Source organism: Blastococcus sp. TML/M2B, from assembly GCF_016612865.1.
Lineage (GTDB): Bacteria > Actinomycetota > Actinomycetes > Mycobacteriales > Geodermatophilaceae > Blastococcus.
This window is the reverse complement of the sequence record NZ_JAENZZ010000001.1, coordinates 789354-1700367: the sequence shown is the minus strand read 5'-3', so window position 1 is coordinate 1700367 and position 911014 is coordinate 789354. Positions and strand designations below refer to the sequence as shown.

The 911014-nt window shown below is 73.5% G+C and carries 871 protein-coding genes, 16 tRNA genes, 2 other RNA genes, 50 pseudogenes and 4 riboswitches (2 of these 943 only partly in view); of the genes and pseudogenes, 347 read left to right on the top strand and 592 right to left on the bottom strand.

The annotated features are described in order from the left end of the window. On the top strand, positions 1-119 hold the 3' portion of the coding sequence (locus JKP75_RS22600; protein WP_309229689.1) for a hypothetical protein. Its footprint begins 112 nt before the window's first position; only the last 119 of its 231 coding nucleotides appear in the window; the start codon falls outside the window, past its left edge; it ends in the stop codon at positions 117-119. Between the two features lie 91 nt (positions 120-210). On the opposite strand, the gene JKP75_RS20920 is transcribed toward JKP75_RS22600, so the two are convergent. From JKP75_RS20920 to JKP75_RS08280, 3 genes are read right to left on the bottom strand one after another with little or no spacing between them, the layout of a single operon-like run. Continuing rightward, a complete protein-coding gene (locus JKP75_RS20920; RefSeq protein ID WP_242471972.1) occupies positions 211-396 on the bottom strand; it encodes a hypothetical protein in 186 nt (61 codons plus the stop codon). Beyond that, the gene (locus tag JKP75_RS08285) at positions 381-914 is read right to left on the bottom strand and encodes an SDR family NAD(P)-dependent oxidoreductase (protein WP_242471973.1); all 534 of its coding nucleotides are present in this window, start codon (positions 912-914) and stop codon (positions 381-383) included. Before JKP75_RS08285 ends, JKP75_RS20920 begins: the two co-directional genes overlap by 16 nt. A 17-nt stretch (positions 915-931) precedes the next feature. Then, positions 932-2827 (bottom strand): PucR family transcriptional regulator ligand-binding domain-containing protein, encoded by a 1896-nt coding sequence (locus tag JKP75_RS08280; RefSeq protein ID WP_309229650.1) that lies wholly within the window; start codon positions 2825-2827, stop codon positions 932-934. Positions 2828-3149: 322 nt separating this feature from the next. Here JKP75_RS08280 and JKP75_RS08275 point away from each other — a divergent pair, with 322 nt between their 5' ends. After that, on the top strand, positions 3150-4133 hold the full coding sequence (locus JKP75_RS08275) for a DUF2877 domain-containing protein (protein ID WP_200491832.1): 984 nt from the start codon (positions 3150-3152) through the stop codon (positions 4131-4133). A 13-nt stretch (positions 4134-4146) separates the two neighbouring features. Here the strand turns inward: JKP75_RS08275 and JKP75_RS23765 are convergent, their stop codons facing one another. The 8 genes from JKP75_RS23765 to rpe all read right to left on the bottom strand — a co-directional run bounded on the left by JKP75_RS23765 (position 4147) and on the right by rpe (position 10095). Further along, positions 4147-4632 carry an SSI family serine proteinase inhibitor gene (locus tag JKP75_RS23765; RefSeq protein ID WP_200491833.1) on the bottom strand — a complete coding sequence of 162 codons (486 nt, stop codon included), beginning with the start codon at positions 4630-4632 and terminating at the stop codon, positions 4147-4149. Positions 4633-4672: 40 nt separating this feature from the next. Beyond that, positions 4673-5539 carry an ATP phosphoribosyltransferase gene (gene hisG / locus JKP75_RS08265; RefSeq protein ID WP_200492922.1) on the bottom strand — a complete coding sequence of 289 codons (867 nt, stop codon included), beginning with the start codon at positions 5537-5539 and terminating at the stop codon, positions 4673-4675. A gap of 36 nt (positions 5540-5575) precedes the next feature. Then, positions 5576-5839, bottom strand: a complete 264-nt coding sequence (locus tag JKP75_RS08260; RefSeq protein ID WP_200491834.1) for a phosphoribosyl-ATP diphosphatase — start codon at positions 5837-5839, stop codon at positions 5576-5578. Further along, positions 5836-6357: a 6,7-dimethyl-8-ribityllumazine synthase gene (gene ribH / locus JKP75_RS08255; RefSeq protein ID WP_200491835.1), complete on the bottom strand. Its 522-nt coding sequence runs from the start codon at positions 6355-6357 to the stop codon at positions 5836-5838. Before ribH ends, JKP75_RS08260 begins: the two co-directional genes overlap by 4 nt. A gap of 76 nt (positions 6358-6433) precedes the next feature. Next, positions 6434-7747 carry a bifunctional 3,4-dihydroxy-2-butanone-4-phosphate synthase/GTP cyclohydrolase II gene (locus JKP75_RS08250; protein WP_200491836.1) on the bottom strand — a complete coding sequence of 438 codons (1314 nt, stop codon included), beginning with the start codon at positions 7745-7747 and terminating at the stop codon, positions 6434-6436. Beyond that, positions 7744-8364 carry a riboflavin synthase gene (locus tag JKP75_RS08245; protein ID WP_200491837.1) on the bottom strand — a complete coding sequence of 207 codons (621 nt, stop codon included), beginning with the start codon at positions 8362-8364 and terminating at the stop codon, positions 7744-7746. Before JKP75_RS08245 ends, JKP75_RS08250 begins: the two co-directional genes overlap by 4 nt. A gap of 1 nt (position 8365) precedes the next feature. Next, on the bottom strand, positions 8366-9427 hold the full coding sequence (gene ribD, locus JKP75_RS08240) for a bifunctional diaminohydroxyphosphoribosylaminopyrimidine deaminase/5-amino-6-(5-phosphoribosylamino)uracil reductase RibD (RefSeq protein WP_309229649.1): 1062 nt from the start codon (positions 9425-9427) through the stop codon (positions 8366-8368). Then, positions 9424-10095, bottom strand: coding sequence for a ribulose-phosphate 3-epimerase (gene rpe, locus JKP75_RS08235; RefSeq protein ID WP_309229648.1), 672 nt, complete (start codon positions 10093-10095; stop codon positions 9424-9426). The genes ribD and rpe overlap by 4 nt, the downstream gene beginning before the upstream one ends. A 51-nt stretch (positions 10096-10146) precedes the next feature. Here rpe and JKP75_RS08230 point away from each other — a divergent pair, with 51 nt between their 5' ends. From JKP75_RS08230 to JKP75_RS24450, 3 genes and pseudogenes are all read left to right on the top strand, one after another. Then, on the top strand, positions 10147-10725 hold the full coding sequence (locus tag JKP75_RS08230; RefSeq protein ID WP_200491838.1) for a hypothetical protein: 579 nt from the start codon (positions 10147-10149) through the stop codon (positions 10723-10725). A gap of 58 nt (positions 10726-10783) precedes the next feature. Then, a pseudogene (locus tag JKP75_RS24455) lies at positions 10784-11821 on the top strand (aldehyde dehydrogenase family protein); the annotation flags it as partial. Positions 11822-11885: 64 nt separating this feature from the next. Beyond that, positions 11886-12257, top strand: a complete 372-nt coding sequence (locus JKP75_RS24450) for an aldehyde dehydrogenase family protein (protein WP_375539238.1) — start codon at positions 11886-11888, stop codon at positions 12255-12257. Positions 12258-12587: 330 nt separating this feature from the next. On the opposite strand, the gene JKP75_RS08220 is transcribed toward JKP75_RS24450, so the two are convergent. The 16 genes from JKP75_RS08220 to JKP75_RS23380 all read right to left on the bottom strand — a co-directional run bounded on the left by JKP75_RS08220 (position 12588) and on the right by JKP75_RS23380 (position 30836). Continuing rightward, positions 12588-13985: a transcription antitermination factor NusB gene (locus JKP75_RS08220; RefSeq protein ID WP_200492920.1), complete on the bottom strand. Its 1398-nt coding sequence runs from the start codon at positions 13983-13985 to the stop codon at positions 12588-12590. Continuing rightward, entirely contained in the window at positions 13982-14965 is a 984-nt protein-coding gene (fmt, locus tag JKP75_RS08215; protein WP_309229647.1) for a methionyl-tRNA formyltransferase, read from the bottom strand. Before fmt ends, JKP75_RS08220 begins: the two co-directional genes overlap by 4 nt. Continuing rightward, positions 14914-15447, bottom strand: a complete 534-nt coding sequence (gene def / locus JKP75_RS08210; protein ID WP_200491840.1) for a peptide deformylase — start codon at positions 15445-15447, stop codon at positions 14914-14916. Before def ends, fmt begins: the two co-directional genes overlap by 52 nt. A gap of 20 nt (positions 15448-15467) precedes the next feature. After that, entirely contained in the window at positions 15468-17423 is a 1956-nt protein-coding gene (locus tag JKP75_RS08205) for a primosomal protein N' (RefSeq protein WP_200491841.1), read from the bottom strand. A gap of 55 nt (positions 17424-17478) precedes the next feature. Next, positions 17479-18675, bottom strand: coding sequence for a methionine adenosyltransferase (gene metK, locus JKP75_RS08200; protein WP_200491842.1), 1197 nt, complete (start codon positions 18673-18675; stop codon positions 17479-17481). 124 nt (positions 18676-18799) lie between these two features. After that, positions 18800-20032 (bottom strand): bifunctional phosphopantothenoylcysteine decarboxylase/phosphopantothenate--cysteine ligase CoaBC, encoded by a 1233-nt coding sequence (gene coaBC / locus JKP75_RS08195; protein WP_200491843.1) that lies wholly within the window; start codon positions 20030-20032, stop codon positions 18800-18802. Positions 20033-20130: 98 nt separating this feature from the next. Then, positions 20131-20394 carry a DNA-directed RNA polymerase subunit omega gene (gene rpoZ / locus JKP75_RS08190; RefSeq protein WP_012949163.1) on the bottom strand — a complete coding sequence of 88 codons (264 nt, stop codon included), beginning with the start codon at positions 20392-20394 and terminating at the stop codon, positions 20131-20133. Between the two features lie 64 nt (positions 20395-20458). Further along, complete coding sequence (gene gmk, locus JKP75_RS08185; protein WP_200491844.1) at positions 20459-21046, bottom strand: guanylate kinase; 588 nt, start codon at positions 21044-21046, stop codon at positions 20459-20461. Between the two features lie 44 nt (positions 21047-21090). Continuing rightward, positions 21091-21417: an integration host factor, actinobacterial type gene (gene mihF / locus JKP75_RS08180; RefSeq protein ID WP_200491845.1), complete on the bottom strand. Its 327-nt coding sequence runs from the start codon at positions 21415-21417 to the stop codon at positions 21091-21093. Between the two features lie 342 nt (positions 21418-21759). Then, positions 21760-22566 carry an orotidine-5'-phosphate decarboxylase gene (gene pyrF, locus JKP75_RS08175; RefSeq protein ID WP_200491846.1) on the bottom strand — a complete coding sequence of 269 codons (807 nt, stop codon included), beginning with the start codon at positions 22564-22566 and terminating at the stop codon, positions 21760-21762. Further along, a complete protein-coding gene (locus tag JKP75_RS20910) occupies positions 22563-23297 on the bottom strand; it encodes a hypothetical protein (RefSeq protein WP_309229645.1) in 735 nt (244 codons plus the stop codon). Before JKP75_RS20910 ends, pyrF begins: the two co-directional genes overlap by 4 nt. Positions 23298-23933: 636 nt before the next feature. Further along, on the bottom strand, positions 23934-26792 hold the full coding sequence (gene carB / locus JKP75_RS08165; RefSeq protein ID WP_309229644.1) for a carbamoyl-phosphate synthase large subunit: 2859 nt from the start codon (positions 26790-26792) through the stop codon (positions 23934-23936). Positions 26793-27233: 441 nt separating this feature from the next. Continuing rightward, a complete protein-coding gene (gene carA, locus JKP75_RS08160) occupies positions 27234-28352 on the bottom strand; it encodes a glutamine-hydrolyzing carbamoyl-phosphate synthase small subunit (protein WP_200491849.1) in 1119 nt (372 codons plus the stop codon). Continuing rightward, complete coding sequence (locus tag JKP75_RS08155; protein WP_200491850.1) at positions 28349-29638, bottom strand: dihydroorotase; 1290 nt, start codon at positions 29636-29638, stop codon at positions 28349-28351. The genes carA and JKP75_RS08155 overlap by 4 nt, the downstream gene beginning before the upstream one ends. Next, the gene (locus tag JKP75_RS08150) at positions 29635-30555 is read right to left on the bottom strand and encodes an aspartate carbamoyltransferase catalytic subunit (RefSeq protein WP_200491851.1); all 921 of its coding nucleotides are present in this window, start codon (positions 30553-30555) and stop codon (positions 29635-29637) included. The genes JKP75_RS08155 and JKP75_RS08150 overlap by 4 nt, the downstream gene beginning before the upstream one ends. Beyond that, positions 30552-30836 carry a phosphoribosyltransferase family protein gene (locus JKP75_RS23380; RefSeq protein WP_309229643.1) on the bottom strand — a complete coding sequence of 95 codons (285 nt, stop codon included), beginning with the start codon at positions 30834-30836 and terminating at the stop codon, positions 30552-30554. The genes JKP75_RS08150 and JKP75_RS23380 overlap by 4 nt, the downstream gene beginning before the upstream one ends. A 565-nt stretch (positions 30837-31401) precedes the next feature. Between JKP75_RS23380 and JKP75_RS08140 the strand changes: the two genes are divergently transcribed. The 3 genes from JKP75_RS08140 (at position 31402) to JKP75_RS08130 (ending at position 34113) form a co-directional block, all read left to right on the top strand. Continuing rightward, entirely contained in the window at positions 31402-31956 is a 555-nt protein-coding gene (locus JKP75_RS08140) for a transcriptional regulator (protein ID WP_200491853.1), read from the top strand. Positions 31957-32115: 159 nt separating this feature from the next. Continuing rightward, positions 32116-33069 carry an ABC transporter ATP-binding protein gene (locus tag JKP75_RS08135; protein ID WP_200491854.1) on the top strand — a complete coding sequence of 318 codons (954 nt, stop codon included), beginning with the start codon at positions 32116-32118 and terminating at the stop codon, positions 33067-33069. A gap of 429 nt (positions 33070-33498) precedes the next feature. Next, positions 33499-34113 carry a hypothetical protein gene (locus JKP75_RS08130; protein WP_200492919.1) on the top strand — a complete coding sequence of 205 codons (615 nt, stop codon included), beginning with the start codon at positions 33499-33501 and terminating at the stop codon, positions 34111-34113. Between the two features lie 138 nt (positions 34114-34251). Here JKP75_RS08130 and nusB read toward each other — a convergent pair whose 3' ends face one another. The 14 genes from nusB to JKP75_RS08060 form a co-directional block, all read right to left on the bottom strand. Beyond that, a complete protein-coding gene (gene nusB, locus JKP75_RS08125; protein ID WP_200491856.1) occupies positions 34252-34659 on the bottom strand; it encodes a transcription antitermination factor NusB in 408 nt (135 codons plus the stop codon). A 52-nt stretch (positions 34660-34711) separates the two neighbouring features. Beyond that, positions 34712-35272 (bottom strand): elongation factor P, encoded by a 561-nt coding sequence (gene efp / locus JKP75_RS08120; protein WP_200491857.1) that lies wholly within the window; start codon positions 35270-35272, stop codon positions 34712-34714. After that, positions 35273-36394 carry a Xaa-Pro peptidase family protein gene (locus JKP75_RS08115; RefSeq protein ID WP_200491858.1) on the bottom strand — a complete coding sequence of 374 codons (1122 nt, stop codon included), beginning with the start codon at positions 36392-36394 and terminating at the stop codon, positions 35273-35275. Next, the gene (gene aroQ, locus JKP75_RS08110; protein ID WP_200491859.1) at positions 36391-36825 is read right to left on the bottom strand and encodes a type II 3-dehydroquinate dehydratase; all 435 of its coding nucleotides are present in this window, start codon (positions 36823-36825) and stop codon (positions 36391-36393) included. Before aroQ ends, JKP75_RS08115 begins: the two co-directional genes overlap by 4 nt. Next, positions 36822-37907, bottom strand: a complete 1086-nt coding sequence (gene aroB / locus JKP75_RS08105; protein ID WP_200491860.1) for a 3-dehydroquinate synthase — start codon at positions 37905-37907, stop codon at positions 36822-36824. The genes aroQ and aroB overlap by 4 nt, the downstream gene beginning before the upstream one ends. Beyond that, positions 37904-38437, bottom strand: coding sequence for a shikimate kinase (locus JKP75_RS08100; protein WP_200491861.1), 534 nt, complete (start codon positions 38435-38437; stop codon positions 37904-37906). The genes aroB and JKP75_RS08100 overlap by 4 nt, the downstream gene beginning before the upstream one ends. Then, entirely contained in the window at positions 38434-39615 is a 1182-nt protein-coding gene (gene aroC, locus JKP75_RS08095; protein WP_242471974.1) for a chorismate synthase, read from the bottom strand. Before aroC ends, JKP75_RS08100 begins: the two co-directional genes overlap by 4 nt. Before the next feature lie 62 nt (positions 39616-39677). Then, a complete protein-coding gene (locus tag JKP75_RS08090) occupies positions 39678-40340 on the bottom strand; it encodes a prepilin peptidase (protein ID WP_200491863.1) in 663 nt (220 codons plus the stop codon). Positions 40341-40347: 7 nt separating this feature from the next. Beyond that, a complete protein-coding gene (locus JKP75_RS08085) occupies positions 40348-41166 on the bottom strand; it encodes a shikimate dehydrogenase (RefSeq protein ID WP_200491864.1) in 819 nt (272 codons plus the stop codon). Next, entirely contained in the window at positions 41159-43507 is a 2349-nt protein-coding gene (mltG, locus tag JKP75_RS08080) for an endolytic transglycosylase MltG (RefSeq protein ID WP_200492918.1), read from the bottom strand. The genes JKP75_RS08085 and mltG overlap by 8 nt, the downstream gene beginning before the upstream one ends. Positions 43508-43512: 5 nt before the next feature. Then, positions 43513-46194, bottom strand: coding sequence for an alanine--tRNA ligase (gene alaS / locus JKP75_RS08075; RefSeq protein ID WP_200492917.1), 2682 nt, complete (start codon positions 46192-46194; stop codon positions 43513-43515). A gap of 76 nt (positions 46195-46270) precedes the next feature. Continuing rightward, positions 46271-46552 (bottom strand): hypothetical protein, encoded by a 282-nt coding sequence (locus JKP75_RS08070; RefSeq protein ID WP_200491866.1) that lies wholly within the window; start codon positions 46550-46552, stop codon positions 46271-46273. Further along, on the bottom strand, positions 46552-46977 hold the full coding sequence (locus JKP75_RS08065; RefSeq protein ID WP_200491867.1) for a DUF948 domain-containing protein: 426 nt from the start codon (positions 46975-46977) through the stop codon (positions 46552-46554). The genes JKP75_RS08070 and JKP75_RS08065 overlap by 1 nt, the downstream gene beginning before the upstream one ends. A gap of 106 nt (positions 46978-47083) precedes the next feature. Beyond that, positions 47084-48421 carry a replication-associated recombination protein A gene (locus JKP75_RS08060; protein ID WP_200491868.1) on the bottom strand — a complete coding sequence of 446 codons (1338 nt, stop codon included), beginning with the start codon at positions 48419-48421 and terminating at the stop codon, positions 47084-47086. Between the two features lie 35 nt (positions 48422-48456). Between JKP75_RS08060 and JKP75_RS08055 the strand changes: the two genes are divergently transcribed. The 3 genes and pseudogenes from JKP75_RS08055 to JKP75_RS24445 all read left to right on the top strand — a co-directional run. After that, complete coding sequence (locus tag JKP75_RS08055; RefSeq protein ID WP_200492916.1) at positions 48457-49311, top strand: aldo/keto reductase; 855 nt, start codon at positions 48457-48459, stop codon at positions 49309-49311. Between the two features lie 588 nt (positions 49312-49899). After that, entirely contained in the window at positions 49900-50880 is a 981-nt protein-coding gene (locus JKP75_RS23760; RefSeq protein ID WP_309229640.1) for an adenylate/guanylate cyclase domain-containing protein, read from the top strand. 35 nt (positions 50881-50915) lie between these two features. Then, positions 50916-51284, top strand: a pseudogene (locus JKP75_RS24445) (CBS domain-containing protein); the annotation flags it as partial. Between the two features lie 60 nt (positions 51285-51344). On the opposite strand, the gene JKP75_RS20905 reads toward JKP75_RS24445, so the two are convergent. Beyond that, positions 51345-54332 (bottom strand): FAD-dependent oxidoreductase, encoded by a 2988-nt coding sequence (locus JKP75_RS20905; protein ID WP_242472828.1) that lies wholly within the window; start codon positions 54330-54332, stop codon positions 51345-51347. Between the two features lie 249 nt (positions 54333-54581). Here JKP75_RS20905 and JKP75_RS08030 point away from each other — a divergent pair, with 249 nt between their 5' ends. Beyond that, the gene (locus tag JKP75_RS08030) at positions 54582-55451 is read left to right on the top strand and encodes an endonuclease domain-containing protein (protein WP_200491873.1); all 870 of its coding nucleotides are present in this window, start codon (positions 54582-54584) and stop codon (positions 55449-55451) included. 103 nt (positions 55452-55554) lie between these two features. Here JKP75_RS08030 and JKP75_RS08025 read toward each other — a convergent pair whose 3' ends face one another. The 5 genes from JKP75_RS08025 to JKP75_RS08005 all read right to left on the bottom strand — a co-directional run bounded on the left by JKP75_RS08025 (position 55555) and on the right by JKP75_RS08005 (position 61346). After that, entirely contained in the window at positions 55555-56643 is a 1089-nt protein-coding gene (locus JKP75_RS08025; RefSeq protein WP_200491874.1) for an alanine--glyoxylate aminotransferase family protein, read from the bottom strand. Beyond that, entirely contained in the window at positions 56640-58385 is a 1746-nt protein-coding gene (gene aspS / locus JKP75_RS08020) for an aspartate--tRNA ligase (RefSeq protein ID WP_200491875.1), read from the bottom strand. Before aspS ends, JKP75_RS08025 begins: the two co-directional genes overlap by 4 nt. 25 nt (positions 58386-58410) lie before the next feature. Next, entirely contained in the window at positions 58411-59280 is an 870-nt protein-coding gene (locus JKP75_RS08015; RefSeq protein WP_309229639.1) for an aldo/keto reductase, read from the bottom strand. A 117-nt stretch (positions 59281-59397) separates the two neighbouring features. Then, on the bottom strand, positions 59398-60663 hold the full coding sequence (gene hisS / locus JKP75_RS08010) for a histidine--tRNA ligase (protein WP_200492914.1): 1266 nt from the start codon (positions 60661-60663) through the stop codon (positions 59398-59400). After that, positions 60663-61346: an MBL fold metallo-hydrolase gene (locus JKP75_RS08005; protein WP_200491876.1), complete on the bottom strand. Its 684-nt coding sequence runs from the start codon at positions 61344-61346 to the stop codon at positions 60663-60665. Before JKP75_RS08005 ends, hisS begins: the two co-directional genes overlap by 1 nt. Before the next feature lie 165 nt (positions 61347-61511). On the opposite strand from JKP75_RS08005, the gene JKP75_RS08000 reads away from it, so the two are divergent. Beyond that, positions 61512-62288 carry a peptidylprolyl isomerase gene (locus JKP75_RS08000; RefSeq protein ID WP_200491877.1) on the top strand — a complete coding sequence of 259 codons (777 nt, stop codon included), beginning with the start codon at positions 61512-61514 and terminating at the stop codon, positions 62286-62288. Positions 62289-62394: 106 nt separating this feature from the next. On the opposite strand, the gene JKP75_RS07995 is transcribed toward JKP75_RS08000, so the two are convergent. The 24 genes and pseudogenes from JKP75_RS07995 to JKP75_RS07895 all read right to left on the bottom strand — a co-directional run bounded on the left by JKP75_RS07995 (position 62395) and on the right by JKP75_RS07895 (position 82984). Beyond that, positions 62395-64287 (bottom strand): bifunctional (p)ppGpp synthetase/guanosine-3',5'-bis(diphosphate) 3'-pyrophosphohydrolase, encoded by a 1893-nt coding sequence (locus JKP75_RS07995; protein WP_309229638.1) that lies wholly within the window; start codon positions 64285-64287, stop codon positions 62395-62397. A 106-nt stretch (positions 64288-64393) separates the two neighbouring features. Continuing rightward, positions 64394-64543, bottom strand: a pseudogene (locus JKP75_RS23375) (HD domain-containing protein); the annotation flags it as partial. A gap of 406 nt (positions 64544-64949) precedes the next feature. Continuing rightward, positions 64950-65564 carry an adenine phosphoribosyltransferase gene (locus tag JKP75_RS07990; RefSeq protein ID WP_375335657.1) on the bottom strand — a complete coding sequence of 205 codons (615 nt, stop codon included), beginning with the start codon at positions 65562-65564 and terminating at the stop codon, positions 64950-64952. Beyond that, positions 65561-66955: a protein translocase subunit SecF gene (gene secF / locus JKP75_RS07985; protein ID WP_207146596.1), complete on the bottom strand. Its 1395-nt coding sequence runs from the start codon at positions 66953-66955 to the stop codon at positions 65561-65563. The genes JKP75_RS07990 and secF overlap by 4 nt, the downstream gene beginning before the upstream one ends. Further along, positions 66952-68664, bottom strand: a complete 1713-nt coding sequence (gene secD / locus JKP75_RS07980) for a protein translocase subunit SecD (protein WP_200492913.1) — start codon at positions 68662-68664, stop codon at positions 66952-66954. Before secD ends, secF begins: the two co-directional genes overlap by 4 nt. A 14-nt stretch (positions 68665-68678) precedes the next feature. After that, positions 68679-69002, bottom strand: a complete 324-nt coding sequence (yajC, locus tag JKP75_RS07975; RefSeq protein WP_200491878.1) for a preprotein translocase subunit YajC — start codon at positions 69000-69002, stop codon at positions 68679-68681. Positions 69003-69165: 163 nt separating this feature from the next. Further along, on the bottom strand, positions 69166-70224 hold the full coding sequence (gene ruvB / locus JKP75_RS07970; protein WP_375335670.1) for a Holliday junction branch migration DNA helicase RuvB: 1059 nt from the start codon (positions 70222-70224) through the stop codon (positions 69166-69168). Positions 70225-70286: 62 nt separating this feature from the next. Then, positions 70287-70922, bottom strand: a complete 636-nt coding sequence (gene ruvA / locus JKP75_RS07965; protein ID WP_200491879.1) for a Holliday junction branch migration protein RuvA — start codon at positions 70920-70922, stop codon at positions 70287-70289. Further along, on the bottom strand, positions 70919-71488 hold the full coding sequence (gene ruvC, locus JKP75_RS07960) for a crossover junction endodeoxyribonuclease RuvC (protein ID WP_200491880.1): 570 nt from the start codon (positions 71486-71488) through the stop codon (positions 70919-70921). Before ruvC ends, ruvA begins: the two co-directional genes overlap by 4 nt. 126 nt (positions 71489-71614) lie before the next feature. Beyond that, positions 71615-72370 carry a YebC/PmpR family DNA-binding transcriptional regulator gene (locus tag JKP75_RS07955; RefSeq protein WP_200491881.1) on the bottom strand — a complete coding sequence of 252 codons (756 nt, stop codon included), beginning with the start codon at positions 72368-72370 and terminating at the stop codon, positions 71615-71617. Continuing rightward, complete coding sequence (gene pdxT / locus JKP75_RS07950; RefSeq protein WP_304504645.1) at positions 72370-72792, bottom strand: pyridoxal 5'-phosphate synthase glutaminase subunit PdxT; 423 nt, start codon at positions 72790-72792, stop codon at positions 72370-72372. The genes JKP75_RS07955 and pdxT overlap by 1 nt, the downstream gene beginning before the upstream one ends. Positions 72793-72892: 100 nt before the next feature. After that, positions 72893-72994: pseudogene (locus JKP75_RS23755) on the bottom strand (pyridoxal 5'-phosphate synthase glutaminase subunit PdxT); the annotation flags it as partial. Between the two features lie 17 nt (positions 72995-73011). Beyond that, positions 73012-73278 carry a DUF6886 family protein gene (locus JKP75_RS23750; RefSeq protein ID WP_375539237.1) on the bottom strand — a complete coding sequence of 89 codons (267 nt, stop codon included), beginning with the start codon at positions 73276-73278 and terminating at the stop codon, positions 73012-73014. Between the two features lie 17 nt (positions 73279-73295). After that, positions 73296-74193 (bottom strand): annotated as a pseudogene (gene pdxS / locus JKP75_RS07940) (pyridoxal 5'-phosphate synthase lyase subunit PdxS). 45 nt (positions 74194-74238) lie between these two features. After that, entirely contained in the window at positions 74239-74793 is a 555-nt protein-coding gene (locus JKP75_RS07935) for a hypothetical protein (RefSeq protein ID WP_200491884.1), read from the bottom strand. A gap of 11 nt (positions 74794-74804) precedes the next feature. After that, on the bottom strand, positions 74805-75794 hold the full coding sequence (locus JKP75_RS07930) for an IS481 family transposase (protein WP_200492912.1): 990 nt from the start codon (positions 75792-75794) through the stop codon (positions 74805-74807). Between the two features lie 132 nt (positions 75795-75926). Then, positions 75927-76790, bottom strand: a complete 864-nt coding sequence (locus JKP75_RS23365; protein ID WP_309229635.1) for a glycosyltransferase family 4 protein — start codon at positions 76788-76790, stop codon at positions 75927-75929. An 82-nt stretch (positions 76791-76872) separates the two neighbouring features. Continuing rightward, positions 76873-77043 (bottom strand): annotated as a pseudogene (locus JKP75_RS23360) (alpha-(1-2)-phosphatidylinositol mannosyltransferase); the annotation flags it as partial. Positions 77044-77132: 89 nt separating this feature from the next. Then, positions 77133-78092, bottom strand: coding sequence for a phosphatidylinositol mannoside acyltransferase (locus tag JKP75_RS07920; protein WP_200491886.1), 960 nt, complete (start codon positions 78090-78092; stop codon positions 77133-77135). Then, positions 78089-78721, bottom strand: coding sequence for a phosphatidylinositol phosphate synthase (gene pgsA, locus JKP75_RS07915; protein ID WP_200492911.1), 633 nt, complete (start codon positions 78719-78721; stop codon positions 78089-78091). The genes JKP75_RS07920 and pgsA overlap by 4 nt, the downstream gene beginning before the upstream one ends. Further along, positions 78721-79227, bottom strand: coding sequence for an HIT domain-containing protein (locus tag JKP75_RS07910; RefSeq protein ID WP_200491887.1), 507 nt, complete (start codon positions 79225-79227; stop codon positions 78721-78723). Before JKP75_RS07910 ends, pgsA begins: the two co-directional genes overlap by 1 nt. Continuing rightward, positions 79224-81257, bottom strand: coding sequence for a threonine--tRNA ligase (thrS, locus tag JKP75_RS07905; RefSeq protein ID WP_309229634.1), 2034 nt, complete (start codon positions 81255-81257; stop codon positions 79224-79226). The genes JKP75_RS07910 and thrS overlap by 4 nt, the downstream gene beginning before the upstream one ends. Positions 81258-81313: 56 nt before the next feature. Beyond that, complete coding sequence (locus JKP75_RS07900; protein WP_200492910.1) at positions 81314-82423, bottom strand: CapA family protein; 1110 nt, start codon at positions 82421-82423, stop codon at positions 81314-81316. Between the two features lie 9 nt (positions 82424-82432). After that, complete coding sequence (locus JKP75_RS07895; RefSeq protein WP_200491888.1) at positions 82433-82984, bottom strand: MOSC N-terminal beta barrel domain-containing protein; 552 nt, start codon at positions 82982-82984, stop codon at positions 82433-82435. Between the two features lie 267 nt (positions 82985-83251). Here JKP75_RS07895 and JKP75_RS07890 point away from each other — a divergent pair, with 267 nt between their 5' ends. From JKP75_RS07890 to JKP75_RS07880, 3 genes are all read left to right on the top strand, one after another. Beyond that, positions 83252-84040 carry a hypothetical protein gene (locus JKP75_RS07890; RefSeq protein ID WP_200491889.1) on the top strand — a complete coding sequence of 263 codons (789 nt, stop codon included), beginning with the start codon at positions 83252-83254 and terminating at the stop codon, positions 84038-84040. A gap of 13 nt (positions 84041-84053) precedes the next feature. Next, on the top strand, positions 84054-85457 hold the full coding sequence (locus JKP75_RS07885; protein WP_309229633.1) for a multicopper oxidase family protein: 1404 nt from the start codon (positions 84054-84056) through the stop codon (positions 85455-85457). 89 nt (positions 85458-85546) lie between these two features. Then, positions 85547-86104 carry a dihydrofolate reductase family protein gene (locus JKP75_RS07880; RefSeq protein WP_200491890.1) on the top strand — a complete coding sequence of 186 codons (558 nt, stop codon included), beginning with the start codon at positions 85547-85549 and terminating at the stop codon, positions 86102-86104. 69 nt (positions 86105-86173) lie between these two features. Here JKP75_RS07880 and JKP75_RS07875 read toward each other — a convergent pair. Then, positions 86174-86245, bottom strand: a tRNA-Val gene (locus tag JKP75_RS07875). A 41-nt stretch (positions 86246-86286) separates the two neighbouring features. After that, entirely contained in the window at positions 86287-86757 is a 471-nt protein-coding gene (locus JKP75_RS20900; protein ID WP_309229632.1) for a TIGR02611 family protein, read from the bottom strand. Positions 86758-87026: 269 nt separating this feature from the next. Between JKP75_RS20900 and JKP75_RS20895 the strand changes: the two are divergent. The 5 genes and pseudogenes from JKP75_RS20895 to JKP75_RS07850 form a co-directional block, all read left to right on the top strand. Beyond that, a pseudogene (locus JKP75_RS20895) lies at positions 87027-87290 on the top strand (SsgA family sporulation/cell division regulator); the annotation flags it as partial. Continuing rightward, positions 87265-87492, top strand: a complete 228-nt coding sequence (locus JKP75_RS20890) for an SsgA family sporulation/cell division regulator (protein ID WP_242472827.1) — start codon at positions 87265-87267, stop codon at positions 87490-87492. The pseudogene JKP75_RS20895 and the gene JKP75_RS20890, both read left to right, overlap by 26 nt. A gap of 105 nt (positions 87493-87597) precedes the next feature. Then, positions 87598-87669, top strand: a tRNA-Gly gene (locus tag JKP75_RS07860). 41 nt (positions 87670-87710) lie between these two features. Continuing rightward, positions 87711-87781 (top strand) — tRNA-Cys (locus JKP75_RS07855). A 55-nt stretch (positions 87782-87836) separates the two neighbouring features. Further along, positions 87837-87911: transfer RNA gene (locus tag JKP75_RS07850), tRNA-Val, on the top strand. A gap of 62 nt (positions 87912-87973) precedes the next feature. Here JKP75_RS07850 and JKP75_RS07845 read toward each other — a convergent pair. Further along, positions 87974-88540 (bottom strand): GNAT family N-acetyltransferase, encoded by a 567-nt coding sequence (locus JKP75_RS07845; protein WP_309229631.1) that lies wholly within the window; start codon positions 88538-88540, stop codon positions 87974-87976. After that, complete coding sequence (gene coaE / locus JKP75_RS07840; RefSeq protein WP_200491893.1) at positions 88533-89129, bottom strand: dephospho-CoA kinase; 597 nt, start codon at positions 89127-89129, stop codon at positions 88533-88535. Before coaE ends, JKP75_RS07845 begins: the two co-directional genes overlap by 8 nt. 146 nt (positions 89130-89275) lie before the next feature. Between coaE and JKP75_RS07835 the strand changes: the two genes are divergently transcribed. Next, on the top strand, positions 89276-89551 hold the full coding sequence (locus JKP75_RS07835; protein WP_200491894.1) for a hypothetical protein: 276 nt from the start codon (positions 89276-89278) through the stop codon (positions 89549-89551). Between the two features lie 249 nt (positions 89552-89800). On the opposite strand, the gene rpsA is transcribed toward JKP75_RS07835, so the two are convergent. After that, positions 89801-91270, bottom strand: a complete 1470-nt coding sequence (gene rpsA, locus JKP75_RS07830) for a 30S ribosomal protein S1 (RefSeq protein ID WP_200491895.1) — start codon at positions 91268-91270, stop codon at positions 89801-89803. 221 nt (positions 91271-91491) lie between these two features. Between rpsA and JKP75_RS07825 the strand changes: the two genes are divergently transcribed. Continuing rightward, a complete protein-coding gene (locus JKP75_RS07825) occupies positions 91492-92346 on the top strand; it encodes a class I SAM-dependent methyltransferase (protein ID WP_200491896.1) in 855 nt (284 codons plus the stop codon). Positions 92347-92451: 105 nt separating this feature from the next. After that, positions 92452-93027 (top strand): histidine phosphatase family protein, encoded by a 576-nt coding sequence (locus JKP75_RS07820; RefSeq protein ID WP_200491897.1) that lies wholly within the window; start codon positions 92452-92454, stop codon positions 93025-93027. Positions 93028-93072: 45 nt separating this feature from the next. On the opposite strand, the gene JKP75_RS23745 is transcribed toward JKP75_RS07820, so the two are convergent. Together JKP75_RS23745 and polA are read right to left on the bottom strand one after the other, a co-directional pair. Next, positions 93073-93285, bottom strand: coding sequence for a DNA polymerase (locus tag JKP75_RS23745; protein ID WP_309229688.1), 213 nt, complete (start codon positions 93283-93285; stop codon positions 93073-93075). A gap of 103 nt (positions 93286-93388) precedes the next feature. After that, positions 93389-95809 (bottom strand): annotated as a pseudogene (polA, locus tag JKP75_RS07815) (DNA polymerase I); the annotation flags it as partial. A 74-nt stretch (positions 95810-95883) separates the two neighbouring features. On the opposite strand from polA, the gene JKP75_RS07810 reads away from it, so the two are divergent. Continuing rightward, positions 95884-96294, top strand: coding sequence for a PaaI family thioesterase (locus JKP75_RS07810; protein WP_200491898.1), 411 nt, complete (start codon positions 95884-95886; stop codon positions 96292-96294). 21 nt (positions 96295-96315) lie between these two features. Here the strand turns inward: JKP75_RS07810 and JKP75_RS20885 are convergent, their stop codons facing one another. From JKP75_RS20885 to JKP75_RS20875, 9 genes are all read right to left on the bottom strand, one after another. Further along, on the bottom strand, positions 96316-96921 hold the full coding sequence (locus JKP75_RS20885) for a GNAT family N-acetyltransferase (protein ID WP_200491899.1): 606 nt from the start codon (positions 96919-96921) through the stop codon (positions 96316-96318). 257 nt (positions 96922-97178) lie between these two features. Beyond that, entirely contained in the window at positions 97179-97895 is a 717-nt protein-coding gene (locus tag JKP75_RS07800) for an ABC transporter ATP-binding protein (protein ID WP_200491900.1), read from the bottom strand. Continuing rightward, positions 97895-98731 (bottom strand): ABC transporter ATP-binding protein, encoded by an 837-nt coding sequence (locus tag JKP75_RS07795; protein ID WP_309229629.1) that lies wholly within the window; start codon positions 98729-98731, stop codon positions 97895-97897. The genes JKP75_RS07800 and JKP75_RS07795 overlap by 1 nt, the downstream gene beginning before the upstream one ends. Continuing rightward, on the bottom strand, positions 98724-99908 hold the full coding sequence (locus JKP75_RS07790; RefSeq protein ID WP_200491901.1) for a branched-chain amino acid ABC transporter permease: 1185 nt from the start codon (positions 99906-99908) through the stop codon (positions 98724-98726). The genes JKP75_RS07795 and JKP75_RS07790 overlap by 8 nt, the downstream gene beginning before the upstream one ends. Further along, positions 99905-100894, bottom strand: coding sequence for a branched-chain amino acid ABC transporter permease (locus tag JKP75_RS07785; RefSeq protein ID WP_309229628.1), 990 nt, complete (start codon positions 100892-100894; stop codon positions 99905-99907). The genes JKP75_RS07790 and JKP75_RS07785 overlap by 4 nt, the downstream gene beginning before the upstream one ends. A gap of 83 nt (positions 100895-100977) precedes the next feature. Beyond that, entirely contained in the window at positions 100978-101172 is a 195-nt protein-coding gene (locus tag JKP75_RS07780) for a hypothetical protein (RefSeq protein ID WP_200492909.1), read from the bottom strand. Beyond that, positions 101169-102134, bottom strand: a complete 966-nt coding sequence (locus JKP75_RS07775) for a branched-chain amino acid ABC transporter substrate-binding protein (RefSeq protein WP_200492908.1) — start codon at positions 102132-102134, stop codon at positions 101169-101171. Before JKP75_RS07775 ends, JKP75_RS07780 begins: the two co-directional genes overlap by 4 nt. A gap of 296 nt (positions 102135-102430) precedes the next feature. Then, positions 102431-102787 carry an ANTAR domain-containing protein gene (locus tag JKP75_RS23355; RefSeq protein ID WP_309229627.1) on the bottom strand — a complete coding sequence of 119 codons (357 nt, stop codon included), beginning with the start codon at positions 102785-102787 and terminating at the stop codon, positions 102431-102433. After that, on the bottom strand, positions 102781-103032 hold the full coding sequence (locus tag JKP75_RS20875; RefSeq protein WP_309229626.1) for a response regulator: 252 nt from the start codon (positions 103030-103032) through the stop codon (positions 102781-102783). The genes JKP75_RS23355 and JKP75_RS20875 overlap by 7 nt, the downstream gene beginning before the upstream one ends. A 73-nt stretch (positions 103033-103105) precedes the next feature. Between JKP75_RS20875 and JKP75_RS07765 the strand changes: the two genes are divergently transcribed. Together JKP75_RS07765 and JKP75_RS07760 are read left to right on the top strand one after the other, a co-directional pair. Continuing rightward, a tRNA-Leu gene (locus JKP75_RS07765) sits at positions 103106-103179 on the top strand. A 237-nt stretch (positions 103180-103416) separates the two neighbouring features. Further along, positions 103417-105087, top strand: a complete 1671-nt coding sequence (locus tag JKP75_RS07760) for a pyridoxal-dependent decarboxylase (protein ID WP_309229625.1) — start codon at positions 103417-103419, stop codon at positions 105085-105087. Between the two features lie 20 nt (positions 105088-105107). Here JKP75_RS07760 and JKP75_RS07755 read toward each other — a convergent pair whose 3' ends face one another. From JKP75_RS07755 to JKP75_RS07695, 14 genes are all read right to left on the bottom strand, one after another. Continuing rightward, the gene (locus JKP75_RS07755; protein ID WP_200491904.1) at positions 105108-105980 is read right to left on the bottom strand and encodes an acyl-CoA thioesterase II; all 873 of its coding nucleotides are present in this window, start codon (positions 105978-105980) and stop codon (positions 105108-105110) included. Beyond that, a complete protein-coding gene (gene pyk / locus JKP75_RS07750) occupies positions 105977-107392 on the bottom strand; it encodes a pyruvate kinase (RefSeq protein ID WP_200491905.1) in 1416 nt (471 codons plus the stop codon). The genes JKP75_RS07755 and pyk overlap by 4 nt, the downstream gene beginning before the upstream one ends. Positions 107393-107524: 132 nt before the next feature. Then, positions 107525-109027, bottom strand: coding sequence for a glutamate synthase subunit beta (locus tag JKP75_RS07745; protein WP_200491906.1), 1503 nt, complete (start codon positions 109025-109027; stop codon positions 107525-107527). A 53-nt stretch (positions 109028-109080) separates the two neighbouring features. Then, positions 109081-113736, bottom strand: coding sequence for a glutamate synthase large subunit (gene gltB, locus JKP75_RS07740; protein ID WP_200491907.1), 4656 nt, complete (start codon positions 113734-113736; stop codon positions 109081-109083). Positions 113737-114065: 329 nt separating this feature from the next. Continuing rightward, positions 114066-115004, bottom strand: a complete 939-nt coding sequence (gene lgt, locus JKP75_RS07735) for a prolipoprotein diacylglyceryl transferase (RefSeq protein WP_200491908.1) — start codon at positions 115002-115004, stop codon at positions 114066-114068. Beyond that, a complete protein-coding gene (gene trpA / locus JKP75_RS07730) occupies positions 115001-115804 on the bottom strand; it encodes a tryptophan synthase subunit alpha (RefSeq protein WP_200492907.1) in 804 nt (267 codons plus the stop codon). The genes lgt and trpA overlap by 4 nt, the downstream gene beginning before the upstream one ends. Beyond that, positions 115801-117219 (bottom strand): tryptophan synthase subunit beta, encoded by a 1419-nt coding sequence (gene trpB, locus JKP75_RS07725; RefSeq protein WP_200491909.1) that lies wholly within the window; start codon positions 117217-117219, stop codon positions 115801-115803. The genes trpA and trpB overlap by 4 nt, the downstream gene beginning before the upstream one ends. Before the next feature lie 43 nt (positions 117220-117262). Beyond that, positions 117263-118072 carry an indole-3-glycerol phosphate synthase TrpC gene (gene trpC / locus JKP75_RS07720; RefSeq protein WP_200491910.1) on the bottom strand — a complete coding sequence of 270 codons (810 nt, stop codon included), beginning with the start codon at positions 118070-118072 and terminating at the stop codon, positions 117263-117265. Positions 118073-118228: 156 nt separating this feature from the next. Then, positions 118229-118846 (bottom strand): Trp biosynthesis-associated membrane protein, encoded by a 618-nt coding sequence (locus JKP75_RS07715; RefSeq protein WP_200491911.1) that lies wholly within the window; start codon positions 118844-118846, stop codon positions 118229-118231. Then, positions 118843-119829, bottom strand: a complete 987-nt coding sequence (locus tag JKP75_RS07710) for a chorismate-binding protein (protein ID WP_309229624.1) — start codon at positions 119827-119829, stop codon at positions 118843-118845. The genes JKP75_RS07715 and JKP75_RS07710 overlap by 4 nt, the downstream gene beginning before the upstream one ends. Next, entirely contained in the window at positions 119820-120338 is a 519-nt protein-coding gene (locus tag JKP75_RS20870) for a hypothetical protein (protein ID WP_242472825.1), read from the bottom strand. The genes JKP75_RS07710 and JKP75_RS20870 overlap by 10 nt, the downstream gene beginning before the upstream one ends. Then, a complete protein-coding gene (hisI, locus tag JKP75_RS07705; protein ID WP_200491913.1) occupies positions 120335-120721 on the bottom strand; it encodes a phosphoribosyl-AMP cyclohydrolase in 387 nt (128 codons plus the stop codon). Before hisI ends, JKP75_RS20870 begins: the two co-directional genes overlap by 4 nt. Before the next feature lie 25 nt (positions 120722-120746). Beyond that, positions 120747-121475: a hypothetical protein gene (locus JKP75_RS07700; protein ID WP_200491914.1), complete on the bottom strand. Its 729-nt coding sequence runs from the start codon at positions 121473-121475 to the stop codon at positions 120747-120749. Beyond that, entirely contained in the window at positions 121472-123133 is a 1662-nt protein-coding gene (locus tag JKP75_RS07695; RefSeq protein WP_200491915.1) for an FAD-binding dehydrogenase, read from the bottom strand. Before JKP75_RS07695 ends, JKP75_RS07700 begins: the two co-directional genes overlap by 4 nt. Positions 123134-123217: 84 nt before the next feature. Here JKP75_RS07695 and JKP75_RS07690 point away from each other — a divergent pair, with 84 nt between their 5' ends. Beyond that, a complete protein-coding gene (locus JKP75_RS07690) occupies positions 123218-124696 on the top strand; it encodes a glutamine synthetase beta-grasp domain-containing protein (RefSeq protein ID WP_200491916.1) in 1479 nt (492 codons plus the stop codon). A gap of 13 nt (positions 124697-124709) precedes the next feature. On the opposite strand, the gene JKP75_RS07685 is transcribed toward JKP75_RS07690, so the two are convergent. The 4 genes from JKP75_RS07685 to JKP75_RS20860 are packed head-to-tail and all read right to left on the bottom strand — an operon-like array spanning position 124710 to position 128737. Next, positions 124710-125129: a hypothetical protein gene (locus tag JKP75_RS07685; protein ID WP_200491917.1), complete on the bottom strand. Its 420-nt coding sequence runs from the start codon at positions 125127-125129 to the stop codon at positions 124710-124712. 10 nt (positions 125130-125139) lie between these two features. After that, positions 125140-126984 carry an ABC transporter ATP-binding protein gene (locus JKP75_RS07680; protein ID WP_200491918.1) on the bottom strand — a complete coding sequence of 615 codons (1845 nt, stop codon included), beginning with the start codon at positions 126982-126984 and terminating at the stop codon, positions 125140-125142. Beyond that, entirely contained in the window at positions 126981-127739 is a 759-nt protein-coding gene (locus JKP75_RS20865) for an ATP-binding cassette domain-containing protein (RefSeq protein WP_309229623.1), read from the bottom strand. The genes JKP75_RS07680 and JKP75_RS20865 overlap by 4 nt, the downstream gene beginning before the upstream one ends. Then, positions 127736-128737: an ABC transporter transmembrane domain-containing protein gene (locus tag JKP75_RS20860; protein ID WP_309229622.1), complete on the bottom strand. Its 1002-nt coding sequence runs from the start codon at positions 128735-128737 to the stop codon at positions 127736-127738. The genes JKP75_RS20865 and JKP75_RS20860 overlap by 4 nt, the downstream gene beginning before the upstream one ends. Positions 128738-128874: 137 nt before the next feature. Here JKP75_RS20860 and JKP75_RS07670 point away from each other — a divergent pair, with 137 nt between their 5' ends. Beyond that, positions 128875-129492 (top strand): TIGR03085 family metal-binding protein, encoded by a 618-nt coding sequence (locus JKP75_RS07670; RefSeq protein ID WP_200491920.1) that lies wholly within the window; start codon positions 128875-128877, stop codon positions 129490-129492. Positions 129493-129499: 7 nt separating this feature from the next. On the opposite strand, the gene JKP75_RS07665 is transcribed toward JKP75_RS07670, so the two are convergent. After that, positions 129500-129949, bottom strand: a complete 450-nt coding sequence (locus tag JKP75_RS07665) for an SRPBCC family protein (protein WP_200491921.1) — start codon at positions 129947-129949, stop codon at positions 129500-129502. Between the two features lie 13 nt (positions 129950-129962). After that, positions 129963-130316 (bottom strand): VOC family protein, encoded by a 354-nt coding sequence (locus tag JKP75_RS07660; RefSeq protein WP_200491922.1) that lies wholly within the window; start codon positions 130314-130316, stop codon positions 129963-129965. A gap of 293 nt (positions 130317-130609) precedes the next feature. Between JKP75_RS07660 and JKP75_RS07655 the strand changes: the two genes are divergently transcribed. Further along, positions 130610-130933 (top strand): hypothetical protein, encoded by a 324-nt coding sequence (locus tag JKP75_RS07655; protein WP_200492906.1) that lies wholly within the window; start codon positions 130610-130612, stop codon positions 130931-130933. Positions 130934-130943: 10 nt separating this feature from the next. Here the strand turns inward: JKP75_RS07655 and hisF are convergent, their stop codons facing one another. Genes hisF through priA form a run of 3 tightly spaced genes read right to left on the bottom strand, consistent with a single transcriptional unit; the run spans position 130944 to position 132831 of the window. Next, complete coding sequence (gene hisF, locus JKP75_RS07650) at positions 130944-131714, bottom strand: imidazole glycerol phosphate synthase subunit HisF (RefSeq protein WP_200491924.1); 771 nt, start codon at positions 131712-131714, stop codon at positions 130944-130946. Further along, positions 131711-132103, bottom strand: coding sequence for a RidA family protein (locus tag JKP75_RS07645; protein ID WP_200491925.1), 393 nt, complete (start codon positions 132101-132103; stop codon positions 131711-131713). The genes hisF and JKP75_RS07645 overlap by 4 nt, the downstream gene beginning before the upstream one ends. After that, positions 132100-132831 carry a bifunctional 1-(5-phosphoribosyl)-5-((5-phosphoribosylamino)methylideneamino)imidazole-4-carboxamide isomerase/phosphoribosylanthranilate isomerase PriA gene (gene priA, locus JKP75_RS07640; RefSeq protein WP_200491926.1) on the bottom strand — a complete coding sequence of 244 codons (732 nt, stop codon included), beginning with the start codon at positions 132829-132831 and terminating at the stop codon, positions 132100-132102. The genes JKP75_RS07645 and priA overlap by 4 nt, the downstream gene beginning before the upstream one ends. Before the next feature lie 51 nt (positions 132832-132882). Between priA and JKP75_RS07635 the strand changes: the two genes are divergently transcribed. Further along, positions 132883-133482, top strand: a complete 600-nt coding sequence (locus JKP75_RS07635; RefSeq protein ID WP_200491927.1) for a nitroreductase family protein — start codon at positions 132883-132885, stop codon at positions 133480-133482. A 22-nt stretch (positions 133483-133504) separates the two neighbouring features. Then, positions 133505-134209 carry a class I SAM-dependent methyltransferase gene (locus tag JKP75_RS07630; RefSeq protein ID WP_200491928.1) on the top strand — a complete coding sequence of 235 codons (705 nt, stop codon included), beginning with the start codon at positions 133505-133507 and terminating at the stop codon, positions 134207-134209. On the opposite strand, the gene hisH is transcribed toward JKP75_RS07630, so the two are convergent. The 8 genes from hisH to hisD form a co-directional block, all read right to left on the bottom strand. Beyond that, positions 134210-134848, bottom strand: a complete 639-nt coding sequence (hisH, locus tag JKP75_RS07625) for an imidazole glycerol phosphate synthase subunit HisH (protein ID WP_200491929.1) — start codon at positions 134846-134848, stop codon at positions 134210-134212. 174 nt (positions 134849-135022) lie between these two features. After that, positions 135023-135463: a hypothetical protein gene (locus JKP75_RS07620; RefSeq protein WP_200492905.1), complete on the bottom strand. Its 441-nt coding sequence runs from the start codon at positions 135461-135463 to the stop codon at positions 135023-135025. A gap of 116 nt (positions 135464-135579) precedes the next feature. Further along, on the bottom strand, positions 135580-137514 hold the full coding sequence (locus JKP75_RS07615) for a glycosyltransferase (RefSeq protein ID WP_200491931.1): 1935 nt from the start codon (positions 137512-137514) through the stop codon (positions 135580-135582). 109 nt (positions 137515-137623) lie between these two features. Beyond that, positions 137624-138223 (bottom strand): nucleotidyltransferase family protein, encoded by a 600-nt coding sequence (locus JKP75_RS07610; RefSeq protein ID WP_200491932.1) that lies wholly within the window; start codon positions 138221-138223, stop codon positions 137624-137626. Positions 138224-138230: 7 nt separating this feature from the next. Beyond that, entirely contained in the window at positions 138231-138407 is a 177-nt protein-coding gene (locus tag JKP75_RS07605; protein WP_200491933.1) for a hypothetical protein, read from the bottom strand. Between the two features lie 3 nt (positions 138408-138410). Then, positions 138411-139019: an imidazoleglycerol-phosphate dehydratase HisB gene (gene hisB / locus JKP75_RS07600; RefSeq protein WP_091767363.1), complete on the bottom strand. Its 609-nt coding sequence runs from the start codon at positions 139017-139019 to the stop codon at positions 138411-138413. A 4-nt stretch (positions 139020-139023) separates the two neighbouring features. Continuing rightward, positions 139024-140127, bottom strand: coding sequence for a histidinol-phosphate transaminase (locus tag JKP75_RS07595; protein WP_207146593.1), 1104 nt, complete (start codon positions 140125-140127; stop codon positions 139024-139026). 5 nt (positions 140128-140132) lie between these two features. Further along, complete coding sequence (gene hisD, locus JKP75_RS07590) at positions 140133-141437, bottom strand: histidinol dehydrogenase (RefSeq protein ID WP_200491934.1); 1305 nt, start codon at positions 141435-141437, stop codon at positions 140133-140135. 68 nt (positions 141438-141505) lie between these two features. On the opposite strand from hisD, the gene JKP75_RS07585 reads away from it, so the two are divergent. Beyond that, positions 141506-142327 carry an LON peptidase substrate-binding domain-containing protein gene (locus tag JKP75_RS07585; protein WP_200491935.1) on the top strand — a complete coding sequence of 274 codons (822 nt, stop codon included), beginning with the start codon at positions 141506-141508 and terminating at the stop codon, positions 142325-142327. Here JKP75_RS07585 and JKP75_RS07580 read toward each other — a convergent pair. The 14 genes and pseudogenes from JKP75_RS07580 to JKP75_RS07525 all read right to left on the bottom strand — a co-directional run bounded on the left by JKP75_RS07580 (position 142320) and on the right by JKP75_RS07525 (position 156987). After that, a complete protein-coding gene (locus tag JKP75_RS07580) occupies positions 142320-142910 on the bottom strand; it encodes a DUF2567 domain-containing protein (RefSeq protein ID WP_200491936.1) in 591 nt (196 codons plus the stop codon). The two genes, JKP75_RS07585 and JKP75_RS07580, sit on opposite strands and share 8 nt — an antisense overlap. Further along, a complete protein-coding gene (dnaE, locus tag JKP75_RS07575) occupies positions 142907-146464 on the bottom strand; it encodes a DNA polymerase III subunit alpha (protein ID WP_200491937.1) in 3558 nt (1185 codons plus the stop codon). The genes JKP75_RS07580 and dnaE (JKP75_RS07575) overlap by 4 nt, the downstream gene beginning before the upstream one ends. Positions 146465-146694: 230 nt before the next feature. Beyond that, entirely contained in the window at positions 146695-147129 is a 435-nt protein-coding gene (locus JKP75_RS07570; protein ID WP_200492903.1) for a GNAT family N-acetyltransferase, read from the bottom strand. Beyond that, entirely contained in the window at positions 147126-147917 is a 792-nt protein-coding gene (locus tag JKP75_RS07565) for a CPBP family intramembrane glutamic endopeptidase (RefSeq protein WP_200491938.1), read from the bottom strand. The genes JKP75_RS07570 and JKP75_RS07565 overlap by 4 nt, the downstream gene beginning before the upstream one ends. Before the next feature lie 21 nt (positions 147918-147938). Beyond that, positions 147939-148892 carry an RluA family pseudouridine synthase gene (locus JKP75_RS07560; RefSeq protein WP_309229620.1) on the bottom strand — a complete coding sequence of 318 codons (954 nt, stop codon included), beginning with the start codon at positions 148890-148892 and terminating at the stop codon, positions 147939-147941. Then, positions 148889-149476, bottom strand: a complete 588-nt coding sequence (gene lspA, locus JKP75_RS07555) for a signal peptidase II (protein WP_200491939.1) — start codon at positions 149474-149476, stop codon at positions 148889-148891. Before lspA ends, JKP75_RS07560 begins: the two co-directional genes overlap by 4 nt. A gap of 63 nt (positions 149477-149539) precedes the next feature. Beyond that, entirely contained in the window at positions 149540-150790 is a 1251-nt protein-coding gene (locus tag JKP75_RS07550) for an ABC transporter ATP-binding protein (RefSeq protein ID WP_200491940.1), read from the bottom strand. Between the two features lie 58 nt (positions 150791-150848). Further along, positions 150849-151334 (bottom strand): carbohydrate ABC transporter permease, encoded by a 486-nt coding sequence (locus JKP75_RS23350; RefSeq protein ID WP_309229619.1) that lies wholly within the window; start codon positions 151332-151334, stop codon positions 150849-150851. After that, entirely contained in the window at positions 151331-151684 is a 354-nt protein-coding gene (locus JKP75_RS23345) for a hypothetical protein (RefSeq protein ID WP_304504626.1), read from the bottom strand. Before JKP75_RS23345 ends, JKP75_RS23350 begins: the two co-directional genes overlap by 4 nt. Continuing rightward, positions 151684-152646 (bottom strand): carbohydrate ABC transporter permease, encoded by a 963-nt coding sequence (locus tag JKP75_RS07540; protein ID WP_200492902.1) that lies wholly within the window; start codon positions 152644-152646, stop codon positions 151684-151686. The genes JKP75_RS23345 and JKP75_RS07540 overlap by 1 nt, the downstream gene beginning before the upstream one ends. Continuing rightward, positions 152643-153917 carry an extracellular solute-binding protein gene (locus tag JKP75_RS07535; protein WP_242471981.1) on the bottom strand — a complete coding sequence of 425 codons (1275 nt, stop codon included), beginning with the start codon at positions 153915-153917 and terminating at the stop codon, positions 152643-152645. The genes JKP75_RS07540 and JKP75_RS07535 overlap by 4 nt, the downstream gene beginning before the upstream one ends. Before the next feature lie 228 nt (positions 153918-154145). Next, on the bottom strand, positions 154146-155051 hold the full coding sequence (locus JKP75_RS23740) for a DUF4032 domain-containing protein (RefSeq protein WP_309229618.1): 906 nt from the start codon (positions 155049-155051) through the stop codon (positions 154146-154148). After that, positions 154937-155386 (bottom strand): annotated as a pseudogene (locus JKP75_RS20850) (lipopolysaccharide kinase InaA family protein); the annotation flags it as partial. The gene JKP75_RS23740 and the pseudogene JKP75_RS20850, both read right to left, overlap by 115 nt. Positions 155387-155475: 89 nt before the next feature. Then, complete coding sequence (locus JKP75_RS07525) at positions 155476-156987, bottom strand: potassium/proton antiporter (RefSeq protein ID WP_200491944.1); 1512 nt, start codon at positions 156985-156987, stop codon at positions 155476-155478. A 131-nt stretch (positions 156988-157118) separates the two neighbouring features. On the opposite strand from JKP75_RS07525, the gene ileS reads away from it, so the two are divergent. Next, positions 157119-160289: an isoleucine--tRNA ligase gene (gene ileS / locus JKP75_RS07520; protein ID WP_309229617.1), complete on the top strand. Its 3171-nt coding sequence runs from the start codon at positions 157119-157121 to the stop codon at positions 160287-160289. On the opposite strand, the gene JKP75_RS07515 is transcribed toward ileS, so the two are convergent. From JKP75_RS07515 to mraZ, 20 genes and pseudogenes are all read right to left on the bottom strand, one after another. Continuing rightward, on the bottom strand, positions 160290-160895 hold the full coding sequence (locus tag JKP75_RS07515) for a hypothetical protein (protein WP_200491946.1): 606 nt from the start codon (positions 160893-160895) through the stop codon (positions 160290-160292). A 126-nt stretch (positions 160896-161021) separates the two neighbouring features. After that, positions 161022-161747, bottom strand: coding sequence for a DivIVA domain-containing protein (locus tag JKP75_RS07510; RefSeq protein WP_200491947.1), 726 nt, complete (start codon positions 161745-161747; stop codon positions 161022-161024). A gap of 99 nt (positions 161748-161846) precedes the next feature. Further along, positions 161847-162137 carry a YggT family protein gene (locus JKP75_RS07505; protein WP_200491948.1) on the bottom strand — a complete coding sequence of 97 codons (291 nt, stop codon included), beginning with the start codon at positions 162135-162137 and terminating at the stop codon, positions 161847-161849. A gap of 68 nt (positions 162138-162205) precedes the next feature. Then, a pseudogene (locus JKP75_RS24440) lies at positions 162206-162488 on the bottom strand (cell division protein SepF); the annotation flags it as partial. A 512-nt stretch (positions 162489-163000) separates the two neighbouring features. Then, complete coding sequence (locus JKP75_RS07495; RefSeq protein ID WP_309229687.1) at positions 163001-163678, bottom strand: YggS family pyridoxal phosphate-dependent enzyme; 678 nt, start codon at positions 163676-163678, stop codon at positions 163001-163003. A gap of 26 nt (positions 163679-163704) precedes the next feature. Next, complete coding sequence (gene pgeF, locus JKP75_RS07490; protein WP_200491950.1) at positions 163705-164442, bottom strand: peptidoglycan editing factor PgeF; 738 nt, start codon at positions 164440-164442, stop codon at positions 163705-163707. 48 nt (positions 164443-164490) lie between these two features. After that, positions 164491-165777 (bottom strand): cell division protein FtsZ, encoded by a 1287-nt coding sequence (ftsZ, locus tag JKP75_RS07485; RefSeq protein WP_200491951.1) that lies wholly within the window; start codon positions 165775-165777, stop codon positions 164491-164493. Positions 165778-166132: 355 nt separating this feature from the next. Continuing rightward, complete coding sequence (locus tag JKP75_RS07480; protein WP_200491952.1) at positions 166133-166951, bottom strand: FtsQ-type POTRA domain-containing protein; 819 nt, start codon at positions 166949-166951, stop codon at positions 166133-166135. Then, entirely contained in the window at positions 166948-168420 is a 1473-nt protein-coding gene (gene murC, locus JKP75_RS07475) for a UDP-N-acetylmuramate--L-alanine ligase (protein ID WP_200491953.1), read from the bottom strand. The genes JKP75_RS07480 and murC overlap by 4 nt, the downstream gene beginning before the upstream one ends. Continuing rightward, positions 168417-169472 carry an undecaprenyldiphospho-muramoylpentapeptide beta-N-acetylglucosaminyltransferase gene (gene murG / locus JKP75_RS07470; RefSeq protein WP_242472208.1) on the bottom strand — a complete coding sequence of 352 codons (1056 nt, stop codon included), beginning with the start codon at positions 169470-169472 and terminating at the stop codon, positions 168417-168419. The genes murC and murG overlap by 4 nt, the downstream gene beginning before the upstream one ends. A gap of 65 nt (positions 169473-169537) precedes the next feature. Next, positions 169538-171028 (bottom strand): putative lipid II flippase FtsW, encoded by a 1491-nt coding sequence (gene ftsW, locus JKP75_RS07465; RefSeq protein ID WP_309229615.1) that lies wholly within the window; start codon positions 171026-171028, stop codon positions 169538-169540. Positions 171029-171032: 4 nt separating this feature from the next. After that, positions 171033-172451, bottom strand: coding sequence for a UDP-N-acetylmuramoyl-L-alanine--D-glutamate ligase (gene murD / locus JKP75_RS07460; protein ID WP_200491954.1), 1419 nt, complete (start codon positions 172449-172451; stop codon positions 171033-171035). Further along, positions 172451-173527 (bottom strand): phospho-N-acetylmuramoyl-pentapeptide-transferase, encoded by a 1077-nt coding sequence (gene mraY / locus JKP75_RS07455; RefSeq protein WP_200491955.1) that lies wholly within the window; start codon positions 173525-173527, stop codon positions 172451-172453. The genes murD and mraY overlap by 1 nt, the downstream gene beginning before the upstream one ends. Beyond that, entirely contained in the window at positions 173524-174921 is a 1398-nt protein-coding gene (gene murF / locus JKP75_RS07450; RefSeq protein WP_200491956.1) for a UDP-N-acetylmuramoyl-tripeptide--D-alanyl-D-alanine ligase, read from the bottom strand. The genes mraY and murF overlap by 4 nt, the downstream gene beginning before the upstream one ends. Further along, a complete protein-coding gene (locus JKP75_RS07445; protein ID WP_200491957.1) occupies positions 174918-176480 on the bottom strand; it encodes a UDP-N-acetylmuramoyl-L-alanyl-D-glutamate--2,6-diaminopimelate ligase in 1563 nt (520 codons plus the stop codon). Before JKP75_RS07445 ends, murF begins: the two co-directional genes overlap by 4 nt. A 110-nt stretch (positions 176481-176590) precedes the next feature. After that, positions 176591-177547: a penicillin-binding protein 2 gene (locus JKP75_RS20840; protein ID WP_242473173.1), complete on the bottom strand. Its 957-nt coding sequence runs from the start codon at positions 177545-177547 to the stop codon at positions 176591-176593. Further along, a complete protein-coding gene (locus JKP75_RS20835) occupies positions 177507-178442 on the bottom strand; it encodes a hypothetical protein (RefSeq protein ID WP_309229614.1) in 936 nt (311 codons plus the stop codon). Before JKP75_RS20835 ends, JKP75_RS20840 begins: the two co-directional genes overlap by 41 nt. 2 nt (positions 178443-178444) lie before the next feature. Beyond that, the gene (locus tag JKP75_RS07435) at positions 178445-178960 is read right to left on the bottom strand and encodes a hypothetical protein (RefSeq protein ID WP_200491959.1); all 516 of its coding nucleotides are present in this window, start codon (positions 178958-178960) and stop codon (positions 178445-178447) included. Then, positions 178957-179952, bottom strand: coding sequence for a 16S rRNA (cytosine(1402)-N(4))-methyltransferase RsmH (rsmH, locus tag JKP75_RS07430; RefSeq protein WP_200492900.1), 996 nt, complete (start codon positions 179950-179952; stop codon positions 178957-178959). Before rsmH ends, JKP75_RS07435 begins: the two co-directional genes overlap by 4 nt. 342 nt (positions 179953-180294) lie before the next feature. After that, entirely contained in the window at positions 180295-180729 is a 435-nt protein-coding gene (gene mraZ / locus JKP75_RS07425) for a division/cell wall cluster transcriptional repressor MraZ (protein ID WP_200491960.1), read from the bottom strand. 223 nt (positions 180730-180952) lie between these two features. Between mraZ and JKP75_RS07420 the strand changes: the two genes are divergently transcribed. Both JKP75_RS07420 and JKP75_RS07415 read left to right on the top strand, forming a co-directional pair. Continuing rightward, the gene (locus JKP75_RS07420) at positions 180953-181936 is read left to right on the top strand and encodes a MoxR family ATPase (RefSeq protein WP_200492899.1); all 984 of its coding nucleotides are present in this window, start codon (positions 180953-180955) and stop codon (positions 181934-181936) included. Positions 181937-181989: 53 nt separating this feature from the next. Then, on the top strand, positions 181990-185598 hold the full coding sequence (locus JKP75_RS07415; RefSeq protein ID WP_200492898.1) for a transglutaminaseTgpA domain-containing protein: 3609 nt from the start codon (positions 181990-181992) through the stop codon (positions 185596-185598). 3 nt (positions 185599-185601) lie between these two features. Here the strand turns inward: JKP75_RS07415 and JKP75_RS07410 are convergent, their stop codons facing one another. Next, positions 185602-186012: a DUF3040 domain-containing protein gene (locus tag JKP75_RS07410; protein WP_200491963.1), complete on the bottom strand. Its 411-nt coding sequence runs from the start codon at positions 186010-186012 to the stop codon at positions 185602-185604. A gap of 126 nt (positions 186013-186138) precedes the next feature. Then, positions 186139-187389, bottom strand: a complete 1251-nt coding sequence (gene dinB / locus JKP75_RS07405; protein ID WP_309229613.1) for a DNA polymerase IV — start codon at positions 187387-187389, stop codon at positions 186139-186141. A 254-nt stretch (positions 187390-187643) separates the two neighbouring features. Between dinB and JKP75_RS07400 the strand changes: the two genes are divergently transcribed. The 3 genes from JKP75_RS07400 to JKP75_RS07390 are packed head-to-tail and all read left to right on the top strand — an operon-like array spanning position 187644 to position 190101. Next, positions 187644-187910, top strand: coding sequence for a hypothetical protein (locus JKP75_RS07400; protein ID WP_200491964.1), 267 nt, complete (start codon positions 187644-187646; stop codon positions 187908-187910). A gap of 2 nt (positions 187911-187912) precedes the next feature. Then, positions 187913-189187, top strand: a complete 1275-nt coding sequence (locus tag JKP75_RS07395; protein ID WP_200491965.1) for a JmjC domain-containing protein — start codon at positions 187913-187915, stop codon at positions 189185-189187. After that, positions 189184-190101 carry a sucrase ferredoxin gene (locus JKP75_RS07390; protein ID WP_200491966.1) on the top strand — a complete coding sequence of 306 codons (918 nt, stop codon included), beginning with the start codon at positions 189184-189186 and terminating at the stop codon, positions 190099-190101. The genes JKP75_RS07395 and JKP75_RS07390 overlap by 4 nt, the downstream gene beginning before the upstream one ends. Here JKP75_RS07390 and JKP75_RS07385 read toward each other — a convergent pair. Together JKP75_RS07385 and JKP75_RS07380 are read right to left on the bottom strand one after the other, a co-directional pair. Beyond that, a complete protein-coding gene (locus JKP75_RS07385; protein ID WP_200491967.1) occupies positions 190091-190876 on the bottom strand; it encodes an MBL fold metallo-hydrolase in 786 nt (261 codons plus the stop codon). The two genes, JKP75_RS07390 and JKP75_RS07385, sit on opposite strands and share 11 nt — an antisense overlap. 5 nt (positions 190877-190881) lie before the next feature. Next, positions 190882-191751, bottom strand: a complete 870-nt coding sequence (locus JKP75_RS07380; RefSeq protein WP_309229612.1) for an alpha/beta hydrolase — start codon at positions 191749-191751, stop codon at positions 190882-190884. Positions 191752-191949: 198 nt separating this feature from the next. Here JKP75_RS07380 and JKP75_RS07375 point away from each other — a divergent pair, with 198 nt between their 5' ends. Continuing rightward, positions 191950-192930, top strand: coding sequence for a helix-turn-helix domain-containing protein (locus tag JKP75_RS07375; RefSeq protein ID WP_200491968.1), 981 nt, complete (start codon positions 191950-191952; stop codon positions 192928-192930). Here JKP75_RS07375 and JKP75_RS07370 read toward each other — a convergent pair. The 3 genes from JKP75_RS07370 to JKP75_RS07360 are packed head-to-tail and all read right to left on the bottom strand — an operon-like array spanning position 192919 to position 195394. Beyond that, positions 192919-194091, bottom strand: coding sequence for an alkaline phosphatase family protein (locus tag JKP75_RS07370; protein WP_200492897.1), 1173 nt, complete (start codon positions 194089-194091; stop codon positions 192919-192921). The genes JKP75_RS07375 and JKP75_RS07370 overlap by 12 nt on opposite strands. Before the next feature lie 25 nt (positions 194092-194116). Beyond that, positions 194117-194869, bottom strand: coding sequence for a methyltransferase domain-containing protein (locus JKP75_RS07365; protein ID WP_200491969.1), 753 nt, complete (start codon positions 194867-194869; stop codon positions 194117-194119). 36 nt (positions 194870-194905) lie between these two features. Further along, the gene (locus JKP75_RS07360) at positions 194906-195394 is read right to left on the bottom strand and encodes a VOC family protein (protein ID WP_200491970.1); all 489 of its coding nucleotides are present in this window, start codon (positions 195392-195394) and stop codon (positions 194906-194908) included. Positions 195395-195516: 122 nt separating this feature from the next. Here JKP75_RS07360 and JKP75_RS07355 point away from each other — a divergent pair, with 122 nt between their 5' ends. Together JKP75_RS07355 and JKP75_RS07350 are read left to right on the top strand one after the other, a co-directional pair. Continuing rightward, on the top strand, positions 195517-195930 hold the full coding sequence (locus JKP75_RS07355; protein WP_200491971.1) for a GNAT family N-acetyltransferase: 414 nt from the start codon (positions 195517-195519) through the stop codon (positions 195928-195930). A gap of 82 nt (positions 195931-196012) precedes the next feature. Continuing rightward, a complete protein-coding gene (locus JKP75_RS07350) occupies positions 196013-196213 on the top strand; it encodes a hypothetical protein (RefSeq protein WP_200491972.1) in 201 nt (66 codons plus the stop codon). 37 nt (positions 196214-196250) lie between these two features. On the opposite strand, the gene JKP75_RS07345 is transcribed toward JKP75_RS07350, so the two are convergent. From JKP75_RS07345 to JKP75_RS07330, 4 genes are read right to left on the bottom strand one after another with little or no spacing between them, the layout of a single operon-like run. Continuing rightward, positions 196251-196853, bottom strand: coding sequence for a GDSL-type esterase/lipase family protein (locus tag JKP75_RS07345; RefSeq protein ID WP_200491973.1), 603 nt, complete (start codon positions 196851-196853; stop codon positions 196251-196253). A 13-nt stretch (positions 196854-196866) separates the two neighbouring features. Beyond that, positions 196867-197829: an OB-fold nucleic acid binding domain-containing protein gene (locus tag JKP75_RS20830; RefSeq protein WP_242472824.1), complete on the bottom strand. Its 963-nt coding sequence runs from the start codon at positions 197827-197829 to the stop codon at positions 196867-196869. Next, positions 197750-201196, bottom strand: a complete 3447-nt coding sequence (gene dnaE / locus JKP75_RS07340; RefSeq protein ID WP_242472823.1) for a DNA polymerase III subunit alpha — start codon at positions 201194-201196, stop codon at positions 197750-197752. The genes JKP75_RS20830 and dnaE (JKP75_RS07340) overlap by 80 nt, the downstream gene beginning before the upstream one ends. Next, on the bottom strand, positions 201196-201516 hold the full coding sequence (locus tag JKP75_RS07330) for a DUF6504 family protein (RefSeq protein WP_200491976.1): 321 nt from the start codon (positions 201514-201516) through the stop codon (positions 201196-201198). Before JKP75_RS07330 ends, dnaE (JKP75_RS07340) begins: the two co-directional genes overlap by 1 nt. Positions 201517-201919: 403 nt before the next feature. Between JKP75_RS07330 and JKP75_RS20825 the strand changes: the two genes are divergently transcribed. The 6 genes from JKP75_RS20825 to JKP75_RS07295 all read left to right on the top strand — a co-directional run bounded on the left by JKP75_RS20825 (position 201920) and on the right by JKP75_RS07295 (position 208013). After that, on the top strand, positions 201920-203053 hold the full coding sequence (locus JKP75_RS20825) for a GNAT family N-acetyltransferase (protein ID WP_242472822.1): 1134 nt from the start codon (positions 201920-201922) through the stop codon (positions 203051-203053). A 1-nt stretch (position 203054) separates the two neighbouring features. Continuing rightward, complete coding sequence (locus JKP75_RS07315; protein WP_200491979.1) at positions 203055-204722, top strand: NAD(P)/FAD-dependent oxidoreductase; 1668 nt, start codon at positions 203055-203057, stop codon at positions 204720-204722. Next, positions 204719-205561: a carotenoid biosynthesis protein gene (locus tag JKP75_RS07310; RefSeq protein ID WP_309229611.1), complete on the top strand. Its 843-nt coding sequence runs from the start codon at positions 204719-204721 to the stop codon at positions 205559-205561. The genes JKP75_RS07315 and JKP75_RS07310 overlap by 4 nt, the downstream gene beginning before the upstream one ends. Beyond that, the gene (locus JKP75_RS07305) at positions 205558-206727 is read left to right on the top strand and encodes a glycosyltransferase family 2 protein (protein ID WP_200491980.1); all 1170 of its coding nucleotides are present in this window, start codon (positions 205558-205560) and stop codon (positions 206725-206727) included. The genes JKP75_RS07310 and JKP75_RS07305 overlap by 4 nt, the downstream gene beginning before the upstream one ends. After that, positions 206724-207383: a flavin reductase family protein gene (locus tag JKP75_RS07300; protein ID WP_309229610.1), complete on the top strand. Its 660-nt coding sequence runs from the start codon at positions 206724-206726 to the stop codon at positions 207381-207383. Before JKP75_RS07305 ends, JKP75_RS07300 begins: the two co-directional genes overlap by 4 nt. 69 nt (positions 207384-207452) lie before the next feature. Continuing rightward, entirely contained in the window at positions 207453-208013 is a 561-nt protein-coding gene (locus JKP75_RS07295; protein ID WP_200491981.1) for a dihydrofolate reductase family protein, read from the top strand. Positions 208014-208019: 6 nt separating this feature from the next. Here the strand turns inward: JKP75_RS07295 and JKP75_RS07290 are convergent, their stop codons facing one another. Both JKP75_RS07290 and JKP75_RS07285 read right to left on the bottom strand, forming a co-directional pair. Next, positions 208020-208997 (bottom strand): carbohydrate kinase family protein, encoded by a 978-nt coding sequence (locus JKP75_RS07290; RefSeq protein WP_200491982.1) that lies wholly within the window; start codon positions 208995-208997, stop codon positions 208020-208022. Between the two features lie 148 nt (positions 208998-209145). After that, positions 209146-209850: a CDP-alcohol phosphatidyltransferase family protein gene (locus JKP75_RS07285; protein ID WP_200491983.1), complete on the bottom strand. Its 705-nt coding sequence runs from the start codon at positions 209848-209850 to the stop codon at positions 209146-209148. Between the two features lie 95 nt (positions 209851-209945). Here JKP75_RS07285 and JKP75_RS07280 point away from each other — a divergent pair, with 95 nt between their 5' ends. Further along, on the top strand, positions 209946-210587 hold the full coding sequence (locus JKP75_RS07280) for a hypothetical protein (protein WP_200491984.1): 642 nt from the start codon (positions 209946-209948) through the stop codon (positions 210585-210587). Here the strand turns inward: JKP75_RS07280 and metF are convergent. Next, on the bottom strand, positions 210571-211482 hold the full coding sequence (gene metF, locus JKP75_RS07275; protein WP_309229609.1) for a methylenetetrahydrofolate reductase [NAD(P)H]: 912 nt from the start codon (positions 211480-211482) through the stop codon (positions 210571-210573). The two genes, JKP75_RS07280 and metF, sit on opposite strands and share 17 nt — an antisense overlap. 178 nt (positions 211483-211660) lie before the next feature. Here metF and JKP75_RS07270 point away from each other — a divergent pair, with 178 nt between their 5' ends. The 3 genes and pseudogenes from JKP75_RS07270 to JKP75_RS07260 form a co-directional block, all read left to right on the top strand. Next, positions 211661-212791 carry a polyprenyl synthetase family protein gene (locus JKP75_RS07270; protein WP_200491986.1) on the top strand — a complete coding sequence of 377 codons (1131 nt, stop codon included), beginning with the start codon at positions 211661-211663 and terminating at the stop codon, positions 212789-212791. A 1-nt stretch (position 212792) separates the two neighbouring features. After that, positions 212793-214283 carry a phytoene desaturase family protein gene (crtI, locus tag JKP75_RS07265; protein WP_200491987.1) on the top strand — a complete coding sequence of 497 codons (1491 nt, stop codon included), beginning with the start codon at positions 212793-212795 and terminating at the stop codon, positions 214281-214283. A 75-nt stretch (positions 214284-214358) separates the two neighbouring features. After that, positions 214359-215072 (top strand): annotated as a pseudogene (locus tag JKP75_RS07260) (phytoene/squalene synthase family protein); the annotation flags it as partial. Between the two features lie 20 nt (positions 215073-215092). Here the strand turns inward: JKP75_RS07260 and JKP75_RS20820 are convergent. From JKP75_RS20820 to JKP75_RS07250, 3 genes are read right to left on the bottom strand one after another with little or no spacing between them, the layout of a single operon-like run. Beyond that, the gene (locus JKP75_RS20820; RefSeq protein ID WP_242472821.1) at positions 215093-215440 is read right to left on the bottom strand and encodes a lycopene cyclase domain-containing protein; all 348 of its coding nucleotides are present in this window, start codon (positions 215438-215440) and stop codon (positions 215093-215095) included. Beyond that, positions 215437-215787 carry a lycopene cyclase domain-containing protein gene (locus tag JKP75_RS07255; protein ID WP_200491988.1) on the bottom strand — a complete coding sequence of 117 codons (351 nt, stop codon included), beginning with the start codon at positions 215785-215787 and terminating at the stop codon, positions 215437-215439. Before JKP75_RS07255 ends, JKP75_RS20820 begins: the two co-directional genes overlap by 4 nt. A 43-nt stretch (positions 215788-215830) precedes the next feature. After that, positions 215831-216154: an Rv2175c family DNA-binding protein gene (locus tag JKP75_RS07250; protein ID WP_200491989.1), complete on the bottom strand. Its 324-nt coding sequence runs from the start codon at positions 216152-216154 to the stop codon at positions 215831-215833. A gap of 67 nt (positions 216155-216221) precedes the next feature. Here JKP75_RS07250 and JKP75_RS07245 point away from each other — a divergent pair, with 67 nt between their 5' ends. From JKP75_RS07245 to JKP75_RS07225, 5 genes are all read left to right on the top strand, one after another. Continuing rightward, positions 216222-217298 (top strand): alpha-hydroxy acid oxidase, encoded by a 1077-nt coding sequence (locus JKP75_RS07245; RefSeq protein WP_309229608.1) that lies wholly within the window; start codon positions 216222-216224, stop codon positions 217296-217298. Between the two features lie 4 nt (positions 217299-217302). Further along, positions 217303-217386, top strand: a riboswitch (ZMP/ZTP riboswitch). 27 nt (positions 217387-217413) lie between these two features. Continuing rightward, entirely contained in the window at positions 217414-218886 is a 1473-nt protein-coding gene (locus JKP75_RS07240; protein ID WP_200491991.1) for a glycine hydroxymethyltransferase, read from the top strand. A 97-nt stretch (positions 218887-218983) separates the two neighbouring features. Then, positions 218984-220957, top strand: coding sequence for a Stk1 family PASTA domain-containing Ser/Thr kinase (pknB, locus tag JKP75_RS07235; RefSeq protein ID WP_200492895.1), 1974 nt, complete (start codon positions 218984-218986; stop codon positions 220955-220957). Between the two features lie 11 nt (positions 220958-220968). After that, complete coding sequence (locus JKP75_RS07230; RefSeq protein ID WP_309229607.1) at positions 220969-221928, top strand: deoxyribonuclease IV; 960 nt, start codon at positions 220969-220971, stop codon at positions 221926-221928. Positions 221929-222028: 100 nt separating this feature from the next. After that, on the top strand, positions 222029-222889 hold the full coding sequence (locus tag JKP75_RS07225) for a DUF559 domain-containing protein (protein WP_309229606.1): 861 nt from the start codon (positions 222029-222031) through the stop codon (positions 222887-222889). A gap of 65 nt (positions 222890-222954) precedes the next feature. Here the strand turns inward: JKP75_RS07225 and JKP75_RS07220 are convergent, their stop codons facing one another. From JKP75_RS07220 to JKP75_RS07185, 9 genes and pseudogenes are all read right to left on the bottom strand, one after another. Further along, entirely contained in the window at positions 222955-223965 is a 1011-nt protein-coding gene (locus JKP75_RS07220; protein ID WP_309229605.1) for a GntG family PLP-dependent aldolase, read from the bottom strand. Beyond that, positions 223962-225299 carry a class II 3-deoxy-7-phosphoheptulonate synthase gene (locus tag JKP75_RS07215; RefSeq protein WP_200491992.1) on the bottom strand — a complete coding sequence of 446 codons (1338 nt, stop codon included), beginning with the start codon at positions 225297-225299 and terminating at the stop codon, positions 223962-223964. Before JKP75_RS07215 ends, JKP75_RS07220 begins: the two co-directional genes overlap by 4 nt. A 46-nt stretch (positions 225300-225345) precedes the next feature. After that, positions 225346-226371, bottom strand: a complete 1026-nt coding sequence (locus JKP75_RS07210; protein ID WP_200491993.1) for a 6-phosphofructokinase — start codon at positions 226369-226371, stop codon at positions 225346-225348. Positions 226372-226451: 80 nt separating this feature from the next. After that, positions 226452-227042: a GNAT family N-acetyltransferase gene (locus JKP75_RS23735; RefSeq protein ID WP_200491994.1), complete on the bottom strand. Its 591-nt coding sequence runs from the start codon at positions 227040-227042 to the stop codon at positions 226452-226454. A gap of 20 nt (positions 227043-227062) precedes the next feature. Then, the gene (locus JKP75_RS07200) at positions 227063-227545 is read right to left on the bottom strand and encodes a polyadenylate-specific 3'-exoribonuclease AS (protein ID WP_200491995.1); all 483 of its coding nucleotides are present in this window, start codon (positions 227543-227545) and stop codon (positions 227063-227065) included. Between the two features lie 21 nt (positions 227546-227566). Next, positions 227567-227809, bottom strand: coding sequence for a sortase domain-bontaining protein (locus JKP75_RS22575; protein WP_309229604.1), 243 nt, complete (start codon positions 227807-227809; stop codon positions 227567-227569). A 92-nt stretch (positions 227810-227901) separates the two neighbouring features. After that, a pseudogene (locus JKP75_RS23730) lies at positions 227902-227985 on the bottom strand (class E sortase); the annotation flags it as partial. A gap of 280 nt (positions 227986-228265) precedes the next feature. After that, positions 228266-229390, bottom strand: coding sequence for an LPXTG cell wall anchor domain-containing protein (locus JKP75_RS07190; protein ID WP_200492894.1), 1125 nt, complete (start codon positions 229388-229390; stop codon positions 228266-228268). A 295-nt stretch (positions 229391-229685) separates the two neighbouring features. Continuing rightward, complete coding sequence (locus tag JKP75_RS07185) at positions 229686-230120, bottom strand: RidA family protein (RefSeq protein WP_200492893.1); 435 nt, start codon at positions 230118-230120, stop codon at positions 229686-229688. A 59-nt stretch (positions 230121-230179) separates the two neighbouring features. Here JKP75_RS07185 and glpK point away from each other — a divergent pair, with 59 nt between their 5' ends. Then, complete coding sequence (glpK, locus tag JKP75_RS07180; RefSeq protein ID WP_200491999.1) at positions 230180-231655, top strand: glycerol kinase GlpK; 1476 nt, start codon at positions 230180-230182, stop codon at positions 231653-231655. A 7-nt stretch (positions 231656-231662) separates the two neighbouring features. On the opposite strand, the gene JKP75_RS07175 is transcribed toward glpK, so the two are convergent. After that, on the bottom strand, positions 231663-232565 hold the full coding sequence (locus JKP75_RS07175; RefSeq protein WP_200492000.1) for an SDR family oxidoreductase: 903 nt from the start codon (positions 232563-232565) through the stop codon (positions 231663-231665). 325 nt (positions 232566-232890) lie between these two features. On the opposite strand from JKP75_RS07175, the gene JKP75_RS07170 reads away from it, so the two are divergent. Genes JKP75_RS07170 through JKP75_RS07160 form a run of 3 tightly spaced genes read left to right on the top strand, consistent with a single transcriptional unit; the run spans position 232891 to position 235642 of the window. Continuing rightward, positions 232891-234144 carry an NAD(P)/FAD-dependent oxidoreductase gene (locus JKP75_RS07170; RefSeq protein WP_309229603.1) on the top strand — a complete coding sequence of 418 codons (1254 nt, stop codon included), beginning with the start codon at positions 232891-232893 and terminating at the stop codon, positions 234142-234144. Then, positions 234141-235076 carry an alpha/beta fold hydrolase gene (locus JKP75_RS07165; RefSeq protein ID WP_200492892.1) on the top strand — a complete coding sequence of 312 codons (936 nt, stop codon included), beginning with the start codon at positions 234141-234143 and terminating at the stop codon, positions 235074-235076. Before JKP75_RS07170 ends, JKP75_RS07165 begins: the two co-directional genes overlap by 4 nt. After that, the gene (locus tag JKP75_RS07160; protein ID WP_200492002.1) at positions 235073-235642 is read left to right on the top strand and encodes a TetR/AcrR family transcriptional regulator; all 570 of its coding nucleotides are present in this window, start codon (positions 235073-235075) and stop codon (positions 235640-235642) included. The genes JKP75_RS07165 and JKP75_RS07160 overlap by 4 nt, the downstream gene beginning before the upstream one ends. 51 nt (positions 235643-235693) lie before the next feature. Here JKP75_RS07160 and JKP75_RS07155 read toward each other — a convergent pair whose 3' ends face one another. Next, positions 235694-236452: a lysophospholipid acyltransferase family protein gene (locus tag JKP75_RS07155; protein ID WP_309229602.1), complete on the bottom strand. Its 759-nt coding sequence runs from the start codon at positions 236450-236452 to the stop codon at positions 235694-235696. Between the two features lie 105 nt (positions 236453-236557). Here JKP75_RS07155 and JKP75_RS07150 point away from each other — a divergent pair, with 105 nt between their 5' ends. Together JKP75_RS07150 and JKP75_RS07145 are read left to right on the top strand one after the other, a co-directional pair. Further along, a complete protein-coding gene (locus JKP75_RS07150; RefSeq protein WP_309229601.1) occupies positions 236558-237367 on the top strand; it encodes an alpha/beta fold hydrolase in 810 nt (269 codons plus the stop codon). Continuing rightward, on the top strand, positions 237364-238047 hold the full coding sequence (locus JKP75_RS07145) for a hypothetical protein (RefSeq protein ID WP_200492891.1): 684 nt from the start codon (positions 237364-237366) through the stop codon (positions 238045-238047). Before JKP75_RS07150 ends, JKP75_RS07145 begins: the two co-directional genes overlap by 4 nt. A 3-nt stretch (positions 238048-238050) precedes the next feature. Here JKP75_RS07145 and JKP75_RS07140 read toward each other — a convergent pair whose 3' ends face one another. Genes JKP75_RS07140 through JKP75_RS07125 form a run of 4 tightly spaced genes read right to left on the bottom strand, consistent with a single transcriptional unit; the run spans position 238051 to position 240957 of the window. Next, on the bottom strand, positions 238051-239043 hold the full coding sequence (locus tag JKP75_RS07140; RefSeq protein WP_309229600.1) for an ROK family glucokinase: 993 nt from the start codon (positions 239041-239043) through the stop codon (positions 238051-238053). Further along, on the bottom strand, positions 239040-239363 hold the full coding sequence (locus tag JKP75_RS07135) for a hypothetical protein (RefSeq protein ID WP_200492003.1): 324 nt from the start codon (positions 239361-239363) through the stop codon (positions 239040-239042). Before JKP75_RS07135 ends, JKP75_RS07140 begins: the two co-directional genes overlap by 4 nt. Continuing rightward, positions 239360-240520 (bottom strand): ArsA-related P-loop ATPase, encoded by a 1161-nt coding sequence (locus JKP75_RS07130; protein ID WP_200492004.1) that lies wholly within the window; start codon positions 240518-240520, stop codon positions 239360-239362. Before JKP75_RS07130 ends, JKP75_RS07135 begins: the two co-directional genes overlap by 4 nt. Before the next feature lie 5 nt (positions 240521-240525). Further along, positions 240526-240957 carry an SRPBCC family protein gene (locus JKP75_RS07125; protein ID WP_200492005.1) on the bottom strand — a complete coding sequence of 144 codons (432 nt, stop codon included), beginning with the start codon at positions 240955-240957 and terminating at the stop codon, positions 240526-240528. A 157-nt stretch (positions 240958-241114) separates the two neighbouring features. On the opposite strand from JKP75_RS07125, the gene JKP75_RS07120 reads away from it, so the two are divergent. Then, entirely contained in the window at positions 241115-242908 is a 1794-nt protein-coding gene (locus tag JKP75_RS07120) for a long-chain fatty acid--CoA ligase (RefSeq protein WP_200492006.1), read from the top strand. A 42-nt stretch (positions 242909-242950) separates the two neighbouring features. Here JKP75_RS07120 and JKP75_RS20810 read toward each other — a convergent pair whose 3' ends face one another. The 6 genes and pseudogenes from JKP75_RS20810 to JKP75_RS24430 all read right to left on the bottom strand — a co-directional run. Beyond that, entirely contained in the window at positions 242951-243751 is an 801-nt protein-coding gene (locus tag JKP75_RS20810; protein WP_309229598.1) for a glycosyltransferase family 4 protein, read from the bottom strand. Between the two features lie 322 nt (positions 243752-244073). After that, positions 244074-245342 carry a M48 family metalloprotease gene (locus JKP75_RS07110; protein ID WP_200492007.1) on the bottom strand — a complete coding sequence of 423 codons (1269 nt, stop codon included), beginning with the start codon at positions 245340-245342 and terminating at the stop codon, positions 244074-244076. 113 nt (positions 245343-245455) lie between these two features. Next, on the bottom strand, positions 245456-246565 hold the full coding sequence (locus JKP75_RS07105) for a C40 family peptidase (protein ID WP_200492008.1): 1110 nt from the start codon (positions 246563-246565) through the stop codon (positions 245456-245458). A gap of 15 nt (positions 246566-246580) precedes the next feature. Beyond that, positions 246581-246761: riboswitch (cyclic di-AMP (ydaO/yuaA leader) on the bottom strand. A gap of 195 nt (positions 246762-246956) precedes the next feature. Continuing rightward, positions 246957-247280, bottom strand: coding sequence for a hypothetical protein (locus JKP75_RS07100; protein WP_200492009.1), 324 nt, complete (start codon positions 247278-247280; stop codon positions 246957-246959). Between the two features lie 60 nt (positions 247281-247340). Further along, the gene (locus tag JKP75_RS24435) at positions 247341-247640 is read right to left on the bottom strand and encodes a M15 family metallopeptidase (protein ID WP_375539236.1); all 300 of its coding nucleotides are present in this window, start codon (positions 247638-247640) and stop codon (positions 247341-247343) included. A 259-nt stretch (positions 247641-247899) separates the two neighbouring features. Then, positions 247900-248172: pseudogene (locus tag JKP75_RS24430) on the bottom strand (C40 family peptidase); the annotation flags it as partial. A 456-nt stretch (positions 248173-248628) separates the two neighbouring features. Here JKP75_RS24430 and JKP75_RS24425 point away from each other — a divergent pair. From JKP75_RS24425 to JKP75_RS07085, 3 genes and pseudogenes are all read left to right on the top strand, one after another. Then, a pseudogene (locus tag JKP75_RS24425) lies at positions 248629-250287 on the top strand (DEDD exonuclease domain-containing protein); the annotation flags it as partial. Between the two features lie 61 nt (positions 250288-250348). After that, entirely contained in the window at positions 250349-251107 is a 759-nt protein-coding gene (locus JKP75_RS20800) for a hypothetical protein (protein ID WP_242472820.1), read from the top strand. Next, positions 251104-251391 carry an Lrp/AsnC family transcriptional regulator gene (locus JKP75_RS07085; protein WP_091985632.1) on the top strand — a complete coding sequence of 96 codons (288 nt, stop codon included), beginning with the start codon at positions 251104-251106 and terminating at the stop codon, positions 251389-251391. The genes JKP75_RS20800 and JKP75_RS07085 overlap by 4 nt, the downstream gene beginning before the upstream one ends. A 15-nt stretch (positions 251392-251406) precedes the next feature. Here the strand turns inward: JKP75_RS07085 and trpD are convergent, their stop codons facing one another. Together trpD and JKP75_RS07075 are read right to left on the bottom strand one after the other, a co-directional pair. Next, positions 251407-252468, bottom strand: a complete 1062-nt coding sequence (gene trpD, locus JKP75_RS07080) for an anthranilate phosphoribosyltransferase (RefSeq protein ID WP_200492889.1) — start codon at positions 252466-252468, stop codon at positions 251407-251409. A gap of 7 nt (positions 252469-252475) precedes the next feature. Beyond that, complete coding sequence (locus JKP75_RS07075) at positions 252476-252901, bottom strand: hypothetical protein (protein WP_200492011.1); 426 nt, start codon at positions 252899-252901, stop codon at positions 252476-252478. A 134-nt stretch (positions 252902-253035) separates the two neighbouring features. Between JKP75_RS07075 and JKP75_RS07070 the strand changes: the two genes are divergently transcribed. Genes JKP75_RS07070 through JKP75_RS07055 form a run of 4 tightly spaced genes read left to right on the top strand, consistent with a single transcriptional unit; the run spans position 253036 to position 257285 of the window. Beyond that, the gene (locus JKP75_RS07070; protein ID WP_200492012.1) at positions 253036-253653 is read left to right on the top strand and encodes a heme-copper oxidase subunit III; all 618 of its coding nucleotides are present in this window, start codon (positions 253036-253038) and stop codon (positions 253651-253653) included. Between the two features lie 7 nt (positions 253654-253660). Next, complete coding sequence (locus JKP75_RS23340) at positions 253661-254512, top strand: cytochrome c (protein ID WP_309229596.1); 852 nt, start codon at positions 253661-253663, stop codon at positions 254510-254512. Beyond that, a complete protein-coding gene (locus tag JKP75_RS07060) occupies positions 254509-255621 on the top strand; it encodes a ubiquinol-cytochrome c reductase iron-sulfur subunit (RefSeq protein WP_200492013.1) in 1113 nt (370 codons plus the stop codon). Before JKP75_RS23340 ends, JKP75_RS07060 begins: the two co-directional genes overlap by 4 nt. Next, on the top strand, positions 255621-257285 hold the full coding sequence (locus JKP75_RS07055; protein ID WP_200492014.1) for a cytochrome bc complex cytochrome b subunit: 1665 nt from the start codon (positions 255621-255623) through the stop codon (positions 257283-257285). Before JKP75_RS07060 ends, JKP75_RS07055 begins: the two co-directional genes overlap by 1 nt. 1053 nt (positions 257286-258338) lie before the next feature. On the opposite strand, the gene JKP75_RS07050 is transcribed toward JKP75_RS07055, so the two are convergent. Together JKP75_RS07050 and coxB are read right to left on the bottom strand one after the other, a co-directional pair. Next, the gene (locus tag JKP75_RS07050; protein WP_200492015.1) at positions 258339-258743 is read right to left on the bottom strand and encodes a cytochrome c oxidase subunit 4; all 405 of its coding nucleotides are present in this window, start codon (positions 258741-258743) and stop codon (positions 258339-258341) included. A 45-nt stretch (positions 258744-258788) separates the two neighbouring features. After that, the gene (gene coxB, locus JKP75_RS07045) at positions 258789-259676 is read right to left on the bottom strand and encodes a cytochrome c oxidase subunit II (RefSeq protein ID WP_200492016.1); all 888 of its coding nucleotides are present in this window, start codon (positions 259674-259676) and stop codon (positions 258789-258791) included. Positions 259677-259907: 231 nt separating this feature from the next. Here coxB and JKP75_RS07040 point away from each other — a divergent pair, with 231 nt between their 5' ends. The 3 genes from JKP75_RS07040 to asnB are packed head-to-tail and all read left to right on the top strand — an operon-like array spanning position 259908 to position 262594. Next, positions 259908-260273, top strand: coding sequence for a metalloprotease (locus JKP75_RS07040; RefSeq protein WP_200492017.1), 366 nt, complete (start codon positions 259908-259910; stop codon positions 260271-260273). After that, complete coding sequence (locus JKP75_RS07035; RefSeq protein WP_200492018.1) at positions 260263-260613, top strand: DUF3817 domain-containing protein; 351 nt, start codon at positions 260263-260265, stop codon at positions 260611-260613. The genes JKP75_RS07040 and JKP75_RS07035 overlap by 11 nt, the downstream gene beginning before the upstream one ends. Positions 260614-260662: 49 nt before the next feature. Further along, complete coding sequence (asnB, locus tag JKP75_RS07030) at positions 260663-262594, top strand: asparagine synthase (glutamine-hydrolyzing) (RefSeq protein ID WP_200492888.1); 1932 nt, start codon at positions 260663-260665, stop codon at positions 262592-262594. A gap of 65 nt (positions 262595-262659) precedes the next feature. On the opposite strand, the gene JKP75_RS07025 is transcribed toward asnB, so the two are convergent. Next, positions 262660-263031 (bottom strand): iron-sulfur cluster assembly accessory protein, encoded by a 372-nt coding sequence (locus tag JKP75_RS07025; RefSeq protein ID WP_200492019.1) that lies wholly within the window; start codon positions 263029-263031, stop codon positions 262660-262662. Between the two features lie 141 nt (positions 263032-263172). On the opposite strand from JKP75_RS07025, the gene JKP75_RS07020 reads away from it, so the two are divergent. The 3 genes from JKP75_RS07020 to JKP75_RS07010 are packed head-to-tail and all read left to right on the top strand — an operon-like array spanning position 263173 to position 265583. Then, positions 263173-263790: a DUF3043 domain-containing protein gene (locus JKP75_RS07020; RefSeq protein WP_200492020.1), complete on the top strand. Its 618-nt coding sequence runs from the start codon at positions 263173-263175 to the stop codon at positions 263788-263790. Positions 263791-263802: 12 nt separating this feature from the next. Further along, a complete protein-coding gene (locus tag JKP75_RS07015) occupies positions 263803-264630 on the top strand; it encodes an MBL fold metallo-hydrolase (RefSeq protein WP_200492021.1) in 828 nt (275 codons plus the stop codon). Then, the gene (locus JKP75_RS07010) at positions 264597-265583 is read left to right on the top strand and encodes an aldo/keto reductase family protein (protein ID WP_200492022.1); all 987 of its coding nucleotides are present in this window, start codon (positions 264597-264599) and stop codon (positions 265581-265583) included. Before JKP75_RS07015 ends, JKP75_RS07010 begins: the two co-directional genes overlap by 34 nt. A 28-nt stretch (positions 265584-265611) precedes the next feature. On the opposite strand, the gene JKP75_RS07005 is transcribed toward JKP75_RS07010, so the two are convergent. Then, positions 265612-265824, bottom strand: a complete 213-nt coding sequence (locus JKP75_RS07005) for a hypothetical protein (protein ID WP_200492023.1) — start codon at positions 265822-265824, stop codon at positions 265612-265614. Between the two features lie 104 nt (positions 265825-265928). Here JKP75_RS07005 and JKP75_RS07000 point away from each other — a divergent pair, with 104 nt between their 5' ends. From JKP75_RS07000 to JKP75_RS06985, 4 genes are read left to right on the top strand one after another with little or no spacing between them, the layout of a single operon-like run. Then, positions 265929-266342 (top strand): phage holin family protein, encoded by a 414-nt coding sequence (locus tag JKP75_RS07000; protein ID WP_200492024.1) that lies wholly within the window; start codon positions 265929-265931, stop codon positions 266340-266342. Next, on the top strand, positions 266339-266614 hold the full coding sequence (locus JKP75_RS06995; RefSeq protein WP_200492025.1) for a DUF3618 domain-containing protein: 276 nt from the start codon (positions 266339-266341) through the stop codon (positions 266612-266614). The genes JKP75_RS07000 and JKP75_RS06995 overlap by 4 nt, the downstream gene beginning before the upstream one ends. After that, positions 266611-266883 (top strand): DUF4235 domain-containing protein, encoded by a 273-nt coding sequence (locus JKP75_RS06990; RefSeq protein ID WP_200492026.1) that lies wholly within the window; start codon positions 266611-266613, stop codon positions 266881-266883. The genes JKP75_RS06995 and JKP75_RS06990 overlap by 4 nt, the downstream gene beginning before the upstream one ends. Before the next feature lie 10 nt (positions 266884-266893). Next, positions 266894-268039, top strand: coding sequence for a YihY/virulence factor BrkB family protein (locus JKP75_RS06985; RefSeq protein WP_200492027.1), 1146 nt, complete (start codon positions 266894-266896; stop codon positions 268037-268039). Positions 268040-268055: 16 nt separating this feature from the next. Here the strand turns inward: JKP75_RS06985 and gcvT are convergent, their stop codons facing one another. Then, positions 268056-269174: a glycine cleavage system aminomethyltransferase GcvT gene (gene gcvT, locus JKP75_RS06980; RefSeq protein ID WP_200492028.1), complete on the bottom strand. Its 1119-nt coding sequence runs from the start codon at positions 269172-269174 to the stop codon at positions 268056-268058. A 36-nt stretch (positions 269175-269210) separates the two neighbouring features. Between gcvT and JKP75_RS06975 the strand changes: the two genes are divergently transcribed. Then, a complete protein-coding gene (locus JKP75_RS06975; RefSeq protein WP_200492029.1) occupies positions 269211-270722 on the top strand; it encodes a leucyl aminopeptidase in 1512 nt (503 codons plus the stop codon). A 93-nt stretch (positions 270723-270815) separates the two neighbouring features. Here JKP75_RS06975 and JKP75_RS06970 read toward each other — a convergent pair whose 3' ends face one another. Then, positions 270816-271223 (bottom strand): oxidoreductase, encoded by a 408-nt coding sequence (locus JKP75_RS06970; protein ID WP_309229595.1) that lies wholly within the window; start codon positions 271221-271223, stop codon positions 270816-270818. Positions 271224-271334: 111 nt separating this feature from the next. Between JKP75_RS06970 and lpdA the strand changes: the two genes are divergently transcribed. The 4 genes and pseudogenes from lpdA (at position 271335) to JKP75_RS20780 (ending at position 275616) form a co-directional block, all read left to right on the top strand. Then, positions 271335-272714, top strand: a complete 1380-nt coding sequence (lpdA, locus tag JKP75_RS06965) for a dihydrolipoyl dehydrogenase (protein WP_200492030.1) — start codon at positions 271335-271337, stop codon at positions 272712-272714. 45 nt (positions 272715-272759) lie between these two features. After that, positions 272760-274634, top strand: coding sequence for a 2-oxoglutarate dehydrogenase, E2 component, dihydrolipoamide succinyltransferase (gene sucB, locus JKP75_RS06960; RefSeq protein ID WP_200492887.1), 1875 nt, complete (start codon positions 272760-272762; stop codon positions 274632-274634). Positions 274635-274706: 72 nt separating this feature from the next. Beyond that, positions 274707-275276 (top strand): annotated as a pseudogene (locus JKP75_RS20785) (NAD-dependent epimerase/dehydratase family protein); the annotation flags it as partial. Between the two features lie 145 nt (positions 275277-275421). Beyond that, positions 275422-275616, top strand: a complete 195-nt coding sequence (locus tag JKP75_RS20780; RefSeq protein ID WP_242473146.1) for a DUF1731 domain-containing protein — start codon at positions 275422-275424, stop codon at positions 275614-275616. A 10-nt stretch (positions 275617-275626) separates the two neighbouring features. Here JKP75_RS20780 and JKP75_RS06950 read toward each other — a convergent pair whose 3' ends face one another. Next, complete coding sequence (locus JKP75_RS06950) at positions 275627-277231, bottom strand: serine/threonine-protein kinase (protein ID WP_200492033.1); 1605 nt, start codon at positions 277229-277231, stop codon at positions 275627-275629. An 84-nt stretch (positions 277232-277315) separates the two neighbouring features. On the opposite strand from JKP75_RS06950, the gene JKP75_RS06945 reads away from it, so the two are divergent. Continuing rightward, positions 277316-278542 carry an FAD-dependent oxidoreductase gene (locus JKP75_RS06945; protein ID WP_200492886.1) on the top strand — a complete coding sequence of 409 codons (1227 nt, stop codon included), beginning with the start codon at positions 277316-277318 and terminating at the stop codon, positions 278540-278542. Between the two features lie 9 nt (positions 278543-278551). Then, positions 278552-279211, top strand: a complete 660-nt coding sequence (gene lipB / locus JKP75_RS06940; protein ID WP_200492034.1) for a lipoyl(octanoyl) transferase LipB — start codon at positions 278552-278554, stop codon at positions 279209-279211. Positions 279212-279220: 9 nt separating this feature from the next. Here the strand turns inward: lipB and JKP75_RS06935 are convergent, their stop codons facing one another. The 4 genes and pseudogenes from JKP75_RS06935 to JKP75_RS22565 form a co-directional block, all read right to left on the bottom strand. After that, complete coding sequence (locus JKP75_RS06935; protein WP_200492035.1) at positions 279221-280249, bottom strand: GNAT family N-acetyltransferase; 1029 nt, start codon at positions 280247-280249, stop codon at positions 279221-279223. Between the two features lie 32 nt (positions 280250-280281). Next, positions 280282-283198 (bottom strand): annotated as a pseudogene (gene leuS / locus JKP75_RS06930) (leucine--tRNA ligase). A gap of 170 nt (positions 283199-283368) precedes the next feature. Then, positions 283369-283827, bottom strand: a complete 459-nt coding sequence (locus tag JKP75_RS22570; protein ID WP_309229594.1) for an LLM class flavin-dependent oxidoreductase — start codon at positions 283825-283827, stop codon at positions 283369-283371. Continuing rightward, positions 283824-284300: an LLM class flavin-dependent oxidoreductase gene (locus tag JKP75_RS22565; protein ID WP_309229593.1), complete on the bottom strand. Its 477-nt coding sequence runs from the start codon at positions 284298-284300 to the stop codon at positions 283824-283826. The genes JKP75_RS22570 and JKP75_RS22565 overlap by 4 nt, the downstream gene beginning before the upstream one ends. Positions 284301-284407: 107 nt before the next feature. Between JKP75_RS22565 and JKP75_RS06920 the strand changes: the two genes are divergently transcribed. The 3 genes from JKP75_RS06920 to JKP75_RS06910 all read left to right on the top strand — a co-directional run bounded on the left by JKP75_RS06920 (position 284408) and on the right by JKP75_RS06910 (position 287409). Continuing rightward, positions 284408-285565 (top strand): hypothetical protein, encoded by a 1158-nt coding sequence (locus JKP75_RS06920; RefSeq protein ID WP_200492885.1) that lies wholly within the window; start codon positions 284408-284410, stop codon positions 285563-285565. A gap of 82 nt (positions 285566-285647) precedes the next feature. Beyond that, the gene (gene lipA, locus JKP75_RS06915; RefSeq protein WP_200492038.1) at positions 285648-286622 is read left to right on the top strand and encodes a lipoyl synthase; all 975 of its coding nucleotides are present in this window, start codon (positions 285648-285650) and stop codon (positions 286620-286622) included. Positions 286623-286647: 25 nt separating this feature from the next. Continuing rightward, positions 286648-287409 (top strand): DUF4191 domain-containing protein, encoded by a 762-nt coding sequence (locus JKP75_RS06910; protein WP_200492039.1) that lies wholly within the window; start codon positions 286648-286650, stop codon positions 287407-287409. An 83-nt stretch (positions 287410-287492) separates the two neighbouring features. Here the strand turns inward: JKP75_RS06910 and JKP75_RS06905 are convergent, their stop codons facing one another. Genes JKP75_RS06905 through glnT form a run of 3 tightly spaced genes read right to left on the bottom strand, consistent with a single transcriptional unit; the run spans position 287493 to position 290451 of the window. Next, positions 287493-288029: a GNAT family N-acetyltransferase gene (locus JKP75_RS06905; protein WP_200492040.1), complete on the bottom strand. Its 537-nt coding sequence runs from the start codon at positions 288027-288029 to the stop codon at positions 287493-287495. A gap of 50 nt (positions 288030-288079) precedes the next feature. After that, complete coding sequence (locus JKP75_RS06900; RefSeq protein WP_200492041.1) at positions 288080-289072, bottom strand: alpha/beta fold hydrolase; 993 nt, start codon at positions 289070-289072, stop codon at positions 288080-288082. Continuing rightward, entirely contained in the window at positions 289072-290451 is a 1380-nt protein-coding gene (gene glnT, locus JKP75_RS06895; RefSeq protein ID WP_200492042.1) for a type III glutamate--ammonia ligase, read from the bottom strand. Before glnT ends, JKP75_RS06900 begins: the two co-directional genes overlap by 1 nt. A 98-nt stretch (positions 290452-290549) precedes the next feature. On the opposite strand from glnT, the pseudogene JKP75_RS24420 reads away from it, so the two are divergent. The 3 genes and pseudogenes from JKP75_RS24420 to JKP75_RS06885 all read left to right on the top strand — a co-directional run. Next, positions 290550-290789, top strand: a pseudogene (locus tag JKP75_RS24420) (helix-turn-helix domain-containing protein); the annotation flags it as partial. A gap of 79 nt (positions 290790-290868) precedes the next feature. Next, entirely contained in the window at positions 290869-291285 is a 417-nt protein-coding gene (locus JKP75_RS20775; RefSeq protein ID WP_242472819.1) for a hypothetical protein, read from the top strand. A 105-nt stretch (positions 291286-291390) separates the two neighbouring features. Further along, a complete protein-coding gene (locus JKP75_RS06885) occupies positions 291391-292734 on the top strand; it encodes an ammonium transporter (RefSeq protein WP_200492044.1) in 1344 nt (447 codons plus the stop codon). 30 nt (positions 292735-292764) lie between these two features. On the opposite strand, the gene JKP75_RS06880 is transcribed toward JKP75_RS06885, so the two are convergent. After that, entirely contained in the window at positions 292765-293190 is a 426-nt protein-coding gene (locus JKP75_RS06880; RefSeq protein WP_200492045.1) for an RDD family protein, read from the bottom strand. Between the two features lie 162 nt (positions 293191-293352). Between JKP75_RS06880 and glnA the strand changes: the two genes are divergently transcribed. Both glnA and JKP75_RS06870 read left to right on the top strand, forming a co-directional pair. After that, entirely contained in the window at positions 293353-294786 is a 1434-nt protein-coding gene (gene glnA / locus JKP75_RS06875) for a type I glutamate--ammonia ligase (protein WP_200492883.1), read from the top strand. Between the two features lie 416 nt (positions 294787-295202). After that, a complete protein-coding gene (locus JKP75_RS06870; protein WP_200492882.1) occupies positions 295203-296387 on the top strand; it encodes a hypothetical protein in 1185 nt (394 codons plus the stop codon). A 91-nt stretch (positions 296388-296478) separates the two neighbouring features. On the opposite strand, the gene JKP75_RS06865 is transcribed toward JKP75_RS06870, so the two are convergent. The 3 genes from JKP75_RS06865 to JKP75_RS22555 all read right to left on the bottom strand — a co-directional run bounded on the left by JKP75_RS06865 (position 296479) and on the right by JKP75_RS22555 (position 298534). Continuing rightward, positions 296479-296808, bottom strand: a complete 330-nt coding sequence (locus JKP75_RS06865; RefSeq protein ID WP_200492048.1) for a hypothetical protein — start codon at positions 296806-296808, stop codon at positions 296479-296481. 126 nt (positions 296809-296934) lie between these two features. Beyond that, entirely contained in the window at positions 296935-298317 is a 1383-nt protein-coding gene (locus tag JKP75_RS22560) for a glutamine amidotransferase (RefSeq protein WP_309229592.1), read from the bottom strand. A gap of 31 nt (positions 298318-298348) precedes the next feature. Further along, positions 298349-298534, bottom strand: a complete 186-nt coding sequence (locus tag JKP75_RS22555) for an SDR family NAD(P)-dependent oxidoreductase (RefSeq protein ID WP_255523240.1) — start codon at positions 298532-298534, stop codon at positions 298349-298351. Between the two features lie 63 nt (positions 298535-298597). On the opposite strand from JKP75_RS22555, the pseudogene JKP75_RS23725 reads away from it, so the two are divergent. Then, positions 298598-299326 (top strand): annotated as a pseudogene (locus JKP75_RS23725) (iron-containing redox enzyme family protein); the annotation flags it as partial. Positions 299327-299435: 109 nt separating this feature from the next. Next, positions 299436-299624, top strand: coding sequence for a hypothetical protein (locus JKP75_RS20760; protein ID WP_375539235.1), 189 nt, complete (start codon positions 299436-299438; stop codon positions 299622-299624). Between the two features lie 36 nt (positions 299625-299660). Here JKP75_RS20760 and JKP75_RS06845 read toward each other — a convergent pair whose 3' ends face one another. From JKP75_RS06845 to JKP75_RS06825, 5 genes are all read right to left on the bottom strand, one after another. Continuing rightward, positions 299661-299975: a CDGSH iron-sulfur domain-containing protein gene (locus JKP75_RS06845; protein WP_200492051.1), complete on the bottom strand. Its 315-nt coding sequence runs from the start codon at positions 299973-299975 to the stop codon at positions 299661-299663. A gap of 71 nt (positions 299976-300046) precedes the next feature. Then, positions 300047-300805, bottom strand: coding sequence for an aquaporin (locus JKP75_RS06840; protein ID WP_309229591.1), 759 nt, complete (start codon positions 300803-300805; stop codon positions 300047-300049). 95 nt (positions 300806-300900) lie between these two features. Next, entirely contained in the window at positions 300901-301299 is a 399-nt protein-coding gene (locus JKP75_RS06835) for a hypothetical protein (RefSeq protein ID WP_200492881.1), read from the bottom strand. A 491-nt stretch (positions 301300-301790) separates the two neighbouring features. Then, positions 301791-305225, bottom strand: coding sequence for an alpha-(1->3)-arabinofuranosyltransferase family protein (locus JKP75_RS06830; protein WP_200492880.1), 3435 nt, complete (start codon positions 305223-305225; stop codon positions 301791-301793). A gap of 17 nt (positions 305226-305242) precedes the next feature. Beyond that, positions 305243-306211, bottom strand: a complete 969-nt coding sequence (locus JKP75_RS06825) for a porin PorA family protein (RefSeq protein ID WP_200492053.1) — start codon at positions 306209-306211, stop codon at positions 305243-305245. 623 nt (positions 306212-306834) lie between these two features. On the opposite strand from JKP75_RS06825, the pseudogene JKP75_RS06820 reads away from it, so the two are divergent. Continuing rightward, positions 306835-307809 (top strand): annotated as a pseudogene (locus JKP75_RS06820) (glycosyltransferase family 4 protein); the annotation flags it as partial. Here JKP75_RS06820 and JKP75_RS06815 read toward each other — a convergent pair. Then, the gene (locus JKP75_RS06815; RefSeq protein ID WP_200492878.1) at positions 307806-308339 is read right to left on the bottom strand and encodes a hypothetical protein; all 534 of its coding nucleotides are present in this window, start codon (positions 308337-308339) and stop codon (positions 307806-307808) included. The pseudogene JKP75_RS06820 and the gene JKP75_RS06815 overlap by 4 nt on opposite strands. A gap of 17 nt (positions 308340-308356) precedes the next feature. On the opposite strand from JKP75_RS06815, the gene JKP75_RS06810 reads away from it, so the two are divergent. Together JKP75_RS06810 and JKP75_RS06805 are read left to right on the top strand one after the other, a co-directional pair. Continuing rightward, complete coding sequence (locus tag JKP75_RS06810) at positions 308357-308626, top strand: hypothetical protein (RefSeq protein ID WP_200492877.1); 270 nt, start codon at positions 308357-308359, stop codon at positions 308624-308626. Between the two features lie 21 nt (positions 308627-308647). Then, positions 308648-308887 carry a hypothetical protein gene (locus tag JKP75_RS06805; protein WP_200492876.1) on the top strand — a complete coding sequence of 80 codons (240 nt, stop codon included), beginning with the start codon at positions 308648-308650 and terminating at the stop codon, positions 308885-308887. Positions 308888-309697: 810 nt separating this feature from the next. Here the strand turns inward: JKP75_RS06805 and JKP75_RS06800 are convergent. Both JKP75_RS06800 and JKP75_RS06795 read right to left on the bottom strand, forming a co-directional pair. Then, positions 309698-312793: a bifunctional [glutamine synthetase] adenylyltransferase/[glutamine synthetase]-adenylyl-L-tyrosine phosphorylase gene (locus JKP75_RS06800; protein WP_200492875.1), complete on the bottom strand. Its 3096-nt coding sequence runs from the start codon at positions 312791-312793 to the stop codon at positions 309698-309700. 4 nt (positions 312794-312797) lie between these two features. Continuing rightward, positions 312798-313529, bottom strand: coding sequence for a type 1 glutamine amidotransferase (locus JKP75_RS06795; protein WP_309229590.1), 732 nt, complete (start codon positions 313527-313529; stop codon positions 312798-312800). 365 nt (positions 313530-313894) lie between these two features. Here JKP75_RS06795 and JKP75_RS06790 point away from each other — a divergent pair, with 365 nt between their 5' ends. After that, positions 313895-314866: a hypothetical protein gene (locus JKP75_RS06790; RefSeq protein ID WP_200492874.1), complete on the top strand. Its 972-nt coding sequence runs from the start codon at positions 313895-313897 to the stop codon at positions 314864-314866. After that, positions 314863-315510, top strand: a complete 648-nt coding sequence (locus JKP75_RS06785; RefSeq protein ID WP_200492873.1) for a hypothetical protein — start codon at positions 314863-314865, stop codon at positions 315508-315510. The genes JKP75_RS06790 and JKP75_RS06785 overlap by 4 nt, the downstream gene beginning before the upstream one ends. A gap of 24 nt (positions 315511-315534) precedes the next feature. On the opposite strand, the gene JKP75_RS06780 is transcribed toward JKP75_RS06785, so the two are convergent. After that, the gene (locus tag JKP75_RS06780) at positions 315535-316875 is read right to left on the bottom strand and encodes a glutamine synthetase family protein (protein ID WP_200492872.1); all 1341 of its coding nucleotides are present in this window, start codon (positions 316873-316875) and stop codon (positions 315535-315537) included. 163 nt (positions 316876-317038) lie between these two features. On the opposite strand from JKP75_RS06780, the gene JKP75_RS06775 reads away from it, so the two are divergent. Both JKP75_RS06775 and panB read left to right on the top strand, forming a co-directional pair. Next, entirely contained in the window at positions 317039-319039 is a 2001-nt protein-coding gene (locus JKP75_RS06775; RefSeq protein WP_309229589.1) for an NAD+ synthase, read from the top strand. Further along, positions 318966-319703: a 3-methyl-2-oxobutanoate hydroxymethyltransferase gene (panB, locus tag JKP75_RS06770; RefSeq protein WP_242473135.1), complete on the top strand. Its 738-nt coding sequence runs from the start codon at positions 318966-318968 to the stop codon at positions 319701-319703. The genes JKP75_RS06775 and panB overlap by 74 nt, the downstream gene beginning before the upstream one ends. Before the next feature lie 77 nt (positions 319704-319780). Here the strand turns inward: panB and JKP75_RS06765 are convergent, their stop codons facing one another. The 3 genes from JKP75_RS06765 to JKP75_RS06755 all read right to left on the bottom strand — a co-directional run bounded on the left by JKP75_RS06765 (position 319781) and on the right by JKP75_RS06755 (position 321836). Further along, positions 319781-320710: a hypothetical protein gene (locus JKP75_RS06765; RefSeq protein WP_200492871.1), complete on the bottom strand. Its 930-nt coding sequence runs from the start codon at positions 320708-320710 to the stop codon at positions 319781-319783. 177 nt (positions 320711-320887) lie between these two features. After that, on the bottom strand, positions 320888-321583 hold the full coding sequence (gene npdG, locus JKP75_RS06760) for an NADPH-dependent F420 reductase (RefSeq protein WP_309229588.1): 696 nt from the start codon (positions 321581-321583) through the stop codon (positions 320888-320890). A 70-nt stretch (positions 321584-321653) separates the two neighbouring features. Then, positions 321654-321836, bottom strand: coding sequence for a hypothetical protein (locus JKP75_RS06755; RefSeq protein WP_200492061.1), 183 nt, complete (start codon positions 321834-321836; stop codon positions 321654-321656). A 151-nt stretch (positions 321837-321987) separates the two neighbouring features. Between JKP75_RS06755 and JKP75_RS06750 the strand changes: the two genes are divergently transcribed. Together JKP75_RS06750 and JKP75_RS06745 are read left to right on the top strand one after the other, a co-directional pair. Continuing rightward, a complete protein-coding gene (locus JKP75_RS06750; RefSeq protein ID WP_309229587.1) occupies positions 321988-323127 on the top strand; it encodes a GGDEF domain-containing protein in 1140 nt (379 codons plus the stop codon). A 29-nt stretch (positions 323128-323156) separates the two neighbouring features. Beyond that, positions 323157-324449 carry a M24 family metallopeptidase gene (locus JKP75_RS06745; protein WP_200492062.1) on the top strand — a complete coding sequence of 431 codons (1293 nt, stop codon included), beginning with the start codon at positions 323157-323159 and terminating at the stop codon, positions 324447-324449. A 20-nt stretch (positions 324450-324469) separates the two neighbouring features. Here the strand turns inward: JKP75_RS06745 and JKP75_RS06740 are convergent, their stop codons facing one another. The 4 genes and pseudogenes from JKP75_RS06740 to JKP75_RS23715 all read right to left on the bottom strand — a co-directional run bounded on the left by JKP75_RS06740 (position 324470) and on the right by JKP75_RS23715 (position 325891). Then, the gene (locus JKP75_RS06740; protein WP_200492063.1) at positions 324470-324913 is read right to left on the bottom strand and encodes a ChaB family protein; all 444 of its coding nucleotides are present in this window, start codon (positions 324911-324913) and stop codon (positions 324470-324472) included. Positions 324914-324966: 53 nt separating this feature from the next. Beyond that, positions 324967-325305 (bottom strand): alpha/beta fold hydrolase, encoded by a 339-nt coding sequence (locus JKP75_RS20755; protein ID WP_242472383.1) that lies wholly within the window; start codon positions 325303-325305, stop codon positions 324967-324969. 170 nt (positions 325306-325475) lie between these two features. Then, a pseudogene (locus JKP75_RS23720) lies at positions 325476-325637 on the bottom strand (alpha/beta fold hydrolase); the annotation flags it as partial. Positions 325638-325726: 89 nt separating this feature from the next. Next, on the bottom strand, positions 325727-325891 hold the full coding sequence (locus JKP75_RS23715) for a hypothetical protein (protein WP_309229586.1): 165 nt from the start codon (positions 325889-325891) through the stop codon (positions 325727-325729). A 258-nt stretch (positions 325892-326149) separates the two neighbouring features. Between JKP75_RS23715 and JKP75_RS06725 the strand changes: the two genes are divergently transcribed. Then, entirely contained in the window at positions 326150-326518 is a 369-nt protein-coding gene (locus JKP75_RS06725) for a hypothetical protein (RefSeq protein WP_242472817.1), read from the top strand. Here JKP75_RS06725 and JKP75_RS06720 read toward each other — a convergent pair. The 9 genes from JKP75_RS06720 to JKP75_RS06680 all read right to left on the bottom strand — a co-directional run bounded on the left by JKP75_RS06720 (position 326493) and on the right by JKP75_RS06680 (position 334380). After that, positions 326493-327353: a type II secretion system F family protein gene (locus tag JKP75_RS06720; protein WP_309229585.1), complete on the bottom strand. Its 861-nt coding sequence runs from the start codon at positions 327351-327353 to the stop codon at positions 326493-326495. The two genes, JKP75_RS06725 and JKP75_RS06720, sit on opposite strands and share 26 nt — an antisense overlap. A 24-nt stretch (positions 327354-327377) precedes the next feature. Next, positions 327378-328316: a type II secretion system F family protein gene (locus tag JKP75_RS06715; RefSeq protein ID WP_200492869.1), complete on the bottom strand. Its 939-nt coding sequence runs from the start codon at positions 328314-328316 to the stop codon at positions 327378-327380. Then, on the bottom strand, positions 328316-329797 hold the full coding sequence (locus JKP75_RS06710) for a CpaF family protein (RefSeq protein ID WP_200492067.1): 1482 nt from the start codon (positions 329795-329797) through the stop codon (positions 328316-328318). Before JKP75_RS06710 ends, JKP75_RS06715 begins: the two co-directional genes overlap by 1 nt. After that, positions 329794-330987: an AAA family ATPase gene (locus tag JKP75_RS06705; protein ID WP_309229584.1), complete on the bottom strand. Its 1194-nt coding sequence runs from the start codon at positions 330985-330987 to the stop codon at positions 329794-329796. Before JKP75_RS06705 ends, JKP75_RS06710 begins: the two co-directional genes overlap by 4 nt. Continuing rightward, positions 330984-331646, bottom strand: a complete 663-nt coding sequence (locus JKP75_RS06700) for a Flp pilus assembly protein CpaB (protein ID WP_200492068.1) — start codon at positions 331644-331646, stop codon at positions 330984-330986. The genes JKP75_RS06705 and JKP75_RS06700 overlap by 4 nt, the downstream gene beginning before the upstream one ends. Before the next feature lie 5 nt (positions 331647-331651). Next, positions 331652-332668, bottom strand: coding sequence for a TadE/TadG family type IV pilus assembly protein (locus JKP75_RS06695; protein ID WP_200492069.1), 1017 nt, complete (start codon positions 332666-332668; stop codon positions 331652-331654). Next, entirely contained in the window at positions 332656-333093 is a 438-nt protein-coding gene (locus tag JKP75_RS06690; RefSeq protein WP_309229583.1) for a TadE/TadG family type IV pilus assembly protein, read from the bottom strand. Before JKP75_RS06690 ends, JKP75_RS06695 begins: the two co-directional genes overlap by 13 nt. Before the next feature lie 146 nt (positions 333094-333239). Next, positions 333240-333464: a Flp family type IVb pilin gene (locus JKP75_RS06685; RefSeq protein WP_309229582.1), complete on the bottom strand. Its 225-nt coding sequence runs from the start codon at positions 333462-333464 to the stop codon at positions 333240-333242. A 238-nt stretch (positions 333465-333702) separates the two neighbouring features. Beyond that, the gene (locus JKP75_RS06680; RefSeq protein ID WP_309229581.1) at positions 333703-334380 is read right to left on the bottom strand and encodes an A24 family peptidase; all 678 of its coding nucleotides are present in this window, start codon (positions 334378-334380) and stop codon (positions 333703-333705) included. Between the two features lie 76 nt (positions 334381-334456). On the opposite strand from JKP75_RS06680, the gene JKP75_RS06675 reads away from it, so the two are divergent. Next, complete coding sequence (locus JKP75_RS06675; RefSeq protein ID WP_200492071.1) at positions 334457-334807, top strand: DUF1801 domain-containing protein; 351 nt, start codon at positions 334457-334459, stop codon at positions 334805-334807. A gap of 89 nt (positions 334808-334896) precedes the next feature. Here the strand turns inward: JKP75_RS06675 and JKP75_RS06670 are convergent, their stop codons facing one another. Next, positions 334897-335574 (bottom strand): hypothetical protein, encoded by a 678-nt coding sequence (locus JKP75_RS06670; RefSeq protein WP_200492072.1) that lies wholly within the window; start codon positions 335572-335574, stop codon positions 334897-334899. A 644-nt stretch (positions 335575-336218) separates the two neighbouring features. Between JKP75_RS06670 and JKP75_RS06665 the strand changes: the two genes are divergently transcribed. Next, on the top strand, positions 336219-336941 hold the full coding sequence (locus JKP75_RS06665) for an AbiV family abortive infection protein (protein WP_200492073.1): 723 nt from the start codon (positions 336219-336221) through the stop codon (positions 336939-336941). Between the two features lie 305 nt (positions 336942-337246). On the opposite strand, the gene JKP75_RS06660 is transcribed toward JKP75_RS06665, so the two are convergent. From JKP75_RS06660 to JKP75_RS06650, 3 genes are all read right to left on the bottom strand, one after another. Next, entirely contained in the window at positions 337247-338113 is an 867-nt protein-coding gene (locus JKP75_RS06660; RefSeq protein ID WP_200492074.1) for a hypothetical protein, read from the bottom strand. A gap of 268 nt (positions 338114-338381) precedes the next feature. After that, positions 338382-338921, bottom strand: coding sequence for an ATP-binding protein (locus tag JKP75_RS06655; RefSeq protein WP_200492075.1), 540 nt, complete (start codon positions 338919-338921; stop codon positions 338382-338384). A gap of 81 nt (positions 338922-339002) precedes the next feature. Further along, entirely contained in the window at positions 339003-339830 is an 828-nt protein-coding gene (locus JKP75_RS06650) for an SDR family NAD(P)-dependent oxidoreductase (protein ID WP_200492076.1), read from the bottom strand. A 53-nt stretch (positions 339831-339883) separates the two neighbouring features. Here JKP75_RS06650 and JKP75_RS06645 point away from each other — a divergent pair, with 53 nt between their 5' ends. The 3 genes from JKP75_RS06645 (at position 339884) to JKP75_RS06635 (ending at position 343892) form a co-directional block, all read left to right on the top strand. Beyond that, complete coding sequence (locus JKP75_RS06645; protein WP_200492077.1) at positions 339884-340429, top strand: TetR/AcrR family transcriptional regulator; 546 nt, start codon at positions 339884-339886, stop codon at positions 340427-340429. Positions 340430-340857: 428 nt separating this feature from the next. Then, positions 340858-342528, top strand: coding sequence for an ABC-F family ATP-binding cassette domain-containing protein (locus JKP75_RS06640; protein ID WP_309229580.1), 1671 nt, complete (start codon positions 340858-340860; stop codon positions 342526-342528). Beyond that, positions 342525-343892 (top strand): MFS transporter, encoded by a 1368-nt coding sequence (locus JKP75_RS06635; protein WP_375539227.1) that lies wholly within the window; start codon positions 342525-342527, stop codon positions 343890-343892. The genes JKP75_RS06640 and JKP75_RS06635 overlap by 4 nt, the downstream gene beginning before the upstream one ends. A 381-nt stretch (positions 343893-344273) precedes the next feature. On the opposite strand, the gene JKP75_RS06630 is transcribed toward JKP75_RS06635, so the two are convergent. Continuing rightward, positions 344274-344858 (bottom strand): transglutaminase family protein, encoded by a 585-nt coding sequence (locus JKP75_RS06630; protein WP_200492080.1) that lies wholly within the window; start codon positions 344856-344858, stop codon positions 344274-344276. 547 nt (positions 344859-345405) lie between these two features. Between JKP75_RS06630 and mobF (JKP75_RS06625) the strand changes: the two are divergent. From mobF (JKP75_RS06625) to JKP75_RS06605, 5 genes and pseudogenes are all read left to right on the top strand, one after another. After that, positions 345406-349030, top strand: a pseudogene (mobF, locus tag JKP75_RS06625) (MobF family relaxase). Between the two features lie 160 nt (positions 349031-349190). Continuing rightward, on the top strand, positions 349191-349424 hold the full coding sequence (locus JKP75_RS06620) for an AlpA family transcriptional regulator (RefSeq protein WP_200492081.1): 234 nt from the start codon (positions 349191-349193) through the stop codon (positions 349422-349424). 95 nt (positions 349425-349519) lie between these two features. Beyond that, complete coding sequence (locus tag JKP75_RS06615; protein ID WP_200492082.1) at positions 349520-349702, top strand: hypothetical protein; 183 nt, start codon at positions 349520-349522, stop codon at positions 349700-349702. A gap of 5 nt (positions 349703-349707) precedes the next feature. Beyond that, positions 349708-350031 (top strand): hypothetical protein, encoded by a 324-nt coding sequence (locus JKP75_RS06610; protein WP_200492083.1) that lies wholly within the window; start codon positions 349708-349710, stop codon positions 350029-350031. Positions 350032-350049: 18 nt separating this feature from the next. Next, the gene (locus tag JKP75_RS06605; protein ID WP_200492084.1) at positions 350050-351144 is read left to right on the top strand and encodes a site-specific integrase; all 1095 of its coding nucleotides are present in this window, start codon (positions 350050-350052) and stop codon (positions 351142-351144) included. A 29-nt stretch (positions 351145-351173) separates the two neighbouring features. Here the strand turns inward: JKP75_RS06605 and rnpB are convergent. The 9 genes and pseudogenes from rnpB to JKP75_RS06565 all read right to left on the bottom strand — a co-directional run bounded on the left by rnpB (position 351174) and on the right by JKP75_RS06565 (position 355379). Beyond that, positions 351174-351589: RNase P RNA component class A (gene rnpB / locus JKP75_RS06600), an RNA gene on the bottom strand. 31 nt (positions 351590-351620) lie between these two features. Continuing rightward, on the bottom strand, positions 351621-352340 hold the full coding sequence (locus JKP75_RS06595; RefSeq protein ID WP_200492868.1) for a PIG-L deacetylase family protein: 720 nt from the start codon (positions 352338-352340) through the stop codon (positions 351621-351623). A 57-nt stretch (positions 352341-352397) separates the two neighbouring features. After that, a complete protein-coding gene (locus JKP75_RS06590; RefSeq protein WP_200492085.1) occupies positions 352398-352700 on the bottom strand; it encodes a phosphatase RsbU N-terminal domain-containing protein in 303 nt (100 codons plus the stop codon). Next, the gene (locus JKP75_RS06585) at positions 352697-353083 is read right to left on the bottom strand and encodes an STAS domain-containing protein (RefSeq protein ID WP_200492086.1); all 387 of its coding nucleotides are present in this window, start codon (positions 353081-353083) and stop codon (positions 352697-352699) included. The genes JKP75_RS06590 and JKP75_RS06585 overlap by 4 nt, the downstream gene beginning before the upstream one ends. Next, on the bottom strand, positions 353080-353994 hold the full coding sequence (locus JKP75_RS06580; protein WP_200492087.1) for an STAS domain-containing protein: 915 nt from the start codon (positions 353992-353994) through the stop codon (positions 353080-353082). Before JKP75_RS06580 ends, JKP75_RS06585 begins: the two co-directional genes overlap by 4 nt. After that, a complete protein-coding gene (locus tag JKP75_RS06575) occupies positions 353991-354323 on the bottom strand; it encodes an ATP-binding protein (RefSeq protein ID WP_200492867.1) in 333 nt (110 codons plus the stop codon). Before JKP75_RS06575 ends, JKP75_RS06580 begins: the two co-directional genes overlap by 4 nt. A 316-nt stretch (positions 354324-354639) precedes the next feature. Continuing rightward, a pseudogene (locus JKP75_RS24415) lies at positions 354640-354795 on the bottom strand (serine/threonine protein kinase); the annotation flags it as partial. Between the two features lie 124 nt (positions 354796-354919). Then, a pseudogene (locus tag JKP75_RS24410) lies at positions 354920-355072 on the bottom strand (serine/threonine protein kinase); the annotation flags it as partial. Between the two features lie 64 nt (positions 355073-355136). After that, positions 355137-355379, bottom strand: coding sequence for a hypothetical protein (locus JKP75_RS06565; protein WP_200492089.1), 243 nt, complete (start codon positions 355377-355379; stop codon positions 355137-355139). Positions 355380-355720: 341 nt separating this feature from the next. Between JKP75_RS06565 and JKP75_RS06560 the strand changes: the two genes are divergently transcribed. Beyond that, the gene (locus JKP75_RS06560; RefSeq protein WP_200492090.1) at positions 355721-356164 is read left to right on the top strand and encodes a hypothetical protein; all 444 of its coding nucleotides are present in this window, start codon (positions 355721-355723) and stop codon (positions 356162-356164) included. A gap of 57 nt (positions 356165-356221) precedes the next feature. On the opposite strand, the gene JKP75_RS06555 is transcribed toward JKP75_RS06560, so the two are convergent. After that, positions 356222-357742: an MFS transporter gene (locus JKP75_RS06555; RefSeq protein ID WP_200492091.1), complete on the bottom strand. Its 1521-nt coding sequence runs from the start codon at positions 357740-357742 to the stop codon at positions 356222-356224. Between the two features lie 149 nt (positions 357743-357891). On the opposite strand from JKP75_RS06555, the gene JKP75_RS06550 reads away from it, so the two are divergent. The 3 genes from JKP75_RS06550 to JKP75_RS06540 all read left to right on the top strand — a co-directional run bounded on the left by JKP75_RS06550 (position 357892) and on the right by JKP75_RS06540 (position 361013). Next, positions 357892-358650 (top strand): sulfite exporter TauE/SafE family protein, encoded by a 759-nt coding sequence (locus JKP75_RS06550; protein WP_200492092.1) that lies wholly within the window; start codon positions 357892-357894, stop codon positions 358648-358650. Positions 358651-358743: 93 nt separating this feature from the next. Further along, on the top strand, positions 358744-360369 hold the full coding sequence (locus JKP75_RS23710; protein ID WP_200492865.1) for a GGDEF domain-containing protein: 1626 nt from the start codon (positions 358744-358746) through the stop codon (positions 360367-360369). After that, entirely contained in the window at positions 360330-361013 is a 684-nt protein-coding gene (locus JKP75_RS06540; protein ID WP_200492864.1) for an EAL domain-containing protein, read from the top strand. The genes JKP75_RS23710 and JKP75_RS06540 overlap by 40 nt, the downstream gene beginning before the upstream one ends. A gap of 225 nt (positions 361014-361238) precedes the next feature. Here JKP75_RS06540 and JKP75_RS06535 read toward each other — a convergent pair whose 3' ends face one another. Both JKP75_RS06535 and JKP75_RS06530 read right to left on the bottom strand, forming a co-directional pair. Further along, a complete protein-coding gene (locus tag JKP75_RS06535) occupies positions 361239-363065 on the bottom strand; it encodes a bifunctional RNase H/acid phosphatase (RefSeq protein ID WP_309229579.1) in 1827 nt (608 codons plus the stop codon). Between the two features lie 10 nt (positions 363066-363075). After that, a complete protein-coding gene (locus JKP75_RS06530; protein WP_200492096.1) occupies positions 363076-363927 on the bottom strand; it encodes a Nif3-like dinuclear metal center hexameric protein in 852 nt (283 codons plus the stop codon). Positions 363928-364004: 77 nt separating this feature from the next. On the opposite strand from JKP75_RS06530, the gene JKP75_RS06525 reads away from it, so the two are divergent. From JKP75_RS06525 to JKP75_RS06515, 3 genes are all read left to right on the top strand, one after another. After that, on the top strand, positions 364005-365963 hold the full coding sequence (locus JKP75_RS06525) for an FUSC family protein (protein ID WP_200492863.1): 1959 nt from the start codon (positions 364005-364007) through the stop codon (positions 365961-365963). 195 nt (positions 365964-366158) lie between these two features. After that, the gene (locus tag JKP75_RS06520) at positions 366159-367595 is read left to right on the top strand and encodes a wax ester/triacylglycerol synthase family O-acyltransferase (protein ID WP_207146588.1); all 1437 of its coding nucleotides are present in this window, start codon (positions 366159-366161) and stop codon (positions 367593-367595) included. Beyond that, positions 367592-368593, top strand: a complete 1002-nt coding sequence (locus JKP75_RS06515; RefSeq protein ID WP_200492098.1) for an NAD-dependent epimerase/dehydratase family protein — start codon at positions 367592-367594, stop codon at positions 368591-368593. Before JKP75_RS06520 ends, JKP75_RS06515 begins: the two co-directional genes overlap by 4 nt. Before the next feature lie 10 nt (positions 368594-368603). Here the strand turns inward: JKP75_RS06515 and JKP75_RS06510 are convergent, their stop codons facing one another. Continuing rightward, on the bottom strand, positions 368604-369518 hold the full coding sequence (locus JKP75_RS06510; protein WP_309229578.1) for an alpha/beta hydrolase: 915 nt from the start codon (positions 369516-369518) through the stop codon (positions 368604-368606). A 217-nt stretch (positions 369519-369735) separates the two neighbouring features. Between JKP75_RS06510 and JKP75_RS06505 the strand changes: the two genes are divergently transcribed. After that, positions 369736-370548 carry a triacylglycerol lipase gene (locus JKP75_RS06505; protein ID WP_200492100.1) on the top strand — a complete coding sequence of 271 codons (813 nt, stop codon included), beginning with the start codon at positions 369736-369738 and terminating at the stop codon, positions 370546-370548. A 16-nt stretch (positions 370549-370564) separates the two neighbouring features. Here JKP75_RS06505 and JKP75_RS06500 read toward each other — a convergent pair whose 3' ends face one another. After that, the gene (locus JKP75_RS06500; protein WP_200492862.1) at positions 370565-371350 is read right to left on the bottom strand and encodes a hypothetical protein; all 786 of its coding nucleotides are present in this window, start codon (positions 371348-371350) and stop codon (positions 370565-370567) included. A gap of 450 nt (positions 371351-371800) precedes the next feature. Between JKP75_RS06500 and JKP75_RS06495 the strand changes: the two genes are divergently transcribed. Further along, positions 371801-372373 carry a hypothetical protein gene (locus tag JKP75_RS06495; RefSeq protein ID WP_200492102.1) on the top strand — a complete coding sequence of 191 codons (573 nt, stop codon included), beginning with the start codon at positions 371801-371803 and terminating at the stop codon, positions 372371-372373. A gap of 263 nt (positions 372374-372636) precedes the next feature. Here the strand turns inward: JKP75_RS06495 and JKP75_RS06490 are convergent. The 3 genes from JKP75_RS06490 to JKP75_RS06480 form a co-directional block, all read right to left on the bottom strand. Continuing rightward, positions 372637-372711, bottom strand: a tRNA-Val gene (locus tag JKP75_RS06490). Between the two features lie 38 nt (positions 372712-372749). Further along, positions 372750-373211: a peroxiredoxin gene (locus JKP75_RS06485; protein ID WP_200492103.1), complete on the bottom strand. Its 462-nt coding sequence runs from the start codon at positions 373209-373211 to the stop codon at positions 372750-372752. Between the two features lie 22 nt (positions 373212-373233). Further along, on the bottom strand, positions 373234-373653 hold the full coding sequence (locus JKP75_RS06480) for a DUF3052 domain-containing protein (protein WP_200492104.1): 420 nt from the start codon (positions 373651-373653) through the stop codon (positions 373234-373236). 234 nt (positions 373654-373887) lie between these two features. Here JKP75_RS06480 and aceE point away from each other — a divergent pair, with 234 nt between their 5' ends. After that, the gene (gene aceE / locus JKP75_RS06475; protein WP_200492105.1) at positions 373888-376689 is read left to right on the top strand and encodes a pyruvate dehydrogenase (acetyl-transferring), homodimeric type; all 2802 of its coding nucleotides are present in this window, start codon (positions 373888-373890) and stop codon (positions 376687-376689) included. On the opposite strand, the gene JKP75_RS06470 is transcribed toward aceE, so the two are convergent. From JKP75_RS06470 to JKP75_RS06460, 3 genes are read right to left on the bottom strand one after another with little or no spacing between them, the layout of a single operon-like run. Further along, the gene (locus JKP75_RS06470) at positions 376682-377884 is read right to left on the bottom strand and encodes a M20 family metallopeptidase (protein ID WP_200492106.1); all 1203 of its coding nucleotides are present in this window, start codon (positions 377882-377884) and stop codon (positions 376682-376684) included. The genes aceE and JKP75_RS06470 overlap by 8 nt on opposite strands. Positions 377885-377919: 35 nt before the next feature. Beyond that, positions 377920-378477: a pirin family protein gene (locus JKP75_RS06465; RefSeq protein WP_200492107.1), complete on the bottom strand. Its 558-nt coding sequence runs from the start codon at positions 378475-378477 to the stop codon at positions 377920-377922. Further along, positions 378474-378845 (bottom strand): phosphatase PAP2 family protein, encoded by a 372-nt coding sequence (locus JKP75_RS06460; RefSeq protein WP_200492861.1) that lies wholly within the window; start codon positions 378843-378845, stop codon positions 378474-378476. Before JKP75_RS06460 ends, JKP75_RS06465 begins: the two co-directional genes overlap by 4 nt. 370 nt (positions 378846-379215) lie before the next feature. Between JKP75_RS06460 and JKP75_RS06455 the strand changes: the two genes are divergently transcribed. The 7 genes and pseudogenes from JKP75_RS06455 (at position 379216) to JKP75_RS06430 (ending at position 385743) form a co-directional block, all read left to right on the top strand. Then, entirely contained in the window at positions 379216-380382 is a 1167-nt protein-coding gene (locus JKP75_RS06455; protein WP_309229577.1) for a helix-turn-helix domain-containing protein, read from the top strand. 101 nt (positions 380383-380483) lie between these two features. Continuing rightward, complete coding sequence (locus JKP75_RS06450; protein WP_309229576.1) at positions 380484-381734, top strand: acyltransferase domain-containing protein; 1251 nt, start codon at positions 380484-380486, stop codon at positions 381732-381734. Positions 381735-381921: 187 nt separating this feature from the next. After that, positions 381922-382251: pseudogene (locus JKP75_RS20740) on the top strand (3-oxoacyl-ACP synthase); the annotation flags it as partial. Between the two features lie 121 nt (positions 382252-382372). Further along, positions 382373-382699 (top strand): 3-oxoacyl-[acyl-carrier-protein] synthase III C-terminal domain-containing protein, encoded by a 327-nt coding sequence (locus tag JKP75_RS20735; RefSeq protein WP_309229575.1) that lies wholly within the window; start codon positions 382373-382375, stop codon positions 382697-382699. Positions 382700-382757: 58 nt separating this feature from the next. Then, positions 382758-383003 (top strand): acyl carrier protein, encoded by a 246-nt coding sequence (locus JKP75_RS06440; protein WP_040336827.1) that lies wholly within the window; start codon positions 382758-382760, stop codon positions 383001-383003. A gap of 47 nt (positions 383004-383050) precedes the next feature. Beyond that, positions 383051-384286: a beta-ketoacyl synthase gene (locus tag JKP75_RS06435; RefSeq protein ID WP_200492859.1), complete on the top strand. Its 1236-nt coding sequence runs from the start codon at positions 383051-383053 to the stop codon at positions 384284-384286. 44 nt (positions 384287-384330) lie between these two features. Further along, on the top strand, positions 384331-385743 hold the full coding sequence (locus tag JKP75_RS06430; RefSeq protein ID WP_309229572.1) for a carboxyl transferase domain-containing protein: 1413 nt from the start codon (positions 384331-384333) through the stop codon (positions 385741-385743). 176 nt (positions 385744-385919) lie between these two features. Here JKP75_RS06430 and JKP75_RS06425 read toward each other — a convergent pair whose 3' ends face one another. Next, positions 385920-386420 carry a DUF3145 domain-containing protein gene (locus JKP75_RS06425; protein WP_200492109.1) on the bottom strand — a complete coding sequence of 167 codons (501 nt, stop codon included), beginning with the start codon at positions 386418-386420 and terminating at the stop codon, positions 385920-385922. Positions 386421-386743: 323 nt separating this feature from the next. Beyond that, positions 386744-387898 carry a diguanylate cyclase gene (locus JKP75_RS23705; protein ID WP_200492858.1) on the bottom strand — a complete coding sequence of 385 codons (1155 nt, stop codon included), beginning with the start codon at positions 387896-387898 and terminating at the stop codon, positions 386744-386746. A gap of 190 nt (positions 387899-388088) precedes the next feature. On the opposite strand from JKP75_RS23705, the gene JKP75_RS06415 reads away from it, so the two are divergent. After that, positions 388089-388982 carry a maleylpyruvate isomerase N-terminal domain-containing protein gene (locus JKP75_RS06415; RefSeq protein ID WP_200492111.1) on the top strand — a complete coding sequence of 298 codons (894 nt, stop codon included), beginning with the start codon at positions 388089-388091 and terminating at the stop codon, positions 388980-388982. On the opposite strand, the gene JKP75_RS20725 is transcribed toward JKP75_RS06415, so the two are convergent. Further along, on the bottom strand, positions 388969-389655 hold the full coding sequence (locus JKP75_RS20725; protein ID WP_200492857.1) for a VTT domain-containing protein: 687 nt from the start codon (positions 389653-389655) through the stop codon (positions 388969-388971). The genes JKP75_RS06415 and JKP75_RS20725 overlap by 14 nt on opposite strands. A gap of 11 nt (positions 389656-389666) precedes the next feature. Then, entirely contained in the window at positions 389667-390962 is a 1296-nt protein-coding gene (locus JKP75_RS06405; RefSeq protein ID WP_242471995.1) for a peptidoglycan DD-metalloendopeptidase family protein, read from the bottom strand. A 263-nt stretch (positions 390963-391225) separates the two neighbouring features. Here JKP75_RS06405 and JKP75_RS06400 point away from each other — a divergent pair. From JKP75_RS06400 to JKP75_RS06390, 3 genes are all read left to right on the top strand, one after another. Beyond that, positions 391226-391299 (top strand) — tRNA-Ile (locus tag JKP75_RS06400). Beyond that, a complete protein-coding gene (locus tag JKP75_RS06395) occupies positions 391275-391793 on the top strand; it encodes a 6,7-dimethyl-8-ribityllumazine synthase (RefSeq protein WP_200492856.1) in 519 nt (172 codons plus the stop codon). Before JKP75_RS06400 ends, JKP75_RS06395 begins: the two co-directional genes overlap by 25 nt. Further along, positions 391790-392212 carry a PaaI family thioesterase gene (locus JKP75_RS06390; protein WP_309229570.1) on the top strand — a complete coding sequence of 141 codons (423 nt, stop codon included), beginning with the start codon at positions 391790-391792 and terminating at the stop codon, positions 392210-392212. The genes JKP75_RS06395 and JKP75_RS06390 overlap by 4 nt, the downstream gene beginning before the upstream one ends. Here JKP75_RS06390 and JKP75_RS06385 read toward each other — a convergent pair whose 3' ends face one another. Beyond that, positions 392213-393502, bottom strand: a complete 1290-nt coding sequence (locus tag JKP75_RS06385) for a hydroxyacid-oxoacid transhydrogenase (RefSeq protein WP_200492114.1) — start codon at positions 393500-393502, stop codon at positions 392213-392215. A gap of 121 nt (positions 393503-393623) precedes the next feature. Between JKP75_RS06385 and JKP75_RS06380 the strand changes: the two genes are divergently transcribed. From JKP75_RS06380 to JKP75_RS06370, 3 genes are all read left to right on the top strand, one after another. After that, a complete protein-coding gene (locus JKP75_RS06380) occupies positions 393624-394592 on the top strand; it encodes a cyclase family protein (RefSeq protein WP_200492115.1) in 969 nt (322 codons plus the stop codon). 7 nt (positions 394593-394599) lie between these two features. Continuing rightward, a complete protein-coding gene (locus JKP75_RS06375; protein ID WP_200492116.1) occupies positions 394600-396249 on the top strand; it encodes an AMP-binding protein in 1650 nt (549 codons plus the stop codon). A 301-nt stretch (positions 396250-396550) separates the two neighbouring features. Then, the gene (locus JKP75_RS06370) at positions 396551-397699 is read left to right on the top strand and encodes a serine/threonine-protein kinase (RefSeq protein WP_200492855.1); all 1149 of its coding nucleotides are present in this window, start codon (positions 396551-396553) and stop codon (positions 397697-397699) included. 15 nt (positions 397700-397714) lie between these two features. Here JKP75_RS06370 and JKP75_RS06365 read toward each other — a convergent pair whose 3' ends face one another. Both JKP75_RS06365 and JKP75_RS06360 read right to left on the bottom strand, forming a co-directional pair. After that, positions 397715-398302, bottom strand: coding sequence for an isoprenylcysteine carboxylmethyltransferase family protein (locus tag JKP75_RS06365; RefSeq protein WP_200492118.1), 588 nt, complete (start codon positions 398300-398302; stop codon positions 397715-397717). Beyond that, entirely contained in the window at positions 398299-398673 is a 375-nt protein-coding gene (locus JKP75_RS06360) for a helix-turn-helix transcriptional regulator (protein WP_200492119.1), read from the bottom strand. Before JKP75_RS06360 ends, JKP75_RS06365 begins: the two co-directional genes overlap by 4 nt. A gap of 122 nt (positions 398674-398795) precedes the next feature. Between JKP75_RS06360 and JKP75_RS06355 the strand changes: the two genes are divergently transcribed. Genes JKP75_RS06355 through JKP75_RS06345 form a run of 4 tightly spaced genes read left to right on the top strand, consistent with a single transcriptional unit; the run spans position 398796 to position 400133 of the window. Then, on the top strand, positions 398796-398987 hold the full coding sequence (locus tag JKP75_RS06355) for a helix-turn-helix transcriptional regulator (RefSeq protein ID WP_200492120.1): 192 nt from the start codon (positions 398796-398798) through the stop codon (positions 398985-398987). Continuing rightward, the gene (locus JKP75_RS06350; RefSeq protein WP_200492121.1) at positions 398977-399405 is read left to right on the top strand and encodes a hypothetical protein; all 429 of its coding nucleotides are present in this window, start codon (positions 398977-398979) and stop codon (positions 399403-399405) included. The genes JKP75_RS06355 and JKP75_RS06350 overlap by 11 nt, the downstream gene beginning before the upstream one ends. Before the next feature lie 44 nt (positions 399406-399449). Next, complete coding sequence (locus tag JKP75_RS22540) at positions 399450-399584, top strand: hypothetical protein (RefSeq protein ID WP_255522706.1); 135 nt, start codon at positions 399450-399452, stop codon at positions 399582-399584. Positions 399585-399626: 42 nt separating this feature from the next. Next, entirely contained in the window at positions 399627-400133 is a 507-nt protein-coding gene (locus JKP75_RS06345) for a DinB family protein (protein WP_200492122.1), read from the top strand. On the opposite strand, the gene JKP75_RS06340 is transcribed toward JKP75_RS06345, so the two are convergent. Then, positions 400106-401239, bottom strand: coding sequence for a glycerate kinase (locus JKP75_RS06340; RefSeq protein WP_207146586.1), 1134 nt, complete (start codon positions 401237-401239; stop codon positions 400106-400108). The two genes, JKP75_RS06345 and JKP75_RS06340, sit on opposite strands and share 28 nt — an antisense overlap. Before the next feature lie 27 nt (positions 401240-401266). Between JKP75_RS06340 and JKP75_RS06335 the strand changes: the two genes are divergently transcribed. Then, the gene (locus JKP75_RS06335; protein WP_200492854.1) at positions 401267-402466 is read left to right on the top strand and encodes an acyl-CoA dehydrogenase family protein; all 1200 of its coding nucleotides are present in this window, start codon (positions 401267-401269) and stop codon (positions 402464-402466) included. Between the two features lie 21 nt (positions 402467-402487). Here JKP75_RS06335 and JKP75_RS06330 read toward each other — a convergent pair whose 3' ends face one another. After that, complete coding sequence (locus JKP75_RS06330) at positions 402488-402748, bottom strand: hypothetical protein (RefSeq protein WP_200492123.1); 261 nt, start codon at positions 402746-402748, stop codon at positions 402488-402490. A 114-nt stretch (positions 402749-402862) separates the two neighbouring features. On the opposite strand from JKP75_RS06330, the gene JKP75_RS06325 reads away from it, so the two are divergent. Together JKP75_RS06325 and JKP75_RS06320 are read left to right on the top strand one after the other, a co-directional pair. Then, positions 402863-403168, top strand: coding sequence for a hypothetical protein (locus JKP75_RS06325; protein ID WP_200492124.1), 306 nt, complete (start codon positions 402863-402865; stop codon positions 403166-403168). Positions 403169-403172: 4 nt separating this feature from the next. Beyond that, on the top strand, positions 403173-403889 hold the full coding sequence (locus tag JKP75_RS06320) for a triacylglycerol lipase (RefSeq protein ID WP_200492125.1): 717 nt from the start codon (positions 403173-403175) through the stop codon (positions 403887-403889). 4 nt (positions 403890-403893) lie between these two features. Here JKP75_RS06320 and JKP75_RS06315 read toward each other — a convergent pair whose 3' ends face one another. The 3 genes from JKP75_RS06315 to JKP75_RS06305 all read right to left on the bottom strand — a co-directional run bounded on the left by JKP75_RS06315 (position 403894) and on the right by JKP75_RS06305 (position 406276). After that, entirely contained in the window at positions 403894-404481 is a 588-nt protein-coding gene (locus JKP75_RS06315) for a hypothetical protein (protein WP_200492126.1), read from the bottom strand. Between the two features lie 19 nt (positions 404482-404500). Then, positions 404501-405640: a zinc-dependent alcohol dehydrogenase gene (locus tag JKP75_RS06310; RefSeq protein WP_207146849.1), complete on the bottom strand. Its 1140-nt coding sequence runs from the start codon at positions 405638-405640 to the stop codon at positions 404501-404503. 90 nt (positions 405641-405730) lie between these two features. Beyond that, positions 405731-406276, bottom strand: coding sequence for a bifunctional adenosylcobinamide kinase/adenosylcobinamide-phosphate guanylyltransferase (locus JKP75_RS06305; RefSeq protein WP_309229568.1), 546 nt, complete (start codon positions 406274-406276; stop codon positions 405731-405733). 55 nt (positions 406277-406331) lie between these two features. On the opposite strand from JKP75_RS06305, the gene JKP75_RS20720 reads away from it, so the two are divergent. Together JKP75_RS20720 and JKP75_RS20715 are read left to right on the top strand one after the other, a co-directional pair. Then, a complete protein-coding gene (locus JKP75_RS20720) occupies positions 406332-406871 on the top strand; it encodes a pirin family protein (RefSeq protein ID WP_309229567.1) in 540 nt (179 codons plus the stop codon). After that, positions 406865-407278, top strand: coding sequence for a pirin-like C-terminal cupin domain-containing protein (locus JKP75_RS20715; protein WP_309229565.1), 414 nt, complete (start codon positions 406865-406867; stop codon positions 407276-407278). The genes JKP75_RS20720 and JKP75_RS20715 overlap by 7 nt, the downstream gene beginning before the upstream one ends. A 6-nt stretch (positions 407279-407284) precedes the next feature. Here JKP75_RS20715 and JKP75_RS06295 read toward each other — a convergent pair whose 3' ends face one another. Next, entirely contained in the window at positions 407285-409255 is a 1971-nt protein-coding gene (locus JKP75_RS06295) for a TIGR03617 family F420-dependent LLM class oxidoreductase (RefSeq protein WP_200492853.1), read from the bottom strand. A gap of 221 nt (positions 409256-409476) precedes the next feature. On the opposite strand from JKP75_RS06295, the gene JKP75_RS06290 reads away from it, so the two are divergent. From JKP75_RS06290 to JKP75_RS06260, 7 genes are all read left to right on the top strand, one after another. Beyond that, a complete protein-coding gene (locus tag JKP75_RS06290) occupies positions 409477-409881 on the top strand; it encodes a Zn-ribbon domain-containing OB-fold protein (protein ID WP_200492133.1) in 405 nt (134 codons plus the stop codon). After that, a complete protein-coding gene (locus JKP75_RS06285; RefSeq protein ID WP_200492134.1) occupies positions 409878-411041 on the top strand; it encodes a thiolase in 1164 nt (387 codons plus the stop codon). Before JKP75_RS06290 ends, JKP75_RS06285 begins: the two co-directional genes overlap by 4 nt. Next, positions 411038-411730: a TetR family transcriptional regulator gene (locus JKP75_RS06280; RefSeq protein ID WP_200492135.1), complete on the top strand. Its 693-nt coding sequence runs from the start codon at positions 411038-411040 to the stop codon at positions 411728-411730. The genes JKP75_RS06285 and JKP75_RS06280 overlap by 4 nt, the downstream gene beginning before the upstream one ends. Positions 411731-411899: 169 nt before the next feature. Further along, positions 411900-413084, top strand: a complete 1185-nt coding sequence (locus JKP75_RS06275; protein WP_200492136.1) for an acyl-CoA dehydrogenase family protein — start codon at positions 411900-411902, stop codon at positions 413082-413084. A 28-nt stretch (positions 413085-413112) separates the two neighbouring features. Next, on the top strand, positions 413113-414201 hold the full coding sequence (locus JKP75_RS23700) for an acyl-CoA dehydrogenase family protein (RefSeq protein ID WP_200492137.1): 1089 nt from the start codon (positions 413113-413115) through the stop codon (positions 414199-414201). A gap of 151 nt (positions 414202-414352) precedes the next feature. Continuing rightward, the gene (locus JKP75_RS06265; protein ID WP_200492138.1) at positions 414353-415897 is read left to right on the top strand and encodes an acyl-CoA synthetase; all 1545 of its coding nucleotides are present in this window, start codon (positions 414353-414355) and stop codon (positions 415895-415897) included. 109 nt (positions 415898-416006) lie between these two features. Next, entirely contained in the window at positions 416007-417260 is a 1254-nt protein-coding gene (locus JKP75_RS06260; RefSeq protein WP_200492139.1) for an acetyl-CoA C-acetyltransferase, read from the top strand. A gap of 73 nt (positions 417261-417333) precedes the next feature. On the opposite strand, the gene JKP75_RS06255 is transcribed toward JKP75_RS06260, so the two are convergent. Genes JKP75_RS06255 through JKP75_RS06245 form a run of 3 tightly spaced genes read right to left on the bottom strand, consistent with a single transcriptional unit; the run spans position 417334 to position 419738 of the window. Then, a complete protein-coding gene (locus JKP75_RS06255; RefSeq protein ID WP_200492620.1) occupies positions 417334-418122 on the bottom strand; it encodes an enoyl-CoA hydratase in 789 nt (262 codons plus the stop codon). Next, positions 418119-418904, bottom strand: a complete 786-nt coding sequence (locus JKP75_RS06250; RefSeq protein WP_200492140.1) for an SDR family oxidoreductase — start codon at positions 418902-418904, stop codon at positions 418119-418121. The genes JKP75_RS06255 and JKP75_RS06250 overlap by 4 nt, the downstream gene beginning before the upstream one ends. 21 nt (positions 418905-418925) lie before the next feature. Then, a complete protein-coding gene (locus JKP75_RS06245; RefSeq protein ID WP_200492141.1) occupies positions 418926-419738 on the bottom strand; it encodes an enoyl-CoA hydratase/isomerase family protein in 813 nt (270 codons plus the stop codon). 180 nt (positions 419739-419918) lie between these two features. Here JKP75_RS06245 and JKP75_RS24405 point away from each other — a divergent pair. The 3 genes and pseudogenes from JKP75_RS24405 to JKP75_RS24395 all read left to right on the top strand — a co-directional run. Further along, positions 419919-420719: pseudogene (locus JKP75_RS24405) on the top strand (acyl-CoA dehydrogenase family protein); the annotation flags it as partial. A 10-nt stretch (positions 420720-420729) separates the two neighbouring features. Next, positions 420730-421077: an acyl-CoA dehydrogenase family protein gene (locus JKP75_RS24400; protein WP_375539234.1), complete on the top strand. Its 348-nt coding sequence runs from the start codon at positions 420730-420732 to the stop codon at positions 421075-421077. Then, the gene (locus JKP75_RS24395; protein ID WP_200492142.1) at positions 421074-422441 is read left to right on the top strand and encodes a phosphotransferase family protein; all 1368 of its coding nucleotides are present in this window, start codon (positions 421074-421076) and stop codon (positions 422439-422441) included. The genes JKP75_RS24400 and JKP75_RS24395 overlap by 4 nt, the downstream gene beginning before the upstream one ends. Positions 422442-422459: 18 nt before the next feature. On the opposite strand, the gene JKP75_RS06230 is transcribed toward JKP75_RS24395, so the two are convergent. The 3 genes and pseudogenes from JKP75_RS06230 to JKP75_RS20700 all read right to left on the bottom strand — a co-directional run. Further along, a complete protein-coding gene (locus tag JKP75_RS06230) occupies positions 422460-424031 on the bottom strand; it encodes an HNH endonuclease signature motif containing protein (RefSeq protein ID WP_200492143.1) in 1572 nt (523 codons plus the stop codon). A 392-nt stretch (positions 424032-424423) separates the two neighbouring features. Next, positions 424424-424834 (bottom strand): hypothetical protein, encoded by a 411-nt coding sequence (locus JKP75_RS20705; RefSeq protein WP_242472384.1) that lies wholly within the window; start codon positions 424832-424834, stop codon positions 424424-424426. Between the two features lie 147 nt (positions 424835-424981). Next, positions 424982-425122, bottom strand: a pseudogene (locus JKP75_RS20700) (translation initiation factor IF-2 N-terminal domain-containing protein); the annotation flags it as partial. A gap of 296 nt (positions 425123-425418) precedes the next feature. On the opposite strand from JKP75_RS20700, the gene JKP75_RS06220 reads away from it, so the two are divergent. Both JKP75_RS06220 and JKP75_RS06215 read left to right on the top strand, forming a co-directional pair. Further along, positions 425419-425730, top strand: a complete 312-nt coding sequence (locus JKP75_RS06220; RefSeq protein WP_200492145.1) for a hypothetical protein — start codon at positions 425419-425421, stop codon at positions 425728-425730. Between the two features lie 187 nt (positions 425731-425917). Then, positions 425918-426793, top strand: coding sequence for a helix-turn-helix domain-containing protein (locus JKP75_RS06215; RefSeq protein WP_242472814.1), 876 nt, complete (start codon positions 425918-425920; stop codon positions 426791-426793). Between the two features lie 93 nt (positions 426794-426886). On the opposite strand, the gene JKP75_RS06210 is transcribed toward JKP75_RS06215, so the two are convergent. The 9 genes from JKP75_RS06210 to JKP75_RS06170 form a co-directional block, all read right to left on the bottom strand. Beyond that, positions 426887-428347: an NADH-quinone oxidoreductase subunit N gene (locus JKP75_RS06210; RefSeq protein WP_207146584.1), complete on the bottom strand. Its 1461-nt coding sequence runs from the start codon at positions 428345-428347 to the stop codon at positions 426887-426889. 5 nt (positions 428348-428352) lie between these two features. Then, a complete protein-coding gene (locus JKP75_RS06205) occupies positions 428353-429954 on the bottom strand; it encodes a NuoM family protein (protein WP_200492851.1) in 1602 nt (533 codons plus the stop codon). Positions 429955-429956: 2 nt separating this feature from the next. Then, positions 429957-431894: a proton-conducting transporter membrane subunit gene (locus tag JKP75_RS06200; protein WP_200492850.1), complete on the bottom strand. Its 1938-nt coding sequence runs from the start codon at positions 431892-431894 to the stop codon at positions 429957-429959. After that, on the bottom strand, positions 431891-432208 hold the full coding sequence (locus JKP75_RS06195) for an NADH-quinone oxidoreductase subunit K (RefSeq protein WP_200492147.1): 318 nt from the start codon (positions 432206-432208) through the stop codon (positions 431891-431893). The genes JKP75_RS06200 and JKP75_RS06195 overlap by 4 nt, the downstream gene beginning before the upstream one ends. Further along, positions 432205-432786, bottom strand: coding sequence for an NADH-quinone oxidoreductase subunit J (locus tag JKP75_RS06190; protein ID WP_200492148.1), 582 nt, complete (start codon positions 432784-432786; stop codon positions 432205-432207). Before JKP75_RS06190 ends, JKP75_RS06195 begins: the two co-directional genes overlap by 4 nt. Positions 432787-432796: 10 nt before the next feature. Continuing rightward, entirely contained in the window at positions 432797-433678 is an 882-nt protein-coding gene (locus JKP75_RS06185) for an NADH-quinone oxidoreductase subunit H (RefSeq protein ID WP_309229561.1), read from the bottom strand. Between the two features lie 49 nt (positions 433679-433727). Continuing rightward, positions 433728-434855: a hypothetical protein gene (locus JKP75_RS06180; protein ID WP_200492848.1), complete on the bottom strand. Its 1128-nt coding sequence runs from the start codon at positions 434853-434855 to the stop codon at positions 433728-433730. Continuing rightward, positions 434846-435187, bottom strand: coding sequence for an NADH-quinone oxidoreductase subunit A (locus JKP75_RS06175; protein ID WP_163208130.1), 342 nt, complete (start codon positions 435185-435187; stop codon positions 434846-434848). The genes JKP75_RS06180 and JKP75_RS06175 overlap by 10 nt, the downstream gene beginning before the upstream one ends. Before the next feature lie 178 nt (positions 435188-435365). Beyond that, positions 435366-435743 (bottom strand): helix-turn-helix transcriptional regulator, encoded by a 378-nt coding sequence (locus tag JKP75_RS06170; RefSeq protein ID WP_200492150.1) that lies wholly within the window; start codon positions 435741-435743, stop codon positions 435366-435368. Positions 435744-435861: 118 nt separating this feature from the next. Between JKP75_RS06170 and JKP75_RS06165 the strand changes: the two genes are divergently transcribed. Both JKP75_RS06165 and JKP75_RS06160 read left to right on the top strand, forming a co-directional pair. Then, complete coding sequence (locus tag JKP75_RS06165) at positions 435862-436269, top strand: four-helix bundle copper-binding protein (protein ID WP_163208134.1); 408 nt, start codon at positions 435862-435864, stop codon at positions 436267-436269. 506 nt (positions 436270-436775) lie between these two features. Then, the gene (locus JKP75_RS06160) at positions 436776-437372 is read left to right on the top strand and encodes a DUF305 domain-containing protein (protein WP_163208136.1); all 597 of its coding nucleotides are present in this window, start codon (positions 436776-436778) and stop codon (positions 437370-437372) included. Positions 437373-437686: 314 nt separating this feature from the next. Here JKP75_RS06160 and JKP75_RS06155 read toward each other — a convergent pair whose 3' ends face one another. From JKP75_RS06155 to JKP75_RS06145, 3 genes are all read right to left on the bottom strand, one after another. Continuing rightward, positions 437687-437953 (bottom strand): heavy-metal-associated domain-containing protein, encoded by a 267-nt coding sequence (locus tag JKP75_RS06155; RefSeq protein ID WP_163208138.1) that lies wholly within the window; start codon positions 437951-437953, stop codon positions 437687-437689. A gap of 418 nt (positions 437954-438371) precedes the next feature. Further along, positions 438372-439121 (bottom strand): F510_1955 family glycosylhydrolase, encoded by a 750-nt coding sequence (locus JKP75_RS06150; RefSeq protein ID WP_200492151.1) that lies wholly within the window; start codon positions 439119-439121, stop codon positions 438372-438374. 305 nt (positions 439122-439426) lie between these two features. Beyond that, the gene (locus tag JKP75_RS06145) at positions 439427-440059 is read right to left on the bottom strand and encodes a DUF305 domain-containing protein (RefSeq protein WP_163208140.1); all 633 of its coding nucleotides are present in this window, start codon (positions 440057-440059) and stop codon (positions 439427-439429) included. A 1230-nt stretch (positions 440060-441289) separates the two neighbouring features. Here JKP75_RS06145 and mobF (JKP75_RS06140) point away from each other — a divergent pair. Further along, positions 441290-446893, top strand: a complete 5604-nt coding sequence (gene mobF / locus JKP75_RS06140) for a MobF family relaxase (RefSeq protein ID WP_207146847.1) — start codon at positions 441290-441292, stop codon at positions 446891-446893. Positions 446894-447132: 239 nt separating this feature from the next. Further along, positions 447133-448026: a hypothetical protein gene (locus JKP75_RS06135; protein ID WP_200492153.1), complete on the top strand. Its 894-nt coding sequence runs from the start codon at positions 447133-447135 to the stop codon at positions 448024-448026. A gap of 63 nt (positions 448027-448089) precedes the next feature. On the opposite strand, the gene JKP75_RS06130 is transcribed toward JKP75_RS06135, so the two are convergent. From JKP75_RS06130 to JKP75_RS06055, 17 genes are all read right to left on the bottom strand, one after another. Continuing rightward, positions 448090-448737 carry an Abi family protein gene (locus JKP75_RS06130; RefSeq protein WP_163208149.1) on the bottom strand — a complete coding sequence of 216 codons (648 nt, stop codon included), beginning with the start codon at positions 448735-448737 and terminating at the stop codon, positions 448090-448092. Between the two features lie 182 nt (positions 448738-448919). Continuing rightward, positions 448920-449210: a hypothetical protein gene (locus JKP75_RS20695; RefSeq protein ID WP_242472813.1), complete on the bottom strand. Its 291-nt coding sequence runs from the start codon at positions 449208-449210 to the stop codon at positions 448920-448922. Between the two features lie 188 nt (positions 449211-449398). Beyond that, a complete protein-coding gene (locus JKP75_RS06120) occupies positions 449399-450919 on the bottom strand; it encodes a type IV secretory system conjugative DNA transfer family protein (protein ID WP_163208153.1) in 1521 nt (506 codons plus the stop codon). Positions 450920-450930: 11 nt separating this feature from the next. Then, positions 450931-452229, bottom strand: coding sequence for a hypothetical protein (locus JKP75_RS06115; protein ID WP_200492154.1), 1299 nt, complete (start codon positions 452227-452229; stop codon positions 450931-450933). After that, on the bottom strand, positions 452229-452387 hold the full coding sequence (locus tag JKP75_RS20690; RefSeq protein WP_242472811.1) for a hypothetical protein: 159 nt from the start codon (positions 452385-452387) through the stop codon (positions 452229-452231). Before JKP75_RS20690 ends, JKP75_RS06115 begins: the two co-directional genes overlap by 1 nt. Positions 452388-452534: 147 nt before the next feature. Continuing rightward, positions 452535-453101, bottom strand: a complete 567-nt coding sequence (locus JKP75_RS06105; protein ID WP_200492156.1) for a conjugal transfer protein — start codon at positions 453099-453101, stop codon at positions 452535-452537. 108 nt (positions 453102-453209) lie between these two features. After that, positions 453210-454376: a M23 family metallopeptidase gene (locus JKP75_RS06100; protein ID WP_200492846.1), complete on the bottom strand. Its 1167-nt coding sequence runs from the start codon at positions 454374-454376 to the stop codon at positions 453210-453212. Then, positions 454373-455881: an ATP-binding protein gene (locus JKP75_RS06095; RefSeq protein WP_200492157.1), complete on the bottom strand. Its 1509-nt coding sequence runs from the start codon at positions 455879-455881 to the stop codon at positions 454373-454375. Before JKP75_RS06095 ends, JKP75_RS06100 begins: the two co-directional genes overlap by 4 nt. After that, positions 455878-457392, bottom strand: a complete 1515-nt coding sequence (locus JKP75_RS06090; RefSeq protein WP_200492966.1) for an SCO6880 family protein — start codon at positions 457390-457392, stop codon at positions 455878-455880. Before JKP75_RS06090 ends, JKP75_RS06095 begins: the two co-directional genes overlap by 4 nt. Positions 457393-457818: 426 nt before the next feature. Continuing rightward, positions 457819-458850 (bottom strand): hypothetical protein, encoded by a 1032-nt coding sequence (locus tag JKP75_RS20685; RefSeq protein ID WP_242472809.1) that lies wholly within the window; start codon positions 458848-458850, stop codon positions 457819-457821. Between the two features lie 139 nt (positions 458851-458989). After that, positions 458990-459730 carry a hypothetical protein gene (locus JKP75_RS06080; protein ID WP_309229560.1) on the bottom strand — a complete coding sequence of 247 codons (741 nt, stop codon included), beginning with the start codon at positions 459728-459730 and terminating at the stop codon, positions 458990-458992. A gap of 65 nt (positions 459731-459795) precedes the next feature. Further along, positions 459796-461283 carry a hypothetical protein gene (locus JKP75_RS20680; protein ID WP_242472807.1) on the bottom strand — a complete coding sequence of 496 codons (1488 nt, stop codon included), beginning with the start codon at positions 461281-461283 and terminating at the stop codon, positions 459796-459798. After that, positions 461280-461843, bottom strand: coding sequence for a hypothetical protein (locus JKP75_RS06070; protein ID WP_242472806.1), 564 nt, complete (start codon positions 461841-461843; stop codon positions 461280-461282). The genes JKP75_RS20680 and JKP75_RS06070 overlap by 4 nt, the downstream gene beginning before the upstream one ends. Positions 461844-461868: 25 nt before the next feature. Next, positions 461869-462039, bottom strand: a complete 171-nt coding sequence (locus JKP75_RS20675) for a hypothetical protein (RefSeq protein ID WP_242472804.1) — start codon at positions 462037-462039, stop codon at positions 461869-461871. 334 nt (positions 462040-462373) lie between these two features. Beyond that, positions 462374-462850: a DUF1775 domain-containing protein gene (locus JKP75_RS06065; protein ID WP_200492160.1), complete on the bottom strand. Its 477-nt coding sequence runs from the start codon at positions 462848-462850 to the stop codon at positions 462374-462376. Next, entirely contained in the window at positions 462834-463049 is a 216-nt protein-coding gene (locus JKP75_RS24390) for a DUF1775 domain-containing protein (protein ID WP_200492845.1), read from the bottom strand. The genes JKP75_RS06065 and JKP75_RS24390 overlap by 17 nt, the downstream gene beginning before the upstream one ends. Positions 463050-463282: 233 nt before the next feature. Continuing rightward, positions 463283-463768 (bottom strand): STAS domain-containing protein, encoded by a 486-nt coding sequence (locus JKP75_RS06055; protein WP_200492844.1) that lies wholly within the window; start codon positions 463766-463768, stop codon positions 463283-463285. A gap of 486 nt (positions 463769-464254) precedes the next feature. Here JKP75_RS06055 and JKP75_RS06050 point away from each other — a divergent pair, with 486 nt between their 5' ends. Then, positions 464255-465214, top strand: a complete 960-nt coding sequence (locus tag JKP75_RS06050) for a cytochrome c oxidase assembly protein (RefSeq protein ID WP_309229559.1) — start codon at positions 464255-464257, stop codon at positions 465212-465214. Between the two features lie 79 nt (positions 465215-465293). Here JKP75_RS06050 and JKP75_RS20670 read toward each other — a convergent pair whose 3' ends face one another. The 7 genes from JKP75_RS20670 to JKP75_RS06025 form a co-directional block, all read right to left on the bottom strand. After that, entirely contained in the window at positions 465294-465587 is a 294-nt protein-coding gene (locus JKP75_RS20670; RefSeq protein WP_309229684.1) for a M23 family metallopeptidase, read from the bottom strand. Positions 465588-465711: 124 nt separating this feature from the next. Further along, positions 465712-466656: a hypothetical protein gene (locus tag JKP75_RS06045; protein ID WP_242472803.1), complete on the bottom strand. Its 945-nt coding sequence runs from the start codon at positions 466654-466656 to the stop codon at positions 465712-465714. A gap of 234 nt (positions 466657-466890) precedes the next feature. Beyond that, positions 466891-467571 carry a M23 family metallopeptidase gene (locus JKP75_RS23695; RefSeq protein WP_309229558.1) on the bottom strand — a complete coding sequence of 227 codons (681 nt, stop codon included), beginning with the start codon at positions 467569-467571 and terminating at the stop codon, positions 466891-466893. Next, entirely contained in the window at positions 467568-468014 is a 447-nt protein-coding gene (locus tag JKP75_RS20660) for a hypothetical protein (RefSeq protein WP_242472007.1), read from the bottom strand. Before JKP75_RS20660 ends, JKP75_RS23695 begins: the two co-directional genes overlap by 4 nt. Positions 468015-468163: 149 nt before the next feature. Then, positions 468164-468309, bottom strand: a riboswitch (cyclic di-AMP (ydaO/yuaA leader). 160 nt (positions 468310-468469) lie between these two features. Further along, a complete protein-coding gene (gene ccsB, locus JKP75_RS06035; protein ID WP_200492164.1) occupies positions 468470-469447 on the bottom strand; it encodes a c-type cytochrome biogenesis protein CcsB in 978 nt (325 codons plus the stop codon). Next, positions 469444-471039 (bottom strand): apolipoprotein N-acyltransferase, encoded by a 1596-nt coding sequence (gene lnt / locus JKP75_RS06030; RefSeq protein WP_309229557.1) that lies wholly within the window; start codon positions 471037-471039, stop codon positions 469444-469446. Before lnt ends, ccsB begins: the two co-directional genes overlap by 4 nt. Positions 471040-471408: 369 nt before the next feature. Continuing rightward, complete coding sequence (locus tag JKP75_RS06025) at positions 471409-472329, bottom strand: cytochrome c oxidase assembly protein (RefSeq protein WP_242472008.1); 921 nt, start codon at positions 472327-472329, stop codon at positions 471409-471411. 272 nt (positions 472330-472601) lie between these two features. Here JKP75_RS06025 and JKP75_RS06020 point away from each other — a divergent pair, with 272 nt between their 5' ends. From JKP75_RS06020 to JKP75_RS05980, 9 genes are all read left to right on the top strand, one after another. Beyond that, entirely contained in the window at positions 472602-473252 is a 651-nt protein-coding gene (locus JKP75_RS06020) for a thioredoxin domain-containing protein (RefSeq protein ID WP_200492166.1), read from the top strand. Between the two features lie 7 nt (positions 473253-473259). After that, positions 473260-473907: a vitamin K epoxide reductase family protein gene (locus tag JKP75_RS06015; protein ID WP_233492248.1), complete on the top strand. Its 648-nt coding sequence runs from the start codon at positions 473260-473262 to the stop codon at positions 473905-473907. After that, the gene (locus JKP75_RS06010) at positions 473900-474511 is read left to right on the top strand and encodes a TlpA disulfide reductase family protein (protein ID WP_233492247.1); all 612 of its coding nucleotides are present in this window, start codon (positions 473900-473902) and stop codon (positions 474509-474511) included. Before JKP75_RS06015 ends, JKP75_RS06010 begins: the two co-directional genes overlap by 8 nt. Beyond that, on the top strand, positions 474508-475350 hold the full coding sequence (locus JKP75_RS06005; protein WP_113829279.1) for a cytochrome c biogenesis CcdA family protein: 843 nt from the start codon (positions 474508-474510) through the stop codon (positions 475348-475350). Before JKP75_RS06010 ends, JKP75_RS06005 begins: the two co-directional genes overlap by 4 nt. A 108-nt stretch (positions 475351-475458) precedes the next feature. Further along, positions 475459-476181 (top strand): M23 family metallopeptidase, encoded by a 723-nt coding sequence (locus JKP75_RS06000; RefSeq protein ID WP_233492246.1) that lies wholly within the window; start codon positions 475459-475461, stop codon positions 476179-476181. A gap of 79 nt (positions 476182-476260) precedes the next feature. After that, complete coding sequence (locus JKP75_RS05995; protein ID WP_113829460.1) at positions 476261-476587, top strand: helix-turn-helix transcriptional regulator; 327 nt, start codon at positions 476261-476263, stop codon at positions 476585-476587. A 543-nt stretch (positions 476588-477130) separates the two neighbouring features. Beyond that, on the top strand, positions 477131-478990 hold the full coding sequence (locus JKP75_RS05990) for a cation-translocating P-type ATPase (protein ID WP_304554477.1): 1860 nt from the start codon (positions 477131-477133) through the stop codon (positions 478988-478990). Positions 478991-479051: 61 nt separating this feature from the next. Then, positions 479052-480020, top strand: coding sequence for a cation diffusion facilitator family transporter (locus tag JKP75_RS05985; RefSeq protein ID WP_113829278.1), 969 nt, complete (start codon positions 479052-479054; stop codon positions 480018-480020). A 195-nt stretch (positions 480021-480215) separates the two neighbouring features. Further along, positions 480216-480953 (top strand): ZIP family metal transporter, encoded by a 738-nt coding sequence (locus tag JKP75_RS05980; protein ID WP_233492244.1) that lies wholly within the window; start codon positions 480216-480218, stop codon positions 480951-480953. A 316-nt stretch (positions 480954-481269) separates the two neighbouring features. Here JKP75_RS05980 and JKP75_RS05975 read toward each other — a convergent pair whose 3' ends face one another. The 12 genes from JKP75_RS05975 to JKP75_RS05920 form a co-directional block, all read right to left on the bottom strand. Continuing rightward, complete coding sequence (locus JKP75_RS05975) at positions 481270-481569, bottom strand: thioredoxin family protein (RefSeq protein WP_113829277.1); 300 nt, start codon at positions 481567-481569, stop codon at positions 481270-481272. Positions 481570-481865: 296 nt separating this feature from the next. Continuing rightward, on the bottom strand, positions 481866-482468 hold the full coding sequence (locus tag JKP75_RS05970) for a cadmium resistance transporter (protein ID WP_113829276.1): 603 nt from the start codon (positions 482466-482468) through the stop codon (positions 481866-481868). 96 nt (positions 482469-482564) lie between these two features. Then, positions 482565-483143, bottom strand: coding sequence for a class I SAM-dependent methyltransferase (locus tag JKP75_RS05965; RefSeq protein WP_199584123.1), 579 nt, complete (start codon positions 483141-483143; stop codon positions 482565-482567). Between the two features lie 153 nt (positions 483144-483296). Then, entirely contained in the window at positions 483297-483728 is a 432-nt protein-coding gene (locus JKP75_RS05960; protein WP_233492243.1) for a signal peptidase II, read from the bottom strand. Between the two features lie 133 nt (positions 483729-483861). Further along, positions 483862-484362 (bottom strand): cation transporter, encoded by a 501-nt coding sequence (locus tag JKP75_RS20655; RefSeq protein WP_309229556.1) that lies wholly within the window; start codon positions 484360-484362, stop codon positions 483862-483864. 159 nt (positions 484363-484521) lie between these two features. Next, positions 484522-484851: an isoprenylcysteine carboxylmethyltransferase family protein gene (locus JKP75_RS05950; RefSeq protein WP_200492843.1), complete on the bottom strand. Its 330-nt coding sequence runs from the start codon at positions 484849-484851 to the stop codon at positions 484522-484524. Between the two features lie 294 nt (positions 484852-485145). After that, on the bottom strand, positions 485146-485526 hold the full coding sequence (locus tag JKP75_RS22530; protein WP_233492242.1) for a helix-turn-helix transcriptional regulator: 381 nt from the start codon (positions 485524-485526) through the stop codon (positions 485146-485148). Between the two features lie 110 nt (positions 485527-485636). Further along, the gene (locus JKP75_RS05940) at positions 485637-486503 is read right to left on the bottom strand and encodes a copper resistance D family protein (RefSeq protein ID WP_200492842.1); all 867 of its coding nucleotides are present in this window, start codon (positions 486501-486503) and stop codon (positions 485637-485639) included. A gap of 220 nt (positions 486504-486723) precedes the next feature. Further along, the gene (locus JKP75_RS05935; protein WP_113829269.1) at positions 486724-487314 is read right to left on the bottom strand and encodes a copper resistance CopC family protein; all 591 of its coding nucleotides are present in this window, start codon (positions 487312-487314) and stop codon (positions 486724-486726) included. Between the two features lie 91 nt (positions 487315-487405). Further along, a complete protein-coding gene (locus JKP75_RS05930) occupies positions 487406-487858 on the bottom strand; it encodes a cupredoxin domain-containing protein (RefSeq protein ID WP_113829268.1) in 453 nt (150 codons plus the stop codon). 24 nt (positions 487859-487882) lie between these two features. After that, complete coding sequence (locus JKP75_RS05925) at positions 487883-488827, bottom strand: M56 family metallopeptidase (RefSeq protein WP_200492168.1); 945 nt, start codon at positions 488825-488827, stop codon at positions 487883-487885. Next, positions 488824-489210: a BlaI/MecI/CopY family transcriptional regulator gene (locus JKP75_RS05920; RefSeq protein WP_040336907.1), complete on the bottom strand. Its 387-nt coding sequence runs from the start codon at positions 489208-489210 to the stop codon at positions 488824-488826. The genes JKP75_RS05925 and JKP75_RS05920 overlap by 4 nt, the downstream gene beginning before the upstream one ends. Before the next feature lie 192 nt (positions 489211-489402). Between JKP75_RS05920 and ctaD (JKP75_RS05915) the strand changes: the two genes are divergently transcribed. Continuing rightward, positions 489403-491154, top strand: coding sequence for a cytochrome c oxidase subunit I (gene ctaD / locus JKP75_RS05915; protein WP_113829266.1), 1752 nt, complete (start codon positions 489403-489405; stop codon positions 491152-491154). Between the two features lie 138 nt (positions 491155-491292). Here the strand turns inward: ctaD (JKP75_RS05915) and efeB are convergent, their stop codons facing one another. Continuing rightward, positions 491293-492585, bottom strand: a complete 1293-nt coding sequence (efeB, locus tag JKP75_RS05910) for an iron uptake transporter deferrochelatase/peroxidase subunit (RefSeq protein WP_233492241.1) — start codon at positions 492583-492585, stop codon at positions 491293-491295. Positions 492586-492972: 387 nt separating this feature from the next. Here efeB and JKP75_RS05905 point away from each other — a divergent pair, with 387 nt between their 5' ends. Beyond that, positions 492973-493548: a C40 family peptidase gene (locus tag JKP75_RS05905; RefSeq protein ID WP_233492240.1), complete on the top strand. Its 576-nt coding sequence runs from the start codon at positions 492973-492975 to the stop codon at positions 493546-493548. Between the two features lie 273 nt (positions 493549-493821). Then, complete coding sequence (locus JKP75_RS05900) at positions 493822-495498, top strand: cytochrome c biogenesis protein ResB (protein ID WP_233492239.1); 1677 nt, start codon at positions 493822-493824, stop codon at positions 495496-495498. A 127-nt stretch (positions 495499-495625) separates the two neighbouring features. Here JKP75_RS05900 and JKP75_RS05895 read toward each other — a convergent pair whose 3' ends face one another. The 15 genes and pseudogenes from JKP75_RS05895 to JKP75_RS05830 form a co-directional block, all read right to left on the bottom strand. Continuing rightward, positions 495626-495784 carry a hypothetical protein gene (locus JKP75_RS05895; RefSeq protein WP_199584122.1) on the bottom strand — a complete coding sequence of 53 codons (159 nt, stop codon included), beginning with the start codon at positions 495782-495784 and terminating at the stop codon, positions 495626-495628. A 10-nt stretch (positions 495785-495794) separates the two neighbouring features. Beyond that, entirely contained in the window at positions 495795-496547 is a 753-nt protein-coding gene (locus JKP75_RS05890) for a class E sortase (RefSeq protein ID WP_113829265.1), read from the bottom strand. A 396-nt stretch (positions 496548-496943) separates the two neighbouring features. Then, a complete protein-coding gene (locus tag JKP75_RS05885) occupies positions 496944-499133 on the bottom strand; it encodes a hypothetical protein (RefSeq protein ID WP_242473249.1) in 2190 nt (729 codons plus the stop codon). Between the two features lie 525 nt (positions 499134-499658). Then, positions 499659-499832 (bottom strand): annotated as a pseudogene (locus JKP75_RS24385) (LysM peptidoglycan-binding domain-containing protein); the annotation flags it as partial. Between the two features lie 482 nt (positions 499833-500314). Continuing rightward, positions 500315-500689: a hypothetical protein gene (locus tag JKP75_RS05880; RefSeq protein WP_092195831.1), complete on the bottom strand. Its 375-nt coding sequence runs from the start codon at positions 500687-500689 to the stop codon at positions 500315-500317. A 47-nt stretch (positions 500690-500736) separates the two neighbouring features. Continuing rightward, a complete protein-coding gene (locus tag JKP75_RS05875) occupies positions 500737-501204 on the bottom strand; it encodes a pilus assembly protein TadE (protein WP_113829263.1) in 468 nt (155 codons plus the stop codon). Further along, on the bottom strand, positions 501201-501671 hold the full coding sequence (locus JKP75_RS05870) for a TadE family protein (protein WP_113829262.1): 471 nt from the start codon (positions 501669-501671) through the stop codon (positions 501201-501203). Before JKP75_RS05870 ends, JKP75_RS05875 begins: the two co-directional genes overlap by 4 nt. A 15-nt stretch (positions 501672-501686) precedes the next feature. Further along, positions 501687-501923 (bottom strand): hypothetical protein, encoded by a 237-nt coding sequence (locus tag JKP75_RS05865; RefSeq protein WP_113829261.1) that lies wholly within the window; start codon positions 501921-501923, stop codon positions 501687-501689. Positions 501924-501950: 27 nt separating this feature from the next. Next, positions 501951-502817 (bottom strand): type II secretion system F family protein, encoded by an 867-nt coding sequence (locus tag JKP75_RS05860; protein ID WP_207146582.1) that lies wholly within the window; start codon positions 502815-502817, stop codon positions 501951-501953. 29 nt (positions 502818-502846) lie between these two features. Beyond that, the gene (locus JKP75_RS05855; protein ID WP_200492170.1) at positions 502847-503713 is read right to left on the bottom strand and encodes a type II secretion system F family protein; all 867 of its coding nucleotides are present in this window, start codon (positions 503711-503713) and stop codon (positions 502847-502849) included. Next, positions 503710-505107 carry a CpaF family protein gene (locus tag JKP75_RS05850; protein ID WP_242472801.1) on the bottom strand — a complete coding sequence of 466 codons (1398 nt, stop codon included), beginning with the start codon at positions 505105-505107 and terminating at the stop codon, positions 503710-503712. Before JKP75_RS05850 ends, JKP75_RS05855 begins: the two co-directional genes overlap by 4 nt. Positions 505108-505235: 128 nt before the next feature. Beyond that, positions 505236-505811 carry a hypothetical protein gene (locus JKP75_RS05845; RefSeq protein ID WP_242472799.1) on the bottom strand — a complete coding sequence of 192 codons (576 nt, stop codon included), beginning with the start codon at positions 505809-505811 and terminating at the stop codon, positions 505236-505238. Positions 505812-506023: 212 nt separating this feature from the next. Further along, on the bottom strand, positions 506024-506758 hold the full coding sequence (locus JKP75_RS05840; protein WP_200492173.1) for an SAF domain-containing protein: 735 nt from the start codon (positions 506756-506758) through the stop codon (positions 506024-506026). Beyond that, positions 506755-507678, bottom strand: a complete 924-nt coding sequence (locus JKP75_RS05835; RefSeq protein ID WP_309229555.1) for a hypothetical protein — start codon at positions 507676-507678, stop codon at positions 506755-506757. The genes JKP75_RS05840 and JKP75_RS05835 overlap by 4 nt, the downstream gene beginning before the upstream one ends. A gap of 29 nt (positions 507679-507707) precedes the next feature. Continuing rightward, positions 507708-508325: a hypothetical protein gene (locus JKP75_RS05830; protein WP_242472011.1), complete on the bottom strand. Its 618-nt coding sequence runs from the start codon at positions 508323-508325 to the stop codon at positions 507708-507710. 235 nt (positions 508326-508560) lie between these two features. Between JKP75_RS05830 and JKP75_RS05825 the strand changes: the two genes are divergently transcribed. Beyond that, the gene (locus JKP75_RS05825) at positions 508561-509226 is read left to right on the top strand and encodes a prepilin peptidase (protein ID WP_200492840.1); all 666 of its coding nucleotides are present in this window, start codon (positions 508561-508563) and stop codon (positions 509224-509226) included. Between the two features lie 173 nt (positions 509227-509399). On the opposite strand, the gene JKP75_RS05820 is transcribed toward JKP75_RS05825, so the two are convergent. The 4 genes from JKP75_RS05820 to JKP75_RS05805 form a co-directional block, all read right to left on the bottom strand. Next, positions 509400-510647 (bottom strand): hypothetical protein, encoded by a 1248-nt coding sequence (locus JKP75_RS05820; RefSeq protein WP_200492839.1) that lies wholly within the window; start codon positions 510645-510647, stop codon positions 509400-509402. A 202-nt stretch (positions 510648-510849) separates the two neighbouring features. Then, on the bottom strand, positions 510850-512874 hold the full coding sequence (locus JKP75_RS05815; protein WP_200492177.1) for a DUF3732 domain-containing protein: 2025 nt from the start codon (positions 512872-512874) through the stop codon (positions 510850-510852). A 5-nt stretch (positions 512875-512879) separates the two neighbouring features. Next, positions 512880-513359, bottom strand: coding sequence for a three component ABC system middle component (locus JKP75_RS05810; protein ID WP_309229554.1), 480 nt, complete (start codon positions 513357-513359; stop codon positions 512880-512882). A gap of 82 nt (positions 513360-513441) precedes the next feature. Further along, the gene (locus JKP75_RS05805) at positions 513442-514662 is read right to left on the bottom strand and encodes an ABC-three component system protein (protein ID WP_200492179.1); all 1221 of its coding nucleotides are present in this window, start codon (positions 514660-514662) and stop codon (positions 513442-513444) included. A gap of 133 nt (positions 514663-514795) precedes the next feature. Between JKP75_RS05805 and JKP75_RS23690 the strand changes: the two genes are divergently transcribed. Then, complete coding sequence (locus tag JKP75_RS23690) at positions 514796-515113, top strand: helix-turn-helix domain-containing protein (RefSeq protein WP_309229553.1); 318 nt, start codon at positions 514796-514798, stop codon at positions 515111-515113. 55 nt (positions 515114-515168) lie between these two features. Here the strand turns inward: JKP75_RS23690 and JKP75_RS05795 are convergent, their stop codons facing one another. The 3 genes and pseudogenes from JKP75_RS05795 to JKP75_RS05790 form a co-directional block, all read right to left on the bottom strand. Then, positions 515169-515810 (bottom strand): site-specific integrase, encoded by a 642-nt coding sequence (locus JKP75_RS05795; RefSeq protein WP_242472798.1) that lies wholly within the window; start codon positions 515808-515810, stop codon positions 515169-515171. 121 nt (positions 515811-515931) lie between these two features. Beyond that, positions 515932-516195 (bottom strand): annotated as a pseudogene (locus tag JKP75_RS24380) (hypothetical protein); the annotation flags it as partial. Positions 516196-516530: 335 nt separating this feature from the next. Next, positions 516531-516603, bottom strand: a tRNA-Asn gene (locus JKP75_RS05790). Positions 516604-516745: 142 nt separating this feature from the next. Between JKP75_RS05790 and JKP75_RS05785 the strand changes: the two genes are divergently transcribed. Beyond that, entirely contained in the window at positions 516746-516955 is a 210-nt protein-coding gene (locus tag JKP75_RS05785) for a hypothetical protein (RefSeq protein WP_200492180.1), read from the top strand. 1 nt (position 516956) lies between these two features. Here JKP75_RS05785 and JKP75_RS05780 read toward each other — a convergent pair whose 3' ends face one another. Genes JKP75_RS05780 through JKP75_RS05765 form a run of 4 tightly spaced genes read right to left on the bottom strand, consistent with a single transcriptional unit; the run spans position 516957 to position 520543 of the window. Continuing rightward, positions 516957-517511: a hypothetical protein gene (locus JKP75_RS05780; RefSeq protein WP_200492181.1), complete on the bottom strand. Its 555-nt coding sequence runs from the start codon at positions 517509-517511 to the stop codon at positions 516957-516959. Further along, positions 517508-519391, bottom strand: coding sequence for a DNA primase (gene dnaG / locus JKP75_RS05775; RefSeq protein WP_200492182.1), 1884 nt, complete (start codon positions 519389-519391; stop codon positions 517508-517510). The genes JKP75_RS05780 and dnaG overlap by 4 nt, the downstream gene beginning before the upstream one ends. Next, positions 519391-519903, bottom strand: a complete 513-nt coding sequence (locus JKP75_RS05770) for a hypothetical protein (RefSeq protein WP_200492838.1) — start codon at positions 519901-519903, stop codon at positions 519391-519393. Before JKP75_RS05770 ends, dnaG begins: the two co-directional genes overlap by 1 nt. A gap of 10 nt (positions 519904-519913) precedes the next feature. Beyond that, the gene (locus tag JKP75_RS05765; RefSeq protein ID WP_309229552.1) at positions 519914-520543 is read right to left on the bottom strand and encodes a YdcF family protein; all 630 of its coding nucleotides are present in this window, start codon (positions 520541-520543) and stop codon (positions 519914-519916) included. Between the two features lie 83 nt (positions 520544-520626). On the opposite strand from JKP75_RS05765, the gene JKP75_RS05760 reads away from it, so the two are divergent. From JKP75_RS05760 to JKP75_RS20635, 3 genes are all read left to right on the top strand, one after another. After that, positions 520627-521061: a Fur family transcriptional regulator gene (locus JKP75_RS05760; protein WP_200492183.1), complete on the top strand. Its 435-nt coding sequence runs from the start codon at positions 520627-520629 to the stop codon at positions 521059-521061. Positions 521062-521421: 360 nt separating this feature from the next. Beyond that, positions 521422-522378, top strand: coding sequence for a peroxidase family protein (locus JKP75_RS20640; RefSeq protein WP_242472797.1), 957 nt, complete (start codon positions 521422-521424; stop codon positions 522376-522378). 91 nt (positions 522379-522469) lie between these two features. Beyond that, positions 522470-523333: a peroxidase family protein gene (locus JKP75_RS20635; protein WP_375539226.1), complete on the top strand. Its 864-nt coding sequence runs from the start codon at positions 522470-522472 to the stop codon at positions 523331-523333. A gap of 63 nt (positions 523334-523396) precedes the next feature. Here the strand turns inward: JKP75_RS20635 and JKP75_RS05750 are convergent, their stop codons facing one another. The 4 genes from JKP75_RS05750 to dusB all read right to left on the bottom strand — a co-directional run bounded on the left by JKP75_RS05750 (position 523397) and on the right by dusB (position 528685). After that, the gene (locus tag JKP75_RS05750; RefSeq protein WP_200492185.1) at positions 523397-524278 is read right to left on the bottom strand and encodes an ABC transporter substrate-binding protein; all 882 of its coding nucleotides are present in this window, start codon (positions 524276-524278) and stop codon (positions 523397-523399) included. A gap of 26 nt (positions 524279-524304) precedes the next feature. Further along, positions 524305-527007, bottom strand: a complete 2703-nt coding sequence (gene ppdK, locus JKP75_RS05745) for a pyruvate, phosphate dikinase (protein ID WP_200492186.1) — start codon at positions 527005-527007, stop codon at positions 524305-524307. Between the two features lie 75 nt (positions 527008-527082). Further along, positions 527083-527511 carry a hypothetical protein gene (locus tag JKP75_RS05740; RefSeq protein WP_200492187.1) on the bottom strand — a complete coding sequence of 143 codons (429 nt, stop codon included), beginning with the start codon at positions 527509-527511 and terminating at the stop codon, positions 527083-527085. A 16-nt stretch (positions 527512-527527) separates the two neighbouring features. After that, positions 527528-528685: a tRNA dihydrouridine synthase DusB gene (gene dusB / locus JKP75_RS05735; RefSeq protein ID WP_200492837.1), complete on the bottom strand. Its 1158-nt coding sequence runs from the start codon at positions 528683-528685 to the stop codon at positions 527528-527530. A gap of 60 nt (positions 528686-528745) precedes the next feature. Between dusB and JKP75_RS05730 the strand changes: the two genes are divergently transcribed. Together JKP75_RS05730 and JKP75_RS05725 are read left to right on the top strand one after the other, a co-directional pair. Continuing rightward, a complete protein-coding gene (locus JKP75_RS05730) occupies positions 528746-529375 on the top strand; it encodes a bifunctional 2-polyprenyl-6-hydroxyphenol methylase/3-demethylubiquinol 3-O-methyltransferase UbiG (protein WP_200492836.1) in 630 nt (209 codons plus the stop codon). Positions 529376-529400: 25 nt separating this feature from the next. Next, positions 529401-529973, top strand: coding sequence for a DinB family protein (locus JKP75_RS05725; protein WP_200492189.1), 573 nt, complete (start codon positions 529401-529403; stop codon positions 529971-529973). Positions 529974-529977: 4 nt separating this feature from the next. Here the strand turns inward: JKP75_RS05725 and JKP75_RS05720 are convergent, their stop codons facing one another. The 6 genes and pseudogenes from JKP75_RS05720 to JKP75_RS05695 all read right to left on the bottom strand — a co-directional run bounded on the left by JKP75_RS05720 (position 529978) and on the right by JKP75_RS05695 (position 534500). After that, the gene (locus JKP75_RS05720) at positions 529978-531396 is read right to left on the bottom strand and encodes a glycine--tRNA ligase (protein ID WP_200492190.1); all 1419 of its coding nucleotides are present in this window, start codon (positions 531394-531396) and stop codon (positions 529978-529980) included. Between the two features lie 56 nt (positions 531397-531452). Continuing rightward, positions 531453-531827: an HNH endonuclease signature motif containing protein gene (locus tag JKP75_RS05715; RefSeq protein ID WP_309229549.1), complete on the bottom strand. Its 375-nt coding sequence runs from the start codon at positions 531825-531827 to the stop codon at positions 531453-531455. A gap of 46 nt (positions 531828-531873) precedes the next feature. Next, positions 531874-532272, bottom strand: a complete 399-nt coding sequence (locus JKP75_RS05710; RefSeq protein WP_200492191.1) for a rhodanese-like domain-containing protein — start codon at positions 532270-532272, stop codon at positions 531874-531876. Positions 532273-532567: 295 nt separating this feature from the next. Beyond that, positions 532568-532825 (bottom strand): SDR family oxidoreductase, encoded by a 258-nt coding sequence (locus JKP75_RS22525; protein WP_255523287.1) that lies wholly within the window; start codon positions 532823-532825, stop codon positions 532568-532570. A 109-nt stretch (positions 532826-532934) separates the two neighbouring features. After that, positions 532935-533333 (bottom strand): annotated as a pseudogene (locus JKP75_RS22520) (SDR family NAD(P)-dependent oxidoreductase); the annotation flags it as partial. 3 nt (positions 533334-533336) lie between these two features. Next, a complete protein-coding gene (locus JKP75_RS05695; protein ID WP_200492194.1) occupies positions 533337-534500 on the bottom strand; it encodes an acyl-CoA dehydrogenase family protein in 1164 nt (387 codons plus the stop codon). 25 nt (positions 534501-534525) lie between these two features. Between JKP75_RS05695 and JKP75_RS05690 the strand changes: the two genes are divergently transcribed. Then, entirely contained in the window at positions 534526-535743 is a 1218-nt protein-coding gene (locus JKP75_RS05690; RefSeq protein ID WP_200492195.1) for a CaiB/BaiF CoA-transferase family protein, read from the top strand. Here the strand turns inward: JKP75_RS05690 and JKP75_RS05685 are convergent. The 10 genes from JKP75_RS05685 to JKP75_RS05645 all read right to left on the bottom strand — a co-directional run bounded on the left by JKP75_RS05685 (position 535740) and on the right by JKP75_RS05645 (position 542894). After that, positions 535740-536504 (bottom strand): isoprenyl transferase, encoded by a 765-nt coding sequence (locus JKP75_RS05685; protein ID WP_200492196.1) that lies wholly within the window; start codon positions 536502-536504, stop codon positions 535740-535742. The genes JKP75_RS05690 and JKP75_RS05685 overlap by 4 nt on opposite strands. Continuing rightward, positions 536501-536854: a DNA repair protein RecO C-terminal domain-containing protein gene (locus JKP75_RS23685; protein ID WP_309229548.1), complete on the bottom strand. Its 354-nt coding sequence runs from the start codon at positions 536852-536854 to the stop codon at positions 536501-536503. Before JKP75_RS23685 ends, JKP75_RS05685 begins: the two co-directional genes overlap by 4 nt. Then, entirely contained in the window at positions 536808-537308 is a 501-nt protein-coding gene (recO, locus tag JKP75_RS22510) for a DNA repair protein RecO (RefSeq protein ID WP_255523239.1), read from the bottom strand. The genes JKP75_RS23685 and recO overlap by 47 nt, the downstream gene beginning before the upstream one ends. Beyond that, positions 537308-538225: a GTPase Era gene (era, locus tag JKP75_RS05675; protein WP_200492197.1), complete on the bottom strand. Its 918-nt coding sequence runs from the start codon at positions 538223-538225 to the stop codon at positions 537308-537310. Before era ends, recO begins: the two co-directional genes overlap by 1 nt. Positions 538226-538269: 44 nt before the next feature. Next, positions 538270-538602 (bottom strand): cytidine deaminase, encoded by a 333-nt coding sequence (locus JKP75_RS05670; RefSeq protein WP_200492198.1) that lies wholly within the window; start codon positions 538600-538602, stop codon positions 538270-538272. 4 nt (positions 538603-538606) lie between these two features. Next, positions 538607-539956 (bottom strand): hemolysin family protein, encoded by a 1350-nt coding sequence (locus JKP75_RS05665; protein ID WP_200492199.1) that lies wholly within the window; start codon positions 539954-539956, stop codon positions 538607-538609. Continuing rightward, positions 539953-540456: an rRNA maturation RNase YbeY gene (gene ybeY, locus JKP75_RS05660; protein WP_200492200.1), complete on the bottom strand. Its 504-nt coding sequence runs from the start codon at positions 540454-540456 to the stop codon at positions 539953-539955. Before ybeY ends, JKP75_RS05665 begins: the two co-directional genes overlap by 4 nt. A gap of 5 nt (positions 540457-540461) precedes the next feature. Further along, the gene (locus JKP75_RS05655; RefSeq protein ID WP_375335658.1) at positions 540462-541517 is read right to left on the bottom strand and encodes a PhoH family protein; all 1056 of its coding nucleotides are present in this window, start codon (positions 541515-541517) and stop codon (positions 540462-540464) included. Between the two features lie 167 nt (positions 541518-541684). After that, positions 541685-542509, bottom strand: a complete 825-nt coding sequence (locus JKP75_RS05650) for an enoyl-CoA hydratase/isomerase family protein (protein WP_200492201.1) — start codon at positions 542507-542509, stop codon at positions 541685-541687. Positions 542510-542534: 25 nt separating this feature from the next. Beyond that, the gene (locus tag JKP75_RS05645; RefSeq protein ID WP_309229546.1) at positions 542535-542894 is read right to left on the bottom strand and encodes an HIT domain-containing protein; all 360 of its coding nucleotides are present in this window, start codon (positions 542892-542894) and stop codon (positions 542535-542537) included. Between the two features lie 143 nt (positions 542895-543037). Between JKP75_RS05645 and JKP75_RS05640 the strand changes: the two genes are divergently transcribed. The 3 genes and pseudogenes from JKP75_RS05640 to JKP75_RS24370 all read left to right on the top strand — a co-directional run bounded on the left by JKP75_RS05640 (position 543038) and on the right by JKP75_RS24370 (position 545449). Further along, the gene (locus JKP75_RS05640; RefSeq protein WP_242472794.1) at positions 543038-545263 is read left to right on the top strand and encodes a carbon starvation CstA family protein; all 2226 of its coding nucleotides are present in this window, start codon (positions 543038-543040) and stop codon (positions 545261-545263) included. Then, positions 545260-545322: pseudogene (locus JKP75_RS24375) on the top strand (hypothetical protein); the annotation flags it as partial. The gene JKP75_RS05640 and the pseudogene JKP75_RS24375, both read left to right, overlap by 4 nt. Before the next feature lie 55 nt (positions 545323-545377). Next, complete coding sequence (locus JKP75_RS24370) at positions 545378-545449, top strand: hypothetical protein (RefSeq protein ID WP_375539233.1); 72 nt, start codon at positions 545378-545380, stop codon at positions 545447-545449. Between the two features lie 302 nt (positions 545450-545751). Here the strand turns inward: JKP75_RS24370 and JKP75_RS05630 are convergent, their stop codons facing one another. Genes JKP75_RS05630 through JKP75_RS05620 form a run of 3 tightly spaced genes read right to left on the bottom strand, consistent with a single transcriptional unit; the run spans position 545752 to position 548365 of the window. Further along, positions 545752-546504 carry a 16S rRNA (uracil(1498)-N(3))-methyltransferase gene (locus JKP75_RS05630; protein WP_200492203.1) on the bottom strand — a complete coding sequence of 251 codons (753 nt, stop codon included), beginning with the start codon at positions 546502-546504 and terminating at the stop codon, positions 545752-545754. A 5-nt stretch (positions 546505-546509) separates the two neighbouring features. Beyond that, positions 546510-547643 carry a molecular chaperone DnaJ gene (gene dnaJ, locus JKP75_RS05625; protein ID WP_200492204.1) on the bottom strand — a complete coding sequence of 378 codons (1134 nt, stop codon included), beginning with the start codon at positions 547641-547643 and terminating at the stop codon, positions 546510-546512. A 14-nt stretch (positions 547644-547657) separates the two neighbouring features. Continuing rightward, positions 547658-548365, bottom strand: coding sequence for an HrcA family transcriptional regulator (locus tag JKP75_RS05620; protein ID WP_309229545.1), 708 nt, complete (start codon positions 548363-548365; stop codon positions 547658-547660). 553 nt (positions 548366-548918) lie between these two features. Here JKP75_RS05620 and JKP75_RS05615 point away from each other — a divergent pair. Continuing rightward, positions 548919-549209 (top strand): annotated as a pseudogene (locus tag JKP75_RS05615) (type II toxin-antitoxin system VapB family antitoxin); the annotation flags it as partial. Between the two features lie 89 nt (positions 549210-549298). Here the strand turns inward: JKP75_RS05615 and JKP75_RS05610 are convergent. The 5 genes from JKP75_RS05610 to hemW all read right to left on the bottom strand — a co-directional run bounded on the left by JKP75_RS05610 (position 549299) and on the right by hemW (position 553911). Further along, complete coding sequence (locus JKP75_RS05610; protein ID WP_200492206.1) at positions 549299-550654, bottom strand: DUF2254 domain-containing protein; 1356 nt, start codon at positions 550652-550654, stop codon at positions 549299-549301. A gap of 2 nt (positions 550655-550656) precedes the next feature. After that, a complete protein-coding gene (locus JKP75_RS05605; RefSeq protein WP_200492834.1) occupies positions 550657-551862 on the bottom strand; it encodes an FAD-binding oxidoreductase in 1206 nt (401 codons plus the stop codon). 70 nt (positions 551863-551932) lie between these two features. Then, positions 551933-552259 carry a TraR/DksA C4-type zinc finger protein gene (locus JKP75_RS05600; RefSeq protein ID WP_200492207.1) on the bottom strand — a complete coding sequence of 109 codons (327 nt, stop codon included), beginning with the start codon at positions 552257-552259 and terminating at the stop codon, positions 551933-551935. Positions 552260-552347: 88 nt separating this feature from the next. Next, positions 552348-552530 (bottom strand): hypothetical protein, encoded by a 183-nt coding sequence (locus tag JKP75_RS05595; protein WP_200492208.1) that lies wholly within the window; start codon positions 552528-552530, stop codon positions 552348-552350. 103 nt (positions 552531-552633) lie between these two features. Next, complete coding sequence (hemW, locus tag JKP75_RS05590) at positions 552634-553911, bottom strand: radical SAM family heme chaperone HemW (RefSeq protein ID WP_309229543.1); 1278 nt, start codon at positions 553909-553911, stop codon at positions 552634-552636. Here hemW and JKP75_RS05585 point away from each other — a divergent pair. Further along, complete coding sequence (locus tag JKP75_RS05585) at positions 553903-554682, top strand: enoyl-CoA hydratase-related protein (protein WP_200492209.1); 780 nt, start codon at positions 553903-553905, stop codon at positions 554680-554682. The genes hemW and JKP75_RS05585 overlap by 9 nt on opposite strands. Here the strand turns inward: JKP75_RS05585 and JKP75_RS05580 are convergent. Then, a complete protein-coding gene (locus JKP75_RS05580; protein WP_200492210.1) occupies positions 554679-555326 on the bottom strand; it encodes a maleylpyruvate isomerase family mycothiol-dependent enzyme in 648 nt (215 codons plus the stop codon). The two genes, JKP75_RS05585 and JKP75_RS05580, sit on opposite strands and share 4 nt — an antisense overlap. An 80-nt stretch (positions 555327-555406) precedes the next feature. Between JKP75_RS05580 and JKP75_RS05575 the strand changes: the two genes are divergently transcribed. Continuing rightward, complete coding sequence (locus tag JKP75_RS05575) at positions 555407-555859, top strand: MarR family transcriptional regulator (RefSeq protein ID WP_200492211.1); 453 nt, start codon at positions 555407-555409, stop codon at positions 555857-555859. Between the two features lie 2 nt (positions 555860-555861). Here JKP75_RS05575 and selA read toward each other — a convergent pair whose 3' ends face one another. Further along, positions 555862-558930 (bottom strand): L-seryl-tRNA(Sec) selenium transferase, encoded by a 3069-nt coding sequence (gene selA / locus JKP75_RS20625; RefSeq protein ID WP_242472792.1) that lies wholly within the window; start codon positions 558928-558930, stop codon positions 555862-555864. Between the two features lie 30 nt (positions 558931-558960). Further along, positions 558961-559056: transfer RNA gene (locus tag JKP75_RS05560), tRNA-OTHER, on the bottom strand. Positions 559057-559118: 62 nt separating this feature from the next. Between JKP75_RS05560 and JKP75_RS23680 the strand changes: the two genes are divergently transcribed. Together JKP75_RS23680 and selD are read left to right on the top strand one after the other, a co-directional pair. Then, positions 559119-559412, top strand: coding sequence for a hypothetical protein (locus JKP75_RS23680; protein WP_200492213.1), 294 nt, complete (start codon positions 559119-559121; stop codon positions 559410-559412). Positions 559413-559452: 40 nt separating this feature from the next. Then, the gene (gene selD, locus JKP75_RS05550) at positions 559453-560460 is read left to right on the top strand and encodes a selenide, water dikinase SelD (RefSeq protein WP_200492214.1); all 1008 of its coding nucleotides are present in this window, start codon (positions 559453-559455) and stop codon (positions 560458-560460) included. Here the strand turns inward: selD and JKP75_RS05545 are convergent. Further along, positions 560457-561299: a patatin-like phospholipase family protein gene (locus tag JKP75_RS05545; protein WP_200492215.1), complete on the bottom strand. Its 843-nt coding sequence runs from the start codon at positions 561297-561299 to the stop codon at positions 560457-560459. The genes selD and JKP75_RS05545 overlap by 4 nt on opposite strands. 104 nt (positions 561300-561403) lie before the next feature. On the opposite strand from JKP75_RS05545, the gene JKP75_RS05540 reads away from it, so the two are divergent. Next, entirely contained in the window at positions 561404-562369 is a 966-nt protein-coding gene (locus tag JKP75_RS05540; protein WP_200492216.1) for a zinc-binding dehydrogenase, read from the top strand. A 27-nt stretch (positions 562370-562396) separates the two neighbouring features. Here the strand turns inward: JKP75_RS05540 and JKP75_RS05535 are convergent, their stop codons facing one another. The 3 genes from JKP75_RS05535 to lepA form a co-directional block, all read right to left on the bottom strand. Then, entirely contained in the window at positions 562397-562711 is a 315-nt protein-coding gene (locus JKP75_RS05535; RefSeq protein WP_200492217.1) for a multidrug efflux SMR transporter, read from the bottom strand. 12 nt (positions 562712-562723) lie between these two features. Then, a riboswitch (guanidine-III (ykkC-III) riboswitch) is annotated at positions 562724-562789 on the bottom strand. 53 nt (positions 562790-562842) lie between these two features. Continuing rightward, positions 562843-563502 (bottom strand): MOSC domain-containing protein, encoded by a 660-nt coding sequence (locus JKP75_RS05530; RefSeq protein ID WP_309229542.1) that lies wholly within the window; start codon positions 563500-563502, stop codon positions 562843-562845. Beyond that, on the bottom strand, positions 563499-565328 hold the full coding sequence (gene lepA / locus JKP75_RS05525) for a translation elongation factor 4 (RefSeq protein ID WP_200492832.1): 1830 nt from the start codon (positions 565326-565328) through the stop codon (positions 563499-563501). Before lepA ends, JKP75_RS05530 begins: the two co-directional genes overlap by 4 nt. Positions 565329-565546: 218 nt before the next feature. On the opposite strand from lepA, the gene rpsT reads away from it, so the two are divergent. Beyond that, the gene (gene rpsT, locus JKP75_RS05520; protein WP_200492218.1) at positions 565547-565807 is read left to right on the top strand and encodes a 30S ribosomal protein S20; all 261 of its coding nucleotides are present in this window, start codon (positions 565547-565549) and stop codon (positions 565805-565807) included. A 90-nt stretch (positions 565808-565897) separates the two neighbouring features. Here the strand turns inward: rpsT and holA are convergent, their stop codons facing one another. The 11 genes and pseudogenes from holA to JKP75_RS05475 form a co-directional block, all read right to left on the bottom strand. Next, positions 565898-566899, bottom strand: coding sequence for a DNA polymerase III subunit delta (gene holA, locus JKP75_RS20620; RefSeq protein WP_309229683.1), 1002 nt, complete (start codon positions 566897-566899; stop codon positions 565898-565900). Positions 566900-566964: 65 nt separating this feature from the next. Beyond that, positions 566965-567873, bottom strand: a complete 909-nt coding sequence (locus JKP75_RS20615) for an MBL fold metallo-hydrolase (protein ID WP_309229682.1) — start codon at positions 567871-567873, stop codon at positions 566965-566967. A 91-nt stretch (positions 567874-567964) separates the two neighbouring features. Then, positions 567965-568600 (bottom strand): annotated as a pseudogene (locus JKP75_RS20610) (ComEC/Rec2 family competence protein); the annotation flags it as partial. Positions 568601-569310: 710 nt separating this feature from the next. Next, a complete protein-coding gene (locus tag JKP75_RS05510) occupies positions 569311-570144 on the bottom strand; it encodes a ComEA family DNA-binding protein (protein WP_200492219.1) in 834 nt (277 codons plus the stop codon). A 161-nt stretch (positions 570145-570305) separates the two neighbouring features. Beyond that, positions 570306-571217 (bottom strand): DegV family protein, encoded by a 912-nt coding sequence (locus JKP75_RS05505; RefSeq protein ID WP_200492220.1) that lies wholly within the window; start codon positions 571215-571217, stop codon positions 570306-570308. Between the two features lie 35 nt (positions 571218-571252). Then, on the bottom strand, positions 571253-571984 hold the full coding sequence (locus JKP75_RS05500) for a histidine phosphatase family protein (protein ID WP_200492221.1): 732 nt from the start codon (positions 571982-571984) through the stop codon (positions 571253-571255). Next, positions 571981-572457 carry a ribosome silencing factor gene (gene rsfS, locus JKP75_RS05495; protein WP_200492222.1) on the bottom strand — a complete coding sequence of 159 codons (477 nt, stop codon included), beginning with the start codon at positions 572455-572457 and terminating at the stop codon, positions 571981-571983. The genes JKP75_RS05500 and rsfS overlap by 4 nt, the downstream gene beginning before the upstream one ends. Next, a complete protein-coding gene (gene nadD / locus JKP75_RS05490) occupies positions 572454-573200 on the bottom strand; it encodes a nicotinate-nucleotide adenylyltransferase (protein WP_309229539.1) in 747 nt (248 codons plus the stop codon). Before nadD ends, rsfS begins: the two co-directional genes overlap by 4 nt. A gap of 518 nt (positions 573201-573718) precedes the next feature. After that, positions 573719-575143: a VWA domain-containing protein gene (locus tag JKP75_RS05485; RefSeq protein WP_309229538.1), complete on the bottom strand. Its 1425-nt coding sequence runs from the start codon at positions 575141-575143 to the stop codon at positions 573719-573721. 11 nt (positions 575144-575154) lie between these two features. After that, positions 575155-576042, bottom strand: coding sequence for a MoxR family ATPase (locus JKP75_RS05480; RefSeq protein WP_200492224.1), 888 nt, complete (start codon positions 576040-576042; stop codon positions 575155-575157). A 59-nt stretch (positions 576043-576101) separates the two neighbouring features. Beyond that, positions 576102-577367 (bottom strand): glutamate-5-semialdehyde dehydrogenase, encoded by a 1266-nt coding sequence (locus JKP75_RS05475; protein WP_309229537.1) that lies wholly within the window; start codon positions 577365-577367, stop codon positions 576102-576104. Positions 577368-577433: 66 nt separating this feature from the next. Between JKP75_RS05475 and JKP75_RS20605 the strand changes: the two genes are divergently transcribed. The 3 genes from JKP75_RS20605 to JKP75_RS05455 are packed head-to-tail and all read left to right on the top strand — an operon-like array spanning position 577434 to position 580655. Next, positions 577434-579233 (top strand): metal ABC transporter solute-binding protein, Zn/Mn family, encoded by a 1800-nt coding sequence (locus tag JKP75_RS20605; RefSeq protein ID WP_242472790.1) that lies wholly within the window; start codon positions 577434-577436, stop codon positions 579231-579233. 1 nt (position 579234) lies between these two features. Continuing rightward, on the top strand, positions 579235-580263 hold the full coding sequence (locus JKP75_RS05460) for a metal ABC transporter permease (protein WP_200492225.1): 1029 nt from the start codon (positions 579235-579237) through the stop codon (positions 580261-580263). After that, positions 580260-580655 (top strand): Fur family transcriptional regulator, encoded by a 396-nt coding sequence (locus tag JKP75_RS05455; protein ID WP_200492226.1) that lies wholly within the window; start codon positions 580260-580262, stop codon positions 580653-580655. Before JKP75_RS05460 ends, JKP75_RS05455 begins: the two co-directional genes overlap by 4 nt. Before the next feature lie 12 nt (positions 580656-580667). Here the strand turns inward: JKP75_RS05455 and JKP75_RS05450 are convergent, their stop codons facing one another. From JKP75_RS05450 to JKP75_RS20600, 6 genes and pseudogenes are all read right to left on the bottom strand, one after another. After that, a complete protein-coding gene (locus JKP75_RS05450; RefSeq protein ID WP_200492227.1) occupies positions 580668-581150 on the bottom strand; it encodes a peptide deformylase in 483 nt (160 codons plus the stop codon). 42 nt (positions 581151-581192) lie between these two features. After that, positions 581193-582308: a glutamate 5-kinase gene (gene proB / locus JKP75_RS05445; protein ID WP_200492228.1), complete on the bottom strand. Its 1116-nt coding sequence runs from the start codon at positions 582306-582308 to the stop codon at positions 581193-581195. Beyond that, on the bottom strand, positions 582305-583795 hold the full coding sequence (obgE, locus tag JKP75_RS05440) for a GTPase ObgE (protein WP_200492830.1): 1491 nt from the start codon (positions 583793-583795) through the stop codon (positions 582305-582307). Before obgE ends, proB begins: the two co-directional genes overlap by 4 nt. Before the next feature lie 118 nt (positions 583796-583913). Continuing rightward, on the bottom strand, positions 583914-584171 hold the full coding sequence (gene rpmA / locus JKP75_RS05435) for a 50S ribosomal protein L27 (protein ID WP_091984959.1): 258 nt from the start codon (positions 584169-584171) through the stop codon (positions 583914-583916). 7 nt (positions 584172-584178) lie between these two features. Further along, positions 584179-584492: pseudogene (rplU, locus tag JKP75_RS23335) on the bottom strand (50S ribosomal protein L21). 234 nt (positions 584493-584726) lie between these two features. Beyond that, on the bottom strand, positions 584727-587342 hold the full coding sequence (locus tag JKP75_RS20600) for an Rne/Rng family ribonuclease (protein ID WP_309229536.1): 2616 nt from the start codon (positions 587340-587342) through the stop codon (positions 584727-584729). 95 nt (positions 587343-587437) lie between these two features. Between JKP75_RS20600 and JKP75_RS20595 the strand changes: the two genes are divergently transcribed. Beyond that, on the top strand, positions 587438-587614 hold the full coding sequence (locus JKP75_RS20595; protein WP_242472789.1) for a hypothetical protein: 177 nt from the start codon (positions 587438-587440) through the stop codon (positions 587612-587614). A 581-nt stretch (positions 587615-588195) separates the two neighbouring features. Here the strand turns inward: JKP75_RS20595 and JKP75_RS05420 are convergent. The 7 genes from JKP75_RS05420 to JKP75_RS05390 form a co-directional block, all read right to left on the bottom strand. Next, a complete protein-coding gene (locus tag JKP75_RS05420) occupies positions 588196-588963 on the bottom strand; it encodes a TIGR03936 family radical SAM-associated protein (RefSeq protein WP_200492231.1) in 768 nt (255 codons plus the stop codon). Continuing rightward, positions 588963-590906 carry a TIGR03960 family B12-binding radical SAM protein gene (locus tag JKP75_RS05415; protein WP_200492232.1) on the bottom strand — a complete coding sequence of 648 codons (1944 nt, stop codon included), beginning with the start codon at positions 590904-590906 and terminating at the stop codon, positions 588963-588965. Before JKP75_RS05415 ends, JKP75_RS05420 begins: the two co-directional genes overlap by 1 nt. Before the next feature lie 132 nt (positions 590907-591038). Continuing rightward, a complete protein-coding gene (gene ndk, locus JKP75_RS05410; RefSeq protein ID WP_200492233.1) occupies positions 591039-591449 on the bottom strand; it encodes a nucleoside-diphosphate kinase in 411 nt (136 codons plus the stop codon). Between the two features lie 36 nt (positions 591450-591485). Continuing rightward, a complete protein-coding gene (locus tag JKP75_RS05405) occupies positions 591486-592628 on the bottom strand; it encodes an NADH:flavin oxidoreductase/NADH oxidase (protein WP_200492234.1) in 1143 nt (380 codons plus the stop codon). A 12-nt stretch (positions 592629-592640) separates the two neighbouring features. Next, entirely contained in the window at positions 592641-593045 is a 405-nt protein-coding gene (locus JKP75_RS05400) for a DUF4233 domain-containing protein (protein WP_200492235.1), read from the bottom strand. After that, complete coding sequence (locus tag JKP75_RS05395; protein WP_200492236.1) at positions 593042-594397, bottom strand: folylpolyglutamate synthase/dihydrofolate synthase family protein; 1356 nt, start codon at positions 594395-594397, stop codon at positions 593042-593044. Before JKP75_RS05395 ends, JKP75_RS05400 begins: the two co-directional genes overlap by 4 nt. Before the next feature lie 39 nt (positions 594398-594436). Further along, positions 594437-594874 (bottom strand): YccF domain-containing protein, encoded by a 438-nt coding sequence (locus tag JKP75_RS05390; RefSeq protein WP_200492237.1) that lies wholly within the window; start codon positions 594872-594874, stop codon positions 594437-594439. Positions 594875-594958: 84 nt separating this feature from the next. Between JKP75_RS05390 and valS the strand changes: the two genes are divergently transcribed. Continuing rightward, entirely contained in the window at positions 594959-597544 is a 2586-nt protein-coding gene (gene valS / locus JKP75_RS05385) for a valine--tRNA ligase (RefSeq protein ID WP_200492238.1), read from the top strand. Between the two features lie 52 nt (positions 597545-597596). On the opposite strand, the gene JKP75_RS05380 is transcribed toward valS, so the two are convergent. From JKP75_RS05380 to JKP75_RS05350, 7 genes and pseudogenes are all read right to left on the bottom strand, one after another. Further along, positions 597597-598514: a DUF559 domain-containing protein gene (locus JKP75_RS05380; RefSeq protein WP_200492239.1), complete on the bottom strand. Its 918-nt coding sequence runs from the start codon at positions 598512-598514 to the stop codon at positions 597597-597599. 197 nt (positions 598515-598711) lie between these two features. Beyond that, a pseudogene (gene clpX, locus JKP75_RS05375) lies at positions 598712-599981 on the bottom strand (ATP-dependent Clp protease ATP-binding subunit ClpX). A 323-nt stretch (positions 599982-600304) separates the two neighbouring features. Continuing rightward, positions 600305-600934: an ATP-dependent Clp protease proteolytic subunit gene (locus tag JKP75_RS05370; RefSeq protein ID WP_200492241.1), complete on the bottom strand. Its 630-nt coding sequence runs from the start codon at positions 600932-600934 to the stop codon at positions 600305-600307. 16 nt (positions 600935-600950) lie between these two features. Continuing rightward, positions 600951-601589, bottom strand: a complete 639-nt coding sequence (locus tag JKP75_RS05365; protein ID WP_375335662.1) for an ATP-dependent Clp protease proteolytic subunit — start codon at positions 601587-601589, stop codon at positions 600951-600953. Between the two features lie 287 nt (positions 601590-601876). Continuing rightward, positions 601877-603325 (bottom strand): trigger factor, encoded by a 1449-nt coding sequence (gene tig / locus JKP75_RS05360; protein ID WP_200492242.1) that lies wholly within the window; start codon positions 603323-603325, stop codon positions 601877-601879. A gap of 232 nt (positions 603326-603557) precedes the next feature. Then, positions 603558-603634, bottom strand: a tRNA-Pro gene (locus tag JKP75_RS05355). Positions 603635-603686: 52 nt separating this feature from the next. Then, the gene (locus JKP75_RS05350) at positions 603687-605129 is read right to left on the bottom strand and encodes an amidase (protein WP_200492243.1); all 1443 of its coding nucleotides are present in this window, start codon (positions 605127-605129) and stop codon (positions 603687-603689) included. Between the two features lie 77 nt (positions 605130-605206). Between JKP75_RS05350 and JKP75_RS05345 the strand changes: the two genes are divergently transcribed. The 3 genes from JKP75_RS05345 to JKP75_RS05335 all read left to right on the top strand — a co-directional run bounded on the left by JKP75_RS05345 (position 605207) and on the right by JKP75_RS05335 (position 607618). Further along, a tRNA-Gly gene (locus tag JKP75_RS05345) sits at positions 605207-605280 on the top strand. 76 nt (positions 605281-605356) lie between these two features. Next, complete coding sequence (locus tag JKP75_RS05340; RefSeq protein ID WP_200492244.1) at positions 605357-606568, top strand: cytochrome P450; 1212 nt, start codon at positions 605357-605359, stop codon at positions 606566-606568. Between the two features lie 138 nt (positions 606569-606706). Further along, the gene (locus JKP75_RS05335; protein ID WP_200492245.1) at positions 606707-607618 is read left to right on the top strand and encodes an Fpg/Nei family DNA glycosylase; all 912 of its coding nucleotides are present in this window, start codon (positions 606707-606709) and stop codon (positions 607616-607618) included. 8 nt (positions 607619-607626) lie between these two features. Here JKP75_RS05335 and JKP75_RS05330 read toward each other — a convergent pair whose 3' ends face one another. After that, positions 607627-608145, bottom strand: a complete 519-nt coding sequence (locus tag JKP75_RS05330; protein WP_200492246.1) for a hemerythrin domain-containing protein — start codon at positions 608143-608145, stop codon at positions 607627-607629. 70 nt (positions 608146-608215) lie between these two features. On the opposite strand from JKP75_RS05330, the gene JKP75_RS05325 reads away from it, so the two are divergent. Continuing rightward, positions 608216-608635: an MmcQ/YjbR family DNA-binding protein gene (locus tag JKP75_RS05325; protein WP_309229534.1), complete on the top strand. Its 420-nt coding sequence runs from the start codon at positions 608216-608218 to the stop codon at positions 608633-608635. A 16-nt stretch (positions 608636-608651) separates the two neighbouring features. Here the strand turns inward: JKP75_RS05325 and JKP75_RS05320 are convergent, their stop codons facing one another. From JKP75_RS05320 to JKP75_RS05315, 3 genes and pseudogenes are all read right to left on the bottom strand, one after another. Further along, positions 608652-609317 carry an RNA polymerase subunit sigma-70 gene (locus tag JKP75_RS05320; protein ID WP_242472787.1) on the bottom strand — a complete coding sequence of 222 codons (666 nt, stop codon included), beginning with the start codon at positions 609315-609317 and terminating at the stop codon, positions 608652-608654. Positions 609318-609447: 130 nt separating this feature from the next. Continuing rightward, a pseudogene (locus JKP75_RS20590) lies at positions 609448-609549 on the bottom strand (sigma factor); the annotation flags it as partial. A gap of 161 nt (positions 609550-609710) precedes the next feature. After that, positions 609711-611234 (bottom strand): hypothetical protein, encoded by a 1524-nt coding sequence (locus tag JKP75_RS05315; RefSeq protein ID WP_309229533.1) that lies wholly within the window; start codon positions 611232-611234, stop codon positions 609711-609713. Between the two features lie 343 nt (positions 611235-611577). On the opposite strand from JKP75_RS05315, the gene JKP75_RS05310 reads away from it, so the two are divergent. Next, complete coding sequence (locus JKP75_RS05310) at positions 611578-612903, top strand: sensor histidine kinase (RefSeq protein WP_200492249.1); 1326 nt, start codon at positions 611578-611580, stop codon at positions 612901-612903. Continuing rightward, positions 612900-613563 (top strand): annotated as a pseudogene (locus tag JKP75_RS24365) (response regulator transcription factor). Before JKP75_RS05310 ends, JKP75_RS24365 begins: the two are co-directional and overlap by 4 nt. Here JKP75_RS24365 and JKP75_RS05300 read toward each other — a convergent pair. Beyond that, positions 613548-613982, bottom strand: a complete 435-nt coding sequence (locus JKP75_RS05300) for a MarR family winged helix-turn-helix transcriptional regulator (protein ID WP_200492829.1) — start codon at positions 613980-613982, stop codon at positions 613548-613550. The pseudogene JKP75_RS24365 and the gene JKP75_RS05300 sit on opposite strands and share 16 nt — an antisense overlap. 145 nt (positions 613983-614127) lie before the next feature. On the opposite strand from JKP75_RS05300, the pseudogene JKP75_RS20575 reads away from it, so the two are divergent. Continuing rightward, positions 614128-614805, top strand: a pseudogene (locus JKP75_RS20575) (GNAT family N-acetyltransferase); the annotation flags it as partial. 85 nt (positions 614806-614890) lie between these two features. Then, a complete protein-coding gene (locus JKP75_RS20570) occupies positions 614891-615304 on the top strand; it encodes a sterol carrier protein domain-containing protein (protein WP_242472785.1) in 414 nt (137 codons plus the stop codon). 1 nt (position 615305) lies between these two features. On the opposite strand, the gene JKP75_RS05290 is transcribed toward JKP75_RS20570, so the two are convergent. Next, positions 615306-615788 (bottom strand): ribose-5-phosphate isomerase, encoded by a 483-nt coding sequence (locus JKP75_RS05290; protein WP_200492251.1) that lies wholly within the window; start codon positions 615786-615788, stop codon positions 615306-615308. Positions 615789-615918: 130 nt separating this feature from the next. After that, positions 615919-617409 (bottom strand): SDR family oxidoreductase, encoded by a 1491-nt coding sequence (locus JKP75_RS23330; RefSeq protein WP_304504624.1) that lies wholly within the window; start codon positions 617407-617409, stop codon positions 615919-615921. A 135-nt stretch (positions 617410-617544) separates the two neighbouring features. Between JKP75_RS23330 and pepN the strand changes: the two genes are divergently transcribed. Then, the gene (gene pepN, locus JKP75_RS05275) at positions 617545-620100 is read left to right on the top strand and encodes an aminopeptidase N (RefSeq protein ID WP_200492254.1); all 2556 of its coding nucleotides are present in this window, start codon (positions 617545-617547) and stop codon (positions 620098-620100) included. Positions 620101-620185: 85 nt separating this feature from the next. On the opposite strand, the gene JKP75_RS05270 is transcribed toward pepN, so the two are convergent. The 3 genes from JKP75_RS05270 to JKP75_RS05260 all read right to left on the bottom strand — a co-directional run bounded on the left by JKP75_RS05270 (position 620186) and on the right by JKP75_RS05260 (position 622401). Beyond that, complete coding sequence (locus JKP75_RS05270) at positions 620186-620635, bottom strand: DUF5130 family protein (RefSeq protein ID WP_200492255.1); 450 nt, start codon at positions 620633-620635, stop codon at positions 620186-620188. Positions 620636-620687: 52 nt separating this feature from the next. Further along, the gene (locus tag JKP75_RS05265; RefSeq protein WP_200492828.1) at positions 620688-620852 is read right to left on the bottom strand and encodes a hypothetical protein; all 165 of its coding nucleotides are present in this window, start codon (positions 620850-620852) and stop codon (positions 620688-620690) included. Between the two features lie 118 nt (positions 620853-620970). Continuing rightward, complete coding sequence (locus JKP75_RS05260; protein WP_200492257.1) at positions 620971-622401, bottom strand: amidase; 1431 nt, start codon at positions 622399-622401, stop codon at positions 620971-620973. Between the two features lie 74 nt (positions 622402-622475). Between JKP75_RS05260 and kynU the strand changes: the two genes are divergently transcribed. After that, complete coding sequence (kynU, locus tag JKP75_RS05255) at positions 622476-623741, top strand: kynureninase (RefSeq protein WP_200492258.1); 1266 nt, start codon at positions 622476-622478, stop codon at positions 623739-623741. Here kynU and JKP75_RS05250 read toward each other — a convergent pair. Together JKP75_RS05250 and JKP75_RS05245 are read right to left on the bottom strand one after the other, a co-directional pair. Continuing rightward, the gene (locus JKP75_RS05250) at positions 623734-624681 is read right to left on the bottom strand and encodes a hypothetical protein (RefSeq protein ID WP_242472783.1); all 948 of its coding nucleotides are present in this window, start codon (positions 624679-624681) and stop codon (positions 623734-623736) included. The genes kynU and JKP75_RS05250 overlap by 8 nt on opposite strands. Beyond that, positions 624678-625205 (bottom strand): HNH endonuclease, encoded by a 528-nt coding sequence (locus JKP75_RS05245; RefSeq protein WP_309229531.1) that lies wholly within the window; start codon positions 625203-625205, stop codon positions 624678-624680. The genes JKP75_RS05250 and JKP75_RS05245 overlap by 4 nt, the downstream gene beginning before the upstream one ends. 210 nt (positions 625206-625415) lie before the next feature. Between JKP75_RS05245 and JKP75_RS05240 the strand changes: the two genes are divergently transcribed. The 6 genes and pseudogenes from JKP75_RS05240 (at position 625416) to JKP75_RS05220 (ending at position 631547) form a co-directional block, all read left to right on the top strand. Next, positions 625416-627509: a prolyl oligopeptidase family protein gene (locus JKP75_RS05240; protein ID WP_200492260.1), complete on the top strand. Its 2094-nt coding sequence runs from the start codon at positions 625416-625418 to the stop codon at positions 627507-627509. Between the two features lie 64 nt (positions 627510-627573). Continuing rightward, positions 627574-628248: pseudogene (locus tag JKP75_RS20565) on the top strand (MFS transporter); the annotation flags it as partial. Between the two features lie 127 nt (positions 628249-628375). Then, the gene (locus JKP75_RS20560) at positions 628376-628867 is read left to right on the top strand and encodes a hypothetical protein (RefSeq protein WP_242472781.1); all 492 of its coding nucleotides are present in this window, start codon (positions 628376-628378) and stop codon (positions 628865-628867) included. After that, positions 628864-629277 carry a globin gene (locus JKP75_RS05230; RefSeq protein ID WP_200492261.1) on the top strand — a complete coding sequence of 138 codons (414 nt, stop codon included), beginning with the start codon at positions 628864-628866 and terminating at the stop codon, positions 629275-629277. The genes JKP75_RS20560 and JKP75_RS05230 overlap by 4 nt, the downstream gene beginning before the upstream one ends. After that, a complete protein-coding gene (locus tag JKP75_RS05225) occupies positions 629277-630842 on the top strand; it encodes a glycoside hydrolase family 13 protein (protein WP_200492262.1) in 1566 nt (521 codons plus the stop codon). Before JKP75_RS05230 ends, JKP75_RS05225 begins: the two co-directional genes overlap by 1 nt. A 108-nt stretch (positions 630843-630950) precedes the next feature. Further along, positions 630951-631547, top strand: coding sequence for a biotin transporter BioY (locus JKP75_RS05220; protein WP_200492263.1), 597 nt, complete (start codon positions 630951-630953; stop codon positions 631545-631547). Between the two features lie 374 nt (positions 631548-631921). Here JKP75_RS05220 and JKP75_RS23675 read toward each other — a convergent pair. Continuing rightward, positions 631922-631996, bottom strand: a pseudogene (locus JKP75_RS23675) (acyl-CoA thioesterase); the annotation flags it as partial. Between the two features lie 164 nt (positions 631997-632160). Here JKP75_RS23675 and JKP75_RS05210 point away from each other — a divergent pair. Then, entirely contained in the window at positions 632161-632619 is a 459-nt protein-coding gene (locus JKP75_RS05210; RefSeq protein WP_200492265.1) for a protein-tyrosine phosphatase family protein, read from the top strand. 88 nt (positions 632620-632707) lie between these two features. On the opposite strand, the gene ettA is transcribed toward JKP75_RS05210, so the two are convergent. The 3 genes from ettA to JKP75_RS05195 all read right to left on the bottom strand — a co-directional run bounded on the left by ettA (position 632708) and on the right by JKP75_RS05195 (position 635979). Then, entirely contained in the window at positions 632708-634378 is a 1671-nt protein-coding gene (gene ettA / locus JKP75_RS05205; RefSeq protein ID WP_200492266.1) for an energy-dependent translational throttle protein EttA, read from the bottom strand. A 101-nt stretch (positions 634379-634479) separates the two neighbouring features. Further along, on the bottom strand, positions 634480-635001 hold the full coding sequence (locus JKP75_RS05200) for a single-stranded DNA-binding protein (protein WP_200492267.1): 522 nt from the start codon (positions 634999-635001) through the stop codon (positions 634480-634482). A gap of 159 nt (positions 635002-635160) precedes the next feature. Next, a complete protein-coding gene (locus JKP75_RS05195; RefSeq protein ID WP_200492268.1) occupies positions 635161-635979 on the bottom strand; it encodes a class I SAM-dependent methyltransferase in 819 nt (272 codons plus the stop codon). 114 nt (positions 635980-636093) lie between these two features. Between JKP75_RS05195 and JKP75_RS05190 the strand changes: the two genes are divergently transcribed. Together JKP75_RS05190 and JKP75_RS05185 are read left to right on the top strand one after the other, a co-directional pair. Beyond that, a tRNA-Arg gene (locus JKP75_RS05190) sits at positions 636094-636166 on the top strand. A 113-nt stretch (positions 636167-636279) separates the two neighbouring features. Further along, positions 636280-637641: a lytic murein transglycosylase gene (locus JKP75_RS05185; protein ID WP_200492269.1), complete on the top strand. Its 1362-nt coding sequence runs from the start codon at positions 636280-636282 to the stop codon at positions 637639-637641. A gap of 120 nt (positions 637642-637761) precedes the next feature. On the opposite strand, the gene JKP75_RS05180 is transcribed toward JKP75_RS05185, so the two are convergent. Beyond that, positions 637762-637917: a DUF6131 family protein gene (locus JKP75_RS05180; protein ID WP_097193998.1), complete on the bottom strand. Its 156-nt coding sequence runs from the start codon at positions 637915-637917 to the stop codon at positions 637762-637764. A 96-nt stretch (positions 637918-638013) separates the two neighbouring features. After that, entirely contained in the window at positions 638014-638739 is a 726-nt protein-coding gene (locus tag JKP75_RS05175; protein ID WP_200492827.1) for an NUDIX domain-containing protein, read from the bottom strand. Between the two features lie 121 nt (positions 638740-638860). Here JKP75_RS05175 and nadA point away from each other — a divergent pair, with 121 nt between their 5' ends. The 3 genes from nadA to nadC are packed head-to-tail and all read left to right on the top strand — an operon-like array spanning position 638861 to position 642385. Beyond that, positions 638861-639826: a quinolinate synthase NadA gene (gene nadA, locus JKP75_RS05170; RefSeq protein WP_309229530.1), complete on the top strand. Its 966-nt coding sequence runs from the start codon at positions 638861-638863 to the stop codon at positions 639824-639826. Further along, positions 639819-641504 (top strand): L-aspartate oxidase, encoded by a 1686-nt coding sequence (locus JKP75_RS05165; protein ID WP_200492826.1) that lies wholly within the window; start codon positions 639819-639821, stop codon positions 641502-641504. Before nadA ends, JKP75_RS05165 begins: the two co-directional genes overlap by 8 nt. Continuing rightward, the gene (nadC, locus tag JKP75_RS05160) at positions 641501-642385 is read left to right on the top strand and encodes a carboxylating nicotinate-nucleotide diphosphorylase (protein ID WP_200492271.1); all 885 of its coding nucleotides are present in this window, start codon (positions 641501-641503) and stop codon (positions 642383-642385) included. The genes JKP75_RS05165 and nadC overlap by 4 nt, the downstream gene beginning before the upstream one ends. Positions 642386-642461: 76 nt before the next feature. Here the strand turns inward: nadC and JKP75_RS20555 are convergent, their stop codons facing one another. Beyond that, the gene (locus JKP75_RS20555) at positions 642462-642755 is read right to left on the bottom strand and encodes a hypothetical protein (RefSeq protein ID WP_242472779.1); all 294 of its coding nucleotides are present in this window, start codon (positions 642753-642755) and stop codon (positions 642462-642464) included. Continuing rightward, a complete protein-coding gene (locus JKP75_RS05155; RefSeq protein ID WP_309229527.1) occupies positions 642640-643500 on the bottom strand; it encodes an LLM class flavin-dependent oxidoreductase in 861 nt (286 codons plus the stop codon). The genes JKP75_RS20555 and JKP75_RS05155 overlap by 116 nt, the downstream gene beginning before the upstream one ends. 124 nt (positions 643501-643624) lie before the next feature. Here JKP75_RS05155 and JKP75_RS05150 point away from each other — a divergent pair, with 124 nt between their 5' ends. The 3 genes from JKP75_RS05150 to JKP75_RS05145 all read left to right on the top strand — a co-directional run bounded on the left by JKP75_RS05150 (position 643625) and on the right by JKP75_RS05145 (position 646064). Next, positions 643625-643927, top strand: coding sequence for a DUF427 domain-containing protein (locus JKP75_RS05150; RefSeq protein ID WP_200492273.1), 303 nt, complete (start codon positions 643625-643627; stop codon positions 643925-643927). A gap of 198 nt (positions 643928-644125) precedes the next feature. Further along, on the top strand, positions 644126-644434 hold the full coding sequence (locus JKP75_RS23670) for a PAS domain S-box protein (protein WP_309229526.1): 309 nt from the start codon (positions 644126-644128) through the stop codon (positions 644432-644434). 76 nt (positions 644435-644510) lie between these two features. Next, positions 644511-646064, top strand: coding sequence for an EAL domain-containing protein (locus JKP75_RS05145; RefSeq protein WP_309229524.1), 1554 nt, complete (start codon positions 644511-644513; stop codon positions 646062-646064). A 3-nt stretch (positions 646065-646067) separates the two neighbouring features. Here JKP75_RS05145 and JKP75_RS05140 read toward each other — a convergent pair whose 3' ends face one another. Beyond that, positions 646068-646865 carry an SGNH/GDSL hydrolase family protein gene (locus JKP75_RS05140; protein ID WP_200492275.1) on the bottom strand — a complete coding sequence of 266 codons (798 nt, stop codon included), beginning with the start codon at positions 646863-646865 and terminating at the stop codon, positions 646068-646070. Positions 646866-647011: 146 nt separating this feature from the next. Between JKP75_RS05140 and JKP75_RS05135 the strand changes: the two genes are divergently transcribed. Beyond that, positions 647012-647797, top strand: a complete 786-nt coding sequence (locus tag JKP75_RS05135) for a transglutaminase family protein (protein WP_200492276.1) — start codon at positions 647012-647014, stop codon at positions 647795-647797. A 95-nt stretch (positions 647798-647892) separates the two neighbouring features. Here JKP75_RS05135 and JKP75_RS05130 read toward each other — a convergent pair whose 3' ends face one another. Continuing rightward, positions 647893-649320 (bottom strand): NAD(P)/FAD-dependent oxidoreductase, encoded by a 1428-nt coding sequence (locus JKP75_RS05130; protein WP_200492825.1) that lies wholly within the window; start codon positions 649318-649320, stop codon positions 647893-647895. A 35-nt stretch (positions 649321-649355) separates the two neighbouring features. Here JKP75_RS05130 and JKP75_RS05125 point away from each other — a divergent pair, with 35 nt between their 5' ends. From JKP75_RS05125 to JKP75_RS05080, 10 genes are all read left to right on the top strand, one after another. Then, a complete protein-coding gene (locus JKP75_RS05125) occupies positions 649356-649868 on the top strand; it encodes a flavin reductase family protein (protein WP_200492824.1) in 513 nt (170 codons plus the stop codon). A gap of 77 nt (positions 649869-649945) precedes the next feature. Then, a complete protein-coding gene (locus JKP75_RS05120; RefSeq protein WP_309229523.1) occupies positions 649946-650554 on the top strand; it encodes a sigma-70 family RNA polymerase sigma factor in 609 nt (202 codons plus the stop codon). After that, the gene (locus JKP75_RS05115) at positions 650538-651629 is read left to right on the top strand and encodes a hypothetical protein (protein ID WP_200492278.1); all 1092 of its coding nucleotides are present in this window, start codon (positions 650538-650540) and stop codon (positions 651627-651629) included. The genes JKP75_RS05120 and JKP75_RS05115 overlap by 17 nt, the downstream gene beginning before the upstream one ends. Positions 651630-651745: 116 nt before the next feature. Beyond that, positions 651746-652606 (top strand): ABC transporter ATP-binding protein, encoded by an 861-nt coding sequence (locus tag JKP75_RS05110; RefSeq protein WP_309229522.1) that lies wholly within the window; start codon positions 651746-651748, stop codon positions 652604-652606. Beyond that, positions 652603-653454, top strand: coding sequence for an ABC transporter permease (locus JKP75_RS05105; protein ID WP_200492637.1), 852 nt, complete (start codon positions 652603-652605; stop codon positions 653452-653454). Before JKP75_RS05110 ends, JKP75_RS05105 begins: the two co-directional genes overlap by 4 nt. A gap of 143 nt (positions 653455-653597) precedes the next feature. Then, entirely contained in the window at positions 653598-656201 is a 2604-nt protein-coding gene (locus JKP75_RS05100) for a bifunctional FO biosynthesis protein CofGH (RefSeq protein ID WP_200492279.1), read from the top strand. 123 nt (positions 656202-656324) lie between these two features. Then, positions 656325-656741, top strand: coding sequence for a hypothetical protein (locus JKP75_RS05095; protein WP_200492280.1), 417 nt, complete (start codon positions 656325-656327; stop codon positions 656739-656741). A 108-nt stretch (positions 656742-656849) separates the two neighbouring features. Further along, positions 656850-657167 (top strand): hypothetical protein, encoded by a 318-nt coding sequence (locus JKP75_RS05090; protein ID WP_200492281.1) that lies wholly within the window; start codon positions 656850-656852, stop codon positions 657165-657167. 9 nt (positions 657168-657176) lie between these two features. Beyond that, positions 657177-658190: an NADPH:quinone reductase gene (locus JKP75_RS05085; protein WP_200492282.1), complete on the top strand. Its 1014-nt coding sequence runs from the start codon at positions 657177-657179 to the stop codon at positions 658188-658190. Positions 658191-658216: 26 nt separating this feature from the next. Further along, entirely contained in the window at positions 658217-658573 is a 357-nt protein-coding gene (locus tag JKP75_RS05080) for a hypothetical protein (protein WP_200492283.1), read from the top strand. A 29-nt stretch (positions 658574-658602) separates the two neighbouring features. On the opposite strand, the gene JKP75_RS05075 is transcribed toward JKP75_RS05080, so the two are convergent. The 7 genes and pseudogenes from JKP75_RS05075 to JKP75_RS05055 form a co-directional block, all read right to left on the bottom strand. Next, positions 658603-659643: a hypothetical protein gene (locus tag JKP75_RS05075; RefSeq protein WP_200492823.1), complete on the bottom strand. Its 1041-nt coding sequence runs from the start codon at positions 659641-659643 to the stop codon at positions 658603-658605. A 393-nt stretch (positions 659644-660036) separates the two neighbouring features. Further along, the gene (locus JKP75_RS05070) at positions 660037-661428 is read right to left on the bottom strand and encodes a hypothetical protein (RefSeq protein WP_200492822.1); all 1392 of its coding nucleotides are present in this window, start codon (positions 661426-661428) and stop codon (positions 660037-660039) included. A 230-nt stretch (positions 661429-661658) separates the two neighbouring features. Continuing rightward, positions 661659-661820 carry an acyl-CoA dehydrogenase family protein gene (locus tag JKP75_RS22495; RefSeq protein WP_255523238.1) on the bottom strand — a complete coding sequence of 54 codons (162 nt, stop codon included), beginning with the start codon at positions 661818-661820 and terminating at the stop codon, positions 661659-661661. Positions 661821-661872: 52 nt separating this feature from the next. Then, positions 661873-662814, bottom strand: a complete 942-nt coding sequence (locus tag JKP75_RS05065; RefSeq protein WP_255523237.1) for an acyl-CoA dehydrogenase family protein — start codon at positions 662812-662814, stop codon at positions 661873-661875. A gap of 118 nt (positions 662815-662932) precedes the next feature. Continuing rightward, positions 662933-663031, bottom strand: a pseudogene (locus tag JKP75_RS22490) (biotin/lipoyl-containing protein); the annotation flags it as partial. Between the two features lie 166 nt (positions 663032-663197). Next, positions 663198-664826: a biotin carboxylase N-terminal domain-containing protein gene (locus JKP75_RS05060; protein ID WP_309229521.1), complete on the bottom strand. Its 1629-nt coding sequence runs from the start codon at positions 664824-664826 to the stop codon at positions 663198-663200. A 2-nt stretch (positions 664827-664828) separates the two neighbouring features. Next, entirely contained in the window at positions 664829-666484 is a 1656-nt protein-coding gene (locus JKP75_RS05055) for a carboxyl transferase domain-containing protein (protein WP_309229520.1), read from the bottom strand. Between the two features lie 86 nt (positions 666485-666570). Here JKP75_RS05055 and JKP75_RS05050 point away from each other — a divergent pair, with 86 nt between their 5' ends. Beyond that, the gene (locus JKP75_RS05050) at positions 666571-667176 is read left to right on the top strand and encodes a TetR family transcriptional regulator (protein ID WP_200492291.1); all 606 of its coding nucleotides are present in this window, start codon (positions 666571-666573) and stop codon (positions 667174-667176) included. Between the two features lie 70 nt (positions 667177-667246). Here JKP75_RS05050 and JKP75_RS20540 read toward each other — a convergent pair whose 3' ends face one another. Then, positions 667247-667453: a hypothetical protein gene (locus JKP75_RS20540; RefSeq protein WP_242472776.1), complete on the bottom strand. Its 207-nt coding sequence runs from the start codon at positions 667451-667453 to the stop codon at positions 667247-667249. Further along, positions 667450-669042, bottom strand: coding sequence for a hypothetical protein (locus tag JKP75_RS05045; RefSeq protein WP_242472774.1), 1593 nt, complete (start codon positions 669040-669042; stop codon positions 667450-667452). Before JKP75_RS05045 ends, JKP75_RS20540 begins: the two co-directional genes overlap by 4 nt. A 206-nt stretch (positions 669043-669248) precedes the next feature. Between JKP75_RS05045 and orn the strand changes: the two genes are divergently transcribed. The 3 genes from orn (at position 669249) to JKP75_RS05030 (ending at position 672725) form a co-directional block, all read left to right on the top strand. Next, positions 669249-669905: an oligoribonuclease gene (gene orn, locus JKP75_RS05040; RefSeq protein ID WP_200492292.1), complete on the top strand. Its 657-nt coding sequence runs from the start codon at positions 669249-669251 to the stop codon at positions 669903-669905. 94 nt (positions 669906-669999) lie between these two features. Further along, positions 670000-670075, top strand: a tRNA-His gene (locus tag JKP75_RS05035). Positions 670076-670484: 409 nt separating this feature from the next. Next, complete coding sequence (locus tag JKP75_RS05030; RefSeq protein WP_242472018.1) at positions 670485-672725, top strand: heavy metal translocating P-type ATPase; 2241 nt, start codon at positions 670485-670487, stop codon at positions 672723-672725. Here JKP75_RS05030 and JKP75_RS05025 read toward each other — a convergent pair. From JKP75_RS05025 to JKP75_RS05000, 6 genes and pseudogenes are all read right to left on the bottom strand, one after another. Then, the gene (locus tag JKP75_RS05025; protein ID WP_242472773.1) at positions 672682-673341 is read right to left on the bottom strand and encodes a peroxidase-related enzyme; all 660 of its coding nucleotides are present in this window, start codon (positions 673339-673341) and stop codon (positions 672682-672684) included. The genes JKP75_RS05030 and JKP75_RS05025 overlap by 44 nt on opposite strands. 88 nt (positions 673342-673429) lie before the next feature. Next, positions 673430-674704: a cytochrome P450 gene (locus JKP75_RS05020; RefSeq protein ID WP_200492297.1), complete on the bottom strand. Its 1275-nt coding sequence runs from the start codon at positions 674702-674704 to the stop codon at positions 673430-673432. Continuing rightward, a complete protein-coding gene (locus JKP75_RS05015) occupies positions 674701-674916 on the bottom strand; it encodes a ferredoxin (protein WP_200492299.1) in 216 nt (71 codons plus the stop codon). Before JKP75_RS05015 ends, JKP75_RS05020 begins: the two co-directional genes overlap by 4 nt. Next, positions 674913-675308, bottom strand: a complete 396-nt coding sequence (locus JKP75_RS05010; RefSeq protein WP_200492821.1) for a TetR/AcrR family transcriptional regulator C-terminal ligand-binding domain-containing protein — start codon at positions 675306-675308, stop codon at positions 674913-674915. Before JKP75_RS05010 ends, JKP75_RS05015 begins: the two co-directional genes overlap by 4 nt. Positions 675309-675432: 124 nt before the next feature. Beyond that, a pseudogene (locus tag JKP75_RS24360) lies at positions 675433-675531 on the bottom strand (hypothetical protein); the annotation flags it as partial. A 61-nt stretch (positions 675532-675592) separates the two neighbouring features. Beyond that, positions 675593-676864 (bottom strand): cytochrome P450, encoded by a 1272-nt coding sequence (locus JKP75_RS05000; RefSeq protein WP_200492301.1) that lies wholly within the window; start codon positions 676862-676864, stop codon positions 675593-675595. 150 nt (positions 676865-677014) lie between these two features. On the opposite strand from JKP75_RS05000, the gene JKP75_RS04995 reads away from it, so the two are divergent. After that, a complete protein-coding gene (locus JKP75_RS04995) occupies positions 677015-678181 on the top strand; it encodes a lactate 2-monooxygenase (RefSeq protein WP_309229519.1) in 1167 nt (388 codons plus the stop codon). Between the two features lie 58 nt (positions 678182-678239). Further along, positions 678240-678971 carry a CPBP family intramembrane glutamic endopeptidase gene (locus JKP75_RS04990; RefSeq protein WP_200492820.1) on the top strand — a complete coding sequence of 244 codons (732 nt, stop codon included), beginning with the start codon at positions 678240-678242 and terminating at the stop codon, positions 678969-678971. 276 nt (positions 678972-679247) lie between these two features. Here the strand turns inward: JKP75_RS04990 and JKP75_RS04985 are convergent, their stop codons facing one another. The 9 genes from JKP75_RS04985 to JKP75_RS04945 form a co-directional block, all read right to left on the bottom strand. Further along, complete coding sequence (locus JKP75_RS04985; protein WP_200492305.1) at positions 679248-679862, bottom strand: hypothetical protein; 615 nt, start codon at positions 679860-679862, stop codon at positions 679248-679250. Next, a complete protein-coding gene (locus JKP75_RS04980) occupies positions 679862-680419 on the bottom strand; it encodes an FKBP-type peptidyl-prolyl cis-trans isomerase (RefSeq protein ID WP_200492306.1) in 558 nt (185 codons plus the stop codon). The genes JKP75_RS04985 and JKP75_RS04980 overlap by 1 nt, the downstream gene beginning before the upstream one ends. Positions 680420-680648: 229 nt before the next feature. Further along, a complete protein-coding gene (locus tag JKP75_RS04975; protein WP_200492819.1) occupies positions 680649-681347 on the bottom strand; it encodes a hypothetical protein in 699 nt (232 codons plus the stop codon). A gap of 262 nt (positions 681348-681609) precedes the next feature. Further along, positions 681610-681765, bottom strand: coding sequence for a hypothetical protein (locus tag JKP75_RS04970; RefSeq protein ID WP_200492308.1), 156 nt, complete (start codon positions 681763-681765; stop codon positions 681610-681612). A 58-nt stretch (positions 681766-681823) separates the two neighbouring features. Then, positions 681824-683170 carry a methyl-accepting chemotaxis protein gene (locus JKP75_RS04965; RefSeq protein ID WP_309229518.1) on the bottom strand — a complete coding sequence of 449 codons (1347 nt, stop codon included), beginning with the start codon at positions 683168-683170 and terminating at the stop codon, positions 681824-681826. Between the two features lie 327 nt (positions 683171-683497). Then, positions 683498-685084, bottom strand: a complete 1587-nt coding sequence (locus tag JKP75_RS23325; RefSeq protein ID WP_200492318.1) for a GTPase — start codon at positions 685082-685084, stop codon at positions 683498-683500. Beyond that, positions 685081-686784, bottom strand: coding sequence for an ABC transporter (locus tag JKP75_RS04955; protein ID WP_200492320.1), 1704 nt, complete (start codon positions 686782-686784; stop codon positions 685081-685083). Before JKP75_RS04955 ends, JKP75_RS23325 begins: the two co-directional genes overlap by 4 nt. 61 nt (positions 686785-686845) lie before the next feature. After that, the gene (locus JKP75_RS04950; RefSeq protein WP_200492322.1) at positions 686846-687649 is read right to left on the bottom strand and encodes a crotonase/enoyl-CoA hydratase family protein; all 804 of its coding nucleotides are present in this window, start codon (positions 687647-687649) and stop codon (positions 686846-686848) included. 54 nt (positions 687650-687703) lie between these two features. Beyond that, positions 687704-688870, bottom strand: coding sequence for an acyl-CoA dehydrogenase family protein (locus JKP75_RS04945; protein ID WP_309229517.1), 1167 nt, complete (start codon positions 688868-688870; stop codon positions 687704-687706). Positions 688871-688984: 114 nt separating this feature from the next. Here JKP75_RS04945 and dapA point away from each other — a divergent pair, with 114 nt between their 5' ends. Beyond that, entirely contained in the window at positions 688985-689884 is a 900-nt protein-coding gene (dapA, locus tag JKP75_RS04940) for a 4-hydroxy-tetrahydrodipicolinate synthase (protein ID WP_200492818.1), read from the top strand. Between the two features lie 92 nt (positions 689885-689976). Continuing rightward, complete coding sequence (locus JKP75_RS04935) at positions 689977-690219, top strand: hypothetical protein (RefSeq protein WP_200492324.1); 243 nt, start codon at positions 689977-689979, stop codon at positions 690217-690219. Between the two features lie 15 nt (positions 690220-690234). On the opposite strand, the gene JKP75_RS04930 is transcribed toward JKP75_RS04935, so the two are convergent. The 4 genes from JKP75_RS04930 to JKP75_RS04915 all read right to left on the bottom strand — a co-directional run bounded on the left by JKP75_RS04930 (position 690235) and on the right by JKP75_RS04915 (position 693396). Next, positions 690235-690516: a MoaD/ThiS family protein gene (locus JKP75_RS04930; RefSeq protein ID WP_200492326.1), complete on the bottom strand. Its 282-nt coding sequence runs from the start codon at positions 690514-690516 to the stop codon at positions 690235-690237. Continuing rightward, positions 690513-691595 carry a sialidase family protein gene (locus JKP75_RS04925; RefSeq protein ID WP_200492328.1) on the bottom strand — a complete coding sequence of 361 codons (1083 nt, stop codon included), beginning with the start codon at positions 691593-691595 and terminating at the stop codon, positions 690513-690515. The genes JKP75_RS04930 and JKP75_RS04925 overlap by 4 nt, the downstream gene beginning before the upstream one ends. A gap of 57 nt (positions 691596-691652) precedes the next feature. Next, positions 691653-692126, bottom strand: a complete 474-nt coding sequence (locus JKP75_RS04920; protein WP_200492330.1) for a hypothetical protein — start codon at positions 692124-692126, stop codon at positions 691653-691655. 85 nt (positions 692127-692211) lie between these two features. Next, positions 692212-693396 carry an Ig-like domain-containing protein gene (locus JKP75_RS04915; protein ID WP_200492817.1) on the bottom strand — a complete coding sequence of 395 codons (1185 nt, stop codon included), beginning with the start codon at positions 693394-693396 and terminating at the stop codon, positions 692212-692214. 201 nt (positions 693397-693597) lie between these two features. On the opposite strand from JKP75_RS04915, the gene JKP75_RS04910 reads away from it, so the two are divergent. Continuing rightward, a tRNA-Lys gene (locus tag JKP75_RS04910) sits at positions 693598-693673 on the top strand. Between the two features lie 366 nt (positions 693674-694039). Here the strand turns inward: JKP75_RS04910 and JKP75_RS04905 are convergent. The 4 genes from JKP75_RS04905 to mobF (JKP75_RS04890) form a co-directional block, all read right to left on the bottom strand. After that, a complete protein-coding gene (locus JKP75_RS04905; protein WP_200492816.1) occupies positions 694040-696598 on the bottom strand; it encodes a polynucleotide kinase-phosphatase in 2559 nt (852 codons plus the stop codon). Beyond that, entirely contained in the window at positions 696595-698055 is a 1461-nt protein-coding gene (locus tag JKP75_RS04900; protein ID WP_200492815.1) for a 3' terminal RNA ribose 2'-O-methyltransferase Hen1, read from the bottom strand. Before JKP75_RS04900 ends, JKP75_RS04905 begins: the two co-directional genes overlap by 4 nt. A 192-nt stretch (positions 698056-698247) precedes the next feature. Beyond that, complete coding sequence (locus JKP75_RS04895; protein ID WP_200492338.1) at positions 698248-698463, bottom strand: AlpA family transcriptional regulator; 216 nt, start codon at positions 698461-698463, stop codon at positions 698248-698250. 241 nt (positions 698464-698704) lie between these two features. Beyond that, a complete protein-coding gene (gene mobF / locus JKP75_RS04890; protein ID WP_200492814.1) occupies positions 698705-702340 on the bottom strand; it encodes a MobF family relaxase in 3636 nt (1211 codons plus the stop codon). 629 nt (positions 702341-702969) lie between these two features. Between mobF (JKP75_RS04890) and JKP75_RS04885 the strand changes: the two genes are divergently transcribed. After that, on the top strand, positions 702970-703863 hold the full coding sequence (locus tag JKP75_RS04885; RefSeq protein ID WP_200492339.1) for a hypothetical protein: 894 nt from the start codon (positions 702970-702972) through the stop codon (positions 703861-703863). A gap of 94 nt (positions 703864-703957) precedes the next feature. On the opposite strand, the gene JKP75_RS04880 is transcribed toward JKP75_RS04885, so the two are convergent. After that, the gene (locus JKP75_RS04880; protein WP_200492813.1) at positions 703958-705616 is read right to left on the bottom strand and encodes an amidohydrolase family protein; all 1659 of its coding nucleotides are present in this window, start codon (positions 705614-705616) and stop codon (positions 703958-703960) included. Between the two features lie 56 nt (positions 705617-705672). Between JKP75_RS04880 and JKP75_RS04875 the strand changes: the two genes are divergently transcribed. Next, entirely contained in the window at positions 705673-706443 is a 771-nt protein-coding gene (locus JKP75_RS04875; RefSeq protein WP_200492342.1) for a MerR family transcriptional regulator, read from the top strand. A gap of 567 nt (positions 706444-707010) precedes the next feature. Continuing rightward, complete coding sequence (locus tag JKP75_RS04870) at positions 707011-707376, top strand: PAS domain S-box protein (RefSeq protein ID WP_200492343.1); 366 nt, start codon at positions 707011-707013, stop codon at positions 707374-707376. 172 nt (positions 707377-707548) lie between these two features. On the opposite strand, the gene JKP75_RS04865 is transcribed toward JKP75_RS04870, so the two are convergent. Beyond that, positions 707549-708352, bottom strand: coding sequence for a hypothetical protein (locus JKP75_RS04865; protein ID WP_200492344.1), 804 nt, complete (start codon positions 708350-708352; stop codon positions 707549-707551). Next, the gene (locus JKP75_RS04860; protein WP_200492812.1) at positions 708349-709413 is read right to left on the bottom strand and encodes a helix-turn-helix domain-containing protein; all 1065 of its coding nucleotides are present in this window, start codon (positions 709411-709413) and stop codon (positions 708349-708351) included. The genes JKP75_RS04865 and JKP75_RS04860 overlap by 4 nt, the downstream gene beginning before the upstream one ends. 320 nt (positions 709414-709733) lie before the next feature. Here JKP75_RS04860 and JKP75_RS04855 point away from each other — a divergent pair, with 320 nt between their 5' ends. After that, positions 709734-710936, top strand: a complete 1203-nt coding sequence (locus JKP75_RS04855; protein WP_200492348.1) for a hypothetical protein — start codon at positions 709734-709736, stop codon at positions 710934-710936. Positions 710937-711009: 73 nt separating this feature from the next. Here JKP75_RS04855 and JKP75_RS04850 read toward each other — a convergent pair whose 3' ends face one another. From JKP75_RS04850 to JKP75_RS04810, 9 genes are all read right to left on the bottom strand, one after another. Further along, the gene (locus tag JKP75_RS04850) at positions 711010-711414 is read right to left on the bottom strand and encodes a JAB domain-containing protein (RefSeq protein WP_200492349.1); all 405 of its coding nucleotides are present in this window, start codon (positions 711412-711414) and stop codon (positions 711010-711012) included. A 24-nt stretch (positions 711415-711438) separates the two neighbouring features. Continuing rightward, positions 711439-711876, bottom strand: a complete 438-nt coding sequence (locus tag JKP75_RS04845) for a type II toxin-antitoxin system VapC family toxin (RefSeq protein WP_200492350.1) — start codon at positions 711874-711876, stop codon at positions 711439-711441. Continuing rightward, complete coding sequence (locus JKP75_RS04840; RefSeq protein ID WP_200492811.1) at positions 711869-714565, bottom strand: DEAD/DEAH box helicase family protein; 2697 nt, start codon at positions 714563-714565, stop codon at positions 711869-711871. Before JKP75_RS04840 ends, JKP75_RS04845 begins: the two co-directional genes overlap by 8 nt. Before the next feature lie 138 nt (positions 714566-714703). After that, entirely contained in the window at positions 714704-716563 is a 1860-nt protein-coding gene (locus JKP75_RS04835; protein WP_200492810.1) for a site-specific DNA-methyltransferase, read from the bottom strand. Positions 716564-716789: 226 nt separating this feature from the next. Then, complete coding sequence (locus tag JKP75_RS04830; RefSeq protein WP_200492809.1) at positions 716790-718826, bottom strand: DUF262 domain-containing protein; 2037 nt, start codon at positions 718824-718826, stop codon at positions 716790-716792. A 219-nt stretch (positions 718827-719045) separates the two neighbouring features. Further along, a complete protein-coding gene (locus JKP75_RS04825) occupies positions 719046-719561 on the bottom strand; it encodes a hypothetical protein (RefSeq protein ID WP_200492354.1) in 516 nt (171 codons plus the stop codon). A 350-nt stretch (positions 719562-719911) separates the two neighbouring features. Then, on the bottom strand, positions 719912-720334 hold the full coding sequence (locus JKP75_RS20530) for a tyrosine-type recombinase/integrase (RefSeq protein ID WP_309229515.1): 423 nt from the start codon (positions 720332-720334) through the stop codon (positions 719912-719914). Positions 720335-721478: 1144 nt separating this feature from the next. Further along, positions 721479-723287: a TrkA family potassium uptake protein gene (locus JKP75_RS23320; RefSeq protein WP_200492356.1), complete on the bottom strand. Its 1809-nt coding sequence runs from the start codon at positions 723285-723287 to the stop codon at positions 721479-721481. 12 nt (positions 723288-723299) lie between these two features. Beyond that, a complete protein-coding gene (locus JKP75_RS04810; protein WP_200492358.1) occupies positions 723300-723686 on the bottom strand; it encodes a DUF6394 family protein in 387 nt (128 codons plus the stop codon). 197 nt (positions 723687-723883) lie between these two features. Here JKP75_RS04810 and JKP75_RS04805 point away from each other — a divergent pair, with 197 nt between their 5' ends. Continuing rightward, positions 723884-724972: an MFS transporter gene (locus JKP75_RS04805; protein ID WP_242472357.1), complete on the top strand. Its 1089-nt coding sequence runs from the start codon at positions 723884-723886 to the stop codon at positions 724970-724972. A gap of 40 nt (positions 724973-725012) precedes the next feature. Here the strand turns inward: JKP75_RS04805 and JKP75_RS20520 are convergent, their stop codons facing one another. Genes JKP75_RS20520 through JKP75_RS04780 form a run of 5 tightly spaced genes read right to left on the bottom strand, consistent with a single transcriptional unit; the run spans position 725013 to position 730019 of the window. Further along, on the bottom strand, positions 725013-727466 hold the full coding sequence (locus JKP75_RS20520) for an ABC transporter substrate-binding protein (protein WP_309229513.1): 2454 nt from the start codon (positions 727464-727466) through the stop codon (positions 725013-725015). Continuing rightward, positions 727459-728349 (bottom strand): branched-chain amino acid ABC transporter permease, encoded by an 891-nt coding sequence (locus JKP75_RS04790; RefSeq protein WP_200492363.1) that lies wholly within the window; start codon positions 728347-728349, stop codon positions 727459-727461. Before JKP75_RS04790 ends, JKP75_RS20520 begins: the two co-directional genes overlap by 8 nt. After that, positions 728346-728753 (bottom strand): ATP-binding cassette domain-containing protein, encoded by a 408-nt coding sequence (locus tag JKP75_RS22480; RefSeq protein WP_255523282.1) that lies wholly within the window; start codon positions 728751-728753, stop codon positions 728346-728348. The genes JKP75_RS04790 and JKP75_RS22480 overlap by 4 nt, the downstream gene beginning before the upstream one ends. A gap of 43 nt (positions 728754-728796) precedes the next feature. Then, positions 728797-729225 (bottom strand): ATP-binding cassette domain-containing protein, encoded by a 429-nt coding sequence (locus JKP75_RS20510; RefSeq protein WP_309229512.1) that lies wholly within the window; start codon positions 729223-729225, stop codon positions 728797-728799. Next, positions 729222-730019, bottom strand: a complete 798-nt coding sequence (locus JKP75_RS04780) for an ABC transporter ATP-binding protein (RefSeq protein ID WP_200492642.1) — start codon at positions 730017-730019, stop codon at positions 729222-729224. Before JKP75_RS04780 ends, JKP75_RS20510 begins: the two co-directional genes overlap by 4 nt. Positions 730020-730176: 157 nt before the next feature. Here JKP75_RS04780 and JKP75_RS04775 point away from each other — a divergent pair, with 157 nt between their 5' ends. The 7 genes from JKP75_RS04775 (at position 730177) to JKP75_RS04745 (ending at position 737150) form a co-directional block, all read left to right on the top strand. Further along, a complete protein-coding gene (locus JKP75_RS04775; protein WP_200492365.1) occupies positions 730177-731259 on the top strand; it encodes an NAD(P)-binding domain-containing protein in 1083 nt (360 codons plus the stop codon). A gap of 186 nt (positions 731260-731445) precedes the next feature. Then, positions 731446-732375: an ABC transporter ATP-binding protein gene (locus tag JKP75_RS04770; protein ID WP_200492366.1), complete on the top strand. Its 930-nt coding sequence runs from the start codon at positions 731446-731448 to the stop codon at positions 732373-732375. Next, entirely contained in the window at positions 732372-733202 is an 831-nt protein-coding gene (locus JKP75_RS04765) for an ABC transporter permease (protein ID WP_200492368.1), read from the top strand. Before JKP75_RS04770 ends, JKP75_RS04765 begins: the two co-directional genes overlap by 4 nt. A gap of 48 nt (positions 733203-733250) precedes the next feature. Beyond that, positions 733251-733595, top strand: coding sequence for a hypothetical protein (locus JKP75_RS04760; RefSeq protein WP_200492370.1), 345 nt, complete (start codon positions 733251-733253; stop codon positions 733593-733595). 26 nt (positions 733596-733621) lie between these two features. Further along, complete coding sequence (locus JKP75_RS04755; protein ID WP_200492372.1) at positions 733622-734179, top strand: DUF488 family protein; 558 nt, start codon at positions 733622-733624, stop codon at positions 734177-734179. An 11-nt stretch (positions 734180-734190) separates the two neighbouring features. Continuing rightward, positions 734191-734826: a biliverdin-producing heme oxygenase gene (locus JKP75_RS04750; RefSeq protein WP_200492373.1), complete on the top strand. Its 636-nt coding sequence runs from the start codon at positions 734191-734193 to the stop codon at positions 734824-734826. Beyond that, positions 734823-737150: a SpoIIE family protein phosphatase gene (locus JKP75_RS04745; RefSeq protein WP_200492374.1), complete on the top strand. Its 2328-nt coding sequence runs from the start codon at positions 734823-734825 to the stop codon at positions 737148-737150. Before JKP75_RS04750 ends, JKP75_RS04745 begins: the two co-directional genes overlap by 4 nt. Before the next feature lie 4 nt (positions 737151-737154). Here the strand turns inward: JKP75_RS04745 and JKP75_RS04740 are convergent, their stop codons facing one another. From JKP75_RS04740 to idi, 4 genes are all read right to left on the bottom strand, one after another. Then, entirely contained in the window at positions 737155-737373 is a 219-nt protein-coding gene (locus JKP75_RS04740; protein ID WP_309229511.1) for a hypothetical protein, read from the bottom strand. A gap of 74 nt (positions 737374-737447) precedes the next feature. Beyond that, complete coding sequence (locus JKP75_RS04735) at positions 737448-738221, bottom strand: SDR family NAD(P)-dependent oxidoreductase (protein WP_200492806.1); 774 nt, start codon at positions 738219-738221, stop codon at positions 737448-737450. A gap of 73 nt (positions 738222-738294) precedes the next feature. Further along, positions 738295-739128 carry a polysaccharide deacetylase family protein gene (locus JKP75_RS04730; protein WP_200492805.1) on the bottom strand — a complete coding sequence of 278 codons (834 nt, stop codon included), beginning with the start codon at positions 739126-739128 and terminating at the stop codon, positions 738295-738297. Between the two features lie 137 nt (positions 739129-739265). Continuing rightward, positions 739266-739808: an isopentenyl-diphosphate Delta-isomerase gene (gene idi / locus JKP75_RS04725; RefSeq protein ID WP_309229509.1), complete on the bottom strand. Its 543-nt coding sequence runs from the start codon at positions 739806-739808 to the stop codon at positions 739266-739268. 85 nt (positions 739809-739893) lie between these two features. Here idi and JKP75_RS04720 point away from each other — a divergent pair, with 85 nt between their 5' ends. The 6 genes from JKP75_RS04720 (at position 739894) to JKP75_RS04695 (ending at position 745605) form a co-directional block, all read left to right on the top strand. Continuing rightward, the gene (locus JKP75_RS04720) at positions 739894-740727 is read left to right on the top strand and encodes an alpha/beta fold hydrolase (RefSeq protein ID WP_200492375.1); all 834 of its coding nucleotides are present in this window, start codon (positions 739894-739896) and stop codon (positions 740725-740727) included. 42 nt (positions 740728-740769) lie between these two features. Continuing rightward, a complete protein-coding gene (locus JKP75_RS04715; protein ID WP_200492376.1) occupies positions 740770-742122 on the top strand; it encodes an MFS transporter in 1353 nt (450 codons plus the stop codon). A gap of 138 nt (positions 742123-742260) precedes the next feature. Continuing rightward, positions 742261-742845, top strand: coding sequence for a helix-turn-helix domain-containing protein (locus JKP75_RS04710; protein ID WP_200492378.1), 585 nt, complete (start codon positions 742261-742263; stop codon positions 742843-742845). Continuing rightward, positions 742842-744218, top strand: a complete 1377-nt coding sequence (locus JKP75_RS04705; protein ID WP_200492380.1) for an MFS transporter — start codon at positions 742842-742844, stop codon at positions 744216-744218. The genes JKP75_RS04710 and JKP75_RS04705 overlap by 4 nt, the downstream gene beginning before the upstream one ends. After that, on the top strand, positions 744121-744459 hold the full coding sequence (locus JKP75_RS04700; protein WP_200492381.1) for a cupin domain-containing protein: 339 nt from the start codon (positions 744121-744123) through the stop codon (positions 744457-744459). Before JKP75_RS04705 ends, JKP75_RS04700 begins: the two co-directional genes overlap by 98 nt. Positions 744460-744504: 45 nt before the next feature. After that, entirely contained in the window at positions 744505-745605 is a 1101-nt protein-coding gene (locus JKP75_RS04695; protein ID WP_200492384.1) for an NAD-dependent epimerase/dehydratase family protein, read from the top strand. A gap of 4 nt (positions 745606-745609) precedes the next feature. On the opposite strand, the gene JKP75_RS04690 is transcribed toward JKP75_RS04695, so the two are convergent. Continuing rightward, the gene (locus JKP75_RS04690; protein WP_200492386.1) at positions 745610-746281 is read right to left on the bottom strand and encodes a PaaI family thioesterase; all 672 of its coding nucleotides are present in this window, start codon (positions 746279-746281) and stop codon (positions 745610-745612) included. Continuing rightward, entirely contained in the window at positions 746274-747428 is a 1155-nt protein-coding gene (locus JKP75_RS04685; RefSeq protein ID WP_200492804.1) for an acyl-CoA dehydrogenase family protein, read from the bottom strand. The genes JKP75_RS04690 and JKP75_RS04685 overlap by 8 nt, the downstream gene beginning before the upstream one ends. Before the next feature lie 162 nt (positions 747429-747590). On the opposite strand from JKP75_RS04685, the gene JKP75_RS04680 reads away from it, so the two are divergent. Continuing rightward, on the top strand, positions 747591-748472 hold the full coding sequence (locus JKP75_RS04680; RefSeq protein WP_200492388.1) for a DUF559 domain-containing protein: 882 nt from the start codon (positions 747591-747593) through the stop codon (positions 748470-748472). A gap of 78 nt (positions 748473-748550) precedes the next feature. Here the strand turns inward: JKP75_RS04680 and JKP75_RS04675 are convergent, their stop codons facing one another. Then, entirely contained in the window at positions 748551-749405 is an 855-nt protein-coding gene (locus JKP75_RS04675; protein ID WP_200492390.1) for an aldo/keto reductase, read from the bottom strand. Positions 749406-749463: 58 nt separating this feature from the next. Here JKP75_RS04675 and JKP75_RS04670 point away from each other — a divergent pair, with 58 nt between their 5' ends. Further along, positions 749464-750093 (top strand): histidine phosphatase family protein, encoded by a 630-nt coding sequence (locus JKP75_RS04670; RefSeq protein WP_309229508.1) that lies wholly within the window; start codon positions 749464-749466, stop codon positions 750091-750093. Positions 750094-750117: 24 nt separating this feature from the next. Here the strand turns inward: JKP75_RS04670 and JKP75_RS04665 are convergent, their stop codons facing one another. Then, positions 750118-751233, bottom strand: a complete 1116-nt coding sequence (locus JKP75_RS04665; protein ID WP_200492803.1) for an EAL domain-containing protein — start codon at positions 751231-751233, stop codon at positions 750118-750120. A gap of 138 nt (positions 751234-751371) precedes the next feature. Between JKP75_RS04665 and JKP75_RS04660 the strand changes: the two genes are divergently transcribed. Then, positions 751372-752004 carry a TetR/AcrR family transcriptional regulator gene (locus JKP75_RS04660; protein ID WP_200492392.1) on the top strand — a complete coding sequence of 211 codons (633 nt, stop codon included), beginning with the start codon at positions 751372-751374 and terminating at the stop codon, positions 752002-752004. Positions 752005-752022: 18 nt separating this feature from the next. Here the strand turns inward: JKP75_RS04660 and JKP75_RS04655 are convergent, their stop codons facing one another. Further along, on the bottom strand, positions 752023-752514 hold the full coding sequence (locus JKP75_RS04655; protein ID WP_200492394.1) for a DUF427 domain-containing protein: 492 nt from the start codon (positions 752512-752514) through the stop codon (positions 752023-752025). Between the two features lie 4 nt (positions 752515-752518). Then, a complete protein-coding gene (locus tag JKP75_RS04650) occupies positions 752519-752749 on the bottom strand; it encodes a DUF3618 domain-containing protein (RefSeq protein ID WP_200492396.1) in 231 nt (76 codons plus the stop codon). Positions 752750-752837: 88 nt separating this feature from the next. Between JKP75_RS04650 and JKP75_RS04645 the strand changes: the two genes are divergently transcribed. Beyond that, positions 752838-752918 (top strand) — tRNA-Leu (locus JKP75_RS04645). A gap of 10 nt (positions 752919-752928) precedes the next feature. Here JKP75_RS04645 and JKP75_RS04640 read toward each other — a convergent pair. Then, complete coding sequence (locus JKP75_RS04640; RefSeq protein WP_200492398.1) at positions 752929-753561, bottom strand: dihydrofolate reductase family protein; 633 nt, start codon at positions 753559-753561, stop codon at positions 752929-752931. 353 nt (positions 753562-753914) lie between these two features. On the opposite strand from JKP75_RS04640, the gene JKP75_RS04635 reads away from it, so the two are divergent. Both JKP75_RS04635 and JKP75_RS04630 read left to right on the top strand, forming a co-directional pair. Beyond that, complete coding sequence (locus JKP75_RS04635) at positions 753915-754202, top strand: VanZ family protein (RefSeq protein WP_200492802.1); 288 nt, start codon at positions 753915-753917, stop codon at positions 754200-754202. A gap of 52 nt (positions 754203-754254) precedes the next feature. After that, entirely contained in the window at positions 754255-754440 is a 186-nt protein-coding gene (locus tag JKP75_RS04630) for a hypothetical protein (RefSeq protein ID WP_200492401.1), read from the top strand. Here the strand turns inward: JKP75_RS04630 and rdgB are convergent. Both rdgB and rph read right to left on the bottom strand, forming a co-directional pair. Then, the gene (rdgB, locus tag JKP75_RS04625; protein WP_200492403.1) at positions 754427-755041 is read right to left on the bottom strand and encodes an RdgB/HAM1 family non-canonical purine NTP pyrophosphatase; all 615 of its coding nucleotides are present in this window, start codon (positions 755039-755041) and stop codon (positions 754427-754429) included. The two genes, JKP75_RS04630 and rdgB, sit on opposite strands and share 14 nt — an antisense overlap. Then, on the bottom strand, positions 755038-755778 hold the full coding sequence (rph, locus tag JKP75_RS04620; protein ID WP_200492404.1) for a ribonuclease PH: 741 nt from the start codon (positions 755776-755778) through the stop codon (positions 755038-755040). Before rph ends, rdgB begins: the two co-directional genes overlap by 4 nt. A gap of 122 nt (positions 755779-755900) precedes the next feature. On the opposite strand from rph, the gene JKP75_RS04615 reads away from it, so the two are divergent. The 3 genes from JKP75_RS04615 to bcp all read left to right on the top strand — a co-directional run bounded on the left by JKP75_RS04615 (position 755901) and on the right by bcp (position 757642). Next, entirely contained in the window at positions 755901-756560 is a 660-nt protein-coding gene (locus tag JKP75_RS04615) for a DUF4337 family protein (RefSeq protein WP_200492406.1), read from the top strand. Between the two features lie 96 nt (positions 756561-756656). After that, positions 756657-757061 carry a YjbQ family protein gene (locus JKP75_RS04610; protein ID WP_200492407.1) on the top strand — a complete coding sequence of 135 codons (405 nt, stop codon included), beginning with the start codon at positions 756657-756659 and terminating at the stop codon, positions 757059-757061. Between the two features lie 86 nt (positions 757062-757147). Next, positions 757148-757642, top strand: coding sequence for a thioredoxin-dependent thiol peroxidase (gene bcp / locus JKP75_RS04605; protein ID WP_200492408.1), 495 nt, complete (start codon positions 757148-757150; stop codon positions 757640-757642). A gap of 3 nt (positions 757643-757645) precedes the next feature. Here bcp and JKP75_RS04600 read toward each other — a convergent pair whose 3' ends face one another. The 8 genes from JKP75_RS04600 to JKP75_RS04570 form a co-directional block, all read right to left on the bottom strand. Next, complete coding sequence (locus JKP75_RS04600; RefSeq protein ID WP_200492409.1) at positions 757646-758128, bottom strand: DUF4262 domain-containing protein; 483 nt, start codon at positions 758126-758128, stop codon at positions 757646-757648. Between the two features lie 93 nt (positions 758129-758221). Continuing rightward, positions 758222-759181 (bottom strand): DNA polymerase domain-containing protein, encoded by a 960-nt coding sequence (locus JKP75_RS04595; protein WP_200492410.1) that lies wholly within the window; start codon positions 759179-759181, stop codon positions 758222-758224. Between the two features lie 97 nt (positions 759182-759278). Continuing rightward, positions 759279-760022 (bottom strand): MBL fold metallo-hydrolase, encoded by a 744-nt coding sequence (locus JKP75_RS04590; protein ID WP_200492411.1) that lies wholly within the window; start codon positions 760020-760022, stop codon positions 759279-759281. Beyond that, positions 760019-760243, bottom strand: coding sequence for a hypothetical protein (locus JKP75_RS20505; protein WP_242472772.1), 225 nt, complete (start codon positions 760241-760243; stop codon positions 760019-760021). Before JKP75_RS20505 ends, JKP75_RS04590 begins: the two co-directional genes overlap by 4 nt. Then, positions 760233-760847, bottom strand: coding sequence for an aspartate/glutamate racemase family protein (locus JKP75_RS04585; protein ID WP_242472771.1), 615 nt, complete (start codon positions 760845-760847; stop codon positions 760233-760235). The genes JKP75_RS20505 and JKP75_RS04585 overlap by 11 nt, the downstream gene beginning before the upstream one ends. Before the next feature lie 67 nt (positions 760848-760914). Then, positions 760915-761865 (bottom strand): PLP-dependent cysteine synthase family protein, encoded by a 951-nt coding sequence (locus JKP75_RS04580; protein ID WP_200492801.1) that lies wholly within the window; start codon positions 761863-761865, stop codon positions 760915-760917. Positions 761866-761912: 47 nt separating this feature from the next. After that, complete coding sequence (locus JKP75_RS04575) at positions 761913-762191, bottom strand: MoaD/ThiS family protein (protein ID WP_200492413.1); 279 nt, start codon at positions 762189-762191, stop codon at positions 761913-761915. A 128-nt stretch (positions 762192-762319) separates the two neighbouring features. Continuing rightward, on the bottom strand, positions 762320-762805 hold the full coding sequence (locus tag JKP75_RS04570) for a Mov34/MPN/PAD-1 family protein (RefSeq protein WP_200492415.1): 486 nt from the start codon (positions 762803-762805) through the stop codon (positions 762320-762322). A gap of 98 nt (positions 762806-762903) precedes the next feature. Here JKP75_RS04570 and JKP75_RS04565 point away from each other — a divergent pair, with 98 nt between their 5' ends. Continuing rightward, the gene (locus JKP75_RS04565; RefSeq protein WP_200492417.1) at positions 762904-763257 is read left to right on the top strand and encodes a hypothetical protein; all 354 of its coding nucleotides are present in this window, start codon (positions 762904-762906) and stop codon (positions 763255-763257) included. On the opposite strand, the gene JKP75_RS04560 is transcribed toward JKP75_RS04565, so the two are convergent. Then, the gene (locus JKP75_RS04560) at positions 763196-763696 is read right to left on the bottom strand and encodes a DUF2017 family protein (protein WP_200492418.1); all 501 of its coding nucleotides are present in this window, start codon (positions 763694-763696) and stop codon (positions 763196-763198) included. The genes JKP75_RS04565 and JKP75_RS04560 overlap by 62 nt on opposite strands. Next, a complete protein-coding gene (gene clpS / locus JKP75_RS19800; protein WP_200492419.1) occupies positions 763693-763989 on the bottom strand; it encodes an ATP-dependent Clp protease adapter ClpS in 297 nt (98 codons plus the stop codon). The genes JKP75_RS04560 and clpS overlap by 4 nt, the downstream gene beginning before the upstream one ends. Positions 763990-764048: 59 nt before the next feature. Between clpS and JKP75_RS04550 the strand changes: the two genes are divergently transcribed. Both JKP75_RS04550 and JKP75_RS04545 read left to right on the top strand, forming a co-directional pair. Beyond that, the gene (locus JKP75_RS04550) at positions 764049-765356 is read left to right on the top strand and encodes a nicotinate phosphoribosyltransferase (RefSeq protein WP_200492800.1); all 1308 of its coding nucleotides are present in this window, start codon (positions 764049-764051) and stop codon (positions 765354-765356) included. A gap of 10 nt (positions 765357-765366) precedes the next feature. After that, positions 765367-765936 (top strand): isochorismatase family protein, encoded by a 570-nt coding sequence (locus JKP75_RS04545; protein WP_200492420.1) that lies wholly within the window; start codon positions 765367-765369, stop codon positions 765934-765936. Between the two features lie 66 nt (positions 765937-766002). On the opposite strand, the gene serB is transcribed toward JKP75_RS04545, so the two are convergent. The 4 genes from serB to JKP75_RS04525 form a co-directional block, all read right to left on the bottom strand. Beyond that, entirely contained in the window at positions 766003-767259 is a 1257-nt protein-coding gene (gene serB, locus JKP75_RS04540; protein WP_200492799.1) for a phosphoserine phosphatase SerB, read from the bottom strand. Positions 767260-767381: 122 nt separating this feature from the next. Beyond that, positions 767382-769136, bottom strand: a complete 1755-nt coding sequence (gene ctaD, locus JKP75_RS04535; RefSeq protein WP_200492798.1) for a cytochrome c oxidase subunit I — start codon at positions 769134-769136, stop codon at positions 767382-767384. A gap of 90 nt (positions 769137-769226) precedes the next feature. Beyond that, positions 769227-770093 (bottom strand): putative RNA methyltransferase, encoded by an 867-nt coding sequence (locus JKP75_RS04530; protein ID WP_200492423.1) that lies wholly within the window; start codon positions 770091-770093, stop codon positions 769227-769229. Next, on the bottom strand, positions 770090-770584 hold the full coding sequence (locus JKP75_RS04525; RefSeq protein ID WP_309229680.1) for a YfcE family phosphodiesterase: 495 nt from the start codon (positions 770582-770584) through the stop codon (positions 770090-770092). The genes JKP75_RS04530 and JKP75_RS04525 overlap by 4 nt, the downstream gene beginning before the upstream one ends. Positions 770585-770677: 93 nt before the next feature. Here JKP75_RS04525 and JKP75_RS04520 point away from each other — a divergent pair, with 93 nt between their 5' ends. Beyond that, positions 770678-772264, top strand: a complete 1587-nt coding sequence (locus JKP75_RS04520; RefSeq protein ID WP_309229506.1) for an MFS transporter — start codon at positions 770678-770680, stop codon at positions 772262-772264. Between the two features lie 72 nt (positions 772265-772336). On the opposite strand, the gene JKP75_RS04515 is transcribed toward JKP75_RS04520, so the two are convergent. From JKP75_RS04515 to JKP75_RS20500, 3 genes are all read right to left on the bottom strand, one after another. Beyond that, entirely contained in the window at positions 772337-773305 is a 969-nt protein-coding gene (locus tag JKP75_RS04515; protein WP_309229505.1) for a cytochrome c oxidase assembly protein, read from the bottom strand. Positions 773306-773381: 76 nt separating this feature from the next. Then, a complete protein-coding gene (locus JKP75_RS04510; RefSeq protein ID WP_200492428.1) occupies positions 773382-774296 on the bottom strand; it encodes a cation diffusion facilitator family transporter in 915 nt (304 codons plus the stop codon). A gap of 96 nt (positions 774297-774392) precedes the next feature. Further along, positions 774393-775193: a M23 family metallopeptidase gene (locus JKP75_RS20500; RefSeq protein WP_309229504.1), complete on the bottom strand. Its 801-nt coding sequence runs from the start codon at positions 775191-775193 to the stop codon at positions 774393-774395. 502 nt (positions 775194-775695) lie between these two features. On the opposite strand from JKP75_RS20500, the gene JKP75_RS04500 reads away from it, so the two are divergent. The 3 genes from JKP75_RS04500 to JKP75_RS04490 are packed head-to-tail and all read left to right on the top strand — an operon-like array spanning position 775696 to position 779110. After that, entirely contained in the window at positions 775696-776877 is a 1182-nt protein-coding gene (locus tag JKP75_RS04500) for a zinc-dependent alcohol dehydrogenase (RefSeq protein ID WP_200492430.1), read from the top strand. Positions 776878-776913: 36 nt separating this feature from the next. Then, on the top strand, positions 776914-778176 hold the full coding sequence (locus JKP75_RS04495; RefSeq protein ID WP_309229503.1) for an MFS transporter: 1263 nt from the start codon (positions 776914-776916) through the stop codon (positions 778174-778176). A 40-nt stretch (positions 778177-778216) separates the two neighbouring features. Further along, the gene (locus JKP75_RS04490) at positions 778217-779110 is read left to right on the top strand and encodes an oxidoreductase (RefSeq protein ID WP_200492797.1); all 894 of its coding nucleotides are present in this window, start codon (positions 778217-778219) and stop codon (positions 779108-779110) included. A 31-nt stretch (positions 779111-779141) separates the two neighbouring features. Here JKP75_RS04490 and JKP75_RS04485 read toward each other — a convergent pair whose 3' ends face one another. Next, entirely contained in the window at positions 779142-780458 is a 1317-nt protein-coding gene (locus JKP75_RS04485; RefSeq protein ID WP_200492434.1) for a D-arabinono-1,4-lactone oxidase, read from the bottom strand. A 298-nt stretch (positions 780459-780756) separates the two neighbouring features. Between JKP75_RS04485 and JKP75_RS04480 the strand changes: the two genes are divergently transcribed. Next, the gene (locus JKP75_RS04480; RefSeq protein WP_200492435.1) at positions 780757-781584 is read left to right on the top strand and encodes a DUF4190 domain-containing protein; all 828 of its coding nucleotides are present in this window, start codon (positions 780757-780759) and stop codon (positions 781582-781584) included. A 102-nt stretch (positions 781585-781686) separates the two neighbouring features. Here the strand turns inward: JKP75_RS04480 and JKP75_RS20495 are convergent, their stop codons facing one another. The 4 genes and pseudogenes from JKP75_RS20495 to JKP75_RS04465 all read right to left on the bottom strand — a co-directional run bounded on the left by JKP75_RS20495 (position 781687) and on the right by JKP75_RS04465 (position 784136). Then, entirely contained in the window at positions 781687-782349 is a 663-nt protein-coding gene (locus JKP75_RS20495) for an ATP-binding cassette domain-containing protein (protein ID WP_242472770.1), read from the bottom strand. Positions 782350-782797: 448 nt separating this feature from the next. Beyond that, positions 782798-783256: pseudogene (locus JKP75_RS24355) on the bottom strand (ATP-binding cassette domain-containing protein); the annotation flags it as partial. Between the two features lie 104 nt (positions 783257-783360). After that, a complete protein-coding gene (locus JKP75_RS04470; RefSeq protein WP_200492437.1) occupies positions 783361-783609 on the bottom strand; it encodes a three-helix bundle dimerization domain-containing protein in 249 nt (82 codons plus the stop codon). Positions 783610-783695: 86 nt separating this feature from the next. Continuing rightward, positions 783696-784136 (bottom strand): DUF1801 domain-containing protein, encoded by a 441-nt coding sequence (locus JKP75_RS04465; RefSeq protein ID WP_200492439.1) that lies wholly within the window; start codon positions 784134-784136, stop codon positions 783696-783698. A gap of 190 nt (positions 784137-784326) precedes the next feature. Here JKP75_RS04465 and JKP75_RS04460 point away from each other — a divergent pair, with 190 nt between their 5' ends. Further along, complete coding sequence (locus tag JKP75_RS04460; protein ID WP_200492440.1) at positions 784327-785391, top strand: winged helix DNA-binding domain-containing protein; 1065 nt, start codon at positions 784327-784329, stop codon at positions 785389-785391. Positions 785392-785418: 27 nt separating this feature from the next. On the opposite strand, the gene JKP75_RS04455 is transcribed toward JKP75_RS04460, so the two are convergent. The 3 genes from JKP75_RS04455 to JKP75_RS04445 are packed head-to-tail and all read right to left on the bottom strand — an operon-like array spanning position 785419 to position 787546. Then, positions 785419-785868, bottom strand: coding sequence for a nitroreductase family deazaflavin-dependent oxidoreductase (locus JKP75_RS04455; protein WP_200492441.1), 450 nt, complete (start codon positions 785866-785868; stop codon positions 785419-785421). 9 nt (positions 785869-785877) lie between these two features. Continuing rightward, positions 785878-787131 carry a glutathionylspermidine synthase family protein gene (locus JKP75_RS04450; RefSeq protein WP_309229501.1) on the bottom strand — a complete coding sequence of 418 codons (1254 nt, stop codon included), beginning with the start codon at positions 787129-787131 and terminating at the stop codon, positions 785878-785880. Between the two features lie 10 nt (positions 787132-787141). Continuing rightward, on the bottom strand, positions 787142-787546 hold the full coding sequence (locus JKP75_RS04445; protein WP_200492443.1) for a hypothetical protein: 405 nt from the start codon (positions 787544-787546) through the stop codon (positions 787142-787144). A gap of 207 nt (positions 787547-787753) precedes the next feature. Between JKP75_RS04445 and JKP75_RS04440 the strand changes: the two genes are divergently transcribed. The 10 genes from JKP75_RS04440 to JKP75_RS04395 all read left to right on the top strand — a co-directional run bounded on the left by JKP75_RS04440 (position 787754) and on the right by JKP75_RS04395 (position 795840). After that, on the top strand, positions 787754-788665 hold the full coding sequence (locus JKP75_RS04440) for a neutral zinc metallopeptidase (protein ID WP_200492445.1): 912 nt from the start codon (positions 787754-787756) through the stop codon (positions 788663-788665). A gap of 3 nt (positions 788666-788668) precedes the next feature. Then, positions 788669-789448 carry an enoyl-CoA hydratase/isomerase family protein gene (locus JKP75_RS04435; protein ID WP_200492446.1) on the top strand — a complete coding sequence of 260 codons (780 nt, stop codon included), beginning with the start codon at positions 788669-788671 and terminating at the stop codon, positions 789446-789448. A gap of 250 nt (positions 789449-789698) precedes the next feature. After that, positions 789699-790493 (top strand): hypothetical protein, encoded by a 795-nt coding sequence (locus tag JKP75_RS04430; RefSeq protein ID WP_200492448.1) that lies wholly within the window; start codon positions 789699-789701, stop codon positions 790491-790493. 3 nt (positions 790494-790496) lie between these two features. Next, on the top strand, positions 790497-791024 hold the full coding sequence (locus JKP75_RS04425) for a phage holin family protein (RefSeq protein ID WP_200492449.1): 528 nt from the start codon (positions 790497-790499) through the stop codon (positions 791022-791024). Between the two features lie 38 nt (positions 791025-791062). Beyond that, complete coding sequence (locus JKP75_RS04420; protein ID WP_200492450.1) at positions 791063-791731, top strand: DUF3618 domain-containing protein; 669 nt, start codon at positions 791063-791065, stop codon at positions 791729-791731. A 146-nt stretch (positions 791732-791877) separates the two neighbouring features. Continuing rightward, entirely contained in the window at positions 791878-793332 is a 1455-nt protein-coding gene (locus JKP75_RS04415; RefSeq protein ID WP_200492452.1) for a cell wall metabolism sensor histidine kinase WalK, read from the top strand. Between the two features lie 149 nt (positions 793333-793481). Then, the gene (locus JKP75_RS04410; RefSeq protein ID WP_200492453.1) at positions 793482-794084 is read left to right on the top strand and encodes a TasA family protein; all 603 of its coding nucleotides are present in this window, start codon (positions 793482-793484) and stop codon (positions 794082-794084) included. 27 nt (positions 794085-794111) lie between these two features. After that, the gene (locus JKP75_RS04405) at positions 794112-794741 is read left to right on the top strand and encodes a signal peptidase I (RefSeq protein WP_200492454.1); all 630 of its coding nucleotides are present in this window, start codon (positions 794112-794114) and stop codon (positions 794739-794741) included. Then, positions 794738-795172 (top strand): hypothetical protein, encoded by a 435-nt coding sequence (locus JKP75_RS04400; RefSeq protein WP_200492796.1) that lies wholly within the window; start codon positions 794738-794740, stop codon positions 795170-795172. Before JKP75_RS04405 ends, JKP75_RS04400 begins: the two co-directional genes overlap by 4 nt. Next, positions 795166-795840, top strand: a complete 675-nt coding sequence (locus JKP75_RS04395; protein ID WP_200492795.1) for a response regulator — start codon at positions 795166-795168, stop codon at positions 795838-795840. The genes JKP75_RS04400 and JKP75_RS04395 overlap by 7 nt, the downstream gene beginning before the upstream one ends. A 120-nt stretch (positions 795841-795960) precedes the next feature. Here JKP75_RS04395 and JKP75_RS22475 read toward each other — a convergent pair whose 3' ends face one another. After that, positions 795961-796668, bottom strand: a complete 708-nt coding sequence (locus JKP75_RS22475; RefSeq protein WP_200492458.1) for a response regulator transcription factor — start codon at positions 796666-796668, stop codon at positions 795961-795963. A 229-nt stretch (positions 796669-796897) separates the two neighbouring features. Between JKP75_RS22475 and JKP75_RS04385 the strand changes: the two genes are divergently transcribed. Beyond that, positions 796898-797632, top strand: coding sequence for a histidinol-phosphatase (locus JKP75_RS04385; protein ID WP_200492459.1), 735 nt, complete (start codon positions 796898-796900; stop codon positions 797630-797632). Between the two features lie 16 nt (positions 797633-797648). On the opposite strand, the gene JKP75_RS04380 is transcribed toward JKP75_RS04385, so the two are convergent. Next, complete coding sequence (locus JKP75_RS04380) at positions 797649-798431, bottom strand: isocitrate lyase/phosphoenolpyruvate mutase family protein (RefSeq protein WP_200492460.1); 783 nt, start codon at positions 798429-798431, stop codon at positions 797649-797651. Positions 798432-798571: 140 nt separating this feature from the next. Between JKP75_RS04380 and JKP75_RS04375 the strand changes: the two genes are divergently transcribed. Continuing rightward, positions 798572-798778, top strand: a complete 207-nt coding sequence (locus JKP75_RS04375; protein ID WP_242472376.1) for a bacterioferritin-associated ferredoxin — start codon at positions 798572-798574, stop codon at positions 798776-798778. After that, entirely contained in the window at positions 798765-799247 is a 483-nt protein-coding gene (bfr, locus tag JKP75_RS04370) for a bacterioferritin (RefSeq protein WP_200492465.1), read from the top strand. The genes JKP75_RS04375 and bfr overlap by 14 nt, the downstream gene beginning before the upstream one ends. Before the next feature lie 66 nt (positions 799248-799313). On the opposite strand, the gene JKP75_RS04365 is transcribed toward bfr, so the two are convergent. Further along, positions 799314-800270: an ABC transporter substrate-binding protein gene (locus JKP75_RS04365; protein ID WP_200492467.1), complete on the bottom strand. Its 957-nt coding sequence runs from the start codon at positions 800268-800270 to the stop codon at positions 799314-799316. Positions 800271-800414: 144 nt separating this feature from the next. On the opposite strand from JKP75_RS04365, the gene JKP75_RS04360 reads away from it, so the two are divergent. Both JKP75_RS04360 and JKP75_RS04355 read left to right on the top strand, forming a co-directional pair. Beyond that, complete coding sequence (locus tag JKP75_RS04360) at positions 800415-801350, top strand: siderophore-interacting protein (RefSeq protein WP_200492469.1); 936 nt, start codon at positions 800415-800417, stop codon at positions 801348-801350. A 46-nt stretch (positions 801351-801396) separates the two neighbouring features. Beyond that, a complete protein-coding gene (locus tag JKP75_RS04355; RefSeq protein ID WP_200492470.1) occupies positions 801397-801642 on the top strand; it encodes a hypothetical protein in 246 nt (81 codons plus the stop codon). Here JKP75_RS04355 and JKP75_RS04350 read toward each other — a convergent pair. Beyond that, positions 801620-802384 (bottom strand): MerR family transcriptional regulator, encoded by a 765-nt coding sequence (locus JKP75_RS04350; RefSeq protein WP_200492472.1) that lies wholly within the window; start codon positions 802382-802384, stop codon positions 801620-801622. The genes JKP75_RS04355 and JKP75_RS04350 overlap by 23 nt on opposite strands. Before the next feature lie 111 nt (positions 802385-802495). On the opposite strand from JKP75_RS04350, the gene JKP75_RS04345 reads away from it, so the two are divergent. The 4 genes from JKP75_RS04345 (at position 802496) to JKP75_RS04330 (ending at position 806561) form a co-directional block, all read left to right on the top strand. After that, a complete protein-coding gene (locus JKP75_RS04345) occupies positions 802496-804331 on the top strand; it encodes a hypothetical protein (protein WP_200492794.1) in 1836 nt (611 codons plus the stop codon). A 38-nt stretch (positions 804332-804369) separates the two neighbouring features. Next, positions 804370-804816, top strand: a complete 447-nt coding sequence (locus JKP75_RS04340) for a hypothetical protein (protein ID WP_309229500.1) — start codon at positions 804370-804372, stop codon at positions 804814-804816. Between the two features lie 4 nt (positions 804817-804820). After that, positions 804821-806125, top strand: a complete 1305-nt coding sequence (locus tag JKP75_RS04335; protein ID WP_200492476.1) for a hypothetical protein — start codon at positions 804821-804823, stop codon at positions 806123-806125. Positions 806126-806243: 118 nt separating this feature from the next. Continuing rightward, the gene (locus tag JKP75_RS04330; RefSeq protein WP_200492480.1) at positions 806244-806561 is read left to right on the top strand and encodes a flagellar FlbD family protein; all 318 of its coding nucleotides are present in this window, start codon (positions 806244-806246) and stop codon (positions 806559-806561) included. Between the two features lie 6 nt (positions 806562-806567). Here JKP75_RS04330 and JKP75_RS04325 read toward each other — a convergent pair whose 3' ends face one another. Genes JKP75_RS04325 through JKP75_RS04310 form a run of 4 tightly spaced genes read right to left on the bottom strand, consistent with a single transcriptional unit; the run spans position 806568 to position 810066 of the window. Further along, positions 806568-808052, bottom strand: a complete 1485-nt coding sequence (locus JKP75_RS04325) for a GntP family permease (RefSeq protein WP_200492793.1) — start codon at positions 808050-808052, stop codon at positions 806568-806570. After that, a complete protein-coding gene (locus JKP75_RS04320) occupies positions 808049-808612 on the bottom strand; it encodes a gluconokinase (protein ID WP_200492481.1) in 564 nt (187 codons plus the stop codon). The genes JKP75_RS04325 and JKP75_RS04320 overlap by 4 nt, the downstream gene beginning before the upstream one ends. 40 nt (positions 808613-808652) lie before the next feature. After that, positions 808653-809396: an alpha/beta hydrolase gene (locus JKP75_RS04315; RefSeq protein WP_200492482.1), complete on the bottom strand. Its 744-nt coding sequence runs from the start codon at positions 809394-809396 to the stop codon at positions 808653-808655. A gap of 1 nt (position 809397) precedes the next feature. Then, positions 809398-810066, bottom strand: a complete 669-nt coding sequence (locus JKP75_RS04310; RefSeq protein WP_200492483.1) for an enoyl-CoA hydratase-related protein — start codon at positions 810064-810066, stop codon at positions 809398-809400. A gap of 138 nt (positions 810067-810204) precedes the next feature. On the opposite strand from JKP75_RS04310, the gene JKP75_RS04305 reads away from it, so the two are divergent. Continuing rightward, positions 810205-810828, top strand: coding sequence for a histidine phosphatase family protein (locus JKP75_RS04305; RefSeq protein ID WP_200492484.1), 624 nt, complete (start codon positions 810205-810207; stop codon positions 810826-810828). On the opposite strand, the gene JKP75_RS04300 is transcribed toward JKP75_RS04305, so the two are convergent. Continuing rightward, entirely contained in the window at positions 810755-811345 is a 591-nt protein-coding gene (locus tag JKP75_RS04300) for a hypothetical protein (protein ID WP_200492792.1), read from the bottom strand. The two genes, JKP75_RS04305 and JKP75_RS04300, sit on opposite strands and share 74 nt — an antisense overlap. Before the next feature lie 418 nt (positions 811346-811763). Here JKP75_RS04300 and JKP75_RS04295 point away from each other — a divergent pair, with 418 nt between their 5' ends. Both JKP75_RS04295 and JKP75_RS04290 read left to right on the top strand, forming a co-directional pair. Then, on the top strand, positions 811764-813440 hold the full coding sequence (locus JKP75_RS04295) for an ABC transporter substrate-binding protein (protein ID WP_200492791.1): 1677 nt from the start codon (positions 811764-811766) through the stop codon (positions 813438-813440). Positions 813441-813963: 523 nt separating this feature from the next. Further along, the gene (locus JKP75_RS04290) at positions 813964-814653 is read left to right on the top strand and encodes a nuclease-related domain-containing protein (RefSeq protein ID WP_200492790.1); all 690 of its coding nucleotides are present in this window, start codon (positions 813964-813966) and stop codon (positions 814651-814653) included. 24 nt (positions 814654-814677) lie between these two features. Here JKP75_RS04290 and JKP75_RS04285 read toward each other — a convergent pair whose 3' ends face one another. The 4 genes from JKP75_RS04285 to JKP75_RS04270 all read right to left on the bottom strand — a co-directional run bounded on the left by JKP75_RS04285 (position 814678) and on the right by JKP75_RS04270 (position 819144). After that, entirely contained in the window at positions 814678-816888 is a 2211-nt protein-coding gene (locus JKP75_RS04285; protein WP_200492789.1) for a PKD domain-containing protein, read from the bottom strand. Between the two features lie 723 nt (positions 816889-817611). Next, on the bottom strand, positions 817612-818004 hold the full coding sequence (locus JKP75_RS04280) for a hypothetical protein (protein ID WP_135446954.1): 393 nt from the start codon (positions 818002-818004) through the stop codon (positions 817612-817614). Between the two features lie 195 nt (positions 818005-818199). Then, positions 818200-818772: an ImmA/IrrE family metallo-endopeptidase gene (locus tag JKP75_RS04275; RefSeq protein ID WP_135446952.1), complete on the bottom strand. Its 573-nt coding sequence runs from the start codon at positions 818770-818772 to the stop codon at positions 818200-818202. A 3-nt stretch (positions 818773-818775) separates the two neighbouring features. After that, positions 818776-819144, bottom strand: coding sequence for a transcriptional regulator (locus JKP75_RS04270; RefSeq protein ID WP_135446951.1), 369 nt, complete (start codon positions 819142-819144; stop codon positions 818776-818778). Positions 819145-819457: 313 nt separating this feature from the next. On the opposite strand from JKP75_RS04270, the gene JKP75_RS04265 reads away from it, so the two are divergent. The 6 genes from JKP75_RS04265 (at position 819458) to JKP75_RS04240 (ending at position 825780) form a co-directional block, all read left to right on the top strand. After that, positions 819458-820417: a nucleotidyltransferase domain-containing protein gene (locus tag JKP75_RS04265; protein ID WP_200489059.1), complete on the top strand. Its 960-nt coding sequence runs from the start codon at positions 819458-819460 to the stop codon at positions 820415-820417. 26 nt (positions 820418-820443) lie between these two features. Beyond that, positions 820444-821028 carry a hypothetical protein gene (locus tag JKP75_RS04260; protein WP_200492499.1) on the top strand — a complete coding sequence of 195 codons (585 nt, stop codon included), beginning with the start codon at positions 820444-820446 and terminating at the stop codon, positions 821026-821028. 13 nt (positions 821029-821041) lie between these two features. Next, complete coding sequence (locus tag JKP75_RS04255; protein WP_220477472.1) at positions 821042-822313, top strand: ThiF family adenylyltransferase; 1272 nt, start codon at positions 821042-821044, stop codon at positions 822311-822313. A gap of 23 nt (positions 822314-822336) precedes the next feature. Next, entirely contained in the window at positions 822337-822867 is a 531-nt protein-coding gene (locus tag JKP75_RS04250; protein WP_135446946.1) for a Mov34/MPN/PAD-1 family protein, read from the top strand. Next, complete coding sequence (locus JKP75_RS04245) at positions 822864-824168, top strand: SAVED domain-containing protein (RefSeq protein WP_135446944.1); 1305 nt, start codon at positions 822864-822866, stop codon at positions 824166-824168. Before JKP75_RS04250 ends, JKP75_RS04245 begins: the two co-directional genes overlap by 4 nt. A gap of 109 nt (positions 824169-824277) precedes the next feature. Further along, the gene (locus JKP75_RS04240; RefSeq protein ID WP_135446942.1) at positions 824278-825780 is read left to right on the top strand and encodes a nuclease-related domain-containing protein; all 1503 of its coding nucleotides are present in this window, start codon (positions 824278-824280) and stop codon (positions 825778-825780) included. 58 nt (positions 825781-825838) lie between these two features. Here the strand turns inward: JKP75_RS04240 and JKP75_RS04235 are convergent, their stop codons facing one another. Both JKP75_RS04235 and mobF (JKP75_RS22470) read right to left on the bottom strand, forming a co-directional pair. Further along, positions 825839-828253, bottom strand: coding sequence for an ATP-dependent RecD-like DNA helicase (locus JKP75_RS04235; RefSeq protein ID WP_375539232.1), 2415 nt, complete (start codon positions 828251-828253; stop codon positions 825839-825841). 51 nt (positions 828254-828304) lie between these two features. Next, positions 828305-828739 (bottom strand): annotated as a pseudogene (gene mobF / locus JKP75_RS22470) (MobF family relaxase); the annotation flags it as partial. A gap of 74 nt (positions 828740-828813) precedes the next feature. On the opposite strand from mobF (JKP75_RS22470), the gene JKP75_RS04230 reads away from it, so the two are divergent. Beyond that, the gene (locus JKP75_RS04230) at positions 828814-830181 is read left to right on the top strand and encodes an IS256 family transposase (RefSeq protein WP_375335624.1); all 1368 of its coding nucleotides are present in this window, start codon (positions 828814-828816) and stop codon (positions 830179-830181) included. 24 nt (positions 830182-830205) lie between these two features. Here JKP75_RS04230 and mobF (JKP75_RS04225) read toward each other — a convergent pair whose 3' ends face one another. After that, complete coding sequence (gene mobF / locus JKP75_RS04225; RefSeq protein WP_200489063.1) at positions 830206-830883, bottom strand: MobF family relaxase; 678 nt, start codon at positions 830881-830883, stop codon at positions 830206-830208. 175 nt (positions 830884-831058) lie between these two features. On the opposite strand from mobF (JKP75_RS04225), the gene JKP75_RS23665 reads away from it, so the two are divergent. Then, positions 831059-832231, top strand: coding sequence for a restriction endonuclease (locus JKP75_RS23665; RefSeq protein WP_200489064.1), 1173 nt, complete (start codon positions 831059-831061; stop codon positions 832229-832231). A gap of 482 nt (positions 832232-832713) precedes the next feature. Here JKP75_RS23665 and JKP75_RS04215 read toward each other — a convergent pair whose 3' ends face one another. The 4 genes from JKP75_RS04215 to msrB all read right to left on the bottom strand — a co-directional run bounded on the left by JKP75_RS04215 (position 832714) and on the right by msrB (position 835276). Further along, positions 832714-833067, bottom strand: coding sequence for a thioredoxin domain-containing protein (locus JKP75_RS04215; protein WP_309229499.1), 354 nt, complete (start codon positions 833065-833067; stop codon positions 832714-832716). A 264-nt stretch (positions 833068-833331) separates the two neighbouring features. Further along, complete coding sequence (locus tag JKP75_RS04210) at positions 833332-833973, bottom strand: TetR/AcrR family transcriptional regulator (RefSeq protein WP_182495685.1); 642 nt, start codon at positions 833971-833973, stop codon at positions 833332-833334. 233 nt (positions 833974-834206) lie between these two features. Next, positions 834207-834767, bottom strand: coding sequence for a peptide-methionine (S)-S-oxide reductase MsrA (gene msrA, locus JKP75_RS04205; RefSeq protein ID WP_135446938.1), 561 nt, complete (start codon positions 834765-834767; stop codon positions 834207-834209). After that, positions 834764-835276, bottom strand: coding sequence for a peptide-methionine (R)-S-oxide reductase MsrB (gene msrB / locus JKP75_RS04200; protein WP_135446936.1), 513 nt, complete (start codon positions 835274-835276; stop codon positions 834764-834766). The genes msrA and msrB overlap by 4 nt, the downstream gene beginning before the upstream one ends. Positions 835277-835474: 198 nt before the next feature. Between msrB and JKP75_RS04195 the strand changes: the two genes are divergently transcribed. The 8 genes from JKP75_RS04195 to cysS all read left to right on the top strand — a co-directional run bounded on the left by JKP75_RS04195 (position 835475) and on the right by cysS (position 840880). Then, the gene (locus JKP75_RS04195) at positions 835475-835927 is read left to right on the top strand and encodes a GNAT family N-acetyltransferase (protein WP_135446935.1); all 453 of its coding nucleotides are present in this window, start codon (positions 835475-835477) and stop codon (positions 835925-835927) included. Next, positions 835920-836432 (top strand): carboxymuconolactone decarboxylase family protein, encoded by a 513-nt coding sequence (locus JKP75_RS04190; RefSeq protein WP_135446933.1) that lies wholly within the window; start codon positions 835920-835922, stop codon positions 836430-836432. The genes JKP75_RS04195 and JKP75_RS04190 overlap by 8 nt, the downstream gene beginning before the upstream one ends. Next, positions 836429-837280, top strand: a complete 852-nt coding sequence (locus JKP75_RS04185) for an RNA polymerase sigma factor (RefSeq protein WP_135446931.1) — start codon at positions 836429-836431, stop codon at positions 837278-837280. The genes JKP75_RS04190 and JKP75_RS04185 overlap by 4 nt, the downstream gene beginning before the upstream one ends. 179 nt (positions 837281-837459) lie before the next feature. Next, positions 837460-837861 carry an antibiotic biosynthesis monooxygenase gene (locus JKP75_RS04180; RefSeq protein WP_167854061.1) on the top strand — a complete coding sequence of 134 codons (402 nt, stop codon included), beginning with the start codon at positions 837460-837462 and terminating at the stop codon, positions 837859-837861. Beyond that, a complete protein-coding gene (locus JKP75_RS04175; protein WP_135446929.1) occupies positions 837852-838445 on the top strand; it encodes a molybdopterin-dependent oxidoreductase in 594 nt (197 codons plus the stop codon). The genes JKP75_RS04180 and JKP75_RS04175 overlap by 10 nt, the downstream gene beginning before the upstream one ends. Continuing rightward, entirely contained in the window at positions 838421-839176 is a 756-nt protein-coding gene (locus JKP75_RS04170) for an FAD-binding oxidoreductase (protein WP_220477202.1), read from the top strand. Before JKP75_RS04175 ends, JKP75_RS04170 begins: the two co-directional genes overlap by 25 nt. Beyond that, a complete protein-coding gene (locus JKP75_RS24350; protein WP_220477203.1) occupies positions 839173-839430 on the top strand; it encodes a DUF6510 family protein in 258 nt (85 codons plus the stop codon). The genes JKP75_RS04170 and JKP75_RS24350 overlap by 4 nt, the downstream gene beginning before the upstream one ends. 52 nt (positions 839431-839482) lie before the next feature. After that, complete coding sequence (gene cysS, locus JKP75_RS04165) at positions 839483-840880, top strand: cysteine--tRNA ligase (RefSeq protein WP_241548412.1); 1398 nt, start codon at positions 839483-839485, stop codon at positions 840878-840880. Between the two features lie 47 nt (positions 840881-840927). On the opposite strand, the gene mshC is transcribed toward cysS, so the two are convergent. The 4 genes from mshC to JKP75_RS04145 form a co-directional block, all read right to left on the bottom strand. After that, complete coding sequence (mshC, locus tag JKP75_RS04160; protein ID WP_135446923.1) at positions 840928-842166, bottom strand: cysteine--1-D-myo-inosityl 2-amino-2-deoxy-alpha-D-glucopyranoside ligase; 1239 nt, start codon at positions 842164-842166, stop codon at positions 840928-840930. A 492-nt stretch (positions 842167-842658) separates the two neighbouring features. Further along, positions 842659-843282 carry a TetR/AcrR family transcriptional regulator gene (locus JKP75_RS04155; protein WP_200489067.1) on the bottom strand — a complete coding sequence of 208 codons (624 nt, stop codon included), beginning with the start codon at positions 843280-843282 and terminating at the stop codon, positions 842659-842661. Positions 843283-843321: 39 nt separating this feature from the next. Beyond that, positions 843322-843945 carry a DUF1003 domain-containing protein gene (locus JKP75_RS04150; RefSeq protein ID WP_200489068.1) on the bottom strand — a complete coding sequence of 208 codons (624 nt, stop codon included), beginning with the start codon at positions 843943-843945 and terminating at the stop codon, positions 843322-843324. Further along, entirely contained in the window at positions 843942-844640 is a 699-nt protein-coding gene (locus JKP75_RS04145; protein WP_135446919.1) for an RraA family protein, read from the bottom strand. The genes JKP75_RS04150 and JKP75_RS04145 overlap by 4 nt, the downstream gene beginning before the upstream one ends. A gap of 525 nt (positions 844641-845165) precedes the next feature. On the opposite strand from JKP75_RS04145, the pseudogene JKP75_RS04140 reads away from it, so the two are divergent. Together JKP75_RS04140 and JKP75_RS04135 are read left to right on the top strand one after the other, a co-directional pair. Then, positions 845166-846039 (top strand): annotated as a pseudogene (locus tag JKP75_RS04140) (IS5 family transposase). Positions 846040-846082: 43 nt separating this feature from the next. Beyond that, positions 846083-846796, top strand: coding sequence for a hypothetical protein (locus tag JKP75_RS04135; protein WP_200489069.1), 714 nt, complete (start codon positions 846083-846085; stop codon positions 846794-846796). 479 nt (positions 846797-847275) lie between these two features. Here JKP75_RS04135 and JKP75_RS04130 read toward each other — a convergent pair whose 3' ends face one another. The 8 genes from JKP75_RS04130 to JKP75_RS04095 all read right to left on the bottom strand — a co-directional run bounded on the left by JKP75_RS04130 (position 847276) and on the right by JKP75_RS04095 (position 862100). Beyond that, positions 847276-849555 (bottom strand): hypothetical protein, encoded by a 2280-nt coding sequence (locus tag JKP75_RS04130; RefSeq protein ID WP_200492787.1) that lies wholly within the window; start codon positions 849553-849555, stop codon positions 847276-847278. Next, positions 849555-851660, bottom strand: coding sequence for a DUF262 and DUF1524 domain-containing protein (locus JKP75_RS04125; RefSeq protein ID WP_200492786.1), 2106 nt, complete (start codon positions 851658-851660; stop codon positions 849555-849557). The genes JKP75_RS04130 and JKP75_RS04125 overlap by 1 nt, the downstream gene beginning before the upstream one ends. 133 nt (positions 851661-851793) lie before the next feature. Further along, positions 851794-854418 carry a TrlF family AAA-like ATPase gene (locus JKP75_RS04120; protein ID WP_200489072.1) on the bottom strand — a complete coding sequence of 875 codons (2625 nt, stop codon included), beginning with the start codon at positions 854416-854418 and terminating at the stop codon, positions 851794-851796. Further along, positions 854415-855122, bottom strand: coding sequence for a M48 family metallopeptidase (locus JKP75_RS04115; protein ID WP_200489073.1), 708 nt, complete (start codon positions 855120-855122; stop codon positions 854415-854417). Before JKP75_RS04115 ends, JKP75_RS04120 begins: the two co-directional genes overlap by 4 nt. Next, on the bottom strand, positions 855119-858424 hold the full coding sequence (locus JKP75_RS04110; RefSeq protein WP_200489074.1) for a type I restriction endonuclease subunit R: 3306 nt from the start codon (positions 858422-858424) through the stop codon (positions 855119-855121). Before JKP75_RS04110 ends, JKP75_RS04115 begins: the two co-directional genes overlap by 4 nt. Then, the gene (locus tag JKP75_RS04105) at positions 858421-858828 is read right to left on the bottom strand and encodes a restriction endonuclease subunit S (RefSeq protein ID WP_200492785.1); all 408 of its coding nucleotides are present in this window, start codon (positions 858826-858828) and stop codon (positions 858421-858423) included. The genes JKP75_RS04110 and JKP75_RS04105 overlap by 4 nt, the downstream gene beginning before the upstream one ends. Beyond that, positions 858743-859702 (bottom strand): restriction endonuclease subunit S, encoded by a 960-nt coding sequence (locus tag JKP75_RS04100; protein ID WP_200492784.1) that lies wholly within the window; start codon positions 859700-859702, stop codon positions 858743-858745. The genes JKP75_RS04105 and JKP75_RS04100 overlap by 86 nt, the downstream gene beginning before the upstream one ends. Further along, complete coding sequence (locus tag JKP75_RS04095; RefSeq protein WP_200492783.1) at positions 859695-862100, bottom strand: class I SAM-dependent DNA methyltransferase; 2406 nt, start codon at positions 862098-862100, stop codon at positions 859695-859697. Before JKP75_RS04095 ends, JKP75_RS04100 begins: the two co-directional genes overlap by 8 nt. 1187 nt (positions 862101-863287) lie before the next feature. On the opposite strand from JKP75_RS04095, the gene JKP75_RS04090 reads away from it, so the two are divergent. Together JKP75_RS04090 and xerC are read left to right on the top strand one after the other, a co-directional pair. Beyond that, positions 863288-863587 carry a helix-turn-helix domain-containing protein gene (locus tag JKP75_RS04090; protein ID WP_200489077.1) on the top strand — a complete coding sequence of 100 codons (300 nt, stop codon included), beginning with the start codon at positions 863288-863290 and terminating at the stop codon, positions 863585-863587. A 73-nt stretch (positions 863588-863660) separates the two neighbouring features. Beyond that, positions 863661-864686, top strand: a pseudogene (gene xerC, locus JKP75_RS24345) (tyrosine recombinase XerC); the annotation flags it as partial. 200 nt (positions 864687-864886) lie between these two features. On the opposite strand, the gene JKP75_RS04075 reads toward xerC, so the two are convergent. The 4 genes from JKP75_RS04075 to JKP75_RS04060 form a co-directional block, all read right to left on the bottom strand. Next, positions 864887-864959, bottom strand: a tRNA-Ala gene (locus tag JKP75_RS04075). Between the two features lie 114 nt (positions 864960-865073). Then, positions 865074-865460 (bottom strand): VOC family protein, encoded by a 387-nt coding sequence (locus tag JKP75_RS04070; RefSeq protein WP_309229679.1) that lies wholly within the window; start codon positions 865458-865460, stop codon positions 865074-865076. A 46-nt stretch (positions 865461-865506) separates the two neighbouring features. Further along, on the bottom strand, positions 865507-865887 hold the full coding sequence (locus JKP75_RS04065) for a helix-turn-helix domain-containing protein (protein ID WP_242471127.1): 381 nt from the start codon (positions 865885-865887) through the stop codon (positions 865507-865509). Positions 865888-865945: 58 nt separating this feature from the next. Continuing rightward, on the bottom strand, positions 865946-866758 hold the full coding sequence (locus JKP75_RS04060; RefSeq protein ID WP_200489079.1) for a M23 family metallopeptidase: 813 nt from the start codon (positions 866756-866758) through the stop codon (positions 865946-865948). Positions 866759-867170: 412 nt separating this feature from the next. On the opposite strand from JKP75_RS04060, the gene JKP75_RS04055 reads away from it, so the two are divergent. From JKP75_RS04055 to JKP75_RS04040, 4 genes are all read left to right on the top strand, one after another. Beyond that, a complete protein-coding gene (locus JKP75_RS04055) occupies positions 867171-868706 on the top strand; it encodes a mannitol dehydrogenase family protein (protein ID WP_200489080.1) in 1536 nt (511 codons plus the stop codon). Between the two features lie 235 nt (positions 868707-868941). Further along, positions 868942-869511, top strand: coding sequence for an HAD family phosphatase (locus JKP75_RS04050; protein WP_242472769.1), 570 nt, complete (start codon positions 868942-868944; stop codon positions 869509-869511). Beyond that, positions 869508-870635 carry a CDP-glycerol glycerophosphotransferase family protein gene (locus tag JKP75_RS04045; protein ID WP_200489082.1) on the top strand — a complete coding sequence of 376 codons (1128 nt, stop codon included), beginning with the start codon at positions 869508-869510 and terminating at the stop codon, positions 870633-870635. The genes JKP75_RS04050 and JKP75_RS04045 overlap by 4 nt, the downstream gene beginning before the upstream one ends. Continuing rightward, entirely contained in the window at positions 870613-871434 is an 822-nt protein-coding gene (locus tag JKP75_RS04040) for an NTP transferase domain-containing protein (RefSeq protein ID WP_242472768.1), read from the top strand. Before JKP75_RS04045 ends, JKP75_RS04040 begins: the two co-directional genes overlap by 23 nt. 39 nt (positions 871435-871473) lie before the next feature. On the opposite strand, the gene JKP75_RS04035 is transcribed toward JKP75_RS04040, so the two are convergent. The 3 genes from JKP75_RS04035 to JKP75_RS20475 are packed head-to-tail and all read right to left on the bottom strand — an operon-like array spanning position 871474 to position 873820. Further along, complete coding sequence (locus tag JKP75_RS04035) at positions 871474-872190, bottom strand: SCO family protein (RefSeq protein WP_309229498.1); 717 nt, start codon at positions 872188-872190, stop codon at positions 871474-871476. Continuing rightward, the gene (locus JKP75_RS04030; RefSeq protein WP_200489083.1) at positions 872187-872900 is read right to left on the bottom strand and encodes a YcnI family protein; all 714 of its coding nucleotides are present in this window, start codon (positions 872898-872900) and stop codon (positions 872187-872189) included. Before JKP75_RS04030 ends, JKP75_RS04035 begins: the two co-directional genes overlap by 4 nt. Before the next feature lie 38 nt (positions 872901-872938). Next, the gene (locus JKP75_RS20475; RefSeq protein WP_309229497.1) at positions 872939-873820 is read right to left on the bottom strand and encodes a FixH family protein; all 882 of its coding nucleotides are present in this window, start codon (positions 873818-873820) and stop codon (positions 872939-872941) included. Positions 873821-873873: 53 nt separating this feature from the next. Here JKP75_RS20475 and JKP75_RS20470 point away from each other — a divergent pair, with 53 nt between their 5' ends. Both JKP75_RS20470 and JKP75_RS20465 read left to right on the top strand, forming a co-directional pair. Next, positions 873874-874086 (top strand): hypothetical protein, encoded by a 213-nt coding sequence (locus JKP75_RS20470; protein WP_242472767.1) that lies wholly within the window; start codon positions 873874-873876, stop codon positions 874084-874086. A gap of 42 nt (positions 874087-874128) precedes the next feature. Further along, complete coding sequence (locus JKP75_RS20465; protein ID WP_242472766.1) at positions 874129-874392, top strand: hypothetical protein; 264 nt, start codon at positions 874129-874131, stop codon at positions 874390-874392. 2 nt (positions 874393-874394) lie between these two features. Here the strand turns inward: JKP75_RS20465 and JKP75_RS23660 are convergent. Together JKP75_RS23660 and JKP75_RS04020 are read right to left on the bottom strand one after the other, a co-directional pair. Continuing rightward, positions 874395-874673, bottom strand: a pseudogene (locus JKP75_RS23660) (copper resistance protein CopC); the annotation flags it as partial. 44 nt (positions 874674-874717) lie between these two features. After that, a complete protein-coding gene (locus JKP75_RS04020) occupies positions 874718-875362 on the bottom strand; it encodes a zf-HC2 domain-containing protein (RefSeq protein WP_200489084.1) in 645 nt (214 codons plus the stop codon). Between the two features lie 114 nt (positions 875363-875476). On the opposite strand from JKP75_RS04020, the gene JKP75_RS04015 reads away from it, so the two are divergent. The 5 genes from JKP75_RS04015 (at position 875477) to JKP75_RS03995 (ending at position 880457) form a co-directional block, all read left to right on the top strand. After that, entirely contained in the window at positions 875477-876040 is a 564-nt protein-coding gene (locus tag JKP75_RS04015) for a sigma-70 family RNA polymerase sigma factor (protein WP_200492782.1), read from the top strand. 107 nt (positions 876041-876147) lie between these two features. Further along, positions 876148-876765, top strand: coding sequence for a DUF47 family protein (locus JKP75_RS04010; protein WP_200489085.1), 618 nt, complete (start codon positions 876148-876150; stop codon positions 876763-876765). Positions 876766-876770: 5 nt separating this feature from the next. After that, positions 876771-877772: an inorganic phosphate transporter gene (locus tag JKP75_RS04005; RefSeq protein WP_200489086.1), complete on the top strand. Its 1002-nt coding sequence runs from the start codon at positions 876771-876773 to the stop codon at positions 877770-877772. A 10-nt stretch (positions 877773-877782) separates the two neighbouring features. Continuing rightward, positions 877783-879207, top strand: a complete 1425-nt coding sequence (locus tag JKP75_RS04000) for an MFS transporter (RefSeq protein ID WP_309229496.1) — start codon at positions 877783-877785, stop codon at positions 879205-879207. Between the two features lie 227 nt (positions 879208-879434). Then, complete coding sequence (locus JKP75_RS03995; RefSeq protein ID WP_200489087.1) at positions 879435-880457, top strand: sulfite exporter TauE/SafE family protein; 1023 nt, start codon at positions 879435-879437, stop codon at positions 880455-880457. 75 nt (positions 880458-880532) lie between these two features. On the opposite strand, the gene JKP75_RS22465 is transcribed toward JKP75_RS03995, so the two are convergent. The 5 genes and pseudogenes from JKP75_RS22465 to JKP75_RS03975 all read right to left on the bottom strand — a co-directional run bounded on the left by JKP75_RS22465 (position 880533) and on the right by JKP75_RS03975 (position 884350). Then, positions 880533-880850: a DUF5994 family protein gene (locus JKP75_RS22465; protein WP_309229495.1), complete on the bottom strand. Its 318-nt coding sequence runs from the start codon at positions 880848-880850 to the stop codon at positions 880533-880535. A gap of 67 nt (positions 880851-880917) precedes the next feature. Further along, positions 880918-881034 (bottom strand): annotated as a pseudogene (locus tag JKP75_RS22460) (hypothetical protein); the annotation flags it as partial. Positions 881035-881265: 231 nt separating this feature from the next. Then, positions 881266-883158: a translational GTPase TypA gene (gene typA / locus JKP75_RS03985; protein ID WP_200492781.1), complete on the bottom strand. Its 1893-nt coding sequence runs from the start codon at positions 883156-883158 to the stop codon at positions 881266-881268. Positions 883159-883259: 101 nt separating this feature from the next. Then, a complete protein-coding gene (locus JKP75_RS03980; RefSeq protein ID WP_200489089.1) occupies positions 883260-883607 on the bottom strand; it encodes a hypothetical protein in 348 nt (115 codons plus the stop codon). A gap of 182 nt (positions 883608-883789) precedes the next feature. Then, a complete protein-coding gene (locus JKP75_RS03975) occupies positions 883790-884350 on the bottom strand; it encodes a YceI family protein (RefSeq protein ID WP_200489090.1) in 561 nt (186 codons plus the stop codon). Between the two features lie 88 nt (positions 884351-884438). Here JKP75_RS03975 and JKP75_RS03970 point away from each other — a divergent pair, with 88 nt between their 5' ends. After that, entirely contained in the window at positions 884439-884954 is a 516-nt protein-coding gene (locus JKP75_RS03970) for a MarR family winged helix-turn-helix transcriptional regulator (RefSeq protein ID WP_200489091.1), read from the top strand. A gap of 39 nt (positions 884955-884993) precedes the next feature. On the opposite strand, the gene JKP75_RS03965 is transcribed toward JKP75_RS03970, so the two are convergent. Then, on the bottom strand, positions 884994-885896 hold the full coding sequence (locus JKP75_RS03965; RefSeq protein WP_200489092.1) for an enoyl-CoA hydratase-related protein: 903 nt from the start codon (positions 885894-885896) through the stop codon (positions 884994-884996). A 207-nt stretch (positions 885897-886103) separates the two neighbouring features. On the opposite strand from JKP75_RS03965, the gene JKP75_RS03960 reads away from it, so the two are divergent. Together JKP75_RS03960 and JKP75_RS03955 are read left to right on the top strand one after the other, a co-directional pair. Next, entirely contained in the window at positions 886104-886745 is a 642-nt protein-coding gene (locus JKP75_RS03960; RefSeq protein WP_200489093.1) for a TetR/AcrR family transcriptional regulator, read from the top strand. A gap of 63 nt (positions 886746-886808) precedes the next feature. Continuing rightward, the gene (locus tag JKP75_RS03955; RefSeq protein WP_200489094.1) at positions 886809-888380 is read left to right on the top strand and encodes a long-chain-fatty-acid--CoA ligase; all 1572 of its coding nucleotides are present in this window, start codon (positions 886809-886811) and stop codon (positions 888378-888380) included. Positions 888381-888383: 3 nt separating this feature from the next. On the opposite strand, the gene JKP75_RS03950 is transcribed toward JKP75_RS03955, so the two are convergent. Beyond that, entirely contained in the window at positions 888384-889238 is an 855-nt protein-coding gene (locus tag JKP75_RS03950) for a patatin-like phospholipase family protein (protein WP_200489095.1), read from the bottom strand. Positions 889239-889332: 94 nt separating this feature from the next. Here JKP75_RS03950 and JKP75_RS03945 point away from each other — a divergent pair, with 94 nt between their 5' ends. Together JKP75_RS03945 and JKP75_RS03940 are read left to right on the top strand one after the other, a co-directional pair. Beyond that, positions 889333-891072, top strand: coding sequence for an AMP-binding protein (locus tag JKP75_RS03945; protein ID WP_200489096.1), 1740 nt, complete (start codon positions 889333-889335; stop codon positions 891070-891072). 99 nt (positions 891073-891171) lie between these two features. Further along, on the top strand, positions 891172-892233 hold the full coding sequence (locus JKP75_RS03940) for a TrkA family potassium uptake protein (RefSeq protein WP_200489097.1): 1062 nt from the start codon (positions 891172-891174) through the stop codon (positions 892231-892233). A gap of 6 nt (positions 892234-892239) precedes the next feature. Here the strand turns inward: JKP75_RS03940 and JKP75_RS03935 are convergent, their stop codons facing one another. Next, positions 892240-893766: an adenylate/guanylate cyclase domain-containing protein gene (locus tag JKP75_RS03935; protein WP_200489098.1), complete on the bottom strand. Its 1527-nt coding sequence runs from the start codon at positions 893764-893766 to the stop codon at positions 892240-892242. A gap of 235 nt (positions 893767-894001) precedes the next feature. Here JKP75_RS03935 and JKP75_RS03930 point away from each other — a divergent pair, with 235 nt between their 5' ends. Continuing rightward, positions 894002-894256 carry an isochorismatase family protein gene (locus tag JKP75_RS03930; RefSeq protein ID WP_200489099.1) on the top strand — a complete coding sequence of 85 codons (255 nt, stop codon included), beginning with the start codon at positions 894002-894004 and terminating at the stop codon, positions 894254-894256. A gap of 4 nt (positions 894257-894260) precedes the next feature. Here the strand turns inward: JKP75_RS03930 and JKP75_RS03925 are convergent, their stop codons facing one another. Then, positions 894261-895145, bottom strand: a complete 885-nt coding sequence (locus JKP75_RS03925; RefSeq protein WP_200492780.1) for an alpha/beta hydrolase fold domain-containing protein — start codon at positions 895143-895145, stop codon at positions 894261-894263. A 117-nt stretch (positions 895146-895262) separates the two neighbouring features. On the opposite strand from JKP75_RS03925, the gene JKP75_RS03920 reads away from it, so the two are divergent. Continuing rightward, positions 895263-897020, top strand: coding sequence for a DUF2207 family protein (locus tag JKP75_RS03920; RefSeq protein WP_200492779.1), 1758 nt, complete (start codon positions 895263-895265; stop codon positions 897018-897020). 17 nt (positions 897021-897037) lie between these two features. Here the strand turns inward: JKP75_RS03920 and JKP75_RS20455 are convergent, their stop codons facing one another. From JKP75_RS20455 to JKP75_RS03890, 8 genes and pseudogenes are all read right to left on the bottom strand, one after another. After that, a complete protein-coding gene (locus JKP75_RS20455; RefSeq protein ID WP_242472764.1) occupies positions 897038-897334 on the bottom strand; it encodes a hypothetical protein in 297 nt (98 codons plus the stop codon). Positions 897335-897458: 124 nt separating this feature from the next. Continuing rightward, positions 897459-897704, bottom strand: a pseudogene (locus JKP75_RS20450) (NAD(P)-binding domain-containing protein); the annotation flags it as partial. Positions 897705-897765: 61 nt separating this feature from the next. After that, positions 897766-897897 (bottom strand): methionine/alanine import family NSS transporter small subunit, encoded by a 132-nt coding sequence (locus tag JKP75_RS03910; protein WP_200489102.1) that lies wholly within the window; start codon positions 897895-897897, stop codon positions 897766-897768. Beyond that, positions 897894-899336 (bottom strand): sodium-dependent transporter, encoded by a 1443-nt coding sequence (locus JKP75_RS03905; RefSeq protein WP_309229494.1) that lies wholly within the window; start codon positions 899334-899336, stop codon positions 897894-897896. The genes JKP75_RS03910 and JKP75_RS03905 overlap by 4 nt, the downstream gene beginning before the upstream one ends. 76 nt (positions 899337-899412) lie before the next feature. Next, positions 899413-899508 (bottom strand): annotated as a pseudogene (locus JKP75_RS22455) (hypothetical protein); the annotation flags it as partial. 119 nt (positions 899509-899627) lie between these two features. After that, entirely contained in the window at positions 899628-900869 is a 1242-nt protein-coding gene (locus tag JKP75_RS20440) for an FAD-dependent oxidoreductase (protein ID WP_200489104.1), read from the bottom strand. A gap of 10 nt (positions 900870-900879) precedes the next feature. Next, positions 900880-902229: a cytochrome P450 gene (locus JKP75_RS03895; protein ID WP_200489105.1), complete on the bottom strand. Its 1350-nt coding sequence runs from the start codon at positions 902227-902229 to the stop codon at positions 900880-900882. A gap of 116 nt (positions 902230-902345) precedes the next feature. Next, positions 902346-902657, bottom strand: coding sequence for a 2Fe-2S iron-sulfur cluster-binding protein (locus JKP75_RS03890; protein ID WP_200489106.1), 312 nt, complete (start codon positions 902655-902657; stop codon positions 902346-902348). Positions 902658-902708: 51 nt separating this feature from the next. Here JKP75_RS03890 and JKP75_RS03885 point away from each other — a divergent pair, with 51 nt between their 5' ends. After that, entirely contained in the window at positions 902709-902918 is a 210-nt protein-coding gene (locus JKP75_RS03885) for a hypothetical protein (protein ID WP_200489107.1), read from the top strand. A 65-nt stretch (positions 902919-902983) separates the two neighbouring features. Beyond that, positions 902984-903625: a TetR/AcrR family transcriptional regulator gene (locus JKP75_RS03880; RefSeq protein WP_200489108.1), complete on the top strand. Its 642-nt coding sequence runs from the start codon at positions 902984-902986 to the stop codon at positions 903623-903625. A gap of 156 nt (positions 903626-903781) precedes the next feature. Here the strand turns inward: JKP75_RS03880 and ssrA are convergent. From ssrA to recC, 5 genes and pseudogenes are all read right to left on the bottom strand, one after another. After that, positions 903782-904157: a transfer-messenger RNA gene (ssrA, locus tag JKP75_RS03875) on the bottom strand. A gap of 59 nt (positions 904158-904216) precedes the next feature. Then, positions 904217-905326, bottom strand: coding sequence for an exodeoxyribonuclease V subunit alpha (gene recD, locus JKP75_RS03870; RefSeq protein WP_309229493.1), 1110 nt, complete (start codon positions 905324-905326; stop codon positions 904217-904219). Positions 905327-905696: 370 nt separating this feature from the next. Next, positions 905697-905900, bottom strand: a pseudogene (locus tag JKP75_RS24340) (exodeoxyribonuclease V subunit alpha); the annotation flags it as partial. Between the two features lie 71 nt (positions 905901-905971). Further along, positions 905972-909241, bottom strand: a complete 3270-nt coding sequence (locus JKP75_RS03865; RefSeq protein WP_200489109.1) for a UvrD-helicase domain-containing protein — start codon at positions 909239-909241, stop codon at positions 905972-905974. Next, positions 909238-911014 carry the 3' portion of an exodeoxyribonuclease V subunit gamma gene (recC, locus tag JKP75_RS03860; RefSeq protein WP_200489110.1) on the bottom strand. 1445 nt of this gene lie beyond the right edge of the window, so 1777 of the gene's 3222 nt are visible here — the last part of the coding sequence; its start codon lies beyond the right edge, outside the window; it ends in the stop codon at positions 909238-909240. The genes JKP75_RS03865 and recC overlap by 4 nt, the downstream gene beginning before the upstream one ends.

Genomic DNA, 911014 nt, shown 5'->3' with positions numbered 1-911014 from the left:
TGCTCGCGGCGAAGGGCACCTCGGTGCTGCGCAACGTCGACATCATCGCCCGCGGATACGAGCACCTCTACGAGCGGCTGGTCGAGATCGGCGCCGCGATCGAGGTCTTCCACGACTGACCCCCGCCACGATCAGGTGACCTGATCCCAGCGCGTCCTCCCTCGGCGCGCACCGCGAGGGAGGACGCGCTCCGGTGAGGGAGGACGCGGTTCAGCGCTCCTGGTCGGTGGGGCGCACCAGCATCTCGTTGACGGCGACGTGCCGCGGCTGGCCGACCATGTAGACCACGGCGCGGGCGATGTCCTCGGCTTGCAGCGGCGTCATCGTCTCGGCCATCTTCTTCGACGCCGCCCTGGCCTCGGGCTGGGTGATGTGGTCGGTCAGCTCGGTGGCCACCGCCCCCGGCTCCACCAGCCCGATCCGCACACCGCGGCCGGTGACCCCCCGGCCCCCTTGCGCGCGACCCGGCCCGCGACGCTGGAGACGTTGACGACGTCCCCGGACCCCTGCTCGACCATCCCGTCGATCGCGGCGTGGGTCATGTACATGAGGCCCAGCACGTTGGTGGACAGCATCCGGCGCCAGTCCTCGGGGTCGGCGCCGACGATGGTGCCCAGCAGCATCACGCCGGCGTTGTTGACCAGGACGTCCAGCCCGCCCAGCTCGGACCGGGTGCGGGCGACGGCGTCGGCGCAGGCCTGCTCGTCGGTGACGTCGAGGTCCAGGGTGAGCACGCTCGCGCCGCTGCCGCGCAGCCGCCCGGCGAGCTCGTCGAGCCGGTCGCGGCGGCGGGCACCGATGGCGACCGCGGCGCCGGCGGCGGCCAGCGCCTCCGCCGTCGCGGCCCCGATGCCCGACGAGGCCCCGGTGACCAGGGCGACCTTCCCCTGCAGCGGACGCGCAGCATCGGTCATGGCGGTTCCTCCAGTGCTCAGAGCAGCGAGTCGAGGCCGTCGTCCGGCGGCGGGGCCATGCCCGCCTCCAGCGGCGGGCGGTGCGGCTGGTCCAGCCCGCTCATCCGGGCGGCGTGCAGCGCCAGCAGCAGGTTCAGCCGCAGGTTGGGGTCGCTGGTGAAAGGCCCGAGCATCCGCTCGAGCTTGCCGATCCGGTAGCGCATCGTGTTGTAGTGGAAGTGCAGCCGGCGCGCGGACTCCGCGACGTTGAGGTTGGTCTCCAGCAGCACCAGCAGCGTCTCGCGCAGGTCGGCCGAGTCGGCGTCGGTCGCGTCGGCCAGCGGGCCGAGCACCTCGTCGACGTAGGAGCGCAGCTCGGTGCTGTCCGGGATGAGCGACAGCAGCCGGAAGACGCCGAGCTGGTCGAAGTGGGTGACCGAGGCGCCGCCCTGGATCTCCTGGCCGACGCCGAGCGCCCGCTGCGCCTGGCGGTGCGCCTCGGCGAGCTCGGGCAGCGAGCCGGCGGGCCGGCCGATACCGGTGCCGAGCACGCGGCCCAGCCGGCGCAGCCGGCCGTTGACCCGCGAGCTGACGGCGGCGACCAGCGAGGAGACCTCCTCGGGCGTGCGGCCGTCCAGCGGCAGCAGGGTGACGATCTCGGTGGCCAGCCCCGCGACGGCGGCGCCGGCGACCTCGGACTCCAGCGCCGAGCGCCAGCCGTCGGCCAGCCGGTCCAGGACGTCGAGGGCACGCGTGGGGTCGCCCGCCGCGTCGGCCACCGTCTCGGTGGCGGTCACGAGCACCGCGACCGGCCCGTCCAGCCGCCAGCCGAACGACCGGGTGTAGGCCAGCGTCCGCTCGGTGTGGCCCACCGAGCCGCCGACGAGGCGCCGGACCAGGTCCCCCTGGAAGCGCAGCTCCACGGAGTGCACGGCCTGCAGCCGGATCACCGACAGCGCGGCGATGACCGCCGCGCGCTCCAGCACGCCGCCGGCACCGACCATCATCGCGCCGGTGCGGTGCACCGCGACCAGCCAGCCGTGCCGCTGGTCGCCGGCCATGATCGGGGCCACCGCGTACTCCCCCACCCCGCCGGGGAGCTCGTGGTGGCCGGGGACGAGCAGGATGCCGTCGGCCGGCGAGAGGTCGGCGTCGGCCAGCACGTCGGCCGGGGTCACCACCGTCCGGTCGGCGCGGACACCGGCCAGCCGGCGGGAGGGCGTGAGCTCGGCGAGGGCGTCGTCCGCGGCGGCGTCCAGGAGCCACAGCCAGTCGCTGATCTCGGCGACGTCGTCCCGGGGGCCGGCGCTGGTGACCACCTCGCGGTCGGGCCCCAGGCCCAGCACCGCGGCGCCGTCCATCATCACGGCCAGCCGCTGGGTGACCTCGGCCAGCCCGCCGCCGGTGAGCGCCACCTCCATGAACTGGTCGTCCATGCGGGAGGAGAGCGCGAGCGCCTGACCCTGCTTGGTGACGACGGCGCCGAGCACCTCGGAGACGATCTCGTCCAGGCGGACGCCGGCCGGCAGCGCCAGCACCGGCAGCCCGCGGCGCTCGGCCTCGGCGAGCACCTCCGCCGGCACCGGCGGCGGGCCCTCGGCGCGCCGGTAGGCCAGCGCGGCGGTGCCCATCGAGTCCAGCCGCTCGACCAGCGCCCGGCAGTTGGCCGGGTCGGCCTGCGGCAGCCGGGCCCCCAGGACGACGAGGACGTCGACGCCCGCGGCCGCCAGCGGGTCGGCCGGGTTGTCCACGACCATGTGGCGGACGGAGCGGCCCAGACCGCCGCTGCCGGCCACCACCGACGACCCGGAGAGCCCGGGCAGGTCGAGCACGTCCTCGACGGTCAGCCCCATGCGCTCCTGCCAGCTGCCGCGCTCGGCGCGGGGGTCGGCGCGGGCCGGCTCCTCGACCACCCAGTTCCGGCGAAACGGCACCGTTCCGTCACGCTGCGTGGGCGACACGGGCGAGCTCTCACTCTGAGTCACGACACACCCCCCCTTCCCGTCGCCAACGTGGCGTCCGTGTCGCAGAAATCTGTCAGGACTCCCTGGACCGGTGCACCCATTCTTGGCGAGTTCCGCCATCAGAGGGCGTGCGACGCGCCGCATAGGTTCGAAGTCCACTCAACCCGCTCGCAAGGATGCTAGGCCGTCACTCCCGACCCGGCGGCACCTGCCCCCTCCGCGAGCGGACGGCGAGCAGAACTCGGACGGGGCCGACCCGACCCCTCCGACGTCCCTGCGGCGAAGGGTCACCATGCGCACGATCGACGAGACCACGGGCCGCGACGGCCGCTCGCATACGACGGCGGCGCGCGGCCGCGCCGCGCGAGCAGCCGTTCCGACCATCCCCCTCCACCGCCACGCCGGCTCCCCCGGGCGCCCGCGCCAGTTCACCCCCGTGCCGGCGGCCGCCAGCACCGGTGTCACCGCGCTGCTGCGCGGCCCCGTCCGCCGGGCCCGCATCGTCGCGAGCACCCCGACCGGCGTCTACCTGCACGTGCCCGGCGAGCGCGACGGCGACGTCGTCGCCGTCCTCACCAGCGACGCGGCCCGCCTGCCGCTGGGCTGCGTGCTGTTCCGCCCGAGCACCGGGCGCCCGCTCGTCTCCCCGACAGCAGCGGCCGAGGTCGGGGGCGGCCGCATCGTCGTCGGCGACCTCGCGGTCAGCGCCGCCGCCTGGTGGGACCCCCGCCCCCGGCTGCCCAGCGCGCGGCCCGCGCTCCTCCCCGAGGGCGTCCGCCAGCTGCGCACCACGCTGTACGGCGAGGGCGTCCCGCACAGCGCCTTCGCGCTCCCTGGTCTCCCCACCGGCCCCGGGGGCCCGCTGGCCGCGCTGCGCGGCGCCGTCCGCCGCGCCGACCTCGACGCCGCGCTGCGCACCGCCACCCGCCTCATCGGCGTGGGCCCGGGCCTGACCCCGGCCGGCGACGACGTCATGGCCGGCACCATCGCCGGCCTGGTCCTGCTCGGGCACCCCGCCGCGCCGCGCTTCGCCGCCGGCGTGACCGCACTGGCCGCCTGCCGCACCACCGAGCTGTCCCGGGCGCTGCTGCGGCACGCGGCCGCCGGCCGGGTCAGTGGCGAGTACGCCGCGGTGCTGCACGCGCTGGTCGGCGAGGGCTCGCTGGCCGCGGCGGTCGACGCCTTGCTGTCGTCCGGGCCGACGGGCAACCGCGCCACGGCCCTGGGGCTGTGCACCGCCATCGACCTGGTCGAGCGCACCACCCGGGGCCGCTGACGACGGGGAGCGATCAGCCCGCGGGCGCGGGCACCACGGGGACCAGCGCGTCCCACTGCGCGATGCGGCAGCCGTCGACCCGGGAGAGCTCGAGGTCGACCGGCTCGCCGCCCCAGCGCCCGAGCACCCGCGCGGTCTCCGGCCCGCCGTACTGCTGCGAGCACATGACGTCCTCCGGCAGCGGGGCGAACGGGCGCTCGAGGCCGGCCAGGTGGTCGCACGCGGCCTGCGCCACCGGGTGGCTGCCCTCGACGAACCCGACGCAGGTCAGCGTCCAGGTCTCCGCCGCGCGGCCGTCGCCCAGGTCGATCTCGAGCTGGAGGTCGTTGTCCGCCTGCGCGATCCCGCCCGCCGCCGGATCGGCGCCGCCCCCGTCGGGGTCAGGGGCGGTCGGGCTCGACGTCGTCGGACCCGGTACAGCGGCGCCGTCGTCGTCGGACGAGCCGCAGGCGGTGAGCAGCAGGACGGCGGGCAGCAGGCCCAGGGCGAGTCGGCGCACGTGCTACTGACGAGCGGGGGCGCGGAGAAGTTTCCGCCGGTCAGAGCCGCGAGGCGTGGATGCTCGTGACCAGGATCGCCCGGGCCCCCAGCTCGTAGAGGTCGTCCATGATCTGGTTGGTCTGGCTGCGCCGGACCATGGCCCGCACCGCCGACCAGCCGGCCCGCTGCAGCGGGCTGACCGTCGGGCCCTCGATGCCGGGCGTGATCGCCGTGGCGCGGGCCAGGATGTCGTCCGGGCAGTCGTAGTCGAGCATCACGTACTGCCGGGCGACCAGCACGCCCTGCAGTCGGCGGCGCAGCTGCGCGACCGCGGGGATCTCCTCGGCGCCCTCGCGGCCCACGAGGATCGCCTCGCTGGCCAGCACCGGCTCGCCGATGATGTGCAGACCCGCCGCGCGCAGCGTCGTCCCGGTCTCGACGACGTCGCAGACGGCGTCGGCGACGCCGAGCGCGCAGGCGGTCTCGACGGCGCCGTCGAGCTTGACGACGTCGGCCTTGATGCCCGACTCCCCGAGGTGCCGCTGCAGCAGCACCGGGTAGGCGGTGGCGATCCGCTTGCCGGCCAGCTCCTCGACCGACTCGATGCCCGAGCCGACCGGCGAGGCGAAGCGGAAGGACGACCGCCCGAAACCCAGAGGCATGACCTCGACCGCGGTCGGGCCCTCCCCCTCGGCCGGCGCGGTCTCCAGCAGCATGTCGCGCCCGGTGATGCCGACGTCCAGCGTGCCGGCGGCCACGTAGACGGCGATGTCCCGCGGCCGGAGGTAGAAGAACTCGGTGTCGTTGTCGGGGTCGTAGACCACGAGGTCCTTGGTGCTGCGCCGCATGCGGTAGCCGCTCTCGGCGAGCATCTCCGCCGCCGGCTCGCTCAGGACGCCCTTGTTGGGGACGGCGATGCGCAGCACGGAACTACTCCTCAGAACGGGGACGACGCGGGGAGATCAGAGGTGAGCGTAGACGTCGTCCAGGGTCAGACCCCGGGCGAGCATCAGCACCTGCACCCGGTAGAGGAGCTGGCTGATCTCCTCGGCCGTGCGCTCCTCCCCCTCGTGCTCGGCGGCCATCCACGACTCGGCCGCCTCCTCGACGACCTTCTTGCCGGCGGCGTGCACGCCGTCGCGGACCGCGGCGACGGTGCCCGAGGCGGCGTCGCCCTCGGCGACCTTGACCGAGAGCTCGGCGAACAGTGCGTCGAAGGTCTTCACGACCGGCCTCCTGCGGGGGTGGCGCTGAACCCGGTGGTGCGCTGCCGGCGCCGCAGGTCGCGCAGGGTCAGGGCGGTGGCGAGGGCGGCGATGGTCGCCTCCCAGCCCTTGTCCTCGGCCGAGCCGGGGAGGCCCGCGCGGTCGCGCGCCTGCTCCTCGGTGTCGCAGGTCAGCACGCCGTTGCCGACGGGGGTGCCCGCGTCCAGCGCCACGCGCGTCAGGCCGGCGGTCACCGCGTCGCAGACGTACTCGAAGTGCGGCGTGCCGCCGCGGATGACCACTCCGAGGGCGACGACGGCGTCGTGCCCCTCGGCCAGCGCCTGGGCGACCACCGGCAGCTCGACGGCGCCCGGGGCGCGGACGACGGTCGGCTCCGCGACGCCGCTGGCCCGGGCGGCCTCGAGGGCGCGGGCGAGCAGCGAGTCGGTGATCTCCGCGTGCCAGGTGGTGGCCACGATGCCGAGCGTCAGCCGCGCGGCGTCGACGGGCTCGACGACCGGCGCTCCCGAACCACTCACGTGACCTCCTCGCTGGCGCTCGTCGGCCGCGTTCGCGGCTCCACTGCTCTGTCCATCGCTGAACTCGCGAGCTCGTTCACGAAGGCTGCTCGTCGACGCGGAGGGGCACGTTCTCCGGGATCGGGTCGGCGTGCACGGGCTCGCCGGCCTCCTCGACCCCGGGCTCGATGATGTCGAGCAGGTGGCCCATGCGGTCGCGCTTGGTGCGCAGGTAGCCGAGGTTCTGGGCGGTCACGTGGCTGGGCAGGCCGACCCGGCCCAGCACCTTGAGGCCGTAGCCCTCCAGCCCCGCGCGCTTGGCCGGGTTGTTGGTCAGCAGCCGCATGGTGTGCACGCCCAGGTCGACGAGGATCTGCGCGCCGGTGCCGTAGTCGCGGGCGTCGGCCGGCAGCCCCAGGTCGAGGTTGGCGTCGACCGTGTCGGCGCCGAGGTCCTGCAGCTGGTAGGCCTGCAGCTTGTGCAGCAGGCCGATGCCCCGGCCCTCGTGCCCGCGGATGTAGAGCACGATGCCGCGGCCCTCGTCGGCGACGGCCTGCAGCGCGGCCTGCAGCTGGGGGCCGCAGTCGCAGCGCAGCGAGCCGAAGACGTCGCCGGTGAGGCACTCGGAGTGCACGCGCACGAGCACGTCCTCGCCGTCGCCGATGTCGCCGTAGACGAAGGCGACGTGCTCGCGCTCGTCGTAGGAGCTGCGGTAGCCGACGGCGGTGAAGGTGCCCGGCGCCAGCGGCACGATCGCCTCGGCCACCCGCTCGACCAGCTTGTCGAAGCGCTTGCGGTAGGCGATGAGGTCGGCGATGGAGACCATGACGAGGTCGTGCTCGTCGGCGAAGACGCGCAGCTCCTCGCCGCGGGCCATCCCGGTCGGGTCCTTCTCGCTGACGATCTCGCACAGCGTCCCCGACGGGCGCAGGCCGGCGAGCACGGCGAGGTCGACGGCGGCCTCGGTGTGGCCGGGCCGGCGCAGCACGCCGCCGTCCTTGGCGCGCAGCGGGACGATGTGCCCGGGCCGCGACAGGTCGCGCGAGGTCGCGTCGGCGTTGGCCAGCGTGCGGATCGTCGTCGCCCGGTCCGAGGCGGAGATGCCCGTGGTGACGCCCTCGCGGGCGTCCACGGTGACGGTGTAGGCGGTGCCGAGGCGGTCCTGGTTCACCCGGTGCATGGGCGGCAGGTCCAGCCGGTCGGCGTCGGACTCGGTGACCGCGACGCAGATGTAGCCCGAGGTGTAGCGGACCATGAAGGCCACCAGCTCGGGGGTCGCCAGCTCCGAGGCGAAGATGAGGTCGCCCTCGTTCTCGCGGTCCTCGTCGTCGATCACGACGACCGGGCGGCCGTCCTTGATCGCGGCGATCGCGGTCTCGATGCTGTCCAGACGGGTCAGGGGTGCGGTCACCGACGTGCCTCCAGCAGTCGCTCGACGTACTTGGCGATCACGTCGACCTCCAGGTTGACGGGGTCCCCCGTGGCGCGCGTGCCCAGCGTGGTCTCGCGGAGGGTGGTGGGGATCAGGCTGACCTCGAGCCACGGCTCGGGGTCGGTGGCAGCGCACACGGCGCTGACGGTGAGGGAGACGCCGTCGACGGTGATCGAGCCCTTCTCGACGACGTAGCGGGCGAGCCCGGCCGGCAGCCCGATGCGGACGACCTCCCAGTGCTCGCCGGGGGTGCGGGCGAGCACCGTGCCGACACCGTCGACGTGGCCCTGCACGATGTGCCCGCCCAGGCGGGTGTGCGCGGAGACGGCCCGCTCCAGGTTGACCGGGTCGCCGTCGGCCAGCGCGCCCAGACTGCTGCGGTCCAGCGTCTCGGCCATGACGTCGGTGGTCCACACCGAGGCCTCGCCGTCGGGGGTGACACCGGTGACGGTCAGGCAGACGCCGTTGACCGAGATGGAGTCGCCCAGGGCGACGTCCTCGAGCACCCGCTGCGCCCGGATCCGCAGGACGGCGGAGTCGCCCTGGGCCTCGCGGACGACGAGCGTGCCCACCTCTTCGACGATGCCGGTGAACACCTCAGCTCCCTTCCCGGACGGACTGTCGGCCCCCAGTGTGCCGGGTGGGCCGCAGCCGGAGTTGCACGTCCCCACCCGACGGGAGCACCTCGACCGTCTCGAAGGAGAGCGCATCCGCGATCGAAGTGATTCCCAGGTCGCCCACGAGGGCCGGTCCGGCGCCCAGGAGCTTCGGTGCGAGGTGGACCACGGCCTCGTCCACGAGCCCGGCGCGCAGGAACGCGGCGGCCAGCGTCGGGCCACCCTCCAGCAGCACGCGGCGCACGTCGCGGCCGAACAGCTCGGCCAGCAGCTCCGCCGGCCCGGCGGCCCGGCTGACCAGCGTGGGTGCGGCGTCGTCCAGGACGCGGGCGGTGGCGGGCAGCCGCCCGCGCCGGTCGACGACGACGCGCAGCGGCTGCCGGTCGGCGTCGCGGCCGTCGGTGTCGCGCACGGTGAGCTGGGGGTTGTCGGTGACCGCCGTCCCGGAGCCGACGACGACGGCGTCGCAGGTGGCCCGGAGGCGGTGGACGGCGGCGCGGGTCCGCGGGCCGGTGATCCAGCGGCTGCTGCTGTCGGCGGCGGCCACCCGGCCGTCGAGCGTGGCGGCGACCTTCCACACGACCTGCGGCCGGTGCTCGCGCACGCCGGTGAGCCACGGCGCCAGCGCGCCGTCCTCGGCCAGGTCCTGCTCGACGCCGAGCTCGACGACGACGCCGGCGGCGCGCAGCCGCTCGGCTCCCCCGCCCGCGAGCTGCGTCGGCTCCGGGACGGCGACGACGACCCGGGCGACGCCGGCGGCGATCAGCGCGTCGGCGCAGGGGCCGGTGCGGCCGGTGTGCGCGCACGGCTCGAGGGTGACGACGGCGGTCCCGCCCCGGGCGCGCTCCCCCGCCTGCGCGAGGGCCTGCACCTCGGCGTGCGGGCCGCCCGGTGGCTGCGTGGCGCCCTCTCCGGCGACGGTGCCGTCGGCGGCCAGGACGACCGCGCCCACGGCGGGGTTCGGGCTGGTGGTGCCGAGGACGGCTGCGCCCAGTTCGCGGGCGCGGGCCATGGCCGCGCGCTCGACGTCGCGGATCGTCACCCGTGCATCGCCGCGGCGGCCTGCGCGCGCAGGGCGGCGATCGCCCTCGCCGGGTCGTCGGCGCCGTAGACGGCCGAGCCCGCGACGAACATGTCCACGCCGGCCTCGGCGGCCTGCTCGATCGTGTCGGCGTTGATCCCGCCGTCGATCTCGACGACGAGCGTCAGGTGACCGGCGTCCACGAGTTCGCGGGCCTTGCGGGCCTTGGGCAGCACGTCGGCGATGAAGGACTGGCCGCCGAAGCCGGGCTCGACGCTCATCACGAGCAGGGTGTCGAAGTCGGGCAGCACGTCGAGGTAGTCCTCGAGCGGGGTGCCGGGCTTGATCGCCAGGCCGGCCAGCGCGCCGGCGGCCCTGAGGTCGCGGGCGACGGCACGGGGGTCGGTGCACGCCTCGGCGTGCACCGTGACGTTGCGGGCGCCCATCTCGGCGTAGCCGGGCGCCCAGCGCTCCGGGTTCTCGATCATGAGGTGGCAGTCCAGCGGCACCGGGCTGACCGCCTGGATCGCCTGGGCCACGGGCAGGCCCAGGGTCAGGTTCGGCACGAAGTGCGCGTCCATCACGTCGACGTGCAGCCAGTCGGCGTCGGCGACCCGCGCCACCTCGGCGGCGAGGTTGGCGAAGTCGGCGGAGAGCAGGCTGGGGGCGATCATGGGCTGCCGGGACACGCGGGGAGTCTAGGTGCCGCCTTATTGCGGCCTCGTCCACGGAGGGTGCACATGGATCTGGCCGACGGGGTGGCGGTCGGGCTGGCTGCCCGCTGCCTGCGCGAGCGCGGCCGGTTGCGCTCCTTCGACATCTGGGACACCGCCGCCCGCGGCGCGCTGCTGGTCGATCTGGTCCGCGCCGGCCGGGTCGTGGAGCAGGCCGATGCCATCGAGGTGCAGGTCGCGCCGACCGGGTTCCCGCCGGCGGACCGGCTGCTGGCCGCGATGGAGGTCGAGCCGCAGCAGCCGCTGACCTGGTGGGTGGACCACGGCGGCGTGGGCATGTCCGACGTCGCCGACGCGGCGGTGACGGCGCACCGGTGGACGGTCCGCCGGACGCTGCTCGGTCGCCGGTACGCGGTCGGGACGCCGGCTTCCCACGGCGAGCCGGAATCGGCGGTCCTCGACGCACTCGCCACGGCCTGCGGCGCCGCCGGGCGTCGTCCGGCAGAGGTCGACCGGCGCGACCTCGAGCGGGCCGGTCCCCTGCTCTGGATCTGCGAGGCGGTCGTCGCCCACCTCCAGGAGGCGCAGTGGCGCAGCATCCGGCAGGCCGGGGCGGCCGACGGATCCGGCTCGCCCTACTACTGAGCCACCGCCCGACCTGCGCGGACGTGTCCGTGGGGCACCACCGGGTAGGGCCCCACCCATGGCCTCCGACACCCCCACGCCCTACGACGGATTCGACCGGATGCCCATCGCCGGCACCTGGCGCGCCGGCCGCGCCGGGAAGACCGCCACCGACACCGACCCCTACACCGGCGAGACGCTCACCGAGATCCCGCTGGCGGACGCCGAGGACCTCGACGAGGCCTACGCCACCGCCAAGGAGGCCCAGCGCGACTGGGCGGCCCGGCTGCCCGGCGAGCGCGCCGAGGTGATGCGCCGCGCCGCCCGGATCATGGAGGCGCGCAAGGACGAGATCGTCGACTGGCACATCCGCGAGTCCGGCGCCGCCGCCCCCGCCGCCGAGTTCGAGTACGCGATCACGCTGCGCGACTTCCACGAGGCGGCGTCCTACCCGTACCGCGTGGAGGGCCGGATCCTGCCGGCCGACATCGAGGGCAAGGAGAGCCGCGTCTACCGCCGTCCCGTCGGGGTGGTCGCGGTGATCAGCCCGTGGAACGTGCCGATGCACCTGTCCAACCGCTCGGTCGCCCCGGCGCTCGCCCTCGGCAACGCCGTCGTCCTCAAGCCGGCCGGGGACACCCCGGTCACCGGCGGCCTGCTGCTGGCCAAGCTCTACGAGGAGGCCGGCCTCCCGCCGGGCCTGCTCTCGGTGGTCATCGGGTCCGGGCGCGACATCGGCGACGCGATCGTGAGCCACCCGACCCCGCGGGTCGTGTCCTTCACCGGCTCGACACCGGTCGGCAAGGGCATCGCCGAGAAGGCCGGGCTGAAGAAGCTCTCCCTGGAGCTCGGCGGCAACGGACCGCTGGTCGTGCTCGACGACGCCGACCTGGGCTACGCCGTGGACGCCGCGATCTTCGGCAAGTTTTTCCACCAGGGCCAGGTCTGCATGATCACCAACCGGATCGTCGTCGACGGCTCGGTGCACGACGAGTTCGTCGAGCGCTACGTCGAGCGCGCCCGGGCGCTGAAGGCCGGCGACCCCCGCGAGTCCGACACCGTCATCGGCCCGATCATCAACCGCGGCCAGCTCGAGGGCATCCAGGAGAAGATCGCCGACGCGCTGTCCGTACGGCGCGCAGCAGCTGCTCGGCGGCGACCCGACCGGCCCGATCGGCTCGGTGCTGCCCCCGCACGTGCTGCTCGGCGACAACTCCGTGGCCAGCGCCCGGCAGGAGATGTTCGGCCCGGTGGTCACGATCATCCGGGCGCGGGACGAGGACGACGCCCTGGCGATCGCCAACGACACCGAGTACGGCCTCTCGAGCGCGGTCTTCACCGAGGACGTCGCCCGCGGCGTGGACTTCGCGCTGCGCGTCGAGGCCGGGATGACCCACGTCAACGACTCGCCGCTCAACGACGAGAACAACACCGCGTTCGGGGGCGAGAAGGAGTCCGGGCTGGGCCGCTTCGGCGGCGAGTGGGCGATCGAGGAGTTCACCACCGACCACTGGGTGAGCGTCCAGCGCACCAAGCGGGCGTTCCCCTTCTGACACCGGTCCGCGAGATCTGCACACTCGGGGTCCAGCGGGCCGTGAAAGCCCCGACTGTGCATATCTCGTGGCGGGTCATTCGCGTCGGGCAGGGCGATCCACTCGGCCCAGGTCCGCGCGGTCGGCCTCGGCGGTCATCCCCACCGGTGGCCACCCCCACGCCTCGCCGTAGATCGACCAGAGCCGCTCCCGCGAGCCCATCACCGCCGGCAGGTCGAGGTCGACGTCGTCGGCGCGGATGGGGCGCAGGTGGTGCCCGGTCGGCAGGTCCACGCGCAGCGGGTGGGCGAAGCCGTCGGGCAGCCAGGCCATGGCCGGCGACCCTAGCGGTCAGCGGGTCCGGCGGAGCAGCGCCATGAACATGGCGTCGGTGCCGTGCCGGTGCGGCCACAGCTGCCCGGCGTCCCCGCGCGCGAGGCCGGGGACGTCGGGGAACAGCGGCGCGACCGGCAGCACCTCGACGTCGTCCCGCGCCGCGGCGACCTCGACCACCCCGACGGTCTCCTCGGCGTGCGGCGAGCAGGTCACGTAGGCGACGACGCCCCCGACCCGCACCGACGCCAGCGCGCTCGCCAGGAGCTCCAGCTGCAGCTCCACCAGCGGGGCGACGTCCTCGGCCGTGCGCCGCCAGCGCACCTCGGGACGACGGCGCAGCGCGCCCAGCCCGGTGCAGGGCGCGTCCAGCAGCACCCGGTCGAACGATCCGGCCCGCCACGGCGGCTCGCGGCCGTCGGCGGCCAGCACCTCGACGTCGTCCTCACCGGCCAGTGCCTGCCGGACCAGCTCGGCCCGGTGCGGCGCGCGGTCGGCGGCGGTGAGCCGCACGCCCTCGGGGCGGACGGCGGCCAGCAGCCCCGACTTCCCGCCGGGACCGGCGCACATGTCCAGCCAGGCGGCGTTCGGCCCCTCCAGCGGCGCGCGGGTCAGCAGCAGCGCGGCCAGCTGGCTGCCCTCGTCCTGGACGGCGGCCCGGCCGGAGCGCACCGACGCCAGCCGCCCCGGGTCACCGCCGGGCAGCCGGACGGCGAACGGTGACCACGGGCCGGGCTCGCCGCCGGCCTCGGCGGCCAGCTCGTCGCGGGGGATCCGCCGCGCCACGAGGTGCACCTCGGGAGCGGCGTCGTCGGCCAGCAGCGCGGCCTCGAGCTCGTCCTCACCACCCAGGGCGTCGCGCCAGGCGTTGACGATCCACCGCGGGTGGTCGGTGGCCAGGGCGAGCCGCTGCCCGGCGTCGCCGCCCAGCGTCTCGAGCCACGCCGCCCGGTCACCGCCCGCGGCGACCTTGCGCAGCACCGCGTTGACCAGCCCCGACGCGCCGCTGCCGACGATCGCCCGGGTGAGGTCCACGGTGGTGTCGACGGCTGCGTGCGAGGGCACCCGAAGGTCGATCAGCTGGTAGGTGCCGAGCCGGAGCAGGTCCAGCACCCGGGGGTCCAGCTCGGCCAGCGGGCGTCTCACCAGCCCGGTGAGGATGTCGTCGAGGGTGCCGGTGGCGCGCAGCGCGCCGTAGGCCAGCTGGGTGGCGAAGGCGGCGTCGCGGGTGTCGAGCCGGCGCTCGCGCAGCAGCTGGGGCAGCAGCAGGTTGGCGTAGGCCTCGCGCGAGGAGACGCCGTCCAGCACGTCGTAGGCGGTCAGCCGCGCCCCGTCCAGCGGACGGCGCTTGCTGGCCGGGTGCGGCCGCCGGCCGCGCTGCGGACCGCCGGAGGGGCGCTTCGGGGGCCGGGTCACGCGGTCTCCCCCAGCCGGTCGCCGGCGGTGAGCCGGGCGCCGCGCGCCCAGTCCCCCGCGGGGATCATCCGCTTCCCGGCGGGCTGCACCTCGCCCAGCCGCACCGCACCGGTGCCCGTGCCGGCGAGGACGTCGCGGCCGGCCACCGCCAGCTCGCCCGGGGCCAGCGACGGCGCGTCCGCCACCGGCGTCACCGGGCCCAGACGCAGCCGGTCGCCGCGCCAGGTGGTCCACGCGCCGGGTGCCGGCGTCACGCCGCGGACCCGCCGGTCGACGACGTGCGCGGGCAGCGCCCAGTCGACGCGGGCGTCGGCGGTCTCGACCTTCGGCGCCAGGCTGACGCCGTCGGCCGGCTGCGGCTGCGCCTCGAGCGCGCCGGCGGCGATGCCGTCGAGGGTGGCGACCAGCAGCTGCGCGCCGCTGACGGCGAGCCGGCCGAGGAGGTCACCGGCGGTGTCCCGCGGCCCGATGGCCTCGGTGACGGTGCCGAACACCGGGCCGGTGTCCAGGCCCGCCTCGAGCCGGAAGGTGGCCGCGCCGGTGATCTCGTCGCCGGCCATGATCGCGTGCTGCACCGGGGCGGCGCCGCGCCAGGCGGGCAGCAGCGAGAAGTGCAGGTTGACCCAGCCGTGGGTGGGCAGGTCGAGCGCGGCCTGCGGGATCAGCGCCCCGTAGGCGACCACCGGCGCGCAGTCGACGGCGAGGTCGGCCAGCTGGTCGAGGAACTCCGGCTCGCGCGGCGAGCGCGGCTGCAGCACGGGGATGCCGGCGGCGTCGGCGCGCTCGGCGACCGGGGACCGGCTGGCGGTCCGGCCGCGCCCCGACCGGGCGTCGGGGCGGGTGAGGACCGCCGCCACCTCGTGGTCCGAGGCCAGCAGCGCCTCCAGCGACGGGACGGCGGGCGCCGGCGTACCGGCGAACAGGACCTTCAGTGCGGGCTCACTTTCACGACGGGGAGGTAGGCGGGGATGCCGGCCCACTCGGCGGCCTCGAGCTCGGCCAGGGCCTCGACGCGGGCGACCTCGTCGAGGCGGTCGACGAACAGCACGCCGTCGAGGTGGTCGGTCTCGTGCTGGATGGCGCGGGCCAGCAGCTCCGAGCCCTCGATCCGCACCGGGTCGCCGTGCATGTTCCAGCCCGACGCCACCACGTGCAGGTGCCGCCGGCAGTCGTAGCGCAGGCCCGGGATCGACAGGCAGCCCTCGGGGCCGTCCTGGACCTCCTCGCCCACGGCGACGACGTCGGGGTTGACCAGGTGGCCGACCTCGCCGTCGACGAACCAGGTGAACACCCGCAGGCCGACCCCGATCTGCGGAGCGGCCAGCCCGGCCCCGCCGGCGGCGTGCATCGTCTCGGTCAGGTCGCCCACCAGCTGCCGCAGCTCGGCGTCGAAGTCGACGACCGGGGCGGCGGGGGTGCGCAGGACGGGGTCGCCGTACAGCCGGATGGGGGTGACGCTCACCCGTCGATCGTAGGCGTGGCTCAGACGAGGTCGAGCGGGTCCAGCTGGACGCGGATGTGCTCGGGCACCTTCTTCGCGCTGCGCACGCCCTGCACCTCGGCGAGCGCGTGCGCCAGCGCCGCGCCGGCCGCGCGCGGCACGCGGACCAGGTAGCGCTCCCGCTCCCCCTCCTGGCCGGGCCGCGGCCGCTCGGGCACCGGGCCGAGCAGGTCGGCGCCCTCGGGCAGCCGGAGCGCCTCGAGGAACTCGGCCAGCGCGGCCGGGGAGCCCGCGACCGACGCCATCCGGGTGACCGGCGGGAAGCCCAGCTCACGCCGGTCGGCCAGCTCGCGGGCGGCCAGCCAGGCGGGGTCCCAGCGCACCAGCGCCTGGACGACGGGGTGCCCGGCGTCCGCCGCGACGACGACGTGACCGCCGGCCGCGGCCGGGCGCACGAGCGTCGCGGCGTTCATCCAGCGGCGCAGCGTCTCCTCCCCCGCCCGCAGGTCGGCGCGGCCCAGCAGCGCCCACGAGTCCAGCAGCAGCGCCGCGCCGTACCCGCCCTCGGCCACCGGCTCGGCGCCCGGCGTGGCGACGACGAGGGACGCCCCGCCCGGCACGGTGGCCAGCACGCCCGAGGTGCTGCCCGACGTCCGCATCGCCGCGCCGGGGAAGGCGCGGGCGAGCTCCTCCGCCGTCCGCGAGTCACCGATGACCGAGGCGCGCAGCTTCGTGCCGTGGCAGTGCGGGCAGTCGAAGGTGGCCGCCGGCCGGGCGCACCACCGGCAGGCCGGGATGCGGGTGCCCCCGGGTCCGGGGCGCGGGGAGATGCCCAGCGGCCCCGAGCAGTGCGCGCAGCGGGCCGGCGCGCGGCAGCGCGCGCAGGCCAGCGAGGGCACGTAACCGCGGCGCGGCACCTGCACCAGGACCGGGGTGTCGGCGGCCAGCGCCTTCCGTGCCGCCTCGTGCGCCAGGGAGGGCAGCCGGGCCGAGCGGGCGGCGGCGTCGCGGGCCAGCTCGAAGTCCTCGCCGAGCGCCTGCACGCGCGGCGCCGCGGACCGCAGCACCGCCCGGTCCGCCACCAGCTCGTGCGCCCACCCCGACTCGACCAGCAGCGCGCCCTCCGCGGTGCGCGTGGTCCCGGCGACCACGGCGGCGCAGTCGTCCAGCCACGCGCGCTGGACCAGCACGTCGCGGGCGTGGGGGTACGGCGCGCGCTCGTCGGCGTGCAGGTCGTCCCCGTCGTCCCAGATCACCACCAGGCCCAGGTCCCGGACCGGCGCGAACATCGCCGCGCGCGTACCGAGCACCACCTGCGCCGCTCCGCGCGAGGCGGCCAGGAACGAGCGGTAGCGCTTCTCCGGTGAGTCGTCGGCGCGCAGCACGGTGAACGCGTGCGCCGGGAGGAGCGCGGCTGCCGCCGCGGCGAGCCGGTCCAGGTCCCGGCCGTCGGGGACGACGACCAGCGCGCCGCGCCGCCCGGAGAGCGTGGCGCGGCACAGCTCGACCAGCCGGGCCGGCCAGTCCTCCCCGGGCAGCGCCGTCCACACCGCCCGCGCCGGCCGGCCCTCGGCGAGCGCGTCGAGCAGCGCCGGGCCGGCCGTGTAGCGCGCGAACCCCGCGGGGTCCGGCGGCCCGGGCAGCGCCTCGGGCGTCGGCGACTCGCGCTTCTCCGCGGCCGCCCGCCGCGGTGGCAGCGCCAGCCGCAGCACGTCGCTCAGCGTCCCGGCGTACCGGTCGGCCACCGTGCGGGCCAGCCGCGCCACCTGCGGGGTGAGCACCGGCTCGCCGGAGGGGACGTGCGACAGCGGCTGGAGGGTGCCGGCGAAGTCGGTGCTGTCCCCGACCTCCCAGACGACGCCGTCGACCAGCCGGCCGTGGAACCGCACCCGCACCCGGCAGCCGGCCTGCACGGTGTCCTCGAGCTTCTCGGGGACGGCGTAGTCGAAGGGCCGGTCCAGGTGCGCCAGCGGCACGTCGACGACGACCCGGGCCACGCGCGGCAGGCGCGCGGGACCCGGGTCGTCGGGTGGGACGGGGGTGCTCAGGAGGTCAGAGGCCCACGGCCGAGCGGAGGGCCTCGACGCGGTCGAGGCGCTCCCACGGCAGGTCGACGTCGGACCGGCCGAAGTGGCCGTAGGCGGCCGTCGGCGCGTAGATCGGGCGCAGCAGGTCCAGGTCGCGGACGATCGCGCCGGGGCGCAGGTCGAACACCGTGCTGATGGCCTTCTCGAGGACGTCGTCGGCGACGGTGCCGGTGCCGAAGGTCTCGACGAACAGGCCGACCGGGTGCGCGGCGCCGATCGCGTAGGCGACCTGCACCTCGCAGCGCTTGGCCAGCCCGGCGGCGACGACGTTCTTCGCCACCCAGCGCATCGCGTAGGCCGCCGAGCGGTCCACCTTCGACGGGTCCTTGCCCGAGAAGGCGCCGCCGCCGTGGCGGGCCATGCCGCCGTAGGTGTCGACGATGATCTTGCGGCCGGTCAGCCCGGCGTCGCCCATGGGGCCGCCGATGACGAACTTGCCGGTCGGGTTGACCAGGAGGCGGTAGCCGTCGGTGGGCAGGCCGAGGGCGGCCAGCTCCGGCTCGACGACGAGCTCCTTGATGTCGGGGGCGAGCAGCTGCTCGATCGAGATGTCCTCGGCGTGCTGCGAGGAGACGACGACGGTGTCGACGGCGACCGGGCGGTCGTCCTCGTAGACCACGGTGACCTGGGTCTTGCCGTCGGGGCGCAGGTAGGGCACCGAACCGTCCTTGCGCACGGCCGAGAGGCGGCGGGCCAGGCGGTGCGCCAGCGCGATCGGCAGCGGCATGAGCTCGGGGGTCTCGTCGGTGGCGTAGCCGAACATCAGGCCCTGGTCGCCGGCGCCCTGGCGCTCGATCGCGTCGTCGGCCGAGCCCGAGGTGCGGGCCTCGTAGCCGGTGTCGACGCCCTGGGCGATGTCGGGCGACTGCGCGCCGATGGAGACGCTGACGCCGCAGGAGGCGCCGTCGAAGCCCTTGCGGGAGGAGTCGTAGCCGATGCGCAGCACCGTCTCGCGGACGATGGAGGCGATGTCGACGTAGCCGGCGGTGGTCACCTCGCCCGCGATGTGCACCTGGCCGGTCGTGATCATGGTCTCGACGGCGACGCGGCTGCGCGGGTCCTGGGCGAGCATGGCATCCAGGATCGAGTCGCTGATCTGGTCGGCGATCTTGTCCGGGTGCCCCTCGGTGACCGACTCGGACGTGAAGAGACGGCGTGACATGTCGGTACTCCTGGGTCGCTGGGCACGAGTCGTCGAGCCGTTCGCTTCCACGACTCGTGGGGGCACGGTACCCGGCCGGGGCGGACCCCCGGCCGGGGACGGGTGGGGCTGGGGATCCCCGGGGTCAGGCGGGGGTGAGGCGGGCGGCGATCGTCGTCCAGATCCCGGCGGCGATCAAGTCCTTCGGGCCGGGCCCGATCTCGTCGGCCGCGCCGTCGGCGGCCAGCACGACGACGGAGTTGTCCTCCTTGCCGAAGACCTGGCCGGCGGAGACGTCGTTGACGACCAGCAGGTCGCAGCCCTTGCGGGTGAGCTTCGCGCGGGCGTGGGTGAGCACGTCGGCCTCCGCGTCCCCGGTCTCGGCGGCGAACCCCACGACCAGCTGCCCCGGGCGGCGCCCGGCCACCAGCTCGGCGAGGACGTCGGCGTTGCGGACCAGCGGCACGGAGTCCGGCTCACCCGCGGAGTCCTTCTTCATCTTGGCGCCGGCCACGCTCGCCGGGCGGAAGTCGGCGACGGCGGCGCTCATCACCAGGACGTCGGCCATGGCTCCCCCGCCCGACCCCGCCTCCGCGTGCATCGCCGTCCGCAGCTCCTCGGCGGTGCCGACCGGCACCACCCGGACGCCGAAGGGCGCGGGCAGCTCGACGTTGGCCGCGACCAGGACGACGTCGGCGCCGCGGGCGGCGGCGACGCGGGCCAGCGCCCAGCCCTGCTTGCCCGAGGAGCGGTTGCCCAGGTAGCGGACCGGGTCCAGCGGCTCGCGGGTGCCGCCGGCGCTGATGACGACGCGGCGCCCGGCCAGGTCCTGCGCGAGCGCGGCCGCCCCCGACTCCAGGACGACGGCGGCCAGGGCGGCGACGTCGGCGGGCTCGGGCAGCCGGCCGGGGCCGGAGTCGGGGCCGGTCAGGCGGCCGACCGCGGGCGGCAGGACGACCGCGCCGCGGCGGCGCAGGGTGGCGACGTTGTCCTGCGTCGCGGGGTGCAGCCACATCTCGGTGTGCATCGCCGGGACGAAGACCACCGGGCAGTGCGCGGTGAGCAGCGTGGCGGTGAGCAGGTCGTCGGCGCGGCCGGTGGCGGCCCGGGCCAGCAGGTCGGCGGTCGCCGGGGCGACGACGACGAGGTCGGCGGTCTGCCCGATGCGGACGTGGGCGACCTCGTCGACGTCGGACCACACGTCGGTGGTCACCGGGTTGCCCGACAGCGCCTCGAAGGTGGCCGCGCCGACGAAGTGCAGCGCCGCCGGGGTGGGGACGACGCGGACGTCGTGCCCGGCCTCGGTGAAGGCGCGCAGCAGCAGGGCCGCCTTGTACGCGGCCACGCCCCCGCTGACGCCCAGCACGATCCGACTCATGCGCTCATCCTGCCGCAGGCACGACGACGCCCCCGGCCGGGACCGGGGGCGTCGTCATCACTTCTGGGGTGCCCGGGGCGGGTGCCCGGGCGGCCGGCTCAGTTCTCGCCGGCGGTGTGGGTCAGCAGACCCTCGTTGATCTCGCGGAGCGCGATCGACAGCGGCTTCTCCTGCGGCGCGGTGTCGACCAGCGGACCGACGTACTCCAGCAGGCCCTCGGAGAGCTGGCTGTAGTAGGCGTTGATCTGCCGGGCGCGCTTCGCGGCGAAGATGACCAGGCCGTACTTGCTGCTGGTGCGCTCGAGCAGCTCGTCGATCGGCGGGTTGGTGATGCCCTCGGGGGCGGGTGCGACTCCGGACACGGGCGGGCGTGCTCCTCATTCGACAGCGGGAGGGAGGGACCGGTGGGGCTCTCCCTCGTGGGCGCTACTCCCCCGGCACGAGTCCGGGCGAGGGCGCAGTCAGCAAGCCTACCAACTCGTCGGCGGCGCGGGCCACGTCGTCGTTGACGACCACCACGTCGAACTCCCCGGCGGCGTCCAGCTCGGCCTGCGCGATGGCCAGCCGGGCCTCCTGGACCTCGGCCGGTTCGGAGCCGCGACCGGCCAGCCGGCTGACCAGCTCGGCCCAGGACGGCGGCGCGAGGAAGACCAGCTGCGCCTCGGGAGCGCGGGCGCGCACCTGGCGGGCGCCCTGCAGCTCGATCTCCAGCAGGGCCGGAGCACCGGCGGCCAGCTGCGCGCGCACCGGAGCGGCCGGGGTGCCGTAGCGGTTGCCCGCGTACTCGGCCCACTCCAGCAGCCCGTCGGTGGCGACCAGCCGGTCGAACTCGGCGGCGTCCACGAAGTGGTAGTGGACGCCGTCGACCTCGCCGGGCCGGGGGCGGCGGGTGGTGGCGGACACCGACACCCAGACGTCGGGATGCCTCCGCCGGACCTCGGCGACCACGGTGCCCTTGCCGACCCCGGAGGGTCCGGAGAGCACGGTGAGCCGTGCCGGTGCCTTCGCTGCCACTCGTCGTCCTCGTCCGGTCGTGCGCGTGCGGGCCGGAACGGGGCTCAGGCGTCCTGGTCGGCCGCGAACTCCGTCTCCAGCGCCCGGCGCTGGTTGGCGCCCAGGCCCCGGACGCGGCGCGTCGGGGAGATCTCCAGGCGTTCCATGATCTTCGCAGCCCGCGCCTTGCCGACGCCCGGGAGGGACTCCAGGACGGCCGACACGCGCATCTTGCCGATCACCTCGTCGGTCTCGCCCTGCTTGAGGACGTCGCCGACGGTCGCGCCCTTGCTCTTGAGCCGCTCGCGCAGCTCGGCGCGCGCCTTGCGCGCGGCGGCGGCCTTCTCGAGTGCGGCTGCGCGCTGTTCCGGGGACAGTTCGGGAAGGGGCATGGTGCGACCCAATCGTGTCGTCGCCGGCGGCGTCGCCGGCGGTGCTGTTCGCGGATCCAGGGTGGTGGGTGCGACGTGCGCCCTGAGCCTCACGATCCGGCGAGTATGAGGCAAATCCGCAGGTCACGACACCATCCGCTGCGCGGCTCGCAGGAGGCACCGGCACCGCGCACGGCCGGGTGACCGCGCCGCTCACCCTTCGTGATCACCGCAGGTCAGGGGTGGATGCGGACGGACCCGTTCCGAACCGGTTCCCGACCGATCGGCAAGGCGCCGGAGCGCGACACGCCGCACGCGCGACACGCCGGTGGGGACGCGGTCCCGGCCGGTCCGGCCGACGGCTCAGCCGGCGAGCGCCGCCGACCAGCGGTCGGCCGCCGCCCGCAGCGCCGCGGTGCCCGGGCCGGCGGAGAGCACGTCCCGCGAGACGCTGGGCAGCACGACCAAGCCGGCGCCGAACAGCCGGCGCACGTCCTCGGGCGACCCGCCCTGGGCGCCCAGGCCCGGGGCGAGCACCGGCCCCCCGAGCCCGCCCAGGTCGACGTCGAGGTCGCTCAGCGTGGCGCCGACGACGACGCCGAACGAGCCGCCCGGGGTCTCCGCGTTCCAGCCCGCCACGGTGTCGACGACGCGCTGCGCGACCGACGGCGATCCGACCAGCTGGAGGGAGCCGGCGTCCGGGTTGGAGGTCCGCGCCAGGACGAACAGCCCTCCCCCGTGCGCGCGGGCGGTGTCGACGGCGGGCTGCAGCGAGCCGGCGCCCAGGAAGGGGCTCACCGTCATCGCGTCGACCGCCAGCGGGTGGTCGGGGCGCAGGTAGTCGGCGTAGGCGGCCATCGTGGAGTCGATGTCCCCGCGCTTGGCGTCCAGCAGCACCAGGGCCCCGGCGGCGCGGGCGCGGGCGACGCCGTCCTCCAGCACCGCCAGGCCCCGCGAGCCGTGCCGCTCGTAGAAGGCCGCCTGCGGCTTGAGGACGGCGACCGACCCGGCCAGCGCGTCGACGACGGCGTCGGTGAACCGGGCCAGGCCCTCCGGGCTGTCCGGCAACCCCCAGCGCTCCAGCAGCGGCGGGTGCGGGTCGATGCCCACGCACAGCGGACCGCGGGCGGCGACGGCATCGGCGAGGCGGGAGCCGAAGGGTGCGGTCACGGGTTTCCTCCGGATCGTGGCAGGGTGCTCGCCAGCGCGGCGGTGCAGGACGCGGCCAGCCCGGGGTCGGCGAAGGCGCCGGCCGCGGTCTGCACCGCGTCGGCGCCGGTGGCGAACAGCGCCTCGAACGACGCCGGGTCGGTGACCCCGCCCATGGCGAGGACGTCGAAGGGGACGCCGCCGGCCTCGCGCAGCGCGACCAGCCGCCGGGTGAAGTCCAGCGCCGGCTCGCGGACGGCGATGCCCGACAGCCCGGCCAGCTCGCGCCCGGGGAAGGTCGGGGTGCCGTCGCTGCGGCGCACCCGGCTCTGCACGGTGTTGATGCCCGCGATCCCGTCGACCAGGGGCGCGAGGCGCGGCACGAGCGCGGCCAGCTGCGGCTCGTCGAGCCAGGAGAGCTTGGCGACCAGCCCGGCGCCGTCGTCGAGCGCGCGGCGGACGTGCTCGACGACGGCCACGGTGGCGTCGGGGTCCAGGCACAGCGGCGGCTTCACGCCGCTCGCCGAGCGGTCGAGGGTGTTCGGGCAGGAGAGGTTGAGCTCGACGACCTGCGCGCCGGCCTCGCGGGCCATGAGCGCCGTGCGGGCGAAGTCGCCGGCCAGGGCGGCGACGTCGCCGCGACCCTCGGGGTCCTCCCCCATGACGCTGACCAGGAGCAGCTGCTCCTCGCCCACCGCGGCGACCGCCCGGGCGAGGTCGGCCATCCACTCCGCGGGCTCGGGCGAGGGCACGCCGAAGGAGTTGACGCTGCTGACCTCGCGGGTGCCCGGTCGGCACCCAGTCCCACGGGTCGGCCACGACGTCGGCGTCCGCCCCGGGGGCGAGGCTCGCGGTCTCCCGGGCGGCGAGCACCCAGTTCGGCGCCTCGTTGGCCGGGTGGGCGCGGCCGCGCACGGTCTTGTAGGTGAGCACGTTCCAGCCGTTGGCGACGTTGTGCCGCACCCACGCCTCGCTGCCGTTGAGCACGCACGCCGGGATGCCGATCGGGAAGCCGACCGAGCGGCCGAGCAGCCGCCAGCGGCGTCCCCCGGCCGACGGCCGCTCGGGGAGCCGGGCGCCCAGCGGGCGGTCGAGGTTCTCCCGGAACCCGCCGAGCACGTCGTAGGCCGGCGTCGGCAGCCCGTGCCCGGCGAGCAGGTCGGCACGGCGGGCGACGTAGAGGACCCGGACCAGCAGCGGCAGGTCGGCGTCCCCGACCCCGCCGGAGGCCAGGCGCCCGGCGAGGTCCTCGGCGGCCCCGGTCAGCGCGGCGAGCTCGCCGGCCGGCGGCGTGCCGAACCGGGTCAGCCCGGCCCGGAACGCTGCCGGCAGCTGCTCGACCAGCCCGCGCGCGACCAGGTCGTCGCGCAGTTGCCGGACCGGGGAGCTCACGCCTGCGCTCCCGCGGCCAGCGCGGCGTGCACCTCCTGGAGGCTGCGCACGCCGATGCCGCCCTGCCGCAGCGCCTCGATGCCCTGCACCGCGGCACCCAGGCCCTGCACCGTGGTGATGCACGGGATGCCGGCGGAGACCGCGGCGGTGCGGATCTCGTAGCCGTCCAGCCGCGGGCCGCTGTTGCCCGGCGCGCCGAACGGCGTGTTGACCACCATGTCGACGTCCCCGGCCAGGATCGCCTCGACGACGTTGCCCGGACCCTCGCTGAACTTGCCGACCACCTCGGCGGTCACGCCGTTGCGGCGCAGCACCTGCGCGGTGCCGGCCGTGGCGAGGATGCGGAAGCCGAGGTCGGCGAGCCGCTTGACCGGGAAGATCGCGCCGCGCTTGTCGCGGTTGGCCAGCGAGACGAAGACCGTGCCCTTCACCGGCAGCGACCCGTAGGCGGCCGCCTGGGACTTGGCGAAGGCGGTGCCGAACTCGGTGTCCAGGCCCATGACCTCGCCGGTCGACTTCATCTCCGGGGAGAGCACGGTGTCCACCCCGTGGCCCTCGAGGTCGCGGAACCGGTGGAAGGGCAGGACCGCCTCCTTGACCGCGATCGGCGCGCCCTCGGGCAGGTCGGTGCCGTCGCCGGTCGCGGGGAGCACCCCGGCCGCGCGCAGCTCGGCGATCGTCTCCCCCACCGCGATGCGCGCCGCCGCCTTGGCCAGCTGCACCGCCGTCGTCTTCGACACGAACGGCACCGTGCGGCTGGCCCGCGGGTTGGCCTCGATGACGTAGAGGATGTCGTCCTTGATCGCGTACTGGACGTTCATCAGCCCGCGGACGCCGATCCGCTCGGCCAGCTTCTCCGTGGCGGCCCGGATCTTCAGCAGGTCCGCGGTGCCGAGGGTGATCGGCGGCAGGGCGCACGCGGAGTCACCGGAGTGGATGCCGGCCTCCTCGATGTGCTCCATGACCCCGCCCAGGTAGAGGTCGGTGCCGTCGTAGAGCGCGTCCACGTCGATCTCGACGGCGTCCTCGAGGAAGCGGTCCACGAGCACCGGGTGGTCGACGCTGACGTCGGTCGCCTTGGCGATGTAGGCCTCGAGCGTGGCGTCGTCGTAGACGATCTCCATACCGCGGCCGCCCAGCACGTAGGAGGGGCGCACCAGCACCGGGTAGCCGATGTCCGCCGCGATCGCGCGGGCCTCGGCGAACGTGGTCGCCATCCCGTGCTTGGGCGCGAGCAGCCCGGTGTCGGAGAGCACCCGGCTGAACGCCCCGCGGTCCTCGGCGTCGTCGATCGCCTCGGGCGAGGTGCCCAGCACCGGCACGCCGGCGTCCTTGAGCCGCTGCGCCAGCGCCAGCGGCGTCTGCCCGCCCAGGGTGCAGATGACGCCGGCGACCGGGCCGGCGGCGCGCTCGGCCTCGACCACCTCGAGGACGTCCTCGAAGGTCAGCGGCTCGAAGTAGAGCCGGTCGGCGGTGTCGTAGTCGGTGGAGACGGTCTCGGGGTTGCAGTTGACCATCACCGCCTCGTAGCCGGCGTCCTGCAGCGCCAGCACGGCGTGCACGCAGGAGTAGTCGAACTCGATGCCCTGCCCGATCCGGTTCGGCCCGGAGCCCAGGATGAGCACCGCCGGCTTCTCGCGCGGCTCGACCTCGGTCTCCTCGTCGTAGGACGAGTAGTGGTACGGCGTGCGGGCGGCGAACTCGCCGGCGCAGGTGTCGACGGTCTTGTAGACCGGCCGGATGCCCTGCCGCCAGCGCAGCGACCGGACGCCGTCCTCACCGGCGAGCTCGGGGCGCAGCGCGGCGATCTGCCGGTCCGACAGCCCGTACCGCTTGGCCCGGCGCAGCACCTCCGGGGTGAGCGACGGCGCGGTGCGCACCTCGTCGGCCACCCCGCGGACCAGCGCGATCTGGTCGACGAACCATGGATCGAATCCACTAGCAGCCGCTACGTCTTCGACGCTCGCACCGGCGGCGAGCGCCGCCTCGGCGAGGTAGAGCCGGCCGTCGACCGGCACGCGCAGCGCGTCGAGCAGCTCCTGGGCGCTCCGCGTCTCCTCCCCACCGGTCCAGAAGCCGGCGACCTTGGTCTCGGTGGAGCGCATCGCCTTGCCGAGGGCCTCGGCGAAGTTGCGGCCCATCGACATGACCTCGCCGACGCTCTTCATCGTCGTCGTCAGCCGGGGGTCGGCACCGGGGAACTTCTCGAAGGCGAACCGCGGGATCTTGACCACGACGTAGTCCAGCGTCGGCTCGAACGCCGCCGGGGTGACGCCGGTGATGTCGTTGGTGATCTCGTCGAGGGTGTAGCCGATGGCCAGCTTCGCGGCGATCTTGGCGATCGGGAAGCCGGTGGCCTTGGACGCCAGCGCGCTGGACCGGGAGACCCGCGGGTTCATCTCGATGACGACCAGCCGGCCGTCGGCGGGGTTGACGGCGAACTGGATGTTGCAGCCACCGGTGTCGACGCCGACCTCGCGCAGCACGGCGATGCCGACGTCGCGCATCTTCTGGTACTCGCGGTCGGTGAGCGTCATCGCCGGAGCGACGGTCACCGAGTCGCCGGTGTGCACGCCCATCGCGTCGATGTTCTCGATCGAGCAGATGACCACCACGTTGTCGCTGCGGTCGCGCATCAGCTCCAGCTCGTACTCCTTCCAGCCCAGCACCGACTCCTCGATGAGGACGGTGTGCACCGGGGAGTCGGCCAGGCCGTGGGAGGCCATGCGGCGCAGCATCGCCTCGTCGGTGGCGAAGCCCGAGCCGAGCCCGCCCATGGTGAAGCTGGGCCGGATGACGACCGGGTAGCCGACCTCCTCGGCGGTCGCGAGCGCCTCCTCGACGGTGGAGCACACCGTCGAGCGGGGGGCGTCGGCGCCGATCGAGCGGACGATGTCCTTTGAACAGCTGCCGGTCCTCGCCGCGGTTGATCGCGTCGACGTCGGCGCCGATCAGCTGGACGCCGTACTTCTCCAGCACGCCGTTCTCGTACAGGCCGATCGCGATGTTCAGCGCGGTCTGCCCGCCGAGGGTGGCCAGCAGCGCGTCGGGGCGCTCCTTGGCGATGACCTTCTCGACGAACTCCGGGGTCAGCGGCTCGACGTAGGTGGCGTCGGCGACCTCGGGATCGGTCATGATCGTCGCCGGGTTGCTGTTCACCAGGCTGACCCGCAGGCCCTCGGCGCGCAGCACGCGGCAGGCCTGGGTGCCGGAGTAGTCGAACTCGGCGGCCTGGCCGATGAGGATCGGCCCGGAGCCGATGACCAGGACGTGCTCGATGTCGGTGCGCTTCGGCATCAGTTCTTCTCCCCGGCGCGGGCGGACTCCATGAGGTCGACGAAGCGCTGGAACAGCGGCGCGGCGTCGTGCGGCCCGGCGGCCGACTCGGGGTGGAACTGGACGCTGAAGGCCGGCGTCTCGAGCAGCCGCAGCCCCTCGACGACGTCGTCGTTCAGCCCGACGTGGCTGACCTCCACCGGCCCGTACGGGGTGTCGGTGGGCCGGTCGAGCGGGGCGTCGACGGCGAAGCCGTGGTTGTGGCTGGTCACCCGGACCGTGCCGCTGACCCGGTCGAGCACCGGCTGGTTGAGCCCGCGGTGGCCGAAGCGCAGCTTGTAGGTGCCCAGGCCCAGCGCGCGGCCCAGGATCTGGTTGCCGAAGCAGATGCCGAACAGCGGGCGGCGGGCGTCCAGCACGCCCCGCACCGCGGCGACGGCGTAGTCGGCGGCGGCCGGGTCGCCCGGGCCGTTGGAGAGGAACACCCCGTCCGGGCCCGCGGCGAGCAGCTCCTCGGCGGTGGCCGTCGAGGGCAGCACGTGCGTCTCGACGCCGAGCTCGGCCAGGTGCCGCGGGGTGGCGGTCTTGATGCCCAGGTCGAGCGCGGCGATGGTGAACCGCTTCTCCCCCACCGCCGGGACGACGTAGGCCTCGCCGGTGCTCACCGTGGGTGCGAGGTCCGCACCGGCCATGCCGGCGGCCGCGGTGACCCGGGTCAGCAGTTCGTCGACAGAGAGCTCGCTGCTGATGCCGGCGCGCATGGCGCCGCGGTCGCGCAGGTGGCGGGTGAGCGCACGGGTGTCGATGCCGCTGATGCCGACGATGCCCTGGGCGACCAGCTCGTCGTCCAGCGTCCCGGTGGCCCGCCAGTTAGAGGTGCGTCGCGCGGGGTCGCGCACGACGAACCCGGCCGGCCACATGCGGCGGCTCTCGTCGTCCTCGCCGTTCACGCCGGTGTTGCCGATGTGCGGGGCCGTCATCGCCACGATCTGACCGGCGTAGCTGGGGTCGGTCAGCGTCTCCTGGTAGCCGGTCATGCCGGTGGCGAACACCGCCTCGCCGACCGTCGTCCCGACCGCGCCGTAGGCCTCGCCCCGGAACGTCCTGCCGTCCTCGAGCACGAGGATCGCGTCCTTCACTTCTGCGCCTTTCCGTCGAGCACCGTCGGGACTCCCCGCAGGAAGGTCGCGACGACCCGGCCGGGGAGCTCCCGGCCGGCATAGGGGCTGTTGCGGCTGCGGCTGGCCAGCGCGGCCGGGTCGACGGTGGCCCGGCTCGTGGGGTCCAGCAGCAGCAGGTTGGCGGGCTCGCCCGGCGCGATCGGCCGGCCGTGCCCGTCGAGGCGGCCGATGGCCGCGGGGCGCACCGACATGCGGTCGGCGACGCCGGCCCAGTCGAGGCGGCCGGGCTCGACCATCGTCTCGATCACCACGGAGAGCGCCTGCTCCAGCCCCAGCATGCCGGGCCGGGCCGACGCCCACTCGCTCTCCTTGTCCTCCACCGCGTGCGGTGCGTGGTCGGTGCCGACGGCGTCGATCGTGCCGTCGGCCAGCCCGGCGCGCAGCGCCTCGACGTCGGCGTCCGTGCGCAGCGGCGGGTTGACCTTGAACACCGGGTCGTAGCTCTCGGCGCAGGCGTCGGTGAGCAGCAGGTGGTGCGGGGTGACCTCGGCGGTGACCTGCACGCCGCGGGACTTCGCCCAGCGCAGGATCTCCACCGAGCCCGCCGTCGAGACGTGGCAGACGTGCAGCCGCGCGCCGACGTGCTGGGCGAGCAGCACGTCGCGGGCGATGATCGCCTCCTCCGCGGCGGCCGGCCAGCCGGTCAGGCCGAGCGACGCCGAGCGGTCGCCCTCGTGCATCTGGGCGCCCACGGTCAGCCGGGGCTCCTCGGCGTGCTGGGCGACGACGCCGTCGAAGGCCTTCACGTACTCCAGCGCGCGGCGCATGAGCGCGGGGTCGGCGACGCAGTGCCCGTCGTCGGAGAAGACGCGGACCCGCGCGGCGGAGTCGGCCATGGCACCGAGCTCGGCCAGCCGCTCGCCCCGGAGGCCCACGGTCACCGCGCCCACCGGGACGACGTCGACCAGCCCGGCCTCCTGGCCCAGCCGCCACACCTGCTCGACGACGCCGGCGGTGTCGGCGACCGGGTCGGTGTTGGCCATGGCGTGCACCGCGGTGAAGCCCCCGAGCGCGGCGGCCCGGCTGCCGGTCTCGACGGTCTCGGCGTCCTCCCGGCCCGGCTCGCGCAGGTGGGTGTGCAGGTCGACCAGGCCGGGCAGCGCGATCAGCCCGGCGGCCTCGACGACCTCGGCGCCGGTCGCGGAGAGGTTGTCGCCGATGGCGGCGATCCGGCCGTCCTTCACCAGGATGTCGGCCGCGTCGCCGCCGAGCGGGCGCGCGCCCTTGATGAGGTACGTGGTCATGCGGGCGAGCCTCCGAGCAGCAGGTAGAGCACGGCCATGCGGGTGGAGACCCCGTTGGCGACCTGCTCGACGATCGTGGAGCGGGCGGAGTCGGCCACCTCGGCGGCGATCTCCATCCCGCGGTTCATCGGGCCGGGGTGCATGACGATCGCGTCGTCGGGCAGCGCGGCCATGCGGCGGGCGTCCAGGCCGTAGCGGCGGCTGTACTCCCGCGCGCTCGGGAAGAACGAGGCGTTCATCCGCTCGGCCTGCACCCGCAGCATCATCACCACGTCGACCTTGGGCAGCACGGCGTCGAGGTCGTAGGACACCTCCGCCGGCCAGCTGCCCACCCCCACCGGCAGCAGCGTCGGGGGCGCGACGAGGGTGACCTCGGCGCCGAGGGTGTGCAGCAGCCCCACGTTGGAGCGGGCGACCCGGCTGTGCAGGACGTCGCCGACGATCGCCACCCGCGCGCCCTCGAGCCGGCCCAGCCGCTGCCGGATCGTGTACGCGTCCAGCAGCGCCTGCGTCGGGTGCTCGTGCGTGCCGTCGCCGGCGTTGACCACGCTGCCGCGCACCCAGTTCGCCAGCCGGTGGGGTGCGCCCGAGGCCGCGTGCCGGACGACGACGCCGTCGGCACCCATCGCCTCCAGGGTCAGCGCGGTGTCCTTGAGGCTCTCGCCCTTGGAGACGCTGCTGCCCTTCGCGGAGAAGTTGATGACGTCGGCGCTCAACCGCTTGGCGGCCAGCTCGAAGGAGATCCGGGTGCGGGTGGAGTCCTCGTAGAACAGGTTGACCACCGTGCGCCCGCGCAGCGTCGGGAGCTTCTTCACCTCGCGGCCGGCCAGCGCCTGGTCGATCTGCGCCGCCGTGTCGAGCACCAGCGTCGCGTCGTCCCGGTCGAGGTCGGCGGCCTCCAGCAGGTGCCGCTTCACTGCTCCACCACCTCCGTGACGCTGACCTCGTCGACGCCGTCGATCTCCGCGAGCCGCACCGACACCTTCTGGCTGCGCGCGGTGGGCAGGTTCTTGCCGACCAGGTCGGCGCGGATCGGCAGCTCGCGGTGCCCGCGGTCGACCAGGACCGCCAGCTGCACCGCCCGCGGCCGGCCCAGGTCGCGCAGCGCGTCCAGCGCCGCACGCACCGACCGGCCGGAATACAGGACGTCGTCCACGAGCACCACGAGCCGGTCGTCGATGCCGCCGTCGGGCAGCACCGTTGGGCTCCAGGGCGCGGACGCCGCGGCGGCGCAGGTCGTCGCGGTAGAGCGTGATGTCGACGGTGCCGACGTCGACGGCGACGCCGGCGAAGGCCTCGATCCGCGCGGCCAGCCGGCGGGCGAGCGGGGCGCCGCGGGTGGGGATGCCGACCAGGACCAGGCCGTCGAGCCCGGCCGTCGGGTCACCGGGTGCGGCAGCAGCGGCTGCGCGCTCGATGAGCTGGTGGGCCATCCGGTCGACCATCCGGGCGACGTCGGCGGCGGAGAGGAGGGAGCCGGCCGACGGGTCGCCGCTGGGGGGCGCCGCGTTCCGGGCAGGCGGGGTCGAGCTGGCCATCAGGCCTCCTTCCCCGCCTCACGGGACGGGTCGTTAAAGGAGTGGGTGGACCTGCCCCGACGGTACTGCACGGGCCCCGCCGGCCCGGCGGCGGTGCGGAGCCGCTGGTCGGGCGCCCGGACTTTCTGCGCCGGGGCGTGACCGGGTGTTGCGCACACCCGTTGACCAGTACGCTGCGTGACGATCACGACCACCCCCAGACGACGGACAGTGAGCAGGAACGCGATGAGCACCGACTACTCACGGGCCCTGGGCGCCCGGCTCCGCGCCATCCGCAACCAGCAGGGCCTGTCCCTGCAGGGCGTGGAGGACAAGTCGCACGGCCGCTGGAAGGCAGTCGTCGTCGGCTCCTACGAGCGCGGCGACCGCGCCGTCACCGTGCAGCGGCTCTCCGAACTCGCCGTCTTCTACGGCGTGCCGGTCTCCGAGCTGCTGCCCGACCCGCGGCCGAGCTCCGCGGTCACCTCCAGCAGCAAGATCGTGCTGAACCTCGAGTCACTGGGCTCGCTGCCCGCCGACGAGGCCGGCCCGCTGGCCCGCTACGCCTCGACCATCCAGGCGCAGCGGCACGACTACAACGGCAAGGTCCTCTCGATCCGCGCCGAGGACCTCAAGTCGCTGGCGATCATCTACGACATGAGCCCCGACGAGCTCACCTCGCGGCTGATCGAGTGGGGCGTCATCTCCGCCGGCATGGAGAGCGTCGTGGGCTTCGGTGGCCCGGACGACGAGGACGAGGAGCTCAACCCCGACTGGGAGCGCCGCCGCTCCCCGCGGTGACCTGAGACGAACGGAGGGCCCCTGCCACGACGGCAGGGGCCCTCCGTCGTTCCGGCCCCGCGTCGAGTGCTGAGTTGTCGTCGGCGGGCGCGGCGTGGCGGCGCGTGTCGGCGACGACAAGTACGCAGTCGGCGGGCGGGCCTGTGCCAGGGTGCAGCCATGCCGGCCGTGCAGATGACCGCCGTGTCCAAGACCTACCGGCGGCGCGGCCGGCCGCCGCACCGCGCGCTGGACCGGCTCGACCTGCTCGTCGAGGACGGCGGGGTGCACGGCTTCCTCGGCCCCAACGGCTCGGGCAAGACGACGTCGATCCGCGTGCTGCTGGGCCTGGTCGCGGCCGACCCGGGCGGCGGGGCGATCCGGGTGCTCGACCAGCCCGTGCCCGACCGGTTGCCCGACGTCATCGGCTCGGTCGGCGCGCTGGTCGAGACGCCGCTGTTCTTCCCCGGCTTCACCGGCCGGCTCAACCTGCAGCTGCTCGCCGAGGCGGCCGGCCTGCCGCGCGCCCGGGTCGAGGAGTGCCTGGAGCTCGTCGACCTCGCCGACCGGGCCGAGGACCGGTTCAAGGGCTACTCGCTCGGCATGAAGCAGCGGCTGGGCATCGCCGCGGCGCTGCTCAAGCAGCCGCGGCTGCTCATCCTGGACGAGCCGAGCAACGGGCTGGACCCGGCCGGCATCCGTGACGTCCGCGAGCTCATCCGCCGCCTCGGCCGGCACGGGCGCACGACCGTGCTGCTCTCCTCGCACCTGCTCAGCGAGATCCAGCAGGTGTGCGACTCGGTGTCGATCCTGACCCGCGGCCGCTGCGTCGCCTCCGGGCCGGTCGCCGAGGTGCTGGCCGGGCGCGGCTCCGGCGACGTGCTCGTGCAGGTCCCCGACCCCGTCGCGGCCGCCGGCGTGCTGCAGCGGGCCGGGTTCGCCGTCTCCCCCGCCGACGGCGGGCTGGTGGTGCACGCCGTCGCCTCCCCCGGCGAGATCACCCGCGCGCTCGCCGGCGCCGGCATCTACCTCGAGGAGCTGAGACGGCTGACCCCCGACCTGGAGAGCGCCTTCCTCGCCCTCACCGGCGGCGAGCACGGCCCCGCCGGCGCCGACCCGGGGACGCCGGCATGAGCGCCGTCGTGCAGCCGTCCGCACCGCCCGCCGACCGGACCGCGCCCCGGTCGACCTTCGGCAGCCTGCTGCGCTCGGAGCTGCACCGGTTCCGGTCCCGCCGGTTCATCCAGGTGGTGCTCGCCCTCGCCGTCGTCGGCTGGCTCGCCGCCACGGGCATCGCCCTGACCCAGTACGGCACCCCGACCGCCGACGAGATCGCGCGGGCCGAGCAGCAGATCGACGCCGACGTGGCGATGAACGAGGAGTTCCGCCAGGAGTGCCTGGCCCGACGCCGAACTCCCGGCCGGCACCTCGCCCGAGGACTTCTGCGGCCCCGAGCAGTCCCGCGACGACTACGACCTCTCCTGGTACCTGGACACCGCCCCGTTCGACCTCGCCGCCTCCGGCACCACCGGCGCGCTGGGGTTCGCCGCGCTCGCCTCGGTCGTGGTCGCGCTCGTCGGGGCGACCTGGATCGGCGCCGAGTGGTCGACGCGCTCGCTGGTGGCGCTGCTGTTCTGGGTGCCCCGCCGGATGCAGGTGATGGCCGCGAAGGTCGTCGTCCTCACCGGGGCGGCGGCCGTCATCGGCGTGCTCGCCCAGGCCGGCTGGCTGGCGATGGCCGGCACCCTGCACGCGCTCGTCGGCCGGGACGCCGCGCTGCCGGCCGGGTTCTGGGGCGACCTGCTGCAGACCCAGGCCCGCGGCGTGCTGCTCACCGTGCTCGCCGCGCTGCTCGCGTTCGGCCTGACCAACCTGGTGCGCAACACCGGCGCGGCGCTCGGCGTCGCCTTCGTCTACCTGGTCGTGGTGGAGAGCGCGGTGCGCGGGCTGCGGCCCCTGTGGCAGCCCTGGCTGCTCAGCAACAACGCCGTCGCGCTCGTGGAGCAGGGCGGGTCGACCCTCTACGTCTACGACGAGAGCCGGCCCGACGTCGACGGGGTGCTGCAACCGGTCGAGTACTACCTGGGCCACCTGCAGTCCGGCCTGCTGCTCGGCGCCGTCACCGCTGTCGTGCTGGTGCTCGGCGCGGTCCTGTTCGCCAGGCGCGACCTGCAGTGACGAGCGGACGTCGCAGCGGGAGCCCCGTGGACCGAGTCGGCGCGGAGTGGGCCCGGAGGGTCCGTGACGGGTCGGCTGAGGGGCCTCAGTGCCCGTCGGGACGGCTCCTGGCCGCGGTGTCGGCCGGAGGCCGACAGATCACGTCGTGGGGATCTCCGCCTGGAGGACGGCGCCGAGGACGCCGTTGACGTAGGCCGGCGAGTCGTCGGTGGAGAGCGTCTTCGCCAGCTCCACCGCCTCGTCGATGACGACCGCGTCGGGCACGTCGTCGACCCACAGCAGCTCGAAGACGGCCATCCGCAGGATCGCGCGGTCGACGTCGGGCAGCCGGTCCAGCGACCAGCCCGAGGCGTGCGTGTCGATCAGCTCGTCGATGCGCGTCGAGTGCTCGATCACGCCCTCGACCAGCCGGATCGAGTGCTCCGGGACCGGCGGGTTGCCGTCGGCGACCCGCTCCTCGAGCAGCGCCCGGCGGTCGCGGCCGCGCACGTCGGCCTCGTACAGGACGTCGACGGCGCGCTTGCGGGCCTTGGTCCGTGCGGCCATCAGCGGGCGGTCCGGCGCGGGGGCACAGCGGTGGAGGGCATCGCGGACGGGGTCAGTTGACCCGGCCGAGGTACCGGCCGTCGCGGGTGTCGACCTTGAGCTTCTCGCCGGTGGAGATGAACAGCGGGACGTTGATCTGCGCGCCCGTCTCCAGGGTGGCCGGCTTGGTGCCGCCGGTGGAGCGGTCGCCCTGCAGGCCCGGGTCGGTGTGCTCGACCACGAGCTCCATGGTCACCGGGAGCTCGACGTACAGCGGGACCTCGTCGTGCACGGCCACCATGACCTCGGTGTTCTCGAGGAGGTAGTCCGCGCCGCCGCCGACGGTGGCCGCCGGCACGGTGATCTGGTCGAACGTGTCGCCGTCCATGAAGACGAAGTCAGCGCCGTCCTTGTAGAGGAAGGTCATCGTGCGCTTGTCGACGGTGGCCGTCTCGACCTTGAGGCCGGCGTTGAAGGTCTTGTCGACGACCTTGCCCGAGAGCACGTTCTTCAGCGTGGTGCGCACGAACGCGCCGCCCTTGCCGGGCTTCACGTGCTGGAAGTCGGTGACGGTCCAGAGCTGGCCGTCCAGCTTGAGGACGATGCCGTTCTTCAGGTCGTTGGTGGTAGCCATCTAGAGAACCAGCAGTTCCTTGCTCGTGAGGGTCAACAGTTCGGGCGCGTCCGCGGTGACGACGAGGGTGTCCTCGATCCGGACACCGCCGCGGCCGGGAAGGTAGACGCCCGGCTCCACGGTGACGGCCATGCCGGCGGCAAGAGTACCCGCGCCGAGAGGCCCGATGCCCGGCGCCTCGTGGATCTCCAGCCCCACGCCGTGCCCGAGGCCGTGGGTGAAGTGGTCGCCGTGGCCGGCCGCGGCGATGACGTCACGGGAGGCGGCGTCCACCGCGACGACGTCCGCGCCGACCGCCAGGGCGGCTCGTCCGGCGGCCTGTGACTCCGCGACCAGCGCGTAGATCTCGCGCTGCCAGTCGGCCGCCGGGCCCAGCACGAGGGTGCGGGTCATGTCCGAGTGGTAGCCGTCGACGGTGGCGCCGAAGTCCAGCTTCAGGAAGTCGCCGGCCTGCAGCACGGTGCCGTCGGGGCGGTGGTGCGGGATCGCCGAGTTCGCGCCGGTGGCCACGATCGTCTCGAACGAGGGCGCCTCCGCACCGAGGGCGAGCATCCGCGCGTCCAGCTCGCGCCCGACCTCGTGCTCGGTGCGGCCCGGCCGCAGCGCGCCCTCGGTGGCCAGCTCGCCGAGGGCCTCGTCGGCGATCGCGCAGGCCCGCCGCAGCGCCTCGATCTCGCCGGCGTCCTTGATCGCCCGCTGCGCCTCGACCGCCCGCCGGACCGACGCGAGCTCCGGCACGGTGCCGCCGGCGGCGGCGTCGGCCAGCACCGAGCGCAGCTGCTCCAGCCCGTCGACGGTCAGGTCGTGCGACTCGAAGCCCAGCCGGCCGGCACCCGTGCGCACGGCGGCGCGGGCCAGCGCGGGCACGGTGCCGCGGTCGACCAGCACCTCGACGTCGGGCACCTGGGCGGCGGCCTGCGTGGTGTAGCGCCCGTCGGTGCCGAACAGGTCCGCACCGTCGGTGCGCAGCAGCAGCGCGCCGTTGGAGCCGGTGAACCCGGTCAGGTAGCGGACGTTGAGCAGGTTGGTCACCAGGACCGCGTCCAGACCCCGCTCCGCGGCGACGGCCCGCAGCGCGTCCCGGCGTGCCGCGGGGCTCCCCACCCGTCCCGCAGCGCTCACCGGTGGCCCCGCAGCGCCATCCACTGCAGCGCCAGCACGTAGCCCTCGATGCCGAGGCCCGCGATCACGCCGTCGGCCACCGCCGAGACGTAGGAGTGGTGCCGGAACTCCTCGCGCGTGTGCACGTTGCTGATGTGCACCTCGACCAGCGGCCCGGGGAGCGCGGCCAGCGCGTCGCGCAGCACCACCGAGGTGTGCGACCAGCCGGCCGGGTTGAGGACGACGGGATCGCCGGCGTCGGTCGCCTCGTGCACCCAGCGCAGCAGCTCGCCCTCGTCGTCGGTCTGCCGGACGACGACGTCGAGCTCCAGCTCGCGCGCCGTGGTCCCGATGACGTCGACGAGCTGGGCGTAGGTGGTCGTCCCGTAGATCTCGGGCTCCCTCGTGCCGAGCCGGCCGAGGTTGGCGCCGTTGAGGACCTGGATCGTCACGCGGTGTCTCCGTTCGCGGGGGCGGAGGGGTGGGTGGACGACACGGCTGCCCAGGCGGCGTCGAGCCAGGACTGGTCGGGGTCGGTCAGGATGCGGGGGGTGCCGATCCCGTCGAGGACGACGAAGCGCAGCGTGGCGCCGCGGGCCTTCTTGTCCACGCGCATGACCGCCTGGAGGGCGTCCCAGTCCCCGCGGTAGGTGGTCGGCAGGCCCATGGCGGCGATCAGCGTGCGGTGCCGGTCGACCTCGGCGGGGGTGAGCAGTCCCGCCCGTCCGGCGAGCTCCGCGGCGAACACCATGCCGACGGCGACGGCCTCGCCGTGCCGCCAGCCGAAGTCCTCGATCCGCTCGATGGCGTGGCCCAGGGTGTGCCCGTAGTTGAGGAACTCGCGGACGCCGGTGTCGCGCAGGTCCTGCCCGACCGCGTCGGCCTTCACCTGGACGGCGCGGGCGATGAGCTCCTCGGTGTCGCGGCGGCCGGTGGGGTCCTCCCCGAGCAGCCGCAGGACCTCGGCGTCGGCGATGAAGCCGCACTTGACGACCTCGGCCAGCCCCGAGCGGAACTCGGCGTCGGGCAGCCCGGCCAGGGCGTCGGTGTCGGCGAGCACGGCGGCCGGCGGGTGGAAGGCGCCGACGAGGTTCTTGCCGGCGGAGGTGTTGATGCCGGTCTTCCCGCCCACGGCGGCGTCCACCATGCCGAGCAGGCTGGTGGGCACCTGCACGACGGCGACGCCCCGGGCCCAGGTGGCGGCGAGGAAGCCCGCGAGGTCGGTGACCGCTCCCCCGCCGAGCCCGACGACGGCGTCGGTGCGGGTCAGCCCGAGCCGGCCGAACTCCTCCCAGGCACCGGCGGCGACCTCGGCGGTCTTGGCGGCCTCGCCGTCCGGCACCACGATCGACTCGGCGGCGATGCCCGAGGTCTGCAGCGTCTCCACCGCGGCGCCGGCCGCGGCGGTCAGCGGCGGGGCGTGCACGACCACGGCGCGGGCGACGCCGTCGAGCACCAGCCCGAGGCGGGTCTGCGCGCCGGCGCCGATGAGCACCTCGTAGGGCCGCTCGCCGGCGACCTGCACCTGCCTCATCGGGGCTCTCCTCCCCGCACGACGGCGAGCACGTCGACGACGACGTCGTCGGGTTCCCGGCCGCTGGTCGGCACGGTGGCGGTGGCGACCTCGCGGTACAGCGGGGCGCGGTCCTCGAGCATGGTGCGCAGCATGGCGCGCGGGTTGACCGCCAGCAGCGGCCGGTCCCGCGACAGGCCGACGCGCTTGGCGGCCGAGCCCAGGTCGACGTCGAGCCAGACGACCCGCCCGCCGCCGCGGCCGTGCGCCACGAGCAGCGCCCGGGTCTCCGGGTCGACGACGGCGCCGCCGCCGAGGGCGAGCACGCCGTCGTGCTCGGCCAGCGCGCGGGCGACCGCCGCGCGCTCGAGGGCGCGGAAGTGCGGCTCCCCGTGCTCGACGAACAGGTCGGCGATGCGGGTGCCGGTCTCCTCCTCGACGTCCCGGTCGGTGTCGCGGAACCCGACCCCGAGGGCGGCGGCGACCGCGGTGCCCACCGTGGTCTTGCCGGACGCCGGGGGCCCGACGAGCACCAGGATCGGGCCGGTCACCGGAGCGGGAGCGAGTCGAGGTAGGCCGCGGCGTTGCGCCGGGTCTCGGCGACCGAGTCGCCCCCGAACTTCTCCAGGACCGCGTCGGCGAGCACCAGCGCGACCATCGCCTCCATGACCACGGAGCCGCGGGGCACGGCGCAGGCGTCGCTGCGCTGGTTGATCGCGACCGCGGGCTCCTGGGTGGCGACGTCCACGGTCTGCAGCGCACGGGGCACCGTGCTGATCGGCTTCATCGCCGCGCGCACGCGCACCACCTCGCCGTTGGTCATGCCGCCCTCGATGCCGCCGGCGCGGTCGGTGAGCCGCTGCACGCGCTTCTCCCCGCCCGGGCCGTCGACGAGCACGATCTCGTCGTGGGCCACCGAGCCGCGGCGGCGGGCGGTCTCCAGGCCGTCGCCGACCTCCACCGCCTTCACCGACTGCACGCCCATGAGCGCGCCGGCCAGCCGGGAGTCCAGCCGCCGGTCCCAGTGCACGTGGCTGCCCAGGCCCGGGGGCAGGCCGTAGACGACGACCTCGATGACGCCGCCGAGGGTGTCACCGCTCTTCCGGACGTCGTCGATCTCGGCGACCATGGCGGCGCTGGTGGCCGGGTCGGCGCAGCGCACCGGGTCCTCGTCGAGCGCCGGGTTGTCGTCGGGGCCGGGCACGATGCCCTCGGGTGCGGTGACCGGCCCGATGGCGACGACGTGGCTCACCACCGAGACGCCCAGCGCCTGGCGGAGGAACGCCTGGGCGATCGCGCCGAGGGCGACGCGGGCCGCGGTCTCGCGGGCGCTGGCCCGCTCGAGCACCGGCCGGGCGTCGTCGAAGCCGTACTTCTGCATGCCGGAGAGGTCGGCGTGGCCCGGCCTCGGCCGGGTCAGGGCCGCGTTGCGCGCCTGGCCCTCCAGCACGTCGGCGGGCACCGGGTCGGCGGACATGACCGTCGACCACTTCGGCCACTCGGTGTTGCCCACCTGCACCGCGATCGGCCCGCCCTGGGTGCGGCCGTGCCGCACGCCACCGGTGAGGGTCACCTCGTCCTGCTCGAAGGACATCCGGGCCCCGCGGCCGTGCCCCAGCCGGCGCCGGGCCAGCTCGCGGTCCAGGTCGGAGGTCTGCACCTCCACGCCCGCCGGCAGCCCCTCCAGGATGGCGGTGAGCTGCTGACCGTGCGATTCCCCTGCGGTCAACCAGCGCAACATGCCGGCGATTCTGCCAGTACGAGCGCCGCCTCCCCCGCGCGCCATCCGGTTCAGCCCGGCGGGACCGCACCCGTCGCCAGGGCGAGGACGGCGCCGGCCAGCAGCGGCGGGCCGAACGGGAGCGCGGTCTGCCAGGTCGCCCGGCGGGTGACGAGGAGCAGCACCGAGACCAGCGCCCCGGTGAGCAGCCCGAGGAACACCCCCGCCATCAGCACGCCCCAGCCGAACCACCCGAGCAGCAGCCCGAGCAGGCCGAGCAGCTTGACGTCGCCGAGCCCCAGGCCCTGCGGCGAGACCAGCCAGGCCAGCGCCCCCAGGCCGGCGGCCACGGCTCCGGCGGCCGCCGCGCGCAGCAGCGCCGGCCAGGTGCCTTCCGCGGCGGCGTCGACCAGCAGCGCGGCGCCGCAGACGACGTAGGCCGGGTAGGTGACCCGGTCGGGCAGCCGGTGGCCGATCAGGTCGGTGGCGCCGAGGACGACCGCCGCGCCCGCGGCCCACGCCAGCGCCGCGGTGACCGGCCGCAGCCCGGTGAACTCGACCGCTCCGGCCAGCAGCGCGGCGAACACCGCCGTCATCACGCCGGCGCGGGCGCCCCCGGGCAGCGCGGCGTCGTCCCGGCGGCCGAGCCGCACCGCGACCCGGGCCAGCCAGGGCCCGACGACGACGGCGACCACCAGGACGCCGACGGCCAGCGCCGGCCGGGTCGGCTCCACGGTGGGGTCAGGCGGCGGAGAGCGCGGCGTCCAGGGCGCGGCGCATCTCCGCGATCGGCGCGGGCCGGCCGGTCATCAGCTCGACCTGGACGGTGGCCTGCCAGAACAGCACCTCGGCGCCGCCGATGACCGTGCCGCCGGCGGCGGTCACCCGCTCGGCCAGCGGCGTGGGCCAGGGCACGTAGAGGACGTCGAGGACGGTCTGCCCGGCGCGCCACGGCAGGGCGCTGACCGCGGGCTGGCCGGCCACCGGGACGGTGCTCACGACCACCGGCGCGTCGACGACGGCGCCCTCCAGCGGCGACACCGTCACCGGCACCTGCAGGACGTCGAGCACGCGCACCAGGTCCTGGGCGCGGGCCGGCTCCCGGACGACGACGTCGACGTGCCGGGCGCCCAGCGAGGCGAGCGCCACCGCGGCCGCCGCGGCCGTCCCGCCGGCACCGAGCACGGCCGCCCGGTCCACCGAGTCGACCCCGGCGACCTGGAGCGCGGTGCCGATGCCCGCGACGTCGGTGTTCTCCGCGCGCCACCCCCGCTCCTCCCGGACCAGGGTGTTGGCCGCGTGCAGCAGCCGCGGCAGCGGCTCGACCACGTCGGCGACGTCGACGGCCGCCTGCTTGCAGGGCATCGTCACCGAGAAGCCGCGCCACTCCTCGTCCAGGCCGGCCAGCAGCTCCGGCAGGTCCTCGGGCCCGACGTCCAGCGCGTCGTAGCGCCAGCCGTCCAGGCCGAGGGCGGCGTAGGCCGCGCGGTGCAGCAGCGGGGAGAGCGAGTGCGAGACCGGCCGGCCCAGCACCGCGGCCCGGCCGGGCCGCTCAGCCACCGCAGCCGAGGCCTGCGTCGGCGCACCGCTGCCGGGCGGCCTGGAACTCGGCGTAGTCGTCGGTGAAGAAGTGCGCCCCGTCGGAGTTCTGCAGCACGTAGTACAGGAGGTCGCCCGAGCTCGGCGCGAGCGCCGCCTCCAGGCTCTCCTCGCCCGGGGAGCTGATCGCCGTGGGCGGCAGGCCGGTGCGCGTGCGGGTGTTGAACGGGCTGTCGGTGCGCAGGTCGGAGACGGTGAGGTCGTTGCCGCTCTTGCCCAGCCCGAAGGCGAGCGTGGCGTCGATGCCGAGCGGGATGCCCTGCGCCATGCGGTTGTAGATGACCTGGGCGACGTCGGGCCGCTCCGCGTCCAGCCGCGTCTCCGACTGGATCATCGAGGCGACCGTGACGACCTCCGCCGGGGTCCGGCCGGCGGCCGCCGCCCGCGCCTCGAGCTGGAGGTCGGCGGCGACCTTGGTGAACTGCTGCACCATCGCGCGCAGCACCTCGACGGCCGACTGGCCGGGCTCGACGTCGTAGGTGGCCGGGAAGAGGTAGCCCTCCAGCTGGCCGTTGGCGTAGGCGGGCAGCCCGAGCGCGGCGCCGTCCGACGCGGCCGCCTGGAGCTCCTCCATGGGCCGCCCCGTCTCGGTGGCGATGCGGTCGAGCACCCGCGCGACGGTGAGCCCCTCGGGGATGGTCACGGGGGAGAGCAGCCGCGAGCTGGGGTCGAGCAGCAGGTCCAGCGCGGCCTGGCCGCTCATCTGCGAACGCAGGGAGTAGAGGCCGGGCTGGATGCCGGTGGCCTCCGGGCGACCGTCGGCGGCGTCGACGAACGGCCGGGTCGAGGCGATCACGTCGGCGTCGGCCAGCGTCCGGGCGATGTCGCTCAGCGTGTCGCCCTGGGCGACGCGGACCTCGACGGTGCCGGTGCCGGTGCCGGTGTAGTCCTCGGCCTCGGTCAGGCCCATGAGCGCCTGGACGCCGAGCACGATCCCGGCGACCAGCCCGCCGAGCACCAGCAGGCTGAGCAGCACCGCGACGGGACGGCGCCGGCGGCGGCCGCGGCGGCGCGCGGGCGCCGCGCCGGCGTGGTCGTGGGAGTCGTCGCCGAACCGGTCGTCGTCGTGGTGGTCGTCGTGGAACTCGTCGTGGTGGGGGTCGTCGGAGGAGCCGATGACCTCGAGGCCGCCGGTGCGGTCCCACGAATCGGTGTCGCCGTCGGCGGGGTGGGCCGGCGCGGTGTGCCCGGCGTCGTCGGGCCCGTCGTCGTCGCGGTGCCCGGCGTCGTCGGTGCGGCCGGCCTCGCGAGCACCGTCCAGCGGGTGCTCCTCGTGCGGGTCGAACCGGTGCGCGACGGTCGCGTCGTCGTCGGGCGTGCCCCCGGCGGGCGGCTGCAGCCGGTCCCAGACGCCGGAGGGCATCGGCGGCAGCGGAGCCGAGGGGTGCGGCCGGCCCGGCTCACGCCGCTCGGGGACGTCGTCGTCGCCGCTCGAGTGCCGGGCCCGCGGGTGGTCGGGGTGATCGGTGGAGCCGTAGGACCACCAGGCCGGCTCGGGGAGCGGGCCGGTGCGGTCGGTGCCGGGAGCGGCCGGCGGGCCGGCGGTCCAGGGCAGGGACGGGAGGCCGCCGGTGCTGTCCCCGGCGGAGTGCCGCCCCCGCCCGCCCGGACCACCGGGCACGGTCACGGGCCGCGCCCGCCGGCTGTCCAGGTACTGCTGCAGGATCACGACGGCGGCGGCCTGGTCGATCACCGAGCGCTGGCGGCGGCTGTCGATGCCGCCTTGGCGCAGGTGGCTGGCTGCGGTCACGGTCGAGAGCCTTTCGTCGATCAGGTACACGGGCACCTCCGCTATGCGGTCGGCCAGTGCCTGAGAGTAAGCACTGGCGTCTGCCGCGGACGCCCCCGACGCACCCGACAGGTGCCTCGGCTCCCCCACCACCACCTCGGTCACCTCGTGTTCCACCACGAGGGCGGCGAGACGGTCCAGATCGGCGCCGTCCTTGGCCCGCTGGACCGTCTCCAGCGGGCTGGCCAGGGTGCCGGTCGGGTCGGACAGGGCCAGCCCGACCCGCACGGTGCCGACGTCGACGCCGAGCACCCGGCCCGACGGCGCGGCCGGCTTCGGCGGCACCTTGAGGTGCGCCGGCCAGCCCCCGGACAGGTCGATCTCCGTCGTCTCGTTCGTGACGGGCGGGAACCCCTGGCTCAGGTCGATCTCGGTCGTCGGGTGGTACGTCGGCTGACCCGCCGGCGGACGCGGCCGGGCCGGGGGGACGGCCGGCAGCTCGCGCCGCCGTCCCCCGACCGGACCGGTGTCGTCGGGGTTGTACTCGGAACCGTGGTCGTCGCTCGTGGGCACGGTGCTCACCTTCCCGTGGCGGCCGCAACCGCCTGTTCGCCGGCCTGCAACGCGGCGGGGATCCCTGCAGCGTCGGTGCCGCCCCCCTGGGCGACGTCTGCCTTTCCGCCACCTCGACCGCCGACGGGACCCGCCGCGGCCTTCAACACGTCGTTGGCCGACAGCCCCTGCGCGAGGGCGGCCGGGTTCAGCGCCGCGACGAGAGCCACCTTGCCACCGGACTCCGACGCGAGCAGCACGACGGCCGGGCGCTCGCCCAGCCGGCCGCGGACGTCGAGCGCCAGGGTGCGCAGGTCGCCGCCGGCCAGCCCCGCGGGGGCGCCGGTGACGACGGCGACCCCGCCGACGTCGCGCGCGGCGCCGGCCAGCTGACCGGCCGCGGCGAGGGTCTGCTGGCCGCGCAGCTCGGCGAGCTCGCGGTCGACCTCGCGCAGCCGCGACAGCATGCCGCCGACCCGCTCGACCAGCCCGTCCTGCGGGGTCTTGAGCAGCTCGGCGAGCTGGCGGACGAGGTCGCGCTCGCGGGCGAGGTAGCGGAAGCCCTCCAGGCCCACGACCGCCTCGACGCGACGTGCGCCCGAGCCGACCGAGGACTCGCCGGTCAGCGCCAGCGTCCCGATCTGCGCGCTGCCCCGCACGTGGGTGCCACCGCACAGCTCGCGCGACCAGGGGCCGCCGATCTCGACGACGCGCACCTGCTCGCCGTAGGTCTCGCCGAACAGCGCCAGCGCGCCGAACGCGCGCGCCTCGGGCAGCGTCATCCAGGAGGCGGAGACCGCGTGGTCGGCCCGCACCGCGGCGTTCGCGACGTCCTCGATGTCGGTGCGCTGCTGCTGGGTGAGCGCGCCCTGCCAGGCGAAGTCCAGCCGCAGGTAGCCCGGCCGGTTGTAGGAGCCCGACTGCAGGGCCTGCGGGCCGAGCACCTGGCGCAGCGCGGCGTGCACGACGTGCGTGCCCGAGTGCGCCTGGCAGGCGGAGATCCGCCACTCGTGGTCGACCTCGGCGGTCAGCTCGGTGCCGAGGTGCAGCTCGCCCTCGAGGACGCGCACCTGGTGGGCGACCAGGCCCTTGACCGGGCGCTGCACGTCGATGACCTCGGCGCGGCCGCCGTCCCAGGTGAGGATGCCGGCGTCGGCGACCTGGCCACCGGACTCGGCGTAGAACGGCGTCCGGTCCAGGACCACGCGGGTGATCTCGCCGGGGCCGGCCGGGCGCGGGGCCTCGTCGTCGGCCTCGGAGACCAGGCCGAGCACCCGGGAGTCGGTGCGCAGCGTCTCGTAGGCCTGCCAGTCGGTGGGCCCGTGGTCGGCCAGCAGCTTCCGGTAGGCGAGGACGTCGACCGAGCCGGTGCGCTTGGCGCGGGCGTCGGCGCGGGCCCGGTCGCGCTGCTCCTGCATCAGCGCGCGGAAGCCCGCCTCGTCGACCGTCACGCCCTGCTCGGCGGCCATCTCGAGGGTGACGTCGATCGGGAAGCCGAAGGTGTCGTGCAGGCTGAACGCCTGGTCGCCCGAGAGCGTCGGGGTGCCCGCCTGCTTGGCCTGCGCCACCGCGGTGTCGAACAGCGCCGTCCCGGAGGTGAGGGTGCGGCGGAACGCCTCCTCCTCCGCGTAGGCGACCGACGAGATCCGGTCGAAGTCGGTGGCGAGCTCGGGGTAGCTGGCGCTCATCGCGTCGCGCGAGACCGGCAGCAGCTCGGGCAGCGTCGCGTCGTCGACGCCGAGCAGCTTCATCGAGCGGACCGCGCGGCGCAGCAGCCGGCGCAGGATGTACCCGCGGCCCTCGTTGCCCGGCGTGACGCCGTCCCCGATGAGCATGAGACCGCTGCGCACGTGGTCGGCGACCACGCGCAGCCGGACGTCGGCGTCCCGGTCCTTGCCGTAGGTGACGCCGGCCAGCTCGGCGGCCTTGCGCAGCACCGGCGCGACCTCGTCGATCTCGTACATGTTGTCGACGCCCTGGAGCAGGTAGGCCACCCGCTCCAGGCCCATGCCGGTGTCGATGTTCTTGTTCGGCAGCTCACCGACGACGGTGAACTCCTCCTTGCTGCGCACGTCGGTGAGCTCGTACTGCATGAAGACGAGGTTCCAGATCTCCAGGAACCGGTCGCCCGCGGTGTCGACGAGCGGACCGCCCTCGGGCCCGAACTCCGGGCCGCGGTCGTAGTAGATCTCCGAGCACGGACCGCCGGGGCCGGCCGCTCCCGTGTGCCAGTAGTTGTCCTTCTTGCCCAGCCGCTGGATCCGCTCGACCGGCAGCCCCGCGATGCGGTGCCAGGCCTCGGCGGCCTCGTCGTCGTCCAGGTAGACGGTGACCCAGAGCCGGTCGGGGTCGAAGCCCAGGCCGCCGTCGTCGACCGAGCCGGTGAGCAGCTCCCAGGCGTGCTGGATGGCGCCTTCCTTGAAGTAGTCGCCGAAGGAGAAGTTGCCGTTCATCTGGAAGAACGTGCCGTGGCGGGTGGTCTTGCCCACCTCCTCGATGTCGAGGGTGCGGACGCACTTCTGCACGCTGGTGGCCCGCGGGTAGGGCGCGGGCTCGCGGCCGGTCAGGTACGGGATGAACGGCACCATGCCCGCCACGGTGAACAGCAGCGACGGGTCCGGGGACACCAGCGACGCGCTGGGGACGACGGTGTGGCCGCGCGCGGCGAAGTGCTCCAGGAAGCGGCGGCGGATCTCGGCGGTCTGCATCAGGTCTTCTCAGGTCGGCGGTCGGGGCCGGACCGGGGCGGCGTGCCCCGGCCCGGGAGGTCAGGAGGGGGCCATGTCACTCGGCGCTGTGCGCGCCGCGGCCGGGCAGCCGCACCTGGTCGCCGGTGGGCAGCGGGGAGTCCAGGCCCGTGCCGGCGCGCAGCTCCTGCTCGCGCTCGGCCATCGCGTCGCGGACGTCGGCGCCGAAGTCGCCGATCGCGTCGGCGAGGTCGCGCAGGCCGTCGGCGATCGAGGCGCCGATGCCCGCGGGGGTCATCTTCTCCGCGGCCCGGCCGAGCTTGCGGACGACGAGGGCGCCGATGGTGACGCCCATGGCCAGCCAGAACAGCCGGCGCATCAGGCGGCCCGCCGCGCGGACCGACGGGCGCGACGCGCCTCCTTGTCCCGGCGCGCGATCTCGGCGAGCGCCTCGCCCTCGCGCTTCTTGCGGGCGGCGCTGCGCACGCCGTAGGAGAACGCGGCGACCTTGATCAGCGGGCTGCCGAGCGTGGCGGCCACGACGCTGGTCAGCGCGGCGACGTTGCTCGACACGTTGGCGGCGTTGCCGGTGATGTCGTCGACCCGCTCGAGGTTGCTGTTCACGTGGGTGACCGTGGTGCTGGCCTGGGTCAGGATCGGCGCGCTCTGCTCGCGGACCTGCCGGATGGTCAGCGTGGTCTCGTCGAGCGTGCGGCCGAGCTTGAGCAGCGGGACGGCGACCAGCACCACCAGCAGCACCAGCGCCCCGGCTGCGACCAGCCCGGCGATCTCTCCTGCGGACACACGTGCTCCTGTTCTGAAGGTCTCGGCGAGGCTCCGCCCGGGAGTGGTCACAGTAGTCGCGGGGCCGGTCGACCGTTCCCGTCCCCGCCCGTCATCGGCAGTTCGGTCAGCGACCGCGCCGGATGATCGCCCGGAGCTTGGCCAGCCGCTCCCCCAGCCGGGCTTCCGCACCCCGGCCGGTGGGCCGGTAGTAGTCCTTGCCGACCAGCGCGTCCGGCGGGTACTGCTGCGGGACGACGCCGTCGGGGTGGCTGTGCGGGTAGACGTAGGTCTGGGCGTGCCCGAGCTTCTTCGCCCCGGCGTAGTGACCGTCGCGCAGCCCGGGTGGCACCGGCCCGGCCAGCCCCGCCCGGACGTCGCGCACCGACTCGCCGATCGCCTTGGTGACGGCGTCGGACTTCGGTGCGGTGGCCAGGTGGACGACGGCCTGCGCCAGCGGGAAGTGCCCCTCGGGCATGCCGATGAAGGCGACCGCGTCGGCGGCCGCGACCGCGGTGAGCAGCGCCGTCGGATCGGCCATCCCGATGTCCTCGCTGGCGGAGATCACCAGCCGCCGGGCGATGAAGCGCGGGTCCTCCCCGGCCTCGACCATGCGGGCCAGGTAGTGCATGGCGGCGTCGACGTCGCTGCCGCGGATGCTCTTGATCAAGGCACTGGCGACGTCGTAGTGCTGGTCGCCCTGCCGGTCGTAGCGCACCGCGGCCTGGGCGACGGCGGTCTCCAGCGTGGCCAGGTCGATCTCGGTGGCCCCCACCGCCTGCGCGGCGCCGGCGCCGGACTCCAGCGCGGTCAGCGCCTTGCGGCCGTCACCCCCGGCGATGCGCACCAGGTGCTCCTCGGCCTCGGCGCTGAGCGTCACCGCGCCGTCCAGCCCCCGGTCGCTGGTGAGCGCCCGGTGCAGCAGCGTGCGGACGTCGTCGTCGTCCAGCGGCTGGAGGGCCAGGACCAGGCTGCGCGACAGCAGCGGGCTGACCACGGAGAAGAACGGGTTCTCGGTGGTGGCCGCGATGAGGCTGACGATCCGGTCCTCGACCGCGGAGAGCAGGCTGTCCTGCTGGGTCTTGGAGAAGCGGTGCACCTCGTCGATGAACAGCACGGTGCGGCGCCCGGAGAAGGTCAGCTCGCGCTTGGCGCTCTGGATGACCGCGCGCACCTCCTTGACCCCGGAGTCCAGCGCGGAGAGCTGCACGAACTGCCGCTTGGTGGCCAGCGAGATGACGTGCGCCAGGGTGGTCTTGCCCGTGCCGGGCGGGCCGTAGAGCACCAGCGACATCGGCTCGTCGGACTCCACCAGCCGGCGCAGCGGGGCGCGTGCGCCGAGCAGGTGCTGCTGGCCGACCACCTCGTCGAGCGACCGTGGCCGCATGCGCACGGCCAGCGGGGCACCCGGGTCGACGGCGGGCGCACCCTGCTCGTCCGGAGCCGGGTCGAACAGCGATGTCACGGTTGCGACGCTACCCGCGGGGCACGACACCCCCCGTGCAGCAGCGACGCATCGGGACCCTGTCCGTCAGCGCCATCGGGCTGGGGGCGATGCCCCTGTCCACCAAGCGGCCCCGGCCCTCCCGCGAGGAGGCGGTCGGCGTCGTCCACGCCGCCCTGGACGCCGGGGTGACCCTGGTCGACACCGCCGACGCCTACTCCCGCGACGAGGCGGAGTTCGGGCACAACGAGTCGCTGGTGGCCGAGGCGCTGGCCTCCTACGGGCCCGGCGCCGCCGACGTGCTCGTGGCGACCAAGGGCGGGCACACCCGCTCGGGCACCGACTGGGGGCTGGACGGCTCCCCCGCCTACCTCCGCCGTGCCTGCGAGGACTCGCTGCGCCGGCTGGGCGTGGAGGCGATCGGGCTGTACCAGTACCACCGGCCCGACCCGTCGACGCCGTGGGAGGAGTCGATGGGCGCGCTGCGTGCCCTGGCCGACGACGGCCTGGTGCGGATGGTCGGCGTCTCCAACGCGGACATCGCGCAGATCGACGCGGCCCGGGCGATCGTCGGCGACGCCTTCGTGAGCGTGCAGAACCAGTTCTCCCCCGGCTGGCGGCACTCGGCCGGCGAGCTGGCGCACTGCGCCGCGCACGGGCTGGCGTTCCTCCCGTGGAGCCCGTTCGGCGGGGTCGGCGCGGCCGGCTCGCTGGACGCCGACGCCCCGGCCTTCGCCGAGCTGGCCACCGAGCTCGACGTCTCCGTGTACCGCGTCGCGCTGGCCTGGCACCTGGCGCAGGCCGACGTCGTCGTCCCGATCCCGGGCGCGTCCCGCGCGGCCTCCGTCCAGGACTCGGCGCAGGCCGCCGAGCTCGAGCTGACCCCGGAGCAGCTGGCCCGGCTGGGCTGAGCCCCGCGGCCGAAAGACCCTGGCACCGGCGTGCGGCGCCGACGCACAGTGGCGCGGTGGACCCGGCCGGGCGCGCACCCGCGCAGGACGAGGCCGACCGCCCTCCCGCTGCGGGCGGGCGGGCGACGGCGCCCGCGCGCCGTGCCCCGGGGTGGCTCCGGCCCGGCACCGTGGCCGTCGTCGCCGGGCTGCTCCTGCCCGCCGCGGGCATGGTCTTCCTGCTGAAGCCGGACTACGCCGCCGTCCACTGGACCAGCGCGCCGCTGCACTTCGTCTTCTTCCTCGTCGTCGGCTTCGTGGCGGCCAGCCTCTCGGTGGTGACCGGGGAGGCCGCCCGCGCCCGGGGTGACGCCCGCGTCCTGCTGCTCTCGCTGGCGTTCCTCACGGTCAGCGGGTTCATGGCCCTGCACGCGGCGGGCACCCAGCACGTGCTGACCCACGAGTCGCTGCCCGGCTACACGGTGGCGATCACCGTCGGGCTGCTCGTCGCCGCCCCGTTCGCCCTGGCGTCGGCCTACGTCGACATCCGCCCGTGGGCCGGGCCGGCGGTCATGCGCGCCCGGCCGTGGCTGCGCGCCGCCGTCGTCGGTGCGCTGGTGCTGTGGGGGATCTGGTCGCTGGGCAACTGGCCGCCGATCGACGTCATCACCGGCGAGGGCCCCAGCGGTGACGCGCTGGAGATCGCCGCCGGCACCGCCGCGCTCGCCTACGTGTGCGCCGCCGCGCGCCTGTGGTGGGTGCACCGCGAGCGGCTCGGGTTCCTCGTGGTCAGCGTCGTCGTCTGCTACGTGCTGCTGGCCGAGGCGCTCCTGGGCGTGGCCGCCGCCGGGGAGCGCAAGTTCCACCCCTCCTGGTGGGTGTGGCACGCGATCATCGTCGCCGGGTTCCTGCTGGTCTTCGCCGCCGCGCGGCGCGAGTGGCGGGAGGAGCGGTTCCGCCCGCTGTACCTGCCGGCCACCCGTGAGCAGCGGCAGGAGGTGTCGGTCCTCGTCGGCGACCTGGCCGGGTACACGACCTTCGGCCGAGGACCGCGACCCCGCCGAGGTCGCCGCGATGCTGCGCGCCTACTACGAGGTGGCGACGCCGCTGGTCTCCCGCCGGTTCGGCGGCGAGGTGGAGAAGTTCACCGGCGACGGCATCTTCGCCACCTTCAACCGCCGCGGCGACCAGCCCGATCACGCCCGCCGTGCGGTCGGCGCCGCGGCGGCGCTGCAGGACGAGGTGGCCGCCATCCGGCGCGACCACGACGACTGGCCGGAGCTCCGGGTCGGGGTCAACAGCGGCCCCGTCGTCGTCTCCGAGATGGGCGGCCGCGGCTACGTCGTCTACGCCGCCGTCGGCGACACGGTGAACGTCGCCGCCCGGTTGCAGGCGGCCGCGCCGGTGGGCGGCGTGCTGGTCGGCGAGCGGACCCGGGCCCTGCTGGGCGACGACGCCGCGCTCGCCCCGACCCCCGAGCTGCGGGTCAAGGGCAAGGCCGAGCCGGTCGAGGCCTACCTGCTGACCCTGCCCGTCCCGCGCCCCGCTCCCCGGTCGGGAGCGGGCGCACCCACCCGCCGGAGGCGCTGACCGCAGCGCGACCGGACGACGACGAGGAGCCCGGCATGACCCCCACCCCCGACCCCGTGGTGCGCGACGTCATGCGCTCGGCGATGACGACGGTGGAGCGCACGGCGCACGTCGCCGCGGCCGCGTACCTGATGAAGCGGTCGCACGACAACGTGCTCGTGGTGCTCACCGACGGCGCCTCCCGGGTGCCGGCCACCCTGGTCTGCGACGGCGACGTCACCCAGGCCGTCGCCGACGGGCGCGACCTCGAGCAGACCCGGCTGGTGGACCTGGAGCTGCCGGAGATGGTCGGGCTGGCCCCGGACACCCCCGTGCCCGAGGCGGCCGAGCGGATGCTGCGGGTCTCCGCCGCCTACGCCCCGGTCGTGGAGGACGGGGTGCTCGTCGGCCTGGTGGACCTCGCCGCGCTGTGCCGCGGGCTGCTCGCCGGGCGACGGCAGGACCGGCTGGCTGGAGGCGGTGCCCTAGGCCGGGCCGTCGTCGCCCCGGGGCAGCACGACGCGGGCGCGGGTGACGCCGTCGGCCGAGCCGAGCGTCAGCTCGCCGTGGTGCTGCTGGGCGACCACCGCCAGCGACGTCGTCAGGCCCAGGCCCGTGCCGATGCCGACGCCCTTGGTGGTGAAGAAGGCGTCGAAGACGCGGTCGGCGACCTCCGGCGGCACCGGCGGGCCGGTGTTCTCGACGTCGACGACGACCCGGTCGCCGGCGCTCGAGGTGCGGACGGTGATCGTGCCCTCCTTCCCCACCGCGGCGACCGCGTTGTCGAGCAGGTTGATCCAGACCAGGGCGAGGTCCGCCGGTCGCCCGCGGACCACGCGGGCGTCGGGGGCGAACTCGCGCACCACCTGCACCCCGGGCGGGAGCTTGTGCCGGAGCAGGACCAGCGCCTGGTCGAGGCCGGCGTGCAGGTCGACCTCGGTGAGCCCCTGGTCGGCGGAGTAGGCCAGGGGGCGGAACCCGGTGACGATGCGGGACAGGTGCTCGGCACCGGTCGCCAGCTCCTCCAGCAGGTCGTCGGCCTCGCGCAGGCGCAGGAACCGCCGCACCTCGGTGGCGCGCCGCTCCGCCGGGAGCGCCTGGAGCGCCGCCTCCAGAGCGGGCGCGGCGACGCCGGCCGCGGCCAGCTGCTGGGCCGCCGCCCGGCCCAGGCCCGGGGCCGCGCGCGCCAGCACGCCGGCCAGGGCGGTGGCGGCGTCGGCCCGGTCCAGGGCGTCCGCGGGCGGCGGCCCGGCCAGCCCGTGCAGCGGGCCGGGCGCGGCGTCCTCCGCGAGCAGCGCCCGGAGCCGGCCGGCGCTGCGCCGGACCGCCGCGGCCGGGTTGTTGATCTCGTGCAGCAGGCCGGCGGAGAGCGCGCCCAGCGCGGCCATCCGCTCGCGCTGCCGGAGCAGCGCCTCCTCCCGGGCCAGCCGGCGGGCGGTGGCCTGGAGCAGCGCCCGCGCGGAGTGCGGGTGGGCCAGCAGCCGGTCCAGGGCGTCGACGTCGATCCGCTGCACCCGGGCCGCGGTGCGCGCCCGCACCGTCGCCGACCGCGGCACCCGCTGCAGCACGCCCAGCTCGCCCAGCAGGTCGCCCCGGGTGCACAGGTTGAGCAGCACCGGCGGGCCGCCCCCGCCGTCCCGGGTGACCTCGACCTGCCCCTCGAGGACGACGATCATCGCGTCCGACGGCGCCCCCTCGGCCATGAGCACCGTGCCCGCGGGCACCTCCAGGGTGCGCCCGCCGGCCGCGAGCTCGGCGAGGTCGGCCTCCGGCAGCTGCGCGAAGATCGTGGAGCTGCGCAGCGCGGCGGCGACGTCGCCGGCCGGGGTGGTCACCGCCCCGCCAGCCGCTCGTGGGCGAAGCTCACCGCCATCGCGCCCTCGCCCACCGCCGAGGCGATCCGCTTCACCGAGCCGGCGCGCACGTCCCCCGCGGCGAACACCCGCGGCACCGAGGTCTCCAGCGGCAGCGGCCGGGACCGCCAGCGGCCAGTCCGGCGGCGGGGTGCCGAGGTCGGCGCCGGTGAGCACGAAGCCCCGGGCGTCCCGCCGCACCGCGCCGTCCAGCCAGCCGGTGCGCGGCGCCTGCCCGATGAAGACGAAGACGGCGTCCGCGGGCACCTCGTGCTCCTCGGTGCCGCTGCGCAGCCGGAGGGCCTCCAGCCGGTGCCCACCGACGGCTCCGGCGACCTCCGTCCGGGGCACGACCGTGATCCGGTCGGAGGCCTCGATCCGGTCGGTCAGGTAGCGCGACATGGTGGTCGCCAGGTCCGGGCCGCGGACCAGGATCGTCACCTCGGCGGCGAAGGCTGCGAGGAAGAGCGCGGCCTGACCGGCGGAGTTGCCGCCGCCCACCACGAACACCCGGCCGCCCTCGTGGTCGGCGGCCTCCGCGCGGCCGGCGCCGTAGTAGACGCCCCGGCCGGTCAGCTCGGCGGCGCCCGGGACGTCGAGGGTTCGGTAGCTCACGCCGGAGGCGACGACGAGGGCCGCGGCGCTCACCTCCCCGCCGTCGGCCAGGGTGACCACCGAGTACGGGTCGGCGCGCACCAGCCCGACCGCCTCCGTCGGCACCAGCATCTCCGCCCCGAAGCGGGTCGCCTGCTCGCGGGCGCGCAGGGTGAGGTCGGCGCCGGAGAGCCCGACCGGGAAGCCGAGGTAGTTCTCGATCCGGCTCGTGGTGCCCGCCTGCCCTCCCGGGGCGCTGCACTCCAGCAGCAGGGTGGTCAGCCCCTCGGAGGCGCCGTAGACGGCCGCGGCCAGCCCGGCCGGGCCGGCGCCGGCGATGACCAGGTCGTAGGCGTCCCGCTCGGCCCGCACGTGCAGCCCGATGCGGGCGGCGATGTCGTGCAGGTCGGGGCGGGTCAGCACCTCGCCGTCGTCGAGCACCAGGACGGGCAGCTCGCCGGCGCCGGTGCCGGCCAGGTCGAGCAGCTCGCGGGCCTGCGGGTCGGACTCGACGTCCAGCCAGCGGTAGGGCACCAGGTTGCGGGCGAGGAACTGGCGCAGCTCGTGCGAGTCGGGCGACCAGCGGTCGCCGATCAGCCGCAGGTTCGCCGTCGGCGCCGGCCGCCGCCAGGTCTCCAGCAGGTCGTCCAGCACCGGGTAGAGCCGGTCCTCCGGCGGGTCCCAGGGCTTGAGCAGGTAGTGCTCCACGCCGGCGTCGTTGATCGCCCGGATGGCGGCATCGGTGTCGGCGTAGGCGGTGAGCAGCACCCGCCGCGCGTCCGGGTACACCCGCCGGGACGCGGTGAGCAGGTCGGTGCCGGTCATCCCGGGCATCCGCTGGTCGACCAGCAGCAGGGCGACCGGCTCCTCGCGCAGCCGCAGCCGGCGCAGCAGGTCCAGCGCCTGCTCCCCGGAGCCCGCCGTCATCACCTGGTACCGCTCGGCGTACCGGTCGCGCAGGTCCCGCTCGACCGCGGCGAGGACCGGCGCGTCGTCGTCCACGGCCAGGAGCACCGGCAGGCCCATGCGCGGACGCTACGCCCGGGCTCCGGCACTGACCAGCGGCTCCGCCCTCGGGCCCGACCCCACTTCTCCCCGCCGTCCGCCTCCCCGCCGATCGCCCCCGGCCGACTGCTGAGTTGCTGCCGCCGACACGCACCGACGCGCCGCGGGCGACGACCGCACGTCCGCACTCGACGATCCACAGGCAGCCGCGTCGTCCACGGATCGCGCACGCCGGCCCCGCCCGGGGAATGCGCTGGCGACGCTGCGCTGATGGATCCCGTGGAGCTGCCCGTCGTCTACACGCGCGTGCAGGTGGCGACGGCCGGGATGACCCGGGCCCAGCTCCGGGACGACGGCGCGCGGGCCACCCGCGGGGCCTACGTCTCCAGAGCGGTCGCGTTCTCGCTCCCGAACGTCTGCGCGGCCGTGGCCGAGGTGCTGCCGCCCGGGGCAGCGTTCTCCCACGGGACGGCCGCCGGGCTCCTCGGCGCGCCCGTCCGGCACGCGTTCCCCCTGCACGTGAGCGTCCCGCCCGGTGTGGCCCGACCGCAGCGGCTGCGGATCCGGTCGCACGTCCGCCGGCTCGACGAGGACGACGTCGATCGGGCGTTCGGCCTGCCCGTGACCAGCGGCGCGCAGACCTGGCTGGACCTGGCACCCGTCCTGCCCCGTGGGGAGCTCGTCGCGGTCGGTGATGCGCTGTACCGAGGCGGACACCTCGACGCGGCCCGCGTGGACGCGCGGCTCCGGCGAGCCGGCGGGGTGCGCGGCGTCGTCGCCGCCCGGCACCTCGCGCCGCTGCTCACCCCGCTGGCGGCGTCCCGGCCGGAGAGCCTCGTCCGTTACGCGGTGGTCAGCGCGGGCCTCCCTGCGCCCGAGGTGCAGCACCCGATCGTCGACAGGTGGGGCCGGGAGGTGGCGCACGCCGACCTCGGATGGGCGCGGTGGAAGATCGCCCTGGAGTACGAGGGCCGTCAGCACGCCGAGCGCGAGCAGTTCGGCCGCGACGTCGACCGCTACTCGCTGATGGCCGCCGACGGCTGGCTCGTGCTCCGCTTCGCCGGCCGGCACCTGGGGCGGCTGGACGCCGTCGTGGAGCGCGCGGCTCGGGCGCTGCGCAGCCGCGGAGCCACCTGGTGAGGCCGACTGCTGAGTTGCGGTCGTCGACGCGCGCCGACACGCCGCCGCGAACGACCACAAGTCAGCACTCGGCGCTGGAGCGGGCCCTCGCGGACGGGGCGGGTCAGCGGGCGAGGACGTCGGTGAGCGCGGCGAGGACGAGGGCGACGCGGTCGGGGGCGGCGTTGGGGCCCATGAGACCGATCCGCCACACCGAGGCCGCATAGGGGCCCGCGCCGGCGCCGATCTCGAGGTCGTAGCGCTCGAGCAGCTCCTTCCGCACGGCCGCCGAGTCCACGCCGTCGGGCACCTTCACCGTGGTGAGCTCGGGCAGCCGGTGGCCCTCCGCGGCGAACAGCTCCAGGCCCAGCCCGGCCAGTCCCTCGTGCAGCAGGCGGCCGGCCTCGGCGTGGCGGGCGTGCACGGCGTGCAGCCCCTCCTCGAGGATCCGGCCGAGCCCCGCGTGCAGCGACACGACCATGCCGGTCGGCGCGGTGTGGTGGTACGTGCGCCCACCGCCGGCCGCCTCACCCGCGTAGCCGCCGAGCAGCCCGAGGTCGAGGTACCAGCTCTGCGGCTTCTCGATCCGCCGCTCCCACGCCCGGTCGGAGATGGTGAACGGCGCCAGGCCCGGGGGGACGCCGAGGCACTTCTGCGAACCCGAGTACGCGAGGTCGACCCCCCACTCGTCCAGCCGCACCGGCACCCCGCCCAGCGAGGTCACGCAGTCGGCCAGCAGCAGGGCGTCGCCCTTCCCGGCGGCCAGCGGTCGGAGGTCGGAGAGCACCCCGGTGGAGGTCTCCGCGTGCACCGCGGCGATCAGCTTCGGGGAGGGGTGCGCGGCCAGCACGCGCTCGGCGTCGACCGGCTGCCCCCACTCGTGCTCGACGGCGACCACCTCGGCGCCGCAGCGGGAGGCGACCTCCACCATGCGCTGCCCGAACAACCCGTTCACCGCGACGACGACGACGTCGCCCGGGCCCACCGTGTTGACGAACGCCGCCTCCATGCCCGCGGAGCCGGTCGCCGACAGCGGCAGCGTGCGCCGGTTCGCCGTCCCGAAGACCTGCCGCAGCCGGTCCGAGGTCTCGTCGAGCACCTGGAGGAACAGCGGGTCGAGGTGCCCCAGCAGCGGATACCCGAGCGCGGCCTGGGCCTCCGGGTAGGGGTTGGACGGGCCGGGTCCGAGCAGGGTGCGGGCGCGCAGGCTCATGACGGGTCGGCCTCCGCGGGCTCCTCGGGCTTGGCGTCGATGCCCGCCTCCGCGCGCTGGGCGTCGCTGATCGGCGTCGGCGCCCCGGTCAGCGGGTCGAAGCCGGCACCGGTCTTCGGGAAGGCGATCACCTCGCGGATCGAGTCGACCCCGGTGAGCAGCGCGGTGAGCCGGTCCCACCCGAGCGCGGCGCCGGCGTGCGGCGGCGGGCCGTAGGCGAACGCCTCGAGGAAGAACCCGAACCGCTCGCGGGCCTCCTCGCGGGACATGCCGAGGGTCTCGAACACCCGCTCCTGCAGGTCGGCGTCGTGGATGCGCACGGAGCCGCTCATGACCTCGTTGCCGTTGATCACCATGTCGTAGGCGTCGGACAGCGCCGCGCCCTTGTCCTCGGCGAACCGGTCCCGCCACTCCGGGGTGGGCGAGGTGAACGGGTGGTGCATGAAGGTCCAGTCGCCGTCCTCGGTCTCCTCGAACATCGGGAAGTCGACGACGAAGAGGAACGACCACGAGCCGGGCTCGATGAGCTCCAGCCGCTTGGCGATCTCGTTGCGCGCGGCGCCCAGCAGCTCCTGCGCGGTGCGGCGGGCGCCGGCGGCGAAGAAGACGCAGTCGCCCGGCTTCGCGCCGACGGCGGCGACCAGGCCCTCGCGCTCGCCGTCGGAGATGTTCTTGGCGACCGGCCCGCCGAGCGTGCCGTCCTCGGCGATGGTCACGTAGGCCAGCCCGCGGGCACCCCGCGACTTGGCCCAGTCCTGCCACGCGTCGAACGCCCGCCGCGGCTGCGACCCGCCGCCGGGCATGACGACCGCGCCGACGTAGGGCGCCTGGAAGACGCGGAACGGGGTGTCGGCGAAGTAGGAGGTCAGCTCGGTCAGCTCGACGCCGAAGCGCAGGTCGGGCTTGTCGGAGCCGAACCGGTCCATGGCCTCGCGGTAGGTCATCCGCGGGATCTCCGGGACGTCGTAGGACGCCAGCTCGCGCCACAGCGCCCGGACCACGTCCTCGGCCACGGCCAGCACGTCGTCGCGCTCGACGAAGCTCATCTCGAAGTCCAGCTGGGTGAACTCCGGCTGCCGGTCGGCGCGGAAGTCCTCGTCCCGGAAGCAGCGGGCGATCTGGTAGTAGCGCTCCAGCCCGCCGATCATCAGCAGCTGCTTGAACAGCTGGGGCGACTGCGGCAGCGCGTACCACTTGCCCTGCTGCAGCCGGACCGGGACGACGAAGTCGCGCGCGCCCTCGGGCGTCGAGCGGGTGAGCGACGGCGTCTCCACCTCGGCGAAGCCGTGCTCGTGCATGACGGCGCGGGCGACCCGGCTGACCTCCGAGCGCAGCCGCATCGCCTTCGCCGGGCCCTGCCGGCGCAGGTCGAGGTAGCGGTACTTGTAGCGGACGTCGTCCGACGCGGCCTGGTCGCTCTCGATCGGGAAGGGCAGCGGCGCCGACGACGACAGCACCTCGAGCGACGTCGTCGCCACCTCGATCTCGCCGGTGGGCAGCTCGGGGTTCTCGTTGCCCTCGGGACGGCGGCGCACCTCGCCGGTGACGAGCACGCAGTACTCGTTGCGCAGGTGGTGCGCCTCCTCCTCGCGGACGACGACCTGCACGTAGCCGGACGCGTCGCGCAGGTCGAGGAAGACCACGCCACCGTGGTCGCGGCGACGGGCGACCCAGCCGGCGAGGGTGACGGTGCTGCCGGCGTCGGCTGCCCGGAGGGCGCCGGCGTCGTGGGTGCGGAGCAAGGGGGTGCCTTTCGAGTGGGGGTGGTTACCAGCGGTCGTGGACGTGCGCGCGGATGCGCTCGTCGTACAGCCGCTCGAGGTCGGCGAGCTGGGTTGCGGTCAGGGGCGGCAGCGCGGCGGCGGCGACGTTGCCGCGCACCTGCGCGACGTTGCGCGCCCCGGGGATGACGGCGGTGACGCCGGGCTGGTCGATCACCCAGCGCAGCGCGAAGGCCGCGGTGTCGGTGTCGCCGGCGATGGCGGCGACCTCGCGGGCGGCGGCGACACCCACGTCGAAGGGCACGCCGGCGAAGGTCTCGCCGACGTCGAAGGCCTCGCCGTTGCGGTTGAAGCTGCGGTGGTCGTCGGCGGCGAACGTCGTCGACTCGTCGTACGTGCCGGTGAGCAGCCCGCTGGCCAGGGGCACGCGGGCCAGCACGCCGACGCCGGCACGACGGGCGGCGGGCAGCAGTTCCTCCAGCGGCTTGCGCCGGAAGACGTTGAGGATCACCTGGATCGTGGCCACGCCCGGGTGCTGCAGCGCGGTGAGCCCCTCGGCGACGGTCTCCACGCTCACCCCGTACGCGGCGATCGCGCCGTCCTCGACGAAGGAGTCCAGCGCGTCGTAGACCCGCTGGTCGGAGTAGACGGCCGGCGGCGGGCAGTGCAGCTGCACCAGGTCCAAGGTGTCGACGCCGAGGTTGCGGCGCGACCGGTCGATCCACGCGCGCAGGTTCTCCGGCGTGTACTGGGCCGCCTCGAACGGGTCGGCGCGGCGGCCGGCCTTGGTCGCGACGACCGGCCGGTCCGAGCGGGTCGCCAGCGCCTGCCGGATCCGCTCCTCGGAACGCCCGTCGCCGTACACGTCCGCGGTGTCCAGCAGCGTGACGCCGGAGTCGAGCGCGGCGTCCAGCACGGCGGCGGCGTCGTCCGCGGAGACGTCGCCCCAGTCGCCGCCCAGCTGCCAGGGTGCCCAGGCCGACGACGCCGACCTCGGCGCCGGTACGGCCCAGCGGCCGCTGCTCCATGCTCGTCATGCCCCCACCGTCGCACGCTGGAGCGCGTCGAACAGCTCGGCGACGGGGACGGCGGTCTGCTCCCCGGTGGCCATGTCCTTGAGCTGGCCGACGCCCTCGGCGAGGTCGCGCTCGCCGATGACGACGACGTGCGAGGCCCCCGAGCGGTCGGCGGCCTTCATCGCGCCCTTGAGCCCGCGGTCGCCGTAGACGGTGTCCGCCGCGACCCCGGCCTGCCGCAGCTGCCCGATCAGCCGGACCGCCAGGCGCTTGGCCTCGGCACCGAGCGGCACCACGAAGGCCTGCACGCCGGCGGTCGCTCCGATGTCGAGCCCCTCGGCCTGCACCGCGAGCAGGGTGCGGTCCACGCCGACGGCGTAGCCGATGCCCGAGAGGTCCGGGCCGCCGAGCGCGGCGGAGAGCCCGTCGTAGCGGCCACCGCCGCCGATCGCGGACTGCGCACCCAGCCCGTTGTGCACGAACTCGAACGTGGTCTTCGTGTAGTAGTCCAGCCCGCGCACCAGTCGCGGCGCCTCGGTCCAGCTGACGCCGAGGTCGGTCAGGTGCTGGCGGACGGCGTCGTAGTGCGCCTTCGTGGAGTCCGACAGGTGGTCGACCATCAGCGGGGCGTCGTCCAGCTGCGCCTGCACCTCGGGGCGCTTGTCGTCGAGCACCCGCAGCGGGTTGATCTCCGCGCGCCGGCGGGTCTCCTCGTCGAGGTCCAGCTTCGCGAGGAACTCGACGAGCAGCTCGCGGTACTGCGGGCGGCAGGTGGCGTCGCCCAGCGAGGTCAGCAGCAGCTCGAAGTCGGTGAGCCCCAGGTCGCGGAAACCCTGCACGCCCAGGGCCACGACCTCGGCGTCCAGCGCCGGGTCGTCGACGCCGAGCGCCTCGCAGTCGACCTGGGTGAAGTGCCGGTAGCGGCCGGCCTGCGGGCGCTCGTACCGGAACGCCGAGCCGACCGCCCACACCTTCACCGGCAGGGCGCCGGTGTGCAGCCGGTGCTCGATGAAGGCGCGCATGAGCCCGGCGGTCAGCTCCGGGCGCAGCGTCAGCGAGCGGCCGCCGCGGTCCTCGAAGGTGTACATCTCCTTCGTGACGACGTCGGTCGACTCGCCCACCCCGCGGGAGAAGACCGAGGTCTCCTCGAACACCGGCGTCTCGATGTACCCGTAGCCCGCCGCGCGCAGCGGCGCGGTGAGGGTGTCGCGGACGGCGAGGAAGCGCGCGGAGTCCGGCGGCAGCGTGTCGAAGGTGCCCTTCGGCGCGGTCAGGCCCGCCATCAGAGCCCCCGCCCCTTCGGCTCGGCGGCGGCCTCGGCCAGGTAGGGGTTGGTGGCCCGCTCGCGACCGATCGTCGTCGCCGGGCCGTGGCCGGGCAGCACGACCGTCGCGTCGTCCAGCGGCAGGACGACGTCGCGCAGCGAGGTGAGCATCGCGTCCCAGGAGCCGCCGGGCAGGTCGACCCGGCCCACCGATCCGGCGAACAGCACGTCACCGGCGAGCAGCCCCGGCGCCTCGCCCAGGTCGAGGGAGAACATGACCGAGCCCTGCGTGTGGCCCGGCGCGTGCCGGACGGTGAGGTCGACGCCGGCCAGCGACAGCACCGCGCCGTCGTCCAGGCGCTTCACGTCGCTCGGGTCGGGCAGCTTCAGCCCCCCGAGCAGCGGGGCGAGCTGCGGGCCGTGCCAGCGCATCGGGTCGGAGATCATGCCGAGGTCGGCCGGGTGCAGGTAGGCGGGGATGTCGTACCCGTCGCACACCGGCAGCACCGAGAAGGTGTGGTCGAGGTGGCCGTGGGTCAGGACGACGGCGACCGGCTTGAGCCCGTCGTCGGCCAGCATGCGGGCCAGCGGCTCGACGGCGTCCATGCCGGGGTCGACGACGACGCACTCCTGGCCGGGGCCGGACGCGACGGCGTAGCAGTTGGTCCCGAAGGCACCGGCGGGGAAGGAGCGGATGAGCACCCGTGCAGGTTACGCGGGCACCCCCGCTCGGGCGGCGTGCCAGGACAGCGGGCATCCAGGGACCCCGCAGGTCCCCCACCTAGACTCCGTCGCTGACCGCGTCGAGCGGCGCCCGTGGTCCGGGCCGCCGCCCCGCCGAGCAGCCGCCCGCCGAGGAGTTCCCCCGTGCCCACGAACAAGCAGCGCCGCGAGGCCGCCCAGCGCCACCTGCAGCGCCAGCTGGAGCGCCGCGCCGAGCTGGCCCAGAAGCGCCGCCGCAACCTGGGCATCGGCCTGGCCGCGCTCGCCGCCGTCGTGGTGGTCCTCGCCGCGCTGGTGATCAGCGGCGTCTTCTCCGGCGACGACGACGCCCCCGAGGCCGCCGCCGACGCGCCCACCTGCGACTACGTCGCCACCGACCCCTCGGTGAACCCGAACCTGACCCACGTCGGGCTGCCCGACGGCGACGTCCCGACCGAGGGCACCCAGGCGCTGACCATGGCGACCAGCGCCGGCGACATCGGCCTCACCCTCGACCGGGCCGGCGCGCCGTGCGCCGCCGCGGCGATCACCTACCTCGCCGAGCAGGGCTTCTTCGACGGCACCGGCTGCCACCGGCTGACCACCAGCCCGGGCCTGCAGGTGCTGCAGTGCGGCGACCCGAGCGAGACCGGTCGCGGCGGCGCGGCCTTCGACTACCCGACCGCGGCCACCGGCGACGAGACCTACCCGCGCGGCACCGTCGCCATGGCCAACTCCGGCCAGGGCTTCGACGGCAGCCAGTTCTTCCTCGTCTACGGCGACAGCCTCGAGGGCAACCCGAACTACACCGTCGTCGGCACCATCGACGAGGCCGGGCTGGGCGTGCTCGACGCCATCGCAGCCAAGGGCGTCGCCGACGGCGGCCAGGACGGCGCCCCCGCCGAGCCGGTCACCATCGAGTCGATGGCCCTCGCCGGCTGACCTCCCGGGGCGTCCTCCCCCACCGCAGCGCGTCCTCCCTCACCGTGCACCACGAGGGAGGACGCGCTGGGATCAGGTCACCTGATCCCAGCGTGGGGTGGCGTCGTCAGGCGGTGACGCGCTCCACGTCGAAGACGCCGTCGACGTTGCGCACCGCCTGCAGCACCGCCCCGAGGTGGGCGGGGTCGGCGAGCTCGAAGGTGAACCGGCTGATCGCGACGCGGTCGCGGCTGGTCTGCACCGACGCGGACAGGATGTTCACCCGCTCGTCGGCCAGCGTCTTGGTGACGTCGGAGAGCAGCCGGTGCCGGTCCAGCGCCTCCACCTGGATGGCGACGAGGAACACCGAGCCCGGCGCGCTGGCCCACTCGACCTCGACCAGCCGCTCGGGCTTGCGCTGCAGGTCGCCGGCGTTGGTGCAGTCGGTGCGGTGCACGCTGACGCCGCCGCCGCGGGTGACGAAGCCCAGGATCTCGTCGCCGGGCACCGGCGTGCAGCACTTGGCCAGCTTGGCCCACACGTCGGTCATACCGTGGACGACGACGCCCGGGTCGCCGGTGCCGGAGCGGCGCGGCGTGGGCCGGTTGGTGGGGATCGCGGTCTCGGCGATGTCCTCGACGGCGCCCTCGGTCCCGCCGAGCGCCGTCATCAGCTTCTCCACGACCGATGCCGCGGAGATCTGGTTCTCCCCCACCGCCGCGTAGAGCGCGGTGACATCGGCGTAGCGGAGGTCCTTGGCCAGCGTGCTCAGCGCCTCGCCGCCCAGCAGCCGCTGCAGCGGCAGGCCGGCCTTGCGCATGGCGCGGGTCAGCGCCTCCTTGCCGGCCTCGACCGCGTCCTCGCGGCGCTCCTTGGTGAACCACTGGCGGATCTTGGTGCGCGCCCGCGAGGAGCCGACGAAGGACAGCCAGTCCTGCGACGGGCCGGCGGTCGGCGACTTGGAGGTGAAGATCTCGACGACGTCGCCGTTGGAGAGCGTGCTGTCCAGCGACACCAGGGCACCGTTCACCCGGGCCCCGATGGTGCGGTGGCCGACCTCGGTGTGCACCGCGTAGGCGAAGTCCACCGGCGTCGACTCGCCGGGCAGGCTGACCACGTCGCCCTTGGGCGTGAAGACGAAGACCTCCTGCGGACCGAGGTCGTAGCGCAGCGTCTCGAGGAACTCGCCGGGCTCCTGCGCCTCGCGCTGCCAGTCCAGCAGCTGCCGCAGCCACAGCATGTCGTCGGGCGAGCCGACCTTCGGCGGGGCGCCGAACTCGCCGGCACTGGGCCGGCCGCCGGCCCGCGCGTTCTCCTTGTACTTCCAGTGCGCGGCGATGCCGTAGTCGGCGGTGCGGTGCATGTCGTGGGTGCGGATCTGCAGCTCGACCGGCTTGCCGTGCGGACCGATCACCGTCGTGTGCAGCGACTGGTACATGTTGAACTTCGGCATCGCCACGAAGTCCTTGAAGCGCCCCGGCAGCGGCTGCCAGTGGGCGTGCATGATGCCGAGCGCGGCGTAGCAGTCGCGCACCGAGTCGACCAGGATCCGGATGCCGACGAGGTCCCAGATGTCGGTGAAGTCCCGGCCGCGGACGATCATCTTCTGGTAGATCGAGTAGTAGTGCTTGGGCCGGCCGGTGACCACCGCCTCGATCTTGGCGGCCTTGAGCTGCTCCTGGACGGTCGTGGTGACCTCGGCCAGGTAGGTGTCCCGCGACGGCGCGCGCTCGGCCACCAGCCGCACGATCTCGTCGTACCGCTTGGGGTAGAGCGTCGCGAACGCGAGGTCCTCGAGCTCCCACTTGATCGTGTTCATGCCCAGCCGGTGCGCCAGCGGGGCGAGGATCTCCAGCGTCTCGCGCGCCTTCTTCTCCTGCTTCTCCGGCGGGAGGAAGCGCAGCGTGCGCATGTTGTGCAGCCGGTCGGCGAGCTTGATGACCAGCACCCGCGGGTCGCGGGCCATCGCGACGATCATCTTGCGGATCGTCTCGGCCTGGGCCGCGTCCCCCAGCTTCACCTTGTCGATCTTGGTGACGCCGTCGACGAGGTGCGCGACCTCCGGGGCCGAAGTCGGCGGTGATCGACTCCAGCGTGACGCCGGTGTCCTCGACGGTGTCGTGCAGCAGCGCCGCCACCAGCGTCGTGGTGTCCATGCCGAGGCCCGCGAGGATCGTCGCGACCGCCAGCGGGTGGGTGATGTAGGGGTCGCCGCTCTTGCGCTTCTGCGCCGCGTGCGCGGTCTCGGCGACGTCGTAGGCCCGCTGGAGCAGCACGAGGTCGGCCTTGGGATGGCTCTGCCGGTGCAGCGCGGCCAGCGGCTCGAGCACCGGGCGGACGACGGTGCTGCGCTGGCCGGCCACGATCCGGCGGGCCAGCCGGTCGCGGACCCGGCGGCGGGGCGCGCCCGAGTCCCCGTCCCCCGGCTCGGCGGCGACGTCGTCCGGGCGGCGGACGGCCGGGCGCTCGGGCAGCGGCGGCCGGTGCGCGGGGGCGCTCCCGGGCCCCGACGGCGGCGCCGCGTCGGTCGTGGCGCCGGGCCGCCCGGGGCGCGCAGGAGCGGCGTCGGCGGCTACGTCGGAGGCCACGGCGACTCCTGCTGGTTCGAGGAGAGGGAGACCCTCACCATGCTAGCCGTGCCGGGCGTGTCCCCGCCGCACCCCGGGGACCCGGATGACCCGGTCAGGTGGTCCAGAGGGCGTGCACCGCGTGCGGCGCGACGCGCTCCCGGCCGCCGAGCGCGGCCAGCTCCACGACGACGCCCACCGCCGTGACGACGCCGCCGAGCCGCTCGACCAGGGCGACCGCGGCACCGAGGGTGCCGCCGGTGGCCAGCACGTCGTCGACGACGAGCACCCGCTGGCCGGGCCGGATGGAGTCGGCGTGCAGCTCCAGCGTCGCGGTGCCGTACTCGAGCACGTAGTCGGCCGAGATCCGCTCGCGCGGCAGCTTGCCGGCCTTGCGCACCGGGACGACCCCGACACCGGCGGCGAGCGCGACCGCGGCGGCGAGCAGGAACCCGCGCGCCTCCACCCCGACGACGACGTCGAACGAGCGGCCGGGGGTGTCGGCACCCGGGCCGCCGGCCCCGGCCACCGCCGCGGCCCGCGGGTCGGTGGCGGCCGGTGCGGCCAGCCCCTCGACCACGCGGGCGAACGCCGGACCGTCGGCGAAGACCGGGGTGAGGTCCCGGAAGAGCACCCCGGGTTCGGGGTGGTCGGGGATGTCGACGGTCAGCGAGGCGATCAGCTCGTCCAGCGGCTGCTGCGTCCCGACCTGCTCGGGGGCGGCGCTCACCGGCGCTTCTTGCCCGACGGGCGGCGGGCCGGGGCGCCGGGCCGCTGCGGCCGGGCACCGGGGCGCGGCGCGGTCGTGCCGCCGTCCACGTCCCGGCGCACCGACGCGGGCGACTCGACGACGACGTCGGCCTGCACCTCGGTGGGCAGCTCCGCGACCGCGGTGCTCCCGCCCGCGGGACGACGGCCGCGCCGCGCGCTGGCGACGGGGCCCGCGGGCACGCCGGACCCTCCCTGCCGGGCGGCCGACGAGCGGCGGGCGAGGACGCGCCGGCGCAGCGCCTGCACCTCCGGCTCGCGCTCCTTCAGGTCGGCGACGATCGGCGTGGCCAGGACGATCGAGGAGTACGTGCCCGCGGCCAGCCCGACGAAGAGCACGAGGGCGAGGTCCTTGAGCGTGCCCACACCGAGCAGCCCGGCGCCGACGAACAGCAGCCCGGCGACCGGCAGCAGCGCGATGACCGAGGTGTTGATCGAGCGCATGAGCGTCTGGTTGACCGCCAGGTTGGCCGCCTCGCTCCAGGTCATGCGGGCGGACTTGTCGAGGTCCTTGACGTTCTCGTCGACCTTGTCGAACACGACGACGGTGTCGTACAGCGAGAACCCGAGGATGGTCAGGAAGCCGATGACCGTCGACGGGGTGACCTCGAAGCCGATCAGCGCGTAGACGCCCGCGGTGACGACGATGTCGTGCAGCAGGGCGGCCATGGCACCGATCGCCATCTTGAGCTGGAACCGCAGCGCCAGGAACGCCACGACCGCCACCAGGAAGACCACCAGCGCGACCAGGGCCTGGTCGGTGATGTCCCGGCCCCAGTCGGCGCTCACCGACTCCGGGCTGACCTGGCCGGGCTCGACCCCGGCGGCGTCCGCGACGGCCGCCACCACCGCGCGTTCCGCGTCGCCCTCGAGGGCTCCGGTGCGCAGCAGCAGGGTGTCGCCGCCGACGACCTGCGCGGAGGCGACCTCCGCGCCGGCCTCCTCCGCGGCCTCGCGGACCTGCGCGAGCTGCGCGGACTCGCCGGGCAGGCGGAAGCTGTTGCCGCCGGCGAAGTCGATGCCGAAGTTGAAGCCCCGGAAGACCATCGCGGCCAGGCAGAGCAGCACCACGACGGCGGTGACCTTGTAGACCAGCCGGCTCTTGCCGACGACGTCCAGCCCGGCCTCGCCGTTGTAGAGCCGGTGCGCCAGCGAGGCGCGCGGCTCGTGCGTCCGGTCACCGGCCCCCTCGCGGGGCAGCCCGGCCTCGGCCAGGTCGTCGTCGCCCAGCGCGGCGGCCGCCTCGTCGGCGGCGTGGCTGGCGTCCTGCGCCTCGTCGGCGTCGGTGCCCACCCGGACGACCTCGTCGGGCTCCGTGGTCCCGGTCCCGTCGTTCCGCTCGTCGCGGGTCATGCCTGGCTCCTGTTCTCGGCGGTCGGGCCGGCGGTGGCGCCGACCAGCTCGCGGTCCGCCTGCCGCTGCGTGGACCACCCGGCGCGGTCGACCGACCCCAGCCCCGAGATCCGGCTGCTGCCGAACCACTTGTACCGGGAGAGGACCGACATGAGCGGGTGGGTGAAGAGGAAGACCACGACCAGGTCGAGGACCGTGGACATGCCGAGGGTGAACGCGAAGCCCTTCACGTCGCCGATGGCGAGCCAGTAGAGGATCGCCGCGGCCAGGAAGCTGACCGCGTCGGCCGAGAGGATGGTGCGCCGCGCCCGGACCCAGGCGCGCGGCACCGCCGAGCGGAGGCTGCGGCCCTCGCGGATCTCGTCCTTGAGCCGTTCGAAGTACACGACGAACGAGTCCGCGGTGATGCCGAGCGACACGATGAACCCGGCGATGCCCGCGAGGCTCAGGGTGAACCCGATCTCCCGGCCGAGCACCACCAGCACGCCGTAGACCACCACGCCGGAGAGCACGAGGCTGGCGATCATCACCAGGCCGAGGGCGCGGTAGTAGAGCAGGGAGTACAGGAACACCAGGCCGACGCCGATCGCACCGGCGATGAGTCCCGCCTGCAGCTGCTCCTCGCCGAGCTCGGTGGAGATCGACTGGGCGGTGGCCTGGCTGAAGCTCAGCGGCAGCGCGCCGTACTTGAGCTGGTTGGCCAGCTCCGTGGCCGACTCCTGGTCGAAGCTGCCGGTGATCTCGGTGCCGCCACCGACGATGGCCGAGTTGATCGTCGGCGCCGAGATGACCCGGCCGTCGAGGGTGATCGCCACGGAGTTGCCGACGTTGGCCGAGGTGTACGCGCCCCAGGCGGAGCTGCCCCGGGAGTCGAAGTCCAGGTTGACGACCCACTCGCCGGTCCCGGCGCGGGTGCCGGCGGCGGCGTCGGTGACCGACGTGCCCTCGACCACGGCCGGGCCGAGCAGGTACTTGAACTCGCCGTCCTCGCTGCACGCGGCGACGTGGTCGTCGGGCCGGGCGACGTCGCTGGTGGCGGCACCCCCGCAGGTGAGCGCGTCGAAGGCGGCCTGGGCCTCCTCCTGCGTCACGGCGGGTGCGTCCGGCGCCCGGGTGGGCGCAGCGGTGTCCGCGCCGCCGGTCGGCTCGGCGGCCCCGCTCGGTGCGGCCGGGTCGGTCGGCTCGGCGGCCTCGCTCGGCGCGGCCGGATCGGTCGGCTCGGCGCCGTCCGTGGGCTCGGCGCCGTCCGTGGGCTCGGCACCCTCGGTGGGTGCGGCCGGGTCGGTGGCCTCGGCGCCGTCGCTGGGCGCGGCGTCCTCGGCCGGCGCCTGGTCGGCCGGGGCGACGTTCAGCACCGGGCGGAACCGCAGCTGGGCGGTCTCGCCGAGCTCGCGGGCCTGGTCGCCGTCGTCCCCGGGGACGGAGATGACGATGTTCGAGTCGCCCTCGGTGACCACCTCGGCCTCGGCGACACCGAGGCCGTTCACCCGCTGCTCGATGATCCGGCGGGCGAGCTCGAGGTCCTCCCGGTCGGGCGCCCCGCCGTCCGGCGTGCGGGCCGTCAGCGTGACGGTCGTGCCGCCGCGCAGGTCCAGGCCCAGCTGCGGCGTCCGGGTGGAGCCGGTGAAGAAGACCAGGCCGTAGAGCACGGCGAGGACGAGGACGAACGCCCCGAAGTACCGGCTGGCCGGCAACGAGCGGTTGGCCACGGGATCTCCTGCGATCAGAAGCTGTCGTCGGCCGGGCGTCCCCCGGCCGTACCGGGCGCGTCATCGCCCGGGGTGCCGGTGACCGGCTCGCGGATCTCCAGGACCGCCTGGCGGGCGAAGGTGACGACGACGCCGGGAGCGAGCTCCAGGTCCACCGTCGTCTCGCCGAGACCGACGACCGTGGCGTGCATGCCGCTGGTGGTCATCACCGGCGAGCCGATGGTCAGCGACTCCTGCAGCGCCTGGGCCCGGGCCTGCATCGCCTTGCGCTGGCGTGCGGGGAGCACGAACAGCAGCACGGCCAGCAGGACCAGCATGATCAGAGGGAAGAGCTCCACGACAGGTGTGCCTCTCTACCGCGCGTCCAGCTCCGCGGTCGGTGCGGCCCGGGGGCCGCTCGGGTTCGTCGGTTGCCTGCGCGCACCCGGTGCGCGGCACGCGGCGACCCGGTGGGGCGCGCACGGCCGCGGCCTCTCTTCTTGCGCGCCAGCGCCCCGGAGTCTAGGCGTCGAAGAGCGGCTCTGACGACGAGCCTGCGCCCTGTGGGTCTGCTGTGACCCGGCCGAGCGGAATCCCGGCCCGGGGCACCTCCAGCCCCAGGTGCCGCCAGGCCGCCTCGGTCGCGACCCGCCCGCGGGAGGTGCGGGCCAGCAGACCGGCGCGCACCAGGAAGGGCTCGCACACCTCCTCGACGGTGTGCGGCTCCTCCCCCACGGCGACGGCGAGGGTGGCGACGCCGACCGGGCCGCCACCGAACTTCGTCACCAGCGCCGAGAGGACCTCGCGGTCGAGCCGGTCCAGGCCCAGGTGGTCCACGTCGTAGAGCGCGAGCGCGGCCTCGGCGACGGCGCGGGTGACCCGGCCGTCGGCCTCCACCTCCGCGTAGTCGCGGACGCGGCGCAGCAGCCGGTTGGCGATCCGCGGTGTCCCGCGGGAGCGGCCGGCGATCTCCGCCGAGCCCTCGTCGGTGAGCTCGACGCCGAGCAGCTCGGCGCTGCGGGCGAGCACCTGCTGCAGCTCTGCGGGCTCGTAGAACTCCATCTGGCCGACGAAGCCGAAGCGGTCGCGCAGCGGGCCGGTGAGCAGGCCGGCGCGGGTGGTGGCGCCGACCAGGGTGAACGGGTTGATCTCCAGCGGGATCGCCGTCGCCCCCGGCCCCTTGCCGACGACGACGTCGACCCGGAAGTCCTCCATCGCCATGTACAGCAGCTCTTCGGCCGGCCGGGCGATGCGGTGGATCTCGTCGATGAACAGCACGTCGCCGGGCGCCAGGTTCGACAGCATCGCGGCGAGGTCGCCCGAGCGCTCGATCGCCGGGCCGCTGGTGATCTTCACCGCCGTCCCGAGCTCCGAGCCGATGATCAGCGCGAGGCTGGTCTTGCCCAGCCCGGGCGGGCCGGACAGCAGCACGTGGTCCGGCGGGCGGCCGCGCCGCTTGGCGCCCTCGAGGACCAGCGCCAGCTGCCGGGCGACCTTGGGCTGGCCGATGAAGTCGTGCAGCGAGTGCGGGCGCAGCGCCGACTCGACCACGCGCTCCTCGTCGCCGGCCTGCGGCGACACCGCCCACTCCTGACCGAGGTCGGCGGCGACCTCACCGGTCAGCGACCGGTCGAAGGGGGCGCTCACGAGCGGCCCAGCAGCTGGAGCGCCCGGCGCAGGAGGACCGCGACCTCGACGCCGCCGGTCTCCACGATCTGCGCGTCGGCGACCGGCGCGAGCTCGACGACCGCCGTCTCGGCCTCCTTGCCCGACCAGCCGAGGCCGACGAGCGCGGAGGTGAGCTGGTCGCGCCACGGTGCCACCGGGGTGACCGCCGGCAGGCCGGTGGACGGGCCGTCCAGCGAGGTGTCGGTGGTGACCGAGCCGAGCCGGTCGCGCAGCTCCAGGATCAGCCGCTCGGCGCCCTTCTTGCCGATGCCGGGGACCTGCATGAGCGCCTTGACGTCGGCCATCGACACCGCGCGGCGCACCTCGCGGGGCGGGTGGATGGCCAGCACGGCCTGGGCGAGCCGCGGGCCGACCCCGTTGGCGGTCTGCAGCAGCTCGAACAGCGAGCGCTCGTCGTCGTCGGCGAAGCCGTAGAGGGTCAGCGAGTCCTCGCGCACGACCAGGCTGGTGGACAGCCGCGCGGCCTCGCCGACCTGCAGCCGCGCGATGGTGCCGGGCGTGCACTGCACCGCCAGGCCGATGCCGCCGACCTCGACGACCGCGCCGTCCGGGGAGACCGCGGCCACCCGGCCGTTCACCGAGGCGATCATCGGGCCGCCACCCCCTGCCAGCGCGGCAGCGTGCGCTGCACGACGGGCGCGCCGATGCCGCCGGCGATCGCCGCCGAGCGGAGCCGCTGCTGGGCCGGGCCGCGCCAGACGTGGCACACGGCCAGCGCCAGCGCGTCGGCGGCGTCGGCCGGCTTCGGCGCCTCGGCCAGGCCGAGCACGCGGGTGACCATGAGGGTGACCTGCTCCTTGTCCGCGCGGCCGTTGCCGGAGATCGCCGCCTTGACCTCGCTGGGGGTGTGCCAGGCGACCGGCCGGTCGGCCTGCGCCGCGGCCAGCGCGGCCACGCCCGCGGCCTGCGCGGTGCCGGTGGCCGTGCCCTTGTTGTTCTGGGTGAAGACCCGCTCGATGGCCACGACGTCGGGCCGGTGCGCGCGCAGCAGCGCGGTGACCGCGGTGTGCAGCTCCAGCAGCCGCAGCTCCAGGTCCAGCTCGGCCAGGGTGCGGATCACGCCCACGCCGACCGCCGCCGGCCGGGCGCCGGGGCGGCCGTCCACGACCCCCCAGCCGCACCGGGTCAGCCCCGGATCGATGCCGAGCACCCGCATGGAAGAGCCTCCCGCCGACCGAACGCCTGTTCGACCCACGCTAACCGCAACTCTGCGGCGCGCGCCCGCAACACGCGGAGCGGACCGGCCTCCGCCGGGGCGCCCCGCCCTCGGGCGGGGCGGCCGTCAGGCGTCGATCTTCTCCATGACCTCGTCGGAGACGTCGTAGTTCGCGTAGACGTTCTGCACGTCGTCGAGGTCCTCGAGGGCGTCGATGAGGCGGAACACCTTGCCGGCGCCGTCCTCGTCCAGCTCGACCTGCACGCTGGGCAGGAAGCCCATGTCGGCGGAGTCGTAGTCGATCCCGGCGTCCTGGAGGGCGGTGCGCACGGCGACCATGTCCCCGGGCTCGCTGACCACCTCGAGGGTGTCGCCGAGGTCGCGGACCTCCTCGGCACCGGCGTCGAGGACGGCCATGAGCACGGTGTCCTCGTCGACGCCGTCGGACTTCGGCACCACCACGACGCCCTTGCGGGAGAACAGGTAGGAAACCGACCCGGGATCGGCCATGTTCCCGCCGTTGCGGGTCATGGCGGTGCGGACCTCCATGGCCGAGCGGTTCTTGTTGTCCGTCAGGCACTCGATGAGGACGGCGACGCCGCCGGGGCCATAGCCCTCGTAGGTGATGCCCTGGTAGTCGACGCCACCGGCCTCGGCACCGGAACCGCGCTTGACCGCCCGGTCGATGTTGTCGTTGGGCACCGAGCTCTTCTTCGCCTTCTGGACGGCGTCGTAGAGCGTCGGGTTGCCCGAGAGGTCACCGCCACCGGTGCGGGCCGCGACCTCGATGTTCTTGATCAGCTTGGCGAAGAGCTTGCCGCGCTTGGCATCGATGCCGGCCTTCTTGTGCTTGGTCGTCGCCCACTTGGAATGGCCGCTCATCAGTCCTCCTCGTTCCCGGCGCCCGCGCCGGCCCTCGCGGCCAGGTGACGCCGCACGATCTCGACGAACAGCGCGTGCACCCGGCGGTCCCCGGTCAGCTCGGGGTGGAAGCTCGTGGCCACCAGGTTCCCCTGGCGGACCGCGACGATCCTACCGTCGGCCTCCCCGCCGACGACGCGGCCGAGGACGGCGACGCCGTCGCCCGCCTCCTCCACCCACGGCGCCCGGATGAAGACCGCGTGCAGCGAGCCGCCGCCGAGGCCCTCGACGTCCATCTCGGACTCGAAGCTGTCGGCCTGCCGGCCGAAGGCGTTCCGGCGGACGGTGACGTCGAGCCCGCCGATCGTCTCCTGGTCCGGGGGCGCGTCGAGCAGCCGGTCGGCGAGCAGGATCATCCCGGCGCAGCTGCCGTAGACCGGCAGCCCGTCCCGGACCGCGGCGCGCAGCGGGTCGAGCAGCCCGCAACCGGCGGGCCAGCTTGGCGATCGTCGTCGACTCCCCGCCCGGCAGCACCAGGCCGTCGACGGCGGCCAGCTCCTCGGGCCGCCGCACCGGCACCGCCTCGGCGTCCTGGTCGCGCAGCGCGGCCAGGTGCTCGCGGACGTCGCCCTGCAGCGCCAGCACCCCGATGAGCGGCCGGCTCACGACGCGACCGCCGGCCGCGCGTTGCCCAGCCGGATCCCGCTGAACCCCAGCGTGGACCCGACGACGTCCCGCCAGAAGGCCCCCAGCTCGGGGAGCGCCCGCAGCTGGATCCGCGCCTGCTCGTGCAGGGCCAGCAGGTCACCGACCGGTTCCGGGGCCGCCAGCGGCTCGACGGCCCACACCAGCGGGCGCGGGTCCGCCGAGGTGCGGGCACGGTGCGGCACGAACCGGCGGATCGTCGGGTCCTCGGAGAAGTGCAGCACCGCCGGGGCGGTCGGGGTCACCAGCCGCGCGAGGCGAAGCGCTGGTCGGCGGGGAAGCGTCGAGACGTTGAGCCCGACCATCGCCTCGCCCAGCCCGCGGGAGACCTTGGCGATGACGTCGGGGTCGTCGTGGAAGGTCGTGGCCTGGACGATGGCGGCGGCGCGCTGCGCGGGGTCGCCGGACTTGAAGATGCCCGAGCCCACGAAGACGCCCTCGGCGCCGAGCTGCATCATCATCGCCGCGTCGGCGGGGGTGGCGATGCCGCCGGCGGTGAAGAGCACGACCGGCAGCTTGCCCTCCCGCGCGACCTGGGTCACGAGCTCCACGGGGGCGCGCAGCTCCTTGGCCGCGACGAACAGCTCGGTCTCGTCCAGGGTGCCCAGCGCCTTGATGCCGGCGCGGATCGAGCGCATGTGCCGGGTGGCCTCGACGACGTTGCCGGTGCCGGCCTCGCCCTTGGAGCGGATCATCGCCGCGCCCTCGGAGATCCGGCGCAGCGCCTCGCCCAGGTCGGTGGCGCCGCAGACGAACGGCACGGTGAACGCGCTCTTGGCGATGTGGTGCGCCTCGTCGGCGGGGGTCAGCACCTCGGACTCGTCGATGTAGTCGACGCCGAGCGCCTGGAGCACCTGCGCCTCGACGAAGTGGCCGATCCGGGCCTTGGCCATGACCGGGATCGAGACCGCGCCGATGATCCCCTCGATCATGTCGGGGTCGCTCATCCGGGAGATCCCGCCCTCGGCGCGGATGTCGGCGGGGACCCGCTCGAGCGCCATGACGGCGACCGCGCCGGCGTCCTCGGCGATCTTCGCCTGCTCGGGGGTGACGACGTCCATGATGACGCCGCCCTTGAGCTGCTCGGCCATGCCGCGCTTGACGCGGTCGGTACCGGTGGAGGGGGTCTGCGCAGTCATCGGGGGCGCCTCGGGGTGCAGAGGGACGGTCGGAGGCCCGTGATCCTACGGACGCTCGGCGGCCGCGTGTCCCGCACCGCTGCCGGTGAGCACCTCGAGCCGGTCGTCGATGTCGAAGAAGCGGGGCAGCGGGGACCCGGCGTGCAGCCGGAGCACCCGCGGCAGCCGGCGGCTGCGCAGCGCCTGGGTGTCGCGCACCGCGTCGTTGTAGAAGCGCCGGGCCAGCGCCACGCGGGTGCTGGTGCCGGCCAGGTCGGCCTGCAGCGGCGCGGGCACGCCGGGCAGCTCGGGCGGGAGCTCGCGCAGCTCGCGGCCCAGCGCGTTCTCGGCCGCCTCCCGGTCCCCGGGCCCGGACGAGCGGGCGTCGGCGGCGGCCCCCGCGAGGGCGCGCGCCCGCTCCGGGCCCAGCGCCGCCGCGTGCTCCCGGGCCAGCTCCTCCGCCAGCCCGGCGCGCCGCCGCAGCTGGACCTCGAGCGTCGCCCGGGCGCGGGCCACCCGCGCCTCGAGCCGCGTGAGCCGGACCAGCGTCCACGCCGTCCAGAGCAGCAGGAGGACGGCGACGACCGCGAGGACCGCCCACACCCACGCCTGCGCACCCATGAGGGCGAAGGCTAGCTGTACTGACCGGGCAGGTTGGTCAAGCGGCTGATGGGTGGGTGGCCGCCGATGCCGGTGTGGGGCCGATGGTGGTTGTAGCCGTGTAGCCAAGCAGGAAAGGCGGCGCGGCGGTCGGCTTCGCTGGTGAAGAGCTGAGCGAAGGCCCATTCGCTGGTCATGGTGCGGTTGAAGCGTTCGACCTTTCCGTTGGTCTGCGGGCGGTAGGGCCGGGTCCGTTTTGGGGTGATGTTGAGCTGGGCGCAGGCGGCCGCCCAGTCGCGGCTGCGGTAGCAGCCTCCGTTGTCGGTGAGCACCCTGCGGGCGGTCACGCCCCGGTCGGCGAACCAGTTCACCGCGCGGCGCAGCACCGCGGTGGCGGTGGCCCCGAGTTCGTCGTTGTGGATCTCGGCGTAGGCCAGCCGGGTGTGGTCGTCGAGCACGACGTGGATGAAGCCGTGGCGCATCAGCGGCTGCCCGTGGCGGCTGCGGGCGCGGCCGCCATCGGCGGTGCGGTTGGCCTTGCCTTGTTCGCGGCCGAGGAAGCCGCCAGCCGCCGCCGGCGGGGGGTTGCCCCGCTTCTTCACGTCGGCGTGCAGTAGATCGCCGGGAGCGGCGTGCTCGTAGCGCACCACCTGGTGCTCGCGACGCTCGATACGAGACAGCCGACTGAGGCCGCAGCGGCGCAGCACCGCCCCGGTGGTCGAGGCCGCCACGCCGGTTTCCGCGGCGATCCGGACCGCGCCCCACCGCTTGCGCAGCCGCAGCGACACGATCCGCTTCGTCGTCTCCGGGGCGGTCTTGGTGGGGCTGGTGCGCGGACGGCTGGAGCGATCGACCATGCCGGCGGCACCCAGCGTTCGATACCGCTCGGCCCACCGATCCGCGGTCGTCCACGCCACTCCGAACAACTCCGCGGCCCGAACCTTGGGCCAGTTGTCCTCGACGATCAGCTGGGCCATCCGCAGACGCTGGCGCGGGGTCAAGGCGGCATTAGCGTGGAGCACGAGGACCTCCGGTGACTCGTGGAATGGGTGCCTTCAGCAGCTCCACTCCACGCCCGGAGGTCCTCCCCGAACAAGACCTCTACTCAGATCCCGTCGTCACAGCTCCTCGACCAACGTCTCTGGTCAGTACAGCTAGCGGGCGCTCCCCCGCCAGCGGGAGCTCCGCGGCGCGCCGCCGGACGGGGGCACCTCGGGCACCTCGCCGTCCTCCGCCGCGGTGACGCCGGCGCCCCCGGGCGGGACGACGGTCTCGTAGACGGCGAGGATCCGCCGGGCCAGGACCGGCCAGTCGTAGGTCCGCGCCACCTCGGCCCCGCGGGCGGAGAACCGCGCCCGCCGCTCCGGGTCGGCGAGCAGGTCGGCCAGGGTGCGGCCCAGCGCCGCGGCGTCCCCGCGCGGCACCAGCACGCCGGCGCTGCCCCCGTCGAGCACCCGCGCGAACGCGTCCAGGTCGCTGGCGACGATCGGGGCGCCCGCGGCCATCGCCTCGATGAGGACGACCCCGAAGGACTCCCCCAGCAGGTTCGGCGCGCAGTAGACGTCGACCGAGCGCAGGAACGCGGCCTTGTCGGGCTCGGAGACCTCGCCGAGGAGCTGCACGTGCGGGCGCAGCTCCTCCCCGACCAGCCGGTGCAGCTGGTCGGCGTCGCCCCGCCCGGCGACGAGCAGCCGGGCCTGCGGGTGCCGGCGGACGACGGTGCGCATCGCCTCCAGCAGCGTGGGCAGCCCCTTGCGCGGCTCGTCGAAGCGGCCGAGGAAGCCGATCGTGGGGCCCGGGCCGGACGCCGCGGGCAGCGACGGCCCCTCGGCGAAGGCGTCGACGTGCACCCCGTTGGGGATGATGACGGCGTCCCCGCCGAGGTGCTCGACCTGCACGCGGCGGGCGAAGTCGGAGACCGCGATGCGCCCGCTGATCCGCTCGAGCCAGGGGCGGACCACCGGCCCCCAGGCCGCCAGCCACTTCGACCGGGTCGTGGCCGCGTGGAAGGTCGCCACGATCGGCCCGTCGGCGATGATGCAGACCAGCAGCGAGGCCGACAGGCGGCGCCGGCTCGTGCACGTGGACGACGTCGAACCGCCCCTCGCGCAGCCAGCGCCGCACGCGCGCCGCCGACACCGGCCCGAACTGCAGGCTGGCCATCGAGCCGTTGTACGGCACCGGGACGGCCCGCCCGGCGAAGGTGATCCACGGGTCGGTGAGCGACTCCTCGTGCTCGGCCGGGGTCAGCACCTCGACGTGGTGGCCCATCCCGCGCAGCGTGTCGGCCAGGTCGCGCACGTGGTACTGCACGCCCCCGGGGACGTCCCACTGGTAGGGGCAGACCAGTCCGATCCGCATCAGCCCTCCTCCCCCGCGGGGACCGCCCGTCGCGGCGGGTCGGGCGGGACGTCGGCCCAGATCCGACCCAGCATGTGCCAGTCCTCGGGGTGCCGGCCCAGGCCCTCGGTGAAGACGTCGGCGACGGCCTGCATCGCGTCGGTGACCCGGGTGGCGAGGCGCCCCTCCCCCGTCACCGGCACCTCGGGGTGCACCTGGACGTGCCAGCCCGCGCCGTCGAAGCGCGGCACGGCCGGCAACAGCGCGGCCCCCGTGCGGGCGGCCAGCAGCGCGGCCCCGCTGGGCAGCAGGGCCGGGCGGCCGAAGAACTCGACGCTCACGCCACCGGTGCCGAAGTTGCGGTCGACCAGCAGGCAGCTGACCCCGCCCTCGGCGAGCCACTGGCGGAGCACCTCCGAGCCCGGCCGGGGCCCGCCGGTGAGCGGGGTGACCTTCATGCCCAGGCCCTCGCGGTACTCCAGGAAGCGGCGGTACAGCGACTCCGGCTTGAGCCGCTCGGCGATGGTGAGGAACGGGGTGCCCAGGCGGTCGGCCAGCCAGGCGCCGGCGGCGTCCCAGTTGCCGCTGTGCGGGAGCGCGAGGACCACCCCGCGGCCCTCGGCCCGCGCGCGCTCCACGTGCTCGAAACCGGGCACCCGGGTGTCCCGGCGGATGCGGTCGATGCCCAGCGTGGGCAGCCGGAACGCCTCCTGCCAGTAGCGCGCGTAGGAGGCCATCGCCCGGCGGTGCAGCTCGTCGAGCTCGGCCTCGGACAGCGTGCCGCCCGTGGCCACCCGCAGGTTGGCCCGCAGCTGGCGCACCCCGGCGCCGTCCCGGCCGGCCGCCCAGCGCCCGCCGGCCTCGAACCCGGACCGCGCCAGCGGCTCGGGCAGCATGCGGACCGCCCGCCAGCCGGCCGCGTACCCCGCGTCGGTCAGCCGGCCGGTGATCCGGCTGCGCAGCCCCGCGGGTGCGGTCACGGCTTCGGCGGGGACGAGGGCAGCGGGGCGCCCGCGGCACCCCGGCGGACGGCGAGCATCCGCTGCGCGACGGTGACCGCGCTGCCGGCGACCAGGACGACCAGGGCCACGTGCAGCGAGTACGGGATGCCCAGGCCGGTGAACCCGGTGCCCACGAGGACGATGATCAGCCGCTCGGTGCGCTCGACGATGCCGACGTCGCAGGACAGCCCCACGCCCTCGGCACGGGCCTTGATGTAGCTGGTCAGGACACCGAGGACCAGGCAGACGAGCGCCAGCAGCACGATCAGCCGGTTGTCCCCCTCGCCGGAGAACCACCAGGCCAGCGCGGCGAAGATCGCGGCGTCGGCGGCGCGGTCGCCCACGGAGTCCAGCACCGCGCCGAACACGGTGCCGCCGCCCCGGGCGCGGGCCAGCGCGCCGTCGAGCATGTCCAGCATCACGAACATCCAGACCGCGAAGGCGCCCCAGAAGAGGAAGCCGTTCCCGATGAGGAACACCGCGGACAGGACCGCCCCGAGGGTCCCGGTGACGGTCACCATGTCGGGGGTGATCCCGGCGCGGGAGAGCCCGGGCACGATCGGCGCCAGCACCTTGGCGACGGCGGGGCGCGCGTTGACGCCGAGCATCAGCCCTCCCCGGGCCAGGCGGCGGCGAGCAGGTCGCGGGTCTCCCGCAGCACCTGGGGCAGCACGCGGGTCAGCCCGACGACCGGCATGAAGTTGGTGTCCCCGCCCCAGCGCGGGACGGCGTGCTGGTGCAGGTGGTCGGCGATGCCGGCCCCGGCGACCGAGCCCTGGTTCATCCCGATGTTGAACCCGTGCGCGCCGGCGACCTCGCGGACCACGCGCATCGCCGTCTGGGTGACCGCCCCGAGCTCGGCGACCTCCTCGACGGTCAGGTCGGTGTAGTCGGGCACGTGCCGGTACGGCACGACCATCAGGTGGCCGGCGTTGTACGGGTACAGGTTGAGCACCGCGTAGACCGCGGTCCCCCGGGCCACGATCAGGCCGTCCTCGTCGCTCATCGACGGGATGACGCAGAAGGGGCAGTCGTGCGCCCCGGTGGGCTTGCCCTCGCCGCGGATGTAGGCCATCCGGTAGGGCGTCCACAGGTGCTCGAAGGCCTCGCTCATCCGGCGACCACGGTCCCGGTCTCGTCGGCCGCCGACGGGTCGGCGTTCGTCCGGGCCGCGATCCACGCGACGACCTGCTCGACGGCCTCGTCCACGGGGACGCCGTTGCGCTGGCTGCCGTCGCGGTAGCGGAAGGACACCGCACCGGCCTCGGCGTCGGTCGCCCCGGCGATGAGCACGAACGGGATCTTCTGCTTGCTCGCGGTGCGGATCTTCTTCTGCATCCGGTCGTCGGAGTCGTCGAGCTCGACGCGGACGCCGCGCCGCCGGAGCTTCGCGGCCACGTCGGTCAGGTAGGGCACCTGCTCGTCGGTGATCGGGATGCCGACGACCTGCACCGGTGCCAACCACGCCGGGAAGGCGCCGGCGTAGTGCTCGGTCAGGACGCCGAAGAAGCGCTCGATGGAGCCGAACTTCGCCGAGTGGATCATCACCGGCTGCTGCCGGCCGCCGTCGGCGGAGGTGTACTCCAGGCCGAAGCGCGCCGGCTGGTTGAAGTCGTACTGGATGGTCGACATCTGCCAGGTCCGGCCGATGGCGTCGCGGGCCTGCACGGAGATCTTCGGGCCGTAGTAGGCCGCGCCGCCCGGGTCGGGGACCAGCTCGAGCCCGGTCTCCCGCGCGGCGTCCTCCAGCACCTGCGTCGCGACCGCCCACTCCTCGTCCGAGCCGATGAACTTCGGCCCGTCGTCGCGGGTGGACAGCTCCAGGTAGTAGTCGTCGAGGCCGAAGTCGCGCAGCAGGCCGAGCACGAAGGACAGCAGGTGGCGGACCTCGCCCGGTGCCTGCTCCGGGGTGACGTAGCTGTGCGAGTCGTCCTGGGTCAGCCCGCGCACGCGGGTGAGGCCGTGGACGACGCCGGACTTCTCGAAGCGGTACACCGAGCCGAACTCGAAGAACCGCAGCGGCAGCTCGCGGTAGGACCGCCCGCGCGACCGGAAGATCAGGTTGTGCATCGGGCAGTTCATGGCCTTGAGGAAGTACTCGCTGTTCTCCAGCTCCATGCCGGGGAACATCGTGTCCTCGTAGTACGGCAGGTGCCCGGAGGTCTCGAAGAGCCCGCGCTTGCTGATGTGCGGGGTGCCGACGTAGTCGAAGCCCTCCTCCAGGTGGCGCGCGCGGACGTAGTCCTCCATCTCGCGCTTCACCACCCCGCCCTTGGGGTGGAAGACCGCCAGGCCGGACCCGATCTCGTCGGGGAAGCTGAAGAGGTCCAGCTCGACGCCGAGCCGGCGGTGGTCGCGGCGCTCGGCCTCGGCCAGCTGCTGCAGGTAGGCCTTGTGGGCGTCCTTGCTCTCCCACGCGGTGCCGTAGATGCGCTGCAGCTGCGGGTTCTTCTCGCTGCCGCGCCAGTAGGCGGCCGCGCTGCGGGTGAGGCTGAACGCCGGGATCGCGTTGGTGCGCGGCAGGTGCGGGCCGCGGCACAGGTCGGTCCAGACCCGCTCACCGCTGCGCGCGTCGAGGTTGTCGTACATGGTCAGCTGGGCGCCGCCGACCTCCACGTCGGCGCCCTCGGTGTCGCCGGCGCCGCCCTTGAGCCCGATCAGCTCGAGCTTGTACGGCTCGTGCGCGAGCTCGGCCTGCGCGTCGGCGTCGCTGATCTCCCGGCGGGCGAAGTGCTGCCCCGCGCGGACGATCTCGGTCATCTTCTTCTCGAGCGCCGCGAGGTCCTCGGGGGTGAAGGGCCGCTCGGGGTCGAAGTCGTAGTAGAAGCCGTTCTCCACCGGCGGCCCGATGCCCAGCGAGGTGCCGGGGAAGAGCTCCTGCACCGCCTGCGCCAGGACGTGCGCGGTCGAGTGCCGGATGACGGCCCGGCCGTCCGCGCTGGACGCCGCGACCGGCTCCACCTCGGCGTCGGCCTCCGGGGCCCAGGCGAGGTCCTTGAGCTCACCGGAGGCCACGTCCCGGACGACGACGGCGCCGTCGGGACCCTTGAGCGGGAGGCCTGCGTCCTTGAGCGCCTGCACCGCCGTCGTCCCGGCCGGCACCCGCACGGATCCGACGGCGGTGGGCGAGGGCGGGGTCGACACGAGAGCACTCCAGGAGTTCGGGGGACGGACCTCCCGAGACTAGTGCGCGACCGCCCTCACCCCGGGAGTACTTCCAGTCCGGCGGCCCGCGCGCCCCGCCGGTCCAGCACCTCGGCGATCCGGGCGGCGCTCGCCGGGTCGGCCGGCACGACGCGGACGCCGTCCTCGGCGATCTCGATCCGCAACGGCACCGCCTCGGCGCGCGACACGGTGAACCGCCCGTCGGGACCCCGGGTGAAGGTGAACCGGGCGGCCACCGAGTCCTCCGTCGGGTAGCCCCGCGTGGAGTGCTCGGCGAGGTGGTTGCCCAACCCGTAGGCGACCCACTCGCCGTCGATCCGCTCGAACGGCTGCACGACGTGCGCGTGGTGGCCCAGCACCAGGTCGACGTCCGGGGAGGCCAGCAGCGTGCGGACGGCGGCCACCTGCTCGTCGGTCGGGTCCTGCTCGTACTCCCGGCAGCAGTGCAGGCTGGCGACGACGACGTCGGCACCTGCCGCGCGGGCGCGGGACGCCGCCGCCAGCATCCCGTCGACGTCCGGCACCGCGGCCACGTCGACCGCCCACTCCCGGCCGTCCGGGAGCGGCACCCCGTTGAGGCCGAAGGTGGCCGCGACGAACCCCACCCGGACACCGGCCCGCTCCACGATCGTCGGCTCGGCGCTCGCCTGATCGCTGCGATGCGTCCCCGTGTGCGCGATCCCCACCGCGTCCAGCTCGTCCAGCGTGCGGGTGAGCCCCTCGAAGCCGTCGTCGAGGGAGTGGTTGGAGGCGGTGGAGCAGACGTCGTACCCGGCGCCCGCGAGGGCGTCGACGATCTCGGGCTGCACCGCGAAGCTCGGGTAGCCGCGGTAGGGCCCGCCGGCCGCCGCGACCGGGGTCTCCAGGTGGCAGACGGCGAGGTCGGCGTCCCCGATCAGCCCGGAGACGGGAGCCAGCACGCCGGAGAAGTCGTAGGAGCCGTCCGGCTGCCGCGCGCCCCGCGTGAGCGACCGTTCCTGGTGCACCAGCACGTCGCCGGTGGCCAGCAGCGTGACGCTCTCCGGCGCCGGGGGCGCGGGCGCGGTCGTGGTCCCGGGCGCCGCCGCCTCCCGGGACGGCCCACCGGAGCACCCGGCGGCCAGCAGCACCGCGAGCGCGGCGACGACGACGGATCGGCGGGGCACGAGCGGACGCTAGAGCAGGACGGCGTCGCCGACGGACACCTCGCCGGGCCGGCGCACCTCGGCGTAGACGCCCAGGCAGTGCTTCGGTGTACGGGTCACGGCGAGCTCGGCGCTCCCGATCCGCAGCGTGCGGCCCACCCAGGTGCGCTCGTCCTCCCCGTCGGGCAGGTCGAGCACCAGGTTGGCGCGCGGGTCGTCCGCCGAGCAGCCCTCCGGGACGTCGCCGGTGACGGCGCGGTCGATCGCCTGCCGGGAGACCAGGTGCACCGCGGCGGCGTCGGCGGCCGATCCCTCCGCCGCCTGCAGCCGCACGCCCCGGCCCAGCGCCGCGGCGACGGCCCGCGCGTCGGCGTCCGGGTCGCCGCTGGGCGCGATGCCGGCGAGCGCGGGCGCGTGCTTGCCCCGCACCACCTCGCCCGTGCCCGCGTCGACCACCGCCCAGGCGCGGTCCCCCTCGGGCCCCGAGGCCGCCAGCCGCACCCGCTCGCGCGCGGTGCCGCCGAGGGACTTCACCGGGTAGATCCAGATGCCCGCCACGTGCCCGGCCGTCGTCGTCGTCACGGTCCGATCGTCCCCCCGGAGCCCACCGGCTTCCTCGTCGGGCACGTCCGGTGAGGGAGCGGGCACGAGGCGTGCCGCCTCGCGGGGGTGCGGATGGAGTGACTACACCGGTGGAACACGGAGCGCCCTCCGCGTGCCGCCTGCCCTCCACCCTTCCGCGGCAGAGCGGGCGGCACCGCGCCGTCCGCCCAGGTCGAAGGCGAGGACGAGATGACGGGACGGACCCGGCGGGTGCGGCGATGGGCCTCGGGGGGTGCTGCACTGCTGATGGCCACCGCCCTGGCCGCCTGCGGTTCCGACGACGACGGCGACGACGCGCAGGCCTCCTCGGAGACCAGCGCGTCGGAGACCAGCGAGTCGGCGGCCGCCGCCGACCCGGCCGCGTTCTGCGAGGCGTCGGTGGACCTCGAGGGCGCCTTCTCCCTCGGTCCCCCGATCGACGAGACCGCCCCGCCCGAGGAGCAGCAGGCCGCGCTGGAGGAGTTCGGCGCGACCGTCGAGCCGCTGCTGGCCGACGTCGAGGAGAACGCGCCGGAGGAGATTTCCGAGGACGTCGACACCGCCGCGGGGCTCGTGCGCGAGGCGCTCTCCGGTGGCGACCCGTCGGGCCTGGAGAGCCCCGAGTTCCAGCAGGCCGACGACGCCATCGACGAGTACATGCTCGCCGAGTGCGGCTTCGAGCAGGTGGAGGCGACCGGCGTGGACTTCGAGTACGAGGGGTTGCCGGACTCCGTGCCGGCCGGCGTCGTCGCGGTCACCCTGACCAACGAGGGCACCGAGCTGCACGAGATCGGCATCGCGCGCATCAACGACGACGTCACCGACCCCATCGAGGCGCTGCTCACCCTCCCCGAGGAGGAGGTCTTCTCCAAGCTGGAGCTCAAGGGCGTCACCGTCGTCGAGCCGGGGCAGTCGGAGACGACCTTCCTGCGCATGGACGCCGGCCGGTACGGCGCCGCCTGCTTCATCCCCGAGGGGACGATGAGCACGGAGATGCCGGGGATGGGTGCCCCGCACTTCACGATGGGCATGTTCGCCGAGTTCACCGCCGAGTGACCACGGACCGCTGGTGACGGCGACCCGACGCCGGTTCCTGGGGCTGAGCGCCGCCGCGGCCGGGCTGGCCCTGCTGCCCGGCTGCAGCGGCCGAGGCCCGTCGGCCGCGGCTCCCCCGGCCCCGGGGGCGCTGCGGCTGACGGCCGCGCCGATGCGGGTGGACCTCGCCGGGCACGAGATCCCGACGTGGGGGTACGGCACGCTGCCCGGTCCGGAGATCCGGCTCCGGGCCGGAGACGTGCTGCGGGTGGAGCTGGACAACGCGCTGCCCGAGGACACGACCATCCACTGGCACGGGCTGGCACCGCCCAACCGGATGGACGGCGTGCCGCGGGTGACCCAGGACCCGGTCGTGCCCGGCGGGCGGTTCACCTACGAGTTCACGACGCCGGTGCCCGGGTCGTTCATGTACCACGCGCACGTCGGCATGCAGCTGGACCGCGGGCTCTACGGCCCGCTGGTCGTGGAGCCCCGGTCGGAGGAGCTCTCCTACGACCGCGAGCACGTCCTGATGCTCGACGACTGGCGGGACGGCGTGGACGCCCACGGCGGGCACGGGCCGGCTCCCGGTCCGGACGCCGGGCCGGGCGCCGCGCCGGGTGCCGACGAGGACCCCGGCGACGCGGTCTCCTTCGGCGGGCGCTCGTACCCGCTGCTGCTGGTCAACGGCCGTCCTCCCGAGGACGCCCCGGTGCTCACGACCCGGCCGGGCGACCGGCTGCGCCTGCGGGTCATGAACATCGCGGCCGACACCGGCTTCCGGTTCGCCGTCGCCGGGCACCGGCTGACGGTCACCCACACCGACGGCATGCCGGTCGAGCCGGTCACCGTCGAGGCGCTGCGGCTGGGCATGGGCGAGCGGTACGACGTGCTCGTCGAGTGCGACCAGGCCGGGGGCGTGTGGCAGATCGGCGTCCAGGCCGAGGGGCGCACGGGCTGGGGGCGGGCCCTGCTCCGGTACGACGGAAGCGAGGCGTCGTCGCCGCCGGCCGTCGCCGAGCGGCCCGCCGAGCTGGACGGCCGGCTGGCGTCCTACGCCGACCTGCTGGCGCGCGAGCCGCTGCCGCTGCCCTCGGGTGAGCCCGACCGGCGCTTCGAGCTGGAGCTCTCGGGCACCCAGATCGGTGGCCAGAGCTACCCCGACGCCGATCCACTGCCGGTCGCCGAGGGCGAGTGGGTGCGGATCTCGATGCGCAACACCAGCGCGAAGTGGCACCCGATGCACCTGCACGGCCACCACTTCCAGGTCCTCACCCCCACGGGCCGCGGCCCGGTCAAGGACACCGTCACCGTCCCGGCGCGCGGGGGCGAGGTGACCTTCGACTTCCTGGCCACCAACCCCGGCGACTGGCTGTTCCACTGCCACAACCACCACCACATGGAGGACGGGATGGTGCGACTGGTCCGCTACGGCTGACCCGCCCCGCGCGACCGCTCAGTTCCCGGGCCGGCTCCGGTCGGAGCGGCAGGAGACCGGAGCCGCAGCGCTCGGACCGGGAGGAACGCATGGGCAGGCTCGTGTACGGGATGGTGACCTCGCTCGACGGCTACGCCGTGGCGGCGGACGGCGACCTCGGTCGCGGCGCCGAGGACGAGGAGGTGCACACCTACATCGGCGACCTCTTCCGCGACCTGGGCACGTACCTCTACGGCCGGCGCATGTACGAGACGATGGTCTTCTGGGAGACCGCGCACGCCGAGCCGGGCGCCCCGCCGCACATCGTGCAGTACGCGCGGGACTGGCAGGCGGCGCAGAAGGTCGTCTACTCCACGACGCTGGAGGACGTGTCGAGCGCGCGCACGCGGATCGAGCGCACCTTCGACCCCGAGGCGGTGCGCCGGCTCAAGGCGGCCTCCGACGCCGACCTCTCCGTCGACGGCCCGACCCTGGCCGCCCAGGCGATCGCGGCCGGCCTGGTGGACGACTACCACCTGTTCACCACGACCAGCGTGGTCGGCGCCGGCACCCGCTTCTTCCCCGACGGCGTCCGCCTGGACCTCGAGCTGGTCGGCGAGAAGGCGTTCGCCAGCGGGCTCGTGCACGCCCACTACCGGGCCCGCTGAGCGGCCACCCCGGGAACGACGAAGGGCCAGGTCCACCCGTTCCCGGGGTGACCTGGCCCTGCGTGCCGGTGGGCGATACTGGGTTCGAACCAGTGACCTCTTCGGTGTGAACGAAGCGCTCTACCACTGAGCCAATCGCCCGGCGCGGCCGCTCGCGACCGCGGTGCCATTCTGCCAGACGCTCAGCGCCAGAGCGGCACCCACCCCGGCATCCACCCGGGAACGCCCACGACGTGCAGCGTGACGACCAGGGCGCCGTACACGCAGGCGGCCGTGGCGAGCCCCAGCAGGCCGCGCACCCACACCGGCTGCGCCCCGACCCACGCGGTCCAGCGGGCCACCCGCTCGCGGGTGAACTCGAGCAGCCGCTCAGCCCAGGTGAACTCGGTGGCCAGCACGAAGAGGCCTGCGATGACGGTCAGCCAGCCCGGCCCGGGCAGCGGGATGGTGACCAGCCCGAACGCCACCACGACACCACCGACGACCCCGACCCCGACCCGGTAGGCGTGGTTGGTGCTGCGCCGCGCCGCGATCCGGCGGCGCCAGCGCGCGTCGGCGACCCGCTCGCGCAGGCTGTCCGTGTCGTCCGCGTCGTACCGGGCGCGCCGCTCGGTGCCGGTCTCCCGCTTCGGGTGCCGGTCCGGCGTGGCCACGGTCTCCTGTCCGCTCAGCGGGTCACCTTCCAGGTCAAGGCTGCGTCGTACCGGTATCGGTCCCCCGGACGACCTCCGCAGCCTACGTCGGGGGCCTTGCGGGCAGTGGCCCCCGCGCAACCTCTTCCGTCCCGACTGCACCAAACCCGTTTCCGAACCGTCCTCGGCGGACACACACCTTTGCATGACCGACAGGCGTGGCCGGTGTGGCGGGTGTGACTGGAGTGACGAGCTGCGTCACTCCCCGAGCGGGATGTCGTTGACCTGACATGGCCAGCCGCTGGAATCCCGGTCACACGTCCCCCGTCACGCTGCAGCTGATCGGTCCGCAATCGTGGACCGAGGTGCCGCCCCTCCTCTGCTACGACGCGGCGGACCCGTTCGCGGTCCGCATCGCCTTCGGCGACATCGGCGACGACAGCGGCACCGTCGACACCGACGAGGGCATCGCCTGGCTGGTCAGCCGCGAGCTGCTCCAGGTGGGCCTCGACCGCCCGTCGGGCGAGGGTGACGTCCGCGTCTGGCCCGCGCACGCGGCCAGCGACGTGCTCTTCCTGCACCTGCGCGCCCCCTCGTGGCGAGGCGCTGTTCGAGCTGTCCCGCGCCGTCGTCGCAAGCTTCCTGCGGCAGACCGAGGCGTTGGTGCCGTCGGGTTCGGAGAGCGAGCTGCTGCGCCTCGACGACGAGCTGCACGTCCTGCTGTCCAACGGCGGAGCAGACCCGACGGGGCGTTGACCTGCGGGAACGCTCCTGCAGTGCCGGCGCGCGACGCAGCGGGGGACCCCCCCTCGTTGGACGCCGAAAGGCCGTCAGGTAACGTTCTCCTCGCAACAACGCAGTGCGGATGTGGCTCAGTGGTAGAGCATCACCTTGCCAAGGTGAGGGTCGCGGGTTCGAATCCCGTCATCCGCTCGGAACCTCGGGCGCTGATCGCGAGATCGGCGCCCGCGTGCGGTGGAGTGGCCGAGAGGCGAGGCAACGGCCTGCAAAGCCGTCTACACGGGTTCAAATCCCGTCTCCACCTCGTTCTCCTCCGCGGAGCACGAGCGCGGAGGAGGGACCGGTCGCGAGACCGGGCCGGGCGATTGGCGCAGCGGTAGCGCGCTTCCCTGACACGGAAGAGGTCACTGGTTCGATCCCAGTATCGCCCACCACGAGAACCCCAGGAGCCCACCGGGCGCCTGGGGTTCTTCCGTTCCGGGGCCCTCCGGCCACCTCAGCCGAGCGTCAGCTCCGCCCGGACGCGCTCACCCTGGACGGTCGTGCTGAACCCCAGTGCCCGCAGCAGCGCGACGGCGCCTGCGTTGCCGGTCGTCGTGTCGGCCCGCACCGTCGCCGCACCGGCCTCCCGGGCCCGTTCCAGGAGCAGCCGCACCGCCGTCGTGCCGACCCCCCGCCCCCGGGCGTCGCGCACGAGCCAGATCCCGGTCTCGAACCCGCCGGGCTCGCCGGTCCGGCGCAGCCGCACGGAGCCGAGGACGCGGCCGGTGTCCTGGTCCTCCCCCGGGGCGAACTCGACGACGGCCCAGGTGACCTCACCGGCGGGCCCGTCGAGCCCGGCCCGCCGGTCCCGGTGGAACGCCCGCAGCCACTCGACCCGCTCCGGGCTCCACCCAGGGCCGGGGGTGACCGGCGGGGTCACCTCGTCGGCCGAGGCACCCTCGAGAGCGGCCGCGACCAGCCGGGAGAGGACTCCCTCCGCCACCGGCCGCAGGTCGACCCCGACGAGGGCCTCGAGCCGGCCCCGTTCGCGCCGCCGCGCCCGCGACCCGGGATCAGCCACGGGCCGGCTCGACCCGCTCCCCCCAGAACCGGTCGACCTGCGCGGCCAGCTCCTCGCGCGTGCCGCTGTTGTCCAGCACCACGTCGGCGACCTCCCGGCGCTGCTCGTCGGTCGCCTGCGCGGCGATGCGCGCCCGCGCGTCCTCCTCGGTCATGCCGCGCTCCACGAGCCGCGCCAGCCGGGTCCCGAGGTCGGCCTCCACCACCAGGACCAGGTCGTAGCTGCTCGCCTGACCGGTCTCCACGAGCAGCGGGACGTCGTTGACCAGGACGGCGTCCGGCGCCGCGGCAGCGGTCAGCTCGAGCGCCCGGTCGCGGACCAGCGGGTGGACGATCGCGTCCAGCCGGGCGCGCGCCGCGGGGTCGGCGAACACGATGGCGGCCAGCGCCGGCCGGTCCAACGAGCCGTCGGCGGCGAGCACGCCGTCCCCGAACGCCTCGACGACCGCGGCCAACCCGGGCGTGCCCGGCTCGACGACCTCCCTGGCGATGCGGTCGGCATCGACGATCACCGCGCCCCGGGCGTCGAGCAGGGCCGAGACCGTGCTCTTCCCCGAGCCGATCCCACCGGTCAGTCCGATCCGCAGCATGTGCGCAGAGTAGCGACCGGCGCCGTCGGAGGTCACGGAGAGGTAACACGACCGCGCACCCACCGGCGCGTCGCACGAGTCCCACCAGTCACACGGCTAACTTCGGCCTCGGCGATCTTCCCCGCCGAAGAGAGGCAGGCCCCCCCATGTCCCGTCACCGGACCACCGCCGGCACCCCGTCCACCCGCGCAGCCTCCCGGGGCGCCGGACGGCACCGGATGGGCGCCACCAACGGCGTCAGCTGCGCGGACATCCCCGCCGTCCGCGAGCGCATGGCGTTCCAGCGCCCCCAGCCCGGGCCGCGCAACGCCTTCCTGCGCTGGCTGGTGCAGACCCCGCCCGCCGGCCGGCACACCTGGACCTTCCTCGCCGGCAACGGCGGCCGCCCGCGCACCGCGTTCGCCATCATCCTCAGCCTCTGACGGCCGGGCGCGCACGCGCCCCGCAGCCGAGCAGCGCCCGCCGCCCCAGGGGGATCTGGGACGGCGCCGGCATCCGACAGGCCCCGTGGACGACCGTCCACGGGGCCTGTCGTCGTCGCCGGAGCCTGTCGTCTTCGGAGTCCGGTCCTCGGGGTCGTGACCTCCCCCGGAGAACGCCGGAGGCCCAGGACCGCGTGGGTCCTGGGCCTCCGTCGTTCAGTGCCGGGCGCTCGGCGCCGGGCTAGCTGCTCACTCGCCGCCGGCGAGCTTGGCCCGCAGCGCGGCCAGGGCCTCGTCGCTGGCCAGCGTGCCGCCGGTGCTGGCCGGGGCGTCCGGACCAGCAGCGTCGTCGCTGGAGTAGCTGCCACCGGCCGCAGCCTCGGCGTCGGCCTCCTTGGCCGCCGCGATCTGCTTGCGGTGCGCCTCGAAGCGAGCCTGGGCCTCGGCGTACTGCCGCTCCCAGGTCTCGCGGGCCTCGTCGAAGCCCTCGAGCCACTCGCCCGTCTCGGGGTCGAAGCCCTCCGGGTAGATGTAGTTGCCCTGCTCGTCGTAGGACGCCGACATGCCGTAGGCGGCCGGGTCGAACTGCTCCTCGTCGCCGACGACGCCCTCGTTGGCCTGCTTCAGGGACAGCGAGATGCGGCGGCGGTCCAGGTCGATGTCGATGACCTTGACCAGGAGCTCGTCGCCGACCTGCACGACCTGCTCCGGGATCTCCACGTGGCGCTCGGCCAGCTCGGAGATGTGCACCAGGCCCTCGATGCCCTCGTCGACGCGCACGAACGCACCGAAGGGAACCAGCTTGGTGACCTTGCCCGGGACGACCTGACCGATCTGGTGCGTGCGGGCGAACTGACGCCACGGGTCCTCCTGCGTCGCCTTCAGCGACAGGGAGACCCGCTCGCGGTCCAAGTCGACGTCGAGGACCTCGACGGTGACCTCCTGGCCCACCTCGACGACCTCGGACGGGTGGTCGATGTGCTTCCACGACAGCTCGGAGACGTGCACCAGACCGTCGACGCCGCCGAGGTCCACGAACGCACCGAAGTTGACGATCGAGGAGACGACGCCCGTGCGGACCTGGCCCTTGGCGAGCTTGTTGAGGAACTCGCTGCGCACCTCGGACTGGGTCTGCTCCAGCCACTGGCGACGGGAGAGCACGACATTGTTGCGGTTCTTGTCGAGCTCGATGATCTTCGCCTCGAGCTCGCGGCCCACGTAGGGCTGGAGGTCGCGGACGCGGCGCATCTCGACCAGCGAGGCCGGGAGGAACCCGCGGAGACCGATGTCCAGGATGAGGCCGCCCTTGACGACCTCGATGACGGTGCCGGTGACGACCTCGTCGGCTTCCTTCTTGGCCTCGATCGTGCCCCAGGCGCGCTCGTACTGAGCGCGCTTCTTGGAGAGGATCAGCCGGCCTTCCTTGTCCTCCTTCTGGAGAACAAGGGCTTCCACCTCGTCGCCGACCTTGACGACCTCGTTCGGGTCGACGTCGTGCTTGATGGAGAGCTCGCGCGAGGGGATGACGCCCTCGGTCTTGTAGCCGATGTCCAGCAGCACCTCGTCCCGGTCGACCTTGACGATGACGCCCTCGACGATGTCGCCATCGTTGAAGTACTTGATCGTGGCGTCGATGGCGGCGAGGAAGTCCTCTTCGCTGCCGATGTCGTTGACGGCGACCTGGGGGGTGCTGGAAGGACGGACCTGAGTGGAGGTCATGTGGTTGGTTGCTCCGGACGGTTTATGCGTAGGGACAGGGAACCCCGTGGCCTCGGGACCACGAGGGTGGTTCAGCGGGGGAAGCCGGCTCTGGCGTTCCGTGTGGGGAAAACCACGACAGACCTCTGGCGCATTCCTCATGGTACGGACGTCGGGAGGCCCGGGTCCACCTGGGTGCGCGCCGTCCGGCCGCCCCGGCGGCGTGTCACCATCGGCGTGTCATGAGCACCCCTCCCCCGCCCGCCGGCGGTCTGCCCCTCGGCGGCGACGGCTACCCCGCCGCCGGCGGCGTGGCCCGGCGCCCCGCGGGCCAGGACGAGTCCGCCCGCGCCAACAGGCGCTGGTGGGACGCCGCCGCCCCCGCCTACCTGGCCGAGCACGGCTCCGACCTCGGCGACGCGGACTTCCTCTGGTGCCCCGAGGGGCTGCGCGAGGCCGACGCCCGCCTGCTGGGCGACGTCGCCGGCCGCCGGGTGGTCGAGATCGGCTGCGGCTCGGCGCCGTGCGCCCGTTGGCTGGCCCGTGAGGGCGCCGCCGTCGTCGCGCTGGACCTCTCCGCCGGCATGCTGGCCCGCGCCGCCGAGCTCAACCGGGCCACCGGCCTCGACGTCCCGCTGCTGCAGGCCGACGCCGGGGCGCTGCCGCTGGCGACCGGTTCGGCGGACCTGGCCTGCTCGGCGTTCGGCGGGCTGCCGTTCGTCGCGGACGCGCACGCGGTGCTGACCGAGGTCGCCCGGGTGCTGCGGCCCGGCGGGCGTTTCGTGGCGTCGGTGAACCACCCGATGCGCTGGCCGTTCCCCGACTCCCCCGACCCCGAGGACCTCCAGGTCACCTCGTCCTACTTCGACCGGCGGCCCTACGTGGAGACCGACGGCTCGGGCCGCACGGTCTACGTCGAGCACCACCGCACGGTCGGCGACTGGGTCCGGGCGGTGGTCGGCGCGGGCCTGGTCCTCGAGGACCTGGTCGAGCCGGAGTGGACGCCGAGCCGCACCCAGACCTGGGGCCAGTGGTCCCCCGAGCGCGGCGCCCTGGTGCCCGGCACGCTGATCCTGGTCTGCCGCACGCCCGCGTGACCCGGTGCGCCGGACGGTCCGTCCGCGACGCGCCGACGTGAGGACACCGACCGGGTCGCGGCCCGGACCTGCCCGCCGGCAGCCGGCGCGCGGTTGACTGCCGACGTGCAGATCTACGTGGTGACCCACGCCGAGGTCGCCGTCGACCCCGGCGTGCCGGTTCCCGAGTGGGGCCTGTCCGCCGACGGTCGCGCCCGCCTGACCCACCTGGTCGCGCAGCCGTGGGTGCCCACGCTGACCGCTGTCGTCAGCAGCGCGGAGCGGAAGGCGCTGGAGACGGCCGGGGCGCTCGCCGAGGCGACCGGCCTGGCGGTGGAGGTCGACCCGGAGCTGGGCGAGAACGACCGCTCGGCGACGGGCTACCTCCCGCCCGCCGAGTTCGAGGCGGTGGCGGACGCGTTCTTCGCGCGGCCCGAGGAGAGCGTGCGCGGGTGGGAGCGGGCGGTCGACGCCCAGCGGCGCTTCGTGCGCGCCGTCGAGCGGGCGGTCGCGGCCGCGGTGGGCGACGTCGCCGTCGTCGCCCACGGCGCGGTGGGTGCACTGCTGCTGTGCCACCTGCTCGGCGTCCCCGTCGACCGCCGGTACGACCAGCCGGGACAGGGCAGCTGGTACCGCTTCGACGCGGCGACCGGCCGCGTCGTCCACGGCTGGCAGCGCATCAGCCCCGCGCGGACCGGCTGAGGACAGGTCTCACGCTCGACCTCAGCTGCAGGGTTGCCCCGGGGGTCAGTGCGCGGCGTCGTTCCAGGTGCGACCGAACCCGACCGAGACCTCCAGCGGCACCGACAGCTCGGCGGCACCGGCCATCTCGCGGCGGACCAGCGTCTCCAGGGCGTCCTTCTCCCCCGGCGCCACCTCGAGCACGAGTTCGTCGTGCACCTGCAGCAGCATCCGCGACTCCAGCCCCTCGGCCGCGATCGCCTTCTCCACGTTGAGCATGGCGACCTTGATGACGTCGGCGGCCGAGCCCTGGATCGGGGCGTTTGAGCGCCATGCGCTCGGCCATCTGCCGGCGCTGGCCGTTGTCGCTGGTGAGGTCGGGGAGGTAACGGCGGCGGCCCAGCGTCGTCTCGGTGTACCCGGTCTGCCGGGCGTCGTCGACGACCCCGTCGAGGTAGTCGCGGATGCCGCCGAACCGCTCGAAGTAGGCGTTCATCTGCTCGCGCGCCTCCTCGACGGAGATGCGCAGCTGCCCGGACAGCCCGTAGGCCGACAGCCCGTACGCGAGCCCGTAGCTCATCGCCTTGATCCGCCGGCGCATCTCCGGGTCGACCTCGCTGATCGGGATGTCGAAGGCCCGCGAGGCGACGAAGGAGTGCAGGTCCTCCCCCGACGTGAAGGCCTCGATCAGGCCCTCGTCGCCGGAGAGGTGCGCCATGATGCGCATCTCGATCTGGCTGTAGTCCGCCGTCATCAGCGACTCGTAGCCCTGCCCGACGACGAACGCCTGCCGGATCCGGCGGCCCTCGGCGGTGCGGATCGGGATGTTCTGCAGGTTGGGGTCGGTCGAGGAGAGCCGGCCGGTGGCGGCGATCGTCTGCTGGAACGTGGTGTGGATCCGCGAGGCGTCGTCGACCATCGGGATGAGCCCGTCGATGACGGTGCGCAAACGGGTCACGTCGCGGTGCCGCAGCAGGTGCTCGAGGAACGGGTGCCCGGTCGAGGCCAGCAGCGAGGTGAGCGCGTCGGCGTCGGTCGTGTACCCGGTCTTGTTCTTCTTCGTCTTCGGCAGGCCGAGCTCGTCGAAGAGCACCGCCTGCAGCTGCTTCGGCGAGCCCAGGTTCACCTCGCGGCCGATCACGGCGTAGCACTCCGCTGCCGCCTGGGCGACGCCGTCGGCGAACTCCTGCTGCAGGTCGCGCAGGAAGTCCAGGTCGACGGCGATGCCGCGGTACTCCATGGCGGCCAGCACGCGGGTGAGCGGAAGCTCGATGCCGCCGAGCAGCGCGTCGCCGCCCTTCTCCCCCAGCACCGTCTCCAGCGCGTCGGAGAGGTCGTTGACCGCGACGGCCTTGAGCACGTCGGCGTGCGCGGCCTCGCGGGCGACGTCGTCCTCGGACGGGCCGAGCCCGTCGAGGGTCAGCTGGCCCTCGGGCTCGGCGGTGTCCTTGAGCTCGCGCCGGAGGTACCGGACGGCGAGGTCCGCGAGGTCGAACGACCGCTGGCCGGGCATCGCCAGGTAGGCGGCCAGCGCGGTGTCGCTGACCACGCCCTCGAGCTCCCACCCGCGCGACCAGATCGCCAGCAGCGGGCCCTTGACCTCGTGCACGACCTTCGGCCGGTCGGGGTCGGCGAGCCAGGCGGCGAGCGCCTGCTCGTCGGCGACCTCGAGGCCGGGGCCCAGGTCGACGAAGGTGGCGTGGTCGTCGCTGCCGGCCAGCCCGAGGCCGGCGAGCTCGCCGACGCCTCGGCCCCAGCTCCCGCGGAAGATCACCCCGGTGCGCCCCTGCGCGTAGGTGTCCAGCCACTCCGCCAGCTCGCCGCGCGAGAGCTCGTCGAGGACGACCTCGAAGCCGCCCTCGACCTCCGGCTCGGCGCTGGAGAGCGTGGCGAACAGCCGCTCGCGCAGCACGCGGAACTGCAGGTTGTCGAAGAGGGTGTGCACCTCGTTGCGGTCCCAGGCCTGGACGGCGAGGTCCTGCGGGCCCACCTCGAGGGGCACCGACCGGTCGAGCTCGGTGAGCCGGCGGTTCTGCATCACCGAGGAGAGGTGCTCGCGCAGCTTCTCGCCGACCTTGCCCTTGACGGTGTCCACCTGGTCGACCAGCGCGTCCAGCGAGCCGTACTCGCGCACCCACTTGGCCGCGGTCTTCTCCCCCACGCTCGGGATGCTGGGCAGGTTGTCGCTCGGGTCGCCGCGCAGCGCGGCGAAGTCCGGGTACTGCGTCGGGGTGAGGCCGTACTTCTCCTCGACCGCGTCGGGGGTGAACCGGGTCATGTCCGAGACGCCCTTGCGCGGGTAGAGCACGGTGACGTGCTCGTTGACCAGCTGCAGCGCGTCGCGGTCGCCGGTGGCGATGAGCACGTCCATCCCCTGCTCGACCGCCTGCACGGTGAGCGTGGCGATGACGTCGTCGGCCTCGTAGCCCTCGGCGGTGATGACCGGCACGCGCAGCGCGCCGAGCACCTCCTGCACGAGGCTGACCTGGCCGCGGAAGTCGGTCGGGCTCTCGGCCCGGTTGGCCTTGTACTCGGCGAAGATCTCGCTGCGGAAGGTCTTGCGGCCGACGTCGAACGCCACGGCCAGGTGCGAGGGCTGCTCGTCGCGCAGGATGTTGATCAGCATCGAGGTGAAGCCGTAGACCGCGTTGGTCGGCTGCCCGGTCGTGGTGGAGAAGTTCTCGACCGGGAGCGCGAAGAAGGCGCGGTAGGCCAGCGAGTGACCGTCGAGGAGCAGCAGCCGGGGGCGCGTGCCCGTGCTGGCAGGGGTGGCGGGCGCGGAGGTGGAGACCGGAGCGGACATCGGTTCCGATCCTAGGTGCGGGCACCGACACCCGGGGCCGGGCGACCCCGGGACGGGGTGGCTACGGTGCCGGGGTGAGCACTCCTCCCCCCGAATGGCTGCCCGGCCACGCGCTCAGCCCGCTGGACGACAAGCTGGGCATCGAGATCGTCGACTACACCCCCGACCGGCTGGTGGCGACCATGCCGGTGGCCGGCAACGAGCAGCCCTTCGGCCTGCTGCACGGCGGGGCCACCTGCGCGCTGGTCGAGACGATCGGCTCGGTGGCCGGTGCGATCGGCGCGGGCCCGGGCAAGCAGGTCGTCGGCGTGGAGCTGAACGCCAGCTACCTGCGCGCCGCGACCTCGGGCACGGTGACCGCGGTCTGCACCCCGGTGCGCCGCGGCCGCACGCTGTCGACGTTCCTCATCCAGGTCACCGACGACGAAGGCCGGCAGACGGCCACCGCACGGCTGACCACGATGACCCTGGCCGACCGCACCTGACGCCCGTCGCCTGCCGGCCGGTCAGCGGCCGGCAGGTGCCGAGGGCAGCGGCGGCACCCCGCGCCGCCGGGCCATGGCGGGCACCCGCCGCGGCAGCGGCAGGATCCCGAGCCGGCGGCGCTGCCAGGCGGCCAGCGACCGGCCGAGGGTGTGCACCGAGGCGATCCGGCGGGTGGTGAGCGGAGCGAAGCCCATGCGCGCGAAGAACCGCTGCCGGTCGGCCTCCTGGGCCACGGCGGCGACGACGTGCGCCGCACCGTTGGCCCGCGCGTAGCCGGCGGCGGCGGCGAGCAGGGCGGCACCGACGCCGGAGCGCCGGTGGTCGCGGTGCACGACGAAGGTGTCCACGGTGACCTGCGGGGTGCCCAGCACCAGCGACAGCGGGTCCAGGCCCAGCACCGCCAGGCCCACGGCGACCCCGGTCTCCGGGCAGCCGTCGGCCCCCGGCAGGACGGCCAGGACCACCTGGTGCCCGCCGTCCTCGAGCAGGCGGCGGAAGCCGGCGCCGGCGGCGTGCACCGGCGGGTGGCCGGTCAGCACCTCCTCGGCGTGCGCCTCGGACCGGTGCTGGCGGACCAGGTCCAGGACGACGGGCAGGTCCTCGGGACGTGCGACCCGCGTGACCACCCTGGATCGCGATGCGACTCCCGGCACAGCTGCCTCCCTGGACGAATTGAGCGCAGCGTGCCGCCCCGCCCACACGGGGTGACGGCGGCGCGCCGCCCCGTGTGACGGGCGGGACGCGCGGTGCGGAAAGCGACCGGGCGGTGAGCAACCAGGCGGCGCACCACAGACCCGCAGGTGCCACCGGCAGCCGGCGCCGCCGAACGCAGCGGGGCCCGGACGTCCGAGGACGTCCGGGCCCCGCCGGCCGGGTCAGCCGGTCAGACGTCACCACCGAGGTAGGCCGCCCGCACGCTGTCGTCGGCCGCCAGCTCTCGCCCGGTGCCGGTGCGCACGATCTCACCGGTCTCCAGGATGTAGGCGCTGTCGGCGATCTTGAGCGCCTGCGCGGCGTTCTGCTCGACCAGCAGGATGGTGGTGCCCTGCTCGCGGATCTCCTTGATGATGCTGAAGATCTGCTGGATCAGCTTCGGCGCCAGCCCCATGGAGGGCTCGTCCAGCAGCAGCAGCGTCGGGTGCGACATGAGCGCCCGCCCGATCGCCAGCATCTGCTGCTCGCCGCCGGACATCGTGCCGGCCGCCTGGTCCCGCCGCTCCAGCAGCCGCGGGAACAGCCCGAAGACCCGCTCCAGGTCCGCCGACCGCGTCTTCGCCCGGTCCGCGCGCGCGTAGGCGCCCATGTCCAGGTTCTCCACGACGGACATCCCCGGGAAGATCCGCCGCCCCTCGGGCGACTGGCTGATGCCCAGCGGCACCCGCTCGTGCGAGGCCATGTGCGTGACGTCCCGACCCTGGAAGCGCACCGAGCCCGCACGCACCTTGCGCAGCCCGGACAGCGTCTTCAGCGTCGTCGTCTTGCCCGCGCCGTTGGCCCCGATGAGGGTGACCACCGACCCCTGCTCGACGGAGAACGTGATGTCCCGGATGGCCTCGATGCGCCCGTAGTTGACGCACAGCCCCTCGACCTCGAGCAGCATCAGAGGTTCGCCTCCTCGTCGTCGAGATCGTCGACCTCGGTGCCGAGGTAGGCGGCGATGACCGCGGGGTCGTTCCGGACCTCCGCCGGCGAGCCCTCGGCGATCTTGCGGCCGAACTCCAGCACGGCGACCCGGTCGCTCACGCCCATGACCAGGCTCATGTCGTGCTCGATGAGCAGCACGGTGAGGCCGCGGTCGCGGATCCGCCGGATGAGGTCCATGAGCTGGGCCTTCTCCGCCGGGTTGAACCCGGCGGCCGGCTCGTCCAGGCAGAGCAGCTTGGGCTTGGTCGCCATGGCCCGGGCGATCTCCAGCCGGCGCTGGTCGCCGTAGGAGAGGTTGCGGGCCAGCTCGTCGGCCTTCCGCTCGAGACCGAGGAAGCGCATGACGTCGCGGGCGGTCTGCTCGCCCTCGCGCTCCTCGCGGCGGTGCCGCGGCGAGCGGAACAGCGCGTCGACCACGTTCGTGCGGTGGTGGGCGTCGGCACCCACCAGCACGTTCTCCAGCGCCGTCATGTTGCCGAACAGCCGGATGTTCTGGAACGTGCGCGCGATGCCGAGGCGGGTGATCGCGAACCGCTTGCGCCGGCCCAGCGGCTGACCGGCGAAGCGGACCTCGCCGGAGGTGGGCTGGTAGACGCCGGTCATCACGTTGAAGCAGGTCGTCTTGCCGGCGCCGTTGGGCCCGATGAGCCCGAGGATCTCGCCCTCGCGCACGTCGAAGCTCACGCGGTCCAGCGCCTTGAGCCCGCCGAACTGGATGCTGACGTCGTCGACCGACAGCAGCGCCGCGCCCTCCCGGGCGCGGGGCTGCTCGGCCACGGGGATCTCAGACACGATCGGTCCCCTCCTCGAGTGCCTCGAGCTGTTCGTCGACGGCTTGGGCGCGTCTGGTGCGCCTCGGTGGGATCAACCCCTGCGGGCGGAAGTTGGCCAGGATGAGCAGGGCCATGCCGAAGACCAGCAGGCGCCACTCCTCGAAGCCGCGGAACCGCTCCGGCAGGTAGGCCACCACGATCGCACCCATGATGACGCCCCAGCGGTTGCCGGCACCGCCGACGACCACCGCGGCCACGAACAGGATGCTCAGCAGCAGCTGGAAGGACTCGGGGTTGATGAACCCCTGCCGCGAGGCGAACAGGGCGCCCGAGAGGCCACCGATGAACGCGCCCGAGGCGAAGGCCAGCAGCTTGAACCGGAACGTCGGGACGCCCATGAGCTCGGCGGCGTCCTCGTCCTCACGGGTCGCCTCCCAGGCCCGGCCGACGCGGGAGAGCCGCAGCATCCGGTCGGCACCCAGGACGATGAAGATCACCGTGAGCGCGAGCCAGTAGTACGGCGCCTGGTCGGCCACGCCGAACACGAGGAACGTCGTCGTGTCGTCGAGGTCGATGACGGCCGTCGCGCCCTCCCACTGGAGGTGCGGGATCTCGAAGAGCTCCACGCTGGGCGGACGCGGGACGCCGGTGATGCCCTTGGCCGCGCCCAGCCAGTCGGTGTTGAGCGCGGTGAGCCGGATGATCTCGCCGAACCCCAGCGTGACGATCGCCAGGTAGTCGCCCCGGACGCGCAGCGTGGGCGCACCCAGCAGGACGCCGGAGATGGTGGTGAAGACCACCGCCATCGGGATCAGCAGCCACCAGGACAGCTGCGCCTGGAGCGAGCCGAACACGGCGACCGTGTAGGCGCCGATCGCGTAGAACCCGACGTACCCGAGGTCCAGCAGACCGGCGTAACCGAGGACGACGTTGAGCCCCAGGGCGACCAGCACGTAGCTGGCCACCGTGAAGAGCACCGCGCCGAAGTCGGTGTCCGGCGTGCTGAGGATCGGGATCTCCAGCAGCGGCAGCGCGTAGAGGAACACCACGAACGCGCCGATGAGCGTCCACTTCGCGGGCACGGGCAGGGCGGTGATCCGGCGGGCGAGCGCACCGCGGTCCCAGCCCAGCCGGGGGCCCCAGGCCGAGCGGGCTGCGCTCGGCTCGGTGTCGGGGGAAGCCTTTCCCTGAGTCATGCGCGGGCCCTCCCCAGGCTCTCGCCGAGCAGCCCCGTGGGGCGGAACAGCAGGATGACGACCAGCAGCAGGAACGCGACGACGTCGCGCCACTCGGATCCGATCAGCGCCGACCCGTAGTTCTCGGCCAGGCCGAGCACGAAGCCGCCCAGCAGAGCGCCGCGGACGTTGCCGATGCCCCCGAGGACGGCGGCGGTGAACGCCTTCACGCCGAGCAGGAAGCCGGCGTTCCAGCGGGTCACGCCGAAGCGCATCAGGTAGAGCAGCGCGGCCGCGCCGGCCATGATCCCGCCGACGAGGAACGTCGCGCGGATGACGCGGTTGCGGTTGACGCCCATGAGCGCGGCGGCCTCGGAGTCCTGGGCCACCGCGCGGATGCCACGACCGGTGCGGGTGCGCCGGATGAACTGGTCCAGCGCCACCATCATGAGGATGGCGCTGACGATGATGATGATGTCGACGTTGGTGACCGTGTACCCGCCCACGGAGAACACCCCCTCGGTCTCGAGGGGGTTCCGGAAGCGGGTGTTGTCGCGCGCGGAGCGCACGTACGGGTCGAGCGTGTCGCGCAGCCCGAGCCAGCCGGCCACGCGGTCGCGCAGACCCATGAGCTCGGCGAGGGCGAAGCTGGCGCCGATGGCGCTGATGAGCGCGACGAGCTTCGGGGCGTCGAGACGGATGAGCCGGCGGTAGGCCACGCGCTCGAGGAGCAGCGCGACACCACCGCTGACGGTCATGGCGGCCAGCAGGGCCAGCAGCAGGACTCCGATGACGATCGGCAGCGCGCTGCCCGGGGCGACGCCCAGGGCCACGGTCACCCAGACCGCGGCGAAGCTGCCGAACATCCAGACTTCGGAGTGGGCGAAGTTGATCAGCTGGAGCACGCCGTAGACCAGCGTGTAGCCGAGGGCGACGAGGCCGTAGACGGCGCCGAGCACGAGACCGGTGACGGTGAGCTCGACGAAGTTGTCGATCAGGAATGACACGAGGTCTCCGGTAGGCAGGTGGCGACGCGGCCGGGTCTCCTCAAGGAGGAGGCCCGGCCGCGCACTGGTGGGTCAGGAGGAGATCAGTCGGTCTCGATCTCCTGGTCGGCGACGATCTCGCCGTTCTCCACCTTGTAGGCCCAGACCGAGATGTTCTCCGGCTCACCGTTCTCGTCGAACTTGATCGACTTGGTGATGCCCTCGCCCTCGTAGTCGTTGATCCACTCGAGCAGCGACTCGCGGTCGGTGTTGCCCTCGAGGATGCCCTGGAGCATCACGTTGGCAGCGTCGTAGGCCTCGGCCGAGTAGGTCGCCGGCGCGGAGCCGAAAGCGTCCTCGAAGGCGGTGTAGAAGTCCTGGCTCTCCTCCGGGGGGAGGCAGGGGCAGGTGATGATGGTGCCCTCGGCGGCGTCGCCGGCGGCCTCGATGAAGCCGCAGGGTCCTTCACGCCGTCGGCGACGACGAACGTCGCCTCGACACCGGCGCCGCGCATCTGCTGGACGAGCAGGCCGGCCTCGGCGTAGTAGCCGCCGAAGAAGACCGAGTCGGCACCCGAGCTGCGGATGGCGGTCACGGTCGCCGAGAAGTCGGTCTGACCGGTCTGGATCGTGTCGGTGCCGACGACGGCGTCACCGGCGCTCTCCTCGACGATCTCGGCCAGGCCGGCGCCGTAAGCGGAGGCGTCGTCGACGACGAACACCTTCTCGCTCTTGAGCACGTCGGCGATGTAGCTCGCCGCCGCCGGGCCCTGGCTGGCGTCGTTGCCGAGGACGCGGTGGAAGGTGTCCCAGCCGTTGGTCGACAGGTCGGGGTTGGTGGCCGACGCGGAGATGGTCGGCAGCCCGCCCTCGGAGAAGATCGGGCCGGCGGTGTCGGACTCGCCCGAGAAGGCGGGGCCGACGATGCCGATGACCGAGTCGTCACCGATGGCCTGCGTGGCCAGACCGGTCGCCTGGTTGGGGTCACCGGCGGAGTCGTACTCCTCCAGCGCCACCTGGCAGTCGGCGTTCTCCTCGTTGAACTGGTCCACGGCCAGCTGCACACCGTTGCGGATGTTGATGCCGAGGTTCGCCGCGGAGCCGGTCAGGGCCCCGAAGTAACCGATGGCGACGTCCTCGCAGGTGCCGGCCTCGCCGCCGCTGCCCGAGGCCTCCTCGTCGTCGCCGCCCGACGTGCCGCAGGCGGTGAGAGCCAGCGCCATGGCGAGCAGGGGCGCGCCCGTCTTGACCGAGAAACGCACATGTCCTCCAGAGCCAGATCGGCGGATCGCTGTTCGCTCCGCCGGTGGTCGATCGCCGTCCCGGTGGGGAGCGGCTGGCAAACAGTAGGGCGCTCCCCGCGCGAGTTTGAGCGGCCCCCGACGATTCGTGACCGTCTCGTGATCGCGTCCCTGACCGGGCCGGAACGGGCGCCACGGCGGGGTCGGAGGGCCACCCCGAGACCGTCCCGCAACTTCGTAGGCGGACAGTTTCCGATACCGACGATCGACAGGTCACCGACGCATTGGAGCCGCTACATCGACGGCGCCGCCGACGCTCAGGTGGCGCCGGCCTCAGGAGGTACGCCGTCGGCCAGGATTCGCTCCGCGAGCACCCGCATCGACGTCCGCTCGTTCATGGCGGAGCGCTGCAGCCAGCGGAACGCGTCCGCCTCGGTCACGCCGCGCGCAGCCATCAGCAGACCCTTGGCCTTCTCCACAACCTGCCGGGCCGCCAACCGCTCCTCCAGCGTGCGCACCTCGCCGTCCAGCGCCGCCATCTCCGCGAACCTGCCCCGCGCCACCTCGATCGCCGGCACCAGGTCGTGCTTCGAGAACGGCTTCACCAGGTAGGCCATCGCGCCGGCGTCACGGGCCCGCTCCACCAGCTCCCGCTGGCTGAACGCCGTCAGCACGATGACGGGAGCGATCCGCGCCGCCGCGATCTGCTCCGCCGCCGTGACAGCCCGTCGAGCACCGGCATCTGGATGTCCAGGATCACCAGGTCCGGTGCCAGCTCCGCCGCGCGGTCCACCGCCTGCTGGCCGTCGCCCACCTCGGCGACGACCTCGTACCCCTCCTCCTCGAGCATCTCCTTGAGGTCGAGACGGATGAGTGCTTCGTCCTCGGCGATGAGAACCCTGGCCGGCGCGCTGCTCACGGGGCTGAGCCTAGCGACGTCAGGCCCCTGACCGCCCCGGTTACGCTGACCCGGCTGCCGGCCCGGCCGGCGCGCCCCCGTACCCCAATCGGCAGAGGGAGCGGATTCAAAACCCGCGCAGTGTGCGTTCGAGTCGCACCGGGGGCACTGGGTTGTCTTTGTCGTCCTGCGGACGACGAACGCGGCCACGTGCCGTTCCCCCTGTGCTCGGAGCCCTTCCCTGCCGTTCGTCGGGGACCCTCCGGGCCCCCGCTCGGCGCGACACCGCCTCCGGCGGTCCCCCGGTACCGCGGTGATGGGCTCGGTACCGCGGTGCGGTGCGGTACTCGCGCAGCTGCGGCGGTAGCGGGGGTCGGCCCCACCGGCCCGCCTAGGGTGTTCAGCGTGACCGAGCCCGCGCCGCACATGACTCCTGAGCAGTTCCGGCAGCACGGCCACGAGGTCGTGGACTGGATCGCCGACTACTGGTCGCGGGTCGGGTCGCTGCCCGTGCGGTCGACGGTCGCTCCCGGCGACGTGCGGGCCGCGCTGCCCGAGGCCCCGCCGGAGCGGGGCGAGCCGTTCGCCGACGTCCTGGGCGACCTCGACCGCGTCGTCGTGCCCGGGCTCACCCACTGGCAGCACCCCGGCTTCTTCGGGTACTTCCCGGCCAACACCTCCGGGCCCTCGGTCCTCGGCGACCTGGTCTCCGCCGGCCTAGGCGTGCAGGGCATGTCGTGGGTGACCAGCCCGGCCGCCACCGAGCTCGAGCAGCACGTCATGGACTGGTTCGCCGAGCTGCTCGGCCTGCCCGCCTCCTTCCGCTCCACCGGCACCGGCGGCGGCGTCGTCCAGGACTCCAGCTCCGGGGCCAACCTCGTCGCCCTCCTGGCCGCCCTGCACCGGGCCAGCGGCGGCGCCACCGTGCGCCGCGGCGTCGAGCCCGAGCGGGCCACCGTCTACGTCTCCGCCGAGACGCACTCCTCCATGGAGAAGGCCGTCCGCATCGCCGGCCTGGGCAGCGACGCCGTCCGCATCGTCGAGGTGGACGGCGACCTGGCGATGAACCCCGGCGCGCTCGCCGCCCGCATGGAGCGCGACGTCGCCCGCGGCTACACCCCGGTGCTGGTCTGCGCGACCGTCGGCACCACCTCCACCACCGCCGTCGACCCGCTGGCCGCCATCGGCCCGGTCTGCCAGAAGTTCGGCGCCTGGCTGCACGTCGACGCCGCCTACGCCGGCGTCAGCGCCGTCGTCCCGGAGCTGCGGCACCTGCAGGACGGCGTCGAGTGGGCCGACAGCTACACCACCGACGCGCACAAGTGGCTGCTCACCGGCTTCGACGCCACCCTGTTCTGGGTCGCCGACCGGGCCGCCCTCACCGGCGCGCTGGCGATCCTCCCCGAGTACCTGCGCAACGCCGCCACCGACGCCGGCACCGTCGTCGACTACCGCGACTGGCAGGTCCCGCTCGGCCGCCGCTTCCGCGCGCTCAAGCTGTGGTTCGTGCTCCGCTGGTACGGCGCCGAGGGGCTGCGCGCGCACATCCGCGGGTCGGTCGCCCTTGCCCAGGAGCTCGCCGGGTGGGCCGAGGCCGACGAGCGCTTCGACGTCCTCACCCCGCACCCGCTGTCGCTGGTCTGCCTGACCCCGCGGTGGCCCTCGGGCGTCGACGCCGACGTCGCCACGATGACCCTGCTCGAGCGGCTCAACGACGGCGGCGAGGTGTTCCTGACCCACACCACCGTCGGCGGCCGGGCGGTGCTCCGGATCGCCGTCGGCGCCCCGTCGACCACCCGCGCCCACGTCGAGCGGGTGTGGACGCTGCTGCGCGAGGGCCACGACTGGCTGGCCGCCGACTTCGCCGCCCAGGCCGCGGAGCAGGCCGCCGCCCGGCAGGCCGAGCGCGAGCGGGCCGAGCGCGAGCGGGCCGAGCGCGAGCGGGCCGAGAGCGAGCGGGCCGAGAGCGAGCGGGCCGACGCCGAGCAGGCCGCGGCACCGGTCGGCGAGCCCGAGCAGCCGGCTGATGAGCGGCCCGCCGACGAGCGCCCGCAGGAGCCCGCCGCCGCCGAGTAGGCGGCGGGCGGGCGGCGGCCTCAGAGCGAGCGGATGAGGCCCTGCTGGGTGACCGTCGCGATGTGGGTGCCGTCCTGGGCCCAGATCTGGCCGAAGCACAGCGCCCGGCCGTGCGACGCCGCCGGGCTGTCGGTCTCGTAGAGGAACCACTCGTCGGCGCGCACGGGCTGGTGGAACCAGACCGCGTGGTCCAGGCTCGAGCCCGCGGTGCGGCCCCAGCCGCCGCCCATGCGTGCGGTGCCCGCACCGAGCAGGCTCAGGTCGCTGGCGAAGGTCAGGGCAGCGGCGTGCACGGCCTGGTCGTCGGGCAGTCGCCCGGCCACCCGCATCCAGGCCCAGGACTTGGTGTCGGGGTAGGTCTTGGGCGGGCGGTGGAAGGGGTGCTCGAGCATCCGCTGCTCCACGGCCTGGCCGATGCTCATCGCCGCGCGTCCTTCCTCGCCGCGGCTGGCCAGCAGCTCGAGGAACGTCGGCAGGCTCTCCGGCTCCGGGACGTCGGGCATCGGGAGCGCGTGCTCGGCGTAGGCGGCCTCCCCCGCGGAGGCGTCGGCGGTGAGCGCGAAGATCGCCGCGTCCTTCTCGCCGCGGCGCTGCCAGGCGACCACCCGCCGGGTGCTGAACGTGCGCCCGTCGCGCATCCGCTCGACGGCGTAGCGGATCTCCTCGTTCGGGTCGCCCGGGCGGAGGAAGTACGAGTGCAGCGAGTGCACCGAGCGGCCCTCGGGCAGCGTCAGGGCCGCCGCCATGAGCGCCTGGCCGGCCACCTGGCCGCCGAAGATGCGCTGCATCGTCGTGTCGGGCGTCTTGCCGACGAACAGGTCGGGCTCGCGCTCCTCGAGGGCGAGCACCGACATGAGGGCCGCGGCCTGGGTCGTGCCGTCGCTGGCGGTCATGAGTCGGTTCCCACCTCGTGGACGCGGATCAGGTTGGTCGAGCCGACGGTGTTGGGCGGGCTGCCCGCCACCACCACGACCCGGTCGCCGACCTTGAGCCGGCCGATCGACAGCAGCGAGAAGTCCACCTGGGCGACCATGTCGTCGGTGTGCGACACCTCGGGCACGAGGAAGGTCTCCACGCCCCAGGTGAGCGCCAGCCGGCTGCGGACGGCGGGGTCGACGGTGAAGGCCAGCAGCGGCTGGCGCGGGTGCAGCGAGGAGAGCCGCCGGGCGGTCTCGCCGGTCTGCGTGAAGGTGGCCAGCGCCTTGACGTCGAGCGCCTCGCCGACGTCCTTGGCCGCGCGCACGATCGCCCCGGAGCGGGACCGCGAGCGGCGGGCCACCTCGGGCACGGCGGCGTGGTCGCTCTCGACCGCGTCGATGATCCGCTCCATCGTGCGGACGGCGGCGATCGGGTGCGCGCCGACCGACGTCTCACCGGAGAGCATCACCGCGTCGGCGCCGTCGAGCACGGCGTTGGCGACGTCGGAGGCCTCGGCGCGGGTGGGCCGCGAGTTGACGATCATCGACTCGAGCATCTGGGTGGCCACGATGACCGGCTTGTTGCGCTCGCGCGCGGCCTGGATGGCGCGCTTCTGCACCAGCGGCACCTGCTCCAGCGGCAGCTCCACGCCGAGGTCGCCGCGGGCGACCATGATCCCGTCGAACGCCTCGACGATCTCGTCCAGCCGCTCCACCGCCTCGGGCTTCTCCAGCTTGGCGATGACCGGGACCTCGACGTCCTCCTGGCGCATGATCTCGCGCACCAGCTCGGCGTCGGAGCCGGAGCGGACGAAGGACAGCGCGATGAAGTCCACGCCCAGCCGCAGCGCGAAGCGCAGGTCGAGCTCGTCCTTGTCCGACAGCGCCGGCACGCTCACCGAGACGCCGGGCAGCGACAGGCCCTTGTTGTTCGAGACCGGGCCGCCCTCGATGACCAGGCAGGTGACGTCGGGGCCGTGGACCGACAGCACGGTGAGCGCCAGCTTGCCGTCGTCGACCAGCAGCCGGTCGCCGACGGCGACGTCGTTGGCGAGGTCCTTGTAGGTCGTGGACACCCGCTCGGCGGTGCCCTGGACGTCGTCGACGGTGATGATCACCTGGCTGCCGGTGGGCCACTCGACCGGGCCCTCGGAGAAGGTGCCCAGCCGGATCTTGGGGCCCTGCAGGTCGGCCAGGACGGCGACGGCGTGGCCGGTCCGGTCGGAGGCCTCCCGCACCCGCTGGTAGGCCGCGGCGTGGTCGTCGTGCGCCCCGTGGCTGAAGTTCAGGCGGGCGACGTCCATGCCCGATTCGACGAGGGCGATGACCTGCTCCGGAGAGCTGGTCGCCGGACCCAGGGTGCAGACGATCTTGGCGCGGCGGGACATGGTGGGAACGCTAGTTCACCGCAGTCCTCCGGACCGCATCGCGCCCGGGAGCGGTTCCCCACACACGCCCCGGCCCCGCGACCGGGTCGTGGTCGCGGGGCCGGGAGGAGAGCGCTCCGGAGGAGCGCGGTGCTACCGCAGGGCCACGGCCGTGGGGGTCACCGGGCGGGGCAGCGCCGAGGCGCCGGTGAGCCAGGTGTCCGCGGCGGCGGCCGCGGCGCGGCCCTCGGCGATCGCCCACACGATGAGCGACTGCCCGCGGCCCATGTCACCGGCCACGAAGACGCCGGGGACGGTCGACATGAACTCGGCGTCGCGGACGACGTTGTCCCGCTGGTCCATCTCCACGCCGAGGGCGTCGAGCAGGCCGGTGCGCTGCGCGCCGGTGAAGCCCATGGCGAGGAAGACGAGGTCGGCCGGCAGCTCGCGCTCGGTGCCCTCGATCTTCTGGAACCGGCCGTCGACCCGCTCCACCTCGTGCAGCAGCAGCGCCCGCACGTTGCCGTGGGCGGGGCCCTCCTCATGACCCAGGAAGCGCTCGGTGTTGACCGAGTACAGCCGCTCCCCGCCCTCCTCGTGGGCGCTGGAGACCCGCATGATCATCGGGTAGGTGGGCCAGGGGTTGGCGCCCGCGTCCCGGCGGTCCGGCGGCGCGGGCATGATCTCCAGCTGCGTGACCGAGGCCGCTCCCTGGCGGTGCGCGGTACCGAGGCAGTCGGCCCCGGTGTCACCGCCACCGATGATCACCACGCGCTTGCCGGCGGCGTTGATCGGCGGGTCGTCGAGCTCGCCGAGCGCCTGGCGGTTGCCCATCGGCAGGTACTCCATCGCCAGGTGGATGCCGTTCAGCTCCCGGCCCGGGGCGGGCAGGTCGCGCCCGACCGTCGCGCCACCGGCGAGGACGACGGCGTCGTACTCGGCCCGCAGCTGCTCGCTGGACAGGTCGTCGGCACCGGGGCCGCCGACCTCCACACCGGTGACGAACCGGGTGCCCTCGGCGCGCATCTGGTCCAGCCGCCGGTCGAGGACGGCCTTCTCCATCTTGAACTCGGGGATGCCGTAGCGGAGCAGCCCGCCGATGCGGTCGGCCCGCTCGTACACGGTGACCTCGTGCCCGGCCCGGGTGAGCTGCTGGGCGGCGGCGAGCCCGGCCGGCCCGGAGCCGACGACGGCGACCTTCTTGCCGGTGCGCTCGGCGGGCGACTGCGGCTCGACCCAGCCCTCGTCCCAGGCCCGGTCGATGATCTCCCACTCGATCTGCTTGATGGCGACCGGCGACTCCTGCAGGTTGAGCACGCAGGAGCCCTCGCACGGCGCCGGGCACAGCTTCCCGGTGAACTCCGGGAAGTTGTTGGTCGCGTGCAGCCGCTCGATGGCGTCGTGCCAGTCGTCGCGGCGGGCCAGGTCGTTCCACTCCGGGATCAGGTTGGCCAGCGGGCACGCGTGGTGGCAGAACGGGATGCCGCAGTCCATGCAGCGCGCCGCCTGCTTGCGCACCTCGGCCGTCGGGAACAGCGGGTCCTCGCCGTTCTGGCGGGCCGTGTAGACGTCCTTCCAGTCACGGATGCGCAGCTCCACGGGCCGCCGCGGCGGCAGCTCCCGCTCGAACTTCAGGAATCCGGTGGTGTCAGCCACGTGCACAGCCCTCCTGCGCGGTCGCCGTGAGACTTTCGGTTGCGTAGCGCGTCTCAGCCACGAGCGGCCTCCATCACTGCGAGATCGACATCGGTCCCGTTGGCCTCGGCCATGCGCTGCGCGTCCAGCGCCCGCTTGTAGTCCCGCGGCATGATCACGCTGAACTGGGCCGACCAGCGGCCCCAGTCGGCCAGCAGCGCACCGGCCACCGGCGACTCGGTCTCCTCGGCGTAGCGCACGAGCACGTCCCGCAGCCACTGGGCCGACTCGCCGTCCAGCGGCTCGACGTCGACCATCTCGCCGTTGACCCGGTGCCGGGCCAGGTCGAGCACGTAGCCGATGCCGCCGGACATGCCGGCCGCGATGTTCCGCCCGGTCGGGCCGAGGATCACCGCGCGGCCGCCGGTCATGTACTCGAGCGCGTGGTCCCCCACGCCCTCGACGACGGCGAGCGCACCGGAGTTGCGGACGCAGAACCGCTCGCCCACCCGGCCGCGCAGGAAGATCTCGCCACCGGTCGCGCCGTAGCCGATCACGTTGCCGGCGATGACGTTGTCCTCGGCGGCGAACGGCGCCTCCCGCGAGGGGCGGACGACGATCCGGCCGCCGGAGAGGCCCTTGCCGACGTAGTCGTTGGCGTCGCCGTAGAGCCGCATGGTGATGCCGCGCGGCACGAAGGCGCCGAACGACTGCCCAGCCGACCCGCCGAAGGTGAGGTCGATCGTGCCGTCGGGCAACCCCTCTCCCCCGAACCGCCGGGTGACCATCGAGCCCAGCATCGTGCCGACGGTGCGGTTCACGTTCCGCACCGGCAGCTCGAGGGTGACCGGGCGGGCGTCGAGCAGCGCGCCCTCGCAGAGCTGGATCAGCGTCTGGTCCAGCGCGACGTCGAGGCCGTGGTCCTGGTCGCGCACCTTGCGGCGCGGCGCGCCCTCGGGCAGCTCCGGGACGACGAGCAGCGGCGACAGGTCCAGACCTGCGGCCTTCCAGTGGTCGACCGCCTGCCGGGTGTCGAGCAGCTCGGCGTGGCCGACCGCCTCGTCCAGCGTGCGGAAACCCAGCTCGGCGAGGTACTCGCGCACCTGCTCGGCCAGGAACTCGAAGAAGGTGACGACGAACTCCGGCCGCCCGGTGAACCGCTTGCGCAGCTCCGGGTTCTGCGTCGCGACGCCCACGGGGCAGGTGTCGAGGTGGCAGACCCGCATCATCACGCAGCCGGCGACGACCAGCGGTGCGGTGGCGAAACCGAACTCCTCGGCCCCCAGCAGCGCCGCGATGATCACGTCGCGGCCGGTCTTCATCTGGCCGTCGGCCTGCACGACGATGCGGTCGCGCAGCCCGTTGGCCAGCAGGGTCTGCTGGGTCTCGGCCAGGCCGAGCTCCCACGGGGAGCCGGCGTGCTTGAGCGAGGTCAGCGGTGCCGCGCCCGTCCCGCCGTCGTGACCGGAGATGAGCACCAGGTCGGCGTGCGCCTTGCTCACGCCGGCCGCGACCGTGCCGACGCCGACCTCGGCGACCAGCTTGACGTTGATCCGCGCCTGGTCGTTGGCGTTCTTCAGGTCGTGGATGAGCTGCTTGAGGTCCTCGATCGAGTAGATGTCGTGGTGCGGCGGCGGGCTGATCAGGCCCACGCCCGGCGTGGAGTGCCGGGTGCGCGCCACCCACGGGTAGACCTTGCCGCCGGGCAGCTGGCCGCCCTCGCCGGGCTTGGCCCCCTGGGCCATCTTGATCTGGATGTCGTCAGCGTTGACCAGGTACTCGCTGGTGACGCCGAACCGGCCGCTGGCCACCTGCTTGATCGCCGAGCGGCGCAGGTCGCCGTTCGGGTCGGGGGTGAACCGGTCGGGGTCCTCGCCGCCCTCACCGGTGTTGGACTTGCCGCCCAGCCGGTTCATGGCGATCGCGAGGGTCTCGTGCGACTCCTGCGAGATGGAGCCGTAGCTCATCGCACCGGTCTGGAACCGCTTGACGATCTCGCTGACCGGCTCGACCTCCTCGAGCGGCACGGGCGGGCGGACGCCGGTCTTGAGCTCGAAGAGCCCGCGCAGCGTCGAGGCCTCCGCGCTGAGCCGGTCGACGGTGTCGGTGTACTTCTGGAACACGTCGTACTGACGCGACCGGGTCGCGTGCTGCAGCAGGAACACCGTCTCGGGGTTGAACAGGTGGATCTCGCCCTCGCGGCGCCACTGGTACTCGCCACCGACCTCGAGCCGGCGGTGCGCGGTCTCGGTCGGGTTGTCCGGGTAGGCGCGGCGGTGGCGCATGGCCACCTCCTCGGCGAGCACGTCGATGCCGACGCCGCCCAGGGGCGCGGAGGTCCCGGTGAAGTACTCGTCGACGAGGTCCTGGGACAGGCCGACGGCCTCGAAGATCTGCGCCATCGTGTACGAGCCGACGGTGCTGATGCCCATCTTGCTCATGACCTTGAGGACGCCCTTGCCGAGCGCCTTGACCATGTTGCGGACGGCCTGCGCCGGCTCGACGCCGGTGAGCGCGCCGTCGCGGATGAGGTCCTCGATCGACTCGAACGCCAGGTAGGGGTTGACCGCGGCCGCGCCGTAGCCGAGCAGCAGCGCGACGTGGTGCACCTCGCGGCAGTCGCCGGACTCGACGACCAGCCCGACCTCCATGCGGGTCTTCTCCCGCACCAGGTGGTGGTGGACCGCAGCGGTCATGAGCAGCGACGGGATCGGCGCGCGCTGCTCGTCGCAGTCGCGGTCGGAGAGCACGATGATCCGGGCCCCGGCGGCGATCGCCTTCGAGACCTTGGTGCGCAGCTCCTCGACGGCCTGGGCGAGGGCCGGGCCGCCGCCGTTGACGTCGAAGTGGCCGGTGATCCGGACGGCGGCGTACCCGGGCAGGTCGCCGTCGTCGTCGATGTGCAGGATCTTGGCCAGCTCGTCGTTGTCGATGACCGGGAACGGCAGGAACACCTGCCGGGCCGAGGCCGGGGTGGCCTTGAGCAGGTTCTGCTCGGGGCCGAAGGTGCGGCCCAGGCTGGTCACCAGCTCCTCGCGGATGGCGTCCAGCGGCGGGTTGGTCACCTGGGCGAACAGCTGCCCGAAGTAGTCGTAGAGCAGCCGCGAGCGGTCCGACAGCGCCGCGATCGGGGTGTCGGTGCCCATCGAGCCGATCGGCTCCGCGCCGGAGGCGGCCATCGGCTGGACGAGGACGCGCAGCTCCTCCTCCGTGTAGCCGAACAGCGCCTGCCGGCGGACGACGGACTCGTGGCTGGGCCGCGAGCGGCGGCGCTCGGGCAGCGTCGGCAGGTGCACGAGGCCGGCGTGCAGCCAGTCGTCGTACGGGTGCTCGGCGGCCAGGGCGCCCTTGACCTCCTCGTCGGAGACGATGCGCCCCGACGCGGTGTCGACCAGGAACATCCGGCCCGGCTGCAGCCGGCCCTTGGCCACGATGTCGGCGGCGGGGATGTCGAGCACGCCCACCTCGCTGGCCAGCACGACCAGGTCGTCCTTGGTGTGCCACCAGCGGCCCGGGCGCAGCCCGTTGCGGTCCAGGACGGCGCCGATGAGCGTGCCGTCGGTGAAGCAGACCGCGGCGGGCCCGTCCCAGGGCTCCATGATCGAGGAGTGGAACCGGTAGAAGGCCCGGCGGGCCGGGTCCATCTCGTCGTGGTTCTCCCACGCCTCCGGGATCATCATCAGCACCGCGTGCGGCAGCGAGCGGCCCGACAGGTGCAGCAGCTCCAGCACCTCGTCGAAGGTCGCCGAGTCGCTGAAGTCGCTGGCGGTGACCGGGAAGATCCGGTCCAGGCCGAGCTCGGAGGCCGGCCCGGCGGGACCGTCGAACATCTCCGTGGCCAGCTTCGCCTCGCGGGCCCGCATGCGGTTGCGGTTGCCCTTGATCGTGTTGATCTCGCCGTTGTGCGCGATGAAGCGGAACGGGTGGGCCAGCGGCCAGCTCGGGAAGGTGTTGGTCGAGAAGCGGCTGTGCACCAGCGCGATCGCCGACTCGTAGCGCTCGTCGCGCAGGTCGGGGAAGAACAGCGGCAGCTGGTCGGTGGTCAGCATGCCCTTGTAGGTGATCGTCCGGGACGACAGCGAGGCGATGTACAGCGAGCTGCCGGCGTCGACGGCGGCGCGCTCGGCACGCTTGCGCAGCACGAAGGAGCGCCGCTCCAGGCGGGTGACGCCGTTGCACTCGACGTTGCCGCCGAAGGCCGCCTCGTCGGCGCGGGCGCCCATCGTCTCGGCGACGAACAGCTGGGCGAAGTGCGGCATGACCGCGCGCGCCGTGGGGCCGAGGTCGGCACCCTCGGGGTCGATCGGCACGTCGCGCCAGCCCAGGACGGTCAGGCCCTCCTCGGCGGCGAGGCGGGCGACGTCCTCCACGCGGGCGGCGCGCTCGGCGTCGTCGGCGGGCATGAACGCGATGCCGACCGCGTACTCGCCGGCCGGCGGCAGGTCGAACCCGACGCTGGCGCGCAGCAGGGCGTCGGGCACCTGGGTGAGGATGCCCGCGCCGTCGCCCGAGTTGGGCTCGGCGCCGGCGGCGCCGCGGTGGTCGAGGTTGTGCAGGGCGGTGAGGCCCTTGGCGACGATGTCGCGCGACCGGCGTCCGCGGGCGTCGGCCACGAAGGCGACACCGCAGGCGTCCTTGTCGTTGGCCGGGTCGTAGAGGCCGGAGGCAGCGGGAACCGCGGAGAACGGAACGGCTGACTTCGGAGCGGCGGGGGCGGTGAGGTCGGGCATGTCACTCCCGTCGTCGGCGGCGCCCGTCTCCTCCCGAGGAGAGCGGGCGGGGCTGGAGCCCGTGCCGGTGGTCAAGGTCTTGGCGGACAGCACTGCGGAGGCCGGCGCAGCCCGGGAGGGGAGGTCGACCCGGGTGTGCAGGCGGGAGCCCCTCGGGTCGTCACCGACGGGCCGTCGTCCGCGGGGCGACGCTGGCCCGGTCCGACACTCGGGCCCGTCCGGGATCGCCGGCGGGCCCGACCGAAGCGTACACAGCCGTAACACGGCGAACAGCTGCGTAAATCACGTTCGCGGCAGCACGGCAGCTTCCCGCTGGTCGTTGGCGCTCCTCACCCGTCGGCGGGCGGCCGCGCGGTTCCGGGGTGCTCGTGATCATCCTCACGGGCGGGGTCCCCGTCCCGGTCCGGCGACGGTGACGGGGCGGCCGGGCCCCCGGCCGCGGCGAACTCGGCGCCGCGGGTGATGACCTCGCGGGGGCGGCCGCGCTGCGACACCAGGTAGGCCAGGGCCAGCAGGCCGACGACGACGGCGGTGAAGACGTTGAGCCGCACGCCGAAGAAGGTCTCCGCCGGATCGGTGCGCAGCAGCTCGATCCACAGCCGGCCGGTGCAGTAGCTGAGCACGTAGAGCGCGAACGCCTGGCCGTGGGCGAGCCGGAAGCGGCGGTCGGCCCAGATCACCAGCGCCGCGGCGGCGAGGTTCCACAGCAACTCGTAGAGGAACGTCGGGTGGAAGGTGGCGACGTCGAGGTACTCCGCCGGCCGGTGCACGGGATCGATCTCCAGGCCCCACGGCAGGTCGGTCGGGCCGCCGAAGAGCTCCTGGTTGAACCAGTTGCCGAGCCGGCCGATCGCCTGGGCGACGAGCAGGCCGGGCGCGAGGGCGTCGCCGAAGGCCGGCAGCGGGATGCCACGGCGGCGGCAGGCGATCCACGCCCCCACCCCGCCGAGCGCGATCGCGCCCCAGATGCCCAGGCCGCCCTCCCAGATGGCGAAGGCCTTGAGCGGGTCACCGCCCTCGCCGAAGTAGGGCCGCGGGCTGGTGATCACGTGGTAGAGCCGGCCGCCGACGATGCCGAAGGGCACCGCCCACGTGGCGATGTCCAGCACGTCGCCAGGGGCGCCGCCGCGGGCGATCCAGCGCTTCTCGGTCAGCCAGGCCGCGGCCACGATGCCGGCGATGATGCACAGCGCGTAGGCGCGCAGCGGGAAGGGCCCGAGCTCCCAGACGCCCTGCGAGGGGCTCGGGATCGACGCCAGCACCGTCATGCCGGCACCCCCGCGCGGCGGACGCCCGCGGCCAGGTCGGCGGTGAGCGCGCGGACGCCGTCGGCACCGCGGCCCTCGAGCAGCTCCCGCACGTAGGCCGAGCCGACGATGACGCCGTCGGCGAAGGCGGCGAGCTCGGCGGCCTGGGCGCCGTTGGAGACGCCCAGGCCCACGCACAGCGGGATGCCCGGCCGGGCCTCGCGGGTGCGGGCGACCAGGATGCGGGCGGCGTCGCTCACGGTGTCGCGGGCGCCGGTGACGCCCATCGTCGAGGCGACGTAGACGAAGCCCCGGCTGGCCGCCGTCGTCGACCGCAGCCGCGCGTCGGTGGACGAGGGGGCGACGAGGAAGACGCGGTCGAGGTCGGCCCGCTCGGCCGCGGCGATCCACTCGCCGGCCTCGTCGGGGATGAGGTCCGGGGTGATGAGCCCCGCTCCCCCGGCCGCGGCCAGGTCGTCGGCGAACCGCTCGACGCCGTAGCGCTCGACCGGGTTCCAGTAGGTCATCACCACCGGGACGGCGCCGGCGGCGGCGACGGCCTCGACCGCGCGGAACACGTCCCGCAGGCCGACGCCCGCGCGCACCGCGACCTCGACGGCCTCCTGGATGACCGGGCCGTCCATGCCGGGGTCGCTGTAGGGGACGCCGATCTCGATGACGTCGGCGCCGGCCTCCACGGCGGCCACCATCGCCTCGATCGAGCCCTCGACGTCCGGGTAGCCGACGGGCAGGTAGGCGATCAGCGCCGCCCGCCCCTCGGCCTTCGCCGCCTCGATCCGCTGCGCCAGCCGGCTGGTCACGCCGTCTCCCCCGCGTCCTGGCCGGCGACGGCCTGGTCGTTGCTGACCGCACCCTCGGTCGGCTGCTGGTGGGTGTCCAGGCCCGGGCCCGGGTCGGCCCCGCGCCCCTCTTCCACGGCCCGGTCGTCCTCGTCGGTCGGCGCGGCGTCCTCGCCCAGCCCGAACCACGCGGACGCCGTCTCGACGTCCTTGTCGCCGCGACCCGAGAGGTTCACCAGCAGCAGAGGAGGCTCGCCTCCCCGCCCACCGGCCCCCGACGCCCCGAGCTCCCGGCCGAGCACGAGCGCGCCCGCCAGCGCGTGCGCCGACTCGATGGCCGGGATGATCCCCTCGGTCCGGCAGAGCAGGGCGAAGGCCTCCATGGCCTCGGCGTCGGTGACCGGCCGGTACTCGGCGCGGCCGATCTGGTGCAGGTAGCTGTGCTCGGGGCCGACGCCCGGGTAGTCCAGGCCGGCGCTGATCGAGTGCGACTCGATGGTCTGCCCGTTCTCGTCCTGCAGCAGGAACGAGCGCGCCCCGTGCAGCACGCCGGGGGTGCCGCCGGTGATGGTCGCCGCGTGCCGGCCGGTGCCGACGCCGTCGCCGCCGGCCTCCAGGCCCACCAGCCGCACGCCCTCGTCGCCGACGAAGGCGGTGAAGATGCCGATCGCGTTGGAGCCGCCGCCCACGCAGGCCAGGACGGCGTCGGGCAGCCGGCCCTCGCGCTCGAGCACCTGGGCGCGCGCCTCGTCGCCGATGACCCGCTGGAAGTCCCGCACCATCGCCGGGAACGGGTGCGGGCCGGCCACGGTGCCGAAGACGTAGTTCGTCGTCTCCACGTTGGTCACCCAGTCGCGGAACGCCTCGTTGATCGCGTCCTTGAGGGTGCGCGAGCCGGTGGTCACCGGGATGACCTCGGCGCCGAGCAGGCGCATGCGGGCCACGTTGAGCGCCTGGCGCCGGGTGTCCGCCTCGCCCATGTAGACGGTGCAGGACAGCCCCATGAGCGCGGCCGCGGTCGCCGTCGCCACGCCGTGCTGGCCGGCGCCGGTCTCGGCGATCACGCGGGTCTTGCCGATCCGCTTGGTGAGCAGCGCCTGGCCCAGCACGTTGTTGATCTTGTGCGAGCCGGTGTGGTTGAGGTCCTCGCGCTTGAGCAGGATCCGGGCGCCGCCGGCGTGCGCGGCGAACTTCGGCACCTCGGTGACCGGGCTCGGCCGGCCGGTGTAGTCCCGCTGCAGCCGGGCGAACTCCTCGAGGAACGCCGGGTCGACACGCATGGCCTCGTAGGCCTCGGTCAGCTCGTCGAGCGCGGCGATGAGCGCCTCGGGCACGAACCGGCCGCCGAAGATGCCGAAGTGCCCGGTGGCGTCCGGCCAGCCCGGGCGCGCCGGAAGAGAGAGATCTCCGGGCTGCGGAGGGCTGGTCGTCGTCATGCCCCCAGTGTCGCGCGCGGCGCGCCGCAGCAGGTGGAGGGGGTCAGCGGGTGGTGCGCGGGGTCGCGGGGTGCGCCCCCGCGGTGACCAGGTCGGCCACCGCCTGGCGGGCGTCGCCGGCGGTGACCAGCCCCTCGCCGACGAGCACGGCATCGGCGCCGGCCGCGGCGTAGCTGATCAGGTCGTGCGGGCCGCGGACGCCGGACTCGGCGACCTTGACCACCTCCGACGGCAGGCCCGGGGCGATCTTCTCGAACGTCGAGCGGTCCACCTGCAGCGTGGTGAGGTCGCGGGCGTTGACGCCGATGACGGCGGCACCGGCGGCCAGGGCGCGGTCGGCCTCGGCCTCGGTGTGCACCTCGACCAGGGCGGTCATGCCGAGCGACTCGACCCGCTCCAGCAGCCCGGTGAGCACGTTCTGCTCGAGCGCGGCGACGATCAGCAGCACCACGTCGGCACCGTGCGCCCGGGCCTCGTGCACCTGGTAGCTGCTGACGACGAAGTCCTTGCACAGGATCGGCACGTCAACGACCGCGCGGACGGCGTCGAGGTCGGCCTGCGAGCCGCCGAAGCGGCGCCGCTCGGTGAGCACGGAGATGACCCGGGCGCCGCCGTCGGCGTACTGGCGGGCCAGCTCGGCGGGGTCGGGGATGTCGGCCAGCTCGCCCTTGGAGGGGCTGCGGCGCTTGACCTCGGCGATGACGCCGACGCCGGGGGCGCGCAGCGCGGCCAGGGCGTCGAGGGCGGGACGGGCGTCGCGCGCGGCCGCCTTGACCTCGGCGAGCGGGATGAGCGCCTCGCGGGCGGCGACGTCCTCGCGGACACCGGCGACGATCTCGTCGAGGACGTTCACGCGGTCGCTCCTGCCGGCGCGGGGGTGCGCCCGCTGCCCGTCTCCACTGCCTGTCGCACGTCGTCCCCTCACCAGCCGGATCGGTAGCACGACTCTAGAGCCGCCGCCGATCCCGCCCGGCCAGGGGGGCGGTCGGCGTGGTGCCCGCCGGTTGGGCTATACGTCGCGCCGGTCGGTGGGGTCCTCGCCCCGGTCCAGCGCCTTCCAGGCGTCGACCGCCCGGTCCTCGTCGGTGCGCGGCCGGGCCGGTGCGGTGCTGCCGGCCGCCGGCGCCCCGTCGGTGCGCTCGTACCGGCGGCCCATGCCCGGCCAGGACCGGCCGCGCAGCACGACGAGCGCGCCGGTGGCGACGGCGACCAGCCCGGCGAGCACCACGAGCAGCGGCCCCGACGCCGCGACGTCGGCGGTGACGTCGCCGACCGTGGCGCCGGAGAGGCCGGGCAGGTCGGCGCCGGCGTCGTCCAGCCCGCCGGCCAGGGCGCGCCCGCCCGACCAGAGCAGCGCGCCCCCGGCCGCCGCCGCGAGCAGGCCGACGGCGACGCGACCGGCGCCGCGCACCGCCAGCAGCGCGACCGCCGCGGCCAGCAGCACGAGCCCGGCGGCGGGCACCAGCGGTGCGGCGTCGGCGCCGGAGAGGTCGGCCGAGACCGGGGGCAGCGGGGCCCGCCGGTCGGCGGTGACCTCCGCCCACGCCTGCCCGCCGGCGACCAGGGCCAGCGCGCCCGACGCCACCGCCCCGAGGACGGCGCTGGTCAGCTCCCGGCGCGCGGTCACAGCTCCCGCAGCCCCTCGGCGCGGGCGATCGCCGAGAGCACCGCGCGCGCCTTGTGCCGGGTCTCGGCCTCCTCCAGGGCGGCGTCGCTGTCGGCGACGATCCCCGCGCCGGCCTGGACGTAGGCCGTCCCGTCGTGCAGGACGGCGGTGCGGATCGCGATCGCCATGTCCATGTCCCCGCTGGCGTCGACGTAGCCCACCGTGCCGGCGTAGAGCGCCCGCCGGGTCGGCTCGACGCTCTCGATGATCTCCATCGCCCGCGGCTTGGGGGCGCCGGAGACGGTGCCGGCCGGGAAGGTGGCGTCGAAGACGTCCAGCGCGTCGTGCTCCGGTGCCACCTCGCCGGCCACCGTGGAGACCAGGTGCATGACGTGGCTGTAGTGCTCGACGCGCATGAAGTCGGGCACCTCGACCGACCCCGGCACGCACACCCGGCCCAGGTCGTTGCGCGCGAGGTCGACCAGCATGACGTGCTCGGCGCGCTCCTTCGGGTCGGCGAGCAGCCCCTCGGCCAGCCGGACGTCCTCCTCCGGCGTGGCCCCGCGCGGGCGGGTACCCGCCGGCGGGTGCACGACCGCCGACGACCCGGTGACGGTCACGAGCGCCTCCGGCGAGGAGCCGACGACGTCGAACGGCGTCTCCCGGCCCTCGAAGCGCAGCAGGTACATGTAGGGCGAGGGGTTGGTGGCGCGCAGCACCCGGTAGAGGTCGAGCGCGTCGGCGGTGGTCGGCGTCTCGAACCGCTGGGCGAGCACCACCTGGAAGGCGTCGCCCGCGCGGATGTGCTCGCGCACCCGCTCGACACCGGCCTCGTACACGCCGGGCGCCATGCTGCTGGTCACCTCCGGGACGGCTGCCTCCCCCAGGACGGCGACCCCCGGCGGGACGGCGCGGGCCAGGTCGGCGGCCATCGCGTCCAGCCGGGCGACCGCGTCGTCGTAGCCGCCTTCCGACCCGCGGAGCACGTTGGCGATCAGCAGCACCGTGTCCCGTCCGCGTGGTCGAGCACCGCGAAGTCGGTCACCAGCATCATCGCCAGCTCGGGCATGCCGATGTCGTCGGTGCTGGTCTCCGGCAGCCGTTCCAGCCGCCGGACGACGTCGTAGCCCAGGTAGCCGACCAGCCCGCCGGTGAGCGGCGGCAGGTCCGGGGTGCGCGGCGAGCGCAGCCGGCGGGCCAGCGTGCGGACGGCGTCGAGCGGATCGCCCGGCAGGTCGTCGGTCAGCCCGGGGATCTCCTCCCCCAGCCACTGCGTGACGCCACCGCGCTCGGTGAGCACGCCCGCGCTGCGGGCGCCCACGAAGCTGTACCGCGCCCAGCGCCGGCCCTGCTCGGCCGACTCCAGCAGCACCGTGCCCGGGCGGTTGCCGGCGAGCTTGCGGTAGATGCCGACCGCGGTCTCGCTGTCGGCCAGCAGCCGGCGGACCACCGGCACCATCGGCCGGTCGGCGGTGAAGTCCTCGCGCGCGGGGGTGTCGACGCCGAACCTCATGCGCCGGCCGCCGCGGGACGGACGCCGGGGACCGCGGGCAGCTCGCGGTAGAAGCAGCTGCGCTCGCCGGTGTGGCAGGCCGCGCCCTCCTGGTCGACGAGCACCAGCAGCGCGTCGCCGTCGCAGTCCACCCGCACCTCGTGCACCCACTGCCGGTGGCCGGAGGTCTCGCCCTTGACCCAGTACTCCTGCCGGCTGCGCGACCAGTACGTGGCCCGGCCGGTGGTGAGCGTGCGGCGCAGGGCCTCGTCGTCCATCCAGGCGACCATGAGCACCTCGCGGGTGTCGTGCTGCTGGACGACGGCGGTCACCAGGCCGGTGGGGTCGTGGCGCAGCAGCGCCGCGACCTCGGGGTCGAGCACGGGAGGGACGACATCGGGCATGCCGCCAGTCTGCCGTGCGACCCGCTCAGGCCGGTGGGGCGGTGAACCAGCGCCGCGACGTGGCGCTGAGCAGCAGCCCGAGCGAGACCGCGGGCGCCACCGCGAAGAACAGCGCGAACGCGGCCAGCGAGCCCTCGCCGTCGGACCCGCCCAGGCCGCCGAGCAGGTCGAGCATGCGGCCGCCCCAGTACAACGCGAGGACCACCTGGACGACGTGCGCGCCGGCGAGCAGCCGGTACGCGGCACGGGTGCGCCGGTTGAGCGCGACGATGCCGCCGATCACGAGCAGCACCACCGACGCCAGCTGGAGGACGGCGAGCACCGTGCCCTCCGTCGCCAGCTGCCGCGCGGTCGCCGAGGTGTAGACGCCCGGCCGGCCGCTGGAGGCGATATCGGCGATCGAGGCGAAGAACCAGACGTAGAGCGAGGCGATGAGCACGACGAGGCCCTGCACGAAGGCGAGCACGGCCGCGCCGATGACCTGGCCGGGCGTGCGCTCGACCGGCCGCGGCGGGCCCCACGGCTGCCCGTACGGCGGCTGTCCCCACGGCGGCTGGGCGTACTGCGGCTGCCCCCACTGCGGCGGGCCGTACGGGGGCTGTCCCCAGGGCTGCTGCTGACCCCACGGCTGCTGGCCGGGCGGGGGCTGGCCCCACGGCTGCTGCGGCGGCGCGGTCCGCGGCGGTCCGGCGTACGGCGGCGGTGCGGGCCGGTCGGGGTCCGACCAGGGGTCCGGGTGGCGCGGGTCGCTCACAGCGCCGCCGCGACGGCCCGGCCCGCCGTCCGGCCGGAGAACAGGCAGCCGCCGAGGAAGGTGCCCTCCAGCGACCGGTAGCCGTGCATGCCGCCGCCGCCGAAGCCCGCCACCTCGCCCGCGGCGTACAGGCCGTCGAAGACCACGCCGCCGGGGCGCAGCACCCGGGCGGACAGATCGGTCTCCAGCCCGCCGAGCGACTTGCGGGTGATGATGTTCAGCCGGACGGCGATCAGCGGCCCGGCCTCCGGGTCGAGGATGCGGTGCGGCTGGGCCACCCGGATCAGCTTGTCGCCGAGGTAGTTCCGCGCGCCGCGGATCGCGGTGACCTGCAGGTCCTTGGTGAACGGGTGCGCGATCTCCCGGTCGCGGGCGACGATCTCCCGCTCGAGCTCGGCCAGGTCGATGGCCGGCGTCCCCCCGGTGATCCGGTTCATCCCCTCGACGAGCTCGGGCAGCGTCGGAGCGACGACGAAGTCCTCGCCCCTGTCGAGGAAGGCCTGCACCGGCGCGGAGACGCCCGCCCGCGCGCGGTTGACCAGCAACCGGACGTCCTTGCCGGTGAGGTCCGGGTTCTGCTCGGAGCCCGAGAGCGCGAACTCCTTCTCGACGATCTTCTTCGTCGTGACGAACCAGGTGTGCTCGTACCCGGTGGTGCCGATGTGGGCCAGCGTCCCGAGGGTGTCGAAGCCGGGGAACAGCGGCACCGGCAGCCGCCGGCCGAGCGCGTCGAACCACAGCGACGAGGGCCCGGGCAGGATGCGGATGCCGTGCTGCGCCCAGACCGGCGAGTGGTTGGCGATGCCCTCGGTGTAGTGCCACATGCGGTCCTCGTTGACCACGCTGGCGCCGGCGGCCGCGGTCGCCTGGAGCATGTGCCCGTCGACGTGCGCGGGGACGCCGGAGAGCATCCGCTGCGGCGCCGGGCCCAGCCGGGCCGGCCAGTTGCGCCGCACCAGCTCGTGGTTGCCGCCGATGCCGCCGGAGGTGACGACGACGGCCTGCGCCGCGATCTCGAACGCGCCGACCTCGGTGCGCGAGCTGGCCTCGCCCCGGGCCACGCCGCTGGGCTCGAGGACCGCGCACCGCACGCCGGTCGCCGCGCCGCCGCTGACGACCAGCTCGGACACGCGGTGCCGGAACCGCAGCTCGACGGTGCCCGCCTCGACGGCGGCCCGGACGCGGCGCAGGAACGGCGCGACGACGCCGGGGCCGGTGCCCCACACGATGTGGAAGCGCGGCACGGAGTTGCCGTGCCCGGTGGCGGTGTAGCCGCCCCGCTCGGCCCAGCCGACGACGGGGAAGAAGCCGACGCCCTGCTCCTTGAGCCAGGCGCGCTTCTCACCGGCGGCGAACTGGAGGTAGGCCTCGGCCCACTGCCGCGGCCAGTGGTCCTCGGTCCGGTCGAAGGCGGCGGTGCCGAACCAGTCCTGGCGGGCGAGCTCCAGGGAGTCGTGCACCCGCAGCCGGCGCTGCTCGGGCGAGTCGACGAGGAACAGGCCCCCGAAGGACCAGTGCGCCTGGCCGCCGAGGCTCGCCTCGGGCTCCTGGTCGACCAGGACCACCCGCTTGCCGGCGTCGGCCAGCTCGGCGGTGGCCACCAGCCCCGCGAGCCCCGCGCCCACGACGACGACGTCTGCCTCGGTGGTGTTCTGCACGACCCGACGCTAGCGGGCCGGAGGGCGGTGGGCCCGTGACGGCCCCGGAGGAACTCCTGCGCCTCCGCGCTCGTGGGAGCGGGCATGGCCATCGACGCGTTCGAACCGCACCCGCTCGTCCGCCTGCTCGGCATGCCGGCGGTGGAGTTCACCGCGGCCGACCTGGTGCGGGCGGCCGAGCAGCTGGAGCTCCGCCAGGTGAACCTGCGCTACGTCGGCGGTGACGGCCGGCTGAAGACGCTGGCCTTCGGCATCACCTCGCGCGCGCACCTCACCGAGGTACTGGTGCGCGGCGAGCGGGTGGACGGCTCGAGCGTGTTCGCCGGTACCGACGCCGACGCCAGCGACGTCTACGTGGTGCCGCGGTACCGCACCGCCTTCGTCAACCCGTTCGGCGAGCGGCCCTCGCTGGACCTGCTCTGCTCGTTCTACGACGAGGACGGCACGCCGCTGCGGCACGCCCGCGAGCAGATCGTGCGGAAGGCGGCCGAGGCACTGCAGGCGGAGACGGGCATGACGCTCGAGGCCTTCGGCGAGCTGGAGTACTACCTCGTCGACTCCCCCTCCCGCATCTACCCGGTCGAGGAGGAGCGGGGGTACCAGGAGTCGGGTCCCTTCGCGAAGGGCGAACGGGTCCGGGAACAGGTGCTGGGCCACCTGACCGCCATGGGGGTGCCGCTCAAGTACGCCCACGGCGAGGTCGGCGGCATCCTCGAGGAGGACCGGCAGCTGGTCCAGCACGAGATCGAGTTCCAGCCGGTGCCCGTCGAGCAGGCCGCCGACCACCTCGTCCTGGCGAAGTGGGTGGTGCGCGAGGTGGCCGCCGCGCACGGGCTGGAGGCGACCTTCGCGCCGTCGGTGAGCAGCGGCGGAGCCGGGAACGGCCTGCACGTGCACAGCCGGCTGGTGCGCAACGGCGCCAGCACCATCGTGCGCCGGGACGGGCTGAACGACACCGGACGGCGGCTGGTCGCCGGGTACCTCTCCGCGGCCAGAGCCCTGACCGCGTTCGGCAACACGGTCCCGACCTCCTACCTGCGGTTCGCCGACGGCGACGAGTCGCCCGGAGCCATCACCTGGGCGGAGAAGGACCGGACCGGCCTGGTCCGCGTCCCGCTGGCCTGGAACGGGGACGTGCTGCCCGGCATGGTGGCGCACGCCAACCCGGCGGGCAGCGCGCCCGTTCCCGAGCCGGACGTCCACCCCCAGACCGTCGAGTTCCGGCTCGGCGACGGCTCTGCCGACGTCCACCTGCTGCTGGCCGGCATGGCGGTCGCTGTCCGGCGCGGCCTCATCGACGACGGCAGCCTCGAGCTGGCCGAGCGGCTCAGCACCGGCGACAGCGACGACGTCGAGCAGTTGCCGACCTCGTGCGCCGAGTCGGCCGACGCGCTCGACGCCGAGCGGGCGCTGTTCGAGGCCGAGGGCGTCTTCCCGGCGGCGCTGCTCGACGCCGTCATCGCCGGGCTCCGCGAGATCGACGAGGCGACGCCGGCCGAGGCGCTGGCCGAGGACGGCTCGGCGCGGGAGGAGCTGGTCCGGCGGCACTGGCACGTGGGCTGAGCCGCCCGGGCGGCTAGCGGACGCCGCGCCGCGCGGCGACCCAGGTGCGCACCGCGGGATGCGCGGCGAGCAGCGCCGCGGCGGCCGGCAGCAGCCCCACCGCCAGGCCGAAACCGAGCGCGTCCTCGGCCCAGCCGCCGAACGCGGTGCCACCCAGGACGAGCCCGGCGAGCACCCCGCCGGCGGTGGCCAGCACCAGCCACGACCGGCCGCGCACCAGCAGCACGGCGCCGACGAGCAGGCCGAGGCTGAGCGCGAGCGGAACCGCGAGCAGCACCCACTCCGGGCCGGAGAGCTCGCCGCCGGAGAAGCCGAGCGCGACCAGGAAGAAGAAGCCGGGCGCGAAGGCGCTGAGCACCGCCAGCGGCGCGGCCACCATGGCGGGGAACGGCGGCATGCGCGGTGCGGGCACGGCCGGGGCGGGGTGGGTCACGGCGCGCAGCCTAGGGCCGCGGTCGGCCGACGGGCTCCGGTTCGCCGGCCGACGCGCGGCGCCACGAGGCGTGCAGCCGCGCGTAGGTGCCCTCGACCCCGACCAGCTCGGCGTGGCTGCCGCGCTGCACCACGTGCCCGGAGTCGACGACCAGCACCTCGTCGGCGCGCTCGGCGGTGGAGAGCCGGTGCGCGATCGTGAGCGTCGTCCGCCCGGCGGTGAGGGTGTCCAGCGCCCGGGTGAGCCGCTGCTCGGTCGCCGGGTCGACCGCGCTGGTCGCCTCGTCGAGCACGAGCAGGTCGGGGTCGGCGACGTAGGCGCGGGCGACGGCGACGAGCTGCCGCTCCCCCGCCGACAGCGACTCGCCGCGCTGCCCGACCGGGCTGGCCACGCCCGCGGGCAGGCCGGTGACCCAGTCGGTGAGACCGAGGTCGTCGAAGGCGGCGGCGACGGCGTCGTCGGGAATGCCCGGCCGGCCGTAGCGCACGTTGTCCGCGACGGTGGCGTCGAACAGGAAGCCGTCCTGCGGCACCATCACCACCCGCGCGCGCAGCGACTCGAACGCGACGTCGGGCAGGGCGACCCAGCCGGCGTCGTCGGAGCCCAGGAGCACCCGCCCCTCGACCGGGTCCATGAGCCGGGTGACCAGCTTGGCGAAGGTCGTCTTGCCCGAGCCGGTCTCGCCGACGATCGCCACCCGGCGGCGCGGCGCGATGGTGAGGTCGATGTCGTCGAGGGCCTTCCGGGCGCCGGGCGCGTAGCGGAAGGTCACGTGCTCGAAGCGCACCCCGAGCACGCCGGCGGGCAGGTGGTGGGTGCCGTCGGGGTCGGTGATGGCGGGGTCCTGGACGTCGGGCTCGGTGTCGATGATGTCGAGCACGCGGCGGAACCCGGCGACGGCGTTCTGCGCCTCGTTGATCACCTCGCTGGCGGTCTGCACCGGCGCGACGAACAGGGTGACGAGGAACAGGAAGGCGACGAGGGTGCCGGCGGTGATGTCACCGGCCAGGCCCAGGTAGACGCCGGCGACGACCAGCGCCGCGTTGGCCAGCGCCGCGGCGAACTCACCGCTGACGAAGACGCCCACGGCCACGCGCTGCGCGTCCACCGCCGCGCGGTAGTGCCGGTCGATCGCGCCGTCGATGCGCTCCGCCGTGCGCTCGCGCACGCCGTAGGCGCGCACGGTCGAGGCCCCGACCACGGACTCGGAGACGGCGGCCAGCAGGTCGCCGATCCGCTCGCGGACCACGCCGTAGACGACGGCCAGCTTCGCGGCGAACCAGCGGACGGCGATGCCCAGCGGCACGAAGCAGGCCAGCACGACCAGCGTCAGCTGCCACGAGTAGAAGAACATCACCACGGTGGCGACGAGCAGCTGGCCGAAGCTGATCAGGCCGAGCACACCGCCCCACTGCATGAACTGCGACAGCTGGTCGACGTCGCTGGTCACCCGTGACACGAGCCCGCCGCGCTTGTCGCCCTGCTGGTGCACCGCGGACAGGTCGTGCACGTGGCGGAAGGCGCGCACGCGCAGCCCGGCCAGCGCGGTCTCGGTGGTGCGGAACAGCCGCAGGTTCATCCGGTAGACCGCCACGGCGGTGAGCACCACGACGACCGCGCAGGCGAGCACCACCCAGGTGACGAAGTCCAGGTCCGGCCCGCCGTCGGCGCCGATGCCGCGGTCGAGCACCTGCTGGACGGCGATGGGGACCACGACCCGGCCGGCGGTGGCGAGCACCGCGAGCAGGATCGTGAGCGGCAGCCCGCGCCGGAACTCGGGCATCATCCGCAGGCCCCGGCGCAGCGTCTTGAGCGCGCCTTCCTTGCGGTCCTCGTCGGGCAGCGTGACGGTCATGCCGAGACCCCCTCGGCCTGGGAGTAGGCGCGCACGAGGTCGGCGTAGCCGGGCACCTCGCCGAGCAGGTACGCGTGGCTGCCGCGCGCGACCGCGCGGCCGCGCTCGAACCAGACCACCTCGTCGGCCAGCGCGATGGTCGCCTGGCGGTAGGCCACGACCACCACGGTGGCCGGGGAGTCGCTGGACCGCAGCGCGTCGAGGATCCGCGCCTCGACGGCGGGGTCGACGGCGCTGGTGGCGTCGTCGAGCACGAGCAGCCGCGGCCGGCGCACGATCGCGCGGGCGAGCGCCAGCCGCTGCCGCTGACCGCCGGACAGCGAGGCGCCGCGCTCGCCGACGTGGGTGTCCAGGCCCTGGGGCAGCGCGCTCACGAAGTCGTCGGCGGCGGCCACCCGCAGCGCCGCCCACACCTCCTCGTCGGAGAACGGGCCCCCGAGGGTGATGTTGCCGCGCACCGTGTCGTCGAAGAGGAACGCCTGCTGGGCGACGAAGGCAGCGGAGTCGCTGACCTGCCCCTCGCGCAGCCGGCGGAGGTCCAGGCCGTCCATGAGCACGGTCCCGTCGACGGGGTCGACGAGCCGGACCAGCAGACCGGCGAGCGTGGACTTGCCCGAGCCGGTCGGCCCCACCACCGCGACGGTGCGGCCGGCGGGGACGTCGAAGGTGACGTCGCGGACGGCCGGACGCTCGACGCCGGCGAAGGTGTAGCCGACGCCCTGCAGCCCCAGCGCGGCACCGCCGCCCCCGGTCACCGCGTCGTCCGGCCCGTAGGGCGTCTCGCCGGTGGCCTCGAGGACCGGCGTGATCCGGTCGTAGCCGGCCAGGGCGCGCGGCAGCTCGGCGAGCGCACCCAGCCGATGGCGCGGATCGGCAGTGCCAGCAGGGTGAACAGGTAGGCGATGGAGACCAGGTCGCCGACGTCGATCGCGCCGTCGGCCACCCGGTGGGCGCCCACGAGCAGCACGGCGAGCGTCCCGATGTTGGGCAGCGACTCGATCAGCGGGTCGAACAGCCCGCGGATCCGGCCGACGGCGATGAGCCCGTCGCGGAGTTCCCCGGCGCGGGCGTCGAACCGCTCGGTCTCCGACTCCTCGCGGCCGAGGGTCTTGACGACCAGCGCGGCGTCGAAGCTCTCGTGGGCGATCTCGCTGACCTCGGCGCGCAGCTGCTGGGCCCGCTGCTGGCGCGGGCTCATGATCTGCGAGTACAGCGCGTTGATGACGAAGACGAGGGGGAAGACGACCAGCCCGATGAGCGCCAGCAGCGGGTCGGTCGCGACCATCGCGCCGCCGGTGATGAAGATGATCACGACGGCGCCGAGCCCGAAGGCGAGCGGCGCGACGAAGAACCAGGCCGCCTCGACGTCGGAGTTGGCGTTGGACAGCAGCTGACCCGTGGGGTGCTGCTGGTGCCAGGAGAGCGGCAGCCGGAGGTACTGCCCGGTCACCTCGCGGCGCATCTGCGCCTGCAGCCGGTACTGCATGATCCCGGAGAGCAGGCGGCGGCCGACGATCCCGACGATGCGCAGCAGGGCCACGCCGATGATGGCCAGCACCGCCACCGCCAGGGCCGCGACCGAGGCCTCGCCGTCGTCGAACGAGGGCAGCACGACGCGGTCGGTGACCTCGCCGATCACGTAGGCGCTGACCACCGTCATGACGGCGAACAGGGCGCTGCCCAGCAGGGCGGCGGCGAAGATCTTCGGCTGCAGCGCGATGGCGCGCCCGACGTGCCGGACCCCTCGCCGCACGACGGCATCTCGACGGCGGCGCGGCACGGGTCTCCTCGGGGTGGTTCGGTTCGGCCTTCGGATGTTACGTGGATCTCACCCGTCAACCGAACGGTATTCGGTTTATTCCGCGCGCCGGATGCCGATAGCGTCGGGCGATGACCTCCGCTCCCGACGCGTCCGCTCCGCTCGCCGACCAGGAGCGCCGCGCGCTGGCCGACCTGCTCGACGAGCTCGGCCCGGACGCCCCGACCTGCTGCGCGGGGTGGACGACGGCGCACCTGGCCGCGCACCTCGCCGTCCGCGACCGGCGGCCGGACGCGATGCCGGGCTACGCCCTCGAGCAGGTGCCGGGGCTGGGGCGGCTGGGTGCCTGGTCGCACCGCGTGGAGGACAGCGCCCGGCTGCAGCGCTCCTACGCCGAGCTGGTGACGGCGGTGCGCTCCGGCCCACCGGCCTGGTCGCCGCTGGCCTGGCCGGGGCTCGAACGGCTGAACGCGCCGGAGTTCGCGATCCACCACGAGGACGTGCGGCGGGCCCAGCCCGGGTGGACGCCCCGCGAGCTGCCGGCCGGGGTGCAGGACCAGCTCTGGGTGCCGGCCAGGCTGTACGCCCGCCGCGCCGCCGGCCGCCGCGGTGCCGTGCTGCGCCGCACCGACCGGCCCGGCACCGAGGCCCGCATCGGCGCGGGCGGGCGCACCGTGGAGGGCGAGCCGCTGGAGCTGCTGCTGTGGGCGTCGGGCCGCACCGGGGTGGCACGGGTGCGCATCTGCTGAGCCGTGATCAGCCCGGCGGCCCGGCCAGCGCGTCGAGGGCCGAGCGCCACAGCCGAGGGAAGGCGACCGGGCCGATCAGCCGCTGGGCCAGCAGGATCGCCCGCCCCCGCGCGCCCCGCGGGTGGTGGTGGTCGATCTCGGCGTCGAGCCGGCTGCCCCCGTCCGGACCGGGGGCGATCCGGATCTCGCCACGGCCGGCGTCGCAGTGGTCGCTGTCCAGCAGCGTCCAGCGGACGGTGCCCGGCGGCTGCCACTCGTAGCGGAGCAGCACCCAGATGCGGGTGCCCGCGCTGCCCTCGCGGGCGACCGCCCAGCCGGGGCCGCTCTCGCGCAGCTCGTACTTCGCCGGGTCCAGGGTCCTCCGCCAGACCTCCAGGCGGCGCTCCGAGAAGTCGGTGAAGGCGGTGAACACCTGCTCGGGTGTGGCCCGCGTCGTCAGGGAGTACCGGAACCGCACGGCCGGTCGCCTCCTAGTCCGCGTGCCCGAGGACGTTGACGACGACGCCGTGCGGATCGCGGACGAAGAAGCGGCGGACCCCCCACGGCTCCTGGGTGAGCGGGTGCACGATCTCGTAGCCGCGGCGCTGCGCCTCGGCGTACGCGGCGTCGACGTCGGCGACCGCCACGCTCATCGACGACTGCTCGGGCGCCGTCTCGTCCCTGCTCACGAGGGTCACCTGGATGCTCGGGTTCGCCGGGGACCGGAAGCTGGCGACCCAGCCCATGTCGAACTGCTTCTCCAGGCCGAGGAACTCCTCGTAGAACTCGTGCCCGGTGGTCGGGTCGGCGACCGTCAGGTTCGGGATGATGCGATGCAGGTGCATGGCGGCGCTCCGGGGTCGGGCTCCCCACCCTGCTCCCCCGGCCGCCGCGCGTCGACGGTCCGTCGCGCGCCCGGCGAGCCGGATGCAGGCGCAGCGGCTCGTCGACCTCTACGGTTCCGCGCGTGACGCTCGACGCTTCCTCCGCGACCCCCGCGCCGGTCTCCCCGGTAGCGCCCCGGCCGCAGTCCCGGCAGCAGGTCCCGGCCCCGGTTGCGCCCGCTCCCGCGCCTGCGGGCACTGGTGGTCCGGTCCCCTCCGGGCGACCCGGCCGGTGGCTCGCCATCGCCTTCGCCGTGGCCTGGGTGCTGTGCCCGGCGGTCGAGCCGTTGCCCGCGGGCGACCTGGCCTACCCGGCGTGGCAGGCGGTCATCGACCTGTCGGCGCTGGGCACCATCGTGCTGGCGGTGACCCTGCTGTGGCGCAGCAGCCGGCACGCCCCGGTCGCCGGCATCGCCGCCGGCGTCCTCATGGCCGTCGAGACCATCACCTGCCCGTGGGCCGGGCACACGCCGGTGGGCTGGTGGACCTGGGTCCAGGCCGGCCTGTCGCTGGCCGTGCTGCTCACCGCCGCGGCGCTGGTGAGCCGCTGGCCGCGCATGACGGCGCCCGGACGCTGACCGCGGGGCGCTACCGGACCGGGATCCCCGCGCGGGACAGCTCGGCCTTGACGTCGCCGACCCGCAGCTTGCCGAAGTGGAAGACGCTCGCGGCGAGGACGGCGTCGGCGCCGGCCTCGACCGCGGGCGGGAAGTCCTCGACCTTGCCGGCTCCCCCGCTGGCGATCACCGGCACGGTCACCTCGCGGCGCACCGCGCGGATCAGCTCGGTGTCGAAGCCGGCCTGGGTGCCGTCGGCGTCCATCGAGTTGAGCAGCACCTCGCCGACACCGAGCTCGGCGGCCCGCACCACCCACTCGACGGCGTCCCGGCCGGTGCCCTGGCGCCCGCCGTGCGTGGTGATCTCGAAGCCCGAATCGGTGGCCGCGCCGTCGCGCACGCGGCGGGCGTCGACCGACAGCACCAGCACCTGGCTGCCGAACCGGTGCGCGATCTCGGCGATCAGCTCCGGCCGGGCGACGGCGGCGGTGTTGACGCCGACCTTGTCCGCGCCGGCCCGCAGCAGCCGGTCGACGTCCTCGACCGTGCGCACGCCGCCGCCGACGGTGAGCGGGATGAACACGCTCTCCGCGGTGCGGCGGACGACGTCGTAGGTCGTCTCCCGGTTGCCCGAGCTGGCGCTGATGTCGAGGAAGGTGAGCTCGTCGGCGCCCTCGGCGTCGTAGACCCGGGCCATCTCGACCGGGTCGCCGGCGTCGCGCAGGTCGACGAAGTTGACGCCCTTGACCACCCGGCCCTGGTCGACGTCCAGGCACGGGATGACGCGCACCGACACGCTCATGCCCCGGCCCCCCGCACCGCGTCGGCCTCGATCTCGACCAGGTGGGCGGGGTCGATGAGGGCGGCGACCTGCACCATCGAGGTGGCCGGCCGGATGTCGCCGAAGACCTCGCCGTGCACCCGCCCGACCTCCTCCCACCGGGAGATGTCGGTGACGAACAGCCGCGTGCGGACGACGTCGGCCATGGTGAACCCGGCCCGCTCCAGCGACTGCTCGATGATCGCGAGCGCCTGCCGGGTCTGCGCGGCGGCGTCGCCGGGGTGGGCGACCTCGCCGTCCACCGTGGAGGTGGTGCCGCTGACCCAGGCGGTGTCACCGCGGACGACGACGCGGCTGTAGCCGACCACCGCCTCCCACGGGCTGCCCGAGCCCAGCCGCACCACGCTCACGCGAGCTCCTCGGTGATCCGCAAGGCCTGCGGCAGGGTGAAGGCGCCGGCGTACAGGGCCTTGCCGACGATGGCGCCCTCGACGCCGACGGCGGTCAACCCGGCCAGGGCGCGGATGTCGTCCAGCGAGCTCACGCCGCCGGAGGCGATGACCGGGCGCGGCGTCGCGGCGCAGACCTCGCGCAGCAGCTCCAGGTTCGGGCCCTTGAGCGTGCCGTCCTTGGTGATGTCGGTGACGACGTAGCGGGCGCAGCCCTCGGCGTCCAGGCGGGCGAGGGTCTCGTAGAGCTCGCCGCCCTCCTGCGTCCAGCCGCGGGCGGCCAGCCGGGTGCCGCGCACGTCCAGCCCGACGGCGATGCGGTCGCCGTGCTCGGCGATGGCGCGGGCGCACCACTCGGGCGACTCCAGCGCCGCGGTGCCCAGGTTGACCCGGCGGCAGCCGGTGGCCAGCGCCGCGGCCAGCGACTCGTCGTCCCGGATGCCGCCGGAGAGCTCGACGTCGACGTCCAGCTCACCGACGACGCGGGCCAGCAGCTCGCGGTTGCTGCCGCGGCCGAAGGCGGCGTCCAGGTCGACCAGGTGGACCCACTCGGCGCCGTCGCGCTGCCACTGGAGGGCGGCCTCGAGCGGGTCGCCGTAGGAGGTCTCGCTCCCGGCCTCCCCCTGGACGAGGCGCACGGCCTGTCCGTCGGCGACGTCGACGGCGGGGAGCAGCTGCAGCTTCGGCACGGTGACCAGCCTAGGAGCGATGTCATCGGAGTTCTGCGGCAGGCTGTCGCCGTGGAGTTCGCAGAGGTGGTCCGCCGCCGTCGCATGGTGCGCGACTACGACCCCGACCGGCCGGTGCCGCCGGAGGTGCGGGAGCGGCTGCTGGCGCACGCCATCCGGGCGCCCTCGGCCGGGTTCAGCCAGGGCTGGGCGTTCCTGGTGCTGGAGGACGACGAGGACCGGGACCGCTTCTGGACGGCGACCACCGACGCCGGCGCGCCGGACGCCTGGCTGACGCGGATGCGCCGGGCGCCGCTGCTGGTCGTGCCGTTCGCGAACAAGCAGGCCTACCTCGACCGGTACGCCGAGCCGGACAAGGGCTGGACCGACCGCGACGAGGCGCGCTGGCCGGTGCCGTACTGGGACGTCGACGCCGGGATGGCGTCGCTGCTCGTGCTGCTGACCGCCGTCGACGAGGGGCTCGGCGCCTGCTTCTTCGGCGTGCCCGGGGACAAGGTGGACGCGCTGCGCGCCGCGTTCGGGGTGCCCGGGGAGTACCGGCCGGTCGGCTGCCTGTCGATCGGCTACCCCGGCGAGGGCGACCGCCGCTCCCCCTCGCTGCGGCGCGGGCGACGCGGCCTGGACGAGGTCGTGCACCGCGGCCGGTGGTGACCCGCGCCACTAGGGTCGCCCGGTGACCGACGAGCTCTGGCGCCCCTACGAGTCCATGGCCGACGAGTTCCTGGCGCACGCCGAGGACGGCGCCTACAACGCCCACTACGACCGGCCGGCCGTGCTGGAGCTGCTGGGCGACGTCACCGGCCTGCGGGTGCTGGACGCCGGGTGCGGGCCGGGCCTCTACGCCGAGGAGCTGCTGGCGCGCGGCGCGGAGGTCGTCGGCTTCGACGCCAGCAGCGCCATGGTGGAGCTGGCGCGGGCGCGGGTCGGCGACCGCGCCGAGATCCGCGTCGCCCGGCTGGACGAGCCCCTCCCCTACCCCGACGCCTCCGTCGACCTGGTCGTCTGCGCCCTCGCGATCCACTACGTCGCGGACGAGCGCGCCGCCTTCGCCGAGATGCGCCGGGTCCTGAAGCCCGGCGGTGCTGCCGTCGTCTCCACCCAGCACCCGACCACCGACTGGCTGCGCAAGGGCGGCTCCTACTTCGACCGCGTCCTGGAGACCGACGCCTGGTCGATGCTGTCGGGGCGGCACGAGGTGCAGTTCTGGCGCGAGCCGCTGTCCGACCTCTGCGCCGCGGCCACCGACGCCGGGTTCGTCATCCAGCGGCTGGTCGAGCCGCGGCCGCCGGAGAGCATGCGGCAGCGCTGGCCCGAGGAGGCCGCGAAGCTGAGCACCCGCCCGGGCTTCCTCGCCCTGCGGCTGCTCGCGCTGCCCTGATCAGGCGAGCGTGCCCAGCCAGTTGGTGAGCAGCTGGGCGCCGGCGTCGCCGCTCTTCTCCGGGTGGAACTGCGTCGCCGACAGCGCGGTGTTCTCGATGCCCGCGACGAACCGGTCGCCGTGCTCGGCCCAGGTGACCTTCGGCTTGGGCAGCGGCGAGGGCAGGTCGTCCTGACCGAGGGTGAACTCGCGGACGCCGTAGGAGTGCACGAAGTAGAAGCGCTCGTCCTCGATCCCGTCGAAGAGCACGCTGCCGGGGGCGACGTCGACGGTGTTCCAGCCCATGTGCGGCAGCACCGGGGCCCGGAGCGGCTCGACGACGCCGGGCCACTCGCCGCAGCCCTCCGCATCGTGACCGTGCTCGACGCCGCGCTCGAAGAGGATCTGCATGCCGACGCAGATGCCGAGCACCGGACGACCGCCGGCCAGCCGGCGGTCGATGATCCGCGCGCCGTCGACGGCCTTGAGGCCCTCCATGCACGCGGCGAACGCGCCGACGCCGGGGACGACGAGACCGTCGGCCTCGAGCGCGGTCTGCGCGTCGGAGGTGACGGTGACGTCGGCCCCCACCCGCGCGAGCGCGCGCTCCGCCGAGCGCAGATTGCCCGACCCGTAGTCGAGGACCGCCACCTTCTTCACGCCTGCCACGCTACCGACCAGCGCAGCGGCCCCGCCGGGGATTCCCCCGAGGCGCTGCGACGGCCACCACCAGCCCACCGGTCGCGCGGATGCGCACGAGCGTGGTCTCCGGCGGGCGGGAGGCCACGCTCGTGCGCATGCGGGCGCACCGGCTGCCCGGCCGGGGCACGGGCCTCAGCGCGAGGTGCTCCAGGCGATGAAGAACTCCGCGAAGGCCGCCATGGCCGGCGGGAAGGACAGCACCAGGAAGGCCGCGGCCACGCGGTCCCAGCGCCACAGCCGACCGACCGGCCCCGGGGCGGAGTCACCCATCCGGGCGCGGTCGGACTGCCAGGCCTCCACCCGGCGCCACTCGGGCGCCCCGCCGCACGCGACGGCGAGCACCCCGGCCACCGCCAGCGCCCCGAGCAGCGGGATCGATCCGGCGATCACCAGTCCGGCCCCGGCGGAGCCCGCGAGGAAGCCGGTGACGGTCACCGCCCGCAGGCAGAAGACCGCCCCGTAGGCGGCGAGCAGCAGCGCGAACCCCGGCAGCAGCGCGTCCTGCCAGGGCCGGCCGGCGACCAGCAGCCCGCCCGCGACCGCGCCGACTGCGAGCAGCGCGGCCGCGCTCACCCGGCCCAGGGGAACGGACCGAGGTGCGGCGCCGGCAGCGACCGGAGACGCATCGACCGGGGAGACGGCGGTGCGCCGCCGGTGCGGAAGCGGAGCGAGCGGCGACGGCACGGTGGTCACTGGTCGTCCGCCCGGTCGGTGGCGGTCGCCGCCGGGCCGGGGGCGACGTGGCTGGACAGCCCGTGCGTCGTCTTCTCCCAGTAGAACGGCTTGGTGACCAGCTGCCAGGCCGCCTTGTAGGCCGCGACCGAGTGCAGCAGCCAGTACAGCGGGGACAGCAGCGCGAAGGGCACCAGCCGGTAGTTGCGCCGCTTGAACCCGGCGAGCAGCGACAGGTAGATGATCACGCCGTTGCCGAGCAGCAGGTTGCCCAGGCTGACCGTCACCAGCCACTGCGGCAGGGCGGACACCAGCAGCCCGGGCCGGACGAGGTCCACGACGAACAAGGCGTACAGCCAGGGCGTGGCCAGGAACATCAGCGGGGTGCCGCCGATGAGCAGGGCGAACCCGGCGGTCTGCCGGGCCCCGACGCTGCGGAAGAGCGCCACCGGCCGGCGGCTGTGCACCAGCACCGTCTGCATGTAGCCCTTGACCCAGCGGCTGCGCTGCCGGATCCAGTTGCCGACGGCCATGTTGGCCTCTTCGTACGTCGTGGAGTTGACGACGGCGACCCGGTAGCCGCGGGCCGAGGCGCGGATGCCCAGGTCGGCGTCCTCGGTGACGTTGTAGGGGTCCCAGCCGCCGAGCTCGCGCAGCGCGCCGGCCCGGAAGTGGTTGCTGGTGCCGCCGAGCGGGATCGGCAGCCGCAGCTTGTCCAGGCCGGCCAGCGTGTAGTCGAACCACGAGGAGTACTCGAGGGTGAACATGCGGGTGAGCACGTTCTCGGTGGCGTTGAAGTAGTTCAGCGCGGCCTGCACGCACGCCAGGTCCTCGCCGCCCTTGCCGAACGCGACGACGGCCTTCTTCAGCTGGTCGGGGTCCGGGCGGTCCTCGGCGTCGTAGATGACCACGAACTCGCCGCGGGCGAAGGTCAGGCCCACGTTGCAGGCCCTCGGCTTGGTCTTGGGCAGCGAGTGCGGGACCACGATGATCCGGACGATGTCCGGCGGGGCGGCGGCCAGCGCGGCGGCGAGGGTCTCCTCGTCGTCCTCCTCGAGCAGCAGGAGGATCTCCACCTTCTCCCGCGGGTAGTCCAGCGCGGCGAGGTTGCGCATGAGCAACCCGACGATCCCGGCCTCCTTGTAGACCGGCACGAGGATCGAGTACCGCGGCAGGTCGGCGTCGACGAGCGCGGCGACCTCCTCGTCGGTGACCTGCTCGACGGTCTCGTACGCGGTGCCGACCGTGCTGATCAGGGCCTTCGCGCCCACGGCGAGCGCGACGGAGACGTTGAGCACCGCCACGACGACGAGCGCCGTGGCGGAGAACCACAGGACGGCCGACAGCGTGGTGCCCGCGACCAGGCCGACGGCGAGCGCGATCTGCCACCACACGAACACCTGCGACGCGGACTCAGCGGGGCGCTGCTCGGCCAGCGCGCGCACCGAGGTGTGCACCAGCTCGTCGCGCCAGGCGGTGCGCAGGCCGCGGTGCACGTCCCAGTCGGAGGTCACCACCTGCCGCACCCGGGGGATGCCGGTGCGGGCGGCGACCTCGTCGGCGATGTGCACCGACGGGCGACCGGCGACGGCGACGACGACCTGCCGGCCGCCGTCGGCAGACTGCTCGATCCGCACCGGCAGCCACAGCTCGCGGGCGAGCAGATCGGCGGGGAACAGCCGGGCGAGCTCCGGGTCGACGTCGTCGGAGTCGAGGAAGGTGATGTCGGCGCCCCACACCTGGGCGAGCGCGGTGTAGAGCTGCCGGCGGGTGATCGCTCCCCGCGCGAGCAGGACGGCACCGAGGGGTTCACCGACCTGCCGGTGGCCGTCGAGGGCCTCGCGCAGCTGGTCGCGGGTGATCACGCCCTGCTCGAGGAGCACGTCACCGAGGCGGAGCTGCGCGTCGGCCGACCGTGGGTCGGCCGGGGCGGCGGGCAGCGACTGCTGCATGCGGAGGACCATGATCATCTGGTCGTCCCGCGGCGGCCCGCAGCCGAGCGGACGCAGATGATCATCACCCGGATGAGGGAGAGGCACCCCGGCCCGGGGTGCGCCCGGGTCAGCGGTGCGGTATCGGTACCGCCGCGTCCCACGGCAGCACGGTCAGCTCCGGCCACTCCCCCAGCCAGCGCGCCGCCTTGGCCTCGTAGACCGCCCGCGGCGCCAGCCGCGGGTTGGGGCGCACGACCAGCCCGAACAGGTCGTCGAGCCCGTACGGCGCGTACACCCGCGGCTCGCCGGAGGCGTCCACCGTGACGCCCACGGCGCAGCAGACCGCGGCGAAGGAGTCGATGGCGTCGGCGCAGTCGCGGAACGGCGGGGCCGGCGTCCCGAAGTGGTCGGCGTACCAGAGGTGCACCCGCGCCTCGTTGCGGATCTCCACGGGCACGGGCAGGTCGGCGAACAGCTCCGCCCCGGCCCGGATGACGACGTCCTCCGCCTCCCACGAGGTGTCCTCGTCGAAGTAGAAGAGGTCGGCGTCGCGGATGCCGGTCCCGGGCGGGCGGCCGGTGAGGTCGTTCCACACCGTCTGGAACAGCACCCCGGCGGTGAGCCACCAGTCGGCCACGCCCAGGGCCGGCGCCCGGTCGAGCACCGCCGCGACCGTCGGGTCGGCGAGCACGGTGCGCAGGAGGCGCTGCTCGTCCGCCCCGCTCATCCGCGGGTCAGACGAGCCGGAGCACGCCCGCCGCGGACGCCAGCAGCGCCGCCAGCAGCAGGACGACGGCGAACACCACCTGCGGGGTGCTCCGGCGGGGGTCGTCCTCGTCGACGCTCCAGATGCTCCACGCGCCGCCGAGGAGGAAGCCGCCGAACACCAGCAGGATCAGCCCGGAGTTCACCGGTTACAGGGCACCCTTGGTCGAGGGCACGTCGGTGACGCGGGGGTCCAGCGCCACGGCCTGGCGCAGCGCGCGGGCCAGCGCCTTGAACTGGCCCTCGACGATGTGGTGGGCGTCCCGGCCGGCGTAGAGCACCCGCACGTGCAGGCTGATCCGCGCGTTGAACGCGAACGACTCGAGCACGTGCTTGGTCAGCGACGTCGGGTAGTCCGGCCCGATCATCGGCGTCATGCCTTCGGGCTCGGCGTGCACGAAGTACGGCCGGCCCGACAGGTCGACGGCGGCCTGCGCCAGCACCTCGTCCATCGGGATGGTGGCGTCGCCGTACCGCGTGATGCCGCGCTTGTCGCCCAGGGCCTCGGCGAACGCCTGGCCGAGCGCGATCGCGACGTCCTCGACGGTGTGGTGCGCGTCGATGTGCAGGTCGCCGTCGGCCTGCACCGTGAGGTCGATGCCGCTGTGCTTGGACAGCGCGGTGAGCATGTGGTCGTAGAAGCCGACGCCCGTGCTGATCGAGCTGGTGCCCGTGCCGTCGAGGTCGAGCTCGACGACCAGCTTGGTCTCGCTGGTCGCGCGCTCCACCCGGGCGGTGCGACGTGCAGGTGCGGTCATGAGCTCAGTCTCCCAGAACGAGGCGGTGATCCGGCGCGACCTCACCCAGCGCGGTGAGGAAGGCGTCGGTCTCGGCGGCGGTGCCGGCGGTGACCCGGAGCCAGCCGGGCAGCCCGACGTCGCGGACCAGCACGCCGCGGTCGAGCAGCGCCTGCCAGGTGGCGGGCGCGTCGGCGAACCGGCCGAAGAGCACGAAGTTGGCGTCGCTGGGCACGCTGGTCAGGCCCAGCGCCGGCAGCGCGGCGACGATCCGGTCCCGCTGCGCCCGCACCGCGTCCACCGTCGCCAGCAGCGCGTCGGTGTGCGCCAGCGCGGCCCGCGCGGCGGCCTGGGTGAGCGAGCTCAGGTGGTAGGGCAGCCGCACCAGCTGCAGCGCGTCGACGACGGCGGGGTCGGCGGCGAGGTAGCCCAGCCGCAGCCCGGCCATCCCGAACGCCTTGCTCATCGTCCGGCTCACGATCAGCCGCGGCCGCCCCGGGAGCAGGGTCAGCGCCGACGGCGTCCCGGTGCGGGCGAACTCGGCGTAGGCCTCGTCGACGACCAGCACGCCCGAGGTCGCCTCGTACAGCGCCTCGATCGTGGCCAGCGGGACGGCGGTGCCGGTCGGGTTGTTCGGGCTGGTCACGAAGACGACGTGCGGCGCCACCTCGCGCACCTGGGCGACGGCGGCGGCCGGGTCGATCGTGAAGTCCGCCCGCCGGTGCCCGTCCACCCAGCCGGTGCCGGTGCCCGCCGAGATGATCGGGTGCATCGAGTACGACGGCGTGAAGCCCAGCGCGGTGCGGCCCGCCCCGCCGAAGGCCTGCAGGATCTGCTGGAGCACCTCGTTGGAGCCGTTGGCCGCCCACACCTGCGCCGGGTCGACCGGCGTCCCGGCCGACCGGGTGAGGTAGGCGGCGAGGTCGGCGCGCAGCTCGACGGCGTCCCGGTCGGGGTAGCGGTTGAGCTCCAGCGCCGCGTGCCCGAGCGCCGCGCCGAGGTCGGCGAGCAGCTCGTCGGGCAGCGGGTGCGGGTTCTCGTTGGTGTTCAGCCGATGCTGCGCCGGCACCTGCGGGGCGCCGTAGGGCGTGCGCCCCCGCAGCTCCGGCCGCAGCGGGAGCTCGTCCATCGACGTCACGTGCGCTGCCGGATCCGGACCGCGGCGGCGTGCGCGGGCAGGTCCTCGGCACCGGCGAGGGCGTCGATGTGCCCGGCGACGCCGGCGAGCGCCTGCTCGTCGTACTCGATGACGTGGATGCCGCGCAGGAAGGACTGCACCGACAGGCCGCTGGAGAACCGCGCGCAGCCGCCGGTGGGCAGCACGTGGTTGGAGCCGGCGGCGTAGTCGCCGAGCGACACCGGCGACCAGGCGCCGACGAAGACCGCGCCGGCGTTGCGCACCCGGCCGGCGACGGCCCGGGCGTCCCGGGTCTGGATCTCGAGGTGCTCGGCGGCGTAGGCGTCGACCACGCGCAGCCCGGCGTCGATGTCGTCGACCAGGACGATGCCGGACTGGCTGCCGTGCAGCGCCGTGTTGATCCGGTCGGAGTGCTTGGTGGCGGCGACCTGCCCCGGCACGAGCGCGAGGACGGCGTCGGCGAGCGCCTCGCTGTCGGTGACCAGCACCGCTCCGGCGAGCGGGTCGTGCTCGGCCTGGCTGATCAGGTCGGCCGCGACGTGCGCGGGGTCGGCGGTCTCGTCGGCGAGGATCGCGACCTCGGTGGGGCCGGCCTCGGAGTCGATGCCGATGATCCCGCGCAGCAGCCGCTTGGCAGCGGTCACGTAGACGTTGCCGGGGCCGGTGACCATGTCCACCGGCTCGCAGGAGCCCGCGCCGTACCCGAAGACGGCCACGGCCTGCGCCCCACCGACGGCGTAGACCTCGGTGATGCCCAGCAGCGCGCAGGCGGCCAGGACGCCCGGGTCGGGCAGGCCGCCGTGGTCGCGCTGCGGCGGGGAGGCGACGGCGATGGACTCCACGCCGGCGATCTGCGCGGGGACGACGTTCATGACCACGCTGGACAGCAGCGGGGCGAGGCCGCCGGGGACGTACAGCCCGACCCGGCGGACCGGGACCCAGCGCTCGGTGACCGTCCCGCCGGGCACCACCTCGGTGGTGACGTCGGCGCGGCGCTGGTCGGCGTGCACCCGCTGGACCCGCGCGATCGCCTCCTCCAGGGCGGCACGCAGCGTCGGGTCGCACTCGGCCAGCGCGCGGTCCAGTGCCGCCTGCGGGACGGCGAAGTCCTCGTTGTCCACGCCATCGAGCCGCGCGGTGATCTCGCGGACCGCCTGGGCGCCCCGGATGCGCACGTCCTCGCACAGCGGTCGGACGGTGGCCAGGACGGAGTCGATGTCGGTGGCGGCGCGCGGCAGCAGGCCGGCGAGCTCGCGGAATCCCGGCAGCGCGGTTCCGCGCAGGTCGATGCGGGCGAGCACGGGTTGCCTCCGGGAGGGGTGGGGTGGGACGGAGTCCCAGCGTAGTCAGCGGCCCGTAGGCTGCCGGGATGGGTGAGTTGATCCCGCTGTTCCCGCTCGGCACTCCCCTGTTCCCCGGTGTCGTCCTCCCGCTGCACGTCTTCGAGCCGCGCTACCGGCGGCTGGTGCTCGACCTGCTGGCGATGCCGGAGGAGAGCGAGCAGCGGTTCTTCGGTGTCGTCGCGATCCGGCAGGGCTGGGAGGTCGAGCGCGTGGCGCCGGCCGAGGCGCTGTACGACATCGGCTGCACCGCGCGGCTGCAGCTGGTGCGCCCGCAGGCCGACGGCGGCTTCCGCATCGTCACCGTGGGCGGCGACCGGTTCCGGCTGCGCGACGTCGTCGTCGGCGAGGACCCGCCCTACCTGCAGGGCGAGGTCGAGTGGCTCGCCGACGAGGAGGCGGCCGAGGAGGCCGCGGGCGACGCCGACGGCCTGGCCCTCCCCGGCACGGCGACCGCGCAGGGCCCGGCCGAGTGCGACGAGGACCTCGACGCGGTGGCCGCCTCGGTCGCCCGGGGCTCGCTGGCGGTGCTGGCCTCGGGCGTGCAGGAGCTGTTCACCGACTACGTCGACGAGGTCGCCGACCTCGGGGCCGGCAGCGGCGGGGAGGACGCCGAGCGGGCCGCACTGCTCGCGGCGGTGGCCGACGACCCCGCGGCGCTGTCCTGGCTGGTCGCCTCGGCGGCGCTGCTCACCACCGAGGACCGGCAGGTGCTGCTGGCCGAGTCGACCACCCGGCGCCGGCTGGCGGCGGAGACGCGGCTGCTGCGGCGCGAGCTCACGCTGCTGCGCGAGCTGGGGGCGGTCCCGGCACCGCTGCAGCGCTTCGCCACCCCCATGACGGTCAACTGACCGGGGGCGTCCCCGTCCGGCCCAGGCCGTCGTCGGCGTTGATCACCACGCCGACCACGTACCCCAGCAGCGCGACGAACGGCGCCACGGCGAGCGCGGCCAGCGCCCCCAGGTCCAGGCCGGTGGTGACCGTGCCGCCGACGTCGGCCAGCTCGGCCGCCGTCGGCCCCTCGCCGAACAGCTCGCCGACCAGCCAGGCCACCACCCCGCAGGCGGTCGCCCCCAGTGCGAGGGCGACGAGCAGGGCGACGCCGCGGTGGCGGCGCAGCAGCCAGGCGACGACGCCGGCGAGCAGCCCGACCACGGCCATGACCAGCACGAAGACGGCGTCGTCGGCCACCAGCAGCTCCGCGGACGGGGAGCCGACCACGACCGGGCCGTCCTCGGTGATCCGGAAGTCCGCCCGCGGCGCGAGCAGCCACCACACCAGCCCGGCCGGCACGCCGGCCGCGGCCAGACCCAGGACCAGCCAGACCGCGGCGCGCAGGTCCGCGCGCAGCTCCTGCCGGGGCTGCCAGCGGTCGGTGGCCGCCGCCGCCGCGACGAGGTCGGGCAGCACCGGTGCCGGCGGCGGGGTGGTCACAGGATCGCGACGCTGGTGGGCCCGAGCAGCGCCTTGATGTCGCCCATCAGCGCGGTGCTCGGCCGGACCCGGAGGCCCTGGTCCAGGCGCAGCACGGTCTCGCGGCTGCCGTTGACCAGCTTGAGCTGCACCTCGGTGGTGCCCGGGTGGCTGCCCAGGACCTCGCGGAGACGTTCCACCACCGGCGGGGTGCAGCGCGCGGCCGCCATCGAGACCAGCACCGGGCCGCGCGGCCCCTCGGTCAGCTCGGGCAGCGTCACCTCGGAGCCGAACAGCGAGGGCTGGTCGTCGCGGCGGCTGATCCGGCCCTTGACCACGACGATCTGGTCGCGGACGACCTTCTCCGAGACCTCCGCCCAGGTCTTGGGGAAGAAGAGCACCTCGATGCCGGACTCGAGGTCCTCCAGCGTCGCGATCGCCCAGGGCGCGCCCTGCTTGTTGGTGCGCGGCGAGACCGCGGTGAGGATGCCGGCGATGGTGACGTTCGCGCCGTCCTCGACCCCGCCGGCGTTGATCTCGGCGATCGGGGTGTCGGCGTTCTGGGCGAGCACGTGCTCCACGCCGTGCAGCGGGTGGTCGGAGACGTAGAGGCCGAGCATGTCCCGCTCGAACACCAGCCGCTCGCTCTTCGACCAGTCGGCGGTCGGGATGACGATGTCCAGCGCGCTGCCGAACGGGTCCTCGGCCGCGTCACCCTCGCCGAAGCTGCCGAACAGGTCGAACTGGCCCTCGGCCTCCTTGCGCTTGAGCCCCATCGCCGAGTCCACGGCCTGCGCGTGGATGGCGACGATGCCCTGCCGCGAGTGCCCCATGGAGTCGAAGGCGCCGGCCTTGGCCAGGGACTCGATGACCTTCTTGTTGCAGGCCACCGTGTCGATCTTCTTCATGAAGTCGGGGAAGTCCTTGAACGCGCCCTTCTCCTCGCGCGTCTTGACGATCGAGTCGACGACGTTGGTCCCGACGTTGCGCACCGAGGCCAGGCCGAAGCGGATGTCGTTGCCGACGGCGGTGAAGTCCCAGGAGGACTCGTTGACGTCCGGCGGCAGCACCTTGATGCCCATCCGGCGGCACTCGGCCAGGTAGACCGGCCGGCGGTCCTTGTCGTCCTGCACGCTGGTGAGCAGGCCGGCCATGTACTCGGCCGGGTAGTTCGCCTTGAGGTAGGCCGTCCAGTAGGAGATCAGGCCGTAGGCCGCCGAGTGCGCCTTGTTGAACGCGTAGTCGGCGAACGGGACCAGGATGTCCCAGAGCGTCTTGATCGCCGCGGCGGAGAAGCCGTTGGCCTTCATGCCGGCCTCGAACCCGACGAACTCCGCGTCCAGGACGGACTTCTTCTTCTTGCCCATCGCCCGGCGCAGCAGGTCGGCCTTGCCGAGGGAGTACCCGGCGACCTTCTGCGCGATCGCCATGACCTGCTCCTGGTACACGATCAGGCCGTAGGTGCCGCCCAGGATCTCCTCGAGCGGCTCGGCCAGCTCGGGGTGGATCGGCGTGATCTCCTGCTGGCCGTTCTTGCGCAGCGCGTAGTTGGTGTGCGAGTTCGCACCCATCGGGCCGGGCCGGTAGAGCGCGCCGACGGCGGAGATGTCCTCGAAGTTGTCCGGCCGCATGAGCCGCAGCAGCGAGCGCATGGGGCCGCCGTCGAACTGGAAGACCCCGAGCGTCTCGCCCCGGGAGAGCAGGGCGTAGGTCGCCGGGTCGGTGAGGTCCTTGCTGATCTCGTCGAGGTCGACCGGTTCCTTGCCGTTGATCACGATGTTGCGCAGCGCGTCGTCGAGGACGGTGAGGTTGCGCAGGCCCAGGAAGTCCATCTTGAGCAGGCCGAGCGTCTCGCAGGTCGGGTAGTCGAACTGCGTGATGACCGCGCCGTCGGCCTCGCGGCGCATGATCGGGATGGAGTCGATCAGCGGGTAGCGGCCGATGATGACGCCGGCGGCGTGCACGCCCCACTGCCGCTTCAGGCCCTCGAGCTTCTTCGCCTGGTCGACGACCTCCGCGGCACCGGGGTCGGACTCGTAGCGGGCGCGGAACTCCGCGGCCTCCTTGTAGCGGGGGTGCGCCGGGTCGAAGACCCCCGACAGCGGGATGCCCTTGCCCATGACGTCCGGCGGCATGAGCTTGGTGAGCTCGTCCCCGACCGAGTAGGGCCGGTCGAGCACGCGGGCGGCGTCCTTGATCGCGGCCTTGGCCTTGATCGTCCCGTAGGTGACGATCTGGCTGACCCGCTCCTCGCCGTACTTCTCCGACACGTACCGGATGACCTCGCCGCGGCGGCGGTCGTCGAAGTCGATGTCGACATCGGGCATGGAGACGCGCTCGGGGTTGAGGAACCGCTCGAAGATCAGGCCGTGGGCCAGCGGGTCGAGATCGGTGATGCCCATCGCGAACGCGGCCAGCGAGCCGGCGGCCGAGCCACGGCCGGGGCCGACGCGGATGCCGTTGTCCTTGGCCCAGTTGATGAAGTCGGCGACCACGAGGAAGTACCCCGGGAAGCCCATCTGGCAGATGATCCCGGTCTCGTAGTCGGCCTGCTTGCGGACGTGGTCCGGGATGCCGTTGGGGTAGCGCTTGTGCAGCCCGCGCTCCACCTCCTTGATGAACCAGGAGGTCTCGTCCTCCCCCTCGGGCAGGGGGAAGCGCGGCATGAGGTCGGCGCCCTCGGTGAAGGTCACCTCGCACTGCTCGGCGACCAGCAGCGTGTTGTCGCAGGCCACCGCCAGCTCACCGGGGAACAGCGCACGCATCTCCGCGGCGCTCTTCAGGTAGTAGCCGTCGCCGTTGAACCGGAAGCGGTTGGGCTCGTTGAGCCGCGAACCGGTCTGGATGCACAGCAGGGCGTCGTGGGCGGCCGAGTCCTCCTTGTGCGTGTAGTGCAGGTCGTTCGTGGCCAGCAGCGGGATGCCGAGGTCCTTGGCGATCGCCATCAGCGCCGGGCGGGTCTTCTTCTCGATGGACAGGCCGTGGTCCATCAGCTCGGCGTAGAAGTTCTCCTTCCCGAAGATGTCCTGGAAGTCCGCCGCCGCCTGGCGCGCCTTGTCCTCCTTGCCCGCGCGCAGCCACATGTTGACCTCGCCCGACGGGCAGCCGGTCGTGGCGATCAGGCCCGCGCCGTAGCGCTCGAGCAGGTCGCGGTCGAAGCGCGGCTTGCGGTACTGCCCCTCGAGGCTGGCCAGCGAGGAGATGCGGAAGAGGTTGTGCATCCCCTCGGTGGTGCGGGCCAGCAGCGTCATGTGCGTGTACGCCGCCTTGCCCCGGTTGGAGCCGCCGTCGCCCTCCTCGTCGAGGAGCTTGTCGCCGAAGTCGAACGGGGCGCGGTCGAACCGCGAGCCCGGGGTGTAGTACCCCTCCATGCCGATGATCGGCTTCACGCCCGCGCTGGTGGCCTGCTTGTAGAAGTCGTAGGCCCCGAAGACGTTGCCGTGGTCGGTCATGGCCAGCGCCGGCATGCCCTGCTCGGCGGCCGCCTTCGTCACCTCGGGCAGCTTGGCCGCACCGTCGAGCATCGAGTACTCGGTGTGCACGTGCAGGTGCGCGAACGAATCGGACGAACTCACGGGCGGTCGGTGCTCCTCGGTGGTCGTGCGTGCCCGGCCGGCGGTCCTCCGGTGGGCGACCGGTGGGGAAGACCGGTGTGCGAGGCCTCGGGAGAGGTGGCTCGGGGTGCCCTCGATCCTCGCACTGGAAGCTGTCTACGCCGAGGGTCTGACAGGACGTGTCGGCGCCCGGCCGGACCGATCCGTCACACCCGCCCCGTCCGCCCGCGGCAGCGCAGGCCGGAGCGGCGTCACGGCAGCTCGCGGCGCATGGTGACGTGCGCGATACCGGCCTCGAGGTACTCGTCCCCGACGGCGGTGTAGCCGGCCCGCTCGTAGAAGCCGCGGGCGGTGAGCTGCGCGTGCAGCTCGATCGCGGTCATCCCGCCGAGCACGGCCTGGCGGTGCAGCTCGGCCAGCACGGCGGCGCCGTACCCGCGGCCCCGCGCCGAGGCGTCGGCCGCCATCCGCCCCAGGGACGCCGTCGTCCCGCCGTCGTCGGGGAGCAGCAGCCGCCCGGTCGCCACGACGCGTCCGGCGTCGTCCCGGGCGTGCACGTGGACGGCGGTGGCGTCCCGCTCGTCCAGCTCGATCTCGGGCGGCACCCCCTGCTCCTCGACGAAGACGCGGGTGCGCAGGGCGGCGATCTCGGGCCAGTCGGCGGGGCCGGCGACGCGTGCGGTCACCACGCCGGTCGTCCGGCGGGCAGGGCGCGGGTGGGCACGAGCAGGAAGCGTAGGTCGATGGCCGCGTGCAGCAGCACGGGGAGCAGCAGCGACCCGGTCCCGAGGTAGAGGGCGGCCATCACCCCGCCGAGCACGCCGGTGAGCACGATGCCGGCGCGGCCCTGGTAGGCGTGCGCCAGGCCGAACGCGACCGCCGCGACGAGCACGAGCACGGCCGAGGGCAGGCCCCCGGCGACCGCTGCCACGACGGCGAGGAAGAAGCCGCGGTAGAGCCACTCCTCGCAGATGCCGGCGGTCAGCCCGACGACGGTGAACAGCCGGCGCTCCCCCGGCGTCCGGGGCAGCAGCGCCAGCGTCGCCTGCCCGGGCGGCTCGGCGTGCCGGCCGGCCCGGCTCCCGGCCGCGGGCCGCACGGGCTGCGGGGCCTCGGTGAGCGCACCGCCCCGCAGCGCCCGGGTGGAGGCGCCGACGAAGAGCAGCACGAGGACGACGAGCAGCAGCGTCAGCGGGCCGGGCGACCGCGGCCAGGCCAGCCCGACGGCGGCGGCGTCCACGCCGGGGGCGGAGAGCCACACGACCAGCGCCAGCAGCGCCAGGCCCCACTCGAGGACCAGCAGCCGGCCGTAGAAGGAGCGCCGGGCGCCGGGGTCGCTCCGCAGCCGGCCCTCGAAGCGGCGGTGCAGGACGTGGCCCGCGACCGGCTCACCGACGACCAGGTAGACGGCGACGACCGCGGCCGCGAATGCGGCGGGGCCGAAGTCGGCCAGCGAGTCCGGCAGCCCGCTCACGGCTGGTCCCCCACCGCCCGGTCAGGCCTCGGCGCGCAGGACGGCCAGCGCGCCGGCGAGGTCGGCCGGGTACTCGCTGGTGAACTCCACCCAGGTGCCGTCGGCGGGGTGCGGGAACCCGAGCCGGACGGCGTGCAGCCACTGGCGGCTCACGCCCAGGCGGGCCGCCAGGGTCGGGTCGGCGCCGTAGGTCGTGTCGCCGACGCAGGGGTGCCGGAGCGCCGAGAAGTGCACCCGGATCTGGTGGGTGCGCCCGGTCTCCAGCCGGATGTCGACCAGGCTGGCGGCCGGGAAGGCCTCCATCACCTCGTAGTGGGTCACCGACGGGCGCCCGCCCTGGACCACCGCGAACCGCCAGTCGTGCCGGGGGTGCCGGTCGATCGGCGCGTCGATGGTGCCCCGCGAGGGGTCGGGGTGCCCCTGCACCAGCGCGTGGTAGCCCTTCTCGACCCTGCGCTCCTTGAACGCCGCCTTGAGGGCGGTGTAGGCGCGCTCGCTCTTGGCGACGACCATCACGCCCGTGGTCGCGGCGTCGAGGCGGTGCACGACGCCCTGCCGCTCGGCGGCGCCGGAGGTGGAGACGCGGTAGCCGGCGGCGGCGAGGCCGCCGATGACGGTCGGGCCGTCCCACCCGGGGCTCGGGTGCGCGGCGACCCCGACGGGCTTGTCGACGACGACCAGGTCGTCGTCGTCGTGCAGGATCGCCATGCCCTCCACCGGCCGCGGCGCCACCGGCTCGCCCGGGGGTGGCGGCAGCTCGACCTCGAGCCAGCTGCCCCCGCTGACCCGGTCGCCCTTGCCCCGGACCCGGCCGTCGACCAGCACGTTCCCCGCGTCGGCGACCTCGGCCGCGACGCTGCGGGTCAGGCCGAACAGGCGGGCCAGCGCCTGGTCGACCCGCTGCCCCTCGAGGCCGTCGGGGACGGGCAGGGCACGGTGGATCCCGGACGCGGGAGAGCCGGGAGCGCTGGTCACTCCCCCATTGTGACGGTCGGGCTGTCCCGGTCGGTGGAGCCCGCCGTCCCCGCGTGGGCGCGGGTGCCGTCGAAGTCGATCCCGCGGAACGCCAGGACCGCGCCCAGCACCCCGCCGCAGACGATCGCGGAGTCCGCGACGTTGAAGACCGGCCAGGCCCGCCCGTCGGGGTCGAGGACGGCGATGAAGTCCACGACTCCCCCGCGCAGGAAGCCCGGGTCGCGGAAGACGCGGTCGACCAGGTTGCCGACCGCGCCGCCGAGCACCAGCCCGAGGGTCACCGCCCAGCCGGTGGAGAACAGCCGCCGGGCGGTGCGCACGATGACCGCGACGACCGCCAGCGCCACCAGCGTGAACACGACGGTGAAGCCCTCGGCGAAGGAGAACGCCGCACCGGTGTTGCGCAGGTGGGTCAGGTACAGCACCCCGTCGAGGACGGTGATGTCCTCGCCGGGCTCCACCGTGGCGACGACGACCAGCTTGGTCGCGAGGTCCACCAGCAGCACCGCCGCGGCCAGGAGCAGCAGCAGCCGCGTGCGGGGGCGGGCCGCCGGGGCGCCGACGGGGTCGGGCTGCTCGGTCACGCCGACGACGATAGCCGCGCCGTCCGCGGGCACCCGGCTGCGCCGCCCCCGCCGGCCCCTCGCTCAGGCCGCCCCGATGGACTCCCCGCGCGCGTGCTCCTGCTGCTCCTCCCGGTCCTGGGTGGCCATGCGGGTGAGCTCGGCACCGGCCTCGGCGTCGCGGGTGAGGTTCTCCCCCGTCTCCGGGTCGAAGACGTGCACCTTGCGGGTGTCCAGCCAGAACTCCGCCTCGCGGCCCTCGCGGATCCGGCTGGTGGAGTCGATCGAGACGATCGCCTGGGTGCGCAGCTCCTCGGAGTCCAGCTCGCGGGACAGGTCGCGCAGCTGCTTCCGGATCGACTCGGGCGCGTCGTAGGGGATGTAGGCGAACTGCGAGTCGCCCAGCCACTCGGTGACGTCGACCCGGGCCGTGAAGACCGAGCCGTGCGGCCGCTTGGCCTCCTCCACCAGGGAGGCGTCCTCGAAGTACTCCGGCCGGATGCCGACCAGCAGCAGCTCGTGGCCGGCGACGGCGGCGGCCCGCTTCTCGTCCAGCACGATCTCGCCGAACGGCGTCTCCAGCCGGTCGCCCTTCGGCGTCGCCGGCAGGAAGTTCATCGGCGGCGAGCCGATGAACCCGGCGACGAACAGGTTGACCGGCTGCTCGTAGAGCTCCCGCGGGGAGGCGACCTGCTGGATCTTGCCCTTGCGCAGGACGCAGACCCGGTCGCCGAGGGTCATGGCCTCGGTCTGGTCGTGGGTGACGTAGACCGTGGTGATGCCCAGCCGGCGCTGCAGCCGCGAGATCTCGGTGCGCATCTGACCGCGCAGCTTGGCGTCGAGGTTGGACAGCGGCTCGTCGAAGAGGAACGCCTCGGCCTGCCGGACGATGGCCCGGCCCATGGCCACGCGCTGCCGCTGGCCACCGGAGAGGTTGGCCGGCTTGCGCTCGAGGTGGTCCTTGAGCTCCAGGACGTCGGAGGCCTCGGTGACGCGGCGGCGCACCTCGTCGTCGGGCATCTTGGCCAGCCGCAGCGGGAAGGCGATGTTCTCGAACACCGTCATGTGCGGGTAGAGGGCGTAGTTCTGGAAGACCATCGACAGGTTCCGGTCCCGCGGCGCGAGGTCGTTGACCCGCTTGCCGCCGATGAGCATGTCGCCGCTGGTGATGTCCTCCAGGCCGACGATCATCCGCAGCAGCGTCGACTTCCCGCAGCCCGACGGCCCGACCAGGATCATGAACTCGCCGTCGGCGATGTCCAGGCTGACGTCGTTCACCGCGGGGAACCCGTCGCCGTACTGCTTGACGATGTTCTTCATCTCGATCGAGGCCATCAGGAGTCCCCTCGCTGGGTGGGTGGGGTGGGGGTGAGCCGGGGCGCCGGTGCGGGGGTCATCCCTTCACCGCGCCGTTGGTGAGGCCGGCGACGATGCGCCGCTGGAAGAGCAGGACCAGGAGGACGACGGGGATCGTCACGACCACGGCGGCCGCGGCGATCGCACCGGTCGGGTCCTCGAACTGCGAGGCACCGGAGAACAGGCCCAGTGCGGCGGGCACCGGACGGGCCGCGCTGGTCGAGGTCAGCGAGATGCCGTAGACGAAGTCGTTCCAGGCGATGAAGAAGGCGATGATCGCGGTGGTGAACACCCCGGGCGCCGCCAGCGGGACGATCACCTTGCGGAACGCCTGCCAGGTGGTCGCGCCGTCGACCTGCGCCGCCTGCTCCATCTCCCACGGGATCTCACGGAAGAACGCCGACATCGTCCAGATCGAGATCGGGAGGGTCAGCGACAGGTACGGGATGATCAGGCCGGGCCAGGTGTCGTAGAGCCCGATCTGCCGCCACACGTTGAACAGCGGCGTCACGATCGAGATCACCCCGGGAAGATCGCCACGACCAGCGCGGTCGAGAGGATCAGCTTCTTGCCCGGGAAGTCCAGCCGGGCGATGCCGTAGGCGGCGAACATCGCCAGCAGGCAGGAGATCGCGGTGGCGATCAGGCAGATGCCGAAGCTGTTGCGCAGCGCCGGCAGGAACAGGTCACCGCCGCTGCCGGTGAAGATGCCCTTGTAGTTCTCCCAGGTCCCGCCGTCGGGCAGGAACGACTTGTTGGCCAGGTCGGACGGCTTCTTGAACGAGACCGACACGATCCAGGCGATCGGGAACAGGCAGTAGACGAGGATCGCCGCCCCGCCGATCCACCACCAGGTCTTCTCCTTGCGGGACATCAGCCTTCCCCTCTCGCGGAGGCCAGGTCGACCTTGAAGGCCTTGATGAACATCGTGGCGAGCAGCACCACGGACAGGAAGAGCAGCACGGAGACGGCCGAGCCCAGCCCGATCTCCAGCCGCGAGATGGTCTGCCGGTAGGCCAGGAAGGACACCGACTCGGTGCTGTTGGCACCGTTGGTCATCACGAAGATCGTGTCGAAGACGCGGAAGGCGTCCAGGGTGCGGAACAGCAGCGCGACCATGATCGCCGCCTTCATGTTCGGCAGCGTCACCCGCCACAGCCGCTGCCACCAGGTCGCGCCGTCGACCTTCGCCGCCTCCTGCAGCACCTCGGGCACCTGGGCCAGGCCCGCGAGCAGCAGCAGCGAGATGAACGGCGTGGTCTTCCAGATCTCGGCCAGGCAGATCACCAGCAGCGAGGTGCCCGTCCCGCCGAACCAGTCGGTGTCGGCGGAGACGCCGGGCAGCCAGGCGAACCAGCTGTTCACGAACCCGGTGTTGATGTCGAAGGCGAACTGCCAGGCGAACGCCGAGACGACGGTGATCACCGCGTACGGGATGAGGATGGCCGCCCGGATGATCGGCCGGATCGAGGACAGCGCCTTGGCCATCACCATCGCCAGCGCGAAGCCGAGGACCAGCTCGACCAGCACCGTGACGACGGTGATGAGCATCGTCACGCCCAGGGCCTTCCACCACAGGCTGTCGGTCAGGATCACCCAGTAGTTGTCCAGGCCGGTGAACGACCGGTTGTCCGGGTCGGTGAGCCGGTAGGAGAACAGCGACTCGTAGGCGGCCTGCAGGATCGGGTAGGCCGTGACGGCCAGCATCACGAAGAACGCCGGGCCGGCCAGCAGCCAGCCGAGCTTGCGCTCGGCCTTCGACCGGTCGCTGATCGTGCCGTGCGGGGCGGAGACCGGCTGCGTCTTCTCCGTCGGGGGCATCGTCGTCTGCGTCATAGCAACTGCTCTCCTGCCAGGACGGCGGTGATGAACTCCGTGGCCGTCGCGGGGGTGGACTCCGGGTCCACCGACGCCGGCGGGTGGTACTCGCGCTGGATGCCGCCGGAGACCTCGCTGTAGTACGGGGTCTGCGGCCGCGGGGCGGCCAGTTCGAGCGATTCCCGGATGACGTCGGCCTGCGGGAACGCCTCCTGCACGTCCGGGTCGTCGAAGACCGCGGCCTTCGACGCCGGGTTGCCGTCGTGCACGAAGTAGTACGCCTGGTTCTCCTCGCTCACGATGCACTCGGCCGCCTCGAAGGCGAGGTCGGTGTGCGCGCTGAAGGCGCCGATGCCGAGGTTGATGCCGCCGTACGGCGGGGCGGCCGGGGTGTCCTCGTCGACGCGGGGGTAGACCGCGGCGGCGTAGTCGTCGACCACCGACTGCTCCAGGCTGCCCGCCTCCACCGCACCCTGACCGCGGGCGTAGACGAAGGGGTAGTTGACCTGGAAGCCGCCGCGCTCGCCCTCGAACCCGGTGGCCGAGGCGTCCTCGTTCTCGGTGGAGAAGGCCGAGGAGACCTGGCCGGAGTCGGCCACCGCCCGCATGACCTCCGCCGCGCGGCGCCCGGGCTCGGTGTCCAGGCCCAGGGTGATGTCCTCGGGGGCGTCGGCGTTCTCGTCGATGATCGAGCCGCCGGCGGACTCGATGAGCGCGTTGAACCACACGGTGAGTGACTCGGCCCGGGCCCCCTGCGCGCCGATCAGCACGTCCTGGTCCTGGGCGGCCTGGATGACGTCGTCCCACGTCACCGGCTGGCTCATGTCCAGCCCCGCGGCCTCGGCGACCGAGGCGCGGTACCAGAGCACCTGCGTGTTGGCCCAGAACGGGACGGCGACCAGCTCGTCCCGCCAGGTCGAGCCCTCGACGGCGCTCTGCACGACGCCCTCGGTCACCCGCTCGGCGACGTCGTCGGGCACCGGGGCGAGGAAGTCGGCCTCGGCGAACTCCGGGATGAACGGCGGGTCCAGGCTCATGATGTCGATCGAGGAGTCCGAGGCGGCGAGGCGGCGGACCAGCTGCTCGCGCTGCCCGGCCGCGTCCCGCGGCAGGACCGCGGTGCTGATCCGGTAGCGCCCCTCGGCGGCGTCGGTGCACCGGGACGCGATCTCGGCCTGCCCGCCGGCGTCGGGGTTGGTGTACCAGGTCAGGGTCGGCGGTCCGCCGCTGTCGCCGCCGCAGGCGGCGAGGGTGCCCGCCGCCACCAGCAGCGCAGCGGCGCCGGCCATCCCTCGTCGCCCTGATCGGGGCACCGCCCTCGCAGGCGCGGGAGCGCGCCCCCGGGATCCGGAACGGCCAGGAGCGTTCGGCATCGGTCATCGCCTCCGTTGGCGCCTCGCGAGCTGATCAAGAGGGGTGCTCGGAGCGTGGTGCAGGCCACAGGGGCTGTCAATTCGAACCGATACCGCGCCGTGACCGATGCCGTTCCCGCCCGGCGCGGCGGCCGTACGCGCCGCTCAGCGGCCGGTCGCGCGCTCGGCGATGACCGACGGTGTGGTGACCTCGGGGGGTGTGCGCGGGAGGACGTTCTGCGCGTACGAGCGCGCCGCCTCCGCCGTCCCGACGTCCCGGCCGGCCCGCTCGGAGAGCAGCCAGCGGTGCGTGAGCACCTCGTGGAAGATCTCCGCCGGGGCGAGCCGGCCGGCCAGCTCGGGCGGAATGGCGGCCATCACCGTCTGGTAGACGTCGGCCAGCCAGCGGTGCGCCGCCGTCGGCTCGGGCACCGGCTCGCCGGTGCGCTGCTCCAGGTGCGCCCGGTAGGCGCGGACGTCGTTGAGCAGCCGCTGCGCCTGCCGCTCCTGCACCTCCAGGCCGGTGAGCCGGAACAGCTCCCGCCGGTTGTGCCCGGGCTCGGAGACCCGGGTCTCCACGCGCAGCCGGGCGCCCTCCGGCGAGGTGACGATCTCCACCTCCCCGACGTCGAAGCCGAGCTCGTTGAGCCGCCGGAGCCGTTCGGCGACGCGGTACTGCTGCTCGTTGGGCGAGAAGGTCTCCTCCCGGGTGACCTCCTCCCACAGCGACTCGTAGCGCGGCGGCAGGCTGTCGGCGACCTCGACGGGGTCGATGCCCTCGGGCAGCAGCCCGCCGTAGCGGAGGTCGAGCAGCTCGGCGCCGACCCGCTCGCGGGCCAGGTCGACGTCGTGCCGCGGCGCTGCCCCGGGGTGAGCGACGGGTAGCGCTCGACGGTCTCGGCGTCGACCAGGTAGGCGGCCAGCGTGCCCGCGTCCAGCCGGAACAGCGTGTTCGACAGGGAGCAGTCGCCCCAGAAGACGCCGGCCAGGTGCAGCCGCACGAGCAGCACGACCATCGTGTCGAGCAGCTGCTCGGCGGAGTGGTCCCCCGGCGGGCGGGAGAACAGCCACCGGTAGGACATCGAGTACTCGAGGTAGCGGGTCACCAGGATCGCCTGCTGGTCGAGGGGGCGGTCGACGCAGATGCCCAGCACGCTGACCGCCGGCAGCCCCTCCTCCTCGAAGCGGGCCAGGAGCCCGTACTCGTGCCGGGCCAGCCGCTCGGCGATCTCCTTGAGCGCGTAGACGTGCCCGCCGGCGGCGACGAACCGCACGACGTGCCGGGAGATGCCGCGCTGCGGCACCTCGAGCAGCAGGCTGTCGTCCCACTCCTCGAGCGGTCGGTCCCAGGGCAGGCCGAGCAGCTCGGCCGCCTCGGTGGCCGGGGGCCGGAAGAGGAAGCGCATGGCGAACTCCGTCGGTCGCAGCACTGGCCGGGCCGCCACCTTCGCACGACCGGTGCAGGGCCCGCAGCCCCACCGAGCGGAGCGAGGGCTCAGTCCGCGCCGGTGGGGGCGCCGGTCTCCCCGCGCCAGGTCGCCAGCCGGCCGGCCCGGCTGACCGCCCGCAGCCGCCGTTCGGCCTCCCGACGCGAGCGCCGGGCGGTGACGATGAGCGCCTGGTCGCCTCGCCTGAGCCGGGTCTGCTCGTCCGGGACGAACGATCGCCCGTCGCGCACGACGAGCACCACCGCGGCGTCCTCGGGCAGCCGCAGCTCGGGCAGGTAGACGCCCTGGAGCCGGGAGCCGGCCTGGACGGTGAGCTGCAGCAGGTCGGCGTCGAGCTCGTCCAGCGGCGCGGACTCCACGTCGACGTCGCGCGGGATGGCGGGAGCCGCGATGCCCAGCCGCCGGGTGACCGCGGGCAGGAGCCCGCCCTGCACGACCGTGAACACCACGACGAGGACGAACACGGTGTCGAAGATCATCGTGGCGTCGGGGACCCGGCCGGTGAGCGGGAAGGTGGCCAGCACGATCGGCACGGCGCCGCGCAGCCCGGCCCACGAGACGAACGCCTGGTGGCGCAGCGGCCAGCGGAACCAGACGAGGCTGGCGAGCACCGACAGCGGCCGGGCCACCAGCAGCAGCGCGGCGCCGACGAGCAGCGCCGGGACCACGGCGTCGGGCAGCCGGCCCGGCGAGACCAGCAGCCCGAGCAGCACGAACAACCCGATCTGGGCCAGCGACGCCGCGCCCTCCGCGAAGCCGATGCTGGCCGACCGGTGCGGCATGCGGACGTTGCCGAGGACGACGCCGCAGAGGTAGACCGCGACGATCCCCGAGGTGTGGGCGAGGCTGGCGCCGGAGAACGCGAGCACACAGATCGCGAGCGTGGCCAGCGGGTAGAGCCCGGCCACGGGGAGCGCGACGCGGCGCAGCAGCCAGCCGCCGCCGGAACCGACGGCCAGGCCGATGAGCGCACCCCCGGCCAGCTCGACGGCGAGCTCCCCGACGACGACGTACCAGGCGTGCGTCTCACCGCCTTTGAGCTGCGAGATCAGCGCCGCGGCCAGCAGGATCACCGGCGCGTCGTTCAGCCCGCTCTCGGCCTCGACGGCGGCCACCAGCCGGCGCGGCAGCGGCAACCGGCGGAGGACGGCGAACACCGCGGCGGCGTCGGTCGAGCCGATGACCGCGGCGAGCAGCAGGGCGAACCCCCACTCGACGTCGAGCAGCCAGACGGCGAACGACGCGGTGACGACGACGCTGACGCCCACGCCGACCGTCGCCAGGGTGACCCCCGGCCCCAGGGCACGGCGCATGTCGTCCCACCGCGTGGTGAGCCCGCCCTCGGCCAGGATGACCACGAGCGCGGCGATGCTGAGGTTGGCCGCCAGGTCGAAGTCCTCGAACTGGATGCCCAGGCCGCTCTCCCCCAGCCCCACGCCGAGGGCCAGGTAGAGCAGCAGGCTGGGCAGGCCGAGCCGGTCCGCGAGGCGCAGCGCGACGGCCGCGACGAGCACGACGACGGCACCGATCCCGAGCGCGAGCGTGACCGTCGTGCTCACCGGCCGCCGTCCCCCATGGGGGCAGTGTCGCGTACGCCCGTGTCGGGGCGGTGTCGCGCCCTCTCGCGGTTCGGGGCGGCGCGGCGGACGCCCGCCCCGAACCCGTTTGCCGGTTCGGGGAGAATGGCGGCGTGAGTTCCCCCTCGGCCACCGGCCCGTTCGCAGCCATGCCCCCGCAGGTCGACCTGCCGGAGCTGGAGCAGCAGATCCTGCAGCGCTGGGAGGCCGACAAGATCTTCGCCCGGACGCTCGAGGGCTCGGCCGGCCGGCCGCAGTGGAACGTCTACGAGGGGCCGCCGACGGCCAACGGCCGCCCGGGCACGCACCACATCGAGGCGCGCGCGTTCAAGGACGTCTTCCCCCGGTTCAAGACGATGCAGGGCTGGCACGTGCCCCGCCGCGCGGGCTGGGACTGCCACGGCCTGCCGGTGGAGATCGCCGTCGAGCAGGAGCTCGGGTTCGCGGGCAAGCCGGACATCGAGCGGTACGGCATCGCGGAGTTCAACGCGAAGTGCCGCGAGTCGGTCGAGCGGCACGTCGACTCGTTCTCCGAGCTGACCCGCCGGATGGGCTACTGGGTGGACATGTCCACGGCCTACTGGACCATGGACTCCGGCTACATCCAGAGCGTGTGGTGGTCGCTCAAGCAGATCTTCGAGAAGGGCCTGCTGGTCGAGGACCACCGGGTCGCCCCCTACTGCCCGCGCTGCGGCACCGGCCTCTCCGACCACGAGGTGGCCCAGGGGTACGAGTCGATCACCGATCCCTCGGTGTACGTCCGCATGCCCGTCACCAGCGGCGAGTGGGCCGGGAAGGCCGACCTGCTGATCTGGACGACGACGCCGTGGACGCTGCCGTCGAACACCGCCGTCGCCGTGCATCCCGACGTCACCTACGTCGTCGCGCGGCGCGGGGAGGACACGCTCGTCGTCGCCGAGCCGCTGCTCGCCGCCGTCTTCGGGGAGACCGACGACGTCGATGTGCTCGCCCGGACCACCGGCCGCGACTGGGAGCGGGTGCACTACCAGCGCCCCTTCGACCTGGTCGAGTTCCCGGAGGGCGACGCCCACTACGTCGTGCTCGCCGAGTACGTGACCACGGAGGACGGCACCGGCCTGGTGCACCAGTCCCCCGCGTTCGGCGCCGACGACCTCGCGGTGTGCCGCGGCTACGGGCTGCCCGTCGTCGTCCCGATCGACGCCACGGGCCACTTCCTGCCCGACGTCCCCCTGGTGGGCGGGCACTTCTTCAAGGCCGCCGACCCAGCGCTGGTGGAGGACCTGCAGGCCCGCGGGGTGCTGTGGCGCGAGCAGCGCTTCGAGCACAGCTACCCGCACTGCTGGCGCTGCCACACGCCGCTCATGTACTACGCGCAGCCGTCCTGGTACATCCGGACCAGCGAGATCAAGGACCAGCTGCTCGCCGAGAACCAGAAGACCACCTGGTACCCGGAGAGCATCAAGACCGGCCGCTACGGCGACTGGCTCACCAACAACGTCGACTGGGCGCTCTCCCGGGACCGGTACTGGGGCACACCCCTGCCGATCTGGCGGAACGACGCCGACCCGTCCCGCATGGTCGCCGTCGGCTCGCTGGCCGAGCTCTCCGAGCTGACCGGCCGCGACCTGTCCGACCTGGACCCGCACCGCCCGTTCATCGACGACGTCACCTTCACCCGGCCCGGTGAGGAGGGCACCTACCGGCGGGTCCGGCAGGTGATCGACGCCTGGTACGACTCCGGCTCGATGCCGTTCGCCCAGTGGGGCGCGCCGCACCGCAACCAGGAGCAGTTCGAGGCCGCCTACCCGGCGCAGTTCATCTGCGAGGCGATCGACCAGACCCGCGGCTGGTTCTACACGCTCATGGCCGTGGGCACGCTGGTGTTCGAGCGGAGCTCCTACGAGAACGTGCTGTGCCTGGGCCACATCCTGGCCGAGGACGGCCGCAAGATGAGCAAGCATCTGGGCAACATCCTGGAGCCCATCCCGCTGATGGACCGGCACGGCGCCGACGCCGTCCGCTGGTTCATGCTGGCCGGCGGCTCGCCATGGTCGGCCCGGCGCGTGGGCCACGAGACGCTCTCCGAGGTCGTCCGGAAGGTGCTGCTCACCTACTGGAACACCGCGAGCTTCTTCACCCTGTACGCGGAGGCCAACGGCTGGGATCCCGCGACGACGCCGGCGCCCGCGCGCGCCGAGCGCCCGCTGCTGGACCGCTGGGCGCTGGCCCGCCTGGCGGCGGTGACCCGTGAGGTCACCGACGCGATGGAGGACTTCGACACCCAGGGCGCCGGCCGGCTGCTCGCCGGCTTCGTCGACGACCTGTCCAACTGGTACGTCCGGCGCTCGCGGCGGCGCTTCTGGGACGGCGACCCCGCCGCCCTGGCCACGCTGCACGAGGTGCTCGACGGGCTGACCCGCCTCATGGCGCCGTTCACGCCGTTCGTCACCGACGAGGTCTGGCGCCGCGCCGTCGTCCCCGGCCTGGTCGGGGCGGCCGCCGACCGCGCCGTCGACTCGGTGCACCTGGCCTCCTGGCCCGCCGTCGACGAGGACGCCCGTGACGACGCGCTCGTGGCGCAGGTGGACCTGGTGCGCCGGCTCGTGGAGCTGGGCCGCTCGGCCCGCACCTCGGCCAAGGTGCGCACCCGGCAGCCGCTGGCCCGCGCGCTAGTCGCGGCACCCGCATGGTCGGCGCTCCCCCGCGACCTGGTCGCCGAGGTGGCCGACGAGCTGAACGTGGCCGAGCTCGTCGAGCTCTCGGCCGTGGGCGGCGACCTCGTCGACGTCAGCGTCAAGGTGGACTTCCGCGCGGTCGGCCGCCGGCTGGGCAAGCAGGTGCAGGCGGTCGCGAAGGCCGTCGCCGCCGCCGACCCGGCCGCGCTCACCGCCGCCTACCGCGCGGGGACCGCGACCGTGGAGGTCGAGGGCTCGCCCGTGGCGCTGGCCGACGGGGACCTGATCGTCACCGAGACCCCGCGCGAGGGCTGGACCGTGGCCAGCGGCGGCGGGCTCACCGTCGCCCTGGGCCTCACCCTCACCCCCGAGCTCGAGCGGGCCGGCCTGGTCCGCGAGGTCGTGCGGCTGGTGCAGGAGGCGCGCAAGAACGCGGGCCTGGAGGTCAGCGACCGGATCGAGCTCTCCTGGACCGGTGAGGGCGCGGTCGCCCGGGCCGTCACCGAGCACGCCGACGCGCTGGCCGCCGAGGTGCTCGCCGAGCGCGTCACGCAGGGGCCGGGCGACGGCGAGGGCGTCGAGGGGCCGGAGGGCTCGCGCTTCTGGGTGGTGCGCAGCCCGCGCTGATCAGCCGCGCCTGCGGGCCCGGACGCCCTCGGCGAGCGTGGCGTCGGGCCGGCAGGTGCCGCACGGCGTGAAGCCGTCGGCGCGGGCCTCGTCCACCGGGATCGGGACGACCTCCCGGCCGGTCAGGGCGGCGCAGCCGGGCACGTGGTAGCGCGGGTGCTCGTCGACGACGAGCACCTCGTCCTTCAGGTCGACGACGAGCAGCAGGTCGGTGACCTCCACCTCCTCGACCGGCGGCTCGCCCTCGTCCGCGCGCTGCGACGACGACGCCGGCGGCGGAGCGGAGACCGGTGCGGCCGGCGTGGCCGGCAGGACCGGCTCCGCGGGCGGCGCGGCGGCGGCGCCGTTCCCCGCGTGCCGGCCGGTGGGGGCCTCGGTGGTCGCCGGCCGCCGGGCCGGCTCCGTCGCCGCACGGGCGGGCGGGGTGGGGGCAGCCGGGACGGGCTCGGCAGGAGCGGCCATCCCCCGGCGGGCGAGGAACAGCAGCACCGCGGCCAGCACGCACACCCCGACGCACGCCCAGTAGAGCGCGGTCATCCCGGTGAGCACGCCGCCCACGAAGAGTCCGAGACCTCCGAGCACCAACAGGCCGGCCACGATGATCACGCCCCGAACTCTAGGGGCACGACCCCAGCGGCGCGCTCACGACGCCCTCCGCCCCCGGGAACGGCACAGGGCCCCCGGACGGTGGTCCGGGGGCCCTGCAGCGCGCTCCGCGCGGAGCGCGGTCGGTCAGGCGCCGGCGTGCTGGTTCTGCCGGGCGTTGGACGCCGGCTCCGCCGAGCCGCGGCTGTCCAGGTCGCGCAGGTGCGACTCGAGGTAGGAGCGCAGCCGGGTGCGGTACTCGCGCTCGAAGGTGCGCAGCTCCTCGATCTTGCGCTCGAGGCTGCTGCGCTTCTCCTCGAGGCTGCCCATCGCCTCGACGTGCCGGCGCTCGGCGTCCTGGTCGAGGGCCGCGGCCTTGGCCCGGGCCTCGCGCTCCAGCGTCTCCGCGCGGGTGCGGGCGTCGCCGATCATCGAGTCGGCGCGGTGCTTGGCCTCGGTGACCATCTGCTCGCTCTTGGCGCGCGCGTCGGTCATGAGCCGCTCGCTGTTGGTCTTCGCGCCGCTGAGCATCTGCTCGGCCTGGGTCTTGGCCTCGTTGACGTACCGGTCGGCCGTCTCGGTGGCCAGCGCCAGCATCCGCGACGCGCGGGCGCTGTCGTCCTGCTGCGGCTGCGCCGGGGGCGCGGCGGCGACGGGCGCGGGGGCGGGGGCCGGCTCGGGGCGCTCCTCGGCGCGCGCCTGGACGCGGCTGCCGGCGCCGGAGCGCAGCTCGTTGTTCTCCTCGATCAGGCGGGCCAGCTCGGCCTCCACCACGTCGAGGAAGGCGTCGACCTCGTCCTCGTCGTAGCCCCGCTTGCCGATGGGCGGCTTCTTGAAGACGACGTTGTGCACGTCGGCAGGCGTGAGTGGCATCAGGTCACCTTAGAGGTACGGCGGGACGAGTGGGCTGCGGACAACCGGAGGGGGACGCGCTGGATCGACCGTCCGGTTGCCCGGGGAGTGTCGATCACGTTAGCGCGCCAGACCCCCGACGATGCCACGGAGGATGACCACGGCGATCAGGACCACCATGAAGCCGAGGTCCAGCCGGATCGTCCCCAGGTTGAGCGGCGGGATGACGCGGCGCACGGCCTTCAACGGCGGGTCGGTGGTGCTGTAGACGAGCTCCAGACCGGCGGCCACCGCACCCGCGGGGCGCCAGCTGCGGGCCAGCACCATCACCCAGTCGACGATGAACCGCGCGAACAGCAGCACGAGGAACACGGTCAGGACCACGTAGAGGATCAACCAGAGAAGTGCCACGGTCCTCGTTCGTCCTGGCACCCGGGGGTGCCGCCGTCATGGGCGCCCGGATGGGCGCCGCGCCTGCCTCAGGACTGGTTGAAGAACCCGCCCTCGCGGATCCGCGCCTTGTCCTCGGCCGTCACGTCGACGTTCTGCGGGCTCAGCAGGAACACCTTCGCCGTGACGCGCTCGATGCTACCGCGCAGCCCGAACGACAGGTCCCGCGGCGAAGTCGACGAGCCGCTTCGCGTCGGCGTCGTCCATCTCGGTGAGGTTCATGATCACCGGCATGCCGTCGCGGAACCGCTCGCCGATCACGCGCGCCTCGTTGTAGGTGCGCGGGTGCAGCGTGGTGATCCGGTACGGCTGCGGCGCGGGGGCCGGCGCCGGAGCGGGCTCCGGGACGACGGCGGCCACCGGCTCGCGGACGGCGAGACCGGCCGCGCCCACGGGGCCGCTGCTCATGGCGCTGATCCGCGAGCCACCGCCACCGGTGCCGGCCGACGGCGCCAGCCCGAGCGGGCGGGCCGGGGCGACCCGGCGCACGCTGAGCGGCTCGGGGGCGCGCGCCGGGGCGGGCTCGGCGGGCACCGGCTCGTCCTCGTCGTAGCCGGCCGGGTAGTCGGCCCCGTCGTAGTCGTCGTACCGGTCCTCGTCGTAGCGCGAGTACCGGCGATCGGCGTCGGGATGGTCGGACTGCCGGGCGTCGTACCGGCCGTACCCGCGGGCGTCGTCGTCCTCGACGAGCCCCAGGTAGATCCCCATCCTCCGCATGGCTCCAGCCATCGGACCTCCCCCTCTGCCAGCGTGCTCAGATGCACCTTCGACGATCGTCGACGGAGCCACTCCGGGGCTCCGGGGGCCCCTGGGACTGGTGTGACTCATGTGTCGTGAGGCGAGGCTAGGGGCCGCCGGCCGAACAACGCGGTTCCGACACGCACGATCGTGGCACCCGCCGCGACCGCCTCCTCCAGGTCCCCGCTCATGCCCGCGGAGAGCTCGACGGCGCCCGGGTGCTCGGCACGCACGCGATCGGCGAGCGCGGCCAGCCGGGCGAACGCGGGCCCCGGCTCCTCCCCGCGCGGGGCGACCGCCATGAGCCCGCGCAGCCGCACGCCCGGTAGCTCGGCGACGGCGTCGGCCAGGCCGGGGACGTCGTCCGGGGCCGCCCCCCCGCGGGCGCCCAGCTCCCCCTCCGGCCCGCCGAGGTCCACCTGGAGCAGGAGGTCCACCGGCCGCTGCGCGGCCTCCCCCGCCCGGCTCAGGGCCTGCGCGAGGGACGTGCGGTCGACCGAGTGGACGACAGCGCCCAGCCGGGCCACGGCGGCGGCCTTGTTGCGCTGGAGCTGGCCGATGAAGTGCCACCGCACCGGCAGGTCGGCCAGCTCGCCGGCCTTGCCGATCAGCTCCTGCGCGCGGTTCTCGCCGAAGTCCAGCTGGCCGAGCGCGGCCAGCTCCCGCACGTCGGCCGCGGGCCGGGTCTTGCTGACGGCCAGCAGCGAGACCGCGGCAGGATCCCGCCCGGCCGCCCGGGCGGCGGCGTCGATCCGCGCCCGCACCGCGTCGAGGTGCGCGCCGAGGCCGGTCACGACGGGTCGAGCCACACCAGGCCGGCCTGTCGCCCGGTGACGCCCTCGCGGCGGTGGGAGAACAGCTGGGGGTCCTCGACGGTGCAGCGCGGGTCGTGCACGACCTCGGTCACGCCGGCCCGGCCCAGCACCTCGGCCAGCCCCGCGCGCAGGTCGAGCCCGGGGGTGCCGCGCCGGGTGCGCACCGCGGCCGCGGGGGTGACGGCGGCGACCTCGGCCTGCATCGCCTCGGGCACCTCGTAGCAGGCGCCGCACACCGCCGGGCCGAGCAGCGCGGTGACGTGCCGGGCGCGGGCGCCCAGGCTCGCCATCGCCGAGAGGGTGGCGGGCAGCACCCCCCGGCGCACGCCCTCGCGGCCCGCGTGCACGGCGGCGACCACCCCGGCGACCGGGTCGGTGAGCAGCACGGGAACGCAGTCGGCCACCAGGACGCAGAGGACGAGCCCCGGTACGGCGGTGACGACGGAGTCGGTGCCGGGCAGCGGGCCGTCCTGCGGGCCCTCCACGACGGCGACGCGCGCCCCGTGCACCTGCTCCATCCAGACCAGCCGGTCCTCGGCGACGGCCAGCTCGCGGGCCACGCGGGACCGGTTCGCCGCGACCGCGGCCGGGTCGTCGCCGACGTGGTCGCCGAGGTTGAACGAGTCGTAGGGCGGCAGCGAACGGCCGCCCCGCCGATCGGTGACGACCCTGCGGGGTCGTGCCGAGGACGGGGCGGCCGGATTCGTACTCATCGCGTCGACCTTACGGCCGGGCGGAGGGGTCCCCGCCCGGCTCGTGGGCTACTGCTTGAGGAACTCGGGGATGTCGAGCTCCTCCTCGAAGTCCTCGTTCGACAGCGGCCGGCGGCCGTTGATCGCGCTCGGGATCGGCGGCAGCGGCGGCACGGTGATGCCGCCGCCCTGCTGCGGCGCGGCAGCCGGCGTCGCCGGGCGGGCCGGGGTGGCCGCCGCCTGCGGCGCCGGGGCGAGCCGCTCCCCCGAGCCCTGAGGCGCCGGGGCGGCCACCGGGTTCATCGGGGTCATCGACGGCCGGCGGTGCGGCGAGAGACCGCTGGGCACCGCGCCGGGCGCCTGGCCGGCGGGCACCGAGGCGGCCGCGCCGTCCTTGCGCACGTTCGGCTTACCGCTGTCGAAGCCGGCCGCGATGACCGTGACGCGGACCTCGTCACCGAGGGCGTCGTCGATGACGGCGCCGAAGATGATGTTGGCGTCCGGGTGCGCGGCGTCGGAGACCAGCGAGGCGGCCTCGTTGATCTCGAACAGCCCCAGATCGGACCCGCCCGAGATCGACAGCAGCACGCCGTGGGCGCCCTCCATCGAGGCCTCCAGCAGCGGGCTGGCGATCGCCTGCTCGGCGGCGAGCAGCGCGCGGTTGTCCCCGCGGGCGCTGCCGATGCCCATGAGCGCCGAGCCCGCTCCGGACATGACCGACTTGACGTCGGCGAAGTCCAGGTTGATCAGGCCGGGCGTGGTGATCAGGTCGGTGATGCCCTGGACACCGGAGAGCAGCACCTGGTCGGCGGTGCGGAAGGCGTCCATGACGCTGACGTTCCGGTCGCCGAGCTGGAGCAGCCGGTCGTTCGGGATCACGATGAGCGTGTCGCACTCGTTGCGCAGCTCCTCGATGCCCGACTCGGCCTGCACCGCGCGCCGCTTGCCCTCGAAGGCGAACGGGCGGGTGACCACGCCGATGGTCAGGGCGCCGAGCTTGCGCGCGATGGAGGCCACGACGGGCGCGCCACCGGTTCCGGTGCCACCGCCCTCGCCGGCCGTCACGAAGACCATGTCGGCCCCCTTGAGGACCTCCTCGATCTCCTCGCGGTGGTCCTCGGCGGCCTGGCGGCCCACGTCGGGCTGCGCACCGGCCCCCAGCCCGCGCGTGAGCTCCCGGCCGACGTCGAGCTTGACGTCGGCGTCGCTCATCAGCAGCGCCTGCGCGTCGGTGTTGATCGCGATGAACTCGACCCCCTTGAGGCCGACTTCGATCATGCGGTTGACCGCGTTCACCCCGCCGCCGCCGATGCCGACGACCTTGATGACCGCTAGATAGTTGTGCGGAGGTGTCATGCGGCGCTCCCCAACTGGACCCTCATCCTCAAGTTCAGCCTTACAGTTATGTCAACTCGGTCGACGGGGATGAAGCTAGGTGCGGGCCGAGAGGCGCTACAAGCACCCGCTCCGGCTCGGCGTGTCGGTAGGGCCGGACGCCACGGACCACTGGCGACACACCGGTCACATCTTCACCACTGGCCGTGACGACTCGCGCCGGATTCGTCTCATGCCGGGGTGCAGACTCCCACCGACCCCGGGAATCACACCCGCGACATTTGTTTTGCCCTCCGGGCGTGTCGCGGTGGTGGGCGTGTCGACCCGCGGGGCCCGTCCGCGCGCTGCGGACACGGGTGGCGACGGTGCGCGACCGCTACCGGAGGACGACGGCGTCGGGGACGCTGAGATCCAGCTCGGTGGCGGGCTCGACGGTGCCGGCGTCGATCTCGTCGAGCAGCGCCGCGAGGATCCGCGCCTTGTCCTCGGACTCCTCCGGGCCGCCCCAGCGGACGACGGTGCCGTCGGTCAGCGTCAGCACGAGGGCGCCCGGCCCGGGCGCCTCGACGAGACCCAGCTGCTCGCGGATGCCGGCCGGGAGCGCACCGATCGCGGTGAGCGCCGCGGTGGTCGCGGGGTCGTCCGGGCCGGGCTCGGCCACGGCGAGCGGCACGACGCCCGCGGGCGGCTCGCCGGTGACCGTGTCGAAGAGCACCCCCCGCGCGTCCAGCAGGGACCGGCGGCCGGGCTCGCCGACGACGGCCAGCGGCGTCCGCTCGACGACGGTGACGACCACGCGGCTGGGCCAGCCGCGGCTCACCGTGACCGACTCGACCTGGGGCAGCTCGGCGACGGCGTCCCGGGCGGCGTCGACGTCGACCCGGAGCAGGGGCGTGCCGTCGTCGATGCCCGCGGTCTCGCGGACCAGCTCGGCCGGCAGCGTGGTCGTGCCGTCCACCTGCACGGAGCGGACCGCCAGCAGCGGGCCGGCCCACAGCGCCCACGCGAGGAGGCCGAGCACGAGCACGCCCAGCCCGGCCTGGAGCGCGCGGCGGCGCCGTCCCGACCGCCCGCGCCGGCGGTCACGGCGGCGGTCGCGCAGCGAGGTGACCGAGGCGCCGGTGCGCCGCTCGGCGGGGCGCCGCCGGGACGAGCCGCCGTCGCGGTCCTTGGTGGTCGTCCCGGTCCGGCTCACCGGAGGGCGCCCGTCGCCCCGCCCGCCCCGTCCTCCCCGGTCCGTCCGGACGCGCGGGCGGTCAGCGCCTCGAGCACCTCGGGCCCGACCATCGAGACGTCGCCCGCGCCCATCGTCATGACCAGGTCGCCGGCGCGGGCCCGCGCGGCCAGCGCCGGGGCGGCCGCCGACCAGGACGGCTCGAACAGCACCCGCTCGGCCGGCAGCGGGACGGCGTCGGCCACCAGCGCGCCGGTCACCCCGGGGACGGGGTCCTCCCGGGCGCCGTAGATCTCCATGACGACGACCTCGTCGGCCAGCCCGAGGGCCTCGCCGAAGCCGGCGGCGAACTCCTGCGTCCGGCTGTACAGGTGCGGCTGGAAGGCCACGACCAGCCGGCCGTCCCCCGCGACCGCGCGGGCCGCACGCAGCTGGGCGCGCACCTCGGTCGGGTGGTGGGCGTAGTCGTCGTAGACCCGGACGCCGTCGACGACGCCCTTGAGCTCGAACCGCCGGCCCACCCCGCCGAAGCGGCCCAGGCCATCGATCAGCGCCTCGGCGGGCAGTCCCAGCTCGAGGCCGGCCAGGAGCGCGGCGGCGCTGTTGAGGGCCATGTGCTCCCCCGGCACGCGGATCCGCACCCGGCCGAGCTCGCGGCCGTCCAGCACCGCGGTCCAGCTGGTGGCGTCGCCCTCGACCCGCAGGTCGTCCAGGCGCAGGTCGGCGTCGGCGTCGCGACCGTAGGTGCGCACCCGGGCCGGCGTGGGCACGCCCCGCAGCCGCGCCGACCCGGGATCGTCGGCGCAGAGCACGAGGAAGCCGGCCGGGTCGATCGTCTGCAGGAACCGGTCGAAGGCCGCCTCGACCGCGGCGAGGTCGCCGTAGTTGTCCAGGTGGTCGGCCTCGACGTTGGTGACGATGCCGCCGAACGGCGCGAGCAGCAGGAACGAGCGGTCGCTCTCGTCGGCCTCGGCGACGAAGATGTCGCCCTCCCCCGCGTGCGCGTTTGAGCCGGACTCGTTGAGGGTGCCGCCGATGGCGAAGGAGGGGTCCGCGCCGCAGGCCTGCACGGCGACGGTGAGCATCGAGGTGGTCGAGGTCTTGCCGTGCGTTCCGGCGACCGCCACGCTGCGCCGCCCGGCCATGACCGAGGCCAGCGCGACCGCCCGGGGCAGCACCCGCAGCCCGCGGGCCCGCGCGCCGGCGAGCTCCGGGTTGTCGTCCCGGATCGCGGTGGACACCACGACGGTGTCGGCGTCGCCCAGGTGCGCGGCGTCGTGCCCGAGCTCGACCCGCGCGCCCAGGGCGCGCAGGGCCAGCAGCGTCGGGGTGTCCCGCCGGTCGCTGCCCGACACCCGCACGCCGCGGGCGAGCAGGATGCGGGCGATGCCGCTCATGCCGGCGCCGCCGATGCCGACGAAGTGCACCGCCCCCAGCTCGGCCGGCGCGGGCACCGCACCGGTCCAGGCCGCCACGTCCGCTGCGCTCACTGCTCGACTCCGGCCACGTCGAGCACGATCGCAGCCAGGGTCTCGTCGGCGTCCGGCGCCCCCGCCGCGGCGGCGTTCCGGGCGTAGCCGGCCAGCGCGTCCGGGTCGGTGAGCAGCGGCACCAGGTGCTCGGCGATCCAGGCCGGCGTCAGCTCGGCGTCCTCCACCAGCAGCCCTCCCCCGGCCTCGACCACGGGCAGGGCGTTGCGCCGCTGCTCGCCGTTGCCGATCGGCAGCGGCACGAAGACGCCGGGCAGCCCGACGGCGGAGAGCTCGGCCACGGTCACCGCGCCCGACCGGCACAGGGCGAGGTCGGCGGCGGCGTAGGCGAGGTCCATGCGCTCCAGGTAGTCGACGACGACATAGGGCGGCGCGCCGTCGCCGCGGGGCGACACCACCACGTCGGTGTTCTTGGGTCCGCGGGCGTGCAGCACCTGGACGCCGGCCGCGGCCAGCGCGTCGGCCGCACCCACCGCGGCCCGGTTGAGCGTGGCCGCGCCCTGCGAGCCGCCGAACACCAGCAGCGTGGGCCGGTCGGCATCCAGGCCGAAGGTCTCGCGCGCCTCGGCGCGTCGGGCGGCGCGGTCCAGCGCGGAGATCGCGGTGCGCAGCGGCATGCCCACGTGCTCGCCGCGGTGCAGCGGCGTCCCCGGCGTGGTGACGGCGACCCGCGCGGCCAGCCGGGCGCCGATCCGGTTGGCCAGCCCCGGGAGCGCGTTCTGCTCGTGCACCACGACCGGGACGCCGGCCCGCCGCGCCGCCAGGTAGGCCGGGAGCGCGACGTAGCCGCCGAAGCCGACGACGACGTCGGCACCGACTTCGTCGAGCAGCGCGCGGGTCTCGGCGACCGCGCGCCGCACCCGCCCGGGCACGCGCAGCAGGTCGACGGTGGGCTTGCGCGGCAGGGGCACCGGCGGGATCAGCCGCAGGTCGTAACCGCGGGCGGGGACCAGCCGGGTCTCCATGCCGCGGGCGGTGCCCAGGCAGGTGATCCGCAGCCCGCCGTCGGCCGCGGCCGGGGTGCGGCGCAGCGCGTCGGCGAGGGCGAGCATCGGCTCGATGTGGCCGCCGGTGCCACCGCCGGCGAGGACGACGGACAGCGGTCGGGACGCGCCGCTCACCGGGGCCCCCCGGACCGGCGGTCGGGCGCCGGCCGCGGCGCCGAGGCGCGGGCTCCGCCCTGCCGCGGCGCGGCCTGCCGCGGCGCGGCCTGCCGCGGCGCAGCCGGGGTGCGGACCGGCCGCTCCCGGCGGACCGGGGCGCGGGCGGGCACGACGGTGCGCCCGCTGCCGACCACCGGGCGCTGCGCGTCCTGGTCCTCGGGACGGCGGCGGGGGCGGACCGGCTCGACGGCGGCCGAGGGGGCGGGGAGCAGCAGCCGGGAGAGCCGGCCGCGGTCCCGCGCGCGGAGGGCCTCGACGGCCGCGGGCTCGGTGCAGGCGAAGCGCGCGAGCAGGCCGATCACGGCGAGGGTGAGGATGAGCGACGTGCCGCCCGCGGAGATCAGCGGGAGCGTCACGCCGGTCACGGGGAGGAGGCCGACCACGTAGCCCATGTTCATGGTGGCCTGGCCGACCAGCCACACGGTGATCGCGACGCTGGCGAGCTGCACGAACCGGTCGGCCGCCCGCTTGGCGATGCGGAAGCCGGCGTAGGCCAGCACCCCGTAGAGGGTGACGACCACCAGGCAGCCCAGGAAGCCCAGCTCCTCGCCGATGATCGCGAAGATGTAGTCCGACTCCGCCTCCGGGAGGATGTTCCACTTCATCGCGCTGTTGCCCAGGCCCACGCCGGACCAGCCGCCGCTGGCCAGCGCGTAGAAGCCGCGGATGGCCTGGAACCCGGTGTCGGTCGGGTCGGCGAAGGGGTCCATGAACGCGGTGATGCGGTCCATCCGGTAGGGCGCCACCGCCACGAGCAGCGCGATCAGCAGCGCCCCGACCGCGGCGAACGCGCCGAACCAGCGCAGCGGCATCCCGCCGGCCCACAGCAGCCCGACGAGCACCAGCCCGAGGCTCACGACCCCGCCGAAGTCCGGCTCGGCGATGATCAGCAGCGAGAGCACGCCGAACACCGGCAGGACCGGGACCAGCAGCGACGTCGTCGTCAGGTAGCGCTCGCGCAGCGCCAGGACGTGCGCGCCCCAGAGGGCGAGCACGATCTTGGCCAGCTCCGAGGGCTGGAAGAGCGTGAAGCCCAGGTCGATCCACTGCCGCGCGCCGTTGAGGCGGACGCCGATGCCGGGCACGAGCACCAGGAGCAGCAGCACGGCGACGGCGACCAGCGCGAACGGCGACCAGCGGCGGATCAGCCCGACCGGCAGCCGCATCGTGACCAGCATCGCGGTCAGGCCCAGGCCCGCCCAGACCAGCTGCTGGACGCCGGGTGCCCAGGCCGCCTCCTGCGCCAGCGCCGCCTCGATCGAGGAGGCGGAGAAGACCATGACCAGCCCGATGAGCAGCAGCAGGCCGGCCGCGCCCAGCACCAGGTGGCAGCTGGTCATCGGCCCGTCCATCCAGGCGGGGGCCGCCCAGCGGCGGGCCGGCGGCCGCACGCGCTCCTCGCGCGCGGACCGGGGAGGACGCGGACGGGTCTGCGTCGTCGTCACGGGGTCAGCCCAGCGCCCGGACCGCGGCGGCGAAGGCGGTGCCCCGGTGCGCGTAGTCGCGGTAGACGTCCATGGACGCCGCCGCGGGGGCGAGCAGCACGGTGTCGCCGGGGCGCGCGAGCCCGCGCGCGGCCGCCACCACGCGCGCCGTCGTCGCCTCGGCCGTCACACCCGTCCCATCCATCCCGCCATCGTCGCCGCTGGGGACCGTGACGACGGGGACCGTCGGGGCGTGTCGCGCCAGGGAGGCGGCGATCCGGTCCCGATCGCGGCCCAGGAGGACCACACCGGCCAGCCGCGGCGCGACGGCGGCGACCAGCGGGTCGACGTCGGCGCCCTTGAGCAGCCCGCCGGCGATCCACACCACGCGCGGGTAGGAGGCCAGCGAGGCGCCGGCGGCGTGCGGGTTGGTGGCCTTGCTGTCGTCGACCCAGTCGACGCCGTCGACGGTGGCCACGAGCACGTTGCGGTGGGCGCCGCCGCGGAAGCCGGCCAGCCCGCGGCCGACGACCTCGGCAGGAACGCCGGCCGCCCGCGCGAGCGCCGCGGCGGCCAGGGCGTTCACCGTGTTGTGCGGGCCGGGCACCTGCAGCAGACCCGCTTCCAGCAGCACCTCCCCCGCCGGGTCGGCGGCGAACGCCCGGTCGACCAGCGCCCCCTCGCGCACGCCGAGCTGGCCGGGCGCCGGTTCGCCGAGGGTGACCGTGACCGGGTGCGGGTGCGCCGCCGCGAGCGACGCGGCGACCGGGTCCCCGGCGTCGGCGACGGCGACCGGCGAGCGCTCGAGGATGCGGGCCTTGGCGTCGCGGTAGGCGGCGAAGGAGCCGTGCCAGTCGGTGTGGTCGTCGGCCACGTTGAGCACCGCGGCGGCGGCCGGTGCCAGGGTCGAGGACCAGTGCAGCTGGAAGCTGGACAGCTCGACGGCGATCGCGTCGAAGGTGGGCGTCCCGTCGGGGTCGCGGGCGGTGACCACCTCGACCAGCGGCCGCCCCACGTTGCCGGCGGCCACCGCGCGGCGGCCGGCGGCCAGCAGGATCGCCTCGAGCATGGTGACCGTCGTCGTCTTGCCGTTGGTGCCGGTGACCGCGAGCCACGGCGCGGGGACGCCGTCCGGCCCGGCGATGCGCAGCCGCCAGGCCAGCTCCGGCTCCCCCACGACCTCGACCCCGCGGCGGGCGGCGTCGGCGAGCAGCGGGGAGTCCGGGCGCCAGCCCGGCGAGGTGACGACGAGGTCGGTGCCCTCGGGGACGGCGGCGGCGTCGCCCAGCCAGGTTGCGCCGGCCGCGGTGAGCTCGGCGACGACCGGGCGCTCCTGGGCGTCGGTGAGCTGCACCGTCGCGCCCAGCTCCAGCAGCACGCGGGCCGCCGCGACCCCGGAGACGCCGAGCCCGGCGACGAGCACGCGGGCCGAGCCGAGTTCCATCACAGCCCCACGAAGGAGAGCCAGTCCGCGTAGAACAGCCCGAGGCCGAACGCGACGGCCATCCCGGTGACCAGCCAGAACCGGACGATGACGGTGTTCTCCGTCCAGCCGGCGAGCTCGAAGTGGTGGTGCAGCGGCGCCATCCGGAACACCCGGCGGCGGGTGGCCCGGAAGAAGGCGACCTGGATGACCACCGAGAGCGTGACGGCGACGAACAGGCCGCCGAGCACGACGAGCAGCAGCTCGGTGCGGGTGACGATCGCCAGCCCGGCGATCAGCCCGCCGAGGGCCAGCGAGCCGGTGTCGCCCATGAAGATGCGCGCCGGGCTGGTGTTCCACCACAGGAAGCCCAGGCAGGCGCCCATGGCCGAGGCCGCGACCAGCGTGATGTCCAGCGGGTCGCGCACCTGGTAGCAGCCCTCGATGAGCTCGCTGGCGCAGTCGTGGGTGAACTGCCAGAAGGAGATGACGATGTAGGAGGCCAGCACCATCGCCGAGGAGCCGGCCGCGAGCCCGTCGAGCCCGTCGGTCAGGTTCACCGCGTTGGAGAACCCGGCGATGAACAGGTAGGCCAGGATCACGAAGCCGATCGAGCCCAGGGTGAGCGGCTCGATGTCGCGCACGTAGGAGACGACGGTGGAGGCCGGCGTCAGCCCGTTGCTCGGGAAGTTGATCGCCAGCACCGCGAACGTGACGCCGACCAGCAGCTGCCCGACCAGCTTGGCGGTCTTGTTCAGCCCGAGGCTGCGGCGGTGCCGGATCTTGAGGTAGTCGTCGAGGAAGCCGACGGTGCCCATGCCGACCATGAGGAACAGCAGCAGGATGCCGGTGGCGCTGAAGCCCCAGCCGGCGTTGCCGATGAACGCCAGGTGCGCGACCAGGTAACCGACGACGGTCGCGCCGACGATCACCGTGCCGCCCATCGTGGGCGTGCCCTTCTTGGACAGGTGGCTCTCGGGGCCGTCGTCGCGGATCTCCTGGCCCAGGCCCTGCCGCCGGAAGGCGCGGATGGCCAGCGGGGTCAGCAGGATGGACAGGATCAGGCCGACGCCTGCGGCGATGAGGACGCTCCTCATCCGTTCGCCCCCTCGTCGAGCAGATCGGCGGCGAGCAGCTCCAGGCCGAAGGACCGGCTGGCCTTGACGAGGACGACGTCCCCGGGGCGCAGCACCTCCGACACGAGCTGGCGGGCAGCGGCCCGGTCCGGCACGAGCACCGACTCCTCTCCTGGACGACGCCCGGCTGCGGCCGCACCGTCGGCTATGCCTACCGCATCGGGGCCGACGGCCACGACGAGATCGATCCCGGCGGCCGCGGCGTCGCGCCCCAGCCGCTCGTGCTCGGCCGCCGCGCCGGGCCCGAGCTCGGCCATGGCGCCGAGCACCGCGATGCGCCGCGTGGCCGGCATCCCGGCCACCGCGGCGAGCGCGGCCCGCATCGACTCGGGGTTGGCGTTGTAGGCGTCGTTGACGACGGTGACGCCGTCGGGGCGGCGGGTGACCTCCATGCGCCAGCGGCTGCGCGGCCCGGCCTCGGACAGCGCGGCGGCGACGGCGGCCGGGGCCATCCCGGCGGCCAGCGCGGCCGCGGCGGCGGACAGCGCGTTGGCGACCTGGTGCTCGCCGACGACGCGCAGGGCGACGGGGTGCTCCTCGCCGCCGGCGACGAGGGTGAACCGGCCGCGGGCGGAGTCGTCGAGGGCCACGTCGACGGCGCGGACGTCGGCGGTCGCGGCCCGCCCGGTGGTGACCACGCGCGCGCGGGTGCGCGGCGCCATGCCGAGCACGCGGGCGTCGTCGGCGTTGAGGACGGCGGTCCCGCTCTCGGGCAGCGCCTCCACCAGCTCGCCCTTGGCCTGCGCGATGACCTCCGCGCTGCCGAACTCGCCGAGGTGCGCGGAGCCCACGTTGAGCACGATGCCGATGTCGGGCCGGGCGACGGCGCACAGCCGGGCGATGTGCCCGGGGCCGCGGGCGCCCATCTCGAGCACCAGGTACCGGGTGCCCTCGTCGGCGCCGAGCACGGTGAGCGGCATGCCGATGTCGTTGTTGTACGAGCCGGGCGGGCTGACCGTCTCCCCCGCCGTCGCCAGCACCTGGCCGAGCAGGTCCTTGGTCGAGGTCTTCCCCGACGAGCCGGTCAGGCCGATCGTGGTGAGCCCACCGGCCGCGGCGAGCCGGGCGTGCACGCCGGCGGCCAGCCGGCCGAGGGCGGCCACCGGGTCGTCGACGAGGACGCACGGCAGCGCCGGGTCGGGCCGGGTGCACAGCGCGCCGGCGGCACCGGCCGCGGCGGCCGCACCGAGGTAGTCGTGCCCGTCCACCCGCTCACCGGCGACGGCGACGAACAGGTCGCCGGGGGCGACGGTGCGCGAGTCCAGGGTCACCGCGCCGGTGACCGCGGCGTCCGGGTCGCCGGCGAGCTCGCCACCGGCGAGGGCGGCGACCTCCGCCAGGGTCAGCGCGATCACCGGCGCACCTCCGCCAGGACCTCGCGCAGCACGGCGCGGTCGTCGAAGGGGTGCACGGTGCCCGCGACCTCCTGGCCGGTCTCGTGGCCCTTGCCGGCCACCAGCACGGTGTCCCCCGGGCGGGCCAGCGACACCGCGGTCGCGATCGCCGCGCGGCGGTCGCCGACCTCGTGCACCTCGGCGCGGCGGTGCGCCGGCACCTCGAGCACGCCGGCCAGCATCGCGGCACGGATGGCGGCCGGGTCCTCGGAGCGGGGGTTGTCGTCGGTCACCACGAGGACGTCGCTGCCCGCAGCCGCGGCCGCGCCCATGCCCGCGCGCTTGCCCGTATCGCGGTCGCCGCCGCAGCCGAGCACGGTGATCAGCCGGCCGGTCGTCGCCGTCCGCAGCGCCGCGAGGGCGGTGCTGACGGCGTCGGGGGTGTGCGCGTAGTCGACGGCGGCGACGAAGGGCTGGCCGGCCTCGACCGGCTCCATCCGGCCGGGGACGACGGTCGCGGCGATGCCGTCGAGCGCGGCGTCGACCGGCACCCCGACGGCGTCGAGCAGCGCGACGGCGAGCAGCGCGTTGGCCACGTTGAACCGGCCGGGCAGCCGGACCCGGGCGTCGCGGCGCAGCCCGCCGGGGCCGTGCAGGGTGAAGGTGGAACCGCCCTCGGGCGCGGCGGCGACGTCGGTCGCCCGCCAGTCGGCGTCCGCGCCCTCGGTGGAGACGGTGACCGGGCGGGGCCGGCCGGGGCGGTCGAGCAGCCGGCGGCCGTGCTCGTCGTCGACGTCGACGACCTCGGCGGCCGCGCGGCCGTCGAAGAGCAGCGCCTTCGCGCGGAAGTACTCCTCGAGGTCGCCGTGGAAGTCCAGGTGGTCGCGCCCCAGGTTGGTGAACCCGGCGGCGGCGAAGCGGACGGCACCGACGCGGCCGAGCACCAGCGCGTGGCTGGAGACCTCCATGACCACGGTGGCGACGCCGGACTCGGCCATGGCGGCGAGGAGGGCGTGCACGGCCGGCGCCTCGGGAGTGGTGCGCTCGCTGGGGATCGCGGTGGTGGCGCCGTCGGCGGTCCGCGTGCGGGTCTGCACAGTGCCGATGAGCCCGGTGGCCCGGCCGGCGGCGGCCAGCCCGGCCTCCACCAGGTAGGCCGTCGTCGTCTTGCCGTTGGTGCCGGTGATGCCGATGACCTGCAGCCGCTCGCTGGGCCGGTCGTAGACGCGGTCGGCCACCTCGCCGAGCACGCCGCGGGGGTCCTCGACGACGCACACGGGCAGGCCGGTCGCGACCGCGTCGGCGCGCCCGGTGGGGTCGGTGAGGACGGCGACGGCACCGCGCTCGACGGCCTGCGCGACGTAGCGGACGCCGTGCGTGCGGGCGCCGGGCAGCGCGGCGTAGAGGTCCCCGGGGCGGACGTCGCCGGAGGCGAGGGTGAGGCCGGAGACGGTCACCTCCGGGTCGCCGGCGACCGGCCGGCCGAGGAGATCGGCGAGCTCGGGCAGCGGCACGGGGCGCGGTGCGCGCGGGCGGCTGCCCGCGGGCGGGGGCGCCGACCCGCCGTCGGTCGGGGTCACGGGGCTCCAATCTACCGGCGCCGGTCCTCCTCCTCGTGCCACCGCGCCCCGCCGACGTGGCGGGATCGCCCCGGGGGTGTGCGGGCGGGAGGGCGGAGCGCTGCGCCCGGTCAGCGGTCGCGGGTGAGCTGGAAGTCCGGGCGCGGCGTGCCCGAGGGGACGACGCCGTCGGCGGTCAGCGCGTACCGGAGGATGTCGCGGAACACCGGCGCGGCCACCTGGCCGCCCTCGGCGGAGCTGGTCGGCCGCTCCAGGTCGACCGCGACCACGTACTGCGGGTCGTCGGCGGGGGCGAAGCCGACGAAGGTGGTGAAGTAGCCGCCGCCCTCGTAGCAGCCGCACTCGGGGTTGGCCCGCTGCGCGGTGCCGGTCTTGCCGGCGACGCGGAAGCCCTCGATCTGGCCCAGCGGCGCGGTGCCGCCGGGGCCCACGACCGCCTCGAGCATGTAGGCCATCGCGTCGGCGGTGTCCTCGCTGATCACCCGGGTGCCCTGGGGCCGCTCCGCCTGCTCGACGTGGCCGTCGGGCGAGGTGACCGACCGGACGATGCGCGGCTCGATGCGGACGCCGTCGTTGGCGATCGCCTGGTAGACCGAGGCCATCTGCAGCGCGGTCACCGAGACGCCCTGCCCGATGGCGATGTTGGCGGCCTGGATCTCGCTCCACTCGTCGGAGCCCTGGAAGATGCCCCTGCTCTCGCCGGGCAGCTCGATGCCGGTGCGGCTGCCGATGCCGAAGGCCCGGAGGTAGCGCTCGAGCACCTCGTCGCCGACCTCGCGGGCGAGCATGATCGTGCCGACGTTGCTGGACTTGGCGAGGATGCCGGTGACGGACCAGTCGATGGGCGCGTGGTCGTGCGCGTCGGTGACCCGCCGGTTGCCGGCCTGGATGTGGCCGTCGACGGTCAGGAACTCCTCCGGCGTCGCCTCGCCCTCCTCGATCGCGGCGGCCAGCGTGACGGCCTTCATGACCGAGCCGGGCTCGAAGACGTCGGAGACCACCGGGTTGCCCAGCCGGTCAGGGGTCTCACCAGGCCGTCCGGGGTCGTAGCCGGGGCAGGAGCCCATGGCGGCGACCTCGCCGGTGCGCACGTCGAGCACCACGGCCGAGGCGCGGGTGGTGAAACCGTCGGCGCAGGCCTCGGCGAGCCGCTGCTCGGTGACGTACTGCAGGTCCTGGTCGATGGTCAGCGCGACGTCGCTGCCGTCGGTGGCGGGCACCGACTCGTCGATGCCGCGGGAGGGGATGGGGTTGCCGCCGCTGCCCACCTCGAGCCGGCGGGTGCCCGGCGTGCCGGCGAGCTCGTCCTCGAAGGTCTGCTCGATGCCCGCCAGGCCGGTGCCGTCGCGGCCGACGAAGGCCGACGACCTGCCCGCCGACCGCACCGGCCGGGTAGCGCCGCTCCGGGGCGTCGGTGATCACGATGCCGGCCAGCCCCAGTTCCCGGACGGCGTCGGCGGTCTCGGGGGGAACCCCCTCGGCCAGCAGCTGGTAGCGCCCCTCCCCCGCGAGCTTCTCGGTGAGCTCGGCGACCGGGACGTCGAGCAGCGTGGTGAGCGCCAGCGCGGCCCGGGCCGGGTCGGTGACGACGGTGGGATCGGCGGCGATCGTGGAGGCGTCGGCGGTGTAGGCGAACGGCCGGCCCTCGCGGTCGGTGATCTCGCCGCGGATGGCGGCGATCGGGTAGGTGCGCAGCCGGTCCTGGGCGGCGGCGTTGGCGTAGCGCGCGCCGTCGATGCCCTGGACGACGGCCAGCCGGCCCACCACGACGACGAGCAGCAGGACCAGCAAACCCAGCCCGATCCGGTTGCGGCTCATCCGCTGGGCGAGCGAGAGCCCCGCTCCCCCGCTGCGCCGGCTGCCCGGTGCACGCCGGGAGGTGAAGGCCCCCGGACCGCTGCGCGGCGCCGGGCGGCCGCCGCTGCGCGGTCCCGTCCCGGGGCCGCGGACGGTGCCCGCCACGGTCAGTTACCGCCCGCGGGGGTCTCCACCGGCGGCTCGGGCGCCTCGGCGGGCGCCGGCTCCCCGCGGAGCACGGCCGAGCCGTCGGCGTCGAGCACCAGGTAGGCGGCCGGTCCGGCGGGGACCAGCCCGGCGGCGACGGCGGCCGTGGCGATGGCGGCCGAGGTGCCGCCGGCGATGACCTGCTGCTGGAGGAGCGCGACCTCCTGCGCCCGCGCGGCGTTGTCGGCGCGCAGCCGGGTGGCCTCCAGGGAGTCGACGGCGATCGCGGTGTTGAGCACCAGCAGGCCGAGGGTGGTGCCGGCCAGCAGGGCCACGACGAGCAGCACGAACGGCGCGCGCCGGTGCCGCAGCGCCGTGCGCGGGCGGCGGCGGGCGCGCGGCGCCGGCGGGGCGACCACGCTCAGCTGGGGGCGGGCGGTGCGCGGCGCCGTCCGGGGCACGGGGCGCGAGGGCGAGGTCCTCGGCGCGGCGGGCACCCGGGCGCTGGGGACGCGGGCAGTGGCTCGGCTGCTCATGCCGCCCTCCGGATGCGCTCGGCCGCGCGGACGCGGGCGGAGGCCGCACGCGAGTTCGCGGCGACCTCGTCGTCGGTGGCGGCCTCGCCGCCACGGGTCAGGAGCCGGAGCACGGGGCCGTGCTCCGGCAGGGGCACGGGCATGCCGTGCGGGGTGTGGTCGGTGGCGCCCTCGGCGAGGGTCTGCTTGACGATGCGGTCCTCGAGGGAGTGGAAGGTGATGACCGCGATCCGCCCGCCGACGGCGAGCGCCTCGATCGCGGCCGGCAGCGCGCGCTCGAGCACGCCGAGCTCGTCGTTGACCTCGATGCGCAGCGCCTGGAAGGTCCGCTTGGCCGGGTGGCCGCCGGTCCGCCGGGTGGCCGCGGGGATGGCGTCGCGGACGAGGTCGGCCAGCCGCGCGGTGGAGGTGAAGGGCTCGCGGGCGCGCTCGCGCTCGATCGCGGCGGCGATGCGGGAGGCGAAGCGCTCCTCGCCGTAGACCCGGAGCACCCGCGCCAGCTCCTTGGCCGGGTAGGTGTTGACGATCTCGGCGGCGGTGCGCCCGCGCTCGGGGTTCATCCGCATGTCCAGCGGGGCGTCGGCGGAGTAGCTGAAGCCGCGGTCGGGGCGGTCCAGCTGCAGCGAGGAGACGCCGAGGTCGAACAGGACCGCCTGCACCTCGGGGACGCCGAGGCGGTCGAGGACGTCGGGCAGCTCGTCGAAGACGGCGGGGACCAGGGTGACCCGGTCGGTGTGGCCGGCGGCGGCGATGCGGCGGGCGGCCTCGGCGCGGGCGTCGGGGTCGCGGTCCAGGCCGATGAGGCGCAGGCCGGGGTGGGCGTCAAGGAGGGCCAGCGAGTGGCCGGCCAGGCCCAGGGTCATGTCGACGAGCACGGCGCCGGGGGCGGCACAGGCCGGGGCGAGCAGCTCGGTGATCCGGTCGAGGAGGACGGGCACGTGCACCGGCGGCCGCGGCGCGTCCGGCGCCTCGGCAGGTCCGGTGCTGCTCATCGTCGACTGCCTCTCGGTGGGGCGCGGTGGGGATCGTGGGGCGCGGTGGGGCGGGTGGGTGCAGGTCGTCCGCGGAACCGGTCCGGGGAGGGGGTCCGTCCCCCGCGGGGCGCCGCCTGGCGTCGGGGAAGAGCGTCAGGTGGTGCCCCGCGGGGCCGGGTGGTCACCGGTGCCGGCCCGCCGGGGAGGGCGGGGCCGGGCGCACCTGCCGGCCCGGTCGGTCCTCGGGGCGTGGACCCAGCAGCGGGGAAGGCGGCTGGGGCCTGGTCCGGTCGAGCCGCGGGGAAGGCGGCTCGAACGGGTTCCCGGGGCCCGGGTGGGGGCGGGTGGGGCGACCTGGGATCACGACAGCGTCGGCATCCCCTCGCTCTCCATGTCGGCGTAGGCGGCTTCCAGCTCGGCCACGTAGGCCTCCCAGTTGCCGGCGTCCCAGATCTCGAAGCGGGTGTCCACGCCGACGACGACGACGTCGCGGTCCAGCCCGGCGTACTCGCGGAGGCTCGCCGGGATGGTGATGCGGCCGGTCTTGTCCGGCTCGATCTCGACCATCGACCCGAAGCTCATGCGGGCGGCCATGCGCGCCCGGGCGGTGTCGGAGGGCGCCATGGCGGCCATCGCGGCGCTCTGCTCGGCGACGCGGGCCATGGTGAGGCCGTAGACGCAGCGCTCCTGGCCCTTCTTGATCACCATGCCGTCGGCCACCTGGTCGCGGAAGCGGACCGGCAGCGCGAGCCGGCCCTTCTCGTCGAGGCGCAGGGGATAGCTGCCGACGAACACCGGCTCACCCCCCGCATCTGTCCTCCACCGGCTCCGCAGCGACCCCTGAGCAGTCCCTGCCTCCCCACCAGGCGACACAGTAACCCACTGGCCCCCACTGGACACCACTCAACGCCGTGTCGCGGTCCACCTCCCCACCGCGCCGCCCGGTCCGGGCCGCCCCCGGCGCCCGGGGGCCGCGCGCACCCCTCCGACCAGGCGCCTGCCACGTACCGTGGGGCGGGTGACGGAGGCGACACGCACCCCCGGTGGGCTGACCGGTCCACCCGTCGACGTCGCCGCGGAGGCCGGCCGGATCGCCGCGAACATCGGCCGCGTGGTCCAGGGCAAGGACGCCGTCGTCCGCCTGGCGCTGGTGACGCTGCTCGCCGAGGGCCACCTGCTGATCGAGGACGTGCCCGGCGTCGGCAAGACCACGCTGGCCAAGGCGCTGGCCGCCTCGGTCGACGCGACCGTCCGGCGCATCCAGTTCACGCCCGACCTGCTGCCCAGCGACGTCACCGGCGTGGCCGTCTACGACCAGGAGTCGCGCGAGTTCGAGTTCAAGCCCGGCGCGATCTTCGCCAACGTGGTCGTGGCCGACGAGATCAACCGGGCCTCCCCCAAGACGCAGTCGGCGCTGCTGGAGTGCATGGAAGAGCGCCAGGTGACGGTGGACGGCGTCAGCTACGAGCTGGCCCGCCCGTTCCTGGTCATGGCGACGCAGAACCCGCTGGAGATGGAGGGCACCTACCCCCTCCCGGAGGCCCAGCGCGACCGCTTCACCACCCGGGTGTCGATGGGCTACCCCGACCGGACCGCCGAGCTGGCGATGCTCGACGACCGCGCGACCACCGATCCCCTGGCCGACCTCCAGCCGGTGGCCGACGCCGCCTCGGTGCGCGACCTCATCGCGGCGGTCGGCCGGCTGCACGTGTCCGAGGCGGTGCGCCGCTACGTCGTCGACCTGGTCGAGGGCACCCGCCGCTCCCCCGCGCTGCGGCTGGGCGCCTCCCCCCGGGCGGGCCTGCAGCTGCTGCGCGCCGCCCGCGCCGCGGCGGCCCTGGCCGGCCGCGACATGGTGCTCGCCGACGACGTGAAGGCGCTCGCCGTCCCCGTGCTGGCCCACCGGCTGCTGCTGGCGCCGGAGTCGGCCGGGGGCGGGCGCACCGCGGAGCACGTGGTGGCCGAGCTGGTCGCCACGCTGCCGGTCCCCCGCGGGCGCTGACGGCGGTGCCGGGGCCGGGCCGACCGCGGACCGCGCTGACGCGGCGCGGGTGGGTGCTGCTCGCGGCCGGGGCGGTGCTGCTGGCCGCGGGCGCCTCCATGGGCGAGCAGGCCGTGGTGCAGCTGGCCGTCTTCGTCCTCGTCCTCCCCCTCGTCTCCGCGCTGGTCGTCGCCCGGGAGCGGTTCCGGCCGTCGGTCGAGCGGGCCGCGGTGCCGGCGCGGGTGCGCCGCGGGGAGGGCACCGAGGTCACCCTCGCGCTGACCAGCGCCGGCCGCCGTCCCGGGGCCACCTGGCTGCTCACCGAGCACCTGCCGCCCGCCCTGGGTCCCGAGCCGCGTTTCGCCGTGAGCCGGCTGGGCTCCGGGCGCCCGACCGAGCTGCGCTACGCGCTCGTGCCACGCCGCCGCGGGCACCACGCCCTGGGCCCGCTGCGGTCGCGGGTCGTCGACCCCTTCGGCCTGGTGGAGCGCAGCAACGCCGGCACCGGCACCGCGCCGCTGCTCGTCGTCCCCCGGGTGCAGCCGCTGAGCCCGGCGGGCACGCTGGACGGCCACGGCGGCGAGGGCGCCCGCCGGGCGATCGCCGTGCACGGCGAGGACGACGTGAGCATCCGGGAGTACCGCCGCGGCGACGACCTGCGGAAGGTCCACTGGCGGGCGACCGCCCGGACCGGCGAGCTGAAGGTCCGCCTCGAGGAGCGGCCCTGGCGGGCGCGGACCACGGTGCTGCTCGACGCCCGCCGGCCCGCGCACCTCATCGCCGGCCAGCACGACCCCGATCCCGCCGACAGCCTGGAGTGGGCGGTCGAGGCGGCGGCCAGCATCGCCGTCGGCCTGGGCCGGCGCGGCCACGAGGTCCGGGTCGTCACCGAGGACGGCGAGCTGGCCGGCACCGGGCGCCTCCCGCGCCGGTCCGTCCGGCGCCGCGGCCGAGGGGCTGCTCGACCGGCTGGGCACGCTGCTGCCCTCCCCGCGCACCGACCTCCGCCCCGGCCTCGAGGTGCTGCACCGCATCGGTGGCGACGGTCAGGTCGTCTGCCTGCTCGGGGCGCTGGGCCCCGACGACGTCGCGGAGCTGGTCCGCGCCCTGCCGGGGCCGGCGCCGCGCGCGGCCGTGCTGCTCGACCTGGGCAGCTTCCTGCCCGCCGTCCGCGGGCACCGCCGCGGTGGCTCGGCCGCGGGCACCGCGCTGGCCGACCAGCGCGACGAGTCCGCCGACCGGCTGCGCGCCGCCGGCTGGCAGGTGGCCGTGGCCCGCGCGGGCGACCCCGTCGCCGTCGTCTGGGCCGCGCTGTCCGGCCGGCCGGTGGCCGGGGCGGTCCGGTGAGGGCCGCGGAGCTGCGCGCGTCGCTGGTCGCGGCGGCCGCCACGCTGCTCGGGGCACTCGCGCTCTCCCCCGTCCTCTCGTCGGGCACCTGGCTGCGCCCGGTGGTCGACGCCGTCCTCGTCGTCCTGGTCACCGGGCTGGTGCTGCGCGGCGCCGGGGCGGCGCTCGCCGCCCGCGCCTTCCCGGACCGGCCGGTCCCCCGCGTGCTCGCCGTGCTCGGCACCGCCGTGGTCCCGCTCGCCCAGCTCGCCGCCCTGACCGCCCACCTGGTCCGCCGCTCCACCGACGTCGGCGGCCTCCTCCCCACCCGCGCCGGCGTCGAGGCACTCCTGCCCGTCCTGCGCGACGGGGTGGAGGAGATCCGCGAGCAGGTGGCGCCCGCGCTGCCGGTCGCCTCGCTCACCGCCCTCGTCGTCGGCGTCGTGGGGCTGGTCGCGGTCCTGGTCGACCTGCTCGCCGTCACCCGGCGGGGCGCGCTCGCCGGCCTGGCCCTGCTCACCCTGGCCGGCGTCCCGGTGTTCACCCTCGGCGGCGACATCGGCCTGGTGCCCGTCGTGGGCCCCGCGGCCGGGTTCGGGCTGCTGCTGTGGTCCGACCAGGCCGGCCGGCTCGACGCCGGCCGCCGGGTCAGCGGGCCGCGCAGCGCCGGCGGGAGCACGGCCGCACGCATCGGCGGGGTCGCGGTGCTCGTCGCGGTCCTGCTCGGCGGGACGCTGCCCACCCTCGCCGAGGGGACGCTCAACGGCGGCACGGGCGGGGGGTCCACCGGGACGGCGCTGGACCCGGTCGCCGAGATGGCCGGCGAGCTGACCCGCAACGACCCCATCGACCTGCTCCGGCTGGAGACACCGGTGCCCGACCCCGGCTACCTGCGCGCGGTCACCATCGACCGGTACGACACCGAGGGCGGCTGGACGCTGACCGAGCCGCAGACCCAGCTGCCGCTGAACGCGCAGCTGCCGACCGGCCACTACCCGCAGTCCGGGCGGCCGGTCACCGCCACGATCGAGGCGGTCGGGCACGACGACCGCTTCCTGCCGGTGCCCGTCGCGCCGCAGGCGGTGTCCATCGCCGGCGGGGAGAACGGCTGGCGCTTCGACCCGGTCACCGACACCGTCGTCGGCGCGGACGTCTCGAGCCGCGGCCGGCGCTACGAGGTGACCGCGTCGGAGGTGCGGCCCTCGCCGGAGCAGCTGCAGGCCGCGCCGCCCCTCCCACCGGGCCACCCAGAACTGGTGCGCTTCACCCAGCTGCCCGACCTGGACCCCCGGGTGACCGCCGAGGTGCGTCGGCTGGTCGACGGGGTGGAGGGCGGTTACGCGCGCGTGCGGGCGATCCTGGACTTCCTCACCGACCGCGCCAACGGCTTCGAGTACGACCTCTCCACCGCCCCGGGCACCAGCGGCGACGACCTGGTCGACTTCCTCGCCGAGCGGCAGGGCTACTGCGAGCAGTACGCCGGGGCGATGGCCGTCATGGTGCGCGCCGCCGGCATGCCGGCCCGGGTGGCGCTGGGCTACACGCCGGGCACCGCTCAGGAGGACGGCAGCCGGCTGATCACCACCGACGACGCGCACGCCTGGGTGGAGGTCTTCTTCGTCGACCTGGGCTGGGTGCCGTTCGACCCCACGCCGATCGACGTCAGCCGCCGGGCCGACCTGCCGTGGGCACCGCGGGTGGCGACCGAGGACCTGCCCGAGCAGGCCCCCGAGCTGGCGCCGGAGATCCCGCCCGAGCTGCTGCTGCTGGACCCGCTCAACCCGCTGGTGCCCGGGGGTGGCCCGGACGACGGCGCCGTGCCCGACGCCGCCCCCGCGGCCGCGGAGAACCCGTGGCCGGTGCGGTCAGGCCTGGTCCTGCTGCTGGTCGGGGCCGCGGCGGCGCCGGCCGGTGTCCGGCTGCTCCAGCGCCGCCGGCGCCTGGCGACCGGTGAGCCGCAGGCGCTGTGGGACGAGCTGACGGCCACCGCCGACGACCTCGGCATCGCCCGGGATCCCGCCTGGACCCCCCGCGAGGCCGGCGCCGCGCTCGGCGGGCGGACCGGGCCCGAAGGCGCCGCGGCGATCGGCCGGCTGGCGCGGGCCGAGGAGCTGGCCGGCTACGGCCCGCCGGCCGCCGCCCCCGAGGACGGGCTGGCCGAGGCGCTGCGCACCGCCCGGCGGGAGCTGCGCGCGGGCGTCGACCGCCGGACCCGGCTGCGGGCGACCGCGTGGCCCGCCTCGCTGCCGGCTGCGGTGCGGGCGGGGCTGCCCGCATGGGCATGTGGGCTGCCCGAGATGCGCCGCAGCCGCCGCCCCGGAGGGCGGCGGCTGCGGACGGGAGGTGCGGGAAGCTGAGGGCTACTGGTCGTAGCGGCGGCGGAACCGCTCCTCGAGCCGGTTCTTCAGCGGCGGGCGGCCGGGGCGGCTGCCGCGACCGGCCCGGGCGGGGCCGGCGGGACCGCGACCGCCGGCCGGGGCGGGCCCGGCCTCCACGGCGCCGGTGGCGGCCTTGTAGTGGAGGACGGCCAGCGCGGCACCGCCGAAGGCGATGAGGAAGCCGATCACCCCCAGGATCACCGAGTCGGCGACCGCGCCGCCGACCAGGACGGCGAAGCCGACGACGACGAGACCGGCGCCGATCTGCAGCCGGCGCCGGGCCTTCAGCCGGCGGTCGCCGGTGCGGACCGACGAGGCGAACTTCGGATCGTCGTCGACGAGGGCGCGCTCGATCTGCTCCAGCAGACGCTGCTCGTGTTCGGAGAGCGGCACGTCGACCTCCAGGTGGGCGGAGCCAGGGCCGTCGGTGGCTCCCGCCGACGGTGACATCGAGGATACGAGCCCTTTGCGGGGCGCGAAAGGTGACCTTACGGCGAGCCGTGGACGATGTGCCGGTGGTCACCCCTCCGGGTATCGCGCGGGGGGTCGCGGGCGGGTCGCAGCGGCCCCTCCCGACCGTCCCGGGCGACCGTCGCGGTGCAGCAGGGTGGCCGGTCGGACGGCTCCCGCGCCGAACCGGCGGGCGGCGCGGTCGGCGGCGAGCTCGGCGTCGCGCCGGCCGTGCTCGCGGGCGCCGAGCTCCAGCTGCTGGGGTGCCGACCCGGCCTCCACCAGCCGCTCCGCGCGCACGCCGACCAGCCGGATGCGGGCCCGCTCGAGGCCCAGCGCGTCGAACAGCGCTCGGGCGGTGTCGTAGAGCTCCTGCCCGACGTCGGTCGGGACGTCGAGGGTGCGGCTGCGGGTGATCGTGGCGAAGTCGGCGAAGCGCACCTTGATGCTCACCGTGCGGGCCAGCCAGCCGCCCGACCGCAGCCGGCCCGCCGTCCGCTCGGCGAGCAGCAGCAGCTCGCGGTGGATGACCGCCGGGTCGTCGACGTCGGTACCGAAGGTCTCCTCGTGGCCGGTCGACTTCTCCGGCTCGTCCGGGACCACCCGGCGCGGGTCGCGCCCCCAGGCCAGCTCGTGCAGGTGGCCGCCCGCGGCCGGGCCCAGCGCCCGCTGCAGCGTCCGGGCCGGGACGTGCGCGAGGTCGCCGACGGTCTTCAGCCCGAGCCGCAGCAGCTGCTCCTCGGTCTTGGGGCCCACGCCCCACAGCGCGCCGACCGGCAGCGGGTGCAGGAAGTCCATGACCTCGGCCGGCCGGACGATCCGCATCCCGTCGGGCTTGGCGGAGGTGGAGGCGAGCTTGGCGACGAACTTGCTGCTCGCCACGCCGACCGAGCAGGTGATCCCCTGCTCGTCGAAGACGCGGGCGCGCAGGTACTCCCCGATCTCCGCGGCGTCGCCCAGCCGCCGGCCGGACCCGGAGACGTCGAGGAATGCCTCGTCCATGCTGAGCGGCTCCACCAGCGGGGTGATCGAGCGGAACAGCGCCATCACCGAGCGGGACACCTCGCCGTAGAGCGCCAGGTCGCCGGGGAGCACGGTCGCCGTGGGGCACAGCCGCAGCGCGCGGGCGGTGGGCATGGCGGCGTGCACGCCGTACCGCCGCGCCTCGTACGTGGCCGAGGTGACCACCCCGCGGTTGCCCGCCCCGCCGACGATCACCGGGGTGCCGGCCAGCTCCGGGTGGCGCCGGACCTCGACGCTGGCGAAGAACGCGTCCATGTCGACGTGCAGCACGGTGCACCCCTCCGCCCGCCCGGTCACGCCGCCCCCTCTCCTGTCGAACACGTGTTCGATCCCTGGGGAGACACTATCGGCCCGGACGGCCGTGGGCGCGGCCGCGGCGCGGGTCCGTGTCCCAGTCGTGATGCGGGCTGGGGAGGGGGCCGCGACGGGGGCTGTGACGGAGGCGCGGTCCCCGCTGGTGGGACACCAGGTGTGGGGCCAGGATGCGGGAGGTAGGACAGCCCTGGAGAGCCGCCGTCCGGCGGCCCGACCCGAGACGAGCGGAGGAGCCCATGGCTCTGGACGACGAGATGACCAGCGGCGACGGCGGTGCCGACGGCGGCGCGGACAGCGGCGCGCACGGCCCGGCCGACGGCAGCGCGGGCGCGGCCGACCACGGCGCGGCCGGCACCCCGGGCGGTCACGACGGCGGCGCGGACGGTGGTGCCGATGGCGGCGCGGACGGCGGTGCCGACGGCGGCGCCGATGGCGGCGCGGACGGCGGTGCCGATGGCGGCGCGGACGGTGGCGCCGACGGCGGCGCGGACGGTTCGGCCTGAGCGTGGACCCCGCCCCGCAGGGCCGGGCGGAGCAGCCGCTCCGCCCGGCCCTGCGGCGGTGCACGAACACCGAGCCGGAGGTCTTCGCGCGTGAGCACTGGGGCCGGCACCCGCTGCTGACCCGCGCGGCGGACACCGGCAACACCTTCACCGACCTGCTCGACCTGGCCGCGGTCGACGAGCTGCTCTCCCGCCGCGGGCTGCGCACCCCGTTCCTGCGCATCGCCAAGGACGGGCAGGTGGTCGACCCGAAGCGCTTCACCACCTCCGGAGGCGCCGGTGCCGAGGTCGCCGACCAGGTCAGCTCGGACGCGGTGCTGCGACTGTTCGCCGAGGGCAGCACCGTGGTCCTGCAGGGCCTGCACCGGCTGTGGCCGCCGCTGATCGAGTTCGCCGACCAGCTCGCCGCCGACCTGGGCCACCCCACCCAGGTGAACGCCTACGTCACCCCGCCGTCCTCGCGCGGGTTCGACCCGCACTACGACGTGCACGACGTCTTCGTGCTGCAGGTGGCCGGCCAGAAGCACTGGACCATCCACGAGCCGGTGCTGCGCGACCCGCTGCGCACCCAGGTGTGGACCGACCGCCGCGAGGACGTCGCCGCCGCGGCCACCCGCGAGCCGGTCGTCGATGCCGTCCTCGAGCCGGGCGACGTCCTCTACCTCCCCCGCGGCTTCCTGCACTCGGCCACCGCGCTCGGCGAGATCAGCGCGCACCTGACCATCGGCGTGCACTCCGTCACCCGCTGGGGCGCCGCCGAGGCGGCGCTGGACCTGCTCCGCTCGCTGGCCGCCGAGGACCCGGCGCTGCGCGGCTCGCTGCCGCTGGGGGTGGACCTCGCCCGCCCCGACTCGATCCGCGACCACGTCGCCACGGTGATCGCCGGGCTGCAGGAGTGGCTGGGCCGGGTGGACCCCGACGAGATCGCCGAGCAGCTGCGCGCCCGGACCTGGGCGCAGGTGCGGCCCGAGCCGGTCGCCCCGCTGGCCCAGGCGACCGCCGCGGCCGCGCTCACCGCCGACACCGTCCTCCGGCTGCGCCCGCGGCTGCGCTGCGCGCTGCGCGACGGCGACGACGGCCGGGTGACGCTGGTGGGCGGCCGGCGCACGCACACCTTCCCGAGCTCGGTGCGCGACGCGCTGACCGAACTGCTCGCCGTCGGCGAGCTGAAGGTGGGCGACCTGCCCGGGCTGGCGCCCGAGGACCGGATCACCCTGGCCCGCCGGCTGGTCACCGAGTCGGTCGCGGTCGTCCCGGACGCCGTCCCCGGGTCGTGACCGCCACCGACCTCCCGCCGCGCCCGCCCGGCCGGCTGGACGCCGCGCGCTGCTCGGTGCAGGCGCTGGCGCGGGGCGACTCCGGTATCGCCACTGCCTCCCCCGTGCAGCGGTGGCTGCTGGTGGAGCAGCCCGGACCGTGGGGGCGCGACGCGCTGCTGCAGTCCCGCTTCGACGCGCAGGTGGCCCCGCTGCTGGCGGAGCGGGCCCGGCGGGAGGACGTCCGCGTCCTGCTGGTGCGCCGCCCGGGCGATCGGCTGGCCGACGCCGGCGGCCGCTGGGCGTACGCCGACAGCCGCCCGGGCCGCGAGGGCCTGTGGTGGTCGGTGCGGACGTCGGACGCCGACCTGCTCACCGCCCCCTGGGACGGGTCGGTGGGCGAGCCGGCGTCGCTGCCCACCTACCTGGTCTGCACGCACGGCGGGCACGACGCGTGCTGCGCGCTCCGCGGCCGGCCCCTGGCGCGCGCGATGCCCGCCGCGGACGTGTGGGAGTGCAGCCACCTGGGCGGGGACCGGTTCGCCGCGAACGTCGTCGTCCTCCCCCACGGCTTCTACTACGGGCAGGTGCCCGGCGACGGCGGGCTGCTGGTGGCCGCGCACGAGCAGGGCGAGGTGGCGCTGGCGTGGCTGCGCGGGCGGGCCGGCCTGGCCGCACCCGTGCAGGCCGCGCAGCACGGCGCGCGGGAGGAGCTCGGTCTGCTGGGCGTCGACGACCTGGCCCCGCTGGGCGCCACCCGGCTGCCCGATCCGGCGGCGGGCACCGAGCGGTGGGAGGTGGCGCTGGCCGGCCCGGCCGGGACGGTCACCGTCGTCGTGGAGAGCCGCCCGTCGGGCGAGGCGGTGCCGCTGACCTGCTCGGCGGTCCGGCCGGGCCGGGTGCGCACCTGGCACCGGGTGTCGGTCAGCCGCTGACCAGCTCGACCGGTCGCCCGAGCGGCAGCCAGCGGACGCGCTCGCGCACGTCGGCCGGCGCGGTCGCCAGCTCCCGCTCGACGGCGTCCCGGCCCTGGCGGAAGTGCGACCAGCCCTCGTAGTGCACCGGGACGACGGTCCGCAGCCCGCCCCGGGCCACCAGCTCGACCGCCTGGCGGGCGGTCATGGAGTAACGGAGCGGGCCGGTCACCGGGAAGCGGACGCCGCCCAGGTGCAGCAGGGCGGTGTCGATCCGCAGCCGGTCGACGACGGCCCGGACGCCGCCGAACAGCACGGTGTCGCCGGAGATCCACAGCACGCCGTCCTCCTGGCCGGGCCACTCCAGCGCGAAGCCGATGACGTGCCCGGCGACCGGGCGGCTGAGCGGCGGGCCGTGCCGGGCCGGTGTCGCGGTGACCCGCAGGGCCGGCCGGCCGGGCGCCTCGAGCTCGGTGGTCTCCCAGGGGTGCAGCCCGCGGGCGCCGTTCCCCAGCCGGGCGGCGCCCGGCCGGGTGGTGAGGACGGCGCCCGCCGAGGGCAGCAGCGCCCGGCCCGCGTCGTCGAGGTTGTCGGCGTGGTGGTCGTGGCTGAGCAGGACGGCGTCGACGGGGAGGACCTGCTCGACCGGGAGGGCCGGCCCCGCCACCTTCCGGGAGGACGTCCCCCAGCCGAAGGCGTACCTGCGGCCGGGGGCGTCGAAGGTGGGATCGACCAGCAGCCGCCAGCCGCCGGTCTCGATCAGGACGGTGGGCCCGCCGACGTGGGTGAGCCGCACGCCCTTCACGGCCGGGCGCCCGCCCGCCGCGGGGTGGTCGCGTGCCGCTGGGCCCAGGCGAGGGCGTGGTCGGCGATCGCCTCCCAGCCCGCCTGCGCGGGCAGCAGGTGGGCGTAGCCGGGGTACTCCTCGTGCTCGGTGAGCAGCGCGTCGTCGTAGTGCTCGACGTTCGACCGCTGCACGCTCGGCGGCATGATGTGGTCCTCCCCGCCGGAGATGAACAGCAGCGGCGGGCGGTCGGGGTTGCGGTAGTCGACGGCGGCGTCCTGGGGGCCGGGCATGAAGTCCGCGAGCACCGTGCTCCAGAGGATCCGGCCGGAGGCGGGGATCGCGTACCGCTCGTAGAGCGCGCGGGACTCCGGCTCGTCGAAGGTGTTCGTGAACGCGTAGTGCCACTGCTCGTAGGTGAGCGGGACGGCGCGGTGCCGGTTGGCCGGGTTCTTGAACGCCGTGAAGGTCGCGCGCAGCTGGGACAGCGGGTGGACGCGCACGCCCTCGGTGGGAGCCGAGTTGAGCACGACGCCGACCGCGCCGTACCCGCGGTCGAGCAGCAGCTGGACGAGCGTGCCTCCGGCGGAGTGGCCGATGAGGATCGGCGGCTGCTCCAGGCCGCCGACCACCTCCTCGAGGCGGGCCATGACCGCGGGCAGGGTGAGTTCCGCGATCGGGGTCGGGTCGGCGTTGAGCGCCTCGACCTCGACCTCGAAGCCCGGGTAGGCCGGGGTCAGCACGCGGTAGCCCGCCGCCTCGTAGCGGGCCTTCCAGTGCTCCCAGCTCCGGGGCGTCACCCAGAAGCCGTGCACGAGCACGATCGTGTCGGGACCGCCGGCGGGCGGGCCGGGGGCGGACGAGCGGGGCGCGGGGATGTCGGTCACGGGTCGGCTCCTCGGTCGGCGGACGTGTCGGGGAGCCTGGCACCGCGCGGGGCGGCCCGATCGGCCCTGCGTGCACGGCTCCGGCTCCTGCGTGCACGCCGGCCGCGCGCCCGGGCCGGTTCCCCGTGCGGCAGCGCTCTGCCACCCTGGACGCGCCCGCACGGAGGTGCCGCACGTCCCGCTCCGCCGGAGGAGCCGATGCAGCTGCTGGACACCGACGCCGTCGCTCCCGAGCACCGCGTCGACGCCTTCCGCGCGGCGTTCGACCAGGCCTCGGTCCCGTGCCGGATCGAGCACCTCGGGCCCGACGAGCGCGTGCACTCGCGCATGCACCTGTGGCACTTCGGCGCCGCGAACCTGTTCACCACCGACGCGTCGGGCTTCCGGCTCGTGCGCACCCCTCGGCACCTGCGGGTGGAGAGCCCGCCGGTGGTCGCGCTCGCCGTGCAGGCGGCCGGCGTCGGCCGGTTCGGCCAGTTCGACGTGCAGGCCCTGGTGCCGCCGCGGCAGCTGATGGTCAGCGACCTGACCGCGCCCTACGAGTTCTCGTGGGAGGAGTCCGGCGGCTCGCGGGCCTTCCAGGTCCCCTACGACCTGCTCGCGCTGCCGCCGGACGTGGTGCGCCGCGGGGCGCCGCGGCTGCGCGCGAGCCCGCTGCACGACCTGGTGCGCGACCACCTGGAACGGCTGGCCGCGGCCGCCGAGCCACTCGCGGCCGACCCGGGCGCGGCGTCGCTGGGCAGGGCGACCGTCGAGCTGGTGCGTGCGCTGCTGGTCTCCGCGGCCGGGGACGAGCGGTACGCCCGCGCCGTCCGGGAGGAGACGCTGCTGACCCGGCTGACCACCTACGCCCGTGCGCACCTCACCGAGCCCGACCTCGGCCCGCAGCGGCTGGCGGCGGCGCACAACGTCTCGCTGCGCCGGCTCTACTCGGAGTTCGCCGGGGCCGGGTTGCACCTGGAGCAGTGGCTGATCGCCGAGCGGCTGGAACGCGCCCGCGCCCAGCTGGTGTCCCGATCGGGACGGCACCGCTCCATCGCGGCGGTCGCACGCGCCTGCGGGTTCGCCGACGCCAGCCACTTCGCCCGCCGGTTCCGGCAGGCCTACGGGCTCACGCCCCGGGAGTGGCAGCGGGAGTCGGCCCGCCGGGGCGCGGAGCCGGCCGGGTCAGCCGAGTGACCCGCCCGGCGCGACGAGCAGCGGGATGGCGAGCTCGGTCGCGGTGAGCGAGCCGTGGTACGCGGCCAGCCTGCTGGGGCCGGGTTCGCGCTCCGGGGTGGTCAGCGCCCAGGTGCCGCGCGCCAGCGCCACGACGTCGCCGATGCGGGCGGCCACGCCGGGGTCGACGGCGCCGAACACGCCGCTGGCCACGGCCTCGTCGCGGGAGACGACCCACGCCCGCTCGCCGAGGACCGCGCGCCACCGGTCCAGCACGTCGGCCGCGGCACCGGGGACGGCGTGCACGTACCGCGCGCGGGGTTCACCGGCCAATAGCCGGACGCCGTCGTCCAGCTCCGGTGCGGCATCGAGGTCGAACCGGGTGCCGGCGGGGACATCGAGCATGCCGTGGTCGGCGGTGACGAGCAGCGCGGCGTCGCCGGGGAGCCCGGCCACCACCTGCTCGACCATCCGGTCGACCAGCTGGAGCTGCGCCCGCCAGCTGCCGGAGTCGACGCCGCGGACGTGGCCGGTGAGGTCGAGGTCGGGGAAGTAGCCGTAGACGAGGGCGCGCGGCGTGGCGTGCAGCGCGCGCAGGACCAGCGCTGCGAGGTCACCGGCGCCGACGGTGCCGGTGTAGGTGGCGCCGCGGTAGGCCGCCCGGCTCAGGCCGCTGCCCGTGTAGGCGTACGGGGCGACGACGGTCGCGGGGACGCCGGCCGCTGCCGCCTGCGCGAAGACGGTCAGCTGCGGCGCCCAGGTGTCGGGGTCCGGGTCGTCGCGCCACTTCGTGTGGTCGAGGGCGCGGTCCTCCCCCGGCACGTCGGTGACGAAGCCGAGGACGCCGTGCCCGCCGGGCGGCAGGCCGGTGCCCAGGGTGGTGAGGCTGACCGGGGTGGTGCTCGGGCAGGGCGCGGTGAGGTCGCCGGCGGGGGTGGCCAGGGCGGCGAGCACGGGTGCGAGGTCGGCGTGCCGCCGGATCAGGTCGGCCCCGAGGCCGTCGACGAGCAGCACGGCCACCCGCCGGGCCCCCGCGAGGGCGGCGGTGAGGCCGAGCGGGTCGGCGGGCAGGTCGCCGCGCCGAACGGGGACGCCGAGCGCCGCGGCGACGCCGGGGAGGACGTCGGCGAGGGTCGCGGTGCCGTAGTCGGGGCGGGCCAGGTCCGGGGGCAGCGGGGTCATCGGGTTCGGCGGCGCGTGTGCGGCGTCAGGGGTGCGCGGCCAGGACGTGCAGCCCGGTGGCGACCTCGCGGTAGGGCGAGGTGCCGGCCAGGGCCAGCTCGAGGGCGCGGACGGCGTCGGGGTCGGCGCCGGAAGTGGCGTCGAGCAGGTCGGCGACGACGGAGACACCGCGCCAGGGACCGGGGCGCAGGCCGGCGCCCTCGACGAGAGCCAGGAGGTCGGCGGGGGTGAACCGGCGACGGGCCGGGGTGCGGCGGGCGGCCGCGGGGTCGCGGTCCTCGAGCAGCGCGCGGGCCTCGACGGGGTGGCCGGCGACGGCCCGGGCGAGGACCGCGCCGGCGCGGTTGGCCGCGGCGACGCTCACCTGGCCGCCGGGGCGCAGCGCGCCGGCGATCTCGCGGAGGGTGCCGGCGGGGTCGTCGACGACCTCCAGCACCGAGTGGCAGAGGGCGAGGTCGTAGCCGCCGCCGTCCGACGGCAGCGTGGCGAGCACCTCGCCGAGCTGGTCGCCGTCGCCCTGGACGCCGCGGACCCGGTCGCCGACGCCGGCCGTGGCCGCGCGGCGGGCGAGCGTGGCCAGCGCGTCGGCGCTGGGGTCGACGACGGTGACGTCGTGTCCGAGCAGGGCGAGCGGGACGGCGAAGATGCCGCTGCCGCCGCCGACGTCGAGCACGCGGAGCGCCGCGCCCGCGCCGATCACCGGGTCCAGGGCCGCCCAGACCGCTGCGCTCCGCGGGGGGAGCTGCTCGGCGGGCGACGGAGCGGACGGGGTCGGCACGGTCCGGAGCCTAGTGGCGCGACGCCACGCCCGCGGTCAGCCGTCGGTGCTGTCGGCGGCCCGGCGGAGCTCGGCGACGTCGATGCGGCGCATCTGCAGCATCGCCTGGGTGGCCCGCTGCGCCCGCGCGGGGTCGGGGTCGCCGGTGAGCTCCAGGAGTTCGGTGGGGATGACCTGCCAGGAGACGCCGAAGCGGTCCTTCAGCCAGCCGCACTGGCTCTCCTCCCCGCCGCCCTCGATCAGGCCGTACCAGTAGTGGTCGGTCTCCTCCTGGTCGGCGCACAGGATCTGGAAGGAGATCGCCTCGGTGAAGGGGAACTGCGGCCCGCCGTTGAGGCCGGTGTACTGCTGGCCGTCGAGGGTGAACTCGACGGTCATGACGTCGCCCTCCTTCATCGGCGGCGGCATGTCGGGCCCGTAGCGGGTGATCGGGCCGATGCCGGAGTTCGGGAAGAGCGAGGTGTAGAGCTGGGCGGCGGCCTCGGCCTGCCCGTCGAACCACAGGCACGGGATCTGCTTCGGCATGGGATGGGTCCTCTCTGGCCCGGGGATCGCTGTCGGGAGGGTGGACCGGCGGGCGGCAGGCGACTCATCGGTGGGCCGGGAAAGCAGCGGCGCCGGCGCGCGGCCGCCCCTACCGTGCCGTCATGCCCGGGGCTCCCGACGTCGTGCTCGCCTGGCGGGCGCCGCTGCCCGACGAGGAGCTGGGAGAGCTCATCCGGTCGCACGGCGGCGACCCGGTGCCCGGCTGGTGGGACCGGATCCGCCCGTTCAGCCTGGGCTGGGTGACGGCGCGGTCGGGAACGCTGCTGGTCGGGTTCGTCAACGTCGCGTGGGACGGCGGCGACCACGCGTTCCTGCTCGACACGAAGACCCGGGGCGACCGGCAGCGGACGGGGATCGGCGCGCTGGTGGTGCGGGAGGCGGTCGCGCGGGCCCGGTCGGCCGGCTGCGAGTGGCTGCACGTCGACTTCCGGCCGGAGCTGCGGCCGTTCTACCTGGACGCGTGCGGCTTCCGGCCGACCGACGCGGGGCTGGTGCACCTGCTCCCGCCGCGCTGAGCGACCTGCGGGTCGTTTGCCGGTGCCCGGGTCGCGGGCAGGTCTCCGGGGACCGTTCCCGCTCACGCACCGAGGAGCCGCCATGACCACGACCACCCGCCCCCGCCGCCGCCTGCTCCGGACGACGGCCGCCGCGTTCGCGATCACCGCCGCCTCCCTCACGACCGTGGCCTGCGGGTCCGACGTGGTCGACGACGACGTGGAGCAGAACATCGAGGAGGGTGTGGACGACGCCGAGCGCGAGGTCGAGGACGCCACCGACGGCGAGGACAGCGAGGGCTGAGCCCCCGGCCGGACGCCGGGGTGCTCCCGGCGTCCGGTCAGCCGGCGAGCCAGCGCTGCCAGTGCGGCCGGACGAGGTCGGCGAGCAGGGCGTAGCCGGCCGCCCCGGGGTGCGCCCCGTCCCCCGCGGCGACCTCCGCCGTCCAGACCGGGTCGGCGGCCAGCACGGCGGCGACGGGGACGTACGGGACCCCGTGCTCGGCGCAGACGCGCGCGAAGTGGTCGTCGAGGACCGCGATCCGCTGGTTCTGGGCGTCGTCGGCGACGGCCGGCGGGCCGACCACCAGCACCGGCCACCCGGCCCCGGCCGCGTCGGCGAGCATCCCCCCGAGCGCCGCGACCGACCGCTGCGGCGCCAACCGGAGTGCGCCGTCCTCCTCGGTGGTGTCGTTGACGCCCGTGGAGAGCACGACCCGCGACTCCCACGCGCCGCCCTCGAGCCGGACCCGGCACTCGGCGGCCCAGCGGCCGGCGACCTCGGCGGTGGTCTGCCGCCGGACCCCGAGCACGTACCCGGTGAGCGGGGTGCCGCCGTGCGCGCTGCTCCGGGCGAGCCGGCCGGCCCAGCCGAGGTGCTCGGGGTCACCGACGCCGGCCACGAAGGAGTCGCCGACGAAGCAGATGCGCAGGTCACGGCTCATGCCCCCATCCTGCTCAGTGCCCCGAGCTGCCCGGGCTGGAGTGCCAGAGCTTGCGGGGCGGACCGGCCGCCGCGCGCCGGGCGGCCGTCCCGGCGTCGTCGCCGGCGGGCTTGATGTCGGCGTAGGGCGACATGCGGAAGCCGGTGGGGTGCACCAGCACCGGGCGCACCACGACCGGCCGCGGCCCGTGCGACGCCGCCGCTCCGGCGATGGCCTGCTCGGTGTACTCCCCCGGCGTCGCCATCAGCTCGCGCACGGCGTCCAGCCCACCGGTCTCCCACGCCTCGTGCAGCGCCGGCAGCTCCCACGCCCCGGTCGCCCGCAGCGAGACCCCCCGTGCTCCGGTCCGGCGCAGCACGCCGCGGATCACCAGTAGCCACGAGTGGAAGACCGTCGCGGCGTAGGGCCCCTGGGCGTCCTCGAAGAAGGTGGAATCGGTGCACCCTGTGCCGTCGTCGAGGGTCACGAAGACCACCCGCCGGCCCGACCGGATCGGCGGGGTCTGGGTGGCCACCTTCACCCCGGCGACCAGCAGCTCCGAGCCGCTGCGGCAGCCGAGCAGGTCGTCGGCCGGCACCGCCCCGAGCGCGGCGAGGAACGGCTTGTAGAAGTCGACGACGTGCCGGCTGGCGTCCAGGCCGAGCACCTCGAGCTCGGCGCGGACCAGCTCGGCGTCGGTGAACTCCGGCAGCCCGCTGCCCTCCGCCCAGCCCGGACCGGCGCCCGACCCGCTGGGCGCCTCCGTGCCGAGGCCCTCCTGCCCGGTGACGTCGTCGAGCGGGAACAGCGCCTCCTGCCCGTCCCCGCCCGCGCCGTCCCCCTCCAGCCCGAGCAGGTCCAGGCTCAGCTGCCCGGCCGAGCTCGCCCGCGCCCCGCTGCGGCTCCACCGGTCGAGCTCACCGATCTGCAGCAGCAGGTCGCGGCGGGTCAGCTGCCGGCGGCGGTGCGCCGGCCGGCGGGACTCGCGGTCGCGCACGCCGAACCCCGTAGAGCGAGTCGAACCCCCCGGCGAGCACGAGCCGCTCCACCACCGGGCGGGACACCGACGCCCGGGACCAGAAGTCGCTCAGCGAGCGGTACGGCTGCCCGGCGACCACGCGGGCCACCTCGTCGTCGGAGATGCCCTTCACGTCGGCCAGCGCGAGCCGGATGCCGTACCGCGAGGGGTCCTGCATCGCCGGCGGCATCCACCCGGGGCGGCGGCGACCCTCGGCGGGGGTTTCGTCACCCCCCTCTTCCGGCGCCTGCTCGGCTGCCACGCGCTCGACCCGGTAGGTCGCCCCCGAGGCGTTGACGTCGAGGCCGAGCACCCGGATGCCGAAGTTGCGGGCGTCGTCGAGGATCAGCCGCTTCGGGTACATGCCGGGGTCGTGGGTGAGCACGCCGGCGAGGAACGCCGCGGTGTGGTGGGTCTTGAGCCAGGCCGACTGGTAGGTGGGCAGGGCGAACGCCGCCGCGTGCGCCTTGCAGAAGCCGAAGGACCCGAAGGCCACCAGGACCTGCCAGACCTGCTCGGCGACCGCTTCCGGGTAGCCGGCGTCCAGCACCCGGGGCATGAACCAGGCCCGCACCTCGGCGTGGGCGTCCTTCTCCCCCAGTGCCCGGCGCACCTCGTCGGCCTCGGCCAGCGAGCAGCCGGTCATCCGCGCGACGACCTGCAGCACCTGCTCGTGGAAGACCACCACGCCGGCGGTCTCGGCGAGGGCGAACTCGAGGTCGGGGTGCGGGTACTCGGCGTCCCGCCAGCCGTTCCGGGCCAGGAGGAACGGGGTGACCATGTCGCTCTTCACCGGCCCGGGCCGGAACAGCGAGATGTCGATGATGATGTCCTCGAAGGTCTGCGGCCCGAACTTGCCGACCAGCTCGCGCTGGCCCGGCGACTCGATCTGGAACATGCCGAGCGTGCGGGTGCTGCGGATCAGCTCGAAGGTCGTCGGGTCGTCCCGCGGGACGGCGTCGATGTCGACGGTCTCGCCGTCGACCCGGGCGACCTCGTCGAGGGCGTGCGCGATCGCCGACTGCATCCGGATGCCGAGCAGGTCGAGCTTGAGCAGCCCGAGCTCCTCGACGTCGTCCTTGTCGAACTGGCTCATCGGGTAGCCCAGGTAGCTGCTCTCGACGGGCGTGCGGTCGAGCAGGGTGGCATCGGAGAGCAGCACGCCGCAGGGGTGCAGCGCGATGTGCCGGGGCAGCCCGTCGAGCCGGGCGACCAGGTCGAACAGCAGGTCGAGGTCGCCCGAGCCGCCGGCGCGCTTGGAGCCGTACCGGCTGGCCCGCAGCTCGGGCAGGTCGCGCAGCGCGGCGTGCACCTGGTTGGCCCGGATGTGCGGGAAGGCCTTGGCGACGGCGTCGATCTCGGCCTGCGGCAGGCTCAGCGCGGCGCCGACGTCGCGGATCGCGTGCCGCACCCGGTAGGTGTCCATCATCGAGATGCAGCTGACCCGGTCGGCGCCGAAGCGGTCGAGGACGGCGTCGTAGACCTCCATCCGCCGGGCGGACTCCACGTCGATGTCGATGTCGGGCAGCTGGTGGCGCAGCGGCGAGAGGAACCGCTCCATCAGCAGGCCGTAGCGGATCGGGTCGACGTCGGAGATGCCGAGCAGGTAGGTGACCAGGCTGCCGGCGCCCGAGCCCCGCGCGGCGGCCCGAACCCTCAAGCTCTTGATGAGGTCGACCACGTCGGCGACGGTGAGGAAGTAGGAGGGGTAGCCGAGCTGGTCGATCACCGCCAGCTCCTCGTCGAGGCGGGCACGCACCCGTTCCGACGGCGCCACCCCGCGGCGGCCCAGCCCGGCCTCGCAGCGCGCCCGCAGTACCTGCGAGGAGGTCAGCCCCCGCTCGGTGGGCGTGGTGACGACGTCCAGCTCGGGGTAGCGGACGCTGCCGATGCCGAGGTCGTCGCGGACGTCGACGGCGCACTGCTCGGCCAGCCGCGCGGTGCGCTCGAGCAGCCGCAGGGCGGCGTCCCGGTCGGGGCCGACGAGGTCCTCGGCGACCTGCGCCATCTCCTTGCCCGACTTCAGGTAGCCCTCGGCGGTGCGCCGGTCGACGTGCCGCAGGTCCAGCGGCACCAGTCGGCGGGCGGCGTCGAGGACGTCCGCGGTCGGCGCGTCCAGGGCGTCGACGTACCGGACGGCGTTGCTGAGCACGACCGGCACGTCGTGCTCGGCGGCGAACCGGAGCATCGCCTGGGCCCGCTGCCGGTCCCCCCGGCCGCGGTGGTGCACGACCTCCAGGACCAGGTGCGCGCCGAACACCGCCCGCCAGGTGTCCAGCTGCGCGGCGGCCAGGTCGGCGCGACCGGCGACCAGCGCCCGGCCCACCGCGGAGTCGGGACCGAGCAGCGCGGTCAGCCCGGTGGCGTGCTCGGCGGCCGTGGCCAGCGAGCTGACCGGCTCGCCCCGGGTGCCGCGCAGGTGGGTGCTGCTGGTGAGCCGGCACAGCGACGCCCAGCCGGCGCCGTCCCGGGCGAGGAAGGTGGTGCGCGGCAGCCGGGCGTCGACGGCCGCGCCACCCCGGGCCGGTGCCCGGCGGGTGCCCGCCGGGCCGCCGGGGTGCAGCCGGGGCGGGCGGGCGCCGGATCCCGCGCCGCCGAGGGCGCGGGCGAGCGCCGGGGGTGCGGTGGTGTCGAGCGCCGGGGCGACGGCGAGGTCGACCCCGAAGATCGGGCGGATCCCGGCGGAGCGGCAGGCCAGGGCGAACTTGACCGACCCGTAGAGCCCGTCCCGGTCGGTGAGGGCCAGGGCGCCCATCCCGTGCTCGGCGGCGCGCGCCACCAGGTCGGCGGGGTGGTTGGCCCCGAACCGCATGGAGTAGCCCGACGCGACGTGCAGGTGGACGAAGGGGTCGGTCACCGCTGCGACGTGGACGAGGTGGACTCGGCGGCGGTGCCACCGACGACCCGCGGCCGCGGGTAGGTGCGTCCGGCCGCCACCCCGAGGCAGTTCTCCACGACCGAGAGGAAGGTGCCGACGTCGCGGACGAGGGTCGTCGGCCTCCCGGTCGGTGACCGCGGAGGAGAGCCCCGCCTCGGCGGCGGCCCGCTTCGCCGCGCCCGCGGCGAAGAAGGCGGCCCACTCCCCCAACTCGGGGGCGACCTGCTCGAGCAGCACCCAGGCGCTGCGCGGCCGGCGCCGCCCGGACTCCGGGCGGGTGCGGGCGGCGAGCACGGCGGCCGCGGCCCGCAGCGCGCCGAGGTGCGCGGTGGCGTAGCGCTGCCGGACGTCGGTGCTCGCGGCGGCCTCGACCAGCCCGCGGCGCGCCTGGTCCAGCAGGGTGACGGCGGCGGCGGGCAGCGCCGGGGGCAGGGGCAGCTGGTCGGCCATGAGGGGTCGCGCGCCCATCAGTCGTGCACCCGGACGAGCCACCAGCGGTTCGCCGCGGCGTCCCAGGACAGGTCGAACACGCCGGCGAAGTCCGTCCGCGAGCGGCCGGCGCGCACCGCCTCCACCCGCCAGACCTCGCGCGGGGCGACCAGGTCGGCCGACGCGCCACCACCGGCGTCGCGTCGCCACCACGGCGCGGTCTCCATCCACGAGTCGAGCAGCTCCCCCACCAGGTACCGGGACTGCCCGCGCCAGAACTGCACCGGACCGAGGGCGCCCCGCTCCACCTGCACCTCTTCGCCGACCCGTTCGACGGCCTCACCGAGCACCCGGCTCATTGACAGACTCCCCACGTCTCCGGCACCCCCGACCGTCCGCACCACCCCGTGGGGAAGGCCGGGGACCGGTGCGGGCAGCGGATGAACTCTTCGTTCGAACGCGTGTTCGAACACGTCCAGTAGACCGGAGCCCGCAGGCGCCGTCAAGACGACGCGCACGCCTCCTCAGCAGCGTTGCGGATCCGGAGCACCCGCGGGCGAAGGTCTTGCTCCGGTGGTGACGCCGGCACAGGCAGTAGAGGTCGTGGCAGGCATGCGCCCGATCCCGCACCCCTGCACGGTGAGGGCGGGGTACGACGGTTTCCGCAGGTCACGAGCCCGTCACCCCGTCCGCAGGCGCTCCGGCGAGCACCCGGGCGACGGCCCGGCGCGCCGACACGTCGCCGGTGGCAGGATCATCGCCATGACCTCCGCCGCGCACCCCCGGGCCGTCGAGGTCGCCCGCCTGCTCCACGAGGCGGGCGCGCCCGGCGAGGTGCGCGTGCTGCCCGCCGAGGTCCGCACCGCCGCCGCGGCGGCCGCCGAGCTCGGCGTCCCGGTCGGCGCGATCGCCAACAGCCTGGTCTTCGTCGCCGTCGGCCAGCCGGTGCTCGTCCTGACCAGCGGCGCGCACCGGGTCGACGAGGCGAAGGTCGCCGAGCTCCTCGGCGTCCCCGAGGTCCGGCGCGCCCCCGCCGAGTTCGTCCGCGAGGTGACCGGCCAGCCCATCGGCGGCGTCGCCCCGGTCGGCCACCCGGAGCCGATCGGCACCCTCGTCGACGTCGAGCTGGCCCGCCACGAGCAGGTGTGGGCCGCGGCCGGCCACCCGGCGACGGTCTTCCCCAGCCACCTACGAGGAGCTGCTCCGGCTCACCGACGGCGCACCCGCCGAGGTCGGGGACGGCCCGGCCGGCCCCGGAGCGGGCGACGCACCCCGTCCCCACGACGTCGCGGAGGCGGTCGGCACGTGACGAACACCAGGCCCGGCACCCGGATCGCCGAGCTGCCGATCCCGTGGTTCCGCGACCACATGCACGAGGCGCTCGCCATCTACGGCCTGGCCATGGGCTACGACTCCGCGGTCGTCGCGGGCCGCTACGGCTATGCGATCCAGCACACCGACCGCCCCGGCTTCCGGGCCGTCGGCGCCTTCGCCGCCACGGACGACGACGCCGAGCAGCTGGTCGGCTTCGGCTACGGCTACGAGATCGCGCCCGGCCAGTGGTGGCACGACCAGGTGCGTGCCGCCCTGGACCGGCGGACGGCGAAGCGCTGGATGCCCGGCGCGTTCGAGGTCTGCGAGCTGCACGTCCACCCCGACGCGCAGAGCCGCGGGCTCGGCAGGCAGCTGCTGCACGCCCTCGTCGCCGACCTGCCCCATCCGGTGGCGCTGCTGTCCACCCCCGACGCCGACACCAAGGCGTTCCGGCTGTACCACGCCGACGGCTTCGTCGACCTGGCCCGCGGCTACCACTTCCCCGGCGACCCCCGCCCGTTCGCGATCCTCGGTGCCGAGCTCCCCCTGCATCCGCAGGACCCGGCCGCGGCGAACACCTGAGGTGAGCTCCCCCGACACCGCCGTCGACGTCGTCGTGATCGGCTCCGGCCACAACGGCCTGGTCGCGGCCGCCTACCTGGCCCGCGCCGGCCTCTCCGTCGAGGTCGTCGAGTCCGACGACGTCCTGGGCGGCGCCGTCTCGACCGTCGAGCGCTGGCCCGGTGTCCGCGTCGACCGCGGCTCGAGCGCGCACGTGATCATCCGGCACAGCGGGATCGTCGAGGAGCTGGACCTCGCCGCCTCCGGCCTGCGCTACATCGACTGCGACCCGTGGGGGTTCGCCCCGGCCCCGGCGCCCGGCGACGAGGGCCCCGACGGACGGCCCCTGGTCTTCTCCGTCGACCTCGACGCCACCTGCGCCTCGATCGCCGCGGCCTGTGGCGAGGAGGACGCCACGGCCTACCGCGAGTTCGTCGGGGTGTGGGGTCCGCGCAGCCGCGCCGTCGTCGCGTCCTTCGGGCGGCGGCCCAGCGCCGGCGGGCTGGTCCGCTCGTTCTGGCCGCTCGGTGCGCCGCGCGAGGGCCGTGAGCGCACCCCGGGCGGCGACCTCGCCGTCGACTTCCTCGGCTCGGGTGACGCGCTGCTGGACCGCTGGTTCCGCAGCGAGCGGCTCAAGGCGGCGCTGGCCTGGTTCGGCGCGCAGTCCGGCCCGCCGATGTCCGAGCCCGGCACCGCCGCGATGGTCGGCTGGGTGGCGCTGCTGCACGACGTGCCGCCCGGCCACCCGGTCGGCGGCTCCGGCGGGCTGACCGAGGCGCTGCGCCGGCGGATCGAGTCCGACGGCGGCCGGGTCGTGCTCGGGGACGGCGCCGCGCGCCTGCTCGTGGACGACGACGGCACCGGCCCGCGGGTCACCGGCGTCGAGACGGAGTCCGGACGGCGGATCCACGCCGGCGCCGTCGTCGCCGCCTGCCACGTCGGCGTCACCCGGCGGCTCGCCGGCGCGGACGCACCCCCCGCGCTCGCGGCCGCCGACCCGCCGGTCGGCAACGGGTTCGGCCTGGTGGTGCGCGCCCTCACCAGCGCCCCGCCCAGCTATCCGGGCGCCACGCCCGACGAGTCGTTGCAGGGACTGCAACTGCTGTGCACCGACCGCGCGCACCTGGCCGCCGCGCACGGCGACTGGGGCGCCGGCCGGGTGCCGCGCGAGCCGGTGCCCCTGGCCATGTCGTTCTCGGCGAGCGACGAGACGCTCGCACCACCCGGGCAGCACGTCGTGACGCTGTGGGGCCAGTGGTACCCCTACGCCCTGGCCGACGGCGCGGACTGGGACGCCATGGCCGAGACCGAGGCCCGGCGCCTGGTCGAGGCGGTCGACCGCTTCGCCCCGGGCTTCGCCGACTCGGTGCAGCGGCTGTACGTCCAGACGCCGCTCGCGCTCGAGCGGGAGCTGTCCCTGCCCCGTGGCAACGTGATGCACGTGGAGATGGGCCTGGCGAGCATGTTCGGCTTCCGACCCACGCCTGCCCTGTCGGGCTACCGCGTGCCCGGCCTGACCGGGCTGTACCTGGCCGGCGCCTCCACCCACCCGGGCGGCGGCGTGTCCGGCAACTCCGGCCGCAGCGCGGCCCGCGTGGTGCTCGGCGACCGGTCGCGGCCGGCGCTCGCCCGCGCGGCGGCCGGGCGTGCCGTGCGCCGGCTCGCCGGCCGCGCCCGGGGTCGCACGTGACCACGGGGACGGCTCCGGCACCGGCCGCGAGCCCGGACGCCGAGGTCCCGCTGCTGCACGGCACCGGCGCCCGCCGGGCCGTGCCCCTCGCGCTCGCGCTCGCCCTGGTGGCGACGGCGATCGCCTACCCGCTCACCGACGGCGGTGCCCGCGACGCGGTCAGCTGGGCGATCGTGCTGCTGGGCGGGACGCTCTCGGTCACCCACGCGTGGCTGAGCCGAGGGCCCCGCACCGGCCTCGGCGTCCTGGCGCTCGTCCTCCTCGTCTCCATCGCCTTCGAGTCGCTGGGACTGGCCACCGGCTTCCCGTACGGCAGCTGGACCTACAGCTCCGTGCTCGGCCCGACGCTGCTCGGCGTCCCGTTCCTGGTGCCCCTGGCCTGGCTGATGATGGCCTGGCCGAGCTGGCTGCTGGCCGGGCGGCTGGCCCGTCCCGTGCGCGCGACGCGGCGCAGGCCCGCGCGGATCGCCTGGGCGGCCGCGATCTTCGCCGCCTGGGACGTCGTGCTGGACCCGCAGATGGTGGACGCCGGCTACTGGACCTGGGCGCACCCCGACCCCGGGCTGCCCGGCATCGACACGGTCCCCCTGACCAACCTGGCCGGCTGGCTGCTGGCCGGGCTGGTGCTCATGGCGCTGCTCGACCTGCTGGTCGAGCGCACCGCGGCTCCCCCTGCGGTCGGCGACGCCGCGCCGCTGCTCGCGCTGGCCTGGATGACCCTCGGCGGCGCGCTCGCGCACGCCGGCTGGCTGGGGCTGCCCGGGTCCGCGGCCTGGGGCGCCGGGCTGGGCGCGGCGGTGCTCGCCGTCCTCGCCGTCCAGCGGTCCCGCCGGCGGTGAGCGGCCGGCTGCTGCGCGCGCTGGCCGGGCTCAGCGCCGCCGGTGCGGTGCACGCGGCCGTGAACACGGCGCTGCTGCGCCGCCCGCCGGCCGCTCCACCGTCGGTGCGGCGCTCGGTCGCCGTGGTCCTGCCGGTCCGCGACGAGGCGGCGCACGTCCTCGACTGCCTGGCCGCCGCCCTCGACCAGCGCGGCGTGCCCGACCTGCGGGTGGTCGTGGTCGACGACGGCTCGACCGACGGCACCGCCGCCCTGGTCGCCGGGCACCCCGATCCGCGCGTCCGGTCGGTTCCCGCCCGCGCGCCGGGTCCGGGCTGGCTCGGCAAGCCGAACGCGTGCGCCCAGGGCGCGGCAGCCGCCGGCGACGCCGACGTCCTCGTCTTCCTGGACGCGGACGTGCGGCTGATGCCCGACGCCGTGGCCGCCGCGGTCGCCGTCCTGGACGACGCGGAGCTGGACCTGGTCTCCCCCTGGCCGCGCCAGCTGGCGGGCAGTGCGGCGGAGCGGCTGGTCCAGCCGCTCCAGCAGTGGCTGTGGGCGACCTTCCTGCCGCTGCGGCTGGCCGAGCGCTCGCCGCGACCCTCGCTGGCCGCGGCCAACGGCCAGTTTCTCGTCGTGCGCCGGGCCGCGTACGACCGGGCCGGCGGGCACGCCGCGGTGCGCGGGGAGGTGATCGAGGACGTCGCGCTGTTGCGCGCGGTCAAGGCCACCGGCGGGCGCGGCGCCGTCGTCGACGGGTCGACGCTGGCGGTCTGCCGGATGTACGACGGCTGGGCCGGCGTCCGGGAGGGCTACGCCAAGTCGCTGTGGGCCTCGGTCGGCGGCTCGCCGGCCGCGGGCCTGGCCACGGCCGGGGCGCTCACCGCGATCTGGGTGCTGCCCGCGGCTGCGGCGCTGCGCGGCTCCCGCGCCGGGCTGGCCGGGTACGCGGCCGGGGTGGCCGGCCGGGCGGTCAGCGCCGCGGCGACCGGCGGGCGGGTGTGGCCCGACGCGCTGGCCCACCCCGTCTCGGTCCTCGCCCTCGACGTGCTGATGGTGCGATCGGTCCTCGGGCACCGGCGCGGCACGCTGCGCTGGCGGGGCCGCGCGGTCGACGCCGGGCCGCCCGCGCCGGACGGCCGTGCCCCCGCGCCGGACGGCGGCGGTGCGACGAGGATGGTCCGGTGACCGACCCGGCAGCGCACGACCGCGTCCACTTCGACCCCGACGCGATGGACACCGGCGCCTTCTACCGGGTGCTCAACTCCGTCGTCGTCCCCCGGCCGATCGCGTGGGTGTGCACCCGCTCGGCGACCGGTGTGCACAACCTGGCGCCGCACTCGTTCTACACGGTCGCCTGCGTCGACCCGCCCGTCGTGCAGTTCACCTCGGTGGGCCGCAAGGACTCGCTGCGCAACGCGGAGGCGACCGGCGAGTTCACCGTCAACCTCACCCCCGAGGCGCTGTTCGAGCAGGTCAACGCCACCGCCACCGACTTCCCGCCGGACCACAGCGAGGCCGAGCACACCGGAGTGCGGCTGGAGCCGGCCGAGACGGTGGGCGCGCTGCGCGTCGCCGACTCCCCGGTCTCCATCGAGTGCGTGCTGCACGGCACCGTGCGGCTGGGTGACAGCACCGTGGTGTTCGGCCGCGTCCGGCACATCAGCGTCTGGGCCGAGGCCGTGCGCGACGGCCGGCCGCGCATCGAGCACCTGCGCCCGCTGGCCCGCCTCGGCGGCAACGAGTGGTCCACGATCGGCGAGGTCAAGGAGATCCGGCGCATCCCGTTCCGGACCTGGTCGGCCGACCCGGGCATCGGCGAGCGGCTCCGCGGCGGCGAGTAGGACCGCTCGGTTCCGGCGTCCGCCGCGGTCCTACCTCCGACCGCCCCACCCCGACCGGAGGAGCCCACCGTGCGGACGCTCGCTGTCACGCAGAACATGACGCTCGACGGGTCGATCGAGATGATCGGCGACTGGTTCGACCCGCAGGCGGGCGCCGGTGACGGCGCCGACCAGCTCAGCGAGATGCGCCGGCAGGACGAGACCGCCGACGCCCTGCTGCTGGGCCGGCGGACCTTCGAGGACTTCCGCGGCTACTGGCCGCTGCAGACGGAGGACCCGACCGGCATCACCGCGTACCTCGACCAGGTCGCGAAGTACGTCGTCTCCTCGACCCTGACCGAGCCCGGATGGGAGCCGACGACGGTCCTGACCGGGGATCCGGTCGCGGCCGTCCGGGAGCTCAAGGAGCAGCCCGGCCAGGACGTCGTCGTCACCGGCAGCATCACGCTCACCCACGCGCTGATCGCCGCCGGGCTGGTCGACGAGTACCGGCTGTTCACCTACCCCGCGGTCCAGGGCCGCGGCCGGCGGCTGTTCCCCGACGGCCACGAGCTGCCGCGGCTGCGCCTGCTGGACGCGCAGCGCTTCGGCAACGGGGTCACGTACGCGGCGTACGCCCCCGTCCGCTGAGGCCGGTCAGGCCGGCAGGTGCGCGGCGATCTCCGCGGCCGCCTCGTCGCCGAACGCCTCGGCGAACCGGCCGAGGAAGCTCTCCCGCGGCAGGGCGTACTCCTGGGTGCCGACGACCTCGACCGCCGCGGTGGCGACGGCCGAGCCCAGCTGGGTCGCCCGCTCCAGGCTCAGACCCCACATGCGCCCGGCGATGAACCCGGCGCGCAGCGCGTCACCGCCACCGGTCGGCTCGACCGGCTTGGTCTCCGGGACGGCGATGACCTCGATCGGCTCGGCGTCGGCCTGGCGCACGAGGACGCCGTCCTTCGAGCGGGTGGTCACCCAGGTGCCGACCCGCGCCAGCACCTCGTCGGCGTCCCAGCCGGTCTTCTGCTGGAGCAGGTGGGACTCGTACTCGTTGGTGAACAGCAGGTCGGCGCCGTCGACCAGCTCGCGGATCATCGCGCCGTCGGCCCAGGCCAGCTGCTGGCTGGGGTCGGCGGCGAAGGCGTAGCCGCGGGTCCGGCACTCCTCGGTGTGGCGGACCATCGCCGTGGGGTCGTTCGGGCCCACGACGACGAGGTCGGGGGCGCCGACCCGGGCGGCGACCGGCGCCAGCTCGATCTGCGAGGCCTCGCTCATGGCGCCCGAGTAGAAGGACGCGATCTGGTTGTTCGCGGCGTCGGTCGTGCAGACGAAGCGCGCGGTGTGCTTGAGCTCGGACCAGTGCACGCCCGCGGTGTCGACGCCGTGCCGGCTCAGCCAGGCCTCGTAGTCGGCGAAGTCGCTGCCGACCGCGCCGACGAGCACCGGGGAGAGACCGAGCAGGCCCAGGCCGTACGCCATGTTCGCGCCGGCGCCACCGCGGTGCTGGACGAGGTCGTCCACCAGGAAGGACAGCGAGACGTTGGCCATCTGGCCCTCGACGAACTGCTCGGTGAACTTCCCGGGGAAGGTCATGAGGTGGTCGGTGGCGATCGATCCGGTGACGACGACGGGCACGTGCTGCTCCTGGGGGTGTGGCTCCGGAGGGGCGCGGGCGCCCGGCTCGCGAGCGGGCCTGGGTGACGGAGAGGCGAACGGGACGGGACGAGCACGCACACAGTAGGCGGCGCACCCCTCCCCCGGGGGCACGAGGTGCCTGCCTCCGCTACCGGGCCTCCGGTGCGACCGGGGTGCCGGCGTCCGGCCCGGCCAGTTCCGAGCGCAGCCACCAGCCCAGCTGCAGCGTCGCCAGCGCACCGAGCAGCGCCCCCACGGCCGCCCCGGCGGTCACCGTGACGACGTCGCCCGCGACGCCCTGCACCTCGAGGCCGGAGACGACCCCCGCGCCGCCGAGGGTGAAGCCGGCCATGAGGACGCGGGTGGGCCGCTCCCACAGCGAGATGGGGCCGGTCCGGTCCACGCCCGCCTGCCCGGCGCGGGCCCGCACGTAGTCCGGCAGCCAGCACAGCGCGCCGAACACGACCGCGAGCCAGCCCGGCGCCCCCGCGACCCACAGGGCGAGGGCGTAGGCGACCTCGGTGAGCCGGTCCACCACCGAGTCGAGCACGTAGCCCCGCTGCGAGGCCCGGCCCGCGCCGATCGCGAGCGCGCCGTCCAGGCTGTCCAGCAGGCCGGACAGCCCCACCAGCAGGCCGGCGGCGATCAGCCAGCCGCCACCCGCCGCGGCGGGCCCGACGGCGGCCGCCGCGACGACGAGCCCCGCGGCCGTGGCCACCGCCGGGTGCATCCACGCCAGCGGCCGGGCCAGGGTGTGCGCGAGGGTCAGCCAGCCCCGCACCAGTGGGGCGGAGGTGTCGCTGCCGCCGTGCCAGCGCGACCACGCGGCCAGGTACTCGTCCCGGCTGAGCATCCCGCACCTCCCCGCGCCACGGTTCCTCCCGGAACAGTAGGGCGCCGTGGTGCACCGCACGCGTGCGCCGGGCCCGTGCTGGGCAGGGCACCTGCATGGCTGCCCCCATCAGCGACGCCGTCGTCGTCGACGTCCTCCGCCGGGTCGACCGCCTGGCCACCCCGCTGGCCACGCGGCTCGGCCGCCCGCCCGCCCTGCCGCAGGCCGAGCGGGACCAGTGGTGGGCCGACCGTGTCTCGCGGGTCGCCGCGGTCGTCTCCGCCGCGCCGCGGTTCGCCGGCAAGCTCGCCGACCTGCTGCCGCTGCAGAACACGGTGGGGACGGCGGTGCAGTCGCTCGTCGTCCTCGGCGTCGCCGGCGAGCACGGCGTCACCGACCCCGCCGCGCGCGTCTCCCTGCTCTCCCGGGTCCTGCTCGACCGCGACCTCACCCCCGAGGCGGTCGAGCCGATGCTCGTGCACGCCCGCGGCACCTACCGGGGCGAGGCCTTCGGCTCCCGCGACGAGCGCCGGGGCGTGCTCGGCCCGGTGCGCACGCTGTGGCGGGTGTCCCGGCTGCTGAGCCGCATCGACGACGCCCTCGACGCCCGGCCGAAGGGCCGGCTGCACCACCGGGCGCTGTCCAACATCCCCGTGGTCGGCGTCGCCGGTGGCTACGCCGCCGAGCGGGAGGGCCTGCGCCGGGCCGCCGCGCGGGCCGCGGCGGCCGTCGACGACCGGGTCAGCCCGCCGTCGTGACGGCGGGGGCGCCGACCAGGTTGGTGTAGACGTCCCGCGTCGCCGTCGACCGGTTCATGGTGATGAAGTGGATGCCGGGCACGCCCTCGTCCAGCAGCGTGCGGCACAGCTCGGTGGCCACCTCGACCCCGAAGGCCCGCACCGCGGCCTTGTCCTCGGGCCGGTCGCCGTCCAGCGCCTCGAACCGCTCGGCGAGGTCGGCCGGGAACGCCTGGCCGGAGAGCTGCACGATCCGCTTGATCTGCTTGGCGTTGGTCACCGGCATGACGCCGGCGACGATCGGCACGTCGCAGCCGCGGTCGGTGACCCGGTCGCGCATGCGCAGGTAGTCCTCGGCGCGGAAGAACATCTGGGTGATCGCGAAGTCCGCCCCGGCCCGGCACTTGGCCACGAACATGTCCACGTCGGTGTCGAAGTCCGGGGAGCGCGGGTGCCGCTCGGGAAAGGCGGCGACGCCGACGGAGAAGTCGCCCATCGACCTGATCAGCTCGACCAGCTCGGCGGCGTAGTTCAGCCCCTCGGGGTGGGCCACCCACTCGGCCTGCGGGTCCGCGCCGGGCGGGTCGCCGCGCAGCGCGATGATGTTGCGCACCCCGGCCGCGGCCAGCCGGCTGATCACGTGCCGCAGCTCGGCGATGCTGTGGTCGACGGCGGTGAGGTGCGCCATCGGCGTCATGGTCGTCTCGGTGGCGATCCGCTCGGTCACCGACACCGTGCCCTCGCGGGTGGAGCCGCCCGCGCCGTAGGTCACCGACACGAACGAGGGCCGCAGCCGCTCCAGCTCGCGCAGCGCCGTCCACAGCTGCGGCTCGGCCTCGGGCGTCTTCGGCGGGAAGAACTCGAAGGACCACGTCGGCCGCTCCGAGGCCAGCAGCTCACGCACGGTCTGGGTCACGGTGCACGAGGGTACGGAGCCCGCGGGGATTTGTGGGCCGGGACCGCATCCAGGAGCACCCGGAGCGGTGAAGAAGGCAGGAGCGGACGACCCGGGAAGGCGGACCCCCATGCACGGCAGCACCTCCCCCACCCTCGCCGGACCAGCCCGTCCGGGGGCCTGGGGCGATACTGGGCGGGTGACCCTCGGTACCCCGCACGGGACGGCCACCGCCCACAGGACGCCGTCCCCCGCCGCCGCGGAGCTCGACCGGCTCAACGCCGCGGTCACCGCGTCGCTCACCGAGTTCCTCGAGCGCCAGCGCACGACGCTCGCCGGCATGGACGGCTCGCTCATCCCGCTGGTCGACGAGGTCGCCGCCCTGGCCTCCGGCGGGAAGCGGCTGCGGCCGTCGTTCGCCTACTGGGGCTGGCGCGGGGCGCGCGACACCGGCCCGGGTGCCGCCGAAGACGAGGACGCCGTGCTGCGCGCCGTCTCCGCGCTCGAGTTCGTGCACGCCAGCGCCCTGGTCCACGACGACGTCATGGACGGCGCGACCACCCGCCGCGGCCGCCCCGCGACCCACATCGGCTTCGCCTCCCGGCACGCCGACCACACGCTCCGCGGCGACGGCGACCTGTTCGGCACCGGCGCGGCGATCCTCGTCGGCGACCTGGCCCTGGTCTGGTCCGACGAGCTGCTGCGCTGCTCGGGCATCTCCGAGAGCGCGCTCAGCCGCGCCCGCGCGGTCTGGGACACCATGCGCACCGAGGTCACCGCCGGCCAGTACCTCGACCTGCTGCGCGCCGCCGGCGGCCTGCCCGGCGCCGAGGGCGCCCTCACCGTGGCCCGCTACAAGAGCGCCGGGTACACCGTGCAGCGCCCGCTCCAGCTGGGCGTGGCCATCGCCGGCGCCGGCCCCCGGGTGGTCGAGGCGACCACCGCCATCGGCCTGCCGCTGGGTGAGGCCTTCCAGCTGCGGGACGACGTCCTGGGCGTGTTCGGCGACCCGGCGGTCACCGGCAAGTCCGCCGACGACGACCTGCGCGAGGGCAAGCAGACCCTGCTCATCGCCCTGGCCGAGGAGGCCGCCGACGGCGCCGGGCGCCGGCTGCTGGCCGACCTGCTCGGCAACGCCGCCGCCCGCGAGGAGGACTTCGAGGCCCTGCGCGACCTGCTGGTGAGCACCGGTGCCCGCGACCGCGTGGAGGAGCGGATCTCCGAGAGCACCGCCCGCGCCCGCGCCGCCATCGCCGACGCCCCGCTGGCCGACGACGCCAAGGCCGCGCTCGACGCGCTCGCCGTCGCCGCCACCACCCGCACCGCCTGACGTGCGGACCGTTCCCGGGCGCACCGACCGCGTCGTCGTCGTCGGCGCGGGGCTGGCCGGCCTGGCCACCGCGCTGCGGCTGCGCGGCGCCGGCCGCGAGGTCACCGTCGTCGAGCGCGGCACCGTCCCCGGCGGGCGCGCCGGCCGGGTCGAGTCCGGCGGCTACGCCCTGGACACCGGCCCGTCGGTGTTCACCGCCCCCGAGGTGCTGGCCGACACCCTGGCCGCGGTCGGCGAGGGCCTCGAGGACCGGCTGACCCTCACCCCGCTGGAGACCAGCTACCGCGCGCAGTTCGCCGACGGCAGCTCGCTGGACGTGCACGCCGCCCCGGACGCGTTCGCCGCCGAGGTCGCCGCGCTCTGCGGGCCGGCCGAGGCCGACGCGCTGCGCCGCTACCTGGCCGACCTCGCCGAGCTGTACCGGCTGCAGCTGTCCACCTTCATCGACCGCAACCTCGACTCCCCGCTGGACCTGCTCGGCCCCCAACTCGTGCAGCTCGCCCGCCGCGGCGGCTTCGGCCGGCTGTCGGCGCACGTCGCGACGTACTTCGCCGACGACCGGCTGCGCCGGCTGTTCAGCTTCCAGGCGCTCTACGCCGGCGTCTCGCCGTTCCGCGCCATCGCCGCCTACGCGGTCATCGCCCAGCTCGACATCGGCGCCGGGGTCTGGCACCCCGAGGGCGGCATCGGCGCGGTCCCGCGCGCGCTGGCCGCGGCGGCCGCGGACGCCGGGGTGGTGTTCCGGTACGGCGCCACCGTCACCGAGCTCCCGACGTCGGGACGGCGGATCACCGGCGTGCGGCTGGCCGACGGCGAGCTGCTGCCGGCCGACGCCGTCGTCGTCACCTCGGACGCGCCGTGGCGGCTGGTGCCGGGCCTGCGCGCGCCGCGCCGGCCGGTCTACTCGCCGTCCTGCGTCGCGCTGCACGTCGGGGTGCGCGCCGAGCTGCCCGGCCAGGCGCACCACACGATCAGCTTCGGGGAGTCCTGGCGCGGGGTGTTCGACGAGCTGACCCGCGACGGCCGGCCCATGACCGACCCCAGCCTGCTGATCAGCATGCCGTCGGTCACCGACCGCACGCTGGCGCCCGAGGGCGGTCAGGTGGTGAGCGTGGTGGCGCCCACGCCGAACCTGGACCCGCGCAGCGGCGGCAACGCCGGCCTGGACTGGGCGGCGTTGGGCCCGCGGTACCGCGAGGAACTGCTGGCCACGCTGGACGCGCGCGGCTGGACCGGCATCGCCGACGCGATCGAGGTGGAGCACATGGACACGCCCCTGACCTGGGCCGAGCAGGGCATGGCCGCCGGCACCCCGTTCGCCCTGGCGCACACCTTCGGCCAGACCGGCCCGTTCCGGCCCTCCACGCTCCCCCGCCGCGGCCCGGAGAACGTGGTGCTCGCCGGCTCGTCGGTGCAGCCGGGCGTCGGCGTGCCGATGGTGCTGATCAGCGGCCGGCTGGCCGCCGAGCGGATCACCGGGCCCCGGTCGTGACGCTCCTCCACCCGCCGGGCACGCAGGCCGCCCGGCAGCAGCAGCTGGCCGCCGACCTACGCGCACTGCGCGGCGATCGCCGCACGGCACGGCAAGAGCTACTTCCTGGCGACCCGGCTGCTGACCCCCGACCGGCGGCCCGCCGTCCACGCGCTCTACGCCGCCGCGCGCACCGCCGACGACCTGGTCGACCTGCCCGGCGCCGATCCGCAGGCGGACCTGGCCGACTGGTCGCGGGCGCTGCTCGCCGAGCTCGAGGCCGGCTGGTCCGAGGACCCGGTCCGGCTGGCGATGGTGCACACCTACCGCCGCTACGACATCCCCGTCGAGCACCTGGTCGACTTCCTCGCGGCGATGACCAGCGACCTCGACGTCGACTCCTACGCCGACCTGGCCGCGCTGGACCGCTACATGTGGGGCTCGGCGTCGGTCATCGGCCTGCAGGTGCTGCCGGTGCTCGGCACCGCGCCCGGGGTGGCCCGCGAGGAGGCCGCGCCGCACGCCATCGCGCTGGGCGAGGCGTTCCAGCTGACCAACTTCCTGCGCGACGTCGCCGAGGACATCGACCGCGGCCGGGTCTACCTGCCCGCCGACCTCATGGCCGCGCACGGCGTCACCCGCGAGCAGCTCGCCGAGAAGCGGCACTCGCCCGGGTTCGAGGCTCTGATGCGCGAGATGGTGGCGATCACCCGCCGCCGGTACGACGACGCGGCCCTCGGCACGCCGATGCTCGCGCCCGAGTCCCGCGACTGCGTGCGCGCCGCGACCGACCTGTACGGCGGGATCCTCGGCGAGATCGAGCGGGTCGGCTACCGGGTGCTCGACGGGCGGGTGTCGGTCTCGACCCCGCGCCGCCTGGCGGTGTTCGCCCGCCGGTTGACCGCCGCCCAGCTGGCCAGGGTGAGGGTGACCATGGCCCAGCCGAACAGCAGGTCCTCGACCGGCGCGTAGGCGATCCGCGGGCCCCAGATGGTCCGCTCGTCGTAGACGACGACGTCCAGGCCGGTGAGCACGCCGTTCATCAGCAGCTGGAAGGACACGATGATCGCGTACGCGGTCCAGTACGCCTTCCGGGTCACCATGCGGGTGCGGTAGCCGAACAGGTCCACCACCAGGACGGCGACGACGGCGGTCACCGCCAGGGTCGAGTAGGTCATCGCCCGCGCTCCGCCTCCTCAGCCGGGTAGCCGGCGTCCCACCCCGTCACCCTCCGCACCGCCTCCAGGGCGAGCACCGAGCACAGCGGGACGACGAGGAAGAACAGCGCCTCCTCCAGCGGGATCCCGCCGGGCAGCCGCACGTCGAGGGTGCGGGTGGCCGAGTAGTCCCAGTGCCCCTGCGCGATCGCGTACAGCACCCAGACGACGAAGACGGTGAACTCCGGGAGCACCGCGAGCAGGAACCGCCGCCAGCGGGCGTAGACCCGCACGCCGAGCACCAGCTCCAGCGGCGCGGTCACCATCAGGCAGCCCACGAGCAGCCCGAGGTAGGTCAGCTGCTCCACGGCAGGTCCTTCCGTCCCGGGCGGTGCGCCGGATGCGCCGGCGTCAGAACGCCAGGGCCTGCGCCCGGCGGGTGACCTCGGTGTGCCGGTCGTCGCGCAACGCCTGCACCGGCGTGCCGGGGAGCGTGTCGTCCTCGCGGAACAGCCACTCGAAGGCCTGCTCGTCGGTGAAGCCGCCGTCCTTGAGCACGGTCAGCAGCCCGGGCAGGTGCTTGAGGATCACGCCGTCCTGGACGAAGGCGGCGGGGATCTTGCCGTTGCCGCTGCCGGGGACGGCCATCAGCTTCCGGTCGCGCAGCAGCTGCCGGACCCGGTTCGGCGAGGTGCCGAGGAGCTGGGCGACCTCCGCAGGCGTCAACGTGTCCATAGGGTGCGAGCCTATGGCGCATCCATCCCCAGCCGACAGCCCGGTGCCGGGGCAGCGACGGCGTGCCGTGGGCGAGGAGACCCCGGAGGACCGGGAGCCGCCCTTCCTCGATCTGGAGCGGCTCGAGGACGACGCGCGCGAGCGGCTGCCCGCCGACGTCTTCGACTACTACGCCGGCGGGGCGGAGTCCGAGACGACGCTGCGCGAGGCGCCGGGCTCCTGGCGGTCGTGGCGGCTGCGGCCCCGCGTGCTGCGCGGCGTCACCGCCGTCCCGCTGGACACCGAGCTGCTGGGCAGCCCGGTGCGCTCCCCGATCGGCGTCGCGCCGTGGGCCTACCAGGGCATGGCGCACGCGGACGGCGAGCTGGCCACCGCCCGCGGCGCGGCGGCCGCCGGGTCGCTGATGACCGTCTCGACCAGCGCCACGCACACGCTCGAGGAGGTCGCGGCCGAGGCCGGCGGCTCGCCCCGGTGGTTCCAGCTCTACCGGCTGCACTCCGGCGCGCACACCGACGACCTGGCCCGCCGCGCCGGCGACGCCGGGTACGCCGCCCTCGTGCTCACCGTCGACCTGCCGCTGCTGGGCCGCCGACGCCGCGACCTGCGGCACGACTTCGCCCTGCCCGCGGGCCTGCGGATGGCCAACCACCCCGGTGACGGCGACCGGCCGGGCCTGCAGGACCTCGCGACGGCGACCTGGACCTTCGACGACATCCCCCGCTTCGCCGACCTCTCCGGCCTGCCCGTCGTCGTCAAGGGCGTGCTGCGCGGCGACGACGCCACCCGCTGCGTGCAGACCGGGGCGTCGGCCGTCTGGGTCTCCACCCACGGCGGGCGGCAGGTCGATCCGGCCGTCGCCAGCGCGCACGCGCTGCCCGAGGTGGTGGACGCCGTCGGCGACGACGTCGAGGTCTACGCCGACGGCGGCATCCGCTCCGGCTCGGACGCGCTCACCGCGCTGGCGCTCGGGGCGCGGGCGGTGTTCGTCGGGCGGCCCACGATCTGGGGCCTGGCCTCCGGCGGTGCCGACGGCGTCACGCGCGTCCTGACCGGGCTCGGCGAGGAGCTCGCGCACACCATGGCGCTGTGCGGCCTGGACGACGTCCGGTCGGTGCCCCGCGACACGGTCGTGGCCGCGCGATAACCTCGACCCGGGCCGTGACTGGCGCGAAGAGGTGGGCACCCACCGGGGAGCGGCCCTGCACCCCCTGCCGCGCGCCTGGGCGCCCCCTGTTGACGATGCCGGCCAGGAGAACCCCATGACCACCGCGCCTTCCACGACCCCGGCCACCGCCTTCGACGCGGCCACGGCCTCCGACGCCTACCGCAGCGCGCTGCAGGTGATCGGCGCCGTCGAGCCCCGGGTCGCCGCCGCGATCAGCCAGGAGCTCACCGACCAGCGCGAGTCGCTCAAGCTGATCGCCAGCGAGAACTACGCCAGCCCCGCCGTGCTGCTCACCATGGGCAACTGGTTCAGCGACAAGTACGCCGAGGGCACCGTCGGGCACCGCTTCTACGCCGGCTGCCAGAACGTCGACACCGTCGAGGCGCTCGCCGCCGAGCACGCCCGCGAGCTGTTCGGCGCCCCCTACGCCTACGTCCAGCCGCACTCCGGCATCGACGCCAACCTGGTCGCCTTCTGGGCCGTGCTCGCCCAGCGGGTGGAGCTGCCCGCCCTCCAGCAGGCCGGCGCCAAGCACGTCAACGGCCTCACCGAGGCCGACTGGGCCACCCTGCGCCGCGCCCTGGGCGACCAGCGCATGCTCGGCATGTCCCTCGACGCCGGCGGCCACCTCACCCACGGCTTCCGCCCGAACATCAGCGGCAAGATGTTCGAGCAGTCCTCCTACGGCACCGACCCGTCGACCGAGCTGCTCGACTACGACGCCGTCCGCGCGCGGGCCCGCGAGTTCAAGCCGCTGATCCTCATGGCCGGCTACTCCGCCTACCCGCGCCGGGTGAACTTCGCGACGATGCGCGAGATCGCCGACGAGGTGGGCGCCACGCTCGTCGTCGACATGGCGCACTTCGCCGGGCTGGTCGCCGGCAAGGTGCTCACCGGCGACTTCGACCCGGTGCCGCACGCCCACGTCGTCACCAGCACCAGCCACAAGTCGCTGCGCGGCCCCCGCGGCGGGTTCGTGCTCGCCCAGGAGGAGTTCGCCGAGTCCGTCGACCGCGGCTGCCCGATGGTGCTCGGCGGCCCGCTGCCGCACGTCATGGCCGCCAAGGCCGTCGCGTTCGCCGAGGCCCGCCGTCCCGAGTTCGCCGGTTACGCCCAGCAGGTCGCCGACAACGCGCAGAGCCTGGCCGAGGGCCTGGGGAAGCGCGGCGCCCGCCTGGTCACCGGCGGCACCGACAACCACCTCGTGCTGCTCGACGTCACAGCCTTCGGCCTCACCGGCCGGCAGGCCGAGTCCGCGCTGCTGGACGCGGGCATCGTCACCAACCGCAACGCCATCCCGGCCGACCCGAACGGCGCCTGGTACACCTCCGGCGTCCGCCTGGGCACCCCGGCGCTCACCACCCGCGGCTTCGGCTCGGAAGAGTTCGACCGGACGGCGGAGCTCATCGTCGACGTCCTCACCGGCGCCACGCCGACCGCGACGCGGGACGGTGGCGTCTCCAAGGCCAAGTACGTGCTCACCGACGGGCTGGCCGACCGGACCCGCTCCGCCACCGCCGAGCTGCTCGCCGCGCACCCGCTCTACCCGGGTCTGGACCTGGGCTGAGGGGTCCTGGGGCCGGTGTGACAGGAGAACCCATCGCACCGGCCCCGCTCGCGCGTGTGGGCCTCCGCCGGCCCCCGGCCCTCCTACACTCGATCAGGTGGACACCGCCGTGACCGACCCCGTGGTCGGGCTCGTACTCGAGGGGCGCTACCGCCTCGAGGAGCGGGTGGCGCGCGGGGGCATGTCCACCGTCTACTCGGCCACCGACCTGCGGCTGCACAAGACCGTCGCGGTCAAGGTCATGGCCGAGCACCTGGCCCACGACCCCACCTTCGTCGACCGGTTCACCCGCGAGGCGCGGGCCGCGGCGATGCTCAGCCACCCCAACGTCGTCGGCGTCAGCGACCAGGGCAGCGACCAGGGCCTGGTGTTCCTCGTCATGGAGCTGGTGCGCGGCCGCACCCTGCGCGACCTGCTGACCGCCCGCGGCCGGCTCACCGTGGCCGAGGCGTTCGCCGTCCTCGAGCCGGTGCTGTCGGGGCTCACCGCCGCGCACCGCGCCGGCATCGTGCACCGCGACATCAAGCCGGAGAACGTCCTCATCGGCGTCGACGGCGTGGTCAAGGTCGCCGACTTCGGGCTGGCCCGCGCCGTCGTCGGCACCGGGCAGACCAGCCAGACCGGCGGCGTGCTCATAGGCACCGTCGCCTACCTCTCCCCCGAGCAGCTGGAGCGCGGCCGCGCCGACGCCCGCTCCGACATCTACGCCGCCGGCATCGTGCTGTACGAGATGCTCACCGGGCACCCGCCGTACGGCGGCGACACCCCGCTCGCGGTGGCCTACCAGCACGTGCACCACGACGTCCCCGCGCCGTCGGCCGAGGTGCCCGGGCTGCCGTGGGCGGTCGACGAGCTGGTCGCGCGCGGTACCCGCCGCGACCCGGCCGGGCGGCCGATCGACGCGGGCGCGTTCCTCGCCGAGCTCGCCGACGTGCGCAAGGACGTCGGCATCGAGCCGGTGCCGGTGCCCACCGGCCGAAGCACCGCCGGCCCCGGCACGCTCCGCCCCACCAACCGGCCCACCCGCCCGCGGCACCCCAGCAACCCGGGGACCGCCGTGCTCGGCGCGCAGCGCGGCGGCCGCACCACCGCCATGCCGGGCATGGGCGCCGGCCCCACGACCGACGTGCAGGGCCGCCGCCCCGGCATCGACCGGGCGCGTCCCGGCGTGCCGCAGCACATCCGCCGGCGCCGGGCTCGCTTCGCCGTCGCCGTCGTCGTCCTGCTGGCGATCACCATCGGCGCGATCGGCTGGTGGATGGGCAGCGGCCGCTGGACCGACGTCCCCGCCCTGGTGGGCAAGTCCCGCGAGGCCGCCGTCGACCTGCTGCAGGACGCGGGCCTGGACCCGAAGCCGGTGGTCGAGGAGTGGAGCGAGACCGTGGCGGCGGGCACCGTGATCTCCACCGACCCCGTGGCCGGCCGCGAGGCCATCCGCGGCACCGACGTGCGGGTCGTCGTCTCCAAGGGGCCGGAGCGCTACACCGTCCCGGCCGAGCTCGTGGGCCGCCCCGCCGACGAGGTGGAGGCCGAGCTGCAGGAGACCGTGCCGGTGCAGGTCACCCGCAGCGACGTCTACGACAACGACGTGGACGCCGGCCTGGTCACCGGCTTCGACCCCGCCCCCGGTTCTGCGCTGCAGCGCGACCAGGTGGTCACCATGCTGGTCAGCAAGGGCCACGCGCCGGTCGGCGTCCCCGACGTGACCGGCCAGTCGCCGGAGCAGGCGGTGGCCAACCTGGAGGCGCTCGGTTTCAGCGTGGAGCGGGCGGACGACGGCCGCAGCGCCGACGTCGACAAGGGCGAGGTCATGGCGATCGAGCCCGCCCCCGGTCGCGAGGCGCCCTATCGCAGCACCGTGACGATCCAGGTCTCGGCGGGCGTTCCGCTGGTCACCGTGCCCGACGTCGTCGGCATGAACGAGGCCGAGGCGACCGCCGCGCTCGAGGCGGTCGGGTTGCAGGTGGAGTCCACCCGGTTCTTCGGCAACCGCGTCTTCCGGCAGAGCGTGAGCCCGGGCGAGACCGTCGAGCAGGGCTCCAAGATCACCATCCTCCTGACGTTCGGATAGGCACCTCCTCCGTGAGCACTCCCTCGCGTGTGCCGCCCATCGGCGCGCACATCCAGATCAAGGGCGGCCTGGCCAAGGGCGGACTCCCGTACACCGACGCCGTCGGTGCGGCCGCCGTCCAGGTGTTCGTCGGCAACCCGCGCGGCTGGAGGCTGACCCCCGGCGACCCCGCGCAGGACGCGCTGTTCACCGCCGGCTGCACCGAGCGCGGCGTGCCCTCCTTCATCCACACACCGTTCCTGGTGAACGTCGGCTCCCCCACCGAGGCCACGGTCGAGCAGTCCATCGCCTCGATCGCGCACAACCTGGCCCGCGGCGCCCAGCTGGGCTGCCAGGGCGTGGTCGTGCACGCGGGCTCCGCCGTCGGCGAGGACCGCTACGAGCACGCGCTGCGGCAGCTGCACGAGCGGCTGCTGCCGGTGCTCGAGGCCGCCGACCCGGCCGGGCCGCGGCTGCTGATCGAGCCGACCGCCGGCGGCGGCAAGGCGCTGGCGGCCACCGTCGAGGAGCTCGGCCCGTACTTCGCCGCGCTCGAGGACCACCCGCTGGTCGGCGTCTGCTTCGACACCTGCCACATCTGGGCGGCCGGGCACGACCTGGTCACCCCCGGCGGGATGGCGGCGACCCTCGACCTGCTCGAGTCCACCGTCGGTCCGGGCCGGCTGGGCCTGGTGCACGCCAACGACTCGCTCGACGGGTGCGGGTCGAAGCGGGACCGGCACACCACCATCGGCGAGGGCTCTATCGGGGTCGCGCCGTTCGCCGAGCTGCTGGCGCACCCCTCGATGGCCGGCGTCCCCGTCGTCGTCGAGACGCCGTCGGAGAAGGACGGCGACCCGTGCGGCGGCCACGCCGCGGACATCAAGCTGCTCAACTCGCTCGATCCCGGACCCCGCCGGTCCGTAGGTTCCGGTCGCGCGGGAGGCGCGGCTTCTGAGCCTGCCCGCGGCTCGGTGATCACCCCGCACTGAGGGCTGCCCGACCGGTGGACCGAGCAGCCACTGGTGCGGGATGATCATGCCTGTGGACGGCGCCGCGGCGCTCGGACCTGATCGACGATCGTCTCCGACCGTGGCACTTCCCCAGGACGACGTCTTCCGCGGCAGCGACGCCCTGCGCGAGGGCCTCGTGACCCGGGCGCAGCTGCGCGGACCACGGTGGCGCCGGCTCCGCCAGGACGTCTACTGCAGCGCACAGCTGCCGATCACGCACGACCTCGCGGCGCGGGCCGTCGCCCTCGTCGCACCACCGCAGACCGTGTTCGCCGGACTGACCGCGGCCTCGTGGTGGAGCATGCGCGACCCCTTCGCCGGCCCGGAGGATCCCGTCGAGCTGGTTCTCCCGCCCGGGGTCCGCTGGAACCCTGGGCCCGGCGTCGTCGTCCGCCAGGCGGCGCCGTCCGACGACGTCGTCACCGACGGCCGGCTGCGGTACACCGGCCGGACCCGGACGGCCCTCGACCTCATCCGACGCGGCCCGCTGGACGACGCCGTCGTGCTCCTCGATCGCCTCGTGCACTCCCGGGTCGCGTTCCTCGACGACGTGCGCGAGGCGGCCGCCCGGCTGCCGCGCTGCCGTGGCAGCGCTCAGGCGCGTCGGGTCGCCGGTCTCGCCGACGGCCTGGCCCAATCGCCGCCGGAGACCCGTCTTCGGCTGCTGCTCCACCGGAGCTCGCTGCCGGCACCGGTCGCGCAGCTGGAGATCCGGCACGACCGGCGCTTCGTGGCGCGGGTCGACTTCGCGTTCCCGGACCAGAAGCTGGCCGTGGAGTACGACGGCGCCTGGCACGGTGGGCCGTCGCAGCTCGGCGAGGACCGGGCCCGCATGAACCGCCTGCTGGCCGCCGGCTGGCGGGTCCTGTTCGTCACGGCCGCGGACATGCGGGACCCCGGGGCGCTCCTCGACCGGATCGCCGCAGCGCTGCTCGCGTGATCAGCACGCGCTCATGGCTGCCCACGACCGTCGCCCGACCACCACGAGCGCGTGCTGATCATGGGTCAGCGGGCGAGCAGCTCCGTGAGCACGGCGCCGGCGCGGTCGACCGCGGCGTCGTCGACGTCGAGGTGCGTCACCAGGCGGACACGGGTCGGGCTCACCTGCGAGACGAGCACGCCCTGCGCCTTGGCCGCCTCGGCGAGCACCGGCGCGTTCACGTCGTCGAGGACGACCATGTTCGTCTCCACCGACGCCGGGTCGACGCCGAGCCGCGTGGCCAGCGCCTGCGCCCGCGCGTGGTCCTCGCCGAGCCGCGGCAGGTGGTGCTCCAGCGCGTACAGGCAGGCGGCGGCCAGCACGCCGACCTGGCGCATGCCGCCGCCGAGCCGCTTGCGCCAGAGCCGGGCGGTCGCGATGCGCTCGGCCGAGCCGACCAGCACCGAGCCGACCGGCGCCCCCAGGCCCTTGGAGAAGCAGACCGAGGCCGTGTCGGCCAGCCGGCCGTAGGTGTCCAGCGCGACCCCGGAGGCGACGTGCGCGTTCCAGATGCGGGCGCCGTCGAGATGCACCGCGACCCCGGCGCCCCGCGACCACGCCCACAGCGCCTCCAGCTCGCCCAGCGGCTGGACCCGGCCGAAGCCGCGGTTGTGCGTGTTCTCCACGGCGATCGCCGCGGTCGCGGTGAGGTGCCAGTCACCCCGGGGGCGGACCTGGGCGATCAGCGCGTCGGCGTCCAGCCGGCCGCGGTCGGAGACGACGGTGCGCGTGGAGATGCCGAAGACCGCGGCCGCGGCACCCATCTCGTAGGTGACCACGTGCGCGTCGGCGTCGCAGAGCACCTCCTGGCCCGGCTCGCAGACCAGGCGCATCCCGATCTGGTTGCCCATGGTCCCCGACGGCACGAACAGCGCCGCCTCGTGACCGAACAGCGCCGCCGTCCGCTCCTCCAGCGCGCGGACGGTGACGTCCTCGCCGTAGACGTCGTCCCCGACCTCGGCGTCGGCCATCGCCGCCCGCATCCCGGCGGTGGGCCGGGTGACGGTGTCCGAGCGGAGGTCGACGAGCGCCGTCACCCGCGCAGCATCTCGGCGACGAGGAACGCCAGCTCCAGGGACTGCCCGGTGTTCAGCCGCGGGTCGCAGGCGGTCTCGTAGCGGCTGTTGAGGTCCTCGTCGCTGATCTCCATCGCGCCACCGAGGCACTCGGTGACGTCCTCGCCGGTGAGCTCGACGTGGATGCCGCCGGGCCAGGTGCCCAGCCCGCGGTGCACGTCGAAGAAGCCGAGCACCTCGTCGACGACGCGGTCGAAGTGGCGGGTCTTGTAGCCGCTGGGCGACTCGTGGGTGTTGCCGTGCATCGGGTCGCACTGCCACACGACCTGGTGGCCGCTGGCGGTGACCTTCTCGACGATCGCCGGCAGGACGTCGCGGATCTTGCCGTTGCCCATCCGGCTGATCAGCGTCAGCTTGCCCGGGAGACCCTCGGGGTCCAGCCGCTCGACGAGCTCGGTGGCCTGCTCCGGCGTCGTCGTCGGGCCGATCTTGACCCCGATCGGGTTGGCCAGCTTGGAGACGAACTCGATGTGCGCGCCGTCCATCTGCCGGGTGCGCTCCCCCACCCACACGAAGTGGGCGCTCAGCGCGTAGGGGCGGCCCTCGTGCATGCGCAGCAGGGCTCGCTCGTAGTCCAGGATCAGCGCCTCGTGCGAGTTGTAGAGCTCCACGGCGCGCAGCGCCTCGGAGTCGACGCCGCAGGCCTTCATGAACGCCAGGGCCCGGTCGATCTCGCGGGCGATGACCTCGTACCGCACGCCGGCCGGCGAGCTGGCGACGAAGTCCTGGTTCCAGTTGTGCACCGCGTGCAGGTCGGCCAGGCCGCCCTTGGCGTAGGCGCGGATCATGTTCATCGCCGCGGCGGAGTTCGCGTAGGCGCGCACCAGGCGGTACGGGTCGGGGATGCGCTTCTCCAGCACCGGCTCCAGGTCGTTGACCATGTCGCCGCGGTAGGAGGGCAGGCCCAGGGCGTCGGTGTCCGACGAGCGGGGCTTGGCGTACTGGCCGGCGACCCGGCCGACCTTCACCACCGGCACGCTCGCCCCGTAGGTGAGGACGACGGCCATCTGCAACAGCGTCCGCGTGGTCGCCTGCAGGTGCGGCTCGGTGTTGAGGTCGAAGGTCTCGGCGCAGTCGCCGCCCTGGAGCAGGAAGGCCCTGCCCTGGGCCACGTCGGCGAGCTGGGCGCGCAGCGCGTCGACCTCGCTGGGCGCGACGATCGGCGGCACGGTGGACAGCGTGCCGAGCACGGCGTCGAGCGCGGCGCGGTCGGGCCAGGCCGGTTGCTGGGCGGCGGGCAGCTCCCGCCACCGGTCCAGACCGGGGACGAGCTCGGCAGGATCGGTGAGAGTCACGTACCCGAGGGTACGGCGCGCGCTCCCGGGCTCCGGGAGAGACGCCTCACCCGAAGAAGACCTCGGCCTCCGCGTAGCGCTCCGGGGGCACCAGCTTCAGCTGCGCGGTGGCCTCGCTGAGCCGCACCCGGACGATGTCGGTGCCGCGCAGGGCGACCATGATCCCGGACGCGCCGTCGTGCACGGCGTCGATCGCGGCCAGCCCGAAGCGGGTGGCCAGCACCCGATCGAACGGCGACGGCGTCCCCCCGCGCTGGACGTGCCCGAGGACGACGGCCCGCGCCTCGCGGTTGGTGCGCTCCTCGATGACCGCGGCCAGCGCCGCGCCGATCCCGCCGAGGCGGACGTGGCCGAAGGCGTCCTTCTCCCCCGTCGCCAGCTGCAGGGCACCGTCGACGGGTGCGGCCCCCTCCGAGACGACGACGATCGGCGAGAAGCCCGACTCGAAGCGGGACAGGCAGTGCCCGACGACGGCGTCGACGTCGAACGGCTTCTCCGGGATGAGGACGACGTTGGCGCCCCCGGCCATGCCCGCGTGCAGCGCGATCCAGCCGGCGTGCCGCCCCATCACCTCGACCACGAGCGTGCGGTGGTGGCTGTCGCCGGTGGTGTGCAGCCGGTCGATCGCCTCGGTCGCCACGCCCACGGCGGTGTCGAAGCCGAAGGTGTAGTCGGTGGCGTCGAGGTCGTTGTCGATCGTCTTCGGCACGCCGACGACGGCGACGCCGGCCTCGGCCAGCCGGGTCGCGACGCCGAGGGTGTCCTCGCCGCCGATGGGGATCAGCGCGTCGATGCCGAGCCGCTCGAGGGTGGCCAGCACGCGCTCCCCGCCGTCGGCCACGGCGTAGGGGTTGGTGCGCGAGGTGCCCAGCACGGTGCCGCCGCGGGGCAGGATGCCGCGGACGGCGGCGAGGTCCAGCGGGACGGTGTCGCCCTCGATCGCGCCCCGCCAGCCGTCGCGGAAGCCGACGATCTCGTCGCCGTGCACCCCGATCCCCTTGCGGACCACCGCGCGGATGACCGCGTTGAGGCCGGGGCAGTCGCCGCCGCCGGTCAGGATGCCGATGCGCATGCGTTCCTCCGCGAAGGGCCGTGCCGCTGCCAGGTGGGCAGAGCACATGATGCCGCAGGTGGTGCCCTCGTGCGGCCGGTTCAGCCGGTCGCCATCGACCAGGTCGTGGGTCCGTCGGGCGCGAGCTGCGTCTCGGCGCGGACGGCGAAGCCGTGGCCCTCGTAGAACGGCACGTTGGCCGGGTTCATCGTGTCCAGGCAGGCGACCAGGCCGGCCTCCCGGGTAGCCGTCAGGCCGCGCTCGAGCAGCTCCCCGCCGCCGCCGCGGTGCCAGCTGCCGGGGTCGACGCCGAGCAGGTGGAGGTAGGCGTGCGGCTCGGCCGGGCGGTGCGCGGTGAGCGAGCCCATGGCCGTGCCCACCTCGAGGGCGCGCTCGGGGCCCATGAGCGCGGTCATCAGCCCGCCCATCGAGGGCAGCTCGTCGGGCCCGGCGTCCGCGGCGTCGTCCGGCGCGGGGGCCGGCCACCGCCACATGGCCACGCCGACGGGATCCGGGCGGTGCAGCACGTCGACCCGGCCCTCGGTCAGGTAGTGCTCGGCGAACAGGCCGAACAGCGCCGCGCACGCGTGCGGCCGCACGTCGGGGTCGGGGAAGAACCAGACCATGAGCGGGTCGTCGGTGAACGCGCGGGCCAGGACGGTGCGCGCGCGGACGGCGCTGATCTCTGCCACGCGGTGCACTCTGGCAGAGATCAGCGCCCGGCTTCCATGGCCTTCCAGCGGGCGAGGTTGTAGCGGGCGTCGACCAGCGCGTCGTGCACGCCGTCGGGCTTGGGCGGCAGCGGCGGCCGGCCGCGGTCGTCCCAGCGCTGCCGCAGCTCGCGGGTGAACCGCGGGATCGGCCGGGGCAGCGCGGTCATCGCGCCCCACAGCTGGGCCAGGGCGACGTGGTCGTAGGCGGCGAACCAGGCCCACAGCTCGACCTCCTCGCCCGGGCCGGTGAGGAAGGCGAGCAGGTCGTCGCGGATGCGGTCGCGGGTGCGCCAGGCCTTGTCGGCCGGCGGCGGCAGCTGGTCGAGCACGTTGCGCCGCACCCACGGGATGGCCTTGCGCTCGTCGAACTGGGTGCTGACGGCGTAGAACTCGCGCCCGGTCTCGTCCACGACGCCGATCGAGACCAGGTCGATCGTGGTGCCGTCCTCGATGAACTCGGTGTCGTAGAAGAAGCGGCGCACGGCGACCACGGTAGGCGGGAGCTAGGAACGGGACGCCAGGACGGCCGGCCCCTCGGGCAGCTCGGCCTTCGACGCCGCCGACTCGAGGACCCCGTGCACCACCAGGCGCTCCCGGTTGGAGAACTTCGGGTGGCAGGTGGTCAGCGTGATGTAGGCGTCGTCGGCCCAGGCCGAGGGCTTCCCGGGGACTGCTGCCACGACGCTGACGTCCGCGGGGTCGACGACCAGCTGCTCGGTGACGCGGTAGGTGAACCAGGTGTCCACCGTCTCGACGACGAGCTGGTCGCCGGGCTCTCGAGCCGGTCGAGCGCGCCGAACGGGCTCCCCTGGCCGATGCGGTGGCCGGCGAGGGCGAAGTTGCCGATCTCGCCGGGCAGTGCGGTGCCCGGGTAGTGCCCCGGCCCCTCGGCCAGTTCATCCGGGTCGACGCCCTCGACCACCGCCCGCGGCGCCCAGCCGGCGCCGAACTCCGGCACGTGCAGGAAGGCGAAGGCGTCACCGAACTCCGGACCGGCGGGGGCGGGCACCGCGGGGGCCGCCCACTCCTCCCGCAGGTCGTCAGCAACCTGCTCCTGCTGGCGGTCGGAGAGCCAGTCGGTCACGTAGACCTGGTGGACGAGGAAGAGGAGGCCCACCAGGCCGGCGGTGAGCACCAGCTGCGAGACGCCGCTGACGATCCTGCGGAGCACGGTGGACCTCCTCTCCCCTACGACGTCCTGATCAGAGGGCGCTGCCGTTGCGGCGACGGCGGGACAGCACCGTGCCCGCGCCACCGGCGGCCACGGCCGTCCCGGTGAGGACCGCCAGACCGATCACCGAGGCGCCGGTGTTGGGCAGCTTGGTGCCGGTGTTGACGGTGTTCGACGGCGGCGTCGCGGTGAAGTCCGCGGCCGCGGTCGAGGTGAGCCCGTCCCGGTCGGTGACGGTCAGGCTGGCCGTGTAGGTGCCGGGTCCGTTCGGGACCGAGACCTGGTACTGGCTGGCCGTGCTGGTGCTCACGACCGCGTTGGTCGCCTTGTTGGTCACCGTCCAGGCGTAGGAGAGCGCGTCGCCGGCGTCCGGGTCAGAGGAGCCGCGGCCGGACAGGATGAAGGTCCGGTAGTCGGCGTCGCCCGCGTCGTTCACCGCGACCGAGGCGCTGGGCGCCCGGTTGGCCAGGTCGAAGACGAACGTGTTGCAGCCGAACGTCACCGAGTCGACCGAGGCCTGGAAGCCGGTGGCCGAGGTGCCGTTCAGGTTGATGCCGAAGGACTGGATGACCGCGTCCGGCTGGGCCAGGCTGATCTCGTCGAGCGTGCCCCAGTTGGGCGAGCCGTGGCCGGTCCGGTCCGGCAGCCCGGGCAGGTCCCGGGTGCTCCACCAGGTGTTCTGCTTGCCGGCCTGCGACTGGTAGTACGGCTCGAAGACCAGCGTGGTGAAGCCGCCCGCGACGGCCGGGCCGTTGTAGTCGAGCACCATCTCGTAGGTGACGTCGCCGCCGCCGGCCGAGCCGACCGGCAGCGCGTCGCCGCGCTGGAACTCGTATCCGTAGTTCGACTGCGCGGTCTGGCCGGCCAGCGGCACACCTTCGACCGAGATCGGGTAGGTGACGGTGACCTTGCCGTTGCCCTGGGCCGCGGTCAGCCAGAGGTTGTCCGGCTGGTCGCGCAGCTCGGCGGAGCCGAGCAGGCCCTGGGTGTCACCGTCGCGGGTGGTGACGACGAAGCCGCTGCCGGCACCGAGGGCCTCGACCTCCTGGGAACCACAGGCGCTGGCCGAGGCGAGGCCCGGCGCCAGGGTGGCGAGCGTGGCGAAGGTGCCGGCGGCGAGAGCGCCGGTGAGCAGCGATGCGGTGGTGCGCTTCATGGAGGGATCGCTTCCGTGAGGAGGACGCTCCCGGCCGGCGCGCGTTCGGCACCGGCGGGCAGTTCCCTGGGCGCACCCAGAGCGACGATCGCGGCCGTGACCGCTCCCCCGTGCCCGGTGTTCCCCCGTGAACCACGACGGGGCAGTTCCGAGTCGCTCCCGTCGAGCAAGGGGAGCGTCAGCTACGCGCAGTCACCGGCAGAAGGGGATTCACCCGTTCGGAACGCCGCCTCACCCCGATCTCACCCTCGATCGCTACCGACGGTGATCGGGCACCGCTCGACCCGTGAGCCGATCAGCCGGCGTGCGGGGGCCCGGGCTCCTGCCAGCTGTCCCGCACCGCCACCGCTTCGACCTCGACGAGCTGGTCCGGGTAGCCGAGCAGGGTGACCCCCACCAGGGTGCTCGGGGCGTCGTGGTCGCCCAGCTCCTCGCGGACGACGGCCCACGCGGCGAGCAGGTCGGCGCGGTCGGCGGTCGCCACGTAGACCGTCGTCTTCAGGACGTCGCGGAGCCCGGCGCCGGCCGCCTCCAGCGCCGTCCGCAGGTTCGTCATCACCTGGCGCGCCTGGCCGGTGACGTCGCCGACGGCCACCGTGGCACCGTCGGCGTCCAGCGGGCACGCGCCGGCGGTGTAGACCATCCGGCCGGGGTCGGTGACGGCGGCGTAGGCGCAGGGGGCGGGCGCGCTCAGCGTCGGCGGGCGGACGAGCTCGATGCCTGTGGTCACCCGGCGATCATCCCCGCCACGGCAGCCGGTCGCCGGTCGAGAGCGCTAGGTTCGCGGGCATGCCGGTCTTGGCCATCGACGCAGGTACCACCGGGGTGACGGCGCTCGTCGTGGGTGAGGACGGCGACGTCCAGGCCCGCGGCTACCGAGAGTTCGCCCAGCTCTTCCCCCGCCCCGGCTGGGTGGAGCACGAGCCCGACGACATCTGGACGGCGACCGTCGCCGCCTGCCGCGAGGCCCTGGCCGCCGCCCCCGACCGGCCCACCTGCATCGGGATCACCGACCAGCGCGAGACCGCCGTCCTGTGGGACCGGCGCACCCTGCACTCCCCCCGCCCGGCCATCGTCTGGCAGGACCGCCGCACCACCGGCATCTGCGACCGGCTGCGCGCCCACGGCGTCGAGCCGCGCGTCGCCGAGCTCACCGGCCTGCGCCTGGACCCGTACTTCACCGGCACGAAGTTCGCCTGGCTGGCCGAGCACGAGCCGCGCACGTGGGCCGGCGTCCGGGACGGCGCGCTGGCGCTGGGCACCGTCGACTCGTACCTGATCGCCCGGCTCACCGGCGGCGCGGTGCACGTCACCGACCCGAGCAACGCCAGCCGCACGCTGCTGTTCGACCTGGCGAAGGGCGAGTGGTCCGACGAGCTGTGCGACCTGTTCGACGTCCCCCGCGCCGCGCTGCCCGAGCTGGTGCCGAACTCCGGCGTCGTCGGCACCACCGACCCCGACGCCTTCCTCGGGCTGTCGCTGCCCATCGCCGGCATGGCCGGCGACCAGCAGGCCGCGCTCTTCGGGCAGGCGTGCTTCTCCCCCGGCGACAGCAAGTGCACCTACGGCACCGGCTCGTTCGTGCTCACCAACACCGGCTCGACACCGGTCCGGTCGGACGCCGGGCTGCTCACCACCGTCGCCTGGGACCTCGGCGACGGGCTGGTCTACGCCCTCGAGGGCGCCATCTTCGTCACCGGCGCCGCGGTGCAGTGGCTGCGCGACGGGCTGGGCCTCATCGACTCCGCGGCCGAGATCGAGGGGCTGGCCCGCACCGTCCCCGACTCCGGTGACGTCGTCTTCGTCCCGGCGCTCACCGGCATGGGCGCCCCGCACTGGGACCCGCACGCCCGCGGCGCGATCCTCGGCCTCACCCGCGGCACGACCCGCGCGCACATCGCCCGCGCCACGCTCGAGGCGCTGGCCTTCGAGGTGCGCGACGTCGTCGACGTCATGGTCGACGAGGCCGGGTTGTCGGTGCCGGAGCTCTCGGCCGACGGCGGCGCGAGCGCCAACGACCTGCTGATGCAGCTGCAGGCCGACCAGCTCGGCGTCCCCGTGCGCCGTCCGGTGGTCACCGAGACGACGGCGCTCGGCGCGGCGTTCCTGGCCGGGCTGGGCACCGGCGTGTGGGGGTCGACCGACGAGCTGGCGCGCACCTGGGCGCTGGACCGCCGGTTCGACCCCGAGCCCGGCCGCCGGGACGACGGCCGGCACGACCGGTGGAAGGACGCCGTCGGCCGCGCCGGCCGCTGGACCGGCTGACGCCCGGTCAGGCGCCCGGGGTGCGGTTGCCGACGGAGTTGGCGCCGAACTCGCGCCCGTCGAGCGCGGCGATGTCGCGCTCCAGCTGCGGCACCTGGGTGGCCGCGGCCCGCATGACCAGCTTCTCCGAGAGCGCGCCGGTGACCACCTGGCGCAGCGCGGCGACCGTGCCGACCGAGCGGGGCACGAAGACGCGGCGGCGGCGCGTCTCCAGGTTGTCGACCAGCGCCTCGGCGCAGGCGTCGACCGAGGTGAACGAACCCAGCGGGCCGGGCAGCTGCGCGCGCACCGCCTTGAAGGTGGGCAGCGCGTCCTCGGTGTCGCGCACCATGTCGGTGTCGATCCACACCGGGTGCGCGCTGGCCACGGTGACCCCGCGGTGCGCGACCTCCAGCCGCAGCACGTCGCCGAACCGCTCGACCCCGGCCTTGGACGCGCAGTAGGCGCTCATCCCGGGCAGCACGGTGAAGGAGGCGGCGGAGGCGACCAGCAGCACGTGCCCCTTCCGCTTCGCGATCTCGGGCAGCGCGGCGTGCGCGGTGAGCATCGTGCCGGTCAGGTTGACCTCGATGGTCCGCGCCAGGGCGTGCGCCGAGGAGGTCATCACCGTGGTCAGCGGCGCGATGCCGGCGTTGGCGACGACGACGTCCAGCCCGCCGAAGGTGTCGACGGTCCGCTGGACCGCCGAGCGGAGCGCGTCGGGGTCGGTGACGTCGGCCTCCACCCAGAGGTGCTCGGGGCCGAGCTGGTCGGCCACGCGGGCCAGCTCGTCGGGCTCCAGGCCGACCAGCGCCACCCGGGCGCCGCGGGCGGCGGCCTTGCGGGCCAGGGCCGCGCCGATGCCGCGGGCCGCGCCGGTGATCAGCACCGACTTCCCGGCGAGGGGGGTTCGCTTCGTGCGGAAGGCCATGCCGGCTCCTCGGGTCCCGGGCGCTCGGACCGAGCGCCTGCTGGAAAGCCGTTGTAGCTTGTTGAGCGTTGCTCAGCAACCGGAGTCGCGACCCCGAGGAGCCGATCGGTGACCAGCACGCTCGAGAGCCAGCCCACCCCCACCCCGGAGCCCCACGGCGCCGTGCGGGACGTCGGCGTGGCGATCATCGGATCGGGCTTCGCCGGCCTCTGCATGGCGATCGCGCTGCGCCGCCGGGGCGAGACGGACTTCGTCCTCCTGGAGCGCGCCCACGACCGTCGGCGGCACGTGGCGGGACAACACCTATCCGGGCGCGGCCTGCGACGTGCAGTCCAACCTCTACTCGTTCTCCTTCGCGCTGAACCCGGACTGGGGCCGCTCCTACTCCGAGCAGCCGGAGATCCAGGCCTACCTGCAGCGGACGGCGGACCGGTTCGACGTCCGACGGCACTGCGTGTTCGGCGCCCGCATCCTGGTCTCGGCCGCCGGCGCGCTGGCCGACCCCACCTATCCCGACATCGCCGGCCTGGACTCCTTCGCCGGCACGGTCATGCACTCCGCCCGCTGGGACGCCGCCCACGACCTCACCGGCGAGAAGGTCGCCGTCATCGGCACCGGCGCCTCGGCCATCCAGGTCGTGCCGGCCATCCAGCCGCAGGTCGAGAGCATCGCGGTCTACCAGCGCACGCCCGCCTGGGTGGTGCCGCGCACCGACCACCCGGTGAAGCCCTGGATGCGCCGGCTCTACCGCTCGGTCCCCGGCCTGCAGAAGGCGATCCGCGGCGGGCTCTACCTCTTCCGCGAGTTCCTGGTCATCGGGATGGCCAAGAACCGCCGCTTCCTGCGGCCGGTCGCCACGCTGGCCAAGGCCCACCTCGAGCGCCAGGTGCGCGACCCGAAGCTGCGCGCGGCGCTCACCCCGGACTACACGATCGGCTGCAAGCGCATCCTGATCAGCAACGACTACTTCCCCGCCGTCGCCGCGCCCAACGCCGAGCTGGTCACCGCCGGCATCGCCGAGGTGCGCCCGCACTCGATCGTCACCCGCGACGGCGTCGAGCGGCCCACCGACACGATCGTGCTGGCGACCGGTTTCCACGTGACCGACCTGCCGATCGCGGAGCGGATCCGCGGGCGCGACGGCCGCAGCCTCGCCGAGGTGTGGGCCGATGGCATGGTCAGCAACCGCAGCGCCACCGTCGCCGGCTTCCCCAACCTCTTCCTGCTGGTCGGCCCGAACGTGGGCGTCGGCCACACCTCGATGGTCTACATGATCGAGTCGCAGGTGCACTACGTCGACGACGCCCTGAAGACCATGGACGCCGAGGCCCTCGAGGTCCTGGAGACCACGCGCGAGGCGCAGGAGGCCTACCGCGCGCTGATCGCGGAGAAGTCGAAGGGCACCGTCTGGCTCGGCGGCGGGTGCGCCAGCTGGTACCTGGACCAGCACGGCCACAACACCACGCTGTGGCCGGACTTCACCTTCCGGTTCCGCAGGCTGACGAGGACGCTGGACCGCGAGAACTACGTCGGCACCCCCGCCGGCGCACCGGCGGGCACCCCGGAGGTGGCGGCGTGAGCACCCCGACCGTCCTGCGCCGCGTCGCCGCCGTCCGCACCGGGGACGGCGCGCTGGTCCACGCCGTCGTCGACGGTGCCGACGACGCGCCCGCCACCGTGGTCCTCGCGCACGGCTGGACGCTCGCCCAGGCCGCCTGGGACGACGTCGCCGCGCTGCTCGCCCCGCGGGTGGCCGACGGCGAGCTGCGCCTCATCCCCCGCTACGACCAGCGCGGGCACGGCCGCTCGACGTGGGGCCGCTACGCCGACGACGTCGCCGAGCTCTCCATCGACCAGCTCGGCGCCGACCTCGGCGACCTGCTCGACCAGCTCGTCCCGACCGGGCCGGTCGTCCTCGGCGGGCACTCGATGGGCGGCATGACGATCATGTGCCTGGCCGCGGCCCGCCCGGAGCTGTTCGGCGACCGGGTCGGTGGCGTCGCCCTCGTCTCGACGTCCGCCGGCGAGCTCGCCCCGCCCGGGGAGACCCTGGCCGAGCGGCTGCAGGTGCGGCTCGCCCCGGGCCTGGTCACCACCGCGATCGCCGGCGCCCGGGCGATCGAGCGGCTCCGGCAGCTGGTGCCCCCGGCCAGTCCGCGGCACCGGAAGATCGTCCGCGAGCTGCTCTACGGCGCGGACGCGACCGACGAGATGGTCGTCGCCGGAGCCGAGATCATGCACGCCTCGACGGTGCGCGCCTTCGCCGCGTTCTACCCGGCGCTCGGCGCGCACGACAAGCGCACCGAGCTGGCCGCGCTCACCGGCGTCCCCGTCGAGATCCTGGTCGGCGACAGCGACAAGCTGACGCCGCTGCGGCACAGTCGGACGATGGCCGGGGCGCTGCCCGACGCGCGGCTGCACGTCGCCGAGCGCACCGGGCACATGCTGATCCAGGAACGCCCGCACCTGGTCGCCGACGCGCTCGAGCGGTTGCTCGTCGCCGCGCGATGACGGCGTCCCGGTCGCGCCGCTCGGCGGACGACCGCCGGGCGCAGCTGGTGCAGATCGGCCTGGAGCTGCTGCCGACCACCCCGGTCCAGGAGCTGACCATCGACGAGGTGGCCCGCCGGGCCGGGATCAGCCGCAGCCTGCTGTTCCACTACTTCGCGACCAAGCGCGAGTACTACACGGCAGTCACCCGCGCGGCGGCCGACCTCATGCTCGAGCACCTGCTCCCCGAGCCCGGTGCACCGGCCGACGAGCAGGTCACCGGCATGCTGGACCGGTACGTCGGCTGGGTGGAGACCTTCCGCGAGAGCCACCTGGCGTTCGTGCGCGGCGCCGGCGGCGGCGACCCGTGGGTGGCCGAGGTCTACGCCGACACCCGGCAGCGGCTGGTCGAGGTGGCGCTCACCGCGCTCGACCTGCCCGACGACGCGCTGCGCCGGCAGCTGGTCCTGGCCTGGTTCGCCTTCACCGAGGACCTCGTCGGCTCCTGGGCCGACGCGCCGGCGATGAGCCGGCCCGAGCTGATCGCGCTGCTGCGCGAGGTCCTGGACCGGCTCACCGCCCGCTGAGCGTCAGGAGCAGGTGTCGAACCACCGGTCGGTGAGCGCCTGCTGCGCGGGTCAGCCCGCCAGGGAGGTGGGCGCGCGGTCGCCGGCCTCGCGCACCGGCGGCTGGAGGGTGGCGACGGCGTCCGCGGCGCTGCTGCCCGCCGTCATCGACTTCTTCACCGATGCCCCGTAGACGTCGACGTACTCCTGCCCGGAGAGCGTCATGATCTCGTACATGATCTCGTCGGTGATCGAGCGCTCGACGAAGCGGTCACCGGCCAGGCCCTCGTAGCGGGAGAAGTCCAGCGGCTCCCCGAAGCGCACGTGCACCCGCATGATCCTCCGGCCGAACGGCAGCCTCTTGTGCGAGTACGTCATGGCCACCGGGATGACCGGGACGCCGGTCTGCAGCGCCATGCGGGCGACACCGATCTTGCCGCGGTAGAGCCGGCCGTCCGGCGAGCGCGTCCCCTCGGGGTAGATGCCCAGGATCTGGCCGCCCCGGAGGATGCGCAGCCCGGTCTGGATCGCGTCCTCGGCCGCCGACGCGCTGGTCCGGTCGATCGGCACCTGGCCGGCGCCGGAGAAGAAGGCACGCTGGAAGAAGCCCTTCACCCCCGAGCCGGTGAAGTACTCGGCCTTGGCCAGGAAGGTGACCCGGCGCCTGATCGACAGGGGCATGAACACCCAGTCGGCCGCCGACAGGTGGTTGCTGGCGATGATGGCCGCGCCGCGGGCCGGGACGTGCTCGGTGCCTTCGGCGCGGGGACGGAACAGCACCGTCACGACGGGGCCGATGCCGACGAACTTCAGGAACCAGTAGAACAACACGCCTCCCTCTGGGACTGCCAGACTAGGGATCCAGGGGGCCGTAGGACAATCGGCCGTCCACGTGCGAGGGATCACTCGCCCGCCGCCGCACCGCAGGAGCAGCCCGTGCCCTCGACCACCCCGCCGCCGCCCGCGGTGCTCCCGGGTGCCGAGCCCTTCGCGATGGCCGGCTCCGGCGTCGAGGGGCGCACCGGCGTGCTGCTGGTGCACGGCTTCACCGGCACCCCGATGAGCATGCGGCCGTGGGGCGAGCACCTCGCCGCCGAGGGCTTCGCCGTCCGGTGCCCGCTCCTGCCCGGCCACGGCACCAGCTGGCAGGACTGCAACGCCAGCACCGCCGAGCAGTGGACCGCGGCGGTCGAGGGCGCGTTCGACGAGCTGGCCGCCGGCTGCGACCGCGTCTTCGTCGCGGGCCTGTCGATGGGCGGCACGCTGGCCACCCGGCTGGCGCAGACGCGCGCCGCCGACGTCGCAGGGCTGCTGCTGGTCAACCCGGCGCTGTTCACCCGGCGGCTGGACGCCAGGCTGCTGCCGCTGATCGCCCGGCTCACCGGGAGCTGGGCGCCGATCGCCAGCGACATCAAGAAGCCCGGCGTCACCGAGCTCGCCTACGACAAGCTGCCCACCCGGGCGATGCTGCAGCTGCGCCGGCTGTGGGCGCTCACCCGCGCCGACCTGGCCCGGGTGACGGCGCCGGTCATCGTCTTCCACAGCGCCGAGGACCACGTCGTCGAGCCGGCCAACAGCGAGGCGCTGCTGACCTCGGTCTCCAGCGCCGACACCACCGAGGTCGTCCTGCGCGACAGCTACCACGTGGCGACCCTGGACAACGACGCCCCGGAGATCTTCGCGCGGTCGGCGGCCTGGATCCGCGAGCGCACGCCCGCCGTCGAGCCCGGGACGACCGCGTCGTGAGCGGCCGGGGACGGCGGGACAACGGGCTGCCGGCGACCTCGTGGAGCCCGCTGCGCGACGTCGACCCCCGGGTCGGCGAGCACCTGCTCGACGTCCTCGAGGCCGCCGGCATCGCCGCCTACCTCGACCCCTCGGCCGACGTCGGCCCCTACACCCGCGAGGTCTCGCTGCCGAGCCCGCCGGCGGACCGGCTGTTCGTCGACCGCGGCCGGCAGGCCGAGGCCCGCGCGCTGGTCGCGCAGCACGCCGACGAGCACCCCCAACCCGCCTCGCAGCCCGCCTCGGAGCCCGCCCCGGTGCGCGCCGACCTCGACGAGGACGCCGAGTGGTCGCGGATCGTCGCCGCCTTCGAGGCCGAGCACGGCGCGTCGGTCGTCGACGAGCGCCCCTCCGACGCACCGCCCCCGCCCCCGCACGAGGTGGCCTTCCTCGACCTGCCCGAGGAGCACTACGAGCCACCGGCCCCACCGCCGGTCCCCTTGCCGGCGCCGCACGCGCTCTACGCCGGGCTGCTGGTCCTGGCGGGGCTGGTGCTCATCGCCGTCCCGGGCGCGCTGCGGCTGTCGGCGGACGTGGGGCTGGTGCTCGGCGTGGCCGCGATCGCCGGCGGCGCCGCGATGCTGGTCTCCCGCATGCGCGAGCGCTCCGACCAGGACGGGGACGACGGCGCGGTCGTCTGAGTGCTAGCCGTCGCCCTCGGCGACGGCCCTCCGCACCAGGTCGGCGGCCCCCACCAGGCCCGCCTGGGCGCCCAGCTCGGCGGCGACGATCCGCGGGCCGGGCCGGAAACCGCGACCGGGCAGCGCCCGCTCCAACCGCTCGCGCGCGGGACCGAGCACCATCTCACCGAGCACGCTCACCCCGCCGCCGATGACGACGACCTCGGGGTCCAGCACGGCGGCGAGGTCGGCGATGCCCTGGCCCAGCCAGACGCCGACCTCGGTGACCAGCTCCAGCGCCAGCGGATCGCCGTCGGAGGCGGCCCGGGCGACGTCCTCGCCGGTCAGCCGGGACGCGTCGCCGTCGACCCGCTCGAGCAGCAGCGCGGCGGCCGCGGGCGACGTGCCCGCCACCTCGCGGGCGGTCTGCCCCAGCGCCGTGCCGCTGGCGTACCGCTCCCAGCACCCCCGGTTCCCGCAGGCGCACAACCGGCCGTCGGGGACGACGCGCATGTGCCCCCACTCCCCCGCGACGCCGTGCGAGCCGCGCCGCAGCCGGCCGTCCAGGACGATGCCGCCGCCGATGCCGGTGCCGAGGGTGACCATCAGCGCGAGGTCCGCGCCCCGGGCGGCGCCGTAGCGGTACTCCGCCCAGGCGGCCGCGTCGGCGTCGTTGCCGACCCACAGCGGCCGCTGCAGGCGGGCCGAGAGGTCCTTGCGCAGCGACGCGTGCCGCCAGGCCAGGTGCGGGCTGAACAGCACCGTGTCACCGGTGCGGTCGAACCAGCCCGCCGCGCCGATGCCGACGCCGACCAGCTCGCCGTCGTGCCCGGCCGCGAGCTCCTCGACGACGGCGGCGATGGCGTCCTCGGTGTCGGAGACCGAGCTGCCGGGCGTCGCCCGGCGCGCGGTCGCCAGGACGGTCCCGTCGGGGGCGACGACGCCGCCGGCGACTTTGGTACCGCCGATGTCGATGCCGAGCGCCGCCAGCGCCGACGCGGGAGCCGGGGTGCTCACGCGATGTCGATCCGCTGGACGGCCGGGCCCGGCCCGTCCTCGTCGTCCGGCGCGGCGCCTGCCGACCCGCTCTCCTGCCCGGCCGCCGGCCGGGGCTCGCCGGCCAGGTCGCGCAGCACCGAGGCGGTGGTGGCCAGCACGTCGGCCAGGGCGGCGGTCACCTCGGGGCGCTCGCCGCGCAGCACGGCCGCCGCCTGGCACACGGGGCACCAGCGGCAGTCGACGCCGTGGGCGCCGCCTTCGGCGGGGGCCGCCTCGGGGAGCCGGAAGGCGTCGAGCAGCCTGCGGGCGGAGTCGGCCCAGTCGGCACCGGCGGTCATGGCGTTCTCCTCACCGCGGCCAGCAGATCGGCCGGCCAGAGCTGGGGGTCGGGTCGGAAGGAGACCACGAGCCGGGCGTCCGCGCTGCCGGCGTCGGTGATCCGGCCGCCGGTCACCTCGCAGCGGCGCAGCAGCGGGTCCAGCCTCAGCGACCGGCGGGCGCCCGCGGCGGTGACGACCAGGTCGTCCTCCCAGCGGGTCAGGCCGACGGCGCCGCGCTCGGCGAACGGGAGCGGGACGCCCAGCTCCCAGCCGCCGTCGAGCCTCTCGGTCGCGGGCGCCGGCAGCCCGGCGCCCGGGAGCCCGCCGCCGGGCAGCGGGAGGTCCCCGAGCAGCGCGGTCGCCGCGGCGGCGTCGGCCGGGGACGACGCGGTCTCGGGCACCCGGTGCACCGGGGCCAGCTCCGCCAGCGCGTCCAGCTCGGCGTCCTGCTCGGCCCGGCGCGCGCGCCACCACTCCCCCGTGCCGTCGTCGGGGAGCACGCGGGCGAGCACGATCCCGGGGCGCAGGCCGTGCAGGCCCAGCGCGGTCGCGGTGCCGCGCAGCGCGGCCGCCGTCCCGGGGCGCGGCACCGCGGCGAGGGCGACGGCGGTGCCCGCGACGTCGGCCAGCCGGTCGACGGCCAGCAGCTCCTCCAGCTGCGGGAGCAGCGCGAGCGCGGCGTCCACCGGACCGCGGCGGGCCGCACCGGAGGTCACCGCGGCGGAGCGGATCGCCCCGAGGGCCCGGGCCCCGGGCGGCAGCAACCGGTCCAGCCACCAGCGCAGCGTGGCGGGGAGCGCCAGCAGGGCGGCCGCGTCGGCCGGCGACCCGGCGTCCACGACGACGAGGTCGGCCGAGGCGCGGCCCAGCTCGGCGAACAGGGCCAGCTCGGCGGCACCGGGCAGCGGCGTCACCGACGACGCCGGGGGCAGCGCCAGCTGCGGCAGCGCGCCCGCGGCGGGCGCGACGGTGCCGGCCCAGAACCGCTCGACCGCGGTGCCGGCGTCGACGGTGCGCACCTGAAGGCCGGGCACGTCCGCGAGCCCCGCGACCGGGACGGGCTGCCGGCTCAACAGGAGCGTGCTCCGGCCGGCGCCGGCCGCGCGCACCGCGGCCGCCGCGGCCAGGGTGCTGACCCCGGCGCCGCCGGGGCCGGTGAGGACGAGGGTCCGCACGCGCGTCAGCCCTCGACGCGCTTCTTGAGCTCCTTGAGAGCCGTGTCCAGGATGACCTTCTCGGCCTTGCGCTTGATCATCCCGAGCATCGGGATCGAGAGGTCGATGGTGATCGAGTAGGTGACCTCGGTCCGGCCGCCGGTCTCCCTCAGCGTGTAGGAGCCGTCGTTGCGCTTCTGCATCTGCCCGGAGACCAGGTTCCAGGAGACCTTGCGGTCGCCGTCCCAGGTGTAGTCGAGGACGTACTCGTCCTTGATCGCCCCGGCGTCGAGCACGAAGTGCACCCGGCGGGCGCGGCCCTCGGGGCCGTCCTCGACGACCTCGACCGTCTTGGCCGCGGCGACCCACTGGGGGTAGGCCGGGAAATCGGCGATGACCGCCATCACGTCGGCAGCGGGGGCATCGACGACGATCGACTGGGTGGACTGGTCGGCCATGGGCAGCAGGCTAACGGGTGCGCGGGGTCCTGGAGAGCGCCGCTCACCCGTTGCGCTACTCGCGGGTAGGACGTGCCCGCTAGATTGATCTCGACGATCCTGGTCAGGGACCGGTGGGCGACGGTGCCCGCGGCGGCCAGGGAGGAGAGGACCAGGCGTGCGCGAGTTCAGCGTTCCCGTGACCACCGAGGTGGCGCCCGACGCGGCGCTGACCGACATGCTCGCCCTGAACGTCGCCGAGCACGGCGCCGAGGTGGGCCTGCGCCGACGGCTCGACGGCCAGTGGCGCGACGTGACGTGGCAGCAGTTCGGCGAGGAGGTCCGCGGCGTCGCCAAGGGGCTCATCGCCTCGGGCGTGGCCGCGGGCGACCGCGTGGCCCTGCAGGCCAAGACGCGGTACGAGTGGACCGTCCTCGACTTCGCGATCTGGACCGCCGGCGGCGTCGTCGTCCCCGTCTACGAGACCTCCAGCCCCGACCAGGTCGCCTGGATCCTCTCCGACTCCGGCGCCACCGCCATCGTCGTGGAGAGCGGCGAGCACGCCGCGGCCGTCGAGACGATCCGCGACCAGGCCCCCGACCTCACCTCGGTCCACGTCATCGACGACGGCGCCGTCGACGCCCTCATCGCCGCCGGTGCCGACGTCCCGGACGCCGAGCTGGACGCCCGCCGGGCCACCCTCACGGCCGACAGCCTCGCCACGCTGATCTACACGAGCGGCACGACCGGCCGGCCCAAGGGCTGCGAGCTGACCCACGGCAACTTCCTGTTCGAGATCGACAACGGCATCACGCTGCTCGACCGCTTCATGAGCGTCGAGGGCTCGCTGCTGCTGTTCCTGCCGCTCGCGCACGTGCTGGCCCGCGTCCTGCAGGTCGGCGCGGTCAAGAACCGCACGGTCATCGGGCACACCCCCGACGTGAAGAACCTGCTCGACGACCTCGGCGAGTTCAAGCCGACCTTCGTGCTGGCCGTGCCCCGCGTCTTCGAGAAGGTCTTCAACTCGGCCAAGGCGAAGGCGGAGGGCGACGGCAAGGGCAAGATCTTCGACAAGGCCGCCCAGGTCGCCATCGACTGGTCCCGCGCCCAGGACACCGGCGGCGCCGGTCTCCTCCTGCGCGCCCAGCACGCGCTGTTCGACAAGCTCGTCTACGCGAAGCTGCGCGCGGCCCTCGGTGGCCGCTGCCTCGGCGCCATCTCCGGCGGCGCGCCGCTGGGTGAGCGGCTGGGCCACTTCTTCCGGGGCATCGGCGTCACCGTCTACGAGGGCTACGGCCTCACCGAGACCACCGCCGCCGCCTCGGTGAACCACGACGACGGGATCCGCATCGGCACCGTCGGCCAGCCGCTGCCCGGGGTCACCTTCCGGATCGCCGACGACGGCGAGGTGCTCATCAAGGGCGGCATCGTCATGGCCGGCTACTGGAAGAACGAGGAGGCCACGAAGGAGGCCATCGACGCCGAGGGCTTCTTCCACACCGGCGACATCGGCGAGCTCGACGCCGACGGCTTCCTCACCATCACCGGCCGCAAGAAGGAGATCCTGGTGACCGCGGGCGGCAAGAACGTCGCCCCCGCCGTCCTCGAGGACCGGCTCCGCTCGCACCGGCTGATCAGCCAGTGCATCGTCGTCGGCGACCAGCGGCCGTTCATCGCCGCGCTGATCACCCTCGACGACGAGGCGCTGCCGCAGTGGCTGGAGTCCAAGGGCAAGCCGGCCGGTCAGACCGTCGAGCAGGTCCGCGAGGACGCCGACCTCAAGGCCGAGATCGACGCCGCCGTGAAGGACGCGAACAAGGCCGTCTCCCAGGCGGAGGCGATCAAGAAGTTCCACATCCTCGGCACCGACTTCACCGAGGACAACGGGATGCTCACCCCGAGCCTGAAGCTCAAGCGCTCGGTGGTCATGAAGGAGTTCGGCGACGAGGTCGAGGCGCTCTACACGCGCTGACCCCCGCCGCACCGAGGCCCGTCCCGCACCGCGGGGCGGGCCTCAGTGCTTCTCGAGCAGCTCGGTGAAGGTCGCGGCGATCGTCGTCCAGGACCAGCGCTGCTCCACCCAGGACCGGCCGGCGGCACCCATCGCCCGGGCGCGGGCCGGGTCGTCGAGCAGGCCGGTCAGCGCCGCGGCCACGGCGGCCGGTGACCGCGGGTCGACCACGTGCCCGGTGACGCCCTCCTGCACGGCCTCCGGGGCACCGCCCGAGGTGCCGGCCACGACCGGCAGGCCGACCGCGGCCGCCTCGAGGAAGACCATGCCCAGGCCCTCGACGTCCAGCCCGGCCCGGCGGGTGCGGCAGGGCATGGCGAACACGTCGCCGGCCGCGTAGTGGGCCGGGAGCTCGGCGGCGTCCACCGCCCCGGTGAGGACGACGGAGCCCTCCAGCCCGCGCGCGACGACCGCGCGCCGGAGCGCGGCCTCGTCCGGACCGCCGCCGACCAGCAGCAGCCGCGCGTCGGGGTGCCGCGCCAGCACCTGGGGCCACGCCTCGACGAGGACGTCCTGCCCCTTGCGGGCGACCAGCCGGGACACGCAGACCACCACCGGGGCCTCCCCCAGGCCGTGCCGGCGGCGGACGGCGGCGCCGTCCACCTGCGGGGTGAACCGGTCGACGTCCACCCCCGGGGAGAGCTGCGCCAGCCGCGTGCGCCCGTCCAGCGCCGGGGCGAGCCGGGCCCGGGTGAACTCGGTGATGTAGGTCAGCACGTCCAGGCCCGACGCGATGCGCTGCATGAGCTGCCGGCTGCCCGGCAGCGCCACCCAGCCGGTCTCGTGGCCGTGGGTGGCGCCCACCAGGTGCCGCACCCCGGCCGCGCGCAGCGTCGGCGCGAGCAGCCCCAGGGGGGCCGCGGCGCCGAAGAACGCGCGGTCGCAGCCGTACCGCGCTCGACCAGCTCGACCGCCGCGCCGGCGGTCGCCCGGGTGGGCAGCAGCATGCCGGTGGGCCGGCGGACCACCGGGTAGGGCAGACCGGCGTCGTGCTCGGCCGCGCCGGGGTGGTCCGAGGCGAGCACGACGAGCGAGTCGGGCGGGCGGCGGTCCAGCAGCGCGGCGACGAAGGTCTGGATGCCGCCCTGCCGCGGCGGGAAGTCGTTGGTGACGACCAGCGTCCGGCTCACGGCTCCCGCTCCAGCTGGGTCCAGTCCTCGGCGAGCGCGATCCGCTCCGCCACGGTGGGATGCGACCCGAAGTACCAGCGCCACGCGGCCGGGGGGCTCGGATCGGAGAGGTTGGTCGTGGCCAGGCCGCGCTGCATGGCGATGAAGGCCTCCGGATCGCGGGTGAGGTCCAGCGCGGCGACGTCGGCCCGCGCCTCGACCTGCCGCGAGACCAGGTTCTGCACCGGCGTCACGACCAGCGTCCCGACGGTGACCAGCAGCAGCACCAGGGGCACCACCGCCGGGTCGGCCGGTCCGGCCGCACCGGCACGGCGGAGCAGAGCGGGCGAGGTCAGCAGCCAGCCGAGCAGGGCGACGCCGCCCGCGCCGCCCAGGGCGCCCAGCAGCGTGCCGGTGAGGACGTCGTCGGCGGCGACGTGGCCCAGCTCGTGCGCGGCGATCGACTCGATCTGCTCGTCGGGCAGCCGCTCCAGGACCGTGTCGTACACGACGATGCGCCGGGTGGAGCCGAAGCCGGAGACGTAGGCGTTCAGCGCGGTGGTCCGCCGGGAGGCGTCGGAGACCAGCACGTCCTGCACCGGGGTGCCGTTCTCCTCGGCGAGGGCCAGCAGGTCGCTGCGCAGCTGCCCCCCCGGCATCGACGCGAAGCTGTTGAACGCGGGCTCGATGACCACCGGCCACAGGAACGAGCCCACGACCACGAGCACCGCGGCGCCCGCGGCGGCGAGCGCCCACCACGCCCGCGACGCCCGGCGGGCGAGCCAGACCAGGGCCAGCAGGCCGAGGGCGGTCAGGGCCGCGTCGATCGCCGTCGACACCGCGACGTCCCGGGCCCACAGCCCCCAGCTGCGCGTGGACAGCCCGTACCGGTGGCGCACCACCTCGCCGTAGGCGGCGATCGGCAGGGTGGCCAGCCGCCCGAGGACGGCGAGGGCGAGGACCCCGAGCAGCACCTGCACCGCCCAGCGCCCGCGCCGGGGGGCGGGCAGGGCGCGGACCAGCCGGGCGCCCAGCGGGGTGAGCCCGAGCAGCGCGGAGACGGCGAGCCCCAGCAGCAGGGCGGCCAGCGACGCCGGCCGGATCGCCGCCGCGAAGGCGTCCGCGCGCGCGACCTGGTCGGCCGGCAGGCCGGCGGTCGGGTCGAGCGGCACGCCCCCGCCCGCGGGCTCCGGGAGCACCTCCCACGGCGTACCGAGGGCGACGACCAGGGCGAAGGCGGCCAGCAGGACGGCGGCGGACACCAGCGGGGCGCGACGTGCGCTCACCGGTCCACCACGGCGCCGATCCTAGGCGCGGCCCCGGACGGCACCGGGACCACCGACGACGAGGGCCGGCGCCTCCCTCGCGGGAGGCACCGGCCCTCGGGGTGCGGCAGGGGTCAGCCGACGATGCGGCGGGCGCTGTTGTAGCTGCCCATCGAGTCGACGCTGGCGACCTTGACCGGCTGGCTCTCGGTGGAGGCGTGCACCATCTGGCCGTTGCCGATGTACATGCCGACGTGGCTGACCGGGCTGTAGAAGAAGATCAGGTCACCGGGCTGCAGCTCGCCGCGCGAGACCGGGGTCCCCATCTGCGACTGGCTGCGGCTGGAGTGCGGCAGCGAGACGCCGGCGGCACGGTAGGCGAAGGAGGTCAGGCCCGAGCAGTCGAAGGCGTCGGGACCACCGGCGCCGTAGACGTACCGGTCCCCGACCTGCGCCAGCGCCGTGTTGACCGCGACCTGCGCCGCCCCGCTCGGCGCGGCGACGGTCGCCGTCGGCGCCGGTGCGGTGCGCTCGGTGCCGCGGGAGGCGCGCACGGGCTGGGAGTCCCCGTGGGCGCGCTCGACGACGGCGCGCTGCGCGGCGTCGAGGGCGGCGTACTGCCGCCGGTGCTCCGCGACGCGGGCCTCGAGGTCCTTCTGCTGGGCTTCGATGTCGGCGACGCTCCGCTCCGCCTTCTCGCGGGCCTCCCGCGCCTCGGCGCGGGTCTCCTCCGCGCGCTCGGAGGCCTCGGCCACCTCGCTCACGGCGGCGTTGGTGCGGGCGGCGAGCGCGTCCAGCGTGCCGAGCTGGGAGACCAGGTCGCCGGCGGAATCGCTGGTCAGCATCGCGCCCAGCTGGCTGCGCGTCGCGCCGCCGGCGGTGTAGGCGGAGCGGGCGAGCTGGCGGATCCGCCCGTCGAGGGCGGCGCGCTGCTGCTGGGCGTCGAAGGCGGCCAGCTCAGCGGTGTCGACCGCCGCGCGCTGGCGCTCGAGGTCGACCCGGGCCTCGTTGAGCTGCTCGGAGACGACCTCCAGCTCGTGGCTGGCGTCGGCGACCAGCTGCGCGGCCTCGGCGGGGCTGCTCGGGGCAGCCGTCGCGGAGCCGGGCAGGACGGTGACGGCGAGGGCGGTCGCGGCCCCGATCAGCAGGCCGGCGCGGAGGCGGCCCACCCGGCGGGCGGGCCCGGCCGGATCGGGGCGGAACGGTGCGAGGACGTGCGTCGGCAGGGCGTGAGGGGTCGCCACGAGAGGCGGCTCTCCGTTTCTTCCTCGATCCGCCTACCGAGTTAGCTGACGGGTTCGGGCGGGGAAGACTGGCCCTATCCCCTGCTCACCGGCGGACCGGCCCTGCAGGGGAACTCACCCCAGGACTGCGGTGGGTCCCCGGTTCACCTCGGACGACCACGCGGGACGTCGTACGGCGATTCGGCGGTGCCCGGCCGAGGCCACCCCTTGTGCGGATGACGACCACCCGGTCGGACGCGACGACCCTACGGTCGTGATGTTGCCGTGACAAATGCAGCTGGGCGCCGCAGATGTGACGAACATCGCGATCGCGCCCGCGCGCCTTCCCGGCAACCCCGTTCCGTAGGGGTACAAGCACGCTCCGCTGCGAGAGCAAGGGGTGAGATGTCCCTCAGCCGGTCCGCCGGCCGGGGCGCGCACCGTCCCGCCCGGCCCCCGGGGCGCCTCGGTGCCGCAGCGGTGGCACGAGGCCGTACTCCGCCAGTGCCCGCACGGCGCGTCGCTCGACGTCGTCGAACTCGACGACGACACCGGGCGGCGGCAGCACGACGTCCTCCGCGGCGGGCTCGGGCTCGGCCACGCGGGGGCGCGCCGCCATGGGCACCACCACCGGGTCCACCCCCTGCCAGCCGGGCGGGGCGCCGAGCAGCACAGTGACGACGCAGTCGGCGCAGCCGGTGCCGCGGAGCGTGCAGGTGTCGCAGTCGATGAGCATGTCTCTCCTCCGTGAGTCACGCGCACCGTAGGAGCGGCCACCGACAATTCCGCCCGGCGCTCAGCTGCCCGCGTACTCCCAGTGCCAGGGCTCCTCGCGGCCGTTGCCCGGGTCGGCCCACGTCGGGTGCAGGAAGCCGAACCGGCCGGCGTTGGCCACCATCCACGCGTACTGCGGCGTGCCGAACGTCTGGATGCCGCCGCAGAGGTCTACGGCCAGCCCCCACCCGTGGTTGCTCGTGCCGGGGACGGCGGCCAGCGCGGGCTTCTCGCCGTACAGCGTCACCTGGCTCGCGTACGTGCGGTAGGAGTCGGTGATGCAGATCGGCCCGCCGAACGCGGCGGCGTAGGCCGCCGACATCGCCCGGTAGGCGGCCGCCGCGTCGCAGCGCAGCGAGTGGCCACCGACCCCCAGCGGGCACATCGCGCTCGGTGGGATCAGGCCGTTCGGGTAGCCGCCCCACTGCCGCGCACCGTCGAAGCTCGGGGGGTAGACGGGGTTGCCGCACTCCGTGCGCAGCGCACCCCCGACCGGCCCCGGTGCCGCCACCGGTGCGCGCTGGAGCCAGGCTGGGCCGCCCCACCCCGATCACCTGGTCGGCAGGCAGCGTGCGCACGACGACGGCGCCGGCACGGGCGTCGGCCGCCAGCATGGTCCGCGCGTCCAGCGCGAGCCCGACGTGGCCCAGCCCCGACTCCGCCGTCCCGAGGAAGACCAGGTCGCCGGGCAGCACGTCGGCCGGCGCGACCGGCGTGGTGACGGCGAACAGCCCCGCCTGGTCCGCGGGCAGGGCGATCCCCGACCGCCCGTAGACCGACTGGACCAGCGAGCCGCAGCTCCAGGACTCAGGGCCGGACGTCCCCGGCGCGTAGGGCAGACCCAGCGCCTCCATCGCGGCGCTCACCGCGCTCACCGTCTCCGCCGGCAGCACCAGGAGCGAGGTGGGCTGGCCGGGGAGCTGTGCCGCGACCGGCTGCGCACCCCCTCCCGCGGCGCCGACCGGCACGAGCCGCTCGGGCAGCCCCGCCGCCGGGTCGCGCAGCGCGGCGGCCGGCGGAGGCGCGATCCCGGCTGCGGCCAGCTGATCGGTGTACGCCCGCCAGCTCGCCGCCGTCCGCTGGTTGACCTCGACCTGCTCCCGCTGCAGCTGGGCCAGCTGGCGGTCCACCGCGCCGAGCGCGGCGTCCAGCTCGTCGGTCACCGCCGACGCCGCGGCCTCGAGCTCGGCGGCCCGGGCACCGACCTCCTCCGCGCGCGCCCGCGCCCGCGCGAGGGCCTCCTCCGCGGCCTGCTGCCGTTCGTCGGCCGCCCGGCGCTGGGCCTCCGCGGTGCCGATGACCGAGGCCGCGTGCCGGTCGACCACGTCGAGGAAGCTCATCGCCGCGACCACCTCGCCGGGGTCGCTGCCGCTGAGCAGCAGCGTGAGGGGCGTCAGGGACCCGCCGTCCCGGTACACCGCGGCGGCGTACCGCGCGACCTCCTGCCGGTAGCCGGCCAGCTCGCCCTCCGCACCGCCGAGGACGGCCTCGGCGTCGGCGACGGCGCGCTCGGCCTCGGCCAGGGCGTCGCGGGCGGCGTCCACCGCGCTCTGCTGCTCCTGCAGCCCGCCCTGCACCTCGGCGGCGCGCTGCTGGAGGGCGTCCAGCGCGCGGCTGTCGAGCACGCCGGACGTACCGCCCGGCTGGTCGCTGGGCGCGGCCGCCGCGGGCGCCGCGGTGCCCTGGAGGGCGAGGACGGCGAGCGGGGCCAGCAGCAGGGACGCCCGACGGGCGCCGCGACGCGCCGTGGGCGCACCGGGGCGCCACGGGGAGCGCGGGGACATCGGACCACCTCTGCGGATCGGGGCGGCGTCGCCCACCGCTGGAATGGTGTCCCGCCTCCCGGAGAACCGCCAGGTGAGGGGGCAGGTTCGCCCGGCCGGGCGACCGCGCCGGTGACTACCCGCGACCCGCAGGGTCGGCGCGGCACCCCGGGACTGTCAGCACCCCGACCTACCGTCCGCCTCGTGAGCTCCTCCCCCACCCTCCCGCGCTACGTGCAGGGCACGATCGAGGAACTGGGCACGCCCCTGGCCGAGGTCACCTTCGTCGTGGTCGACCTGGAGACGACCGGCGGCTCCCCGAAGGACAGCGCGATCACCGAGATCGGCGCGGTCAAGGTCCGCGGCGGCGTGGTGCTGGGCGAGTTCCAGACCCTGGTCGACCCGGGCCGCGAGATCCCGCCCTACATCAGCGTCCTCACCGGGATCACGACGTCGATGGTCATGGCCGCACCCCGCATCGCGACGGTGCTGCCGGCCTTCCTCGAGTTCGCCCGCGGGGCGGTGCTGGTCGCGCACAACGCCCCGTTCGACCTGGGGTTCCTCAAGGCGGCCTGCGCCGAGACCGGCATCCACTGGCCGGCGGCGGCCTCGGTCGACACCGCGGTGCTCGCCCGCCGGCTGCTGACCCGCGACGAGGTGCCCAACTGCAAGCTGGCCACCCTCGCGCCGTTCTTCTCGGCCACGACCTCGCCGACGCACCGCGCGCTGGACGACGCCCGCGCCACCGTGGACGTGCTGCACGGCCTCTTCGAGCGCCTCGGCCCGCTGGGCGTCTCGTCGCTGGAGGAGCTCACCGGGCTCACCCGCCAGATCGACCCGGAGCGCCGGCGGAAGCGGCACCTGGCCGATTCCGTCCCGCACGGCCCGGGGGTCTACCTGTTCCGCGGGCCGCGCGACGAGCCGCTCTACGTGGGCACCTCCACCGACCTGCGCACGCGGGTCCGCAGCTACTTCACCTCCGGCGAGCAACGCAGCCGGATCACCGAGATGGTCGCCCTGGCCACGCGGGTGGATGCCATCCCCTGCGCGCACGCCCTGGAGGCCGCGGTCCGGGAGCTGCGGCTGATCGCCGAGCACAAACCGCGCTACAACCGGCGCTCGCGGTTCCCGGAGCGCGCGCTGTGGGTGCGGCTGACCGACGAGCCCTTCCCCCGGCTCTCGGTGGTGCGCCGGGTGCGCCCCGGCGCCGGGGTGTTCCTCGGCCCCTTCCCCGACCGGCGGGCCGCCGACGCCGCGGTCACCGGCGGTGCACGAGTCGCTGCCGCTGCGGCAGTGCACCCCCCGCATCTCCGCGCGGGCCCCGGCGGGGTCGGCCTGCGCGCTGTTCGACATGGGCCGCTGCGGCGCCCCGTGCACCGGCGCGCAGTCCGTCGCCGCCTACGCCGACATCGCCGCGGTCCTGCGGGCCGCGGTGGCCTGCGACCCCGGTGCGCTCGTCGCGCCGCTGCTCGACCGCGTCGAGCGGCTCGCCGCCGAGGAGCGCTACGAGGACGCCGCCGTCCTGCGCGACCGCGTCGCCGTGCTGCTGCGCGCGGTGCGGCGGCGCCAGCGGCTGGAGTCCCTCGCCGCCGTCCCGGAGCTGGTGCTGGCCCGCCCGGACGGCGCGGGTGGCTGGGAGCTGTCCGTCGTCCGCCGCGGCCGGCTGGTCTCGGCCGGGGTGGCGCCGCGGGGCAGCTCGGTCCGCGGCACGCTGGCCGGCCTGCTGAGCACCGCCGAGACGCTGCTGGGTCCCGACGGGGAGATCGCGGCGTCGGTCGACGAGACCGAGCTGGTGCTCCGCTGGATGGAGAAGCCCGGCACGCGGCTGGTCGAGCTCGACGGCACCCTCGCCTGCCCGGCCCCGGGCACGGGCGCGTTCAGCCGGTTCCTCGCGCTGGCCGACGGCAGCAGCGCCGGGCGCGACCCGTTCGCCGACGGCCGCTCGCTCGGCACGCGGGCGCGCCCGGACCGGATCACCGCGGGCGTGGGCGCAGCCGGCCGGCCCCGGCTAGCATCGCCGGCGTGATCACCGCCATCGTGATGATCGACGCCGCCACCGACTCGATCCCCGAGGTGGCCGCCGCGATCGCCGACCTCGACGGGGTCAGCGAGGTCTACTCGACCGCCGGCGAGGTCGACCTCATCGCCCTCGTCCGCGTCCGGGAGTTCGAGCAGGTCGCCGAGGTGATCGCCGGGCGGATCAACAAGGTGCCCGGCGTGCTCGAGACCGAGACGCACATCGCCTTCCGCGCCTACTCGCGGCACGACCTCGAGGCCGCCTTCGCGATCGGGTTCGAGTCCGCGGACTGACCCCGCCGCACCGCGTCAGCGGCCGTCCCGCACCGACCGGCTGACCGCGACCCAGCGCGCCAGCTGGTCGGCCGCCCGGCCGTCGTCGACTGCCGCGGCGGCGCGCTCCAGCCCTGCGGCCAGCGACTCCTGCAGCCCGGTCGCGTGCTCGTCGAAGGCAGCCAGCGCCGCCGCGGCGTTGAGCAGCACCGCGTCGCGCACCGGCCCGCGCTCGCCCTCCATGACCCGGCGGAACACGTCGGCGTTGAAGGCCGGCGACCCACCACGCAGCGCATCGGGCCCGGAGGCCGGGATCCCCAGCGCCGTGGGATCGACCCGGTCGGGGACGACGGCGCCGTCCCGCACCACCCAGGCCGAGGACGTCGTCGCCGTCGTCAGCTCGTCGAGCCCGTCGTCCCCGCGGAACACCACCGCCCGGGCCCCCCGGGCGGCCAGCACCTCGGCGAGCACGGGCGCCATGGCCCGGTCGGCGCAGCCGATGGCGGCCGCGACCGGGCGGGCGGGGTTGGTGAGCGGGCCGAGGAAGTTGAAGACGGTGGCGATGCCGAGCTCGCGCCGTGGCGCCCCCGCGTGCCGCATCCCGGGGTGGAAGACCGGCGCGAAGAAGAACCCGATGCCGGCCTCCTGCACGCAGCGGGCGACCCCGGCTGCCGGCAGGTCGATGACGACACCGAGCTCCTCGAGCACGTCGGCCGCCCCGGACGACGACGACGCGGCGCGCCCGCCGTGCTTCGCGACCGGCGCCCCTGCCGCGGCGACGACCACCGAGGCCATCGACGAGATGTTCACCGTGTGCGCGCCGTCGCCGCCGGTGCCGACGATGTCGACGCAGTCCAGCGGCAGCGCGACCGGCGTCGCCTGGGCGAGCATCTCCGCGGCGAGGCCGGAGACCTCCTGCGCCGAGGCGCCCTTGGCGCGCAGCGCCACGGCGAAGCCTGCGACCTGCGCCGGCGTCGCCTCACCGGTCATCACCTCGCGCATGGCCCAGGCCGTGTCGTCGGCCGTGAGGTCCTGGTGCGCGAGCAGGCGGTTGAGCAGGCCCGGCCAGGACGGCCGGGCCGCGGGAGCGGCGGTCACCGCCCGGTCACCGGACCGCGGGACGGCGTGCGGCGCTGCGCAGCAGGTCCGCGACGAGCCCCGGAGCGGTGAGCGGGTCGACCTGCAGCGGGAGCGTGCCCTCGGCCCGGGACCAGTGCGCGAGCCAGCGGTCGGGTTGACGGGCGATCAGGACGCACACGGCCGGGCGGTCGGGCACCTCCTGCTCCAGCTGGCGGGCCAGGGCCAGGCCACCGGTCGGCTGCGCCTCGCCGTCGAGGATGCACAGCGAGACGCCCCCGCCGTCCACGGCGGCGACGACCTCGTCGCCGGTGGCGCACTCGACCCAGGAGAGCGGGCCGACGTCCGGGGCGGGACGCCGCCCGACCGCGGTGCGCACGGCCTCGCGGATCTCGGGGCGGGAGCTGTAGACCAGCACGGTGGCCGGTGCGTCGGGGGTTCCGGCTGGGCTCACGCGGGCGAGCCTAGTGGTTCGGCCGTCGTCCGCAGGGAAGGACGGCGCCCGCCCGACGCGGGGCGAGCAGCCGGTGCGCCACGCCGGGACGACCCGAGGTCGTCACCGGAGGGGGCCGATGCCATGATGGCCGGGTGACAACGGCCCCCGTGGCGAGCAGCACCTTCGACACCTCGCGGGTGCACTCCCTGACCCGACCGAACATGGTCAGCGTCGGCACGATCATCTGGCTCTCCAGCGAGCTGATGTTCTTCGCCGGCCTGTTCGCCATGTACTTCACCGCCCGTTCCCGGGCCGGCGCCGAAGGCTGGCCGCCCGAGCCGACAGAGCTGAACCTGCCGTACGCGACGTTCTTCACCCTGATCCTCGTCGCGTCCTCGTTCACCTGCCAGTTCGGCGTCTTCGCGGCCGAGAGCGGCAACGTCTACGGACTCCGGCGCTGGTTCACGATCACCTTCGTGATGGGCCTGATCTTCGTCGTGGCCCAGATGAACGAGTACCGCGTCCTGGTGACCGAGCACGGCACGTCCATCTCGTCGTCCACGTACGGCTCGGTGTTCTACATCACCACCGGGTTCCACGCGCTGCACGTCATCGGTGGTCTCGTCGCGTTCGTCTACCTCCTCATCCGGTCCACCATGGGCCGCTTCACGCCGGCGCAGGCGACCGCGGCCATCGTGGTCTCCTACTACTGGCACTTCGTCGACGTCGTGTGGGTCGGGCTCTTCGCCACGATCTACCTGATCCGCTAGGGGAACGGTGTCCACCACGAACCCGCAGTCCGACGCCGCCTCGGCCGTCGTCGACACCGCGACCACGCCCGTCGCCCGCGCCCGCGCGCGGCGGCGCAGCAAGCACCGCCGTCGCGTCGCCAACGTCGCCGGCCTGATGGCCGGCCTGGTTCTCACCGGCGCGCTGTACTCGGTCTTCAGCCCCGCCCAGGCGGCGCCGGCCGAGGGCACCGAGAGCGCCGCCGAGGCGGCCGGCCGCGAGCTGTACGACCGCAGCTGCATCAGCTGCCACGGCGCCAACCTGGAGGGCGTGCCCAACCGCGGGCCCTCGCTCATCGGCGTCGGCGAGGCGTCCGTCTACTTCCAGGTGCACACCGGGCGCATGCCGCTCGTGCGCCAGGAGGCCGACGCCGCCGACAAGCCCGCGGTCTTCTCCGACGAGGAGATCGACCAGCTGATGGCCTACGTCCAGGCCAACGGCGGCGGCCCGACCCTCCCCTCGGGCGACCTCCGCGACGGCGACGTCGCCGAGGGCGGCGAGCTGTTCCGGCTGAACTGCGCCTCCTGCCACAACTTCGTCGGCGAGGGCGGTGCGCTCTCCTCCGGCAAGGCGGCGCCGAGCCTCACCGACTCGAACGACCTCGAGATCTACACGGCGATGCTGACCGGACCGGAGAACATGCCGGTCTTCGGCGACAACCAGCTGACGCCCGAGGAGAAGCGCGCCATCGTCAACTACGTGCAGACGATCGGCGAGCAGGCCGACCCGGGCGGCGCCGGCATCGGTCGCGTCGGCCCCGTCGCCGAAGGCCTGGTCATCTGGGTCGTCGGGATCGGCGTCCTGATGTTCGGCATCTTCTGGATGGGGAGCAAGGCGTGACCACGCACGACACCCGCCCCGGTTCGACCGGTGGCGCGGACACGCCCGGCCCGCTGCACGGCGGCCCGGACGACGAGTACACCCCGGAGCAGCTCGCGGCGATGCCGCGGGAGGAGCTGGACCGCCTGGGCGCCCGCTACGACGGCGTGCAGGTCCTGCACGTCGACCCCGGCCCCGAGCCCGGGTCCCCGATGGAGCGTCGCGCCGTCCGCCAGGTCGGCCTGACCTTCGCGCTGGCCGGCGTGGCCGCTTTCGCCTTCGTCGTGGTCTACGTGGGTTCGGGCTGGTTCTTCCCCGACTGGCAGTGGGTCAGCGGCGACACGGGCTGGAGCGCGCTGTTCACCCCGCTGCTCGGCGCCACGATGGGCCTGGCGTTCTCGCTGGTCGGCGTCGGCCTGGTGCTGTTCAGCAAGAAGCTGCTCCCGCACGAGACCGCCGTGCAGGACAAGCACGACGGCTCGCACTTCGACCGCGTCACCACCGGCGCCACGCTGGTCGGCGGCCTGCACAACAGCGGCCTCGCCCGCCGCAAGCTGATCACCCGGTCGCTGGGCTTCATGGGCGGCGGTCTGGGTCTCATGCTGCTGATGCCGCTGGGCGGGCTGATCAAGAACCCGAACACCGGCAACCCGCTCGGCCGCACCTCGTGGGCCGAGGGCGTCCGCCTCGTCCGCGACGACGGCAGCCCGATCCGTCCCGGCGACCAGGAGCCCGGCTCCCTGGAGACGGTCTTCCCGGCCGTCCCCGGCGGCAACCGGCAGTCCGACGCGGCCACCATGCTCATCCGCCTGCGCCCGGCCCAGCTCGAGCAGAACGCGCCGCGCGAGGGACAGGACGACTTCGGCTACGGCGACTACGTCGCGTACTCCAAGATCTGCACGCACGCCGGCTGCCCGGTGTCGCTGTACGAGCAGGAGACCAGCCGGATCCTCTGCCCGTGCCACCAGTCGCAGTTCGACGTCACCCAGGGGGCCAAGCCCATCTTCGGGCCGGCCACGCGATCCCTGCCGCAGCTGCCCATCACGGTCGACGAGGAGGGCTACTTCGTCGCCCGCGGCGACTACCCTGAGGCAGTCGGCCCCACGTACTGGAATCGGGAGCGCATCTGATGGCAGCTACGGCCACGGCCCCGGGGGCTCCGACCACCCGGCTGGGCAAGACCGCGACGGAGATCGACGACCGGCTGATCGTCGCCGGCCCGCTCCGTCGCACCCTGAACAAGGTGTTCCCCGACCACTGGTCGTTCCTGCTGGGCGAGATCGCGCTCTACTCGTTCATCATCGCGCTGATCTCGGGCACGTATCTGACGTTCTTCTTCGACGCATCCATGCGTGAGGTCGTCTACGACGGGTCCTACGCGCCCCTGCGCGGCGTGGAGATGTCGGCGGCGTACGACTCGGCGCTGAACCTGTCCTTCGACGTCCGCGGCGGCCTGTTCATGCGCCAGGTCCACCACTGGGCCGCGCTGCTGTTCGTGGCGTCGATCGTCGTGCACCTGCTCCGCGTCTTCTTCACCGGCGCCTTCCGCCGTCCCCGGGAGACGAACTGGATCATCGGCGTGGTCATGCTGGTGCTCGCGCTGCTCATGGGCGTCACCGGCTACACCCTCCCCGACGACCTGCTCTCGGGCACCGGGCTCCGCATCATCAGCGCGATCATCCTGTCCGTCCCGGTCATCGGGACGTGGGCGCACTGGGCGGTGTTCGGCGGTGACTTCGTCGGCGAGCTGATCATCGGGCGCTTCTACATCGCGCACGTCCTGATCATCCCGGCGATCTTGCTGGCCCTGATCGCGGTGCACCTGCTGCTGCTCGTCAAGCAGAAGCACGCGCAGTTCCCCGGACCGGGCCGCACCGAGCACAACGTGGTCGGCAACCGGCTCTTCCCGACGTTCGCGGCGAAGGCGACCGGCCTGCTGTTCATCGTGTTCGGCGTGGTCGCCGCGCTCGGTGGGCTGGTGCAGATCAACCCGTTCTGGCTGTGGGGCCCGTACAACCCGGCCCAGGTCTCGGCCGCGTCGCAGCCGGACTGGTACATCCTCTTCCTGGACGGCTCGACCCGGATCTTCCCGGCATGGGACATCAACCTGCCGGGCGACTACACGATCCCGGCGCTGTTCTGGCCGACGGTCGTGGTGGCCGGTGCGATGTTCACCGTGCTGGCGCTGTACCCGGTGATCGAGCGGAAGCTGTCCGGCGACACGGCGTCGCACCACCTGCTGCAGCGTCCGCGCGACGTTCCCGTGCGCACCTCGCTCGGCATGATGGGGCTGACGTTCTACGGCGTGCTCATGCTCTCCGGTGGCAACGACGTCTTCGCGGACAAGTTCGACGTGAGCCTGAACGCCATGACGTGGTTCGGCCGGCTGGGCGTCGTCGTCCTCCCGCCGATCGTCTACGCGATCACCTACCGGATCTGCCTGGGTCTCCAGATGCACGACCGCGAGGTGCTCGAGCACGGCATCGAGACCGGTGTCATCCGCCGGCTGCCCCACGGTGAGTTCATCGAGGTGCACCAGCCGCTCGGCCCGGTCGACGACCACGGCCACGGCGTGCTCGCCTACGGCGGTGCTCCGGTGCCGAAGAAGATGAACCAGATCGGTGGCGCCCGCCGCGCGGTCCGGGGCTTCTTCAAGCCGATCGAGGAGCCGTCGCAGGTGGAGCTCGAGCAGGGTCGCGAGGGCCGCGGTCTCGCCGCTGCCGACGAGGCCCGCGAGCTGACGTCCTCCGGACGGCCCTCCGAGGGTGGCCGCCCGCAGGAGCCGCGCGACTGACCTCGCACAGCCCGTCCAGCAGGGCCCCGGTGGATCTCCACCGGGGCCCTGCTGCATGTACGGGGGCGGGTGGGCCCCTCCCCCGCCACGCGTACGTCGTCCCTCAGGCGGCCAGAACCGCTTGCCGAATGGCCGTCTCAGGGACGGCGTCGCCAGCTGCCTCGATCGCCCGCGCGCAGAGTGGGCTCGCCCCCCGACGGCTCGTGGAGGCACCTGCCACGCCCATGGGACCTCGCCGTTGCAGCTGCTCCGGGGACCGGAGTGCGGGCGACGTCCGGACGTTGCCGACGCGATCGCGCCCGCATCGTCGGTACCCGGCGCGCGGAGTGGGCGCCCCTCCACCGCACCCGCATCAGCCGCTCCGCCTCGGTGGGCGTGGCCCGGCGACCGTCCTGGCGTCCGCAGGCCGCTGTCGGATCCGAGTGCGCGCTGACCCTCACGGGCGCACCACGGGCGGCTGGCCACCCCAGGGTCGGTTCGACCCGCGAGTGCTCCGCCACCATCCGAGAAGCACCACGAGCTCACCGATGAGCGCGAGGCAGCCGAAGCCAGGTGTACACCGCGCGGTCCGCTACTCCGAGGCGAACGCCAACCTGCTGGCGATCCTGGCTGAGGAGACCCGCGGTGCATGGGCCCAGCGCGCGGCCTGGTCCAGGCCCACGCTCCGGCTCCGGAGCCGACCAGCGCCACGCGAGAGGGCGACCAGGGGCAGGAGTCACGTCGGCGCAGGAGGGGGCTGGGAGCTGTGTCGGCCGGCTGACGCTGCCTGCCATCCACCCGATCGTGCTCTGCACCGCGGTCACGTTGCGCGTGACTCCCGGACGGTGCGGGCGCGATCGAGGGCGCGTCGTCGGCATCCCGCGCGCAGAGTGGGCGTCCCTCAGCGCAGGCCCGTTCGCGACCGCCGGTACGTCGTCCCCCCGGCGGCCAGATCACCCCGCCGGATGGCCGCCTCAGGGACAGCGTGCGCCCCGCGCGGGCACAGGGTCGGGCCTCCAACGGCCGAGGGCCCCTCCCGCCGCAGCGGAAGGGGCCCTCGGGCTCGGGTGGTGCTCAGCTCTGCGTGGCGTTCTGCCCCACGTAGTACTCGAAGAGCAGGCCGCCGACCGCGATGAGGATCGCGGCGGCACCCATCGCCATCAGCCAGTAGTACCAGAACGCCAGGCCCAGGGCGGCCAGACCGACCGACAGGGCGACGGCGAGCGGCCAGTAGCTGGCCGGGCTGAAGAAGCCCAGCTCGCCGGCGCCGTCGGCCATCTCGGCGTCCTTGCGGTCCTCGGGGCGGGCGTCGATGCGCCGCGACACGAACCAGAAGAACATGCCGACCATGCCGGTCAGGCCGGCGGAGAGGATCAGCGCGGTAGTGCCGATCGGCTCCCTCGCCCACACCCCGTAGACGATTCCTGCACCGATGCAGAAGATCGCGATGATGTTGAAGATCAGCGCCTCGACCTTCACGGTCGTGCCTCCTCAGGCGTCGTGCCGGTGCCGGCCGTGCAGCGGTCAGCCATTGCTCGACTGCTGCTGGTTGTCGTTCTTGGCCTGGAAGAGCTCCAGGGGCGTGGTGGTCGACGAGGACCCCGGCTGGCCGATCTCCTCGAGGGCCTCGAAGGTGTCCAGGCCCTCCTCGCGCGCGGCGAGGTAGGCGTCGTAGTCGTCACCGGAGACGGCGCGCACCTCGAAGTTCATGTATGCGTGGTAGGTCCCGCACAGCTCGGCACAGCGGCCCACGTAGGCGCCCTCCTCTCGGACGGTCACCTCGAAGACGTTGTCCCGGCCGTTCTCGTTGCCCGGGATGACGTCGAGCTTGAACAGGAACTCCGGCACCCAGAACGAGTGGATGACGTCGGCGGAGGCGACCTCGAAGCGGATCGTCCGATCGGTCGGCAGGACCAGGATCGGGATCTCCTCGCTGGTGCCGATGGTGTTGACCGGTTCGCCGTCGGTGCCCGTGGTCTCCGGATAGACGAACTGCCAGTTCCACTTGAAGGCGTTGACCGCGATCGTCTCGTCCGGGTTGTCGCTGCGCTCCTTCACCTCGTTCTGCGTCACCACGGTGAAGAAGAACAGCGCCGCGATGATCAAGAACGGCGCGATCGTGTAGGCGATCTCCAGCGGCAGGTTGTAGGCCGTCTGCCGCGGGAGCTCGTCACTGCGCTTCCGGTGGGCGACGACCGAGTAGAGGATCAGCCCCCAGACCAGGAAGCCGACGATCAGCGCCGCGATGACCGAGCCGGTCCACAGCTCGCGCATCGACTCGGCTTCGTCGGTGACGCCCTCGGGCCAGCCGAACCGCCAGAACTCGTTGTTGGGCATGTCGCACCCGGTGAGGGTCAACACCCCCAGGAGACCGAGCGCGGCCAGCCGCGCGAGCCTGCTGCCTCGAGCCACTGCTCGTTGCCTCCTCGTCCTCCGTCCGGAGCGCCCGGACGGTCCTCCCAGCGGGTCCGCCGGCCGGTCTCGGCAGGCGGCGTCCACGCCGATCTCAGTGTGTGCCGAGACTAGCCGACGGCGCTCGGCGGCCGGCCACCGGAGACCCCGGCCCGGCGGGTCGCGACTGCTGTGGCCCATCACGCGCCCGCGCCGCGGCCGCCGGATCGGGCGGGTGGTTAGAGTCGTGGCGTGTGGTACCGCCTGCTGACCCCCAAGTGGGTGCTCCTCCACCTGTTGGTGGCCGCGCTCTTCGTCGCCACCTGGTTCCTCGGGTACTGGCAGCTCTCCAAGGCCGAGGACGGCGGTGGCGCGGTCAACTGGAGCTACGCGCTGCAATGGCCGCTCTACGGCGTGATGGGGCTGTGGTTCTACGTCCGCATGGCGCGCGAGGAGCTGCACCGCGACCCGGACGACGACGTCCCCGGCAACGCCGTGGTCCTCTACCAGCGGCCGCGGATCGACACCACCGGCGACCCGGAGCTGGCCGCCTACAACGCCCACCTCGCCGAGCTCAACGAGAAGGCCCTCGGGCAGCGGGCCAGTCATGGCCAGTGAGCGCACAGCCTCCTCCCGCACCTCGGCCGAGGCCATCGCCCAAGCCCTGCTGCGCTACCGGGTCATGGCCACCGTGGTCGGCGTCCTGCTCATCGCGCTGATCTTCGTCGCGGTGCCGCTCAACCACCTGGCCGACGTCCCCGGGCCGTCCACCGTCCTGGGCACCGCCCACGGCTGGCTCTACGGCCTGTTCTTCCTGTCGGCGGTCGACCTCGCGCTGCGCGCGAAGTGGACCCTCAAGGGTTTCCTGCTCACAGTCATCGCCGGCACGGTTCCGGTCCTCTCCTTCGTCGCCGAGCGCCGCGCGACGGCGAGGATGCGCGCCGGCCAGCAGGTCTGACCCACCGGCCCGCCCTTCCCCCTGCGATCCCCCGGGAGACCTGCGCCTGATGTGCGGCCTGCTCGCCTACTTCTCCACCGACGCCGACCGCGTCGACGACGGCACGGTCGCGGCGGTGCGCTCGGCCCAGCACTGCCTGCGCCACCGGGGCCCCGACGAGACCGAGCAGTGGTGGGACGGCTCGGCGGTGTTCGGCTTCAACCGGCTGTCGTTCATCGACATCGAGCACAGCCACCAGCCGATGGCCTACGCCGACGGCCGCTACCGGATCGTCTTCAACGGCGAGATCTACAACTACGTCGAGCTCCGCGAGGAGCTCGCGGCGGCCGGGGCCACGTTCGCCACCGAGGGCGACACCGAGGCGATCGTCGCCGGCTACCACGTGTGGGGCGAGGACGTCGTCCACCGGCTGCGCGGCATGTTCGCCTTCCTCATCTGGGACACCCAGGAGAAGACGGTGTTCGGCGCCCGGGACCCCTTCGGCATCAAGCCGCTGTTCGTGACCCGCCTCGCCGACGGCGCCGTCGCCTTCTCCTCCGAGAAGAAGGCGCTGCTGGAGCTGCTCGGGGGCAGCGAGGCGTCCGGCGGCGTCGACCCCGCCTCCCTCCAGCACTACCTGACCCTGCAGTACGTCCCCGAGCCCGCGACCCTGCACCGCGGGATCCGGCGGATCGAGAGCGGCACCCGCTTCACCGTCGCCGACGGCGAGCTGACGACGGCGCGCTACTTCCACCCGACCTTCCCGATCCGGCCGGTCGCGAGGGACGAGCAGCAGGCCCTGTACGACCGCATCGCCGACGTCCTCGACGACTCCGTGCGGGTGCACATGCGCGCCGACGTCACGGTGGGGTCGTTCCTCTCCGGGGGCATCGACTCCACCGCCATCGCCGCGCTCGCGAAGCGCTACAACCCCAAGCTGCTCACCTTCACCACCGGGTTCGAGCGGCAGGGGTTCTCCGAGATCGACGTCGCCGCCGAGTCGGCGGCCGCGATCGGCGTCGAGCACATCACCAAGGTGGTCACCCCCGAGGAGTTCGCCGACGCCATCCCGCTGGTGGTCTGGTACCTCGACGACCCGGTCGCCGACCCGGCGCTCGTCCCGCTGTACTTCATCGCCCGCGAGGCGCGGAAGCACGTGAAGGTGGTGCTCTCCGGCGAGGGCGCCGACGAGCTGTTCGGCGGCTACAACATCTACCGCGAGCCACTGTCTCTGGCGGCGTTCGAGAAGCTGCCCCGCGGCATCCTCCGCGCGCTCGGTGCGCTGTCGACCCGCCTGCCCGACGGCATGCGCGGCAAGGACCTGCTGCGCCGTGGGTCGATCCCGCTCGAGGAGCGCTACTACGGCAACGCCCGGCTCTTCCGGGACGACGAGCTGGGCTTCCTGCGCACCCACGACCGGGACCAGTCGCACGTCACCGTGACCCGCGAGCTGTACCAGCGCACCCGCGCGGCCGGCTACGACGACGTCACCGCCATGCAGTACGTCGACCTGTTCACCTGGCTGCGCGGCGACATCCTGGTCAAGGCCGACAAGATGACGATGGCCAACTCGCTGGAGCTGCGCGTCCCGTTCCTCGACCCCGAGGTCTTCAGGGTCGCCAGCACCCTCCCGGTCGACCAGCGGGTGACCAAGGAGACGACGAAGTACGCGCTGCGCCGGGCGCTGGAGCAGATCGTCCCCGCGCACGTGCTGAACCGCCGCAAGCTCGGCTTCCCCGTGCCCACCCGGCACTGGCTGGCCGAGGACCTGCACGACTGGGCGCGCTCGGTGATCGAGGCGAGCCACACCGACGAGTGGCTGGACAAGAAGCAGGTCCTGGCGATGCTGGCCGCGCACCGGGTGAACCAGCGCAACGGCTCGGCCGTCGACCACTCCCGCAAGCTCTGGACGCTGCTGGTCTTCATGATCTGGCACGGCATCTTCGTCGAGGGCCGCATCCGCCCCGAGATCCCGCAGACGGTCTACCCCGTCCGGCTGTGACCGCATGAACCAGTGAGGCCCGGAACCGCATCGGTTCCGGGCCTCACTGGTTCAACGCTGGTGGATCAGCTGAAGCTGTCCCCGCAGGCGCAGGAGCTGCCGGCGTTGGGGTTGTCGATCGTGAAGCCCTGCTTCTCGATCGAGTCGACGAAGTCGATCGTGGCGCCACCGAGGTAGGGGCCGCTCATGCGGTCGACGATGACCTCGACGCCACCGAACTCGTAGGTCTGGTCGCCGTCGAGGTACCGCTCGTCGAAGAACAGCTGGTACCGCAGGCCCGAGCACCCACCGGGCTGGACGGCGATGCGCAGACGCAGGTCGTCGCGGCCCTCCTGGTCCAGCAGTGCCTTGACCTTGGCGGCCGCCGGGTCGCTGAGCAGCACGCCCGTGGATCCGGCCGCACCACCGTCGAGGGTCGTGGTGTCCTGCACCGTCATATCCGTGTCCTCCTCCATCCGAGGTGTCCGCTGCGCACCATCTGCGGCGGACCAACGCCGCCGTGGCGGAGCTTCTTCCACTGTACGGCGCTCGCCGACGTTTCCCGAGCCGTCGCAGGGGTCCACGTAGACTCCTGACCCGTGAAGCTCCGCCTGCCCGGCCGCCGCACCGCCGCCGAGACGACCGCCACCGCCACCTCGGCCGACTCGAGCGAGCACACCGCGCACCTGGTGAAGGCCGCGGGCAAGGGCCGCCCCACCCCGCGCCGCAGCGAGGCGCAGGGCCGCCGTCCCGGCCCGCCGCCGCCTCCGCCGACCACGCGCAAGGAGGCCTACCGCCGGATGCGCGAGCAGCAGGCCGCCAAGCGCGCGGACGTCCGCCAGGCCGCCGCCCGCGGTGACGACGCCTACCTGCCCGCCCGCGACCGCGGCCCGGTCCGCAAGCTGGTGCGCGACCTCGTCGACTCCCGGCGCAACGTCGGCAGCTGGTTCCTCGCCATCGCCGGCGTCGCCCTGATCGGCACCTTCGTGCCCAGCGCCGCGGTGCGCGGCTACGCCAGCTTCCTGCTGTTCGGCTTCTTCCTGCTGCTGATCGTCGACTCGGTCGTGCTGAACCGGAAGATCAAGCGCGCGCTGGCCGAGCGCTTCCCGGCGGGGACCAAGACCCGCGGCGCCTCCTGGTACGGCATCAGCCGCGCGACGATGATCCGCCGCTGGCGGTTCCCCAAGCCCGAGGTCCCGCTCGGCGCCGACGTCTGACCGCCGGGCTCCGTGCACGTCCGGCTGCTGGGCACCGGCGCGGCCGACGGCTGGCCGAACCCCTGGTGCTCCTGCGCCTCGTGCGCGGACGCCCGCTCGCGCGGTGAGTCCCGTCGGCAGACCTCGGTCCTCGTGGACGGCGGTGTGCTGCTCGACCTCTCCCCCGCGCTACCGCCCGACGGCGTCTCGCTGGCCGGCGTGCACACCGTCCTGGTGACCCACGCGCACCCCGACCACTGCGCGCCCTTCGCCCTGCTGTGGCGGCACTGGGCGCTTCCCGACGAGCCGCTCGCCGTCGTCGGCCCCCCGGAGGTCCTCGAGACCTGCCGCCCGTGGCTCGCGCCGGACGCGCCGGTGGAGCTGGTCGAGGTCGCCCCCGGCGCGACGCTGCGCCGCCGCGGGTACGCCGTCCGCGTGCTGCCGGCCGACCACGAGGTGCCGACGGTGCTCTACGACGTCACCGCACCGGACGGCGGGCGGCTGCTCTACGCCACCGACACCGGCCCCCTGCCCGACGCCGCCGTCACCGACCTCACCGACGCCGCGTTCGACGTCGTCCTGCTCGAGCAGACCTTCGGCGACCGGCTCGACCACGGCACCCGGCACCTGGACCTCGCCTCGTTCCCGGCGCAGCTGGACCGGCTGCGCGCCGTCGGGGCGGTCACCGCGGGCACCGACGTCGTCGCCGTCCACCTGGGGCACCACAACCCGCCCGCCCCGGAGCTGGCCGCCCGGCTGGCCCGGCACGGAGCCCGCCTGCTGCCCGACGGCGCGGAACTGCGGGCGGAGGCCTACCGTCGGCGATCATGGAATTCCGACGCCTCGGCCGCTCCGGCCTGACCATCTCCGAGATCGCCTACGGCAACTGGCTCACCCACGGCAGCCAGGTCGAGGAGGACGCCGCGCACGCCTGCGTGCAGGCCGCCCTCGAGGAAGGCATCACGACCTTCGACACCGCGGACGTCTACGCCGGCACCAAGGCCGAGTCCGTGCTCGGCCGGGCGCTGTCCGGTCAGCGCCGCGAGGGCCTGGAGATCTTCACCAAGGTCTACTGGCCGACCGGTCCCGGGCAGAACGACCGCGGGCTGTCCCGCAAGCACATCATGGAGAGCTGCACCGCCTCGCTGCGGCGGCTGCAGACCGACTACGTCGACCTGTACCAGGCGCACCGCTACGACTCCTCGGTCCCGCTCGAGGAGACGATGACCGCCTTCGCCGACCTGGTGCGGCAGGGCAAGGTCCTCTACATCGGCGTCTCCGAGTGGAACGCCGATGAGATCGCCGCGGGCGCCGAGCTCGCCCGGGAGCTGGGCATCCAGCTGATCTCCAACCAGCCGCAGTACTCGATGCTGTGGCGGGTCATCGAGGACGAGGTCGTGCCGACGTCGGAGAAGCACGGCCTCTCCCAGATCGTCTGGTCGCCGCTGGCCCAGGGCATCCTCACCGGCAAGTACCTGCCCGGTCAGCAGCCGCCGCCGGACTCCCGGGGCGGCCACGCGGAGGCCGGCGGGTCGATGCGGCGCTTCCTCCGCAACGAGGAGCTGCTCACCCGCGTGCAGGACCTCGTGCCGATCGCGGCCGACCTCGGCCTGTCGATGGCCCAGCTGGCCGTGGCCTGGGTGCTGCAGAACCCCAACGTGGCCGCGGCGATCATCGGCGCGAGCCGCCCGGAGCAGGTGCGGGACAACGTCAAGGCCGCCGGCGTGACGCTGGACGCCGACGTCCTGGCCCGCATCGACGCCGCGCTCGGCGACGTCGTCGAGCGCGACCCGGGCAAGGTCTCGCGCGGCTGACGCCTCGCACGCGGACGGGCCTGGCGGCCTACGGGGCCGCCAGGCCCATCGGGCCGTAGACCTTCCGGTCGTCCTCGAAGAGGGTCACCGTGGCCACCCCCCGGTCGAGGAGGTCCCGCCAGGTCTCGCCCAGCCAGGACTCGGCGTCGCCCTGGTTCTCGGAAGCGGGGACCTCCACGCCGAGGGACGACGGGTCGACGGTCGCCCCCGAGGGGTCCTCCAGGCGCCAGTGCCAGCTCATCCCCGCAGGCTAGTGCGCCGACGCGGGAACGTGATCTTCCCCCGGGTTACCGGGGTCGCCGCCCGGGCATGGCAGTCCACCGACTGCACCCGAGCGGAGGACCCATGACCGCAGCTCCCCCACCGGCCGATCCGGCCACGGCCTCGACCGGTCAGCTGATCAGCCAGCTCACCGAGCAGGTGAGCCGGCTCGTCCGCGACGAGGCCCGGCTGGCGCAGGCCGAGGTCACCCAGAAGGCCAAGCGGCTCGGCGTCGGCGCCGGGCTGTTCGGCGGGGCGGGGCTGTTCGCCGTCCTGGGCCTGGCGGTGCTCGTGGCCACCGCCGTCCTGGCGCTGGACCTGGTGCTCCCGGCCTGGCTGGCCGCGCTCGTCGTCGCCGTCGTGCTGCTCGCCGTCGCCGGCGTGCTCGCGCTGATCGGCAAGAAGGACGTCGAGAAGGCCGGCCCGCCGGTGCCGACGCAGGCCATCGCCGGCGTCCAGGCCGACATCGCCGCGGTCAAGCAGGGGCTGTCGCGGTGAGCTCGCCGAACGGGACCGGCGACGTCGCCGCGCTGCGGGCCGAGATCGACGCGACCCGAGCGGAGCTGGGCCGCACGGTCGACGCGCTCAGCAACCGGCTGGACGTCCCGGCACGCGCCCGCGAGCGGGCCGCCCGCACCAGGGACACTGCCGTCGAGACCTACCGGGAGAGCCCGCCGGCCGTCATCGGCGCCGGCGTCGCCCTGGTCGGGCTCGTGGTCGGACTGATCGTCCTGCGCCGCCGGCGCAGCGGAGCGAGGAGGAAGCGTTGAGCAAGGGAGCGAAGCTCGCCTACCGGCCCATCGGCCTGATCGGCGGCATCCTGGCCGGAACCCTGAGCGGGATCGTCTTCAAGCAGCTGTGGAAGGCGATCGCGAACGAGGACGACGCCCCCAGCGCGCTGCAGAGCGAGTACCCGATGAAGGAGGTCGTGATCGCCGCGGCCATCCAGGGCGCGATCTTCGCCGCGACGAAGGCCGCCATCGACCGCGCCGGCGCCCAGGGCTTCACGAAGCTGACCGGCAGCTGGCCCGGCGACTGAGGGGCGGCAGATGACCGGCACAGGGGCGCGCGAGAGCTCCGTCGACCGGATCCGTCAGCGGGTCGAGGAGAAGGCCGCCCGCCGGGCCGCGGCGGCGAAGGCGGCGGCGGCGGCGCCGCCAGCGGATGAGCCGGACCGGCTGCCCCCCGACACGCCGGCGCCGGACCGCATGCCCGGAATCGACGCGGCGTCGCCGACCGGGATCCCGCTGCGCGGGTGGAAGCAGATCGTCAAGCGCGCCTGGGCGGAGAACAATGCCGACAACATGCCGATCATCGCCGGTGGCGTGGCGTTCTTCGGATTCCTGGCGATCTTCCCGGCGCTCATCGCGCTGATCTCCATCTACGGGCTGGTCGCCTCCCCCGAGCAGGCCGCGGAACAGGTGGAGGAGCTCACCGCGGGGCTGCCGACCGAGGCGCAGAGCCTGATCAGCGACCAGGTGACGGCGGTGACGGAGAACGCCGGCGGAGCGCTCACGCTCAGCCTGATCATCTCCATCGTCGCCGCGCTCTGGAGCGCCTCGGGCGGGGTGAACAACCTGGTCAAGGCGGTCAACATCGCCTACGACGAGGTGGAGACCCGCAACTTCGTGAAGCTGCGGGCGCTGTCGGTCGCGCTCACCCTCGGCGCCGTCGTCTTCGTCGTCCTCACCATCGGCCTGGTCGCCGTCGTGCCGATCGTGCTCGACGCGCTCCCCCTCGGCGGGCTGGGCACCGTCCTCGCCGAGGTCGCCCGCTGGGTGGGGCTGCTCGCCGTCGTCGCGGGCTCGCTCGCCATCCTCTACCGGGTCGCACCGGACCGGGACGCGCCGCGCTTCCGCTGGGTGAGCCTCGGCTCGATCGTGGTCACCGTCGTCTGGGCGCTGGTGAGCCTCGGGTTCACCCTGTACGTGAACAACTTCGGGTCCTACGACAAGACCTACGGCGCGATCGCCGGCGTCATCGTCCTGATGCTGTGGCTGTACCTGACCTGCTACCTGGTCCTGCTCGGCGCGGAGATCAACGCCGAGACCGAGCACCAGACCGCCGTCGACACCACCGGCGGCGACCCGGAACCCATGGGTGTCCGGGGCGCCGTCGTCGCCGACACGCTGCCCGACAAGCCGGAGCCGGAGAAGGGCGACAGCGACCCGACCCGCAAGAACGCCGCCCCCTGATCGGCGGCGCCCGTGCTCAGCGCACGTGCGAGGGCACGAACGGCGGCTTGACGACCTGCACCGGCTGCGGCCGGCCGCGGACGTCGACGGCGAGCTCGGCGCCCTCGGCGATCCCGGCCGCGGTGTCGAGGAGCGCCAGGGCGATGCCGGTCTTCAGCGTCGGCGAGAAGGTGCCGCTGGTGGTCTCGCCGACCCGCGCGCCGGCGGTGTCGAGCACCGCCATCCCGGCCCGCGGGATGCCGCGACCGGTGGCCCGCAGCCCCCACAGCTGCCGGGCGGGCCCGGCCTCCCGCTCGGCGAGCAGCGCCTCCCGGCCCCAGAACGCGGGCTTCTTCCAGCCCACGGCCCAGCCGGCCCGCGCCTGCACCGGGGTGATGTCGGGCGAGAGCTCGTGCCCGTGCAGGGGGTAGCCCATCTCTGTGCGCAGCGTGTCGCGGGCGCCGAGGCCGCAGGGCCGGATGCCGAGGTCCTGGCCGGCCTCCAGCAGCGCGTCCCACAGCTCACCGGCCCGGTCCGCCTCGACCAGCACCTCGTAGCCGTGCTCGCCGGTGTACCCGGTGCGGCAGACGGTCACCTCGGCCCCGCCGGCGCCGGTCCCGGTCACGAACGACATGTAGGAGAGCTCGCCCGGGAGACCGAGCAGCTCGAGCACCTGCAGCGAGCGCGGGCCCTGGACGGCGAGGACGGCGACCTGCTCGTGCCGGTTCTCGACCACCACGCCGGCGGGGGCCTCCGCGGCCAGCCGGGCCAGGACGTCGGCGGCGTTCGCGGCGTTGGGCACCAGCAGCACGTCGTCGGGGCCGTGCAGGTAGACGATCAGGTCGTCGACGACGCCGCCGGCGCGCGGATCGCCGTCGGGCAGGCAGCACAGCGTGTACTGCGCCTGCCCCGGCCCGATGCGGCCCAGGTCGTTGGTCAGGCAGGAGTCGACGAACGCCGCCGCGCCCGGGCCGCGCACCGTCCCGGTGCCCAGGTGGGAGACGTCGAAGAGCCCGACGCCCTCCCGCACCGCGGCGTGCTCGGCGAGGACTCCCCCGCCGGCGTACTCGATCGGCATCGACCAGCCGCCGAAGTCGGCGAGCTTGGCGCCGGCGGCGACGTGGCGGTCGTGCAGGGGCGAGGTCAGCGGGCTCACGCGGCCCAACGTAGTGCGCGCTCCTAGGATGCGGACGTGCCGCCGACGATCTCCGCCACCGACCAGCCCCTCGAGAAGCTCTCCGCCGACGCGGTCGTCGTCGCGGTCGGCAAGGGCCCCGACGGGCCGCTGCCCACGCCCGGCGCGGAGGCGGTGGACCGGCTGCTCGGCGGCCGGCTGTTCGCCGCGCTGGCCGACCTCGGCGCCCGCGGTGGCGAGGACGAGGTCACCCGCCTGCCCTCGTTCGGCCAGGGCCCCTTCCCCGTGGTCGCCGTCACCGGCCTCGGCGCGCCCGACGCGTCCGGCAGCTACTCCGCCGAGTCGGTGCGCCGCGCCGCGGGTGCGGCCAGCCGAGCGCTCGCCGGGCGCCGGTCGGTCGTCAGCCTGCTGGCCGCCGTGGGCGGTGCACCCGACGCCGAGCGGCTGCACGCCGTCGGCGAGGGGTCGCTGCTGGGTGCCTACGAGTTCACCGCCTACAAGTCCGACCTGCCCGCGAACCGGCCGCTGCCGCCGCAGGAGATCACCGTCGTCGTCCCGGGCGCCTCCGACGCCGAGAAGGCGCTGCGCCGGTCCCGCGCCGTCGCCGACGCCGTCGCGCTCGTCCGCGACCTGGTGAACACCCCGCCCAACGACCTCTACCCCGCCGAGCTGGCCGCCCGCGGCGCCGCCGCCGGGAAGAAGCACGGGCTGAGCTCGGAGATCCTGGACGAGGACGAGCTGGCCGCGGGCGGCTACGGCGGCATCCTCGCCGTCGGCTCGGGCTCCACCCGCAAGCCGCGGCTGCTCCGGCTGACCTACCGGGGCAAGGGCGCGCGCACGAAGATCGCGCTGGTCGGCAAGGGCATCACCTTCGACAGCGGCGGCATCTCGATCAAGCCCGCCGCCAAGATGGAGGACATGAAGAGCGACATGGCCGGCGCCGCGGCCGTGATCGCCACCGTCTGCCTGGTCGCCGAGCTCGGGCTGCCCGTCGAGGTCACCGCGACCGTGCCGATGGCCGAGAACCTGCCCAGCGGCACCGCCTACCGCCCGGCCGACGTCGTGACCTTCCGCAACGGCAAGAAGGCGGAGATCACCAACACCGACGCCGAGGGCCGCGTGGTCCTCGCCGACGCGATCGCCCGCGCGGCCGAGGACCGGCCCGACGCACTGCTGGAGACCTCCACGCTCACCGGCGCCCAGATGGTCGCGCTCGGCTCGCGGACCTCCGGCGTCATGGGCAGCGACGACCTGCGCGACACCGTCGTCGAGGCCTCGCGCCGCGCCGGCGAGTCGATGTGGCCGATGCCGCTGCCGGCCGAGCTGCGCCGCGGGCTGGACTCCCCGGTGGCCGACTTCACCAACGCCAACACCGACCGCCTCGGCGGGATGCTGGTGGGCGGCCACTTCCTCAAGGAGTTCGTGCCCGCCGACCTGCCCTGGGCGCACATCGACATCGCCGGCCCCAGCTACAACACCGGCGGCCCGTGGGGCTACACGCCCAAGGGCGGCACCGGCGTCCCGGTCCGCACCCTGCTGGCGACGATCGAGGCCCTCATCGCCGACTGATCCCCGCGCTGGGATCAGGTGACCTGATCGTCGAGCGTCCTCCCTCACCGTGCACCACGAGGGAGGACGCTCCACGGTGAGGGAGGACGGCGGTCACAGCCCCTTCTGGCGGGCGCTCCAGTCGCGCATGCGCTGGGGGTACCCGGTGACCTGGGCGTCGTAGACCGGGATCGCGAGGTCGCGGGAGAGCTTGCGGGCGACGTCGGGGCCGTCGATGCGCCGGCGCGTCCACTCGCCGTCGGCCGCCACCAGCACGATCGTCGTCTCGGTGACCGCCGTCCGCGGCTCGACGTAGCCCTCGACGCCGCGACGCGAGGCGACGAACTGCTCCAGGTGGGCCAGGTCGGTGCGGTGCGAGCCGCGGTCGAGGGTGCTCCGCCGCCCGTCGCCGCCGGGCCGGGAGGGGCCGCGACGCCCCCGGCCGCGCAGCCGGTCGAACAGCCCCATGGCACTTCTCCCGTCGTCGGAGGCGCGCTCGTCGACCCCGGTGATCACCGGCACGCTCGGCAGGGCAACGGCGCTCCCGGCCGGGTCGTTCCCGGAGTGGCAGGATGGGCACGAGGCCCCGCCCGCTCGAGCGGGACCAGACACCGCACTTGAGGAGCAGAACACGTGAGCGCACCGACGTCCCCCGCCGACCTGGTCATCCTCGGCGGTGGCTCGGGTGGTTACGCCGCGGCGTTCCGGGCCTCCGAGCTCGGCCTGAACGTCGTCCTCATCGAGAAGGACAAGGTCGGCGGCACCTGCCTGCACCGCGGCTGCATCCCGACCAAGGCCCTGCTGCACGCCGGCGAGGTCGCCGACCTGGCCCGCGAGGGCGAGCAGTTCGGCGTCAAGACGTCGCTGGCCGGCATCGACATGGACGGCGTCAACAGCTACAAGGACGGCGTCATCGCCAAGCTCTACAAGGGGCTGCAGGGCCTGGTGAAGGCCCGCAAGATCACCTACGTCGAGGGCGAGGGGCGGCTCACCTCCCCGACCACCGTCGAGGTGAACGGCCAGAGCTACGAGGGCAAGCACATCCTGCTGGCCACCGGCTCCTACGCCCGCAGCCTGCCCGGCCTGGAGATCGACGGCACCAAGGTCATCACCAGCGACCACGCCCTCAACCTGGACCGGGTCCCGGCCTCGGCGATCATCCTCGGCGGCGGCGTCATCGGCTGCGAGTTCGCCAGCGCCTGGAAGTCCTTCGGCGTCGACGTCACCATCGTCGAGGCGCTCCCCCACCTGGTCCCGCTCGAGGACGAGTCCTCCTCGAAGCTGCTCGAGCGCGCGTTCCGCCGTCGCAAGATCGGCTACGAGCTCGGCAGCCGCTTCTCCGGCGTCCAGCACACCGAGAACGGCGTCAAGGTCTCCCTGGAGAACGGCAAGGAGATCGAGGCCGAGCTGCTGCTCGTCGCCGTCGGTCGCGGGCCGGTCAGCCAGGGCCTCGGCTACGAGGAGGCCGGCGTCCAGATGGACCGCGGCTACGTCCTCGTCGACGAGTACTGCTCGACCAACGTGCCGACCGTCTCCGCCGTCGGCGACCTCATCCCGACGCTGCAGCTGGCCCACGTCGGCTTCGGCGAGGGCATCCTCGTCGCCGAGAAGGTCGCCGGGCTGAACCCCGCCCCCATCGACTACGCCGGCGTCCCGCGGATCACCTACTCCGACCCCGAGGTCGCCTCCGTCGGGCTCACCGAGGCGCAGGCCAAGGAGCGCTACGGCGAGGTGAAGACCCTCACCTACGACCTCGCCGGCAACGGCCGCAGCCAGATCCTCAAGACCACCGGGGCCGTGAAGCTCATCCAGGCGCCGGACGGCCCCGTCGTCGGCATCCACATGGTCGGCAGCCGGGTCGGCGAGCTCATCGCCGAGGCCCAGCTCATCTACAACTGGGAGGCCGAGGCCGACGACGTCGCCAGCCTCATCCACCCGCACCCGACCCAGAGCGAGGCGCTGGGCGAGGCCCACCTGGCCCTCGCCGGCAAGCCGCTGCACGTCCACGGCTGACCCGCACACCCCACCTGCCCCGCGCCACGAAGGAGTCCTGCCCCGATGCCGACGTCCGTCACCATGCCCGCCCTGGGCGAGAGCGTCACCGAGGGCACGGTCACCCGATGGCTCAAGCAGGAGGGTGACCAGGTCGAGGTCGACGAGCCCCTCCTCGAGGTGTCGACCGACAAGGTCGACACCGAGATCCCCTCGCCCGCAGCGGGCATCCTGACCAAGATCCTCGTCGCCGAGGACGAGACCGTCGACGTCGGCGCGGAGCTCGCCGTCATCGGTGGGGACGGCGACGGCGGCGGGCAGGCCGGGGGTGGCGACGCCGCCTCCGCGTCGGCCGAGGACGCCGAGACGCCGCAGACCCCCGACCAGCAGGTCGAGGACGCCGCTCCCGAGCCGGCCGCCGAGCAGCCCGCCCCGCAGCAGCAGCAGGAGGAGCCCCCGGCATCCCCGGCCGGCGGTGGCGGTGGCGGCGAGGGCACCCCGGTGACCATGCCGGCGCTCGGCGAGAGCGTCACCGAGGGCACCGTCACCCGCTGGCTCAAGGCCGTGGGCGACGAGATCACCGCCGACGAGCCGCTGCTCGAGGTGTCCACCGACAAGGTCGACACCGAGATCCCGGCGCCGGTCAGCGGCACGCTGCTCGAGATCACGGTGAACGAGGACGAGACCGTCGACGTCGGCGCGCAGCTGGCCGTCATCGGCACCGGCTCGGCCGGCGGGTCCGCGCCGGCCCCGGCCGCGCCCGCGCAGGAAGCCCCCCAGCAGCAGGAGGCCCCCCAGCAGGAAGCGCCGGCCCAGGAGGCGCCGCAGCAGGCGCCCGCCGAGGAGAAGCCGCAGGCCGCCCCCGAGGCCAAGCCCGCGGCGACCACAACCACCCAGCCCGGTGGCGACTACGGCGCCAGCGGCGCCCAGCCGGCCGCCTCCCCCACCTCGCAGCCCGCCCCGCAGGTCGCGCCGCAGGCGCCGGCCGGGCAGTCCGCGGGCGGGGACGGCGGCAGCTACGTGACCCCGCTGGTGCGCCGGCTCGCCGCCGAGCGCGGCGTCGACCTCGGCTCGGTCACCGGCAGCGGTGTCGGCGGGCGGGTCCGCAAGCAGGACGTCCTCGCCGCGGCGGAGAAGGCGTCCGCGCCGGCTCCCGCCGCTCCGGCCGCCGGTGGCACGCGGACCCCGTCGCCGGCCGCCACGCCCGACACCTCGCTGCGCGGACGCACGGAGAAGATGTCCCGCCTGCGCACGGTCATCGCCAAGCGGATGGTCGAGTCGCTGCAAGTCAGCGCCCAGCTGACGACGGTCCTCGAGGCCGACGTCACCCGGATCGCCCACCTGCGCCAGCAGGCCAAGGCCGACTTCGAGGCCCGCGAGGGGGTCAAGCTGTCGTTCCTGCCGTTCTTCGCCAAGGCCGCCGTCGAGGCGCTCAAGGCGCACCCGTCGGTGAACTCCTCGATCGACCAGGAGGCCGGCACGGTCACCTACCACGACGCCGAGAACCTCGGCATCGCGGTGGACACCGAGCGCGGGCTGCTGGTGCCGGTCATCCACGACGCCGGCGACCTGAGCCTGGGCGGGATCGCGCGCAAGATCGCCGACCTGGCCGAGCGCACCCGGTCGAACAAGGTCACCCCCGACGAGCTGGGCGGCGGCACCTTCACGCTGACCAACACCGGCAGCCGCGGGGCCCTGTTCGACACCCCGATCATCAACCAGCCCCAGGTCGCCATCCTCGGCGTCGGCTCGGTGGTCAAGCGGCCGGTCGTCCTGGAGGACCCGGAGCTCGGGGAGGTCATCGCCGTCCGGTCGATGGTCTACCTGGCCCTGACCTACGACCACCGCATCGTCGACGGCGCCGACGCCGCCCGCTTCCTCACCACGGTGAAGGAACGGCTGGAATCCGGGCAGTTCCAGGGCGAGCTCGGTCTCGCCTGACAGCACCTCGATCAGGGTCCCGGCAGCAGCCGGGGCCCTGATCGCGTCCGGGGGGACCGAAGGAGGTAGCTCGTGAAGATCGCCGTGGCCGGGGCCTCCGGCCTGATCGGTGGCGCCCTGGTGCCCGCCCTGCGCGCCGACGGTCACGAGGTGGTGCAGCTGGTCCGCCGCACCCCGCGCACGGCCGAGGAGCACCGCTGGGACCCCCAGCACCGGCGCATCGACCCCGCGTTGCTGCGCGACGTGAACGCGGTGATCAACCTCGCCGGGGCCCCGATCCGGCCGCGTCCCTGGACCCGTGGCTACCGGCACGAGCTGGTGAACAGCCGGCTGGACGCCACGGCCACCATCAGCCAGGCGCTGGCCGACGCCGTGGCCGAGGACCCCTCCCGCCCGCGGGTGCTGCTCAACGCCTCGGGCATCGGCTACTACGGCGACACCGGGCCGGCGGAGATCCGCGAGGACGCGCCGCCCGGGTCGGACTTCCTCGCCCAGCTGTGCGTCCGGTGGGAGGCCGCCACCGCCGCGGCCGCCGACGCCGGCGTGCGGGTCGTGCTGCTGCGGACCGGTCTGGTGCTCGGTCCCGACGCCATGCTCATCAAGGTCCTCGGGCTGGTGTTCCGGCTCGGGCTGGGCGGCCGGATGGGCTCCGGGAAGCAGTACTGGCCGTGGATCAGCCTGGACGACGAGATCGGCGCGATCCGGCACCCTGCTCACCGCCGACGTCTCCGGGCCGGTCAACCTCGCCGCGCCCGCGCCGGTGACCAACGCCGAGTTCACCGAGGTGATGGGCCGGGTGCTCTCCCGGCCCACCCCGCTGCCGGTGCCCGCCTTCGCCGTGTCCACGGGGCTCGGGGAATTCGGCCGCGCCAGCGTCATCGGCGGGCAGCGGGCGGTGCCCGCGAGGCTGCTCGAGTCCGGCTACGTGTTCGCCGACACCGACCTGGACAAGACCCTCCGCACGGCGCTCGGGAAGGGCTGAGCCGCATCGCTCAGCCCAGCCGCTCGGCGCGCTCGATCCGCCAGCCGTCAGCGGTCCGGACCAGCACGACGCGTGCCGGTGCCGGCGGCCGCGCCGGTGCGGTGCGCAACGCCGGCCCGTCGGGGCGCTCCGCCGCGACCACCTCGTAGCCGGGCCAGCCGTCGGTGAGCCGCAGCTCCGCCCGGTCGGGCGTCAGCGTCCCGACCACGACGTCGGCGACCGTCGGCGCGAAGCCGCGCAGCCGCTCCCCCGCCGCGTCCAGCGCCCGGGCGTGCTCGGCGTCGGCGGCGGCCTGCGGGCTGCCGTCGACCCAGACGCCGGCCAGCGGCTCCACCTCGGCCGAGGTGAACGCCTCCGCCCGCACCGCGTACAGGCGCTCGACCAGCGCCGCCCAGTCCGCGGCGGTGACCGGGTCGGCGGGAAGCGGCTCGGCGGGCGCGGGCTCGGGCGCGGGCTCGGGCTCGGCCGGCGGCGACTGGGCAGGGACCGACGCCTCAGGTGCCGGCCCGGCCGGTGCGGTGGCGGCCGCCACCGCCGTCCCCGGCCCGGCTTCCCCGCTCCCCCAGCGGACGACCAGCCAGCCGGTGAGCGCGACGGCGAGGACGAGCACCGCGGCACCGGCAGCAGCCCGCCGCGGCCGGGCCGGCCAGAGGTCACCGAGCAGTGCGCGCCACCGCGCGAACCGGCCGGCCGGCGGGACGACGACCGGCGCCGGGCGGGGCGTCCGGCCCGGCACGACGTGCGTGAGCTCGGCCTGCGGCGCCGCATCGCGCCGCGCCGCAGCGGCCGCCGTGAGCGCCACCGGTTGCGGCCGGCAGGCGTGCCGGAGGTCGAGGGCGAACGCGGCGGCCGAGCCCCGCTCGTGGGGATCGGCCGCCAGCCCCCGGCGGACCACCTCCAGGAGCGCGGGCGGGGCCTCGGGTGCCAGCTCGGCGAGGTCGGGCAGCTGCCCGTGCGCGGCGACGGCCAGCGTGTCGCCGGGGGTGGCCGCGTTCCACGGCGCGATGCCGGTGAGGGCGTGGAACGCGGCGGCCGCCACGCCGAACACGTCCGACGCCGGGCCGGGTGCCGCGCCGCGGGCCACCGCCGGGTCGACGTAGGCGGGGGTGACCGCCGCGGCCGCCGTCTCGCCGAGGATGCGCGCGACACCCAGGTCGGTGAGGACCGGCCGGCCCTCCGCGGTGAAGACGACGTTGCCCGGCGACAGGTCGCCGTGGACGACGCCGTGGGAGTGCACGTGCGCCAGCGCGGCGGCGACCGGCGCGCACACCGTCACCACCTCCCCCGCGTCGAGCCGGCCGCGCGCGGCCAGCAGGTCGGCGAGGCTGCCCCCCTCGAGCAGGTCGAGGACCAGGGCGACCCGGGGCGCGCCCCCTCGCCGCGGCTGGTGCACCACCTCGACCAGCCGCACCAGGTGCGGGTGGTCCAGCTCGCCCAGCAGCGCGGCCTCGCGCGCCTGCCGCTGCGGATCGCCCTCGACCAGCACCTTGACCGCCACCGACGGTCCGCCGCGGCGGGGCGCGGCGCGCCACACCTCGCCGGTGCTGCCGCGGCCCAGCAGCTCCTCGCAGGTGTAGCCGGGGACCACGGGTGGCGCGGGGACGGGTGCGGGCATGCCCAGGGACCGTAGGCGTTCCGGCGCCCTCGCCGTTCCCGTCGTCCACAGGTGGACGGGCGCTCCGCTGGCTAGGTTGGGGCGGTGACGGTGCCGGCGCGTGCGGAGGTCGTGGTCGTCGGTGCCGGGTTGGCCGGGCTCGCCGCGGCCACCCGGCTGGCCGCGGCCGGGTGCGACGTGCACGTCGTCGAGGCCGCGGAGCACGCCGGCGGCCGGCTGACGACCGAGCGGATCGACGGGTTCGTCGTCGACCGCGGCTTCCAGGTGCTCAACACCGGCTACCCGCGGGTGGCCGACCTCGACCTGCCGTCGCTGGACCTCGGCTGGTTCCTCACCGGCGCGCGGGTGTGGGTCGACGGCCGGGCGCACGCCGTCGTCGACCCGCGTAGCCGGCCCGCGGCCCTGCCGGCGACGGCGACCGCCCCGATCGGCTCGCTGCGGGAGAAGGCGGCGCTGGCCGCGTTCTCGCTGCGCGCGGGCTACCTCCCCGTGCCGCGGCTGCTCGCCGCGCCGGAACGCACCGCCGCCGAGGCGCTGCAGCGGGCCGGCCTGGGCTGTGCGGTGCTCGAGCGCTTCCTCCGCCCCTTCCTCGCCGGCGTCCTGCTCGAGGACCGGCTGGACACCTCGAGCCGCTACCTGGACCTGCTGTGGCGCAGCTTCGTGCGCGGCCGCATCGGGCTGCCCGCCCGCGGGATGCAGTCGGTGGGCGAGCAGCTGGCCGGACGGCTGCCGGCGGGGGCGCTGCACCTGGGCTGCCCGGTCACCGCCGTCCGGAGCGGGGCCGTCGACACCGCGGCCGGGCCGATCGCCGCGGACGCCGTCGTCGTCGCCACCGACCCGACGGCGGCCGCGGGCCTGCTGCCGGGCGTGACCGCCTCGGCTCCACGCCAGGTCACCACGCACCTGCACGTGCTGCCCGCCTCGCCGTGGGACGAGCCGCTGCTGGTCCTCGGCCGGCCCGGCGGGCAGCTGGTGAACAGCGTCGTCCTCACCGACGCCCAGCCGCGGTACGCCCCGGACGGCCGCGCCCTGGTGGCCAGCTCCACGCTCGCCCCCACCCGGGAGGCCGACGTCCGCGGGGAGGTCGCGCAGGCGCACGGGGTCGCCGCCGCCGACCTGGACCACCTGACCAGCGTGACCGTGCCGCACGCGCAGCCGGCCGCCGTGCCGCCGCTGGACCTGCGGCGCGCGGTCGACCTGGGCGACGGCGTGTTCGTCTGCGGTGACCACCGGGACACCCCCTCCATCCAGGGCGCCCTGGCGAGCGGCGCCCGTGCCGCGCGGGCGGTGCTGCGCCGGCTGCGGGCCTAGGCTGGGCCCGTGACCGAGCTCCAGGTGATCCGGGCGGGCGTCGTCCCGTACGAGCAGGCGTGGGAGATGCAGCGCGAGGTGCACGCGCGGCGGGTGGCCGGCGAGGGCCCGGACACGCTGCTGCTGCTGGAGCACCCGTCGGTCTACACCGCCGGCAAGCGCACCGAGGCCCACGAGCGCCCGGCCGACGGCACTCCCGTGGTCGACGTCGACCGGGGCGGCAAGATCACCTGGCACGGCCCCGGGCAGCTGGTCGGCTACCCGATCGTGGCGCTGCCCGACCCGGTGGACGTGGTCGCCTACGTCCGCCGGCTGGAGGGCGCGCTCATCGACGTCTGCGCCGGGTTCGGCGTGACCGCCGGCCGCGTGGAGGGCCGCAGCGGCGTCTGGCTACCCGCCGACGAGCCCGGCCAGGGCTACCGGCCGGAGCGCAAGGTGGCGGCCATCGGCATCCGGGTCGCGCGCGGGGTCACCATGCACGGCTTCGCACTCAACTGCGATCCCGACCTGGGTGCGTTCGGGGCGATCGTGCCGTGCGGCATCCCCGACGCCGGTGTCACCTCGCTGTCGGCCGAGCTGGGCCGCGACGTGACGGTGGCCGCGGCGCTCGACCCGGTCGAGGCAGCGATGCGGGCCGTGCTGGCCGGCGTGCCCGCGTCCGCCGCCTGACCTCCCCGGTCACGGCGCGCCCAGCACGTCACGGCGCAGCGACCACATCGAGAGCTGCCCGGCGGGGACGAAGCCGAGCGACTCGTTGACCGCGACCATCGGCGCGTTGCCCTCGAGGTTGTAGGTGCTGATCCGCCGCGTGCCCGGGAACGCCGTCGCGTGGTCGCGGAGCACTGCCGCCTTGACCAGCGCGCCGAGCCGGTGGCCGCGGTGCTCGCGTAGCACCAGCGTGGCCCCCTGCCGGGCGTGCTCGACCCGGCCGAGCGAGACGTGCAGGTCGGTGAAGGCGACCAGCCGGCCGTCGCGCACCGCCCCGGCGGAGAGCACCGCGCGGCCGCGGGCCACGTTGAGCTCCTCGGTCTCCCGGATCCGCGCGGCGTCCCAGCGCTCCTCCTCCACGGGCAGTTCGCCGTGCGGGGCGTCGGTGCTCATCCGCTCCTCGAGCAGCGCCCGGTCGGCCAGCAGCGCGTCGGGGACGTGGTCCCGCCAGGTGACCACCTCGTAGCCGCGCGAAGCCTGCCACGCCTCCGCCTCCACCGCGGCCAGCCGGCCCTCGTCGGCCGGGAGGACCAGGTCACGGCGGGTCTCCAGCAGGGCGCAGGTCCAGCCGGCCCGCTGCGCGAACAGCCGGCCGGGTGCGTCCGGACCGGGCTCGTCCACCTCGGTGATCAGCTCGGTGCGGCCCGCGTCGGCGGCCAGCGCGAGCGCCTCGGCGAGCAGCGCCCGGCCCACGCCGCGGCGGCGGTGGTCCGGGTGCACGGCCAGGTCGACGAAGGTCACCGTGGTGTTGTCCCGCACCGGGTGGATGAGCCGCAGCGCGCCGACGACGTCGTCCCCCAGGACGGCGGCGCGGTGCGTGCCGTCCTTCGACGTCCCGGGCTCGGCCAGCTGCCGGCCCAGGACCACGTGCTCGCTGACCGGGCGGGGCGCCTCGTCCGGGCGGTCGGCGAGCTCGGCCGCCGCCCACACCGCGCACCACGCGGGGAAGGCGGCGTCGCCGGGCCCGACCTCGACCAGGCGGACGGGAGAGGTGCTCACCCGACCGTTCTACCGGCCCCGACAACCGCTTTTCAGCCGAGGACGAAGTTGACCAGCCGGCCGGGGACGGCGACGACGCGGCGGATCGTCGCGCCCTCGAGGTGGCCGGCGATCTTCTCGTCGGCGCGGGCGGCGGCCTCCAGCGCGGCGGCGTCGGCGTCGGCCGGCACGGTCACCTGCGACCGGACCTTGCCGTTGACCTGGACGGCGACCTGCACGGTGTCCTCGACCAGCCAGCGCGGGTCGGCGGTCGGGAACGGCGCCCAGGCCACCGAGCCCTCGCCGCCGAGCCGCGACCACAGCTCCTCGCCCAGGTGCGGGGCCAGCGGCGCCACCATGAGCACCAGCTGCTCGGCCACCGACCGCGGCACCGGCGACGACGCGCCGTAGGCCTGGGTGAGGTGGTTGGTCAGCTCGGTGATCCGGGCGATCGCGATGTTGAACCGCAGCGTCGCGTAGCCGTCGCGCACGCCGTCGATCGCCTTGTGCAGCGCGCGCAGCGTCTCCTCCGCGGGCTCCACGTCGGCGGTGGCCCGGACGGCGCCGGAGACCTCGTCGACGACGACCCGCCAGATCCGCTGCAGCAGCCGCTGCGAGCCGACCACGGCCTTGGTCTCCCACGGCCGCGACTGCTCCAGCGGGCCGGTGGACATCTCGTAGACGCGGAAGGTGTCGGCGCCGTACGCGCCGATCATCTCGTCCGGCGTGACCATGTTCTTGAGGCTCTTGCCGATCTTCCCGTACTCGCGGTTGACCGGCTTGCCCTCGTACAGGAACTGGCCGTCCTTCTCCACGACCTCGGCGGCGGGCACGTAGAAGCCCCGCTCGTCGGTGTAGGCGTAGGCGGAGATGTAGCCCTGGTTCACCAGCCGGCGGAACGGCTCCTCGCTGGACACGTGGCCGAGGTCGTGCAGCACCTTGTGCCAGAAGCGGGCGTACAGCAGGTGCAGCACCGCGTGCTCGACGCCGCCGACGTACAGGTCGACGCCGCCGGTGTCGCCCTCGGAGCGCGGGCCCATCCAGTACCGCTCCAGCTCGGGGTCGACCATGCGCTCGTCGTCGCCCGGGTCCAGGTAGCGCAGGTAGTACCAGCACGACCCGGCCCAGTTGGGCATCGTGTTGGTCTCGCGGCGGTACTTCTTCAGGCCCTCGCCCAGGTCCAGCTCGACCGTCGTCCAGTCGGTGGCGCGGGACAGCGGCGGCTCGGGGGCGGAGTCGGCGTCGTCGTCGGCGAACGTCTTGGGCGAGTAGTCGTCGACCTCGGGCAGCAGCACCGGCAGCATCGACGTCGGGACGGCGACCGGGCGGTCGTCCTCGTCGTAGACGATCGGGAACGGCTCGCCCCAGTAGCGCTGCCGGCTGAACAGCCAGTCCCGCAGTTTGTACGTGGTGGTGGCCTCGCCGGCGCCACGGGCCACCAGCCAGGCGGTGATCCGCTCGATCGCCTCGGTCTTCTCCAACCCGTCGAGCGAGATCTCGTCGTTCGCCGAGTTGATCATCGGTCCGGCGCCGGTGTACGCGCCGCCCTCGAAGCCGGCCGGCGGCTGCACGGTGCGGACGACGGGCAGCCCGAAGGTCTCGGCGAACTCGAATGTCGCGGGTGTCCTCGCCGGGCACCGCCATGATCGCGCCGGTGCCGTAGCCGGTGAGCACGTAGTCGGCGATGAACACCGGCAGCTCGCGGCCGTTCACCGGGTTGACCGCGTGTACGCCCAGCCAGACGCCGGTCTTCTCGCGCCCGGCGTCCTGGCGGTCCAGCTCGGAACGGCGGGAGGCCTGCCGCTGGTACTCGCGCACGGCTTCGGCCGGGGTGGCCGCGCCACCGGTCCACCGCGGGTCGGTGCCGTCGGGCCACGCGCCCGCAGTGAGGGCCTCGACCAGCGGGTGCTCGGGCGCCAGCACCACGTAGGTCGCGCCGAACAGCGTGTCCGGCCGGGTGGTGAAGACCTCGATGGTCTCGCCCGAGGCCGTGTCGCCCCCACCCGCCCCACCGGCGAACCGGATCCTCGCCCCGGTCGAGCGGCCGATCCAGTTGCGCTGCATCAGCTTCAGCGACTCCGACCAGTCCAGCCGGTCCAGGTCGGCCAGCAACCGGTCGGCGTAGGCGGTGATCCGCATCATCCACTGCTTGAGGGGGCGCCGGAACACCGGGAAGTTGCCGCGCTCGGAGCGCCCGTCGGCGGTGACCTCCTCGTTGGAGAGCACGGTGCCCAGGCCGGGGCACCAGTTCACCGGGGCCTCGTTCAGGTAGGCCAGCCGGTGGCCGTCGACGACGACCTTCTTCTCGCGCGCGTCCAGCTCCGCCCACGGGCGGCCGGTCGGGTTGGTGCCGGCGGCGGGCTCCCGGGTGCCGGCGTCGAGCTCGGCGACCAGATCCTCGATCGGGCGGGCCTTGCCGGCGTCCTCATCGAACCAGGACCCGAAGATCTGCAGGAAGATCCACTGGGTCCACTTGTAGTAGCCCGGGTCGATCGTGGCGAAGGTGCGCCGCTGGTCGTGGTCCACGCCCAGCCGCCGCAGCTGCGCGCTGATCGCGGCGATGTTGGCCTCGGTGGTGACCCGGGGGTGCTGCCCGGTCTGCACGGCGTACTGCTCGGCGGGCAGGCCGAAGGCGTCGTAGCCCATCGGGTGCAGCACGTTGTCGCCGTCCATCCGGCGGAACCGGCTGGTGACGTCGGTGCCCAGGTAGCCCAGCGGGTGTCCGACGTGCAGGCCCGCGCCCGAGGGGTACGGGAACATGTCCATCGCGAAGAACTTCGGGCGATCGGCGACCCGCTCGAAGCCCTCGCTCAGCCGGCCGGTGGGGTTGGGCGTGTGGAAGGTGCCCTCGGCCTCCCAGCGGTCCTGCCACGAGAGCTCGATCTGCTGGGCCAGCGCGGGCGTGTAGCGGTGCGGGGGGATGTCCCCCGCCGCCTGCTCGACGTTGGGCTGGTCGGCCGTCTGGCTCATCGTTCGTGCTCCTGGTCTCGTTCGCCGACGGGCATGAAAAAGCCCCTCACGCAGGAGGGGCCGCCGTGCTGTCCGCTGTCGTCAGATCAGCACGGCAGGGGAAGCAGGAGCCCGCCGGTCACGGCGCCGATGCTACCGCGCGGCCCCTGCCTCGAAGCGGAGCGCCGGACTCAGAGCTGCGGCGCGACCTCCGAGGCCACCAGGTCCAAGTGGTCGAGGTCGGCCAGGTCGAGCACCTGCAGGTAGACCCGCTGGGCGCCCGCCTCGGCGTAGCGGCCCAGGACGTCGACCGCCTCGGCGGGTGTCCCGGCCACGCCGTGGGCCCGCAGCTCGTCGACCTCGCGCCCGATCGCGGCCGCCCGGCGGGCGATCTCCGCCTCGTCCTTCCCCACGCACAGCACGAGGGCCGAGCTGCACACCAGGGACGACGGGTCGCGGCCGGCCTCGTCGCAGGCCTCCCGCACGCCGCCGAACAGCCGCGCGTTGTCCTCGGCCGACATGAACGGCACGTTGAACTCGGCGGCGTAGCGCGCGGCCAGCCGGGGCGTGCGCTTCTTCCCGCCGCCGCCGACGAGGATCGGGATGCCGCCGTCCTGCACCGGCTTGGGCAGCGCCGGCGAGCCGCTCACCCGGTAGTGCTGACCTTTTTGGTGAAGTCGAACGTCTCCCCCGGCGGGGTGCCCCACAGCCCGCTGATGATCGCCAGCTGCTCCTCGAACCGGTCGAACCGCTCGCCCAGCGACGGGAACGGGATGCCGTAGGCGGTGTGCTCGCGCTCGAACCAGCCCGCGCCGATGCCCAGCTCCACGCGGCCACCGCTCATCTGGTCGACCTGCGCCACGGAGATCGCCAGCGGCCCGGGCAGCCGGAAGGTGCCCGCCGTCATGAGCGTGCCGAGCCGGATGCGGCTGGTCTCGCGGGCCAGCCCGGCGAGGGTCAGCCACGCATCGGTCGGACCGGGGAGCCCGTCCCCACCCATGGTCAGGTAGTGGTCGGACCGGAAGAAGGCGTCGAAACCGGTCTCCTCGGTGCGCCGCGCCACGGCGAGCAGGTCGTCGTAGGTGGCGCCCATCTGCGGTTCGGTGAAGATGCGGAGCTGCACGGTGCGACGCTAGCCACACCCGCCGTGCTCCGCGCCCCCACCTCGCCGCTGGGGGTGTGCGCAGCGGCCCGACCGGGCAGGATGATCGCCAAGCGATCAACTCGGAGGTGCAGCTCGTGTTCCGCAAGAAGACGCGCGGTCAGGTCATCGGCGCCGAACTGCAGGAGGGCTTCACCCACCTCGGTGTGGCGGCCACCCAGGCAGGCCGGCTCGCCGCAGAGCAGGTGAGCCCCCGGGTGGCGGCTGCCCGCGAGGCCGCCGCACCCGCATACGAGGCGGCCCGCGAGGCCGTCGTCCCCAAGGTGGCGGCCGCGGTCGCCGCCGCCGCCCCGGCCGTGGCCACCGCCCGTGACACCCTCGCGCCCAGGGTCGAGGCCGCCCGCACCGCGCTGGCCCCGCGGCTCGACGCCGCCCAGGCGGCCGCCGCGAAGGCCGCCGCCGACCTCGCACCCCGGGTGGAGGCGGCCCGCGAGGCCGCCGCGCCCCGGGTCGCCTCGGCGGTGAGCGCCGCCCAGGTCGCCGCGGCCAGGGCCGCCGCCGACCTCGCCCCCCGCGTCGAGGCGGCGCAGAAGACGCTCAAGGACGACGTCGTCCCGCGGCTCGAGGCCGCCCAGGTCGCCGCACTCGCCTACGCCACCCCCAAGGTGGCCGCGGCCCGCGGTGCGGTGGCCCCGGCTCTGGAGAGCGCCCGCGAGACGCTGGTCGCCGGCGTGGACAGCGCGCGCAGCGAGCTCGACGCACGCCGGGCCGAGCTCGCCGCCGCGGCGGAGTCCTCCGGCCGCAAGGCGCGCAAGGTCGCGAAGAAGGCCCGCAAGAACGCCGGACGCAAGCACCGCGAGTTCGAGAAGGCCGCGCTCGCCACCGCGAAGACGGTCAAGCGGAAGGCCGGCGTCGAGCCCGAGCCGCGCCGCCGCTGGACCTGGGTGTTCGGCGCGCTCCTGCTGGGTACCGCGGCCTTCGTCGCCCTCCGCCGCAGGAAGGACGACGACTGGACCCCCGCGCCCGCCGGCGACGGCCCGGTTCCCAGCTACCGAGAGGACCCCGTGCCCAGCTCCGAGAACTCCGGCAAGACCGTCTCCACCGCCGACCAGTCCGGCGACGCCTCCCCGAACGAGTCCGACATGGGCGTCCGGGACGCGCAGCTCGTGGACGGCGACGGCCCCGACGACGAGACCGTCAACGGCACCGACGCGCCGCAGCCCTTCACCAGCGGCGGCAACGCCGACGAGGGCCCGACCGCCGGTCCGCAGGGCAACCCCGTCTGACCTGCCCGTCCGTGCTCCACGTCGCAGCCCCCGTCGCCTCCGCGACGGGGGCTGCGGCCTTTCCCGGCGTACGGTGGGGATCATGAGCGAGACGGCGCCCCCGGTCCCCGCCCAGGACTCCACCACCGCGCCGGCCGGCCGCAAGCTGCTGCGGCTCGAGGTCCGCAACAGCCAGGTGCCGATCGAGCGCAAGCCCGAGTGGATCAAGACCCGGCTGAAGACCGGCCCGGAATACACCGAGCTGAAGTCGCTGGTCCGCCGCGAGGGCCTGCACACGGTGTGCGAGGAGGCGGGCTGCCCCAACATCTACGAGTGCTGGGAGGACCGCGAGGCCACCTTCCTCATCGGTGGCGACCAGTGCACCCGGCGTTGCGACTTCTGCCAGATCGACACGGGCAAGCCCGCGGACTTCGACGCCGACGAGCCCCGCCGGGTCGCCGAGAGCGTCGCCACCATGGGCCTGAGGTACGCCACGGTCACCGGCGTCGCCCGCGACGACCTGCCCGACGGCGGCGCGTGGCTGTACGCCGAGACCGTCCGCCAGATCCACGCCCAGCTCCCCGGCTGCGGCGTCGAGCTGCTCATCCCCGACTTCAACGCCGACCCGGCGCAGCTGGCCGAGGTCTTCTCCTCCCGCCCCGAGGTGCTCGCGCACAACGTCGAGACGGTGCCGCGGATCTTCAAGCGCATCCGCCCGGGCTTCCGCTTCGAGCGGTCGCTCGCCGTCATCACCGCGGCCCGCGAGGCCGGCCTGGTGACCAAGTCCAACCTCATCCTCGGCATGGGCGAGGAGCCCGAGGAGGTCGTGGAGACGATGCAGGCGCTGCACGACGCCGGGTGCGACCTGCTCACGATCACCCAGTACCTCCGCCCGTCGCCGCGGCACCACCCCGTCGTCCGCTGGGTCAAGCCCGACGAGTTCGTGCAGTTGCAGGCCGACGCCGAGGCGATCGGCTTCCCGGGCGTGCTCGCCGGCCCGCTGGTGCGCAGCTCGTACCGCGCCGGGCGGCTCTACCAGCAGGCCGTGGCCGCCCGCGGGCTCGCTCCCCAGGTCTGATCTCCCCGGCCCCTATCCTGGGGGCATGGCACGCAGCAAGCCCTCGTCCGGTTCGACCGCCGCCACGGCGCCGAAGCTGGACAAGAAGGGCAACCCCAAGGTCGGCCGGCTGAAGAAGCTCGGCACGAACGCCCGCATGATCAAGCAGGCGTACTCGATGACCGCGAAGAACGACCCGAAGCTGCCGTGGATCCTGCTCATCACCTTCGTGGCGGTCGGCGCCGTCATCGAGCTGATCGGCATCCTGATCGGCCTGCCGTTGGTCTTCATCCCGCTGGCCGTGCTCTTCGGCCTGCTCGCCGCGCTCATCGTCTTCGGCCGGCGCGCGCAGGGGTCGGCGTACCGCCAGGTGGAGGGCCAGCCCGGCGCTGCCGCCTGGGTGCTCGAGGGCCTGCGCGGTGACTGGCGGGTGACCTCCGGCGTCGCCGGGACCACGCAGCTGGACGCCGTCCACCGCGTGCTGGGCCGGCCCGGGGTGATCCTGGTCGCCGAGGGCTCCCCCGCCCGCGTGCGCAACCTGCTCGCGCAGGAGAAGAAGAAGGTCGCGCGCCTCGTCGGCGACACCCCGATCTACGACATCCTCGTCGGCGACGGGGAGGGTCAGGTGCCGCTGCCGAAGCTCAGCGCCCACGTCATGAAGCTGCCGCGCAACCTCAGCGCCGGCGAGCTCAACACCCTCGGCCGCCGGCTGAGCGCGCTCGGCGGCCCGAAGATGCCCGTGCCCGGCGGTCCGCTGCCCGGCGGCCGGCAGATGTCGATCAGCCAGCGCCAGGTGCGCCGCCGCTGATCCATTCGCTCCCGCAGGAGGCCCCGTCCGGTTCCGGACGGGGCCTCCTGCGTGTTCGGGGCCCCGCGTTCAGGGCCCCGCGTTCAGAGCCGGTCGAAGGGGGCCGCGTAGCGGAAGGCACCCCCGACCGTCGCCGAACCACCGAGCAGCCGGGCCTGGAAGTAGCCGCCCCACGCCGGCTCCGGCGCGGTGACGCCGAACTCCGCGGCCGGCCGGAAGCCGAACCGGCGGTAGTAGGCCGGCTCGCCCAGCAGCGCGACCAGCTGTTCCCCCGCGGCCTCCGCGACGGCGAGCAGGGCGTGCACCAGCACGGTGCCGACACCGCGCCCCTGCATCCCCGGCAGCACCCCGAGCGGGCCGAGCCCGAGAGCCGGCGCGTCGCCGGGGTCCAGGTGCCCACGGGTGGCGATCACGTGCCCGACGACGACGCCGTCCACCTCGGCGACGAGCGAGAGCGCGGGCAGGAAGCCGGTGTCGAGGCGGAGCTCGTCGACCAGCCCCGGCTCGACGACGTCGGCCGGGGCGCGGTCCGCCCCCGTGGCCGGGTCCCGGGCGAAGGCGGCGCGGTGCACCGCGCGGACGGCGTCGGCGTCGGCGGGCAGCTCGCGGCGGACGATCACGCCCGGCAGTCTGCGGCCGGCCGCACCGCCGGTCCACCGCATTCCCGAGGTCAGCCGGCGAGCAGGTCCCGCACCGCCCGGGCGATCTCCGCGGTCTCCGCCGCCCGGACGCCCGGGCGACCGGCCACGTGCCCCAGGTCCGAGCGCAGCGGCCGCAGTTCCGCCCCCGGTACGAGCGATGCCTCCACCTCCGCGTCGGCGAGGGTGAAGTACGCGTCGGTGGTCGACGGCAGCACGATCGTGCGCGCCCGCACCGAGCGCAGCGCGGCGTCGTACCCGCCGGGCCGGTCCCGGCCGACGTCCCCGCTGAGCCAGGTGGCCATCATCGCCAGCAGGTCGTTGGCGTCCATGGCGGCGTGGTCGTCGGCCCAGCCGTCCAGGACCGACTGCACGGTCGGGTAGCCCAGCTCCCGGTGGGTGCCCGCGGCGAAGAACTCCCGCGAGTAGGCCCAGCCGGCGTACACCCGGCCGAACGCCGCCAGCCCGGCCCGCGGGGGTGCGGCGTACCGCCCGCCGCGGAACTCGGGGTCGGCCAGCAGCGCCGCCCGCACCCCCTCGAGGAAGACCGCGTTGTGCGGGGAGCAGCGGGCTGCGCCGCAGATCGGGAGCAGCGCGTCGACGTCGTCCGGGTGCGTGACCGCCCACTCGTAGGCCTGCATCGCCCCCATCGACCACCCGACGACCAGCCGCAGCCGGCCGACCCCGAGCGCGTCGAGGAGCAGCCGCTGGGCCCGCACCTGGTCGCGCACCGTCACCAGCGGGAAGTCCGGCCCCGCCACCTCCGGCGGGGCGTTCGACGGCGAGGTCGAGACGCCGTTGCCGAGCATGTCCACCGCGACGACGAACAGCTCGTCGGTGTCCAGCACCCCGCCCGGGCCGATCCAGGGCGCGTAGCTGGCCGAGGTGCCGGTGTAGTAGCTGGGCACCAGGACGGCGTTGCCGCCGTCCGGCGCCAGCGTGCCGTGGGTGGTGTAGCCGAGCCGGGCCGGCAGGTCCGCGCCGGACTCCAGCGCGAACCTGCCGAGGTCGAACGACGCGGCCATCAGAAGAACTTCAGGTAGCGCTCCGTCTCCCAGGCGGAGATGTGCGACTGGTAGGACTCCCACTCGCCACGCTTGTAATCGATGAACGAGTCGTAGAGCGCCGGGCCGAACACCTCGCGGGACAGCGCGTCGGCCTCGAAGGCGTCGATCGCGCCGGAGAGGTCGCGGGGCAGCAGGTCGATGCCCAGCTCGGCGATCTGGGCGTCGGTGTACTCGTACATGTTCTCGCGGTGCGGCGCGCCCGGGTCCAGGTGCTCCCGGACCCCCTCGAGCCCGGCGGCGAGGATCATCGCCGCGCCCAGGTAGGGGTTGCAGGAGATGTCGGCGGCGCGGCACTCGACCCGGCCGCCGGCCAGCGGGATGCGCACCATGTTCGTGCGGTTGTTGTCGCCGTAGCTGACGAACACCGGTGCCCAGGTGGAGCCGGACATCGAGCCCTTGCGGACCAGCCGCTTGTAGCTGTTGACCGTCGGCGCGATGACCGCGCTGATGGCCTTGGCGTGCCGCAGGATCCCGGCGATGAACGCGTAGCCGAGCTCGGTGACCCCGGCGCCCTTGGGGTCCTCGCCCTCCGCGAACAGGTTGACGCCGGTGGTGACGTCGGCCAGCGACATGTTGAAGTGCGCGCCGGACCCGGTCCGGTCGGCGAACGGCTTGGCCATGAACGAGGCGAAGTAGCCGTGCTTGCGGGCGATCTCGCCGGCCATCATGCGGAAGAAGCTGACCCGGTCGGCGGAGGTGAGCGCGTCGGCGTAGCCGAAGTCGATCTCGAACTGGCCGCGGGCGTCCTCGTGGTCGAAGGAGTAGACGCCCCAGCCCAGCTCGTCCATCGCCTCGACCAGCTCGGTGAGCCAGCCGAAGTTGTCCAGCGTCGTCGTCAGGTCGTAGCAGGGCTTGGCCGCAGTGTCCCGGTCGGAGACCTCCTCGGGGCCGTCCGCGCCGTCCTTGAGGACGAAGAACTCGGTCTCGATGCCGAGGTTGAAGGTGAACCCGAGCTCGGCGGCGGCGGCGATCTGGCGCTGCAGGATCCAGCGGGCCCCGGCCTCGAACGGCTCGCCCCCGGTGTAGAGGGTGGACGGGAAGTAGGCGACGTCGCGCTTCCACGGCAGCTGGAAGCCGCGCGCCAGGTCCGGGTGCGCCGAGACCTCCTCGTCGTTGATGTGCTGCGGGACGCCGTCCAGCGCCGCGCCGGTGAACAGCTCGGAGCCCGCCGCCATGTTCCCGAGGTGGGCCAGCGGCACGACCTTGCCCTTGAGCCGGCCGTGCAGGTCGCTGAAGCCGGCCAGGGCGTACCGGACGCCGGCGGCCTCCAGCCGGGCGCGGACCGCCTCGACGTCCTGCGCGTCGCGCTGCGTGCTGGTGCCGGTGGTGATGGTCATGGTTCCTCCTGGCGGGGCTTTCGATGTCATGTCGAAAGGTGCCGTCCGCGCATTCCGATGCCGCATCGAAACGGTGTCGGTCGTGTTAACTTCCGCCCATGGCCGACTCCCCGACCTCTCCCCCGCGCTCCGGCACCCCGGAACGCCCCCGCACCCTCGGGCGCCCGCGGCGCACCGGCGTCGCCCCCGCCGGCGACCCGCGGCAGGAGATCCTCGAGTCCGCGGCACGGCTGTTCGCCGACCGCGGCTACGCGGCGACGACCATGTCGGAGATCGCCCGGTCGGTCGGGCTGGGCCAGTCGTCGGTCTACTACTGGTTCCGCTCCAAGGAGGACCTGCTGCTGGCGCTGACCGGCGCCAACCGCGAGTCGCTGGAGGTGGCCCGCCGGCTGGCCCGCGGCCGCCACTCCCCCGCCGGTGCACCTGTACGCCGTCCTGCACGCCGACGTGCTGCAGATGTGCCGCGGCGCGCTGGACTTCTACGACCTCGAGCGGGCCGCGCACGCGCAGCCGGACTCGTTCGCCGAGATCCTGGCCGACTACGGGCAGCTGCGCGCCGAGCTCGAGCGGATCGTCGCGGCCGGGATGACATCCGGCGACTTCCTCGCGGGCGACCCGCGCGCCGCGGTGACGGCCTGCCTCGCGCAGACCGAGGGGGTGCAGCACCGGTTCCGGACGCCGACGCCGGACGACGCCGGCCGAGGTGCGGTGCTCCCCGACCCCGCGGCCGCGGCGCAGCTCGCCGCGCGGACCGCGGTGCGCGCGCTGCTCGCCGATCCGGCCCGCTCGGCCGAGGTCGAGCGGGCGGCCCTGGCGGCGGGGGACGAACCGTAACCTGCGCGACACGAATTCGATAACGCATCGGAACGACGCCTCCGCAGACTTCCGATAGCGCATCGAAGGTGTCGGTGCGCCCCGGCCGTCCCCCTGGAGGCGCACATGGATCCGACCACGACCGGCAACACGGCATGGCTGCTGACCGCGATCATCGCGGTCGTCCTCATGCTGCCCGGCCTCGTCCTCTTCTACGGCGGGATGGTCTCCCGCCGGACGACGACGAACATGATGATGATGGTCTTCGGCGCCTTCGCCCTGACCGCGTTCACCTGGGTCGCCGTCGGCTACTCCGCCGTCTTCGGCGACTCCCTCGGCGGCGCCGGCCTGCTGGGCAACCCGCTGGAGTTCGCCGGCCTGGGCCAGCTGCTCTCCCCCGACGACGCCGACGGGCTGCCCCCGCTGGGGCTGGCCGCCATCCACCTGAGCTTCGCCGGGCTGACCATCGGCATCATCGCCGGCGCGGCGGCCGACCGGATGAAGTTCGGCGCCTGGATGGTGTTCGCCGGCCTCTGGGTCGTGCTCTGCTACCTGCCCGTCGCGCACTGGACCTTCGCGTTCGACGCCGAGGACGGCAGCACCACCGGCGGCTGGCTGGCCAACGTGCTCGGCGCCGTCGACTACGCCGGCTCCACGCCCATCCACGTCAACTCCGGCATCGCGGCGCTGGCCCTGGCGATCGTGCTCGGCAAGCGCCGGACGTGGCCGGTGCAGCCCAAGGCGCACAACCTGCCCTTCGTCGTCGTCGGCGTCGGGCTGCTGCTCACCGGCTGGCTGGGCTTCGACGGCTCGGCGCTCGGCGCCGCGGACAACGACGCCGCCGTCGCCATCTTCAACACCCTCGCCGCCGCCTGCGCCGGCGCCTGCGCCTGGCTGGTCGTCGAGAAGGTCCGCGACGGGCACGCCACCACGCTGGGCGCCTGCTCCGGCGCGATCGCCGCGCTGGTCGCGATCACCCCGTCGTGCGGCACGGTCTCCCCGGTCGGGGCGATGGCCATCGGCGTGGCCGCCGGCGTCGTCTGCTACTTCGCCGTCCTGCTCAAGCACCGCTTCGGCTACGACGACGCCCTCGACGTCGTCGCGCTGCACCTGGTCGGCGGCATCGTCGGCGCGCTGGCCATCGGCCTCATCGCGCACCCCGACGCCCCCACCGGCGTGGCCGGCCTCCTCTACGGCGGCGGCGCCGGGCTCCTCGGCAAGCAGGCCCTCGCGCTGCTGGCCACCTGCGCGTGGACGTTCACGCTGACCTTCCTGCTGGCCAAGGTCCTCGACCGGACCGTGGGCATCCGGGTCACCCCGGAGCAGGAGCGCCAGGGCCTGGACACCGCGCTGCACGCGGAGAGCGCCTACGAGAACCCCTCGGCGCTGGCGCACCAGCCGCGTGGGCACGCCGAGCAGGAGCACCACCTCCACCTCGGGGCGGAGCTGGAGCCGGCGCAGCAGCCCTGACGCGGGGCCGCCGTCGTCCGCGGCCGGGTGCTACGCCCGGTCGCGGACGACGGCCGTGCCGGTGAGCCGGTCGTGCAGGCCGCGGCCGTCGGCGTCGACGAGCAGGGCAGGCACCAGCAGCACGAGCAGCGCGGTGCGGACGACGGCGCGCCACAGGTCGAGCCGCTGCCCGGGCCGCGGGTGGGCCAGCCGCAGGCCGAGCAGCCGCATGCCGGGGGTCTGGCCCGCGACCACGAGGAACACGACGGTGAGCGCCGCGAACGACACCAGGCTCCAGTTGCCGGGCAGCTCGGGAGCGGTGAACAGCCCCGCCACCAGGGCCGCGGCCAGCGAGTCGATCAGGAAGGCGCCGATCCGCGTGCTGAACGCCGCCAGCGAGCCGGCGCCGTCGGCCGGGAGCCCCAGGGAGGCGCCCCGCCGTCGCTCCTGAGAAGGTGGCTGCACGTCCCTGCCCATGACTGCCAGCCTAGAACCTGGCTCGAAGCACCCCTGGAACGCGCCGGACGGGAGCCCGACACGCCGGGCCGCGTTGTTACCGCCCCGAAACACTCGGGACACGGCGGGGCAACTCCGCCCTCGTAGCTTCTCGTTCGGCCGTCCACAAACCCGGAGGGATCGATGTTCAACAGTCCCGACGAGGTCGCCAGCTACATCCGCGACAACGACGTCGAGTTCGTCGACGTGCGCTTCTGCGACCTGCCCGGCGTCATGCAGCACTTCACCATCCCGGCGTCGACCTTCGGTGAGGACACGTTCTCCGACGGTCTGGGCTTCGACGGGTCGTCGATCCGCGGGTTCCAGGCGATCAACGAGTCGGACATGCTGCTGCTGCCCGACGCCAACAGCGCCTTCGTGGACCCGTTCCGCAAGCACAAGACGCTGAACGTCAACTTCTTCATCCACGACCCGATCACGCGCGAGGCCTACAGCCGCGACCCGCGCAACGTCGCGAAGAAGGCCGAGGCGTACCTCGCCTCCAGCGGCATCGCCGACACCGCCTACTTCGGGCCCGAGGCCGAGTTCTACGTCTTCGACTCGGTCCGGTACGACACCTCGATCAACGAGGGCTACTACCACATCGAGTCCGAGGAGGGCTCCTGGCGCTCGGGTGCGGCCACCGAGCTCGACGGCAGCCCGAACCGCGGCTACAAGGCCCGCCCCAAGGGCGGCTACTTCCCGGTCGAGCCCTACGACCAGCAGAGCGATCTGCGCTCGGACATGATGGTCAACCTGACCAAGGCGGGCCTCCAGCTCGAGCGCGGCCACCACGAGGTGGGCACCGGCGGGCAGGCCGAGATCAACTACAAGTTCGACACCCTGCTGCGCTCGGCCGACAGCCTGATGCTGTTCAAGTACATCATCAAGAACACCGCCTGGGCCGCCGGCAAGACCGCGACCTTCATGCCCAAGCCGCTGTTCGGCGACAACGGCTCGGGCATGCACTGCCACCAGAGCCTCTGGAAGGACGGGCAGCCGCTCTTCCACGCCGAGACCGGCTACGCGGGTCTGTCCGACATGGCCCGCCACTACATCGGCGGCCTGCTCGCGCACGCCCCGTCGCTGCTGGCCTTCACCAACCCGACGGTCAACAGCTACCACCGCCTGGTGCCGGGCTACGAGGCCCCGATCAACCTGGTCTACTCGGCCCGCAACCGCTCGGCGTGCCTGCGCATCCCGATCTCCGGTGACAGCCCGAAGGCCAAGCGCATCGAGTTCCGCGTGCCCGACCCGTCGGCCAACCCCTACCTCGCCTTCTCGGCGATGCTGATGGCCGGCCTCGACGGCGTGAAGAACAAGATCGAGCCGCCGGCGCCGGTCGACAAGGACCTCTACGAGCTGCCGCCCGAGGAGGCCCTGGGCATCGAGAAGGTCCCCGCGTCGCTGGACGCCGCGCTGGACAACCTCGAGGCCGACCACGAGTACCTGATCGACGGCGGGGTCTTCACGCCCGACCTGATCGAGACGTGGATCGACTACAAGCGGGCCAACGAGATCGACCCGATCCGCCTGCGCCCGCACCCGCACGAGTTCGCGATGTACTACGACATCTGAGTCGCCTGGCATCTGCGTCCCGTCGCACGCCGCGGCCCCCGTCCTGCCCGCCAGGACGGGGGCCCGCGGTGCGCCCAGGCTCTGCCGCGGCTCCCGATCGTGCAGTTGCCGGGGTCATCCCGCTGTCGAGGCCCCGACAAGTGCACGCTCGCCCAGTGGTTGCGCGAAGGCCCGGACGTGCCCATCGACCCCGGGGCGACTGATGCGGATGGGGCCAGTCCCGTTTCGCAAGCGGCTCTCAGGTGAACCCGTCGGTCGGCACTGCCGAACCTAGGCGCATGCGAACACTGAGCAAGCGCGTGGCGGCTTCGCCGAACTCCGTCGGGCGGCCTCGCGGCGTCCGACGCCTGTCGCTCGGATCGAGCGCTGCGCTGTCCGTCCACAGTGGTCGCGCAGCCGCGGCAGTGGTCCTGGCCGTGACCCTGACCGCCTGCGGCGGTTCCAGCTCCGACGGCGGTACGACCACGGAATCAGGAGCCGCCGGACAGGAGTCCAGCCCCGGCGACGTCCTGACGGCGGGGCAGCTGTCGACCGTGCTCCTCAGCCCGGCCGACCTCCCCGAGGGGTACGTGCTCAGCTCCTCCACCGATGACGAGGAGGAGGACGACACCGACTTCGGCACGTCCGAGTGCGCCGCCGCGCTCGAGGCCGGCATCGGCGACGACGACGACAGCGACGTCGTCGCCGAGGTGGAGCGGAGCTTCGACGCCGGCGAGGAGGCCATCTCCTCCCTGAGCCAGTCCGTGAGCTCGAACGAGGACGAGGACGCCCTTGCCGACGCGCTCGACGAGCTCAAGGGCATCATCGACGACTGCGACGAGCTGACGTTCTCCGCCGACGGGGTCCCGGTGACGCTCTCGATCAGCACGCTGGACGTGCCCGAGCACGGTGACGACACCCTGGGCATCCGCATGAGGGGGCAGGTCTCGGCGTTCCCGATCGAGTTCGCCCTCGGCTTCAACCGTCTGGGCCACAACATGCACAGCGTCTTCGTCGGCGGCCTCGGGGAGGCCGACGTCCCGGCGCTCCGCGCGGCGATGGACGCCGGCTTCGAGAAGCTCGAGAAGGCGCACCTGGTCGCGAAGGACGCGCCGGTCGCCTCGGAGACCCCCGCCGACTCGCCGTCGAGCTCGCTCAACACGGGTGGCCCGGGCGCCTACAGCGGGACGACGGAGGACGGTGTCGAGATCGCGCTGGCTCTGCCGGCGCCGGCCACTGCTCCGCTCGCGAGCGACGTAGCGGCCTATCTCCAGGCCGTCGGCGGGCCCTTTGCCGACGTCACGCTCGTCCAGGTGGAGCTGACGAACAACAGCACCGAGGAGACCTACCTCGGAGGCGTGACGGTGGTCGGGAAGGACGGGACGCAGGTCGAGCTCGAGGACCTCGTCGGGCTGCTCAACGAGACCGACGACGTCGACCCCGACGCGTACAGCGCGACCGGTGGTGACCTGAACATGCAGTTGAGCGATGCCCAGCTCGGCGACCTGAAGCCCCGCGCGAAGGGGTCGCAGCTGTTCGCGCTGCGGAGCATGGCCCCGGAGGACGTGGTCGACGTGTACGTCAGCGCGAGCTACACCGACGTCCAGCTGGCTCTGGACTAGCCCGCCCCGCCCGATCGGGGCACGCGGTTCGTGCACGAACCGCGGTCATCCCGCCGTCCGGACGACGGTTCGTGCACGAACCATCGGCGGCTCAGAGGAGGTCGAGCGCCCACTCGACCACGTTCCAGGCGCCCACGACGACGAGCAGCAGGACCGCCGTCAACGCTCCGAAGCAGCCGGCGGCCTCCGCCCGGTCTCGCCAGGGTGACTGCTCGATCGGCGCCGGGGGCTGCGGCGACGGCAGCGGACGACGGAACCACTCCGCCGCGTGCTCCTGGGTGCAGAAGTCGGCTACCCAGTAGCGGAGTTCGCCATCCTCCTCGCGGGACACCTCCACGCGGAGCTCAGTCGCGGCCCAGTCCTCGGCGTCGAGAGCGCCCCCGCAGAGATCGCAGGTCAGGACGTCGTCGGTCTCGGGCATGAGGAGGCACCCTAGACCGGGACCGATCCGATCTCGCGCCGATTTCGCAGGGCCGCCGGACCGGCCGCGGTGTGTGCACGAACCGCGGTCATCCCGGCGCCCGGACGACGGTGAGTGCACGAACCGTCAGGCGTAGCGGTCGGCGAAGGCGGCGAGGATGCGGGCCGGCTCGGTGACGACGGCAGGGGTGACGCGGGCGACGAGCTCCTCGAGCTCGGACGGCGGGAAGTAGCCGGCGTCGCGGTAGACGTGGATGCGGGTGACCAGCCCCGCGACGTCGAGCTCCGGGTGGAACTGGGTGGCGTAGACGTTGCGCCCGACGCGGAACATCTGCACCGGGCAGCCAGCGGAGCCGGCCAGCAGCGTCGCGGACGGCGGCAGCACGCGGCACGCCTCCTTGTGCCCGACGAAGGCGTCGAACGACGCGGGCATGCCGGCGAGCAGCGGATCGGCGCGGCCGGCGCCGGTGAGCTGCACCCGCACGGCGGAGATCGGCTCCCCGTAGGTGCGGTCGACGACGCCGCCCTGGTGGACGCCGAGGGTCCCGATGCCGTAGCAGGCGCCGAGGAACGGGACGTCCCGGGCGACGACGTCGTCCAGCAGCCGGGCCAGGTCGCGCTCCACCCGGCGCTGGACGTCGCTCTTCGCCGGCTCCGGGTCGCTGGCGTTGAACGGGCTGCCGCCGAGCAGGAGGCCGGCGTACCCGTCCAGGTCGAGCTCGGGCAGCGGCCCGGCCTCGACGCGGATGCGGTGCAGCCGGTGCTCGGCCAGACCGGTCGCGCGCAGGAAGCCCGCGTACTCGTCGTCGGCGGCGTCGTCCTCGGGCCGGGTGGAGAGCAGGAGGAAGGGCCGCACGCCCGGATCGTAGGTGGGGCGGCTCAGCCGGTGCGCCGCTCGACCGCGGACCGGGCGGCGGCGCGGATGCGGCCCGCCTGCCGGGAGAGCACCGCGTCGAGCACCCGGTTGACCGGCGTCACCTCGCCCAGCCGGGCGGCGCCGGCCCACCGCGGCACCGAGATCGTGCGCGACCGCGGCGCGGTGGAGGCAGTCCGCGATCCGGTCCGCCACCCGCCCGGGCGCGATGCCACGGGACAGCCGGCCCTCGGCGTCGGTGTCGGAGACCGGCGCGTGCCCGTGGCCGCGGGCGAGCCACTCGGTCTCGACGAAGAACGGGTTCACCGTGTGCACCCGCACACCGCGGGCGGTCACCTCGCGGCGCAGCCCCTTCACGAACCCCGCGAGCCCGGCCTTCGTCGCCGAGTAGACGGTCAGCGGAGGCACCTGCGCCCAGGCGGCGACCGAGGAGACCGCGACGACGTCGGCCCTCCCCCGCTCGCGCGCGGCGGCGAGCAGGTGCGGCAACGCCAGCCGGGTCAGCTCGACGGCGCCGGTGAGGTTGAGCGCGACGATGCCTTCGACCACCTCCCCCGGCATCTCCTCGACCAGCCCGGCCCAGCCCAGCCCCGCGTTGAGGACGACGCCGTCGAGCCGGCCGTGCTCGGAGAGCACCGCCTCGACCAGTCGGACCCGGTCGGCGGCGTCAGGCCACGTCTGCGGTCACGGAGGTCACGCCGGGCAGGGCACCGACGGCGTCCGCGAGCCGGTCGCCGTCCCGGGCGCAGGTCACCACCCGCGCACCACCGAGGACCAGCCGCTCCACGGTGGCGCGGCCGATGCCGGCGCTCCCTCCGGTGACGACGACGACGCGCGCGCTGAGCTCAGGCATGGCGGGGTCCTACCCACGGGGGACATCACATGCAGCAAGGCTTCGATCGCGCTGGTCCTGGGCATGGTCGACCTCATGCACCTGCCTGCTGCCCGCGGTCCCCTCAGCGAGTCCCTCGTCCGCGACCTGGCCTCCGGCTCCGCGCTCTCCGCCGGGACCGTGACGGCCGCCGACCGGCTGGCCGACGACCCGGCCGGCGCGTTCGCCGACGAGGACCTGCAGCTGTCGCTGGCGGTCTGCTACGAGCTGCACTACCGCGGTTTCGACGAGGTCGACGACGCGTGGGAGTGGGATCCGCAGCTGTTGGGGCTCCGTGCCGGGCTGGAGCGCCGGCACCTGGCCGCGCTGCGGCACCTGGTCGGGCCGGTGCCGGTCACCGACGAGCCGATCGACGTGCAGCTGACCCGGGCCATCACCGAGGACGACGGCCCGTCGCTGTCGAGGTTCATGGCCCGCGAGGGCAGCCTCGAGCAGTGGCGGGAGTACCTGGTGCTGCGGTCGGTCTACCACCTCAAGGAGGCCGACCCGCACACGTTCGCCGTGCCGCGGCTCTCCGGCCGGACGAAGGCCGCGATGGTCGAGATCCAGGCCGACGAGTACGGCGGCGGATCGGCCGCCCGCATGCACAGCGAGCTGTTCGCCGGCCTGATGCGCGACCTCGACCTGGACGCCGGCTACGGCGCGCTGTGGGAGGACGCACCCGCCGTCGCCTTCGCCAACGTCAACACGATGTCGCTGTTCGGCCTGCACCGGCGGTGGCGCGGCGCGGCGCTCGGTCACCTGGCCACGGTCGAGATGACCTCGTCGGAGCCCAGCCCGCCGCTACGCCGCGGGGCTGCGCCGGCTGGGCTACGGCCCGTCGACGTCGGTCTTCTACGACGAGCACGTCGAGGCCGACGCGGTGCACGAGCAGATCGCCTCGGTGGACATGTGCGGGTCCTTCGTCGCGGAGAACCCCGCCCTCACCGAGGACGTGCTGTTCGGGGCGCGCTGCTCCCTGGCGATGGACGGCGTCGCCGCCCGTCACCTGCTCGGCGCGTGGGAGGCGGGCCGGTCGGCCCTCCGCCGCGAGCCCTCGCTGGCCGCCTGAGCCGGCCGGGCCGCCCGGTCAGGCCGGGACGTCCGGTCAGGCCGGGACGTCCGGCTCCGCCCGGAGCTGGGCGGCGGGGCGGGGTCGGCTCGGTGCGCTGGGCGCGGAGAAGCCGGCCCGCTTGTGCGTGCCGTCGCAGAACGGCTTGATCCCGGACTTGCCGCACCGGCACAGCGCGATCGTGCGGCGCCCCGGGTCGATCTCCCCGCCGTCCTGGTCGAGCAGCCGGAAGTCGCCGCGCACGATCAGCGGCCCGTCGCGGTAGGGAGTGATCGTCGCGCCCTCGGCGTCGTCGGCGCCCGGTTCGACGTCGTCGGGCAGGTCGGACTCGGCGGACTGGGGGCTCGGCACTCCCCCACTCTGCCCCGCCCCCGCGGCGGTCACACGCCCGGGCGGGCGGCGCGACCCGCACGGGGGACGGCTCAGCTCCGCCGGCCGGTCTGCTCCTCGGGCAGCTGGACGCCGGTCTCGTCGGTACCGGCCTCGGCCTGGGCGGGGGTGAGCGTCGGGGGCGCCAGGAAGCGGACGGCGCCGACGGCGATCACCGCGCCGACCAGCGGGGCGACGATGAACAGCCAGACGTGGGCCAGCGGGTCGCCGCCGGCGAACAGCGCCGGGCCGAGCGACCGCGCCGGGTTGACCGAGGTGCCGTCCAGCGGGATGCCGATCAGGTGCACGGCGGCGAGGGTGAGGCCGATGGCCAGCCCGGCGAAGCCCGGCGCCGCGGCCTTGCCGGTCACCAGCAGGACCACCGCGACGAGCACGAAGGTCAGCAGCACCTCGAGCAGGAACGCCCCGCCGCCGCTGATGGTGGCGCCCCAGTCGTTGGCGCCGAGCACGCCGGTCTGGTCGGTGACCTCGCCGAAGTCGCTGGTGAGCAGCTGGAGCAGCGCGGCGCCGGCGATGCCGCCGGCGAACTGGACGACCCAGTAGGCCCCGGCCTCGGCCGCGGTCATCCCGCCGGACAGCAGCACGCCGAGGGTGACCGCCGGGTTGATGTGGCAGCCGGAGACCGGCCCGATCGCATAGGCGAGCGCGAGCAGGGTGAGGCCGAAGGCCAGCGCCACGCCGAGGGCGCCGATGCTGTCGATGCCGCCCACCGCCGCACCGACGGCGAGGAACACGAGCAGGGCGGTGCCGAGGAACTCGGCGACCAGCGAACGGGGAAGCGTCGGTGGCACGGCGGGACCTCCGGGGTCGGCCTCTGCGGGCGCGCCCAGGATGGCCCCGCGGAGCCCACGAGGACAGGAGTTGCTGCCCGGTTCCGGCAGGTTTCTCAGGTCCTCGATCTGGCGGGGAGGAGCCGCGCCACCCGGCGCCGCGCGACCGCCCCGAGCCGGCCCACCCGGCGCAGCGCTCCCGCCCCGAGCCGGCCCACCCGGCGTACCGCCGTCCCGACCCGGCCCTGCCCCAGCCGCCGCAGTCCGCGGACCGGGAGCACGCCCGCCGCCGCGGCGGCCAGCGCCGTGATCGCCAGCACCTGCCGGGCCGTTCCGGTGCCGTCGGGCACGACCAGGAGCAGGAGGCCGGCGGTGAGGAGTGCGCCCGCGGCCACGGCGCCGAGGACGGCGGCCGCGCGCGCCCCGGCTCTCCGGCCCACCGCCCAGAGGAGGGCGAGCAGGACGACGCCGACCGCGCCCCCGACCAGCGCCATCCCCAGCGCGACCAGGGCCACCAGCGTGGCACCGGTCCACGCCGTCGAGACGCTCGACCGGCGCCGTCCGCCGGCCAGGGACGACCACCGGGCGGGCCGGGAGGAGGCAGAGCAGCACGAGCAGCAGCACCGCCACGGCGCCGACGAGCAGCGCCCGGTCGTAGTCCGCGGCGGGCGCGAAGTCCAACCGGACGGTTCCGCCGGGGCCCTCCGGCAGCAGGTAGCCCTGCATCCACCCGTCGACCGTCACGGCGCGGAGCTCGGTGCCCGACAGCCGGGCCACCCAGCCCGGATTGGCGTTCTCCGGGACCACCAGCAGCTCCGGTTCGCTCCGGTCGCCGACCCGCACCTCGCGGTGCTCGGCGTCCCAGCGGGTCCGCTCGACAGCCGTCCGGCCGTCGGGCGCCGGTTCGTCCGCGCCGTCGGCCCGCGTGACCGTGACCGACTGCGCCGTGAGCAGCCGGCCGGCGCGGGCCTGGAGCCGGTGCTCCCCGTCGTCGAGGGCGACCACGTCAGGGGCGTCCCCGCAGATCCGCAGCGGGATGGGGCGGACCGCCAGCAGCGCGCCGAGCGTCGTGGTCGCGGCCGTCTGCAGCACCACCCCGTCCAGCTGCACGTCGGGCCCGGTCCCGCACGGGAACTCGACCGGCGCGTCCGCGGCCGCCGCCGGGTTGGGCCCGCCGACCTCGAGCTCGCTGACCCCGATCCCCAGCTCGACGTCCCACCGGTTGCGCGGGTCGTACGTCGTCCGGACGTCGGGCATCTCGAGGGTCACCGACACGCGGTCGGTCACCACCGGCGCGAACCGCGTGCTGCCGTCGGCGTCCAGCTCGAGGGTGCGGCGCAGGCCACCGATGTCGACGGTCACCGCCCGCGCGACCGAGACCGGGGCGCCGGGGTCGGTGACGACGCGCAGCCGGTCCACCGTGCGGGGCTCGGGGAAGGTCAGCGTCAGCGTGGGCCGGCTGCCGTCGACCCCGCCCAGCCACGTGGTCCGCGGGTCGCCGTCGACGGCGGCCCCGGGGCTGGCCCGCGGGTCCCACACCGCGCTGCCGGACTCCGCGCGTGGGCCGCCGCGCACCTGGGCGAGCAGCGCATCCAGCTCCGGCCCCAGCCGGGGCAGCCCGGTCACGGCGACCGAGTGGTCGGAGGCGCCGGCGGTCTCGAACACCCGGTCCAGGATCAGGCTCTCCTCGGCCGCGTCGGCCAGGGTGGCGGCGCACCGGGGCGCGCCCCCGGTGTCGACGACGCAGCCGGAGGTGCCCGCCGAGACGTCGAAGGCGTAGACCTGCACCGGCTCCTCGATGCCGGGGGCGACGACGGTCCGCTGGATGGTGACCCCGGGGATGGCCACCTCGGCGAGCGAGAGGCCGGCGCCGTGGGTGCCGTCCGCCTCGTCGACGACCGTGCTGATGGTCAGCGAGCGGGTCGCCCCGCCCGGCAGCGGGAGGATCTGGGCCTCCCCGGTGTCGGCCACCGGCACGGTCACCTCGCCGGCGTCCGTGGTCAGCCGCAACCGGTCGGGGCGGGCACCGTCCAGCGGCCGGCCGAGCCGGACGATGATGCCCGTGGCGGGTGAACGGCTCCGTCGTGGTCAGCCGCCACCACGACGGCGCGGAGGCACCGGCCCACGGCGCCGGCTGCCAGGCCGTGAGCAGGTTGCGGTCCAGCGCCGACCACGGCTGGGCGTCGAGCTGGGGGGCCTGGAAGCCGTCCGCGTCCGACGCCGAGCTGGAGGCGCTGATGTGCCCGTTGAAGTAGGCGACGGTGGACTCGGCGCCGCTCAGCCCGGGCACCGTGTAGTCGCGCGCCGGTGCGTCCAGCCGCAGCGGGTCCCACACGCCCAGGCCGGCCGAGGTCGCGCCGGAGATGCGGCCGAAGTTGCGTTCCCGGCGGACCCACGCGTCGCTGAGCATCACCGGGCCCGCCGGCACGTCCAGCTCCCCCGCGGTCACCGTCGGGCGGTCGGTCACCAGGCCGCGGTCCTCCAGCGCGAGCACCGCGTCGGGACCGCCGTGGACGCCGACCACCGAGGACAGCGGTGCCGTCCAGGCCGGTGGCGCCACGTCGGCCACCGCGTAGACCTGGATCGCGGGCGCCGGCTCGACCAGCCCGGCGTCGACCACGACCCCCCGGTCGGACACCTCCTCGCCCTGGACCGGCCCGAACTCGGCGACCTCGGTGATGCCCGGCGAGTTGGCCAGCGCCTGCCGGACCAGCAGGGGACGCGTCGCACCCGACGAACCGGGATCGAGGTCGTTGCGCAGCACCAGGTGGGAGAAGCCGGCGCGGGCGAGGTAGGGCGCCAGTCCGGCCGACCCCTCCCCCCGGGACAGCCTCGCCTCGACCGCGTCGAGCACCCGGATGTGCCCCGCGGGTGTCAGCGGGATCTGGTTGCGGACGTCCCACGGCGACTCCGCGAGGGCCTGGATCGGCTCGTCGGTGGCCGACCCCCACGCGTAGGTGGGGAACGAGGAGCCGGGCACCAGCAGCGCCCGGCCGCTGGGCTGCTCGGCGGCCAGGAACTCCGCCGCCTCGCGCCAGTGGTCGGGCACGTCCTCGAAGCCCGTCGGCGGGACCAGACGTCCGGCGAGAGCGGGTGACACGGTGGCCACCAGGGCCAGCACGAGCCCGGCCACGAGCGCCCGCGACGTCCACCTCGCGGCGGCCGCCGAGCGGGCGCCCAATCCCGGCCCGGCGCCCCGGCCCGGCCACCGCACCAGCACCGCCGCGAGGTGCGCCAGGCCGAGCACCAGGGGCAGCCGCAGCAGCGGGTCGAACTTGTGCACGTTCCGCAGCGGGGCCAGCGGTCCGTCCAGGGCCTCGTGCAGCCACCCCGCCGCCGCCCCGTCGACCGAGGCCAGGTGGCCCATCGACACCAGGGCCGTCCCCGCCACCACCGCCAGCACCAGCCAGCGGCGCTCGGGCAGGTCACGCCGGCACAGCGCGACCAGCCCCGCCGCGGCCAGGACCACCGTGGCCCCGGCCGGGATCGCGTCGCCCACCAGCGACCACCCCGCCGGCCAGACCGGCCCGGCCGAGGTGCGCAGCGGCGCCAGCCAGTGCGAGGTGCCACGCAGCACGCTGAGGACGTCGGTCGGCGCGGTGGTCGACGCAGCTGTCTCGATGTAGTCCAGGAAGCGCGGGCTGTACCGGCCCAGGAGCAGCAACGGCCCGACCCACCAGGCGGTCGCCAGGCCCACCGCCACGACCCACCAGGCCATCAGCCGGCGCCGCAGCGGCCCCGCCGGCCGGGTCAGGACGAACAGCGCGGCCAGCGGCAGCGCGGCGGCCGTGGCGACGGCGTTCACCCCGCCGATGCAGAACACCGCCAGGCCCGATCGCAGCGCGGCGCGCCGGGCCGAGCCGTGCAGGGCGATCCCGGCCAGCGGCACCACCACCCACGGCGCCAGCGCCATCGGCACCATCTCGACCGAGTGGGCCCCCAGCGACGTGATCATCCGGGGGGCGCAGGCGTACGCGACGCCGGCGAGCACCGCGGTCGCCGGCGTCCCGATCCTCAACCGGCGGGCCAGGACGACCACGCCCAGGTAGGCGACGCTCAGCAGCAGCGCCAGCCAGAGCCGCTGGACCAGCCAGGGCGGCAGGCCGATCAGCCGACCGGCGGCGAAGAAGGGGCCCATCGGGAAGAAGTAGCCGTAGGCCTGGTTCTGCAGCTGCCCGGCCGCGCCCTCCGGCTCCCACAGCGTCAACGCGCGGTGGAGGAAGTCGACGGGGTCCACCGCCAGGTCGAGCTTGGTGTCGCCGACCACCTGCCCCGGCTCCTGCAGCACCGCCAGGACCACGAAGCCGAGGCAGACCAGCGCCGACCGGAACCGGACGAGCAGCGCCCCCGCCCCCGGGCGCACCCGCCCGGCCCGATCCGCCGGAGGGGCGGGGACCGGCACGGCCGGTGCGGTGACCTCGTCGAGGGGGATCGTCGCCATGTCGCGGGAGCCGCCGCTCAGGACACCGGGACGGGGTGCCCGAGGGCCCCGCCCGGTACCTGTCCGGCCGGCAGTGCACGCCCGCGGGCGACGAGCAGCCCGCCCAGGCCCAGCAGCGCCACCCCCGTGCCCGCCGCCGCCCAGGAGAGGACCCCGTCAGCGCCGTCCTGCTGCCCGATCGCCGCCCGCGCGCGGGCCACGGCGTCGGCGTCGCTCTCCTCCGACGAGGCGAACGCCCCGCCGAGCAGCACCGCGCCGGGGGTGCCGTCGGCTCCCCGCAGCCGGGTCAGCCGGATGTCCTCGCTCGCCACGACGACCCCGCTGACCGGTTCGACGAGCAGGAACCGAGTCGTCCCGTACAGGACGTCGGCCGGCGCCGTCGCCTCCGGGGAGCCGACGAGCAACCCGGGCACGGTGACCGCGCGGAGCACCTGCTCGGGGACGCGGTGCTCGAACCGCTGGACCTCGAGCCCGTGGAAGCGCTCGGTGCCGAGCAGCCGGACGGGGAAGGAGGCCTCCGCCGTGTCGTCCCACATCATCCGGTCCTGGGCGGCGGCCCCGGGCGGGAAGGCGAGGGTCAGCCCCCGCACGTCCACGCGCCGGCCGTCCACCGCCTCCACCGGGCAGTCGACGGCCTCCCGCGTGCGCCGGTCGAGGCAGGCCGTCGTGGTCGTCGTCGAGAGCAGCGTCCCCTCCGCGGTGCGGGCCGTCGTCTCCGACACCCGCACGGCGGTGTCGTCGTCCACCTGCCCGGCCTCGGCGTCGTCGTGGACCCGGACCTCCACCGACACGTCCACGCCGGTGCGCTGCTCGAAGGTCACGGGGTCCAGCAGCGTGACGTCGGAGCCCTCGACGACCGTCTCGTACGCCTCCTCCACGGGGAGCAGCGGCATCCGCGACCCCGACGCCGCCGACGCCGGCAGACCCACGGCGAGCACGACGCCACCGAGCACGGCGACGGCCCGCCCGGCTCCCCGTGCCCCCATGCGGCTCCCCTTGGTGGAACGGTCACGTGGGCGCCCGTCCGGCAATTGTCCGGACCCCGGCAGCCATTCCGACCGGTCCCGTGACGCATCGACGTCGGGTTCGTATCACGCGGCGCTGCGCGCGGGAACCCTTCGTCACCCTCCTGACCAGCGCGCATTCCCGGCAGCTCGGAAGGCGGGCGAAATGTGCACCCCGCGTGAGCGCACAATTGCTCTCAGTCAATGGATGCGCCACCCATTCGGGGATGCGGGATTCCGTACCGAGAAAAGACATAACCGTCGGCTCGACAACGCGCTCTCTTCCATTACCGTGCCGCGAATGCTCAGGGCCTCCGAGGACACCGACGTGCTCTTCGTGAACTGGCGCGACCTCAGCCATCCGGAGGGCGGTGGCTCCGAGCGGTACGTCCACCGCATCGCGGAGGGCCTCGCCGCGGCCGGCCTGCGCGTGTCGCTGCTCTGCGCCGCGCACGGGCGCGCTCCGGCCGAGGAGGTCGTGAACGGCGTCCGGATCGTGCGTCGCGGCGGCCGGCTGACCGTCTACCCCCGGGCCCTGTCCCACGTCCTGCGCCACCGCCCGCGGCTGGTGGTGGACGTGCAGAACGGCATCCCGTTCGGCAGCACGCTGGTCACCCGGGCGCCCCGTGACGGTGCTGGTGCACCACGTGCACCGCGAGCAGTGGCCGATCGTCTTCGGCCGCGTCGGCGGCCGGCTCGGCTGGTGGATCGAGTCGGTCCTCGCACCACGCCTCTACCGCCGGGCCCGGTACGTCACCGTCTCCGAGGCCACCCGCACCGAGCTCGTCGAGCTCGGGATCGACGCCGCCCGGATCGACATCGTCCCGGTCGGTGTCGAACCGACCCCCGCCGTCCGGTCCGCGCGCTCGCCCGCACCGGAACTGCTCGTCGTCGCCCGGCTCGTGCCGCACAAACGGGTCGAGCACGCGCTGGCGGTGCTCGCCCGGCTCGCCGACCGCTGGCCGGACCTGACCCTCACCGTGGTCGGTGAGGGCTGGTGCGAGCCGGAGCTGCGCGCCGAGGCCGAGCGCCTCGGGGTGACCGACCGGGTGACCTTCGCCGGGTTCGTCGACGAGCAGACCAAGCACGAGCGGCTCGCCTCGGCCTGGGTGCACCTGGTCCCCTCGGTCAAGGAGGGGTGGTGCCTGGTGGTCAACGAGGCCGGCGGGCACCGGGTGCCGACCGTCGGCTACCGGTCCGCCGGCGGTCTGCGCGAATCGGTCGTGGACGGCGTCAGCGGCGTCCTGGTCGACGACCTCGAGGAGATGGTGACCGCCACCGCGCAGCTGCTCGAGGACCGCAGCACGCGGGAGGCGATGGGCGCCGCCGCTGCCCGGCACGCCGCCTCGCTGGCCTGGGGGGCGAGCGCGCGGGCGTTCGCCGCGGTCCTGGCCGCCTCGGCCCGCTCCGCGTCCGCCGCGGGCGCGCGCACCGCCCTCGGTCCCCTGGCCGCGGCCCTCGACCGCATCGCGACCGGCGACGCCGCCGGACCGGCCTCCGTGACCGGCCGCGTGCGCCTGGCGCGGCTGGCCCGGGGCCCGCGGGCGCTCGAGGAGCTCGCGGCCCGGCGCACGGACTAGTTCCCGCTCAGCCCCTCGGGCCACGGCGTGCCGACGACGACGTCGTCGACGCAGACGGTGCCGGCCGGGGCACCCGACGCCCGGACCGCGACCGGCCCCTGCTGACCCGTGACGACGAACATGACCCGGCCGGTGCCGGCGGGGACCGTCACGTCCTGCCGGTCGTCCCCCACCGCCAGGTGCACCGTGACCTCCGCCGGGCTGTCGTAGCCGAACCGGAGCACCTGGAGGCCGAACCAGATCGGGACGTCGCCGAGCACCTGGCCACCGGCGGGCAGCGGCCAGCCGCAGCCCGGAACCGGTCCCGACGCCTCCAGGATCGGCTCCAGCAGCGTGATCGGGCGCAGGACGGCGTCCTGGTCGAACATCCCCATCTCGGTCGCCGGCCGGTCGAAGGGGCGTGGCTCGCCGACGGTGCGGAGGGTCGCGTCGAGGTCGAAGGACTCGAAGATCGTGACGTGCACCGGCGGGAGCGTGCTCACCACCGACACCTCCGGCCGGGCGTCCATCGTCTCCAGCACGTCGGACACGAAGGTGGCCGCGCCGGGTGTGCTGCAACTCGTCGACGATCAGCGCGCTGCTGCCCAGCGAGCTGACGACGAGCAGCGCGCTCACCGCCACGGCCGGGAGCGCCCGTCCGGCGAGCCGACCGGTCCACGCCGGTGCGGTGGACGCCCGCCGCGGCCCGCTGAACGCCGCGCAGCAGCCCAGGACGACCACCGGGATGGCGTCGGTGATGTACCGGGGGTCGCGCGCGGCGATGGCCAGGTCGGATGCGCGGGTGAGCTGGACCAGCGCGATGTCCACCGCCAGGTAGCCGGCGACCAGCAGCCACGCCTTGACCGCGCGCCCCCTCCGCAACCAGATGCTGACCGCGACGACGACGGCCACGAGCACGGCGACGAGCACCGCCCGGACCGTGCCGGCGTCCGCCGCCACGGTGTCGTCGGCGCCCTCCGCCGTCCACGGGCCACCGACCAGCCCGGGCAGCAGCATGGAGAAGACCGTCTCGGCGGTCGTGGAGAGCACGGCTCCCGGCTCGGGTGCCAGCTCGGACCGGCCCACGACGGACAGGTAGAACGGCACGTAGCCGGCGACCAGGAGCGCGTGCGGCAGGAGGTAGGGCCAGGAGCGCGCGACCCGGCGCAGGCTCTCCCACCACGGGGTGCCGGCCTCCTCGACGAGCACCAGGACGGCGACGAGGGCGGGCAGGACGAGCACCGCCTTCTCCCAGAACAGCAGCCCCGTCGCCGTGCCGACGGCCGAGAGCGCGGCCCAGCGCCAGGAGCGCTCACGGTAGGCCCGGACGCCGCCGATCAGCACCGTGAACAGGGCGATCTGCAGCGGCAGCGCCTCCAGCCCCGCCGCCAGCCAGGTCGCCGACGGCAGCGCCAGGGGCGTGAAGAGGTAGACGGTGAACGGCACGAGGACCCACGGGGACCGGCCGAACAGGAGCCGCAGCACCACCAGCAGCAGGCAGGACGCGGTCAGCTGGAGTGCCAGCAGGAGCAGCGCCGCCGGGACGAAGGAGAGCCCGGGGTCACTGCCGAGGACGGCGTAGACGAGGTTCGGCCCGATCTCCAGGTGGCCGTTGTGCTCCCGCACCAGGAACTCGCGTGACAACCCCCACCGCTGGAACATGCTCAGGTGGAACAGGTCGTCCTGCCACAGGCTCGAGCCCAGGACCAGGACCGCGCGCACGACGGTCTGCAGCGCGACGAGGACGAGGCCGCCGACGAGCAGCGGGTCCGCCTGCCGGGCACGCCGGTCCTCCGTCGCCACCCCGTCGCGCATCCCGGGAGCGTGCCACGCGGAACGGCCGCGTGGCCCTCGTCGCGAGCTCCGGGTTCGCGGTCACCTGACCGGGGGACACCGGGAGCCGGCGCGGTCAGCCCTCGCCGGCCTGCCCGTAGAAGACGTGCTCGACCACGGTGCGGGCGCGCCGGGTGGTCCGGTGGTACTCGTCGAGGAACTGCCCGGGCTGGGTCTCGGCGCCGTAGCCGCACGCCCGCGCCACGCCTTCCAGCTCGAGCCCCGGCCGCGGCAGCTGGTCGCTGGGCCGCCCGCGGACGAGGAAGACCGCGTTGCGCGCTCGCGTCGCCAGCTCCCACGCCGCGCGCAGCGCCTCGGCGTCCTCGGCGGTCACCAGTTCCGCGTCCGAGGCCGCGGCCAGCCCCTCCACGGTCGACCGGACGCGCAGGCCCGGCAGCTCGCCGCCGTGCTGCAGCTGCAGCAGCTGCACGGTCCACTCGACGTCGGCCAGCCCGCCGCGGCCCAGCTTGGTGTGCGTCGCGGGGTCGGCGCCGCGCGGCAGCCGCTCGCGCTCCACGCGGGCCTTGATCCGGCGGATCTCGGCCACCTGGTCGGCGGCCAGGCCGCCCTCGGGGTAGCGGATCGGGTCGATGAGCTCGACGAACGCCGCACCCAGCTCCTCGTCGCCGGCGACCGGCGTCGCCCGCAGCAGCGCCTGCACCTCCCACAGCGACACCCAGCGCTCGTAGTACTCGCGGAACGCCGACAGGCTGCGGGCCATCGCGCCCTGCCGGCCCTCGGGCCGCAGGTCCGCGTCGATCTCGAACGCGGGGTCCGGTCCGGGCTCGCCGAGCAGCCTCCGCAGGGTGTGCGCCACGGCGTTGGCCGTCGCCGTCGCGGCGGCCTCCTCCGCACCCGCCCGCGGGCGGTGCACGAAGAGGACGTCGGCGTCCGAGCCGTAGCCCATCTCGCCGCCGCCGAGCCGGCCCATGCCGATGACCGCGACGTCCACGGGCAGCTGGTCGACCGAGGTGCCGCTCTCGAGGGCGTGCGCGCGCAGGGCGACGTCCAGACCGGTCCGCAGGGTGGCGACGGCGACGTCGGTCAGCGCCTCCCCCACCCGCAGCACGTCGAGCCGGCCCAGGAGGTCCGCGCAGGCGATCCGCAGCAGCTCCTGGCGGCGCAGCCCGCGCAGCACCCGGATGCCGCCCTGCGGATCACCGGCGCGCGCGGCGGCCAGGCCCCACGCCCTGGTCAGCGCGGCGACCCCGCGCGGCTCGAGCTCGGCGTCGTCGGCGAGCAGCCGCAGCGCCTCGGGCGTGCGGGTCAGCAGGCCGGCGACGTACTGGCTGGACCCCAGCAGGTGGGCCAGCCGCTCGGCGACCTGGCCCTCGTCGCGCAGCAGCCGCAGGAACCACTGGTTGCCACCCAGCGCCTCGCTGACCTGCCGGTAGGCGAGCAGCCCGGCGTCCGGGTTCGGGCAGGAGGCGAAGGTCTGCAGCAGCACCGGCAGCAGGTACTTCTGCATGGACGCCGAGCGGGAGACCCCGCCGGTGAGCGCCGCGAGGTGCCGCAGCGCGGCGTCGGGGTCACCGAAGCCGAGCGCGCGCAGCCAGTCGCCGGCGGCCTTCGAGCCCAGCTGCAGCCGCTCGCCGGGGACGCGGGCCACCGCCGACAGCAGCGGGCGGTAGAAGAGCTTCTCGTGCAGCCGGCGGACCTCGCGGGTGTGCAGGTTCAGCTCGGCCTGCAGGACGTCGACCGCCCCGCCGCGCGCGTCCGGCTTGTAGCCCAGCGACCGGGCCAGCCAGCGCAGCTGCTGCTCGTCGGTGGGCAGCAGGTGGGTGCGCCGCAGCCGGAGCAGCTGGAGCCGGTGCTCGACGGTGCGCAGGAACCGGTAGGAGGCGATGAGGGTGACCGCGTCGTCCCGCCCGACGTAGCCCCCCGACGACAGCGCCATGAGCGCCGGCAGGGTGCCGCCCGCCCGCAGCGAGGCGTCGGCCCGGCCGTGCACCAGCTGGAGCAGCTGGACGGCGAACTCGACGTCGCGCAGCCCGCCGCGGCCCAGCTTCAGCTCGCGGTCGGCCTGCGCGGGCGGGATGTTCTCCTCCACCCGGCGGCGCATGGCCTGCACCTCGCCGACGAACCCGGGGCGGTCACCGGCGCGCCACACCATGGGCCACAGCGCGTCGACGTAGGCCCGCCCGAGGTCGGGGTCGCCGGCCACCGGGCGCATCTTGAGCAGCGCCTGGAACTCCCACGTGCTGGCCCACTGCTCGTAGTAGGCCGAGTGCCCGGCGACCGTGCGCACCAGCACCCCGGCCTTGCCCTCGGGGCGCAGCGCGGCGTCGACCTCCCAGGCCGCCTCGCGGCAGATCCGCATGAGGGCAGCGGCCACCCGGGTGGCGCTGCCCAGGGCGGCGCTCTCGGAGTCCTCGGGGTCCACCGGCTCGCCGACGAAGACGACGTCGACGTCGCTCACGTAGTTGAGCTCGCGGCCGCCGGTCTTGCCCAGCGCGATGACCGAGAGCCGGCAGGCCGCGGCGTCGGCCGGCTGCTCGGCGACGGCGAGCGCCAGCCCCGCGGTGAGCACCGCCGCGGCGATGTCGGCGAGCTCGGCGGCGACCTCCTCGGCAGCCAGGTTGTCGCCCAGGTCGCGGCCGGCCAGGGAGAGGATCGCCCGCCGGTAGGCCAGCCGCAGCGCGGCCACCCGGGCGGGGTCGGCGTCGGGCGCGCCCTTCCCCAGCCGCACGCCCCACGGCGGGTCGTCGGGGTCCGCGCCGACCGCGGTGAGCATCTGCTGCTCCAGCGCGGCGGGCGTCGGCCGCGCCTGCCCGGAGTCGTCGGCGTCGAGGACCGTCCAGTCGTCGGGGTGCGCGGCGAGGTGGTCGGCGAGACCGGAGCTGGCGCCCAGCACCGCGAGCAGCCGGCTGCGCAGCAGCCCCGAGCCGCGCAGCCGGGCCAGCAGGGACGCGGCCGACTCCCCGTGCGGGTCGGCCTCGTCGAGCGCCTCCACCAGGCGGTGCAGCGAGCGGGCGGCGAGGTCGGGGTCGCCGGCGCGGGCCAGCGCCGCGACGACGGGACCGGCCTCGGGGTCGGCGGGCTCGTTGCGCTCCAGGTCCCACAGCCCCAGGTCGGGGTGGGAGAGCACGCGGGCGGCCCGCTCGCCGTCCTCGAAGCCGAACCGCACCAGCCGGACGACGGCGCGACGCGGGATCTCCAGCTCGGGTCCCACGGGCTCAGCCCGCCTGCGGGGCGTGCGCCCGCACCAGGTCGGCGAAGCGCGCGGCGAACGGTGCCCACGTCTCGGCGAGGTCGTCGTGCACGGCGTCGGAGCGGGCGCAGAGCGTCTCGGCGTCCACCGGTGCCGCCGCCACCCCGGAGCGGTCGGCCGCCGCCCAGGCCCGCACCATGTCCGGCGTCGTCTCGATGTGGAACTGCAGGCCGTAGACCGCCTCGCCCACGCGGAAGGCCTGGTTCTCGTAGTGCGCGTTGCTGGCCAGCAGCGTGGCGCCCGGCGGCAGCGCGGCGATCTCGTCGTGGTGCCACTCGACGACGTCGGGGGTGAGCGGCAGCGGCCCGAAGACCGGGTCGGCGTAGGCGGCGTCCCGCTTGGCGACCAGGGCCGCGCCGACCTCGGGGCCCTCGGTGCCGCGCCGGACCGCGCCCCCACCGACGTCGGCGAGCAGCTGGGCACCCAGGCAGACCGCGAGGCTGGGCGTGTCGTCGTCGATCGCCTGCCGCAGGAGCGCGCGCAGTCCGACGAGCTCGGGGCTGGTGGCCTCGTCGTCGGTCGCCGACTGCGGGCCGCCCAGGACGAGCAGCCCGTCGTGCCCGTCCAGCGTGCCGGGCAGCGCGTCCCCGCGGTCGAGGTACCGCTCGTCGAGGGTCAGGCCGGCCGCGGCCAGCCACTCCCCCAGCCGGGCGGGCGGGTCGGTCTCGCTCGGGACGACGACGAGGAGGCTGGCCACGCGGTCGAGATTAGCGGCGCATCCCCTCGGGCCCCGCTCGGACGGGTGCGTTCCCGACCCCCTCCGGCACCGCGGCGGGCCTAAACTCCGGAAGCCGCCGGCGGGGAGGGGCACCGTGGACACCATGCCGGTCCGGGCGGTCCCGGGCTCCGTCGCACGGCCGCCGTCGGCCGCGGTCATGCCGCGGCGCGCCCGGTCGGTGCTGCCGGTCGCGCTGCTGCTGGTCGCCGCCCAGCTGGGACTGCGCACGTGGGTGTTCGCGCAGCGGAGCTTCTACGGCGACGACCTGCACCTGCAGCTGCTCTCCGACCGGCTCCCGCTGTTCGTCGCGCGAGCTCCTGCTCCAGGACTACGACGGCCACCTCATGCCGGGCAGCTTCCTCGTCGCCGGCCTCGCCGAGCGGGCCGCGCCGCTGGAGTGGTGGCCGGCCGCGGTCTCCCTCGTGCTGCTGCAGGCGCTGGCCTCCCTCGCCCTGCTGCGCGTGCTGTGGGTGCTGGTCGGGGACCGGCCGGTGCTGCTGGTGCCCCTGACCTTCGGGTTGTTCACGCCGGTGGCGCTGGGCGCGGCCACCTGGTGGGCGGCGGCGCTGAACTCGCTCCCGCTGCAGATCGGGCTGGCCTGGTACGTCGCGGCCGCCGTGCGGTACGCGCAGACCGGACGGCGGCGGCACGCCGTGAGCGGCACCGCGGCGCTCGCCTTCGCGTTCGCGTTCTACCTCAAGGCGGTGCTGCTGCCGCCCATCGCGTTCGTCGTCGTGGTCGTGGTGCTCCTGCGCGACGGCGCGCGCCATCCCGTGGCGGCCGCGGTGCGCCAGGCCCGGGCGCTGTGGGCGGGCACCGCCGTCGTCGTCCTGGTGTGGGCGGTGACCTACCTGCTCACGCGCGAGCACTCGCCCGTGAGCGCCGGCAGCACCGACGACGTCGTCGCCACGCTCACGACCGGTCTGCGCGCGATCGCGCCCGCGGTGGTCGGCGGGCCCTGGGACTGGGTCCTCCTGGACGCCGGCTCCCCCCTCTCCAACCCTCCGCACCGGGCGACGGTGGCCGGCTGCGTGGTCCTCGCCGGGGCCTTCGCCTGGACCGCCGTGCGGCTGCGCGGCGCCGTGACGGTCTGGTCCATGACCGCCGGCGCCGTCCTCGCCGGGCTGCTGATGGCGGCGATCGGCCGGGCCTCCCTGGGCCTGGGGGAGGTCGTGCCGCTGGCCTACCGCTACTTCGCCGCCGATGCCGTCGTGCTGCCGATCGCCGGTGCGCTGCTGCTCACCCTGCCGCTCCGCGACGTGTTCGCGCCGGGCCGGTTCGACCGGCCGCCCCGGATCCGCCGGCGCCCGCGGTGACCGCGGCCGTGCTGACCGGGGTGCTGACCGCGGCGTTCGTCGCGAGCGGGGTGCGCTCGACGGTGGACCACGCCGAGGCCTGGCAGGGCAACCGCACCGGGGAGTACCTGTCCACCGCCCGGGCCTCGCTCGCCGCGGCCGGCCGCACCCCTCTGCTGGACCAGGCGCTCCCGCTGCTCGTCACGGCGGGCATGGCCCCGCCGGCCCACTCGCTGCACGGCCTGCTGGCCGCGCTGCCCGACCGCCCGCCGTTCGCCGCCTGGACGACCGAGCTGCAGCTGCTCGACGGCGCCGGCCGCCTCGTGCCCGCCGTCCTCGTGCCCGCCGTCCCGGTGCTGCCCGGACCGGACCCGCTCTGCGGCCACCCGATGCTGCCGGGGGCACCGGCGACGCTGCCGCTCGGGGCCGCGCTGCCGGGCTGGGTGTGGACGGTGCAGCTGGACTACATCGCCAACCAGGACGGCGTCCTCGAGGTCGCCGCCGAGGGCGGTGGCGCGGTCGTACGGGCGCCGGTGACGGCCGGCTTCGGCCGGGTGTTCGTCCGGCTGGAGGGGCCGGTGCCCGCGGTGCGGGTGGCCAGCGGGACCGACGGGTTCGGCGCGTGCCTGACCTTCGGCGCCGTCGGGGAGGTCGCGGTCCGCTGACCGGCCCCGACGGCGCCGGCCCGCTCAGAGACCCGGCAGGTAGCGCTGCAGCTCGAACGGCGTCACGTTGCGCCGGTAGGAGTTGAACTCCTCCCACTTGTTGCGCAGGAAGAACTCGAAGACGTGCTCGCCGAGGGTCTCGGCGACCAGCTCGCTGCTCTGCATGGCGGTCAGCGCCTCGCCGAGGGAGACCGGCAGGTCCTCGTAGCCGGCCGCGCGGCGCTCGGTGTCGGTGAGCGACCAGACGTCGTCCTCGGCCTCGGGCGGCAGCTCGTAGCCCTTCTCGATGCCCTTGAGCCCGGCGGCGAGCAGGACCGCGAAGGTCAGGTACGGGTTGCAGGCGGAGTCCGGCGACCGGACCTCCACGCGGGCCGACTGCGCCTTGCTCGGCTTGTACTCGGGCAGCCGCACCAGCGCCGAGCGGTTGGCCCGGCCCCAGGTGGCCGCCGTCGGCGCCTCGGTGCCGGCCAGCAGCCGCCGGTAGGAGTTGACCGTCTGGTTGGTGACGGCGGTGACCTCGCGCGCGTGGGTGAGCAGGCCGGCGATGAACTGCTTGGCCGTCGTCGACAGCCGGATCGGGTCGGCGGCGTCGTAGAAGGCGTTGCGGTCGCCCTCGAAGAGCGAGAAGTGCGTGTGCATCGCGGAGCCCGCGAGCTCGGTGAACGGCTTGGGCATGAACGTGGCGTGCACGCCCTGACCCAGCGCCACCTCCCGGACGACGTGCCGCAGCGTCATGATGTTGTCCGCCATCGACAGCGCGTCGGCGTAGCGCAGGTCGATCTCCTGCTGGCCGGGAGCGACCTCGTGGTGGCTGAACTCGACCGAGATGCCCATCGCCTCGAGCGCGAACACCGCCTCGCGGCGGAAGTCGTGGGCCACGTTGTGCGTGGAGAGGTCGAAGTAGCCGCCGGTGTCGGCCGGCTCGGGGGCCGTGCCGTCGGTCGGCAGGTCCTTGAGCAGGAAGAACTCGATCTCGGGGTGCGTGTAGAAGGTGAACCCCATGTCCGCGGCCTTGGCCAGCGCCCGGCGCAGCACGTGCCGGGGGTCGGCCCAGGACGGCGAGCCGTCGGGCAGCGTGATGTCGCAGAACATCCGCGCGGTGTCGCTGGGCCGGCCGTCGCGCCCGGGCATCACCTGGAAGGTGCCCGGGTCGGGCTTGGCGAGCATGTCGGATTCGTAGACGCGGGCGAAGCCCTCGATCGCCGACCCGTCGAAGCCGATGCCCTCGGCGAACGCCGCCTCGATCTCGGCCGGCGCCACCGCGACGGCCTTGAGGTAGCCCGAGACGTCGGTGAACCACAGCCGGACGAACCGGATGTCGCGCTCTTCCAGGGTGCGCAGGACGAACTCCTGCTGTCGATCCATGCTCGCCATGCTCTCGTCCGCTCGTTTCCGGGATGTGACGTGCCGCCACCCTGCCCCCAACGGGGGGCGTAGGACACCCGGCACGCCACGCGGGCCCGCGCTTCCCCACCCGGCGGACGGCCCGCCTGGCCCCCGTCGCACGTCCGAGACCAGACTGTGCGCCGTGAGCGATCAAGGACCGGTGCAGCTCCGGGTGGCGATGGCGCAGGTGGACACCCGCGTCGGTGACCTCGAGGGCAACAGCGAGCTCGTGGTGCGGTGGACCGCGCGGGCGGCCGCCGAGAACGCGCACCTCGTGGTGTTCCCCGAGATGACGCTGACCGGCTACCCGCCCGAGGACCTCGTCCTGCGCGAGTCCTTCGCCCGCGCCAGCGAGCGCGGGCTGGTGGAGCTGGCCGCCGCGCTGGCCGACCGGGGCCTCGGCGGCATCGCCGTCGTCGTCGGCTACCTCGCGCACACCGAGGGCAGCGGGCCGGCACCGGTCGACCAGCCGCCGACCGACGACGACCGGCCCGGCGATGCCAACCCGCGCCGCGGTGCGCCCCGCAACGCCGCCGCGCTGCTGTTCGGGGGCGAGGTCGTCGTCCGCTACTACAAGCGGCACCTGCCCAACTACGGCGTCTTCGACGAGGCGCGCTACTTCGTGCCCGGCACCGAGCTGCCGGTCGTGCGGCTGCACGGTGTCGACGTCGCGCTGACGATCTGCGAGGACCTCTGGGTCGAGGGCGGGCCGTGCGGGGTCGCCGGCCAGGCCGGCGTCGACCTGGTCGTCTCCCCCAACGCCTCCCCCTACGAACGGGCCAAGGACGACCTGCGGCTGCCGCTGGTCCGCCGGCGCGCGGCCGAGGCGCGGGCGACCGTCCTGTACTGCAACCAGGTCGGCGGGCAGGACGAGCTGGTCTTCGACGGCGATTCGATGGCGGTCGCCGCCGACGGCACGCTGCTGGCCCGCTCCCCCCAGTTCGTCGAGCACCTGGCGACGATCGACCTGGACCTCGACCCTTCGTCGGTGCCCGAGCGGCGCGAGGGCCGGATCGGCCCGATGACGGTCACCCGGCACGTCGTCTCCGAGGAGCCGGTCGCCGCGTTCGAGCGGCGGCACGCGACCGTCGTCGAGCCGCTCAGCGACGCCGAGGAGGTGTGGCGGGCACTCGTCCTGGGGCTGCGCGACTTCATCGACAAGAACGGCATGCCCTCGGTCGTGCTCGGCATGTCCGGCGGCATCGACTCGGCCCTGGTCGCGGCCCTGGCGGTCGACGCGCTGGGCGCCGACCGGGTGCACGGGGTCGGGCTGCCGTCGAAGTGGTCCAGCGAGCACTCGCTGTCCGACGCCGAGGACTCCGCACGCCGGCTGGGCATGCACTACTCCGTCGTCCCGATCGCGCCGATGGTCGACGCGTACGAGGCGTCGGTGGAGCTGTCCGGCGTCGCCGCGGAGAACCTGCAGGCCCGGGTTCGCGGGACGCTGCTCATGGGGCTGTCCAACCAGCACGGGCACCTGCTGCTGGCGACGTCGAACAAGAGCGAGGTGGCCGTCGGCTACTCCACGCTCTACGGGGACGCCGCCGGCGGGTTCGCCCCGATCAAGGACGTGCCGAAGACCCTGGTGTGGGACCTCGCCCGCTGGCGCAACGCCTCCGCGCGGGAGCGGGGCGAGACCGAGCCCATCCCGCAGAACTCCATCGACAAGCCGCCGTCGGCCGAGCTCGCACCCGGCCAGCAGGACAGCGACTCGCTGCCCTCCTACGAGGTGCTCGACGCCGTCATCGCCGACTACGTCGACCGCGACCTCGGCATGGCCGAGCTGCTCGAGCGTGGCCACGACCCCGAGGTGGTGGCGCGGGTGCTCCGGCTCGTCGACACCGCCGAGTTCAAGCGCCGGCAGTCGGCCCCCGGCACCAAGATCAGCCTCAAGGCGTTCGGCCGCGACCGGCGGCTGCCCGTGACCAACCGGTGGCGGGAGACGCTGCCCACCGTGCGCGCGAAGGAGCTCAGGCATGACGGAGTCGCCGCTGTACGGCGGGAAGACCACGGCCCGGGTGCGGGTGCACCACCTGCAGCAGGCCAAGGAGCGTGGCGAGAAGTGGGCCATGCTCACCGCCTACGACACCTACAGCGCGGCCATCTTCGAGGAGGCCGGCATCCCGGTGATGCTCGTCGGTGACTCCGCCGGGAACGTCGTCCTCGGGCACACCAGCACGGTGCAGGTGACCGTCGAGGACATGCTGCTGCTCACCAAGGCCGTGACCCGGTCGACGAAGCGGTCGCTGATCGTGGCCGACCTGCCCTTCGGCTCCTACGAGTCCGGCCCGCAGCAGGCCTTCGAGACCGCCGTGCGGCTGATGAAGGAGGGCGGCGCGCAGGCCGTCAAGCTCGAGGGCGGCGTCCGGGTCGCACCGCAGATCAAGCTGCTGCACGACTCGGGGATCCCGGTCATGGCGCACATCGGGTTCACGCCGCAGAGCGAGCACGCCCTCGGCGGGTTCCGGGTGCAGGGCCGCGGGGCGGGTGCCGAGCAGCTGCTCGCCGACGCCCGGGCCGTGCAGGAGGCGGGCGCCTTCGCCGTCGTCCTGGAGATGGTGCCGGCCGCGCTCGCCGCCGAGGTGACGCGCGAGCTGGCCATCCCGACCGTCGGCATCGGCGCCGGCGTGGACTGCGACGCCCAGGTGCTCGTGTGGCCGGACATGGCCGGGCTCAACAGCGGGCGGGTGCCGAAGTTCGTGAAGAAGTACGCCGACCTGCGCGGTGAGCTGCTGCGCGCCGCCCGGGAGTACGCCGACGAGGTGCGCGGCGGCGTCTTCCCCGGCCCGGAGCACTCCTTCGAGTAGCCCTCCCCACTCTGCGGGCACGTTCCGGACGGTGCGGGCGCGATCGCGTCGGCACCGTCCGGAATCCGCCCGCAGAGTCAGCCCGGACGGCGGCGGCCGCGCTCCAGGGCGCGCCGGACCCGCGGCCCCAGGACGCCGGGCACCAGTTCGTCCCACGTCCACCGGACGACGCCCCAGCCCTCGTCCCGCAGCGCGTCCTCGCGGCGCTTCTCCTCGAAGACGGCGTCGCCCGGCGACTGCCCCGGGCGCAGGAGCCGGCCGTACTTGACCCGCCCGTCGAACTCCCCGAGCACGCCCTCCTTCTCCCAGCCGAAGTCGCTCCGGCCCACCAGGGCGCCGCGCGGTGTCCGCACCTCGAGCTGCAGCGTCGACGGGCCGAGCCCCACCCGGTGCAGCACCACCCGGCTGCGGCTCTCCCCCACGCTGTCGCTGCGGGCGTCGGCGAACCGGACCGCCCGGGTCGCCGCCCGCGTCCCCGGCGCACGCCCGAGCCCGGCCACCCCCTGCTCCAGCTCGGTGGGCCCGACCACGTGCTCGTGCAGCGCCGCGTCGAGCAGCACGACCGCCGGCTCGAACGGGAGCGACCGGGCGAGGTCGAGCACGGTGCGCAGCGGGCTCGTGACCGCCACCCCACCCACCAGGACGACGTCGTCGTCGGGGAGGCGGGCGACGTGGCAGTGCAGGTGCCGGCCGACGTGCGCCGAGGCGGGCGGACGGCGGGTCACGTGCACGCGGTCGAGCCGGACGCCCCAGAGGGGCAACCCGTGCAGCACCGCGGCGGACTGGTGGCTGACCACCGCGGGACGGCGCAGCGCGGCGAGAGTGGCCGCGACCAGCCGCCGGTGCCGTCCGGCCGGATCGGGTGGCTGGTCGACGGGCAGGTAGGCCCCGGGTCGCAGCCGGGCCAGCTGCCCGCGGCCGACCTCGCGCTGCAGCTCGTCGTCGCTCCAGCCGGCCTCGAGCGCGGCACCGCGGAGGAGCAGGTCCGGCACGTCCCACGTCTGCATGCCGTCAGCGTGGGTGCCGGTCGCCCCGCGTCGGAGGTGCCGGCGTCATCGGTGGACGGCGGCTCGCCCTGTGGACAGGACCGTGCGGCCACTCTGCGGGCGGGTTCCGGACGGTGCGGGCGCGATCGCGTCGGCACCGTCCGGAATGCGCCCGCAGAGTGAGCGGGGCGACCCGGGTCAGACGTCGGTGACGCGGATGCCGGCGTGCACCTTGTAGCGGCGGTTGACCGAGACCAGGTTGACCGTCAGCGCCTCGACCTGGCGGGCGTTGCGCAGCCGGCCGGCGTAGACGCCGCGCATGCCGGGCAGCCGGCCGGCGAGCGCCTGCACGGTGTCCATGGAGGTGCGGTCATCGCCCACGACCATGACGTCGCCGTCGATGGTCGGCTTGGAGAGGTCCTCCAGCAGCCGGGCCGAGAGGTGGTGGAACGCGCCGACCACGTGCGAGTCGGGCAGCAGCGTGGCCGCCTGCTGCGCGACGCTGCCCTCCGGGACGTCGAGCACGTAGGCGCCCAGCTCGTCGAAGCCCATGGGGACGACGCAGTCGACGACGATCTTCCCGGCCAGCGGCGCGGCCAGCTCGGCGACCGTCGCGGCGTGCCCGTCGAACGGGACGGCGATGATCACCAGGTCGGCGGCGCCGGCGACGTCGGCGTTCGACCCGCCCTGCACCGACACCTCGGCGCCGGCGGACGCGGTGGTCGCGCGGGCGGCGACGTCGGAGGCCACCTCCGCGGCGCGCTCGGCGTCCCGCGAACCGAGCAGGATGCGCTGCCCGGCGGCGGCCAGGCGAACGCCGAGCCCGCGGCCCTGCGGCCCGGTGCCCCCGATGATCCCGACGACCAGTTCCTCCACCGCACGACCTTCGGTCACGTCAGCCCCTTCCGCGGCACCGGACGGCCCGGCTCCTGCACCGATCATCCAGGGACGACGTGCGTCCCTGTCAGTCGCCCTCCCAGGCGCGGTCCTCCTCGGTGATCTGCTTCTCCCGCTCGGCCACCGAGCTCAGCGCGTGCTCGGCCTGCTCGCGGGTCTCGTACGGGCCGAGCCGGTGCCGCTCGGCGCACCCGTCGCGCGGTTCGACGGTGTCGTGCTTCAGGCAGTAGAACCAGGGCCCCCCGGCCATGCGTGCCTCCTCGTGCTCGTCGAGGCCCCCATGCTGGCACCGAGCGGCGCGCCCCGCTCGGGCCGCCTGCGCGGCGGCCCGATCGGGCGGCCGCCGCGGTGCCGTGTCGCTCCGTGTTCGGAATGTCACCGGGATGAGGCATCCTGCAGCTGTGACCGGCGTCGCCCCTCCGCCTCCCCTGCCCGGCACGGGCCTGCCGGCGCGGTCCACGCCGTCCGGCCTCGACCGTCGGGTCGCCGCTCTCTCCCTCGCCGCGCTGCTGTCGCTGGGCGCGGTCATGGGCTCGGTCAACCTGCTCGTCGAGGGCGTGCTGCACGACGGCGCCGCGCGCTGGGCCTACGGGTCGACGATGCTGCTGCTGCTCGCGCGGGCGGGGCACCTCGCCGTCCGCGGCCGGGTGGGCCAGCGGTACACCCTCGGCCTGGTGCTGCTGGGCGACCTGATGCACCTGGTCGTCGTCCTCTGCATCGAGGACCCGCTGCGCTACGCCACCCCGCTGATGCTGCTGTTCCCGGCGCTGGCCGCCGCGTGGTTCCTGCGCCCGCGCCCCCTGGCCGTGCACATGGTCGTGATCGTCGCCGTGTGCCTGGCCGCGCTGTGGCCGAGCTACGACAGCGCCGCCGGCCTCCTGCTCCAGGTCGGGGTCAGCGCCGCCATGCTGAACGCCGCCTCCGCGGCGATCTTCCTGCTCCGCCGGCGGGTGCAGCGGCTGCTCGAGGCCACCGAGACGCTCAGCCGGCAGGACCCGCTCACCGGCCTGTTCAACCGCCGGTACCTGGACGAGGAGGCGTCGCGGCTGTGGGCGCACGCCCGCCGCGAGAGCGGCCTGCTGTGCGCCGTCGTGCTCGACCTCGACCACTTCAAGCGGCTCAACGACGAGTTCGGCCACGCCGCCGGCGACGACGTCCTCGGCGCGGTGGCCCGGGCCCTGACCGCCACGGTCCGGCCCACCGACGTGCTCGCGCGCACCGGCGGCGAGGAGCTCGTCGTCCTGGGCACGGTCGGGGCGCCGGACGAGGCGCAGGGGCTGGCCGAGCGGCTACGCCTCGCGGTCGCCCGGGCGCGCGGCACCGGCGGGCACGCCGCGACCGCCTCCGTCGGCCTGGCGGTGGCCGCTCCGGAGGTCCCCGACGACCCGGCGGCGGCGCTGTGGCGGCTGGTCGCGCGCGCGGACACCGCGATGTACGCCGCCAAGCGCGCCGGCCGTGACCGGGTGGCCGCCGCCGTTCCGCTCCCCCGTGCCGCCCTCCTGCCCGACGACGGGGGCGGCGACCGGGTGCTCGACCGGTAGGTTCCACCAACTTCTGTTTCGCTAGGGGCATGTCGCTCCTCGCGCCCGACCCGACGCGGACGGCGCCCCTGCCGTTGCGCGCCCAGGCCGGCGTGCGCGACCGGTGGCTGAGCGAGCGGCTGCGCGACCTGCTGCCCGAGCTCATGGACCGCACCGGCATCGACCTGTGGATCGTGGCCGGCCGCGAGTACAACGAGGACCCGGTCCTCGCGACCCTGCTGCCGGCAACCTGGCTGTCGGCGCGCCGCCGCACCGTCCTCCTGCTGCACCGCAGCGACGACGGCGTGACCCCCGTCGCCGTGTCCCGCTACCCCGTGGGGCAGTTCCTCCCCGCCGAGCCCGGCGAGGGTCCGGCGGGCAGCGAGTGGGACGTCGTCCGCCGCTTCGTCGAGCAGGCCCGACCGGCGCGCATCGGCATCGACGTCTCCGCCGACTTCGCGCTGGCCGACGGCCTGTCGCACGGCGAGCACGGCCGGCTGGTCGCCGCGCTGGGCCCGTACGCCGACCGCCTCGTGCCGGCCGAGGCGCTCGTGGTCGCCTGGCTCGAGACCCGCCTCCCGGAGGAGATCGAGGCGCTGCACGCGCTCCATGGGCTCATCGCCGAGGTCGTCGCCGAGGCGTTCGCCACCGCCGTCACCCCCGGCGTCTCGACCGCTGTCGACGTCGCCTGGTGGCTGCGCCAGCGGCTGCACGACCTCGGCGTCGAGCCGTGGTTCCACCCGTCGGTCACCCTGCAGCGCGCGGGGGTGCCGCTGGTCGACCAGGGCGGGGCGCTGCTGCCGGCGGTCCCGTTCGACGCCGTCGTCGAGCCGGGCGACCTCGTGCACTGCGACGTCGGGCTGAGCAGCCTGGGGCTGCGCACCGACACCCAGCACAACGCCTACGTGCTGCAGCCGGGCGAGGACGCCGCACCGGAGGGGCTGCGCGCGCTGCTCGCCGCCGGCAACCGGATGCAGGACCTCACCGTCGCCGAGCTGCGGCCCGGCCGCACCGGCAACGAGGTGCTCTCGGCGGCCCGCGCTGCGGCGACCCGGGCGGGCATCGATGTCGACGTCTACTCCCACCCGGTCGGTGTCCACGGGCACGGCGCGGGGCCCGCGATCGGGCAGTGGGACGAGCAGGGCGGCGTCCCCGGGCCGGGCGAGCACCGCGTGCACCCCGACACCGCCTACGCGCTCGAGCTCGCCGTCCGCGGCCCGGTGCCCGAGTGGGGCGGGCAGTGCGTCCGCATGGGCCTCGAGCAGGGCATCGCGCTCACCGGTGCCGGCGTGCGGTACCTCGGCCCGCGGCAGACCGCGCTGGTGCTGGTCCCGGCCGGCTGAGACCGGCCGGGACCGCGCCGCTACTTCTTCGCGCTCTTCTTCTTCCGCGCGTCCGCGGTCTTCTTCGTGCTGGCCTTCTGGATGGCGTCGACGAGCTCCTTCTTCTTCATCGTCGAGCGCCCGGAGATGTCCAGCTTCTTCGCGATCGCCTTGAGGTGGTCCTTCGTCGCGTTCGCGTCGACGCCGCCCTTGGTCGCCTTGCGCGTGTTCCGGCCGCCCTTGGCCTGCTCGTCGGAGGGGCCCTTCTTGCCGCCCTCCTTGGGCGCCCAGCGGTCACCCACCTTCTCGAAGGAGTGCTTGACCGCCGCCCAGGCGACCTGGTTGGCCCTCCGCTCGTCGCCGTACTCGTCGACCGCGGAGTCGTGCGCCTTGGCGAACGTGCGCTGCGCCTTCTTCGGCGAGCGCTGCAGCGTGCTGGGCAGCTCCGACTTCTTGGCGTCGCCCTTCGTGGTGGTCTTCGGCATGACCTCTCCTCCTCGCGTGCTGGGCCTCCCCCTACCCCGGGACGGGCCCAAGATCACATCGGCTCAGCCGACAGGAACGGGATCAGTTCCGCGGCCAGCCGGTCGGGGGCCTCCTCCGCCATGTGGTGGCCGCTGTCGATGGGGCCTCCCCCGCGCAGGTCGCTCGTCCAGCCCGCCCAGATCTCCCGCGGGTCGCCGTGCAGGTCCGCGAGGTCGTCGCGCGCCGACCAGAGCACCAGCGTGGGGCAACCGACCCGGCGCCCCGCCGCCCGGTCGGCCTCCTCGGCGGCGCGGTCGACGCCGAGCCCGGCCCGGTAGTCCTCGACCATCGCGTGGACGGTGGCCGGGTCGCGGATCGCGGCCAGGTGGTCGGCGTGGTTCTCCTCCCCCATCGCCGCGGCCCGCCCGGGCGCCAGCGAGCCGTCCCAGGCCTCGGGATCGGCGCAGATGGCCCGCTCCGGCTTGCCCGGCTGGGCGTAGAAGAACCAGTGCCACCAAGCGGCACGACGGCGAACCGCTCGTGCCCGAGCGCGCGCATGAGCGCGACGACGTCGCGGGCCATGGCGCGCTTCGAGTAGGGCGCGTGGTCCGGGCTGGTCGCCGGCCTGGAGGAACGGCCGTAGCCGCGGAGATCGGGGCAGACGACGGTGCGCCCCGCCGCGACCAGGAGCGGCGCGACCCGGTGCCAGGTGGTGTGCGTCCGCGGGTGTCCGCGCAGGAGCACCACCGGCGGGCCGGATCCGCCGGCGCGGAGCCGGAGGACGACGCCGTCGCCGACGTCGACCCGCGACTCCGCGAAGCCGGCGAAGAAGGTCAGGGCAGGTCGGCGGTGTCGGACGACTGGCGGTGGCCGCCCTGGGCGTCGTCGGGGTCGGCGTGGACCGTGCGCTCCTCCGACTCGGCGAGGATGAGCTCGGCGGCGACCTGCTCCATGCCGCTGCCCTGCCAGCGGTGCCTCCTCGGGGAGGAGCTCGGCACGGCTGGCGATGTTGCCCTCGGTGACGTTGTCGAGGGCCTCGGCGCTGGGCTGCTTCTGCGTGGCCATCAGAACCGCTGCTGCTCGGTGGGCGCGGGCTGGTGCGGGTCGGTCACGGGGACTCCTCCTCCGGTGCGGGTGCGTCGGGGACGCCTGGGAGCCGCCTACCCACCGGCCGCCGGCCCACACCCGTGTCGGATCCCGGGCCCGGGGGTAGGCCGACCGGGACCGAGGACGAGCACCTGCCGAGAGGACGAGACGTGCCCGAGCGCGATCTGCCGCTGAAGGACTACGACCACCTGCCCGTGGGTTCGCTGACCACCCGCATCCGGAGCCTGGGCGTCGAGGACCTGACCACGCTGCTCGACTACGAGAAGGCGCACGGGAACCGGTTCCAGGTCGTCCGCGTCATGGAGAGCCGGCTGAGCAGCCTGAGGAACGGGGCGCAGCCCTCCGGCGGCGATCCGTCGGGGCGCCAGCGGTGCCGACGCGCCGGCCGCGCCCGAGGGCGGGTCCAAGGCCTCCGAGGCGACCTCCGGCCCGCCGGTCAACCCGCCGTCGCACGGCGACCCGACCAACCCCGCCCAACCCCGCAGCTGACCGTCAGAGCACGCGGACGAGGTCCATGACCGCGGGCCCGACGACGACGATCATCAGCGCCGGGAGGATGCAGACCATCAGCGGGAAGACCACCTTGACCGGGATCTCCATGGCCTTCTTCTCGGCCCGCTGCTTGCGCTTGTCGCGGAGGTCCTCCGCCTGCGCCCGCAGCACGTCGGAGATGGCGATGCCGTAGGAGTCGGCCTGGTTGACCGCGGCGACGAAGCGGCGCAGGTCCTCCACGTCGGTGCGCCGGGCGAGGGCGTTGTAGGCCTCCCGGCGCGGGCGGCCGACGGTGACGTCGTGCAGCGTGCGGCTGAGCTCCTCGGCCAGCGCGCCCTTGCCGTTGGCAGCGGCGCGGGCCAGCGCGGCGTCGAAGCCGAGCCCGGCCTCCACGGCGATCGTCATCTGGTCCAGGGTGTCGGGCAGCTCGTTGCGGATCGCCTCCTGGCGCTCCTTGCCGCGGCCCCACACGATCGCGTCGGGCACGAGGTACCCGCCGGCGGCCAGGCCGGCCGTGACCACGAGGGAGAAGAGGCCGGGCGAGGCCGCCAGCAGCAGCAACCCGACGACGGCGCCGGTCGCGCCGCCGACCAGCTTGGCCCACAGGGCGCGGCTCATGCTGCGGCCGCCGGCGAAGCCGGCCAGCTCGATGAGCCGGCGCATGCGCGCCGCCGCACGGTCCGGAGTCAGCACGCGCAGCAGCGCGTCCAGGCCGGTGCCGCGGGACTCCAGCGAGCCGACCTCGATGACCCGGGCGCCGAGGCCGCGGGTGAGGTTGCGGCGGGCGATGGCCAGGGTGCGGCCCGAGGTGCCGAACGCGACCGACAGCAGGTAGCCGGCGGGCGCCACGACGAGCAGCACGCCGACGAGCAACCGTGGTGGGCATCAGAACGTCACCTTCACCGTCTTGCGGAGCCACAGGGCGCCGATGGTCAGCAGGGAGATGGCCGCGACGAGCAGCACCCGGCCGGAGCCGGTGCCGGTGAGCACCGCGGTGTAGTCCGGCGAGACGAGGCTGAGCAGCAGGAACAGCGCGAACGGCATCGACATGAGGACGATGCCGGAGAGCCGGCCCTCGGCCGACAGCGCCTCGGCGTGGCGGCGGATCTGGTTGCGCTCGCGGATGGTGGTGCTCACGCGGTCCAGCACCTCGGCCAGGTTGCCGCCGACCTCGCGGTGGATGGCGATGGCCTGCACGACCCAGGCGAAGTCCTCGCTGCCGGTGCGCTCGGCGACCTCCTCCAGGGCGAGGTTGATGTCGCGCCCGACGCGGGTCTCGTTGACCACGCGGGCGAACTCCTCCGCCGTGGGCGACTGCGCGTCCCGGGAGACGGCGTCCACCGCGCGCAGCACGCTGTGCCCGGCCCGCAGGCTGCTGGACATGAGGTGCAACGTGTCGTCGAGCTGGTCGACGAACGCGGCCTGCCGGCGGCTGCGGTAGCGGCCGACGACGACCTTGGCGACCAGCGGCGCGAGCAGCGCGAGCAGCACGGCGAGCGCCGGGCCGCCCAGCACGCCGCCGACCATCATGGCCACGAGGCTGCCGACGGCGGTGAGGACGACGACCTCCGCCGGCCGGCGGGTGATGCCGGCCCGCTCCAGCGCCGTCTCCAGCAGGTGCTGGCGACCGAGCCGCTTGAGCAGCCGGTCGGCCACCGCGGTGGCGTCGTCGAGCGCACCGGCCAGCCGGGTGGAGGCGGGCGCAGCGGCCGGGTCCAGGCGGACCAGCGGCACGCGGGCGCGACCACCCCCGGCCACGAGCCCGACCGAGAGGGTCAGGGCCGCGACCAGGGCGGTCACCCCGAGGAGCACGACGGGGTCCATCAGGCGTTCCCCCGCACCCGCGGCCGCTCCGTGCCGGCGCCGAAGACGCGCGGCGACAGGGAGATCCCGAGGTCGGCGAACTTCTCCGCGAAGCGGGGCCGCACGCCGGTGGGGACGGCCTTGCCGAGGAACCGGCCGTTGAGGTCGGTGCCGGCCGAGTAGTCGAAGAGGAAGGCGTCCTGGAGGGTCACCGTCTCCCCCTCCAGGCCCTGCACCTCGGTCACGTGGGTGACCCGGCGGGTGCCGTCGCGCAGCCGGCTGATCTGGACGATCACGTCCACGGCCGAGGCGACCTGCTCCCGGACCGCGCGCAGCGGCAGGTCCATGCCCGCCATCAGCACGAGGGTCTCCAGGCGGGACACCGCGTCGCGCGGCGAGTTGGCGTGCACCGTGGACAGCGAGCCGTCGTGGCCGGTGTTCATCGCCTGCAGCATGTCCAGGCTCTCGCCGCCGCGGACCTCGCCGACGACGATGCGGTCGGGCCGCATGCGCAGCGAGTTGCGCACCAGGTCGCGGATGCCGACGGCGCCCTTGCCCTCGATGTTGGCCGGGCGGGACTCCAGCCGGACCACGTGCTCCTGCTGCAGCTGCAGCTCGACGGCGTCCTCGATCGTGATGATCCGCTCGTTGGCGGGGATGAACGAGGACAGCACGTTGAGCAGCGTGGTCTTACCGGTGCCGGTACCACCGGACACGATGATGTTGAGGCGGGCCTCGACGCAGGCGCGCAGCAGCTCGGCCATCTCCGGCGACATCGTCCCGAAGGCGACCAGGTCGCTGACCTGGAAGGGCTTGCGGGCGAACTTCCGGATGGTCAGCGACGAGCCGCCGAACGCCAGCGGCGGGATGATCGCGTTGACGCGCGAGCCGTCGGCCAGGCGGGCGTCCACCAGGGGCGAGGACTCGTCGATGCGGCGCCCCACGCGGGAGACGATCCGCTCGATGACCCGGCGCAGGTGGTCCTCGGAGGCGAAGGTGACCGTCGAGCGGGTGAGCTTGCCGGCCCGCTCGACGTAGACCATGTCCGGTCCGTTGACCATGATCTCGCTGACCGTCGGGTCGTCCAGCAGCGGCTGAAGCGGCCCGTGCCCGAGCACCTCGGCGGTGACGTCGGCGGTGAGCCGGGTGCGGTCCTCGGCCGAGAGCGGCGTCTGCTCGTTGGCGAGCACCCGCTGCAGCTCGGCGCGCACGAGGCCGTGCAGCTGCTCCTCGGGCAGGTCCGGGTCGTTGAGCTTGGCGCCCAGCCGGTTGAACAGCGCCACGGTGGCGCGCTCGCGGAGCCGGTTGAGCCCCTCCCCCGGCGAGCCGACCTCGGTCGCCGGGCGGACGACGTCGCCGTCGCCGCGCTTCTTCGCGGTCGTCTCGACGCGGGCCGCCAGGCTGCGCGCCTCCTCGGCCGCCGCCTCGCGGGCCAGCCGGACCGGGTCGGCACCCAGCGCCTGCTCCCCGCGCGCCTCGGCGAGGCGCTCGGTGAGGCTCACCGCGAGCCCGCCCGGAAGGGCAGCCGGCCGAGCAGCCCGGTGGCGCGCTCCTCGGTGGCGGGCAGGAAGCGGCCCAGCAGCTGGCGCAGCCCGCGGCTGACCGGGTCGCGGTTGCTCTCCTGGAGCAGCGGGACGCCGGTGTTCGTGGACAGCGTGACCGCCGAGTTGCGCGGCAGCACGACGTCCAGCGGCGCGCCGACGGCCTTCTCGACGTCGGCCAGCGAGAGGCCGCCGGCCGGGTCGGACATGTTGAGCAGCAGGTGCAGCTGGTCCGGCACCAGGTCCAGCTCGCGCAGCACGTCGAGCTCCTTGCGCAGCCCGCGCACGCCGGGGACGTCCATGCTGCTCATGAGCACCAGGTCGGTGGCGCGCTCGAGGGCGACGAGCGTGTGGTCGGACAGGCCGGGGGCGGTGTCCACGACGACGTGCCGGAACTCGTGGCTCAGCGTCTCCAGCAGCCGGGCGACCTGCTCGGCGGAGACCGCGTCGCCGGAGGCCGGCGAGTCACTGCCGGCCACGACGTACAGCCCGCTGGGGTGCCGGCTGAGGAAGGTCTTGAGCACCAGCGGGTCGGTGCTGGCCGCGCCGTGCACGGTGTCCGGCAGGGTGTAGTCCGGGGCGAGCGCCAGGGCGCTGGCGACGTCGCCGAACTGCATGTCCAGGTCGACCAGCACGGTCGAGCCCAGGCCCGACTGCGCCAGACCCACGGACAGGTTGGTCGAGACGGTGGTCTTGCCGACCCCGCCCTTGGGCGAGGCGACGACGATCAGCCGGTGGTCGGGCACCCGCGAGGTCTCCTGCAGGGTCGCCTGCAGCCGGGTCTGGGCGCGCTCGTCGGCGCGCTCCAGGACGGCGGTGACCTCCGGCAGGCCCGCGTCGGGGGCGAGGACGTCGCGCACGCCGGCACGCATCGCCGTCACCCACAGGTCGGCGTCGGCCCGGGCGACGATGACGACGCTGGTCGCCGGGCGGCTCAGGTCGACCGCCTGGGCGAGCTCGAGGGCCCGCTCCAGCGCCACGTCGGAGCCGAGGACGACGACGTTGGGGAAGCCGGCCTCCTCCATGCGGGCCAGCAGCCCGCCGTGGACGTCGAGGTGCTCGACGGTGAGCTGGACCAGGTCGCCGTCGGTGGCCCGGGCGAACTGCTGCTCGAGCGCGGTGTCCGCGCCGATGATCAGGACCTGGCTCACTTGTCGCTCCCGGAGGTGGAGGTGGCGTCGACCATCGACAGCCACAGGGCGTTGTCGTACATGCCGGCGACGACGGCGCCGGCCTGCTCGGGGGTGAGGGCGAGGGTGACCGTCACGGCGCCGCCGTTGACGCCCGAGGCCTCGACCTCGCTCACGCGGGTCACCTCGACGTCCTCGTAGAGGCGCTCGCTGGTGCTCACGCCGTCCGGGGCGGTGCGGGTCAGGTAGACCGCGACGCGGTCGCCCTCGTCGAGGCTGCCGCCGACGGCCCGCTGGACGTCGAGGGTCACGCTGACCGCCTCGCGGCCGTCGTCCCTCGTCTGCCCCACGGCGTCGTCGCCGGCGAACCGGGCCTTCGTCAGCTGGTCGCCCGGCAGCATCGCGGTCGCGGACGGGGTGTCACCCAGCTCGGCGAGGTCGGTGATCGCGCCTTCGGCGTCCGGCACGAGCCGGACCGGCACGTCCAGGAGCGCCACCTTGGCCTCGAGCTGGTTGGCCGGCGTGCCCTTGGGGATCGGCGCCTGGGCGACGAGGACCTGGATGGTCTGCTCGTCGGCCCGGGCCCGGTCGTCGGCGCTGCTGACGTAGCTGATGAGCAGGAACGCACCGACCAGGGCCAGCGCGAAGGCCGCGATCGCGGCGAGGACTCGACGTTGCATGGCAATCACCGTTGTTCCGTGAGGAAGACGGACCGGGCACCCAGGTCGGGAGCCGATGTCTGGATTCGTGCGTCCGAGAGCTGGACGTGGGTGGTGAGGGAGCCCTCGACGACGAGGCCCTTCTCGCTGCCGCCGCCCTGACCCGTGAAGAGCCGGATGAGGAAGTCGATGATGGCGAGAAGCCGCTCGAACCAGCTCATCTGCGCCCAGCTCTTGCCGGTGCCGAGGTCGTAGCCGGACACCTTGAAGGCGGCGAAGCCGTACACCCGATAGCTGGTCGCCGACCCCTGGCTGTCGTCGACGACCGGCAGGAGGACCGTGGTGCCGACGAGGTCGAACAGGTACTGGCTCTGGTTCGCGCAGGCGCTGGGCATGCTCGTGGCGCCGCCGGCCGACCGAGCAACCTGAGCGCCGACGCTGGCAGTGGTCTGGCACACGGAGCCGGAGTCGGTGGCCAGCCAGACGAACCGCATGTTCGCCTGCCCCGCGCCGGTGCAGCCGGAGTTGCTCGCCTCCATCGACACGCTGGGCCGCGAGCGGTGCTTGTCGTACTCGCACCGCCCGATGGCCAGGGGGAGCTTCGCCGTGGCCCGGCTCGTACCGCTCCACGCCGCCGTGGAAGCGGCGGAGACCGTGGAGGCGTTGCGACCCAGCACCGGCGCGAACCAGTGCTTCTGCTGGGCGGTCGCCGTCACCGTGACCGACTGCCCCTGAGAGCCGACGGGGCCGAGCTGCACGGTCGGCGTCGACACGGTCGCGCCGGCCTGGCCGGAGTTGCCGGAGACGAGCGCGGTCGCGGTGCCGAGCTCGTCGCCGCAGTCGGGCCGCCAGGCGCAGTCGGTGGCGACGGCCAGGGCGGCGGCGTCGGTGCCGTTGCGCAGCTGGGCGCGCTCGGACTGGACGGCCGACAGGTCGACGGCGATGGCGGCGAAGCCGAGGAGCGGGACGAGCAGGAGGGCGACCATGACGCCGACGGCGCCGCGCTCGTCGCCCAGGCGGGTGCGCAGGGTCAGCCGCCGCATCGCATGGCCGCCTTGCCGGTGAGGTCGAAGCCGGCGCCGCGGACGAGACCCGCGACGACGTTCTGGCGATAGCGGACGGTCACCGTCACGGTCGGGTTGGTCCCGGTGGCGGTGGTGCACGACGGCAGCGACATGGTGATCTGCGAGTCGGGCAGGGTGAACCCGGCCGGCAGCGTCGCTCGGACGGCGGCACGGGCCTCGGCCACGGTGTGGCCGAGCGCCATCGACCGGGCGCCCTCGCGGGCGGCCGACGAGAGCGTCGCCTGGTTGTTGAAGGCCTTGCTGAACTCGATGATGCCGAAGAGCAGCAGCAGGAGCACCGGCGCGACGAGCGCGAACTCGACCGCGGCGGCACCGCGCTCGCCGAGCAGGCGGGCGGCGACCCGGCGCCGGCCGGGCACGTGCGTGCGGTTCTGGCTGGACACCTCGCGGGCTCCTTCCTGTGCTGGGTGGGGTGCGGGGCGGAGGGGGCTGCGCCGGCCCGGGGACAGGGGGCGGCGGCGCGGGGGCGTGGGGCGGCGTGCTCGCACGGGGGCGGGCACGCCGCCGACCACGACCCGAGGGCGCTACGTCAGGGCGCGGTGGTGGAGCCGGAGCCACCGACGTTGATGCTGTTGAACAGGCCCTCGAGCTTGCCCTTGAACGCGACCATCGCGGTGACGATGACGGCGGCGACGGCGCCGACGATCAGCGCGTACTCGACCGCGGTCGCGCCCTTCTCGTTCGCCTTGAACTCGGCGATGCGGTCCTCGGCCATCGAGGCGAGCAGCTGCAGAGCGATGAACGGGTTGATCACGGTGATCTCCTAGGAGGTCCGCCGTCGACTTGTCGGGCCGTGGTGACCGGGGTCGCGGCTTCCCCAAGATCGGGGGCCGCCGGCCGCACGACGAGGGGTTGGGCCGACGTCGTCACTCGGAGGGGGGACCACCGAACGGGCGCTCGGGGCCGTCGCGGCCCCACCGAGGAGCCCGAACCGGTGACACTGCGTCGCCCGTTCCGGTGACCGAACGTGATCACTGAGCGTGCGGAAACGCCTACAGGCCGGCCCAGTCCCCCGACAGGAGTACCGCCACGACGGTGCCGGCGAGCAGGGCGGGGCCGAAGGGCAGCTCGGTGCCGCGGTCGGCCCGCCGCACGGCGAGGAGGGCCAGGCCGAGCACCGCCTGGACCAGGAAGCCGAGCAGGAATCCGAGGAGCACGGCCGGCCAGCCGAACCAGCCGAGCACCAGCCCGAGCAGGCCCGCGAGCTTGACGTCGCCCATGCCCAGCCCGGTCGGCGCGAGCAGCGCCATGACGAGCAGGACTGCGAAGCTCGCAGCGCCTGCGAGCAGGGCGCGCCACAGGTCCGGCCAGGCGTCGTCGAGCACGGCCGCGAGGGTGAGGAGGGCGACCGCGACGACGGTCGCGGGCAGCAGGATGCGGTTGGGCAGCAGCTTCACGCGCAGGTCGACGAGGGCGAGCAGCAGGCCGACGGCGGCGAACCACGCGTAGGCCGGCAGCTCCGGTGACCAGCCGAAGCGCAGCCCGATCACCGCGAGCAGCGCGGCGGCGATGACCTCCACGACCGGCGGGCGGGAGGTTCGCGGTCCGGGGCCGAGCAGGCCGGCCGCGCTCGGCCGGCTCGGCCAGGGGTAGCGCGCCGCAGCGCGGTCCACCGCCGTCCCGATCCCGACGCCGGCGACGCCGAGGACGACGGCGGGGAGCACGGACACGGCGGCCACCCTGGCACAGCGGCTGCCCGGCGTCCGGGAGGCTCCCCGGCGGCCCCGGCTGCGCCACAGTGGGCGCATGAACTCCCCCGACCAGGCCGTGCGCGACTACGTGGACGCCCTGGACCCGGCCGGGCGTGCGCTGTTCGACCGGTTCGCCGCGCTCCTCCGCGCCGAGCACCCGGAGGCGACGGTCACCTGGGCCTACCGGATGCCGACCTTCGTGGTGGGCGAGCGACGGCTGCACGTCGGCGTGTGGAAGCACGGGCTGTCGCTCTACGGGTGGAGCGCGGACCGCAGCGGTGGCTTCTGCGATCGCCACCCGCACCTGTGCGGCGAGCGCGGCACGCTCAAGCTGCCGCACACCGAGGCCGCCGGCATCCCCGACGAGCACCTGCGCGATCTGGTGCGCGCCACCTTCGCCCCCTGATCCGCGAGATCTGCACACTCGGGGCTTTCGAGCGTCCTGGGGGCCCGACTGTGCAGATCTCGCGGAGTGGGGCGACCAGCCGGCCCGGGTCAGCTCGTGCGGGTGGCCTCCTCGGCCCTCTCGGCCGACGCCCGGGGCCCGGGCAGGTCCGTCTCGGGGGACGGCGCGTGCAGGATCGGCTGCCGCAGGTCGAGGAACTCGGGCGGGCCGTCGCCGAGCGCCATCAGCTCCTCGAGCACGGCCCGGACCTCCTCGGGCGGCTCGATGCGCTCGCCCTCGCGGGCTGCGGCCTCGGAGGTGAAGTAGATGGTCTGCGTCCAGCCGTCGGCGCCGTGGTTGACCAGGACGCTGCCCAGGATCTCCGGGCGCAGCCGGGCCATCTCACCGGTGGAGAGCTGGGCGACGAGCTCGCGGGCCCGCGCCCGGTCGGTCACCCGACCGCGCATGACCTGGACGAAACCGGCCGCGTCCATGTCGCCGACCCGCTCGACCTGGACGTCCTCGCTCTCGGCGAAGTCGGCCTCCCCGTCGAGCAGCCGCTCGGTGTCCCGCCACCAGCGGTCCTGCGCCGGCCGCTCGGAGTTCCTGGCCGCGGCCTCGGCCGACTCGAAGCGCGCCAGCGCGAAGAACCGGCCGTCGTCGGTGACCCCGCCGGTGCTGCCGAGCCAGCCGATCGCGCCGGGCGCCAGGTCCCGGCGCCACCCGTCGATCGCCGCGCGCAACCCCTCGGCGTCCGACGTCCTGCCCTGGATGAGTTGGACGAACACGGCGAGCCTCCCGTCGCCACCGTCGGCCCCCGTGGGACGGCCGACGCTAGCGCCGGCCGCCTCCCCTGGACCAGGGTCGACCGACCCCGGGCGGGGCGGGGCGACGGACGAGTCGGCCTGTACGCCGGGCACAGTTCGCCGGTGTTGGACTGATCATGGACTTCGTCGAATATGGGGGTTGACCTGCGGATTTTCCGTTGAAGGCTACTGGTTGGTAACGGCCAGATTCGGCTGAGTTGCGGACTATTTGCGGACTGGGTGCGGACTCAGGGCGCACGATCGGGGTGGCCCCACCCGGACCGTGTCGGGACGACGGCGCCGCTCCACAGCCGGTTCAGGATGCCGGCTGCGACGGGTTCGCCCGAAGGGCGCTCCGCGTCCCTGCGGGATGGGCCTGCGGCCCACCCTTCACCCGACCCGCCGCAGCCGGATGGGGGTCGGTTGTGGAAAGCGACCAGAACTGTGTGGATGGGCGTCGGGGACCTTCAAGCCGTACGAAGCGCCGAGTATGCCGGTCAGGTGATCACCGCAAGAGGATCGCCGCGCCGGACGCGCTCAAGCGGATCCTTCCCTGGGACACCGCATCAGTCTGCGCGGTTGACGACGTGCCCGGCGAGCTCCGCGGGAGAGCATGCTGGACGTTGATGGCACAAGAGGAGCAGGTAGAGGAAGTCAGCCCCGAATTCGCCCGGCGGTGGTGGAAGACGCTGGTGGCCAACGCCTGCGCGCTGCTGGAAGATGGCGCGATCCTCGCGGCACACGCCAGCGCCGGTAGGGCGCAAGCGCTGCTGGTGCTGGCCATGGAGGAGTTGGCCAAGGCATTATGGCTTTACGAGGCGGCCCAATATGAGTGGAGCCGGCCACTGGGCCTGTACGGCCAACCCCCGTCTCCGTCGGGCCCCATCTTGCTTCCCCCAGAGATGAGCACCCGACGGCTCCCCCACTTGCAGAAACTGCAGGCTGCTGAACAGTTTACCTCCGGTCTCAGCGGGTTCTGGGACGCCAGCCGTCGCGAGGAGTATTACTTCCCAGCGGACTTGGTCACCTTCGAAGAAGCTGCCCGAAGGCGCAACGCGGACAAGCAGGCCGGCTTCTACGTTGATCGCCTCGGAGACACCATCCTGACGCCGCTTTCGATCCCCGCCGAGGGCATCGACTCGTTCGTTCGTAAGGCGGCGCAGTCGATCGAGATGCACCTTATCGAAGACCACACTCGCCAGCAGGACGCCTCCGTGCCTGACGCCATCGACTCGGTTCAAGACCTCCACTGGAAGGTTCTGCGCCGTGCGCATCCAGACCTGTATGCGGACTTCGTTGATCGAATGAGAGGAGTTGCAGACTCGGAAATTGAGGCCGACCACCAATGACTCGAAAGCAGTCGGACGCCAAAACAGATGCCTCCGGTGCGGGTGGCCGGTCGTGCCGGCAGCCAGCAGGCGTCGGGGCACCCCGCCGGATCCTTCCGAGATGGGCGTAACACGTCAGTTTCCGGGGCACCGGTCGCCGATCCCGCTGCGGACCGATTCCGCTTCAGATGGCAGCACTGCCCGAGGATGGATGCTGCTGAGTACTGCGGCGCGTGACGCGCTGATGACCTACCTCCAAGTGGGAGGTCGGCCACGGATTCAGGTGGCGCAGCAGACCGGGCGAGTTACCGGTGGCCCGGGTCGGGTCAGACCACGAGTGCCTGGGTAACCGTCTGCTCGGCGTCGCCCTCGTGCCAGGTGAGGACGACGTTCACGCTGCCGGAACCCGCGTAGGTGATCACCGGATAGTCGTAGTAACTCGTCGCGATGATGTCGGGCTGGACCTCGGCTCCATGGAGGATGGGCGCGTTGCTGTCGCCCAGCGACTCCAGGGCGATGGTGACCTTCTCGGCGGTGACCGAGCCATGGTTAGTGATCCGGATCCGCTCGCGCCGCGTCTTGAGCCTGGTCCGGCCCTGCCTGTCTGTTTCGGGCTCGCGCTCGAACTCGTAGGTGGCGCGGAGGATGGCGTGCTCCTCGGCCGGGCGCCTGGGCACCACCGCCCCCAGGCTCAGGTGCTCCAGGTCATGCTCGACGGCGTTCCTGACCTGGAAGCCGAGGTCCTCGGGGTTGGCGTAACGGCCCAACAAGCCCTGGGACTCCAGCGACGCCTGGAACCTGCGCAGGGCTGTCAACTGCTTCTCGTCTACGTTTCGCGGGAGAGGCTCCTCCGAGAAGTAGACGTGCACCGGCTTGCCCGCCTCGTGGGCCCTCTTGATCTCCTCCGCGGTGCCGGAGACCGCCTCCTCGGTGGCCTGGCCAAGGCGGGAGTCGAAGAGCGCGATGATGATGTCCGCCCGGTCGACCAACTGCTCGTTGATGACGCTCTGCCCGGAGCCGCCCAGGCGGGGTACTGCGTCGGTCTCCCACCGGGCGGGCAGCAGGAGCACTTGCTCGCGCTCGGCCCGTGAGGCGTTCCAGCCATGAAGGCTGCGCTCGACCGCGTCGCGCTCCTCGGTCGTGTCGCCCGGCGAGGCGATAAGAACTCGAAGGACGTGCGCGTCAAACGCCATGATGCGACCGTAACCGGCTCCGCTGACAGGTCCTCCCAGCCGGGCACCGCGGCGCTGCCTGACACGAGGCACGCGTCCTGCTGGGTCATCAGGGGCGCCCCTGTCGCCCTCCGCCGCCGCCTTCAGGGACAGGCGGCGGCTCGGCCCACCGTCACCACAAGGGGATCCGCTTGTGGGCCCCGCACAAGGAAATACACCACCAAGACGGGACGGACGACGAATGCTCGCGCACCGTCGGCTGGTAACGCGGCGGCCTGTGACCCTGGGGTCAGAAGATCGACGGAGGCCAGCGATGCCTGCGCCACTCGTCCCACGTCGTGAACCCTTCCGGTGGATCGCTGACACCTTCGCTGCCGTCCAGCTCCGCTGGCGTCGGGACGTCAATGACGGCAGCCCACGTTGCGAGCTCTTCGTCGGACATGTGCCATGTCGTGTGCGGCTCTTCCGCTTGGCGCCGGTCAAGCCGGCGCCTCTGCTCAGACGGTGTGAGTTCGCAGTAACGCATCTCCACCGCCGCACCCAGGTCGGCCGCTGCCTGGCGTAGAGCGGAGCGCTCCTCTCGGCTCCAGAGTCCGAAATCGATGACCACGTTGATGCCGAGCGCGAGTGCGCGCAGTCCGATCTCGATGAGCCGTCCCTCGATCACGTCCGAGGCCGACGGCGGGTTCGCGAGCCCGTAGAGGGCCTTGACCCACTCGTCCTTCGTGAGGCGGAGCGCCTTCTCCTCGGCCTCGATGCGCCGCGCCTCTGTGGTCTTCCCGGTGCCTGGCAGTCCCACGGTCAGGTACAGGGTCGGTCGCGTCGTCATCACTTCCTCATCCGAGCGGTCGCTTCATCATCGCGGACTGCCTCAACCACCGCGGCCGGCTACGCAGCGGTCCTCGGCCCGTCAGAAGGCCCCGTGGAATCGTTCATCGCGCTGGTAGTCGACGTGGCGCAGTCGGAGGGCTGCGAGCACCTGCTCGGCTGCATCGTCGCCGACGACTAGCCGAAGGCGGTCGTCCTGCGGGTCGGTGACATGTCGCAGGATCGCTGTCGCTACCTCCTGGGGCGGTGTGCCGCCTCCGGTCCCGCCGGTGCTCGGCCACGGGACGACAGGGCTCCCGAACAGCTCGTTACGTAGTTCGTCATAGGCGGGGATGGGGGCGGCGAACTGCATGCTGCCCGTGGCCCAGTCGGTGTCGATTCCGCCGATCTCGGCGATGGTCACGCGTATGCCGAACCGGCTCACCTCCGCGGCGAGCGCTTCGCTGAAGCCCTCCAGCCCCCATTTGGCCGCGTTGTATAGCCCCAGGGTCGGCATCGTGCCGACGGCACCGACGGTGGAGATCTGCACGATGTGGCCAGCGCCCTGGGCGCGCATCACCGGCAGGGCGGCCTGCGTGAGCCAGAGCGCTCCCAGCAGATCCGTGTCGATGATCTGCCGGGCTTCCTCCTCGGCCACTTCCTCAACCGCGCCGACCAGTCCATAGCCTGCGTTGTTCACCAGGACGTCGAGACGTCCGAAGTGGTCCTGTGCGCGAGCGACGGCGGCGTGCGCGCCGTCGCGGTCGCGGACGTCCAGTCGATGCACGAGAAGTCTCTCGTGTGACGGGAGCGAGTGCTCGCCCCGGACGGTGGCCAGGACTCGGTGCCCCGCCTCCAGCGCTGCGGTGGTCAGCGCCTGCCCCAGTCCCCGGCTCGCACCGGTCACCAGCCAGGTCAGTTCCGTAGTCATGCGCCCACCATAACCAGAACTGGACGGACCGTCTCGTTTGCTATGGTGGGTTCGTGGCACGAGCCCGTACGGTCGCTCGCGTTCACGATGCCGTCCTCGCGCTCGTTGCCGAGGGCGGTTACGCGGCTGTGACGATGGAAGGCATAGCGGCGCGGGCCCGGCTGAGCAAGCAGACTCTGTACCGGTCCTGGCCCTCGACGGCGGCGATCCTTTTCGATGCGCTGCTGGCCCGCAGCACCGACGAGGACGGCGAGATCGACGTCCCGGACACGGGAGACCTGGCCCGCGATCTGGAAAACCTTCTTCTGACCACGGCCGAGGAAATGACCAATCCGGCGACCGATCGGTTGTTGCGTGCGGTGACCGCAGAGATCCAGACCCGGGAGAATCTCGCTGAGCAGCTCCGCGTCCGTCTGCTGGAGCCGCAATTCCGGGCTGTCGAGCGGCGGATCGCGCGGGGAGGTGTCGAGGACGCCGAGGCCGCTGCAGAGCTGCTCTACGGGCCGGTGTTCCACCGATGGCTGTTGAGGACCAAGCCGATCGACCCGGACTGGGTCCGCGCACACGTCACCCGGACACTTCGCGCGTTCGGGGACTGACCGGCCCGTCGGCTTGACACCTCGGCAGGAGGTCACGGGACATCGCCGATCCGCCGGGCGCGGCTACCGCGGAGAACCTGCTGTCGTGACGGTGTGGCATCGGGAGGCCGCAAGTTGCCTGCCGTTCGAGCGATAGCACGTCGAAGCGCACTGGCTGTCCCACGCCTGCCGCCGCGATGCCAGAAAGGGGAGGAGCGGATCGACCACTTCGGGGGGAATGCGTTTGCCAGCGCTTGTCCCGCTGCCTAGGGTGCTTCCGTGCCTCAGTTGCTGTTCCTCTGACCAACCTTCGGACGGCCCCGCCTCGCTGTTGAGCGAGTCCGCGGGTCGTCCTGACCTGTCATCGGCTGCCTGGGCGGCCGGGTCAGTACGAAGCACACCCCCTTCTCCCTCTTCAGGGCTTGGGTGTGCCTCCGTCCGGAGGAACAGTGACGATCACGAAATCTTTGCCTGCGCGCGCGCAGGCGCAACTGTCAGTTCAAGAAGTACGCATTCAACGCGGCGGGCACCTCGTCCTCGACGGGGTCTCGCTGACCGTGGCCCCAGGAAACCGGTGGGGTGTGGTCGGCGAGAACGGCCGCGGCAAGTCGACCCTGCTGCATGTCCTGGCCGGGACCCTGCCGCCCGACGCCGGGTCCGTGCACCTCATCGGCACTATCGGGGTGGCCGAGCAGGAACTGCGGGCCGACGACGGCGCCACCGTCGCCGACGCGGTCGAGAATGAGCTGGCCGCAGCACGGTCGGCGCTGCGAACGCTCGAGGTGAGTTCCGCCGCCTTGGCCGACGGGTCACCCGGCGCGGAGGAGCAGTACGCCACGGCGCTGGCCGCCGCCGAGGTGCTGGATGCCTGGGACGCCGACCGTCGGGTCGACGTGGCCTTGGAGGCTCTGGGGGCGGTGACCGACCGTTCTCGACGGCTGGCGGAGCTGTCAGTGGGGCAGCGCTACCGGGTTCGGCTGGCCTGCTTGCTCGGCGCGGGGCATGACTTCCTGCTACTGGATGAGCCCACCAACCACCTCGACGCGGCCGGCCTGGCGTTCCTCACCGACCGGCTGCGCAGTCATCCGGGCGGGGTAGTCGTGGTCAGCCACGACCGGGCGTTGCTGTCCGACGTCGCCACGTCGGTTCTCGACCTGGACCCTAGCCAGGACGGCCGCCCTCGTGTCTACGGAGACGGCTTCGCCGGCTACCAGGCCAGACGCCGCGCCGAGGTCGCGCGCTGGCAGGTGGAGTTCGACGAGCAGCAGGCCGAGCAGGCCCGCCTGGCCCACGACCTCTCTCAGGCGCAGCACCGGTTGCAGACCGGCTGGCGGCCGGACAAGGGCACCGGCAAGCACCAGCGGGCCACCCGAGCCCCGGGATTGGTGCGCGCGGTGCACCGCCGCCAGGAGGAGCTGCGGCGCCACGTGGTGGATGCACCGGAGCCGCCGCTTCGCTTCCGCATGCCGCCACTGCCGGGCCGGCCGGGTGTCGTTCTGCTGCGGGCGGACGACGTCCGGGTTACCGGTCGGCTGCCGCACTCGGTCAGCGTGGAGGTCCAGTCCGGCTCGCGGCTGGTGATCACCGGCCCCAACGGTGCCGGGAAGTCCACCCTGCTGGCGGTTCTCGCCGGCGAGCTACCGCCCACCGCGGGCCGGGTCCATCGCTCATTGGCCGCCCGCGTGCGCCTGCTGCGTCAGGAGTCCCCGCGCGCGGACACCCGAACGGCGGCAGAGGTCTTCGCCGCGCACATACAGCACCTGGTGCAGACCGGCGTCGGGGGCGGCGGCGCGGCCGTCTCGCTGTCAGGTCTGGGGCTGTTCCGCTCAGCTGACCTGCGCCGGCCGGTCGGGGACCTGTCAATGGGTCAGCAGCGGCGGCTGGACCTGGCGCTCGCGCTGGCGAGCCGCCCTCAGGTGCTGCTTCTCGACGAGCCGACCAACCACCTGTCGATCGCTCTGGTCGACGAGCTCACCGAGGCCCTTCAGGCCACCGACGCGGCCGTAGTCGTCGCCACCCATGACCGGCAGCTGCAACACGACCTCGACGCCTGGCCCCGCCTGGCGATCGAGACCACGTCCCCTTCTTCCCCCGAACAATGCGAAGGACTCGCCTCATGACTTCTCCCGATCCCCTCACCGACCACCAGCCGCTCCCGACCGCAGAAGGGCCCGGCCGGCTGGCCGGCTGGCGCGCACTACGTCCGCTGCGCCACCGCGACTACCGGCTGCTGTTCGGCTTCCTCGCCACGTCCCTGTGCGCCATCGGCATGTGGACCATCGTGATGGTCTTCCAGGTACTGGCCATCGACGACCGCCCCCAGGCGTTGTCTGCGGTCGGTGCCTGCCTCAGCGCCGGCCTGCTGGCCTTCGCCGTGGTCGGTGGCGTCGCCGCCGACCGGTATCCCCGCCGCATGGTGCTCGTGGCTGTCCAACTGCTCAACACGCTCACCCTCAGCGCCGTCGCCGCGCTCTCCCTGAGCGGAGCGGTGGGCTTGTGGCACCTTGCGCTCGCCTCGGCCCTGCTGGGCGCCGGCAGCGCGTTCACCTTCCCGGCCTACAGCGCCTACCTTCCCCAGGTGCTGCCGGGCGAGGAACTGCTGGCTGCCAACGGCCTGGAAGGAGCGCTCCGCCCGACCATGCAGCAAGGCCTCGGCCCCGCCCTGGGCGGAGCGGTCGTCGGCGCCACCATGCCCGGAGTCGGCGCCCTCGTCGCCGCGGTGCTGTCCGCCGTCGCCCTGAGCTGCACGCTCCTGCTGAGCACACGGCACGACCTGCCCCCGACGGCCGGAGACGCCACGCCACGCCCGCGGCTGCTCACCGAGCTCCGCGACGGCGTCACGTTTGTCGTACGCACTCGATGGCTGCTGTGGACGCTGCTGTTCGCCTCGGTCATGACGCTGGCGATCATGGGGCCGCTGGAGGTGCTCCTGCCGTTCCGGGTCCGGGAGGAGTTCTCCAACGGGGAGCAGGCCTTCGGCCTGTTGCTGGCCGCCTACGGCGTCGGCGGTGCCGCCGGATCGCTGGTGATGTCCTCACTGCGTCTGCCGCGCCGCTACCTCACCACCATGGTGTTGCTCTGGGGAGCCGGAACCCTGCCGCTGGCGCTCGTCGGTCTCACCAGCGCCTTCTGGCTGCTGCTGGCCTGCCTGTTCGTTATCGGAGCCTCGACCGGCGCCGGCATGGTCATCTGGGGCACGCTGCTGCAGCGCCGCGTGCCTCCGCACATGATCGGGCGCGTCGCCAGCCTGGACTTCTTCGTCTCCATCGCCCTCATGCCACTGTCGATCGCCCTCGCCGGGCCGCTGGCGACAGTCGTCCCGATACCGGTCATCTTCCTTTTCGCGGCGGCCGTCCCGGCCTTCGCCGCGGTCGTCGCCGTGACCGCTGGTCGCCTGGCACGAGACGAAAGCGAGCACCCGTTGGACTCCGTGCCCCTCGAGACTGACGCGGTTGCCGTGGAGGCGCCACCGTCAGATCACTAGCTGGACATCGCCAAGAACCGCCGATACCGGCGGGCGGCGACAGGAGCGGAACCCGGTCGACCAGTGCCGGGTTCCGCTCCTCCCAGCAGATCACCCCGGCTGCACTCACGGTCACCCAGACCATGACCTCCGGGCGGCACGCCCTTCGCCCACTACGGCCCCAGTCCGCCAAGCTGCCGCCTGGGCCGAAGATGGTCCCAGCGGGATCCCCTCTGGGACACCAAGCCGGATGTCTCCTCACCTGACGAGAGCGACCGCTGAGGGTTTCGCTTCCGGGGGACGGGCTAGTTGGTCGGCCTTCGCGCGTCACCTGTCCGAGCCCACCGGACTGCCACGGAGCGAGCTGGCTGCGGCGGCTCGTCCACTGGTTGCCAGCTGGTCCTACAACTGGGTGGGGAGCCCGCCGTCGCACAGGGCCAAGGCATCGTCGGCCCCGCGGAGGCTGGCCAAGACCTTGGGGTGCGGGGCGGTGAAGATCTGCGGATAGTCCACCTCACCCATATCAACATCGACGGGCCAGGCGAGCCGCTCCTGGGTGAGGTCAAACTGGGCGTCCACGCCGGGCTTGTTGCCGCGAGGATCCTGCCGGTGCCAGACGCCCTCCACGTGCACCGCGATCAGCCCGTGTACGCAGTAACCGGTTCCGTCGGCGAGGCGCTGGTAGCACAGACCAGTGGGGATCCCACGGGCGCGCAGGAGAGCGGCCAGCAGATGGGCCTTGGCAAAGCAGAGGCCCACGCCCTCGTGCAGGGTCTGCGATGCCGTGATGGTCACGCGGGAGTCCTGGGCGTCCAGGGAGTGGCGGATGTTGTCGCGAACCCATGTAAAGGCGCTGCGGGCGTACTCGACCGGGGCCGGCGCCTGCCCGGCCAGGTGCATGACGAGTTCCTGCACCTTGGGGTGCTCCACGTCGATGACGTCGTCGCCGCCTAGGTAGGCCACAGGTGCCTCGGCATCGAACTCCACGGCGGACACGCTAACCGGCAGCATCAACTGCGCGCGGCCACGCATGGTGGTCCCCCACGACTCGAGTCGACCGTCCCGAAGCCGGAACCCCTACTGGGAACACCGCAGGACACAGCAGGTGCCCCTCGTCCGCCGTCCCTTAAGACCCGCCCGGTGAATTTTCCCGCATGGGGAGGACAACCGGGATGCCCTGCTGGACGGTGGCAGCCTCGTCGTCTGTCAGCCGCTCAACATCCACGCCACCGTGTCGCAGGGGGCCGCGTGACGGGAGCCGGTGCATCGCGGAGCTGATCGTCATCAGCCCTGTAGCCGGGAAGAACGCGACCTGCTCGCAATCGACGATCGCCGTAAACGGCCAACGCCATGGCGCCCGCGACGACTTTACGCCCGCCACTCCGGCCTTTTCCGTGCAAGCTCAGGCCTTCACCTAATAGCGGCACGAATGCTACCTTTTGAGGTAGCTCGGGCCCCGCTTCGCGGGGCCCAGTGGCGTTTCTAGGGGTGACTCGTTGGCTATTGTCGGGTGGCGTTGAAAATGCACGGCGGAATCAAGATCTACGCCGGCGCGCCAGCGGCTGCCCGGCACTACGTGGAGGCCGACCGGGGCCGGGCGGACGACTACTACCTCACCGAGGGCACTGGGGTGGCTCGCCGCTTCACCGCCACCGCCGGTCGCGTGACCGAGCTGGCGCCTTTGACCGGCGACAGCTACGAGACGTGGGTGGCCGGCCGCGACCCGGAGACGGGTGAGCCGAGGGGGCAGCTGCGCGGCGACGAGCATGCGGTGCGGTTCGCCGAGGTGGTGGTCAACGGCCCGAAAACCTGGTCGCTGGCCGCCGCGTTGCACCCGGAGATCGCTCGGGCGTACGAGGCGGCGCAGGACCGGGCGGCAGGGCAGATCATCGCCTGGCTCTCCCAGCACGCCACCACCCGGGTCGGGCCGCGCGGCGGCCAGGTGCAGGTACCGCTGGAGGTGTTGGAGGCGGCCACGGTGCGGCACTACACCTCCCGCGCGGAGGACCCGCACTGGCATCTGCACCTGCAGCTGCTGTCCCGGGTTTTCGCGGCCGGGAAGTGGCGCGGTTTGCACACCGTCGGTATCCGCGATTTCCTGGGCGCGATCAACGGGATCGGGCACGCCGCGATGGCGTGCGACCCGGAATTGAACGCCGCCTTCGCCGCGCACGGCTACCGGAAGGGCGCTACGGGAGAAATTCAGGAGGTCGCCGACTACGCGGGCCCGTTCAGCGCACGGCACGCGCAGATCGCCCGGAATGTGGACCGCTACGAACGGGAATGGACCGCGGCGCACCCCGGCGAATCCCCCGGGCCGGGGCTGCGCGGATCCTGGGACGCTCGGGCGTGGGCCGACGGCCGCCCGGACAAGGTCACCGCCCAGCCCGGGGTCAGGCTGGAGGCGCGCTGGCGGGCCGAGCTGTTTGCCCTCGGCTACCGCGACCCGGTCGGCCCGGTCGACCTGGCCCCAAGCCCGATCGGCGCGCTCGACCGCGAGCAGGCGGTGGACCGGGTACTGGCCCGGCTCGCGGCCGGCCGGTCGGCGTGGAACGCCGCCGACATCCGGGGCGAGGCCGAGCGGCTGATCGCCGCCGAAGGCGTCGTCGCCGACGCCGCGGTGCGCATCGAACTGGCCGAGGATCTCACCGCCCGCGCGATGGACCACTGCATGCCGTTGCTGGACCGCGACGGGGTACCGGAGCACATCCGCGCCTGGACCTCGCGAACGGTCCTCGACGTCGAGACCGACCTGACCACCCGGCTCGCCGCTCGCGCCGTACCTGACACCGGCCCTGCGGTCCCGGTCGAGCGCGCTGCACCCGCCGGCCGGCTGGATGTCGGCCAGGCCGCGGCGGTCGTCGCGCTCTCCGGCGACCGGCCCCTGGTGGTGGTCGAGGGCGCCGCCGGGGCGGGCAAGACGACCACGCTGGCCGCCACCCGCGGCCTGCTCGAGGCGCGGGGCCGCCGGCTGGTGGTGGTCACTCCCCACGCGCAAGGCGGCCAAGGTGGCCGCCGGTGAGGTGGGGGCGGCCGCCGGGTCGGCGGCGTCTCTGGCCTTCCAGCACGGTTGGCGCTGGAACGACGAGGGGCGTTGGACCCGGCTCACCGTCGGCGAGCTCGACCCGGCGACCGGCCGGGTCTACGCCGGGCCGAGCGAGGCCGCGCGGCTGCGGCCCGGGGATCTGTTGCTGGTGGACGAGGCCGGGATGCTCGATCAGGACACCGCCCGCGCCCTGCTGACTGTCGCCGACGAGTGCCAGGTCCGGGTGGCGTTGCTCGGCGACCGGCACCAGCTGTCCGCGGTCGGCCGCGGCGGCGTCCTGGATCTCGCCATCGCCCAGGCCGACCCCGCCGCGCACCTGACACTCGACGCGGTGCACCGCTTCACCCGAACCGACGAGCAGGGTCGCACGACACCCGACACCGGCTACGCCGAGCTGACCCTGGCCATGCGCACCGGCGAGGACCCCGGCGCCGTCTTCGACGCCCTCCTCGCCCGCGGCCAGATCCAGCTGCACCCCGACGCCGCCGCGCTGCAGGACACGCTGGCCGCCACCGTCGCCGAGTCCTATGCCGAATGCCGCCGGGTGGCCGTGGTGGTGGACACCCGCGAGCAGGCCGCCGAACTCAACAATGCCATCCGGGAACGGCTGGTGGCCGCCGGCCGGGTCGATGACCGGACGGTGGTCGTTACCGGGGCCGGGGAGCGGATCGGCGCCGGGGACCGGATCGCCACCCGGCGCAACGACCGTCATCTCGACGTCGCCAACCGCGACGTCTGGGTCGTCACCGCCGTCGGCCGCCGCGGCGGACTGCTCGTCGCTGTCACCCCCACCGGCACCGTCCCCGATGACGGGTCCGGCGGTGTCACCCCCGACGGTCCAGGGACCCGGGTACTGCCCGCGGACTACGTCACCGCGCACGTCGAGCTCGCCTACGCCACCACCGCCCACGGCGTCCAGGGCGACACCGTCACCGCCGCGCACCTGGTGGTCGGGGAGCACACCGGCGCCGCGTCGGCGTACGTCGGGATGACCCGAGGACGCGAGGCCAACAGCGCCCACCTCGTCTCCGCCGACGCGGGGGAGGCGCGGGAGCACTGGGTCGCCGTCTTCGCCCGTGACCGCGCCGACCTCGGCCCCGCCCATGCCGCCGAACAGGCCGCCGCCGAGGCCGCCCGCTACTCCCCGCCCCGTCCGCCGGAGCGGGTCGTGGCCGACCTGCACCGGGCGTGGACCGTCGAGCAGAACTGCCTGGATCGGCTGGACTTCTACCAGGCGCAGCGCGACCAGCTACGGGAGGTGGTCACGCTCGAAGCTCCCCACGCCGGCGAACTCGCGAGGCTGGAGGCCGCCCGAGAGCGGGCGGCGATCGCCGCCCAGCAGGCCCACCAGCGGGCCCAGGCCAGCGCGGCCGCGGTCGCCACCGACGCCGACCGGATCCGCGACAGACTGCTGGGCTCCTGGGACGGCGAACGTGGCGCCGTCCGCGCGGCGGCGAAGGTCGTGCTCGACGGGGCCGGCCGGTTCGGGCTGCGCCGGGGCGCGGTCGCCCGCGCCGGCGAGCGGCTCGCCGACTGGGCCGACCGGTGGCGCACCCACGTTCCCTCCCTGCCCAGCGATGCGAAGGAGCTCGTGCGCCTGGCCGGCTGGTTCGACGACCGGCCCGCGCTGTGGGCTGCGCTCGACACCTCCGCCCGGAAGGAGGCAGAAGAGGCCCACCCCGAGCACGCCGCCCTGCGCGGGGAAGCGGACACCGCCCGGCAGCAGCACGCGCAGGCCCGGTCCGCGCTGGCCGAGGCCCACCGCCAACGCGACCGGCGACTCCGGGGATTGGAACCGGCCGCCTGGACCCCCGAGCCCGAGGCCCGGCTCGCCGAGCTGGACCTAGGCATCGCCGCCACCCGGCAGGAGCTCACCGCCGCCCGGGCACGCATCGCCCATCTCACCGCCGAGCCGGCCGTTTTCACCCAACCGGCCGACAGGTTGGCCCAGGAGCGCGACGCCTGGCGCGTCGGCCACGACGCTGAACGCGCCGCCCGCCGGACGGCAGCCTCCGCGGCATCCCCACCGGACCCGACGGGCAGCATGCGTCCGCCGGAGCCGGTCCTCTACCGGTTGCGGTCCACCGGCGCCGGCCCCGAAATCGGACGCTGACCTCGGGCGCCGCTCGTACCGGATCGTGGGCACGGCAGCCTGCGGGAGGAAATCCGGAGAAAGACCGGAGAGGTTGGCTGTGGACTGTCACCAATGGCCGCGAAACGACGCCTTCTACAGGTGAATCCCCGCCCACACCCCTCGAGCCCCGGAGACAGCCATGCCCGACCAGACTCCCAGCCCTGAGCACACCGCCGAGCTCGCGTCCGAGTTGCTCACCATCGCCGAGGCCGCCCAGCTGCTGCGCGCCCCCGTCGCCACGCTCCGGTACTGGCGCCACCTGGGCACCGGCCCGCGCAGCTTCCGACTCGGCCGCCGTGTTCTCTACCGCCGCGACGAGCTGCACTCCTGGATCGACGCCCAACGCCGGCAAGCCGACACCGGCCGCTCTTGACCGGAGCCATTATGTCGGACAATACTGGCCGCAGGGAGGTTCGGTTCACCCAGTCGGCGAGGAGGCACCGCATCGGCCGGGCCTCCGCCCGGCATGTGCTGGCCACGACCGACCCCACGCCGGTCAGCACCAGCAGCGGCGCCCATGCCTGGCTCTACATCGGACCCGATGAACGAGGGCGCGAGCCGGAGATCATCGCGCTCGAGGTCCAGCCGGCCGACGCCGCGCAGCCGTACCTGCTCGTCATCCACGTCATGCCCACCCAGCTCCGAGGATGATCCCCATGGCCGACCGCATCCCGCCCAACGTCACCCCCACCACGCCCATTGGCCCCGACGTCGACCTCGACGCCGAGGACGTTCGGCTGGCCGACGGAAGCCGACTGACCGAGGACAGAGCGGCCGAGATCGTCGACGAGGTCCGCCGCCGCGTCGGGCGACCGTCCCTGACCGGCGACGCTGCCGCCTCACCCCGCATCACCTTCCGGATCGCTCCCGGCACCCGCGACCGGGCCGCTGAGATCGCCGCCCGGGAGGGCAAGTCCGTCTCCCAGCTGGCCCGCGAGGCACTCGAGGAGCGGGTCGCCGCGGGAGAACGACGAGCATGAGAGCGAGGCGATGAAGCGATGGCGTCGATCGCCAGACGGCCCGACGGAACGTTCCGGCCGCGGTTCCGTGACGCGTCCGGCAAGGAGCACGCCCGGCACTTCAAGCGGAAGGTCGACGCCCAGCGGTGGCTCGACGAGATGACCGCCGCGATGGTCACCGGTCAGTACGTCGACCCCGCGGCCGGTCGGGTGACCTTCCGCGAGTACGCCGAACGGTGGCGCGCCACGCAGGTGCACCGGCCGACCACCGCGGCCCACGTCGAGACGATGCTGCGCCGCCACGTCTACCCCCGGCTCGGGGACAAGCGGCTCGGCTCGGTGCTGCCCAGCGACGTCCAGTCCCTCGTCAAGCAGCTGTCCTTGGACCTCGCACCAGCGACCGTGGGAGTGATCCACCGGATCCTCGCGGGGATCTTCAAGGCCGCCGTCCGCGATCGGCGGATCGTCGCCTCGCCGTGCGAGGGCACGAAGCTGCCGAAGGTCCACCGGCAACGCATCGAACCGATGACGCTCAAGGCGGTGGAGGCGCTGACCGAGGCCATGCCGGAGAGGTACCGGGCGTTGGTCACCCTCGCGGCGGGCACGGGGCTCCGCCAGGGCGAGATGTTCGGTCTCACGATGGACCGCATCGACTTCCTGCGCCGGCAGCTCACCGTCGACCGGCAGCTGATCACCATGCCGGACCGTGCGCCCTACCTCGCGCCGCCCAAGACCCAGGCGTCCGTCCGGGTGGTCCCCCTCCCCCAGGTCGTCGTCGACGCCCTGGCGGTCCACCTCGCCACCTGGCCGGCCGACGAGTTCCTCTTCACCACCGAGCTCGGCGACCCGATCCGCCGCACGGCGTTCTCCGAGCGGATCTGGCGCCCGGCGCTGAAGCGGGCCGGCCTCAGCGGCGTCACCATGCACTCCCTGCGCCATTTCTACGCGAGCCTGCTCATCCGGCATGGGGAGTCGGTGAAGACCGTCCAGGCCCGGCTCGGGCACGCCAGCGCCGCCGAGACGCTCGACACCTACAGCCATCTCTGGCCTGACTCCGACGACCGGACGAGGGTCGCCGTCGACTCTGTTCTCCGCCGAGTTGCGGACTCTGTGCGGACTGACGCCAGCCTCTGACGGCATAAGTGCAGGTCAGGGGTGGGCGACGGACGAGTCGGCCTGTACGCCGGGTTCTGTCCACGGGTGCCTCACGGCCTCCCGATGGGCGGTCATCCATCTAGGCCTGCCGTTGCCGGCAGGCTCGAGCGGTCTACCCGCAGGCTCGGGCGGGCCGCCCTCGAACGCCTGCGCAGGACGCCGGCGAACCGTCGTCCCTTCTTGACCTTGCTCCGTGGTGGGGTTTACCGAGCCGCACCGGTCACCCGGTGCGCGGTGGTCTCTTACACCGCCGTTTCACCCTTACCAGCCGCACCTCCGGAGAGGCACCGCTGGCGGTCTGTTCTCTGTGGCACTGTCCCGCGGGTCACCCCGGGTCGCTGTTGGCGACCACCCTGCCCTGTGGAGCCCGGACGTTCCTCGGCGACGGGGTCTCCCCCGCCGACGCGACCGCCCAGCCGACTCGTCCGTCGTGCCGAGCACTCTAGACCGCGCGATCAGCCCCAGTAGAGCCGGAAGCCGACCCGGCGCCCGCCGTCGTCCTTCAGCGTGCCCATGTCGACGACCTGGCGGGCCTGCTCCTCCACCGGCTGGTCGGACAGCAGCTCGAGGTAGCGCCGGTGCTCGGTGAGCGAGGCGACGGCGAGTTCCACGGTCGAGCTGACGTCCACCTCGTGCGGCGGATCGGTCATCTCCCCCACCGCGATGTACTGGACGCCGGTCCAGCGCTCCTCTGCCAGGTCCGGGAAGATCCACTCGTTGGCGGCGTCGGCGACCGCGTCGATCACCGACTGCCCGAGCGCCCGGTGGTCGGCGGAGTTCACGTACGCGGGCGAGACGCCGGGCGGGGTCCAGGTCGCGCCGAAGTACCCGGTGACGACGAGCTCGGGGCGGTGCCGCCGGATCGCCGCGGCCAGGTCGCGGCGCAGCTCGGGGCCGGCGACCAGGGTGCCGTCGCGGTGGTCGAGGAACTCCACCTCGCGCACCCCGACGACGGCTGCCGAGCGCCGCTCCTCGTCCTCGCGCAGCGGACCGGCCTCCGCCGGCGGCACCCCCTCCATCCCGGCCTCGCCGCGGGTGGCCAGCAGGTAGTGCACCTCCTTGCCGGCCCCCGTCCAGACCGCGACGGCGGCCGCCAGCCCGTACTCGATGTCGTCGGGATGCGCCGCGATGACGAGCGCGCGCTGCCAGTCGTCGGGCATCGGTGCGGAAGGCATGCGCAGAGTCTCGCCCCGCGAGCCCGACGTGACGAGGCCCGCCCGCGCGCCGCACGCCTAGCGCGGGCGGCCCCGGCCGTCCGGGGACCGGCGCTGCGACATGTCGTAGCTGGCGACCAGCTCGAGCACGAAGTCCGAGGCGGCCTCCGCCACCGACGGCACCTCGTCCAGCGGGGTGTCCCGCAGCACCTCGACGAGGACCTCGTGGTGGATCCGGACCACCTCCAGCAGGCTCACGTCCGCGGCGAGCGCGGACCGGCCCAGCTCGTAGCCCGCGTGCAGCGCCGCCTCGCGCGGGCTGCCCAGGTGGCGGAGGAACGCCGCGCGGTGGTCGCGGCGGAGCTCCTCGATGCGCGTCACCGGCGCGGAGCCGGCGGCGCGGCAGGGGTGGCCAGGTACTCCAGCCCCTCCTCCAGATCGAGCGCCGTGACCAGGGAACCGGTGTCCATGCCCAGCCGGACGATGACGAAGGCGACGTCGGGCTGGATGCCGACGATCACCGTCCGCGCCCCCCGCAGCCTGGCCATGTCCGCGATGTCGCGCAGCATGCGGGTGGCGAAGGAGTCCAGCACGTCCAGCGCCGCGACGTCGATGATCACCCCCCGCGCGCGGTCGCGGCCGATGCGGTCGACGAGGTCCGCCCGGAAGCGCTCCAGCTGCGAGTCGTCCAATGCGGTGTGGACCGACGCGATCAGCGTCGACCCCTGCTTGAGGACCGAGAACAGCCGCGGCCCGGAGGTCATGGGCCCGAGGCGCCGTCAGGGCGCTGCGTCGTGTACCCGAGCATCCGCTCGGCCTCCTCGAGGCCGCCCTGCAGATCCCCGACGGTGTCCATCTTGCTGAGGTCGACCCCGATGGTCACCAGCGTCTGGGCGATGTCGGGCGAGAGGCCGGTGATGATCACCTCGGCACCCATGAGGCGGGAGGCGTCGACGGTCTGCACCAGGTGGTTGGCCACCGTGCCGTCGATCGTCGGGACCCCCGTGATGTCGATGACGACCACCTTGGCGCGGTGCGTGCGGATGCCGGTGAGCAGCTGCACGGTGAGCTGCCTGGCCCGTTCGCTGTCGAGCACGCCGATGATCGGCAGGATGAGCAGCCGCTCGCGGACGGGCAGGACCGGTGTCGACAGCTCCAGGATCGCGTCCTGCTGCTGCCGGATGACGCGCTCGCGCTCGTCGACGAAGCTCACCGCCACGGTGTTGGCGATGCGGTTGGCCGCGGGTTCGTAGGCGTCCAGCACGCGGTTGAGGAGACCGAAGTCGCGCTGGTACTTCTCGAACAGCGACCGGGCCAGCACGTCGCGCAGGAGCAGGACGATCCCGACGACCTCGTTGGTCTCGACGCCCCGCGGGATGATCCGTTCCGAGAGGTCGCGCGCGTAGTGCTGCAGCGCCTCCACGCTGCCGGTCTCCAGCACCTCGACGTAGTTGTCGTAGACCGACGTGGTCTCCGCCGCCACCTCCTGGCTGGTCATCGCCTGGAGCAGGTGCGCCTCGCCGATCCGTGCGGTCCACTCCTGCCGCAGGCGGGTGCGGTGCTCGCGCAGGTGCGCGACCAGCTCGGGCAGCAGGCCCTGGTCGTCACCGTGCTGCGACTCGGGCGGTCCGCTCCAGGATCCCTGGCTCGTGCTGTCGTCCTGGTTGCCGGTCATCGCACTCCCACCCACTTCGTCATGGTCACGGTGGTGCCGCGACCCACGTCCGACTCGATCGCGAACTCGTCCATCAGCCGCCGGGCTCCCGGCAGGCCCAGGCCGAGGCCCTCGTACGTGCTGTAGCCGTCGCGCATCGCCTGCTCGACGTCGGGGATGCCGGGTCCGGCGTCCCGCACGACGACGCGGACGCCCCGCCGGGGTTCCTCCAGCGTCCCGATCTCCACCTCGCCGGTGTCGGCGAACTTCACGACGTTGCGCGTCACCTCCGAGACCGCGGTGGCGATGGCCGTCTGGTCGGTCGCAGCGAACCCGATCCGGGCGGCCACCTCGCGGACCGCCTGCCGGGCGGCGACGACGTCGGCGGTCGGCCTGCACGGGGACGCGGACGACGTCGGTGCGCCACCGCCCCCGGTCGATCAGCGGCCCGCTGATCTGCGCGCAGAAGTCGCACTCCAGCAGGTGCCGGGCCGCGTCCACCTCCGCCTGGCGACGGCGGTCGCCGCCCGAGAGCGCCAGCAGCACCGGCCGGCACCGGTCCGTCGGGGGTTCTGCGTGCTCGGCCGCCAGCAGGTACTCGACCCGGAGCCGGGCGCGACTGCGGTTGAGCTGGGCGGCGACCGCGCCGGCGGTGGACCCGAGCTCCGCGGCGAGCGAGCGGGTGTCCTGCCCGGACACCTCGTGGGCCAGCAGGGTCGCCCGCTCCTGGTCGGTGAGGCGGGCCAGCGCCTCGCCGACCGCCGTTCGGTCCTCGTCGGCCAGGAGCTCCTCGTCCAGCGCCTCGGACGGGCGGAGGTCCACGACCCGGTGCTGGTTGCGCCGGTCCCGGTCCTGGTCGCGCCACAGCGAGGCGACGACGTTCCTGTGCCGTCACGATCGCGTAGGGCTCGAGCATCCCTGGCCCGATCCGCCCGACCGCGGCGAGCACCCGCGTCAGGGTCTCCTGCACGAGGTCGTCGACGGTGGCGCGGTCGGGGACCCGGGCCGCGACGACCCGCCGGACGAGCGGTATCAGCTCGGCGAACTGCGCCGGTTCGACTCCCTCGCCCGGAGAGCCGGCCGACCCCGCGGCGGACATGCGCGGACGTTACCGCCCGCGACGCCACGACGTCTCCGCTCCGGGAACGGCCACGGGGCCGACCTCACCCCGTGGGCCCCGAGCGGAGCTGCTCACCCCACCACCGCCGCTCGGCCGCCCGTTCGCGCAGCAACGACCCGAGCACCGGGGTGGCGGCGTGGTCCGCCTGCCGCTCGAGGAACTGCGCGGTCGCCAGGTGCTCGGCCGCCCGCTGCATCCAGAGCAACCGGCGCAACTGCGCCCGTCGCCGTGCCGAGCGGTTCTCGGCCGTCACCGACTCCATCCAGAGCTCCTGATCGGCGGTCATCGCGGTCCTCACATCCGATTCGTCTCCCCGTGCACGGATGAGGACGCGCTCGGGCCGGGCGCATGACGCGGATGCGCCGGCTCGCTTGCCGCCGCGCGCCCCGGACCCGCGGCCGAACCGGCCCGGACGCACCGGCGTCCACCGCATGACGCGGAGCCCGGTCCCGTCATGCACCGCCGCGACGCACGTCTCCCTCGTGCGGCCGCCGTCGTCCCCCACCCTGACCCCGCGGGGGGCGGCGGCGGTCCGCGTCATCCGTCCGCGGCCGCCGCGTGTCATCCGTGAAGCCCCGTGAGGGCCTCGAGGCACACCACATCGGATCAACGTCACCTGGAGAGACCATGCGCACTCGATCCCTGGTCGGCGCGGCCGCAGCGCTCGCCACGTCCACGATCGCCCTGGCCGGCCCGGCCGCCGCTGCGCCGCAGCAGAACGGCCTGGTCAACGTCAACGTCACCGACGTCGCCGTCCTCGTACCCGTGGGCGTGGCGGCGAACGTCTGCGACCTCAACGTCGCGGTGCTGGTGGACACGCTGCGGGACCGCGCGGCCGACTGCGACGCGAATGTCAGCAACGGGCTGGAGATCACGCAGAACGCAGGCGACGGCCCCGGCCGCCAGGAGGGGCTCGTCAACCTGAACCTGGAGGACATCACGGTCGCGATCCCGATCGCGCTCGCCGCGAACATCTGCGACGTCAACGTTGCCGTCCTCGTGTCCGACCTCCAGGACCAGGCCGCCCAGTGCGACGCGGACGCGGGGAACGAGGTCACAGTCCTCCAGTGACGCCAGCGCCCCACGCCGGACCGGCCCACCAGCGGCCGTAGCGACGAGGCCCGCGCGTCAGTGCGCGGCGGCGGCCTCCGGTGCGCGCGCCGGCGGGGTGGCCGCACCCGGGGGCGCCGCCCGCACGAGCAGCAGCACCAGCACGCCGCCGGCGAGCGCGGACAGCCCGGCGGCGAGGAACACCCCGTCCAGGCCGGCGGCGTACCCGCCGGCCAGCGTCTCGGCGAGCCCCGCTCGGGCCTGCGGCTCGGCCTCGCCGAGGATCACCGGCGCCTGGCCGGCCGAGAGCGCCGTGGCCAGGCCCGACGGGTCGGGGCTGCCGGCGTCGCGCAGCGCGCTCGAGGCCCCGGTGGCGAAGACGGTGCCCAGCACCGAGACGCCGACGGCGAACCCGATCTGGCGGGCGGTGTTCACCGCGCCCGAGGCCATGCCGCTGCGCTCGCGCGGAACGGCGGCCAGCGCGGCCGACGCCAGCGTCGGGTTGGCGACACCCACGCCCAGGCCGAGCACGGCGAGGCCCGCGACGAGAACGCGCCAGGTCGAGTCGGCGTCGACCAGGGTCATCAGCAGGCAGCCGGCCCCGATCAGCAGCAGCCCGCCGCCGAGCACGAAGCGGGGCGGCTGGGTCTGCAGGAAGCGGCCACCGGCGGCGGCCGCCACGAAGCTCACGACCGACAGGGGGATGAACACGCACCCGGCCTGCAGCGGCGAGAGCCCGCCGATCGACTGCAGCCACAGCGAGGTGTAGACCAGCAGCGCGAACGCCGCGCCGTTGAGCACGAAGGCGGCCAGCATGATGCCGCTGAACGAGCGGCCGGCGAACAGGCGGACGTCGAGCATCGGCGCGGGACGGCGCAGCTCGACCAGCACCCAGAGGACGAGCACCGCGAGGCCGCCCACGACCGGGCCCCACGACGTGCCGGTGGCCCAGCCCTCGGCGGCCGCGCGCACCAGCCCGTAGACCACCGCGCCGGCTCCGAGGGAGAACAGCGCGATGCCCGGCACGTCGGGCCGCGGCGCACCCGGCTGGCGCGCCTCCTGGACGGCGACCAGCGTCATGACGACGGCCAGCACGGTGACCGGCAGGTTGACGTAGAAGATCCAGCGCCAGTCGAGCTCGGTCAGCGCGCCGCCCAGGATGGGCCCGAGGGCGGCGGCGGCACCGAGGACGGCACCCCAGATGCCGAAGGCCGTGCCGCGGTCCCGGCCCTCGTAGCTGGTGTTGATCAGCGCGATCGTGGTGGCGAACATGATCGCGCCACCGACGCCCTGCACGCCGCGGGCGGCGATCAGCCAGCCGGCGTCGGGTGCCAGGCCGCAGGCGAGCGACGACAGCGCGAAGACGACCAGGCCGATCAGGTAGAGCCGCCGGCGCCCGTAGAGGTCGGCCAGCGAACCGGCGCCGAGCACCAGCGCGGCCAGGGCCAGCGCGTACACGTCGACGACCCACTGCAGCTGGGCGAAGCTGGTGCCCAGGTCGCGGGCGATGTCGGGCAGGGCGACGTTCACGATGGTGACGTCGACCAGGAGCATGAAGGTGCCGATGCAGATCGCCGTCAGCGGGAGCCACTTGCGCATGGCGACCAGGGTGCATGCGACCACCGACAACTTCCCCTCGACCAGCACCCCTCCGGCGATCCGTCCACACGGGCACTGCGGCGCACCCCTCCCCGGCGCCACCGACCCCTCGCTCCGGGTGCCCGTGAGCTCACCGTAGGTTTCCCGCCGTGTCCGCCGCCGACCTGGTCATCGCCGCTGCCGTGGCCTTCCTCGCCGGCGGCGTCAACTCGATCGCCGGGGGCGGCTCGCTCATCCTCTTCCCGACGCTGGTCGCGCTCGGCCTGGGCACCGTCGAGGCCAACGTGACCAACTCGGTGGTCCAGTGGCCCGGCTACCTCGGCGGGGTCGCCGGCTTCCGGTCCGAGTACACCGGCCAGCGCTCGCGGCTGCTGCGGCTGGGCGCGGTCGCCGTCCTCGGCGGGACGACGGGCAGCGTGCTGCTGCTGACGACGCCGTCCGAGGCCTTCGACGTCGTCGTCCCGGTGCTCGTGCTGCTCGCCAGCTCGCTGCTGGCCCTCCAGCCGCTGCTCACCCGCCGGTTGAGGCAGCAGCAGGCCGACGGCGCGGCTGCGCGCGACCCGCGCTGGCTCTACGCGGCGCTGTTCGTGGCCACCACCTACGGCGGCTACTTCGGCGGCGCGCTCGGCGTGATCCTCGTCGGCGTGCTGGGGCTGGCGCTCAGCCGGCTGCAGCTGGCCAACGCGCTCAAGTCGGCCCTGTCCGCCGTCACCGCCACGGTCTCGCTGCTGATCTTCGGCGTCTTCGGCGAGGTGCACTGGGGCGTCGTCGCCGTCGCCGCGCCGGCCAGCCTGCTCGGTGGGTTCCTGGGGGCGCGGATCGCGACGCGGATCCCCGCCACCGCCCTGCGGGTGCTGATCGTGGGCTTCGGCGTCGCGGTGTCGGTGTACCTGTTCCTCCGGAACTGACCCCCCGCGGGCGCCGGCTGCGGAGCTGACCCCGAGGGGTGATCCGCGGTGGCGGGCGTTCACCCGGGACCCGTGCAGGCCGATGTCACGCTCGTGGACGGTCCCGTGCGCTCGCGGCTGCTGCCCGGCGCGCCCCGGTGGCTGCTGGGCCTCCTCGTGCTGGCCGCCGTCCTGTGCCTGATCCCGGCGCTGCTGCGCCTCGCCCGCCCGGGGGCACCCGGCCCGCTGGTGGGGGTCGCGCTCCTGGCGCTGCTGCACCTGCTGCTCACCGGCCTGCTCACCTGGCGGGCCTGGACCATCGGCAGCGAGCGCGCGGTCTGGGCCCGGCTGGCCCTAGGCGCCGCCGTCTTCTTCGCCGCCGTCACGTCGGCCGTCGTGCTCCACCTCGTCCCGGCCACCCGGTCGGTGGCCATGGTCCCGCTGGCCTGGAGCGGCGCCGCGGTCTTCCCGTTCTGGTACGGCGCGCTGGTGCGGTGGAACCGGCACAGCACGAGCACCGCCGATCCCAACGACGCGCTGAACGGGTTCTCCGCGGTCCTCGCGGTCGACGCGCTGCTCAACCTCACCGTCGACGCCGGCAGCGGACCGCTGGCCGAGCTGCCCGGCTGGGCGCTCCAGGCGGTCTTCGCCCAGTTCGCGGTGAGCTTCGTGCTCCTCGGGACGGCGCTGACCCTGCCGTCGCTGGGCGGCCTGGGGCGCGATCCGCGCACCTGGCTGCTGGCCGCCTCGCAGGGCCTCTGGGTGGTCGGCGCCGTGAGCACGCTGGTCACCGGTGTGCAGGGCGGCTGGACGCCGGTCGTCCACCCCCTGGTCGTGGTCTGCGTGGCCGTGGCGGCCACCCTGCGCTCGCGCGGCTCGGCACCCCAGCCCGCCGACCCGGCCGCGGCCACCATCGGTGCGTTCGTCGTCATCCTGGCCTCCGTCGCGATCCTCCTGGTGGCCGCGCTGACCGGCGGGCCGGCCGTCGCCGTCGGGTGCGCCGCCCTCGCCGCCATCGGCGCGGGCGTGCGGATGGCGGTCAACGTCAGCGAGCTGGCCCAGCTGGCCGCCACCCGCCGCGAGGCGCTCACCGACGACCTGACCGGGCTGGCCAACCGCCGCGCGGTGCTGCGGCGCATCTCCGAGCTCACCGCCGAGGGGACGCCGGTCGCCCTGGCCCTCCTCGACGTCGACAAGTTCAAGGAGGTCAACGACGCCCTCGGCCACGCGGCCGGCGACGACCTGCTGCGCCAGGTGGCCCAGCGGCTGTCCCCGGCACTGCGGGCGGGTGACCTGCTCGGCCGGCTGGGCGGCGACGAGTTCGCCGTCGTCGCCGTGCTGGACCCGGACGGTGATGTCCGGGCGGCGGCGCTCGCCCTCGGCGAGCGGCTGCACGAGCAGCTCGCCGAGCCCTTCCCGGTCGACGGCATGTTCGTGCACTGCTCGGCGAGCATCGGCGTCACCAGCAGCACCGCCGCCGTCCGGCAGCCGGCCCAGCTGCTGCGGCGGGCCGACGTCGCCATGTACGACGCCAAGCGCTCCGGCCGCGGCGTCGCCCGGTACGACTCCGCTGTCCACTCCGACAGCAGCGGGCACCTCGCCCTGGTCGAGCAGCTGCGGACGGCGCTCACCACCGACGAGCTGGTGCTGCACCACCAGCCGCAGCTCGACGTCGCCGACAGCCGCGTGGTGGGCGTGGAGTGCCTGCTCCGCTGGGTGCACCCCGAGCGCGCGGGCTGATCCCGCCGGCGGAGTTCCTGCCCCTGGCCGAGGTGCACGGGCTGATGGGGCCGCTCACCGAGCGCGTCCTGCAGTGCGCGATCGCCCAGCTCGCCGACTGGCGCGGTCGCGGCCTGGACCTGCGGATCTCGGTCAACTTGTCGGCCAGCAACCTGCTCGACACCGGCCTCCCGGGCCGGCTGGCCGAGCTCCTGACCCGGCATGCCGTCCCGCCGGCGTCGCTCGTGCTCGAGGTGACCGAGAGCGTGCTGCTCACCGACCCCGAGCGCAGCCTCGCGGTCTTGGCCGGCCTCACCGCGCTCGGCGTCGCCGTCAGCATCGACGACTTCGGCACCGGCTACTCGTCGCTGGCCTACCTGCGCGACCTACCGGTCACCGAGCTGAAGCTGGACCGGTCGTTCACCGCCGACCTGTGCACCGACGAGCGCACCGCGGCGATCATCGCCGGCACGGTCGACCTGGCCCACCGGCTCGGGCTGCGGGTGGTCGCCGAGGGCGTCGAGGACGACCGCACGCTGGCCCGGCTGCACGCCCTGGGTTGCGACGTCAGCCAGGGCTACCTGCACTCCCCCGCGCTGCCGGCGCCGCTGCTCGAGCGCTGGCTGCTCGACCGCGAGGTGGTCCCGGCGTCCCCCTCCCGCTGACGGTCCCACCGGTCCCGCGCGGTGCCGGAACGTGGCCCCCAGGAGCCCCCGGCGGCGTGCTTAGAATCCGCGCCATCGTTGAACGCTCACGGACTCGGTTCGCGAGCCTCACCCCCGGGCGCCGTGACCTCGCACCGAGCGCCCCCCGGCTGTCCCGCCGGGCCTGGCGCCGTCGTCGGGCCCGGCGGTCGACACCCGGTGTGGACGCCGGGCGGCGCCGCCGGCTCAGCGCAGGTGCGCGGTGTCGTTCACCAGGCGCACCGACGTCCGGCCGTCCGAGGACCAGGCGACGGTGCACAGCGACGCCGCCTGCAGGTACACCCGGTGGACGACGTCGTCCCCGGCGCCGAGGCCCGCGGCCAGCATCAGCTTGATCGGGGTCACGTGGCTGACCAGCAGCACCGACCGCCCGGCGCACCGGTCGAGGACCCTCCGCCGGGCGCGTGCCACGCGGGCGCTGACGTCGGCGATCGACTCCCCGCCCGGCGCGGCGACGGTCAGGTCGGACATGAACCGGCGGACCGCCAGCGGGTGCTTCTCCAGCGCCTCGGCACCGGTGAGCCCCTCGAGGTCGCCGAAGTCGAGCTCGACCAGGTCGTCGTCGAGCTCGACCGGCAGGCCCAGCACGCGGCCGACGATCTCTGCGGTCTCGCGGGTGCGGCGCAGCGGCGAGGCCACGATCACCTCGATGCCGAGCTCGGCCACCCGGGCGGCGGCCGCCTCGGCCTCGGCGCGGCCGGTGCGGGACAGCGGCAGGTCGTTGCGGCCGCTGTAACGGCGCTCGGGGGTGTGTTCGGTCTGCCCGTGGCGCAGCAGGTGGGTCACCGTGGTGACCACGGTGCGCGGCTCCTCCGGCTGGACGTCGCTCTCGGTGACCGAGGGCTCGGCGGCGGCGTCGCGGTGCACCGGCTTGCCGTCCATCGCGCTGTTGGCCAGGGCGTCGGCCGCGCCGTTCTGCGCCCGGGGCACCCACGTGTAGCGGACGCTGCCCAGCCGCCCGGCGATCGCGCGCGCCTGCTGCGCGAGCTGCCGCATGTCGGGGTGCTTGATCTGCCAGCGGCCCGACATCTGCTCGACGACGAGCTTGGAGTCCATCCGGACCTCGACGTCCGCGGAGGCGTCCAGGTCCAGCGCGGCCTGGAGCCCGGCGACCAGGCCGCCGTACTCGGCGACGTTGTTGGTGGCCCGCCCCACCGAGGCGGCGCGCTCGGCGAGCACCCGGCCGGTCTCGGCATCGCGCACCAGCGCGCCGTAGCCCGCCGGCCCGGGGTTGCCCCGCGACCCGCCGTCGGCCTCGACGACGAAGCGGGTCACAGGCCGGACTCGGCCGTGCGCACCAGGATCCGGCCAGCAGTTCTCGCAGCGCAGCACCTCGTGCGGATCGGCGTTGCGGACGGCGGCCAGCTGGTTGCCGTAGAGCTCGAGCCGGCAACCCTGGCACGCCCGCGCCTGGAGCATCGCCGCACCGGTGGTGCCGGTCTGGCTGCGGATGCGGTCGTACAGCGACAGCAACGGCGCCGAGATGCCACCGGCGACGGCGGCCCGGGCCGACTCGTGCCGGCCGGTGCCGTCGGCGATGTCGGCGAGGGCCTCGTCGCGCAGCTGCTCGGCGCGCTCCCGCGCCTCCCGCGCCTCGACCAGGCCCTGCTGGGCAGCGGTGAGCGTGGCCTCGGCCGCCTCCAGCCGCTCCATGAGCTCCAGCTGCTGGTCCTCGAGGTCGGCCTGCCGGCGTCCCAGCGACTCCAGCTCGTGCTGGAGGTTGGTCATCTCCTTGGGCGTCGCGCTGCCGGAGTCCAGCCGCTGCTGGTCCTTGGCCGCGCGCTGCCGCACCGTGTCGACATCGGACTCCAGCCGCCGGACCTCGCGACCGAGGTCCTTGACCTCGGTCTCGGCGCGGACGACGTCGGCGGAGAGCTCGCGCTCGGTCTCCTCGGCGGCCTCGACCGCCGCGACCTCCGGCAGCGTCCGCCTGCGATGTGCCAGCTGGGTCAGCGCGACGTCCTCGGCCGCGAGCTCCAGCAGCTTCTGCTGCTCGAAATGGTCCACCTTCACGGGAGCCAACCTACCGGTGCGCGCGCGTGGTCCCGCTGCCGTCCGGTGCCTGCCCCACCGCGTGCGTCCACGGATCGGTGCGCACCGCGGAGACGTCCACCTCCACCGCTCCGCCGAGGTCGCGGCGGAGCGCCGCCGCGGCGACCGGGAGCCACGGCCACTCGCTGGCGAAGTGAGCGACGTCGCACAGCGCCGGGCCCACTACCTCGCGCGCGTCGGAGACCGGGTGGTGCCTGAGATCGCTGGTCAGCAGCACGTCGGCACCGGCGGCCGCAGCCGCGGCCAGCAGCGAGCCCCCGCTGCCGCCGCAGACCGCCACCCGCCGGACCGGCCGGTCGAGGTCGCCGGCCACGCGCACACCCCCGGCGGTGGCCGGCAGCACGCGGGCCACGAGGTCGGCGAAGCCGCGCAGATCCAGCGGCGCGGGGAGCTCCCCCACCCGACCCAGGCCCGCGCCGGGCACGCCCGGCGCCGGCTCCAGCGGCACCGCCCCGGTCAGCCCGAGGACGTCGGCGAGCGCCGCGTTGACCCCCGTGCCCGGCGCCCGGTCGGCGTTGGTGTGCGCGACGAAGAGCCCGGCGCCGGCACGCACCAGGCGGTGCACGAGCCGGCCCTTCGGGTCGTCGGCGGGCACGCCGTGCACGGGGGTGAGGTACAGCGGGTGGTGGGTGACCAGCAGGGCGGCGCCGGTCGCGATCACCTCGTCGACGACGGCGGCCGTCGGGTCGACGGCGAACAGCACCCGGTCCACCGGTTCGGACCGGTCACCGCACACCAGGCCGACGGCGTCCCAGGCCTCGGCCAGGGCCGGGTCGTAGCGGGTCTCGAGGGCCGCGATCACCTCGCCGAGCTGCACCGTCACGTCCGGGACTGTAGGTGAGCGCGCCGGTCCGCCGGCGTCGGCAGGAGAGCCGGGCCGGGCGGTGACAAGCTTCGGTCGTGGGCGCCGAGGCGGGACGGAGCAGGAGCCTGCACGCCCCGGCCTGGCTCGAGGAGCTGGTCCGCACCGGGCGCCCTGCCGTCCCGTGGCGGGACGTCGTCCGCTTCGCGGTGGCGATCCCTGCGCCGCTCGCCCTCGCCGTCGTCGTCGAAGGCGGCATCGAGGCGGGCCCCACGCTGAGCGCCGGCACCTTCGGCACGATGGGTGCGCTGGTGGCCACCCTGGCGCCGCAGGCCTCGCCGCTGCGCGACAAGCTGCGACGGATCGTCACCGCGACGGCGTTCGGCGCGCTCGGCCTGGTGGTCGGCAGCCTGGCGGCCGGCGGCGGCTGGGGGCCGGTCGTGGTGATCGCGCTGCTCTCGGTCGTGGCGGCGCAGATCAGCCGGATCAACGCGACGATGTCCCTCGGCTCGCTCCAGCTGCTGGTCTACACCGCGCTGTCGTCGGGCTTCCTGACCTCGCTGCCCTGGCACCGGGAGATCGCCTTCTTCCTGCTGGGCGCCGCCTGGGCGACCCTCACGACGCTGCTGCAGGCCCGCACCGAGGTCGGCGACCCCGACCGGGTCGCCGTCGCCGCTGTCTTCACCCGCATCGCCGAGCTGCTCGAGGCCGAGGACACCCCGCGCTCCGAGGCCGCCCGCCGCGACCTCACGACCGCGCTCAACGCCGCCTACGACCGGGTCATCCGCAGCCGCAGCCACCACGCGGGCCGGGTGAAGGAGCTCTCCGAGCTGGCCGGCGTGCTCAACTCCGCGGCGCCGCTGGTGGAGGCGGCGGTGGCGGCCGCCCGCGCCCGTGCGGCGGTCGACGCGGCCGATGTGACCGCCGTCCGCGACCTGGCCGCCGCGCTCCGCGGCGAGCGCGAGCTCCCCGGCGAGCGGCCGCCCCCGCTCGACGACGGGCACCACACGGCGCGGGCGGTGCGGCACGCCGTCCGGCTGGTGTGGAACGTCGTCGGCGACCCCGAGGAGCGCGCCGGCGCGGCCGCCGTCCGGCCGCTGACCACCACCGGCGACCGGGTGCGGGACCTGGTCGACCGCACCGTCGCCAGCGCGGAGAGCCGCGCCTTCGCCGTGCGGCTGGCGCTGTGCATGTCCGTGGCCGAGGTGGCCCGCCAGCTGCTGCCGTCGGCCCGGCCGTACTGGGTGCTGCTGACCGTCGCGATCGTGCTCAAACCGGACTTCGGCTCGGTGTTCGGCCGCGCGGTGCAGCGCGGGGCGGGCACCCTGCTCGGCGTCCTCATCGGCTCGGCCCTGCTGGCGGTGCTGGGCGGCAGCCCCTGGCTGCTGCTCGCGATGGGGCTGCTCGCCGGGCTGCTGCCGTGGGCGCGGGCGGCCAACTTCGGGCTGTTCTCGGTGTTCCAGACGCCGGTGATCCTGCTGATGCTGGACCTGACGCTGCCGCACAGCGCCGGCCTGGTCGGCGAACGGCTGGTCGACACCCTGATCGGCTGCGCGATCGTGCTGGTGTTCGGCTACCTGCTCTGGCCGCAGACCTGGCGTGCGCCGCTGGACCAGGCCCTGCACGACACGACGATCGCGCTCGACGGCTTCGTCGAGGCCGCCTTCACCGGCGGCCCGGCCGAGCGCCGCCGCGCCCGCCGGCGCACCTACCGGACGCTCACCGAGCTGCAGACCCAGCTGCAGCGCCGGCTGGCCGAGCCTCCGCCGATCAGCACCCGCGCCGCCGCCTGGTGGCCGGTGATCGTCGCGCTGGAGCGCACCTCGGACTCCGTCACCGAGGCGGTCATCGCCACCCGCGGGGGCCAGCCGGAGCCCGACCTCGACCAGGTCGCGGTGCTCCGCCGCGCGATCCGGCAGCTGGAGGACGACGTCCGCACCCCCGCCGACGACGACGCCGAGCTCCTCGCCGATGGCGTGCTCGCCCCCATCGCCCGCGAGGTGGACACCGCCCGCCGCCTGGTCCGCGCCACCGCCCCCGGGCGGCGCCGCCGGTGATCGGACCGCTGCCGACGGGGACCGCGCCGCTGGTTAGAGCGCTTCGGCGCGGGGCATGCGACTGTGGCCCCGGTCACGGCGACGCTGTTGCGGTGAACCAGGCGACACGCCTACTTTCGGCGGCCAGCGACGACGTGACGGGCCCCTCGCCCCAGCAGCGGTCCGAGGGGCGGCGAGGAGCAGAACGTGGACCGGATGAGCGCTCTCGACAGCGGCTTCTACTTCGCCGAGAGCGAGAACACGCCCATGCACGTCGGGTCCGTGGCCGTCTTCGACGGTCCGGCACCGAGCTACGGCGACGTCGTCCGGCTGCTGCTCAGCAAGCTGCCCCTCGTGCCGCGGTACCGGCAGCGGGTGCGCGAGGTGCCCCTGCAGCTGGGCCGGCCGATGTGGGTCGACGATCCGCACTTCCAGATCCTGTACCACGTCCGGCACACCGCCGTCCCGCGCCCGGGCGGCGACGAGCAGCTGCGCAACCTCGCCGGCCGCGTGCTCGGCCAGCGCCTGGACATGTCCAAGCCGCTGTGGGAGCTCTACCTGATCGAGGGTCTGGCCGACGACCGCTGGGCGATCATCTCCAAGGTCCACCACTGCATGGTCGACGGCGTCGCCGGCACCGACCTCATGCAGCTGATGTTCGACCTCTCCCCCGACGCGACCCACGACGAGCCGCGCGACTGGTCGCCGCAGCGCACACCGACCAGCGCAGGCATGGTGGCCGGCGCCGTGGCCGAGGCCGTCGCGCACCCCTTGCGGCAGCTGACCTCGATGCCCGGGAGCGGGGCCGCCGGACGGCTGGCCAAGCAGGTCCTCGACTCGGGGAGGACGGTCGCCTCCACGCTGCCGTCCCTGGCCAAGCAGGCGCTGGTGCCCACGGCCCGCTCCCTCAACGGGCCGATCGGCCCGCACCGTCGCTGGGCGTGGACCTCCACCGACTTCGCCGAGCTCAAGGAGGTGCGCACGGCGCTGGGTGGCACGGTCAACGACGTCGTCCTCACCTCGATCACCGCCGGCTTCCGCGACCTCCTGCAGGGCCGCGGGGAGCTCACGTCCGAGAAGCTGGTCGTGCGCACGATGGTGCCGGTGTCGGTGCGCGCCGACAGCCAGCGCGGCACCCTGAACAACGCGGTCTCCTGCGTCTTCGTCGACCTGCCCGTGGGCGACCCCGACCCGCGCTCCCGGCTGGACTCGATCCGCGGGCAGATGGACGAGTACAAGAAGGCGATGCAGGCGGTCGACGTCCCCTCGATCATCGCGATGGGGGACTTCGTCGCGCCCACGCTGCTCTCGCTCGGGGTGCGGGCCGCCCTGACGGCCGGTCAGGTGTGGTGCCAGGCGGTGACGACGAACGTGCCCGGCCCGCCGATCCCGCTGTACGTCCTGGGGCGGCGGATGTGCTCGGCGTACGCGTACGTGCCCATCGCCGGCGGCACGCGCTGCTCCATCGGGATCTTCAGCTACCAGAAGACGATGACCTTCGGGATCAACGCCGACTTCGACGCCTTCGCCGACGTCGACGTGCTCTCCGGCGGCATCCGCCGCGGCATCGAGGAGCTGCTGGAGCTCGCCCGCGCCGAGCAGAGCACCCCCGGGGTGCCCCGGTCCGAGGTGCCCCAGCCGGCGGCGCGGTGACGCCGGCCGGGCTCACGGTCGCCGTCACCGGGCCCACCGGCACCTTCGGCGCCGGGCTGGTCCCGCTGCTCGAGGACGACGACCGGATCGCCCGCGTCATCGGGCTGGCCCGTCGGCCGTTCGATCCGGCGGCGCGCGGCTGGTCGAAGATGGAGTACCGGCAGGGCGACGTCCGGGACCCCGACGCGCTGCGCGACGCGTTCGCCGGCGCCGACGTCGTCGTGCACCTGGCCTTCCTGATCGCCGGCAACGCGTCGCGCGAGACGATCCGCGCGATCAACGTCGAGGGCACGCTCAACGTCTTCCGCGCCGCCGCGGCGGCCGGCGCCCGCCGGTTCGTCTACGCCTCCTCCGTGGCCGCCTACGGCTTCCACGCCGACAACCCGGAGCTGATCGACGAGGACTGGCCGGTGCGCCCGGCGGCCCGGCTGTTCTACGCCCAGGAGAAGGCCGAGCTGGAGGAGCTGCTGCAGCACGAGGCGCAGGCCGCGCCCCAGCTCGCGCTGTACCTCCTGCGGCCGCCCGTCGTCCTGGGCCCGAACGCCCTGGGCGCCAAGGACGTGCTGCCGGGGCCGCTCGCGCCGCTGGGCCGCCGGCTGCTCGGCCGCCCGCGAAGGCTCCCCCTGCCGATCCCGCTCCCGGTGCCCGAGCACCCGATGCAGCTCGTCCACGAGGAGGACGTCGGCCGCGCGCTGCAGCTGTGCGTCGTCGGCGCCGGCCCGCCGGGTGCGTACAACATCGCCGGCGAGGGCGTCGTCACCGCCGCCGACGTCGCCCGCGAGTTCGGCGCGCTGCCCATCCGGCTCGCGGCCGGCCCCGGGCAGGTCGCCGCCCGGGCGATCTCCCGGCTGCCGTTCCTGCCGCCGGTGGCCGAGTGGGTCGAGGCCGCCTCCCGGCCGGCCCTGATGGACACCACCCGCGCCCGCGAAGAGCTCGGTTGGCGGCCGCGCTACACCGGGCTCGAGGCGCTGCGCGACACCCTCCGCGACCAGGGCTGAGCCGGGCCCATCACGCCCCGGCGCGGGCCTCCGCGAGCCCGGCCAGCCACGGCAGCACCTCGGCGGCGAGCCGCTCAGGGCACTGCAGCTGGGGCACGTGCCCGACCCCCTCCATCTCCACGTAGCGCCAGTCCGGGTGCCGCCGGGCGACGTCGCGGGCGGCCTGCACCGGGATGAGCCGGTCGAGATCGCCGTGCACCAGCAGCACCGGTCCGCCGACCCGCTCCATCGCCCGCCGGTAACGCCGCGGGTCGGCCAGCTGGGCCAGCAGCGAGCGCGCCGCGGCCAGGTAGGCGCGGTCCATACCGGCGTGGTCCTCGCGCTCCTCCAGCAGCACCACCGAGCGGTCGATGACCGCCGACGGCAGCGTGTCCGGGTCGACGCCGACCAGGCGCAGCATCTCCCGCACCCGCTGCAGCGGCGTCTGCCGCGCGCGGCGCAGCCAGAGGAATCGCTCCCCCACCACCGGCATCGCGTACAGCGCGAAGGTGACGGCGACCAGCGGGTCCAGCGCCCGCCGCGGGCCGGGGATCGCGGGGTCCAGCAGCACCAGGCCGCGCACCGCCTCGGGGTGGGCGGCCTGCTCGAGGATCGAGATCATCCCGCCCATCGAGTTGCCCACCAGCACGGCAGGCTCGCCGGCGACCTCCTGCAGGAACCGGTGCAGCACCTCGACGTTGGCGTGCACGGTCGCGCGCCGGCCGCCGGGCTCGCTGCGGCCGAACCCGGGCAGGTCGATCGCCAGCACCCTCGCGTGCGGCAGCAGCAGCGGGGCGAAGGTGTCCCAGTTGAGGTGCGAGCCACCCAGGCCGTGGACGAGGACGACGCGCGGACCGCCGTCCGGACCGCCGAAGTCGACGTAGTGGACCGGGCCATCCAGGTCGACCGTCCGGCTCTCCCCCGGAATCTGCTGCTCCGCCGCCACTGCCGACCGCCCTCTCGTCCCGCCGCTGTCGGCCGCAACGGTGGCACGGGCGGCCCCCCGGCGCCCGGGCAACCGTCGCGGTGGACCGGAACGGAAGCGTCTGCCGTGACCCAGGACACATTCTGGCAACATCCGCCAGCGTGTTCGGGAAGCGGTGTGTGAGCCAGGCCGCAGATTGGTACTGGCCCGTACCAAGGACGTAACACGGGAGGTCGGCGTGGCACGACAGCAGGACGACGGACCGGCGCTGCCGCTCTACCTGAGCGAGCCCGGTCGCGCGGTCGCCGACTTCGGTCTCTACCTGGCGGCGCGGCCGCTGACGCAGCGGCTGCCCAAGGGCGACGGGCACCCGGTGCTCGTGCTGCCCGGCCTGCTGGCCGACGACGTCTCGACCACCGCGTTGCGCAGCACGCTCCGCCGGCTGGACTACCGCGTGCACGGCTGGGGCCTGGGCCGCAACATCGGCCCGACCGCGCTGTGCGTCAACGGCCTGCGCGACAAGCTCGACTACCTGCACGGCCGCTACCGCCGCCCGGTGACGCTCATCGGCTGGAGCCTGGGCGGCATCTTCGCCCGCGACCTCGCCCGCCGCTCCCCCGACCAGGTCCGCCAGGTCCTCACCCTGGGCAGCCCGTTCCGGCTGACGAAGTTCAGCCAGACCCGCGCCGCCAAGGTGTTCGACCGGTACTCACACCTGCACGTCGAGCAGCGCACGCTGCCGCTGGAGCCGGAGAACGAGCCGCTGCCGGTGCCGGCCACCTCGATCTACTCGCACTACGACGGCATCGTGCACTGGCAGACCTGCCTGAACACCCCGGGCGAGCGCTGCGAGAACATCGCCGTCACCGCCAGCCACCTGGGCCTGGGGCACCACCCGGCGGCGCTCTGGGCCGTCGCCGACCGGCTGGCCCAGCCGGAGGGCTCGTGGACGCCGTTCCAGGCGCCGCGCTTCCTCCGCCCGGTATTCCCGAAGCCGGCCGAGGCCACCCCGTGCTCGCCGGTCGGGACCCTGGAGGGCTCGGCCGCCTGAGGGCGGGCACCGGCCGCTACGACCCCGGCGCGGGACGCTCAGCGTCAGCGGCGGCGTCGTCGTCGCCCAGCAGGGCGCGCAGGCCCAGCACCGCCAGCGGGATGACGGCCGGAAAGGCCAGGAACCAGATGCGGCCCAGGTTGCTGGCGATGAGGAACGGGATCACCAGCGCGGCCGGCACCAGCCAGACCAGGCGGCGCGGCAGTTCGCCGGTCCGGCGGTTGCGGAGCAGGCCGAGGACGAACAGCGGCCCGGCCGCACCGAACACGAGCGCCAGCTCGCGCAGCGTGTACGGCAGCCCCGACCAGCCGAGCACGTCGGCGACCTGCCGGTCGAACCGGTCCAGGTTGTACCGGTAGCCGACGTCGGTCGGCGCGACGACGAACCGGAGCAGCAGGTAGCCCAGCACGCCGGGGGCGAAGCAGGCGAGCTGCCGGACCCGGTCCGGCCACGTCGCCGGGAGGACCAGCACCAGCAGGGCCGCGAAGACCGTCGTCTCGCGGACGAACATGCCGACGCCGGCGATGAGCACCAGCGCCCCGTTCCGGCGGGCGACGACCGCCCACGCCGCCAGCGTCAGCACCGCGTGGCTCCACGCGTCGACCAGGACCGCGCCGCCGAAGCGGAGCACCGGCCAGGCGCCGAGGAAGAGCAGCGCGCCGGTGAACCCCTCCGCGGCGGTGAGGCCCAGCCGGCGCAGCAGCAGGGAGACCGCCCAGGCGGCCACCGCCAGGCCCAGCAGGTCCAGGACGGCGAAGGCGACCCGGACGTCGTGGACCTCGGGCCGGCCGAACGCGAGCACCCAGCCGCGGGCTGAGGAAGGGCACGACCACCCGGTAGCGGAACGGCTTGGGGACGCCGTCCAGGTCGCCGGTCAGCGCCATCCGCGCGTAGGCCGCGGAGTCCCCCGTGTCGCCCCCGGTGGCCGGGTCGTCGATGTCGAACTCGCGGTAGCCGACGTAGGCGATCGGCGCGGCCGCCAGCGCGAGGACGAGCAGCAGCACCGCCTCGTGGCGCAGCGCCGAGGCGCGACGGGTAGCCGGGGTCGCGGTCACCGCACAGCGGTACCCCGGCGGCATCCCCCGGGATGCACGCGGCGAGCTACACCCGGCTACGAAATTTCCCCATCTCGTTCTCAGGGCGTTCTCTTTGGCGACAGAGTTGCGTTCCGAAGCTTCCAGTAAGAGCGAGGGTCGTTATGGTGCGTCCGATCCCGATTGCGGCCGATCGCCCCCGAAGGAGAGTTAACTAGATGAGACCTGCCGTTGTACTGATCGCCGTTGGCCTCTGCCTGCTGGCCGGTTGCAGTTCTGACGATTCCGCGTCCGACAGTGCCGACTCAAGCGAGACGTCGAGCTCCGCGTCCTCGGGCGCGCCGGAAGATCCGCGGGGCGTCGCGGCATCTGGGGACGAAGACCTGATCGAAGACCTCTGCTCCGACTATTGCCAGACACTGATGGACAATGACCAGATCTGTCCTACCGGAACCACAGACCTGCTCTCTTGCTCGATACCGCTGGCAGAGGGAATCGACGCGGTGAATGACCTGGCTGACGCTTCAGAAGAACTGGACCGTTCGGACCCGGAGCGTTACGAGGCTCTGGACGACGCCATAGTCGCGGCTCGGGACGCCTACGACGACTGGTCGGACGACACCAAGTGCAAGATGGTCATAGACATTCAGGACCCGTTCTGGTGGCGGGTCAGCGGATCGACTGAAGAGATCGGGCGCATGAACGTCTTCGCATGTTCGGCGAAGGCGGCATCGGCCGGATACACCCAATCCTCGGTTGGAGCCGTGCTTCGAAATCTGTCGAGAAGCTGATTCCGATGATGTCCCTGCGGGGCGATCCGGAGCAGGGGCGTCCCGCCGGGATGTCGCCGCCATTTCCACGTCGCGCTCACGACGTCCACACAGTGACGCTGAGATCCAGGGCCCTGATCGGACCCCGCCTGGACGGAGCTCGTGGAACGTGAGCAACCCCCCGGACGAACTCCGCTCATCTACGACGACCGGCACGACGTGCGGGTCGCGGACTTGGCCGGCCAAGGCGAGCCAACGCCACCCGACATTGGTCAGCGGCTTACTGGTGGGCGCGGCAGGGTTCGAACCTGCGACCGCTCGCTTGTAAGGCGAGAGCTCTACCGCTGAGCTACGCGCCCCGCGCGCCCAGGGTAGAGACCCCGGGCGCCCGGTCGGGTCAGGCCGCGAGCTGGGAGACGGCGTCCTTCCAGCCGGACTGCTCGCGGGCGTCGCCGGGCTGGTTGACCTCGGCGAAGGCGATCTTCCCGTCGGCGTCGACCAGGAAGGTGCCGCGCACGGCCATGCCGGCCTTGTCGTTGAAGACGCCGTAGGCCTGGGCGGTGGCGCCGTGCGGCCAGAAGTCCGACAGCAGCGGGAAGTCGAAGCCCTCCTGCGCCTTGAACGCCTTGAGGCTGAACACCGGGTCGGTGCTGACCGCGAGGACGCGCACGCCGGCGTCGGTGTAGTTGGCCAGCTCGTCGCGCAGCTGGCACAGCTCACCGGTGCAGATGCCGGAGAAGGCGAAGGGGTAGAAGACCAGCAGCACGGGGGTGCCGCGCAGCTCGGCCAGGGAGACGACCTGCTTGTCCTGGTCGGGGAGGCTGAACTCGGGGGCGACGTCGCCGACGGAGAGGCTCATGCGCCCGATCGTGCCGTACGCCTCAGCGTCGGCTGCGGGCGGTCTTCGGGCTGACCAGGCGGATGCCCGACCAGTCCTTGGCCGCGGAGACGCTGCTGGTCTGCTGCAGACCGGCCGTGGGGGCCACCTCGGTGACGTCACCGGGCTCGACGTGGCCGGGGCGCCCGGACTTGGGCACGAGCAGCCAGACGACGCCCTCCTCGCCGAGGGAGGTGATCGCGTCGGTCAGGGCGTCGAACAGGTCGCCGTCGTCCTCGCGCCACCAGAGCAGCACGACGTCGGCCACCTCGTCGGTGTCCTCGTCGACCATCTCGCCACCGGAGAGCTCGATGATCGCGTCACGCAGGTCCTCGTCGGCGTCCTCGTCCCAGCCGAGCTCCTGCACGACCATGCCCGGCTTGATGCCCAACCGGGCCGCCATGCCGGCGCTGTCGACGCTCATCCGTACTGCTCCTCCTGGGTGGACCTGCTGCTGATCGATCGGGGTGGTGACGCCGTGCCGGCCGGCCGTCCGCGCGGGTGCGTCAGGGGCCGTTCGAACCGGGAGCCACGTGGGCGGAAGCGTAGGGCATGACCGCCACGGCGCAAGCGCGACCGACCCCTGCGCGGCCCCGGACTTGCCGGGCGACGGGCCAGTCACGTGACGCCCGGCTCCCCGAGGGGGAACGATGGGGGCATGAGCGCACAGCAGTCGGACGGCGACCCCGCCCGCGACCTCGGCGCACCCCGCGCGGTCATCACCGACGGGCTGCCCAGCCAGCTCCCCGACACCGACCCGGACGAGACGCAGGAGTGGATCGACTCCCTCGACGCCGTCGTCGGGCACGCCGGCCGTGAACGCGCCCGGTACCTGATGCTCCGGCTGCTCGAACGCAGCCGGGAGCAGCAGGTCGGCGTCCCCGGCCTGCGCAGCACCGACTACATCAACACCATCCCGCCCGAGCGCGAGCCGTGGTTCCCCGGCGACGAGCACGTCGAGCGGCGGATCCGCGCCTACATCCGGTGGAACGCCGCGATCATGGTGCACCGCGCGCAGCGGCCCGGGATCGGCGTCGGCGGGCACATCTCGTCCTACGCCTCCTCCGCCTCCCTGTACGAGGTCGGCTTCAACCACTTCTTCCGCGGCAAGGACCACCCCGGCGGCGGCGACCAGATCTGGTTCCAGGGGCACGCCTCCCCCGGCATCTACGCCCGCGCCTTCCTCGAGGGCCGGCTCTCCGAGCAGCAGCTCGACGGCTTCCGCCAGGAGGTCAGCCACCCCGGGGGCGGCCTGTCCAGCTACCCGCACCCGCGGCTGATGCCGGACTTCTGGGAGTTCCCGAGCGTCTCCATGGGCCTGGGCGGGATGAACGCGATCTACCAGGCGCGCTTCAACCGCTACCTGCACGACCGCGGCATCAAGGACACCTCCGACCAGCACGTGTGGGCGTTCCTCGGCGACGGCGAGATGGACGAGCCGGAGTCGCTGGGCACCATCGGCCTGGCCGCCCGCGAGGAGCTGGACAACCTCACCTTCGTCGTCAACTGCAACCTGCAGCGCCTCGACGGCCCGGTGCGCGGCAACGGCAAGGTGATCCAGGAGCTCGAGTCGTTCTTCCGCGGCGCCGGCTGGAACGTGATCAAGGTGATCTGGGGCCGCGAGTGGGACCCGCTGCTGGCCGGTGACCGCGACGGCGCCCTGGTGAACCTGATGAACCAGACGCCGGACGGCGACTACCAGACCTACAAGGCCGAGGACGGCTCCTTCGTCCGCGAGCACTTCTTCGGCCGCGACCCGCGCACCCGCCGGCTCGTCGAGGGCATGAGCGACAAGGAGATCTGGAACCTCTCCCGCGGCGGCCACGACTACCGCAAGGTCTACGCGGCGTTCAGGGCGGCCCAGGAGCACAAGGGCCAGCCCACCGTCATCCTCGCCAAGACGATCAAGGGCTGGACGCTGGGCAGCCACTTCGAGGGCCGCAACTCCACCCACCAGATGAAGAAGCTGACCGCGGAGGACCTCGCCCTCTTCCGCGACCGGCTCTACCTGGACATCCCGGACTCGGAGCTGGACAAGACCCTGCCGCCCTACCTCAAGCCCGACCCGGACTCCGACGAGATGCAGTACATGCTCGAGCGGCGCCGGGCGCTGGGCGGCGCGGTGCCGCGCCGGCGCGCGGAGTTCAAGACGCTCAAGGCCCCCGAGGACAAGGCGCTGGACATCCTGCGCAAGGGCTCGGGCAAGCAGGAGGTGGCGACGACTATGGCGTTCGTCCGCCTGCTCAAGGAGCTGCTCAAGGACCCCGAGCTCGGCCCGCGCTTCGTGCCGATCATCCCGGACGAGGCGCGCACCTTCGGCCTGGACTCGTTGTTCTCCTCGCACAAGATCTACAACCCGGGCGGGCAGCGGTACACGTCGGTCGACCGCGAGCTGATGCTGGCGTACAAGGAGTCCGAGCAGGGCGTGATCCTGCACGAGGGGATCAACGAGGCCGGCTCGACCGCCTCGCTCACCGCCGCCGGCACCTCGTACGCCACGCACGGCGAGCCGATGATCCCGATCTACATCTTCTACTCGATGTTCGGGTTCCAGCGGACCGGCGACTCGATCTGGGCGGCCGCCGACCAGATGACCCGCGGCTTCCTGCTCGGCGCCACCGCGGGGCGGACGACGCTCAACGGCGAGGGGCTGCAGCACGAGGACGGCCACTCGCTGCTCCTGGCCGCCACCAACCCGGCGGTCGTCTCCTACGACCCCGCGTTCAGCTTCGAGGTCGCGCACATCACCCGCGACGCCCTGGTCCGCATGTACGGCGAGGACCCGGGCGCGCCGCTCGGCGGGACCCGCTCCCCCGACGTCCTCTACTACCTCACCGTCTACAACGAGCCCTTCCACCAGCCGGCCGAGCCGGAGGGCCTCGACGTGCAGGGGCTGCTGGCCGGCATGTACCGGTACGCCGAGGGGCCGGCCGGGGACGGGCCGAAGACGCAGCTGCTGGCCTCCGGCGTCGCCGTGCCGTGGGCGCTGCGCGCGCAGGAGCTGCTCGCGCAGGACTGGGGCGTCTCCGCCGACGTGTGGTCGGTGACCTCCTGGACCGAGCTGCGCCGCCAGGCCGAGGAGGTGACCCGGCACAACCTGCTGCACCCCGAGGAGGAGCCGGGCACCCCCTACGTGACCGAGCGGCTGCAGGAGACCGTCGGCCCGGTCGTCGCGGTGTCGGACTGGATGCGCGCCGTCCCCGACCTCATCGCGCCGTACGTGCCCGGCGGGCTGGCGTCGCTGGGCACCGACGGGTTCGGCCTGTCCGACACCCGCCCGGCGCTGCGCCGGCACTTCTCCGTCGACGCCGAGTCGATCGTCGTCCGCGCGCTCGCGTCGCTGGCCGACGAGGGGCAGGTCGACCGCGCCCGCGTGCGGGAAGCCGTGGAGAAGTACCAGGTGCGCGACGTGCAGGCGGCTCCCGCCGAGGAGCGGTCGGACCCGTCGCCGGCTACCTGAGGGCGTCGAGCGCCATCTGCGCGTACAGCGCGACGCCCGCCGGCAGCGGCTCCTCGTCGAAGACCACCAGGTTGGAGTGGTTGGGCGGCGCCCCGGCCGGGTCGACGCCCGGCGGGCGCGCGCCCAGCCAGGCCAGCGCGCCCGGCACCTCCTGCAGCACGTAGGAGAAGTCCTCCGCGCCCATGAGCGGCGCGGGCAGCAGGACGGCGGCCTGCTCGCCGAGCATCGCGCGGGTGGTCTCCAGCACCCGGGCGGCCGCCCCGGCGTCGTTGATCGTCACCGGGTACCCCTGCTCGTGGTGGACGTCGACGCCGAGGTCGTGGGCCGCGGCCACGTGCTCGGCGACCCGGTGCAGGGCGGCGACGACGTCGGCCCGCCGCTGCGCCGACAGGGTGCGGATCGTGCCCTCGAGGAAGGCCGACCCCGGGATGACGTTGTTCGTCGACCCGGCCTCCAGGTGCGCGACGGTGAGGACGGCGGGGTCGAACACGTCCACGCGGCGGGTGATCATCGACTGCAGCGCCAGCACGATCTCCGCGGCGGCGGGGATCGGGTCGGCGGCGGCGTGCGGCTCGGAGGCGTGCCCGCCCCGGCCGCGCAGCGTGATCGACCACTGGTCGGCGGCGGCCATGACCGGCCCGGGCCGGACGTTCACGCTGCCGCTGGCGAAGGTCGAGGAGATGTGCAGCGCGAACGCGCCGCTGACCGGGGCCTCGGGGACGACGTCGAGCAGCCCCTCCTCGAGCATGAACCGGGCGCCGTGGAAGCCCTCCTCCCCCGGCTGGACCATGAACACGACCTGCCCGGCCAGCTCGTCGCGGCGCGCGGAGAGCAGCCGCGCGGCGCCGACCAGCATCGCGACGTGGGTGTCGTGCCCGCAGGCGTGCATCACGCCGGGCACCTCGGAGGCGAACGGCAGGCCGGTGTCCTCCTGCACCGGCAGGGCGTCCATGTCACCGCGCAGCAGGTAGGTGGGGCCGGGCCGGGCGCCGCGCAGCACCCCCACGACCGAGCTGGTCCGCGTGCCCATGGTCACCTCCAGCGGCAGCTCCGCGAACGCCTCGAGCACCGTCGCCTGGGTGCGCGGGAGGTGCAGGCCGATCTCCGGGTGCCGGTGCAGCCGGCGGCGCAGGTCGATCGTGCGGTCGGCGTCCTCGTACGCGGCCGACAGCAGGTCGGCGGGGGTGCTCGGCATGGCCCCACTCTCGCCCAGGCCGCCCGCCCGCGCCCCTAGGGCTGCTCGAGCGCCCAGGCCGGGCGGCCGGTCTCCAGCTGCCACAGCACGAGCGCGACGTGCTCGGACGCGACGACGGGGCCGCCCTCGTGCCGGGTCGCCGTCGTCCGCCGGCCGGCCTGGAGCAGCAGTCCCGCGGGCAGCTCGACCGCCTCGCCGGGGGCCGCCCGCACCACCCGCAGCGCGGCGTCCGCGCGCCGCAGGTCGACCGGCCCGGCGACGGCGTGGTGCACCTCGTGCGACGGCGGGGACGCCGGATCGGCCGGCCGCAGGTAGCACTGCAGCACCCGTGCGCCGTCGTCCCCGGCCGCCTCGTCGTGGACCAAACCGGTGCCGGCGCGCAGCACGCCGACGTCCCCGGCCCGCATGAGCGCGCGGTCGCCCCAGCCGTGCCGCAGCGAGCCCGCGAGTACCACGGCGACGACGTCGACGGCGGCGTGCTCGTGCGCGCCGTAGGTCTCCCCCGGGCCCAGCCGGTCGTCGGACACCCGCAGCAGCGGGCCCAGCGACCCGTCGTCGGGGGCGAGCACGGTGTCCTGCTCCGGGGCGCTCACCGGCCGGGCTCCCGCCGGGGCAGCACCCCGAAGACCACGGCGGTGAGCAGGGTCCAGCCCAGCCCGAGCGCCCAGCCGCCGACGACGTCGGAGAGGTAGTGGACGCCGAGCCACATCCGGGTGAGGCCGACGAGCAGCACCAGCAGCGCGCCCAGCGCGCCCCACAGGCGTCGTCCCGGGGCGGAGAGCCGGGGCCAGGCGAGCACCAGCCCGATGGCGACCAGCGCGGCCACGCCCGAGGAGTGGCCGCTCGGGAAGCTGAGCGAGTCGTAGCCGGCGCCGCCCTCCTCGAACGGCGGCCGCACCCGGCCGAAGAACTCCTTGAGGAACGAGGTCAGGTGCCGGACGAACACCGCGGCCACGACCACCCAGACCAGCGCCCGCCGAGTCGCGGCGGCGGGCCAGCCAGATCAGCACCGGCACGGCCACCAGGTACCGGACCACGGACAGCCCGGGCGCGGTGAGCACCTCCAGCAGCACGTCCAGCCAGCGGCTGCGGTCGTCGCCGGCGTACAGCGCCTCGCTGGCCCGGGTGTCCACGTCCAGCTGCCACGCCGCGCCGGTGCGCACCCCCAGCCCGAGCAGCGCCACCACCGCCGCGCACGCGGCGACGACCGACAGCGGGCCGGCGAGGGCACGGGGAGGGGCGACGGTGGTGCCACCGTCCGGGGGAACGCTCACCTCCCCACTCTCCCCGACACGCCCCGCGCGTGGCACGCTGACGCGGTGAGGAGCCGGGTGACCGACCGCCCGAGCGCGGCCACCCTCCGGCGGCTCGAGCGCTCGTCGGGGGCGCTGGCCACCCAGGCCGTCGCCCGCATGGACGACGAACTGCCCTGGTTCCGGACGATGCCGGCCGACCAGCGCTCGTGGGTCACCCTCGTCGCGCAGGCCGGCCTGGCCTCCCTCGTCGAGTGGTGCCGGCACCCCGGGCGGCCGCCGCGGCTGACCGGCGAGGTGTTCGGCGCCGCCCCCCGCGAGCTGGTGCGGGTGGTCGCGCTCAAGCAGACCGTCGATCTGATCCGGGTGACCGTGGAGACCCTCGAGGACCACGTCACCTCCGTCGCCGAGCCCGGCGACGAGGAGATGCTGCGGCTGGCCGTGCTCCAGTTCAGCCGCGAGGTCGCCTTCGCGACCGCGCACGTCTACGCCAGCTTCGCGGAGAACCGCGGCGCCTGGGACGCCCGGCTGGAGGCGCTCCTGGTCGACGCGCTGGTGCGGGGCGAGCGGTCCGAGGAGATCGGCGGCCGCGCCGCCGCCCTCGGCTGGTCGGCGCTCTCCCCCGTGACGGTCGTCGTCGGGGCGACGCCGGAGGGTGTCGCCGATCCGCACGCGGCCGTGCGCCGGGCGGCCCGGGCGCTGCGCAGCGACGTGCTGGTCGGCGTGCACGCCGACCAGCTGGTCGTCGTCCTCGGCGGGCCCGAGGAGCTCCCGCCGGTCGTGGCGCGGGTGGCCGAGGAGTTCGGTCCCGGCCCGGTGGTCTCCGGGCCGGTCGTCGACGGCCTGGGCCGGGCCGGGGAGTCGGCGGCGGCCGCGCTGGCCGGCCTCCGCGCGGCCCGCGCCTGGCCGGAGGCACCGCGGCCGGTCAGCGCCGACGCGCTGCTGCCGGAGCGGGCGCTGGACGGCGATCCGCTCGCGCGGGCGGCGCTGCGCGACGAGGTCGCCGTCCCCCTGCTCGCGGCCGGCAGCGGGGTGCTGGAGACGGTGCGCGCGGTGCTGGGCAGCGGCGGAAACCTCGAGGCCAGCGCCCGGGCGATCTTCGTCCACCCGAACACCGTCCGGTACCGGCTCAAGCGGGCCGCCGAGCTGACCGGGCTCTCCGCCACCGATCCGCGCGGCGCCTGGACGCTCCAGGTCGCGCTGGCCCTCGCGCACCTGGACCGCGAGCGCTCGCTCTGGGAGTAGGCCCGGCAGCTCCGTGTGGTCTCCACCACCGGACCCGGTGATTCGGCCCCCTGGGCACGCTCACGTTGTGGGAACCCTCCAAAGATCACCCGTGTGCTTTCGTGCCGCCCGCCACCGCGGCGGGCCGCCGTCTTTGGCACGGTGGACGAGTGCTCGCCGTTCTCGCCCCCGGTCAGGGAGCCCAGAAGCCCGGAATGCTCACCGACTGGCTGGAGCTCCCCGGGGCCGAGTCGTTCTTCCGCTGGGCCGGCGCCATCGCCGACGCCGACCTGCTGACGCTGGGCACCACCGGCGACGCCGAGGCGATCCAGGACACCGCGGTCACCCAGCCGCTGGTCGTCGCGATGAGCCTGTTCGTCGCCCGCGAGCTGGGCGGCCTGCCCGGCCCGGTCGCGCACAGCCCCTCGGCGGGCCGCGACGTCGTGATCGCCGGCCACAGCGTCGGCGAGCTGACCGCGGCGGCGCTCGCCGGGGTGCTCAGCGTCGAGGCGGCGATCGCGCTGACCGCCGTCCGCGGCCGGGCCATGGCCGCGGCCTGCGCCCAGACGCCGACCGGCATGTCCGCCGTCCTGGGCGGCGACCCCGACGAGGTGCTGGCCGTGCTCGAGCGGCACGGCCTGGCCCCGGCCAACCTGAACGGCGCCGGCCAGATCGTGGCGGCCGGCCCGCTCGACGGCCTGGCCGCGCTCAAGGCCGACCCGCCGGCCAAGGCCCGGGTCATGCCGCTGTCGGTCGCCGGGGCCTTCCACACCCCGTACATGGCCTCGGCCCGCGAGGAGCTCGAGGGGCTGGTCGACGGCCTGCGCCCGGCCGACCCGAGCCGGCTGCTGCTCTCCAACAGCGACGGCGCCGCGGTGAGCACCGGCGCCGAGGCGGTGCGCCGGCTGGTCAGCCAGATCACCAGCCCGGTCCGCTTCGACGCCTGCCTCGCGACGCTGCGGGACCTCGGCGTCACCGCCGTCATCGAGCTGCCCCCGGCCGGCGCGCTGGCGGGGCTGGCCAAGCGCGAGTGGAAGGGCGCCGGCGTCGAGATCCTCACCCTCTCCGGCCCGGCGGACCTCGACCGAGCCCGGGAGCTCATCGCCGCCGAGCGAGGTCGGGCCGAGGCCGAGCACCTGCCCGACTGGCGCGTCGTCGTCGCCCCCGCCCGCGGCACGGTGAGCCCGGCCGAGGTCGCCGAGGGCACCCGCCTGCCGGCCGGCAGCCCGCTGGGCTGCATCCGCGGCCGGCGCGAGGAGGTCAACGTGTCCGCCGCCTACGACGGCGTGCTCGCCGAGTGGCTGGTGCAGGAGGGCGACCTCGTCGACGCCGGCGACCCGATCGCCCGTCTCTACCCGGAGGTGTCCGCGTGACGACTCTCAAGCTCGCTACCGGCGCCCCCGGCGCGCGCATCCTCGGCCTCGGCGGCTACCGCCCCCGCCGCCGGGTGACCAACGACGAGCTCGCCTCAGTCATGGAGACCAGCGACGAGTGGATCCAGACAGCCGGGTCGGCATCGCGGAGCGGCGCTGGGCCGACGACGACGAGACCCTCGTCGAGATGGCCACCGCGGCCGGCGGCAAGGCGATCGCCGCCAGCGGGCTGGCCCCCGACGAGATCGACCTCGTGATCCTGGCCAGCGCGAGCCTGCGCCGGCCCATCCCGGGCATCGGCCCGCAGGTCGCGCACCGCCTGGGCATCCCGCGCCCCGGCGCGCTGGACCTCAACGCCGGCTGCGCGGGCTTCTGCTACTCCCTCGGCCTGGTCTCCGACGCGATCCGCGCCGGATCCGCGCGCAACGCCGTCGTGATCGGCGTCGAGCGGCTCACCGACGTCACGGACATGACCGACCGGTCGACGGCGGTGATCTTCGCCGACGGCGCGGGAGCCGCCGTGGTCGGCGCCTCCGACGAGCCGGGCATCGGCCCGGTCGCGTGGGGAAGCGACGGCGACCAGCACTCCGCCATCGAGATCATCGACAGCGGGTTCATGGCGATGGCCGGCCCAGGCCGTGTACCGCTGGGCCACGACCAAGCTCACCGACGCGCTGGCGCAGGCGATGGAGCGGGCCGGCGTCACCCCTGCCGACATCGACGTGTTCGCGCCGCACCAGGCCAACCTCCGCATCATCGAGTCGATGACCAAGAAGCTCGGCTTCGACGAGAAGACGGTGATCGCCCGCGACATCGTGCGCTCGGGCAACACCTCGGCCGCCTCCATCCCGCTCGCGCTCGGCGCGCTGATGGAGTCCGGCGAGGCGAAGTCCGGCGACCTCGCCCTGGTCCTCGGCTACGGCGCCGGCCTGACCTACGCCGGCCAGGTCCTCCGCCTCCCCTGAACCGCTCCACCACAGAACTCCGGGGCACCCCGTCCCGGCCGACGAAAGGACCCGCCGCGTGAGCAGCACCCAGGAGATCCAGTCCGGTCTGGCCGAGATCCTGGAGGAGGTCGCCGGTGTGACCCCCGCCGACGCCACCCCCGAGAAGTCCTTCACCGAGGACCTCGACGTCGACTCGCTGTCGATGGTCGAGATCGCCACCGCCGTCGAGGACAAGTTCGGCGTCGCCATCCCCGACGACGAGCTCGGCAACATCAAGACCGTCGGTGACGCCATCAGCTACATCGAGAAGAACCAGGGCTGACGCAGCCGACCCCCGGTCGCCCGACCGCAGCTCCAGGAGGAACAGCCATGAGCACGTCCGACGTCGTCGTCACCGGCCTCGGGGCCACCACCCCGCTGGGTGGCGACGTGCCCAGCACCTGGGACGCGCTGCTCGCCGGACGGTCGGGGGTCAGCCGCATCACCGACGACTGGATCAAGGAGTACCCCGCGCAGCTGGTCGCCCGGCTGAGCACCGACCCGGCCGAGCAGCTCGACCGGGTGCGCGCCCGCCGGCTCGACCGCAGCCAGCAGGTGGCGGTCGTCGCCGCCGAGGAGGCGTGGCGGGACTCCGGCGCCGGTGACGCCGGGGTCGACCCGCTGCGGATCGCGGTCGTCATCGGCACCGGCATCGGCGGCGCGCTGACCCTGCTCGGTCAGGACGACGTCCTGGAGGAGAAGGGCCCCAAGCGGGTCTCCCCCTTCACCATCCCGATGCTCATGCCCAACGGGCCGGCCGCCGCGGTCGGGCTCTCGATCGGCGCGAAGGGCGGCGTGCACGCGCCGGTCAGCGCCTGCGCCTCCGGCGCCGAGGCGATCCGCTGGGGCCTGGACCTGCTCCGCTTCGACCGCGCCGACGTCGTCCTCGTCGGCGGCACCGAGGCCTGCGTGCACCCGCTGCCCATGGCCGGCTTCGCCGCGATGCGGGCGATGTCCACCCGCAACGACGAGCCCGAGCGCGCCTCCCGCCCGTTCGACAAGGCCCGCGACGGCTTCGTGCTCGGCGAGGGCGCGGCCGCGCTGGTCCTGGAGCGCGAGGACTCCGCGAAGGCCCGCGGCGCCCGCATCCACGCCCGCCTGGCCGGCGCCGCCGGCACCGCCGACGGCTACGACCTGGTCGCCCCGCACCCCGAGGGCGAGGGCGCCGCCCGCGCCATCACCGCGGCGCTGCGCGACGCCGGCCTGAGCCCGGCCGACGTCGGGCACGTCAACGCGCACGCCACCTCGACGCCGGTCGGCGACACCGCGGAGGCCGCCGCCATCCGCTCCGCCATCGGCGACCACGTGCTGGTCAGCGCCACCAAGAGCCAGACCGGCCACCTGCTCGGCGCCGCCGGTGCGCTGGAGTCGGTGTTCGCCATCCTGGCGCTGCGCGAGCAGGTCGTGCCGGCGACGGCCAACCTCGAGAACCCCGACGACGACGCCAACGTGCAGGCGCTCGACATCGTGCGCGGCGAGCCCCGCCGCGCCTCCCTCACCGCCGCGGTCAACGACTCCTTCGGCTTCGGCGGCCACAACATCGCGCTGGTGTTCACCACCGCCTGACGGCGAGCGCGATCCACCCGCACCACCCCTCTCGTGGAGGTCCCGTGACGACAGCGCCCGCCGCCCCGCTCCTTGCTACGCCGGACCCCCGCGACCCCGAGGACCGGCTCTCCCGGTTCTTCGACGAGGGGTCGATGGAGCTGCTGGCCTCCCGGGACACCTCGGGGGTGCTGGCCGCCCGCGGCCGGGTGTCGGGCAGCCGGGCGATCGCCTTCTGCACCGACGCCACCGTCATGGGCGGGGCGATGGGCGTGGACGGCTGCCGGCACATCGTCGACGCGATCGACACCGCGCTGCGCGAGCACGTGCCGGTCGTCGGCATCTGGCACTCCGGCGGCGCTCGGCTGGCCGAGGGCGTGACCGCGCTGCACGCCGTCGGCGAGGTGTTCGCCGCGATGGTGCGGGCCTCGGGCCGCATCCCGCAGATCTCGGTGGTGCTGGGCGCGGCCGCCGGTGGCGCGGCCTACGGCCCGGCGCTCACCGACATCGTGATCATGGGGCCGGCCGGGCGGGTGTTCGTCACCGGTCCCGACGTCGTCCGCTCGGTGACCGGCGAGAACGTCGACCAGGAGACCCTCGGCGGGCCGGACACCCACGGCCGCCGCTCCGGCGTCGTGCACGTCGTTACCGACTCCGAGCCCGCCGCGCTGGAGACCGCCCGCACCGCCGTGGACCTGCTCGCCGCGCAGGGCTCGTTCGCGCCGGCCGGTGACGCGCCGGACGTCGACCTCAAGGCACTGCTGCCCGAGCAGCCGCAGCGGGCCTACGACGTGAAGCCGCTGGTCGGCGCCGTCCTCGACGGCCCCGGCCTGGAGCTGCACCCGCGGTTCGCCCCGAACGTCGTCACCACGCTGGGCCGGCTGTCGGGCCGCACCGTCGGGGTGATCGCCAACAACCCGATCCGGCTCGGCGGCTGCCTGGACTCCGCGTCGGCGGAGAAGGCGGCCCGGTTCGTGCGGATGTGCGACGCCTTCGGGGTGCCGCTCGTGGTGCTCGTCGACGTGCCCGGCTACCTGCCCGGCGTCGGCCAGGAGTGGGACGGCGTGGTGCGCCGCGGCGCGAAGCTGCTGCACGCCTTCGCCGAGGCCGTGGTCCCGCGCGTGACGCTGGTGACCCGCAAGTCCTACGGCGGCGCCTACATCGCGATGAACTCCCGCTCGCTGGGCGCCACCGCAGTGTTCGCCTGGCCCGGCGCCGAGGTGGCGGTCATGGGCGCCAAGGCCGCCGTCGGCATCCTGCACCGCAAGAAGCTCGCCGCCGCCCAGCCCGGCGAGCGCGAGGCGCTGCACGCGCAGCTGGCCGAGGAGCACGAGCGGATCGCCGGCGGCGTGAACCGGGCCGTGCAGATCGGCGTCGTCGACGAGGTCGTGGACCCCGCGCACACCCGGCGCCGGCTGATCGCGGCGCTCACCGCCGCCCCGCACGGCCGCGGGGCGCACGGCAACATCCCGCTCTGACCACCCCCGCCACGATCAGGTGACCTGATCGTCGAGCGTCCTCCCCCACCGCGCACCACGAGGGAGGACGCTCGGAGCTGAGGGTGGACGCCGTCGGTGGCGGAGCACCACATGGAAGAGGTTCGCCCGGGTGCCGCTTCCCCGCAGGCACCCGGACGACCCCGTCCAGGTCAGGTCTAGACGACCTGGTGCAGCCAGGTCACCGGGCTGCCGTCGCCGGCGTGCCGGTAGACCTCCAGGTCGGCGTCCCAGGGGGCGCCGAGGAGCTCATCGACCCCGTGCCGGAACGCCTCCGCGGAGGACGCCGTCGCCGCGAGGTGCCGCAGCTGCTGCTCGCTGATCATGATGTCGCCGTTGGCGCTGGTCGGCGCGCGGAAGACACCGTGGCCGGGCACGTACGACATGCGCTCGCCGTCGTTGCCGTGACTGGCTTCCTCGGTGACCTCGAAACGCAGCATCGGCCACTGGCGCAGGGCAGCCACCAGCCGGGCGCCGGTTCCCGGCGCCCCGGTCCAGGCCACCTCCGCACGGTAGGCACCGTGCGCGGCGGGCTGTTCGTCCCACGACAGGGAGACCGGCGCGCCGACGACGCGCTCGAGCGCCCATTCGACGTGCTGGCAGAGCGCCTTCGGGCACGCGTGCACGAAGACGACACCCTGGGTTGACCGTCGCTGCACGGGGCACCTCCATCGACTCGATCGGTCTCGTCTTCCCCTACGGACCCATCGATTCGGTGACTGGCTGTGTTCGGCAGTGGCGGAGCAGGGCTCCCGCGAACAGTCTGCACGATGGTGACCCGATCGCGCCAGCCCGAGTGGGGCGCTTGTGCCCGATGTGACAGGAGAGACCGGATCGGCCGCTTTCCCGCTGGTCAGCGGCCATAGCACGACACATGGCCGTCCGTCCAGGGCGTCCTCCGGGATCTGCGGCACCCGGCGGCGCGGGAACGCACCCTCGCGGGGAGCTCGGCGCGGCTGCTCCGCCAGGGCGTCCCGCTTGGTCACTCAGCGTAGGCGAAAGCGGCAACAGACAGTGGTACCGCCGGTACAGGGCGGCGTGTCGCGGCCGGGGTCAGGCGGCGATCAGGGCGAAGCGGTTGCCGCCGTCGGCCTTGGCCCGGTACCATCGCGGCGTCCGCCCGGTGCATGAGCTCGGCGACGTCCTCCCCTGGCACGACGTCGGCGACGCCGATGCTGGCGGTGACGCCGCTGCCCGAGCCGACCAGCGCGACCGCCTGCCGCAGCCGCTCGGCGAGCAGCTCGGCGGAGAAGGTCTCGGTGACGTCGGCGAGGACGGCGAACTCGTCGCCGCCGAGCCGGGCGACGGTGTCGGTCTCGCGGAGGACGCCGCCCAGGATGGAGGCGACCGCCTTGAGCATCGCGTCGCCGGCGGCGTGGCCGTCGCGGTCGTTGACGCCCTTGAAGCCGTCCAGGTCGACCAGGCAGACCACCGAGCGGTGCCCCCAGGCGGCGGCGTCGACGGCGCCGGAGAGCCGCTCGACCAGCGTGCGGCGGTTCGGGATGCCGGTGAGCGGGTCGGTCGAGGCGAGCGTCGTCTGCGTGCTGATGAGCAGGACCTGCCGGTCGTGCGCGGCCCAGGAGTTGGCCGAGGCCATCGTGCAGATGAGGGTGAAGGCGACCAGGACGGCGATGAAGAAGGCTCCCGACGTGGTGAGCCCCGACGTCCCGAAGAGCACGACGTAACCGGCGGTCATGACCGAGCCCATGGCGACCACGCCGTAGGGCGGGTAGGCCGCGGCCATGTAGGTGAGGGTCAGGAACAGCATGGCGTCCAGCGGGCTGGACGCGCCCCCGTCGATCCAGGTCGCCGTGAGGATGACCGCGCTCGTGCCGAGGGTCCAGAGGTAGAACATGGTGGGGCCGCGGTGGTCGCGCATCATCGCCGGCAGCGGCAGGAGCAGCAGCAGCGGGGAGCCGAGCACCACGACGCCGGCCATGCCGAGGATCACCGGGTGCTGGCGGCCGGGGGTCTCGGTGACGAGGGCGTAGACGCCGACGGCGAGCGCGCAGAGCTCGCTGAGCAGGATGCCGTAGCGCACGTGCCGCACCCAGAAGGCGACGCGGTCGTCGTCCTCCGCGAGCGGACGGTAGAGCCCGTCGCGCGCGCAGCACGCCGAGGAGCCGGCGGAGGGCACCCGCTCGGCGGGGCCCCGCCGGTCCGCCGCGGCGGCGGCGATCTCCGGTGAACGCGCTGGTCACACCGGTGATGTCGACCTCCCCCGACGGTCGCTTGACTCCCCTCACCCCCGGGGGTGAGCCACGTCTCCCCGCGGACAGGTACTCACGCACGCCTGCCGGCCACCCGCCCGGGGTAGGCGAACGGTCATGGGACGACACCAGGGCATGGCCGACGCCGGCCGCGACGAGGTGCGCACGCGGGTGCTCGCGGCGTGGGACTCCTTCATCGGCCAGGCCGAGGGCATCGACCTCGAGCGCCCGTCCCGGTTGCCGGGGTGGCGGGCGCACGAGATCTGCGTGCACCTGGGCTGCTGGGACGACCACGCGGCGATGGCCGACCTCGTCGCCTCCGCCCGGACCGGCGCCACCGGGGCCCAGCCGGATCCCGACGCGGTCAACGCGCGGATCACCGCCGCGCACGCGGCGGCGTCGCGCGAGGAGGTGCTCGCCGCCCTGCACCGCAACCGCGAGGCGACGGCGCGCTACCTGGCCGAGGCGCCGGTCGAGCTCGACACCGCGCCGACGGTGTCCGTCGTCGGGCGCCTCCCGCTGCTCAGCGTCGTCCTCGGGCAGGCCTACGAGCTGGCCGTGCACGGGCTGGACCTGGTCTCCTGCGGCGCCGAGCCCCCGCCGGCCGACGTGCTGCAGTCGGGGCTGGCGGCGCTCGTCGACGTCACCGGCGCCCTGGCCACGTCGTGCGGCATCACCGGCCGGGTCACCCTGGCGACGCCGGACGGCGGCTGGTCCTTCGACGCCGATCCGGAGGGGTGGCGGGTCTCCCCCGTGCCCGCCGGCGCGCACGAGGGCCCGGCGGTGGAGGGCTCGGCGGAGCTGCTGCTCGAGGCGGCGTCCGGCCGGATCAACCCGGTGCCCGCCGCGGCCCGGCGGCAGCTGCGGGTGCACGACGTCGGCGGCCTGCTGCAGCTGGCACCGATCGTCCAGAAGGTGCCGGGCATCCCGGGCGGCCCGATCCTGCAGCTCGCGGCCCGCACGATGGGCGGCCCGGCGGCCGCGCTGGGCCGGCTGTTCAGGAGGGGCTGAGGCCCGCCCGGCGGCGGCGGAACCACACCACGCCGGCCAGGACGAGCGCGGCCAGCGGCAGGGCGACGGCCGCCGTAGCGCCGGACACGAGCGCCGGGGCGGAGGCGCCCACCCCGACCTGGACGACGGTGCTCGGGAGGATGCCGAGCGCGGTGGCCGCGGCATAGGGCAGCAGCCGCATCGCGGTCAGACCCGAGCCGTAGCTGAGCACCACGAACGGGACGACGGGGATCAGCCGCCCGACCAGCAGCGCGACGAACCCCCGGTCGACCAGGAGCCGGTCCAGCCGGTCCAGGCGCGGGCCGGCCAACCGGGTGACCGCGGACCGGCCGAGCCAGCGGGCCAGCCCGAAGCCGAGGACGGCGGCGACCATCGCGCCCCCCAGCGCCACCAGCAGGCCGGGCAGGAACCCGGCGACGACGCCGAGCAGCACGGAGACCGCGGTGCGCGGCACGGGTGCGGTGAGCACGAGCGCGACCGCGCCGACGAGCGCGGCCCAGCCGACCGCGCCGGCGCCGTCCAGTCGGCCGCGGACGGCGTCGACGTCCGGCAGGTCGACGGTCAGCGCGACGACCGCCCCGGCGGCGAGCAGCAGGACCAGCAGCGCGGCCCGCAGCCAGGTGGTGTCAGCTCGTCCCGGCGCCCGCACCGCCCCATGGTCCGGTACGGGCACGTGCCGGGTGCTCAGCAGCTGCCGAGGGAGATGCCGCGCTGGCTCAGCCAGGGCGCCGGGTTGACGCGGTTGGCGTACAGGCCGCCGGTGTGCACCTCGAAGTGCAGGTGCGGGCCGGTGGACTGACCCCGGTTGCCGACCTCGGCGATCTGCTGACCCGTGGAGACGCTCTGGCCCGCGCTGACGAAGAACTGGTTGACGTGGCCGTAGATCGTGATCGTGCCGTCGCGGTGCTGCAGGGCGACGGCCAGGCCGAAGCCGCTGGCCGGGCCGGCCTGGAGCACCACGCCACCCTCGGGGGCGTAGACCGGCGTGCCGATGGGTGCGGCGATGTCGACGCCTGCGTGCAGCGTGCCCCACCGGGAGCCGTAGCAGGAGGTGACCCGCCCGCTCGTGAGCGCCACGGCACCGGACGGTGCGCTCATCGCCCCCGCCGCGGCGCCGCCGGAGCGGGACGCGGCACCTGAGGGCACGTTGGACGTCGTGACGGCGTTCGCGGCGGCGGCGGCCGCGAGCTCGCGCAGCTGCTGGGCCTCCCATGCCTCGGCCGCGTCGCGGGCACCCTGCATCTGCAGGAGCGTGATCTCGGCGGCGCGCAGCTGCTGGTCCAGCCCGGCCTTCTCGGCCGCCAGGGCGTCGAAGCGCTCCTGGGCTCCCGAGAGCTGGGCCTCGGCGGCGGCCTGGGCCTCCGCGGCGGCGACGGCGGCCCGGTCGCGTTCGGCAACCGACGCCTGCGCGGCGCGCTCGGCACGCGCCTGCGCGGCCTCGACGACCTCCATGGCCGCGAGGACCTCGGCGCGGCCTCCGGCGAGCACGTCCAGCGTGGCGGCCTGCTGGAGCAGCTCCCCCGGGCCCCGGGCGTCGAGGAGCAGGCCGAGGTCGCCGAAGGTGTCCTGCCCGCCGCCCATGTACGCCTGGCGGCCCACCGTCGCGACGTCCTCCTCGGCCTCGCCCACCGCCCGCTCGGCCTCCGCGAGCGCGGCGGCGGCCGCCTCGGCCTCCCGGGTGGCGGTGTCAAGGGCGGCCTGGGCCGCGAGCGCTTCCCCGCTGGCGGCCTCCGCCTCGATCGCCATCCGCTGGAGGTCGTCCTCCGCCTCCGCGACACGTGCGCCGAGCGCGGCGATCTGCGCGGCGACGGCGTCGTGCTGCGCACGGGCCTGGTCGACACGTGCGTCGTCGGCGGGGGCGGCCGAGGCCGCGGGTGCCCCGAGGAGCGCCGCGGCGAGGACGGCGCTCGTGGCGAGGGACGTCCGCAGACGTCGTCGGCGGGACGGGGACGTGGTGGTCCGGCGGTGCGAGCTCGCCAACGCGACGGTTCTCCATTCCTCTCAGGACCGCGGTGGGTCCCGGGGGTCGCGGCGGCCGTCGGGCCGGCGCGTGCGGCGGGGTCCGCCCGGGGCGCCCGGTGTCGAGGCCCGGGCCCGGTGGACCGCGGACGACGGTAGTGCCAGCGGGCGGTCATGTCACAGGGCGATAACGGCGCGCACCGCGTCGGCCGGCGGACTCGCCGACGCGACCAGCGCGCGGGCCGCGGATGTGATCCCGGCCTCTCTGGCAGGCTGGGGACGACGGGGCGGTAGCTCAGCTGGTCAGAGCATGGGACTCATAATCCCTGGGTCGTGGGTTCGAGCCCCACCCGCCCCACCGCGCCGAGCGACGAGGAACGGAGGCAGTTCCCATGCCCCAGTCAGCCACCCCCGCCCGGATCGCCGTCGGTCGCCTCCCGCTGGCACGCCGACATCGTCGACCGGTCCGTCGAGGCCTTCGGCGAGGTCGTCGAGGCCGCCGGGCACCCCGCGCCGGACGTCGTGCACGTGCCGGGCGCCTTCGAGATCCCGCTGACCGTCCAGCGGCTGGCGCGAAGCGGCGGGTACGACGCCATCGCGGCGGTCGGGCTCGTCGTGAACGGTGGCATCTACCAGCACGAGTACGTCGCGTCGGCGGTCATCAGCGGGCTCATGCAGGTCCAGCTCGCCACCGGCGTCCCCGTGCTCTCCGGCGTCCTGACGCCGCTGCACTTCCACGAGCACGAGGAGCACGTCGCCTACTTCACCCGGCACTTCCGCACGAAGGGCGCCGAGCTGGGCAACGCGGCCCTCGCCGTCCTGGCCGCTGCCGACCCCCCGGCCGGCTCGTGAGCACGCCCTCCCCCGACGTCGTCGCCGCCCGGGTGCAGGCGGTGCTCGACATCCCCCTGCACCGGTTCCTCGGGATGCAGCTCCGCGACCCCGCCGACCCCTCCGCCGGCATCTGGTTCCCGGTCGACGGGCCGGCGCAGAACCAGGTCGGCGTCCTGCACGGCGGGGTGATCTACACGCTGATGGACGTCGCCGGCTTCCTCGCGCTGCTGCCGTCGCTGTCCGACGAGGAGCACGCGGTCACCCACGACCTCACCGTCTCCCTCATGCGGCCGGTGGCCGCGGGCAAGCGGGTCGACCTCACCGGCACGGTGCTGCGCCGCGGCCGCGCGGTGGCCTTCCTGCGCGCGGAGGCCACCGTCGACGGCGAGGTCGTCGCCGCCGCGCAGGTCACGAAGAGCGTCGTCCGGGCGAGCTGATCACCAGAGCGACATCGAGCGCCGGAAGATCCCGGCGATGTCGTCCTCGGTGACCTCCTTCGGGCAGGTCGCCAGCAGCCGCTGCTGCTTCATCGTGCCCTCGACCAGGTCGGGGACGTCCCCCTCGGAGAACCCGACCGCCCCGACTCCGTTCGGGATGTCGATGTCGCGCATCAGCTCGGCCAGCACGGTGGGCAGGAACTCCGCGGCGTCCGAGGGCCGGTCGGCGTCGGGTGCCAGCAGCTGCGCCACCCGGACGTGCCGCTCGGGCGAGGCGTCGAAGGTGAACCGGAAGGCCTCCGGCGCGGTCAGCGCCACCGACATCCCGTGCGGCACCATCGGCTCGCCCGCCGGGTAGTCCTTCGGGTGGAAGTCCCGCACCTGCCCCGCGATCGGGTAGGCGTTGGCGTGCGGGATGTGCACCCCCGCGTTGCCGAAGCCCATGCCGGCGAAGGTCGCCGCCATCGCCATGTCCGCCCGCGCCTGCTCGTCGTCCCCGTGCCGCACCGCCTGCCGGAACGACCCGGCCAGCAGCGACAGCGCCTTCTCCGACCACATGTCCGAGATCGGGTTGGACCCGCAGTACGGCACCCTCTGCTCGGGCGTCTTGTGCTCGTAGGTCGTGTACCAGCGCGCGGTGTAGCTCTCCAGCGCGTGGCAGAGGATGTCCATGCCCGCGGCGGCGGTCACCCCCGGCGGCTGGGTCAGCGTCAGCGCCGGGTCGATCACCGCCATCGTCGGCCGCAGCCGCGCGTGGCTGATCCCGGTCTTTACCCGCGCGGAGATCACGTCCATCACGCAGATCGTGGTGCTCTCCGCACCCGTCCCGGTGGTGGTCGGGACGGCGATCAGCGGCTTGAGCTGCTCCGGCGGCGCCTCCCCCTTCCCGACCGGCACGTTGACGTAGTCCATGAGCTCGCCGGGGTTGGTCGTCAGCAGGTTGATCGCCTTGGCGGTGTCGATGCTCGAGCCGCCCCCGACCGCGACGAAGGCGTCCCACGGCCCGGTCGAGCGGGCCTCCTCGATCGCCGCGATCAGGCTCTGGTCGGTGGGCTCGACGTGCACGCCGTCGAAGACCCGCGCCTCGATGCCGAACGTGTCCATCTGGTCGGCCACCCGCTGCGGCAGCCCGGTGGCGGCCACCCCGGCGTCGGTGACCACCAGCACCCGCTTCACCCCGTAGCGGCTGAGATCGAAACCGATCTCGTCCGAGGCGCCCGTCCCGAACTTCAGCTGGGGAGCGCCGTAGGTGAAGACCGACTCGGGGACGGCGGGCTGGAGCGTGCTCATGGCGGACCTCTCGGCGATCGGCGGGTGCGGAGCGGTTGCGTCGAATGTGGCAGATGGTTGTGATCGGCACCACACCGGCGAATAGTCCGGACCGACCCGCTCCCCAGCCCAGGAGGCCCCCGTGACCGACGCGACCCCGACCGCCCCCGCCCTCACCGAGCTGCTGAAGGACGCCCCGACGAACTGGGGCAAGTGGGGCGACGACGACGAGGTCGGCGCCCTGAACTACCTCGGCGCGGAGCAGGTGCTGGCCGCCGTCCGTCTGGTGAGCGCGGGCAAGGTGTTCACCCTCCAGCGGCTCATCGGCGACCCGAAGGGCGACCCCGTCTGGCCCGGCCGCACGCCCGCCGTCCGCACCCAGGTCCTGGACGAGAGCGACTGGGACGAGGGCGGCAAGGGCGCGGCGTTCCCCGGCGGCCTGCACTACGCCGACGACAAGATCGACGCCTACCTGCAGGGCTCCACGCAGTACGACGCGCTGGGCCACCTCTGGTACGACGGCAAGATCTGGAACGGCTACGACGCGCGCAGCACCGTCGGCGGCCTGGAGAAGGCCAGCGTGCTGCCGATCGCCGAGCGCGGCATCGTCGGTCGCGCGGTGCTGCTCGACATGGCCCGCTTCCGCGGCAAGGAGACCCTCGACAAGGGCGAGACCTTCACCCACGAGGACCTGGAGCAGTGCGCCGCGGCCCAGGGCGTCGAGCTGCGGAAGCGCGACATCCTGATCATCCGCACCAACTTCCTGCAGCTGTTCCACGAGCAGGGCGACGCGTTCTACGAGGGCTTCAACGAGCCCGGCCTGGTCTACAGCCCCGAGCTCGTGCAGTGGTTCCAGGACATGGAGATCCCCAACCTGGTCACCGACACGATCGCCAACGAGGTCACCTACGACCCGAACAACGGCGTCGCCCTGGTCCTGCACAGCGCCCTCATGCGCAACCTCGGGGTCACCCTCACCGAGATCGCCGACCTGGAGAAGCTGGCCGCCGACTGCGCCGACGACAAGCGGTACGAGTTCCTCTACGTCGCGGCGCCGCTCAAGGTGGCCAAGGCCGCCGGCACGCCGGTCAACCCCGTCGTCATCAAGTAGCCGCCCGGTGAGCGCGTACGACGAGCGGCCCTGGCTGGCGCGCTACGGGGACCAGCCGGCCGACTACGAGATCGAGTTCGACGACGCCCTGACCATGTTCCGCGCCGGGGTGGCGCGCGATCCGTCCGCGGTGGCCCTGCGCTACTTCGACGGCGTGCTCACCCGGCAGGAGCTGGACGAGCTCAGCGACGGCCTGGCCGCGGGGCTGCTCGCGTCGGGCTTCCAGCGGGGCGACCGGCTGGCGGTCTACCTGCAGAACGTGCCGCAGTTCGTCATCTCCATGGTGGCGGCCTGGAAGGCCGGCGGCGTCATGGTGTCGATCAACCCGATGAGCCGGGCCCGGGAGCTGTCGTACCTGCTCGAGGACTCCGGCGCGACGGTCCTGGTCTCCCTCGAGTCGCTGTACGCGGAGATCGCCGCGGACGTCGTCCCGGACACCGACGTGCGGCTGGTCCTCACCACCAGCGAGCTGGAGTTCCAGACGCGGGACGACCAGCGGCTGTTCGCGGGCCTGGAGCGGCAGCGGCACGAGGGCACGACGGACTTCTCCGAGTTCGTCGCCGAGCACCGGGGGTCGGCGCCGCCCCCGGTGTCCCTCGCGCCCGACGACGTCGCGTTCCTGACCTACACCTCGGGCACGACCGGGGTGCCCAAGGGGGCGATGAACACCCACCGCAACGTCGTCTTCACCGCGCAGGTCTACCGGGACTGGGTGCACGCCGGCCGGGACGGCGCCATCTTCGGCATCGCCCCGCTGTTCCACATCACCGGCCTGATCGGGCACATCGCGGTGAGCATGCTGGCGCCGGCGCCGCTGGTGCTGGCCTACCGGTTCGAGCCGCAGGTGGTGCTCGACGCGCTCCTGGAGCACCGGCCGGCCTTCACGATCGGGGCGATCACCGCATTCAGCGCGCTGCTCAACGCGCCGGGGTTCACCCGGGACCACTTCGCGTCCTTCACCTCGATCTACTCCGGCGGCGCGGCGATCTCGCCGACGGCCGAGCGGGGGTTCTTCGAGGCCACCGGCAAGCAGGTGCACAACGCCTACGGTCTGACCGAGACGACCTCGCCGATGACGGTCACGCCGTTCGGCTCCCCGTCACCGGTCGACCCGACCTCGGGCGCCCTGTCGGTCGGGGTGCCGGCGCCGAACACGATCGTCCGCATCCAGGACGACGAGGGGAACGACCTGCCGCTGGGCGAGATCGGCGAGATCGTCGCGGACGGCCCGCAGGTGGTGGCCGGCTACTGGGGCAAGCCCGAGGAGACGGCGGCGAACCTGCCCGGCGGGGCGCTGAAGAGCGGCGACGTCGGCTTCATGGACCCCGACGGCTGGGTGTTCATCGTCGACCGCAAGAAGGACATGATCAACGCGTCGGGCTACAAGGTGTGGCCGCGCGAGGTCGAGGACGTCCTGGCCGAGCACCCCGCCGTCCGGGAAGCGGCGGTGGTCGGGGTCCCCGACGAGAAGCGCGGGGAGACGGTCAAGGCGTTCGTCAGCCTCAAGCCCGGGACGTCGGCGACCGAGGAGGAGCTCATCGCGCACTGCAAGGAGCGGATGGCGGCCTACAAGTACCCGCGCAGCGTCGTCCTCGTGGACGAGCTGCCCAAGACGGTGACCGGCAAGATCCTCCGCCGGGAGCTGCGCGACGCCTGACCCGCTCAGTCGTCGTCCGCCGGGGGTGGCTCGGGGTCCACGTCGCGGTCCCCGAGCTCCCGGCGGTCGGCGTTCCGGATGGCCAGGCCGAGCACGACGGCGGCCGTGGCGGCCAGCAGGCGCCCAGCCGATGAGCACCCACACCCACCACGACACGGATCCCCCACGCGCTCACCCCCGTGGTGACGCTCGGACATCACGAGGTTACGAAGGGTGGTACGACCGCGCAGAACACGAACGGGTGGAATGCCCGGCCACGGCTCCGAGCGTCCGCCCGCCCGGCCTGGGTAGCAAGCACCGCATGAGCGCCGACACCGGACCCCGCACGCACGTCCTCGGCGGCCGGTACGCCCTCGAGCACGTGCTCGGCCAGGGCGGCATGGGCACCGTCTGGCTGGCCACCGACCTCGTCCTCGAGCGCCAGGTGGCGGTCAAGGAGGTGACCTTCCCGCTGCACGTCACCGACGAGGAGCGGGCCGTCCTCCACGAGCGGACGATGCGGGAGGCGCGCGCCGCCGGGCAGCTCGACCACCCGCACGTCACCACGGTCTACGACGTCGTCGAGGCCGACGAGAGGCCGTGGCTGGTGATGAAGCACGTCGCCGCCCGCAGCCTGCAGGAGATCCTCGAGGAGCGCGGCCCGCTGCCGCCGGCAGAGGTGGCCCGCATCGGGCTCGACGTGCTGGACGCCCTGGAGGCGGCGCACGCGCTCGGCATCGTGCACCGCGACGTGAAGCCGGCCAACGTGCTGGTCGGCCCGGACGGCGCGGCCTGCCTGACCGACTTCGGCATCGCCACCACCACCGGCGACTCCAGCCTGACCACGCAGGGCGCGCTGATCGGCTCGCCGTCCTACATGGCCCCGGAACGGGCACACGGCGACGAGCCCCGCCCACCGGTCGACCTGTGGTCCCTGGGCGCGACCCTCTACGCGGCCGTCGAGGGGCGACCGCCGTTCGACGCCGGCGACTCGATGGCCACCCTGCTGGCCGTCGTCTCCGAGCACCCGGCGCCGGTGCTGCGGGCCGGCCCCCTGGACCCGGTGCTGCGCGGCCTGCTGACCAAGGACCCGGCGCAGCGCACCGACGCGGCCACCGCCCGCGCCCAGCTCACGCGGGTGGCGGCCGGCCGCACACCGGCGCCGGCGGCTCCCCCGCCGCCCCCGCCGGCTCCCGGGCCGGTGCCGGGCAACGCGCCGGAGCGCATCGAGGTCGCGGACCTGCTCGCGCTCGCGTCGGCGTCCCGCTCACTGCTCGGGTCCGTCGCCCGCGACGCCCGCGACCAGGCGCGGCACCTGGCCGACCACCGGCGGGAGCGGAAGGCGGCACCGCGCCCCCGGCGCCGGCGGTTCAAGCGCCGCTGGGTGGTCGTCCCGGTCGCGGTGACCGGGCTCCTCCTGCTGCTCGCGGTCGTCGGCGCGGTCGTGGCCGTCGGTGCCCTGCTCGGCTGACCGGGTGCCGGCCGGTCAGCCCACTCGCGGCACGAACCGGCCGGTCGCCGCGGCGTAGCCGTCGTACGCGGCGCCGTGCACGGCGCGCAGGTAGGGCTCCTCGACCGCGCGCACCTGCAGCTGGACCGCGACGACGAGGGCCACCAGGGCCAGCGCGCTCACCCAGGTCGGCACCAGCAGGACGACGCCGAGCTGCGCGGTGACCATCGCGGTGAAGATCGGATTGCGCACGAGCGCGAACACCCCGGACGTGACCAGTTCGGTGCGCTCACCGGGATCGACCCCGATCCGCCACGACGAGCCCATGCCGGTCTGCGCCGCCAACGTCGCGGCGAAGCCGGCGAGCGCCACGAGCAGCCCGACGACCTCGACGGCGAGCGGCGGATCGGCCGGCACGGCGCCGGCCACCGCGAGCACCGGGCCGGCCAGCCCCAGCACCATCGCGACGACGAACAGGACGCCGCCCCACCACCCCGCGTCGGCGGGCGTCCCGGAGATGCCGCGGAACCCGGCCGAGCCGGTCCGCCGCAGCTGCACCCAGGACCGGACGCCGAACAGCACGACGAGGGCCACGACGTACAGGACCAGCGCGACGACGGTCATCGCTCGACCCCCGCACCGGAGGTGGGGCACAGCGCGACGGCGTCGCCGGTGGCCGCGAGCAGCCGCTCGGCCGACGCCAGCACGTCCACCAGCTCGCCGGGGTGGGCGAGCGACCACATCGTGGCCCGGCCCGCCGGCCGGGAGGCGACCAGGCCGCAGTCCCGCAGGCAGGCGAGGTGCGCGGAGACGGTCGACTGCGCGAGGCCGAGGTGCTCGGTCAGCTCGACGACCCTGTGCTCACCGCCGGCCAGGTGCCGCAGGATCGCGAGGCGGGCCGGCTCTCCCAGGCTGCGGAACAGGCTCGCGGCCGTGGACATCGCCGCCGCTTCATCGACGGGCGGTCCCTGCGTCGTCCGTGCATTCATCGTCATGCGGCGATGATAGCGGTGGCACCCGATCGCCGGAAGGCGGATCAGAAGTCAAGTCGCCTTGACATGCGCGGATCAGTCAAGCACGCTTGACGTGTCAAGCTCGCTTGACCAGTCGAGGAGCCATGGAGAACACCGTCAAGGAGCTGCGCACGGCCGCGGGCCTGTCGCAGCGGGAGCTCGCGGAGGCGCTCTCGGTGTCCCGGCAGACCGTCAACTCCATCGAGACCGGTCGCTACGACCCCTCGCTCCCCCTGGCCATCGCCATCGCCCGGCACTTCGCCCGCACCGTCGAGGAGATCTTCCATGTCGACTGACCAGTTCACCGGCAAGCAGCTGGCCGCGTTCCTGCTGGTCTCCGGCTCGACGCTGGCGGTCGTCGTCACCGTCGGGTTGCTGCTGCGCGAGCACGGCCCGGGCAACATGGGCGACGGCCTGCTGCAGGGTGCCGCGTTCGGCCTGGTGGTCGCCGCCGTGATGACTTGGCGGGTGTCCCGGCGCCCCGACCGCGCCACCACCTTCGAGCGCGCCTGGACGCAGACCGGCGACGAGCGGGACGACGCCGTCCTCACCCGGGCCCTGGCGGTGCTCGGCCTCGCCGCCTGCCCGCTCACCGCGATAGCCGCGATCGCGATCGCCTTCGGCGCCTCCGTCGAGATGTGCCTGGCGCTCCTGCTGTTCGCCGAGATCGGCGTCGGCGCCGTCGCCTTCGCGGTGGTCGCCCGCAGGACCTGACCGTTCGCCGTGCCGGGCCCGGCGTCCTGGGTGAGGCTGGGGACATGACGACTCCCGAGCCCCAGCCCCGCGACATCGCCCTCGAGCAGGAGACCCCCGAACTGGCCGCCGACCTGGAGGCGCAGAGCGAGCCCGAGGGCTCGACCGACGAGGCCGTCGGCGGCGCCCACCCGTCCTGATCCGCGGGTGAGGGCGGCGGCTGCGCGGGTAGGTCCCGGCCCATGCGCAGCGCCGACCTCCTCCGGTACGCCTACGGCCAGATCCACGAGACCCTGGCGGCGACCGTCGGCGGCCTGACCGCCGACGACCTCGCCGCCCGACCCGCCCCCGACGCCAACCCGATCGGCTGGCTGGCGTGGCACCTCGTCCGCGTCCAGGACGACCACGTCTCCGAGGTCGCCGGCCACGAGCAGGTGTGGACGGCCGACGGCTGGGCCGACCGGTTCGACCTGCCCTTCGACGCCTCCGAGACCGGCTACGGGTTCGACGCCGAGCAGGTCGGCCGGGTCCGCGTGCCGTCGGCCGACCTGCTCGTCGGCTACGCCGCCGCGGTCTCGGCGCGCACGGCGGAGTTCCTCGACGGGCTCACCGACAGCGACCTCGACCGCGTCGTCGACGAGCGCTGGGACCCGCCGGTCACCCTCGGGGTCCGGCTGGTGAGCGTGCTGTCCGACGACTTCCAGCACCTCGGCCAGGCCGCCTACGTGCGCGGGCTGCTGACCAGCTGAGGGACCACCCGGGCGGCCAGTTCCCCGAGCAGGCGCTCCGGCTCGGCGAGGCAGCGACCGGCGTCGGGTTCGACCTCGGTGAGCGCGTGCGCGGCGGCGAACCCCGCGGCGCCGAGCTGGTCGGCGCCCAGCGCCACCCGGCCTGCGAGCGCCAGGCAGGGCACCCCCGCCGCGGCCGCCCGCCGCGCCACCTCCGCCGGCGCCTTGCCGCGCAGCGTCTGCGCGTCCAGCGACCCCTCCCCGGTGATCGCCAGCGCCGCCCCGGCCACGGCGTCGGAGAGCCCGACGAGGTCGCACACCAGTCCGGCCCCCGAGACCAGGCGGGCACCGACGGCCAGGGCACCGGCCGCCGTCCCGCCCGCTCCCCCGGCGCCCGGGGTCGCCGCGACGTCGGCACCCAGGTCGCGGGCGAGGACGACGGCGTAGCGGCCGAGCGCCGCGTCCAGCGCGCGCACGTCGTCGGCCGAGGCGCCCTTCTGCGGGCCGAAGACGTGCGCCGCCCCGGCCGGTCCGGTCAGCGGGTTGTCGACGTCCGAGGCGACGACGAGCACCACTCCCGCCAGGCGCGGGTCCAGGGCGGAGGCGTCGATCCGGTCCAGGCGCGCCAGCCCTGCCCCACCGGGCGGCACCTCCCGGCCGGCGGCGTCCAGCAGCCGCACCCCGAGCGCCTGCAGCATGCCCGCGCCGCCGTCGGTGGTCGCGCTGCCGCCGATGCCCAGCACGATCCGCCGGGCCCCCGCGTCGAGGGCGTGCCGCACGAGCTCCCCCACCCCGCGCGTGGTCGCGGTCAGCGGGGCTGGCCGGTCGAGCAGCCCCAGCCCCGCGGCGGTCGCGAGCTCCAGCACCGCCGTCGTCCCCCGGAGGGCGAGCTCGGCCTCCACCGGCCGCCCGTCGGGCCCGGTCACCCCCACCGCCCGCGGCCCCCACCCGGCCCGCAGCGCGGCGGCGACGGTGCCCTCTCCCCCGTCCGCGACGGGGCGCAGCGCCAGCTCGGCACCGGGTACCGCCCGGGCGACGCCGGCGGCGATCGCGTCGGCCGCGCGGTCGGCGGACAGGCTGCCCTTGAAGGAGTCGGGGGCCACCACGATCCGCACGACGAGCAGCATGCCCGCAAGCGTCGTAGCGTCCCGCAGGTGACCGCCGCGAGCCCTGACTTCTACCTGCTGGACGAGCTGCTCTCCCCGGAGGACAAGGAGATCCGCGACCGGGTGCGCGCCTTCTGCCTGCAGGAGGTCGAGCCCACCATCAACGAGTACTGGGACCGGGCGGAGTTCCCCTTCGAGGTCGTGCCGAAGCTGGCCGGGCTCGGCGTCGTCGGAGGGACCATCGAGGGCTACGGCTGCCCGGGCATGAGCAACGTCGCCGCGGGCCTGGTCGCCGCCGAGTTCGCCCGGTCCGACGGCAGCATCGGCACGTTCAACGGCGTGCACAGCTTCCTGGCCATGCAGTCGATCGCGGTGCTCGGCTCGGAGGAGCAGCGCCGGCGCTGGCTGCCGGAGATGGCGCGGCTGGACAAGATCGGCGCCTTCGGGCTCACCGAGCCCGAGCACGGCTCCGACGCGGTCGGTCTGGAGACCTCCGCCCGCCGGGACGGCGACTCCTTCGTGCTCAACGGGCGGAAGAAGTGGATCGGCAACGGTTCGATCGCCGACTACGTGATCATCTGGGCGCGCGGCGAGGACGGCGCCGTGGGCGGCTACGTCGTCGAGACCGGCGGGCGGGACGGGCAGCTCGAGGGCTACGACGCGACGGTCATGACCGGGAAGACGGCGCTGCGCGCGGTGTGGCAGGCCGAGATCACGCTGACCGACGTCCGCGTGCCGGTGGAGAACAAGCTGGCCGAGTGCCACTCGTTCAAGGACGTCTCCCGGATGCTCGACCGCACCCGGTACACCGTGGCCTGGCGGGCGCTGGGGCTGGCGATGGCCTCCTACGAGCTGGCGCTGGCGCACGCCCTGCGGCGGGAGCAGTTCGGCCAGCCCATCGCCGGCTTCCAGCTGGTGCAGGACAAGCTGGCGCGGATGCTCGCCGAGATCACCTCGATGCAGCTGATGTGCTGGCGGCTGTCCACGCTCGCCGACGCCGGCCGGATGACGGCGGCGATGGCCTCGCTGGCCAAGATGAACCACGCGGCCAAGGCGCGGGCGATCGTCGCGGACGCCCGCGACATCCTCGGCGGCGACGGGATCCTGCTCGAGCACCACGTCGCGCGGCACCACGCCGACATGGAGGCGATCTTCACGTTCGAGGGCACCGACTCGGTGCAGGCGCTGATCATCGGCCGGGAGGTCACCGGGATCTCGGCGATCAGCGGGCGGCGCCCCGAGCGGTGAGGCGCGGGCGCCGCGGAGCGGTCAGCGGGCGGAGGTGAGCGTCCGGCCGACCGCGGTGACCTGCTGGCAGGTCGGGCAGGCGGTGCGCCCGGCGCCGACGCGGGTCCACTTCTGCGAACCCCAGACCTGGACGATCGCCCCGCACACGGCGAGCTCGATCTCCCCGTCCAGCTCGGCGGGCGGGCGGTGCGCCTCGACGGCGTGCCAGGGGTGCGACAGCTGAGCGGGCTCCCCGCCGGACCAGCGGTCCGGGCGGGCGAAACCTACGGCGTACGTGTCCACGCACCTCCTGTGCCCTGCAACACAGCGCGGTAATCCCGCCCGATCGGGGGAAAGCAGCAGCCCCGGGCGCCGGCGGGTTACCGTCGAACGGCCGCCGAGCACGAGGAGGGCGCCGTGGACCCGATCAGCCTGCTGGTGGGCGGGGCCCTGCTCGCCACCGGGTTCCTCGCCGGCCGGCTGGGCCGCCGGAAGCCCGCTCCTCCTCCGCCGGTCACCCCGGTGTGCGGCTGCGGGCACGCGCTCAGCCAGCACGACCGCGACACCTCCACCTGCCACGCCGAGCTGCGGCGGGACACCTTCGACAAGCGCGGCCGGTGGTCCGGCCACAGCTGGGTGCCGTGCACCTGCCGGCAGTACGTGGGGCCGCGGCCGATCGACGAGGTCTTCGCACCGCGGCTCCTCCCGCCGACGGTGGACTGAGCCGGTGACCCGTCCCCCCGCGCGGCCCCCGCGCCGTCGCCGGCCCGGGCTCCTGGGTGCCACCGAGCCGGTCCGCGCGCTGGCCAGTGCCGGCGCCTTCGCGGCCGGTCTCCCGCTGCTGCAACTGGCGCCGCGCGGCGAGCCGCACCCCGTCCTGGTGCTCCCCGGCCTCATGGCGTCGGACGCCTCCACCGCGGTGCTGCGCACCTGGTTGCGCCGGCTGGGCTACCCGGTCGTCGGCTGGGACCTCGGGCGCAACCGCGGCCCCTCGCGGGAGCTCGACGACGCGCTGCCGCGGCTGCTCGACCGGCTCGCCGCCGAGCACGGGACCGCGGTGAGCATCGTCGGCCAGAGCCTGGGCGGCATCTTCGCGCGCGGCCTCGCCCGGAAGGCGCCCCGGCAGGTGCGACAGGTGGTCTCGCTGGGCTCGCCGTTCGGTGGCTACCCGACCGCCCGCGGCAGGCCGGCCGCTCCGCTGGCCGTGCCGAGCACCGCCGTCTACTCCCGGTGGGACGGCGTCGTCGACTGGCGGGCCTGCCGCCAGCAGCCCGGCCCGCGCAGCGAGAACGTCGCGGTGCACGCGGCCCACCTCGGCATGGGGCACGACCCGGCCGTGCTGTGGGTCGTCGCCGACCGGCTCGCCCAGCCGCGGCACGACTGGCAGCCCTTCCGCCCGCCGACCCGGTTCGGGCTGGGCCGGCTGTTCCCCGCCGACGGCTGAGCGCTCAGCGGCGCCCGCGGGCCAGCGTCCGGAGGCCGACGAGGGCGGCACCGGCGGCCGCGACCCACGGCCCGGCCACGACCAGCGGATCGACCAGGTGGTGCCGCGCGTCGGAGCGTCCGCGGCGGGACCGCAGGCCGCCACGGGTGAACTCGCTGCGCAGCCCGGTCGCCGGCACGTCGGGCCGGGTCGAGGCGAACGAGCGGAGTCGGTGCTCGGCGGCGTCCACCCGGTCGGCCGCGACCAGCAGCAGCCAGTGCGCCAGCCGCCCCTCGCTGAAGCGGGCGTAGGAGTACCTCCGGATCACCCCGGACAGGCCGCGCGGCGGCTGGGCGGTGCCGAAGACCGGGGTGACGAAGGCGTGCTCGACCGAGCGCTCGCGGGGCCACTCCTCCGGCTGCCGCTCCGGGAAGTCCCAGTGCGCGCCGGTGTCGGTCCGGTGCTGCAGCTTTGGGTAGGCGGGCCGGTCGGTCGGGTTGAGGTCGACGCCCCACCCGGGGATCCGGGCCCGCAGCTCGTCGCTGCTGGGCGGCGGCGTCCGCTTGTCGCGGACGTAGGCGCTGGGGATGTCCCCGCGGCCGGCCTGGTTCATGACGGCTCCTCCGGTCGGATCAGGACGCGCTGGGGACGATCAGCGGCTTGATGCAGCCGTCGAGCTTGCTGGAGAACACGTGGTAGGCCTCCGGGATCTCCTCCAGCGGGAAGCGGTGGGTGACCATGTCCCGAGGGGTGAGGAAGCCGTTGCGCACGTGCTCGAACATCCGGGGCCACTGCCGCTTCACGGGGGTCTGGTTCATCCGCAGGGTCAGGCCCTTGTTCAGCGCGTCGCCGAACTTCACCGCGTTCGGGATCGGGCCGTAGGCGCCGACCACCGCCACGGTGCCGCCCTTGCGGACGCCGTCGATCGCCCAGTTCAGCGCGGTGGCCGAGCCGCCCTGCAGCTTCAGCTTCGGGCCGGTGAGCTGCTGGGCGAGGTTCCCGTCCGCCTCGGCACCCACCGCCTCGATGACGACGTCGGCACCCAGGTGGTCGGTCTGCTTCTTCAGCTCGACGACGACGTCGTCGTACTCGTCGTAGTCCAGCGTCTCGGCGTAGGCCATGGTGCGGGCCTTCTCCAGCCGCTCCTGCAGGTGGTCGACGACGATGACCCGCCCGGCGCCCATCAGCCAGGCCGACTGCGCGGCGACCAGGCCGACCGGGCCGGCGCCGAGCACCACCACCGTGTCCCCCTCGGCGATCTCACCCAGCTGGGCGCCGAAGTAGCCGGTCGCGGCGGCGTCGGTCAGCAGGACGGCGTCCTCGTCGTGCATCCAGTCGGGGATCTTCACCGGGCCGACGTCGGCGAACGGCACCCGCACGTACTCCGCCTGACCACCGTCGTAACCGCCGGTGGTGTGCGAGTAGCCGTAGATGCCGCCGACGGCGGTGGCGTTCGGGTTCACGTTGTGGCAGTTGGAGAACAGCCCGCGGGCGCAGAACCAGCAGCTGCCGCAGAAGATGTTGAACGGCACCATCACCCGGTCGCCGACCTGGAGGTTCTGGACCGACGAGCCGACCTGCTCGACGACGCCGATGAACTCGTGGCCGAACGTGTGGCCGATCCGGGTGTCCGGCATCATCCCGTGGTAGAGGTGCAGGTCGGAGCCGCAGATCGCCGCCAGGGAGACCCGCACGATCGCGTCGTTCGGGTGCTCGATGGCCGGGACCGGCTTCTCCTCGACCCGGATCTTGTACGGGCCGCGGTAGACCATCGCGCGCACGGATCCCCCTTCCGTCGGCGCCCCGGCCGGGCGACCACCGGCCCCGCACCTGCCCGAGCGCCGACGCGTCGAAACCGGGCGTCAGCGCAGCCGCTGCGGCAGCCCCGCCGTCAGCAGCCAGACCCGCGTCGACGCGCCCGCGACCCGGGCGTTGAGCACGCCGAGCTCGTCCCGGAACCGTCGTCCAGACGGGGTCGCCGGGACGATGCCGTTGCCCACCTCGTTGCTGACCGCGACCACCCGCCGCGGGGTGCCCGTCCACGCGGCCAGCAGCTCGTCGACGACCGCGGCCAGCCGGTCGTCGGCGCCGGGTTCGCCGGCCCAGACGCCGCAGGCGTCCATCTGCCCGGCCAGCCAGGTGGTCAGGCAGTCGACGAGCACCGGCGGGCCGGAGCGGCCGAGCACCGCGGGCAGGTCCAGCGTCTCGACCGTCCGCCAGGACGCCGGCCGGCGCGCGCGGTGCAGCGCGACGCGGTCGGCCCACTCGGGGTCGTCGGGACCGGGCGGGATCCCGCAGGCGACGTAGTCGACGGCCCGCTCGCGGGCCAGCAGGCCCTCGGCGTAGGAGGACTTGCCCGAGCGGGCGCCACCGAGCACGAGGACACGGCGGGGACGGCGGAGCGGCACGGCGCAGAGTCTGCCCCAGCACCGGAGAGCTCCCCGCTGTGCCAGGCTCTGCCGCGTGAGCGAGGTCGAGGTCATCACCAGCCGAGACGTGCCCCTGGGCGGACCGCGGGCGATGACCGTGCGCCGCACCCTGCCCCAGCGCGCGCGGTCGCTCATCGGGGCCTGGTGCTTCGCCGACCACTACGGCCCGGACGACGTCACGCGCACCGGCGGCATGGACGTGCCGCCGCATCCGCACACCGGCCTGCAGACGGTCAGCTGGCTGTTCAGCGGCGAGATCGAGCACCGCGACACCACCGGAGCGCACGCGCTCGTGCGGCCCGGCGAGCTGAACCTGATGACCGGCGGCTCCGGCGTCGCGCACTCGGAGGTCTCCACCCCGGGGTCGGGCGTGCTGCACGGCGTCCAGCTCTGGACGGCGCTGCCCGAGTCCGCGCGGCACGCCCCGCGGTCGTTCGTCCACCACGTCCCCGAGGTCCTCCGGCTGGACGGCGCCGTCGTCCGGGTGCTGCTCGGGACCCTCTGCGGCTCCGCCTCCCCCGTGCCGACGCACACCCCGCTGTTGGGGGCCGAGCTGGTGCTCGAGCCGTGCTAGCGCAGGTCGAGCTCGACGTCGCCCCGGAGTTCGAGCACGGCGTGCTGGTCGACGAGGGCCCGGTCGTCGTCGGCGACGCCGAGCTGGCCCGCGCCGAGCTCGGCTACCTCGCCCCCGGTGCCACCCGGCTCTCGCTCACCAACCCCGGTGACCGGCCGGCGCGGCTGATGCTGCTGGGCGGGGAGCCGTTCGGCGAGCCGGTGGTCATGTGGTGGAACTTCCTCGGCCGCTCGCACGAGGAGATCGCCGCCTACCGCGCGGAGTGGGAGGCCGGCTCCGACCGGTTCGGGCAGGTCGAGGGATACACCGGTGCGGTGCAGCGGCTGCCCGCCCCGCCGCTGCCGAACGCCCGGCTCAAGGCCCGGATGGCGCCGCCGACCTCCGGGGACCCCAGCGCCTGGGGCTGAGCCCGGTCAGGGCAGCCGGCGCCGGAACTCCGCGACGTCCTCGGCGGTGGTGCCGGCCGGCGGCGCGAGGTGCACCTGGTCGATCTCGCCACCGTAGCGCCGCGCGAGTTCGTCGGCGACGTGCCCGAGCGGGCCGATCACGGAGAACGCGGACAGCAGCTCGTCGTCCACCAGATCGCCCATGCGGGCCCACCGCTCCGGGTCGCTGCCCACCGACAGCGCGTGCAGCCGGTCGTGCAGCTCGCCGCGCCCCGCGCGGCGGAGGACGTCGCCGTAGGCCGGCGTCGAACCGTAGAAGGCGATCTGCCGGCGGACGGCCAGAGTCTCCTCCTCGCCGGCGCCCTCCTCCCCGGTGACGACGACGAACCCCGGGCAGTGCACGACGACGTCCGAGCGCTCCCGGCCCGCCCGCTCCAGCCCCTCGTGCAGAGCAGGCAGCGTGACCTCGGTGAACCACTCGGGCGTGCTGAAGGCGTGCGGGATGAGCCCGTCGGCGACCTCGCCGGCCAGCCGGGTCATGACCGGGCCGACCGCGGCGAGGTGCACCTCCGGCGCGGTGGGCATCGGCTGCGGCCGGAACATGTCGGTCATCAGCGTGTGGTTGTAGTGCTCGCTGCGGAACGCGAGCTGCTCGCCGTGGTTCCAGTCCCGCCAGATCGCCTGCAGCGCCTGGATGTAGTCGCGCATCTGCGCGGCCGGCTTGCTGCTCCACGGCATGTCGAACCGTCGGGTGATGTGCGGCTTGATCTGGGTGCCCAGCCCCAGCACCGCGCGCCCACCGGAGAGCACGTGCAGGTAGTGCGCCGCGTTCGCCGTGACCATGGGGCTCCGGGCGAACGCGACAGCGATGTGGGTCTCCAGCCGCATCTCCCCCGAGGCCGTCGCGGCGACGGCCAGCGGCAGGAAGGGGTCGTAGGCGACCTCCGAGGTGGAGAGCGCGTCGAAGCCGAGCTCCCGCGCCCAGGCGGTCTCCTCGGCGACCTCGACCGCCGTCCTCCGCAGTCCGTATCCGATGCGCACCGGGACCCCCTCCTGCCTGCTCGTGCTCGGACCTACTTCGGGACCTGGGCCATGAAGATCGACGGGTGCAGCTCCCTCGGCCAGGGGGCGGAACTCCTTCTCCACCTGCCGCGCCAGGTCCTCCGGGTCCCAGGGGCCCTCGGAGCTGATCGAGGCGCGCACCTCGGGGTTGTTCCACAGCGTCACGCCGTAGCCGGCCGCGCCGAGCGTGCGCCCGGACAGCCAGTCGGAGGCCTCGCTGGCCAGGTAGCTGACGATCGGCGCGATGTTGTCCGGCGACCGCGAGTCGTCGGTGGCCGGCCGGTCGGCGCCCAGCTTCTTGTCCTGCGGGATCGTCGCGGTCAGCCGGGTCGCGGCGCCGGGGGCGATGGCGTTGGCGGTCACGCCGTACCGGCCCAGCGCGTTGGCGACCGACGCGGTCAGCCCGATGATCCCCATCTTGGCGGCCGCGTAGTTCGGCTGCCCCGGCGAACCCTGCAGGGCGGAGTCGGAGGTGAAGTTGATGATCCGGTAGTGGCCGTCGGGGTTGCGCTGCTGGCGCCAGTAGGCGGCGGCCGGCTTGATCGTGGAGAAGTGGCCGCGCAGGTGGACGCGGATGACGGCGTCCCAGTCCTCGTCGTCCAGGTTGAAGATCATCTTGTCCCGGAGGATCCCGGCGACGTTGACCAGGACGTCGAGCTTCCCGTAGGTGTCGACGGCGAGGTCCACCAGCCGCTTTCCGGTGGCGGTGTCGGCGATGTCGCCGCCGTCGCTCACCGCCGCGCCGCCGGCCCGCACGATCTCGTCGGCGATGTCGCGCGCCGGGCCCTCGTCCCCGCCGGTGCCGTCGGGGTTGGCACCGAGGTCGTTGAGGACCAGCTGGGCGCCCTGCTGGGCGAAGAGCCGGGCGATCGAGGCGCCGATGCCCCGCCCCGCGCCCGTGACGATGACGACCCGGCCGTCGAGTGTGCCGCTCATGTCGTGCCTCTCGGTGGGAGGACGGCGCCCGCACCGAGGGGCGATCGCCGGGCCGCGCGAGGCGGCGTCTACGAGAACACGTTCTACTACCCTGCCGACGCGGACCGCAAGGGTCCGGCGGGCTCCTTGACAACGGGCGGCGGCACGGCTGACGCTTACCTAGAACCTGTTCTGGTTGTGCGGCACGCCACTCCTCGCAGCCCTCCGCGGAAGGACGGCCGATGCCCGGTCCGACACCACTCCCGACGCCCGAGACGGCGCCGTACTGGGAGGGAGCGGCCGCCGGCGAGCTGCGCGTGCAGCAGTGCACCAGCTGCACCCGGTACTACTTCTACCCGCGCCCGTTCTGCCCGCACTGCGGCTCGGCGGAGGTGGCGTGGCGGGTCACCAGCGGCCGGGCGACGCTCGTCTCCTACGTGATCAACCACCGGACCTTCCCGCCGTCCGACGCACCCCTGGTCATCGCCCTCGTCCAGCTGGAGGAGGGCCCGCGGATGATGTCGAACGTCGTCGGTGTCGAGCCGCTCCCCGAGAACCTGCCGCTGGACCTGCCGCTGCGCGTGACGTTCGAGCAGCGCGGCGAGTACGCGATCCCGGTGTTCACCCCCGCGGAGGCGGCCCGGTGAGCACGACGTCCATGCACGGCGGCGGGGTCGCGATCGTCGGCGCCTCCGAGACCACCGAGATCGGCAGCCTGCCCGGCATCTCCACCCTCGACCTGCACGCCCAGGCCGCGCGCAACGCGCTGGCCGACGCCGGACTCACGGCGCAGGACGTCGACGGGGTCGCGACGGCGGGCCCGTTCGCGCACGAGGTCTCCCACCACCTCGGGATCACCCCGCGCTGGCTCGACGGCACGATGGTGGGCGGGTGCAGCTTCATGCTGCACGTCCGCCACGCGGCCGCCGCCATCGCCGCGGGCGCCGCCGACGTCGTCCTGGTGACCCACGGCGAGTCCGGCCGGTCCCGCGTGGGCGTGGGTGGGCGCGGCCCGAACCCGGCGTCGCCGCAGGGCCAGTTCGAGGCCATCTACGGCGCGAACACCCCGTACTCGACCTTCACCGTCCCGGCGCTGCGCTTCCTGCACGAGCGCGGCCTCGAGCGCGAGGCGCTCGCGCAGGTCGTCGTGGCGCAGCGCGCCTGGGCGGTCGACAACCCGCGGGCCTCCCGCCGGACGCCGACCACCGTCGAGGCGGTGCTGGAGCAGCCGCCGATCGCCTGGCCGTTCTCCAAGGACATGTGCTGCGTGGTCACCGACGGCGGTGGTGCGCTGGTGCTGATGAGCGCCGAGCGGGCCGCCGACCTGCCGGCAGCCGACCGGGCCGTCTACCTGCTCGGGTCCGGCGAGTCGGCGGAGGCGCCGATGGTCTCGCAGATGGCCGACCCCGGCTCCTTCCTTGCCTTCCAGCGGGCCTCCGCCGAGGCGCTGGCGACCGCCGGGATCACCCACGCCGACGTCGACCACCTCATGGCCTACGACGCCTTCGCGCACCTCCCCCTCTACATGCTCGAGGACCTCGGGTTCGTCGGTCGCGGCGAGTCGCGGGACTTCATCGCCGAGGGCCACACCGCCAAGGGCGGCCGGCTCCCGATGAACACCAACGGCGGTGGGCTCTCCTACACGCACACCGGGATGTACGGCATGTTCGCCATCCAGGAGGCCGTGCGGCAGTTGCGCGGCGAGGCGGTCGTGCAGTTGCCGGGGATCGAGACCAGCTTCGTGCAGGGCGTCGGCATGTTCTTCGCTGCCGCCGGCAGCCTCGTGCTGGGCAACCGCCGACCGTGAGCGGTGACGCGATGGCCCACGGCGCGATGAGCGACGACGCGATGGCCGACGACGCGATGACCGGCGACGCGGTGACCGAGGACGTCCTGGCCGAGGAGCGCCTGTCCGGGCGCACGTCCGAGGCGCAGGCCGCCCGGGTGGAGCGGATCATCCGCGCCGCCATCGAGCTCGCCGGCCAGGGCGGGTACGAGGCGGTGCAGATGCGCGAGGTGGCCCGGCTGGCCCAGGTCGCCCTGGCCACCCTCTACCGCTACTACCCCTCGAAGAACCAGCTGCTGCTGGCCGCCGTGCGGTACGAGATCGCCAAGCTGGACCAGGACGTCTCGACCCGCCGTCCCCGCGGGGCGACACCCGAGGTGCGCGCGGGCGAGGTCTTCGCCCGCGCCTTCCAGGCCATGCGCAACGACCCCGGGTACGCGCACGCCGCGCTCTCGGTGCGGCAGTCGCCGGTGCCCTTCGGCGCGCACCTGACCACCCGCCCGCCGGTCGACCACGACACCACCTTCGTGCGCATCGCCGCGGCCGCCGCCTGGGGCGCCGACCACGAGGTGACCGCCGGGCAGCGCCTGGCGCTGCAGATGGTCGAGTCGCTGTGGATCGGCTGCACGATCGACTGGCTCAACGGCCGGCTCACCGCCGACGCGGCCGACGAACGCATCCGGTTCGCGGCGCAGAAGCTGCTCACCTGATCGACCGCGGCGGTTGCTTGACAGCCGTCCGATCGCGATACGACCATGACCGGGCCGCCTAGGTAGAACGTGTTCTCGCCCGGCACCCCGACTTTCCCGAACCACCCTGGCACCGACCTCCGCGACTCCCGGGACCGTGCCGCCACCCCCGCAGGAAGGACCCACCACCATGTCGACCGACGAGTTCAGGGCCAAGGCGCTGGCCTGGCTCCAGCAGAACGCCAAGCCGTTCGACGACAACGAGCCCAGCAGCGGCGGCGCGACGATCGAGGAGTCCAAGGCCTTCCAGAAGGGTCTGTGGGAGGCCGGGCTCGCCGGCATCACCTGGCCCAAGGAGTACGGCGGCCAGGGCCTCGGCACCGCCGAGCAGCTGGCGTTCAACGAGGTGGCCGCCAACTTCCGGATGCCGGTCGGCCCGTTCGTCATCGGCCTCGGCATGCCCGCTCCGGTGCTGCTCGAGTTCGGCACCGAGGCGCAGAAGAAGCGCCACATCGAGCCGATGCTCAAGGGTGACGAGATCTGGAGCCAGCTGTTCTCCGAGCCCAGCGGCGGCTCGGACGTGGCCAGCCTGCAGACCTCCGCGACGAAGGTCGAGGACGGCTGGCTGATCAACGGCCAGAAGGTGTGGACCTCCGGCGCCCAGTTCAGCGACTTCGGCGCCGTCCTGGTCCGCACGGACCCGACCCGGCCCAAGCACCAGGGCATCACGATGTTCATCGTCGACCTGCACCACCCGGGCGTCACCGTGCGCCCGCTGGTCGTGGCCACCGGCGACGCGCCGTTCAACGAGGTCTTCTTCGACGACGTGCACGTGCCGGACGACGCCGTCATCGGCGAGGTCAACAACGGCTGGTCCGTGGCCGTGGCGATGCTCCGCTACGAGCGGGTCACCATCGGCACCGGCGTCCGGGCGCGCGCCAACCCGCTGGGCTACGACGCGCTGGTCGAGCTGGTCCGCGCCCGCGGTCTGGACGGCGACGCCTCGGTCCGCCGCACCCTGGCCCAGGTCTACGCCAAGGAGAGCGCCATGCGCTCCTACAGCGCGGTGCTGCACCAGGAGGCCAAGGCCGGCGTGCCGATCGGCGCCCGCGGCTCGGCGGCCAAGCTGGCCGGCGCGACGTTCCCGCTGTGGGTGTCGGACCTGGTCCAGGACATCTTCGGCGAGGAGCTGGCGCTGCAGAACGCCGACACCCTCCCGCTGACGCGCTCGATCCTGGCCGCCCCGGGTGGCGCGACCGCCGGTGGCTCCAACGAGATCCAGCGCAACATCATCGCCGAGCGCGTCCTGGGCCTGCCCAAGGACGCCGGCGTGGACAAGAACATCCCCTTCAACCAGCTCAAGCTGTCCAAGTGACCGCCGCGTCCGCCCAAGGAGCGACTCCGTGACCCTCATCGACACCGCCGACCAGCGCGACCTGGCCAGCAGCGTCAAGCGCTTCGTCTCCGGTCAGGCGCCGATGTCCGCCGTCCGGGAGACCATCAAGTCCGACGCCGCCTACGACCCGCAGGTCTGGCGCCGGCTCGCCCAGGAACTCGGCCTCGCCGGGCTGGCCATCCCCGAGCAGTACGGCGGCGCCGGTGCGTCGTGGTCCGACCTCGTCGTGGCGCTGCGCGAGCTCGGTGCGGGCCTGGTGCCCTCGCCGCTGCTGGCCACCAGCGTGCTGGCGACCGGCACCCTGCTCGCCCTGGACGACGAGGAGGCCCGCGCGGCGTGGCTGCCGCGCTTCGCCGAGGGCACCGCCGTCGGCGCGCTCGCGGTCAGCGAGGGCACCGGCCGCGAGTGGGCGTTGGCCGACTCGGCCGTCACCGTCTCGGACGGCGCGGTCACCGGGACGAAGACGGCGGTGCTCAACGCCGACGACGCCGACGTCCTGCTGGTCACCACCTCCGCCGGGATCGTGCTCGTGGAGCGGGACGCCCCCGGTCTGACGATCACCCCCGTCGATGCGCTGGACCTGACCCGCGGCATCGCCACGGTCACCTTCGACGGCACCCCGGGCCGGGTGCTCGCCGGCGACGCCGCGGCCGCCCTCGAGTCGGTCATCGACCTGGCGAACCTGGCCCTCGCCGCCGAGCAGGCCGCCGCCACCAAGGCGTGCCTGGACATGACGACCGAGTACGCCAAGATCCGCTACAGCTTCGGCCAGCCGATCGGCATCTACCAGGGCGTCAAGCACCCGCTGGCGAACATCTACACCGACTGGGCGCTCACCGACGCCGCCGTCCGCAAGGCGTCGGAGTCGCTGGCCGAGGGCAGCGAGACCGCGTCGCTGGACGCGGCCGTCGCCCGTCACCTCGCCTCCAGCGGGTACATCGAGGCCGCCAAGCAGACGATGCTGCTGCACGGTGGCATCGGCTTCACCTGGGAGCACGACGCCCACCTGTACTACCGCAACGCGATCACCGGGAACGTGCTGCTCGGCGGGCCGACCGCCCAGCAGGACCGGATCGCCGCCACGCTCGGCGTCTGACCGATCGCACCCCTGGGCCGGGTGCCGGACGACCTCGTCCGGCACCCGGCCCTCGGTCGTGCCCGGAGGCCGTCGGGGCTCCCGCAGCCCCGGGGACGACACGTCGCCGAGGGGTCTTGTGGCTAAGTAGATCAGGTTCTACTTTCGTGCCATGTACCCCGGAACCTGGGCCCAGAAGTCGCCGGACAAGCTCGCGATCGTCATGTCCGGCTCCGGCCGGTCGTTGACCTACAAGCAGCTCGATGACAACAGCCGGCGCACCGCGCACTTCCTGCGCGACACCGTCGGACTGGCGACGGGCGACTCCGTCGTGGTGCTCACCGACAACGTGCCCGAGGCCCTGGAGCTCTACTGGGCCGGTGTCCGGATCGGGCTGTACGTCACCTTCGTCAACAGCCACCTCACCGCGGCCGAGGCCGAGTACATCGTCGAGAACTCCGGCGCGCGGGTGCTGTTCGTGTCGGCGAACCTGGCCGACCTGGCCGGCAAGCTGGAGACGCCGGGCGTCGAGCACCGGCTGGCCTTCGGCGGGGTGCTCGCCGGGTACGAGAGCTACGAGGCGGTGCGGGACGCGTCCTCCGACGCCCCCATCGAGGACCAGCCCCGCGGCGACACGATGCTCTACTCCTCGGGCACCACCGGGCGACCCAAGGGGATCAAGCGCCCGCTGACCGGCGAGTCGGTCGAGCAGCCCAGCAACATGTCGCTGGTGCTGCAGCTGCTGTACGGGATGACCGAGGACACCGTCTACCTCTCCCCCGCACCGGCCTACCACGCGGCGCCGATGGCGTTCATGACCGCGGTCCAGGTGCTGGGCGGGACCGTGGTGATGATGGAGAAGTTCGACCCGGAGGGCGTGCTCGAGGCCATCCAGCGGTTCGGCGTCACCGAGACCCAGATGGTGCCGACGCACTTCGTCCGGATGCTCAAGTTGCCGGAGGAGGTCCGCAGCGGCTACGACCTCTCCTCGCTGAAGATGGTCATCCACGCGGCCGCGCCGTGCCCGCCGGACGTGAAGCGCGCGATGATCGACTGGCTGGGCCCGATCATCATGGAGTACTACTCCTCGACCGAGGCCGCCGGCTCGACGTTCATCGACTCGGCGACCTGGCTGGAGCACCCCGGCTCGGTCGGCCGCCCCAGCGACCCGAACGCCCTGCACATCTGCGGCCCGGACGGCACGGAGCTGGGGCCGCGCGAGATCGGCACGGTCTACTTCGCCTCCCAGACGGAGAGCCGGCCGTTCAGCTACCACGGTGACGAGGAGAAGTCCCGCGGCGCCGAGCACCCCGAGCACCCGAACTGGACGACGGTCGGCGACCTCGGCTTCGTGGACGAGGACGGCTTCCTCTACCTGACCGACCGCTCGTCGTTCATGATCATCTCGGGCGGGGTGAACATCTACCCGCAGGAGATCGAGAACGTCTTCACGCTGCACCCGGCGGTCGCCGACATCGGCGTGATCGGCGTCCCGGATTCCGAGATGGGCGAGCGCGTGGTCGCCTTCGTCGAGCCGGCCCCCGGGGTCGAGCCGACGACGGAGCTGGCCGCCGAGCTGGCCGCCTTCGCCCGCGAGCACCTGTCCGGGTTCAAGGTGCCGCGCGAGTTCCACTTCCGCGAGGCCCTCCCCCGCACGCCCACCGGGAAGATGGTCAAGGGCAAGCTGCGCGACGAGTACGCCTCCGCCGTGGACTGACACGGCAGGAGCACCGAAGCCGTACCTCGTCGCCCTCGTGACCGACGAGCCGCTGGAACCGGCCGGGCACCGTGCCTGCCGGGAAACGAACGTCCTCAGGAGTTCCTGCATGTCCGAAGCACTGATCATCGACGCCGTCCGCACCCCGCGCGGGACCGGCAAGGTGGGCAAGGGCGCCCTGGCGCACATGCACCCGCAGCACCTGGCCGCCACGGTCCTCAAGGCGATCGCGGAGCGCAACGACCTCGACACCGCCGATGTCGACGACGTCATCTGGTCGACCTCGTCGCAGAAGGGCAAGCAGGGCGGCGACCTGGGCCGGATGGCCGCGCTCGACGCCGGCTACGACATCACGGCCTCCGGCGTCACGCTCGACCGCTTCTGCGGCGGCGGCATCAGCGCCGTGGCCCTCGCGGCCGCCCAGGTCATGTCCGGCATGGAGGACCTGGTCGTCGCCGGCGGCACCGAGATGATGTCGGGCACCGGCGCGCTGGCCCAGGAGGAGCGGGCGGCCGGGCTGAAGCTGTACGGCATGGGTTCGGGCAACGCCCGCCTGCAGAAGGTGCACCCGCAGTCGCACCAGGGCGTGTGCGCCGACGCGATCGCCAGCCTCGAGGGCATCAGCCGGGAGGACCTGGAGGCGCTCGGCGTGCAGAGCCAGCAGCGCGCCGCGGTGGCCATCGCCGAGGGCCGGTTCGACAAGAGCCTGGTCCCGGTGCTCGACGACGAGGGCAACGTCGTCCTGGACAAGGACGAGTACCCGCGTCCGCAGACGACGGCCGAGGGCCTGGCCGCGCTCCAGCCCGCGTTCACCAAGCTCATGGACTTCCCGCTGGACGAGGAGGGCAACACCGCCCGCGGGCTGATCAACCAGAAGTACCCGGAGCTGGACATCCAGCCGGTGCACCACGCGGGCACCTCCTCCGGCGTCGTCGACGGCGCCGCGGCGGTCCTGCTGGCCTCCCCCGAGTACGCGAAGGAGCACGGCCTGAAGGCGCGCGGCCGCGTCGTGGCCACCGCCAACGTCGGCGACGACCCGACGCTGATGCTCAACGCGCCGGTGCCGGCGGCGAAGAAGGTGCTGGCGAAGGCCGGGCTCACCAAGGACGACATCGACCTCTGGGAGATCAACGAGGCGTTCGCCGTCGTCGCCGAGAAGTTCATCCGGGACCTCGAGCTCGACCGCGACAAGGTCAACGTGAACGGCGGCTCGATCGCCCTGGGCCACCCGATCGGCGCCACCGGCGCGATCCTGATCGGCACGATCCTCGACGAGCTCGAGCGCACCGGCGGCCGCTACGGCCTGGTCACCATGTGCGCGGCGGGTGGCATGGCTCCGGCCATCATCATCGAGCGCCTCTGACCCGGCTCGGGTCGCGACGTCCGCGGGCCCTCCTCCGGCACCACTGCCGGAGGAGGGCCCGCGTGCGTGCGGGTCAGGTCGTCTGGGCCCGGCCCCGGTCGATGACGTCCGACCGGCGACGCGCCACCTCCGCCGGGTCGAAGCCCGCCCGCCACGCCGCGGAGGTGGCCGCCTCGATCCTCGGCCCGTCGCCCACCAGCGCGGCCTCGATGTCCCGGTAGGAGCGCAGCAGGGCGCGGACGCCGGCCTGGTCGTTGCTCACGATGGAGGCCGCCACCCGTCGGGCGGCCGGCAGCAGCTCCTCGTGCGCGACCACCTCGGTGACCAGGCCCGCCCGCAGCGCCTCCTCGGCCGAGAGGTAGTCCCCGGTGAGGCTCATCCGCCGGGCGAGCCCGCGCCCGACCACCAGCGGCAGCAGCACCGACATGCCCCAGCCGGGCAGGACGCCGACCCGGGCGTGGGTGTCGGCGAAGCGGGCCCGCTCCGAGGCGATCAGGATGTCGCAGTTGAGCGCCAGCTCCAGGCCGCCGGTGACGGCGACCCCGTTGACGGCGCCGATCACCGGCTTGGTCAGCGGCGCCCACGGGAACCACGAGGGCAGTTCGTCGTCCGGAGTCGGGCTCGACAGGTTCTCCCCGGTGCTGCCGAGCTGGCGGAGGTCCAGCCCCGCGCAGAACGCGGGATCCGCCCCGGTGAGGACGACGACGTCGACCCCGTCGTCCGCGTCGAGGGCGGTCATGGCCGCCCGCAGGTCGGCTCGCAGGGTGGTATCGAGGGCGTTCCGGACCTCCGGCCGGTTGAGCGTCACCGTCGCGACGCGGTCGGCCCGCTCGACGAGGAGCGCGGGGACGTCGGCGGTCAGAACGTCCCCCCGTTGACGACGACCCGCTGATCGTTGACGTAGCCGCTCTCCGGGCCGACGAGGAAGCGCACGGTGCGCGCCACGTCCTCGGGGGCGCAGACCCGGCCGAAGGGCGACCGGGCGTCGAGCTCGTGGATGTCGGACACGGCGCGGGTGGCCTGCGCCAGCCGGCGACCCATCTCGGTGTCGACCAGGCCGGGGGCGACGATGTTCACCCGCATGCCGGAGGCGCGCTCCTCGCGGGCGAGGGTGTGCGCGAGCGCCTCCACCGCGGCCTTGCCCATCGAGTAGGGCGCGCCCCGCGGGCCGAACGTGGACGCGGCGATGCTGCTGATGAAGACCACGTCGGAGCGCTCCTGCTCGCGCAGGTGCGGCAGCGCGGCCCGCACCAGCTGGTGCGGCCCGACCGCGTGCACCTCCAGCAGCCAGCGGACCTCCTCGGCAGGGGTGTCGGCGACGGCGTTCCCCCGGCTGGCGACGCCCGCGTTGCTGACCAGGATGCCGAGCGACCCGAACTCCGCCACGGCCGCGGCGACCGCGCGCTCGCCGGCCTCGCCGTCCTCGATGCTGGCCTCGATCGCGAGGACCGCGGCGCCCTTGCCCGTGAGCTCCTCGACGAGCGCGTCGGCCGCCGTGCGGTCCCGTCGGTAGGTGAGGACGACGGCCGCTCCGGACAGCGCCAGCTCGCTGGTGATCGCCGCCCCGATGCCCCGGCCTCCGCCGGTGACGAGCGCGACCCGTCCGGTGAGCGGTCCGGGGGCAGGCGTGCGGGATGTCGTCACGGGGTCTCCGATTCGTGGGGGTCAGCGGCCGCGGAAGACGGGTGCGCGCTTGTCGCGGAACGCCCGGCCGGCCTCGAGCACGTCGTCGGTCGCGAAGTTGATCTCCTGGCTGCGGGCCTCGTCCTCGAGGGCGCGCTCCAGGCCGACCTCGAAGGAGTCGTTGAGCATCCGCTTGGACTGGCGCATGGCGATGGGCGGCCCGGCCAGCAACCGGCCGGCCAGCGCGTCCACGGCGGCGTCGAGCCCGTCCGGCTCGACGACCTCGCGGACGAGGCCCCAGCGGTGGGCCTCCTCGGCGCCGAGCATGTCGCCGAGCAGCACCAGCTCCTTGGCGCGGTGCAGCCCGATCAGCCGCGGGAGCAGCCACGAGCCGCCGAAGTCGACCGAGAGCCCGCGCTTGGCGAAGATCTCGGAGAAGCGGGCGCGGGTGGAGGCGATGACGAAGTCGCACCCGAGCGCCAGGTTCATGCCGGCACCGACGGCCACGCCGTCCACCCGCGCGATCGTGGGGATCGGCAGCCGGTGCAGCGCGAGGCAGGCCTGGTTGACCTCCGCCATGTTCGCCATCGGCGGCCGGCCGCCGCGCACGGCGGACAGGTCCGCGCCGGCGCAGAAGTCGTCGCCGGCCCCGGTCACCACGAGCACCCGGGCGTCGCCGGAGCCCACCTCGACGAGCGAGTCGCGCAGCAGGAGCCAGGCCTCGTGGGACATCGCGTTCTTGCGCTGCGGGTTGGCCAGCGTCAGCGTCACCACGTCGCCGGCACGGCTCATCCGGACGGGCTGCGCGTCGTCGCCCACAGCGCGGACGTCGGGCCCGGCTGTGACGGGGGTCATGCCCGGAGCCTGCGCAGATCCGTCGTCGATGTCAACATCGCCCCACGGCTCCCCGGCTCCCGGTTCCCCGGAAGGATCGATGTGGACTTCTCCCTGCCGACGCACCTGACCGACCTGCTCGGCGAGCTCGACCGCTTCATCGAGGCGGAGATCGAGCCGTTGCAGCAGCAGGACGACAACATGCGGTTCTTCGACCACCGGCGGGAGTTCGCCCGTACCGACGTCGAGGCCGGGGGCACCCCCACCCGGGCCTGGGAGGAGCTGCTCGCGGAGGCCCGGCGCAGGGCCGACGCCGCGGGCTTCTTCCGCTACAGCCTGCCCGAGGAGCTCGGCGGCCGGAACGGCTCCAACCTCGACATGGCAGTGATCCGCGAGCACCTGGCGCACCGCGGGCTCGGGCTGCACAACGACCTGCAGAACGAGCACAGCATCGTGGGGAACGTGGTGTTCGGGCAGCTGCTGCACCTGTTCGGGACACCGGAGCAGAAGGCCGAGTTCGTCGAGCCGCTGATCGCCGGGGACCGCGGCCTCGCCTTCGGGCTGACCGAGCCCGACCACGGCAGCGACGCCACCTGGATGGAGACCACCGCGGTGCGTCGGGGCGGCGACTGGGTGATCGACGGGCGCAAGCGGTGGAACACCGGCGTGCACACCGCGACCCACGACCTCGTGTTCGCACGCACGTCGGGAGAACCGGGCGCCGCGCGCGGCATCACCGCCTTCCTCGTCCCGACCGACAGCCCCGGCTTCTCCGTGCCCTTCTACTGGTGGACGCTCAACATGCCCACCGACCACGGCGAGGTGGAGCTCGACGGGGTGCGGGTGCCCGACTCGGCGATCCTGGGGGCCGAGGGCGAGGGGCTGGCGGTGGCCCAGACCTTCGTGCACGAGAACCGGATCCGGCAGGCCGCCTCCGGCGTGGGCGCCGCGCAGTACTGCATCGACGAGTCGGTCCGGTACGCCAGGCAGCGGGTCACGTTTCGGCAAGCCGCTGTCCGAGCGGCAGGCGATCCAGTTCCCGCTGGTCGAGCTGCACACCGAGGCGGAGCTGCTGCGCACGCTGATCCGGCGGACGGCGGTCGAGATGGACGAGCTCGCCGCGCATGGCGAGCCGGCCGTCTCGATCGGCCACCGGGTGTCGATGTGCAACTACCGCGCCAACCGGCTGGTCTGCGACGCCGCCGACCGGGCGATGCAGGTGCACGGCGGGATGGGCTACAGCCGGCACCTGCCCTTCGAGCACATCTACCGGCACCACCGCCGGTACCGGATCACGGAGGGGGCCGAGGAGATCCAGATGCGGCGGGTGGCCGGGCAGCTGTTCGGCTTCCTGCGGTGACCGGCTCGTCCGTGGAGGACCTGACCGCCCGGCTGGCGGACCGGCTGTCCGCGCTGGCGGGCTCGGCCGTGCGCGTGCACGGACTGGCGCGGCTGTCCGGCGGGGCGAGCCGGGAGACTTGGGCGTTCACGGCGGAGGGGGCCGACGGTTCCCGTCGGGAGCTGATCCTGCGCAGCGGGGCGGGCACCGGTGGCGTGGCCCTGCGCGTCGAGGGCGTGGCCATGGCGGCGGCCGCCCGGGCGGGGGTGCCGGTTCCCGAGGTGGTCGACGTGGGGGACGACGGCGGCGCGCTCGGGCACAGCTACCTGGTCATGGGCCGCGTCGAGGGCGAGACGATCCCCCGGCGGCTGCTGCGGGACGAGCAGTTCGCAGCCGTCCGGCCGCGGCTGGTGGCCGAGCTGGGCGCGGTGCTGGCCCGGCTGCACGCCGTCCCCCTCGACGCGCTGCCCGGTGTCGATGCCGCCGGCGATCCGCTCGTCCGGCTGCGCCTGGACTACCTCGGCGACGCGCCGCCACCGCCGCCGGGCCTGGCACTGGGTCTGCGGTGGCTGGCGGAGAACCGGCCGGCGCCGGGCCCGACGGCACTGGTGCACGGCGACTACCGGCTGGGCAACCTGATGATCGGGCCCGAGGGGCTGGCCGCCGTCCTGGACTGGGAGCTGGTGCACATCGGCGATCCGCTGGAGGACCTCGGCTGGCTCTGCGCGAAGGTGTGGCGCTTCGGCTCGCCGCTGCCGGCCGGCGGGGTGGGCACCCGGGAGCAGCTGCTGGACGCCTACGCCGAGGTGGCCGGGTGGCGGCCGACGGCGGAGCAGCTGCGGTGGTGGGAGCTGCATGCCACCGTGCGGTGGGGGCTGATGTGCCGGGTCATGGCCGAGCGTCACCTCTCGGGCGCCGAGCCGTCGGTCGAGTTCGCCGCGATCGGGCGCCGGGCCTGCGAGCAGGAGTTTGACGTCCTGCTCGCCCTGGGCCTGGCGGAGCCGTCGGACGCCGTTGCCGAGGCACCGGAGGACGGCCTCGAGCTCTACGGCCGGCCGACGGCGGCGGAGCTCGTGGCCGCGACCCGGACCTTCCTGACCGGCTCCGTCCGGCCGGAGATCACCGGACGCACCGCGTTCCACGCCCGGGTCGCCGACAACGTGCTGGCCATGGTGGAGCGGGAGCTCCGGCTGGGCGGTGCTGCCCGGGCCCGGCACCGGGCCGCGCTGGACGAGCTCGGCTGTGCCGACGACGCGGCGCTCAGCCGCGCGATCACCAGCGGCGCTCTCGACGGGCGCTGGGACGAGGTGCTCGACGTGGTGCGGGCCGGGGTCCGCGACCGGCTGCTGGTCGCGAACCCGCGGCACCTGACCCTCCCCGGCTGAGGTCGGTCCGGCCACGCGTCAGAACGGCGGTGGGTCCTCGTCCGGCGGTGGTGGTGCCGGTGGCGGGGCAGGTGGCTCGCGGAGCACGCGCCACCCGGGTGGTCGGCTGATCCGGGTGACGCCGGACGGCGTGATGACGGTGAGCACGCCGTCGTCGCCCAGGGTGTGCGCCCAGCCCTCGGCGAAGGTCTTGAGCCGGTGGTGGCGGCGGCAGAGGCAGCAGAGGTTCGAGCAGTCGGTCACCCCGCCCGCACCGTGGGCGAGGACGTGGTCGAGGTCGGCCCAGGCGGCGCGGCCCGAGCAGCCGGGGTGGCGGCAGGTCCGGTCGCGGGTGGTGAGGAAGCGCCGCTGCGTCGCCGACGGGCTGTAGCGATCGACGGCCGGAGGCGGCCCGGTCAGCGGGCAGCCGCACGTGCCGTCCGGGTGGCTCGGGCAGCCGCGGGTGGCGAGGCGATCGAGCTCTCCCCTGCCGAGGACGGCGAGGAGGCGCCCGCCGTCGTCGGTGACCGCGAGGTCGAGGCGGCCGCCGGTGGGCGCCTGCAGCCCGCCGGGGCAGAGCGCGTCGAGCTGCTGGAGCAACTCGCGCAGGTGGGCAGCGGTGACGGCCTCGCCGTCGACCTCCCCCACCGGGGCTGGGTTGCCCGCGGACGGGCGGAAGGCCGCCGGGAGGGGTGCGCCGTCGGCGAGGAAGCGGCCGGCGGTGAGCGCGCCGAGCGGGGCGACCACGGTCAGGTGCGCGGTGACCGCGGGCTGCTCCTGCCACGGGCGAAGGATGAGGTCGATGCCGGCGCCGACGCGGAGCAGGCCGATCGGCCGCCGGTCCCCCGCCGCCTGCGCTTCGCGGGCGTGCGCGTCGAGGGCCTGCCGGCAGGCGCGCGCCTCGGGGTGCGGCATCAGCATGGTCAGCTCGCTCATGCCGTTGCCGAGGTTGCGCACGCCGACGTCCGCAGCCTTCCGCGCCTGCTCGCGCCGCCGGTCGGCTGCCTCCGCGTCGCGGGCGGCGAGCTCGCGCCGGACGAGTTCGCGGAGCTGCCGCACCGACAGCTCGGTGGCGACCGGCAGGACGGCCGCCTCCACCGCGGCGACGATCACCGGGTCGGTCTCATCGGCGGGGCGGCCCAGTTCGGCGGCGATCGCCCGGGCCCGGGGCCAGTCCAGCCGCCCGGTGGCCAGTTCGGCCCGGGTCGCGGGCAGCCGCGTGGCGAGGACGTGCCCCTGGTCGAACAGCGTCACCGCGGCCGTGCGGCTCGTGTTGAGCACCAGCGCCAGCTCGTCGAGGGCGAACTCGCTGGTGCCCGGCGGACCCACGTCGGCGGCGCGGGCCTCGCCGGGGCGGGGGTCCGCGGGTGCGGGGCGCTCCGCCGCGATGTCGAGCACCAGATCGAGCTTCAGCGCGGCCAGCTGCGCCTCAGCGGCGGTGATCTGCTGGAGCAGTGACGCCGACTCGGCGGACGTGCGCCGGCGCGGCAACCAGGCCGCCAGCGGCTCGACGTCCGATGTGGCGTCCGGGTCGACGAGGTCCTCGGGCCACGGCGCGGCGTCGATCGGCTCGAGGCTCACCCCGACCGCGATCCCGACGCCCGATGTCATGCCTCCAAGCTACGGAGGGGGTACGACAGTTCTCGGCTTCTGACCAGCAGGAACACAGAGCGATACGAGCTGCGCCGAGTACAGATCGAACGGCTCGCCCCGGAAAGCACGAAGCCCTCGGTCCGCTCGACGCGGGGACCAAGGGCCGGAGTGCTCCCCCGACTGGACTTGAACCAGTAACCCTGCGATTTGATCTTGAGGCGCTTGCTCGCGTTGGACAGCGCTGAATTCGCAGGTCAGAGCCGGTGCGAAGCGTTGGCTGCGACGGCTCGTGACGGCTGGGCACGGGAGTATTGGGTGCCTAAAGAGTCCCTGTCGCCAGGCCCCGCGACGGTGATACGCCAAGGCGGCGCTGGCCCGCTTCACCGCTGGCGAGGCGGGCCAGCGCCGCGTCACCCCAGTTGTCGCCGTCGCTCGACCTCGTTGACGACCATCTCCACCGTCCACTGACCGCGGATCAGTCGCATGCTCAGGGGTTCGGCGCCTCGGTCCTCGTACGACCAACTGAGCTCCTCCGGCCGGACGCCCGCTCGGTACAGATCGCCCGCGTACTTGGCAGGCGCACCCTCCCTCACCCACCGCGCGATGTCCGCGAACTCGAGGCCATCGAAGAGAGTCGGCGCCCACTCGGCCGAGAGGTCTCTCGCCTGGCGGACCTCGTCATCGAAGTAGGAGCAGGAGCCACCCGGTGACTTCCCCTCCGGATCCCGCCGCCAGACGACGTAGTGATCGAGCAGGTACTTGGTGAGCCCCTCCGGCGGGGTTCCGCGATACCACTCACGCCTGGGTCGACGGCTCGGCAAGGCGGGCAGCGGCTGCGGCCGTGGTGGTAGCGCAGACGACGTCCGTCTCACGGGCGGCAACGGCGCAGCGTGCCCCTGCACCGCTGATCGCGGAGCTGGACGACCTGGCGGCGAGGTTGACCGTTGGGCGTGCGGGAAGCACTCCCGAAGCTGTCGGGCCACCGGCGCCTCTACGAGGCTGGACGCTGACTTCACGAAGAAGCCCAGCTCCTTGAGCTTGGCGAGCAGTGTCTTGCTATCGACTCCGAACTCCTTGGCGAGTTCGTGTACGCGTGCCTTACCTGGCATCCCGTGCCGCTCCCTCCGAGCGAACTGCGGATGGACAAGACGCCTCCGAGGCTCGCACACCTGTACGACAACTCCACGGGCTACTCGCCCGACACTCCGATGAGGAGCCATCTCTCCCATGCCCCGCGACTTCTCCTCACTCTCGACGAGGTGTCACTAAACCGCTCTGAATAGCGCCTTCTCCCGGTGAGAGCGACTACTCACCAGCGGGAGCAGGGATGTGCGGTCAGCCGAGACGACGGACAGCGGCAGCCCCTGCGCCGGCACCGTCCCACGCCGTCTCAGCTTGCCGCGCCGTGCTGCAGGCCTTCGTCGACAGCTATGGCGGCGACACCCACCGGCTGCTCACCGACTTGGCCGACGTCATCGGCGCCAGCATCGCTTACGTCGACCGGCCCACTGTCGAAGCTCACCTCGAGCGGCCCCTGTCCGACCGGGAGTGGGCCGCCGTCGCCCAGCAGTTCACGGCCATGGCCTTCGACGACCACGTCGGAGACGCCGGCAGCCTCCGCACCGACTGGATCGAAGACGTCCTTGCCAGGGCCGGCGTACCCGGTCGTGGCCACACCGGTCAGCCGGTCGCCGGATGTCCATGGGGCGGGGCATGAGCGCCACCCGGACATGCCCGGCCTGCGGCTACAGCGGCACGTACGCCAGCCACGCCCTGGCCGACGTCCACCACGCGCGCCATTCTTGTGCGAAGCACCAGCAGGCCATGGAGCGCGCACGTCGCCGTGTCCAGCGCGCGCGAAGGGCCGGGTGACGCGGGACTGCAACCATCCGCGTGCTCGGCATGTGCACGGCACCCGTGCCGCCTACGTGAAGGACCGCTGCCGATGCACCGCCTGCACTGCCGCCAACACCGCGGCCGGCCGTGCCGTCCACCGCGCGCAGACCTTCGGCCGATGGCGGCCGTTCGTAGACGCCGCCCCGGTGCGCGAGCACGTCCGCGCGTTACGCGCCGCCGGCATCGGCGTCGAGCAGATCGCCATGCTCGCCGGCATCTCGACCAGCCACGTCCGCGAGCTGACTGGCCCGGGCCGCGACGGCCACCCAGGCATCCAGCGCGTCCGGCCCGACACCGCCCACCAGGTCTTGCGCGTTCGCGTCGACCAGGCGAACCGGGCGCCGCGCAGTCACGTCGTCGCCACGGGCACTCGTCGACGGCTGCAGGCCCTGATCGCCGTTGGATGGCCCCACGACGAGCTGGCCGCCAGGCTCGGCCGACGCTCCGCCGGGCTCCGACGGAGCATGCTCAGCGACTCCGTCACCGCGCAGACCGCCCAGGACGTCAGCGACCTCTACGAACAGCTGTGGAACCTGCGCCCACCACGCTCCACCGTCGACCAGCACGCCGCCGCCGACGGCGCCCGTGCCTTCGCCGCCGAACGCGGCTGGCTGCCACCTCTGGCCTGGGACGACATCGACACCGACCCAGAGCCGCAAAACCACGCTGGACGCGTAGAGAAGGACGACGACCTCGACGAGATCGCCATCGAGCGCGCCCTCGCGGGCGACGGCGTCCGCCTCGAGCACCTGACCCCCGCTGAGCAAAAGGAGGTCGTCCGGCGCCTCACCGAACGCGGCAAGTCCATCCGCGACATCGCCCAGCAGCTCGCCACCACCAAACGAACCATCTCCCGCCGGCGCGCATCCATCAACGCCGCATGACCATGTGCGGCACATCGTCGTCGAGGGGCAGCGCCGGCACGGCTGCGGCCCTGTACGGCACGCCATGAACTCCGGCGACCGGGTGGCGGACAGTCAGCCCGGCAGGAGGACAGCGAGCCAGACGCCCGACCAGATCCCGAGAAGCAGGGACACGACGGCGGCCGTATGGAGAACGACGACCGGCTCGATCACGACACGCTGCGCCGTTCCCGCGAAGGTGCCCGGCTCCGTCCCCCGGGCAGCCGCCGCCGTGCTTTCGCTGGCGGCGACTCCCGTAGCGGCGGGAGCGATCCAACGCAGGTAGTAGAAGAGGCTCGCCACCGTGTTGATGGCCGCCACGACGACCAGCCACGCGAGCCCGCCATCCCAGGCCGCCGCGAAAACAGCGAGCTTGCCGACGAAGACCGCCGTGGGTGGAGTGCCAACGAGGCCGAGCAGGCAGACGACGAGGCTGACGACGAGCCATCGGTGGCGTCCGATCGCGGTCGCCCAGTCGGTGATCGTGCGGGCCCCCGGGGCCGCCGCGACGGCGGCGAAGGCGCCGATGTTGGTCACCGCGTAGCCGGCCAGGTAGATCGCCAGGGCCGGGACGGCGAGGTCGGTGCGGGCGGCGACGGCGACGACCATGAACAGGTAACCGACCTGGCTGACCGTCGAGTAGGCCAGCAGTCGCAGGACGTCGGTCTGGTTGAACGCCGCCAGGTTGCCCAGGGTCATGCTGGCCGCGGCGATGACCGCGACCAGGAGCGGTACGTCGAGCGGGACGTCGGCGAACGGCTCGGCGAGCAGCCGGAATGCGGCAGCGACCGCGCCGACCTTGGGAATCGTGGTGATGTAGGCGGCCATAGGCGGGGTCGTGCCCGCCGTGACGTCGGGAACCCAGAAGTGCACCGGCACGGCACCGGCCTTGAAGGCGACCCCGGCGAGCACGCCGAGGACGCCCACCGCGAGCAGCGCCGGGGGGGCATCCGGGAGCAGCGCGGCAAGGTCGAGGTATCCGGTCGTGCCGGCGGCGAGCACTAGGGCGGCGACGCCGACCAGTATGAGAACGCCGACGAAGGCACCCATGAGGTAGTACTTCATCGTCGCTTCGACACCTGCGGAGTCCTTGGCGAAGCCGGCGAGGGCGTACAGCGGGACGCTGGCCAGCAGATAGGCCGCGACGAGCAGCAGCAAGTCGCCGCTGGCGGCCAGCGCGACGCTGCCGAGCCCACCGAGCAGCATCAGGACGTAGGCCTCGGTCTCGCGCGGGTGTCCCGCCAGCGAGGCCGATGCCAGCCAGACGAGGACAGCCACACCGAGCGCGATGACGATGCGGACCACGCCGGTGGTGGTGTCGACGACCCAGGTGCCCTCGAACACCCGCTCCGCCGGCTTGGGCAGCGCGACGGCAGCAGCGACCGCGCTGGCCAGGCAAGCGACGGTGACCAGGAGCCGGACCCGCCACTGCCGGTGCTGCGGCGTCCAGAGGCCCAGGAGCAGGCCACCGACCGCGCCCAGGAGCAGCAGCAACTCGGGAAGCAGGGCGAGCACCCGCTCGCCGCCCCCGGACATGCCCGTCACCGGGACACCAGCTCCACCACCGCCATGGCAGCCGGCTCCAGCACGTCCAGCAGGGCACGCGGGAGCACTCCGAAGACCAGGGCGAGCACGAGGAGCGGGACGATCGAGGCCACCTCGTGTCCGCGCAGGTCCGCCATTCGGGTCGCCGTCCGCGGCTGGGTGGCAATCGCCGTCCCGCCATCGGTCCGCTCCGAAGCCGGGCCCTCCCCCGTCTCATCGGGGTCCGTCTCGGACGGGACGACGGTGTCGCCGGTGAGCAGCCGCTGCAGGGCCAGCAGGAACAGCCCCGCGGTCACGAGGATGCCGACGACGGCGAGCACTGTGGCGACGGGCGCGGCTTGCAGGGCTCCGGTGAAGACCTGGAACTCGGCAATGAACCCGGAGAAGCCGGGCAATCCCAGGGAGCCGAACGCGGCGACCGCGAGGCACGCCGCAAAGACTGGCGCCGGCCTCGCCAGGCCGCCCCAGCGGTCGAAAGCGTAGGTGCGCCCGCGGGACCACAGCACGCCGCTGAGCAAGAACAGTGCGCCGGTGAGCAGGCCGTGGCTGACCATCTGGTACATCGCCCCGACCGTGGCCACGGTCCGGGCACCCTCGTCTGCGGAGGCGACCAGGCCGGCCGAGCCCAGGCCGAGGAGCACGTAGCCCATGTGGTTGACCGAGGTGTAAGCGATCATCCGTTTGACGTCGATCTGGGCGAGGGCGACGAAGGCGCCCCACAGCACGCTGATCACCCCGACGACGACGGCGACCATGGCCCATCGCTGCCAGGCCTCGGGCAGGATCGGCATGGCGATCCGCACGAACCCGTAGGTGCCGAGCTTGAGCAGGATCCCGGCGAGGACGGCGCTCCCGGCAGCTGGGGCGTCGGTGTGCGCGTCGGGCAGCCAGGTGTGGAACGGGAACAGCGGCGTCTTCACCGCCAGGCCGAGACCGATCGCCAGCAGGACCAGGCCGCCGGCGACCGGACAGTCCGCCAGCGGCGGGTTCTCCGCCAGCGCCACCATGTCGCGCAATGTCCGCTCCTCGCTGCCGAGGAACAGCCCGATGAAGCCCACGAGCAGCGCCAGGGACCCGATGAACGTGTAGAGGAAGAACTTCAGTGCGCTGCGCCGGGCGTTGCCGTGTCCCCAGCCGGCGATGACGAAGTACATCCCGACGATGGACAGGTCAAAGAAGACGAAGAAGAGGATGAGGTCGAGCGAGGCGAACGTGCCCAGGCAGGCGGTCTGCAAAAAGAGGAACAGCGCCGCGTAGGTGTGCGGCCGGTCCGGCTCTCGGAGTGAGTAGATGGCGCAAGCGAGGAACAGCACCCCGGTCAGAGCCAGCAGTGGCAGGGAGAGCCCGTCGACGCCGATGCGGTAGCCGGCGTCGACCGTGGGGATCCACTGCAGGTCCACCTCGTACGCCAGGCCATCGACGACTCCCGAGGCGCCCTCGCCGGGCTCGAAGCGCCACCACATCCAGCCGACCAGCGCCAGGTCGACGGCCGAGACCGCCACCCACAGCCCGATGGCGGCGCGGCCGCTGAGCCGGCGGGCGGCCAGCAGCGCGCCGGCGGCCACCAGCGGCAGGAAGATCACGACGGTCAGCAGCACGACTACCTCACCACGAGCAGCAGGACGAGCAGGAACCCCAGGCCGACGACGGCCTGGGCGTAGTACTGGTGCAGTAGCCCCGTCTGCGGACGACGCGCGGCACTCCCCGCGTGGCGGAACGCCGTCGCCATCGCGCGGACCGCGCCGTCCACCACTCCGGTGTCGATTCGCGCGGACCCGGCGGCAGTACGTCGGGTCGCCGAGGCGACTCCCGACACGGCGCTGTCCAGGACGCCGTCGTCCGCCCGTGATGCCATGCTCGCAATCCGGCGGGCGCCGACAGCCACACCCATCACCGCCCGGTCCAGCACCCTGTCGTCCACGGTGGCTAGCACCCGCGCCACTGCCATGGCCGGTCGCGGCGATAGCAGCCGTCCCAGCCCGGCCCACGAGGCGAGCGGACCCCGAGAGAGCTGCTCCATGACGGCAGGGCGGGCCCGGACCACGGCGACGGTCAGCCCCAGGGCCACCAGCGCGAGCGCCCCGGAGAGCAGCAGCTCCCCCAACCCCGGGGACGGCTCCCCCTCCACGTCCAGGACCGCCTTGAATTCCTCTACCACGGCCGGCAGCGCGAGCACACCCAGCCCGGCGGCGAACACGGCCAGCACGCCGGCGACGGCCGTGGTCAGGGCCGGGACGCGCCGGGTGCCCGGCTCCTCCTCGTCGAACGCCTCGTCCCCCGCCGGCCTGGCGAGGACGACGGCCAGGATCCGACCGGCGTAGATCGCGGAGATGGCGGCGGCGGCAAGGCCCACCACCCGCAGGGCCGTTCCGTCGACACCGGCGAGTACCTCGTCCTTGGTGGCCCACAGCGACAGCGGTGGCACGCCGGCCAGGGCGAGGGCGGCGACGGTGGCCGCGGCTCCCATTCCCGGATACCGGCGGGCGGCGCCCCGCAGACCGGCTAGCTGCTTGGTGCCCAGCGCGGTGAGCCAGGCAGCGGCCGCGACGAAAAGGCCGGCCTTCACCGCGGCGTGCGCGACGAGCTGCGCCGTCCCGCCGGCTGTCGCCCCCACCCCGGCGGCGAGGACGACGAAGCCGATCTGCGCGGCGGTGCTGGCCGCGAGCAGCTGCTTGAGGTCGGTCTGCGCCACGGCCACGGCACCCAGGACCAGGGCGGTCAACGCCCCCGCCCACGCCGCCGCCGTTGCGGCCCAGCCGGTCGCGGCGAGCAGTGGCTGCATTCGGATCAGCAGGTATCCACCGGCGGCCACCATCGTGGCCGAGTGCAGCAGCGCGCTCACCGGGCTCGGCCCCTGCATCGCGGCCGAGAGCCAGGCCGAGAAGGGCAGCTGCGCCGACTTGCCGAGCGCGGCGACCAGTACGCCGGCGGCGGCCATGTCCGCCCAGCCGCCGTTGGCGCTCTCCAGATCGGCCAGCACCAGGCTCCCGGTCGCGGCCAGTGCCGCCCCGGCGGCGACGTACAGGCCGAGATCCCCGGCCCGGGTTGTCACGAACGCCCGGGTGCCGGCGGCCAGCTTGCCCGGCTCTTCCCAGTGGTAGCCGATGAGCGCGTAGGAGGTCGCCCCCATGACCTCCCACGCCAACAGAAGCGTGGGCAAGGTTGCCGCGGTGACCGTCGCCAGCATGGCCGCAACGAACAACAGCAGATAGCCGAAGAAGCGGGCCCGCGCCGTGTTCCCCGGCAGGTCCGCGACGGCGAAGAGCGTGACCAGCAGGGCGATCCCCGCGACCAGGACGATCAGCACGGCGGAGAGCCCGTCGACGACCAGGCGGAGGTCCCCGCCCTCGACGACTCCGAGGAATGGCACCGACAGGCGCGGCCGGGTCCCGGCCACCAGCGCTGCCAGTGCCACGCCGACCCCCGTAACGGCCACGGCCAGCGGGCCGGCGGCGCGATCGGCCCGCCGACCGGCGACCAGCAGCCCCGCACCGGTCAGGGCGGGGAGCAGCACCAGCGCGCCGAGGACGGCGCTCATCCGCGCAGGTCCGACGCCATGTCGATCATGTCGAGCTGCCGAGCTCGATAGAAGGCGACAGTGACGGCGAAGCCCATGGCCATCTCCACCGCCATAACCACCAGGGCGACGACGACCAGCATCTGGGCGTCGGGGAGCTCCGGCGCGAGGAAGTACCAGGCCGCTCCCCCGGCCAACAGCACACCGTTGAGGACGAGCTCGAGGCCCATCATCACCATGACGATCGTCTGCTGGGACAACGCCCCGAACAGCCCGACGCCGATCAGGCCGGCGGCGACGGTCAGCACGATCTGGAGCACCAGTTCGGCGGTCATCGGCGCAGTCCCCCGGGCACCGGGTCGTCCGGGTGCTCGGCGTCAAGACCCGGGCCGAGGCGGTCGTAACGGCCGCGCGAGGTGGCCAGAACGGTGCCGGCCAGGATCGTGGTGAACAGCCCGATGCCGATCACCAGCATGACCAGCATGTGGCTGCCCATGATCGCCTCGCCGAGCTGGCGGGTGCTGTCGTCGGGGCGAACCGGGTTCGTCGTCGGCCAGTCGATCGTCCAGATGCCCACCGCGAGGAGGACGAAGACTCCCGCGCCGACCGCGGCCGAGCCTTTGGCGTTGTGCACCATCGTCATCGGCATGAGCCCGGCCGGGTTCATCATGAACATGATCATGAAGACGGCCATGATCGCCATCTCGATCGTCATCATCAGCGCCGTCACGACGGCCAGGTAGACCAGGTCGAGGGCGAGCAGGACGCCCGCCACGGCGAGAAACGACGCCAGCAGGGCGAAGGTCGCCCGTGCCATCGAGTCGACGACGAAGACGGCGACCCCCGCGGCGACCGACAGGACCCCGAGGACGGCGACGGCCGTGATCGCCCAGCCGGAGAGGTCGCTCAGCATCGGCTCCTCCTCACGCGTAGAACCCGTTCAGGACGAGCACGGCGACGACCAACGCCTGCAGGAGCGTCAGCGGGACGAGGACCATCCAGCCGACCTCCACCGTGCGGTCGGGCCGCAGCACCGGCATCCGTCGTCCCACCCAGACCAGAGCAGCGACGACGGCCAGGGTCTTCAGCAGGTGCCACAGCGGGCCGGGCAACCAGGGGCCGGAGTCGCCGCCGAGGAACAGCGCCGCCGCCATGGCCGCGCTCGCGCCGAGGAAGACGGCGCGACCGGCCTCCACCAGCAGCCGGTCCACCCCGGACAGTTCCGAGGTGATGCCGCCGGCGATGTCAGCTGCGGCCGGTGCGGCGAACGGCCCCCAGAAGGCGAAGGCCGCGGCGCTGGCCACAAAGACCACGAAGGCGACCGGCATCGTGACCACGAACCACAGGCTCTCCTGCGCGGCCACGACGTCCGTCGTGCGCAGTGAGCCGGCCCCCAGGCCAGCCGTGATGAGCGCGAACATCAGCGGCAGCTCATAGGCCAGGCCCTGGGCGAGAAATCGGTATCCACCGGTCAGGGCATGGACGGCATTCGGACCCCAGCCGACCAGCCACACCGCCGCCCACAGCAGTGCCTCCATGGCGTTGAACCACACGAGATCGGCGCTGGTCGACCACAGGGTTCGGCCAGCCACGGGTACCACCGCCAGAGACAGCAGCGCCAGTGTCGGCACAGCGACGCACCCGGTTCGCCACAGCAGCCGATCCGGCGCCAGAGTCGTCCGCCGCTGCTCGACCAGCAGACGCGCGCTCGAGCGGATCGGCTCGACAGCGGCCCCAGGCGCGCCGAAGACGACGACGCGGTCGACCGCCGTCACCACGACGCCTAGGACCAGACCGACCGCCACGATCCCAAGGACTGCCGGGACCAGCCCCCACGCCTCCGCCAGAGTCTGCTCAGGCATGCAGGTGCTCCGGAGCCGAGACTGCGGACACGGGGCTGAGGTCGAGGCTGGCCACGATCAGCCGTGCGCTCCCGATCTCGGCGCCCTCCACCAGGGCTGCGACGCCGTCCAGTGACATCGCGGGCAAGTCCTCGACCGGCTGCCCCGACGCCATGTCGCACCAACGCCTGACCCGGTCCAGGGCGTCTCCCCCAGATCCGCGCCTCCCGATGCCTCCGGCCGTCCACGCCAAGGTCCGCGACCGGCTCACCCGCCGCGCCACGGCCTCGGCGAGCCGCTGCGCCTCATCTCGATTGGCTTCCTCGGCCACCCTGTCCCGGGCGCGGCGTGCGTCGCGGGCGGCCGTCGGCCAGCCGGCCACGTCGAGGAAGTGGGCGAGCCGGTCGAGTGCGGCCCGCTGGGAGTTGGACTGGTCATGCGCGGTGGAAACGGTGCCGGCGTCGAGCCAGGCCAGTTCTGCGGAGGTGAGGACGTCACCCTGCAGATCCGCCCGCAACACCAGACCAGTCGGCCAGCCCAGCAGTACCGGCCCGAGCGCCACCTTCAGAACGTCGAGTTCGAGCCCATCCCGGTCCGGGCCGGTCGAGGCCATCGGCAGCCCGGCCACCTCACCGCCGTGGTCCATGCCCTCGTGACCACCGCCGTGGTCCATGCCCTCGTGACCGGCCTGGCCCATGCCCTCGTGACCGGCCTGGCCCATGCCCTCGTGACCGGCCTGGCCCATGCCCTCGTCCTGGGCGTCCTCTTTCTCGTCCTTCCCGAGCAACGAGGCCGGCGACGGCCGGCCGTCCCCCTTCGTTCCTGATTCGGCCGGCCGGACCAGCGCAGCTCGGCCCTGGTCCAGAGCAACGGCGAAGTCCTCGGTGCGCTGCACGTCCACTCGGTGCCGCGGCTCGAGGACCTGGCTCCACAGCACCTCGACGGCTTCTGCCAGCTCGGGTCCGGGTTCGCCGAGGACGACCAGCAAGTCGGTGTCCGCAGGCGACACGGCGCACGGCCAGCCGCGCCGGTCCAACTCGGCCTCGACGGACCACCGGAGCATCGTCACGCCCGGGGCGTCGACGAGCAGCACCCGCGGCCTCGCCAGCGCCCAGGTCCGCAGCCGAGCGATCACGTCCATCGCAGCGCACCTTCACGCCAGACGTACGTGACACCGACGAGCAGCACGGCGAGGAAGCCGAACATCTCGACGACGGCCGTCGTCCCCATGTCCGCGACCACGACCGCCCACGGGTACATGAAGATCATCTCCATGTCGAAGGCCAGGAAGAGGACCGTGACCGCGTACCACCGCGCGTGGTAGCGGGAGACGGCGTGCTGCTGTGGGAGCAGGCCCGACTCGTACGGCAGCACGGCGGCGGGCTCCCGGGCGGTGCGCAACGCCGCCGACAGCGCGTACAGCCCGACGATCCCGGCCCCGACCAGGGCGGCCAGCGACAGCAGCGCGACCATGGCGCTCTCCTCCCCTCAACGGAGATGCCGCTGGGAGCGGCCGGTATCGGGCCGGGGATACGACAGCGATCATCCGGACGACCGTCCGGGTGTGGCCGACTGTAGGGGCGGTCGTGGATGTTCGCGCGGCGACGATCACCCCGCCTTTGGCAGCCGTGCCAGCGTCGACACCCAACTGTCAGTCGTCGTCCGGCGCCGCTTCCGAAAGGACGACCAACTGGCGGAGGCAGTGTTCCCGCAGCGGCTCGGGGAAACCCTCGGCCAGGCGGTAGAACACGACGCGCCCCTGCTTCCGGTTGGTCACCAGTCCCGCCGTGCGCAACAACCGGAGCGCGTACCCCACGGCGTCCTCGTTGGCCTCCAGGGCCAGTGCGAGATCGCCGACACAGAGCTCGTCCACCATGTCGAGCGCGAACAGGACTCGGGCCCGGGTGGGATCGGCCATCAGGCTCAGCACGCTGGTCAGCTGGGCGACTTCCTCCCGGCTCGGCAGCCGGGCACGGGCGTGCGCGACACGTTCCGGGTCGACCGGATGGGCGTGGTCAGGTTCAGACATCGAGAAACACCTCCAGGCCGCCCATACCCGTACGGGTCTGCGGGTACCGCCGGAATCGTCAGCGCCCGATCCGGGCGACATCCGAGCCAGCCGGCGCCGGCAACCCGAGGAGGCAACCATGACCGTGGCAGCCCAGATGCTCGACACCTACCCCAAGGATCTCGGCGGGGTGGACAAGCAGAAGCTGCTGGCCTGCATCGAGGCCTGCTTCGAGTGCGCCCAGGCCTGCACCGCCTGTGCCGACGCCTGCCTCAGCGAGGACAAGGTCGCCGAGCTGACGAAGTGCATCCGCACGAACACTGACTGCGCCGACATCTGCGACGCCACCGGCCGCGTGCTCTCCCGGCACACCGGCTACGACGCCAACCTCACCCGGGCGGTGCTCGAGGCCTGCGCTGCCGCCTGCAAGGCGTGCGGCGACGAGTGCGAGAGCCATGCCTCGATGCACGAGCACTGCCGAATCTGCGCCGAGGCCTGTCGGCGCTGCGAGCAGGCGTGCCGAGACCTCATCGGCTCGCTGGGCTGACAGGCACTGCACGGTGGGCCGGCCCCGACGGCGCCAGGGCAAGAGCGGCCTAAACGACGCCCCGGGGCCGAACCATCGCTCCAGCGGCGCTGATCGTCGAGCTGCCACCGCCGACCGCCGAAGGCATCGTGGTCACAACGACACCCGACGCCATCGCCTCCACAGATCGGCTCGCTCTTCGTCCAGTCGTCCGGCGTCGCGGGCTGATGTCGCCCGGTCGATGCCGAACAAGTCGGCACTCATGGCGAGTTTGTCGTGATCGCAACGCCAGCTGTCCCGACGGCGGTACCGACTCTTCGGTTTACCCGTATGACCGTACGGGCATTCGGGCGATCGACGTACGCCAACCAACATCTACCCATGCAGCGGTCTCGCGCCTCGGCCGATACCGCTGCAACAACACACATGTGACGTCGCAGGCTGCGGCGAACGGCTCGCGTGACGATGCAGTCATTGGTTTGCGGAGTTCCTCCCCACCGATGACAGCCAGGACGGAGATCGGATCCATGGCGACCAAGAAGAGCGACGAGACGAAGGAACACGGTCAGGACGGCGGCATGTCCCACGAGACGAAGATGTACCTGCGCTTCGCGGCCATGATCACGACGTCCATGGTCGTCATGTACTTCACGATGTTCGCCGGCACGTGGGAGTGGAGCCACGTCCAGTTCAGCCAGAGCCGCGTGTTCATGGCGGTCACCATGGGCGGCACCATGGGGTTGATCATGCTCGGCTGGATGCTCAACATGTACAAGAACATGAAGGGCAACATCGCGATCGTGGCGGTGAGCCTCCTGCTGCTGGGCGGCGGCATCGCGCTGGACCGCAGCCAGGCCACCGTGCAGGACTCCGCGTGGATGAACGCGATGATCCCGCACCACTCGCTAGCCATCACCCGGTCCGAGCGCGCCGACATCACCGACGTCCGGGTGTGCCAGCTCGCCGTCGAGATCATCAAGGCCCAGGAGCGCGAGATCGCCGAGATGGAGTGGCTGATCCAGGACATCGAGGAGAACGGGGAGGCCGCCACGGCCGAGGAGGCGCAGGCCCGCGGCGTTCCCGACTTCGAGGGTTCGGCCCTGCGGGACTGCGCGTCGGAGTGATCGCGGTAAGGGCGGCCACATGTCCCTGACGGTGACGACTCGAGCAGGGGTCTCCAGCCGGCGGTCACGGTCCCGGTCTCGTCCGGGACCGTGACCACCCTGAGCACCTTCGGGCCTATGATGAGGACGCGGAGCTGCGCCACGGCCGGCACTTACAGCGCGACGGCTCCCGAAGGGGCGCCATCCGAGTCGTGCCGACACAAGGCCACTTTCGGTCAGCTGCCTGCGGTGCCGCCGCCCGCGTGGCGGACGTCGGAATGGGCCGGCGATGGGCCGCTAGCGGTACCCCACGAACAGCCTCCGGGCGCAGACTTTCAGCTGCAGCCGCAGCCACACCCGGACGTCTGCTCTCCAGCCCCTGCGAGCAGGTTGACGGGCTCGGCTACCTGATACCCGGCTTCTTCAACGGCAGTGCGCACGGCACCGTCGTCCACATCGGCCACGGCGCTGACGGTGAGTCCACCGGTGGCGAGATCGACGCTGACGTCGGTGACGCCGGGAACCTGGCGGACCTCTTCGGCCACGGAGTTGACGCAGTGGCCGCAGGTCATGCCGACGACGCTGTACGTGGCGGTACTCATCTCGAATTGTCCTTTCGATCCCTCATGGACGTGCATTGCCGTGGATGTTCATTCTGGTGGTCCTGTTCCAGGAGCGGACCCGGCGGGCGATGGCCTCGATCACCTCGCGGACCTTTCGTCTGCCTCGACCACGGGCTGGAGGCCTCGAACCTCCCCTTCCATCCGACGAAGAGCCTGAGGCAGTCGTCCTTGCGCTGGATAAGCCGCGAGACTGCTGGCCTCCTGTGTGGCCCGACAGGTTCCTACACCGACCGACGCATACCCCCTGCCAGTACCTACACCATGAGACCGTATACCCCCGGGGGGTGTAATGCAACGACGCACCGAGTACTCACCCGAGGAGGACCTGGGCGGGCATCGACCGGGGCGGCAGATAGAGAGCTGTTCGGCTCCCAGTGCTGACTCATCCCGCCACGCCTCAGTCCCCCAAGACCACATCAAATGTGAGTCCGCCGTCGTCCGACTCCACCAACGCCGTGGCCGTCACGACGGCGATCCGCAGCGAGCCCCCCGCCGAGGAGGTCGCCGCCACAGCCTGCGGGGGTGATTCCAGCTTGGGCCCCGCCTGCCAGGTAGCGGCTCCGTCCGCGCTCGTCCACACCGAACCGGACGGGTCCACGCCCGCGACGTTCATGCCGTCGTCGGCCCAGTCGACCACCTGGAGGAGCGGTGCACCGTCGTTCCGGACCCAGGAGCTACCGCCGTCGACGGAGCTGAGGAGACCCTGCTCAGTGGTGGCGAGGATCGTCCGCCCGTCCGGTGCTGCGGCGAGTGTCGCCGGAGCCGCCGGAATCAGTAGCTGCTCCCACTCGTCGCCGTCGGCGCTCCGCACGAGGGAGCCGTCGTAACCGAGGACCCCCGCATCGCTGACCGTCAGCGCATGGAAGTCGGACTCGCCCTGCCGGGATCGCGGTTCCCACGTCCGGCCGCCGTCCGTCGACTCGATCAGCCCGACCGGCTCCGGCAGGTCGACGTCCGGCCCGGGATGCCCGGAGGCGAGGAAATGCCCCGGTCCGCGGACAGCGAAGCCCATCAGGTCGATGACCGGCCCTATATGGGTCGACTCTCCGTCATCGCCCACTCCGAAGAGCCCGTCGTGCGTGGCCAGGAGAAGTTGCCCGTCAGCTGGGTCGATCGCGACACCGTGGATATGGCTGGAGGGGAGCATGCCGGCCGTCACTCCGTCCGGCTCGGTCTCCGACTGCGCGGTCGAGGAGGTGCAACCCGCGACAAGCAGCGCGGAGGCCGCCGCCACAGAAAGCGCTCTCGCGATCCCACGAACTCGAGCCATCGGGGAACGACGAGCGGCATGAACAGATGTAGCCGGGCGACGCAGGTCAGAACGCATGGGGTGGTCCTTCGAGACGGAGCGGCTGATGACGAGGGAGCGCTCCGGCCCGGTGGCCTGGAGCGCGCAGAGCTGTCGACGAGTGGCGCTGTCCCGCGTCCGGAACAGCGCCACCCGTCGCGGCGTCAGCCGCCCAGCTCGGTCAGCAGCGTCTGCATCTCCTGGATCTCAGCGGTCTGCGACTCGACGATCTCCCGAGCCATCTCGACGGCGTCCTGATCAGAACCGTCGGCGATCTCCGTCTCGGCCATCTCCACGGCGCCCTGGTGGTGCGGAATCATCATGTCCAGGAACATGCGATCGAACTCAGCGCCGGAAGAAGAGTCCAGCGCCGTCATGTCCTCCTCGGACATCCCTTCCATGTCCATGCCGCCGGAGCCGTGGTCCATGCCGCCCATGTCCTCCTCGGGCAGCGGCTCGCCCCACTCCTCGAGCCAGCCGGTCATCGTCTCGATCTCCGGCCCCTGCGCCGCCTCGATTCGGTCGGCCAGGTCGATCACCCTCGGGTCGGAGGCCCGGCCGTCGGCGAGCTGAGCCATGCGCAGGGCCCCCTCGTGGTGCGGGAGCATGCCCTGGACGAATGCGACGTCGGCCTCGTTGTGGGTGGTCGCGCTGGCGGAGCTGGTGGCGCCGGCACTGCGATCGGCACCGTCGTCAGCTCTGGTGCCGTCGCTCCCACCGGAGCAGCCGGCGAGAACGACGGTTCCTGCCAGGAGTCCGCCGGCCAGGCGGACGAGTCGTGCGGTCGTGCGAGTCATCAGAATTCTCCTGCAGTTGTAGGTCATAGGCGTGCGCGCAGGACCCGACTGAGCTATGGGCGGAGTCGGGTCAGGGCATTCGGCCTAGATCCGCAGAAGACAGAGAGCGGACAAGTCCGGTGGTCGAGGGACCCTCGACCACCCGGTGTGCCACATCGGAGAAGGAGCCCGAGCGCGAACGCTCGATGCCGATGCTCGACCGATCAGCGTTGCCGCAGCCAGCGCACTCACGCCAGTGAGGACCACGGCCAGGCAGACCGCCATCAAGGCCGAGCCGTGGGGCGGAGAACCGTCCGGAGAGAGATTGGCGGCGACGGCCATAGTCATTGCAGCAGACATCGTCGCGGGCGACAGGTGAGGTGCGGCGGCGAGCGCTGAGTCGATTTCCACCGCCTGCACGGACAGGGCAGACGGGACGTGTCCTGCTTCGGTCATCCCGTGGTCGGCGACGTCGGTCGCCATGCACTGGACCCCGTGCATGCTGAAGACAGCAGCGAGCAGTAGCAGTGCCCACATGCGTCGCGCCGACATGCCACCCCCCCAAGGACTGAAGCCAGGCTACTAGCGCGTGTAGGACTGGCCGCCACCTCTGGTTGAGCCGCCTCGAAGCGCCGCGACTCCGCCAGCCGTCACAGCGGATCCTCGTCCGCTCCACGGGGAGGACCACTGGAGTCACTTCGGTCGATTTCGCGTCACTTGGCTGTGGCCGCCGGTCGGTCGGTCGTCTTCGTCAGCCGCCGGACCTCGGCGGGATCCAGCTCCAGCAGCGCGGCCGCTCGCTCTGCGGACACGTCCTCGGCGAGCAGAAGGTACGGAGCGTCTCGCCGAGTGCCGCCGTCGCCACTGCCAGGGCCTGCTCCGCCTCGCTTCGCGCCTCCAGGGCCACCAACGCCTCCGCCGTCGCCTCCTCGACCCGACGGTCGTGCTCATCGCGGGCGGCGTCCAACGCCCGTCGTCGCTCCCGCGCCTTCGTCAGTGCTGCCGCCTGTCGACCCACCGTTCTGGCCACCGCTTCCTCCGCTCGCCCAGCTGACCGACCGCCCGGATCGTCACACGGCCTCATGACACGGCTGCCGACCTGAGCGTCACCCCAGCAGCCCGGCGACCAGAGCAGGCGTCACCCCACCCTCTGCGACCTGACACACCTCATGCATCACGGCCCGAACCGCCCCTTGTCGATGCTTCGCGCGGCCGGACCGTGGCAGAGGTGACCGCGACTCTCGGGTCGTGATGACGCTGCACAAGCTCACCGCGGGGGACGGATACACGTATCTGACCCGCCAGGTGGCGGCGCACGACACGACCACCCGCGGGTTCGACAACCTGGGTGATTACTACACCGAGAAGGGTGAGGCTCCGGGCGTCTGGATGGGACGCGGGCTTGCCGCCGTGCCTGATTTTCCGGTTGGTGACCGGGTCACCGAGGCGCAGATGGTCGCGCTGTTCGGGGAGGGGCGGCACCCGAACGCCGATCAGATCGAGCGCGCCGCGCAGCTCGCCGGCAAGGACCCGCAGCAGGTCGATCAGGCCAGCCGCCTGGGCGCGCCCTACCGCATTCACGAGCAGGCCAACATGTTCCACCGCCGCTCGGCCGGGGCGTTCCGCGACCGCAACACCGCGCTCGGCCTGCCCGCCGACGCCCCCGTGCCGGCCGACGAACGAGCCCGCATCCGCACCGAGCTGGCGACGACGATGTTCTTCGAGACCTACGGCCGTCCGCCCGCCGACGCCCGCGAGCTGTCCGGCCATCTGGCCCGCATCTCCCGGCAGGCGACCACCGCGGTCGCCGGGTACGACCTGACGTTCAGCCCGGTCAAGAGCGTCTCCACGCTGTGGGCGATCGCTCCGCCAGAGGTTGCCGCCGTCATCGAGCGGGCGCACGCCGACGCCGTGGCGGACGCCTTGACCTGGTTGGAGGACCACGCCGCCTACACCCGCACGGGGCGCAACGGAGTGGCACAGGTGGAGGTACGCGGGCTGATCGCGGCGGCATTCACCCACCGCGACTCGCGGGCCGGCGACCCGGATCTGCATACCCACGTGGCCGTCAGCAACAAGGTGCAGACCCGCGACGGGCGGTGGCTGGCGCTGGACGGTCGGCTGCTCTACAAGAACAACGTCATCGCCTCCGAGCGGTACAACACCCGCCTGCAAGCCCTGCTCACCGAGCGGCTCGGCGTCCGCTTCGCCGACCGCCCCGACGCCGACCCGAGCAAGCGCCCAGTTCGGGAGATCGTCGGCGTCGATGGCGAGCTGCCCAGCCTCTGGTCGTCGCGTCGGGCGTCGATCGACACCCGCCGCGCGGAGCTGTCGGCGCAGTTCCAGGCCGACCACGGGCGGCCGCCGACGCCGAAAGAGGCCGTGTCCCTGGCGCAACGGGCCAATCTTGAGACCCGGCAGCGCAAGCACCAGCCCCGCTCCTACGCCGAGCAGCGCGCCGCCTGGCGCACCGAGGCGCTGGCGGTGCTGGGCGGGGAGAGCGGCCTGCGCGACTACCTCCGCGGTGCACTCGTCCCCCGCCGCGGACCCGAGGCGAAGCGCCCGACTCGCAGGTGGGTCGACCAGACCGCCGAGCACGTGCTGTCGACGGTGCAGAGCTCGCGCGCGATCTGGCAGGTGAACCACGTCCGCGCCGAGGCGGAGCGGCAGGCCCGCGCCGCCGCGATCCGGCTGACCGACCTCGACGGAGCCATCGACGCCGTCGTCGACAGAGCGCTGTCCCTGTCGACGGCGTTGGGCAGCCGCGGACCGGTGACCGAGCCTGCGGCGCTGCGCCGCTCGGACGGCAGCTCGGTCTACACCGTGGCCGGTTCGACGCCGTACACCTCGACCGCGATCCTCACCGCCGAGCGCGCCATCCTTGCCGCGGCCGGACGACGCGATGGGCGCGTGGTGCCGGCCGCGGCCGTCGACGTTGCGCTGCTGGAGGCCACCGCCAACCGGGTCGAGCTCAACCCCGGCCAGGTGCAGCTCGTCCGCGAGCTGGCCACCTCCGGCGCCCGGGTGCAACTGGCGCTGGCCCCGGCGGGCACCGGGAAGACCACCGCCCTGCGTGCGCTGTCCGCGGCGTGGCGGGCCGGCGGCGGGAACGTCGTCGGCCTTGCTCCCTCGGCGGCGGCGGCCGCGGTGCTGGGTGAGGAAGTCGGCACCGACACCGACACCCTGGCCAAGCTGATCCACGCACTGGCCACCGGCAACGCCGTCCCGCCGTGGGTCGAGCGCATCGGCCCGGACAGCCTCGTGGTCATCGACGAAGCCGGCATGGCCAGCACTCCCGACCTGGCCCGGGCGATCGCATTCGTCACCGAGGCCGGCGGGTCGGTCCGGCTGATCGGCGACGACCAGCAGCTGGCCGCGATCGGCGCCGGCGGAGTGTTGCGCGACATCGCCGCCACCCGCGGCGCAGTCACCATCTCGCAGGTCCTGCGGTTCACGGACCCCGAGACCGGCGCTCCCGACCACGCCGAAGGCGCCGCGTCCCTGGCGCTGCGCGACGGCGACCCGGCCGCCCTCGCCTACTACGTCGATCACGGACGGGTGCACGTCGGCGACCTGGCGACGGTCACCGACGACGCCTACACCGCCTGGTCGGCCGACCGCGCCGCCGGCCGCGACGCCATCATGCTGGCGCCCACCCGAGAGTTGGTCGCCGAACTGAACACCCGCGCCCGCCGCGACCGCCTCGCCCAGCAGAACGGCGCGATCGGTCCCCAGGTCACCCTCGCCGACGCCTCACAAGCCTCCGCCGGCGATGCGGTCATCACCCGCCGCAACGAGCGCACCCTCCCGATCAGCGCCACCGACTGGGTCAAGAACGGCGACCGGTTCACGGTCAGCGCCGGTTACGACACCGGCGCCCTCGACGTCGTTCACCAGCGCACCGGACGGCACCTCACCCTGCCCGCCGACTACGTCAGCGACTACGTCAGCTTGGGCTACGCCACCACCGTGCACGGCGCACAAGGCCTCACCGCCGACACCTGCTACACCGTCGCCACCGGCGAGGAGTCCCGCCAACTGCTCTACGTCGCCCTGACCCGCGGCCGGCACGCCAACCACCTCTTCCTCACGACCGCCGGCGACGGCGACCCGCACAGCGTGATCACCCGCGACGCGCTGCTGCCGCCCACCGCCGTCGACGTCTTGACCCGTGTGCTCACTCGCGACGGCTCACCGACCTCGGCCACCAGCCAAGCCCGCGAGCTGACCGATCCCGCCGCTCTGCTCGCTCGCGCCGCAGACCGGTACTACGACGCGCTCAATACCGCCGCAGAGGAGCGCCTGGGCCTGGAGGCGCTCGAGGCTATCGACGCCGCCGCCGACGCCGCGATGCCGGGCCTGACCATGCAGGCGGCCTTCCCCGTCCTGCGCGCACACCTGGCGTTGTGCGCCGTCTCCGGTCGTGATCCCTCCGATGTCCTCCGGCATGCCCTGACCTCGGATCGACGTCTGGACGACGCCCGCGATGTGGCTGCGGTCCTGGACTGGCGTATCGACCCCACCGGGCGCCACTCGGCCGAGACCGGCCCCCTGCCGTGGCTGCCCGGCCTTCCGAAGGCGCTCGGCGACGACCTCGAGTGGGGCCCCTACCTCGCCAACTCCGCCGACCAGGTCAGCTCACCGGCCGTCGACGTCGCCGCCCGTGCACGCGCCTGGACCCCCACCAGCGCTCCCGCGTGGGCGCGTCCGCTCATCGACCGCGATCCCCAGCTGGTCGCCGATCTCGCCGTCTGGCGCACCGCCCACAACGTTGACGACGCCGACCGCCGTCCCACCGGCCCGGCGCTGCCGCGCGCCGCTGACGCACGGGCCCAGCGAGCGCTTGACGACCGGGTCACGCGGCTGCTCGGCGACGGGCGCGCGCTCACCGCGCGCTGGGCGCCGCTCGTCGACAGCATCGACCCACGCATCGCCGGCGACCCCTACTGGCCGGTCCTGGCCGAGCGGCTCGCCGCCGCCGACCGCGCCGGCATCGACATCACCACGCTCACCCAGGCCGTCGCCGCCCAACGTCCCCTGCCGGACGAGCAGCCCGCCGCCGCGCTGTGGTGGCGACTGTGCGGGCAGCTCTCCCCCGCCGCGATGACCGCCACCGGCACCTCCGTCTCCGAGGCGCTGCGCCCGGACTGGAGCCCCGTCCTGGCCGACGTCGTCGGCCCAGCGGCCGCCGAGCGGGTGGTCGCCGACCCAGCCTGGCCCGCGCTGGTCGCCGCCGTCACCTCTGCCGGCGACGCCGGCTGGCAGCCCGACCAGGTGCTGTCCACGGCCCATGACCTGCTGCGCGCCGGTCATCCCGACGACGACCAACTGCGCCCCGACGAGCTGGCCACCGCCCTGGTGTGGCGCGTCGGCGTGCTCACCGACCCGGCATCCGCCGCACGCACGAACCCCGCGACGCCGCCTTCCGATTTCGAACACCTGCCTACAGCCGACGGAGTTGCCGACGATGACTGGCTGGCCAGTCTTGTCGAACCCGACGACACCGGACTCCTCCATGAGGACCTGTACGGGGACGACCCGGCCGCTGACGAGCATCACGTCTCGGCACAAACCGACCGCCGGGCCGCGAACCCGAGTCACCGAGCCGCAACTGACCGGGCTGACGAAGAGGGAATTCGCGTTGACCGGGAGCGCCTCCTGGAGCTCAACCAGCAGGCCGCCGACTTCTTCACCGCCAAGTACCGCGACTCCTGGGCACCGGCCTACCTCGTCGACCGGCTCGGCACCGGTCTTGCCGGCGACGAGCGGTTCACCGTCGGCTACGCACCCGACGGTTGGACCACGTTGACCAGCCACCTGCGCCGCCTCGGCGCCACCGACGCCGAGATCGTCGCCGCCGGCCTGGGCAGCTACGCCTCCACCGGCCGGGTCATCGACCGTTTCCGCGACCGGCTTATCTTCGCCATCCGCGACGGCGAGGAGATCCACGGCTGGATCGGCCGCCGCAACCCCGACCAGGACGGGGACCACGCCATCCCCAAGTACCTCAACACCGCCGAGACCTACCTGTTCACCAAGGGCAGCGAGCTGTACGGCCTGACCGAAGGAGCCGCTGAACTGGCCGCCGGCGCCGTCCCGGTCATCGTTGAGGGTCCCCTCGACGCGCTGGCAGTCACCCTCGCGGGCGACGGCGACTACGTCGGCATCGCGCCACTTGGCACCGCCTTCACCGATGCGCAGGCCGAGGCGCTACGCCCATTCGTCGGCGACGGAAGGTCCGGCATCATCGTTGCCACGGACGCCGACCGGGCCGGACAGCAGGCCGCCCAGCGCATCTTCTGGCAGCTCACTGCCCGCGGCGACGACCCCCGCCATCTCGTCATCCCGGCCGGCAAGGACCCCGCCGAGCTGCTGCAGACGGCCGGCGCCACCGCTCTGCGTCAGGCACTCGCGGCCTCCCCCAGCCTGGCCAGCGGGCTCATCGACGCCCGCGTCGCCGTCTACGCCGACCGGCTGGACACCGTCGAAGGTCAAGTGCACGCCGCTCGTCGCGCCGCCGAAGTCATCGCTGCCGTCCCGTCGACGAGTTGGCCGGTGCACCTGACCCACGTCGTGACCCGCACCGGTATCGCGCCCGACATTGCGCTGTCGGAAGTGTTCGACGCCGCCCACGCCCGAACGAAGAATGGTCGGGTTCCGGCAGGTGTAGTGCCGGCCGGCTGCCCGCCCGAGCCGGACTGGGACGCAGTGGCGGAGCCCTCCGTCTCCGAGGTGTCCGCAGCGGAGACGGGATCGGGATCGCTGGCCGGTAGCGCGCAAGCGGTCCAGCGGGCTGCCTCCGTCGGCCGACATCCTCTCCTCCCAACTCGGCCGACCACACGTCACCGGTTATGACCCCTAAGCAGATAGCTCGTGAGGTTGCCACCCGTCAGGGCCTGGCCTGACGGCGACTTCAAGGACACGTCCTGGCGTCCGGTGCGGACGGCTGCACGGGTCGCTCAGCAACCAGGATCGCAGTCGATGTACCCAGCATTCCGGGGGAGTCCGACACAGCGCCTCGCGAACGTATCGCCAAAGACTATACGGCCGAGTCGTGTTGACTCCCATGTCAAAGGTGATGGGAAGATTGCAGCATGCTCGCCATCTCCATCGTCGCATTGGTCATCTCGGCCTTCGCGCTGCCGTTTACTGTTTGGGCGGCACGCGCCGCGGCGAAACAAGCGAAGGCTGCCCATGATCAAACTCAGATTCAGCGTGAGCAGGTCGCTGCCGCACGCGAGCAAACACAGTTGCAACGTAAGCTTGCCCGAGATGCATCGCAGCCCTATGTATGGGCAGACATTCAGCCCGACATGCAGCAAGGCACCGTGATGCACGTCGTGGTCGGCAATAGCGGCCCCACTGTGGCGCGCAACGTGAGGGTGACATTCGACCCGCCCCTTCCAGCTGGCCAGCAGCAGTCAGACAAGGTCGAGAAGGTTCAACGCATACTCGCCACCGGCCTCCGATCACTCGCCCCAGGTCGGGTGATCCGATGGACGCTCGGTGCAGGCTACGATCTGCTCTCGACCGAGGAACCGCAGGTGCGCACCGTTTGTGTCGAAGGTGATGGACCTTATGGTCCGCTGCCTGTTCTCGAGATGCAGATCGACATTTCAGAGTGGCGGCAGTCCAGGGATGCGCCGGACGGCTCCCTACATCATGTGCGCGGGGCGATTAAAGACCTCACCAAAGCTGTCGACGGCGTAGGCAGGACAATGAAGCGTGCGGCTGACCGCCTAGAATACCCACCGCGAGAAACCTTCGAGCTCAACGAGATGGGCGACTCCTTCACCAGGAGGCAGCTCGCGTCTCCAACGCCCGACGATGAGACCGAGACGGGCACCGATCCAGCTCCATCATCACCACCATCGATTCCACAAACAATCGCGACGACGGAACCTTTAGCTCTCAGTGTTCTCGCGCGCGGCGTTGCGAATTCGCGCCGATGGGTGATGCACGGCGATCGCCGAGAGTCCAGACACTGATGGCGCTCCTGCAACCCGGCGGAGCCGCGATAGGATCAGCGCGGCTCGGCCCTAGCCTTCGTCCTACGGACGAGCGGTCAGCAGCTTGGGCACCGAGCTGGTGGCCTGCAGGTACTGACCCAGTTGGGGATCGAGGCGCGCGGCGAGGCCGGTCAGGTCGGCCAGGCGGCCGGCGACGTCGGTAGACAGCAAGGGTTCGTGGTGGGCCACGCGGTTGCGCAGTTCGTGAAGGCGACCCACCGGGCCGTCGACATGAAGGGCACGGTCGGTGCCCGACGGGAAGGCACGGTGCAGCGCGGGCACCCACAGCGTCTTCTCGTGCGCCGCAGAGCTGAGGTAGCGCCAGAAGCCGAACATGAGCTCGGCGACGATCTTCCCTGGCGGGGCGCCCGTACCGCCAGCGTTGGCGATGGCGTGGCGCAAGCTTTCCCGCGGCTTTTCGTTGACGTCGACGCGGCGTCGTCCGCGCCTGCGATAGACCGGCGCGAAGACGGTGTTTGCAGCCAGCGTCCAGTGCGGAGGACCCGGCCAGCGGGCGGACAAGGCGCCGTCGTATGCGTTGCGCAACCCGACCTCGACGTGCGCCAGGTCGTGCATCAGCGCCGCGCTGAGTTGGGCGTTCCACTCATACAGGGCCAGCGCCCGGTCTCGGTCCGCGCCTGTGGCGGCAAGGTAGACCGAGAATCGCGGGCTGCTCAGCCAGACCTCCACCCAGCCACCGGCCGGTGGGACGGCAGGCGGCGTCGGCGTTGTCATCAGAACCCATCTTGGCGTACAGTGCTCGCGAAAGCCCCGGTGGACCGCTGACCTCTGGTCATGTCGCCGGGGCTACGTCTTTTCCCTTGCTTCCGTCCTCTCGCTCCCTTGTGGTGAGCCGCTGGTGCCTGCGCTGATCATCGCGGGGAGGCGTCGAGGGAGGCGGTGTAGCGGCTTTCGGCGGGCCAGTCCTGGTGCCGGCCGGTGCGGCAGGTGCTCTCCCCGAGTCTTTGAGCCATGCGCTCGCAGAACATCGGGAAGGCGTAGCGGTTCCATTCCTCCATCAGCTGGGGGCCTGCTGCGCTCTCTGCCTCCCACCGCAGCACCGCCAGCACCGGCAGCTCCCGGGCGATGTGGGCGTGGCGGGGCCAGCAGGCCGGGACCATCTGCACAGGCCGCCACGCGTACTCGTGATTGATCCATGCCACGACGTCGTCACACCAGCTCCAGACGGCTGCTCCCAGCTCCCCGGTGCAGGCGGCCGGCTCCCAGGGGCGCTCCAGGTCTGCCACGACGCCGGCTTGGGCCACTCCCCCGCGGTCGCCTCCACGCGCATTCCCCAGGAGCTCGAGCGCATGCAGCACCCCGAGGGGTGGCGGTGGGAACGGCAGGACGATCACCAGGACCGCGTCCCGGACAGCGGTGCGGCCGGCGGGTCGGCCCGGTCAACGTGCCGGCTCGGGCCGAGCCGGTGGTCGCGGGCGTAGGCCAGCGCGGCAGCCGTGCGCTGCTCGACGTCGACAGTGTCGGCACGGGCACCGCTGGCTCGCGCGCGGGCGGCGTCCAGCTCGGTGGCGAGCTGCTGGCCGTCCTTGCCGTCGAGGCAGCGCCGCAACCGGGCGATGATCGGCGGCGCGGTGCCTGCGACAACGAGGGCGTGCCGCTCAGGGATGCGACGGATGTCGCCGGGCCGCAGTACCCGCACGTCCTCGCCCGAGCGGGATGTGCCCATGCCGCCGGGCCCGTCGGTGACGGTCCGGCGGCTGACCCGCACATCGTCGAGCAGGTCGGACAGTTCCCGGTAGAAGTGGACGTCCTTGCCGCCGCCGAAAATGACGAGGTTGTTGGTGAGCCCGAACAGCGAGCGGGCCTCATCCTCGCCGTAGGAGACGACCATCTGTTTCCAGGTCTGGGCGGCGTAGATGAACGAGAGACCGACCGCGCGCTCGTTGGCCATTCGCACCCGCAGGGTCGGCAGCGGCGTGGTGGACGGCAGTTCGTCGAGACAGGCCAGGAAAGACGGGGTCAGCCGCCCGTAGGGCGAGGTAGTGGCGACGTGCAGAGCGGTGTCGAGCACATGCTCGGCAACCGCGGTCATCAGCGGTGCCGCCGAGGCGTAGGGGTCCTCCCGCCCGAGTAGGTACACCGTTCCCTGCCGGGCGATCAGGTCGGCCAGATCGGTCGCCGGCCGCCCGCGCGAAGGCACGCAGCGAGCCCTGATGTCCGGCTGGAAGAACAGCGCCATCGCTTGCTGGACCGTGGTCACCGTGTTGCCAACGGTGTCCGGACTGCCGTGCAGGGCGCCGATCAGCAGCCCGTCCCAGAACCGGGCTGCGTGCGGATGCTGCTGCAGGATCTCGGCGGGCTGCTCGGCGGCGACCGGGTTGGCGACCCACTCCAGGACGTGCTCCAGGGTGCGGCCGGTGAGTGCCGCCGCGTGCAGAAAGCCCTGCAGCACCTTGGCGGTCTCCGCGGCGTAGAACCGGGCGGCGTTGTCCTGCCGGCCCCCGGTGACCGCGCCAGCGACGGTGCCGGCGGCGAACGCCTTGGCTCGTCGCTCGGCGATCCGAGGATCGACGCAGCCGGCGACCGGATCCCACACCAGCTCCGGCAGTCCCGGCGCGGCGCCGAAAGGATCGAGCACCGCGACCGGGCGCGGCGGCTCGTCGGGGCTGGAAGGCCGCTGCCGCCGCCCGGCGGTCAGCAGCAGGTCGTCGACCTTGGTCAACGTCGCCAGCCCGGCGCCGCGGTGGGCCAGCAGGGCGGGAGCGAGCAGGTCGAGGGTCTTGCCGGACCCCTGCTCGCCGTAGACGCCGGTCGTGCGGTCGTAGCGGCACCACAGTTCCACCCCGTGCGGCTGGGAGGAGCGGCCCAGCCGCCAGCCGACGTCGGTCGGATCGAATCCTGACGTGAACATCCGACTTCCCTTCACCGTGCCCGGCTGGGCCCGGACCGCTGGGCTCGCGCCGCCTGCAGCTGCTGGTGGGCCTGCTGAATGGCCACGCTGAGCGCGACCGGCGTCTGCGGGTCGTCGAGCAGCGCCCGATTCGCGGCCCAGGCCCGGCGCGGGAAGCCGACCGTCGCGCGGGCGCCCGGATCGGCCGCCCGGTCGGCGACGGCGAGGGAGAGCAGCCGGGCGTTGTGCAGGGCGCCGGCGACCGGTTGCAGGTCGGTGGCGTTGACCCGGACCAGCCCGCCGGGCTGATATCCCCGCAGGTACGCGGCCACCCGCTCCTCGCGCGGCGGCACGTCCCGGGCGTAGGCGATCAGGGATCCATTGTCCGCCCAGGACCGGACGGTGCGGTACAGCAGCTGCGTGGCGAGCGTTGGCAGGTGCTGGGCCGCGGACGTGACTGATGCGCGCAGAGACGCCGTCCAGGTGGCCGGGTCAGGTTCGGCGGAGCGGAGGGCGGCATGGAGTCGACCGGCTGCGGTGACGCCGAATGGTGCGTGCTGGTGGAAGTGACGGCTGCCGTCGTCATACGGACGCAGGGATGCTCGGACGGCGCGCCAGGCGTCGGCCGCCGTCGTCTGACCTGCGGGTGGTGGTGCGTCGGTGGAGCCGAGGCGCTCCGCGGCGGAGCTGAGTGTCTGGGCGGCGATCGTGTAGGCCAGGACCTCGGTGACCGACGGCGGATCATTGGCTCGGGCCGTGGCCTGCAGAAGGACGCCGATGGCGTCGGGGACCACCCGTGCCGGGTCGGCGGACGCATCGACCGCGGGTCCGGGAACGGGACGGTCGAGGACGGCGACGTCGGCACGGGTCGGCGGCTGCAGCGCGGCGGTCTGCTGGACCAGGGCCGCCTGACGCTCGACCTCAGCGTGCCACTGCGTCGTCGGACCGGCAGGCAGGCGGTGGGCGACCACCTCGGCCAGCGGCGTCACTGCCTCGGCTACGGCGGTGGCGACGGCCCACCGGCTGGTCACGGTGGTGTGGTCATACAGGACGCCGACGGTGTCGGCCGCGGCAGCCGCCAGCCGGGTCAACGCCGACTCTGTTGCTGGAGCCCGGACGCCGAGCTCGGTGCAGGCAGCAGCCAGGGCGGCGACCTGCTGTTCACGGCGATCGCCGGCGAATGGGGAGACCCCGTCGCGGCGCAGGTGGACCAACGCCCGACCCAGGTGGCCCAGCCCAGTGCCTGCATCGGCGCGCGCCGCTGCGCTGTCGTCCGTGGTCCGCGCTGTGTCAGCGAGGGCGTCGAGCAGCTGCCCGAGCGAGGTGGCCATCAGCGTGGCGTACGCAGCGCTCGGTGGCCGTGCTGGGCGGCGGCGAGGACGTCGGGGTGCGCGAAATCGGCGGCAGGCAGGTTGCCGAGGATGCGCAGCGCCTGCTCGACGAGCCGGTCGGGATCGGTGCCGTCGGCCGGTCGCGGGCACCGGGCCACTGGGCGCACGCAAGGCGGTGGCGGCAGCGAGGCAGTGCAGCTGCGCTGTCGGCCCCGCCTGGTCGTTGCGGGAAGCGGCGGCGAACAGTGCCGCAGCCTCGGCGCGGGCGGCGAGCAGATCGGGGGTCAGGCCGTCGTCGGTTGAGCTCATCGCGGGTTCTCCTTCACGGTGCGGACGGGTGATGCCTGGGTCGACGGTGCTGGGGAGGTCGATCGGGAAGTGGTGCTCTGGACGGATCTGTGGGTGCGCCCGCGGATCGTGTCGCCGCCTGTGGACACGAGGCGATGAAGGCGTCCTCGGCTGCCTCCGGACGGGTAGCGGTCCGGGCGGATGACCGATCGCCCGGCGCGGAGCTGGCGCAACCCGAGGGCTTGCTCGGCCTCCCTGCGGGTGGCCATGCCGCCGCGGGCGTCGCCCGGGCGTCGATAGCGGGTGACCAGGACAGCGGTGAGGACTGCAGCGGTCAGCAGGACGAGCTCGGCGGCGGCAACACACGCGTACACCGGGATGGGCCCGGCGACCTGACGCAGTTGGTCGGGCGGCAGGCCGCGGCCGGGGTCGCCGTCCAGGAGCCCGCCGAGGACGCGGGTGACCGTCTCGGTGCCCTGCGGCCACACCCAGCCACTGCCCCACAACGCCGAGGCAAGTCCAAGACCGACCAGGGCCGCCAGTGCGACGGCGATCAGAGCGCCACCGACTGCGGCGACGGTCAATTCCCATCCCCGGGCGAACGGCTGCGGATCGCGGCGCCGGAACGGCGTCGTCACGCGCCGGCCCCGGGTCGGTGGTGGTTGTCCACGTCCTGCTTCCCTCTCTGCCGGTCAGCCGGCGGGGTTGGGGGCATGCGGGTCGATGCCGCGGTCGACCAGCCAGGGCACGGGGTCGATCGGCGCGCCGTCGAGGCGGACCTCGAAGTGCAGGTGGACGCCGGTGCTGTTGCCGGTGGAGCCCTGGAAACCGATCAGCGCACCCGCGGGCACCCGCTGGCTGGGCATGACGGTGTAGCCGGACAAATGCGCGTAGCGGGTGGTCACCCCGTCGCCGTGGTCGAGTTCGACGAGGTTGCCGTAGCCGGCCAGGCTCAGGCTTCCGTCGCGGTCGCAGTAGGCGCTGGTGCAGGCGGCGGTGGTCACGGTGCCGTCGGCGGCGGCGTAGACCGGGGTGTCGCGGGGTCCGGCGATGTCGACCCCGGCGTGCAGGGCGCCCCCACGGCTCCCGTAGCCGGAGGTGACGGTGCCGGCGGTGGGCCGGATCCACGACCCGGCGGCCACGGGCAACCCGGGGCAGACGTCGGCCACCGCGCCGCCCGGGTCGGCCGCGGTCGCCTGGGCAGCCGACCACAGCACGGCCGTCAGCTCGCGGGCGAGCGGCTCCCAGCGGGCGTAGGCGCCTCCATGGGCCGAGACCTGCACGGCCTGTGCGGCCTGGGTGAGCGGGATGGTGCGCCAGTCGGGTACGGCCACGAGCCGGCGGTAGAAGGTCTCGGCGGCGTAGACGGGGTCCATCAGCTGAGCGACGGTGCCCCAGCCGGCGATCCAGCGCTGTTGGAAGGCGTTGACGCTGTCGTGATCGGAGCCGAGCCCGTCATGCGGATAGGTCAGGCTCGTGGCGGTCACCGCGGCCTGTTCGGCGGTGAGTTCGTGGCTGCTGCCCTCGTTGGCCAGCATTCGGATGCGGGACTCCTGGTAGGCGGTGGCCAGCGCCACGGTGGCCGCGTACGGGTCGAGTCCAAGGGCTGCGGCGACGGTCACGATGGTCTGCGCGTGGCCCATCTGGACGGCGTCCAGGTCGGTGCCGGCGACGGTGGCGCCGGTGCCGCCGATCGAGCAGGACGACGACGCCGTCGACGCCTCCGGTGCGGCGAGAACCGCGAGAGGGATCAGCAGCAGCGTCAGTACGCCGAACACCGGGACGGCGACGGGAGCGGCGGCCTTCCACAGCCACCGCTTTGCGTACGCCCGCGCCAGTGCTTCGGCCGTCCCGCTCATGCCGGACGTCCAACGGTGAGGGCCTCGTTGGTGTCGGTCAGGGCCAGCTCGGGCGCCGTGAGGACGGTCTGCACCTTGAACGCCCGGTCGCCAACCAGCCAGAGGGCCCGGCCCTTGCCGGCGATCGCCCAGTCGGTGACCACCCGCTGGGCGATCGGGGTCAGCCCGAGCATGGTGGCGAGCTCGTCGGCGACGGCCTGGTCCTGGCCGTGCAGCACCTTGACGTCGCACAGGTGCAGCAGGTCGCGGGCGATGGCCACCGCCTGGGAGGAGGCGTCGCCGGCGGTGAGCATGTCCGAGGGCTTGTGCGCGAGCAGGATCTGCACGTCGGCGTCGCGGCGGGACAGCCGTAGGTTGGCGTCCAGGCTCTTCATCGCCTCGGCACCGAGGCGCATCTGCCGCCAGGTCTCGTCGCGGATGACGATGCGCAGGTCGCCTAGGTCGGCGATCTCGCGCATCGCCTGTCCCCAGGAGTTCAGGCAGGTCAAGGCGATGCCGACGGCCTGGTCACCGAGCGGCTCGAGGCGGGACAGCGACAGCGACTGGATCGGCGCGCGCCAGTCGACCTCGATCGACGTGTGGTCGTCGAACAACCCGGCTAACGAGCCCTTGACGAGAGAGCCAAGGGCATCGCGCAGGGTGCGGGTGGCGTCGAGGAAGTGCCGCCGGTCGGCGTAGCGGCACGAGGCGACGAGGCCGTCCGTGGGCTCGTCCAGGGCTTGCCACAGCTGAGGGATGGTGGGCTCGGTCAGCCGGGTGGCTCCGCTGCGGTAGCCGGTGAGCAGGCGCAGCGCCTCACCGACGGCGGTCTCCTCCACCGGGCCGAAGGGCACGTTCTGCGAGCCGACCAGGCCGCGGATCAGCACCAGCCAGCGGGCGAACATGATGGCCTCGCGGCGGCGGGCCTCGGCGGCATCGAGCTGCTCCCAGCCGTGACCGAGCGGGCCGAAAGCCAGTGGGTTGACCCGGGCGGAGAGTCCGTGGCCGATGACGAACGGCTCCACGCCCAGCGCGCGGCACAGCGGCTCGTACTCGTCCTTGGTGTCGCCCAGGACGAGGGTGCGGTAGCCGTACGCGAGCATGCGCAGCGCGAAAGCTTTGACGGTGGCGGACTTGCCGCGGCCGGGCTTGCCGAAGACCACGACGTTCGGGTTGGTGACCGGGATGTCGTCGTCGGTGACCCAGCCGACCGGATCGCAGTAGAACGCCCCGCCCGACAGCAGGTCGATGCCCATCTGGGCGCCCGTAGGCGGTAGCCCGCTGCTGGCGATCAGCGGCCACACCACCGGCGTCTGCTCCGACGTCATCCGCCACACCGACAGCGGCGCCGGTGTCGCCGCCCGGCCCCGGCCGCGCCCACGCGGCCCCAGGCGGGGCACCGACTCGACGAACGGCCCGCGCTCCCGTGGCCCCGGCTCCACGGCGGGGACGGCGGGCAGCCGGTGACCGAAGTCGTCGAGGAGGACGGCGACGTCCCGGCCCCGGCGGGAGCCGCGGCGGGTCACCGTCGTCCTCGCCGGTTGGGCAGCCCGACGCCGAGGGGAATGGCGGCGGCGGCAAAGCCGGAGTCCTGTGCCAGGTCCAGCCGCAACGGCACGAAGCCGGCGGCACGGACCGACGCTGCGAGCCGGCGGCCGTGCTCGTCCACCGGCCAGGTGGCCGGGACGGTGACGCAGGCCGCGACGGCGGGACGGACGAGCGCCCGCCCGGCGGCCAGCTTCTCGTCGGCGGTACCGATCCGCTCGGTGTCCCGTCGCTGCCGGGCCCGCTGCCGAAAGCCCATGCGGGCGCGCAGCTCGTTGCCGGTGGTGGCACTCATGTCCTCCCGTCCGACCAGCCGGGTGGCCCGGTCCAGCGGCAGGGGGGCGAGGAACACTGTCAGACAACGCCGCTCCCCCGCCGTCGTCGGCACGAGCACCGGGGCCAGTGCGCCGAGCACCGCCCCGGAGTCGGGTAGCAGGATCGTGTCGGTGACCGACGCCCAGGCGTCGTGCACGTAGTGCCGTAGCTCGGCGCGAGCCTGGGTGGGTCCGGCGGCGGCCATCGGCACCCCGGTCGCCAGCTGGGCGCCGCTGGCGGCGGCCAGGTCGGCGGCGATCAGTTGGCCACGGTCGCCGGGCGCGAAGCCGGTGCGCACCGCGGCAGCGAGTGCGGCCGAGTCCAGCCAGGTGACTGCGGTGCAGCCGACCGGGCCGCGCAGCGCACTCTCGACCTCGGCCATCACCCCGTGCAGCACCCGGGCGCGGCCGTCCACCCCGCCGCCGCTTTCCTTCGCGGCCCGGCCGATCCGGCTCTCGCCGATGACGACGGTCACGAAGGCCTCGGTGCGCACCGCGGCCGGAGTGAGGGTGGCACCCAGCAGCGCGTTCACCCGGGCGGCTAGGGGCGCGGCGTCCGCACGCGTGTGCGCCTGCTCCCACGCTGCGCGCTCGGCGCCGTCGTCCGGCACCGTGCGCACCTGCAGCGCCAGTGTGTCGACCAGTTCGGTGCGTGCGGCGATCTCGCACAGCTCGGCCAGGCCGGCGCCCATCCCGTCCCGCTCGTCCGGCTCGGCCAGGCCTATGCCGGAATGGTCGATCCGCGCCACGGCCGCCCACGTGCGCGCCGCGGAGTTCTGCACAATTACCGGGCGGGTGAACATCTGCCCATAAGGCGGTCCGTCGTGAGTGCGGATACCGGCGAGCACCCCGGGCAGGTCCGCCTCGGACAGGTCCTCTGCCTTCCCGGACGCGGCTCGGGAGCCGAACACCGTCCAGCCCATCGCACCTCCGATCGCGTGCAGGCAGAGGACGGCGAACCAGCGGCCCGCCGCCCGCCCTCGGATGGGGACCAACAGCACGGCGGCCAGCAGCGCCCACACCGGCAGCCAGATGGCGAACAGCCCCCATGCCTGCGCGTTCAGGGCCAACAGCGCCGGTAGGCCCGTGAGGGTGACGAGGGCCAGTTGGGCGCCGGTCATGCCGAGGAACCAGCCGGAGACGTCGCGGGAGTAGTCGCCGTAGCGGACGGCGTTCATCACGCGTCGTCCTGGCCGGGACCGATCGGACCGCTCTCCCCGGGCCGGTCAGGCGCGATGCCGTCGAACCGCTCGGCGGGCCAGGCCGCAGTGGATGCGCCTCCGGGATGGTGAGCGCGCCCATTCCCGCTCAGTCCCGTCGGCTGTGTTCCATCGTCGTCGGGACGGCGCCCGCGGCCGTGCCCGCCTCCGGTCGCCGCCCCTCCGCCGGAGCCGCTGCCGCGCGCCGGTACCCGGGTGGGCAGCGGTTGTCCGTAGTATGGGTGGGTGTGTCCGACTCCGGCACCCGACAGCACGTCGGACGCCGAGGCGGCCACCCCCGCCGCCAATCGGCCGGCCGTGGAGGTGCCGGTGGTCAGCGCACGCAGCGCGCCGGCGAAGCGCCCGCTGGTCGCCGCGTCTGCGGTCGACTCGCCCTGCGCGCGGTCACCGGCCAGCTGCGCCGCGGCGCCTGAGGCAGCCACACCACCGGATGCTGGCACCCGCCGTCGCGGTGGCCACGGCCGCCCGCCCGCCACCGGCCTTCTGCAGCGCGCCCATGACTCCGCCGGAAGCGGCCAGCGAGGAGCGCAGGGCCGCACCACTCGACGTGCCAGGGTCGACGAAGGCCAGGAGCCGGAACAGCGCCAGCGGACAGATCGCTCCGAGCAGGATCAATAGGCAGCCGACAACTGCCATGCCGATCGCGGCCTCGGTGCTCGTCTCCTCTGCTCCGGTGAGGATGCCCTCGGTGATGGTCACTCCGACGCCGAGGACGAGCACGGCGACGGGCGCAACCAGCAGCGCGGCGAGGAACCAGCGGAGGCTGCGCCAGAACCAGGTGCTCGACGTCTGCGCCAGCAGTCCTCCTGCCGAGATCGCAGAGGTCGCGGCCAGCACGATCAGTGCTGCCTCGCGGACCAGCATCAGCAGCAGGTAGCCCACACTGGCCGGCACCAGCAGAAAGATCGAGCTGACCCCCAGCACGGTGGCAACCGTGCCGTCGACCAGATCGCGGCTCACGCTGATCGACGGGTCGAAGGCGGCCAGGGTGTCGATGTCGAGCAGGCTGCGCAGCAGGGCGGTGGTCAGTCCGGAGACCCCGGTGACCAGCAGTGCCGCCACCCCGACGTAGCTGGCCCAGACCAGCCCGAACTGCAGCAGTCCGATCACCAGCCGGCCCAGCGTCTGCCCGTCCCGGCGCACCGCCGCGATACCCAGCTGGACCATGGCCATCAGCGCGGCCACGGTCGCGCCGATGCCGAACGTCACCGGATAGACGGCGGCCAGCGGGCCACCGGCGGACAGGTCCGGAGTGGCCAAAGCGTCGATCACCAAGAACGCCAAACTCAGCAGCCACAGCCCGGCCTCCCACAGCGACAACATGGCATTGACCCAGACGTCTTCGACCACCGCGCCGGCTGCTTCGCCGACCGCGCAGAACGGATTGATCGGCAGGCACGGCAGCGAGCCGCCCACCCCCGGAACCGCCGGAAAGGCCGTCACCATCTCGTCTGCGGCCGCCGCCGGACCTGTGGACAACGACCAGACCGCCAGCGAGAGGAGAAGGACCGCTCCCAGTCGGCGTCCCCAGCCGCTACGCCCTCCGCGTCGCTGCTCAGACATAGCGCAGGTCCCGGTAGCCGGCTGCGATGGCTGCCTCTGTGCCTGGCCAGACCGAGGGCGCCGGCGCCGGCTCCTCCCCCGGGCCGATGACCCACCGGTCCCCGACCCAGGCCATGCGCTGGCAGTCGGCGATCGCGATCCTGGAGGTCTGCTCCACTGTGACGGTGAACTCGAAGTTCACGCACACCACGGCGAAGTCCTCGCCCACCGTGCCCTTGATCAGCCCCATCACCGGACGGACGACGATCGCCAGCTGCGGCGACCCCGCACCGGACAGGCCCGCCGCAGACAACAAGTTGGCCATGCCGTCCACCCCGGACCACGTCTCTGAGGTCGGCCCGCCAGGAGCGGCCCACTCGGCGATCACCCGTCGCACGCCGTCCATCGAGCCGCTCTGCATCGCCGTCACGTCGATCGCCGCCAACTGCGCCAGCGCACCCTCCGGAGTACGCGGGAAGCCGGTGGGCACGTCCGTCGGGCCCACGCCGGTGGCGCGCGGCAACTCGAGAACACCGGCAGCCTGGTTCGACACTGCCCCGGGCAGCGCATCGTCGGGCTCGGCGGTCGGCATCGGGGCGGCGGCCAGCGCATCGCGCCGCGTCATGTCCGGGGCAGTGCTAGCCGCCCGACGGGCGGGGGCGCTCTCGTCAGGCTCTTCGGTCAGCCCTCCGATGACTGCCAGGACCAGGCCGGCCAGCACCGCCAGCGCCACCGCCGCGCTGACCACGAGCACCGCAAGAAGACGCGCCGGGCTCCACTCCGGCGCACTGCTCCCATGTACGTCAGGACGGCGGCGCATCAGGTGCACCCACTGCCGGTGATCGAACTGAGGATGACCAGGATGACCGTGTAGGTGATGGCCACCATCACGACCACCGCGATGCCCATCGCCCCGTACCGCGAGGCATGCGGATGGGAGAACATCCGGCCCACCAGGACCGAGCCCAACGACACGACCGCGGCGATCCCGATCAGCGCCAGTACCCCCCACTTCACCCACGCCGTCACCTGATCGGCAAAGGCCTCCACTCCCGGCGGCGCCTCAGGGCAGACCGCCGCGGTCAACTCGACCGACGCCGCGGTGGCCGGCCATGCGGTCAGCACGACCAGAGCCCCAGCGATGAACGCGACGGCCAAGGCCGCTCGTACCGCTGCGGGTGCGGTTCTGCGCGGATTTGTCACCGGGCCTCCCCCGCCGCGCCAGGCTGGAAGGCTGCCGCCCGGTGCCGATGCCGAGGCTGCGGTGGCACGGCTGGCATCAGCAGCACGGCCAGCGACCGGCCGGCGGCCTCCACTCCCTTGGGCAACCGGTCCCCGGTCAGACCGGCGGTCTGCAGTCGTCGGTCGATCGGGACTCGCACCACCTGTCCCCCGCGACCGCAAGTCGCGAAGCTGCGGACCACAGTTGGCGATCACCGCCTGGGGCCAGCGCGCCGGGCCTACGACGGCCACCACCACCGGCTGCTCGGCGAGCTGGCTCAGCACGTGTTCGGTCAGTCGCACCCCCGGCACGGTCGGCCGGCAAACGACGACAGCGCGCGTGCGGTCGGCGGCCAGTCGGGCCACGTCTTGCGGAGCAGGCAGCCCGAGATCGAGGACGGTGATGGCCGGTTCCTCGTTGATCGGGAGGACCGGCCAGCCGCCAGGCGCCACGTCCGCGACGCGGCGGTCGATCGTGACGCGGTCGCGGGAGCCACGTCGCCAGGCGCCGGCGGCGTCGGTGCCCAGCTCCGCCGACGCCGCGGCAATCAGCCCCGACCGGCGGGGATGCGCCGTCTCCACCAGGTGCACCCGCCGGTCGGTGGCTGCGGCGGCGTCGCTAATGGCCAGCGCCACCGTGGAGGCGCCGGCACCGGCGTGTGCCGCTACGACCGTGATCCAGTCAGCTGCCAGCGCGTCGCTGTCACCCCTGCCTGGGACGGCCGCGGGCGCGCTGTCACCCCTGGTCGCGCCTCGCTGCGGCGCTCTGTCACCGCTGTCAGCCCACCGCTCGCGGTGCGTGTCCTCTCCAGCTGGGAGCGCCGTGCTGTCCCCGTCTCGCCTTGTGCGGCGCGTAGATAGAACCGGTGCACCCGCCGGTGCCTCGGACACGGAGAGCTCGTGAAGACGCATCCGCGCCGCAAGCCTGCTTGCGGCAACTCGCGGACGACGGGCACGCAGCTCGTGGAAGGCCTGCTGGATCTCCGCGACTGACAGCAGTCGCTCGTCGGGGCCGACGTCGTCGCCGTTGGCCACACCGCCCGTCACGGCGCCGGCCTCGTCGACGTCCTGCAGCAGAGGGCTCACGCGACGGCCGCCAGGTACTGAGGAGCCATGCCGCGCAAGGCGGTCAGCGTGCGGTTCCGCCGGCGGTACAGGGTGCGCGTCGTGATGCCGTGTGCAGTGGCGACCGTCTGGTCGGCGCGCCGGTGTTGCCGGTCGCGGCTGCACTCGGTGGCGATCAGCAGTGCGACGTCCTCGGCGTCGACCCCTGAACGCACCGCCCACTGCAGCAGGTCGACGACGTCGAGATCCTCCCCCTCCTCCCGGGCGTTGGCTGATGAGATCCGAGTGAGGTCGCCCGTAGCGGTCAGTACCTCGCCCCGGTCGGGGTGGTAGCGGCTGCTGGGGCGCAACTCGGCGAGTACCGCCCGCCGCGTCTCGGCGCGCAGGTTCGCCGCGATCGCCCGAGGCCGGCGTCGCCACGGGTAGCGGCGGATCTGGCAGGCGAGTTCGCCGACGACCACGGCGAGAATGTCGGGGTTCACGTCTGCGAGCTGCCTGGCCATCGTGCGCACGAGCCCGCTGAGCAAGTGAAGGGTCAGCAGCAGCGCGTCGTCGTCGCGGCCGCCGTCCACGGCGGCCAACCGGACGAGCGCGGCGAGAACGGCGTCAGCGGCGGTCGTCCGGGCTGCCCGCGGCCCAGACGGCGAGCAGGTCATGGACGCTGCTCAGCCCGGCCAGAGTCGGCTCGGTGGCGGCCCAGCGGACGAGGATGCAGTCGCAGTCCAGGCGGGCAGCCAGCTCCGGCCAGCTGCCGACGATGGTGGGGTCGTAGAACATGTGCGGTCCTCCGGCATCGGTGTGATGCCGTCGAGGCTTCGCAGCGACGTTCAACGAGCCGTCACCCTCGGCAGGGGTGACAGTTCAGGTCACCTCACCGCGTCAGCCGCCCGCTACCGCTATCGCCTCCAGGGAGGGCTCGGCGTCCCTTCGGGCGAGGGGTGACGTATGCCAGACAGGATTGGGAAAGCGGCACGTCAGGGGGTGACGCTTGATCGACGGCTCGACTGCGACGGTTGATCAAGACCGTGCGCGAAGTCGTCGTCCTCGCGTGACCTCCGGCGGTGCGCTGTGGCTGCTCCGCCGGAGGTGACGCGGCAGCGACCCAGCCGGTTCAGGTCGTGGTGTGTCTCCGTCGAGCCAGGAGCGCCATGACGAACGCCGCCGATCCGGGCAGTAGCCCAGCGCCGCCGACGACGAGCGCGGTCACGGCCAGTCCCGAGCCATCGGACTCGTCGGCGCTGTCGCCGCCAGCAGCCTCGGTCGCTGCCCCATCCGCCTCGTCGCCGTCAGCTGCGCTGTCCACGAGCGTCAGCACGGGTGCGGGATTCTCGGGCTCGGGCTGGCCGTCGAGCGTGGGCTCGATCCACGCGGACTCTTCACCGTCGTCGTAGATCTGGAGCGTCGGGAAGGTGATGGTGTCGACGTCGGGGAACGGACCGCCGTTGATGGAGAAGGTCTGATACTGGCCCGGGCCGATTCCCGCCCCCGGCTCGGCGGTCCAGACGATCTCCGTTACGGCTTCGCTGACCTCGGTGCCGTGAACATGACCGGCGGATCGATCGGGCTCCGCGTCACGGTCGCGGTCCACCCGGAACCGGCTTCGTCCGCACCGATGCCAGCGGCGTCTCGGTCGGGATGTGTACCCGCAGCGAGATGGTGGAAGTCGTCTGGCTCTCGTTGGGCACCCGAAGGGTCACCTCCCCGAAGCCTCCGGGCGTAGCGTCAGGAGAGCTGATGCCCACGTGGGCTGACGCGGCGGTCACGCCGAGCCCCAGCACCGTCAACATCGAAGCGAGGCCGACGGTCAGCGTCCGAGCCAGTCGGGATGTCACAGGAGGCCCTTCTATCTGAGTCGGATCCGGCCCTACGTCGAACCCGTCCTACGAGATGCGTCCGTCGCGACTGCCTACGGGCCAATTGGACGATGGACGACAGAGCCACAACAACGCTGGTCACCGCGAGTCGAACCGTTCACCGTGACCGGCGATGTCAGCGACGGTCGGATCGACGTGCTGCCAAGTCAGGGCTCCCTCCGGAACATCGACGTGAGTCCCATGACGCCCAGCATCTGGTCGAAGTAAGGGCTGTCACCTCGGATGACCGCGCGACCGCCGGCCCGGGAGGTGCGCTTGGCCCACCGCTGCAGGTGTGGAAAAGCAGTGGCGTCGATGTAGGTCAGTCCGCGGACATCGATGGCCACAACAGCCAACTCCTCCAGACGCCGCTGGAGCTCCAACCGGTTGACGGCGGAAGCGTCCACCTCGCCCCGAAGGTGAACCACCCAACCGCCCCGCTCCTGTTCCACAGAACTGGGCGCCTGCTTGACGACAGCAACGCCCTGCTCGACGGGAACGACCTCTCTGCGGCGCTCGGACATCCGGCTGACGTGATCCGGCAGCTTGGCCAGCTCCGAGTCCACGGTCCGCTGCACCATCCGCTGCATCGCCCTGCGCTGCAGGACCTGCCGCAGCCGGTTGCCGCCCTGGGGATCGTGGGTCACGGTCACCGTGACGTGCGTGGCACCCGGCGAGGCGTCAGCGAGTTCGACGCGGGTCTGCCAGTTCTCCGACGCCAACTCCAGTCGGGTCCCAATGCGTTCCTCCGCGACCTCATTCGACGACTTCCCCGCTCACCGCGCCCTGCGGTGGGGGCATGCCGTCCAACCGCCCCTGCGCGCAGACGAAGCGAGTCCCCTTGCCCATCACCGCGTCCGCCTCTGTCCCTGGGCCGTCGGAAAAGACGTAGGAGACGTCGCACACCGGGCAGTACGGGGTCAAGGCGGTCAGTGCCCGCCACACGGACTCCCGAGCGAACGGAACCTCGCGTGTTCCTGAGGCGGTCGTCATCCCGTTCCTTCGACTTCGAGGGGCCGGCCAGATCTCTGGGCCGGCACTACCGAGACTAGTAGGAGCTGGCGACACTTCCTTACGCCGACTCTCCCCCGTCTACGATCCACGTTAGGAGATTGAGGATCAGCGTCGAGGGAGGTTCCGTGGAGCACGGGCGGCACTCAGGGATGTGGGTACCGGACGAGCCGCCGACGTGGGGGCGAATGTTCCTGCCTCACCTGGAGGCCTCGTCGGCCCTGGCAGTGCTGAGCCTCGTCGCGCTGGTGGTGTACCTGGCAGCGGTCATGCGGTTGCGCCGAACGGGCGTCTCGTGGCCCTGGTGGCGGACCCTCTCCTGGCTCGCCGGGACTGCGTCGCTGTTCGCCGTCACCGGCACCTGGCTGAACGGCTACAGCATGGTGCTGCTCAGCGTCCACATGACCCAGCACATGATCCTCTCGCTGATCACGCCGCTACTGCTCCTGATCGCCGCACCGGTGACCCTGGCGCTCCGGACCCTGCCCCGGGGCCGGGGCGCGGCCGGCGTCCCGCGGGCACTGCTCCTCAACGGGCTGCACAGCCGCCTGGCCCGGTTTCTCGCCCACCCGCTGTTCTCGATTCCGCTGTTCCTCGCAAGCCTCTACGGCGTCTACTTCACGCCCCTCTTCGACGCTTTGATGAGCAGCCCCGCGGCACACCAGCTGATGCTGGCGCACTTCGTCGTCACCGGGATCCTGTTCTTCGGGCCGATCGTGGCGCAGGACCCCTGGCCACGAACGCTGAGCCACCCCGGCCGGATGCTCGAGCTCTTCCTGCCCGTGCCGTTCCATGCGTTCTTCGGCGTTGCGATCATGCTGGCCGGCTCGCTTGTGGTCGACACGTTCGCCCAGCCCCCGGCCGGGTGGGGCATCGACCCGCTGCGGGACCAGGGCGAGGCCGGCGGCATCGTCTGGGCCTTCGGAGAACTGCCCACCGTGCTGGTACTGGCGGTCGTCTTCTTCTCCTGGGCCAGTTCCGACGAGCGGCGCGGCAGGGCTCTCGACCGGGCAGCCGACCGCACCGGTGACGCCGAGCTGGCGGAGTACAACGCCCGCCTCCGTGCCTTGGCGTATCTGAACAGGTGAAGCGCAGCGGCGCCGTTCCAGACCGACTAGCAGATTCGAGACAAGGACTCGTCCTCGCAGGGAGCGGCCTGCGAGGACGTCAGCCCCCGCAGGCGCCGACCGAGATCCCACGAGCATTCAGCCACGCAACCGGGTTCGAGGCTCCGCTGTACATGGCCCCGTTCGGGTGCACCTCGAAATGTACGTGCGGCCCGGTCGAGTTGCCTCTGTTGCCGACCTCCGCAATCTGCTCACCGGCCACCACACGATCCCCGGTGCGCACGAAGTAGTCGTTGATGTGCCCGTAGACGTAGACGGCGCCGTCGTCGCCGAGCAGGTAGACAGCCAGCCCGAAGCCCGTGGCCGGCCCAGCACGCTGGACGGTTCCCGAGATGGGCGCGTACAGCGGAGTGCCGATGGGCGACGCGACATCCAGCCCGTTGTGCGAGATTCCCCAGCGTGCGCCGAAGCAACTGGTGACGCGTCCGGAGAAGGGTGCGGTGTAGCCGGACGACCCGCTAGCGGGGGCGTCGCTGGGGCTGTTGCGCCGCGCCGCAGCTGCGGCCTCGGCGACCTCCCGGGCCGACCGTTCTGCTGCGGCAGCGGCGGCGGCCTCCTCTGCCTGCTTCTGAGCCGTCCACTGCTGATAGGCGTTCCGTGCGCCTTGCAACTCCAACACCCTTGATCTGGGCGGCCTGGAGTTCCGCCTCGTAGGAGGCCTTCTGCGCGGCCACCTCAGCGAACGCGCCTTGCTGGGCGCCCAGTCGCGCATCGGCTTGCGCCTTGGCGGTCTGGGCCGTCTCCTCGGCGGCGGCCATCTCGTCGCGGGCGGCGCGAGCGGAGGAGTCGGCGTTGGCCTGAGTCACCTTGGCGACCTGGAGCTGGCCGAGAACGTCCACCTCGTTGACTGCGACGTAGTCGAGCAGAGCGGCGCGCTGGATCAGTTCGCCAGGTCCCTCGGAGCTCAACAGCGCGGCCGTCCTGGAGATCGTCGCCCCGTTCATGTAGCTGTCGCGGGAGAACCGGGCGATGCGGGCTTCCGCGACGGCGACGGCAGCCGCCGCCGCCTGTAGTTCGGCCGCCCTCTGCTCAGCCACGACCTGCGCCTGCTGGAGCGCCTCCTCGGCGATCATGTAGGCGGTCCCTGCGGCTTCGGCCTCGATGCCGACGCGTTCGAGCTCGGCCTCGGCGACCGCGACCAGGCCGGCGATGCGGCCGACTTCGGCCGCCGCAGTTTCCTGCTCGGTCCGCGCGGCACCGATCTGGCCGTCCGTGGGATTGGTAGGCGCAGGAGCGCCGAGACTCGGCGTCGCGGCGCCGACGAGGGCAACGCCTACCAGTACAACGACCAGTGCGGCTCGCAGCGGACGGCGGGGGCCAGGATGGCTCGCTGTGCGCCAGCGGTGATGCAACAGTCCAGCATCCGTCAGGCTGGCGCGCCGGCGGGAACGGTGGTCGGGCATGGCTCGCTCCCTGGGGAAGAGGGTGGCGGTGCGTATGAGCCGGAGCAGAGTCCCACTATCACCGTTAGTAGCGACGGCAACACGCGGCACTTTCACCACACACTTCTTGATCGCTCGGTGATCCTCTGCACACTCTGAGTGCCCGCCGGGCCGCTTCGCTGCCCTATGAGCCCTGCGTCAGGTGGAGGTTCAGGTTGATGCGGTGGCGCGCGTCGCTACGGACGTCACTACGGATCAACCACAGCCGCCACCGAGCGTGATGCCGCGAGCACTCAGCCACGGCGCCGGATTGACGCGCTGCTGGTACAGCCCTCCGCGATGGGTCTCGATGTGCAGGTGCGGGCCCGTCGACTGCCCCCGGTTGCCTACCTCGGCGATCTGCTGACCGGCGGCGACCGTCTGCCCCGCGGTCACGAAGTACTGGTTGATGTGGCCGTACACGGTGATGGTGCCGTCCGCGTGCTGGATGTAGACGGCGAGGCCGAAGCCGTTCGCCGGTCCCGCGTCCAGCACCACTCCGGCATCCGGTGCATAGATGGGCGTACCGATGGGAGCGGCGATGTCCACGCCGTTGTGCGTGGCGCCAGACCGACTTCCATAGCAGGAGGTCACCCGGCCGGCCACGAGCGCGGCAGTGCCGGCGCGCGCCATCGCCAGTTCGCCTCGCTGCTGCTCGTCCCGTGCGGCAGCCGGATCCGCCACTCCCTGCGCCCCCAGCAGCTCGATCTCCGCATCGCGGAGCTGCGCGTCGAGGGCGAACTTCTGCCCAGCAGCTACGTCGTACGCATGCTGAGATGCCGCGAGCTGCGCCTGGGCTGCAGTCTCCGCCTCGACCGAGGCACGAACCGCCGCATCACGCTCCGCGACCGCAGCCTGGGCCGCCCGATCCGCGCGCTCCTGTCGCCCCTGGATCACCTCGAACCCCTCGAGCCGCTCGGCGCGATCCTCGCCAGGAGGTCGAGCATCGCGGCCCTCTCCAGCACCTCGTCAGGGCCGGCCGCGTCGAGCAGCACGGCCGCATCGCCCAGCGGGTCGGCACCCATGAAGGCATCGCGGCCGAGCGCGGCGATACCGTCCCGAGCTGCATCGACCGCCTCGCGAGTCGCCTCCAGCTCAGCGGCAGCGGCAGCGGCTTGCGTCTCTGCATCTGCAAGCGCAGTCTGCGCGGCGCGGGAGGCGTCGGCCGCGGCCTCCGCCTCCACGGTGAATCTCTCCAGATCCTTCTCCGCCGCGGCCACCAGCCCCGAGATCCTCTCGACCTCAGTACTCAGGACGGCCTCCTTCGACTGCCCATCGGCGGGAGCAGCCAGTGCCGTCACGGCCGACAGGCCGATGACGAGCGCTGCCGTGGCGGCCACGAAGCCGGTGCGGCGGTGGCGGAGGAGCGCGGATCCGACTCCGGAGGGACCCATTCGACCGTCTCGGCGGGGTCGGTCGGAGTGGACTACGGACGGGACGACGGACGTGCGGACAGACCGGTTGTGCAGCGTCGCCAAGGCGGCGGATCTCCGTTCTTCCTCGCCGCCTACCGGGTTAGCTGACGGGTTCGGGCGGGAAGGCGCCCTACCCGCGTGCTCGCAGTCGCGCACGCGGGATTCACCCCAGGGGGACGGTGGATCCCCGGTCCGCCCGGCCGTGTGGCACGGGCAGTTAGGCGGGGTCCGACCGAGGCTCTCCGGTCGAGAGGCACAGCTCGGCAGGACCGCCCGGAACCGTAGTACGAAGTTGCTTAGTTGTCACGGTTGCATAACGGAGGCCCAGGAAGCTGCCGGTCAAACACCTGCGCCGAGGACATCCGAGGGCCGCGCGTAGCTCACGAGACGCCGCCGTAGGAGTGCAGACCGGTCGACACGAGGTTCACGAACAGCAGGTTGAAGACGAGGCTCGCGAAGGCGATGAGGTTCACCCACGCAGCCGGGCGGCCTCGCCACCCGGCGGTGGTTCGGGCGTGCAGGTAGGTCGCATACAGAGCCCAGGAGATGAAGGCCCAGGTCTCCTTCGGGTCCCATCCCCAGAACCGCCCCCAGGCGCTCTCCGCCCAGATCGCGCCGGCGATGACCGCGAACGTCCAGACGGGGAAACCGAAGACCGCGGTGCGGTGCGCCACCCGGTCGAGCACGGCCACGTTGGGGAGCTTGTCGGCGATCCCCCCGCTCCTGCGGCCGCCGTCCCCCAGCGTCTTCTCGCGGTGGACCGCGACCAGGTACAGCGCGCTGGCGACGGCGCTGACGATGAAGATGCCGAACGAGATGATGGCGGCGGAGACGTGCACGGCCAGCCAGTCCGAACGCAGGGCGGCGATCAGGGGACCGGATTCCGCATAGAGGTAGAGCCCGATGAGAACCAGCCCGAGCACCACGGGCCCGAGCACGAAGGCTCCGATGCGTCGCACCGCCGGGGCCCGAAGTGCGAACACGAGGTAGGCAATGACGCCGGCGAGTACGGAGGCAGTTGCGAACTCGTACATGTTCCCCCATGGCACTCGTCCGGTCGCCGCGCTGCGGGCGACGAGCACACCGGCATTGGCGAGGGCGCCGGCACCCGTGAGCCCAACGCCCAGGAGCCCCCAGCGGCGACCGGCCGCGCCGGACGTCGCCGCCAGCGGCTGGGCTCCGTCCTCCGGGGAGGGCAGGGAAGTGCCCACGCCGACGGTGACCAGCTCTTGACTCGGCCGGGAGGCGCGCCTTCCGAACGCGAGCTCGCCGCAGAAGGCGAGCGCCGCGAGGGCATAGATGATGATCGAGGCGCTGAAGAGGGAGTCGGACAGGGCAGAGAACTGGTCGGATGTCATCGGGCTCCTTGCTGGTGGGTGTGGACATTGCGTGGCACGGTCACGTCGCGAGCGCTCGAAGGCACGTTCGACCGAGGTGGCTCACGTCGGCGGAGCACGACGGCAGCGAGCAGCGCGGCCAGGCCCGTGGCGGTGGCCGCCCACTCGGCGCCCGCGCCGATTTGGCTCGCCAGGGTGGTGTTCTGCCGCAGGGCGATGGCGCCGCTGAAGAGATAGGGCGTGAAGAGTTCGGACCGGTCGACGACAGTGCCGTCGGGTGCGACGATCGCGGAGATCCCGCTCGTTGCAGCGACGATGACCGTCCGGCCGTGCTCGATGGCACGCAGGCGGCTCATCGCTAACTGCTGCTCGCTCTCGGCGGTGTAGCCGAACGTCGCGTTGTTGGTCTGCACCACCAGGAGCGAGGCGCCGCCGTCCACGACGTCGGACACCAGTCCGTCGTAGGCCACCTCGAAACAGATGAGGTCTCCGATCCGCACTCCCCCGACGTCCAGCACGCCGGGCTCGTCCCCCGCGACGAAGTCCCGACGCAGGCGATCGACCTGATCGCTGAACAGCCGGAAGAACGAGCGGGCCGGCATGTACTCGCCGAACGGCACGGGATGCCGCTTTGCGTAGCGCTCGCCAGGACCCTCCACCGGATCCCAGACCACACCGACGTTCGTCAGCTTCTCCCCGGGCCCGTCCAGGACGGCACCGATCAGGATCGGCACGCCTACTGCGCGCGCCGCTCGGTCGATGGCGGCTGCCGCGTCCGGGTTCTTGTAAGGATCAATGTCGGAGGAGTTCTCCGGCCAGATCACGAGGTCCGGCTGCAAGGCCGCACCGCCAGCCACCTTGTCGGCCAGCGCCAGTGTCTGCTGGACGTGGTTGTCGAGGACTGCGCGACGTTGGGCGTTGAAGTCCAGGCCGGCCCGGGGCACATTGCCCTGGACAACAGCGACCGTGGCCGTCGGCCCGCCGGCCGTCAGGCTGGACCCGGGCAGCGGTAGCCAGGCAAGCGCCCCGACCACCGGGACGAGTAACGCTGCGGCGACGAGCAACGCGACGGCGCGAGCCTGGCCGGCTCGGCGTTCACGTCGCCAGAGCAAGGAGCGCCAGATGGCGCAGGCGAGCAGCGTGCCGGTGAGCGCCACGGCGAAGGTCACCAGCGACACGCCGCCGTACGCGGCGAAAGAACCCATCGGCCCGTCGGCCTGACTGAACCCAAGTCGTCCCCACGGAAAGCCCCCGAACGGGATGCGGGAACGGGCTGCCTCCTGCCCCACCCACAACGCCGCCATCCAGACCGGAGCCGCCGGAAGCCGACCGACCAGGGCCGATACGCCCCCCAAGGCGGCGTAGAAGACGGCTTGGAAAGTTGATAGCGCCAGCCAGGGAAGATCGCCGACGAAGACGCCGGTCCAGTTCAGCAACGGGAACAAGAAGCTGGAGCCGAGCAGCATCCCCAGCGCGGCGCCCAACCGTGCACTACGGCCGCGCGTCGCCAGAGCGAGGGCGAAGGGGCCACCCACAGCGAGCGGCCACCGTCCGTACGGCGGGAAGGCCAGCCACAGGCACACCCCGCCGCCCGCCGCCAGGAAAGCGGCCACCGGCCATGAGACCACCGCCTCGACCCGGCCATCGTGGGCCCGGCGGCGGGCAGCCGGCCGACCGCCATCGGGCGGGCGCGACCACGCCCGCGCCATCGTGGAGCCTGTCACGGGCACGCCGCTCTGCTGTACCGGCAGACGACCCGCGCCTCGCTACCGACCCGGCTGTCCTGGAATCGCACGTCGCCTCCCGCCGCATCATCGCGCTCACGCGCTACGACTCCGCCTCTACGGGCACGTCCTACGCCAGATAGTAGGGAAGCCTTCCGACCGCCTGATCGCCGGTCGACACAGCCGGGGGCGTCGTCGTCTGGTCGCGACCGTCCGCCCGCGCATACCGCCGTATATGCGGACCACAGTCGAGAGGGACTATCCACTGCGCGACTCCTGAGCCATTCTCCGGAGGCGTGCGTTGTAGGCCTCGAGCTCGACATCCACCCGACGATCGCTCACCTTCGTGAGCGTCTCCTCCGAGCGGCTCCACTGGAGGTAGACGATGACGAAGGCAATGACGCTGGGCACTTCTCCGAAGCCCCACACAATGTTCCCGGCCGCCAGCTGATCGGTCATGACATCGATGCCCCAGCCCGCCGGCGGGTTCGCGAAGGTCCGGACGACCGGAGCGCTGGCCATCATGAGCGCCACCGCGAAAAATGCGTGCAGCGGGCCGGGCAGTCCCAGCTCCGCGATGCGTATGGGAGCGGAGGCACGGTGTGGCCACGGACCGAGCGCGAACGCTCCGCCGAATGCCAGCAGGCCGGTGCCCAAGAAGAAGAGGAGCATCGCGACGTTCCCCCACCAGCTGCGCATCAGGAAGTCGAAGGTGGGCGTGAAGTAGATGCCATAAAGGCTGCCCACGAAGATGACGGTCGTGACGACGGGATGCGCGAGCACTCGGGCCACCTTGCAGCGCAATGCCCGCAAGAGGAGTCGTCGCGAGAGGGCGCCCCACCCGTGGCGCGGGAGAGCACGAATCGCTAGTGACACCGGGGCGCCCAGCATCAGCAGCATCGCCGAGACCACGGTCAGAACCATCTTCTGGAGCATGTGAATCGAGAACAGCACCATCCCGTAACCCATGACCTGGGTGGCGGTGACCAACAACACGGTCACGATGCCGGCCACGAAGTTCACAGTTCGGTGCCAAGGCCACCGGCTGCCCCTCCGGCGGAGCGCGCGCACTCCCAGCAAGTAGGCGATGAGCGCCACCACCGCCAAGCCCGGGACGACCGACGTGGCGTCGAACTGCGGGGTGAGCAATCGCATCAGCGTCGGGGGCTCGGTGGGCATCCGCATCATCCCGCCTGAATGTGGTCCCACGGTCATGCCTTTTGTCGAAGCGACTGAATGGGACACCCGCCATACCGCCATCAGGCTCGGAGGGCGAGCTGCGAGGCAAGCCGACCCGCGACGCGCACGAGCGCCGCACCGACGAGCGAGCTGCTGTAGCTTCTCCTACGTACCTTCGTAGAGTAGAGGCGGGCAGGCAGCCGCCCGACTCCGCCTGCGGGACGGCCGCGGTCGGCCGCTCGACCCGCCGGACGGATCAACAAGGAGAGCGGTTGAGCACCAACCTGAAGATTTCCGCCGCGCTGGTGGCGGCCTTCGTCGTGACTGTCGCCGTCCTCCTCGGAATGAACAACTCCGGGGCGGACGACACCGGCACGACCGAAGCAGGCGGCGCACCCGTCGTGCGCGAAGACAGCCACCGACTCTCTACCGCCGCCGACGACCGGGTCACGCTGGTGGAGTTCCTCGACTTCGAGTGCGAGGGCTGCAAGGCCGCTTACCCGTTCGTTGAGCAGCTTCGCGACGACTACGACGGGCGGGTCACCTTCGTCGCCCGCTACTTTCCGATGCCGGGCCATGCCAACGGCGAGAACGCAGCCGTGGCGGTCGAGGCCGCAGCCCAACAGGGCCGGTTCGAAGACATGTACCACCGCATGTACGAGACGCAGACGGAGTGGGGCGAGCGTCAGGACTCCCAGGCGGATGTCTTCCGCGGCTTCGCCGAGGGAATGGGCCTCGACATGACCGAATACGACGCCACGGTCAGCGATCCCGCCACGCTCGAGCGGGTGCTGCAGGATCGCCGGGACGGTCTCGCGCTGGGCGTGGAGGGCACACCGACGTTCTTCCTCAACGGGGAGAAGGTCGAGGCACAGACCACCGACGAGTTCATCGAACTGATCGATGCTGCGCTCGCCGACTGAGACGACCTTGACCGTCACCCCCACTGAGCACTCGACGCCGCCTTCCGGCTCGAACGGCCGGGAGGCGCCTTCGGAGCGCGGGCTGGCTTGGCTGCTCCTGGTCGGCGGGCTGCTCGGGCTCGTCGCGTCCTTCGTCCTGGCCGTCGAGAAGTACGCGCTCCTGGCTGATCCGTCCTACGTGCCGACGTGCAGTCTCAATCCCGTCCTGAGCTGCGGCTCCATCATGTCCAGCCCGCAAGCCGAGGCCTTCGGTTTTCCCAACCCCCTGCTCGGCATCGCCGGCTTCGCCGTCGTGGCCGCGGTTGGGGCGGCCCGACTCGCCGGCGCCCGGATGACGGGCTGGTTCTGGGGCGGCCTGCAGGTCGGCGTCTCCCTCGGCGTCGTCTTCGTGCACTGGCTGATCTTCAGCAGCCTGTACCGGATCGGCGCACTCTGCCCGTACTGCATGGTCGTCTGGGCGGTGACGGTTCCGATTTTCTGGTACGTCACCCTGCACAACGCCACCGCAATCACATCGCGATTGCCGCCTTGGCTCGCCCGCGCAGTGGGGCGGGCACGAGTCCATCACGGTGTCGTGCTCACCATGTGGTTCCTCTTCATCACCGCCGCCATCCTGGAGCGGTTCTGGCTGTACTGGAGCACTCTCGTTGACTGACATCGGATCCCGTCGCGGAGTTCTGGCGCTCTGCGGCCTGATGATCGCCGCCGCCCTGGCCGGCTGCTCCGGAGAGAGCGCTACCAACGCCAGCACGGCCACAGAGAGCTCGGGAGACTTCGACTTCGCGGGCAACACGCCGCTCGGTGAGGTAATCCCTCCGGCAGAGCGGGAATCGGCGCCGACCTTCACAGGAGAGCTCCTCGACGGGACTGCATTCGAATCGGCGGAGCTGGCCGGCGAGATCACGGTGCTCAATTTCTGGGGATCGTGGTGTGCGCCCTGCCGTGTGGAGACGCCGGAGTTCCAGGCCGTGTATGCGGACGTTGCCGATTCGGGCGTGGAGTTCCTCGGCGTCGACGTGAAGGACAACCGCCAGATGGCGCAGGCCTTCGTCGAATCGGTGGGAGCTGAGTACCCGTCGCTCTTCGATCCACGAGGCGAGGTGGCGATGGCCTTCCGAGGCTTCCCGGCCAACGTCGTGCCCAGCACCCTCATCATCGACCCCGCTGGGAAGGTGGCCGCCGTCTACGTGGCGGTCGTCCCGGAAGATGACCTCCGGCGAGCGATCGATCGACTCCTGGCCGAAGAGACCCCGAGGTGAGTGAGCTCGGCGACGCCTTCGCCACCATCGTCAGCGACGGCTCACTGCTGCTCGCCGCAGGAGTCGCCGCACTGGTCGGCCTCATCAGCTTCGCCTCGCCGTGCGTGCTTCCGCTCGTCCCTGGCTATCTCGCATACGTCGCCGGCCTGACCGGCGCCCAGACCAGCGCCCCGGCAGCACCCGCCATCAACCGCAGCGAGGCCACGGCGGCGGCCGACCGTCCCGGCTCGACCATCACTGCACCGCCCGGTCAACGGCGCCGAGTGGTCACCGGCGCCCTGCTCTTCGTACTGGGTTTCACCGCGGTCTTCGTGTCCTTCGGAGCACTCTTCGGGGGCCTGGGCCGCCTGCTCCTCGAATGGGCTCCCCTGCTGACCCGACTCATGGGCGTCGTCACCATCATCATGGGGCTGGCCTTCCTCGGCGGGCTCCACTGGCTGCAGCGCGAGCGACGCATCACCCGGCGCCCTCCGGCCGGCCTCCTCGGCGCCCCCGTACTGGGCGTCGTCTTCGGGCTCGGGTGGACGCCGTGCCTGGGGCCGACGCTGTCGGCGGTCAACACGCTGGCCTACACCGAGGCCTCGGCCGCCCGGGGCGCCGTTCTGGGTCTCGCCTACTGCCTCGGCCTGGGGATCCCCTTCGTGCTCGTCGCACTCGGCGCCCGCCGCGCACTCACGCTGTCGTCGTGGGCCCGCCGGCACGCCCAGACCGTCATGCGGATCGGCGGCGTGCTCCTCATCCTGCTCGGCATCCTGCTGGTCACCGGCGGCTGGGACCACATCATGGTGTGGCTGCGCTCCTGGCTGGCTTCCACCGGCTTCGGCACCTCTGCCTTCTGACCGTCGAGCGCGCGGTCAGGACACGCCCACTACTAAGGTGCTTAGGTCACCGTTCGATCACGGTGTGCTGTTATATCGCTCGGAATCAACGGCGAGAGCATTGGGACGGTGAACGTGATCGGGCGACTGCACAGGCCGGCGATTGCGACCTCCCGGCACTCCCGGCCCGCCCCCGGCCTGCGCCAGCGACCGCGACTCCTCCTCAGTGCGATCGTCGTCGGCGGTGTGGCAGCAAGCTTCTGGGAGGGCGGCTGGTGGCTGGACACTCCGGTCGCCCACGCCCACGAAGGTCCGGCCGGATCGGTGGTTTTCACGGAAGAACCCCTCGACATCCTGTCCGACCAAGCCGCTCGGCCTCAGATCGCTGAAGCCCAGATGGCTGCCCGCAGCCAGGAACTGGCCGCCTCCCGTGCTGCGCGGGAGGAAGCAGCGCGACCCAAGGCTGTCATGCCCGTGGAGGGACGCCTGACCAGCGCCTACGGACGCCGATGGGGCTCGATGCACTACGGACTGGACATCGCGGCGCCCATGATGACCCCGGAGTACGCCGCGGCGGATGGCGTCGTACTGAGAGCAGGGTCCGCCCAAGGGTTCGGACTTGCGGTGTACATCCTCCACGACAACGGTGATGTCACCGTGTACGGCCACATGGAGCGGATCCTGGTCGATGAGGGCCAGACCGTCAGGGCCGGTGACACCATTGCCCTGCTCGGCAATCGTGGCCAGTCGACAGGGCCACATCTGCACTTCGAGGTGTTCGAGGATGGGCTCGACGGCCGCCGTGCCGATCCGGCCTCCTGGCTCCGCGAACGAGGCGTCGACGTCAATTAGGTCCCGAGGGAATCGCAGCCGGATGGGCCGCAAGGACAGTATTGGCTGTATTCAGTGAACGCTGTACGGTGATGTCGTGATGCCTGTGCTGCACGCTGAAGTGCTCGCCCGCTTCGGCCACGCCCTGTCCGACCCCACCCGTACTCGTCTCCTGCTCGCGCTGCGCGAAGGGCCGGGGTACCCGTCCGAGCTCGCCGAGATGCTCGGCGTGACGCGGCAGAACCTCTCCAACCACCTGGCTTGCTTGCGTGGGTGCGGCTTGGTCGTGGCGGTTCCCGAGGGCCGGCGCTCTCGGTATGAATTGGCGGACGCCCGGCTCACCCACGCCCTCGGCGATCTGCTGGGCGTCGTCCTGGCCGTGGATCCCGACGCCTGTGCGACCGCAGCGACGGAGGGCTGCTGCTGATGCTCCGAGAATCTCGTCGCACCCATCGCCGGCATGAGCGGCTCACAGGCAGCGGCCGCCGTTCGCATCCGGTCTCCCTGGTCGAAGCCGTAGGTCATTCCCGGTCGGCCGCCCGACCCGGCGACGTCCGATCCGGCTGGGATGGCTGTGCGTGCCTGGCCGCCCGTCAGGGGGCATGACATGTCCGACCTCTGCTGCGGTAGCGACGACGAGCGCCGCCCGGCCGTCGGCACAACCGGGCGAACGAGCACCAAGACCGCGATCTCGCTCGGGCTCGCGCTGAGCCCAGCAGTCGCCGACGCGCCGCCCGGCTCGGAAGGCTGCGGGGACGGCTGTGCCTGTTGCGGTCCGACAGCGACGCGGCCAGGAGGCACGCTGGCGCCCCCCGCGCGGGGCGGGGACGGTTGCGGGGACCCCACCTGCTCGGCGCCGGCACCGGGTGGCGATGAGCAGCCGGAAGCCGCCACGCTGTGGCGGTCGCGTTCCGCGCAGCTGGCGGGCCTCGCCGGGTTGCTGTGGCTGTCCGCTCAGGTTCTCGCATGGGTGACCGACGACGGGGCCGCCGCTATGGCGTCGACGGTGCTGGCCGCCGGTGCAGTGCTCAGCGGCAGTGCAACTTTCGTGCCCGGCACCGTCCGCGCGCTACGGCGTGGTCGGCTCGGCGTGGGCACGCTGATGACCGTTGCGATGGTCGGGGCGATCGCGCTGGGCGCCGTCGGCGAGGCCGCGATGCTGGCGTTCCTGTTCTCCTTCGCCGAGGCGCTGGAGGACTATGCGGTAGCCCGGACCCGCCGCGGGCTGCGCGCGCTGTTAGATCTGGTTCCGCCCCGAGCGACGGTGCTGCGCGCCGGGGTCGAGTTCGATGTCGATCCGGCCGAGCTCGTGGCCGGTGACGTGCTGGTGGTCAAGCCCGGTGAGCGGCTGGCCACCGACGGGCTCGTGCAGACCGGGCGCTCCGCAGTCGACACCTCGGCCGTCACCGGGGAATCGGTCCCGGCCGAGGCGGGCCCTGGTGACGAGGTCTTCGCCGCCTGCGTCAACGGCGGCGGCGTTCTAGAGGTGGTGGTCACCGCCCGGGTGGCGGACAACTCCCTGGCCCGCGTCGTGCACATCGTCGAGGAGGCACAGGAGCGCAAGGGAGCCGCACAACGTCTGGCCGCCCGCATCGCCCGGCCGCTCGTGCCTGCCGTCTTCGTCGTTGCGACCGCGATCGCCGTCCTCGGCAGCATCCTGGGCGACCCCCAGGTATGGATCGAACGCGCTCTGGTGGTGCTGGTCGCTGCCTCACCGTGCGCTTTCGCGATCGCGGTCCCGGTCACGGTCGTCGCCGCCATCGGCGCGGCTACCCGCGCCGGCGTGCTCATCAAGGGTGGGGCAGCGCTGGAGGCCCTCGGCGGCGTGCGCGCCGTGGCGCTGGACAAGACCGGGACGCTGACCCGCAACCGGCCTGCCGTAGTCGCCATCGAAGCCCTGCCCGGGTACGACCAGCGCCGGGTCCTCACTGTGGCGGTGGCGCTGGAGGCGCGGAGCGAGCACCCCCTGGCCGGAGCTGTGCTGGCCGCCTGGCCGGCGGACGAGCCTGCAGTCGAGCCCGCTTCGAACACACAGGCGCTGGCTGGCAAGGGCGTCACCGGCTCAATCGACGGACGATCGGCACGCCTGGGCAAGCCCGGCTACATCGACCCCGGACCGCTCGCCGCGGTCGTGACGGCCCACCAGGACGCCGGAGCCACCGTGGTGCTCGTGGAGCTCGACGGTCGCCTGCTGGGAGCGCTCGCTATCCGCGACGAGCTCCGTCCCGAAGCTGCCGAGGCCGTCCGTGCACTGCACCGCCTGGGCATCAGTATCAGCATGCTCACCGGTGACAACCGCCGGACTGCCGGGCAGCTGGCCAGCGCCGCTGGGATCGAGCAGGTGCACGCCGAGCTCCGTCCCGAAGACAAGGCCGCGCTTGTGGAGCAGCTGGGCCGGCACGGCAGGGTCGCGATGGTCGGCGACGGCATCAACGATGCGCCCGCGCTGGCCACTGCCGACGTAGGCATCGCCATGGGCGCCATGGGCACCGACGTGGCGATCGAGGCCGCCGACGTCGCGCTGATGGGCGAGGACTTGCGCCAGTTGCCCCGGACGCTCGCGCATGCCCGTCGGGCGCGGCGAATCATGCTGCAGAGCCTGCTGCTGTCGGCGGCGATCCTGGTCGTACTCATCCCGCTGGCCGCCTTCGGCGTCCTCGGACTGGGCACTGTCATCGTCACGCACGAACTCGCGGAGGTCCTCGTCATCGCCAACGGCGTACGTGCCGGCCGGCCGCAGGCCTACCGGCGGCCACTTGCCCACGCGTTGGCGCCGACCACCGCCTACGTCAACCAGCGGCAGCCCACGAATAACGGAGTTCCCCAGTGATCGCTCGACCCGGCACGTCAGCTGCACTGCTGCCCGCGCGCCATGACGTACTGAGCAGGACATGGCTGGCGACGGCGGTAGTAGCCCGGTGAGCGGCGGACATTCCCACGGGCACGACCACGGAGGGACCGCGGGGAACGCCGCAGGTCACCGTCGCAGGCTCGCGATTGTCCTGGCTCTCACCTCCACCGTCCTCGTGGTCGAGGTGATCGGTGCACTCATCTCGGGCAGCCTGGCGCTCCTGGCAGACGCCGCACACATGCTCACCGACGCTGCCGGGCTGGCGATCGCGCTGATTGCCGCAACCCTGGCGATGCGTCCCGCCACAGCCAAGCGCACCTGGGGCTACCGTCGCGCGGAGGTCCTCGGGGCCACGCTGCAGGCGGCGGCGCTGCTCGCGGTGGGTACCTACGTCCTCATCGAAGGCGTCGGACGACTGTTCGAGCCGGCGGAGATCGCCACGACCCCGGTCCTCGTCTTCGGCGTTGTCGGCCTCGTCGCCAACGCGATCGGGATCATCATCCTCACCAGGGGCGGCCGTAGTTCGAACGTCAACATGCGGGCGGCGTTGCTCGAGGTCCTCAATGACACCCTAGGATCGGTCGCCGTCCTCGTGTCCGCCATCGTGATCGTGCTGACCGGATGGCAGCAGGCGGACGCCGTCGCCTCGTTGCTCATCGCGGTGCTGATCATCCCCCGGACGATCAAGCTGCTGCGGGAGACCATCTCGGTGCTGCTCGAGAGCACGCCACCGGGTCTGGACCTAGACGACGTCCGTGGGCATCTGCTGGGCGTTCCGCACGTGCTGGACGTGCACGACTTGCACGCTTCCCAGATCACCAGCGAGCTGCCCGTCTTGACGGCGCACGTGGTGGTCGAGGACTCCTGCTTCCAGGACGGGCACGCGCCGCAGGTGTTGGACCAACTGCAGGCGTGTCTGGCCGAGCACTTCGACGTCAGCATCGCGCACTCGACGTTCCAGCTGGAGAGTCCTGCGCACGCTGCACACGAGCTTGCGGCGCACGACTGACACTCCGGCGGCCGTCCCCTGCGGGAGCCACGGACGTCGTCGGATTCGAGCGGTACCACGGTGGCGCTGCCCGAAGGCATGGAGCCGACACCAGCAGCTACCTCTGCTCAGCCAAGACGATCGATCCGTTCACATCGTAGCGTGTCGGGTCGGTGTCATCCGCTTGCATTCAGGACAGGGTGGTAGTGGAGCCGGATGCTGAGTGACTTCCTGGTCGTTCTCGGGTTGGCTGCGCTGCCTGCGGCGGGCAACTTCTTCGGCGGTGTGCTGGCGGAGATGTTCCGGGTCTCGGAGCGCGCCCTGAGCCTGTCCCTCCACCTCGCCGCGGGAATCGTTCTCGCCGTCGTCGGTCTCGAGCTCATGCCGGAGGCGCTGAAGGCCAGCCAGCCATGGGTACCCCTGCTCGCGTTCGTGGTGGGCGGCGCCCTGTTCATCGGTCTGGATCGGGCGATCGGCTACGTGCAGGCCCGGATGGGGCGCGACGAGCAGCAGAAGGGCCCGATGACCATCTTCGCCGGGGTCTCGATCGACCTGTTCAGCGACGGAGTCATGATCGGAACGGCGAGCGTCCTCAACCCGGCTCTGGGACTCCTACTGGCGCTCGGTCAGGTGCCGGCCGACGTTCCGGAGGGCTTCGCCGCCGTAGCGACTCTCCGAAACGCAGGCATTAGGCGCAGGCGACGAATCCTCATGGCGGCCAGCTTCGCCGTGCCGATCCTGCTCGGAGCCGCGCTCGGCTTCCTCGCACTGCGCCAAGCTCCGGAGATCGTCACCCTTTCCGTGCTCGCTCTGACCGGTGGCGCCCTGGTCGCCGTCGTGGTCGAAGAGATGATTGGCGAGGCGCACGAGGGCGAGACGTCGCGCTTCGGTCCAGTCTTCCTGACGGCGGGCTTTGCCATTTTCGGCGCCATCTCGGTCTACGGGGGCGCGTGAGGCGCCACAGAAGGCCCTTGCCCGGCCTCCCGGACGCCGTCAGTTTTCGAACGGCTCAGAGCTTCTCGATGGCCAACCGGCTCAAGCTCCGCTCGAGCCTCTGCTGCCTACGCTGTGGAATGATGAGGGGTCCGTCTTTGTCCTTTGCGCTCTCTGCCGCGGCCGATGCGTGCCGCCATCCACAGCGCACACCGCCAGCAGACGTGCACGCCGGGCGTTCCGCCGAGCTCGTGGACGCCTGTGCGGGGCCGCTCGCGTCCGCAGCAGCCACAGGTGACCGAGTCCTCGCTCGCCGAGGGAGGGCGTCCGCGCAGCCTCACGACAGCACGGCGCGGAGCTGCTCGACCGTGGGTGCGCCTGTCAGGCCGGCCTCGGTACGGAAGACCCGGCAGGACAGCCCGACGGGGGCGTCCGGCTCGGCGAACGGGTCCAGCCCGTCCACCAGGATCGTCGGCGAACCCCTGAACTCGGCGGCATCCGCCTGCTCCGGGGTGGTGACCTGGCGGTGCTGCACGTGCACGTCTTCTCGGCCCACCTGCGCGAGAGCAACTCGCAGCCGCTCGTCGGCCAGCTGCCAGTTCGGGCAGCCGTCGAAGTACAGCAGCTCCACCTTCACAGGAACCTCCTCCGTCATCGCTGGCGGTCAGCAGCGGCCGCGGAGCGGGCGCAGCCCGAGCAGATAGCGACTCCGGGCGTCGTAGCCAACATGCGCACTCGCCGACGGGCGTACACCCCTCCACAGCAGCCGCAGCGTCGCAGACCTGGCACGGCGGCGACGACACCGGGGAGCGTCAACATGCGCTCATGGTGTCCCGCTGGGTCGGCGGTGCCAAGGAGTCGACGGGCGGACTGCTCAGGTGAACGCATCCGCCGCCCCCCAACGCTCAGGGACTTCGTCCGGGGCCCGCGCTGCTACAGCCCAAACGCTCCGCCCTCGACGAGGATGACGACGCCGAGACCGATGAGGACCACAGGGAACAGCACGTGCTCCCACCGCTCGAGGAACTCGGCGATCGGCTTTCGGGTGGCGACGAACCGGGCCGTGACGACCAGCACCACAACCAGGGCAAGGAAGACGAGGCAGTAGGCGACGATGCCGGCGGGCCCGACGGTGGCGAACACCGGGACGTAGACGCCGATGTTGTCTCCACCGTTGGCGAAGGTGACCGCGGCGACGGTCAGCGCGCTCACCGACTTGCCAGCGACCTTGCCCTCGTCGTCGTCATCATCGTCGTCGCGCCATGCCCGCCAAGCGGCGAGCAGGCCCAGCACCAGCGGGATCAGTCCGAAGTACGGGATCGCCTCCTCGGGCAGGAAGCTCCGGGCGCCGAGCGCGACGAGGACCGCGGCGCCCAAGATGGCGCCGAAGCCGAGGTACTGCCCCGCGAGGATCGCCGCCGTGGTGCCGCGCCGGTCGGCACCGCGGGCGTAGAAAAGGGACAGCACGATGATGTCGTCGATGTTGGTAGCCACGAACAGGCCGACCGCCTGCAGCGCCCAGGTTGTGATCGTCATGAGCTGCTCTCCCCGTTCAGGCGCGCCCGGTAGGACGCGGCGGTGACCGTCCGAGGTCGCAGTGACCAAGGCCGTTGACCGTGCTGCGCGTCGTTCTCAGTACGGCTTTGTGGCGGTGAACCGCATGGCTTGTCGACCGACCGCCGTGCGGACCTCAGCGGCCTGCAGCCCGGTCTGCGACAGGGCTGGTCGGAGCTGGTGGCGGAAGATCAGCTGATGAGGTGATCGGTCGGCCCAGTGGAGCCCCTTGGTCAGCGGTGTGGCGACCAGGTCGTAGCCGACGAAGCGACCGCCGGGTCGCAGTACGCGACTGACTTCTTCGAGCGCCTGCCGCCACTGGATGACGTGATGGAGCATCAGGTGGCTCACCACGACGTCGAATGACCCTTCGGTGAAGGGCAGGGCGGTGGCATCGGCGTGGCGCACGGTGACTCGCGGCTCGTTGGCGAAACGCCGTTCCGCCGCAGCCACCATCACCCGATCAAGATCGGTGACGGTCAGCTCGCAGTCGGGATGGCGCCGGATCGTCTCCTCCGCCATTGCGCCGCTGCCGCCGCCCAATTCGAGTACCGCGCCCCGCAGGGGCACTCCCTGCAACGCCCAGCCGAGGACCAGTCGGCCGGCGACCCAGCGCCACGGCGGGCTCTGGCAGAACCACCGCTCAGCGATGGACATGACAGGCATGCGTGTCTCCAAACTTCTCCGGCGGGCGCGACCGGTGGCCCTCAAGGACAGGAACAGCTGTTGGACCAACCGGAACGAGCCGGCCGCAGAAGCTTCCGATGGCTGCCAGGGCGCTACCGGTCGCCGCGTCGAGCCCGCAGGCGTTCATGCGTCGGACCTCGAGGCCTCGTCGGCGGAACGATCGCTGCGCAGGGACGCCAGGACGGCGACCGCAGCACCGGTGGTGATCCAGACGTCGGCCAGGTTGAACGTGGGCCACCAGCCGGTGTGCAGGTAGTCCGTGACGCGGCCGTCGCCGGCCCGGTCCACCAGGTTGGCCGTGGCGCCAGCCAGAACGGCGGCCAGGCCAGCGGGCAGCAGGCGGGAGGTCGTGGCAACCGCCCGCCAGGTGATCACGGCGATGACGCCCGTGAGGAGTCCGGTGACGGTCACCACGACCCAGCTCGGCAAGCCGGAGCCGAGGCTGAAGGCGGCGCCGCTGTTGTGTGCCAACTGCAACGCCAGGGGTCCCAGGTCGACAGTGCGGCCGTCTCCCAGGCCGCGCTCGGCGACCGCCTTGGCGCCCAGGTCGACCACCGCGAGGACGCCCGCGCCGGTGAAGACCGCCAGGCGGGTCGGAGCCGTCCGCCGACGGTCGGCGCGGCCCGTTTCGGACCGCTCAGGAGCAGCGGCGACCTCCGGACCGACGACCTCCTCGCTGTGCGACGACTCAGTCGTCATCGTCGTCGTCGTCGTCTTCGACGAGCTCGCCTTCCCAGGCCTCCCGGCCCTCGTGGATGGCGATCACGGCGATGACGAGGGCAGCGACTGGATCCAGCCATGAGGCGCCGGTCAGCGCGTACAGCCCGAGGCCGGCCAGCGTGGAGATGCTGAGCAACACGCAGATCCGGGTCTCGGCCGCGTCGGCGAGGATGAGCGGGTCACCGCCCAGGGCCAGCCCGACGCGGCGCTTGGCCGCGGCCAGCAGCGGCATGATGACGATGGAGGCGGCCAGCAGCACCAGGCCGACGGTCGAGGTGCTCGGCTCCTCGTCGCCGAGCAGGCTGCGCACCGCCTCCACGGTCACGTACGCGGCGAGGATGAAGAAGGTGATCGCCACGGCCTTGAGTGCGCGGCGCTCCTTGGCCTCATCGATGGCGCCGCGCCGCAGCCGCGCGGACAGCCGCAGCCCCACCAGGATGGCGGCCAGGGACTCGATGCCGGAGTCCACGCCGAAGCCGGACGAGGGAGACCAGCCCGGCGAGGAGCCCGGTGGTGATGGCGATAGCGCCTTCGGCGACGTTGTAGACGACGGTGAACTGCGCCAGCCGCAGCCCGCGGCGGGTCAGCCGGTCGGTCTCCTGATCGCTGAGTACCGACGGTTCGGCGGTCACGCTGGAGTCCTCTCGGCGGAAGCAGGAGCGGTCAGCCGGCCGATGCCGGGGACGAAGCGGCCGGCGCGGGCCGCGTAGGCGTCGTAGGCCGCGCCGTGTACACCGCGCAGGTACGGCTCTTCCACAGCTCGGACCTGAAGTTGGACTGCGGCTACCAGCGCGATCAGCGCAAGCACGCTCACCCACGTCGGGGCCATCAGCACGACACCGGCCTGCGCGGCGGTCATGGCGGTGAAGATCGGGTTGCGGACGTGTGCGAACACGCCGCCGGTGACCAGGTCGGTGCGCTCGCCCGGGTCGACGCCAATCCGCCACGAGGCGCCCATGCCGGTCTGCGCGGCCAGCGTCCGCGGCGAACCCGGCCAGCGCCAGCAGCAGGCCGGCGACCTGCACCGCCAGCGGCGGGTCGGCGGTCACGACGTCGGCCACCGCCAGCAGCGGCCCGGCCAGGCCGAGCACCATCGCTGCGACGAACAGCACCCCGCCCCACCAGCCGGCGTCGGCCGGAGTGCCCGAGATCCCGACGAACCCCGTGGACCCGGTGTGGCGCAGCTGGGTCCAGGAGCGCACACCAAAGAGCACGACGAGGGCGATGACGTAGAGGACGAGCGCGGCGACGGTCACGACGAGGTTCCCGTTCCGTACACCGGGCAGAGCGCAACTTGGTCACCGGTCGCGGCCAGCAGCTTTTCGGCCGAGGCGAGCAGCTCCAGCAGCTCGGACTGGGTGCTCAGCGACCACAGCGACGCCCGGCCTTGCGGCTGGCTCTCCGCGAGGCCGCAGTCCCGCAGGCAGGCCAGCGCCGCGGACACCGAGCTCTGCGCGGGGCCGTCCAGGTGCCGGGTGAGGTCCACGACCCGGTGCGGGCCCAGCATCAAGTGGCGGATGATCGCCAGCCGCATCGGGTCACCGAGGCTGCGGAACAGGCACGCGGCCGTCGAGAGCGCACCGGCCTCATCGACCGGTGGCTCGGTCGTCCTCGTTTTCGTCGTCCTGGTCACAGCGCGCTCCATCCATCGGCGTTGTCCGATGATAGCGCCGCGAGCCGACAGGTCAACAGTCGTCTCCAACCCTGACTCGGGCGGGCTATGCAGTACTCACAGAACTGCGGTCACCCTGCCGCCGTGCCGGCGGCAGGCAGCAGCTGCTCGGCTACGGCTGCATCTGCGTCCAGGACGGGCGGGGGCGTGGGGGTGCGCGCCAGCCCGACGGCGAGCCCGATGGTGGCGGCGAAGAGGACCACCTCGGCGCCGGCCAATCGTAGGAACGCTCGCGGGCGACCCGCCCGCAGCGCCGGGAGGCTCCGCCCGCGGTGCCATGCGGCCAGCGCCAGCAGACCCACGAAGGCGACGACCTTCGCCAGCAGCACGACCCCGTAGCCGGTGTCGACCACCTGGCCGGGACTGGAGAATCGCGTGTAGGCGGTGGCGGCGCCGCTGCCGGCGACGACCACGGCCAGCGGTGCGGCGAGGCGGCTGAACCGTTCGACCGCGGTGGTCCGCGCCGGGCCGGTGAGCCTGGCGGCGAGCATCAGCGCCAGCAAGCCACCGGCCCACAGCACCACACCGAGTACGTGTAGTGCCACGGCGGCGACGGCGAGGTCGTGATCGGCCGCGTCGGCGGAGTGCGAGGTGAAGGCGGGCGGAACAGTCGCTATCAGAGCCACTAGGAATAGCACCCGGGCACCGGCCCGACGCCAGACGATTCGGGCGAAGATGGCCACGACGGCGGCAAGAGCGGCGACCAGGGCCAGGTCTCGCCCCTGCTCGACGCTTTCGACGAAGCTCCAGACGCCGCGCAGCGAGATCGCCGAGAACCCCGTGCCGAGGAAATCGGCGAGCAGCACCGGAAGCGAAGCCAGCGAGGCCAGCGACCAGGCCAGCGCACCCCAGCCGGCCAGCCGCACCCATCGGTAGCCGGCCGTACTCAGGACCGTGTCTCCCGGCACGAGAACCACGGCCCCGAGCAGGCAGCCCACGGTCAGTACCGCCGAGGCGTCGGCGATCAGCCGTAGGGCGGGCACCAGCCAGGCGACGACCGGCGGCGGGGCTGGAATGCCGGGGACCGAGACGACGGCGGCCGCGCCACCGGCCCACAGCGTGAGCGCACAGACCGCGATGGCCACCAGCGAGGAAACGAGGACCAGGAGGCCTCGGCGAGCCGTTGCCGGCGGCGAGGAGCTCTCGTCCACGCGCGGCTCAGCCACCGGTGTCGCCGCGCCGGCGCAGCGCGAGCCACGTGGCCACGATGAACAGCAGGCCCGCCGCGACGAGGAGCAACCACAGGCCCCAGCTGCTGTCTGCGTCGCTGTCGACGGCCGGAGAGACCGCGGTCGCCGTGTCCGGGCTGGGTGCGGGCGTGGTCGGCAGAGTCGGCTGAGCCGGGGCTGTCTCCGTCGCCGCACCGCCGGAGCCCGTCAGGGTGAAGGTGAGCTGGCCGGACACGGGATGGCCGTCATCGGAGACAACCCGGTACGCCACCACGTAGGCGCCGTCACCGCTCGTGCTGACCGGCTGTGACACGACCGCACCGTCGATGGCAGCTTCCCCTGAGGTGACCGACTCCCCGTCCGGGCCGGTGACAGCCACCTGGGCGAACTCCGAGGCGATCGCCGAGGAGAACGTGAGGCTGAACGCGTCCGGAGCGGCGGTCAGCGTCTCTCCGTCAGCAGGCGTCGAGGACTGCAGGCCGGTGTGGGCGGCAGCCGGACCGCCGCTGAGGACGAGCAGCAGCGAGGCGAGGGCCGTCGCCGCAACCAGGACCAGATTGCGGGGAACAGACGTGAACATGAATCCTCAGTGGCGTTGTTGGCGAGTGGCGGGGCTGAGCAGGAAATCGCCTCGACGAGGTTGGCGGCGGCGCGGGCGTACCTGCGTCCGGTCATCCTGGAGCCACGGCCATCGTCCCGATCTGGCCCAGAGCGACGTGGAACGAACACTCGAACTGGTAGTCGCCGGGCTGATCCACGGTGAACTCCATCGTGTCGCTCATGCCCGGTGCCAGGATGGGAATCTCTTCGGCGATCTCGGCCGGCCCGGCGCCGGGCGTGAACCGGAAGTTGTGCGTCAACTCCTTCGCCTCGCTGATGAGGGAGAGCCGCACCCGCCCGGCGGTCACTGTGAACGCGGCGGGGTAGAAGTCGTAGTCGTCGCGCACCAGCACTGTGACCTCCTGGGTCCCGTCGGGGGCGATGGAGACCGTTCCGTCGGCCGAAACGTCAGCCGGCGCGTCGTCGGACGACTCGTCCGGGTCCGAGCCGCAGGCGGACAAGACCATGGCGCCCGCCCCCGCCAGAGCTGTCAGCAGCACAGTTCGTCGACGCAACTCGACCATGGCTCTACTGCTTGCCGGTCACAGTCACGGAATGTTGCAGATGTCGCTCAGCGCGGCACACACGGCGGGGTAGCCGGCGATGAGCAGCGGCGCTACGACGACGGTCAGTGCACCGACGACAGCAACGCGGTACCGCCACGGATTCAGCGGCGGCTCCGGGGACAGGAGGCGTGAGACACGAAGAACCGCCGCATCCTGAGCCATCGCCAGGGCAGCAGCAGGTGCCTTCATCTCGGCAAGGCTCACGATGGCCGAGGCCAGGTTGACCCGGTCGACCCGCTGCAGCGCCGCGTCGTCCGCCAGCAGCTCGATCAGCTGCCGGGTCTCCCGGGTGGCCACCTGGAACAAGCGGACACGAGGGAAAGCACGCGCCAGGATCTGCGACAGCGCCACAGCCAGGTTGTGGCGGCCGCGGAGGTGAGCCGCCTCGTGGGCCAGCACCCCATCCAACTCACAGCTGGACAGATTGCTCAGCGCTCCCCGTGTGACCACGATCTGCGCCGACCGTCCCGGCAGGCAGAAGGCGGCAGGGGCGGGCGTCTCGATGACGGAGATGCCCAAGCCGGCGTCCGTCTCGGTGATGAGGCTGAGAGAGCGGCGTAGCTGACGGCGACTCCACCAGCCACCGCCCAGAACGCGCACTCCACAGATCAGCAGCCACATCGGGAGCGCACCGGCCAGAAAGGCACCGAAGAGCTTCCCCGGCAGCAACTCCGACTCGCCATAGGCGTCCGCGACACTCATGGCACAGGCGTGCACGACTGCGCCGAGATCGCCGGCAAGCGCCGTGATCGGGATCAATAGGGTGACGCCGGCGAGGACGACCGTGATCACCGCGCTGATGGTCAGAGCCTGCCAGGCGAAGATCGCCACGCGCGGTGCCTGCCGGGCCCAGGGCGCCGATGCCAGCCGCGGACCCACCAGGAGGATCGCGGCCGCCACGCAGAGCAGACTCAGGCTGGCGATCATGGTCCGCCGCCTTCAGCCTGCTGACCGCGCCGGCGCGCGCTCTCCACTGCCGACCTGAGCTGGGTGACGCTGTCGGAATCCAGGTCGGCGACGAAGTGCATGAGCACCTCCTGCCGATCTGCGGACTCCGCCAGCACGTCTTGCAGCAGGGCCGCTGCGTGCTGGGCCTGCGTGCGCACTGGCCGGTACAGCCACGCCCGGCCGCTCATCTCACGGGTCACCTGACCCTTGCGGTGCAGGTTGTCCATCACCGTCATCACGGTCGTGTAGGCGAGTTTGCGGGACGTGCTGAGCGAGGCCAGCACATCTCGGACGGTCGCAGGCTCCGCTCGCTCCCACAGATCCCGCATGATCGCCGCCTCAAGTTCTCCGAACGGTCGCATGGACCCACTTCCTCTCGCCGCGACTCCGCCGAAGCACCGTGACGGCCGCTCGTAGGGGACACGCCCCCACCGACCCCTTCTACGATCCTACTTAGGAGATACCTCTACGATTCAGCTTAGAAGATCGATCAGCTCGCCGGGCGCAGCCCCAGCTGATCGTCGGCCCCGCCACCGTGAAAGTGAGCCGCGACGATGACGATCGCCCCAGCCCCGATCGTTTCCCGGCCAAGTCTGGCTCCGCCACCGACCAAGGGGTCGCGACTGACCAGCCTGCTGCGAACCACCGACCACAAGACCATCGGCCTGATGTACATGGTCGCGTCGTTCGGGTTCTTCATGATCGGTGGCCTGATGGCCATGTTGATGCGCGGCGAGCTAGCCCAGCCGGGCCTTCAGTTCACTTCCCCCGAGCAGTACAACCAGTTGTTCACCATGCACGGCACGATCATGCTGCTGATGTTCGCGACGCCGCTGTTCTTCGCGTTCGCAAACCTGATCATGCCGCTGCAGATCGGCGCTCCCGACGTGGCGTTCCCGCGGCTGAACGCGCTGTCGTTCTGGCTGTTCCTCTTCGGCAGCCTGATCGTCGTCTCCAGCGTCGCCACCCCGGGCGGGGCCCCTGACTTCGGCTGGACGGCCTATGCGCCACTGTCGAGCGAGCTGCACACCCCGGGCGTGGGCGGTGACCTGTGGATCACCGGCCTGGCCGTCAGCGGGCTGGGCACGATCCTCGGTGGCGTCAACTTCATCACCACGATCGTGAGCCTCCGCGCCCCCGGCATGACGATGTTCCGGATGCCGATCTTCACCTGGAACACGCTGGTCACCAGCATCATGATCCTGCTGGCCTTCCCGATCCTGACCGCTGCGCTACTCGCCTTGCTCGCCGATCGCAACCTCGGGTCCCTCATCTTCTCGGCCGAGAACGGCGGGCCGATGCTGTGGCAGCACCTCTTCTGGTTCTTCGGCCACCCCGAGGTCTACATCATCGCGCTGCCGTTCTTCGGCATCGTCACCGAGATCATCCCGGTCTTCGCCCGCAAGCCGCTGTTCGGCTACAAGGGCATGGTCGGCGCGACCCTGGCCATCGGCTTTCTCGCCCTCGCCGTCTGGGCACACCACATGTACGCCACCGGCGCGGTGCTGCTGCCCTTCTTCGCCTTCCTCACCTACCTGATCGCCGTGCCGACCGGTCTGAAGTTCTTCAACTGGATCGGCACCATGTGGCGGGGTCAGATGACCTTCGAGACGCCGATGCTGTTCTCGATCGGCTTCATGGTCACCTTCCTGCTCGGTGGGCTGACCGGTGTGCTGCTGGCCTCCCCGCCGCTGGACTGGCAGGTGCACGACTCCTACTTCGTCGTGGCGCACTTCCACTACGTCGTGTTCGGCACCGTGGTGTTCGCCGCCTACGCCGGTATCTACTTCTGGTTCCCCAAGATGTGCGGCCGAATGATGGACGAGCGGCTGGGCAAGCTGCAGTTCTGGCTCACGTTCATCGGATTCCACGGCACGTTCCTGGTCCAGCACTGGCTGGGCAACGAAGGGATGCCGCGCCGGTATGCCGACTATCTGCCCACTGATGGGTTCACCACACTGAACATGATCTCCACGATCTTCAGCTTCGTGCTCGGCGCCTCGGTCATCCCCTTCATCTACAACGTCGTCCGCTCCTGGAAGTACGGGCAGCTCGCGCTGCGCGACGACCCCTGGGGTTACGGCAACTCGTTGGAGTGGGCGACCTCGTCCCCGCCGCCGCGGCACAACTTCGTGGAGCTCCCGCGGATCCGCTCGGAGCGCCCCGCGTTCGAGGCGCACTACCCGCACCTGGTCGAGCGCCTGCAGGACGAGGCACACGCGGGCAAGCGCCACGACCCCTACGTCAGCGAGCTCATCCCAGGCACGGGAAAGCGTCAAGGCCCGAACGACCCTGACGCCACCTGAGCCACTGGGAGGAACGACACCGACCATCCGCCGGCGTCCCGGTCCGCCTTTCGAGACGGGGCAGGTCGCCGCAGGACCACCCCGCCCGCTCGACCCGCTGCACGGGCGTTGACCGCAGTAGCCCCTGGGCGCATGCGGTCAAGCGTCGAACAGAGTCCTACCCCACCAGTCGTCGGCATCGCGAACTCCCGGCGGGCAGGCAAACACGGCGGAGGACCCGTGCTGGATGAACCGGTTGAGCGCATCCGCGGCAAGGTTTCGCTGCACCTGCACGAAGCCGGTATCCGGGTTGCGCTGGTAGGCAATGAAGAAGAGGCCGGCATCGAGACGGCCGGAATCGTCTGTGCCGTCCACGAAGCTGTACCCACGCCGCAACATGGCCGTGCCTGAATTGGTGGGATGAGACAGGAAGACGTGCGAGTCCCGCGGGATGGCCGGACCATCACCCCTGACGGCCGCGAAGTCGGTCGGGTCGAATTCCTTTCGCTGACCCAGCGGCGCGCCCGCGGTCTTCGTGCGTCCGATCACCGCCTCCTGGTGGGGTGCGGGCACCTGGTCCCAGTCCTCGATCAGCATGCGGATCCGACGGGTGACCAGATAGGAACCGCCGGCCAGCCACGCGACGTCGTCCTCCCCCACCCATACGAACTGCTCGAGTGCGCTGCCGTTCTCGGCCTTGAGGTTGGCCGTGCCGTCCTTGAAGCCGAGGAGGTTGCGCGGCGTCGCCTGCGCCGTACTGGTGGATGACGTGCGGCCGAACCCGAGTTGGGTCCAGCGCACACGTACCACCCCGACGCCCAGGCGCACCAGGTTGCGCACGGCGTGCACCGCCACCTGGGGGTCGTTGGCGCACGCCTGGACGCACAGGTCTCCCCCGCTGATGGATTGATCGAGCGCGTCGCCTGGGAACACGGGTAGCTCGACCAGGGAATACGGGCGACGAGCCGCCAGTCCGAAGCGGTCGACCCCATCGCCCGTCATGAACAGCGTCGGTCCGAATCCGACGGTCAGCGTGAGGCCGGACGGCGGTAGTCCCTGCGCCTCACCACTGTCCTCTGGGCCGACGATCTCACCGGCGGTCAGTCGCCGGGCGACCGCCGTCCACGACGCCAGCATTGCCACGAGCGCCTCACGGCTGTCGGTGACGACGTCGAACGCGACGAAGTGGAGCCGGTCCTGCGCCGGCGTCACGATGCCAGCCTGGTGGGTACCGGTGAACTCGACCGGCGCGGAGAATTCCTGCACCGCCGACGACGACACGACGGGAGACGGCGGCCTCGCGGCGGTCGTGCGACCGACCACTCCCCCGACTGCCCCAGACGCCAGGACGCCCGCGGTCCCGAGCCCCGCCATGCCGAAGAGCTTCCGACGGGACAGGCCGCGCTCCTGCTTCTCCGCCGGTCGGTCCGCCGGCGGCGACTCGTCAGTCACGTCAGGATCCGCGGAGCTAGGCAAAGTGAAGACTGAAGGGCGCGCACCAGGACCAGGCTACTATTCAACATAGGAGTTCGGTTCGCTCGGCACTGAGGCCCGAGGCGAGCCGATGATCGGATCGGGAAACGACGAGCCCCGTCATGTAGTCGCGACAATCCACGCTCGCCCATTCGTGAGGCGACCTGCGTTGCGGACTCCGACACACCGATCCCGCCTTCAGGCCGGCCAAAGAAGGGTCCCGGCAGCGAGCCGTGCCGGCGTCCTGCATCGACGCCTACTAGCTTGGCTAGTCGTGACGTCGATGCTGAGCTCCGCTCGTCCCGGCAGCAGATGCGCCTGCCTCGACGACGACCTGCGAACCGGTGCACGACAGCGGGAGACCTGATGATGGATGGCCTGTCCCAGGTGCAGTCACGCATCGCCGAGATCCAGGCGCAGCTCGCGCCACTGGGTGCGCGACCGCGCACGACAGCGACCGACTGGATGTCCGCTGCGACCGCTGCCGGTCTAGTGGTGGACGCCTCGCGGCCGCCCGCTGTGGCCACGAGTTCGCCCGCCGGCGCAACCGATGCGTCGCCGATGGTCGCCGGAACGGACCGCGAGTCCGCCATTACGGGAAAGGCGCTCCAGTATCTCGGAGTGCCCTACCTGTGGGGCGGCACCGACCCCTCGAAGGGTCTCGACTGCTCCGGATTCACACAGTTGGTCTACAAGAGTCAGGGCGTCGACCTCCCCCGTGTCTCCTCTCAGCAGGCGACGGCGGGACGAGCGGTCCCGTCGATGGCGGAGGCCCGCCCGGGGGATCTGCTGTTCTTCGACTACTCGCCGGAGAGGCCAGGAATCGACCACGTGGGGATCTTCATGGGTGACGGCAAGATGATTGCCGCGCCGCAACCGGGCGAAGTCGTCAAGATCCAGTCAGTGGGCGATCCCACCGTGATCCGCCGGGTGCTCTCGTAGGCAGTGACCCCGAGCGAGGAGACAGCGTCGTCGGACGGCGCTGACAGCGGGAGATCCCGCCCGTAGGGCGGCATCGACCGGTGGACCGCATGGGTGTCGTCTGCGCGGTTCTCCGTGGGCCTGATGACCGGTCGCTGCTATCTACTAAGGCGCCTCGTAACCTGTTGGAGGTCGGCACTCCCGCCAGCGCCAGCGGTCGACCACCCCGTTGACACGGTCCGCCGAAACTGGGGCCGGCGCAGGCAGCCTGCATGAAGGAGTCGCAGTGAGTAGGTGCTCGAGCGCCCGGACGAGTTCAACGCCTCCTCTTCGAGGCGCGGGCGCAGCGAGGACGGCATGACCGACCTGCAGACCCAGCCCGAACGAGCATCGATCGCTGCCCATCAGAACTCGGTGCTGCGCCGATTCGGACTGTGGTTGGTGCGCCGTTGGCGGTGGTTGACCAGCATGCGGACGGCCGTGGTGCTGCTGTTCCTGCTGGCGCTGGCGGCTGTGCCCGGCTCGCTTTTCCCGCAGCGGTCGTTGACCCCCAGCGCGGTGGCCCGGTACTTCCGGGAAAATCCCGACCTGGCGCCTGTCCTCGACAGGTTGTGGATGTTCGACGTCTTCGCCAGCCCGTGGTTCTCGGCGACCTACCTCCTGCTCTTCATCTCGCTCATCGGCTGCCTGGTGCCGCGGTGCACCGAGCACCTGCGGGCGCTACGGGCCGAGCCGCCGCCCGTACCTCGACATCTGCACCGGCTCCCGGTTCACACTGCGAACACGGTGCCACTGCCCTCGGAGACCGTGGCCGAGCGGCTCGAGGCCGATCTGCGATCAGCGCGGTTCCGGGTGTCCCGACGCAGCATCCCCGGTGGTGTGGAGATATCGGCCGAGCGCGGTCGGGTGAAGGAAACCGGCAACCTCGTCTTCCACGTCTCGCTCTTGGCCCTGCTCGTCGCGCTGGCCGGCGGCAAGTTGTGGGGCTACGAAGGCAGCATCCTGGTTACCGAGGGAGACGGCTTCTGCAACTCCTTCCAGCAGTACGACCGGTATGTCGCAGGGCCGTTGGTGGATCCGGACGGCCTGACGCCGCTCTGCTTCGACCTGGAGGATTTCCGCGCCACGTACGAGCCGAACGGCACGCCGGCCTCCTTCACCGCCGACATCGGGGTGCAGGCAGAGCCGGGAGCGGCCACGGAGCAGACGACGATCGGGGTCAACGACCCGTTCCGCTCCGACGGGGACCGTCTGTACGTGACGGGGCACGGCTTCACGCCCCTTTTCACAGTGACGCTGCCGGGCGGTCAGGTCTTCGAGCAGCTGTCGGCACCGTTCCTGCCCCGGGACAGCACGACGTTCGCCAGCGAGGGGGTCGTGAAGTTGCCGGATCTCGGTGACGGCTCCGGTGACGGGTTCGCCCTCGAGGGCTTCTTCGCTCCGACCGGCCTGATCCAGGGCGGCGTCCTGACCTCGGTGGACGCGCGGCCGCTCAACCCGCAGGTCGCCATCATCGGCTATCGCGGCTACCTGGGGCTGGACAGCGGTGCGCCACAGTCGGTCTTCACGCTGGACCAACGACAGATCGACGTCGGTGCGCTGAACCAGATCGGGGAGGCGAACTTGGACATCGGCGAGAGCGCGGAATTCGAGGACGGCACCGTCGTCCGCTTCGACGGGTTCCGTGAGTTCGCGGCCCTGCAGGTGTCGCACGATCCGGGGCAGGTAGCCGTCCTCATCAGCGCCATCACCATGCTGCTCGGACTTCTGGTCACACTGCTGGTGCGCCGGGAGCGGGTCTTCGCTCGAATTGCCAGCTCGCAGGTGTCGAGCTCTGTCGACGACCGGTCGACGACGGTGTCGATGGCGGGACTCGCACTGGGTGGGAACGGTGACATCCGCGAACGACTCCACGGACTCACCAGCAGCCTGCTCGGTGACAGCCAGCCGGGACAACACCACGGCCGTTGAACCGCGAGGCCGCCCGCCCTCCCATCCCGCGCCTTACCAGCAGAAGCGGGACTCCGGGCTCACGGAGGTCGTCGACCGGAGGCGTCGTGAGCACGCCACTGACGTCGTCGTCTGTGCCGGGACGCCATCAGCCGCCCACCGTCACGTCGTTGAAAGGAAGGCGCGGCTCCATCCACGGGAAGACGACGAACAGCAGCAGCGCGCAGACCCCGAGCGCCAAAGCCAGCGCGGTCACCGCCTTGGTCGCCGTGCCACCGGGCAGGTGACGCCAGATCCACGGGTACATGCGGGTCCTCTCAACTCTCGCGCAGGGCCGGCGGGCCGTCGGGCATCTCGGTCTTGGTCAGGCCGGTGCCCTCCAGCCCGGCGTGGATGATCAGCCGTTGCCGCGCGGAGTACTTCGGATGACACGTGGTCAGCGTCAGGTATGCCCCGCTCGGTGGACCTTCCGCGGCTCCATTGGGCGTCGGCGAGATCACCTGGACGTCGGACGGACGGACGATCTGTTGACCGGGAATCCCGCTCGGGTCGGTGGTGAAGTCGCCCGTCGCAGGGTCCCCGAGTACCCGATAGACGAACCAGCGGTCGGCCGTCTCGATGACGATGGGGTCGCCCGGACGCAGCCGGTCAAGATCCAGGAATGGCGACCCTTTGCCGACCCGGTGACCCGCGAGCGCCACGTTGCCCTGCTCGCCCGGCAACGCCGTCCCCTCGTAGTGGCCCGGCCCCTGTGCCAGCTGCTCCTCGGCGGTGCCCTCGAGCACGACCTGCTCGTAGTCAGCACCCAGCCTCGGGATGTGCAGAACAGCGAACGCGTCGCCCAGGATGCTGGCGCGCGGCACTGCAGGGACTTCGGCCTCCGCTGTCCACCCCTGACGTAATTCGTCCTTCAGCTGGTCCTGTCTGCGGTCAGTGAGCACGTCGGTCACGAACAGCTCGTAGACGACGAAGAGGAGCACCACGAGGCCCCCGGTCACCAGGACCTCTCCGATCGAGCGCGCAACTGTGCGCCATCGAGACTGAGCGCTAGTGGATTGCGTGCCGTGCACTCAGTGCTCCTCCGGATGCGATGTAGTCGGATCGCGTTGTGATGCTGCTGGAGCGACGAGGCGGGACGCCAGGACGTAGGAGAACGAGCCGCGTGTCCGCGGACCCGGCGGCCTTTCGACTTGCCCCTGCCGCGCACTACGACGAATAGTAGTAGGCCGGGCTGTTCAACGAGTTGGATCTCGATGCATCGGGCAGGAGCGCGTCGTCGCGACGTGGTCCCCGACGATCCTGCGAGACGCGATCCCGTCCCCGGACACCACGCCGTCGGGATCTCTGTCGCCGCCCACCACACACCCATCGCACCGCCGGCCGGTCGCCTCACACGGCGGGGCTCCGCTGCCGCTCCGCCTGCAACGCCGGCGTCACCGGAATCACGCTGCCGCCGACCGCCCTTGTCAGCTGGCTCGGTTGGTCCACCGACGGCGGAAGAGGATCTCAGCGGTTCTGGGTGGAAGATCTTCTTCGACCTCGGCGTCGTGGTTGGCCAGGATGCGAGCGACGTAGGCGTCGGCTTCGGCCCGGTTGTCTTGGGCGTCGCAGGCGGCGACCAGGTCGAGCAGCGGCACGTCCTCGTAGCTGCCGGCTTTCAGCGCCACATGAGCGGCGGCCGCGGCAAGCTCGGGCTCACCGGCGGCGAGGTGGTGCGTCGCGACGGTGTGCGCGACATCGACGATCATGGCGGCGTACTCGTGGTCCAGCCGAGAGTTCTCCTCGACCAGCCAGCTGTAGCCGCCGGGCACGCCCTGTCGCGACGTGGGCAGGTCGAACGGCTGCCCGATGACCAGGTCGAGCGCAGCTTGAAGGTCAGCGATCCCGTCCACACCTCGGGCCAGCCCGCGGACTCGCAGCCGGCGGAACAGCTCGGCATCGATGAGGACGTCGTCAATGCGGTAGCGGCCGACCCCGCCTGCGGTGACCCCGGACGGGAGGTAGTCCGCACCGGTCGCCGGGTTGGCGCCCAGCCATGCGCGCACGATCGAGATCGACTGCCGCACCTTGGTCTTGCCGACGACATCGGGCTCGTTGGGCCAGATCGCGGTGGCGTAGCGCTCGCTGGTCACGCTGCCGGGCCGGGTCGCCAGGTAGGCGACGATCTCGGTGTAGAACTGCCGCCGCGGGTTGCGCTCGGGAAGCGTGCCCTGCGCCCGCACTTCGACCGGTCCGAGCAGGGTCAACTTCGGCCGTGGACACGACGGGTCAGCCCAGTCGGCGAGGTCGGCGTCGAGGGCGGGATCGGCAGCCTCGACCTGGTGGCGGATGCCCGCGTCGGTAGCGGGGGCCAGTGCCTGCAGATCCTGCTCGGTGGTCGCGGCGCGGTCCAGATAGGTCTGCTCGGACAGCGGTAACACCGAGTTGGTCAGGCACGGCGAGGTGTCTGCCAGGCCGGACACCGGGACGTCGTCCGCTCCGGCCGCACCCGACGGCCGCAGCCGCGCGGCGCGGGACGGGTCGACTCGGAGGCCGCCGCAGGCGTCGGCGTGCTCGTCCCAAGGCTTGTCCCCGTGGGCCGGTGGCATCGGCCGGTCGCCGGTGACGGCGGCCAGCGCAAGCAACTCCGCCAACTGCGCGGCCTCATCGGCCGGGACCTGCTGCGGGATCAGCTCCAGTCCGAGCGCGGGGACGCTGAGCACGCCGGCCTCGTCGACAGTCAGCTGCCAGCGGGCGGCGTCCCCGAGATCCGGGTCGTCGATGAGCACCAACGCCACCGCGCCGCGGCCGCGCTGCTGCTGGATCGCAGCCATCAGTCGTTCCAGCCCGGCGTCGTCCTTGGCCACGTCCGGGGCGATGAGCAGCACGTGGGGCGCCCACGCGTCGCCGCCCACATCACGCAACCGGCCCGACAGCACGTCGACGTCGGCGATATGCATGGCCTCGGTGACCGACTCGAGCTGGCTGTCGATCACCGCGATCGCCTTCTCGACGTCGTCGGTGTAGGTCAGCCGGTCGGGATTGATCTGAGCCAACTCCTGGCCGAAGCCGACCAGGGTCACCTGCAGCATTTCCGACCACGTGTTGTGCGCCAGCTCGGCAGCGAGGAACCGGGCCAGGTTGAGGCAGCGTTCGACGTCCCCGGACAGGGACAGGGTCGCGACCCGTTCCAGGTCGACCAGCCAGTGCTCGCCCTCGGCCGTGTAGCCCACCGACGCGAGCATGGGGAACGGTGCAAAGAAGTAAGCCCGCTGCTGCTCGTCGTAGGTCAGCGGGTCGTCGCGCCGGATCGACCAGCGCGTGCCGGCCGGCTCCACCGTCCACGGCTCCGGGGCCTCCAAGGCTGGCTCGGTGAGTACCAAGGTCAGGACGTCGTCGGTCATGCAGACCGCCACCACGTCGGGCAGGCGAGCGCCGTCGAACCTCGCCAATGCCTGCACCAGGGCTCGCAGCGCCTGGTCCAGCCAGGTGACGTCGGCACTACCGACGCTGCCGGCCTCCAGCAGGGCTCGTTCGACGTGCACCAGCTCTGGTGGTGTGCTGCCGATCGTGCGGCCGGGACGTCGCTGCCGGAACTGCCTGCGGCGGTAGCGCAGCAACGCGGTCAGCGAGGCCCCGGCCAGCAGCAGCCCACCGCCGGCGGCGAAGGCAATCATCGGCAGCTCCGAGGTGCTACCCGTCGAGGTCTCGTCAGGCCTCGCCGGCGACGGCCCGACGCTGTTCGGTTCAGCCGTGGGAGGCGAGGTCGGGGCGTTGGTGGCCGGACCGGGCGCGGCCGGAGGTGGCGCGTTGGTGCCCGGCGTGGTCGGGTCTGCTGGAGGGGCGGTGTTCGGGCCTGGCGCTGATGGCGGTGCCGGGTCGGTCGTGGGCGGTGCCGGCTCGGCTGCCGGAGGCGCGACCGGTGCGCCGGGTGCGGGCGTCGCGGGACTGGCCGGGTCCGGGATGCTCAGCGTCCAGCCCGGTCGGATCAGCGACGGGTCGGTGAAGGTGGCGCCTCCGGGTTGCCTGCGTCCCCGGTTGAGCTCCCAGGCTTGGCGCCAGTTGTGCCCGCTGCCGGTGATCTCCTCCGTGAGGTCCCACAGGGTGTCACCGGGTTCCACCGTGACGTCCTCGACGGTTCTCGTGGTGTCCGGGGCTGGGCCCGTCGGCGGCAGGCCGACCGCGTCGGGCGGCAGGACCAGCACCGTGCCCGGGAAGATCTCGTTGTCCGGACCGACCGCGGTCGGGTTGAGTCTGGCGATCTCCGGATACCGCAGCGGGTCCCCGAGATGCCGCTCGGCCAGCGCCCACAGGGTGTCCCGGCGCTGCACCTGGTAGGTCGTGGTAGCGACCGGAGGCGCGTGCTCGTCCGGCATCGAGTACGCGACCGGTGTCTGCGCTATGAGCGGTGCGCTGGCGTACTGCGCCGACGCCGGGACGGCGGTGGATGTGGCCGCGACCGGCAGCGGCGGCGCCGTTGCGGTGGATGCGGGGCCGCCGGCGGCCAGTGGAGCGACGGTGAAGCCAACCACGACGGCGGCGACCAGGGCGGCGGCCGGCCGCTGGAAAATTCCCAGCCCGGGGAGGACCGGAACCGGCCGTGCACGGGCGAACGCCACGACCTCCGCCACTGTCGAGGCGGTGAACAGGGCCCAGCACACCCAGACGCCGGCTGCGAGGACGAGTCCGGCCAGCTGTCCGTTGTCGCGGGACGCCAGGACGGCCCCGACCTCATCCAGCGACGGCAGGTTGTTCGGAACCAGGTGCAGCAGCGCCATCAGCACCGGTACGCCGACGACGACGGCGAGCAGCGCCAGGAGGGCACCCACGGCCTTGAGCAGGCGGGCGGCGTGGCCGGTCACGACAGGCCCTCACCGGAGGTGACCCCGACGAGCAGCTGGGCGGTGTGCACGCGGGTCTGGCTGACCGGGATGCCGAGCAGGGGTGTTGAGTCGGTGACCGTCACGCTGACCTCGACGATGCCAGGGCCGGTGACGGTCACCGTGCCGGTTGCGCCGGCTTGGTCGAGGTAGGACCGGGCAGCGGTCGCCGCCAACTGCGCGTCGGTGCTTCCGCCGGTCGGAACCGGGCCGATGGCGATGCTCGCCGCGCGGGCTGCCTCAGCCGAGTAGGTGTCAGCGCGGTTGGCGGCCTGGATCGCGGTTCCGGCGTCGACGAGTGCGGTGACCAGGACGCCGACGATGAGCACGATGAAGCAGAACAGCACGGCCACGGACCCGCGGTCGTCCCGGAGTTGAGCGCTGGCTTGCGCGCGGGGTGTCACGACGGGTCCCTGGCAGGATCGAGCGGGCTGGTGGCGCTGTCGTGCAGCGTCCGAGAGCCAGGCAGGCCGGCAACTCCACCGATGTCGGACAGGTCGACGGTGCACGTCACGGCGACGGTGACCGATGCCGAGGCGCCCGGCGGCGCGGTGAACCCGGAGGTGTCGACGCTGACCTGGACGTCGATGCAGTGCAGGCCCTGGCTGGTCAGTGCGGTGGTGGCGGTGTCGGCGGCGATCTGCTGGGCCGCGGCGGCCGATCGGGCCAGCGAGGCGTCCCGCGCCGCGATCCCGGCGACGCCGCTGATGCGGTCGCCGGCCAGCGCGATCCGGGCGCCGATCACCAGCATGGCCACCAGGAGGAGTCCGACCGGCAGCAGGATTGCCAGCTCCACCGACTCCGAGCCTCGGTCGTCCCGCCACCGCCGTCGGCGGCCGTTCGTGGCCGGCTGCAGGTCGTAGCTCATGGCGAATCCGGGGTGGTGAAGCGTTCCTTGCCGCGCACCACGGTGACATCGACGGTCGGGGCGAAGCCGGGCAGCGGGATCACGTTGGGCACGCTGGCGGTGACGTGCACCGAGACCGTGGTCGCGGTGTCGGACTCGGTCACCGAGTAGCCGGTGATGGCGCCGGTCTCGAGTCCGGCCAGGTACGTGTCCGCCGCTGCCTGCCCCGCTCCCCCGGTCGCCCCGTGGACGCTGGCGGCGCGGGCTCCGACGTGCGCCGCGGCGTCGGCCGCTTCCCGGGCGAAGTACCACAGCGCGAGCTGCGGGCCGGCGAGCAGCAGCGCGACGATGATGGGGAACAGGATCGCGAACTCGACGCTGGATGAGCCCCGCTCGCTTCCGCGGCCGCGGTCTCGGCGGGATCCTGGGCGCGCGACCGGACCGCGCGGCGAAGATGCCGCACGGTTCGGGGTACGCCCCTCAAGCATCGAAGGCTGCCGGTTCTACTGAAACAGCGACGTCTTGCTGGCCACGAAGGCGATGGCCGCGGCACTGACCGCGCCGCCCAGCGCGATGGCCAGGATGACCATGAACGCCTTCTCCGAGGAATCCGAGCCCCGGTCGTCAGCGACCTTTTCGGCGCGCAGCCAGGCCAGAACCGACAGGAACACAACAGACAGGGCGATGACGCACTGCGCCACGACGGCCTGCGCACCGCGGCGGATGGTGGGCTGGAACATCGGAAGCCTCCGAGGTAGGCGGTGCGGTCAGGACGAGATGCCGAACATGCGGAGCATGAAGGGGACCAGCACGAACAGGGTCAGTCCGGTGACCAGCAGCGCCAGCGGACGCGACATCCGCTCGCTGACCTGGTTGGCCTCGGTACGGGCGTCGGACAGCTCGGCGTGCCGAAGCGTGCGGGCGCTGGCCAGCAGGGTGTTGTAGACCGAGGCGCCGTCGGCGGCCACTGCTGCGATGTCGGCAAGGTTCCGCAGCTCGGCGACCTGTAGCTCCTCGCCGAGGTCTCGCAGCTCCCCCCACGGTTTGCGGCCGGACAGCGCTGCGCGGCGGATGGCGCGGCGCATGCGGACGAACGGCATGCTGCCCGAGATCTCGGCGGCCTCCTCCAGTGCCTGCTCCACCGAGCCCCGCGCCCGACGTTCACCGGCCACCAAGGTGAGGAAGGACTCAAGGTTGCTCCTGAACTCCACCCGTGCCTTCTCCGCCGCCTCACGGGCCTCGGCCGAGGGCAGGAACCACCCGACGACGGCGATCCCCAGCCCGACCGCGGCGGGCAGCACGAAGGGCACCGGAAAGTCGAGCAGCACGAACACGAGGCCGATCAGCGACGGAGCGAGCAAGCCGGCGAGCGCCAAGGTCAGCTTGCGGGCCGCGAGCTGAGCGCGGGTCCAGCCGATGATCGCCAAGTCGGCGTCCGAGACGCCCAGATGCCCGTCCAACGCCCGCGCCACCGACACCGGCAGCCAGTCCCACCGGTCTCGGGTGGACGTCGTCACCGCCGGCGCCGTTCGCACGGTCGGCTCGGCCGCCAACTGCTCCAGTGCGGCCACCAGTGACGGCGGCGCCGGACGCAGTGCACGGACCGCGAGGACGAGGCCGCCCGCGATGAGCATCCCGGCGAGGGTCGCCGTCTGCAGCCCGGTCACCGGTGCACCGGAGCCGGGTCCGGGTCGAAGAGCACCCGCGGGGGCTTGACCGGGTCGGACAGCCGGCGCATCCACCGCAGCGACGTCGCGAAGATCGCCACCACTGCCAGCAGGGCGATCTGCCCGAACGTCGTCGAGTAGCCCGACAGGAAGGTCCGGGCGAACAGCGTCATCCCGACCACCAGCAGCAGGGTCACCACGACGATGGTGCGCATGTTCGACCGCGGCTTGGCGCGTTCGGCCTCCACCTCACGGACCATGCGGGAGCGGTCGTCGAGGTCGGCGGCCAGCGCGGTGAGCACTTCGGCGAGCCCCGGCCCGCCGTTGCGCTCCCGCAGGATGAGCACCATGGCGATCTTCTCGGCGGCCGGGTCGTCGATCTCGCGGGCGAACTGGCGCAGCGCCGTCTCGGTGCCCTGCGGCCCCATCCTGGTCACCAGGTTGGTGACTGCCGGTGCGATCGGCTCCGGCACCGAGTTCAGGGAGCGACGCAGCGCATCGCGCGTCGACCCGGCGGCGCCAGAGCTGATGAGGTCGGCCAGCCGCCGCGTCCAATCCGCCAGCGCCTCGGACGTGGCGATCAGCCGCTTGGCTTCCTTGCCGCCGCCGAGCACCTTCGGAATGAACACGACACCGCCGGCAGCGCCCAGCGCCGCGGCCGGCCAGCCAGTGACCAGCAGGACGAGCACGCCGGCGGCCAGCGCACCGAGGAACAGCGGAGTGGCCCCCCGCCGCGAGGACGAGCGCACCGACGGCGAGCGCTCCGGCAGGAAGGAGACGCCGCGCACCGCCCCGACGACGCCGACCAGGCCGGCCGCGAGCAGCAACCCCGCCAGGGTCAGGAGCAGGCCACCGGCCGTCACGACGCACGCTCGCGGCGGTGAGGACCGGTGTGCCAATCCGAGGCGCCCGGGTGCAGCCAGTTCAGATCGAAGCCGACCGCGGTCAGCCGCTCGGCCAGCGACTCGCTGAGCATCCCCGGCCCCGTGGCCTGGGCGCGCCCGTCCTCGGCGCGCGGCGCGAAGATCGGCTTGAGGTCCGGCCGACCGGAGTCGCCGATCGGGCCAAGTTCGTAGATGCCCGAGACGTACCGGGCGTAGTCACTGTCGCGATGCACGTGCACGACCAGGTTGAGGGCGGCCAGCGAGCGCAGCACCAGCTCCGGGGACGGGGCCGGATGCGCCTTCAGCGCGTTGATCAGCACCTTGTCGAACACGCCGTCGGCCGTCGGTGAGTGGATCGTGCACATGACCGACGAGATGCCGCTGGTCGCCGCCTCCAGCAGATAGGTGACGTAGGCACCGCGGACCTCCCCGACGAGCACCCAGGTCGGGGACGCGCGCAGCGCCAGGTGCAGCGCATCCCCCATGTCGAACCCGCCTCTGCCTTCGGCGTTGGGTAGCCGGGACTCGAACGGTCGGCACACCGCGTGCCGCCTGACCAGCTGCCGGCGCTCGGGATCCCACCGAGGCAGGTGCAGACCCAGCTCCCGCTCGTCCTCCACGGTGATGACCACGTTGTTCCACGGGATAGCGTTGCCCAGCGCGCGCAGCAGCGTTGTCTTGCCGACCCCCGGCGCTCCGCTGACCAGCGGAGATGCGCCGGCGAGGATCGCCGCATGCAGGAAGCCTCGCACCGGTGAGTCGACCATGTTCATCTCGTGCAGGTCGTCGAGGCTCGGATCACTGAACCGGTGCACCCGGATCACCCCGGCCGGGCGCGGCAGCACGTCCATAGCCGCCTGCAGCCGCGCGCCGAGCTCGGTCACGCCCTTCAGCCGCACGTTCAGGACGGGGCTGGCTGAGGAGAACTCGCGGCTGGTCTGACCGTCGTCCGACCGTGAACCGATCGACCGCAGCAGCTGCTCGAGTTCCTCGTCACTGGAGGCGATCGCCGGCCCGGGCACGAGTTGGCCGCTGGCCATCCGCAGCATCGTCGGCTCGCAGCCCTCGAAGTGGATGTCCTCCACGTCGTCCCGGGCCATCAGCGGAGCCAGTCGCCCCAGGCCGTCCAGCTCGGCCAGCACGGCCGCGAAGATCCTGTCCTCGGTGGTCACCGCCGGCGCCGGGCGACCGCGGTTGGCCTCGTGCAGCAGCCACTGGTCGTACTCGTCGCGGATCAACTTCCGGGTCAGCTCGCGCCGCGGGCCCGGGGCGTAGTTCCTGTCCTCCACGGTCAACCGGGTCGACACCCGGTCACGCAGCTCCACCACGACGCGGTACTCGGTGCTAGTGAGCTCCCTGGTGTCGGCTGGCATGGCATCGACAGGTACGCCCATCGCAGCCAGCGGCTCTGGCGGCGGCAGCGGCGGACGCTCCCGCCCGGGCCGCGGGAGGCCGTGGGCGGCCGGAACTTCCAGCCGAGGCGACGCTGCGTCCTCGTTCCTCATCCGGCCACCGCCTCAGCGACACGAGACGCCTCCGTCGAACTGGTCAGCGTCTTGGCCAGGGACGACGCCGCGCGCAGCAGCGCCGACCGTTGCAGCGTCTTCGGACTGACGACCGCGCCGTCGGAGAGCGCCTGCGCTGCGGTCCGGTCGTAGGGCAACGTGCCCGCCAGCGGCAGGTCTAACGCCTTGGCCACTTCGCCGGCGGAGTACGGCCCGACCCCGACCACGAGTGCGGTCACCTTCGACAGGTCGCCCAGTTCGTGGCGCAGTCGTTGCTTCGCATCCTGCGCCGCATGCACCGACCGCACGCTGGGCCGCACCGCCAGCAGCACCCGGTCGGCGGCCCGCAGCACTGGCCAACAGCCGCGCTCGGTCACCAGTCGTCCGGCGTCGACCAAGGCGTCCCGCCCGATCGACACACTCGACGTGTACAGGGCCGACGCCAGCCGCTCCCACGCCTCGGCGGTGAACGAAGCGCCCTGCGCGGCGGTCGTCACTCCCGGAACCAGCCACACCTGCGGCTGCTCGGGAAGCTGCACGGCATGCTGGGCGACCATCGTGGCGGCCTGCATCGCCGGGACACCCCGCCGGGCCGCCGTCGACCATGACAGCAGTCCGCGGTCGACGCCGACCCGGGCCCGCCAGCAGCCCCGGCGCCATGTCCCCGCCGGCCGGGTCACAGTCGGCGACCAGCAATGGCCCGGGCCACCCCAGGGCCAACGCCCAGGTCGAGGTGGTCACCCCGGGCGCGGCCTTCCCCGAGGTCACGACGGTCAGCATCAGCTCACCGCCCCGCCGGCAGCAGGATCAACGCCACGTTGCCGGTCGAGGCGAGCTCGGCCACCCGCACGCCGTCGTCGGCGCTGACTCGCACGTCGATCACCGTCACCTGCGTGGCCTGGTTGAGCGGTCCGACCTCGGCGACCGTCGCGTCGATCTGCTGACCGCGGGGACCGTCTGAGTCGGCAGACGGCGTGCCGCTGCCCCCGGTCGAGCCGGCGCTGCCAGGCGTCGCCACGATCAGCACCTGCTGGCCTGGGTTCAGGCCACCGACCGGAAACTGCCCTTCCTTCAATGGCAGGGCGACCAGCATCTCCCCCGCCGTGAATCCGCTGTCCGGGCCGACCTGGGCGCCGGTCAGCAGCTCTCCGCGGGTCAGCGGCACCTGGGCGACCATCCCGACGATCTGGGACCGCTGCGAGGCAGGAATCGGTGACAGGTTGGGATCCGACGTCACGTTCGCGACCGTCAGGTCCTCCGCGGTGATCGTCGAGCCCACTTGCACATCTCGGGCGACCGCCAGCACCTCCGTGCGCGCGGTGAGCATCTGGCCGGCGCTGAAGGCCAGCAGGCCCCCGAGCAGCACGACCAGCACGCTCAGGACCAGCGACTTGCGGCTGGCGCGTCTCCTCGCCGCCGCGGTACGCACCGGAGGAGCCGGCGGCAGCGCCGCCTCTGGCGCCGGAGCCTGATAGCGCCCGGCCGCCGGCGACGCCATCCCGTTGACCCGCGTAGTCACCTGATCACCACCGACTGCACCTCCGCCACCGCGAACGTCTCGTTCGAGGTCGTCGTCAGATTCGGCAGCGTGCCGGTTGCACCCGTCGACGACGTCCAGGTGACCGACCACTGGATGCCGTACGTCGCCGTCACCCGCTCACCGGGCTGGTGGATCGATGACTGCGGGTACCGGTAGTCACAACCAGCCGACGACGCGGCCCACACCCCGTCACCCGGCTGCCAGGCCACACCAGGACCCGGGCACGACACCGGGGCAGCCCCATCGCCCGGCGTGAACGACAGCGCCGTCGGTGTCACCGTCACCTGCGCCCACACGCCTCCGGCGTCGGCACGCGCAGTCAGTGCTCGGAACGATCCCGGGTCGGTCCAGAACCAGGTGTAGGCGTTGACGACCGTGAACGGCCGCCCGTCCTGCAGAGTGCCGGCTGGGTACCGGCCCGTCGTCGGTGATGGCACCGTCATTGTGCTGAGCGCCTGTTGCGCGAGCTGCGCTGGATCGATCGCGGCCGGAACCCCCGGCGGGTTCGCCGACCAGAAGCTGAAGCCGTTGGTACCAGGGAAAGCTCCACCGCCGGTGTAGGAAAGGCAGCTGTAGATGGCGCCGTCCGTACGACCGCCCCAGATCGGCGAGTCCTTGGGAGGCTGTTGGGCCATCGCCTCCACGTAGCACTGCATGCCCTGCACCCACCACGCCTGGCCCTCCTGGCACGGAATGACGGTGCCGGAGGGGTTGACAGTGCAGGCCGCCGCAGGCGTGCCGCCATCCCTGTCGGGAGTCGTCGCGGCCGGTGGGGCCGCCGTCCCAGGGGCATCCTCGGCCGTCTCGACTCCGACTACACAGATGCCGTGCGAGTCGTACTGCTGGCAGGTCGCCGGATCAGCGACAGCAGTTGGCGAAAGGACCAGCGAGGCGCACACGCACAGCAGCGCTCCCGCCAGGGCGAGGACTACCCGTCGCATGACTCCGCCTGCCTGTTCGGCGCCTCGCTGACCCGCCACGACGACGTGTCCGGATAGTCCGGGTTCACCACGGTGAGTTGCTGGACGAGGTACCGCGGACGACCTGACGGCACGATGGACGCGCCGGAATCATCGACCGCGTCCACCTCTCCCACGTCGACGCAGGCGGTGACAACGACGGTCGGGAAGACAGGTGAAGGCGAAGCGGCGGGATTGTTGGAGAGGTCGACGCTGACGGCAGACGCGCTCACCAGCTGCGACCGTCCGGTCTGGCGGTATCCCTGGGAGCGGAACTTGCCGATCGCCGTGGCCTGGGCCGTGGCTTCCGGAGCCACCGCGACCTGGTGTATGCCGTCGAGCGGGAGCGACGGGTCGAGGTACAGGTCGTCGATTGTCCCCAGGTAGTCCGGAACGAGCGCGACCGCCAGTGTCTCTGCTTCCTCGGCGGGGCTCGGAGTGGTCGGCGAGGGGCTCGACGTCTGGGAGCTCGACGTCCCGGATGTCGACAGACTCGACGAGCCGGCGTCTGACGACGACGAACAACCCAAGGTCGTCAGCGCCAGGAGCACCGCGGCCGCTCCGGCCGTCGTGCGCATCACCGCCATGCCTGATCACCCCCGATCGCGTCACCGTCCGTCGACCGAGGTTGCCCTCCCGGGTCGAGCGGACGTGTGACCGCCGTCTCGTTCCCACCCTTTCGGGTGACAGGTTGTCGCTGAGTCCGTCACTCGTCCTCCCCGTCTGGGTGTACCGCGCGGTCCTGACACGCTCCCGCACCGGAAGCTGAGATGGCGCAGCTGTCCACAGGGTCGGCGCGGCGAGGATCAGGACGAGATCCCTGTGGAGGTCGAGGGTGGCCGCCAGCGGATGAACGACATGTGGATAGTCGCCTTGGTGGCAGGCGCGGTGGTCGGCGCCGCAGCGACGCCCTGGCTTACTACGCACGGGCTCGCGCAGCTGGCGCAAATTGACGCTGCCCGGCCGAGCCTGGCGCTGGCCAGCGCCGTCGCCGGCGGCGGAGCGGGAGCCGCCGCGATCGTGACGTCCCACCGTGCGGACACGTGGTGGCTGGTGCCTGCCCTGCTGGTCTGGGGATCCGCCTTGGTGGCCGCGGCGTCCTGCGATGCGGTCACCCAACGCATACCGACGGCGCTCGTCCGGCAGGCCGCCGTCGGCACCGGCGTGCTGCTGACCGTCGGCTTCGCCGTGCACGGTGACTGGCGCGGTCTGCTCACCAGCGGTCTCGCAGCTGCGTTGGCGGGGGTCGTCCTGCTGTTGTGCTGGCGGTTCGCGGGAGCAGGGTTCGGCGACGTCCGTTTGGCTGTGCTCGGTGGCCTGGGCCTCGGACACACCACGCATCGCGGCTTGTTGTTGGCCCTCGCCGCCTTCTCCTTGATCACCGTGACGCAGGCCGTGATCACGTTGATGCGTGGCGGAGGCCGCCAGAGCACCTTTCCTTACGGCCCTGCCCTCGCGGTGGGCTTCCTGCTCGCGGCCACCCTCTGACTGTCTCGCACCCGCCCTCTGACTGTGACGTCCATCTGGAACCGTTGGCGGTGGGTCCCCCCGATCAACATCTATGGCACAGCAGCAGGACGCCGGTCCCAACGGGGCGCGTCATCGCCGATTCCTGCACCGCGCAAGGCGCGTAGGACGAGCTCGGCCACGCTGCTCCGGTGTCAGCCGCGGGGGTCTTCGGTTCCTGTGGCCGTGCTCTCTCGTCGACGGCGTCCGCGTCCCGCGTACGACTGAGGACGCCGCGCCTTGATCGTCACGGCGTTGTCGAGGTGGGCTTCGGCTCGGTCGGCTCTGCTGCGCTGCACGCGGGCTTCGTCGCGCGCAGTGTTGAGCTCACCCCGCAATCCGGCGAGCTCCTCGCGCAGTCGTCGGTTCTCCTCTTCGTGACGGGCACGCAGGTCGTTCACTCGCTGATGGCCATGGGTCTTCTCGCGCTCGGCATCGTGTACGGCGGCGTCCCGCTGGGCGGACATCGCCGCCAGCTTCCCGCGCAGGTCGCTGACCTCGTCACGGAGATCTGCGACTTGCTGGTCAGCTTGCGCCAGGCCCCGACGTACCGACTCGACAGCATCCTCGGCACGGGCAGCGCGCGCCGACTCGGCGTCGGCCCGCTCGACAGCGTTGCGGGATCGCTCTTCCGCCTCGGACTGGGCGACCATCGCGCCTTCCGCTCGTCGGATCGCGGCGTCGCGGTCGCCATGTGACTCGACGAGCCGAGCCTCGACGGCGGTCAGCTTCTCGGCCGAATCGGCCGACTTCGCGGCGGACTGCTTTCGCTCTGCATTCATGGCCGCGAGGGCGTCGGCCAACTCGGCGTTCAGCCTCTCTCGCTCGGTCTCGGCCTCCCTTAGCTGCTGGCGAGCCTCTCCGAGCCCGGTACGGAGCTGCTCGCTCAGGACAGATGCCTCCTCAGCAGCGGAGTCGGCCTCCGCGCGCTCGGCCTCGGCGCGCTGTTGCGCTTGCTCGGCCCGGCTGGCGCGAGCCGCGGCGGTCGCGACCTGCTCGGCCGCCTCGCTGGTCACAGTTTCGATCTGCAGCTCGGCGGCCTCCGGATCGGCCACCGTCCGCAGCTCCTCGAGCAACCCCTTCAGCTGCTGATTCAAGTGCTCGATCATGCCGGCGACCTGGCCGTGCAACTCACTTGCGCGCTGTCGCGCGGCATCGATCGGCCGCTGCTCGGTCCCGGCCGCGTGCACGGCCTGCTCCGTGCGCAGCCGGCGACGGGCGTGCCAGGCGGCGGTCCGGTTGTGCGCGCTGTCGTCGCAGTACTCCGGCGGGCGGCCGGCCCCCGCCCGCGAGGCCGCCGCTGGCCGCTGACAGCCGGGGAACCGACAGGTACGCCGTTCGGTTTCAGTTGCGTCGCTCATAACGCAAAGCTGCACCGACGTAATGACGACGGAACGCTTCACCGGCCGTCCTGTGGACAGTGACTCTGCTTCCACAGCGGTCCATGAGCTCCGCTGCGCCTCCTGCTCACCTCGGCGTGCACCTCTCCGCTGTTGCGGTGAGACCACCCGGTGTGGCTGCCGACGCTAACGCTCGCCGCGACCTGGTCCCCGTATCTCGGCCCAGATGGCTTCCTCGATGACTGTGTGTGCCGCCACAGGCCGCTCACCTAGCGGCGTCGTGATCCCCCATCCAGTCACTCGGAATGAGCTTTACGCCGCCTCGCCATCTGTGTCGGACCGCGGCCTGGAACCAGCTTTCTGGCAGATCAGCGTGGTCGCAGACGATCACTTGCAATCGCGGGGCGAGTTCAGCCACGACGTCGCGCATCAACTCGAACATCGCTCTGACAGCGAGCCTGTCGGCGTCATCTTCCGGGAGCCCGCTCTCGTTGTCAGCGTCCGATGGGTAGTGCGCCTGGGTTGGCTGATCGAGCATCAGGAACCGCGGAACCGGACGGTCCTGCAGGGTCAGGAACCGGTGGAGGGCCAAGTGTGCGGCCAGGTGGTAGCCGATCCAGTTGGCGGCGCTGCCGATGCGGAACAGCGGTGTCGGGCCGTTGGGCGTGTCAGTGACGACCGTCAACCGCGCCAGATCCAGGCGGACGCTCTCGCTGCTGTGCTCCAGGTTGAGACGCGTCGCATAGGCGCTCATGTCGCGCCCGATCGCGAACAGCCGGGAGGTGAGCTGCTCTCGGTCGTTGTCGGCGTCCAGGTCTGCTTCGAGAGCCGCAACTGTGTCTTCAAGTTGTCGCGCGCGTTGGCGCAGTACAGCGAGCTGGACGTCATCGACGACGGCGACCCGGCTCAGGAAGGCGTCGATGCGCCCGCGGGTGAAGTCGCGCTGACCAGCGTCCGCTTGCCCACCGATGTCTGCGGCGCGTTCAAGCGCCGATACCGCCGACTGACGCGCCCGAAGTTCGCCGCGGAGGCGGTCAGCCTCCCCGTCTAGTTCCGCGAGTGCCCTGCGCCGCGTTGGACGGGCACCGGTCAGGGCACCGACCTGCTCACGGAGCGCCTCTAGCCCGGTGCGCAGTGCCGCTGCGGTGGGGTCCGATTCGATGAGCTCGTGACCGCAAGCCGGACAAAGCCCTTCGTCGAGGGCTGCTCCACCGCCACCACGGGCGTCGCCATCGTCGGCAGCCCGATTGGCTGCACTCGCGGGCAGCAGATTGACGGCCGACAGTCGATCCACGTGCTGCTGCACTGCGACGGTGAAATCGCCTGCCGCTTGCGACTCGGCCAGCAGCAGGGCGCGGTCGTCGAGAACTCGACGAAGCCGTGCACGCAAGGAGTCACGTTCGGCCATGAGGGTGAGTCGCTCGTCCTGCGCTCTCGCGTCCTGCAAGGGCCGAGAGCTTGGCTGCGCACTACGGGCAGCCTGCAGCAACCGAACGGTCGTGCCTCGCCGATCGGTGCCAACGGTGCTCGCCGCAGCACCTGCCACAGTGTCCGAGACCAGGCCGGCGGCACGCGCCTCCGCCAACAGCCCCTCAAGTTCCACATCGAGGGTGGACGCTGCGGTCTCAGCGCGCTCGAGTTCGTTGTTCAGCCGGGTCAGGGTGCGCCTGGCATCCCGAAGCTGTGCCCTCTTCAAGGCGTCGTCGCGGTCTACGGCCCCGAGGAAGTACGGGATCGTGTCACGCAGCGCCTGGTCGATTCCCTGCTCTCCTTGCCGATGGAACAGAGCGGTGGAGCTCGCGACCTCGTTCTGTCCCTGCAAGCAGAGCAGCGCAGCATGGCCCAAGTTCGCTTCGAGAGGCTGCTGAAGCGATCCGGGACGGGGCTCAGTGACGTTCTCCTCGATGCCAATGCGGCGCCCCAGCTGTTCCCGTAGGGAACGGGCGTCGATGTTGACCCGCAGCTGTTCCAGCGGCGGCGGAGTCAGGTCGACACCGAACTCCAGCATCGCCTGACTCGAGCTGGCTTTTCCCTTCGCGGGTCGGGGCCTGGCCACGAACGCGCGCCCCTCCTCGAGCTGCCAAAGTGCCGAGTACCAAAGGACGGCGTCGGAGATGGGCCCCACAGGAACGAGAACCTGCGATCGGCCCAGGCAGTACTCGACGATCGTGAGGAGCGCGCTCTTCCCGGTCTGCGACTCGCCGGTGACGATGTTGAGGGCACCCGGCATGAAGTCGACGGTCCGGGTTCGGCCGTCGGCGTTGTAGAGCGTGATCGCCAGAAGCTGCACGGCGGCTAGAGTGCCACGCCCAGTAGGACGAACGCGGTGGCCGGCTGGTCGACCTGGGTGAGCCACTTGCCGACGAAGCCGGCCTTCCTGATGAGCTCGCCGGTTTCGGTGCCCCGTGCCGGTCGCGTGTTCACCGTGCCCGAGACGCCGCCCAAGTCGTTGACGACGAGGACGGAGTTGGCCAGTCCGAACCGAACTCCTTCGCGGACCAGGTCGGCGAGCCCCTGGGCTCTGCGGGCGAACCCCGCGTGGATGACCGGGTGGGACGAGAGCCAGCTGGCGAGGTGGGTCCTGGTGCTGCCCGGAAGCACTGCACGGGTTCCTGAATGGAGCACCATGGGCGCCACCAGGTACGCGAGCGGCCATGGCATTGGTCCACCATCGGCCCTCTCGTACTCGCTAGCGGCCGCCGCAGTCACGAGAGCCATCAGTGCAGGGTTCAACATCGCCGCCTGCGCCGGTGACCGCTCCCGCCAAGTCGTCACAGAAAGTCATCTCCTCGTGGCATCTCTGTCGGGAGGTTAATCACGCTGGTCACAAAGACCAGCAGGCCCATCGGAGCTCTGCTCACGCAGTAGCGACCAGCGCCTGTAGCCGGCTGACGAAGTCGGGATGCCAGCCGATCCCTCCCTGCTCACGGTTCGCCAGCTCATGTCGCTTGCCTCGAGCAAAGAACGGATCGGTGTAGTGCTCCCGGACGGTCACCGCGGTCGAGCCGAGAAGCCGCCGCAGCAGGAGCTTGCCGGCTTTGATCTTCGTGACCTCCTCCACGGTGTTCGAGTCGTACTCGTCGACGCCGCCAGCGAGCTCGTCTAGCATGTCGGTGAACGCCCGGGCCCATTCATCACGCAGGGTTTCCTCGAACCGGCGCAGCTCGTGGAGCTCCAGCAGACTTTCACCGAGCCACTGAGTCTCCTGCGTGACGGCGCGGTGGTAGTCGATGACAGCGCGGCGCAGGTTATCCAGCGGATAGGACACCAGCTTCATCTGGCTGACGAATAACGCGTCGTCGTACTGCAGGACGTCCTCCTCGGCGACGTCCTCGAGCTGGATCGTCGTCCGGAGACTGTCCGGACCAAAGCCGTTGCGGAGGTCCTGGAGGAACGCCTGGAGCTGTCCAACCTCAAGGGCTGGTCGCCGGCCGGCCAGCATGTCGACGGCCACCCCGTCCCACCAGCGGCGGACCTCGGCCACGAACCGACTCTGGGCCAGCTCCCCCTGGGGAAGCCCCAGTGCCAACGCTCCCCGCACCGCAGCGTCGATGTCCTGCGGCTGCACGGCTCCGTCTAAGACCCGCACCTTCACCAGGAGAGTCGTCCTAGCCGCTGACGAGAGGCCGCGAAACTTCTCCCGTGCTGCCTCGGTTGCCCGCGCGGTCGACTCCTCTGCGGCCCCCAGGAGCAGCCGGGCCGCAGCGGGCTCGTCGCGGGTCGCAGGGGCAGGGCGTAGCAGGTATGCGGCGGTGCCAGGTTGTGCAGTGGATGTGGTGACAAGGGCGAGATCGGCGCCGTTTGGGTCGGTAGCGTCCGATCGCGCCATCCAGTTCCCCAGCGTCTTCCAGACGTCCGTATCCCTGTCACCAAGCCCGGCATTCGCCTTTCGGTGCAGCTTCGCCTGAAGCAACTCCGTGGGGTTTCCGGACGCGTCCTCCCACGCGATGTCGTCGTGCATTTCTAGCGTGAGTGCCTGATCCGGCCGGTGAGGCGCCTGACGCAGCAATTCCAGGAGCGCCCATGAGGTCTGGTACAGGTAGCCCGAGGCCGATGCCGCCGCACTGTGCTGGCCCACTGGCATAGCGCAGGCCCCCTTCCACCCCGGCCACGTCATCACAGCTGCCGTTCGAACCCTAGGGCTCCTCGTTGCGGTGACTCAGTTGAAGTGACCCTCTCGTCAGGCGGACACCTCAGTTCGTATCACGTGCATGGTTTCGTTCGCCTCCACCGATACGCGGCGCAGACGAGCTGTCCATACCTCGCCCTACCTTGCGATGCAGGGCCTCCCCGCGGGCGGCGTCAAGAGACCAGAGAGGTTCGTCATGGACAACGCCGATGACCTGCTGACCACGGCCGAGGTTGCCCTGATCATGCGCTCGCCCGTCTCCACGTTGAGGTACTGGCGGCACCGTGGCACGGGGCCGCACAGCTTCCGTGTGGGACGACGCGTCGTCTACCGGCGCGCCGACGTGACCGCGTGGCTGCATGAGCAGGCGGAAGCAGGGCGCGCCGATCGAGCGGGGTGAGCGGCGGCAGTGAACGCCGCCCCGCCGTCGTGCCAGGACTTCACGGCGATCCAGCTCAGCGGTTCAGCACCCGCGCTGCCTCGGCGCTGACGACCTGCCTGCCGAAGTAGACGTCGAGGGTCATCGACGGGTTGGCGTGGCCCAACTGGTCGGCCACCTGCCGCGGGCTGAGGCCGGCCTCGTCGAGGCGCGTGGCGACGGTCTTGCGGAAGGTGTGCGAGGTGACCCACGACCAGGGCCCCTCCTCGCAGCGGATGCGTCGCCCACCTGCCCCGGCCCTGAAGGACCCGTCCTTGTCGAGCTGATAGCCCGTTCCCCCGCAGGTCTCACACTCGAACGAGTCGAGCAACTGGCGGAGGCCTCCTGAGACGTTCGACGGATCCCGCAGGGCGCCGTTCAGCGGCGGAGGGAATACGACCTCAGCGTCCGTCTGCCGGAGAGAACTCGCCCGCCGGTCCTCCAGCATCCGGACGGCGAATTCGGGCAGCGCGATGATCCGCCAGCCGGCCGTGGTCTTCGGACGCGGCTGGACCGTCAGCCCAGCGCCTGGAATGCGGACCACGGTGGCGTTCACCTCCCAGGTCCCGGCCTCGAGATCCAGGATCGGCTTCCCGTCGCCGTTGGTGCCGTACCGCAGGGCCAGCCCTTCGCCGATCCGGCAGCCGGTGGCGAGCATCCAGTCGACGATGTCGGGCAAGTCGATCTGGACCGCGCGGTCGCTGGTCCGGAACAGCTCGACGAGTCGTCCGGTCTCTGCCGCAGCTCAGGGCACGCGGCGCTCGCTTGCCGGTACTGATCTTGGCAGTGGCGTCGCGGACCGGGTTGACCGCGGCGGCGCCGTCCCGGATCGCCATCGTGAACATCCCGGAAAGGCACGCCCGCGCGGTCTTGGCCGCCCCCGGTCCGCTGCTCTTGGCGATGGCGGCCAGCGCCCGGCTGATCACGCCGGGGGTCACCTCGCGGATGCAGAGTTGACCGAGGGCCGGCTTGACCTGCTTGCTGACCACCGAGCGGTAGGTGCGCTGCGTGCCGGTCGACCAGCCGTGGTCGGCCTCGATCCAGGCATCGGCCAACGTGGCCATTCGTGTCGCGGCAGTGAGGGCGCCGACGCCGCCGGGCGCCTGGCGGCTGGTGCACTCGGCTTTTAGCGCCCGTTCGGCGGCGGCGCGCGAAGGCCCCACCTTGGACACCAATCGGACCCTGCCGTCGTAGTCGCGAAACTTGACCCGGGCCTTGACCCGGCCGTTGGGCAGCGTGGCGAACAGGACCTTGCCGCTGGTGCCCAGCGGCAGCGGGGGACGGCCCACCAGGCACCTCCGGCGCTAAGTAAAGAGTGCCTTAAGAGTGCCTGACCCGTGTGACAGAGACAATAGAAAAGCCCCTGACCGGCGTCTCCGCTGGTCAGGGGCTTGGCTTGCTCCCCCGACTGGACTTGAACCAGTAACCCTGCGATTAACAGTCGCATGCTCTGCCAATTGAGCTACGGGGGACGAGCGGGCGCGAGCACCCGCTGGCCCGACGAGACTACCGCAACGGTTGCGGCGTCCCTCAGCCCCCTCGGCCGTGTCCGGAGCGACGGTGCTCACAGGTAGCGTCATCCACTGTTCTGCCCCCGTTGCCCTGGAGGACCCCGTGGCGAAGCTGTCGTTCCTGGCCGGATTCGGTGCCGGCTACGTGCTCGGCGCGCGCGCCGGGCGCGAGCGCTACGAGCAGATCCGGCGCGGCTGGGACCGCGCGAAGGACGACCCGCGCCTGCAGAGCCTCGCCGGCATGGCCCAGGCCCGCGCCGACGACGCCTTCTCCTCGATCCGCAGCCGCATGGGCAGCGACGCGCCCCGCTGACCTACTCGGGCTGCTCCGCGGCCACGACGTCGGCCAGCTTCTGGCGGGCGTGCTCGCGAGCCACCGGATCGGCGCGGTCGGCGTCGTCGTCGAAGACGACGGTCCACTCCCGCCCGGCCTGGCCGGGGATGCGCCGCGCGACGAGCAGCACGCCGCCCCGCCCGGGCAGCGGCGAGCGCTGGCTGGCCACGACCGTCTGGTCCACCCGCCGGCGCACGACGGCGGGCAGCTCCCCCGCGTCGGTGAGCGCGTGCCGCTGCACCGGCCCGCGCGCCTGCACGCCCGGCTCCACCTCGCTCAGCGGGGTGACCAGGAACGCCCCGCCCACCTGGCCAGCCGCCGTCCACCGCGCCGACGCGATCTCGTGCCACGGCAGCGGCTCGCCGGCGACGCCGTCGGCACCCACCCGGCGCAGCCCGCGGTCGGTGGCCACCAGCCAGCCCTCGTCGCGGGTCAGCGCGCCCCACGCCAGCGCCTCCTCGTCGCCTGGCAGGGCGGCGCGCACGGCCTCCGGGGCGCGGGCGAACCGCCGTCGCACCGCGTCCAGCAGGCTCACCCCAGCCCCCCGATGGCGCGCTTGCGCAGCGAGATCGCCAGCTGCTCCAGGTCCATGAGCTGCTTGAACGCCTTCATGTACTCGTCGCCGCTCTCGACCGGGTTCATCCGCTGCAGCCGCCCCTTGAGGCCGGCGATCTCGCGGACCGTCGCCATCTCCTGCAGCCGGGCCATCACCGCGGTGACGTACCCGGCGTCCGCGGCGCCGGTCGAGCGCAGCGGCTCCACCGCCAGCGCGGTCAGCTGAGCGCGGGCGCTATCCCGGTCGCACTGCTCGGCCACCAGGTCCAGCCACGCGGGGCCGGTCACCGTCGCGGCCGCCGCTCCCCCGGTGCCCGCGACCGCGGCGGCCACCGCCGCGTAGTCCGGATCGGTGTAGGCCGCGGCCGGGACGGCGTCGAACGCCGGCCCGGCCAGCTCGGGCGCCTGCAGCGCGGCCTTGACCGCCTCCCGCTCGACCGCGAGCGCGGCGTCGTCCGGCGTGCGTTGCGGCGGGCGGGGCCGGCGCCCGCGGGACTGCTGCCCGCCGTCCCCGGTGTGCCGGCGCACCCGCTCCAGCACGTCGGCCTCGTCGGTGTCGCCGATCAGCGAGGCGAGCCGCCGCGCGTACGCGGGGCGCAGCGCGTGGTCCTTGATCTGGGCGAGCAGCGGCGCGGTCTTCTCCAGCGCGGCGACCCGGCCCTCCACCGTGTCCAGGTCGTACTCGGCGAGCGTCGTCTTGAGCACGAACTCGATCAGCGGCGAGCGCCGGGCGATGAGGTCGCGCACGGCGGCGTCCCCGTGCTCCTGGCGCAGCTCGCAGGGGTCCCGACCGTCGGGCTCGACGGCGACGAAGGTCTGCGCGACGAAGCGCTGGTCCTCCTTGAACGTCTTCATCGCGGCGGCCTGGCCCGCGGCGTCGCCGTCGAAGGTGTAGACCACCTCCCCGCGGAACTCGTCCTGGTCCATGAGCAGCCGGCGCAGCACGCTGATGTGCTCGCCGCCGAAGGCGGTGCCGCACGAGGCGACGGCGGTGGTGACGCCGGCCAGGTGGCAGGCCATGACGTCGGTGTAGCCCTCGACGACGACGGCCTGGTGCCGCTTGGCGATGTCCCGCTTGGCCCGCTCGATGCCGTACAGCACGGTGCTCTTCTTGTAGAGCGGCGTCTCGGGGGTGTTCAGGTACTTGGGGCCGGGGTCGTCGTCCATCAGCTTGCGGGCGCCGAAGCCGATGACGTCCCCGGTGATGTCCCGGATCGGCCACACCAGCCGCCGGTGGAAGCGGTCGATCAGCGTGCCGCGCGAGGACTCCTTGGCCAGCCCCGCGGTGACCAGCTCGTTCTGGGTGTAGCCGGCCGCCCGCAGGTGCCGGGTGAGCGCGTCCCAGCCGCCGGGGGCGAACCCGCAGCCGAAGTCCAGCGCCACCTGCCGGTCGAAGCCGCGCTCGGCGAGGAACTGCCGGGCGGGGGCGGCGTCGGGCGTGCCCAGCTGCTCGGCGTAGAAGGCGGCCGCGGCGGCGTTGGCCGCGACCAGCCGCGCGCGCTGGCCGACCGACGCGCGGTCGGGGCCCGCGGTGGGCCGGCCGCCGTCGTCCTCGTACTTGAGCTCGATGTTCGCCCGGTTGGCCAGCAGCTCGACGGCCTCGGAGAACGCGAGGTGGTCGATCTGCTGGATGAAGGAGATGACGTCGCCGCCCACCCCGCAACCGAAGCAGTGGTAGAGACCCCTCGACGGCGTCACCTGGAACGACGGCGACTTCTCGTCGTGGAACGGGCACAGCCCCTTGAGGCTGCCCCCGCCGGCGTTCTTCAGCTGCAGGTGCTCGCCGACGATCTCGTCGATCCGCGAGCGCTCGCGGACCAGCGCGATGTCCGCGGCGCGGATGCGTCCACGGCCGGCCATCAGGACGCCCCCCCGGCCACGGCGGCCCCCGCCGTCGCCGCCACCACCGCCGTGGCGTTCCGCCGCATGATGACGCGCTCGAGGAACAGCAGGAAGACCTGGTGCTCCAGGGACATCGCCGGGTCGGCCGTCAGCGTCGGCCGCGGGGACCAGCCGCCGGTCGAGCCGCTGTGCGCGACCTGCCGGCCACCGGAGACGAAGCGGTGGGTGCCCTTCCAGTACGACAGGCTCGACACCTCGACCGGGACGCCGTCGAGTTCCGCGGACCAGGTGCCCTTCCAGAAGGACGTCTGGCGCGCCCGCAGGCGGACGGCGTCCTCCGGGTCGTCGGCCCAGCGCCCGCGCAGCTCGCCCTCGCGCTTGCTGAACACCCACTCGCGCCCGCCGACGACGGCCGTCGCCTGCTCCTTCCAGCTCGACGCCCGGAGCGCGGCCACGACCACGCCGTCGGACAGCACCGGGACGACGCCCTTGCCCGCCCCGAGCGTGCCGGCCTTGCCCGGTTCGAGCACCGTGCCCCCCTCAGCCGATCCCGGGAGCGCCGGCGACCGACTCCCCCGTCACGCGGTACAGGAGGTAGGCCGCCGTCTCCCGCATGATGTAGCGGAACTGCGTCACGCGAGTCTGCACCGCGGGCCCCTGGCGGGTCGGCGAGCTCTGCACGGTGAGCCCGGCGTCGGACGCCATGCGCTCCGCCCGCATCGCGTGCCACGGGTCGGTGACCAGGACGGCGTCGGTCCAGCCGCGCTCGTCGAAGGCCGCGGCGACGGCGCGCATGCTCTCCAGGGTGTCCACGCCCTCGGGCACCGCGAGCAGCGCCTCGGCCGGGACGCCGGCCTGCGCCAGGTAGTCGCGACCGGCCTCGGCCTCGGTGAAGGCGTCACCGGCGGCCTTGCCGCCGACGGTCACGATCACCGGCGCGACGCCGGCGTCGTGCAGCGAGATCGCGTGCTCGAGCCGGGCCTCGAAGATCGAGGAGGGGACGCCGTTGTACTGCGCGGACCCGAGCACCACGATCGCGTCGGACGGCGGGCGGGAGTCCTGCCGCGCCGTCCACCAGATGGCCAGCGCGGTGGCGGCGACGAGCAGCAGCGAGGCCACGACGGCGGCACCGACCACCCGGGCCACCAGGCTCCGCACACGCACCCCCACGCGTCATGGGTACCACGCGGGTCCGACGAGCGGGCCGGCACCTCATCTTGAATGATTCCGGATTGGACGGCAGACTCGACCCCATGCCGACGCCCCCCGAGTACGAGTCGATGCTGCGCAGCGCCGCGCTGCGGGTGACCCGGCCGCGGCTGGCCGTCCTGGCCGCCGTCCACGCCAGCCCGCACGCCGACACCGACTCGCTCATCAGCGCCGTGCGCCGGACGTCGGGGCCGGTCTCGCACCAGGCCGTCTACGACGTGCTGCGGACGCTCACCGACGTGGGACTGGTCCGCCGTTTCCAGCCGGAGGGCTCGGTGGCACGCTACGAGGCCCGGATCGGCGACAACCACCACCACCTGGTCTGCCGGTCGTGCGGCGCCATCGTCGACGTCGACTGCGCGGTCGGGGAGGCCCCCTGCCTGACCGTCAGCGACGACGCGGGCTTCGCGATCGACGAGGCCGAGGTCGTCTACTGGGGCCGCTGCCCGGACTGCCTCGCACGACCCACCGACGCCTGACACATCCATCCCGACCCCGCACCATCCGCCGCACAGAGAGGCTCACCGTGAAGGACGAGCAGAACAAGGTCGAGACCGCGAGCACCAGCGAGAGCGAGAACCCGGCGATCCCCTCGCCGGAGGCACACACCGGCGGCCGTCCCCGCACCAACCGCGACTGGTGGCCCAACCAGGTCGACCTGTCGGTGCTGAACAAGCCGTCGAAGGACTCCGACCCCCTCGGTGCGGACTTCGACTACAGGGCGGCGTTCGCCGAGCTGGACGTCGAGGCGCTCAAGGCCGACCTGCGCACGCTCATGCGCACCTCGCAGGACCTGGTGGCCGGCCGACTGGGGCCACTACGGCCCGCTGTTCATCCGCATGTCCTGGCACGCGGCCGGCACCTACCGGATCGCCGACGGCCGGGGCAGCGGCAACAACGGGGGCCAGCGCTTCGCCCCGCTCAACAGCTGGCCGGACAACGCCAGCCTCGACAAGGCCCGCCGCCTGCTGCTGCCGATCAAGCAGAAGTACGGCCGCAAGCTCTCCTGGGCCGACCTGCTCGTGCTCGCCGGCAACGTCGCGCACGACGACATGGGCCTGCCCACCTTCGGCTTCGCCTTCGGCCGCGAGGACACCTGGCAGCCCGAGGAGATCTTCTGGGGTCCGGAGGACACCTGGCTCGGCGACGAGCGCTACGCCGGCGACGACCCGCTGAACCTCGACGACGGCCCGCTGGCCAACGTCACCATGGGCCTGATCTACGTCAACCCCGAGGGCCCCAAGGGCAACCCCGACCCGATCGGCTCGGGCCACGACATCAAGCAGACGTTCCGCCGCATGGGCATGACCGACGAGGAGACCGTCGCGCTCATCGCCGGTGGCCACACGTTCGGCAAGACGCACGGCAACGGCGACCCGTCGCTGCTGGGCCCCGAGCCCGAGGGCTGCCCGGTGCACGGCAACGGCCTCGGGTGGCAGAACCCGCAGGGCACCGGCAAGGGCGCGGACACCATCACCAGCGGCCTCGAGGGCGCCTGGACCCCCACGCCGACCCAGTGGGACAACTCCTACTGGGACACCCTGTTCGGCTGGGACTGGGAGCTCGTCACGAGCCCGGCGGGCGCCAAGCAGTGGCAGCCGAAGAACCCCGAGGCGCAGGAGCTCGTCCCCGACGCGCACATCGAGGGCAAGAAGAACCCCCCGATGATGTCCACCGCCGACATGGCGCTGCGGATGGACCCCGAGCTCCGTGCCTACGCCGAGCGCTTCCGGGACGACCCGGAGTACTTCGCCGACCAGTACGCCCGCGCGTGGTTCAAGCTGCTGCACCGCTGACCTGGGGCCGCGGTCGCGCTACCTCGGCCCGGACGCGCCCGCCGAGGAGCTCGTCTGGCAGGACCCGGTCCCCGCCGTCGACCACGAGCTCGTGGGCGAGGCGGAGATCGCCGACCTGAAGCAGCGGCTGCTCTCCTCCGGTCTCACCGTGTCGCAGCTGGTGCACACCGCCTGGGCGTCCGCCGCGTCCTTCCGCAGCACCGACTACCGCGGCGGCGCGAACGGCGCCCGCATCCGCCTCCAGCCGCAGATCGACTGGGCGGCCAACGAGGGCGTGCGCGACGTGCTGCCCGTGCTCGAGCGCGTCAAGGGCGAGTTCGAGCAGCAGACCGGCGCGAAGGTCTCGCTGGCCGACCTGATCGTCCTCGGCGGCACCGCCGCGGTCGAGAAGGCGGCCGCGGACGCCGGCGTTCAGGTCACCGTGCCGTTCCACCCGGGGCGGACCGATGCCTCGCAGGAGCAGACCGACGTCGACAACTTCCGCTGGCTGGAGACGCGGGCCGACGGCTTCCGCAACTGGATCGACCCGACCACCAAGATCTCCCCGGAGACGCTGCTGGTCGAGAAGGCCTACATGCTGAACCTGACGGCCAAGGAGATGACGGTCCTCGTCGGCGGGCTGCGCGTGCTCGGCGCGAACACCGGCGGCACGCAGCACGGCGTCTTCACCGACCGCCCGGGCGTCCTGTCCCAGGACTTCTTCCGCAACCTGCTGGACCTGGGCATCTCGTGGTCCACCTCGGCCTCGGCCGAGAACGTCTACGAGGGCCGAGACGCCGACGGCACCGTCGTCCGCACCGCCACCGCGGCCGACCTGGTGTTCAACTCGAACTCCATCCTGCGCGGCATGGTGGAGGTCTACTCCTCCGACGACGCCCAGGAGCTGTTCGTCCGGGACTTCGTCGCGGCGTTCGTGAAGGTCATGGAGCTCGACCGCTTCGACCTGCACGCCTGACCCACCCCGCCGGCGCCCCGGCCCGCCTCGTGCGGGCCGGGGCGTCGGCGCGTCCGGGCGCGGTCAGGCGACCCGCACGGCCAGCGGCGGCGGGGCGGCGCCCGGCTCGGGGTGCAGCACCGCGGCCAGCGTCTCGACGCCGTCCACCAGCCGCGGTCCGGGCCGGACGACGACGGCGTTGCCGTCGACCGCCCACACCGGGACGCCGGGCAGGTGCTGGGCGACCGTCGCGGCCTGCTCGACCGCCCCGCCCAGGCCGAAGCCGCAGGGTGCGACCACCACCACCTCCGGGTCCGCCGCGGCGAACTCGGCCCAGTCGACGGGGGCCGACCGCTGCCCCGGCCGGCACGCCACCGGCTCCCCGCCGGCCGCGGTGACGAGGTCCGGGACCCAGTGCCCGGCCGGGAACGGCGGGTCGACCCACTCGACGACGGCGACCCGCGGCCGCGGCCGGCCCGCCACCCGCGCCCCGACCGCGGCCAGCCGGGCCCGCAGCGCGGTCACCAGCTCGTCGGCCCGAGCCGGCACCCCGGCCCGCTCGCCGACGGTGCCGATCGTGGCGAGGACGTCCTCCAGCGTGTGCGGGTCGAGAGTCACGACGTCGGCCCGGCAGCCGAGGTGCGCGACCGCCTCGTCGACCCGGCCGGCGGGCAGCGCGCAGACCCGGCACAGGTCCTGGGTCAGCACGACGTCGGGATCGAGTGCGGCGAGGGCGCCGGCGTGCAGCGTGTAGGGGTCCTCCCCCGCCGCCACCCGGGCGCGCACCGCCGCGTCGATCTCCGCGGGGCCCAGGCCTGCGGTGTCCAGCCCGCCCACGACGACGGACTTCTCCTGCCGGGCCGCGGCCGGCTCGTCGCACTCGAAGGTGACGCCGACGAGCTGGTCGCCCAGCCCGAGGGCATAGACGATCTCGGTCGCCGAGGGCAGCAGGGAGACGATGCGCACGGCGAGCACGCTAGGGCGGCAGCGGATCAGCCGCCCGCCAGGTCCCCGCCCAGCGCGGCGCGAGCCGCCTCCAGCCGGGCGACCGGCACCCGGAACGGCGAGCAGGACACGTAGTCCAGCCCGACCTCGTGGAAGAAGTGCACCGAGTCGGGGTCCCCGCCGTGCTCGCCGCAGACGCCGAGCTTGAGGTCGGGCCGCGCGGCGCGCCCGGCCTCCACCGCGATCCGGACCAGCTCCCCCACCCCGTCCCGGTCCAGGGACTCGAACGGCGAGACGCCGAAGATCCCCTTGTCCAGGTAGGCGTGGAAGAACGCCGCCTCGACGTCGTCCCGCGAGAACCCCCACGTCATCTGGGTGAGGTCGTTCGTGCCGAAGGAGAAGAACTCGGCCGAGCCCGCGATCTGGCCGGCCGTGAGCGCGGCGCGCGGCACCTCGATCATCGTGCCCAGCAGGCCGTCGACCTCGCAGCCCTGCTCCTCGAAGACCTGCGCGAGCACCGCCCGCGCCTCCTCGCGGATCGCCTCCAGCTCCTGGACGGCGCCGACCAGCGGGATCATGATCTCCGGTCGCGGGTCGCCGCCGGCCCTCTTCCGCTCGCAGGCCGCCTCGGCGATCGCCCGCACCTGCATCGCGAACAGGCCGGGCACCACCAGGCCCAGCCGGACCCCGCGCAGGCCGAGCATCGGGTTCTCCTCGTGCATGCGGCGCACCGCGGCGAGCAGCCGGAGCTGCCCCTCGTCGTGGTGGCCCTCCGCCTCGGCCACCGCGACCCGCACGGAGAGCTCGGTGAGGTCGGGCAGGAACTCGTGCAGCGGCGGGTCGAGCAGCCGGACGGTGACCGGGAGCCCGTCCATCGCCTCGAAGATCTCCAGGAAGTCCTGCCTCTGCAGCGGCTCCAGGGCGTCCAGCGCGGCCTGCCGGTCGGCGTCGTCCTCGGCGAGGATCAGCTTCTCCACGTGCCGCCGCCGGTCGCCGAGGAACATGTGCTCGGTCCGGCACAGCCCGATGCCGCGAGCGCCGAACCGGCGGGCGCGCTCGGCGTCCTCGGCGGTGTCGGCGTTGGTCCGGACGTCCAGCCGCCGCACCTCGTCGGCGTGCGCCAGGATCCGGTGCACGGCCCGCACCAGCTCGTCGGCGTCGTCGGCGCCGGGGTCCAGCTCGCCCTCGAAGTAGCGGACGACGGACGACGGCTCGACCGGCACCTCCCCCAGCCACACCCGGCCGGTCGACCCGTCGATGGAGACGACGTCGCCCTCCTCGACGACGGCGCCGCCGGGCGCGGTGAACCGGCGCGCCTTGGTGTCGACGTCGAGCTCCTCGGCGCCGCAGACGCAGGTCTTGCCCATGCCGCGCGCGACGACGGCCGCGTGCGAGGTCTTGCCGCCCCGGCTGGTCAGCACGCCCTCGGCGGCGATCATCCCGGCGAGGTCGTCGGGGTTGGTCTCGCGGCGGACCAGCACGACCTTCTCCCCGCGGCCGGTCCACTCGACCGCCGTCTCCGACGAGAACACCGCCCTGCCGACGGCGGCGCCCGGCGAGGCGTTCATGCCCTGGGTGAGCTGCGTGGCGTCCCCGCCGGAGACGAACCGCGGGAACATGAGCTGGGCCAGCTGGTCACCGGTCACCCGGCGGACGGCCTCGTCCAGGTCGATGAGCCCCTCGTCGACCAGCTGGGCGGCGATGACGAACGCCGCCGCCGCGGTGCGCTTGCCGACCCGGGTCTGCAGCATCCACAGCTTGGTGCGCTCGACGGTGAACTCGATGTCGCACAGGTCGCGGTAGTGCTGCTCGAGCCGGCCCATGATCCCCATGAGCTCGTCGTAGGCGGGCCGGTCGATCTCCTGCAGGTCGACCAGCGGCACGGTGTTGCGGATGCCGGCGACGACGTCCTCCCCCTGCGCGTTCTGCAGGTAGTCGCCGTACACGCCCTGCGCGCCGCTGCCCGGGTCGCGGGTGAAGGCGACGCCGGTGCCGGAGTCCATGCCGAGGTTGCCGAACACCATCGCGCACACGTTGACGGCGGTGCCGGCGTCGCTGGGGATGCGCTCGCGCCGGCGGTAGATGACCGCGCGGTCGGAGTTCCAGGAGTCGAAGACGGCGGTGATCGCCAGGTCCATCTGCTCGCGCGGGTCCTGCGGGAAGTCGCGCCCGGTGTGCTCGCGCACGATCGCCTTGAACCGGTCGACGACGTCGCGCAGGTGCTCGGCGTCCAGGTCGAGGTCGGACTCCGTGCCCTGCTCGGCCTTCACCGCGTCGAACGCCTCGTCGAACAGCTCGCCGTCGATGCCCAGCACGGTCTTGCCGAACATCTGGATCAGCCGGCGGTAGGAGTCCCAGGCGAACCGCTCGCTGCCGGCCTGCTCGGCCAGCCCGCGCACCGACTCGTCGGTCAGGCCGACGTTGAGGACGGTCTCCATCATCCCGGGCATGGACGCCGCCGCCCCGGAGCGGACCGACACCAGCAGCGGGTCGGCCGGGTCGCCCAGCGTCCGGCCCATGGCCTGCTCGAGCGCGGCCAGGTGCTCGCCGACCTGCGCGCCGAGCTCGTCGGGCGTCGTCCCGTGCTCGAGGTAGTACCGGCAGGCGTCGGTGGTGATCGTGAAGCCCGGCGGGACGGGCAGCCCCAGGGTGGTCATCTCGGCGAGGTTGGCGCCCTTGCCGCCGAGCAGGTCCTTCTGCTCCTTGCTGCCCTGGCTGAAGTCGTAGACCCAGGTGTCCCCGCTGGACATCGTCCGCACCTCCGCGCTCGTCGGCCGGCTACCGCCTGGAGGCGATCGTGCCGCACCGGAGCGCGCGCGGCCGGGTCAGCCGACGCCGCAGATGCGCAGGCCGTCCTGGCCGATGACGGTCAGCTCGGCCGAGCCGCCGCCGGACCAGCGCACCGGCACGACGCGGGCGTCGCCGTCCCGGCGCACCTCACCGAGCTCGGGCTCCCCCTGGCCCAGGTACGCGTCGGCCACCTCGGTGGGCTCGAGCCGGGCGCGCTCCTCCTCGCAGAGCAGCGCGTGCGCGGTCTCGGTGTCGCCGGCGGCGAGCGCGGTCAGGAAGACACCGCTGACCTCCGTCGCCTGGTCGCTGCCCGACCCCCGGATGAGGTAGGCCAGGACGACGACGAGCAGCGCCACCAGCACGGTGCCGCCCATGATCAGCACGAGGAGCTTCCCCGAGCGCTGCGGGACGCCGGTGTGCAGCGGCGCCGGGCCCTCGTCGTAGAGGAACGGTCCCGTGCTCATGGCTCGAAAGGCGTGCTCATCCGCCGCTCACTTCCAGTTCGGCGCCGGACGGCGGCCTCGGGTCGTCCCGGTCGAGCAGCCAGCCCTCGGGGAGGGCGACCGGCCGGGGCGGGGTGGTCCGGCCCCGGGGAGCCCCGAGGACGGCGGTGGGATAGGGCTGGTCGGGGATGCGGGCCAGCAGCTCGGCCAGCTCGTCGAGACCGCTGACCATCGCCAGCGCGCGCCGGACGTCGGACCCGACCGAGAAGCCCTTGAGGTACCAGGCGACGTGCTTGCGGAAGTCGCTGCAGCCGTGGCGTTCCCCGTGCTCGGCGGCGAGCAGGGTGGCGTGCCGGTGCATGATCGCCCCGACCTCGCGCATCGTCGGCAGCGCGCGCCGGGTCTCCCCCGCGAAGGCGGCGGCGAGGTCGCCGAACAGCCACGGCCGGCCCAGGCAGCCCCGCCCGATGACCACGCCCGCGCAGCCGGTCTCGGCGACCATGCGCAGGGCGTCGTCGGCCTCCCAGATGTCGCCGTTGCCCAGCACCGGGATGTCGACGGCCTCGACCAGCCGCGCGATCGGCGCCCAGTCGGCGGTGCCGCTGTAGAGCTGGTCGGCGGTGCGGCCGTGCAGGGTGACCGCGGCGGCGCCCTCGTCCTGGGCGATCCGGCCGGCGTCGAGGTAGGTGACGTGGTCGGCATCGATGCCGATGCGGGTCTTGATGGTGACCGGGACGTCACCGGCCGCCCGGACGGCCGCGCGCACGATGTCGCGCAGCAGGACGCGGTGCCAGGGCAGCGCCGAGCCACCGCCCTTGCGGGTCACCTTGGGCACCGGGCAGCCGAAGTTGAGGTCGATGTGCGCCGGACGGGTGCCGGCGACGCCCTCGTCGACCAGCATCTCGACGGCGCGGCCGACGGTCGCCGGGTCCACCCCGTACAGCTGGACGGAGAAGGCGTCCTTCTCGTCGGCGGTCGCGCGGATCATCCGCAGCGTCTTGTCGTTGCGCTCCACCAGCGCCCGCGTGGTGATCATCTCGCACACGTAGAGCCCGGCGCCGAACTCGCGGCACAGCGTGCGGAAGGCGGGGTTGGTGATGCCGGCCATCGGCGCGAGCACCACCGCGGGGTCGACCGTCAGCGCCCCGAGCCGCAGCGGCGGGAGCGCCGTCGTCGGCTCGAGCGTGGCGGTCACGTCTCCAGGGTAGGCGGCGCGGTGCGTGACACCCGGGTCACCGTCTGCCAGCCTGCCCGGGTGCTGACCGACTGGAGCCACAACAGCTGGTACCACTCCCTGCTCCAGCGGCAGGTCCCCGCGGGCGCGCGGCGGGTGCTCGACGTCGGCTGCGGCTCGGGCACGCTCGCCCGCCGGCTCGCGGCGACGGTGCCGCAGGTCGACGGCTTCGACCTGTCGCCGGAGATGATCGCCGAGGCGCGGAAGGACGCGCCGGCGAACCTGTCGCTCCGGGTGGCCGACGCGCTCACCGTCGACGTCCCGCCCGAGACGTACGACGCCGTCGTCAGCGTCGCGGTGCTGCACCACCTGCCGCTGGCCGAGGCGCTGCCGCGCATGGCCGGCTGGCTCCGGCCCGGTGGCGTGCTGACCGCGGTCGCGCTGCCCCGCGCCGAGCTGCCCCGCGAGCTGCCGCTGCAGGTGGCGTCGTCCCTCGGCCACCACGGGCTCGGGCTGGCGTTCGCCGCCGCCCGCCCGCTCACCGGGGCGGAGCTGTTCCGCCACGAGGACAGCCACGGCGCGATGCCGATCCAGGACGCGACGCTGAGCACCCGCGAGGTCCGGGCGCAGGCGGCGGCGGTGCTGCCCGGCGTCCGCGTGCGGCAGCTGCTGTTCTGGCGCTACCTGCTGGTCTGGCGCAAGCCCGCCTGATCGGATCGGCCCTAGTCTCGCGGGCATGGACGAGAGGGCCCCGGGCCGGCTCGGCTGGCCGCACGAGATCGCCGAGCAGCTGGACTGGCACTGGCGCAACCAGCTGCGCCCCCGGCTCGAGGGGCTGACCGACGACGAGTACCTGTGGGAGCCGGTCGGCGGGATGTGGAGCGTCCGCCCACGCGGGACGTCGTCGGCACCGATCACCGCCGGTCAGGGGCCGTTCACCATCGACTTCGAGTTCCCCGAACCCGACCCGGCCCCGGTGACGACGATCGCCTGGCGTCTGGGGGACGTCGTCGTCGGCGTGCTGGGCATGCGGGTCGCATCGCACTTCGGCGGGTCGCCGGTGGACTACGACAGTCATGCCTTCCCCGGCGACGCCGCGACCGCGCTCCTCCAGCTGGATGCCGGGTACGCGGCGTGGAGCGCCGGAGTGCGGGGACTGGACGAGGAGGGGATGCGCCGGCCGTGCGGCCCGGCCGAGGGGCCCTACGCCGAGGCACCGATGGCAACGCTGGTCCTGCACATCAACCGGGAGGTCATCCACCACGGCGCGGAGATCGCCCTGCTGCGCGACCTCCACCGCCGACGCTGACGAATCAGCAGCCGACGAGCCGCGCGCCCAGGTAGGACTCGACCTGGTCCAGCGCGACGCGCTCCTGGTTCATCGAGTCGCGCTCGCGGATGGTCACGGCCTGGTCCTCGAGGGTGTCGAAGTCCACCGTGATGCAGAACGGCGTCCCGACCTCGTCCTGCCGGCGGTACCGGCGGCCGATCGCGCCGGCGTCGTCGAAGTCGACGTTCCAGTTGCGGCGCAGCGCGGTGGCCAGGTCCTTCGCCTTGGGCGAGAGGTCGGCGTTGCGCGACAGCGGGAGGACGGCGGCCTTCACCGGCGCCAGCCGCGGGTCGAGCTTGAGCACCGTACGGGTGTCCACACCGCCCTTGGCGTTGGGCGCCTCGTCCTCGGTGTACGCCTCGATGAGGAACGCCATCAGCGAGCGGGTCAGGCCGGCCGCGGGCTCGATGACGTACGGCGTCCACCGGGTGTTCGAGGCCTGGTCGAAGTACGACAGGTCGGTGCCCGAGTGCTCGGTGTGCGTCTTCAGGTCGAAGTCGGTGCGGTTGGCGATGCCCTCGAGCTCGCCCCACTCGGAGCCCTGGAAGCCGAAGCGGTACTCGATGTCGACGGTGCGCTTCGAGTAGTGCGACAGCTTCTCCTTCGCGTGCTCGTAGTGGCGGAGGTTGTCGCGGTCGATGCCGAGGTCGGTGTACCAGGCGGTGCGCTGGTCGATCCAGTACTGGTGCCACTCCTCGTCGGTGCCCGGCTCGACGAAGAACTCCATCTCCATCTGCTCGAACTCGCGGGTGCGGAAGATGAAGTTGCCGGGGGTGATCTCGTTGCGGAAGGACTTGCCGATCTGGCCGATGCCGAACGGCGGCTTCTTGCGCGCGGCGCCCATGACGTTGGCGAAGTTCACGAAGATGCCCTGGGCGGTCTCCGGCCGGAGGTAGTGCAGGCCGGACTCGTCCTCGACCGGGCCGAGGTAGGTCTTGAGCATCATGTTGAAGTCGCGCGGCTCGGTCCACGCGCCCTTCGTGCCGCAGTTCGGGCAGGAGATGTCGGCCAGGCCGTTCTCCGGCGCCCGGCCCTTCTTCTCCTCGTAGCCCTCTTCGAGGTGGTCGGCCCGGAAGCGCTTGTGGCAGCTCTGGCACTCGGTCAGGGGGTCGGTGAAGACGCCGACGTGACCGGAGGCGATCCAGGTCTGGCGCGGCAGGATCACCGAGGAGTCCAGGCCGACGATGTCGTCCCGGCTCTGGACGACGGTGCGCCACCACTGCTTCTTGATGTTCTCCTTGAGCTCGACGCCCAGCGGACCGTAGTCCCAGGCGGAGCGGGTACCGCCGTAGATCTCCCCCGACGGGAAGACGAAGCCCCGTCGCTTGCAGAGGTTCACGACCTTGTCGAGGCGGGCGGGGTCGTGCTTGGCGGTGCTGTCGCTCACGGCGAGAGGCTCCATCCGGCTGGCGGTCGGCGGTTGACCTGCCCACGGTAGTTCCCCCGTCCGCGGCGTCGTCAGTCGGTGACCACCGCCGCCGGCTCCCCCGCGGACTGCGGGGTCAGCGCCATCCTGATCTCGGCGTGCCGCACCAGGAAGGCGCGCTCGTCCAGCTTCTTCCGGCGCAGCCAGCCGGTCACCTCGTCGTTGCACTTGCTGGCGTTGCACGAGCCGCAGGCCGGCGCGATGTTGTCCAGCGTGTAGCGGCCGCCGCGGGAGATCGGCAGCACGCAGTCCCGCTGCAGCGGGACCCCGGTGGCACGGCAGTACGCGCAGCCGCCCCAGGCCGCCTGCAGCGCGCTCCACTGCTCCGGGCTCAGGTCGTGCTCGACGGCGTCCATCCGGCGCTTGCGCCGGCGGGCGTACCGGGCGGTGCGGGTGCGGCTGACCACGGGCCGACCGTAGGCGCTGACCGGCGCCGGGCGTGGGACCGCCGCGTCACTCCCGCACGTCGGCCGGGCCGCAGGTCACCGGCAGCCCGGCGGCCAGCCACGCCTCGACCCCGCCGGCGAGGTCGGTGGCGCGGTGCAGGCCGATCGCGCGCAGCGAGGCCGCGGCCAGGCTGGAGCTGTAGCCCTGCCGGCAGACGACGACCACCTCGACGTCCCAGCCGGTCGCCTCGGGGATCCTCGCGTCGCTCGTCGGGTCCAACCGCCACTCGAGGACGGTGCGGTCGATGACCAGCGCGCCGGGCAGCTCGCCCTGCCGGCGGCGCTGGGCCTCGGTGCGGGTGTCCACGACCAGCGCCCCGCGGGCCTGCGCCGCGACGACCTCGGCGGGGCCGGGGCGGTGCACGCCCGCGCGGCTGGCGGCCAGCAGGGCGTCGATCCCCGTCACGGGACGTACGCACCCGGCTCGTCGACGGCGTGCACCCACACCGGCGCCCCGGCGATCTTGACCGCGGCGGCCGACAGCCCGCGCCGGTAGGCGCCGACGCCGTCCCAGCGGGTCACCAGGGCGAACAGGGCGGGGTCGTCGGCCGCGCGCCCGAAGTCCCCGCCCCGGAAGCCGGGTTGCGCGCCGAGCGCCTCGAGCAGCGGACCGACCGCGGCCACCAGGGCGTCGGCGTCCGCCCCGGTCGCCCGCAGGCGGGTCACCGCGAACATGCCGACGTCCCCTGCCGTCCCGCCGATCAGCGCGGTGCCATCCGGATGGCGCCGTCGAGGCGGATCGTCTCGCCGTTGAGGTAGCCGTTCTCCAGGATCTGGCCGGCCAGCTGGGCGAACTCCGAGGTGTGGCCCAGCCGCGCCGGGTTCGGCACCGAGGCCTCCAGGGAGGCCCGCACGTCCTCGCGCAGCCGCGCCAGCAGCGGGGTGTCCATGATCCCGGGCGCGATGGTGCAGACCCGGATCGCCTTGCTCGCCAGGTCGCGGGCGGCGTTGAGGGTCATGCCGACGATGGCGGCCTTGGACGCGGTGTAGGGCAGCTGACCGATCTGGCGCCTCGTAGGCGGCCACCGAGGCGGTGAGCACGATCGCGCCGCGCTCGCCGTCGACGGGCTCGGTGCGGGCCATGCGCGCCGCCCCCAGCCGCAGGGCGTTGAAGGAACCGGTGACGTTGAGCTTCATCACCCACTCGAAGTCCTCGAGCGAGCCGGGCTCGCCGTCCTTGTCCAGGACGCGCAGCCGGCGGCCGGCACCGGCGCAGTGCACGAGCCCGCGCAGCGGGCCGTCCTCGCCGGCCGCGTCGAGGGCCGCCGCGAACTGGTCGGCGTCGGTGACGTCGGCCGGGGCGAAGCGGGCGGCGTCGCCGAGGTCGGCCGCGACCTGCTCACCGGCCGAGCTCGGCAGGTCGATGATGGTGACCCGGCCGCCGGCGGCGACCAGGCGCTGGGCGGTGGCCAGGCCGAGGCCCGAGGCGCCGCCGGTGACGGCGGTGACGAGTCCGTTGAGCTGCATGGGTCAGATTCCTTCTCGGTTGCGGTCACGGGCGACGAGCTGGGCGGCGATGACGTTGCGCTGCACCTCGTTGGTGCCCTCGCCGAGGATCATCAGCGGGGCGTCGCGGAAGTAGCGCTCGACGTCGTACTCACGGGAGAAGCCGTAGCCGCCGTGCACGCGCATGGCGTCGAGGGCTACCTGCATGGCGGTCTCGGAGGCGAACAGCTTGGCCATGCCGGCCTCGAGGTCGGCGCGCCTGCCGCTGTCGAGCACGGCGGCGGCGTCGAGGGTCATCAGGCGGGCGGCCCGGGTCTTCGTCGCCATGTCGGCGAGCAGGTTGCCGACCGACTGGTGCTGCCAGATCGGCTTGCCGAAGGTCTCCCGGTCCTGGGCGTAGCGCAGCGCCGCGGTGAGCGCGGCCTGGGCGACGCCGACCGCTCGGGCGGCGACCTGGATCCGGCCGACCTCGAGCCCGCGCATCATGTGCCGCCAGCCGTGGCCGGGCTCGCCCCCGAGGACGGCGGAGGCGGGCACCCGCATCGCGTCGAAGGAGAGCTCGCAGGCCTCCACTCCGCGGTAGCCGAGCTTGGGGATCTTGCCCGACACGGTCAGGCCCTCGCCCGGCTCGACCAGCACCACGCTCATCCCCGCGTGTGCCGGCTGGGCGGTGCGGTCGGTCTTGCAGAGCAGGCCGATGAGGCCGGAGTGCTGGGCGTTGGAGATCCAGGTCTTCGAGCCGGAGATGACCAGGTCGTCGCCGTCGGCGACGGCGTGGGTGCGCATGCCCTGCAGGTCGCTGCCGCCCGAGGGCTCGGTGAGCGCCATGGTCGCGCGGATGCGCCCCTCGGCCATCGCCGGCAGGTAGCGCTGCTGCTGGTCCTCGGTGCCGAAGGTCCGGATCAGGTAGGTGATGACCGAGTGCCCGCCGATGGCGCCGGCCAGGCTCATCCAGCCGCGGGCCAGCTCCTCGGTGACGCGGGCGAAGCACGCGGCGCTGACGTCGGAGCCGCCGTGCTCCACGGGGCCGAGGAGACCGAAGAAGCCGAGCTCCTTCATCTCCTCGATGAACTCCTCCGGGTACTGGTCGACCGACTCGAACTCGCGCACGCGGGGGGCGACCCGCTCGTCGACGAACTGCGCGACCAGGGCGACCATGTCCTGCTCGTCGGCTGTCAGGGAGCTCATGGCCGGGACACTATGTTGTGCGCCTATGACCGCCGCCACAGACCCGTCCCTGCCGCTCACCGGGATCACCGTGGTGGCGCTGGAGCAGGCGGTGGCCGCCCCGATCGCCACCCGGCACCTCGCTGACCTGGGCGCCCGGGTCATCAAGGTCGAGCGCGTCGGCGAGGGCGACTTCGCCCGCCACTACGACGGCGCGGTGCGCGGGATGGCGTCGCACTTCGTGTGGCTCAACCTGGGCAAGGAGTCGGTGGCGCTGGACCTGAAGTCCCCCGACGGCGTGGCCGCGGTGCGCGCCCTCGTCTCCCGGGCCGACGTCTTCCTGCAGAACCTCGCGCCCGGCGCGGCGGCCCGGCTGGGCCTGGACGGCGAGGCGCTGCGGGCGGCGGACCCGCGGCTCGTCGTCGTCAACATGTCCGGCTACGGCACCGACGGACCGCGGCGGGACCGCAAGGCCTACGACATGCTCATCCAGGCCGAGACCGGACTGGTGTCCGTGACCGGCACTCCCGAGACCGCCACCAAGACCGGCATCCCGACCTCCGACATCGCCGCCGGCCTGTACGCGTCCCAGTCGGTGCTGGCCGCGCTGTTCCGGCGGGAGCGCACCGGCGAGGGCGCCACCGTCGAGGTGTCGATGTTCGACGCGACAGCCGAGTGGCTGGGCCACCAGATGTACATGCAGATGTACGCCGACCGGCAGGTGCCGCGGATGGGCCTGAGCCACGCCGCGATCGCGCCCTACGACGCCTACCCGACCAAGGACGGGCAGATCCTGATCGGGGTGCAGAACGACCGGGGGTGGCAGGACCTCGTGACCAAGGTGTTCGACCGCCCGGACCTCGCCGACCACCCGCGGCTGCGCACGAACGTGCTGCGGGTGGCCCACCGCGAGGAGTGCGACGCGGTGGTCTCCACCGAGACCCAGCAGTGGTCGACCGCCGACCTCGACGCCCGCCTCGCGGAGGCCGGCGTGCCCGCGGCGCAGATCAACGAGCTGCAGGGCCTGATCGACCACCCCCAGCTCAGCGCCCGGGACCGGTGGCGCGAGGTGGACACTCCGGTCGGGCCGGTGCGCGCCATCCTGCCGCCGATGACGTTCACCGACGTGGAGCTGGCGATGGGCGCGGTCCCCGACCTCGGCGAGCACACCGCCGCCGTCCTGGCGGAGTTCGGCTACGACGACCAGACGGTGGAGCGACTGCTCGCCAGCGGCGTCGCCGGCCGGCCGGCGACGGAGTCCTAGGCGGAGCCGAAGCGGCGCTGGCGGGAGGCGTACTCCTCGCAGGCGGCCCACAGGTGCCGGCGGTCGAAGTCGGGCCACAGCGTGTCCAGGAAGACCATCTCCGCGTAGGCCGACTGCCACAGCAGGAAGTTGCTGGTGCGGTTCTCCCCGGAGCTGCGCACGAACAGGTCGACGTCGGGCATGTCCGGCTCGTCGAGGAACCGGGCGATCGTCTTCTCGTCGATCTTGTCCGGGTTCAGCCGGCCGGCGGCGACCTCGCGGCCGATGGCCGCGGCGGCGTCGGCGATCTCGGCCCGGCCGCCGTAGTTGACGCACATGGTGAGGGTGAGGACGTCGTTGTCCTTCGTGAGCTCCTCGGCGATCTCCAGCTCCTTGATCACCGAACGCCACAACCGGGGACGACGACCCGCCCAGCGCACCCGCACCCCGAGCTCGTGCATCTCGTCGCGGCGCCGGCGGATGACGTCGCGGTTGAACCCCATGAGGAAGCGCACCTCGTCGGGGCTGCGCCGCCAGTTCTCGGTGGAGAACGCGTAGGCGCTGATCGCGGTCACGCCGAGCTCGATGGCGCCCTCGACGCAGTCGAACAGCGAGGACTCCCCCGCCTCGTGCCCGGCGGTGCGGGGCAGCCCGCGCTGCTTGGCCCAGCGGCCGTTGCCGTCCATGACGATCGCGACGTGGCCGGGCACCTTGTCGGCGGGCAGCTGCGGCGGGCGCGCGCCGGAGGGGTGCGGGTTCGGCGGCCGGACGGCGCGCGTCACGCGCCGGTCCCGACGACGATCGGCGCGGCCGGCTGCACCACCGCGGGGCGGGCGTCGGACCGGTCGACCAGCGGCAGCGAGCGCAGCCCGCGCTCGAGGTGCCACTGCAGCATCGCGGCGACCAGGCCGCTGCTCTCGCGGCGGTTGATGCCCTGGCTGGCATCCGCGCGCGCCCAGTCGCCGGTCAGGAGGGCCTCCATGAGCTCGAGGGTGACCGGGCTCGGCATCGCCGAGCCGGTGGGCCGGCACGCCGGGCACACCGTGCCGCCGGCCGGGACGGAGAAGTGCCGGTGCGGGCCGACCTCACCGCAGCGGGCGCAGTCGCCCAGCGCGGGCTCCCAGCCGGCCACCGACATCGCGCGCAGCAGGAAACGCGTCCAGCACCAGGCCGGGTGAGTGGGTGCGCTCGCCCAGCGTCCGCAGCGCACCGACGACGAGCAGGAACATCCGCAGCGCGGGCTCCTTCTCCTCGGCGGTGAGCCGGTCGGCGGTCTCCAGCACCGCGGTGCCGGCGGTGTACGCCGGGTAGTCGGTGACGACCTCCTGGCCGTAGGAGCGGATCGACTCGACCTGGCTCACGATGTCGAGGTTCCGGCCGGTGTAGAGCTGCAGGTCGACGTGGGTGAACGGCTCGAGCCGGGCACCGAACTTGCTCTTCGTGCGGCGCACCCCCTTGGCGACGGCGCGCACCTTGCCGGTGCGGCGGGTGAGGACCGTGACGATCCGGTCGGCCTCGCCCAGCTTCTGGGTGCGCAGCACGATGCCCTCGTCCCGGTACAGGGCCTTCGGGGTGTGCGCGCTCATCAGTAGCCCAGCCGGTTGAGCTTCTTCGGGTCGTCCTGCCACTCGCCGAGCACGGTGACGTGCAGGGCGAGGTGGACGCGGGCGTCGAGCAGCGTCTCCATGCCCACGCGCGCCTCGCTGCCGATCGCCTTGATGATCGACCCGCCCTTGCCCAGCAGCATCGGCTTCTGGCTGGCCCGCTCGCAGTGCAGCAGGGCGTGCACCTCGACCAGGTCGCGGCCGGCCTGCTTGGGGTCGGGCCGGCGGGTCATCTCCTCGATGGTGACCGCCAGCGAGTGCGGCACCTCCTGGAACACCTTCTCCAGCGCCGCCTCGCGGACCAGCTCGGCGAGCTGGCGCTCGACGTCCTCGTCGGTGGTCTGCTCTTCCGGGTACAGCGGCGGGCCCTCCGGCAGCAGGCCGATGAGCAGCTGCTCCAGCAGGTCGACCTGGTCGCCCTTCACCGCGCTGATCGGCACGATCTCGGCCGCCTCGACCAGCTGGCTGGCGGCGATCAGCTGCTCGGCGACCTGCTTCTTGCCGGTCGCGTCGGTCTTGGTCACCACCACGACGATCGGGGCCTTGATCTCGCGCAGCTGGCGGGCGATGAACTTGTCGCCGGTGCCCACGGGCTGGTCGGCCGGGACGCAGAACACCACCACGTCGACGTCGGAGAGCGTGTCCCGGACGACGTCGTTGAGCCGCTTGCCCAGCAGGCTCTTCGGCTTGTGCAGGCCCGGGGTGTCGACCAGCACGATCTGGCCCTCGGGCCGGTGCACCACGCCGCGGATGGCGTGCCGGGTGGTCTGCGGGCGGTTGCTGACGATGCCGACCTTCTCGCCGACCAGCGCGTTGGTCAGGGTGGTCTTGCCGGCGTTCGGGCGGCCCACCAGGGCGACGAAGCCGCTGCGGTGCGGCGTCTGCTCGGGTGTGCTCACCCGGACAGTCTCCCACCGACGGCTGACACCAGCGGCCGGCCCGGTCAGGCGGTGGTGCGCAGGGTGCCGTCGGGGCCGGCGAGGTGCACCGGCGCCGACGGCGTGAGGTCGCGGACGGCGGCGAGCCCCTCCTGCTCGACCGCGTCGGCTTCGGAGACGATCGCCGCGGCCTCGAGCCCCTCGACGCCGCTGGAGACGGCGGCGGCGACCGCGGCCTGCAGCGCCGACAGCTTCAGCGAGGGCAGCGCGACGCCCGCGGCGACGTAGGTGCGGCCGTCGGTGTCACGGACCGCGGCTCCCTCCGCCGCACCGGTGCGGGCGCGCGCGGAGCGGGCGAGGGTGACGAGCTTGGCGTCCTCGGGCTGCAGGTCGGGCACCGGATCAGCCTTCCACGCCGACGGCCGGCTCCTGGTCGCGGGTGGCGGCCCGGCCGCGGCTGTCGGTCTCCTCGTCGTCCTCCGGCGGCTCGACCCGGCAGACCAGCATCGTGTCGATCCGGTTGCGCCGGCCGCCGCTGCTCTCGGCGACCAGCCGCAGCCCGCCGATCTCGGCCGAGGCGCCCTCGATGGGCACCAGGCCCAGCTCGCGGGCGAGCAGGCCGCCGACGGTCTCGACGTCGTCGTCCTCGGGCAGCTCGACGCCGAACAGCGCGGCGAGGTCCTCCACGGGCAGGCGGGCGGTGACCCGCATGGAGCCGTCGGCCAGCTCCTCGACCGGCGGGCGCTGGACGGCGTCGTGCTCATCGGCGATCTCGCCGACGATCTCCTCGAGGATGTCCTCGATGGTGACCAGCCCGGCGAAGCCGCCGTACTCGTCGACCACGATCGCGATGTGGATGCGCCGGGCCTGCATGTCGCGCAGCAGCTCGTCGACCGGCTTGGACTCCGGCACGAACGCCGGGGTGCGCATCAGCTCCTCGACCCTGGGCCCGCGGCCGTCGCCGGCGTTCTGCGACCGGCGGACGAGGTCCTTGAGGTAGACCACGCCCACCACGTCGTCGACGTTCTCGCCGATGACCGGGATGCGGCTGAACCCGCTGCGCAGGGCCAGCGCGAGGGCCTGGCGGACGGTCTTGCCGCGCTCGATCCAGACGACGTCGGTGCGCGGCACCATGACCTCGCGGGCGATCGTGTCGCCGAGCTCGAACACCGAGTGGATCATGTTGCGCTCGCCGGACTCCACGACGCCGCGCTCCTCGGCCATGTCGACCAGCTCGCGCAGCTCCACCTCGGAGGAGAACGGGCCGTCGCGGAAGCCGCGTCCGGGCGTGATCATGTTGCCGACCAGGATGAGCAGGGTGGCGACCGGCCCGAGCACGCGGCCCAGGAAGCGGACGACGCCGGCGCTGGCCAGCGCCACGGAGTAGGCGTGCTGGCGGCCCAGGGTGCGCGGGCCGACGCCGATCAGCACGTAGCTGACGACGGTCATGATCCCGGCCGCGGTCAGCACGGTGCGCCAGCCGCCGCCCCAGGCGTCGTAGAGCAGGACGGTGCCCAGCACCGCGGCGACCATCTCGCAGGCGATGCGCAGCAGGAGCAGCAGCGACACGTGGCGGGCGCGCTCGCCGACGACCTCCTCGAGCGCGACGGCGCGCTTGGCACCTTCGCGCCGGAGCTCCTCGACCCGAGCCTTGGACACCCGCTGCAGGGCGGCGTCCATGGCTCCGAACAGGCCCGCGAGCGGGACCAGGCAGACCGCGATCACCAGGAGGACGACCGCACCCGAGCTCATCGGGGGTTCTGCCCCTTGTCGACCGCCTCGCCCGTCACGGGCTCCCGCGACGCCGAGCGCCAGGCCTCGATGAGCTGCGACTGGAGGCCGAACATCTCCTTCTCCTCGTCCGGCTCCATGTGGTCGTAGCCGAGCAGGTGCAGCACGCCGTGCGTGGCCAGCAGCACCAGCTCGTCGTCCATCGTGTGGCCGGCGGCGCGGGCCTGGCGGACGGCGACGGCGGGGCACAGCACGACGTCGCCGAGCAGCGCGGGACCCGGATCGGGGTCGTCCGGGCGGGCGGTGTCGAGCTCGTCCATGGGGAAGGCGAGGACGTCGGTCGGGCCCTTCTCCCCCATCCAGCGCTCGTGCAGGCTGCTCATGTACTCGACGTCGACGCAGAGGACCGAGAGCTCGGCCATCGGGTTGACGTCCATCTCGCCGAGCACGAAGCGGCAGATGCCGGCCAGCTCCGCCTCGTCGACGGCGATCTCGGACTCGTTGGACACCTCGACGGGCATCGGGTTCAGCTCCCCTGCCGGCGCGGCCGGGTCGGTCGTGCCGGCGCGCTGGCGGCCGGTCGGGTCGTGGTGGGCTGGCGGGCGGCGTCGAAGCGCTCGTAGGCGTCGACGATGTCGCCGACCAGCCGGTGCCGGACGACGTCGGTGCTGGTCAGCGTGGCGAAGTGCACGTCCTCGACCCCGTCGAGGATCTCGCGGACGATCTTCAGGCCGCTCTGCGCGCCCCCGGGCAGGTCCACCTGCGTGACGTCGCCGGTGACGACGATCTTCGAGCCGAACCCGAGCCGGGTCAGGAACATCTTCATCTGCTCGGCGGTGGTGTTCTGCGCCTCGTCGAGGATCACGAACGCGTCGTTGAGCGTGCGGCCGCGCATGTAGGCCAGCGGCGCGACCTCGATCGTGCCCGAGGCCATGAGCCGCGGGATCGACTCCGGGTCGACCATGTCGTGCAGCGCGTCGTAGAGCGGCCGCAGGTAGGGGTCGATCTTCTCGCTCAGCGTGCCGGGCAGGTAGCCCAGCCGCTCGCCGGCCTCGACCGCGGGGCGGGTCAGGATGATCCGGTTGACCTGCTTGGTCTGGAGCGCCTGCACCGCCTTGGCCATCGCGAGGTAGGTCTTGCCGGTACCGGCCGGGCCGATGCCGAAGACGATGGTGTGCTCGTCGATCGCGTCGACGTAGCGCTTCTGGTTCAGCGTCTTGGGCCGGATCGTGCGCCCGCGGCGGCTGATGATGTCGAGGCTGAGCACCTCGGCCGGCCGCTCGGACCCACCGCCCCGGAGCATGGCGATGACGCGGCGCACGGAGTCCGGGCGCAGCTGCTGACCGGTGCCGAGCAGCGCCAGCAGCTCGTCGAAGACGCGGACGGCGAAGGCGTTGTCGGCCGGCTGCCCGGTCACGGTGATCTCGTTGCCGCGCACGTGCACGTCGGCCTCGACCTCCGCCTCGACCAGGCGCAGCAGCTCGTCGGCGGAGCCGAGCAGGGCGACCATCGAGACCGACTCGGGGACGGCGATCGTGGCGCGGACCGGCGCCGGGTGGGCGGCGGTGGCGGTGTCGTCCACGGCAGCGGCCTGGGCCGATGCCTCACGGGACGTGGGAGCACCCTCGACGGGGACGTTCGGGGAGGTGTCGGGCAAGAACCCTCGACCCTGCCTTCCTGGCTGGGGAGTGGCGGACCGTTCGATGCTACCCGCGCGCGGCACCGCGAAGCGCCGATCGCCCGATGGGGTCAGCGCCCGGAGTACGTCGCCTTGCCGGGCCCGTCGGTGAGGAAGGAGCGCACCGCACCGCGCAGGTCCTCGGTGGCGAACAGCGCGCCCGACACCTCCGGGACCAGCGCGTCGGCGGCCCGGGCACCGTCCCGGACCGAGGTGGCGACCAGCCGCTTCGTCGCGGCGTGCGCGAGCGTCGGCCCCGCAGCGACCTGGTGGGCGTAGGCGCGGGCGGCCGCGGCGAAGCCGTCGTCCGGCAGCACCCGGTTGACCACGTTCCACCGCTCGAGGACGGCGGCCGGGTAGCGCTCGCCGGTGAACACCAGCTCGCGGGCCCGGGCCGCGCCGGCCCGCTCGGCCAGCCGCTGCGGGCCGCCCATCGACGGGGTGAGCCCGACGACGATCTCCACCAGCCCGAACGACGCCTTCTCGGCGGCCAGCAGGATGTCGCAGGCCAGGGAGAGCTCGAAGGCGGCCGTCAGCGTGAGCCCGTGCGCGGCGAACACCGTGGGCACCGGCAGGTCCTCCACGGTCTGCGCCACCCGCAGCAGCTGGGCCCACAGCTCGCCGCCCCGGCCGGCGGGATCCGGCCCCTCGGCGATGTCGCGGAAGAAGGTGACGTCGACGCCGCCGGAGACGACCTTGCCGCGCGCCTCGAACAGCACGGCCCGCGCCCGGTCGGTGCGCTGCGGGTCGGTGAGCGCGACCAGCTGGGTCACCACGGCGTCCAGCGCCTGGAACACCGCCGGGGTGAACAGGTTCAGCGGCGGGTTGTCGAGGACGACGACGGCGACGTCGCCGTCCCGCTCGATGCGGACGGGGGCGGCGGTCTGCTCGGTCACGCCCCCACCCTGTCACCCGCCGGCGTCAGCCGGGGGGCCACCCGAGGCCGCGGCCGCCGAGGACGTGCAGGTGGAGGTGGTCGACCGACTGCCCGGCCTGCGGCCCGGTGTTGGTGACGACGCGGTAGCCGGGCTCGTTGCCGCCGTCGGCGACCAGCCCCTCCTGGACGGCGACGGCGTGCGCGGCGTTCGCCACCTCCCCCAGCAGCGCGGGGTCGGCCGCCGCGAGGGCACCGAAGTTGCGGTGGTGCTCCTTGGGGATCACCAGCACGTGCGTGGGCGCCTGCGGGTTGATGTCCCGGAAGGCCAGCACGCGGTCGGTCGAGTGGACGACGTCGGCGGGGATCTCCCCGGCGACCATGCGGCAGAACAGGCAGTCGGACACGGTCCGCACCCTAGGGCCCGACCGGCCGCGCCCGCCCTCCGGAGCCCCCGGTTCCAGCCAGCCGGAACCCCTCGGCGTCCTTATGCTCGGACGCGTAACCGACGGGGGCCGGCAGCGGAGCCGGTGTCGGGACGGAGGACGTCATGTCCGGAACTGTCACCGCGGGGAGCTCGTCGAGCGGCCGCTCCCCCGCACCCCCGGCCGGCCGGCGGATGTCCCCGGCACAGGTCGGCATCTGGGCGCTGGTCGCCGCGGTCGGCGCCGTCTGCTGGGCGGTGCTGGCGCTGGCCCGCGGCGAGACCATCTCGGCGCTGTGGATCCTGTTCGCGGCGCTGTCCTCCTACGCCATCGCCTACCGCTTCTACGCGCGGTTCATCGTCCGGCGGGTGCTGGAGGCCGACGACACCCGCGCCACCCCCGCCGAGCGGCTGGAGAACGGCGTCGACTTCGACGTCACCGACCGTCGCGTCCTGTTCGGCCACCACTTCGCCGCGATCGCCGGGGCGGGCCCGCTGGTGGGGCCGGTGCTGGCCGCGCAGATGGGCTACCTGCCCGGCACGATCTGGATCATCGTCGGCGTCATCTTCGCCGGGGCCGTGCAGGACCTGACGGTGCTGTTCTTCTCCATGCGGCGCAACGGCAAGAGCCTGGGCCAGATGGTGCGCGAGGAGATCGGCGTCGTCGGCGGGATCGCCGCGCTGATCGCCGTCTTCGCGATCATGATCATCATCCTGGCGGTGCTCGCGCTGATCGTGGTCAACGCGCTGGCCGAGTCGCCGTGGGGCGTCTTCTCCATCGCGCTGACCATCCCGATCGCGCTGTTCATGGGCTTCTACCTGCGGGTGCTGCGGCCCGGGCGGGTGCTGGAGGCCACCGGCATCGGCGTCGCCCTGCTGCTGCTGGCGATCATCGGCGGCGGCTGGATCGACGACACCGGCCTCGGCGACGCCCTCACCCTCTCCCGCGAGTGGCTGGTGCTCGCGCTGGTGGTCTACGGCTTCGTCGCCTCGGTGCTGCCGGTCTGGATGCTGCTCACCCCGCGCGACTACCTGTCGACCTTCATGAAGGTCGGCGTCATCGTGCTGCTGGCGATCGGGCTGCTCATCGCGCGGCCGGTGCTGCAGGCCGAGGCGGTCACCGACTTCGCCCGCGAGGGCACCGGGCCGGTGTTCGCCGGCTCGCTGTTCCCGTTCGTCTTCATCACCATCGCCTGCGGCGCGCTGTCGGGGTTCCACGCGCTCATCTCGTCCGGGACGACCCCGAAGATGGTGGCCAAGGAGAACCAGGTCCGGCTGATCGGCTACGGCGGGATGCTCATGGAGTCCTTCGTCGCGATCAGCGCGCTCATCGCCGCATGCGTGATCGACCAGGGGCTCTACTTCGCGATGAACGCCCCGGCCGGCGCCACCGGTGGCGACCCGGGCTCGGCGGCGGCGTTCATCGGCGGGCTGGGCTTCGACACCTCCGCCGACGACCTCGCGGCCGCCGCCGCGGCGGTGCAGGAACCGAGCCTGATCTCGCGCACCGGCGGCGCGCCGACCCTGGCCGTCGGGATCTCCGACATCTTCCACAACGCGTTCGGCGGCAACCTGCAGGCGTTCTGGTACCACTTCGCGATCATGTTCGAGGCGCTGTTCATCCTCACCGCCGTCGACGCCGGCACCCGCGTCGGGCGGTTCATGCTGCAGGACACGATCGGCAACGTCTGGAAGAAGTTCGGCGACCTCTCCTGGCGGCCGGGCAACGTGATGGCCAGCGCCGTCGTCGTCGGGCTCTGGGGCTATGTGCTCTACGTGGGCGTCACCGACCCGCTGGGCGGGGTGAACCAGCTCTTCCCGCTGTTCGGCATCGCCAACCAGCTGCTCGCGGCGATCGCGCTGACGCTGGTCACGGTGTTGCTGATCAAGCACGGGAAGCTGCGCTACGCCTGGGTGACGGCGGTCCCGCTGGTGTGGGACCTCGTGGTCACGATGACGGCGAGCTGGCAGAAGGTCTTCTCCGGCGACCCCGCCGTCGGGTACTTCGCGCAGCGCGCCCGCTACGCCGACGCCCGCGCCGCCGGGGAGCTGCTCGCCCCGGCGACCGACCGCGGGCAGATGGACCAGATCGTCTTCAACTCCACGCTCAACGGGATCCTGCAGGCGACGTTCGCGGTGCTGGTGCTCGTCGTCGTGGTGGACGCGGCCGTGGTCATCTCCCGCGCGCTGCGCGCCGGCGGCCGGCTGCCGACGACGGAGGAGCCGCACGTGCCCTCGACGCTGGTCGAACCGGCCGGCTTCTTCCCGACCGCGGAGGAGCGCGAGGCCGTCGCCGAGCACCGGCGGCTCGTCGGCGCCGGAGCCGGGCGGCCCGAGGCGGAGGAGAAGTGACCGTCCCGCTGGCCCGGGCCTGGCACGGCGTGCGCTGGTACCTGCGCGAGTTCACCGGCGAGGCCCGCTGGGACCGCTACCTCGAGCACTGCGCCGCGCACGGGCACGTAGCCGATGAGCCGGCGCGCCTTCGAGCGGCTGCGCTCCGACGCGCTGGAGCGGAACCCGGTCACCCGCTGCTGCTGACGCCGTCGCCTGCGTCGTGTGCACGTTCCGGGCTGTCCAGCAGCCGGAGACCGCGGTACCCGCACAATCGCCGGGCCGCGACGGCGTAGGCGAGCCCGGCGAGGGCGGTTCCGGACCATCGCCGCCGCCCGGTCTCCGTCACCGGTCGATCGTCGCGGTGACCCCCGCCGGCAGCGAGCCGGAAGGCCACCCGTCACCTGACCGGGCGGCGTCCTCCCTCACCGCCGAGCGTCCTCCCTCACCGCACACCACGAGGGAGGACGCTCGACGATCAGGTCACCTGATCCCAGCGCGGGTGGCGGTCATGCCCAGCGGGTGCGGGCGGACAGCGCGGCGAGGGCGGCGGCGCCGGCGGTGGAGGTGCGGAGCACCTCGGGGCCCAGGCGCACCGGCTCGGCGCCCGCCGCGCGGAAGGCGACGACCTCGCCGTCGGTGATCCCGCCCTCCGGCCCGACGACGACGGCCACGGTGCCGGTCGAGGGCACGGTCAGCTCGGCGAGGGGACGGCGGGCCTGCTCGTGCAGCACCACCGCGAGCTCGACGTCGCCGAGCAGCCCGCACACCTCTCGGGTCGACATCGGCTCGGTCACCTCGGGCACCCGCGGCCGTCGGGACTGCTTGCTGGCCGCCCGCGCCGCCGCCCGCCACTTGGCGACGCCCTTGGCCACGCGGTCGTCGCGCCAGCGGGTGACGCAACGCGCCGCCGTCCACGGCACGATCCGGTCGACACCGAGCTCGGTGGCGAGGTCCACGGCCAGCGGCCCGCGGTCGCCCTTCGGCAGGGCCTGCACCAGCACGAACTCCGGCTGCGGCGCGGGCACCTCGAAGCGGGCGGTGACCGCCACCCGCAGCCCCTGCGCGGAGGCGGCGACGACCTCACCCTCGGCCACCGCACCCCGGCCGTCGCCGACGCGCACCCGCTCCCCCGGCTCCAGCCGCAGCACGTCGACGGCGTGCCGGCCCTCGGCGCCGTCGACGAGCACCTCGGCGGTGCCGGGCAGCTCGTCGAGGAGGAACAGCGGGGCGCCGTCGAGCTCCGGGCCGTCGGTGCTCATGGGACTCAGCGCCCGTGGAAGGCGTCGCGCACGCGCGAGAACAGCCCGCCCTGGGCCTCGCGGTTGGACTCGGGCTGGTCCTCGCCGCGCAGTGCCGCCAGCTCGCGCATCAGCCGCTCCTGCTCGCCGTCGAGCTTGGTGGGCGTGACGACGTCGACGTGCACCACCAGATTGCCGCGGCCGGTGGCCCGCAGCCGCGGAGCTCCGTGCGCCCGCAGCGTGAGGACGCTGCCGGACTGCGTGCCCGGCGCGATCGCCAGCTCCTCCTCGCCGTCGAGCGTCTTGAGGTTGAGCGTGGTGCCCAGCGCGGCGGAGGTCATGGGCAGGGTGACGCGGCAGTGCAGGTCCTCGCCGTCCCGGGTGAAGACGTCGTGCGGCCGCTCGTGCACCTCGACGTAGAGGTCGCCGGCCGGGCCGCCGCCGGGGCCGACCTCGCCCTGGCCGGTCAGCCGGATGCGCATGCCGTCCTCGACGCCGGCGGGCACCTTCACCGAGATGGTGCGGCGGGCCCGCACGCGGCCGTCGCCGGCGCACTTCGCGCACGGCTCGGGGATGACCTGGCCGGTGCCCGAGCAGGTCGGGCAGGGGCGGCTGGTCATCACCTGGCCGAGGAAGCTGCGCTGCACGCTCTGCACCTCGCCGCGGCCGGAGCAGGTCGTGCAGGTGGTGACGTGCGTGCCGGGGGCGGTGCCCGCGCCGGCGCAGACGTCGCAGAGGACGGCGGTGTCGACGGTGAGCTCCTTGACGGTGCCGAACACCGCCTCGTCCAGCTCGAGCTCGACGGGGATGAGCGCGTCCCGGCCGGCCCGGGTGCGGCCGCGCGGGCCGCGGGTGGTGGCCCCGCCGAAGAAGGCGTCCATGATGTCGCCCAGGCCGCCACCGAAGCCGGCGCCGCCGAACCCGTTGCCCTCGCCGCCGCCGGTCTCGAACGGGTCGCCGCCGAGGTCGACGATCCGGCGCTTCTCCGGGTCGGTGAGCGCCTCGTAGGCGCGGGTGACCTCCTGGAAGCGCTCCTTGGCCTCCGGGTCCGGGTTGACGTCGGGGTGCAGGTCCCGCGCCAGCCGCCGGTAGGCGCGCTTGATGTCGGAGTCGCTGGCCTCGCGGGCCAGGCCCAGGACGCCGAAGTAGTCGGTTGCCATCGAGTGTGTCGTCCTCAGCTCTCGGCCAGGATCTGGCCGACGTAGCGGGCCACGGCGCGAACCGCGGCCATGTTCGTGGGGTAGTCCATGCGGGTCGGGCCGACGATGCCCAGGCCGCCCAGCGCCCGGTCCGGGGAGCCGTAGCCGACGGTGACCAGCGAGGCGCCGGTCAGCGCCTCATGGGCGTTCTCCTCGCCGATGCGCACCAGCACGGTGCCGGCGTCGACCTCGCTGATCAGGCGGAGCACGACGACCTGCTCCTCGAGCGCCTCCAGCAGCGGGCTGACGGTGCCCTGGAAGTCCAGGGCACTGCCCCGGGCCAGGTTCGCCGTCCCGCCGATGACCAGCCTGTCCTCGCTGGGCTCGACGAGTGTCTCCAGCAGCGTGGAGCTGACCGTGGCGACCAGGCCGCGCAGGTGCTGCGGCGCGGTCTCCAGCAGGTCGGGCACCTTGTCCCCGGCCTCGGTGAGCTTGACGCCGCTGAACGCGGAGTTGAGCAGCGTGCGCAGTTCGGCGACCGCGCCGGCGTCGGTGTCGACCGGGACGTCGACGACCCGCTGCTCGACGCGGCCGGTGTCGGTGATGAGCACCAGCATGAGCCGGGCGGCACCGACCTGCACCACCTCGAGGTGGCGCACCGCGCTGCGGGACAGCGTCGGGTACTGGACGACGGCGACCTGGCGGGTGAGCTGCGCGAGCAGCCGGACGGTGCGACCCAGCACGTCGTGGCAGGTCGACGGCGCCGTCGAGGAACCGCTCGATGGCCCGCCGCTCGGCCACCGACAGCGGCTTGACCGCCGAGAGCCGGTCGACGAAGAGCCGGTAGCCCTTGTCGGTGGGCACCCGGCCGGCGCTGGTGTGCGGCTGGGTGATGTAGCCCTGCTCCTCCAGCACCGCCATGTCGTTGCGGATCGTCGCCGGGGAGACGCCCAGGTCGTGCCGGTCGGCCAGCGCCTTGCTGCCCACCGGGTCGTTGGTCGAGACGTAGTCCTGGACGATCGCCCGGAGGACCTCCAGGCGGCGTTCGTCGTGCGCCACGAGACACCTCCCCGTACCGGTCGGCCCACCGCGCGCGGGAACCGCGGGCTGCTACCCGGGGCCGGTTCCTGCTGGCACTCGCACGGTGGGAGTGCCAAGCCAGCATACGACCGCCGGGCGCCGTCGTCGCGTGGCTCGCGGTCCGCCCGGGCAGGCCGAGGGCGCGACGCCCGGCACCCCCGGCCGATAGGTGTGGAGCGGTCGGCGCCCGGCGGACAGAGAGCGGAGACGGTCCCCCTGATCTTCAAGGCGGTTCGAGACGGGCGCCCCTACCCCGAGCACGGGTTGTCCGCCCGTGACTGGGCGATGATCCCGCCCCGCCAGGTGCGCATGGACACGCTGACGACGACGAAGCGGCAGCTGGCCCTGGACACGCTCCTGGCCGACGACTCCACCTTCTACGGCGACCTGTTTCCGCACGCCGTCCAGTGGCACGGCGAGCTGTACCTGGAGGACGGCCTGCACCGGGCGCTGCGCGCTGCGCTCCAGCAGCGCAACGTCATCCACGTCCGGGTGCTGGACCTGGACGCCCTCAGCCCGGTGCAGGCGACCGGCCCGTCCACCGAGGCCATCCCGGCCCAGCCGCCCGTCCCCGGGTCGCGCCGCGGCTGAGCCGCTCAGGCCGGCGGGACCACGTCCGCCCGGCCGGTGTGGTCGGCCGGGTCGACCGGGTCCTCCGCCACGGCCCGGAGGTGGGCGACGTCCTCGACGTGCAGCTCGGGCTCCCGCTCCACCATGTCCAGGAGCAGGCGCAGCTGGCGCCGCAGCTCGGGCAGCGCGTCGGTCCGGCCCGCCTCCTCCAGGTGCAGCACCAGCATCCGCAGCACGCGGGCCAGCGCGGCGACCACCTGGTGCTGGGGAGCCGCGGCCTGGCGGAGCTGCTCGAAGCCGTGGGTGACGTACTCCGCCGCGCTCAGCTCCCACGGGCGGACCAGGCGCCGCCCGTCCGGGCCCGCCACCACCGGCTGCGGCAGCTCGGCGGGCAGCAGCCGGCGCAGCAGGCTGCCGATCCGCAGGATCACCTCGACCGCTGTCGTCGGGTCGTTGACCGCCGGGCTGAGCGCCCGCAGCCCGATGTCGACCAGCTGCCGCAACGCGAAGTCGACGTCGTCCTGCATCGTGCGGACGTCGCCGACGAGGACGCTCGCCTGCACCCGGGCCTCGACCCGCTCCGGCCGCTCCGGACGCGGCCAGACGTGCGCCAGCGGCTCGCCCTCGTGGATGTAGGCACCGACCCGCGTCTCCAGCCGGATGGTCGCGCCGACGGGCAACGCCCGGAGCAGCCGGTCGACCGGCGCCTGGGTCACCCAGCCGTCCGCGGCGGCGAACACCGTCAGCCCGGGCTCGGCTGCCGGCACGGCGTCCTCCTCCGGGCGTTCGGCGGCAGTCCGGCGCGCGACGGCCGCCAGCACCGCCTCGGCCTCGCCGGTGATCCGCCGCACCACCTCGCCGACCTGCATCCCGTGAGCCAGGTGGTCGAGGTAGGCCACGATGAGCAGCACCGTGACGACGGTCAGGACGACGGCCACGGTGACCGGCACCGGTGCGGCCGTCTCCTCCTCGGGCCCGCTCACCACGCGCAGGGTGAGCACGCTGTAGACGAAGGTCGCGACCAGCGACCCGATCACCACCTGCGCCAGGCGGTCCCGGATGAACGACCGCATGACGCGCGGCGAGAACTGGCTGCTCGCCAGCTGCAGGCTCACCACCGTCAGCGAGAACACCACGCCGGCGGTGGTGATCATCGCGCCGGCCACCGTGCTCAGCAGCCAGGTGGCCGTGTTGTTGCTCATGTGCAGCGTGAACGGCGGATCACCGCCGTCGCCGGTGGCGCGGTCGAGGGCACGGGTGCCCTCGGCGAGCAGCACGCCACCGACGACGATCAGCGCCGGGAGGAGGAACAGGCTCTCCCGGAAGCGGTACCCGACCGAGGCCAGCCGGAGCACCGGCACCGGTCGCAGGGGTCGGCGCATCCTCAGCGCAGCGGGTCGAACGGCCGGAGCACCTCCGGCGTCTCGCCCTTGAGCACGGCCTCGGCGAGGAGCATGCCGGTGACCGGGCCGAGCGCGATCCCCCACATCCCGTGCCCGCCGGCGACGAACACCCGCTCGGACGACGTGCGCCCGATCAGCGGCAGCCCGTCACCGGTGACCGGCCGGGAGCCGACCCACTCGTCCTGCCGGTCGTCGAGGTCGACCCCGGCGAGGAACGGCCGGACGGCGTCCACGACGGCGTCGATCCGGCGGGCGTCCAGCGGCGCGTCGGGACGGCGGAACTCCATCATCCCGGCGACCCGCAGCCGGTCGCCCAGCGGCGTGACCGCCACCCGTTGCTGCGGGAAGTACAGCGGGCCGCCGGGCATCCGCTCGACCGGCACGCTGAAGCTGTAACCGCGGCCGGCCTGCACCGGCTCGCGCACGCCGAACCGCCGGGTCAGCCGCTCCGACCAGGCTCCGGTCGCGACGATGACGGCGTCGTGCCGGCGCTCCCGGTCCCCCAGGTCGAGGACGACGCCCTGCGGGGTCTCCCGGACGCTGCGGACGCCCGAGCCCTCGAGGACCTCTCCCCCGCGAGCCCGCACCGAGGCCGCGAGCGCGCCGACGAACTCCGGTGGGTGCAGGTACCGCTGGCCGTAGAGCTGCACGCCGGCCCCGACCCGGTCGGTGAGCACCGGCTCGAGGGCGCGCGCCTGCTCGCCGGTCAGCTGCCCGAAGACGACCTCGGACTGGCCGCTGTCCCGGATGGCCTGCAGCTCGGCGAGCAGGCCGGAGCGCTCCCGCTCGGTGCGGTAGAGCGCCAGGAAGGGCGAGGCGCGGTGGGTGACCGCCTCCACCCCGCCGGCGGCGAGGGCGTCGAAGGCCTCCAGCGCCCGCTCGTTGAGCGGCACGTAGGCGGTCATGCCCCGGCGCCACCGGCCGGGCGTGCTGTTCCGGGCGAACCGGGCGAGGAACCGCAGCAGCCGGGCGTCGGCTCGCGGCGGCACGTAGACCGGAGACCGCGGGCTCAGCACGGCGCGCAGGCCGTAGCGGAGCACCGCGGGTTCCGGCAGCGGCGCGGTCAGGCTCGGGGTGAGCCAGCCGGCGTTGCCCCACGAGGCGCCGGCCGCCACGACGTCCTGCTCGTAGACGGTGACCTCCGCGCCGCTCTCCTGCAGGAACCAGGCGGTGGCCAGGCCGACCATCCCGGCGCCCAACGACGGCGACGGACCGGGGGTGGACCGACATGGTCGCGCTCCCTCCTCCACCGCCGGGTCAGCGCCGGTCGGTGCAGGCGACGCAGGCCCCGGCGTAGGGGCGCAGCTCGAGCCGCTCCTCGGGGATGCCGGCGCCGCAGTGGACGCAGGAGCCGTAGGTGCCGTCGGTGATCCGGGCGAGCGCCTCGTCGATGGCGGTGATGGTCTCCTGCAGGGAGGCGCTGCGGCGCAGCGCGACCGGGTCGGGAACCGACTGGGCGCACTCCTCCAGCGCGGCCTCGCGCTGGCGGACGCAGTCACCGCGCTGGTCCTCGAGCAGGGTGCGGAAGGCGCCCCAGCGGGCGTCGTCGGCGGACAGGTCGCGGGTGTCGAGCGTGCTGGTCATCAGAATTCCTCAGGGGTACGCAGAAAGACGCGGTCACCCGGTGGGTGCGCGTCAGGACAGGGGTGCGGCGGCGACTCGCGGGAGCGGGTCAGGCGAGCTGCGGCGGGGCCCTGTCCTGGCTGCGGCGGAGCACGTCCAGCCCGCGCAGCCCTCGGGCCCGGCGGTTCAGCGCCAGGGCCAGCAGCATGCCGCCGGTCAGCGCGGGCGCGGCGCCGGTGGTGGGAACGCCCGGCGGGGAGCTCGGGGCGGCAGCGGACGCGAGCGCGTGCACACCGACCACCTCCTCACCCGCGGCGCCGTTGCCGGCGGAGTCACCTGGAAAACGGACACCATAGTGCAGGAACGCCGACCGTGCGCCGGATTTCCGCGCGGGGTCAGTCGGTGAGGTCGCGGACCAGCGCGTCGGCCAGCAGCCGGCCGGGATCGGTGAGCACCGCGCGGCCCGCCGCGTGCGCGTCCGGGTCCAGCAACCCGCGGGTGACGGCGTCGGCCGCCCGGCGCCGGCCCAGCTCGCTCAACAGGGTCAGCGGCAGGCCCTCGCGCAGCCGCAGGCCGAGCATCACGGTCTCCAGGGCGCGGTCGTCGTCGTCGAGCAGCTCGGCATCGGCGTGCGGGCTCTCGCCGCTCGCCAGCCGGTCGGCGTACGCGGCCGGGTGCTTGACGTTCCACCAGCGCAGCCCGCCGACGTGGCTGTGCGCGCCGGGGCCGACGCCCCACCAGTTGGCGTTGGCCCAGTACAGCTCGTTGTGCCGGCAGCGGGCGGCCTCCGAGGTGGCCCAGTTGGACACCTCGTACCAGTCGAAGCCGGCGCGGCGCAGGGTCGCGTCGGCCAGCTCGTAGCGGTCGGCGAGGACGTCGTCATCGGGCATCGGGAGCTCGCCGCGGCTGATCCGCCGGGCCAGCCGGGTGCCCTCCTCGACGATCAGCGCGTAGGCGCTGACGTGGTCGACCGGCGCGGCGAGGACGGCGTCCAGCGAGGTCGCCCAGTCGGCGTCGGTCTCGCCGGGGGTGCCGTAGATGAGGTCGAGGTTGACGTGCTCGAACCCCGCGGCGCGGGCGTCGTGCGCGGCCTGCACCGCCCGGCCGGGGGTGTGCCGCCGGTCGAGGACGGCGAGGACGTGCTCGGCGGCGGACTGCATGCCGAGGCTGACCCGGGTGAACCCGCCCTCGCGCAGCTGCGCCAGGTAGCCGCGGTCCACGGTCTCGGGGTTGGCCTCGGTGGTGATCTCGACGTCGTCGGCCACCGGGAACAGGCGGCGCACCTCGGCCAGGACGGCGGTCAGGTCGGTGGCGGGCAGCAGCGTGGGGGTGCCGCCGCCGACGAAGACGGTGGAGACCGTCGGCAGGTCCGGGCCCAGGACGCGGGCGGCCCGGCGCAGCTCGTCGATCGCCGTCCCCGCGTACTCCGCCCGGTTGGCGCCGGGGCCGAGCTCGTCGGAGGTGTAGGTGTTGAAGTCGCAGTAGCCGCAGCGCGTGGCGCAGAACGGCACGTGCACGTAGAGGCCGAACGGCGTGCTCGCCAGGCCGTCGCGGGCGGACTCCGGCAGCTCGAGCGGGGGCACGGCGCGCTCGACGAGGGGCAGGACGGTGTTCATCTGCTCCCAGTGTGCCGCGCCGGGGCGGCGGCGCGGCAGGATGCGGCTGTGACCCACGACCGAGTGATCCAGGTGTCCGTGTCCGCCGGCGTCGCGACGCTCACCCTCGACTCCCCGGAGAACCGCAACGCGCTGTCCCGGGCGCTGCGCGGGCAGCTGCGCCAGGCGCTCACCGACGCGCTCGCCGACGACGCCGTCCGCGTCGTCGTGCTGGACCACACCGGCCGGGTCTTCTGCTCCGGCATGGACCTCGCCGAGGCCGCCGGCGGCTCGTCGCAGGAGCAGGGCGTCAACGAGTTCCCCGAGCTGCTCCGGCTGATCTGGTCCTCCCCCAAGCCGGTCGTCGCGGTCGTGCGCGGTCCGGCGCGCGCCGGTGGGGTCGGCCTGGTCGCCGCCTGCGACGTCGTCGTCGCCGCCTCCTCGGCGAGCTTCGCCTTCTCCGAGGTCCGCCTCGGGCTCGTGCCGGCGGTCATCTCGGCCGTCGTGCTGCCGCGGATGACGCCGCACGTGGCGCACCGGTTGATGCTCACCGGCGAGGTCTTCGACGCCGCGGCCGCCGCCGCGGGCGGGCTGGTCGACCTGGTCGCCGAACCCGACGAGCTCGACGCCGTCGTCGCCGGGCAGCTGACCGCGCTCGCCGCCGGCGCCCCCGTCGCCCTGGCCGAGACCAAGCGGATGCTGCGGGCCCGGCAGCCCGAGCTGGAGTTCGGCGAGCTGCTGACGCTGTCCGCGCGGTTCTTCGCCGGCGAGGAGGGCCAGGAGGGGATCGCGTCGTTCCGCGAGAAGCGCCCGGCCCGCTGGGTGCCGGCGGCCGAGCAGGGCAGCTAGCGCAGCCGCGCCACCCCCGGGCCGGCGAGCCGGTCCCGCACGGCGGCGGTGCGTCCGGTGAGCACCAGGAGCAGCGCCTCGATCGGGGCCTCGACGATGTCGCCCTCGCCGGCCGACCAGTCGGCGTCGGTGGCGACCAACCGCACGCCCCGCACCCGGGGGAACGTCGTGGACATCGGCCAGGGCATGGTCCACACCCGCGTCGCAGCCGGAACGGCCGCGGCGACCGGCATGTGCCGTTCCCGGCCCAGCGGGACGGCGACGTCCTGCCCGTGCACCAGGACGTCGAGCAGCGGCTCCATCGGCGTGACCCCCGGCGCCCGGCGCCGGGATCCCACCATCGCGCGGATCTCCGCCGTCAGCTGCTCCGGTGGCGCGACCGCGTGCCGGACCGCGCTGTCGTGGATCATCCGCGGCAGGCTGCCCCGCGCGCGGACGAGGTCGAGGGTCGCGCGCCCGGGACCGGTCTGCGCCAGCGCCAGGTGCGCGACGACGTCGCGCACCCGCCAGCCGGCGCAGAGCGACGGGTGCGCCCACTCGTCGGGTGACAGGTCGTCGAGCAGGCCCGCGAGGTCCGCCCGCTCGGCGTCGATGGTGGCCCACACGGCGTCGGTGGGCAGGGTGTCGATCGGTCGCTGGTCCATGGCGCACTCCGCGGGAACCCGTACGATGATCGAACCAAGATAGTTCGGACTTCTGACCATCGTCAAGAACGGGGAGCGCCGTGGCCGAGTCGGGTGCGGACACCGAGGAGCTCAACGTCGGCCTGCTGCTGTTCCTCCCCTACCGCGCGATGGAGAACCGCATCTTCGCCGCGCTGGCGCAGGCCGGCTTCGACGACTTCACCCTCGCCCAGGCGCGGGTGATGCAGCGGATCGGACCCGACGGCACCCGGCTGACCGAGCTCGCCGAGGCGGCGCAGGTGACCAAGCAGACCGCCAGCCACCTGGTCGACCAGCTCGAGCGGACCGGCTACGTGCGGCGCACCCCGGACCCGACCGACGCCCGCGCCCGCCTGGTCCGCCTGGCCGAGCGCGGCACCGCCGCCCAGCCGGTCGCCGCCGCCGTCGTGGCCGAGGTCGAGGCCGGGTGGCGGGCGCACTTGGGCGAGCGACGGTGGCGGCAGCTGCGGGCGGCGCTGACCGACCTGCGCGAGATCACCGACCCCTACCGCTGAGGTCAGCGCAGCCGGCGGGTGTTGTCCGGCAACCGCGCGGTGATCCCCTGCGCGTCGAGCCACTCCATGAGCGGCACGGCGACGCGGCGACTGGTCCCCCACGCCTGGCGGGCCTGGCTGAGGGTGAACGGCTGCGGCAGCGCGGCCAGCCGGGCGCGCGCGACCTCGGCGATGCCCGGCGCCAGGTACACGCCCTCGGCGATCCGGACCAGCTGCCCGCTGCGCACCGCCGCGGCCAGCTCGCGCGGACCCAGCGCCGCGGCGGCCAGCTCGGGCACCTCGGGTGCGGCGAACGGGTCGTCGGCCAGCCGGGCGCGGACGGTGTCCACGGCGCGCTGCACCTCCGGGGGCAGCTCGGCCCCGGCGTCGGCGACCCGGCCGTCGCGCAGCGCCAGCGGCGGGCGCACCAGGGCGCGCACCAGCTCGACGTCGGGCAGCTCCAGGGCGCGACGCACGACGTCCACCGGCGGGCCCGGCTCCAGCGGGCGCAGCCGGCGGTAGCGAGCGACGACGTCGGGCACCCGGTCGGCCAGCGTTCCGGCGAGCTCGGCCGCGAGCAGCCACGGGCCGTGCTCGACCGCCTCCGCGGGGAGGGTCCAGCCCATGGCGGTGAACTCGGCGGTGCGGACGATCCCGCGCCGGGCCAGCTCCGCGGCCGCGCCGTCGGCGCCCGCGGGCCGCGCGGCGAGCTCCGCCGCCCGCGCCCGGGCCGCGCCGCGTCGGCGCAGTTCCGGCGGGTCGACGTCCCGCACGTCGGCACCCAGCACCCGCCGGGCGCCGGGGTCGCGCAGGATCAGCCGGTCGCCGATCCGCAGCGGGAGGGCGGCGTCCAGGCGCAGTCGCACGACGGCGCCGTCGAGCGGGCGCACCCGGGCGCCGACCGTCGCGGAGCCGACGTGCACCACCGCCTCGCCGGGGAGCCGGCCCTCGGGAGCGCCGACCAGCGTCACGTCGACCTCGGTGGTGCTGCGGAAGGCACCCGGGGTCAACAGCGCGTCGCCGCGGCGGATCTCCTCGACCGCGATCCCGCGCAGGTTCAGGGCGACGCGGGCGGTGGCCTGTGCCCGCTCGACCGGTCGGCCGAGGGACTGCACGCCGCGGACGACGACGTCGCGGTCCCCCAGCCGCAGCCGGTCCTCCGGGGCCACCGTCCCGCCGGCGAGCGTGCCGGTGACCACCGTGCCGGCCCCCTTGATGGTGAAGGCGCGGTCGATCCAGAGCCGCACCGGCGCCGCGGTGTCCGGCGCGGGCAGCCCGGCGAGCAACTGCTCCAGCGCGGCGGAGAGCTCCGGCAGGCCGGACCCGGTGAGGGCGCTGACCGCGAGCCCGGGCACCGCGCCCATCGACGTCGCCGCGAGCCGCTCCGTGGCGTCGGCGAGCACCGGGGCGGGGTCGGCGAGGTCGGACTTCGTGACCGCGAGCAGCGCGTGCCGCACCCCGAGCGCGTCCAGCACGGCGACGTGCTCCTCGGTCTGCGCCGACCACCCGTCGTCCGCCGCGACCACCAGCAGCGCGGCCGGCACCGGGCCGATCCCGGCCAGCATGTTGCCGATGAACCGCTCGTGCCCCGGCACGTCGACGACGGCGACCGTGCGCCCCGAGGGCAGGTCGGTCCAGGCGAACCCGAGGTCGATGGTCAGGCCGCGGCGGCGCTCCTCGGCCCAGCGGTCGGGCTCCATCCCGGTCAGCGCGCGCACCAGCGCGGACTTGCCGTGGTCGACGTGCCCGGCCGTGGCGATCACGTCCACCGCCGGGCCACCTCCAGCACGGCGCCGACCAGGGCGTCGTCGTCGGCGGGGAGCAGGCTGCGCAGGTTGAGCAGCGTGCGGTCCTCCTCCACGTAGCCGACCACCGGCACGGTCGCCCGACGCAGCGGTTCGGCGAACCCGTCGGGCAGCGAGACCGCGACGCCGGGCAACGGGTGCTCGGGGGCTCCTCCCCCGCCGACGCGGCCGGGGGCGTCCACGACGCGTGCGTCGACGCCGGCGGCGGCGAGCCGCCCGGCCACCGCCGGTGGCGCGGGTGCGCAGCTCCTCGACCCCGGTCTCCAGCAGCTGCCGGACCGGCGGCGTCGGGCCGCGCAGCGTCGCCTCCAGGGCGGCGAGGGTGGTCTTGTCGACCCGGAGCGCGCGGTAGAGCGGGTGCCGGCGCAACCGCTGGACGAGGTCGGCCCGCCCGAGCACGAGCCCCGCCTGCGGCCCGCCGAGCAGCTTGTCCCCGCTGGCCAGCACGAGGTCCGCACCGGCGGCGAGGGTCGACTGGAGGTCGGGCTCGTCCGGCAGCAGCGGGTGGGCGCGGAGCAGGCCCGAGCCGACGTCGGCGACGAGCGGCACCCCGGTGCCGGCCAGCGCCGCGGCCAGCTCGCCCACGTCGGCCGACCGCGTGAAGCCGCGGACGACGAAGTTGGAGGGGTGGACCTTGAGCACGGCACCGGTGTCCGGCGAGAGCGCGGCGCGGTAGTCCTCGACGGTGACCCGGTTGGTCGTCCCGACCTCGCGCAGGCGGGCGCCGGTGGACTGGAGCAGGTCGGGGATGCGGAAGCCGTCGCCGATCTCGACCAGCTCGCCACGCGCGAGGACCAGCTCGCGGCCCTGCCCGAGCGCGGTGGCGACCAGCGCCAGCGCCGCGGCGCAGTTGCCGACGACGAGCGCGGCCTCCGCGGCGGGGACGGCGTCCAGCAGGGCGCCCAGGGCCGCCTCCCCGCGCGGGCCGCGCCGCCCGGTGGCCAGGTCGAGCTCGACGTCGGTGGTGCCCGCGGCGGCGGCGATCGCCTCGACCGCGGCCGCGGAGAGCGGCGCCCGCCCGAGGTTGGTGTGCACGAGCACCCCGGTGGCGTTGAGGACCGGGCGCAGGCTGCCGGCCGTGGTCGGCAGGTCGTCGAGGACGGCGGGCACCGCCCGCTCGGGCGCCAGCGCACCGGTGCGGATGCGCTGCTGGACGCGGGCGACGGCGTCCTTCACCAGCGCCCGGCCCAGCCGCTGCTCGGCGGCGCGGAGCGCCGGGTCGGCCAGCAACGCGTCGGTGCGCGGCACCGCGCGCCGCGGGTCGTCGGTGCGCGCGTCGTCGGACATCGCTCCGCAGCGTAGGCGGGCGAGGAGGTGTGGCGGAGGCGGACGGGAATCGAACCCGCCTGGCCGAGCTGCTCGGCCACGTCGGCTTTAGAGGCCGCGGGGGTCACCAGACACCCTGACGCCTCCGCCGGGCAGCCTACGGGCCGGGACCCCGGAAAGTGTCGGAGGTCGCTGCCAGCATCCCGACCGTGAACCGCACCGAGTCCCGCTCCCCCGCGCTCCTGCCGCCGGTGACCCTCACCCCTGAGGAGGCGGCCGCCGTCGCCGTGGCGCTCACCGCCCGGCCCGAGGGCCCCTTCGCCGAGGCCGGCCGCGGCGCGCTGGAGAAGGTCCTCGCCGCGCTGGAGCCCGACCCGCAACGGCGGGCGGAGCTGCGGGCGGCCGGCGAGCGCTCGCGGCACCCCGCCGGCCGGGCCCGACGCGCCCAGCCGGAGCAGCCGGTCCCGCCGCGGCTGGTGCTGCTGCCGGGTGGGCGGGCCTGACCGGCGGCCCGGCGGGTCGTCCGCGACTACGGTCGGTGGCGTGACGATCGCGCCTGCCATCCGGCTCACCCAGTTCGCGCACGGCGGCGGGTGCGCCTGCAAGATCCCGCCCGGCGAGCTTGAGTCCGTCGTCGCCGGGCTCACCGACCGCGGCCCCGCGGATCCCGCTGCCGAGCTCGTGGTCGGCCTGGACGACGGGGACGACGCCGCTGTGGTGCGGATCGCCGGCGGCCAGGGCCTGGTGCTGACCACCGACTTCTTCACCCCCGTCGTGGACGACGCGTACACCTTTGGCCGGATCGCCGCGGCCAACGCGCTCTCCGACGTCTACGCCATGGGCGGCACCCCGGTCGTCGCGGTGAACCTGCTGGGCTGGCCGCGCGACGTGCTGCCGGCCGAGCTGGCCGCCGAGGTGCTGCGCGGCGGCCTCGAGGTGGCGCACGAGGCCGGCTGCCACGTCGGCGGCGGGCACTCGATCGACGACCCGGAGCCGAAGTACGGCATGGCCGTCACCGGCGTGGTCGACGTCGACCGGATCATCACCAACTCCGGCGCGGTCGCCGGCACCCCGCTCAGCCTCACCAAGCCGCTGGGCGTCGGGGTGCTCAACAGCCGGATGAAGGCCACCGGCGAGGTGTCGGAGGAGGCGGTCGCCTCGATGACCGCGCTCAACCGCGAGGCCGGGCAGGCCGCGGTCGCCGCCGGCATCCGGGCGGGCACCGACGTGACCGGGTTCGGCCTGCTCGGGCACCTCTACAAGATGGCCCGCGCCAGCGGCGTCACCGCTGTCGTGGACGCCGCCGCCGTCCCCTACCTGGCCGGGGCCCGGCAGGCGCTGGCCGACGGCTTCGTCTCCGGAGGCACCCGGCGCAACCTGGACTGGGTCCGCCCGCACACCGACCTGTCCGCGGTGACCGAGGACGAGGCGCTGCTGCTCGCCGACGCGCAGACATCCGGTGGCCTGCTGCTCGGCGGCGAGGTGCCCGGCGCCCCGGTGATCGGGGAGTTCGTGCCCCGCGGGGAGCACGTGGTGGTCATCCGGGGCTAGCCCCAGAAGGCGCGGGCCGCCTCGATCGTGGTGGCGGCCTGGGCCCGGCCGGCGCGGGCCGAGGGCTCGCGGGTCGCCGGGTCCAGCACGTTGCTGCCGAAGGCGGCCAGCGAGGCCTCGTCGGCGGTGACCACGAGCACCTCGGCCTCCTTCTCCAGGATCTCGATCTCCCGGTCGAGGCCGGGCCCGAGCAGGCCACCGGGCATGCCGCGGGTCGGGGTCACGATCAGCACCTTCTCGCAGCCGGCGGCCAGGTCGGCGTTGGTGACCGAGCGCATCCCGCCGTCCATCAGCCGGCGGCCGTCCACGGTGACCGGCGGCCAGACGCCGGGGACCGCGCAGCTGGCGGTGACCGCGTCGAGCAGCCGCACGCCCGAGGTCGAGTCGAACGGCAGGAACTCGCCGTCGGCGGTGTCGACGGCGGTGATCACCAGCCGGCCGGAGGGCCACTCGGGGTCGCCGATCCGGCCCTCGATGATGGCCCGGCGCTCCGCCTCGGGGACGGCGTCGATCGAGAGGGCCACCGCGCCGAGGCGGGCCCGTGCGTCCTGCTCCCCCGTCGCGCCCTTCATCGCGTCGGCGAAGACGGTCATCGCCGACACCCCGTCGAAGTCGACCTTCATCTCGCCGACCGGCGGGAGCAGCTGACGGGCGTAGAGGGCCTGCAGGTCGCCGTCGAGGCGCACCTGGGCGCCCACCACGGAGCCGGCCGAGGTGCCGACGACCAGGTCGGCCGCGGTCACGTCGACGCCCTCGGCGGCCCAGCCGCTGAGCAGGCCGAGCTCCCAGGCGATGCCGGCGACGCCGCCGCCACCGAGAACGAGTGCACGTGTCGCCATCGGAGGAACCCCTTGCCGTCGGTCGGGTGAGCCGGACCACAGGCTAGGGGTGCGCTGCGCCACCCGCGTCGCTGCCCCCGCCGCACCTCGGTTAGCGTCCGGTCATGCTCGCTGCCTTCGTCTCCACGCCCGCCCCGAAGGACCCGCTCTCCGTCCTCGAGGTCGGTGAGCGCCCGGAGCCCGTGGTCCCCGACGGCTGGACGACGATCCAGGTCAAGGCCGTGTCGCTCAACCACCACGACCTGTTCAGCCTGCAGGGCATCGGCCTGCCGCAGGAGAAGATGCCGATGATCCTGGGCACCGACGCCGCCGGGATCGACGAGGACGGCAACGAGGTGGTCGTCCACGGGGTCATCGCCAGCCCCGACTGGATGGGCGACGAGACGCTGGACCCGAAGCGCTCGCTGCTCTCCGAGGTGCACCAGGGCTCGATGGCCGAGCGGGTCGCCGTCCCCAAGCGCAACCTGCTGCCCAAGCCCGCCGACCTCTCGTTCGCCGAGGCGGCCTGCCTGCCCACCGCGTGGCTCACCGCCTACCGGATGCTGTTCGTCCGCTCGGGCCTGCGGCCCGGGCAGACGGTGCTCGTGCAGGGCGCCAGCGGCGGCGTCGCGACGGCGCTCATCGTGCTCGGCCGCGCCGCCGGTTACCGGATCTGGGTGACCGGCCGCAGCGAGGAGAAGCGCGCCGCGGCCCTGGCGCTCGGCGCCGAGCAGGCGTTCGAGAGCGGCGCCCGGCTGCCCGAGCGGGTCGACGGCGTCATGGAGACCGTCGGCAAGGCGACCTGGAGCCACAGCATCAAGTCGCTCAAGCCCGGCGGGGTGCTGGTCACCTCCGGCGCGACCACCGGTTTCGACCCCGGCGCCGAGCTCAACCGGGTGTTCTTCACCCAGCTGTCGGTGATCGGGTCGACGATGGGCACCAAGGACGAGCTCGAGGCGCTCATCCGGATGTGCGCCGTCACCGGCGTCCGCCCGCAGATCGACGTCGAGCTCCCGCTCACCGAGGCCCGGGAAGGCTTCGCCCGGATGGCCGAGGGCCGGACCAACGGGAAGATCGTCTTCACCCTCTGACCGCCGTCGTCGGCCCCGGGGTCTGCCCTAGTGCACGACCTTGAGGCCGACGACGCAGCTGATCAGGCCGAGGATCAGTAGCACCTTGGCCAGCGACACCGGCTCGGTTCCGGTCGCCATCGCGTAGACGACCGTGACCGACGCCCCGATGCCCACCCAGACCGCGTAGGCGGTGCCGACGGGCAGCTCACGCATGGCGTAGGCCAGCCCGACCATGCTGAACACCATCGCCACGCTGAACACGACCGACGGCACCAGCCGGGTGAACCCCTCGGACCGGCCCAGGGCGGTGGCCCACACGGCCTCGAACAACCCGGACACGACGAGCACGAGCCACGACATCGCAGGACTCCTCTGGCGCCGTCTTGTCGCACACCGGGTACGGCACCGCTCGTCCGGGAGCCGGGAGAACGGCTCTCCCCCACTCTCTCAGGCGGCCGGGCCCCCGGACGCGTGCAGGGCGGTCAGATCGGTCACCCGAGGCGCGCGGCGATCTTCCCCGCGAGCTTCGGCTGGTCCTTGAACGGCAGGTGGGCGAGCGCCGGCGCCAGCTCGGGCAGCCGGTGCTGCTGGGTCATGACGATGCGAAAACCGGTCTCGACGGTGATGCCGTGCTCGGGGCGGGACACGATCTCGACGGCGTCGCCGGCGCCGAGCTCACCGGTCTCGAGCACGCGCAGGTAGGCGCCGGTGGCGCCGTGCGCGGCGAAGCGCCTGACCAGGTCCGGCACGTCCCAGAAGCGGGCGAAGTTGGCGCACGGGGTGCGCCAGGCGGTGACCTCGAACAGCGCCGTCCCGATCCGCCACCGCTCGCCGAGGACGGCGTTGCGCAGGTCCAGGCCGGTGGTGCGCAGGTTCTCGCCGAAGCGGCCGGCGGGGAGCTCGCGGTCCAGCTCGGCGGCCCAGTGGTCGGCGTCCTCCTGCGCGTAGGCGTAGACCGCCTGCCCCTCGCCGCCGTGGTGCCGGCGGTTGACCTGGACGTCGCCCTCCAGCCCCAGCGGGTGGACGGCGACCCGGCCGGTCACCGGCCGCTTGTCGATCCCGGTGCGCAGCGGCTTGCGGCCCTCGACCGCGGGCAGGTCCGTGCCCGAGACGCAGACCGCGTCCACCCGGCCGGGGCCCGGCAGCCTCACTTCTTGGAGGCGGTGGACTCGTTGGTGGAGAGCGCGGCCACGAAGGCCTCCTGGGGGACCTCGACGCGGCCGACCATCTTCATCCGCTTCTTGCCCTCCTTCTGCTTCTCCAGCAGCTTCCGCTTGCGGGTGATGTCACCGCCGTAGCACTTGGCGAGGACGTCCTTGCGGATGGCGCGCACCGTCTCGCGGGCGATGACCCGGGAGCCGACGGCGGCCTGGATCGGCACCTCGAACTGCTGGCGCGGGATGAGCTCGCGCAGCTTGCCGGCCATCATCACGCCGTAGCTGTACGCCTTGTCCTTGTGCACGATGGCGCTGAACGCGTCGACCGCCTCGCCCTGCAGCAGGATGTCCACCTTGACCAGGGAGGACTCCTGCTCGCCGGCCTCCTGGTAGTCCAGGCTCGCGTAGCCGCGGGTCTTGGACTTCAGCGCGTCGAAGAAGTCGAAGATGATCTCGCCGAGCGGCAGCGAGTAGCGCAGCTCGACCCGGGACTCGCTCAGGTAGTCCATCCCACCGAGCTGCCCGCGGCGGCCCTGGCAGAGCTCCATGATCGCGCCGGTGTAGTCACTCGGCGCGATGATCGTGGCGTTCACGACCGGCTCGTAGACCTTGTCGATCTTGCCCTCGGGCCAGTCGCTCGGGTTGGTCACGGTGATCTCGGAGCGGTCCTCCATGATCACGCGGTAGACGACGTTGGGCGCGGTCGAGATGAGGCTGATCCCGGCCTCGCGCTCGAGGCGCTCGCGCACGATCTCCAGGTGCAGCAGGCCTAGGAAACCCACGCGGAAGCCAAAGCCCAGCGCGGCGGAGGTCTCCGGCTCGTAGGTCAGCGCGGCGTCGTTGAGCAGCAGCTTGTCCAAGGCCTCGCGCAGCAGCGGGTAGTCGCTGCCGTCGATGGGATACAGGCCGGAGTAGACCATCGGCTTGGGGTCGCTGTAGCCGCCGATCGGCTCCGCGGCCGGCTTGTGCTGGTGGGTGACGGTGTCACCGACGCGCGACTGTCGGACGTCCTTCACGCCGGTGATGAAGTAGCCGACCTCGCCGACGCCGAGGCTGTCGACCGGCTTGGGCTCCGGGGAGATGACGCCGATCTCGAGCAGCTCGTGCGTCGCGCCGGTGGACATCATCTTGATCCGGTCGCGGGCGGAGATCCGGCCGTCGACGACGCGGACGTAGGTGATGACGCCGCGGTAGATGTCGTAGACCGAGTCGAAGATCATCGCCCGGGCCGGCGACGCCGCCTCGCCGACGGGCGCGGGGATCTGCGCGACGATCGCGTCCAGCAGGGCCGGCACGCCCTCACCGGTCTTGCCGCTGACCCGGAGGACGTCGTCGGGCTCGCAGCCGATGATGTGCGCGATCTCCGCGGCGTACTTCTCCGGCTGGGCGGCCGGCAGGTCGATCTTGTTCAGGACCGGGATGATCGTGAGGTCGTTCTCCATGGCCAGGTAGAGGTTGGCCAGGGTCTGCGCCTCGATGCCCTGCGCGGCGTCGACCAGCAGCACCGCGCCCTCGCAGGCGGCCAGCGACCGGGACACCTCGTAGGTGAAGTCCACGTGCCCCGGGGTGTCGATCATGTCGAGCACGTACTCGGTGCCCTCGACCTGCCACGGGAGGCGCACGTTCTGCGCCTTGATGGTGATACCGCGCTCGCGCTCGATGTCCATGCGGTCGAGGTACTGGGCGCGCATCTGCCGGGCCTCGACGATCCCGGTGACTTCCAGCATCCGGTCGGCCAACGTCGACTTGCCGTGGTCGATGTGGGCGATGATGCAGAAGTTCCGGATGAGGGCCGGGTCGGTGGTAGCGGGAGTCGTCACAGTGCGGCCATCGTCCCACGTCCTCCCGCCGGCGCGGCACACCACCGGCGATGTGTGCTGCGCCTCCGCACCCGCGGGTTGGGGCGGGCGCCGGGACGCTGGTATCTTGGCAGGCCGGTCCGTGTGCGCATCGTCGTGCGTACGCACAGCGCCCGGACGCAGAACTTCAGCACGATTGTCAGAAGTACTCCCTCCTGTCGAGACACCGAGGCTCACGCGTGGCGAACATCAAGTCCCAGATGAAGCGGATCAAGACCAACGAGAAGGCGCGTCAGCGCAACGTCGCGGTCAAGTCCGCCCTCAAGACGGCCGTCCGGCGCGTCCGCACGGCTGCCGAGTCCGGGGACGCCGCCGCTGCGGCCACCGCTCTGAGCACCGCCAACAAGGCGCTGGACAAGGCCGCCAGCAAGGGCGTCATCCACAAGAACCAGGCCGCCAACCGCAAGTCGGGTCTGGCGAAGCTCACCGCCGGTCTCTGATCCGGCAGCCCGCGTCCTTGTGACGCGGACGCGCACGAGCCCTCCTCCCCTCGCGGGACGGGGGCTCGTTCGCGTTGGTGGAGCCGGCGGTCAGCGGCCGGCGGGCACCCGGCCGCGGCCGGTGGAGGCGCGGATCTCGACGATCCGGCGGACCGCGCTCTCCAGCGCGTAGTCGGCGCTGGCCGCGACGCCCTTGACGTCGGCGTTGAGCTCGGCGACGACGCCCAGTGCCTGCTGCAGCCCGTCGATGCTCCAGCCCCGCGCCTGGGCCTGCGCCTTCTTGACCTTCCACGGCGGCATCTTGAGCGTGCGGGCCAGCTCGCCCGGGTTGGTGGAGCTGAGCGAGGCGACCCGCGCCGCGGTGCGCACCCCGTCGGCCAGGGCGTCGGCGATGAGCACGTGCGCGACCCCGCGCTGCAGCGCCCAGCGCAGCATCTCTATCGAGCCCTGCCGGTCCCCCACCAGCACCCGCTCGGCGACGGTGAAGCCGGTGACCTCCGCCTGCCCGCGGTGGAACCGGGCGACCGCGTCCCCGTCGATCGTGCCGCCGAAGTCCGAGACCAGCTGGCTGGCGGCCGCCGACAGCGCGCGCAGGTCGTTGCCGACGGCGTCGACCAGGGCGGTGAGCGCGTCGCCGGTGATCCGGCCACCGAAGGTGCGGACCTCGTTGCGGACGAACGCCGCCCGGTCGCCGGCGGAGCTGATCTTCGGGCACTCGTCGACGGCGGCGCCGGCGGCGACGAACGCCTTGACCAGCGCCTCGTTGCGCTTGCCGCCCGAGTGGACGATGACCAGCGTGATCTCGGGATCCGGGTCCTTCGCATAGCTGGTCAGGGCCTCGGCCAGCACCGCGGCGCACTCGTGCACACCGGTGACGACCACGAGGCGGTGGCCGCCGAACAGCGAGGGCGCCAGCACGTCGGCCAGCTGGCCCGGGGGCAACCCGAGGGCGGCGAGCTCGTGCAGCTCGGCGTCCGGGTGGCGGGCCACGACCGCGGCCCGCACCGCGGAGACCGCGCGGGACCGGAGCAGTTCCTCCTCCCCGGTCACCACCCGCAGCCGCGAGGTCGGTGGCACGGGAGCGGCAGGCACGCCTGCATGGTGCCACGCGGGACCGACACGACCGGCCGCCGACGGTCGGCGGTCACGGGCTGCCGTCACGGGCTGCGGCCGCGCGCGGCGACGCCCCACCCGTCGGCCGAGCCGACGACGGCCAGGTCGCCCTGCCGGTCGGTGCGGTGCACGGTCATCCCGGTGCGCGCGAGCGTCTCGAGGAGCGTCCGTGCGGGGTGCCCGTAGGTGTTGTCGGCGCCCACCGAGACCAGTGCGACCCGCGCCGCGGTGGCGGCCAGGAACGCCGGATCGGCGTCCGCGCTGCCGTGGTGCGGCACCTTGAGGACGTCGGCGGCCAGGTCGGTCCCGTCGCGGCGCAACCGGGCCTCCGCCTCCGCCCCCAGGTCGCCGGTCAGCAGCACGCGCAGGCCGCGGACGGTGGCGCGCACGACCAGCGAGAGGTCGTTGGCCTCCGCGCCCGCGGTCGCCCGCTCCGGCGCGGGCGCCAGCACCTCGATCAGCACCGCGCCCTGCGTCCGCCGCTCCCCCGCCACCAGCCGGACCCGCTCGGCGCCGGTCCGGCGCACCAGGGCGTCGACGGCGGGCAGCCGGTCCTCGGCCGGCGGGAGGACACCGGTCGCGACCACCCCGACGGCCCGACCGCCGAACGCGCCGGCGAGGCCGCCCACGTGGTCGGCGTCCAGGTGCGTCAGGAGGACCAGCGGCAGCCGGTCCACGCCGAGGTCGTCCAGGCACCGGTCGACGGCCGCGACGTCCGGTCCCGCGTCCACGAGCACGGCCTCCCCCGGCCCGGTCGGCAGCACCAGCGCATCGCCCTGCCCCACGTCGCAGGCGACGACCACGGTGCCCGGCGGCGGCCAGCCGCGGACCGCCTGCCGGACCGGCCACCCGATCACGACCAGCCCGAGCAGGACCGCCAGCGCCAGCGGCCGGAGGCGGCGGAACCGCCACAGAGCCCAGCTGCCGCCCAGCAGGATCGCCGCCAGCAGCACCCGCGCCCTCGAGGCCCGCGGGCCAGCCGGGTGCCGCGTCGGGCAGCTGCGCCGCCCGTTCGGCCACCAGCACCAGCCACCGTGTGGGCCAGCCGGCTCCCCGGACGAGGAGGTCCGCGACCGGCGGCAGCGCCGGTGCCACGAGGGTGGCCAGCAGCCCGAGCACCGTCGCCGGGGCCACGGCCGGTGCGGCGAGCAGGTTCGCCGGCAGGGACACCAGGCTCACCGTCCCGGACAGCGCGGCGATCAGCGGCGCCGTCGCGAGCCCGGCGGCGGCGCTGACGGCGAGCGCGTCGGCGACCGGTGCCGGCCAGCCCCGTTCCCGGAGCCGCCGGGACCAGCCGGGTGCCAGCAGCACGATCGCGGCGGTGGCGAGCACGGAGAGCGCGAAGCCGGGGTCCCTCGCCAGGCCGGGGTCGAGCAGCAGGAGCACGCAGACCGCCGCCGCGAGGGCCGGTACCGCCATCCGCACCCGGCCCGAGGCCAGCGCCAGCAACGTCACCGCGCCCATCGCGGCGGCCCGCACCACGCTCGGCTCCGGGCGGGCCAGGACCACGAAGCAGACCAGGGCTGCGCTCCCGACCGCGGCCTGGACCCTGCGGTCGACGGCCCTCCGGCGCAGCGGCCACAGCACGGCGGCGATCGTGATCGCCACGTTGGCGCCCGAGACGGCCGTCAGGTGCGCGAGGCCGGCCCGCCGGAAGTCCTCGTCCAGGACGGGATCCATCCCGCGGGTGTCGCCGACCACGAGACCGGGGAGCAGCCCGGCGGGTCGCGGATCGAGCACCCGCGCCGCTGATTCGGCCAGCCCGTTCCGCAGCCCGCCGGCGACCCGTTGCCAGCCGGCGGTGTCCCCCAGGACCGTCGGTGGCCCGCGGGCGGAGAGCACGGCGACGACCTCGTCGCCCGACTGCGGCGGGGCCACCCGCGCCTCGGTGCGCACCGGTCGGCCCGGGAGCAGGTCCCGCCAGCCCTCCTCCGGAGCGAAGAGCAGCACGCTCGCGTCCAGCCGCCGGACCAGCGCCCCGTCGTGCAGCGCCGTGACGGTCGCGTCGACGACCACCCGGGGGCGCCCGCTGCCGGTGAGCAGGTGCGGATCGCCGTCCAGCCGAAGGTCCACGGTCACGGTGCCCCGGTCGTCGGCGATGAGGCGCAGGGGCGAGGACTCGCGGTCCATGCCCCGGACGGCCGCCGTCCCGCCGGTCACGGCCAGCGCGGCGAGCACGGTCAGGAGCACGGTGGCTCCCGCGCTCCGGTGGTCGCGGGCCTTCCACGCCGCGGCCACCGCGGCGACCGACACCCCGGCCAGCAGCGCGGGAGCCAGGTGCGGCGCTGCCAGGCTGACCGCCCACACGGCGCCGGCCGCGGGCACCAGACGCAGGTCCGTCCACTGCCAGCGGCCCTCTGCGCGATCGCTCCGCTGCTGCCCGGGCGCGGTCACACGGTCACCAGTTCGACCAGCTCCGCCGCGATCGCCGGTCCGATGCCCGGGACGTCGTCCAGCTGGTCGACGCTGCGGAACGGCCCCTGGCTGCTCCGGTGCTCGACGATCCGCTGGGCGAGGACGGGACCGATCCCGGGGAGCGCGTCGAGGTCCTGAACGGTCGCGGTGTTCAGGTCCACCAGCCCGGCGCCTGCGCCTCCGGCGCTCGCCGGGGGCGCCCCCGCTGCCGGGGGCACGCCCACCGCGATCTGCTGCCCGTCGCTGACGAGGGCCGCGAGGTTCACCGCGGCCGGGTCGGTGCCCGGCAGCAGGCCCCCGGCCGCCTCCACGGCGTCGGCCACCCGAGCGCCCGTGGGCAGGGTGACCAGGCCCGGGCGGCCGACCAGGCCCACGACCGCGACGACGACGGGAGCCGCGGTCCCGGCGACCTCACCCACCTCGGGGGCGGGCACGGGTGCGGTCGTCGCCGCGCTGCCGGCCCGGACCGGCGGCACGGGCTCCACGCGGGGGCGGTCCAGCCACGTACCGGCGACGACCAGCAGGCCGGTGAGGAGGCCCGCGATCCAGAGTGCGCGGGCACCGGGCCGGCCGGGGTTCCACCGCACCGCGGGCCCGGGCGCCCGGTGCCGGCCCAGCCCCGACGGCACCTGGCGGTCCGGCCCGTCGGGCGACGCGACCGGCGGTCGCGCCGGTCGGTCGGCCTCGTGCCGGTCCTCCTCGTCCTCCTCCTCGGGAACCCACCCGCCGCGGAACCCGTCGTCGAGCAGGGCGCGGAGCCGGGCACGGATGACGTCGGCGTCGTCGGGACGGCGGGAGGTCTGGCGCACCCCGCGGACGCTAGGCAGCCCGCCCGGCGCGCGGGGGCCGTCTGCGGAACCTGTGGACGGAGGGCCGGCCTGTGGACGTCAGCCGGCGCCGGGTCGGCCGTCCGGGGCAGGGTGCGCGCATGCCACCGCTCAGCGCTCCTGGCCCCCGACCCCGACGGCGGTCACCCGTCGGCGCCCTGCTCCGGGTCGTCCTGCTCCCGGCCGTCCTGCAGCTCGGTGGGGTCCTCCGGCGCCGGCGCGACGACGACACCGACCGCCCCGGGGCCCACGTGCGCGCCGATGGCGGCGCCGAGTTCGCTGACGTGCAGTTCGTGCGCCGTCGGCACGTGCTCGCGCAGCTCGGCGGCCAGCCGCTCCGCCCGCTCCGGCGCCGCGAGGTGGTGCACCGCGAGCGCGGCGGGCTGGCCGTCCACCACCTCGACGACTCGCTGCACCAGCCGGTGCAGGGCGCGCGCGGACGTGCGCACCTTCTCCAGCGGGACCACCCGCCCGTCCTCCACGTGGAGCACCGGCTTGACGGCGAGCGCGGAACCGAGGAGGGCGGCCGCCGGCCCGATCCGCCCGCCGCGACGCAGGTGCTCGAGGGTGTCGACCACGAAGAAGGTCCGGGTCGCCGCGGCCGTGCGCCGGGCCGTCTCGGCCACCTCGGCGGCGTCGGCACCCGCGTCCGCGGCGCGGGCGGCGGCCAGCACGGCGAAGCCGTTGCCCATGGCGGCCGACCGGCTGTCGACGACGGTCACGACGTGCTCGCCGACCTGCGAGGCGGCCAGGCGGGCGGCGTCCCACGTGCCCGACAGCTCGGCGGAGAGGTGGATGGACACCAGCCGGTCCGCCCCCGCGTCGAGCAGCCGCCGGTAGGCCGCGACGAAGTCCCCGGGGGTGGGGCGCGAGGTGGAGACCCGTCCACCGCGGGTGCCGAGCACCCGCGCCACGTCGTCGGGCCCCACCGAGCCGCCCTCGGTCCCAGAGCGACCCGCGAGGACGACGTACAGCGGGACGACCTCGATGCGGTACCGCTCGAGCAGCTCCGCCGGGAGGTACGCCGTCGAATCGGTCACGACGGCAACGGGCACGCGGCGAAGGTTATCGCCCGCCCGTGGAGAACCGGTCAGACGACCGCATCCGCGTCCCCGACCGGCCCCGCGGCGCCGTCCTCGGGGTTGCCGTCGGCCCGCGCGGGCACGCCCTCGGGGCCTGCCGCGAGCGGGGCCGGGGCCGATGCGTTGTGGTGCATGAGCCGCCAGGAGCCGGACTGCTCGCGCAGCTCGCTCCAGGCGCAGTTGCCCAGCGGCCCGAACACCCGGCGCTGCCCCGACCCGAGCCCCAGGAGCCGCTCGATGAGCCGGCCGCTGGTGCCGCCGTGCGTCACCACGACCGCGACCGGTGCCGGGGGCAGGTCCGCCAGCGCGGCGAGAGCGCGCTCGGCGACCTCCTCGGGCTCCTCGCCTCCGCGGCCGAGGACCGGGCGGCCGGCCAGCCAGTCCGCGAACTGGTCGGGGTACCGCTCGGCCACCTCGTCCCGCGTGAGCCCCTCCCACGAGCCCATGCCGTGCTCCTGCAGCCGGGGGTCCAGCCGGAGCTGCACGCCCAGCAGACGGGTCAGCGCGGCGGCGGTGTCGGCAGCCCGGTCCAGGTCGCTCGACACCACGAGCGTGTCGGCGGACAGCCGCCCGGCGGCTGCGAGGTGCGGCGCGGCCTCGACGGCCTGCCGCCGACCGACCTCGTCCAGCGGCGGGTCCATCCGGCCCTGGAAGCGTCCTGCGGCGTTCCACTCGGTCCGTCCGTGCCGCCAGAGGATCAGCCGGCGGACGGGCAGGGCGAGGGGCGCGTCGGAGCTCACCGGTCGGCGTCGTCCTCGGCGGGTGCCGCGTCCTCCGGGGTCGCCGGCTCGCCCTCCGCCGCAGACGCCCCGTCCGCTGCGGCTGACGGCTCGGCCGCCGCCTGCGCCGGCAGGGCGCTGTCGACGAACGGGATCGTCGGGCAGTCCTTCCACAGCCGCTCGAGGGCGTAGTAGGCGCGCTCCTCGGCGTGCTGGACGTGGACCACGACGTCGACGAAGTCGAGCAGCACCCAGCGGTTCTCGGTCATGCCCTCGCGGCGCACCGGCTTGATGCCGTGCTCGCGGAGGCGCTCCTCGACCGCGTCCACGATCGCCTGCACCTGGCGCTCGTTGGGCGCGGATGCGAGGACGAACGCATCGGTGATCGCCAACCGCTCGCTGACGTCGACGATCGAGACGTCGGTGGCGAGCTTGTCGGCGGCCGCCTGAGCGGCGAGCTGCGCGGTGTCCCGCGCCTCGGCCGAGGCGGTCATCGGGGTACCTCCTGGAACGTGGGTGAAGTGGTGGGGTCGTGCGGAGCAGCCGAGCCGGCCGGCGGTCGGTCGTACGAGGGCCGGTCGCCCACCGGGGGCCCGGCCGGGCCGGCCTGCTCGCCGCCGGTGACCGCGGCCGGCGGGCGACGACGCGTGCCCTCCCGGTAGAGACCCCGCTTCTCGATGTACTGGACGACGCCGTCGGGCACCAGGTACCAGACCGGCATCCCGCGGGCGACGCGCCCGCGGCAGTCGCTCGAGCTGATGGCCAGCGCCGGGATCTCGACCAGGCTGACCCGCCCGTCGGGCAGGTCCAGGTCGGCGAGGGTGTAGCCGGGCCGGGTCACGCCGATGAAGTGCGCGAGGTCGAAGCACCGGTCCCCGTCGCGCCAGGTCATGATCTGGGCGAGGGCGTCGGCGCCGGTGATGAAGAACAGCTCGGCGTCCGGCCGCTGGGCACGCAGGTCGACGAGCGTGTCGATCGTGTAGGTCGGGCCGCCGCGGTCGATGTCGACCCGGCTCACCGAGAAGCGCGGGTTGGACGCGGTGGCGATGACCGTCATGAGATAGCGGTCCTCGGCCGGGCTCACCTGCCGGTCGCTCTTCTGCCAGGGCTGGCCGGTCGGCACGAAGACGACCTCGTCGAGCCCGAAGAGCCCGGCGACCTCGCTCGCCGCCACGAGGTGCCCGTGGTGGATGGGGTCGAACGTCCCACCCATCACACCGATCCGCCCGCCTGTCACCGACCGAGCGTATCCGGGAGCGCCGGAACGGGCCGTGCCCGCACCGGTCGGGCTCCCCCGGACGAGCGGCCCGGGCGCGCCCGCTCCGCGCCGGCCGGAGAGCGCTCCGCCCCGCGGCGACCGGCTCCCCCGTGCAGCCGGTCGCGGGCGTCTCCGCCCTACCGCGGTCGAGCGGTGCCGGCCCTCGGGAGCACCGGCACCGCCCTGACCAACGGCCGCCGCGCCCGGGGGTTACGCACGGGTACAGACAAACTGCTGCGCCCACGCGCGCGCCGGGCCCACGTGCACAGCCGCGCACCGGGTCGGCGCACCGGAGTCGATCCACCGTCGGGTCGACACGTCGACAGATCGACGAGGCGCCACGTCGACGCGGCGGCACGTCGACGAGGCGCCACGTCGGCGGATCGACTGCTCGACGCGGAGCGGCGGCCGGACCGGGCGGGTGCCGGGTCCGACCGCCGGCGGCCGTCGCGTGGTGCAGGGTCGAGCGTGAAGCAGGTCGGGCGTGGTGCAGGAGGTCAGAGCGTGGTGATGAAGTCCGCCAGCTGGGCGGCGTTGCGGCACTCCACCATGTCGATGACCTCGCCGTAGCGGTCGGCGGCGGAGTCCCCGCTCCCCCACTGCCGCTGCGGCTCCGGGTTGAGCCAGTGCGCCGAGCGGGACCGGCGCACCATGCTGGCCAGCAGCGGCACCGCGGCCGGCCGGTAGTTCGTCCGGGCGTCGCCCAGCACGAGCAGCGAAGTCTTCGGCCCGATCGCCGAGGCGTACTTGTCGGCGAACACCTCGAACGCCGTCCCGTAGTCGCTGTGCCCGTCGAAGGCCACCACCTTCGCCTCCTGCCCGATCCGCCGCACCGCGTCGGCGACGTCGGCCCCCGGGCTGAAGAACCGGGTGACCTCGTCGGTCGAGTCGACGAAGGCGAACGCGCGCACGCCGGTGAAGTGCTCCCGCAGCGCCTGGGTGAGCATCAGCGTGAAGTGGCTGAACCCGGCCACCGAGCCGCTGACGTCGCAAAGCACGACCAGCTCGGGCTTGTGCACCTTGCGCGGCCGGTGGTGGGTCACCACCGGCACACCCCCGGTGCCGAGCGAGGCCCGCACCGTCTTGCGGAAGTCCAGCCGGCCCTGGCGCCCGATCTTGCGGCGGGCGGAGAGCCGCACCGCGAGCCGGCGCGCCAGGGGCGCGACCGTCCGCCGCAGCTCGGCGAGGTCGGTGGACTGCGCCCGCAGGAAGTCGATCTGGTCGGCCAGCGGGCGCACCGCGTTCTTGGCGACGCGGTCGCGGCCCTTCTCGTCCGCCGTCCGCCGCCGCACCTCGGTCTCGACGGCGTTCTTGAACGCGTCCACCCGCTCGCGCACCGTCTGGCGGGCCACCTGCTCGTTGAGCCCGCCCCGGTCGCCCTCGGCGAGCAGCCCGGCCAGCAGCTGCGCGACGAGGGTGTCCGGCGACAGCGCCCGCATGACCCGGTAGCTGAAGTACGACTGCCCGGTCGGGCTGGGCTGCCCGCTGCCGAGCCGGTCCACGGCCAGCCGGGCGAAGCGGCGGATCGCGTCCTCGTCGCCCTCGAGCAGCAACTGGAACAGCTGGTCCCGCATCGCCTTGGCCAGCGCGGCGTCGTCCCGACGCGGACCGCCCTGCTGCGGCTCACCCGGCTCGCCGTCCCCCTCCTCCGACTCCTCGGAGTCCGAGGCCGTCGGCCGGTCCGACAGCGGCCACCACAGGTCGAACAGGACGTCGTAGGCCGGGCGCTGGGCGCCGCGCTGCAGCAGCACCGCCGCCAGCCCGTGCCGCAGCTGCTCGCGGTCGAGCAGGTCCACCACGGTGAGGATCTCCGCGGCGTCGACGGCCTGGCTGATGCCGACGGGGATACCGGCCGCACGCACCGCGCGCACGAACCCGTCGAGGTGCCCGGCCAGCCCGCCGAGCTCCTGCGAGCGGCTCACCGGGGCGCTCATCAGTTCAGCCGGAGCTCGGCGGCGGCGCGCTCCTGGTCACTGGCGTGCTTGAGCACCACCCCGAGGGTCGAGGCCATGGCCCCCTCGTCGAGGGTGTCCAGGCCCAGCTCCAGCAGGGTCTGCGCCCAGTCCAGCGTCTCGGAGATCGACGGCGACTTCTTGAGCTCCAGCGCGCGCAGCGCCCGCACGGTCTTGACCAGCTGGTCGGCCAGCCCCGGCGCCAGGTCGGGCACCCGCGACAGCACGATCTCGCGCTCGCGGTCGGCCGAGGGGTAGTCCAGGGCGAGGTAGAGGCAGCGGCGCTTGAGCGCCTCGGAGAGCTCGCGGGTGGCGTTGGAGGTCAGGATGACCATCGGCCGGCGGGTGGCGGTGATCGTGCCGAGCTCGGGGATGGTCACCTGGAAGTCCGACAGGACCTCCAGCAGCAGGCCCTCGACCTCGACGTCGGCCTTGTCGGTCTCGTCGATGAGCAGCACGGTCGGGTCGGTGCGCCGGATGGCGGTGAGCAGCGGGCGGGAGAGCAGGAACTCGTCACCGAAGATGTCGTCGTGGACGGTGTCCCAGTCCGCGCCGCCCTCGGCCTGCGAGGCCTGGATCCGCAGCAGCTGCTTCTTGTAGTTCCACTCGTAGAGCGCGCGGGCCTCGTCCAGGCCCTCGTAGCACTGCAGCCGGATCAGGTCCGACTCCGTCGCGGCGGCCAGCGCCTTGGCCAGCTCGGTCTTGCCGGTGCCCGCGGGCCCCTCGACCAGCAGCGGCTTGCCGAGCCGGTCGGCGAGGAACACCGTGGTGGCGATCTGGGCGTCGGGCAGGTAGCCCGCTTCGCTCAGCCGCTTGGACACGTCGGTGACCGAGGAGAAGTGCGGGGACTGCGACGGCGGACGGGGCAAGACAGCTCCTACGGGTGGTGGGGGTGGGCCGGCGTGGTGGCGCGGGCCGGACGGACCGCTCAGCGGATGTGGCCTCGGCCGGTGACGACGTAGGTGGTCGAGGTCAGCTCGGGCAGGCCGAGCGGGCCACGGGCGTGCAACTTCTGCGTCGAGATGCCGATCTCGGCGCCGAATCCGAACTCTCCCCCGTCGGTGAACCGGGTGGAGGCGTTGACGAGCACCGCGGCGGCGTCGACGCCGGCGGTGAAGGCGGCGATGGCGCCCGCCGAGTCGGCCACGATCGCCTCGGTGTGCCCGGTGGTCCAGCGCGCGATGTGCTCCAGAGCCTGCGGCAGGTCGTCGACCACGCGCACCGCCATGTCCATCGACAGGTACTCCGCGGCCCAGTCCTCGTCGGTGGCAGGCAGGACGGCGGGCGCGCCGGCGCCGACGGCCTCGAGGACGGCGGGGTCGCCGTGCACCGTCACCCCGGCGTCGGTCAGGGCGCCCAGCAGCCGGCGCAGGTGCGGGAAGTCGCGGTGCACCAGCAGCGTCTCCGCCGAGTTGCACACGCTCACCCGGTGGGTCTTGGAGTTGAGGACGACGGCCTCGGCGATCGCGGGGTCGGCGGAGGCGTCCACGTAGACGTGGCAGTTGCCCTCGCCGGTCTCGATGACCGGCACCCGGGACTCGCGCACGACCCGCTGGATGAGCGAGGCGCCGCCGCGCGGGATGACCACGTCGACCAGACCACGGGCGTTCAGCAGCTCGCCGACCGACGCGCGGTCGGCGGGCAGCAGCTCCACGAACCCGGCCGGCAGGCCGGCCTTCTCCCCCGCCTCGGTCAGCACTGCGATCAGCGCGGTGTTGGTGGTGAAGGCCGAGGCCGAGCCGCGCAGCAGGGCGGCGTTGCCGCTCTTCAGGCACAGGCCGGCGGCGTCCACGGTCACGTTGGGCCGCGCCTCGTAGACGATGCCGACGACGCCGAGGGGCACCCGCACCTGGCGCAGCTCCAGCCCGTTGGCCAGCCGCGACCCGCGGACGACGTCGCCGACCGGGTCGGGCAGCGCGACGAGCTGGCGCAGCGCGGCCGCCACACCGGCGATCCGGTCGGCGTCCAGGCGCAGCCGGTCGACGGTCGACTCGGGCGTGCCGTCGGCGCGCGCGGCGGCCACGTCGGTGGCGTTCGCGGCGAGGATCTCCTCGGTCCGCTCCACCAGCGCCTCGGCCATCGCGGTCAGCGCGGCGTCCTTGGCGTCGGTGGGCAGGGTGCGCAGCACGCGCGCCGCCGACCGGGCACGCAGCGCGGCAGCGCCGATCAGCGGCAGCTCCGTGACGTCGAACACGTCCGCGAGACTACGCGTGCCCGCCCGAGCCCCTGCGCGAGCCGCACGCACGGCCGCCATGTGAGAATGGTTCTCATGTTCACGAGAAGGTCCCGCTGGGCCGGCGTCGCGCTCACCACCGCCGTGCTGGCGATCACCACCGGCTGCGGGAGCGACGACGCCGCGACCGACGACGGCGTGCAGGTGCTCGCCGGCTTCTACCCCCTCGAGTGGGCGGCCGAGCGGGTCGGCGGGGACCGCGTCTCGGTCGAGGCGCTCACGCCGCCCGGGGGCGAGCCGCACGACCTCGAGCTCACCCCGCGCGACGTCGCCGCCGTCGAGGACGCCGACCTGCTGGTCTACCTGGCCGGATTCCAGCCCGCGCTGGACGAGGCCGCCGAGACCGCCGGCGGCGACCACACCTGGGACGCCGGGGACGCCGCCGACCTGCTGACCGGCGACGCCCACGACGACGAGCACGACGCCGAGCACGACGCCGAGGAGGACGCCGGGCACGAGGACGGCGAGGACCACGGCCACGACCACGGCGACGACGTCGTCGACCCGCACTTCTGGCTGGACCCCGCCCGGCTGGCCGACGTCGCCGACGCCCTGGCCGACCGGCTGACCGAGCTCGACCCCGAGGGCGCGGACACCTTCACCACCAACGCGGCGGCGCTGCGCGCGGACCTCGAGGCGCTCGACGACGAGCTGCGCGCCGGCCTGGCCGACTGCGCGGTGAGCACCGTGGTCACCGCGCACGACGCCTTCGGCTACCTCGCCGAGCGCTACGGTCTCGAGGTGGTCGGCATCAACGGGCTGAGCCCGTCGGCGGAGCCCTCGCCTGCGCAGCTGGCCACCATCTCCCGGCTCGTCTCCGAGCGGGGTGTGACCACGGTCTACACCGAGGCGCTGGTCGACCCGGCCGTGGCCGAGACGGTGGCGTCGGAGGCCGGTGCCCGCACCGCCGTCCTCGATCCGGTCGAGGGGCTGAGCGACGACTCCGCCGGCGAGGACTACCTTCGAGGTCATGCGGTCGAACCTGGCCACGCTGCGCGACGGGCAGTCCTGCTCGTGACCGGTGGACCCGCCATCCAGCTGCGCGCGGCGAGCATCGGCTACGGCGAGGTGCCGATCGTCCGCGGCGTCGACCTGACCGTCGACGCCGGCGAGGCCGTGGCGGTCCTGGGCTCCAACGGCTCCGGCAAGACGACGCTCGCCCGCGGCCTGCTCGGGCTGGCCACCGTGCTCGCCGGGGAGGTCACCGTCCTCGGCGCCCCGGTCGGCCGGCTGCACGAGCGCGGCCGGGTCGGCTACGTGCCGCAGCGGCACACGGTCAGCGGCACCGCACCGGCGACGGTGCGCGAGGTGGTCTCGGTGGGCCGGCTCGCCCGGCTGGGCCTGTTCCGCCGGCTGGGCGCGGTCGACCGCCGCGCCGTCGCCGACGCGGTGGACGCCGTCGGCATGACCGACCGCATGGAGGACCCGGTCGCGTCGCTGTCCGGCGGCCAGCAGCGGCGGGTGCTCGTCGCCCGCGCGCTCGCCGCCGAACCGGAGCTGCTGATCATGGACGAGCCGACCGCCGGGGTGGACGCCGCCAGCCAGGACGCGCTCGCCGGCGTGCTGGCCCGCGTCTCCGCCGCCGGGACGACGTTGCTGGTGGTCACGCACGAGGCGGGACCGCTGGCCGGGGTGCTGCACCGCGCCGTCGTCGTCGAGTCCGGCCTGATCACCTACGACGGCCCGCTGGCCGGCGCCGCGGCCGAGCCCGGCGGCGGCCACCACCACGGCGAGGACACCGGCCGCCCCGCCGGCCGGCCCGGCTACCGGCTCGACCAGCCGACGGTCACCGCTCCGCCGAACCGACCCCGCACCGCAGGAGCCTGACGTGGAGATCCTCGACTACTCCTTCATGCAGCGCGCGCTGCTGGCCTCGCTGATGGTCGGGCTCGTCGCCCCCGCCGTGGGGATCTTCCTGGTGCAGCGCCGGCTGTCGCTGCTCGGCGACGGCCTGGGCCACGTCGCGCTCACCGGCGTCGCCGTCGGCGTCCTCACCTCGACCGCCCCGGTGGGCACCGCGCTGGTCGCGGCCGTCCTCGGAGCGGTGCTCATCGAGCTGGTCCGCGCCCGCGGCCGGACCAGCGGCGACGTCGCCCTCGCCGTCCTGTTCTACGGCGGGATCGCCGGCGGCGTGGTGCTGCTGAGCCTCGCGCCCCGCGGGCAGGCGACCAACCTCGACGCCTACCTGTTCGGCGCGATCACCACCACCAGCAGCTCCGACGTGGCGGTGTTCGCCGCGATCGCCGTCGTCGTGCTCGCCGTGGTCGGGCTGCTCGGGCAGCGGCTCTACGCGGTCAGCGACGACGAGGAGTACGCCCGCGCCGTCGGCCTGCCGGTCCTCGCCCTCAACGTCGTGCTGGCCGCCCTGGTGGCCTCCACCGTCGTGCTCTCCATGCGCGTGGTCGGCCTGCTGCTGATCAGCGCGCTGATGATCGTGCCGTGCGCGGTGGCCCAGCTGGTCGCCCGCAGCTTCCGGCAGACGGTGTTCCTCGCCTGCGCCATCGGCCTGCTGGTCAGCCTCTCCGGCACGGCGACGTCGTACTACACGGGCACCCCGTCGGGCGGCACGATCGTGCTGCTGGCGATCGCGCTGTTCCTCGTCGTCTCGGTGGCCGTGGCGGTGCGCGATGCGACCGCCCGGCGCCGGCACCGCCGCCGCGCCGACGTGCACGCCGCGCACCCGCACGAGCACGGCGAGGGGTGCGGCCACCCGCCGGTCCCCCACGACGACCACGTCGACTACGACCACGACGGCCACCGGCACGCACCGCACCGGACCGGCACGGGCGTGCACTACGACGAGCACGGGGACGCCCACGAGCACCCCGCCGCCACGCCGCCCGGGAGCGCCCGGTGAACGCCCCCTCCTCCCGGCCGGCCACCCGCCAGCGCAGCGCTCTGCTGGCGCTGCTCGAGGAGCTCGACGGCTTCCGCAGCGCGCAGGAGCTGCACGGCCTGCTGGCCGAGCGCGGCGAGCGGGTCGGGCTGGCCACGGTCTACCGCGGCCTGCAGTGCCTGGTCGAGGACGGCCGGGTCGACGTCCTGCGCGGCGACGACGGCGAGGCCTCCTACCGCCGCTGCTCGACGGTGCACCACCACCACCTGGTGTGCCGCGTGTGCGGCCGCGCGGTGGAGATCAGCGACCCGCCGGTGGAGCGCTGGGCCCGCAAGGTGGCCGCCGAGCACGGGTTCGCCGACGTCGGCCACCGGATGGAGCTGTTCGGCACCTGCGCCGACTGCGCGGGCTGACCCCGCGGCCGCTCAGCGCTCGCGCAGCGCCCGCAGCGCGGACTTCCGGGCGTCGCCGGTGAGCCGGTCGAGGAAGAGCTTCCCGTCGAGGTGGTCGACCTCGTGCTGGAGGGCGCGGGCCATCAGCCCCTCGCCCTCGATCCGCAGCGGCTTGCCGGTGACGTCGAAGCCCTCGGCGACGCAGCGCAGCGCCCGCACGGTCGGCGCCCAGATGCCGGGCACCGACAGGCAGCCCTCGTCGCCGTCCTGGATCTCGTCGGAGCGCTCGACGATCACCGGGTTGACCATGTGCCCGATCACGCCGTCGACGTTGTAGGAGAACGCGCGGACGTTGACACCGATCTGCGGTGCGGCCACCCCGGCGCGGCCGGGGTTGTCCACGGTCTCCTCCAGGTCGCGCACCAGCGCGGCCAGCCAGCCGTCGAAGTCGGTCACCTCGTCGGACGGGGTGCGCAGGACCGGGTCACCGAACTCGCGGATGGGGCGGATCGTCACCCCGGCAGTCTCTCAGCCGGGCCGGGCGGGCCGGTCCCGGGCTCAGGGACGGCGGCGGACCAGCACCATCTCGTCGCGGTGCACGACCTCGCGGCGGTACTCCGGTGGCAGGTCGCCGGTCTTGTGGCCGAGCAGCCGGGGCAGCTCCGAGGCGTCGTAGGCGACCAGCCCGCGGGCGACGACGGTGCCGTCGAGGCCGATCAGCTCGACCGGGTCGTCGGCGACGAACTCCCCCGACACCGCCGTGATGCCGGCGGCGAGCAGCGAGGCGTGCCGCTCGCGGACGGCCTCCACCGCGCCGTCGTCCAGGGTCAGCCGGCCGCGCGGGCGGCTGGCATAGCGCAGCCAGAACTGGCGGGCGCTGGGCCGCCGGCCCATCGGCTGGAAGAGCGTGCCGACCTGCTCGCCGGCCAGCGCCGCGCCGGCCTGGGGCGTGGAGGTGACGACGACGGGGACCCCGGCGTGCGCGGCGATGAAGGCCGCCTCCACCTTGGTCGCCATGCCGCCGGTGCCCACGCCGTTGCGGCGGGCGGTGCCGAGGGTGACGGCGGCGAGGTCCGCGGGGTCGCGCACGGTGTCCACCAGCGAGGCCGGGCCGGAGCGGGGGTCGCCGTCGTAGACGCCGTCGACGTCGGAGAGCAGCACGAGGGCATCGGCCTGCGCGACGTGCGCCACGAGCGCGGCGAGCCGGTCGTTGTCGCCGAAGCGGATCTCCTCGGTGGCGACCGTGTCGTTCTCGTTGACGACCGGCAGCACGCCGAGGGTCAGCAGCCGCTCCACGGTCCGGCGCGCGTTGCGGTAGTGCCCGCGCCGGGTGAGGTCGTCGGCGGTGAGCAGCACCTGGCCGACGGTGACGCCGTGCGCGGCGAAGGCGTCGGCGTAGGTCTGCACCAGGCGCAGCTGGCCGACGCTGGCGGCGGCCTGCGCGGTGGCGAGGTCCCGCGGCCGGCCGTCCAGCCCGAGCGGTGCCAGCCCGGCGGCGATCGCCCCCGACGAGACCAGCACGACCTCGCGGCCGGCGGCACGCGCCGCGCCGAGGACGTCCACCAGCGCGGTCAGCCGCTCGGTGTCCAGGCCGCCGGGCAGCGTGGTGAGCGAGGAGGAGCCGACCTTGACCACGACCCGGCGGGCGCCGCTGATCTCGGGTCGAGCGGTCACGGCAGGTCCTCCGGCAGGTCGTCCTCGGTCCACCCCGACTCGCTGAGCTCGTACGGGACGCGGCGGGCGCGCTTGGCGGCCAGCCGCTCCTCGGCCCGCACGCGGTGCGGGGCGTCGATGCGGCTGTCGGTGCCGCGGCCCCCGAGGCCCGCGGACTCCTCGACGGTGAGCGTGCCGGCCGGCAGCGAGGGCTCCCAGTCGAAGGTGACCCCGCCGATGGTGACCGCGTCCCCGGCGACCGCACCGGCCTTGGCCAGCGCGTCCTCCACGCCGAGCCGGTTGAGCCGGTCGGCGAGGAAGCCGACGGCCTCGTCGTTGCTGAAGTCGGTCTGGCGCACCCAGCGCTCGGGCCGGACGCCGTGCACGAGGAAGCCGCCGGTGTCGAACTCGGTGTCGCGCTCCACGGTGAACCCGGAGTCGTCCACCGCCCTGGGGGTCACCGTGACCCGCGCGGGCTCCATGGGCGGCAGGCTGGCGCGGTGCTGCTCGACGGCGGCGGCGAGGGCGAAGCCGAACTCCTTGAGCCCCTCGCCGGTCGCGGCGCTCACCGGGTAGACGGCCAGGCCGCGCGCCTCGAGGGTCGCGCGGACCAGGTCGACCAGCTCACGGGCGTCCGGGACGTCGATCTTGTTGAGGACGGCGATCTGCAGCCGGCCGACGAGGTCGAGCTCATCGCCGCCGTATTCCGCCAGCTCGTGCTCGAGCGCCTCGATGTCGCTCTCCGGGTCGCGCCCGGGCTCCATCGTGGCCATGTCGACGACGTGCACGAGCACGGCGCAGCGCTCGACGTGGCGGAGGAACTGCACGCCGAGGCCCTTGCCGGTGGAGGCGCCCGGGATCAGGCCCGGGACGTCGGCCATCGTGTAGACGGTGTCGCCGGAGCGGATCACGCCGAGGTTGGGCACCAGCGTGGTGAACGGGTAGTCGGCGATCTTCGGCCGGGCCGCGGACATCGCCGCGATCAGCGAGGACTTGCCCGCCGACGGGAACCCGACCAGGCCGACGTCGGCGATGCTCTTGAGCTCGATGACGGCGTCGAACGCCTCGCCGGGCTCACCGAGCAGCGCGAAGCCGGGCGCCTTGCGCCGGGAGTTGGCCAGCGCGGCGTTGCCGAGCCCGCCCCGGCCGCCCTTGGCGAGCACCACGCGGGTGCCGGCGCCGACGAGGTCGGCGACCACGCGGCCGTCCGGGGCGCTGACGACCGTGCCGGCCGGGACCCGCAGGACGCGGTCCTCGCCCTTGCCGCCGTGCCGGTTGCTGCCCTCGCCCGGGCGGCCGTTGCCGGCCTTCTGGTGCGGGCGGTGGTGGAAGTCCAGCAGCGTGTGCACGTTGGGATCGACCTCGAGGACGACGTCGCCGCCGTCACCGCCGTTGCCGCCGTCGGGCCCGCCGAGGGGCTTGAACTTCTCGCGGTGGATCGAGGCGACGCCGTGCCCGCCGTTGCCGGCCGCCACGTGCACGACCACCCGGTCGACGAAAGCGGCCATACCCGCACCGCCTCCTACCTGCTAGCGCCACGAGCGCACGGGCAGGTCGCCCGTGCGCTCGTGGCGACACGAATGTGCTGGGCCCGAGGGGCCCGCCCTGCCGGAGCAGGGAGCGTGCTCAGGCCTCGACGGCGCTGATGGAGATCGTCTTGCGGCCGCGGCGGGTGCCGAAGGTGACCGCACCGGGGGCGAGCGCGAACAGCGTGTCGTCGCTGCCGCGGCCGACGCCGAGACCCGGGTGGAAGTGGGTGCCGCGCTGGCGGACGATGATCTCGCCGGCCTTGACGACCTGGCCACCGAAGCGCTTCACGCCGAGGCGCTGGGCGTTCGAGTCGCGACCGTTGCGGGACGACGATGCGCCCTTCTTGTGTGCCATGTCGAGGTCAGCCCTTCGAGATGTCGCGGACCACGACGCTGGTCAGGGGCTGACGGTGCCCCTGCCGCTTGTGGTAGCCGGTCTTGTTCTTGAACTTGTGGATGCGGATCTTCGGACCCTTGCCGTGCTCGACGATCTCGCCGGTCACGGTCACCTTGGCCAGGGCCGCGGCGTCGCTGGTGACGGTGTCGCCGTCGCGACCAGGAGGATCGCCGGCAGGGCGACGCTGTCGCCGGCCGCACCCGCCAGGCGGTTGATCGTGAACGTGTCGCCCACGGCCACCTTGTGCTGGCTGCCACCGGCCTTCACCACTGCGTACACCACTGACTCCTCGTTAGCTTCTTCGTGTCCAGCTGTCTGCCCGGCGCGCACGACCGATCGGGCGCCGGGTGCTGGGCGGGCTGCGAACGCCTGACCCGGCGGCACCCGGAGGCGCCCGCGCGGTGGCGATGCAACCCGACCAGCGTACCTGAGCCGATCGACCGGGTCGACGTGACCTCGGCGGCTCCTCCGCCCGCGTCGCGCGGGTGCGGGTGCGGGTGGAGGAGCCCGGGATCAGCCGACCGGCGGTCCGGCCGGGCGGCTGGCCGCCCGGCGGCGGCGCGGGCGCCCGGTCGGTGCCACCTCGGGCGCGGGTGCGCTCTCGGCGGCAGGGGTGCTCTCGGGAGCGGGCACGATCTCGGGCGCGGCCGCCTCCAGGGCGACGACCTCCGGCACCGTGACCTCGGGCGCCGCGACCTCGGGCGCCGCGGTCTCCGTCTCGGCTGCCTCGGGCTCCGTCTCGGCTGCCTCGGGCTCGGCGGCCCGGGGCTCGGCGACCGCGAGCGGCGGCACGACGACGACGTCGTCGGACCCGCGCGGCGGCGTGGCCGGGTGTGCGTCGGAGTCGGCGTTCACCGGGGCGACGTCCTCGACGGCGACGGCCGGGACCTCGTCCTGGCCAGCGGCGCCCTCGGGTGCGTCCGTGGGGGCGTCCGCGTCGTCGCCGTGGGTGCCGGCCAGCACGGCGGCGTCCGCGGCGGCGCGCTCCTCCCCCGACTGGCCCCGGTTGCGGCGGCCGCGGTTGCGCCGCCCGCTGCGGGTGCCCTCGGTCGGCTCGGCGTCGCCGTCACCGGCCGGCCCGTCGCCCGCCTTCTCGGCGGGAGCCTGCTCAGTCGCGGCGTCGTCCTTGGCCGGGGTGTCGTCCTTGGCCGGGCCGTCGTCCTTGGAGCTGTCGCCGCCCTTGCCGGAGCGGTCCCGGCGGTTGCCGCCGGCGTTGCCCCCGCCCGAGTTCCCGGAGCCGGAGCCGCCGTTCCCCCCGCCGCGGCGCTTCTCGTCCACCGGGTCGGTGCTGACGGTGATCCCGCGGCCACGGCAGTGCTCGCAGGTCTCGGAGAACACCTCGAGCAGGCCCTGCCCGACCCGCTTGCGGGTCATCTGGACCAGGCCCAGCGAGGTCACCTCGGCGACCTGGTGCTTGGTGCGGTCGCGGCCGAGGCACTCGGTGAGCCGCCGCAGCACGAGGTCGCGGTTGCTCTCCAGGACCATGTCGATGAAGTCGATGACGATGATGCCGCCGATGTCGCGCAGCCGGAGCTGGCGGACGATCTCCTCCGCGGCCTCCATGTTGTTGCGCGTCACGGTCTGCTCGAGGTTGCCGCCCGAGCCGACGAACTTGCCGGTGTTGACGTCGACGACGGTCATCGCCTCGGTGCGGTCGATCACCAGCGAGCCGCCGCTGGGCAGCCACACCTTGCGGTCCAGCGCCTTGGCCAGCTGCTCGTCGATGCGCAGGTCGTGGAAGACGTCGCCCTGGCCGGTGTAGCGCGACAGCCGCGAGCTGAGCTCCGGCGAGACGTGGCCGACGTAGGCCTCGACGGTGTCCCAGGCGTCGTCGCCCTGGACGACCAGGCTCTTGAAGTCCTCGTTGAAGACGTCACGGATCACGCGGATCGCGAGGTCGGGCTCGCCGTAGAGCAGCGTCGGCGCGTTCGAGGTCGACTCGGCCTTCTGGGAGATGACCTCCCACTGCGCCTTGAGCCGGTTGACGTCGCGGGTGAGCTCCTCCTCGGAGGCCCCCTCGGCGGCGGTCCGGATGATGACGCCGGCGTCCTCGGGGACGATCCGCTTGAGGATGTCCTTGAGCCGCTGGCGCTCGGTGTCGGGCAGCTTGCGGCTGATCCCGGTCATCGAGCCGCCGGGCACGTAGACCAGGAAGCGGCCGGGCAGGTTGATCTGCTGGGTGAGCCGGGCGCCCTTGTGGCCGATCGGGTCCTTGGTGACCTGCACCAGCACCTTGTCGCCGGACTTCATCGCGGTCTCGATCGAGCGCTGCTTGCCCGACAGGCCCGCGGCGTCCCAGTTGACCTCGCCTGCGTACAGGACGGCGTTGCGGCCCTTGCCGATGTCGACGAAGGCCGCCTCCATGCTGGGCAGCACGTTCTGCACGCGGCCGAGGTACACGTTGCCGGCGAAGGACGTCGCCTGCGCCTGGGTCACGTAGTGCTCGACCAGCACGTCGTCCTCGAGGACGGCGATCTGGGTGCGCTCGCCGCGCTGGCGGATGACCATCGTGCGGTCGACCGCCTCGCGCCGGGCGAGGAACTCGCTCTCGGTCAGGATGGGCGCGCGGCGGCGGCCGGTGTCGCGGCCGTCCCGGCGGCGCTGGCGCTTGGCCTCCAGGCGGGTGGACCCGGCGACCCCGCGGACGTCGTCGTCGCTCGTGGTGCGGCCGTTGCGGCCGGCCCGCTCCGGGCGGTCGTCGTCGTCGGTGTCGTCGGAGGCGTCCTCGCCGCCCCCACCACCGGTGCGACGGCGGCGGCGCCGGCGACGGCGGGTGCTCGAACCGCCCGAGGCCTCGTCGGATTCGGAGTCGGAGTCGGAGTCGCCCTCGTCGTCCTGCTCGTCGGCGGCGTCCTCGTCGCTCTCGGCGTCGGCGGCGGGCGCCTGCTCGCCGGCCTCGTCGTCGCTCTCGCCCTCGCCGGTGCGGCCACGACCGCGGCCGCGGCGGCCACGGCGACGCCGGCGGCTGCCGGTGCCGTCGGCGGAGTCGCCGTCGTCCTCGGCGCCGGTCTCGTCGTCGGTGTCGTCGTCCTCGGTGGGCTCGACGTCCTCGGCGGGCTGCTCGGCGGCCGGACGGCGGCGCGAGCGCTGCCGGCCGGTGCGGGTCGGCTCGGCCTCCTCCTCGACCACCTCCGGGGCCTCGGCCTCGGCGGGCTCCCACCTCCGGGGACTCGGCCGGACGGCGGCTGCGGCGGCGCGGGGCCGGCGGCGCCTCGACCGGGGCCATGAAGCTCACGAACGCCGGGACCGGGGCGACGGGGGTCGCAGGCGTCACCGGCTCGACCGCGTCGGGGTCGGGCGCCGCGGCCGGCCGGGTGGCCCGGCGGCGGGGCCGGGCGACGACGGCGGTCGGCTCGGGCGAGCTGAACTGCGCGCCGAAGCGGGAGCCGACCGGCTCGTGATCCGGCTCGGGCTCGGCCGGGGGCTCCGCGGCGGGGGTCCCGGGCTCGGCCGGGGCGTCTGCCCCGGCCTCGTCCGCGGAGGTCTCCGCCTCGTCCGCGGCGTCCGCGGCGTCCGCGGCGTCCGCGGCGTCCGCGGCGTCCGCGGCGTCCGCGGCGTCCGCGGCGTCCGCGGCGTCCGCGGCGTCCTCGGGGACCGAGGAGTCCTCGGACACCGCGGGCACCTCGGTGACCTCGTCGGGCGCGGGACCTGTCGCGGTCTCGTCGGAGCTGCTGGTGCTGTCGGTATCGGCCACGAGGGCTCGTCTCCTCATGTGCTCCCGGGCGCCGATCGGGTGACCGGCGGCCGCGCAGGGGCACGGGATCGGGCGGGGCGAGGCGTCGCACGGGGTACGGCGGCCGGCTCGTCCTGCGAAGTCTGTGGGCGGCTCTCGCGCGACGGTTGCCGCGGCGGGGAGCCGAACTGCCTGGGCGGTGCACGCACCCGGTGGGGCTGGGTGCGGTGGTGCGGTGGTCTCAGTGGTGCGGCACGTCTGGCAGCCGTGTCGCGGCGACGGTGCGCCGGCCCCGTGGGCCTCCGCCGGTCAGACCGTCGCGTGCGCCTCCTGGTCGGGGGCTCCCGCGGTGCGGTCGGGCTCGAGCGGATCGGCCACGGTCCCGGTGTCGTCGAGCCGGCCCTGCGCCTCACGCACGGCCCGGGGGGGCAACGGCGGGCGCAGGTCGGCGACGGCAGCCAGGGCGGCCAACACGTCGTCCGGTCGAACGGCGGGCGTTCCCTGCCGGACGACCATGTGCAGTATGGCACAACCGACCCCGGCCGAGGCCGACGCGCTGGTCACGGACGGGCGGGCATCGATGTCCTTGAGCCCGTTCTTCGTCCGCTTCGCGACGGTGACGACGTCGGCGGCCAGGAACGCCTCGACGGCGCGGGTGAGCTCGTCGGGGTCCAGCCCGGGTAGCTCCACCCGCCACACCGAGGTGTCGATCCGGTCGGCCAGCGAGCCGGTCCCCTCCTGGGCCTCCACGCAGTCGAGGACGGCGACGTCCTCGGGCAGGGCGGCGTCGAGGGCGGCGCGCACGGCCTCCGGGTCGCACCGGACCGACAGCCCGATCTCCACGTACTCGGCCTCGCTGGCCGCGCCGGTCGGCGCGGCGCCGAGGTAGGAGATCTTCGGGTGCGGGCTGAAGCCGGCGGAGAACGCCATCGGCACCCGCGCCCGGCGCAGCGCCCGCTCCAGGGCGCGAGCGAGGTCGCGGTGCGAGGCGAACCGCAACCGGCCGCGCTTGGCGTACCGGATGCGCAGCTTCTGCACCGTGGGCGGCGGCGGAGGGCCGTCGGGCTGGCGGGCCATCAGACGACCGTGAGCGGGAGCAGGCTGCGGCCGGTGGGGCCGATCTGGATCTCCGTGCCGTTGGTCGGGCAGACGCCGCAGTCGTAGCAGGGGGTCCAGCGGCAGTCGGCGACCTCGTCCTCGGAGATGGCGGCCTGCCAGTCCTCCCAGAGCCACTCCTTGTCCAGCCCGGAGTCCAGGTGGTCCCAGGGCAGGATCTCGTGCTCGGTGCGCTCGCGCGTGGTGTACCAGTCGAGGTCGACGCCGAAGGGCGCCAGCTCCTCGGTGGCGGCGGCCACCCAGCGGTCGTAGGAGAAGTGCTCGCTCCAGCCGTCGAACCGGCCGCCCTCGCGCCACACCCGCTCGATGACCCGGCCGACGCGGCGGTCACCGCGGGAGAGCAGTCCCTCGATCACGCCGGGCTTGCCGTCGTGGTAGCGCAGGCCGATCGAGCGGCCGATCTTGCGGTCCTCGTTGATCTTGGCCCGGAGCACGCGCAGGCGGTGGTCGATCGTCTCGGCGCTGGCCTGGCCGGCCCACTGGAACGGGGTGTGCGGCTTGGGCACGAAGCCACCGATCGAGACGGTGCAGCGGATGTCCTTGCGGCCACTGGCCTCGCGGCCGGCGCGGATGACCTCGACCGCGAGGTCGGCGATCTCCAGGACGTCCTCGTCGGTCTCGGTGGGCAGACCGCACATGAAGTAGAGCTTCACCTGCGTCCAGCCGTTGGCGTACGCCGTCGTCACCGTGCGGACGAGGTCCTCCTTGGACACCGTCTTGTTGATGACCCGGCGGATCCGCTCGCTGCCCCCCTCGGGGGCGAAGGTCAGGCCGCTGCGGCGGCCGTTGCGCGAGAGCTCGTTGGCCAGCGTGACGTTGAAGGCGTCCACGCGGGTGCTCGGCAGGCTCAGGCCGGTGTTGGTGCCCTCGTACCGGTCGGCGAGCTCCTTGGCCAGCTGCCCGATCTCGGAGTGGTCGGCGCTGCTCAGGCTCAGCAGCCCGACCTCCTCGTAGCCGGTGGCCTTGAGGCCCTGGTCGACCATCGAGCCGATGCCGGTGATCGTGCGCTCGCGGACCGGGCGGGTGATCATCCCGGCCTGGCAGAAGCGGCAGCCACGGGTGCAGCCGCGGAAGATCTCGACGCTCATCCGCTCGTGGACGCTCTCGGCGAGCGGCACCAGCGGCTGCTTCGGGTAGGGCCACTCGTCGAGGTCCATGACGGTGCGCTTGCCGACCTTCTCCGGCACGTCGTCGCGGGTCTGCGTGACGGCCGCGATCGCGCCGTCGGCGGCGTAGGTCATGGCGTAGAAGCGCGGCACGTAGACGCCGTCGACGCGGGCCAGCCGGGCGAGCAGCTCCTCGCGCCCGCCGGGGCGGCCCTGCTCCTTCCACGCCCCCACCACGTCGGTGATGTCGCCGACGGCCTGCTCGCCGTCGCCCAGGACGGCGCAGTCGACGAAGTCGGCGACCGGCTCGGGGTTGAAGGCAGCGTGACCACCGGCGACGACGACCGGGTGGCTCTCGTCGCGGTCGACCGCGTGCAGCGGGACGCCGGCGAGGTCGAGCGCCTCGAGCAGGTTGGTGTAGCCGAGCTCGGTGGCGAAGCTGACGCCGAGGAGGTCGAAGTCGGCGACGGCGCGGTGCCCGTCGACGGTGAACTGCGGGACGCCGTGCTCGCGCATCAGGGCGGCGAGGTCGGGCCAGACGGCGTAGGTGCGCTCGGCCAGGGCGTCGGAGCGCTCGTTGAGGACCTCGTACAGGATCATCAGGCCCTGGTTGGGCAGCCCGACCTCGTAGGCGTCGGGATACATCAGCGCCCAGTGGACGCGGGCGGCGTCCCAGTGCTTCACCTGGGCGTTGAGCTCACCGCCCACGTACTGGATGGGCTTCTGGATCTGGGCCAGCAGGGGCTCGAGCCGCGGGTACAGCGACTCGCCCGTGGTCGTGCGGAGGTCAGCAGTCATGACCTGTCCAGGGTAGCCGCCGCCGCGACCACCTCCCCGGCCACGATCAGGTTCCCTGATCGTCCAGCGTCCTCCCTCACCGTGGGAGGTGAGGGAGGACGCTCGATGATCAGGGTCCCTGATCCCAGCGCGTCAGCCCAGGGTCGGGAAGAACAGCCCGATCTCGCGGGCGGCGGACTCCGGGGAGTCCGAGCCGTGCACGATGTTGTTCTGCACCTCGAGGGCGAAGTCGCCGCGGATGGTGCCCGGGCCGGCCTTGACCGGGTCGGTGGCGCCGGCCAGCGCGCGGAACGCCTCGATGGCCCGCGGGCCCTCGACGACCAGCGCCATCAGCGGGCCGCTGGTGATGAACTCGACCAGCGAGCCGAAGAACGGCCGCTCGCGGTGCTCGGCGTAGTGCGTCTCGGCGACGTCGGCGGTCAGCGTGCGCAGCTCGGCAGCGACCAGGCGCAGGCCCTTGCGCTCCAGGCGGGTGATCACCTCGCCGACGAGGCCACGGGCGACGCCGTCGGGCTTGACGAGGACAAGAGTGCGTTCGGTCACGGGACCGGAGCCTACGGCCCGGGCCGCACCCCGCGGTCACGCACCGGCGCCGGCCGCCGGCCAGCCGATGCTCGGCTCGTGCCCGCGGAAGTTCCGCAGCCACCAGGCCCAGTCCTCGGGGACCAGGCCGAAGGGGTCCGGGTGGCCCAGCTCGCGGGCCGCCCACACCGGCCAGTGCGGATTGGCCAGCGCCGGGCGGCCGAGCAGGACGACGTCGACGTCGCCGGACCGCACCGCGGCGTCGGCGTCCTGGGGCACGCCCAGGTTCCAGCTGGCCGCGACCGGGATGCCGAGCTCCCGCTTGATCCGCCCGGCCCGCTCCACCCAGGCCGCGGGCTGGCTCCACAGCGGGTCGGTCATCGCGTCGGTGTTGCCGCCGAAGCTCAGCTCGGCGAGGTCCAGGCCGCGCTCGGCCATCCAGCGCAGCGCCACGACCGCGTCCTCGAACCGGGTGCCCTCCGGGTTGAAGTCGTCGGCGCCGAGCCGCACGGTCAGGGGCAGGTGCTCGGGCCAGACCGCGCGGACGGCGTCCAGCGCCTCGAGCAGGAACCGGGCGCGGTTCTCCGGGCTGCCGCCGTACTCGTCCTCGCGCTGGTTGGCCAACGGCGAGAAGAAGCTGGAGCCCAGGTAGCCGTGGGCGAAGTGCAGCTCCAGCCACTCGTACCCGGCCGCGGCCGCCCGCACCGCCGCCTCGGCGTACCGCCGGTGCAGCGCCCGGATCTCCTCGACCGTGAGCGCGTGCACCGGGTACGGCCGGCGCGGAGCGCCGTACGGGATGGCCGACGGGCCGACGACCTGCCAGCCCCCGGGCGCGTCCGGGGCGATCTGCCCCCAGCCCGCCCACGGCGGCTCCTCGCTGCCGCTGCGGCCGGTGTGCCCCAGCTGGATGCCGGGCACGGCCCCCATGCTCCGCAGCATGGCGGTGACCCGCGCGTGCCCCTCGATCTGCGCGTCGTCGTAGAGACCGGCGCAGGAGAGGCTGGTGCGCCCCTCCGGACTGATCGCGATCTGCTCCGGGAAGACCAGCCCGAACCCGCCGGCCGCCCGCGCCCCCAGGTACATGAGGTGGAAGTCGTCCAGGCGCCCGTCGGTCGACCGGTACATCGTCATCGGGCTCATCCCGATGCGGTTGCGCAGCGTGACGCCCTTGAGGGCGAACTCGTCGAACAGGTGCGGCACGCCGGTCCGGTCTCAGTCGGTGGTGGGGGCGGTGCCGCCGTCGGCCGGGCCGGGCAGCTGGACGGGGCCGAACGCCGAGCCGATGAGCTGCTTGCGCACCTGCAGCAGGTAGAGCCAGATGAGCACGAACGCGCCGGCGACGAACCACATGGCGCTGTTCATCAGGCCGGTCGCCAGCAGCGGCACCTGCAGGGCGGTGCCGATGACCAGCCCCCGCTCCCGCCGCTGCACGCCGCTGGCGAGGATCAGCAGCAGCGCGAGGACCAGCAGGAGCGTCAGCCGGACGGCGCCGAGGCCCTCCTCGGTCTGCGCGATGCCGCGGGGCACGAACAGCACGGCGATGCCCTCGAGCACCAGGATCGCCGCGGCGGCCCCGCCCAGGGCGCGACCGGCGCGGACCGGGTCGGGCGCGGTCACGGACGGCGCCCCGAGAACAGCGCCCGGGCCTCCCCCGCGGTGATCACGCTGCCGGTCACCAGCACCCCGGAGCCGCCGAGCGCGTGGTCCTCCCCGGCCTCGGCCAGCTCGATCGCCTCGTCGATCGCCTCGGGCAGGCGCGGCGAGACGCTGACCCGGTCGGCACCGAAGACGTCGACGGCCAGCGCACCGAGCTCGTCGGCGGGCAGCGCGCGCTCGGAGCTGTTCTGGGTGACCACCAGCTCGGCGCACACCTCCTCGAGCGCGGCCAGCATCCCGGTCACGTCCTTGCCGCGGACGGCGCCGACCACCCCGACCAGGCGGGTGAAGTCGAAGGACTCGCGGATCGCCTCGACCGTCGCGGTCATGCCGGCGGGGTTGTGCGCGGCGTCGATGAGCACGCTCGGGCTGGTGCGCACCCGCTCCAGCCGGCCCGGCGAGCGGACGGCGGCGAACGCGGCCCGGACCGTCTCCTGCTCGATCGGCCCGGTCGCGGCGCCCGCGCCGAGGAACGCCTCGACCGCGGCCAGCGCCGTCGCCGCGTTCTGCGCCTGGTGCGCGCCGAACAGCGGCAGGTAGACCTCGTCGTACTCGCCACCGAGCCCCTGCAGGCGCACCTGCTGCCCGCCGATCGCGACCCGCCGCTCCAGCACGCCGAACTCGGTGCCCTCGCGGGCCACCACGGCCTCCACCTCGACCGCGCGACGCACGAGGGAGTCCAGCGCGCCCGGCTGCTGGTGGGCGAGCACCGCGATGGAGTCGGCCTTGATGATCCCGGCCTTCTCCCCCGCGATCGTGGCGACGTCGGGCCCGAGGTACTCGGCGTGGTCCATCGCCACCGGCGTGACGACGGCGACCCGCGCGTCGGCGACGTTCGTGGCGTCCCACGTGCCGCCCATGCCGACCTCGATGACGGCGACGTCGACCGGCGCGTCGGCGAACAGCGCGTACGCCATCCCGACCATCACCTCGAAGAAGCTCATCGGGTGCTCGCCGGCGGCGTCGACCATCTGCACGTACGGCGCGATGTCGGCGTAGGTCTCGACGAACCGTTCGGGGCTCACCGGCTCGCCGTCCAGGACGATCCGCTCCCGCATCGACTCCAGGTGCGGGCTGGTGAACCGGCCCACGCGCAGGCCGAAGCCGCGCAGCAGCTCGTCGACCATGCGCGCCGTCGTCGTCTTGCCGTTGGTGCCGGCCACCTGGATGACCGGCATCGCGCGGTGCGGGTTGCCCAGGAGGTCGACCAGCGCGTTGATGCGGGTCAGCGAGGGCTCGAGCCGGCTCTCCGGCCAGCGCGCCAGCAGCTCGCGTTCCACCCGGGCCAGGTCACCGGTGCTGCCGTTGCTCATCCTGCTCAGGATGCCAGCCCGTGCCGGGACGCCCGCTGCCTACCGCGCAGCGCCCTGGACGACGCCGCTGCCGGCGTGCATCCAGTCGCGCGGGGGCGCGGCCTCGACGACCCGCTTCACGAGGGGGAACAGCCCGACGGCGGCCAGCTTGAACGACGCGACGCCGAACGGGATGCCGATGACCGTCAAGCAGAAGCCGATGCCCGCGACGACGTGGACGAGCGCCAGCCACCAGCCCGCCAGGAGGAACCAGAGCAGGTTGCCGACGGCCGAGGCCACCCCGGCACCGGGAGCCCGGACGGTGGTGCGCCCGAACGGCCACAGGACGAAGCCGGCCAGCCGGAACGACGCGATGCCGAACGGGATGGTCACGATGAAGATGCAGGCGATCACGCCCGCCAGCAGGTAGGCCAGCGCCAGGATCCAGCCCTGCAGCACCAGCCAGATCACGTTCAGCAGCAGCCGCAGGGTGTCCACGCATCCTCCACGGACGGCGGGGGCGCGGTGTTCCCCCAGGACGGCAGCGAACGACGTCGTCCCCGGCTTCCTAGGATGCTGGGCATGGCTGCCGACATCTCCCGCCCGGACCCGACGGCTCCGGGAGCCACCGTCGGCGTACCCGAGAAGCCCACGATCGACGGGCTCGAGGAGAAGTGGGTCGAGCGCTGGGCGGCGGATGACACCTACGCCTTCGACCGGGACGCCGCCCTGCAGGCGCCGCGCGAGCAGATCTACTCGATCGACACCCCGCCGCCGACCGCGTCCGGCTCGCTGCACGTGGGCCACGTCTTCAGCTACACGCACACCGACTTCGTCGCCCGCTACCAGCGGATGCGCGGCCGGCACGTCTACTACCCGATGGGCTGGGACGACAACGGCCTGCCGACCGAGCGGCGCGTCCAGAACTACTACGGGGTGCGCTGCGACCCCGCGCTCCCCTACGACCCGTCGTTCGAGCCCCCGGCCAAGGCGGGCAAGGACCAGGTGCCGGTCTCGCGCCGCAACTTCGTCGAGCTGTGCATGCAGCTGACCGAGGCCGACGAGGCCGAGTTCGAGAAGCTGTGGCGCCGGGTCGGGCTGTCGGTGGACTGGACGAACGTCTACCGGACGATCTCCGAGGCCTCCCGCGCCACCGCGCAGAAGATGTTCCTGCAGAACCTGGCCCGCGGTGAGGCCTACGCCCAGGAGGCCCCGACCCTCTGGGACGTCAGCTTCCGCACCGCCGTCGCCCAGGCCGAGCTGGAGGACCGCGAGCGGCCGGGCGCCTACCACCGCGTGGCGTTCGCCGGCCCGTCCGGCCCGGTGCACATCGAGACCACCCGCCCCGAGCTGCTGCCCGCCTGCGTCGCCCTGGTCGCGCACCCCGACGACGAGCGCTACCAGCCGCTGTTCGGGAAGGCGGTGCGGACGCCGATCTTCGACGTCGAGGTGCCCGTCGTCGCCCACCGCCTGGCCGAGAAGGACAAGGGCTCGGGCATCGCGATGATCTGCACCTTCGGCGACCTGACCGACGTCATCTGGTGGCGCGAGCTGCAGCTGCCGACGCGCGCGGTCATCGGCTGGGACGGCCGGTTCCTGGCCGAGCCGCCGGCCGGCGTGCCCGCCGGGCCCTACGCGGAGCTCGCCGGCAAGACGTCGTTCAGCGCCCAGCAGCGGATCGTCGAGCTGCTGCGCGAGTCCGGCGCCCTGAAGGGCGACCCGAAGCCGATCACCCACCCGGTGAAGTTCTACGAGAAGGGCGACCGCCCGCTCGAGATCGTCACCACGCGCCAGTGGTACATCCGCAACGGCGGCCGCGACGCCGACCTGCGCGAGGCGCTGGTGGCCCGCGGCCGGGAGATCCAGTGGGTGCCCGAGCACATGCGGCACCGGTACGAGAACTGGGTCGAGGGCCTCAACGGCGACTGGCTGATCAGCCGCCAGCGGTTCTTCGGCGTCCCGTTCCCGGTCTGGTACCGGCTGGACGCCGAGGGCGAGCCGATCCACGACGAGCCGATCCTGGCCGCGCCGGAGTCCCTGCCGGTGGACCCCTCCTCCGACGTGCCGCCGGGCTTCGACGAGTCGCAGCGCGGCGTCCCCGGCGGGTTCATCGCCGACCCCGACGTCATGGACACCTGGGCGACGTCGTCGCTCTCGCCGCAGGTGGCCTCGGGCTGGGACACCGACCCGGAGCTGTTCGCCGCGGTCTTCCCGATGGACCTCCGCCCGCAGGCGCACGACATCATCCGCACCTGGCTGTTCTCGACCGTGGTGCGCTCGCACTACGAGTTCGGCACGGTGCCGTGGTCGCACGCGGCGATCTCCGGGTTCGTCGTGGACCCGGACCGCAAGAAGATGTCGAAGTCGAAGGGCAACGCGACGACGCCGATCGACGTCCTGGAGCGGTACGGCACCGACGCCGTCCGCTGGCGCGCCGCCGGTGCGCGCCCGGGTGCGGACTCGCCGTTCGACGAGACGCAGATGAAGGTCGGCCGCCGGCTGGCGATGAAGATCCTCAACGTCGGCAAGTTCGTGCTGGGCCTGGGCGCCTCGGCGTCCTCGACGGTCGACCAGGTCACCGAGCCGATCGACCTGGGCATGCTCACCGCGCTCGGCCGGGTGGTCGACGAGGCGACGGCGGCGTTCGAGGCCTACAACTACACCCGCGCGCTCGAGGTCAGCGAGACGTTCTTCTGGTCGTTCTGCGACGACTACGTGGAGCTGGTGAAGTCCCGCGCCTACGGGTCCGGGGCGGCGGCGACCTCCGCGCAGGCGGCGCTGGCGGTGGCGCTGGAGGTCCAGCTGCGGCTGTTCGCGCCGGTGCTGCCGTTCGTGACCGAGGAGGTCTGGTCCTGGTGGCAGGCCGGCTCGGTGCACCGCGCCGTGTGGCCGGTGGCCTCCGCGCTCCCCTCGGGCGGCGACCCCGCCGTGGTGACGGCGACCGCCGCCGCCCTGGCCGGCGTCCGCAAGGCCAAGTCCGACGCCAAGGTCTCCATGCGCGCCGACGTCGAGACGGCGACCGTCACCGCCCCCGCCGCGCAGGTGCCGCTCATCGAGGCCGGCCGCGCCGACCTGGTGGACGCCGGCCGGATCGCCACGCTGTCGGTGCAGCCCGGCGACGGCGAGCTGACGGTGGCCGTCGTCCTCGCGGAGGTCGCAGAGGCCTGACGCGCCTCGACGGTGTGCGCTGGTCGGCAGCTCCGGGCCCGGGAGCTGCCGGCTAGCGCACACCGTTGCCCACGATGAGCGATCGGCGGGCGGCGTGGGCGGCCCGGATGTCGCGGCGGCAGTCCTCGGGGTGCAGCGTGAGCCGGCGGTAGCCGAAGCGCAGCGTCTGCCAGCCGACGGTCGCCAGCAGCGCGTCGCGCCGGATGTCCCGCTCGCGCTGCCGGCGGGACCCGTGCCAGGCGGCGCCGTCCATCTCGACGGCGAGCGCGACCTCCTCGTACGCCGCGTCGAGCGCGAACACCTCCCCCGCGACGACGATGCGGCGCTGCTGCACGAACGGCGGCATTCCCGGGCCCCGCAGCACCTGCAGGCAGCCCCAGATCTCCAGCTCGCTCTGGCACCCGGCAGCGAGCAGCTCGACCACCCGCGCGAGCTCGGCGCGGCCCGGCAGGCGCGGGCGGCGGGCGAGCTCGTCGGCCAGCTCGCTCACCGACGCCTCCCGGCGCCGGACGGCGGTGATGGCTGCGGCCCGCACGTCGGCGCGGCTCAGCGGCGCGGGCCGCCCCCAGGTGTCGACGAGCGACCGCTCCACCGAGGTGACCGAGGTACTGCCGACCCGGCGCCGCTCGGCGTCCACGCCGGCCGAGCGGTGCACGGTCACCCCGCGGGACCCGCGGGCGCTGCGGGTCAGGTCGACGGTGACGTGGACCGGGCCGGGCGGGTGCTCGACCAGCCCCCACAGGGCCAGAGCCGTGACGTGGCTGGCCACGCCGCCGCGGGCCAGCGCGGCGGCCAGGCGGACCCGCCACTCCCCCGCGGCCTGCGGCAGCGCGTAGACGCCGGGACGCAGCAGGACCAGCTTCCCCGCGGCGACCCAGGCGCCGACGGCGCGGGCGCTGATCCGCCGCTGCAGCTCCGCGGCGGTCGCCCACCCGGCCTCACCCACGACCGCTGCCACGTCCCGCGTCATGGCGCCAGGCTGCCGGGCGTCGGGCGCGGTCGGGGTCGGTCAGCCGGATCTGTGGACGGCGGCCGGCGACGGTGTGCGCGGGTCGGCAGCTCGATCGCCCGGAACTGCCGATAAGCGCACACCGTCGGCGACGCACTTCTCGGGACACGCGAACGGCCCGCCCCCGGTGGGGGCGGGCCGTTCAACGGTCGCTCAGGTCAGGCGGACTTCTCGCGGCGCTCGCGGGTGGGCTTGCGCGGCACGATGGTCGGGTTGACGTGCTCCAGCACGACCTCCTTGGTGATCACCACGGAGGCGACGTCGTCCCGGCTGGGGACGTCGTACATCACCGACTGGAGCACCTCCTCCATGATCGCGCGGAGCCCGCGGGCGCCGGTGCCGCGGAGGATCGCCTGGTCGGCGATGGCCTCGAGCGCGTCGTCGGTGAACTCCAGCTCCACGCCGTCGAGCTCGAAGAGCTTCCGGTACTGGCGCACCAGGGCGTTCTTCGGCTCGGTGAGGATGTTGATCAGCGCCTCGCGGTCCAGCTTCTGCACGCTGGTGATCACCGGGAGCCGGCCGATGAACTCGGGGATCATGCCGAACTTCAGCAGGTCCTCGGGCATGACCTCGGCGAAGGCGTTGGCCTCGGCGATCTCGGCCTTGCCGCGGACCTCGGCGCCGAAGCCGATCCCCTGCTTGCTGGTGCGCTGCTCGATGACCTTCTCCAGGCCGGCGAACGCGCCACCCACGATGAACAGCACGTTCGTCGTGTCGATCTGGATGAACTCCTGGTGCGGGTGCTTGCGGCCACCCTGCGGGGGCACCGACGCCGTCGTCCCCTCGAGGATCTTCAGCAGCGCCTGCTGCACGCTCCTCACCGGAGACGTCGCGGGTGATCGACGGGTTCTCGCTCTTGCGGGCGATCTTGTCGACCTCGTCGATGTAGATGATCCCGGTCTCGGCCCGCTTCACGTCGTAGTCCGCGGCCTGGATCAGCTTGAGCAGGATGTTCTCGACGTCCTCGCCGACGTAGCCGGCCTCGGTGAGCGCCGTGGCGTCGGCGATCGCGAAGGGGACGTTGAGCATCCGCGCGAGGGTCTGCGCCAGGTGGGTCTTGCCGCACCCGGTCGGGCCCATCAGCAGGATGTTCGACTTGGCCAGCTCCACGCCCTCGTCGCGGCGGTCACCGCCGGCCTGGATCCGCTTGTAGTGGTTGTAGACGGCCACCGACAGCGTCCGCTTGGCCTTGTCCTGGCCGATGACGTACTGCTCGAGGAAGTCGTGGATCTCCTTCGGCTTCGGCAGCTCGTCGAACTTGAGGTCCGAGGACTCCGAGAGCTCTTCCTCGATGATCTCGTTGCAGAGGTCGATGCACTCGTCGCAGATGTAGACCCCGGGGCCAGCGATGAGCTTCTTGACCTGCTTCTGGCTCTTCCCGCAGAAGGAGCACTTGAGCAGGTCACCGCTCTCACCGATTCGTGCCACCTGCTGACCTCCACCTCGGATTCGCAGCCCTGGAACCAGGTGCCTGCGTCGTCGTCGTTGCTGCTCTTCAGCCGCTGCAGTCCCCGCTCCGCGGGGCTCTCGTCCCGGTGCTGTCGACCGGGGTCGGGCGTCCGCCGAACGTACCTGCCGCCACCGACGCCGCCGGGCAATGACTCACCCGGTTCGGTTCCGGCGCTTCCCACTTCCGTACCGCTCGCCTCTCGGCCCAGTTCCGGCCCGGGAGCGCCTCCCGAACCGTTGGACCCTTCGACGGTACGAGCCGGGGACGCGACACGCGCGGCCCCGGCTCGCGCCGTCGGGGATCAGACCGAGGGGAGGGCGTTGAGCTTCCGGCTCTGGATCACCTGGTCGACGATCCCGTACTCCTTGGCCTCCTCGGCGGTGAGGATCTTGTCGCGGTCGATGTCGGTGCGGACCTGCTCGGCCGTCCGGCCGGTGTGCCGCGCCAGGATCTCCTCCATCTGCGACCGCACCCGCTGGATCTCCGCGGCGTGGATCTCGAGGTCGGAGACCTGACCGCCCGCCTCGCCCGACGGCTGGTGGATCAGCACGCGGGAGTAGGGCAGGGCCAGACGCTTCCCCGGCGTCCCGGCCGCGAGCAGGACGGCGGCGGCCGAGGCGGCCTGGCCCATGCACACGGTCTGGATGTCGGGACGGACGAACATCATCGTGTCGTAGATCGCCATGAGCGAGGTGAACGAGCCACCGGGCGAGTTGATGTAGATCGTGATGTCGCGGTCCGGGTCGGTGGACTCCAGCGTGATCAGCTGGGCCATGACGTCGTTGGCCGAGGCGTCGTCGATCTGCACCCCGAGGAAGATGATGCGCTCCTCGAAGAGCTTGTTGTAGGGGTTGGACTCCTTCATGCCGTAGCTCGTGCGCTCCACGAAGGAGGGCAGGATGTACCGGCTGGAGGGCATCTGGAAGCTCATGTCAGTCCCTCCGGACTCAGTTGTCGGTGACCGGGTTGGCGCTGTCGGTCATGGTCGCGCGGCTGACGACGTGGTCGACGAAGCCGTACTCGAGGGCCTCCTGCGCGGTGAACCACCGGTCGCGGTCGGAGTCCTTCTCGATCTGCTCGACGCTCTGGCCGGTGTGGAAGGACTGCAGCTCGTTGAGCTCCTTCTTCGTCCGGCGGAAGAGGTCGGCCTGGATGGCGATGTCGGCCGCGGTGCCGCCGACGCCCGCCGAGGGCTGGTGCATCATGATCCGCGCGTGCGGCAGGGCGTAGCGCTTGCCCTTGGTGCCGGCGGTGAGCAGGAACTGGCCCATCGAGGCGGCCAGGCCCATGCCGTAGGTGGCGACGTCGCAGTCGATGAACTGCATCGTGTCGTAGATCGCCATGCCGGCGCTGACCGAGCCGCCGGGCGAGTTGATGTACAAGTGGATGTCGGTCTTCGGGTCCTCCGCCGACAGCAGCAGCATCTGCGCCGCGAGCTGGTTGGCGATGACGTCGTCCACCTGCGTGCCGAGGAAGATGATGCGCTCGCGCAGCAGGCGCTCGTAGACGGAGTCTCCGAGGTTCATCATGCCGCCGGCGCCGCGCATCATGGGGGCGCTCGCGAGGTTCGGGTGGGTAGTGCTCACGGGTGCGGTGACCTCCGTAGGACTGTCGAGCAGTCGGTCTCGGTGGACTGGTGAGTCGTGGTGCGGGGCGATGGTGCGGGCTTCGACGGCCCTCCGGAGAGCGGTGCTCCCCGGCGATTCGCCTGAGTCCTGTCGACCCTAACGCGCACCTCCGACGGTGCAGTCCCGCGACGGGTGGTGTTCGCCGTCGGCGCAGCGGCCGGACCGGCCAGGACGTCCCGGAACGACGGACGCCGCCCCACCCGGCATCGGGTGGAGCGGCGTCGCGTGCGGTGCTGCGGGGGCGATCAGGCCTTGTCGACGACCTCGGTGTCCTCGACGGCGCCCTCGGCCGCCTCGACGGCGGTGGCCTCGGCGGCGAACTCGGCGTCGGCGGCGTCCTCGTCAGCGGCGTCCTCGGCCGGGGCCTGGACCGTCTTCGGGCGGAGCGCCTCGAGGTCGACGACGGTGCCCGACGCGTCGGTGATCGTCGTCTGCTCGAGCAGCTGGGCCAGCGTCTTCGTCCGGCGCACGTCGGCGACGAACTCGGCGATGTTGTTGCCCTGCTGCAGCTGCTGCGCGTACTGCTCCGGGCTCATCCGGTTGCGCTGGGCCTGGGCCATGATCTGCGCGGAGAGGTCGTCGTTGTCGACGGTGACCTCACGGGCGTCGGCGATCGCGTCCAGGATGAACTGCGTCCGGACGGCCTCCTCGACGTTCTTGCGCTGGTCGGCGTCGTAGGCCTCGCGGCTCTCGACACCGGACATCTTGAGGAAGCTGTCCCAGTCCATGCCGGCCTGCTGCAGCTCGCCCTCGAAGGCGCGGTTGCGCCACTCGATCTCGCGCTCGACCAGGTTGTCGGGCATGGGCACCTCGACGGCCTCGAGCAGGTGCTCGACCAGCTTGTCGCGGGCCTGCGCGCCCTGCTGGATCACCTTGGTGCGGGCCAGGCGGGTGCGGACGTCCTCGCGCAGCTCGTCGAGGGTGTCGAACTCGCTGGCGGTGGAGGCGAACTCGTCGTCGAGCTCGGGGAGCTCCTTCTCCTTCACCGAGCGGACGGTGACGGTGACGTCGGCGGTCTCGCCGGCGTTGGGGCCGGAGAGCAGCGCGGTCTGGAAGGTCTTGGACTCCTCGGCGGACAGCCCGCGGACGGCGTCGTCGAGGCCCTCCATGAGGTTGCCGGAGCCGACCTCGTAGGACATGCCGGTGGTGGAGCCGTCCTCGAGCACCTCGTCACCGAGCTTGGCCTCGAGGTCGATGGAGACGAAGTCGCCGTCCTGGGCGGCCCGCTCGACCGACTGCAGCATGCCGAAGCGCTCGCGCATGACGGTGATCTGCTGGTCGATCTCCTCGTCGGTGACCTCGACGTCGTCGACGGTCACGGACAGGTCCTCGAGCGGGGGCAGCTCGAGCTGCGGGGCGACGTCGACCTCGGCGGTGAACTCGAGGGTCTCGTTGTCCTCGAGCTTGGTCACCTCGATGTCGGGCTGGCCGAGCACGCGGACCTGGTTCTCGCGGACGACCTCGGAGTAGACCTCCGGGATGGCGTGCTGGACGACCTGCTCCAGGACGACGGGCCGGCCGATGCGCTGGTCGAGCACGCGGTTGGGGACCTTGCCGGGGCGGAAGCCGGGGACGCGGACCTGCTTGCCCAGCTCCTTGTAGACCTCACCGAAGGCGTGGTCCAGGTCCCCCCAAGCCACCTCGATCGCCATCCGGACCCGCGTGGGGCCGAGTTCCTCGATGGTGCTCTTCACAGCGGCAGTGCTCCTCGATAAAGACAGTGGGTGGGGCGCTCGGTGCTCGACAGCGCCGCGTCGACCCACGAGTCTACGGGCGACGGGCGAGCGCACGCCGGGCCGGGATGCGGCCGGCGGCTGGTCGGGGTGACAGGACGTGAGCCTGCTGCACGACCTGGTCGGGGTGACAGGATGTGAGCCTGCTGCACGACCTGGTCGGGGTGACAGGATGTGAGCCTGCTGCAAGACCTGGTCGGGGTGACAGGATTTGAACCTGCGGCCCCCTGCTCCCAAAGCAGGTGCGCTACCAAGCTGCGCCACACCCCGTGGCCGGGCCGAGTCTAGGGCCCCGGCCGGTCGTGGACGGCCGGGCGACGTCTCAGGCGGAGACCGGCGGACGGCGGTCCGCCCACGGCGCCGCGTCCTCGAGCGCTGCGGCGACCCGGACGAGCACGTCCTCCCGCCCGAAGGCCGCGACGATCTGCACCCCGACCGGCAGCCCGTCGGCGGTCCAGTGCAGCGGCAGGCTGACCGCCGGCTGGCCGGTGACGTTGAACTGGGCGGTGTAGGGCATGAAGGCCCCCACGCGTCGCCCCTCCTGCTCCGGGCCGGCTGCGGCGAACCAGCCGAGCTCCGGCGGGGGTGCGCCCACCGTCGGGGTGACCAGCAGGTCGAAGCCGCGGCCGCCCTGCTCCGTCGGCGTCCAGAAGGCGGCCATCTGCCGCGCCCAGGTCGCCAGCTCGGCGCGCGCGGCCAGGTAGTCGGCGGACGACATCTGCCGGCCCATCGCCCGGTAGGTCGCGTTGCGGCGTTCCAGCTCCTCGTCGCGCACCGGGCGGCCCAGGAGGCGCTCGTGGGCGGCCAGGGCCAGGGCGATGTCGGCGGCGATGGTGGCGCCGAAGCCGCGCATGAACCGCTCGTCGAACATGACGTCGGGGGTGGTGGGCTCGACGGCGCAGCCGAGCTGCTCGAGGAGCCGCCCGGCGCGGTCCACGGCGGCGCGGCAGTCCGGCGACGGCTCCCCCGGCTCGGTGTCGAGGATCCCGACGCGCAACCGGCCGACCGGGGCACCGACCTCGTCCGCGAGGGCTCGGGGCAGCGGCGGGGCGACGTAGGGGTCACCGGGCATGGCGCCGCTGATCAGGTCGAGGACGGCGGCGGCGTCGCGCACCGTGCGGGTGACCACGCCGTCGGTGGTGGCGCCGGCCCAGCTCTCCCCCACCTCCGGGCCGTGGCTCACGCGCGCGCGGGTGGGCTTCAGACCGACCAGCGCGCACTCGGACGCCGGGATGCGGATCGATCCCCCGCCGTCGCTGGCGTGGGCGACCGGGACCATCCCGGCGGCGACGGCCGCCGCCGAGCCGCCGCTGGAGCCACCGGCGGAGTGCCCCGGGTTCCACGGGTTGCGCGTGGGGCGGTGGGCCGCCGGCTCGGTCGTGATGGTGGTGCCGAACTCGGGCACGTTGGTGCGGCCGAGGAAGACGAATCCGGCGGCGCGGAACTGCTGCGCGACGTAGCTGTCGGTGGGCCAGCGGACGTCGGCGTCGCGCAGGAACGAGGTGCCGTAGTTCGTGGCCTCGCCCGCGACGTGGCAACCGAGGTCCTTGAGCAGCATCGGGACGCCGCGGAACGGGCCGTCGGGGAGCTCGCCCCCGGCCTCCTTGCGGGCGTCGTCGAAGCGGTCGCGGATCACCGCGTCCAGTTGCGGGTTCACCCGCTCGATGCGCTCGATCGCGGCGTCGACGAGCTCGGCCGGGCTCGCCTCGCCGGAGCGCACCAGCTCGGCCTGTGCGGTGGCGTCCATCCACGTGGTCTGCGTCACGTCGAGCACCGTAGCGGCGTCCGGCCCGGGGCGGCGCGGCCGCGAGCGCTCCGGCCGTTAGGCTGTCCGGGCACCTCGCGGGTGTAGCTCAATGGTAGAGCCCCAGCCTTCCAAGCTGGCCATGCCGGTTCGATCCCGGTCACCCGCTCCACATCCTCGCCATGGGTGGATGCGTGTCCGCGCAGCTCAGCAGGGCGTGGGCGCTGCTTCCCCTGCTAGCTTCCGGCATGACCACGACTGCGCCGCGCATCGACCTGCTCGACACGACGGCCTTCGCCGGCAGCCAGCCGCACGAGCAGTTCCGCTGGCTGCGCCGGCACGACCCGGTCCACCGCCACGCCGACCCGCGCGGGCCGGACTTCTGGGTCGTGACGCGGCGCGCCGACGTCATCGCGGTCGAGAAGGACCACGAGACCTTTTCATCCGAGCCCTCGATCATGATCGCCGACGCCGGCGGGGCGCTGGGATCCGGCGATCACCAGATGATGATCTCGTGCGACCCGCCGCTGCACACCAGCTACCGGCGGCTGGTGCACGAGGAGTTCACGCCGAGGGCGGCACAGGCCCTCAGCGGCCGTATCGGCGAGCTGGCCGCCACGATCGTGGACCGGGTGGCCGGCCGGGGCGAGTGCGACCTGGTCGCGGACGTCGCCGGCGAGCTGCCGTCGTACGTCATCGCGGAGCTGCTCGGCATCCCGCTCGAGGACGGCCGCCGCCTCTACCACCTCACCGAGACCATCCACGCCGACCCCGTGAAGGTGCCGGAGGGTGCCGGCACGAAGGCAGTGCTGGAGATGTTCGGCTACGCCTCGCAGGTGGCGGCGGAGAAGCGCGCGAAGCCCGGCCAGGACCTCGCCAGCCGGCTGCTGCACGCCGAGGTCGACGGCCGGCGGCTGGACGAGATGGACTTCGGCCTGTTCTTCCTGCTCCTCGTCGACGCGGGTGGCGACACCACCCGCAACCTGGTCGCGGGCGGGGTGCAGGCGCTGTTCGACCACCCGGGAGAGCGGCGGCGGCTGCAGGCCGACCTCGATGGCCTGCTCGGGCCGGCGATGCACGAGATGTTGCGCTTCGTCAGCCCGGTCATCTACATGCGTCGCACGGCGACGCGGGACACCGTGCTCGGCGGCCGGCAGATCTCCGCCGGTGACAAGGTCGTCGTCTACTACGGCTCGGCCAACCGCGACGAGACGGTGTTCGACGAGCCGGACGCGTTCCGGGTCGACCGCAGCCCCAATCCGCACATCGCATACGGGGTGGGCCGCCACACCTGCCTGGGCATGCACATCGCCCGAGTCGAGATCACCGCGATGCTGCGCGAGATCCTCACCCGGCTGCCCGACATCGAGCCGGCGGGACCGCCGACGTGGCAGGACTCCGCGTTCATCTTCGGGCCGCGCACGATGCCGGTCCGCTTCACTCCCGTTCGGGCGCGCTGAGGTCACGGCCTCTCCGACCGCACATCGGGGTCACGCCCCTCGACTCAGGGTCCGACGGGGCGTCCGAGCACGTCGTTCCGAGGAGATGCCGTTCTCGTCGCGACGGCGGGACCGTCAGCCGGCGGGCACCATGGGAACGTGCCCGAGGGAGACAGCGTCTGGAAGGCCGCGCGCCGGATGCGCGGGCACCTGGTCGGCCGCACCGTCGTGCGCAGCGACTTCCGCGTCCCGCAGCTCGCCACGGCCGACCTCGCCGGCCGCACGATCACTGCGTTCGACTCCTACGGCAAGCACATGCTCACCCGCTTCAGCGGCGGGCTGACGCTGCACACCCACTTCCAGATGGACGGCGCCTGGCAGGTGGTCGGTCCCGGCAAGCGGCTGCCGCGCACCTTCGACGACGAGATCCGGCTGGTCCTGCACACCGACGGCCCGACGGCGTACGCGCTGCGCATGCCGGTGCTCGAGCTCGTCCAGACCGCGCGCGAGGACGCGGTCGTCGGTCACCTCGGGCCGGACCTGCTCGGGCCGTCGTGGGACGAGGACGCGGCCGTCGAGCGGCTGCTGCGCGATCCCGGGCGGCCGCTGGTCGAGGCGCTCTTGGACCAGAAGAACCTCGCCGGCATCGGCAACCTGTGGGCCGTCGAGACCTGCTACCTGCGCGGCTACTCCCCCTGGACGCCGGTGCGCGAGGTCGACCTGCGGGCCACCGTCCGCCTGGCCCGCCGGATGATGCAGCACTCGCTCGACCACCCGGGTCAGGTCACCACGGGCGACACCCGCCGGGGCCAGACCCACTGGGTGTACGGCAGGGCCGAGCGGCCGTGCCGCCGGTGCGGGACGCCGGTGGCCTTCCGGGACTCGGTCACGGGCACGCCCTACTCCCGCGAGACCTGGTGGTGCCCGCACTGCCAGCCCGGCCCCTTCCCGTCCCTGGCCGAGCGGCCCACCCGACCCGGGCTGCGGCGGGGCGTCAACGAGGAGTCCTTCGGCTCGCGCGGCCGGCGGCTGCGCGGCGCGCCCGGGTACGCGCGACGACCTCCCGGCTGACCAGCGCCCTACGCGGTCGGGTCGCCCTCGGGCACCTCGATCGCGACCACCTCGGCCACGTCCGCGTCCTCCCCGGACAGCCCCTCGGCCTCCTCGTGCTCGTCGTGGAAGGCCAGCCAGCGCATCCCGAGGGCCTCGCGCTGCTCGTCGTCGACGGCCTCCTTGAACGGCGGGAAGAAGTCGGTCTCCTCCTCGGCCATGTGGTCGGCGTTGACCTGCCGCGCGTTCCGCACCGCTTCCCACCAGGCCTCGCTGCCGACCTCCTGCTCCCCCACCGCGGCCGCCGCGTGCCGGATCTCGTTGTGGTCGTGCACCCCCTCGGCCGTCTCCTCCTCGCCGTCGGCCTCTTGCGCCAGCAGCGGGTAGAACAGCTGCTCCTCGGCCACGGCGTGCACCTCGAGCTTGGCGTGCAGCGCCTCCCAGGCGGCGGCGAGCTCGTCGGCGGGCAGGTCGTCGAGCGCGGCGAAGTCCCGCCGGAAGATCTCGTGCTCGGCCAGGACCAGCGCGGTGATCTCGAAGTCGGACATGCCGCCCTTGGTACCCGCTCCGCGGCGCGACCGCTCCACGAACGCGGATCCCGCACCTACGCTGCCGGCCGTGACCGCTGACCGGCCGGCGCGGGTCGAGGACGTGCACGAGCTCGCGCAGGCGATGCCGCACGTGACCGTCGTCCACGGGTCGGGCGGCAACGCCGTCTACCAGGTGGGCGGGAAGTCCTTCGTCTTCTTCCGCACCCCGCGGCCGGACGCCGTCGACGCCGAGGGCCGCAAGCTGCCCGACGTGATCGTCTTCTGGGTGCCCGACGAGACGGACAAGCTCGCGCTGGTCCAGGACGAGCGGACGCCGTTCTTCACCACCTCGCACTTCGACGGCCACCGCTCGGTGCTGGTGCAGGCGAGCCGGCTCGGCGAGATCAGCCGACAGGAACTGGCCGAGGTGGTGCAGGACGCCTGGCTCGCCCAGGCCTCCCCCCGCCGCCGGGCGGTGTGGTTGACCGAGCACGGGGCGGCGGACTAGCTCCGCGCCGGTGCGCTCAGTCGAAGCCCGCGGGCAGGCCGAGCTTGGCGAACAGCCCCGTCCCGAGGTCGAGGAAGCTGGAGATGTGGGCGACCTTCCCGCCCTCGATCTCCAGCACGTGCAACCCCCACGGCTCGTGGCCACCGCCCTCGCGGCGGCGGTACTGCGCCAGCGCCGGCGTCCCGTTCGCCGAGGTGAGGAAGACCCGCGACCCCGCGCACTCCGCGCCCGGCCCCCGCATCCAGGTGCCGATGTCCTCCGCGCCGCGGAGCCACATCTCGAAAGGGGGCATGTGCTGGGTGGCGTCCTCGTGCAGCAGCTGCACGAACGCCTCGATGTCGTAGCGCTCGAAGGCGTCCAGGTAGCGAGCGAGCAGCGCGCGGTCGTCGTCGTCCAGGCTGCGGGGCGCCGGGCGACCGTCCAGGTCGGCGAGGGTGGCCCGCGCCCGCTGCAGCGCGCTGTTCACCGACGCCACCGTCGTCTCCAGCAGCGTGGCGACCTCCTCGGCCTTCCAGCGCAGCACCTCGCGCAGGATGAGCACCGCCCGCTGCCGGGGTGGCAGGTGCTGCAGCGCCGCGATGAACGCCAGCCGGATCGACTCGCGGGCGACCGCCTGCTCGGCCGGATCGCCGTCCTCGGGCAGCACCTGCCGGTCGAGCACGGGCTCGATCCAGGCCGTCATCGGCCGCTGACCCGCCAGCGACGCCGGCACCGGCGGGTAGGGGTCGCCCCGCCAGGTCCATCGGCAGCGCCCGTCGGTTCCGGCCGTTGAGCTGGTCGAGGCAGACGTTGGTCGCGATCCGGTAGAGCCAGGACCGCAGCGCCGAGCGGCCCTCGAAGTCGGCCAGGCCGCGCCAGGCGCGCACCATCGTCTCCTGCACCGCGTCGTCGGCGTCGAACGCCGAGCCGAGCATCCGGTAGCAGTAGCCGGTGAGCTCGCGGCGGTGCTCGAGGAGCCGCGGATCGAGCTGGTCGGTCGGGCCGAGCGCCACGCTGGTCACCTGGCAACCACTCCTCCGGTCGGTGTGCGCGCCAGCACATCACAGGACACCGACAGAACGGGAGGGGCGAGCGCCTACTGGTAGCTGACGAGGTCCGGTGCCGGCTGCACCTGCTCCATGGTCTGCTCCGGGGTGAGCATCGGGGCGTCCTCGTCGTAGAAGTTCTTCCACCCCCACCAGACCGGGGGTGCGCCCTCCCGCACGCGGTTCCAGGTCGCCTGCTTGTCCCCCTGCGAGCCCTGGCCGTCGGCGTGCACGAGCACCGCCAGCTCGTCGCGCGAGACGTCGAGGGCCTCGCGCCCGGGCAGCATGTCGGTGCGGAACTGGTGCAGGACCAGCAGCTTCTGCGGAAGCCGCGCCTCCCGGGTCAGGTCGGCCAGCCAGCCCACGACGCGGTTGACCTCCTCGACGCCGACCGAGCCGATCTGGGTCAGGTGCACCTGGTCGGGGGCCAGCCGCCACTCCGGGTCCAGCGCCAACCCGACGTGCGGCAGCTCCAGCAGCGGCCGGTAGCGCTCGGCCTGCGTGACGAAGTCGGTGCGGCCGGGCTGCAGGTCCAGCACCACGTAGACACCGGCCTCGCCCGCCGCCTCCACCCAGGGCCGCAGCGCGTCGACCTCGCTCTCGGTGGAGTAGTTGCCGTCCGGGCCGGGGAACTCCGAGGCCACGGTCGCGATGATCTCGAACGACGGCACCACCGTCCGGCCGCCGGCGAGCGGCTCGTACGGGGCGGCGTGGTCCCGGGCGCGCTGGATGGCCGCCTCCACCGGCTGCTCCCCCAGCACGCCGAGGGCGGCCGAGCCGGGGTAGCCGTACAGCGCGACGAGCAGGCGCCCCGGGAACAGCAGCTGGCCGCCGCCGGGCAGCTCGGTGCCGGAGGCCGCCGTCTCCACCTTCCAGTCCAGGCCCTCGTCGGCGGCGAGGTCGCCGAGCGCGACGACCGACTCGGTGCCCTCGTCGGCCAGCGCCGTGCGCGCCGCCTCCGAGCCGCGCGGATCGGCCGGGCCGTCGAGCACGACGACCTGCGCACCGGCGGCGCGGGCGGTGGCGACGGCGGCGACCGCGTCGTCCTCCGCCGGCACGAGGACGACGGTGCCGGCGCGGTCCGCGCCCGGGCGCACCCGCGGCAGCTGCTCGACGTCGTCGTCGGCCCGCGGGTCGTCCGGCGCCTCGTCGACCAGCGCGACCGGCTCGTCGCGGTCCAGATCGGCGACCGCCTCCAGCTCATCCTCGGCCGCCACCTCCTCGACCTCGTCGAGCGGCAGCCCGGTGCTCGCGGCGACCGCACCCGCCCGCGCGGGCACGCGGACGACGTCGGGGCCGTCGGCACCCGCGCCGTCGGCCTCCCCCACCGCCAGCACCGTGCCGGCGTCGAGCCGGTCCAGCTCGTCGGCGAACCCGTCGCCGTCGTCCACCAGCAGCGGCACCCCGAGCCCGACCGCGGCGGAGGCGGCGAGCAGCAGGCCGGGGCGGTCGTCCGCCCGGGCGCTCACCACGACGGGGCTGCTGTCGAAGAACACGTCGCTGGCGGCCAGCGCCGCGGCGGCCGGCTCGGTCTGCGGCAGGAGGGTGAGCCGCTCGCCGGGGGCGGCGGTCACGGCCGCTCCGGCGTCCTCTCCCTCCGGCGCGCCCGGGGAGTCCGTGGCGGAGGCCGTGCACCCGGCAGCGACCACCGCAACCAGGACGGCGGGGATGGCACGAGCACGCACGGAGGACCTCCCGTTCGGGCACGGCGGCGCGGGGTCCTGTCCCCCGTGCCCGCGACGTCCGCGCCTCGACCGACCCTAAGCGGGGAGCGCCGGGCCCGGGCGCTGGACACCGGCGGGCCCCGGCCGCGAGCATCGGTACCGCGATGACGCCGCTCCGTTCGGGCCAGCCCGACCCCCGATCGACCAGCCAGCGGGCTGGGACGCGCCCCTGCCCTGCACCAGGCTCGACGGCATGACCACCGACACCGCCGTCCTCCCCGCGATGACCGTCGCCGAACCCGCGCCGATCCGACGTCCCCGGCGCCTGCTCCGCAGGCTCGGCATCGACACCGGCTACACGCTGACCGGCTTCCCGCTGGCCATCGCCGCCTTCGTCGTCGTGGTCACCGGCCTGGCCGCGGGCGCCGGGCTCCTCGTGGTCTGGGTGGGTGTGGCCGTTCTCGCCGCCACGCTGCTCGCCGCCCGCGGGTTCGCCACCGTCGAGCGGGCCTGGCTGCCGGCCGTGCTCGACCGGCCGGTCCCGCACCCCGCCTACCTCGTCGCCGAGGGCCGCCCGGTCCGCAAGCTGCTCACCCCGCTGCGGGACCCGCAGACCTGGCTGGACGCCCTGCACGCCCTCGTCCGCTTCCCGCTCGCGACCGTCTCCTTCGTCGTCACGGTGACCACCTGGTCGCTCGCCCTCGGCGGCCTCACCTACGGCGCCTGGGACTGGGCGCTGCCCGACGCCGCGCAGGACACCGAGAACACCGACCTGCTGGAGCTGCTGGAGCTGCTGGGGTTCGAGACGTCGGCCGGCCGGCGGATCGCCCTGAACACCGCGATCGGCGTCGTGTTCGCCCTGCTGCTGCCCTTCGTCGTCCGCGCCGTCGCGCTGCTGCAGGCCCAGCTGGGCCGGGTGATGCTGACCTCCCGCGCGGCCGCGCAGGCCGAGATCGGCCGGCTCGCCGAGGGCCGCGAGGCCGCCGTCGCCGCCGAGGCGGTCGCGCTGCGCCGGCTGGAGCGCGACATCCACGACGGCCCGCAGCAGCGGCTGGTCCGGCTGGCGATGGACCTCGCCCGCGCCCAGCGGCAGCTCGACACCGACCCCGCGCGCGCCCGCGCCACCCTCGGCGAGGCGACCGACCTGGCCCGGGAGACCCTCGAGGAGCTGCGCGCGCTGTCCCGCGGGATCGCCCCGCCGGTGCTCGCCGACCGCGGGCTGGCCGCGGCGCTGGCCGCGCTCGCCGCCCGCTCCCCCGTGCCGGTCGACCTCTCCGTCGACCTGCCCACCGAGCGGCTGGCGCCGGTCACCGAGAACACCGCCTACTTCGTGGTCAGCGAGGCGCTGGCCAACGTCGCGAAGCACAGCGACGCGACGCTGTGCCGGGTCGCCCTGGTCTGCGCGGCGGGCCGGCTGCGGGTCGTCGTCGAGGACGACGGCGCCGGCGGCGCGGTGCTCGCCCCCGGGCACGGGCTGGCCGGGCTCACCGACCGGCTGCACGCGGTCGACGGGCAGCTGACCGTGGACAGCCCCCGCGGCGGGCCGACCCGGCTGACGGCGGAGCTGCCGTGCACGTGAGCGGACCCCGGGACCGAGCCCTCCGCGTGGTGCTGGCCGAGGACTCGGTCCTCCTGCGGGAGGGCCTGGTCCGGCTGCTCGGGGAGGCCGGCACCCACGTGGTCGCGGCGGTCGCCGACGGCCCGTCACTGGTCGCCGCCGTCGTCGAGCACCGGCCGGACGTCGCCGTCGTCGACGTCCGGATGCCGCCGACGCACACCGACGAGGGGTTGCGCGCCGCCGTCGAGGCGCGCCGGCAGGTGCCCGGGACGGCGGTGCTGGTGCTCTCCCAGTACGTGGAGGTGGCCTACGCCGACGAGCTGCTGGCCGACGGCACCGGCGGGGTGGGCTACCTGCTCAAGGACCGGGTCGCCGTCGTCGACGTCCGGATGCCGCCGACGCACACCGACGAGGGGTTGCGCGCCGCCGTCGAGGCACGCCGGCAGGTGCCCGGGACGGCGGCGCGCCGACGACCCGGTGCGGCGGCTCACCCCCCGCGAGCGCGAGGTGCTCGGGCTGATCGCGGAGGGGCACTCGAACACCGCGATCGCCCGCGAGCTCGTCGTCACCCCCGGCGCGGTGGAGAAGCACACCCAGCACATCTTCGCCAAGCTCGGCCTCACCCAGGACGGCGACCAGCACCGCCGGGTCATGGCGACGCTGGCCTACCTGCGCTCCTGATCCCCGGGCCGGCCGAGCGCCCGCTCCACGTTCTCCACCATCCGGGCGAGCACCAGCACGGTGCGCTCGTACTCCTGGCGGGACAGCCCGTCGGCGGTGTGCCGGCGCACCCGGCCCACCGCCCGCAGGACCCGGTCGTGGGCGGCGACGCCCTCGGCGGTCAGGTGCAGCAGGCCGGCCCGCGGCCGGTCCACCCAGCCGCGGGCGGCCAGGTCGGTGACGACGGCGGTGGTGTCGCCGGCGAAGTCGGCCAGCGCGGCGACGACGTCGACCTCCGGGACGGCGCCGCCGGCGAGGGAGTGCAGCACCTGCCAGTGGCGGCGGGTCAGCCCCTCACCGGTGACGACGGAGTCCAGCGCCTCCTCGAGGAGCGCGTCGAGGCGCTTGACCCACCAGCCGATCGGCCGCTCGTCGTCCATCCGCGCATCCTGGGCAGCGCGGGGCCGGGCGACAACCCGTTGGCGCCCAGAGTCCCCCGACCGGTAGACACGGGCCGTGCCCGAGGACCCCGCCGCCCAGCTCCGCCCGATCACCGCCGACGAGTGGCCCCGGTTCCTGCGCGCCATGTACGGGGTGTTCGGCGACGAGCCCAGCGGCCGGTTCGTCGACGTCCCCTCGCCGTGGGCCGAGCTCGACCGGTCGCTCTCGCTGTGGGAGGACGACCGGGTCGTCGCCACCGCGGGCATCTACAGCCGCGAGCTGACCGTGCCGGGCGCCGTCGTCCCCTGCGCGGGGATCACCTGGGTGACCGTCGCCCCCACCCACCGGCGGCGCGGCGTGCTCACCGCGATCATGCGCCGGCAGCTCGACGACATCCGCGCGGCCGAGCGCGAGCCGGTCGCCGCTCTCTGGGCGGCGGAGTCGGCCATCTACGGCCGGTTCGGCTACGCCCCGGCCACCCGCCGCGGCGGCTGGACCGGCCGCACCGAGCGGCTGCGGCTGCGGCCCGGCACCGACCTGGGCACCGGTGCGGTGCGGCCGGCGGAGCCTGGCGAGTTCCGGGCCGCGGCCGCGCGGGTGCACGAGCAGCTGCGCCGCTGGGTGCCGGGCAACCTGGCCCGCGACGAGCGCTGGTGGGACCGGGTGCTGCTCGACGAGCCCGAGGAGCGCAAGGGCCGGCCCGCCCAGCAGCTGCTGCTGCACACCGAGGCCGACGGCTCCGCGACCGGGTACGCGACCTACCGGCGCAAGGCCCGTTGGAGCGACACGAGCGAGCCCGAGGGCGAGCTCACCGTCGGCGAGGTGCGCGCCGCGACGCCGGCGGGCTACGCCGCGCTGTGGCGGTACCTGCTCTCGATCGACCCTCGTCCGCACCGTCCACTCCCCGATGGCCTCGGACGACGACCCGCTGCGCCACCTGCTCGCCGACCCGCGCGCCCTGCACGCCCGGCCGGTCGACGCGCTGTGGGTCCGGGTGGTCGACGTCGGCCGCGCGCTCTCCGCCCGCCGCTACCCCGCCCCGCTGGACCTGGTGTTCGAGGTGCGCGACGAGTTCTGCCCGGAGAACACCGGCCGCTGGCACCTGTGGGGGCACCCCGCCGGCGCTTTCTGCGACCGCACCGACCGCGACCCCGACGTCGTCCTCGGCATCGAGGAGCTGTCGGCGGCCTACCTGGGTGGGGTCACCCTCGCCTCGCTGCAGGCAGCCGGCCGGGTGCACGAGGTGAGCCCGGGCGCCGTCGTCCAGGCGTCGACGGGGTTCGGCTGGCCGGTCACCCCGTGGTGCCCGGACGAGTTCTGAGTCAGCGCCCGGTGGGCAGTCCCCCGGCGGGGCGGTGCCGGTCGCGCTCGTAGTCGCTGATCAGCCCGATCCGGCGGACGTGCCGCTCGTCGCCGCTGAAGTCGGTGCGGAGGAACTCGAGCACCAGCTCGGTGGCCTCCTCGACGCTGTGCTGCCGGGCGCCGATCGAGACGACGTTCGCGTCGTTGTGCTGGCGGGCCAGCTGCGCGGTGGCGGTGTTCCAGACCAGCGCGGCGCGGACGCCGGGCACCTTGTTGGCCGCGATCTGCTCGCCGTTGCCCGAGCCGCCGATGACGACGCCGAACGAACCGGGCTCAGCGACCGTGCGCTCGCCGACCTCGAAGCAGAAGGGCGGGTAGTCGTCCTGGGCGTCGTACTCGAACGCCCCGCAGTCGACGGGCTCGTGGCCGGCGTCGGCGAGCACCTGCTTGAGGTGGTCCTTGAACTCGAGGCCGGCGTGGTCGGTTCCGACGAAGACGCGCATGGGTGCAGTTTGTCAGGCGGGCGGCGTCCCGGTCCCCGGGGTCCCGGGCCCGTGCGCCCGCCGCCCCACCGCGGACTTTCTGTACCGAAAGTCCCCGACTCTCCCGGACTTTCGGTACCGAAAGTCCCGTTCAGGAGCCGGTGAGGCGGCGGACGGCGGGGAGCGGGAGCACCTTCAGCAGGCGGGCGACCGGGCGCCAGGGCCACTCGGGCACGTAGCCGCGCACCGGCTCCCGCTCGACGACGGCGACCAGCGCGGCCACGCCCTTGTCCAACCCGACGGTGAGCGGGCCCCGCCGTCCGGCGTTGATGTCGGTGGCGATGTAGCCGGGCAGCACCGTGGAGACGACGATCCGCGAGCCGTACACGTCGGAGCGGATGCCCTCGGCCAGCGAGTTGAGCGCGGCCTTGCTCGCGCCGTAGGCGGTGCGGGTGCCGGGCATGCCGCGGACCGAGGCGACCGAGGAGATGAGCACCAGGTGCCCGGCGCCCTGGCTGCGGAAGAGCTCCATCGCCGCCTCGCACTGCGCGTGCGAGCCGAGCACGTTGGTGAGCAGCACCGCGCGGTTGTCCGCGGCCGCGCCGGTGCCGACCGAGCCGCCCTTGCCGATGCCGGCGTTGACGATCACCCGGTCGACGCCGCCCAGCTCCTCGGCCAGACGGGGCATCACCTCGGCGACCGAGGCCGGGTCGTCGACGTCCATGGCCGCGACGACCACCCGGATGCCGGGGTGCGCGGCGAGCAGCTCATCGCGCAGCGCCTCGAGCCGGTCCAGGCGGCGGGCGGTCAGCGCGAGGTCGCGGCCCATCGCGGCGAACCGGCGGGCCATGCCCTGGCCGAGGCCGGCGCTGGCGCCGGAGATGAAGATCCGCTGGCGGACGGGGTGCGGCATCCGGCCATCCTGCCGCACCCCTCCCCGAGGGCAGAAATGGCCATTTCTGCCCTCGGGGGGTGAGGTCAGCGGCGGGTGATCTCGAGGGTGTCGGCCGGGACGGAGGCCATGTCCGGGCCGGCGGTGCGGGTGCGCTTGAGCTCCCAGAACTCGGGGAGGTTGGCGAGCAGGACGGCGCCGTCGAAGGTCCTTGCCGGCGTCCTCGCCGGTGGGCACCTTGCTGATCACCGGGCCGAAGAAGGCGACGCCGTCGATGTGCATGACCGGGGTGCCGACGTCCTCACCGACCGGGTCCATGCCCTCGTGGTGGCTCTTCTCCAGCGCCTCGTCGTACTCGGTGGAGGTCGCCGCCTCGGCGAGGGAGGCGGGCAGGCCGACGCGCTCGAGGGCGGGGGCGATGAGGTCCTCCAGCTCCACCTTCTCGTGGTGCCGGAGCGTGCCCATGGCGGTGTAGAGGTCGCCGAGGATCTCCTCGCCGTGCTGCTGGGCGGCGGCGATCGCGACCCGCACCGGGCCGTACGCCTTCTTCATCATCTCCTGGTACTCCTCGGGCAGGTCCCGGCCGCTGTTGAGGACGGCGAGCGACATGACGTGCCAGTGCAGGTCGATGTCGCGGACCTTGGCGGCCTCGAGCACCCAGCGGCTGGTCAGCCAGGCCCAGGGGCACAGCGGGTCGAACCAGAAGTCGACGCGGGCCTTCACGGGGGCGCTCTGCACTGCCTCGGTCATGCGGGTTCTCCTCGTGGTCGGGGCCCCGGGGAGCTGCCACCGGGTCTCGGGAGGTGCCAAGCGGCACGGGGGGCGGCTTGTTCCCGGACACCGCGGTCGCGCGGGCCGTCGTCACCCCGTGGCAGGCTCCGGGGCGTGGCCGCACCCAACCTGACCCGCATCGATGCCGCCGCCCGCGCCGAGATCCTGACCGTCGAGAGCTACGACATCGCCCTCGACGTCACCGACGGCGCCGGGCACCCCGGCGAGCGCACCTTCGTCTCGACGACGACCGTCGAGTTCGGCTGCCGGGAGCCCGGCGCCTCGACCTTCATCGACCTGGTGGCCGACTCCCTCCGCTCCGCCACGCTCAACGGCGTCGAGCTCGACGTCAGCACGTGGGAGGAGGCCGTCGGCCTCCCCCTGCCCGACCTGGCCGAGCAGAACACGCTGGTCGTCACCGCCGACTGCCGCTACTCCAACAGCGGCGAGGGCCTGCACCGCTTCCTCGACCCCGAGGACCAGCAGGTCTACCTCTACACGCAGTTCGAGCCGGCCGACGCCAAGCGGATGTTCGCCTGCTTCGACCAACCCGACCTCAAGGCGACCTTCACGCTGCACGTCACCGCGCCGTTCGACTGGCAGGTCATCTCCAACAGCGGCGACCGCACCATCGAGGCCGGCGAGGGCGGCTCGCAGCTCGTGCACTTCGCCACGACCAAGCGCATCTCGACCTACCTGGTGGCGCTGATCGCCGGCCCCTACGCCAAGGTCACCGACTCGCACGAGGGCATCCCGCTGGGGCTGTACTGCCGGGCCAGCCTCGCCCAGCACCTCGACCCCGACGAGCTGTTCCGGGTCACCAAGCAGGGCTTCGACTTCTACCACCGGGTGTTCGACTACCCGTACCCGTTCGACAAGTACGACCAGCTGTTCGTGCCCGAGTTCAACGCCGGGGCGATGGAGAACGCCGGCGCGGTCACCTTCCTCGAGGACTACGTCTTCCGGTCGAAGGTGAGCCGGGCCCGCTACGAGCGCCGGGCCGAGACGATCCTGCACGAGCTGGGCCACATGTGGTTCGGCGACCTGGTGACCATGCGCTGGTGGGACGACCTGTGGCTCAACGAGTCCTTCGCCACCTACATCAGCACCCTGTGCCAGGCCGAGGCCACCGAGTACACGACGGCGTGGACGACGTTCGCCAACACCGAGAAGGCCTGGGCCTATGCGCAGGACCAGCTGCCCTCGACCCACCCGATCGCCGCGGACATCCCCGATGTCGCCGCGGTCGAGGTCAACTTCGACGGCATCACCTACGCCAAGGGCGCCTCGGTGCTCAAGCAGCTGGTCGCCTACGTGGGCCGGGACGAGTTCCTGGCCGGCGTGCGGCGCTACTTCCGGCGGCACGAGTACGGCAACACCACGCTCGCCGACCTGCTGGGCCCGCTGTCGGAGAGCTCCGGCCGCGACCTGTCCGAGTGGGCCGACCAGTGGCTGCGCACCAGCCAGGTGAACACGTTGCGCCCGCTCTTCGAGCTGACCGAGGACGGCCGGTACGGCAGCTTCGCGATCGAGCAGACCGCCGTCGCCGAGCACCCCGTGCTGCGCAACCACCGGCTGGCCGTCGGCCTGTACAGCGAGGGCCCCGACGGGCTCACCCGCACCGCGCGGGTCGAGCTGGACGTCGCCGGCGCGCGCACCGAGGTGCCCGACCTGGTCGGCCACCCGGCGGCGGACCTCGTGCTGGTCAACGACGACGACCTGACCTACGCCAAGCTGCGGCTCGACGAGCGCTCGCTGGCCACCCTGCGCGCCCGCATCGGCGCGATGCCCGACCCGCTGGCCCGCGCGCTGTGCTGGTCGGCGGCGTGGGACATGACCCGCGACGCCGAGCTGCCGGCCCGCGAGTGGGTGGAGCTGGTGCTGGCCGGGATCGGCGCGGAGTCCGAGAGCAGCGTCGTGCAGTCGCTGCTCGCCCGGGTGCAGACGGCGCTGACCAGCTTCGCCGACCCGACCTGGGCGCCCACCGGCTGGGCGCGGCTGGGCGACCACGCCCTGGCTGCGCTCGAGGCGGCCCCCGCGGGCAGCGACCAGCAGCTGCTGTGGTCGCGGACGCTGGCCAGCGCCGCGCGCACCGACGAGCACGTCGCGGCGCTGCGCGGGCTGCTCGACGGCTCCCGGACGGTCGCGGGCCTGGAGGTGGACGCCGACGCGCGCTGGGCGTTCCTGCACGGGCTGGTCGCCGTCGGCGCCGCCGGGGACGCGGAGATCGCGGCCGAGGAGGAGCGCGACGCGACCGCCACCGGCATCCGGCGCGCGGCGACGGCGCGGGCGCTGCGGCCCACCGCGGAGTCCAAGGCCGAGACGTGGCGCCAGGCCTTCCACGACGACGAGGTGCCCAACGCCGTGCACGAGGCGATCGTCGCGGGCTTCTGGCACCCGGCCCAGCGCGAGCTGACCGCGGAGTACGTGGACCGGTACTTCGCCGACGTCCGCCCCATCTGGGACCGGCGACCCGGCGAGATCGCCAAGAACGCCGTCCAGTACCTGTTCCCGTCGGTGGTCGAGCCGCGCACGATCGCCGCGGCCGACGCCTGGCTGGCCGACGCCTCGCAGCCGGCGGCGCTGCGCCGGCTGGTCTTCGAGGGCCGGGACGGCATCGCCCGCGCCCTGCGCGCCCGTGAACGCGACGGGGAAGCCGGCCTCGAGTAGGCAGCGACACGACGAGGCCCCGCCCACCGGATCGGTGGGCGGGGCCTCGTTCGCGTTGCTGTGCGGTCCGGAGGACCGCAGTGACTCAGTGCTTGTGCGTGGGGCGGCCGGCCTGGTCGGCGAGCTGGCGCAGCCCGTTGACGATGCCGCCGACGAGGTCGCCCCCGGCGAAGGCCGTCGTCATCGACAGCACGGCGAGCGCGCAGGCGCGGTCGGGCAGCCGGCGGGCCGCGGCGGAACCGGTCACGACCTCGACGACGCGCTGCCCCGGCGAGACGGCGATGAGCACGGCCTCGGCGGTGGCGCCGCCGGAGGAGGCGTGCATCTCCTCGGCCCGCGCGCGGGTCGGGGTGCCCAGGTCACCCACGTACAGGGTGAAGCGCAGGCCGGTCTCCCGGGAGGAGAGCGTCAGCGCCTCGTCCAGGCGGGCCAGCTCGCGGAAGCTGAAGATCTGGTCGAGCGGCTCGTCGGTGCGCGACGACATGGTCGAGGACGTAGCGGTGTCGTGGGACTCGACTTCGAGCGCGCGGGTCATCGCGGGCCTCCGGGCAGGTCGATCGCGGGTGCGGGAGTCGGGATCAGGGCGCTCACCAGGTGCCCCGGGCTCCACCGAGCGGACCGGCGGCCTGGGGGGCGGCCGCGATCGCGGCGTGCCCGTCCCCGTGCCCGCCGCCGTCGGGGTGCGGCTCGTACCAGACCGGGGCGTGGTCCCAGGCCTGGCCCGGCTTGTAGCGGGGCCGCCGGTGGCGCACCCCCGGCCCGAGGGTCCAGCAGCGCGAGCACGAGGATCACGACCAGCGGGCCCCCGGCGAAGACGAGGATGGTCTCGGCAACGGTCACGGGGCACAACTTACCGGCACCGCACCCCGGTCAGGCCGCCCGCTCCCCCCAGACGGGTGGGTGCCGCGACGCCCAGGGCCGCGCGGCCTCCAGCTGGGCGGACAGCGCGAGCAGCGTGACCTCGTCGGCGGGCCGGCCGACCAGCATGCTGCCGATCGGCAGCCCGCGCGCGTCGGAGTGCAGGGGCAGGCTGACGGCCGGCTGACCGGTGATGTTGGCGAGCGCCGGGAAGGCGGCGTAGCGCTCGTTGCGGGCGAAGTCCTCGGCGCCGTCGTCGGTGAACCAGCCGACCGGGCGCGGCGCCATCGTGACCACCGGGGCGAGCAGCACGTCGTAGCCGGCGGTGGCCCGCAGGTAGCCGCGGGCGAACGACCGCAGGGTGCCCAGCGCGAGCATCGCGTCCCGGGCCGAGAGCGCCAGGCCGCGGGCGCGCAGCTCCCGGGTGAGCGGCCGCAGCTCGCCGATGCGCTCGGGCGGCACCGGCAGCGTCGTCGCCGACAGCGCCCACACCCGCTCGAACGCGGGCAGCACCTCGGGCCCGATCAGCCCGGCCGGCGCCTCCTCCACGTCGTGCCCCAGGTCGGCGAGCAGCCGCGCGGTGCCGCCCAGGGCGGCGGCGATCGCCGGCTCGAGCGGGACGCCGGGCGGCGGCGATTCGGTGACGACGCCGATGCGCAGCCGGCCCGGCCCCCGGCCGGCGGCGGCCAGGAACGTCTCCCCCGGCGGCAGCGGCGGCGCCCAGGCGGGGTCGCCGAGCTCCGGGCCGGCCATCGCGTCGAGCAGCGCGGCGGCGTCGTGCACCGTCCGGGCCAGCGGGCCGTGGGTGGCGAGCCCCGTGATCTCGCTGCCCAGCGGGGCGTTGCTCACCCGCCCGCGCGTGGGCTTCATGCCGACCAGGCCGTTGACCGCCGCCGGGATGCGGATCGAGCCGCCGCCGTCGCTGCCGTGGGCCACCGGCACGAAGCCGGCCGCGACGGCGACCGCCGCGCCGCCGCTGGAGCCGCCGGCCAGCAGCGCCGGGTCCCAGGGGCAGCGCGCCGGGCCGACCAGGTCGTTGTCGGTGTAGGCCGGGAAGCCGAACTCGGGGGTGTTGGTCTTGCCGACGCTGATCGTCCCCGCGGCGGCCAGCCGGGTGACGACGGCGTCGTCCGCGTCCGGCACGGTGCCGGCGGTGACGCGTGAGCCGGACGTCGTCCGGACGCCGGCGGTGCGGGTGAGGTCCTTGATCGCGGTCGGCACCCCGAGCAGCGGGGGCAGCGGTCCGCCGTCCCGCAACCGCTGCTCGTCCGCGGCGGCGGCCGAGAGCGCGCGCTCCGGGGTCACCGTGACGAAGGCGCCGAGCCCGGCGTCGAACGCCGCGATGCGGTCCAGCGCGTGGCGCACCAGCTCGGTCGGGCTCACCTCGCCGGACCGGACGGCGGCGGCCTGCTCCAGCGCGGTCAGGTCGTGCAGCTGCGTCACGGGCGGCGACGCTAGCCGCCGGCGCGCCGACCCCCGGCAGCACCGCGGCCCGGCGGTCCCGTACACAAGGAGCCATGGACCTCTCCCGTGCCGCCGCGGAGGCCCTCGACGCGGCCGACCCCCTCGCCGGGTTCCGCGCCCGCTTCGCCGGTGCCGCCGACGACGGCCCCGACCGGCTGCTGTACCTGGACGGCAACTCGCTGGGCCGGATGCCCCTGGACACCCCCGCCGCGGTGAGCCGCGTGGTCGAGCAGGAGTGGGCGCGCGGTCTGGTCGGCTCGTGGTCGCAATGGATCGGGCACGCGACGCGGCTCGGCGACGCCCTCGGCGCCGGGGTGCTGGGTGCCGGCACCGGACAGGTGCTGGTCGGCGACTCCACCACGGTGAACCTCTACAAGCTGCTGGTCGCCGGCGCCGCCGCCCGACCCGGCCGCGACGTGCTGGTCTGCACCGCCGACGACTTCCCGACCGACCGCTACGTCGTGGCCGGGGTCGCCGAGGCCCGGGGCATGACCGTGCGCGAGATCGACGCCGACATCGACGAGGGCCTGGACCCGTCGGCGCTCGCGGCGGCGCTGGACGAGCGGGTTGCCGTCGTCGTCCTGTCGCTGGTGGCCTACCGGTCGGGCGCGCTGGCCGACGTCGCCGAGGTGACCCGGCTGGTGCACGAGGCCGGCGCGCTGCTGCTGTGGGACCTCTCGCACGCGGTGGGCGCCGTGCCGGTCGACCTGGACGCCACCGGGGCGGACCTGGCCGTGGGCTGCACCTACAAGTACCTCAACGGCGGGCCCGGTGCCCCCGCGTTCCTGTACGTGCGCCGCGACCTGCAGGAGGAGCTGCGCTCCCCCATCCAGGGCTGGTTCGGTCAGCGCGACCAGTTCGAGATGGGCCCGGCCTACGAGCCGGCCGAGGGCATCGAGCGCTTCGGGGTCGGGACGCCGCCGGTCATCGGCATGGCCGCGGTCGAGGTCGGCGCCGGGCTGGTCGCCGAGGCGGGCATCGGGGCGCTGGCCGCGAAGGGCCGCACGATGACCGACCTCGTGGTGGCCCTCGGCGACGAGTGGCTGGTGCCGGCCGGGGTGGCGCTGGCCTCGCCCCGTGAGCAGTCCCGGCGCGGCTCGCACGTCACCTTCGCCCACCCGCAGGCCTGGCAGCTGACGCAGGCGCTGGTCGACCGCGGCGTGGTGCCGGACTTCCGCACCCCCGACCGCGTGCGGCTGGGGCCGGCGCCGCTGTACACCCGGTTCGTCGACGTCTGGGACGCGATGGACCGGTTCCGCGCGATCCTCGCCGACCGCTCCTACGAGGCCTTCCCGGCCGAGCGCGCCCGCGTCACCTGAGACCCCCTCCACGAGATCTGCACACTCGGGGCTTTCCGGGCGCCGAATCCCCCGAGTGTGCAGATCTCGCGGAGATCAGGCGGGTTCGGGCACGCCGATCGGGTTGCCTGCCGGCCACTCGCCGGCGGCCGACGACGGCGCGGCGCACCGGCCGGATCAGCTCGGCGAACCGGTCGCAGCCGCGGGAGCCGAGCGCCTGCCACGGGCCGAGGGCCAGCCGGTCGGTGTCCGCCTCGATCGCGGTGACCACCGCCAGGCCCTGCGCGGTGAGCTCGCCGTGGGCCAGCCAGCCGCGGCGTGCCAACCGGGCGGCGCCGGCGTCCCAGGCCTCGTCGTCCCAGCCGCGCGCCTTCTGCAGCCAGGCGCGGTCGGCGCGCCCGGCCGCGACGGCCAGCACGTGCCCCTGCACGCCGTCGACCTCGCGGTCGACCAGCGCGGCGGTGTGCCCGTCCCCGCGGTGCTCGCGCAGCGTCGTGAGCAGCTGCCACAGCGCCAGGTGCGGTTCGTCGGGGACGGCGACGCCGGTGTTGGCGGCCGCGAGCGGGCGCCCGGGCAGGTCGACCGCGGCCGCGGCGGTGGCCGCCAGGTCGCGCAGCTCGCGCACCTCGTCCGACGCCGTCCAGCCCGCTCCGAGCACCCGATGCACCGCCGCGTCGACGCCGGCCAGCCGCGCGTCCAGGGCGGCCGCCGGGGTCGCCTGGTCCCACACCGCGGGCACGCGGCGGGCGACGAACTCCGGCGCGAAGTTGACGAAGGTGGCGGTCACGACCTCGGCCCCGACGGCACCCAGCGGCGCCGCACGGCCGGCGAAGTAGCCCGACCAGAAGCCCCGCAGCCCGGCCTCCTCGAAGGCCGCGGTCGCCTCCGCGGCGAAGTAGGTCAGCGCGTGGAACGGCTCGGCGAGGCTCCACAGCAGCCGCGCGGTACCCGGGGACGTCACGCGCTGACGCTCTCAGGTATGCCCAGCCACTCGCGCCAGCGGGGGTCGACGGTGCGGTGGCCGAGCAGCCGCCAGGCGGCGCCGGTGGGGGTGCGCGGCGGGTGCGGCAGCTTCCAGCCGAGCTCGGCCAGCGACCGGTCGGCCTTGGTGTGGTTGCACCGGCGGCAGGCGGCGACGACGTTGTCCCAGGTGTGCGTCCCGCCCCGGCTGCGCGGGACGACGTGGTCGATGCTGGTCGCCGACCCGCCGCAGTAGACGCAGGTCTGGGCGTCGCGGGTGAAGACCGCGCGCCGCGAGAGCGGGACCGACGACGGGTAGGGCACCCGCACGTACCGGGTCAGCCGCACGACGACCGGCACCGGCAGGCTGACCGTCGAAGCGTGGACGACGTCGTCGGTCGAGTCGACGGCCACGGCCTTCTCCGCCAGGACCAGCACGATCGCCCGGCGGCTGGAGACCACGCACAACGGCTCGAAGGTGGCGTTGAGCAGCAGGGATGCGCCCGTGGTCCCGGGCGAGGGCACGGGCAGGACCGTCGGGGCGGGGTCGCGGCGCGGGCCTGGATGACCTGCGGTCGACGACCTGGGCACGGAACGCGGCACGGATCACCTCCGGTCGCCCCGGACCGCCGGTGGCTCCGAGACCCGCGGGCGACCCCCATTCTGACCCGGCGCGGGCGCGCACGCCGCCCTCGCGCCCGCTGCTTCGCCGCGCGGGCGCTCTACCGTGACCGGATGCGCTATCCCGACGCCCCCCGGCTCGACCTCGTCGAGGACCTGCACGGGCACGCCGTGGCCGACCCCTACCGCTGGCTGGAGGACGCCGAGGACCCGCGCACGGTCGCCTGGAGCTCGGCGCAGGACGCGCTGTCGGCCGAGGTGCTCGGCGGCCTGCCGCTGCGCGCGGCGTTCGCCGACCGGCTGGAGCAGCTGGTGCACGCCGGCGCGGTCGGGCTGCCGGTGTGGCGCGGGGCGCGCGCCTTCTCGACCCGCCGCGACCCGGGCCAGGAGCACGCCGTCCTGCGGGTGACCGAGGCCGACGGCACGGTGCGGGTGCTGGTCGACCCGATGGCGCTGGACCGGGCCGGCACGACGACCCTGGACGCCTGGTCGCCGTCGATCGAGGGCGACCGGCTGGCCTACCAGGTCTCCGTCGGCGGCGACGAGGAGTCGCAGCTGTACGTGCTCGACGTCGCCACCGGCGAGCTGCTCGACGGCCCGGTCGACCGCTGCCGGTACTCCCCCGTGGCCTGGCTGCCCGGCGGCGGGGAGCTGTTCTACGTGCGTCGCCTGGCGCCCGAGCTGGTGCCGGCCGACGAGCAGCAGTTCCACCGCCGCGTGTGGCGCCACCGGGTGGGCGCCGACCCGGCCGGCGACGTGCTGGTGCACGGCGAGGGCAGCGACCCGGCCAGCTACTTCGGCGTGCACACCAGCCGGGACGGCCGCTGGCTGGTCGTCTCCCGCTCGGTCGGCACCGCGCCCCGGGACGACGTGTGGCTGGCCGACCTCACCGGGGACGGCGCGCTTCGCGAGCTCCAGGTCGGGGTGGACGCGCAGACCTCGGCGTGGGTCGCCCGCGACGGCCGGCTGTGGCTGCTCTCGGACCGCGATGCCCCCCGCTGGCGGCTCGCCGTCGCCGACCCGGCCGACGCCGCCACCTGGGCGCCGGAGAACTGGCGGGACGTCGTCCCCCAACAGCCGGACGCCGTGCTCTCCGACGTGACGCTGGTCGACGGGCCCGACGGCGGCCTGCAGGTGCTCGCCGTGCACGCCGTGGACGCCACCGACCGGCTGTCGGTGTGGGCCGCGGACGGCTCGGGCCGCACCCGCGAGGTGCCCGCGCCCGGCGCCGGCAGCATCTCCGGCGTCGTCTCCCGGCCCGAGGGCGGCCCGGAGGCGTGGGTGGGCTACACCGACTACGCCACCCCGCCGTCGGTGCTGCGCTGGGACGCCGCCGACCCGGGAACCCTGGCGGACTGGGAGCGGGCTGCCGTCGCGGGCGCGGTCCCGGAGCTGACCGTCGTCGAGACGCACGCGACCTCCGCCGACGGGACGCCGGTGCACCTGTTCGTGCTGTCGGCAACCGGCACGCCGGACACCCCGCGGCCGGCGGTGCTCTACGGCTACGGCGGCTTCAACGTCTCGCTCACCCCCGCCTACAGCGCGCCGGCGCTTGCCTGGGTCGCCGCGGGCGGTGTCTGGGCGGTGGCCAACCTGCGCGGCGGCTCCGAGCACGGCGAGGAGTGGCACCGCGCCGGGATGCGCGAGCGCAAGCAGAACGTCTTCGACGACTTCGCCGCCGCCGGCGAGCACCTGGTGGCGTCCGGCTGGACGACGCCCGCGCAGCTCGGGATCTTCGGCGGCTCGAACGGCGGCCTGCTGGTCGGCGCGACGCTCACCCAGCGGCCCGACCTCGCCGCCGCGGTCGTCTGCAGCGCACCGCTGCTGGACATGGTCCGGTACGAGCTGTTCGGCCTCGGCCGCACCTGGAACGACGAGTACGGCACCGCCGACGACGCCACCGAGCTCGGCTGGCTGCTGGGCTACTCCCCGTACCACGCGGTCCGGGAGGGGACGGCCTACCCGGCGGTGCTGATCACGACGTTCGAGTCCGACACCCGCGTGCACCCGATGCACGGCCGCAAGCTGGCCGCCGCCCTGCAGCACGCGACCGCGTCGTCGTCGCCGGTCGTGCTGCGCCGCGAGGTGTCGGTGGGCCACGGCGCGCGGGCGGTGAGCCGCACCGTCGGGCTCGCGGCCGACCAGCTCGGCTTCCTCGCGCGGTACACCGGCCTGGGACCCGCAAACTCCGACGACGGCCGTCGCTGACAGGGCGGCTCGCGCCTGAGAGGATTTCGGTGATGAACAGGTCACTGACCGTGGTCGGCCTCCGCTGACCGCGACCACGCCGGACGCGGCAGCCCCCACCCGTCCGGCCACGTACCGCGAGGTCTTCGCCGTCCGGGAGTTCCGGCCGCTGTTCGGCACGTTCCTGCTCTCCACCGCGGGGGACGAGCTGGCCCGCGTCGCGCTGACCGTGCTGGTCTACCAGCGCACCAGCTCGCCGCTGCTGTCCGCGCTCACCTTCGCGATCAGCCACTTCCCGTGGCTGATCGGCGGCCCGCTGCTCTCCACGCTGGCCGACCGGCTGCCCCGGCACCGGGTGCTCATCGCGACCGACGTCGCCCGCGCCGTCCTGCTCGCGGTGATGGCGATCCCCGGCGTACCGCTGCCGGTGCTGCTCGGCCTCCTGCTGGTGGTCTCGCTGTGCGCGCCACCGTTCGAGTCGGCCCGCTCCGCGCTCATGGCCGACGTCCTCGACGGCGAGCGCTACGCCGTGGCGATCTCGCTGACGACGGTGACGCTCCAGGTTGCCCAGGTCGCGGGCTTCCTGCTCGGCGGCGCGCTCGTCGCGCTGCACCCGTCCCTGGCCCTGGGCATCGACGCGGCGACCTTCGCGCTCTCCGCGGTCTGGCTCTCCGCGCGCCTGCAGCGGCGTCCGGCACCCGCGCCCCCGGAGGCCGGCACCTCGCTGTGGCAGGACGCCGCCACCGGGCTGCGCTTCCTCCTGGGCACGCGGCGGATGCTGGCGATCATCGCCGTCACCTGGCTGGGCGCGCTGTTCGGCAGCGCGTGGGAGGGCATCGCCGCCCCGCTGGGCGCGGAGCTCGGCCGCGGCAGCGCGGCGAATCGGCGTGCTGCTGGCCGCCAACCCGGCCGGCGTCGTCGTCGGCGGGCTGCTGCTGGGCCGGCTCGTGCCGCCCGAGCGCCGGGAGCGCCTGGTCGTGCCGCTGGTGATCCTGTCCCTCCTCCCGCTGCTCGCCGCCGGCGTGGTGACCGGCGTGGGCGGCGTCGAGGCCTCGACCTTCCCGACCGTGCTGGCGCTGCTGTTCGTCTCCGGGCTCGGCGCCTCCTGGCTCATCCCGCTCAACATCTCCTTCGTGCAGGCGACGCCGGCCGCGCTGCGGGGTCGCGCCTTCGGCGTGGCGGTGAGCGGCCTGTACGGCGTGCAGGGCATCGGCGCGCTGGCCGCGGGGCTCGGCGCGGAGGGTGTGGCACCGAGCACGGTGCTCGCGTTGTGCGGCGGTCTCGGAATGATCGTCGTCGCCCCGGCGCTGGTCGCCTACGGACGGACGCAGCACCGGGCGTCCGCCGCAACCGACGCCGAGGGAGCACCGCGGGAATGAGCGAGTCGAGGCGACTGCCGTCGGCCCGGACCTTCTACGACGAGGTCGGCGGGCAGGCGACCTTCGAGCGGCTCGTCGCCCGCTTCTACGCCGCCGTCCGCACCGACCCGGTGCTCGCGCCGCTCTACCCGCAGGACGACTGGGACGGCGCCGAGCTCCGGCTGCGCCGGTTCCTCGAGCAGTACTGGGGCGGCCCGACCACCTACTCCGACGAGCGCGGGCACCCGCGGCTCCGGATGCGGCACGCGCCGTTCGCCATCGGCCCGGCCGAGCGGGACGCCTGGCTGTCGCACATGCGCGACGCCGTCGACTCCCTCGAGCTGCCCGCCGACCAGGACGCCACGCTCTGGACCTACCTCGCCAACGCCGCGGGCAGCATGCAGAACCGCTTCCCCGCCGACGACGCGTGATGGGCACCACCGGCACGGACTGGTGGCGCGACGCGGTCTTCTACCAGGTCTACATCCGCAGCTTCGCCGACGGGAACGGCGACGGCGTGGGCGACCTGCGGGGGCTGCGCGGCCGGCTCGGGTACCTCCGCGACCTGGGTGTCGACGCCCTGTGGATCACCCCGTTCTTCCCCTCCCCGATGGCCGACCACGGCTACGACGTCGCCGATCCCCGCGACGTGGAACCGGTGTTCGGTGACCTCGACGAGTTCGACGCGCTGCTGGCCGACGCGCACGCGCTGGGGCTGCGGATCACGATCGACGTGGTGCCCAACCACACCTCCTCCGAGCACGCCTGGTTCCGGGCGGCGCTGGCCGCGGCCCCGGGCTCGCCGGAGCGGGCGCGCTACGTGTTCCGCGACGGCCGCGGCCCCGACGGCGCCGAGCCGCCGAACAACTGGCCCTCGGTCTTCGGCGGGCCGGCCTGGACCCGCGTCCCCGACGGTCAGTGGTACCTGCACATCTTCGCGCCGGAGCAGCCCGACCTGGACTTCGGCAACCCGGAGGTGGTGGCCGACCTCGAGGAGACGCTGCGGTTCTGGCTGGACCGCGGGGTCGACGGCTTCCGGATCGACGTCGCCCACGGCATGGCCAAGCCCGCCGGCCTCCCGGACATGGTGCCGATGGACGACACCGGGCTGCTCGACGACCACGGCCCGGGCGACCACCGCTTCGACCAGGACGGCGTGCACGCCGTGCACCGGCGGATCCGGGCGGTGCTCGACAGCTACCCCGGCACCATGGCCGTGGGCGAGGTGTGGGTCTCCGACGACGACCGCCTCGCCCGCTACCTGCGGCCCGACGAGCTGCAGCTGGCCTTCAACTTCAAGCTGCTGACCGCCGAGTGGGAACCGACCGCGCTGCGCGACGCCGTCGTCCACTCGCTGGCCGCCGTCGACGGCACCCCCGCGCCGGCGTGCTGGGTGCTCTCCAACCACGACCGGCCGCGGCACGTGACCCGGTACGGCGACGGCGAGCTCGGCACTCGCCGGGCCCGTGCGGCCGCGCTGCTGCAGCTCGCGCTGCCCGGGGTCGCCTACCTCTACAACGGCGACGAGCTCGGGATGCCCGACGTCGACCTGCCCGACGCCGCGCTGCAGGACCCCATCTGGTTCCGCTCCGAGGGTGCCGAGCGCGGGCGCGACGCGTGCCGCATCCCCGTGCCGTGGTCGGGCAGCGAGCCCTCCTACGGCTTCTCGTCGGGCTCGGGCACCTGGCTGCCCATGCCCGAGGGGTGGACCGCGCTCACCGCCGAGGCGCAGGCGGCCGACCCGGCGTCGATGCAGTCGCTGTACCGAGCGGCGCTGGCGCTGCGGGCCGGCTCGCCCGCGTTCTCCGGCGAGGGCCTGGAGTGGTTGCCGTCACCCGAGGGATGTCTGGCGTTCCGCCGGCCGGGCGGGCTCGTGTTCCTGCTGAACCTCTCGAGCGCCCCGGTGCCGCTGCCGGAGGGCACCGTGCTGCTGGCCAGCACGGACGTCACCGGCGGCGAGCTGCCCACGGACGCCGCGGCGTGGGTGGTGGCCTGAGCCGGGTCACCCGGTGGGTGCCGCGCACGGGGATCGCCGTAGTGCAGACTCTCCGATGATCCAGAGCCCGGCCGTGCGGCCGGGCTCGCCCGCCGTTCAGGAGGTTTCGTGGCCACCGCTTCGATGCACGCGCACCCGCTGCGCCCGCTCGTTCTCGCCGACCTGGTGCCCGCCGTGCGCGCGCGCAACGTCGTCCTCGTGGCGCTCGGTGTGCTGCTGACCGCGGCACTGGCGCAGGTGTCGGTGCCGGTCCCCGGTTCGCCGGTGCCGATCACCGGTCAGACCCTGGCGCTCGTCCTGACCGCTGCCGCGCTGGGCCCGGTGCGGGGCGTCGCCGTGCAGGTGGCCTACATCGCCTGCGCGCTGGTCGGCCTGCCCTTCTACTCGGAGGCCAGCGGCGGCGTCGACGTCGTCTTCGGTGCGACCGGCGGCTACGTCGTCGGCTTCATCCCGGCCGCGATCCTCATCGGCCTGGGCGCGCGCCACGCCATGGACCGCAACCCGCTCAAGGCCGTGCCGCTGTTCATCGCCGGTCAGGCCGTCGTCTTCGCCGTCGGCGTCCCGTGGCTGGCCGTCTCGGCCGACATGACCGCGGCCCAGGCCCTGGACAAGGGCTTCTACCCGTTCATCCTCGGCGGGCTGGTGAAGGCCGGTGTCGCCGCCGCGGTGCTCGGCACCGCCTGGAAGGCCGCGCGCCGGGCCTGATCCCCCTCGCACACGACCCCCCGACGCCTCGGCGTCCGGGGGTCGTCGCGTTCCGGGGCGGGTGCCGGTCCGCTCAGTTCGCGGGCTCGTCGGCCCAGCGGGCGAGGAACTCCTTCTCCTCCGGCGTGAGGCGGCGCGGCCGGGCGATGGCGAAGTCGAACGGCACGATCTTCGTGCTGCCGGTGACCGCGAGCTGCCCGTGGTCGAACAGCTCGTAGCGGCAGAGGAAGGTCGCCGCCCGGACGTCGGTGACCCAGACGTCGACCTGCAGCGGCTGCGAGGAGTAGACGACCTGGCGCTTGTAGGCGATCTCGTGCGCGGCGAACGATGAGCCCCCGCCGCTGCCCCGTGCGCAGGTCGTGCGTGGGCTGCTCGCGGAACAGGCTGATCCGCGCCATCTCGAAGTAGCCGAGGAAGGCCACGTTGTTGATGTGCTGGTAGGCGTCCATGTCCGACCAGCGCATGGGGACCGCCGCGGTGTGCCTCACACCGCCACCCTGCCGTACGCCGCGGCGCGGTTCGACCAGGCCCTCGGTCGGGGCGTCGGCGTGCGTCCTCGCGGACCGCGCAGCGAGAGGGCGCGCGGAACGCCCCGGAGCCCTACCGTGGCCCGGTGGACACGCCCTGGCCGGCGGACCTCCCCGGCGTGCTGACCCTGCCATCGGGACGACGGGTGCTCGGTCGCGGGCTGCGCGACACGCCGTCGTCCCCCGCGCCGCAGTTCGGTCTGTACCTGACCGCCCGCCGGCCGCCCGGGACCGCGTGGGCGCAGCAGTGGGTGCGCTGGCCCGACTTCGGGCTGCCCGCGGAGCTGTCCGAGCTGCGGCTGGCGCTCGCGTCGGCGTGGGTGCGGGCCGCCGACGAGCGGGTGGAGGTGGCCTGCAGCGGGGGCACCGGGCGCACCGGCACGGCGCTGGCCTGCCTGGCCGTGCTGGACGGGGTTCCGGCGGACGAGGCGGTGGCGTTCGTCCGGCACCACTACCGGTGGCGGGCGGTGGAGACCTGGCGGCAGCGCCGGATGGTGCTGCACTTCGACGACGACGAGCTGCCCGGCCGCGCCACGACGGCCTGACCCGGGCACGGACGACGACGGCACGGACGACGACGGCCGGCGGGGAGCGGGTGCTCCTTGCCGGCCGTCGCCACGTGCTGGTCGCCGGTCAGTCGCGCGAGAGCTTCCGGTAGGTCGCCCGGTGCGGACGGGTGGCGTCCTGGCCGAGGCGCTCGACCTTGTTCTTCTCGTAGTCGGCGAAGTTGCCCTCGAACCAGAACCACTTCGACTCGCCCTCGTAGGCGAGGATGTGGGTGGCCACGCGGTCGAGGAACCACCGGTCGTGGCTGACCACGACGGCGCAGCCGGGGAACTCGAGCAGCGCGCTCTCCAGGCTGGTGAGCGTCTCGGTGTCGAGGTCGTTGGTCGGCTCGTCGAGCAGCAGCAGGTTGCCGCCCTGCTTGAGCGTCAGCGCCAGGTTCAGCCGGTTGCGCTCACCGCCGGAGAGGACGCCGGCCGGCTTCTGCTGGTCCGGGCCCTTGAAGCCGAAGGCGGCGATGTAGGCCCGCGAGGGCATCTCGACATTGCCCACCTTGATGTGGTCGAGGCCGTCGGAGACGACCTCCCACAGCGTCTTCTTCGGGTCGATGCCGCTGCGGTTCTGCTCGACGTAGGAGAGCTTGACCGTCTCGCCGACCTTGATCTCGCCGTCGTCCGGCTTCTCCTCGCCGACCAGCATCTTGAACAGCGTGGTCTTGCCGACGCCGTTCGGGCCGACGACGCCGACGATGCCGTTGCGCGGCAGGGTGAACGACAGGTCGTCGATCAGCAGCCGGTCCCCGAAGCCCTTGGTCAGGTTGCGCGTCTCGACGACGACGCTGCCCAGTCGCGGACCCGGCGGGATCTGGATCTCCTCGAAGTCCAGCTTGCGGAACTTGTCGGCCTCCGCGGCCATCTCCTCGTACCGGGCGAGGCGCGCCTTGCTCTTGGCCTGGCGGGCCTTGGCGCCGGAGCGCACCCACTCCAGCTCCTCCTTGAGCCGCTTGGCGCGCTTGGCGTCCTTGGCCCCCTCGACCTGGAGGCGGGCGGCCTTGGTCTCGAGGTAGGTGGAGTAGTTGCCCTCGTACGGGTAGGCCCGGCCGCGGTCGAGCTCGAGGATCCACTCGGCAACGTTGTCCAGGAAGTACCGGTCGTGGGTGACGGCGACGACGGTGCCGGCGTACTTCTCGAGGTGCTGCTCGAGCCAGGCCACGCTCTCGGCGTCGAGGTGGTTGGTGGGCTCGTCGAGCAGCAGCAGGTCGGGCGCCTCGAGCAGCAGCTTGCACAGCGCGACGCGGCGGCGCTCACCACCGGAGAGGACGGTGACGTCGGCGTCGCCCGGCGGGCAGCGCAGCGCGTCCATGGCCTGCTCGATGCGGGCGTCGAGCTCCCAGCCGTCCTGGTTCTCGATGACCTCCATGAGCTCGCCCTGCTCGGCGAGGAGCGCGTCGAAGTCGGCGTCGGGCTCCCCCATCGCCGCGCTGACCTCCTCGAAGCGGGTGAGCGCGTCGCGCAGCGGCTTCACCGCCTCCTCGACGTTGCCCCGCACGTCGAGGGCCTCGTTGAGCGGCGGCTCCTGCAGCAGGATCCCCACCGTGGCCTCCGGCGCGAGCGAGGCCTCGCCGTTGGAGGGCTGCTGCATGCCGGCCATGATCTGGAGCACGGTCGACTTGCCGGCGCCGTTGGGGCCGACGACGCCGATCTTCGCGCCGGGCAGGAACGACAGGGTGACGTTGTCGAGGATCACCTTGTCGCCGTGTGCCTTGCGCGCGCGGACCATCGTGTAGATGTACTGAGCCACTGGGCTTCGGAGCCTTCCGTCGTCTCGCGAGCGGGGGCGGGCCGGCGTGCCCGGCCCGGCCCCCATGCGTTCTCACCTCCGATCCTCCCAGCCCGGGGCAACTAGGCGTGCGCGGGCTGCGCGGTGAGGTCGGCGGCGTCCACGGAGTCCAACGCGTCCCCGGCGTCCACGTAGTCCCGGCCGGCCCGGGGTTCGACGTCCGGGCCCGGGAAGTCCGGCGCGTCGGGGCCCGGCTGCGCCGCCGCGGACTCGTCGGGGGCCCGACCGGCCCTGTCCCGGGTGAACAACGACCGCCCCTTCTGCAGGTTGGGCCCCACGGCGAACGCCTTGATGCGGTCCTTGCTGCGCGGGCCGGCGTCGGACTCCCAGCTGTGGGTGGTCAGGGCCCCGTGGACGATGACCGGGTCGCCCTTGCTGATGCTCGCGGCGACGTTGCCGCTCAGCGCGTTCCAGCACTCGACGTCGATCCAGAGGGTGCCGGCGTCGACGTACTGCTCGGTGGCGGAGTCGTAGCGCCGCGCGGTGGACGCGATGCGGAAGTTGGTCACCGCGCCGTTCTGGGTGTTGGTGCGACGCGGGGCGTCGACGACGTTGCCGACGACGGTGACGGTGGTGTCGTTCACGGTGCTCCTCGGAGGTGCTGCGCCGGACGGCGCGGCCGGCGCGGTGCCGACCTGCTGGAACCCTGCGTCCGCCGCCCCGCTCGCACGGGCCCGCGCACCGATCTGTGGACGACGCCCCCGCCTGTGGACGGGCCGGGCCGCCCTGTCGTGCCCGCCTGATCAGCTGCGGGGGTGCCGCACCTCGCCGCGTACCGCCCACGCCCGGGCCGAGAGCCGGATCCCGCCGTCGGGGGATGCCGGCAGCCGCTCGGCCAGCCGGTCCCGCAGGGCCGTCACCCGTTCCTCCGGCAGCGATGCCACGTAGGCCGGTGCCGGGCCCGTCCCGCCCAGGAAGGGGTGCCAGTACTCCTCGAGGTCGTGGAACGCGGTCGGCACGACGATCGGCTCGACCACCACCCCGGCGAGCCCGGCCCGGTCGAACGCGCCGGCCAGGGCCCACGGGTGGCAGAGCGGGAAGCGGGTCCCCTCGTCCCACTGCGCGGCACCGGGATCGAGGGCGACCGCGGCGTCCCAGAAGTACCGGATGAGCTCCATGCCCTCGGCGTAGTCCCAGACGTAGGCGGCGACCGCGCCGCCCCGCCGGGTCACCCGCACCGCTTCGGCGAGCGCGGTGGAGGTGTCGGGCACGAAGTTCAGCACCAGCCCGGAGACCGCTGCATCGACCGAGCCGTCGTCCACCGGGAGGTGCGCGACGTCCGCCAGCACGAACCGGGCGCGCGCGTCGTGCACGGTGCCCGCCGCACGGGCGAGGAGGTCCGGCGACGTGTCGGCCCCGAGCACGGCGGCGGGCGAACCCAGCTCGAGGATCGCGGTCGTCGGTGCGCCCGTGCCGCACCCGGCATCGAGCCAGCGTGCGCCGGGAGGCACCTCCAGCCAGTGCACGAAGGTCGTCGCGACCGCACGGCTCCAGCGGCCGACGTAGGCCTCGTACCGCTCGCCGCTCGCCCACCGGTCGAGCGGAGAGCCCGGACTGGTCACGGACCGACCCCCTCCCGCGACCATCGTCCTGCGGGGCGCCCGCCCGGACAACGGTCAGCGGCACGGCGCGGCACGGGGGCCGCTCACGCCGGGTGCGATGATCGGCCACCGAAAGCGCTCGTAGCTCAGCGGATAGAGCACCGGACTTCTAATCCGACGGTCGCAGGTTCGAATCCTGCCGGGCGCGCTCCGCTCCCCCTCATCGGTACAGAACCGTCCGCTCCTCCGTGGTTGCGACCGCAGGTCACGGGTTACCGGCCCGCCCGAGGAGACGTGGTCGGACCTGCACCAGGAGTGAGGATGCGGAAGCCCACACGGGGGCGCGGCGCGGCACGAGCACTGCCGCCCGGCACGAACCGCCGGCACCGGGCGCTGTTCATGGCGGCCGTGGTGGTCGGCGGTGCCGGCTTCTTCAGCGGCGTGAGCGCCTCGACCGGCGACGGCGGCCTGCAGGAGGCCGACGCCCGCACGAGCACCGCGGAGCCCGCCGCCTCGCCGCTGTCCCGCGGCGCCCCGGAGGGCGCGATCACGCTGCCGCCGCTGCCCGTCGCGGTGCCGCAGCCCCAGCCCGCCACGCCCGCGGTCATCACCGGCCTGGCCGAGAACGGCATCCCGAACGTGGCGCTCAACGCCTACCGCGTCGCCGCCACCCGGATGAACGCCTCGAAGCCCGGGTGCGGCATCGACTGGTCACTGCTGGCCGCCATCGGCCGGGTCGAGTCCAACCACGGGCGGTTCGGCGGCGCCACGCTCGGGCCCGACGGCACCTCGACCCCGGAGATCCGCGGCCCGGCGCTCGACGGCGTGCAGTTCGCCTTCATCGCCGACTCCGACGACGGCGCCTTCGACCACGACCCGACCTACGACCGCGCCGTCGGGCCGATGCAGTTCATCCCGACCACCTGGCGCGCCTACGCCGTGGACGGCGACGGGAACGGCACGACCGACCCCTTCGACATCGACGACGCCGCGCTCGGGGCGGCCAACTACCTGTGCACCGCCGGCGGCGACCTGCGCACCGACGCCGGCCAGCGCAAGGCCGTCTTCGCCTACAACCACTCCGACGCCTACGTGGCCCAGGTGCTGGCGCTGGCCCGCTCCTACGCCACCGGCGTCCCGGTCGACGCACTGCCGCTGAGCGGCGACACCACCAGCCCCGTCCCGGCGCCGTCCGGCAGCGTGCGCGGGCCGGCCGCGCCCGGACCGGCGCTCGGCGTCCGCGACACCACCCCGGCCTCGGGCGACACCGTCCTGCCGAACCGGGGCCCCGCGGCGTCGTCCCCCGGGCCCGCGGACGCAGCGGCCGCACCTGCGGCAGCCGACGGCAGCGCCGCCCCTCCGGCGCCCGCCGGCGGCAGCGGCGGGGGGGGTTCCCCGGCGCCGGCAGGCGGCGGGAACGGGAGCGCACCGGCTCCCGCCCCCGGATCGGCTCCTGCGCCCGCTCCCGCACCGGCTCCGGCGGCACCCGCGGCCCCGGCGCTGCCGCTCCCCAGCCTGCCGCTGCCGGGCCTGCCGACCCTCCCGCTCCCCACGCCACCCCCACCCCCGACGGCCACGCCCGCGCCGCCGCAGGTCGTCGAGCTCGTCCCGGGCCTCACGTGCACCCTGCTCGGCCCCCTCGGCGTCAAGCTCCTGCCGAGCCTGCCCGTCTGCCCGACCTGACCTCCGGACCACGAGGCCCCGGACGACGACGAGCCCCCGGCCGCGCGATGCGGCCGGGGGCTCGTGGGGTCAGCGCCCGTGGCGTCCCGACCTCAGCGGGAGGTCGGGGTCACGGGGCGGTCAGTACCAGACTTTTCGTCCGCCGACCGCGCGGCCGGTCGCCCCGAGGACGTAGAGGACCGCGCCGACGACCAGCAGGATGATCCCGATCGTCGTGAGGATCGGGATGCTGGCAAAGATGCCGATCAGCAGCAGGATCAAGCCGAGGATGAGCACGTGGGTCTCCAATCGGTGTCCGCAGTGGGTCGCGGCGAACACTTCCCGGGCTGAGCGTGATCATGCGCCGCCGCACGCGGTGTCACCCGTTCGTGATCATGAACCGCGCGGTCCGGCCGGACGGGTGGCCGGCGGGCGGAAGACCGCGAAGGGGTCGGTGACCTCCAGCTCCGGTGCTGCGAACCGGTAGAGCGCCGCCGGCCGCCCGCCGGAGCGCCCCGGCGGCGCTTGCTCCCCCGTCGCCTCGAGCACGCCGCGGCGCAGCAGCACCCGCTGGAGGTTGGTCGCGGTGACGTCGTAGCCCAGCGCGGCGACGTAGATCTCGCGCAGCTCGGCGACGGTAAACTCGGGCGGGGCCAGGGCGAACCCGACGTTGGTGTACGAGAGCTTGGACCGCAGGCGGCGCAGCGCCGAGCCGACGATCGAACCGTGGTCGAACGCCGTCGCCGGCAGTGCCTCGACCGGGTGCCAGGCGGTGTCCTCGGGCAGCGCCGGGTCGACGTGCGAGGGGATCAACCCCAGGTAGGCCGTCGCCACGGTCCGGCCGCGGGGGTCGCGGTCGGGGTCGCTGCGCGTCTCCAGCTGCTCCAGGTGCCCGAGCGCCGCGACCTCCACCTTGGCCGCCAGCTGCCGGGCCACGGAGGCGCCGAGAGTCTCCTCCGGCAGCAGCGGCCCGCCCGGCAGCGCCCACGCCCCGGCGAACGGGTCGTTCGGCCGCTGCCACAGCATCGCGTGCAGCCGCCGCGCCCGGACCTGCAGCACCACGGCCAGCGCCTGGTGCGGATAGGCCGGCCGCTCGGGCGACGACCACACGGATCCCATGCCGGGAATGCTAGGGTCTTCCCACGAGGTTTTCGCCTCATAGTAGGAAACCCACTCCTCCGGAGGCCCGCGTGACCGCGACGCTGCCCACCCCCACCACCGCCGCCTGGACGCCCGACCAGTGGCAGGACTGAAGCGCGAGGAGGTGCGCCGGCTGGCCCGCGAGAAGGACGCCGTCGTCCTCGCGCACAACTACCAGGCCCCGGAGATCCAGGACGTCGCCGACCACGTCGGCGACTCCCTCGCCCTCTCCCGCCTCGCCGCCTCCAGCGACGCGAGCACGATCGTCTTCGCCGGCGTCCACTTCATGGCCGAGACGGCGAAGATCCTGGCGCCGGAGAAGACCGTGCTGGTCCCCGACGCGAACGCCGGCTGCTCGCTGGCCGACACGATCACCGCCGACCAGCTGCGCGCCTGGAAGGCCGAGCACCCGGGCGCCGTCGTCGTCTCCTACGTGAACACCTCGGCCGAGGTGAAGGGCGAGACCGACATCTGCTGCACCTCGTCCAACGCCGTCGAGGTCGTCGAGTCGATCCCGGCCGACCGGGAGATCCTCTTCCTCCCCGACCAGTTCCTCGGCGCGCACGTCCAGCGGGTCACGGGACGCGCGAACATGCGCATCTGGATGGGCGAGTGCCACGTGCACGCCGGCATCTCCCCCACCGACCTGCGCGCCAGCGTCGAGGCCGCACCCGATGCCGAGCTGCTCGTGCACCCCGAGTGCGGCTGCGCGACCAGCGCCCTGTGGATGGTGTCGGACGGCCAGCTGCCGCAGGAGCGCGTGCACATCCTCTCCACCGGCGGGATGCTCGACGAGGCCCGGAGGACGACGGCGAAGCGGGTGCTGGTCGCCACCGAGATCGGCATGCTGCACCAGCTCCGCCAGGCCAACCCGACGACGGCGTTCGAGCCGGTCAACTCCCGGGCGGCCTGCCCCTACATGAAGATGTCGACGCCGGAGAAGCTGCTGCGCGCGCTGCGCGAGGGCCGCGACGAGGTAACCGTCGACCCGCAGGTCGCCGCCCGCGCCCGCGCCGCCGTCGAGGCCATGGTCGCCATCGGCACGCCCTCGCCGGTCGGTGAGTGAGGTGCGCCCCGGGGTCGCCACCCTGGCGCCGCCCGTCGTCGCCGCCCTGCCGCTGCCGGCGGCGACGGACGAGCGGGTCACCGACGTCGTCGTGGTGGGCAGCGGTGCCGCCGGGCTGATGGCCGCCGTCGCGCTGGCCGAGGCCGGGCGCGCGGTCACCGTCGTCACCAAGGGCGAGCTCGGCGCCGGCAGCACGCCGTGGGCGCAGGGCGGGCTGGCCGCCGTCCTCGGCGAGGACGACGACGCCGAGCTGCACGTGCAGGACACCCTGGTGGCCGGGGCCGGGCTCTGCGACGAGCCGGCCGTGCGGACCCTGGTCGCCGAGGCACCGGGCGCCGTCGCCGAGCTGCGGCTGCTCGGCGCACGACTGGACCTCGCCGCCGACGGGCGGCCGGCGCTCACCCGCGAGGGCGGGCACAGCCGCGACCGGATCGTGCACGCCGGCGGGGACGCCAGCGGCGCGGAGGTCACCCGGACGCTGGCCGCCGCGCTGCGGGCCCGCGGCATCGCCGTCCTCGAGCAGACCGTGGCGCTGGACGCGCTGCTCACCACCGACGGCCGGGTCGCCGGCGTGCGCACCGCCGGGATCGGCGACGGCGGCGCACTCGTCGACGTCACCGACCTGCGGGCGCGCGCCGTCGTCCTGGCCACCGGTGGCGCCGGGCAGGTGTTCACCGCGACCACCAACCCGGCCGGTGCCACCGGCGACGGGCTGGCCCTCGCCCTGCGCGCCGGGGCCGAGCTCGCCGACGTCGAGCTCGTGCAGTTCCACCCGACCGCGCTCTGGACCGGCGCCGGCGCCTCCGGGCAGCAGCCGCTGGTCTCCGAGGCGGTGCGCGGGGAGGGCGCGGTCCTCGTCGCCACCGACGGACACCGGATCATGGCCGGCGCGCACCCGCTGGCCGACCTCGCCCCGCGCGACGTCGTCTCGGCGACCATCGCCGCGCACCTGCGTGCCACCGGCGCCGACCACGTCTTCCTCGACGCCCGGCACCTCGGCGCGGAGTTCCTCGAGCGCCGCTTCCCCGGCATCGCCCGCGCCTGCCGCGACGCCGGACTGGACCTCGCGCACGAGCCGATCCCGGTCGTGCCCGCGGCGCACTACTCCTGCGGCGGCGTGCTCGCCGACCTCGACGGCCGCACCGGGGTCCCCGGGCTGTTCGCGATCGGCGAGGTCGCCTGCACCGGCGTCCAGGGCGCGAACCGGCTGGCGTCGAACTCGATCACCGAGGGGCTCGTCGCCGCCCGCCGCTGCGCCGCGCTGCTCGCCGTCGAGCTGCCCCCGCTCGCCGCCCCGGCGGCTCCCCGCCGGGGTGACGCGGCCATCGACCCCGCCGCCCGCGCCGTCGTCACCGCGGCGACCACCCGGCACGCCGGCGTCCTCCGCGACGCCGAGGGCCTCACCGAGCTGGCCCGCACCCTGGCCGCGGTCGACCGGAGCACCGCGCCGCTCGACCTGGCCGCGCTGGAGACGACGGCGCTGCACACGGTCGCGACCCTGCTCGCCGCCGCGGCCCTGACCCGCGCCGAGAGCCGGGGCTGCCACCGCCGGGTGGACACCCCCGAGACCCGGGCGGAGTGGCAGGTGCGGCTGGTGCACCGGCTCGACCGCGCCGGCCACCTGCGCACCCGCACCGTGCCCGTGCGGACCGGTGCCGGCGAGCTGGTGGTCGCGTGACCGCGCTCCGGGAAGACGTGGCCGCCGCGCTGCGGGCCGCCGGGCTGGACCCGGCCGAGGTGGAGCGCGTCGTCCGCACAGCCCTGGACGAGGACCTCGCCTTCGGCCCGGACGTGACGACGGAGTCCACCGTGCCCGCCGACGCCGTCGCCACCGGGGACGTCACGCCGCGCAGCGTCGGCGTGCTCGCCGGGGTGCACGTGGCCGCGGCCGTGTTCGACCTGGTCGGCGGCCCGGCGGTGGAGACTCTGGTCCACGAGGCGGACGGCGCGACCACCGAGCCGGGGCTGCCCGTGCTCACCGTCACCGGCCCGACCCGCGCCCTCCTCACCGCCGAGCGGACCGCGCTCAACCTGGTCTGCCACCTGTCCGGGATCGCCTCGCTGACCCACCAGTGGGCCGAGGCGATCGCGGGCACCGGCGCCGCCGTCCGCGACACCCGCAAGACGACGCCCGGGCTGCGCGCGCTGGAGAAGTACGCCGTCCGCTGCGGCGGCGGGGTGAACCACCGGATGGCGCTCGGTGACGCCGCGCTGGTCAAGGACAACCACGTCGCCGCGGCCGGCGGCATCGCCGCAGCGGTGGAGGCGGTGCGGACGACGGCGCCGCACATCGCGCTCGAGGTCGAGTGCGACACCCTCGACCAGGTGCGCGAGGCGATCGCGGCCGGCGTGCAGCTCGTGCTGCTGGACAACTTCTCCACCGCCGACACCCGCACGGCCGTCGAGCTGGTGCGCGGCACGGGTGTGCGGCTGGAGGCCAGCGGCGGGCTCTCGCTGGACCGCGCAGCCGAGGTCGCGGCGACCGGCGTCGACTACCTCGCCGTCGGCGGGCTCACGCACAGCGCCGCCGTCCTCGACCTCGGCTTCGACCTGCGCTGACGCCCCCCTCGGGACTTTCGGTACCGAAAGTCCCGAGGGGGTGGGGACTTTCGGTACCGAAAGTCCGCCGAGGGGGTCAGGCGGGGCGGCGGTCGGGGTGCACCCAGCCGATGGCGGGCGCGACGTGCTCGACGACGTTCTGCAGCAGCCGGGCGTTGTAGTCGACGCCCAGCATGTTCGGCACGGTGATCAGCAGGCTGTCGGCCTCGCGGACGGCGGCGTCCTTGGCCAGCTCCTCGGCGAGCTGGTCGGGCTCACCGACGTAGCTCTTGCCGAAGCGGGCGCGGACACCCTCGAGGACGCCGACCTGGTCCTCGCCGCTGTCGCCGCCGAAGTACTGCCGGTCCAGGTCGCTGACGACCGGGACCACGCTGCGGCTCACCGACACCCTCGGCTCGCGCTCCCAGCCGGCCTCGCGCCAGGTGCTGCGGAACCGGGCGATCTGCTCGGCCTGGAGCTCGTCGAAGGGGACGCCGGTGTCCTCGACCTAGCAGCGTGGAGCTCATCAGGTTCATCCCCTGCCGCGCGGTCCACTCGGCGGTGGCACGGGTACCCGACCCCCACCAGATGCGGTCGGCCAGGCCCGGCGACTGCGGCAGCACGGGCAGCTGCCCGGCCCGCCCACCGGTCATCTTCGGATCGGCGTCCACGACCGGCTGCCCGGAGATCGCGGCCAGGAACAGCGCCGTCTTCTGCCGGGCGAGGTCGGCGTCGGTGCTGCCGGGGCCGGGCACGTAACCGAAGGCCTCCGAGCCGCGCAGCGCCGTCTCCGGCGATCCGCGGCTCACGCCGAGCTGGAGCCGGCCGTCGCTGAGCAGGTCGGTCGCGGCGGCCTCCTCGGCCATGTACAGCGGGTTCTCGTAGCGCATGTCGATGACGCCGGTGCCCAGCTCGATGCGCGAGGTGCGGGCGGCCATGGCGACCAGGAGCGGGAACGGCGAGGCCAGCTGGCGGGCGAAGTGGTGCACCCGCACGTAGGCGCCGTCCAGCCCGATCTCCTCGGCGGCGACCGCCAGCTCGACGCTCTGCACCAGCGCGTCCCGACCGGTGCGCACCTGCGACCCCGGGATGGGCTGCCAGTGCCCGAAGGACAGAAATCCGATCCGCTTCTCCACGCCGTCCTCAGCGCCGACGCGGCCCACCGTGTTCCCGGGATGACGGGCACGGGATGACCGGGGCCGGCCGGGACGTTCCGCCTCCGAGCGACCGCATCGGGCGGTCCTGGTGGGAGGGGATCCCATGCGCGCCACCGTGAACGGCACCGTCGTCGCCGAGGCCCCGGAGTCCGAGCTCGTCCGGATCGAGGGCAACTGGTACTTCCCGCCGTCCGCGGTGGTCGACGGAGCGCTCGCGAAGAGCCCGACCGCCTACACCTGCCCGTGGAAGGGCGCCGCGCAGTACTGGGACGTCGTCACCCCCTCCGGCACGGCCTCGGACGGCGCCTGGAGCTACCCCGACCTCTTCCCGTCGGCCGTGGAGCGGGTGGGCACGGACTTCGCCGGCTATGTCGCGTTCTCGCCCGGGGTCACCGTCGGGGACTGACGCACGACCCACGTCCCGGCCGTCGCGCCGACGCGGCCCGGGACGCGGCCGTGCACCACCACCTGCCGGAGGACGCGGGCGAGCTTCGGCAAGTACTGCCGGACAACCCCGACTTTCTCACGCACCGTGACGGCACGATCACGACTCTCCGTGCACGAGTTCCGTCACTTACCGCTGGCCATGCGTGACCCTTCTCCGGTGAGCCTCCCCGCCAACGAGACGCCGCGGCAGCCCGCCGGCACTCCCGACGCGGCGACCCGGCAGCGCATGCGTGCCATCGACACGCTCCTCGCCGACCGCGGCCAGCTGTTCCAGGCGCTGTTCATGTCCGCGCCGATCGCCAAGGCGCTGGTCGACCTCGACGGTCACGTGCTGGTCGCCAACCCGGTGATGTGCGCCCTGACCGGCCGCAGCGCCGACGAGCTCTCCGGCCGGCACGTCGACCTCGCTGGCCCACCCCGACGACCCCCCGGTCGGCGACCTGGGGATCGAGCCGGCGCCCGGTGAGCCGCCGCTGGACCCGAACCTGCTCCTCGACGGCGAGCGCCGGCTGCGCCGCTCCGACGGCACCGAGCTGTGGGTCGTGCAGGCCCACGAGGTGGTCCGGCACAACAACGGCGTCCCGCAGTTCGTCGTCCTCTCGCTGGTCGACGTCACCGACCGCCGCCGCGCCGAGGACGACCTCGTCCGCCGGGCGTTCACCGACCCGCTGACCGGGCTGCCCAACCGCCGCGCGCTCACCGACAGGCTGCGGCACGCGGTCGCGCTCTCCCGCCGCCGCGGCCTGCAGGTCGGGCTGGTGCACCTCAACCTCGACCGCTTCCGCGCGGTCAACGACACCCTCGGCCACGAGGCCGGCGACATGCTGCTCAGCCAGGTCGCCGACCGGCTGCGCTGGAGCACCCGCGTCGAGGACACCGCCGTCCGGCTCGGGGCCGACGAGTTCCTCGTCGTCGCCGAGGACGTCGAGGACCTCGAGGGCCTGCGCGCGCTGGCCGAGCGGCTGCTCAGCGTGCTCGACGAGCCCTTCGTCGTCCTCGACCGCGAGATCACCCTCTCGGCCAGCGTCGGGCTGACCCTGGGCTCCGACCTCACCCCCGACGACCTGCTGCGCCAGGCGCAGAGCGCGCTGAACCGGGCCAAGGTCGACGGCAGCCGCGCCCGCGTCGAGGTGCACGAGGGCGCCCTCAGCGACAGCGACGTCGACGCCCTCCAACTCGAGGTCGACCTGCGGCACGCGCTCGACAACGACGAGCTGCGGCTGTTCTACCAGCCGATCGTGCACCTGGCCGACGAGTCGCTGCTCGGCTACGAGGCGCTCATCCGCTGGCAGCACCCCACCCGCGGGCTGCTCCCGCCGGGCGCCTTCCTGGACGCCGCGGAGAACAACCGGCTCACCTCCAAGCTCGGCGCGTGGGTGCTCCGCCGCGCCTGCCACGACGCCGCCACCTGGCCCGACGACCTGCGGGTGCACGTCAACGTGTCGGCGCGGCACCTGGCCGAGGACGGCTTCAGCGAGCTCGTCGCCGCCGCCCTCGAGGAGTCCGGGCTGGCGCCGGAGCGGCTGGAGCTGGAGATCACCGAGTCGACGGCGCTGTTCGCCGCCGAGGCCACGCTGCACTCCGTCGCCGTCGTCACCGACCAGGGCGTGACCCTGGCCCTCGACGACTTCGGCACCGGTTACTCGGCGATCACCGCCCTGCACCGGCTGCCGATCCACACGCTGAAGATCGACCGCTCGTTCGTCGCCGACGTCGTCGCCGAGCCCGCGACCGCGGCGCTGGTGCAGGGTCTGCTCCAGCTCGGCCGCGGCATGGGCCTCCAGGTCATCGCCGAGGGCATCGAGGACCTCGACCAGGCCGCCTGGCTGCTCGACCACGGCTGCGCCATGGCCCAGGGCTACGCCTTCGGCCGGCCCGCGCCGCTGCCGAGCCCGGCCGCGGTGCTCATCGGCGAGGTCACCGACACCCCGGCGGAGGACGTCGCCGGCGCGCTGCTGCCCGACGCCCTGGAGACGCCGATCGTGCCGCAGCAGCGGTCGGCCGACGTCGACCCGCCGCGCCGCGTCGTGCTCGCGACGGACGACACCGGGAAGTTCGGCCTGTTCGACGAGTTCGCCGAGGACCCCGAGGACTGATCCCTAGGGGCGGGGCAGCGCGAGCGGCACGGGGCGCTTGGGCTCGCGCCCGTCCCCGGACGAGGTGCCGCGCAGCCGCCGGCCGATCCACGGGCCGACGTACCCGCGCACCCAGGCGGCCTCCTCGGCGACCGCCACGCGGAACGCGCGCGGTGGCTGCGGGGACAGCGGCGTCCGCCAGCCGTCGTCGCCGACCGGCACGCCGAGCGCGGCCGCCGCGGCCAGGCCCATGCGGCGGTGCCCCTCGGTGGTGAGGTGGATGCGGTCGGCGTCCCACAGCCGGGAGTCCTGGATCCAGCCCGCGCCCCACTGGTCGAGGACGGCGGCGCCGGTGCGGGCGGCGATCGACCAGATGTCGGCGTTGAAGACGGCGATCCTGCCGCGCGCCCGGCGCAGGATCGGGGTGTTGCGGGTGTCGACGCCGGTGGCCAGCAGCACGTCGGCGCCGGCCGACCGGAAGCGGACGACGGCCGCCTCGAGGGTCGCGGCCAGCTCGTCGGGATCGGCACCCGGGCGCATCAGGTCGTTGCCGCCGGCGACGATGCTGACCAGGTCCGGCCGGGCCTCCAGCGCGACGGGCACCTGCTCCTCGACGACCTGGCGCAGCAGCCGGCCGCGGATCGCCAGGTTGGCGTACTCGACGTCGACCCCGGTCGCGGCGGCCAGGTGCCCGGCGAGCAGGTCGGCCCAGCCGCGGTAGTGGTCGGGGCGCTCCGGATCGGCGTCGTTCAGCCCCTCGGTGAAGGAGTCGCCGAGTGCGATGTAGCGCTGCCAGGGGGCGGCGGAGGCGGTGAACTGCACGTTCCCCACTCCACCACGGGCGGCGGCGGGACGGTCCGGCGGACCGGCGTGCCGTCGGGCACAGCGCGCGTGAACGCGAGGTGAGGATCCCGGGTCGATCGCGTTGCCGACCGGCAGCGCGGCTCGGCACCGGTCACCATGCCCGCATGCGCATCGACGTCGCCGCCTCGCTCTCCCTCTCCTCCCCCGCCCCGGCGACCGCGCTGCTGCAGGTCGCGGTGCCCACCCCCGTCACCGAGCAGCTCACCGTCGTCTCCGGTGGCACGTTCCTGGAGCCGGAGGAGGTCGAGGTCGACGGCGCGCGCGTGCACCGGCTCGACCTCCGGGACGGCGCCACGACGATCACCTACTCGGCGTCGGTCGAGGACGGCGGCGCACCGCGCCGGGTGACCCCGGCCGACTGGGCCATCGCGCTGCGCCCCAGCCGCTACTGCCCGTCGGACCAGCTGGAGGGGTTCGCGCACCGCGAGTTCGACGCGACCCTGCCGCGGGCCGAGCTGGTCTCCGCCGTCGCCGCCTGGGTGCACCGGCGGCTGACCTACACCGCCGGGTCCAGCCGGCCGGTGGACACCGCCGTCGACACGCTGCTGACCGGTCAGGGCGTGTGCCGCGACTACGCGCACCTGACGATCACGCTGCTGCGCGCGCTGGAGGTCCCGGCCCGGCTGGTCGCCGTCTACGCACCCGGCCTGCAGCCGATGGACTTCCACGCCGTCGTCGAGGCCGACGTCGACGGCACCTGGTGCGTGGTCGACGCGACCCGGCTCGCCCCGACCCGCTCGCTGGTCCGCATCTGCGCCGGCCGGGACGCCGCCGACACCGCCTTCCTCACCACGCTCGGCGGCGTCGCCCGGTTCGAGGGCATGACCGTCACCGCGACCACCGCCGGCGAGCTGCCCGCCCCCGACGACACCCCGTTCCCCCTGCCCTGAGGGGCAGAAATGGCCATTTCTGCCCCTCGAGCGGGTCGATGCGGCGACGTGTCGACAGGTCGACCAGTCGCCGTCTCGATCAGTCGCCGTCGCGATCAGTCGCCGTCGCGCCAGGTCTCCAGCAGGCGGAGCCAGATCTCGCTGATCGTCGGGTAGGACGGGACGGCGTGCCAGAGCCGGGCGATCGGCACCTCGCCGACGACGGCGACCGTCGCCGCGTGCAGCAGCTCGGCGACGCCGGGACCGATGAACGTCACCCCGAGCAGCACCTCGCGCTCGGTGTCGACGACGGCGATCGCCGTGCCGGTGTAGCCGTCGGCGAACACCGAGGCCCCGGCGATGCTGCCGATCGGGTACTCCAGCACCCGGTGCGGCAGCCCCTGCTCGGCGGCCTGCGCGGCGGTGCGGCCGACGGCCGCGACCTGCGGAGAGGTGAAGACCACCGAGGGCGTGGCCGCGTGATCGGCGGTCGCGGCGGTCGCCGACCACGGGGCGCCGTCCGCCTGCTCGCCGCGGGCGCGGGCGACGATCGCCGCCGCGGCCTGGCGGGCCTGGTACTTGCCCATGTGCGTGAGCAGCTGACGGCCGTTGGCGTCGCCGACGCCGTACAACCAGGGCCGCCCCTCGACCTGCAACGTGTCGTCGACCGGCAGGTACTCCCCCGGCTCCAGGCCCACGGTGTCCAGCCCGATGTCGCCGGTGCGCGCGGCCCGGCCGATCGCGACCAGCACCTCGTCGCCGCGGACCTCGCCGTCCGACGTCGTGAGCACCACCTCGTCACCGTCGCGGCGGGCGGCGGTGACGTCGACGCCGAAGCGCACGTCGACGCCCAGGTCGCGCAGGGAGGCGGCGACGGCGTCGCCCGCCTGCGGCTCCGAGCGGGGCAGCAGCCGGTCCCCGCGCTGCAGCAGCGTGACCTGCGCGCCCAGCGCCTGCCAGGCCGTGGCCATCTCGCACCCGACGTAGCCGCCGCCCAGGACCAGCAGCCGGCCCGGCGCCTCCTTCGCGCTCGTCGCGTCCCGCGGGCCCCAGGGCCGGACGTCGGACAGCCCCTCGACCGGCGGCAGCCTGCCCACCGATCCGGTGCACACGGCGACGGCGTGCCGGGCGGTCAGCCGCGTCTCGCGGCCCGCGGCATCGGTGACGACGACCGTGCGCTCCCCGGCCAGCCGCCCGGTGCCGCGCAGCAGGTCGATGCCGGCGCCCTCGACCCAGCTCACCTGGCTCGAGTCGTCCCAGTCGTGGGTGAACGAGTTCCGCCGGGCGAGGGTCGCGGCGACGTCCTGCTCGCCGGTCACCGCCTGCGCCGCGCCGTCGACCGCCCGCGCCTCGGCGAGCACCTCGGTGCCGCGCAGCAGCGTCTTGCTGGGCATGCAGGCCCAGTAGGAGCACTCGCCGCCGACCAGCTCGCTCTCCACCAGGACCGCGGAGAGGCCCCCGCGGACGACGACGTCGGCGACGTTCTCGCCCGTCGACCCGGCTCCGAGGACGACGACGTCGTACGTGCGCTCCTGGCTGCTCATGCCCCCGATCCTCTCCGTGTGGTCGACTGGCCGCCATGCCGATCGACGCCGCGGAGTACGCCACCGCCCTGGGCCAGTACGCCGCGGGGGTGTGCCTGCTGACCGTCCGCGACGGCATCGACGACGTCGGGACGACGGTCAGCTCGGTGACGAGCGTGTCGGCCCGCCCGCCGCTGGTCGCGGTCGGCCTGACCGCGGCGGGCTACCCGGCCGAGGTGCTCGAGGAGGTCGGCAGCTGCGCGCTGACCGTGCTCGCGGCGCCGCACGCGATCGTCGCCTCCCGCTTCGCCTCGGCGGGCCGGCCCAGCGCCCGGCACCTGCTGGAGGCGGTGCCGTGGACCCGGGCCCCGGGCAGCGACGCGATCGTCCTGGCCGGCGGGCTCACCGCGCTGGACTGCCGGCTGGACCGGCTGGTCGAGGCCGGCGACCACGTGCTCGCCCTGCTGGAGGTCGTCGAGGTGCTGCCCGGCGACCCGGCCGCTGTGCCGCTGCTGCGCCACCGCGGCCGCTACGTCGACCCCACGGGCGCGGCGGCCGGCAGGGGCTGATCCGGGGTCCGGCACGGCAGACTGGGCACCCGCTGTCACATTCCGGGTCCCGGCGGTGCTCCCTGGGCATGGACCTCGTGCGGCAGCCCCTGACGGCGCTCGCCGGGCCGGCCGCGCCCGTGGGCGCGATCGGGCGGATCGGAGGAGGTAGGGACGGCGTGCCGGTGCCCGGTTCCTCCGCGCGCGGTGGCCTGCGCGCCGACCTGGACGTCGTGTTCCGCCGGGAGTACCCGCGGGTGGTCGCCGTGGCCGCCCGCGTGCTCGGCTCGCGCGACTCGGCGGAGGACGTCGCCCAGGAGGTGTTCCTCGCCTTCAACCGCTCCGCGGTGCCGGCCGGCGAGGCGACCGGCTGGCTGTCCGTGGCCGCGGCGCACACCGCGCTGAACCTGATCCGCTCCGGCCGCCGGCGGGCCACCCACGAGGGCTCCGCCGCCGCGACCGCACCGACCGCCGTCCCCGACGTCGCCGACGACGTCGTGACCCTCGAGGAGCGCGGCCGCGTGCGCGCCGCGCTCGCCCGGCTGCCCCGCAAGCAGGCCGTCGCCCTGGTGCTGCGGCACAGCGGGCTGAGCTACGCCGAGGTGGCCGCGGCCCTGGACCTGTCCCCCGGCAGCGTCGGCACGACCGTGCGACGCGCCGAATCCGCCCTGCGCGAGGAGTTGACCCGTCATGCGTCATCCCACTGACGGCGCGCTGCGCCGGCTCGTCGACGAGCCGGCCGGCGTGGCCGAGACCGACCGGCGGCACGTCGCCGGCTGCACCCGGTGCCTCACCGAGCTGGCCGCCGTCCGCGAGGACGCCGCCCTGGTCGGGACCGCGCTCACCGCCCCGGCCGGGGTGGACGTGCCCGCCGCCTGGGCCCGGCTGTCGTCCGCGGCGGCCGCCCCCGCCCGCGTCCCGGCTCCGGCCAGCGGCTCCGCTCCCGCCCGACGGGGCCGGTTCGGCGAGCTGGTCCGCCGCCCCGCCGTCGCCGCCCTCGCCGTCGGCGTCGTCCTCGCCGGGGCCGGCACCGCGGCCGCCAACGACTGGTTGCCGATCTTCCGCACCCAGGAGGTCGCCGCGGTGGGCCTCACCGGCGCCGACCTCGTCGCGCTGCCCGACCTGGAGGCCTACGGCACCGTGGAGCTGACCGGCGAGGACGACCTGCACCCGGTCGCCGACGCCGCGGCCGCCGCGGCGGAGAGCGGGCTGGACGTGCCGGAGGTCGACGCGCTGCCCGCCGGCGTCACCGGCGAGCCGGTCCACCAGGTGGGCGGTCAGGTCACCGCCACCTTCACCTTCTCCGCGCAGCGCGCCGCGCAGGCCGCTGCCGCGGCCGGTGAGCCGCTGCCGACCCCGCCGCCGGGGCTCGACGGCAGCTCGGTGCGGCTCGTCGCCGGCCCCGGCGTCGCCCAGGTGTGGAGCACCTCGACCGGCGCCCCCGGGCTGGTCGTCGGCCGCGCCGTCGCGCCGACGGCGTTGTCCTCGGGCATCCCGTTCGAGACGGTCCGCGACTACCTGCTCGAGCTCCCCGGCCTGCCCGACGACGTCGCGGCGCAGCTGGAGGCGTTCACCGCCGACGGGTCGACGCTCCCGCTGCCGGTGCCGTCGGACTACGTCACCACCGCCACCGAGGACGTGGCCGGCGAGCGCGCGACCGTGCTCACCACCCGCGACCGCACGCTGGCCGCCGTCGTCTGGGTCGCCGACGGCGAGCTGACCGTGGTGGCCGGGCCGCTGGACGCCGACGAGGTCCTCGCCGTCGCGCGGGGGCTCCGCTGAGCGCCCCGGCCGGCGACGCGGCGCTCCGGGCCTCGGCGCAGCTGGTCGCCGACCTCCCGCCGCCGGCCGCCGCCTGGTGCACCGGCCTGCGCAAGCGCTACGGCCGGCGCACCGCCGTGGACGGGGTCGGCCTGGAGGTCGGCCGCGGCGAGGTCGTCGGGCTGCTCGGGCCCAACGGCGCGGGCAAGACCACCGTCATCAAGATGCTGCTCGGGCTGGTGCGGCCCGACGCCGGCGAGGTGGTGATGCTGCTCGGCCAGCCCGCCGGCGACCCGGCCGCCCGCGCCCGCGTCGGCTACCTGCCCGAGCTGTTCCGCTACCAGCCGTGGCTCAGCGCCGCCGAGGTGCTGGAGCTGCACGTCCGGCTCTCCGGCGCCGCGGTGAGCGCCGACGAGCGGCGCGACGTGCTGGCCCTCGTCGGGCTCGCCGAGCGCGCCCGGGACCGGGTCGGGGGGTTCTCCAAGGGCATGCAGCAGCGGCTGGGCCTCGCCGTCGCGCTGGTGGCCCGGCCGGAGCTCGTCGTCCTCGACGAGCCGACCAGCGCGCTGGACCCGCTCGGCCGGGTGGACGTGCGCGACATCGTGCTGTCGCTCAAGGCTCGCGGCGTCGCCGTGCTGCTCAACTCGCACCTGATCGGCGAGGTCGAGCGGGTCTGCGACCGGGTGGTCATCCTCGACCGCGGCCGGGTGGCGGCCTCGGGCACGCTGACCGAGCTGCTCGGTCAGCACGAGGTGCGGCTGCACCTCACCGGGCTGCCGGCCACGGGCGAGGCCCGGCTGGCGGCCGCCGGGCGGGTGGAGCGGGAGGGCGACTGGTTCACCGTCGCCTTCCCCGCCGACGACGACACGACCGTGCCCGACCTGGTCCGGGACCTGGTCGGGCTGGGCGTGCGGGTGCACGCCGTCGAGCCCGGGCGGATCAGCCTGGAGGAACGCCTGCTCGGCATCCTCCGCGACGGCGCCGAGGAGACCGCGTGAACCGCGTCGCGCTCACCATCGCCGGGCTGACGCTGCGCGAGGCCACCCGGCGGCGGGTGCTGATGGCGCTCGCCGTCCTCACCGTGGTGCTGCTGGCGCTCAGCGGCTGGGGCTTCTCGCGCTTCGCCGCGGAGTCCGGCGGCACGCTGACCAGCGGCGAGGCGCGGCTGACCGCCTCGATCCTGCTCAACCTCGTGATGTTCGGCTACAGCCTCATCGCCGCGCTGGGGACGGCGTTCCTCGCCGGGCCGACGCTGTCCGGCGAGACCGAGTCCGGCATCGCACTGGCCGTGCTCGCCCGGCCGATCCGGCGCTCGTCGTTCCTGCTCGGCAAGTGGCTGGGGCTCGTGGCGTTCGGCAGCGGCTACGTCACGCTGGCCGGGCTGGCGCAGGTCGTCGTCGTCGGGCTCACGGTGGACTACTGGCCGCCGGAACCGGTCGCCGCCCTGGCGCTGCTGGCCGGGCAGACCGTCGTGCTGCTGACGCTGGCGGTGCTGCTCTCCACCGTCATCTCGCCGATGGCGTCGGGCGTGGTGGCGGTCGGGCTGTTCTGCACCACCTGGGTCGCGGGCGTGGTCGGCGGCATCGGCGCCGCGCTGGACAACGACGCCGTCGCCCGGGTCGGCACGGTGTCGCGCGTGCTGCTGCCCACCGACGGGCTGTGGCGCGGGGCGATGCACGCCTTCCAGGACCCGTCGGCGCTGCTCCAGTTCGGCGGCGCCGACGGTCAGGCGTTCCCGTTCCTCAGCGTCGCCCCGCTGACCCCCGCCTACCTCGCCTGGACCGCGCTCTGGGTGGCGATGGTGTGGGGCCTGGCCGCGGTCTCCTTCGTCCGCCGCGACCTCTGACCGCCCCCTCGGCGCCCACATCGGCGATGTGGGGCTCGTGGGCGGCCCATGGCCCCGAGATCGCCGATGTGGGGGCGGTCGCGGTGCGGCCGGAGGGGCGGAGGTCCCCCTCGACCGCTTCGCGGGCTAGCGTCGGACGCGCTATGAGCGCCCTGCCTGCACCCACCGAGTCCGCCCTGCGCCGCGCGCTCACCCGCGCCGAGCGCGGGGTCCCCCTCGACGCCGTCGAGGCCGAGACGCTGTTGCACGCCCGCGGGCTGGGCGAAGGCGAGCCGCTGGACCGGCTGCTCACCGCGGCCGGGCGGGTGCGCGACGCCGGTCTGGCGTCCGCGGGGCGCCCCGGCGTGGTCACCTACAGCCGCAAGGTCTTCATCCCGCTCACCCACCTGTGCCGCGACCGCTGCCACTACTGCACGTTCGTCACGACGCCGGGTCAGCTGCGCGCCGAGGGCAAGGCGCCCTACCTCTCCCCCGACGAGGTGCTCGACATCGCCCGGGCCGGCGCGGCCATGGGCTGCAAGGAGGCGCTGTTCACCCTCGGGGACCGCCCCGAGGACCGCTGGCCGGTCGCCGCGGAGTGGCTGGAGGCGCACGGCTTCGACTCCACGCTGGGGTACCTGCGGGCCATGGCGATCCGGGTGCTCGAGGAGACCGGCCTGCTGCCGCACCTCAACCCCGGCGTGCTGTCGTGGGAGGAGATCCAGCGGCTCAAGCCGGTCTCGGCCTCGATGGGCATGATGCTGGAGACGACGGCGACGCGGCTCTGGTCGCAGCCCGGTGGCCCGCACTTCGGCTCGCCGGACAAGGAGCCCGCGCTGCGGCTGCGGGTGCTCGAGGACGCCGGGCGCTCGGCCGTCCCGTTCACCACCGGTGTGCTGCTGGGCATCGGCGAGGACTACGCCGAGCGGGTGGACGCCGTCCGCGAGATCCGCGCCAGCGCGCAGCGGCACGGGCACGTGCAGGAGGTCATCGTCCAGAACTTCCGGGCGAAGCCGCGCACCGCGATGCAGGCGCACGACGACCTGGAGCTGCAGGAGTACGTCGCCGCCGTCGCCGTCACCCGGCTGCTGCTCGGCCCCAAGGCGCGGGTGCAGGCGCCGCCGAACCTGTCCGACTCCACCGAGCTGGAGCTGCTGCTGCGCGCCGGCGTCGACGACTGGGGCGGGGTCTCCCCGCTGACGCCCGACCACGTGAACCCCGAGCGGCCCTGGCCGAACATCGACAAGCTGGCCGAGCTCACCGCGGACGCCGGCTTCACCCTGCGCGAGCGGCTCGCCGCCCAGCCGCCGTACGTGCGGCAGCCCGAGCCGTGGCTGGACCCCCGCGTGCGCCCGCACGTCGACGCGCTCGCCGGCCCCGACGGGCTGGCCGTCGAGGGCCGCAACCCGGTCGGCCTGCCGTGGCAGGAGCCGGACGAGGCGTGGACCTCCTCGGGCCGGGTCGACCTGCACGTCGAGGTCGACACCGTGGGCCGGACGGGCGACCGGCGCAGCGACTTCGACGCCGTCTACGGCGACTGGTCCGAGCTGCGCGACCGCACCGAGAGCGCCCGCGACGGGCACTCGACCGCGCTGACCGTGGGCGACCCCGCGGTGCACGCCGCCCTCGCGCATGCCGAGTCCGACCCCGCGGGGCTCTCCGACGCCGAGTACCTGGCGCTGCTCGGTGCCGACGGCGCGGATCTCGAGGCGCTGACCCGGCTGGCCGACGCCGTCCGCAAGGACGTCAACGGCGACGACGTCACCTACGTCGTGAACCGGAACATCAACTTCACCAACGTCTGCTACACCGGGTGCCGGTTCTGCGCGTTCGCCCAGCGGCGCACCGACGCCGACGCGTACACGCTGTCGATGGAGCAGGTCGGTGACCGCGTCGACGAGGCGTGGGCCGCCGGCGCCACCGAGATCTGCATGCAGGGCGGCATCCACCCCGACCTGCCCGGCACCGCCTACTTCGACCTGGCCCGCGAGGTGAAGAAGCGGCAGCCCGGCATCCACCTGCACGCCTTCTCCCCGATGGAGATCGTCAACGGCGCCGCCCGGACCGGGCTCTCCTACCGCGAGTTCCTCACCGAGCTCAAGGCGGCCGGGCTGGACTCGATCCCGGGCACGGCCGCGGAGATCCTCGACGACGACGTCCGCTGGGTGCTGACCAAGGGCAAGCTGCCGACGGCGGCCTGGCTGGAGATCATCGGCACCGCGCACGAGGTGGGCCTGCCGACGACGTCGACGATGATGTACGGCCACGTCGACACCCCCGCGCACTGGGTCGGGCACCTGCGGACACTGGCCGCGCTGCAGGACCGCACCGGCGGGTTCAGCGAGTTCGTGCTGCTGCCGTTCGTGCACCACAACTCGCCGATCTACCTCGCCGGCGTCGCCCGCCCGGGCCCGACCGTGCGGGAGAACCGGGCGATCCACGCGGTCGCGCGGCTGCTTCTGCACGGGCGGATCCCGAACATCCAGACCTCGTGGGTGAAGCTCGCCGACGCCGGCACCAAGGCGGTGCTCCAGGGCGGCGCCAACGACCTCGGCGGCACGCTCATGGAGGAGACGATCAGCCGGATGGCCGGCAGCGAGAACGGCTCGCTCAAGACCATCGCCGAGCTCGAGGCCATGGCCGCCGCGATCGGCCGGCCCGCCCGCCAGCGGACGACGGAGTACGGCACGCCGTCGGCCGAGCGGATCGCGACCGCGCGGTCCGAGGAGGGCCGCGCCCGGCTCACCCTGTCGATCACCCCGCGCTGACCCTCCAGCGAGCACGTGCACCCACGCCCGGTTCTGCGGGCCGGAACCGGGCGTCGGCGCACACGCTCCCGGGTCCGCGGGCGGCCTGACCGGCTGAGCCTGGAGCGTCGCTAGCCTCGGCCCGTGGGTCTCTTCGGAACGTTCACCTGGTCCGACGGCCGGTGGAGCCGGGGCGCCCCGACGGCGGTGCCCTTCCTGCTGGTCGACGTGCACGACAGCCGGATCGCCACCGTCGACCACCGCTGCGCCGACGCGTCCGGCGGCCGGTTCTTCCTCGGCTACGAGCCGCGGATCTACTTCGAGGAGCCCGACGCCTCGGACCCGGTCGACGTCGAGGCCGAGGCCGAGGGCTTCGCCGCGTGGGCGAAGGAGGCCACCGGCACCGAGCTGGATCCGGCCGAGGTCCGGCCGCTGCTCGCCTCCCCCAGCGGCGCGCCGCCCACGGACGAGGCGGTCGAGCTGACCGTCGACCGGCTCGCCGCCCTGGCCGGGCTGCCGCCGGTCGAGTGGCCCACGGAGGCCGACGGCTACGCGAGCTGATCCGCCCGACACGCTCGGGTGGAACCGGGGCGTTCCGGCATCCCGCCTGATCAGGCAGGATGCCCGGCACCGCGCGGCGAGGACGCCGCGCCCGCGAGAGGAGCGCCCGTGGCCGGTTCGGACCGGGTCCCTCCGCGCACGGTCTACCTGTACGTCGTGTGCCTCGCCATGCTCGTGATCGGCGTCCTCGCGGCGGTGGCCCTGGTGCGCAGCGGCCTGGCGCTCGCCTACCCGGACCCTGCGCCCACGTTCAGCTGGACCGCCTACACCCCGCTGGACACGCTGAGCGGCGAGCAGCAGGTGGCGCTGGGATCGGACCTGGAGCGGCGGTCCGCGATCCGGGACGCCGGAACGGCGGGCGCGGCGCTGCTCCTGGCCGGCGGCGTCTTCGCCTTCCACTGGCGGCGGGTGCGGTCGGACGGGTAGGACCGACCCGTGCGCCTCATCTCCTACACCCGGCCCGGCGATCCCGACGTCCTCGAGCTGCTCGAGGCCCCGACTCCGGAACCCGGCCCGGGTGAGGTGCGGGTCCGAATGGCGTTCTCCGGCGTGAACCCGACCGACTGGAAGTCGCGCACCGCGGCGCAGCCCGGACCCGACGGCCAGGTGCCGAACCAGGACGGGTCGGGCACCGTCGACGCCGTCGGCGAGGGCGTGGACCCGGTGCTCGTCGGCGAGCGGGTGTGGATCTGGCTGGCCGCCTGGCAGCGCCGCTGGGGCACCGCCGCGGAGCACATCGTCGTCCCGGCGCGGAACGTCGTCCTCCTCGGCGCGGACCCGTCGTTCGAGCTCGGCGCGGCGCTGGGCATCCCCTTCCTCACCGCGCACCGCTGCCTGACCGTCGCCGAGTCGCTGCCCGACCGGCTCGGCGCCGGCGCCCTGACCGGGCACACCGTGCTGGTGCAGGGCGGTGCCGGCGCGGTCGGCAACGCCGCCATCCAGCTGGCCCGCTGGGCCGGCGCCACCGTGATCACCACCGTCAGCGGCCCGCGCAAGGCCCAGCTTGCCGCGGCTGCCGGCGCCGACCACGTCGTCAACTACCGCGAGCAGGACGTCGTCGCCGAGGTGCGGAAGATCGCGCCGAAGGGCGTGGACGCGATCGTCGAGGTGTCCCCTGCCCGCAACGCCGCCGTCGACGCGCAGGTCATCGGCATGCACGGCGCCGTCGCCATGTACGCGGACGACGGCGGTGCAGAGGTGACCGTGCCGGTGCGGACGCAGATGGGGCCCAACGCCCGCTGGCAGTTCGTGCTGCTCTACACCCAGCCCGAGCGGGCGTCGTCGCTCGGCGTCGAGGACGTCGCCGCGGCGGTCGCCGACGGCGCGGTGCGGGTCGGCGAGCAGGCCGGGCTGCCGCTGCACGTCTTCCCGCTCGCCGAGACGGCCGCGGCGCACCGGGCCGTGCAGGACGGCGTCGTCGGCAAGGTGCTCGTCGACGTCACCGCCTGAGCCCCGGCGGCCTAGGGTCGGCACGCATGACGACGGATGCACCTACCGATCTGCACGCCCTCGCCACCGAGCTGCTGGAGAAGGCGACCTCCGAGCACGCCGGCCGGGCCGGCCGCACCCTGGCGCACCCGGTCGACGGGCTGCGCCAGACGGTCATCGCGCTGCGGGCCGACGCCGAGCTGGCCGAGCACGAGAGCCCCGGACCGGCCACGGTCATGGTGATCCGCGGCCGCGTGCGACTGGTCGCCGGCGACCGGACGGTGGACCTCGGCGCCCACCAGATCGCGCCGGTGCCCGACCGGCGGCACAGCCTGCACGCCGACGAGGACAGCGTCATCCTGCTCAGCGTCGCCGTCCCCGACCGGGCGCCGCAGGCCGACTGACCCCAACCGCGCCCCCGGTCGGGTGGGGGTCAGGCGCGGCGGCGCTGGCGGCTGCGCAGGACGCCGTAACCGACGAGCACCAGCGCCACGAAGAGCAGGCCGGTACCGGTCACGAGGCCGGCGGACAGCCGCTGCTCGCTGCTCTCGGTGCCCAGCGCCGGCGCGTTCTCGGGGGCGAACACCTGGCCCAGCCCGGAGGCAGCCGGCGACGGGACGGCGACCGGGGACGGTGCCGGCACGGGTGCGGCGCCCGGCTGCGCCTCAGCGACTTCGAGGACCTCGGCGACCTCGGCGACGCGGGCCGCGGCCACCGGGGCGCCCGCCGCTGGGGACGTCGACGGCTGCGCCGGGGGCTGGGGGGCTGCGGCGGAGGGCGCCGCCTCAGGTGCAGGTACCCCGGGCTGCGCAGCGGCGGGAAGGGTGATCTCCAGCCGCCACGGCAGCGACGTGTCGCCCCGCCCGGGGTCCATCGTCACCAGCAGTGGCGCCGGCCGGCCTGCGACGGTGAACCACCACTCCCCCGGGCGGAACCAGCCGGCCCAGGCGGTCCGGCCGTCCTCGTCGGTGACTGCCGGGGTGTCCGGGAAGCCGGGCCCGCTGAGCGTGACCTGGGTGCCGGCGACCGGCCCGTCCGCGGAGAGCACCTGGATCTCGGTGCGGGTGCGGTAGGTCGACCGGTTGACGACGGTCCGGCTGGTGGCGCAGCCCGCGGCGCACACCTCGATCGGCGCGATCGCCTCGGCCGGCAGCAGCCCGACGGGGGCGGTGACCTGCCGGACGGCGTAGGTCCCCTCCGGGAGGACGGCCTCGACACCCCCGGTCGACGCGCCCCCGTCCCACGGCACCCCGGCCGGCCCGGCGCCCGCCGGGGTCGCCGCCAGGAGCTGGGGGTCCGTGCCGCCGTCGTCGTCCGGCTCCGCGGGGAGGACCCGCACCGTGCAGGTGCCGGCGGCGTCGGTGAGGCAGAGCGCCGTCGTCGGCTCGTCGCCGGGTCCGGTCAGCTCGAACCGGACGCCGGACAGGTCCAGGTCTGCGGGCGCCCGCCCCTCGATCTGCAGCGCCAGCGTCACGGACGACGACGGGGCTCCGGCCGCGGCCGACGCGCTCCCGAGTGCCCACGCGAGCACGGCGACCGGCAGCAGGGCGCCGAGAGCGGCACCCCGCCGCCGGAGGCGGGGCTGCGGGGATCTGGCCTGGTGCGTCACGTCGGGTCTCCGGCGGTCTCGTGACGACCGTCGTCACGTGCCGGAACGGACTGTGTCGGAGTCAGAACGCCCTGGTCGGCGACTGGTCCCGGGGCACTACGGGACGATCCTGGGCCGAATTCCCACCCGCCCCCGCACCGCTCAGCCGCCCCAGCAGGCGGCCGGCGCCGGACCGGCTCACACCCGGGGGGGGCGGAAAGCCGTCGACCCACCGCCTCCGGGCGGAGGCGGTGGGTCGACGGGCGGTGCCGGTCGGGGTCAGTTCGGGGTGGCCACCGACAGGGCGTCGTACCTGTTGTTCTGGTTGAGCGAGATCCGCGAGCCCTGGACGTTGGTCACGACGTTCACCGAGACGACGGCCGACGGCACCGACGCCGACTGGGTCGGGACGAGGAAGTACTTCGCCTCACCCGGTGCCAGGGAGAACGACACCGAGGCCGCGAAGTGCGCGGTCGCGTTGAACTTCACCTGCAGGGTCGTGTTGCCGGTGTTCCGCGCGTACTGGGCGAGGTGGACCTGCCCGTTGACCAGCTGGGTCTTCACGTTCGTGAGGACGGCCGGCCGCTCGCAGGTGAACGCGTCGTAGGCGAGCTTCCGGGTCTCGGACACCGCCGGGTAGGTGACGCCGCCGAGCGTCTGGCCCGCGCGGTAGGTGCGCACCGAGACGGACCCGGCGCCGACGTAGGCCTTCCCCGAGGTCGACGTGACGGTCACCTGGTCACGCCCCAGGGCGTCCGGCGCCGTCAGCAGTGCCAGCGAGCCCGAGGTGGCGAAGTCGGCGTTCGCGAGGAAGTTCACCGACACGCCCTTGGTGTCCTGGTTCTGCGCCTTCTGCACGAGGACGGCCGTGCCGTCGACGCAGCCCGGCGCGATGCCGATGGCGACCACTGGGACGGCGGCCGGCGCGGGCACGACCTCGGCCACGGGAGCGGTGGGCTCCTCGTCGGGCTCCGGCTCCGCCGGCGTCTCCACGGGGGGCGGCGACGTCTCGCCGGGCAGGGTCAGCTCGGGCTCGACGGCCGGGGGCTCGGTCGGGTCGGGGGTTCCGGACGGGTCGGGGGTCGCAGGCGTCTCGGCCGGATCCCCGTCGACGACGATCGGGGACTCTCCCGGCAGGGTGACCACCGGCGGCGTCACCGCGGGGGTCTCGCCGTTGCCGTTCCCGTTGCTGGTGCCGTTCCCGTTCCCGTTGCCGTTCCCGTTGTTGGTGCCGGGGCCGTTCCCGTTCCCGTTGTTGCTGCCGTTCCCGTTCCCGTTGCCGTTCCCGTTGTTGGTGCCGGGGCCGTTCCCGTTCCCGTTGTTGCTGCCGTTCCCGTTCCCGTTGCCGTTCCCGTTGTTGGTGCCGGGGCCGTTCCCGTTCCCGTTCCCGTTCCCGCTGTTGGCGCCGGGACCGTTGCCGTTGTTGGCGCCGTTGCCGTTGCCCTGGGTGGAGACCGACCGGCTCGAGGTGACGGCGTCGGCCCCGGCTGCTCCGCCGCCCGCCGGGCTCTCCTGCGCCGTGGGCGCCAGCCCACCCCGCGCGGCGAGCGCGGAGCCGCCGGCCGTGGCACCGAGGACCGCGAGCACCGCGACGAACGCGAGCCAGAACCACCGGCGTCGGACGAGGGAGGCGGCAGGCCCGGTCAGGAGCGAGCGGGGCGGGTGCGTCATGTGCGATGTTCTCCCAGGTCAGCGGATCGTCGCGCGACGCTAGCGCTGCGCGGGACGGGTCCGAGGCGTGCCGTGCCGCGTCCCGGCCCGCCACTCCGACCCGCCCGCTCCTCCGACCCCATCCACCCCACGCACACCGCAGCGGGCCGTCCGCTCGCCGCTGACCAGCGGTTTCGGAATGGGAACGGGCGGATCTCCGACCCGCACCGCGGAACGAGCAGGGACCCGGGTCAGCCCAGCCCGAGGTCGCGGGCGATGAGCATCCGCTGCACCTCGGAGGTGCCCTCGCCGATCTCCAGGATCTTGGCGTCCCGGTAGAAGCGGCCGACCGGGAACTCGTTCATGAACCCGTACCCGCCGTGCACCTGCGTGGCGTAGCGGGCGTTGTCCATCGCGACCTCGGAGCTGTAGAGCTTGGCGATCGACGCCTCGCGCTTGAACGGCTCAGCCGCGCAGCATCTTCTCCGCGGCCCGGTAGTAGGCCAGCCGCGCCGTCGAGGCGCGCACCTCCATGTCGGCGATCATGAACTGGATCGCCTGGTTCCTCCCGATCGGCTGCCCGAACGCCTCGCGCTCCCCCGCGTACTTCACCGACTCGTCGACACACCCCTGCGCCAGCCCGACCGAGAGCGCCGAGATCGCGATCCGCCCCTCGTCCAGGATCGAGAGGAACTGCGCGTACCCGCGGCCGCGCTCGCCCACCAGGTTCTCGGCGGGCACGCGGACGTCGTCGAACGAGAGCTCCCGGGTGTCCGAGGCGTTCCAGCCGACCTTGGAGTACCGCTGGCCGACGGCGAACCCCGGCGTCCCCGACGGGACGATGATCGCCGAGATCTCCTTGCCGCCGTCCGGGCGCGTGCCGGTGACGGCGGTGACCGTGACCAGGCCGGTGAGCTCGGTGCCGGCGTTGGTGATGAACGCCTTCGAGCCGTTGACGACCCAGTGGCCGTCCTCGAGCCGGGCGGTCGTCCGGGTCGACCCGGCGTCCGAGCCGCCGCCGGCCTCGGTGAGCCCGAACGCGCCCAGCACCTCCCCGGCGCACAGCCGCGGCAGCCACTCGCGCTTCTGGGCCTCGGTGCCGAACCGGAAGATCGGCATCGCGCCCAGCGAGACGCCGGCCTCCACCGTGATCGCCATCGACGAGTCGACGCGCGCCAGCTCCTCGAGCGCGACGCACAGGTCGAAGTAGGTGCCGCCCGAGCCGCCGTACTCCTCCGGGAAGGGCAGCCCGAACAGCCCGAGCTCACCCATCTGCCGCACGATGTGCGCGGGGAACTCGTCGCGCTCGTAGAACTCGCCGATCTGCGGGGCGATGACCTCGCGGGCGAACTCGCGCACCGTCGTCCGCAGGGCCTCGGTCTCGTCGCTGAGCCGGTAGTCCAGCATCTAGTCCTCCTGCTTGGTGGCTGCCGGGGTCACCAGCGCCACCCGCTCGTCCAGCGCGACCCGTCCGGCCCGCCGTCACCCCGAGCTCGGTCACCGTGCCCGCGATCGGGGCGGTGAGCACGTGCTCCATCTTCATGGCCTCCACGACGAGCAACGGGGTCCCCGCCTGCACCTCGTCGCCGACGGCTGCCTGGACGACCGTCACGGTGCCGGGCATCGGCGAGGTCACCACGCCGTCACCCCCGCCGCCCTCGGCGTGCGCCCCCAGCCGCTCGTGTTCGCGCAGCGCGGTCAACCGCCCGCCGGCGGCCAGCCACACCGTGCCCGCGCTGTGCACGACGACCCAGGACGACGTCCGCCCGGCCAGCGTGACCCGCAGCCGGTCACCGTCGCGGGCCGCGCTCGCGGGCACCGCGTCGCCGTCGCCGACCGCGACCTGCGCCTCCCCCGAGCGTCCCCGCAGCCGCACCGTCACCGGCTCGCCGCCGGCGGCCTGCAGCCGGCGCACCGTCCAGGCCGGTTCGCCGAGCCGCCAGCCGTCGGGCACGTCCCACCGGTCGACCGACGGCGCCGGTCGGCTCGGCCTCGACCAGCAGCGCCAGCGCGGCCGCGGCGTACACCTCGTCCGGCGTCGGCCCGGCGTCGGTCAGCGCCTCGCCGCGCCGCTCGATGAGGCCGGTGTCCAGCTGCCCGGCGACGACGTCCGGGTCCGCGAGCAGCTGCTGCAGGAACCCGGCGTTGGTCGTCACGCCGAGGACGGCGGTGTGCCCGAGGGCAGCGACCAGCCGGGCGCGGGCGGTCTCGCGGGTCGGCGCCCAGGCGACCACCTTGGCCAGCATCGGGTCGTAGTCGGTGCCGACGACGGTGCCCACCGCCAGCGAGCTGTCCACCCGGATGCCGGGGCCGGCGGCCTCCACCAGCCCGAGCACGGTGCCGGCCTGCGGCAGGAAGCCGCGCGCCGGGTCCTCGGCGTAGAGCCGGGCCTCGATGGCGTGCCCGTCGAGGACGACGTCGTCCTGCGCGATCGGCAGCCGCTCCCCCGCCGCGACCCGCAGCTGCAGCTCGACCAGGTCCAGCCCGGTGACCGCCTCGGTGACCGGGTGCTCGACCTGCAGCCGGGTGTTCATCTCGAGGAAGAAGAAGTCCATGCCTTCTCCCCGCCCAGCCCTGTCGGCGTCGACGATGAACTCGACCGTGCCGGCGCCGGTGTAGCCGACCGCGCGGGCCGCCTCGACCGCCGCCCGGCCCATCGCGTCGCGCATCCCGGCGTCCAGCAGCGGCGAGGGCGCCTCCTCGATGACCTTCTGGTGCCGGCGCTGCAGCGAGCACTCCCGCTCCCCGAGGTGGACGACGGCGCCGTGGGTGTCGCCGAGCACCTGCACCTCGATGTGCCGCGAGTTGCCCACGTACCGCTCGACCAGGAGCGTGTCGTCGCCGAACGAGCCGCGCGCCTCCCGCCGGGCGGCCGCGATGGCGTCGGGGAGCTCGTCGGCCGAGCGCACCACCCGCATGCCCTTGCCGCCGCCCCCGGCACTCGGCTTGAGCAGCGCCGGGAAGCCGACGGCCACCGCGGCCTCGGCCACCTGCGCGTCGGTCATCCCCGGCTCGGTGCGGCCCGGCACGACCGGCACGCCGGCGGCGGAGACCGTCTGCTTGGCGCGGATCTTGTCGGCCATCGCCTCGATGGCGTCGACCGGCGGCCCGACGAAGACCAGGCCGGCCGCGGCGGACGCCCGGGCGAAGTCCACGTTCTCGGACAGGAACCCGTAGCCGGGGTGGACCGCCTGCGCGCCGGTGCGGGCCGCCGCGTCGAGCACCCGCTCGATGGAGAGGTAGCTCTGCGCCGCGGGCGCGGGCCCGATCGGCACGGCGACGTCGGCCAGCCGGGTGTGCAGCGCGCCGGCGTCGGCATCGCTGTGGACGGCGACCGAGCGGATGCCCATCGCGCGCAGCGTCCGGATCACCCGGACGGCGATCTCGCCCCGGTTGGCCACGAGCACGGTCCCGAACACGATCAGCGTCCTCTCGACGGGGCAGAAATGGCCATGTCTGCCCTCACATCCCGGAAGACGCCGTAGCCGACCTCCTCGAGGGGCGCGTTGGCGCAGGCGGACAGGGCCAGGCCGAGCACGGTGCGGGTGTCGGCCGGGGCGATGACGCCGTCGTCCCAGAGCCGGGCGGTCGCGTAGTAGGGGTGCCCCTGCTCCTCGTACTGCGCGCGGATCGGCGCTTTGAACGCCTCCTCGTCCTCGGCCGGCCACTCCTCGCCGCGGGCCTCCAGGCCGTCGCGGCGCACCTGCGCGAGCACAGACGCCGCCTGCTCCCCGCCCATCACCGAGATACGGGCGTTGGGCCAGGTGAACAGGAAGCGGGGCGAGTACGCCCGGCCGCACATCGAGTAGTTGCCGGCGCCGAACGAGCCGCCGATGACGACGGTCAGCTTGGGCACCCGGGCGGTGGCGACGGCGGTGACCATCTTGGCGCCGTGCTTGGCGATGCCCCCGGCCTCGTAGTCGCGGCCGACCATGAACCCGGAGATGTTCTGCAGGAACAGCAGCGGGATCTTCCGCCGGTCGCACAGCTCGATGAAGTGCGCGCCCTTGAGCGCGGACTCGCTGAACAGCACGCCGTTGTTGGCGATGATCCCGACCGGGTGGCCGTGCAGCCGGGCGAAGCCGGTGACCAGGGTCGGGCCGTAGAGCGGCTTGAACTCGGCGAACCGGCTGCCGTCGACCAGCCGGGCGATGACGTCGCGGACGTCGTACGGGGTGCGCGGGTCCGGTGGCACCACCTCGGTGACCGAGGCGGGGTCCAGCAGCGGCTCCTCGACCGGGTCGACGTCCCACGGCCGGGGCTCGCGCGGGCCGAGGGTGCCGACGATCTGACGGACGATCTGCAGGGCGTGCGCGTCGTCGTCGGCCAGGTGGTCGGTGACCCCGCTGACCCGGCTGTGCAGGTCTCCCCCGCCCAGGTCCTCGGCGGTGACCACCTCGCCGGTCGCCGCCTTCACCAGCGGCGGGCCGCCCAGGAAGATCGTGCCCTGGCCGCGGACGATGACGGCCTCGTCGCTCATCGCCGGCACGTACGCGCCGCCGGCGGTGCAGGAGCCGAGGACGGCGGCGATCTGCGCGATGCCCGCCTTGGACAGGTTGGCCTGGTTGAAGAAGATGCGACCGAAGTGCTCGCGGTCCGGGAAGACGTCGTCCTGCATCGGCAGGAACGCCCCGCCGGAGTCGACCAGGTAGATGCACGGCAGCCGGTTGGCCAGCGCCACCTCCTGCGCCCGCAGGTGCTTCTTCACCGTCATCGGGTAGTAGGTGCCGCCCTTGACGGTGGCGTCGTTGGCGACGACGACGCACTCCCGGCCGGCGACCCGACCGATGCCGGTGATGATCCCGGCGGCCGGGGCGTCGCCGTCGTAGAGGCCGTGCGCGGCCAGCGGGGACAGCTCCAGGAACGGGCTCCCCGGGTCGAGGAGGGCGTCCACCCGCTCCCGCGGGAGCAGCTTGCCGCGGGAGACGTGCCGCTCGCGGGCCCGCTCACCCCCGCCGAGCGCCGCGGTGCGCAGCTGCTCGGCCAGGTCCTCGGCCAGCGCGGCGTGCGCCGCGGCGTTGCGGGCCGCGGTCGCGGGGTCGGGCGACGTCGAACGGGTGAGCACCGGCGCGTCCACGAGAGCAGGTTAACCATCGTTCACACCGTGAGCCAGCCCACACGCGTGCGGATCGGCGGCCAACCCGCCGACCGTAGGATCCGGCCGTGACGACCTCGGGGGCGCAGCGCGACACCGCTCTGCACGCCGACGCCGACCGGCCCTCCCGGCGCGAGCAGATCCTGCAGGCGGCGGCCCAGCTGTTCGCCGAGCGCGGCTCCCGGGCGGTGGGCGTGGACGATGTCGGCGCGGCCGTGGGCGTGACCGGCCCGGCGATCTACCGGCACTTCGCCGGCAAGGACGCGATGCTCGCCGAGATGCTGCTGCGGATCAGCGAGCGGCTGCTGGCCGGCGGCACGGAGCGGGTGGCCGCCGCCGGCGAGGACCCGCGCGCGCAGCTGCGGGCGCTGATCGCCTTCCAGGTCGAGTTCGCGCTGGAGAACCCGGCGCTGATCACGGTGCACGACCGCGACCTCGGCTCCCTGGCCGAGGCCGACGCCGCCCAGGTGCGCCGGCTCCAGCGCCGCTACGTCGAGGTGTGGGTCGGGGTGCTCGCCCGGCTGCACCCGACTGCGGACCCCGCCGCCTGCCGCGCCCGCGCGCACGCCGTCTTCGGGCTGATCAACTCCACCCCGCACAGCGCGGGGCAGCTCGACCGCGCCGCGATGGCCGCGCTGCTCACCGGCATGGCCGAGGCCGCCGCGACCGCCTAGCGCCGCCGCGAGATCTGCACACTCGGGGCTTTCCGGCGCGCGAAGACCCCGAGTGTGCAGATCTCGCGGATCAGCCCAGGAAGGGCGGAGTGGTCAGGGACAGGGCGTCGGTGGCGATCTGGTCGACCTCGGCCTCCGTGCCGCCGGCGGCCGGGTCCACCCACGCGCTCTCGACGATGGTGACCGTCGGGCCGGAGACGGCGCTGGCGTACTCGGCCTTCTGCAGCTTCTCCGGGCCACCGGGGTAACGGACGCCCTCGCGGAGCAGGTCGCTCACGTTGCCGCTGCCGCTGGTGTCGGCTCGGCCGCGCAGGTCCCGCGCCGCGGCGGTGTCGGGCATGCGGACCCGCGAGACGGAGACGACGACGTCCCGCCCGCCGACCTGCGCCGAGTACAGCGCACGGGAGAGCCCCGTGCAGTCCGACGCCTGCAGGAAGGCCGCGATCTCGCCGTAGGCGTGCCCGGCGCAGCTCTCCTCGACCTGGGCCGCCTCCACGGTGAAGGCCACGCCCGCCACCTCCTGGACGCTGCCGACGGCGGGACCGGTCGGGCCGGGCTCCTCCGCGGGCTGCTCCGCCTGGGCGGCGCCACCGGTGCCGCCGTCGTCCCGCCCGGCGAGCGCCAGCCCGACGCCGACCCCGGCCAGCACGAGCAGGACCACGGCCAGGAGCACGAGCAGGGTGCGGCGGGTGCGGCCCGGCGCGTCCCGGCATCGGCCTGGTCCGGTGCGTCCCAGAACTGCTGCGGCGCCGGCTGCGCGGCCACGGGGGCGGCTGCCTGCGGGGCGACCGGCTGCTGGGCGGGCAGGACGCTGGTGCGGGGCGCCGCGGGCGGCGCGTCGGGCTCGCCGGCGGCGAACAGCCCGCCGATGCCGGCGTCGCCGGGCGGGTCGGCCGGGCCGTCGACGGCCACGGTGTCGCGGGCCACGGTGTCGCGGGACGACGAAGGGCCGTCGATGGCCACCGTGTCGCCACCGGGCGCGGCCGGGCCATCGATGGCGACGGTGTCCTTGGGCGCCGTCGCGGCGGCCGCGGCGTGCGCGGCGGCGACGGAGGCCGCCACCGCCTGGTCGATGGCGGCGCGGGACGGGCCCGCCGCCGGGGAGGGCGCCACCGGCTGCGGCGTGGTGGCCGGCGTGGTTGCCGGCGCGGTCGGGGCGGCGGAGCCGGGCGAGGCCGCCATCGCCGCCGGGGTGAGCAGCTGCGGGCGGCGCAGCACGTAGGGCGAGTAGGGGAAGCCCTCGCCGTTGAGCTCCTCGACCGAGGGCCCGCGCCCCTGCAGGCCGAGCGCCTCGAGCGCGGCGCGGACGTCGGCCGTCGTCCAGAGCCGGGGGTTGTCCACGCCGGTGTACCGGCTCGCGCGGGCGAACCCGAGCAGCAGGGAGCGGGTCTCGAGCAGCGCGACCTGGTCGCCCTCGCCCAGGTCGCCGTCGGCGGGCAGGAGGCCGTCGACGTCGCCGGAGAGCACGGTCAGCCGGGCGATCCGCCCGGGCTCGAGCCCGGCCCGGCGCAACCGCACGGCGGTCTCCATCCCGGCGCGCATCAGCCCGTCCAGCGGCGTCGACCCGCCGCCGGCCAGCTGGAGCACCGCTCCCCCGGTGCCCGCGGGCCCGATCGTCCACGGCCCCTCCGGCGAGGCGTTGACGACACCGGACTGCCGGGCCACCTCGGCCACGCGGATGACCGCGATGCCCTCGGGCACGAAGAGGATCGCGTCGGAGAGCCGGCGCTGGAGCGGCCCGTCGGAGAACGGGATCGCCGCGACGACCGCACCCCGGACGGCGTTGCCGGTGTCCCAGCGCACGAGCTCGGAGAAGAAGGCGCGCTCCCCGTCCGTCTGCGGCGGCAGCGGGGTCAGGGGCAGCACGGTCGTCCTCCGGGCGGTGGGTGGGCGGGGTTGCAGCGCCGGTCGCCGGCGACGGTCGCCGGATCGCGGCCTCCCCGACGCTACGTCACATCACGGGGCGGTCTCGGGGACCGCGCCGGATCCCGCGCGAATCACACGCCCCGCCCGGCGCGACGCGGTCGGCGCCCGGGGGCCCCTGTCGGGGGCGTTGCGTACTGTCGGTCGCCGTGGCTGACAGCGCAGGGCACCTGGTCTGGATCGACTGCGAGATGACCGGGCTGGACCTCGTCAAGGACAAGCTCATCGAGGTCGCGGTGGTCATCACCGACTCCGAGCTCAACGTCCTGGACCCGGGTCTGGACCTCATCATCGGTGCGGACGACGCCGACCTCGACGGCATGAACGACGTCGTGCAGGAGATGCACGCGAAGTCGGGGCTGACCGAGGAGGTGCGCGCCTCCACGCTCACCGTGGCCGAGGCCGAGCAGCAGGTCCTCGCCTACATCAAGCGGTGGGTGCCCGAGCGCCGGACCGCCCCGCTGTGCGGCAACTCGATCGGCACCGACCGCGGCTTCCTCGCCCGCGACATGCCCGAACTGGACGACCACCTGCACTACCGGATGATCGACGTCTCCTCGGTCAAGGAGCTGGCCCGCCGCTGGTTCCCCCGCGTCTACTTCGGCCAGCCGGCGAAGGGCCTGGCGCACCGCGCGCTGGCCGACATCATCGAGTCCATCCGGGAGCTGGCCTACTACCGCCGGACGGTGTTCGTCGCCACCCCCGGCCCGACCAGCAGCGAGGCCAAGAAGGCCGCCGAGCAGGTCGTCGGCGGGTTCGCCGCGCTGCTCGCCGGCGAGCAGGAGCCGGTCGCCGACGAGGCGTGAGGAACGCCGCTCCCCGGGCCTCGTCGGGTCCGCGGAGCGCTCCGGTATCGTTGCGCCGGTTCCCCTCCGCGCTCGCCCGCGGAGGACGGACATGGTGGGTGTAGCTCAGCTGGTAGAGCACCAGGTTGTGATCCTGGGTGTCGCGGGTTCGAGCCCCGTCACTCACCCCACACGGTGGAGGCCCTGGTCAGTTCGCTGACCAGGGCCTCCACCCGTTCCGCCCCCGTGCGCAGCGGCGACGGGGTCGTCGCCCTGGCCGGTCCGTTCGGGTGGGGCAGAGATCCTGGACCTGCTGCCCGGCTGGCGGTCCGCCCAGGAAGCCGGCGGCGGATTCACCGCCGCTCGTCGCACCCGCGCCATTCCTGCCGGTGCAGCCGGCAAGCGCTCACTGGTGGCTGCCCCCCGTGTCTCGACCGGCCCGCCTCCCGGCGGCGCCTGGAATCCGCCTCCTACCCCCTGGAAAAATACCCCAGGGGGGTATAAGTTCGGCGCCGTACGAGGCCACCAGCGCCGCCTCTCCGGGCCGTGAACGGGCACGGCAGCCGGCCGGTGGCGGAGGGCACAGCAGAGGAGAGGGCCATGCCAGATCCGACGAGTCGCCCGGGCGGCCACGCGGGGCAGCCGGATGCGCCCGGCCACGGCCACGACCACCACCACGACCACCACGGGCCGACGCACGGACGAGGTCTGCCGGTCGCCACCGGCGACGGCCGTCCGGAGGTCACCGACCCGCTACGCGCCACCGAGGTCGTCCCCGACGGTCACGCGGGCCATGCCGGCCACGGCGGTGACCACGTGGCCATGTTCCGCCGGCTGTTCTGGCTGATGCTGGCGCTGGCGGTGCCGACGGTGCTGCTCAGCGACATGTTCGCCGACATCGTCGGCTACACGCTGCCCGACATCCCCGGCCTGGAGTGGGTCTCCCCCGTGCTGGGCACGGTCATCTACGTCTGGGGCGGGCGGCCGTTCCTCACCGGTGCGATCGGTGAGATCCGGGCCCGCAAGCCCGGGATGATGCTGCTCATCGGCATGGCCATCACCGTGGCCTTCCTCGCCTCCTGGGGCTCCACCGCCGGCGTGCTCGCCCACGACGTGGACTTCTGGTGGGAGCTCGCGCTGCTGATCGTCATCATGCTGCTGGGCCACTGGCTGGAGATGCGCTCGCTGGCCCAGACCTCCTCGGCACTGGACTCCCTGGCCGCGTTGCTGCCCGACGAGGCGGAGAAGGTCGTCGGCGACGAGGTGGTCACCGTGGCGCCGGCCGAGCTCGCCGTCGGCGATGTGGTCATCGTCCGGCCCGGCGGGCGGGTGCCGGCCGACGGGCAGGTGGTGGACGGGACCGCCGACGTGGACGAGTCGATGATCACCGGCGAGTCCACGCCGGTGCGCCGCGGTGTCGGTGACACCGTCGTCGCCGGCACCGTCGCCACCGACACCGCGATCCGGGTGCGGGTGTCCGCGGTCGGCGAGGACACCGCGCTGGCCGGCATCCAGCGGCTGGTCGCCGACGCGCAGTCCTCCACCACCCGCGCGCAGCTGCTCGCCGACCGGGCCGCCGGCTGGCTGTTCTGGTTCGCGCTCGTCGCCGCGATCATCACCGCCGTCGTCTGGAGCCTGAACGGGACGCCGGAGTCCGCGCTGACCCGAGCGGTCACCGTCCTGGTGATCGCATGCCCGCACGCGCTGGGCCTGGCCATCCCGCTGGTGGTGTCGATCTCCACCGAGCGGGCCGCCCGAGGCGGGGTCCTGGTCAAGGACCGCGGCGCGATGGAGCGGATGCGCACCGTGGACACGGTCCTGTTCGACAAGACCGGAACGCTCACGCGCGGGGAGCCCGCCGTCGACCACATCGCCGGCGTCGACCGGACCGAGGACGAGGTGCTGGCCCTCGCGGCCGCCGCGGAGGCCGACAGCGAGCACCCGCTGGCCCGCGCCATCGTCGCCGCCGCCCGGCAACGCGAGCTGGTCATCCCGCCGGCCACGCAGTTCCGCGCGTCGGCCGCGGTCGGGGTGACCGCCACCGTCGGCGGGCGCACGGTCGCGGTCGGCGGCCCCCACCTGCTGACCGAGCACGACCTGTCCCCGTTGCCCGCCAGCCGGCCGTGGGCCGAGGACGGGGCAACGGTGCTGCACGTGCTCGTCGACGGGCAGCTCGCCGGCGCGCTGGCGCTGGCCGACGAGATCCGGCCGGAGTCCCGGCAGGCGGTCGACGCGCTGCACGCGCTCGGCGTCGACGTCGTCATGATCACCGGGGACGCCGAGCCGGTCGCCCGCGCCGTGGCCGCCGAGCTCGGCATCGACCAGGTGTTCGCCGGCGTCCGACCGGAGGACAAGGCCGGGAAGGTCGCCGAACTGCAGGCCCAGGGTCGCGCTGTCGCCATGGTCGGCGACGGCGTGAACGACGCACCCAGCCTGGCCCGCGCGGACGTGGGTCTGGCGATCGGTGCCGGCACAGACGTCGCGATCGGCTCGGCCGGGGTCATCCTGGCCTCCTCCGACCCGCGCGCGGTGGTGTCGGTGATCCGGCTGTCCCGGGCCAGCTACCGCAAGATGCAGCAGAACCTGTGGGCGGGTGCGGGCTACAACCTGATCGCGGTCCCGCTGGCCGCCGGCGTGCTGGCCCCGGTCGGATTCGTCCTGCCGATGGAGGTCGGGGCGCTGCTGATGAGCCTGTCCACCGTCGTCGTGGCGTCCAACGCCCAACTGCTACGACGGCTGGACCTGAGCCCGGAAGCCAGCGTCGCCGAGATCACAGCGGGGCCGGGCAACCGGCAGGTCAGCGAGGAGCGCCTGGCGCAGCACCGGTCCCGGTCAGCGTGAGCGGGGCAGCCGGCCGAGCAGGTGGAACTCGGGGTTGGGCGGGATCGCGGCGAAGTGCGCCAGCCGGTTCGACAACCCGAAGAAGGCGGTGATCGCTCCCACGTCCCAGACGTCGTCCTCGGTCAGGCCGTGGCCGCGGAGCCGGTCGAGGTCCCGCAGCGGTGACCGATGCGGGCTCGACGGCGAGCCGCACGGCGACGTCGAGCACGGCGTGCATCCGCGCCTCCAGCGGCGCCTTCCGCCAGTCGACCGCGACGAGGTCGGCCAGGGTGGGGTCCTTCGTGCGGATCCGGGCGATCGCGCCGTGCGCGACCACGCAGTAGGCGCAGTCGTTGGCCGCGCTGGTGGCGACGACGATCAGCTCACGCTCACCGGTGGACAGACCGGGGGTGTCCTTGTCCATCAGCGCGTCGTTCAGGGCGAAGAAGGCGCGCGCCTCGTCCGGCCGCCAGGCCAGCGCCGCGAATACGTTCGGCAGGAAGCCCGACCGCTCCTCGACGTCGGCGTAGCGCTCCGCCAGGTCCGGGGGCAGACCGGCCGGGTCGGCGAGGGGGAAGCGGCTGGGCGCCCCGCCCGCCGCCGGGTGGGGCTCGGCGTGGTCGTCCGCGCTCCTCATGCAGGGTTCCTCCTCCCCCGCGGCCACCCGCTCCACCCGGAGGGGGCGCCCACCACGTGAGCGTCCCCTCCGGGCGAGGGACGAGCCGTCAGCCGATGCGCAGCGGCAGGGCCCGGGGCCCGCGGATCTGGCCCGCCGACCACCGGACGGCGGCCGGGTCCTCGAGGCTGAACTCCGGGACGCGGTCCAGCCAGACGTCCAGCGCCACCGTCAGCTCCATCCGCGCCAGGTGCGAACCCACGCAGCGGTGGATGCCCAGCCCGAAGGCCGCGTGCCGGTTCACCTCGCGGTCGATGACCACCTCGTCGGCCCGCTCGAAGCGCTCCGGGTCGCGGTTGGCGGCCGGGAACGGCAGCAGGACCCAGTCCTCCTTCTTCATCTGCACGCCGCCGAGCTCGACGTCCTCCTTGACCAGGCGGGCCATGGTCACCGGCGCGTAGGCCCGGAGGAACTCCTCGACCGCCTTCGGCCGCAGCGACCGGTCCTCGACCAGGCGCTTGCGGTCCTCGGGGTTCTTCGCGAGGTGCCACAGCGAGGCGCCGATGGCGCTCCACGTCGTGTCGATGCCGGCGATGAGCAGCAGCGTCATCGTGCCCACCACGTGCTGCGGCTCGAGCTTCTGGCCGTACAGCTCGGCGTTGAGCAGGTAGGTGGTCAGGTCGTCGCGCGGGTTGTCGATGTGGTCGCGGACCTGCTCGAACAGGTAGTTGGAGAGCGCCATGCCCCTCTCCTGGCGCTCCTCGATCGGGTCGTTCGCCCCCTCGAGCACGTTCTCGACGAAGCGGGTGAACTTCTCCGTGTCCTCCTGGGGGAAGCCGAGCATGTCGGCGATGACCCGCATGGGGATGTACATGCCGTACTCGGTCGCCGCGTCGACGACGTCCCGGCCGGCGAAGCCGTCGATCAGCGAGTGGCAGAAGGCCTCGGTCGTCACCGCCTGCTTGGCCACGTTCGCCTTGGTGAACGCCGGCAGCAGCAGCTTGCGCGCGTCGTGGTGGAACGGCGGGTCCGACGAGATCGGCGGGGCGAAGCCCACCGGCGCGATGTCCAGCGGCGGCCGGACGTTGCTGATGATGATCGCCCGCGACGTGAAGTGCTCGGTGTCGTACGCGATCGCCTGCACGTCCTCGTAGCGCGTCGGCAGCCAGGCACCGCCGAACCGCTCGGTGTGCGCCACGGGGCAGCGGCCGCGCAGGTCGTCCCAGATCTGGATCGCGTTCTCCGCGTACTCCTCCTCGAAGTGCGAGAAGTCCGTGGTCCAGTCCTTCACCGGGCCGGTGATGATCTCGTTGACCGTGCCGAGCTGGGACTCGGCGATGCGCTGCTGCCTGGCCTCCTCGGTGAACCTGTCGTCGACGGTCACAGCCGCGCCTCCTCGTGGACGAGCACCGCGGACTCCGGGCAGTTGGCGGCGGCCAGCCGCACGTCGCCCTCCCGGCCGGCGGGCACCTCGCCGTCCGCGGTCAGGGCGGTGAGCGTGGCGTAGCCCTCCTCGTCCTCGCCGAACAGGTCGGGGGCGAGGTCGTAGCAGCGGCCGTGCCCCTGGCACGTCGCGGAATCGATGCTGACTCTCATGCGTGGGTTCCGATCTCTTCTCCGGTGCGGACGGGGTCCAGGCAGCTGACGACGCGGATGAGGATTTCGGTCCACTCCTCGTCGCCGACGTCGTGCAGGTCGGGGCCGATCAGCGTGGTGCCGGCGGCCAGGGCCAGGCAGAAGTGCGCGACCGCCTGGGGCGACAGAGCGGGGTCCAGCTCCCCGCGGGCCTGGCCGTCGCGGACCAGGGAGGCCAGCCAGTCGGCGCGCTCGCGGATGTAGTCGCGCAGCGCCGTCGCCACCTCGCCGTGGTGCCGGGCGGCGATCAGCGCCTCGACGGCGAGGAAGCCGTCGGGGTCCGGTCGCCGGCGCAGCGCCGCGCCGGTCTGGAGGAGCAGGTCGGCCACCGACCGGGTCGGGAACCGGGCCACCAGCTCCTCCAGCGGCCGGCGCCCGTGCGTGCGCAGCGCGCCGATGAGCAGCTCGGCCCGGGAGGCGAAGTGAGCAGTACAGCGCGCCGTTGCTCAGCCCCGCCGCCCTGGCGATGTCGGCCACGCGGGTGCCGTCGTAGCCGCGGGCGGCGAAGACGTCAGCGGCAGCGCGCAGCAGGCGCCGCCGGGTGTCCTCCGCGTTCGCCCCCACCGTGCGCCCCATGGCGAAATGACATGTGATTCAGTTCACAATGTCAAGGGCCTGGGGCGCGACGTAGGTGGGCTCAGCGCAGCCGGAGCGGGAGGCTCCGCGGCCCCCGGATCTGCCCGGTCGACCAGCGCACGGCCGCCGGGTCCGCGAGCTCGAAGTCGGGGATGCGGTCCATCCAGACGTCGAGGGCGATCCGCAGCTCCATGCGGGCGAGGTGCGACCCGACGCAGCGGTGGATGCCGAGCCCGAATGCCGCGTGCCGGTTCACCTCGCGGTCGATGAGCACCTCGTCGGCGCGCTCGAAGCGCTCGGGGTCGCGGTTGGCGGCCGGGAAGGGCAGCAGCACCCAGTCCTCGGCCTTCATCTCGACGCCGCCGAACGCGATGTCCTCCTTCACCAGCCGGGCCATGGTGACCGGCGCGTAGGCGCGCAGGAACTCCTCCACGGCCGTCGCCCGCACGGCCGGCTCCTCGACCATCCGGCGCCGGTCCTCCGGGTGCTGGGCGAGGTGCCAGAGCGAGGCCCCGATCGCGCTCCAGGTGGTGTCGATGCCGGCGATGAGCAGCAGCGCCATCGTGCCGGCGACGTGCTGCGGCTCCAGCTTCTGGCCGTACAGCTCGGCGTTGAGCAGGTACGTGGTGAGGTCCTCGCGCGGGTTGTCCAGGTGGTCCTGGATCTGCGCGAGGAGGTAGTCGAAGAGCTGGTCGGGCTGCGCCTCGCGCTCCTCGAGCGGGGTGTTGATGCCCTCGAGGGCGTCCTCGACGAAGTGCTTGAACCGGTCACTGTCCTCGGCCGGGAAGCCGAGCATGTCGGCGATCACGCGGATCGGGATGTGCATGCCGTACTCGGTGGCGGCGTCGACGACGTCCCGCCCCGCGAAGCCGTCGATCAGCGAGTGGCAGAAGGCCTCGGTCGTGACCGCCTGCTTCGCGACGTTCGCCTTGGTGAACGCCGGCAGCAGCAGCTTGCGGGCGTCGTGGTGGAACGGCGGGTCCGAGGAGATGGGCGGCTCACCGCCGACCGGTGCGATGTCCAGCGGCGGGCGGTAGTTGCCGGCGATGATGGCCCGGGAGCTGAAGTGCTCGGTGTCGTAGGCGATCGCCTGGACGTCCTCGTACCGGGTCGGCAGCCAGGCGCCGCCGAACCGCTCGGTGCGCGCGATCGGGCACCGCTCGGGGAGGTCCGCCCAGATCTCGATCGCGCGCTGCGCGTACTCCGGCTCCGTGTGCGAGAAGTCCGTCGCCCAGTCCGACACGGGCCCCGTGACGATCTCGTTCCAGGTACCCAGGTCCTCCCGCTCGGCCTGCTGCTCGCGGAACTCGGCGAACCTGTCGTCGACGGTCATGCCCGGAAATGAAATGTGGTTCAGGTCACGCCGTCAAGGGGGTCAGCCGCGGCTCGGAACGCGACGACCGGTCCCTCGTCGGCACCGCTGCCTACGATGCGCCCGATCGGTGGGCTCCCCGCGCGCCGGCCCGACCCACGAGGAGTGCACGTGGCCAACCACGGCGACTGGCAGTTCGGGATCTACTTCAACGGGCTGGTCGGCCAGAAGCCGTCGCTGCCCATGGAGTACGGCGCCCTCGAGCGCGCCGCGGAGGCCGCCATGACCGAGGAGGTCTGGTCCTACGTCGCCGGGGGTGCGGGCAACGAGCACACCCAGCGCATCAACGTGCACGCCTTCGAGCGGTGGGGGCTCATGCCCCGCATGCTCTCCGGCGCCGCCCAGCGCGAGCTGGGCGTCGAGCTGTTCGGCCAGCAGCTCCCGAGCCCGCTGATGCTCGCCCCGGTCGGCGTGATCGGCATCTGCGAGCCCGAGGGCCACGGCGACCTGACCACGGCCCGTGCCGCCGCGACCACCGGCGTCCCCATGATCGCCTCCACGCTCATGCAGGACCCGATGGAGGACGTCGCCGCAGCGCTCGGGGACACCCCCGGCTGGTTCCAGCTCTACCCGCCGAACGACCGCGAGCTCACCGAGAGCCTGGTCCGGCGGGCCGAGGCCGCCGGCTTCACCGCCATCGTCATCACGCTGGACACGCTCACGCTCGGTTGGCGGCCCCGCGACCTGACGATCGCGAGCTTCCCTCAGCTGACCGGCCTGTGCCTGGCCAACTACACCTCCGACCCGGTGTTCCGCTCCCGGCTGGCCGCGCCGCCGGAGGAGGACCCGCAGGGCGCCGTCGGCCACTGGGCCTCGATCTTCGGCAACCAGAGCCTGAGCTGGGACGACCTGGGCTGGCTGCGGTCGCTCACCACGCTGCCGATCCTGCTCAAGGGGATCTGCTCCCCCGACGACGCCCGCCGCGCGATCGACGCCGGCGTCGACGGCATCTACTGCTCCAACCACGGCGGCCGGCAGGCCAACGGCGGGCTCCCGGCGCTGGACTGCCTGCCCGACGTCGTGGACGCCGCGGGCGATGCGCCGGTCATCTTCGACAGCGGGGTCCGCGGGGGGCCCGACGTCGTCAAGGCCCTGGCCCTGGGCGCCCGGGCGGTCGCGGTGGGGCGGCCCTACGCCTACGGCCTCGCCGTCGGCGGCCAGGAGGGCATCGAGCACGTGCTGCGCTGCCTGCTGGCGGAGATCGACCTGACGATGGCGGTCAACGGCTACCCGTCGATCGCCTCCCTGACCCGCGAGGCGCTGCGGCCCGTCGGCTAGGCCGGGCTCGTCCGCCGGGGGCGACGCCGTCCCCGCTCCCGGGGTGGAGCCTGCGCGGGTGACCCGCGCCGCGCGCCGACCGTCGGCCGCGCACGTCCCGTCGACGACGGACCGGGCGTTCGCGGCCGCCCTGGTCGTGCTGCTGCCGGTGTGGAACGGGGTCCTCGTCGGCCGGGTGCCGTCGGCGGCCTACGTGCCGGTGAACCTCGCCGCGAGCGCCGTCCTGCTGGCGGTGGCGCGGTGGAGCGGCCTGTCGTGGGCGGCGCTCGGGCTGTCCCGGCACCGGGTGGCGGCCGGGCTCCGGTGGGGTGGCGCCGCGTTCGGCCTCGTGGCGGTCGGGCTCGCCGTCGCCGTCGTCGTCCCGGTCCTCCGGCCGCTGCTCGCGGACGCCCGCGCCGCCGGCCGGGACGGCGCAGACCTCGCCGGTGAGCTCCTCGTCCGCATCCCGCTCGGGACGGTGCTGTGGGAGGAGGTCGCCTTCCGGGGCGTCCTGCTGGCCGCGCTCGTCCGGGTGCTGCCGGTCGGCCGGGCGGTGGCCGTGGCCGCGGTCGTCTTCGGGGCCTGGCACGTCCGGCCCACCCTCAGCGGCCTCGCGGCCAACGACCTGGGCGACTCCGCCTGGCTGCGCGCACTGCTGGTGGTGGGCGTCTGCGCCTTCACCGCGTGCGCGGGGGCCCTGTTCAGCTGGCTCCGGCTGCGCAGCGGCAGCCTGGTGGCCCCGGCCCTCCTACACCTCGCGACGAACACGCTCGGCACCGTCGCGGCCGTCGCCGCCCACCGGCTGGGCTGAGCGGTACCCGGTGCGGCTCATCCCCGGCGGAGGAGCCCGCCCGCCCCTGGGACCGGCACCATCGGCTCCGCTGCGCGACGGGGCGCCGGCAGCACATCCCGGGCCGAGCCGGCCCTGCACCCGGAGGCGACGCATGGCCTGGATTTGGGTCTCCGTGCTCGGCCTGGCGGCCGAGACGGCCGTGATCATCGCCCTGGGCCGGCGGTCGACCGCCGCCTGGGAACCGGCGGACGACCCGGCGGCGGAGCCCTCGGCCGACCTGCGGTCACCCGACGGTCAGAACGCCCACTCCCACCCGTTGGGCTGGTCGGCCGGCTGGTAGACCAGCGTGCCGGTGCGGATCGGCATGTCCAGCACGACCCACCCCTCGTACGCGAGGCCCGGGCCGAACCGGCGGTGCGAGAGCTCGTCCTCCTCGCCGAAGCAGACCTGCCCGTTGCCGATCACGTCGGGCAGCGGCGTGCCGTCGGCGTCGAGGATCGCGAAGTCGTACTCGGAGATCGTGCGCAGCTGGCGCGGGTCGTAGTCCGGCGTCGTCTCCACCCGCATGCGGATGCCCAGGTAGTTGGCCGTCGCGGGGGCCAGCTCGAACCCGCTGTCGCACTCCGGGTTGATGACCATGTCCTCGACGGTGAAAGTCAGCACCGTCGGCGCCTCCGGATCGGCCGTCCGGCGGATCCCACCCGGCTCGCCGACCGCCTTCACGATGTTGCCCCGCTCGTTGAGCTCGGCCCCCGCGTCGATGGGCGCGACCGCCGCCGTCGTCGGGGCGGCACTGCTGCTGGAGGGCGTCACCGTGGCGATGACGCCGACCTCGCCGTCCGCGTGCCCGCAGGCGGTCGCGGCCAGCGCCAGGACGACGGCGGGGACCAGCGCGGCACGGCTGCGCATCAGGGGCTGACCTCGACGAGGTCGAGCACGAACACGAGGGTGGCGCCGCCGGGGATCGGTGCGCGGCCCGCGTCGCCGTAGCCCAGGTCGCTCGGGATGGTGACCACCCGACGCCCGCCGACCTGCATGCCCTCGATGCCCTGCTCGAAGCCGGGGATGACCCGGCCGCCGCCGAGGGGCACCGGGATCGTCTCGTCGGCCGACCGGGACCAGGACGAGTCGAACTCCTCACCGGTCTCGTAGAAGGCGCCGACGTACTTCACCGCCGCCGTGCCGCCGGTCTCGGCGACCGCGCCGGTGCCGACGACGATGTCGCTGATCACCAGGTCGCAGGGCGGGGCGGCATCGGTCCCGGGCACCTCCGGCCGCTCGGCCAGGTCGGCGGAGACGCCCTCGAGCGGCTCCTCGGTCGCCGGGCGCGACTCGCAGGCCTGCTGCGTCGGCTCGGCGGAGCTGCTCGCCGCGGCGTCGGACCCGTCGTCGGAGTCGCCGCAGGCGACCAGGGAGACGGCGGCGGCGACGGCGAGCAGCGCCCGGGAGGCGGTACGGCGGGACATCAGGTCACTCCTGGCGAGCAGCGCTCGGGTCGGGCCCGCGGAGCGAGCCGGTCTCGGTGCGGCCGGTCGCGGCCACCCGCCCATCGTCCCAGAGCGAGCCGCGCCGACCGGTCGCCGACGCGGCGCGACGATCAGCTGACCTGATCGTCGAGCGTCCTCCCTTACGGTGCACGGTGAGGGAGGACGCTCGGGGATCAGGTTCCCTGATCGTCGCGGGGGCGCGGGGCGGTCAGCTGCAGTCGGCGCAGCGGACGTCGGGGACCTCGTCGCCGGCGAGGAAGTCGCGGACCCAGTCCACCAGCGCCGTGCCGTCGACCTCGCTGCCGTAGAGGACGTCGTCGTCGGCGGTGCTGACGTGCTGCCTCCCCGGCCCGACCCAGGTGCTGACGTCGATGCCGCTGGCGGCCACGAACGCGGCGTTGGTGTCGATCAGCTCCAGCAGCGGCGTGCTGCCGAAGCCGATCAGCTCGGTGAAGTCGCGCTGCACGCGGTCCTCGGCGGTGTCGATCGTCGCGAACCGGATGCCGGGGACGTGCCGCCCGGACTGCACGAACAGGCCCGGCAGCGACCAGGCCGACTGCGGCTGGCCGGCGCTCTCGGGCCACTCGGGCAGGTCGTCGAAGATGCCCCACAGCCCGCCGATGGCGCTGGTGATCAGCTCGTCCCCGGGGTAGGCGCCGGACGCGTCGGCGAGCACCGAGATCTCGGCGTCGGGCAGCAGGTCGTGGGCCAGGCCGCCGTACAGCGGCGCGCCCGCCGAGCCGGCGCTGAAGCCCACGACGACCACCTCCTCGGCGTCGGGGAACGCCTCGGCCATGCCCTCCAGGGCGGTCGTGGCGTTGACCCGCCCCTTGTGCTCGACGACGACGCCGTCGCCGTAGTCCTGGATCTTGTCGCCCAGGTGCAGGTCGCCGGTGCAGTACGGCACGAAGACGACGCTGTAGCCGGCCAGCGGGTTGTGCCGGGTTGTCCGGGTTCTCCAGGTCCATCAGCCCCTGGGCGATCGGCCCCTCGGAGGTCTGGTCGGCCAGGTTCACCGTGGAGGTGGGGTCGTCGGGCCCGCAGGTGGCGCCGCTGAAGCACGCGCCCCCGCCCTCGAGGACGAACGCGACCTTGCTCGCGTCGCCCTCGTGCACCCAGTAGTGGAACTCGGTGCCGTCGCTGCACTCGCACTCGTCGGGGGTGCCGACCTACTCCCAGGTGACCGGCTGGGCCGGGGCGGGGGTCGCCTCCGCAGCCTGCGCGGAGCCGCCGGCCACGTCGCCCGAGGAGTCCGCCCCGCAGGCGGCGAGGCCGGGGAGAGCGAGCACGGCGACGAGTGGCGGCAACAGCTTGCGGCGGATCACGGGCGGACAGTAATACGGGGCACAACCGATCCCGACGGCGACCTGCGGCGGGTGACCGTCAGGCCTGCCCGTCCCCGGAACGCACGCCGTCGACGATGCGCTGCAGGTCAGCGGCCATGCGGCTGGCCTCCTGCGAGGCGCCGACGATCGCCTCCTGGGCCTGCGCCGTGGAGGCGCTCTGCTCCTCGACGGCGGCGGCGATGGTCGTCTGCGCCTCGACGACGCCCTGGATGACCTCCTGCACACCGACGAGCGAGGCCCCGGCCGCATCGACGTCACCGCGTACGGCGTCGACGACCCGGCGGATGCGCTCGGTCGCCCGCGCGGTCTCCGCCGCCAGGTCCTTGACCTCCCCGGCGACGACGGCGAAGCCCTTGCCCGTCTCGCCGGCGCGGGCCGCCTCGATGGTGGCGTTGAGCGCCAGCAGGTTCGTCTGGTCGGCGATGGCGGAGATGCTGCCCGCGATCTGGTCGATCTCGGCCATCGTCGTCGCGAGCCGCTCGACGGTCCCCGCGCTGCGCCGCGACCCCTCGCTGGCCTCGTGGGCGGTCGCGGTCGCCGAGCTCGCCGCCGCCGCGATCTCGGCGATCGCCGCGCGCAGGCCGGCCATGACCGATGTCGCCGTCCCCACGTTGCCGTCCAGCCGGCGGCCGGCGTCGACCAGCCCGGCCACCCGGGTGGTCATCAGCTCGGCCCGCTGCTGCCGCGCGGCGAGGTCGGCGGCCGCGGCCTCGGCGGCCCGGGCGCGCTCCCGCTCCAGCTCGGCCTGGGCGGCGGCCTGCGCGAGGGTCTGCTCCTCGGCGCGCCGCTGCTCGGCCCGCCGGCCGCGGTCGGCGTCCTCGGTGAACTTCCAGCCGTAGGCGAGGAACGTCGCCTCGGCGAGCAGGAAGACCGCGTGCAGCAGCGCGAACCCGAGCGGGTTGTGCTGCGCCTCGTGGGTGGAGAACACCGACTCCGGCATCCAGTAGCTCATCGCGGCGTGGTGCACCGCGACGAAGCCGACGGACAGCAGGAACGGGGTCCACATCTGGTAGAGCGCCACGAGGGCCAGCAGCGCGTAGAACCAGATGTGCATGTCGGTGAGGCCGCCGGTGACGTGCACGAGCACGTCGGCGCCGATCATCAGGCCGAGGCCGACGACGGCGGCGCGGGCGACCTGCGAGCGCAGCGTCCAGCCGAGGACGAGCAGCACCACGATCGCGGCCAGCTGGCCCCACAGCAGCCAGCCGCCGACCCCGCGGGCCAGGCCGATCGCGGCCAGGGCCGGCGGGTGCGCCGCCAGGACGGCGGAGATGATCCGGTGCCGGCTCCGGAAGTGCTGCTCGTCCAGCCGGGCACCGCGGGGGATGCCGGCCAGCAGGCCGCTGCGTGCGGAGGTTCTCGGCTCCGCGCCGGGGATGGTCACCTCTGGTCCTTCGGCCCCGTCGGCCCGATCTGAAGCACAGTGCTGGAGCCCCTCCGGTCTCGGATCCCCTGCATCCGGGAGCGCGGTCCGGCACGAATGCCCGACGTGGACCCGCGCGCATGGATCCTGCAGCCCCTCGCGGATGCCGGACTGAGCCCCTCGACGATCACCGACCTGCTGTTCCGCCTCGGCTTCGAGGCGGTCACCCGGGCCGGGCGACCTCGACGACGGCGGGATCCGCGCCGTCGTCGAGGACCAGCCCGCCGAGGTGCAGGCCGCCTGGACCGAGACGCTCAGCCGGATGATCGCCGCGGCCGAGCTGGTCCCCTAGCTGCCCGCGCGGGCCACGGCGGCGCAGAAGGCGCGCGCGTCCTCGACGGTCCCCTCCAGCGGCTCCAGCACCTCCGCCCGGGCCACCTCGCCCACCCGCGCGGTGAGCCGCTGCTCGGCCCGGCGCCGTCGCCGTCGGGCCCCGGCATGGACGAACGGCCGGGCGAGGGCCGCGAGCAGCGCCCCGCTGAGCAGGCCGGCGACCAGCAGCAGGGTCGGCATCGGGATGCCCTCCACCCGGGGCAGCGGCAGCACGTCGTCGAGCTGCAGCCAGCCCAGGACGGCGAGTCCCAGCAACCAGAGGGCGCCGACCAGGGCGCAGGCCAGCAGCGCCCACTGCAGCCCGCCCACCGCCCGCTGCCACACCGGGACGCGGGTCGGGCCGAGGTCGGTGCCGGTGACCGCCCGGTCGAGCCGGTCGGCCAGCCCGGACTCCGAACGATCGGCGGTGCGCCGCAGCTCGTCCCGCCAGGCCTGCGGCAGCCCCTCGCCGGCCGTCGTCCGGACCCGGCGCAGCGCGGCGGTCATCGCCGCCTGCTGCACGGCCCCGGCCACCGGCAGGGAGGACCGGGCCCGCTCGTCGCCCAGGTGCAGCCGCTCCAGCGGATCGGGGCGCAGCCGCCGGACCCAGCGCAGCAGCGGCCAGCCGGTGCGCGCCGCGCCGTCGCGGACGGCGGAGCGCTCCACCGCCGCCGCCACCACCGGCACCCCGGCGGCCCCCGCCAGGGCTCCGGTCAGCTCGGTCTCGGCCGCGCGACCGGAGCCCGCCCCGGCGTCGCCGTCCGGGCAGTGGGCGGCCAGCGCGGCGGCGGTGGCCCGCACGTCGGCGGTGAGCCGCTCGGACGCCGCCCGCCGGGCGGAGACCCGGCGGGCCAGCTCGGCGCGCAGCTCGGCCAGGCCCGCGCCGGTGCGCGCCGAGGTGGCGATCACCGGGGCGTCGGCCAGACCCTCGGCGTCCAGCAGCCGGCGCAGGTCGGCCAGGCAGGCCGCGGCCGCCTGCTCGTCGAGCCGGTCGATCTGGTTGAGGACGACGACGAGCACGCCGGCGTGCCCGGCCATCGGCGCCAGGTAGCGGCCGTGCACCGCCTGGTCGGCGTACTTCTGCGGGTCCAGCACCCACACCAGCACGTCGACGAGCTCGACCAGCCGGTCCACCTCGAGCCGGTGCTCCAGCCGGACGCTGTCGTGATCGGGCAGGTCGAGCAGCACCAGGCCGTCGAGCTCCGGGGTGCCGGCGACGCGGTGGCGGCGGGGCACCTCGAGCCAGTCGAGCAGCCGGTCGGCGCCGGCCTCGCCCCAGACCGAGGCGTGCGCGACCCCGGTGGTCGGCCGCCGGACGCCGGGCGTGCTCACCTCGGCACCGGAGAGCTCGTTGAACATCGTGGACTTGCCGCTGCCGGTGGCGCCGGCCAGCGCGACGACGGTGGCGTCCCCGAGCGCTTCCCGCGCACCGGCCTTGGCCAGCAGCGTCCGCGCGCGGGCGACGTCCGGGACCTCCAGCCGCCCCTCGGCGACCTCGACCGCCTCCCGGAGCGCGGCCAGCCGGTCCCCCAGCGGCAGCTCGCCGCGGTCCCGCCGCCTCATCGCCGGTCCCCACGCGCCGCGGTGAGCTCCGCGAAGGCGGCCCGCAGCGCCTCGACGGCCCCCTCGGGTGGCGCCGCGGCGTCGACCAGCGCGTCGAAGCGGCCGCGCTCGTCGGTGAGCAGCCGGTCGGCGCGCTGCTCCAGGTCCGCGCGGGCCCGGGCGGCCAGCGACCGCACCGCGGCGTCGCCGAACACCGCCTCCAGCACCCGCTGGCCCAGCGCCGTCGTCCCGCCGGCGACCGCGACCTCGCCGCCGGTCAGCCCGCCCGTGGAGGCGAACACCGCCATCATGACGACGGCCCCGGCGCCGTTGACGCCCCAGGAGAGCGTGCGGGCGCGGGTCCGCTTGCCGGCGCCCTCGCTGCGCACCAGGTCCAGCACCCCGCCCTGCCAGTCGCGCACCTCCGCCGACGCCGCCTCGGCGAACTCCGCCGAGGCGGTCTCCAGCTCGCGGTGCCGGTCCGCGATCAGGCCGGGGCCCCCGGGCGTACCACGCCAGGCGGTGACCGTGCGCTCGGCGGCCTCCTCGGCGGCGTCGCGCAGCAGCGTCTCGACGCCGGACTCCAGCGCCTGCTGCAGCCCGGCGCCGGCGGCCGGGCGACCGGTGAGCGAGGCCGTGATCCGGTCGCGCAGCCGGCCGACGTGGCCCTGCAGCGTGCGCATCCACTCGCCGGTGCCGACGAACTCCTGCCAGCGGGCCAGCACCTCCCCGCGCAGCAGCGCCCCGCTGGCCACGCCGTCGGAGACGCTCGTGCAGGCGCGGGCGTAGGCGGCGTCGGCCGCCGCCCGCAGCGCCTCCGCCGCGTCCTCCTGGGCCCGGACCTGCCCGGCCACCCCCTCGACCCGGGCGGCCAGGCTGTCCAGCGCGCCGGCGAGGGTCTGCCGGACGACGGCGGCGCGCTGCTCCTGGTCCGCGGCCAGGCCGTGCAGCCAGGCGCGCAGCGGCGCGACCTGGTCCTCGGGCAGGAAGCCGCCCTCCAGCGGGCGCTCCTCGACGACGAACAGCCGGGCCGCCTCGAGGCCCGCCCTGCGCAGCATCCCGCCGAGGTCGTCGGCGATCTCCCGGGCGGCCTCCGGCGGCACCCGGTCCAGGACGACGGCCAGCGCGGTGCCGCGCTCCTGAGCGGTGCGCAGCAGCTCCCACGGGACGGCGTCGGCGTACCGCGCGGCGGTGGTGACGAACAGCCAGAGGTCGGCGGCGGCGAGGAGCTGGCCGGCCAGCTCGCGGTTGGTCTCCACCACCGAGTCGACGTCGGGGGCGTCGAGCACGGCCAGCCCGGGTGGCAGCGCGTCGCTGACCACGAGCCGCAGCCCGCCGGTGACCTCGCCCTCCCCGGTGCTGCGGGCCAGGCCCGGCAGCACGCGGTCACCGGCGAAGGCGTCCCGGTCCGTCGGTGCGCAGACCAGCACGGGCGCGCGGGTGGTCGGGCGCAGCACGCCGGCGGTGGTCACGGGGACGCCCAGCAGGCTGTTGACCAGGGTGGACTTACCGGCGCCGGTGGAGCCGCCGACGACCGCCAGCAGGGGGGCGTCGAGGTCGCGCAGCCGCGGGAGCAGGTAGTCGTCGACCTGGTCGACGACGGCGCGGGCCGAGCGGCGCGCCTCGTCCCGGCCGGCGACGTCGAGGTGCAGCGGCGCCTCCGCCAGGAGGTCGCGGAGCGCCTGCAGGGCGTCGGGCAGGCGCGGGGCGGCGGTGCTCATGCGGGGGTACCTGCCCGCGCCGGCCGCCGCTCACCCCCGCGACGGCGAAACGGCCGGGCGCTCAGCCGGCCGTCCACCGCGGGGGACGCTTCTCCGCGAACGCCGCGATGCCCTCGGCAGCGTCGGCGGAGGCGAGCAGCCGGCCCATCTCCGCGCCCGAGCGGTCCCACGGGGCGGACTCGGCGGGCCGGTCGCCGTCGACGATGCCCAGCGCCAGCCGCTTGCTGGCCTGCACCGCCAGCGGGGCGTTGGACGCGATCACCTCGGCCAGCCGCAGCGCCGTCGGCACCACGTCGGCGGCCGGCACCACCTCGTTCACCAGCCCCCAGCGCAGCGCCTCCGCAGCGCTCATCGGCTCGCCGGTGAGGACCAGGCGCATCGCGACCTTGCGCGGCAGCTGCTCGGGCAGCCGGAACACCCCGCCGGCGGCGGCGAGCAGGCCGCGCGTGACCTCCGGCACCCCGAACGTGGCGTGCTCCGCGGCGACGACGAGGTCGGCGGCGAGCGCCAACTCGGTGCCGCCGCCCAGCGCCGCGCCGTTGACCGCGGCGATGACCGGCGTGCTCGTCGGGTGGCGCACGACGCCGGCGAACCCATAGTGCTCGCGACCGGGCACGATCGCCCGCTCCCCCCGGGCCAGGGCCTTGAGGTCGGCCCCGGCGGAGAACGCCTGGTCGCCCGCTCCGGTGAGCACGAGGCAGCGGATCCCCGGGTCGGCCTCGGCGGTGTCGAGGGCGTCGGCGAGCCGGATGGCGACGTCCAGGTCGAGGGCGTTGCGGGCCGCCGGCCGGTTGATCGTGACGAGCAGGACGTGCCCGGTCCGCTCGGTGCGGACGGTCGGCTCGACCTGGTCGGGGGTGCTCACTGCGGGCCTCCGGGGCGGTGCGACGAGCGGGCGGGACGGGGACCGGTCGACCGCTCAGACACCGAGGGAGCGCCCGATGATCTCCTTCATGATCTCGGTCGTGCCGCCGTAGATCGTCTGGATGCGCGAGTCGACGAACGCCTTGGCGACCGGGTACTCGAGCATGTAGCCGTAGCCGCCGTGCAGCTGCACGCACCGGTCGATGACGCGCTTCTGCAGCTCGGTCGTCCACCACTTGGCCATGGCGGCGTCCTCGGCGGTGAACCGGCGGGCGTTGTGCTCGAGGATCGCCTTCTCCAGGTAGGTCTCGGCGACGGAGACCTCGGTGTGCATCTCGGCGAGCTCGAAGCGGGTGTTCTGGAACGCCCCGATCGGCTTGCCGAAGGCGGTGCGCTCCTTGCAGTACGCGACGGTCAGGTCCAGCACCGACCGGGCCGAGGCGACGGCGCCCGCGGCGATCGACAACCGCTCCTGCGGCAGGTTCTCCATGAGGTGGAAGAAGCCGTGCCCCTCGGTGCCGAGCAGGTTGGCGGCCGGGACGCGGACGTCCTCGAAGAACAGCTCGGCGGTGTCCTGCGCCTTGAGGCCGACCTTGTCCAGGTTGCGCCCGCGCTCGAAGCCGGGCATCCCCCGCTCGACGACGAGCAGCGAGAAGCCGCGGGCGCCGGCCTCGGGGTCGGTGCGGGCGACGACGATCACGAGGTCGGCGTTGATGCCGTTGGTGATGAAGGTCTTTGACCCGTTGAGCACCCACTCCTCGCCGTCCCGGCGCGCCGAGGTCGTGAGGCCCTGGAGGTCGGAGCCGGCACCGGGCTCGGTCATGGCGATCGCGGTGATGATCGCGCCGCTGACGAGGCCGGGCAGCCAGCGCCGCTTCTGCTCCTCGGTGGTGAGGCCGATCAGATAGGGGGCGACGACGTCGTTCTGCAGCGTGAAGCCCAGGCCGCTCGCCCCCACCCGCCCGATCTCGGCGGTGAGGATCGCGTTGTAGCGGAAGTCCGTCACCCCGCCGCCGCCGTACTCCTCGGGCACGTCCATGCCGAGCAGCCCCTGCTCGCCGGCCTTGAGCCAGACCGACCGGTCGACGACGCCGGCCTCCTCCCACGCGGCGTGGTGCGGGACGACCTCCTTGGCGAGGAACTCCCGCAGCATGGCGCGGAACGCCTCGTGCTCGGCGTCGTAGAGCGCGGACTGCACAGCCACCCCCGGGGGTCGGGTCACGCCCCCAGGCGGAGGCTGCGGAGAAGATAACCGACCCCGCCGACGGTTCTGAGTCCCAGGTCACACGCTCCCGGCGGGCGGTCGGCCGGCTCCCGCCCCGTAGATTTCCCGGCCATGCCCGTCTCCCCCGCCCGGCCGTTCGGTGCGCTGCTGACGGCGGTGGTCACGCCCATGACCGACGACGGCGCCGTGGATCTGGACGCCGCCGCGCGGCTCGCCGTCCACCTGGTCGACGCCGGGCACGACGGCCTGGTGCTCAACGGCACGACCGGCGAGGCGCCGACCACCTCCGACCGCGAGAAGGCGGACCTGGTGCGGGTCGTCGTCGACGCGGTCGCCGGGCGCGCGGTGGTGCTGGCCGGCGCCGGCTCGTACGACACCCGGCACGCGACCGGCCTGGCGCGCGCGGCGGCCGACGCCGGCGCCGACGGCCTGCTGGCGGTCACCCCCTACTACTCGCGCCCGTCGCAGGACGGCGTCCTCGCGCACCTCACCGCCGTCGCGGACGCCTCCGAGCTGCCGGTGATGCTCTACGACGTCCCCGCGCGGACCGGCCTGCGGCTGAGCGCGGACTCGCTGCGCCGGCTCGCCGCGCACCCGCGGATCACCGCAGTCAAGGACGCGACCGGGGACCCGGCCGCCGCCCTCCGGCTGATCCCTGAGACCGGGTTGGCCTGGTACTGCGGGGACGACGGCCTGCTGCTGCCGTTCCTGTCCGTCGGCGCGGTGGGCATGGTGAGCATGGCGGGGCACCTGGTCGGCCGGCAGCTCGCCGAGGTGATCGCGCTCGCGGAGGCCGGCGAGCCGGAGCGGGCCCGCGAGGTCTTCCGGTCCGTGCTCCCGGTGATCGACCTGATCTCCGGCACGGGCAACGGCGCGCTGCGCTCGAAGCTGGCGCTGTCCCTGCTCGGCCTGATCCCCGGGCCGGCCATGCGGCTGCCGCAGCTGCCGGCCGGCGCGGCCGAGACCGCGGAGGTCCGCGCCGCCCTGGCCGCCGCGCTCGGCCCCCGGTAGCCGCAGCGACGCGCGGGGCGCGAGTGACGCCTGCGCCGAACACGCACCCGGCGGTGCTGGCCCCGGACTGCCGGGGCTCGGACCCTGGCGGCATGACCAGCGTCTACGCGTACGGCACCGCACACGCGGTCGTGATGGTCGGCTCCTTCGGCGTGGGCGGGCTCCAGCCGCGCCAGATCGGCCCGGCGCACGCCACCATCGGCCGGGTCAGCGGGCAGAGCCGCAAGGCGCTGTGCGGCGCCTACGTCTCCATCGACGAGCAGCAGCCGTGGCCGCCGGAGGGCTACGACGACCAGCAGCTGTGCGAGACCTGCGCGGAGCTCGCCGCGCTCTGACCCGATGAGCCGGGCTCACCCGCCGGCGATCGAGGGCAACACCTGGACGACGGCGCCGTCGGGCACGGCCGCGGCCAGCCCGCCCTGCCAGCGGACGTCCTCGCCGTCCACGAAGACCCGCACGAACCGGCGCACCTGACCGGTCTCGTCCCGGATCCGCCGGCCCAGCGCCGGGTGCTCCGCGGCCAGCACGTCGAGCAGCCCGCCCAGCGTGCCGCCGGCCGGCTCGACGTCGAGGTGCTTCGCCCCGCCGGCCAGGTCGGCCAGCACCCCGGGCAGCACCACCTGCACCGTCATGCCAGCCGCGCGGCGCGCACCGCGAGCACGTCGGGCAGGTGGTCGACGACCAGCTCGAAGGTCTCCCCCTCGTCACGGCTGGCGTAGACGCAGCCGTCTCGGGTGCCGACGTACACGCCGGTCGGGTCGCCCTCGTCGACGCAGAAGGCGTCCCGCAGCACCGCGGTCCACGCGGCGTCGGGCAGGCCCGCGGCGGACTCCGTCCACGTCGCCCCCACGTCGCGGGTCCGGTGCACCCGCAGCCGCCCCGCGGGCGGCACCCGCTCCATGTCGGCCACGAGCGGCACGACCCAGGCGGTGCCCGGCGTCCTCGGCGAGGCGGCGACCGGGAAGCCGAAGTCGGCCGGCAGCCCGTCGGCGATCGAGGTCCACGACCGCCCGGCGTCATCGGTGCGGAAGACGCCGAAGTGGTTCTGCGCGTACATCCGGCCGGGGTCGCCGGCGTCGGCGGCGACCTTGTGCACGCACTGGCCGTACTCCGGCGCGGGCTCCGGGAGGAAGACCGCGCTGATCCCGCGGTTGCGCGGCTCCCAGCCCCCGCCGCCGTCCTCGCTGACGTAGACGCCGCCGCCGCTCATCGCCACCGTCACCCGGTCCGACCCGGGATCGGGCAGCACCGTGTGCACCGCGCCGCCGCCCGCGCCGGGCTCCCAGGTGGGCCGGTGGGGGTGGTCCCAGAGGCCGCGGACCAGGTCGAAGGTGCAGCCCCCGTCGGTGCTGCGCCACAGCGAGTGCGGCTCGCAGCCGGCCCAGACGACGTCGGGGCGGTCGGCGCTGTCCGGTCGGAGCTGCCACACCCGTGCCAGCGCCGCGCCGGTGTCCGCCGGGAAGCGGACGGCGCCCTCGTCGGTCTCCTGCCAGGTGGCGCCGAGGTCGTCGGAGCGCACCACCGAGGGGCCCCAGTGGCCGTACTGGATGCCGGCCAGCACCCGGGGCCGGTCCCGGCGGGTGTCGATGCCGACCGCTGCCACCTCCTGCGCGAGCAGGTGCGGCTCCCCCAGGGTCCAGGTGCGCCGGTCGTCCTCGCTGAGGGCCAGCCACAGCCCCTTGCGCGTGCCGATCGCGAGCAGATCTGTCATGGTGCCCTCCCGGCGTCGGTGGTCGTCGGGAGGGCAGACCGCCGGCAGGGCCGGAACTCAGCGGCGGGTGGCGCCGCCGGTCCCGGTCTCGTCGGGAGCCGTGCCGTCGACGGCCTGGCCGTCGGGCTGGGTGGCGGCGTGCCGGCCCGCGTCGTCGACCTGCGGCATCTGCCGGGTCTGCCCGTCGCGCACCAGGTCGGGCGCCGCCTTCTGCGCGCGGGCGCGCAGCTGCTCGGCGGCCGTCCGGTCCTCGTCGGCGCGCGCCGCGCGCTCGCGGGCCTCCTTCTCGGCGAGCGCGGCGCGCTCCTGCGCCTCGGCCAGCTGGCGCCGGGCACCGGCGGCCTGCTCCTCGGCGAGCGCCTGCTCCTTCTCCGCGCGGGCACCGCGGATCTGCGCCTCCTGCAGGTGCTCGCGGGCCTGCTCGCGCTTGCGGGCGCGGGAGATCCGGGAGCGCTTGCTCAGGGTCAGGGCGAGCAGCGCCAGCAGCAGGACTGCGACGACGACGATCACGATGATCAGCCAGGTGTCCACGACGACCTCCTCCGGTCGACGGGGAGGGTGCCCGCCGACCAGCGCGGAGAAACGCCGCCCGGCGCCGGGGGCCGGGCCGCCCGGCTCACTTCAGCGCGCTGCCGGCCTTCCACTCCTCCCACGGGATCGCCCAGTCGTAGATGTCGCCGTCGGCCGCGGACAGCTGCGGGCCGATCGAGTTCTTGACCTCGACGACGTCGCCGGGCTGAGCGAATCCGAAGAACCAGCCGGCGCGGTCGGTGGAGAGGTTGATGCAGCCGTGCGACACGTTCTCGATGCCCTGGCTGGACTCCGACCAGGGGGCGGCGTGCACGAACTCGCCGTTGTTGGAGATGCGGACGGCGTACTCGACGTCGGTGCGGTAGCCGCCGGGTGCGTCGACGGCGAGCCCGAAGGTGCTGGAGTCCATCGTGATGTCGCGGTGGGACTCGGTGACCACGTGCGGGCCGTTGCGGGTCGGGTTCTCCGCGCTGCCGGCGCTCATCGGGAAGCTCTGCACCAGCCGGTCGCCGTCGTAGACGTCCATGACGTGGGTGGCGGCGTCGACGACGGAGACGTGCCGGTCGCCGACCGAGAAGCTGACCGTGCGGTCCTTCTCGCCCCACACTCCCTCGCCGAGGTCGACGCCGTACAGCTCGGCGTCGAGGGTGACCTCGATGCCGGCCGGCCAGTACTGCGACGGCCGGAAGTGCACCTCGCTGTCGGTCAGCCAGTTCCACGCCCCGTCGGTCGGGGTGGAGGTGGTGACCCGCAGGTGGCTCTCGGCGGCGGCCTTGTCGGCGACCGGGTCGTCGAAGTAGACGCGGATCGGCATGCCGACGCCGACCGTGGTGCCGTCCAGCGGGCCGATCGAGGGCGTGGAGAGGGTGGCCGGGGTGACGGTGGTGAACGTCGCGGATGCCTCGGTCTCCTCGTCGGCGCCGTCGGTCGCCGTAGCGGTGAGCGTGTAGGTCGTGCCGTACGCCAGCGGGGTCGCCGCCGTCCACACCTCGGTCGCGGGGTCGCCCGGTGCCGCGGCGGTCTCACCCTCCACGGGGCTGCCCTGGGCGTCGACCACCGTGACGTCGGCGAGCTCGCCGCCGGTCACCGAGATCTCCAGCGGGGTGATCGGCGAGACGTCCTGGGCACCGTCGGCCGGGGTCAGGACGACCTCCGCCGGCGCGGCGCCGGGCGTGCGCTCCGACGAGCCGCCGCCCCCGTCGTCGTCACCGCTGCACCCGGCCAGGAACACCAGGGCGCCCGCCGCCACCACCGCCGCTGCACGCCGCATCGCGCGACTCCTCTCCCCCGACCGGCCCCGCCACGGGGGCCGGAGACCTCAGTGTCCACGCCCGGACGGCCTGGGGGCCGCGACGAGCGGCGACGCGCTCGGGGCGGGGGGGGGTGTGGCGAGGGACTCGCGCCCACCTCGCACCGCACCCCGGGGGCGCTGGTATCGTTTCGCCTCGTTGCCCGGCCGGCCGGGCGACCGGCGCCATTAGCTCAATTGGCAGAGCAGCTGACTCTTAATCAGCGGGTTCGGGGTTCGAGTCCCTGATGGCGCACCACGCAACAGGCCGCTGACCAGCGGATTCGTCCGACAGTACAAGATCAAAGAGACGGCGGACCGGCGAGCTGTCCGCAAACAGTCCGCAGAAGTCCGCGATCCACAATCTGGGAACGGCCTCGGGGCCACGCCGATCCGGTGCCACGGCGCCGTCTCGGGGCCCGTCCACGTGACGTAGAACACGTCGCACGGGTTGCTCTCCCGAGCGCGGTCACGAGACGCGTGGACGGCTGTCTCCCGCGAGGGTCGAGACCCTGCCGCTGATCGATCCGCTCAACGATCCGCCGAGCGACAATGTCCAGGCGGTCCGCGGCTGCTCGGCTGTAGATGCGATCGGCGAGATGGCGTTGGTCCACAGCCCGTCGAGTCAAAGTCGCGGGTCTACCGGCTCGGACTCCAGCGCCAGGACGGCGAAGACACACTCGTGGACCCGCCAGAGCGGCTCACCACGGGCGAGGCGCTCCAGCCCCTCCAGGCCGAGGGCGTACTCCCGGAGGGCGAGTCCGCGCTTGCGGCCGAGCGACCGTTCCCGCAGCCGTTCGAGGTGCTGCGGCTCGGTGTAGTCCGGGCCGTAGATCAGCCGCAGGTACTCCCGGCCGCGGACCTTGAGGCCGGGCTGCACCACACCGCGCCGCCCGCGGGTCAGGTTGGCCGCGGGCTTGACAACCATGCCCTCGCCGCCGACTGCCGTCATCTCCTCCCACCAGGCCGTCGCCGCAGTCTCGCTGGTCGGGTCCGTGACGTCGACCGTGAGCGAGCGGGTGCTGCGGACGAGGTCGGGGTCGGCCTCGGCGAGGCGGTCGGCGACGGCGAGGTGCCAGGCGTGCGGCCGGTCGGAGTACGTCGCGCCGGCGGAGGCGAGCAGCTGGAAGGGCGCGAAGGCGACGCCGCTCAACCCGTCGGTGGGCCAGCAGTAGCGCCGGTACACCTGTGAGAACGCCTCGACGTCGGCGACGCGCCGCCGCTGGCGGTCGAGCACCTCCCCGATCTCGAGACCCCGCGCGGCCGCCTGCTCCAGGGCTGCCACGGCGGCGGGGAGCGCCGTCCGCGCGGCAGCACCGACCGCGGCGTACTGGCTGCGGATCAGGTCGCCCGCCTTGACCGACCACGGAAGCAGCTCGGCGTCGAGCAGCAGCCAGTCGGTGTCGAACTCATCGAACAGCCCCGCCTTCTCCGCCGCGGTGCCGAGGCGGCCCAGGAACGCGGCGGTGAGCTCGGGGCCGAAGAAGGAGCGGCCGGTGCGGGTGTGCAGCACACCACTGCCATCACGGCGGACCACCGCAACCGCGCGGGAGCCCATGTGCTTCTCCTGGCAGACGACCTCGGCCACGCCCTCGCCGCGGAAGTAGGCGAACGCCTCGGCCGGGTGCTCCAGCAACCCCGGCCGGGTCGAGGTGGCGGACGGGCTCATCGTCGGCGGCAGGTACAGCAGCTGCTCCGGCGCCACCGCGAAGCGGCTCATCACCTCGATCGCCGCCGCGGCGTTCTCCTCGCGCACGGTCACCCGGCCGGAGAGCCGGGTCTCGACGACCCGCTTGCCGAGCACGTCGGCGACGTCGAGGACGTCGTCCCGGCGCCGCGGCTCGGACAGCGGGGCGGCCTCCCCCTCGGCCAGGAACGGGCGGGCCGGCTCGTAGTAGGTCTGCTTGGCCGCGACGCTGACCAGCTCCCGCTCGGGGTAGCGCAGCGCCGTGAGCCGGCCACCGAAGACGCAGCCGGTGTCGAGGCACAGGGTGTTGTTGATCCACTCCGGCGTGGGAACCGGGGTGTGCCCGTAGAGCACCATCGCGCGGCCGCGGTACTCGGTCGCCCACGGGTAGCGCACGGGCAGACCGAACTCGTCGGTCTCCCCGGTCGTCTCGCCGTAGAGGGCGAAGTCCCGCACCCGGGCGCTGGCGCGGCCCTGCAGCGACTCCTTGAGCCCGGCGTGCGCGACGACCAGCGCTCCGCCGTCGAACACGTAGTGGCTGACCAGGCCGTAGCAGAACTCCTCGACCTGGCGGCGGAAGTCGTCGTCCTCCGCCTCCAGCTGGGCCAACGTGCGCTCCAGGCCGTGGGTGATCTGCACGTTGCGCCCACGCAGGGCGCGCACCAGCTTGTTCTCGTGGTTGCCGGGCACGCACAGGGCATGTCCGGCGGCGACCATGCCCATGACCAGCCGCAGCACACCGGGTGAGTCCGGCCCGCGGTCGACGAGGTCGCCGACGAAGATCGCCCGGCGTCCGGCCGGGTGCTCGGCGTCCACCGGGCGACCGTGCTCATCGCGGCGAAGCTCGTAGCCGAGCTCGTCGAGCAGCTCCTCGAGCTCGGCGCGGCAGCCGTGCACGTCGCCCACGACGTCGAACGGGCCGGTGTCCTCGCGGCGGTCGTTGTAGGCCTTCTCGTAGGTGATGACCGCGCGGTCGATCTCCGCGGTGCCGTCCAGCACGTGCACCTTGCGGAAACCCTCGCGGCGCAGGCCGCGCAGCCCGCGCCGCAGGTCCGACCGCTGCCGCCGGATCACCCCGGGTGCGATGTCGCGGTCCGGCCGGGCGGCGTTGCGGGCCAGGCACTCGCCCTCGGGCACGTCGAGGACGATCGCCACCGGCAGCACGTCGTGCTCGCGCGCCAGCGCCACGAGGGAGGCACGGTCCTCGCGCTTGACGTTGGTCGCGTCGACCACCGTCAGCCGTCCGGCGCGCAGCCGGACTCCGGCGATGTGGTGCAGCAGGGCGAAGGCCTCCGGCGTCGCCGACTGGTCGTTCTCGTCGTCGGCTACCAGGCCACGACAGAAGTCGCTGGAGAGCACCTGGGTGCCACGGAAGTGCCGGCGGGCGAAGGTGCTCTTGCCCGAGCCGCTCACGCCGATCAGCACGACCAGGCACAGGTCGGGGACGACGACGGTGCGCGGCTCGCCGGTCGGGCGCTCCTCGGTCGGCGTGATCATGCCGCCACCCCCGTCACCGTGGCACGGGTGAACACGGCCATCTGCGTGGGCGTGCCGACGTCCGGGTCGTCGTCACCGACGCCGAGCAGCCGCGCCGTGTACCCGTACCGGTCGCCGACGGCGGCGGCCCAGGCGGCGAACTGCGCACGGGTCCACTCGAACCGGTGGTCCCGGTGCCGGAACGTGCCGGCCGGCAGCCCCTCGAAACGGACGTTGTACTCGGAGTTGGGAGTAGTGACGACGACGGTGGCCGGGGCAGCGGCACCGAAGACGGCGTGCTCGAGCGCCGGCAGGCGGTCAAGATCGAGGTGCTCGATAACCTCCATCAGCACCGCTGCGTCGTATCCCCGGAGTCGGGCGTCGGTGTAGGTCAGTCCGCTCTGCAGCAGCTTGATCCGCGCCCGCTGCCGCTCCGGGAGCCGGTCGAACCGCAGGCGCCGGGCGGCCACCTCCAGCGCCCGGGCGCTGACGTCAACGCCGAGGATCTCGGTGAACGCCCGCTCGGCCAGCAGCGCGGGCAGGAGCGCACCGGCTCCGCAGCCGAGGTCGATGACCCGCTGCGCGCCGGCCGAGCGCAGCGCGGCCAGCACCGCCCCGTGCCGCTGCAGCGCCAGGGGCACCGGTCGGTCGGCCGAGTCGTCCTCGCCGTCCGCGATCTGCGGGCCGCCGGCCGCCGCGAGCGGCGGCGCGATCGCGTCGTCCAGTGCCTCGGGATCGGCGTCGTCGACCTCGGCGAGCCGCTCGATCGCCCGGCGGCTCAGGGCGGTCCGGTGGCCCAGGTACCGGCGGGTGATCAGGTCGCGCTCCGGGTGCGTGGCCAGCCAGCCGCTGCCGGCGCGCAGCAGCTTCTCGATCTCGTCGGTCCCGATCCAGTAGTGCTTCGCGTCGTCGAGCACCGGCAGGGCCACGTAGAGGTGGTTGAGCGCGTCCGCGAGCCGGAGCTCCCCGGTCAGCCGCAGGTCGACGTACCGGGACTCGCCCCAGTCCGGCAGGGTCTCGTCCAGCGGCACCGCCGTCGCGTCGACCCGCCAGCCCAGCGGCGCGAAGTACCGGTGCGCCATCTCCACGCCGCCCCGGCACGACAACGCGGGGATGTGCACCTCCAACGGCAGCGCGACGTCGACCAGCTCCGGTCGCTCCTTGCTCACCCCACGGCGGGCGCTGGAGAACGCCTTGCCGAGCGCGACGGCCAGCAGGCTCGACGCCGCGTACGGCCGGTCGTTGACGTACTGGGCGAGCGCGCCGTCATCCCCGCCGGCCCGAGCCGTGCGCACCAGCCCGATCGGGTCGACCTCGAGCAGCAACGCCGCTGTGCACCGGTGCTCGTCCGCCTCCGGGTAGAACACGTGCGCCGTGCCGGTCGAGACGTCGACCTGCTGGGCCCGCGCTGGGTTCTTGTGCAGCAGAAAGCCGAGATCGGTCGCGGGCACGTGCGTGGTGGACAGAGTGACGAGCACGCCCGAGTGTCACTGAGAGACGTCGCGTAGTCGAACGCCATTTCCGGCTCGTCATCCGCGCCGCGACGAGCTGGCATGGCTCCGACCCGCTGGCCGGACCTGCGCAGGGTGCCCGTACAGGTCCAGTATCACGGTTGCCCGATGGGCCTCGACGGAACTCTGGGCCCCGGCCAAGGGCTCCTGCGACCCGACTCACGCCTCGGTCGGCACGGCGTCCTCGCGCTGGGCATCAATCCAGGCCCGGAGGTCGTCGCGGCGGTAGAGGACGCGGCGGCCGACGCGGAAGCTGCGGGGACCGGTGTTGCGGTGCCGCCAGTACCGGAGGGTGGCGACCGGGGTGCGCAGCAGCTGGGCGGCCTCGGCGATGGTGAGCAGTTCCGGTTCGTGGCCGGCGGGCTGGAGGTGCATGGCTGTCTCCCTCGAAGATCGTGTGGCTGGGGCCCGACACCGGTAGAAGGCGTCCATGTCGGGTCATTGCTGACACCCCATGGCCAGTTTCTGGCCGCGACCTCCTGTTTTTCTCCGGTACGCCTCCAGTTGGGCCTCCAGTCCTCTTGCAGCCGGTCTTCCTGTTGTTCTTCTGCTGCCGCCCACCGGGCGGGTGAGGAGAGTTCCCTCGTGCAGCAGCAGGGCGCCGACTGCCGCGCGTTCAGCGCCCAATGCCGCGGCCGAGGGCGCGGCGCGGGGCGAGGTGGCGGATATCCTCGGGCTGCGGGTGCTGCACGGTCCGGTCGGGCCCGGCCGTGGTCCGCGGGGTGGTCCGGGCCGCGCGTTGGGCGACGTCGCGGCGAGCGCGCCAGGCCTGGTGCTCCAGTTGGAGCCGCTCGGGCGGCTGGGCGAGCAGGGCCGGTTCGGTTTGCAGGGTGGCAATGCGCGCTCGGACGTCGGTCAGTTGCTGGCGGGTGGCGGCCAGTGCCCGCTCGGCGTCGGCCAACTGCAGGGCGTGGTCGTTCTGGCCCGTGGTGCCGTAGCGGTGGTCGTGGTCGTACCGGGCCCGGTCCAGCGCGCGTTGCGCGGTGTAGTGGGTGCGCTCGGCGGCGACGGCAGCGGCGGCGAGGGCGGCGTAATCGGGGTGCGCGTGTTCGGCGGCACGGCGGGCCGCGGCCCCCAGCGCCGCCTCCAGGGCCGACCGATCATCGTTCCCGGCGGCGGTCCGGGTCAGCCGGGCGTGGTCGGCGGGCAGGCCCGGCAGGTGCGGCGCCCAGGTGGCGTGCCAGTCGGTGAGCTGCTCGCCGGCGCGGGCCGCTGCGCCGCGGCGCAGCCCCAGCCGGCCGGGGCCGTCGAGGATTACCCGGGCGGCCTGCCGGGCGGTCTCCCGCCCGGCGTCCCATCGGTTGAGGAGGGTGTCGCGGATCTGGTCGGCGTCGGCGGCGACGCGGGAGCCGCTGGCCTCGGCCCGCTGCCGGGCGGTGGCGGCGTCGGTCGCGGCCTGCGCGCAGTCGGCCTTCAGGGGGGAGAGCCGCTGGGTGCTTTCGGCGTGTCGGGCGACGGTTGCGCGGAGGGCTTCGCGTTGCAGCTGCTGGCGGGTGAGCAGGTCGCCGCAGCGCTGCTGCTCGGTCCAGGCGGCGCGCAGGTCGGCGAGGACGTCGTCCAGCGGCCGCGGTGCGGCGTAGCGGGCGGCCTCGGCCGCTGCCTGCTGGGCGGCGTCGGCGGGGCCGAGGTCGGCGCGGTCGCGGGCGAAAACCGTGACCCACTGCTCCCGCGCCTGGTTGACATCGGTGGCGATCAGGTGCGCGGTGTTGGCCCGCCGGCCGCGCGTCATTCCGACGTAGGCAGAGGTGGCCCCGGTGTGTTCGCCGACCACCAGGTGCGCGGCGGTGACCGTCTCCCCCTGCGCGCCGTGCGCGGTCGTCGCGTAGGCGAGCTCCACGTGCGCGGCGACGTAGTCGGCGGGCAGCACCCGCGCACCCTGCCAGCGCGGGGTGACAGCAGGGGTGACATCGGCCGGGGTGACAAGAAGTCCGCCCCGCGAGCCGGCGACGGCGCGGACCAGCCAGGTGTCCCGGTTGGCCACGTCGAGATCGCGGTCGTTGCGGCGGGTCACGATCCGATCTCCCACCCCGATCCGCTGCCCCGCCGCGGTGACGACGGTGTGCACGTCGTCGACCCGGCCGGCGGCGACGAGCCGGTCGCGGATGGCGGTGTTGAGCTCGGCGACCTGCTCCCGAGTGTCGGCCACGATGGCGATGCGCTCACCGTCGGTGGAGGACGGCGCGGCGGCGGTCGCAGCCAGCGTCTCCCGCAGCGTCTCCGGGTCGGGGTGCAGCCGGATCTGCCCCCGCCCGAGAAGTGCGTCGAACACCTTGCCGGGGTCATCGCCGGCGCGCATCGCCAGGGTCAGGTCCGCGTATGCGGTGTCGGGCAGGGCGCGGCCGTCGGGGCCGGTGCGGGCGAACCGGTGCAGCCCCTGCAGTGTCAGGTAGGCATCGGCGTCGACCTGGCCGACCGCGAGGTGGAGAACGCCGCCGCGGCCCACGGCGGCGAGCTGGTGGCGGTCGCCGAGCAGTGCGGCGCGCACCTGACACTCGTCGGCGATGGTCAACACGGCACGGGCGGTGTCCTGGTCCAGCATGCCCGCTTCGTCCACGACGAGGAGATCGCCAGAGAGCAGCCGCGCCGCCTCACCCGGCCCGGCGTAGGTCTTCCCGGTGACCGTGTCGGTCTGACCAACGGCGAGGCGGGTCCAGGCGCCGTCGTCGTCCCAGCGCCAGCCGTACTCGAAGGCCAGCCGGGCCGCCGACCCGGCCGCAGTCCCGATCTCGGCGGCGGCGACCTTCGCGGCCTTCAGCGTGGGGGTGACCACCACCAGCCGCCGCCCCTGTTCCTCGAGTGCCTGGCGGGTGGCCGCGAGGGTGGTGGTCTTGCCCGCGCCCGCGGCGCCCTCGATCACGATCAGCGGGCGGTCGCCGGCCAGCGCGGCGACCGCCGCCGTCTGACCGGCGTCCAGCTTTCCGGCGCTCGCCGCGGGCGCGACCGTCGGTGTCAGGTGGGCCGGCGGGGGTATCAGACCGGTGTCACGTGCGTCCGTTGAGCGCCCGACGGCGCGGGCCGCGAGACGGGCGGTCAGGTCGGCCTCGACGGCGAGCACCGGCCGGGACGTCCAGGCCCGGATGTGCTCCGCCACGCCGTCCCGCTGCAGCAGTGGCACACACATACGCATGGCGCGGGCGGTGAGATCCTCGGCCAGCTCGATCCGCACCCCGGCATCGACGACGACGCCCTCGGCGGCGATCAGCCGCTCCACCTCTCCGCGCACGTCCGCGGCGTTCCATGCCGAGCGGGCGGCGGCCAGGCGAGTCAGCGCCCGCCCGACGAGCTCGTCGCGGTCCAGCGCGCCGACCGGGGTGGGCGACAGCGGGACGGGACTGGTCGGTGCGCGGAAGCCGAGCTCGGCAAGATCCGTCCGCCAGCGTTCGCCGACGTCCGCGCGGGGCTGCGGGGAGACCTTGTCCGGGCGGCCCTCCGCCCACGCGCGGGCGTCCCACGCGTGGCGCAGTGCCGGCCCGGGTGTTTCGTCGGGGTGCGCGGCGGCCCATTCCCGTTCGTAGCGGTCCACATTCCGTGCGATCTGCGCATGCCGCGCGCTGAACGGGCCCACATATTTGGCCAGCTGCGGTATTTCTCCGGTTGGGTCCTTGGTGTAGCCGTTCGCGGCGAACGCGGCGTTCAATTCCGGGTCGGTGTCCATCGCCGCGTGCCCGATCCCGTTGATCGCGCCCAGGAAGTCGCGGATGCCGACGGTGTGCAGGCCGCGCCATTTGGCGGCGGCGTACACCCGGGAGAGAAACTGGAGGTGCAGGTGCCAGTGCGGATCGTTCGCGCGGCTGGTGAAGTGCCGCACTGTGGCCGCCTCCAGCACCTCCACCGGCACCTGCACCTGCCCGCCGGCCGGGCCGACCCGGGTGGTCGCATGCTCGGACAACCAGGCGACGATCTGCTCGGCGGCCCGGTCCTGCGCCGCCTCGTACGCCGCGGCAATGTCCGGATGAAGAGCGGCCGCCAGCGACCAGGTCTTCGGCCCGTTGACCACCACCTCCACGAAGCGGACGGCGTGCGCGTCGGAACGCAGCCGCCCGCGCGGCTCCCCGGTGGCCGGGTCGCGGCCGGCCACCCAAGTCTCGTAGGCCTCGCCGGTCAGCGGCGCCAGCTCCCTCACGCGACCGTCGGTGGCGGTGAACCGGCGCGCGACTCCGGTGCCCTCGGTGAGGTAGTAGTCGTCCGCCCGCCCCCGGTCGGCCTCCACGTAGCACCGCGCGGCCGCCGGCGCACCGGCGTACACCTTCATCCCGCCCTGCATTTGTCAACGCCACCCAATAACGTCCAACGCGTCACTCCTAGAAATGCCGATGGGCTCCGCGAAGCGGAGCCCGATCTCCCTATCTTGATAGCATGCGTGCCGTTCCTTTCGGAGGGTTTCAATACGACAGAGTAGGCCGATCCGGATTCAAAGCGCGAGGTGTCGGAGTTTGGTTTGGCAGGAGGCGTTGATAGCCGTTGAATGGTTGAGTCGCGCGAAGAAACTGAGCGAGGAGGCGAACTGCTGGCGGCTGCAGCGTGGTTGGCCCCCGGCGTTGTCGCCGCCACTTGCCTGGCTCTCCTGGAACTTCGGCATAGCGTTGGTGATCTGGGCGCCGGAACATCGATCAGGAACTGCTCTCGCCGACGGCTCCCGCTCGTGCGCCGGTTGTCGTCCCCTTGCGGGGGATCATCACCGGGCGGGCCTTACGGCCACACCTGTGAAGGGCTCGCCCGGCTCGAGTTGCAGACGTTCCCGCTCGGCGGTCGTACTCCTGGCGGCTGCGCCGGTCGCCGTTGGTCTAAGCGGACGCGTCACGCGACGGCGTCTCACTACCAAGATCACTCCGGATCGAGTCAGACTGGGGACGTGGTCAAGCGGGAGCAGGGAAGCCGACGGTGAAGGCCTCGGACCTCGAACGGGAGCAGATCCTCGACTACTTCGCGGCTCAGATGGCCGAGGACCCGGTGGTGCACCTGGAGAAGGTCGCAGTCGAGCGGGTTGGTTCGGTGCTGCACCACATCTGGGACGTGCATTGCAAGGGAAGCCGCTGGTGGGCGATCAGCAACTCGCTGAACTACTACTCGCAGGACGACTTCAAGAGCCGGGACGTCGCGCTGACGTTCCACGTCGGGCTCATGGTGCGCATCGCCAGCCGGGAAGAGGTCCCAATCACCGAGGAGGCCGCGGGACTGCTTCCGCGAGCCTGGCGCCTGTGGGAACAGGCGATCGAGTCCCTCGACAGCGGCCGCGAAGCCGAGGACTTTCAAGCCCTCGGGGTGCGACTACGCGAGGTGATGATTACCTACGCCGACGAAGTTGCCGATGACGCGCTGGGGCCAGAAGGCGAGGTCGGTCCCAAGGCAGCTGACGTCGTGGGCTGGACCAACCTGCTGATCGCGCACCTGGCCGCAGGACCCTCCAGCAAGCAACTGCGGTCCTATGCCATCAAGCTGACGCGCGAGACGTGGGACTACGTCAACTGGCTGACTCACGCGAAGAACGCGATCGCCTACGACGCGCACATCGGTGTGGCGGCGGTGAGCCACTTCCTGTCGACGATGACCGCGGTATGCCTTCGCGCTGGGACCGGCGCGAGGAGCCGGTGCGAGAGCTGCGGCTCCTACCGGATGGTGACCGGTGCCTGCATGCGCTGCGGCTGGCACGATCCGAACTACGTAGCGCCGGCCTCCCGGCAGCTGACCGAGGAGGAGCTTGCCGTGCGACTGGCGAAGCCTTGCGTGCCAAGCTCGGATATCTCCACGTTCATGTCACCGGACGACTACCGCTAGACCATCGCTGAGCGGCTGCGCCCCGGCGTCCACTTCATGATTCGTGTTGGCCTCGGCTGTCAGTGTCACCGCCTACATGCCGCCGGTGGCCGGATCAGTAGCGCTGAGGCTCAGCGGGCGGCTTGAGGGTCAGGTCCAGGTCGCCGAGGTCGAACCACTGGCCGGATGGTGGTTGGTCGGCCATCGGATCGGTCCAGCGCAGGCGGACACGGTCGGGGCGGATCTCCATGAGCCGGACCTCGCGCCACTCGCGCTGGTCGAGCGGGCGGGCCCACCACGGCTCGGCCAGACAGGACATGCCGAGCGTGCGCACGATGTCCAGCGCGTCGTCGTAGCTGCTGACGGTGCCGAGGGCAGCGCCGAAGGTCGTCACGGCCTGCCAGCCGCCGGAGGTGGGGACGACGCGACCGAGCAGCTCACCATCCTCCTCACGGCGGACGTCCTCGGGTGCGGGGATGCCCGGCCAGGAATCCTGGATGGCCTGAACGATCTTGGCGGTGGAGTCGTTGAGCCAAGTGATGCCCTCCCGCTCGGCAGGGCTGCCCGCGTAGGCCTCGAGTTCGGCTTCGCGCCCGAGGACCCACACCCGCCGGAGCCGTTGGGTGGCCGTGATATCGGCGGTGGGGTCGCCGTCGAGGAGAACCAGGTCGGCTCGCCCGCCGGCGACGAGACGTCCGCGGTCGTCCAGGCCGAAGACCTCCGCCGGCGTGGACGTGGCCGCGGTCAACGCGTCGGCCGGTCGCAGGCCGGCGCGAACCAGGTGCTGCAGCTCCCGGTGCAGGCTCGCACCGTGCACCAAGCCGGGGTTGGGTGCGTCGGTGCCGGCGAGCACGCGCACGCCGGCCTCGAAGAGGGCCAGGGTGTTCTCCCGCGCCGCGGCGCCGTCTGGCGCTCCCGGCGGCATCCACCGCCGGGACTGACCGTCCAGGACCCGACGCCACCGCCGCGTCAGGCGGGACGCCAGTGCCGGTTGGGCGAGCAGTGGCATCACGCCGTCCGGCCCGGGGAATCCGTCGATGATGGACAGCGTCGAGATCAACGCGACACCGGCGCGCGCGACATCGCGGACCTCGCCGTCGGTCATCCGATCGAACGGCGCGTGGGCGAGCACGTCGACCCCGCAGCGGGCGACGGTGACCGCACCGCGGGCGGTCGAGACGTGCGCCACCACGGGCAGGCCGTGGCGGTGCGCCGCGGCGACCAGGGCCTCGATCGTGGCCTCGTCCAGGGAGGGGATGTCGAGCATGGCCCCGGAGCCGTCGTCGTAGATCACTTTCAGGTGGGTCGCCCCTTCGCCGATCCGGTCCTCGACAAACGGCAGCGCGTCGGCGGGGCCGGTGACGTACGGAAGGGGCGAGTAGGCGATGGTGGGATGACCCCCAGGGGCGGTCGCGCCGATGCTCGAGGTGCGCAGGTCGGCCCGCACCGGCCCCTGCCCGGCGTGGGCGGTGGTCGCCGCGGCCCGCTCCGGGTCGATGACCTCGGGCTTGCTGAACTGGTCGACCACGGTCGTCACGCCGAACGTCGCCGCCAACTGGGTGCAGCCGGGGAGTAGGTGCACGTGGGCGTCGATCAGCCCCGGCAGCAGGGTCCCGCCGCCCCCGTCGACGACCGCGTCACCCGACGCGGCGGCGGGAGGCGTCCCGATGGCGTCGATGCGGCCCTCGACGACACGCACGCAGGTGGCCTCGAGCGGGCGAGTCCCGTCGAAGAGCCGGACATCGCGGATGGTGAAGGGCTGGTGAGTAGGCACGTCCGAGACGCTAGAAGTTGACGTTGCGAGAAGGTCAAGCGCTTACGGTCGGGGACGTGGAGCACTCGATCAGCCAGGTCGCCCGGATGGCGGGGATCTCCGCCCGTGCACTGCGGCACTACGACGAGATCGGTCTGCTCTCCCCGGCGAGGGTCTCCGCCAACGGCTACCGGTGGTACGGGCGCCGTGAGCTGCTGCGGTTGCAGCGCATCCTGCTCCTCAAGGAGCTCCGCGTTCCGTTGCCGGGCATCCGGGACATCGTCGACGGCGAGGCCGACGAACTGACCGCGCTGCGGCGCCACCGCGAGCAGCTGGTCGGTGAGCGGGACCGGATCGACCGCATCCTCGACACCATCGACGCCACGATCGCCGGCCTGAGCGGGGAGCGGACGATCAGCGACGAAGAGTTCTTCGCCGGCTTCACCGCGGACAAGGAGCGGCTACGGGAGGAACTCGTCGGCCGCTATGGCGACGCCGTGCGGGACCATTTCGCCGCGGCCGAGCAGGCCACGGCCGGCTGGAGTCGAGAGGATCACGAACGCGCCGCCGCGGATGGGCGCCGCCTGCTGACCCGGATGTCGGAAGCCCGCGCCGGCGGCGTCGCGCCGGACGACGATCGAGCGCTGGACCTCGTCGTCGAACACCACCGCGGGGTGACTGCGCTCTGGCCCGCCGACGCAACCGCCTACCACGCGCTCGGCGACCTCCTGCTCGACGACCCGCAGCAGCGCGCCATGGTCGAGGATGTAGACCCGCAGCTCCCGCCCTGGCTCGCTGACGCGATCAAGGCATATGCCGTGCACCGACTCGGGCACCACCTGGACTGATGCCTCCCGCCTGTCGACCCGCTGACCAGCCCCAGTAGCCGAACCCCGTCCGAGAAGGACCCGTGCAGCAACCTCCTGCGTGAGAAGGCTAGGCCTTCGGGCGTCGGAGCAGGTACTCCTTCATCAGACCGCCCTGCGACGGCGTGACGGCCGGCGACCCGAGCAGTTCCCGCCGTCCGCCGACAGAACGTCGAGGGCGCCCATCTGGCGACGGAGGCCGGCGCTCTCAGGATTCACGGTCTCGTCGTCTCCGGTCGTCAGAAAGTTGATCTTTCCCGGACGGCCTTCGGTGATGGTGACCAGCAGGGTTCCGTGTTCGCAATGGGCCATGGCCCCGAGGGTGAGCGCCCGGCCGTTCACCGCAGTGGGCGCCCGTCGACACGCCGCAGCGGGAATGGGTCGCACCGGGCATCCCGCCGTTGGACCGTCACCGCCAGCGGATCCCTTGCGGTACGCGGCGCCGCGGCTACCCGGGACCGGACGAACGTCGCCGTAGCGGGTTCCTCATTCGGAACGCTGTCGACCGCTCGGATTCGAGCCCGGTGCGACCTGCGGTTGAATGCCTGCATGGACGCGCACGCTGTCGTCATCGTGGACACCGAGGGCGTCATCACATCCTGGAACGAAGGCGCCGTGCGGCTCTTTGGCCACGCAGCATCCGCTGCTGTCGGACAGCCGGTGGACCTGATCGTCCCCGAACATCTGCGGGACGCGCACTGGGCAGGCTTTCATCGCGCGATGGCGTCTCCAGAGATCAAGGACATGGCGGCCGATCTGCCCGTGCTGTGCTCCGACGGCATAATCCGCGAGTTCACCGGCAGGCTGTTGGCGTTGAGCGACGGCCTCGGCACGGCGATAGGAGCGATCGCGATCTACCACGCAGAAGGGTCCACTGGCGTTCGACCCTTCTCCCTCCCATCAAGTGTGCCCTGAGCCATCCACGACCAACATCGACGGGCTGCGAAACTGTCTGTGATTCCTCACGGGATGCCTGGCAGCCGATGGACTTCCTTTGTGGCCGACTCCGCGCATCGGCGGACCCTCCACGAAGACGGCAACGAAGCGCACCGCCTCCGCGTTGAGCACGACCGGAAGGCCGCTCCGGTCAGGGTGGACCGACGACGTGGGCCACGAGTGCAGTGATGCGGGTGCGGTCGCGCATGCTGTCGCCGGCGCGGGCCAGGCCGGCGGCGCCGGGGCGGCCGAAGTGCCGGCGCAGTACGGCCGCTGCCTGGGTGGCCGTGGGCCCGGTCGGCCAGGTGGCCGCGGTAATGCCGGCGGCGTACGCCGCCTCCAGCAGGCGCCACAGATCGACGGCGTCCCGCTCGGTGAAGCGACCGGCGTAGGCGTAGGCCTTCAGGCAGATCGCGGAGACCACGTCCGGCAGCATCAGGGCCGCCGTCACGTTGTGGCCCGAGGTGAGGGTCACCTCGACGGTGATCGGCGTGCCGTCACGGGCCAACGCCAGGTTCAGCCCCGGCACCTCGTCGACCACCAGCTCGCCGTGCGGTTGGTTGGGCAGAAGGCGGCCGACGTAGGACGGGGCCAGCACGTCGATGACGAGGTCCCAGCTCGGCGCCGTGCGTCCGGTGGTCGACCCCAGAGTGTGCGTGCGGAGGAACCTGTTGCCGGACTGCTGTCGGTACCCGCGCTCGCGCAGCGCGGCGAGCAGCCGCGGGTCGGCGACCACCGGGTACGCCGCGCCGAAGTCGGCGTCGGCGGTCTCGCGTGCCGGCACCATGTCACTGACGCCGTGCACGGCGACGAGCAGGGTGACGGCGTTGCCGCCGACGAGCCGGTAGGGCACGTCGAGCTCGCCGGCGATCACGGCCAGATCGGCCGCGGCGAGGAACGCCGCGTCGCTGGCCCGGCCGGCCGACACCAGGACCAGGCGGTGTGCCGTGCTCACCGTGACGCAGCGGCCGCCGCGCGGGCCTTCAGCACCGGCCGCAGCGCGGCGACGGCCTGGTCGACGTCGGTACCGGGGGCGCGGGCCACGTCCCAGAGCAGCTGGAGGGGGTCGGCCAGCGGCAAGTCGCCCTCGGCGGCGGTCGTGCCCGGCGCCGGCCACACGCCGGGATCGGCCGGCACGATCAGCTCAAGGGTGGCCTCCCCCGCACCCGACGGCGTCAACCCGGCCGCGGTCAGCTCATCGTGCACCGGTCGCCCGGACGGGTCGGCGTAGACGACGGCCCGGCCGGGTCGCCGCCAGGGCGCGAGCAGGTCGGCGGCGACGTCGCCGGACACCGCGGCCGGCATTCCGGCGGCGCTCAGAGCGGCAACGGCCCCTCGGGCCTGCTCGGGAACGCCCGACAGTCCGTACCAGTAGGTGGTGATGCCGCCGGGGCCCGGGTAGTTCGTCAGCCACCAGTCGACCAGCGCCTCCCAGTCCGCGGGGGCCCAGCGGGGCCGGCCGGCGTCGACGGTGCGCCGCACGAGTCCGTCGGCGACCAGCCCGGACAGCGCCTGGGACACCCGCGCCTGGGACACCGCGGCGGACCGGCCCAGGTCGACCTGGGTGGCCGGACCGGCGGTGAGCAGCCGGCGAACGACGGTGAGCGCACCCCACGGTCGCCTGCCGGGACGGCTCGGCGGCTGCCCCGCGTCCGGGCGGGGTAGGTCGGCGCTCAGTTCGATGGTCCGGTCCGGCAGCACGATCCGTCCGGTGACCGCAGAGGTGCCGGTCGGGTCGGCCACGAGCACCGAGATGCCGGCCGCGGCGGCCGCATCCAGGGCTGCCGGACTGGCCGAGGGAACCACCAGCAGCAGTTCCCCCCGCGCCGGCGAACCGCGCAGCAGGTGGCTGCGGACATGGCTGGGCGACAGCGCGGTGGGCCGGCGTTCCACGGCCGCGGTGACGGCCACCGCGTCCCCCTCGTCGGCCACGAGCTCCACCTGGGCCGGCCCCGTGGGCCGAACGGTGACCCCGGACTCGAGCAGCGCCGCCCAGGCGTGCGTAGGTATAAGCATTAACAGCTCCCTCCTGATAATGCTTATAGCATGCCAGAGGGTTTGGCAGGTGACGCCTCTGGCGGGGCGCCCACCCATCCTTCCCAGACCATCGGTCAGCGCGGTAGCCGCCGCGCCGCTGTGCATCCCGGGAGTCGGCTGCGGCACCGACCAGGCGAGGGTACGGGCCTTGGGCGCCATGGCCGTCGTGAAGATCGAAGTGAGTGCAGCAGCTTGCTGCACTATCGGCTGGATCGATGCCGCCCACGACGAGGCCGATCCGTGCCGAGTCAAGCCTCAACGACGAGCCCCGATACGTTCTACCGGGGTAAGGAGACGGAGTGACGGGCGAAATCGAACTGGTCAGCGATGACGATGGTCTCGTGGTAGCCGGTGAGCGGTCAGCTGTCGAACGGTTCCTCGAGCACGCAGGCCTCCTGTCGAGCGCTGGTGAGCTGGAGCTAAGCAAGCTCACAACGCTGCTGAAGGCATCGGGAGAGGTCGCGAAGACTGCTTCCGACATCGCAGAGCAGTCGGCGCTCTACCTGAAGTTGACGCCCGAGTCGGCGAAACGGCTCAAGGACGCCGGCGGACTGATGAAGACCAAGACCGAGGGGATCAGCCACGCCATGCTCGGAGACCCGGGCAAGGTCAACAAGTGGCTTCAGGTTGAGGATGGCCCGGCCTCCCTGCTGACGAATCCAGCGGTGCTTTCGGGTCTTGGAGGGCTCCTGAGCCAGTTCGCTCAGCAGTCAGAGGCCCAAGAGCTCAAGACCCTGCTCGTGAAGATGGACGAGAAGCTCGACGATCTACTTCGCGCACAGCGAGACGCGGTGCTCGCGAAGATGAACCGCGCTGCCGCTGCGATCAAGGAAGCGATGACGATCCGAGCGCACGGCGGCGATCCAGAGACCCTGTGGGACAAGGTGAGTGGCGAGTCAGCAACGATCCTGGAGGTGCAGGAAACAGCGCTGAAGGCACTGGGCGCTCTCGCAGACAAGGTTGAAGGCAAGAGCAAGGTCGGGGACCTCAAGAGGGCAATACATGAGATAGAGCGCGAGGCTGCAATCCAGTTGTCGATCCTCGCGCGCTGCTTCGAGCTCCAAGATGAGTTCAGAGTGGTCGAGCTCGACCATGTGCTCACCACAGCGCCCCACACTCTCGACGGACATCGTCTGGGCGTCATGGAGGCGCGCAGGCAGCGGCGCGAGTCGGTGCTGGAACACACGCAACGACTCATGGAGCGGATGGATGCCGCAGGTGGCATCGCAAATGCGAACATCGTGCTCCACGCCAGAGCAGCCCGTTCCGTGGTCGAGTCCCTGAACGCCACGGCGGCTGTCATTGAGGACTTCCGCGTCCCACTCGGCATCCGAACGAACCGGCAAGCACTGCGAGCAATCACTTGGTCGGAGGCCGTTCGCGATCCAAAGCAGTTGAAAGTGGCAGGAGCAGAAGCCGGACAGAAGGCCGTAATGGTCGGCGGTGCCGTCGCCGTGACTGGTCTCGGGATAGTGGCCACCAAGCAGAAGCCCTCCGAATAGGTGGCCGAACGGTGAACCGGTGGCCAGACACGCACCGTCGCATGGCTCCACCTGGCGCCGGTCGCCTCGTCGTTCAGCCGACCACCGACGACAGAACTCCCGTACAGCTCCAGCGTCCGTCGGCGGTGCACTGCCACGCCGTCGAGGGGCCGACGACGAGGTGTCCGAGCATTGTGACGCCGACGACGGAACCGGCGGCGACCAGGCGCCGGGTGACCGCAGTGTCGTCGTCCCCGGGCGGCTGCTGGGTCAGGTGCGTATGCGCCAGGATGAACGCCTCCGCGCCCGAGGTGAGCACCGCCCGCAGCACGGTGCGCGGCCGGGCCGCCACGGAGTCGGGGGCGCCGAGGCCCACTACGACCGGCTCACCCCAGCTCCCAGCACTTCGCGGGACGACGCAGGCGATCTCGACGGGAAGCCCGTCGGTCATGCCGCGCACAAGGCTCTCGACGTGGGCGAGGTCCGACGGCAGCAGCACGATGGCGACCGTACGGTCAGGCGGTCAGGGGTCGATGCCGTCGAGCAATTCTGTGGACAACAGTCCCGCCACGGCACGCACCAGCTTCGCGTCCGCGGTCAGCAGAGGCAGGCCGCGTTGCAGCGCACGGTCGACCAGCAGGCCGTCGTAGAACGTGACCGGCCGTCGCGCGCACAGCAGCGCGACGCGCTCCTGTGTGTCGGCGTCCGTGCTGTGGATGTCGATACCGAGGTCGTCGAGCGACCGGACTGCCGCCACGTAGTCCGTCTCATCGAGTGCCCCTGCCTGCAGGCCGCGCTTCCGCAATACGTCGCCGAGCTCGACGCGCACCTGGTCGACGGTCTCCAGTGCGACCGTCCCGGCCAGGAAGTCGGCTTGCACCCGTAGCGCGTGCTCGTAGCCGATCTGCGCCACGTACCAGCGGACGAAGACACCCGTATCGACGACGTAGGCGTCAGGCACGCGGATCCTCTCTCAGCCGCCGGACCTCCGCCTCGATGTCAAACGGCAGGATGACCTCCCGCGCCTTCGCCATGGCCGCCAGGATCTCCTCCCGGCTGCGCCGCCGCGGCTCCGGCTGCGACCGGAGGTAGTCCTGCCGGCGCACCTCGGCCACCACCTCGACCAGGCCGGCGACCGAGCGCAGTCGAGGCGCATGGCGGTCGAACACGTTCTCGTCCACCCGGAGGTACGACCAGCGCACACCGGAAGCCGACGTGGCGTCGGCCGCCCAGCGCACGGCGCGCTCGTCCTTGCGGGGGACGTCGAGGTCGGCCAGGCCCTTGGCCTCAATCACCAGATGCTCGCCGGAGGTCAGGCGGACGACGAAGTCGGGGTAGTAGTACGCCAGCCGGCCGTTCTCGGCGCGGTACTCCAGGGAGAACCGGACCTCCCGAGCGAGCTTGGCGAAGGCGGCGACGTCCTCGGCCCGGTCGAACCAACCGCACAGCCGCACCTCCAGGCCGCTGTCGCACGGCTGGCCGGAGAACACCGAGCGCTGGGCCGACGCGACCTCCCCGCTCCACAGGAACGGCCGGGTCGCCGACAGCAGCAGCGGCTTCTCCCGCCCGGCCACCCGCTGAGTGACCAGCGTGGTCCGGTCGACGGCCTCCCGCAGGGCACCCAGGACGGTCTCCTGGACGGCGGGCTCGCGCAGCACCTGCAGCACCAGCGGATCGGTGATGTCCACCGGCCCGCCAAAGACCCGCGTCTCGATGTACTCCTGCACGAGCGGAGCGAGCACGGCGAACTGTCCAGTCAACCGGGTGGCGTACTGCAGCACGTTGACGTACCAGGCGAGGACGGCGCCGGGATCATCCGCGGCGGGCAGCTCGTAGCGGGCCTGCTCGATCACCTCGCGGGTGAGCAGGTCGCGGCCGGTGTAGTCGACGGTTCCGCCGCGCAGGGTTTCGGGCAGGGAGAGCCGGCGCTCGGGGATGTCAGTGGCGCGCATTGCGGCCAGGTCGGCGGTGTTGCGGACCAGGGTGCGGGAGAGGCTGGGAATCTCGATGTCGGAGCCCAGCCGGTTGGGCTCGACGGCGATGACCACCGGCTCGGGGTGAACGTCGTCGGAACGGCGCCGCTCGATCTCCAGCCCCTCGTCGTCCATGGCCTTGTCCCAGAGGTCACGGAACGCCTCGTGCTCGATGACCACGACCTGCTCATCGACACCGGACCCGGGCGGGGTCATCCGGCGCAGGCCGCGGCCGAGTGTCTGCTCGGGCAGGATCGCCGACCTCGCCGTGTAGGCACGCAGCGGCACGATCACCGAGACGTTCCGGACGTCCCAGCCCTCGCGCAGCATGAGGACACTGACGATCGCGGAGTATGGGCTGTCGGGCCCATCCACTGCACGGGCGGCCTCTCGCGCGAGTTCGAGGTCGTCCCGGCGGATCTCACCCCGGGCGGATCCGGCCATGTTGACGTGGATGGTGAGCACCCTGCCCGCCAGGTCGGAGAGACTCTGCAGGTAGGCCGCGATCTGATCGGCAGCCTCGGTGTTCTCGGCCATGACGAACAACAGCGGCCGATGCCCGGCTGGTGCCAGCCGGTCGCGGAACTCGCGCCACTTGAGCACTCCGGCGCCGAGTTGCTGCCGATACCGCTCGGCCGCGTCATCACTGACTGCCTGCAGGTCGCCGGAGAGCTCACCGATCACGGGACGCTTGACGATGCCGTCCTCGATGGCCTGGGCCAGCGGATAGTCGGCGACGATCTCGGGGAACAGCTGGCCCTGCTGGTTGCGGGGGGTGGCCGAGAAGTCGAATTGGGCGCTGACGCCCGCCCCCCCGGCTTCTCGGGTCAGTTCGTGCAACCGGCGCAGGGTCTGCACGGCGACCAAGGGTTCACCGGTGTCGGACTTGACCTGGTCGTGCAGGTGGTGCGCCTCGTCATTGACGACGACGACGCGTCCACGACGGGACAACTGCAACAGCAGCGGATCGGGGGCGGAGAGCCGCGCAGGCGGCACCGGCCCGAGCAGTACGGAGATGGGGTTGGCGTCCGGGCTGGGACGGCGCTCGTACAGGGCCTGGACGTTGGTGAGGGCCAGGACGCCTGGGGCCTGCTGCGGGATGGGGTCGTCGCGCAGGCAGACCCGCAGGTCGAAGTCGGCCCGCCACTCCGGCGGTACCACGGGGTCGCCGCGGAAGATCGCGCCGCCCTCGAAGTCGGTCCGCAGCCTCTCGTACACGATCAGGTTCGGTGCGATCACCAGAGAGGTCGGAGCCACGTCGTCCGCCTCGTCGCGTAGCGCCCGGAAGTAGGCCCAGGCGATCGCCAGGCTCATCACCTTGGTCTTGCCCGAGCCGGTGGCAGCCTTCACCACATAGCGGGGGTAGGGCTGGGGCGCGACCGGCACCGGTGTGCGGGCGAACCGGCCGACCATGTCGGCCAGCGAGCGGGTGCGGGTGACCTCGTGCAGATAGATCAGCGTCTCGACGGCCTCACGCTGGGCGAAGTAGTAGCGAAACGGGTAGCCGTCGACGGTCTGGTGCTCATCGAGGAACCAGTGTTCGAGCAGTCGACGCGTGGTGTCGGTGACGCCGGGATAGTTCTCCGCCCGCCAGGCATCGACCTCGATGCGGACGCCGGCAACCAGCGGCGCGTGGCTCTCGCGTCGGCTGGTCGGGACGGCGAAGGGGTCGCTCACCTTCGTGACCTTGGAGCGGGCACGTCGGCGTGGACGGCGGTGGTTGTGTCGTTGCCGAAGATGTCGACGACCTTGACCAACACGGTGTGCCGGCCAGGCTCGTCGTACTCGTGGTGCGCAGTCAGGTCCAGGCGCCGGTCAGCTCGCGTGCGGTAGGACTGCCACTGGTTGCGGAAGGTGTCGGCGCTGTTGCCGTCGGAGCCGCCCTCGGCCCCGAAGGTGAAGTCGACCGCCCAGTAGTCCACGTAGTCGGCCCAGCCGGTGATCTTGTCGCGGACCGACGCCGGCACCAACTCGGGATTGGGTAGGACGAAGGTCAACGAGCCGCACCTCGACGCTGGAGTTGCGCAGCGCGGTGTCGACCTTGACGTAGGCCAGCTCGTGAAACACCGCTTCGCCGCTGGCCACCACGCGCGGGTCCATCACCTCGCGGGGGATGCGGCGGAGCCGCAGGTCGACGCCGCGGTCGCGGGCCGTGTCCTGAACCAGCTCATGTAGGCCCATGTCGAACTCCCAGCCGAGCACGTCGACGGCGACGTATCCGGCGGCGCGAGCATCGTCGACCGCGTCGGTGATCTCCTCCATGGAGACCGGGGCGTCGACCGCCCCGACGTGCACCGCCCGCGAGCCGACGTTGCCGTGGACGTGGCTGAAGCCCTCGACGGGGACGGCTCCGTAGAGCTGGACGACGAAGTCGAGATAGGCGCGGACCACGTCGCCGGTGGTGGCCTGCTGCCACACCTGTCGCTCGTAGCGGCCGAGGTTGGCGACGGTGAACGGCGCACAGCCGGGGATGTCGAGCAGCCGCTTGCGGGTTGTGTGGACGGCGAACCGGCCGATGTCGACCGCGATCCACCGTCGCTTCAGCTTCTCGGCCACCGCGGGCGTCGTGCCCGAGCCCGCGAAGCAATCGAGTACGACCGAGCCCTCATCAGAAGACGACTTGATGATGCGCTCCAGCAACGCCTCGGGCTTCTGCGTGTCGTAGCCCAGGCGTTCCTGTGCCATCTGATTCATCCGCTTGATGTCGGTCCAAACATCGCCGACCGGCATGCCCTTCATTTCGTCCAGGTAGCGCTTGAGCATTGGGAACCCTGAACCACGCTTCGGCCAGTAGATTCGTTTTTCGGCATCCAATGTGTCGAGGTCTGCATAGGGGACACCCCAATGCCGCCCTTTGCTGGTTGGATCAAACTCCCGCCAAGCTTTGCCACTGTCTCCCCGCCGGACACCTGGAGCAGTGATGTCCCCTGGCCAGTACTTTCGGCCATCCCCATCGTCGTATCGGTAGTACTGATCGACGAAGTCCTGCTCGTAAGGCTCAAATTGCGGATGCCAGAGATGGGAATCGCTCTTGGAATAACACGCAATCACATCGTGCACCGGCCCAAAATCCTGCGTACTGGTGTGCGACGTGGTTCTCTTCCAAATAATCTCGGCGCGGAAATTGTCGGCGCCGAAGATCTCATCGAGCAGCACCCGGGCAAGGTGACTGACGTTCGGGGCGAGGTGCAGGAACAACGAGCCGCGGTCGCTGAGCAGCTCCCGGATCAGCACCAGCCGCTGGTACAGCATCTGCAGGTAGCTGTCGACCCCCTTGCCCCAGGTGTCGCGGTAGGCCTTCTCCTCGATGACCGAGGAGAGCTTGGCGAGGTCCTGGTCGGCCGCGGCGCCGCCGTCGCCGACGGCGATGCGCACCTTGTAGTCCTGCCGGGAGTCGAACGGCGGGTCGATGTAGACCAGGTCGACCTGCCCGGCCAGCTCGTCGGCCAGCGAGGCGAGCACGTGCAGGTTGTCGCCCCAGATCAGCCGGTTGCGCCAGCCGTCCCCGCCGTCGTCCCCACTGGACTCGAACAGCGTGCCTCGGTCGGCCCGGGGACTGTTGACCGTCTCCACGGTCTGCAGCGGCAGCCGCAGCCGCGGCACCTCCGCGCTCTTGCCGTCCCATTCCAGCCGGATCGCACCCATCGCGCGCGGCCCCCTCTCCTCGCCGTCCACCATCCTGCCCTACGGAACGACACGGTCCGCTCACGTGCCGCCCGCCCGCGTCGCATACCGTGGCCCGCCGTGCGCAGACCGCTCACGTGGGACGATGCGGGCCGTGGTCGGACTCGCGCACCATCGGATTGCTGCGCGGGCGACGGCGCGCGCGCGAGGCCCACGACATGCCACTGGACGACTACGACCGCATGGCGGTGCCGCCGTTCGGGTGAGGGGTGCAGGGCTACGCGGTGATCCGCCTGGCGCCCCGCACGCCGCGCTCGTTCTCGCCGGGCTCGACGCCGGGCACGGTGCATCGCCCACTGGACGGGAACAGCCGGGCGCTGATCGCGCCAGCCGAAGGAAACTCGTCGCCGTACTCGTCGCTGCGGTGCGCCCGGATTTCTCTCACGGTCAGAAACGCACCCTCGGGCAGCCCGGCGAAGGCCGAGACGATATGCGCGCCGATGTCGCGGCGGGTCGCCTCCGACCGTGGTGCGGGGTCGAAGTACATGTCGTCCGCCTGCGGCGCGGCGGATGACCCTGTAGATGACCCAGCCACGTCGAGCAGGGCGACGAGCCGGTCGCGCATGCGCGACCGGCGCTGGTTGTAGAAGTCGGCGAAGCCGGTGATCTCCTCCGGGACGTCGCCGAGGTCGTTGCGGGTGACGTAGCCGGCGCGGGCGTCCGCGTTGGGATACGCCTCAGCCATCCACGCCCCTGGGAGCTTGGCCCGCTTGTCGACGTTCTCAGCGCCCTCCAGCAGCTGCAGGTTGGCCAGCCGGTTGGCCTGCTCTGACAGCAGGGCGACCTCTCCGCTGTAGCCGGCAGCGCGAAGACGGGCGGGGGTGAACTTGCTCTTCGGGAACACGTGGTCGATGTGGAACGCCCCCCGCACGTCAACGCCGGGATAGAGCAGCGCGAGCAGCGGATAGGCCCGGGGGCCGTAGCGGGTGTCGAGCAAATCCTCGATCTGCGCCGGATCGAAGCGCAGCGATTTGCCCTGCCGGCCCATCTCCCGTTCCAGCGCGACCCGCGGGAACCCGTGCCGGGCCTCGGCGTCGAGCACCGCGCGCAACCCGCTCAGCAGCGTGTCCAACCCGCTTCCCCACACCCCGCTCTGGATCAGCGACCGCATGAGCCAGGTGCGCATTTCCTCGCGATCGTCGGCGTACTGGGCGGCGGTGAGATAGCTCTCGCTGAGCCCCCGCAGATGGAGGTAGTGCGCCACCGGGATGAGCACGCTGCCGGCCTGCAGAGTCGCGGAAGAGAACCCGAAGGTGCTCAGGGTCAGCGCCGCCAGCCGCAGCGCCCTGTCGATGTCGTCCCAGGCGTCCTCCATCTCGCGCATGGTCTGCCGGTCGAAGTTGCCGACCTTCGACCGGATGTCTCCGCGGCCTAGCAGCACCAGTCCGGCCTTGAGTACGAGATCCTTAGTGAACGCGAAGCCCTGACCGGTCTCGTTGAGGTCGTCGACCAGCTGGTGGATCACCTCGCGGGCGTCACGGTCCCGCCACTGGGCGGTTGCGACGCTCAACAGCAGGTCACTGGAGCTGAGCGCCACCGCCTTGCTGTTGACCCGGATGAAGATGTTCAGCACCTTCTCCAGATCCTGTTCCATCTCCTCGAAGTAGTTGAGCGAGGCCTCTTTGTGCACGGCCTCGTACAGCCGCAGCAACGTTCGGCCGGAGGCGATGCCCAGCGAGTTCTGCTCGGCGTAGCTCAGCGCGTCGAAACTGTCCTTGAACGTGCGGATCGTCGCCACCTCGAACCAGAACTGGCCGGACCGGTCGGCCGCCTCGGCCGGGGTGAGGAAGCGGAATCGGTAGCGCTGGTCCAGGTCGTTGTCCTCGGCGACGAAGAGCAGGTCCAGGTACAGCTTCTTGACCGGGTAGGCATTCGGGTTCCCGGCCCACAGCCGGGGCAGCTTCTCCGCGTGTGAGCCGCGCAGGCCGATGTTCAGCGCGGTGAGCCGCTGCTGCCCGTCCAGCACGGCGGTGACCGACCGGCCCTTCTCCACATCGAGCACCGGGCAGTGTGGGGCGTTGCGCTGGTGATAGGTCTGCACGAAGTCGTAGAAGGTCAGCGATCCGACCGTGTCTCCGTCCACGTGCCAGAACAGCAGCGAACCGACCGGGTAGCCGCGCATCAGGCTGTCGAAGAGCGTGCAGATCCGCTCCGGGCCCCAGACGAACTCCCGCTGGATGGCCGGCAGCACGAACTCGTGCCGGTGCATCTTCTCTAGCGCTTCAGCGATGGTGATCGGCGTCTTGAACGGCATACTGATCTCCCGGGATCAATCGGCTGGGCGCAGCGTTCGATGCTGGCCGCCGCGTTCTCGGTGATCCTGCCGCATGGAGCACGCGTGGCCGCGCGACACGGCCTGACCCTGCCGAAGCTCCCAGCGAACCGAAGATCACCCTGCCGCGACTTCGGGACCTGCTTGGGCAGCCAGACACCAGACCAGAGCGGGGCGTCTCGTATGGCTTCCGGTGAGCGGTCAGGACAGCGGGATCACCGTGGCGTTGATGATGCGGGTGCGGGCGTCGATGGCGTGACCGTCGCAGAGGTCGAGCCAATCGCCATCGGCGTCGACGACGCGGTGGGTGACCGGTTCGGCGCACGGCTCGCCGAGTCGGTCGTGGAACCACCGGCGGAGGCAGCCGGGGGCGGTGCACCAGCAGCGCCCCGCGGTGGACCGCAGCGTCGCGCCGTGCTCGGGGCAGACGCCCCACGGCACCGAGCAGGCGTCGGTCCGCCGGGCGGCCAGTCGGATGAGCTCGTCGGCGGTGTCCAGCAGGTCTTCGGCAGCGCTGTGCGGACCTCCGGCGGCGAGGTCCAGCCGCCAGCCAGCGCGCCGCCGAGCCGGGTCGGGGTCGGTGTCGCGCGCGAGGTCGGCTTCGCGGAGCTGGAAGTACAGGTCGCCGGCCGCGGCGGCCAGTTGCCGCGCCTGGGCGGGTGTCATCCACGGGCCGCGAGTGGTCTCGTCGCGCGCGCTGCTGGTTGCGTCGTTCATCGAGTGTCCTCTCGGGGCCGGTCGCGGAGCGGTGCAGGTGTCATCGCGGTGACAGTGGGCGGTCGCGGTGTCGCCGGAGCGCTTCGTCCCGTGGCCTGTGGACGGCTCGTTCGCCGTCCACAGCCCTCCTGGACGACGCCGACCTTCCTCGCGGACCCGGGCGACGTCTGACGCTCCTGGCCGCATCCCACAACCCGCCTCCCGCCGGCCGGCGCAGGTCGGGGCAAGGGTGGGCCGCAGGCCCATCGCGCAGCGACGCGCAGCGCCCTTGCGGCGACCAAGGCGGCCGGCATCCTGCTCGGGGTGGGAAGCGGCCGACCCGCGGCTGCACACCCCCGGCCGCTGGTCGGTCATCCGACCGGGCCGCCGGCCGAGCGACCGGTAGGCAGCGCCGCCACGGTCGCTGCCGGGCGACGCGACGATGCCTCGGCGGCACGCGCCGCGTCCATCGCGTCGGCGACTTCGTCGAGCTGGTCGTTCAGCAGATGGCCGTACAGGTCCAGGGTCATCGTCGCCGACTGGTGGCCGAGCATGGTCTGCACCACCTTGACGTTCGCACCGCTGGCGATGGCCAGCGAGGCGGCGGTGTGCCGGAGCGCGTGCGGGGTGAGCCCGTCCAGGCCGGCGGCGCGGACGGCGGGGTCGAAGCTCATCCGGCGGAAGTTGCGCAGGTGCAGCACGCCGCCCTTCTCCGCGGCGAAGACGAAGTCGCCGGGCAGCTTGTCCGCGACGTGGGCGGCGAGCTCCTCGGCCAGGAACCGCGGAATGGGCACCTGTCGGCGCTGGTGAGTCTTCGGCGTGCCGAAGACCGCGCGGCCGTCTGACGTCGGCGACCGCCTCGGCGATCAGCGCTCGTCGGCGCAGCAGGTTGAGGTTGCGGACCCGCAGGGCCGCCATCTCGCCGTAGCGCACGCCGGTGTAGGCCAGAAACAGGATGGCGAGCCGGTCCCGGCCGGCGGCCGCGGCCAGGTCGTCGACCTGCGCGTAGGTGAGGAAGATCTGCTCGCCGCGCACCCTCCGCGGGAGCGGCACGCCGACCGCCGGGTTGCGGGCCAGCCGGCCGTCGCGCACCGCCAGGCCCAGGATCAGCGACAGCACCCGGTGGGCGTGGCGCACGGTGGAGGCGCTCTTGCCCGACCGGGAGAGCTGGGTCACCCAGGCGGCGACGCCCTGGTGGGTAATGTCGCCGAGCCGCACCGGCCCCCAGGTCGGCAGGATGTGCACCCGCAGCGAGACCTCGTAGCAGCGGTGGGTCGTCGGCTTGAGGTCGACCTTGCTGTCCAGCCACTGGCCGGCCCACTCGGCGACGGTGACCCGGGTTCGCTTGGGGTCGACGTAGGCGCCGGTGAGCACCGAGGTGGTGACCGAGTCCAGCCACGCCTGGGCGTCGGCCTTCTTCTCGAAGTGCCGCGCGTGCTCCTTGCCCGCCGCGTCGCGGTAGCGCGGGCGCCAGCGCCCGTTGGGCCGCCGCGCGATGCTGGTCACCGGTCAGCCCGCCCGCCGGCGCAGCTGGCGTCGAGCCGCCGACTCCTGCACCGCGCAGCGCGGGAAAGAAGTGCAGCTGTCCGCGGAGAGTCCGCAACAGAGCCGTCTCCAGCCATTTTCAGCCGACGCCCACCAATTGATGTCAACATTCTCGTCATCACCTCGCGGCACACGTTACCGCAGGTCAGCGACGTATAACATCCTCCTGAGCAGCGACGATGCAGCGTCCGGAATGGAGAAGAAATGGGCCGGAATAGCGGCTCTTAATCAGCGGGTTCGGGGTTCGAGTCCCTGATGGCGCACCACCCGGAGCGGCCCGGTCCTCGCGAGGACCGGGGCCGCTCCGTCGTTCGCGGCCGCCTCACTCCGCGGACGCGTTCCGGACGATGCGGGCGCGATCGCGGGCGCACCGTCGGCAATCCGCGCGCAGAGTCACCCGGGCGGGGCCGGCTCCGAGGTGAGCTTCCGCCAGATCCAGCTCGAGGGCACCCGCCGCCCGCTGACGACGTACTCCAGCACCGACTCGACGAACAGCGCCGTGCCCAGCGCCCGGCGCGCGGAGGGCCGGCCGGCGAGCAGCAGCTCGTCCCCCGCCCGGAGCACGAAGTCGTCGTCGGGGGCGAGCGTGGACTCGCCGTCCCGCAGCACGACCAGCGTCACCGCCGACAGCGGCTCGTCCCGGTTCTCCGGGTTGCGCAGCAGGTCGCCCAGACGCAGCGACCCGCCGGCCAGCCGCTGCTCCAGCGCAGGCGCCTCCCGCCGGGTCAGCCGCACCTTCCACATCGCCTGCAGCCGGGTGCCGCACACGGCGGTGAGCCGGTCGACCACCCCGGCCGCCCACGCGTCCCCGCGCTCGGGCATCTCGCGCACGAACCGCCACAGCAGCGGAGTCGACAGCTGCGCGTACACCTCGTGCGCGATCAGCTCGCTGGGCACCAGCAGGGCGTCGATGTCCATGGCCGCGAACAGCGGCGCGCTGGCCGGGCGGTTCTGCCGGGCGACGAGGAACAGCGACGGCCGGCTCCGGCGAGCCGCGGCGACCAGCGACAGGTTGGTCGTGTCGTTGTCGGTGCCCGCGACCAGGCCGACGGCGCGGTCCAGGTCCTCCTGCGCGAGCACCCACGGATCGGTGCCGTCCCCTACCCGCAGCCCGGGCGTGCCGTCGTCCTCCGGGGCGGGGTCGACGATGGAGACCTCCAGCCCCTCGGCGCGCAGGTCCGCGGAGAGCTCGCGGCCCAGCCGGCCGTAGCCGCAGATGACCCACCGCCCGTCCCGCGGCGGTGAACCCCGGGCCGGCAGCTCCCCGCCCGGACCGCTCTCCAGCCAGGTGAGCAGCTGGTAGGACGACGGCGCCCGCAGCGCCAGCCGCAGGTGGTCCCCGAACCGGTCGAACGGGTTGACCAGGCTCGGGCTGCCGAAGGCGTCCATCCGCTCGGCGAGCGCGCGGGAGGTCACCCGGGCGATGACCGGGAGCTCCGGCCGGAGCAGCGCCGCGGCCATCACGATCGTCAGGTTGGCCTCCTCGTCGTCGGTGAGCGCGACGACCGCCTCGCACGACGGGTGGTCCAACCCTGCGACGGCGAGGTGCCCCGGGTCGCGGGCGTCGGCGGTCAGCCCGGGCACGTCGGCGTGGTACGAGTCGAGCTCCAGGCCGTCGATCCGTTCGCCGTCGTGGTCGAGGACGACGATCCGCCGGCCGAGCCGGTCCAGCGAATGCCCGAGCAGCTCGCCGGTCCGCCCGTAGCCGGCCACCAGCACGAAGGGCTCGCGCAGCCGCGAGACCTTGCGGCTGAAGTGCTGCAGCGACAGCGCCGACCGGAACGCCCGGTCCTGCAGCAGCGCCAGCAGCGAGCCGACGGCGTAGGCCCAGCCGATCACCGTCAGGTAGATCGAGATGGTCACCCACATCCGCTGGTTGTAGGTGAACGGGTCCGGCAGCTCCCCGAAGCCGATGGTCGAGGCGGTGTAGCTCATGAAGTAGAAGGCGTCGAAGAACCCCATGCGGGTCGGCCGGCCGTCGACGTCCTGCCCCGGGATCACGGTCAGCCCGAGCACGCTCACGGCGAAGATGACGATCAGCACGATCAGCGGCGCCCGCATGCGGCGCAGGACCAGGAAGATCGTGGCCTCGGCCTGCGCGGACGAGGCGGCGGCGACGCGCAGGGTCGCCCGGCGGGCGCGCCGGTCCTCGTCGTCGGGGTCGAAGAGGTTCTTCCAGAAGGTGAGCAGCGGGTTGCCCATGACGGCCTCCGGTCAGCCGCGGTGGAAGGAGACCGTCTCCACCACGAGCAGCACCACCGACACCACGTTCGCCAGCAGCGCCCCGGCCGACAGCGACACCACGCTGGCCGTCCAGCCGGCGTCCATCCCGGCGCTGGACACGTACTCGGCGTAGCCGTAGGCCAGCGAGGCGGTGACCAGTTGGAGCACCGCGACGAGGCTGGTCGCCAGGTGGACGGCGCCGATCTGGGTGCGGTCGCCGAACTTGAGCACGGTCGCGATCAGGTTGACCACGACGGCGGCGAACAGTTCGTAGGGGTTGTGCAGCGTCGGATCGGAGATGTCGCCGATGAAGAACCCGAAGTTCAGCGTCGCGGCGAGCACGACGAAGAACCCGAACACCACCTTCTCGAGATTCACCCCGGCCTCCCCGCCGTCGCAGCCCCGCGCCCTGATGGTGCTGGTCGGCGGCCCGGTCCGCCCGTCGAGACCGGGCGGACGGCCGCGAGCGGGTCCTCGGCGGCCGGATCTCCGTAGGGTCGCCGGCGTGACCTGGAAGCGGGCGGCGTTCGTCCTGTTCGCCGTGGCCGCGGGCACCAACGTCCCGACGCCGCTGCATGCTCGTCTACCAGGAGCGCCTCGCCCTCTCCCCCGAGGTGCTCACCACGCTGTTCGGCGTCTACGCCGCCGGTCTGGTCCCCGCGCTGCTCGTCGCCGGGCCGCTGTCGGACCGGCTGGGCCGCCGGCGGGTCGCCGTCCCCGGCGTCGTGCTCTCCGCGCTCGCCTCCCTGGCCTTCGCCGCCGCCGGCGACGCCCTGGCGCTGCTCTTCCTCGCCCGCTTCGCGCAGGGGGTCGTCAGCGGGATCGTCTTCAGCGTGGGCAGCGCCTGGGTCGGCGAGCTCTCGCTCGCCTCCGGCGCGGGTGCGGGCGGCCGGCGCGCGGCCTTCGCCATGACGGCCGGCTTCTCCCTGGGCCCGCTGACCAGCGGCCTGCTCGGCCAGTACGCGCCGGCACCCACGGTGCTGCCCTACCTCGTGCACGTGGCCCTGGTCGGTGTCGCCCTCGTCCTCGCCGTGCGGCTGCCCGAGACGGTCGACCTCACCCGGCCGCTGGCCGCCGGCGCGGACGCGTCGCCCGGTGCCCCGCTGATCCGCCCGGGCGACGGGCTGCTGGTGCTTACCGTCCTGGCACCGGTCGCGGTGTGCGTCTACGCCTTCCCCAGCTCGATCATCAGCGCCGTCCCGCTCCTGGTGGACCTGCCCTACGGCGGGGTGGCGGTGACCGGTCTCCTGGCCGGGGTGACCCTCGGGGCCGGCACGCTGGTGGCCGGTCTGCAGCGGCGGTTCCTGGCCTGGACCGCCGTCGTCGGTGCGGGGCTGGGCGCCCTCGGCTTCGCCGCCGCCGCGCTCTTCGCGACGACGGAGGCCGTGGGCTGGCTCGTCCTCGCGGCTCCCCTGCTGGGCGCCGGCGGCGGGCTGTGCCTGGCCGCGGGGCTCACGCTCACCGCCCGGCTGGCCGCGCCGGCGCGGCTCGGTGCGTTGAACTCGCTGTTCCTGGCGTGCGCCTACCTCGGGTTCGCCGCTCCCTTCGCGATGGCCGTGGCCGCCCGCGCCTCCTCGGCGCCCGTGCCGCTGGCGGCGGCCGCCGTCCTCACCGCGTCGCTGGTGTTGCGCCTGGTGCCGGTCGCGCGGTCCGGCCGGCTGTGACCCGGCGCCCCTGCGGTCAGAGGCGCCGGGTGCCCGCAGCTCAGCCGGCGATCTGCTCCGCGAACTCGCCCTCGAAGGCCTCGGCCACGACGGTGGCGCCGCCTTCGACGTCCGCCGGCTGGAGCACGAAGCTCTCCAGGCTCGGGGACTTGCCCAGCTCGAAGCCGCGGATCGGGACGACGAGCCCGCCGGTGTCGACCTCCTCGAGGGACTCGAAGGCGTCGACGACACCCTGACGGGTGAGGTCACCGTTCTCGCACGCGGCGTCGAGCACCTGCTTCATGAGCTCGCTCATCCCGAAGCCGACGACCACGCCCAGGCTGACCGTCGCCTCCGGGTAGGCCTCCTTGTACTGCTCGAGCAGCTCCGGGTGCGCGTCGAACGACGACACCGGCGAGGCCACGTAGAGGTGCTCCTTCAACCAGTTGGCGGCCGGGCCCTGCAGCAGACCGGGGGCGAAGACCGGATTGCTGCCCAGGATGGGGACGTCGAGGCCCTGCGCCTCGGCCACGGTCGCGACCGACGCCGTCTGCCCGGGGGCGACGGTCAGCGCGATCAGGTCGACGCCGGCCGCGGCGAACTGGGTGACCTGCGCGCTCATGTCCTGGTCGGTCGCCTTGATCTGCGCCTCGACGACCTCCAGGTTCTTCTCCTCCGCGACCGCCTGTGTGCCCGCGAGCCCGTTGGCCCCGTACTCGCCCTCGAAGTAGATGTGGCCGACGGTGTCGCCCTCGGCCAGCAGCCCCTGCTCGAACAGGTAGTCGTAGCCGTTGGCGATCTCGACGTCGTACGTCGCGCCGACCACGCCGGTGCCCGGGATCTCGGTGAGCGTCTTGGACCAGGCCGACGGGAAGTTGACGATCTGGTCGGCCTCGTACTCCGGCGCCAGCGCCGTGTTGATCGGGGACCCGATCGTCTGCTGCATCGCCAGGATGCTGTCCTTCATGCCGCTGTAGAGCTGCACGCCCTGCTGGGGGACGTAGCCGGTGTCCTGCACGTCGAGCTCGACGGTGTAGGTGTCGCAGACCTGGTTCTCCTCCCAGAACAGCGTGTTCGCGTTGGTGATGTCCTTGCCCAGCGCGGCGAAGACGCCGGTCAGGTCGGTGAGGACGCCGAGCCGGATGGTCTCGCCCTCCACGCCGATGTCGGTCTGGACGTCGGCGGCGTCGCCGCCACCGCCACCACCGCCGGACTCCGGCGCCTTGGTGCTGCAGCCCGCGGCGGCGGCGAGCACCACGGCGGCCAGAGCGGCTGCGCCGCGCGAACCCTGACGAAGTCTCATGACGTGCTCCCTTGTGCTGGCGGGTCGGACGGGACGGAGGTGGTGGATTCGTCGGTGGCTGCTGCGGACCGGCTCCGGGCCCGGCCGCCGGCGTCGCGGCCTCTTCGCCGGAACCGGGCCGCCAGGCCCGGCCAGACCCGCCGGCTCGAAGAGGACGACGAGGATGATCGCGAGCCCGAAGAGGTAGCGGGCCGCCTCGCCCGCGGCCAGGCCGCCGTCGCCGACCAGGGGCACCACGTCGGCGTACCGCTGGAAGATCAGCGGCAGCGCACTGACGAAGAGCGCGCCGACAGCTGCGCCGCTCACCGAGCCGAGCCCGCCGAGCACGATCATCGCGAGGTAGAGGATCGACGGCTCCAGACCGAAGGACTCCGGCGCGATGCTGCCGATGGAGAGGGCGTACATCACCCCGGCCAGCCCCGCGTACATCGAGCTGACGAGGAAGACGCGGCCCTTGTAGCGCTGCACGTTGACGCCCATGACCGAGGCTGCGACCTCGCTGTCGCGCAGCGTCTCCAGCGCCCGGCCCGGCCGGCTGCGCAGCAGGTTCCGCGCGAACAGGTAGGCGGCCAGCGCCAGGGCCAGGCCGAGGTACCAGAGCCGCTCCGCCTCGCGGAAGGGCACCTCGAGGACATACAGGTCGGGGTCGGTGTTGCCGAAGGTGAACCCGAAGAGGGAGAACTCGGGTGCGGAGCGGCCGTTGAACCCGCCGGTCACCTGCGTCCAGCTGTTCAGCACGTGCTGGCCGATGAACACCAGGCCCAGCGACGCGACGCCCAGGTAGATGCCGCGCAACCGGGCCGCGATCGGGGAGAACAGCAGCCCCGCGAGGCCGGCCAGCAGGACCCCGGCGATCATCCCGACCACCGGCGGCCACCCGAGGCCGCTGAGGTCTGTCAGGCCCAGCCCGCCGGACTCACCGGCGACGAAGACGTAGGTGACCGCGCCGACCGCGAGGAAGAACGCGTGCGCCAGCGACAGCTGACCGGTCGTCCCGACGAGCAGGTTGAGACCGATCGCCCCCACCACCGCCCCGCACACCGCGAAACCGGTGCGCAGCCAGAACTCGTCGACGTAGATGGGCAGGACCAGCACCACCACGAGCGCGACGGCGAGCAGCACCGGCTTCAGGTACGAGCGGCGCGGGGCCGGCGGCGCCCCGCCTCGGCTGCGGGACGCGCCCCGGGTGGCGGTCGCGGTCGTCTCAGACACGGGTCAGCTCCCGGGTCCCGAACAGCCCCGACGGCCGGACGAGCAGGACCGCGATCATCACGATGTACGGGACGACGTCACCGAACCCGCGGCCCAGGAACAGCAGGTCGTCCTGGTAGCCGGCGGCGAACGACTCGGCCATGCCGATGAGCAGCCCCCCGACGAGCGCGCCGCCGGTGGAGTCCAGTCCGCCGAGGATGGCGGCGGGGAAGGCGCGGAGCGCGACCGAGTACGCCGTCGGGCTCACCCCCGGCGTCGGCGAGCCGACGAGGAACAGCGCCGCGACGCCGGTCAGGATGCCGGCCACGACCCAGGCGAGGGCCGACACCCGGCCCAGCCGGATGCCCATGAGCGCGGCCGTCTCGCCGTCCTCGGCGGAGGCGCGCATCGCCACGCCCCAGCTGGAGAACTTGAAGGCGAGGAAGAACAGGGCGATGAGCAGGCCGGCCACGATGATGGCGATCAGCCGGTTCTCGCTGATGCCGACGTCACCGATCCGGACCGATCCCCCGCCCCACGGGTGCGGCACGTTGAGGATGTCGGAGCCGATCCGGCGGACCAGCTCGGTGAGCAGGATGATGTCGACGCCGATGGTCACGATCGCGAGGCTGATCACCGGGGCGCCGCGCAGCCGGTTGATGATCAGCCGCTCGATCACGAAGGCGGCCAGCGCGGTGATGGCGATGCCCACCGCGGCCGCGAGGTAGAAGCCGAGCGGGTCGGACAGCCGCGCGATGCAGTACGCACCCAGCAGCAGGAGCGAGCCCTGGGTGAAGCTGACGACCTCGCTGGCCTTGAAGATGACCACGAAGCCGAGGGCGATGAGCGCGTAGATCGCGCCGAGGGAGATGCCGTTCAGGAGCAGCGACAGGAACTGGGTCATGACGGCGTCCCGGGGGTCTCGGAGGGGTGCGCACCGGTGGCGGCGGCCTCGGCCGCCTCGGAGGGGTTGATCTCGTCCCCGGAGCCGAGGTAGGCGCGGATGACCTCGGGATCGCGCTGCACCTCGGCGGGGGTGCCGTCGGCGATGCGGCGGCCGAAGTCGAGGACCGTGACCCGGTCGGCCAGCGACATGACCATCCCCATGTCGTGCTCGACGAGGACCACCGAGATCCCGAGCGCCGACCGGATCTCGATCACCGCCTCCGCCATCCGGTCGGTCTCCTGGGCGTTCATGCCGGCGACCGGCTCGTCGAGCAGCAGCAACTTCGGTTCGGTGCACAGGGCCCGGGCCACCTCGACCCGCTTCTGGTCGCCGTAGGAGAGCACCCCCACCGGCGTGTGCAGCTTGTCGCCGAGCTCGAGGAACTCCGCGATCTCGGCGACGCGCTCACCGTGGACCCGGCCCTCGCGGGTGGCCCGCGGCAGGCGCAGGCCCGCGGCGACGAAGCCGGCCCGGGTCAGGTGGTGGCGGCCAGAGCATGAGGTTCTCGGCCACGCTCTGCCCTGCCGACAGCGCGATGTTCTGGAAGGACCGCGCCACCCCGATGCCGGCGATCTGGTACGGCCGCATCCGGTCGAGGCGGTGCTCGCCGAAGCGGACCTGGCCCTCGGCCGCCTTGTAGACGCCGGACAGGACGTTGAACATCGTCGACTTGCCGGCGCCGTTGGGGCCGATGATCGCGTGGATCGTGCCGGGCTCCACCGTGAACGAGACCTCGGACAGGGCCGTGATCGCGCCGAACCGCACGGTGACGCCCTCCACGAGGACCGGGGGGACGTCCGACCGGACCTCGGCGGCCGGTCCCGGCGCGCTCACGGCGTCCACCGCGAGAGCTTGCGGCCCGACGCCGCCCGCGTGCGCGGGGCGCCGTCGCCGCTCCCCTCGCCGTCGTGACCGAGGTAGAGGCGCTGCACCTCGTCGGTCTGGGCGAGCTCGCGGGCCTTGCCCGACAGCGACACCTCGCCGACGTCGAGCACGTAGGCCAGGTCGGCGACGCCGAGGGCCATGGTCGCGTTCTGCTCCACCAGCAGCACCGAGGTGCCCTGCCGGTTGATCTCGGCGATGACCTCGCCGATCTGGCCGATGATGCGCGGCGCGAGCCCGAGCGACGGCTCGTCGAGCAGGAGCAGCTTCGGGCTGGCCATGAGCGCGCGGCCGATCGCCAGCATCTGCTGCTCCCCGCCGGAGAGCAGGGCGCCGCGCTGGGAGCTGCGCTCGCGGAGCACCGGGAAGAGGTCGTAGACGCGGTCCTGCGCGCGCGCCTTGGCCGCCTTGTCCCGGCTCCCCATCCCGCCGGCCCGCAGGTTCTCCTCGACGGTGAGCCGGCCGAAGATCCGCCGGCCCTCCGGGACCTGCACCAGCCCCATGCGGACCGACTGCGCCGGGTCGCGCGCACGCAGGTCGTTGCCGTCGAACCGCACGGATCCGGACTCGATCCGCCCGCTCTGCAGGCGCAGGGTGCCGGAGATGGCCCGCAGCAGCGTCGTCTTGCCCGCTCCGTTGCTGCCGAGGACGGCCACGACCTCGCCGTCGGGCACCTGCAGGGAGATGCCGCGCAGCGCCTGCACCGCACCCCCGTAGGTCACGTGCAGGTCGTCGACGGTCAGCACGAGCGCCCCCGTCCCACGTCGGAATGTGATCTGGACCACATGATCGGCACTGTAGGGCCCGACGACGGATGGGGCACCCCTTCCGTCGCGCTGACCACCGAGCCGTGACCTCGGACGACGGCGGGAAGGCCGCGGGGCGGGCCGCCGTTGACCGGGCATGACCGACCGGGACCGCCACGCCGACGTCGTCGTGATCGGCGCCGGTCAGGCGGGGCTGTCCACCGCCTACGGCCTGCTGCGGCAGGGCTTCGAGCGGTCCACCGGCTTCGTCGTCCTGGACGGGGACGGCGCCCCCGGCGGCGCCTGGCAGCACCGCTGGCCCTCGCTCACCCTGACCACCACGCACCGGGTGCACGACCTGCCCGGCCTGCCGTTCGAGCCGGCCGACCCCGCGGCACCGGCCGTCGAGTCGGTGCCCGCCTACTACGCGGAGTACGAGCGCCGCTTCGACCTGCCGGTGCTCCGTCCGGTGCGCGTCACCGCCGTCCGCCGCACCGACGACGACCGCTTCCTCGTGGAGTCCGACGCCGGCACCTGGACCGCGCGCGCCGTCGTCAACGCCACCGGCACCTGGACCCGGCCGTTCGTCCCGCGCTACCCCGGCCAGGAGACCTTCCGGGGCCGGCAACTGCACACCGTCGACTACCGCACCGCCGAGGAGTTCCGCGGGCAGCACGTCGTCGTCGTGGGTGGCGGCGCCTCGGCCACCCAGCTGCTCAGCGAGATCAGCCGGGTCACCTCGACCACGTGGGTCACCCGCCGCGAGCCGGTCTGGCGGGACGGCGTCTTCGACGAGGACGCGGGCCGGGCGGTCGTCGCCGAGGTCGAGCGCGCGGTGCGCGAGGGCCGCCGCCCGGGAAGCGTCGTCGGGCTGACCGGGCTGCTCACCTCCACGCCCTACGTGCGCGACGGGCTGGACCGCGGCGTCCTGGTGCGGCGGCCGGTCTTCGACCGGATCACCCCCGACGGCGTCGCCTGGGAGGACGGCACCACCCAGCGGGCCGACGTCATCCTGTGGGCCACCGGCTTCCGCGCCGCCGTCGGCCACCTCGCACCGCTGCGCCTGCGCGCACCGGGCGGGGGCATCCGGATGGACGGCACGCACGTGGCCGGCGAGCCCCGCCTCCACCTGGTCGGCTACGGCCCCTCTGCCAGCACGATCGGCGCCAACCGGGCCGGGCAGTCCGCCGCCCGCCAGCTGCGCCGGCTGCTCCGCCCGGAGCTCGCCCGGACCGCCTGAGACACCCACATCGGCGATCCGGGGCCGTCCGCGTCCCGGATGAGACCACATCGGCGATGTGGGGCGGGGAAGGCCCGTAGGGGGCGGTTCAGGGTCGGGTCAGGGCGCTCCCCGATGTGCCCGCCCCCCGCCGGCCGGGAGGCTCTCCGCCATGACTCCACCGACTCCCTCCCCCGGCGCGCGGCCATGATCGACGTCTCCGGCCTCACCAAGAAGTACGGCGCCAAGACCGCCGTCGACGGCATCTCCTTCACCGTCGCCCCCGGCCGCGTCACCGGCTTCCTCGGCCCGAACGGCGCCGGCAAGTCGACGACGATGCGCATGGTCCTCGGACTGGACCGGCCGACCGCCGGCCGCGTCACGGTCAACGGCCGCGCCTACCGCGACGCCCCCGCGCCGCTGCGCGAGGTGGGCGCCCTGCTCGAGGCGAAGGCGCTGCACCCCGGCCGCTCCGCCCGGGACCACCTGCGCTGGCTGGCCGCGAGCAACCGGATCCCCGACGCCCGCGTCGACGAGGTCCTCGGCCTGGTCGGGCTCGAGGCGGTCGCCGGCACCCGCGTCGGCAAGTTCTCCCTCGGCATGGGCCAGCGGCTGGGCATCGCGGTCGCGCTCCTCGGCGACCCGCCCGTCGTCGTCCTCGACGAGCCGGTCAACGGGCTGGACCCCGAGGGCATCCGCTGGGTGCGCACCCTGGCCCGGCAGCTGGCCGCCGAGGGCCGCACCGTGTTCGTCTCCAGCCACCTGATGTCGGAGATGGCGCTGACCGCCGACCACCTCGTGGTCATCGGCCGCGGCCGGATCCTCGCCGACTGCTCGATGCCGGACTTCATCGCCGAGCACGCCGCCTCCTTCGTGCGCGTCCGCACGCCCCAGCGCGGCGCGGTCACCGACCTGCTGCGCGCCGCCGGCGCCGACGTCCTCGCGGTCGACGACGAGCTGCGCGTGCAGGGACTGGACGCCGCCGCCGTCGGCGAGCTGGTCGCCGGCACGGACCTCCGCCTGCACGAGCTGACCCTCGTGCGCTCCTCCCTCGAGGACGCGTTCATGACCCTGACCGCCTCGAGCGTCGAGTACTCCGCTCGCACCGGCGCCGACCACGCAGGAGCTCCCCGATGACCGTCACCGCCACCAGCAGCACCGTCGTCCTCGACCCGCGCCGCAACGTGCCCGGCACGCGACCCGGGTTCGGCTCCACCCTCCGCTCGGAGTGGATCAAGTTCTGGTCGGTGCGCTCGACCGTGTGGTCGGCCGTGATGCTCTTCGTCCTCGGCGCCGGGATGACCGCGCTGATCTGCGCCACCAACGCCGAGTGGCTGGCCAGCGGGGAGGCCGACGAGTCCCCCGGCTCGTTCATCACCTTCGGCATGACGTTCGCCCAGATCACCGCCGTCGTCCTGGGCACGCTGACGGTCACCGCCGAGTACGGCACCGGGATGATCCGGGCCACGCTGGCCGCCACCCCGAAGCGCGGCTCCGTGCTGGCGGCGAAGGCGCTGGTCCTCACCGGCACCCTGTTCGTGCTCGGCACGGTCACCGCAGTGGCCGGCTACCTCGCCGGCAACTGGTTCCTCGACCGCGAGGGCGTCGGTCTGGCGCTGACCGACGACGGCGTGCTGCGCTCGCTGGTCGGCAGCGGCCTCTACCTGGCCGGCCTGGGACTGCTCGCCGCGGCCGTCGGGCTGCTCGTCCGGCACACCGCGGCCGCGCTGTCGGCCGTGCTCGCCCTGGTCTTCGTCGTCGGCACCATGGCCTTCCTGCTGCCGGGCGCGTGGGGCGAGTGGACGGCGAAGCTGCTGCCGGGCAACGCGGGCTCCCCCATCGCCGCGCCGGTGTCCTTCAACCCCGAGCTCATGGCGCCGCTGCCCGGCTTCGCGGTCTTCGCCGCGGAGGTGGCGGCGCTGCTCGCGGTCGCCTGGGTGGTCTTCTCCCGCCGCGACGCCTGACGAGCACCCCCTGCCCCCCGGCCACACCGGCCGGGGGACAGTGGTGCGGTGACTTCCGACGACTCCGCCGCCGAGGGGCGCCGCCGCGCCGACGAGTTCCTGACCCTGCTGGCCGCCGAGGACCCCGCGGCCGACGCCCTCCTGGAGGAGCTCACCGAGATCCGGGAGCTGGTCTTCCTGGGCGCCGGGCTGACCGCCGTCGCCCGCGCCGAGGGCCGCGCGCTGCCCACCGCGCAGCGGGCGCAGGCCAGCACCCGCCAGGTGAACCTCGGCCAGCTGCGCGACCGCAACCGGGCCGACGTCGCGGGGCTGCGCACCTGGCTGCGCCGGTCGGGCGAGGAGGTCCTGTTCATCCGCTCGCTGCACGCCGCGGCGGCGCGGGCGACGGGCTGACGAGCGGGCACGGGCAGGCCTGGACCGTGCCGCTGCTGACCGTCGGCCACGGGCCGCGCGACCGCGCCGAGCTCGGCGCCGCGCTGCGCGCGGCCGGTCTCGACGAGCTCGTCGACGTGCGCCGCTTCCCGGGCAGCCGGGTCAACCCCGACGTCCGCCGGGAGGAGCTCGAGCGCTGGGTGCCGGAGCTCGGCGTCGGCTACCGCTGGGACGCCCGGCTCGGCGGCCGGCGCAGCCTGCCGGCGGGAGCGCCGGTCGCCGACGGCTGGTGGACCGTCGCGCAGTTCGCCGCCTACGCCGCGCACACCCGGACGCCGGAGTTCGCCGAGGCGCTCGACGAGCTGCTCGCCACCGCCGGGGACGCGACGGTGGCGGTGATGTGCAGCGAGAGCGTGTGGTGGCGCTGCCACCGGCGGCTGATCGCCGACGTCGCCGTCCTGGCCCGGGGCGTGCCGGTGACCCACCTGATGCCCGACGGGCGGCAGGCGCCGCACCGCACCGCCGACGGCGCCGTCCTCGCCGCGGACGGCCTCGTCCACTGGCCGGCGACGGCTGGCTCCCGGGGCGAGGGGCCGGTCGCCTAGGGTCGAGGGCGATGGATGCGGGGAACGAGGCTGCACGCCCTGACGACGGCAGCACCGACGAGGACGTGCTGCGCCTGCTCCGGACGGGGACGGCGGCCGAGCACGAGGACGTCGAGCGCACCCTCGCGCTGCTCGACCCGGACCTGGACCGCGACCGGCTGGCGCACGTCCTGGACCTGATGCACGGCTTCTGGCGCGCGGCCGAGGCCGGTCTGGACCGGTGGGCCGGCGAGCACCCCGCCGACGCCGAGCCCCTGACCTGGCCCCGCCGCCGCCGCACCGCGCTGTTCGCCGGCGACCTCGCCGCCCTGGGCGCCGCACCGTCGGCCGGATCGCCCGAGCTGCCGCCCGTCGGGGGCACCGACGAGGCGCTGGGCCGGATGTACGTGCTCGAGGGCTCCACGCTCGGCGGGGTCTTCATCGACCGCCACCTCGCGGGGCTGCCCGGCCTGGCCGACGTGACGATCCGCGCCTTCTCCCCCTACGGCAGCGAGACCGGGGCGATGTGGGCGGCGTTCCGGCGCGCCACCCGCGCCCGGGTCGCCGGGGGCGGCGACGCCACCGCGGTGCTCGCCGCCGCGCGCAGCACCTTCGCGGACCTGGCCGGCTGGTGCCGTCCGGCGGCGCGGCCGGGCGTTCCCGCGTGACGGCCGGGGAGATCGACCTCCTGACCCCGGGCACCCCGGTGGACCTCACCAACTGCGAGCGCGAGCCCATCCACGTGCCGGGCAGCATCCAGCCCCGTGGCGTGCTGCTCGCCGTCAGCGACCCCGACCTCGTCGTGGAGCAGGCGTCGGAGAACCTCGAGCAGCTCGTCGGCATGCCGTGGCAGGAGGCGCTCGGCCGCCCGCTGTCCGAGGTCATCGGGGTCGCGGCGGCCGGCGCGGTGGTGCGCTCGGCGAGCGCGTTCGGCGACCTCCGGGAGCGCAACCCCGTCGAGGTCACCCTCGACGTCGGCGGCCGGCAGGAGCCGGTGGACGCGCTGCTGCACCGGGTCGTGGTCCGGGCCGGGCGGAACGGCCCGGACGGCGCGCCGGTCGCCTGCCTGGTGGTGGAGCTGGAGCCGGCCCGCGGTCCGCGGCCGTTCTCCTTCCCGAACACCTACCAGGCGGTCCGGGGGACGATCGCCGACCTCAACCGGGCGAGCTCGCTGCAGGAGCTGTACGACATCACCGCGCAGGCGGTGCGCAGCCTGACCGGCTTCGACCGGGTGATGGTCTACCGCTACGACGCCGACTACAACGGCGAGGTCGTCGCCGAGGCGAAGGTCGAGGGCCTCAACTCCTTCCTCGGCCTGCACTACCCGGCCAGCGACATCCCGGCCCAGGCGCGGGCGCTGTACGAGAAGAACTGGGTCCGGCTGATCTCGGACGTGAGCTACGTGCCCTCGCCGATCCACCCGGTCGCGCACCCGGTCAGCGGCGAGCCGCTGGACCTCACCTTCTCCACCCTGCGCAGCGTCTCGCCGATCCACGTCGAGTACCTGCGCAACATGGGCGTGCACGCCTCCATGTCGATCTCGCTGCTGCGCGGCGAGCGGCTGTGGGGCCTCATCGCCTGCCACCACTACAGCGGTCCGCACGCCCCGCCCTACGCCACCCGCGCGGCGGCGGAGTTCCTCGGGTCGACGCTGTCGCTGCGCCTGGTCGACCGGGCCGAGGAGGACGAGGTCCGGCGCGCGCTCCAGGCGCGGACCACGCTGACCCGGCTCGCCACCGCGGCGCTGGACGAGGACCGGGCCCTGACCGACGCGCTGCTGGGCTCCCCCGGCCTGCTCGACCTGGTGCCCGCCGACGGCGTCGTCGTCCGGCTGCAGGGGCGCACCCGCAGCAGCGGCGCCGAGCTGCCCGGGGCAGTCGCCGACGCGCTCGCCGCCTGGGCCGCGCGCCAGGGGTCTGACGTCGTCGCGTCCGACGCGCTGCCGGCGGACGCCCCGGGAGTCGTGGCCGACGAGGTCCCGGTGCGCGGGGCGCTGGTGCTGCCGCTGCCGGGCGGGCAGTACGTGCTGTGGTTCCGGGACGAGGCCGTGCGGCACATCGACTGGGGCGGCGACCCGCACAACAAGGCGATCGCCGAGGGCGAGGGCGACGACGTGCGGCTGAGCCCGCGCAAGTCCTTCGACGCGTGGCGGGAGACCGTCCGGGGCCGGTCGGAGCCCTGGACCGCCGCGGAGCTCGCCGAGGCCGGCGAGCTGCGCACCTCCCTGCTCGAGGCCCTCTACGCCCGCTCGCGGAGCGTGGTGCGCGCCGCCGAGACGCTGCAGCGCAGCCTGCTCACCGCACCGGTCGCGCCCGCGGGCTTCGACCTGGCCGTGCGGTACGTGCCGGCGGCGCGCGAGGCCCAGGTCGGCGGCGACTGGTACGACGTCTTCACCCAGCCCGACGGCTCGACCACCGTGGTCATCGGCGACGTCGTGGGCCACGACACGCGGGCCGCCGCCACCATGGGCCAGCTGCGCGGGCTGCTGCGCGGCATCGCCTACGCGAGCAGCGCCGGCCCGGCCGACGTCCTGAGCCGGCTGGACGCCGCGATCGAGGGCCTGGTCCTCGGGGCGATGGCCACGGTGCTGGTCGGCCGGCTGGAGCCGCCGGCCGGGCCCGGGGGCCCCGCACGGCTGCGCTGGGCCAGCGCCGGGCACCTCCCGCCGCTGCTGCTCACCCCCGACGGCGCCGTCGAGGTGCTGGACGGCGCGCGCCCCGGGCTGCTGCTCGGCGTCGACCCGGCCCGGCCGCGCACCGACCAGGAGCTGCTGCTCCCGCCGGGCAGCACGCTGCTGGTCTGCACCGACGGGCTCGTGGAGCGCCGCGACCAGGTCTTCGACGACGGCGTCGCGCTGCTGGCCGGCGCCCTCACCGACCTGCGCGACTCCCCGGTGGCCGAGCTGTGCGACGCGCTGCTGGGCCGGCTCCTCCCCGGCCGCGCCGAGGACGACGTCGCGCTGCTGGCCGTCCGGGTGAGCCCGGGGGCCTGAGCGGTCAGTCGTCGAGCTCGGGCGCGGCGAACAGCGGGGTCAGCCCGTCGTCCGGTGGGCCGACCCGGTCACCCGGGCGGGCGCTCACCGCTTGCGTGACCTCGGGGATCGTGTCCCGCACCGGGATCTCCGGGAGCCCGCGCGCGTCCCGCTCGAGGGCGGCGAGCAGCCGCTCCTCGTCGGGGGCGAGGTCGCCGGGCCCCAACCGGCTCCGGGGTTCCACCGCGTCGGCACCCGGGCATCCCCGGGTCGCTCCCATCCGCTGCAGCCATGCTCACGAAGCCTCCTCTCCCCGGCTCACCGAGGGAAGTTCGGTTCGAGGCGCGGCACGATCTGCATCTCCGGCACGAACGCCGACGGGTGCAGCAGCACGAGGGTGCGCACCATCTCCGCGACCGCGGCCGGCGGCATCATCAGGTGGGAGGGGATGCCCCACTGCTCCATCATCGGGGTGTCCATCGCCGCCGGGACGACCGCCTGCACCCGGCACGGGAAGGGCCGCTCGCTGCCGTCGGGCTGCCGGACCGCCTTCTCGCGGAGCTCCCGCTGGATGCACCGGGTCGCGTTGAGGAAGCCGGCCTTCGAGCCGTTGTAGGCGATGGCCCCGCTGCCCGAAGTGATCGCCGAGAGCGACACGATGTGGACGACGTCGGCGGTGCGCCCCTCGGGCAGGTGCTGCACCCGCTTGGTGAACTCGCTGGTGAGGAAGACCGGGCCCTCGAAGTTCACCGCCTGCACCCGCCGGTAGTCGGCCAGGTCGATGTCGGTGATGTAGCCGGGCCGGTCGATGCCGGCGACGTTGACCAGGATGTCGAAGCTGTCGCCGTGCGCGTCGAAGAGCCCGCCGACGACGCCGCGCCGGGATTCGTCGTCGGTGACGTCGAGGGCGACGACCTCCGCGCTGCCGCCCGCGTCGGCGACCAGGCCGCGCGTCACCTCGCTGCCGGCGTCGTCGATGTCGGCGATGGCCACGTGCGCCCCGGCCTCGGCCAGGGCGAGCGCGGTGGCCCGGCCGAGCCCGCTCGCGGCGCCCGTGACGAGCGCGACGCGCCCCTCCAACGGCTCCTGCATCCGGTCCCCCAGTCAGTCCCGATCGGCTCCGGACAGCCTCGCGGAGAACCCGGCGGTCCGCAGCGCGGGACGCTCAGCGGCGGACGAGGGCGGTGGCGGCGACGCCGGAGAACGGTGGGCGGGGCACCGCCCAGACGTCGGCGAGGGTGACCGTGCGCAGCCGGCGCTCGCGCAGGAGGTCGAGCAGCTCGCCGTAGACGGTGGTGACGCTCCGGTGGTTGGCGTGCCCGACGACGATGGCCTGCGCGGTGAACCACTCGCGGGCGTACCCGACCAGCTCGGCCCCGGTGAGCACGCGGGAGTCGCCCAGCGTGCCGTTCCACATGGCGATCGTCGGGTGGCCGAGGTCGGCGGCGATGCGGTCGGTGCGCCCGTCGTGCGCGCCGAAGGGCGGGCGGAGGAAGGGCGTCCGGACGCCGAACGTCGCCTCCAGGAAGTCGCGGTTGCGGGTGATCTCCTCGGCCACCCCTGCGTCGTCCAGCGTGGTCAGGTCGGGATGGGACCAGGTGTGGTTGCCCAGGGCCACCTGGCCGGACTCCACGAGCGGGCGGAGGGTCGCCGCGTTCTCCTCCCACGAGCGGTAGCAGCCGTTCGGGAAGAAGGTGAGCCGGATGCCGGTGTCGACGGCGAGCGCGGCGAAGGCGGCGACCACCTCGCTGCTCGTGCCGTCGTCGATGGTCAGCGCGAGCCCGTCCCCCTCGCCGGGGAGCGCGGTGACCACGCCGGTGGGCGGCGGGAGCGGGCCGGCCGGCACCTCGACGGCGGCCTCGACCGGGTCGGGGCGCGGCGGGGCGGGCGGCGCGACGGGGTCGCCCTCCCCCGCGCGCGTGCCCGTGACCGCCCCCCGCCCGGTGGCGGCCACGGCGAGTCCTGCGGCGAGCGTCAGCAGGAACCGGCGTCGCTCCATGCCGCGAGTGCAGCAGCGGCTCCCGGCGCGCCGGTGGAGGCACCGGGCGACGCGCCGCAGCCGTTCGGAGCGCAGCCGGAGGGTTGCACAGCGTGACGAGATGCGATCACCGGCCGTGCTGCTGCGATCACGGCGGGTCAGGCGGCCGGGACCAGCCCGGCCTCCTCGATCAGCCGCGCCTGCTCGCGGCACCAGGGCGACCAGGCGTCGCCCTCGGTCTCCTGCCGGCGGCGGAACGCCGCCCAGTCGAGCAGCTCCCACTCGCCGACCTCGGTCGGCTCGGGCGCGGGCGAGCCGGCGAACCGGCCGAGGTAGACCGGGCAGATCTCGTTCTCCACGACGCCCTGGAACTCGGCGCGGTACCGGTACCCGGGCACGGCAGGGCGCAGGTCGCGCACCTGCAGGCCCAGCTCGAACGCGGCACGGCGGGCGATCGCGGCGGCGTCGTCCTCGTCCGGACCGGGGTGGCCGCACACGGTGTTGGTCCACATGCCCGGGAAGGTCTGCTTGCCCGCGGCCCGGCGGGTGACCAGCAGCCGGCCGGCGTCGTCGAAGAGGTAGGCCGAGAAGGCGCGGTGCAGCGGCGTCTCCCCGTGGTGCACGAGCGGCTTGGGCATCGTGCCGATGGCCCGGCCGTCGTCGTCGACCAGGACGATCATCTCGGGAGAGGGGGAGGTCACCGGCCCATCGTCCCTGACCGGGGCGACACCCGCCCGTGCCGGTGCACCCGGTGCGCGCGGGGCCGGCGCGGGGCAGAGTCGGGGCATGGACAGCTTCCGCCGCGACGGCCTGACCTTCGACGTCCGCGACGCCGGCCCCGCCGACGGCGAGCCCGTCGTCCTGCTGCACGGCTTCCCGCAGGACTCCGCCGCCTGGGACCGCGTGGCCCCCGCGCTGCACCAGCACGGGCTGCGCACCCTGGCGCCGGACCAGCGCGGCTGCTCCCCCATGGCCCGGCCGAGGGTGCGAGCGCACTACGGGCTGCGGCAGACCGCCGGTGACGTGCTCGCCCTGCTCGACGCGGCCGGGCTGGAGAGCGCGCACGTGGTCGGGCACGACTGGGGCGCCGGCGTCGCCTGGGCGCTGGGCGCCTGGTACCCCGACCGGGTGCGGACCCTCACCGCTCTGTCGGTGCCGCACCCGGCGGCGATGTCGAAGGCGATGGTCACCAGCGACCAGGCGCTGCGCTCGCTCTACATGGCGGTGTTCCAGCTGCCGGTCGTGCCCGAGCAGCTGCTGCTCGCCGGCGACGGCGCGGTCCTGCGCCGGGTGCTGCGTCGCGGTGGCCTGGCCGACGACCTCGTCGACCACTACGTCCGCCGCATGCGGGAGCCGGGCGCGCTCTCCAGCGCGCTGGGCTGGTACCGGGCGCTGCCGTGGTCGGCGCGCGACCCGGTGGGCACGGTGCGGGTGCCCACGCTGCACGTGTGGAGCACCGGCGACCCCTTCCTCGGCCGGGCCGCCACCGAGGCGACCGCCCGCTACGTCGACGCCCCCTACCGGCTGGAGGTGCTCGACGGCGTGCCGCACTGGCTGCCCGAGCTGGCCGCCGACCGCGTCGCCGAGCTGGTGACCGCGCACGTCCGCGCCGCTCCCTGACCAGCGCGGGCAGGGGCGCCACGTCGTCGGCAGACTGACCGCATGACGGCGACGACGTCCCCGACCTCCCGGGCCCAGCGGCTCGACCGGCTGCCCTTCACCCGGGAGCACGGCCGGCTGGTGTTCGGCTCCGGCCTGGGCTGGGCCCTGGACGCGATGGACGTCGGCCTCATCTCGTTCGTGATGACGGCGCTCGCGGCCCAGTGGGCGCTCACCTCGACCGAGCTGTCCTGGATCGGCTCCATCGGCTTCGCCGGGATGGCGCTGGGCGCGACGCTGGGCGGGTTGCTGGCCGACCGCTTCGGCCGCCGCCAGGTGTTCGCGCTGACCCTGCTGGTCTTCGGCTTCGCCACCGGCGCGGCGGCGCTGTCGTGGTCGGTGGGCGCGCTGCTGGTGTTCCGCTTCCTCATCGGTCTGGGCCTGGGCGCCGAGCTGCCGGTCGCCTCCACGCTGGTCAGCGAGTTCGCGCCGGCGCGGGTGCGCGGCCGGGTCGTCGTGCTGCTCGAGGCGTTCTGGGCGGTGGGCTGGACGCTGGCGGCGCTGATCGGCTATTTCGTCGTCCCGCGCAGCGACGACGGCTGGCGGTGGGCGCTCGCGCTCGGCGCGCTGCCCGCGCTGTACGCCGTCGTGGTGCGCCGCGGGCTCCCGGAGTCGGTGCGCTTCCTGGAGCTGCGCGGGCGCACCGACGAGGCCGAGGCGACCGTGCGCCGCTTCGAGACGGCGGCCGGTGTCGCGCCGGCGCCCTCCCCCCAGGCCCCGCCGGCACCTCCGGCGCCCGGGCTGCGGGCGCTGTGGGCGCCGGGGACACGCGGGCGCACCGCCGCGCTGTGGACGGTCTGGTTCGGCATCAACTTCTCGTACTACGGCGCCTTCATCTGGCTGCCGACGCTGCTGTTCGAGGACGGCTTCTCGCTGGTCAAGTCCTTCCAGTACACGCTGATCATCACGCTGGCCCAGCTGCCCGGGTACGCGACGGCCGCCGTGCTCATCGAGAAGTGGGGCCGCCGCCCGACGCTGGCCACGTTCCTGGTCGGCTCGGCGCTGGGCGCGGTGCTGTTCGCCTCCGCGGACGGTGACACCACCGTCCTGCTCACCGGCATGGTGCTGTCGTTCTTCAACCTCGGCGCGTGGGGCGCCCTCTACGCCGTGACGCCGGAGATCTACCCGACCGCACTGCGGGCCACCGGCGCCGGCGCGGCCGCGGGCTTCGGCCGGCTGGCCTCGATCGCCGCTCCGCTGTGCGTGCCGCCCCTGGTCGACGCCGGCGGCACCGGCCTGGTGTTCGGCGTGTTCGCCGCCTTCTTCGCCCTCGCCGCGCTCGCCTCGCTGGCGCTGCCCGAGCGCCGCGGCCAGGCCCTCGAGCACGACCCCGCCGCCCCCGCCACGATCAGGTGACCTGATCGTCGAGCGTCCTCCCCCACCGCGCACCACGAGGGAGGACGCGCTGCGGGCAGGGAGGACGCCGCCCGCGCACCATCGGCAGCTCTGCAAAGAAACCTTTGCAAACATCTCTTTGCAATCTACCGTGGACGCGTGGCACCCACCCCGCCTCCTGAACCTGCGATCGACGTCCGTGACGTCCGGGCGCTGCGCGCGCTGGCCCACCCGCTGCGGATGAGCCTGCTCGCCGCGCTGCGCAGCGACGGGCCCTCCACCGCCAGCCGGCTGGCCGAGCGGCTCGGCGAGAGCAGCGGGGCGACCAGTTACCACCTCCGCCAGCTGGCCGGCTTCGGCTTCGTGGAGGAGGTCCCCGGCGAGGGCACCGGCCGCGAGCGGTGGTGGCGGGCGCTGCACCGCAGCACCCGCTGGAACAGCGAGGAGCTGCTGGCCGAGCCCGGCGGCCGGGAGGTCGTCGACGAGCTCACCGACCGGCTGGTCGCGCAGCAGCGACGGATGCTCGCCGCGTTCGCCGCCAACCGCGAGCAGGACGACGACGAGTGGCGCGCCACCGCCTCGCTCAACGACTGGGCGCTGCGCCTCTCCCCCGCCCGGGCCCGCGAGCTGGTCGGCGAGCTCAACGCCGTCGTCCAGCGCTGGCGCGACGAGCACGAGGAGCCCGGGCAGCCGCTGGTCCGCCTGCTGCTGGACCTCTTCCCCCTCGAGGAGCAGCCGCTGTGACCGCCGCCCTCACCGCGGACCGCGCCCGCCGGCGGTTCGTCGGCCTGACCGCGCTGCGCTGGCTGCCGGTCGGCATCGTCGTGCCGGTCTCGGTGCTGCTGGCCACCGCGCGGGGGCTCTCCCCCGCCGACATCGGGCTGTGCGTGGCGCTCTACGGCGCGGTGACCCTCGTGCTCGAGCTGCCCACCGGCGGGTTCGCCGACGCCCTGGGCCACCGCGCGGTGCTCACCTCCGCCGGGGTCTTCACCACGGCGGGGCTGCTCACCATGGCCGTCGCGGACTCGGTGCCCGCCTTCGCGCTCGCCTGGTCCCTGCAGGGCGTCGCCCGCGCCCTGGACTCCGGGCCGCTCGAGGCCTGGTACGTGGACGCCGTCCGCGGCGGGGACCCAGGCGCCGACGTGTCCCGCGGCCTGGCGCAGGCCGGCGCGGCCGACGCCGGCGGCCTGACCGCGGGCGCGGTGCTGGGCGGCACCCTGCCGCTGCTCCTCGACCGCGGCGGCGCGGCCGCCCTCGCGGCGCCACTCGTGCTGGCCGCCGCCCTCGCGCTGGTGCACGTCACCGCCGTCCTCGTGCTGGTGGTGCCGGTCCGGCGCCCTCCGGCGTCCGGGCGGCCCGCACTGCGCGCCGGGATGCGGGAGGTGCCGCTCGTCGTCGGGACGGCGGTGCGCGGGGTCCTGCGCGACCGGCTGCTCCGCCTGCTGCTGGGCGTCGCGTTCCTCGTCGGGGTGGTGCTCACCTCCCTCGAGCTGCTCGGCCCGCTGCACTTCGCCGACCTCGCCGGTTCCCCCGAGCGCGGCTCGGCCGTCTTCGGCGTGGTCACCGCGGTCTCCTTCGGCGCCGCCGCGCTCGGCGCGCTGCTCGCCCCGGCGCTGGGGCGGGCGGCCCGCGGCTCGGTCGTGGCCGTCAGCGCCGGCACCTCGGTGCTGGCAGCGGGGGCCGTCGCGGCGGTGGCCGGCGCGCCCGGTGTCGCGCCCGCCGCCGTCGCCTACGCGCTGTTCTACCTGCTCAACGCCGCCGCCTGGCCCGCGCGCAAGCAGCTGCTGCACGACCGGACGGACTCGGGCCGGCGTTCGACCACCGTCTCGGTGTCGTCGCTGGCGCTGATGCTCGGCGGCGTGCTCGGCAGCCTGGTCGTGCCGCGGCTGGCCGACGCGACGAGCCTGGCCACCGGGCTGCTCGCCGGCACCGGCGCGATGCTGCTGGTGGCGGTCGTCTCCCTCGGCCTGCGGCCCGAGGACCCTGGTCCGGGCGCACCCGGCGGTGGACAGTCCCGGCATGACCCTCGACCCCGTCGTCACCAACCCGCAGCACTACCGCGTGGTCTTCGAGAACGAGCGCGTGCGGGTGCTGGAGTACACCGACGCGCCGGGTGACCGCACCACCCCGCACGAGCACCCGGACAGCGTGATGGTCACGCTCAGCTCGTTCCGCCGGCGGCTGCACGCGGGCGGGGAGCACCGGGACGTCGAGCTGACCGCCGGCCGCGCCGGGTGGCTGCCCGCGCAGCGGCACGCCGGGGAGAACACCGGCGACACCGCCTCCCACGCCCTCTTCGTCGAGCTCAAGGAGGGCCGGTCGGCGGACCCGGACGGCGGGCACCTGGGCCCGGAGTGAGCCGGGACGCCGGTTGGCACCGGGCCGCCCGGGTAGCGGCAGGTCATGGCTGAGCTCTCCCCCGGACACCTGCAGGGCGCCACGGTCGCGGTCACCGGCGCGAGCGGCAACGTGGGGACGGCGCTGCTGCGGCTGCTCACCGCGCCGGGCAGCGGCGTCGCGGAGGTGCGCGGGCTGGCCCGCCGGACGCCGCCGGCCGTCGCGCCCTACGACAGCGTGCGGTGGTTCTCCGCCGACCTGGGCGACGCGGGCAGCGACGACGTCCTGACCGAGTTCGTCGACGGCGCCGACGTGGTGGTGCACCTCGCCTGGGCGCTGCAGCCCGGCCGGCAGCCCGACCGGCTGCACCGGGTGAACGTCGACGGCTCGTGGCGGGTGGCCCGGGCGGCCGCCGCCGCGGGGGTGCCGCACGTCCTGCACATGTCCTCCATCGGCGCCTACGCCGCGGGGGCCGTCGGCCGGCAGGTGGGCGAGGACTGGCCGACCACCGGCATCCCGAGTGCCCAGTACAGCCGGGACAAGGTCGAGGCCGAACGCGTCGTGCGCCAGGTCCTCGCGCACCGGACGTCGACCGTGCTGTCGATCGCGCGGCCGACCCTGGTCCTCCAGCCCGAGGCGGGCAGCGAGATCGGCCGCTACTTCCTGGGCCCGCTGCTCTTCGCCGCCGCCCGGCACGTCCCCGGCGCGCTCGCCCGGCTCCTGCCGCTGCCGCTGCCGGACCTGGCGCTGTCCTTCGTGCACGCCGACGACGTCGCCGACGCGCTGGTCCGCATCGTCGACCGGCGGGCGCCCGGCCCCTTCAACATCGCCGCCGACCCGCTGCTGGACGCCGCCGGGATCGCCGAGGCCTTGGGCAGCCGCCGGGTCCCGGTGCCCGCCATGGCGGTGCGCGTCCCCCTGCAGGTCGCGTTCGCGGCGCACCTGGTGCCCACGGAACCCGGGTGGCTGGACCTGGGCACGTCCCTGCCGGCCATGGACACCACGCGCGCCCGCACGCAGCTGGGCTGGGCACCCGCGCACCGCAGCGACGACGTGCTGCGCTCGTTCGTCGCCGCGCTGGCCGCCGGCACCGGCGGACCGGGCGCGCTGCTCCGGCCGGCGAACGGCCCCGAACTCGATCCCGCGGGCGCACCCGGCCCCGGCTGAACCGCTACTGGTCGCCGGTGCGGGTCGTCCACGCCGCGACCGGGCGGCCGGTCGCGGCGAACACGTCGGCGGCCCGTTCGGGGCGCAGCGCCACGAACAGCCCCTCGGCCTCGGCGAGCGTCGTCGCCGGGTCGTCCTCGGCGACCAGCCGGGCGGTGGCGACGGTGCGCCGCCCCTCGGTCGCGCCCATCTCCGCCTTGGCGACCACCGGCACGCCCAGCGGCACCGGCCGCCGGTAGGTGACGGTGAGCGTCGCGGTGAGCCCGCCGCGCCCCGCCGCGCGCACGGCGCGCGCCAGCACGTGGTCCAGGACGGTGGCGACGACGCCGCCGTGCACCAGCCCGGGCGGGCCCTCGTGGGCCTTGCCGAAGGTGACCCGGCCGACCGACCGACCGTCGGGCGAGTCGCTGGCGTGCACCGGCGGCGCCACCGGGTTGCCGGGCCCGTAGACCGGGCTGAACCAGCGCTCGCCGGTCTCCGGGTCGTCCACGGTGGCGATCTCGTGCAGGTCGCGGCGGTCGGCGTTGAGCCGCTCGGCGAGGGCCCGCACCGCCGTCGCGACGTCGTCGAGCTCGGCCATCGGCACCTCGGTGCGGACGGCGGCGTCGACCAGCTCCCGCAGCGCGTCCCCGAGCCCGCCGACGACCGCGCGCCGCGCCTCCCGGTCCTCAGCCACGTGGCATGCCGGCCTCGCGCAGCAGCCCGCCGCCGATGATCACGCGCTGCACCTCGCTGGTGCCCTCGTAGAGGCGGAACAGGCGGGCGTCGCGGTAGAACCGCTCGACCGGGGTGGAGCGCAGGTACCCCATGCCGCCGTGGATCTGGACGGCGTTGTCGGTGGCCCGGGCGACCATCTCGGTGCAGTAGAGCTTGGCCGACGAGGGGCCGATGGACATGTCCTCGCCGCTGTCGTAGCGGGCCGCGACCTCGCGGACCATGCTGCGGCCGGCGAGCAGCTCGGCGTGCATGTCGGCCAGCATGGCCTGCACCAGCTGGAACCGGCCGATCGGCGCGCCGCCCTGCTTGGCGGTGGCGGCGTAGGCGACCGACTCGTCGAGCACCCGCTGGGCCATGCCGACGCAGAGCGCGGCGATGTGCAGCCGGCCGCGGGAGAGCACGGTGAGCGCCTTGGCGTAGCCGCGGCCCTCCTCGCCGATCAGCGCCTCGGCGGGCACCCGCACGTCGTCGAAGAACACCTCGGCGGTCCAGGCTCCCGACTGGCCCATCTTCTTGTCCTTCGGGCCCACGGTGACGCCGGGCGTCGAGGTCTCGACGGCGAAGCTCGAGATGCCCCGGCCGCCCTTCTCCTCGGGGTTGGTGCGGGCGAAGACCATGAACAGGTCGGCCAGCGGGGCGTTGGTGATGTAGCGCTTGCTGCCGTTGATGACCCAGCTGTCGCCGTCGCGGCGGGCGGAGGTGCGCAGCCCGGCGGGGTCCGAGCCGGCCTCGGCCTCGGTGAGCGCGAACGAGCCGATCAGCTCGCCGGCAGCCAGCCCGGGCAGGTACTTCTTCTTCTGCTCGTCGCTGCCGAACTTGGCGATCACCTGGCCGGCGATGCCGTTGTTGGTGCCGAACAGCGAGCGGAAGGCCGGCGTCGTGTAGCCGAACTCCATGGCCAGCGCGACGTCCTCGACCATCCCGACGCCCAGGCCGCCGTACTCCTCGGGGAGGGCGTAGCCGAACAGCCCCATCTCGGCGATCTGGGCGCGGAGCTCGTCGGGGATCCGGTCCTCCTCCTCGATGCGCTCCTCGAGCGGGATGACCTCCTCGCGCACCAGCTGGCGAACGGCGTCCCTGACCTGGCGGAAGTCCTCGGCGTCCATGACGCCATGGTGACGCGTGCCGCACCTCGTCGTCGCGCCGGGTCCGTCCGCGAGTTCTGCGAACTCGTGGCGATCAGCCCGCGATGACCACGAGTTCGTAGAACTCGGGCCACCTGTGGACGACGTCGACGAGCTGGCGCCTCCGTTCGGCACGCTGCCCGCATGCCCACGCCGCCGGTCCCGCCGCGTGTCCCCGGCCCGCTGGACCGGCGGGGCGCCCGCGAGGCCGGGATCACCGACTGGCAGCTGCGGCACGCCGGCGTCCGCCGCTCGTCGCGGGACACCTACCTGCCGGCCGTCGCCGACGAGCTGGCGCAGATCCAGGCCGTGCTCCTGGGCGCTCCCGACGGCGCGGTGATCAGCCATCTCACCGCGGCGTCGCTCTGGGGCCTCGAGGTGCCGCTCGTCCCGCGGGACCAGCCCGTCCACGTCACCGTTCCGCGCAACGTCCGGCGACGTCACCGCCGCGACCGCCGCCTGCACTTCTCGGACGTGCCGGCTCCGGAAACCCGGCGTCGCCACGGGATCGTGGTCACCTCCCCGAGCCGCACCTGGATCGACCTGGCGGCCACGGTGCCGCCGGCGTCCCTGCTGGCCGTGACCGACCAGATGCTGGCCCGGGGCTTCCCCGAGGACGAGTTCCCTGCGATCGTCGCGCGCTCCGCGGGACGGCGGGGCGTCGCCACGGCCCGGCAGGTCCTCCCGTGCGCCGACCGGCTGGCCGGGTCCCCGATGGAGTCGGTGCTGCGGTGGCTGCTGCACGTCGCCGGGCTGCCGCGACCGGTGCTGCAGCACGTCGTCCGCGCAGGGGGCCGTTTCCTCGGGATGGTGGACCTGGCCTGGCCGGAGCACCGCGTGCTGGTCGAGTTCGACGGCGATGTGCACCGCGAGCGCCGGGTCTTCGTCGAGGACCTCCGGCGGCAGAACGGTCTCGTGCTGGCCGGGTGGACGGTCCTGCGGTTCACGTCCGCCGACGTGCGGGGCCGCCCGGAGCAGGTGGTCGCCGCGATCCGGGCCGCGCTCACCGCCGGGCGACCCCGGTGACCGGCGAGTCATGCGAACTCGTGGCCGTCAGCCCGCGATGACCACGAGTTCGCATGACTCGCGCAGTCCCGGGGTGGATCAGGCGAGCGCGTCCAGGCGGGCCATGTCCTCGGCGGAGAGGCGGACGCCGGCGGCGCCCAGGTTCTCCGTGAGGTGGTCGACGGACTTGGTGCCGGGGATCGGCAGGATGACCGGCGACTTCTGGAGCAGCCAGGCCAGCGCGACCTGGGACGGCGTGGCGTCCAGCTCGCGGGCGATGTCGGCCACCGGGCTCTCGGGCGAGGCCAGGTCACCGGTCGCGATCGGGAACCACGGGATGAAGGCGATGCCCTCGGCCGTGGCGTAGTCGAGCACGTCCTGGCTCTGCCGGTTGGTGAGGTTGTAGAGGTTCTGGACGCTGACGATCTCGGTGATCTCGCGGGCCGCCTCCAGCTCCTCCACCGACACCTCGGAGACGCCGATGTGGCGGACCTTGCCCTCGGCCTTGAGCTCGGCGAAGGCACCGAGCTGGTCGGCCAGCGGCACCTCGGCGTCGATGCGGTGCAGCTGGATCAGGTCGATGCGGTCCACCTTGAGGTGCCGCAGGGAGAGCTCGACCTGCTGCTTGAGGTAGGCGGGGCGGCCGACCGGCGTCCAGATGCCGGGGCCCTGCCGGGTGAGGCCGGCCTTGGTGGCGATGACCAGGTTCTCGCCGTACGGGTGCAGCGCCTCGGCGATGATCTGCTCGCTGACCTCGGGTCCGTAGGAGTCGGCGGTGTCGATGAAGTCGACCCCCTGCTCGACGGCGGCCTGGACGACGCGGACGGCGGCGGCGCGGTCGGCCGGCTCGCCCCAGACGCCCGGACCGGGCAGCTGCATGGCGCCGTAGCCGAGGCGGTGCACGGGGAGGTCCCCGCCGATGGTGAACGTGTCGCTGAGTTCTGCAGTGGTCATGTCATCGGCCAGCACCGCCGGGCGGGCGGGTGTTCCCGGCGGCGTGTTCGATGGCCGGGTGGGAGAGATCATCGGCGGGCGGGTGGGGCAGATCATCGGCGGGCGGGTGGGGCAGATCATCGTGCTGCGGCACGGCCAGACCGACTGGAGCCGGAACGGGCAGCACACGGGGCTCACCGACCTGCCGCTCCTGACCGAGGGCGAGGAGCAGGCGCGGGCGCTGCGCGCCGGCCTCGGGTCGCGCCGGTTCGCCGCGGTGTGGACCAGCCCGCTGCAGCGGGCCGCCCGCACCGCCGAGCTGGCCGGCCTGCACGTCACGGGCACCGATCCGGACCTGGTGGAGCTCGACTACGGCGGCTACGAGGGCCGGACGACGGCGGAGATCAGCACCGACCTGGGTCGCACCTGGTCGATCTGGACCGACGGGACCGTGCCGGGCGAGACCCCCGGCGAGACGCTGGCGCAGGTCGCGGTGCGGGTGGACCGCGTGCTCGACCGGGCCCGCGCCCGGCTCGGGGACGGCGACGTCGCCCTGGTCGCCCACGGGCACGTGCTGCGGATCCTCACGGCCCGCTGGCTCGGCCTGGCGCCGGATGCGGGGGCGCTGTTCGCGCTGCCGCCGGCGGCCTACGGCGTGCTCGGGCACGAGCACGACCGGCCGGCGCTCACCGGGTGGGGCCTGCGCTGAGGGCAGAAATGGCCATTTCTGCCCCTACCGGGAGCGGGTGATCCCCACCGGCTGAAAGCGGCCGGACTGCTCCTCCGCGGGCTGCTCGCGCCGGACCGGGCGGCCGAACAGCCAGCCCTGACCGAGGTCCGCGCCCAGCGCGGTGACCGCTTCGGCGAGCTCCTCGCTCTCCACGCCCTCGGCGACGACGGTCGCGCCGAGCTCGTGGGCGAGGTCGATGACCGCCGTCAGGACCGTGCGCGCGCCGTCGTCCGGCAAGGCCTGCACCAGGCCCTTGCCCAGCTTGACCACCTCGGGGCGGACGGCGGCCAGCAGCGACAGGCTCGACCAGCCGGCGCCGACGTCGTCCAGGGCGACCCGCCAGCCCAGGGAGCGGTAGTGCTCCAGCACCGAGACGAGGTGCCCGCGGTCGGCGATCGCGTAGGACTCGACGACCTCGAAGACCAGCTGTTCGGGAGCCAGACCCGAGGCGTGCGCCACCTGCTCGGTGGAGGCCAGGCAGACCTGCGGCCGGTAGATCGAGGACGGAGCGGAGTTGACGAACAGGTCGTGGTCCCCCAGCCAGGGCACCGCCCCGGCGATGGCCGACTCGCGGCCGATCCGGTCGAGGCGGTCCAGCCAGCCGGCGGACTCGGCGACGAAGAAGAGGTCGCCGCCGCCCACCTCGCGACCGTCGACGAGGCCGCGCAGCAGCGCCTCGTGCGCGACCACCGTGCGGTCGGCCAGCCGGACGATCGGCTGGTAGGCCGACCAGAGCTCGGCCTCGGCCAGGACGCCGACCTCGACGGTCACGCCCCGCCGGGCCAGCTCGACGGCGAGGCTGGGGGCGGTGAGCAGGCGGGCGGTGCGGGCCGCGCCACCGGCCGGCGGGTCGGTGGCGACGCGGAGAGCGTCGAGCTCGGCGGCGGTCAGCTCGCGGGCCAGCCGCTGGAAGAGCCGCTCGGTGCCCCGACCACCGCGGGGATCGACCACCTCGACCAGCCGGGGCGCGGTGGCCACCTCGAGGCCGAGCGAGCGCGCGGTCCGCGCCACGGTCGGCAGCACGTGCCCGACAGCGGTCGCGAACAGCACCCGCGACGCGGCACCGGGCACCTCCCAGTGCGCGCGGCAGCTGCAGGCGCCGGCGCAGTTCGTCCCCACGCCAGCAGGATGGCCCACCCCGGGCGGCGGTGCTGGAGGCGCGCGCGAACCCACGTCATGGCCCCACCGGGTGCGTCACAGCCGACTCACAGGCGAACTTGTCGCAGTTTCGAGACTTGAGTCCCTAAGGTTAGGGTCATGTCCGTTCTCTCCGCCTCCGAACAACGACCCAGCCGCGGCGGCCGCCCGCGTGATCCCAGCCGGGACGGGGTCATCCGGGCAGCGATCCTCCGGTTGCTGGCCGACGTCGGTTACGGCGCGCTCACCATGGACGCCGTGGCCGCGAAGGCCGGGGTCGGCAAGGCGACGATCTACCGCCGGTGGCGCACCAAGGAGGAGCTGGTCGTCGACACCGTCTCCGACCTGAACGCCGCGCAGGCCGCGGAGACCGAGGCCAAGATCGACACCGGCTCGCTCATCGGCGACCTGCACGTCCTGCTCCGCTCGATGGCGAAGCTGGTCACCAGCCCCGCCGGCGCGGCCACCCAGGCAATGCTCTCCTCCATGCAGCACCACCCGGAGCTGGCCGAGGCCTTCCGCGACGGCCCGGTCGCCATCTGGCGCCAGACCTTCGACGAGATGTGGTCCCGCGCCGAGGCTCGGGGCGAGACCGACCCCGGTTTCGCCGGCTCCCTGGTCGCCGAGGCGATCGGCGCCCCCGTCATCCAGCGCTGGCTGGTCAACGGCGAGCCGGTCAACGAGGAGTTCGCCGACGCGGTCGTCGAGAACATCGCCGTCCCGCTGCTGCGGGCGCACGGCGCGCGGATCTGAGGCGGCGCGCCCGGCCGGCTACCAGCCGAACGTGCCGGGCGCGCCCTTGAAGGGGCCGACCACCTCGTCGGTGATCCACCCCCCGTAGTACTCCCCCGGCTGCGGCCGGACGAGCTCGCCGTCCACGGTGGCCCGGTCCACCCGCGCCGGGTAGAACGCGACGGCGCAGGCGAGGTGCTCAAAGCCTGCGGTGGGCTGCTCGTAGGACCAGCCCACCGCGGCGACGCGGCGGCCGTCGACGACGGCGTCCCAGTACGTCGCCGCGCCCTTCCACTCGCACCACGACCCGCCCGCGGCGCGCTCGAGCACGCCGGGGACGACGTCGTCCCGGGGCACGTAGTAGGTCGGCGGGTGGCTGGTCTCGCACACGCGGATCGCCCGCCGGGTGTCGGCGATCGTCCGCCCGCCCAGCTCGACGACGACGTGCCGGCCCACCACCTCGGCCGAGGGCGGCCGCGGGTAGTCCCAGACGGACTCCTGCCCGGGGCCGACGGGATCCCGGCGGACCACGGGCTCAGCCCTTGCGGTGCCGGACCCGCTGGACGACCACGAAGGTGACGAACAGGCCTACGGCGCCGGCGGCGGCCATGCCCGCGGGCGTCTGCAGCCAGCGCACGACGGCGTCCTGCCCCTTGGCGCGCAGGCGCGTCGGGCTCGTCCGGTAGGTCAGCTGGTCCAGCGTGGCGGCCAGCGACTCGCGGGCGGCGTCGATCTCCAGCTGGATCTGTCGAGGGTCGCGAGGCACCCCGACAGCCTGCCAGACCTGCGCCGACCCGGCCCATCCACCGTGTCGCCCGTCATCCGGGAGGGGTGCTCCTAGACTCCGTGCCCACGCGGGAGTGGTGTAACGGCAGCCACGCCAGACTTAGGATCTGGTGCCTTCGGGCGTGCGGGTTCGACTCCCGCCTCCCGCACGTCGGACGCTCAGACGCCGCGGTCGGGCGCGCCCATGTCGCCGGTCGCGGGCACGCCGTCGGCGAGCCCGTAGCGCAGCAGCACGGCCCCCGTCGTCCCGGCAGCGGGCGGCTCCAGCAGCGTGAGGTTCGTGGGCACCGCGCCGCCGCCGAACACCTGCTTGCCGACGCCGAGCACGATCGGGTGCACCCACAGGTCGAGCCGGTCGAACAGCTTCTCCCGCAGGAGGGTCTGCACGAGGTCCAGGCTGCCGACGACGGTCACCTGCTCGTGCCGGTCGCGGAGCTCGCGCACCGCGGCGGGCAGGTCGGGGGCCAGCTGCGAGGACCCGGCCCAGGTCAGGTCGGGGCGGCCGCGCGAGGCCACGTACTTCGGGATCCCGTTGAACAGCGCGGCCATCTCGCCGTCCTCACCACCGGACTGGTGCGGCCAGTAGGAGGCGAAGATGTCGTAGGTGCGCCGGCCCAGCAGCAGCGCGTCGGTGCCCTCGTAGGCGGCACCAATCTGCGCGCCGGACACCTCGTCGAGCAGTGGCGCCTGCCAGCCGCCGAACGGGAAACCCTCGGGGTCCTCGTCCGGGCCACCGGGCGCCTGCCCGACCAGGTCGAGGGTGGCGAACAGCTCGATGTGGATCTGCCCCATGGCGTGCTCCCGTGCGGTCGGTCGTCCCGTCCCCGGGTAGACGCCGCGACGCCGCACGACTCATCGCCGTGCGATCGTCGGACGCAGCGCCCCCTAGGCTCGGCTCCCGATGATCACCGACGTCCTGCTGGACCACGCGGCGCTGGTGCCGGTGGCGCTGTTCCTCGCCGTGCTCGGCTGCGGCGCCGTCGGCTATGCCGCACTCCGCCGCGGAGCCGCCGGCGCGCGCGTGCTGCGGGCCCTGACCGCCCTGTCGCTGCTCGCCGTCCTCGCGCTCACGCTGACGCCGTCGGGCAAGGGCGCCTCGGGCGGCGGGCTGCACCGTCCAGTTCGCGCTGCCCGCCCTGGGCCGGGTGGAGCTGCTGGCCAACGTGGCGCTGCTGCTGCCGGCGGCCGTCTTCGCCGCGCTGGCCACCCGCCGCCCGTGGGCCGTGCTGGCCGCGGGCGCCGGGCTCTCCGCCCTCGTCGAGACCGCCCAGTCGGCGCTGCCGGCGATCGGCCGGGCCTGCGACACCAACGACTGGGCCATGAACACCCTCGGGCTCTCCGTCGGCGTGCTGCTGGCCCGCGGGGTGCTCGCGCTGGCCGACCGGGCCGATCGGGACGCCGAACCGCGGGTGCCCACTCACCCCTGGGGGTGAGGCCCGCCGGAGCGCGCTCGCGCCAGAGCCCCTGGGCGCCGAACTCCGGGGTATGAGCAACGCCATCCTCGCCGCCGGACGCCACCGCGCCCCGGAGGGCCCGGTCGCCCTCGAGACGATCGCCTCGCTGGCCGACGTCGACCGGGCCGGCCGGCACGCCGCCCCGGAGGGCGACCACCCGATCTACGACGCCCTGCGCGACGAGCTCGCCGCGGTGGACTGGTTCAGCCTCGGCTGACCAGCACCTCCGCGATGACCGGCACCAGCGCGGCGAACGCCTGACCGCGGTGGCTGCGCGCGTCCTTCTCCCCCGGTGACAGCTCCGCCGAGGTGACCTCCAGCCCCTCGGGCACGAACACCGGGTCGTAGCCGAACCCGTTGCCGCCGCGCTTCTCGCGGATCACCGACCCGCGCCACTCCCGCTCCAGCACCCGCTCGGCGCCGCCGGGCAGGACCAGCGCCGCCGCGCACACGAACGCCGCGCCCCGCCGGTCGTCGGGGACGTCGGCCAGCTGCGCGAGCAGCAGCGCGGTGTTGGCCTCGTCGTCCCCGTGCCGGCCGGCCCAGCGCGCCGAGAGGATGCCCGGCATCCCGTTGAGCGCGTCCACGGTCAGCCCCGAGTCGTCGGCGACCGCCGGCAGCCCCGTGTAGCGCACCGCCTCCCGCGCCTTGAGCAGGGCGTTCTCGGTGAACGTCGCCCCGGTCTCCGGCGCCTCCGGGTACTCCTCGACGTCGGCGAGCCCCACGACCTCCACACCGGGGACGGCGGAGACAAGCAGCCGCTGCAGCTCGGCGAGCTTGCCCGCGTTGCGGGTGGCCAGCAGGAGCCGGGTACTCATCGCGCGAGCGCGTCGGCCTGCAGCCGGGTCAGGTCGGCGCACCCCGCCACGGCGAGGTCCAGCAGCGCGTCGAGGGTGGCCCGGTCGAACACGGCGCCCTCGGCGGTGCCCTGCACCTCGACGAAGCCGCCGTCGGCGGTGCAGACCACGTTCATGTCGGTGCCGGCGCGGACGTCCTCCTCGTAGGCGAGGTCCAGCCGCGGCTCCCCGTCGATGACGCCGACGCTGACCGCCGCGACCGACTGCACGAGCGGCTGCGGCGTGGCCAGCTTCCCGCGCTCGCCGAGCCAGGAGACGGCGTCGGCGAGGGCGACGTAGGCGCCGGTGATGGCCGCGGTCCGGGTGCCGCCGTCGGCCTGCAGGACGTCGCAGTCGATGGCGATGCTGTTCTCGCCCAATGCGCCCAGGTCGATCGAGGCGCGCAGCGAGCGGCCGATGAGCCGGCTGATCTCGTGGGTCCGCCCGCCGATCTTGCCGCGGACCGACTCGCGGTCGTTCCGGGTGTGGGTGGCGCGCGGCAGCATCGAGTACTCGGCGGTGACCCAGCCCAGGCCCGAGCCCTTGCGCCAGCGCGGCACGCCCTCGGTGACGCTGGCCGCGCACAGCACGCGGGTGCGGCCGAACTCCACCAGCACCGAACCCTCGGCGTGGTCGAGCCAGTTGCGGGTGATGGTCACCGGGCGGAGCTGGTCGGCCGCGCGGCCGTCGGCACGGGCGGCGGAAGAGGGCGCACTCACGGGAGTCGACAGTAGTGCGCACCCGTCACACCTCCGAGGTGGCGGGCCGCGACGGTGATCACCGGTGCCTTATCGTCCGCCGCGACCACGCCCGCCCGGGCGTCTGACCAGCGAGGATGCATGTGAGCACCGAGTTCGCCGCCCCTGCCACCCCGGCCGACCCCGACGCCCGGGACGGGGGCCGGCGGACCGAGATCCTCGCGGCGTTCCTGCTCGGCCTGGCCGCCGTGGCGACGGCGTGGAGCGCGTACTGGTCGGCCATCTACGGCGGCAACGCCATCCAGGGGTACGCGCAGTCGAACACGCTCACCAGCCAGGCCGCCGACGTCTACGGCGACGCCACCGGCCAGTACAACTTCGACCGCACCCTCTTCCTCCAGTACGCCGAGCTGCGGATCACCGGGCAGGAGGAGGCCGCCGACGTCCTGCGCGAGTCGTTCTTCTCCGACTCCCTGGCCGAGACCGTCGACTGGTACGACACCACGGGCGACGAGGTCACCGACCCGTTCGACGCCGACGCCGGCTCCCCCTACTCCCTCGCCGAGTGGGCCCAGGGCAACGCGCTGTCCGAGGAGGCCGACGCCGCCTACCAGGAGGCGGTGGCCGCGGACGACAAGGGCGACCGCTTCGACCTGGCCACGGTGTTCCTCGCCCTGTCGCTGTTCTTCGGCGGTATCGCGACGGTCTTCCGCCGCTACCTGCCCCAGGTCGCCACCCTGGCGATCGGCGGTGCCGGGCTGCTGATCGGCGGCGGCGCCGTGCTCTGGGCACACCTGGGCTGACGGCACCCGCACGGACGACCCGGCGACCGGTTCCGGGGTCCGTTCCGGCGCGCGATCGCGCGGCGCCTGCGCGCGGCGACGAGCAGGATGCCCTCCATGAGATCTGAGCTGCGAGCCGTCCGGACCGGGGGCGTGCCGGTCGTGGTGGACCTGACCGACGAGTGCGCCGAGTTCGTGCGCCAGGAGGTCGACGGGCTGCTGCACGTCTTCGTCCCGCACGCCACCGCCGGCATCGCGCTCATCGAGACCGGCGCCGGGAGCGACGACGACCTGCTGGCCCAGCTCGACGAGCTGCTCCCCCGGGACGACCGCTGGCGGCACCGGCACGGCAGCCCGGGTCACGGCCGCGACCACGTGCTGCCGGCGTTCGTGCCGCCGCACGCCGTCGTCCCGGTGCTGGAGGGGCGCATGCAGCTGGGCACCTGGCAGCGCATCTGCCTGGTCGACACCAACACCGACAACCACCAGCGGCACGTCCGCTTCTCGTTCCTGGCCGGCTGAGGCCGGCTGAGGCCCGGGGCCGGATCCCGCGGACGGCGCGCGGACCCGGTGCAGCGGCGTCGGCAGGACACGGCAGGATGCCGGGCATGACCGACAGCAGCACCGACACGGCACCCGTCCGCCTCACCCCCGGCGAGCCCGCCCCGGAGTTCACGCTGCCCGACGCCGAGGGCAACCCGGTGTCCCTGTCGTCCTACCGCGGCCGGCGGGTCATCGTGTACTGCTACCCCGCGGCGCTGACCCCGGGCTGCACCACCCAGGCCGTCGACTTCACCGCTGCGGCCGGCGACCTCGCCGAGGCCGGGCTGGACATCATCGGCATCTCCCCCGACCCGGTCGAGAAGCTGATGAGGTTCCGGGAGAAGGAGAACCTCTCCATCACCCTGGTCTCCGACGAGGACAAGCAGGTGCTCACCGCCTACGGCGCGTTCGGGCCGAAGAAGCTGTACGGCAAGCAGGTCGTCGGGGTGATCCGTTCGACGTTCGTCATCGACGCCGAGGGCCGGGTCGAGAAGGCGTCCTACAACGTCAAGGCCACCGGCCACGTCGCCAAGCTGCGCCGCGACCTCGGCATCGACTGAGGCTCACGCGCGCCACTCCCCCGGGCGCGGCTGGCAGTCGGGCTCGCACGACCAGGCGTGGTCCCACGGGAAGACGCCGCCGGGCAGCGCCCAGGTCAGCTGGTAGGCCGGCACGGAGAACTCGTCGGGGCGCTGGTAGAACCGGTTGGCGGAGAACAGCACCTCGCCGGGGTTGGGCAGCTCCTCGACCGTCAGCACCGGCACGCCGTCGTCGTCACGGATCACCTCCCCGGCCACCAGGTCCCGCCCGTCCAGGACCAGGTCCCCCACCCGGTTGAGCAGCCCGCACGCAGTCGCGTAGCCGACCCCGACGACGGCGAGCTCGGGGTGGCCGAGTCCGAAGAGGCCGACGGTGTAGGCGAAGGACGTGCCCTCGTCCTCGTCGGCGGCGACGTACTGCACGGCCCAGCCGTGCCGCCGGATCAGCTGGGCGAGGTGGGCGTCCTCCTGGTCGAGCCAGGCGATGGTCTGCGCGTCGGGTGTCATGCCGGAAACCCTCACGCCCGGGGCCACCCGCGGGGCCGTCCGGACGCGATCTGTGGAGGGGCCGGGCCGGTGTGGACCGGGTGGGCCGAACTGTCAGCCCTCCGTGCCTCCGGCCTCCCGCGCCCGCTTGCGGCGCTTGCCCTCGTGCATGGCCTGCACCCGCGCGACCGGGATGGTGTGCCCCTCGGCCACGAGGTCGGCGGGCAGCGACTGCGGAGCCGGCAGGGCGTCGGCCCACGGATCGGCGTCGCCGAGAAGGCCCGGCGCCGTCGTCACCGTGAAGTCCGCCGGGCGGACCTCGTCGAGGTCGTCCCACGCCACCGGGAAGGAGACCGGCAGCCCCGGCCGGATCCGCGGGCTGTACGCGGCGACGATCGTGCCCTGGCCCGAGCGGGTCGAGTCCACGAAGACCCGGCCGCCGCGGTCCTCCTTCAGGTAGGCGGTGGTCGCGGCCTCCGGGTCCAGCGCGGCGGTCCGCGCGGCGAGCGCCCGCGTGGCGGCCGCGACGTCCTCGAACGACGAGCCGCTCACCGGGACGACGACGTGCACCCCCTTCGAGCCGCTCGTCTTCACCGCGCCGTCCAGCCCGGCGTCCTCCAGCGCGCGGCGGACCAGCCGGGCCGCACCTACCACGGCGCCGAAGTCCGCGCCCTCGGGCGGGTCGAGGTCGAGCACCAGCCCGGTCGGCTCCGGCTCGTCGACGCGCAGGAACGGGACGTGGAACTCGACGGCCCGCTGGTTGCCCAGCCAGACGAGGGTGCGGCGGTCGTCGCAGAGCACCTGGTGCACCTCGCGGTGCGCGCTGCCCGCCCACACCGGGACGGTGCGCACCCACTCCGGGGCGCCCTTGCTGACGTTGCGCTGCATGAACGGGGCCTGGCCGGGGCGCACCCGCATGACCGACAGCGGCCGGCCGGCGAGGCCCGGCAGCATCCGGTCCGCGACCGCGGCCAGGTACGTCACGAGGTCGCCCTTGGTGACGTCGAGCCCGTCGCCGAGGGGTGCGTCCAGGCTGCTCAGCGGGACGCCGTCCAGCTCCTCCGCGCCGGTCATCCCGCCTTCCTACCTCACCGCAGCGCGTCCTACCTCACCGTGCACCGTGAGGGAGGAAGCGCTGGGATCAGGTTCCCTGATCCCAGCGCGGGGCCGTTCAGATGTCGTAGACGCCGAGGGGCTGCACGAGCTCGGTCTCGGAGAAGACCGCGCTCGCGGCGGCGAGCTGGGCGATCCGGTCCACCCACGCGGGGATGTGGGTGAGCAGCAGCCGACCCACCCCGGCCGCCGCCGCGTGCTCGGCGGCCTGCCGGCCGGTGAGGTGCAGCCCGGGCGGCTGGTCGCGGTCGTCGTCGGGGTGCGCCGCCTCGGCGAGCAGCACGTCGGCCCCGCGGGCCAGCTCGACGACCCGCTCGCAGGTGCCGGTGTCGCCGGTGTAGACCAGCGACCGCCCGCCCGCGGTGAGCCGGATGGCGTAGGTCTCGACCGGGTGCGCGGTGCGCGCCAGCTGCACCTCGAACGGGCCGATGGTCAGCGCGCCGGGGCCGACCGGCACGAAGTCGAAGACGTCGGTGAGCCCGTCGCCGTCCAGGTCGTAGGCCAGCGCCAGCCGCCGCTCGGCGCCCACCGGCGCGTACAGCGGCACGAGCCGGCCCGGCGAGCGCTTGGAGTACCGGTGCCACACCACGAAGGGCGCGACGTCGAGGCAGTGGTCGGCGTGCAGGTGGGACAGGAACACCGCGTCGACCGTGCCCGGGTCGATCAGCCCCTGCAGCGCGCCGAACGCGCCGTTGCCGAGGTCGAGCAGCAGCCGGTAGCCCTCGTGCTCGACGAGGTAGCTCGACGCCGGGGACGCCGGGCCGGGGCCGCTGCCGCTGCACCCCACGACGGTCAGCTTCACGCCGCCCCCACCGCGCCGGCGCGCAGCACCGAGCCGATCTCCGGGCCGAGGAACCGCCGGCCCAGCCGGGCGAACGGCTCGGGGTCGCCGGTGGCGAGGAAGGCGTGCCGCGGCGCGGGTGCGTCCTCGGCGCGCAGCAGGTCCGCGCCGGTCAGCACGCGGTAGACGTCCTTGGCGGTCTCCTCCGCGCTGGAGACCAGCGTGACGTCGTCACCCAGCACCAGGGACAGCACACCGGTCAGCAGCGGGTAGTGCGTGCACCCCAGGACGACGGTGTCCACGCCCGCGGCGAGCAGCGGGTCGAGGTAGGACTGCGCGAGCCCGAGCAGCTGCCGGCCGCTGGTCACCCCGGCGCTCCACGAAGTCGACGAAGCTGGGGCAGGCGGCGCTGGTGACGGTGAGCCCCGGCACCGCGGCGAAGGCGTCCTCGTACGCGCCGCTGGTGATCGTGGCCTGGGTGCCGATGACGCCGATGCGACCGGTGCGGGTGGCCGCGGTGGCCCGGCGGACGGCGGGCAGCACGACCTCGACGACCGGCACGTCGTAGCGCTCGCGGGCGTCGCGCAGGGACGCAGCACTCGCCGAGTTGCAGGCGACGACGAGCATCTTCACGCCGTCGGCGACCAGACCGTCCATGACGGCGAGGGAGTGCCGGCGCACCTCGGCGATGGGCAGTGGCCCGTACGGCCCGTTCGCGGTGTCGCCGATGTAGCGGATCGCCTCGCCCGGGAGCTGGTCGAGCACCGCCCGGGCGACGGTCAGCCCACCGACGCCCGAGTCGAAGATGCCGATCGGTGCGTCCGCACCCGGCTGCGTCGTCCCCATGTCGCGGGTCAGGCTAGCCGCAGGGTCCGACCGCCGCGCGCTCCCGCCACCGTGATCGCGCGCACCGTCAGGCCCAGAGCTGGCCCTCCAGCGCGGAGGTCGCCTCCTCCAGCGTGCCGGCGTACGCGCCGGTGGAGAGGTACTTCCAGCCGCCGTCGCAGACGATGAAGACGATGTCGGCCCTGCGCCCGGCCGCCACCTCCTTGTCCGCGATGCCCAGCGCCGCGTGCAGGATCGCGCCGGTCGAGATGCCGGCGAAGATGCCCTCGCGCTCCACCAGCTGGCGGGTGCGGTGCACGGCGTCGTCCGGGCCCACGGAGAACCGGGAGTCCAGCAGCGAGGCGTCGTACAGCTCGGGGATGAACCCCTCGTCGATGTTGCGCAGGCCGTACACCAGCTCGCCGTAGCGCGGCTCGGCGGCGATGACCTGCACCCCGGGCTTGTGCTCGCGGAAGTAGCGGGAGCAGCCCATGAGCGTCCCCGTCGTCCCCAGGCCGGCGACGAAGTGGGTGATCGAGGGCAGGTCCGCGAGGATCTCCGGGGCGGTGCCCTCGTAGTGCGCCTGGGCGTTGGCCGGGTTGCCGTACTGGTAGAGCATCACCCAGTCGTCGTGCTGGGCGGCGAGCTCCTTGGCCATGGCGACGGCCTGGTTCGACCCGCCCGCCGCCGGCGAGGGGATGATCTGCGCGCCGTACATCTCCAGCAGCTGGCGGCGCTCCACCGAGGTGTTCTCCGGCATGACGCAGATCAGCCGGTAGCCGCGCTGCCGGGCGACCATCGCCAGCGAGATCCCGGTGTTGCCGCTGGTCGGCTCGAGGATGGTCGAGCCGGGGTGCAGCCGCCCCTCCTTCTCGGCCGCCTCGATCATCTTGATCGCCGCGCGGTCCTTGATGGAGCCGGTGGGGTTGTGGTCCTCGAGCTTGGCCCACAGCCGGACGTCGGGCGTCGGCGACAGCGACGGCAGCCCGACGAGCGGGGTGCCGCCGAGCGAGTCGACGAGGGAGGCGAAGCGGGCCATGGGAGCTCTTTCCGGGAGGGGGGTGGGACCGGGCGGGGCGGAGCCGCTCAGCAGCCGCCCGCGACCGCCGGGAGGATCGTCACCGAGTCGCCGTCCTTGACCTGGGTGTCCAGCGCACCGGTGAAGCGCACGTCCTCGTCGTTGACGTAGACGTTGACGAAGCGGTGCAGCTTGCCCTCCTCGGTGACCAGGCGGTTCTTCAGGCCCGAGTGCTGCGCGTCGAGGTCGTCGATGAGCGCCGACAGGGTGGCGCCGCTGCCGGACACGGTCTTGTTGCCGCCGGTGTGGGTGCGCAGGATGGTGGGGATCCGGACCTCGATGGCCATGGCGTGCGTTCTCCTCAGGGGGTTGCGCTGATCGGGGGCATGCTGCACGGAGGCAGCGGCGTGGTGCGTCTAGCGGGCCCAACGCCCGGTCGTCGCGCGGGATTCCGCAGCGACGGGGAGTCCACCGGTCAGTCGTAGACGACGGTGGTCGGCGAGTGGCCGAAGAGGTAGGACTCGACGATCTCGACCTCCTCCTCGCTCACCTCGCCGTCGACGATCCGGAAGCTGCGGAACTCGACGTCGTCGCCGACCAGCCCCGTCTGCTTCTCGTGGTGCCGGGTGGAGACCAGCACGTAGTGGGTGCGCGGGTCGGCGGCCGGCCCGGAGGCGTAGCCGACGTCGGTGCGCGACGGGTAGGCCTCGGTGGCGGTGTGCGAGTGGTAGACGACGACCGGCCACTCGTCGCGGTCGTCCATCTCCCGGTACAGCCGCAGCAGGTCGGCCGAGTCGAACTCGTAGAACGTCGGCGACCGCGCGGCGTTGAGCATGGGGATGAAGCGCTCCGGGCGCTCGGTGCCCTCGGGCCCGGCGACGACGCCGCAGGCCTCGTCCGGGTGGTCCTCCCGGGCGTGGGCCACGATGGCGTCGTAGGTCGCGCGGTCGATGCGCAGCACGGGGCCAGTCTAGGCGGCGCCGATCCGGTGCCCCGCGGAGGGCCGTGCGGCGACCGCGCGGGCGACCGGTCGGCGGCCGACCGATACGGTTCGCAGCCGTGTGGGATGACGCTCTGCTGATCACCGGTGTGCTGCTGGCGCCGCTGCCCGCACTGGTGCTCGGCGCCCGCGGGATGTTCCGGCACCGCGGCTACGTGACCGGCGACCCGAACGACCGCGCGTCGGTCGTGATCATGGTGACGCTGCGGGCGCTCGCGCTGCTGTTCCTGCTGGCGCTCTCGGCGATCACGCTGGTCTCCTGCGTCGGCGCCTGGATCAACGACGTCGAGCTGCACGGCATGGTCTACGTGTTCTTCGTGCTCGCCCTGCTGCTGGCCGCGCTGGTGCTGCTCACCTTCGGCCGGACCGAGAAGCGACCAGCGCGTCGACGAGCGACCCCTGCAGCGCGGTGAGCCAGTAGTAGACGGCCAGCTGCTGGTCGGTCTCGTCGGCGACGTCCTCGGGCGGCTCGGTCTCCTCGGTGATGCCCAGCCGGGTGCCCAGCGCCAGGCGCAGGTCGTTGCTCGTGCGCAGCCACGCCCCGGCCTGGTCGGCGTCCAGCCTCACGTCGCCGCCCCCGGCGGGCAGCGACGCCCGCACCGTCGCGAGATCATCGGCCTTGCCGTTGCGCAGCGAGGCCTCGGTGAGCTCCCGGTAGTCGGCGGCCATCCCGGCGTCCGAGCGGTGTCCGTCGGGGAACAGCCGCTCGACGACCGGGTCGTCGGCGACGTCCTCGGCATCGGCGGTGAGCAGCTGCTCGAGCTGGTCGAGCAGCAGTCCGAGGATCTGCGCCTCCGCCGGCTCGAGGCCCGCGACGAGCTCGCCGCTGCGCGCGGCCCTGAAGGGCTTCATGCATCCCTCTGGTAGCTGGCCCACAGGCCGTAGGCGTGCAGCCGGCTGGTGTCGTGCTCCATGCGCTCGCGCGGGCCGGAGCTGACGACCGCCTTGCCGTCGTGGTGCACCTGCAGCATCAGCGACGTCGCCGTCGCCTCGTCGTAGCCGAAGAGCTCCTGCAGCACGAACGTCACGTAGGTCATGAGGTTGACCGGGTCGTTCCAGACGATGGTCACCCACGGGCGGTCGAGGTCGCTGCGTTCCTCGCTGGTGCTCTCCGGCGTCCACGTCGGAGCGAGAGGTCCGGCCACGGCTCCACCATAGGACGCCGATCTGCCCCGCTCCCGGCGCCCGCCTACGCTTCCCGATCATGGCTGTGGACACCGGGCTGACTCCCCCACCGTCTCCTGCGCTCTTCACCGACCGCTACGAGCTGACGATGGTCGCCGCCGCCCTGGCCGACGGCACCGCCGACCGCCAGTGCGTCTTCGAGGTCTTCGCCCGCCGGCTGCCGCACGGCCGCCGGTACGGGGTGCTCGCCGGCACCGGCCGGCTCCTGGAGGCGCTGCCGCACTTCCGGTTCGGCGACGACGAGCTCGCCGCCCTGCGCGAGCAGGGGCTCACCGACGCGCGGCTGCTGGACTGGCTGGCGGACTTCCGCTTCTCCGGCGACATCGACGGCTACGCCGAGGGCGAGCTCTACTTCCCCGGCTCCCCGGTGCTCACCGTGCGGTCGTCCTTCGCCGAGGGCGTGCTGCTGGAGACCCTCGCGCTGTCAGTGCTCAACCACGACAGCGCGATCGCGTCGGCGGCGGCACGCATGATCTCCGCCGCCTGCGAGCGGCCCTGCATCGAGATGGGCTCCCGACGCACGCACGAGGAGGCCGCCGTCGCCGCCGCGCGCGCCGCGCACCTGGTCGGATTCTCGACCAGCTCGAACCTCGAGGCCGGCCGCCGCTACGGGGTGCCGACGACGGGCACCAGCGCGCACGCCTTCACGCTGCTGCACGACGACGAGCGGTCGGCCTTCGAGGCGCAGGTCGCCGCACTCGGCAAGGGCACCACGCTGCTGGTCGACACCTACGACGTCGAGCAGGGCATCCGGACCGCGGTCGAGGTCGCCGGCCCCGAGCTCGGCGGCATCCGGCTGGACTCCGGCGACCTGCCGACCCTGGCCACCCGCGCCCGCGAGCTGCTCGACGAGCTCGGCGCGACCGTCACGCGCATCGTCGTCACCAGCGACCTCGACGAGTACGCCATCGCCGGCCTGGCCGCTGCCCCGGTCGACGGCTACGGCGTGGGCACCTCGCTGGTCACCGGCTCGGGCGCCCCCACGGTCGGCATGGTCTACAAGCTGGTCGAGCGGGACGGCGTGCCGGTGGCCAAGAAGTCCGAGGGCAAGCGCTCGGTGGGCGGCCGGAAGTCCGCCGTACGCCGGCACGACGGCGACGGCGTGGCCACGGCCGAGCTGGTCACCGCCGGCGCTGTCGCCGCGCGCCCGGGCGACCGCGACCTGCTCGTGCCGCTGGTGCGCGGCGGTGAGATCACCGAGCCGGTCTCCCCCGCCGAGGCGCTGCGGCGGGCGAAGGCGCACCACGCCGAGGCCATCGGTGCCCTGCCGCCGGAGGCGTTCGCGCTGTCCCGCGGCGAGCCCGTCCTCGACACCGTCACCGCCTGAGGGAGCTCCGATGACCCGCGCACTGATCGTCGTCGACGTGCAGAACGACTTCTGCGAGGGCGGCAGGCTGGCCGTCGCCGGTGGTGCGGCCGTCGCCGCCGCGGTCTCCCGGCACATGGCGGGCGGTGGCTACGACCACGTCGTCGCCACCCGGGACCACCACATCGACCCGGGCGCGCACTTCGCCGACGCCCCGGACTTCGTCGACTCCTGGCCGCGGCACTGCGTCGTCGGCACCGACGGGGTGGAGCTGCACCCGTCACTGGACCGCGGGCCGATCGAGGCGGTGTTCGACAAGGGCGAGTACGCCGCCGCCTACTCGGGCTTCGAGGGGTCGGCCGACGGCGTCGGGCTGGCCGAGTGGTTGCGGGCGCAGGGGGTGGACGCGGTCGACGTCGTCGGCATCGCGACCGACCACTGCGTGCGCGCCACCGCCCTGGACGCCGTCGCCAACGGGCTGACCACCCGGGTGCTGCTGCACCTCACCGCCGGCGTCTCGCAGGCCACTACCGAGGCCGCGCTCGTCCAACTCCGCACCGCCGGCGTCGAGCTGGAGGGCAGCCCGCACACCCCCGCCTGACCCCCTCGGGACTTTCGGTACCGAAAGTCCGGAGAGCCGGGGGACTTTCGGTACCGAAAGTCCCTGTCACACCGCGTCGAGGACCTCGTCGCGGGTGAAGCCGAGCACCTGCAGGACGGCGTCGAGGTAGGGCTGGTTGAGCGCGGTGTGCGCCTGCTCGCGGACGAACGGCTTGGCGTTGAACGCGATGCCCAGCCCGGCGGTGTTGAGCATGTCCAGGTCGTTGGCGCCGTCGCCGACCGCCACGGTCTGGTCCAGCGGGATGCCGTGCTCGGCGGCGAACCGGGCCAGGGCGCGCGCCTTGCCGGCCCGGTCGACGATCTCGCCCACGAGCCCGCCGGTCAGCTTCCCGTCGACGACCTCGAGGGTGTTGGCCGCGGCGAAGTCCAGGCCCAGGCTCTCGGCCAGCGGGTCGGTGATCTGGGTGAAGCCGCCGCTGCCGACGATGCCGCAGCGGAAGCCCAGCCGCTGCAGCGTGCGGATGAGCGTGCGGGCGCCCGGGGTGAGCACCAGGTGCTCGCGCACCTCGTCGAGCACCTCCACCGGCAGCCCGGCCAGGACGGCGACCCGCTTGCGCAGCGACTCGGCGAAGTCCAGCTCGCCGTTCATGGCGGCGGCCGTGATGCGGGCGACCTCGGCGGCGCGACCGGCGCGGGCGGCCAGCTCGTCGATCACCTCGCCGCGCACCAGGGTGGAATCGACGTCGAGGACGATCAGCCGCTTGCTGCGCCGAGCCAGCCCGACCCGCTCGACGGCGATGTCGGTGCCGGTCGCGGCGGCGACGGCGGCCAGCTCGGTGCGCAGGGCGGTGGCCGCGGCCCCCGAGACGGTCAGCTCGAAGCTGGTGACCGGGTAGTCCGACAGCCGGCGGATGGCGTCGATGTTGCCGCCGACCGCGGCGATCGCGCGGGCCGCGCCGCCGACCGCCTCGGGCGTGACCGGACGGCCCAGCAGGATGACGTGGTGCGGGCGGCCCGCGGCGACGGACGCGGGGTCCGTGGTGGCCGGCTCGACGTCGACCCGCACGCCGGCGTCGGCCGCGACGGCGGTGGCCAGCCGGCCGAGGTGCGCGAGCAGCGCGGCCTCGTCGACCGCGGGGTCGCCGTCGACGGGCAGCACGCCGACGACCACGCCCAGCACGAGCTGCCCGTGCACGACCACCTGCTCCACGTCGAGCACCTCGACGGCGGGCCCGCCCCCGGCGAGGGCGGTGAACAGCCGGGCCGTGACGCCGGGGCGGTCGGCGCCGCTGACCGTCAGGAGCGCGCGGGCGGTGACGGCCGAGGTGTCCTCGGGCAGGCGGGGCGTGGGGTCCAGCGGCACGCCGTCATCGTGCCGCACCGGCTCCGCGGCCCCGGCGGGTGCCCCTGACGGCGAACGCCCCGCCGGCCGTGAGGCCGACGGGGCGTTCGGAGGTCGTGCTCCCCGCGTGGACGGGGCGGTGCTCAGGTCGGGTCGGGGTCGTTCGGCCCCTGGCGCGGACCCGTGCCGGCGAGCAGCTCGCTGGCGTAGGGGTCGTGGCGCTTGCCGGCGTGCGCCTCGTGCTGCAGCCGGTCGACCAGGTGGGGGTAGTGCGCCTCGAACGCGGGGCGCTCGGAGCGGATGCGCGGGATCTCCACGAAGTTGTGCCGCGGCGGCGGGGACGAGGTGGCCCACTCCAGGGAGTTGCCGTGGCCCCAGGGGTCGTCGCGCAGGGCGAGCTTCCCGTACTTCCAGGACCGCACCACGTTGAACAGGAACGGGATCACCGAGGCGCCGAGGACGAAGCTGAAGATCGTGGAGATCATGTTCAGCGTGGTGAAGGCGTCGGTGGGCAGGTAGTCCACGTAGCGGCGCGGCATGCCCTCGTTGCCCAGCCAGTGCTGCACGAGGAAGGTGCCGTGGAAGCCGATGAAAGTCATCCAGAACTGCAGCTTGCCCAGCCGCTCGTCCAGCATCCGGCCGCACATCTTGGGGAACCAGAAGTAGATGCCGGCGTAGGCGGCGAACACCACGGTGCCGAAGACGACGTAGTGGAAGTGGGCGACCACGAAGTAGGAGTCGTGCACGTGGAAGTCCAGCGGCGGGGACGCCAGCAGCACACCGGTGAGCCCACCCAGGAGGAAGGTGACCATGAAGCCGATGGAGAACAGCATCGGCGTCTCGAAGGTCATCTGACCCCGCCACATGGTGCCGATCCAGTTGAAGAACTTCAGGCCGGTCGGCACCGCGATGAGGTAGGTGAGGAAGGCGAAGAAGGGCAGCAGCACCGCGCCGGTGGCGTACATGTGGTGCGCCCAGACGGCCAGCGAGAGGAAGCCGATCGCGAGGGTCGCCCCGACCATGCCCTTGTAGCCGAACAGCGGCTTGCGGGCGAACACCGGGATGATCTCGGTGACGATGCCGAAGAACGGCAGCGCGATGATGTAGACCTCGGGGTGGCCGAAGAACCAGAACAGGTGCGCATGCCACAGCATCGGCCCGCCGTTCTCGGCGGAGTAGATCAGCGACCCGAGGTTGCGGTCCAGCAGCAGCCCCATCAGGGCCGCGGTCAGGATCGGGAACGCCAGCAGGATCAGGACCGACGTCACCAGGGTGTTCCAGGTGAAGATCGGCATCCGGAACATCGTCATGCCCGGAGCGCGCAGGCAGATGATCGTGGCGATGAAGTTGACGCCACCGAGGATCGTGCCCAGGCCGCTGACGGCCAGGCCGCCGATCCACAGGTTGCCGCCGACGCCGGGGCTGTGCGCCACGTTCGACAGCGGCGTGTAGGCCGTCCAGCCGAAGTCCGGCGCGCCACCCGGGGTCGCGAAGCTCGACACCACGATCAGCGACCCGATGAGGAACAGCCAGAAGGAGAAGGCGTTCAGCCGCGGGAACGCGACGTCCGGCGCACCGATCTGCAGCGGCATGATCAGGTTCGAGAACGCGAAGAACAGCGGCGTCGCGAACATCAGCAGCATCAGCGTGCCGTGCATCGTGAACAGCTGGTTGTACTGCTCCGGCGACAGAAACTGCAGTTCCGGTCGGGCCAGCTCCGCCCGGATCAGCATGGCCATCAGGCCACCCAGGATGAAGAAGACGAACGACGTCGTCAGGTACATCAGGCCGATGGTCTTGTGGTCGGTGGTCCGCAGCAGGTTGGACAGCCGCGAGCCCTTCTCGACCACATGAGCCGGGCTCGGCCGACTCACGATGGGCGCCGGTGCAATCGTCACGTCCGGCAGCTTAGACGGGCCCTCCGCCGACCCTGCCGCGGGACGGGGCGGGCGCGTCGCGGGGCGCCGTCGTCCGGGCCGGGCCGCGGGTCAGCCGGCGCGGCGGTAGACCGCGACGTCGACGGCGACGGTGACCTCGACCTGCTCGGGCAGGGCGGCCAGCTGGGCGGCGCGGACGCCGGCCGGGAGGTGGCGGGCGTGCGGCCCCATCCCGACCAGGGTGCCGACGGCGGCGTGGTCCAGCCGCAGCACGTCGCGGCGGGCCGTCCGGGAGACCGGTGCGAGGTGCGGTTCGAGGGCGCCGGCGAGCCGGGCCGCCTTGTCCGGGTCCACGCGCAACAGCCCGAGCGGCTCGACCAGCTCGCCGAGGTGCTCGGCGGCCGGCGTGACCACGACCAGCCGGCCCTCCGGGGCGAGCACGCGGGCGATCTCCGGGCCGTTGCGCGGGGCGAACACGACCAGGACGCGGTCCGCTCCCCCGTCGCGCACCGGCAGCCGGGCCCAGGTGTCGGCGACGACGGCCAGCGCCCGCGGGTGCGCGCGGGCGGCCCGGCGGGCGGCGTAGGGCGAGGAGTCCAGCACGACCCCGGCCGCGGCCGGGAGCCGGTCGAGGACGGCGGCCAGGTGCTGGCCGGTGCCCCCGCCCAGGTCCAGCAGCCGCGCGGGCGGCGCCCCACCGGCGTCGAGCACGGCATCCCCGAGCGCGGCGCTGACGCCGGCGTAGTGGCCGGCGGCGAGGAAGGCGATCCGGTCGGCCACCATCTCGGCCGAGTCGCCCGAGGGCGCGCGGTGCCCGGGCGGCAGCAGCGTGACGTGCCCCTGGCGCGCGCGGTCGAACGAGTGCCCGGCGGGGCAGCGCAGCACGTCGCCGCCCTCACCCACCGCCAGCGACGCGGCGCAGACGGGGCAGGCCAGGACGGCGACGGCGGCCGCGGGCAGCGGGGGGCGGGTGCTCATGCGCGCGGCGGCACCGCGTGCAGGACGACGTCCCGCAGCCGGCCGGCGTCCGCGACCGCGGTGAGGAAGGTGCCGTGCGGCTGCCGCCGCCGGTCGGTCGGCGAGCCCGGGTTGAGCAGCCGGAGCCCGGTGGGGGCCGTCGTGTCCCAGGGGATGTGGCTGTGCCCGAAGACGAGGACGTCGGTGCCGGGGAAGCGCGCCGCGCAGCGGGCCTCCCGGCCCTTCGCGTCGCCGGTCTCGTGGACGACGGCGAACCGCAGCCCCTCCAGCTCCACGCGCGCGACCTCGGGCAGCCGCTCGCGGAGCACACCGTGGTCGTTGTTGCCGTGCACGGCCACCAGCCGGCGCGAGCGCTCCTCGAGGAGGTCCAGCAGCGCGACGTCGACCCAGTCACCTGCGTGGATCACCACATCGGCGGAGGAAATCGCCGTCCACAGGGAATGCGGCAGATCGCGCGACCGCTTCGGGACGTGCGTGTCCGAGGTGATCACCAGGGAGACCGGCACGGCCCCATGGTCGCAGGCGGCCCCGGCGCTCCCCTCGGCCGGCGAACCCGCCCCACCCGAACGACCGATGAGGACCTCGTGACCCACCCCGAACGACCCGCCTCCGCCGCCGGCGCGCAGGCCCCCGCCGAGGAGCCCTACGAGCGCCGATGGCTGGCGCTGGGCGTCATCGCCATGACCGTCCTGCTGGTCATCCTCGACGCCACGATCGTCAACATCGCACTCCCGGCCGTCACCGACGACCTGGGCATCAGCACCGCCTCGCAGCAGTGGATCGTCACCGCCTACACGCTGACCTTCGGCGGCTTCCTGCTCCTCGGCGGCCGCATCGCCGACTTCTGGGGCCGCAAGCGCACCTACCTGGTCGGCGCCGCCGGCTTCGCCGCCGCCTCCGCGCTGGGTGGCTTCGCGCAGAACGAGGCGATGCTGTTCGGCGCCCGCGCCCTGCAGGGCGTCTTCGGCGCGCTGCTCGCCCCCGCCTCGCTGGCGCTGATCACCGTGCTGTTCACCGAGCCCAAGGAGCGCGCGAAGGCCTTCGGCGTCTACGGCGCGATCGCCGGCGGTGGCGCCGCGATCGGCCTGCTGCTCGGCGGCGTCCTCACCGAGTACGCCGACTGGCGCTGGTGCTTCTGGGTGAACCTGCCCGTGGCGCTGCTCGCCATCGTGCTGGCCATCCCGGTCGTGCCGGAGAGCAGGGCGCCCGGTGACACCAGCTACGACATCCCCGGCGCGGTGCTGGTCACCCTCGGCCTGGCCTCGATCGTCTACGGCTTCACCCGCGTCTCCGAGGCCGCGCAGTCCAACGCGGCGGAGGCCGCGGAGGCCAACGCCCGCGGGGGCGGCGAGATGGTGACGGCGGCCAGCGGCTGGTCCGACGGCCCGGCCTGGCTGTTCATCGTCGCCGGGCTGCTGCTCGTCGTCGGGTTCGTGGTGCTCGAGCTGCGCACCCGCAACCCGCTGCTGCCGATGCGCATCGTGCTCGACCGCAACCGCGGCGGGGCGTTCCTGACCTCCACACTGGTCGGCGCCGGCCTCATCGGCGCCTTCTTCTTCCTCAGCCTGTACTTCCAGCAGGTGCTCGGGTACGAGCCGGTGGTCGCGGGCGTGGCCTCGCTGCCGGTCAGCCTGGGCGTCTTCATCGCGGCGGGCGCCTCCAGCGCGCTGCTGCCGAGGATCGGGCCCAGGCCGCTCATGGTCGCCGGTGGGCTGCTGGCCGCGTCCGGGCTGTTCACGCTGTCGTTCGTCGACCTGGACACCAGCTTCTGGGCGCTGCCGTTCCCGGGCCAGGTGCTGCTGGGCCTGGGCCTGGGCTTCACCTTCGTGCCGCTGTCGAACCTGGCGCTGGTGGGTGCCGGCGAGCACGACGCGGGTGCGGCGAGCGCGATGCTCAACGCCACCCAGCAGGTGGGTGCCTCCATCGGCACCGCCGTCCTCGCCTCGCTGTCGGTGGCGGCGATCAGCTCCTCCACCGCCGACGCGATCGCCGGCGGCGCCGACCCGCAGGACGCGCGGGTCGGCCTCGCGGCGCAGGTCGAGGGCTACACCACGGCCTTCACCTGGGCCTCGGTGCTGCTGGTGCTGGGCGCCGTCGTCGCCGCGGTGCTGATCAAGGCGACCAAGGAGGACCTGCCGGCCGAGGGCGAGGCCCTCGTGCACGCCGGCTAGCACGTGTGCGGACCCGGCGCGGGGCCGGAGGCCTCCCGCCGGGTCCGCACCCGCGGGCGCGCGCCGCTGCTGTCAGCGGCTCTGCTCGGCCATGGCCCGCAGGCGGGCGTTGTAGGCGCTGAGCTCGGCGTCGCCGTCGCGGTCGGCAGCACGGTCCAGGGCCCGGGCGCGGCGCTCGTCGGAGCCCATCCACGAGACCAGGACGACGATGAGCACGATCACCGTCGGCAGCTCCCCGAAGGACCACGCGATCCCGCCGGCCACCGTCTGGTCGCCGACCGGGTCGATGCCCCAGGACGCCGGCGGGTCGGCGAAGCTGTCGACCAGCAGCGAACTGGCGATCATGACCGCGACGCCGAAGAAGGCGTGGAACGGCACCGGGATGACCAGCTCGAGGATGCGGGTCGGGTGGCTGTGGGTGTTCGGCCACGGGTCCTGGGCGATGACCGGGCCGAAGAACAGCAGCCCGGTGACGACGAAGTGCGCCAGCATGAACTGGTGCCCGGCCGGGGTGCTCATCAGCGCGTCGAAGATCGGCGTGAAGTAGATCCCGTACAGGCTGGCGATGAACAGCGGCACGGTGAACCCCGGCGCCGCGAGGAACCGGGTGAACCGGCTGTGCAGGAAGTTCAGCAGCAGCGCCCGCGGCGCGGCGGCGGCGCCCTGCCCGCGGGGCAGCGTGCGCAGCGCCAGTGTCACCGGGGCGGCCACCAGCAGCAGGATCGGCGTGATCATCGCCAGGACCATGTGCTGGACCATGTGCAGGCTGAACAGCACCATGCTGTAGCCGTTCAGCCACGTGCCGGTCACCGCGAACAGCGACAGCGTGCCGGCGATCCAGGCGGCGGTCCGCCACCACGGCCAGCGCACGCCGGTCCGCTGCAGCCGGACGACGGCCACGAGGTAGAGCACCAGCCCGACCAGCCCGAGGACGGCGAGGACCGACCAGGGCTCGAGGTGCGGCAGGAAGACCCGGCCCCAGGTGGGTGGCTCGTCCGGCACCCACATGCCCGAGTGCCCGTGCCCGTGGTCGTGCTCCACCGACGCCTCCGTCCCCACCGTCCGACCGTCCGGCACCACTGTCCCACCCGCGGCGGCCGGCGGGTGCCGGGCCCGGTCAGTCGTGGACGGGGGCCTCGTGGCCGGCGTGCGCCTGCGCCTCCAGCTGGAAGGTGCAGTGGTCCATGTCGAAGTGCGCACCCAGGCACTCGCACAGCGCGTCGAGGACCCGGCCGCCGTGCCCGGCGGCGAGCGCCTCGTCGGTGACGACGACGTGCGCCGAGAGGACCGGCGAGCCCGAGGTGATCGTCCAGGCGTGCAGGTCGTGGACGCCGAGGACGCCGTCGACACCGAGGATGTGCTCGCGGACGTGCTCGAGGTCGACACCCCGGGGCGCGGCCTCGAGCAGGACGTCGAGGGCCTCCCGCAGCAGGCTCCAGGCCCGGGGCAGCACGAGGACGCCGATGGCCAGGGAGGCCACCGTGTCCGCGTGCGTCCAGCCGGTGACGGTGATGACGAGCGCGGCGGCGATGACCGCCACCGAGCCGAGCGCGTCGGCGAGCACCTCGAGGTAGGCGCCGCGCACGTTGAGCGACTCCCCCCGCCCCTGGTGCAGGACGGCCAGGGACACCACGTTGACGGCCAGGCCCACCGAGCCCACGGCGAGCACCAGGCCGGAGGCGATCTCCGGGGGGTCGCCGATGCGGCGGACCGCCTCCACCAGCACGTACCCGGCCACCCCGAGCAGCAGCAGCCCGTTGGCGACGGCGGCGAGGATCTCGGCGCGCTGCCAGCCGAAGGTGCGCCGTCCCTTCGGCGGCCGCTGCGCCAGGCCGACCGCGGCCAGCGCCAGCGCGATACCGACGGCGTCGGTGGCCATGTGCCCGGCGTCGGCCAGCAGGGCGAGCGACCCGCTCAGGACCGCGCCGACGACCTCGGCGACCAGGACCGCGAGGGTGAGGCCGAGGACGACGGCCAGCCGGCCGCGCCGGTTGCCGGCGGCCGTGCCCGCGTGCCCGTGGTCGTGCCCCATGCGTCCTCCTCTCCCCTGCGGGGAAGTGTGCCGGACGCGCGACGCCCCCGGCCCGGACGGATCCGGTCGGGGGCGTCGCCGTGCGCGTGGGGGACGTCAGATCTGGACGCCGCGCTCCCGGAGCCACGGCAGCGGGTCGACCTTGGTGCCGTCCAGCCCGCCCAGGTGCACCTCGAAGTGCAGGTGCGGGCCGGTGGACTGCCCCCGGTTGCCCAGCAGCGCGATCGTGTCGCCGGCCCGGACGACCTGGCCGGGCTGGACGAGGATCTCGTCCATGTGGCCGTAGACCGTGACGGTGCCGTCGTCGTGCTGGATGTAGACGGCCAGCCCGTAACCGCTGGCCGGACCGGCCTCGAGGACCACGCCGTCCATGACCGAGTACTCGGGGGTGCGCATCGGGGCGGCGAGGTCGATCCCGGTGTGCACCGTGCCCCAGCGACCGCCGAAGCCGCTGGTGAGGCGGGCGCCCTGGATCGGGGCGACCACCTTCGGGCGGGCCGCCTCGGCGGCTGCTTCCGCGGCCGCGGCGGCGACGAGGAAGTCGGCCTGCGCCTGGGCGGTCGCGGCGGCGGTCGACTCGGCGTCGCGCGCGTTCCGGCTGGCCACCATGTCCTGCAGCAGCCGGGTGGAGTCGGTGTCGGACGGGAGGGTCGCGGTCGCGGACGCGTCGATGCCCAGCTGCTCGGCGACGCTGACCGTCTCGGTCGCGGTGGTGCCCTCGGCGCCCGCCGAGGGCGCGGTGTCGATCAGCGCACCCAGGCTCACCGCACCGACCAGACCGGCGGCGAGGTAGAACGCCGGACGGCGGCGGACGGTCGGGACCCGGTGCCGGCCGCGCCGCGGGCGCGGCGTCCCGGCGGCGTCGAGGGCCTCGGCCCCGGTCCGCGGGAACGGCACGGGACGGGTGCGCTCAGCCGCGTCGGGCCGGTCGGTGGTCCCCTCGGGCTGCGCCGTCCCCTGGCGCTGCTCGGGAACCCGCGAGGGTGTCGTCGCATCGACCCGGCCGGCCCGGCTCCGCGCGGTCGCGCGGGTGGGGGCGGGGCTTCCGGCCGGGGCCGCCGGAGCGGTCCCCCGACCGTCGTCGACGCGGCGATCGTGGTGGAGCAAAGTCATGCACCTGGAGCTTCCGTAGGGGGCATTGCCGTGCCCCCGGGGAGAAGGGCGGGGCCCATGTAAACACGTCGTGATCGGTTCGTGATCTGCGCGACGGGGTATCGACCTGCAGTTCTGTGGTCCGCACCACGGAACTGCACGGCTGGCATTCAACATCGAGTAGCCAGTCGGTAACGCTCGGTAAGAGGCGCGCGGCGTGTGGTTGAAAGTCGCGCGACCTGGCTCACGGAGGGGCAGAAGACCCTCGCGACGGCCGAATTCCGGCTCTACAGAGGGAGCGAACGACATGCGCGCAGTGACCTGGCACGGCCGAGGCGACGTCCGGGTGGACACCGTTCCCGACCCGACGATCCAGGACCCCACCGACGTGATCGTCGAGATCACCTCGACCGGCATCTGCGGCTCGGACCTGCACCTGATCGAGGTCATGGCGCCGTTCATGACCGTCGGCGACATCATGGGGCACGAGCCGATGGGCGTCGTCCGCGAGGTCGGCAGCGAGGTGACCGCGCTCAAGGCCGGTGACCGCGTCGTCGTCCCGTTCAACATCTCGTGCAACACCTGCTGGATGTGCTCGCAGGGGCTGAACTCCCAGTGCGAGACCACGCAGAACCGCGAGCAGGGCTTCGGCGCCTCGCTGTTCGGTTACACCAAGCTCTACGGGCAGGTGCCCGGCGGGCAGGCCGAGTACCTCCGCGTCCCCTTCGGCAACACCCTGCCGATCAAGGTGCCCGACGCCCCGCTCGACGACCGCTACGTCTACCTCTCCGACGTCCTCCCCACCGCCTGGCAGGCGGTGCAGTACGCCGGCATCCCCGAGGGCGGCAGCGTCCTCGTCCTGGGCCTGGGCCCGATCGGCGACATGGCCACCAGGATCGCCAAGCACCTCGGCGCCGGCCAGGTCATCGCCGCAGACGTCGTCCCCGAGCGGCTCGCGCGCGCCCGGCGCAACGGGATCACCGTCATCGACAGCACCGCGCAGGACGAGGTCGTGGCCCGCGTGCGCGACCTCACCGACGGCCGCGGGCCCGACGCGGTCATCGACGCCGTCGGCATGGAGGCGCACGGCTCCCCCATCGCCTCCGCGCTGCAGAAGGCCACGGCGGTCGTCCCCGACGCGATCATGGAGAAGGTGATGCAGGTGGCCGGGATCGACCGGCTCGCCGCGCTCAACACCGCGATCGAGGCGGTCCGCCGCGGCGGCACCATCTCGCTGTCCGGCGTCTACGGCGGCGCGACCGACCCCATGCCGCTCATGCGCATGTTCGACAAGCAGATCCAGCTGCGCATGGGCCAGGCCAACGTGTGGCGCTGGGTGCCCGACATCCTCCCGCTGCTGCTGGACGGCGACCCGCTCGGCGTGGACGACTTCGCCACCCACCGCGTGCCGCTCGAGCAGGCCCCCGAGGCCTACGCCAACTTCCGCGAGAAGAAGGACGGCGCCGTCAAGGTCCTGCTCCAGCCCTGACCGCTCGTCGGGGGCGGGCACCCGCCCGCCCCCGGTGTGAGCAGCCGCACCGCCGATCGGGGCATGGGCCGGGGCGCCCGGGAGCTGTACCCCCTCGTGCCCCGCGCCCTCCTCGCCCTCGCCATCGGCGCCTTCGGCATCGGGACGACGGAGTTCGTCGTCATGGGCATGCTGCCCGAGATCGCCGACGGCCTCGACGTCTCGGTCTCCGCCGTCGGTCTGCTCATCTCCGCCTATGCGATCGGCGTGGTCGTGGGCGCGCCCACCCTCACGGCGGTCGGCCTGCGGTTCACGCCCCGGCAGACGCTCGTCGCGCTGATGGCCGTGTTCACCGTCGGCAACCTGCTCGCGGCGGCCGCCCCCACCTACGGCACGCTCGCCGCGGCGCGCGTGCTCACCGCGCTCGCGCACGGCTCGTTCTTCGGCGTCGGCGCGATCGCGGCCCGCCGGCTGGTCGCCCCGCAGCGCGCCACCCAGGCGATCTCGCTCATGGTCACCGGGCTGACGCTGGCCAACGTCGTCGGCGTCCCGGCCGGCGCCTGGGTCGCCCAGCAGACCAGCTGGCGGCTGGTGCTGGCCGCGATCGCCGGCATCGGCCTGCTCACGATCGCCGGCCTGCTCGCCTGGCTGCCCTCGGACGCCGGCGAGCCGGCCGACCTCCGCACCGAGCTCTCCGCCTTCCGCAGCCGGCAGGTCTGGCTCGTGCTGTCGTTGACGATGGTCGGGTTCGCCGCCACCTTCGCCGTCTACAGCTACGTGACGCCGATCCTCACCGACCTCGCCGGCTTCTCCTCCGGCAGCGTCACGCCGGTGCTCGCCCTCTTCGGCGTCGGCACCACGATCGGCACGCTGGTCGGCGGCCGGCTGGGCACGCGCTGGGCGTTCGGGTTCGTCGCCGTCGGGATGCTCGGCGTCGCCGTCGTCCTCGCGGTGTTCGCGTTCTCCGCCCGCAGCGCCGTCGCCGCCGTCGTCCTGCTGGTGCTGTTCGGCGCGCTCGGTTTCGCGCTGGGACCGATCGTGCTCAACGGCGTGATCGAGGCGGCCGACGTACCCGGCGGCAGCCTCGTCTCGGCCGCCAACCAGGCGGCGTTCAACGTGGCCAACGCCCTGGGCGCGGCGCTGGGCGCGCTCGTCATCTCCCAGGGGTACGGCCTCACCGCCCCGATGTGGGTCGGCGCCGGGCTGGCCGTCGCCGGCGCCGGCCTCGCGCTCCAGGTCCGGCGGGGTCACCGCCGTCCGGTGACGAGCACGCCCCCCGCCGCCCCGGCAGCACTCCCGGAGCCCGTCGGCGCGCGCTGAGCCCGCGCATGACCGGCCGCATCCGGGTAGGGAGGCGGCCATGACCATCGGCACCGCAGAACCCTCCGGCACCTACCCGCTCGGCGGGCGGCCCGTCTTCCGCCTCGGCTACGGCGCCATGCAGCTCGCGGGCCCGCACGTGATGGGGCCGCCGGCCGACCGCGCCGAGGCGGTCGCCGTGCTGCGGCGGGCCGTCGAGCTCGGCGTGAACCACATCGACACCAGCGACTACTACGGCCCGCACGTGGTCAACGAGCTCATCCGCGAGGCGCTGCACCCCTATCCCGAGGACCTCGTCCTCGTGACCAAGGTGGGTGCGCGGAGGACGCCGGAGGGCGGGTGGCCCGAGGCGCTCGGCGCCGAGGAGCTGCGCTCCGCGGTCGAGGACAACCTCCGCAACCTCGGGGTCGACGCCATCGACGTGGTGAACCTGCGGATGCCCGGCTTCGCCGCACCCGAGGAACGCTCCCTCGCCGAGCCGTTCGAGGCCCTGGCCCGGCTGCAGCAGGAGGGGCTGGTCAAGCACCTCGGCGTCAGCAACGTGACCACGCAGATGCTGGCCGAGGCCCGGTCGATCGCCCCGGTCGTGTGCGTGCAGAACCACTACAACCTCGTGCACCGGGACGACGACCCGATGATCGACGCGCTCGCCCGCGAGGACATCGCCTACGTGCCGTTCTTCCCGCTCGGCGGGTTCACCCCCTTGCAGTCGGCGGCGCTGGAGACGGTGGCCCGTCGGCTGGAGACGACGCCGATGCAGGTGGCGCTGGCCTGGCTGCTGGCCCGATCCCCCAACGTGCTGCTCATCCCCGGCACCTCGTCGGTGGCGCACCTGGAGGAGAACATGCTCGCCTCCGCGCGCGAGCTCGGGCCGCTGGAGCTGCAGGAGCTCGACCGCATCGGCGGCACCGGCGAGCCCGACGTCGACCTGTAGGCGTCAGCCGGCCACCGGCCCGGGCGGCGGCTCAGCCGCCGACCGGGCCGAGCACGCGGTCCAGGTGGGCGTTGCCGAGCACGCCGGCCGGGTCCAGCCGCGCGCGCAGCGCGGTGAACTCGTCGAAACGCGGGTAGCGGGTGCGCAACGCGGCGGCGTCCAGGCCGTGCAGCTTGCCCCAGTGCGGCCGGCCGCCGACGCTGCCGGCCATCGACTCGAGCGCGGCGAACCACGCACCGGGCTCGGTGCGGGCCGGCACGTGCGCGGCGATGTAGGCGGTGTCGCGGCCGGAGGCGGTGGACAGGGTGATGTCGTCGGCGGCGGCCACCCGGACCTCCACGGGGAAGGCGGCGTGGAACTCCCCCGCCTTCGCGATGCGGTGCAGCTCGGTGAGGATCGCCGGGGCCTCCGCGCGCGGGACGGCGTACTCCATCTCCAGGAAGCGGACCCGGCGCCGGCTGACGAAGACCCGGTGCGAGGCGTCGGTCCAGGTGCGCGCGCCCAGCCCGCCGGAGGCGAAGGCGGCCAGCCGCGGGATCCGCTCGGGCCGCCGCCGGCCCGCGGCGACGATGCCGGCGAAGACGGCGTTGGAGAGCACCTCGTCCTCCCAGACGGCGCGCCACCGCGGCAGCGGTGACAGCCCGGCGTCCAGCGGGACGCGGGTGTTGCGCTTGGTCAGGCAGCGGCTGGTGTGCGGGAACCAGTAGAACTCGACGTGGTCGGTCGAGGTCATGAACTCGTCGAACCCCTCGAGCAGCTCGCCGAGCCGGGCCGGGCCCTCCTCGGCGCGCAGCGCGAACGCCGGCTCCGCCTGGAGGGTCACGGTGTCGAGGACGCCGAGCGCGCCGAGGCCGACCCGGGCGGCGGCGAAGACGTCCGCGTTCTCGGTCGCCGAGCACTGCAGCCGGGAGCCGTCGGGCAGCACCAGGACCAGGGCCCGCAGCTGGGTGGCCAGCCCGCCGAACCGCGCCCCGGTGCCGTGCGTGCCGGTGGACAGCGCGCCCGACACGGTCTGCCGGTCGATGTCCCCGAGGTTGGTCAGCGACCAGCCGCGCGCCGCGAGCTCGGCGTTCAGCCGGTGCAGCGGCATGCCCGACTGCACGGTGACCAGGCCGCTGTCGTCGATGCCCACCAGCCGGTCGTGCCGGTCGAGCACCAGCTGCACGTCCTCGGGCCGGCCGATGGCGGTGAACGAGTGGCCCGAGCCGATCGGCCGCACCCGCCTGCCGGCGGCGGCGGCCTGCACGAGGGCGGTCGCGATGGCCTCGGCGTCCGCGGGGTGGACGACGTCCACCGCCCCCGCCCGCTGGTTGCCCGCCCAGTTCCGCCACGTGCCGTCGCCCGCCATGATTCCTCCGGTTCGCCGGGCACGTCCCGCGCCTGGACCCGGGCAGCCTCTCGACCGGTCCCCGTCCTGGTCAAGCGCCTCACCCGGGCTCACGCCCGGACCACGTCGATCACGGAGGTGCACCAGCGCACGGCGGGGCCGGGAGCGCGCGAGTCACGCGGGGCGGTACGGGCCCTCGTGACGGTTGGGGTGCCGAGATGCCATGACGTGTCCGTTCGTCGCGTGTCGGGAAGAAGAGACCTTGACCGATCCGACATACGGTCCCGCCTCGTATCGCCACCCGTGACGAGGAGTTCCGTTGTCCCAGCCCCCGCAGGCGCCGTACCAGTCCTACGCGCCGCCGCCGTACGCCCCGACAAAGAAGGGCGCAGGTCTGGCGATCGCGTCCATGGTTCTGGGCATCATCGCTCTGATCTTCAGCTGGATCCCGATCATCAACAACCTCGCAGCGGTGCTCGCGCTCGTCGGGCTGGGCCTCGGAATCCCGGCGCTCCTGCGGGCACGCAAGGGCACTCACCACGGCTTCGGGTTCGCGGTGGCCGGGCTCGTCACATCGGTCTTGGCATTCGCGATCGTGCTCGCCACGCAGGCGTTCTACTCGGAGGTCCTCGACGACGTCGCCGAAGACCTCGACCGGCAGACCAGCACCTCGTCCATCGGCGAATCGCCCGCCGAGGAGACGTCGCAGCAGGAGGACGAGGCCGTCGACGAGGTGGTGCCGCTCGGCACCCCGGCCCAGATCGGGGACTACGAGGTCGTCGTGGACTCCGTGCAGCTGGACGCCAACGACATCGTGGCTGGTGCGAACCAGTTCAACGACGCGCCGGAGGGTCAGTACGTCCTCGCGCAGCTGACCGTCACGTACACGGGCGCGGACGAAGGACAGCCCGGTTTCGACCTGACCGCGATCTTCCACGGCTCCGACTCCCGCCAGTACAGCGACTCGGAGTGCTCCGCCGTGACTCCGGACGACTCGATGGACGCCCCGACACTCAACCCGGGTGGATCGGACACCTTCGAGTTCTGCATGGACGTCGCCCCCGCGGGGCTGGTCGGCGGTCAGCTCTCGATCGAGCCGACGTTCAGCTGGGACTCCGACGAGCGGGTCTTCTTCGCCATCGAGTGACCTCCGGACCCGAGTTGATCACCCTCCTCGCGCGCCGCACCCCTACCAGTGCTCGCAGACGGTGATCAGCTCGGGCCCCGACCCATCGCCTGCCGGACGTGGTCAGCGGGCGCGGGCGACGCGGGTCTCGTCGAACACCGGCTCGGCCGACTCGTAGACCCGGCCGTCGGCGCCGAAGACGACGAAGCGGTCGAAGGACCGGGCGAACCAGCGGTCGTGGGTCACCGCGAGCACGGTGCCGTCGAACGCGGCCAGCGCCTCCTCCAGCGCCTCGGCCGACAGCACGTCGAGGTTGTCCGTCGGCTCGTCGAGCAGCAGCAGCGTGGCGCCGGAGAGCTCCAGCAGCAGGATCTGGAAGCGCGCCTGCTGCCCGCCGGACATGGTGCGGAACGGCTGGTCCCCTGCGCCCGCGAGCCCGTACCGGCGCAGCGCCGCCATGGCGCGGCCGCGGTCGACCCCCGGCCGCCCCGGCTCGCCGTGCCACAGCAGGTCGACCGGCGTGCGGTCCTGCCAGTCGGGGTGGGCGTGGGTCTGCGCGAAGAACCCGGGGACGACGCGGGCGCCGAGCCGCCAGTCGCCGGTGTGCGCGACGGACTGCCCGGCCAGCAGCCGCAGGAAGTGCGACTTGCCCGCCCCGTTGGCACCGAGCACGCCGACGCGGTCGCCGTAGAAGATCTCCAGGTCGAAGGGCTGCATCAGCCCGGAGAGCTCCAGCTGCTCGGCGGTCACCGCGCGCACCCCGGTCCGCCCGCCGCGCAGCCGCATCGACACCTTCTGCTCCGGCGGCCGCTCGGGGCGGCGGGCCGGCCGCCTCGAACTTCGCCAGCCGGGTCTGCATCGCGTGGTACCGGTTGGCCATGTCCGGCGAGTTCGCCGCCTGCTGCTGCATGGTGCGCACCAGGTCGACGAGCCGCTGGTGCTCCTCGTCCCAGCGCCGACGCAGCTCGGCCAGCCGCTCGTGCCGCGCGGCCCGCGCCTCGTGGTAGCTGACGAAGCCACCGCCGTGCACCCACGCCGCTCCGCCCTCGACGGTGACGACGCGGTCGGCCACCCGGGCCAGCAGCTCGCGGTCGTGGCTGACGAACAGCACCGTCTTGCGGGTCTCCAGCAGCCGCTCCTCCAGCCACCGCTTCCCCGGGACGTCGAGGTAGTTGTCCGGCTCGTCGAGCAGCAGCACCTGGTCGGGCCCGCGCAGCAGCGCCTCCAGCGCGAGCCGCTTCTGCTCACCGCCGGAGAGGGTGGACAGCTCGCGGTACTTGCACCGGTCGTAGGGGACGCCGAGCGCCGCGACGGTCACGGTGTCCCAGGTGACCTCGGCGTCGTACCCGCCGACGTCGCCCCACTGGCCCAGCGCCTCGGCGTAGGCCATCTGGGAGCGCTCGTCATCGGTCTCCATGAGCGCGAGCTCGGTGGCCTGCACGGCGTCCCAGGCGGTGCGGACGGCGGGCGGCGAGAGGTCGACGAGCATCTGCTGCACCGTGGTGTCGTCGCGCACCGAGCCGATGAACTGGCGCATGACGCCCAGCCCGCCGGTCCGCGCGATCGCCCCGGCCTCGGGGACCAGGTCGCCGGCGATGATCCGCAGCAGCGTCGTCTTGCCCGCGCCGTTCTCGCCGACCAGGGCAGCCCGCGCCCCCTCGCCGATGCGGAAGGAGACGTCGTCCAGCAGCACCCGCCCGTCGGACAGGGTGTGCCGCACCCCGCTCACGTCGACCGATCCCGCTCCGATGCCCACGCGGACATCCTCCCGGCGGGGGCAAGCCGGTTGCCGGGCGGTCAGCCGATGTGCGTGTCCAGGCGGTAGCGGGCCAGCCGCTCGACCAGCTCGGGCATGGCCCCGACCGGCGATCCGCCGAGGTCGCGCCGGCTCTCCCGGACCACGCGCACGACCAGCTGCGGACGCACCCGGCCGGCGAACTCACCGCGCAGCCGGTCGACGGCCTGCTCGACGGCGGGGTCACCGATCTCGGTGCAGGGCAGCTCGGACGACGGGTCGGGGTGGCTCGACGGGACGGTCAGGGTCATCGACGTCCTCCGCGGACTAGGGAGTGCCGGATCACTCCGGCTCCTCCACCGTGCCGGGGCGCCCACCCCCGCGCCAGGGACCTAGGTCACGCCGGGGGCGACGCGCTGGTGAAGTACCCGTTGCGCCCGGACGACGTGCTGGCGACGGCGTCGCGCAGCAGCGCACCCAGCTCGTCGGCGTCGACGCGGTCCAGCGAGCTGAACCGGATGCAGCTCTTCCCGCAGGAGACCTTCCCCAGCCGTGCGGCCCGCGTCTCGGCGAGGTATCCCCCGTCGACGACGGCGCAGACGTAGAGGGAGAGGTGCCGCTTCTGCGCCGCCAGGGCGATCAGCGGCCAGGTCGTCGCGACCTTCGCCGAGCGCGGCCGGTAAGGCATCAGCCCGTACCCGAGCATCTGCCCCGAGCCGGCCGGGACCAGCTGCCGGTCCAGCGCCGGGGCGGCCTCACGAACGAGCGCGTCGACCCGCCGCAGCTCGGCCTCGCGGGGGCCCGCCGCGGCGAACCACTCCTCGATCGCCGACGTCACGACGGCCTCAGCCCAGAGCGATGGAGAGCGCCGTCGCCGCGGCCGCCATGATCATCGCGAACACGAGGACGGCGGCCACGATCCGCCTGCGCCGTTCCGCCCGCGAACCCCGCATCCCAGTCACCCCCGGCACGCTACCGGCGTGCGCGCCCGCCTGGGAATCGTCGGACCCCGGTGCCACGGTGGGCGGGTGACGACGACGCCCTCCGAGATCGGGCTGCTGCGGTTGGTCGCCCAGCGGCTGGCCGGCCCCCGCGCCGAGGGCCCCGTCGGGGCGGTGCGCCGGCTGCTCGCCGCCCAGGGGCAGGACCAACCCGGCGCCCTCACCTCGGTGGCGCTGCGGACGGCCGAGCGGTCGCGGGCCGCGGTCGTGGCGGCGCTGGACCGCGGCGAGATCGTCCGCTCCTGGCCGATGCGCGGCACGCTGCACCTGACCGCCGCCGAGGACCTGCACTGGATGCTGGAGCTCATGGGCGGCCGGGCCCTCGCCGGTGCGGCCAAGCGCCGGGCCGGCCTCGGGCTCGGTGACGACGACGCGGCGCGGGCGTGCGAGGCGGTCGTCGCCGCGCTCTCCGGCGGGATGCGGCTGTCGCGGGCCGAGCTGCTGGCCGCCATCGACGCCGCCGGCGTCGCCGTCACCGGGCAGCGGGGCTACCACCTGCTCTGGTACGCGGCGCAGTGCGGGCACGGCGTGCTCGGCCCGACGGTCGACGGCGAGCAGCAGTTCGTGCTGCTCGACGAGTGGGTGCCCGAGCCCCGCCGGCTCGAGCGGGAGGAGGCGCTGGCCGAGCTGGCCGGCCGGTTCTTCGCCGGCCACGGCCCGGCCACCGTGCACGACCTGGCCCGCTGGTCCGGGCTGACGGTGCGCGACGCCCGCGCCGGCCTGGCCGCGGCCCGGGCGGACCTGGAGGCCACCACCGTCGACGGCACCGAGTACTTCCTCGACCCCGCGACGCCGGAGCTGCTGGCCGCTCACCGCGAGGAGGCGCTCGGCACGCTCCTGCTGCCCGGCTTCGACGAGTTCGTGCTCGGCTACCGCGACCGCAGCGCCGTGCTGGACGCGGAGTTCGCGACCCGCGTCGTCCCGGGCGGCAACGGGATGTTCCTGTCCACCGTCGTCGTCGGCGGCCGGATCGTGGGGACCTGGCGGTTCGAGGGGCGCGGCGCGAAGCGGGCCGCCGTCGGCACCGCCTTCCGGCCGGCGGACGACGAGCTGGTGGCCGGCGTCCCGGAGCTGGCCGCCGCCCTCCCGTGAGGGGGCGGGCGGCGGCCGGCGGACGGGTCAGGCGGGGCGGCGCTCGACCAGGAAGATCGGGATCCGGCGGTCGGTCTTGCGCTGGTAGTCGGCGTAGTCGGGGAACGCGGCCACCGCCCGCTCCCACCACTCGTCGCGCTCGGCCCCCTCGAGCTCACGCGCGACGCCGTCCCACGGCTCGGGGCCGTCCTGGACGGTGACCTGGTCCGGCGCCGCCCGCAGGTTGGCCACCCACGCCGGGTCGGTCGGGGCACCGCCCTGGGAGCCGACCATCAGGTAGGCCCCGTCGTGCTCGACGCGCATGAGCGGCTGCTTGCGCACCTTGCCGCTCTTCGCGCCGCGGGTGCTGAAGATGACGACCGGGAGCCCCCGGTCGAGCAGCGTGTTCCCCTCGCGCCCGCCGGTGCGCTCGTAGAGCTCCACCTGGTCGCGGACCCACTTCTGCGGACTCGGTTCGTACTCACCTTCCAGCGGCATGCCCCGAACCTAGGACGGCCGGCGCCGTCCGTCCTGCGCAGCCGCGAAATCGATGGTGTGCGGCACGAAGAAGCTCAGGTTGTCGGTGATCAGCCCGTCGCTCTCGCGGATGCCCATCCCGGCCGGCTCGCCGTCCACGACCCAGGCCCCGAGCACCGGGTGGTGCGGGCCGTCGACCCCGGCGAAGTCCGGCAGCGGCGCGAACTCCTGGACGACGAACCCCTCGGTGCCGTACCGCCCGGGCAGCGAGGCGGTCACGGCGCCGTCGCGCACGATCGCCACGTTCGCGCCCTCCCGCCCCCAGAGCGGCTTGCGGACATAGGTGCGCCAGCTCGAGGGCATCTCGTCGGCGAAGTAGGCCGGCAGCAGGTACTGGCCGAGCACCGGGTCAGTGCCGTACAGCTGCCACAGCACCGGCAGCAGCGCCTTGGTGCTCCACAGCATCTTGTAGGCCGGCTCCACCCAGGTGGTCCCGCCGGGCCGGGCGCCGTCGGCGAGGACGGCGGCGCCGAACTCGTCCTCGATCAGCCACTCCCAGGGGTAGAGCTTGAAGACGACGTCGAGGTGGCGGCCCTGCGGGTCGTAGAACCGGCCGTCGCCGGAGTCGAGGACGATGTCCTCGACGACCAGCTCGATCGCCTCGTACCCGGCCTGGACGACGGTGTCCATGAGGTAGGCGACGGTCATCCGGTCCTCGCCGGAGGTCTCCTCGCTGGTCCACGCCAGGTGCACGCGCGGGCGGACGCCGGTGCGCCGCTCCCACTTCGTCAGGTTGCGCTGCCACGCCGCGACGAGGGTGTCGTGCAGCGCGTTCCACTGGTCCCGGCCCTGCCCGGTGAACAGGTGCCAGTTCCACTGGGTGACGGCGGACTCGACCAGGCCGGTCGGGGTGTCGGCGTTGAACTCGAGGAGCTTGGGCGGGCCCTCGCCGTCGTAGCGCAGGTCGAAGCGGCCGTAGATGCTCGGCGGCTCCTCCGCCCAGGTGCGGCGGATCTGCGGGCGGGCCATCGGCGGGATGTGCAGCCGGTCGAACAGGTCGTTGTCCACGAGGTGGTCACCGGCGGCGACGCACATCTGGAACAGCTGGGAGACCGCGCCCTCGAGCTCCCGGATCTCGGCCATGGAGAAGTCGTAGAACGGCCCCTCGCGCCAGTAGCTGCGCACCTGCCCACCGGGCAGGTGCGTGCGGTTGTAGACCAGTCCCTGCGCCTCGACCTCGGCCTCCCAGCCGGGACGGACGATCCCGCTCTCGATCCTCCGCACGGGACGCGGCTCAGCTCCCCGCGCCGGTGCCGGCCTTGCCGCCGATGCCGCCGCCGATGCCGCCGCTCACCCGCTGGCCCGCGCTGACCTTGCCGGTGGCGGGGAGGCCGGCGCGCTGCCGGGCGACGGTGTCGCCGGGGTTGATGCGGGTGCCGCCCGAGGGCAGCGCCGTGCCGACGGGCAGCCCGGGCCGGAAGCCGCCGAGGTAGAGGAAGAACAACCCGCCACCACCGAAGCCGCCGCCACCGTCGTCGTCGCAGAGGTCCTCGTCGACGATCTTGCCGTCGGCGTCGGTGCAGTAGGCGACCTGCTCGTCGTCCTCACCGCCGGCAGCGCAGCCGGCCATGAAGCCGGTCGCCGCGGTGGCCAGCACCGTCGTGGTGAAGGCGGCGCGGACGCGGTTGGAGACCGCCATGACCTGGTTCCTCCTCGGGTTCTCCCCCGACCCTAGGCGGTTCTCCCCCACCCCCGCGCGGCCGCGTACCGCCACCGGGCCCCGGCCGGCGGTCGCTCCCGGGTCGCGGGCCGCCCCGGGGCGGTGGCACGGTGTGGCCGGCGGGCCCACCGGCCCGTCCCCACCCACGCCCCCGCAGGGGCGGCAGCGCGCGGAGGTCGGCCGAGGATGAGGTACCGCGAGAGCGGCAGCCTGGACGCGTCGGGCGTCCGCGACACCCGCGGCCGCGGCGGGGGCGGTCGGGGCCTGGCCGTGGGCGGCGGCGGGCTGGGGCTGGTCGGGCTGGTCGTCGTCGTGCTGATCCAGGTGCTCGGCGGCGGGGACGGCGGGACGTCCGCGGCGCTGGGCACGCTGTCCGGGCTGGGCCAGGACCAGTCGGTGGACAACTCGGCGCTGGAGCAGAACTGCCGCACCGGCGCGGACGCCAACGAGTCGGTCGAGTGCGCCGTCGTCGCCGATGTCGAGTCGATCCAGGACTACTGGACCGGGGTGCTGGGCGACCGGTACGCCCCGACCGAGACCGTCTTCTTCACCGGCTCGGTGCAGACCTCCTGCGGGGGCGCGACGAGCGGGTCGGGGCCGTTCTACTGCCCGGCCGACCAGCTGGTCTACATCGACCTCACCTTCTTCGACCAGCTGCGCGAGCAGTTCGGCGCGCAGGGCGGGCTGTTCGTCGACGCCTACGTGCTGGCCCACGAGTACGGCCACCACGTGCAGAACCTGCTCGGCACGAACGCCCGGGTCACCCCCGGGGAGAGCGGCCCGACCAGCGGATCGGTCCGGCTCGAGCTGCAGGCCGACTGCTTCGCCGGGGCGTGGGCGCGGCACGCCGAGACCGTGCCGGACGACTCCGGCGAGCCGCTGATCGCCGAGATCACCGACGACGACATCAACCGCGCCCTGGACGCCGCCGCGCGCATCGGCGACGACTACATCCAGGAGAACCTCGGCAACGGCCGGGTGGACCAGGAGGCCTTCACCCACGGCAGCTCCGAGCAGCGGCAGCGCTGGTTCCGCGCGGGCTACGAGACCGGTGACCCGGGCGCCTGCGACACCTTCGCCACCGACGACCTGGGCTGAGGCGTGACCGAGCCGCTGCACGTGACCCGCGACGGGCACGTCGCCACCCTGACCATCGACCGGCCCGACAAGCGCAACGCGATGACCGCGGAGATGTGGGCCGCGCTGCCGGAGGTGCTGGCCGGGCCGGCCGCGGACCCCGCGGTGCGGGTCCTGGTGGTCACCGGGGCGGGGCCGAGCTTCTGCGCGGGCGCCGACCTCGCCGGGCTGCTGGGCGGAGAGGACCCGCTCGACCCGATGGCCGACCTGCGGGCGCACAACCTCGCGGCCCAGGCGGCGCTGCGCGAGTTCCCGCGCCCGACGATCGCGATGATCCGCGGGCACTGCATCGGCGGCGGGGTGGAGATCGCCGCCGCGTGCGACCTGCGGTTCGCCGACCCCGGGAGCGTCTTCGGCGTCACGCCGGCCAAGGTCGGCATCGTCTACCCGCCGTCGTCGACCCGGGCGCTGGTGGAGCTGGTCGGGCCGGCGACCGCCAAGTACCTGCTGTTCAGCGGGGAGCTGGTCGACGCCGCCACCGCGCTGCGCACCGGCCTGGTCGACCGGGTCGTGGACGCCGAGGGCCTGGCCGACGAGGTGCGCCGCTTCGCGGACGTGCTGGCCTCGCGCTCGGCCCTGACCCAGCGGGCCGCCAAGGAGGTCGTGGCCGCGCTCTCGGCCGGCGGCGACGGGGAGGACGTCGTCGCCCCCTGGTACCGCCGGACCATCGCCAGCGGCGAGCTCCCGGAGGGGGTCACCGCCTTCGCCGAGCGGCGCCCGCCCCGCTTCGGCTGGACGGGGTGACCAGGCGATCCCGTTTCGGAGCAGGGTGAGCGGGGGTACCTCAACCCTCGCGGCGCACCCTCCCGGAGGAGCCCCGGCACGGCGGTTCCCGCGTGCTCCGGCCCCTCTCCGCCCCCCGTGACGCATGGACGCGCCGGGTGGACAACCGGTTACGACACTCCCGCTTCCAGACAGCAGGTGTGGCCGAACCGGTCGCGGGTAGCGCCAGTTCCGACCACGAACTGTCCACGATCACTGCCGAGGAGGACCGATGACTCACAGCATCGACGCCCCGCTCCCCCCGCCCACCACCACCGCGGGAAGCACGGGTCCGAGCTCGTCGAGCACGACCGACGTCGCCAAGGACGAGGCCCGCAACGTCGGCCAGACGGCGGCGCAGGCCGGCAGCCAGGTCGCGTCGACCGCCGCCGACCAGGCCAAGGAGGTGGCGCACGAGACCCGGCGCCAGGCGCAGGACCTGCTCCGCCAGGGCCAGTCGCAGCTCAAGGACCAGACCGTCGCCCAGCAGCAGAAGGCGGCCCAGGGCCTGACCTCGCTGGCGACCGAGCTGCGCAGCCTCGCCGACGGCACCAGCCAGGGCGCCCCCGGACCGGCCCGCGACCTGCTCCAGCAGGCCTCCGGCTACCTCGAGGGATTCGCCGACAAGCTGCAGAACCGGGAGCCGGCCCAGCTGCTGGACGAGGTCCGCAGCTACGCCCGCCGCCGCCCGGGCATGTTCCTGCTCGGTGCCGCCGCTGCCGGGATCGTCGCCGGCCGGCTGACCAGCGGGGTGCGCGCCGCGCACAGCGACTCGAACACCTCGGGCCGCACGCCGACGAACTACGTCGACCCCACGCCGACGTACTCCGACGCGACGTACGCCGACACCACCTACGCCGACCCGGCCAGCGCCTACACGGGCACCGGCACCGCGTTCACGACGCCGGGCTCGGCCCCGCTCCCGCCGCCCCCGTACGGCACCGTGCCGCCCGAGGGCAGCGTCGTGCCGCCGGCCGCGCCGGCCGGCTGGGACGACCCGGCGCGTCGCCCGGGCGGGGTGGGCTGACGCATGAGCACCCCGTACACCCCGGGTCAGCCGACCGGCGGCCCCGGCTACGCGCCTCCCGTGGTGGAGCCGGCCACCCAGAACTACGCGGCCGACTACTCCTCGGAGCACAGCGGCGCCATGGGGACCCCGCTCACCGACCAGGGCCGCCCTGACGTCGAGGGCAACTCGGTGGGTGCGCTGATCGGAGAGGTCACCAAGGACCTCTCCACCCTCATGCGCCAGGAGCTCGAGCTGGCCAAGGTCGAGATGAAGGCCGAGGCGAAGAAGGCCGGGCAGGGCGCCGGGATGTTCGGCGCCGCCGGGTTCGCCGGCTACATGGTGGCGCTGTTCCTCTCCCTCGCCCTCATGTGGGCGCTGGCCAGCGCCATCCCCACCGGCTGGTCGGCGCTCATCGTGGCGGCCCTCTGGGGCATCGTCGGCGCCATCGCCTTCGTGCTGGGCCGCAAGAAGTTCCAGCAGGTGAACCCGAAGCCCGAGCGCACCGTCGACACGCTGTCGAAGGTGCCCGGCGCGCTCAAGCCGAACTGACCACGCCGAACTCCCCCACTCCCGAAGGAGTCGCAGACATGACCAGCAGTGACCCGGACGTCATCCGCCGGCAGATCGAGGACACCCGGCGCGAGCTCAGCTACGACGTCGACGCCCTCAACGAGAAGGTCAACCCCGCCCGCGTCGTCGACCGGCGGGTGACCGCCGCGAAGGGACGCATGACCGGCCTCAAGGACAAGGTGATGGGTACCGCGCACGACACCACCCACTCCGCGCACGGCATGGCGTCCAACGCCGCCGGCTCCGTGCAGGGCGCGGCGAGCAACGCGGCCGGCACGGTGCAGGACGCGGCCTCGTCCGCGGCCGGCGCCATCCAGGGCGCCCCGGACATGGCGATCCGCCAGACCCAGGGCAACCCGCTGGCCGCCGGGCTGATCGCCTTCGGCGTCGGCTGGCTGGTCTCCAGCCTGCTGCCCGCCACGCAGAAGGAGCAGCAGCTGGCCCAGCAGGCCGAGACGGCCGTCCGCGAGAACAAGGACACGCTGCTGGCCCCGGCCAAGGAGGCCGCGCAGGAGATCGGCGAGCAGCTCAAGCCCGCCGCCCAGGACGCCGTGGAGTCGGTGAAGGCGACCGCCCAGGACGCCGCCGCCACCGTCAAGGACGAGGGCCAGTCCGCCGCCGCGGACGTGCAGGGCCAGGCCCAGCAGTCCAAGGCGACGGTGCAGAGCAAGACCTCCGGGTCCTGATCCACGCGGGTCCCTGACCCGCTCGCACGACACCGCGCCCCGCCGGGTCCTCCCGGCGGGGCGCAGTGCTGTCCGCGTCACCCACCCGGGTGAGGCGCTGACCGGGGCACCTGCTGGCACCGGCGCGGGATGTCGACGTCCAGGACATGACCGCTGCCGCGCTCGACCGCTCGCCCGCGCCGTCGCGCCGGCGACGGCTCGCGGGAGTGCGGCGGACCGCGGCGCCCGGCCGTCTGGTGACGGCGCTCGCCGTCCTCGTGCCGGTCGCCCTGCTCGCGCTCGGCGCACTGCCCCTGACCCCGGCAGCGCTGGTCGCGTTCCTCGCCCCGGCGGGTGCGCTGCTCGCCGGCACGCGGCACTCCCGACGCCAGGCGGCGCTGATCGCCCGGCTGGAACGCGAGCGGGCCGTGCTGCTCGACCAGGTGCGCAGCCGCGCCGACGAGCTGGACCGCGCCTCCCGCATCATGGCCGCGCGCGCCCGGACCATGACCAGCGTCATCGACGCCGTCACCGAGCAGTCGATCATCGGCACCGACCCCGACGGCACGATCCGCGTGTGGAACCCGGGCGCCGAGAAGCTGCTCGGCCTCCCCCGCGCCGACGTCGTCCGCCGGCGCTCGATCCTGGAGTTCCACCTCGCCGAGGAGCTCGAGGAGGCCGCCGACGCGCAGGGCACCGCCGTCGGGCTGCACGCCCTGGTGCGCGCCGCCCAGGAGAACGGCAGCGACGTCCGCGACTGGACCTACGTCGCCGCCGACGGCCGGCAGCGGACCGTCGCGGTGGCGATCACGCCGCGCACCGACGACCGCGGCGTGCACGCCGGCTGGAACTTCGTCGGCACCGACATGACCGAGGTGCGCGCCACCGAGCGGATGAAGGACCAGTTCGTCAGCCTCGTCTCGCACGAGCTGCGCACCCCGCTCACCTCGATCCTGGGATACCTGGAGCTCGTCCTGGACGACGAGCAGAGCCTCACCGACGAGCAGCGCCGGTACCTGGGGACCGTGGAGCGCAACGCCGACCGGCTGCTGCGCCTGGTGGGCGACCTGCTGTTCACCGCCCGCGTCGACGCCGGCCAGCTCACCCTGCAGCCCGAGCCCGTGGACCTCGTGGCCGTCGTCCGCGCCGCCGAGGAGACCGCCCGCGTCGCCGCGACCGCCGGCGGCGTCGAGCTGCGGGTCGAGGCACCGGACGGGGCCCTGGTCATTAGCGGCGACCCGATGCGGCTCGGGCAGGCCTGCGACAACCTGGTCTCCAACGCCGTCAAGTTCACCCCGTCCGGCGGGTCGGTCACCCTCACCGTCGGCACCGGCTGGCGGGCCGCCGACGGCACGGTGACGGCCGACGAGCGCCCCGGTGCGGCCCCGGTCGCCCGGCTGTCGGTGCGCGACACCGGCATCGGCATCCCCGACGACGAGCAGGGCAAGCTGTTCACCCGGTTCTTCCGCGCCTCGACCGCCCAGCGCAACGCCGTCCCCGGCGTGGGTCTGGGGCTGTCGATCACCAAGGCCATCACCACCGCCCACGGCGGCACGCTGGACCTGGAGAGCGCCGAGGGCCGGGGCACCACCTTCACCCTCACGCTGCCCCGCGGCGCCTGACCCCTCGCGCACCGAGCGCTCTTCCGCGGACGTGCAGGTCCGCTTTCTTGCGGATTCCTTGCGGTAAGCGGGCGGGTGGCCTGCGGAAGCACCTCCAGAGTTCTCCCTGTCGCCGGAAGCGCCGGGGGCACGGACTCAGGGAGAACACGATGCGCGCCACCGCCACCAGCTCCACCGCCCGCAAGGTCATCGGCTCGCTCGGCGTCCTCGGGGCCGCGGCCGCCGTCGCCGGCATGGGCACCTTCGGCACCTTCACCGACAGCACCTCCGCCGTCGGGACGACGATCAGCTCCGGCACGGTCGACATCGACCTCACCCAGCCCGTGGTCATGCCCTTCACGGCCGCCGGCCTCGTGCCCGGCGACTCGGTCACCCGCGCCTTCACGCTGAAGAACGCCGGCACCACGGACTTCTCGTCGATCACCCTCGACTCGACGCCCACCAACAGCCCGCAGAGCGTCCTCACGACCGACATCACCAACGGCCTGCAGCTGTCCGTGAAGTCCTGCTCCACGGCCTACGCCCAGAACGGCAACGCCGTCACCTGCTCCGGCGTCGAGAAGACGCTGCTCACCGGGCCCGCCGCGGTCAGCAAGACCCTGACCTCGCCCGCCTCACTGGTGTCGGGCCAGTCGGACAACATCGCGATCACCTACACGCTGCCGGCTGCCGCGGGCAACGGCTTCCAGGGCAAGTCCGCCGACCTGAGCCTCGTCTTCACCGCCCAGCAGCGCGCCGCCGGCGCCCGCTGACCCGGCTGAGACACCGGAGACACCACGATGACCGCCGTCCTCCCCGTCCGGAGCCCGGGAGCAGCCCTGCTGCTCCCGGCCGAGGACACCCGCTCCGCTCGGAACCGGTCCGCCGGTCCGGCCCGCACGCTGGGCCTGCTCGCCCCGTGGCTGGTCCGCGGAGTCGTGGGGCTGGCCGTCGCGGTCTTCGCTCTCCTGGCCGTCGGACCGCACGTCCTCGGCTACCGCACGATGACGATGCTCACCGGCAGCATGTCGCCGATGATCGACCCGGGCGACGTCACCGTCGTCACGCCGATCGCCGTCGGGGACGTCACCGAGGGCATGGTCATCACCTACCACCAGCCGATCGGTGACCACTCGCTCGTGACCCACCGGGTCGTCGAGGTGCAGCGCGACGCCGCCGGCCGCACCACCGTCCGCACCAAGGGCGACGCGAACGAGGCCGTCGACCCCTGGACCGCGACGCTCGAGGGCGACACCGCCTACCGGGTGCGCGCCGTCGTCCCGGAGCTCGGCCACCTGATCACCGCGCTCCGCGCCCCCGTGCTCACCCAGGCGCTGATCTACGGCGCCCCCGCCCTGCTGGCCGGCTGGCTGCTGCTGGGCATCTGGCGCCCCACCACCGACACCCGCGACGAGGAGGACCAGCCGTGACCGCGCTCCGCCGCACCGCCGTCCTGCTCGGCCTGATCGCCACCGTGGTCATCGGCAGCAGCATCCCGGCCTCCGCCACCTTCTCCGCAAGCACCACGGCGCAGCAGGCCCGCGTGAGCACCCTCGTCGTCGAGCCCGTCTCGGGCATCCGGGTCGAGCGCAACTGCCCCACCACGCAGGCCACCCTGCGGTGGAACGCCAGCCCCACCGCTGCCGTCGCCGCGAACAAGGTGACGAGCTACGCGATCTCCGCCAACGTCGGCGGCCAGCAGATCACCGCGCAGGTCCCGGCGACCCAGACCTACTACGTCTACCCGACGGGTTACGTCTACCCCGGCACGAGCGTCCCGGTCTCGATCACCGTCACCACGCAGACCCAGTACGGCTGGACCAAGGCCGCCACGACGACGACGACGGTGACGACGTGCTGACCGCCCTCGTCGTCGACGCCGACGCCCTCGCCCGCCGCCGCGTCTCCGGCCTCCTCCGCCTCGGCGGGTGGCAGGTCCGCGAGGCCGCCGACGTCCCGGCCGCCCTCGCGCTCGCCGCGACCGACGTCCCCGACCTCGTCGTCACCGACGCCGCCGTCGCCGGCGAGGACGGGCTGGAGCTGCTCCGCCGGCTGCGCCGCGACGGCTCGGAGGCCCACTTCCTGGTCACCGCCTGGGAGCCCTCGGAGCAGGTCCGGTCCGCGGCCGCCGCCGTCGGCGCCCTGGCCTGCCTCGGCAAGCCGGTCGACGCCGGCATCCTGCTCGACTTCCTGCGCAGCCGGACCACGGGGCCGGCTGCGCAGGGCACCCGCTACGCCATCCACGAGGTCGGCGACCTGCACGACGCCGACATCGAGGACGACCTGATGGACCGACTCCAGGAGCTGTACGTGACCGCGCTGCCCGGCCGCCTGGCCGCCATCGAGACCTCCACCCGACAGGGCGACGGGCCCGCCGTGGCCGCGGCCGCCTACACGCTGGCCGGCACGAGCGGCCAGCTCGGCCACCCGGAGGTCGCCTCGATCTGCCAGGCCATCGCCGCCGACGCCCGCCGCGGCATCCTGGCCCACGACCGCGTGCAGCACCTGCACGCACTGATCGGCGCCTGAGCCCTGACCCCGCTCGGACGCGCACGAGACGGAGGGCCCGCAGACGAGGGGGAAACGTCTGCGGGCCCTTCGGCGTGCTCAGGGGCAGACATGGCCATTTCTGCCCCTAGGGGGTCTGGGTCAGGCGGCGACGAGGCGGTAGCCGACGCCGCGGACGGTGCGGATCTCCGGTGAGTTGAGGCCGGCGGCGACGAGCTTGCGGCGCAGGTTGGACATGTGCGCCTCGACCAGGCGCAGGTTGCCCTCCCAGTCGGTCTGCCAGACCTCGCGGAGCAGCGTCTCGCGCTGCAGCACCCGGCCCGGCCGGGAGGCCAGCGCGGCCAGCAGATCGAACTCGGTGCGGGTCAGGTCGACGACGGCGCCGTCGACGCGCACCTCGCGGGTCTCCTCGTCCAGCTCGAGCTCGGCGAGCCGTCGGACCGACTCCTCGGCCGGGGCCGCCACCTCGGGCGCGGGCGCGGTGCGCGGGAAGCGCAGCATCGCCTGGACGCGGGCGGTCAGCTCGCGCGGGGAGAACGGCTTGGCCATGTACCCGTCGGCGCCGACGGCCAGCCCGATGAGCAGGTCGACCTCCTCGGCGCGGGCGGTGAGCATGAGGACGTAGCAGGCGGTCTCGGCGCGGATCTGCCGGCACACCTCGGTCCCGTCGGTGTCGGGCAGCCCGAGGTCGAGCACGATGAGGTCGGGCGCCTCGCGGCGCACCTCGGCCAGGCACTCGGCCCCGCTGCCGACTGCGCGCACCCGCAGCCCGGCGCGCTCCAGGACGGTGCGGACCAGCTCGCGGATCTCCTCGGTGTCCTCGACGACGAGCACGGATGACCCGGTCACGACCGACCTCCCTCCGATGACGATCTCGCGGACCCGGCGGTCCGCTTCCCGCCCCTGTGATCGGCGGGCGCGCCGGGTTGCTTGAGCCCGGCCCCGCTTCCCGACGTCCACTCCCCCGGAGGGGTGGGGGGCGACCACCGCCTCCTCAGCTCCACCCCCGGCCCGGCCGTTGCGAGGTGGAGGGCGCGGCCGTCGTGGTCGCAGCACACGGCGCACCCGGAGAGGCACGATGACCGTCGAACTGGTCCGCACCGACCACCACGTGCACTGCACGGGGTCCGGCGGCGCCGCGGGCAGCACCTGGGCCTCCGTGGCCGCCGCCCGCCGGGCCGGGCTCGAGAGCATCCGCCTGGTCGACCCCGTCCACACCTCGAGCACGCAGGTGCCGGACTTCCTGGCCCGGGTCGCCGCCCTGCCGCGGATCCCCGGCCTGGAGGTGCTCACCGGCGTGGAGGCCACGATCCTCGACGCCTCCGGCCGGCTCGACGTCCCCGCCGACCTCGTCGCCGGCGCCGGTGGGGTGGACCGCGTGCTCATCGCCGCCCACCGGTTCCCCGGGCCCGACGGCCCGTGGAGCCCGGCCCGGACCGTGGCCGAGATCGAGCGGGGGCTGCACCCGCAGGACGTGCTCGACGTCCTCGTGACCGCCACCGTCCGGGCGATGTCGACGGTGGACCGCCCCCAGCTAGCGCACCTGTTCTCGCTGCTGCCGCGGATCGGGCTGCACGAGAGCGCGTTGACCGACGACCACCTCGCCGCGATCGCCGCCGCGGCCCTCCGCACCGGGACGACGGTCGAGGTCAACGAGAAGTGGCGCTGCCCCGGCCCCCGCGTGGTGCTGCACCTCGCCGCCGCCGGCGTGACCCTGGTCGGCGGCACCAGCAGCACCGAGGCCGCGACCGTGGGTCGCTACTCCTGGGTCGCCCACGCCGCCGCGGCCCGGCACCTGCTCGGCGTCCGGTGACCGTCGCGGCGCCTCGCTAGGTGAGCGTCCGCGTCGTCGGTGGCAGCTCGCCACCGGCCACCAGCGCGGCGGTCGCGTCCTGCAGCGCGGTGAGCGCCACCCGCTGGGTGTTCGGCCCGGCGGAGACGCGGGCGACGCCGAGCTCCTGCAGCTCGCGCACCGACGGCGACCGGCCGGGGACGGCGATGACGCTCAGCCGGCCGGGCCCGAACGCCTCGGCCAGCACGGCGATCTCCTCGTGGGCGACGACGCCGGGGACGAACACGCACGGCGCCCCGGCCGCGAGGTAGGCCCGCCCGCGGCGCACCGCCTCGGTGAGCACCTCCCTGCGGTCGGCCCCGGCGGCCGCCCGCAGGACGGCGTCGGTGCGGGCGTTGAGGACGAACCCGATCCCCGCGTCGCGGCCGGCGGCCAGCACCGCCTCGACCGCGGCCACGGCCTCGTCCAGCGGCCGCATCGCGTCCTCGAGGTTGCCGCCGACCACGCCCGCGGCGATGGCCCGACGGGCGGTCTCACCGGCGTCGCCGTAGCCGGCCTCCATGTCCATGGAGACCGGCAGGTCCACGGCCGCGGCGATGCGGGCGACCATGTCCAGGTGCAGGTCCAGCGGGATCCGCTCGCCGTCCTCGTAGCCGAAGGTGGCCGCGATCGAGTGGCTGGCGGTGGCCAGCGCGCGGATGCCGTCGGTTCCGGCGACCACCCGCGCCGAGACGACGTCCCACACGTTGGCGAGGACGAGCACCTCGGGGGCGGTGTGCAGCTCCAGCAGGGCGCGGGCGCGGGCGGCGAGGTCGGGCACGGGCCGAACCTAGCCAGCGCGCGCCGCCCTGACCAGCGGCACTGGCGCAGGCCGGTCAGGTAAGGCTAACCTGCGCCACAGTGCCCGACCCCGGTCGCGGCAACGATCCCCGCCGCCTCCCGGATAGGCCGAACCCGCGCATGTACGTGTGCCACTGCAACGTGGTGAGCGACCGCGACATCATCGAGTCCATCGCCAACGGCGCCCGCTGCATCGCCGACGTCGCCCGGGACACCGGGGCCGGCCGCACGTGCGGCGGCTGCGTGGACACCATGCGCGAACTCGTGTGCCAGCATTGCCCGGTCATGACCGAGCGACAGCTGGGAGCCGCAGGTGCAACCCGTTAGTCCCCGAGTGGTCGAACTGCTCAACGATGCGTTGACCTTCGAGCTCACCGTCACCAACACGTACTTCCTCAACGCCCGCATGCTGGACGCCTGGGGCCTCCCGAAGCTGGGCAAGGTCTTCTACGACCTGTCCATCGACGAGATGCGCGACGCCGACGACCTCATCCAGCGCGTCCTGCTGTTCGACGGCCACCCGAACCTGCAGCGCCTCGGGTCGATCCGGGTCGGCGAGACCGCCGAGGAGATGCTCGTCCTGGCCCTCGACAGCGAGAAGGCCGCCGTGGCCCAGTTCAACGCCTCGGCCAAGGAGTGCCACGAGCTCGGCGACCACGGCACCGCCGCCGTCTTCGAGGAGATGGTGCGCGACGAGGAGAAGCACGCCGACTGGTTCGAGGCCCAGCTCGGCGCCATCGAGCGGGTCGGCGCGGCCCAGTACCTGGCCGCGCAGATCTCCACCGAGACGCCCTAGCGGCACCGCACGCGCAGAGGGCCGCTCCCCGATCCGGGGAGCGGCCCTCGTGCCGTTCGAGGTGGTTCAGCCGGCGAGCAGCTCGGTGAGCCGCTCCAGCTGGAGCCGCGCGGCGGTCAGCCCGATGCCGGTGAAGAACACGTCGTCGTCGACGGCGTGGGCCCGGTCCGCGGCGACGGCGGGCAGCAGCGGCCACAGCGGCCCGGCGACCACGTCGGCCTCGCCGGACTCGTCCGGGGCGCCGTAGGAGGAGTGCAGGACGACGTCGGCGTCCACCGAGGTGATCAGCTCGGGGCTGACCTCGGCGAAGGTGGGCGTGCGCTCGGTCGGCAGCGCCAGCAGTCCGAGACCCGCGTCCGCCAGCACCGACCCGAGGAACGACTCGGGCGTGTAGACGCGGATCGCGCCCCCGCCGACGAAGCGCACGGCGCCGATGGTCGGCGCCGGTTCGCCGACCGCGTCGCCCAGCGCCGCGGCCTCGGCGCGGTACTCGTCGAGCACGTCGGCGGCCTCGTCCTCGAGCCCGAGCGCCTCGGCGGCGAGCTCGAAGTTCTCCTTCCAGACGACACCGACCTCCTCGGCGAAGACGGTCGGGGCGATCTGCGAGAGCTGGTCGTAGAGCGCCTCGTGGCGCACCTTGTTGGACAGGATGAGGTCCGGCTCGGCTGCGGCGATCGCCTCGAGGTCGGGCTCGGCGATGGTGCCGACCACCTCGACGCCCTCGGCGTCGTCGGCCAGGTAGCTCAGGAAGCCGTCGGAGACCGCGGTGGTGACGGCGCCGACCGGCGTGACGCCGAGCGAGAGCGCCGAGTCCAGCTCGCCGGTGTCGAGGACGACGACGCGCTCGGGCCGCTCGGGGATCTCGGTGCTGCCCATCGCGTGCTCGACGGTCCGCGGGAAGGCGTCGTCCTCGGTCGTGCCGGTGGCGGTGCCGGCGTCCGGCTCGTCGTCGCTCCCGCAGCCGGTGAGCAGCAGGGCGACGGCCAGGACGGCTCCGGTCGCGGACAGGGCGGGGCGTCTCATGGTTCTCCTCGTGGATGCGCACGCACATCGATCGCGCGTGCCTCTGGATCGCTCCGCCCGCGTGTGCAAGACTCCGGAGCGAAGCCAGGTGAGGCTAGCCTAATCTCCGCACCGCCCCACCTGCCCGCACCGGGAGAGGACCGCATGACCGTCGAGACAGTGCAGATCCCGGTGTACCGGCCCTTCGCCGTGCAGGTGGCCCGCCTCGTGCGGCTGAGCCCGACCTTCCTGCGCGTGACCTTCACCGGCGCCGACCTCGACGAGTTCAGCACCAACGGCTACGACCAGCGGATCAAGGTCATGCTGCCGCTGCCCGGCCGCGGCATCGACGACTGCCCGGCCGACCCCGACTGGTACGGCGCCTGGCGCGCGCAGCCGGAGGACCGGCGGATGCCGCTGCGCACCTACACGATCCGCGCCCTGCGCCCCGAGCTGCGCGAGATCGACGTCGACTTCGTGCTGCACGGCGCGACCGGCCCCGCGTCGGCCTGGGCCGAGTCCGCGGCCCCCGGCGACGAGGTCGTGCTCATCGGCCCCAACGCCCGCTTCCCCGGCCCGACCGGCGGCTTCGAGTGGCACCCGCCGGTCGATGCGTCCTGCCTGCTCGTGGCGGGTGACGAGACCGCGGTGCCGGCGATCTGCGCGATCGTGGAGTCCCTGCCCGCCGGGCAGCGCGCCCGCGTCCTGCTCGAGGTGCCCGAGGCCGGGGACGCCCTGAACGTCGCCGCCCCCGACGGCGTCGAGGTCACCTGGCTGCCCCGCGCCACCGGTGCCGGCGCCCCCGCACCCCGTGGGGCGCTGCTCACCGCGGCGGTCGCGGACGCGGTGGCCGACCTCGCCGACGACCTCGCCCCCTCCCCCGCCGTGGCGCTCGAGGACGTCGACGTCGACAGCGGCATCCTCTGGGAGGTGCCGACCGAGCTGACGGCCCCCGCCGGCTCGTCCGGGGTCTACGCGTGGCTGGCCGGCGAGGCGGGCGTGGTGAAGGCGCTGCGCCGTCACCTGGTGCAGACCGTCGGCGTCGACCGCCGCTCGGTCGCCTTCATGGGCTACTGGCGCGAGGGCCGCACCAGCGACTGACCGCCTCCGTTTGACACCCTGACAGCAACCGGTGTCACATGGACGGGTGAGCGCTGCCCTGGATGTGCTGGCGACCGACGGCCTGGCGGTCATCGGCACGCTCGGCTTCTTCGTCCCCGCGGCGATCCTCGTGGCCCTCGTGGTCGGTGCCGTCGTGCGCGACCGCCGGCTCGCGGCCCAGGAGGCCGAGGCGGACGCCGCCGAGGAGGCCCGCAGGCACGAGTCGCTGGGCGACCCGGCGGACGGCGACCGCCGGAGCGCCGGGCGGCCTACTCCTCCGCCAGCCGGCTGAGCGCGGTCTCCACCGCCTCCTGGACGGTGCCGGCCATCTCGGTGCGGAACGCCGCCAGCAGCGCCTGTGCCGCCACCGGCTGGAGCCGGGCGACGGTCGCGCGGATCTCCTCGACCTGGTCCCGCGGGGCCCCGGCCTCCACCCAGGCCTGCCACCGGGTCTCGACGAACATGCCCACGTAGGTGCGGGCGATCTCCCGCACGTGCTCGGTCACCCGCGCCTGCGCGTCGATGAGCGCCTCGATCGGCACGCCCAGGGCGAGCACCTGGATGCCGGCGGTGAGCAGCGCGGGATCGAGCACCCGGAGCCGCTCGTCGTCGATCCGCTCGACCAGGCCGAGCCCGACCAGGCTGTCGACGACGGCCGGGCTCGGCGGCACGCCGGCCCGTGCGGCCAGGTCGGCGCCGGTGGTGACCTCCGGCTCCGGCGGCAGCCACGGCGCGAGCAGCGCCCGGTGCAGGGCCAGCGTGGCCGAGCTGCCGCTCGGCGGTGCCGAGCTCAGCGTCCGCTCGATCATCGCCAGCGTGTAGCCCTCGGCCAGCATCTCGCGCACGAGCAGCAGCCGGGCGACGTGCTCGCGGCCGTAGTACCCGGTGCGGCCGACCATGCGCGGCGGCGGCAGCAGGCCCCGGGCGGCGTAGGCACGCAGGTTGCGCACGGTGACGCCGGCGCGCGCGGCGAGCTGGTCGACGGTCAGCTCGCCGTCGTCGCCGTCCGGCGAACTCCCGACCTGGGTGACCACGCCCACCTCCTCACCTGCGCAACCCCACGGTAAACCGCTCGTTCTATGTATCAGTTGCCGATGTCACGGTGTGGATGTCTCATGAGCGCTACACCGATTGAGGGGGTTTGCGTGCTGCTCGCCGCTGAGACACGTCCCGCCGGAGGTGCCGCGCTCGGCGAGGTCGCCCTCGCCACCGGCATCGGGGCGGCGCTGACCGCCGTCCTCCTGGGCCTGGTGTGGCTGCACCGCACCCGCCGCTCGACGGTCCTGACCACGGTCGGGAACAAGCTGGGCGCGGCCACCGGGGTGCCGGCCTGGGTGGCACTCCCGACCATCCTCACCACGATCTCGCTGCTCGTGGCGCTGCTGGGCATGCTCTGGGACATCGCCCTGCACATCGGCGTGGGCCGCGACGAGGGACCGCTGGCCAACCCCGCGCACTTCCTCATCCTCTTCGGCCTGTTCGGCGTCTTCGCCGGCGGCGTCCTGGCCTGTGCCATGCCTTTGGACGAGAAGCCCGGCCCGGCCGCGGTCCGGTTCGTCCGCGGCTGGGACGTCCCGGTCGGCGGCATCCTCATCACCGTCGCCGGCTTCTACGCCCTGCTGGGCTTCCCCCTCGACGACGTCTGGCACCGCCTCTTCGGCCAGGACGTCACGCTCTGGGGCCCGACGCACCTGATGCTCATCGGCGGCGCCGGCCTGTCCATCGTGGGTCTGCTCGTCCTGGAGCAGGAGGGGCACGGCACGCTCTCGACCGACGACGGCGACGTGAAGGCCGGGCGCACCGCCCGCTTCATCCGCCAGGCCGCGGCCACCGGCGGGCTGCTGCTGGGCATGTCGGTGTTCCAGGGCGAGTACGACTTCGACGTCCCGCAGTTCCGGCTGGTGCTCGAGCCGTTCATGATCGCCGGTGCCGCGGGCATCGCCCTGGTCACCGCGCGGCTGTTCATGGGCCGCGGCGGGGCGCTGGCCGCCGCCGCGTTCTTCCTCGTCATCCGCAGCGGGATCGCGCTGGTCGTGGGCGGTGGCTTCGACGAGATCACGCCGACCTTCCCGCTGTACCTGGGCTCGGCGGTCGTCGTCGAGCTGCTCGCCCTCGGCCTCTCCCCCGCCCGCCGGCCGGTCCTGTTCGGCGCGGTCGCCGGGGTCGGCATCGGCACCATCGGCCACGCGACCGAGGCCGGCTGGACGCACGTGGTGCAGACGCTGTCGTGGAACGGCGACATCCTGGTCGAGGGCACCCTCATGGCGGTCGTCGGCGGCGTCGCCGGCGGTCTGCTGGGCGCACTGCTCGCGCTGGGCCTGCGCCGCCAGCTCCCCCGCCCGGCCGTGGCGCGCTCGATCGTGCTGGCCGGCCTCGTCGCGCTGGCCGCGTGCGTGGCCAACGGTCTGGTCGCGACCGTCCCCGACGACGTCGAGGCCACCTTCGGCATCACCGACGTGCAGTCCGACCCGCGCACCGCCGACATCACCGTCCGGCTGGACCCCGCCGACTTCGTCGACGACCCGGCGTGGGTGCAGATCACCGCGTGGCAGGGCGACGGCCTCGTCGTCAACGCCCTGGAGCGCACCGGCGAGGGCGAGTACCGGACCACCGAGCCGATCCCGCTGCACGGCACCTGGAAGACCCTGCTGCGGGTGCACGACGGCCGCGTCCTGACCGCCTTCCCCATCTACCTGCCGGCCGACGAGGCCATCGGCGAGGGCGAGATCGCGGCCGAGGACGGCATGACCCGCGCGGCGGTCCCGGAGATCGACATCCTGCAGCGCGAGCTGAAGGACGGCGGTGGCGGCGTCTGGCTGGTCGCCAACCTGGTCGTGCTCGTCTGCACCCTGGCGATCATCGCCGCGATGGCCTGGGGCGTGGCGCGCTACTCCCGCCGGGCGGGGGCCCGCGAGCCCTTCCCGGACGCCCCCGCGGACGAGCCGGCCGACGCGCCGCGCGCGTCCACCCCGGCCGTCTGACCGCCCGCCCCTCCCCCGCGCATCGGAGACCCCCGCTCGTGACGATCCGTCCTGCCCGGCTGCCCCGCGCCCTCGCGGCGTCCGCCCTCGCCCTCGCCCTCCCGCTCACCGGCTGCGCAGGCACCGACGAGGGGACGGCGTCCGACACGACGACCAGCCCGACGTCGTCGAGCGCGACGGCGGCCGGGGACCCGGAGCCGACGGCGGAGCCGGCGCAGGAGCCCGGTCAGCGCCTGGAGGTCACGGTCGCCGGCGGGCAGCTCAGCGGCGACACCGGCCGGGTGCCGGTGCCCGTCGGCGAGCAGGTCACCCTCGTCATCACCAGCGACGTCGCCGACGAGGCGCACGTGCACGGCTACGACCTGACCGCCGACCTGCAGCCCGGGACGCCGGCCCAGCTCACCTTCGACGCGACCATCCCCGGCGTCTTCGAGGTCGAGCTGCACGACGCGGGCACCGTCCTGCTGACCCTGCAGGTCTCCTGACCCGATGACGCTGCTGGCCCACGGGGTGGGGTCGCGCACCGACCTGCCCATCCCGATCGGGTTCGCCCTGTACGGCGCGGGCGCGGCGATCCTCGCCAGCTTCGCCGTCCTGCTGCTGTTCTGGCGCACCCCGCACCTGGGCGGCCCGGACTCCGGCCGCCCGGTGCCGGCGGGGCTGCAGCGCACCCTCGACGCCGGGGGCGTGCGCCGCGCGCTGCAGCTGGTGGCGCTGCTGCTCGCCGCGTTCGTCGTGGTCGCCGCCCTGGCCGGGCCGGAGGAGACCTCGCGCAACCTCGGCCCGTGGGTGCTGTTCGTGACCTTCTGGGTGGGTCTGGTCCCCGCGAGCCTGCTGCTCGGCCCGGTGTGGCGGGTGGCCAACCCGTTGCGCCTGCTGCACCGGCTGCTGCGGCGCTGGGGGCCCGACGCCCCGGGCGCGGCGCGGCTGCCGGCGCTGGGGCTGTGGCCCGCGGCCGGCGCGCTGCTGGTCTTCGTGTGGCTGGAGCTGGTGTACCCCGACCGCTCCGAGCCGCTCACCGTCGCGGTCTTCCTGCTCGCCTACGCCGTCGTGCAGCTGGGCCTGGCGCTGTGGTTCGGGGAGGGCTGGTTCGCCGCCGGCGACGGCTTCGAGGCCTACTCCACCCTGATCGCCCGGCTCTCCCCCTGGGGACGGCGAAGCGACGGCCGCCTCGTCCTGCGCAACCCGCTGGCCGGCGCGCTGGCCACCCCCGCGCAGCCCGGGCTCGGCGCGCTGGTCATGGTGCTGCTGGGCTCGACGGCGTTCGACGGGCTGACCCGGACGACGTGGTGGCAGACCGGCCCGGGGGCGGCGAACGACTGGTTCTCCGGCACGGTCGGCCTGCTGGCGTCGATCGCGCTGGTCTCCGGGCTGTACGTCGTCGGCACCCGGCTGTCGGGCCGGCTGGCCGGCCAGGAGGAGCGGATCCAGCCGGCGCGGTACGCGGCGACGGTGATCCCGATCGCGCTGGGCTACACCGTGGCGCACTACTTCAGCCTGCTGATGCTCGACGGGCAGACGACCTGGATCCTCCTCAGCAACCCGTTCGGTGCCGACGGCGTGGACCTGTTCGGCACCTACGGCAACCGGGTGGACCTCACCGCGGTCAGCGCCGACCTCATCGCGCTGGTGCAGGTCGGGGCCATCATCACCGGCCACGTCGTCGGCGTGGTGCTGGCCCACGAGCGGGCGCTGCTGTCGGCCCGCCGCGCCCGCGCGTCCGACCAGCTGCCGCTCGTGCTGGTGATGGTGGTCTTCACCCTGGGCGGGCTGGGGCTGCTCTTCGGGTTCTGAGCACAACCTCTCAGCCGGGACCGTGGGCTACAGCTCCGCCCACCGCGTGCCGATGCTGAGAGAGCCGAGTCCGGCACCACCGGGGCGCACGCCCCGACGCAGCGGAGGGACCGCCCCCGTGATCGCAGTGACCTGTCGCAACGGCGAGCACTTCACCATCGACCCCCGTGAGATCGAGCGGGTCGAGACCCTGCCCGATACCGTCCTGCACATGGTCGGCGGCCGCACCTACGTGCTCGGCACCGGACTCGACGAGCTGCTGCGGGCCGTCCGCGACTCGCACGCCGAACTGCTCGTCGTGCAGAAGCGGCTGTCCGGCGGCACCGCCGTGCTCGCCGACTCCGCCGCCACCCTGCGGGTGGAGCGCCGGGCGCGCGTCCGCATCGACGACTCCCCCGGCTCCCCCGCCGACCGCCGTCCCGACCCCGACGCCTGACCTCCGCTAGACGACGACGGAGAGCGCCAGCACTCCCAGCAGGCCGACCACGGAGATGATCGTCTCCATCACCGACCAGCTCTTGATGGTCTGGCCGACGGTCATCCCGAAGTACTCCTTCACCAGCCAGAACCCGGCGTCGTTGACGTGCGAGAAGAACAGCGAGCCGGCGCCGATCGCCAGCGCGAGCAGCGCCACGGTCGAGGAGCTCTGCTCGGCCGCCAGGGGCGCGACGATGCCGGCGGCGGTGATCGTGGCGACCGTCGCCGAGCCCGTGGCCAGCCGGATGCCGACGGCCACCAGCCAGCCCAGCACGAGGACGTTGATCGACAGGTCCTCGGCCGCCCGGCCGACCAGGTCGCCGACGCCGGCGTCCACCAGCACCTGCTTGAAGCCACCGCCGGCCGCCACGATGAGCAGGATCCCGGCGATGCCGGGCAGCGAGCCCCCGACGATCGAGGAGATCCGCTCGCGGCCGAACCCGACCGCGGTGCCGAGGGTGAACATCGCCAGGATGACGCCGGCCATCAGCGCGACGACCGGGGTCCCGGCGACGTCGAGGACCGAGCGCACCGCGCTGTCCTCGTCGAGGACCAGCTCGCCGATCGCGCGCAGCAGCATGAGCCCCACCGGCAGCAGCACCGTGACGATCGCGGCGACCAGCCGCGGCCGGCGGACCGGCGTCGCGGTCCCGGAGCTGGTGGCCACCGCCGCCCGCTGCTCGCCCTCGACCGGGTCGGCCAGGTCGGCGGCGACGCGGCCCGGCCCGGTACCGCCGTCGTCGTCCGCGGCCCGCCCGGTCCCGCCCGGACCGCCGGCCGTGCCGGGGATCGGCAGGTCGATCCGCCGGCTGATCCAGGTGCCGAACACCGGTCCGGCCAGGATCACGCACGGGATCGACACGATCAGCCCGAGGAGCAGGGTGCGGCCGAGGTCCGCGCCGAGCGCGTCGATCGCGACCAGCGGCCCGGGGTGCGGCGGCACCAGCCCGTGCAGCACGGAGAGGCCGGCCAGCGCGGGGATGCCGACGAGCAGCACCGGCAGGTGCGTGCGCCGCGCGACGAGCAGCACGATCGGCACCAGCAGGACGACGCCGACCTCGAAGAACAGCGGGATGCCGACGAGCGCGGCGACCCCGCCCATGGCCCAGGGCAGCCGGTGCGCCGACACGTGGTCGACGAAGGCCGACACGATCCGGTCCGCTCCCCCGCTCTCCGCGAGCAGCCCGCCGATCATCGCGCCGAGGGCGATGAGCAGCCCGACGCTGCCCACGGTCGCCCCGACGCCGCCCTGGAAGCTGGTGACGGTGTCCGCGGCGGCCAGCCCCCCGACGGTCCCGAGCACCGCCGCCCCGAGGACCAGCGCCAGGAACGGGTGCACCTTGAGCCAGGTGATCAGCACGACGACGGCGGCGATGCCGAGCAGCGCAGCGACGACCAGCTGGGTGTCGCTGCTGTCGACCTCGATGGCGTCCGCGGCGAGCAGGGTCATGACGAGGCCTCCGGGCTCCCGTGGGCGGAACGGGGTGCGCGGTCGCCGAGCGCGGCCACGAGGTCGTCGACCACCGCGTCGGGCGGGCCGGCGCCGGAGATCTCCGCGCCGGCCTCGTCGGGCTCGAGCGGCTGGAGGGTGGCCAGTTGGCTGTCCAGCAGCGAGGCCGGCATGTAGTGGCCGGCGCGCTGCTCCATCCGCTCGCGGATGACCTCGGCGTCGGCGGTCACGTGGGCGAACCAGACCGAGGGGCGGCCCTCGCGCAGCAGGTCGCGGTAGCTGCGCTTGAGCGCCGAGCAGGTGACGACGACGGAGCGACCGGTCGCCTCCCGCTGGTCGATCCACCCGCCGATGGTGCGCAGCCACGGCCAGCGGTCGTCGTCGTCCAGCGGGTGGCCCGCGGCCATCTTCTCGACGTTGGCACGGGGGTGGAAGTCGTCGCCCTCGGCGAACTCCCAGTCCAGCCGCTCGGCGAGGCGTTCGGCGACGGTCGTCTTCCCTGAACCGGACACCCCCATGACGACGACGGTGGTGGGCGGGAACGAGCCGTCGGCCTGCATGCAGCGACCGTAGGACCGCGCGCCGCTCGCGGCGACACGGTCAGGCGGAGAGAGCGCCGATCAACTCGGGCCAGGCGGTGCTCCGCGGGTCGATGACGACGAAGTGCCCGCCGTCGACCTCCACCAGCCGGGCCGCGGGGTGCGCGGCGACGTAGGACCGGGCGAGGGCGAGCGGGACGATCTCGTCCGCGGTGCCGTGCACGATCGTCACCGGAGCGCTCGGCGACGGCTGCCGGACCGGGTCGAGGTCCGGGCGCCCGGCGGCCGGCCCGCCCAGGAACGCGCGGACCGCGTCGCCGTCGAGCGCGAGCTCCTCGGCCAGTGCGACGTCCGCGACCGGGGCGAGCGCGACCACGCCGGCGAGCTGCGGCACCCGCGGGTCGACGGCGGCCTGCAGCACGAGGTGCCCGCCGGCGGAGTGCCCCGCCAGCACGAGCCGCCCGTCGCAGCGCCCGGCCAGCTCGGGGGCGGTGCTCAGGTGGCCGATCGCGGCGGCGACGTCGTCCACCGTGTCGTCGGGCCGGCCGGGCACGCGGCGGTACTCGATCGCCGCCGTCGTCCAGCCGGCCTCGGCGAGGGCCGCGGTGAGCGGCCGCACGTGGACCCGGTCGTACGCGGGCCGCCAGAAGCCGCCGTGCACGAACACCACCAGCGGACGCTGCTCGGCGCCGGACCCGCCGAAGCGGACGTCGACCACGGCGTCGGCGGAATCGCCGTAGCGCAGCTCCAGGTCGGGGCCGGGCGCGGGCAGCGCGAGGACCGAGCGGTCCTCCTCGGCGGGCATCTCAGCCGCGGGCGTCGGCGGCGCGCAGGCTGTCCAGCGCGGGGCCGTACATGCGTGCCTTGATGGTGCGGAGCGTCTCCCCCGCCTTGCCGGCGAGCCCGGAGGCGATCTCGACGGCGGTGGACAGGACGACGTCCTCGGCGACGGCCTGGTCGACGATGCCGGCCTCGACGGCCTCGGCTCCGCCGTAGCGGCGGCCGGTCGTCATCGCCTCGTGCGCGGCCTGCGGCGCGAGCCGCCCCTGGATCAGCGCGGACATGCCCGGCGTGAACGGGATCTGGATGTCCACCTCGGGCAGGCACCAGAAGCCGCGGTCGGCCCGCATCACGCGGACGTCGTGGCTCAGGGTGAGCATGGCGCCGGCGGCGAACGCGTGCCCCTGGATCGCGGCCACGGTCACCAGCGGCAGCGCCAGCACCCGGGCGAGCAGGTGCTGCACGGTGCCGACGTAGCCGCCGCGCTCGGACTCGTGGGTGGAGAGCCACTCCAGGTCCAGGCCGTTGGAGAAGAACTTGCCGGTGGCGGTGGTGACGAGCGCGCGGGCGCCGTCGGCCTGCTCGACCTCGTCGAGGGCGGCGTCCATCGCGGTCAGCCAGTCGGGGTGGAAGCGGTTCTCGGTGTCGCCGAGGTCGAGCACGAAGACGTCGCCGGAGCGGTCCAAGGTGGGCATGGCGGTCCTTCCGGGGAGGCAGCAGCGGACAGGCTCGGCCGGGTGGACGGCGAGCCCGTGTCGAGCACGATCATGCCGTCCGGCAGTGTTCGCCCCGCCCGGGGCACCCGTCCGGGCCGGTTCCCGGGAGGAGCGCGCATGCGCCGGCTCTACGTCGTCACCCACCCCGAGGCCGAGCACCACGTGTCCGGCCTGGTCGGTGGCTGGTTCGACAGCGCGCTGACCGGGCGGGGCCTGCGCCAGGCCGAGGTGATCGCGACGCGGATCCGCGAGCTGGTTCCCGCCGGCGCTCCGGTGGAGGTGCACGCGTCCGACCTGATCCGGACGGTGCAGACGGCGACCACGATCGCGGACCGGCTCGGGGTGACGCCGGTCCTGCACCTCGGGCTGCGCGAGAAGTCCTACGGCGTCGCCGAGGGGAGGCCGCAGGCGTGGCTGGACGCCCGGTTCGTCCCCCCGCCGGCGACGGGCGACCGGATGGACCACGTCGAGGGGATCGAGGGAGCGGAGACCCGACGGCAGTTCGCCACGCGGGTCTACGCCGCGGTGGACGACGTCCTGGCGAGCCCGTGCGCGCACCAGGTCGTGGTCACGCACGGGTTCGCGCTGACCTTCGTCGTCGCCGCCTGGATCGGGATGCCGCTGGAGGCGACCGGGCACGTCAACGTCCGCTCCACCAGCGGTGGGATCACCGCGCTCGAGGAGGACGACTTCTTCGCCAACCGCGCCGTCGTGCGGCTGGACGACACCACGCACCTCTGAGCGTCAGGCGGGCTTCCGCCACACCGAGACCGCGCTCTCGCTGTCGCCTGTCGAAGGGGGCGCCGCGCCAGTCCTCCGTCCGGCGGACGAACTCCAGACCGGCCAGCTGCGCCATGAGGTCGAGCTCGGCCGGCCAGACGTAGCGGAAGTTGCTCGCCGCGTACCGGACCGTGCCGTCGTCCCGGCGCCAGTAGTGGTGCGAGGTGCCCTGCTGGGTGGCGAGGTCGAGGGTGTCGAAGCCGACGTGGTGCGCGCCGACGTGGAACGGCACCGCCGTCTGGCCGGGTGGGAAGCGCCGGAGGGCCGGCACCGACAGCTCGACGACGAGGTGCCCGCCGGGGGCGAGGTGGCGGGCGGCGTTGGCGACGGTGGCGACCTGCCCGGCCTGGGTGCGCACGTTGCCGAGGCTGTTCCACACGACGTAGACCAGCGCGAACGCGCCGTCGACGGTGGCCGTGGCCATGTCGCCCACCACGACCGGGATGTCGGGCCGCTTCCGGTGCAGCTCGTCGGCCATCGGTTGCGACAGCTCGATGCCGCTGACCGGGGACGCCGCGGTCGCTCAGCGGGATGGCCACCCGGCCGGTACCGATCGCGAGCTCCAGCGCCGGCCCGTCCCCCGCCAGCGCCGCGAGGACGTCGACCGCCGGGTCGAGGACATCGGGGGCGAACATGAACGCCGCCTCCCGGTCGTAGCCGGCCGCCGTCGCCGCGTCCCAGACGTCACTGCTGCTCATGGCCCCCAGCGTGACCGCCGCGCACGGTCGCCACCAGCGAATTCACAGGTCACGAGTCGGCCTCACTGCGCCAACGGCTAGTGACGCAGGTCACTCCGCCCGGTAGGACTCCCGAGCAGCGCCCCACGGCGCTCGTCGACGTGGCGGCCCGTCCGCACGCCGGTGGCACGGCTCGAGATCGGCCGGAGGAGACATCGCATGCGAGGACAACGACGTCCGACCGGGCTGCCGTGGAAGCGGGCACTCGCTTCCCTGGGCCTGGTGGGCATCCTGCTCGGCACCGCGGCCTGCGGAGGGGACGACGGCGGCGACGACAACGGCTCGGGTGGTGCGGGGCCCGGCGAGATCTCCGAGCAGGGCGACCCGGTCAGCGGTGGCGAGATCACCGTCGGTCTCGAGGCAGAGACCAACAGCTGGCTGCCGGGTGAGTACGCGGGCGGCAACTCCGGCACCACCGTCGCCTACGCCCTCTACGACCCGCTGATGAAGCGGACGGCCGAGGGCGAGTTCAAGCCGTTCCTCGCCGAGTCGATGGAGCCGAACGAGGACTTCACCACCTGGACGCTCACGCTCCGGCCGGACGTGCAGTTCCACGACGGCACGCCGCTGAACGGCGAGGCCCTGAAGACCGTCTTCGACACCTACCTGAAGGCGCCGACGTCCAACGTGGCCAACACGCTGGCGGAGGTCAGCGCGCTGAACGTCGTGGACGACCTCACCGTCGAGTACGTCCTGACCGAGACCAACGCCGCGTTCCCGGACGTGCTGACCGGCTCCCCCGGCTGGCCGTTCTCCCCGACCGCCGCGGCCGCCGCCGGCGAGGACGCCGGCGCCAACCCCGTCGGCACCGGCCCCTTCTCGTTCGTCAGCTGGCAGCGCGACAGCAACCTGGTGCTCGAGAAGAACGAGAACTACTGGCAGGACCGCCTGCCCTATCTCGACGGCATCACGTTCCGGCCCATCCCGGACGAGGACACCCGCCTGGCCAGCCTGCAGAGCGGTGACATCGACGTCATGCAGACCCTGCGGCAGAGCACCGTCGCGAAGGCGCGCGAGGTCGACGGCGTGGACAACTACGAGTACCTCGGCAACAACAGCGGCGTGTCGATCATCAACACCACCAAGCCACCGTTCGACGACGTGCGGGTGCGGCAGGCGCTGGCGTACGGCATCGACCAGCCGGCGCTGATCGACGTCATCGGCGGGACCGGGTTGACCCCCGACGCCACCCAGTACTTCAGCCCGGACAGCCCGTTCTACTCGGAGGAGGTCGCCGAGGCCTATCCGACCTACGACCTGGAGAAGGCCCAGGAGCTGTACGACGAGTACATCAACGACCCGGCGCGCTCCGACGGCCTGCCGGTCGGGACGGATCTGTCCTTCAGCTACAACTGCCCGCCCGATCCCACGCTCAACGAGCTGTCGCAGCTGTACCAGTCGTACTGGAGCGCGCTGGGCATCGACGTGAAGCTCAACACGGTCGAGCAGGCCGCCCACATCCAGAACGGGCTGGCGAAGGACTACGACGTCCAGTGCTTCCGGGTGGGTGCGGAGACCGACCCGTACTTCACGCTGAAGAACGCGTTCACCCCCGGTCCGCTCAACCTCACCGGCTACACCAGCTCGGTGATCGACGACGGCCTGGAGACCCTGCGCACCACCATGGACATCGCGGAGCGGAAGGCCGCGGTCGAGGCGATCGGCATGGACATCGCGGAGAACGTCCCGAACGTCTTCACCGGCTACACGCTCACCGACGTCGCCGTCGGCGAGCAGGTGAAGAACGTCGACGGCTGGGTCTTCCCGGACGACACCGAAGGCGACGGCGTCCCGGGCGCGACCACCATGTGGGGCTACGTCTGGCTCGCCGACTAGCCGGAACCGCATGAACCGGTGGCCCGGGCGGGGAACCGCCCGGGCCACCGCCATGTGTGATGGACGCTCCCGCGGAAGCGTCGTCAAGCCGTACACCTTGACCGCGTTCCCGCGGGAACGTCACCGCGGCGGCGAGGGAGGTCCTTCACGCCGGGCGGGCGGCGAACCCACTCCGTCGGGTCAGGGATCCGGCTCGGAACGGAGCGTTCGGCCCGTTCTCGCCAAGAATCCGCACCATGTACAGCGCGCTGGCTCGCGACTGGTCGGGCGGGGGCGTCGGCCGAGCGTGAGGCCATGCGCCGCATGCGGACCGAGCCGGTCCTCGTCGAGGCCCGTCCGCGAGCAGCACTGTCGGTCGTGCCCGCCTACCCGACGCCGTACGTCCCAGGACCGGCCGCCGGGATTCCGGCAGGCGGGCAGACGCCGTCCGGAGCGCGACCGCTGGGGCCGCCTGGCCGGCATCAGCCTGCTCGTCCTGCTGGCCACGTCGCCGCTGAGCGCCGCCGGCCCAGTTGGGCAGGTCATGGCGGCCCTGATCGGCTTCCCGGCCGTCGTGCTGTTCGGGGTCTCGGTGGTCGGCGCCCCCGTCGCAGCCGTCCGCGCGACCTGGACCTCACTACGCCCGGAGGCGTTCGTCCCGCGGTCTCGGTATCCGTCGCCGGTCGTCGCGGGGCCTCGCCGCCCGGCCCACCGGGGTACGCACCTGCGGGTCACCGGCGCCGAGGACAACTGGGTCAAGGGCGCCCGGGGCGAGCAGGCGGTGGGCGCGGCGCTGGCCTGCACGGGCCTGCCGGTGCTGCACGACCGGCGTCTCCGCCAGGGCTCCCGGGCCAACATCGACCATGTCGTCGTCGCCGCGGACGCCGTCTACGTCGTCGACGCGAAGAACATCACCGGTTCCCTGGTCGCGACGGGCGGCACCCTCCGGATCAACGGCCGGGACCGGGACAGCCTCTTGCAGGGTGTGCGACTCCAGGCCCGCGAACTGGAGGCGGCGCTCGACCGACTGGGCGTCGCCGTTCCGGTACGTCCCATGCTCTGCCTGACCGGCTCGGCCAGGCCCGCCGGCATGCAGTTCGTCGGCGGTGTCCTGCTCACCACGCCGTTCTCACTCGCCAGCGCACTCACCCTGCCGGGCCCCCTCGCCGGCGACCGACGGGCCGCGATCGCCGACGACCTGGCGTGGGCCTTTCCTCCTGCCGTCAGCGACTGAGAGCCGGACGCCCCTGCTCCCGGCTCACCGCGTGGGCCGAACGGCCAGGTCGTCCATCCGCAGGGCAACGGGGGCGTTGGTGGCGCTCCCGGAGAGGTAGGTGGTCAGCCCCACGCCGCCCGGCGCCTGCAGTGCTGCGGTGCTGTCGGTCGCGGTGCGCTGCCACTCGGTGGGCTCCGCCGAACCGGCCGGCCACACCTTCACCCGGACCGTGGTGGGCGCGGTGCCGACGACCTGCAGCCGCACGTCGAGCGCGCTGCCGGGCCCGTAGGTGGTCGACGCTGGCAGCCGGACGGCGGAGGCGAGCGTCTGGGCCGTGGACGTCCCCCGCAGTGCGGTGAGGGCGACGTCGACCCGCCCGTCGCTCGCCAGCAGCAGCCGGGCTCGGTACTCCGTGTCCTGTGCCACCCGGCGGCCCACCACGTCGACGTACGCGCCGCTGCCGGTGGGGCGCTTGTCGGCCGAGAGCCGTAGCCGGAGGTCGGTGTCGGTACTGCGGACGTCGCCCAGCCAGGCGGACACCTGCGTGCCGGGGTTCCGCATCGTCAGCCGGGCCGTGCCGCCATCGACCGCGATGTTGGCGGCGGAGCCGGCGGTCGACCAGGGCCCGCCGACGTCGGCCGTACCGAGCCCACCGCTGATGGTGCGGCCGAACGCATCGGTGGCGGTGCCGCCCGTCGGGGCCGGAGCCGGGGGCGGGGGCGGGGGCGGGGGCGGGGCCGCCACCGTCACCGTCCGACGAACGGTCGACCGCGCGCCGTCGTCGTCGGTGACCGTCAGGGTGATCGTGTAGGTGCCGGCCGCGGCGTAGGTGTGGCCCGTCTGCGACCCCGTCCCCGTCGTGCCGTCCCCGAAGTCCCACGCGTGGGCGACGATCCGGCCGTCGACGTCGGACGAGGGCGCCCCGTTGACCGAGATGGTGAGGCCGCTGACGGGTGTCGCGGTGAAGGTGGCCGTGGGCGCGGCATTGGCCGGCGCACCGCGACGGAAGCCGGCCAGCGCTCCGGCGTTCATCTGCTGGAAGAGCGTGCCCGCAGCGACCGCCAGCCTGCCGGTCCGGCCCGCCGGCAGGTCGATGAGCCGCACCTGGCGCCCCGTGACGTCGTAGGCGGCGATGCGCTCTCCCACCGACCCGTCCGCTCGGACGTACTCGTTGTTGAACCACACCACGTCCGCACCGCGGACCAGCCCCGAGGCCGAGCGGCCGACCTCGACGGACCACTCGATACGCCCCGTGGCAGCGGCCAGGCGGGCGATCCGGCCGATCCGGCGGACGTCCGGCTCGGCGTTCTCCCGCACCTGGGTCCAGGCCGCGAAGATCATCGAGCCGTCCGCGCCACCCAGGGTCGGAGTGCCCGCTCGCGAACCACCGAGGTCCACCGACCACTGCGGAGCGCAGGTGGCGGCTCCGCATCCTGCCGCCGGGTAGGCCAGCACCTTGCCCAGCGCCGTGCCGTACACGCGACCCCCGGCGACGACGGGGACACCGGCCGCGGCCGGTCCCGTCCAGAGCCGGCGGCCGGTGGCCGCGTCGTGGGCCACAATGCCCTCGCCGCCGCCGGTGTAGACGACGCCGTTGCCGACCGCGAGCCCGTCGACCCCGTTCGGCGTGCCCGCGACGTTGTTGGTGAACGGCGCCGTCCAGAGGGGTGCGCCGTCGGTGAGGCGGTAGGCGTTGATGGTGTTGCTGGCTCCGGTCACGAACACCCGCTGACCGTCGGTGTACGCGGTACCGGCGATCGAGTTGCCGCTCCACGCGACGCGGGAGGGCGGCAGGTCCCGCGCCCAGACGACGGTGCGGCTGGCGATGTCGACGACGATCACCCCGCCGGCGCGGCGCCACCCGGTGAAGGGCACCACCACGCGGGTCCCGCTGATCGCCAGGCCCGCGTTGTAGTTGGCCGCCGCGGGTAGGCCCACCGTCCAGAGCGTCTCCCCCGTCGTGGGCGAGGTCGCCGTCAGGTAGCTCGGCCCGTTCACCCCGTCCGGCGAGACCACACGCAGCACGGATCCGCCCGTGACCACCGGGCCGGTCGACGAGCGGGTGGCCGTGCTCCACGTGCCGCCGACGCTCCCAGCCGTCGCCCCGGTGAGGGTCAGCTCCCCCGGGTTGTTCGACGTGTTGCCGCCGTCGCCGAGGGCCCCGGCCCACAGGTCGGGCGCGGCAGCCGCAACCGGTGTCGCGGGGAGCAGCACTCCTGCCGCGAGCACGGTGAGCAGCGCGCCCACCAGCATGGTGCGGCTCCGACGGGAACGAGCGTGGGCAGAGCGGTGCGGGATCACGGAGAACTCGCCTTCAGGGCAGGCCGACGGGACGGCGTGGGCTCTCCCCCTGCCACGACGCGGCACCACCAGAGCACGACATCCAGAACGGCGCGCGTTCCGGGGCCCGAACCACCCGAGCGGGCGACGGTCGACCACCCGCGGGAACGACTCAGGCCGCTCTCCCAGAGGGAGAACGGCCTGGTCATACGGGTGGACCTCCGTAGCAGCTTCTCAAACCCCCGGAAGCCGCTCGGATCGCTGATTTCCCGCGTTCTACGGGGTTCGCGGGCTCGTCGGCCGCGCACTCGGGGTGCTCAGATCGCCGATGAGCGCGGTCCGGTGCGTGAGAATTCGCGTCAGTCTCAAACCCGTTTGAGCGTCTCCAATCGAGCCGAGCTGATCGCCGGGTACGCCGATGGTGTGCCCGTGCGGGAGCTGGCGACGCGGTTCAACGTGCAACCGCGGCACCGTGCGGGAGATAGCCCGGCAGGCGGGCCTGGCAGCGCGCCGACCGGAGTTGCCGGACGCGACCCGACAGGACGCCGCCCAGCTCTATGCGGGTGGGCTGACGCTCGCTCAGGTCGCCGCACGACTCGCAGTCAGCACCGAGGCCGTGCGCTCGGCGGTGATCGCAAGCGGTGGAACGATCCGTGCTGGCGGTCGTCGCCGGGTCGGTGCCTGAGTTCTCACACTTCACCGGACACCTATCGCGTCCACCGCGGCGCGCTCTTCGGCATCGTCTGCTTCGGAACGCAAGCTGGCGCGCTCACGACGGGCGGTGACGGTCTCGCGGACATGGGCGCGGATCAGGAGCACAGCGCTGACCGGCCCGATCCAGAGCATCTTGAGCATGTTCCAGATCGCCCACAGCACTACAAGGTGGAGCCATCCGGGGCCACCCTGCTCGACAAGTTCGACGCAGACGTTCGCGATCAGCAGGTACGGGATCGCGAGCAGCATCGCGGGGATACCCCACTTCAAGCCGCGTCGGCGGGTGCGGATCGCATCCAGCAGGATGTTGGTGGGCATATAGCGCCGCAGGAAGTAGCGGGTGTGGACGCTGACGGTCCAGATCAGACGGATCATGGTCTTGTTCCTCTCCATCGCACAGTGCATCTGGTGAGGCAGTGCGTTGGAGAGTGACCCGGGGGTCTGCCGCGAGCGGCGCGCTACAGAGGAGAAATCCACCTCAACGCCGAGTATACGCCCGGGCCGGACAGGACGGAAGGGACCGGCGAACTCGCGCCGAGCGCGGGTCGATCGCCGGTAGCGGGATCGCGGTTAGCGGTAGGAGCTGGCTGTGTTGGCCCACTTGGCGCGAGCGCGTTCCATGACCTTGCGGGCGCCGCTGTGGTTCATCCTCCAGCGGGCGACTGCGAGGCTGACGTCGTAGGCATCTGCTGCCTCCTCGTCGGTGGCGTTCGCTCGGGCGAGCCGGAATGCTCCGTCGTTGGGGATCAGCATCTCCCCTGAGAGCCAGTCGGCTTCGGCTTCTTGGTCGCCGCCGAGCCCGCACTTCCTCTCGTCGGAAAGAGAGACGCCGAACTTGTGCTCCAGGACGACGTGGGCGAGTTCGTGGCACATGGTGGTGCGACGACGGGTCAGTGGCTGAGCGTCGTTCTCCAGGATGACCACGCCGCTCCCGTTCGGGATCAGCGCCCCGGACAGTGCGCTTCCGTCCGCTCGCAGGAAGTGGTCACGCGCGCCACCATCGAGGTCGCTGAGTTGGACGACGGGGATGCCGTACTCAGAAGCGAAGGTGTAGGGGTCGAAAGGCGCGTGGGCGTCGAGACCGATCTCGGCTCGTAGCTCCAGTGCGAGGCTCTTCGCCTCGGTCTTGAATCCTCGACGCACGAGTCATCCCTGTGCCCGTGCACGTTCGATGGTCGCGCCGATGACCTGTTGCAGGTACTTGACGTCGGTCTCGCTGAGGTCCTTCCGGGCGCGCAGGAGCGGCGCGAGCTGCGCCATGAGGTCGGGTTCACGGTCGTCGTTGGCGTCACGTTCTCCCTCGTGCTCGAAGAAGTCCTCGGCCGGGAGTCGGAGCCAGGCGATGATCGTGGCGAAACCGTCGGTGTCCGGCTTGAGGCCGTTGCCGAGCCGAGACAGCAACGAGGGGCTCACGCCGATCTCGCCGGCGAGTGCCCGCCAGGAGATTTGCCGCTCCTGACGCGCGGCGTCGAGGGCGGAGTGGAGCGCGGCCGTGTTGATCGTGGTCTTGGCCATGCACCCAGTGTGTCACATCTGCGACACCTCGTCGCCTCCGAAACGGAGTGTGTTAGAATTGAAACGTAGCATCGAGTGTGGAACGCAAAGGAGGTGAGGAGCATGGCAGGCAAGCGAGGGCGTAGCGCGGTCACCGGGCGGTTCGTGAAGCAGTCCACGGTGAAGCGTCACCCGAAGACCACGACCAACGAGAGCAACGGCAGGCGAGGCAAGAAGAAGTAGGCAGCGAGCCTGCCCTGCCCCGCGCAGCAATGTCGGTGGCAGTAACTACGGTGATCGAACAGACGGACCAATCAGGAGAACGATTATGAGTGTGACTGACGCCTTCAAGACCTTTCAGGACGTCGTGAATGCCGACATCACACACGTCCGCGAAGCACGCACTCGCCGCGATCTCTTCAAGGGCGCCTTCGGCACCGAGGACGATGTGAAGGAAGTCATTGCGTCCGGATCGCTCGCGCGAGGGACACACAAGGACCCGATCCATGACGTCGATGTGATCGTCGTCTTTGATCAGGATGAGCATCCTGAGTGGGGCTCGCCGGGAAGCTCCGCCGCGGACGCTCTCGATCACACCCGCGAGCGCGTCAACACGCTGCTCGGGGCAACGAACGGCACATACGACCAGGCGGTCCGCCTGGCCCGGTGGCGCAACCATGCCGTCAAGTGCTTCCTGGATGACCCTGATGATCCTCACGCGTTCACGGTCGACGCCATGCCCGCGCTTCGCCGCGATGGGCGACTCCTCATTCCTGAAGCACTCTCAGAAGATTGGGTCGCTTGCGACCCCGAGTTCCTAATCGCCGAGGTCGCGGATCGACACGCGCAGTGGAACAAGTTCGCCGGCACTGTTCGGATGCTCAAGTGGTGGGCCGCCGAGCAAGACACCAAGATCAAGTCTCTCGTCATGGAGGTCCTCGCACTCGACTTCCTGCCTACGGACGTCAACCAGGCGGCTGCGATCAAGCAGTTCTTCGTAAGCGCCTGCTACCACATCGAGGGCGGGAACGACGTCGCCGATCCCGCTGGACTCTGCGGACCGATTCAGCCTGACATCGACTACGACGCGTTCGCCGACGCCCTGCGGTCCGCGCGAGACAACGCCATCAAGGCGTTCCAGGCACAGGCGAACAATGACGCTGCGGCTGCGATCAATCACTGGGGTGAGGTCTTTGGGGACGACTTCCCGAAGCCTCCTGCCTCCACTGGCAATCCGGCGCCCGCGGTCGTGCCCGCGGCGCCCCGTCCGGTGAAGGACACTCCGCAGGGATGACTCGCGCAAAAGGTCCAGATCGCGGTGTGGGCACCACGGCGCTCAACCCCGTCCTCTGGACTGAGCGCGAACCTGTGCGACTGGCGCGCGATCAGAATGAGGTCCAGGCGTTCGCGCCATTGCTCGAATACCAGAGCCCCGCAGACGACGGCTTGCCGCACGGCGGATGGATCGGCGTCCTCCCCCGCTGGCCGTTCGAGCGGCCACAGCCCGATGCTCTCGATGAGCTGCTCGGGGACCAAGAACTGCGAGTGCTCGTCATCTACTCCGCAGCGCACCCGATGGTTCCGCCGACCATCTACTCCCTCGATCCGGAGCCGTCGATCTGGGAACAGACACAGTCCGCATGGCACGTTGCCCCAGGAGGATCGCTCTGTCTGCTCCAGAGCGATGGCGGCTGGCAGCCCGAGGCCAGCCTCACCGAGCTTCTGGCGAAGGCATCGGGGTGGCGGATCGAGTACGCCCTCATGAAGGCGGGAGTCATCAATGAGATGTCGGTCAATGGCATCGTCTCTGACCCCTCGCACGACCACCTGATTGACCGAGCGATTCAGCGAGCAGCTCCAACACCGGACCCGACCGAGGCGGGAGACACAGGTGTCTCCTCGTAACCCCTACATCGTGATGCCCAGAGACGCGGTCACCAAGATCGCAAGCTCCAACCTCTCGGGCGGAGCGCTGGTACTCCGCCGCGTTCCCGCGGACGATATGTACGTCGTCCAGGCCGTGGAAACCGGCAAAGACATCCGTCTTCCAGCCGACGTCCCACGCGAGTACGCCGCGCTTCGTTCAGGCGACCCCCACCATGCAGCTCAGTGGATCAGGGTGGCACCGAACGACGCCCATCTTCACCATCTCTTCTTGTCCAGGCGCCCCGATATCTCCATAGGCTTCAAGGATTTCAGGGAGCTGGTGCCGGGCGTTGCCGACCCCGGCAACAACCTTGGCGTGGTCGTCACTCACGACCCCGATCTTCCACCAGAACTGGTGGAGGCCGGTGCCTCGGAGTTTGCGGGCTGGGCCGTCCGGCGCGATGGTGTGGAACCGCTCGCTATCGAGATCGAGCCAGAAGTTGTTGGCCTGGCACAGTTGGCTGGCAAGTGGCCGATCGAGCAGCTCGCCGCCAACAGCATCATGGTCGTGGGCTGCGGCAGCATCGGTAGCGCCGCAGCAGAGGCGCTCGCAGGATACGGAGTCGGACGCGTGGAACTTGTCGACCCGGACCGATTCCTCTGGCACAACATGCTCCGCCACACTCTCGGAGCCGAAAGCGTCGGGCGATACAAGGTGACGGCCATGAAAGATCACCTGGCCCAGCACTGGCCGCAACAGACAGTGGTCGCCCACCGACGCGACCTGGTTGCCGAGGCCCACTACATCCGGCCCATCGTCGACCGCGTCGATCTGGTGCTGTGTGCCGCAGACGGTATTGCTCCCAGGCGTGTCGTCAGCCACCTCTCCAGACGCGCACAGAAGGCGGCGATCTTGGCGTGCGTGCTCGACAATGGCTCGATCGGAGAAGTCATCAGGCTGCGACCAACGCCCCGGTTCGGATGTCTCCTCTGTCTACGGCAGCAGCTTGCAGATCAGGGAGCGATGGACGCTGAGGCGGATCAGGAGTTGGATTACGGCACCGGGCGCGTCCATCAGCCTATGACGGCTGTGCCGCCCGATCTCCGATACGTCGGCACGTTCGCCGCGAAAGTAGCGATCGCGACACTGCTGGAATCGCTTCACGGCGACCACACCCAGCAGGTTCCCGGCGAACACGCCATCATCGGTCTTCGACCAACGGGTGACCTCGCAGCCCCGTTCGACCTCAGCCAAGCCGGCGATGTTCGGTGGTCGTCCATCCCCAGACCTCGCGCATCGTGTCCGACCTGCTCGCCAGGATGACAGCGCGGCGAGAGGTGACTCCGGTGACGATCACTGACGTCGCACTCAGCGCAATCGCGCGCGAGGCGTTGCGGTCCGTCGACGGACTCGAAACTGGCGGCATCTTGCTCGGGGACGACGCGACTGATGGGATCGTCATCCGACACGCCGGCGGACCTGGACCCAAAGCCACCCGCGGCGAACGCACCTTCATGCGCGACCTCGACCATGCCCGGCGTCTCGCGGACTCCGCCTGGTCGGAGGACCGTAGCCAGTGGATAGGCGAATGGCACACCCACCCGACCGGAGGACTCTCCCCGAGCGAGGTTGATCTCCACTCCTACATGCGCCATCTGCACGACCCCGAACTGGGGTTCGACAAGTTCGTCGCGATCATCGCTGGATTCGATTCATCGGCACGCGTGGTCGTTGCAACTTGGCTCGTAGAACGGGACCGCATCGTGGCAGTGGTACCCGAGAGGCTTCCTACGGCGCCTGCCGTAAACAGCCCGTACGCCAGTGATGCGGTGAGGCACGCCGCCTTCGTAGCTGATGAACACAAGGAGACGCCATGACATCCGATTCCGCCGCCCCTGACCCAGCAGACCCTGTCTTCATCTCGTACCGACAGAAGGACGGTACTGGTGTTGCTGGGGAGCTCGCCTGGCTCCTGCGGGCTGCCGGCATCCCTGTCTGGCGGGACCGAGACGATCTGCCGCCAGGCGACACCGAGGCCCGACTCAAGCAAGCGATAGCGGGCGGCATCTCCGGCGGCGTTCTTGTGACGACGCCGGACGTGGTGAACAGCAGAGTCGTGAAGACGCTGGAAGCACCTCAACTCCTTGAACTACACCGCGACCACGAAGTGTTTGCGCTCGGCATCGTCAACTCGGTGAAGACAGAGGACGGCGGAACAGATTACGACGCTCCTGACCGGCTCCTAGAGATTCGTCCCGGCACCTTGAGCGGTGTAGATCAGCGATCCGCCGAGCGCGATGGTCTGCTGGCATTGATCCGCGGTTTGGTCTGGCACCGGATCGCGTCTCTTCGCAAGCGAATCGAGGCAACCGACCCGACGTTCCGCCTGAGCCTCCAGACCAGGAACACGCCACAGGTCTATGACCGAACCGGTGACGAACTGGACATCCGGCTCAGGCCCTCCGATCACGAACGGCTTCCGAGCACCGAGGGGCTCCGAGATCTCAAGGACACCATTGGCCTCCTCCCCGATGCCGTGACCCGTTCCGGGGCACATCGCCTGCGTGTCGCTGGAGGGGCTCATCTCTCCGTGGCCTTCGCAATCGGGGCGGCTTTGCCTTCGTCTCGAATCGGGCACATGGACGTGATCGACCAACAGGGCGCCACCTGGGCGAGCGATGGCGAAGCGCGGTTCATCGAACAGCCGCAAGTACAGATCGCAGATCAAGGCGGCGACCCATCTGCCATCACGACCGGCCGCCCCTCCGTAGCCGTGTATGTCGATCTCCTGCCCCAACGCAGTGACACCGCCTTCACCCGCTATATCGAAGACCATAGGCCGTTTCTTGCGGCCTGGCGTCATCTCACAGGTGCGAGCGGCACGCTCCTCGACCCCGCTGATGCAGGCCTGATCGCTGCCGACGTCGCCGCGCACATCCGTGCCCTGTCGAACGACAACGCCAACGCCGAGGTGCACCTCCTGCTGCGGTGCCCGTTCCCACTTGCGCTTCTCATCGGGCGATTGACCAACACCCTGCGCGTAGTAGTCCATGAATGGGACGACTCCGACCCCATCGACGGTGAAGACTACCGCGCAAGGTACGTGCCCACGCTGCGTGTACGTACATCTGCAAGCTCCGGTGTCATCGAAGATGTGCTCCTCCCGGATGCGTCGTGACTGCGCCAACCGACCTTGCGGCCGCCCGTAACACCATGTTGAGCGTCACTCTCACGCGGAGGATTCGCTCAACGTTGAGACAACGGCGATCCGAAGGACACGGGCGTCTATGAGCTTCTCGCGCGATCCGAGCTTGTCCTACTCGGCATTCACTCAAGCGTGCCGCGCCTTCAAACCCAGCGAGCTGATCCCGGCGATCGCGCAAGCCTCGGCATCGCTCGGCGAACCGCCGTATCCAGATGCTGTGAAACATCGGATGCCGCCGTGGGGATTGGCTGCGGCCGCGCGAGATTCGCTTCTCTACGGCAATGAGTATCGCTCGAAGGTCGTCGATGAGGAGGCGCTGCGGAAGCTGATGCACAAGTTCCAGATCGCGATGGACATCGACGATGCCGATGTGGGGTCCGAGGACTTCCTCGTCAGACTGATGACTCGGGTCACGTACGAGCAGTTCCCCTACCAGGAGTCGATGTTCGAGGAACTTGCTCGCTCCCACGCCTGGATGGTCGAGGGCCTGCCCGATGTCGAGACCCGAGTGATCACAGAGGACTCGCTGGCGGCCATGCTCGACGGAGTTCCGTTCCGCGAGGCGATCGGCGCGACGTTCTTCCTCCAAGTGGGTGCCTTCCAGAACGGTGGAGCATATAAGCCTGGCTGGCTGGATCAGCCAAACTTCGCTGAGGTGCTGAAGCTCTATCCGCGGAGGAACATAGAGACGATCGCCTCTAGGCTCACCACGACACCCGCAGCCTTTCGGACTGCCTTCAACGACCACTCCGTCGGAACAGCCACAGCGGCCCGATTCGATTACAACCCGTTGATGGCGACGCCGTTCGTGGACATGGGCGACGGGGAGCCGGTTGCTCCAGCGACGCGTCTGATCATGCGGACGGTCACGCCGGGAGGCTTGTACTACGCCGGGATGGCCAAGCACGGCAAGGCTTTCGCGGATGATCTCGGAGGCCTGTTCGAGCACTACATTGGTCGACAACTCAGACTGATCGAGGACGCGGAGGTCGAACCCGAGATTGTCTTCGGCAAGGGTGGCGGTCACAAGAGCGTTGACTGGTTTGTGATCCTGCCCCATCTGGTCATCTTGGTTGAGGTCAAGTCTCGCCGCCTCGGCCCGGCAGCACGCGCCGGCGATGCGACGCTGATGAACTCGCTCAGCGAGACCCTGGGCGGCGCACGGAAGCAGTTGACCCGGACCGTCAGCCATCTTGCTGACAATCACCCGGCGTTCACGCACATCCCAACGGACCGCCCCATGTTGGGGTTGATCGTCACGGCGGAGCCGTTCTATACCGGGGCCGCATACCTTCTCGACCATGACGTTGCGGCCATCCCCGGCGGGAGGCTCCCAGATGTTCCTGTAACCGCGGCGAGCGCGCGTGAAGTCGAGTGGCTCGTGACGCACGGCAAAGACGTTGAGCCGCTGCTCCTCGCAGAGATGGCGAAGAGTGCAGGAGGTGTCGTCAGCCTGCGTGACATCGGTAAGAAGACTGATACCGAAAATCCGATTCTGTTGAACGCTTGGAATGCGTATCCCTGGCCGACCCGCAAAGGACGTGGCGATGGACAATCATCAGCGACGCCGACCGGCAATGGCTGACCCTCACAGTCAGACCAAGTCGATTGCAAGCTTCGGAAATGCCGAAATCGCGCCACGCTTACAACGAGCGCTCGACGTCCTCGCGTCCCGGTGAATGCTGCGGTACATCGCTCGCTTGGACGATGAAGCCACGTGCTCGATCGAGAGCAGTTCGTGCACGAGCGGCGTCGATGCTCTGCGCCGTGGACTGCGGCGGCGATCCCAGCGGTCGGTCATCCGTGACGCCGTATCTGTCGCGGTAGGCCGCGACAGTGCGCCCATAACGTCGCCACGCAGCGGCTTGGCGCTGACCGCGGGGTGGCTCGCCAAGATGCTGCACCCACGCTTCGCCGGTCTCACGTGCGGTGTCGAGCACGGCATCAGTGCGAGCTTCGATCATCTCGCGCCGCTCATCGAGTGCCTGCCGCATATCGCTTGCCATCGGGCCGTCCGCAGCCGGGATGAGTCCGGCGATCAGCCGCGGCGTCTTGCGAGCACGACCCGAGCCAGCCGGGCATGCTGTGGCGCGCGAAACGCGGTAGTGCAGCACAGAGGAGATGTCGTCGGCATCGGTGAACCCGCGGGCTGCCACGAGTCGCGGGAACAGAGTGTCGAGGTCGTGGTGGTTGGCCTCGGCACGGCGCAGCTCCGCGGTGAGCGCACCGAACGCCTCGGACTCGATCGCGGCGTCCGCCTGGTCGGCTGTCAAGCCCGAGGACTTGATCAAGGTGGCCCAGCGGTCTCGTTGGGCGGCGGCAGCAATCGTCTCGTACTCCGCGGCGAGCTGGGCGATCGACCCCCACTGCTCCTGTTCGGTAGTGATGGTCTCGTGCGCGGACAGCTCGGCTCCAACGTGTTGCAGGACGCCGTAGAGGACGGAGCGGGCCGTGGCGTCGGGGTTGTCGCCTGGGTGCGGGTGGGCGTGCTCGTTGGCCCGGTCGAGGATCACGTAGGCGTGGTTGGCGTGCTTGCCGCGGGTCATTGCGACGTAGAAGTTCTCCCGTGTGGTGGTCGGTTCCACCAGGACGTGTGCGGTGTCGACGGTGACGCCCTGCGCTCTGTGGGCGGTGATCGCATAACCCAGATCGACATGATCGGTCACATACGCGGCCGGGAGGACGATGGAGCCGCCGAACCGGCGGCCGGTCCTGCGGATCGTGATCGACCCGTCGTCGCGGACGCCGGTGATGGTCCAGGTGTCACCGTTGCGTACCCAGTCCTTCCCGGCTCGTAGGCGGCGGTCGTTGCGGCGGGTGACGACCGTGTCCCCCACCCCGGCAGTGGTGCCGTCATCCAACTCGACCTCCCGGCCCGGTTTCAGGCTGCCGTCGAGGATCAGGTCGGCACGTGCCCGCTGGTTGAGGGCGCTCACGTGGTCGCGGGTCTCGGCGACCAGCACCGACACCAACCCTCGCTGCCGGTCGGCGCGCCAGGCGATGTAGGCGGTGTCGCTCATCGCCTCGCCATCGCCCTCGTGGATGCGGTCGTGGTCGAGGTAGGTGTCGATCACCTGCGTACGACCGTGGCGCAGAGCGAGGGAGGCGGTCTTCTCCCAGGTGTTCACGAAGCGGTGCACGTCGACCAGCTCGGGCGCGTCGTCGTCGCGGTCGTTCACGAGGAGCCCGAACGCACCACCGGCGTCGACGGATTGGAGCTGGGCGAAGTCGCCCACGAGTAGCACCTTGGCACCGGCTCGTTCAGCCCGGTGCGTGATCCGATCCAACGACAGGGTGCCAGCGAGAGAGGCTTCATCGATGATGACGAGCTGACCGGCCTCGAAGTCGGTGCCGTACATGAGGTGGTTCTGCCACCACTTCGCCGTGTTCTCCGTCGCAATCCCCAAGTCCTCAGCGAGAACCTGCGCGGCCACCGCGGACAGCGCCAGCCCGACCACGGAGCCCTCGCCGTGCGCCTTCTCCCACGCACGCCGCAACGCCGACATAGCCGTCGTCTTCCCGGCCCCGGCCGGGCCCACCAGCACATCAAGGACACGGCCGGAGACCGCGATCTTCATGAGCGCGTCGGCCTGATCCTCGCCGAGCATCCGACCCTCCGCATCGGGACGAGCGGTGATCTTCTCGACCGTCGCCAGCGGCACGGTCGGCCCGGTCGTGGTGCGGGAGCGGTCGAGCAGTCGGTCTTCGGCGGCCAGGAGCAGCTCGGAGGAGAACACGGTCGAGTGCTTGGGCCTGAACACGCTGGTGCCGTCCACCCGCCGGAACGCGACGGGTGAGGTGGCGAGGTCGGGCGGCGTCAGCCGGAGCGAGGCTTGCTCGGCGGCGTCGGCAATCATCGCGACGACCGCTTCGCGGTCGTGCATGGTCGCGAAGCGCCAGCCCATCGTCTGCCGGGATGCCTCGGCCATGAGGTTCCAGCGCCGCCAGGTGGACCGTTTCTCGCCCACCACCTCGACCACGGTCTGGCCGAGTTCGCCGATGGCATCGAGCGGTACGTCGTCGGCGCGCAGCAGCATCGGCTTGTCGTTGTCGGTGATCGTGCGTGCCCAGTCGGTGGCGTCCTGGCCGAGTACCCCGGTGGCGCGGGTGCGCCACTCGGCCGTCAGGTCGGCCAGCGACCGCACCTGCTTCTCCGGGCGTGTGGCGAGGGTGGCTTGGGCGCGCAGCTTGATGATCGTGGCTGTGGAGGGTTGGCGGCCGTGCTTGGCGACGTACTCGGCGATGAGCCTGTTCTTCTCGGCGTCGATGTGCCGGGCACGGGTGGAGAACTCCTGGACCAGCTCTTCTGGCACCGTGCTGATCGCCCAGGCCGGGTTGCGGTCTCGGCCCATGTCGCGGGCTTCCCATTCGACGCCGAAGGTGCGGGTCATGTGGTCGGCGAACACCGCCTCGTGCAGCTCCGACAAGGCGACCACGGCGGCGTGCATCGGTCGCCCGTCCAGACTGCGCCATTTGCCGTCGAACGCGGTCTGGACCTTGTTGCTGATGACGACGTGGGTGTGCAGGTGGGGGTCGCCGGCGCGGGAGTGGGCGTGTCAGATGGTCTGTGTAGGAGCTGCGTGAGCCTGGGGCTGTGGCCTCGGGAGGGAGCACCCTGATGACCGTGACCGATGAGCAGGCCGGCGACCCGGGTGGCCCGGGCCGGGTGAGCGGGGCGCAGCTGCGGCAGCTGTTGGCCGATGACACGTGGCTGGATGCGTTGATCGACCGGGCCGAGACCGGCGGAGTGGCGCTGACCGGGGAGGGCGGGTTCCTTCCGGAGCTGGTCAAGGCCGTCCTCGAGCGGGGACTGGCCGCTGAGCTGACCGAGCACGTCGGCTACGAGCGGGGCGATCCGGTCGGCCGGGGCTCGCCGAACAGCCGCAACGGCAGCACGCCCAAGACGGTGCAGTCCGAGGTCGGCCCGCTGCCGCTGGCCGTGCCCCGGGACCGGGCGGGCAGTTTCACCCCGCAGCTGGTGCCCAAGGGCGAACGCCGCCTCGGCGGCCTGGACGACATGATCATCTCGCTCTACGCGGGTGGGATGACGGTGCGCGACATCCAGCACCATCTGGCCCGCACGATCGGCACCGAGCTGTCCCACGACACGATCAGCAAGATCACCGACGCGGTGCTCGACGAGGTCGGCGCATGGCAGGCTCGGCCGCTGGAGCCGATCTACCCGATCGTCTACGTCGACGCGCTGGTGGTGAAGATCCGCGACGGCCATCAGGTGCGCAACCGGGCCGCGCACATCGTGGTCGGAGTGGACCTCGACGGCATCAAGCACGTGCTGGGGATCTGGGTGCAGGCCACCGAGGGCGCGAAGTTCTGGGCCGGCGTGGTGGCCGAACTGGCCAACCGCGGCGTGCGGGACATCCTCATCGCCTGCTGTGACGGGCTGACCGGCCTGCCCGAGGCGATCGAGGCGACCTTTCCGCACACGACCGTGCAGACCTGCGTGGTGCACCTGATCCGCGCCTCGATGCGGTTCGTGTCCTACGGCGACCGCAAGAAGGTGGCCGCCGCGCTCAAGGGCGTCTACACCGCCCCGACCGCCGATGCCGCCGAGACCACGCTGCTGGAGTTCGCCGACTCCGACCTGGGACGCAAATACCCGGCGGCGGTGGCGACCTGGCAGAACGCCTGGGAGCGGTTCATCCCGTTCCTCGCCTTCGGACCCGCGCTCCGCAAGATCATCTACACGACGAACATGATCGAGTCGCTGAACTACCAGCTCCGGAAGATCATCAAGAACCGGGGGCACTTCCCCAACGACGCCGCGGTGATCAAGCTGCTCTGGCTGGCGATCCGCGACATCGAGGACAAGCGGGCCCGGGAGCGGCTCAAGGACCGCGGCAAGCCGGCCAACCAGCGCACCGCACCCGGCAAGCTCGTCGAGGGCGCGGTCACCCAGGGCTGGAAGCCGGCCATGGCCGAGATGATGATCGCCTTCGGCGACCGCATCGAGCCTTACCTCAGCTGACAACATCAAGATCGACTGCAGGTCTTACACAGAGAAGTTGACAAGCTCGCGGGAGTCGAAGTGATCGAACGCCGTCGCCACCAACCCGGTGACATCGACCTGCGCAACGGCACCGTCGCCGGCGGTTGCGCCCGACCGGGTGGCTGCAACCTCACGCTCCATGAACGCAACCACCTCCGCAACCGCCGCATGATGCGCCTCACCGATCAGGGCTTGGGTCCCGGCGTCGGCGACCGCCCACAGTGCCGAGGCCGACTTCGGGATCGAGAAGGTGAAGTCGAACCCGGCCACCGCGCGACGCTTCCCACGCTCGGCCTCCTCAGCCTCAATTCGCGCGACCGCCTCACCTTTCGCGCCCGGACTCAGCGATGGGTCGAGATCGGCGATCCGGGCCTCGATCCGCTCCGGGACCGACTTGTAGGCGGGGAACGCGAGGCCGAGCGCGTCGCCGGTGATCGGATCACGACCCATCCCCATCACGAGCTGGAGCTGGGCCTCCGAAACCCGGTCCCCGACCGCGAGCTGGCCCTTGCCGAGTGAGGCGACGCCGGAGCCGAGCCACTGCCCGGGTGGGGTGCCCGCCTCCACGTAATACCTCGTCAACGGCGTCGAGAGAGTCCGATCGCCGTCTGCGGCCGCGACCGTACGCAGGAGGTACTTGTAGCCGTCTCCAGCGCTCATCACCCGCATCGAGACCGTCACGAGACCACCGCCTTTTCGGCAGTCAGGTGAGCAGCAGACGCCCGTGACCTCCGCCCCGGAAATGCCCGCTGGTGCGGCCGGCCGCGACATCCGGCATCCACTGCTTGGCTCCGTCAGTTCGACACGTCGACGCTGACATACATCTCCGGAATTCGGGTGCTGGGAGACTAGTGGGGTGAATCTCGACGAGTTGCTACAGGTGATGGATCGCGCCGCGGCAAACCTTGCCAAGCTCCAAGCGATCTGGGACCGCGCGGAGCCGATGATCCCGTCGAGCCCTCAGCGGGGTACGAATCGGGAGTATGAGGATCTGCGTCGGGCGTGGACGCCGCTGCTCGCGGGGCTGCCCCCGATCGACGGGTTCACAGTCACCGAGGAGCTGCCCGACATCGACGAGGCGGGGCAATCTTTCATCGATTACTTCGAGATCGGCGAGCCTGCTTTCGCTCTCATGAACGAGTTGGAGAAGCCGGGCCAACAGCTCGACGAGTACAGATTCAAACTTGCTCAAGCGCGTCGCCGGGCGATTCACGAGCGCCTCGACGATCTCGTGTCGACGATCAACGCGACCCTTGGTCAGATCACTGATTCCGTTGCGCGGGACTCGTCCGATCGCGTGGACGATCTCAGAACGAAGGCGGTGGAGGAGTCGATCAGCGAGATCGAGCGGTTGCTCGGCGACACCACTGACCGAAAGGGACGATGGGGCGATCTTCACCGGCATCTCCGTTTCAGTCAGGGGCACGATTGGCACGACATCGCCGAGATGGATTGGCCGTCTGTCCGGGCTGACATTGAGGCCGCGAGTCTCTCCGAATCCGACCCTTTGCCGGTGCCAGCGGTCGACCTCGGCGTAGCTGCTTCCGCGAAACCCGCAGGTGGTGCAAGCATCGGGCTCGATTGGGGTGCTCTTGATGACGACGGCTTCGAGCGACTGCTGTTTGACCTTTTACGCGGCTTTCCCAGTTACCAGAACGTCGAGTGGTTGATGAAGACGCGCGCGCCCGATCGGGGCCGCGATCTGTCCGCTGAACGCGTCATAAGGGACGACGGCGGGACGACGCGAACCGAGCGGGTCATCGTGCAGGCCAAGCACTGGACGTCCAAATCTGTCGCACCTGCCGACATCACGAATACCTTGGCGGCGCTGTCGCTCTGGGAGCCGCCGGTCGTTCGGACTTTGGTGATCGCGACGAGCGGTCGCTTCACCACCGACGCGGTGGCGATCGTCGAGAAGCACAACGTCGATGGGAAACTTCCGTTCATCGAGCTTTGGGCAGATAGCCGCCTCGAAACGCAGTTGTCGCAACGACCGGACTTGATCGCGAGCTACGGCCTCCGCTCGTAAGTCCGACGTGAGCGATTCGCGACACTCTACCTCGACCTGCAAGACGCGTGGCAACTCCGATGGCGGGCTGAGCGAGAGACGGATCGGCGGCGGCCTGATCGCCGGGAATGGGTGCGTCTCGTTGTGTCGTTCGGCGAGGCGTCAGCGGCGGTTGAGCAAGGTCGTGCACCTGGCGAGTGACCAGCCCGGCGAAGGGCTCCACGAGAAGTTCGGGTCCGGGGTCACCGAGCCGCCGGAGCCACCATGCGCGACCACACCCCTGCTGGCAGGCGCCGTCTGCGGGTCGGGTCCCTGTTCTCCGGATACGTGGTCTTGCCTGCCATATGAAGGTCTGCTTTGAGCGATCCTCGCGACCCTCTGGTCACCGCGTAGCGGATATCCTCAGGGCAGGAATACATCGCCGTTCTTCATGGCCTGCCCATCTCCGGAGTCCGCTGGACGAAACCTCGCCTGAGACTCGATCGTCCAGCGCACAGCAACTACTAGTGGACGTGGGCATGGCTCTCGATCTCGGCTCGCACTTGCACCATATCGAGGGCCCGTACCTGCGTGATCAGGTCGTCAAGCGCGGGCCTCGGGAGCGCCCCGGCCTGGAAGAACACCCTGATCGAGTCGCGGTAGACCGCGATTGTTGGTAGCGCGCGGATTCCGAGTGACTCAGACAACTGGTGCGCCGCCTCGGTGTCGACCTTGCCGAAGAGGATATCCGGGTGGTTCTCAGAGGCTGCCTCGTAGACTGGTGCAAACGCCTTGCACGCACCGCACCAGGTGGCCCAGAAGTCGAGGATCGCGATCCCATCCCGCTCGGTCACTTCGCGGAAGTTCTTGTCTGTCACATCAACCGTTGCCATCTTCCGTCCAATCGCTCGGCGACTCCTAAATGGACCCAAGGGTCCATCCATATGATGGTTGCTCGCTCCGAGCTGCGCAACCTGCATGACTCCCGCAGTAGCTATGGCTGGCTTCATGGGGCAAGCGGAGACAATACAGTACGTCCCCGCGCGTAGGGTCGTGAACGATTCTAGGACCTGAGAGTCCAGAAAATCTACCGACCCCGGACGAGGCTCAGGCTCACAGCAGCCGAGCGAGCCGCGGCACAGTCACACAGAGCCACTCTCCGTCGAGTACGCACGCACCTGTGCGATGGCCATGTCGAGGACCACCCGCATGGGACGGACGTCTCGGGCCGTCTTGGCGAGTAGATACCCTCCCTGCAGAGCAGCCAGCAGCCCGGTAGCCAACGCGTGCGCATCGGCGCTCGCGGTTAGCACGCCGCGCTTCTTCAACTCTTCAATCGCGTCGGTCAAGAGTTGGAGCCAGACGTCAAAATGAGCAGCAATGACCTTTCGTGTGTCTTCGTCATGATCAGCGATCTCATTCGCCAGCGCTCCGAGTGGGCACCCAAAGGCGCCGTTCCGGAGACCATTGCGCTCAACTAGCTCATCGCGCCAGAGTTCGAGTCCGCGCAGCGACTCGACCCTCGTAAGGCGACGACGTTGCTGCGACAGCAGAGCCTCCGCGCGTGCCTCAATGACTTCCTTCACCAGTGCGTCCTTCTCGGCGAAGTGCTGATAGAGCTGCGACTTCGACGTCCCACTCGACGCACGGACGTCCGCCAGAGTCGTCGAGGCAACGCCGCGCTCGTACATCAACTGATCGGCCGCCTCGATAATCCGTGCCTTCGTTGCGGCGCCGCGAGCCGTCAAGCGGCGCGGACGGGGGCCGCTGGCGCTGTCGGTCATGCCCCAAGGCTAATCGTCTCGGATTGGTCGGGCGCTCTCGCCGGCACTCAGATGCCAACGACCATCCATGTGGACCACCCTCGCGAGCAGTCGACGAGAGCCTCATGCCGTACGTCAAGGACCAGGGCTTCTCACGGTTGGGCCAGGCTGCCCAGGCGACTCCCGTCGCGGCCCGTCGGGAGTGGAGAGGTGGATCTCGACCCCAGATGCCCGGGCCCAACCGCAGAACCTTGCTACGTCGCCACGCTGGGCGAACGCCGCTCAGGCAGCACCCAGCCGTCGCGGGGGAAGTGGCAGGTGTAGCCGTTCGGATACTTCTCCAGGTAGTCCTGGTGCTCGGGCTCCGCCTCCCAGAACGGACCGACAGGCTCGATACTGGTGGCTGCCTTGCCCGGCCACAGACCCGACGCGTTGACATCCGCGATCGTGTCGTGGGCGATCCGCTCCTGCTCCGGCGTGACCGGGAAGATCGCGGACCGGTAACTCGTGCCCCGGTCGTTCCCCTGACGATTCAACGTCGAGGGATCATGGATCTGGAAGAACAGCGCCAGGATGTCGCGATAGCTCGTCCTCGAAGGGTCGAAGACGACCTCGATCGCCTCCGCATGGCCTGGGTGGTCGCGGTAGGTCGGGTGTTCGTTCTGCCCGCCCGTGTACCCGACGCGGGTTTCGAGGACGCCGGGCCGGCGGCGGATCAGGTCCTGCATGCCCCAGAAGCACCCGCCCGCCAGAACGGCTGTCTCCGCTCCCGAGACTTGCGTGATCTCCCCGCTGTCGTTGGTCCCGCTGGTCATGCGGTGGCTCCCTTCGTAGAGTCCTGGTCGGTGTCGAACAGTGCACTGAATTGGCCGTAGCCCTCCTCGACGAGCTTGGAGGCAGGAACGAAGCGCATCGCGGCCGAGTTCATGCAGTACCTCTGGCCCCCGGCGGCGGGTCCGTCGTGGAACAGGTGCCCGAGATGACTGTCGGCGCCCGCCGAGCGCACCTCTGTGCGGATCATGCCGTGCGTCCGATCCGCCTTGGTCGCGACAGCGTCGGCGGCGATGGGCGCCGTGAAACTCGGCCATCCCGTGCCGCTGTCGTACTTGTCGGTGGACGAGAACAGCGGCTGACCCGAGACGATGTCGACGTAGATGCCAGGCTCGTGGTTGTCCCAGTACTCGTTCCGATAGGCCGGCTCTGTGCCGTCCTGTTGCGTCACCCGATGCTGCTCGTCGCTCAGGCGGCTGAGCGACTCAGGGGTCTTGCGGTAGTCGTTGGTGGTCACTTTGGCTCCTCCTAGCAGGTGACGCGGCCGCGCCATCACATGCTGTAACGGACCCGGCGGTCCAACTATTCCACATGTCCTGCGGTAGAGTCGAGGCCAGACGATGCGTCGCCCCCGAGGCGGGGCGGCTGGTCTCGCGACGACCGACAAGACCGATGTAACCAGGCTATCAAGGGCTGAAACAAGACTCTTCGGCGATGCAGTTCCGGCGACAGAGGTCGGAGAGGAAGCGACATGAACGAACCCGAGGACCTGGGTCAGGTGACAGAAACTGTGGACTCACAGGACCAGAATCAGGCTGGTGGCGCCTTCACGGACGCAGGCGAACGGCATCACGAGCCCGGTGCCAGGTCGACGAACCTCGAGAACGGCTCGTCGTTCTCGATCGCGGTGGATGCTCAGGCCAGCACCTTCGTCGCAATCAAGGATGGTGTCGAGTTCGGAGCCGTCCCGTTCGCGGAGAAGAACGGCAGAGTGACGCTGCTGGCGACCTCGATCCTGCCGGACTACCGAGGACAGGGCTTGGCGACCGAACTCACCCGCAGGGTGCTGGACAGCATCCGCGCGGAGGGCAAGAGCGCGACCGTGAGGTGTCCCGTGTTCCGGTCCTTCATCGAGCGCAACCCCGAGTACGCCGCCATGGTGGACATTCCGGGCGTTGGACGGGACGGTCGGGGCGATGTCTGAGCCCGGCACCGAAAACCCGAAGCCGGTACTCGGGAGTCTCCGGTTCGAGAACACTCGCTTCGACCCAGACCTCACGCCGTTCCACGAACTCGCCAAAGACATGGCCACGCAGTTCGGCTACGCCGCAGAGCTGTCGGGAGACCGTGTCCTGCTACAGCTCCTCCGTCTGCGCGTCGCACAGCTCAACCCCTGCTCGTACTGCCTGATTCTCCACGCCGAGGTGGCGGCCAGGATCGGGATCCGGCCCGAACAAGCCGCACACCTGGCGTCGTGGCGTGAGAGCACCATGTACTCGCCCAGGCAGAGAGCCGCGCTCGCCTACTGCGAAGGTCTCACCTCGTTCCGTCACGAGGAGATTCCGGCCCTGCACGAAGAACTGCGGCTTCACTTCACGGAGCGCGAAGTCGCAGAGATCGCCGCGGTCGTCATCAACATGAACGTGTGGACCCGCCTGAAGCTGGCTCAGGGTGCCACTCCGAGCCTGGCGTCAAAGGAGTCGCCATGAGCCACGCACCAGTCAACGCGACCGAGCTGTCATGCGCCGAGTACACCGAGGAACTCACCCAGTTCCGAATGGGTCTTCTGGATGAAGCCGACGCCGAGGTAGCCCAGCAGCATCTCTACGCATGCCCGGACTGCCGGCTGTTCACGCACCAGGTCGAGACCGTCACTGATCTCGTGGCTGATGCCGAACCGCATGATCTGCCCCATCTGCCCGACAGTGTCTCGCTCCTACTTCACGACATCGTCGACGGCGAGACCGAGAGGCCCAGCGATCCCAGTGAGATCACTCGCCTCCTCTTTGGACTCGCCCGGAGTCTCGCCCCACACGTTGCGGAAGACCTGGTCCAAGAGACTCTGCTCTCAGCATTCGAGGAAAGCCCAAGGGGGTTGGACCCTCTGGCGCTCGCCCGGGACCTAGCCGATCGAGCATTCGCTGAGCCTGAGCCAACGGTACGGAGCCTCGACGACTATCGAACAAGAGCCGAGAACCAGACCGCCGAGCTGGATCCCGACGCTGATACTGCGGAGTTCTTCTACCCCGACTTCTACGACATTGGACCCGATGCTGGACGCCACATTGACGCACCGAACCGCTGGGGCCAGACCAATACCCTGAGCCCGGACGACGAGGTGTTCACCACCGATCTGTATCGAGTGGTGGACGGCGCCGTCGCACGTTTGGCCGATCCGCTCGGCCAGTTGGTACAACTCGTCGACATCGATGACGTATCACTGGCGGACGCGGCCTACGTGCTTCGCCTCGACAAGGTCGATGCCGTCGACGCTCTGCATCGCGCTCGGATACACCTCCGCGGCGTCGTCAACGAGTACATGGCTGTCAGAGCGTGACTGCGTCCTGCCGATCCAGCCGCCGTATCGAGGGCACTGGCGTGGTGACTGGCACCTATGTCCAGCGGATCACGCGCCGGTGGCCACGCCGCTCGGTCGGCTCTCTGCCAGGACACTCCGGCGACGAACTGCCGGCAGTGGCTCAAGACCATCGACACCAAGAAACGGGAGGTTTCACAATGACCCTCGCCGTCTTCCGGTGCTACGTCGCGCCCGAGCAGCGGGCCGAACACGACCGGCTCTACAACCAGATGCACATCCTCATCCAACAGAGTCCTAACCACATCGAGCACAAGATGTTCACCGCTGAGGACGGGGAGTCGGCACTGGTCGTCGAGTTCGACGACCTGCAGAGCCTTGAAGAATGGGGCGAAAACCCCGACCACAGGATCGCCAAGGCGTCGGGCAAGCGGTACGTGTTCACGAGTTACGACGTCGCAGTCCGCGAAGTCGTCGAACGCCATGTCAAGAGCGATGTTCGTCCGGAACACCTACCCAGCATCGCTCCCTCGTCAGCGACGCCGACCGTTCGCGCAGGCCACAGTAGCGAGTTCCCGCAGGAGGGGCAGTCATGGGAGTGATCAACGGCGGGTTCGGAGGACGGCATGGCTCCAGCGACCCGCGACTGCCTCCTGGGCAGACCCACGTCTACGACTGGCCGGTGCTCTCGACGGGACCCACGCCCAATGTCGACGAGGGCCGATGGAGCTTCACGATCACGACCGAAGACGAGGTCACGCACCGGTGGAACTGGGGTGAGCTTCAGGAGGTAGGCGTCGAAGACGTCGTCACCGATATCCACTGCGTCACCCACTGGTCGAAACTGGACATGGCTTGGCGTGGCGTGCCCATGGACCGGCTGTTCGAGGATGTCGAGACCAGTTACGACTACGTGATGGTCCGTAGCTACGGCGGATACACCACCAACCTCCCACTCGAAGACCTCCTCGATGGGCAGGCATGGCTAGCCACCGAGGCGGAGGGCGAACCCCTTACTCCCGAGCACGGAGGTCCGGCCCGGCTCCTCGTGCCCCACCTCTACTTCTGGAAGAGCGCGAAGTGGGTTCGAGGAATGGAAATGATGCCCTCGGACGACCCGGGGTTCTGGGAACAGAACGGCTACCACCTCCGTGGCGACCCATGGCGAGAGGAACGCTACTGGTGATGACTCCTAGCCGAGTCCGGTGGCACCTCGGGCGGGTGCTCAGTCGGCAGTTTGAGACCGAGGCGGCCATCCGCCTTGAGCTGGATGTTCCGACCTGGCCTGGAAACGTCGCCGGAGCTCATCTCGACATCCGGCTCACGGCACCGGACGGGTACCAGGCGTCCCGGTCTTACTCGCTGGCGTCCTCGGGTGAGTCGACACGGGTTGTACTGGTGATCCAGGAGCTGCCCGGGGGCGAGGTGTCGCCCTTTCTCGTGCGCCAACTCGCAGAAGGTGAAGAAGTCGAAGTACAAGGACCGCTCGGACGCTTCTTCGTCTGGATCCCCGCTGAGCCCGAGCAGTCACCGGTTCAGCTCATCGCAGGCGGATCGGGGGTTGTGCCGTTGTTCTCAATGGCCTCAGCACGTGAACGTGAGCCGAAAGGCGCTGACTTTCGGCTGCTGTACTCGGTCCGCAGTCCGCGCGATGAGTTCTTCGCTGACGAACTGGCAGAACTCTCACGAACCATCGTCGAGATTGTCCACACGCGCGAATCAGCGCCCGGAGCGGGCCGGCCACCTAGACGATTGACGCGCGAGGCGCTCGCCGCGTCGACCTTTCCCGCATCGTTGTCGCCACGCATCTTCGTCTGCGGACCAACGCCGTTCGTCGAGGCCGTCGCGGGTTGGCTTGTCGAACTCGGTCACGACCCCGCACAGATTCGTACGGAACGATTCGGAGGCAGTCCATGACGCACGTCGACGGAAACGCCCTCGCAGGTGCCTTCGCGACTACTCTCGGTATCGAGATCACTGTGACGGTCGGTAGGTGCCGGAGCTGCGGCAGCTCTTTCAACCTCGCTTGCGCGCATGTCTTCATCACAGCCATGGGTGCAGTCATGCGGTGCGGCCATTGTCAGGCGGTGCTGGGCGTCATCGTCCGCGGTTTCCGAGAGACGCTAGTGAACCTCTCGGGCCTGGACTACATCAGGGTGCCCCACCTATGACTGGTCCGCTCGCCGCGATCGCGGCTTCTACCAGGCAGGGGGCTGCGGACTGATGCTTCGCATCTACGACAGTGCTGTCCGGAAGCTACGCAACTTCGTCCCGCTGAACCCAGGACGAGTCTCAATCTATGTGTGCGGGCCAACCGTGCAGTCCGCGCCTCACATCGGGCACCTTCGTAGCGCCCTCGTCTACGATCTCTGGCGACGCTGGCTCACCCACCGCGGCTACGCGGTCACCCTCGTTCGCAACGTCACCGACGTCGACGACAAGGTTCTGGACCTGGCAACCGAGACTGAACCATGGTGGGCACGCGCCTACCGTGTCGAGACGGAGTTCGCGCGCTCGTACGCCGCGCTGGGTGTTCTCCCGCCAACCCATGAGCCCCGAACTTCCGGTCACATCCCGCAGGCACTGACCCTGATCGAACGACTCCTTCGCCGCGGACACGCCTACGTCGCCAGCGACGGCTCCGGCGACGTCTACTTCGATGTCAGCAGCTGGCGGGCATACGGCAAGCTCACCAGGCAGACCCCCGGCGCCGTAGCGGACCCTGATAAAGGGCCTGGCGGGGCAAAGATCGATCCCCGCGACTTCGCGCTTTGGAAGGGAGCCAAGCCCAGCGACCCAGAATCCGCGCGTTGGCGCTCACCGTGGGGAACCGGCAGGCCGGGATGGCACATACAGTGCTCAGCGATGTCCCAGCACTACCTCGGACGTGCGTTCGACATCCACGGAGGCGGCCTCGACCTGCGATTCCCGCACCATGAGAACGAGCTTGCCCAGTCCACCGCAGCAGGCGACGAGTTCGCCAAGTACTGGATACACAACGGCCTCGTCACGATCGACGGGCAGAAGATGGCCAAGTCGCTGAACAACTCTCTGTATGCCGATGAACTCCTCCGCCGTGTCGGCCCGGCGACGCTGCGTTACTACCTGCTCAGCGCGCACTACCGCAGTGCCTTGGACTATCAGGAGAAGGATCTCACGCACACCGAGGCTGCAGTCACGAGAATCGCGACGTTCCAGCACCGAGCACGCACACGACTCGCGAACACAGCATCCGACGCCCCGACGCCGCCCATTGCCTTCGCGGCCGCGCTCGACGACGACCTGAATGTCCCAGCGGCGCTCGCAGTCCTGCACGACCACGTGCGCGCGGGCAACATCGCTCTGGATAACGGCGATCCAGCTGCCGCCATGTCTACGTACGAATCGGTGCTCGCGATGACCGAAGTGTTAGGGATCGAGCCCGGCGGCTTCACGACCGCCCCGCGAGCCGACGTTCATGGCAGCACGATCTCTACCCTCGTCGAGGTTCTACTCGCGAATCGCTCTCATGCGCGGGACGCAGGAGATTTCTCCACCGCCGACCGCATCCGGAACGAACTGGCTAGCGCTGGGATCGCCATCCAGGACCACACCTCAGGCACCACCTGGACGCAGGCGTAGCCAACTCGTGCACGATGGTCGAATACTTCCGTTCCGGGGTGATCCGATCAGAGCAAGAGACCGAGTGAGGCGTCCGCCAGACGTCGAACCGTCATAGGGGCAGAGCTGTCTCGCTTGTCTGCCACTGTGTCGGTACCAAGCGAGGCGTCAACCCACTCCTGCAAAATGGTGACTGCGGCCGGAGCGTCAAGGTCGGCGGCTAGTGCCGAGAGCACGGCCTGCTCGACCGGTGCTGCCGGCGCCCCGCTACCGAGAGCCAGGGCACGACGCCACTGCTTCAATGTGTCGAGTGCGGCCGAGATTTCGGCGTCTGTCCACTCCCAGCTTGATCGATAGTGGTGCCGCATGAGGGCGAGGCGGATGGCCGCAGGGTCCACTCCTTGCTTTCGCAGAGAGGAGACGAAGACCAGGTTTCCGCGCGACTTCGACATCTTCTCGCCGTCGTACGCAACCATCCCGGCATGGACGAAGGTCTGCGCGAACCGATGCTGTGGATGAATGACATGACCGAGTCCTGCGGACATCTCGTGGTGCGGGAATGCCAGGTCTCGTCCTCCGCCCTGTACGTCGAAGGATGATCCCAGATGTTCCTGGGCGATTGTGGTGCATCCGATGTGCCAACCGGGTCGTCCCGGCCCCCACGGACTGGGCCAGGACGGCTCCCCTTGCCGCTCGCCGCGCCAAACCAGGCAGTCGAGCGGGTCGCGCTTGCCTCTCCGATCGGGGTCACCGCCACGCTCGGCGAAGTCCTTCAACATCACATCGCGGTCGAGTGACGATACGCGGCCGAAGGATGGGTCGGCAGACACCTCGAAGTAGAGGTCGGTTCCCACTCGGTAGATAGAGCCGCGCTCCTTCAACATCTCGATGCGAGAGATGATCTTGGTGACGGCCTCGGAGACTCCGACGAAGTGTGCGGGTGGCAGGACGCGTAAGGCTGTCATGTCCTGTCGGAATCGCTCGGTCTCGCGTTGTGCGAGATCACTCCAGGGAATGCCTCGCGCGTGGGCGCGTTCCAGCAGCGGGTCATCGATGTCGGTGACGTTCTGAACATAGATGACATCGTGCCCGGCGTTTCGAAGGGCGCGGTTGAGTAGGTCAAAGCCGACGTAGGTTGCCGCATGGCCGAGATGAGTGGAGTCGTAGGGTGTGATGCCGCAGACGTACATCCGCGCGGCGTCATTCGGCGGCAACGTCACCAAGGATCGGTTCTCAGTGTCATAGACCGAGACTGCGGGCCCGTGTACATCCAAGCGTGGAATCTCTAGACGGGGCCATGCCAACATGTCGTGGTCCTCGTAGTCGATGAAGCCACACCAGAGGATTCGGCGTGGATTCCTGATCCTGCTGACAGAGTGTCGCGAGGGCTCATGCGGGCGTCCATCCGCGCAGGAATGCCAGCACCTTGGCTTCGGATACCTCACAGGGCCGTAGGTGCTCTGCTTTGCGAGTGCGGTACACGTTGGCGCTGATCAGGTCGTCCCCTCCTAGCTCCTCGGCCGAGATGCTGATGCTCTGGCCATGCACTCGCGTGGTACGGGTCAATCCGTATGAGCGACCTTCGTATGCGACGACGGTCCAGCCTTCAGGAACCCGATCGACCATTGCCTGCAAGCTGGCTGTGGCCTGACTCGCACCATCATGCTCGGGAGGCATCGAGTGGATAGAGCTCGAACTGTGAGAGTCGGGGGCACAACTCCTCACCATGGCATGGCTCGTGGAATCGCGCGCGAGCTCTGGAACTCGTGCTTCAGAAGGCATGTGCCCTCCCCCGCAGTTCACTCTGCGGCGCTCAGCGCGACGCGGATGGAATCGAGAGCCATGTCGAGCGCGATCGCCATGCTGCGCTCGTCCCGTGTGGTCTTGACGAGGAGGTACCCGCCTTGGACAGCGGCCATCAGACCGACGGCTAGCTCTTCAGGGTCTGCGTCCGGCCGTAGCTCGCCTGAGTCCTGCATGCGCTCCAGTCCGAGACGGAACCAGTGCTGCCAGACGCTGAATCCTCGTTGGAGATTCTCACGCGCAGTTTCACACCGGCCAGCGATCTCGCCCGCCAGCGACCCCATCGGACAGCCGTGAGCACCTCGCCAACCACGCACTCCTACCACGATCGCATCCCGCCAACGCTCGAAGCCGCGCATCGTGCGCAGGTCGTCGAGGAATGGTGCCTGCTCGCCAAGCACCCGTTCAATCTGGGCCCTCACGACTGCCTCAACCAACTCGGTCTTGTCCGAGAAGTAGTGGTAAACCTGAGACTTGCCCGTTCCGCTGGCCTCTATGACATCGTCAACGCTGGTGGCCTCAACGCCCTGCGTGTACATGAGATCGGCGGCTGCCGCGACGATACGCAGACGGGTGGCCTCGCCCTTGGCGGTCAGCCGTCGCGGCTTCTTCTCACTCACCGTGCCCCCAATCTGGACTGGAGCCGCCAGCCTCGGGGGTCACGATGAGTCCTGCGATCGAGTCGCTCCCGTCCGTGGTTTCTCAGGCGCACCGCTACCTCCCGGTGCGTCAACGGCACCTGACGACCGGTCGCGTTCCCACTGCTCAAGAACCGAGTTGATGGCATGACTGATCGAGTGCAGATCGGCTTCGGTGTTCTGAGAGATGTGGAACGTCTCGATGTCTCGCGCACGGTCCCGGTCGGACTCCCGTCGCTGAGTGAGCAGAATCAGCGGTCCCTGCAGAGCAGCGACGATCGCCAGAGCCGTTCCTAGATAGTCCAGCATGGCCGTCGGGTGGGGATAGAAGAACGGCAAGATGGTGTTCACGACAAACCACGCGAGAATCGCCACCACCAGGATCAGCAGGAACGGCCATGAGCCCGCGACGCTCGCCACCCAGGCAGCGGCCTTGTCTCCAGGGCTCGACCGCGCTTCTCTGAACATGCTGAGTTGGTGCCCGCAGTGCGGGCAAGCGAACATCTCGCGGCCTACGATGTCGCTGAAGTGGCCGTCCATCTCGGGCTCGGAATGGTGTCGAGAAGCGCGGTGCAAACCGGCGCCACTTCCCTTTCCAGACTCTGGTGACTGCTCTGTTTGCTCGTCGCGCTCCGGCTTGGTCATCGCTCTCGCTCTCCCCGGGTGCTCTCCCCGGCACTGGCGCGTTCCTGCGCGATCTGCTCGCGGAAGTGCGCGTCCTCCTGCTTGACCGCTATGGCACCGAGCAGGATCTCGTCGATCTCTGCAGCGGGGATGATGACCGCACCCGACCCGTCGGCGAAAACATAGTCGCCCGGCATGACGCCGACACCGCGCAGCACCACGGGAACATTCGCCCGGTGTGGAGTGATCAGCGCACCGCCAGCCTCCACCGCCTCACCAGCGCAGTACGAGGTGAACCCGTACGTTCGGAGCTCAGTGAAGTCCCGGAGTCGGCCATCTGTCAGCACTCCGTCGAGCCCGTAGTGGTGCACGCGACCCAGCTTCGTTCCACCGCCTACCGAGACGCCTGGATGGCCATTGGTCGCGAGCACAAGAACTTTTCCCTCAGAGTCGTCCCCAACTGCCTCACGGAACAGCGATCGGAAATCGTGCACTGCGGGGTCGACGCTTGCAGCGCAACTGGGGAAGAAGGCGATCGTCACGGCTGGTCCGAAGAGGACCCTGCCGGGGGTGGGGCTCTCCAGCCCCAGGATGTGCGCGCCGTGGCGGTGGCGACGACCCAACGCATCGACTATGTCGGCACAACCGATCTGCTCGGCCTGCGCCCGCCGGTCCTTGGCGCTTGCGCGGTTGGTCGCACGAGGTTCTCCACTCACAGGACATCACGATGCCAGAGCCTTTTATGTACTGTCAAGTACGAAATACTGGTGCGCTGATGCACCCAGGGACTCCGGGGTCTCGAAGCCTGCAATACCGCCGGACGTGTTCACGGCGGAGGTCAGGACACGTCCCAATACGCGTGAACAGCACTCTTGACCACGGAGTGTCCACCTGCAGCGGTTCGGGACAGTCACGTTCCCTTCGCCCGAGGCTGACACCGACGCGGTCGACGCGGACCAATCCGTGGTAGTAGATTGTACTATCTGCTACATTTTTACACGCGCCGCGAGTCAGCACCGCTGCGGCGGAAGCCAGATCAAGCCCTCGGGGCGGGGATGCGAGCGCCTTGCCGCCGTGCGAGAGGACCAAGAACGCCGACCATGACTGCCCGACCTCACCACTGTGCGACCTCTCGGCCAGAGGGCTGCGCGCCGCAACACGCTGGGGTAGGGCCTCGCGACTCACACCCGCCTAGAGCGTGTCTGCCAAAGATCTGAGGGTTCGCAGGCGACGCTCGACGAATGCTGCGCGCGGACGAGATTCCAGACGAGTTGTGGGAGCTGATCGAGCCGGTGCTGCCGGCAGGCGGCCATCAAGGGCGGCCGTGGAATGACCACCGGCTGACGCTGGAGGGGATCAGTTGGAGGTTTCGCACGGGGTCGCCGTGGCGTGACCTGCCCGAGCACTTCGGGGCCTGGCAGTCGGTGTGGGAGCGCCACCGTCGGTGGTCTGACGACGGCACCTACCTGCGCATGTTCGCCGCGGTTCGCGCCGCAGCCCCCGAGCGCGACGAGCAGCTGCGCAGCCTGTTGTCGGTCGACTCGACCATCGCCCGTGCCCATCAGCACTCCGCCGGCGCGCGGCACGAGGGCCACACAGGGGGCCCTGTCGAATGACAAGAACCTGACCAACGAGCCCGCCGATCACGCTCTGGGTCGTTCCCGCGGCGGGCTGAGCACCAAGATCCACGCGCTGACCGACCGGTACTGCTGCCCGCTGACGGTGCTGCTCTCACCGGGCCAGGCCGGTGACAACCCGCAGCTGATCCCGCTGTTGGAAGCCCACGACCGCGGCGACACCGGCGCCTTCCGGCTGCTGGCCGACAAGGCGTACTCCCACCCCAGCACCCGGGCGCACCTACGGGCGAAAAGGATCGCTCACACCATTCCCGAACGCAGCGACCAGATCGCCCGCCGCAAGGCGAAGGGCTCGGCCGGAGGCCGGCCACCTGCCTGCGATCCGGAGCGCTACAAGGACCGCAACACCGTCGAACGCGGCTTCGGCCGGCTCAAGCAGTGGCGCGCCATCGCCACCCGATACGACAAGTACGCCACCACCTACCTGGGCGGCGTCCTCCTCGCCTGCATGATCATCCACCACCGGGTCCGCAGTTAGCAGACACGCTCTAGGCGACCGGGATGCCGTCTGGGAACGCTGGATGCAGGAGCAGCGGCCCCCGGCGGGACGCGACGAGGACGACGACGACGAGCACGAGGACGACGAGCACGAGGACGACGAGGACGAGGACGACGAGGACGACGAGCCGCAGGACGCGGACGAGGCGCAGGCGGAGGACGAGGAGACCGGCTGGGCGGTGGTCGGCGAGCTGGCCCAGGAGTGGTCGCACGTTTGGTACGAGGGCTCGGAGCACGCTTGGCTCAGGTACGCGTGGTCGGCGCTCCACGAGGCGGGCCTGACCGCAGTCGGCGACCCGGTGGACCGGGCTGAGGCGGTCGCGAGGCTCCTGGCCCTGACCAAGCTCTACCGCGTCTTCCACGCGTACGCCCACGAGACCGAGCACGTCGACGAGTGGCAGGACATGGGCGATCAGGTCTGCGGCTCCGAGCCGCTCGTCCCGGCGTTCGTGTGGGGGCAGCTCAGCGAACGTCGGGGGTTCGCCGCGTACAGCGACGACGACGACGAGCTCCCTGACGAGTTCGCCAAGGTGCTTGTCTGGCACTACGCGCCGGAGGTGGCGAAGGCTCTTCTCGATCAGCTCGGGGAGAACTTCCTGTTCGCTTCCCTCTGGGCCTCGTCGTCGCCCGGCGTTCGGTTCCCCCTGAACGACCGTCGGTACCACGAGGCGGTCAACGAGGACCCCTGGGAGAAGATGGCGGCCTTCAACTGGACGACCGATTGCATGCGCCTGTGAGCGCAAGCGGTGGAATGCCGCCGGCCGGGCTAGCGAGTTTCCTCGGTTTCCGCGCCTCAACGCTTCTCGGCGGTCCCGTAGACAGGCGTCTCTAGGACCGGTCCCTGCAGGGCGGGGCCAGATGCGGCCGCGGCCGCGTCGCCGGAGACGGGTCCTGTGGCTCCTCGCTCATGGCCGTAGCGCCTCATGCCCGGAGCGGCGTTCCCGGCCGCGACCGACAGCAGGACGAGGGCCAGCAGGAGCGACCGGAGCGCCACGCGAACCGTTCCGGGGCTTCAGCGCCTCCACCAGACCCGGGGCGGCCAGACGAGCGTCCCCGCCGGTGCCGTCAATGCGCAGGGGCGTGTGAGCAGTCACGAAGACGTCGTCGATCTGACACTGAAACGACTGGTCAATCGCGGCGCTACCGAACGACATCACGGCGGCCCGCAGCAAGACCGCTGGTTAGCCTGCAGGATGCGGTGCAGGATCAAGCCCATTCATGCGGGAGCGTCCGGCTGACCGGCGACCTGCCGCGCCAAGTCCTCGAGGTCATCGTCGTGCAGCTCAACGCGCGGCTCACCTTCGAAGTGGTATGACACGTACGAGATGGCTCCGCCCTGCCGCGACTCGAAGAAGTAGCAGGCGTTGTTGGCGCTGCGCGGGGTCGGCCCGACACGGACGAGCGGCACCAGATGAAGCACAGGACTCACGGCCGCATCCCGCGACACGAACGTGAGGTGGTCGCTTTCCAGCGGCTGACGGGTCTGGACCTCGAACTGCTGGAAGATGGCACTCGGCCCGCGGAGCCGCTCAGCCTGGTGGTAGGTGTACAGGCCGTGCCGGTAGCGACCTTCCGCGGCCAAGGCCAGATCAACGTCCTCAAAGGCCGTACCGAGCGCCTGCTCAACGTCGCTCAGCAGCGACTCCAACCCAGATAGCCACCCCGACAGCTGTTCAGGCGAGACGACGCCGCCGTGGGACCGTTGATTGCGGACTACCCGCGCGCGGTCCAGCAGCGCCCAAAAGCGCTTGTCAGCCAGCCGTTCGATCAGCACTCCGGCCGGTCCGCTCGCCGCTTCGAACGCCTCCTGATGCTCCTTATCGCCAGCCAGCCGGCGGACATTCTTTGCCAGCGTCGTGCCGAGATTGCGCCACAGCCCAAAGTCGGCGCGGTCAAACAGCTGGCGCCCCGGTGGGGCTGCCTTAGCGAGGTCAGCCTGTACCTGCTGGAAGAGGACATCGTCGGCTCGGAAGACGCTGAGGAGCACGGCGCAGCCGAACTGCGCCATGGCTTCGAAGAAGTTGACGAGGCTCTGCACGCGCGCTTCCGGGTCGCGCAGCGCGACGTACCGCTGCAGGACGGACGCCAGCGGGTACGGCATCGACTCGAGCCAGCGGCGGACCGGGTCAAGCCGCGCGGCCTGCTCGAGCTGCTCGACGACGCGCTTCGCCTTCTCCGGGCGGCGCCACAAGTCGCTGCGCAGCCGCTCGACAGTGGCCTCCATGCTGGCGAGGTGGCCGGCCGCTGCAATGGCCTCTTGCTGGGCGATCAGCGACGGGAGCGGGATGCGAACGGAGGACAGCGCGGCAAGGTCAACATGCGGCAGCGTCGATCCGCGGGATGAGACTTCGCGCAGGCGCTTGCCAATCGGACTGGACAGCAGCGCGGCGACGTATTCGGCGCGGGCGCGATCCGGGTCGAGCTGCACCTCCAGCAAGCGGTATCCGCTGCGTCCCTCATAGGTCGGCGGGTACGTCGTGACGTCGCCCATGCCGATGCCGGGGACGAAGACGGCGTTGTCAGGTGGCTCGTAGTCGCGGTTGGCGCGCAGCGTGACGGCGCGCAACCTACCCACGGTCGCGAGCGCGATGAGCTCGTCGGCACGGAAGGCGTCTGCAAGCTCACGCTGCACCACCAGGGTCTGCCAGCTGCGGTAGCTGCGGTCAGTGAGCAGCCCGAGGTGGAAATTGACCGTATCCGGCCGCCGAGCCAGCAGATTGGCCACGAGCGCCGCCGTGGCGGTGCGCTCGTCAAGCCGGGCGACGAAGAGCTGCTCGGTCGGCTGCGCCTCAAAAACGGCAATCGACGACTGAAGTGAAGTGGTCGGCCAGAAGCCTCGGTCGACGGAGATGGCGGCCGTCAGATGCCAGCCGCGCTCTGCGCAGGCCGCGAGCACCTGCCCCTCTCCACCCCAGAACAGATTGTCGGCGCAGTGATAGATGATTCGGCCGCCGGGGGCGGCCCGGTCGAGCGAACGCAGCAGGGCGTAGTCCGCCAGCTCCGGGCGGGACAGCGCCGGTAGCGCCGGCAGCTGGGCTGGCCGTGCCCGCATACCGAGCGGCGGCGACAGCAGCACCACGTCGAAGGTCTGACCCTGCGTGCGCTCAAACAACGCCTCCGGATCAAGCGACCAGTCAGCCGACGGCGTCAGGGCCGCCCCGATGTCCCGGACGGCGGGATCGGCAGCTGCCGCGACGAGGCGTGCGCCGGGGACGGCCTCAGCGACCGCCGCCAGAGGCAAAGGAGAGGTGGCGTAGGGGTCGAGCACCGAGCCCGGTGCCAGCCGCCGGGTGAGCTGCCCGAGGAAGTCAAGGACGTGGGTTGGCCGGGCGACTGCCGACCGCTCGTACGGCGCGAGCGCGGCCACGTCCCGCCAGAAGACCGGGCCCGCCTCCCGTGCCCTGGCCACGACCGCCGGCAGGCTGAACAAGCCCTCCGCCCGCAAACGCATGGCCTGCTCAAACAGGGGACTGTCCGGGCGCCGCGCGGTCGTCATCAGGCTGCCTCGGTCTCGCTACCGAATTGGCGCTCCAGGGCCTGCCGCGCCAGGCCGAGGACGTACGGGATGTCGTCGGCATGAGCGAGGCCGACCTCGACATCGCCATTGCCCCAGCGACCAAGATTGGTGACGTCCTTAGCGATGCCCTTCGGATCGTTGAGCGCCGGGAAGGGCATGTTGAGCGACAGCCGCAGCCGGGACGCCTGCGGCACGACGTCGACCACGTTGGTCTCAGCCTTGTAGGCGATGTACAGCTTGAGGACTTCCTCGGTGACGTTCGGATCCAGCCCCAGCAAGGCGCTGCGGAGCTGCTCGAACAGCGGTCGCATCGCCCGGCCAGGCGCCAGCTGCGGGTGATCGTCCAAGCTGTAGCGGGACTCCCCGGCGGCCGCCTTCGGACGGTAGGCGGCGAGCACGCCTTCCTCCAGCGCCGGCTGACCCCAGACGGTCGTCGCCCGCTCTGCCAGGCGGGCGGCCCGGGCGTCGATTGCGGCCTCGTCCCAGCGCTCGACAGCGCCGAGCCCCTCGTTGAGACGAAGCGGGCTGTGCTTGAAGCCGCCCGCCATGTCGCGCTTCTCGCCGAAGGGTCGGTCGCTGTACTCGCTGTTGTAGCCAGTGAGCGTCAGGTTGCCGAGGGTGTGCAGTTTGGCGGCGTGAATGCGCTCCCAGTCCAGCCCGAGCGCCTGCCGCCACGCCTCTGACAGATTGTCGTTCTGCGGCATGATGTGCTCGATTGTGTACTCGTCAACGATGACACGTTCCTTACGGCCGTGGTTCTCCAGCCGGCGCAGCCAGTAGGAGCGGCGCGGCTGGTTGTACAGGTCGCGGCTGACGAGCTCCCGCTGGAACTCCTCGTCGCCCGGGAAGCGCCGGTACGACGGCAGCAGCAGGAACGCGGCCTCAATGCTCTCCAGGTAACGGTCCTTCTTGAGCGACCGGCCGAAGGTGGCGAAGGTCTTGTTTAGCGAGTTGGTCGGGATGGCGCAGACTGCCCGCCGGAAGACATAGGCCTCGACGAGGCGCAGCGCCTTGACGAAGTCGTCGCGTGCCAACACGTCGGTGGCGTAGTCGCGGTACAGCTCGAGCAGCAGCGGGTAGGCGACGTCGACCTTGAGGTCGCGCAAGTCCGCGAACGCTGCGGCGAGGTCCCTGTTGTCCTCGCGCTTCAGGGCCATGGCGCAGTAGTAGCCGGCGTAGGCGTGGACGTCTGCCACGAGTGCATCGACGCCGGCCTGGTCGATGACCGGCCGGGCGTAGGCCTTGAAGGCGTCGTAGACGGCTCGCACGTTCGGGATGTCGCCGGTCTTGACCGTCAGGTAATGGCGCATGAAGGAGTCGAAGTGGGCGCCGTAGCCCTCCTGGCCGAAGCCGAGCTCCATTGGGCGCCAGTGCCGCTCATACAGCTCGGTTTGGTGCTGCGGCTCCAGCCCCATGAGCACGTAGTTGCGAATCAGGTCGGCCTGGCTGAGCTCGCGGCCGGTCGAGTTCATACTCTCGAAGATGAGCTGCGGGTTGTCCTGAGCGCGATTGAGCGAGACGTCGACGATGACCAGCTTGGCCAGCCCGCGGCAGAGCGGCGCCAAGTCGCCCTTGAGAGCCGTGACCTGCTCGTCGAACAGCTCGAAGTTCTGCGCGATGCGCAGCGAGCCCCTCTCCGGCAGCGGCCGCTGCTGGACGAGCGCCGTCAGGCTGTCCCGGTCGGTCTGCGTCAGCAGCAACTTGAAGGCCTTGTCGCCGTCCTCGAGCGGGTTGAGCAGGTAGTAGCTGCGCAGCTTCCGGGCCGAGAAGCCCTCCACCGGCTCGTCGTCGCCGAGGTGCCGCGCCAGCGCCTCGAGCAGCAGCGTCACGGTCGTTAGGCGCTGCTGCCCGTCGATGACGAGTAGCGGCGACTGGCTGGACACCTGGTACAGCCCCTGCTCGACGTAAACCACCGATCCGACGAAGTGGGCGTTGACGCTGTCCTCCCGCCCGGCCCGCAGAATGTCCGCCCACAGCTGCAAGCACTCGTCGCGCCGCCAGCTGTACGTCCGCTGGTAGATCGGGATAACAAACTGCGGTGACTTCTTGAGGAACTGCAGGAGGGAGGCTTCAGTTGCTTTCATACGACGGTTCTCCAGACTACTACGCGCGATTTGTAGCTCTACCTCTACGAACTTAGGCGGGGCTTAAGGCACGGGTAAGGCACGCTCTCAGCGGTCGGCAGATCTGTCACCGCAGAGTTGTGACTGAGCAGGCTCAGAACCCGTAGAGATGCTGGCGTGCGTTGAAGGCAGTCGGTCCTCCCTCAAGAAGGTTCTCGGCGAGCGAACGAATTTTGGCGTCATCCAGTGAGCCAACACCCTGCTCCGCGGGCCACCCGTGTTGACCGTCCCCCTCCAGCGCCACGATAAGTTCGGCATCACCAAGCACCGGCACGTTGGCGTTGTGGGTGCTGGCGATGATCTGCCGCGCTCCCTTCAGCTCCCGCAGCTTCTGCACAATCCCGTCGTACACAAACCGGTTGTCCAGGTCATCTTCCGGCTGGTCGATTACGAGGGGGGCAGTCGATGCTCCTAGCAGCAGAAGCAGCAGCGCGGTTGCGCGCTGACCCTTCGACAGATCGTCAAGACTTCGATACTCGCGTAGCCCCGAGCCTGCTGCTATGTCGAGCCGGACGTCGACCGCCTGTCCGACACTCAGTTCTTCGAGCTCCCGGAGCAAGGGTTCCCCAGCAGCCAGGAGGTTGGCCGCCTGTGCGCCCTTGACGTTAAACTTCTGGTCAAGCTCCTCTCCGCTGACCCGGGCCGCTGCCACAAAGGCTCGCGGTGAGAAATTCTCCGAGTCAATCGCCGCCATTATCTGGGTGCGAGCTCCCTTGACTCCTCGCTCGACCACGGCCTTGATGTGCTTACGGTCAGGTGCCGCTACCGGCCGTACTATCACGACCCCCTTCGTGGCGGCGTTCGCCGACCTGATGGCCTCGTGGAGGTCGTCTAACCGCTTGGTCTCGTTGGTAGCCAGCTCCTCTAGAAGTTCGCCGCGCTGCCGCGACAGCTCGGAGAGCGTCCTGGCGATGCCCTCGCGCCGCTGCGCCTTGGCTTCGAGAGTGTCCAGCGCCTTTGTTGTGGCCAGGTACTTGTCGGGATCGTGGCCATCCTCAACTAGCTTGCGGAGGACCTCCGCATGGCCGGCCCGCTGAGATTCTGTCGAAAGCTTCCACTCCGCTTCGGCAGTTTCGATCGCCTGAACCGCCGCCTGCACAGCCACGTCGGCCGACGCCTGCAGTTCAGTGAGCTTCTCGCTCAGCGACTGGGTTGCGGCCGTCACCCTTTCCAAGACTGTCTTCTGCGGGGACTCGTCGATCGCGTCGATGGGCGCCGTTAGCGAATCCACCACCTGCTGGTCCGTGAGCGACTGGAGGACTGTACGCACATTGGCGACGCGCTCGGTCGCCTCCCTGAATACTCCCGAGTCGCGCTCGAGTCTCTGCAGTTCCGAGAGTCGAGTGGGCAAGTCCGTGGCGGTGTAGTGCGCTACATGTTCTTCCAGTCTCGGGATATCCGCGAGCTCTTCTTCCAAGTCATCCCGAGCCATCTCTGCCCGCTGCAGTTTTTCGCGGTTCGCTCGGAGTTGACCCACGATCCGATCGTGCTCTGCGTCTGGACCGGTAGCGCCCGAGAACCGCTCCAACATGCGGGCGACGCTCGCCTTGTCGTGCGCAAGCTCGGCCAACTCGTGTTGTCCGAATATTTCCACTGTGCCGATAACGTCGACCGGGCGAAGATTCGTGTGCGATCCGGCGGCGTCACGAACCACTGGAAGGTTCGGCACGGAACGCTCAATCGTGTACCGCCGCGGGACCGGCGAGGTCGTCTCGACTTCGAGCCTTACGGTCGTCCCGGAACGCAAGACGCCCGACACGATTGCCGTGTGGTCACGCTTGGCTTGCTCGCCCAGAGCATCCACGCCCAGCACATAGCGCAGGCTCTCGATTACTGTGGACTTGCCCGTCCCTCGTCCGCCGATCAATGCGGTCAAGTCGGGAGACAGCGGGACTGTGACGCCGTCGAGGAACCCGCCGACCCAGGAAATCTGACGGACCAAGGGGCGTGGAGTAGATCGCGGATCTTCAACCGCAATCCGTGTGGAGGGTGTCCGCACCGCGAGCTTGAGGTTCTCTAGGCGCGTTGAACTGACCTTGAACCAGGTCGCCGCGCCTCTGGAGCCGAGGGCGTTCGGGTGCGTGACGTCATCGGCGAAGACGACGGAGAGCGGGTGCACCCGGTCGTAGGGCTTGCGCCCGGCACAGACAGCTTCCTGGTCGGTCGCAGCTGACGAGTCCGGCGAGACCGCGATGGCGTGCAGATCGGGGTGGGTCACCATGTTGACGAGCGGAGGTCCCGAGCGGCCGGTCAGCATGCCGGCGTTCGCGACATTGACGTGCGCCGGGATGACCAGGGCACCCCTCTCGCCCATCTTCCGCAGGATGTCCGCGAAGGGCTCCCCTGCCGTGCCGTTAGCGCAACCAGGCGTGCCGCCGCAGACCCCGATTGCAGCGTTGATATCCGCGAAGTCGGTGCCCGCCTCAAAGATGACCAGGAGGTGGACGCCTTCCGCTGAGTTTGCTTCAAATCCCGGGAGCGCAACTATGTCGCGGGCTGTCGCGGCATCGATCAGTGATCGCGCAGTATCGACGCACCAGTGATCGGTTATGGCGATGAGTTCTATGCCTTCGGCAGTGCATCGGTCGAGTAGTGCGTCGTTGTACTCGTTCTCACTTCTGAAGGCGCTGGCCGGCGCCCCGCGTCCGTTGTAGGCGTAGGGATTCACTTGCAACGCGGCCCGTATCCACCGGGCGCCGGCGCTGTGACTTGTGGTCATCGCGTTTCTCCAAACCACAAGCGTGCCCCGCGCTGTGCTAGCTCTTCCTTCTTCCCGTCGTAGTCCGGCATGGCCCGCGCGAGGACCTGCCAGAAGGCCGGTCCGTGGTGCGGTTCTCGGAGGTGGGCCAGCTCGTGGACGAGGACGTAGTCCACCAGAGCCGGTGGGAGCTGGAAGGTCGCCCAATGCAGCCGCACACGTCCGTGAGCGGAGGCGCTCCCCCACTTGCGTCCGAGATCGGCCACCGAGATACCCTCCGGCTCGACCCGGAGCCGTTCGGCCCACGACCGGGTGCGTGGCTTGAGCCAGGCCTCCCCTCGCCGGCGGTACCACTCGATGATCGGCTCAGCGCCCGCGTCGGCTTTCGTCCGCGGAAGCACCAGGCCCCCGCGCTCCAGCCGCACAGTCGTCGCGTCGTCGGAGAGCTGCAGGCGGTGGCTGCGGCCCAAGTAGGAGAAGCCCTCTCCGTCCACCATCTCCTTGGTGATTGGCTCGTGTTGGAGGGCCTCCTTCTCCGAAAGCTTGCGGTAAATCCAGGCCCGCTTGGAGACCAGGAACCGCTCGAGCTCGTCGGGAGCCACGTCGCTGGGGGCTCGCAAGCTGAGCGAGCCGTCTGCCTCGACCGTGAGCCGAGCCTTGCGGCTGCTCCCGGCGGTCTCGACCGGGACCGGGATGCCATCGAGGTGAAGGACTAGCGCGTTCATGATGCCCTCCCGCCGCCGACGCGCTCGGCGATCAATGCCTGATTGGCCTTGGCCAGCTCCATCAGGCGGTCCGCGATCGCGGCCTGTCCCTCGAACGGGAACAGATCGCGGTCGTCGAGGGCGTGGATGAGTTCCTTGCGCAGGTCGTCTTGCGCATGCGGGTTGTGCCAGAAGCGCACGATGCCAGCGTGGTCGACGACCTCGACCACGATCCGCTCAGAGAGGTAGACAAGGTCGACTCGGACTTCGGCGGGCAAGTCGGCGCTGGTCGCGAGCTCGGTCTCCAGCAGGCCGTAGAAGCGAGCCACCAGCGGATCGTGGTGGACGGCCTCCTTATCGACCTCGTCAGTGGCGTCTTTGAGCAGCTCTTCCAGTGCGAGCGTGAGCTCATCCCACTTGCCCGTGAGCCCCTTGAGGATCTCGTCAAGCCGCTCGGAGAGCTTCGTGTAACGGGCCGGGTCCTCGTCAAAGTTCTTCCTGATGTGGAACCGCAGCGCGTGTTCCATCTCCGACGCCTTGGCCTTGGCTGACGTGAGGCCCTTGACCTTGGCGAGGAAGTCCGGATCGGTCACCGACACCGGAGGAATCTTGGTGGCGATGCCCAGGGCGGTGACGTGCTCATCGATGAGCGCGCGCACCTTCTCGCCGTAGAGGGATGGGTCGAAGTCGCCGAGCCCATCGTCGCGGTAGCGGCGGCGCGCCACCTTCTGGATGACCCCGAACCGCTTGGCGTCAAGCACGAAGGGCAGCGCCTCCGGCCGCGGGAGGACGGTGTCGAGGGTGCTGAGGAACTGCTTGAGCAGCACACCAAAGCGGGCACGCAGCGCCTCATCGGCGAGCACCGCGACGCACGCTTCGATGTCCTCGTCCGCATCGAAGGTCTCGATGCCTGCCTGGGCGAAGACGGCGACCACGCGGTGGTGCCGGTCCCGCAGCTTCGGCACTTCGTCCTTGATGGACGCCAACGCGCCGACCGCGTCTTCGGCGTCTTCCGGCGCGTACGCCTGCAGGGCCCGCTGCAGGTGGGCACCGACCCCGAAGTAGTCGACGAGGAGCCCGGCCTGCTTGCCGGGAGCAGTCCGATTGACGCGGGCGATGGCTTGCAGCAGTTCGGCGTCCTGGATGAAGCGGTCGAGATAGAGCGCCTGCTCGACCGGGGCGTCGAACCCGGTCAGCAGCATGGTCCGCACGATCAGGAAGGCAATGGGACTGGTCTGCTCCCCCGCCGGCCCGAGCGGGTTCTTGAAGTCGGCGATGACGGCGTCCTGGCGTGCCTTGTCCGTCCACTGCGCCCACGTCGGGTCGTCGTTGTGGCTGCCGGAGATCACCGGGATGAAGTCGAGGTCGCGGATGAGCGGGAGATAAGGCAGCGCCCGCACCAGCACCTGCGTGCGGCGGTCGAGCGCGTCGATATCCACGCTGCCGTCGGATGCTCCGGCCACGAGATGGTCGGGTAGCGCGCTGATCTGACCGACGAGGTCGTCACGGGCCGCGAGCAGTGCGGTGCGGTACCGCACGGTCGCCAGGCGGCTGGTCGCCGCGAGCTGGGCCTTGAAGCCGCCTGGCAGGACGGTGGAGACGTAGTGCCACAGCATGGATCGGGCCTTGGCGGCGATCAGCTTCCGCGCTTCCAGGACCGCGCCCGTCGTGGCGTACCGGGCCTTGAGCTTCTCCAGCTCGTCAGGTGTGTGCTCGTCGAACATGTCCTCGAACAGTTCATCGAGGTCGCTGCCGCCGGCCACGGCTCCCTTCGCCGTGCGGCCTTCGTAGAAGATCGGGACGACGGCGCCGTCGCTCTCGGCCTGACGGATCGTGTACTTGTCGATGAACTCGCCGAAGATCGCTGTGGTGCGCTTCTTGCCCTCGCGCATGATCGGCGTACCGGTGAAGCCGATCTTGGCGGCGTTGGGCAGCGCGGCCATGAGGTTGGCGTGCAGGGTCGAGGTCTGGGAACGGTGCGCCTCGTCGACCAGGATCACGATGGTCTCGTCGGTGTTCAGGACACCGAAAGACTCCTGCGACTCGTCGTCGGCGAGCTGGACGTCCGTGCCATCGGCCTGCCGGACGTCGGTGTCGCGGTACTTCTGGATCATCGCGAACACTAGGGCCGGCCCCTTGTCGGCCAGCACCTTGCGGAGCTTGCTTGCTTTCCGGGCGCGCTCGACGCCTTCGCCCGAGAGCTTCGCGGTTTCGGCGAGCTGCTTTTCCAGGTCGGTGCGGTCGGTGACGACCACGACCTTGAAGGCCCGCAGCACTGGATCCGAGCGCATCGCCCGGACGAGAAAGACCATGGTGAGCGATTTCCCGGAGCCCTGGGTGTGCCAGATCAGGCCGCCGCGGCGGTCGCTCTCGCCGTCCTGTTGCCGGGTCTTGCCCGTGCGCAGTCGCGGCAGCGCCCGGCCGACCGCGCGGTACTGCTGGTACCGCGCCACGATCTTGACGCGCTTGCCGCCGGCCTCCGTGAACAGCGTGAAGTGCCGAACGATGTCCAGCAAGTTCGCTGGGCTCAGCATGCCGGCGACCAGCAGCTCCTGACCCGACAACTGCGACACGGGCTTGCCAAGCGACTGGGCGAGATCGTCACGCGACATGGGGGCGCTGTCTCGCCACTCCAAATAGTGCTCGGCCCCTGCCGTGAAGGTGCCGACCCGCGCCCTGTCCCCGTACGTGGAAACGACGAACTGGTTGGTCCAGAAGAGTTGCTCGTTGCCCTCCGGCGCGCCCAAATCGCGCTGGTTGGCGTAGCGGCGGAGCTGGTTGATTCCCTCGGCCATCGGGTCAGTGACGTAGGGGCTCTTGCACTCGATCACGACCAGCGGGATGCCGTTGACGAAGAGCACCACGTCAGGGACGACGAACTTCTTGGCCTGGCCGCCGGGCTCGTCCACCCGGAACTGGTTGATGGCCAGAAAGTCGTTGTTGGCCGGCTCTTCGAAGTCGATGAACCTGATCCGCTGCGTTCGCCCCTGGTCCCAGTCGGGAAGCCCTGCCACAGACACGCCCTCAAGAAGGCGTTCAGTCATCCGCTCGTTGAGCTCGATGAGCTTGCCTACTTCAGACCGTGTCAGGGACGAGACGGCCTCGGAGAGCCGCGAGTCGTCGAGCCATGGAGAGCCGCCAGGGCCTGCGTTGATCTTGCGCAGGGCTGCGCGCAGCCGCTCCTCCAGCAGTGAGCCACGGAAGGAGTCGCGCCCGGTCACCGACGGATCTGACTTGGAGCCCTCGATGACCTCCCAGCCGAGACCTGCCAGTTGGTCCAGCAGGGGCTTCTCGACTTCCGTGTACTCGGAGCCCAGGCTCATGAGGTCACCCCGACTGGCACCCGAACACGTCCGGATAACAGGTCTGCAGCCAACCCCTGCTTGAGCAATTTGAGCGCGGCCAACTCATCGCGCGTGCGATCTAGATCGACATCGACCAGACGCATGCGGTGAGCTATTTCCTCCTGCTCCTCAAGCGGCGGGACGGTGATGTGCAGCTTGCGGAAATACGGCAGACCGATTGTCTGAATCGTACTACCAAGGGCAATCCCTTCAAATGCCCTCTTCATAAACTGTAGCCAGTAGTACAGGTAGACGTTGTTCAGTTCGCGCCCCGCCTGCCAAGCCACGAAGTGCTGACTAACGGCCATGCCTTCGGCAAGGATCGCACTCTTCCCCACTCCGGCATCTCGGCTCAGGATAACAGTTCCAACTGGGTGTAGCACTGCCGATGAGTTCGCAATTCCCGTGTGACTTATCTGTTTGTCGCGTGTCTTCTATAAGAAATCGGTCCAGCTTGGAGGAGTCGGCAAGTGAGACCCATTTGATGCCACCGTTCCAGTATGATGGAACATTCTTATTGGGTGTGTGACCACTACCCCTCTTGGCGAATTGATCAAGCAAACCAACGCGCCACGCCTTGGGCCGTAAGCCGTAGACGCCGTCGACATATATCGCCGCGTCCTGGTGGGGCGACGGCCTCAGTCGCCCCGTGGACGCAACTCCGCGCGTCATCAGGTCCCTGAGGAGGCCTAGCCTGACGACAGACAGCTTCTCGATGATGCTCTGCAAGGAAGAGATCTCAGCATCGAGCGCATCCAGAACCGCCGCAATTCGCCGCTGAGCATCGCGAGGGGGAAGTGCAATCGGCACCTTCGTGAGCACTCCGGCCGAAAGGCCAGCGCGGCCGCCACCCATCGAGCGATTACGCAACTCCTCGTAGCGATGATCAAGATTGAAATACAGGAACCTCGCATCGAGGCGCTCGTCGATGGGTCGGAGCAGCGCCACCGACTGATTAGTGCTGACCGTAGCCTGCACCAATGCAGCTGTGCCCCGAGTCTTCCCTTGACCTGCGAGGGCGACCGCGACGGTAGGCGGACTGACAAGTCGAGCATTGCTCGACTCGAGTCCAAGTTTGGTGATGCGTCCCGGCACGTCGTCGATGATCTTCATGTGGACATCCCCTGAGGACATCCAGGGAATAGTTCCGCCCCAAAAGGCTGAGACTTCCGTACTTGGCGTCCCCCCGAGAATAATCTCAGTAAGCTCTCCAAGTTCACACTGAAGCCAGTCGCTCGGTGTCGAGTTGTCACTCATATCCAAGCTCTTTCAGAAATCCGGCAAGCGCCGTGGCGGCCGCGTCACGCTCGGCTTCAAGCGCCGACAGCGGCGTCCGGTACTTATCCCACCACGCCTGGAAGGCTAAGATCACCGCCCGGCGATGCCGGGCGACGCGGTCTTCGGCCTCTGCCAGCAGGTCGCTTTCCAGGCCGTCAAGGACGATCTGGCGCGCGGCGGTGTCATCGAGCGCCGCGCTGGCTGCTGCGAGACGGTCGGCGAAGGCGACCTTCTCCGACTTGAGTTGCTTCTTTACGGCCGTCAGCTTGCTCTTCAGCTTCTTTAGCTCGGTCGGCGAGAGGGCCTCCTCGGCTACTCCGTCTCCCTCTTCCTCGTCATCAGACGCAGTGGCCGCCTTGATCGTGCTGTTGAGTTCGGCCACCTCGGCTTCCAGAGCGGCGAGCCGGTCGAGGTACTCAGGGAGCAGGGCCTTGGCGGCCTTGTGGTCGAGCGGGTCGACCTTGGCCTTGTCCTCTTCGAGAGCATCGAGGACGGTGGTCACCCAGGCCTCGACAAGCCCCTTGTAGCCGAGGGTGGCGAGGGCCTTGAGGTCGGGCAGGCTTGTGCCCCACCAGGAGGCAACGATGCCGCTGACTGCGAAGTGGTCGAGAAGAGGCGTCGCCTGCAGGGCCGACCGGAAAGTTCCGATCAGTTCCTTACGGAGCGCAACAAGATCCGCGACAGTCTCCAGTTTGTCGAAGCGCGGCTCCTCGTACTTCCACCACCGTTCGATCGCCGTCTTCACAGCCGCCTCGGCAGCGACGACACCCGGGTCGCTTTCAACGAGGCGACGCAGGTCCCTCCGGTCAGCCACCACGTCGGCGTACTGCAGGTATCCCTCTGCCTTGGGGACGAGCAGGCGCTCCGGCTTCATGCCATGCGCGGCGAACAGGTCAGCCTTGGCCTGGACCTCCGCGATCGGGATGCCGCCGTGCAGATGTGCCCGGACGTCCTGCGGCTCAGGCTCGGGCGTGGTGTCGACATACCGACGGATGTTGAGGTTGTCGTCGTTATCAGCCAGCTCCTGGCGACTGACCACGCGAGCGAACCCGGGAACGTCCTCGAAGGCACGGAAGGCCGAGACGATCTTTTCGACGTGCTCGGGCTCAAGGTAGTTCTGGGCCCGGCCTTCGCGGTAGTCCCGGTCGGCGTTGATGAAAAGCACCTTGTCCTCGCGCTCGGCAGGCTTGGACCCGACGGGACGCAGCACCAGGATGCAGGCCGGGATGCCCGTGCCATAGAAGAGCTGCGGGCCGAGGCCGATCACCGCCTCGATCACGTCATGCTCGAGGAAGCCCGTGCGGATCTTGCCCTCGTCGCCGCCGCGGAAGAGCACACCATGCGGCATGACGGTGGTGACCATGCCGCCAGACCGCGTGACCGCCAGCATGTGCTGGACGAACATCAGGTCGGCCTTCTTGCCCTTCTCGGGCGTGTAGCCGTAGCGGAACCGCTCCGAAAACGGGATCCCCTCGGCGGAGTAGTTCATCGAGAACGGCGGGTTGGTGATCACACGGTCGAACCGCTGGAGCTCTCCCCCGCTGATGTGCGCTGGGTCCTCCAGGGTGCCGTCGTCGTTGTTGCGGAGATCGGCGTCCGGAATGCCGTGCAGAAGCATGTTCATCTTGGAGATGGCCCAGACGCTGCCGTCGCGCTCCTGGCCGGCGAGGGCCAAGTTGCGCCCGTCGCCGCCGCTCTCCTCGACGTACTCCTTGGACAGGATCAGCATGCCGCCGGATCCAGTGCAGGGGTCGTAGACGCTCATGCCCTCGTGGGGATCGGCGATCTGAACCATGAGCCGCACGACGTCGCGGGGCGTGTAGAACTCGCCGCCCTTCTTGCCGGCCGAGTCCGCGAAGTCGCGGATCAGGTACTCGTAGGCGGCCCCGAGCAGGTCAGGGAACTCGAAGTCCTTCTGGCGCAGTGGAACCTTGTTGAAGTGCATGATCAGTTCACGCAGCTTCTTGTCCGACATCGACGACTGCCCGACCTTGCGGGTGAAGTCGATGTGCTGCAGAACGCCGTCCAGCGACCGGTTCTCATGCTCCAGCGCTTGAAGCGCCTTGTTGAGCTCGCTGCCGACACTGTGGTGTGCGTGGTCGCGGATCTGCTCCCAACGCGCGCGGACGGGGACGTAGAAGGTCTTGTAGAAGGACGGCGACTCGGCGCGCTGTTCAGCCTCAGCCTGTGATCGCCCGCGGGCCAGCTGCTCGGCGATCACCTGCTGCCGCTCATCCTCGAACTGATCTGAGGCGTACCTCAGGAACAGCATGCCGAAGATGTATTCCTTGTACGCGGAGGCCTCCATCGAGCCCCGCAGTACGTCGGCCGCAGCGAAGAGGTGCCGCTCCAGCTGCGGCAGCGTCAGCCGCGCCATCAGCGAGCGCTCCCCTGGGTGAGTCGCTCAGCCTGGAACAGACGGCGCCAGGCGCGTACACCCCTGGTCATCAACAGGGACCTGACCGACATCAGACTGCTCGCCCTCCCAGGTAGCCGACGGAGGCGCTGCCGGATCCTGGACGGTGCCGGCCGGGCTACGCGCAGCGACCCTATGCGCACCCGCGGACAAGACGGCAACGCAACGCTCGCCCATCGTCCGCAGCGAGACGCGTTGGCATCTAGGGCAAGCCCGTGCCCTAGTCAACCGACTGCTGCGTCTCCTCCAGCGCCAACGCTCCCTGCAATCACACCGCGATCACGACCGACACACGTCTTGCATTTCGGGCTCGGAGACTTGTGGTGCTGGTTGCCGCTGAAGTGGTGCGCCCGACCTGCCGTCAGGGCCCACAGCCGCACGGTGGCTTTCCTCCGGTAGGCATCGGCGTCGTCGGTGACGTCGGAACCGTCCTCCGTAGAGCAGGTGGCTACGGACGACGACAAGACGGGGGGATGCCGGCGACGAGCAAGCCGTCTCTGATGTCACCCCGACCGGCGCGCCACTGAGCGGCAGCACGCCAGGCTCAGGTCCTCGGCGGGCGATCTCAGGCGCCCGGTCACCGTCGCGCGATTTGCCGAGCGCCGGCGCACGCACCCTGTCACCCCTTCGTCGTCTGCTGGCATGACGGTCGCAGAGTCCTGGATGCATGAGGTGTGTCAGGTCGTGGTCTTCTCCGCCTGGGCAGTCGAGATGGCCGCGGAAAGCGCTCAGGCCAGGACGCGTGAACGTGGACGAGGGTTCACCGTGCGAAGAACCGCTGAGGGGTGACGGGGCGCCGTCGCTGCCGGGCTCCTGCCAAGGACCTGGTCGTGGCCGTTCATTTGGGCTTTGGTCACTTCCGTCGCTCACGGGCCAGCGAGGGTCGTAAGCGGCCTGCGACCGACGAATCGACTCGCTCCGTCGCCGTACTGGAGGAAGACCGGGGACGCGCCGGAGCAGATCAGGAGACCCAGCAAGCCGACGGACGTCGGGCCCTAGGTGACCAAGAGCTCGGACAACAGGAACTGGAGAAGAGCAGGAACTTTGCGCGGCACTGTCACCAACAGGCCGGGAATGGCGCCTTCTCCAGGTGGGCGTGCGGCGCCGGCCGCCGCCGGCGCACGAGGCCACGCGACGAGGAGGGCGAGATGAGCGACGCGCAGCGACCTCGACAACCGGTCTCCAGCGACCCGCTGCTCCTCACCCCCGAGGAGGCCGCCACGGTGCTCCGCCTCGGGCGCACGACGGTCTATGCGTTGATGAAGGCGGGCGACCTGCACCCCGTCCACATCGGCCGGAGCTGCCGTCTCTCCCGCAGCGAGCTCGAACGTTACGTTCGCGGCCTGGAAGCTCCCCGCACCGCTCCTCGCGCGCTGCGCCGGTCCGGGACCACCACGGACCAGCGCGGACTCTTCGAACTGGGCCCGACGTCACCCGATGCCGCGTGAGTCCACAACCGCTCCGCCGGTGTCGGATCGCTCGGCGAGACTGACACTCCGGCCCACGACCCAGGGGTGACCGATGGCAGGGCGCTCAGCGAACGGCGAGTCGACGATCTACCAGGACGCCGACGGGCGGTGGCACGGCTACGTCTCCGTCGGCTTCACCCTCACCGGCAAGCCAGACCGCCGGCACGTCACCGGCAAGACCCGGGCCGTGGTCGTCGCGAAAGTCCGCGACCTGGAGCGCAAGCGCGACGCCGGCACTCTCAGCGCCGTCTCCACCCCGACGCTCGCCGAGTGGCTCGAGCACTGGCTGACCACCATCGCCCCGCGCCGGGTGCGGCAACGGACGCTGGAGAGCTACGAGTCCGCCGTCCGCAAGCACCTGATCCCCGGACTCGGACGGCACCGCCTCGACCGGCTGCGCCCCGAGCACCTCGACCAGCTCTACACCGCGCTCCTCGACGCCGGCTACTCCCCCGCCACCGTGCTGCGCCATCACCGCATCCTGTCCCGAGCGCTCACCGTCGCCATGCAACGCGGCCACGTCGCCCGCAACGTGGCCGGCCTCGTCGATCCACCGGCCCAGAAGCAGAGCGACATCGCCACCGCCCTCGACCTCGATGAGGCCCGCGCCGTCCTGGGAGCCGCGGCTCGTGTGCGCAACTCCGCCCGCTGGACCGTCGCCCTCGCCCTCGGCCTGCGGCAGTCCGAGGCCTTGGCGCTGCAGTGGAAGGACATCGACCTGCTCACCGGCACGCTGACGGTCCGGCGCAGCATCCACCGCGTCCGCGGCGGCGGGCTGATCTACGAGGAGCCCAAGACCCGGCGCAGCCAGCGCACCTTGGCCCTCCCGGTCCCGCTGGCCGCCGACCTCCACCGGCACAAGGCGGCCCAGCTCGGCGAGCAGATGCTGGCCGGCTCCGAGTGGCACGACGAGGACCTGGTCTTCGCTCAGCCGAACGGCCGGCCGATCGACAAGAAGACCGACCACGACGACTGGACGCGGCTGCTCCAGGTGGCCGGCGTCCGGCACGTCCGGCTGCACGACGGCCGGCACACCGCCGCCACCCTGCTGCTGAGCGAGAACGTCCACCCGAGGGTGGTCATGGAGCTGCTCGGCCACAGCCAGATGCGCACCACGATGGACATCTACAGCCACGTCATGCCGGCCCTCGCCCGCGAGGCCGCCGACCGGATGGGCGCCCTGCTGCTGCCAGGTAAGGGTGGGCAAACTGCAACCACAACTGCAACCAGAGACGACTCAGGCCGTCCTCCAAATGGAGAACGGCCTGGTCATCGGGGTGGAGCTGAGGGGACTCGAACCCCTGACCCCCACACTGCCAGTGTGGTGCGCTACCAGCTGCGCCACAGCCCCGTACCGACCCGGAGTGGTGCGCCCGAGCCGGAGGTAACTGTACAGGGCTGGCGACGTGCCACCGCGCAGGGGTGGCGGCGCGGCACCGAGGAGCGGCGGTCGCCTGCCGACGGCTCAGGCGCCCTTCATCTGCGCGATCCGGATGTGGTTGCCGAACGGGTCGCGCAGGCCGAAGTCGATGCCGTACGGCTGGTCGACCGGCTCCTCGGTGATCTCCACGCCCTTGGCCTTGAGCTCGGCGTGGGTCCGGTAGGCGTCGTCGCAGGCGAAGAAGAGGTGCCCGCCGGCCACGCCCTTGCTGATCGCGGCCCGCACCTCGGCCGCGGTCTCCTCGCTCATCGAGGGCGGCCCGGGCTTCTCCAGCAGGACCGCGCGGTCGGGCGCACCCGGGAGGACGACGGTCAGCCAGCGCATCGGGCCGAAGTCCATGTCGGCCTGGACCTCGAAGCCGAGCTTGCCGACGTAGAAGTCGAGCGCCTGGTCCTGGTCGGGGACGTAGATCTGGGTGATGGTGTCGAGGTGAGCATGCCGCGAACGCTAGGGCGGCTCACCGGCCCGGGGCTTCTCCGAAACTGCTCGGTCGCAGCCAGGCCATGGCGAAGCACGAGGGCACCGGCGGCAGCGGCCCGCGGCGCCGGTAGACCGAGGGCGACTCCCCCACGACGTCCCGGAACACCCGGCTGAACGTGCCCAGGCTGGAGAAGCCCACCGCCATGCAGATGTCGGTGACGGTGTCCTCGGTGGAGCGCAGCAGGAACATCGCCCGCTCTACCCGCCGCCGCTGCAGGTAGCGGTTGGGCGTCTCGCCGAAGGTCGCACGGAAGGTCCGGATGAAGTGCGCCTCGGAGACGTACGCGATCCGGGCGAGCGTCGGGACGTCGAGCGGCTCCGCGTAGCGCCGGTCCATGGCGTCCCGCGCCCGCAGCAACCTGCGGTTGGACTCCTCCGCGCGATGCGCCGGCCCACCGCTCACCACATCGGCCGGTTCAGACCTCCGCATCCACGTCCACGCCGCGCTCGCGGAGCCAGACCATCGGATCGACTCGCCGTCCGTCGATGCCCCCCTCGTGCACCTCGAAGTGCAGGTGCGGGCCGGTCGACTGGCCGCGGCTGCCGACGAGGGCGATCGTCTGTCCCGCGTCCACGTACTGCCCTGCCTCCACGAGGATCTTCTCCATGTGCCCGTAGACGGTCACGTCGCCGTTGTCGTGCAGGATGTAGACAGCCAGGCCGAAGCCACTCGCCGCGCCCGCCTTGAGGACGACTCCGTCGGCTGCCGCGTACTCCGGGGTGAGCATCGGAGCAGCAAGGTCCAGGCCCCTGTGGGTCGTTCCCCATCGCGGACCGAAGCTGCTCGTCAGCCTCGCCCCCTCGATGGGGAAAACCGCCTTCGGCCGGGCAGCCTCCGCGGCAGCCGCCTCGGCCTCCGCCGCTGCCGCCTCGGCCTCCGCCGCCGCCTCGGCGCGGGCCGCCCGCGAGGCGGCGACCTCCTGCAGCCGGGCCTGTGCCTCCGCGACGGACACCGACGCCTGGGGCAGCACCTCGAGCTGCTCCTCCGCGCCGAGCAGCTGCTGCTGGGCGGCGAGCACCGACGTGCTCTCCCCGGAAGCCCCCGCGGGGCCGGTGAACCCCAGCGCGGCGACGACGCCGCCGGCGAGCACCGCGCCGAGCAGCAGGCCGGGCCGGCGCGGCGGGCGGGCGGCACGGCGCGAGTGCCGGGCCGCGGAGCGCCGGACGGGGTTCGGGTCGACCGCGACCAGGAGCTCGGTCGGGGTGTCGGAACCGATCCGTGCGCGCATTCAGGAGCCCATCCGTGCGAGGAGTGGCCAGAGGAAGTGGCCGCGCACATCGAAACATTCCGTGACGAGTTCGTGACCAGCCGTTCGGCGTGCCGCCCACGACACGCCGCGTGACCCGCCCCACACGTCACATGCGTCCCACGCGGGAATCACGGCGTTGTCATTCGATCCCGATGAGCGGCATCACACCCGAGCGGGCGACCAGGCCGTTTGCGGAGCCGCCGGACTGGCAATGTCCCCTCTCCCGGCGTGGAACATCCCGCGTCGACCGTGTGCCCGACTCCGGTTGCGACCTGGATACATCGGCACGGGAACCATTGCGCGGCTGGTGCCGCACCCCGTGTACTGCTGATCAGTAGTGGTCCGAAACCGGATCGGCCGCTGGAGGCAGCACGGACGCGACGTAGGAGGGGTGCGATTGACGCAGGTCGAGATCTTCCCGTTCTCCCCCGCCGCCCCCGAGGCGCAGTCGCCGGAGATCCGGCCCCTCACCGAGCAGTCGCTCGGGTCCTACGACGAGTCGCTGGTCGTGCCGACCTACGACCGGTCCGCCCTCACACCCGCCGTCGTCCACCTCAGCGTCGGCGGCTTCCACCGCGCCCACCAGCTGCTCTACTTCGACGAGGTCGCCCAGCGCCGCATCAGTGACGGCTGGGGCGTGGTCGGTGTCGGCCTGCGCAGCCGCACGATGAAGGAAGCGCTGGCGCCCCAGGACCACCTCTACACCGTCGTCGAGCGCAGCCCCGACGGTGAGCGCGCCCGCGTCGTCGGCGTGATGGTCGACTACCACTTCGCGCCGGAGGACCCTGCCCGCGTCCTGGACCTGCTCGCCGACGAGCGCACCCGCATGGTCTCCCTGACCATCACCGGCAGCGGCTACCGGCTGAGCCCGTCCAGCGGCGCCTTCGACGCCGACGACGTCGACATCCGGGCCGACCTGCGCTGCCCCGACCGCCCGCGGACGGTCTTCGGCTACCTCGTCGAGGCGCTCGACCGCCGTCGCCGGGCCGGCCTGGCGCCGTTCACCGTCGTCTCCTGCGACAACATGCACCGCAACGGGGACGCCGCCCGCGCCGCCGTCGTCGGCTTCGCCCGGCTGCGCGACGAGGTGCTGGCCCGCTGGATCGCCGACCGGGTCGCCTTCCCCAGCAGCATGGTCGACCGGATCACGCCCCACACGTCCCCGGGCGAGCGCGAGGCCGTGGCCCGCCGCTACGGCGTCGACGACCGCTGGCCGGTCATCACCGAGCCGTTCTCGCAGTGGATCATCGAGGACGACTTCAGCCACGGCCGCCCGCCGCTGGACCAGGTCGGCGTCCGCTTCGTCCCCGACGTCGCCGCCTACGAGCTGATGAAGACCCGGCTGCTCAACGCCAGCCACTGCGCGCTGGGCTACCTCGGCTCGCTCGCCGGGCTCGCCACGCTCGACCAGGTCATGGCCGAGCCGGTGTTCGCCCACTACGTCGAGCGGCTGATGGACGACGAGGTGACGCCGCTGCTACCCCGGCCGGACGGCATCGACCTGGCCGACTACAAGCGCACCCTGCTCCAGCGGTTCGCCAACCCGGCGATCTCCGACGGCCTCCCCCGGCTGTGCCGCCGCGGCTCGACGAAGATGCCGCACCACCTGCTGCCCTCGCTGCAGGAGGCGCTCGCCGCCGGCCGCCCGCACCGGCTGCTCACCCTCGCCGTCGCCGGCTGGTTCCGGTACCTGCGCGGGGACGACGCCGGCCGGTGGACCGTCGACGACCCGCACGCAGCACGGCTGCAGGCGCTCGCGCGGGCCGGCGGCACCGATCCCCGCCCGTTGCTCGGGCTCCGCTCGGTCTTCGGCGACCTGGGGGACGACGCCGGGTTCGTCGACGGGCTGCGCGCCGCCCTCGAACGCCTGGACCGCGACGGCGTCCGCGCCTCGCTGGCCACCGGCACCGCCGTCCCGCTCCGCTGATCCACCCACCCCCCCACCCACGACAGACCGACCGACAGGAGAACCCCGGTGCCGACCGTTCCGCCGACGCTCCCCGAGCAGGTCACGCACCTGCTCTGCGACGCCGACGGCAACCTCTTCCCGTCCGAGGAGCCGGCGTTCGACGCCTCCACCGAGGTCACGAACCGCCTTCCTCGCCTCGCTCGGGATCGACCGGCGCTTCACCGCTCCCGAACTCCGGGCTGCCGCCACCGGCATGAACTTCCGGTCGACGGCGCGGACCCTCGCCGAGCAGGCCGGGGTCACCGGCGTCGATCTCGAGCCGTGGGTCGCCGAGGAGCGCCGTGCGGTGACCGAGCACCTGGCGCGCACCCTGCAGCCGCACCCGCCGACGCAGGCCGCGCTCACCGCCCTGGCCGCGCACCTCGAGCTGGCCGTGGTCAGCTCCAGCGCGCTCGCCCGGCTGGCCGCCTGCTTCACCGCCACCGGCCTGGACGCGCTGCTCCCGCCCGAGCGGCGGTACAGCGCGGAGGACTCGTTGCCCGTCCCCACCAGCAAGCCCGATCCGGCGGTCTACGCGCACGCCTGCGCGCAGCTGGGCATCGCCCCCGAGCAGGGCCTGGCCGTGGAGGACGCCGTCGCCGGGGTCCGGTCCGCGGTCGCCGCCGGCTGCCCCGTCGTCGGCAACCTGCTGTTCGTGCTGCCCGAGGAGCGCGCGGAGCGGGAGGCGGCCCTGCTGGCCGCCGGCGCGCTGACCGTCGTCAGCTCGTGGGCCGAGCTCGCCGACCTGCTCCTGCCGGTGCTCGCCGGGGCCGGTGCCCGGTGAACATCGTCTACGTCGCCTTCCGCGGCCACTTCTCCGACAGCCCGCGCGCCCTCTACGAGGAGCTGCTCGCCCGCGGGGTGGACGCCACGCACACCTGGCTGGCCGCGCCGCACACGCAGGCCACCTTCCCCGCCGACATCGCGACGGTGACCTTCGGCAGCCCGGAGTCGATCGCCGCGCTCGAGGGCGCCGACCTGGTCATCTCCAACGACCACATCCCGCTGGACTGGGAGAAGCGGCCGGGCACCACCTACCTGCAGACGTGGCACGGCACGATGCTCAAGCGCATCCACAACGACGTGCTGTGGGCGCCCGAGGGCCGGCTGGCCTACCTGGACCAGGACATCGCCCGGTGGGACCTGCTGCTGTCCCCCAACGCGGTGACCACCGAGCGGCTGCGCAAGGCGTTCGGCTTCACCGGCCCCGTCCACGAGACCGGCCTGCCGCGCAACGATCTGCTGAGCAGCCCCGAGCGGGACGCGGTGCGGGCACGGGTGCGTGCCGACCTCGGCATCGACGACGGGCAGAAGGTCGTCCTCTACACCCCGACCTGGCGCGACGACCTGGTCTTCGAGGGCAACGAGGGGCAGGACTTCGAGTTCCCCATCGACCTGGACGCCTTCACCGCGCGCCTCGGCGACGACCACGTCCTGCTGCTGCGGCTGCACAACATGGTGATGAGCCGGCTGGAGGTCACCGAGGGCTCCGTCGTCCGCGACGTCTGCGGCCACCCGGACATCCGCGACCTGTACCTGGCCGCGGACCTCATGGTCACCGACTACTCGTCGACGATGTTCGACTTCGCCATCACCGGGCGGCCGATGGTCTTCTTCACCTACGACCTGGACCGCTACCGGGACCAGCTGCGAGGCTTCTACTTCGACCTCGAGGACGTCGCCCCCGGGCCGCTCGTCCGCACCAGCGAGGAGCTCGTCGACGCCATCGCCGACATCGATCGGCTCGCCGAGCAGCACGCCGACCGCTACGCGCGGTTCCAGGCGATGTTCAGCCACCTCGAGGACGGCGCCGCGACCCGGCGGGTCCTCGATCTCGTCCTCCCGTCCGCAACCGCGTCCGGGCAGCTCAGCACCACAGAGGGAGATGACGCTCGTGCGCAACGGTGATCGCGTGCTCAACCCCGTCCGCCGGGGGATGGCGCCCCTCTCGACGCGTGCCGCCGGCCGGCGGGCCTCCGGGGCGTCGGTCCAGGTGGTCATCCTGGCCGCCGGCATGGGCACCCGCCTGGGCCGCTCGGACCCCAAGCCCCTCACCGAGCTCCGCGACGGCCGCAGCATCCTGCAGCGCCAGCTCGACGGGCTGCGCGCCGTCCTCGGCGCGGACGTCAGCATCACCGCCGTCGTCGGCTACCGCAGCAAGAAGATCATGAAGGCCGCCCCGGACCTGCTGTTCGCGTACAACCCGGACTTCGCGGTGACCAACACGTCGAAGAGCCTGCTGCGCGGGCTGCGCTCCACCCGCGACGGCGGCGTGCTGTGGCTCAACGGCGACGTGGTCTTCGACCCGGCGGTGCTCGAGCTGGCGCTGCCCAGCATGGCCGCCGACCAGAGCTTCGTCTGCGTGGACACCAGCGCCGTCGCCGACGAGGAGGTCAAGTACACCCTCGACGCCGACGGCTACGTCGACGAGCTGTCCAAGACCGTCGTCGGCGGCCTCGGCGAGGCCGTGGGGATCAACTTCATCTCCTCGGCGGACAAGGCCACGCTGATCGAGCACCTGGCCGCCTGCGGCGACCAGGACTACTTCGAGCGGGGCATCGAGACCGCGATCGAGTCCGCGGGGCTGCGCGTCCGCCCGGTCGACATCTCCGCGTACAGCGCCGTCGAGGTCGACTTCGAGACCGACCTGGCGCGTGCCAACACGCTGTTCCCGGCGCCGCTGAACACCGTCGCCGACGTCGGCTGAGCCGCGGCCGGCCGGGGGCTGCCCCGGCCGGCCGCGCGGTCAGCGCCCGTCGACGACGAGCCCGAGGTCGACGGCGATGTCGCGGGAAGTGTTCCCGGTGTCGAAGGCCACGTTCGCCTCGTCGTCGGCGCCGTACAGCAGCAGCAGCGTCGAGTGCAGGCGCCCCTCGTCCTCGGCCAGCGGAACGCCCGCCGACAGCTGCGCCTGCTCGATCGTCTGCTGGTCACCGGTCAGCCCGACGTAGCGGACCGGCAGGTCGGCGTCGAACTGCGCCAGGTACTTCCCCAGCACCTCGGGGGTGTCGAACGCCGGGTCGGTGGTGACGAACACGACCTGCACCTGCTCGGCGATCGCCGGGTCCACGGTGCGCAGCGCCACCGTCAGGTCGGCCATGGTCGTGGGGCAGACGTCAGGGCAGTTCGTGTAGCCGAAGAACAGCAGCGTCGGGCGCCCGGCGGTCTCGGCGCGGAAGTCGTAGGCCGCGCCGGTGGTGTCGGTCAACGTGAACGCAGGCCGCCGGTAGGGCTCGGCCAGGTCGAACCCGGCGTACACCTCGTCCGGCCCCTCCACCGTGGCCGGCGGCTCGCTGCCGGAGTGGTCGTGCCCGCCCTCGGCCTGCGACGACGGCTCCTCGGCCGAGGACCCGCCGCAGCCGGTGAGGGCCACCCCCGCGGCGAGCAGCAGCGCCGCACCCGCGGGGAGCCGGCGGGCGGGGGCCCAGCGGGAGCGGGCACGGCGCAGGACGGATCGGCTCACGGAGCCACGGTACGACGGCCGGCGCGGAGGCCGAGGACGACCGCCGCGACGGCGCCCACGAGGGCGATGACGGCGACGACGAGCGCCGCGGTCGCGGTGCCGTCGTCGGACCCGCTCTCCGCGGCGGACTCCGTGGACGACTCGTCCCCGCCCGCGCCGTCGGCGCCGCTGTCGGCGGCCAGCGACAGCACGGGGGCGGGCCGCTCGGGCTCCTCGCCGTCCACCGCCGGCTCGATCCAGGCCGACTCGGTGCCGTCGCTGTAGGACTGCACGGTCGGGTAGGTCAGCTCGTCGGCGTCGGGGAACGGCCCGCCCGACAGCGCGAACTCCTGGAACTCCCCGGGTGCGATGCCGGGGCCGGTCGCGCGGAACTCCACGACCGAGACGTAGGAGGTGATCTCCTGCCCGTGCGCCTCCAGCGGCTCCGGCAGCTCGGAGCTGGTCAGCGTGGCCGTCCAGCCCGGCACCGGCTGCACGCGCAGCGAGGCCAGCGCCGCCTCGGCCGGCACCTGGATGCGCAGCCCGACGGTGCTGGCGGTGTCGCTCTCGTTGGGCACGCGGAAGACGACCTTCCCGTACCCGCCGGGCGCGGCGTCGGCGGAGGCCGCCGTGACGTGCGCCGACGCCAGGGAGGCCCCGGTGACGGACGCGGCGAGCGCCACGAGGGCGGCCGCGAGGACGACGGCCAGCCGGGAGAGGGGACGGGACATGGACACGGGTCTCCTGTTCGGAACGGGGTGGATCACGGTCAGCGCACCGGGAAGTCGGTGCTGGCCCGGGTGGCGGTGAACTCGTCGAGCCGCAGGGTCACGGTGAGGGTCCAGGTGCCCGCCTTCGGGATGGTCATGGCGTCGGCCGTGTAGTGGCCGGGGCCGGCGCCGGCGATCTCGACGTCGACCGGCCCGATGTCCTGGGCCTCCTCGGTGAGCGAGACCTCGATGCCGACGGGCTGGGTGGGGCGGCCGTCCTCGTCGAAGAGGTAGACGTGCAGCACGTTCGACCCGGCCAGCGCCGGGTCGACCGACACCTGCACGCTGCCCGCCTCCCCCGCGGTGCCCTGGAGCGGCAGGGTGACGTCGACCGGCTGGGCGACCGCGGAGCGGGCCGGGGGCGTGCCGACCAGCACGGCCGACAGCGCCAGGACGACGGCGGCCACGGCCACCTCGACGAGCATCGAGCGGCGCAGCGAGGGCAGGTGCTCGACGGCGTTCTCCTGCTGCACCCGCCCGCGGGCGGCGGCGTCGTCGTCCTCGGCGGCGGCGGCGGCGAAGGCCTGCGCGGTCACCCGGGGACGGCTCGCCGCTCGGGCCGGGCGCACGCCCAGCCGCTGCTGCACCCACACGCGGGAGACCCCGGCGGCGCCCAGCACGACGAGCACGAGCAGCACCTTGACGAGCAGCAGCCCGCCGTAGGTGCTCTCCAGCAGCGCGGTGGGCGAGCCGACCTCGCGCACCGCCTGGATGATCCCGCTGACCACCAGCGCGGCGACGGCGGCGAACGCGAGGCGGGAGTAGCGCGGCATCGCGTCGGCCACGTCGGCGGCCTCCGGGCCGGGCCGGACCAGGCCGACCAGCAGGCCGGCCAGCCCACCGAGCCAGACCGCCATCGCCGCCACGTGCACGGTCGCCACGGCAACCGCCAGCAGCGGCCAGGGCCCGGCGACCGGGTGCCCGGTGGCGGGCCGTGGCGACGACGAGCCCCCCGGCGAACACCGCCCCGCCCGCCAGTGCGGGCGGCTCGGGGGCGCGCCCGGAGCGCCAGGCCGGCAGCAGCGCCGCGGCCAGGGCGAGCGCGAGCACGATCCGGGCCAGCAGCGACCAGCCGGTGCCCGAGGCGGCGGTCGCGGAGAGCAGCGACGGGCGGAAGACCGTGCCCACCCCCGTCCCTGCCGAGTAGGGCCCCTGCAGCAGGAACGACAGGGCGGCGGCACCGGCGACCGTGAGCGCTCCCCCGCCCGCGAGCCGGCGCAGCCGCGGCGACGCCCAGCCGCCGGGCCAGCACAGCAGCGCCAGCACCGGGACGCCGACGGCGAGCGCGGTGCCGGCGAAGCCGATCGCGCGCACGGCCGGCAGCAGCGCCGCCACCACCGGATCGGCGTCGGCCTCCCCCGCGCCGACGCCGGCCGGGACCAGCTCCCCCTCGCCCACGACGAAGGAGAAGGCCCCGGAGATGGGGTGCGAGTCGGCCGACACGACCCGGTAGGTGACCAGGTAGCCGCCGTCGCCCAGGTCGCCCGGGAGCGGGATGCGCAGCTCGTCGCCGTCGACCGACGGCTCCCCGCCGCCCACCTCGTCGCCGGAGGCGGTGAGCACCCGCGCGTAGCCCGCGCCGAGGGAGACGCCCTCGCTGAACGAGAGCGTCACCTCCGACGGCGCGGCGTCCAGCCGGGAGCCCTCGGCGGGGTCGGTGGAGACGAGGGTGGCGTGCGCGGCGGCCGGCCCGGCCGAGACGAGCGCGGCGAGCAGCCATCCGGCCAGCAGCACGAGCAGGGCCGCGGCGCGGCGACCCGGCACGCGGACGGCAGCGGTCACGCGGCCAACCGCCGCCCGGGCACGGCCGGCGAGAGGCGCCGGCGCGAACCGCGCCAGGCCACGACGGCGACGAGGAGGGCGCCGGCCACCAGCAGCAGGTGGGCGACGGCGCGGTCGAGGTGCACGTGCCCGGCCCCCAGGTCGGCCAGCGTGACCGGGACCAGCAGGACCGCGAGCGAGCCCAGCGCCGTCAGCGCGCCGGCGGCCAGCCCGGGGCGGGCGGCGACGGCGAGCAGCGCCGCGGCGACGGCGAGGTTCCAGGCGCCGGTCTCGTGCGCCATGTGCGCGGGTGCGCTCATGGCGCCGACGCCGGTCACCAGCACCGGCCAGGCGATGCCGGCCTGCGCGACGCCGACGACCAGCAGCGCGAACCGCAGCGCGGTCCCCACCAGCCGCGCGCGGGCGGCCGGAGCCGCACCGGGCAGCTCGCGGGGCAGCGCGGCCAGCACGTCGGCGGTGAGGTCCGGGACCGGCGGCGCGGCAGCGAGCCGGGCGCGGCGGGTGACCAGGGCGGCCCGGTCCGCCCAGGCGGCGCAGGCGCTGCAGACGCCGAGGTGGTCCTCGAGCGCGCGGGCGGGCATCCCGAGGGGCTCGCCGTCCAGGCGCGCGGAGACCGCCTCGCGGTAGGGGGAGCACGGCATGTCCTCTTGCGTCGCGCGAGCCCCCTCCGGAGTTCCCGAGACCTCCCTCACACCCGACCTGGCCCCGGTCCGCCCTCCGCCCTCCCCCGGCCCGCGGTGCGGGAGGATGGGGGCATGGACGAGCTGGACGCCCTCGCGGCCGACGCCGCCGCCGGCGACCCCCTCGCCGCCGCGGCCCTCGTCCGGGCCACCCAGTCCGACGTCTGGCGGCTCTGCGCCGCCCTCGGCGACCCGGGCACGGCCGACGACCTCACGCAGGAGACCTACCTGCGCGCGTTCTCCTCGCTGCACCGCTTCGAGGGCCGGTCCTCCCTGCGCACCTGGCTGCTCGCCATCGCCCGCCGTACCTGCGCCGACGCCGTCCGCAGCCGGCGCCGCCGTCGCCAGGCGTTCGTCACCGAGGACGTCGACCTGGCCGCGCTCCCCGCCGCGGGGGGTGCCGACCCGGTGGGCGAGGGCGCCGGCGTGGCCGACCTGCTGGCCCGGATGGAGCCCGACCGCCGCGAGGCGTTCGTGCTCACCCAGCTGCTCGGCCTGTCCTACGCCGAGGCCGCCGAGGTGGCCGGCTGCGCGGTCGGGACGATCCGCTCCCGCGTGGCCCGCGGGCGGGCCGACCTGGTCGGCTCGCTCGCCCGGGTGGAGGACCACGGCGCGGAGGGCGACGTCGCTCACAGGTGACGCCCCGGTGTCGGAGAGGTGACCGGGGGGCGACCTAGGATGCCGGACGGTCGTGTGTCCACCCCCGTGCGGCGGCGACCGGTGCCCACACCGAATCGGAGCCCCGCGTGCCCTTCAGCCTGACGCCCAAGGACTCGACGTTCTACCCCCTGTTCACCGCCTCCGCGGAGAACCTGGTGCAGGCGACCGAGGTCCTCGGCGACTTCGTCCACGACCACGCGCGCCGCGCCGAGCTGGCCGTCCAGCTCCGCGAGCTGGAGCACGTCGGCGACCAGGCCACCCATGCGATCTTCCGGCAGCTCAACACCAGTTTCGTGACGCCGTTCGACCGCGACGACATCTACAACCTGGCCAGCTACCTCGACGACGTCATGGACGCCATCGAGGCCGCCGCCGACCTGGTGATCCTCACCGGCCTCGGCACCCTCCCGGCCGAGATGAGCCAGCAGGCCGCGCTGCTGCAGCGCTGCGCGCAGGTCACCGCCGAGGCGATGCCCCGGCTCAGGACGCTCAAGGACCTCTCCGACTACTGGATCGAGGTGAACCGGATCGAGAACGAGGCCGACAAGCTCTACCGGCGGCTGCTCTCCCGGCTCTACAGCGGCGAGTTCGACGCCCTCGAGATCCTCAAGCTCAAGGAGGTCGCCGACCAGCTCGAGGAGGCGGCCGACCACTTCGAACACGTCGCCAACGTGGTCGAGACGATCGCCGTCAAGGAGTCCTGAGCCGCATGGATGCGGCTTTCCTCGGCTTGATCATCATCGTCGTGGTGGCGCTGGCGTTCGACTACACCAACGGCTTCCACGACGCGGCCAACGCGATCGCCGTCGCGGTGTCGACCAAGGCGCTCACCCCGCGCGTCGCCCTGGCCCTCGCGGCGGTCATGAACCTGGTCGGGGCGCTGCTCTCCACCGAGGTCGCCAAGACCGTCGGCGCCGGGATCATCGACCCTCCCGAAGGCAACAACGGGCTGGAGATCGTGTTCGCCGCACTGGTGGGCGCGATCGTCTGGAACCTGATCACCTGGTGGTACGGCATCCCGTCGTCGTCCTCCCACGCGCTGATCGGCGGCCTCGTGGGTGCGGCGCTGGCCGCGGCGCACTCCGTGCAGTGGATGGGCGTCCTGGACAAGGTCGTCATCCCGATGATCGTGTCGCCGCTGGTCGGCTTCGGTCTCGGCTACCTCTTCATGCTGACGATCCTCTGGACCTTCCGGCGCGCCAACCAGCACCGGGCCAACCGCAACTTCCGGTACGCCCAGATCATCAGCTCGGCGACCATGGCGCTGGGCCACGGCATGCAGGACGCCCAGAAGACGATGGGCATCATCACGCTGGCGCTGTTCACCGCCGGCGAGATCGACGACTTCACCGTCCCGTTCTGGGTGGTGCTGGCCGCGGCCGGCGCCATCAGCGCCGGCACGTACGCCGGCGGCTTCCGCATCATGCGCACCCTGGGCCGCGGGATCATCCAGCTCACGCCCGCCGGCGGCTTCGCCGCGCAGACGGTGGCGTCCGGCGTGATGGTCACGACCGCGACGGTCTTCGCCGTCCCGGTGTCGACGACGCACATCACGACCACCTCGATCATGGGCGTGGGCTCGACGCGGCGGCTGTCCGCGGTCCGCTGGGGCGTGGCCGGCAACATCGTCGTCGCCTGGGTCGTGACCCTGCCGGCCGCCGCCGCGGTCGCCGCCGTCGCCTTCTTCATCACCGACTTCGCGGTCGGCTAGGACCCCTCCGGTGGCCGGGCCCGCTGACGCCGCTCCGTCCACCGTCGCCCTGGGGACGGCGTCGGGCCGGTGGCTGCTCAGCGCCACGGTGCTCGCCTCGGGCATGGCGTTCCTCGACGCCACCGCCGTCCAGGTCGCCCTGCCCACGCTGGGTCGCGAGCTCGGCGCGTCGCTGTCGGACCTGCAGTGGATCATCAACGGCTACACGCTGCCGCTGGCCGCGCTGATCCTGCTCGGCGGCTCGCTCGGTGACCGCTACGGGCGGCGGCGGGTCTTCCTCGTCGGCGTCGCCTGGTTCGCCGCCGCCTCGCTGCTCTGCGGGCTGGCGCAGTCCCCGGGCCAGCTGATCGCCGCCCGCGCGCTCCAGGGCGTCGGCGGCGCGCTGCTGACCCCGGGCAGCCTCGCGCTCATCCAGGCCTCGTTCCGCCCCAGCGACCGCGCGCCCGCGATCGGGGTGTGGTCGTCGCTGTCCGGCGTCGCGGGGCTGGTCGGGCCGTTCCTGGGCGGCGCGCTCATCGACCTGGTCAGCTGGCGGCTGGTCTTCCTGCTCAACGTGCCGCTGGCGCTGTTCGTCGTCGCCGTCGCCGGGCGGCACGTGCCCGAGAGCCGGGACCCCGGCCCGCACGGCCGCTTCGACGCCCCCGGCGCGCTGCTGGGTGCGGTCGCCCTCGGCGCGCTCACCTACGCGCTCATCACCGCCGGCGAGCAGGGCGGCCCCGCCGTCGTCGTCTCCGCCGTCGTCGCGGCCGGTACCGGGGCGCTGTTCGTCGTCCGCGAGCGGCGCACGCCCTCCCCCATGCTGCCGCCGCGGCTGTTCGCCGACCGGCAGTTCACCGGCGCCAACCTGACCACCCTGGCCGTCTACGGGGCGCTCGGGGGCAGCTCGCTGTTCCTAGTGCTCCAGCTGCAGGGCGTGCTCGGCTACGGCGCCACCGCGGCGGGGGCCGCGACCCTGCCGACCATCCTGCTGATCACGCTGCTGTCCCCCCGCGCCGGTGCGCTGGCGACCCGGATCGGGCCGCGGCTGCCGATGAGCGCCGGCCCGCTGACCGTCGCCGTCGGCACGCTGCTGCTGGTCGGGGTGGACGGCGGGAGCCCGTACTGGCTGGAGGTGCTGCCCGGCACCGTCCTGCAGGGGCTGGGGATGGCGCTGACCGTGGCGCCGCTGACCGCCAGCGTCCTGGGCGCGGCGCCCGACGCCCTGGCCGGGGTGGCCAGCGGCGTGAACAACGCGGTGGCGCGCGCCGCGCAACTGCTCACGGTCGCCGCGCTCCCCGTGGTCGTGGGGCTCTCCGGCGCGGACTACGTCGACCCCGAGGCGCTCACCGGCGGTTACCGGGCGGCCATGGCCGTGTGCGCGGGCCTGTTCGCGGTCGGGGCAGCCGGGGCGTGGATGACGATCCGCAACGACCTCCTGCGCGAGCCGTCCCACTGACCGGAACGGGCCGTACGCCTAAGTGCATCGGTCTGGTAGACATAGCGCCGTGACGCGACCGACGACGCTGCTCCTGGTGAGCCGCCTGCACGTCGACCTGCTGCGCGTCTGCACCGCCGCCTGTCCGGGCCGCTGACCTCCCGCGCCGTACCCGGCGCCGTTCGTACTCGCTCTCCCGTGGGCCCCCGCGCGCCCGCGCCCCTCCTCGCGACCCGGAGTCCGTTCCCGTGAAGACGCTCGTCCTGCTCGCCCTCGTGGGCCTCGGCGCCCAGCTCGTCGACGGCAGCCTCGGCATGGCCTACGGCGCCACGTCGTCGACCCTGCTGCTCGCCATCGGCACCAGCCCCGCCGCCGCCTCCGCCACGATCCACCTCGCGGAGATCGGGACCACGCTGACCTCCGGCCTCGCGCACTGGAAGTTCGGCAACGTCGACTGGAAGGTCGTCGCGAAGATCGGCATCCCCGGCGCGGTCGGCGCCTTCGCCGGCGCCACCGTGCTGTCGAACCTGTCCACCGAGGTCGCCGCCCCGGTGATGTCGCTCATCCTGCTGGCCCTCGGCATCTACCTGCTGATCCGGTTCACCCTCCGCGGGATCAACCGGCGCAACCTCGGCAAGCCGGTCCGCACGCGCTTCCTCGGCCCGCTGGGCCTGGTGGCCGGCTTCGTCGACGCGACCGGCGGTGGCGGATGGGGGCCGGTCGGCACGCCGGCCCTGCTGGCCAGCGGACGGATGGAGCCCCGCAAGGTCATCGGCTCGGTGAGCACCGCCGAGTTCCTCGTCGCGCTGGCCGCCAGCCTCGGCTTCCTCTTCGCGCTCGGCTCGCAGGGCATCGACTTCACCTGGGTGGCCGCCCTGCTGATCGGCGGCTCGATCGCCGCGCCGCTCGCGGCCTGGCTGGTGCGGCACATCCCGCCGCGGATGCTCGGCTCGCTGGTCGGCGGCCTCATCGTGCTGACCAACACCCGGACGCTGCTCAAGAGCGACTGGATCGACGCCGACGACGCCACCCGCTACGCCGTCTACGCGGTGCTCTACGTGATCTGGGCGCTGGCGGTCACGCACTCGTTCCGCCAGTACCGCCAGGAGGCCGCGCTCGAGTCCGCGGACGCCCTCACCGCCGAAGCCGAGGCGGCCGCGGTCAGCGAGGCGGCCGCGGCTGCTGCCGGGGACCGCAACGTCGTCGTCGAGGTGGCCGAGTCCGCGGTCGAGCCGGTGCCCGCCGGCCGGCCCAGCGCCCCGCGCGACTGACGCCGCTCCCCGCACGACGCACGCGAGGCCCCTCCCGGCACTGCCGGGAGGGGCCTCGCCTCGTCCTGGGGGCGCTCAGACCGCCCGGCGGTACGCCTGCGGGACCTGCGGCAGCGGCGTGGACCGCGCGGCGGCCAGGACCATCTGCGGCGAGCGGGGCAGCCCGCGGCGGGTGCACAGCCGCAGCGCGCGGGCGCCGGTGAGGACGTCGGTCTCCGGCGGCACGACGAGCAGGTCGGCGCGCCGGGCGCCGCCGTCCCAGGTCAGGCAGACCACGAGCGGGTCCATGCTGCGGAAGCCGCCGGTGCGCACGACGCGGTCGCGGACGACGAGCTTGCGGGCGGTGGGCCGGTCCCAGGCGTCCAGCGAGTAGGTGAAGCGCTCGATCCGCACCCCGCGGCGGTCGAGCTCGGCGGATGAGCTCGGGCAGCTCGGCCTCGAGGTCGTGGCTGCGCGGGAACCACGCGCCGTCGAAGGCGGAGCCGCCGTCACCGGCGCCTTCCCGCAGGCTCACCCGGACATCGATCCCGCCCCGGAAGCTGTTCTCCACCGGAGCCGTTCGGGTGATCGTCGTCATGCGTGCGGCCGCCTCTCGTGCACTCGTCCCCCGGAGTCATGACCCATGACCCCGAGGAGAACGTAGGCGTCGCGACACACCCGCCCCACGGACCACACGACCGGCGCGCCGCACCCCTGCGGCCGGTCATCACGATTCGTGACCTCCCGACCACTCCCCCTCGGCTCTTCTCGGGGAAAGCAGGGAGGGCCCCCGGCGCGATGCGCCGGGGGCCCTCCGTGAGCCGGTCGATCAGACGGGCTTGGGCTTCTTGTTCTTCGCCTTGCCGCGCTCGGTCTGGTCGAGCACGACCTTGCGGATGCGGACGGTGGCCGGGGTGACCTCGACGCACTCGTCCTCGGCGCAGAACTCCAGCGCCTGCTCCAGGTTCAGGATCCGCGGCGGCACCAGGCGCTCGAGCTCCTCGGAGGTGCTCTTGCGCATGTTGGTGAGCTTCTTCTCCTTGGTGATGTTCACGTCCATGTCGTCCGGACGGGAGTTCTCACCGACGATCATGCCCTCGTAGACCTCGGTGCCGGGCTGGACCATGAGCTGGCCGCGCTCCTGCAGCGAGAACATCGAGTACGTCGTCGCCACGCCCTGGCGGTCGGCGACCAGCGAGCCGGTCGGGCGGGCGCGCATGTCGCCCAGCCACGGCTCGTAGCCCTCGAGGTTGTGGTTGAGGACGCCGGTACCGCGGGTCTCGGTGAGGAACTCGGTGCGGAACCCGATGAGCCCGCGGGACGGGACCATGTACTCCATCCGCGCCCAGCCGGTGTCGTGGTGCACCAGGTTCTCCAGGCGGCCGCGGCGGGTGGCCAGCGCCTGGGTCAGCGTGCCGACGTACTCGCCGGGGGTGTCGATGGTGACCCGCTCGACCGGCTCGTGCAGCTTGCCGTCGATCGTCTTGGTGACGACGGTGGGCCGGCCGACCGTGAGCTCGAACTCCTCGCGGCGAAGCTGCTCGACGAGGATGGCCAGCGCCAGCTCGCCACGGCCCTGCATCTCCCAGGTGTCGGGGCGGTCGGTCTGCAGCATGCGGACCGACACGTTGCCGACGAGCTCCTGGTCGAGCCGGTTCTTGATCAGGCGGGCGGTGAGCTTCTTGCCCGACTTGCCCGACAGCGGCGAGGTGTTGATCCCGATGGTGATCGAGATCGACGGCTCGTCGACGGTGAGCGGGGGCAGCGGGCGCGGGTCGCTCGGGTCGGCGAGGGTGTCGCCGATCATGACGTCCTCGATGCCGGCGATGGCCACGAGCTCGCCCGGGCCGGCGCTCGCGGCCGGGGTGCGGGTGAGGCCCTCGGTGACCAGCAGCTCGGTGATCTTGACGTTCTTGATGGTGCCGTCGGTGCGGCACCAGGCGACCTGCTGGCCGCTCTTCATCTCACCGGAGTGGATGCGCAGCAGGGCCAGGCGGCCGAGGTAGGGCGAGGCGTCGAGGTTGGTGACCTGCGCGCGCAGCGGCTCCTCGGCGTCGTAGACCGGCGCCGGGACGGTGTCCAGCAGCGTCTTGACCAGCGGGGCGAGGTCCTCGCTGTCGGGCTCCTCGCCGTTCTCCGGGCGGGTCAGCGACGCCTTCCCGGAGCGGCCGCTGCAGTAGACGATCGGGAACTCGAGGGCGGAGGCGTCGAGGCCGGCGTCCTCCATCAGCTCCATGAACAGCTCGTAGCACTCGTCGACGACCTCGGCGATGCGCGCGTCGGAGCGGTCGGTCTTGTTGACCGCGAGGATGACCGGCATCCCCTTGCCCAGCGCCTTGCGCAGCACGAAGCGGGTCTGCGGGAGCGGGCCTTCGGAGGCGTCGACGAGCAGGCAGACGCCGTCGACCATCGACAGGCCGCGCTCGACCTCGCCACCGAAGTCGGCGTGACCGGGGGTGTCGACGATGTTGACGACGACGGGGTTGCCGTTCTCGTCGGCCAGGTGGATGGCGGTGTTCTTCGCCAGGATGGTGATGCCGCGTTCGCGCTCGAGGTCCATCGAGTCCATCACGCGGTCCTGCGTGGTGTCGTTGTCCGTCCCCTCGCCCTTGGCGCGCCCGAGGGCGCCTGCCTGGCGGAGGAGGGCGTCGACCAGGGTCGTCTTGCCGTGGTCGACGTGAGCGATGATCGCCACGTTGCGCAGGTCGTCGCGGGTGGGCATGCGGAAGGGCACCTCAGAAGGGTTTCGGGGGACGCCGCTGCGTCAGCGCGCGGCATCTCGTTCAACGGCCGCCGGCCCGGCGACCTTCCCAGAGTAGTCGCTCAACCGACGGGCGAGCCCTCGCGCGGGGCATCGGCCACCCCGAAGGTGACCCCCGCAGCGGTCAGAGTGACCAGACTCACCGCCAGCCAGGCCGACATCCCGACCCCGATGGCCAGCACGTGGGCCAGCACGAAAGCGCCGACGTAGAGGGCGGCGAGCGCGACGGCGGTGGCCGGCCCCCTCCGGCGCAGCCACAGCACCCCGGCCGCGAGCCCGGCGGCGGCGAACACCGCGCCGCCCAGCGCCCGGATGCCGGTGCCCTGCGCGAGACCGAACCCGGCGGCCAGGCCGACGGCGACGAGGACGGCGGACGGGAACCGGGTGCGGACGAGGCTGCTGGTCGTCATGCCCCCAGTGTCCCCGACCCGCCCCGCTGGGATCAGGTCACCTGATCATGGCGCTTCCTCCCTCGTGGTGTGCGGTGAGGGAGGACGCGCTCCGGTGAGGGAGGACGCGCTCCGGTGAGGGAGGACGCGAGAGGCCCCGGACGCACGATGCGTCCGGGGCCTCTCGGGGAGAGCGGGGGTGATCAGGCGGCGCGGAGCACGGCCTCGATCTCGAGCTCGACGTTGATCTTGTCGCCGACGACGACGCCGCCGCCGTCCATGGGCATGTCGATGTCGACGCCGAAGGCGGAGCGGGAGATGACGGTCTTGGCGCTGAAGCCGGCGCGCGTGCCGCCGTAGGCGTCCGGGCCGAAGCCGTTGAGCTCGAGCTCCAGGGTGACCGGCTTGGTGATGCCCTTGAGGGTCAGGTCGCCCTCGATGGTCCAGTCCTCGCCCTTGGCGACGACGGCCGTCGAGCGGAAGGTCATGACGGTGTGGTTGCCCACGTCGAAGAAGTCGGCGGAGCGGATGTGCGCGTCACGCTGCTCCTGACGGGTGTCGATGGAGTCCATGTCGATCGTGGCGGTGACCGACGACTGCGCCGGGTCCTCGGCGGTCACGAGCACGCCGGAGAACTCGCGGAAGTAGCCACGGACCTTGCTGACCATCATGTGGCGGACGGAGAAGCCCACGGTCGAGTGGCTGGCGTCGATGTCCCAGGTGCCGACGACGTAACCGGGGATCTGTCGGAGCGTGCTGGTCATGGTGTCCTCCATGTCGTTGAGCGTTTGACCTTCTTGCTCGAGCCTAGCGTAGTTGAGCGCTGAACTATTCCGCCGGTAGGATGTCGGCATGACCGCGCACGTGTCGCCCGCCCCGGACAGCGTCCCGACCGCCGCCGCCCGCTGGCTGGACGCCGACGAGCAGCGCGCCTGGCGGGCCTGGCTCTACAGCGCGCAGCTGCTGCAGGACCGCCTCGACCGCGAGCTCACCCAGGCCACCGGCATCTCCCACGCGTACTACGAGATCCTCGTGGCGCTCTCCGAGGCCGACGACCGCCGAATGCGGATGAGCGAGCTCGCCGACCGCTGCCTCTCCTCCCGCAGCCGGCTCTCGCACGCGGTCTCCCGCCTCGAGGAGCGCGGCTGGGTGCGCCGGCAGACCTGTGCCGAGGACGGTCGCGGCCAGCTCGCCGTCCTCACCGACGAGGGGTTCGGCGCACTGGAGGCGGCCGCGCCGATCCACGTCGAGAGCGTCCGCACCCACCTGTTCGACCAGCTCAGCCCGCAGCAGGTCGAGAACATGCGGGACCTCGGCGAGACGCTGCTCGCCCACCTGGACGAGACCGCGCTGCGCCCCCTCCGCTGACGAGCACCTGTTCCCGAGCGGTGCGGTGGGGCGACCGGATCAGTCGCCGGGCGCCAGGTCCGGCGGCGGCGCCGGCCAGCGCGGCACCCCGGCGATCGGGCCGTCACCGAGCGGCGCGGTGAACTCCGCCGGCCGCTTCTCCAGGAACGCCGCCACGCCCTCGGCGCTGTCGGCGCCCTCGCCGAGCTCCACGACGGCGCGCGAGTCCGCGCGGTGCGCGTCCCAGGGCGACGGCGCTCCGAGCATCGACCACAGCAGCTGGCGGGCGGCGCCGACGGCGACCCCGCTGGTGTTGACGACGATCTCGCGGGCCAGGGCGTACGCGGTCGGCAGCAGCTCCTCGTCCGGGACGACGCGGGAGACCAGCCCGCCACGCAGCGCCTCGGCGGCGTCGAAGACCCGGCCGGTGGCCACCCACTCCATCGCCTGGCTGATCCCCACGACCCGGGGCAGGAACCACGACGAAGCAGCCTCGGGTGGGAGGCCGACCCGGCCGAAGACGAAGCCGAACCGCGCCGACTCGGCGGCGATCCGGATGTCCATGGGCAGCGTGAGGGTCGCGCCGACGCCCACCGCCGGCCCGTTGACCGCGGCGATGACCGGCTTGCGGAGGGCGGCGAAGGCCAGCGCGGAGACCCCGCCGGCGTCCCGGCGGTAGCCGCCGATCGTCTGCCGCAGCGGACCCTCGGGCAGCACCCGGTCCCGCCGGTCGGCGAAGCTGGTGGGCCCGCCGGAGAGGTCGGCACCCGCGCAGAAGCCGCGGCCCGAGCCGGTGACGACGACCACGCGCACGTCGTCGTCAGCATCGGCGGCGGCCGCCACCCGGGTCAGCTCGGCGGCCATGGTGGGCGTGAAGGCGTTCAGCCGGTCCGGTCGGTGCAGGTGCACGGTGGCGATCCGGTCGGCGACCTCGTAGCGGAGCTCGGTGAGTTCCAACGCCATCTCCCGTCCTGGTGCGCACGCCGCCGACCGGACTTTCGGTACCGAAAGTCCCTCCCCCGACCGGACTTTCGGTACCGAAAGTCCCTCCCCCGACCGGACTTTCGGTACCGGAAGTCCGGGGGCGGGGTCGCGGGCAGCCTGGCACCGGTGAGGAACGGCAGTCAACGGTGACTGTCGGAAGCCGCCGTCCGCGCCTAGGTTCGAGCCATGACCGTCCTCGAGCAGCCGACGGGGCCCCGGTCCCGGTCCGCGCGCACCGCCGGGAGCAGGCTGCTGATCCTCGACGCGGCGGTCGCCTGCCTGGTGGAGGACGGCTACGCCGGCGCCTCGACCCTGGCGGTCCAGGCGCGGGCCGGCGTCTCGCGCGGCCGGCTGCTGCACCACTTCCCCTCGCGGGCCGAGCTGCTCGTGGCCGCCGCCGACCACCTGGCGACGACGAAGCTCGACGAGGTGCGCGAGCGCTCGGTGGCGCTCATGGCCGACGGGCCCACCGGCCGCGAGCGGGTGGACCGCGCCATCGACCTCATGTGGGCCACGTTCCAGGAGCCGCCGTTCTGGGCGGCGGCCGAGCTGTGGACGGCGGCGCGCACCGACCCCGCCCTGCGCGCGGCGCTGCGCGGCGGCGAGGGCCGGCTGCGCGCGGCGATGAGCGCCGTCGGCGACGGCATCTGGGGCCCGGAGTTCGCCGCCTCGCCGGTCTACCCCGACCTCACCGAGCTGCTGTTCACCAGCATGCGCGGGGTGGCGCTCGTCTACGCCTTCGAGGAGCGGCCGGCGGCCACCGATCCGCACCTCCCGGTCTGGAAGCGGCTGGCCGCCCGCCTGCTGGGCCTCGACGCCGAGGCTTGACCCCCCGGCCGGTCCCGGCCAGCATGACGCAGATCACACCCGGCCCCACCCCGAGGAGACTGCGTGACCGTCGAGATCCCCGTCCTGCAGGGCCGCGGCATGACCCTGAGCGACCAGCTCGCGCGGCACGCCCGCACGATCCCCGACGCCACGGCGCTGCGCTTCGACGGGGCGGGCCGCACCTACGGCGAGCTCGACCGGCGGGTGACCCGGCTGGCCCGCGCCCTGCGCGAGCGCGGCGTCGGCCAGGGCGACCGCGTCGCGGTGCTGGCGCTCAACGGGATGGAAACCTGGGAGGCCTACCTCGCCGGCGTGCGCCTGGGCGCGATCGTCGTCCCGGTCAACTTCCGGCTGGTGCCCGACGAGGTCGCCTACGTGCTCACCGACTCCGGCGCGGTGGCGCTCGTCGTCGACACCGCCCTGGCCGAGGTCGGCGAGAAGGCGCGGGCGCAGTCGCCGTCGGTGACCAGCACGCTGGTGATCGGCGGGGACTACGAGGACGCGCTGGCCGCCGCCGGCGACGAGCCGCTCGACGTCGTCGTCGCCGAGGAGGACCCGGCCTTCCTCATGTACACCTCGGGGACCACCGGCCGGCCGAAGGGCGCGGTGCTCACCCACCGCAACCTGCTCATGCACGTGTTCAGCCAGCTGGCCACCCTCGGCTCGGACCCCGAGGACCGGGTCGGCGTGCCCGGCGCGCCGCTGTTCCACATCGCCGGGCTCGCCGGCGGGATGCCGCCGCTGCTGCTGGGCGGCACGCACGTGATCATCCGGTCCGGCTCGTTCGACCCGGCCGAGACGCTGGACATGATGGAGCGGGAGAAGGTCTCCAACATCTTCCTGGTGCCCGCGATGTGGGCCGCCGTCCTCGCCGTCCCCGACCTCGCGGAGCGCGACCTCTCGCACCTGCGGCGGATCTCCTGGGGCGCGGCGCCGGCCTCCACCACGCTGCTGCGCGGGCTGATCGAGGCGTTCCCGCAGGCCGAGGTGATCACCGCCTTCGGGCAGACCGAGTGCAGCCCGGTCACCTGCCTGCTGCGCGGCGAGGACTCGGTGCGCAAGATCGGCTCGATCGGCACCCCGATCCTCAACGTCGAGGTCCGGGTGGTGGACGACGCGATGCAGGACGTCCCCCGCGGCGAGGTGGGCGAGATCGTCTACCGCAGCCCGATGGTGATGAAGGAGTACTGGGGCAAGCCGGAGGCGACGGCGGAAGCGTTCCACGGCGGCTGGTTCCACTCCGGCGACCTCGTGCGCCAGGACGAGGACGGCTACTTCTACGTCGTCGACCGCAAGAAGGACATGATCATCTCCGGCGGGGAGAACATCTACTGCGCCGAGGTCGAGGACGTGCTCGCCGCGCACCCCAAGGTCGCCGAGGTCGCGCTCATCGGCGTCCCGGACGCGAAGTACGGCGAGGCGCCGCTGGCCGTCGTCGCCCCGCGGGACGCCGAGGACCCGCCGACCTCCGAGGAGCTCGCGGCGTGGTGCCGGGAGCGGCTGGCGCGCTACAAGAACCCGCGTGAGTACTCCGTCGTCGGCGCGCTGCCCCGCAACCCGAGCGGCAAGGTGCTCAAGACGGCGCTGCGCCAGGAGCACTCCGCCGGCTCGCTGGTCGCCGAGCCGGTCGTCTAGCGGTCAGCCGGTCCAGGCCTCGGCCACCCGCTCGAGCACCGTCGCGGCCTGGGCCCGGCCGGCGCGCGCCGACCCCGCGCGCGCCGCGGGGTCGAGCACGTTGCGGCCGATCGCGGCCCTGCTGCCCTGGTCCGGCGAGACGACGGCGACCCGCGCGGACACCATCCCGGTCACCTGCGCGTCGACGCTGGTGATCGGCCCGATGCCGCGCGCGATGGGGGCGAGCACGACCAGCCGGTCGTAGCCCTGGGCGAGGTCGGCGTTGGCCGCCGAGCGCATCCCGCCGTCGACGTAGCGCCGCCCGTCGATGGTGACCGGCGGGTAGACGCCCGGGACGGCGCAGCTCGCGGCGACCGCCTGGACCAGCGGGACTCCGGAGTCGCGGTCGAACGCGCGGAACTCCCCCGTGGCGGCGTCGACCGCGGTGACGGTCAGCTGCCGCTCGGGCCAGTCGCGACCGACCAGCCGCCCGCCGATGACGTCGAGCCGCTCCTGCTCGGTCGGTGTCAGCCCGGCCTTCTCCGCGGCCAGCGCCACCTGCCCGACCCGGCGGCGGAACTCCTCGTCGCGGCCGCGGCTGACCAGCATCGCCCAGGCGTAGCGGGCCAGGTTCGCCCGCGACATGCGCGCCACCTTCTCCTGCGCCGGCGGCTCGAGCTGGCGGGCGTACATCGCCTCGAGCTCGGCGCCGCTTGTCACCTGCGCACCGACCACCGACCCGGCCGACGTGCCGACGACGAGGTCGGCGGTGGTGAGGTCGACGCCGGCCTCGGCCAGACCGGCCAGCAGGCCGATCTCCCAGGCGATGCCGGTGATGCCGCCGCCGCCGAGGACGAGGGCCGTGCGCTGGTCGCTCATCCACTGATGGTCACAGACGCTCGACAGCCCGTGTGGTGTGGGCCACCCTGTCGGGGGTGTCCCGACCGGGGAGCACCGCCACGAAGGGATGGGCATGACCGCACCGCAGCCGGCACCCGACACGACGACCGCGAGCTGGCCCCCGGGGCTGCCGCGGTCGCTGGACTACCCCGCGGTGCCGGTGGGCTCGATCCTCCGGGCGGGCGTCCGGCGGTGGGGCGACCGGACGGCCTTCATCCAGCACGACCGGCCGATCACCTTCACCGAGCTCGGCGAGCGGGCGCACGCCGTCGCCGGCTGGCTGGCCGACCACGGCATCGGCCGCGGCGACGTCGTCGCCCTGCACATCCCGAACTGCCTGCAGTACCCGGCGCTCTACTTCGGGATCATGCTGTCGGGGGCGACCTTCTCCCCCACCAACCCGCTGCTCCCGGCCGCCGACCTCGCCGCGCAGCTCACCGACGCCGGCGCCACCGCGCTGATCACCTGGGACCAGGTGCTGCCGCTGGTGCGCCCGGCACTGGCCGCCTCCCCCGTCACGACGGTCATCGTCACCGGCGACGTGCACGCCCGGGACTTCACCGCCCGCCTCGACCTCGCCGACGGCGACGTCGACGCCGCCGACCTGCTGGGCGGCGACCCCACCGACCGGCACCTCGACGCCGCGGTCGACGTGGACACCGACCTGGCGCACCTCGCCTACACCGGCGGCACGACCGGCGTCAGCAAGGGCGTCGAGATCCTGCACCGCAACGTCGTCACCAACGTGCTGCAGTCGGCGTGCTGGAGCAACGGCGCGCTGCCGGAGCTCGACGAGCACGGCGACGTCACGGTCCGCCAGGTGTGCAGCGCCGAGGAGTACCCGGTGCCGCTGGGCACCGTCCGGATCATCAACCTGACGCCCTGGTTCCACGCGATGGGCGCCGTCGGCTACCTCAACGGCATGGTGCTCAGCGGCACCACCGTGGTCATCCACGCCCGGTTCGACCCGGCCGCCTATGTCGCGGACATGGCCCGATACGACGTCACCTCGATCGGCGGTGCGCCGCCGATCTTCGTGGCGCTGCTCCAGGTGCCCGCCTTCACCGAGGGCGACTGGTCCGGCGTGCGCGGCGTCTCCAGCGGCGCGGCCCCCCTGCCGGTCCCGCTGATCGAGAAGCTCAAGGCGACGCTGCCCAACGCCAAGATCGGCGAGGGCTACGGGCTGACCGAGGTCACGATGATGGCCACGAGCAACCCGTCCTTCCTCTCCGGGACACGCAAGCCGGGCACCGTCGGCGTGCCGGTCTTCGACACCGAGATCAGCATCCGCTCGCTGGAGACCGGCGAGGCCCTGCCGCAGGGCGAGCGCGGCGAGGTCTGCATCCGCGGCCCGCAGGTCATGCGCGGCTACGCCGGACGGCCCGAGGCCACCGCGGAGGTCATCGACGCCGACGGCTGGTTCCACACCGGCGACGTCGGCATCCTCGACGAGGACGGCTACCTGGCGATCGTCGACCGCACCAAGGACATGCTGATCTTCAAGGGCTACACCGTGTACCCGCGCGAGCTGGAGGAGATCCTCTTCGGCGTCCCGGGCGTGGCCGGTGCCGCCGTCGTCGGCCGCCCCGACGAGGAGGCCGGCGAGCTGCCGGTCGCCTACATCGTGCGCAAGGACGACGCCGCGGGCGCCGCGCTTACCCTCGAGTCGGTGCTCGCCACGGTGAACGACCGGGTGACGCACTACAAGCGGCTGCGCGACGTCGTCTTCATCGACGCCATCCCGGTCTCCGCCGCCGGCAAGGTGCTCAAGCGCGAGCTCGCCGCCCTGGAGCGCGAGAAGGTCGGCGGCTGACGCCGACCCCCTGTCCACCCGCAGCCGCCCCGACCGGGTCCTGACCCGTTCGGGGCGGTTCGCGCGCGCCCGGCGCCGCGGCTCACTACTGTCCGCGGCGTGGGCAGCGAGTGGGAGGGCAGCGAGACCGAGCACACCGGTGTCCGCATCGCCCACGAGGAGATCTCCCCGGTCCGCCAGGTGCTGCGCCGGGTGTGGATCGCGGCGCTCGTGCTCGTCGCCGTCGTCCTCGTGGTCTACCTCGACCGCGACGGCTACCGCGACGGCGACGAGGTCGGCCTCTCGCTGCTCGACGCGACCTACTACGCGACGGTCACCCTCTCCACGACCGGCTACGGCGACATCACGCCGGTCACGCCCGAGGCGCGCCTGGTCAACATCATCCTGATCACGCCGCTGCGGATCATGTTCCTGATCGTCCTCATCGGGACGACCCTCGAGGCGCTCACCGCGCGCTCGCGGGAGGAGTTCCGCATCCACCGCTGGAGGTCCCGCGTGCGCCAGCACGTCATCGTGTGCGGCTACGGCACCAAGGGCCGCAGCGCCATCCGCTCGCTGATCGCCAACGGGACGCCCCCGGACAAGATCGTCGTCGTCGACCCGGAGCCGCGCGCCATCGACGAGGCGAACTCCGTCGGTCTCACCGGCATCGTCGGCGACGCCGGCCGCACCGAGGTGCTGCGCAGGGCCTCGGTCGAGCGGGCCCGCGCGGTCATCGTCGCCGCGAACCGGGACGACGCCGCGGTCATGATCACCCTCACCGTGCGGCAGCTGAACCCGAGCGTGCCGATCACCACCAGCGTCCGGGAGGAGGAGAACGCCAACCTGCTCCGCCAGTCCGGCGCCGACACCGTCATCACCACCTCGGCCACCTCCGGCCGGCTGCTCGGGCTCTCCACGGACGCGCCGCGGGTGGTGTCGGTGGTCGAGGACCTCGTCACCGGCGGGCAGGGCCTCGACCTGCACCAGCGCACCGCGCAGGCCAGCGAGGTGGGGCTGGGCCCGCGCGACCTGCGCGACATCGTCCTGTCGGTCACCCGCGGCGGCCGCACCCTGCGCTTCGACGACCCGCTGATCGGCACCCTCCAGCCCGAGGACGTCCTGGTCGTGGTGAAGGCCCACGAGCCGGGGAAGCCGGCTCAGCCCCTCTCGCAGTCCTGATCCCGCTCAGGCGGGAGCGCGCACCCAGGTGGTGGTCGCCTCGTCGCGCCCGCGGAGGGTGACCTCGGCGCCGCGGACCCACTGCTCCCGCTCATCGGGCGGGGCGCCGAGCACCGTCGGCCCGCTGGCGACCGCGCGGCCGGGGTGGTCCTTGGCCAGCTCGGTCAGCCGGGCCGCCTCGTTCACCGGGTCGCCGATGACCGTGTACTCCAGCCGGCTGGCCGCCCCGACCTGGCCGGCCCACACCGGGCCGCAGGCGACGCCCACGCCGACGTCGACCTCGCCGGCCACGGCGACGGCGTCGCAGATCCGCCGGGCCGCCCGCAGCGCCGCGCCCGCCGGGTCCGGGTGGTCGGTCGGGGCGCCGAACACGCACAGCGCGGCGTCGCCCTCGAACTTGTTCACCAGCCCGCCCTCCTCCTCCACGGTCTCGACGACGACGGCGAAGAACCGGTTGAGCAGGCCGACCATCTGCTCGGGCCCGGTGCGGCGCACCAGCGACGTCGAGCCGGCGATGTCCACGAACAGGGCGGCGACGACCCGCTCCTCACCGCCCAGACTCACGCCGGTCCGCAGCGCCTCCTGGGCCACCGTCGTCCCCACGTGCCGGCCGAACAGGTCGCGCAGCCGCTCGCGCTCGGCGAGCCCGGCGACCATCGTGTTCACGCCCTCCTGGAGCAGCCCGATCTCACCGGCGTCGTCCACCAGCACGTCGACGCCGTAGTCGCCCCGCCCGACCTGCTGCACCGCCCGGCGCAGCTCGCGCAGCGGCTGCCCGACGGCGCGGGCGGTCAGCAGCGTCGCGAGTGCCCCGACGAGCAGCGCGACGACGACGAGGAAGACCACCGCCGCCTCTCCCGGCCCGTCGGGGTCGCTCGGGTCGAGGAACAGCAGGACGACGCCGAGCATGGGCACGCCGCTGGTCAGCGCCCAGGTGAGCAGCAGGCGCGGCCGCACGCCCAGGACCAGCGCGCCGACCGGCGGGTGCGCGGCCAGCGCGATCGCGGTGACCGCTCGCGCGGCGCGGGCGGTGAGCAGGTAGGTGACACCGGCGGTGACGACGCCGCCCAGCGTCACCACCACCGCGACGCGCAGCCCCACCAGCGGCTCGGGGAAGAGCATGGCCACGACCGTCGACATCAGCACGGCGGCGACCAGCCAGATCGCGGCGGCGACGAGCGCGACGTCCAGCGGCAGGCGCAGCGCCTGCCCGGCCTCGGCCGGGGTCGGCTCGCGGCGCTGCAGGAGCCAGCGCGTGGTGGACCGCTGGCGCCGCAGGCCCGCGAGACCGCCGGCCGGCAGGGCGAGGACGAGGTAGGCCACCGCGGTCCAGAGCACCTCCGTCCGGCCGGTCCGCCCGCTGCCGTCGTCGACGCCCAGGAGCAGGAGGACGACGGTGCCGACCCCCACCAGGTTCGCCACGATGACCAGCAGCGCGATGAACGGGACGGCGGACCTGCCGCTGGGGGCCCACTCCGCCCACGCGGCGGCCCGGGCCACCGGAACCGGCCACGGGCTCCCGTCCGAGGTCATGACCTGCGCAACGACACCCCGGGCATCCCGGTTCCGCCCCGTCCCCCGATCGTGCTCACCGCCACCTCCCCCGTTGATCATCGTCATAAGGCTGGTCGACACGCCGTCGGGCCCGACCACCTGACGATGATCAACGGGGAGACGGGGGAAGCAGGGACGGCGAGCCGGTGGTGCACAAGCGGTTCGACGACTCCTTCGAGGAGACCGAGCTGGAGCAGCGGCTGGCCGAGCGCGGGTGGGCCGGCTGCTGGTCACCGGGGCGCAGACCGACGCCTGCATCCGCGCCACGCTGCACGGCGCGCTGGTGCGCGGGTACGACACGACGCTGGTGGAGGACGCGCACACCACCGAGGACCTCCGCCGCTTCGGCATGCCGATCGGGCCGGAGGACGCGATCGCCTGCACGAACACCTACTGGCGCTACACCGAGGCGCCCGGCCGGGCGACGGCGGTGACCCCGGCCGCGGAGGTGGAGCTCGCGCCGGCCTGACCGGTCAGCCCCGGGCGATCTCCTCGACGATCCGCTTCGCCGCGGACCGGCCCTCGGGCGCGGGCACCAGCGGGTAGACGTGCACCGCGCCGGGGCAGACGGTCACCTCCAGCGCGGCACCGGCGGCCGCGCCGCGCTCCTGGAGCAGGAGGACGTCGGGCAGGCACAGCTCGGCGGTGCCGACGTAGACCTCCATCGGCGCCAGCCCGCCGAGCTCGCCGTTGATCGGGCTGAGCCGGGGCTGGATGGGGTCGTCGCCGCCGGCCCACGCCTTGCCCGCCTCCACGGTGCCGTCGATGTTCAGCCACGGGTCGCGGGGCTCGAGCGCCGGCAGGTCCGGGTGGCTCAGCGTGAGGTCCAGCCACGGCGAGAGGAGCACGAGCCGGCGCGGCTGCGGCAGGCCCGCCTCGGCCAGCGTCTGGGCGAAGCCGAGCGCCAGACCGCCGCCGGCCGAGTCGCCGGCGACGGTGACCGCCGAGGCGTCGACCTCGGCCAGCAGCTCGCGGTACACCTCGGTGACGAAGGGATAGGCCTCGCGGTAGGTGTGCTGCGGCCCCAGCCCGTAGAGCGGCACCTCGACGCGGACGCCGGCATCGGCCAGCTTCGAGATCAGCGCCCAGTGCTGCTTCGCGATCTCGCTGACGTAGGACCCCCCGTGCAGGTAGACGACCGCCCGGCCGGTGCCCCCGTCGCGCGGCGCCACCGTGGTGCACGGGAACCCCTGCACCGAGCGGGTGCGCACGTGGTGCCGGCGCAGCAGGGCCGTCGGCGGCGCGGTGGAGCCCTTCGGCTCGGCGATGCGCTTCCGCGCCCGCTCGACCGTTGCCATCCGCGGCTTGCGGGTGAGCCGCAGGACCACGGAGATCGCGCGCATCTGCAGGCTGGCCATGGATGCGGATCCTCTCCCGTGCCGGACGTGCGTGCGGCGCACCCTATGCGGCCGCACCGCTAGGGTGGCGCGGCCCACCGGAGCAGCCCGCTGCCCTGCCCCGACCCGGAGGTCCACGTGCCGCAGTCCGCCCGCTCCACGGCCGCGCGGCGCCGCCGCCGGATCGACGCCTGGGTCATCGTGCTGGCCGCCGTGGTCGTCGCCGTCGTCGCCTTCGCGGTGGCCGCGCTGGCCGGCGGCGAGCGGGTCGCCCGGATCTGGGTGAGCGCCACGATCGCCGAGGATGGCAGCGCGCGGATCGTCGAGGTCATCGACTACGACTTCGGCGTCGAGGAGCGGCGCGGCATCTACCGCGACGTGCCCGGGCTGCGTGCCGACGACCCGGTGGAGGTCACCTCGCCCGACGCCCCGGCCGACGTCGTCGTCACCGGGGAAAACCCGGTCCGGCTGCGCATCGGCGACCCCGACGTCACGATCACCGGGCAGCACCGCTACGAGCTGAGCTACACCCTGGACGGCGTCAGCCGCGGCGGCCGGCTGGCCTGGGACGCCGTCGGCACCGGCTGGGAGGTGCCCGTCGACGAGGTCGAGGTGCACGTGCTCGGCGCGGTGGAGCTCGTCGCCGACGGGTGCGCCACCGGGGAGGGCGGCTCGAACGCCGACTGCCCCATGCGCCTGGAGGCGCCGGGCCACCTCGTCGCCCGGGTCGACGGGCTGGACGCCGGCGAGGGCGTGACCGTCTTCGCGACCGAGGGCCGCCCCCTCGACGCCGCACCGCCCGCGCCGGCCGCGCCCAGCGCGGCACCGGAGGACCCGGGCACCGACCCGGTGGTCCCCGCCGCGCTCGCCGGGCTGCTGGCGCTCGCGGCCGGCGCGCTGGTGTCCCGGGTGGTGCGGCAGGCCGGCCGGGAGCACGTGCCCAGCTCGTGGCTGCCCACCGTCGTCGCCCCCGGCGGCGAGGCCCGGATCGACTTCGAGCAGCTCGGTGGGTTCGCGATGCCCTCACCGTCGATACCCCGGGACCTCACGCCCGCGCAGGGCGGGGTGCTGCTGTCCGGCTCCGTGGCCGAGCGGCACAAGGCGGCCTGGCTGCTGCAGCTCGCCGTCACCGGCGTCCTCGACCTGGAGCCGGCACCGGACGGCGGGAAGGCGACCACCCTCGTCCGCCTGCGGGACGGCGAGCCCACCGACGCCCGGCTGCTCGACCTCGCCCTCGACGGCCGCGACCGGCTGCGGCTGGGCAGCTACGACGAGTCCTTCGCCGCCGCCTGGTCGGCCCTCGGGACGGAGCTCGCCGGCTGGCAGCAGAGCTCCGGCATGTGGGACGCCGCGGCCGACCGGCGCTCGGTCCGGGTGCGCTGGTTCGGGGTGCTCGCCGCGCTGGTCGGGCTCGTCGTCCTCGGGGTGGGCGCGTGGCTGTCGAACGGGCCCGGCGTCGCCCCGGTGGTGCTGGCCGCGCTCGGCGGCGTGCTCGCCGGCGGCGGGGCGGCCGCGGCGCTGCGCGGCTGGGAGCTGCGCGTGCTCACGCCGCAGGGCTCCTCCACCTGGCTGCGGGTGGAGGCGCTGCGCCGGTACCTCGCCGAGTGCGCCCCGACGGCGATCGACGACGCTCTCGCCGAGGGCACGCTCGGCGACTACAGCGCGTGGGCCCTCGCCCTCGGCGAGGCCGAGCGGTGGTCGAAGCTCGCGACGTCGGTGCGGACCCGCGCCGGCCGCGGCGGGTACGACGACCGGCACTGGTACTACGCGTCCTCGGGCCCGGTCTTCGTCTCCACCTTCGCCGGCGCGAGCACCGCGCCGTCGTCGTCCTCGTCGTCCGGCGGCTCGGGCAGCGTCGGCGGCGGGGCCGGCGGTGGTGGCGGGGGTTCCTGGTAGCCACCACCGCCGCGCCCTCACATGTCGCGGTAGCGGACCGCCGCGTGGAGGCCCCTGCGCAGCCAGTCCTCCTTGACCGGGCGCCCGGGCTGGGAGAAGACGGCGTAGGCCTTGGTGTCGCGCTGGTAGCGCCAGCCCTCGGCCAGCGGGCCGACGTCGTAGGCGTCGTAGCCGATCGCGTCGAGGAAGTCGGTCACCGTCTTCTTGGCGCCCTCGTCGTCCCCGGCGATGGCGAGCACCGAGCGGTCGGGGTCCCCGGCGGGCTTGGCCAGCGGCACCATGCCGGCGGCGGGCACGTTGTTGAAGCACTTCACCACGTGCGATTCCGGCAGGTGCGCCTGCAGCAGCTCGTCTGACCGTCGTCGACTCGTCGTCGAGCTCGGCGATCTGCCCGTCGCGCTGCGGGTAGTAGTTGTTGGTGTCGATGACGACCTTGCCGCGCAGCGGCTCGACCGGCACCTCCCGGTAGGCCTTGAGCGGCACGGTGACGACGACGAGGTCGCCCGCCTCCGCCGCCTCGGCGGGCGTCGCGGCCCGCGCCTTCGGGCCGAGCTCGGCGACCAGGTCGGAGAGGGTCTCCGGCCCCCGGCTGTTGCTGAGCACCACGTCGTAGCCGGCGGCGACCGCCAGCCGTGCGATGCCGCTGCCGATGAGTCCGCTGCCGATGAGCCCGAGAGTCGTCATGACCGTGCCAAGCCAGGTGTGGCGGAGGTCATTCCCGGTCCCGCCTGCGCGACCGGGCCGGTCAGAGGTCCCGGCGGTGCTCGGCGCGATCCTCGACGGCGCCGTGCCGGATCAGGCTGACGACGGCCAGCCCCAGACCGCCCCAGATGACGAGCATCGCCACCAGCATCATCACGATCGCGGATGCGCTCATCGCGTTCCTCCCTCGGAGCCGGCGTCCGCCGGGCCGCCGGCCGGCGCGTGCAGGGGTGCGGCCGGGTCGGAGCCCGGTGGTGGCCCGTCCAGGTGCGTGCCGGCGCGCCAGGGCAGCCGGGCCACGAGGAAGCCGACGACCGGCAGGACGACGACCAGGCCCCAGCCGAAGACCAGCAGCAGCCAGTCCGGATAGCCCTCGTAGGCGGCCTCGAGGTCGTCCTTCAGCGCGAAGCCGAGGACCAGCGCGAGGCCGACCGGGGCGACGAGGCTGACCAGCACCCGCCACCCGGCGCCGATGCGGGGGCGGCCGTGCACGTTGAGGTGCCCGCTCAGGTCGGTCAGGGACCGCAGCACCCAGGCGACGACCAGCATGCTCACCAGCGCGACGACGAGGATGCCGTACTGGTTGACGAAGTGGTCGACGACGTCGAGCACGTAGATGCCGCTGGTGGTGCTGAACAGCACCAGGCTGATCACCGCGACCGGCACGGTGACCACGAGGGTGGCGGTGAGCCGGCCGGTGTCGAGCTTGTCGCGGACCGCCGAGATGACGACCTCGAGCACGCTGACCAGCGAGGTGATGCCGGCGATGACCAGCGACCCGAAGAACAGCACGCCGATCAGTGCCCCGGCGGGTGCTTCGCTGATGATCGTCGGGAAGGCGATGAAGGCCAGCCCGATGCCGTCGCTGGCGACCTCGTCGACCGGCACGCCCCCGGTCTGCGCCATGAACCCGAGCGCGGCGAAGACCCCGATGCCGGCCAGCAGCTCGAATCCGGAGTTGGAGAACCCGACGACCAGGCCGGAGCCGATCATGTCCTCGCGGCGGCCGACGTAGGACGCGTACGTGATCATGATGCCGAAGCCGATGGACAGCGAGAAGAAGATCTGGCCGAAGGCGGCCGCCCACACCGACGCCGAGCTCAGCGCCGACCAGTCCGGGGTGAACAGCGCGTCGAGCCCCTCCCCCGCGCCGTCGAGGAACAGCGCCTGCACGACGAGGGCGGCGAAGGCGAGCACCAGGACGGGGATGAAGACCACCGAGGTGGCGCCGATGCCGCGCTGGACGCCGAGCGCCATGATCGCCAGCACCGCCAGCCAGACGACGAGCAGCGGCACGAGGACGCCGACCACGACGTCGGTGGTGATCTCGACGTCGCCGGCCTGGAGGAACTCGCCGAAGAAGAAGCCCTCGGGGTCCTCGCCCCACGCCTCGTCGAGCGAGAAGAACGTGTAGCGCACCGCCCAGGCGATGACCGCCGCGTAGTAGACGGCGATGACCGCGCAGATGCCGACCTGCCACCAGCCGAGGCCCTCGATGCCGCGGCGCAGGCGGGCGAAGGACAGCGGCGCGGAGCCGCGGTGGCGGTGCCCGATCGCGTAGTCCAGCAGCAGGAACGGGATGCCCGCGGTGAGCAGCGCGACGAGGTAGGGCACCACGAAGGCGCCGCCGCCGTTCTCGTAGGCGACATAGGGGGAACCGCCAGATGTTGCCCAGCCCCACCGCCGAGCCGATCGCCGCCAGGATGAACACCCGCCGGGAGCTGAACGCGCCACGGCGCTTCTGCTCCGCGGTCTGACCCGCCGTCCGTTCCACCGACCCGCTCATGCGATCGAGGATGGCAGGAACCGGGCGACTCGGCTGCCGCTGCGGCCGCGCGATCAGCCGGAGCGGACGACCAGGCGGCCGGTGATCTCACCGGCCGCCTGGTCGCGACGCCTCGGGCATCAGCCCGTCGGAGCCAGCCCGTACGCCTCGTGCCAGCGCGTCAGGTCGAAGGAGGGGGCCGATGCCTCCTCTGGCGACGGGCCGCCGGTCCCTGCGAGGATCCTGCGTGCGAGGACGTGGTCGCCCGGGCGGTTGACGGTCTCGACCGCCACCAGCCGGTCGCCGCGGTAGCGCAGGACGCACGTGGCCCGGGGCTCGGGCACGGCCACCTCCACCGCGCTGTCGGTGACCTCGGCCAGGCCCGCGATCTGGATCTTGAGGTCCCCCTGGTCCGACCAGAACCACGGCAGCGCGTCGTAGCCGATCGAGGTGCCCATCAACCGTGCGGCCACGTGCCGGGCCTGGTCGACGGCGTTCTGGACCGACTCGAGGCGGACGCGCCCGCCGGTGTGCGCGCTGGGGAAGCTGGCCGCATCGCCGATGGCCGAGATGTCCGGGTCGCTGGTGAGCAGCCGGTCGTCGACGCGGATGCCGTTCTCGATGGCCAGCCCCGCCTCCTCGGCCAGCACGGTGTCGGGCACCACGCCGATGCCGTAGACGACCAGGTCGGCCGGCAGGCGCCGTCCGTCGCCTGTCTCGACGCCGGTCACCCGGCCCTCGCCGTCGATGGCGGTGAGGGCCTGGCCGAAGTCGAACCGCACGCCCCACTCCTCGTGCGCCCTGCGGATGAACTGCGCCGTGGGCTCCGAGACGGCGCGCGCCATCGGCCGGTCGGCGAGCTCGAGGACGTGCACCGCCGCGCCGTGGGCCGCGGCGACGGCGGCGAACTCCAGACCGATGAACCCGGCGCCGGCGACGACCACCTCGACGCCCTCGCGGATCCGACCGGCGAGCTCGTCGGCGTCCGCGCGGGTCCGCATGCCGATGACGCCGTCGAGGTGCGCCCCGGGGACCGGCAGCTCCCGGTTGCGCGACCCGGTCGCCAGGATCAGGTGGTCGTAGGACAGGGACGGGCCACCGGCCAGGTGGACCTGGTGGCCGGCGCGGTCGATGGCCACCGCGCGGTCGAGCACGAGGTCCACGCGCTGCTTGGCGTACCAGTGCTCCTGACGGAGCAGCAGCTTGCGGGCCTCGAGCCGGCCCAGGAGGTACGCCTTCGACAGGGGCGGGCGCTGGTAGGGCAGGCCCGGCTCCCCGTGGACCAGCGAGATCGATCCCTCGAACCCGCCCTGCCTGAGGGAGGCGGCGGCCTGGGCGCCTCCGGCGCCCGCGCCGACGATGACGACGGACGCCGGAGTCACAGCGGGCCGCTCAGTTGCGCCGCGGGATGACGACGGTCATCGAGTCGTATCCCTTGACGAAGTGCCCGTGGCTGCGCTTCGGCTCCCCGACGACGGTGATCTCGGGGAAGCGGACCAGCATCTCCTCCCAGATGATCCGCAGCTGCAGCTCGGCGAGCTTGTTGCCGAGGCAGCGGTGGATCCCGAAGCCGAAGGAGAGGTGCTGGCGCGGGTTCTTGCGGTCGACGACGTAGGAGTCGGCGTCCTGCACCTTGGCGTCGTCCCGGTTGCCCGAGACGTACCAGAGGACGACGCGGTCGCCCGCGGGGATGACCTTCCCGCCGATCTCGACATCGCGGGTCGTGCGGCGCGTCATGTGGGTCAGCGGCGTCTGGAACCGGATCGTCTCCGACACCATCGAGGGGATCAGCTTGGGGTTGGCCCGCAGCTTCGCGTTCTCCTCCGGGTTCTGGGAGAGGAAGTAGACCGACCCGGTGATCGTGTTGCGGGTGGTGTCGTTGCCGCCCACCAGCAGCACCACGCTGTCACCGAACAGCTCGGCCTCGGAGAAGTTCACCGAGTGCGGGCTGTGCGCCATCAGCGACATGAAGTCGATGCGGGGCTCCTCGCTCCGCCGGGAGCCGACCAGCTCCGCCATCGTCATGTAGAAGTCGCGGATCGCGAGGTCGTGCTCCTCCTGCGTCTCCGCGGGCTGCCCCGGGCCGGCCTGCGTCGTGATCACGTCCGACCAGTAGGTCAGCTGACGGCGCTTCTCCTGCGGGTAGTCGAACAGCGTCGCCAGGGTCATCGCGGTCAGCTCGATGGAGACCTTGTCGACCCAGTCGAACTCCTCACCGATGGGCAGGCCGTCCAGGATCGCGCCCGCGCGCTCGCGGATGAGCGGCTCCAGGGCGGCCAGGTTCGCCGGGGCGACGCCCTCGGCCACCGCGCCGCGGTGGATCTCGTGGTCCGGCGGGTCCATGCTCAGCAGGGAGCGGATCCCGGCCTTCTGGCGCTCCTGGACCTCCTCCTCGGTCAGCTCGCGGCCGTCGAAGATCGACGTCGTCCGCGCGACCGGCTCCGGCCGGTTCAGCGCGATGAGTCCGTCGGCGGAGAAGAGCTCGTGGTTGGTGTCCGCGGCCTGGATGTCCGCCCACCGGGTCAGCGACCAGTACCGGCCGAACTCGCTGTGCTCCTCCGTCGTGAGGTGCACCGGGTCCTCGGCGCGCAGGCGCTCGAAGACCCACTGCCACTCCCCGGTCGGGAAGCGATCGGTCTTGGCCGGGTCGAGCGACTCGAGGGGGGCCGCGTAGATGCGCTCCCGGGCCTCGGCCTGCTCCGGGGAGAGGTCCGTGGCTGCTCGTGGCATTGCAGTGGTCATCCGTCTGCCTTCCAGGTCGGTGAGGGGTCGTGGCGGAACCGGTGTGCTCGCGGCGGCGCGGTCGCGGTGCGTGCTGCCTCGCTGGCGGCCGGGCGTTCGCGTCCCGGCCCGCGGGTTCAGCTGCCGACGACCTCGACGGACAGCCCGTCGAGCTCCTCGGACGTCTCGATCTGGCAGGACAGCCGGCTGTTCTCGCGGACCCCGAAGGTGCTGGCGAGCATGGCCTGCTCCAGGTCGGTGCGCTCACCCGTAGCGTCGCGCCACTCGGAAGCGACGTAGACGTGGCAGGTCGCGCAGGCCGCCTCACCGCCGCAGTCCCCGTCGATGCCGGGGATCGCGTTGTCGACGGCGACCTCCATCAGCTTCCAGCCGGGCTCTGCCTCGACAGTGCGCGAGGTCCGGTCCTGCAGGGTGAAAGTGACGTTCATGCGCGGCCTTCCTGGTGTTCGTCCGGTGTGGCGCACGGTACAAGTGACACAGTGTCAAGTCAATGGCGCCACGTCAGCGAGATCGCCGCGCGGCCGCACGAGGAGGAGGACGGCGTGGAGAAGTACCTGAACTGCCCGTGCGGTGAGGTCATCGAGGGCTCGGATGAGGACGACCTCGTGGCGAAGGCCCAGGCGCACCTGAGCGAGGCGCACCCGGGGCGGACGTACACCCGGGAGCAGATCCTCTTCATGGCGTCCTGAGCCACGGCGTGGAGGAGCCGAGGCGCACCGGCCCGACCCTGACGACCACCACCTATCGTCGGGCCGTGGACGCGCGCTCGGGCACCGGACCCGGCACTCCCCCGAACCTGACGGTCCGGGAGGAGCTGAGGGAGGCGACCCGCCAGCGGCTGCTGTCCGCGGCCGAGGAGATCTTCCAGCGCGACGGCTACTCCGGGACGACGGTGGGGAACATCGCCGCGGCCGCGAACGTCAGCCGGGCCGCGTTCTACCTCCCCTTCACCGACAAGGCCGACGCCCTGATCACCCTCATGCGGGCGAACCTGGCCGAGACCCCGGAGTACTGGCGCGAGGTCGACGCCGCGCTCGTCAGCGGCGACCGGACCGCCCTGCGCGCCTCGCTGCGCAACACGCTGACCTGGTACGAGCAGCACGCACACCTGCTGCGACCGGTGCGCGAGGCGCTGGCCGCGCACCCGCACCTCACCCAGAAGGTGCAGGGCAACTTCGCCCGCTTCGCCGACGAGATGGCCGGCTACCTGGACCGCGTCCCGGCGCAGGACAGGGACCGCGCCCGACTGCGGCTGCAACTGCTGATCATCCAGCTCGACCAGCTCGCCTACCGGCTGGTCGTGCTCGGGAACACCAGCATCGACCGCGACGTGATGCTCGACGAGGTCACCGAGATCTGGCGCCTCACCCTGCCCGCGGCGGCGCAGCCCGGCTGACACCGCGCCGCCGGCTGCTGGGAGCGCCGGAGGGTCGTCCGAGCCAGGGGCAGCGGTCACGCCGCGATGGGGCCCCTCGCCCACCGAGAGCGAGAGGCTCGGGCACAGACGCACGAAGGGCCCGGTCAGCTGACCGGGCCCTTCGTGGTGGAACAGGGGTGGAGGTGGCGGGAATCGAACCCGCGTCCTTCGACGCACAACCAGGGCTTCTCCGAGCGCAGTCCGCGTTGCCTCTGCTCGACCCCGTCGATCATGCGGACAAGTCGACGTGACGGGCCCAGTCACTGTTTGGTGTCCCACACGCGCCCGCGACCGGCGCGCGCAGTGAGTCATCTAGCTGATGCCAGGAACCGGGTCGATGACGAACCCGGGCTGACAGACTCGCCTAGCTGCTATCAGGCAGCGAGAGCGAAGTCGCGCTGATTGGAATCGGCGCTTGTGTGTTGTGCAACGGATCGTTAACGAGATGATCGTTGCCTTCCTCGGCTCGCTTCCCCTGGTCACCCGACCGAAGTCGAGACCATTCACCCCCTGTGTAGTTGTGCAGTCAGGCTAACGGACTCCCCGCGCCCCGTGTTCCCGGCGCTCCCGCTAGGGCCCGAACCGCCGGCGCAGGCCGCTCGCGCGCACCACCTGGCGGCCCACCGCGGCCCGCACCTCGTCCGCCGAGCCGACGATCCGCACGCTGCGGCTGGCCCGGGTCACCGCCGTGTACAGCAGCTCGCGGGTCAGCAGCGGCGACGACGCCGGCGGCAGCAGGACCGCGACCTCCTCGAACTGGCTGCCCTGGCTGCGGTGCACGGTGAGCGCGTGCGCCGAGCTGACAGCCGACAACCGGGACAGCGGCACGAGCGCCGGCCCGTCGCCGCGGAGGAACGCCGCGCGCGGCCCGTCCTCGGTGCGCACCACGACGCCGGTGTCGCCGTTCCACAGCTTGTTCTCATAGTCGTTCGCGGTGACCAGCAGCGGCGCCCCGGGCAGCCACTCCCCCGGTGCCGCGCCGATCAGCCGGCCCACCCGCTCGTTCCACGTCGAGACGCCGGCCGGCCCGCGCTGGTGGGCGCAGAGCAGCCGGTGCCGGCCGAGCAGCGCCAGGCACCGGACGGCGTCCCCGCGCTCGGCCGCGGCCCGCAGCTCGGCGGCGACCTCGCGGATCCGCTCTTCCAGCGCCGTGGGGTCGGGGTCGAGCGCGAGGTCGCCACCGGCCGCGAGCAGCTCGAGTACCCGGTCCGCCTCGCCTTGGCGCACCGCCTCGGCGAGGCCGGCGATCCCCGCGCCGAACCGCTGCGAGCCGCGCAGCCGCACCACGCCGGTGCTCAGCTGCTCCCGCTCCTTGTCGGTCAGGTCCGCGGTGTCGTCGCGCTCGGCACCGGTGCCGAGCTGCACGGGTGCCGCGCCGTCCCGCGCCGGTCGCTGCACCAGGTCGCTGAGCACGGCGCCGGCGTCCACCGGGGTGAGCTGGTCGGGGTCGCCGACCAGCACGAGCCGGGCGGAGGGCCGCAGCGCCTCCAGCAGCCGGGCCATCATCGTCAGCGACACCATCGACGACTCGTCCACGACGACGACGTCGTAGGGCAGCCGGTTGCCGGCATCGTGCCGGAACCGGCTGCGGCTCTGGTCTACCCGCCGGCCCAGCAGCCGGTGCAGCGTCGAGGCGGTCAGGTCGTCGGGCAGGCCGATGGCCGCGGCCTGCTCGAGCACCGACTCCTGCAGCCGGGCGGCGGCCTTGCCGGTGGGGGCGGCCAGCCGCGATCCGCGGCGGCGGCCCGGGCTGGTCGAGCAGCACCTTGAGCAGCCGGGCGACGGTGTGCGTCTTCCCCGTGCCCGGCCCGCCGGTGATGACGCTGACCCACCGGCCTGCCGCGACCGCCGTCGCCAGCCGCTGCCGGTCCGGCGCCGGGCCGTCGAACAGCGCGTCCAGCCCGCCGAGGTCGACCGCGGGCGCCGGGCGGGCGGCCCGCTCGTCGAGCTCGCGCCGCACCAGCTGCTCCTGCTGCCAGTACCGGTCCAGGTAGAGCAGGCCGTCGACCAGGCGCAGCGGCCGCCACGGCGCATCCAGGCCGACCGCGACGACCGGGCTGTCCTCGAGCGCGGTCCAGTCCGACGGCCAGGTCAGCTCGACCGGCGGCGCGTCCTCGTCCGGGACGACGGAGCCCGCGATGGTGGCCAGCTCGACGCAGACCGAACCGGCGCGCACGCCGCGCACCGCCAGCGCCGCCGCCAGCAGGACCGTCTCCCGCTCCTCGCCGCCGAGCCGGGCCAGGCGCAGCGCCACGTGCACGTCGGCGGGGGCCAGCACGCCGGCCTCGGCGAACTCCCGCAGCAGGCCCTCCGCCCGCACCGGGATCACGGCCGACCCGCCAGCAGGTCGGAGAGTCCGGCGACCAGGCCGGGCGGGGGCGTCCACGAGAACACACCCGCCCCGGCCGGGGTCTGCGGACCGGCCATGCCGCGCACGAAGAGGTAGAGCACCGGCCCGATGTGCTGCTCCGGGACGTAGCCGGGCAGCCGCCAGCGCAGGTACCGGTGCAGGGCGACGCAGTAGAGCAGCGCCTGGAGCACGTAGTGGGTGTGCCGCATCTCCTCCGCCATCGCCTCGGGCCGGTAGTCGTCGGTCGTCAGCGGTTCGGCGCCGAGCCGGTTGGTCTTGTAGTCCACGACCGAGAACACCGGGCCGGGCAGCCGCAGGACGGCGTCGATGCTGCCGGTGAGGAAGCCGCGCAGCGCCTGCGGCTCGAGCTGGGCCAGCAGGTCGGGGTAGCCGGCCAGCGTCCCGAGGTCGTACCGCCGCAGCAGGGTGACGACGTCGGCCAGCGTCGCGTGCGGGACGGCGTCGTCCCCACCGGCCAGGGGCAGCTCGAAGTCCAGCTCGGCCAGCCGGTCGACCGCGGGCACGGCGGCGAGCGTCGTCCCCAGGTCGGCCAGCGGGGTGTCCAGCACCGGGCGCAGCCCCTCGGCGAGCGCCTCGGCTGTCACCCCGGGCACGAGCTGGCGGGCCACCTCCTCTGCGCAGCGCTCGGCCAGCGCGTCCGGGTCGAGGTCCTCGAGGACGGCGTGCACCAGGGTGCCGAACGCGGCCCCGCCCGGCAGGTCGCTCAGCGGGGAGGGCAGCGCGTCGGGCGGCGGGGTGCGCTCTACCGCCACCGCCTCCACAGCCTCGGCGTCGGGCTCGTCGTCGGTGACGGCGGTGTCCGGTTCGCTGGCCAGGTGCTGCTCGTACACGGCGTCGTGCGCCGCGCGGGTGAGCGCGCTGTAGGAGGTGCGGCGCCAGTCCTCGTCGAGGGTGCGGGTGAACGTGCTCACCGACAGCTCGGGCGCGGGGCTGCCCGGCGGCGCCCAGCGCGGCAGCGGACGCCGGCCCACCTCGGCCGCCTCGATCGTCCCGGCGGACCGGGTCACGAGGCCGTCCAGCGCCGCGGCGGCGTCGTCGTCCGACGGTGGCTGGACCCGCGCCGCGGGCTCGGCGCCGGGACCGGCCGCACCGAAGAGCAGCCGGTTGAGCGGGGCGGCGACGGTGTTGCTGCTCGGCGCCCAGTGCGCGACCACCTGGCACCGGGCGCGGGTCAGCGCGACGTAGAGCAGCCGCAGGTCCTCACCGGACTCCTCGGCGGCGTGCCGGCGGTACGCCTCGGCGTGGCCCGTGCTGCCGGGCCCACCGACGTCGAGCACCCGCCGGCCCTCGTCGTCGTGCAGCCGCAGCACCGCGGGGTCGTCGGGCATCCAGCGGTCCCAGCCGTAGGGCACGTAGACCACCGGGAACTCCAGCCCCTTGCTGACGTGCACGGTCATGACCTGCACCGCGGCCGCGTCGGACTCCAGGCGGCGGCTGCGCTCGTCGGTGCGCTCGTCACCGGCCTGGGCGATCCGGCGGCGCAGCCACTCCACGAGCGCGGTCAGCCCCAGCGACTCGCGCTGCGCCACGGCGTGCAGCACCTGCCCGATGTGCCGCAGGTCGGTGAGCACCCGCTCGCCGTCGGGCCGGCCGAGCACCCGCGCGGGCAGCCCCTCCTCGGCGGTGAGCACCTCGAGGAAGGCGGCCACGCCGCGGTCGGCCAGCAGGTCGGCCCACTGCCGCAGCTGCTGGCCGAGGACGTCGGCGACCTCGTCCCCGGACTCGTCGAGCTCGGTCTCGTCCCGGCCCAGGAACACCGAGAGCGCGGCGGAGCGCACCCGGCCCGACCGGTGCGGCTGCTCCATCGCCTCGAGCAGCCGCAGCCAGGACTGCGCGCTCGGGGTGGCGAAGACGCTGCCACCGCCGGCGAAGACCGCGGGCACCCCGGCCCGCGCCAGCGTCTCGCGCACCAGGGTGCCCTGCGCGTTGGTGCGCACCAGCACGGCGACGTCGCCCGGCTCGACCGGCCGCCCCTCGAACTCGGCGCCGCCGGTCAGCAGGTCGACGACGTCGGCGGCGACGTCGCACGCCACGGCCTCCCGCAGCGGGCCCACGCTCGGCAGGCCGCGGTGGACGCGGCCGTGCCCGGTGCGCCCCAGCCGGCGCAGCCGCAGCGGCGCTCCCGCCCCGGTCAGCCGCGGCGCCGGGTGGGCCGCCCCGACCGGGCGGACGACGATCCGCTCGTGGCCCAGCGCCGCGCCCCCGAAGACCAGCTGGAGCGCGTCGAGCAGCGGGCCGTCGCTGCGCCAGTTGGTGCCCAGCGTCGCCTCGGTGGTCGCCTCGGCGGCGGCCGCCAGGTAGGTGGTGACGTCCCCGCCGCGGAAGGCGTAGATCGCCTGCTTCGGGTCGCCGATGAGCACGAGCGCGGTGCTCCCGTGGAACGCCCGGCGCAGGATCTCCCACTGCACGGGGTCGGTGTCCTGGAACTCGTCGACCATGACGACCCGGTAGCGCGAGGCGATCCGCTCGCAGGCGACCGGCCCCGACTCGGGGTCGGCCAGCGCGTCGCGCAGCAGCGAGAGCCAGTCGTCGTAGTCGACCAGCCCGAGCAGCCGCTTGCGCCGCTCGACCTCGGCCCGCACCGCCGCCGCGGCCGCGCGCCGGCGGCCGGGCAGCCCCTCGTCGGCCCGGGGCCACAGCTCCGCCTGCCGATCGCTGCCGACCGCCTTGCTGCCCAGCTCGAGCAGCTCGGCGTGGGAGAGGAACGGCTGCTCGCCGGCCCCGGCGAAGACCCGCAGGTAGAGGTCGTCGACGACCTCGCGGACGAGGTCGTCGATGTTCTCGACGAAGGCGGCGGCGGGATCGGCGTCCGCGGTCATCCCGATGCCGGCCAGCATCTGCGAGCAGAACGAGTGCGTGGTGGCGATGGTGGCCTCGTCGAAGCCGGCCAGTGCCCGCGCCAGCCGCTCGCGGCGCACCGCCACCTCCTCGTCGGTGCCGCGGGCGAGCAGCTGGAGCACCTCGTCGCGCCCGTCCGCCCGGGCGGCGGCCGGGTCGCGCAGGCCGCGCTCGGCGCTGACGAGCCGCTCCCGCACCCGGTCGCGCAGCTCGCGCGAGGCGGCGTTGCCGAAGGTGACCAGCATGATCTGCGAGAGGTCGGCCGCGCCCTCGGCGACGTAGCGCGCGGTGAGCGCGGCGATGGTGAACGTCTTGCCCGTGCCGGCGCTGGCCTCGAGCACGGTCGTGCCGGTGGGCAGGTCGCCGCAGACGTCGAAGGCGTTCACGAGAACTGCTCCGCGGCGCGGACCGGCGTCCAGAAGCGGCAGGCCAGCGCACCGAAGCGGGTGGTCTCGCCGGGCCAGGCCTCGCCGTCGCCCGGCGCGGCGGCCAGCAGGTCCTCGAACGCGGGCCGGTCGCCCCACACGAAGGCGTGCGAGCGGTCCTCCTTCTCGCCGCCGCCGTCCCGGTTCCACTCGCGGCGGGCGGTGTCGAGCGCGCGGTCGGCGTCCTGCGCGTCGAGCCGGGCGCCGGCGTAGGCCCAGGAGGTCTTCACCGCCATCGGCAGCGGCTCGCAGGTGCCCCGGTCGTAGAGGTCGAGCAGGTCGGCCAGCACGGCGGCCGGATCGGCCGGCGCGGTGATCGTCGAGGTGCGGGCGCGGTCGCGCATCCGGCCCACGGTGATCGCCCGCCCCTCGCCCTCGGTGGCCGCCAGCGCCAGGGCCAGCACCCAGGCGCGGGCCCGGTGCTTGGGTGCCAGGCTGGAGTAGGTGACGCCGACGACGGCGCCGTCCCGCACGCCGTTGACCGTGCCGTGCAGCTCGCGGCCGCCGAGGTCGAGGCGGACGTCGACCGTGCGGGGGTGCGCGGCCACGAGCGGCCGGCCGGCGGTCAGCAGCGCGTTCACCCGCGTCCCGACGCGGCGGAGCACCTGACCCCCGAGTCCCGCGGGCGGCAGCGTGCCGCGCAGCCACTCGGCGCGCTCCGCGTCCTCCGGGCTCACGCCGCGCAGCCCCGCCTCGAGCAGCCGCTCGCCCACGGCCCACTCCTGCAGCGGGTCGAGGGTGGCGGACATGGCGTCGGCGACCTCGTCGTCCTCCCCGGGCAGCGTGATGCCCAGCCGCTGCCGGAGGAACGCCCGCACCGGGTGCTCGACGAACGCGACGAGGTCGGCCAGGGCCACCGCACCGGAGCGCGGGCGCAGCGGGCCCCGCGGGGCGGGCGCGCTGCGCGGCTGCACCGACCGGCGGGCCCCGGCCAGGCCGACCGGGTCGAAGCTGGGCGCGGGCGTGCCGGTGAACGACCGGACGTCGTAGGGCTGCAGCGGGTGCCGCGTGATCAGCTCGCCGCGGGCGCCCGGCACCATCACCTCGAGCACGTCGAGCAGCTCACCCAGCGGCACCGCCGGCGGGCGCGGTGCGCCGCTGACCGGGTCGGCGCCGGTGTGCAGCACGACCAGCCGCTCCCCCGCCGCCATCACGGCGTCGAGCAGCTGCTGCCGGTCCTCGCTGCGCACGTCCCGCTCCCCGGCGCAGGGGTCGCGGGCCAGCACGTCGTCGCCGTCCATGCCGGTGGTGCGCGGGAAGGCGCCGTCGTCCAGGCCCAGCAGGACCACGACGCGGTGCGGCACCGACCGCATCGGCACCAACGTGCAGACCGTCAGGTTGCCGGTGCGGAAGTTGGCGCGGGTGGGGCGGCCGCGCAGCCGGTCGGCGAGCATCGCGCGGACGTCGGCGAGGCGGACCGGGGAGACGCCGCCCTCGGCCGCCTCGGCGAGCTCGCGGCGCGCCTGGGCCAGCTGCCAGGCGTCGGCCGGCTCGGACTCGGTGAGCAGGTCCAGCGCACCGGCCAGCGTGCCGGTCCAGTGCCCGACGGGGTGCTCGCCGGAGAGCGCCGTGAGCACGTCCTCGAGCCGGTCGAGCAGCTCCGCGAGCCGGCCGGCGAGGTCGATGTCGCTGCTGTCGACGTCGTCCAGGGGCAGCGCCCGGTCCAGCCAGACCGGCTCGTCCTCGGAGGTGGTGACGCCGAGCAGCACCCGGTCCAGCCCGGCCCGCCAGGTG

Excerpts from the sequence above, each read along its gene's own strand:
- JKP75_RS04230 (WP_375335624.1), top strand. The coding sequence starts at position 828,814 with ATGACCGTGACCGATGAGCAGGCCGGCGACCCGGGTGGCCCGGGCCGG.
- JKP75_RS05860 (WP_207146582.1), bottom strand. The coding sequence starts at position 502,817 with ATGCTCATCGCGGGCGGCCTCGTCCTCGCGGTCCGTGCACTGCGTCCG.
- JKP75_RS04365 (WP_200492467.1), bottom strand. The coding sequence starts at position 800,270 with ATGAGACGCCCCGCCCTGTCCGCGACCGGAGCCGTCCTGGCCGTCGCC.
- JKP75_RS04870 (WP_200492343.1), top strand. The coding sequence starts at position 707,011 with ATGGACGCGCACGCTGTCGTCATCGTGGACACCGAGGGCGTCATCACA.
- JKP75_RS06115 (WP_200492154.1), bottom strand. The coding sequence starts at position 452,229 with ATGGCCACCTCGCTCGGGCAGCTGCTCGACGCCCTCGCTGACACAGCG.
- JKP75_RS06565 (WP_200492089.1), bottom strand. The coding sequence starts at position 355,379 with ATGACCGCCGATCAGGAGCTCTGGATGGAGTCGGTGACGGCCGAGAAC.
- JKP75_RS04905 (WP_200492816.1), bottom strand. The coding sequence starts at position 696,598 with ATGATCACGCCGACCGAGGAGCGCCCGACCGGCGAGCCGCGCACCGTC.
- JKP75_RS04090 (WP_200489077.1), top strand. The coding sequence starts at position 863,288 with ATGAGCGACGCGCAGCGACCTCGACAACCGGTCTCCAGCGACCCGCTG.
- JKP75_RS04630 (WP_200492401.1), top strand. The coding sequence starts at position 754,255 with ATGAGCAACGCCATCCTCGCCGCCGGACGCCACCGCGCCCCGGAGGGC.
- JKP75_RS06275 (WP_200492136.1), top strand. The coding sequence starts at position 411,900 with ATGTCGACCGACGAGTTCAGGGCCAAGGCGCTGGCCTGGCTCCAGCAG.
- JKP75_RS06950 (WP_200492033.1), bottom strand. The coding sequence starts at position 277,231 with ATGCCCGCACCCGTCCCCGCGCCACCCGTGGTCCCCGGCTACACCTGC.
- JKP75_RS06230 (WP_200492143.1), bottom strand. The coding sequence starts at position 424,031 with ATGACATCGGGCGTCGGGATCGCGGTCGGGGTGAGCCTCGAGCCGATC.
- JKP75_RS05015 (WP_200492299.1), bottom strand. The coding sequence starts at position 674,916 with ATGAGAGTCAGCATCGATTCCGCGACGTGCCAGGGGCACGGCCGCTGC.
- JKP75_RS04730 (WP_200492805.1), bottom strand. The coding sequence starts at position 739,128 with ATGGAGCGACGCCGGTTCCTGCTGACGCTCGCCGCAGGACTCGCCGTG.
- JKP75_RS05030 (WP_242472018.1), top strand. The coding sequence starts at position 670,485 with ATGCCAGATCCGACGAGTCGCCCGGGCGGCCACGCGGGGCAGCCGGAT.
- JKP75_RS04305 (WP_200492484.1), top strand. The coding sequence starts at position 810,205 with ATGCGCCGGCTCTACGTCGTCACCCACCCCGAGGCCGAGCACCACGTG.
- mihF (WP_200491845.1), bottom strand. The coding sequence starts at position 21,417 with ATGCCCCTTCCCGAACTGTCCCCGGAACAGCGCGCAGCCGCACTCGAG.
- JKP75_RS06045 (WP_242472803.1), bottom strand. The coding sequence starts at position 466,656 with ATGCCCGACCACCGTTCCCGCCGGCGCGCCAGCCTGACGGATGCTGGA.
- JKP75_RS07955 (WP_200491881.1), bottom strand. The coding sequence starts at position 72,370 with ATGAGCGGCCATTCCAAGTGGGCGACGACCAAGCACAAGAAGGCCGGC.
- JKP75_RS04425 (WP_200492449.1), top strand. The coding sequence starts at position 790,497 with ATGAGCACCCCGTACACCCCGGGTCAGCCGACCGGCGGCCCCGGCTAC.
- JKP75_RS06165 (WP_163208134.1), top strand. The coding sequence starts at position 435,862 with ATGACCGTGGCAGCCCAGATGCTCGACACCTACCCCAAGGATCTCGGC.
- JKP75_RS07880 (WP_200491890.1), top strand. The coding sequence starts at position 85,547 with ATGGGCAGGCTCGTGTACGGGATGGTGACCTCGCTCGACGGCTACGCC.
- JKP75_RS05115 (WP_200492278.1), top strand. The coding sequence starts at position 650,538 with ATGCGTCATCCCACTGACGGCGCGCTGCGCCGGCTCGTCGACGAGCCG.
- metK (WP_200491842.1), bottom strand. The coding sequence starts at position 18,675 with ATGTCACGCCGTCTCTTCACGTCCGAGTCGGTCACCGAGGGGCACCCG.
- JKP75_RS23345 (WP_304504626.1), bottom strand. The coding sequence starts at position 151,684 with ATGTCCCGCAAGGAGAAGACCTGGTGGTGGATCGGCGGGGCGGCGATC.
- pgsA (WP_200492911.1), bottom strand. The coding sequence starts at position 78,721 with ATGCTCGGCGTCAACGCGCGCCCCGCCGTCGCCAAGGTGCTGGCGCCG.
- JKP75_RS05080 (WP_200492283.1), top strand. The coding sequence starts at position 658,217 with ATGACGACGGATGCACCTACCGATCTGCACGCCCTCGCCACCGAGCTG.
- coaBC (WP_200491843.1), bottom strand. The coding sequence starts at position 20,032 with ATGAGTCGGATCGTGCTGGGCGTCAGCGGGGGCGTGGCCGCGTACAAG.
- JKP75_RS06435 (WP_200492859.1), top strand. The coding sequence starts at position 383,051 with ATGAGCACGTCCGACGTCGTCGTCACCGGCCTCGGGGCCACCACCCCG.
- JKP75_RS05150 (WP_200492273.1), top strand. The coding sequence starts at position 643,625 with ATGCGCGCCACCGTGAACGGCACCGTCGTCGCCGAGGCCCCGGAGTCC.
- JKP75_RS05545 (WP_200492215.1), bottom strand. The coding sequence starts at position 561,299 with ATGGCGACACGTGCACTCGTTCTCGGTGGCGGCGGCGTCGCCGGCATC.
- JKP75_RS22525 (WP_255523287.1), bottom strand. The coding sequence starts at position 532,825 with ATGACCCTCAACGCCGCCCGCGACCTGGCGAGCAAGGCGATCCGGGTC.
- ruvC (WP_200491880.1), bottom strand. The coding sequence starts at position 71,488 with ATGCGGGTGCTCGGCATCGATCCGGGGCTGACCCGGTGCGGCTGGGGG.
- JKP75_RS07660 (WP_200491922.1), bottom strand. The coding sequence starts at position 130,316 with ATGCACCTGCATCGCATCATCCCGAACCTGACGGTCGCCGACCCGACC.
- JKP75_RS05740 (WP_200492187.1), bottom strand. The coding sequence starts at position 527,511 with ATGAGCACGGGACCGTTCCTCTACGACGAGGGCCCGGCGCCGCTGCAC.
- JKP75_RS07345 (WP_200491973.1), bottom strand. The coding sequence starts at position 196,853 with ATGAGCCGTGACCTGCGCATCTGCTTCGTCGGCGACTCCTTCGTGGCC.
- JKP75_RS06635 (WP_375539227.1), top strand. The coding sequence starts at position 342,525 with ATGACTTCTCCCGATCCCCTCACCGACCACCAGCCGCTCCCGACCGCA.
- JKP75_RS07595 (WP_207146593.1), bottom strand. The coding sequence starts at position 140,127 with ATGGACGAGCTCCCGCTGCGGCCGGAGCTGCGGGGGCGCACGCCCTAC.
- JKP75_RS05130 (WP_200492825.1), bottom strand. The coding sequence starts at position 649,320 with ATGAGCAGCCAGGAGCGCACGTACGACGTCGTCGTCCTCGGAGCCGGG.
- JKP75_RS04775 (WP_200492365.1), top strand. The coding sequence starts at position 730,177 with ATGACCGACCGGGACCGCCACGCCGACGTCGTCGTGATCGGCGCCGGT.
- JKP75_RS07690 (WP_200491916.1), top strand. The coding sequence starts at position 123,218 with ATGGCCATCGACGCGTTCGAACCGCACCCGCTCGTCCGCCTGCTCGGC.
- aceE (WP_200492105.1), top strand. The coding sequence starts at position 373,888 with ATGAGCGCACAGCAGTCGGACGGCGACCCCGCCCGCGACCTCGGCGCA.
- JKP75_RS04130 (WP_200492787.1), bottom strand. The coding sequence starts at position 849,555 with ATGACGACCGCGCGGCGCCCGGACAGTCCCCTGTTTGAGCAGGCCATG.
- JKP75_RS04240 (WP_135446942.1), top strand. The coding sequence starts at position 824,278 with ATGAGCTTCTCGCGCGATCCGAGCTTGTCCTACTCGGCATTCACTCAA.
- JKP75_RS06150 (WP_200492151.1), bottom strand. The coding sequence starts at position 439,121 with ATGCTCCCCTCCAGCCATATCCACGGTGTCGCGATCGACCCAGCTGAC.
- recO (WP_255523239.1), bottom strand. The coding sequence starts at position 537,308 with ATGAGCGCGCACACCCCGAAGGCCCTGTACCGGGACGAGGGCATCGTG.
- JKP75_RS05100 (WP_200492279.1), top strand. The coding sequence starts at position 653,598 with ATGAGCGCCCTGCCTGCACCCACCGAGTCCGCCCTGCGCCGCGCGCTC.
- JKP75_RS07540 (WP_200492902.1), bottom strand. The coding sequence starts at position 152,646 with ATGACGCAGACGACGATGCCCCCGACGGAGAAGACGCAGCCGGTCTCC.
- JKP75_RS04060 (WP_200489079.1), bottom strand. The coding sequence starts at position 866,758 with ATGCGCGCACGGATCGGTTCCGACACCCCGACCGAGCTCCTGGTCGCG.
- murD (WP_200491954.1), bottom strand. The coding sequence starts at position 172,451 with ATGGAACTCGGCTCGGCCCGCGTGCTCGTCGCCGGGCTCGGCGTCTCC.
- JKP75_RS04375 (WP_242472376.1), top strand. The coding sequence starts at position 798,572 with ATGTACGTGTGCCACTGCAACGTGGTGAGCGACCGCGACATCATCGAG.
- JKP75_RS20870 (WP_242472825.1), bottom strand. The coding sequence starts at position 120,338 with ATGAGGTTCGGCGTCGACACCCCCGCGCGCGAGGACTTCACCGCCGAC.
- JKP75_RS06135 (WP_200492153.1), top strand. The coding sequence starts at position 447,133 with ATGCTCGCCATCTCCATCGTCGCATTGGTCATCTCGGCCTTCGCGCTG.
- JKP75_RS05640 (WP_242472794.1), top strand. The coding sequence starts at position 543,038 with ATGTCCGGAACTGTCACCGCGGGGAGCTCGTCGAGCGGCCGCTCCCCC.
- JKP75_RS04190 (WP_135446933.1), top strand. The coding sequence starts at position 835,920 with ATGTCTGAGCCCGGCACCGAAAACCCGAAGCCGGTACTCGGGAGTCTC.
- JKP75_RS06295 (WP_200492853.1), bottom strand. The coding sequence starts at position 409,255 with ATGAGCGGCACACTCGACGGCCGGGTCGTCATCGTCACGGGCGCGGGG.
- JKP75_RS22540 (WP_255522706.1), top strand. The coding sequence starts at position 399,450 with ATGACGACTCCCGAGCCCCAGCCCCGCGACATCGCCCTCGAGCAGGAG.
- JKP75_RS07550 (WP_200491940.1), bottom strand. The coding sequence starts at position 150,790 with ATGGCCTCGATCGAGATGAAGAACATCGTCAAGCAGTACGGCGACGGG.
- JKP75_RS04790 (WP_200492363.1), bottom strand. The coding sequence starts at position 728,349 with ATGACCCAGTTCCTGTCGCTGCTCCTGAACGGCATCTCCCTCGGCGCG.
- JKP75_RS20755 (WP_242472383.1), bottom strand. The coding sequence starts at position 325,305 with ATGGGGGAGGAGAACCACGCCGACCACCTGGCCGCGATCCGCGACCCG.
- JKP75_RS04935 (WP_200492324.1), top strand. The coding sequence starts at position 689,977 with ATGACCAGCGTCTACGCGTACGGCACCGCACACGCGGTCGTGATGGTC.
- ccsB (WP_200492164.1), bottom strand. The coding sequence starts at position 469,447 with ATGACATCCGACCAGTTCTCTGCCCTGTCCGACTCCCTCTTCAGCGCC.
- JKP75_RS07280 (WP_200491984.1), top strand. The coding sequence starts at position 209,946 with ATGGCTGCCCCCATCAGCGACGCCGTCGTCGTCGACGTCCTCCGCCGG.
- JKP75_RS04895 (WP_200492338.1), bottom strand. The coding sequence starts at position 698,463 with ATGCACCTCCAGCCCGCCGGCCACGAACCGGAACTGCTCACCATCGCC.
- JKP75_RS06025 (WP_242472008.1), bottom strand. The coding sequence starts at position 472,329 with ATGCCCACCGAGCCCCCGACGCTGATGCGATTGCTCACCCCGCAGTTC.
- JKP75_RS20905 (WP_242472828.1), bottom strand. The coding sequence starts at position 54,332 with ATGGGCCTGCCGGTGCTCCTGGCCGTGGACGACGACGCGCCGGTCCTC.
- JKP75_RS08025 (WP_200491874.1), bottom strand. The coding sequence starts at position 56,643 with ATGAGCCTGCGCGCCCGCACCCTGCTCGGACCCGGCCCGTCCAACCCC.
- JKP75_RS07790 (WP_200491901.1), bottom strand. The coding sequence starts at position 99,908 with ATGACTCAGGGAAAGGCTTCCCCCGACACCGAGCCGAGCGCAGCCCGC.
- JKP75_RS05875 (WP_113829263.1), bottom strand. The coding sequence starts at position 501,204 with ATGAGCTACGACCTGCAGCCGGCCACGAACGGCCGCCGACGGCGGTGG.
- JKP75_RS07835 (WP_200491894.1), top strand. The coding sequence starts at position 89,276 with ATGTCCCGTCACCGGACCACCGCCGGCACCCCGTCCACCCGCGCAGCC.
- JKP75_RS07755 (WP_200491904.1), bottom strand. The coding sequence starts at position 105,980 with ATGACCGCCAGCGACGGCACGACCCAGGCCGCGGCCCTCATGTCGGTG.
- JKP75_RS07910 (WP_200491887.1), bottom strand. The coding sequence starts at position 79,227 with ATGAGCGAGGCCTTCGAGCACCTGTGGACGCCCTACCGGATGGCCTAC.
- JKP75_RS04680 (WP_200492388.1), top strand. The coding sequence starts at position 747,591 with ATGCCCACGCCGCCGGTCCCGCCGCGTGTCCCCGGCCCGCTGGACCGG.
- JKP75_RS04150 (WP_200489068.1), bottom strand. The coding sequence starts at position 843,945 with ATGACCAAGCCGGAGCGCGACGAGCAAACAGAGCAGTCACCAGAGTCT.
- JKP75_RS03980 (WP_200489089.1), bottom strand. The coding sequence starts at position 883,607 with ATGACGACCAGCAGCCTCGTCCGCACCCGGTTCCCGTCCGCCGTCCTC.
- JKP75_RS05725 (WP_200492189.1), top strand. The coding sequence starts at position 529,401 with ATGGACGAGAGGGCCCCGGGCCGGCTCGGCTGGCCGCACGAGATCGCC.
- JKP75_RS22555 (WP_255523240.1), bottom strand. The coding sequence starts at position 298,534 with ATGCCTGAGCTCAGCGCGCGCGTCGTCGTCGTCACCGGAGGGAGCGCC.
- JKP75_RS06100 (WP_200492846.1), bottom strand. The coding sequence starts at position 454,376 with ATGAGCGGGACGGCCGAAGCACTGGCGCGGGCGTACGCAAAGCGGTGG.
- JKP75_RS05535 (WP_200492217.1), bottom strand. The coding sequence starts at position 562,711 with ATGTCGTGGCTCGTGCTCGTCGTGTCCGGGTTGTTCGAGGCCGTGTGG.
- JKP75_RS06345 (WP_200492122.1), top strand. The coding sequence starts at position 399,627 with ATGCGCAGCGCCGACCTCCTCCGGTACGCCTACGGCCAGATCCACGAG.
- JKP75_RS04830 (WP_200492809.1), bottom strand. The coding sequence starts at position 718,826 with ATGCCGTTCAAGACGCCGATCACCATCGCTGAAGCGCTAGAGAAGATG.
- JKP75_RS07250 (WP_200491989.1), bottom strand. The coding sequence starts at position 216,154 with ATGGACACGTTGACGCCTGCGGAGGTCGCCCAGCTCCTCGGCACCTCG.
- JKP75_RS07135 (WP_200492003.1), bottom strand. The coding sequence starts at position 239,363 with ATGACCGCCGGTGCCGACTGGGCCGACTCCGCCCGCAGGCTGCTCGAC.
- JKP75_RS04210 (WP_182495685.1), bottom strand. The coding sequence starts at position 833,973 with ATGACCGACAGCGCCAGCGGCCCCCGTCCGCGCCGCTTGACGGCTCGC.
- coaE (WP_200491893.1), bottom strand. The coding sequence starts at position 89,129 with ATGCTGCGGATCGGACTGACCGGTGGGATCGGCTCGGGGAAGAGCACG.
- JKP75_RS07800 (WP_200491900.1), bottom strand. The coding sequence starts at position 97,895 with ATGCTGCTCGAGGTCGAGGGGCTGTGCGTCAACTACGGGCGCATCGAG.
- JKP75_RS04110 (WP_200489074.1), bottom strand. The coding sequence starts at position 858,424 with ATGAGCCTGGGCTCCGAGTACACGGAAGTCGAGAAGCCCCTGCTGGAC.
- JKP75_RS04420 (WP_200492450.1), top strand. The coding sequence starts at position 791,063 with ATGACCAGCAGTGACCCGGACGTCATCCGCCGGCAGATCGAGGACACC.
- JKP75_RS03890 (WP_200489106.1), bottom strand. The coding sequence starts at position 902,657 with ATGAACGTCACTTTCACCCTGCAGGACCGGACCTCGCGCACTGTCGAG.
- JKP75_RS05920 (WP_040336907.1), bottom strand. The coding sequence starts at position 489,210 with ATGCGACCGTTCGGAGAACTTGAGGCGGCGATCATGCGGGATCTGTGG.
- JKP75_RS06260 (WP_200492139.1), top strand. The coding sequence starts at position 416,007 with ATGTCCGAAGCACTGATCATCGACGCCGTCCGCACCCCGCGCGGGACC.
- JKP75_RS05935 (WP_113829269.1), bottom strand. The coding sequence starts at position 487,314 with ATGTTCACGTCTGTTCCCCGCAATCTGGTCCTGGTTGCGGCGACGGCC.
- JKP75_RS03965 (WP_200489092.1), bottom strand. The coding sequence starts at position 885,896 with ATGGCGTTGGAACTCACCGAGCTCCGCTACGAGGTCGCCGACCGGATC.
- JKP75_RS05340 (WP_200492244.1), top strand. The coding sequence starts at position 605,357 with ATGACCACGACTGCGCCGCGCATCGACCTGCTCGACACGACGGCCTTC.
- pyk (WP_200491905.1), bottom strand. The coding sequence starts at position 107,392 with ATGTCCCGCCGCGCCAAGATCGTCTGCACCCTGGGTCCGGCGACCAGC.
- rpmA (WP_091984959.1), bottom strand. The coding sequence starts at position 584,171 with ATGGCACACAAGAAGGGCGCATCGTCGTCCCGCAACGGTCGCGACTCG.
- JKP75_RS04485 (WP_200492434.1), bottom strand. The coding sequence starts at position 780,458 with ATGGCGGGCGACGGCACGTGGCGGAACTGGGCGGGCAACCAGCGGGCG.
- JKP75_RS05000 (WP_200492301.1), bottom strand. The coding sequence starts at position 676,864 with ATGACCGTCGACGACAGGTTCGCCGAGTTCCGCGAGCAGCAGGCCGAG.
- JKP75_RS04735 (WP_200492806.1), bottom strand. The coding sequence starts at position 738,221 with ATGCAGGAGCCGTTGGAGGGGCGCGTCGCGCTCGTCACGGGCGCCGCG.
- dnaE (WP_242472823.1), bottom strand. The coding sequence starts at position 201,196 with ATGGGCGCGCGACCCCTCATGGCCGACCAGCTGCCCCTGCCCCCGGCG.
- JKP75_RS04245 (WP_135446944.1), top strand. The coding sequence starts at position 822,864 with ATGACATCCGATTCCGCCGCCCCTGACCCAGCAGACCCTGTCTTCATC.
- JKP75_RS06495 (WP_200492102.1), top strand. The coding sequence starts at position 371,801 with ATGAGACCTGCCGTTGTACTGATCGCCGTTGGCCTCTGCCTGCTGGCC.
- JKP75_RS05690 (WP_200492195.1), top strand. The coding sequence starts at position 534,526 with ATGACCGCCGCCACAGACCCGTCCCTGCCGCTCACCGGGATCACCGTG.
- JKP75_RS07360 (WP_200491970.1), bottom strand. The coding sequence starts at position 195,394 with ATGCCGAAGCAGATCCCGTGCCTGTGGTTCGACGGGCAGGCCGAGGCC.
- JKP75_RS05175 (WP_200492827.1), bottom strand. The coding sequence starts at position 638,739 with ATGGGATCCGTGTGGTCGTCGCCCGAGCGGCCGGCCTATCCGCACCAG.
- JKP75_RS23690 (WP_309229553.1), top strand. The coding sequence starts at position 514,796 with ATGGTTTCGTTCGCCTCCACCGATACGCGGCGCAGACGAGCTGTCCAT.
- valS (WP_200492238.1), top strand. The coding sequence starts at position 594,959 with ATGGCTGCCGACATCTCCCGCCCGGACCCGACGGCTCCGGGAGCCACC.
- JKP75_RS06655 (WP_200492075.1), bottom strand. The coding sequence starts at position 338,921 with ATGACGACGCGACCGACCCTGTACCTGACCGTGGGACTGCCAGGCACC.
- JKP75_RS04455 (WP_200492441.1), bottom strand. The coding sequence starts at position 785,868 with ATGCCGCTGGAAGGTGAGTACGAACCGAGTCCGCAGAAGTGGGTCCGC.
- JKP75_RS05930 (WP_113829268.1), bottom strand. The coding sequence starts at position 487,858 with ATGGTCGAGTTGCGTCGACGAACTGTGCTGCTGACAGCTCTGGCGGGG.
- JKP75_RS04325 (WP_200492793.1), bottom strand. The coding sequence starts at position 808,052 with ATGACCCTGCTCGCCGCGGACGCCATCGAGGTCGACAGCAGCGACACC.
- JKP75_RS06765 (WP_200492871.1), bottom strand. The coding sequence starts at position 320,710 with ATGCAGACGTGGGACGTGCCGGACCTGCTCCTCCGCGGTGCCGCGCTC.
- JKP75_RS04270 (WP_135446951.1), bottom strand. The coding sequence starts at position 819,144 with ATGGCCAAGACCACGATCAACACGGCCGCGCTCCACTCCGCCCTCGAC.
- aroB (WP_200491860.1), bottom strand. The coding sequence starts at position 37,907 with ATGAGGCAGGTGCAGGTCGCCGGCGAGCGGCCCTACGAGGTGCTCATC.
- ctaD (WP_113829266.1), top strand. The coding sequence starts at position 489,403 with ATGACGATCGCCCCAGCCCCGATCGTTTCCCGGCCAAGTCTGGCTCCG.
- JKP75_RS05300 (WP_200492829.1), bottom strand. The coding sequence starts at position 613,982 with ATGGACGACGAGCGGCCGATCGGCTGGTGGGTCAAGCGCCTCGACGCG.
- JKP75_RS20780 (WP_242473146.1), top strand. The coding sequence starts at position 275,422 with ATGGGCCGGGTGCTCTCCCGGCCCACCCCGCTGCCGGTGCCCGCCTTC.
- dnaJ (WP_200492204.1), bottom strand. The coding sequence starts at position 547,643 with ATGGCAACCGACTACTTCGGCGTCCTGGGCCTGGCCCGCGAGGCCAGC.
- JKP75_RS06745 (WP_200492062.1), top strand. The coding sequence starts at position 323,157 with ATGTCGCTCCTCGCGCCCGACCCGACGCGGACGGCGCCCCTGCCGTTG.
- JKP75_RS07010 (WP_200492022.1), top strand. The coding sequence starts at position 264,597 with ATGGAATTCCGACGCCTCGGCCGCTCCGGCCTGACCATCTCCGAGATC.
- JKP75_RS07000 (WP_200492024.1), top strand. The coding sequence starts at position 265,929 with ATGACCGCAGCTCCCCCACCGGCCGATCCGGCCACGGCCTCGACCGGT.
- JKP75_RS04560 (WP_200492418.1), bottom strand. The coding sequence starts at position 763,696 with ATGAAGCCCTTCAGGGCCGCGCGCAGCGGCGAGCTCGTCGCGGGCCTC.
- JKP75_RS06985 (WP_200492027.1), top strand. The coding sequence starts at position 266,894 with ATGACCGGCACAGGGGCGCGCGAGAGCTCCGTCGACCGGATCCGTCAG.
- JKP75_RS08030 (WP_200491873.1), top strand. The coding sequence starts at position 54,582 with ATGGATCCCGTGGAGCTGCCCGTCGTCTACACGCGCGTGCAGGTGGCG.
- rpsA (WP_200491895.1), bottom strand. The coding sequence starts at position 91,270 with ATGACCTCCACTCAGGTCCGTCCTTCCAGCACCCCCCAGGTCGCCGTC.
- JKP75_RS04100 (WP_200492784.1), bottom strand. The coding sequence starts at position 859,702 with ATGAGTGACAACTCGACACCGAGCGACTGGCTTCAGTGTGAACTTGGA.
- JKP75_RS06595 (WP_200492868.1), bottom strand. The coding sequence starts at position 352,340 with ATGCCTTCCGCACCGATGCCCGACGACTGGCAGCGCGCGCTCGTCATC.
- cysS (WP_241548412.1), top strand. The coding sequence starts at position 839,483 with ATGCTTCGCATCTACGACAGTGCTGTCCGGAAGCTACGCAACTTCGTC.
- obgE (WP_200492830.1), bottom strand. The coding sequence starts at position 583,795 with ATGGCCGCTTTCGTCGACCGGGTGGTCGTGCACGTGGCGGCCGGCAAC.
- JKP75_RS06910 (WP_200492039.1), top strand. The coding sequence starts at position 286,648 with ATGGCACGCAGCAAGCCCTCGTCCGGTTCGACCGCCGCCACGGCGCCG.
- JKP75_RS04195 (WP_135446935.1), top strand. The coding sequence starts at position 835,475 with ATGAACGAACCCGAGGACCTGGGTCAGGTGACAGAAACTGTGGACTCA.
- JKP75_RS05995 (WP_113829460.1), top strand. The coding sequence starts at position 476,261 with ATGCCTGTGCTGCACGCTGAAGTGCTCGCCCGCTTCGGCCACGCCCTG.
- JKP75_RS06190 (WP_200492148.1), bottom strand. The coding sequence starts at position 432,786 with ATGCTGAGCGACCTCTCCGGCTGGGCGATCACGGCCGTCGCCGTCCTC.
- JKP75_RS05605 (WP_200492834.1), bottom strand. The coding sequence starts at position 551,862 with ATGGTCGGCCTGGCCACCGCCTGGTTCCTGCAGGAGAGCGGCGCGGAG.
- JKP75_RS23325 (WP_200492318.1), bottom strand. The coding sequence starts at position 685,084 with ATGAGGCGGCGGGACCGCGGCGAGCTGCCGCTGGGGGACCGGCTGGCC.
- JKP75_RS03910 (WP_200489102.1), bottom strand. The coding sequence starts at position 897,897 with ATGAGCGCATCCGCGATCGTGATGATGCTGGTGGCGATGCTCGTCATC.
- secF (WP_207146596.1), bottom strand. The coding sequence starts at position 66,955 with ATGACCCGCGACGAGCGGAACGACGGGACCGGGACCACGGAGCCCGAC.
- JKP75_RS06900 (WP_200492041.1), bottom strand. The coding sequence starts at position 289,072 with ATGGCCGCGTCGTTCGACCTCGGCAGGTTCGCGCTGGAGTCCGGCGCG.
- JKP75_RS04295 (WP_200492791.1), top strand. The coding sequence starts at position 811,764 with ATGCGAGGACAACGACGTCCGACCGGGCTGCCGTGGAAGCGGGCACTC.
- JKP75_RS06340 (WP_207146586.1), bottom strand. The coding sequence starts at position 401,239 with ATGCTGCTCGTCGTGCGGATCGTGGTGGCCCCCGACTCCTTCAAGGGC.
- JKP75_RS05720 (WP_200492190.1), bottom strand. The coding sequence starts at position 531,396 with ATGGAGCCTCTCGCCGTGAGCGACAGCACCGCCAAGCACGACCCCGCC.
- JKP75_RS07400 (WP_200491964.1), top strand. The coding sequence starts at position 187,644 with ATGGCTCTGGACGACGAGATGACCAGCGGCGACGGCGGTGCCGACGGC.
- JKP75_RS06245 (WP_200492141.1), bottom strand. The coding sequence starts at position 419,738 with ATGACCCCCGTCACAGCCGGGCCCGACGTCCGCGCTGTGGGCGACGAC.
- JKP75_RS04715 (WP_200492376.1), top strand. The coding sequence starts at position 740,770 with ATGACGGCGACGACGTCCCCGACCTCCCGGGCCCAGCGGCTCGACCGG.
- ftsZ (WP_200491951.1), bottom strand. The coding sequence starts at position 165,777 with ATGACACCTCCGCACAACTATCTAGCGGTCATCAAGGTCGTCGGCATC.
- JKP75_RS23745 (WP_309229688.1), bottom strand. The coding sequence starts at position 93,285 with ATGCTCAACGTGGAGAAGGCGATCGCGGCCGAGGGGCTGGAGTCGCGG.
- JKP75_RS08135 (WP_200491854.1), top strand. The coding sequence starts at position 32,116 with ATGCCGGCCGTGCAGATGACCGCCGTGTCCAAGACCTACCGGCGGCGC.
- typA (WP_200492781.1), bottom strand. The coding sequence starts at position 883,158 with ATGCCCACCCGCGACGACCTGCGCAACGTGGCGATCATCGCTCACGTC.
- JKP75_RS04600 (WP_200492409.1), bottom strand. The coding sequence starts at position 758,128 with ATGACACCCGACGCGCAGACCATCGCCTGGCTCGACCAGGAGGACGCC.
- JKP75_RS04405 (WP_200492454.1), top strand. The coding sequence starts at position 794,112 with ATGACCGCCGTCCTCCCCGTCCGGAGCCCGGGAGCAGCCCTGCTGCTC.
- JKP75_RS07585 (WP_200491935.1), top strand. The coding sequence starts at position 141,506 with ATGGGTGAGTTGATCCCGCTGTTCCCGCTCGGCACTCCCCTGTTCCCC.
- JKP75_RS04410 (WP_200492453.1), top strand. The coding sequence starts at position 793,482 with ATGCGCGCCACCGCCACCAGCTCCACCGCCCGCAAGGTCATCGGCTCG.
- JKP75_RS06370 (WP_200492855.1), top strand. The coding sequence starts at position 396,551 with ATGAGCGCCGACACCGGACCCCGCACGCACGTCCTCGGCGGCCGGTAC.
- JKP75_RS06880 (WP_200492045.1), bottom strand. The coding sequence starts at position 293,190 with ATGGGCAGGGACGTGCAGCCACCTTCTCAGGAGCGACGGCGGGGCGCC.
- JKP75_RS08230 (WP_200491838.1), top strand. The coding sequence starts at position 10,147 with ATGGATCTGGCCGACGGGGTGGCGGTCGGGCTGGCTGCCCGCTGCCTG.
- JKP75_RS04860 (WP_200492812.1), bottom strand. The coding sequence starts at position 709,413 with ATGCTTATACCTACGCACGCCTGGGCGGCGCTGCTCGAGTCCGGGGTC.
- JKP75_RS07285 (WP_200491983.1), bottom strand. The coding sequence starts at position 209,850 with ATGCTCAGCCGGGACGAGTACCTGGCCGCGTGGTCGCGCTGGCACGGC.
- JKP75_RS05370 (WP_200492241.1), bottom strand. The coding sequence starts at position 600,934 with ATGAGCTTCCAGATGCCCTCCAGCCGGTACATCCTGCCCTCCTTCGTG.
- JKP75_RS06145 (WP_163208140.1), bottom strand. The coding sequence starts at position 440,059 with ATGACTCGCACGACCGCACGACTCGTCCGCCTGGCCGGCGGACTCCTG.
- JKP75_RS06160 (WP_163208136.1), top strand. The coding sequence starts at position 436,776 with ATGGCGACCAAGAAGAGCGACGAGACGAAGGAACACGGTCAGGACGGC.
- JKP75_RS06790 (WP_200492874.1), top strand. The coding sequence starts at position 313,895 with ATGCCGGGCAGCTTCCTCGTCGCCGGCCTCGCCGAGCGGGCCGCGCCG.
- JKP75_RS06310 (WP_207146849.1), bottom strand. The coding sequence starts at position 405,640 with ATGGTCTACCGCGGCCCGTACAAGATCCGGGTCGAGGAGAAGCCGGTC.
- JKP75_RS05270 (WP_200492255.1), bottom strand. The coding sequence starts at position 620,635 with ATGACCCGCGCGCTCGAAGTCGAGTCCCACGACACCGCTACGTCCTCG.
- JKP75_RS04510 (WP_200492428.1), bottom strand. The coding sequence starts at position 774,296 with ATGGGGCACGACCACGGGCACGCGGGCACGGCCGCCGGCAACCGGCGC.
- JKP75_RS05420 (WP_200492231.1), bottom strand. The coding sequence starts at position 588,963 with ATGGCCCGCCAGCCCGACGGCCCTCCGCCGCCGCCCACGGTGCAGAAG.
- JKP75_RS06520 (WP_207146588.1), top strand. The coding sequence starts at position 366,159 with ATGAGCGCTCTCGACAGCGGCTTCTACTTCGCCGAGAGCGAGAACACG.
- JKP75_RS07160 (WP_200492002.1), top strand. The coding sequence starts at position 235,073 with ATGACGGCGTCCCGGTCGCGCCGCTCGGCGGACGACCGCCGGGCGCAG.
- JKP75_RS05630 (WP_200492203.1), bottom strand. The coding sequence starts at position 546,504 with ATGAGCACCGACGGCCCGGAGCTCGACGGCGCCCCGCTGTTCCTCCTC.
- JKP75_RS05310 (WP_200492249.1), top strand. The coding sequence starts at position 611,578 with ATGACCACCGACACCGCCGTCCTCCCCGCGATGACCGTCGCCGAACCC.
- JKP75_RS07615 (WP_200491931.1), bottom strand. The coding sequence starts at position 137,514 with ATGCAGCAGTCGCTGCCCGCCGCCCCGGCCGACCCACGGTCGGCCGAC.
- JKP75_RS20495 (WP_242472770.1), bottom strand. The coding sequence starts at position 782,349 with ATGCGGCTGCGCGGCGGGCGGACCGGGGTGCGCGCGGTGACCGCCGAG.
- JKP75_RS06485 (WP_200492103.1), bottom strand. The coding sequence starts at position 373,211 with ATGAGCCTCTCCGTCGGCGACGTCGCCCCCGAGTTCAGCCTCCCCGAC.
- ruvA (WP_200491879.1), bottom strand. The coding sequence starts at position 70,922 with ATGATCGCCTCGGTGAACGGCCGGGTGGCCGCGGTCTCCCCGGACGGC.
- JKP75_RS05885 (WP_242473249.1), bottom strand. The coding sequence starts at position 499,133 with ATGATTGCCTTCGCCGCCGGCGGTGGGCTGCTGCTGGCCGGGGCCTCG.
- mobF (WP_207146847.1), top strand. The coding sequence starts at position 441,290 with ATGACGCTGCACAAGCTCACCGCGGGGGACGGATACACGTATCTGACC.
- JKP75_RS04015 (WP_200492782.1), top strand. The coding sequence starts at position 875,477 with ATGGACGAGCTGGACGCCCTCGCGGCCGACGCCGCCGCCGGCGACCCC.
- JKP75_RS22495 (WP_255523238.1), bottom strand. The coding sequence starts at position 661,820 with ATGGACAACGCCCGCTACGCCACGCAGGTGCACGGCGGGTACGGGTTC.
- efp (WP_200491857.1), bottom strand. The coding sequence starts at position 35,272 with ATGGCTACCACCAACGACCTGAAGAACGGCATCGTCCTCAAGCTGGAC.
- JKP75_RS07825 (WP_200491896.1), top strand. The coding sequence starts at position 91,492 with ATGAGCACCCCTCCCCCGCCCGCCGGCGGTCTGCCCCTCGGCGGCGAC.
- JKP75_RS04180 (WP_167854061.1), top strand. The coding sequence starts at position 837,460 with ATGACCCTCGCCGTCTTCCGGTGCTACGTCGCGCCCGAGCAGCGGGCC.
- ppdK (WP_200492186.1), bottom strand. The coding sequence starts at position 527,007 with ATGTCCAGCGGGGACACCTGGGTCTACGACTTCAGCCAGGGCAGCAAG.
- gltB (WP_200491907.1), bottom strand. The coding sequence starts at position 113,736 with ATGCCCGACCTCACCGCCCCCGCCGCTCCGAAGTCAGCCGTTCCGTTC.
- JKP75_RS07175 (WP_200492000.1), bottom strand. The coding sequence starts at position 232,565 with ATGGCCTTCCGCACGAAGCGAACCCCCCTCGCCGGGAAGTCGGTGCTG.
- JKP75_RS04255 (WP_220477472.1), top strand. The coding sequence starts at position 821,042 with ATGCCCAGAGACGCGGTCACCAAGATCGCAAGCTCCAACCTCTCGGGC.
- JKP75_RS06170 (WP_200492150.1), bottom strand. The coding sequence starts at position 435,743 with ATGTCTGAACCTGACCACGCCCATCCGGTCGACCCGGAACGTGTCGCG.
- JKP75_RS04115 (WP_200489073.1), bottom strand. The coding sequence starts at position 855,122 with ATGAACGCGCTAGTCCTTCACCTCGATGGCATCCCGGTCCCGGTCGAG.
- JKP75_RS05850 (WP_242472801.1), bottom strand. The coding sequence starts at position 505,107 with ATGCCAGCCGACACCAGGGAGCTCACTAGCACCGAGTACCGCGTCGTG.
- hisB (WP_091767363.1), bottom strand. The coding sequence starts at position 139,019 with ATGACCGCACCTGCACGTCGCACCGCCCGGGTGGAGCGCGCGACCAGC.
- JKP75_RS05905 (WP_233492240.1), top strand. The coding sequence starts at position 492,973 with ATGATGGATGGCCTGTCCCAGGTGCAGTCACGCATCGCCGAGATCCAG.
- JKP75_RS04125 (WP_200492786.1), bottom strand. The coding sequence starts at position 851,660 with ATGAAAGCAACTGAAGCCTCCCTCCTGCAGTTCCTCAAGAAGTCACCG.
- JKP75_RS06580 (WP_200492087.1), bottom strand. The coding sequence starts at position 353,994 with ATGACCGGCAACCAGGACGACAGCACGAGCCAGGGATCCTGGAGCGGA.
- murG (WP_242472208.1), bottom strand. The coding sequence starts at position 169,472 with ATGCTCGCCCTCGCCGACGCGCTGCGCCGCACCCCGGCCGCGGCCGAC.
- JKP75_RS04285 (WP_200492789.1), bottom strand. The coding sequence starts at position 816,888 with ATGCTGGTGGGCGCGCTGCTCACCGTGCTCGCGGCAGGAGTGCTGCTC.
- mraY (WP_200491955.1), bottom strand. The coding sequence starts at position 173,527 with ATGAGGAGCGTCCTCATCGCCGCAGGCGTCGGCCTGATCCTGTCCATC.
- hisI (WP_200491913.1), bottom strand. The coding sequence starts at position 120,721 with ATGCCCGATGTCGTCCCTCCCGTGCTCGACCCCGAGGTCGCGGCGCTG.
- JKP75_RS24350 (WP_220477203.1), top strand. The coding sequence starts at position 839,173 with ATGACGCACGTCGACGGAAACGCCCTCGCAGGTGCCTTCGCGACTACT.
- alaS (WP_200492917.1), bottom strand. The coding sequence starts at position 46,194 with ATGCAGACCGCCGAGATCCGCCGCCGCTTCCTGGAGCACTTCGCCGCG.
- JKP75_RS04415 (WP_200492452.1), top strand. The coding sequence starts at position 791,878 with ATGACCGCTGCCGCGCTCGACCGCTCGCCCGCGCCGTCGCGCCGGCGA.
- JKP75_RS06175 (WP_163208130.1), bottom strand. The coding sequence starts at position 435,187 with ATGGTCGCGCTGCTGTCGCTGGCCGCCCTGGTCGGGGCCGGGATCGTC.
- JKP75_RS03935 (WP_200489098.1), bottom strand. The coding sequence starts at position 893,766 with ATGACCTCGGACGGGAGCCCGTGGCCGGTTCCGGTGGCCCGGGCCGCC.
- JKP75_RS04290 (WP_200492790.1), top strand. The coding sequence starts at position 813,964 with ATGGCGGCCCTGATCGGCTTCCCGGCCGTCGTGCTGTTCGGGGTCTCG.
- JKP75_RS04300 (WP_200492792.1), bottom strand. The coding sequence starts at position 811,345 with ATGGCCGACGAGCTGCACCGGAAGCGGCCCGACATCCCGGTCGTGGTG.
- JKP75_RS04120 (WP_200489072.1), bottom strand. The coding sequence starts at position 854,418 with ATGACCACAAGTCACAGCGCCGGCGCCCGGTGGATACGGGCCGCGTTG.
- JKP75_RS05985 (WP_113829278.1), top strand. The coding sequence starts at position 479,052 with ATGGCTGGCGACGGCGGTAGTAGCCCGGTGAGCGGCGGACATTCCCAC.
- JKP75_RS08140 (WP_200491853.1), top strand. The coding sequence starts at position 31,402 with ATGAGCACCGACTACTCACGGGCCCTGGGCGCCCGGCTCCGCGCCATC.
- JKP75_RS04280 (WP_135446954.1), bottom strand. The coding sequence starts at position 818,004 with ATGATCCGTCTGATCTGGACCGTCAGCGTCCACACCCGCTACTTCCTG.
- JKP75_RS06605 (WP_200492084.1), top strand. The coding sequence starts at position 350,050 with ATGGCGTCGATCGCCAGACGGCCCGACGGAACGTTCCGGCCGCGGTTC.
- JKP75_RS06290 (WP_200492133.1), top strand. The coding sequence starts at position 409,477 with ATGCCCGGTCCGACACCACTCCCGACGCCCGAGACGGCGCCGTACTGG.
- bcp (WP_200492408.1), top strand. The coding sequence starts at position 757,148 with ATGACCGACAGCAGCACCGACACGGCACCCGTCCGCCTCACCCCCGGC.
- JKP75_RS06155 (WP_163208138.1), bottom strand. The coding sequence starts at position 437,953 with ATGAGTACCGCCACGTACAGCGTCGTCGGCATGACCTGCGGCCACTGC.
- JKP75_RS04580 (WP_200492801.1), bottom strand. The coding sequence starts at position 761,865 with ATGGCCCGCTTCGCCTCCCTCGTCGACTCGCTCGGCGGCACCCCGCTC.
- JKP75_RS04440 (WP_200492445.1), top strand. The coding sequence starts at position 787,754 with ATGAGGTACCGCGAGAGCGGCAGCCTGGACGCGTCGGGCGTCCGCGAC.
- JKP75_RS06610 (WP_200492083.1), top strand. The coding sequence starts at position 349,708 with ATGGCCGACCGCATCCCGCCCAACGTCACCCCCACCACGCCCATTGGC.
- JKP75_RS04500 (WP_200492430.1), top strand. The coding sequence starts at position 775,696 with ATGCGCGCAGTGACCTGGCACGGCCGAGGCGACGTCCGGGTGGACACC.
- JKP75_RS05230 (WP_200492261.1), top strand. The coding sequence starts at position 628,864 with ATGAGCGAGTCGAGGCGACTGCCGTCGGCCCGGACCTTCTACGACGAG.
- JKP75_RS23320 (WP_200492356.1), bottom strand. The coding sequence starts at position 723,287 with ATGGGCAACCCGCTGCTCACCTTCTGGAAGAACCTCTTCGACCCCGAC.
- JKP75_RS06555 (WP_200492091.1), bottom strand. The coding sequence starts at position 357,742 with ATGCGCAAGTGGCTCCCGCTGACGGCGATCTGCATCGGCACCTTCATG.
- JKP75_RS04980 (WP_200492306.1), bottom strand. The coding sequence starts at position 680,419 with ATGTCCCGCCGTACCGCCTCCCGGGCGCTGCTCGCCGTCGCCGCCGCC.
- JKP75_RS04695 (WP_200492384.1), top strand. The coding sequence starts at position 744,505 with ATGGCTGAGCTCTCCCCCGGACACCTGCAGGGCGCCACGGTCGCGGTC.
- JKP75_RS04335 (WP_200492476.1), top strand. The coding sequence starts at position 804,821 with ATGACGCTGCTGGCCCACGGGGTGGGGTCGCGCACCGACCTGCCCATC.
- JKP75_RS04490 (WP_200492797.1), top strand. The coding sequence starts at position 778,217 with ATGACCATCGGCACCGCAGAACCCTCCGGCACCTACCCGCTCGGCGGG.
- JKP75_RS05695 (WP_200492194.1), bottom strand. The coding sequence starts at position 534,500 with ATGAGCTCCCTGACAGCCGACGAGCAGGACATGGTCGCCCTGGTCGCG.
- JKP75_RS05845 (WP_242472799.1), bottom strand. The coding sequence starts at position 505,811 with ATGCAGGCCGCCACGATGGTCGCCCAGCATGCCGTGCAGCTTCCCGAG.
- JKP75_RS20675 (WP_242472804.1), bottom strand. The coding sequence starts at position 462,039 with ATGTTCTACGACCCCACCATCGTCGGCAGCTGGCCGGAGCTGGCTGCC.
- JKP75_RS07935 (WP_200491884.1), bottom strand. The coding sequence starts at position 74,793 with ATGGGTGCGCAGGCGTGGGTGTGGGCGGTCCTCGCGGTCGTCGCCGTC.
- JKP75_RS04770 (WP_200492366.1), top strand. The coding sequence starts at position 731,446 with ATGATCGACGTCTCCGGCCTCACCAAGAAGTACGGCGCCAAGACCGCC.
- JKP75_RS06780 (WP_200492872.1), bottom strand. The coding sequence starts at position 316,875 with ATGGATCGACAGCAGGAGTTCGTCCTGCGCACCCTGGAAGAGCGCGAC.
- JKP75_RS07670 (WP_200491920.1), top strand. The coding sequence starts at position 128,875 with ATGACCTCCGCTCCCGACGCGTCCGCTCCGCTCGCCGACCAGGAGCGC.
- JKP75_RS06885 (WP_200492044.1), top strand. The coding sequence starts at position 291,391 with ATGGATCCGACCACGACCGGCAACACGGCATGGCTGCTGACCGCGATC.
- JKP75_RS05330 (WP_200492246.1), bottom strand. The coding sequence starts at position 608,145 with ATGTCCGACTTCGAGATCACCGCGCTGGTCCTGGCCGAGCACGAGATC.
- nusB (WP_200491856.1), bottom strand. The coding sequence starts at position 34,659 with ATGGCCGCACGGACCAAGGCCCGCAAGCGCGCCGTCGACGTCCTGTAC.
- JKP75_RS04595 (WP_200492410.1), bottom strand. The coding sequence starts at position 759,181 with ATGACCGGCGCGGAGGAGCTGGACGGCGTCCCGCTGAGCAGCCTGGAC.
- JKP75_RS06585 (WP_200492086.1), bottom strand. The coding sequence starts at position 353,083 with ATGACCTCCGGGCCGCGGCTGTTCTCGGTCCTCAAGCAGGGGTCGACG.
- JKP75_RS06715 (WP_200492869.1), bottom strand. The coding sequence starts at position 328,316 with ATGGACCCCGTCGTGCTCCTCGGGGTGACCGCCCTGGTCGCGGCCCTG.
- JKP75_RS04805 (WP_242472357.1), top strand. The coding sequence starts at position 723,884 with ATGCTCGTCTACCAGGAGCGCCTCGCCCTCTCCCCCGAGGTGCTCACC.
- JKP75_RS04430 (WP_200492448.1), top strand. The coding sequence starts at position 789,699 with ATGACTCACAGCATCGACGCCCCGCTCCCCCCGCCCACCACCACCGCG.
- JKP75_RS06470 (WP_200492106.1), bottom strand. The coding sequence starts at position 377,884 with ATGCCGAGCACCCCCGCCGACCTGCTGTCGGCCGCGTACGAGGACGCC.
- JKP75_RS04720 (WP_200492375.1), top strand. The coding sequence starts at position 739,894 with ATGGACAGCTTCCGCCGCGACGGCCTGACCTTCGACGTCCGCGACGCC.
- JKP75_RS04135 (WP_200489069.1), top strand. The coding sequence starts at position 846,083 with ATGCAGGAGCAGCGGCCCCCGGCGGGACGCGACGAGGACGACGACGAC.
- JKP75_RS20570 (WP_242472785.1), top strand. The coding sequence starts at position 614,891 with ATGGCCTCGGACGACGACCCGCTGCGCCACCTGCTCGCCGACCCGCGC.
- ybeY (WP_200492200.1), bottom strand. The coding sequence starts at position 540,456 with ATGCCCGTCGAGGTGTCCAACGAGTCCGAGATCGCCGTCGACGAGGCG.
- JKP75_RS06090 (WP_200492966.1), bottom strand. The coding sequence starts at position 457,392 with ATGAACGCCGTCCGCTACGGCGACTACTCCCGCGACGTCTCCGGCTGG.
- JKP75_RS05290 (WP_200492251.1), bottom strand. The coding sequence starts at position 615,788 with ATGCGCGTCTTCGTCGGAACCGACCACGCCGGCCTCGAGTTCAAGGAC.
- JKP75_RS07005 (WP_200492023.1), bottom strand. The coding sequence starts at position 265,824 with ATGAGCTGGCACTGGCGCCTGGAGGACCCCTCGGGGGCGACCGTCGAC.
- JKP75_RS04985 (WP_200492305.1), bottom strand. The coding sequence starts at position 679,862 with ATGCGCAGCCGTGCCGCGCTGGTCCCCGCCGTCGTCCTGGCGCTGGCC.
- JKP75_RS05070 (WP_200492822.1), bottom strand. The coding sequence starts at position 661,428 with ATGACGCACCCGCCCCGCTCGCTCCTGACCGGGCCTGCCGCCTCCCTC.
- JKP75_RS03975 (WP_200489090.1), bottom strand. The coding sequence starts at position 884,350 with ATGACCAGCACGCTCCGACAGATCCCCGGTTACGTCGTCGGCACCTGG.
- JKP75_RS05380 (WP_200492239.1), bottom strand. The coding sequence starts at position 598,514 with ATGACGCGGGACGTGGCAGCGGTCGTGGGTGAGGCCGGGTGGGCGACC.
- selA (WP_242472792.1), bottom strand. The coding sequence starts at position 558,930 with ATGTCCGACGACGCGCGCACCGACGACCCGCGGCGCGCGGTGCCGCGC.
- JKP75_RS06265 (WP_200492138.1), top strand. The coding sequence starts at position 414,353 with ATGTACCCCGGAACCTGGGCCCAGAAGTCGCCGGACAAGCTCGCGATC.
- JKP75_RS04955 (WP_200492320.1), bottom strand. The coding sequence starts at position 686,784 with ATGAGCACCGCCGCCCCGCGCCTGCCCGACGCCCTGCAGGCGCTCCGC.
- JKP75_RS06825 (WP_200492053.1), bottom strand. The coding sequence starts at position 306,211 with ATGGGGGCACGGGGAGCCGGGCGGGCCGTCGCCGTGCTCGGTGGCGTC.
- rsmH (WP_200492900.1), bottom strand. The coding sequence starts at position 179,952 with ATGAGCAGCACCGGACCTGCCGAGGCGCCGGACGCGCCGCGGCCGCCG.
- JKP75_RS07355 (WP_200491971.1), top strand. The coding sequence starts at position 195,517 with ATGCCCGGGGCTCCCGACGTCGTGCTCGCCTGGCGGGCGCCGCTGCCC.
- JKP75_RS06700 (WP_200492068.1), bottom strand. The coding sequence starts at position 331,646 with ATGCAACGTCGAGTCCTCGCCGCGATCGCGGCCTTCGCGCTGGCCCTG.
- mobF (WP_200492814.1), bottom strand. The coding sequence starts at position 702,340 with ATGAAGGTGTACGCCGGTGCGCCGGCGGCCGCGCGGTGCTACGTGGAG.
- JKP75_RS04765 (WP_200492368.1), top strand. The coding sequence starts at position 732,372 with ATGACCGTCACCGCCACCAGCAGCACCGTCGTCCTCGACCCGCGCCGC.
- JKP75_RS06355 (WP_200492120.1), top strand. The coding sequence starts at position 398,796 with ATGGAGAACACCGTCAAGGAGCTGCGCACGGCCGCGGGCCTGTCGCAG.
- JKP75_RS07240 (WP_200491991.1), top strand. The coding sequence starts at position 217,414 with ATGACCACCGCGCCTTCCACGACCCCGGCCACCGCCTTCGACGCGGCC.
- JKP75_RS04610 (WP_200492407.1), top strand. The coding sequence starts at position 756,657 with ATGAGATCTGAGCTGCGAGCCGTCCGGACCGGGGGCGTGCCGGTCGTG.
- JKP75_RS05415 (WP_200492232.1), bottom strand. The coding sequence starts at position 590,906 with ATGACTGCTGACCTCCGCACGACCACGGGCGAGTCGCTGTACCCGCGG.
- JKP75_RS07100 (WP_200492009.1), bottom strand. The coding sequence starts at position 247,280 with ATGCTCATCGACTGCGACACCTGCACGCTCCGCGGCACCGGCTGCGCC.
- JKP75_RS04660 (WP_200492392.1), top strand. The coding sequence starts at position 751,372 with ATGTCCGTTCTCTCCGCCTCCGAACAACGACCCAGCCGCGGCGGCCGC.
- JKP75_RS06650 (WP_200492076.1), bottom strand. The coding sequence starts at position 339,830 with ATGACTACGGAACTGACCTGGCTGGTGACCGGTGCGAGCCGGGGACTG.
- JKP75_RS06195 (WP_200492147.1), bottom strand. The coding sequence starts at position 432,208 with ATGACCGCCGAACTGGTGCTCCAGATCGTGCTGACCGTCGCCGCCGGC.
- JKP75_RS06865 (WP_200492048.1), bottom strand. The coding sequence starts at position 296,808 with ATGCCCGAGACCGACGACGTCCTGACCTGCGATCTCTGCGGGGGCGCT.
- JKP75_RS04685 (WP_200492804.1), bottom strand. The coding sequence starts at position 747,428 with ATGGACGCCGAGGACTTCCGCCAGGTCAGGGACGCCGTTCGCCAGCTG.
- JKP75_RS06660 (WP_200492074.1), bottom strand. The coding sequence starts at position 338,113 with ATGGCGTTTGACGCGCACGTCCTTCGAGTTCTTATCGCCTCGCCGGGC.
- JKP75_RS04005 (WP_200489086.1), top strand. The coding sequence starts at position 876,771 with ATGGATGCGGCTTTCCTCGGCTTGATCATCATCGTCGTGGTGGCGCTG.
- JKP75_RS06385 (WP_200492114.1), bottom strand. The coding sequence starts at position 393,502 with ATGAGCACGCTCCAGCCCGCCGTCCCCGAGTCGGTCTTCACCTACGGC.
- JKP75_RS05830 (WP_242472011.1), bottom strand. The coding sequence starts at position 508,325 with ATGGCGGTGATGCGCACGACGGCCGGAGCGGCCGCGGTGCTCCTGGCG.
- JKP75_RS07435 (WP_200491959.1), bottom strand. The coding sequence starts at position 178,960 with ATGAGCAGCCGAGCCACTGCCCGCGTCCCCAGCGCCCGGGTGCCCGCC.
- JKP75_RS07375 (WP_200491968.1), top strand. The coding sequence starts at position 191,950 with ATGCAGCTGCTGGACACCGACGCCGTCGCTCCCGAGCACCGCGTCGAC.
- JKP75_RS04315 (WP_200492482.1), bottom strand. The coding sequence starts at position 809,396 with ATGCCCGCCGAGGAGGACCGCTCGGTCCTCGCGCTGCCCGCGCCCGGC.
- JKP75_RS04360 (WP_200492469.1), top strand. The coding sequence starts at position 800,415 with ATGACCGTCGAGACAGTGCAGATCCCGGTGTACCGGCCCTTCGCCGTG.
- JKP75_RS03895 (WP_200489105.1), bottom strand. The coding sequence starts at position 902,229 with ATGACCACTGCAATGCCACGAGCAGCCACGGACCTCTCCCCGGAGCAG.
- JKP75_RS05870 (WP_113829262.1), bottom strand. The coding sequence starts at position 501,671 with ATGCTTGAGGGGCGTACCCCGAACCGTGCGGCATCTTCGCCGCGCGGT.
- JKP75_RS06180 (WP_200492848.1), bottom strand. The coding sequence starts at position 434,855 with ATGGACGTGATCGCTCGGCTGCGGACCTGGGCGCTGGCGAGGCCGCGG.
- JKP75_RS07610 (WP_200491932.1), bottom strand. The coding sequence starts at position 138,223 with ATGAGCGGGGCGGACGAGCAGCGCCTCCTGCGCACCGTGCTCGCCGAC.
- JKP75_RS06210 (WP_207146584.1), bottom strand. The coding sequence starts at position 428,347 with ATGTCCGGGGGCGGCGAGCGGGTGCTCGCCCTGCTTCCCGAGTTGCTG.
- rsfS (WP_200492222.1), bottom strand. The coding sequence starts at position 572,457 with ATGACCGCCTCGGCCGAGGCGCGGGACACCGCGCAGCTCGCCGCTCAG.
- JKP75_RS07125 (WP_200492005.1), bottom strand. The coding sequence starts at position 240,957 with ATGGCCGACCAGTCCACCCAGTCGATCGTCGTCGATGCCCCCGCTGCC.
- JKP75_RS04545 (WP_200492420.1), top strand. The coding sequence starts at position 765,367 with ATGACCCGCGCACTGATCGTCGTCGACGTGCAGAACGACTTCTGCGAG.
- hisS (WP_200492914.1), bottom strand. The coding sequence starts at position 60,663 with ATGGCGGGCCTGACCGCGCCGAAGGGCACCTTCGACACGCTGCCGCCG.
- JKP75_RS20840 (WP_242473173.1), bottom strand. The coding sequence starts at position 177,547 with ATGGGCTCCTGCCCCGGCTACGACCCCGGACGGCCTGGTGAGACCCCT.
- JKP75_RS06675 (WP_200492071.1), top strand. The coding sequence starts at position 334,457 with ATGAACTCCCCCGACCAGGCCGTGCGCGACTACGTGGACGCCCTGGAC.
- JKP75_RS06830 (WP_200492880.1), bottom strand. The coding sequence starts at position 305,225 with ATGGCGACGATCCCCCTCGACGAGGTCACCGCACCGGCCGTGCCGGTC.
- JKP75_RS05320 (WP_242472787.1), bottom strand. The coding sequence starts at position 609,317 with ATGACGGCCTGGATCGAGCCCGTGCTCGACCGGCAGGTGCTGCCCGAG.
- JKP75_RS06415 (WP_200492111.1), top strand. The coding sequence starts at position 388,089 with ATGGGACGACACCAGGGCATGGCCGACGCCGGCCGCGACGAGGTGCGC.
- kynU (WP_200492258.1), top strand. The coding sequence starts at position 622,476 with ATGGACCTCTCCCGTGCCGCCGCGGAGGCCCTCGACGCGGCCGACCCC.
- JKP75_RS20605 (WP_242472790.1), top strand. The coding sequence starts at position 577,434 with ATGGTTCTCATGTTCACGAGAAGGTCCCGCTGGGCCGGCGTCGCGCTC.
- JKP75_RS04185 (WP_135446931.1), top strand. The coding sequence starts at position 836,429 with ATGAGCCACGCACCAGTCAACGCGACCGAGCTGTCATGCGCCGAGTAC.
- JKP75_RS04470 (WP_200492437.1), bottom strand. The coding sequence starts at position 783,609 with ATGACCCTGACCGTCCCGTCGAGCCACCCCGACCCGTCGTCCGAGCTG.
- JKP75_RS06620 (WP_200492081.1), top strand. The coding sequence starts at position 349,191 with ATGCCCGACCAGACTCCCAGCCCTGAGCACACCGCCGAGCTCGCGTCC.
- glnT (WP_200492042.1), bottom strand. The coding sequence starts at position 290,451 with ATGACCATCACCACCGGCACCAGCACGCAGCGCGACGCGCAGGACGTC.
- dapA (WP_200492818.1), top strand. The coding sequence starts at position 688,985 with ATGCCCGTCTCCCCCGCCCGGCCGTTCGGTGCGCTGCTGACGGCGGTG.
- JKP75_RS06695 (WP_200492069.1), bottom strand. The coding sequence starts at position 332,668 with ATGCGGCGGCTGACCCTGCGCACCCGCCTGGGCGACGAGCGCGGCGCC.
- JKP75_RS07350 (WP_200491972.1), top strand. The coding sequence starts at position 196,013 with ATGACCACGACCACCCGCCCCCGCCGCCGCCTGCTCCGGACGACGGCC.
- JKP75_RS06360 (WP_200492119.1), bottom strand. The coding sequence starts at position 398,673 with ATGACGATGAATGCACGGACGACGCAGGGACCGCCCGTCGATGAAGCG.
- lgt (WP_200491908.1), bottom strand. The coding sequence starts at position 115,004 with ATGACGGTGCTGGCGTCGATCCCGAGCCCCTCGCAGGGCGTCTGGGAG.
- JKP75_RS20595 (WP_242472789.1), top strand. The coding sequence starts at position 587,438 with ATGAAGCTCACGAACGCCGGGACCGGGGCGACGGGGGTCGCAGGCGTC.
- JKP75_RS05225 (WP_200492262.1), top strand. The coding sequence starts at position 629,277 with ATGGGCACCACCGGCACGGACTGGTGGCGCGACGCGGTCTTCTACCAG.
- msrB (WP_135446936.1), bottom strand. The coding sequence starts at position 835,276 with ATGGCGCGGCCGCGTCACCTGCTAGGAGGAGCCAAAGTGACCACCAAC.
- JKP75_RS06120 (WP_163208153.1), bottom strand. The coding sequence starts at position 450,919 with ATGTTCACGTCAGGATTCGATCCGACCGACGTCGGCTGGCGGCTGGGC.
- JKP75_RS04385 (WP_200492459.1), top strand. The coding sequence starts at position 796,898 with ATGACCGTCGAACTGGTCCGCACCGACCACCACGTGCACTGCACGGGG.
- JKP75_RS05610 (WP_200492206.1), bottom strand. The coding sequence starts at position 550,654 with ATGCGCCGACCCCTGCGACCGGTGCCGGTGCTCCGGCTGGCCTCGGTC.
- JKP75_RS05540 (WP_200492216.1), top strand. The coding sequence starts at position 561,404 with ATGCTCGCTGCCTTCGTCTCCACGCCCGCCCCGAAGGACCCGCTCTCC.
- JKP75_RS04095 (WP_200492783.1), bottom strand. The coding sequence starts at position 862,100 with ATGGCGCGGCTGACGCTGCCGCAGCTGGAGCGGCACCTCTTCGCTGCG.
- JKP75_RS07510 (WP_200491947.1), bottom strand. The coding sequence starts at position 161,747 with ATGCCACTCACGCCTGCCGACGTGCACAACGTCGTCTTCAAGAAGCCG.
- JKP75_RS04700 (WP_200492381.1), top strand. The coding sequence starts at position 744,121 with ATGACCCTCGACCCCGTCGTCACCAACCCGCAGCACTACCGCGTGGTC.
- JKP75_RS05950 (WP_200492843.1), bottom strand. The coding sequence starts at position 484,851 with ATGGGCGCCTCGTGGCGGATTGGCGTCGACCCGGGCGAGCGCACCGAC.
- JKP75_RS08155 (WP_200491850.1), bottom strand. The coding sequence starts at position 29,638 with ATGACCACGTACCTCATCAAGGGCGCGCGCCCGCTCGGCGGCGACGCG.
- dnaG (WP_200492182.1), bottom strand. The coding sequence starts at position 519,391 with ATGGCCGGCCGTGGACGCATCCGCGCCGCGGACATCGCGCTGGTCCGC.
- JKP75_RS08275 (WP_200491832.1), top strand. The coding sequence starts at position 3,150 with ATGCGCACGATCGACGAGACCACGGGCCGCGACGGCCGCTCGCATACG.
- JKP75_RS24435 (WP_375539236.1), bottom strand. The coding sequence starts at position 247,640 with ATGTCGGCGGCCTACGCCGCCGCGTTCGGCGGGCCGATCTGCATCACC.
- JKP75_RS04445 (WP_200492443.1), bottom strand. The coding sequence starts at position 787,546 with ATGGCGGTCTCCAACCGCGTCCGCGCCGCCTTCACCACGACGGTGCTG.
- JKP75_RS05865 (WP_113829261.1), bottom strand. The coding sequence starts at position 501,923 with ATGTTCCAGCCCACCATCCGCCGCGGTGCGCAGGCCGTCGTGGCGCAG.
- JKP75_RS05925 (WP_200492168.1), bottom strand. The coding sequence starts at position 488,827 with ATGATCGCCAGCCTGAGTCTGCTCTGCGTGGCGGCCGCGATCCTCCTG.
- JKP75_RS20640 (WP_242472797.1), top strand. The coding sequence starts at position 521,422 with ATGTCCTGGCACGCGGCCGGCACCTACCGGATCGCCGACGGCCGGGGC.
- rdgB (WP_200492403.1), bottom strand. The coding sequence starts at position 755,041 with ATGAGTACCCGGCTCCTGCTGGCCACCCGCAACGCGGGCAAGCTCGCC.
- JKP75_RS20825 (WP_242472822.1), top strand. The coding sequence starts at position 201,920 with ATGACCTCCGCCGCGCACCCCCGGGCCGTCGAGGTCGCCCGCCTGCTC.
- JKP75_RS06755 (WP_200492061.1), bottom strand. The coding sequence starts at position 321,836 with ATGGCCGGGGGGCCCTGGTTCTACTGCCTGAAGCACGACACCGTCGAA.
- pgeF (WP_200491950.1), bottom strand. The coding sequence starts at position 164,442 with ATGAGTACGAATCCGGCCGCCCCGTCCTCGGCACGACCCCGCAGGGTC.
- JKP75_RS03970 (WP_200489091.1), top strand. The coding sequence starts at position 884,439 with ATGACCGCGCACGTGTCGCCCGCCCCGGACAGCGTCCCGACCGCCGCC.
- JKP75_RS04575 (WP_200492413.1), bottom strand. The coding sequence starts at position 762,191 with ATGGCCATCGAGGTCCGGATCCCCACCATCCTGCGCACCCACACCGGC.
- JKP75_RS04170 (WP_220477202.1), top strand. The coding sequence starts at position 838,421 with ATGGCGAGAGGAACGCTACTGGTGATGACTCCTAGCCGAGTCCGGTGG.
- JKP75_RS06200 (WP_200492850.1), bottom strand. The coding sequence starts at position 431,894 with ATGAGCGCCGTCCTCGGCGCGCTGGTGCTGCTCCCCGCCCTGACCGGT.
- JKP75_RS03925 (WP_200492780.1), bottom strand. The coding sequence starts at position 895,145 with ATGGCCAGCCTGCAGATGCGCGCGATCTCCGTGGTCCTGCGGCTCACC.
- JKP75_RS06365 (WP_200492118.1), bottom strand. The coding sequence starts at position 398,302 with ATGACCGTCGTCGCGCTGGTCCTGTACGTCGTGGCCCTCGTCGTGCTG.
- msrA (WP_135446938.1), bottom strand. The coding sequence starts at position 834,767 with ATGACCAGCGGGACCAACGACAGCGGGGAGATCACGCAAGTCTCGGGA.
- lipA (WP_200492038.1), top strand. The coding sequence starts at position 285,648 with ATGAGCGAGACGGCGCCCCCGGTCCCCGCCCAGGACTCCACCACCGCG.
- glpK (WP_200491999.1), top strand. The coding sequence starts at position 230,180 with ATGCCGGTCTTGGCCATCGACGCAGGTACCACCGGGGTGACGGCGCTC.
- JKP75_RS06480 (WP_200492104.1), bottom strand. The coding sequence starts at position 373,653 with ATGAGCGTCGACAGCGCCGGCATGGCGGCCCGGTTGGGCATCAAGCCG.
- JKP75_RS04040 (WP_242472768.1), top strand. The coding sequence starts at position 870,613 with ATGACGCTCGTGCGCAACGGTGATCGCGTGCTCAACCCCGTCCGCCGG.
- JKP75_RS04310 (WP_200492483.1), bottom strand. The coding sequence starts at position 810,066 with ATGCCCACCTTGGACCGCTCCGGCGACGTCTTCGTGCTCGACCTCGGC.
- JKP75_RS05665 (WP_200492199.1), bottom strand. The coding sequence starts at position 539,956 with ATGAGCTCGGGTGCGGTCGTCCTCCTGGTGATCGCGGTCTGCCTGGTC.
- JKP75_RS05125 (WP_200492824.1), top strand. The coding sequence starts at position 649,356 with ATGCCGATCGACGCCGCGGAGTACGCCACCGCCCTGGGCCAGTACGCC.
- JKP75_RS03950 (WP_200489095.1), bottom strand. The coding sequence starts at position 889,238 with ATGAGCGACCAGCGCACGGCCCTCGTCCTCGGCGGCGGCGGCATCACC.
- JKP75_RS04640 (WP_200492398.1), bottom strand. The coding sequence starts at position 753,561 with ATGGGGCAGATCCACATCGAGCTGTTCGCCACCCTCGACCTGGTCGGG.
- JKP75_RS05600 (WP_200492207.1), bottom strand. The coding sequence starts at position 552,259 with ATGACCAGCACGCTCGACACCCGCGACCTGTCCGCCGACGACGCCCGC.
- JKP75_RS05065 (WP_255523237.1), bottom strand. The coding sequence starts at position 662,814 with ATGCTGGACTACCGGCTCAGCGACGAGACCGAGGCCCTGCGGACGACG.
- JKP75_RS05760 (WP_200492183.1), top strand. The coding sequence starts at position 520,627 with ATGCCGACGCCCCCCGAGTACGAGTCGATGCTGCGCAGCGCCGCGCTG.
- JKP75_RS04585 (WP_242472771.1), bottom strand. The coding sequence starts at position 760,847 with ATGGGGACGACGCAGCCGGGTGCGGACGCACCGATCGGCATCTTCGAC.
- JKP75_RS04030 (WP_200489083.1), bottom strand. The coding sequence starts at position 872,900 with ATGTCCCGTCCCCTCTCCCGGCTGGCCGTCGTCCTCGCGGCCGCCCTC.
- JKP75_RS04825 (WP_200492354.1), bottom strand. The coding sequence starts at position 719,561 with ATGAACGACGCAACCAGCAGCGCGCGCGACGAGACCACTCGCGGCCCG.
- JKP75_RS07535 (WP_242471981.1), bottom strand. The coding sequence starts at position 153,917 with ATGGCCGGCGCCGCTGCGCTGCTGGTGGCGGCGGGCACCCTCGCCGCC.
- JKP75_RS04550 (WP_200492800.1), top strand. The coding sequence starts at position 764,049 with ATGGCTGTGGACACCGGGCTGACTCCCCCACCGTCTCCTGCGCTCTTC.
- sucB (WP_200492887.1), top strand. The coding sequence starts at position 272,760 with ATGCCGACGTCCGTCACCATGCCCGCCCTGGGCGAGAGCGTCACCGAG.
- JKP75_RS07035 (WP_200492018.1), top strand. The coding sequence starts at position 260,263 with ATGGCCAGTGAGCGCACAGCCTCCTCCCGCACCTCGGCCGAGGCCATC.
- JKP75_RS05135 (WP_200492276.1), top strand. The coding sequence starts at position 647,012 with ATGCGCATCGACGTCGCCGCCTCGCTCTCCCTCTCCTCCCCCGCCCCG.
- JKP75_RS06350 (WP_200492121.1), top strand. The coding sequence starts at position 398,977 with ATGTCGACTGACCAGTTCACCGGCAAGCAGCTGGCCGCGTTCCTGCTG.
- JKP75_RS05025 (WP_242472773.1), bottom strand. The coding sequence starts at position 673,341 with ATGAGGAGCGCGGACGACCACGCCGAGCCCCACCCGGCGGCGGGCGGG.
- JKP75_RS05240 (WP_200492260.1), top strand. The coding sequence starts at position 625,416 with ATGCGCTATCCCGACGCCCCCCGGCTCGACCTCGTCGAGGACCTGCAC.
- JKP75_RS04530 (WP_200492423.1), bottom strand. The coding sequence starts at position 770,093 with ATGAGCACCCGCCCCCCGCTGCCCGCGGCCGCCGTCGCCGTCCTGGCC.
- JKP75_RS05980 (WP_233492244.1), top strand. The coding sequence starts at position 480,216 with ATGCTGAGTGACTTCCTGGTCGTTCTCGGGTTGGCTGCGCTGCCTGCG.
- panB (WP_242473135.1), top strand. The coding sequence starts at position 318,966 with ATGCTCACCGCCTACGACACCTACAGCGCGGCCATCTTCGAGGAGGCC.
- hisF (WP_200491924.1), bottom strand. The coding sequence starts at position 131,714 with ATGAGCGTGTCGGTGCGCGTCATCCCGTGCCTGGACGTCGACCAGGGC.
- JKP75_RS05970 (WP_113829276.1), bottom strand. The coding sequence starts at position 482,468 with ATGACGATCACAACCTGGGCGCTGCAGGCGGTCGGCCTGTTCGTGGCT.
- JKP75_RS08285 (WP_242471973.1), bottom strand. The coding sequence starts at position 914 with ATGACCGATGCTGCGCGTCCGCTGCAGGGGAAGGTCGCCCTGGTCACC.
- JKP75_RS05895 (WP_199584122.1), bottom strand. The coding sequence starts at position 495,784 with ATGTACCCGTGGATCTGGCGTCACCTGCCCGGTGGCACGGCGACCAAG.
- JKP75_RS06665 (WP_200492073.1), top strand. The coding sequence starts at position 336,219 with ATGGCACAAGAGGAGCAGGTAGAGGAAGTCAGCCCCGAATTCGCCCGG.
- JKP75_RS07330 (WP_200491976.1), bottom strand. The coding sequence starts at position 201,516 with ATGAGCCGGGTGCTCGGTGAGGCCGTCGAACGGGTCGGCGAAGAGGTG.
- JKP75_RS20820 (WP_242472821.1), bottom strand. The coding sequence starts at position 215,440 with ATGACCTACTCGACCCTGGCGGTGACCGCCGTCGTCGCCGTCCTGGTG.
- JKP75_RS07190 (WP_200492894.1), bottom strand. The coding sequence starts at position 229,390 with ATGAAGCGCACCACCGCATCGCTGCTCACCGGCGCTCTCGCCGCCGGC.
- JKP75_RS07210 (WP_200491993.1), bottom strand. The coding sequence starts at position 226,371 with ATGCGCATCGGCATCCTGACCGGCGGCGGCGACTGCCCCGGCCTCAAC.
- JKP75_RS03960 (WP_200489093.1), top strand. The coding sequence starts at position 886,104 with ATGACCGTCCTCGAGCAGCCGACGGGGCCCCGGTCCCGGTCCGCGCGC.
- JKP75_RS07890 (WP_200491889.1), top strand. The coding sequence starts at position 83,252 with ATGGCCACCGCCCTGGCCGCCTGCGGTTCCGACGACGACGGCGACGAC.
- JKP75_RS07370 (WP_200492897.1), bottom strand. The coding sequence starts at position 194,091 with ATGACCCCGCTGCCCCCGGACCTGGCCCGCCCCGACTACGGCACCGCG.
- JKP75_RS23330 (WP_304504624.1), bottom strand. The coding sequence starts at position 617,409 with ATGACCGAGGCAGTGCAGAGCGCCCCCGTGAAGGCCCGCGTCGACTTC.
- JKP75_RS05580 (WP_200492210.1), bottom strand. The coding sequence starts at position 555,326 with ATGGACCAGCGACCGATCGACACCCTGCCCACCGACGCCGTGTGGGCC.
- JKP75_RS06740 (WP_200492063.1), bottom strand. The coding sequence starts at position 324,913 with ATGCCGAAGACCACCACGAAGGGCGACGCCAAGAAGTCGGAGCTGCCC.
- JKP75_RS04175 (WP_135446929.1), top strand. The coding sequence starts at position 837,852 with ATGGGAGTGATCAACGGCGGGTTCGGAGGACGGCATGGCTCCAGCGAC.
- JKP75_RS05965 (WP_199584123.1), bottom strand. The coding sequence starts at position 483,143 with ATGTCCATCGCTGAGCGGTGGTTCTGCCAGAGCCCGCCGTGGCGCTGG.
- mshC (WP_135446923.1), bottom strand. The coding sequence starts at position 842,166 with ATGTTGGCATGGCCCCGTCTAGAGATTCCACGCTTGGATGTACACGGG.
- JKP75_RS24390 (WP_200492845.1), bottom strand. The coding sequence starts at position 463,049 with ATGTTGACGGTGCTGGGGCTCGGCGTGACCGCCGCGTCAGCCCACGTG.
- JKP75_RS05185 (WP_200492269.1), top strand. The coding sequence starts at position 636,280 with ATGCGGAAGCCCACACGGGGGCGCGGCGCGGCACGAGCACTGCCGCCC.
- JKP75_RS03945 (WP_200489096.1), top strand. The coding sequence starts at position 889,333 with ATGACCGCACCGCAGCCGGCACCCGACACGACGACCGCGAGCTGGCCC.
- JKP75_RS04925 (WP_200492328.1), bottom strand. The coding sequence starts at position 691,595 with ATGACAGATCTGCTCGCGATCGGCACGCGCAAGGGGCTGTGGCTGGCC.
- JKP75_RS04750 (WP_200492373.1), top strand. The coding sequence starts at position 734,191 with ATGGATGCGGGGAACGAGGCTGCACGCCCTGACGACGGCAGCACCGAC.
- JKP75_RS04930 (WP_200492326.1), bottom strand. The coding sequence starts at position 690,516 with ATGACGGTGCAGGTGGTGCTGCCCGGGGTGCTGGCCGACCTGGCCGGC.
- JKP75_RS04020 (WP_200489084.1), bottom strand. The coding sequence starts at position 875,362 with ATGCCGTGCTCCCCCTACCGCGAGGCGGTCTCCGCGCGCCTGGACGGC.
- JKP75_RS04320 (WP_200492481.1), bottom strand. The coding sequence starts at position 808,612 with ATGCAGGCCGACGGCTCGTTCCCGCCCACCACCGTCGTCGTCATGGGG.
- JKP75_RS04915 (WP_200492817.1), bottom strand. The coding sequence starts at position 693,396 with ATGCGGCGTGCAGCGGCGGTGGTGGCGGCGGGCGCCCTGGTGTTCCTG.
- JKP75_RS07055 (WP_200492014.1), top strand. The coding sequence starts at position 255,621 with ATGGCAGCTACGGCCACGGCCCCGGGGGCTCCGACCACCCGGCTGGGC.
- JKP75_RS07680 (WP_200491918.1), bottom strand. The coding sequence starts at position 126,984 with ATGACCGTCACGCTGCCCGACGAGGACCGCAAGGAAGGCGCGCTCAAG.
- JKP75_RS04675 (WP_200492390.1), bottom strand. The coding sequence starts at position 749,405 with ATGACCACTGCAGAACTCAGCGACACGTTCACCATCGGCGGGGACCTC.
- JKP75_RS06315 (WP_200492126.1), bottom strand. The coding sequence starts at position 404,481 with ATGAACCAGGCCGGCCGCGGGGACATCCCCAGCGCCTACGTCCGCGAC.
- JKP75_RS06560 (WP_200492090.1), top strand. The coding sequence starts at position 355,721 with ATGCGCACTCGATCCCTGGTCGGCGCGGCCGCAGCGCTCGCCACGTCC.
- JKP75_RS07025 (WP_200492019.1), bottom strand. The coding sequence starts at position 263,031 with ATGACGGTGCAGGACACCACGACCCTCGACGGTGGTGCGGCCGGATCC.
- JKP75_RS04050 (WP_242472769.1), top strand. The coding sequence starts at position 868,942 with ATGAACTTCCGGTCGACGGCGCGGACCCTCGCCGAGCAGGCCGGGGTC.
- JKP75_RS05395 (WP_200492236.1), bottom strand. The coding sequence starts at position 594,397 with ATGAGCAACGGCAGCACCGGTGACCTGGCCCGGGTGGAACGCGAGCTG.
- JKP75_RS08070 (WP_200491866.1), bottom strand. The coding sequence starts at position 46,552 with ATGCGCCGGCTGTTCTGGCTGGCCATGGGCGTCACCATCGGCGCCCTC.
- trpB (WP_200491909.1), bottom strand. The coding sequence starts at position 117,219 with ATGACGACGACCAGCCCTCCGCAGCCCGGAGATCTCTCTCTTCCGGCG.
- asnB (WP_200492888.1), top strand. The coding sequence starts at position 260,663 with ATGTGCGGCCTGCTCGCCTACTTCTCCACCGACGCCGACCGCGTCGAC.
- glnA (WP_200492883.1), top strand. The coding sequence starts at position 293,353 with ATGTTCAACAGTCCCGACGAGGTCGCCAGCTACATCCGCGACAACGAC.